This window comes from Flavobacterium sp. N2550 (assembly GCF_025947265.1).
In the GTDB taxonomy this organism is placed as follows: Bacteria; Bacteroidota; Bacteroidia; order Flavobacteriales; family Flavobacteriaceae; genus Flavobacterium; species Flavobacterium endophyticum.
The window spans coordinates 461372-1384117 of record NZ_CP110007.1; the positions used below are offsets into that span (position 1 = coordinate 461372).

General features: G+C 38.7%; 768 protein-coding genes, 10 tRNA genes and 5 pseudogenes (2 of these 783 only partly in view). 381 read left to right on the plus strand and 402 right to left on the minus strand.

All coding sequences use genetic code 11. From position 1 onward, the window contains the following. The 3 genes from OLM56_RS02025 to OLM56_RS02035 form a co-directional block, all read right to left on the minus strand. On the minus strand, positions 1-638 hold the 5' portion of the coding sequence (locus OLM56_RS02025) for a ribonucleoside-diphosphate reductase subunit alpha (protein WP_121375396.1). 1756 nt of this gene lie to the left of the window's left edge; the window shows 638 of its 2394 coding nt (coding positions 1-638); the start codon lies at positions 636-638; its stop codon lies off the left edge, out of view. Positions 639-817: 179 nt separating this feature from the next. Further along, positions 818-1807, minus strand: a complete 990-nt coding sequence (locus tag OLM56_RS02030; protein ID WP_121375397.1) for a ribonucleotide-diphosphate reductase subunit beta — start codon at positions 1805-1807, stop codon at positions 818-820. Between the two features lie 262 nt (positions 1808-2069). Next, the gene (locus OLM56_RS02035) at positions 2070-2639 is read right to left on the minus strand and encodes a DUF3109 family protein (protein ID WP_264528141.1); all 570 of its coding nucleotides are present in this window, start codon (positions 2637-2639) and stop codon (positions 2070-2072) included. Positions 2640-2807: 168 nt separating this feature from the next. Here OLM56_RS02035 and OLM56_RS02040 point away from each other — a divergent pair, with 168 nt between their 5' ends. The 3 genes from OLM56_RS02040 to OLM56_RS02050 are packed head-to-tail and all read left to right on the plus strand — an operon-like array spanning position 2808 to position 4246. Further along, positions 2808-3383, plus strand: a complete 576-nt coding sequence (locus OLM56_RS02040; RefSeq protein ID WP_121375399.1) for a MarC family protein — start codon at positions 2808-2810, stop codon at positions 3381-3383. Between the two features lie 50 nt (positions 3384-3433). After that, on the plus strand, positions 3434-3634 hold the full coding sequence (locus tag OLM56_RS02045) for a hypothetical protein (protein ID WP_056067874.1): 201 nt from the start codon (positions 3434-3436) through the stop codon (positions 3632-3634). A gap of 3 nt (positions 3635-3637) precedes the next feature. Next, a complete protein-coding gene (locus OLM56_RS02050; RefSeq protein WP_264528142.1) occupies positions 3638-4246 on the plus strand; it encodes an FAD-dependent oxidoreductase in 609 nt (202 codons plus the stop codon). Positions 4247-4311: 65 nt separating this feature from the next. Here the strand turns inward: OLM56_RS02050 and OLM56_RS02055 are convergent, their stop codons facing one another. Genes OLM56_RS02055 through OLM56_RS02070 form a run of 4 tightly spaced genes read right to left on the minus strand, consistent with a single transcriptional unit; the run spans position 4312 to position 7605 of the window. Further along, the gene (locus tag OLM56_RS02055; protein ID WP_182492900.1) at positions 4312-5886 is read right to left on the minus strand and encodes a S41 family peptidase; all 1575 of its coding nucleotides are present in this window, start codon (positions 5884-5886) and stop codon (positions 4312-4314) included. After that, positions 5873-6316: a deoxycytidylate deaminase gene (locus tag OLM56_RS02060; RefSeq protein WP_056067869.1), complete on the minus strand. Its 444-nt coding sequence runs from the start codon at positions 6314-6316 to the stop codon at positions 5873-5875. Before OLM56_RS02060 ends, OLM56_RS02055 begins: the two co-directional genes overlap by 14 nt. A gap of 45 nt (positions 6317-6361) precedes the next feature. Then, positions 6362-6811 carry a 6-pyruvoyl trahydropterin synthase family protein gene (locus tag OLM56_RS02065; protein WP_182492901.1) on the minus strand — a complete coding sequence of 150 codons (450 nt, stop codon included), beginning with the start codon at positions 6809-6811 and terminating at the stop codon, positions 6362-6364. Between the two features lie 26 nt (positions 6812-6837). Beyond that, positions 6838-7605 (minus strand): enoyl-CoA hydratase/isomerase family protein, encoded by a 768-nt coding sequence (locus OLM56_RS02070; RefSeq protein ID WP_264528143.1) that lies wholly within the window; start codon positions 7603-7605, stop codon positions 6838-6840. 98 nt (positions 7606-7703) lie between these two features. On the opposite strand from OLM56_RS02070, the gene OLM56_RS02075 reads away from it, so the two are divergent. From OLM56_RS02075 to OLM56_RS02085, 3 genes are all read left to right on the plus strand, one after another. Further along, positions 7704-7780, plus strand: a tRNA-Ala gene (locus tag OLM56_RS02075). 390 nt (positions 7781-8170) lie between these two features. After that, positions 8171-12349 carry a fibronectin type III domain-containing protein gene (locus tag OLM56_RS02080; RefSeq protein WP_264528144.1) on the plus strand — a complete coding sequence of 1393 codons (4179 nt, stop codon included), beginning with the start codon at positions 8171-8173 and terminating at the stop codon, positions 12347-12349. Positions 12350-12565: 216 nt separating this feature from the next. Beyond that, entirely contained in the window at positions 12566-14212 is a 1647-nt protein-coding gene (locus OLM56_RS02085; protein WP_264528145.1) for a hypothetical protein, read from the plus strand. Here the strand turns inward: OLM56_RS02085 and OLM56_RS02090 are convergent. The 3 genes from OLM56_RS02090 to OLM56_RS02100 are packed head-to-tail and all read right to left on the minus strand — an operon-like array spanning position 14177 to position 17242. Continuing rightward, a complete protein-coding gene (locus OLM56_RS02090) occupies positions 14177-14989 on the minus strand; it encodes a tetratricopeptide repeat protein (protein WP_264528146.1) in 813 nt (270 codons plus the stop codon). The two genes, OLM56_RS02085 and OLM56_RS02090, sit on opposite strands and share 36 nt — an antisense overlap. 12 nt (positions 14990-15001) lie before the next feature. Next, the gene (locus OLM56_RS02095) at positions 15002-15925 is read right to left on the minus strand and encodes a type IX secretion system membrane protein PorP/SprF (RefSeq protein ID WP_264528147.1); all 924 of its coding nucleotides are present in this window, start codon (positions 15923-15925) and stop codon (positions 15002-15004) included. Between the two features lie 18 nt (positions 15926-15943). Continuing rightward, a complete protein-coding gene (locus OLM56_RS02100; protein ID WP_264528148.1) occupies positions 15944-17242 on the minus strand; it encodes a gliding motility-associated C-terminal domain-containing protein in 1299 nt (432 codons plus the stop codon). Between the two features lie 780 nt (positions 17243-18022). On the opposite strand from OLM56_RS02100, the gene OLM56_RS02105 reads away from it, so the two are divergent. Together OLM56_RS02105 and OLM56_RS02110 are read left to right on the plus strand one after the other, a co-directional pair. Further along, complete coding sequence (locus OLM56_RS02105) at positions 18023-18379, plus strand: ArsR/SmtB family transcription factor (RefSeq protein WP_121375419.1); 357 nt, start codon at positions 18023-18025, stop codon at positions 18377-18379. Positions 18380-18381: 2 nt separating this feature from the next. Further along, positions 18382-19224 carry an SRPBCC family protein gene (locus OLM56_RS02110; protein WP_264528149.1) on the plus strand — a complete coding sequence of 281 codons (843 nt, stop codon included), beginning with the start codon at positions 18382-18384 and terminating at the stop codon, positions 19222-19224. Positions 19225-19309: 85 nt separating this feature from the next. Here OLM56_RS02110 and OLM56_RS02115 read toward each other — a convergent pair whose 3' ends face one another. From OLM56_RS02115 to OLM56_RS02130, 4 genes are all read right to left on the minus strand, one after another. Further along, positions 19310-19933: a GyrI-like domain-containing protein gene (locus OLM56_RS02115; protein ID WP_264528150.1), complete on the minus strand. Its 624-nt coding sequence runs from the start codon at positions 19931-19933 to the stop codon at positions 19310-19312. A 157-nt stretch (positions 19934-20090) separates the two neighbouring features. Continuing rightward, positions 20091-23846: a T9SS type A sorting domain-containing protein gene (locus OLM56_RS02120; RefSeq protein WP_264528151.1), complete on the minus strand. Its 3756-nt coding sequence runs from the start codon at positions 23844-23846 to the stop codon at positions 20091-20093. Positions 23847-23961: 115 nt separating this feature from the next. Continuing rightward, positions 23962-26565: an ATP-binding protein gene (locus OLM56_RS02125; RefSeq protein ID WP_264528152.1), complete on the minus strand. Its 2604-nt coding sequence runs from the start codon at positions 26563-26565 to the stop codon at positions 23962-23964. Between the two features lie 218 nt (positions 26566-26783). Then, complete coding sequence (locus OLM56_RS02130; RefSeq protein WP_264528153.1) at positions 26784-26942, minus strand: hypothetical protein; 159 nt, start codon at positions 26940-26942, stop codon at positions 26784-26786. Positions 26943-26957: 15 nt separating this feature from the next. Here OLM56_RS02130 and OLM56_RS02135 point away from each other — a divergent pair, with 15 nt between their 5' ends. From OLM56_RS02135 to cysK, 3 genes are all read left to right on the plus strand, one after another. Then, positions 26958-27872: a T9SS type A sorting domain-containing protein gene (locus OLM56_RS02135; protein WP_264528154.1), complete on the plus strand. Its 915-nt coding sequence runs from the start codon at positions 26958-26960 to the stop codon at positions 27870-27872. Positions 27873-28401: 529 nt separating this feature from the next. Next, positions 28402-29265, plus strand: a complete 864-nt coding sequence (gene epsC / locus OLM56_RS02140) for a serine O-acetyltransferase EpsC (protein WP_264528155.1) — start codon at positions 28402-28404, stop codon at positions 29263-29265. A gap of 37 nt (positions 29266-29302) precedes the next feature. Next, the gene (cysK, locus tag OLM56_RS02145) at positions 29303-30214 is read left to right on the plus strand and encodes a cysteine synthase A (RefSeq protein WP_264528156.1); all 912 of its coding nucleotides are present in this window, start codon (positions 29303-29305) and stop codon (positions 30212-30214) included. A gap of 262 nt (positions 30215-30476) precedes the next feature. Here cysK and OLM56_RS02150 read toward each other — a convergent pair whose 3' ends face one another. Next, on the minus strand, positions 30477-31229 hold the full coding sequence (locus OLM56_RS02150; protein WP_264528157.1) for a hypothetical protein: 753 nt from the start codon (positions 31227-31229) through the stop codon (positions 30477-30479). A gap of 247 nt (positions 31230-31476) precedes the next feature. Here OLM56_RS02150 and OLM56_RS02155 point away from each other — a divergent pair, with 247 nt between their 5' ends. The 3 genes from OLM56_RS02155 to OLM56_RS02165 are packed head-to-tail and all read left to right on the plus strand — an operon-like array spanning position 31477 to position 34257. After that, positions 31477-32520, plus strand: coding sequence for a sensor histidine kinase (locus OLM56_RS02155; RefSeq protein ID WP_264528158.1), 1044 nt, complete (start codon positions 31477-31479; stop codon positions 32518-32520). Then, positions 32517-33242, plus strand: a complete 726-nt coding sequence (locus OLM56_RS02160) for a LytR/AlgR family response regulator transcription factor (protein WP_121375428.1) — start codon at positions 32517-32519, stop codon at positions 33240-33242. The genes OLM56_RS02155 and OLM56_RS02160 overlap by 4 nt, the downstream gene beginning before the upstream one ends. A gap of 22 nt (positions 33243-33264) precedes the next feature. Beyond that, positions 33265-34257 carry a hypothetical protein gene (locus tag OLM56_RS02165; RefSeq protein ID WP_264528159.1) on the plus strand — a complete coding sequence of 331 codons (993 nt, stop codon included), beginning with the start codon at positions 33265-33267 and terminating at the stop codon, positions 34255-34257. A 5-nt stretch (positions 34258-34262) separates the two neighbouring features. Here the strand turns inward: OLM56_RS02165 and OLM56_RS02170 are convergent, their stop codons facing one another. Beyond that, entirely contained in the window at positions 34263-35159 is an 897-nt protein-coding gene (locus tag OLM56_RS02170; protein WP_264528160.1) for a LysR family transcriptional regulator, read from the minus strand. A 100-nt stretch (positions 35160-35259) separates the two neighbouring features. On the opposite strand from OLM56_RS02170, the gene OLM56_RS02175 reads away from it, so the two are divergent. From OLM56_RS02175 to OLM56_RS02195, 5 genes are all read left to right on the plus strand, one after another. Then, positions 35260-35853 (plus strand): NAD(P)H-dependent oxidoreductase, encoded by a 594-nt coding sequence (locus OLM56_RS02175; protein ID WP_182492922.1) that lies wholly within the window; start codon positions 35260-35262, stop codon positions 35851-35853. 2 nt (positions 35854-35855) lie between these two features. After that, the gene (locus OLM56_RS02180) at positions 35856-36146 is read left to right on the plus strand and encodes a putative quinol monooxygenase (RefSeq protein ID WP_264528161.1); all 291 of its coding nucleotides are present in this window, start codon (positions 35856-35858) and stop codon (positions 36144-36146) included. Beyond that, positions 36146-37129 carry an aldo/keto reductase gene (locus OLM56_RS02185; protein WP_264528162.1) on the plus strand — a complete coding sequence of 328 codons (984 nt, stop codon included), beginning with the start codon at positions 36146-36148 and terminating at the stop codon, positions 37127-37129. The genes OLM56_RS02180 and OLM56_RS02185 overlap by 1 nt, the downstream gene beginning before the upstream one ends. Positions 37130-37214: 85 nt before the next feature. Then, positions 37215-37811 carry a Crp/Fnr family transcriptional regulator gene (locus OLM56_RS02190; protein ID WP_264528163.1) on the plus strand — a complete coding sequence of 199 codons (597 nt, stop codon included), beginning with the start codon at positions 37215-37217 and terminating at the stop codon, positions 37809-37811. Between the two features lie 97 nt (positions 37812-37908). After that, complete coding sequence (locus tag OLM56_RS02195; RefSeq protein ID WP_264528164.1) at positions 37909-38202, plus strand: hypothetical protein; 294 nt, start codon at positions 37909-37911, stop codon at positions 38200-38202. A gap of 66 nt (positions 38203-38268) precedes the next feature. On the opposite strand, the gene OLM56_RS02200 is transcribed toward OLM56_RS02195, so the two are convergent. From OLM56_RS02200 to OLM56_RS02215, 4 genes are all read right to left on the minus strand, one after another. Continuing rightward, the gene (locus tag OLM56_RS02200; protein WP_264528165.1) at positions 38269-38742 is read right to left on the minus strand and encodes a hypothetical protein; all 474 of its coding nucleotides are present in this window, start codon (positions 38740-38742) and stop codon (positions 38269-38271) included. A gap of 55 nt (positions 38743-38797) precedes the next feature. Further along, positions 38798-42205 carry a hypothetical protein gene (locus OLM56_RS02205; protein ID WP_264528166.1) on the minus strand — a complete coding sequence of 1136 codons (3408 nt, stop codon included), beginning with the start codon at positions 42203-42205 and terminating at the stop codon, positions 38798-38800. 133 nt (positions 42206-42338) lie between these two features. Beyond that, positions 42339-43601, minus strand: a complete 1263-nt coding sequence (locus OLM56_RS02210; RefSeq protein WP_121375438.1) for an aspartate kinase — start codon at positions 43599-43601, stop codon at positions 42339-42341. Positions 43602-43636: 35 nt separating this feature from the next. Continuing rightward, a complete protein-coding gene (locus tag OLM56_RS02215) occupies positions 43637-44143 on the minus strand; it encodes a GNAT family N-acetyltransferase (protein ID WP_264528167.1) in 507 nt (168 codons plus the stop codon). A 230-nt stretch (positions 44144-44373) separates the two neighbouring features. Here OLM56_RS02215 and fbp point away from each other — a divergent pair, with 230 nt between their 5' ends. Then, entirely contained in the window at positions 44374-45384 is a 1011-nt protein-coding gene (gene fbp / locus OLM56_RS02220) for a class 1 fructose-bisphosphatase (RefSeq protein WP_121375440.1), read from the plus strand. A 31-nt stretch (positions 45385-45415) separates the two neighbouring features. On the opposite strand, the gene OLM56_RS02225 is transcribed toward fbp, so the two are convergent. After that, positions 45416-45847, minus strand: a complete 432-nt coding sequence (locus tag OLM56_RS02225; protein ID WP_121375441.1) for a TerB family tellurite resistance protein — start codon at positions 45845-45847, stop codon at positions 45416-45418. A 130-nt stretch (positions 45848-45977) separates the two neighbouring features. Here OLM56_RS02225 and OLM56_RS02230 point away from each other — a divergent pair, with 130 nt between their 5' ends. Next, positions 45978-46571 carry a HupE/UreJ family protein gene (locus tag OLM56_RS02230; RefSeq protein WP_121375442.1) on the plus strand — a complete coding sequence of 198 codons (594 nt, stop codon included), beginning with the start codon at positions 45978-45980 and terminating at the stop codon, positions 46569-46571. A gap of 68 nt (positions 46572-46639) precedes the next feature. Further along, the gene (locus tag OLM56_RS02235) at positions 46640-47389 is read left to right on the plus strand and encodes a UDP-2,3-diacylglucosamine diphosphatase (protein WP_379730390.1); all 750 of its coding nucleotides are present in this window, start codon (positions 46640-46642) and stop codon (positions 47387-47389) included. Here OLM56_RS02235 and OLM56_RS02240 read toward each other — a convergent pair. From OLM56_RS02240 to OLM56_RS02260, 5 genes are all read right to left on the minus strand, one after another. Next, positions 47386-47739, minus strand: a complete 354-nt coding sequence (locus OLM56_RS02240) for a hypothetical protein (protein ID WP_121375444.1) — start codon at positions 47737-47739, stop codon at positions 47386-47388. The genes OLM56_RS02235 and OLM56_RS02240 overlap by 4 nt on opposite strands. 86 nt (positions 47740-47825) lie before the next feature. Continuing rightward, positions 47826-49523 carry a single-stranded-DNA-specific exonuclease RecJ gene (gene recJ, locus OLM56_RS02245; RefSeq protein WP_264528168.1) on the minus strand — a complete coding sequence of 566 codons (1698 nt, stop codon included), beginning with the start codon at positions 49521-49523 and terminating at the stop codon, positions 47826-47828. A 75-nt stretch (positions 49524-49598) separates the two neighbouring features. Then, positions 49599-50021: an OsmC family protein gene (locus OLM56_RS02250; RefSeq protein ID WP_182492932.1), complete on the minus strand. Its 423-nt coding sequence runs from the start codon at positions 50019-50021 to the stop codon at positions 49599-49601. Positions 50022-50038: 17 nt separating this feature from the next. Further along, on the minus strand, positions 50039-50716 hold the full coding sequence (gene rsmI / locus OLM56_RS02255; protein WP_264528169.1) for a 16S rRNA (cytidine(1402)-2'-O)-methyltransferase: 678 nt from the start codon (positions 50714-50716) through the stop codon (positions 50039-50041). Between the two features lie 5 nt (positions 50717-50721). Next, positions 50722-51813, minus strand: a complete 1092-nt coding sequence (locus OLM56_RS02260; RefSeq protein ID WP_264528170.1) for a hypothetical protein — start codon at positions 51811-51813, stop codon at positions 50722-50724. Between the two features lie 101 nt (positions 51814-51914). Here OLM56_RS02260 and OLM56_RS02265 point away from each other — a divergent pair, with 101 nt between their 5' ends. The 9 genes from OLM56_RS02265 to OLM56_RS02305 all read left to right on the plus strand — a co-directional run bounded on the left by OLM56_RS02265 (position 51915) and on the right by OLM56_RS02305 (position 63134). Continuing rightward, positions 51915-52541: a thymidine kinase gene (locus OLM56_RS02265; protein WP_121375449.1), complete on the plus strand. Its 627-nt coding sequence runs from the start codon at positions 51915-51917 to the stop codon at positions 52539-52541. Between the two features lie 138 nt (positions 52542-52679). Next, positions 52680-55121, plus strand: a complete 2442-nt coding sequence (locus tag OLM56_RS02270; protein WP_264528171.1) for a bifunctional UDP-N-acetylmuramoyl-tripeptide:D-alanyl-D-alanine ligase/alanine racemase — start codon at positions 52680-52682, stop codon at positions 55119-55121. Positions 55122-55222: 101 nt separating this feature from the next. Beyond that, complete coding sequence (mscL, locus tag OLM56_RS02275; protein WP_264528172.1) at positions 55223-55603, plus strand: large conductance mechanosensitive channel protein MscL; 381 nt, start codon at positions 55223-55225, stop codon at positions 55601-55603. 183 nt (positions 55604-55786) lie between these two features. Next, positions 55787-56776, plus strand: coding sequence for an aspartate-semialdehyde dehydrogenase (locus tag OLM56_RS02280; RefSeq protein ID WP_182492936.1), 990 nt, complete (start codon positions 55787-55789; stop codon positions 56774-56776). A 104-nt stretch (positions 56777-56880) separates the two neighbouring features. Next, positions 56881-57225 (plus strand): hypothetical protein, encoded by a 345-nt coding sequence (locus tag OLM56_RS02285; RefSeq protein ID WP_264528173.1) that lies wholly within the window; start codon positions 56881-56883, stop codon positions 57223-57225. 80 nt (positions 57226-57305) lie between these two features. After that, a complete protein-coding gene (locus OLM56_RS02290; RefSeq protein ID WP_264528174.1) occupies positions 57306-59693 on the plus strand; it encodes a TonB-dependent receptor in 2388 nt (795 codons plus the stop codon). Between the two features lie 21 nt (positions 59694-59714). Beyond that, complete coding sequence (locus OLM56_RS02295) at positions 59715-60284, plus strand: type 1 periplasmic binding fold superfamily protein (protein WP_264528175.1); 570 nt, start codon at positions 59715-59717, stop codon at positions 60282-60284. Between the two features lie 297 nt (positions 60285-60581). Further along, positions 60582-60962 (plus strand): DoxX protein, encoded by a 381-nt coding sequence (locus OLM56_RS02300; protein WP_121375456.1) that lies wholly within the window; start codon positions 60582-60584, stop codon positions 60960-60962. A 48-nt stretch (positions 60963-61010) separates the two neighbouring features. Beyond that, positions 61011-63134 carry a prolyl oligopeptidase family serine peptidase gene (locus tag OLM56_RS02305; protein WP_264528176.1) on the plus strand — a complete coding sequence of 708 codons (2124 nt, stop codon included), beginning with the start codon at positions 61011-61013 and terminating at the stop codon, positions 63132-63134. Positions 63135-63205: 71 nt separating this feature from the next. Here the strand turns inward: OLM56_RS02305 and OLM56_RS02310 are convergent, their stop codons facing one another. Beyond that, positions 63206-63811, minus strand: a complete 606-nt coding sequence (locus tag OLM56_RS02310) for a hypothetical protein (RefSeq protein WP_182492941.1) — start codon at positions 63809-63811, stop codon at positions 63206-63208. Between the two features lie 268 nt (positions 63812-64079). Here OLM56_RS02310 and OLM56_RS02315 point away from each other — a divergent pair, with 268 nt between their 5' ends. Then, positions 64080-65471: a T9SS type A sorting domain-containing protein gene (locus OLM56_RS02315; RefSeq protein ID WP_264528177.1), complete on the plus strand. Its 1392-nt coding sequence runs from the start codon at positions 64080-64082 to the stop codon at positions 65469-65471. Between the two features lie 71 nt (positions 65472-65542). Here the strand turns inward: OLM56_RS02315 and OLM56_RS02320 are convergent, their stop codons facing one another. The 6 genes from OLM56_RS02320 to OLM56_RS02345 are packed head-to-tail and all read right to left on the minus strand — an operon-like array spanning position 65543 to position 70675. Then, positions 65543-65845, minus strand: a complete 303-nt coding sequence (locus tag OLM56_RS02320; protein ID WP_121375460.1) for a hypothetical protein — start codon at positions 65843-65845, stop codon at positions 65543-65545. A 55-nt stretch (positions 65846-65900) separates the two neighbouring features. Further along, entirely contained in the window at positions 65901-66851 is a 951-nt protein-coding gene (locus tag OLM56_RS02325) for a lipid A deacylase LpxR family protein (protein ID WP_264528178.1), read from the minus strand. A gap of 2 nt (positions 66852-66853) precedes the next feature. Then, positions 66854-67531, minus strand: a complete 678-nt coding sequence (mtgA, locus tag OLM56_RS02330; protein WP_264528179.1) for a monofunctional biosynthetic peptidoglycan transglycosylase — start codon at positions 67529-67531, stop codon at positions 66854-66856. A gap of 30 nt (positions 67532-67561) precedes the next feature. Continuing rightward, positions 67562-68686 (minus strand): NAD(P)/FAD-dependent oxidoreductase, encoded by a 1125-nt coding sequence (locus tag OLM56_RS02335; RefSeq protein ID WP_264528180.1) that lies wholly within the window; start codon positions 68684-68686, stop codon positions 67562-67564. 37 nt (positions 68687-68723) lie between these two features. Further along, positions 68724-69422: a DedA family protein gene (locus tag OLM56_RS02340; protein ID WP_121375464.1), complete on the minus strand. Its 699-nt coding sequence runs from the start codon at positions 69420-69422 to the stop codon at positions 68724-68726. Between the two features lie 2 nt (positions 69423-69424). Next, positions 69425-70675, minus strand: coding sequence for a dicarboxylate/amino acid:cation symporter (locus OLM56_RS02345; protein ID WP_182492946.1), 1251 nt, complete (start codon positions 70673-70675; stop codon positions 69425-69427). Positions 70676-70933: 258 nt separating this feature from the next. On the opposite strand from OLM56_RS02345, the gene OLM56_RS02350 reads away from it, so the two are divergent. Next, positions 70934-74542 (plus strand): reprolysin-like metallopeptidase, encoded by a 3609-nt coding sequence (locus OLM56_RS02350; RefSeq protein WP_264528181.1) that lies wholly within the window; start codon positions 70934-70936, stop codon positions 74540-74542. A 115-nt stretch (positions 74543-74657) separates the two neighbouring features. Next, positions 74658-76559: an alpha/beta hydrolase family protein gene (locus tag OLM56_RS02355; protein WP_264528182.1), complete on the plus strand. Its 1902-nt coding sequence runs from the start codon at positions 74658-74660 to the stop codon at positions 76557-76559. 35 nt (positions 76560-76594) lie between these two features. On the opposite strand, the gene OLM56_RS02360 is transcribed toward OLM56_RS02355, so the two are convergent. Together OLM56_RS02360 and OLM56_RS02365 are read right to left on the minus strand one after the other, a co-directional pair. Continuing rightward, complete coding sequence (locus OLM56_RS02360; RefSeq protein WP_264528183.1) at positions 76595-77317, minus strand: tetratricopeptide repeat protein; 723 nt, start codon at positions 77315-77317, stop codon at positions 76595-76597. Positions 77318-77321: 4 nt separating this feature from the next. Next, complete coding sequence (locus tag OLM56_RS02365) at positions 77322-77903, minus strand: RNA polymerase sigma factor (protein ID WP_264528184.1); 582 nt, start codon at positions 77901-77903, stop codon at positions 77322-77324. A 194-nt stretch (positions 77904-78097) separates the two neighbouring features. On the opposite strand from OLM56_RS02365, the gene OLM56_RS02370 reads away from it, so the two are divergent. From OLM56_RS02370 to OLM56_RS02390, 5 genes are all read left to right on the plus strand, one after another. Continuing rightward, positions 78098-78538 (plus strand): hypothetical protein, encoded by a 441-nt coding sequence (locus OLM56_RS02370; RefSeq protein ID WP_264528185.1) that lies wholly within the window; start codon positions 78098-78100, stop codon positions 78536-78538. Positions 78539-78590: 52 nt separating this feature from the next. Then, positions 78591-79190 carry a hypothetical protein gene (locus OLM56_RS02375; protein WP_264528186.1) on the plus strand — a complete coding sequence of 200 codons (600 nt, stop codon included), beginning with the start codon at positions 78591-78593 and terminating at the stop codon, positions 79188-79190. A gap of 63 nt (positions 79191-79253) precedes the next feature. After that, entirely contained in the window at positions 79254-80219 is a 966-nt protein-coding gene (locus tag OLM56_RS02380) for a hypothetical protein (RefSeq protein ID WP_264528187.1), read from the plus strand. A gap of 81 nt (positions 80220-80300) precedes the next feature. Next, a complete protein-coding gene (locus tag OLM56_RS02385; protein ID WP_264528188.1) occupies positions 80301-82313 on the plus strand; it encodes a PKD domain-containing protein in 2013 nt (670 codons plus the stop codon). Continuing rightward, positions 82313-84862 carry a CHAT domain-containing protein gene (locus OLM56_RS02390; protein ID WP_264528189.1) on the plus strand — a complete coding sequence of 850 codons (2550 nt, stop codon included), beginning with the start codon at positions 82313-82315 and terminating at the stop codon, positions 84860-84862. The genes OLM56_RS02385 and OLM56_RS02390 overlap by 1 nt, the downstream gene beginning before the upstream one ends. Positions 84863-84896: 34 nt before the next feature. Here the strand turns inward: OLM56_RS02390 and accC are convergent, their stop codons facing one another. From accC to pdxA, 6 genes are all read right to left on the minus strand, one after another. Further along, on the minus strand, positions 84897-86243 hold the full coding sequence (accC, locus tag OLM56_RS02395) for an acetyl-CoA carboxylase biotin carboxylase subunit (protein ID WP_121375475.1): 1347 nt from the start codon (positions 86241-86243) through the stop codon (positions 84897-84899). Positions 86244-86348: 105 nt separating this feature from the next. Next, on the minus strand, positions 86349-86840 hold the full coding sequence (gene accB, locus OLM56_RS02400) for an acetyl-CoA carboxylase biotin carboxyl carrier protein (protein WP_121375476.1): 492 nt from the start codon (positions 86838-86840) through the stop codon (positions 86349-86351). Positions 86841-86864: 24 nt separating this feature from the next. Then, complete coding sequence (locus tag OLM56_RS02405; RefSeq protein WP_121375477.1) at positions 86865-87863, minus strand: beta-ketoacyl-ACP synthase III; 999 nt, start codon at positions 87861-87863, stop codon at positions 86865-86867. A gap of 166 nt (positions 87864-88029) precedes the next feature. After that, positions 88030-88224, minus strand: a complete 195-nt coding sequence (rpmF, locus tag OLM56_RS02410) for a 50S ribosomal protein L32 (RefSeq protein ID WP_082482157.1) — start codon at positions 88222-88224, stop codon at positions 88030-88032. A 9-nt stretch (positions 88225-88233) separates the two neighbouring features. Then, positions 88234-88779 carry a YceD family protein gene (locus tag OLM56_RS02415; RefSeq protein WP_264528190.1) on the minus strand — a complete coding sequence of 182 codons (546 nt, stop codon included), beginning with the start codon at positions 88777-88779 and terminating at the stop codon, positions 88234-88236. An 84-nt stretch (positions 88780-88863) separates the two neighbouring features. Beyond that, entirely contained in the window at positions 88864-89910 is a 1047-nt protein-coding gene (gene pdxA / locus OLM56_RS02420) for a 4-hydroxythreonine-4-phosphate dehydrogenase PdxA (protein WP_264528191.1), read from the minus strand. A gap of 60 nt (positions 89911-89970) precedes the next feature. Between pdxA and OLM56_RS02425 the strand changes: the two genes are divergently transcribed. Further along, a complete protein-coding gene (locus tag OLM56_RS02425; protein ID WP_264528192.1) occupies positions 89971-90558 on the plus strand; it encodes a riboflavin synthase in 588 nt (195 codons plus the stop codon). A gap of 450 nt (positions 90559-91008) precedes the next feature. Here the strand turns inward: OLM56_RS02425 and aqpZ (OLM56_RS02430) are convergent, their stop codons facing one another. From aqpZ (OLM56_RS02430) to OLM56_RS02440, 3 genes are all read right to left on the minus strand, one after another. Then, positions 91009-91707, minus strand: coding sequence for an aquaporin Z (gene aqpZ, locus OLM56_RS02430; protein ID WP_264528193.1), 699 nt, complete (start codon positions 91705-91707; stop codon positions 91009-91011). A gap of 317 nt (positions 91708-92024) precedes the next feature. Then, positions 92025-93491: a tetratricopeptide repeat protein gene (locus OLM56_RS02435; protein ID WP_264528194.1), complete on the minus strand. Its 1467-nt coding sequence runs from the start codon at positions 93489-93491 to the stop codon at positions 92025-92027. Between the two features lie 1114 nt (positions 93492-94605). Further along, positions 94606-95493, minus strand: coding sequence for a hypothetical protein (locus OLM56_RS02440; protein WP_264528195.1), 888 nt, complete (start codon positions 95491-95493; stop codon positions 94606-94608). 327 nt (positions 95494-95820) lie between these two features. Between OLM56_RS02440 and OLM56_RS02445 the strand changes: the two genes are divergently transcribed. From OLM56_RS02445 to OLM56_RS02460, 4 genes are all read left to right on the plus strand, one after another. Then, positions 95821-96000, plus strand: coding sequence for a hypothetical protein (locus tag OLM56_RS02445; protein WP_147406587.1), 180 nt, complete (start codon positions 95821-95823; stop codon positions 95998-96000). Positions 96001-96067: 67 nt separating this feature from the next. After that, positions 96068-98008 (plus strand): CDC27 family protein, encoded by a 1941-nt coding sequence (locus OLM56_RS02450; protein WP_264528196.1) that lies wholly within the window; start codon positions 96068-96070, stop codon positions 98006-98008. A 13-nt stretch (positions 98009-98021) separates the two neighbouring features. Next, positions 98022-98690, plus strand: coding sequence for a response regulator (locus OLM56_RS02455; protein WP_121376237.1), 669 nt, complete (start codon positions 98022-98024; stop codon positions 98688-98690). A gap of 159 nt (positions 98691-98849) precedes the next feature. Beyond that, complete coding sequence (locus tag OLM56_RS02460) at positions 98850-99119, plus strand: hypothetical protein (protein WP_121375487.1); 270 nt, start codon at positions 98850-98852, stop codon at positions 99117-99119. 437 nt (positions 99120-99556) lie between these two features. On the opposite strand, the gene OLM56_RS02465 is transcribed toward OLM56_RS02460, so the two are convergent. Together OLM56_RS02465 and mce are read right to left on the minus strand one after the other, a co-directional pair. Continuing rightward, positions 99557-99630: transfer RNA gene (locus OLM56_RS02465), tRNA-Ile, on the minus strand. Between the two features lie 151 nt (positions 99631-99781). Next, the gene (gene mce, locus OLM56_RS02470; RefSeq protein ID WP_264528197.1) at positions 99782-100183 is read right to left on the minus strand and encodes a methylmalonyl-CoA epimerase; all 402 of its coding nucleotides are present in this window, start codon (positions 100181-100183) and stop codon (positions 99782-99784) included. 123 nt (positions 100184-100306) lie between these two features. Here mce and rbfA point away from each other — a divergent pair, with 123 nt between their 5' ends. The 3 genes from rbfA to OLM56_RS02485 all read left to right on the plus strand — a co-directional run bounded on the left by rbfA (position 100307) and on the right by OLM56_RS02485 (position 103488). Further along, positions 100307-100699: a 30S ribosome-binding factor RbfA gene (gene rbfA / locus OLM56_RS02475; protein WP_121375489.1), complete on the plus strand. Its 393-nt coding sequence runs from the start codon at positions 100307-100309 to the stop codon at positions 100697-100699. A 1-nt stretch (position 100700) separates the two neighbouring features. Further along, positions 100701-101897, plus strand: coding sequence for an ABC transporter permease (locus tag OLM56_RS02480; RefSeq protein ID WP_264528198.1), 1197 nt, complete (start codon positions 100701-100703; stop codon positions 101895-101897). 163 nt (positions 101898-102060) lie between these two features. Beyond that, positions 102061-103488: an MATE family efflux transporter gene (locus OLM56_RS02485; protein WP_264528199.1), complete on the plus strand. Its 1428-nt coding sequence runs from the start codon at positions 102061-102063 to the stop codon at positions 103486-103488. Positions 103489-103548: 60 nt separating this feature from the next. Here OLM56_RS02485 and dusB read toward each other — a convergent pair whose 3' ends face one another. From dusB to OLM56_RS02500, 3 genes are all read right to left on the minus strand, one after another. Continuing rightward, complete coding sequence (gene dusB / locus OLM56_RS02490) at positions 103549-104541, minus strand: tRNA dihydrouridine synthase DusB (protein WP_264528989.1); 993 nt, start codon at positions 104539-104541, stop codon at positions 103549-103551. A gap of 88 nt (positions 104542-104629) precedes the next feature. After that, positions 104630-105079, minus strand: coding sequence for a response regulator (locus tag OLM56_RS02495; RefSeq protein WP_121375493.1), 450 nt, complete (start codon positions 105077-105079; stop codon positions 104630-104632). A gap of 126 nt (positions 105080-105205) precedes the next feature. After that, positions 105206-106780: a L,D-transpeptidase family protein gene (locus tag OLM56_RS02500; protein WP_264528200.1), complete on the minus strand. Its 1575-nt coding sequence runs from the start codon at positions 106778-106780 to the stop codon at positions 105206-105208. A 350-nt stretch (positions 106781-107130) separates the two neighbouring features. Here OLM56_RS02500 and lepA point away from each other — a divergent pair, with 350 nt between their 5' ends. Together lepA and OLM56_RS02510 are read left to right on the plus strand one after the other, a co-directional pair. Then, complete coding sequence (gene lepA / locus OLM56_RS02505; RefSeq protein WP_264528201.1) at positions 107131-108927, plus strand: translation elongation factor 4; 1797 nt, start codon at positions 107131-107133, stop codon at positions 108925-108927. Positions 108928-109022: 95 nt separating this feature from the next. After that, positions 109023-109985, plus strand: a complete 963-nt coding sequence (locus tag OLM56_RS02510) for a helix-turn-helix transcriptional regulator (protein ID WP_264528202.1) — start codon at positions 109023-109025, stop codon at positions 109983-109985. On the opposite strand, the gene OLM56_RS02515 is transcribed toward OLM56_RS02510, so the two are convergent. The 3 genes from OLM56_RS02515 to OLM56_RS02525 all read right to left on the minus strand — a co-directional run bounded on the left by OLM56_RS02515 (position 109980) and on the right by OLM56_RS02525 (position 115156). Further along, the gene (locus OLM56_RS02515) at positions 109980-110471 is read right to left on the minus strand and encodes a DinB family protein (RefSeq protein ID WP_182492969.1); all 492 of its coding nucleotides are present in this window, start codon (positions 110469-110471) and stop codon (positions 109980-109982) included. The two genes, OLM56_RS02510 and OLM56_RS02515, sit on opposite strands and share 6 nt — an antisense overlap. A 157-nt stretch (positions 110472-110628) precedes the next feature. Further along, entirely contained in the window at positions 110629-114279 is a 3651-nt protein-coding gene (locus OLM56_RS02520) for an ABC transporter permease/M1 family aminopeptidase (protein WP_264528203.1), read from the minus strand. 1 nt (position 114280) lies between these two features. After that, positions 114281-115156 (minus strand): ABC transporter ATP-binding protein, encoded by an 876-nt coding sequence (locus OLM56_RS02525; protein WP_121375498.1) that lies wholly within the window; start codon positions 115154-115156, stop codon positions 114281-114283. A gap of 165 nt (positions 115157-115321) precedes the next feature. On the opposite strand from OLM56_RS02525, the gene thiL reads away from it, so the two are divergent. After that, positions 115322-116368: a thiamine-phosphate kinase gene (gene thiL / locus OLM56_RS02530; RefSeq protein WP_182492972.1), complete on the plus strand. Its 1047-nt coding sequence runs from the start codon at positions 115322-115324 to the stop codon at positions 116366-116368. A 1138-nt stretch (positions 116369-117506) separates the two neighbouring features. Here thiL and OLM56_RS02535 read toward each other — a convergent pair. The 6 genes from OLM56_RS02535 to OLM56_RS02560 form a co-directional block, all read right to left on the minus strand. Further along, positions 117507-118175, minus strand: coding sequence for a response regulator (locus OLM56_RS02535; RefSeq protein WP_264528204.1), 669 nt, complete (start codon positions 118173-118175; stop codon positions 117507-117509). Between the two features lie 4 nt (positions 118176-118179). After that, entirely contained in the window at positions 118180-120219 is a 2040-nt protein-coding gene (locus OLM56_RS02540; protein ID WP_264528205.1) for a tetratricopeptide repeat-containing sensor histidine kinase, read from the minus strand. Between the two features lie 198 nt (positions 120220-120417). Continuing rightward, the gene (locus tag OLM56_RS02545) at positions 120418-120639 is read right to left on the minus strand and encodes a hypothetical protein (RefSeq protein ID WP_182492973.1); all 222 of its coding nucleotides are present in this window, start codon (positions 120637-120639) and stop codon (positions 120418-120420) included. 304 nt (positions 120640-120943) lie between these two features. Further along, positions 120944-121753, minus strand: a complete 810-nt coding sequence (locus OLM56_RS02550) for a LytR/AlgR family response regulator transcription factor (RefSeq protein ID WP_264528206.1) — start codon at positions 121751-121753, stop codon at positions 120944-120946. Positions 121754-122180: 427 nt separating this feature from the next. Further along, on the minus strand, positions 122181-123722 hold the full coding sequence (locus OLM56_RS02555; protein WP_264528207.1) for a glycine--tRNA ligase: 1542 nt from the start codon (positions 123720-123722) through the stop codon (positions 122181-122183). A gap of 63 nt (positions 123723-123785) precedes the next feature. Further along, positions 123786-124571 carry a hypothetical protein gene (locus OLM56_RS02560; protein ID WP_264528208.1) on the minus strand — a complete coding sequence of 262 codons (786 nt, stop codon included), beginning with the start codon at positions 124569-124571 and terminating at the stop codon, positions 123786-123788. Here OLM56_RS02560 and OLM56_RS02565 point away from each other — a divergent pair. The 3 genes from OLM56_RS02565 to OLM56_RS02575 all read left to right on the plus strand — a co-directional run bounded on the left by OLM56_RS02565 (position 124570) and on the right by OLM56_RS02575 (position 127334). Next, positions 124570-124716, plus strand: coding sequence for a hypothetical protein (locus tag OLM56_RS02565; RefSeq protein WP_264528209.1), 147 nt, complete (start codon positions 124570-124572; stop codon positions 124714-124716). The genes OLM56_RS02560 and OLM56_RS02565 overlap by 2 nt on opposite strands. A gap of 248 nt (positions 124717-124964) precedes the next feature. Further along, entirely contained in the window at positions 124965-125645 is a 681-nt protein-coding gene (locus OLM56_RS02570; RefSeq protein WP_264528210.1) for a ComF family protein, read from the plus strand. Between the two features lie 90 nt (positions 125646-125735). Next, on the plus strand, positions 125736-127334 hold the full coding sequence (locus tag OLM56_RS02575) for an Ig-like domain-containing protein (protein ID WP_264528211.1): 1599 nt from the start codon (positions 125736-125738) through the stop codon (positions 127332-127334). Positions 127335-127336: 2 nt separating this feature from the next. Here OLM56_RS02575 and OLM56_RS02580 read toward each other — a convergent pair whose 3' ends face one another. The 6 genes from OLM56_RS02580 to OLM56_RS02605 form a co-directional block, all read right to left on the minus strand. Next, positions 127337-128101: an amidohydrolase gene (locus tag OLM56_RS02580; RefSeq protein WP_264528212.1), complete on the minus strand. Its 765-nt coding sequence runs from the start codon at positions 128099-128101 to the stop codon at positions 127337-127339. Positions 128102-128154: 53 nt separating this feature from the next. Then, positions 128155-130917 (minus strand): GH92 family glycosyl hydrolase, encoded by a 2763-nt coding sequence (locus tag OLM56_RS02585; RefSeq protein ID WP_264528213.1) that lies wholly within the window; start codon positions 130915-130917, stop codon positions 128155-128157. A gap of 176 nt (positions 130918-131093) precedes the next feature. Next, entirely contained in the window at positions 131094-131855 is a 762-nt protein-coding gene (locus tag OLM56_RS02590) for a succinate dehydrogenase/fumarate reductase iron-sulfur subunit (protein WP_121375510.1), read from the minus strand. A gap of 8 nt (positions 131856-131863) precedes the next feature. Next, entirely contained in the window at positions 131864-133873 is a 2010-nt protein-coding gene (locus OLM56_RS02595) for a fumarate reductase/succinate dehydrogenase flavoprotein subunit (protein WP_121375511.1), read from the minus strand. A gap of 14 nt (positions 133874-133887) precedes the next feature. Beyond that, positions 133888-134718 carry a succinate dehydrogenase cytochrome b subunit gene (locus OLM56_RS02600; protein WP_264528214.1) on the minus strand — a complete coding sequence of 277 codons (831 nt, stop codon included), beginning with the start codon at positions 134716-134718 and terminating at the stop codon, positions 133888-133890. Between the two features lie 229 nt (positions 134719-134947). Continuing rightward, positions 134948-135799, minus strand: a complete 852-nt coding sequence (locus OLM56_RS02605) for a ChaN family lipoprotein (RefSeq protein WP_264528215.1) — start codon at positions 135797-135799, stop codon at positions 134948-134950. Between the two features lie 197 nt (positions 135800-135996). Between OLM56_RS02605 and OLM56_RS02610 the strand changes: the two genes are divergently transcribed. Beyond that, positions 135997-137352: a hydroxymethylglutaryl-CoA synthase family protein gene (locus tag OLM56_RS02610; protein ID WP_264528216.1), complete on the plus strand. Its 1356-nt coding sequence runs from the start codon at positions 135997-135999 to the stop codon at positions 137350-137352. Positions 137353-137413: 61 nt separating this feature from the next. Here the strand turns inward: OLM56_RS02610 and OLM56_RS02615 are convergent, their stop codons facing one another. Next, positions 137414-137953 carry a hypothetical protein gene (locus OLM56_RS02615; protein ID WP_264528217.1) on the minus strand — a complete coding sequence of 180 codons (540 nt, stop codon included), beginning with the start codon at positions 137951-137953 and terminating at the stop codon, positions 137414-137416. 100 nt (positions 137954-138053) lie between these two features. After that, on the minus strand, positions 138054-138794 hold the full coding sequence (locus OLM56_RS02620) for a LytTR family DNA-binding domain-containing protein (protein ID WP_264528218.1): 741 nt from the start codon (positions 138792-138794) through the stop codon (positions 138054-138056). A gap of 236 nt (positions 138795-139030) precedes the next feature. Here OLM56_RS02620 and OLM56_RS02625 point away from each other — a divergent pair, with 236 nt between their 5' ends. Next, positions 139031-140323, plus strand: a complete 1293-nt coding sequence (locus tag OLM56_RS02625) for an aminopeptidase P family protein (RefSeq protein WP_264528219.1) — start codon at positions 139031-139033, stop codon at positions 140321-140323. Between the two features lie 126 nt (positions 140324-140449). Beyond that, complete coding sequence (locus OLM56_RS02630; protein WP_121376240.1) at positions 140450-141232, plus strand: alpha/beta fold hydrolase; 783 nt, start codon at positions 140450-140452, stop codon at positions 141230-141232. Positions 141233-141252: 20 nt separating this feature from the next. On the opposite strand, the gene OLM56_RS02635 is transcribed toward OLM56_RS02630, so the two are convergent. The 4 genes from OLM56_RS02635 to OLM56_RS02650 all read right to left on the minus strand — a co-directional run bounded on the left by OLM56_RS02635 (position 141253) and on the right by OLM56_RS02650 (position 150096). Beyond that, entirely contained in the window at positions 141253-144009 is a 2757-nt protein-coding gene (locus OLM56_RS02635; protein WP_264528220.1) for a PD-(D/E)XK nuclease family protein, read from the minus strand. Between the two features lie 64 nt (positions 144010-144073). Beyond that, positions 144074-145483: an OmpA family protein gene (locus OLM56_RS02640; RefSeq protein WP_121375519.1), complete on the minus strand. Its 1410-nt coding sequence runs from the start codon at positions 145481-145483 to the stop codon at positions 144074-144076. Positions 145484-145593: 110 nt separating this feature from the next. Continuing rightward, on the minus strand, positions 145594-146787 hold the full coding sequence (gene kbl / locus OLM56_RS02645; RefSeq protein WP_264528221.1) for a glycine C-acetyltransferase: 1194 nt from the start codon (positions 146785-146787) through the stop codon (positions 145594-145596). Positions 146788-146940: 153 nt separating this feature from the next. After that, complete coding sequence (locus tag OLM56_RS02650; protein WP_264528222.1) at positions 146941-150096, minus strand: UvrD-helicase domain-containing protein; 3156 nt, start codon at positions 150094-150096, stop codon at positions 146941-146943. A 251-nt stretch (positions 150097-150347) separates the two neighbouring features. On the opposite strand from OLM56_RS02650, the gene OLM56_RS02655 reads away from it, so the two are divergent. Next, complete coding sequence (locus OLM56_RS02655) at positions 150348-150956, plus strand: superoxide dismutase (RefSeq protein ID WP_121375522.1); 609 nt, start codon at positions 150348-150350, stop codon at positions 150954-150956. Positions 150957-151426: 470 nt separating this feature from the next. Here OLM56_RS02655 and OLM56_RS02660 read toward each other — a convergent pair whose 3' ends face one another. Both OLM56_RS02660 and OLM56_RS02665 read right to left on the minus strand, forming a co-directional pair. After that, positions 151427-153325 carry an amidophosphoribosyltransferase gene (locus tag OLM56_RS02660; RefSeq protein ID WP_121375523.1) on the minus strand — a complete coding sequence of 633 codons (1899 nt, stop codon included), beginning with the start codon at positions 153323-153325 and terminating at the stop codon, positions 151427-151429. 182 nt (positions 153326-153507) lie between these two features. After that, the gene (locus OLM56_RS02665) at positions 153508-154443 is read right to left on the minus strand and encodes a PfkB family carbohydrate kinase (protein WP_264528223.1); all 936 of its coding nucleotides are present in this window, start codon (positions 154441-154443) and stop codon (positions 153508-153510) included. Between the two features lie 438 nt (positions 154444-154881). Here OLM56_RS02665 and OLM56_RS02670 point away from each other — a divergent pair, with 438 nt between their 5' ends. Next, positions 154882-155631, plus strand: coding sequence for a hypothetical protein (locus tag OLM56_RS02670; RefSeq protein WP_264528224.1), 750 nt, complete (start codon positions 154882-154884; stop codon positions 155629-155631). 177 nt (positions 155632-155808) lie between these two features. Here OLM56_RS02670 and OLM56_RS02675 read toward each other — a convergent pair whose 3' ends face one another. Next, entirely contained in the window at positions 155809-157155 is a 1347-nt protein-coding gene (locus tag OLM56_RS02675) for a hypothetical protein (protein ID WP_264528225.1), read from the minus strand. Here OLM56_RS02675 and OLM56_RS02680 point away from each other — a divergent pair. From OLM56_RS02680 to OLM56_RS02805, 26 genes are all read left to right on the plus strand, one after another. Continuing rightward, positions 157111-162894 (plus strand): DUF6443 domain-containing protein, encoded by a 5784-nt coding sequence (locus OLM56_RS02680; protein WP_264528226.1) that lies wholly within the window; start codon positions 157111-157113, stop codon positions 162892-162894. The two genes, OLM56_RS02675 and OLM56_RS02680, sit on opposite strands and share 45 nt — an antisense overlap. A gap of 9 nt (positions 162895-162903) precedes the next feature. Further along, positions 162904-163503, plus strand: a complete 600-nt coding sequence (locus OLM56_RS02685; RefSeq protein ID WP_264528227.1) for a hypothetical protein — start codon at positions 162904-162906, stop codon at positions 163501-163503. A 144-nt stretch (positions 163504-163647) separates the two neighbouring features. Continuing rightward, the gene (locus OLM56_RS02690; RefSeq protein WP_264528228.1) at positions 163648-163788 is read left to right on the plus strand and encodes a hypothetical protein; all 141 of its coding nucleotides are present in this window, start codon (positions 163648-163650) and stop codon (positions 163786-163788) included. A 367-nt stretch (positions 163789-164155) separates the two neighbouring features. Beyond that, complete coding sequence (locus OLM56_RS02695; protein ID WP_264528229.1) at positions 164156-165295, plus strand: RHS repeat domain-containing protein; 1140 nt, start codon at positions 164156-164158, stop codon at positions 165293-165295. Continuing rightward, positions 165292-165852, plus strand: coding sequence for a hypothetical protein (locus OLM56_RS02700; RefSeq protein WP_264528230.1), 561 nt, complete (start codon positions 165292-165294; stop codon positions 165850-165852). Before OLM56_RS02695 ends, OLM56_RS02700 begins: the two co-directional genes overlap by 4 nt. Before the next feature lie 99 nt (positions 165853-165951). Then, on the plus strand, positions 165952-166410 hold the full coding sequence (locus OLM56_RS02705) for a hypothetical protein (RefSeq protein WP_264528231.1): 459 nt from the start codon (positions 165952-165954) through the stop codon (positions 166408-166410). Positions 166411-166692: 282 nt separating this feature from the next. Next, the gene (locus OLM56_RS02710) at positions 166693-167178 is read left to right on the plus strand and encodes a hypothetical protein (RefSeq protein ID WP_264528232.1); all 486 of its coding nucleotides are present in this window, start codon (positions 166693-166695) and stop codon (positions 167176-167178) included. A gap of 285 nt (positions 167179-167463) precedes the next feature. Then, entirely contained in the window at positions 167464-167970 is a 507-nt protein-coding gene (locus OLM56_RS02715) for a hypothetical protein (RefSeq protein ID WP_264528233.1), read from the plus strand. Then, positions 167921-168736, plus strand: a complete 816-nt coding sequence (locus tag OLM56_RS02720) for a hypothetical protein (RefSeq protein ID WP_264528234.1) — start codon at positions 167921-167923, stop codon at positions 168734-168736. Before OLM56_RS02715 ends, OLM56_RS02720 begins: the two co-directional genes overlap by 50 nt. Further along, positions 168733-169287 carry a hypothetical protein gene (locus OLM56_RS02725; protein ID WP_264528235.1) on the plus strand — a complete coding sequence of 185 codons (555 nt, stop codon included), beginning with the start codon at positions 168733-168735 and terminating at the stop codon, positions 169285-169287. The genes OLM56_RS02720 and OLM56_RS02725 overlap by 4 nt, the downstream gene beginning before the upstream one ends. 740 nt (positions 169288-170027) lie before the next feature. Then, positions 170028-170504 (plus strand): hypothetical protein, encoded by a 477-nt coding sequence (locus tag OLM56_RS02730; protein ID WP_264528236.1) that lies wholly within the window; start codon positions 170028-170030, stop codon positions 170502-170504. A gap of 294 nt (positions 170505-170798) precedes the next feature. Continuing rightward, on the plus strand, positions 170799-171272 hold the full coding sequence (locus OLM56_RS02735) for a hypothetical protein (protein WP_264528237.1): 474 nt from the start codon (positions 170799-170801) through the stop codon (positions 171270-171272). Between the two features lie 709 nt (positions 171273-171981). Next, a complete protein-coding gene (locus tag OLM56_RS02740) occupies positions 171982-173613 on the plus strand; it encodes a T9SS type A sorting domain-containing protein (RefSeq protein WP_264528238.1) in 1632 nt (543 codons plus the stop codon). Positions 173614-173620: 7 nt separating this feature from the next. Continuing rightward, on the plus strand, positions 173621-177052 hold the full coding sequence (locus OLM56_RS02745; protein ID WP_264528239.1) for a hypothetical protein: 3432 nt from the start codon (positions 173621-173623) through the stop codon (positions 177050-177052). 6 nt (positions 177053-177058) lie between these two features. Then, a complete protein-coding gene (locus OLM56_RS02750) occupies positions 177059-180682 on the plus strand; it encodes an RHS repeat-associated core domain-containing protein (RefSeq protein ID WP_264528240.1) in 3624 nt (1207 codons plus the stop codon). Between the two features lie 633 nt (positions 180683-181315). Further along, a complete protein-coding gene (locus OLM56_RS02755) occupies positions 181316-182332 on the plus strand; it encodes an RHS repeat-associated core domain-containing protein (RefSeq protein WP_264528241.1) in 1017 nt (338 codons plus the stop codon). Further along, positions 182319-182768, plus strand: a complete 450-nt coding sequence (locus OLM56_RS02760) for a hypothetical protein (protein ID WP_264528242.1) — start codon at positions 182319-182321, stop codon at positions 182766-182768. Before OLM56_RS02755 ends, OLM56_RS02760 begins: the two co-directional genes overlap by 14 nt. 30 nt (positions 182769-182798) lie before the next feature. Next, a complete protein-coding gene (locus OLM56_RS02765) occupies positions 182799-183374 on the plus strand; it encodes a hypothetical protein (RefSeq protein ID WP_264528243.1) in 576 nt (191 codons plus the stop codon). A 77-nt stretch (positions 183375-183451) separates the two neighbouring features. Continuing rightward, positions 183452-184573 (plus strand): hypothetical protein, encoded by a 1122-nt coding sequence (locus tag OLM56_RS02770; RefSeq protein WP_264528244.1) that lies wholly within the window; start codon positions 183452-183454, stop codon positions 184571-184573. Between the two features lie 201 nt (positions 184574-184774). Beyond that, positions 184775-185023 (plus strand): hypothetical protein, encoded by a 249-nt coding sequence (locus OLM56_RS02775; RefSeq protein ID WP_264528245.1) that lies wholly within the window; start codon positions 184775-184777, stop codon positions 185021-185023. Between the two features lie 96 nt (positions 185024-185119). Then, complete coding sequence (locus OLM56_RS02780) at positions 185120-185578, plus strand: hypothetical protein (protein WP_264528231.1); 459 nt, start codon at positions 185120-185122, stop codon at positions 185576-185578. Positions 185579-185895: 317 nt separating this feature from the next. After that, on the plus strand, positions 185896-186555 hold the full coding sequence (locus OLM56_RS02785) for an IS1 family transposase (protein WP_264528246.1): 660 nt from the start codon (positions 185896-185898) through the stop codon (positions 186553-186555). A 76-nt stretch (positions 186556-186631) separates the two neighbouring features. Continuing rightward, positions 186632-187087 (plus strand): hypothetical protein, encoded by a 456-nt coding sequence (locus OLM56_RS02790; protein WP_182492998.1) that lies wholly within the window; start codon positions 186632-186634, stop codon positions 187085-187087. 209 nt (positions 187088-187296) lie between these two features. After that, positions 187297-187824 carry a hypothetical protein gene (locus tag OLM56_RS02795; protein ID WP_264528247.1) on the plus strand — a complete coding sequence of 176 codons (528 nt, stop codon included), beginning with the start codon at positions 187297-187299 and terminating at the stop codon, positions 187822-187824. Between the two features lie 23 nt (positions 187825-187847). Then, positions 187848-188360, plus strand: coding sequence for a hypothetical protein (locus OLM56_RS02800; protein ID WP_264528248.1), 513 nt, complete (start codon positions 187848-187850; stop codon positions 188358-188360). A 71-nt stretch (positions 188361-188431) separates the two neighbouring features. Next, a complete protein-coding gene (locus tag OLM56_RS02805; RefSeq protein WP_264528249.1) occupies positions 188432-189025 on the plus strand; it encodes a hypothetical protein in 594 nt (197 codons plus the stop codon). A 61-nt stretch (positions 189026-189086) separates the two neighbouring features. Here OLM56_RS02805 and rnhA read toward each other — a convergent pair whose 3' ends face one another. Genes rnhA through OLM56_RS02820 form a run of 3 tightly spaced genes read right to left on the minus strand, consistent with a single transcriptional unit; the run spans position 189087 to position 190728 of the window. Then, positions 189087-189566: a ribonuclease HI gene (gene rnhA / locus OLM56_RS02810; protein WP_264528250.1), complete on the minus strand. Its 480-nt coding sequence runs from the start codon at positions 189564-189566 to the stop codon at positions 189087-189089. Next, positions 189566-190165 (minus strand): hypothetical protein, encoded by a 600-nt coding sequence (locus OLM56_RS02815; RefSeq protein ID WP_264528251.1) that lies wholly within the window; start codon positions 190163-190165, stop codon positions 189566-189568. The genes rnhA and OLM56_RS02815 overlap by 1 nt, the downstream gene beginning before the upstream one ends. Before the next feature lie 2 nt (positions 190166-190167). After that, the gene (locus OLM56_RS02820) at positions 190168-190728 is read right to left on the minus strand and encodes a phosphoribosylglycinamide formyltransferase (RefSeq protein ID WP_264528252.1); all 561 of its coding nucleotides are present in this window, start codon (positions 190726-190728) and stop codon (positions 190168-190170) included. 175 nt (positions 190729-190903) lie between these two features. Here OLM56_RS02820 and OLM56_RS02825 point away from each other — a divergent pair, with 175 nt between their 5' ends. The 5 genes and pseudogenes from OLM56_RS02825 to pyk all read left to right on the plus strand — a co-directional run. After that, positions 190904-191140, plus strand: a complete 237-nt coding sequence (locus tag OLM56_RS02825; protein ID WP_007137004.1) for an acyl carrier protein — start codon at positions 190904-190906, stop codon at positions 191138-191140. A gap of 178 nt (positions 191141-191318) precedes the next feature. Then, positions 191319-192572, plus strand: coding sequence for a beta-ketoacyl-ACP synthase II (gene fabF / locus OLM56_RS02830; protein WP_121375549.1), 1254 nt, complete (start codon positions 191319-191321; stop codon positions 192570-192572). A 7-nt stretch (positions 192573-192579) separates the two neighbouring features. Then, positions 192580-193320, plus strand: a complete 741-nt coding sequence (rnc, locus tag OLM56_RS02835; RefSeq protein WP_121375550.1) for a ribonuclease III — start codon at positions 192580-192582, stop codon at positions 193318-193320. Between the two features lie 114 nt (positions 193321-193434). Continuing rightward, a complete protein-coding gene (locus OLM56_RS02840) occupies positions 193435-193923 on the plus strand; it encodes an IPExxxVDY family protein (RefSeq protein ID WP_264528253.1) in 489 nt (162 codons plus the stop codon). 15 nt (positions 193924-193938) lie between these two features. Then, positions 193939-195357 (plus strand): annotated as a pseudogene (gene pyk / locus OLM56_RS02845) (pyruvate kinase); the annotation flags it as partial. 428 nt (positions 195358-195785) lie between these two features. On the opposite strand, the gene OLM56_RS02850 reads toward pyk, so the two are convergent. From OLM56_RS02850 to OLM56_RS02860, 3 genes are all read right to left on the minus strand, one after another. After that, entirely contained in the window at positions 195786-196301 is a 516-nt protein-coding gene (locus OLM56_RS02850) for a PAS domain-containing protein (protein ID WP_264528254.1), read from the minus strand. Positions 196302-196380: 79 nt separating this feature from the next. After that, on the minus strand, positions 196381-197469 hold the full coding sequence (gene dinB / locus OLM56_RS02855; RefSeq protein ID WP_264528255.1) for a DNA polymerase IV: 1089 nt from the start codon (positions 197467-197469) through the stop codon (positions 196381-196383). Between the two features lie 70 nt (positions 197470-197539). Then, positions 197540-199621 carry a site-specific recombinase gene (locus tag OLM56_RS02860; protein ID WP_264528256.1) on the minus strand — a complete coding sequence of 694 codons (2082 nt, stop codon included), beginning with the start codon at positions 199619-199621 and terminating at the stop codon, positions 197540-197542. An 81-nt stretch (positions 199622-199702) separates the two neighbouring features. Between OLM56_RS02860 and OLM56_RS02865 the strand changes: the two genes are divergently transcribed. Together OLM56_RS02865 and OLM56_RS02870 are read left to right on the plus strand one after the other, a co-directional pair. After that, positions 199703-200176: a CYTH domain-containing protein gene (locus OLM56_RS02865; protein WP_264528257.1), complete on the plus strand. Its 474-nt coding sequence runs from the start codon at positions 199703-199705 to the stop codon at positions 200174-200176. Positions 200177-200205: 29 nt separating this feature from the next. Further along, positions 200206-201123, plus strand: a complete 918-nt coding sequence (locus OLM56_RS02870; RefSeq protein WP_264528258.1) for an alpha/beta hydrolase — start codon at positions 200206-200208, stop codon at positions 201121-201123. A 2-nt stretch (positions 201124-201125) separates the two neighbouring features. Here the strand turns inward: OLM56_RS02870 and OLM56_RS02875 are convergent, their stop codons facing one another. The 11 genes from OLM56_RS02875 to OLM56_RS02925 all read right to left on the minus strand — a co-directional run bounded on the left by OLM56_RS02875 (position 201126) and on the right by OLM56_RS02925 (position 211245). Continuing rightward, positions 201126-201737, minus strand: coding sequence for a DapH/DapD/GlmU-related protein (locus OLM56_RS02875; protein WP_264528259.1), 612 nt, complete (start codon positions 201735-201737; stop codon positions 201126-201128). A 12-nt stretch (positions 201738-201749) separates the two neighbouring features. Beyond that, positions 201750-202448, minus strand: a complete 699-nt coding sequence (locus OLM56_RS02880; RefSeq protein ID WP_264528260.1) for a GNAT family N-acetyltransferase — start codon at positions 202446-202448, stop codon at positions 201750-201752. Positions 202449-202524: 76 nt separating this feature from the next. After that, positions 202525-202974 (minus strand): DoxX family protein, encoded by a 450-nt coding sequence (locus tag OLM56_RS02885; RefSeq protein ID WP_319800575.1) that lies wholly within the window; start codon positions 202972-202974, stop codon positions 202525-202527. 89 nt (positions 202975-203063) lie between these two features. Continuing rightward, complete coding sequence (locus tag OLM56_RS02890; RefSeq protein WP_121375559.1) at positions 203064-203342, minus strand: hypothetical protein; 279 nt, start codon at positions 203340-203342, stop codon at positions 203064-203066. A 137-nt stretch (positions 203343-203479) separates the two neighbouring features. Further along, a complete protein-coding gene (locus OLM56_RS02895) occupies positions 203480-204880 on the minus strand; it encodes an efflux transporter outer membrane subunit (RefSeq protein ID WP_121375560.1) in 1401 nt (466 codons plus the stop codon). Further along, on the minus strand, positions 204870-208040 hold the full coding sequence (locus OLM56_RS02900; RefSeq protein WP_121375561.1) for an efflux RND transporter permease subunit: 3171 nt from the start codon (positions 208038-208040) through the stop codon (positions 204870-204872). The genes OLM56_RS02895 and OLM56_RS02900 overlap by 11 nt, the downstream gene beginning before the upstream one ends. Before the next feature lie 6 nt (positions 208041-208046). Then, positions 208047-209198 carry an efflux RND transporter periplasmic adaptor subunit gene (locus tag OLM56_RS02905; RefSeq protein WP_182493013.1) on the minus strand — a complete coding sequence of 384 codons (1152 nt, stop codon included), beginning with the start codon at positions 209196-209198 and terminating at the stop codon, positions 208047-208049. Between the two features lie 30 nt (positions 209199-209228). Further along, positions 209229-209708: a GbsR/MarR family transcriptional regulator gene (locus OLM56_RS02910; protein WP_121375562.1), complete on the minus strand. Its 480-nt coding sequence runs from the start codon at positions 209706-209708 to the stop codon at positions 209229-209231. A gap of 130 nt (positions 209709-209838) precedes the next feature. Continuing rightward, on the minus strand, positions 209839-210219 hold the full coding sequence (locus OLM56_RS02915; RefSeq protein WP_264528261.1) for a septal ring lytic transglycosylase RlpA family protein: 381 nt from the start codon (positions 210217-210219) through the stop codon (positions 209839-209841). Positions 210220-210230: 11 nt separating this feature from the next. Then, complete coding sequence (locus OLM56_RS02920; RefSeq protein ID WP_264528262.1) at positions 210231-210710, minus strand: septal ring lytic transglycosylase RlpA family protein; 480 nt, start codon at positions 210708-210710, stop codon at positions 210231-210233. A gap of 85 nt (positions 210711-210795) precedes the next feature. Then, on the minus strand, positions 210796-211245 hold the full coding sequence (locus tag OLM56_RS02925; RefSeq protein ID WP_264528263.1) for a hypothetical protein: 450 nt from the start codon (positions 211243-211245) through the stop codon (positions 210796-210798). A gap of 171 nt (positions 211246-211416) precedes the next feature. On the opposite strand from OLM56_RS02925, the gene OLM56_RS02930 reads away from it, so the two are divergent. The 3 genes from OLM56_RS02930 (at position 211417) to OLM56_RS02940 (ending at position 214872) form a co-directional block, all read left to right on the plus strand. Continuing rightward, positions 211417-211830, plus strand: a complete 414-nt coding sequence (locus tag OLM56_RS02930; RefSeq protein WP_264528264.1) for a hypothetical protein — start codon at positions 211417-211419, stop codon at positions 211828-211830. A gap of 73 nt (positions 211831-211903) precedes the next feature. After that, positions 211904-214147 carry a cation:proton antiporter gene (locus OLM56_RS02935; protein ID WP_264528265.1) on the plus strand — a complete coding sequence of 748 codons (2244 nt, stop codon included), beginning with the start codon at positions 211904-211906 and terminating at the stop codon, positions 214145-214147. A 26-nt stretch (positions 214148-214173) separates the two neighbouring features. Beyond that, on the plus strand, positions 214174-214872 hold the full coding sequence (locus tag OLM56_RS02940) for a DedA family protein (RefSeq protein ID WP_264528266.1): 699 nt from the start codon (positions 214174-214176) through the stop codon (positions 214870-214872). A gap of 46 nt (positions 214873-214918) precedes the next feature. Here the strand turns inward: OLM56_RS02940 and OLM56_RS02945 are convergent, their stop codons facing one another. From OLM56_RS02945 to uvrC, 10 genes are all read right to left on the minus strand, one after another. Continuing rightward, complete coding sequence (locus tag OLM56_RS02945; protein ID WP_264528267.1) at positions 214919-217615, minus strand: TonB-dependent receptor; 2697 nt, start codon at positions 217613-217615, stop codon at positions 214919-214921. A 156-nt stretch (positions 217616-217771) separates the two neighbouring features. Then, positions 217772-219415, minus strand: coding sequence for a glucose-6-phosphate isomerase (pgi, locus tag OLM56_RS02950; RefSeq protein WP_264528268.1), 1644 nt, complete (start codon positions 219413-219415; stop codon positions 217772-217774). 58 nt (positions 219416-219473) lie between these two features. Further along, positions 219474-220718, minus strand: a complete 1245-nt coding sequence (locus OLM56_RS02955; protein ID WP_264528269.1) for a M23 family metallopeptidase — start codon at positions 220716-220718, stop codon at positions 219474-219476. A 19-nt stretch (positions 220719-220737) separates the two neighbouring features. After that, positions 220738-221679: a tryptophan 2,3-dioxygenase family protein gene (locus tag OLM56_RS02960; protein ID WP_264528270.1), complete on the minus strand. Its 942-nt coding sequence runs from the start codon at positions 221677-221679 to the stop codon at positions 220738-220740. 5 nt (positions 221680-221684) lie between these two features. Beyond that, positions 221685-222452 (minus strand): DUF3108 domain-containing protein, encoded by a 768-nt coding sequence (locus OLM56_RS02965; RefSeq protein WP_264528271.1) that lies wholly within the window; start codon positions 222450-222452, stop codon positions 221685-221687. 298 nt (positions 222453-222750) lie between these two features. Further along, on the minus strand, positions 222751-223911 hold the full coding sequence (gene hppD / locus OLM56_RS02970; protein WP_121375573.1) for a 4-hydroxyphenylpyruvate dioxygenase: 1161 nt from the start codon (positions 223909-223911) through the stop codon (positions 222751-222753). A gap of 76 nt (positions 223912-223987) precedes the next feature. Further along, positions 223988-225145 (minus strand): homogentisate 1,2-dioxygenase, encoded by a 1158-nt coding sequence (locus OLM56_RS02975; RefSeq protein ID WP_182493020.1) that lies wholly within the window; start codon positions 225143-225145, stop codon positions 223988-223990. Positions 225146-225391: 246 nt separating this feature from the next. After that, positions 225392-227029, minus strand: coding sequence for an amino acid permease (locus OLM56_RS02980; RefSeq protein WP_121375575.1), 1638 nt, complete (start codon positions 227027-227029; stop codon positions 225392-225394). Between the two features lie 98 nt (positions 227030-227127). After that, positions 227128-229335 (minus strand): patatin-like phospholipase family protein, encoded by a 2208-nt coding sequence (locus OLM56_RS02985; RefSeq protein WP_121375576.1) that lies wholly within the window; start codon positions 229333-229335, stop codon positions 227128-227130. 10 nt (positions 229336-229345) lie between these two features. Then, on the minus strand, positions 229346-231139 hold the full coding sequence (gene uvrC / locus OLM56_RS02990; RefSeq protein WP_121375577.1) for an excinuclease ABC subunit UvrC: 1794 nt from the start codon (positions 231137-231139) through the stop codon (positions 229346-229348). A 121-nt stretch (positions 231140-231260) separates the two neighbouring features. Here uvrC and OLM56_RS02995 point away from each other — a divergent pair, with 121 nt between their 5' ends. The 3 genes from OLM56_RS02995 to OLM56_RS03005 are packed head-to-tail and all read left to right on the plus strand — an operon-like array spanning position 231261 to position 233048. Beyond that, positions 231261-232235, plus strand: a complete 975-nt coding sequence (locus OLM56_RS02995; RefSeq protein WP_264528272.1) for a succinylglutamate desuccinylase/aspartoacylase family protein — start codon at positions 231261-231263, stop codon at positions 232233-232235. Positions 232236-232264: 29 nt separating this feature from the next. Beyond that, entirely contained in the window at positions 232265-232840 is a 576-nt protein-coding gene (locus OLM56_RS03000; protein WP_264528273.1) for a 5-formyltetrahydrofolate cyclo-ligase, read from the plus strand. 16 nt (positions 232841-232856) lie between these two features. Next, entirely contained in the window at positions 232857-233048 is a 192-nt protein-coding gene (locus OLM56_RS03005; RefSeq protein WP_264528274.1) for a hypothetical protein, read from the plus strand. On the opposite strand, the gene OLM56_RS03010 is transcribed toward OLM56_RS03005, so the two are convergent. The 3 genes from OLM56_RS03010 to ileS all read right to left on the minus strand — a co-directional run bounded on the left by OLM56_RS03010 (position 233045) and on the right by ileS (position 237650). Beyond that, positions 233045-233668 carry a lipoprotein signal peptidase gene (locus OLM56_RS03010; protein ID WP_264528275.1) on the minus strand — a complete coding sequence of 208 codons (624 nt, stop codon included), beginning with the start codon at positions 233666-233668 and terminating at the stop codon, positions 233045-233047. The genes OLM56_RS03005 and OLM56_RS03010 overlap by 4 nt on opposite strands. 193 nt (positions 233669-233861) lie before the next feature. Then, entirely contained in the window at positions 233862-234242 is a 381-nt protein-coding gene (locus tag OLM56_RS03015; protein WP_056067507.1) for a TraR/DksA family transcriptional regulator, read from the minus strand. A gap of 6 nt (positions 234243-234248) precedes the next feature. Next, positions 234249-237650, minus strand: a complete 3402-nt coding sequence (ileS, locus tag OLM56_RS03020; RefSeq protein ID WP_182493025.1) for an isoleucine--tRNA ligase — start codon at positions 237648-237650, stop codon at positions 234249-234251. A gap of 494 nt (positions 237651-238144) precedes the next feature. Here ileS and OLM56_RS03025 point away from each other — a divergent pair, with 494 nt between their 5' ends. The 7 genes from OLM56_RS03025 (at position 238145) to OLM56_RS03055 (ending at position 251088) form a co-directional block, all read left to right on the plus strand. Next, positions 238145-239776: a T9SS type A sorting domain-containing protein gene (locus OLM56_RS03025; protein ID WP_264528276.1), complete on the plus strand. Its 1632-nt coding sequence runs from the start codon at positions 238145-238147 to the stop codon at positions 239774-239776. 7 nt (positions 239777-239783) lie between these two features. After that, positions 239784-243215 (plus strand): hypothetical protein, encoded by a 3432-nt coding sequence (locus tag OLM56_RS03030; RefSeq protein ID WP_264528277.1) that lies wholly within the window; start codon positions 239784-239786, stop codon positions 243213-243215. A 6-nt stretch (positions 243216-243221) separates the two neighbouring features. Then, a complete protein-coding gene (locus OLM56_RS03035) occupies positions 243222-246764 on the plus strand; it encodes an RHS repeat-associated core domain-containing protein (RefSeq protein WP_264528278.1) in 3543 nt (1180 codons plus the stop codon). A gap of 1092 nt (positions 246765-247856) precedes the next feature. After that, the gene (locus tag OLM56_RS03040) at positions 247857-248609 is read left to right on the plus strand and encodes an RHS repeat-associated core domain-containing protein (protein WP_264528991.1); all 753 of its coding nucleotides are present in this window, start codon (positions 247857-247859) and stop codon (positions 248607-248609) included. Continuing rightward, a complete protein-coding gene (locus tag OLM56_RS03045; RefSeq protein ID WP_264528279.1) occupies positions 248593-248832 on the plus strand; it encodes a hypothetical protein in 240 nt (79 codons plus the stop codon). Before OLM56_RS03040 ends, OLM56_RS03045 begins: the two co-directional genes overlap by 17 nt. An 837-nt stretch (positions 248833-249669) precedes the next feature. Continuing rightward, positions 249670-250032, plus strand: coding sequence for a hypothetical protein (locus OLM56_RS03050; RefSeq protein ID WP_264528280.1), 363 nt, complete (start codon positions 249670-249672; stop codon positions 250030-250032). Between the two features lie 69 nt (positions 250033-250101). Further along, positions 250102-251088, plus strand: coding sequence for a class I SAM-dependent methyltransferase (locus tag OLM56_RS03055; protein ID WP_264528281.1), 987 nt, complete (start codon positions 250102-250104; stop codon positions 251086-251088). A 28-nt stretch (positions 251089-251116) separates the two neighbouring features. Here the strand turns inward: OLM56_RS03055 and OLM56_RS03060 are convergent, their stop codons facing one another. Continuing rightward, positions 251117-251953: an NAD(P)H-binding protein gene (locus OLM56_RS03060; protein WP_264528282.1), complete on the minus strand. Its 837-nt coding sequence runs from the start codon at positions 251951-251953 to the stop codon at positions 251117-251119. A 144-nt stretch (positions 251954-252097) separates the two neighbouring features. On the opposite strand from OLM56_RS03060, the gene OLM56_RS03065 reads away from it, so the two are divergent. The 7 genes from OLM56_RS03065 to OLM56_RS03095 all read left to right on the plus strand — a co-directional run bounded on the left by OLM56_RS03065 (position 252098) and on the right by OLM56_RS03095 (position 257098). Next, a complete protein-coding gene (locus OLM56_RS03065) occupies positions 252098-253171 on the plus strand; it encodes a winged helix DNA-binding domain-containing protein (protein ID WP_264528283.1) in 1074 nt (357 codons plus the stop codon). 12 nt (positions 253172-253183) lie between these two features. Beyond that, positions 253184-253999 carry an alpha/beta hydrolase gene (locus OLM56_RS03070; RefSeq protein WP_264528284.1) on the plus strand — a complete coding sequence of 272 codons (816 nt, stop codon included), beginning with the start codon at positions 253184-253186 and terminating at the stop codon, positions 253997-253999. Between the two features lie 7 nt (positions 254000-254006). Next, a complete protein-coding gene (locus OLM56_RS03075; RefSeq protein ID WP_264528285.1) occupies positions 254007-254627 on the plus strand; it encodes an FMN-binding negative transcriptional regulator in 621 nt (206 codons plus the stop codon). A 66-nt stretch (positions 254628-254693) separates the two neighbouring features. Beyond that, positions 254694-255542 carry a bifunctional helix-turn-helix domain-containing protein/methylated-DNA--[protein]-cysteine S-methyltransferase gene (locus OLM56_RS03080; RefSeq protein ID WP_264528286.1) on the plus strand — a complete coding sequence of 283 codons (849 nt, stop codon included), beginning with the start codon at positions 254694-254696 and terminating at the stop codon, positions 255540-255542. A gap of 9 nt (positions 255543-255551) precedes the next feature. Continuing rightward, a complete protein-coding gene (locus tag OLM56_RS03085) occupies positions 255552-256265 on the plus strand; it encodes a 2OG-Fe(II) oxygenase (RefSeq protein WP_264528287.1) in 714 nt (237 codons plus the stop codon). 1 nt (position 256266) lies between these two features. Beyond that, positions 256267-256512 (plus strand): Ada metal-binding domain-containing protein, encoded by a 246-nt coding sequence (locus OLM56_RS03090; protein WP_264528288.1) that lies wholly within the window; start codon positions 256267-256269, stop codon positions 256510-256512. Next, positions 256499-257098, plus strand: coding sequence for an alpha-ketoglutarate-dependent dioxygenase AlkB family protein (locus OLM56_RS03095; RefSeq protein ID WP_264528289.1), 600 nt, complete (start codon positions 256499-256501; stop codon positions 257096-257098). The genes OLM56_RS03090 and OLM56_RS03095 overlap by 14 nt, the downstream gene beginning before the upstream one ends. A gap of 6 nt (positions 257099-257104) precedes the next feature. Here OLM56_RS03095 and recO read toward each other — a convergent pair whose 3' ends face one another. From recO to gdhA, 3 genes are all read right to left on the minus strand, one after another. Beyond that, the gene (gene recO / locus OLM56_RS03100) at positions 257105-257818 is read right to left on the minus strand and encodes a DNA repair protein RecO (RefSeq protein WP_264528290.1); all 714 of its coding nucleotides are present in this window, start codon (positions 257816-257818) and stop codon (positions 257105-257107) included. Between the two features lie 60 nt (positions 257819-257878). Then, positions 257879-260173 (minus strand): T9SS type A sorting domain-containing protein, encoded by a 2295-nt coding sequence (locus OLM56_RS03105; RefSeq protein ID WP_264528291.1) that lies wholly within the window; start codon positions 260171-260173, stop codon positions 257879-257881. Between the two features lie 132 nt (positions 260174-260305). Then, on the minus strand, positions 260306-261649 hold the full coding sequence (gene gdhA, locus OLM56_RS03110) for an NADP-specific glutamate dehydrogenase (RefSeq protein WP_182493040.1): 1344 nt from the start codon (positions 261647-261649) through the stop codon (positions 260306-260308). Between the two features lie 259 nt (positions 261650-261908). Here gdhA and OLM56_RS03115 point away from each other — a divergent pair, with 259 nt between their 5' ends. Continuing rightward, complete coding sequence (locus tag OLM56_RS03115) at positions 261909-262688, plus strand: THC0290_0291 family protein (RefSeq protein WP_121375596.1); 780 nt, start codon at positions 261909-261911, stop codon at positions 262686-262688. A gap of 46 nt (positions 262689-262734) precedes the next feature. Here OLM56_RS03115 and OLM56_RS03120 read toward each other — a convergent pair whose 3' ends face one another. After that, the gene (locus tag OLM56_RS03120) at positions 262735-263880 is read right to left on the minus strand and encodes a cystathionine gamma-synthase (RefSeq protein ID WP_264528292.1); all 1146 of its coding nucleotides are present in this window, start codon (positions 263878-263880) and stop codon (positions 262735-262737) included. A gap of 94 nt (positions 263881-263974) precedes the next feature. Here OLM56_RS03120 and OLM56_RS03125 point away from each other — a divergent pair, with 94 nt between their 5' ends. Next, positions 263975-264745 carry a DUF3298 and DUF4163 domain-containing protein gene (locus OLM56_RS03125; RefSeq protein ID WP_264528293.1) on the plus strand — a complete coding sequence of 257 codons (771 nt, stop codon included), beginning with the start codon at positions 263975-263977 and terminating at the stop codon, positions 264743-264745. Here the strand turns inward: OLM56_RS03125 and OLM56_RS03130 are convergent, their stop codons facing one another. Continuing rightward, a complete protein-coding gene (locus OLM56_RS03130; RefSeq protein WP_264528294.1) occupies positions 264746-265201 on the minus strand; it encodes a DinB family protein in 456 nt (151 codons plus the stop codon). It abuts the gene before it with no gap. A gap of 71 nt (positions 265202-265272) precedes the next feature. Here OLM56_RS03130 and OLM56_RS03135 point away from each other — a divergent pair, with 71 nt between their 5' ends. The 7 genes from OLM56_RS03135 to OLM56_RS03165 all read left to right on the plus strand — a co-directional run bounded on the left by OLM56_RS03135 (position 265273) and on the right by OLM56_RS03165 (position 270226). After that, positions 265273-265626 (plus strand): arsenate reductase family protein, encoded by a 354-nt coding sequence (locus OLM56_RS03135; protein WP_264528295.1) that lies wholly within the window; start codon positions 265273-265275, stop codon positions 265624-265626. Then, entirely contained in the window at positions 265627-266523 is an 897-nt protein-coding gene (locus OLM56_RS03140) for a DMT family transporter (protein ID WP_264528296.1), read from the plus strand. It abuts the gene before it with no gap. 88 nt (positions 266524-266611) lie between these two features. Further along, positions 266612-267469, plus strand: a complete 858-nt coding sequence (locus tag OLM56_RS03145) for a YicC/YloC family endoribonuclease (protein WP_121375602.1) — start codon at positions 266612-266614, stop codon at positions 267467-267469. A gap of 96 nt (positions 267470-267565) precedes the next feature. Beyond that, positions 267566-268141: a guanylate kinase gene (gene gmk, locus OLM56_RS03150; protein ID WP_121375603.1), complete on the plus strand. Its 576-nt coding sequence runs from the start codon at positions 267566-267568 to the stop codon at positions 268139-268141. A gap of 63 nt (positions 268142-268204) precedes the next feature. Further along, on the plus strand, positions 268205-268786 hold the full coding sequence (gene nadD, locus OLM56_RS03155) for a nicotinate (nicotinamide) nucleotide adenylyltransferase (protein WP_182493047.1): 582 nt from the start codon (positions 268205-268207) through the stop codon (positions 268784-268786). Between the two features lie 5 nt (positions 268787-268791). Continuing rightward, positions 268792-269355 (plus strand): Crp/Fnr family transcriptional regulator, encoded by a 564-nt coding sequence (locus OLM56_RS03160; RefSeq protein ID WP_264528297.1) that lies wholly within the window; start codon positions 268792-268794, stop codon positions 269353-269355. 91 nt (positions 269356-269446) lie between these two features. After that, positions 269447-270226, plus strand: a complete 780-nt coding sequence (locus tag OLM56_RS03165) for a type 1 glutamine amidotransferase domain-containing protein (RefSeq protein ID WP_264528298.1) — start codon at positions 269447-269449, stop codon at positions 270224-270226. Positions 270227-270278: 52 nt separating this feature from the next. On the opposite strand, the gene OLM56_RS03170 is transcribed toward OLM56_RS03165, so the two are convergent. The 6 genes from OLM56_RS03170 to OLM56_RS03200 all read right to left on the minus strand — a co-directional run bounded on the left by OLM56_RS03170 (position 270279) and on the right by OLM56_RS03200 (position 276110). Next, positions 270279-271730 carry a nicotinate phosphoribosyltransferase gene (locus OLM56_RS03170; protein WP_264528299.1) on the minus strand — a complete coding sequence of 484 codons (1452 nt, stop codon included), beginning with the start codon at positions 271728-271730 and terminating at the stop codon, positions 270279-270281. A 43-nt stretch (positions 271731-271773) separates the two neighbouring features. Beyond that, a complete protein-coding gene (locus OLM56_RS03175; protein ID WP_264528300.1) occupies positions 271774-272499 on the minus strand; it encodes a metallophosphoesterase family protein in 726 nt (241 codons plus the stop codon). 1 nt (position 272500) lies between these two features. After that, positions 272501-273043, minus strand: a complete 543-nt coding sequence (locus OLM56_RS03180) for an RNA 2'-phosphotransferase (protein WP_264528301.1) — start codon at positions 273041-273043, stop codon at positions 272501-272503. A gap of 11 nt (positions 273044-273054) precedes the next feature. Continuing rightward, on the minus strand, positions 273055-274512 hold the full coding sequence (locus tag OLM56_RS17495; RefSeq protein WP_319800576.1) for an O-acetyl-ADP-ribose deacetylase: 1458 nt from the start codon (positions 274510-274512) through the stop codon (positions 273055-273057). Next, a complete protein-coding gene (gene prs / locus OLM56_RS03195; protein ID WP_264528302.1) occupies positions 274512-275342 on the minus strand; it encodes a ribose-phosphate diphosphokinase in 831 nt (276 codons plus the stop codon). Before prs ends, OLM56_RS17495 begins: the two co-directional genes overlap by 1 nt. A 75-nt stretch (positions 275343-275417) precedes the next feature. Then, positions 275418-276110 (minus strand): NUDIX hydrolase, encoded by a 693-nt coding sequence (locus tag OLM56_RS03200; protein ID WP_264528303.1) that lies wholly within the window; start codon positions 276108-276110, stop codon positions 275418-275420. A 139-nt stretch (positions 276111-276249) separates the two neighbouring features. Here OLM56_RS03200 and OLM56_RS03205 point away from each other — a divergent pair, with 139 nt between their 5' ends. The 5 genes from OLM56_RS03205 to OLM56_RS03225 all read left to right on the plus strand — a co-directional run bounded on the left by OLM56_RS03205 (position 276250) and on the right by OLM56_RS03225 (position 282347). Beyond that, positions 276250-277410, plus strand: coding sequence for an iron-containing alcohol dehydrogenase (locus tag OLM56_RS03205; protein WP_264528304.1), 1161 nt, complete (start codon positions 276250-276252; stop codon positions 277408-277410). 327 nt (positions 277411-277737) lie between these two features. Next, entirely contained in the window at positions 277738-278733 is a 996-nt protein-coding gene (locus OLM56_RS03210; RefSeq protein WP_121375607.1) for an NAD(P)H-dependent glycerol-3-phosphate dehydrogenase, read from the plus strand. A gap of 8 nt (positions 278734-278741) precedes the next feature. Beyond that, positions 278742-279740, plus strand: coding sequence for a TerC/Alx family metal homeostasis membrane protein (locus OLM56_RS03215; RefSeq protein WP_264528305.1), 999 nt, complete (start codon positions 278742-278744; stop codon positions 279738-279740). An 81-nt stretch (positions 279741-279821) separates the two neighbouring features. Beyond that, positions 279822-280991 (plus strand): ankyrin repeat domain-containing protein, encoded by a 1170-nt coding sequence (locus OLM56_RS03220; RefSeq protein ID WP_264528306.1) that lies wholly within the window; start codon positions 279822-279824, stop codon positions 280989-280991. A gap of 24 nt (positions 280992-281015) precedes the next feature. Beyond that, a complete protein-coding gene (locus OLM56_RS03225; RefSeq protein ID WP_264528307.1) occupies positions 281016-282347 on the plus strand; it encodes an ankyrin repeat domain-containing protein in 1332 nt (443 codons plus the stop codon). Here the strand turns inward: OLM56_RS03225 and OLM56_RS03230 are convergent, their stop codons facing one another. From OLM56_RS03230 to OLM56_RS03240, 3 genes are all read right to left on the minus strand, one after another. After that, positions 282348-282755, minus strand: coding sequence for a hypothetical protein (locus OLM56_RS03230; RefSeq protein WP_121375611.1), 408 nt, complete (start codon positions 282753-282755; stop codon positions 282348-282350). Positions 282756-282843: 88 nt separating this feature from the next. Further along, the gene (pheS, locus tag OLM56_RS03235) at positions 282844-283863 is read right to left on the minus strand and encodes a phenylalanine--tRNA ligase subunit alpha (RefSeq protein WP_264528308.1); all 1020 of its coding nucleotides are present in this window, start codon (positions 283861-283863) and stop codon (positions 282844-282846) included. A 95-nt stretch (positions 283864-283958) separates the two neighbouring features. Beyond that, a complete protein-coding gene (locus OLM56_RS03240; protein ID WP_121376250.1) occupies positions 283959-284315 on the minus strand; it encodes a hypothetical protein in 357 nt (118 codons plus the stop codon). A 96-nt stretch (positions 284316-284411) separates the two neighbouring features. Between OLM56_RS03240 and OLM56_RS03245 the strand changes: the two genes are divergently transcribed. Then, the gene (locus OLM56_RS03245) at positions 284412-284951 is read left to right on the plus strand and encodes a CvpA family protein (protein ID WP_264528309.1); all 540 of its coding nucleotides are present in this window, start codon (positions 284412-284414) and stop codon (positions 284949-284951) included. 118 nt (positions 284952-285069) lie between these two features. On the opposite strand, the gene OLM56_RS03250 is transcribed toward OLM56_RS03245, so the two are convergent. From OLM56_RS03250 to OLM56_RS03285, 8 genes are all read right to left on the minus strand, one after another. Further along, positions 285070-285813, minus strand: a complete 744-nt coding sequence (locus tag OLM56_RS03250; protein ID WP_264528310.1) for an SH3 domain-containing protein — start codon at positions 285811-285813, stop codon at positions 285070-285072. Positions 285814-285851: 38 nt separating this feature from the next. Next, entirely contained in the window at positions 285852-287612 is a 1761-nt protein-coding gene (locus tag OLM56_RS03255) for a BatD family protein (protein WP_264528311.1), read from the minus strand. A gap of 15 nt (positions 287613-287627) precedes the next feature. Further along, on the minus strand, positions 287628-288410 hold the full coding sequence (locus OLM56_RS03260; protein WP_264528312.1) for a tetratricopeptide repeat protein: 783 nt from the start codon (positions 288408-288410) through the stop codon (positions 287628-287630). 1 nt (position 288411) lies between these two features. Further along, a complete protein-coding gene (locus OLM56_RS03265) occupies positions 288412-289452 on the minus strand; it encodes a vWA domain-containing protein (RefSeq protein WP_264528313.1) in 1041 nt (346 codons plus the stop codon). 6 nt (positions 289453-289458) lie between these two features. Then, entirely contained in the window at positions 289459-290457 is a 999-nt protein-coding gene (locus OLM56_RS03270; protein ID WP_121375617.1) for a vWA domain-containing protein, read from the minus strand. A 1-nt stretch (position 290458) separates the two neighbouring features. Continuing rightward, positions 290459-292069 carry a hypothetical protein gene (locus tag OLM56_RS03275; protein ID WP_264528314.1) on the minus strand — a complete coding sequence of 537 codons (1611 nt, stop codon included), beginning with the start codon at positions 292067-292069 and terminating at the stop codon, positions 290459-290461. A gap of 43 nt (positions 292070-292112) precedes the next feature. Continuing rightward, positions 292113-292982 carry a DUF58 domain-containing protein gene (locus OLM56_RS03280; protein WP_182493057.1) on the minus strand — a complete coding sequence of 290 codons (870 nt, stop codon included), beginning with the start codon at positions 292980-292982 and terminating at the stop codon, positions 292113-292115. 123 nt (positions 292983-293105) lie between these two features. Then, positions 293106-294110, minus strand: a complete 1005-nt coding sequence (locus OLM56_RS03285; protein ID WP_121375620.1) for an AAA family ATPase — start codon at positions 294108-294110, stop codon at positions 293106-293108. A gap of 167 nt (positions 294111-294277) precedes the next feature. Between OLM56_RS03285 and OLM56_RS03290 the strand changes: the two genes are divergently transcribed. The 3 genes from OLM56_RS03290 to OLM56_RS03300 all read left to right on the plus strand — a co-directional run bounded on the left by OLM56_RS03290 (position 294278) and on the right by OLM56_RS03300 (position 297193). Then, positions 294278-295150 (plus strand): aldo/keto reductase, encoded by an 873-nt coding sequence (locus OLM56_RS03290; protein ID WP_264528993.1) that lies wholly within the window; start codon positions 294278-294280, stop codon positions 295148-295150. Positions 295151-295212: 62 nt separating this feature from the next. Next, entirely contained in the window at positions 295213-295968 is a 756-nt protein-coding gene (locus OLM56_RS03295) for an SDR family NAD(P)-dependent oxidoreductase (protein WP_121375622.1), read from the plus strand. 64 nt (positions 295969-296032) lie between these two features. After that, on the plus strand, positions 296033-297193 hold the full coding sequence (locus OLM56_RS03300) for an ATP-binding protein (RefSeq protein ID WP_264528315.1): 1161 nt from the start codon (positions 296033-296035) through the stop codon (positions 297191-297193). On the opposite strand, the gene OLM56_RS03305 is transcribed toward OLM56_RS03300, so the two are convergent. Continuing rightward, a complete protein-coding gene (locus OLM56_RS03305; RefSeq protein ID WP_264528316.1) occupies positions 297182-299536 on the minus strand; it encodes a DUF5686 and carboxypeptidase regulatory-like domain-containing protein in 2355 nt (784 codons plus the stop codon). The genes OLM56_RS03300 and OLM56_RS03305 overlap by 12 nt on opposite strands. A 163-nt stretch (positions 299537-299699) precedes the next feature. Here OLM56_RS03305 and OLM56_RS03310 point away from each other — a divergent pair, with 163 nt between their 5' ends. Then, positions 299700-300428, plus strand: a complete 729-nt coding sequence (locus tag OLM56_RS03310; RefSeq protein ID WP_121376252.1) for a metallophosphoesterase family protein — start codon at positions 299700-299702, stop codon at positions 300426-300428. A gap of 51 nt (positions 300429-300479) precedes the next feature. After that, positions 300480-300965, plus strand: coding sequence for a DUF6646 family protein (locus OLM56_RS03315; RefSeq protein ID WP_264528317.1), 486 nt, complete (start codon positions 300480-300482; stop codon positions 300963-300965). Between the two features lie 91 nt (positions 300966-301056). Here OLM56_RS03315 and OLM56_RS03320 read toward each other — a convergent pair whose 3' ends face one another. Beyond that, on the minus strand, positions 301057-301425 hold the full coding sequence (locus OLM56_RS03320) for a carboxypeptidase-like regulatory domain-containing protein (protein ID WP_121375626.1): 369 nt from the start codon (positions 301423-301425) through the stop codon (positions 301057-301059). 159 nt (positions 301426-301584) lie between these two features. On the opposite strand from OLM56_RS03320, the gene egtB reads away from it, so the two are divergent. From egtB to OLM56_RS03340, 4 genes are all read left to right on the plus strand, one after another. Further along, on the plus strand, positions 301585-302730 hold the full coding sequence (gene egtB, locus OLM56_RS03325; protein WP_264528318.1) for an ergothioneine biosynthesis protein EgtB: 1146 nt from the start codon (positions 301585-301587) through the stop codon (positions 302728-302730). A gap of 6 nt (positions 302731-302736) precedes the next feature. Beyond that, positions 302737-303696 carry an L-histidine N(alpha)-methyltransferase gene (locus tag OLM56_RS03330; protein ID WP_264528319.1) on the plus strand — a complete coding sequence of 320 codons (960 nt, stop codon included), beginning with the start codon at positions 302737-302739 and terminating at the stop codon, positions 303694-303696. A gap of 385 nt (positions 303697-304081) precedes the next feature. After that, positions 304082-304891 carry a sensor histidine kinase gene (locus tag OLM56_RS03335; RefSeq protein WP_264528320.1) on the plus strand — a complete coding sequence of 270 codons (810 nt, stop codon included), beginning with the start codon at positions 304082-304084 and terminating at the stop codon, positions 304889-304891. A 1-nt stretch (position 304892) separates the two neighbouring features. Then, a complete protein-coding gene (locus tag OLM56_RS03340) occupies positions 304893-305639 on the plus strand; it encodes a LytR/AlgR family response regulator transcription factor (protein ID WP_264528321.1) in 747 nt (248 codons plus the stop codon). Between the two features lie 4 nt (positions 305640-305643). On the opposite strand, the gene OLM56_RS03345 is transcribed toward OLM56_RS03340, so the two are convergent. From OLM56_RS03345 to OLM56_RS03365, 5 genes are all read right to left on the minus strand, one after another. Further along, positions 305644-306543 carry a DUF6268 family outer membrane beta-barrel protein gene (locus OLM56_RS03345; RefSeq protein WP_264528322.1) on the minus strand — a complete coding sequence of 300 codons (900 nt, stop codon included), beginning with the start codon at positions 306541-306543 and terminating at the stop codon, positions 305644-305646. A 172-nt stretch (positions 306544-306715) separates the two neighbouring features. After that, positions 306716-308269 (minus strand): aldehyde dehydrogenase family protein, encoded by a 1554-nt coding sequence (locus OLM56_RS03350; protein WP_264528323.1) that lies wholly within the window; start codon positions 308267-308269, stop codon positions 306716-306718. Between the two features lie 124 nt (positions 308270-308393). Beyond that, a complete protein-coding gene (locus OLM56_RS03355; RefSeq protein WP_264528324.1) occupies positions 308394-309320 on the minus strand; it encodes a magnesium transporter CorA family protein in 927 nt (308 codons plus the stop codon). A gap of 252 nt (positions 309321-309572) precedes the next feature. After that, positions 309573-310112: a 3-hydroxyanthranilate 3,4-dioxygenase gene (locus OLM56_RS03360; protein WP_121375634.1), complete on the minus strand. Its 540-nt coding sequence runs from the start codon at positions 310110-310112 to the stop codon at positions 309573-309575. Between the two features lie 64 nt (positions 310113-310176). Continuing rightward, on the minus strand, positions 310177-311223 hold the full coding sequence (locus tag OLM56_RS03365) for an endonuclease/exonuclease/phosphatase family protein (protein ID WP_182493069.1): 1047 nt from the start codon (positions 311221-311223) through the stop codon (positions 310177-310179). A gap of 136 nt (positions 311224-311359) precedes the next feature. Between OLM56_RS03365 and OLM56_RS03370 the strand changes: the two genes are divergently transcribed. Genes OLM56_RS03370 through OLM56_RS03380 form a run of 3 tightly spaced genes read left to right on the plus strand, consistent with a single transcriptional unit; the run spans position 311360 to position 316151 of the window. Next, positions 311360-314182 carry a carboxypeptidase-like regulatory domain-containing protein gene (locus OLM56_RS03370; protein ID WP_182493070.1) on the plus strand — a complete coding sequence of 941 codons (2823 nt, stop codon included), beginning with the start codon at positions 311360-311362 and terminating at the stop codon, positions 314180-314182. A 12-nt stretch (positions 314183-314194) separates the two neighbouring features. Next, a complete protein-coding gene (locus tag OLM56_RS03375) occupies positions 314195-314800 on the plus strand; it encodes a DUF5017 domain-containing protein (protein ID WP_264528325.1) in 606 nt (201 codons plus the stop codon). 19 nt (positions 314801-314819) lie between these two features. After that, on the plus strand, positions 314820-316151 hold the full coding sequence (locus OLM56_RS03380; protein WP_264528326.1) for a DUF5689 domain-containing protein: 1332 nt from the start codon (positions 314820-314822) through the stop codon (positions 316149-316151). A gap of 548 nt (positions 316152-316699) precedes the next feature. On the opposite strand, the gene OLM56_RS03385 is transcribed toward OLM56_RS03380, so the two are convergent. From OLM56_RS03385 to OLM56_RS03395, 3 genes are all read right to left on the minus strand, one after another. Further along, positions 316700-318571 (minus strand): OmpA family protein, encoded by a 1872-nt coding sequence (locus OLM56_RS03385; protein ID WP_264528327.1) that lies wholly within the window; start codon positions 318569-318571, stop codon positions 316700-316702. A 19-nt stretch (positions 318572-318590) separates the two neighbouring features. Next, positions 318591-319523: a type IX secretion system membrane protein PorP/SprF gene (locus tag OLM56_RS03390; RefSeq protein ID WP_121375640.1), complete on the minus strand. Its 933-nt coding sequence runs from the start codon at positions 319521-319523 to the stop codon at positions 318591-318593. A 71-nt stretch (positions 319524-319594) separates the two neighbouring features. Then, entirely contained in the window at positions 319595-327004 is a 7410-nt protein-coding gene (locus OLM56_RS03395; RefSeq protein ID WP_264528328.1) for a choice-of-anchor J domain-containing protein, read from the minus strand. A 541-nt stretch (positions 327005-327545) separates the two neighbouring features. Between OLM56_RS03395 and OLM56_RS03400 the strand changes: the two genes are divergently transcribed. Both OLM56_RS03400 and hflX read left to right on the plus strand, forming a co-directional pair. Further along, positions 327546-330737, plus strand: a complete 3192-nt coding sequence (locus OLM56_RS03400) for a T9SS type A sorting domain-containing protein (protein ID WP_264528329.1) — start codon at positions 327546-327548, stop codon at positions 330735-330737. A 49-nt stretch (positions 330738-330786) separates the two neighbouring features. After that, on the plus strand, positions 330787-332025 hold the full coding sequence (gene hflX, locus OLM56_RS03405; RefSeq protein WP_264528330.1) for a GTPase HflX: 1239 nt from the start codon (positions 330787-330789) through the stop codon (positions 332023-332025). Positions 332026-332084: 59 nt separating this feature from the next. On the opposite strand, the gene OLM56_RS03410 is transcribed toward hflX, so the two are convergent. The 6 genes from OLM56_RS03410 to OLM56_RS03435 form a co-directional block, all read right to left on the minus strand. Continuing rightward, entirely contained in the window at positions 332085-332972 is an 888-nt protein-coding gene (locus tag OLM56_RS03410) for a DUF3078 domain-containing protein (protein WP_245982509.1), read from the minus strand. A 67-nt stretch (positions 332973-333039) separates the two neighbouring features. Continuing rightward, a complete protein-coding gene (locus tag OLM56_RS03415) occupies positions 333040-333546 on the minus strand; it encodes a DUF2480 family protein (protein WP_264528331.1) in 507 nt (168 codons plus the stop codon). 132 nt (positions 333547-333678) lie between these two features. After that, positions 333679-334002 carry an SUF system Fe-S cluster assembly protein gene (locus OLM56_RS03420; protein WP_121375646.1) on the minus strand — a complete coding sequence of 108 codons (324 nt, stop codon included), beginning with the start codon at positions 334000-334002 and terminating at the stop codon, positions 333679-333681. 77 nt (positions 334003-334079) lie between these two features. Continuing rightward, a complete protein-coding gene (locus OLM56_RS03425; RefSeq protein ID WP_121375647.1) occupies positions 334080-334505 on the minus strand; it encodes a SufE family protein in 426 nt (141 codons plus the stop codon). Positions 334506-334509: 4 nt separating this feature from the next. Next, positions 334510-334950, minus strand: coding sequence for a hypothetical protein (locus OLM56_RS03430; protein WP_264528332.1), 441 nt, complete (start codon positions 334948-334950; stop codon positions 334510-334512). Between the two features lie 12 nt (positions 334951-334962). Continuing rightward, a complete protein-coding gene (locus OLM56_RS03435) occupies positions 334963-336177 on the minus strand; it encodes an aminotransferase class V-fold PLP-dependent enzyme (RefSeq protein ID WP_264528333.1) in 1215 nt (404 codons plus the stop codon). A gap of 409 nt (positions 336178-336586) precedes the next feature. Between OLM56_RS03435 and OLM56_RS03440 the strand changes: the two genes are divergently transcribed. The 4 genes from OLM56_RS03440 (at position 336587) to OLM56_RS03455 (ending at position 340410) form a co-directional block, all read left to right on the plus strand. Next, positions 336587-337459 carry a heme/hemin ABC transporter substrate-binding protein gene (locus tag OLM56_RS03440; protein WP_264528334.1) on the plus strand — a complete coding sequence of 291 codons (873 nt, stop codon included), beginning with the start codon at positions 336587-336589 and terminating at the stop codon, positions 337457-337459. Between the two features lie 89 nt (positions 337460-337548). Beyond that, positions 337549-338583 carry a FecCD family ABC transporter permease gene (locus OLM56_RS03445; RefSeq protein ID WP_121376253.1) on the plus strand — a complete coding sequence of 345 codons (1035 nt, stop codon included), beginning with the start codon at positions 337549-337551 and terminating at the stop codon, positions 338581-338583. A gap of 1 nt (position 338584) precedes the next feature. Next, positions 338585-339361, plus strand: a complete 777-nt coding sequence (locus OLM56_RS03450) for a heme ABC transporter ATP-binding protein (protein ID WP_121375651.1) — start codon at positions 338585-338587, stop codon at positions 339359-339361. An 11-nt stretch (positions 339362-339372) separates the two neighbouring features. Beyond that, positions 339373-340410: a hemin-degrading factor gene (locus tag OLM56_RS03455; RefSeq protein ID WP_264528335.1), complete on the plus strand. Its 1038-nt coding sequence runs from the start codon at positions 339373-339375 to the stop codon at positions 340408-340410. A gap of 188 nt (positions 340411-340598) precedes the next feature. Here OLM56_RS03455 and OLM56_RS03460 read toward each other — a convergent pair whose 3' ends face one another. Next, complete coding sequence (locus OLM56_RS03460; RefSeq protein ID WP_264528336.1) at positions 340599-342008, minus strand: HmuY family protein; 1410 nt, start codon at positions 342006-342008, stop codon at positions 340599-340601. A gap of 12 nt (positions 342009-342020) precedes the next feature. After that, complete coding sequence (locus tag OLM56_RS03465; RefSeq protein ID WP_182493082.1) at positions 342021-344171, minus strand: TonB-dependent receptor plug domain-containing protein; 2151 nt, start codon at positions 344169-344171, stop codon at positions 342021-342023. 160 nt (positions 344172-344331) lie between these two features. On the opposite strand from OLM56_RS03465, the gene OLM56_RS03470 reads away from it, so the two are divergent. Then, positions 344332-345678: a serine hydrolase domain-containing protein gene (locus OLM56_RS03470; protein ID WP_264528337.1), complete on the plus strand. Its 1347-nt coding sequence runs from the start codon at positions 344332-344334 to the stop codon at positions 345676-345678. Positions 345679-345744: 66 nt separating this feature from the next. After that, positions 345745-346422 carry a hypothetical protein gene (locus OLM56_RS03475; RefSeq protein WP_121375656.1) on the plus strand — a complete coding sequence of 226 codons (678 nt, stop codon included), beginning with the start codon at positions 345745-345747 and terminating at the stop codon, positions 346420-346422. A 54-nt stretch (positions 346423-346476) separates the two neighbouring features. Here OLM56_RS03475 and sufD read toward each other — a convergent pair whose 3' ends face one another. The 5 genes from sufD to OLM56_RS03500 all read right to left on the minus strand — a co-directional run bounded on the left by sufD (position 346477) and on the right by OLM56_RS03500 (position 350933). Then, positions 346477-347793, minus strand: coding sequence for a Fe-S cluster assembly protein SufD (gene sufD, locus OLM56_RS03480; RefSeq protein WP_121375657.1), 1317 nt, complete (start codon positions 347791-347793; stop codon positions 346477-346479). Between the two features lie 79 nt (positions 347794-347872). Continuing rightward, positions 347873-348241 (minus strand): four helix bundle protein, encoded by a 369-nt coding sequence (locus OLM56_RS03485; RefSeq protein WP_182493085.1) that lies wholly within the window; start codon positions 348239-348241, stop codon positions 347873-347875. Between the two features lie 78 nt (positions 348242-348319). Next, a complete protein-coding gene (sufC, locus tag OLM56_RS03490) occupies positions 348320-349066 on the minus strand; it encodes a Fe-S cluster assembly ATPase SufC (RefSeq protein WP_121375658.1) in 747 nt (248 codons plus the stop codon). Between the two features lie 34 nt (positions 349067-349100). Then, the gene (gene sufB / locus OLM56_RS03495; RefSeq protein ID WP_121375659.1) at positions 349101-350549 is read right to left on the minus strand and encodes a Fe-S cluster assembly protein SufB; all 1449 of its coding nucleotides are present in this window, start codon (positions 350547-350549) and stop codon (positions 349101-349103) included. Between the two features lie 54 nt (positions 350550-350603). Next, the gene (locus tag OLM56_RS03500; protein WP_121375660.1) at positions 350604-350933 is read right to left on the minus strand and encodes a HesB/IscA family protein; all 330 of its coding nucleotides are present in this window, start codon (positions 350931-350933) and stop codon (positions 350604-350606) included. 181 nt (positions 350934-351114) lie between these two features. Here OLM56_RS03500 and OLM56_RS03505 point away from each other — a divergent pair, with 181 nt between their 5' ends. The 5 genes from OLM56_RS03505 (at position 351115) to OLM56_RS03525 (ending at position 358730) form a co-directional block, all read left to right on the plus strand. Beyond that, positions 351115-351972, plus strand: coding sequence for an MBL fold metallo-hydrolase (locus OLM56_RS03505; RefSeq protein WP_264528338.1), 858 nt, complete (start codon positions 351115-351117; stop codon positions 351970-351972). Between the two features lie 125 nt (positions 351973-352097). Next, positions 352098-352526: a MarR family winged helix-turn-helix transcriptional regulator gene (locus tag OLM56_RS03510; protein ID WP_264528339.1), complete on the plus strand. Its 429-nt coding sequence runs from the start codon at positions 352098-352100 to the stop codon at positions 352524-352526. A gap of 67 nt (positions 352527-352593) precedes the next feature. Continuing rightward, positions 352594-355038 (plus strand): TonB-dependent receptor, encoded by a 2445-nt coding sequence (locus OLM56_RS03515; RefSeq protein WP_264528340.1) that lies wholly within the window; start codon positions 352594-352596, stop codon positions 355036-355038. Positions 355039-355170: 132 nt separating this feature from the next. Next, complete coding sequence (locus tag OLM56_RS03520) at positions 355171-356766, plus strand: S8 family peptidase (protein WP_264528341.1); 1596 nt, start codon at positions 355171-355173, stop codon at positions 356764-356766. A gap of 59 nt (positions 356767-356825) precedes the next feature. Further along, the gene (locus OLM56_RS03525; RefSeq protein WP_264528342.1) at positions 356826-358730 is read left to right on the plus strand and encodes a M1 family metallopeptidase; all 1905 of its coding nucleotides are present in this window, start codon (positions 356826-356828) and stop codon (positions 358728-358730) included. Positions 358731-358761: 31 nt separating this feature from the next. On the opposite strand, the gene OLM56_RS03530 is transcribed toward OLM56_RS03525, so the two are convergent. Then, a complete protein-coding gene (locus OLM56_RS03530; protein ID WP_182493091.1) occupies positions 358762-359460 on the minus strand; it encodes a helix-turn-helix transcriptional regulator in 699 nt (232 codons plus the stop codon). A 333-nt stretch (positions 359461-359793) separates the two neighbouring features. Here OLM56_RS03530 and OLM56_RS03535 point away from each other — a divergent pair, with 333 nt between their 5' ends. The 5 genes from OLM56_RS03535 to OLM56_RS03555 are packed head-to-tail and all read left to right on the plus strand — an operon-like array spanning position 359794 to position 362086. Then, positions 359794-360273, plus strand: a complete 480-nt coding sequence (locus OLM56_RS03535) for a M15 family metallopeptidase (protein ID WP_264528343.1) — start codon at positions 359794-359796, stop codon at positions 360271-360273. Between the two features lie 5 nt (positions 360274-360278). After that, positions 360279-360455: a hypothetical protein gene (locus tag OLM56_RS03540; protein ID WP_264528344.1), complete on the plus strand. Its 177-nt coding sequence runs from the start codon at positions 360279-360281 to the stop codon at positions 360453-360455. A gap of 16 nt (positions 360456-360471) precedes the next feature. After that, positions 360472-360678: a hypothetical protein gene (locus OLM56_RS03545; RefSeq protein WP_264528345.1), complete on the plus strand. Its 207-nt coding sequence runs from the start codon at positions 360472-360474 to the stop codon at positions 360676-360678. 5 nt (positions 360679-360683) lie between these two features. Then, entirely contained in the window at positions 360684-361004 is a 321-nt protein-coding gene (locus OLM56_RS03550; RefSeq protein ID WP_264528346.1) for a hypothetical protein, read from the plus strand. Positions 361005-361048: 44 nt separating this feature from the next. Next, positions 361049-362086, plus strand: a complete 1038-nt coding sequence (locus OLM56_RS03555) for a patatin-like phospholipase family protein (protein ID WP_264528347.1) — start codon at positions 361049-361051, stop codon at positions 362084-362086. 60 nt (positions 362087-362146) lie between these two features. Here OLM56_RS03555 and OLM56_RS03560 read toward each other — a convergent pair whose 3' ends face one another. Then, a complete protein-coding gene (locus OLM56_RS03560) occupies positions 362147-362413 on the minus strand; it encodes a hypothetical protein (protein WP_147406601.1) in 267 nt (88 codons plus the stop codon). Between the two features lie 396 nt (positions 362414-362809). Here OLM56_RS03560 and OLM56_RS03565 point away from each other — a divergent pair, with 396 nt between their 5' ends. From OLM56_RS03565 to OLM56_RS03585, 5 genes are all read left to right on the plus strand, one after another. After that, the gene (locus OLM56_RS03565; RefSeq protein ID WP_182493097.1) at positions 362810-363217 is read left to right on the plus strand and encodes a hypothetical protein; all 408 of its coding nucleotides are present in this window, start codon (positions 362810-362812) and stop codon (positions 363215-363217) included. Positions 363218-363227: 10 nt separating this feature from the next. Beyond that, the gene (rnpA, locus tag OLM56_RS03570) at positions 363228-363608 is read left to right on the plus strand and encodes a ribonuclease P protein component (RefSeq protein WP_264528348.1); all 381 of its coding nucleotides are present in this window, start codon (positions 363228-363230) and stop codon (positions 363606-363608) included. A gap of 74 nt (positions 363609-363682) precedes the next feature. Further along, entirely contained in the window at positions 363683-364495 is an 813-nt protein-coding gene (locus tag OLM56_RS03575; RefSeq protein ID WP_264528349.1) for a DUF4349 domain-containing protein, read from the plus strand. A gap of 4 nt (positions 364496-364499) precedes the next feature. Next, positions 364500-366137 carry a S41 family peptidase gene (locus tag OLM56_RS03580; protein ID WP_264528350.1) on the plus strand — a complete coding sequence of 546 codons (1638 nt, stop codon included), beginning with the start codon at positions 364500-364502 and terminating at the stop codon, positions 366135-366137. Beyond that, on the plus strand, positions 366137-366955 hold the full coding sequence (locus OLM56_RS03585) for an OmpA family protein (RefSeq protein WP_182493101.1): 819 nt from the start codon (positions 366137-366139) through the stop codon (positions 366953-366955). The genes OLM56_RS03580 and OLM56_RS03585 overlap by 1 nt, the downstream gene beginning before the upstream one ends. Here the strand turns inward: OLM56_RS03585 and OLM56_RS03590 are convergent. From OLM56_RS03590 to OLM56_RS03605, 4 genes are all read right to left on the minus strand, one after another. After that, on the minus strand, positions 366952-367398 hold the full coding sequence (locus OLM56_RS03590; protein WP_264528351.1) for a GNAT family N-acetyltransferase: 447 nt from the start codon (positions 367396-367398) through the stop codon (positions 366952-366954). The two genes, OLM56_RS03585 and OLM56_RS03590, sit on opposite strands and share 4 nt — an antisense overlap. 4 nt (positions 367399-367402) lie before the next feature. Further along, a complete protein-coding gene (locus OLM56_RS03595; RefSeq protein ID WP_264528352.1) occupies positions 367403-368374 on the minus strand; it encodes a DUF4837 family protein in 972 nt (323 codons plus the stop codon). A 42-nt stretch (positions 368375-368416) separates the two neighbouring features. Then, complete coding sequence (locus OLM56_RS03600; protein ID WP_121375682.1) at positions 368417-370336, minus strand: LysM peptidoglycan-binding domain-containing protein; 1920 nt, start codon at positions 370334-370336, stop codon at positions 368417-368419. A 102-nt stretch (positions 370337-370438) separates the two neighbouring features. Continuing rightward, complete coding sequence (locus OLM56_RS03605; protein ID WP_264528353.1) at positions 370439-371626, minus strand: phosphoglycerate kinase; 1188 nt, start codon at positions 371624-371626, stop codon at positions 370439-370441. 254 nt (positions 371627-371880) lie between these two features. Between OLM56_RS03605 and OLM56_RS03610 the strand changes: the two genes are divergently transcribed. The 3 genes from OLM56_RS03610 to OLM56_RS03620 all read left to right on the plus strand — a co-directional run bounded on the left by OLM56_RS03610 (position 371881) and on the right by OLM56_RS03620 (position 374254). Further along, positions 371881-372651: a hypothetical protein gene (locus OLM56_RS03610; protein ID WP_182493106.1), complete on the plus strand. Its 771-nt coding sequence runs from the start codon at positions 371881-371883 to the stop codon at positions 372649-372651. A gap of 66 nt (positions 372652-372717) precedes the next feature. After that, a complete protein-coding gene (locus OLM56_RS03615; RefSeq protein ID WP_182493107.1) occupies positions 372718-373866 on the plus strand; it encodes an ATP-binding protein in 1149 nt (382 codons plus the stop codon). Positions 373867-373870: 4 nt separating this feature from the next. Next, positions 373871-374254 (plus strand): DoxX family protein, encoded by a 384-nt coding sequence (locus OLM56_RS03620; RefSeq protein ID WP_264528354.1) that lies wholly within the window; start codon positions 373871-373873, stop codon positions 374252-374254. Here OLM56_RS03620 and OLM56_RS03625 read toward each other — a convergent pair whose 3' ends face one another. The 7 genes from OLM56_RS03625 to OLM56_RS03655 all read right to left on the minus strand — a co-directional run bounded on the left by OLM56_RS03625 (position 374255) and on the right by OLM56_RS03655 (position 384513). After that, positions 374255-376522 carry a helix-turn-helix domain-containing protein gene (locus tag OLM56_RS03625; protein ID WP_264528355.1) on the minus strand — a complete coding sequence of 756 codons (2268 nt, stop codon included), beginning with the start codon at positions 376520-376522 and terminating at the stop codon, positions 374255-374257. A gap of 91 nt (positions 376523-376613) precedes the next feature. After that, positions 376614-377192 (minus strand): OmpH family outer membrane protein, encoded by a 579-nt coding sequence (locus OLM56_RS03630; RefSeq protein WP_121375688.1) that lies wholly within the window; start codon positions 377190-377192, stop codon positions 376614-376616. A 234-nt stretch (positions 377193-377426) separates the two neighbouring features. Then, positions 377427-378281 (minus strand): class I SAM-dependent methyltransferase, encoded by an 855-nt coding sequence (locus OLM56_RS03635; RefSeq protein ID WP_264528356.1) that lies wholly within the window; start codon positions 378279-378281, stop codon positions 377427-377429. Then, positions 378281-378793, minus strand: a complete 513-nt coding sequence (locus OLM56_RS03640; RefSeq protein ID WP_264528357.1) for a hypothetical protein — start codon at positions 378791-378793, stop codon at positions 378281-378283. Before OLM56_RS03640 ends, OLM56_RS03635 begins: the two co-directional genes overlap by 1 nt. A 10-nt stretch (positions 378794-378803) precedes the next feature. Next, entirely contained in the window at positions 378804-380675 is a 1872-nt protein-coding gene (gene mnmG / locus OLM56_RS03645; protein WP_264528358.1) for a tRNA uridine-5-carboxymethylaminomethyl(34) synthesis enzyme MnmG, read from the minus strand. A gap of 96 nt (positions 380676-380771) precedes the next feature. Then, positions 380772-381191, minus strand: a complete 420-nt coding sequence (gene ybeY, locus OLM56_RS03650; RefSeq protein ID WP_182493113.1) for an rRNA maturation RNase YbeY — start codon at positions 381189-381191, stop codon at positions 380772-380774. Then, positions 381184-384513: a DUF4175 family protein gene (locus tag OLM56_RS03655; protein WP_264528359.1), complete on the minus strand. Its 3330-nt coding sequence runs from the start codon at positions 384511-384513 to the stop codon at positions 381184-381186. The genes ybeY and OLM56_RS03655 overlap by 8 nt, the downstream gene beginning before the upstream one ends. Positions 384514-384698: 185 nt before the next feature. Here OLM56_RS03655 and gltX point away from each other — a divergent pair, with 185 nt between their 5' ends. Beyond that, entirely contained in the window at positions 384699-386213 is a 1515-nt protein-coding gene (gene gltX / locus OLM56_RS03660; RefSeq protein ID WP_264528360.1) for a glutamate--tRNA ligase, read from the plus strand. A gap of 74 nt (positions 386214-386287) precedes the next feature. Then, on the plus strand, positions 386288-387301 hold the full coding sequence (locus OLM56_RS03665; RefSeq protein WP_121375696.1) for an SPFH domain-containing protein: 1014 nt from the start codon (positions 386288-386290) through the stop codon (positions 387299-387301). A gap of 49 nt (positions 387302-387350) precedes the next feature. On the opposite strand, the gene OLM56_RS03670 is transcribed toward OLM56_RS03665, so the two are convergent. The 4 genes from OLM56_RS03670 to OLM56_RS03685 form a co-directional block, all read right to left on the minus strand. Next, a complete protein-coding gene (locus OLM56_RS03670) occupies positions 387351-387593 on the minus strand; it encodes a DUF6327 family protein (RefSeq protein ID WP_182493116.1) in 243 nt (80 codons plus the stop codon). 12 nt (positions 387594-387605) lie between these two features. Beyond that, positions 387606-387959 carry a competence protein gene (locus tag OLM56_RS03675; protein ID WP_121375698.1) on the minus strand — a complete coding sequence of 118 codons (354 nt, stop codon included), beginning with the start codon at positions 387957-387959 and terminating at the stop codon, positions 387606-387608. A gap of 49 nt (positions 387960-388008) precedes the next feature. Beyond that, a complete protein-coding gene (locus OLM56_RS03680; RefSeq protein ID WP_264528361.1) occupies positions 388009-388299 on the minus strand; it encodes a YtxH domain-containing protein in 291 nt (96 codons plus the stop codon). A gap of 304 nt (positions 388300-388603) precedes the next feature. Next, positions 388604-390697, minus strand: a complete 2094-nt coding sequence (locus OLM56_RS03685) for a glutamine--tRNA ligase/YqeY domain fusion protein (RefSeq protein WP_264528362.1) — start codon at positions 390695-390697, stop codon at positions 388604-388606. Positions 390698-390850: 153 nt separating this feature from the next. Between OLM56_RS03685 and folB the strand changes: the two genes are divergently transcribed. Then, complete coding sequence (gene folB / locus OLM56_RS03690; protein ID WP_121375701.1) at positions 390851-391210, plus strand: dihydroneopterin aldolase; 360 nt, start codon at positions 390851-390853, stop codon at positions 391208-391210. Between the two features lies 1 nt (position 391211). Here folB and OLM56_RS03695 read toward each other — a convergent pair whose 3' ends face one another. After that, complete coding sequence (locus OLM56_RS03695) at positions 391212-392858, minus strand: LTA synthase family protein (RefSeq protein WP_264528363.1); 1647 nt, start codon at positions 392856-392858, stop codon at positions 391212-391214. Positions 392859-393282: 424 nt separating this feature from the next. Here OLM56_RS03695 and OLM56_RS03700 point away from each other — a divergent pair. Further along, positions 393283-393353: transfer RNA gene (locus OLM56_RS03700), tRNA-Cys, on the plus strand. Positions 393354-393429: 76 nt separating this feature from the next. Here OLM56_RS03700 and OLM56_RS03705 read toward each other — a convergent pair. From OLM56_RS03705 to rnr, 3 genes are all read right to left on the minus strand, one after another. Further along, entirely contained in the window at positions 393430-394113 is a 684-nt protein-coding gene (locus tag OLM56_RS03705; protein WP_121376254.1) for a LysE family translocator, read from the minus strand. A gap of 112 nt (positions 394114-394225) precedes the next feature. Then, on the minus strand, positions 394226-394906 hold the full coding sequence (locus OLM56_RS03710; RefSeq protein WP_182493119.1) for a head GIN domain-containing protein: 681 nt from the start codon (positions 394904-394906) through the stop codon (positions 394226-394228). A 27-nt stretch (positions 394907-394933) separates the two neighbouring features. After that, on the minus strand, positions 394934-397120 hold the full coding sequence (rnr, locus tag OLM56_RS03715; RefSeq protein ID WP_264528364.1) for a ribonuclease R: 2187 nt from the start codon (positions 397118-397120) through the stop codon (positions 394934-394936). A gap of 140 nt (positions 397121-397260) precedes the next feature. Here rnr and OLM56_RS03720 point away from each other — a divergent pair, with 140 nt between their 5' ends. The 4 genes from OLM56_RS03720 (at position 397261) to OLM56_RS03735 (ending at position 401428) form a co-directional block, all read left to right on the plus strand. Further along, on the plus strand, positions 397261-397500 hold the full coding sequence (locus OLM56_RS03720; RefSeq protein ID WP_121375705.1) for a putative signal transducing protein: 240 nt from the start codon (positions 397261-397263) through the stop codon (positions 397498-397500). A gap of 637 nt (positions 397501-398137) precedes the next feature. Further along, a complete protein-coding gene (gene rpiB / locus OLM56_RS03725) occupies positions 398138-398569 on the plus strand; it encodes a ribose 5-phosphate isomerase B (RefSeq protein ID WP_264528365.1) in 432 nt (143 codons plus the stop codon). 106 nt (positions 398570-398675) lie between these two features. Next, on the plus strand, positions 398676-400823 hold the full coding sequence (locus tag OLM56_RS03730) for a Tex family protein (RefSeq protein ID WP_264528366.1): 2148 nt from the start codon (positions 398676-398678) through the stop codon (positions 400821-400823). 257 nt (positions 400824-401080) lie between these two features. Further along, the gene (locus tag OLM56_RS03735; protein WP_264528367.1) at positions 401081-401428 is read left to right on the plus strand and encodes a helix-turn-helix domain-containing protein; all 348 of its coding nucleotides are present in this window, start codon (positions 401081-401083) and stop codon (positions 401426-401428) included. A 58-nt stretch (positions 401429-401486) separates the two neighbouring features. On the opposite strand, the gene OLM56_RS03740 is transcribed toward OLM56_RS03735, so the two are convergent. Continuing rightward, positions 401487-401864 carry a DoxX family membrane protein gene (locus tag OLM56_RS03740; RefSeq protein WP_121375707.1) on the minus strand — a complete coding sequence of 126 codons (378 nt, stop codon included), beginning with the start codon at positions 401862-401864 and terminating at the stop codon, positions 401487-401489. A gap of 203 nt (positions 401865-402067) precedes the next feature. Then, entirely contained in the window at positions 402068-402247 is a 180-nt protein-coding gene (locus tag OLM56_RS03745) for a twin-arginine translocase TatA/TatE family subunit (RefSeq protein ID WP_056067112.1), read from the minus strand. Between the two features lie 247 nt (positions 402248-402494). On the opposite strand from OLM56_RS03745, the gene OLM56_RS03750 reads away from it, so the two are divergent. The 18 genes from OLM56_RS03750 to OLM56_RS03835 all read left to right on the plus strand — a co-directional run bounded on the left by OLM56_RS03750 (position 402495) and on the right by OLM56_RS03835 (position 422007). After that, the gene (locus OLM56_RS03750) at positions 402495-403364 is read left to right on the plus strand and encodes a M23 family metallopeptidase (RefSeq protein WP_264528368.1); all 870 of its coding nucleotides are present in this window, start codon (positions 402495-402497) and stop codon (positions 403362-403364) included. Positions 403365-403425: 61 nt separating this feature from the next. Next, positions 403426-404907 carry a GH3 auxin-responsive promoter family protein gene (locus OLM56_RS03755; protein WP_264528369.1) on the plus strand — a complete coding sequence of 494 codons (1482 nt, stop codon included), beginning with the start codon at positions 403426-403428 and terminating at the stop codon, positions 404905-404907. 5 nt (positions 404908-404912) lie between these two features. Next, positions 404913-405788 (plus strand): carboxypeptidase-like regulatory domain-containing protein, encoded by an 876-nt coding sequence (locus OLM56_RS03760; protein ID WP_264528370.1) that lies wholly within the window; start codon positions 404913-404915, stop codon positions 405786-405788. Beyond that, a complete protein-coding gene (locus tag OLM56_RS03765; RefSeq protein ID WP_264528371.1) occupies positions 405788-406648 on the plus strand; it encodes a carboxypeptidase-like regulatory domain-containing protein in 861 nt (286 codons plus the stop codon). The genes OLM56_RS03760 and OLM56_RS03765 overlap by 1 nt, the downstream gene beginning before the upstream one ends. Further along, entirely contained in the window at positions 406648-407547 is a 900-nt protein-coding gene (locus OLM56_RS03770) for a carboxypeptidase-like regulatory domain-containing protein (RefSeq protein WP_264528372.1), read from the plus strand. The genes OLM56_RS03765 and OLM56_RS03770 overlap by 1 nt, the downstream gene beginning before the upstream one ends. 42 nt (positions 407548-407589) lie before the next feature. After that, on the plus strand, positions 407590-409287 hold the full coding sequence (locus tag OLM56_RS03775; RefSeq protein WP_121375713.1) for a DUF6909 family protein: 1698 nt from the start codon (positions 407590-407592) through the stop codon (positions 409285-409287). 3 nt (positions 409288-409290) lie between these two features. Then, positions 409291-410277, plus strand: coding sequence for a hypothetical protein (locus OLM56_RS03780; protein WP_264528373.1), 987 nt, complete (start codon positions 409291-409293; stop codon positions 410275-410277). Between the two features lie 221 nt (positions 410278-410498). Further along, positions 410499-411035, plus strand: coding sequence for a hypothetical protein (locus tag OLM56_RS03785; RefSeq protein ID WP_182493130.1), 537 nt, complete (start codon positions 410499-410501; stop codon positions 411033-411035). 99 nt (positions 411036-411134) lie between these two features. After that, complete coding sequence (locus OLM56_RS03790) at positions 411135-412391, plus strand: oligosaccharide flippase family protein (RefSeq protein ID WP_264528374.1); 1257 nt, start codon at positions 411135-411137, stop codon at positions 412389-412391. Between the two features lie 2 nt (positions 412392-412393). Then, on the plus strand, positions 412394-413485 hold the full coding sequence (locus OLM56_RS03795) for a glycosyltransferase (RefSeq protein WP_264528375.1): 1092 nt from the start codon (positions 412394-412396) through the stop codon (positions 413483-413485). Continuing rightward, positions 413469-414839: an O-antigen ligase family protein gene (locus tag OLM56_RS03800; RefSeq protein WP_264528376.1), complete on the plus strand. Its 1371-nt coding sequence runs from the start codon at positions 413469-413471 to the stop codon at positions 414837-414839. The genes OLM56_RS03795 and OLM56_RS03800 overlap by 17 nt, the downstream gene beginning before the upstream one ends. Further along, positions 414832-415632, plus strand: coding sequence for a glycosyltransferase (locus OLM56_RS03805; RefSeq protein ID WP_264528377.1), 801 nt, complete (start codon positions 414832-414834; stop codon positions 415630-415632). Before OLM56_RS03800 ends, OLM56_RS03805 begins: the two co-directional genes overlap by 8 nt. Continuing rightward, on the plus strand, positions 415629-416351 hold the full coding sequence (locus OLM56_RS03810) for a class I SAM-dependent methyltransferase (protein WP_182493135.1): 723 nt from the start codon (positions 415629-415631) through the stop codon (positions 416349-416351). The genes OLM56_RS03805 and OLM56_RS03810 overlap by 4 nt, the downstream gene beginning before the upstream one ends. 36 nt (positions 416352-416387) lie before the next feature. Beyond that, entirely contained in the window at positions 416388-417584 is a 1197-nt protein-coding gene (locus OLM56_RS03815) for an O-antigen ligase family protein (RefSeq protein WP_264528378.1), read from the plus strand. After that, complete coding sequence (locus tag OLM56_RS03820) at positions 417571-418701, plus strand: glycosyltransferase (RefSeq protein ID WP_264528379.1); 1131 nt, start codon at positions 417571-417573, stop codon at positions 418699-418701. Before OLM56_RS03815 ends, OLM56_RS03820 begins: the two co-directional genes overlap by 14 nt. Before the next feature lie 190 nt (positions 418702-418891). After that, positions 418892-419875 carry a UDP-glucuronic acid decarboxylase family protein gene (locus OLM56_RS03825; RefSeq protein WP_264528380.1) on the plus strand — a complete coding sequence of 328 codons (984 nt, stop codon included), beginning with the start codon at positions 418892-418894 and terminating at the stop codon, positions 419873-419875. Next, positions 419876-421228 carry an exopolysaccharide biosynthesis polyprenyl glycosylphosphotransferase gene (locus tag OLM56_RS03830; RefSeq protein ID WP_264528381.1) on the plus strand — a complete coding sequence of 451 codons (1353 nt, stop codon included), beginning with the start codon at positions 419876-419878 and terminating at the stop codon, positions 421226-421228. It begins immediately after the preceding gene. A gap of 2 nt (positions 421229-421230) precedes the next feature. Further along, complete coding sequence (locus OLM56_RS03835; RefSeq protein WP_264528382.1) at positions 421231-422007, plus strand: glycosyltransferase family 2 protein; 777 nt, start codon at positions 421231-421233, stop codon at positions 422005-422007. On the opposite strand, the gene OLM56_RS03840 is transcribed toward OLM56_RS03835, so the two are convergent. Beyond that, positions 421999-423309 carry a phenylacetate--CoA ligase family protein gene (locus OLM56_RS03840; protein ID WP_264528383.1) on the minus strand — a complete coding sequence of 437 codons (1311 nt, stop codon included), beginning with the start codon at positions 423307-423309 and terminating at the stop codon, positions 421999-422001. The two genes, OLM56_RS03835 and OLM56_RS03840, sit on opposite strands and share 9 nt — an antisense overlap. 89 nt (positions 423310-423398) lie before the next feature. Here OLM56_RS03840 and purD point away from each other — a divergent pair, with 89 nt between their 5' ends. Beyond that, complete coding sequence (gene purD, locus OLM56_RS03845) at positions 423399-424670, plus strand: phosphoribosylamine--glycine ligase (protein ID WP_264528384.1); 1272 nt, start codon at positions 423399-423401, stop codon at positions 424668-424670. Between the two features lie 64 nt (positions 424671-424734). On the opposite strand, the gene OLM56_RS03850 is transcribed toward purD, so the two are convergent. Beyond that, entirely contained in the window at positions 424735-424965 is a 231-nt protein-coding gene (locus OLM56_RS03850) for a DUF6341 family protein (protein ID WP_121375729.1), read from the minus strand. Positions 424966-425083: 118 nt separating this feature from the next. Here OLM56_RS03850 and OLM56_RS03855 point away from each other — a divergent pair, with 118 nt between their 5' ends. Next, entirely contained in the window at positions 425084-426013 is a 930-nt protein-coding gene (locus OLM56_RS03855; protein ID WP_264528385.1) for a DUF6427 family protein, read from the plus strand. On the opposite strand, the gene upp is transcribed toward OLM56_RS03855, so the two are convergent. Next, complete coding sequence (gene upp / locus OLM56_RS03860; protein ID WP_121375731.1) at positions 426008-426661, minus strand: uracil phosphoribosyltransferase; 654 nt, start codon at positions 426659-426661, stop codon at positions 426008-426010. The two genes, OLM56_RS03855 and upp, sit on opposite strands and share 6 nt — an antisense overlap. Positions 426662-426762: 101 nt before the next feature. On the opposite strand from upp, the gene OLM56_RS03865 reads away from it, so the two are divergent. Both OLM56_RS03865 and OLM56_RS03870 read left to right on the plus strand, forming a co-directional pair. Continuing rightward, positions 426763-427368, plus strand: coding sequence for a DUF4254 domain-containing protein (locus tag OLM56_RS03865; protein WP_182493145.1), 606 nt, complete (start codon positions 426763-426765; stop codon positions 427366-427368). A 270-nt stretch (positions 427369-427638) separates the two neighbouring features. Beyond that, positions 427639-428676: a glycosyltransferase family 9 protein gene (locus tag OLM56_RS03870; protein WP_264528386.1), complete on the plus strand. Its 1038-nt coding sequence runs from the start codon at positions 427639-427641 to the stop codon at positions 428674-428676. Positions 428677-428718: 42 nt separating this feature from the next. Here OLM56_RS03870 and OLM56_RS03875 read toward each other — a convergent pair whose 3' ends face one another. Then, positions 428719-429771, minus strand: coding sequence for a ferredoxin--NADP reductase (locus tag OLM56_RS03875; RefSeq protein ID WP_264528387.1), 1053 nt, complete (start codon positions 429769-429771; stop codon positions 428719-428721). Positions 429772-429895: 124 nt separating this feature from the next. Between OLM56_RS03875 and OLM56_RS03880 the strand changes: the two genes are divergently transcribed. The 20 genes from OLM56_RS03880 (at position 429896) to OLM56_RS03975 (ending at position 448717) form a co-directional block, all read left to right on the plus strand. Continuing rightward, positions 429896-430231 (plus strand): PadR family transcriptional regulator, encoded by a 336-nt coding sequence (locus tag OLM56_RS03880; RefSeq protein ID WP_182493147.1) that lies wholly within the window; start codon positions 429896-429898, stop codon positions 430229-430231. After that, a complete protein-coding gene (locus OLM56_RS03885; protein ID WP_264528388.1) occupies positions 430231-430929 on the plus strand; it encodes a hypothetical protein in 699 nt (232 codons plus the stop codon). The genes OLM56_RS03880 and OLM56_RS03885 overlap by 1 nt, the downstream gene beginning before the upstream one ends. 53 nt (positions 430930-430982) lie before the next feature. Then, entirely contained in the window at positions 430983-432455 is a 1473-nt protein-coding gene (locus OLM56_RS03890; RefSeq protein ID WP_264528389.1) for a DUF5687 family protein, read from the plus strand. 41 nt (positions 432456-432496) lie between these two features. Continuing rightward, positions 432497-433192: an ABC transporter ATP-binding protein gene (locus tag OLM56_RS03895; protein WP_264528390.1), complete on the plus strand. Its 696-nt coding sequence runs from the start codon at positions 432497-432499 to the stop codon at positions 433190-433192. Positions 433193-433379: 187 nt separating this feature from the next. Further along, the gene (locus tag OLM56_RS03900; RefSeq protein ID WP_264528391.1) at positions 433380-436031 is read left to right on the plus strand and encodes a tetratricopeptide repeat protein; all 2652 of its coding nucleotides are present in this window, start codon (positions 433380-433382) and stop codon (positions 436029-436031) included. A 1-nt stretch (position 436032) separates the two neighbouring features. Continuing rightward, positions 436033-436443: a bactofilin family protein gene (locus tag OLM56_RS03905; RefSeq protein ID WP_264528392.1), complete on the plus strand. Its 411-nt coding sequence runs from the start codon at positions 436033-436035 to the stop codon at positions 436441-436443. Continuing rightward, positions 436406-436636 carry an AtpZ/AtpI family protein gene (locus OLM56_RS03910; RefSeq protein WP_317125110.1) on the plus strand — a complete coding sequence of 77 codons (231 nt, stop codon included), beginning with the start codon at positions 436406-436408 and terminating at the stop codon, positions 436634-436636. The genes OLM56_RS03905 and OLM56_RS03910 overlap by 38 nt, the downstream gene beginning before the upstream one ends. Beyond that, positions 436636-437019 (plus strand): hypothetical protein, encoded by a 384-nt coding sequence (locus OLM56_RS03915; protein ID WP_245982481.1) that lies wholly within the window; start codon positions 436636-436638, stop codon positions 437017-437019. Before OLM56_RS03910 ends, OLM56_RS03915 begins: the two co-directional genes overlap by 1 nt. A gap of 134 nt (positions 437020-437153) precedes the next feature. Next, the gene (gene atpB / locus OLM56_RS03920; protein WP_121375749.1) at positions 437154-438299 is read left to right on the plus strand and encodes a F0F1 ATP synthase subunit A; all 1146 of its coding nucleotides are present in this window, start codon (positions 437154-437156) and stop codon (positions 438297-438299) included. A 39-nt stretch (positions 438300-438338) separates the two neighbouring features. Next, on the plus strand, positions 438339-438539 hold the full coding sequence (gene atpE / locus OLM56_RS03925) for an ATP synthase F0 subunit C (RefSeq protein WP_044401428.1): 201 nt from the start codon (positions 438339-438341) through the stop codon (positions 438537-438539). Positions 438540-438620: 81 nt separating this feature from the next. Further along, on the plus strand, positions 438621-439112 hold the full coding sequence (locus tag OLM56_RS03930; RefSeq protein ID WP_121375750.1) for a F0F1 ATP synthase subunit B: 492 nt from the start codon (positions 438621-438623) through the stop codon (positions 439110-439112). 1 nt (position 439113) lies between these two features. Beyond that, positions 439114-439647 carry an ATP synthase F1 subunit delta gene (gene atpH / locus OLM56_RS03935; protein ID WP_264528393.1) on the plus strand — a complete coding sequence of 178 codons (534 nt, stop codon included), beginning with the start codon at positions 439114-439116 and terminating at the stop codon, positions 439645-439647. Between the two features lie 38 nt (positions 439648-439685). After that, the gene (gene atpA / locus OLM56_RS03940; RefSeq protein WP_121375752.1) at positions 439686-441263 is read left to right on the plus strand and encodes a F0F1 ATP synthase subunit alpha; all 1578 of its coding nucleotides are present in this window, start codon (positions 439686-439688) and stop codon (positions 441261-441263) included. Positions 441264-441355: 92 nt separating this feature from the next. Further along, positions 441356-442213: an ATP synthase F1 subunit gamma gene (gene atpG, locus OLM56_RS03945; protein ID WP_121375753.1), complete on the plus strand. Its 858-nt coding sequence runs from the start codon at positions 441356-441358 to the stop codon at positions 442211-442213. Positions 442214-442332: 119 nt separating this feature from the next. Beyond that, a complete protein-coding gene (locus OLM56_RS03950) occupies positions 442333-443796 on the plus strand; it encodes a lipopolysaccharide biosynthesis protein (protein ID WP_264528394.1) in 1464 nt (487 codons plus the stop codon). Positions 443797-443833: 37 nt separating this feature from the next. Next, positions 443834-444268 (plus strand): dUTP diphosphatase, encoded by a 435-nt coding sequence (gene dut / locus OLM56_RS03955; protein ID WP_264528395.1) that lies wholly within the window; start codon positions 443834-443836, stop codon positions 444266-444268. Positions 444269-444282: 14 nt separating this feature from the next. Continuing rightward, the gene (locus OLM56_RS03960) at positions 444283-445293 is read left to right on the plus strand and encodes a sugar phosphate nucleotidyltransferase (RefSeq protein ID WP_264528396.1); all 1011 of its coding nucleotides are present in this window, start codon (positions 444283-444285) and stop codon (positions 445291-445293) included. A 19-nt stretch (positions 445294-445312) separates the two neighbouring features. Continuing rightward, on the plus strand, positions 445313-446668 hold the full coding sequence (locus tag OLM56_RS03965) for a tetratricopeptide repeat protein (RefSeq protein ID WP_264528397.1): 1356 nt from the start codon (positions 445313-445315) through the stop codon (positions 446666-446668). Continuing rightward, a complete protein-coding gene (locus tag OLM56_RS03970; protein WP_121375759.1) occupies positions 446668-447438 on the plus strand; it encodes a DUF4292 domain-containing protein in 771 nt (256 codons plus the stop codon). Before OLM56_RS03965 ends, OLM56_RS03970 begins: the two co-directional genes overlap by 1 nt. Positions 447439-447460: 22 nt before the next feature. After that, on the plus strand, positions 447461-448717 hold the full coding sequence (locus OLM56_RS03975) for a murein hydrolase activator EnvC family protein (protein WP_264528398.1): 1257 nt from the start codon (positions 447461-447463) through the stop codon (positions 448715-448717). Positions 448718-448752: 35 nt separating this feature from the next. Here the strand turns inward: OLM56_RS03975 and OLM56_RS03980 are convergent, their stop codons facing one another. Together OLM56_RS03980 and OLM56_RS03985 are read right to left on the minus strand one after the other, a co-directional pair. Continuing rightward, positions 448753-449265 carry an acyl-CoA thioesterase gene (locus OLM56_RS03980; protein WP_121375761.1) on the minus strand — a complete coding sequence of 171 codons (513 nt, stop codon included), beginning with the start codon at positions 449263-449265 and terminating at the stop codon, positions 448753-448755. A gap of 109 nt (positions 449266-449374) precedes the next feature. Then, positions 449375-450310: an SPOR domain-containing protein gene (locus tag OLM56_RS03985; RefSeq protein ID WP_264528399.1), complete on the minus strand. Its 936-nt coding sequence runs from the start codon at positions 450308-450310 to the stop codon at positions 449375-449377. A 102-nt stretch (positions 450311-450412) separates the two neighbouring features. On the opposite strand from OLM56_RS03985, the gene dprA reads away from it, so the two are divergent. Further along, positions 450413-451516, plus strand: a complete 1104-nt coding sequence (gene dprA, locus OLM56_RS03990; protein WP_264528400.1) for a DNA-processing protein DprA — start codon at positions 450413-450415, stop codon at positions 451514-451516. Between the two features lie 32 nt (positions 451517-451548). Here the strand turns inward: dprA and trpS are convergent, their stop codons facing one another. Continuing rightward, the gene (gene trpS, locus OLM56_RS03995) at positions 451549-452523 is read right to left on the minus strand and encodes a tryptophan--tRNA ligase (RefSeq protein ID WP_264528401.1); all 975 of its coding nucleotides are present in this window, start codon (positions 452521-452523) and stop codon (positions 451549-451551) included. A 125-nt stretch (positions 452524-452648) separates the two neighbouring features. Between trpS and OLM56_RS04000 the strand changes: the two genes are divergently transcribed. Then, positions 452649-453410 carry a lysophospholipid acyltransferase family protein gene (locus tag OLM56_RS04000; protein WP_264528402.1) on the plus strand — a complete coding sequence of 254 codons (762 nt, stop codon included), beginning with the start codon at positions 452649-452651 and terminating at the stop codon, positions 453408-453410. A gap of 71 nt (positions 453411-453481) precedes the next feature. Here OLM56_RS04000 and OLM56_RS04005 read toward each other — a convergent pair whose 3' ends face one another. The 4 genes from OLM56_RS04005 to recA form a co-directional block, all read right to left on the minus strand. Continuing rightward, the gene (locus tag OLM56_RS04005; RefSeq protein ID WP_264528403.1) at positions 453482-455170 is read right to left on the minus strand and encodes an outer membrane beta-barrel protein; all 1689 of its coding nucleotides are present in this window, start codon (positions 455168-455170) and stop codon (positions 453482-453484) included. After that, the gene (locus tag OLM56_RS04010; protein WP_264528404.1) at positions 455167-455712 is read right to left on the minus strand and encodes an RNA polymerase sigma factor; all 546 of its coding nucleotides are present in this window, start codon (positions 455710-455712) and stop codon (positions 455167-455169) included. Before OLM56_RS04010 ends, OLM56_RS04005 begins: the two co-directional genes overlap by 4 nt. Positions 455713-455736: 24 nt before the next feature. Beyond that, entirely contained in the window at positions 455737-456165 is a 429-nt protein-coding gene (locus OLM56_RS04015) for a hypothetical protein (protein ID WP_182493165.1), read from the minus strand. A gap of 99 nt (positions 456166-456264) precedes the next feature. Continuing rightward, positions 456265-457269, minus strand: coding sequence for a recombinase RecA (gene recA / locus OLM56_RS04020; protein ID WP_121376260.1), 1005 nt, complete (start codon positions 457267-457269; stop codon positions 456265-456267). Positions 457270-457420: 151 nt separating this feature from the next. Between recA and OLM56_RS04025 the strand changes: the two genes are divergently transcribed. From OLM56_RS04025 to OLM56_RS04035, 3 genes are read left to right on the plus strand one after another with little or no spacing between them, the layout of a single operon-like run. After that, entirely contained in the window at positions 457421-458155 is a 735-nt protein-coding gene (locus tag OLM56_RS04025) for a lysophospholipid acyltransferase family protein (protein ID WP_121375769.1), read from the plus strand. A gap of 4 nt (positions 458156-458159) precedes the next feature. After that, positions 458160-459155 (plus strand): acyl-ACP desaturase, encoded by a 996-nt coding sequence (locus OLM56_RS04030; protein ID WP_121375770.1) that lies wholly within the window; start codon positions 458160-458162, stop codon positions 459153-459155. A 48-nt stretch (positions 459156-459203) separates the two neighbouring features. Continuing rightward, positions 459204-459854, plus strand: a complete 651-nt coding sequence (locus OLM56_RS04035) for an HD domain-containing protein (RefSeq protein WP_121375771.1) — start codon at positions 459204-459206, stop codon at positions 459852-459854. 38 nt (positions 459855-459892) lie between these two features. Here the strand turns inward: OLM56_RS04035 and OLM56_RS04040 are convergent, their stop codons facing one another. From OLM56_RS04040 to OLM56_RS04065, 6 genes and pseudogenes are all read right to left on the minus strand, one after another. Continuing rightward, complete coding sequence (locus tag OLM56_RS04040; protein WP_264528405.1) at positions 459893-460675, minus strand: enoyl-CoA hydratase/isomerase family protein; 783 nt, start codon at positions 460673-460675, stop codon at positions 459893-459895. A gap of 34 nt (positions 460676-460709) precedes the next feature. Then, positions 460710-462125, minus strand: a complete 1416-nt coding sequence (locus tag OLM56_RS04045; protein ID WP_182493528.1) for a sensor histidine kinase — start codon at positions 462123-462125, stop codon at positions 460710-460712. A 56-nt stretch (positions 462126-462181) separates the two neighbouring features. After that, positions 462182-462740 (minus strand): annotated as a pseudogene (locus tag OLM56_RS04050) (CopD family protein). Then, positions 462724-464082, minus strand: coding sequence for an MATE family efflux transporter (locus tag OLM56_RS04055; protein ID WP_264528406.1), 1359 nt, complete (start codon positions 464080-464082; stop codon positions 462724-462726). The pseudogene OLM56_RS04050 and the gene OLM56_RS04055 overlap by 17 nt, the downstream one beginning before the upstream one ends. Before the next feature lies 1 nt (position 464083). Further along, complete coding sequence (gene hemH, locus OLM56_RS04060) at positions 464084-465115, minus strand: ferrochelatase (protein ID WP_264528407.1); 1032 nt, start codon at positions 465113-465115, stop codon at positions 464084-464086. A 144-nt stretch (positions 465116-465259) separates the two neighbouring features. Next, complete coding sequence (locus OLM56_RS04065; RefSeq protein WP_264528408.1) at positions 465260-466132, minus strand: AraC family transcriptional regulator; 873 nt, start codon at positions 466130-466132, stop codon at positions 465260-465262. A 271-nt stretch (positions 466133-466403) separates the two neighbouring features. Between OLM56_RS04065 and hemA the strand changes: the two genes are divergently transcribed. The 8 genes from hemA to OLM56_RS04105 all read left to right on the plus strand — a co-directional run bounded on the left by hemA (position 466404) and on the right by OLM56_RS04105 (position 473214). After that, a complete protein-coding gene (hemA, locus tag OLM56_RS04070; RefSeq protein WP_264528409.1) occupies positions 466404-467663 on the plus strand; it encodes a glutamyl-tRNA reductase in 1260 nt (419 codons plus the stop codon). After that, a complete protein-coding gene (gene hemC / locus OLM56_RS04075; protein ID WP_264528410.1) occupies positions 467656-468573 on the plus strand; it encodes a hydroxymethylbilane synthase in 918 nt (305 codons plus the stop codon). Before hemA ends, hemC begins: the two co-directional genes overlap by 8 nt. Positions 468574-468597: 24 nt before the next feature. Beyond that, positions 468598-469272 (plus strand): uroporphyrinogen-III synthase, encoded by a 675-nt coding sequence (locus tag OLM56_RS04080; RefSeq protein ID WP_264528411.1) that lies wholly within the window; start codon positions 468598-468600, stop codon positions 469270-469272. Between the two features lie 76 nt (positions 469273-469348). After that, entirely contained in the window at positions 469349-470371 is a 1023-nt protein-coding gene (gene hemE, locus OLM56_RS04085; RefSeq protein WP_121375778.1) for a uroporphyrinogen decarboxylase, read from the plus strand. A gap of 60 nt (positions 470372-470431) precedes the next feature. Further along, positions 470432-470806, plus strand: coding sequence for a hypothetical protein (locus tag OLM56_RS04090; protein ID WP_182493175.1), 375 nt, complete (start codon positions 470432-470434; stop codon positions 470804-470806). Positions 470807-470812: 6 nt separating this feature from the next. Beyond that, positions 470813-471715: an oxygen-dependent coproporphyrinogen oxidase gene (gene hemF / locus OLM56_RS04095; RefSeq protein WP_264528412.1), complete on the plus strand. Its 903-nt coding sequence runs from the start codon at positions 470813-470815 to the stop codon at positions 471713-471715. Positions 471716-471777: 62 nt separating this feature from the next. Next, complete coding sequence (gene hemB / locus OLM56_RS04100; RefSeq protein ID WP_264528413.1) at positions 471778-472770, plus strand: porphobilinogen synthase; 993 nt, start codon at positions 471778-471780, stop codon at positions 472768-472770. A gap of 54 nt (positions 472771-472824) precedes the next feature. Next, a complete protein-coding gene (locus OLM56_RS04105; RefSeq protein WP_264528414.1) occupies positions 472825-473214 on the plus strand; it encodes a c-type cytochrome in 390 nt (129 codons plus the stop codon). A gap of 54 nt (positions 473215-473268) precedes the next feature. On the opposite strand, the gene OLM56_RS04110 is transcribed toward OLM56_RS04105, so the two are convergent. Then, positions 473269-473712, minus strand: coding sequence for a DUF1573 domain-containing protein (locus OLM56_RS04110; RefSeq protein WP_264528415.1), 444 nt, complete (start codon positions 473710-473712; stop codon positions 473269-473271). A gap of 182 nt (positions 473713-473894) precedes the next feature. Between OLM56_RS04110 and OLM56_RS04115 the strand changes: the two genes are divergently transcribed. From OLM56_RS04115 to OLM56_RS04135, 5 genes are all read left to right on the plus strand, one after another. Beyond that, on the plus strand, positions 473895-475157 hold the full coding sequence (locus OLM56_RS04115; protein ID WP_264528416.1) for a sensor histidine kinase: 1263 nt from the start codon (positions 473895-473897) through the stop codon (positions 475155-475157). Between the two features lie 8 nt (positions 475158-475165). Further along, positions 475166-475852: a response regulator transcription factor gene (locus OLM56_RS04120; RefSeq protein WP_264528417.1), complete on the plus strand. Its 687-nt coding sequence runs from the start codon at positions 475166-475168 to the stop codon at positions 475850-475852. Positions 475853-475920: 68 nt separating this feature from the next. Continuing rightward, the gene (locus OLM56_RS04125) at positions 475921-476394 is read left to right on the plus strand and encodes a methylated-DNA--[protein]-cysteine S-methyltransferase (RefSeq protein ID WP_264528418.1); all 474 of its coding nucleotides are present in this window, start codon (positions 475921-475923) and stop codon (positions 476392-476394) included. Positions 476395-476405: 11 nt separating this feature from the next. Continuing rightward, positions 476406-477566, plus strand: coding sequence for a serine hydrolase domain-containing protein (locus tag OLM56_RS04130; RefSeq protein ID WP_264528419.1), 1161 nt, complete (start codon positions 476406-476408; stop codon positions 477564-477566). Beyond that, on the plus strand, positions 477550-478263 hold the full coding sequence (locus tag OLM56_RS04135; RefSeq protein ID WP_121375788.1) for a 3'-5' exonuclease: 714 nt from the start codon (positions 477550-477552) through the stop codon (positions 478261-478263). Before OLM56_RS04130 ends, OLM56_RS04135 begins: the two co-directional genes overlap by 17 nt. 47 nt (positions 478264-478310) lie before the next feature. Here OLM56_RS04135 and OLM56_RS04140 read toward each other — a convergent pair whose 3' ends face one another. After that, the gene (locus OLM56_RS04140; RefSeq protein ID WP_264528420.1) at positions 478311-478925 is read right to left on the minus strand and encodes a hypothetical protein; all 615 of its coding nucleotides are present in this window, start codon (positions 478923-478925) and stop codon (positions 478311-478313) included. Positions 478926-479123: 198 nt separating this feature from the next. Then, the gene (locus OLM56_RS04145; protein WP_264528421.1) at positions 479124-482081 is read right to left on the minus strand and encodes a S8 family serine peptidase; all 2958 of its coding nucleotides are present in this window, start codon (positions 482079-482081) and stop codon (positions 479124-479126) included. A gap of 225 nt (positions 482082-482306) precedes the next feature. On the opposite strand from OLM56_RS04145, the gene OLM56_RS04150 reads away from it, so the two are divergent. Together OLM56_RS04150 and OLM56_RS04155 are read left to right on the plus strand one after the other, a co-directional pair. Next, complete coding sequence (locus tag OLM56_RS04150; RefSeq protein WP_264528422.1) at positions 482307-483998, plus strand: ABC transporter ATP-binding protein; 1692 nt, start codon at positions 482307-482309, stop codon at positions 483996-483998. 12 nt (positions 483999-484010) lie between these two features. Further along, positions 484011-484754, plus strand: a complete 744-nt coding sequence (locus tag OLM56_RS04155; RefSeq protein ID WP_264528423.1) for a hypothetical protein — start codon at positions 484011-484013, stop codon at positions 484752-484754. Positions 484755-484803: 49 nt separating this feature from the next. Here the strand turns inward: OLM56_RS04155 and OLM56_RS04160 are convergent, their stop codons facing one another. The 10 genes from OLM56_RS04160 to OLM56_RS04205 form a co-directional block, all read right to left on the minus strand. Next, positions 484804-485463 (minus strand): 3-oxoacid CoA-transferase subunit B, encoded by a 660-nt coding sequence (locus OLM56_RS04160; RefSeq protein ID WP_182493189.1) that lies wholly within the window; start codon positions 485461-485463, stop codon positions 484804-484806. A gap of 2 nt (positions 485464-485465) precedes the next feature. Further along, a complete protein-coding gene (locus tag OLM56_RS04165) occupies positions 485466-486167 on the minus strand; it encodes a CoA transferase subunit A (RefSeq protein WP_182493190.1) in 702 nt (233 codons plus the stop codon). Positions 486168-486230: 63 nt separating this feature from the next. Beyond that, positions 486231-488543: a penicillin-binding protein 1A gene (locus OLM56_RS04170; protein ID WP_264528424.1), complete on the minus strand. Its 2313-nt coding sequence runs from the start codon at positions 488541-488543 to the stop codon at positions 486231-486233. A 6-nt stretch (positions 488544-488549) separates the two neighbouring features. After that, a complete protein-coding gene (locus OLM56_RS04175; protein WP_264528425.1) occupies positions 488550-489035 on the minus strand; it encodes a gliding motility lipoprotein GldH in 486 nt (161 codons plus the stop codon). Then, a complete protein-coding gene (locus tag OLM56_RS04180; RefSeq protein ID WP_121375797.1) occupies positions 489019-490332 on the minus strand; it encodes a stage 0 sporulation family protein in 1314 nt (437 codons plus the stop codon). Before OLM56_RS04180 ends, OLM56_RS04175 begins: the two co-directional genes overlap by 17 nt. A gap of 178 nt (positions 490333-490510) precedes the next feature. Then, on the minus strand, positions 490511-491890 hold the full coding sequence (locus tag OLM56_RS04185; protein ID WP_264528426.1) for a rhodanese-related sulfurtransferase: 1380 nt from the start codon (positions 491888-491890) through the stop codon (positions 490511-490513). Positions 491891-492066: 176 nt separating this feature from the next. After that, the gene (locus tag OLM56_RS04190; RefSeq protein ID WP_121375799.1) at positions 492067-492477 is read right to left on the minus strand and encodes a BrxA/BrxB family bacilliredoxin; all 411 of its coding nucleotides are present in this window, start codon (positions 492475-492477) and stop codon (positions 492067-492069) included. A gap of 94 nt (positions 492478-492571) precedes the next feature. Next, on the minus strand, positions 492572-493720 hold the full coding sequence (locus OLM56_RS04195) for a lycopene cyclase family protein (RefSeq protein WP_264528427.1): 1149 nt from the start codon (positions 493718-493720) through the stop codon (positions 492572-492574). A 21-nt stretch (positions 493721-493741) separates the two neighbouring features. Further along, positions 493742-494200 carry a thioredoxin family protein gene (locus tag OLM56_RS04200; RefSeq protein WP_264528428.1) on the minus strand — a complete coding sequence of 153 codons (459 nt, stop codon included), beginning with the start codon at positions 494198-494200 and terminating at the stop codon, positions 493742-493744. 18 nt (positions 494201-494218) lie between these two features. Beyond that, positions 494219-496480 (minus strand): TonB-dependent receptor, encoded by a 2262-nt coding sequence (locus OLM56_RS04205; RefSeq protein ID WP_264528429.1) that lies wholly within the window; start codon positions 496478-496480, stop codon positions 494219-494221. 87 nt (positions 496481-496567) lie between these two features. On the opposite strand from OLM56_RS04205, the gene OLM56_RS04210 reads away from it, so the two are divergent. Both OLM56_RS04210 and OLM56_RS04215 read left to right on the plus strand, forming a co-directional pair. Further along, positions 496568-498439 carry an Nramp family divalent metal transporter gene (locus OLM56_RS04210; RefSeq protein ID WP_264528430.1) on the plus strand — a complete coding sequence of 624 codons (1872 nt, stop codon included), beginning with the start codon at positions 496568-496570 and terminating at the stop codon, positions 498437-498439. Positions 498440-498466: 27 nt separating this feature from the next. Beyond that, a complete protein-coding gene (locus OLM56_RS04215; protein ID WP_182493199.1) occupies positions 498467-499120 on the plus strand; it encodes a metal-dependent transcriptional regulator in 654 nt (217 codons plus the stop codon). On the opposite strand, the gene OLM56_RS04220 is transcribed toward OLM56_RS04215, so the two are convergent. Genes OLM56_RS04220 through OLM56_RS04230 form a run of 3 tightly spaced genes read right to left on the minus strand, consistent with a single transcriptional unit; the run spans position 499117 to position 501776 of the window. Beyond that, positions 499117-499245 carry a FeoB-associated Cys-rich membrane protein gene (locus OLM56_RS04220; protein WP_121375805.1) on the minus strand — a complete coding sequence of 43 codons (129 nt, stop codon included), beginning with the start codon at positions 499243-499245 and terminating at the stop codon, positions 499117-499119. The two genes, OLM56_RS04215 and OLM56_RS04220, sit on opposite strands and share 4 nt — an antisense overlap. Positions 499246-499305: 60 nt before the next feature. Next, a complete protein-coding gene (feoB, locus tag OLM56_RS04225; RefSeq protein WP_264528431.1) occupies positions 499306-501543 on the minus strand; it encodes a ferrous iron transport protein B in 2238 nt (745 codons plus the stop codon). Further along, a complete protein-coding gene (locus tag OLM56_RS04230) occupies positions 501540-501776 on the minus strand; it encodes a FeoA family protein (RefSeq protein WP_264528432.1) in 237 nt (78 codons plus the stop codon). The genes feoB and OLM56_RS04230 overlap by 4 nt, the downstream gene beginning before the upstream one ends. A 162-nt stretch (positions 501777-501938) precedes the next feature. Here OLM56_RS04230 and OLM56_RS04235 point away from each other — a divergent pair, with 162 nt between their 5' ends. Continuing rightward, positions 501939-502373: a YMGG-like glycine zipper-containing protein gene (locus OLM56_RS04235; RefSeq protein ID WP_264528433.1), complete on the plus strand. Its 435-nt coding sequence runs from the start codon at positions 501939-501941 to the stop codon at positions 502371-502373. Positions 502374-502435: 62 nt separating this feature from the next. Here the strand turns inward: OLM56_RS04235 and OLM56_RS04240 are convergent, their stop codons facing one another. After that, positions 502436-503104, minus strand: coding sequence for an SCO family protein (locus OLM56_RS04240; RefSeq protein ID WP_264528434.1), 669 nt, complete (start codon positions 503102-503104; stop codon positions 502436-502438). A gap of 119 nt (positions 503105-503223) precedes the next feature. On the opposite strand from OLM56_RS04240, the gene OLM56_RS04245 reads away from it, so the two are divergent. After that, positions 503224-505281 (plus strand): M13 family metallopeptidase, encoded by a 2058-nt coding sequence (locus tag OLM56_RS04245; protein WP_264528435.1) that lies wholly within the window; start codon positions 503224-503226, stop codon positions 505279-505281. A gap of 44 nt (positions 505282-505325) precedes the next feature. On the opposite strand, the gene OLM56_RS04250 is transcribed toward OLM56_RS04245, so the two are convergent. The 5 genes from OLM56_RS04250 to OLM56_RS04270 form a co-directional block, all read right to left on the minus strand. Next, positions 505326-505934, minus strand: coding sequence for a hypothetical protein (locus OLM56_RS04250; protein WP_264528436.1), 609 nt, complete (start codon positions 505932-505934; stop codon positions 505326-505328). Next, positions 505931-506734 carry an NAD(P)H-binding protein gene (locus OLM56_RS04255; protein WP_264528437.1) on the minus strand — a complete coding sequence of 268 codons (804 nt, stop codon included), beginning with the start codon at positions 506732-506734 and terminating at the stop codon, positions 505931-505933. The genes OLM56_RS04250 and OLM56_RS04255 overlap by 4 nt, the downstream gene beginning before the upstream one ends. Beyond that, the gene (locus OLM56_RS04260; protein WP_264528438.1) at positions 506721-509102 is read right to left on the minus strand and encodes a M28 family peptidase; all 2382 of its coding nucleotides are present in this window, start codon (positions 509100-509102) and stop codon (positions 506721-506723) included. Before OLM56_RS04260 ends, OLM56_RS04255 begins: the two co-directional genes overlap by 14 nt. 25 nt (positions 509103-509127) lie before the next feature. Continuing rightward, positions 509128-509475 (minus strand): hypothetical protein, encoded by a 348-nt coding sequence (locus tag OLM56_RS04265; RefSeq protein WP_121375812.1) that lies wholly within the window; start codon positions 509473-509475, stop codon positions 509128-509130. A gap of 125 nt (positions 509476-509600) precedes the next feature. Continuing rightward, positions 509601-511127, minus strand: coding sequence for a carbon-nitrogen hydrolase family protein (locus OLM56_RS04270; RefSeq protein ID WP_121375813.1), 1527 nt, complete (start codon positions 511125-511127; stop codon positions 509601-509603). A gap of 190 nt (positions 511128-511317) precedes the next feature. Between OLM56_RS04270 and OLM56_RS04275 the strand changes: the two genes are divergently transcribed. Then, complete coding sequence (locus tag OLM56_RS04275; RefSeq protein ID WP_121375814.1) at positions 511318-511653, plus strand: single-stranded DNA-binding protein; 336 nt, start codon at positions 511318-511320, stop codon at positions 511651-511653. A gap of 115 nt (positions 511654-511768) precedes the next feature. On the opposite strand, the gene OLM56_RS04280 is transcribed toward OLM56_RS04275, so the two are convergent. From OLM56_RS04280 to metG, 5 genes are read right to left on the minus strand one after another with little or no spacing between them, the layout of a single operon-like run. Then, on the minus strand, positions 511769-512671 hold the full coding sequence (locus OLM56_RS04280) for a histone deacetylase (protein ID WP_264528439.1): 903 nt from the start codon (positions 512669-512671) through the stop codon (positions 511769-511771). Between the two features lie 12 nt (positions 512672-512683). Continuing rightward, on the minus strand, positions 512684-514090 hold the full coding sequence (locus tag OLM56_RS04285) for a hypothetical protein (protein ID WP_264528440.1): 1407 nt from the start codon (positions 514088-514090) through the stop codon (positions 512684-512686). Between the two features lie 51 nt (positions 514091-514141). Continuing rightward, complete coding sequence (locus tag OLM56_RS04290; protein WP_264528441.1) at positions 514142-514771, minus strand: chloramphenicol acetyltransferase; 630 nt, start codon at positions 514769-514771, stop codon at positions 514142-514144. Next, positions 514772-515458 (minus strand): HAD family hydrolase, encoded by a 687-nt coding sequence (locus tag OLM56_RS04295; RefSeq protein ID WP_264528442.1) that lies wholly within the window; start codon positions 515456-515458, stop codon positions 514772-514774. Between the two features lie 56 nt (positions 515459-515514). Then, a complete protein-coding gene (gene metG / locus OLM56_RS04300) occupies positions 515515-517572 on the minus strand; it encodes a methionine--tRNA ligase (RefSeq protein ID WP_121375819.1) in 2058 nt (685 codons plus the stop codon). 256 nt (positions 517573-517828) lie between these two features. Here metG and OLM56_RS04305 point away from each other — a divergent pair, with 256 nt between their 5' ends. The 3 genes from OLM56_RS04305 to OLM56_RS04315 all read left to right on the plus strand — a co-directional run bounded on the left by OLM56_RS04305 (position 517829) and on the right by OLM56_RS04315 (position 519811). Beyond that, a complete protein-coding gene (locus tag OLM56_RS04305; protein ID WP_264528443.1) occupies positions 517829-518719 on the plus strand; it encodes a S66 peptidase family protein in 891 nt (296 codons plus the stop codon). Between the two features lie 2 nt (positions 518720-518721). Further along, positions 518722-519081 carry a YraN family protein gene (locus OLM56_RS04310; RefSeq protein ID WP_264528444.1) on the plus strand — a complete coding sequence of 120 codons (360 nt, stop codon included), beginning with the start codon at positions 518722-518724 and terminating at the stop codon, positions 519079-519081. 70 nt (positions 519082-519151) lie between these two features. Continuing rightward, positions 519152-519811 (plus strand): aspartate kinase, encoded by a 660-nt coding sequence (locus OLM56_RS04315; RefSeq protein WP_121375822.1) that lies wholly within the window; start codon positions 519152-519154, stop codon positions 519809-519811. A gap of 37 nt (positions 519812-519848) precedes the next feature. Here the strand turns inward: OLM56_RS04315 and mfd are convergent, their stop codons facing one another. Then, positions 519849-523160 (minus strand): transcription-repair coupling factor, encoded by a 3312-nt coding sequence (gene mfd, locus OLM56_RS04320; RefSeq protein ID WP_413614434.1) that lies wholly within the window; start codon positions 523158-523160, stop codon positions 519849-519851. Positions 523161-523207: 47 nt separating this feature from the next. Beyond that, positions 523208-523864 carry a hypothetical protein gene (locus tag OLM56_RS04325; RefSeq protein WP_264528446.1) on the minus strand — a complete coding sequence of 219 codons (657 nt, stop codon included), beginning with the start codon at positions 523862-523864 and terminating at the stop codon, positions 523208-523210. Between the two features lie 271 nt (positions 523865-524135). Between OLM56_RS04325 and OLM56_RS04330 the strand changes: the two genes are divergently transcribed. Continuing rightward, the gene (locus tag OLM56_RS04330; protein ID WP_121375825.1) at positions 524136-525077 is read left to right on the plus strand and encodes an L-threonine 3-dehydrogenase; all 942 of its coding nucleotides are present in this window, start codon (positions 524136-524138) and stop codon (positions 525075-525077) included. A 58-nt stretch (positions 525078-525135) separates the two neighbouring features. Here the strand turns inward: OLM56_RS04330 and OLM56_RS04335 are convergent, their stop codons facing one another. The 7 genes from OLM56_RS04335 to OLM56_RS04365 form a co-directional block, all read right to left on the minus strand. Beyond that, positions 525136-525639, minus strand: a complete 504-nt coding sequence (locus OLM56_RS04335) for a nuclear transport factor 2 family protein (RefSeq protein ID WP_121375826.1) — start codon at positions 525637-525639, stop codon at positions 525136-525138. A 40-nt stretch (positions 525640-525679) separates the two neighbouring features. Next, positions 525680-527026, minus strand: coding sequence for an ammonium transporter (locus OLM56_RS04340; RefSeq protein ID WP_264528447.1), 1347 nt, complete (start codon positions 527024-527026; stop codon positions 525680-525682). 133 nt (positions 527027-527159) lie between these two features. Then, entirely contained in the window at positions 527160-527600 is a 441-nt protein-coding gene (locus OLM56_RS04345; protein ID WP_264528448.1) for a very short patch repair endonuclease, read from the minus strand. A 137-nt stretch (positions 527601-527737) separates the two neighbouring features. Further along, positions 527738-528679 carry a type IX secretion system membrane protein PorP/SprF gene (locus OLM56_RS04350; RefSeq protein ID WP_182493216.1) on the minus strand — a complete coding sequence of 314 codons (942 nt, stop codon included), beginning with the start codon at positions 528677-528679 and terminating at the stop codon, positions 527738-527740. Positions 528680-528752: 73 nt separating this feature from the next. Then, positions 528753-542975, minus strand: coding sequence for a T9SS type B sorting domain-containing protein (locus OLM56_RS04355; protein WP_264528449.1), 14223 nt, complete (start codon positions 542973-542975; stop codon positions 528753-528755). Positions 542976-543011: 36 nt separating this feature from the next. Continuing rightward, positions 543012-544922 carry a PorP/SprF family type IX secretion system membrane protein gene (locus OLM56_RS04360; RefSeq protein ID WP_264528450.1) on the minus strand — a complete coding sequence of 637 codons (1911 nt, stop codon included), beginning with the start codon at positions 544920-544922 and terminating at the stop codon, positions 543012-543014. A gap of 4 nt (positions 544923-544926) precedes the next feature. Further along, positions 544927-550197 (minus strand): gliding motility-associated C-terminal domain-containing protein, encoded by a 5271-nt coding sequence (locus tag OLM56_RS04365; protein WP_264528451.1) that lies wholly within the window; start codon positions 550195-550197, stop codon positions 544927-544929. 434 nt (positions 550198-550631) lie between these two features. Between OLM56_RS04365 and OLM56_RS04370 the strand changes: the two genes are divergently transcribed. Beyond that, positions 550632-552506 carry a tetratricopeptide repeat-containing sensor histidine kinase gene (locus OLM56_RS04370; protein WP_264528452.1) on the plus strand — a complete coding sequence of 625 codons (1875 nt, stop codon included), beginning with the start codon at positions 550632-550634 and terminating at the stop codon, positions 552504-552506. A 36-nt stretch (positions 552507-552542) separates the two neighbouring features. Here the strand turns inward: OLM56_RS04370 and pdeM are convergent, their stop codons facing one another. From pdeM to OLM56_RS04395, 5 genes are all read right to left on the minus strand, one after another. After that, complete coding sequence (gene pdeM, locus OLM56_RS04375; RefSeq protein ID WP_182493221.1) at positions 552543-553187, minus strand: ligase-associated DNA damage response endonuclease PdeM; 645 nt, start codon at positions 553185-553187, stop codon at positions 552543-552545. A gap of 26 nt (positions 553188-553213) precedes the next feature. Beyond that, entirely contained in the window at positions 553214-555673 is a 2460-nt protein-coding gene (locus OLM56_RS04380; protein WP_264528453.1) for a ligase-associated DNA damage response DEXH box helicase, read from the minus strand. A gap of 14 nt (positions 555674-555687) precedes the next feature. After that, positions 555688-557292, minus strand: coding sequence for an ATP-dependent DNA ligase (locus tag OLM56_RS04385; RefSeq protein WP_264528454.1), 1605 nt, complete (start codon positions 557290-557292; stop codon positions 555688-555690). Further along, entirely contained in the window at positions 557289-558326 is a 1038-nt protein-coding gene (locus OLM56_RS04390) for a ligase-associated DNA damage response exonuclease (protein WP_264528455.1), read from the minus strand. The genes OLM56_RS04385 and OLM56_RS04390 overlap by 4 nt, the downstream gene beginning before the upstream one ends. Before the next feature lie 155 nt (positions 558327-558481). Further along, positions 558482-558553: transfer RNA gene (locus OLM56_RS04395), tRNA-Arg, on the minus strand. 176 nt (positions 558554-558729) lie between these two features. On the opposite strand from OLM56_RS04395, the gene OLM56_RS04400 reads away from it, so the two are divergent. Both OLM56_RS04400 and OLM56_RS04405 read left to right on the plus strand, forming a co-directional pair. Beyond that, positions 558730-559287: a helix-turn-helix domain-containing protein gene (locus tag OLM56_RS04400; RefSeq protein WP_121375837.1), complete on the plus strand. Its 558-nt coding sequence runs from the start codon at positions 558730-558732 to the stop codon at positions 559285-559287. 18 nt (positions 559288-559305) lie between these two features. Further along, positions 559306-559758, plus strand: coding sequence for a response regulator (locus OLM56_RS04405; protein WP_264528456.1), 453 nt, complete (start codon positions 559306-559308; stop codon positions 559756-559758). A gap of 24 nt (positions 559759-559782) precedes the next feature. On the opposite strand, the gene OLM56_RS04410 is transcribed toward OLM56_RS04405, so the two are convergent. The 3 genes from OLM56_RS04410 to OLM56_RS04420 all read right to left on the minus strand — a co-directional run bounded on the left by OLM56_RS04410 (position 559783) and on the right by OLM56_RS04420 (position 564167). Continuing rightward, positions 559783-560439, minus strand: coding sequence for a DUF6766 family protein (locus OLM56_RS04410; RefSeq protein WP_264528457.1), 657 nt, complete (start codon positions 560437-560439; stop codon positions 559783-559785). 134 nt (positions 560440-560573) lie between these two features. Beyond that, complete coding sequence (locus OLM56_RS04415; protein WP_264528458.1) at positions 560574-563255, minus strand: T9SS type A sorting domain-containing protein; 2682 nt, start codon at positions 563253-563255, stop codon at positions 560574-560576. A gap of 177 nt (positions 563256-563432) precedes the next feature. Next, a complete protein-coding gene (locus tag OLM56_RS04420) occupies positions 563433-564167 on the minus strand; it encodes a DUF6261 family protein (protein ID WP_264528459.1) in 735 nt (244 codons plus the stop codon). A 720-nt stretch (positions 564168-564887) separates the two neighbouring features. Here OLM56_RS04420 and dcm point away from each other — a divergent pair. Beyond that, positions 564888-566177, plus strand: coding sequence for a DNA (cytosine-5-)-methyltransferase (gene dcm / locus OLM56_RS04425; RefSeq protein ID WP_264528460.1), 1290 nt, complete (start codon positions 564888-564890; stop codon positions 566175-566177). Here dcm and OLM56_RS04430 read toward each other — a convergent pair. Continuing rightward, complete coding sequence (locus OLM56_RS04430; RefSeq protein ID WP_264528461.1) at positions 566174-566791, minus strand: hypothetical protein; 618 nt, start codon at positions 566789-566791, stop codon at positions 566174-566176. The two genes, dcm and OLM56_RS04430, sit on opposite strands and share 4 nt — an antisense overlap. Beyond that, positions 566775-567443, minus strand: a complete 669-nt coding sequence (locus OLM56_RS04435; protein ID WP_264528462.1) for a BglII/BstYI family type II restriction endonuclease — start codon at positions 567441-567443, stop codon at positions 566775-566777. Before OLM56_RS04435 ends, OLM56_RS04430 begins: the two co-directional genes overlap by 17 nt. 259 nt (positions 567444-567702) lie before the next feature. Between OLM56_RS04435 and OLM56_RS04440 the strand changes: the two genes are divergently transcribed. After that, positions 567703-568425: an HNH endonuclease gene (locus OLM56_RS04440; protein WP_264528463.1), complete on the plus strand. Its 723-nt coding sequence runs from the start codon at positions 567703-567705 to the stop codon at positions 568423-568425. 257 nt (positions 568426-568682) lie between these two features. Beyond that, complete coding sequence (locus tag OLM56_RS04445) at positions 568683-569027, plus strand: hypothetical protein (protein ID WP_264528464.1); 345 nt, start codon at positions 568683-568685, stop codon at positions 569025-569027. A gap of 100 nt (positions 569028-569127) precedes the next feature. Here the strand turns inward: OLM56_RS04445 and OLM56_RS04450 are convergent, their stop codons facing one another. From OLM56_RS04450 to rseP, 10 genes are all read right to left on the minus strand, one after another. After that, a complete protein-coding gene (locus OLM56_RS04450; protein ID WP_264528465.1) occupies positions 569128-572307 on the minus strand; it encodes a T9SS type A sorting domain-containing protein in 3180 nt (1059 codons plus the stop codon). A gap of 323 nt (positions 572308-572630) precedes the next feature. Beyond that, a complete protein-coding gene (locus OLM56_RS04455; protein WP_264528466.1) occupies positions 572631-572792 on the minus strand; it encodes a hypothetical protein in 162 nt (53 codons plus the stop codon). 136 nt (positions 572793-572928) lie between these two features. Then, entirely contained in the window at positions 572929-574746 is a 1818-nt protein-coding gene (locus OLM56_RS04460) for an ATP-binding protein (RefSeq protein ID WP_264528467.1), read from the minus strand. 7 nt (positions 574747-574753) lie between these two features. Then, positions 574754-575944, minus strand: coding sequence for a hypothetical protein (locus tag OLM56_RS04465; protein WP_264528468.1), 1191 nt, complete (start codon positions 575942-575944; stop codon positions 574754-574756). Positions 575945-575997: 53 nt separating this feature from the next. After that, positions 575998-576741 carry an ImmA/IrrE family metallo-endopeptidase gene (locus tag OLM56_RS04470; protein ID WP_264528469.1) on the minus strand — a complete coding sequence of 248 codons (744 nt, stop codon included), beginning with the start codon at positions 576739-576741 and terminating at the stop codon, positions 575998-576000. Positions 576742-576753: 12 nt separating this feature from the next. Continuing rightward, positions 576754-577119, minus strand: coding sequence for a hypothetical protein (locus OLM56_RS04475; RefSeq protein ID WP_264528470.1), 366 nt, complete (start codon positions 577117-577119; stop codon positions 576754-576756). Beyond that, positions 577116-577757, minus strand: a complete 642-nt coding sequence (locus OLM56_RS04480; protein WP_264528471.1) for a hypothetical protein — start codon at positions 577755-577757, stop codon at positions 577116-577118. The genes OLM56_RS04475 and OLM56_RS04480 overlap by 4 nt, the downstream gene beginning before the upstream one ends. Further along, positions 577757-578950, minus strand: coding sequence for a hypothetical protein (locus tag OLM56_RS04485; RefSeq protein WP_264528472.1), 1194 nt, complete (start codon positions 578948-578950; stop codon positions 577757-577759). Before OLM56_RS04485 ends, OLM56_RS04480 begins: the two co-directional genes overlap by 1 nt. A 487-nt stretch (positions 578951-579437) precedes the next feature. Continuing rightward, positions 579438-579511: transfer RNA gene (locus tag OLM56_RS04490), tRNA-Asn, on the minus strand. A gap of 86 nt (positions 579512-579597) precedes the next feature. Then, a complete protein-coding gene (rseP, locus tag OLM56_RS04495; protein WP_264528473.1) occupies positions 579598-580932 on the minus strand; it encodes an RIP metalloprotease RseP in 1335 nt (444 codons plus the stop codon). Between the two features lie 224 nt (positions 580933-581156). Between rseP and OLM56_RS04500 the strand changes: the two genes are divergently transcribed. The 4 genes from OLM56_RS04500 to OLM56_RS04515 all read left to right on the plus strand — a co-directional run bounded on the left by OLM56_RS04500 (position 581157) and on the right by OLM56_RS04515 (position 585608). Continuing rightward, a complete protein-coding gene (locus OLM56_RS04500; protein ID WP_264528474.1) occupies positions 581157-582200 on the plus strand; it encodes a Gfo/Idh/MocA family oxidoreductase in 1044 nt (347 codons plus the stop codon). A 58-nt stretch (positions 582201-582258) separates the two neighbouring features. Beyond that, positions 582259-583209, plus strand: a complete 951-nt coding sequence (locus OLM56_RS04505) for an aldo/keto reductase (protein WP_264528475.1) — start codon at positions 582259-582261, stop codon at positions 583207-583209. Between the two features lie 134 nt (positions 583210-583343). Further along, the gene (locus OLM56_RS04510) at positions 583344-584330 is read left to right on the plus strand and encodes a 2-hydroxyacid dehydrogenase (protein WP_264528476.1); all 987 of its coding nucleotides are present in this window, start codon (positions 583344-583346) and stop codon (positions 584328-584330) included. 72 nt (positions 584331-584402) lie between these two features. Then, on the plus strand, positions 584403-585608 hold the full coding sequence (locus OLM56_RS04515) for an MFS transporter (RefSeq protein WP_264528477.1): 1206 nt from the start codon (positions 584403-584405) through the stop codon (positions 585606-585608). 71 nt (positions 585609-585679) lie between these two features. On the opposite strand, the gene OLM56_RS04520 is transcribed toward OLM56_RS04515, so the two are convergent. Continuing rightward, a complete protein-coding gene (locus OLM56_RS04520) occupies positions 585680-587599 on the minus strand; it encodes a M1 family aminopeptidase (RefSeq protein ID WP_264528478.1) in 1920 nt (639 codons plus the stop codon). A 160-nt stretch (positions 587600-587759) separates the two neighbouring features. Between OLM56_RS04520 and serS the strand changes: the two genes are divergently transcribed. The 7 genes and pseudogenes from serS to OLM56_RS04555 all read left to right on the plus strand — a co-directional run bounded on the left by serS (position 587760) and on the right by OLM56_RS04555 (position 595335). Continuing rightward, entirely contained in the window at positions 587760-589031 is a 1272-nt protein-coding gene (gene serS / locus OLM56_RS04525; RefSeq protein ID WP_264528479.1) for a serine--tRNA ligase, read from the plus strand. A 96-nt stretch (positions 589032-589127) separates the two neighbouring features. Continuing rightward, positions 589128-590906, plus strand: coding sequence for a tetratricopeptide repeat protein (locus OLM56_RS04530; RefSeq protein WP_121375856.1), 1779 nt, complete (start codon positions 589128-589130; stop codon positions 590904-590906). Positions 590907-590980: 74 nt separating this feature from the next. Then, positions 590981-591301: a DUF4286 family protein gene (locus OLM56_RS04535; protein ID WP_121375857.1), complete on the plus strand. Its 321-nt coding sequence runs from the start codon at positions 590981-590983 to the stop codon at positions 591299-591301. A 36-nt stretch (positions 591302-591337) separates the two neighbouring features. Next, complete coding sequence (rsmA, locus tag OLM56_RS04540) at positions 591338-592117, plus strand: 16S rRNA (adenine(1518)-N(6)/adenine(1519)-N(6))-dimethyltransferase RsmA (protein ID WP_264528480.1); 780 nt, start codon at positions 591338-591340, stop codon at positions 592115-592117. Continuing rightward, complete coding sequence (mgtE, locus tag OLM56_RS04545; protein WP_121375859.1) at positions 592107-593459, plus strand: magnesium transporter; 1353 nt, start codon at positions 592107-592109, stop codon at positions 593457-593459. The genes rsmA and mgtE overlap by 11 nt, the downstream gene beginning before the upstream one ends. Before the next feature lie 140 nt (positions 593460-593599). Beyond that, a pseudogene (locus OLM56_RS04550) lies at positions 593600-594556 on the plus strand (2-hydroxyacid dehydrogenase); the annotation flags it as partial. 476 nt (positions 594557-595032) lie between these two features. Continuing rightward, positions 595033-595335: a TM2 domain-containing protein gene (locus OLM56_RS04555; RefSeq protein ID WP_121375860.1), complete on the plus strand. Its 303-nt coding sequence runs from the start codon at positions 595033-595035 to the stop codon at positions 595333-595335. Between the two features lie 57 nt (positions 595336-595392). Here the strand turns inward: OLM56_RS04555 and OLM56_RS04560 are convergent, their stop codons facing one another. Then, positions 595393-597201: a GNAT family N-acyltransferase gene (locus tag OLM56_RS04560; protein WP_121375861.1), complete on the minus strand. Its 1809-nt coding sequence runs from the start codon at positions 597199-597201 to the stop codon at positions 595393-595395. A 147-nt stretch (positions 597202-597348) separates the two neighbouring features. On the opposite strand from OLM56_RS04560, the gene OLM56_RS04565 reads away from it, so the two are divergent. From OLM56_RS04565 to OLM56_RS04575, 3 genes are all read left to right on the plus strand, one after another. Continuing rightward, positions 597349-598110 (plus strand): exodeoxyribonuclease III, encoded by a 762-nt coding sequence (locus OLM56_RS04565; protein WP_264528481.1) that lies wholly within the window; start codon positions 597349-597351, stop codon positions 598108-598110. A 42-nt stretch (positions 598111-598152) separates the two neighbouring features. Next, on the plus strand, positions 598153-599112 hold the full coding sequence (locus tag OLM56_RS04570; RefSeq protein WP_264528482.1) for an OmpA family protein: 960 nt from the start codon (positions 598153-598155) through the stop codon (positions 599110-599112). A 266-nt stretch (positions 599113-599378) separates the two neighbouring features. Next, positions 599379-600416 carry an NADP(H)-dependent aldo-keto reductase gene (locus tag OLM56_RS04575; protein WP_264528483.1) on the plus strand — a complete coding sequence of 346 codons (1038 nt, stop codon included), beginning with the start codon at positions 599379-599381 and terminating at the stop codon, positions 600414-600416. A gap of 71 nt (positions 600417-600487) precedes the next feature. On the opposite strand, the gene OLM56_RS04580 is transcribed toward OLM56_RS04575, so the two are convergent. The 4 genes from OLM56_RS04580 to OLM56_RS04595 form a co-directional block, all read right to left on the minus strand. Further along, positions 600488-601858 carry a PQQ-dependent sugar dehydrogenase gene (locus OLM56_RS04580; RefSeq protein WP_264528484.1) on the minus strand — a complete coding sequence of 457 codons (1371 nt, stop codon included), beginning with the start codon at positions 601856-601858 and terminating at the stop codon, positions 600488-600490. A gap of 134 nt (positions 601859-601992) precedes the next feature. Beyond that, positions 601993-603606 carry a DUF4139 domain-containing protein gene (locus OLM56_RS04585; RefSeq protein ID WP_264528485.1) on the minus strand — a complete coding sequence of 538 codons (1614 nt, stop codon included), beginning with the start codon at positions 603604-603606 and terminating at the stop codon, positions 601993-601995. Between the two features lie 122 nt (positions 603607-603728). Continuing rightward, on the minus strand, positions 603729-604925 hold the full coding sequence (locus OLM56_RS04590) for a vWA domain-containing protein (RefSeq protein WP_264528486.1): 1197 nt from the start codon (positions 604923-604925) through the stop codon (positions 603729-603731). A 17-nt stretch (positions 604926-604942) separates the two neighbouring features. Beyond that, a complete protein-coding gene (locus tag OLM56_RS04595; protein ID WP_264528487.1) occupies positions 604943-606271 on the minus strand; it encodes a hypothetical protein in 1329 nt (442 codons plus the stop codon). 147 nt (positions 606272-606418) lie between these two features. Between OLM56_RS04595 and OLM56_RS04600 the strand changes: the two genes are divergently transcribed. Further along, a complete protein-coding gene (locus OLM56_RS04600) occupies positions 606419-608239 on the plus strand; it encodes a histidine kinase (RefSeq protein ID WP_264528488.1) in 1821 nt (606 codons plus the stop codon). Then, on the plus strand, positions 608239-608991 hold the full coding sequence (locus tag OLM56_RS04605) for a LytR/AlgR family response regulator transcription factor (RefSeq protein WP_264528489.1): 753 nt from the start codon (positions 608239-608241) through the stop codon (positions 608989-608991). Before OLM56_RS04600 ends, OLM56_RS04605 begins: the two co-directional genes overlap by 1 nt. Here OLM56_RS04605 and OLM56_RS04610 read toward each other — a convergent pair whose 3' ends face one another. The 6 genes from OLM56_RS04610 to panC form a co-directional block, all read right to left on the minus strand. Beyond that, on the minus strand, positions 608992-610962 hold the full coding sequence (locus tag OLM56_RS04610; protein WP_264528490.1) for a transglycosylase domain-containing protein: 1971 nt from the start codon (positions 610960-610962) through the stop codon (positions 608992-608994). A 94-nt stretch (positions 610963-611056) separates the two neighbouring features. Continuing rightward, positions 611057-612421, minus strand: a complete 1365-nt coding sequence (gene radA / locus OLM56_RS04615) for a DNA repair protein RadA (RefSeq protein ID WP_182493265.1) — start codon at positions 612419-612421, stop codon at positions 611057-611059. Between the two features lie 4 nt (positions 612422-612425). Further along, positions 612426-613568, minus strand: coding sequence for an alpha/beta hydrolase (locus tag OLM56_RS04620; RefSeq protein WP_121375873.1), 1143 nt, complete (start codon positions 613566-613568; stop codon positions 612426-612428). A gap of 66 nt (positions 613569-613634) precedes the next feature. Continuing rightward, entirely contained in the window at positions 613635-614597 is a 963-nt protein-coding gene (locus OLM56_RS04625) for a lysylphosphatidylglycerol synthase transmembrane domain-containing protein (protein ID WP_264528491.1), read from the minus strand. A 7-nt stretch (positions 614598-614604) separates the two neighbouring features. After that, positions 614605-614955: an aspartate 1-decarboxylase gene (gene panD, locus OLM56_RS04630; RefSeq protein WP_121375875.1), complete on the minus strand. Its 351-nt coding sequence runs from the start codon at positions 614953-614955 to the stop codon at positions 614605-614607. Positions 614956-614975: 20 nt separating this feature from the next. Beyond that, positions 614976-615824 carry a pantoate--beta-alanine ligase gene (gene panC, locus OLM56_RS04635; RefSeq protein WP_264528492.1) on the minus strand — a complete coding sequence of 283 codons (849 nt, stop codon included), beginning with the start codon at positions 615822-615824 and terminating at the stop codon, positions 614976-614978. Positions 615825-615930: 106 nt separating this feature from the next. Between panC and OLM56_RS04640 the strand changes: the two genes are divergently transcribed. The 8 genes from OLM56_RS04640 (at position 615931) to OLM56_RS04675 (ending at position 628007) form a co-directional block, all read left to right on the plus strand. Next, a complete protein-coding gene (locus tag OLM56_RS04640; RefSeq protein WP_121376267.1) occupies positions 615931-616737 on the plus strand; it encodes a glycogen/starch synthase in 807 nt (268 codons plus the stop codon). A 17-nt stretch (positions 616738-616754) separates the two neighbouring features. Further along, positions 616755-618371 (plus strand): DUF4270 domain-containing protein, encoded by a 1617-nt coding sequence (locus OLM56_RS04645; protein WP_264528493.1) that lies wholly within the window; start codon positions 616755-616757, stop codon positions 618369-618371. A gap of 12 nt (positions 618372-618383) precedes the next feature. Continuing rightward, complete coding sequence (gene glmS, locus OLM56_RS04650) at positions 618384-620228, plus strand: glutamine--fructose-6-phosphate transaminase (isomerizing) (protein ID WP_121375878.1); 1845 nt, start codon at positions 618384-618386, stop codon at positions 620226-620228. A gap of 106 nt (positions 620229-620334) precedes the next feature. Continuing rightward, a complete protein-coding gene (locus tag OLM56_RS04655; RefSeq protein ID WP_264528494.1) occupies positions 620335-623142 on the plus strand; it encodes a TonB-dependent receptor in 2808 nt (935 codons plus the stop codon). A gap of 29 nt (positions 623143-623171) precedes the next feature. Beyond that, a complete protein-coding gene (locus OLM56_RS04660; protein ID WP_264528495.1) occupies positions 623172-624683 on the plus strand; it encodes a G-D-S-L family lipolytic protein in 1512 nt (503 codons plus the stop codon). A 228-nt stretch (positions 624684-624911) separates the two neighbouring features. After that, a complete protein-coding gene (gene atpD / locus OLM56_RS04665; protein WP_121375881.1) occupies positions 624912-626423 on the plus strand; it encodes a F0F1 ATP synthase subunit beta in 1512 nt (503 codons plus the stop codon). 47 nt (positions 626424-626470) lie between these two features. Further along, positions 626471-626752, plus strand: coding sequence for a FoF1 ATP synthase subunit delta/epsilon (locus OLM56_RS04670; RefSeq protein ID WP_121375882.1), 282 nt, complete (start codon positions 626471-626473; stop codon positions 626750-626752). A 109-nt stretch (positions 626753-626861) separates the two neighbouring features. Beyond that, the gene (locus tag OLM56_RS04675) at positions 626862-628007 is read left to right on the plus strand and encodes an aminotransferase class I/II-fold pyridoxal phosphate-dependent enzyme (protein WP_264528496.1); all 1146 of its coding nucleotides are present in this window, start codon (positions 626862-626864) and stop codon (positions 628005-628007) included. On the opposite strand, the gene OLM56_RS04680 is transcribed toward OLM56_RS04675, so the two are convergent. Next, entirely contained in the window at positions 627991-629082 is a 1092-nt protein-coding gene (locus OLM56_RS04680; protein ID WP_264528497.1) for an AI-2E family transporter, read from the minus strand. The genes OLM56_RS04675 and OLM56_RS04680 overlap by 17 nt on opposite strands. Before the next feature lie 219 nt (positions 629083-629301). Between OLM56_RS04680 and bioD the strand changes: the two genes are divergently transcribed. The 3 genes from bioD to OLM56_RS04695 are packed head-to-tail and all read left to right on the plus strand — an operon-like array spanning position 629302 to position 632427. Continuing rightward, positions 629302-629919: a dethiobiotin synthase gene (gene bioD, locus OLM56_RS04685; RefSeq protein ID WP_264528498.1), complete on the plus strand. Its 618-nt coding sequence runs from the start codon at positions 629302-629304 to the stop codon at positions 629917-629919. Between the two features lie 18 nt (positions 629920-629937). Then, positions 629938-631209, plus strand: coding sequence for an adenosylmethionine--8-amino-7-oxononanoate transaminase (gene bioA, locus OLM56_RS04690; RefSeq protein ID WP_264528499.1), 1272 nt, complete (start codon positions 629938-629940; stop codon positions 631207-631209). A 60-nt stretch (positions 631210-631269) separates the two neighbouring features. Further along, positions 631270-632427, plus strand: coding sequence for a beta-ketoacyl synthase N-terminal-like domain-containing protein (locus OLM56_RS04695; protein ID WP_264528500.1), 1158 nt, complete (start codon positions 631270-631272; stop codon positions 632425-632427). Positions 632428-632489: 62 nt separating this feature from the next. Here OLM56_RS04695 and OLM56_RS04700 read toward each other — a convergent pair whose 3' ends face one another. Together OLM56_RS04700 and OLM56_RS04705 are read right to left on the minus strand one after the other, a co-directional pair. Next, positions 632490-636248, minus strand: a complete 3759-nt coding sequence (locus tag OLM56_RS04700; RefSeq protein ID WP_264528501.1) for a T9SS sorting signal type C domain-containing protein — start codon at positions 636246-636248, stop codon at positions 632490-632492. 209 nt (positions 636249-636457) lie between these two features. Next, complete coding sequence (locus OLM56_RS04705; RefSeq protein ID WP_264528502.1) at positions 636458-636943, minus strand: regulatory protein RecX; 486 nt, start codon at positions 636941-636943, stop codon at positions 636458-636460. A gap of 666 nt (positions 636944-637609) precedes the next feature. Here OLM56_RS04705 and OLM56_RS04710 point away from each other — a divergent pair. From OLM56_RS04710 to OLM56_RS04760, 11 genes and pseudogenes are all read left to right on the plus strand, one after another. Further along, the gene (locus OLM56_RS04710; protein WP_264528503.1) at positions 637610-638218 is read left to right on the plus strand and encodes a fibronectin type III domain-containing protein; all 609 of its coding nucleotides are present in this window, start codon (positions 637610-637612) and stop codon (positions 638216-638218) included. A 304-nt stretch (positions 638219-638522) separates the two neighbouring features. Further along, the gene (locus tag OLM56_RS04715; RefSeq protein ID WP_264528504.1) at positions 638523-638723 is read left to right on the plus strand and encodes a hypothetical protein; all 201 of its coding nucleotides are present in this window, start codon (positions 638523-638525) and stop codon (positions 638721-638723) included. A gap of 700 nt (positions 638724-639423) precedes the next feature. Next, positions 639424-639855, plus strand: coding sequence for a helix-turn-helix domain-containing protein (locus OLM56_RS04720; RefSeq protein WP_264528505.1), 432 nt, complete (start codon positions 639424-639426; stop codon positions 639853-639855). Between the two features lie 30 nt (positions 639856-639885). After that, the gene (locus OLM56_RS04725; RefSeq protein WP_264528506.1) at positions 639886-640545 is read left to right on the plus strand and encodes a hypothetical protein; all 660 of its coding nucleotides are present in this window, start codon (positions 639886-639888) and stop codon (positions 640543-640545) included. A 39-nt stretch (positions 640546-640584) separates the two neighbouring features. Further along, positions 640585-640674 (plus strand): annotated as a pseudogene (locus OLM56_RS04730) (XRE family transcriptional regulator); the annotation flags it as partial. Positions 640675-640747: 73 nt separating this feature from the next. After that, positions 640748-641626, plus strand: a complete 879-nt coding sequence (locus OLM56_RS04735) for a T9SS type A sorting domain-containing protein (RefSeq protein ID WP_264528507.1) — start codon at positions 640748-640750, stop codon at positions 641624-641626. A 76-nt stretch (positions 641627-641702) separates the two neighbouring features. Then, a complete protein-coding gene (locus OLM56_RS04740; protein WP_264528508.1) occupies positions 641703-643265 on the plus strand; it encodes a T9SS type A sorting domain-containing protein in 1563 nt (520 codons plus the stop codon). Between the two features lie 217 nt (positions 643266-643482). Further along, positions 643483-643728: pseudogene (locus tag OLM56_RS04745) on the plus strand (DUF3667 domain-containing protein); the annotation flags it as partial. 30 nt (positions 643729-643758) lie between these two features. Continuing rightward, positions 643759-644223: a hypothetical protein gene (locus OLM56_RS04750; RefSeq protein ID WP_264529034.1), complete on the plus strand. Its 465-nt coding sequence runs from the start codon at positions 643759-643761 to the stop codon at positions 644221-644223. 99 nt (positions 644224-644322) lie between these two features. Next, a complete protein-coding gene (locus OLM56_RS04755; RefSeq protein ID WP_264528509.1) occupies positions 644323-644637 on the plus strand; it encodes a hypothetical protein in 315 nt (104 codons plus the stop codon). Positions 644638-644640: 3 nt separating this feature from the next. Then, positions 644641-645030: a hypothetical protein gene (locus OLM56_RS04760; RefSeq protein WP_264528510.1), complete on the plus strand. Its 390-nt coding sequence runs from the start codon at positions 644641-644643 to the stop codon at positions 645028-645030. Positions 645031-645136: 106 nt separating this feature from the next. On the opposite strand, the gene OLM56_RS04765 is transcribed toward OLM56_RS04760, so the two are convergent. From OLM56_RS04765 to OLM56_RS04795, 7 genes are all read right to left on the minus strand, one after another. Then, positions 645137-646009: a cupin-like domain-containing protein gene (locus tag OLM56_RS04765; RefSeq protein ID WP_264528511.1), complete on the minus strand. Its 873-nt coding sequence runs from the start codon at positions 646007-646009 to the stop codon at positions 645137-645139. Between the two features lie 148 nt (positions 646010-646157). Beyond that, complete coding sequence (locus tag OLM56_RS04770) at positions 646158-648461, minus strand: VPS10 domain-containing protein (protein ID WP_264528512.1); 2304 nt, start codon at positions 648459-648461, stop codon at positions 646158-646160. A 107-nt stretch (positions 648462-648568) separates the two neighbouring features. Continuing rightward, the gene (locus tag OLM56_RS04775) at positions 648569-650233 is read right to left on the minus strand and encodes a tetratricopeptide repeat protein (RefSeq protein ID WP_264528513.1); all 1665 of its coding nucleotides are present in this window, start codon (positions 650231-650233) and stop codon (positions 648569-648571) included. A gap of 130 nt (positions 650234-650363) precedes the next feature. After that, entirely contained in the window at positions 650364-651449 is a 1086-nt protein-coding gene (gene bioB, locus OLM56_RS04780; protein ID WP_121375904.1) for a biotin synthase BioB, read from the minus strand. A gap of 155 nt (positions 651450-651604) precedes the next feature. Further along, the gene (locus OLM56_RS04785) at positions 651605-652057 is read right to left on the minus strand and encodes a hypothetical protein (protein ID WP_121375905.1); all 453 of its coding nucleotides are present in this window, start codon (positions 652055-652057) and stop codon (positions 651605-651607) included. Between the two features lie 185 nt (positions 652058-652242). After that, a complete protein-coding gene (locus tag OLM56_RS04790) occupies positions 652243-653565 on the minus strand; it encodes an HTTM domain-containing protein (RefSeq protein ID WP_264528514.1) in 1323 nt (440 codons plus the stop codon). Further along, the gene (locus OLM56_RS04795) at positions 653562-654494 is read right to left on the minus strand and encodes a bifunctional riboflavin kinase/FAD synthetase (protein ID WP_264528515.1); all 933 of its coding nucleotides are present in this window, start codon (positions 654492-654494) and stop codon (positions 653562-653564) included. The genes OLM56_RS04790 and OLM56_RS04795 overlap by 4 nt, the downstream gene beginning before the upstream one ends. Positions 654495-654661: 167 nt before the next feature. On the opposite strand from OLM56_RS04795, the gene OLM56_RS04800 reads away from it, so the two are divergent. The 3 genes from OLM56_RS04800 (at position 654662) to OLM56_RS04810 (ending at position 662950) form a co-directional block, all read left to right on the plus strand. Next, positions 654662-657316 (plus strand): reprolysin-like metallopeptidase, encoded by a 2655-nt coding sequence (locus OLM56_RS04800; protein WP_264528516.1) that lies wholly within the window; start codon positions 654662-654664, stop codon positions 657314-657316. Positions 657317-657432: 116 nt separating this feature from the next. Continuing rightward, the gene (locus tag OLM56_RS04805; RefSeq protein ID WP_121375909.1) at positions 657433-660168 is read left to right on the plus strand and encodes a reprolysin-like metallopeptidase; all 2736 of its coding nucleotides are present in this window, start codon (positions 657433-657435) and stop codon (positions 660166-660168) included. A 115-nt stretch (positions 660169-660283) separates the two neighbouring features. Then, complete coding sequence (locus OLM56_RS04810) at positions 660284-662950, plus strand: reprolysin-like metallopeptidase (protein ID WP_264528517.1); 2667 nt, start codon at positions 660284-660286, stop codon at positions 662948-662950. Positions 662951-663001: 51 nt separating this feature from the next. Here the strand turns inward: OLM56_RS04810 and OLM56_RS04815 are convergent, their stop codons facing one another. The 4 genes from OLM56_RS04815 to OLM56_RS04830 form a co-directional block, all read right to left on the minus strand. Beyond that, complete coding sequence (locus tag OLM56_RS04815; protein ID WP_264528518.1) at positions 663002-663517, minus strand: hypothetical protein; 516 nt, start codon at positions 663515-663517, stop codon at positions 663002-663004. A gap of 43 nt (positions 663518-663560) precedes the next feature. Next, on the minus strand, positions 663561-664184 hold the full coding sequence (gene pth / locus OLM56_RS04820; RefSeq protein WP_264528519.1) for an aminoacyl-tRNA hydrolase: 624 nt from the start codon (positions 664182-664184) through the stop codon (positions 663561-663563). A 91-nt stretch (positions 664185-664275) separates the two neighbouring features. Next, positions 664276-664887 (minus strand): 50S ribosomal protein L25/general stress protein Ctc, encoded by a 612-nt coding sequence (locus tag OLM56_RS04825; protein WP_121375913.1) that lies wholly within the window; start codon positions 664885-664887, stop codon positions 664276-664278. A gap of 29 nt (positions 664888-664916) precedes the next feature. Then, positions 664917-665858 carry a ribose-phosphate pyrophosphokinase gene (locus OLM56_RS04830; protein WP_121375914.1) on the minus strand — a complete coding sequence of 314 codons (942 nt, stop codon included), beginning with the start codon at positions 665856-665858 and terminating at the stop codon, positions 664917-664919. 158 nt (positions 665859-666016) lie between these two features. On the opposite strand from OLM56_RS04830, the gene OLM56_RS04835 reads away from it, so the two are divergent. Continuing rightward, positions 666017-666096 (plus strand) — tRNA-Leu (locus OLM56_RS04835). A gap of 36 nt (positions 666097-666132) precedes the next feature. On the opposite strand, the gene OLM56_RS04840 is transcribed toward OLM56_RS04835, so the two are convergent. The 23 genes from OLM56_RS04840 to OLM56_RS04950 form a co-directional block, all read right to left on the minus strand. Continuing rightward, on the minus strand, positions 666133-666582 hold the full coding sequence (locus OLM56_RS04840; protein WP_182493295.1) for a LexA family protein: 450 nt from the start codon (positions 666580-666582) through the stop codon (positions 666133-666135). Continuing rightward, positions 666573-667841, minus strand: coding sequence for a Y-family DNA polymerase (locus OLM56_RS04845; protein ID WP_264528520.1), 1269 nt, complete (start codon positions 667839-667841; stop codon positions 666573-666575). The genes OLM56_RS04840 and OLM56_RS04845 overlap by 10 nt, the downstream gene beginning before the upstream one ends. Positions 667842-667976: 135 nt before the next feature. After that, positions 667977-669347: an NADH-quinone oxidoreductase subunit N gene (locus OLM56_RS04850; protein WP_264528521.1), complete on the minus strand. Its 1371-nt coding sequence runs from the start codon at positions 669345-669347 to the stop codon at positions 667977-667979. 16 nt (positions 669348-669363) lie between these two features. Then, the gene (locus tag OLM56_RS04855) at positions 669364-670803 is read right to left on the minus strand and encodes a complex I subunit 4 family protein (RefSeq protein ID WP_264528522.1); all 1440 of its coding nucleotides are present in this window, start codon (positions 670801-670803) and stop codon (positions 669364-669366) included. A gap of 10 nt (positions 670804-670813) precedes the next feature. Next, the gene (nuoL, locus tag OLM56_RS04860; RefSeq protein WP_264528523.1) at positions 670814-672694 is read right to left on the minus strand and encodes an NADH-quinone oxidoreductase subunit L; all 1881 of its coding nucleotides are present in this window, start codon (positions 672692-672694) and stop codon (positions 670814-670816) included. 6 nt (positions 672695-672700) lie between these two features. Beyond that, entirely contained in the window at positions 672701-673021 is a 321-nt protein-coding gene (gene nuoK / locus OLM56_RS04865) for an NADH-quinone oxidoreductase subunit NuoK (RefSeq protein ID WP_121375920.1), read from the minus strand. Between the two features lie 2 nt (positions 673022-673023). Then, complete coding sequence (locus tag OLM56_RS04870; protein ID WP_264528524.1) at positions 673024-673542, minus strand: NADH-quinone oxidoreductase subunit J; 519 nt, start codon at positions 673540-673542, stop codon at positions 673024-673026. A gap of 1 nt (position 673543) precedes the next feature. Further along, entirely contained in the window at positions 673544-674089 is a 546-nt protein-coding gene (gene nuoI, locus OLM56_RS04875; protein WP_121375922.1) for an NADH-quinone oxidoreductase subunit NuoI, read from the minus strand. A gap of 66 nt (positions 674090-674155) precedes the next feature. Beyond that, entirely contained in the window at positions 674156-675190 is a 1035-nt protein-coding gene (gene nuoH / locus OLM56_RS04880) for an NADH-quinone oxidoreductase subunit NuoH (protein WP_121375923.1), read from the minus strand. 5 nt (positions 675191-675195) lie between these two features. After that, positions 675196-676245 (minus strand): 2Fe-2S iron-sulfur cluster-binding protein, encoded by a 1050-nt coding sequence (locus tag OLM56_RS04885; RefSeq protein ID WP_121375924.1) that lies wholly within the window; start codon positions 676243-676245, stop codon positions 675196-675198. A 91-nt stretch (positions 676246-676336) separates the two neighbouring features. After that, on the minus strand, positions 676337-677704 hold the full coding sequence (nuoF, locus tag OLM56_RS04890; RefSeq protein WP_264528525.1) for an NADH-quinone oxidoreductase subunit NuoF: 1368 nt from the start codon (positions 677702-677704) through the stop codon (positions 676337-676339). Between the two features lies 1 nt (position 677705). Further along, positions 677706-678236, minus strand: coding sequence for a complex I 24 kDa subunit family protein (locus OLM56_RS04895; protein WP_121375926.1), 531 nt, complete (start codon positions 678234-678236; stop codon positions 677706-677708). A gap of 136 nt (positions 678237-678372) precedes the next feature. Beyond that, positions 678373-679608 (minus strand): NADH-quinone oxidoreductase subunit D, encoded by a 1236-nt coding sequence (locus OLM56_RS04900; protein WP_264528526.1) that lies wholly within the window; start codon positions 679606-679608, stop codon positions 678373-678375. A 25-nt stretch (positions 679609-679633) separates the two neighbouring features. Then, complete coding sequence (locus OLM56_RS04905; RefSeq protein WP_121375928.1) at positions 679634-680155, minus strand: NADH-quinone oxidoreductase subunit C; 522 nt, start codon at positions 680153-680155, stop codon at positions 679634-679636. 8 nt (positions 680156-680163) lie between these two features. Then, positions 680164-680712: an NADH-quinone oxidoreductase subunit B gene (locus tag OLM56_RS04910; protein WP_121375929.1), complete on the minus strand. Its 549-nt coding sequence runs from the start codon at positions 680710-680712 to the stop codon at positions 680164-680166. A gap of 117 nt (positions 680713-680829) precedes the next feature. Continuing rightward, entirely contained in the window at positions 680830-681195 is a 366-nt protein-coding gene (locus OLM56_RS04915; protein WP_121375930.1) for an NADH-quinone oxidoreductase subunit A, read from the minus strand. Positions 681196-681497: 302 nt separating this feature from the next. After that, positions 681498-681698 (minus strand): cold-shock protein, encoded by a 201-nt coding sequence (locus OLM56_RS04920; protein WP_027310289.1) that lies wholly within the window; start codon positions 681696-681698, stop codon positions 681498-681500. Between the two features lie 217 nt (positions 681699-681915). Further along, positions 681916-683052 carry a hypothetical protein gene (locus OLM56_RS04925; protein WP_264528527.1) on the minus strand — a complete coding sequence of 379 codons (1137 nt, stop codon included), beginning with the start codon at positions 683050-683052 and terminating at the stop codon, positions 681916-681918. 21 nt (positions 683053-683073) lie between these two features. After that, the gene (locus OLM56_RS04930; protein ID WP_264528528.1) at positions 683074-683523 is read right to left on the minus strand and encodes a hypothetical protein; all 450 of its coding nucleotides are present in this window, start codon (positions 683521-683523) and stop codon (positions 683074-683076) included. Between the two features lie 53 nt (positions 683524-683576). After that, positions 683577-683822: a hypothetical protein gene (locus OLM56_RS04935; RefSeq protein ID WP_264528529.1), complete on the minus strand. Its 246-nt coding sequence runs from the start codon at positions 683820-683822 to the stop codon at positions 683577-683579. 72 nt (positions 683823-683894) lie between these two features. Further along, on the minus strand, positions 683895-684746 hold the full coding sequence (locus tag OLM56_RS04940) for a hypothetical protein (protein WP_264528530.1): 852 nt from the start codon (positions 684744-684746) through the stop codon (positions 683895-683897). A 126-nt stretch (positions 684747-684872) separates the two neighbouring features. Next, the gene (locus tag OLM56_RS04945) at positions 684873-685319 is read right to left on the minus strand and encodes a hypothetical protein (RefSeq protein ID WP_264528531.1); all 447 of its coding nucleotides are present in this window, start codon (positions 685317-685319) and stop codon (positions 684873-684875) included. Between the two features lie 224 nt (positions 685320-685543). After that, a complete protein-coding gene (locus OLM56_RS04950; RefSeq protein WP_264528532.1) occupies positions 685544-686269 on the minus strand; it encodes a hypothetical protein in 726 nt (241 codons plus the stop codon). 399 nt (positions 686270-686668) lie between these two features. Between OLM56_RS04950 and OLM56_RS04955 the strand changes: the two genes are divergently transcribed. After that, positions 686669-688381 carry an AraC family transcriptional regulator gene (locus OLM56_RS04955; RefSeq protein WP_264528533.1) on the plus strand — a complete coding sequence of 571 codons (1713 nt, stop codon included), beginning with the start codon at positions 686669-686671 and terminating at the stop codon, positions 688379-688381. 30 nt (positions 688382-688411) lie between these two features. On the opposite strand, the gene aspS is transcribed toward OLM56_RS04955, so the two are convergent. Then, the gene (gene aspS / locus OLM56_RS04960) at positions 688412-690157 is read right to left on the minus strand and encodes an aspartate--tRNA ligase (RefSeq protein ID WP_264528534.1); all 1746 of its coding nucleotides are present in this window, start codon (positions 690155-690157) and stop codon (positions 688412-688414) included. Between the two features lie 293 nt (positions 690158-690450). Between aspS and OLM56_RS04965 the strand changes: the two genes are divergently transcribed. Continuing rightward, a complete protein-coding gene (locus tag OLM56_RS04965) occupies positions 690451-690798 on the plus strand; it encodes a toxin-antitoxin system YwqK family antitoxin (RefSeq protein ID WP_121375938.1) in 348 nt (115 codons plus the stop codon). 59 nt (positions 690799-690857) lie between these two features. Here the strand turns inward: OLM56_RS04965 and OLM56_RS04970 are convergent, their stop codons facing one another. From OLM56_RS04970 to OLM56_RS04990, 5 genes are all read right to left on the minus strand, one after another. After that, entirely contained in the window at positions 690858-691415 is a 558-nt protein-coding gene (locus OLM56_RS04970) for a hypothetical protein (RefSeq protein ID WP_264528535.1), read from the minus strand. A 155-nt stretch (positions 691416-691570) separates the two neighbouring features. Continuing rightward, positions 691571-694741, minus strand: a complete 3171-nt coding sequence (locus OLM56_RS04975) for an efflux RND transporter permease subunit (protein WP_264528536.1) — start codon at positions 694739-694741, stop codon at positions 691571-691573. A 93-nt stretch (positions 694742-694834) separates the two neighbouring features. Continuing rightward, positions 694835-695899 carry an efflux RND transporter periplasmic adaptor subunit gene (locus OLM56_RS04980; protein WP_264528537.1) on the minus strand — a complete coding sequence of 355 codons (1065 nt, stop codon included), beginning with the start codon at positions 695897-695899 and terminating at the stop codon, positions 694835-694837. Between the two features lie 7 nt (positions 695900-695906). Then, positions 695907-697271, minus strand: coding sequence for a TolC family protein (locus OLM56_RS04985; protein ID WP_264528538.1), 1365 nt, complete (start codon positions 697269-697271; stop codon positions 695907-695909). A 35-nt stretch (positions 697272-697306) separates the two neighbouring features. Then, positions 697307-697903, minus strand: a complete 597-nt coding sequence (locus tag OLM56_RS04990; protein ID WP_121375943.1) for a TetR/AcrR family transcriptional regulator — start codon at positions 697901-697903, stop codon at positions 697307-697309. A 170-nt stretch (positions 697904-698073) separates the two neighbouring features. On the opposite strand from OLM56_RS04990, the gene OLM56_RS04995 reads away from it, so the two are divergent. Continuing rightward, the gene (locus tag OLM56_RS04995; RefSeq protein ID WP_264528539.1) at positions 698074-699048 is read left to right on the plus strand and encodes a polyprenyl synthetase family protein; all 975 of its coding nucleotides are present in this window, start codon (positions 698074-698076) and stop codon (positions 699046-699048) included. 61 nt (positions 699049-699109) lie between these two features. After that, complete coding sequence (locus OLM56_RS05000; protein WP_264528540.1) at positions 699110-699463, plus strand: hypothetical protein; 354 nt, start codon at positions 699110-699112, stop codon at positions 699461-699463. A 415-nt stretch (positions 699464-699878) separates the two neighbouring features. Here OLM56_RS05000 and OLM56_RS05005 read toward each other — a convergent pair whose 3' ends face one another. Next, positions 699879-701108 (minus strand): cation:dicarboxylate symporter family transporter, encoded by a 1230-nt coding sequence (locus OLM56_RS05005; RefSeq protein ID WP_264528541.1) that lies wholly within the window; start codon positions 701106-701108, stop codon positions 699879-699881. Between the two features lie 175 nt (positions 701109-701283). Further along, positions 701284-701817 carry a hypothetical protein gene (locus tag OLM56_RS05010; protein ID WP_121375947.1) on the minus strand — a complete coding sequence of 178 codons (534 nt, stop codon included), beginning with the start codon at positions 701815-701817 and terminating at the stop codon, positions 701284-701286. 114 nt (positions 701818-701931) lie between these two features. Between OLM56_RS05010 and OLM56_RS05015 the strand changes: the two genes are divergently transcribed. Then, on the plus strand, positions 701932-704715 hold the full coding sequence (locus OLM56_RS05015) for a 2-oxoglutarate dehydrogenase E1 component (protein WP_121375948.1): 2784 nt from the start codon (positions 701932-701934) through the stop codon (positions 704713-704715). A gap of 88 nt (positions 704716-704803) precedes the next feature. After that, positions 704804-706045, plus strand: a complete 1242-nt coding sequence (gene odhB / locus OLM56_RS05020; RefSeq protein ID WP_264528542.1) for a 2-oxoglutarate dehydrogenase complex dihydrolipoyllysine-residue succinyltransferase — start codon at positions 704804-704806, stop codon at positions 706043-706045. A gap of 67 nt (positions 706046-706112) precedes the next feature. Here odhB and OLM56_RS05025 read toward each other — a convergent pair whose 3' ends face one another. Continuing rightward, positions 706113-706553, minus strand: a complete 441-nt coding sequence (locus OLM56_RS05025) for a retropepsin-like aspartic protease (protein WP_264528543.1) — start codon at positions 706551-706553, stop codon at positions 706113-706115. Positions 706554-706699: 146 nt separating this feature from the next. On the opposite strand from OLM56_RS05025, the gene OLM56_RS05030 reads away from it, so the two are divergent. From OLM56_RS05030 to OLM56_RS05050, 5 genes are all read left to right on the plus strand, one after another. Continuing rightward, positions 706700-707467: a TatD family hydrolase gene (locus OLM56_RS05030; protein ID WP_264528544.1), complete on the plus strand. Its 768-nt coding sequence runs from the start codon at positions 706700-706702 to the stop codon at positions 707465-707467. 66 nt (positions 707468-707533) lie between these two features. Continuing rightward, entirely contained in the window at positions 707534-708670 is a 1137-nt protein-coding gene (locus OLM56_RS05035) for a 1-acyl-sn-glycerol-3-phosphate acyltransferase (RefSeq protein ID WP_264528545.1), read from the plus strand. Continuing rightward, on the plus strand, positions 708660-709688 hold the full coding sequence (locus OLM56_RS05040) for an asparaginase (RefSeq protein ID WP_121375953.1): 1029 nt from the start codon (positions 708660-708662) through the stop codon (positions 709686-709688). Before OLM56_RS05035 ends, OLM56_RS05040 begins: the two co-directional genes overlap by 11 nt. A gap of 63 nt (positions 709689-709751) precedes the next feature. Continuing rightward, a tRNA-Ser gene (locus OLM56_RS05045) sits at positions 709752-709838 on the plus strand. 62 nt (positions 709839-709900) lie between these two features. Beyond that, on the plus strand, positions 709901-710725 hold the full coding sequence (locus OLM56_RS05050) for a porin family protein (protein ID WP_264528546.1): 825 nt from the start codon (positions 709901-709903) through the stop codon (positions 710723-710725). Here OLM56_RS05050 and OLM56_RS05055 read toward each other — a convergent pair. The 3 genes from OLM56_RS05055 to asnS form a co-directional block, all read right to left on the minus strand. After that, positions 710720-711325, minus strand: a complete 606-nt coding sequence (locus OLM56_RS05055) for a hypothetical protein (RefSeq protein ID WP_182493322.1) — start codon at positions 711323-711325, stop codon at positions 710720-710722. The two genes, OLM56_RS05050 and OLM56_RS05055, sit on opposite strands and share 6 nt — an antisense overlap. A 3-nt stretch (positions 711326-711328) precedes the next feature. After that, the gene (rpoN, locus tag OLM56_RS05060; RefSeq protein WP_264528547.1) at positions 711329-712795 is read right to left on the minus strand and encodes an RNA polymerase factor sigma-54; all 1467 of its coding nucleotides are present in this window, start codon (positions 712793-712795) and stop codon (positions 711329-711331) included. Positions 712796-712908: 113 nt separating this feature from the next. Beyond that, a complete protein-coding gene (asnS, locus tag OLM56_RS05065) occupies positions 712909-714342 on the minus strand; it encodes an asparagine--tRNA ligase (RefSeq protein WP_182493324.1) in 1434 nt (477 codons plus the stop codon). Positions 714343-714529: 187 nt separating this feature from the next. On the opposite strand from asnS, the gene OLM56_RS05070 reads away from it, so the two are divergent. From OLM56_RS05070 to OLM56_RS05080, 3 genes are all read left to right on the plus strand, one after another. Beyond that, a complete protein-coding gene (locus tag OLM56_RS05070) occupies positions 714530-715303 on the plus strand; it encodes a sensor histidine kinase (RefSeq protein ID WP_121375958.1) in 774 nt (257 codons plus the stop codon). After that, the gene (locus OLM56_RS05075) at positions 715266-715985 is read left to right on the plus strand and encodes a LytR/AlgR family response regulator transcription factor (protein WP_182493325.1); all 720 of its coding nucleotides are present in this window, start codon (positions 715266-715268) and stop codon (positions 715983-715985) included. The genes OLM56_RS05070 and OLM56_RS05075 overlap by 38 nt, the downstream gene beginning before the upstream one ends. Before the next feature lie 111 nt (positions 715986-716096). Next, positions 716097-718367 (plus strand): cation:proton antiporter, encoded by a 2271-nt coding sequence (locus OLM56_RS05080; protein WP_264528548.1) that lies wholly within the window; start codon positions 716097-716099, stop codon positions 718365-718367. A gap of 127 nt (positions 718368-718494) precedes the next feature. On the opposite strand, the gene OLM56_RS05085 is transcribed toward OLM56_RS05080, so the two are convergent. The 3 genes from OLM56_RS05085 to pyrH form a co-directional block, all read right to left on the minus strand. Next, positions 718495-720993: a DUF5686 and carboxypeptidase-like regulatory domain-containing protein gene (locus tag OLM56_RS05085; RefSeq protein WP_264528549.1), complete on the minus strand. Its 2499-nt coding sequence runs from the start codon at positions 720991-720993 to the stop codon at positions 718495-718497. 179 nt (positions 720994-721172) lie between these two features. Further along, entirely contained in the window at positions 721173-721736 is a 564-nt protein-coding gene (gene frr / locus OLM56_RS05090) for a ribosome recycling factor (RefSeq protein WP_264528550.1), read from the minus strand. A 70-nt stretch (positions 721737-721806) separates the two neighbouring features. Beyond that, the gene (pyrH, locus tag OLM56_RS05095) at positions 721807-722514 is read right to left on the minus strand and encodes a UMP kinase (RefSeq protein WP_264528551.1); all 708 of its coding nucleotides are present in this window, start codon (positions 722512-722514) and stop codon (positions 721807-721809) included. Between the two features lie 124 nt (positions 722515-722638). On the opposite strand from pyrH, the gene OLM56_RS05100 reads away from it, so the two are divergent. After that, entirely contained in the window at positions 722639-723250 is a 612-nt protein-coding gene (locus OLM56_RS05100; RefSeq protein ID WP_264528552.1) for a thioredoxin family protein, read from the plus strand. Continuing rightward, complete coding sequence (locus OLM56_RS05105; RefSeq protein ID WP_264528553.1) at positions 723250-723984, plus strand: phytanoyl-CoA dioxygenase family protein; 735 nt, start codon at positions 723250-723252, stop codon at positions 723982-723984. The genes OLM56_RS05100 and OLM56_RS05105 overlap by 1 nt, the downstream gene beginning before the upstream one ends. Position 723985: 1 nt before the next feature. Here OLM56_RS05105 and OLM56_RS05110 read toward each other — a convergent pair whose 3' ends face one another. The 5 genes from OLM56_RS05110 to OLM56_RS05130 all read right to left on the minus strand — a co-directional run bounded on the left by OLM56_RS05110 (position 723986) and on the right by OLM56_RS05130 (position 727371). Then, positions 723986-724615 carry a YiiX/YebB-like N1pC/P60 family cysteine hydrolase gene (locus OLM56_RS05110; protein WP_264528554.1) on the minus strand — a complete coding sequence of 210 codons (630 nt, stop codon included), beginning with the start codon at positions 724613-724615 and terminating at the stop codon, positions 723986-723988. Positions 724616-724618: 3 nt separating this feature from the next. Next, positions 724619-725317: a tRNA pseudouridine(55) synthase TruB gene (gene truB / locus OLM56_RS05115; RefSeq protein WP_264528555.1), complete on the minus strand. Its 699-nt coding sequence runs from the start codon at positions 725315-725317 to the stop codon at positions 724619-724621. 7 nt (positions 725318-725324) lie between these two features. Further along, positions 725325-726134, minus strand: coding sequence for an undecaprenyl-diphosphate phosphatase (locus tag OLM56_RS05120; protein ID WP_182493333.1), 810 nt, complete (start codon positions 726132-726134; stop codon positions 725325-725327). Between the two features lie 61 nt (positions 726135-726195). Continuing rightward, on the minus strand, positions 726196-726444 hold the full coding sequence (locus OLM56_RS05125) for a DUF3098 domain-containing protein (protein WP_264528556.1): 249 nt from the start codon (positions 726442-726444) through the stop codon (positions 726196-726198). Positions 726445-726495: 51 nt separating this feature from the next. Beyond that, on the minus strand, positions 726496-727371 hold the full coding sequence (locus OLM56_RS05130; RefSeq protein WP_264528557.1) for a cell division protein FtsX: 876 nt from the start codon (positions 727369-727371) through the stop codon (positions 726496-726498). A 247-nt stretch (positions 727372-727618) separates the two neighbouring features. Here OLM56_RS05130 and leuS point away from each other — a divergent pair, with 247 nt between their 5' ends. Together leuS and OLM56_RS05140 are read left to right on the plus strand one after the other, a co-directional pair. Then, positions 727619-730483 (plus strand): leucine--tRNA ligase, encoded by a 2865-nt coding sequence (gene leuS / locus OLM56_RS05135; RefSeq protein WP_264528558.1) that lies wholly within the window; start codon positions 727619-727621, stop codon positions 730481-730483. Between the two features lie 100 nt (positions 730484-730583). Continuing rightward, positions 730584-731282 (plus strand): zinc metallopeptidase, encoded by a 699-nt coding sequence (locus OLM56_RS05140; RefSeq protein WP_264528559.1) that lies wholly within the window; start codon positions 730584-730586, stop codon positions 731280-731282. A gap of 175 nt (positions 731283-731457) precedes the next feature. Here OLM56_RS05140 and OLM56_RS05145 read toward each other — a convergent pair whose 3' ends face one another. Continuing rightward, positions 731458-731928 (minus strand): Lrp/AsnC family transcriptional regulator, encoded by a 471-nt coding sequence (locus OLM56_RS05145; RefSeq protein ID WP_121375973.1) that lies wholly within the window; start codon positions 731926-731928, stop codon positions 731458-731460. Positions 731929-732046: 118 nt separating this feature from the next. Then, positions 732047-733417: a saccharopine dehydrogenase family protein gene (locus tag OLM56_RS05150; protein ID WP_264528560.1), complete on the minus strand. Its 1371-nt coding sequence runs from the start codon at positions 733415-733417 to the stop codon at positions 732047-732049. A 124-nt stretch (positions 733418-733541) separates the two neighbouring features. Here OLM56_RS05150 and OLM56_RS05155 point away from each other — a divergent pair, with 124 nt between their 5' ends. Together OLM56_RS05155 and pckA are read left to right on the plus strand one after the other, a co-directional pair. Continuing rightward, a complete protein-coding gene (locus OLM56_RS05155; RefSeq protein ID WP_121375975.1) occupies positions 733542-733928 on the plus strand; it encodes a DUF423 domain-containing protein in 387 nt (128 codons plus the stop codon). 78 nt (positions 733929-734006) lie between these two features. After that, on the plus strand, positions 734007-735635 hold the full coding sequence (pckA, locus tag OLM56_RS05160; protein ID WP_264528561.1) for a phosphoenolpyruvate carboxykinase (ATP): 1629 nt from the start codon (positions 734007-734009) through the stop codon (positions 735633-735635). A 70-nt stretch (positions 735636-735705) separates the two neighbouring features. Here the strand turns inward: pckA and OLM56_RS05165 are convergent, their stop codons facing one another. Both OLM56_RS05165 and OLM56_RS05170 read right to left on the minus strand, forming a co-directional pair. Further along, on the minus strand, positions 735706-736464 hold the full coding sequence (locus tag OLM56_RS05165) for a uroporphyrinogen-III synthase (RefSeq protein WP_121376268.1): 759 nt from the start codon (positions 736462-736464) through the stop codon (positions 735706-735708). Between the two features lie 20 nt (positions 736465-736484). Beyond that, a complete protein-coding gene (locus OLM56_RS05170) occupies positions 736485-737150 on the minus strand; it encodes a DUF4271 domain-containing protein (RefSeq protein ID WP_121375977.1) in 666 nt (221 codons plus the stop codon). A gap of 149 nt (positions 737151-737299) precedes the next feature. On the opposite strand from OLM56_RS05170, the gene OLM56_RS05175 reads away from it, so the two are divergent. The 3 genes from OLM56_RS05175 to OLM56_RS05185 are packed head-to-tail and all read left to right on the plus strand — an operon-like array spanning position 737300 to position 739800. Beyond that, entirely contained in the window at positions 737300-738025 is a 726-nt protein-coding gene (locus OLM56_RS05175; RefSeq protein ID WP_264528562.1) for a polyprenol monophosphomannose synthase, read from the plus strand. Between the two features lie 50 nt (positions 738026-738075). Continuing rightward, the gene (locus OLM56_RS05180; protein ID WP_264528563.1) at positions 738076-739416 is read left to right on the plus strand and encodes a dihydroorotase; all 1341 of its coding nucleotides are present in this window, start codon (positions 738076-738078) and stop codon (positions 739414-739416) included. Positions 739417-739425: 9 nt separating this feature from the next. After that, the gene (locus OLM56_RS05185) at positions 739426-739800 is read left to right on the plus strand and encodes a DUF4296 domain-containing protein (RefSeq protein ID WP_121375980.1); all 375 of its coding nucleotides are present in this window, start codon (positions 739426-739428) and stop codon (positions 739798-739800) included. Here the strand turns inward: OLM56_RS05185 and OLM56_RS05190 are convergent. Beyond that, complete coding sequence (locus OLM56_RS05190) at positions 739793-740785, minus strand: NAD-dependent epimerase/dehydratase family protein (RefSeq protein ID WP_264528564.1); 993 nt, start codon at positions 740783-740785, stop codon at positions 739793-739795. The two genes, OLM56_RS05185 and OLM56_RS05190, sit on opposite strands and share 8 nt — an antisense overlap. A gap of 129 nt (positions 740786-740914) precedes the next feature. Here OLM56_RS05190 and tyrS point away from each other — a divergent pair, with 129 nt between their 5' ends. Then, complete coding sequence (tyrS, locus tag OLM56_RS05195; protein ID WP_264528565.1) at positions 740915-742210, plus strand: tyrosine--tRNA ligase; 1296 nt, start codon at positions 740915-740917, stop codon at positions 742208-742210. Between the two features lie 8 nt (positions 742211-742218). On the opposite strand, the gene OLM56_RS05200 is transcribed toward tyrS, so the two are convergent. The 5 genes from OLM56_RS05200 to OLM56_RS05220 all read right to left on the minus strand — a co-directional run bounded on the left by OLM56_RS05200 (position 742219) and on the right by OLM56_RS05220 (position 748877). Beyond that, a complete protein-coding gene (locus tag OLM56_RS05200; RefSeq protein WP_182493345.1) occupies positions 742219-743199 on the minus strand; it encodes an acyl transferase in 981 nt (326 codons plus the stop codon). A 138-nt stretch (positions 743200-743337) separates the two neighbouring features. Next, complete coding sequence (locus OLM56_RS05205; protein ID WP_264528566.1) at positions 743338-744231, minus strand: lamin tail domain-containing protein; 894 nt, start codon at positions 744229-744231, stop codon at positions 743338-743340. 113 nt (positions 744232-744344) lie between these two features. Then, the gene (locus OLM56_RS05210) at positions 744345-744686 is read right to left on the minus strand and encodes a T9SS type A sorting domain-containing protein (RefSeq protein WP_264528567.1); all 342 of its coding nucleotides are present in this window, start codon (positions 744684-744686) and stop codon (positions 744345-744347) included. Positions 744687-744789: 103 nt separating this feature from the next. After that, entirely contained in the window at positions 744790-745923 is a 1134-nt protein-coding gene (locus tag OLM56_RS05215; protein WP_264528568.1) for a hypothetical protein, read from the minus strand. 209 nt (positions 745924-746132) lie between these two features. Then, positions 746133-748877: a TonB-dependent receptor gene (locus OLM56_RS05220; protein WP_264528569.1), complete on the minus strand. Its 2745-nt coding sequence runs from the start codon at positions 748875-748877 to the stop codon at positions 746133-746135. A gap of 184 nt (positions 748878-749061) precedes the next feature. Between OLM56_RS05220 and OLM56_RS05225 the strand changes: the two genes are divergently transcribed. Together OLM56_RS05225 and OLM56_RS05235 are read left to right on the plus strand one after the other, a co-directional pair. After that, complete coding sequence (locus OLM56_RS05225) at positions 749062-749745, plus strand: response regulator transcription factor (protein ID WP_264528570.1); 684 nt, start codon at positions 749062-749064, stop codon at positions 749743-749745. A gap of 3 nt (positions 749746-749748) precedes the next feature. Continuing rightward, positions 749749-750792: a sensor histidine kinase gene (locus OLM56_RS05235; RefSeq protein WP_413614433.1), complete on the plus strand. Its 1044-nt coding sequence runs from the start codon at positions 749749-749751 to the stop codon at positions 750790-750792. Here OLM56_RS05235 and OLM56_RS05240 read toward each other — a convergent pair. Next, positions 750766-751824 carry a glycosyltransferase gene (locus OLM56_RS05240; protein ID WP_121375990.1) on the minus strand — a complete coding sequence of 353 codons (1059 nt, stop codon included), beginning with the start codon at positions 751822-751824 and terminating at the stop codon, positions 750766-750768. The two genes, OLM56_RS05235 and OLM56_RS05240, sit on opposite strands and share 27 nt — an antisense overlap. 212 nt (positions 751825-752036) lie before the next feature. Here OLM56_RS05240 and trmB point away from each other — a divergent pair, with 212 nt between their 5' ends. Genes trmB through OLM56_RS05255 form a run of 3 tightly spaced genes read left to right on the plus strand, consistent with a single transcriptional unit; the run spans position 752037 to position 753679 of the window. Then, positions 752037-752711 (plus strand): tRNA (guanosine(46)-N7)-methyltransferase TrmB, encoded by a 675-nt coding sequence (gene trmB / locus OLM56_RS05245; protein WP_264528572.1) that lies wholly within the window; start codon positions 752037-752039, stop codon positions 752709-752711. Position 752712: 1 nt separating this feature from the next. After that, a complete protein-coding gene (locus OLM56_RS05250) occupies positions 752713-753339 on the plus strand; it encodes a LysE family translocator (protein ID WP_264528573.1) in 627 nt (208 codons plus the stop codon). Between the two features lie 10 nt (positions 753340-753349). Beyond that, positions 753350-753679 (plus strand): MGMT family protein, encoded by a 330-nt coding sequence (locus OLM56_RS05255; RefSeq protein ID WP_264528574.1) that lies wholly within the window; start codon positions 753350-753352, stop codon positions 753677-753679. A 37-nt stretch (positions 753680-753716) separates the two neighbouring features. Here OLM56_RS05255 and aqpZ (OLM56_RS05260) read toward each other — a convergent pair whose 3' ends face one another. The 3 genes from aqpZ (OLM56_RS05260) to OLM56_RS05270 all read right to left on the minus strand — a co-directional run bounded on the left by aqpZ (OLM56_RS05260) (position 753717) and on the right by OLM56_RS05270 (position 757191). After that, entirely contained in the window at positions 753717-754421 is a 705-nt protein-coding gene (aqpZ, locus tag OLM56_RS05260) for an aquaporin Z (RefSeq protein ID WP_121375994.1), read from the minus strand. Positions 754422-754523: 102 nt separating this feature from the next. Beyond that, positions 754524-755846, minus strand: coding sequence for a sensor histidine kinase (locus tag OLM56_RS05265; protein ID WP_264528575.1), 1323 nt, complete (start codon positions 755844-755846; stop codon positions 754524-754526). Between the two features lies 1 nt (position 755847). Continuing rightward, a complete protein-coding gene (locus OLM56_RS05270; RefSeq protein WP_264528576.1) occupies positions 755848-757191 on the minus strand; it encodes a sigma-54-dependent transcriptional regulator in 1344 nt (447 codons plus the stop codon). Between the two features lie 142 nt (positions 757192-757333). On the opposite strand from OLM56_RS05270, the gene OLM56_RS05275 reads away from it, so the two are divergent. The 10 genes from OLM56_RS05275 (at position 757334) to OLM56_RS05320 (ending at position 769265) form a co-directional block, all read left to right on the plus strand. Beyond that, a complete protein-coding gene (locus OLM56_RS05275; protein ID WP_264528577.1) occupies positions 757334-758572 on the plus strand; it encodes an efflux RND transporter periplasmic adaptor subunit in 1239 nt (412 codons plus the stop codon). Positions 758573-758650: 78 nt separating this feature from the next. Beyond that, a complete protein-coding gene (locus OLM56_RS05280) occupies positions 758651-759007 on the plus strand; it encodes a hypothetical protein (RefSeq protein WP_264528578.1) in 357 nt (118 codons plus the stop codon). A gap of 51 nt (positions 759008-759058) precedes the next feature. Further along, on the plus strand, positions 759059-759757 hold the full coding sequence (locus OLM56_RS05285) for an ABC transporter ATP-binding protein (protein ID WP_121375997.1): 699 nt from the start codon (positions 759059-759061) through the stop codon (positions 759755-759757). Positions 759758-759847: 90 nt separating this feature from the next. Beyond that, positions 759848-762271: an ABC transporter permease gene (locus OLM56_RS05290; RefSeq protein ID WP_264528579.1), complete on the plus strand. Its 2424-nt coding sequence runs from the start codon at positions 759848-759850 to the stop codon at positions 762269-762271. 45 nt (positions 762272-762316) lie between these two features. Next, positions 762317-764746 carry an ABC transporter permease gene (locus OLM56_RS05295; RefSeq protein WP_264528580.1) on the plus strand — a complete coding sequence of 810 codons (2430 nt, stop codon included), beginning with the start codon at positions 762317-762319 and terminating at the stop codon, positions 764744-764746. Further along, entirely contained in the window at positions 764739-766043 is a 1305-nt protein-coding gene (locus OLM56_RS05300) for a TolC family protein (protein ID WP_264528581.1), read from the plus strand. The genes OLM56_RS05295 and OLM56_RS05300 overlap by 8 nt, the downstream gene beginning before the upstream one ends. A 156-nt stretch (positions 766044-766199) precedes the next feature. Next, positions 766200-767327: an Mrp/NBP35 family ATP-binding protein gene (locus tag OLM56_RS05305; RefSeq protein WP_264528582.1), complete on the plus strand. Its 1128-nt coding sequence runs from the start codon at positions 766200-766202 to the stop codon at positions 767325-767327. Between the two features lie 79 nt (positions 767328-767406). Beyond that, on the plus strand, positions 767407-767646 hold the full coding sequence (locus OLM56_RS05310) for a NifU family protein (protein ID WP_056071984.1): 240 nt from the start codon (positions 767407-767409) through the stop codon (positions 767644-767646). Between the two features lie 230 nt (positions 767647-767876). Further along, positions 767877-768929: an NAD(P)/FAD-dependent oxidoreductase gene (locus tag OLM56_RS05315; RefSeq protein ID WP_264528583.1), complete on the plus strand. Its 1053-nt coding sequence runs from the start codon at positions 767877-767879 to the stop codon at positions 768927-768929. Positions 768930-768932: 3 nt separating this feature from the next. Further along, positions 768933-769265: a 2Fe-2S iron-sulfur cluster-binding protein gene (locus OLM56_RS05320; protein ID WP_264528584.1), complete on the plus strand. Its 333-nt coding sequence runs from the start codon at positions 768933-768935 to the stop codon at positions 769263-769265. Between the two features lie 50 nt (positions 769266-769315). On the opposite strand, the gene OLM56_RS05325 is transcribed toward OLM56_RS05320, so the two are convergent. The 3 genes from OLM56_RS05325 to OLM56_RS05335 all read right to left on the minus strand — a co-directional run bounded on the left by OLM56_RS05325 (position 769316) and on the right by OLM56_RS05335 (position 773093). Beyond that, on the minus strand, positions 769316-770674 hold the full coding sequence (locus OLM56_RS05325) for a T9SS type A sorting domain-containing protein (RefSeq protein ID WP_264528585.1): 1359 nt from the start codon (positions 770672-770674) through the stop codon (positions 769316-769318). 382 nt (positions 770675-771056) lie between these two features. Beyond that, positions 771057-771839, minus strand: coding sequence for a DUF3050 domain-containing protein (locus OLM56_RS05330; RefSeq protein WP_121376004.1), 783 nt, complete (start codon positions 771837-771839; stop codon positions 771057-771059). A gap of 75 nt (positions 771840-771914) precedes the next feature. Further along, positions 771915-773093 carry an acyl-CoA dehydrogenase family protein gene (locus OLM56_RS05335; protein ID WP_121376272.1) on the minus strand — a complete coding sequence of 393 codons (1179 nt, stop codon included), beginning with the start codon at positions 773091-773093 and terminating at the stop codon, positions 771915-771917. A 359-nt stretch (positions 773094-773452) separates the two neighbouring features. On the opposite strand from OLM56_RS05335, the gene OLM56_RS05340 reads away from it, so the two are divergent. Continuing rightward, positions 773453-773656: a hypothetical protein gene (locus OLM56_RS05340; RefSeq protein ID WP_121376005.1), complete on the plus strand. Its 204-nt coding sequence runs from the start codon at positions 773453-773455 to the stop codon at positions 773654-773656. Positions 773657-773729: 73 nt separating this feature from the next. On the opposite strand, the gene OLM56_RS05345 is transcribed toward OLM56_RS05340, so the two are convergent. From OLM56_RS05345 to OLM56_RS05355, 3 genes are read right to left on the minus strand one after another with little or no spacing between them, the layout of a single operon-like run. Then, complete coding sequence (locus OLM56_RS05345) at positions 773730-774440, minus strand: tRNA1(Val) (adenine(37)-N6)-methyltransferase (protein WP_264528586.1); 711 nt, start codon at positions 774438-774440, stop codon at positions 773730-773732. A 38-nt stretch (positions 774441-774478) separates the two neighbouring features. Continuing rightward, entirely contained in the window at positions 774479-775003 is a 525-nt protein-coding gene (gene rimM, locus OLM56_RS05350; RefSeq protein ID WP_182493361.1) for a ribosome maturation factor RimM, read from the minus strand. Between the two features lie 13 nt (positions 775004-775016). Continuing rightward, a complete protein-coding gene (locus OLM56_RS05355) occupies positions 775017-775589 on the minus strand; it encodes a 30S ribosomal protein S16 (protein ID WP_182493362.1) in 573 nt (190 codons plus the stop codon). Between the two features lie 229 nt (positions 775590-775818). Here OLM56_RS05355 and OLM56_RS05360 point away from each other — a divergent pair, with 229 nt between their 5' ends. From OLM56_RS05360 to trxA, 4 genes are all read left to right on the plus strand, one after another. Continuing rightward, positions 775819-776286 (plus strand): DUF6252 family protein, encoded by a 468-nt coding sequence (locus OLM56_RS05360; protein ID WP_182493363.1) that lies wholly within the window; start codon positions 775819-775821, stop codon positions 776284-776286. Between the two features lie 207 nt (positions 776287-776493). Beyond that, a complete protein-coding gene (locus tag OLM56_RS05365) occupies positions 776494-776877 on the plus strand; it encodes an RNA recognition motif domain-containing protein (RefSeq protein ID WP_121376010.1) in 384 nt (127 codons plus the stop codon). Between the two features lie 175 nt (positions 776878-777052). Further along, positions 777053-781552: a DNA polymerase III subunit alpha gene (gene dnaE / locus OLM56_RS05370; protein WP_264528587.1), complete on the plus strand. Its 4500-nt coding sequence runs from the start codon at positions 777053-777055 to the stop codon at positions 781550-781552. A gap of 118 nt (positions 781553-781670) precedes the next feature. Next, positions 781671-781988 (plus strand): thioredoxin, encoded by a 318-nt coding sequence (gene trxA, locus OLM56_RS05375; RefSeq protein WP_121376012.1) that lies wholly within the window; start codon positions 781671-781673, stop codon positions 781986-781988. A 53-nt stretch (positions 781989-782041) separates the two neighbouring features. Here trxA and OLM56_RS05380 read toward each other — a convergent pair whose 3' ends face one another. After that, a complete protein-coding gene (locus OLM56_RS05380) occupies positions 782042-784027 on the minus strand; it encodes a tetratricopeptide repeat-containing sensor histidine kinase (protein WP_264528588.1) in 1986 nt (661 codons plus the stop codon). Next, the gene (locus tag OLM56_RS05385) at positions 784024-784731 is read right to left on the minus strand and encodes a LytR/AlgR family response regulator transcription factor (RefSeq protein WP_121376014.1); all 708 of its coding nucleotides are present in this window, start codon (positions 784729-784731) and stop codon (positions 784024-784026) included. The genes OLM56_RS05380 and OLM56_RS05385 overlap by 4 nt, the downstream gene beginning before the upstream one ends. 168 nt (positions 784732-784899) lie before the next feature. Here OLM56_RS05385 and OLM56_RS05390 point away from each other — a divergent pair, with 168 nt between their 5' ends. The 3 genes from OLM56_RS05390 (at position 784900) to OLM56_RS05400 (ending at position 786839) form a co-directional block, all read left to right on the plus strand. Then, positions 784900-785472, plus strand: a complete 573-nt coding sequence (locus tag OLM56_RS05390; RefSeq protein ID WP_264528589.1) for a DUF4082 domain-containing protein — start codon at positions 784900-784902, stop codon at positions 785470-785472. Between the two features lie 280 nt (positions 785473-785752). Next, on the plus strand, positions 785753-786679 hold the full coding sequence (locus tag OLM56_RS05395) for a DUF58 domain-containing protein (RefSeq protein ID WP_264528590.1): 927 nt from the start codon (positions 785753-785755) through the stop codon (positions 786677-786679). 86 nt (positions 786680-786765) lie between these two features. After that, a tRNA-Asp gene (locus tag OLM56_RS05400) sits at positions 786766-786839 on the plus strand. 186 nt (positions 786840-787025) lie between these two features. Here OLM56_RS05400 and OLM56_RS05405 read toward each other — a convergent pair. After that, a complete protein-coding gene (locus OLM56_RS05405) occupies positions 787026-787526 on the minus strand; it encodes a DUF456 domain-containing protein (protein ID WP_182493367.1) in 501 nt (166 codons plus the stop codon). A gap of 58 nt (positions 787527-787584) precedes the next feature. Between OLM56_RS05405 and OLM56_RS05410 the strand changes: the two genes are divergently transcribed. Continuing rightward, entirely contained in the window at positions 787585-788064 is a 480-nt protein-coding gene (locus tag OLM56_RS05410; protein WP_121376273.1) for a hypothetical protein, read from the plus strand. Positions 788065-788069: 5 nt separating this feature from the next. Here OLM56_RS05410 and OLM56_RS05415 read toward each other — a convergent pair whose 3' ends face one another. Together OLM56_RS05415 and OLM56_RS05420 are read right to left on the minus strand one after the other, a co-directional pair. Further along, complete coding sequence (locus OLM56_RS05415) at positions 788070-789191, minus strand: glycosyltransferase (protein WP_264528591.1); 1122 nt, start codon at positions 789189-789191, stop codon at positions 788070-788072. Further along, positions 789179-790123 carry a lysylphosphatidylglycerol synthase domain-containing protein gene (locus OLM56_RS05420; protein WP_264528592.1) on the minus strand — a complete coding sequence of 315 codons (945 nt, stop codon included), beginning with the start codon at positions 790121-790123 and terminating at the stop codon, positions 789179-789181. The genes OLM56_RS05415 and OLM56_RS05420 overlap by 13 nt, the downstream gene beginning before the upstream one ends. A gap of 22 nt (positions 790124-790145) precedes the next feature. On the opposite strand from OLM56_RS05420, the gene ruvC reads away from it, so the two are divergent. The 5 genes from ruvC (at position 790146) to OLM56_RS05445 (ending at position 793900) form a co-directional block, all read left to right on the plus strand. After that, positions 790146-790700, plus strand: coding sequence for a crossover junction endodeoxyribonuclease RuvC (gene ruvC / locus OLM56_RS05425; protein WP_121376020.1), 555 nt, complete (start codon positions 790146-790148; stop codon positions 790698-790700). A 40-nt stretch (positions 790701-790740) separates the two neighbouring features. Next, positions 790741-791880: a radical SAM family heme chaperone HemW gene (gene hemW, locus OLM56_RS05430; RefSeq protein WP_264528593.1), complete on the plus strand. Its 1140-nt coding sequence runs from the start codon at positions 790741-790743 to the stop codon at positions 791878-791880. A gap of 73 nt (positions 791881-791953) precedes the next feature. Continuing rightward, a complete protein-coding gene (locus OLM56_RS05435) occupies positions 791954-792718 on the plus strand; it encodes a cyclase family protein (RefSeq protein ID WP_264528594.1) in 765 nt (254 codons plus the stop codon). A gap of 5 nt (positions 792719-792723) precedes the next feature. Continuing rightward, a complete protein-coding gene (locus OLM56_RS05440) occupies positions 792724-793095 on the plus strand; it encodes an MmcQ/YjbR family DNA-binding protein (protein ID WP_264528595.1) in 372 nt (123 codons plus the stop codon). Positions 793096-793147: 52 nt separating this feature from the next. Beyond that, positions 793148-793900, plus strand: a complete 753-nt coding sequence (locus OLM56_RS05445) for a PH domain-containing protein (protein WP_264528596.1) — start codon at positions 793148-793150, stop codon at positions 793898-793900. Positions 793901-794007: 107 nt separating this feature from the next. Here OLM56_RS05445 and OLM56_RS05450 read toward each other — a convergent pair whose 3' ends face one another. The 5 genes from OLM56_RS05450 to OLM56_RS05470 all read right to left on the minus strand — a co-directional run bounded on the left by OLM56_RS05450 (position 794008) and on the right by OLM56_RS05470 (position 799216). Beyond that, complete coding sequence (locus tag OLM56_RS05450) at positions 794008-795108, minus strand: DUF4407 domain-containing protein (RefSeq protein ID WP_264528597.1); 1101 nt, start codon at positions 795106-795108, stop codon at positions 794008-794010. A gap of 180 nt (positions 795109-795288) precedes the next feature. Further along, positions 795289-796761: a M56 family metallopeptidase gene (locus tag OLM56_RS05455; protein ID WP_264528598.1), complete on the minus strand. Its 1473-nt coding sequence runs from the start codon at positions 796759-796761 to the stop codon at positions 795289-795291. Beyond that, complete coding sequence (locus tag OLM56_RS05460; RefSeq protein WP_264528599.1) at positions 796758-797129, minus strand: BlaI/MecI/CopY family transcriptional regulator; 372 nt, start codon at positions 797127-797129, stop codon at positions 796758-796760. Before OLM56_RS05460 ends, OLM56_RS05455 begins: the two co-directional genes overlap by 4 nt. Positions 797130-797408: 279 nt before the next feature. Continuing rightward, positions 797409-797822 carry an energy transducer TonB gene (locus OLM56_RS05465; RefSeq protein WP_264528600.1) on the minus strand — a complete coding sequence of 138 codons (414 nt, stop codon included), beginning with the start codon at positions 797820-797822 and terminating at the stop codon, positions 797409-797411. Continuing rightward, complete coding sequence (locus OLM56_RS05470) at positions 797822-799216, minus strand: dipeptidase (protein ID WP_121376029.1); 1395 nt, start codon at positions 799214-799216, stop codon at positions 797822-797824. Before OLM56_RS05470 ends, OLM56_RS05465 begins: the two co-directional genes overlap by 1 nt. 138 nt (positions 799217-799354) lie before the next feature. Here OLM56_RS05470 and OLM56_RS05475 point away from each other — a divergent pair. Together OLM56_RS05475 and OLM56_RS05480 are read left to right on the plus strand one after the other, a co-directional pair. Further along, a tRNA-Leu gene (locus OLM56_RS05475) sits at positions 799355-799436 on the plus strand. A gap of 130 nt (positions 799437-799566) precedes the next feature. Then, positions 799567-801708 carry a M3 family metallopeptidase gene (locus OLM56_RS05480; protein ID WP_264528601.1) on the plus strand — a complete coding sequence of 714 codons (2142 nt, stop codon included), beginning with the start codon at positions 799567-799569 and terminating at the stop codon, positions 801706-801708. A gap of 36 nt (positions 801709-801744) precedes the next feature. Here the strand turns inward: OLM56_RS05480 and OLM56_RS05485 are convergent, their stop codons facing one another. The 5 genes from OLM56_RS05485 to OLM56_RS05505 form a co-directional block, all read right to left on the minus strand. Beyond that, positions 801745-802107 (minus strand): nuclear transport factor 2 family protein, encoded by a 363-nt coding sequence (locus tag OLM56_RS05485; RefSeq protein WP_121376031.1) that lies wholly within the window; start codon positions 802105-802107, stop codon positions 801745-801747. Positions 802108-802207: 100 nt separating this feature from the next. Then, positions 802208-803119: a pseudouridine synthase gene (locus OLM56_RS05490; RefSeq protein WP_264528602.1), complete on the minus strand. Its 912-nt coding sequence runs from the start codon at positions 803117-803119 to the stop codon at positions 802208-802210. A gap of 104 nt (positions 803120-803223) precedes the next feature. Further along, positions 803224-804183, minus strand: a complete 960-nt coding sequence (locus tag OLM56_RS05495; protein ID WP_121376033.1) for a geranylgeranylglycerol-phosphate geranylgeranyltransferase — start codon at positions 804181-804183, stop codon at positions 803224-803226. A gap of 95 nt (positions 804184-804278) precedes the next feature. Beyond that, complete coding sequence (locus OLM56_RS05500; RefSeq protein ID WP_121376034.1) at positions 804279-805217, minus strand: mevalonate kinase; 939 nt, start codon at positions 805215-805217, stop codon at positions 804279-804281. 24 nt (positions 805218-805241) lie between these two features. Further along, on the minus strand, positions 805242-806324 hold the full coding sequence (locus OLM56_RS05505; protein WP_264528603.1) for a diphosphomevalonate/mevalonate 3,5-bisphosphate decarboxylase family protein: 1083 nt from the start codon (positions 806322-806324) through the stop codon (positions 805242-805244). A gap of 99 nt (positions 806325-806423) precedes the next feature. On the opposite strand from OLM56_RS05505, the gene OLM56_RS05510 reads away from it, so the two are divergent. Beyond that, entirely contained in the window at positions 806424-806903 is a 480-nt protein-coding gene (locus tag OLM56_RS05510) for a TspO/MBR family protein (RefSeq protein ID WP_182493380.1), read from the plus strand. A gap of 1 nt (position 806904) precedes the next feature. Here the strand turns inward: OLM56_RS05510 and OLM56_RS05515 are convergent, their stop codons facing one another. The 9 genes from OLM56_RS05515 to OLM56_RS05555 all read right to left on the minus strand — a co-directional run bounded on the left by OLM56_RS05515 (position 806905) and on the right by OLM56_RS05555 (position 818766). Then, the gene (locus OLM56_RS05515; RefSeq protein WP_264528604.1) at positions 806905-808125 is read right to left on the minus strand and encodes an NAD(P)/FAD-dependent oxidoreductase; all 1221 of its coding nucleotides are present in this window, start codon (positions 808123-808125) and stop codon (positions 806905-806907) included. Next, positions 808122-808808, minus strand: coding sequence for a glycerophosphodiester phosphodiesterase (locus tag OLM56_RS05520; RefSeq protein WP_264528605.1), 687 nt, complete (start codon positions 808806-808808; stop codon positions 808122-808124). The genes OLM56_RS05515 and OLM56_RS05520 overlap by 4 nt, the downstream gene beginning before the upstream one ends. A gap of 113 nt (positions 808809-808921) precedes the next feature. Continuing rightward, positions 808922-809785: a cupin-like domain-containing protein gene (locus tag OLM56_RS05525; RefSeq protein ID WP_121376038.1), complete on the minus strand. Its 864-nt coding sequence runs from the start codon at positions 809783-809785 to the stop codon at positions 808922-808924. A 77-nt stretch (positions 809786-809862) separates the two neighbouring features. Further along, on the minus strand, positions 809863-811296 hold the full coding sequence (locus OLM56_RS05530; RefSeq protein WP_264528606.1) for an alpha-amylase family glycosyl hydrolase: 1434 nt from the start codon (positions 811294-811296) through the stop codon (positions 809863-809865). A 16-nt stretch (positions 811297-811312) separates the two neighbouring features. Then, positions 811313-813157, minus strand: coding sequence for a glycoside hydrolase family 13 protein (locus tag OLM56_RS05535; protein WP_264528607.1), 1845 nt, complete (start codon positions 813155-813157; stop codon positions 811313-811315). A 61-nt stretch (positions 813158-813218) separates the two neighbouring features. Next, positions 813219-815528: a glycoside hydrolase family 65 protein gene (locus OLM56_RS05540; protein ID WP_264528608.1), complete on the minus strand. Its 2310-nt coding sequence runs from the start codon at positions 815526-815528 to the stop codon at positions 813219-813221. 1 nt (position 815529) lies between these two features. Beyond that, positions 815530-816186, minus strand: a complete 657-nt coding sequence (gene pgmB, locus OLM56_RS05545; RefSeq protein ID WP_121376042.1) for a beta-phosphoglucomutase — start codon at positions 816184-816186, stop codon at positions 815530-815532. Between the two features lie 4 nt (positions 816187-816190). Then, positions 816191-817537 (minus strand): MFS transporter, encoded by a 1347-nt coding sequence (locus OLM56_RS05550; RefSeq protein ID WP_264528609.1) that lies wholly within the window; start codon positions 817535-817537, stop codon positions 816191-816193. A gap of 203 nt (positions 817538-817740) precedes the next feature. Next, entirely contained in the window at positions 817741-818766 is a 1026-nt protein-coding gene (locus tag OLM56_RS05555) for a LacI family DNA-binding transcriptional regulator (protein ID WP_121376044.1), read from the minus strand. A gap of 226 nt (positions 818767-818992) precedes the next feature. On the opposite strand from OLM56_RS05555, the gene OLM56_RS05560 reads away from it, so the two are divergent. The 5 genes from OLM56_RS05560 to OLM56_RS05580 all read left to right on the plus strand — a co-directional run bounded on the left by OLM56_RS05560 (position 818993) and on the right by OLM56_RS05580 (position 830523). After that, positions 818993-821941: a SusC/RagA family TonB-linked outer membrane protein gene (locus tag OLM56_RS05560; RefSeq protein ID WP_264528610.1), complete on the plus strand. Its 2949-nt coding sequence runs from the start codon at positions 818993-818995 to the stop codon at positions 821939-821941. 12 nt (positions 821942-821953) lie between these two features. Further along, positions 821954-823555, plus strand: coding sequence for a RagB/SusD family nutrient uptake outer membrane protein (locus OLM56_RS05565; protein ID WP_264528611.1), 1602 nt, complete (start codon positions 821954-821956; stop codon positions 823553-823555). 19 nt (positions 823556-823574) lie between these two features. Then, positions 823575-824681, plus strand: a complete 1107-nt coding sequence (locus tag OLM56_RS05570; protein ID WP_264528612.1) for a SusE domain-containing protein — start codon at positions 823575-823577, stop codon at positions 824679-824681. Between the two features lie 55 nt (positions 824682-824736). Next, entirely contained in the window at positions 824737-827640 is a 2904-nt protein-coding gene (locus OLM56_RS05575) for an alpha-amylase family glycosyl hydrolase (RefSeq protein WP_264528613.1), read from the plus strand. 135 nt (positions 827641-827775) lie between these two features. Then, positions 827776-830523: an AsmA-like C-terminal region-containing protein gene (locus OLM56_RS05580; protein WP_264528614.1), complete on the plus strand. Its 2748-nt coding sequence runs from the start codon at positions 827776-827778 to the stop codon at positions 830521-830523. A 1-nt stretch (position 830524) separates the two neighbouring features. Here the strand turns inward: OLM56_RS05580 and OLM56_RS05585 are convergent, their stop codons facing one another. The 12 genes from OLM56_RS05585 to OLM56_RS05640 form a co-directional block, all read right to left on the minus strand. Further along, on the minus strand, positions 830525-832087 hold the full coding sequence (locus tag OLM56_RS05585) for a hypothetical protein (protein ID WP_264528615.1): 1563 nt from the start codon (positions 832085-832087) through the stop codon (positions 830525-830527). A gap of 149 nt (positions 832088-832236) precedes the next feature. Continuing rightward, on the minus strand, positions 832237-833139 hold the full coding sequence (locus tag OLM56_RS05590) for a hypothetical protein (RefSeq protein ID WP_264528616.1): 903 nt from the start codon (positions 833137-833139) through the stop codon (positions 832237-832239). Beyond that, entirely contained in the window at positions 833126-834223 is a 1098-nt protein-coding gene (locus OLM56_RS05595) for an RNA polymerase sigma factor (RefSeq protein ID WP_264528617.1), read from the minus strand. The genes OLM56_RS05590 and OLM56_RS05595 overlap by 14 nt, the downstream gene beginning before the upstream one ends. 3 nt (positions 834224-834226) lie before the next feature. Next, on the minus strand, positions 834227-835219 hold the full coding sequence (locus OLM56_RS05600; protein WP_264528618.1) for a hypothetical protein: 993 nt from the start codon (positions 835217-835219) through the stop codon (positions 834227-834229). Positions 835220-835396: 177 nt separating this feature from the next. After that, entirely contained in the window at positions 835397-836005 is a 609-nt protein-coding gene (locus OLM56_RS05605; RefSeq protein ID WP_264528619.1) for a MarR family winged helix-turn-helix transcriptional regulator, read from the minus strand. A gap of 167 nt (positions 836006-836172) precedes the next feature. After that, positions 836173-836433: a DUF2024 family protein gene (locus OLM56_RS05610; protein ID WP_264528620.1), complete on the minus strand. Its 261-nt coding sequence runs from the start codon at positions 836431-836433 to the stop codon at positions 836173-836175. Positions 836434-836452: 19 nt separating this feature from the next. Then, positions 836453-837193 carry a hypothetical protein gene (locus OLM56_RS05615; protein ID WP_264528621.1) on the minus strand — a complete coding sequence of 247 codons (741 nt, stop codon included), beginning with the start codon at positions 837191-837193 and terminating at the stop codon, positions 836453-836455. Positions 837194-837451: 258 nt separating this feature from the next. Continuing rightward, complete coding sequence (locus tag OLM56_RS05620) at positions 837452-839995, minus strand: T9SS type A sorting domain-containing protein (protein WP_264528622.1); 2544 nt, start codon at positions 839993-839995, stop codon at positions 837452-837454. Positions 839996-840043: 48 nt separating this feature from the next. Continuing rightward, complete coding sequence (locus OLM56_RS05625; RefSeq protein WP_264528623.1) at positions 840044-841297, minus strand: Ca2+-dependent phosphoinositide-specific phospholipase C; 1254 nt, start codon at positions 841295-841297, stop codon at positions 840044-840046. A gap of 96 nt (positions 841298-841393) precedes the next feature. Next, positions 841394-842044, minus strand: a complete 651-nt coding sequence (locus OLM56_RS05630) for a response regulator transcription factor (RefSeq protein ID WP_264528624.1) — start codon at positions 842042-842044, stop codon at positions 841394-841396. Further along, positions 842037-843668 (minus strand): sensor histidine kinase, encoded by a 1632-nt coding sequence (locus tag OLM56_RS05635; RefSeq protein ID WP_264528625.1) that lies wholly within the window; start codon positions 843666-843668, stop codon positions 842037-842039. The genes OLM56_RS05630 and OLM56_RS05635 overlap by 8 nt, the downstream gene beginning before the upstream one ends. 356 nt (positions 843669-844024) lie before the next feature. Continuing rightward, positions 844025-844097, minus strand: a tRNA-Phe gene (locus OLM56_RS05640). Positions 844098-844196: 99 nt separating this feature from the next. Here OLM56_RS05640 and OLM56_RS05645 point away from each other — a divergent pair. From OLM56_RS05645 to OLM56_RS05665, 5 genes are all read left to right on the plus strand, one after another. After that, the gene (locus tag OLM56_RS05645; RefSeq protein WP_264528626.1) at positions 844197-844931 is read left to right on the plus strand and encodes a type III pantothenate kinase; all 735 of its coding nucleotides are present in this window, start codon (positions 844197-844199) and stop codon (positions 844929-844931) included. Next, on the plus strand, positions 844924-846165 hold the full coding sequence (locus OLM56_RS05650) for a hypothetical protein (RefSeq protein WP_121376061.1): 1242 nt from the start codon (positions 844924-844926) through the stop codon (positions 846163-846165). The genes OLM56_RS05645 and OLM56_RS05650 overlap by 8 nt, the downstream gene beginning before the upstream one ends. Next, positions 846158-847549 (plus strand): hypothetical protein, encoded by a 1392-nt coding sequence (locus OLM56_RS05655; RefSeq protein ID WP_264528627.1) that lies wholly within the window; start codon positions 846158-846160, stop codon positions 847547-847549. The genes OLM56_RS05650 and OLM56_RS05655 overlap by 8 nt, the downstream gene beginning before the upstream one ends. 1 nt (position 847550) lies before the next feature. Beyond that, positions 847551-848108: an LPS export ABC transporter periplasmic protein LptC gene (gene lptC / locus OLM56_RS05660; RefSeq protein ID WP_121376063.1), complete on the plus strand. Its 558-nt coding sequence runs from the start codon at positions 847551-847553 to the stop codon at positions 848106-848108. 367 nt (positions 848109-848475) lie between these two features. Continuing rightward, a complete protein-coding gene (locus tag OLM56_RS05665; RefSeq protein ID WP_264528628.1) occupies positions 848476-850569 on the plus strand; it encodes a SurA N-terminal domain-containing protein in 2094 nt (697 codons plus the stop codon). A gap of 50 nt (positions 850570-850619) precedes the next feature. Here the strand turns inward: OLM56_RS05665 and OLM56_RS05670 are convergent, their stop codons facing one another. The 3 genes from OLM56_RS05670 to OLM56_RS05680 all read right to left on the minus strand — a co-directional run bounded on the left by OLM56_RS05670 (position 850620) and on the right by OLM56_RS05680 (position 853915). Beyond that, on the minus strand, positions 850620-851534 hold the full coding sequence (locus tag OLM56_RS05670) for a GYDIA family GHMP kinase (RefSeq protein ID WP_264528629.1): 915 nt from the start codon (positions 851532-851534) through the stop codon (positions 850620-850622). A gap of 4 nt (positions 851535-851538) precedes the next feature. Further along, positions 851539-852864, minus strand: a complete 1326-nt coding sequence (locus tag OLM56_RS05675; protein WP_264528630.1) for a hydroxymethylglutaryl-CoA reductase, degradative — start codon at positions 852862-852864, stop codon at positions 851539-851541. A gap of 97 nt (positions 852865-852961) precedes the next feature. Further along, positions 852962-853915, minus strand: a complete 954-nt coding sequence (locus OLM56_RS05680; protein WP_264528631.1) for a YARHG domain-containing protein — start codon at positions 853913-853915, stop codon at positions 852962-852964. A 214-nt stretch (positions 853916-854129) separates the two neighbouring features. Here OLM56_RS05680 and OLM56_RS05685 point away from each other — a divergent pair, with 214 nt between their 5' ends. From OLM56_RS05685 to OLM56_RS05705, 5 genes are read left to right on the plus strand one after another with little or no spacing between them, the layout of a single operon-like run. Further along, on the plus strand, positions 854130-856298 hold the full coding sequence (locus OLM56_RS05685) for a S9 family peptidase (protein ID WP_264528994.1): 2169 nt from the start codon (positions 854130-854132) through the stop codon (positions 856296-856298). Next, positions 856299-857810: a peptide MFS transporter gene (locus OLM56_RS05690; protein WP_245982503.1), complete on the plus strand. Its 1512-nt coding sequence runs from the start codon at positions 856299-856301 to the stop codon at positions 857808-857810. Positions 857811-857834: 24 nt separating this feature from the next. Next, positions 857835-859979, plus strand: a complete 2145-nt coding sequence (locus OLM56_RS05695; protein ID WP_264528632.1) for a peptide MFS transporter — start codon at positions 857835-857837, stop codon at positions 859977-859979. 22 nt (positions 859980-860001) lie between these two features. Continuing rightward, the gene (locus tag OLM56_RS05700) at positions 860002-861717 is read left to right on the plus strand and encodes a peptide MFS transporter (RefSeq protein ID WP_121376070.1); all 1716 of its coding nucleotides are present in this window, start codon (positions 860002-860004) and stop codon (positions 861715-861717) included. A 41-nt stretch (positions 861718-861758) separates the two neighbouring features. Further along, entirely contained in the window at positions 861759-862220 is a 462-nt protein-coding gene (locus OLM56_RS05705) for a thioredoxin family protein (protein WP_121376071.1), read from the plus strand. A 2-nt stretch (positions 862221-862222) separates the two neighbouring features. Here OLM56_RS05705 and OLM56_RS05710 read toward each other — a convergent pair whose 3' ends face one another. The 4 genes from OLM56_RS05710 to surE all read right to left on the minus strand — a co-directional run bounded on the left by OLM56_RS05710 (position 862223) and on the right by surE (position 867175). Then, positions 862223-864253 carry a ComEC/Rec2 family competence protein gene (locus tag OLM56_RS05710; RefSeq protein ID WP_264528633.1) on the minus strand — a complete coding sequence of 677 codons (2031 nt, stop codon included), beginning with the start codon at positions 864251-864253 and terminating at the stop codon, positions 862223-862225. Between the two features lie 36 nt (positions 864254-864289). Beyond that, on the minus strand, positions 864290-864955 hold the full coding sequence (locus OLM56_RS05715) for a C40 family peptidase (RefSeq protein WP_264528634.1): 666 nt from the start codon (positions 864953-864955) through the stop codon (positions 864290-864292). Positions 864956-865248: 293 nt separating this feature from the next. Then, positions 865249-866364 carry a lipid-A-disaccharide synthase gene (gene lpxB / locus OLM56_RS05720; protein WP_121376074.1) on the minus strand — a complete coding sequence of 372 codons (1116 nt, stop codon included), beginning with the start codon at positions 866362-866364 and terminating at the stop codon, positions 865249-865251. Between the two features lie 28 nt (positions 866365-866392). Further along, complete coding sequence (gene surE, locus OLM56_RS05725; RefSeq protein WP_264528635.1) at positions 866393-867175, minus strand: 5'/3'-nucleotidase SurE; 783 nt, start codon at positions 867173-867175, stop codon at positions 866393-866395. A 273-nt stretch (positions 867176-867448) separates the two neighbouring features. Between surE and OLM56_RS05730 the strand changes: the two genes are divergently transcribed. The 5 genes from OLM56_RS05730 to OLM56_RS05750 all read left to right on the plus strand — a co-directional run bounded on the left by OLM56_RS05730 (position 867449) and on the right by OLM56_RS05750 (position 876553). After that, positions 867449-869689: a carboxy terminal-processing peptidase gene (locus OLM56_RS05730; RefSeq protein WP_264528636.1), complete on the plus strand. Its 2241-nt coding sequence runs from the start codon at positions 867449-867451 to the stop codon at positions 869687-869689. A 19-nt stretch (positions 869690-869708) separates the two neighbouring features. Continuing rightward, positions 869709-870815, plus strand: a complete 1107-nt coding sequence (locus OLM56_RS05735) for an ABC transporter permease (RefSeq protein WP_264528637.1) — start codon at positions 869709-869711, stop codon at positions 870813-870815. 90 nt (positions 870816-870905) lie between these two features. Continuing rightward, the gene (locus OLM56_RS05740) at positions 870906-873545 is read left to right on the plus strand and encodes a gliding motility-associated C-terminal domain-containing protein (RefSeq protein ID WP_264528638.1); all 2640 of its coding nucleotides are present in this window, start codon (positions 870906-870908) and stop codon (positions 873543-873545) included. Positions 873546-873570: 25 nt separating this feature from the next. Further along, positions 873571-874506 carry a type IX secretion system membrane protein PorP/SprF gene (locus tag OLM56_RS05745; RefSeq protein ID WP_264528639.1) on the plus strand — a complete coding sequence of 312 codons (936 nt, stop codon included), beginning with the start codon at positions 873571-873573 and terminating at the stop codon, positions 874504-874506. A 10-nt stretch (positions 874507-874516) separates the two neighbouring features. Next, positions 874517-876553 carry an OmpA family protein gene (locus tag OLM56_RS05750; RefSeq protein ID WP_264528640.1) on the plus strand — a complete coding sequence of 679 codons (2037 nt, stop codon included), beginning with the start codon at positions 874517-874519 and terminating at the stop codon, positions 876551-876553. 35 nt (positions 876554-876588) lie between these two features. On the opposite strand, the gene OLM56_RS05755 is transcribed toward OLM56_RS05750, so the two are convergent. Continuing rightward, positions 876589-877107: a hypothetical protein gene (locus OLM56_RS05755; protein ID WP_264528641.1), complete on the minus strand. Its 519-nt coding sequence runs from the start codon at positions 877105-877107 to the stop codon at positions 876589-876591. 97 nt (positions 877108-877204) lie between these two features. Here OLM56_RS05755 and OLM56_RS05760 point away from each other — a divergent pair, with 97 nt between their 5' ends. Continuing rightward, positions 877205-878041 carry a DNA/RNA non-specific endonuclease gene (locus OLM56_RS05760; protein ID WP_264528642.1) on the plus strand — a complete coding sequence of 279 codons (837 nt, stop codon included), beginning with the start codon at positions 877205-877207 and terminating at the stop codon, positions 878039-878041. A gap of 4 nt (positions 878042-878045) precedes the next feature. On the opposite strand, the gene rodA is transcribed toward OLM56_RS05760, so the two are convergent. The 6 genes from rodA to purH are packed head-to-tail and all read right to left on the minus strand — an operon-like array spanning position 878046 to position 885113. Then, complete coding sequence (gene rodA, locus OLM56_RS05765; protein WP_121376082.1) at positions 878046-879299, minus strand: rod shape-determining protein RodA; 1254 nt, start codon at positions 879297-879299, stop codon at positions 878046-878048. 4 nt (positions 879300-879303) lie between these two features. Continuing rightward, a complete protein-coding gene (gene mrdA / locus OLM56_RS05770; RefSeq protein WP_121376083.1) occupies positions 879304-881160 on the minus strand; it encodes a penicillin-binding protein 2 in 1857 nt (618 codons plus the stop codon). Beyond that, entirely contained in the window at positions 881157-881666 is a 510-nt protein-coding gene (locus tag OLM56_RS05775; protein WP_121376084.1) for a rod shape-determining protein MreD, read from the minus strand. The genes mrdA and OLM56_RS05775 overlap by 4 nt, the downstream gene beginning before the upstream one ends. Continuing rightward, complete coding sequence (gene mreC / locus OLM56_RS05780) at positions 881659-882489, minus strand: rod shape-determining protein MreC (protein ID WP_264528643.1); 831 nt, start codon at positions 882487-882489, stop codon at positions 881659-881661. The genes OLM56_RS05775 and mreC overlap by 8 nt, the downstream gene beginning before the upstream one ends. 11 nt (positions 882490-882500) lie before the next feature. After that, on the minus strand, positions 882501-883529 hold the full coding sequence (locus OLM56_RS05785) for a rod shape-determining protein (protein WP_056072239.1): 1029 nt from the start codon (positions 883527-883529) through the stop codon (positions 882501-882503). A gap of 57 nt (positions 883530-883586) precedes the next feature. After that, the gene (gene purH / locus OLM56_RS05790; RefSeq protein ID WP_264528644.1) at positions 883587-885113 is read right to left on the minus strand and encodes a bifunctional phosphoribosylaminoimidazolecarboxamide formyltransferase/IMP cyclohydrolase; all 1527 of its coding nucleotides are present in this window, start codon (positions 885111-885113) and stop codon (positions 883587-883589) included. Positions 885114-885387: 274 nt separating this feature from the next. Here purH and OLM56_RS05795 point away from each other — a divergent pair, with 274 nt between their 5' ends. Continuing rightward, on the plus strand, positions 885388-886638 hold the full coding sequence (locus OLM56_RS05795; RefSeq protein WP_264528645.1) for an ABC transporter permease: 1251 nt from the start codon (positions 885388-885390) through the stop codon (positions 886636-886638). A 54-nt stretch (positions 886639-886692) separates the two neighbouring features. Here OLM56_RS05795 and accD read toward each other — a convergent pair whose 3' ends face one another. The 3 genes from accD to OLM56_RS05810 all read right to left on the minus strand — a co-directional run bounded on the left by accD (position 886693) and on the right by OLM56_RS05810 (position 891300). Continuing rightward, a complete protein-coding gene (gene accD / locus OLM56_RS05800) occupies positions 886693-887547 on the minus strand; it encodes an acetyl-CoA carboxylase, carboxyltransferase subunit beta (protein WP_121376088.1) in 855 nt (284 codons plus the stop codon). Between the two features lie 71 nt (positions 887548-887618). Continuing rightward, positions 887619-888686 (minus strand): class II fructose-bisphosphate aldolase, encoded by a 1068-nt coding sequence (fbaA, locus tag OLM56_RS05805; RefSeq protein ID WP_264528646.1) that lies wholly within the window; start codon positions 888684-888686, stop codon positions 887619-887621. Positions 888687-888735: 49 nt separating this feature from the next. Beyond that, positions 888736-891300 carry a BamA/TamA family outer membrane protein gene (locus tag OLM56_RS05810; protein WP_264528647.1) on the minus strand — a complete coding sequence of 855 codons (2565 nt, stop codon included), beginning with the start codon at positions 891298-891300 and terminating at the stop codon, positions 888736-888738. A gap of 36 nt (positions 891301-891336) precedes the next feature. On the opposite strand from OLM56_RS05810, the gene OLM56_RS05815 reads away from it, so the two are divergent. After that, the gene (locus tag OLM56_RS05815; protein ID WP_121376090.1) at positions 891337-892062 is read left to right on the plus strand and encodes a TrmH family RNA methyltransferase; all 726 of its coding nucleotides are present in this window, start codon (positions 891337-891339) and stop codon (positions 892060-892062) included. Between the two features lie 3 nt (positions 892063-892065). Here the strand turns inward: OLM56_RS05815 and OLM56_RS05820 are convergent, their stop codons facing one another. Then, a complete protein-coding gene (locus OLM56_RS05820; RefSeq protein ID WP_121376091.1) occupies positions 892066-892770 on the minus strand; it encodes a porin family protein in 705 nt (234 codons plus the stop codon). Positions 892771-892772: 2 nt separating this feature from the next. Beyond that, positions 892773-893504 (minus strand): bifunctional demethylmenaquinone methyltransferase/2-methoxy-6-polyprenyl-1,4-benzoquinol methylase UbiE, encoded by a 732-nt coding sequence (ubiE, locus tag OLM56_RS05825; protein ID WP_264528648.1) that lies wholly within the window; start codon positions 893502-893504, stop codon positions 892773-892775. A gap of 199 nt (positions 893505-893703) precedes the next feature. Between ubiE and OLM56_RS05830 the strand changes: the two genes are divergently transcribed. Beyond that, positions 893704-894021, plus strand: a complete 318-nt coding sequence (locus OLM56_RS05830) for a hypothetical protein (RefSeq protein WP_220477633.1) — start codon at positions 893704-893706, stop codon at positions 894019-894021. 71 nt (positions 894022-894092) lie between these two features. On the opposite strand, the gene OLM56_RS05835 is transcribed toward OLM56_RS05830, so the two are convergent. The 7 genes from OLM56_RS05835 to OLM56_RS05865 form a co-directional block, all read right to left on the minus strand. After that, positions 894093-894575: a dihydrofolate reductase gene (locus OLM56_RS05835; protein WP_121376093.1), complete on the minus strand. Its 483-nt coding sequence runs from the start codon at positions 894573-894575 to the stop codon at positions 894093-894095. A 14-nt stretch (positions 894576-894589) separates the two neighbouring features. Then, positions 894590-894928, minus strand: a complete 339-nt coding sequence (locus OLM56_RS05840; RefSeq protein ID WP_121376094.1) for a 2TM domain-containing protein — start codon at positions 894926-894928, stop codon at positions 894590-894592. A gap of 73 nt (positions 894929-895001) precedes the next feature. Then, the gene (locus OLM56_RS05845; RefSeq protein ID WP_264528649.1) at positions 895002-895940 is read right to left on the minus strand and encodes an energy transducer TonB; all 939 of its coding nucleotides are present in this window, start codon (positions 895938-895940) and stop codon (positions 895002-895004) included. Positions 895941-895959: 19 nt separating this feature from the next. Further along, a complete protein-coding gene (locus tag OLM56_RS05850) occupies positions 895960-896784 on the minus strand; it encodes a thymidylate synthase (RefSeq protein ID WP_121376096.1) in 825 nt (274 codons plus the stop codon). 48 nt (positions 896785-896832) lie between these two features. Continuing rightward, positions 896833-897459: a bifunctional nuclease family protein gene (locus OLM56_RS05855; RefSeq protein WP_121376097.1), complete on the minus strand. Its 627-nt coding sequence runs from the start codon at positions 897457-897459 to the stop codon at positions 896833-896835. A 154-nt stretch (positions 897460-897613) separates the two neighbouring features. Then, complete coding sequence (locus tag OLM56_RS05860) at positions 897614-898582, minus strand: electron transfer flavoprotein subunit alpha/FixB family protein (protein ID WP_182493427.1); 969 nt, start codon at positions 898580-898582, stop codon at positions 897614-897616. Positions 898583-898687: 105 nt separating this feature from the next. Further along, positions 898688-899434, minus strand: a complete 747-nt coding sequence (locus tag OLM56_RS05865; RefSeq protein WP_264528650.1) for an electron transfer flavoprotein subunit beta/FixA family protein — start codon at positions 899432-899434, stop codon at positions 898688-898690. 208 nt (positions 899435-899642) lie between these two features. On the opposite strand from OLM56_RS05865, the gene OLM56_RS05870 reads away from it, so the two are divergent. Further along, positions 899643-900827: an MFS transporter gene (locus tag OLM56_RS05870; protein WP_264528651.1), complete on the plus strand. Its 1185-nt coding sequence runs from the start codon at positions 899643-899645 to the stop codon at positions 900825-900827. Positions 900828-900868: 41 nt separating this feature from the next. On the opposite strand, the gene OLM56_RS05875 is transcribed toward OLM56_RS05870, so the two are convergent. Continuing rightward, a complete protein-coding gene (locus OLM56_RS05875; RefSeq protein ID WP_264528652.1) occupies positions 900869-902650 on the minus strand; it encodes a chondroitinase-B domain-containing protein in 1782 nt (593 codons plus the stop codon). A gap of 389 nt (positions 902651-903039) precedes the next feature. Between OLM56_RS05875 and OLM56_RS05880 the strand changes: the two genes are divergently transcribed. The 4 genes from OLM56_RS05880 to OLM56_RS05895 all read left to right on the plus strand — a co-directional run bounded on the left by OLM56_RS05880 (position 903040) and on the right by OLM56_RS05895 (position 909845). Further along, positions 903040-904017: a pyruvate dehydrogenase complex E1 component subunit beta gene (locus tag OLM56_RS05880; RefSeq protein ID WP_121376102.1), complete on the plus strand. Its 978-nt coding sequence runs from the start codon at positions 903040-903042 to the stop codon at positions 904015-904017. Positions 904018-904153: 136 nt separating this feature from the next. Beyond that, complete coding sequence (locus OLM56_RS05885) at positions 904154-906661, plus strand: DUF5686 and carboxypeptidase-like regulatory domain-containing protein (protein ID WP_182493431.1); 2508 nt, start codon at positions 904154-904156, stop codon at positions 906659-906661. Between the two features lie 104 nt (positions 906662-906765). Next, positions 906766-907296 (plus strand): inorganic diphosphatase, encoded by a 531-nt coding sequence (locus OLM56_RS05890; protein ID WP_121376104.1) that lies wholly within the window; start codon positions 906766-906768, stop codon positions 907294-907296. Positions 907297-907409: 113 nt separating this feature from the next. Further along, complete coding sequence (locus tag OLM56_RS05895) at positions 907410-909845, plus strand: sodium-translocating pyrophosphatase (RefSeq protein ID WP_264528653.1); 2436 nt, start codon at positions 907410-907412, stop codon at positions 909843-909845. 63 nt (positions 909846-909908) lie between these two features. Here the strand turns inward: OLM56_RS05895 and OLM56_RS05900 are convergent, their stop codons facing one another. Further along, positions 909909-910523, minus strand: coding sequence for a deoxynucleoside kinase (locus tag OLM56_RS05900; protein ID WP_121376106.1), 615 nt, complete (start codon positions 910521-910523; stop codon positions 909909-909911). Then, positions 910523-911314, minus strand: a complete 792-nt coding sequence (locus tag OLM56_RS05905) for a hypothetical protein (RefSeq protein ID WP_264528654.1) — start codon at positions 911312-911314, stop codon at positions 910523-910525. Before OLM56_RS05905 ends, OLM56_RS05900 begins: the two co-directional genes overlap by 1 nt. Positions 911315-911464: 150 nt before the next feature. Between OLM56_RS05905 and OLM56_RS05910 the strand changes: the two genes are divergently transcribed. Further along, positions 911465-912385: a GLPGLI family protein gene (locus OLM56_RS05910; RefSeq protein WP_264528655.1), complete on the plus strand. Its 921-nt coding sequence runs from the start codon at positions 911465-911467 to the stop codon at positions 912383-912385. Between the two features lie 19 nt (positions 912386-912404). On the opposite strand, the gene OLM56_RS05915 is transcribed toward OLM56_RS05910, so the two are convergent. Together OLM56_RS05915 and OLM56_RS05920 are read right to left on the minus strand one after the other, a co-directional pair. Further along, on the minus strand, positions 912405-913085 hold the full coding sequence (locus tag OLM56_RS05915) for a response regulator transcription factor (protein ID WP_264528656.1): 681 nt from the start codon (positions 913083-913085) through the stop codon (positions 912405-912407). Further along, entirely contained in the window at positions 913078-914676 is a 1599-nt protein-coding gene (locus OLM56_RS05920; protein WP_264528657.1) for a sensor histidine kinase, read from the minus strand. Before OLM56_RS05920 ends, OLM56_RS05915 begins: the two co-directional genes overlap by 8 nt. Before the next feature lie 123 nt (positions 914677-914799). Here OLM56_RS05920 and OLM56_RS05925 point away from each other — a divergent pair, with 123 nt between their 5' ends. From OLM56_RS05925 to OLM56_RS05935, 3 genes are all read left to right on the plus strand, one after another. Next, a complete protein-coding gene (locus tag OLM56_RS05925) occupies positions 914800-915645 on the plus strand; it encodes a GLPGLI family protein (RefSeq protein WP_264528658.1) in 846 nt (281 codons plus the stop codon). Positions 915646-915677: 32 nt separating this feature from the next. Next, positions 915678-918362 (plus strand): carboxypeptidase-like regulatory domain-containing protein, encoded by a 2685-nt coding sequence (locus OLM56_RS05930; RefSeq protein WP_264528659.1) that lies wholly within the window; start codon positions 915678-915680, stop codon positions 918360-918362. A 183-nt stretch (positions 918363-918545) separates the two neighbouring features. Then, positions 918546-920834, plus strand: coding sequence for a hypothetical protein (locus tag OLM56_RS05935; protein ID WP_264528660.1), 2289 nt, complete (start codon positions 918546-918548; stop codon positions 920832-920834). A 55-nt stretch (positions 920835-920889) separates the two neighbouring features. Here OLM56_RS05935 and metK read toward each other — a convergent pair whose 3' ends face one another. Beyond that, positions 920890-922140 (minus strand): methionine adenosyltransferase, encoded by a 1251-nt coding sequence (gene metK / locus OLM56_RS05940; RefSeq protein ID WP_264528661.1) that lies wholly within the window; start codon positions 922138-922140, stop codon positions 920890-920892. 307 nt (positions 922141-922447) lie between these two features. On the opposite strand from metK, the gene OLM56_RS05945 reads away from it, so the two are divergent. After that, a protein-coding gene (locus OLM56_RS05945; protein WP_264528662.1) for a T9SS-dependent choice-of-anchor J family protein crosses the window boundary here: on the plus strand, positions 922448-922746 show its beginning. Its footprint extends 601 nt past the window's final position; 299 of the gene's 900 nt are visible here — the first part of the coding sequence; the start codon lies at positions 922448-922450; the stop codon falls past the right edge of the window.

The window sequence follows — 922746 nt, forward strand, 5'->3', positions numbered from 1 at the left end:
TGTGGTTTTGGAGTTCCTGCGTTGAATAATGTCGGAGTCGCGTGCGTAAAGAATTTTTTCGACATCAAGTCGTAGGTTTCTAATACCGCATCCAAGTCATTTAAGTGAATTCCGACAGCAACACGCATTAGCATGTGCTGTGGTCTTTCTACGATCTTTCCGTTTATTTTCAACAGATACGAACGTTCCAAAGTCTTGAAACCGAAATAATCGTAGTTGAAATCTCTATTGTAAATCACGTGAGAATCAAGGAAAGCCGCATTTTCTTGGATTACGTTATACACTTCTTCCGAAAGCAGAGGCGCTTCTTGATTGGTTCTTGGATTTACATAGAAAAACATTTCTTTCATCGTTTCTGAGAACGATTTTGTGGTGTTTTTGTGCAGGTTCGAAATTGCAATCCTTGCTGCCAATTGGGCATAATCTGGATGGGCAATCGTCATAGAAGCTGCTGTTTCTGCTGCGAGATTATCTAATTCTGAAGTTGTAACACCATCATACAACCCTTCGATAACGCGCATTGCTACTTTTACCGGATCAACAAGATCGTTCAAGCCGTAGCATAATTTTTTAATTCTATCCGTAATCTTATCAAACATTACCGGCTCTCTGTGGCCATCTCTTTTTACTACATACATAAGTTTACAAATTTGGTTAGGGAATGGAAGACCATTCGGGATTATTAAAAAGGTTAAGAAAATCCATCGAAATGGATTCTTGGTCTTGATGAAAGAAGAATTATTTTCTCAAAAAGAAAATAGTCTGCATCATCCAGAAAATGGTTTAAAGGACAAAAGGGTGTCTGGCTTCTAAGTATCTAGAAATCGGCGTCGAAACTAATTTTTTGCGATTCGCTGTCGTTCCCTGTTCCGCTGTTTAAAACTCCAGCTTTTTGGTATTCTGACACTTTCTTTTCAAAGAAGTTAGTTTTTCCTTGAAGCGAAATCATGTCCATGAAATCGAAAGGATTTGCCGTTCCGTATTCTCTTTCACATCCTAATTCTACTAATAATCTGTCGGTTACAAACTCCAGATATTGTGTCATTAGTCCCGCATTCATTCCGATTAAACTTACAGGAAGCGATTCGGTAATGAATTCTCTTTCAATGTTTAATGCCTCAACAATTATCTCTCTGATTCTGGCTTTTGAAACTTTATTGACCAAGTGGTGATTGTGCAAATGCACTGCAAAGTCACAGTGAACACCTTCATCACGAGAGATTAATTCGTTTGAGAATGTCAAACCTGGCATTAAACCGCGTTTTTTCAACCAGTAAATCGAGCAAAAAGCGCCTGAGAAAAAGATTCCTTCAACAGCTGCAAAAGCGATTAACCTTTCGGCAAATGAGTCAGATTCTATCCATTTTAGAGCCCAGTCTGCTTTTTTTCGTATGGCTGGAAAAACTTCCAAAGCATTGAATAATTCGTCTTTTTCGGCTTCATCTTTAACGTAAGTATCAATCAGAAGTGAATAGGTTTCGCTATGAATGTTCTCCATCATAATCTGAAAACCGTAGAAAAATTTTGCTTCTGCATATTGCACTTCGTTCACGAAGTTTTCGGCAAGATTTTCGTTTACAATCCCGTCAGATGCGGCAAAAAAAGCTAGAATATGCTTGATGAAATATTTCTCTTCATTATTAAGCTTGTTATTCCAGTCATTTAAATCTTGTGACAAATCAATTTCTTCAGCTGTCCAAAAACTAGCTTCCATTTTTTTATACCATTCCCAAATATCGTGGTGTTTGATAGGAAAAATGACAAATCTATTCTTGTTTTCTTGTAAAATTGGTTCTATCGCTGCCATACTATCTTGACGTTTATTGTTTTATAGGAAATTATTCTTTGATTTCTTTACACTACAAAGATTGTCATTTGTATCGGTAAATGAAAGTCAAACTTATCCACAATTGGACATAGTTTTTAACAAGAGGTAAATTATTTCTTACTTTTTTCAATTCTTTTAAATCACTGAAAAACAAATGATTACAAATCAAAAAACACCGCTAACTCCTATAAAACATAGGATTTTGCAACTATCGAAAATCTAAAGTTTGAGATAAAAAAACTTATTGGTTTTTAAGTTCTTGAGCCACCTTTTCGAGCTCCATGTACCAGTCTTCTCCAAAGCGACGAATGAGCGCTTCTTTTACGAATTTATAAACCGGCACTTCTAATTCTTTACCTAAAGAACAGGCATCATCGCAGATATCCCATTTATCATAATTGACAGCGGCAAATTCGGTAAAATCCTTAATCCTTATTGGATACAGATGGCAAGAAACTGGTTTTTTCCAATCTACAATTCCTTGATTGTAAGCTTGCTCGATACCGCAAAGCGCGGTTTTTCCGTCAAAGATTACATAGGCGCAATCTTTATTATCAATTAGCGGCGTTTCCAAATCGCCATCCGTGCCTTTTACCCAAGTGCCTTGCGCTTCGATTGCTGCAATTCCTTCTTTGCGAAGAAACGGCTTTACTTTAGGGTAAATAGCTTCTAAAATTTTTGTCTCTTCTTCATTTAAAGGTGCACCGGCATCGCCATCAACACAGCAAGCCCCTTTGCAAGCCGAAAGGTTGCACACAAATTCTTTTTCTAGTATGTCTTCAGAGACAATGGTTTTTCCTAATTGAAACATGTTACAAAGATACAATTTGGATTTCAGATTTCAGATTTTAGAGTTTAGATTTGATGTTAAACTTTTAAGTGTCTAATTTTCAGAATATAATACCAACAAAAAATTAACTTATCGTTAGCGTATTTCCATTTTAAATAAAATAATTTTGCAGCTTCAAAAAGCATCGTTATGGGATTCGATTGGAAAGAGATTTTTACTGTTAGCATGGTTTTGTTCGCTGTTATCGATATTGTCGGAAGCATTCCGATTATTGTCGATTTGCGTTCCAAAGTAGGGCATATTCAATCTGAAAAAGCTTCAATCGTAGCCTGTGTTATCATGATCGCTTTTCTTTTTGTAGGCGAGGAAATCTTGAAACTGATCGGCATCAACGCAAGTTCATTTGCTGTGGCGGGTTCTTTCGTGTTATTTTTTCTGGCTTTAGAAATGATTTTGGGAATTCGTTTGTATAAAGAAGACAATCCCAGCACCGCTTCTATCGTTCCGATAGCCTTTCCGTTAATTGCCGGAGCCGGAACGATGACTACTATTCTTTCCTTGAGAGCGGAGTATGAAAAAATAAACATAATTGTTGCCATAATCATAAATATAATCGTAGTTTTCGCCGTCTTAAAGTCGTCTTCAAAAATCGAGAAACTGCTTGGCGAAAATGGCCTTGGCGTTATCCGAAAAATTTTCGGGGTGATTTTGCTGGCTATTGCTGTTAAATTATTTGGCGCCAATGTTAAAGGACTTTTCATCTAAAATAGATTTTATTAATTTCACAATTCATAATTAGACAACCCCTTCTTATAATGAAAATTTTTACTTATATATTAATATTTTTAGCGTTAGCATTAATCATTTTCAACATCACGATCCTAGATTTCGACCACTTATTCGAAGGAGACAGCGTGGTTGGATTGATTGGAATTGCAGCTTCTTTCTGCGCTATCTTTATCCTTTTGATATTCAGGATGTCAAAAATGATTGAAGAAAAAACAAAAGACAAATAGTTTATGTTTGACGTTTTAATCATTGGAGGCGGTGTTTCAGGAATGTCATGCGCTTTGGTTTTGGGCTCTGCGGGAAACAAAGCTTTTGCGGCAGATAAAAAAATCGGAATTTTTACGCACCAAAAAGCATCAAATCTTCAAGATGCTGTTTTTAATAATGCTTACGGAATTGCGGCAGGGAAATTAGGCTCGGAATTATTGGAAGAAAGCAAAGTGCAACTGGCATCGCTTTATCCTCATGTAGCGCAGATTGAAAATGAAAAGGTCATGAGCGTGGAAGGCGAATATCCAAACTTTACGGTTACGACCAACAAAAATTCTTACCAGACAAAAATCATCGTAGTCGCGATTAACGCTACCAATACTTTTGCGATTGAAGGCTTAATGGATTATGTAATACCGCACAAAAAAGCAATTGTAGAAAAGAACCGAATCCAGCTAAAAAACGAAGACCATCTCGTTGCAGAAGGAATATATGTGGCTGGGACCTTGGCGGGACTGAGAAGCCAATTGTCTATTGCGGCAGGAAGCGGAGCTTCAGTAGCTACCGATATCTTGACATTATGGAATAACGGCAATCATTCGCAAGTACACGACAGTATTCGAAAATAAATTTATGATTTATATAAACAGAAAAAGCATCCATAACGGATGCTTTTTTATTTTGTTTGATGAAATTATTTTCTTTCCAAAACGGCCTTAATCATGGCATCTTCCTTCAAGACGATTTCATAATATTTATCGTCGCCATACAATTGTCGTGCAAACTCGGCAGCCAGGTAGCGTTTTACAAGATTTTTGGTATGTTTCAAGTCCAAAAGCACGCCGTTTTTAATCAAATATTTCTGAAATGTATTGAAATAGGCATCGGAATTATGCATTTTTGCTTGGAATTGCTCAAAGCTCAAGCCTTTAAAATCATCGCGCTTTTTATCCAATTCTTCGAAGGCAAAATAACCTACCAGACCTGACTGCATCATATAAGCGATGCTTTCTTCGCCATGTTCTACTTCTAAAGGCACAAAAATATCTGGAACGATTCCGCCGCCGCCATATACAATGCGCCCTTTTGGCGTTTTGAATTTTAGGGTATCGGCCACCTTAATGCTATCCGACTTATATAATTCTCCGGATTCGAAGCGTTTTTCAAATTCCTTAAAGTATTCTTCGCTTCCTTTTTCGTAGGATTTCTGGATCGAGCGTCCGGTTGGAGTATAGTATCTCGCCACGGTCAAACGTACGGCAGATCCGTCGCCCAAAGGCATTTCGCGCTGTACAAGTCCTTTTCCGAAAGAACGTCTTCCGACAATCAGCCCGCGGTCATTATCTTGTATGGCACCTGCAAGAATTTCGCTGGCAGAAGCACTATTTTCGTTGATCAGGATATATACTTTTCCGTTTTCAAAACTGCCATCGCTTGTAGCATAGGTCTTGTCGATTCTTCCTTTTTTATTTTTCGTGAATACGATCAAGGCATCGTCTTTCAAAAAGTCATCCGCAATATCGATCGCCTTGTCTAAATAGCCGCCTCCATTATCGCGTACATCCACAATAAGTGTCTTAGCTCCTTGCCTTTTGAGGTTTAAAAGTCCGGTTTCGAACTCATCATAAGTAGTTTCGGCAAAACGATTCACTTTTATATAACCGACAGAAGGATTTACCATTACGGCAATATCAACGCTTTTTATCGGAACGATATCGCGCTTCACTTTTACCTTCAGCTTTTTGTTTTCGTTTTTCCTGTAAATCGTCAGCTCTACATCAGAACCCACGCTTCCTTTTAGTTTGGAAAAGAGCGTATCATTGGTGATTTTCCTTCCAAAGAGCTTATAATTGTTGGCAAAAAGAATCCTGTCGCCCGATTTGATTCCGGCCCTTTCAGAAGGCCCGCCTTCCACGGGTTTTATTACAGCAACGGTATCATTGTACATGTAGAAATTGACGCCAATGCCTACAAAATCGCCTTTCATGCTTTGCGAAACCTGCTCAAATTCGTTTTTCGCTATGTAGACAGAGTGCGGATCCAGCCTGTCCAATATGCCTGTTACGGTCAAATCGACAATTGAATCGGTATTGACATTATCGACATATTCTCGATCGATAAAATCGAGCAGCTTGTTGAGTTTATTTTTAGGATTGGCTTTGGAAAACGCTACGCCCTGGGACGGAAAATTGAGCATTCCTCCCAAGACCACTCCAATCGCCAGAGCGGCAAAAATGATAAAAGGCAAATATATCTTATTGTTTTTCATTCATTTCGGTTTCGGAGATATGAACTACCTCAACGCCTGCATCTTTTAAAAATTGTATTCCTGAATCGTCTTTATAGCCTTCTTGATAAACGACGCGTTTTATTCCCGATTGGTGGATCAATTTGCTGCATTCCTTGCAAGGCGACAACGTAATATATAATGTGGCACCTTCGCAAGATTGTGTTGAACCGGCCACTTTCAGAATCGCATTGGCTTCGGCATGAAGCACATACCATAATGTCAGGCCATCGGCACCTTCGCAGGAATTTTCAAATCCAGATGGCGTTCCATTGTATCCGTCAGAAATAATCATCCTGTCTTTCACAATAATTGCGCCAACTTGTTTTCTTTTGCAATACGACAGCCGGCTCCATTCTTTTGCGATACGAAGATAGGCCTTATCGTACTTATTTAACTTATTCAGATTCATACGTTTGAAGAAGATTTATTACAGTGATTTGTTTCCAGCGTACAATTAATTATCGCTTTGGAACCATTCTGCAAATGAGGTTTCGGTTTCTTGAAGCCTCAAGGAATGCAATGTAATGTTTTCGGGCAGCCTGCTTTTGATTTTCGCGGCGAAATCAATCACCATATTTTCGCTTGTCGGCTGATAGTCTACTAAAATGACGTGATGGTCGCGGCTTTTGAGTTCCTCGGCCAGTTCGATATGGGGCGTATTTTTATTAAAGACAGTAGCGTGGTCAAAAACATCTACAACTTCTTCGCGGACAATCTTTTTCAAGTCCGAAAAATCAATCACCATTCCAAATTTCACGTTTGTATTGTCTGAAATTGGAGTTCCGATAACGGTTACCGATAATTTATAGCTATGTCCGTGCACGTTTTTACATTTTCCGTCGTAGCCATAAAGCGCATGTCCCGTTTCGAAACTGAATTGTTTGGTAATTCTGATTTTGCTCATTCTATTTTATTTAGATGCAAATTTAGTTACTTTTTGAATTGATTCAGGGCATTTCTGCTAAAATCTGACAAAACCAACTTGCCTGAAATTGAAGCTCTTTCATAGAGAAGCGTATCCCAATTTTCAGTTCCTTCCCAAAGTACTTTTTTCATTTCTGATAATGCTTCAGGGTTGTAGGACGCTAATTTTGAAGCAAAAATTTCGAGTTCCTTATCCAGTTCTTCTCTAGTTTCAAAAACTTTGGCATACAAACCTTTTTCTTGAGCCCAATAGGCGTTTTTCCATTCATGAGCGGCTAAAGTCATTTCGCCCAAAGCACTCTTCCCTATTTTTCTGGAAACGGCTGGCTCGATGACGAATGGGCCGATACCTATTGCCAATTCTGAAAGTTTTATGGCGCTATCTACTGTTGCAAATGCATAATCGCATGCAGCAGCCAGTCCTACTCCCCCTCCTACAGCTTTGCCATGGATACGTCCGACAATCAGCTTGGAACATTTTCGCATCGCATTGATTACGTTGGCGAAGCCTGAAAAAAAGCTCGTTCCTTCAATTAAATTGGAAACAGCCAGCAGCTCATCAAAAGAAGCTCCGGCACAAAAAGCGCCTTCGCCTTCGCTTTTAAGAATTATCAGGTTGACTTGTTGATTATTGCTTAAATCATTGAGTTCTTTTGTCAGTCGCTGCAGCAGCTCGCTAGGAAAAGAATTGCTTGCCGGATGTCCAAATTCAACGGTTGCTATTTTATTTTCGATAGTGGTATAGAGCGAACCGTTTTGCCTTTCTGTTGTCATAAAAAAATATTTGTCCGTAAAGTTACGGTTTTGAGAAATAAATTCACTCCAAGGCATTTGCTTTTTGAAAATTAATTGCCTTAATTTGCCTCAGCTTTGGGGATGTAGCTCACTTGGCTAGAGCGCTTGGCTGGCAGCCAAGAGGTAGTGGGTTCGAATCCCATCTTCTCCACCACAAGAGACGATCTAGTTTGATCAAACTAAATCGTCTTTTTTTATGTTGTATTTTTTCGAGTTCTATCGTAAAAAATCCTTTGAAATAATATCCAAATCAAGCATTGATGAATGTTTGAAAACCATAATCTGTATCTACTCAATGCGAAAATAATACTTGTACCTCCAAAATTGTAAAATTCTTTTTCTCATAAAAACGATTTTACTCTAATTCGCTACGCTTATATCCAAAAAAGCTTCGCTTATTCATTAGCTGAAATTATATTTTTTCTTTAATTTATTATTGCATGCGATTAAACTGTAAATAATGAAATTAGATTGCCTCGCCATCAAAATCATGTCGGTTTACTTTAGCATTTAAAAATTAAAAAGCAAACCTTAAATACAAACTATGAGAACAAAAATTACTTTTCTGTACCTTCTGGCACTTATATGCTTTATCCAGAAGGTCAGTGCGCAATGCACTAACGGAGGTCCATCTTCGTCACAAGCATACACCCCCATTCATGACAACAATGAACGCATCATCAGTGGCAATACCCATCCGGGTGAATACTTCCGGGTGAATACATTTTCAACGGCTACCCGATACACTTTCAAAAGTGACCGTCCTACAGAGTATATTACGATTACCGATGCTAACGGTTCACAGATATTTGCAAGCGGATTAAATGGTTCGAATGGAGTAAGCTTTACACCACCTTATCCTCAAACGATTCGTTTTTACGTTCACACCAATGCACAGTGCGAAACTAATCCGTTTATAACAACAGATCTAGTTTTAAAGACTACAACAATAGACAATTCTTGTGATTCTCCTAATACACTTTCGGTTTCGAATATCACGTCGAACTCTTGTAAAGTAAGTTGGAACGCTCAAATTATAGGGCAGATTACGTCCTATGATGTTTATGTGAACACTACGGGAGTTGCTCCTGTTGAAAATACAACTCCAACTGTACAGGCAGCAGGTTCTAGAGAAGCTCAAGTGTCGGGATTAGCCGCCAATACAACACATTATTATTGGGTACGAACTAGATGTGTTGCCAATGGTGGAATTTGGGTTCCTGGCGGTTCTTTTAGAACCAATCCTGGTGGAGCGGGCTGTAACGGCGCTCCTTACGGACTGTATCCTCAAGCTACTGTCAATGTAACCTGTAACGGAACCGTGCAGCAAATTGCTGCCGATGCCCATGCAGGAGAATATACAAACGTTTCTGTAAGCAGCAATCAGCAATATACATTTAGTAGTTCAGTATCGACAGACTTTATTACTATTACCGATCCTACCGGAGCTACCATTTATGCTTCCGGACAAACACCATTTGTATGGGTTAACAACTCGAATTGGGCAAGCATCAGATATTATCTGCATAGTAATTCTTCCTGTGGTACTGAGGCTTCACCAAGAATCAAATCAATTAAATGCGGTGGTGTTGTAGGTGGATGTACCAGTGGGGATCTTCATCCACAAGCCACATTTACTCCAGCGTGCACCGGATCTACTGAATTGGTTGTTAACGACGCCTATGCGGGTGAATATTCCAATATCAATGTAACGGCTAACAAAGACTATACTTTTTCAAGTTCGAAAGTAGGTGATTTTATCACTATTTCGAATCCGGTTGGAAATGTAGCGTTGGCTACCGGTCCTTCTCCACTGGTTTGGAATTCAGGTTCAACATCTGGTGTCATCAGATATTACATACATACTAATTCAAGCTGTGGTACACAGAACATCAACAGACAGCGTTATATCCAATGTGCCGCTACTCCAACTTGTGGTGCACCTAGCGCTTTATCGGTTACTAACATAACCTCAAATTCTAGCCGATTGAACTGGACGGCACCTGCAACTGCTCCTGCTTCATACGATATTTACATCGTTACTGCAAATACAGCTCCGAATGACAATACTGCTGCTACTGTTACAAGTACTACTGCAGGTGTGGGCACTCTTAACGGATTGGCAGCTGCTACAACTTACTATTATTGGATCAGATCTAATTGTGGTACTGCAAAAAGTGCATGGGTTTCTGGTGGGAATTTTACGACCCTTGTTGCCCTAAACTGCAACGGTGCTATCAACGGATTGTATCCTAATGCGACTTTCACGCCAGCGTGTACAGGAGCTACTGAACAAATAGCTAATGACTCGTGGGCAGGAGAATATTCAAATGTGAACGTAGTGGCAAATAAGCTATATACATTTACAAGTTCAATTGCTACCGATTATATTACGATTACAAATGCTATAGGAACGGTAGTTTTGGCAAGCGGAGTAACGCCTTTAAACTGGACATCGGGTTCTACTACGGGAGTTGTAAGATACCACTTGAATACCAATGCAAACTGCGGAACTGTAAACACCGTGAGAACACGTTCTATTAAGTGTGTTGATGCTCCGGCAGGAAATTGTGGTGTACCAACTGCATTATCAGTTACAAACATAACATCGAATTCAAGCCGATTGAATTGGACTGCTCCAGCAACTGCGCCTTCTACATACGATATTTACATCATTACTACAAATACCGCTCCGAATGCCAATACTACTGCTACTGTTGTAAGTAATAATGCAGGTGTGGGCGTTCTAAACGGATTGGCAGCTGCTACAACTTACTATTATTGGATTAGATCTAATTGCGGTACTACAAAAAGTGCATGGGTATCTGGTGGGAATTTTACGACCATTGCGGCTCTAAACTGTAATGGCGCTACCAACGGATTGTATCCTAATGCGACTTTCACGCCAGCGTGTACAGGAGCTAATGAACAAATAGTTGCTGATGCGTGGGCAGGAGAATATTCTAATGTCAATGTAATGGACAACAAGCAGTACACGTTTACAAGTTCGGTTGCCACAGATTACATTACGATTACAAATGCTACAGGAACGGTAGTTTTGGCAAGCGGAGTAACGCCTTTAAACTGGAATTCAGGCTCTACTTCAGGTGTTATAAGATACCACTTGAATACCAATGCAAGCTGTGGAACTGCGAACGCAGATAGAATACGTTCTATTAAGTGTGTCGCTGCTCCTGCAGGTTGCGGTGTACCAAGCGACCTTTCAGTAACTGACATAACATCAAATTCAGCTCGAATTAACTGGGCGGGGCCTTTTCCTGCACCTATGGGATATGACTTGTATGTTGTACAAAGTAATACTGCTCCTACTGCAAATACTGCTCCTACGCATCTATCTTCTGACATTACAAGACTTATCACCGGATTGAGTCCTGCAACAAATTACAACTATTGGGTACGTACAAATTGCGGTTCAACAAGAGGAAACTGGGTGTATGGCGGAAGTTTTGATGTTATTCCTGTTGTTGGTTGTAATGGTGCTATATACGGATCTTATCCAGTAGATACCCTTCAGATCGCTTGTACCGGAAGCCCTGAAATAGTTGCTGAAGGTCTTGCCGGTCAGTTTACAAAAATGTATATCAATTTCAGTCAGTATTATGTCTTTTCAAGTTCAATAGCAACGGATTATATCACGATCACGGATGCCTCTGGAATGACAGTGTATGCAAGTGGAACTACGCCACTAAGCTGGGCATCAGGAGCCAATTTGGGGTCTATCCGTTTTTATGTACATAGCAATGCAAACTGCGGGGCTCAAGATGCTATCAGAGTAAAATCGGTTACGTGCAGCAGCACTCCAATTGGAGGTTGCGGTCTGCCAACCAATGTTTCGGCATCTAACGTAACGTCAAACTCTGCTCTGATTAGCTGGACACCTCCAGTTCCAACACCTTCTGCAGGATATGATTTATATGTTGTAAACAGCAATACTGTTCCTAATTACAATACCACTCCTACGCATACCGTTTCTAACAACTACACTTCAACGGTTGTGAGCGGACTGAGCCCTGCAACGAATTATGCTTATTGGGTACGCGCTAATTGTGGTTCTACAAAAGGAGACTGGGTTTATGGCGGAAGTTTTGATGCGATTCCTGCTGTTGGTTGTAACGGTGCTGTATACGGACCTCATCCTGTAGAAGCTGTACAGATTGGCTGTATGGGAACTGCTGAGATCATTTCTGAAGGCTATGCTGGAGAGTATGCAAAAGTTTATATCAATTTTGGCCAGCAATATACCTTCTCAACTTCAGTAGCAACGGATTATATTACTATCACGGATGATAATGGAATGACAATTTTGGCTAGCGGACCTACTCCACTGAACTGGTCATCTGGCAGCAATGTAGGTGTTATCCGTTATTATGTACACACCAATGCAAACTGTGGTTCTCAAAATTCTGTCAGACTAAAATCGATTACATGCAGAAACCCTCTTGGTATTGATGAGCAATTTGCTCAAAATAACGTTACCATTTATCCGAATCCAAGTTACGGACAATTTACTGTCGAAACCGGAAGTGTAACGGCTGATACTATCACAATTACAGATAATCTTGGAAGGGTCATCACTACTTTCAAACCTTCTTTATCAAAATCAGATTTATCGATAGATAGTTTTGCAGAAGGTATTTATTATGTAAAAATAGATTATCAGAATAAGACGGTTACTAAAAAACTAGCTCTTAAAAAGAACTAAATTTTGATAGATTACTATAGTTTTTAACCTTAAAACCCCGCCTTTAGCGGGGTTTTTTTATGTTCTATCGGTACTATTATCAGCTGGTACCTTTTTTACCAATTCATGGAATAGACCAGAAAAAAATTATAGGACCGAATCCTTTTTTATCTCTCAAACCTTCCAAATGTATTTATTTACCTAAAAATAACTATTTTGGCTTCATAATTTATATTTATGCGCGTCCGAATCTTAATAGTAGCGTTGCTATACTTCATCCAAGGTTTTGGACAGGAACTTGCTTTAAAGGAAGCGCAAATCAGAGACAAAGACAACACCTATCTTTTAAGCAGCGCCCCGTTTGTTGATAACAACCGATTTGTCTGGTATGCTACCAATCGTGATGGCGATTTCTATAGGTTTGACGGAAAGAATAAGCTTCGGTATCGCTTTCATAAAGACAAAGACAACTACTATGACAGCTTTTATATTTCCAGCCATGCCTGGATACAAGACTCCAATAATACGATTTGGGCTGCCGAACTGAACAAAGCTTATCTCATAACACCAGACAAGCTTCAAGTAGAATGCATCCAATATCCTACAGAGGGCTTACGAATCAAATCTGCTATTGCCAAAGACAAAGCAAACAACCTATGGATCAGCAATGGATCGCGGTTTTTAATCAAAATCACTCCTGACCGACAGGTGACTCAGGTTACCCATCCCATACTAGAAAATAAAAAAGAAAGCTTTGATATAATGAAGACCCTAGACGATGGCAGGATCATCGCCAAATCCGGATTTCGTCTTTTTTACATCGATGCCAAAGGATTGCACTTTTTTGGCGACCTTAAAGCCATAGACAAAGACATCAATTATGATTTTGCCCTCTTTGAGAATGGTAAAATTGTTGCAAAAAACACCAGTGGCTACTATAAATACAATGCTACTGCCTACAAATATATTTACTTAAAAGGATTAGACCTGCAGCTGTTCAATTATTCGTATGGCGAAGGAGACTGTTATCTAGGCAATTGCGATTGGAGTAATAATACGCTCATTGCCGATTCCAAGCTTTTTATTGCAGACGACTCCAATCTCTTCGTCAACGAGATTGATAAGAATACGAATGAGATTCGCACTATCGATACCCTGCACTTCAAAAAGCCCATTTCCATAGCTTCCAACAAGCACCATCCTAATTTTATATGGATATCGACTTATGATGAGTTATACAAGCTATTGGTAATACCGAGCCATTTCGAAAGAATCTTGCAATTCAACAACAGGCAGCTCAGCACCAGAGGCATCGTGGCGGACTCAAAAAACAACCTCTACATCGGAACCTACGAAGGTCTTTATACGCAAGAGAACGGACACAAAAAAGCGAAAGAAGTTATAGTCAAGGGCGAAAAAAACGGAGTCTATGATATTTTGTTTTTAGAAAAAAATGATTCCATCTTATGGGCTACAGAAGGATACAACTGGATCAAAAGAGTGAATCTGAATACGCATACAAAAAAAGAATTTGAACAGACAGATGGCTTGGCGATTCAGTGCCTAAAAGAAAAATCATCCGATGCCTTTTGGCTAGGAACAGATCAGGGCCTATTTGTTTTCGATAAAAAAACCGGAAAAACAAGTCCTTATGTAGAAGATGGCTATTTCTTGGGGAACACTTCCGTATTCGGCTTTACAGAAGCCAGAAACGGAAAAAAATGGATTGCGACCCGACAAGGGCTGTTCGTGAAAGAAAAAGGCAAGGATTTTATCAACTACAATACCCTAAATCCATCTTTTGATTATAAAAACCTGCTGGTACTGCACGAAGACGAGAAAGGCAATTTATGGATGGGTACTGATGGCAAAGGCCTTGTATAGTTTGAGCAGTATTTTCTTCTCGCTGCTTTTTCTTTTTTTTCCTTCGTTGTAGTTGTTTCGAGTGAAATACATCGTTTTTCCATCCTTGGCAAAAGCTGGGGTTGCTTCATGAAACTTGCTATCGATAGTGCCCGAGAATCTTTCAGGCGTCTCAAATGTGCCGTCGCTTTTTACTGTAGAGGCAAACAAGTTGGTAAAAGGCAGTCCTGTGCGCTTGTCTATGGTTTTCGTTAGGCCGCTTGTCTGTCTGGATGAGGCAAAGACGAGCTTTCCGTCGAAAAAGGCCGTTCCATAATCTTGCCCTTCGGAATTGATGCCTGTATTTTCGATTGCATAGCGGCCGGAGTTCTTCCTGATTTCTGCTAAATAGTTCTTGTCTTCTTCATAGATACGGCCTCTTTCGTCAGCCGAATTCTTCTCTACGAATTTCTTCATCATCTGGGCCGACTTATCATAGTCTCCGATAGATTTTAGTGTTTGTGAAAACCTATAATAGTATTCGGATTCTGGCTCTATTCCGAGAGCGAAGAGTTCTGTATACCAACGGTTCGCTTCGGCAAACTCTGAATTGAAATAGTAGGCATTCCCGAGCTTCTGAAATAGCTCTGCCGACTTGTATCCTTTTGAGGCAATATTTTCATAAATCTTGATGGCATCGATATAGGCATAATTGTCATATAGCTTTCCTGCCTTAGCAAGTTTCTGCTGCTGCGCATCTGCGTAGGAAGCAAAAAGAGCCGTAAGGACGATAAGCAGGTATGTTGTTCTATTTTTCATGTTTTGTTCGTATTAAAAAAATCTCGGCGATGCAGTACCGTCATAGCTTTTGAATAATTCAAAGCGCAGGAATATCTCATGGGAGCCCGAATTGTAGGTCGCGAGCTTTGTAGTCTCTGCATCATAGGCATAGCCGACAAAAAGCCCTTCGCTTATCTGGAAACCAGCCATGACGCTCACTGCCGCATCCCAGCGGTAGGCCGCTCCGAGGGTAAGCTTTTCGCTGAACAGGAAGTTGGCGGAGATATCTGCCTGTAATGGTGCGCCCTCAACAATCTTGGCCAGCACAGAAGGCTTGAATTTCAGGGTGGGACTGAGTTCAAAGACATGTCCTCCCATCAAGTAGAAATGCATTCTTTCTTTAGCGACTGAATAATTCCCATCGTCTTGGTAGTGTTTTGTTTCTAGAAAATTAGGAATCGAAAACCCTACATAAGTATTTTCTGAATACAGATAGGCACCAGCACCGATATTGGGCGTGAAGGAATCTTCTATGTTTCTTTGGAATCTCGGATCGTTGGGATCGTAGATATCCAGCTTGGTATAATCTATGTTCAGCAGGTTGGCGGTTGCTTTTAGTCCGAACGCCAGCTTGAAGGTTTCTGAAGCCCGTATCGTATAGGAAAAGTCGGCAGAAATACTATTCTCGTCCGAAGGTCCGATTCTTTCATTGATAAAAGAAAGCCCTAGCCCGACCTTGCTGATTCCGATAGGAGAATGCAGCGCAAAGGAGTTCGTAGTCGGCGCACCGTCTAGTCCGACCCATTGCGTCCTGTGGAGTCCGAATATGCTCAGTACTCCTCTTGATCCTGCATAGGCTGGGTTCATGTTTGCCGTATTATACATGTACTGTGTATACTGCGAGTCCTGTTGGGCCGAGCCTGAAATACTCCAAAGAAGAGCTACTAAAAGGACAAGCTTATAGTTAGTTATCATATCTTTTACGTTTTCTTGTTAATTATCGTTCAGGTACAGATAGCCTGCCTTTTCGATGTTTCTTTTTTCGCCTCCGGGATAGGCAAGTTCATAGGTGAGTACGTAGAAGTAGGTTCCAGAAGGGAGCTTTTTGTCTGGGCTTACGGTAGCCCTTCCTTCAGAGTGGCCGTTGAAAACATTTCCGTTAGAATCATAATTCGTGGTCTCGAAAACCTTTACTCCCCAGCGGTTATAGATGCTTACTCTGTTGTTAGGGTAGTTCGTGATACCGTCTATTATAAAGTAATCGTTCTTTCCATCGTCATTAGGAGTAACCCCGTTATAAATCACGATATTTCCAACCGGTTCCACCCTTCTTTTTACTTTAGCCAGCGTAAAGACTCCAAAACCTGAAGTAGCGAAAAAAGAGGTCACGGTTCCTGTTTGTATCCCGCCAGCACCAATTTCGACGATGCCACCTTCATCTACCCAGAGTCTCTTCTCTTCATCCCAGCGGGCGATCGTGAGCTTCTCCATTCCTTCTGGAGACGACGGGTCGAGATCCTGCCATATAAATCCTGGCGTGGTTGCCTGATCCCATGACAGCGTGAGCATGATTTCGGTATTTCCCTCTGTCTTATCTAGTGTCCAATATTCCTTGTCATCGATCAGTTCTAGGTTCCCGACTTTGCTGGCATGCGGATAAAGTGGATTGGAATTCTCAAGGAAATATTTTCCCGTAAAGGCATCGGTGGCAGCATTTGGAGCTGTCGGAAGGATCTTAGCGGGCCTGAAAAAACTAGAATTTCCTATAGGATAGGTAAACTCCACATTGCCATTTTTCTGTACATAGCCATCTACATGGCCGTCATTATCTGTATTAGAATGGGTCGCATTATTTTCGTACACTATAAGCCCCTCAGTCTCATTAATCCTGACAATTCCATTCAGGAAATCCGAATTTCCTGTGATACTGATATCTGCGGAAAGCTGGAAAGCAGGCTGTGGCGATTCGTTATTAAAAAGTACGTCGTAGAACTTAAAATAATCACTCGGAGCACTTCCTGAAATAGATTGTGCAACATTGCCTTGAAATATCGTATAGCCTCTCTGTCCGGGAGTGAAGCTTACGAGCCCGTCGTTATTGAAGTTGCCGAATACGTAAAATTCTCCATCGTTTGTAAATGTTGCCGTCGGCGTATTGCCAAAATCAAATCGGGTTGAAACTACAGTTCCTGGCAGGATTGACATCTCTCCCGTATTTACTGTCTGTGCAACCGCTTTCACGCTAATGAATAGTGAGAAAAAAAGTAGGCTCCTTATTGTCATTGTCTTCATCTTCTTATTTTTTTGCCTTTGACGATTTTATAATTATCTTTCTAAATCTGTTAGGCGCGTTGCGGCAGGCTCGACACCAAAATTTTACCCCTAAAACCGTATCGATATTCCTGCCGCCGCTACCTGAAGTGGCCATGTGCGTTTCTACCACAAATACAGCACAGATGCAGGACAGTTATCCTTCAGATACATCTTCGGCTCACTTTTATTTATCATATTTTTCATATTGTTTTTATAATAATAACTAAAACACAACTCTAGCGCGTTGAAGTAATTTTCAATGATTGGATCATCAAAAAACAACTATTTATAAGCATTGAGTTTTCTCCTCAACAATTAAGCAGGACAGGTTTAGAAAGTAGCTGGGGCTAGCTTAAAATGAAACAATCTATGAGTGCAAATAGGTTATAAATCTTTGATTGCTCATCTACGGAACAAAGGTTAGAAGTTTGTTTGAGATTTAATAGCGAGAAGTAATAAGTGGTCAAATACGGGCGTAACTGGTCACTTTTTTGGTGTAACTGTTTTTTGCTGCCCTCTTTTTAGGGGTAAAAAACAGCTTAAAAGCGTCAAATTTTCGAAAAAATGGTCTGTTTTTTACGAGCAAATTCGCCCTGAGTAATTATTTTACGAAATAAAAATTCAAAATAGGTGTCATTTTGTGCTATTATGCTACTCAATCCGAGCAATAAATTCTTTGTACAATTTCACTAAAAAATTCATTTAAAATTTGCGTAACCAAATGGTATCCTATATATTTGTAACCAAATGGTAACTTATATGGAATTAAGAAGAGATGTGTTTCAGGCAATTGCCGATCCGACAAGAAGAGAAATTATCGATTTACTAAGCAATCAGTCTATGAACCTTAATAGTGTTGCTGGTCATTTTGACATTAGCCGTCCGGCCATTTCAAAACACATCAAAATACTAACAGAATGCGGATTGATTATTATCAAGCAGACAGGAAGAGAACGCTACTGCAAGACAGATCTGCACAAGTTGCAAGAAGTAGACCTATGGCTGAATCGGTATAGGGAATTTTGGAACAAGAAACTCGATGCCCTTGGTTCTTACCTTGAACGTCAAGACGATGCTGATCTGCCGAAAGACAAAAATCATCTTAAAAACAAATAAATATGGAAACAAAACCACTTGTTTTAGAGCGTACGTATAACGCGCCTATCCAAAAGGTATGGGATGCCATCACCAACCGAGACCAGATGAAGGAATGGTATTTTGAATTTGAGGAATTTAAGCCCGAAAAAGGATTCAAATTTCAGTTTACCGGGGGAGATGAAAACGTACAGTATCTTCACGAATGTGAAGTATTGGTAAGCGACCCTCCTAACAAAATCAGCTATTCATGGAGGTATCCAGAATACAAGGGATATTCAGTACTGACATGGGAGCTTTTTAGCGAAGCAGAAAACAGGACCCGGCTAAAGCTAACTCATGAAGGACTGGAGAGCTTCCCTCAAGAAAATCCAAACTTCAGAGTCGAGAGCTTTACTGGCGGTTGGAACTATTTCGTCAACGAGGCGCTTCCAGCTTTTGTAGAAACAGAAGTCATCAAAAAATCGGTTGCTATTAAAGCCAAACCTGAAACTATATGGGACATTTTGCTTCATCCAAACGACCAATGGGCAATAGCATTTGGTGGCGGAGCATTGGTGAAGACCGATTGGAAAGTAGGTTCTGATGTAGTTTGGACCGACTTAGAGGGTAATGTCGGTGCCTACGGAATTGTGAAAGAACATGATCCGATGGAATACCTTCAAGTCCAAATGTACGATGAAGTTGATCCTGCACCCAATGCGGAAATAGGAGATTATAAAGAGAACTATACATTGACAAAAGCTGATAATGGAGATTTTGTATTAAACGTTGAGTCTGGCCCGATAGCGAAAAAATATGTCCAAAATCATGGTGCCATGTGGGATTCTGCCTTAAAAATCATCAAGGATTTATCAGAGAAATAAAGAAAACCATTATTTTTTAAAAACCCTGAAAGTTAGCACTCTCAGGGTTTTTATTTTAGTGATATTGGAAGCTTTAAAGCAGCACCTATTTCACTGGTTCTCTTAAAATAGTCTTTAGTTTGTCTGGGGCTGTCCTATTAAAATCGGATAAATATATTTCATGATGCAGTCCGTTTTTTTGGAATCGGTTTTCTTCTATAAGTTTCTTCATTTCCTGCAATGTCTCTCCTTCTTTTGAAAATGGGCCTACATGAAGCATCTGAACAGATTTACCTTCGTTCATTCGGAAAAATTCGATTTCTTTTATGAGTTCCAGTTTCTTTTTTGCGAAAGCAGTTTCAATTCCCCTATTCACATCGTTCTCGATTATATAGTCGGGCATTCTTATCAATAAACGATATTCCCACTCGCTTCTAGCGATTACCTTGGGTGCTTCCTCCATAGAAACATTTCCAAACTTGTTTTCATCATACCACCATAAGCCTTCTAATTTTGAGACCGTGAAATCTTTGTCCAATTGCTTGCACATAAACTTGATGGCATAGGCAACTGTATAAAGCGCTTGTATCTTTTCCGAAAAAGATTTTTCTGAAGGATCACCTTTTCCCGTCAAGGAGAGGAATTGTACTGGTTCGATCTCAACAATTTCAGGCGTTGTTTTAGAGGTGAAGTACGTCTTGTACTGCTGCGTTAAATTTAATTTTTTCATGAGTAGTTGTATTTGCGATTCGTACACAAAATAAAACCCCTCAAGTGACAACCCTATGGCAGCAGGTTTCTAGTTTAACAAATTTTATTGCCGCAGTTATAAACAAAAAGCCCCTACTCTTTCGAAAAGGGGCGTTTTTAATAAGCATAAAACTATTTTATTTCTTCACAAATCTTGCATTGGCTCCCGATACCGATTTTATAAAATACATTCCAGAAGCTAGCGAACTTACATCGACTGCATTATTCCCAGCTTTCAAAGATTCTTGCTGGATTGTTTTTCCTGTCATGTCTACAATTACAATTTCGGTAGCTTCATTCAATTGGATAAACAATTGATGAGTAGCCGGATTTGGATAAATTTTCAATCTGTTTTGCTCAAATGTGTCCACGTCCAGATTGGTTATCTGAACACAGTTTGACGTTGCAGAACATCCGTTTTGAGTCACGATTACTGCATAAGAACCATTTCCGCTTGCTGTATAAGAAGCATTTGTTGCTCCATTTATTGGCTGGTTATTCGCACAATTAATCCATTGATACGTAGCTCCGGTTGCAGTTGCCGTAATGGTACTACCTTGAACAGAGGTCGCCGTATTTATCGAAGTCACCATAACCGTCATTGTTGCTGTCGAAGCACACTGTCCCGTGTTTGGCGTAAAGGTATAGGTTGTCGTTGCGGTTGTGTTTATGCTAGGACTCCATATTCCCGTAATTCCGTTATTAGAAGTCGCTGGCAGCGTAAAGGATTCCCCTGAACAAATTGGCGCTACCTGCGTAAAACCAGGAACAACTGGAGCAGAAACATTCATCACAACAGCATTGCTCGTGGCAGTTAGTGGAGAGGCACAAGAAGCATTGCTTGTCATTACACAAGTAACACTGCTTCCGTTTGCCAATGTCGTACTAGTGTAAGACGGACTGTTTGTCCCGACATTATTTCCGTTGACTTTCCACTGATAGGACGGCGCAGTACCGCCATTGGTAGGTGTTGCCGTAAAGACAACACTTTGTCCTTGGCAGATTGAAGTGGCCGAAGCATTGATTGCCACAGAAGGCGTGCAAGCCACCGGAGGCGGTCCGATCAAACAAATAGCAAAAGAAAGCGTATGGATGGTCGCCGAAGCATTCAGTACACGTACATAATACGTCCTGCCGACAACAAAATTATTACTTGAATAGCTTATACCATCCGTATTGTATGGAGTACATTGGAGTCTGTTTCCACTACAGCTTTCTTCATAAATCTCTAGAGCGAAATACATCGTCCAGCCCGTCGAAATTCTGGCAATATTGACCGACATGGTCTGTCCTGTAGCCGTAAATTTATACCAGACATCCTGCGAGGAGCCTAGCGCGCAGGTAGGGGCAACCCCGTCCTGCAGCGCGCCGCTGAACGTGCCAATAGTATTCACACAGCTGCTGTTCGGAGTCAATTCCGTAGCAGTAGCACAAATATCATTAGCCGGTTTCGGGAAGGCCTGCAGGCAGATGTTGAAGCCCAGCGTATGGATGGTCGCAGAAGCATTCAGCAAGCGCACGTAGTAGGTCCTGCCCACCACAAAATCGGTATTATAGTAGCCCACGGAATTCATGTCCGAGGTAATGCACTTGAATCGGTTGCCCGTGCAGCTGTCCTCGTAGATTTCCATGGCAAAGTACATCGTCCAGCCCGTCGTGGCCCTGGAAACGGATATGGCCATCGTCTGCTCGGTAGCCGTAAATTTATACCAGACATCCTGCGAGGAGCCTGGCGCACACGACGGTGCTGCCCCGTCCTGCAGGGCGCCGCTGAACGTGCCGAAGGTATTGGTACAGGTACTATTAGGTGCCAGCAGCGCGGCATTCGCGCAGGTATCGTTCGCCGGCTTCGGCAAAGCCTGAAGGCAGATGTTGAAGCCCAGCGTATGGATGGTCGCGGAAGCATTCAGCACGCGCACGTAGTAGGTCCTGCCCACCACAAAATCGGTATTATAGTAGCCTACGGAATTCATGTCAGAGGCGATGCACTTGAATCGGTTGCCTGCGCAGCTGTCCTCGTAGATTTCCATGGCAAAGTACATCGTCCAGCCCGTCGTGGCCCTGGAAACGGATATGGCCATCGTCTGCTCGGTAGCCGTGAACCTGTACCATACGTCCTGCGAAGCGTTTGGCGCGCACGATGGTGCAGCCCCGTCCTGCAGGGCGCCGCTGAACGTGCCGAAGGTATTGGTACAGGTGCTGTTAGGCGCCAGCAGCGCGGCATTCGCGCAGGCATCGTTCGCCGGCTTCGGCAAGGCCTGAAGGCAGATGTTGAAGCCCAGCGTATGGATGGTCGCGGAAGCATTCAGCACACGCACGTAGTAGGTCCTGCCCACCACAAAATCGGTATTATAGTAGCCCACGGAATTCATGTCAGAGGTAATGCACTTGAATCGGTTGCCTGCGCAGCTGTCCTCGTAGATTTCCATGGCAAAGTACATCGTCCAGCCCGTCGTGGCCCTGGAAACGGATATGGCCATCGTCTGCTCGGTAGCCGTAAACCTGTACCATACGTCCTGCGAGGAGCCTGGCGCACACGACGGTGCTGCCCCGTCCTGCAGCGCGCCGCTGAACGTGCCGAAGGTATTGGTGCAGGTACTATTAGGCGCCAGCAGCGCGGCATTCGCGCAGGTATCGTTCGCCGGCTTCGGCAAGGCCTGAAGGCAGATGTTGAAGCCCAGCGTATGGATGGTCGCGGAAGCATTCAGCACGCGCACGTAGTAGGTCCTGCCCACCACAAAATCGGTATTATAGTAGCCCACGGAATTCATGTCCGAGGCAATGCACTTGAATCGGTTGCCTGCGCAGCTGTCCTCGTAGATTTCCATGGCAAAGTACATCGTCCAGCCTGTCGTGGCCCTGGAAACGGATATGGCCATCGTCTGCTCGGTAGCCGTAAATTTATACCAGACATCCTGCGAGGAGCCTGGCGCACACGACGGTGCTGCCCCGTCCTGCAGCGCGCCGCTGAACGTGCCGAAGGTATTGGTGCAGGTACTATTAGGTGCCAGCAGCGCGGCATTCGCGCAGGTGTCGTTCGCCGGCTTCGGCAAGGCCTGAAGGCAGATGTTGAAGCCGAGCGTATGGATGGTCGCAGAAGCATTCAGCACGCGAACGTAGTAGGTCCTGCCCACCACAAAATCGGTATTATAGTAGTCTACGGAATTCATGTCCGAGGCGATGCACTTGAATCGGTTGCCCGTACAGCTGTCCTCGTAGATTTCCATGGCAAAGTACATCGTCCAGCCCGTCGTGGCCCTGGAAACGGATATGGCCATCGTCTGCTCGGTAGCCGTAAACCTGTACCATACGTCCTGCGAGGAGCCTGGCGCACACGACGGTGCTGCCCCGTCCTGCAGCGCGCCGCTGAACGTGCCGAAGGTATTGGTGCAGGTACTATTAGGTGCCAGCAGCGCGGCATTCGCGCAGGTGTCGTTCGCCGGCTTCGGCAAGGCCTGAAGGCAGATGTTGAAGCCGAGCGTATGGATGGTCGCAGAAGCATTCAGCACGCGAACGTAGTAGGTCCTGCCCACCACAAAATCGGTATTATAGTAGCCTACGGAATTCATGTCCGAGGCGATGCACTTGAATCGGTTGCCCGTACAGCTGTCCTCGTAGATTTCCATGGCAAAGTACATCGTCCAGCCCGTCGTGGCCCTGGAAACGGATATGGCCATCGTCTGCTCGGTAGCCGTGAACCTGTACCATACGTCCTGCGAGGCGTTTGGCGCGCAGGTAGGGGCAGCTCCGCTAATAGTCATTCCATTAAATGTTCCGCTTATGTTAGTACAGTTAGCGCTCGGAGTTAATTGTATTGCATTAGAGCATTCGTCATTGGCATAGGAGGTAATGTGCCAAAAAAAGACAAAAAAGAGTAATAGACGTTTTGTCATAAATAGTTATTGATTTGATTGTTGATTACGTCGGTAAATTTAGATTTCTGGCCACAATTAGCTATGTAATCATGTTGCCAGATTATGTATCATTGTTGCATTTATCTGAAAATCATTACTTTTTAAGAAAGTGGCTTGGTGATTTTCCAAAGTATTCCGTAAAGGATTTTGTGAAATAGGATTGGCTGCTGAAGCCGCATTTATACGCAATTTCGGTGATGTTTCCTTGGTTGCCAGACAAAAGATCTTTGGCTTTTTCAAGACGGATCATGCTGATGAAATTGGTTGTAGAAAATCCTGTGAGTGCCGTTAATTTTCGATGGAGCTGGCTTCGGCTGACCGACATGTCATTAGAAAGTTCTGTAACCGAATAATCTTGATTATCGATATTGCTGATGATGCTAGCGATAACTTTATTGACGTATGCGTTTTGGCTCTTGGTCCGTTCTTCGAATGTTTTTTCGGATTGGATAGAGTCTTTATACGCTTCTTTATTCCGCTGGACAGTGGCAAACAAATTCTGTACCGTCAGCTTTAATTCTTCTGGTGAAAAAGGTTTCGAAATATAAGCGTCGGCCCCGTGCTGCAGTCCTTTCAAACGGCTTTCGAGCGAGGCTTTTGCAGAAAACAAGACAACAGGCAGATGGCTTGTCAATTCGTCTGCACGGATTTCCTGTAGCAATTCGATTCCGTCTTTTTCTGGCATCATGATGTCGGAAAGGACAATATCTGGCAAATTTTCACGAATCATGCCTATAGCTTCCTGTCCGTTTTTGGCATGCAGGACCTGGAAGTTTTCTTTCAGTACAAACATACTGAAAACGGCTGTATCGGCGTCATCCTCTACTAATAGCAGTAACGGAATGCCATCATTATGAATCGTTGTATCAACTGCAGCAGTAAATTCTTGTATCGGAAGAGACACGACAAATGTGGTTCCCGCGGGACTGCTTTGAAGCTCGATTGTTCCTTGCGCCAAGTCTACCAATTCTTTCACCAATGACAAGCCTATGCCCGTGCCATTGACATCCGACGTTTCTTTTCCTCTGAAAAAACGCTGGAACACTTTTTTCTGTTCTTGCTTGGGAATTCCAGGGCCGTTATCGTTTATGCGGATTATCAGCTTGCCAGCTTCTATCTGGGACGCAACTTGAATTTCTGATGCTGGAGGACAATATTTTACAGCATTCCCGATAAGATTGGAAAGTATCTTTTCTAAAGCATTTGAAGGAAATGAATAGTGTTTTTCGGCATTATTCTTAGTGTGGACAATGCGTATGTCTTTGGACTTGGCTTCGCCTGCAAAACTGCCGATGTTGTTTTCAATAAAACCATCAAGATTTCCGGTCGTGTAATGCAGCTGAAAGTTTCCTTTTCGGAGTTTTGACGCGTCCAACAGTTCGTTGACCAAGCCCATCAGCTTTTTCGAATTGCGTTCCATCAAGACCAGCTGCTCCTGATGCGGAGTCTCCGGGTGCTGCTTCATCATCTGGATTGGGCCGTCGATAAGCGTGAGCGGTGTTTTTATGTCATGTACTATATTTTCAAACAGCCTGAGTTTTTCCTGCTCAAATTTTCGGGTAATCTTTCTTCTCTGGAAGACCAGGTACATAATGAATCCGGCAATCACAAACAGCGAAACGGCACCGAATAAAAGCCAAATCTGCTGGTTTTTAGCTTTTTCAATTACATGCTTGTGCCGCTGGATTTCTTTTTCCTTTTTTTCGGTTTGGTATTTGATTTCCAGTTCTTCGATTTCTTTTTTGTTGGTTGCTGCAAGCAGGCGCTGGCGCGTTTCGGTTTCCAGCTTTTTATAATGATAGGCATTTTTAAAGTCTCCCATCGACTCATATAAAGCGCTCATCCTTTCAAACAAAGCAGGCTTATAGGGGTCTTCTGGCCTCAATTCATTTACGGCAATCGCTTTTTTCATGTATTCGATTGCTTTGGAGTAGTTTTTCTTCTCCAGATAATAATCGCCCAAATTCTGATGGGTAGTCATCATGTTGAGATAGTCCTTGTTTTTTTCAGAAAGCACAAGGCCTTTTTCATAATAGTAAACGCAAGAATCCGATTTTGTACCCTGATAGGCCGCTCCGAGAGAGTTGTAGACCGTGGCCAGATAATTGTCCTGCTTGTTTTTTAGAAGTGTTTTTTCTGCTTCCTTCAGCGTCTTTATGGCCTCATCAAAAGATTGGTTCATGATCTGCAGAGCCGCGAGATTTGCGGCGATAAAGGAATAGTATTGGTAGTCGTTCGCCTCTTTCTTAGCCTGCGCTGCCTGCTTTAGATAGGACTCTGCTTTCTTTGGATCGTTCAGGTAGAAATAACAAGTGCCTATGCCGTTGTATAGCGTTCCCGCTAGGGATTTTTCATTGTGCTTTTCAGCCAGCTCAAGACCTTTTAGGTAAGAAGCAATGGCTTCCTTCATCTTGTTTTGTTTCTGATAGGCTTCTGCAATCAGCGCATACGAACGGATCACGACGGTCTGATTGTTTGTTTTTTTCCCAATGGCTTGCGCAATGCGGCTGTAGTAGATGCAAGAATCTTGATGGGTTGGCAAAAAATGTCTCGCAATTTCCAGGTTGAGCTCGCCTTTTCGAGGCTCTTCTGCTTTTTTTAGGAGGGTCTGCAGTGAATCCGCAGTATTTTGGGAGTGCGACTGTTGGGGTAAAAGAACACAAAAAAATAGCGTCAGGTAAAAAACAAAATTTGCCATAGGTTTTATAGGGGGACTGTGGTATATGCTTCTGAATTGTTTACAAAACTATTAAAATTCTTTACAATTCCTATTCTGCCGAAATGCAAACACTGCTTTTACGCCCAAAATATGTTGCAAAAATCTGCTTTCTCCGACAAATTGTTAATAAGTTTTTAATTACCGTGAAACTTCAAGATAAAATAACGCCTAATTTTCGCTTCTCTGTAAACTGCCGGTTATTCCCGCCCGGCGATAGGATTCCCAGAAAAACTGACGGCCTTTATTTCTAGGGCCGCAGCCAAGCTATTTAGAGCAACAGTAACAACATTCGCAAGCGAAAACTTGTCAGGAATTGTCCTGCGCCCTGTTTTCTGCGGATTAAATTTAGATAACATTAAAACCAAATAACTATGAAAAAGATCTACACCTTATTTCTTGCGTTCACGTCAGCAGCAGCCTTTGCCCAGCAGACCATTTCTTTCGAAACGTCAGAAGGCTATCAGCCCGGAACCTTAAACCAGCAAAATGGCTGGGAAGTGACAGAAGGCTCTGGCGGCTTTCTTCTCAATCAGGTCATAAGCAATGAAAAGGCTTCTGCTGGCAGTTTTTCTTTTAAAAATGCTTTCGAGCCTAGCTTTAACGACCAGTTTTTACCGATATTCGGGGCCTCAAAAATTTTCGATGTGCCTCAGGGGTTTGCTAATTTCACCATCACTTATGATGTATTGGCTACAGAACAGCAGGGCTCTGACTTTGAATTCACGCTCTTTGCCATAGACGGCAACGAAGAATATGTGCCTGTTGCCGGAGTCGGTATCGAAAACAGAGGGTATATCTACTTGATCAAAGATGTAAATTATGGCATTCATTATGCCGAGGCCGAGTGGACTCCAAACCAATGGGTCGCCATCAAGATTGAGGTTACTGCAGATGAAATCAAGTACTATGTCAACAATGTATTAGAAAAAACCATCGACAATTATACCGATCTGGAAATTGCCGGCTTTACTATGCTGCACAATAATTATGGCGGCAATGCGTATTATGACAATTTTGCAATCACCAGCGGAAGCTTGGGCACGACTCCTGTTGAGAATCCTTCTTTTGCAGTATATCCAAATCCGGTTCAAGCGACTGTTTCTATCGCATTGCCTTCCAATACAGCACTAGCGGAAGCGGCATTTTATACAATTACCGGCCAAAAGGTGCTGCAGACCGACCGAAGCGAGAATATTGACATCAGCGCGCTTGCTGCCGGAACGTATTTTCTTAAAGGCAGTACTACAGACGGAACGTCATTCGCTAAAAAGATTATAAAAAGATAATCAGGCTAGAAAAGAAAGGTTTCTCTTTAACATTTCAATTTCCCAAACCTTGACAATTATTAGATTTTATAACAGAATAGGGCCTTAAAAAAATCGATACTTCAATTTTTTAAACCTTAAAAAAACAATTTCTGATTTCGGTGTTAACAGCCAATTTAAAGTTTGAAAAGTGGAGAAAACTTTATAAGTTTACTGTACTGATTTTAGAAAGAAATTAATGAACAATCCATTTATAATGAAGCGTATGGCTTGCATCTGCTGCTCGAAAAACGAGGAGTGATTTGTCAGCTTTAGCAATTTATAAAACGATTCAAGCATAACAAAAACTCCTCAAGAAATTGGGGAGTTTTTTTATTTAAAGCATTATATAAACTATGGTTTCAAACTTATCACTTTTAAACGAAATGTGCTGCTGTCTGCTTTTGTGGTCAAGAGGTAGCCGCCCTATTTATAACGCCCCGATATAATTAGCCCCGCCAAAGCCTCTTGAAATTCTCAACAGGCTTTTTTTATATCACAGAACAAACGAATGTCAAACTTTAAAAAACGAATCCCTCTTGCCATGCCCGAGAAGTCAAAAAACAAATCGCTCTACCAGTCTAATTTTTCGGAGAAAAAGATTTTTCTGGATAAGAAAAAAGCGAGCTATTGGATTACCGAATTAGCGTCCTGGCTTTTCTGCAGCCAGAAAGAATATATTGATTTTAGCTTTTTCGAAAAGAAGGAATTTGAACTGAAACTGCTGCTGAAAAAACTCTTAGAAGCCGAATCGTTTGCAGAAAAAGAAGCCTCGCAACTATCCGAAGCCTTTTTTGAGAACGCAGCCTCGCTGCACAAGCTGCTATTGGAAGACTTAAAAGCCGTGCTGGAATTTGACCCTGCGGCCAAATCAAGAAACGAAGTCATCCTCGCCTATCCTGGATTCTTTGCGGTCACGGTCTACCGCACCGCTCATATATTGTGGCAGGAAAAGGCGCTTACCTTGGCCCGACTGGTTTCGGAATATGCCCACAGCGCCACCGGAATTGACATCCATCCGGGAGCCGTTATCGGCGAACGGTTTTTTATCGACCACGGAACGGGAGCGGTTATCGGCGAGACGACTAGTATAGGAAACGACGTGAAAATTTACCAAGGCGTTACCCTAGGTGCCCTAAGCGTGAGCAAAGACAAGGCCGAAGAAAAACGGCATCCGACCATCGAAGACGGCGTGATTATCTATTCCAACGCGACCATTTTGGGCGGCAGCACGGTCGTCGGAAAAGGAGCTGTCATCGGAGGCAACGTCTGGATTACCAATTCCATTCCGGCAGAATCGCTCGTCTTCCACAAAAGCGAAATCATCATCAAGAGCAAGCAGGTATTTCCAGAAGCGCTCAATTTTAGCATCTAAATAAAAAGCATCCTTAAATTTAAAAAATAGAAAGAACATGAAAGCAAATAGTATTTTAGAAACCATCGGCAAGACGCCCGTGGTGAAAATCAACCGATTGTTTGGCGAGACCAAGAACATCTGGATAAAACTAGAAAGAAACAATCCCGGAAACAGTATCAAAGACCGTATCGCCTTGGCCATGATCGAAGATGCTGAGGCAAAAGGACTGCTCAAGCCGGGCAGCGTGATTATTGAGCCGACATCGGGCAATACCGGAATCGGACTGGCGCTCGTGGCAGCAGTCAAAGGCTATAAGGTCATTTTAGTCATGCCAGAATCCATGAGCGTGGAGCGCCGAAAGCTGATGGAAATTTACGGTGCCGAGTTCGAGCTGACGCCGCGCGAGAAAGGAATGAAAGGGGCTATCGAAAGAGCCAATGAACTGGTAGCCGAAACACCAAATGCTTGGTCGCCGAAACAGTTTGAGAATCCTGCGAACGTGGAAGTGCATAAAAACACTACGGCTCAAGAAATACTAGAGGATTTTCCGGACGGACTGGATTATATCATCACGGGTGTGGGCACCGGCGGACATATCACGGGCGTAGCCGAAGTCCTGAAGAAAAAGTTCCCTAACCTGAAAGTCATAGCCGTCGAGCCCGAACTGTCGCCAGTCTTGAGCGGCGGAAGCCCATCGCCCCATCCCATCCAAGGAATCGGCGCTGGTTTTGTACCTCAAAATTATCACGGCGATGCAATTGATGAAATCATTCAGGTAAGCAAGGAAGATGCTTTTGACTATGCGAGGGCTATCGCAAAAAAAGAGGGCATCTTGGCAGGAATTTCTACAGGAGCTTCTTTGGCCGCTGTCGCAAAAAAAATAGCTTCGCTGCCAGACGATGCACGAATACTGACTTTTAATTATGATACGGGAGAACGCTACCTTTCTATCGAAGGTCTTTTCTAGACTCGGCCTCGGTAGGGTGCGTGTTTTTATCAATTGCAGCCTAGAAGAGTGCAACAGACTGCGCAGAAGGGTGTGATTGGTGCGTTTTTGAGGCAAAAAGAGCCGTAAATGGCGTTCCATCACCCGCGCACGGCCCTCGGAACCCCGCCGATGGCGTTCGGAACGCCATTCGCGGGGTTCTTGACGTATAAATTGGCGTTACCCTACGCCAATTTTGGCGTTCGGAACGTCAAATTTGGCGTTCGCAACGTGTCTTTTGGCGTCAGGCAACGCCATTCGCGGGTGATGGAACGCCATTCGCGGGGTTCTGAACGCCAAATGCGACATTCAGTTCGATAATTTCTGAGGTATAGAAATCAAAAATAAAGATCTTGTCAAAATCCGATTCGAAGGTCTTGGCCTGTATCGCCTCGTCAATCAAGAACGACTTGCAGCAATGGTCGATAGAGCTTAAGATTAAGACGAGCCATTGTTTTTCGGGCACCGCTTGAATCGGCTGGCTCTTGGCAATGATTCCTGCAATAGCGCTGCTGCTGCACTCGACAATCTTGAAGTCGCGGTTGACAATTTTGAGTTCCGAAGAAGGCAGCTTGCGGATGCGTTCTACATATTTATATAAGATGACCTCGCCTTTGATGCCCGAAATAATTTCGTTTTTCAGGTTCTGCATTTCTCCAGCATCAAAATTAGCATTCGGCTTCCTGAATTCTACATTATAGAGTCCGGTATATCGGGAACCTAAAGCTGTCAATTCGATTTCGATTTCTAAAAGGATTTTTGAGATGGCGTTTTTTTTCTGGTTCAAGAGCAGGTCTGCGCACTGCACGTTAATCTTCTCTGGGCCTTGGGAGCCCCCGATGATGAGCTCTCCTTTTTGCGAAATGATGGCCTCGCCGTCATACGACTCAGCAAATTTCCACAAATCAACAATTGCTTTGATTTCTTGCTCTTTCACCCTTTTTTTCTGCTTTGAGCTTTCTATGGCATCCATCCAGTTTTCTATTGCTTGAATCATCTTCATCTTTTTTTATTCAAAAATAGAGCGAACACCAAAGCTGGCTGGCTTTTTTATACGAACCGCCTTTTATTTTATACTAAATCCTTAATTGTAGTACTAAAAATGCTTCGGATAGGGTTTTGTATAATTTAATTCAGGTTTTGTATAATATAATATCTTGTTAAACAGTTTTTAAGTTACTTCGCATCAAAATTAACAGCAAGCAAAAGCTATGTTTGACAAAAATTGTAACAAAAACTGGTTCATGGAGTTTCTTATCGCTCCAAAATACAGGATATACAGGCACCTGCTGATTTTCGCTTATATGATTGCTATATTTATTGTCTCCAGAAACTCGTCAGAAGAGGTGGGGGATGATGATTATTTAAGAAGCATTATTTGGAACATTTATTTTCTAGCCATGTTCTATCTGAACATGTATGTACTCATGCCTGCTTTTCTGTATAAAGGAAGGTACCTTACTTATATTTTCAGCCTAATTACTATTATCATCTGTTGCTATCTCATAGCCACAGTGTTAACGGAAACCTTTATGAAAGGCTACGATTTTGTAAATGAAGCAAAGGAGAGCAACTCGTTCAAGAATTTTTTCGTAACAATCAACATGCTCACCCTCATGGTTTTTGCTTCTACATCGATCAAGCTGTTTCAGCGGTGGGCAAGAGACAGCGATAGGATCAACGAGCTGGAAAAAAACTCGCTCCAGATTGAACTGCGGGAACTGAAGAACCAGATCAATCCGCATTTTCTCTTCAATATGCTGAACAATGTGAATGTGCTCGTCAAAAAAAATCCAGACAAGGCGTCTACGATTATCATGAAACTTTCGGATTTCTTGAGATACCAGCTGTATGACAACAACCAGCATTCGGTACTGCTGCTGTCGGAAATTCAATTCCTGAACGATTTTATGGAACTGGAGAAAATCCGCCGCGACGATTTTAATTTCAACCTCAGCATACAGAACGAAAGCCTTAACGAAAATATGATTTCGCAGCTTGTGCTTCCGCCCAACTTGTTCATCACGTTTATTGAAAACGCAATCAAGCACAGTGCCGATGTCGACAGTCCTTCTAAAGTAGACGTGAGCTTTACGGTTTATAAAAAAGAACTGCGCTTTGTCTGTTCCAACACAAAACCTGCAGAGCCTATCGATAGCGACAAAAAGGGAGGCCTCGGACTGGCCAACATCAAGCGCAGGCTGGAACTTCTTTATGGAAAGGATTTCAGGCTCGAGATCGAAAATAATGACACCAACTATACAGCAACCTTAACCCTACCTATATGAACTGCATAATCGTTGATGACGAGCCGTTGGCGAGAGAAGGAATGCTGCTACTGCTGCAAGACATTCCGGACCTGAATGTGATCGGGTGCTTCAATGGTGCCAAGAAAGCGCGCGAATTCATGCAAGAAAACCCCGTTGACTTGATTTTTCTGGACATACAGATGCCTGGAATCAATGGATTGGAATTTGCCGAATCGATTTCTGAAAACACCTTGATTATTTTTACTACGGCCTTCTCGCAATATGCCCTGAAAAGCTATGAGGTCGATGCCATAGATTATCTGGTCAAGCCGATCATCAAGAGCCGCTTGGACAAATCCATAAAAAAAGCTTTTGCTTATAAAGAGCTTCTGGCCAATAAGGAAGGAAAAAGCACGCTCGAAAGCCTGGAACAAGATTTTATGCTCATCAAGTCGGATCGAAAATTTCACAAGATTCTTTTTCGCGACGTGCTCTATATCGAGGGACTGAAAGATTATGTCGTGATTTATGCCAACGACAGCAAGATCATCACGGCCATGAACCTCAAGACCATTTCGCAGCATTTGCCGGAAGCCCAATTCGTAAGGGTCAGCAAATCGTATATGGTCAACGTGCAGCACATTGATTCTTTTGACAACCACACAATCCATATAAAAACCTCAGAAATTCCGATCGGAGATGTTTTCCGAAAAAAATTCCTGGAGCAGTATTTAGGAAAGAATATTTCCGACCGATTATAACAAACCTTTTTATAAACAAGCTATGAAATTAAAGTTTTTGCCATTGGCAGTATTCTTTTGCGCATTCGTGAATGCCCAAGAAAACGAAGAATTGAAGGAAAAAGTAAAGGAAGCCGTGACAGATCGATTTCCTACGACGCGATTTCTGGACATCCAGTACCAGCAATATCTACCGACCGATTTTGACTCGGAACTGTTTGACAGGGCCTTTGAAGAAGGGGAAATCAAGAACCATTACCGATTGAATGCCAATACCAATTTTACCATCTTCTCTAAGCCAAGATGGAATATTACGACTTCGCTCAACTACAAATATGAGGCTTTTGAGCTTAATGATGTAGAAAATGTTGCCGGCGATGCGATTGCTCCTTACAACAAAAATGTAGATTTCCACTACCTTTCTGCTACGTTGAGCTTTACGTATTTTGCCAGGCTGTTTAACAAGCCGTTTATCTACAATGCCAGCTTTACGGCAGACGGTTCTGAAAAAGATGTAGAGCGATTAAAAGGTTTTGTAGGCGCTTCGATCATCTTGAAAAAAACAGAAAGAACAATGATTGGCGTGGGTGCCGTTATCTTTATCGACCCTGCTTCTCCGATTCCGGTCGCTCCTACCTTTATCATGGAGCATAAGTTCAAAAACTCGCCTTGGGTCATGGATTTGATCCTTCCGCAGCGCCTTTTGTTCCACAGGCCGCTATTTGAAAACGGAAAGCTTTCTTTGGGAACTGAATTGAGCGGCGACGGATTCTATGTCTACAATAAAGCGCCAGGTTTTGCCGATGTTTATGATTACCGCGTTTTAGAACTGCGTTCCGGAATTACATACGAACACCGCATCAATACTACGATTATTGCTACGTTCAAGACAGGCTTGTCGAATGTGTTTAATTCGAGATTATCCGAAAGAGGCGAAAACACCAACGATTATATCTTTTCGACCAAACAGGACCCTACAGGCTATTTCAGTCTCGGAATTTCTTTTATGCCTAATTTCAAGAAGAAAAAAGAATAAGGCTATTATCCCATCACTTCTATAAATATCTTTTTAATCAAGGCAATCTCGTCCGCGTAGATTGTCTTTTTTCGTGTGGCAAAATGGAGCGTATTCTCTAGCGGGGTCTTCCCTTTCCAGACCATCTTGATCAGCCCGCTCTCGATTTCTTTTTTGCACAAGAAATCAGGAATTACTGCCAGTCCCTGTCCGCTGCTCAGGCAACGCACGATAGAATTGAGGTTCGGGACGATATAATTGGGACGGAAGTCGGGGTATTTGTTAAAGTTCAGTTGCCAGAACCGTCTCAGATGTTCCATATCGCCCGTCGTGCCGTACCATTTCTGCTCTTTCAGCCAAGCCTCGATTCCTTCTATGTCGCATGTTTTTTCCAAGGCGTCAAATGTAGCGACATCAATATCGTTGCCTCCCACCAACACGATGGTTTCCGATGAAAACGGCTGGTAGTCGATGCTGCTCTTCGGAACCATCTGCGGCGTGATGATAATATCTAGAATTCCTTTTTCCAAGTTCTCTACCATTTCCGGATATTCCCCGAACTGGATGATAACGTTGAATGGCAATGTAGAAATATACTGCTCGAGCGTAATCTGGAAAGTCTCAAAGCACATTCCAACACTGATGGTGGGCGTGTGTTTTTCGGTACTCCGCTGGAAATTCTTTTCGGCTTCTTCCAGCTTGGTCATGGCTTCGATGATAAAATTATAAAGTACCTTTCCTCTTTCCGTTGGCACCATCTTGCGGCCCGTGCGGTCAAACAATTTATAGCCCACATAATTTTCCAGCGAGCTTAAGTGCAAGCTCACTCCTGGCTGGGAAATAAACAATACTTCCGCAGCTCCTGTCAGCGTTCCCGATTTGTAGACCGCCTTAAATGTCCGGTACCATTCTAGATTTACCATGATTAAACTATTATAATTCTGATGCAAAGGTATGAATTAAGTTATTTTAATAATAGATAATGCCGCCGTAAATTTGCATCATCAATTAGATAGAAGACTTATGAAAAAAATATTTATCATTAATGGAGGTCAAAAATTTGGCCATTCGGGCGGAAGGTTCAACGAAACTATCTCGCAAGAAACTTTGAATTTTTTTAAAAACAATCCCAATTTTGAAGTAAAGCTGACCGATATCAACCACGACTACGACCCTGCCGAAGAAGTACAGAAGTTTGTCTGGGCCGATGTCATCATCTACCATACGCCGATCTGGTGGTTCCAAGTGCCGCACGACTTCAAAAAATATATAGACGTGGTCTTTACGGAAGGGCATGCAACTGGAATTTACAACAGCGACGGCCGCTCTTCTCAAAACCCTGCCATCAACTACGGAACCGGAGGCATGCTGCACGGCAGAAAATACATGCTGACGACTTCATGGAATGCGCCGAAAGAAGCCTTTACGCTTCCGGGAGAGTTCTTTTCACAAAAAAGCGTCGATGAGGGACCTTTGTTTGGCTTCCATCGCATGAATGCTTTTACCGGAATGACGCCTCTGGAAAGCATGCATTTTCATGATATCGAGAAAAATGCCGACGTAGCCAGAGACTTAAAATTGTATAACGAGCACTTGAGTAAAATCTTCATAAACTAATCATGGCTATACATTTGACCGCAATAATCAAAAGCAGGCCCGAGCATACGGAAGAGGTAAAAACCTACCTGCTGAACATGGCGCTGCATTCTAAAAAAGAAGAAGCCTGCCTACAATACGACCTGCACCAGAATAATGAAGAGCCGAGCATTTTTGTGTTCCATGAAATCTGGACAGATGCAAAAGGACTGGAAGAACATAACGCAAAGCCATACATTCAAGATTTCGTAAAGGCCTCTGAAGCGCTTCTGGAAGAAAACGTAATTATTTATAAAACACAAAAAATAGGATAATGGACTATCGAAAATTAGGAAGTTCGGATTTGGAATTATCGGCTATCACTTACGGAGCTTTTGCCATTGGCGGCAACATGTGGGGCGGCAACGAAAAGCAGGATTCTATCGCTGCGGTGCATGCCTCGCTGGACCACGGCGTTACTTCGCTAGATACAGCTCCTTTCTACGGTATGGGACTAAGCGAAGAATTGATTGGGGAAGCCATCAAAGGGAAAAGCCGCGACAAGCTACAGCTGCTTACAAAATTCGGCCTCGTATGGGACGGAAGCAATAACGGAAAGGGAGATTATTTCTTTGATGCTTCTGCAGACGGAAAAACATTTCCAGTCTATAAATATGCTTCAAAAGCGAATATCATCAAAGAACTGGAAGAGAGCTTGAAACGCCTCGGTACCGATTATATCGACCTGTTGCAGATTCACTGGCCCGACTCGACTACGCCGATTGACGAAACGATGGAAACTTTAAATCTTTTGATGGAGCAAGGAAAAATACGCGCTGCAGGCGTCTGCAACTACGACCTCTCGCAATTGAAAGAAGCAGAAAAAACCCTACAGTTGGCTTCGAACCAAGTTTCGTTCAGCATGCTAAACAGGGCTATCGAAAAGGACATTGTGCCTTATGCTGTTGAGAAAAACATGGGCATCATCGCCTACAGCCCTATGGAAAGAGGACTGCTGACCGGAAAATATTTTAAGGAGGCCAAGCTACAGTCTGACGATCATAGAAACGGCTACTTCGGACAGTTTTCTGCCGAAAGTGTCAAAGCGCTTTTAGACAAGATCGAGCCGATTGCGCAAAACAAGAACGCTTCTTTGTCGCAACTGGTCTTGCGATGGACAAGCTTGCAGCCGGGAATCAGCGTAGTGCTGGCAGGCGCAAGAAATGCGACACAGGCTATTGAAAACGCAAAAGCCGCAGCAGTTTCCATCACCGCCGACGAAATGAAATTTATTAATGATGCGATACTAGAAATGTAAGGATGGGCTCCAATAGCAATCTGCTTTTTTAGTAAATTTACCCAGCTCTATTCAAAAAGGGCTGGGTATTTTAGTTTACAAAAACATGATTGAAGAACAACTTCTGTTGGCGTTCGGCGCCCATACAATCGTACTCAAAAAAGGAGAAATGCTTTTTGAGGAAGGTGCTAGTGCGAAATATTTTTTCCAGGTACATTCTGGAGAAATCAAGATGAACAATTTCAACGACGAAGGCAAAGAATTTATCCAAAGCATTTTTGGCGAAGGAAACTGTTTTGGCGAGCCGCCTTTGTTTATCGACAAGCCTTATCCTGCTAATGCTGTTGCTATTGCCGATTCTGAAATTTATGCTATCTCAAAAGAATCGTTTTTTAAATTGCTGTATTCAAATCCCGAAGCGCACCTGAACATGACGGTCAATCTTGCCCAGCGCCTTTATTACAAATCGGTCATGGCTTCCGAAATTTCTTCCCAAGAACCAGAACACCGTATCTTAAAGCTGATTGATTATTTTAAGGAGTCTATCAACCAAATACAACCCGATGAAAAATACAGAGTAGACCTCACCCGCCAGCAGATTGCCGACCTGACCGGACTGAGAGTCGAAACCGTAATCCGCTCCATAAAATCACTCGAAAAAAAGGGACTGCTTTTGATCGAGAACCGAAAAGTTTTTCGATAATTTTTTTGCAATTATTTCACCTAATATGATTTAAGTCATAAAATGCTGGCGGGATGTGTAGCTAACTTTGTTACTATAATTCTAAAGCACTTTTATCATGAAAACATATCATAATTATCTGGAAGGTTACAAACGAGGTCTTATCGGTTTTGCTACATTGAGCATTCTTGCCCAAAGCTGTCTAGGTTCTATTGCCGTAATGCTTATTCTTATGGGAGGAACTTCAGTCGGACAAATGATACAGTTATTTTTTGTCACCATCTTCTGTATGGGATTTAACGGAGCCGTCTTGTCACAGCAAAAACCAAAATTTGTATTCGCAACACTTATCATCAGCGTCACGCTTAGTATTGTCTTTTCAATCGCAAACCTGCTTTCTTTGATAGGGTAATGGGCTATACTAAAACAGAAAAGCCTCCAAGATTATTGGAGGCTTTTTTATTGGGAATGTAGCTGTTTATGCTTTTGGTAATGGCTGTCCGACAGCAACATCGCATCTGTGGCCTGGCTGTCCGTGTGGCGGATTCATACCTGGAGCAGTTACGACATTTGCATTGTTCACCGGCGTTACTGTAGTTGGAGCGGCAGTTGCAGTCGGCTGTGTTGGTTGCGGCTGCGCAGCAGGTTTTTGTCCTGGAGGCGAATTTAACGGAGCCCCTACAGGAATATCGCATCTGTGTCCTGGCTGTCCGTGTGGCGGATTCATACCTGGAGCCGTGGCTGTAGGCTGTGGTTGAATCTGCTGTGGCTGTGCTTGCACCGTTTGCGGCTGAGCAGTAACCGGAACTTGTCCGTCTGCAGGAGCAGCTGTCGGATCTGCTGCAACAGCTTCTGCTGGCGCTGCACTTTCTTGAGGCTCTAATTCTTTTTTACATGAAGTCATGAACAGTGAAACTGCCAAAAGCGAGCCAGCTATTATTTTTGTTTTCATTGTTAGTTTTTTAAATTAAGAATTCAAATATAAGCGTTTCAGATGATTATCTATGTTAAAAATAAGCTCTTAACTGCACGCTTCCTGTGTGGATTGCTTTGCTTTCTTCACTTTTCCTTCCTTCATAATTTATATTGATATCTAGAAACTGCGTCAGGTTCTTTTGCAATAACAGTCGCCAGGTCATATTCTGTCCTGCCTGCAGTCCTTCAAGCATCTGGTAGGCGACTGGAGACAAGGCATCGCCAGTAAAATCATTTTGGTAGAGAGAGAATTCGCCATTCATCGTGAATTTCTTTTCGGAAGCATAGGTAAAAGAGGTTCCGAAGCGATGCTGCTGCAACTTTTCCATATCATTGATCTTGTTCTCTTTGTCTTGGTATTCATAGAACAGATCCCAGCTTGCATTTCTTGAAAAAAGATAGGAAATCTTAGGCGCCAGCTGATAGCCTTTCAGCTCGAAATTCTTGCTGGAATAGTTTTCTGAAAAAAGTTCTGATTCGATGGTCTTTCCCAAAAAGCCTAACAGCCAGCTTTTCTGGATCAGATGGGCATATTGCAGCTGGTGCGAACGGTTGTTGTTTTCCTGAGATCCGACCGAGAGCAGCGTTTTGGCACGGTTTCTCAAATAGGTATACGTTACGGAATGGTCTTGCTTACCTCTGTTGTAAAAAAAGCTGTTCCTGAAACTAGAATTAAGTCCCAAAAGGTCTTTATCGCTTGTAGAAAACGGATTCAAGTCGAAATTGTCGCTGTCGCGTACGATCTTTCGGTCGATCAAAAAAGAGGTCTGGTTGTAAAAATAGGACAAGAATTTCTTAAGCCCTTTTTCGTTCTGCCATTGATTGGCGTTCAAGATAACCGATTGCGAGAACTTGTTTTGGTGGGTCTTGATAAAAATCTGATTCGGGAGAAAAATCCTGACGTATTCTGCCTGGTCGGAAAACTTTGCAATTTCAAATTCTTCGAGCTCTTGGATTCCGTTGCCGTTGTAATCAATCCAAGTGTAGACACCCTGCCCCGGTTCTACTTTCAGATACGTAAATTCCTGCTGCGGTATGGTTCCCGATGTGGTTTCATAGGTGGTCGTAACTTGAACCAGCTGGTTGAAATAACGGTCATTATAAAGCAACCTGGAATTTAGCGAAGGCTCGTTTTTACGAGTTGGGTCTTCAAATTTCAAGTTCCTGTAATTCACGAACAAGGAAAGGTCGCTCTTTTCGGTCTTCATCAATCGTGACTTGAGGTAATAGGAATTGGACGTATTTACCTTTCTCACAAATCCGTTGACCAAACTGTCATTAGAACGTTGCAGATAGCCTAATTCTACATACACTTTGGTGCTGTCGCCGCGTCCTGTAAAAAGACCAAACTCGTTAAATCTTTGGCTCAAGGCCGAAAACTGATTGGTTTCCTTGATTTTTTCTTCGTTGTCTTCCAGCCTGAACGTTCCGCCAACCCAGTTCTTGCCGAAATGGTATCTGGCCTGTGTCTGATTCCTGATAAATTTAGATTCGGAATAATCGCTGTCGCTTTTTAAGACACTTCCGTTGTTCTGGATGGTAAAATTCTTAAATCGAAAAGAGCCGTCGACCACATGCCTAGTTCCTGAGAAACTTTCGGAGAAATCAAGCTTTTCCAACTGGTATCTTGCGCTTCCTTTGTTCGGAAGCGTGAAATTTATGCCCGAAATTAACAGGCTCTGGTTGCCTAAAGGATTCGTCAAGTTCCAGTCGCGGTCAAATTCAATCGTGAATAGGCGCTCGATGGTCTTGAATTCTTTCTGCACGAACTGATAATTGACAAAAGCATCTACCAGCCATTTCTTTGAAAACAGCCGCTGCTTGGCATAGATTTTCCCGGCAAGGCCTTGGTTGTCGCCGTCATCTTTAGACGAAAATAAGTTCGGGTCGTTGTTGCTTACGCCAATCTCAAAATCGACCAATGTCTTTTCGCTGGGCTTGTATTTTCCCAATACAGTAGCAATCTGGATTTTTGTCGGAGCGACCAATCGGATAATCGGTTCAAAATTACCTTGCGGAATTCCGCTCACGGGCGGGACATATTCATAGATTCTACCGACTGCTGCCGTATTCGAAATTCTATAATTCCCTTGATTATTGCCAACCAAGGAGAAGCGTACGTTGTAAAGCTCGTCTTCTGGATTGTTTGAAAACTCAAAGACCTCAACGCCGCCAATGATTACTTTTTTATAAAGGATTTTATTTTCAGAATAGCTGTCGACATACGCAGAAGGCGCCGTCATTTGCGAAGGATTATCTCCCGCTTCTTTCAGCACGTTTACTTGTTCTGGAGAAAGATTTTGCTGCAAAGGCTGGTTCTTCACGTCGTTTTCTGAATATAAAAAGCCGCCGATGCTCCATTTTTCCTGCTCGTACGTCGCTCCCGCATACGTCACAAATCGGGTATAATTTCTATCGGAATATTGGTATTCGACATTGATCCTCATTTCGGAGGTAATCGGAAACAGGGATGTGAAGATAATTTCTCCCGCATTGTAATCGATGGTATAATCGTTGTTTTCGCCTCGTGTCAGTAAAATTCCGTTGACAAAAACTCTTTCGGAACCTGAAATCACCAAGATATACAATTCGCCATTCGGGCCTTGAAGCTTGTATGGGCCTTGGTTGCCCTCCTGTCCTGTAAAGCTGCTTCGTGCATATTGTCCTCTTACCAAAGCCGCCGAGGCAAAGACATTCGTCTTTTTTTCGGGAGTTCCGAAAGTAAAATTAGCGGATAGTCCTTGTACTTTTTTATTAAAATTCAAGAATCGGGATTGTCTGTTTTCTAAGAATAAATCCCCTGCCCGGATGTTCCATTTGTCGCTGAAAAGCTCGATAAAAATCTGGTCGAATTCATCCAGCTTTTGCGAATAGCCGCCTTCTTGCAGCGGAATATTGCTATCTTGGATAGATGCCCGAAGGCTTACTTTGTCTGAAATCTTTCCGGTGATCTGCAAATCGAGATTTGAATTGACAACTGAATTTTGGTTATTTCCTATGGTAATTCCTCGCGTTATGCTTCCCGAAGTATTCAATCCGTCAAAAGGCTTGAAAGTGCTTATCGGATCGCGGGAAACTTTATAGAGATTGCCTTTTCCTGCTTCGTTGCTCACGACGCGGCTGTCGTCGTAAATGCTGTATTTTTTTGTAAGGTATTCGGGATAGCTGAAATAGCGCAGTGTTAGCGTATCTTCAGACGTGTAATTATTCTTAAAAACAAGGATGCTTTTCTGGAAATCTACTTTATAATAGGTCGTATCAATATCATTCCCGAGCTTGTCCTGAAGCTTAAAGAAAGAGCTGCTGATGCTCACGCTGTCAATTTGGATCGTATCTTTTGAAGCGGTAATCTTCCTGTTTTTATACGGCGTTTTGACTTCCTGAGCAGAAAGCCCAGAAACAAAGCCTATTAAAAACAGAAAGAGCAATTTTTTCAACATAAATACTATAACTCTGAAAGCTCAAAAGTAGTATTTATAAAATTAAAATTTCAATAGCTGCTTTCGCGCAAAAACCAAGCTGCCATAAAAAATCGGGAGTTTCAAAAATTTGAGGCTCCCGATTCACTATTTTCTAACTAATGGCTTCTTTTGTAACAATCTGCATAGTTTCTCTGCTGACTTGCTTGAGCAACACTTGTTTGTCTTTTTCGACCATTTCTGCCGCTTTTTCATTAAAATGGCGGATCGTATAAAGCGAAACATTATCGTTGTACGCAACTTTGAATTTCTTAGACAGCACGTTTTTCAAGTCGTTAAAATTGCCGAATTTGTCTTCGATACACACTGAAAAACTGATAGCTGAGTTCTGAATCAGGCTGACCTTCATCTTGTATTGATGGAAAAGCCCAAAAATCTCGCTGATGTTTTCTTCCATGATAAAAGAAAAATCTATAGAAGAAAGCGAAATCAGCAACTGTCCTTTTTTTACGATATAACAGGGCAGGTGCGGCTCTAAATCGGCTCCTTTGCTCACGCTTGTTCCTGGCAAAGAAGGATTGAGGAACGATTTCACAAACAATGGAATTTCTTTTCGCTGTAGCGGCTGCAATGTTTTCGGGTGGATGACTGTGGCGCCATAAAACGCCAATTCGATAGCCTCGCGGTAGGAAATTTGGTTCAAGAGCGTTGCATTTTCAAAATACCTCGGGTCGGCATTCATCACGCCCGGAACGTCTTTCCAAATCGTGACGCTTTCGGCGTTCAGGCAATAGGCAAAAATGGCGGCGGTATAATCGGAACCCTCGCGGCCAAGCGTTGTCGTGAAATTATTTTCGTCCGAGCCCAAAAATCCTTGGGTGATGTTCAGTACTTTTTTCTTTACGTTTTTAGAAATTAGCGTCTGAGTTTGGTCCCAATCTACGATAGCATCGCGATAAGTCGTATCGGTTTTTATAAAATTACGGACATCAAGCCATTGATTTTTTAATCCTTTATAATTGAAATAGTGGCTGATTATAGTGGTCGAGATTATTTCCCCGAAACTGACAATCTGGTCGTAGACAAAGTTGTAATTCGGGGATTTGTTGTTTTTCAAAAAGCTTTCTAAATCAGAAAAAAGCTGGTTGATAGCGCCAAAAACCGCATTTTTGTCGTCTTCAAATAAATCTAGCAAAATCTGGTTATGGTACTTCTTGACATCTTGTACAGAAGATTGCAATTCTGCCGATTTTTCGAAATAGTTCTTTATCACTACTTCTAAGGCATTTGTTGTTTTTCCCATAGCCGAAACTACGAGCAAAACATCATCAAAACCCACCTGCTGCAAAACGTCGTATACGTTTTTAATGCCTTCAGCATCTTTGACTGAAGCACCTCCAAATTTAAATACTCTCATTATTTGATTTCAGATTTTAGATTTCAGATTTAGACCTAGCCAATTACTCGATTGCTGTCTGAAATAGGTAAATTATTTTTTAAAAAATCATTAATTCCTTGTTCGTCCATGTGGACCACGCGCCAATCGGATAAAACCTTTGCTCCGGATTTCTCATAAAATTTAATCGCTGGTGTATTCCAGTCGAGCACGTTCCATTCGATACGGCGTACGTTTTCTTTTTCTCCTTCTTTTATAATTTCAGAATAGAGCGCCATTCCGGCTCCAGTTCCTCTCATCTTTTCGGTAACGATCAAATCTTCAAGATGAATGGTCTTTCCTTTCCACGTTGAAAATCGGTAATAGAATAACGCCATTCCGATAATTTGACTATCTAATTCTGCCACAAAAGTATGGAACAGCGGTTGTGTTCCAAAGCCATCACGAACCAGATCTTCTATTGTAACGACGACTGCGTTTGGCTCTTTCTCGAAAACGGCCAGTTCTTTAATTAGTCCTAAAACAGCAGGCATGTCGTTTTCAGTACCTTTCCTGATTATCATTTTTTTTCTATGTATTTCAGCTTTCGCTTTTCACAGCGAATATATTAAAAGCTGATGCAACTGCACAATTATCGGTGTTTCTTTTCGAAATTAGCGCATCAATTTCAGAAACACAAAAATAACAATTATTTATATTTGTAACATTTTTTGATAAATATTTTTTTGATGGCATTCTAAAATTATAGCAATTTATAAACGATATTTGCACCCACAACTACAACGTTATAGTAATGGAGGAACGCAATAAAACATTAGGGGAATTTATTATTGAAAAACAGGAAGATTTTCAATATTCTTCGGGAGAATTATCTAGGTTAATCAACTCCATCCGACTGGCTGCCAAAGTCGTAAACTACAAGGTAAATAAAGCTGGACTGGTAGACATCGTGGGCGCTGCAGGTGCCCAGAATGTGCAGGGAGAAGACCAACAAAAATTAGATGTCTTTGCAAACGACACTTTTATACAGACGCTTATCAATCGTGAGATTGTCTGCGGTATTGCTTCGGAAGAAAGCGATGATTTCATCGTCATCAAAGGCCAAGACGAAAGCCATAACAACAAATATGTGGTGCTGATGGATCCGCTTGACGGTTCTTCAAATATTGACGTGAACGTTTCTGTAGGGACGATTTTTTCTGTCTACCGAAGAATCACGCCGATCGGAACTCCGGTAACTTTAGAAGATTTCTTGCAGCCGGGCGTAAATCAGGTAGCAGCGGGCTATGTAATTTACGGTACCTCGACAATGCTTGTCTATACGACTGGCCGCGGCGTGAACGGTTTTACATTAAACCCAGCTATCGGAACATTCTATCTTTCGCACCCGAATATGCAGTTTCCAAAAGACGGGACTATTTATTCGATAAACGAAGGAAACTATGTTCATTTTCCACAAGGCGTAAAAGATTATATCAAATATTGCCAGCTGGAAGAAGGCGACAGACCTTATACTTCACGCTACATCGGAAGCTTGGTTTCTGACATTCACAGAAATATGATCAAGGGAGGGATTTATATTTATCCGACAAGCTCAAAAGCGCCAAGCGGCAAGCTTCGCCTGCTATACGAATGCAACCCGATGGCTTTTCTGGCAGAACAAGCGGGCGGAAAAGCATCAGATGGTTTTGGAAGAATCATGGAAATCCAGCCGACAGAACTGCACCAACGCGTACCGTTCTTTTGTGGCAGCCAAAATATGGTCGAAAAGGCCGAAGAATTTATGAAAAAGGCAAGTAATTAGATATAAAAAAAGCTCCGATTGGAGCTTTTTTTTATTTATTCATATGAGTCATTTCGAAAAGGAAAGTGTCTAAGTCTACACCTAACACAAGCAATGATAAAGCTTTGTCAACAATATAGTGCACGTTTCCAGGAGTAAATCCTAATGCTAAAGCAAATCGTGTAAGGATTTCTTTTTGCTTTGGCCCTAAGACGTGATCAGCATATACCATTCTTGACAGATCATACAAACGCTCTAGTCTTTGCGTGTGCAAATACGGAGGATTGATTGGGTATTTCGTTGGATTTGCAAGAATTTCGGCATACTCTTCAGAAGAGATTTCCAATTGCATGGCCAGCTTGTCCAAGAAATGTCTTTCTTCTTCGCTTAAATGCCCGTTTTCCATTGCAACTCTCACGATAGAAGAGAAATGTCCTTTATTTCTATTTTTAAATCCGCTATCAAATAAATCTGAAATTGACATAATTATATATTTTTTGCAAATATAATCCTATTTCTATTTTAACGGCACAAAATGCCGACTTTTCTTAACAGAAATAAACTCTTTCCAAAATATATCGTAAGTTTGGAATCCCAATCAAAATTTTCAATATATGTCTGAGTTTTGGATCTACTTCAACACAGGATTGCGTCACGTTTTAGACATTCACGCCTACGACCATGTCTTATTTTTAATCGCTCTTACTATTCCTTATGCTTTTAAGGATTGGCAAAGGGTTTTGCTTTTAGTCACTCTTTTTACAGTGGGACATACCATGGCATTATTGCTTTCTGTATATGGATTCGTGCAGATAAAAGTGAATCTTGTTGAATTTTTGATTCCAATAACCATTTTAATTACGGCTTTCTTTCACCTTTTTACAGCTGGAAAAAATAGCAAGAAGGAAAGTATCAGCTTTATTGCTATCGTCACCTTATTTTTCGGGATCATCCACGGACTCGGGTTCTCGAATTATTTCAATACGATTTTACCCGGAAATGCTTCCGCCAAGCTGATTCCTTTGTTAGAATTTGCTTTGGGAATTGAAGCCGCGCAGGTTATAGTCGTGCTTATTGTATTGATTTTATCGTATATCGTACAGACTGTCTTTCGCTTTTCAAAACGCGACTGGACGCTTGTCATGTCGTCTTTTGTAATCGGCGTAGTCATTCCGATGGTGATTGAGAGCGAAATCTGGGGACGCTAGAGAAGATACCGATGCTACTCTAAATAAGTGCGCAATCTTTCCTATCTTTGGATTTTAATTGAATACACGTGGCAGACACTAAGATATATTTTGCTTCAGACCAGCATTTTGGAGCTCCTACACCCGAACTCAGCTTTCCAAGGGAACAAAAATTTGTAGCTTGGTTGGATGAAATCAAAAAAGATGCAACCGCATTATTCTTATTGGGCGACTTATTTGATTTTTGGTTTGAATATAAGACTGTCGTCCCAAAAGGATTTGTCCGTGTTTTAGGCAAATTAGCCGAAATCCGTGACAGCGGTATTCCTGTTTATTTTTTTGTAGGCAATCACGATTTGTGGATGCACGATTATTTTCAAAAAGAATTAAATATTCCTGTCTATCATACTACGCAAGAATTCACCTTTGACGGCAAATCGTTTTTGATCGGCCATGGCGATGGTCTCGGTCCAGGAGACAAAGGCTACAAAAGGATGAAAAAAGTGTTTACCAATCCTTTTTCGAAATGGCTTTTCAGATGGCTGCATCCTGATTTGGGCGTACGATTAGCGCAATATCTTTCTGTCAAAAACAAATTGATTTCTGGTGACGAGGATGTACGTTTTTTAGGAGAAGAAAATGAATGGTTGGTGCAATATTCGAAACGAAAGTTGGAAACCAAGCACTACGATTATTTCGTGTTTGGCCACAGGCATCTGCCTATGACTATAAAAGTGGGAGAAAATTCAAGCTACGTAAATTTAGGCGACTGGATTGGCTATTTTACATACGGTGTTTTTGATGGAAAAACGTTCGAACTGAAAGAATACAAAAACTAATTCTGACAGATTTCATCTAGATATTCTTTTAGCTGGATCTGGAAGATCGTTCCTTCTACCAAATCCTTTATCTGCATCAATTCATTTACCGAAACCGCCAAATCAATTTGTTGCAAAGGTGTTTTCAGCAAGAACTTGTGACATTTCCTTTTGAACTCGCAGCCGTTGCAATGAGCATCACCGCAGGCAGCATCAATCGTATCGGCAAAGATATTGAGTTCTTCTTTTGAAAGGTAAAAACCTGTTTCTTTAAAAACCAGTTGCACCTTGCTTTTCAGCACTTTTTGCTCTTTTTTCCAATGAAAAGCGACACCAAAATCATTAAAATAGATTTGCTCAATTTCTTTCATAACCTGAATTATTTCGAACAAATATAGGAATTATTTAAAATCATTCTAAATTAAATTATCTTAAAATTTAGAAAACTTTTTGCATCTTACTCCTTTCCTTTAATATCACGAAGTCGTAATTGCAGGCTCACATTTCCGTTGAATTCATTTTCTTCTATCGAATAGACGGCATCGAAAAGCTGACGTTCTTTCGCTATGTCAAACTTATTCCCCATTTTAAATCCGATGGCGCCAAACCCTTCCGAATTCTCTTGTTTCACAAAAAGACGCAGGTGCTCCTCATCGTTGCCTATCTTTTTTGCATAGCCCGTATCGATAAGGTCTTTAGTCAAGAAAATAGGCGTCATGTTCATCGGCCCGAAAGGTTCAAATTGCTTTAGTATTCGGATAAACTTTTCGTTGATATCGATTAAGTCGATTTCAGCATCAATCAGAATTTCAGGAGTCCGTAGTTCTTCGGCAATCGTCTCGGATACTACTTTTTCAAATTGATTTTTAAAATTTTCGAACTGAGTTTCTTCTAATGTAAGTCCTGCCGCATACATATGTCCGCCAAACTGCAGCAGATATTCAGAACAGGCTTCCAATGCATTATAGACATCAAAATCCTTTACTGAACGTGCCGAAGCCGCCAGCTTATCCCCGCTTTTGGTAAACACCAAGGTCGGACGATAATAGGTTTCTATCAAGCGTGAAGCTACAATCCCGATAACTCCTTTATGCCAATCTTCCTGATACACTACTGTCGAAAATCGATTTTCTTCCTGATTGTTTATAATCTGTGTCAAGGCTTGCAGGGTAATCTGTTTGTCCAAGTCTTTCCTGTCGGCATTAAAAACTTCGATTTCTTTAGCAAAAGCTTCGGCTTCCTCGATTCCAAATTCCGTCAGCAGTTGCACGGCATAATTTCCGTGTTTAATCCGTCCGGCCGCATTTATTCTTGGGGCAATGATAAAAACGACATCGCTGATCGTAAGCTGTTTTTTCTTTAGATTTTGAGTAATCGCCTTAAAACCGGGACGAGGATCAGCGTTGATAACCTCCAAACCAAATTTGGCCAAAATTCTGTTCTCTCCAGTCATAGGAACAATGTCAGCCCCAATTGCTGTTGCAACCAAATCCAGATACGGAATCAAATCTTCAATCGTATGATTTCTGTTTTGAGCCAAAGCCTGAAGCAATTTGAAGCCGATGCCACAACCGCATAGTTCATCATACGGATAGTTGCAATCGTCGCGTTTTGGATCTAGAATGGCCACGGCTTCGGGAAGCGAATTTCCTGGCCTATGGTGGTCACAGATTATAAAATCAATACCTTTTTCAGCTGCATAAGCGACATGGTCGATTGATTTTATACCGCAGTCCAACGCAATTATTAATGTAATTCCGTTGTCTTCTGCATAATCGATTCCTTTAAAAGAAACTCCGTAGCCTTCGTCATAACGGTCCGGAATATAGGTATCGACGTTAGGATAATAAGTTCTTAGATAAGAGGAAACCAAAGAAACTGCTGTAGTTCCATCGACGTCATAATCGCCAAAGACTAAAATATTTTCTTGCTGTTTGATGGCTTTTTCAATCCGAGCAACAGCTTTGTCCATATCTTTCATCAGGTACGGATCATGCAGGTCTTCTAGTTTAGGTCGGAAAAATTGTCGGGCTTCTTCAAAAGTCTCGATGCCTCGTTGCACAAGCAATGTTGCCGTAAGTTCGTCAACGCTTAAGGAATTTTGTAGGCTTTTTACTTTTTCTGAATCGGGTTTAGGTTTAAGGTTCCAGCGCATTTTGTATGGATTTTAAGTTAAGGTGCTAAGGCTCTGAGGTGCTAAGGTTTTAAGGCTCCTTAGTAACTCAGTACCTTAATTAGGATGATATAGTATTCGGACTTCGACTTTGGCAAAATGACGGAACATTTCCATCACGCCGCAATATTTTTCTACGGACAAATCAACAATTTTTTGAAGTTTTGTTTCGTCAAGGTTCAATCCGTAAAAATGATAATCTACACGAACCGTGTGATAATATTTTGGGTGTTCTTCGGTCAGGTCACCTTCTACTTCAATTGAAAAAGTATCAATATCAACCTTCATCTTTTTAATCAAAGATGCGATATCAATTCCGGTACAGCCCGCCAATGAAGCGAGCATCATGGATTTAGGACGAAGTCCATCATCGTGCCCGCCATATTCCGGATCGGAATCCATTTTTATTTTTCCACCTGGATTCGTGGCTTCAAAAGCCATATCTCCAAGCCATTTTGTAGTTACGTGATGTGTCGCCATGACTATGTATAAGATTTTTATTTGCTGCTTTTTCCTCCAACAATAACTACAATCTCGCCTTTTGGAGGCTTGGCTTCAAAGTGCTTCAAGACTTCCGAAGCGGTTCCTCTAATGGTTTCTTCATGCAGTTTAGACAATTCCCTAGAAACAGAAACGGGTCTGTCTTCTCCAAAATACTGGATAAACTCTGCTAACGTCTTGACCAATTTATGTGGAGAAACATATAAAATTATGGTTCGGGTTTCCTCAGCTAAAGCCAGATAACGCGTCTGTCTTCCTTTTTTGTCTGGGAGAAAACCTTCAAAGACAAATTTGTCATTCGGCAAGCCGCTGTTGACCAGCGCAGGAACAAAAGCTGTCGCACCCGGAAGGCATTCTACGGCAATATTGTTTTCTACGCAGGCACGCGTCAGCAAAAACCCTGGATCGGAAATAGCTGGCGTTCCAGCATCCGATATCAAGGCAATGGTTTCACCCGATTTCAATCGTGCAATCAGATTTTCCACCGTCTTGTGCTCGTTGTGCATGTGGTGGCTCTGCATGTGCGTTCCAATCTCAAAATGTTTCAGCAGCTTGCCGCTGTTTCGAGTGTCTTCTGCCAGAATCAAGTCTACTTCTTTCAGGACTTTTATCGCCCTAAAGGTCATGTCTTCAAGATTCCCGATAGGCGTTGGAACTAAATATAATTTTGACATCTAGACTATTTAAACTTGTTTTCCACTACCTCCAAAAAGCGCTCTGCATAATCTTCCTTGCCTTTCCATTCGTTGTAATCTGGCTTTACCAAATCTTCAATGAAATTTTTTGCGTCTTGGAACATATCAAACGTATTCAATTGCGACAGGACTCTGTTGAAATCTTCGTTACTGCCGCCAAAAAGATGGTTTACAAAACCGACTCTGTCGTTCAGACCAATCGTGATTCCTTTGGTTACTTTTTCAACGGCTGGTTTTGGCGTTTCGACAACGGTTTCCTTTACAGGTTCCGGTTCTTCCTCTTTCACTTCTTCTTCAATTTCTTCCTCGATCTCTTCTTTTGTTTCTTTTACATCTTCTTTTACTTCCTCTTTTACAGGCTCTTCATCGTGGTCGTGCTTGTGTTTTTCCTCGATTTCAGCCTTCACGAATTCTAAGTCTTTGTAATCGGAGCCCAAGAAATCTTCAAAGATAATCTGATGTCCTGATTCTTTTGCGACTTCTTCGACGTCTTCTTTTTTGTCGAAAGCCAGTTCAAACGCAGGTTCTATTACTTCTTCTTTCGTTTCTTCTGATGCTTTTTCTTCTTCTGCAGTAACACTTTCTTCCTCTTCTTCAGGCTCCTCAACGACAGCCTCTTCTTCATTTTCAGCAGCTGCGGTTTCTTCTTCTTCCAGTTCTTCATCAGAAAGCTCGATTTCTCCAACAACTACTTTTTCTTGTTCTGATTCGGGTTGTGTTTCAGCTTCTTCTTCCGCCACTTTGATTTCTTCTGCGGTTTCGACAGTTTCCGTTTCTTCCTTCGGCGTTTCTTCCACAGCTTTTTCCGCTTCTAAGGCAATTTCTTCCTGCACGTCCATCTCAACTTTGCCTGGGACTTCATTTTCATCAAAAGCCGTTTCCAGCACTTCATACGCCTCAGATCTTCCAATTGTCGGCTGTGCGCCTGTAAAATTCTCTTCTACAAACAACAAAACAGACAATTTTTCATACAGTTTTTGGCTTTCCTGATGCAGCTGAATCAGTTCTGATTTATTTTTCAGCTTCAAGATTCTGTGCGCAATACTGATTAATTCGGCTTCTAATTTTTTCTTCATAACTTTTGATATTATATTGAGTAAAGCAATGGTTTTTTAATAAATTTGTTTTCATCACAAAGTAAAAAAAACTAATCCTTTTTAAGGCTGAAAAATACAAAATGTTTCTCGAAAATACAGTAAATCATAAAGAACAATTTGGCTGGATTGAAGTAATCTGCGGTTCGATGTTTTCGGGAAAGACCGAAGAGCTTATCCGCCGTTTGAAAAGGGCTCAATTTGCCAAGCAGAAAGTAGAAATTTTCAAGCCTGCCATCGACACACGCTACCATGACGAGATGGTGGTTTCACACGATTCTAACGAAATACGCTCTACTCCTGTTCCTGCCGCTGCCAACATACGCATCTTAGCGCAAGGCTGTGAAGTTATCGGTATCGATGAAGCTCAATTTTTTGATGATGAGATTGTTTCGGTCTGTAATGACTTGGCCAACTCTGGAATCCGCGTTATTGTTGCCGGATTGGATATGGATTTCAAGGGAAATCCTTTCGGCCCGATGCCTGCACTTATGGCTACGGCAGAATATGTGACGAAAGTCCATGCCGTCTGTACCCGAACAGGAAATCTTGCCAATTACAGTTTCCGTAAAGCCAACAACAATAATCTGGTTATGCTGGGAGAAACGGAAGAATACGAACCGTTGAGCCGCGCCGCATATTTCAATGCGATGAAAGAGCTTCAGGAAAAAGAAGAAAGCTTTTTTTCAAAGAACAAGAAAACTCCGTAAGCCAAGACTTCCAAATTCACACAATAAATAGAGCGCAAGCATAACAAGAAGGCTATTGCGTCGTATACCTGCGTGACAGAACCACAATTTCCATCAAAAAATTAGTTATTTTTACAATAGCTTTAAAAAGAAAATAAATTGAGCCTGAAAATCCAACATATCATTCCTGAGATTCACGCCCGTTTCTCTGGAAATCCAGATACTGAAATTGACACCGTTTCTATCGACAGCCGTTCATTGCAAAATAATTCACAAACGTTGTTTTTTGCTTTGGCGGGTCTGAACAATGATGCCCATCAATACATTCCTGATCTGATTGCCAAAGACGTTCAGAACTTTGTCGTTAATCATATTCCAAAAGATTTAGAAAGTAAAGCCAATTTTCTCCTCGTAGAAAACACCTTGCAAGCTTTGCAGGATTTTGCTTCCTACTACCGAAAATCTTTTCATTTCCCGATTATTGGAATCACGGGAAGCAACGGAAAAACCATCGTAAAAGAATGGCTGAATTTTCTGCTCAGCCCAGACTACAACATCATCCGAAGCCCGAAGAGTTATAACTCGCAAGTCGGCGTGCCGCTTTCGGTAATTTCAATAAACGAAAAGCATAATCTTGGGATTTTTGAGGCCGGAATTTCGACCGTTCATGAAATGGAAAAGCTGGAAAAAATTATCCAGCCGACTATCGGGATATTAACCAATATTGGTTCCGCTCATGACGAAGGCTTTCAGAATCTAGAAGAAAAAATTTCGGAAAAACTCCGTCTTTTTGAACATTCCGAAGTCCTGATTTACCAAAAAAACGCGGTAGTCGATTCGCTTATAGATGCTACTACAAAAACTTTTTCGTGGAGTTTCAACGACAAAAATGCGAATGTATTCATAACGCAAAAGCAGCTTTCTGAAAAGACACAGCTAAACATTTCCTACGATACGATTTCTTTCAACGCTATTATTCCTTTTCAGGACAAGGCTTCCATCGAAAACGCCATAAGCTGCCTGATGACTTTGCTTTATTTGGGCTATCTGCCAGAAATCATCCAGGAGAGAATGCAGTTGTTGTATTCCGTTGAAATGCGCCTGAAAGTCAAAAACGGAATCAATAATACGGCAATTGTCGACGACAGCTACAGTTCCGACTACCAATCGCTAAAAATTGCGTTGGACTTTCTGGAGCAGCAGAAACAATTCAAGAAAAAGACCATCATCCTTTCGGACATCATCCAAAGCGGATTGCCGACGGACGAATTGTACAAAAAGGTTTCAGAACTCGTTACCTCCAACAAAATAGACCGTGTTATTGGCGTAGGTGAAGAAATCGGGACTTACTCCAACAGTTTTAAAAACATCATCACCTACAAAAACACAGACGATCTTATCTCGGATTTCAAAAACCTGAATTTTGAAAACGAAACCATATTGATCAAAGGAGCACGAATTTTCCAATTCGAAAAAATTACCTCCTTGCTGGAAGAAAAGACCCATGAAACGGTTTTAGAAATCAACCTCAACGCCATCAGCCACAACCTGAATTTCTTCAAATCGAAGCTAAAACCGCAAACCAAGCTTATGGTGATGGTCAAAGCTTTCGGCTATGGAAGCGGCGGTTTTGAGATTGCAAAACTTTTGGAATACCATAAGGCTGACTATTTGGGCGTTGCTTTTGCCGATGAAGGAATTGCGCTCAAAAGTGCCGGAATCACCCTGCCTATCATGGTCCTGAATCCAGAAAACACAAGCTTTAGTGCCATCATTGAGCACAATCTCGAGCCTGAAATCTATTCCATCAAAGGATTAAGAGCTTTTCTAAAGATTGCCGAACAGAAAAACCTCGAGCAATTTCCTGTCCATATCAAGCTGGACACCGGAATGCATCGCTTGGGTTTTCAAGAAAATGATTTGGACGAACTGATAGCAACCTTAAAAAATACGCCTTCTATCAAAGTAAAAAGCATCCTTTCGCACATGGCCACGAGCGACGACCTGATGCACCATGAATTTGCGAAGTCGCAGATTGCTTTGTTTGAAAAACTGTCTGCAAGGCTCATGCAAGAGCTTTCGATAAATCCAATACGTCACATCCTTAATACGTCTGGAATCAGCAATTATCCGGAAGCGCAATACGATATGGTTCGCCTCGGCATTGGACTTTATGGTGTTTCTAACGATCCGTCGGAGACCAAATATTTAGAAAATGTAGGCACATTAAAATCGATAATTTCTCAGATCAGGACCATTCAGTCGGGCGAAAGCGTGGGTTATGGCAGAAGGTTTATGGCTTCAAAAGAAACCAAAATTGCGACCATCCCAATCGGTTATGCAGACGGAATCCCAAGAAGCTGGGGCAACCAGCTCGGTTATGTCATGATCAAGAATCAAAAAGCAAGTATTGTAGGAAGCGTCTGCATGGACATGCTGATGGTAGACGTTTCGACCATCGACTGTCTCGAAGGCGATCCGGTTATTATTTTCGGAGAAAACCCAAACGTTACCTACATTGCAGAAAAACTCGGGACAATTCCTTACGAGATTTTGACCGGCATTTCACACCGTGTTAAGCGTGTTTTTTACAGAGAATAGTACAAATTTTAAAAATTCGGTGCAGAAATGTTAAAACATTTAACTACTTTAGCTAGTAACTAAAACCAATTTTTATATAATAATCCTAAAATCAACTAATTATGGGAATGGTATCTGAATTTAAGGCCTTTGCATTAAAAGGCAATGTCGTAGACTTAGCTATCGGGGTCATCATAGGCGCCGCTTTCGGAAAAATTGTTTCTTCATTAATTGAAGACATTATTACACCAATAATATTAAAACCAGCACTTGACGCGGCTGGAGCAGCAAATATTGAAACATGGGCACCCGGCGGAATGTTTTTAGGCAAGTTTATATCTGCAGTAATTTCATTTTTAGTTATTGCATTTGTATTATTCATGGTTGTTAAAGCCATTAATTCATCAAGAAAAAAAGAAGCAGAAGCTCCTGCTGCACCGCCAGCCCCTACCAATGAAGAAAAATTATTGATGGAAATCCGCGATGCACTAAGAAATAAATAATCCCGAAATAGTACCGCTGCATTATATATTCTAACTAAACCGCTCACAAAACAGGGCGGTTTTTCTTTTAATTATTTATTTTCATAACAATATGTTATATTTTTATAATTCGTTTTTTCAATAACTTTATTAGCTACTTTTGCATTCAGAAAATCAGTTTTTAACCACTTTAAAAAATAGAATATGAAAGTTGCTGTTGTTGGTGCAACCGGAATGGTTGGCGAAGTAATGCTTCAAGTTTTGGCAGAAAGAAATTTTCCTGTAACGGAATTAATTCCCGTAGCTTCAGAGAAATCAGTAGGCAAGGAAATCGAATTCAAAGGAAAAAAGTATAGCGTTGTTGGATTAGAAACAGCAGTTTCAATGAAGCCAGAAATCGCCTTGTTTTCTGCTGGCGGAGAAACTTCTCTAGCTTGGGCGCCAAAATTTGCGGAAGCCGGTACTACCGTAATCGACAACTCATCAGCTTGGAGAATGCACGCTGACAAAAAACTGATTGTTCCTGAAATCAACGCTTCAGAACTGACCAAAGAAGACAAGATTATTGCCAACCCAAACTGCTCGACCATACAAATGGTTTTGGCATTGGCACCTTTGCATAAAAAATACAACATCAAGAGAATTATTGTTTCGACTTATCAGTCCATTACTGGAACCGGTGTCAAAGCCGTACAGCAATTGGAAAACGAATATGCTGGAACTAAAGGCGAAATGGCTTACAAATACCAGATTCACAGAAACGCTATCCCACAATGCGATGTTTTCGAGGACAACGGATACACCAAAGAAGAGATGAAACTGGTGCGCGAGACGCAAAAGATCTTAAGCGATAAAACCATTGCCGTAACAGCCACTGCCGTGCGAGTGCCTATAGTAGGCGGACACAGCGAAGCTGTAAACGTAGAGTTCTCTACTGATTTCGATGTAAACGATGTACGAAAGATTCTTCACGAAACACCAGGAATTGTCGTTCAAGACAATACAGACACCTTCACTTACCCGATGCCGCTGTATGCGCATGGCAAAGACGATGTTTTTGTGGGAAGAATTCGCCGCGACGAGTCGCAGCCAAACACTTTGAACATGTGGATTGTTGCCGACAACCTTAGAAAAGGAGCCGCTACAAACACCATACAAATTGCAGAATATCTAGTCGCTAACGGCTTGGTATAAGACCCATAGCTGACCAGCACATGCCACAACCGCCTGTTTTGACAAACCATAAAATTTGTTAAAACAGGCGGTTTTCTTTTACACTTTCATACATTTGCAATTGGATGAAGAAGAAGTTCGCCATAATAAACCTCTCATTGATGATTGCAGTATTGTTCTCGATACTGTTTCAATCAGTCCATTCCTATGAGCACTTCTTAGACGGAAACGTTGCTACTGTTAGCCAATCAGACGATGACGGCAGTACCAAAATCCAGACCCTCGACCACAATCACGAAAAATGTTTTGTCTGCGAATTTACCCTAAGCAGTTTTATCGCGACAGAAACCTTTACATTCAACCTTCAGGTCCCTTTCAAGGCCGTAGCCTATAACTTTCCTGCTTCAGAAACAGCAGAATTCTTTGCAGGCAGCCTGTTTTTGCACCGCGGACCGCCATCTAGCTGTTAATTAACGAAAAGAGCCTTGCTCTTCTTTCGGGCTGTTTCTTTTAGAAGCATGCCTTAATTATCATTTTAGATTTTTTCAAAATGCGCTATATCCTATTTTTTGTTTTCCTCTTGGCAGGAAACCAAACCCTCGTATATTCTCAACACACGGTGAGCGGGAAGATTACCAACGAGAAAAAACAACCTTTGGCGGGGAGCCACATCCATGCCGGAACTTTTTTTGCGAATGCTGCAGCCGACGGGAGCTTTTCAATAAGTGGCATCCCAAACGGCAACTTGGCCGTGACCATCGAATATCTGGGCTATAAGACCCTAGATACCGTAATCGCTGTCCAGAAAGATGTCGTATTGGACATTTCCCTGAAGCCAGAAGTCTCGCAACTGTCAGAAGTTGTCCTTAAAAAGACCCTTTCCGAGAAAAATGCTTCGACACAAGAAATCAAAGCTAACGTGCTCGAAAACTACAGCAGCGAGAGCCTGGGCGATGCCCTAAAGGAAATCAGCGGCGTATCGTCATTAAAGACCGGAAGTACGATCGTAAAGCCGATTATCAACGGACTGCATAGCAGCCGCGTGCTGATCGTCAATAACAACGTGCGCCTCGAAGACCAGCAGTGGGGCACCGAACACGCACCGAACATGGATGTCAATACCGCCGGGAAAATTTCGGTCATCAAGGGCGCATCCGGATTACAGTATGGCGGCGATGCCATAGGCGGCACCGTCATTATAGAACCCGCACACATTCCTGTAAAAGACACGATTTTTGGAAAGACCATTATCAACGGCGCATCAAACGGACGCGGAGGCAGCATTTCGTCTTCGCTCTCCAAAGGCTATGAAAACGGCTGGAACTGGAATCTTCAGGGAACGTTCAAATACTTTGGCGATTTCGAAGCGCCAGATTATGTACTTTCTAATACCGGAAACCGCGAGCGCAACCTGTCTGCCAGCTTAGGCTACAAGGGAGAAAATCACGGCTACAGCTTTTTTTACAGCTACTTTAATGCCGAGATCGGAATCCTGAGAGCCTCGCACATCAGCGGCATCTCCGACCTGATCCGCGCCATCAACAGCGGACAGCCTCAGGTCATTAGAGATTTCACTTATGATATCAATGCGCCCAAGCAGGAACTACAGCATCATCTCGGAAAAATTAACTATTACACCTATTTTTCCGATGCCAGTAAGCTGTCGCTCCAATACGCCTTCCAGTTCAACAACCGCCTAGAGTTTGACCTCAGGAGGGGCGATGACCGCAACAAGGCATCTGTTGACCTGGACTTGATGACTCACTCCTTCAATGCCGATTATGAAGCTAATTTTTCGGATAAGATGAAATATAAGGCTGGAATCAGCGGTGCTTACCAGAACAATGCAGCGAACACAGGCGCTACAGAGGTACGTGCCCTGATTCCGAATTATAACAAATTCGATGCGGGTCTCTACGCTATTGCCAGCTATCAAGCCAATGAAAAGCTGGTGCTGGAAACAGGCTTCCGCTATGATTTCAGCCACATCGATGCCAAGAAATATTATCTAAAATCTAGATGGACAGAACGCGGTTATGACCGCGATTTCAGCGATATCATTATCGGAGAAGAAGGACAGCAGTGGTACACCAATCCGGTGTTTACCTACCATAATTTTTCCGGAAGCCTCGGCACCAAATACGAGATCAACGACAAGCTGCATTGGTTTGCCAACATCGGCGTGGCCAGCAGGAACCCGAATCCCGCAGAATTGTTTAGCGACGGGCTGCACCATGCTACCGGACAGATCGAATTGGGCGACTTGAGGCTGCAGCGCGAAGTAGCGCTCAAGATGTCGACCGCACTTAATTATGCCGCAGAGGGCTTTGCCTTTGAAATCAATCCTTATTTTAATACGGTTTCCGATTTCAAGATCCTAGTTCCAACCACCATCATCTTGTCGAACCGAGGCCCTTTTCCGGTCTGGGAATACCGTCAGGTAGATGCGAGGATGTTCGGGATCGACCTCACGGCCGATTATGACTTTGCCAAAAACCTCAACTGGCATTCGACTGCCGCTTTTGTATATGGTGAAGATGCGACCAACGACAAACCGCTGATCGACATGCCTCCGCTGAACCTGAACAACACCTTGAGCTTTAAAAAGGAAAATTGGAATCATCTGGTGCTTGCTCTAAAAAACGAAACCGTCTTTACGCAGCAGCGCTATCCTAACAATGATTTTTATGTAGACGTTACAGATTCTGGAGAACCTGTCAGCACTTTGGTGCAGATCAGCAAGCCGCCAAAGGGATACAGCCTGTTGCATTTTAGCTCAGAGATGAGTTTTGATGTCTTGAAAAAATCTAAAATGACACTCGGATTCAATATCCAAAATCTTTTAAACACGAATTACAGAGATTACCTCAACAGGACGCGCTTTTATGCAGATGATCTGGGCAGGAATTTCAGGATTCAACTAAAACTAAATTATTAATTTTTTTAAACCATTATTCTTATGAACGTATTTAAATTTTTATCAATGGGCTTGGCAGCTATAGCGCTTTGTTCTTCTTGCAGCAATGATGACAGCAATCCCGTGAACGAAGAAGAAGTAATCACGACCTTGACAGCTACCTTGACAGGCGGCGGACGTACGATTACCTTAACGTCAAGAGATCTTGATGGTGCTGAAGGACCAAATGCTCCGGTAGTAACAGTTTCTGGAAATCTTGCGCCAAGCACTACCTATACCGGGTCGCTTGACTTGTTGAACGAGGCGGCTACGCCTGCCGAAAGTATTACTGAGGAAATCTTGGAAGAGGCACACGACCACCAATTTTTCTTTACCATTTCGAACGCGCTGGCAACAACAGCCTATGCCGTTCCAAATGACGAAAACGGAAAGCCGGTAGGACTTAACTTTACGCTAACTACAGGGGCTGCGACTGGAACAGGTACTTTTACGATTATATTACGCCATCAACCGAACAAGAATGCCGAAGGCGTTGCAGCCGGCAACATCGCCAATGCCGGAGGAGAAACCGATATTCAGGTAAGCTTCCCGATAACAGTAGCCGCACAATAAATATTTTTATTTACTGCTCTATAAAAAACCGCCTCAAAAAGGCGGTTTTTGTTTATTTCCGAGATACGCCAATCCTTTCCGCCGATTAGTTAAGGCTTTCCGGAAGGGGAAAGAGGCAACTACGTGGCGAAAGCGTCAACTCAGGATGATAAGTGCAAAAGCCTCTTTTTCGTGTTATAAATTGAAATTCTGTTAATTAGATTCTGCTTTTTTTACATACAATCCATTTGATTGCTGTTTTTTTAGTAATTTAGGAATTTCAATGAACGTTTAGTAACCAAAAAATTGTAGATACTTATGAATTCGAAATTTACCTCCATTGTCAGAGTGCTTCTTGGACTCGTTCTTTTAGTTTTTGGATTGAACAAATTTTACACGCTGCCCTTTATTCCAGTACCACAGCTGCCAGAAGACGCCGCAAGTTTTATGGGCTCGCTAGCCGCCACAGGCTATGTGCTGCCAATTATCGGAATCTTGGAAATTTTCATCGCCCTGCTTCTTTTTACAAAAAACTGGATTGCCTTTGCGCTGATCGTACTGGCTCCTATCTCCCTAAACATTTTACTTTTCCATCTTTTCTTGGACCTTCCGAGCATCGGGGGCGCCATTTTGGTTGCTGTCCTCAACGGCATCCTTATCTACAAACATTGGCCGCAATACAGGCCACTTTTTAACTAATTAATAACTAACGATTCCCTATTTTTGTAAGAATCAAAAAACATTTTAATGAAAAAAGTACTCGTCACGATGATTGCAGCATCTGCCCTTATTTCCTGCAAGGAAGAAATAAAAGAAAAAGCTATAGTGCTCAAATATCCTGTAACCAAGCAAGTTGACACAGTCAACACTTATTTCGGAACCGAAGTAAAAGACCCGTACCGCTGGCTCGAAGACGACAAATCTGCCGAGACTGCCGCTTGGGTAAAAGCTGAAAACGAAGTTACCTTCGGCTATTTGGAAAAAATCCCTTTCAGGAAAGAGATGAAAGACCGTCTCGAAAAACTTTGGAATTATGAAAAGATTTCTGCCCCTACGCAGGAAGGAGATTACACCTATTATTTCAAGAACAACGGATTGCAAAACCAGTCGGTGATGTACCGAAAAGACAAAAGCGGCAAAGAAGAAGTCTTTCTTGACCCAAATACTTTTTCTTCTGACGGGACTACATCGCTGTCTTCTGTAGAATTCTCAAAAGACGGTTCTTTAGTAGCCTATTCGATCTCAGAAGCAGGAAGCGACTGGAACAAAATCATCATTTTAGATGCCGTTAGCAAGAAAAAACTAGAAGCTGAATTGGTAGACGTAAAATTCAGCGGTATTGCCTGGATCGGCAACGAAGGATTCTACTACTCCAGCTACGACAAGCCAAAAGGAAGCCAGCTTTCTGCCAAAACCGACCAGCACAAATTGTATTTCCACAAATTGGGCACGGCGCAAAAAGAAGACAAAGTTATCTTCGGCTTGAATGAAAAAAGAAGATACGTGGGTGCCAGCGTTACAGAAGACGATAAATATCTTGTCATTTCGGCTTCGACGTCAACTTCTGGAAACGAATTGTATTTCAAAGACCTTAGCGTTCCGAACAGCAAAATCGTAAACGTGGTTGATAATTTTGACAGCGACAACTACATCTTAGACAACGTAGGCACTAAGTTGTATATCGTAACCAACCTGAATGCTCCAAACCAAAGAGTAGTGACTGTGGATGCGGCCAACCCGAAACCAGCGAACTGGAAAGACTTTATTGCAGAAACAGAAAACGTACTTTCGGTTTCGACAGGTTCTGGATTCATCTTTGCCAACTATATGAAAGATGCCGTTTCTCAAGTAAAACAGTATGATTATGAGGGAAAAATGTTGCGTGAGATCAAATTGCCAGGTATCGGTTCTGCCGGAGGTTTTGGCGGTAAGAGAGAAGACAAAGAATTGTACTACTCGTTCACGAACTATACGACTCCTGGAACTATCTATGCTTTTGAGCCAAAAGCAGGAGTATCATCTGTATACGAAAAGCCAAAAGTAGATTTCAACTCTGCCGATTACGAAAGCAAGCAGGTATTCTACACCTCAAAAGACGGCACAAAGGTACCAATGATCATCACGCACAAAAAAGGCTTAAAGCTTGACGGAAAGAATCCAACGATCCTTTACGGATATGGCGGCTTTAACGTAAGCCTTACGCCAGCTTTCAGCATCAGCAATGCGGTGTGGATGGAACAAGGAGGCGTTTACGCGGTTCCGAACCTTCGCGGCGGCGGTGAATACGGCAAAAAATGGCACGACGGCGGCACGCAGCTGAAAAAGCAAAACGTGTTCGACGATTTTATCGCGGCGGCAGAATACTTAATCGCACAGAAATATACTTCGTCTGACTTCTTGGCTATCCGTGGAGGCTCTAACGGAGGACTTCTAGTAGGAGCTACCATGACACAGCGTCCAGACTTGATGAAAGTAGCGCTTCCGGCAGTGGGCGTTCTAGACATGCTTCGCTACCATACGTTTACTGCAGGTGCAGGATGGGCGTATGATTACGGAACGGCAGAAGATTCTAAAGAAATGTTCGACTACCTGAAAAAATATTCTCCAGTACACAACGTGAAAGAAGGCACAAGCTATCCGGCAACCTTAATCACTACTGGCGACCATGACGACAGGGTGGTTCCGGCACACAGCTTTAAGTTTGCGGCAGAATTGCAGGCAAAACAAAAAGGCGACAATCCGGTATTAATCCGCATTGAAACCAACGCAGGACATGGTGCAGGAAAACCAGTTTCTAAGACTATCGAAGAAGCGGCAGACATCCTATCGTTTACCCTATACAACATGGGAATCCGAGAGTTTAAAAAATAAGCTGCCCAATTTATCGCATAAAAAAAGCATCCAATTATGGATGCTTTTTTCGTCTTAAAGGGTTTCAAAATTTATTTCAACTTAACTTCTACTATTTCACCGTCGGTTTTTACTTCTACAAATTTCTCCAAACGTTCTTCGTGATTTTGGGTATAATACCTCTTTTCATAATGATCTGCTTGGGTACCATAACTGCCGTAGCTGGTTCCGGTATGCTCGTTGTAAGAACCTGTACTGCTCCAGCTCATATTGCCGGTCAGGAAATACTTCCCAGGTTTCATATCCGGAAACGTAAACTTTCCGACGCTGTTGGATATGGCTTCAAGCCTGTATCGGAAAGCTGCATCCGACATATAAACATAACGTCTCTTTCTTAGGTTTTCCTTGCTGTTTCGCAGCTTATACCATGCTTCAAAGTAGGGCGTTACAGGAAACAGCATAATCTTCATGTTATCGGCATAGATTCTGGGCGCCAAAGGTGCCGTTTTGGTAAAGGCAACTCCTGTAATCTTCCCTTTTCCCAAAGCCAAGGCTTTTTTAGCTTGTATGGAATCAAAAACCGCTTCTGGATAAAGGGTCGTGATTTTTTCTTCTTCTTCTTTCTCTACATATTGCGCCCGAAGATTTTGTCCAAGGCATAGCATAAAGATTACGAAATATAGAAACTTAAGATTCATAACATTAGGGTTTTTTAATTTATACTTGTTTTATAAATAAAAAAGACTTCCGTATTAAGGAAATCAATCCTTTACTTCGGAAGATAAAATTACTAACCTTAGGCTATTTTGTAGAAGATATTGGATTTTATTATTGAAAATTACCTGATATCAGGTATAGGAGCAGGCTTTGGCCTCTGTTACATTTGTATTTAAATTGTTGAAAATTAATACTATTAAAAAAAATAGATAACTTTGAAAAGAAAAATAACAGCTTAATTCTCTTACTATGAAAAAAGCATTACTTCTTGCAGTCTCTCTTTTTGGCAGCCAGCTATATGCTCAATGCTGGCAGACCGTTAGTGCTGGCAGCTCTCATACTGCCACAATAGCTTCTAACGGCACAATCTGGGCATGGGGCAGCAACTATTATGGCGAAATAGGCGACGGTACAAATATCGAGAGAAATGTTCCGACGGCATCGGGAAGCACATCAGGATGGCAATCTATTGTTGCTGGAGGCATGGTAACATTTGCTATTAAAACTGACGGAACCTTATGGGCGGCGGGGATGAATACTGCTGGACAATTAGGAGATGGAACGATGACAAACAAAAACACCCTGACACAAATAGGAACTGACACTAATTGGAAAACGGTGTCAACCCATAAATCTACCGACCTCACCCATACTCTCGCCATTAAAAACAACGGTACTTTATGGGCATGGGGCGAAAATACGGAAGGTCAGTTAGGCGACGGTACCAATATCAACAAGACAATACCAACCATAATCGGCTCCGAAAGCAATTGGCAATCCGTTTCGGCTGGATATAAAAGCACGGCAGCAATTAAAACAAATGGTACGTTATGGACTTGGGGTTCTAATAATTATGGCGTATTAGGGGATGGCTCAACAGGCAGTAATAGAAATACTCCTGCGCAAGTAGGCAATGATACCGATTGGCGGATGGTTTCTGTGGGCAATTCTTTTATGTTAGCTATTAAAAACAACGGAACATTATGGGCGGCCGGATATAACGTGGTTGGACAATTGGGAGACGGAACTTATAATAATAGAAATACGATAATACAAATCGGAACCGACGCCAGCTGGATAGCTGTTAGTGCTGGAGGAAGTCATTCTTTAGCGCTAAAAGGCGATGGCACTTTATGGGCCTGGGGCAACAAAATACACGGACAATTAGGAATGGGAGCGCCCGCTGAGCATTCTAATATTATTACACCTACACAAGTCGGAACTGATATAAATTGGAAAATCGTATCGGCAGGATCCCGACACTCCTTGGCACAAAAAATAGATGGCAGCCTTTGGTCATGGGGTGCAAACGAATACGGTCAGCAAGGAAATGGAGCATTGACAGCAGTTCCTACTACGGTACCCACACCAGTAAGCTGCAATTTCTTATCCGCTACCGAAAAGGAAATTAAACCTTACATAAGCGTCTATCCAAACCCAACAAAAGACAAGATAAAAGTATCTTCAATCGGAGTTATCTCTGATGTGGCCCTATTTAATTTGCTCGGACAGAAGGTGCTTTTCCAAAAGGCCAATTCGACCGAAAATCAAATCGACATGACGGCTTTGTCGAGCGGAACTTATTTGGTGAAAGTCTATACCAACAATCAAGTAAAAACCTTAAAAGTAGTCAAGGAATAGCAAATCGATTCTCACGATATTATAAAAGCCACCCAAAAAGGTGGCTTTTTATGTTTTAGGCAAAAGACTGTCTATTTCAGCGAAAGCTTCTGCAGCAGTTCTTCCGAAATATCATCGATATACATTCCGTAAGAAGTAACTAAAATACCTTTTACACCATCTTTCGATTCGATACCATAAACCGTAGATTCTTCATCGGGATTGGTATCGCCTTCGTAGCGGTAGATTTCGGTAATCTCAAAATCGTCGGTGTGGTATTTGCTTGAATTGGCACTCAAGAAACTGCCTTCTATATTAAAATCGACCATAAATCCGGCATCACGGAGCTGTTTTATGGCCTCAAGGACTGTAGCGTATTTGTATTTAGCACTCATTGGAAAAAAGTTTTGGTTGTGTTCTTAAAGTTAAGAAAAATATCGATGCCTAGAATTAATACAGCAAATAAGTCGCGCCAATAGAACCATAAAAATAATTTTCTATCCTGTCATTACGCAGTTCCTTGCTTCGGAATACAAACAGATAATGAAGGTTCCAGTGGTCTTTTCGGTATCGAAAACCGGCCTCGCCATTAAAACGCAGCGGTACGAGATCAAACGTAACTGGACTGTCGTCATTGAAAAGTTTCCCTTGTATTGTAGCATCATAAACTTGGAGATTCAAGCTTGGGTTGATGTAAAAATAAAACTCCGACTGTTCTTTATATTTCGCTTTATCAGAATTTAGCGAAGCACCGTACAATCCCGAATCATAAATAGGAAGCAACTTCTTTTTGAAGCTGATTCGTGCCAACGGCCCTACAGAAATTCCAGTAAAAACCGTCCCTAAATTGGCTTCGCCTTGCACATGAAAATCAATTTTGTCAGCTGGCTTCGTGCCTAACTTTTTAGAATAGAACAGGCCTCCTTGTATAGCTATTCCATTATGGATTTGGTAGTTCCATCCTTGTACATCTTTATAGCCAAAAGCTTTATGAAATAATTTCTGAAAACCTTCTGCCTGCGAATTCGGACCGATTACGCCCAACTGCGTGCTGAATTTTAATACAGATTCGCTTTGGTAGAATTTTGCAAATCCGGCTTCGGCAAAAAGATAGCCCGCAAACGGACGGTCGTGTTTTGAAATCGAAGCGGCTTCGACGGTATGTGGATTATAAATGTATTGCCCAATTCGGAACTCAGTAGTTCTTTTATTTATCTTGGGATTTTCGTTCTCATTCAGGTATCGGTAGAAAATTTCGATTCCGTTGGTATAATATTGATCGTTGACGGTAGATGTGAACAAATCGTTATCAATAACGAGACCTATTTCCCCAGAATGCTCTTGCGCAAAAAGCGGCAACGTAAAAATCAGGAACAAAAACAGGGGAAATTTTTGGCGCATAATCAATAGTCTAATTTGACATAGCTCATGTGCTTCATGATTCTGCCTTTTCTTCTTTCTGTATACGATGAGGAGTTGGTCGCTTTAAATTTTCTCGGGTTGGGAAGAATGGCGGCGATTCCGGCAGCTTCTCTTTTTGATACCTGCGAAGCATCTTTTCGGTACCAATGCTGCGACGCAGCCTGTACGCCATAAACGCCATCGCCCATTTCAATGCTGTTGAGATATACTTCCATGATACGCTCTTTGCCCCAGAAGATTTCAATCAATACGGTAAAATAAGCTTCGAGCCCTTTTCTCAAATAGCTTCTTCCTTGCCAGAGGAAAACATTTTTTGCGGTCTGCTGTGAGATAGTACTCCCGCCTTTTAGTTTTCTTCCTTTGGAATTGTTTTTATAGGCTTTCTGCAATGCTTTGAAATCAAAACCATTATGACTTAAGAATGTTCCGTCTTCACTGGCAATTACGGCTTTTTGGTAGTTTATGGAAATATCTTCAAGCGGCACCCAGTCGTGACTGCAAGTCATTTCCTTTCCAGCTTGTTTTTGCTCTAGGGCACGAATGGCCATCAAAGGTGTAAATGGAACAGGTACAAATTTGAAAAGAATGACAAAAAAGATGGAAATTCCGAAGAACCAAAGCGCGCATTTCCACAAAAACCTGAATATTTTTTTCAACATAGTCTAAAAAAGAATCTTATAAATTTTAAATTATTCTGTAGCAAGATCAGCCAATTCTTGTCCGATCAAGCTTCCGATGGCCACACCCATTCCGCCAAGTCGCACGCCACAACTCACATGCTGCGACAGTTTTTCGACAATCGGTTTTTTGCTGGAACCCATTCCCATAATGCCGCTCCAGCGATGTTCGATCTTGAAATCACGGTCAGGCAAAATTACTTCTTTTAAAATTTCTTCGAGTTTATTTTGTATTAAATCTGTCTGTCCGAATTCGGAAGTCGTTTCTCCTTCAATATCAAGGTTTCTCGCACCGCCAAACAAGATTCGGTCGCCAAAGTTTCGGAAATAATAATAACCTCTGTCGATATGGAAAGTTCCTTTAATGTCCAAATTGGGTATCGGTTCTGTAATTAATACTTGCGCTCTGGCAGGTTTTACGGCGCCTTGGGTTAATTTTTCCGCAAATCCGTTGGTCGCAAACAATAGCTTTTTTGTTCGGAAATCAAAATCGTCGGTAGTCACTTGCACACCTTCTGAAGTTTCATGATAGGCTGTCACATTTTGCTTATTCAGGATGAGAATACCCGCTGCAATAGCTTGTTTTAACAATGCCTCCATCATATTTCCGGTATCAATCTGACCTTCAAACGGATTAAAAATCAGGTATTCTTCTATACCACCGAAATTGAATCGGTCGATTTCTTTCGCAAAAACATCGGCTTTGAAAAGCGGTTTGAGCACATCATTTATAAAAGGAATCTTTTGAAGGCATTCATTGTAATGACTTTCGGAATTTTTGAGAAAAAGTTCGTAACCGCCATATAATTTGTAGTCGATGGCTGCATCGCCTAATCGTTTTCTGAGAAGCTGCAGTCCTTGCCAGCGTTTCTGGATCAGCTGGATGACTTCTTCTTCAGAATGGTTGCGAAGGTCGTCAATAATTTCGGAAATACTTCCAAAACAAGCAAATCCGGCATTCTTGGTACTCGCTCCTTGAGGCAGAAATCCTTTTTCTAAGACCAGTATCTTGCTGTCCGGGAATTTCTCGCGGAGCCGTAAAGCAGCGTGTAGGCCTACGATGCCACTTCCGACAATAGTAAAGTCTACATTTGAAAACCAGTTTTTCAGCTCCCAGTAGCTTAAATTCGCTTTCATTTCCTTGGTTTTTAAGGATAGTATTTCGTCTAGACAGCTATGCTTCTTCTTGACCGTCTTTTGGTCCGGTTCTTTTCTTTAGGTAATTGATTACGAGCGGAACGGTTGTTATGGCGACGATGCCTAAGACAATAAATTCGATGTGCGCTTTCAGGTCGATTCCAAATTTGGTAAGGAAGAGATCGTAAAGATAATGCCCTGCAAAGATGAGCGTAAATGCCCATAGGAATGAACTGACAATATTATAGAACATGAATTTCTTCTTTTCCATCGACACGATTCCTGCCACGATCGGTGCAAAAGTCCTGATGATAGGAACGAAACGCGCAAAGATGATGGCCCGCCCGCCGTGCTTTTCAAAAAAGATCCTAGATTCGATCAAATATTTTTTCTTGAACCAGAAGGTGTCTTTTTTGTTGTAAAGGTAATAGCCGCTTTTAGAGCCGAACCAATATCCAAAAGTATTGCCGATGATTCCTGCCGCCGCAATCATGGTTGACAAAACGACTAGGTTTATAAAATCACTTTCGATCGTAAAAAGTGTTGAAGTCAGCTCAGTACTGTAAATTCCGGCAAGAAACAGCAAGCTGTCTCCTGGAAGAAAGAACCCTGCAAAGAGCCCCGTTTCAGCAAATACGATAAACAAGACAACGTAGATTCCAATCGGAACGCCGCTGACTTTTAGGTTGATATAAAATTCAGGATTTAATAATTGCGTCCATTCAAAGCTTTCCATGGTTATGCTATTTCTTGTGTTATTGTTTCTGGCTCAGATTCCCATTTGTCTACAGCAGTTGTTGCCAATGCATTGCCCAGCACGTTTGTCATGCTTCTTGCCATATCGCAGAAATGGTCAATTGGCAAAATCAAGGCGATCCCTTCTGGCGGAATTCCAAACATGGCACAGGTTGCCACGACAACGATGAGCGAGGCACGAGGCACGCCCGCAACTCCTTTACTTGTCAGCATCAGTACTAAAAGCATCGTTAGTTGTTCTCCTAGAGACATATCCACTCCGTAGACTTGAGCGATAAAAATACTGGCGAAAGTCATATACATCATGCTTCCGTCAAGGTTGAAGGAATAGCCTAAAGGCAGCGTAAAAGAAACAATCTTGCTTTTGCAGCCGAAACGCTCTAATTCTTCCACTAATTTTGGAAAAACGGCTTCGCTGGAAGTGGTAGAAAAAGCAATAAGCAAAGGGCTTTTGATTCTCTTGAGCAATGTCCAAAGTCGGTTGCCAAGGATAAAATAACCAACCAAAAGAAGCAACGCCCAAAGGACTAGAATTCCGATAGCAAAATCGACCAAATATTTGGCATATAGACTAAAAATTTCAAAACCGTAATTTGCAACGGCAGCGGCAACAGCGCCAAAAACTCCTAACGGAGCTACCCACATGATGTAGGTTACCATTTTTAGGATGACATGCGAAACAATGTCGAGCGACTTGATAATCGGATTACCGAGCTTGCCCATTGATGAAAGCGCAACTCCAAAAAGAATCGCGAAGATTACGATTTGCAATATTTCGTTGGTCGCCATGGCCTCGATGACACTCTTTGGCACGACATGGGTAACGAATTGTTCTAAAGAAAAAGACTTGGTATTTTTTAGCAGATCGTCAGCTGTAGAAAGGTCATCCATTTTTATGGATGTCCCTTTGCCAGGCTTCAGCCAGTTCACAAGCACCAAACCTACGGATAGCGACACTAATGATGCGGTGATAAACCATGCCATGGCTTTAGCTCCTACTCTTCCGACCATTTTCATATCGCCCATTTTAGCAATTCCAACCACTAAAGTCGAAAATACCAAGGGAGCAATAATCATCTGGACGAGCCTGATAAAAATCGTTCCTAGAAGTTTTATATTTTTTGCAAAATCTGCTTTTCCTTCTGGATATTGATAATGGACATAAGCGCCCAAAGCAACTCCGAGAACCAAAGCAATGATGATTGCTGCAAATAGTCTATTGTTGTTTTTCAAACCGTAATTATTTTAGTTCGTGAAAATAGTTATATTTTTTGACTCCTATTTGAATAGTGAATAAAATCTTAATTTTTTAGAACACAAAAGCTTCCTACGCGACTAAAATCTCGTTATTTTAAATTACAAATAATTCAACAATAACAATGCTTTACAGTTATATTTATATATTTTTAATCTTTTTTTTGATTAAAAATCACAATATAAATAAAATTATCATACATTTGATATAACCAAATTTAACCAACCTACTAATTTATGAAACACGCTCTACTATCAGTAGCCTTCTTGGCTATGACTGGTTTTTCGTTTGCGCAGAATGGAAAATCACTCTGGAAAGCATCAGCTCCAAAAAGCGATCTCGCCATTTTTGAAAACCGGATGCCGCTTCCCACAAAAAATTTATTTGAACTGGATTTGTCTTCTTTGAAAAACCAACTGACAAAAGCACCGCTTCGGAACAGCTATAAACAGACTTCAAATGTTATCATCGCTATTCCAACAGCCGACGGTGCATCAGAACGATTCCGAATCTACGATCTGCCTATCATGGATCCGGAACTGGCAGCACGCTATCCAGAAATCAAATCTTATGCAGGACAAGGAATCGACGACCCGACTGCGACAATCTATTTCAGCGTCTCTCCGCTTGGCTTTCAAGGAATGAAATTAGCGGCAGACAAACCGGCTGAGTTTATCGAGCCGTATTCCAAAGACCTCAGCACTTACTCTGTCTACAAGAGAACGGACAAGAGAATGGCTTTCACCAAATTTGAATGTGAAGTCATGGATCATGTAAAAGGCCAGATGAATTCTGACCTTGCCTTGCGTCCTAATGCAGACGATAGCACATTGAGGACTTACAGGCTGGCCATGTCTGTTACCGGAGAATACACGTCCTATCATGGAGGTACCAAAGCCCTTGCTCTAGCGGCTATCAATAATACCATGACACGTGTCAACGGCGTATTTGAAAAAGATTTCGGAGTCCGAATGGTACTTATTTCCAATACAGACGCGGTAATCTATACCAACGCTTCGACCGATCCTTATGGCAGCACCGATGCCAATTACAATTCGCAACTACAGTCTACCTTGACGAGCGTAATCGGAAACGCGAATTACGATATCGGGCACTTGATGTCAGCCATTGGAAACAACGGAAATGCAGGCTGTATCGGCTGCGTATGCGCTTCTGGGAAAGGCAGCGGCTTTACGACAAGCACAGTTCCAATTGGCGATAATTTCGACATCGACTTTGTGGCTCACGAAATGGGACATCAATTTGGAGCCAACCATACGTTTACTTTCAGCAATGAGGGAACTGGCGTACAAAACGAGCCTGGAAGCGGAACCACTATCATGGGGTATGCTGGAATTACAGGCGCTACAGATGTACAGCCTCATAGCGACCCGTTCTTTCATGCCGTAAGCATCCAACAGGTGACTAATTATGTAAAAACAACTTCTTGCCAGACCAATACGGCAACCGGAAATGCGGTACCGACAGCCAATGCAGGAGCAGATTATACAGTTCCAAAAGGAACTCCTTTCTTATTGACCGGTTCTGGAACGGATGCTAACGGCGATACTTTGACGTATTGCTGGGAGCAGATGAATTCAGGAACTTCAAGCACCACCTACCCGAGCGCGACAGCCACTTCGGGACCAGCTTTTCGCTCTTTTGTACCTTCAACATCAGGCACACGCTATTTTCCAAGACTAGAAACCATTAAAACTGGCGCAACAACTTGGCAATGGGAAGCCGTTCCAAACGTAGCAAGAACTCTAAATTTCAGATTAACAGTTAGAGACAACAGAGCGGGCGGTCCTGCAAACAATAGCGACGATATGATTGTTACCGTAAACGGAACAGCAGGGCCTTTTGTCCTTACAGCACCAAACACAGCCGTATCTTGGGCATCTGGAACCTCCCAAACCGTGACATGGAACGTCGCAGGAACAACTGCAAATGGCGTAAATGCAGCAAACGTGGACATCTTGCTATCGACCGATGGCGGAAACACCTATCCTATCACTTTGTTAGCAGGAACTCCAAATGACGGAACTCAGGCGATTACCGTTCCGAATAATCCTGGCACGCAAAATAGAATCATGGTCAAAGGATCCAACCATATCTTCTTTGATATTTCCAATACCAATTTTACAATTACTACCGGATCGGGAGATGTAACAGCTCCGACAGCGCCTACAAGCTTAGCCGCTTCTGGAACGACTCAAACAGGAACCAACTTGTCTTGGACAGCTTCTACCGATAATGTTGCCGTTACAGGTTATGAGGTATACCAAAATGGCGTACTGAAAACTACCGTAACTACAACGACCTATGCCGTAACCGGATTGACGCCATCTACAGCTTATACTTTTTATGTAAAAGCTAAAGATGCGGCTGGCAACTTATCAGCTTCTAGCAACACGGTAAATGTGACTACTTTGGCTGGAACCGCAACCTATTGTGCTTCAAAAGGAAATAGCGTTGCTGACGAATACATTGGAAGAGTACAGTTAGGAACCATCAACAATGCTTCGACAGGAGGAACAGGTTATTCTGACTTTACATCTATTTCTACCAATTTGAGCAAAGGAACAGCCTATACAATTACCGTAACGCCAACTTGGACGGGAACAACTTACGCAGAAGGTGTTGCTGTTTGGATTGACTATAATGGCGACAGCGATTTTGACGATACAGGAGAATTAGTCTGGAGCAGAGCTGCTTCTACAGCAACTCCAGCAAGCGGTTCGTTTACGGTTCCAGCAACAGCTGCAACAGGCGCAACGCGAATGAGAGTTTCCTTGAAATACAATGCAGTACCAACAGCGTGTGAAGCTTTCTCTTATGGAGAAGTAGAAGACTATACCGTAAACATTCAGGCTGGGACTGCCGACACTACAGCTCCGACAGCACCTACAAGTTTAGTGGCTTCGGGAACTACACAGACAGCCACGAACTTATCTTGGACAGCTTCAACCGACAATGTTGCCGTCACTGGATATGAAGTCTATCAAGATGGTGTTTTAAGAACTACCGTAACCACAACATCCTATGCAGTAACTGGATTGACAGCGGCAACTGCATACACTTTTTCTGTAAAAGCTAAAGATGCGGCAGGAAATAGTTCGGCTTCAAGCAATAGCGTGAACGTAACTACCTTATCGACTTCGGTTTCGTATTGCGCTTCGCAAGGAAACAGCGTAGCTGACGAAAAAATCGGGCGCGTGCAATTCGGAACCATCGACAATCCTTCGACTGGAGGAACGGGATATACTGATTTCACTTCGATTTCTACTAATGCGACTAGAGGAACTTCGTATACGATTACCATCACGCCATCATGGACAAGTTCTGTTTACAGCGAAGGGTATTCTGTTTGGATTGATTATAACAAAGACGGCGATTTCACCGATGCTGGAGAACAAGTTTGGACAAAAACGGCTTCGACAACAACACCTGTGAGCGGCAGCTTTACAATTCCTGCTAGTGCCACTTTAGGTGCAACCCGCATGAGAGTTTCTATGAAATACAATGCCGTGCCGACTGCCTGTGAAGCCTTTTCATACGGCCAAGTAGAAGATTATACGGTAAACATTGTGTCTACAGGAAGAGAAGAAAGCATCGCACAGGCGGAGATCAAATTATATCCAAATCCTGCTTCTTCGGTAATCAATCTAACTTCGGTTTCTGAAAAAGCGAGCTTCAGAATCGTAAACATGTTAGGACAAGAAGTCATGAGAGGAAAAATTCAAGATGGAACTATCGCTGTTTCTTCTTTGACTGACGGAAATTATATTGTTGAGATTAATGATAACGAAAACGTGACTGTAAAACGTTTCATCAAAAAGTAATTCATTTTTCATTTTAGCAAAAGGCCGTCTTTTCAGACGGCCTTTTTTATTGAAACATCCGCTGTATTTGAATAAATGATTACCTTTAAGCCTTTATTTTTAACAGCATTCACAAATGAAAAAAATTCTTTTTTTAACCATTAGTATGATCGGATTAAATGCAGCCGCACAAAACGTAATGACGCCAGAATTGCTTTGGCAGCTCGGAAGAGTCAGTCCGCTTGGCATCTCAAAAGACGGAAAAAACATCATCTACAAAGTTTCAATTCCTTCGGTAGAAGAAAATAAATCAAATTCTAAATTTTACAGCATACCCGTTTCAGGCGGCAATGCCACCGAAGTTGCAGAATATGCCTCGTTACTAAATGACAAAAACATGTCTCCTGACGGCAAGCTTTTATTGGCAAGCAAAGAAGTAAAAGTCGGGAAAGTCTTAGGAAAAGATTATTATCCTGCTTTAGAAAAATCTGAAGTACAAGTTTATGATGGATTGGATTATCGTCATTGGGACACTTGGAATGACGGCACGCACAATCATGTGGTTTTTTCTCCTGTAAATGATAAAGAAAACTTCACCGATATTATGAAGGACGAGCCTTATGATTCACCTCAAAAACCATTTGGTGGCGATGAAGATTATACTTGGTCCCGCGATGGAAAAAGCATTGTGTATGTTTCGAAAAAACTAGAAGGAACCGCGTATGCTACTTCTACAAATACAAACTTGTACCAATACGATTTAGCTACAAAAACAACCAAAAACCTAACGGAAAGCAATCCGGGTTATGATACCGCTCCGCAATTTTCTCCGAATGGCGACTTGACGTGGTTGCAGATGAAACGCGATGGTTATGAAGCTGACAAAAATGATATTATCGTACGTTTCAAAGGCATGGACATCAACCTGACTTCGGGCTGGGATGGAACTGTTGACAGCTTTACTTGGAGTGCCGATGGGAAAAAAGTATATTTTTTAGCACCGATCAACGGTACCAAACAATTATTTGAGGTAAATTTTCCGGGATTGACTCGAATTGCTATAACCGTAAGACAGCTTACCGATGGTGATTTTGACGTGACCGATATTGTAGGTTTTTCTGGAGATAAGGCTATCGTGGCAAGAACCGACTTCAATCATGCAGCAGAAATCTTTTCTTACGATTTGAAGAAAAAAACATGGAACCAAATTACAAAAGTAAACGATGCTGCTTATTCGAAAATAGCCTTGAGCAAATTCGAAAAACGTTATGTTACGACAACTGACGGAAAGAAAATGCTGGTTTGGGTAGTGCTTCCTCCCAATTTTGACAAGAACAAAAAATATCCAACACTTTTATATTGCCAAGGCGGACCGCAATCTGCATTGACACAATTTTATTCTTTTAGATGGAACTTTCAGGTTATGGCGGCGCAAGGTTATATTGTCGTAGCGCCAAACCGAAGAGGAATGCAAGGTCATGGCGTTGCCTGGAACGAGCAGATCAGCAAAGACTGGGGCGGCCAAGTAATGGACGACTACCTTTCTGCTATTGACGATGTTTCAAAAGAAAGCTATGTGGACAAAGCAAGGCTGGGCGCTATTGGCGCAAGCTACGGAGGCTACTCTGTGTTCTATTTAGCTGGAATCCACAAAAAAAGATTCAAGACTTTCATAGCACACTGTGGCGTTTTCAACCTGCAAAGCATGTACGGAACCACGGAAGAAGTATTTTTCACGAACTGGGATTCTGGCGGTGCTTATTGGGAAGCAAACAACGCAGCGGCGCAAAAGACTTATTCTCAATTCAACCCGATCAATAACGTGAGCAAATGGGATACTCCTATTTTGATTTTCCAAGGAGGAAAAGATTATAGGGTGCCGATCGGGCAAGGACAGGAAGCTTTCCAAGCCGCACAATTGCAAGGCATCAAGAGCAGGTTCATTCTGTTTCCAGATGAAAATCACTGGGTACTAAAACCTCAGAATGCACAAGTTTGGCAGAAAGAATTTTTTAGATGGTTGAAAGAAACTTTATAACAAAAAATCCCCGCTCTTCGCGGGGATTTTTTTATCTAATCTAATTCTTTTAATAATTCCTGAGCCTTATCATAATCTTCGGAATCTTCTGGAATTTGACGCAATAATGACTTGCATTCCTCCATATTTTTCTGTTTTAATTCAGACAAAGCAGAATACCAGATTGCCTTATTTTTATAGACAGAAGTGCCATGCTGGATTTCATTCAGAAGCATTTCTGCTTTCACGTAATTATCCGTTTCTATCAAAGCAATAGCATAAAAATATTGATGTTCTGGATTGTCTAGATTCTGTATTTTCTGAAAAGAAACCACTGCTTTTCCGTATTCTTTTTTATTAAAGAAATCTTGGGCGTTTTTCAGGTTTTTGTCAGCATCGCCTCTTTCAACAAAAGACGCATTTTCATGCTGGTCATAATCGCCGTATTCCGGACTTGGGCCTTTCATAAAAATCCAAGTCCCCAAAAGAATCACTACCGAAGCCGCCGCTGCATAATACCAAGGCTTAAAGGAAATAACTTTAGTTTCTTCTTCTTCCTCCGAAAAATAATCTTTCGAAACCGACGCCAAATTATTTTTGAAATCTTGGGTTTCGGCAGAAAATTTATGCTCCAAAAAAGCCGATGTTTCTTTATACAGCTCAAAGCTTTCCCTGAATTGAGAATCATCCTGAAGCTTTGATTCAAAATCCAATCGCTCTTCTGTCGACATTTCGTTATTGAGATAGCTTTCAAAGCTATTGTATGCCTCTTCATTCATGGCGTTATTTTTTTAGCGATTTATACCTATTCGACTGCTGAATCATTTCTGTAAGCTGTCCTGTGCAGAGAGATTTTTTCTTCCTTACATAGCCGTACGTCACGTTTAGCTGCTGTGCTACTTCTTCCATGGTTTTTAAGACAAAACTAAGCTTGAGAACCTCTTGGCACTTTTCTCCGAGCTTTTGGAACATTTCGTCAAACAAGGACTGTTTTTCATCAAAAGCTTCTGCTTGCAGGATCAGCTCGTGAACTGATTCGCTTATAGATAGAGTATCGTCTTTGATTGTTACCCCTTTGTTTGAAGATTTTTTCAATTCATTTAGCCAGCGTCTTTTGCAAAGCAAGAAAAAATACGCATCAAACGGACACGTGAGCTGAAGTCCCTTAGTTTTTGCTTGGTTATAAATAGCTATTAAAACTTCCTGGATTACATCAGCTGCAGCGTCATCATCGCCACTATTCGTCCGGATGTAGTTCTTGACTTTTGGCGCAAACTTTTTATAGATAGACTGGATGACTGCCGAATCGTTTTGCAGCAAACCCTCTATGTAGAATTGGTCAGAATGAGTATTCTTTTCGGTCATAACTGCCTTATTTACTGCTAATGTAGAAAAAATAGAAACACAAGGGTAACAAATTTTCAGCAATGAGTATATAGGAATATAAAGTTCATCAAATACTGTTTTAAAAATTCCCAATCAAGGGTAACAATTTAAAAAGCATTTTGATATAACGGTATAAATCGAAATTTAAACACAACATTAAAAATTTAGAAATCATGAAAAAGTCCATCTTAACATTAGCAATGATAGCATTATCGATAAGCGCAAATGCTACTGAAGTAAAAACTGCTGCAAGAACAAAAAATGCAACAGAAATTACAAAAGACAGAATCGTAACCGTTTACGACTGGAGCGTAAAAACAGACCAAGGAAGTTATTCAGGCACTGCCCTATCGCTAGAAAAAGCAGAAAACAGGATTGCCCTGGCAGCTGCCGGTGAAATCATCCTCGACAAAAAAATCGAAAGCTATTACCAAGTAGCCGAAGAAATTTCGAGCCCAACCTTGCGATTGTATTTCTGGGAAGTGGAAACCACCAATGGGACCGCAAAAGGATTTTCAAGTTCCGAAGGACATGCCTTAAAAATGATCCAGCTTGTCAGCACCAGCGAAATTCTTACCTATAAGATTATCCGAAGCGCAGAATTTGAACGATAATTTATGATAACAGCTTTACGCAGTAACTAAAAACAACAAAAAACACTTAATTATGAAAACACACATCAAAAAAATCGGACTCTTATTAGTAGCCGTAGTTGCAACACTAAGCTGCAACAATGACGACAACCAAAACCAAGGCGGAGGTTGCAGCACGGCCAATTCAGAATTCAGCCAGCTTTATGCAGCCACATTAGCAAGCAATTCCTCGTTTACTGATGTGACAACAATGGATCTTCTGACACACGAATACACTTTTGAAGTAAACACCAACGAGACCGTCTGCTCTATTGGCTACCAAGGAAATGCAAATCTTTATGCCGCCAGTATTCCTTATCTGATTGAAATTGTAGACAACACTACCAATTTGACTATCTATAGCGGTAACCATGTTTTCGATTCTGCCCAAACAGAATATGTGTCGATAACGCCAACAAACCTCACAGCCGGAACTTCGTATACGTTAAAAAGAACGGTGACAAATTATCTAGGAAACATTGGGAATACGGTCGGCAGACTTTTACGATTCAACGGACCGAGTCCTTATCCAGTATCAAATGCCGCAATCACGATCACTTCTTCGGATTTCTATGGTACGGGAGGCCCTGTTCCAGATTTCGGAATTCCGTATATCGATATTATTTTTCAATAAAAGGGTAACAATCTAAAACCAGAATTGATATAACAATAACTAACACATAAAATATTAGAAATCATGAAAACAAATTTTAAAAAAATCGGACAATTGTTTTTACTAGGAATACTTGTAGCGAGCTGCAGCAAAAATGACGACGGCGATTCGCCAGACTATGTGCCATCAGCATCTGCCTTCGCAGCTTTAAGAGAAGAGGCCCTAGACACGCAGACTTTTACATTTAACGCTGAAGATGGCGCTACAACTTTCACAACGGCAAATGGCGTTCAGTTCACCATAAACGGAAACTGCCTGACACAAAATGGAAATCCCATAACAGGACAAGTCGTAGTCGAATATGCTGAATTATTTAATCCTGGAACAATGCTGGTGACTAACAAGCCAACCATGGGAAGAATGCCAAACGGCGACATGTCTTTATTAATTTCGGGAGGAGAATTCTACATCAATGCGACAAAAAACGGACAACAGCTTGCTATTTCTTGTCCAATGCAAGTTATCATTCCTGCAAACCTGACTGGAGGTGCTGATACCGGAATGTCTTTATGGGATGGAACAATCGATGAAGACGGCAACTTGGAATGGGATGAGCAAGATCGTGCGAATGGAGAAAATGGTGTTTTTGTAGAAGGCCCAAACTATTATGCGTACTTCAGCAGCTTTGGATGGACCAATGTCGACCGTTTTTATAGCGATCCAAGACCGAAAACAACCATTCTGGCAGAAGCTCCAACGGGATATAATTTTGAAAACAGTGCTATCTACCTGCACTATGATGGCGAAGGAAGTTCTTTAGCAAAATTAGATACTTTCAACCCGACAACAAATCAGTTTTCTGAGCACTACGGACAAATTCCTGTCGGTCTTGAATGTCATGTGATTTTTGTGACCGAAGATAATAGCCAGTGGAGATACGCTATCAAATCCGTTACAATTGCCGCAAATGATGTGTATGTATTTACGCTAGCTGAAACAACAGTCGGGACAGAAGCTCAGTTAATCGCAGCGATTAACGCCCTTCCATAAAATAATTAATATAATCTTAACAAAAGTGATGACAACTTCATCACTTTTTTTTACATTTATAATAACAAACACCCCTTGATTATGAAGAAATTAATCCTCATAACCGTTTTATTTTCGGGAATTTCTTTTTGCTTTTCACAAGCAAAAACAAAAGACACGATAACCCGAAGAGCCGTAATCGGCCTTGACCAAAAGGGAAATAAAGTTTCTTTCAAGCCCCAGACTCCACCGCTTATCCAAATCGCAGGAGCACCGCCGGCCAGCTATAGTTATTTCTGGGAATTCGGCGACGGTCATTACAGCAAGGAAAAAGAATCCAAACATACCTACAAAAAGAAAGGCAATGCTACCGTAAGGCTCGCCGTGACCAACAATTATGATAATGGAAAACCGCCAGCAACCCGTCCAAAAACGATTGCTGTCACCGAATTATCAGAAACAGATTATCAAGATATTGCTTCCATAGAACAGTACGACGGCTTCCTGTTGCAGAAAAACAGGGAACCGATGCCCGACGAGGAAATCGTGGTAGTCATGAGCTATCAAAACCTGAAAGACTATTCTACCAACGGGAAGCTCTATCTTTTTTATAACGACAAGCAATTCAAAAATGACAACTTTGGAACAGTAGAAACCAGGGTACATGAAAACGAAAAAGAAAAATTAGAAGAAAACTACGCATTCGTTGATGATTATGATAGACATGAAACATATCTCGCAAGTACAGAAAGTCTAGCAATCAAGAACAATAAAATTATAGAAGACCTTGAAAATTTAGAACAAACACTTGAGCAGTCAAAAGCACTTTACCGAAACTCAAAGGTTTTTGAATTCGACAGCCTTTCGCCAAAACAAACAAGAAATTTATTTTTTACGTTCAAGACAACTCCCGAAATGATCAAGGACACCAGCGCCACGCTGACCATCAGAGGTGTTTTTGTCCCTGACAGAAATTATAAAAACCATAAGGTAAAAAACCTTGAGATGGAAATCGTGACTTCTCATGATCCGAACAAGATGTCTTCGAATGGTATTTTCATGAATTATAGACTTGTCCGTTTCAAAACGTTGAATTTCAAGACCCGTTTTCAAAATGATGGCGAAGGCCCGGCTCGAAAAATAAAACTCGAAACAGATATTCCCGATATTTTTGACAAATCGACCTTAAAAATTGTCGATATGTATCCGAAGTGCGAAATCTGTCCGAAAAACGAAGAGGTAAACTATAGCTGTCTTGATACAATTGTCTTGAAGAATCAGATACATTTTACCTTCAAGAACATTTACCTTCCAGGAAGCAACCAAAAAAACGTGATGGAAAAAGACAGCACAAAAGGCTTTGTAAAATACAGCTTGAGGTTTGGCAAAGATTTCCATAAGGTAAAAACCAAAAGTCGTACTGCGATTATCTTTGACAAAAACGAACCGATTATTACCAATTATGCCGTCACCCGTTTCAGTCCCGGAATTTCTATCGGCGTACGAACAGGATATAATTATTTTCCAGATCAAGAAAATCCGAAGAGCTATTTTCTAGGTACCACAATTTCGCCTTATAAATCGTACAGATGGTACATACAGGCTGAATTGTATTATAATTACATGGAAAGCAGTTCTTCCACCAGCACAAATCCGACATTAAGACAGCTGAATCCGCCTTTAGTATTAAGCAACGGAACGGTTTTAGACATAGCCTATGTTCAGACAGAAAACAAGCAAAAAACGGTACGAAATCTAGCCGAAGTCGTTCCCGTGTCGCTTCGCTACAGCCTGAATAATTATATTGGATTTGGTTTCGGACCGCAATTTTCTGTCGCATTGGATGAGACTTTCGAAAATGAAACGACAACACGATATTTTCAGCCCGTATTTAATGACCCGAATCCCCCACGGCAAGGCGAAGAAATTACCAGTGCCCGACAAAGCCAGAGCGGAAAGACAACCACAAAAGCATTTGAAAAATTGCAAACCAATGTTTTTGCAGACGTTACTTTTGGTTTTGCTCGAATAGGACCAAGTCTCGGAATTCGTTATTTATGGAGCTTTGAAAATGATTTCAGTCATTGGCAATTCTATGCAATCTGGAAATTTTGATGAAAAAGGTTGTTTTCTTTATACTATTCGCACAATTTGCTTTCGCACAAAAACAGACGATTGCTGAAGATCATATCTACGCAGCATTGGATAATTTTATCGCTCATCCGAGCTTAGCTGGAATAAAAAATCTGGAAGAAACAGAAAAACAGTTTTGGAAAGACCCAAAGCCAAAATCTAAAAATGACAAGCTGGCTATTGTCATCTTAAACTGCAATAAGGCTTTCTATCAAAAACAATTTGGCCATTATTTTGAAGCAATTCATTCCTATGAAAACGCATTAGGACTGTTTCAAAAAAACCAACTTTCGGATTATGATATTGTCGAATATTGCTTAAATCCTTTGGGAAATCTCTATACGATGACTGGAGATTATACAAGTGCTGAAAATACCATTAAGCACTATCTGTATCTCGCCATCAAAAACAACAATTTGTCGCAGAAAGCAAGTGCCGTAATTAATCTTTCTGCCGTTTATAAAAGCATCGGAAAAAATCAAGAAGCTATTGATTTGCTAGAAAATATCTATGTTTCAGAGAAGCTTTCAGATGAGAGAAAAGCTATTATTCTTTCCCTTCTTGGAGAAAATTATCTGGCAAAAAATGAGCTTGACAAAGCACAAAAGGTTTTTGAAAAAGCAGAAACTATTGCTCCAAGTTTCCTTCTTTATAAAAATCTTGCTACGGTTTACAGACACCAAAAAAACTATAAAAAAGCGGAAGATTATATTAAAAAAGCAAAATTAGAACTCTCTGGCAATTCCAAGCGTGACATTTCACAGCTTTATCTGGAAGAAGCACAACTATTGCTGAACCAAAAAAAGATAAAAGAAAGCCAAAAAGCAATTCAGGAAATTTTCAAAGAATTGATTCCAAATTATAATCCGAGTAACCTTCTTCCTACGCAGAAAATGCTTTATCCAGAAGGACTCTTGATTGATGCATTGGATGTATTGGCTTCAACGTATGCGGCGCAAAAAAACTATCAAAAAGCGATTGACTGTTACAACTTTACTTTTGCGATTGATGCACAGTTTTCCTCTTTTTTGTTTTACGAAGAAACTTCGCTTATCCACAGATCTGGCATCCGAAATCGGGTGGAAAAAGCGATTGGAATGTATGAAAAGCGCTATCAAGAATCAAAAGACCCTGTGTTTTTAGAACAAGCTTTCGCGCTACAAGAAACAACAAAATCTAGCGCATTGAAAAACTATATTGCGCTCGCAAAAAAATCAGGAAGTAAAAGCCAAAAAGAAATTTTATATAAAATTCACGAACTCTCCAACACCGTCATCAAAGAACAAGAAAAAGGTGAAAAAGCCAATCTGGAAGCTATCAATACTGCTTTGGCACTTCAGAATGAAAAGATAGCGGCATTGAAAAAAAGCTTTGAAAAAGACAAATTCAATGGTCCATCACAATTGGATTTTGACAGGCTTTATCATAAATTAAAAAACGACGATGCAACATTAACGGCCTATTTTTATGGGAAAGAAAAAGTTTATGTTTTTGATGTATCTGATTCTCAGATACAGCTTACATCTTTCCTTACTTCTTCTCTAAATAAAAAAATAATCACCGATTATTTGGATTATTTCGCCGAATCGTCTGCCATTTCAAATGATCTTGCCGGATACAAACAACAGAGCCATAAGCTCTATAATCTGCTTCAGTTGAAGAAAATAACAACAAAAAAGCACCTGATACTTCCAGATGGATTGCTTTGTTTTATTTCTTTTGAGTCGTTGCTTACCAAGGCATCGCAAAGCACTGATTTTTCAAAACTGCCTTATCTGATGAACGAAGAAATCATAAGTTATGCAACGTCTACCGAGTTTTACTTGAACAATAAAAAACCTAGTTATAAAAATCAATCCGTGTTAGGCGTATTTCCTGTTTTTGAAAACAGCAATAGAAGTCTGGCTTTTTCTGTAGAAGAGCTAAAATCCATCAAGCAGCTGTATGGCGGAACTTATTTGGAAAAAAATCAGGCAACCTATGCTAATTTTTTGAAAGACATCCGACATCATTCTATACTCCATCTTTCTACCCATGCATCTTCCGGAAATACGGAAATTCCCGCTGCAATTTCTTTTTACGATCAAGATGTTCTGTACGGCAATTTGTATTCTTTAGATATTCATCCGGATTTAGTTGTCCTGAGCGCCTGCGAAACGGGTATTGGAAAGTTGTATCGCGGCGAAGGCGCCTTAAGCATTGCACGCGGGTTTCAGAATGCAGGTGCTGAAAACCTGTTGTTTTCGTTATGGAAAGTGAACGATTATACGACTTCTGTTTTAATGAAGAATTTTTATCAAAGCTGCGAAAAAGACGAGATGTACTTTAGGGCTAATCATCAAGCAAAAATGGAATTTTTACAAGACAAAAGTATTCCAAACAGCAAGAAGTCGCCTTATTTTTGGGGTGCTTTTGTTTTTTATGGCGATATTTCGGAGGATTCTACTTGCAATTATTGGTATTTATTTGGCGGACTTGCCGTCATTGTTCTCTGTTTGGTAGTAGTTCAAAAACAAAAAAGCAAGCAATAAAAAAATCCCAACCTTTCAGCTGGGATTTGTATTTTTATTTAGGATCTTCCATTTTGAAGCTTTCCATAAATTTAGTGGTATAATCACCCGCTACATAAGCTGGATCATCCATTAATTGTCTGTGAAAAGGAATGGTTGTTTTTACACCTTCGATTACGAACTCATCCAAAGCACGTTTCATTTTGCTGATTGCTTCTTCTCTTGTTTGAGCCGTAGTAATCAATTTTGCAATCATGGAATCGTAGTTCGGCGGAATCGTATATCCAGAATAAACGTGAGTATCTAGACGAACTCCGTGTCCTCCTGGCGTATGCAACGTCGTGATTTTTCCTGGTGACGGACGGAAATCATTGTATGGATCTTCCGCGTTGATTCGGCATTCGATAGCATGCAACTGTGGCAAATAGTTTTTACCAGAAATCGGCACACCAGCAGCAACTAAAATCTGCTCACGGATTAAGTCATAGTCAATAACTTGTTCTGTAATCGGGTGCTCTACTTGGATACGAGTATTCATCTCCATGAAGTAAAAATTTCTGTGTTTGTCAACCAAAAATTCTACGGTTCCAGCACCTTCATATTTGATATATTCTGCCGCTTTTACAGCAGCTTCACCCATTTTTTGACGAAGTTCGTCTGTCATGAATGGAGAAGGCGTTTCTTCTGTCAGTTTTTGGTGGCGTCTTTGAACTGAGCAATCTCTTTCAGAAAGGTGGCATGCTTTACCGTAAGCATCACCTACTACTTGAATTTCAATATGGCGAGGCTCTTCGATCAATTTTTCCATGTACATTCCGTCGTTACCGAATGCAGCAGCAGCTTCTTGACGAGCGCTTTCCCAAGCTTTTTGAAGTTCGTCTTCTTTCCAAACGGCTCTCATTCCTTTTCCACCGCCTCCAGCCGTAGCTTTAAGCATTACTGGATAACCGAATTCTTTCGCCAGTTTTTTAGTTTGCTCGTAAGATTCTAACAAACCTTCTGAACCTGGAATCGTAGGAACTCCTGCCGCTTTCATTGTAGCTTTTGCAGAAGCCTTGTCTCCCATTCTGTCAATCATTTCAGGAGAAGCACCAATAAATTTGATACCGTGTTCCTGACAGATTTTTGAAAATTTAGCATTTTCAGAAAGGAAGCCATATCCAGGGTGGATTGCATCTGCATTTGTAATTTCTGCAGCTGCAATAATGTTAGACATTTTCAAGTAAGATAAATTACTTGGCGGCGGGCCGATACAAACAGCTTCATCCGCAAAGCGAACGTGAAGGCTTTCTGCATCTGCAGTTGAGTAAACGGCTACCGTTTTGATACCCATTTCTCTACAGGTTCTGATAACGCGAAGCGCTATTTCTCCCCTGTTTGCTATTAGTATTTTTTTAAACATCGTATTTAAATTAGATAATTAGACAATTTGGATACTTAGACGATTAGACAAGCTGGAGATTTTAGTAAAATCTGCAATCTAAACATCTGCAATCTAAAATCTAAATTATGACGGGTCTACTAAGAATAATGGCTGGTCAAATTCTACTGGAGATGAATCATCTACCAATACTTTTACGATTTTTCCAGAAACCTCAGATTCGATCTCGTTGAAAAGCTTCATTGCTTCGATAACGCAAACTACATCTCCTTTTGAGATTGAGCTGCCTACTTCTACGAATGGTGCTTTGTCTGGAGAAGGTTTTCTGTATAATGTTCCAATAATTGGAGATTTGATCGTAACGTATTTTGAGTTGTCTTCACCTGCTGCAGAAGTTGCAACTGGTGTTGAAGGAGCCGTTGGAGCTGTTGGCTGTGGCATAGCGGCTTGTGGCAATGCGTGGCTTATTGGCGCCTGTTGGATGTAAGTAGTAGTTTCAGATGACGCTCCGTCAGTAGTTTTGATTGTGATTTTGAAATCATCCATCTCCAATTTTACTTCAGTAGCTCCTGATTTTGCTACAAACTTGATTAAGTTTTGAATTTCTCTAATATCCATGATATTCGAATTTAGGTTTTAGTTTTATTGTTTGTCGTATGCCCATTTCATGTAGATCGATCCCCAAGTGAATCCACCTCCAAATGCGGCAAATATTAAATTATCTCCTTTTTTGAATTGCTTCTCAAAATCATTCAGAAGCAATGGCAATGTTGCTGAAGTAGTATTGCCATATTTTTGAATATTAACGAGTACTTTGGATTCATCCAGACCCATTCTGTTTGCCGTAGCATCAATAATTCTTTTGTTTGCTTGATGAGCTACCAGCCAATTCACATCCTCTTTAGTAAGGTTGTTGCGTTGCATTATTTTTTCGCTGACATCAGCCATTCCTGAAACAGCATATTTGAAAACGGTTTTACCATCTTGAAAAACATAATGTTGTTTGTTCTCGACGGTTTCTTTTGACGCAGGAAGCAAGGAACCTCCGGCTTCAATCTTCAAGAACTCACGGCCAACGCCATCGCTTCTTAAAAATTCGTCTTGAAATCCAAGACCTTCATGATTCGGCTCGAACAAGACAGCACCGGCTCCATCACCAAAGATAATGCACGTGGCTCTATCTGTATAATCGATTATGGAAGACATCTTGTCGGCTCCGATCAATAAAATCTTTTTATATCTGCCCGATTCGATGTAAGCAGCTGCGGTAGACATTCCGTATAAAAAACTAGAACAGGCAGCTTGCAAATCGTAAGCAAAAGCATTGACAGCACCAATTTGTGAGGCAACATAAACAGCTGTCGCGGCAACGGGCATGTCTGGAGTTGTAGTTCCTAGCAGTACTAGATCGATTTCTGCCGGGTTAATATTGTTTTTCGCAATCAAATTCTCTGCAGCTTTAATGGCAAGAAAAGATGTTCCTTTCGTATCATCTTTTAAAATGCGTCTTTCTTTAATCCCAGTACGAGTAGTAATCCACTCATCATTGGTGTCAACCAACGTTTCAAGTACTTTATTAGAAAGCACAAAATCAGGCACATAGGCTCCAACTGCGGTAATTGCGGCTGTGATTGTATTCATACTATTTTTAATAATTTCTTCTCGAAAAATATAGTTCCGAAAAGAGGTGGAAATTACAAAAAAAATCTAAAACATACCTTTTTGCAAAACGTTATTTATCAATAAATTATAAATAACAAAAAAACTCCCACAACGTGAGAGTTCGATTTTTTACTGCAAAATTGTATTAAGCAACAGCTTCTTGCTTATCAATTACTACTTGACCTCTGTAGTACATTTTACCTTCATGCCAGTAAGCTCTGTGGTATAAATGCGCCTCTCCAGTCACTGGACATGTAGCGATTTGAGGAACAGATGCTTTATAATGTGTTCTTCTTTTATCTCTTCTTGTTTTCGAGGTCTTTCTCTTTGGATGTGCCATTTTACTATATTATTTATCCGTTAATAGTTTTTTTAATTGATCCCAACGCGGATCTGTCTCTTCTTCTTTTGCATCAGCTTTTTGTTCTTTCGCATTGACTTGCAATTCATTCAGCTTATCAAGAGCGTCTGTTTTTAACGTACCGTCTTTCACGCCTGGATGAATTCTTTTTAGAGGGATGGAAAGCGCAATCATCTCATAGATGTATTGTGAAATATCCACTTGATGTTCGCCGTGAGGCAAAATGAGCAATTCTTCATTATCATCATTAAAAGCTTCTCCAAACTGAACGATAAGCTTGATTTTTCCTTTAATCGGCAAATCAAACATTTCACTAGTCAAATCACATGGAACATAAATTATTCCTTTATGTTTGAACTGAAGTTCAAGCATGGTGCTTTTTTTCTCTAAAACTACATTGACTTTGATATCACAGCTTTCAAACTCGTCATAACTAAAGTCTTCAAAGAACTTTTTATTTATTTGATATTCAAACTGATGTTTTCCTAACTTTAATCCTATAAAAGGAATTAAAAACTCATTGGTTACTTTCATCTTAACAACAATTTGCCCTAAACTTCGGGAGTGCAAAGATATAAAATAATTACAATTCCAAAAGCGTTATAAACATTTTTTTGTTTATAAGTGTTTTTCTTTTATTTTTAGGGGTTTTTCGGTAATAATCGCATATTCATTTCTGGAATGATAGATATCGATAGCCAGATAAACTGCTTCCTTGAACGAATTAGGATCTGCAATTCCTTTTCCTGCAATCTCATAGGCCGTTCCGTGATCAGGCGACGTTCTGATTTTATTCAATCCCGCCGTATAATTCACGCCTTTCCCAAAAGAAAGCGTCTTAAAAGGAATCAACCCTTGATCGTGATAGGTCGCTATCACAGCATCGAATTTTTCATATTGGCCACTTCCGAAAAAACCGTCGGCCGCATACGGGCCAAAAACTAAGGTTCCGCCTTCAAACAGCTTTTTGATTGTAGGTCTTAGGATTTCGTCGTCTTCTTTACCGATTACGCCTCCATCACCCGCATGAGGATTCAATCCTAGAACGGCGATCTTAGGCTTGTTTATGCTAAAATCTTGGATGAGCGATTTTTTAACGGTTTCGATTTTGCTCTTGATAAGTGCTTCTGTAAGATGTGAAGCGACTTCGTTTACAGGTATATGATCTGTAATCAAGCCCACGCGCAAATCATCTTGCACCATAAGCATCAAAGCATTCCCTTCCAGCTCTTGATCCAGATAATCAGTATGTCCTGGGAATTTAAAATCTTCGGACTGTATATTGTATTTATTAATTGGCGCCGTAACCAAAACATCTATCTGCCCTTCTTTCAAAGCTGCTGTAGCTGCCGTAAATGATTTTATGGCATACTTCCCGATATTCTCATCATTGGCTCCGTATTCTACATTGACACCTTCTTTCCAAACATTTAAAACATTGATTTTTCCTGGAAGGAGCTGATCAATTTTGTCTATTCCGTGAAGCGCAATCGTAGCATCAAGGTTTTTCTTAGCAAAAGAGAGTATTTTCACATTGGCAAAAATAACTGGCGTGCACAGCTCGAGCATTCGCGGGTCTTCGAAGGTTTTCAGGATTACCTCGCTTCCAATACCGTTCAAATCTCCTATTGAAATTCCAACTATTATATTTTCTGCTTTTTTCATACTACTTGCTCCTTATTTATTGCTAATTTTGAAGTGCAAATTTAGTAAAATAAAACAAGAATGTTTACAGGAATAATAGAAACCCTTGGAGTAGTCAAAGATTTACGCAAAGAGGGAGAAAATATACACATAACCGTGTCCTCATCGATCACTAATGAGCTTAAAATAGACCAAAGTGTTTCGCATAACGGCGTGTGTCTTACAGTTGTGGGAATTTCGGACGACCAATATACGGTTACGGCAATTAAGGAATCTATCGACAAAACAAATATAGGCGACTGGAAAATAGGTGATCTTCTTAACTTGGAGCGCGGCATGAAACTTGGAGACAGGCTAGACGGACATATCGTGCAAGGTCATGTAGACCAAATAGGAATCTGCAAATCTATTGAAGAAGCTGACGGAAGCTGGCATTATACTTTTGAATACGACCCAGCCTTAAGCAATATCACCATTGAAAAAGGCTCGATTACAGTGAACGGAGTAAGTCTGACTGTTGTAAATTCTAAAAAGAACGAGTTCAGTGTTGCGATTATTCCTTACACGCATGAGCACACCAATTTCAAGAATTTTGAAATCGGAACAAAAATCAACCTGGAGTTTGATGTCATTGGAAAATATGTTTCGCGATTGCACCAGCTTAGATAGCCAAAAACAAAAACTCCGACTTACATCGGAGTTTTTTTATCTTTAGTTGACATCTTAAATCGTAAAAAAGCAAAAACCAACCCTATCACCAACAAAAGAAGAATTCCATTATCGATAGGAAGACCGATTGGCGTTGGACCCGTAGGCGGTGGCGGTGCAGGAGGCTCATTATCAGCAAAGCAATTAGCTACAGAAAACAGAACCACTGCAAGATTTATTATTGTATTTGGGACAATCCTCATAGGTTGTAAAAGTAAATAAAAAATCTTTTTGTCAAAATATTTTGTAAAATAAAATATTCAAATGAATATCCGCCAAAATTACACTATAAAATTTCTCAAATGCTATGTAATTGTTATCAAAAATTAAGAAATCAATAAAATTTATTATTTTCGTTTGTACGAAATTTAATAAATCATCAGACATAATTAGCTTCTCTTCTTTTCCAAGCTATTCTACCTCGTCAATTTGAGAAGACAGGTACTCGTAAAAGATTCCTGCTAAAATTGCTCCCGCAATCGGAGCCAGCCAGAAAAGCCATAGCTGTTCTAAAGCCCATCCTCCGACAAATAGAGCTTGGCTTGTACTTCTTGCAGGGTTTACCGAAGTATTGGAAACCGGAATACTCATCAAATGGATCAAAGTAAGTCCAAGACCGATTGAAATCCCGGCAAATCCTTTTGGAGCGGAGCTATGTGTAGATCCGAGAATGATGAGCATGAAGATAAAAGTCATGATTACTTCTGTAGTAAGAACCGAGAAAATATCGTATTGGTTTGGAGAATGTTCTCCAAAACCGTTTGCAGCAAAATTTCCTAGCTCAAAATTCGGCTGTCCGCTTGCTATAAGATACAGAATAAGGGCCCCAAAAATCCCTCCTAAAACTTGCGCCATCATATAAGGAAGAACTTCTCTTCTTTCGGTTCTTCCTGCAATCCACAGTCCGATTGTCACAGCAGGATTCAGATGACAGCCAGAAATAGTGCCGATTGTGTAGACCATAGTAAGGACCGACAGACCGAAGGCCAACGAAACACCTATATATCCAATACCTAAATCAGGAACTGAAGCTGCTAATACAGCGCTTCCGCAACCTCCTAAAACCAACCAAAGCGTGCCAATAAATTCTGCTATTAATTTTTGCGTCATCGTATTCAATTATTTATACTGTTTGCGGGCAAAGAAAATACAGACACAATATTTCTGCAAAAAAACCACTACTCACATCTACTCAGCAATAAACATTTTATTTTCATACTGATTATCAATAAATTATTTTTCAGAGATATAAAAAAGAAAGAAGATTATGAGTAGTAATTAAGCACTATCTACGCGAAAAATAGTAATTATAAGTTAAGAAAAATACTACTTTTTATATTATCGTTCTACTTCTAAATGGTGAAAATTGTATAAATAAAAAATCCTTGCTTCGACAAGGATTAATTGATGTGGAAAAAATAAAATTGTTATAGATTCATCATCCATACATTTATGTCTTCTTCGGAGGGTATTGAAAGTTTTTTTCGAAGCCTGTATTTTTTCGCTTCAACAGCTCGAATTGATGAATTTGTGTATTGTGCGATTTCTTTAGTGGAAAGATCCAGTTTTAAAAAAGCACACAGCTTTTGTTCGCCCGCAATTAGTCCTGAATTTATTTTGTTTAGCTTCTTATAAAAATCCGGATAGGTTTCCTTAAAAATCATCAAAAAGGAAGGATCATTAGTACTTGCCAGATAAAGCATTTTCTTTAGATGGGCTTCATCTTTTTGCAACAGTACAAACATATTGGCGGTATCTTGAACCTCAGCCAGAAGGCGGGCATTATTTGCTTTTTCTTTCTGGAATTTCCCATAGATATGGACTAATATTACAATCAGCAATAAAACAAATACCGCAGTAAATATAATGGTCCGATTAAAGTCATCATCTACATTCTTAACAAGAGTATTTTCTCCCATTGATGCGGTCTGAACCGATGTATTTTCTTTCGGAACATTTTTAAGACTATCGTTGATAGCATTATATTCTGAAAGATATTTTTCGGCGTTTGCATCATCACGAATTGCTTCATACGATTTTGACAGTCCAAGATACGTAGATTTTAACGCATAGGCATCGTTGATAGACTTTGCCACTTCAATTCCTTTTTTGAAATAATCGATGGACAGTTTGTGTTTTTTCCTAAAATAATTAAGGCTTCCTAAATCGCTTAGCGTATTGGCTTTTACCGATTCATGATTGACAGAATTAGCTAGTTGCAATGCTCTGTCAAGATAAAATTCTGCAGAATCAAGTTCTTTTGCTCTTAAAAAACTAGAACCGACGTTGGAACATGCCAAGGAAAGCGTCTTATTTCGCAGTGGATTATTCAGCACCATTTTCTCAAATTCCTGGTATCCTTTCCTATAATAAAAAGCAACCGAATCGGTGGTGCCGCCTTTCTCATCCAGATTAAAGGCAATGTCATTGTAGAGCACCCCTAGTCTTGAACTTTTAATTTCTTTGTCAGGAAGATTTTGCGCAAAAGAAAGCGCTTTTCTGAACTGCTTTAGCCCGTTTTCATAATCTCTTAAGCCTGTGTATCCAATTCCTTTTAATCGAAGAGCATCTGAAATTAATTTAGAATCTGAAGTTTCAACTGCAAGTTTCTCTGCTGCTGATGCATTTTTCAGAACATCTTCATATTTTGATAATTCATGCTGCTTTCTGCTGGCAATGAGCAATCCTTGAGCCATGCCTTTTTTATATCCTAGCTTTTTCGAGTCATCATAAGCTTTCAGGCTCAAAGTAACTCCATAGGCTGCATTTTTGCTTTCCAACTGCTCGGCAACAGATAAGAGGCTATCGATTTGAGCTTGATTAAAATTCTGACTAAAACTTTTACCAAGTGATAGGAAAAAAATAAAGAATAGGAAATACTTGTTCTTTTTCATAAATACAGAAAGGCACTTATATTATGAAGTTTTAGTTTACAATCTATCTATATTTTTAGGGCAGGCAAAATAAATAAATATTTATCACATCATAAAAAACACATTTTCATAAAAAAACAATACAATAACCGATAAATATTTGACAATTAGGGGCTTTTAAAACAGAAACTATATTTTCCATCTTATAAAGTTGCAATATATTCAAAAACGAAACCATTTTTCTTGTGAAAAAATAATTTTAACACCACTTATTTCTTTATAAATGAAAGAAACAGCATAAAAATATAAAAGCATGTTGGAAAAATAGCTTGTAAAAAAGCCAAAGATCAAGCTTATAGTATCATAAGCTTTACAAAATAAAAAAACAGCATGTTTTGCCTTTTAAAGGAAAAATTATTCAGTCCGTTTTAATAGTTTGAAAAAAATAGAGAAGTAAAAAATAAGGAGGGCGACATAAACCAAGAACATATTTTCCCCTAAAATAACACTACGGGTCACCCTCCTCTCAAAAACTACCGCATTGACCTACCACCAATCAATGTTAAAGCAATAGCTTTAGTTGGTAATTTATTTTAATCTTAAACACAGAAGTCCAAGATATAGTTATCTAATTCATAGCAATGCTATTATTCAAAGCCAAACAGAACACGCAAAATCTTTACAAAGATTTCCATACAATTAATCAAACACATTAATAGAATTGGTAAGTTGTTCTTTCTGCAGATTTGGGATCTCAAAGAATATTAAGTTTTAGCAAGAGTAGGCTTCTAAAAAAGAAGTGCTCTGATAAAAAGTAACAGGACAAATAAAAGGCGGAAATTTAAATTATGAAAAAAAATGCATACTCACATCTACTCACAATCAAAAAAAATATTTAATTATTTGAATATAAATAAATTAAAAAACAATTTAACTTAAAACGAGTAGTAAAAAATTAAAAAAAGAACCGTCATGAGTAGAAAAAAACATCATTAAGAGTTGTTCATTTTTACAATCACGACGGTTTTTCGTCATAAGATATTGCGATACACAAAAAAAGACAAATGTATGCATCGACGTTAACTGCAGTACTAACGACAGAACACTACAAAATCCTTAAGAAAACTTCCCCAAATTATTTCTTATTGTGAACCTTTAGGATGTGTTTTTCAACCATATGTTTTGTAATGGGCCGGAGTTGCTTTCTAGTAATAGGATGAATACCACTGCATGAAAAAAACTCACATTTTCCATCTTGCTTTATATACCAGACCATCGGCCGATCATTGATAAAAAAAGTGGTCGTATCACTAATTTCTATCTTTCTGAAATTTTCTAATACATCCTTATTCAAGGCAACCACATTATCATAGCTCATTTCACCAAAAGCCCGATTTTCGTCACAATCAAACTTTTCATAGTGGTCTCCTTTCCAAATCATGCATTTGTCATCAAAAACATCTTTTAAAACAAAAGCAGAAAAAAGAATTCCGCCCAAGAGACTCAATGTCAGCACCACCTTTTTCGACATAGGAGGTTTTATCATCAACTGATGGTTGTTTTCATCCGGTTTTGAGATAGCCATTCTTTCAGAAAAGTAATCTCTCGAAGGCGATGTCCAACTTCCATTATTACTTCTATGGTCATCGGCATTTACAGGATGATTAGGATCTAAAAACTTCGTATAGGGCCTCTGCTTAAAATCTACCAAGACTGCAATCAAATTTGCGCTTCGGTAATCCTTGAGATTGGTTCCTAACTTCAGGAAGGTACTTAAGGGCTTGAATTTTTCGGTATCGAAATTTTTAATCCACTTTGCAATATCATCTTCAGTCTTAAAACAAAAGAAATGACGAAAAGTAACAAGATCAGAAAATCTCATTTCTTCTTCACTGATAAGAAGGCATAATCTTTTAAGATTTGCGGGAGTGGGATCTAAAAGCAAATCTGAATATTTTCCCATTTTTTCTTCTTCATACCGGGTTATGATGGCCTTTTTATATTCTTCAAAATTATTTTTCATATTTATAAATTCAGAATTAATTGGAATCGTTCGGAATTATCGGAATCATCGGAATTCCCTTGCTATCACTAGCAAAAACCAGATTTACTTTGCCTCAGAAATCAGTTCCTGTCCTAACATGCATTTGGGACAAATGTACAAAACTGATTTTACCTCAGTGTTGCTAAACAGGATGGAATGACCATTCGGGAAGTATGATCTTCTCTTCTGTTTTAGCATGCTGAACTTCCCAAAAAAAGGGCCACCACCCATTAAAAACGACGGATTAAAATTTCGAAAAACAGTATCGAAATAGAATCCTCTATGTCAAACTTTAATACTAAAAAGATGAGAAAATTAATTCTAGCTCTGGCTATCATAGCCTCTAGCACCCTGTTTATCTCCTGCACAGCAGATGATACGACAGATGAAGTCAACGGAATGAGCCAGCAAGCAGACGATAGCGGCGGTAATAACACAAACACTTCTACAAAACCACCTCCACCGCCTCCTGTTTTAACGCCATAGGCCAAAAAGTATAAATAAAAAAAGTTTTTGTAAAACAGTTTTAGTATTTTCGGGGAAACATTCTTCTATGAAGCATTACTCCCCGATTTTGCTTTTTTTTATAACATTGATACTCATTTCATGCGGAGAAAGCATGCCCGTAAAAAAAGGAAGTTCTACTACCGACAGTCTCGAGCATTATATGAAGCTGTCTTATGACAATACATTTTCAGAAGAAAAACAGCTTGACTACAGCAATAAGGCCTACCGCATAGGCGTTGCTTCTAAAAATGACTCTTCTCAATATAAGAGTTTATACAATAAGATAGAGCACGATCTTCTTTATGGAAAGGACAGTTCTAGATATTATCTCACGAGACTGAAACATCTAGCATTCAAGACAAAAAGCAAAACGTATCTCGGTGGATATTACTATCTCTATGCTTCGTATTTTTCAGCAATAAATGTTGACAGCAGCTTTGCCTATTATGATCGTTCAAAAACGGAATACCTGAAAGCAAAAGATAGCCTGAGAGCTGGATATAGCTTATTGATGATGACCGACCTGCAGCGAATTTCTTCTGATTATTATGGCGCTGAAACGACAGCAACAAATGCTTTAGAATGCCTAAAAAACACAGGAAATACGTCCTATCTCGTAGCCGCTTATAATTTCCTAGGTATGTCTTACAAGCAGCTTTTCAATTATGAGAATGCCTTGTTTTATTATGATAAAGCGTATAAAAACACTGAAGACCCTATATCAAAAGACGCAGTAATGAACAATATAGCCTTAGTCTATATGGACAAGAAAGAATATGCAAAGGCAATAGCAATCCTTAAGGTTCTTATTTCTAAAAAAAGTTCAAGCTCAAATACAGAACTCAAAGCAAAAGCAATGGACAACTTGGGATATTCTTATTTTATGTCAAATGATAAAAGAGGAATTACTTATATGCTAGAAGCTTTAAAAATAAAAGATTCTATTCATGATGAATTTGGATTATCAGCAAGCTGCCTGCATCTTTCGGAATACTATCTCCAAAGCAATCCTGCATTATCAAGAAATTATGCAGAAAGAGCCTATAGCCTTGCAAACAGACTAAAAAATACCGACGATAAGCTTGACGCTATTAAATTTATTTCCAAGACATCGAATTCAAGACAAGAAGCCGACAAACTGTTTTCTGAATATACGAAGTTGAACGATAGTATAAAAATCGTTCGTCAGAAAGCAAAAAATCAGTTTGCCAAAATTCGTTACGATTCCAAACAAGTTGAAGAAGAATCACTAAAATATCAAGCAGAAAATGCAGAAAACAAGTTAAAAGCAGAAAAAGTAAAACGCAGAAATGAGCTCTTATTACTCACGATATCATTTCTTGTGCTCGTTGGAACGTTATTATACAGATTATTGAAATCCAGGCATGAAAAAGAAAAGTTTCAAGAGGCTTACAATACTGAAACACGAATTGCAAAAAAAGTACATGACGAGCTTGCAAATGACGTTTATAATGTCATGACATTTGCCTCGACACAAAACTTAGAGAAACCAGAAAAAAAAGAAGCACTTATACATTCGCTAGACAGCGTATATTTAAGAACCCGGGATATATCAAGAGAAAATAGTCCTGTCGAATTGGGTGAAAATTTCTCAAGACAGTTAAAAGAAATGCTTTCTGAATACCAGACAGAATCGCTCAATGTGTTGATTAAAGGTATTGATGCTGTCGATTGGATAAAAATAGATGAAAACAAGAAATTGGTAACCTACCGCGTTCTCCAAGAATTAATGGTCAACATGAAAAAGCACAGCCAAGCCACCCTAGCTGTTATTGATTTTTCGACTGCTGATAAAAAAATTAACGTCCAATATTCGGACAATGGCATTGGAATGCCACTTGGAAAAACTATTTTAAAAAATGGCCTTCAGAATGTGGAAAACCGTATAAAAAGCATCCGAGGAACGCTTATTTTTGACATACAGACAAACAGAGGAGTAAAGCTTTCTTTTGGCTATCCTGTTTAAAAAATTTAAGACTATGTTTAAAAAAATTTTGATTGCAGAAGACATTGACAGTATACAGACTTCGGTAATTTCACAGCTTGACCAGCTGACACATGCTGAAATTCATCATGCCAAATACTGTGACGAGGCTTATCTAAAAGTCAAAAAAGCACTGTTAGATGAAGAACCTTATGATTTGCTGATAACAGATCTTTCTTTTAAGCAAGATCATCGAGACACTGTGCTAGAATCCGGGGAAGATCTTATCAGGAGCGTCAAGGAAACACAGCCAGAATTAAAGGTCATAGCCTACTCCATAGAAGACCGTTCCTATAAAATAAAAGCATTATTTGAAGAATGCGGCATAAACGGATATGTATCCAAAGGACGCGAAGGATCCAAAGAGCTGGAAAAAGCCGTCTTAGCCTTAGCTGGAAGCACCGAAAATTACGTCGCGGCTCCACTTTCTAATATATTTCAAGCCAATAATATCATTGAAATTGAGGAATATGACCTCAAGCTTATCAAATACTTGTCCATCGGCTTGACGCAAGATGAAATAGGTGCCAAATTCAAGAAGCAAGGCAATGTGCCCTCCAGCAACAGCAGCATTGAGAAGAGAATAAACAAGCTCAAGCTCTATTTCAAGGCAAAGAACACTATCCATCTGATCAGCAATGCAAAAGATCTAGGACTCATATAACAGCACCCCAAGCCTGCTATTTCTCAACCGACATTCTTGTCGGTTTTTTTATTTTGAGATGCTAAAAAAAACATAAAAAAACGCCTTTACGGAAAACCGTAAGGAAATGGGCCTGACCAACAGTAAATTTGGGTACCAATCTGCCTAATTTTATGAATCATGGGATACAAAGCTTTAGTCATTTTAGAGTTGCCCGATGCCACTGAGGAACAAAAAAATATTTTTAATAACGTCTTATCAAAAGAGCTGTGGTTCAAGATCAAGAATCTGAATATGGCTTGGGAAATATCATTTAATCAAAACTGGTCACGCGGAGGAGCTATTGAAGCTATAGAAAATGACCTGAAGAAAGCAAAAAAAATCAGCGGTGTCAAACGAATGGAATATGCCATGCAATTGGATATACAGCTCGTAGTAAAAAGCTGCTGAAGCAGAAATCTACTCCAACTTAGAAGAACAAAAAATCATTCCAGACTAATACAAGCTATAGGCAATCCGAAGTAAAAAGTCTAAACCGTTACTACTGCCTCCAGTAGCAAATACCTTGAAGTTATAAAACGTCAGCAATACCATACAAATAATTGATAGGGTAATCAAAAACACTTTTAACAGTCGAAATGAAATCCTTGATTCCTCTTCAACGACCATAGAAACAGAAGTTAAAAAATTTTTCAAAATAGTGGGGTTTTGAAGTAGTGGTTATTTTTTAAAAACGGAAGATATAAAATTTCAACAACTTACAAAAATAATTAGGAAATAAAAATCTGCTACTTATAAATTTTGACTGTATTTTGCTTCTAAAAATCAGTAGATTATATTTTTCTAAAAAACAAAAAACCCTTCCAATTTTATTGGAAGGGTTTTCGTGGTCCCACCTGGGCTCGAACCAGGGACCACCTGATTATGAGTCAGGTGCTCTAACCAGCTGAGCTATAGGACCGGTTAAGAGGTTGCAATATTACTACTAAATTTAATATGTTGCAAATAATTTAGCAGGAAACTCGCTTTTTTAAGGTGTAAAAAACAAGCTGAACCTTTGCTTTTGCTTCATTCTTTTTAAGAACAACACGTTTTCTGATTTAAAAGCTTGCTTATCTTATTTCTTGGCACAATTCAATCAGTACACCATTTGTACCTTTTGGGTGTAAAAAAGCGACCAGCTTGTTATCTGCTCCTTTTTTCGGAATCTCATTCAAAACCGTAAAACCCTCCGATTGTAATCTTTTTATTTCTGAAACAATATCCTCAACATCAAAAGCAATATGATGGATCCCTTCGCCTTTTTTTTCTAAAAATTTAGCAATCGGGCTTTCAGGATTGGTAGCTTCCAACAGCTCTATCTTATTGGGGCCATTCATAAAAAAAGAAGTCTTCACGCCTTCGCTCGCTACCTCTTCCATTTTATAAGCAGGAGCACCGAAAAGCTTTTCAAAAAGAAGATTCGATTCTTCTAAGTTTTTTACTGCAATGCCAATATGCTCTATTTTTCTCATTGTTTGTCTTATTAGTCTTGATATCGGCAAATATAAAAACTTATTCCCTTTCCTGCCGCTTCAATCTTTTACCTTTGTTACTCAGAACCTTTGCCACTCTAAAATTAATCGTATTTTTGCAGGATGGAAACAAACAGACAGAAAAAAATAGGAAGCGTTCTCCAAAAAGATTTGGTAGACATCCTTCAAGGCGAAGTGAGAAAAAATGGAATCCCGAATTTAGTGATTTCTGTTTCTAAAGTTAGCGTAACCTCAGATTTATCAGTAGCAACCGTACATTTAAGCATTTTCCCACCGGAAAAAGCACCTGAATTATTGGCTGCTATAAAAACAAATACGCCATTAATCAAGCACGACTTGTCTCAAAGAGTACGCTTGCAATTGCGAAAAGTACCTAACCTTACTTTTTTTATTGACGATTCGTTAGATTACATCGAAAAAATAGACAAAGCCCTAGCTGGCAAAGAAAATCCAATAGAAAACCGTGACCTGTTAGAAAAAAGAAAAAAATCATAGCTTGAATTTTCCTTTTTACATAGCGCGACGTTACACTGTAAGCTTTAGCAAAAGCAGCGCCATCAATATCATTACCGGCATTGCTTCTCTAGGAATTATCGTAGGTGCCGGCGCTTTGTTTGTGGTGCTTTCTGTTTTTAGCGGCCTAAAAGACTTCAGCCTTTCCTTTTCAAACGATTTTGACCCAGACCTTAAAATCACGAGCACTTTAGGAAAATCTTTTTTCATCTCCCCAGAACAAGAGAAAAAAATCGAAAAAATCAACGGAATTGCTACAAAAAGCCGCATCATTGAAGAACGTGTTCTTTTTTTATATGAAGGAAAAGAGGTCGTGACATATCTTAAAGGCGTCGACAGCATTTATTCTAAAATCAATAACGTCGAAAAAAGCCTGAATATAGGTGAATGGCTGGAACCTAAAACACCGCAAGTTGTTGTAGGCTATGGAATTTACCAAAAACTTTCACTCGGATTATTAAGTTACAGCAATCCGTTAGAAGTTTATGTGCCAAAACCAGGAGGTACTATTAATAATGCCGAACAAGCTTTTAACAAATCTGCTATTCTTCCTGTAGGCGTTTATGCCGTCAGTGAGGAATTGGATGAAAAATATGTTTTCGCCGATTTGAATCTGGCTCAAGAACTTTTAGAATTCAAGCCAAATCAAGTAACCGGAATAGAATTCAAGCTTAAGCCTGGAGCTGATGAAGCCGCTATTTCTGAGCAACTACAAACCATCTTCAACAATACATTAACCGTAAAAAACAGAGCACAACTAAATGACTCACTGTATAAGATGCTAAACACAGAGCAGACCGCTCTTTATCTTATTTTTACGCTGGTAATCATACTTACGCTTTTTACCTTGGCAGGAGCTATTATCATGCTGATTATCGATAAAAAAAGCAATCTTACGACCTTATATAATTTGGGTGTCGAAGTCAAAAACCTACGAAAAATATTCCTGTTTCAAGGTTCTATCTTGACACTTACAGGTGGCAGTATTGGCTTAATCCTTGGAATCATTATTGTGCTTCTACAGCAAAAATATAATCTTGTCATGGTTACACCTTCCATGCCCTATCCCGTAATTTTCAACATAGAGAATCTGGTTATTGTTTTAGCAACAATCTTTTCGCTTGGCTTTATTTCTTCACTCATAGCATCCAGCCGAGTAACTAAAAAATTGCTTGACTAAAAAAACATTTCTTCCTTAAAAAAATAATCATACATTTGTAATCCAATACTTAAAACTATGATTGTGTTTGTTTTGGCCTAACCACTTTTTAGGCCGCCTTGATTAATAATTTTTTTCCGTCGCCTTAAAAACAAGGTGTCGTTCACTATCATATTAAATAATCATGACACAATCAGAACAAAAACAAAGTTTTTTATCTCGCATATTTATTACAATTAAGCAATCTCTAAAAGGAGAGGCAGATTTCGATTATACCTCCGGAAATATCCGCAAAGCAGTTATCCTATTGGCCATTCCTATGGTCTTGGAAATGATGATGGAATCTGTTTTTGCCTTGGTCGATTTGTATTTTGTCGGCCATCTCGAAAACAGCAGCTTTGCCATCCAGACTGTTGGCCTTACAGAATCTGTCTTGACAGTTATCTACTCCTTAGCCATCGGTTTAAGTATGGCCGCGACGGCTGTAGTCGCCAGAAGGATTGGTGAAAAAGATCCTGTAGCCGCATCCAAAGCGGGAATGCAAGCTGTTGTAATAGCAGTTGCCATCAATACTGCCATTAGCATTTTCGGATTTTTATACGCTACAGAAATATTAATGCTCATGGGAGCTTCTCCAGAAGCAGCACTCCATGGTACAAATTTTACAAGAATAATGATGGGCGGAAGCCTCTGCATCGTATTGTTGTTTCTTATAAACGGAATATTCAGAGGAGCTGGAAATGCTGCCATAGCAATGAAAAGCCTTTGGATTGCCAACATCTGCAATATTATCTTTTGTCCTATTTTGATCAATGGCTTCGGACCTATTCCTGCCTTTGGCTTAACTGGCGCAGCAATAGCAACAACTGCGGGAAGAAGCATCGGCGTACTATATCAGCTGTATCATTTATTTAATGGAAAAGGCATTTTAAAAATTGTCGCTTCTTATCTTATTCCAGACTGGAAACAAATCAAAGCGATAATCAAAGTAGCGGCTCCTGGAGTTTTACAGTTTGTCATCGCATCTTGTAGCTGGATTTTTCTAGCGAATCTTGTTGCCGTAACAGGCGGAGACCATGGTTCAGCTGGATATCAGACCGCTTTACGAATCATGATGTTCTTTATTCTTCCAGCTTGGGGACTAAGTAATGCTGCTGCGACTTTGGTCGGACAAAATCTAGGTGCTAAGCAGATTGAGAGGGCTGAAAAATCGGTAATGCAGACTGCAAAATACAATGTCATTTTCATGGCAACCATCATGGTGATTACGCTTTTGGGAGCCGAATATATTGCTGGGCTCTTTACCAATGACCAAGGAGTGAAAGAAATCGCGGTAGAGGCTATCAGAATCATGAGTCTTGGCTATATTTTCTACGGAATCGGAATGGTTTTAATCAATACTTTTAATGGTGCCGGAGACACATGGACACCGACTTGGATTAATTTCTTCGGATTCTGGCTTTTCCAAATACCATTGGCTTATGTATTGGCTAAAAAGCTAGGAATGGGACCAACAGGAGTATTTATGGCTGTGCCGATTGCAGAAACGGCCATCACCATTGCAGGTTACATTCTTTTCAAAAGAGGAAAGTGGAAACGTATTGAAGTCTAAAACAAAAAAGGCCTCAGGGTTATGAATCCTGAGGCCTTCTTATTTATATATTTTTTTTATTTATACGAATTGGTAACCGCCAAAAACTTCTTGGATTTCATCCAATGTTCTAAACAAGCCTTCGGCATCATCGGTTGTGACTAATTTTTGCTTGTATTCCTTGAAACCGGGAATGCCTTTGAAATAATTAGTATAATGCCTTCTCATTTCTACAATTCCGACTCTTTCTCCTTTCCAATCCATAGACCAAGTAAGATGATTCCTTGCAGCCTCGACCCTGTCTTCCATAGTCGGTTGCGCTAGTTTTTCACCTGTCTTGAAATAATGCTTGATTTCGTTAAAAATCCAAGGATATCCAATAGCCGCTCGGCCGATCATCATCCCGTCAAGACCAAATCTATTTTTATATTCTAGTGCTTTTTCTGGAGAATCAATATCGCCATTGCCAAAGATAGGCATGGTAATTCTAGGATTATTTTTGATTCGCTCAATATGTGTCCAATCGGAATGGCCTTTATACATCTGGGCTCTTGTTCGAGCATGTACCGTTAAAGCTTGTACTCCAACATCCTGTAATCTTTCGGCAACCTCATCAATATTAATGGAATTTTCATCCCAACCCAGCCTCGTTTTTACAGTTACCGGCAGGTGTGTACTTTTGATTACAGCTTTGGTCAGACGAACCATCAGATCTACATCTTTCAAGACTCCGGCTCCGGCTCCTTTACAGACTACTTTTTTGACAGGGCATCCGAAATTAATATCCACCAAATCAGGATTGACTGTTTCTACTATTTTGGCAGAAAGCGCCATTGCTTCTTCGTCGCCACCAAAAATCTGGATTCCAACTGGCCTTTCATAGTCAAAAATATCGAGTTTCTGACGGCTTTTCATGGCGTCACGGATTAGGCCTTCAGAAGAAATAAATTCGCTATACATCAAATCCGCCCCATGAAGCTTGCACAATCTGCGGAACGGCGGATCGCTTACGTCTTCCATAGGCGCTAAAAGTAAAGGGAAATCAGGTAATTCTATTTTGCCAATCTTGACCATCTTCTTCATTTTGCTGCAAAATTACGAAATTTTGATTTAATGAAAACCTAACCTCATTTTCGGCATTCCGACAAGAAAAAACTTAGTATCAAATTGCCAGGAAAAATTTCTGGAAATTGAATGCGCCTGAGTGTTCTTTCCAATTAATCTTAAGGACTTCATTGAAAATTTTTCTCATGTCTGAAAATTCGACCGGCTTATTGACATAAAGATTGGCGCCATTTTGATAGGTGGCTTCCTTGTCTTTTTCTGAACTGGACGTTGAATAGATTACCACGGGAAGATTTTTATACTTTTCGTTCTTCCTGATTTCGATAAGACAGTCTAGGCCTGATAATAGCGGCATATTTAAATCCAAAAATAAGATGTCAGGAAGTATGCTTTTGTCTTCTCCTCTAAGATAGTCAAGCATTTCTTTTCCTTTGGCAAACGAAAGCACTGATTTTATTTCGCTGAAATCATCGGCAACTTCCTTAAAAAGCAGGTGCTCTTCGTGGTCATCGTCCAAGAGAGCGATGGCTAATTTGTCTTTTTTCATAAGTAGGTTATTTATGTGGGGCATAAATGTGGCATGTAAAGTTAGCAAAAAACTCGTTTCTTGTTTCATTACAGCAAAAAAAAGACCGTGCCGTTGCACAGTCTTTTTTCTACATTTTTTTATGGTTTATTGCTTATAGAGCAAAGAAGCTAATCGGCTATCTCTGTTGTAGACATCGTCAAAAAAGCTCACATTACCTTCTTCATCGGCCGAAGCTGTAAAATAGGCTATATAAACAGGAATTTTCTTTTTCAGTGCATAACTATTCTCTTTTCCAGCATGCATTGCTTTGTCTATTTTTTGAGGCGTCCAATTTTTATCGCCTTCCAAAATTGCTACGGCTAAATCTCTTGCTTTTTCAACACGTACACAACCGTGGCTAAAAGCTCTGCTTTCTTTATTGAACAGGCTTTTTGCAGGACTGTCATGCAGATAGATATTGTTTGAATTCGGAAACATAAACTTCACCAATCCAAGAGAGTTTTTATCACCCGGCTTTTGACGTACTTTTCCGTTATTCCATTCCATGTTATGATTTGCGAGGTAATTTTTGTCTTTTGCCATTCCGGGCTTTATTTCTTTTTCTATAATGCTCTTTGGAATATTCCAATAAGGACTAAAAACGAGATAGCTCATCTGGCCGCTAAAGACAACTGTCTTATTCATTTCTTTTCCAACGACAACATTCGATTCTAACTTTACCTTTCCATCTTTGAAATAACGTACTCTGTAGGAAGGAATGTTCACGGCAATGTATTCGCCGTCTTTAGTATAATCCGTAGAAATCCAACGGCAGCGCTCCATATTTACCACAATAGATTTAATCCTATCTTGGACAGAAACATTCAGATGCTTGATCAAATCTGGCGTAATAAGATTGTCCATTTCGCGAGCATTTCTTTTTTTATAGCTTGTAAGTCCTTGCAAAAGTTCCTTGTCAAATTGGCTTTTTCCAGAATCTTTGCTTAAATCGCCTGAAACAAAAAGCCTTTTCCTAACCTGTGCGATAGTCTTAGAGCTGTCACCAGGCTTAAGGGACTTGACGCCTCCTTCCATCTCGATTGTTCCCCAGCCACCTTTTTTTTCAATTTCTCTATAGTGCTGCAAGCCTTTTTTTAGGTTGTAGTAAAGCGGCATTAATTCTGAATCATCTTTTTTCAGAAGATTCGGGTCTTTCATAAGCGTATCCAAATAGGAAACATAGGAGCCTTTTTCACGTGGCAGATACCAACCGGTCTCCCTGCTTTCTTTTGGATCTATGCCATGAAGAACATTTTTAGCATAGAAAAAATACATAGACGAAATCAGCAACTCCGAAGACAAATCTGGATCGCTTTTTTCTTTGGCTTCGTAAAAAAGATCGTTTATCTGTTCTTTGTAGGGAATTTGATTCTGAACTCCTTCTGATTTTATCTGATTGACTTTATCAAACAAGACTTCGGCAAATTCGATAAGTCCATCACGATCGTACCAGATATAATGGTAATCGTGTTTTTTATATAACTCATTTATTTCGGGCTGAAATTCTTTAAAATCAGGATATTTTGAAAAAAATCCAGCTATTTTGGTACTGTCAAAATGAATTGCATTTTCTTCTGCGTGGACATCAATGCCCGAAAGATCCTTGTCTTTCTTCTTGCAGGATGTTACCGAAAGCAGGCAGGCTAAACTAAAGGCTATTATTGAAATTACTTTTTTCATGAGGTTTGTTCTTTTTACTAAATATAGGAAATTTATCTTTGGATTAAAACCTTTGTGCCCAAACAAGCCTGATTTTAACTCAAATTTGATAAATGTTGGCTCCGATTCTTGCTAAAAATTCCCCTTTCAACTTAACAACTAAAAAACTATATTTGCCGATTAAATCCTTACCTTTAAGGAAATAAAGCGGTAAGCGAAGAAAAGAGCTTGTTTTTAAGCATAGTTTTTTTCGTGAATGCGTGAAGGATTGGACGAAAATCCTTTTTCTTTTTTCTTTAAAAAAGAAAAAGATTGGAGGGAAAGCCTGACCCTTGAGGTCAAGCCCAAATTAAATTTGATATAAAACGAAGATGAAACATATTAGGAATTTTTGCATTATTGCACATATCGACCACGGAAAAAGTACGCTTGCTGACCGTTTGCTTGGAGCAACACAAACTGTCACGGCTCGTGAAGAAAAAGCCCAATTGCTTGACAACATGGACTTGGAGCGCGAGCGAGGCATTACTATCAAGAGCCACGCGATTCAAATGGAATACCGTTATAAAGGTGAAGATTATATCCTAAACTTGATCGATACTCCGGGACACGTCGATTTTTCGTATGAAGTTTCTCGTTCGATTGCGGCTTGCGAAGGCGCGCTTTTGATTGTCGATGCGGCGCAAAGCATCCAGGCACAGACTATTTCTAATCTATACCTAGCTTTGGAAAACGACTTGGAGATTATTCCGGTTTTGAACAAAGTAGATTTGCCAAGTGCTAATCCGGAAGAAGTCAGCGATGATATCGTGGATTTGTTAGGATGCAAATTAGAAGAGATTATCCATGCCTCTGGAAAAACCGGATTTGGAGTTGAAAACATCTTGTCGGCAATTATTGAGCGAATTCCTCCTCCAAAAGGAAATCCAGAAGAACCGCTTCAAGCATTGATTTTTGACTCGGTTTATAATCCTTTTAGAGGGATTGAGGTAATCTTTAGGGTTATCAACGGACAGATCAAAAAAGGCCAGAAAATCAAATTTATGGCTACTGGCAATGAATATTTTGCCGATGAAATTGGTACGCTTAAGCTAAACCAAGTTCCAAAACAGGTGATTTCTGCAGGTGATGTTGGTTATCTGATTTCTGGAATTAAAGAAGCAAAAGAGGTAAAAGTTGGTGATACGCTAACCGATGCCAAAACGCCGACAACCAATATGATTACAGGATTCGAAGATGTAAAACCAATGGTTTTCGCTGGAATTTACCCTGTAGACACCGAAGATTATGAAGACTTGAGAGCTTCGATGGAGAAACTGCAGCTGAACGATGCTTCTTTAGTATTTGTTCCTGAAAGTTCTGCAGCATTAGGATTCGGTTTCCGTTGCGGATTCTTGGGAATGCTTCACATGGAAATCATCCAAGAACGATTGGAACGTGAATTCGACATGACCGTAATTACTACGGTTCCTAACGTTTCGTATCTGGCGTATACCAAAAAAGACCCAGAAACTGGTTTTATAGTAAACAATCCTTCTGACCTTCCTGAGCCTTCAAGGCTGGATCGTGTTGAAGAACCGTTCATCAAAGCTACAATTATTACAAAATCTGACTTTGTCGGAAACGTAATGTCGCTATGTATTGAAAAACGCGGTATTATCACGAACCAAACCTATTTGACGACAGATCGTGTTGAATTGACATTTGATATGCCATTGGCCGAAATCGTATTTGATTTTTATGACCGTTTGAAAACGGTTTCAAAAGGATATGCTTCGTTTGACTATTCTCCAATCGGAATGCGTACTTCTAAGTTGGTAAAACTGGATATTTTATTGAATGCACAAGGTGTTGACGCGCTTTCTGCTTTGATCCACGAAGACAATGCTTATAATATCGGTAAGAAAATGACCGAAAAGCTACGTGAACTGATTCCAAGACAGCAGTTTGACATTCCGATCCAAGCTGCGATTGGTGCTAAGATTATTGCCCGTGAAACGATCAAAGCCTTAAGAAAAGACGTTACTGCAAAATGTTACGGTGGAGATATTTCTCGTAAGCGTAAGCTTTTGGAGAAACAGAAAAAAGGTAAAAAACGTATGAGACAGGTTGGTAACGTTGAAATTCCGCAAGAAGCTTTTATGGCGGTTTTGAAACTAAACGACTAGTTCTAAAAAATAAAAAAAGAGAGAAACCTCGACAGCGAAAGTTGCCGAGGTTTTTTGTTTTGGCGTATATTTGATTTGGCAAATAGTTTTCAATTATGATGGACGAGTCTCCAAAAAGGTTTGACAGGATTGTAGCGATTCTTATCCAACTGCAATCCAAAAAAATCATCAAGGCGCACGAACTGGCAGATCGCTTTGAAGTGAGCCTGCGCACCATTTATCGCGATATCCGCACTTTAGAAGCTTCTGGAGTTCCGATATATAGCGAAGCTGGCGTTGGCTATTCTTTGTTGGAAGGCTACCGATTGCCGCCCGTAATGTTCACGAGAGAAGAAGCCAGCAGTTTTATCGCAGCCGAAAAGCTTATGGAAAAATTTACGGATAAGGAATTGCGAAGCCATTATACTTCAGCGGCATTCAAGCTAAAGGCCGTATTACAAAGTTCTGACAAAGACTGGGTTTCAACGATTGAGTCGAATGTCTTGATGCAGCCTACTGGAAAATTATTTAATGAAAAAGTTCCGAATACGCTGGCAGTACTTTTTAAAAGTATTGCCGAAAAAACCCAAATCATATTATTATACCAAGCAATAGAAGCTGACGACACGACTGAAAGGCTTATCGAACCTGTTGGAGTTTTTCACGAAAACGACAATTGGTATACGCTCGGCTTTTGCCATTTGCGCAAAGATTACAGACAGTTCAGGGCAGACCGAATTCATCAAATCAAGACGACTGACAAGCCATTCACACTTGAGCATCCTGATTTAGAAACGTACATGCAAAAGGATCAGCAAAAATTCAGCACAACCCAAGTAAGGATTTTGGTCCCGAGAAAAATATCAAGGTATATTTCTTCGCAGAAAAAACACTATGGATTTGTCTCACAGAAAGAAGTAGAAGACGGAAAAGTAGAAATGACCTTTATGTCTCGCGATATCGAAGAAGGCTTTCCGAGATGGTATATGATGTTTGGCGATTATGGAACGATACTTGAACCCGAACGATTAAAAGAACGGGTTCTGGAATTACTTTCCAAAACCCGTTCTAGACTATAGTTCTCTTTCCCAAAAAAATGGCGGTTGGATATTCAAGGCTCTTAGATAAACGTAGCCTTGTCCTCTGTGGTGAATTTCGTTATCGATAAAATAAAAAATATTATCAATAATTGGAAATTCATACTGTCCAAAAAGGTTGAATTTTTGGCTGAAATCTGCAACATCCAGCATATTCCAGTACGTATTGATTTCTTCGGTCGCTTCATCCCATTTGCTCAAATAATCAGCTTTTGTGGTTCCGATATCTAATTTTTCTGCATACGGTTTTACATCGCGATTCACGATTCCTTTCATCGCTGGAGCACCGATTGCCAAAAGTTCCGAAGTTAGCTGTGCAAAGGTTCTCATTCCTCCTATTGAGAACTCAAAAAAGTCTTTTTCTGGAAAAGCTTCAATGACACGACGAGTTAAGGCACGGTGTCCTTGCCAATGTTTTAATAAATTTTCTTTCGTAATTACCTGTGGTCCTAGAGCTGTTGCATTCATAATTTCTTGTTTTTTATTGTTTACATGACAAAGTTAAACAGGGCTTGTGACAACAGTTTGTCAGCAGTATTTTCAAATTTTAAAAAATTTTAATTTGCATAAAAAAGCCCGCAGTCAAATGAGCTGCAGGCTTTATTATTACTGAATAAATTGCTTTTTAAAGCTTCCTTCTATTATCGTTTGAATCGGTATCGATGAGCTTGTTGTAAGGATCGATTCCTACTTCAACAGGCTTTTCGTCAATAACGATAACGAACTTATTATCTATTTTGGTAATCTTATGCTTTTTGAGATAAAGTTCTTTTTCTTTGATCTTGCCTTTTACGGTTTTCTCGCCAAAGATTCCGACCTCAACATAGTCATTGAGCGGATAGGATTCTACTGCATATTTCTCTCCTTTTGCTTTATAGGTAAGCGTTTTGCCATTTTCGTCTTTAAAGGATCTTTTTCCTTTTTCATCAGAACGGTACTTGCTTACTTGTGCATCAATTGTCACTTCGTATTTGCCGTTCGGCAATTTTTTAGAAGAGAAGCCTTTGACACGGTTATCATAAAGCGTGATGGTCTCAAACATATCCTTGATCATGTATTTCAGAGAATCCGGAGTCGCCTCGTTCAAATACGACACAAACTCGATAGAATTCGTGTAAGGAGCTTCTTGATACGCTACTTTCTGGATGTATTTTTTCAAGGCATTGTTCATGTTCTTCTCCCCGATATAATCGCTCAAGGTGTATAACACCAAAGATCCTTTGTTGTAATGAATGTACTGTTGGTTTTCGTTAAACATCAACGGTTGTTCCTTTTTGTTCTCAAAGGTCCTTCCCTGCAAATAACTATCCAACGCCTCTTTTAGGAACATACGCATCTGTGATTTTCCGTACTCATGCTCTAGCACTTTTAGCGAGCTGTATTCTGACAAGCTTTCGGACATCAACGTTGCACCTTGCACATTCGCTCCAATAACTTGATGCGCCCACCATTGGTGCGCCATTTCATGCGAAGTTATAGAAAATGGATAATCGACTGCATTTTCGTTTTCATCATCAACATGGGCTATGAAACCAACGGCTTCGGAATAAGGAATCGTATTGGCAAACGATTGGGCAAAACCACCACCGGTTCTTGGGAATTCAATAATTCTTGCCTGCTTGTGCTGATATGGCCCGAAATTTTCAGTATAATACTCTAGAGATTTTTTGATTCCTTTTATCATTCGGTCGATATTGTATTCGTGTCCTTTCTGATAATAGATTTCAATATTTACGTCTTTCCATTTGTCCTTTTTCACTTCATACCTTGCTGATTGATAGGCATAAAAATTTAGCATTTTTTGGTCCATCTTATAATGGAAATAATTTCTGCCGTTCTCTTTCCATTGTTTTTCAAGATACCCTGGCGCAATGGCAATCTGGTCGTCAGAAGTGCTGACTGTTGTCTCAAAATTTACCCAGTCGGCGTCGTTTGAGATATAGGTATTCTGTCTAGCGATGCTATCTGTAGCCTTAGCCATTCTGTCTTTAGGCTTCAAGCCATATTTTGCTCTTGTTTCATCATCTACAAGTTCTGCATCTTCAGAATATCCTATAGATGGGAAGTACATATTATTGATAAATGTACCATTTTCCAAAACGGGAGAGTGGTCTGTTATAAAGGTATTAGGCTTGTTATACACTTCAAAATCCAGTTTTATAGAATCACCTGGCGCTAGAGGAGATTTCAACCTATAGATGTTAAAATGATAAAGCGTATCCTTTGAAACCAGCTGTGCTTCTTTGTTGAATTTGAATTTGCTTTCGTATCCGTTATAATTCAGGAATATAGAATCGATGCTTTCTTTTGATTTATTCTTTAGGAAATAATAGCCTTTTGCCTTGAAATCCCTGCTTTTTGGATAAATATCCATCGCGACATTGATGTCTGTGGTTCTTGGTTGTGCATAATGCTGGTATTTCTTATATTTCTTTTCCCACTCGACAGCTTGCTTTTCGCTTTCTTTTTGGGAATAATATGGATTCGTAATATTATTTTCATAATAAATAGCACTTCCTATTGCTAAGAAACCTACTAATGCTACAATCATCGGAATTGCCAATCTTGGAGAAAAACGTTTTCTTGCGTTCGCAAATTTTTCTTTTGTCGACATTGGGATTCCTCTTCTCCAAAACAGTAATGCTGTGCAGAACAAGACGATTCCGAGCAAAATCCAATAGAATTTATAGAGATAGTAACCTTTTAATTGATGGCCATAGCCGTTCATGTCTGAATAGGCATAACCTGTATCTGAATTAAATTGGAAGATATCCTGCTCAACACCTAATAGCGGTAAAAATTGCAATCCTATAGAAAGAAGCATCAGGACAAAGAACCCTAAAAGATAGTTCTTGAAGATCGTCTGTACGAATACGGCCAATAAGGCCCAAGCCATGAAATTAAAGATTTTTATACCGTATAATTCGAAGAGATAATGTCCGATTTCAAAATTATAATAGCCGTGATACGACTGAATCAGCACTCCTGCTACCAATATTAGCAACAAAAGTGAAATCTGCATTTTTACGACCGCTATGAATTTCGAGAACAGCAAAACCCAATTCGGAATCGGCGTGACATCAATCAGATGGCTCATCCTAGTTGTATCAGCCCTGTGAATTAATATGCCCGCAAACAAAAATGTGAGTACGTTGATAAAAAGCGTGAAAGAACCACCTGAAATCTCTAACATCTGCCAAGTAACAGGATAAGTCTCTGTTCCAAAAATGTTACCTGTGGAAATTGATACCAGCAATAAAAAGAGAAGGCCAACAATCGAAATAACAATGAATGCCCAGTTTTTCAGTATAAATTTAAAATCAACACTAGACAAGCTCCAGGCTGTCTTTAAATTCTGCCAATTCGAATAGTCAAATTTCACAACCGGCAATTCGATTTTGGTTATTCCACCAAAATTATTTTTTATAACTCTTTCATTCTTTTTGCTCTTGCCGATAGTCAGAGCGGTTTGGCTGAATGAGAAATAATAGTAAAGCAATCCTAAAATAAGAACTGAAATACCCATCCAAATCAATCTGTTGTAAATGATTACGCCTTCAAACGGCAATAGGTTGTCATTCTGTTCTGAAATGGTCCAATACTTCGTATAATAGGACGCAGCTTCCATTCCAAAAGGTTCCCATAAAGCTACAACATATCTATTATCGATGTTTTGTGTAAAACTAGAAAGCACTACCTGCAACAATAAAATTAGGATGATTCCAATAAATCCTATAGAAATATTTCGAGTAATCGTGACTAAAGCAAAAATAATAACTCCGATAAAAAGCAAGTTCGGAATAACATAAATCAGATAAATTTGAGCATAAGCCACCGTATTAAAAGGCAACAGCAAATCTTGATTTGCCCACGGCAGGAATGATGCAGCAACAATTCCTAAAATAATGGTCAATGTGATTAGAATAACAACGAACAGGGAACTTAAAAACTTTCCTGCGATGTAATCTAGTTTCGTAAAAGGATAAGAGAACAATATCGTGTGCATATTGAACCTAAAATCTCTATATACAGAAGAACCTACGATTATGGGCAACAAGAAATAAATAAGAATATTCATTCTATTGATAAAACCGTTCAAAGCTGTAGGCGAATTGGCATAAGCATTAGAGCTTCTGGCCGCGGTCACACTATCAAAAACACCAAAACTCGCAGCTGCAAAAAGGAAAGACATTCCAAAAAACAGTATTACGAATATATAAAACGAAGGGTTTCTGAACCATCGTTTTAATTCAAAATTAAATATCGTAGAAAACATATTATTGGTCTGATTTAAGTGCTACAAAATATACATCTTCTAATTGCGGTGTTGCCGCTACGAAAGTCTCGTTAGGTTTTTCTGCGCTATAGACTTTAATATTCAAGGTATTGTCTTGGTTGTATTTTGAAGAAATTACATTAAAATCACGCTCGTAAGTTTCTAATTCTTCACGTGTAATTATTTTCGTCCATATTTGACCTTTTAGGTTTTCTTCGGCTTGTTCTGGAGTGCCTTGAGCCAAGATTTTTCCACCGTTTAGGATGGCCATTTCGTGGCATAATTCTTTTACGTCGTCAACAATGTGAGTAGAAAAAATAACGGTATGGTTGGTTCCGATTTCTCTCAATACATTCAAGAAACGGTGACGTTCGGCAGGATCCAATCCGGCTGTAGGTTCATCAACGATGATTAATTTAGGGTTATTCAAAAGCAATTGTGCAATTCCGAAACGCTGTTTCATACCCCCTGAATAGCCGCTTACGTATTTGCTTCTCTGGTCATAAAGATTGGTTACTTCCAACACTTTTTTTACCAGTTCCTTTCTTTCTGTTTTTGAAGAAATGCCTTTCAATCTTGCAAAATAATCCAACAATTTCTCTGCCGACATATTTGGATAAACGCCAAATTCTTGAGGCAGATAGCCTAAAATTTTCCTTAAAGCGATGTTATCTTCCAGAACATTGATTCCTTCAAATTCAATCGTTCCAGAATCTGGTTTCTGCAAAGTGGCTATAGTTCTCATCAATGATGATTTCCCTGCTCCATTCGGCCCTAAAAGGCCAAACATTCCAGAACCAATTTCTAGATTTAAGTTATCTAAAGCCTTAACGCCGTTTTTATACGTCTTACTTAAGTTGTTAATTTTAAGCTTCATAATTTGTAAGTATTTTGGTTGATTATATCAGTTAGACGGGGAAAGAATGATTTTGTTACTCTTTTGAAACTTCTTTTTAAAAAGAAGAACCTTCGTATAAATTTTAAAATGCACTCTCACGACCAAACTTTGTACCTTTGCATTTAAATTCATAGAAATATTATAATGATTGAAGATAAAAATCCGCAGCGCACAAGTTTATCCGATTTAGGAGAATTCGGGCTTATTAAACACCTGACAAAAAATTTCGAAATCAATCAATCGTCTACTCTGAAAGGCATTGGAGACGATGCTGCTGTTTTAGATTTTAAAGATAAAAAGGCTGTTATTTCAACCGACTTGCTTATTGAAGGCGTACATTTTGATTTGGCTTATATGCCCTTGAAACATTTAGGATACAAATCCGTCGTTGTGAATGTGTCTGACATTTATGCTATGAATGCAAAACCTACGCAGATTACGGTTTCAGTCGCTGTTTCGAATCGTTTTCCGCTAGAAGCTCTTGAAGAATTATTTGACGGGATAACTTTGGCCGCAAAAGAATACAATGTAGACGTCATCGGCGGTGATACGACTTCTTCTCAAAAAGGATTAATCATCAGCATTACTGCTATTGGTGAAGCCGACGAGGCCGAGCTTACCTACAGAAATGGAGCTAAATCAAACGATCTTCTTGTCGTTACGGGCGATCTTGGAGCGGCTTATATGGGATTGCAAGTTTTGGAAAGAGAAAAGCAAGTATTTCAAGTGAATCCAAACAACCAGCCTGATTTAGACGCGTATACCTATATCATCGAAAGACAGTTAAAGCCGGAAGCCAGAAAAGACATCCGAACGCTGCTACATGCCTTAGAAATAAAACCGACTTCGATGATTGACATTTCTGATGGGTTGTCTTCAGAAATCATTCATCTGTGCAAACAATCTGGAATTGGATGCAATTTATACGAAGAAAAACTGCCTTTAGATCCGCAGTTAATCAGTGTCTGCGAAGAATTCAACATCGACAGCACGACGGTTGCTATCAATGGCGGAGAAGATTACGAACTGCTCTTTACCATTTCTATGAATGATTTTGATAAAATTAAAGGAAATCCAAATTTTACTGTTATCGGACACATGGTTGAAGAAAGCGAAGGCATTCATCTGATAACCAGAGCAAATACCAAAATACCTTTAAAAGCTAGAGGCTGGAATGCTTTAGATAATTAAGATTTGGAATAGAACGTTATAAGATAAAAAAAAAGCGATGGTTGGGGATCATCGCTTTTTTTATTTTTCCAATTGGATAAGCAGTAAATTTGTAGGTTAAGTCAATTTTGGGGGCTGACAAAAGGGTGGTATTACTGGTCTTTCCTGCTTATTACGTTCTTGGGTTTTACTTTTAATCTCTTTAATGAAAAAACTTATACTTTATTACACTGTAAAACTACATCAGGAACTCATAAGTTGTTTACGGTTTTCCCGCATTTGTTTTACGGTTTTCCCGTAAAAGCTCTTTATTTCAAACTTATCATTCTAACAATCAAATCATTGATCCATTTTCTTATCGTTCAATAAGAAATATTCATTGTTTTTTATGATGGCTACTTTCTTCTGTTCTGAAGAATCTTTGGCTTCATGGGTCTTTGCTGTACGCATAGAACTATTTTTAATATTTGTCTCATTTTTACAGCATAACAAAACTGTAAATGTGGCTATAATGATTACGGTTTTAATCTTCATCGAATTCTCACTTTGTATTGAACGCTAAATTATCGAACAGGCGTTTATCATGTTTGCGGTTTTCCCGCATATATTTTACGGTTTTCCAGTTTTTGTTTTACGGTTTAGCCGTAACTTCAAAAGGCATAAAAAAAGCGGCACTTTGGGGAGTTACCGCATTTTTATTTTTTTTTGGAAATTGCAAGCTAGCTGATAAAATTTGTAGGTTAAGTCAATTTTGGGGGCTGACAAAAGGGTGGTATTATGTATTATTCTGCTGCTTGGTCCGTTCTTAGGCTTTTAACTTTTTTAAAAAAATCTTTTGTTTTGATTACATTGTAAAACTAACAATTACGAAATAAAGTTGTTTGCGGTTTTCCCGCATTTGTTTTACGGTTTTCCCGTAAACATTTCCGTACAACAGTTTTAAAAAAACCTCTTAATATAATAAAACAGAAAAGCTGCCTTTTATCATCTAAAAGACAGCTTTTTTTCTTAAGGAATCAAACTAGGAGGTTCGGCCTAATTTATTCTAACTCAAAATTACATTGCTAAATTACTGCTAATTGAAGCAGATTGTTTGCGGTTTTCCCGCATTTGTTTTACGGTTAAACCGTATAATTATTTTAAAGTCAAAGAGATAATTTTAAATAAAGCCTCTGATTCTCGCCTCATTGATCAAGTCTTCATCATTCCCTCCTTTGATTTTGAACAGGTCTTTAAGATTTAGCTTTCTTTTTTCAACGGCGCTTAACGATAGTGGCGTATGCAAAGGAATGTTTTTTGTCTTTACACCTCTTGACAGGTGGTAGAGTATCTGGCGATCGTATTCATCAATAAGATTGCTATCGCTGGATTGCTGGCTTACGAACTTGACAACCGTTTGACTGTAATAGTTTTCGTTTTTTAATATTTTATCGAATGCCGTTAGTAATTCGTCAAAAGTCAGATCATTTTTGATGATAAGCCCGTTGGGATTTATCGTCTTGATGATATTGTTTATTTTTAGCGATTCTGTATGCATTGTGAGCAGTATGACGCGGCAAGTCGGCAATACCGTTTTCATCAATTTGGCCAGATCTTCCCCTGATAGGATATTTTTTTCTTGATAAGGTGGCATGCTGATATCAAAAAAAGCAACATCATACGGAATCATTGTCGGGCTGGTCAAGATTTCATACGCAGACTTGCAGTCGTTTGCCTGGGTTATATTAAACTCAAAATCAGACGGATGAAATCCTGCAATCGTATTCTTATAGGCCTCGATAATAAAGGGGTGGTCATCGACAATCAGAATATTTAGTTTTTTTGCCATAGGGTTATGTTATTTTTTGATTGGTTTCCATTGGGAATGTGACGGTAATAATAGTTCCTTTTCCTAGTTTTGATTTCACATCAAAAGTACCTTCACAGGCATTCGCTCTTGAAAGCATATTCTGTAAGCCAATGCCTTTGCTCTTTTTGCTTACTGAAAATCCGACACCATCATCAGACACTATTAATCTCAGGGTCTTTTCTTGTTTTACTATTTCAATCTTAACATTTTCTGCTTGGGAATACTTATTTATATTCAACAAGGCTTCTTGAAGGATCCTATACAAGTTGATCTTAATATAGTTTTCTATTTTTTCCCACTCGATTTCCATATCGACTACAAAAGAAACCTTGGCTTGAGAAACCGTTTCTTGCTGTTCGATAAGATTGTTGACGATGCCGATAAAATTATTATTAAGCGCATGTTTTTCGCGATTCAGGTCGTGTGATATTTCGCGGATGTCTTGCTCTATATTTTTAAGTTCTACCAGATAATTGTTTCTGCTGACAATAGCTTCAGCATCTTGTCTTTTATTCAAGCTGTCTAAATTTAGACGAGCGCCAAATAATCTTCCTAAGATTCCATCGTGAAGTTCTTGAGCAATCCTGATCTTTTCATTAGCTCGTCCTTCTTCTATCCTATTCTGCTGGAACAACATCAGATTATAGATATCTTCATTGGCTTTTTGCTGCGCTTGCTTGAGCATCAACTCCTTGGTTTTTGACCGCTGATTTTTAATGACAAAAAGAAGAACTCCGATCATGACAACCAATCCGAAAAAGAAAAGTATGTTTCTGTTTTGTTCGGCTAGCTTATCATTTTGCTGGATAATTTCATCCGTTTCGAATTCAATTCTCGTAAATTTATCCTTGACTTTTCTCTCAGTTTGCTGAAGGCTATCGTTTATTCTAATATATTCTTTAGAATACAGGGAGCTCTTTAATGGCTCTACATTTGAAAGCTGCTTTAATGAGCTTAGCACATCACGTTGCCTATTAGATGATTTTGACAGCTTTAATGCTTCTCTTGCATATTTTCTAGAGTTTACAGTATCATTCTTTTCAGCATAATATTCGGAAAGATGTATTTTGTTAATTATAATTCCGGAGGTAACATCCAGACTATCTCTAATTTTCAACGCTTTATAAAACATCCCGGGGAGTTCATCAAACTCATTCAACCTAAATTTTGAATATGCAATATTGTCCAATAACATAGCATATATAAAAGGTTTTTCTTGAAATAGATTCTTTTCTTTTAAAGCACTTTCAAAATAAACAATGGCTTTTTTGTCGTTTTGCAGTTTTTGATATACGACTCCTAAGTTATTTAAAGAAGTGGCCTTGGATTGGTATTCTGCTGGTACGGCATTTGATTTTAATATCTCTAGTGCCTTATTATGATATTCTATCGATTTATCAAATTCATTTAACTCATTATAAAGAATACCTAAAAGGTTATTGGCTTCATACAGCAATTCATCATTATTTTCTCCTTTTAAGGATTTTATGGCTTGAAATACAGAAATTTCACTACCTAAAAATTCATTTTCGTTATACTGTAAAATAGCCTTATTAAGCTGTATCTTAGCAATATTAGGGTTACTCCCTATTTTATTATATAATTTTTCAGCTTTAGAATAATATAAAAACGCACTATCTGAAATAGATTTGAATCCAAAATAATCTCCAAGATAACTATATGCTTTAGCTATACTCAGCGTATCATTACCTTGTTTGGATTTTTCTATTATGATTTTTGAAATTTTTTGATATTCTTCAATATTATTCATATTGAAATATCTATTCGCAACCTTAAATAAATTTTTCCGGCTAATAGAATCGTTATCTTGGTTAATTATAATTGCAAATGCTTTTTTATTGTAGTCAAACCTACTCTCATAAGGCAATGTGTCTTCATTTGCTAAACGTAAATAAGAATCAAGAGTATCTGAAACGCTTTTTTCGGAAAAATTATCTTTCGTCTTTGAGCATCCAAAAAGCAAGAGACCAAGCATGAAAAACAAGTAGGTATTTTTTTTCAATAGTCGGAAAGTTTGTTCCCAAAAATAATAAAACTATTGACATAAAAATATCACAATTGAATAAATTACATGATTGTTTCTTTTTATAAATCATTTTAATGTTCAAAAGCAAAAACTATTATAAGTTTTTGCAGTTTAGAAATAAAAAAAACCAACACAAAGTGTTGGTTTTTTTTATTTTAAAGAACTACTAGTAGTTTAGTAATCTAATTTTTTATTTCCTCCTGCTCCTTGATTTCCTGTATCAATTGAAAGAGTTAAGTTCAATTTCGCATTAGCCGACAGCTCTTTGTTCACTGCAGTTATACCATCTAATTTTTTATTTCCTCCTGCTCCTTGATTTCCTGTATCAGTATTACCTTGTCCTGATAATAAAAAAGTAAAAGAGAATAATCCGAATGTTAAAATCGCTTTTTTCATAATGTTTTCATTTGTGGTTTAATGAATATGTGTAAGATTTGTTCTTGAAATTAGGGTGTGATGTTTGACTTTCACGGTGTAAAACTACTGAGCATCTGACAGTTATTGTAGTAATTGCTAGCCTCTATTGTAGAATGAGGCCGTTTGTGAGTAGATGATACCAATTTGAGAGTGAATGACCCATTTTCAAGAGTTTGCTGTTTTTTAAGCAATAAATAGCCTTTAAAAAAGCCCTAAAACCTTATAAATAGCGGGATTACGAAATAAAAAAGGAGAATAAAGAAAAAATTAGATTGCCGCTCTTTTAGATTTCCAGATAATTTGAACTGGAGATGACTGCAATAATTTGATCGACATTTGCTTTGTAGGATTTAGAGAACGGAAGCTTTGTAGTAGTATTTTTAATATAGCAGACCGTGTTTCCGGTGTGGATTCTGGAAACGTAATTTATATTGACAATATAGCTGTTGTGTATTCTATAAAATTGCGATGGCAGGACATTTTCAAAATGTTTTAGCGTCTTGAATGCCGTAATCATTTCGCCATTGTTTAGATGGATGTCGGTAGAATTATTATCTGCCTGGAAATAAAGAATATCTTTTGCGTCGATAAATCGGTAGTCTCCGTAAGATTTTATGCAGATAGTCAGTTGTTCTGGTTGCACTTTTAAGGGCTGGTCATTATCTATGACAAGCGGCTTTTGTATTGTTTCAGTCGGAACATTCGAAACTGGTAAAGAAATGCTCTTTTCAAATTTCAATACGGTCTTTCGGAAATCATTCAATTCGAATGGGGCTACGAGATAATCAAAAACCTCATGCTTTATTGCTTCTAAGGCTAGATTGCCATTTTTGGCAGTAACGACAATTTTGGGAATTGTCTTGAGATAACGATACAATTCATTAATCAGCGAAAGCGAAAGCTTACTTGCTTTATCTTTCGGATCGATTTCTAAAAAAACCAATTGGGGCTGGTATTCCAAAATGGCATTCAAGCCATCGTCATAATTATTCGCAGATGCAGCAAAGTGAAGGCTTTGGAATCCATCGGCCATACCTTGGATGCTCAAAACATTCTCTTGATTATCGTTAATGATAACGTACGAATAACTCATCAATTGCTGGTAACAAAATTTGTTTTTGGAAAAGCAATCCATTAAATGGTTGCTTATTTTGTCAGAGCATCGTGATTAAGTCAGTAAAATAAATTTAAACCGGATGGGAATAGTAGTTTTGGGGACTATATTAACTTAAAAACGGTTCTTTATCAACTGGATTTTAATTTAAAAGAATCATTTTCATTATTTTATAACATAAAATCATCAACTAATTTAATCTATTTGGTGCAAAAATAGAGTTGTTGTTAATACATTCTTAATTATTGTTGATATAATACTTTAACGGCTTAAAAAATCCGATAAAGTACGTCTTTTTAGCCGCCTGCACAGCGAAACCAATTTATTATGTAAAATAAAAATTCAGGAAAATAAAAAGGCTTTCCAATAAAGGTCAGCCTCTTTGTATTTTTAAAATAGTGAATTTTTACATTTTCATAAGCCAAGTCTTCATCGAAACTTCTCTATTGATGATATCTTTTAGTTCAGAAATTTTCACCCTGTCTTGTTTCATAGAATCTCTATGACGAATAGTTACCGTCTTATCTTCTAAAGTCTGATGGTCTACTGTAATACAGAATGGTGTTCCAAGTGCATCTTGCCTTCTATAGCGTCTTCCCACAGCATCTTTCTCGTCATAGGCAACATTGAAATCCCATTTCAGGTCTTCTATAATTTCTTGTGCCAATTCTGGAAGTCCGTCTTTTTTAACCAACGGCAAAACAGCTGCTTTTGTCGGTGCCAAAACAGACGGCAATCTCAAAACAGTTCGGGTCGATCCGTCTTCGAGAGTCTCTTCTTTTAGTGAGTTCGAGAAAACTGCCAAAAACATCCTATCTAATCCAACAGAGGTTTCCACTACATAAGGAACATAATTCTGGTTGGTTTCGGTATCAAAATACTGCAACTTTCTGCCTGAATGTTGTTCGTGCGCCTTCAAGTCGAAGTCAGTTCTAGAATGGATTCCTTCTAGCTCTTTAAATCCAAAAGGGAAATTAAATTCGATATCCGCCGCCGCATTGGCATAATGTGCCAGTTTTTCATGGTCGTGGAAACGATAATTTTCTTGTCCTAAGCCTAGAGATAGATGCCAATTCAGACGTGTCGTTTTCCAATATTCGTACCATTTCATTTCTTCACCTGGCTTCACGAAAAACTGCATTTCCATCTGTTCGAATTCTCTCATCCTGAATATAAACTGTCTGGCTACAATCTCATTTCTGAACGCTTTTCCAGTCTGAGCGATTCCGAAAGGTATTTTCATCCTTCCTGTTTTTTGGACATTTTGAAAGTTTACAAAAATTCCTTGTGCTGTTTCCGGGCGAAGGTATAAATCCATCGCGCTTTCTGCAGAAGCCCCTAATTTCGTTCCAAACATCAAGTTGAACTGCTTTACGTCAGTCCAGTTTCTGGAACCTGTTTCTGGATCAGCAATTTCAAGCTCTTCAATCAGGGCCTTCACGTCCTCTAGGTTTTCAGTTTCAAGAGAACGCGCCATTCTTTCAAGGATTTCTCTTTGCTTTGCTTTATATTCTACAACTCTTGCGTTTGTAGCAATAAATTCTTGTTCGTTAAAAGCATCTCCATAACGGGCTTTTGCTTTTTCGATTTCTTTCTGTGCTTTTTGGTTTAATTTTTCGGCATAATCCTCAATCAAAACATCGGCACGGTATCTTTTCTTTGAATCTTTGTTATCAATCAACGGGTCATTGAAGGCATCTACGTGGCCCGAAGCTTTCCATGTAGTCGGATGCATTAAAATTGCAGCATCAATTCCTACAATGTTTTCGTGCATTTGCACCATTGCTTTCCACCAATATTCGCGGATATTCTTTTTTAGTTCAACTCCGTTTTGTGCGTAGTCATACACTGCGCTTAAACCATCGTAAATTTCGCTTGACGGAAAAATATATCCGTATTCTTTTGCATGCGAAACTACATTTTTAAATAAATCGTCTTGTTTTGCCATAGTGCAAAAATATAAAAAGAGAATGAAAATTGCGGGAATTGTTAATTTTTTAAACTAGAAAGTTTAAAGGAGCAGAAGATTCGTATTTCCTATAAGATTTGCACCGGAAAATATATTGATATTGTAATTTCCTTTTATAAGATGCTGCTTGCCTGCTTCAATAAAAACACAAACATCGACATCATCTTTTTCGTAGTTGACACTTGTTTTTGCGCTATAAAAAAGTGTCTTGTTCTTGATTTCGACAGAGGCTTTATTTTTGCTTACGATATTGGCTTTCGGATTAATGATCTGGATAAATATTTCTTTCGCGCCTTTTTCGATTGCAGTATTTTCTCCAAGCGTAAAACAGACTTTAATCTGTTCTGTGTTTTTGGTTTTTTTGGTTTCCAGAATTTTTTCAGAAACAATCCTTATTCCTACTGCGCTTACATTGGAAGCCTTGAGTTTTCTTTTTTCTGCTTTTGAGTCAGGACTTGCCGTGATTTCCAACTCTAACTGGTTTATCTTGGCATTGAGCTTTTCGATTTCTCTTTTGTTGTTTTCAAAATCTTGCTGTTTTAGCTTCAAGATCGAATTCAATGTCTCTAGCTGCGTGCTTTTGGTGTCAGTTTCTTTGGTCAGCGTGGAAATGTTACTTTTAAGGATATTCAGCGAAGATTGGTAGCTGCTTTTGACGGAATCATCAATTTGCAAGGTTTGATTTTTTAGCTTTTCAATTTCTGCTTCTAATCGCAGGTTTTGTTGCAGTACTGCGTCATAACGCACTAAAATTTCACTAATCTCATTATTATGTGCCTTTTTATCAATAGCCATATTATGTGATAGGCTCTCTTTTTCTGTCTTCATGTCACATAATTTTACGGCAAGGATAGCTACCGTCAAGATGGATATTGTGGCGGTTATAGTTACAAAAGACAAAGCAGGCTTGAAAGGCATGGTTTCTAAAAATTTTCGTGAAATTAAACCAACAGCATATGCTTTCAAAAAATAATCGACTAACAGTTAATAAAAGGGCTTGACTAACAGTCTTTAACAGTATTGCATCCAAAATCACTTCTTTATATTTCTTAAAAAATTATTAAACAACACCATATCAAATACTTAAAATACAAAGCAATTAATCAAACAACTTTGCAGAATGTAAATTAGACTTTATAATCATCCGAAAAACTGAAACTATACGTCTTATTTATTTAAAAATTTTATACTTTTAAGCTACTCTATACAAACCAATTAAAAATGTTTAAAAGCCTATTCAACCTATTCTTCCCGCAATTATGCTTAGGCTGCGGTTCGTTTATTCAGTCGAATGAAAATGTAATTTGTACTTCCTGCCGACATGAATTGCCCTTGACCAATCATCATCTTGAGACCGAAAATGAAATAATCAAAAAGTTTTACGGCAGGATTCCTATTGAATTCGGAGCGGCCATGATTTATTTCCATAAAAGAGGAATCGTGCAAGAGCTGATTCATAATCTAAAATACCGAAGCCATCAGGAAATCGGTACTATGCTGGGACAATGGTATGCTGAAGATTTAAAAACTTTAGAAATTGCAAAAAATTTTAATGTTATAATCCCTGTGCCTTTGCATAAGAAACGGCTCAAGGAACGAGGCTACAATCAAGTAGAAGAGTTCGGCAGGGCATTAGCATCCATCTTGGCTATTGAATATGACGGCACTATCTTGCATCGGAATTTCCATACCAAAACACAGACTAAGAAAAGTTTTTTCGGGAGGACAGAAATCAAGAAAAATTTATTCGACGTAACCTTCACAGAGGCACACTACAACAAGCATTTTTTATTGATCGACGACGTCATCACCAGCGGCACGACGATTGAAGCGTGTGCCAAAGCATTGCTGAAAATTCCAGGAGCAAAAATCAGCATTGTGGCTATGGCGTATACGTATTAGCAATGAAAACCTTAGCTGCTGAAATATATTTTCGCAAAGATTTCGTTACCTCTAAATATAATTGTTATTTTGTACATAAATTATTTCCTGATGTTTAGAATTCGGTTTGCATTTTTATATATCATTTTAGCTCTATCGGTGGTGGGTTGCGCAAAAAGAGGCAATATTACCGGGGGCTTAAAAGACACTCTTCCTCCTGTACTTCGTTATAGTACGCCAAAAAATTTCAGTACGAATTTCAACGTAAAGGAAATCAAGATTACTTTTGACGAATATGTAAAAATCAAGGATGTAAACAAACAGCTGATTATTTCGCCGCCGATGAAATATCCGCCTATCGTTTCGCCTACGAATGCCAGCAAATTTATTACGATCAAAATCAAGGATACCTTACAGCCAAATACGACCTATAGCTTCAACTTCGGAAGCAGTATTCAAGACAATAACGAAAACAATCCGTACCAGCAATTCAAATATGTATTTTCGACGGGAAGCTATATCGATTCGCTTTCGTTGCAAGGCTTTATCAAAGATGCATATACAAAAGATGTCGAAAATTTTGTTTCGGTGATGTTATATGAAGTAAATGAAACGTTTACCGATTCTATCATCTACAAAGAAAATCCGAGATACATCACGAATACTTTGGACAGCCTCAAGACCTTCAAGCTAGAAAACCTAAAGGAAGGAAAATACCTGCTGGTTGCGATGAAAGACTACAACAATAACTTTAAGTTCAATCCGAACAAGGACAAGATCGCTTTCCATAAAGAGTTTGTTACTCTTCCTAATAACACTATTTACGAAATGGAGTTGTTTAACGAGCTTGTGCCATTTAAAGGATTAAAGCCGTATCAGGCTTCAAACAACAGAATCGTAGTTCCGTATGAAGGAGATTCAAAAAATGTCATGCTTACGCTAAAAAATGGAAGTCAGGAGCTCCCGATAAAAGTTACGCAGATGCCAAAAAAAGATTCTCTTCAGGTCTGGTTCAATCCGATAAAAACGGATTCTTTGAGCTTAAAAATAGACAAGGAGAGTTTTAGCAAGGAGTTTACCGTAAAAATCAAGAATCAGAAAAAAGACACGCTGAATTTCCAAGCGGTACAAAGCGGCACGTTGCATTTCCGCGACCGATTTACTGTCAATTCAACCCTTCCTTTGAGCAAAATTGACAATTCTAAAATAAAACTGATTAACAAGGATTCGATAGCAGTGCCTTTTACGACAGAATATGACGAATTTAATCAGGAAGTAAAAATCGATTTTGAAAAAGAGCCTTTGGAAAGCTATTCCATTACGGCATTTCCTGGCGCTTTTACAGACTATTTGGAACAAGCAAACGACACTTTGGATTACAAGCTCAAGACCCAAAATATTTCCGAATATGGGAATCTTCGAATACGATTACAGAATGTCAGACACTATCCTGTTATTGTAGAAATTACCAATTCCAAAGGGGAACTTATTGCCTCTGAATATTCCGACGGCAAGGATATCATTGATTTTATGGGACTGCAGCCTAATCTTTTTACGCTACGCGTAATTTATGACGAGAATAAAAACAAGATTTGGGATACCGGAAGCTATCTAGAAAAACGACAGCCCGAAGAAGTAATTTATTATCCTACTGCTATTGATGTCAGAGCCAATTGGGATGTAGACCAAACGGTAAATCTCGGCGATTGACGCTATACAATTTCGAAAGCATCTCTATCGTTAAGGAAACCGAACTTATGTCTGGCTTCCAGCATTACGTTTTTATCTAAATCGGCAATGAAAACACCTTCAGATTCTTCTGCATTTATAATGGTATTGCCTAAAAAATCTATGGCTTGCGAATGCCCTATATACTCATGTCCACTTTCATCAAAACCAATCCTGTTGACACCAAGCGTGTAGCACATATTTTCTACCGAACGTGCTTTTAACAAAATATCCCAAGCATTTGTACGTGGTTTTGGCCAATTGGCGACATACAAAAGCAAATCATAGTCTTCTGTATTTCTGGAAAAAACAGGAAAACGCAGATCGTAACAGATCATAGGACAGATTTTCCAGCCTTTATATTCTACGATTTGTTTTTCTTTTCCCGAAGTATAAATTTTTTCTTCTCCCGCTAATGAAAAAAGATGTCGCTTGTCATAATATTCAATTTTTCCTGATGGAAAAACAAAAATCAATCTGTTGTAATACTTTTCTTCTTCAGCAACAATAAGGCTTCCGGTAATGGCTGTGTTCTTATTTTTTGCGAGATCTTTTAGCTTCAAAATCGTTTCGCCTTCCATTGTTTCTGCCACATTTTTTGGATTCATTGTAAATCCTGTCGTGAACATTTCTGGAAGAATTATCAGATCTATTTCTTGCTCGATTGAATTAACTCTTTCTTCGAAATACTCACGATTAGCTTGTGGGTTTTCCCAAATCAAGGGAGCTTGGATTAAGGCTATTTTCATTTGTTAGTTTTAAAAAACCCTTTCAGAATTTAAAGCTCTGAAAGCGTTATAATTTATTTGATTGTTATTTCATCTATAAAAATAAAAGCATCACCGCCAAAACCTTGATGCCATTCTGGAAGCTTGCCATAATTGTACCCTTTGATTTTTACAAATCTAGCTTTGGTCGCCGGAATTACTGTCTTGAAATCAATGACTTGAACTTCTGTGTTTTTAGCGTCCAGCGTATTGTCAATTGTTTTAGCTAATTTGAAATTCAGGTTATCTTCTGAAGTATAGAATTCTACTTTTGTCGGCATCAAAATCCAAGCTCTTGAATCTTGCAAGAATCGGGCTGAAAACGACGTTACGTTTTGCATCTTGGTCAAATCTACAACAGCTTCGAAATCTTGTCCTTGATAGCCTTGCCAATCGCCTTTGCGCCAATTTTCATTTCCAAAAACACCATCGATCAGGCCTTCGTCACCGCCAGCATGATATTGCGGATTGTATTTTGATTTTATCTGGACAGTATAATTGTTGGGCTTTTTGATGAATGTAGCAGAAATCGTATCGCTTACGCTTCCTTGCCCATTGTCTGAGTAAAATTGTAGGTCTGATGTTTCGGTCAAAATCAATTCTTTTGTAAAAGCTTTAAAATTGCCATTGTTTACCTTGTAAAAATAGTTGGCAGTCTTGTCTGGAGAAGCGAAACGGACACTCATTTTTTCTTTAAACGATTTGCCTTGTGCTTCAATCACTGGAACTGGCGTAATTTTAGTGAAATTATCTTTTCCTGCTTTTGCCAGCACTTCTTTTAAATAGCCTTTTAGTGCACTTTTAGTAATGGTAAGTGATTCCTTATTTTCGAAATTGATTTTTATTTTTTCGTAATGCGGCTTAATTTTAATCCATTCGGCATTTCCTGGTGTCACGGCATAGATTCCCATTGAGCTTAAAACATACCAAGCACTCATCTGTCCACAATCTTCGTTGCCGATCAAACCGTCGGGCGTGTTTTTATAGAATTCATTCAAAATGTAATCTACTTTTTGCTGGGTCTTTTCTGGCTTTCCAATATAATTATATAGGTATGTCATATGATGGCTCGGTTCATTGCCATGCGCATATTGTCCGATTAGTCCCGTGACATCGACTTGTTCACGTCCCGTAGTTTTGCTTTCGCTATTGAACATTTCATCGAGTTTGGCTTCAAATTTTTCATTACCGCCATACGCCTCAATCATGCCCGGAATGTCTTGAAGCACGAAAAAAGAATACTGCCACGAATTGCCTTCGGTAAAATTATTATTGACTTCTCTTGGATCGAATGGCTTATCCCAGCCTCCATTTTTCTTTGGGTGCATAAAACCTGTTTCCCAATCAAAAATATTTTTCCAGTTTTGGGAGCGTTTCATAAAATAGTCATAGTCTGCTTTTTTGTTCAGTATTTTTGCCATCTGCGCAATACACCAATCGTCATAGGCATATTCCACAGTTTTGGAAACGCTTTCGTGTTCGTCATCGATACTGATGAAACCATTCTTTTTGTAAGCATCCAATCCCAAATGATCCAACATTGCAGAATGTTTTGCGGCCTCAAATGCTTTTTCATAATCAAAACCTTTGATTCCTTTTGCCATTGCATCTGCCATTACAGAAACGGAATGATAGCCAATCATACAATCGGTTTCATTAGAAGCGAGTTCCCAAACCGGCAATCTTCCGCCTTGTTCGTATTGCTTCAAAAAAGTATTGATGAAATCGGCCGTGCGCTTTTTATCAATCAAAGTATATAAAGGATGCGCGGCACGAAATGTATCCCAAAGCGAGAAAACCGAATAATAATCAAACCCTTCTGCTGTGTGAATTTCATTGTCTCTTCCGCGGTATTTTCCATCTAAATCTTGGGCGATATTGGGTTGCATCATCGTGTGATACAAAGCGGTGTAAAATATTGTTTTTTTATTTTTATCCGAAGATGTGACTTCGATTTTAGATAACTCTTTGTTCCAAAGTTGCTCTGCATCGGCTTTCGTTTTGTTAAAATCCCAATGGTTTATTTCTGACATATTGAGTTTTGCTCCTTCATAGGATGTTGGCGAAAGCGATACCTTTACTAAGATTTTCTCTCCCTTTTTAACTTGTCTTGAAAAACTAACGGCAACTTCAGAACCTCGATAAAATAATTCAAGTTTCGAATCTCCTTTCGATTTACTAACTTTCATCGGAAAATTAAATTCAATTCGGGCAAAAACATATTGATTACGGGCCCAAGCTTCGCTTCTTCGACAGATTTCAACTGTTTTATTATCTATAACTTTCACATCGCCATATAACAAATGATCGCGATGATTTAAATCTAAAATAATATTAGCTTGTCCAGAATTATTGAATGTATATTCGTGAAAACCAACACGAGTTGAAGTCGTCAATCGTACATCAATATTATGCTTGTCCAATTTCACCGAATAAAATCCAGCAGAAGCTTTTTCATTTTTATGGGAGAATTTTGAGGGATAGTTTTTATTGTCAAGACTTGGCACGCCCATTGTTGGCATCAGCATAATATCGCCAAAATCAGAGACTCCCGTTCCGTTTAAGTGCGTGTGTGAAAATCCGTAGATTATGGAGTCGTCAAAATGATAACCTGAACATCCGTCCCAGCTTCCGTCAATTCGGGTATCGGGAGAAAGCTGTACCATTCCAAAAGGCACAGTAGCGCCTGGAAACGTATGACCATGGCCGCCGGTTCCAATCATCGGGTTAACGTATTGCTGGTAATTTTGCGCAAAAGTGAAAGTCGAAATAAAAAATAACAGGGAGAAATATTTCATTTTATTGATTTTGGTTTCCAAATATAGGGAATATTTTGGGGGATGTGGCATCGAGATTTATAGCGCTTTATACAAAAAATGTACAAGTGATTGAAATACGAATTTCCACAAAATAAAAATGCATCTGAATACTAACAGATGCATTTTTTATTTTGCCTATCAGGCTTATTTTATGATTATTTGATACTTGCTACCAAATATTCTCTATTCATTCTTGCAATGTTTTCTAGAGAAATTCCTTTCGGGCATTCTACTTCGCAAGCTCCAGTATTCGTGCAGTTTCCGAAACCTTCTTCGTCCATTTGACGAACCATGTTTAGGACACGTTGTGTTGCTTCTACTTTTCCTTGTGGTAGCAAAGCGTATTGTGATACTTTTGCTCCAACGAAAAGCATAGCTGAACCGTTTTTACAAGTAGCTACGCAGGCTCCGCAACCGATACAAGCAGCGGCTTCAAAAGCACGATCTGCGTCGTGTTTAGGTACTGGCGTTGCATTAGCATCAATTGTGTTACCTGAAGTATTTACAGAGACAAATCCTCCAGCTTGCTGAATTCTGTCAAATGCGCTACGATCAACTACCAAATCTTTTACAACCGGGAAAGCCTTGCTTCTCCATGGTTCTACAAAAATGGTATCATTGTCTTTGAACATACGCATGTGCAACTGACACGTCGTGATTCCAGTGTCTGGACCGTGCGCTCTACCATTGATGAACAGCGAACACATTCCGCAGATTCCTTCACGACAATCGTGGTCAAAGGCAACAGGTTCTTTTCTTTCTGAAACCAATTGTTCGTTCAACTGATCCAGCATTTCAAGAAATGAGCTATCTGTTGAAACTTTATCTAATCTGTAGGTTTCGATTTTTCCTTTTTCTTTGGCATTTTTTTGGCGCCAAATTTTCAGGTTTATGTTTATAAATTTTGATGAAGCCATAGTTGTGATTATTTGTAATTACGAGCTGCAATTTTTATGAATTCATAATTCAGTTCTTCTTTGTGAAGCTCTTCTTTATTGATGTCGCTTCCGTGGTATTCCCATGCTCCGACAAACTTAAAGTTTTCGTCGTCACGAAGTGTTTCACCTTCAGCGTCTTGATATTCTTCACGGAAATGTCCTCCGCATGATTCTTTTCTTTGCAAAGCATCCATCGCCATCAATTGACCTAACTCCATGAAATCGGCCACTCTAAGTGCTTTTTCAAGCTCTGGATTCAATTCATCGGCACTTCCAGGAACATACACTTCTTTAAAGAATTCTTTGCGTAAAGCATCGATTTCCGCAACGGCTTCCGTAAGTCCTTGTTCATTTCTTCCCATCCCTACTTTATTCCACATGATGTCTCCTAAAGCTTTGTGGAAATGGTCAACTGATTTTGTACCATTATTGTTCAAGAAGAAATTGATCGAGTCTTTTACTTTTTTCTCAGCTTCGTCAAATTCTGGCGAATTAGTAGGAATCGTTCCGGTTCTGATTTCATCAGCAAGATAGTTTGAAACTGTATATGGCAATACGAAATATCCGTCGGCCAAACCTTGCATCAACGCAGAAGCACCCAAACGGTTAGCACCGTGGTCAGAGAAATTAGCTTCTCCAGCAACGAAACAACCTGGAATAGTAGACTGCAAGTTATAATCAACCCAAACACCGCCCATTGTATAGTGGACCGCAGGATAGATCTTCATTGGAGTTTCATACGGGTTTTCGTCTGTAATTTTTTCATACATCTGGAAAAGGTTACCGTATTTTTCTTCGATCCATTTTTTTCCTAATGAGATAACTTCTTCATCAGAAGGATTGTGATTTCCTTGCGCATAAGCGGTCTGACGGCCTTTGCTTTGAATTTCGGAAGCAAAATCAAGGTAAACACCTTCGTTAGTACTGTTTGCTTCAATTCCATAACCAGCATCGCAACGTTCTTTTGCTGCTCTTGACGCTACGTCACGAGGCACTAAATTTCCGAATGCAGGGTATCTTCTTTCTAAGTAATAATCTCTATCTTCTTCAGCAATCTGCGTCGGTTTTAATTTTCCGGCACGAATAGCTTCAGCATCTTCTTTCTTTTTAGGCACCCAGATTCTTCCTGAGTTACGCAACGATTCGGACATCAACGTCAGTTTTGACTGATTCGTCCCGTGAACCGGAATACAGGTTGGGTGAATCTGCACATAACATGGATTTGCGAAATAAGCTCCTTGTTTGTGGATTTTCCAAGCAGCAGTCACGTTACTTCCCATTGCATTCGTAGAAAGGAAATATACGTTTCCGTAACCTCCAGAAGCGATGATAACAGCATGCGCTGAGTGTCTTTCGATTTCTCCCGTAATTAGGTTACGAGCAATGATTCCTCTTGCTTTTCCGTCTACTTTTACCAAATCAAGCATTTCATGACGGTTGTACATCTTTACACGACCTAGACCAATTTGTCTTGACAAAGCAGAATAAGCTCCCAAAAGCAATTGCTGTCCGGTTTGTCCTGCCGCATAAAAAGTACGTTGTACTTGTGTTCCACCAAAAGAGCGGTTGTCAAGCAATCCGCCGTAATCACGTGCAAAAGGAACACCTTGCGCTACACATTGGTCAATAATATTTCCTGAAACTTCGGCAAGACGGTGAACGTTTGCTTCTCTAGCACGGTAATCGCCTCCTTTAATCGTATCGTAAAACAAGCGAAAAACACTATCGCCGTCGTTTTGGTAATTTTTAGCAGCATTGATACCTCCTTGTGCAGCAATCGAGTGAGCTCTTCGCGGCGAATCTTGGAAGCAAAATGCTTTAACATTATATCCCATTTCGCCTAAAGAAGCTGCAGCCGAAGCTCCTGCCAAACCGGTTCCAACTACAATAATATCTATTTTAGGCCTGTTATTAGGAGCCACCAATTTAAGATGGTCTTTATAGTCGGTCCATTTGTCTGATATATGTCCTTCTGGAATTTTAGAATCTAAACTCATATCTTGTTCGTGTGTTATTTAGCAAAAAAGTGAATATAAACAGGAATAATTGCAAACAAAAGGGGCACAATAATCGCGAATCCTTTTCCAAAACCTTTTATCAGTCCGTTATATTTTGGGTTATTTGCTCCTAAAGATTGGAATGCACTAGCAAAACCGTGTAATAAGTGGAATGCGAGCACAAACATAGCAATCACATATAGTATTGTTGCAATTAGGCCATATTTAGCATCTTTAAAAAATGCAAAGGTAATTTTGTGCAAATCCTTGTAACCTTCGCCAATTTTCACGTCGCCATCTTTCACATAGAAATTAGTCCTGTCTTTTATGACTATTTTTCCGCTTTCTATTTCTTCAAGAGGCATATAGCTTCCGTCTGTTTTTACGTATAATTGTTGTGAACCATATTCCGTTTTCAATTCAATAGTCTGCAACGGCATGTTTTTATCGAAGTGCATTACTGCCCAAAAGTTTACCATGTGTGTTACGATGAAAACCAAAATCAAGGTTCCCAAAACTGCCATATTTCTTGAGGCCCAAGCTGAATTTGCTGAAGAGTCTTCTTTTGCATATCTGATTGGTCTTGCCTTTCTGTTTTGAACCGTTAACATAATTCCATCAACAGCGTGAAAAAGAATTGAAATGTACGTCAGATAAGACAACAGTTTTACTACTGGGTTCGTAGTCATGAATAATGCATATTCATTAAAATGCAGTGCATCGCTAAAAATCAATTGCAAGTTTCCAGCTAAATGTCCTACCAAAAACAAGCATAAAAATAAACCTGTTAGAGCCATCCAGTACTTTTTCGCTAGCGATGACTTTAAGATTGCAGATTTTGCCATAAGAGTTGTTTGTGTGTTTTAAAAAATCACACAAAAATAAGGCATATTCAAATTAACTACAACCTTTTCGAACTATTTATAATCAGTATAAAGTGGATGCATTTTGCAGTAAATCAGGCGTAAAATTTCATTACCCATAATTTTACTGATGAATAATTATAAAAACAGAAATAAAACCTTAAAAAAGACAATTTAAATTAGCTAAAAATCAGTAGAAAAACAGCAAATCTTAGAATGTTTTGGTCATATCTTCGTCTACTACGATTATAAAATCAGCAAGGTTCAGGTTCTCTTTTTCGATTTTTGAGATGTCTTTTTGAGAAACTGTTGCGATTGTCATAATTTTCACGCTTGGCTTTTCGCGTTTGAGATACCAGTTTATGCCTTCAAAATTATCACTATGATACGTTCCGTTGTAGTGGATAAAAATGGTATTCGGCTGTAAATTTTTTGCAATAAAATACCCCATCGTCGCATCTTTGACGGCTTGCGCTTTTGGCATATTTTCACTGGCGTGGTCACCCATCATTTTCAGCATTTTCACATAACCCGGAAGATTTTTATCATACGCAATCGGAAGCGGCGCTATCCAAGTTTTTTCCTCAGCAGACAATTTATCTAACGCTTCAAAACCTTGCTTGTACACAAGACTTGCATACCTTCTTGGAATGTTAGCCGCCACGAAAGTCAGGTTTTTTGATTTTGCAAAATCTACTAACGGCTTGTAATCCGTTTTGTGGTTGTTCCAGAGTCTTGCCAACGTATCGAATGCTTTTTGGTTGATTTCGCCTTTTAAGTATTGATTCAGCTGTTTTTGATTATCCGCTTCGATCATTTCTGCACCTAGAACCAACTGTTTTTTCTCCGATAAATCTTTTGTAAATTCCAATTGAAGCCAATGCACAATGGAATTATCATGGTGTTCTCCAAACAAAACCACTTCGGCATTTTCTGACTCTTTGAGCATTTTTTTATAAGACGTTTTCTTTCCACTTTTAGTATATAACTGGTAGGGAAGTTTGTCTTGCGCAACTCCATTAAACGAAACCAAAAATGCAATTATGTAGAAAAAGTATTTCATTTCTTGAATTTTAAAAATCTTGCGCTAAAATAGCCATAAATCAGCCGATAGCAAAACTAAAATTATCGAATTGCTAATTTATCGAAACGTTTATTTTTAAATCGATAAAAATCAAATTTTGACCTGTTTTATACAGCAAAAAGCCTCTTTTTTAAGATTCAGAACTCTAATTTTAGCATCCGAAATTTAAGCTAAAAATGAAAACAGGAATTGATGCTATTGCTTTTGACATCGCAAAAACACACTTGCCTATTAAAACGCTGGCAAACGCGAGAAATATAGAACCTGAAAAGTTAGAAAAAGGCTTGGGCCTGATTAAAATGACCTTGCCAGACACGTATCAAGATGCTGTGGTTTTTGGGGCCAATGCGTTGACCAAATTAATTCAGGAAAATGCTATTGATTTGTCTGAAATAGCCCGAATTTATGTCGGAACTGAAAGCGGCATCGACAGTTCTAAACCTATTGCTTCATTCTTGTTGTCTCTGATGGAAGAAAAATTTGGAGCCGATTTGCTAGCAGAATGCGATGCTGTCGATTTTACTTTTGCCTGTATTGGCGGCGTTGATGCCTTACAGAATTGCCTTGATTTTATTCGGTTAAATCCCGAAAAGAAAGCGATTGTTGTTACGACCGATATTGCAAAATACGACTTGAATTCTACGGGAGAATATACGCAAGGAGCTGGCGCTTTGGCAATGCTGGTTACTTCCAACCCAAAAATTATTGCTTTTGAAAATAATTGGGCAACGAGCAGCAAAGGTGTTTTTGATTTTTTTAAGCCATACAGAACACTTTCAAAATCAGAAATTACCGGAAACTCAGCCAACGAGCCTTGGCATGAAAATCTCGAAAACGAAATTGAAATTCACAAGGAACAGCCTGTTTTTGACGGACAGTATTCAAACCAATGTTATATGGACCGAACTCGAAATGCTTACTTTTCATTCAAGAAATTAAAAAATACTGACGAAACCCTTTACAATTCTTGGGAAAGCATCATTATGCACCTGCCCTATGCTTTTCAAGGGCGAAGGATGCTTTCGGAAATTTATGCCTTGGATGCTAAAGTTTTATCAGGAAATGAATCTGCTTCTGACTACCAAAACAAACTTAAAGAAATCAGCAAGTCTGAAGACTATAAAAATTTTGTAAGTCAAAAATTGCTTCCTGCAGAACTGGCTTCTTCATTGATTGGAAACTTGTATACGGGTTCTATTTTTATGGGACTGCTGTCAACCTTGGCACATTTCCACGATTCTGAAAAAGAAATTTCAGGAAAGACATTTGGATTCTTAGCCTACGGAAGCGGCTCCAAATCGAAAGTATTTGAAGGCAGGATTCAACCCGAATGGAAAACGCAAATTTCAAAAGTCAGACTATTTGAAACTTTGCAAGGAAGCCAAGAAATAGATTTTGAAACCTATGAGAAACTTCACAAAAAAGAACAAAAACAAAGCATAAGAACTCCTAAAAACGAATGGATTTTGGAAAGGATAGAAAAAGAAATCCCATGTTTAATCGGTTCTCGATATTATAAATGGATTGGGTAAGCTATTTCAAATCCGAAGCCTAAAAGCCTTCGGATTTTTTATATTAGAATCTTGGCATTACTTATTTCTTTCTATATAAAAGCAAACCCAGCCCTAAAACAAAAAACAGGCAACCCAACAACATATAAATTCCATCTTTCAAGACAAAAAACGAAAAACCTATTGCTACCGAACCCATGACAACCATTAAAACAGCTATAAAATAAGTTTTTATAAAATTTAAAGCGTGCATTGACAAACCAATAAACAGCAAGGACGGACCAATAACAATAAAAGGATAAAAAAGAGATGGCGTATTCCTAATCTGATAACTCAATTCAGCTTTCGCATTATCATTATACTCAAAACTCCACATAATAAAATCGATTGTGCAAAGACCAATATGCGCAATTACACCTAGAGTTGTTAGAATCGAAGCAAACGAATTTAATTTATTCTTAGGAAACACATAATTAAATGACAATAACAAACAGGCTCCAATTAAGTTAAACCAATGCGCAAAATCGATTGGTTCGTGAAAGCTGGGCAAAATGTTAGCAAAGAATAAATAGCTGATAAAGAAAAATAATAATCCGATGACGCAGAAATGTTTTGTTTTCATAATTAATTTAAAATTGTTGAAACAAAACTAAAATGAAAAATTAGCGCAACTACTGGATTTATTGACTTAGGTATAAAACTCATCGTTTTAGGTACGGAAATTATAACGTCAACAAAGTTTCTTTATAATTTTTAGAAACCGGAAGTTCGATTTGAGTAAGAACAATTGTATTTTGATTTCTCCAAGATTTAAAATGAATTGGATTTATCAAATGAGAACGATGTATTTGCATTAAAAAACCAAGATCTTCCTTCACTTTTTTCAGCGAATTTCGAATCAATTTTGAAGTAAGCTTGCCATTTTCAATATAAAAAATCTCTACATAATTTTGGGCATTAGAAATACAAACTAAATCAGATTGGTTGATTTTTAAAACATCTAATTTGTTTTCTCCTTTTATGGTTAAGATATCCTCTTTTATTGGAATAAGTTTCATTAAATATCTTCTTGCTAGAATAATCACTGGAGTTAAGATCAAGACAACTTTAATAAATATTACAGAAAAGAATACTGCAAAACTATATCCCCCTTTTAAAATTGGGCTTTTATAATAGGCATAAATAATGATCAAATAAATCAAATGAAAAAATAAAATACTTCCAGTTTCTAAACCGATATTCCATTTTGCTATTCTTTCATAAATGCTTTTTTGAATCACCGCAAGAATTCCGTAACATAAAAAGGCCAATACGCTAAATCCAATACTTATTAAAATCCATGACCGAAAATTTAAAGTTCCGTCATCAAAAGGCTTTATGATAAAGGCAAAAATGAAAATCCACAAACTGAGTAGTAAACCTACTATCAGATTATATTTTATGGATGGATTTAGCTTTTGCATTTTCTAATTAGAATCTTTACTATGACGAATATACAAAAGAGGAATTTAACCAATCCTTTTTCATGAAACCAAGATTCATGTGAAGGACGCCAAAAAATTTTATAGCGTTCAATTCCAATTAAATGCTTTTTTAATCTGCATACAAAAACAATTAAGAAACTTTAATAAATCAATCTTATGTCGCTTCTGCAAAAAAACAGTAATTTTGAAATCGAAGTTCAAAAAACGAAATTATTATGAAATACCATCAAATAGACCGCCAGCTTTTTATCAAAAATCGCCAAAAGTTTACGGCTCAAATGAAGCCAAATAGTGTTGCCATCTTTAATTCTAATGATATTTATCCAGTTTCCGCAGACAGTACTTTACCTTTTGCACAACACCGCGACATCTTTTATTTGAGCGGCGTTGACCAAGAAGAAAGCATTCTGTTGCTTTTTCCGGATGCTCCTTACGAGAATTTAAAAGAAATCCTTTTCCTGAAAGAAACCAGCGAGCACATTGCCATCTGGGAAGGCGAAAAACTGACTAAAGAAAGGGCTTTTGAGGTTTCTGGAATCAAGACCGTAATCTGGTTGCAAGATTTCAACAAGACTTTGAAGGAAATCATGGCCTATTCTGATACGATATACATCAACACGAACGAGCATTACCGTGCTACGATTGAAACAGAGACTCGCGAGGCGCGTTTTGTAAAATGGTGGAAAGAAAATTATCCAGCTCATAAAGTCGAAAAGTCCAATCCAATCTTACAGCGCTTGCGTTCTGTGAAAGAAAGCGAAGAAATCGACTTGATCCAGCATGCCTGCAACATTACAGAAAAAGGTTTTAGAAGATTGCTTTCTTTTGTAAAACCTAATGTGATGGAGTATGAAATTGAAGCAGAATTGATTCATGAATTCGTCAGAAACCGTTCCAAAGGTTTTGCGTATACGCCGATTATCGCTTCTGGAAACAATGCGAACGTTTTGCATTATATCGAAAACAACCAGCAATGCAAGGCCGGCGATTTGATACTGCTTGATGTTGCTGCAGAATATGCAAATTATTCGAGCGATTTGTCTAGGACTATTCCTGTTTCTGGAAAATATACAGACAGACAAAAAGCCGTTTATAATGCTGTTTTGAGAGTCAAAAACGAAGCTACAAAAATGCTGGTACCGGGAACACTTTGGAAACAATATCACGTAGAAGTCGGCAAACTGATGACTTCTGAATTGTTAGGCTTGGGACTTATCGACAAAGCGGATGTGCAAAACGAAAATCCGGACTGGCCTGCTTACAAAAAATATTTCATGCACGGAACTTCCCACCATATGGGATTGGACACGCATGACTACGGATTGCTTCACGAACCAATGCAGGCAAACATGGTGTTTACCGTTGAGCCTGGAATTTACATTCCTGCAGAAGGTTTCGGAATTCGTCTTGAGGATAATGTTGTCGTTCAAGAAAACGGCGAGCCGTTCAACTTGATGCGCAATATTCCTATTGAGATTGAGGAAATCGAAAGTTTGATGAACGAATAAAATTGCAGATTTTTGATTGCAGATTTAGAAAACGGCTTGCGGATTGCAGGCCGTTTTTATTTTATATTTTAAAGAAGCTTTTGCTAAGGAACATAATCCTTATTTTTGCAGGACAAAACAAAAGCTTTGAAAGAGATCATCTACAAAAACACAAAAATTTCGTATTCGGATTCCGGAAAGGGAACAGCTATCGTATTCCTCCATGGTTTTTTGGAAAACAGTACGATGTGGGATTATTTTGTTCCTGATTTTTCTAAGAAATACCGCATTATCGCTATCGATTTGTTAGGCCACGGCCAAACCGAGCCGCTAGGTTATGTACATTCTATGGAAGACAATGCCGATGCCGTGCATGCCGTCTTATCTGAATTGAAAATCCGGAAAGCACTATTTGTGGGGCATTCTATGGGCGGCTATGTGGCTTTAGCTTTTGCCGAATTGTATCCTGACAACGTCAAAGGAATTGTCTTGCTTAATTCGACTTCAAGGGCTGATAGCGACGAACGGAAAGCCAATCGCGACCGCGCTATCAAAGCGGTAAAGCAGAACTATACTAACTTCGTAAGGCTGTCTATCGCCAATCTGTTCAGCGAAAACAATCGCGAAAGGTTAGCTTCAGAAATTGAAAGCGTAAAAGAGGAGGCTCTGAAGACGCCGCTTCAAGGGATCGTTGCTTCTTTGGAAGGAATGAAAATACGCAAGGATCGGGAAGTCATCTTGCATTTTGCGCCCTATCCTATCCTATTGGTCTTGGGAAAAAACGATCCGGTATTGAATTACGAAGAAAGTCTTGACCAGATAGAGAATACTTCTGCTAAACTGCTTACTTTTCCCGACGGGCATATGAGTCCGATTGAAAACCGAGAGGAACTGAAAAAAGAGCTGACTGCTTTCTTTAAAAGCATCTAAAAACACTACGCTTTTAGAAATTAGATTTTTTCTTGGAACGGAATGTCCTTATCTAAGATTTCGTTTAACAGCAAGACTAATTGCTCGATGTAATTTCCTGAAATAGTATCATCTACAACTGAAATTTCGGTCCTGTCTTCCTTGAAATTAAAAGGAAGGAAGCCTGATTTTAAATTCTTAAACGATAGGATGCCGACTTCCATTTCTTGGCCTTGCAGATGGGGCGCATACATAAAGGCATAAGCCAATACCTGAATGATCTTGTCGTTCTTGATTTCTGAGGTTAATTTGTCCCATTGCTTCAACGATACTTCTTTACCGTCTACTTTTCCGGTCTTATAGTCGATAATCCTGATTTTTCCGTTGCGTTGTTCGATCCTATCCACATTTCCCTTAATCAATACCGGAAACGGCAGTTTTGGATGTTCTAACAGTCTTTCATAGGTTTTTTCTAGAGCGATTATCTTTACGGCATCACCATTTTCGATTTCCTGTAATTCTAGTTTCAGAAAGTTAAGGACATTTCTTTTGGCTACTTCAAAGGCCAGCAGGTTTCTGCCTTTTTTGATTTCACCTTCTTTATAGACGATCTTGAACTGCTTCAATACCTCATCATCAATCTGCTTGATGCAGTTTTTGATATCTTCTGCGGATAGGAATTTATCAATAAAAGGCTCATACAAGACACGCAGGGTTTCGTGTATGATTGTCCCAAGGGTATTTAAGGCAATGTTTTCTTCGACTTCTTCCACTTCTCGTATGCGCAGGATCTTCTGCATATAGAACTGGATCGGATTTCGGATATAGCTGGTCAAGGCCGATGGTGAAAAACCGTTAACGGCAATTTCTTTCAAGCGCGACATGACACTTTCTGATTTCGGAATTACAATTGGCTTGTAGGCGATATCGGGCAAAGCAGCATTATAAATTTCGTGGGTAAGCGTGTGGTTTTTCTGCTTTTCAACTTCGAGCTGGGTTATGAAGCGGCTTTTTTCTCCGCCGTCCAAGCCTTCGCTTTCTGTATTGTACAGCAGGTAGATATTTTTTGCTCGTTGCAGCAAATGGTAAAAGTGATAGGTATAAATCGCGTCTTTTTCTTTAAACGTCGGCAGTCCCAATTCGCGTTTTACGTCATACGGAATGAAGGAGTTTTGTGATTTCCCGGCAGGGAACTTTCCTTCGTTCATCGACGTGACGATTACGGTATCGAAATCCAATACGCGGCTTTCGAGCACTCCCATAATCTGCAATCCGTTGAGCGGTTCTCCTTCAAAAGAGACTTCGGCAAGGTCGATAATCTGCTTATAGACGGCAAATAGCGTTTCTATCGTATCGATATGCTGATGTCTGGAGTAATAGTTCATCAGCTTGTTGATGACCTTGAAAATGGAATAGACAAAGGCTTTGGTAATTTTCTCTTCGTCGTTGTCGTTGCTCAGATTGGACTTGATCTGCAGCAGCAGGCTTGAAATCGTCTCGAGCACTTGCATCGAACCGTGCTCCCATTTTTGGAATAGCAATAGAAAGAGCGTGCTTTGGTTCGGACTCAGTTCCAAAAGCTTGTTATGGGTAATAAACGTATAGTTGTTTTGGTTTATGATGTTCACCAAAGCGGCGGCTTGGGCATAGGGTTCTACCAAAGGGTGCGTCAGAATATCTAAAACATCTTTGTAGTAGAAGACATAGCTGCTCGGGTTTCTTGATAGCGCATTTGAATGCAGCTTGAAGAGTTTTGCTACCAGAATCTGGGCGGGATTGTTCTTTCCGGAGTATCCCATCGTGATGTTCAAGGCTTCAACTGATGCCGGCAATGCATAAAGTAACGGTACCAGAAGGTTTTCTTCGCCTAAGACAATTGCTGTCTTGTTAAGGGAACTTTCGCGCTGTGCGTGTTTTTCGATTATGCTCCCGGCAATCTTGGCTTGGCCAATGGTTTTTGGCGTTCCGATGATCTGGATGTTTTTAGGCTCTGAAAAGTCTTTTACGATCCATTCGAAAGGATTGGCCTTATAATGCTTCCAGCTTTCTTTAAACCGTCTCAAAAACAGTCCTGCGTCATGAAACGGATCGTTTAGGAATGCTTCGTCTGCATCCCAAAAGATTTTTGCCTTATCGGTGACCAAAAGGTGCTGTACTATTTTTTCTTCGGAGGCATTGAGGGCATTGAAACCAGAAAAAAGAAATTCTTTATTTCCGATTGCATTTGAAAAATGGTTTAGGTTTTTGACAGCTTCTCTATAGATCAGGCCTTGGTAGCCGATTCCCTTGTTTAAAAGATGTCCGTATAAGGCTTCGTAGTAAACTGGCAGCAGGTTCCAGAACTGTAGATAATTATCAATCATCGTGGTTCTTTTTTCGGCATCGACCGACCAGTGCTTGATGTCTTCGATGTCTTTGAGGTACGAAAGGACGTGGCTGGGCTCTAACAGATACCTGTCTATTTCATTGAAATCCTGTAACAGGGTTTTTGCCCAATTGGCAAAGAGCTCAAAGGGCTGTTGTTTTTCTTTGTCGGTAATCTCGATATAAATTTCGTAGAATTCGAAGACCAGTTCAATGCTATCGACCGAGCGTATTCCTGCAATGTCTTGGATAAAGTCTTCGATGCTGATGATCTGCGGCGCAAATATGGTATTCTGGGTCTTCTTCCTGAGGGCTTCAATCAAAAAGACCTTGGCTCTTTTATTGGGCAGTACCACGACCAAGTCGGATAATTTGTCATTATAGCCATCGATTATCGTGGACGCTATTTTGTCTAAAAACGTAGTCTCTGCCATAGGATAAAAATAAAAAAACGCCCCGATAAATCGAGGCGTTTTTAAAACTTATTTTAGGATAAAATTAATCTTTGATCAATTTCACTTCAACTCTTCTGTTGTTAGCTTTACCTTTAGCAGTTTTGTTAGTATCGATTGGTTTAGTTTCACCGAAACCTGTAGATCTCAATCTAGAAGATTCGATTCCGTTTTCAATCAAGAAGTTTTTAACTGCTGCAGCTCTGTTTTCAGAAAGCGTTTGGTTTAACGCGTTAGAACCGTCGCTATCAGTGTGACCTTCAATAGAGAATCTTGAAGTTGGGTATTCTTTAAGGATAGCGTTGATAGCTTCCAATACTGGCATAGTTTCTGGTTTGAAAGTAGCTTTACCGCTGTTGAACAAGATAGTTTTAGCGTAAGCGTTCAATTTGTTAACTTGCTCTTCAGTGATTTCTGGACAACCGTTGTTAGCAACAGTACCTTTCACGTCTGGACATCTGTCATCTTTATCGAAAACTCCGTCACCATCTCTATCTGGCCAAGGGCATCCACCATTTTCTTTTGGACCTTTAGTATCTGGACATTTGTCAACATTGTCAGCAACACCGTCACCGTCTCTGTCTGGACATCCGTTCATAGCTTTAGTACCCGCTTCGTTTGGACAAGCATCATCTTTATCAGCGATTCCGTCACCGTCAGTATCAGGACATCCTTGGAAAGCAGCTAAACCAGCAACATCTGGACAAGCGTCATCTTTGTCTGGAATTCCGTCTCCGTCAGTATCAGGACATCCTTGGAATTGTTTTAGACCAGCGATATCTGGACAAGCGTCATCTTTATCGTAGATTCCGTCACCATCTGTATCTTTTCCTCCAAATTTGAAAGTAAGACCAGCAAAGTGCTGCATGTGAGAAGGAACATCTCCGTTTGGACGTCTCAAGTTTTCGTCGAATGAATGTTTGTAAGTAGATTGAAGTGTAAGACCTACAGTTTCTGTAAACCAGAAAGTCAAACCTAAACCACCATTCACTGTTCCGTAGCTAGCGTCTCCGAAGAAAGTATAACCTCCACCAACGTGAGCATAAGGATCGATAACTTTAGAACCGATTAGGTTCATAAGGCTATATTTGATGATACCATCTACAGCGTAGTACGTCAAATCCCCTGGATTAGTTGATTCAAAAGTGCTTAAAGTACCAGGAACTTTATTCACAAACTTATCAATCTTGTTAATAGACCCTGTAACTCCAAAAGAGAAATCAGAACCTATGTGTCTAGATACATTCAAATAAGAAACTGAAGGCAAGATGTTCCAGTTGTCTTTTGCATTAAAAAAATTCGAAAACTGATCTTCAAATTTCTTAGCTGCACTAAATCTTGTATCTACAGCATTAGCTCCAAAGGAAATAGCCCATGGATTGTCGCTATCCTGTGCAGTGGCATTTAAGCCTACAGCTAACAACATAGCAGCAAAAATTTTGTTTAGATGTTTCATACTTAATTTTATTAGATTACAATACGTTAATTAAGACAAAAGTAATATGTTAAAAGGTAATTACAAAGATTTATGTTAAAAAATTAACTCAAATTTAGTTAAATGTTAATTCAGATTACGTTTAACCTTTTTCCTGCAGTCGTAAATGCCTGAATAGCAGCGTCTAAGTGTTCCTTCGAATGTGCTGCTGAAAGCTGTACTCTTATCCTTGCTTTGTCTTTTGGAACAACTGGAAAGAAAAATCCTATTACATAAATGCCTTCTTTTAACAATTCGTTAGCCATATTTTGTGATAATTTGGCATCATAAAGCATCACGGGAACGATAGCAGAGTCTCCATCGATGATATCAAATCCTGCTTCCTTCATTCCTTTTTTGAAGTAGTTGGTGTTCCATTCTAGCTTATCTCTCAAGACGGTATCTCTTTCTAAAAGCTCAAAAACTTTGATGGAAGCTCCAACAATCGACGGTGCTAACGAGTTTGAAAACAAGTACGGTCTTGAACGCTGGCGCAACAGTTCAATAATTTCTTTTTTTGCTGTCGTATAGCCTCCCATTGCACCGCCCAGGGCTTTTCCTAGGGTTCCGGTAATGATATCGACTCTACCCATAACGCCTTTGGCTTCTAAGGTCCCTTTTCCAGTGGCTCCGATAAATCCTGCGGCATGGCATTCGTCTACCATTACTAGGGCGTCGTATTTGTCTGCGAGGTCGCAAATCTTGTCTAGCGGCGCTACCAATCCGTCCATAGAAAAGACTCCGTCGGTCACGATAATCTTGAAACGATGTCCGGCTTCGTTTGCCTTGATGAGCTGCTGCTCTAGGTCTTCCATGTTGCTGTTTTCATAACGGTAGCGGGCAGCCTTGCACAGACGGACCCCATCGATAATAGAGGCATGGTTTAGGGAATCGGAGATAATGGCGTCGTTTTCGCCAAACAGCGGCTCAAAGACACCGCCGTTGGCATCAAAGGCAGCGGCGTATAGGATCGTGTCTTCCGTTCCGTAGAAATCGGCTATTTTTTTCTCTAGGGTCTTGTGGATGTCTTGGGTACCGCAGATAAAACGAACGGACGACATTCCGAAACCGTGGGTATCTAAAGCATCTTTTGCAGCCTGTACGACTTCTGGGTGCGAAGACAGCCCAAGGTAGTTATTGGCGCAGAAGTTCAGGACGGTTTCTCCTGTTGAGATCGTGATTTCTGCTCCTTGCGGCGAGGTAATTATTCTTTCTTTCTTGAAAATACCATTGTCTTCTATGGTTTGCAATTCCGACTGAAGGTGTTCTTTTATTTTTCCGTACATTTTGGATTTATGATTTTGGATTTATGATTTATGATTTTAGGCTTATCTTACCTTTTGACTTTCGACTTTATAACTTTATGACTTTTGACTTTCTGACTTTCTGACTTTCTGACTTTCTGACTTTCTGACTTTCGACTTCATGTCTTTCTAACTTTACAAATTTACTACATTTACTTCTTCCCCGATATATACGAGCGCTTTTTTGACTACCTGGAAGCCCATTTTCTCGATGGCCTGCTGATAGGCTTCAAGCTGCTGCTGGTATTTTTGGTTGTGCATTCCGGTTTTGTAATCGAGCAGATAGACCTGCTTGTCTTTTGCCATGACCATGCGGTCGGGCTTGATCGGCGTGCCTTCTTTTTGGATGATGGTCTGCTCGTTCATCACTTTGTGGCCTTCAGAGAAATAGTCGGAAAGCTCGGGATGGTTGAGGATATGCAGGATGGTCTGCGTTACTTCTTCTTTCTGCGCTGCGACGATCAGTCCGTTTTCAACGGCCTTGGCTAGGGCGAGCTCTACATCGGAACTGGTTTCTATATAGGATAGTATTTCATGGACTACGTTTCCGTATTCGATGGCTTTCTGCTGGTGCGTTCCCCACATGAGGGATTCGCGCTGGGCAATCTTGATGGCTTTTGGGTCTAGGACGTGCTGTACGAAAGGTACTTTCTGTGCTTCTTCGGTCATCGCATTTTCTGGCGACAGCTTTTCGGGGCTTCCGATTTCGTATTCGAGCTTGTCGACTTCAAAATCGGCGTAGTTCTCTAGGTAGTTGATAAAAAACGTGGCCATGTTGTTCTTTGGCAGCTCTCCTTTTGCCGAAAGGTTCATGCTCGAGATGATATAGAGCTGTTCTTCGGCACGGGTCAGGGCTACGTAAAGTACGTTGACGTTGTCGAGCAGGTCTTCTTGTTTTTTCTGCTGGTAGACAAAGGAGGCTTCTTCTCCAAAGCCTTCGACGGAGCTGTTGTTGTCGATAAGGACACGCGGCAGTTCTGAAATGTTTTCTTCGCTGTCGAGCCAGAGCTTGTCTTTGGGCTTTCGGGAATAGTCTTCTTCGGCAAAGGGCATGATGACTACCGGAAATTCCAGCCCTTTGGATTTGTGGATGGTCATGATGCGCACGGCATTTTTTCCGTCGGGAGAGGGAATGCTGAACTTGTGTCCGTTTTTCTCCCAATAGGAAAGAAAATCGGTGATTCCTGCTTGGTTCTTGATGTCTCTTTCGAGCACCAGGTCTAGGAAATATTGGATGTAGGCATTGTTCTGCTTGAGGTTGATAAATTTAGAAACGATGCTTTCTACGGCTTCATAGAGCGATTTTCTCCTGAGGTTCTGAAACGACAGGGAAATGTCGAATGTGGTGAGCCAGCTTTCGAATTCTTTTTCTTCTCTTTTTTCCATCCCTTGAAAAATAAAGTCGTGGACGGGAAGTTCTTGCTGCACGTATTCGCCTATGTAGTGCAACAGGTAGGCTTTTGCCTCAAGGCTGCTGCTGTTTTTGAGGTAGCGGAGCACGTTCAGTATAAAGATGACTTCGGTAGCATTCTCGATCATCAGGGTTTCTGACGAGAGGATGGGCACGCCTTGCTGCGTCAGGTAGTTGGCAACGGCAATTCCTTGGTCGCGCTTGCGCGTCAGGATGGCAATGTCTTTGTATTCGAAGCCTCGTGCTACCGACTTGCGGATGGCATCTAAGGTAGCCAGTACAAATTGGCGGGTCTTGTCTGGAGCTTCTTCTTCCTCGCCTTCCGCTTTTTCTATCTTGGGAATGAAGGAGATATTGACGTAGCCGCCTGTTTTTGAATTGGGCTTTTGGTGGCTGTGGTTTTCATAGAGGTCTTTGTAATCGGGGTCGGTGAACTGGCCGGAGAGCATCTTGAAAAACTGGTTGTTAAACTGGATGATCTGGGAGTAGCTCCTGAAATTCTTGTCGAGATGCTCGATTCTTTTGTCGGGATTGTTGAACGGATTGTGTTCTTTGCCGAGCTCTATAAATTGTTCTGCCTTTCCGCCGCGCCAGCGGTAGATGGATTGTTTCGGGTCGCCAACAATCATGAGCGAGCCTCTTTCGCCTTCAAGGTCTTCGCTGGAAAGGGCGTTGTCGATGAGCGGAATGAGGTTCTGCCACTGCATTTCGGAAGTGTCCTGAAACTCGTCTATAAAAAAGTGCTTGTATTTTTCGCCCAGCCTTTCGTAGATGAAGGGAGCGGGCTGGTTTTGGATTTCTTTGTGGATGATGGCGTTGAACTCTGAAATGGAAAGGATGTTTTGTTCTTTTTGGATTTTTGTGAGTTCTTGGCTTACGGTATTGAGCAACGACAGGGGCGTAATGTTTTTTAGGAAGGCGCTGTAAAAGGCTATCTTTTCTTGGTTTTTGTATACGCAGCCGAGTATCGAGAGCAGCTCTGGAATTAGGGCTTCGATGGTGTCTTTGTCTTTGGCGGTCTTGTTGATTTTGATGTCGTCTGCTTCGTGGTAGGTCTTGTTTTTGGGATTGAATTTTCTTTCTTTGATGCTTAACAGGTGTTTTGGAAAATAGCCTCCAGAAAAGGATTTTTCGTCTATGCCGGCCGCGGCTATCTTAGACAGGGCTTCTTCGGCCCAGCCTACGCATTGGGTTTCGAGTTCTTTTACGGCTTCCTGGATTTTCTTTTTTATGGCCACGAATTCGGTTATCGTCTTGTCTTGGAAGTGGACGATCTCGTTTCGGTTGTTTTCGTTGAGAAGGAGCCTTCCGGTGTCGAGGATTTCGCGGGTGATGTCCCAGCTTTTGTCATCGTCGGTCTTTTCCATCGTAAAGTCTACAAGGAGCTTGGTCAGGGTTTCTTCTTCTCCGGCTTGGGCAATGATGGCATCTACGGCTTCTGCCAGCAGGTTGTCGGTCTCCAGGGATACGTCGAAGGTGATGGGCAGGCCGAGGTCATGGGCAAAGGCGCGGATGACTTTGTGGGTGAACTTATCTATGGTCGAAATGTCAAAGGAGGCGTAGTTGTGGATGATGTTCTTTATGATCTGCCTGGCCTTTGTTTTTATTGCTATGGGATTGAGGGCGGTTTCTTGCTGTATGGCCAGCATGAGCTCCATGGCTTTGGGACTGGGGTCGTCTTTGGCGAATTCGGAGAGGCTGGTGACGATACGGCTTTTCATCTCGCCTACGGCCTTGTTGGTAAAGGTGATAGCAAGGATGTTCCTGTAGGCGTCGTTTTTGGAAGACATGAGGAGTATCTTCAGGTATTCTTTTACGAGAGTAAAGGTCTTTCCTGAGCCGGCAGAGGCGTCGTATAATGTGAATGCGGTCTTGTGCATTAGGCGATAAACAAATTTGTTTGCAATAGTTAAGGAGCGTTGTTATGGGTCTTATTGTTTTGGTATTGGCTCGTATTGTTTACTTAGCTTATTTTCTGATAGTTGCCGTATTGGCTTTTCACATTTCTTTTGTTTTTTTGGGGTATTATCATTTTCTTTAATGTAATTATAACAAAATAGTATTTCTTATTCCAAAGTTAAATGTTTAATTTTGAATAAAATATTTATTAATCTGAATAAAAATACATACTATGGCTTTTGAATTACCAAAATTACCGTATGCTTATGATGCACTGGAACCTCACATTGATGCTAGAACAATGGAAATTCATCATTCAAAGCACCATAATGCTTACACAACCAACTTGAACGCGGCTATTCAGGGCACTGATCTAGATGGCTTGACTATCGAAAATATCCTTATCAATCTTGACAAAAAGAATGCTGCTGTCCGCAATAACGGGGGCGGGTTCTACAACCACAACTTGTTTTGGAAGGTGATGTCTCCTACTGGCGGCGGACTTCCTAAAGGGGATCTTTTGGATGCTATCGAGAGAGACTTTGGAACTTTTGAGGAGTTCAAGGCTAAGTTTTCTAAGGCGGGCGCTACGCAGTTTGGTTCTGGATGGGCTTGGCTTTGCGTTCACAAGGGCGGCAAGCTAGAGGTTTGCGGCACGCCTAACCAGGATAATCCTTTGATGCCGGATGTGGGCTGCGGCGGTACTCCGATCTTAGGGATGGATGTTTGGGAGCATGCGTATTATTTGAATTACCAAAATAGAAGACCTGACTATATCGAGGCTTTTTTCAATGTGATTAATTGGGAAGAGGTTTCGAGAAGATATGCTTTGGAGAAATAGTATTTTCCCCCTTAAGCGAAAAAGCGTCCTGATTGTTTGGGACGCTTTTTTTTGTGCTTTTCACAGCGCCGTAAAATAAAAAAGGTGGAATTGCTTCCACCCTTTTTGCCCCAAATCTACCATAAACTTAACCTACTAATGCTATGGTTCTCCAAATGTAGTGGTGTGCTTGTTGCCGTGCAACTATTTCTGTTGAACGAATAAAATAATCGATAAAGTGCGGAAATGGGCCTTGACGGGAGTGCCAAACGGCTTGAAAATGGATTCGGAGGGAACACGGCAGGCGTTGCTGCCAAAGGGTTAAAAATAAAAAAGGCGGAATTTCTTCCACCCTTTTTGCCCCAAATCTACCATAAACTTAACCTACTAATGCTATGGTACCCCAAATATACTATATTTTGCGCTAACCGACAAAATTAAATAGACGAACTATTTCATAAAGTCGACCAACTGCAACATCTTGTGTTTTTTTAATAGGCTCTTGAGTCTTTTCCTTCGTAGAAGTTCATAAAAGCCCTGTTGACTACTCTGTTTCCTCCCGGCGTCGGATACTCTCCTGTAAAATACCAGTCGCCTAGGTTTTTTGGACAGGCGGCGTGGAGGTTTTCTACGGTCTGGAAGATGATCTTGACTTCGGCCTTGATGCCTTCTGAACTCAGCATCACGGCAATCTTGTCTGAGATTTCTTGTGGCTGGAACGGGGCATAGATTTCATTGACATAGTTGACTACTTCGCTGTCTTTGAAATTTTCTTGCGCCTTGCATTTGGCATAGACCTGGTCTACGATGTGGTAGAGGTTTCTTTCTTTTAATAGTTCTAAAGCAGCTTGGAAGGCTACGAGTCCTTCGAGCTTGGCCATGTCGATTCCGTAGCAGTCTGGGTAGCGGATCTGCGGTGCGGAGGAAACGATGACGATCTTTTTAGGATTGAGCCTGTCCATCATCTTGATGATGCTTTTCTTGAGCGTAGTTCCTCTTACGATACTGTCGTCAATGATGACGAGGTTGTCGGTCGGCTTGATTACGCCATAGGTCACGTCGTAGACATGGGCTACCAAATCGTCGCGGCTGCTGTCTTCGGTAATGAAGGTACGAAGCTTGGCATCTTTGATGGCTACTTTTTCGGTACGGATCTTTACCTCGAGCAATTGCTGCAGGGTTTCTTTGGTGAGCGTGTTCCTGTTTTCGAGTATGTAGTTGTTTTTTCTCTGGTTAAGAAAATCCTGAGCAGCTTCGACCATTCCGTAAAAGGAGGTTTCTGCCGTGTTCGGGATGTAAGAGAAAACGGTGTTGTCTGTGTCTTGGTCAATAGCGTCTAATACGGCCGGAAGAATCAGCTTTCCTAAATCTTTTCTTTCTTGGTAGATTTCGGCATCGCTACCGCGAGAGAAATAAATCCTTTCGAACGAGCAAGCTTTTTTTACGGTTGGCGTTATGATTTCTTCTTTGGATACTTTTCCGTTTTTCTTGATGATCAGAGCGTGGCCCGGATCGAGTTCTTGTACTTTTTCGAACGGCACGTTGAATACGGTCTGGATAACGGGTCTTTCTGAAGCTACTACGGTAATCTCATCGTCTTCGTAGAAATAGGCCGGACGGATTCCTGCCGGATCTCTAAAGACAAAGGCATCTCCGTGTCCGAATAGTCCTGCCATGGCATACCCGCCGTCCCAGCCTTTTGAGGCCCTGCGGAGTATTTTTGCGACATCGAGGCGTTCTGCAATGACCGGAGAGGCGTCTCTTTTAGAAAAGCCTTCGTTTTTGCAGTCTTGGTACAATCCGGTAACTTCATCGTCTAGAAAATGGCCTATCTTTTCCATTACGGTCACGGTGTCTGCCATTTCTTTAGGGTGCTGCCCGAGTTCTACAAGACTGTCGAAAAGTTCTTTTACGTTGGTCATGTTGAAGTTTCCGGCAACGATAAGGTTCCTGTGCATCCAGTTGTTCTGGCGCAAGAAAGGGTGTACGCTTTCGATGCTGTTTTTTCCGAACGTTCCGTAGCGCACGTGGCCCAGGAAGAGTTCGCCTATGTAGGGTATGTTTTTTTTCTGAAGTTCAACGCTGTCGGCATATTCTGGGTGCTGCGACAGCTCTTCGTTGATGCGGGCATTGATCTGGGCAAAAACGTCTTGGATCGGCTGCGGGTCGTTGGAACGCACGCGGCTGATGTATCTTTCGCCCGGCTCTACATCGAGCTTGATGCTGGCAAATCCGGCTCCATCTTGCCCTCTATTGTGTTGTTTTTCCATGAGGAGGTACATCTTCTGTACTCCGTAAAATGCGGAACCGTATTTTTCTTTGTAGAATTCTAACGGCTTCTTAAGTCTTAAAAGGGCAATACCACACTCGTGTTTTAAAGCGTCGCTCATTGTTGTTGTGTTGTTGTAGTTGTTGTGTTATTAAAGCAATTTTTGTACCGAAGTACTTTTTGTTGAACGATCAGGGGTCGGGCTTCTTTTTTAAGGGCCTTTTCTCTGACAGCTTGTCTGTTCTATGGCGTATACAAGGTGTGTTTATGGATTAAAAAAAGCCCCATCATGAGGCTTCGGTCTTATCCGTTATTTTCTACTACGATATCAAACTGGGTCAGGGCTTTGAATTGCTGCAGCCTTTCGTGCACTGCGGCTTTTTCGAGTCCGACCATTCTTTCTGTCCCGAATTTTTCTACGCAGAATGAAGCGAGGTTGGAACCGTAGATGATTGCGTTTTTCATGTTCTTGAAGGATACGTTTTCGCTTTGCGCGATGAATCCTGCAAAACCGCCTGCAAAGGTATCTCCTGCTCCGGTCGGGTCAAAAACTTCTTCGAGCGGCAGGGCCGGCGCAAAGAAAATTTCTTTTCCGTGGAACAATAGGGCTCCGTGTTCTCCTTTTTTGATGACCACGTATTCTGGCCCCATAGTGTGGATTTTTGCGGCTGCTTTTACTAGAGAGTATTCTCCTGTCAACTGGCGTGCCTCTTCGTCGTTTATGGTAATGACATCAACGCGCTTGATGACGTCTAGCAGTTCTGGAAGCGCACAGTCCATCCAAAAGTTCATGGTGTCTAGCACTACTAATTTCGGCTCTTTTTCCATCTGGTCTAAAACGCTGGCTTGCACTAGCGGGTGCAGGTTACCCAGCATCACGACATCGGCGTCTTTGTACTCTTGCGGTACTTTTGGCTGGAAATCGGCCAATGTATTGAGCTGCGTATCTAGGGTGTCTCTGGAGTTCAGGTCGTTGTGGTAGCGTCCGCTCCAGAAGAAGGTCTTGCCGCCTTTTACGATTTCTAGTCCTGAGATATCGATGTTTCTGTCTTTTAATAGATCTAAATATTCTTGAGGGAAGTCGTCGCCCACAACAGAAACTATGGCAGATTTAAGGTTGAAGAATGAGGCAGACAATCCGATGTATGTCGCGGCACCGCCTAAAATCTTATCTGTCTTTCCGAAAGGGGTTTCTATAGCGTCGAAAGCTACCGTTCCAACAATCAATAATTTATTCATCTTTAGATTTTCGAATTAAGGCGCAAAGATACTTTATAACTTGCAAACTTGCAACGCCCGTGCTTCACAAAGTTTTATTAAGATAGCCGCTTGTATTTTAGCTACTTATGACTACTGCATTCTTTAGCAAGCGCCCGAATTGTCAGGAAGCCGAAACACCGTATCGCCACAATTTGGTTTTCGCTGTCCTTGACATGGACTCTACATGGACTATCTATGGAGTATCCGTGGAGTATCTATGGAGTAACGGTATAGCAAGCCGTAAAAAACCACTTTATGATTATTAGAATATTTTCTATTAAATACTATTTCATAAATCGCTTTATTTACAGCTATTTTGACTTAAATCTTCTTTTTATATGAAAATAATATTATAATTATTTGGATTATATTCTTATATTTTATACGTTTGTCTTCTAACATTTAATTTATTTTATCATGGCAAAACAAGATGGGATCTTAAAGATCGAGGGTACGTTAGAGAGCCTAACGTTTTACAAAAGCACGGACGGATACCGCGTGCGCAAGAAAGGCGGCGTAAGCCGCAACAGGATCTTGCATGATCCTGCTTTTATCCGAACACGCGAGAATGTTTCGGAATTTGGGGAATGTGCCACGGCAGGAAAGTTATTCCGCCAGGCTGCAGGCAGCTTGATTTCTAGAGCGAAAGACGGCAAGCTTACGAGCCGCCTGACCAGCGTGCTCTCTAAGGTGAAAAACAACGACTTAGTGTCGCCGCGCGGACAGCGCAGCGTAGCGAAGGGATTGGAAACCGCACAGGGAAAATCGTTGCTAAAGGGGTTTGACTTTAACGGCAAGGCCACTATGGACAGCGTGCTGCGTTCGGACAAAGCGCTGGATACGGCCACTGGCGCCATCAGCTTTAGCGGCTTTAAAGCGTCTGAGCATTTGAGCAGCCCGAGCGGCGCTACGCATTATTCGATGCAGGCAGCCGTGCTGCAGATCGACCTGGACGGCAAGACGTATGGCCTTTCTGCCAGCGAGATCCAGAACGCGGCGCTGGCACCAGAAGCGGCTAATTTTTCGCTGGAGCCGCCGGGCCTGCCTGCGGGCAATGGCGTGCTGCTCTACCTGCTGCTGATTGAGTTTTTTCAAGAGGTCAACGGGGTGCAGTATCCGTTAAAAAACGGGTCGCATAATGTGCTGCACGTACTGGAAACGGCCTAGCCTTTAGGACATTGTTTTTAAAAGCCCCTGCTAGCAGGGGCTTTTTCTGGCATCCCTTTTCGTTTCACTTTTACTTATTTATTCTTTTTCTATATTTTTTCTTATCATTTGTTATATAATTCTATCATAAATTTATTTCTTTGCCGTTATATTAAAGACGATTTAACAAGCCATAACTTAATAAAAGACAAGCACATGACCCTCCTCCAACCCTCCAAGGCGCGCCTTTTGGCCGCGCTGTGCTGCATCCTGCTCTCGGCAGGCGCTCTCTATGCCCAGAATCCTGAAATCAAAAGCGAGATGCCCACGATACTTCCCCCGTCTCCGACCGCGGCGGCGCTGATGAAATTCGAGGAAGTGCCGGTAGACAACTATACCGGAACGCCGGATATCAGCATCCCGATATTCAGCACGCCGACCCGCTCGAAAGACATCGGCCTGGATATCTCGCTGAAATACCACCCCGCTTCTGCCGCCGCCAGCGAGACTGCCAGCGATGCCGGCCTCGGGTGGAGCCTGTTTGTGGGCGGGACCGTGTCCCGTACCGTACGCGGCATCCCGGACGAATACCTGGTTATCGGAAAAAAATCGGGCATCTACCGTACCGAGGCTTCGGGCAATCCGTTCCCGAATCCGTATTATGAGCTGATCGGGCGTACCGGACAGCCTTCTTCTGACGGCACTAAATGGAACGAGTTTTTCTGGAACGCGCAGGAAAAGGGCATCTACGATACCGAGCACGACCTGTGGCAGTTCAACTTCATGGGCCATTCGGGAAGGTTTATCATCCGAAAGAATGCCTCGGGGCAGCTGGAAGCCGCGATACAGGACCTGTCCAGCAACCTGAAGATCGTCAATACGTATGACACGGGCACCTTTGCGCCTACGGGATTTACCATCTATGATGACAAGGGATACAGGTATGTATTTGATATTGCCGAGATGACGCAGAGCTCTACGGCCAATACCGCCACTTACTACGGGGTAGCCGACGAGACCTTGGACAGCACCCAGCCTACCGTGAGCTATATCAGCGCCTTCCAGCTGCGCCAGATAGTGGACAACAACAACCAGCCCGTCATCACCTACAACTATAACGACTCCAGCAAGCCTATGGAAGAGGTATCTGTCAGCATCAGCCATACGACTGCTACGATGGTAGACACCAATCCTTCCGATATCATCAACAGTTTTATAGGCCAGTCCGATTTTTCGATGCAGAACCAGAACAAAAAGCTGGAGCCGCGGGAAAACATCTCGACCGCAACCCAGCGGACGCTCAGCAAGAAGGTACAGCGCATCGACGTAGACGGCATGGCCAGGATCTATCTGGACTACCAGAAAGGCAGGCTCGACCAGAGCGCCTCGGCCAGTGCCTACCGTATCAGGAGCATCAGGACCAAGACATGGGCCAATGACAGCATCAAAAAAATCGAGCTGTTCCACAGTTATGAGGCCACCCTGGTCAGCAACACCCGCATGTTTCTGGACAGCGTTGTAGAAAGCAACTTCAAGGACGCCCAAAAACAGACCTATAGGCTGTCCTACAAGCAGGGATATCCGGGATACGGCACTTTCGGAAAAGACCTGTGGGGCTATTTCACGCTGATTCCTGACGGGATTGCAGGCGCAGGCTACAGGGAGACCAGCCCTGCCTACTGCACCTATGACATCCTGCAGAAGATGAGCCTTCCTACAGGAGGGTCTCTATTGTTCGATTTTGAATCGAACGAATATTCTTATATAGGCGATACGCCGGTAACCGATTTCAGCGGCAACCCGCTGAACTGGACCGCACAGTCTGCACAGAAGGTATTGACCGTAATCGATGTAAAGCAGGCCTTCTTTACGATTGCGACGGCACAGCAGGTCATATTCGACACCTATGTTACTACTCCCGATCCGATCTCGGACTGGAGGTTCAGGCTATTCAATGCTTCCAACCAAGAAGTCGCCATGTTGAGCTATGTGCCTATGGAAAACGAGCCTCCTCCGACCGCATTTGCGGTCTATCTTCCCGCTGGGACCTATAGCGTCAATTTCAGCAGCGTCGATGATAATTTCAGGACTCCTTTTACTGCAGACATCACGGCCCATTATAAGATAAGTTCTGGAGCCAACAAGCAGTACCTGTTCGGTGGAGGCGTCAGGATAGGCCGTATCGGCTTTTTTACCGAAGGCAACGTGCCCCAGAATTATTACGACAGCCCGACAGGATTTACTCCTGCCAAAGAGAAAAAATACAATTACCGCTCGTTTGCGCAGTCGGCCAAGAGCAGCGGATCGCTGGCCTTTGGCGTGCCCTTGTTTGACTATACGCACCAGAAGACCCATTTTATCGAATTTACCTGTGCTCACGGCGGAAATCCCTGTATCGAATATGAGCTCCCTATCCTCTACCGCTATTTTACGGACTTTAACAGCCTGCAGGCACAGCGTACCAAGGGCTCTGATATAGGCTACCAGAATACGACCGTGAGCGAGACCGGCAACGGAAGGACGGAATACACCTATATCTCGCCGATCGACGTACCCGAAGATGAGGAAGCGTATAGCATTACCTATCCTTTCTTTCCGAGCGAAAACCTCGACCACAGGCGCGGCCAGCTGAGCAAGGAAGAGGTCTTTGACAATGCCTCCAAGATACTCGCGCGTACGGAATATGCCTACGAGACGGTGGACGAGGCGCACGACAGGACACTTATCGGCATACGCCCGTTTTATAGCGGGGCCGGATGCCCGACCAGCTTTAAGTTCAGCACCTACGACAATTACTTATATTGGATGCAGCAGTGTACAATCGCTCCTTATGGGCAGTGCTTGTGGATCTGCGGCCCGTCCTCCAGCTTTATCGGCTATAAGGCCATCCATGAGGCCTATGGCTGGACAAAGCTTATCGGGAAGACTACCAAGCAATTTTTCGGTACGGCATCCACCGAGGTAAAAACGGCTGAAAGCTATTCGTACAATGCACTAAACAAGAAGATCGACTCGCTGACGACAACCCTTAGGACGGGTGAAGTTCTGAAGACTGATTTCTTTTACCATACCGGCAACTCGCCCTACTCGCAGAACCGCATCTCGGAAATCGAAAGGATCGACAGCTACCGCAACTCTGAGCTGCTCTCCAGCACCAAGATAGGCTATTCCAACTCCTTTGCCGGAAACGCTTCCTGGCTGCCGCAGACCGTGCAGGCTTCCAAGGGCGCGAATGCGCTGGAAACCAAGATACGCTATAACAGCTATGACGCGTACGGCCATCCGCTGGAGGTGCAGCAGGAAAACGGAATGAAGGTATCCTACGTGTGGGGCTACAATAAGACCCAGCCGGTAGCCAAGATCGACGACATGGCCTATGCCTCGTTGCCTGCAGGGCTTATAACAGCTGTACAGAATGCCTCCAATGCCGTGCCTTATGACAATTCCGCTGAGGCTTCCCTGCTCTCGGCACTGGAAGACCTGCGTATTGCCGCAACAGCTTCAGGAGGACAGATGACCGGCTATGCCTTCAGGCCGCTTGTGGGGGTATCGGCCGTAATCGACCCGAAGGGCGACCGAGCCTACTACGGCTACGACGGCTTCGGCAGGCTCGCGTCGGCCAAAGACCGCAACGGCAAGCTGCTTTCCGAAAACAAGTACCATTACAGGACATCGCTTACCGACCAAAACTATATCGAGACAGCCACCTATAAGATCGAGACGGCCTCAAGCCTGCCTATGCCCACAGCGGCACAGGCCATACAGAGCATTGCCTATTTTGACGGGCTGGGGAGGCCGATACAGCAGCGCGCCCACCGACAGTCGGGTACCGGCAAGGACCTAGTGACGCCTATCGTCTACGATGCGCTCGGAAGGCAGGCCAAGGAATACCTGCCCTACCCGACCACGTCTGCCTCGCTGGCCTATGATAGCAATGCGGAGAATGCAGCCCTGTCCTACTATGCCAGCGTGCCTTCGCCTGCCGTGGGAGGATTCGAGACGACTGCCAACCCGTTCAGCGAGAAGCTCTTCGAGGCGTCTCCGCTGAACCGCGTGCTAAAGCAGGCCGCGCCCGGCGATGCCTGGGCCATGGGATTGGGGCATGAGGTAACGACGGACTATCTGGCCAATGCTACCGACGAGGTAAAATATTATAAAGCATTGGCTGGAACCCTAACCAACGGCTATTATCCGGCTACGCTCTCGCAGCAGGGCAATTACACCATCGGAGAGCTCTACAAGACCGTCACCAAGGACGAGAACTGGGCGCCGGCTTCCGGCAACAGCCATACGGTGCAGGAATTCAAGGACAAGGAAGGAAGGGTCGTATTGAAGCGCACCTTCGGCTCTTCCATCGTCAACGGCAATCCGAGCGAGGGCTGGCACGACACCTATTATGTATACGACCCCTTCGGCAACCTGAGCTTTGTGCTGCCCCCATTATCTGACGGCAGCGGCAGCACGCAGGATCTTGACGGGCTGTGCTACCAGTACCGCTACGACAAGCGCAACAGGCTCGTAGAAAAGAAACTGCCTGGCAAGGACTGGGAGCTTATCGTGTATGACAATTTAGACCGCGTCATCGCTACAGGCCCGGCGCTCTCGCCTTTCAGCAACCTGACGGGCACGGGATGGCTCTTTACCAAATACGATGCCTTCAATCGTGTTGCCTATACCGGATGGATGCCGGCCACCGTGACCAGTGCCGAACGTGCCACCCTGCAGGCGGCTCGCGATGCACAGGTCAGCAACCTGAGCGAGGCCAAATCGGCCTCAAGCACGAGGGTAAACGGGGTGGCCTTCCGCTATACCAACACGGCATGGCCTACGGGAACGGGATGGCATGTGCTCACCGTGAGCTATTATGACGATTACGACTATATTGCGGCTCCTGCTTCTTTTTCTGATGTAGAAGGGCAGGCCGTCTACTATAACCTTACCGTAAAGCCTACAGGACTGCCGACGGGAACCTGGACCAGGATACTGGAAACATCTGCGCTGGTAAAAGGAGAGACTTCCTATATGCTCTATGACCACAAGGCACGGCCGATCCGCACATGGACCGACAACTACCTCGGCGGCTATACACAGGCCGACAGCAAGCTCGACTTTTCCGGAAAGACGCTCTATACCGTGGCTACGCACAGAAGGGCGGTAACAGGCGCCGTGATGACCGTACGCGAGGATTTTACGTATAGCGACCAGGACCGACTGCTTACCCATACGCACACGATCAACAGCAACCCTACCGAGCTGCTGGCCAAGAACGAGTATGACGAGCGCGGGCAGCTGGTTTCCAAAAAAGTCGGCGGTGCCGACCTGACCGGGAATGCTGCCTTCCAGAAAGTCGACTATGCCTATACCGTACGCGGGTGGCTCAAGGCCATCAACGATACCGGCTCGCTTACCCAGGCCGGGGCGCCGCTGGACCTGTTCTCCTTCAAGATCAACTACGGACAGGTCGAAAACACCACCGGCTATGAGGTAAAGCCCCTGTATAACGGCAACATCGCGGAGACCTTCTGGAAGACGGCAAGCGACAGCCACCTGAGAAGCTACGATTATGCCTACGATGCCCTGAACCGCCTGAACAGGGCCTTCTACCAGAAGAACGGGCAGGCCACGCATTCGTATAACGAGGACATCCTGTATGACAAGAACGGGAACATCCGATCGCTGAACCGAAACGGGGGCAGCGACTCGCATATCGCCGCACAGGGCATCGACGTGCTCTCCTATACCTACGATACGCAGAAGCCGAACCAGCTGCGCAAGGTACTCGATACTTACAACAGCCCGCAGGGCTTTGACGACGACAGCGACGGAATCACGGATCCTGATGATGACTATGCCTATGACGGCTTCGGGAACCTGACTTCCGACCAGAACAAGGGCATCACATCCATCACCTATAACCACCTGAACCTGCCTGTAAAAATCGTATTCGGCTCGCCATCTTGGAAAATTGAGTATCTTTATGCCGCAGACGGAAGGAAGGTACGCAAGGACGCTCCGTATCTGGACGGCTCAGCCGTAGGGGGAATCAGCACGATGTCTATGGACTATCTCGGCGGATTCCATTACCAGGGCACGACGCTGAAGTTTTTCCCTACCACCGAAGGCTATGTGCAGAAGACCGGAACCCAGTACAGCTACGTATACAACTATACGGACCATCTGGGAAATATCCGGCTGAGCTATGCGCAGGATCCGGAAAATCCGAACGTTCTTAAGATCATCGAGGAAAGCCACTACTATCCGTTCGGGCTCAAGCATGCCAATTATAACTCGGACCAGCTCGGCTTTAGGGAGAAGGACCCGGGACCGGGACTTGTGCTGATGGCTGCCGCAGCTCCTGTCAATCCGGGGCCGCAGTTTGTGTATAATTATAAGTACAACGGCAAGGAGTTCCAGGACGAGCTGGGGCTTAACCTTTACGATTATGGAGCTAGGAATTATGACCCTGCAATTGGCAGGTGGCAAACAATGGATAACTTATCTGAATTATATTTTGATAAATCATCTTATGTATATGCTTTAAACACACCTGTCCAAGCTATCGACCCTGATGGGAATGTAGTTATATTTATAAATGGACAGCATACTGGTGATGGTGGAAAATCTGACTATTGGAGACATAGTACAGTAGAAGAAAAATATTATCCTAGCGCATATGGATATATGAGAAGTGTCCAAACTGTATCACATCAATTCGATTCAGAGGTAATGTCGCAATTGGGTGATAGGAATGCACTTTATAAGGATGGAGCGATGGGAGGATTTAATAATACTCTTTGGGAAACAAATCAATCTAGAATAAATCTTTCAAGTGCGAACAGGATACAGGGAGGCTATGACCAAGGAAAAAAAGATGCAAAGTCAATAATTGCTAATCTTGCAAGAGATAAAACTACAGGTGAAATTGTGGAAACCATTAAAATCATTACACATAGTATGGGAGGTTCTTATGGTAAAGGATATGTTAAAGCCCTTAAGGAATATATAAAAACTCTTCCCAAAGAGCAACAAGCGCAAGTTAAAATTACTTTAGTTGCAGATTTTGACCCATTCCAAGCTGGCAGTCTAAAAGCTGATAAGGATATTTTCACTCAACAATTCACCCATTTAGGTAATTTGGCTGAGCAAAAACAAGAAGGTGTTGATGATTATTATGAAGAAAAAGGTGACCATAGTATTACAACTTTTTTTAGCAGTATTAGCAATCTTCAAGAAGGCACTTATAAATGGAATGGTTCAGAATGGCAATGTACAACTTGTAAATAAAAAACATATATGAAAAAAATAATTCTAATAATGATACTGTCATTTCAGTTTGCCAGTTGTCAAAATAAGTCTTTTGAAAAGACGCCTAAGGAATTTATTTCCAAAGTGAATGTGCCAAAAAGAATATATTCTAGCGATAGTCTTAATTTGGTAAACTTAATCAAGGAAGAAATTAGAAATCACCGAGGTGGATATTTTTCTAAAGCATATGATGATTCTACAGAAGTTATCATTGATAGTATCTTATACAGTCCAAATTTTGATAGGCTTGCTTTTTTCATTATTGATAAAAAAGAAAACAAAAAAACATATCCTATAAATTGGACAGAGAAGGATGTAGAATCTTTAAATCAAAATGAAAAATTATCTTATAATGGTTATCATTACACAGGAAAAGCTTATATAGGTATTAGAAAAAAAGACAGCTTAATAATAGATAATTTTTTTAGGATTACAACTGCTAAATACGAAAATATAGATGAAGCTAAGCTCAGATTAAAACAATTATTTTTCGAAGAATATTCTGCAGTTAAAGAAGCTGGTTTCGAATATAATATTGATGATGTCCGATTCTGGAAAAACAAGAACGTTTGGAATAAAATTAACTAACGTTAAAAACCACTCAAAAGAGTGGTTTTTTTTATGAATAATTGTCAGATGTTACGGAAACCCATAAATATCAGAATCGGCGAATGACTAGTTTTGCTTTGGTGAAGTACGCCACATTATTAATCATTAAATAAACAAGCATTTATGGAAACAATCCAAGCTATCAAACCTGGTCCAAAACCAGACAAAAAAGATGGAACACCAGATGAGAGAAGACGTGTTACACCTCCTAACAAACCTAAGCATCCTGATTTAAAGCCTCACGTTCATAAGCCTAAGGATTAAGGCGTGTTGTGATTTTGAATTATTAAAGACAGCTTAGGGCTGTCTTTTTATTTTAGAACCTTTTCCAAATCCATCTGATACCAACGAAAATAATCAGAACCAACGCCAGAACCATCTGCAACAGCGCACCAATCAAACTGAACACGACTTAGTGTATCAAATTAGGTCATGAAATGATAATCTATCTAATTTAGCAGGAGGGAAAATTAAGTATCTTTATGCCGCAGACGGTAGGAAGGTACGCAAGGATGCCCCGTATGGCTCGGGAAGCGTGGCGGGAGGCGTCGGCATCATGTCGATGGACTATCTGGGCGGATTCCACTACTAGGGGACGGCACTGAAGTTCTTCCCAACTGCGGAAGGCTATGTGCAGGCCACGGCGCTCAAGGTGGGCTTTGCGTACAGCTATGTATATAATTATACGGACCATCTGGGGAACATCCGCCTGAGCTATGCGCAGGATCCGGAAAATCCGAACGTTCTTAAGATTATCGAGGAAAGCCACTACTATCCGTTTGGGCTCAAGCATGCGAATTACAACTCGGACCAGCTCGCCTTTAGGGAGAAGGACCCTGGGCCTGGGCTTATGCTGATGGCTGCCGCCGCCGCTGTCGATCCCGTGCCGCAGTTTGTGTATAATTATAAATATAACGGCAAGGAGTTCCAGGATGAGATGGGGCTGAACTGGTATGATTATGGCGCGAGAAATTATGACCCTGCGATCGGAAGGTGGATGAATATTGACCCCTTGGCAGAAGTATCGAAGAGATGGACACCATATAACTATTGTTATAATAATCCAATAATAAATGTTGATCCTGATGGAATGAAAGCTGAACGTTCTCAGACGGCAAATGTTTATTATGACTGGGATGAAGGTGGGTATAGAACCCAAGCTGGTGATGTTTCAACCGAAGAGGAGGCTTTATCATCGTCTAATTGGATGCCATTAACAGCTGATACATTTAATAGTTATGTAAAAGAGAAATATAATGTTCCCGACAAACAAATGGGTGATTTCGCAGGAAAACTGTTTGAGGATGCTTTTATTAAATTTGGAGAGATTAATTTTGAAGAAGATGCAAACTTTGAAGGTGTAACTGGACGTTCAACTTTGTCTAGACCCGATGCATATTCAGATGCTTTACATTTTAATCTTTCGAAACTTAGACTTGTCAGATACAATAAATCTGTTTGGTGGGAAGTTAAAGCTAGGAATAAAAATGTAACTCTAGACAAACAGATAAAAGGGTTTATTGATGGTATATATGAGGAATTTAAGAATTCAGCAACTAAAACTGGAGCAGCACATTTATGCTTAGTCACAACAAGTAATAGTAGTGTAAGTGCAGAAGTTTATGTTTATGCACAAGCAAAAGGTGTCCAAATTCAACATTGGGTTTCACAGTATAGGATGATAGATGGAAGTATGCAAGTTGATTTCGGTTATCGAACCGGTCCTATAAATCCTTTAGTTTATGAATTTAAAAAACCTGTTAAGCTATGATTTTAGTTAAAAAATTATGGGTACTTATATTATTTCTTTCTTTTTTTTGTAGTTATAGCCAAGAAGATAATAAACAAGTTATGAATGTAGAAGATATTAGAGAACTCGAACAAGAAAGAATTTCAGATATTCCAAACACAATTAGATTTTATGCAGAAGAATTGGAAAAAAAGTTTGATATTCAATTAGATTATAAAGATGTTCATACTTTAGATAAACTAGATGAGAAAATCCATCAGTACGGTTTAGAAAGACTTAATGATAGGGATTTGTTTTCAATCAGTTTGTATCTTGATGAGTTTTTTAGAATTAATACTGACACTAATTGGGCTTTAGATAGATTTAAATCTTCAAAAGGGTATTATTTCGTTCCATTTATAAAAACAAAAGATTCTAAAAAGGAGATTAGTTTTTATAGGGATATTTTTAAAGGGTATTTAGAGAATGAGAGTGGTTATTTATTATTGAAATACTGCTATATTTCTCAATTAGCTAGGTATAAAGATATTGCCCCACTATCAAAGGAAGAAATAGAATTCTTTAAATCATTTAACTAAGTTAAGGGTAATGTATCAGATTAGGTGTTTTTACAAGACATAACTCATTCCCCAATAGCAGTAGCTTTAATGTATAGAAACTTATTAAATACTGATGAGATGAGAACATTTTTATTTTTGCCATTATTTTTCTTTTTTATCTTAGGATGCAAATCTATAGAAAGAAGAATGGCAACCCATGATTCAGACTTATATATCGGGATACATGATTGCTTTGAAAATGACACTCTAAAAGTTCTTATTAATGATCAAGAAATTATAAATATTACTAATTTAACATCAAATTCTTTAGGAGTTACAGACATATATATTCAATATTATTCGACAGGGAAAAATAAAGGAATAATTGTCATATACAACAGTAATAAATCTGAAACCCGAAAAGAAATATATCTTGATTTAAAAAAGGAAATCATGTTAGAAGTAATTAGAAATAACAATAGTGACAAATTTCTAATAGATATCAAAAAAGGTAAAAAAATTGTTGTTAGCGGATGTAGCGAAGACAGAAAAACTACATCAATTATTTATTTCAAGAAAAAAATTATAGTTGAGTAGTTTTACAAACTTGAGAGAGTTATACCAAAAAGCAGTTGAACCAAAGGAAAAACCCGAAAAGTGATACAAAGAAGAACAGTTTAAAAACATCCCAAAAGAGTTTAGATAGACTATTAATATATTTTTGTATTTCACAAATTTGGTAAAGCACCAGGGTTAGAGATTATAACTTTTAAAAACATATTGGACTGATATCAATAAAAATTAATTCTATTTATAAAAAAGACAAACAAGTACTGCTGTCTTCTTACAACAAAAACGTGGAAATTAATTATGAATAAGATGAAAAAACACTGTATTTTTTTGATATTAATTCTGGCTATATGTATAAAAAGTTTTGGACAACAAGAAAATCTCTATTATAAAAAGGGAATAGAAATTGTATTAGATAGTCTCATACAAGAAATTCCAAAAGTAAAATTCTTTTTGACCAGTGAGTATACTGTAATGGATACTTCGAAAGACCCATTTGGCGGCTTTAATTGTAATATTAATTTTGATAATTTTAAACAAAATAGTTTAAACAGCACAACAGTTATTATCCCAAGTAAATATCAAGACCGTCTAAAGAAAAATACTTTTTTTAATAAATTAATTTATGGCAATAAATTAGTTGAAGTAAAAATTGATGTTCTATATGAAGATTCTAATAATGTTCTATTTGTAGCCAATATTTACGGAAAAGAAGGAGGTATTTTTATGTTTGTACAATTTAAAATTAACTCGTTGGACGTAAATGAGTTCTGTAAAGTATATTCTATCTATTAAAATAAACGAAATTGCTGAATGTAACCGTCGGTAATGTCCGGTAATGTATCAGATTAGGTGTTTTTACAAAATAGCCGCCTAACTGCCTGACAAAGAATGTGAATTTAAAGTTTACAAGTAAAAAGAGACGACCAATTGGGTCGTCTCTTTTATTTTTTAGAGTCTTAAAAAGCTTAAAAATGATTTAATGCTAATTTAGTGTATCAAATTAGGTCATGAAATGATAATCCATCTAATTTAGCAGGGGGGAAAATTGAGTATCTTTATGCCGCAGATGGAAGGAAGGTGCGCAAGGATGCCCCCTATGCCTCGGGAAGCGTGGCGGGAGGCGTCGGCATCATGTCGATGGACTATCTGGGCGGGTTCCAGTACCAGGGGACGGCGCTGAAGTTCTTTCCGACCGCGGAAGGCTATGTTCAGGCCACGGCGCTCAAGGTGGGCTTTGCGTACAGCTACGTGTACAACTATACCGACCATCTGGGCAACATCCGCCTGAGCTATGCGCAGGATCCGGAAAATCCGAACGTTCTTAAAATTCTTGAGGAAAGCCACTACTATCCGTTTGGGCTCAAGCATGCGAATTATAACTCGGACCAGCTCGCCTTTAAGGAGAAGGACCCGGGACCGGGGCTTATGCTTATGGCTGCCGCTGCGGCTATCGATCCCGTGCCACAGTTTGTATATAATTATAAGTACAACGGAAAGGAGTTCCAGGATGAGATGGGGCTGAACTGGTACGATTATGGCGCAAGGAATTATGACCCTGCTATCGGTAGGGTGGATGAATATTGACCCGCTCGCGGAGAAGTATGATAGTAATTCTCCTTATGTATATGCTGTAAACAACCCTGTGTTTTTTATTGACCCAGATGGTATGAGAGTAAGATGGGCGACTTGGAGCGATATGCAAAAAGATGAAGAGTTAAGTAAACAGTTTTCATCAAGGAAAGAATATAGACAAGCAAGAAGAGAATTGAAAAAAGAGTATAGAGAAACATTGAAAAATTCTGAAACTGCCTCTGCTATATATAATGATTTAGATGCCGATTCTGCAACCCATACTATTTATGCTCAAAAAACTACAGGTGGGGATACGAAGAAAACGGAATCAGGAGGCACTAACATTAAGATTGGTATAGGTAACGGCTCTTCTGATTATTTAGATGGAATCAGTAGTAATGAATCAAATATTCAGGCGCAAATAGGACATGAAGGAGGTCACGCTTGGGCTAAAATGAATGGGTTGGAAAGTGAGTTGAAATCATTAGACAGACAGACAGCTAACCCATTTGATGTAACTCTTTATAACAACGCATTAGAAAAAAGAGAAAGGTTTGCATCTCATGTCGAAAATATGGTAAGAGCAGAATTAATTGCAAGCGGTACACAAAACATGAGTTTATCATCGCAATATTTTTCAAGGAAAGCAGTATATACAGGAGGCTCTTTTTCTAAAGTTGAATATCAGACTACAACATATAAACTGTTAGAAAATAGTCCATATAATGCACAAGGATATTTGAGCAGAACCTATAATTTACCCGTAACAAAAAGATGAAAAAAATAATTTTAATATCGGCATTGTTTTTTATGATTTCCTGTAAAAGTCAGAAATCAACAGAAAAAAATCATAAATGTGATATTTCCGAAACAGAAAATCTGAAGGCATTTGATAGTTTATATATCAATTTAGACACAACTAAAGTGTTTAAAAACAAACTCAAAGAATTTGAAAAGAATAAAACAGAGGTTTTGCTTTGTCAATTTCCGCCTAATATGAAACGTGGAAAATTTACTGAAATTAAAACTATCAACGATAAATTGATTTATTACAATAGTTTGACTGATAAGCAAATTCTCTTAAAAAATTCTGATATTGAACTGCTTTCAAGTAGCATTCGTACTATTGAAAAAAAGTATTACTATGAACAATGTGATGAATATGTCTCAGATAATACTTTTTATTTAATGTTAATTAAAAGAGATGGTGAAATTGTATCAAAATATTTTACTTATGGGAATTTAAGTTTTAAAAAGACTGAGGGAAATCCGAATCTGAATACGCTTAAATGCATTTTTGAAATAATGTATAGAAACTCTTTTAAATAAATCAATTGGTAATGTATCAGATTAGGTGTTTTTACAAAACAACCACCTAACTACCTGATAAATAATGTAGATTTAAAGTTCACAAGTAAAAAAGAGACGACCAATTGGGTCGTCTCTTCTATTTTTAAAGTCTTAAAAAGCTTAAAAATGATTTAATGCTAACTTTAGTGTATCAAATTAGGTCATGAAATGATAATCTATCTAATTTAGCAGGAGGGAAAATTAAGTATCTTTATGCCACAGACGGCAGGAAGGTGTGCAAGGATGCCCCCTATGCTTCTGGAAGCACGGCCGGAGGCGTCGGAGGCGTCGGCATCATGTCGATGGATTACCTGGGCGGATTCCACTATCAGGGGACGGCACTGAAGTTCTTCCCGACTGCGGAAGGCTATGTGCAGGCCACGGCGCTCAAGGTGGGCTTTGCCTACAGCTATGTATATAATTATACCGACCATCTGGGGAACATCCGACTGAGCTATGCGCAGGATCCGGAAAAACCTCTGTTGCAGGGGAATTACTTGCTCACGAACTGCTTGGTCACGGTCTTACGAATTATAATACAGGAGGAAATCAATTTTTGAATGCAGTACAGCTAACTAATTTATATCATAGAGTGACAACGGGAAGTTCTCGTTTTTATAGAGATGGTAGTGCTCACGGAGGTAATCCAGCTGGAAATGGCGTAGCAATTCCAGGCTCCATTTCTTGGCAAGTTCCATTATATTTAAAATAACTAGATTATGAAAAATTCCATATTATATTTATTGTTAATAGTTTCTTTGAATGTTTTTTCTCAAAATAGATATGAGACTGATAGCATAACAGCATATTCATTGATTGAAAAAGAGATGACTAACCTTAAAAAAATAGGTATTGCAGAAACTAACGTACTTTCTTTATTTGATGATACTGGTAAGATTATTATTTTATGGAAAGAAAAAGAAAAATATAGAGCAGTAAAAATGTATTATAAAGGAAAAGAGTGTAATAAAGTTAAAAGACAAAGACTTTCAAAGTTAGATAAAAAAAACATTGAGTTAATTTTAAAAAATCCTCAAATTTTATCTAAAATATCTAACTCAAATTGTAATGATAGGGCTTATTCTTTTAATAAAGTTAATATAAGTACGGAAAATTTCTCGGATAGTTTTTTCTCACATTGTGAGCAAGTTAATGAACTAATACCATTGACATCACTATACTTTAGCCTAAGGTAATAATATAATTGGTAATGTAACAGATAGTTGTTTTTATAAATTATCAAGATAACTACTTAAAGAACAACATGCTTTATTTTTTTAAATAAACAGAGGCGACCATTTGGTCGTCTCTACGTTTTTAGAGTCTTAAAAAGCTTAAAAATGATTTTAGTGTATCTTAGTGTATCAAAATAGGTCATGAAAATAAGATATAAACATAAAATCCAACATCTTAAAGTTATGTTGTAATTGACACTAATGCCTAGTCCCTAATCTGGCACCAGAATTTCCAAACAATTTACCTATAAAATCATGAAAAAAACGCTTTTATTATTAATAGTACCATTTTTAATGCTTAGCTGTAGTGAGGCTAAAAAAAATAGTGAAAAACTTCAAAAAAACAAAATCAATGAAATAAAGAAAATGTCCGAAAATGGTTGTCTAACTAATTTTGATAGTTTTTTTAAAAGATTTGCAGAAGATAGCACTTATCAAAAAATGTGTATTAAATTTCCTCTAAACATTTATTTTCATGAAGACTTGATCGCTGATAATTTTTCGGTCAAGGTTATAAAAAATCAAACCGATTTTAAATACATTGACTTTACAAAAGATCATTTAGCTATGAAAAATGAATATGATAAATTTACTATTGAAAAAACAATTAAAAAGAACAAATTAATATACAAAAGACTTGGCTATGATAATGGTATTCATATTGAATATGAATTTAAATTAATTGATGGTTGTTGGTATCTAATAAAAATTATGGATCAATCTTCATAAGCATAACAGGAAAGAGTTTCAGAATGAGATGGGATGAACTGGTACAACTATGGAGCGAGAAATTATGACCCTGCTATCGGAAGGTAGATGAATATTGACCCATTGACAGAGAAATCTAGGATTTTATCCATATGCCTATGCATTGGACAATCCTGTGTTTTTTATTGACCCAGACAGGACAGAGGTAACACCACCTGATTGATATATCGATAATAGGTCTGGTAAAAATATTAGGTCAAGATGGTGGCAACTACGTGATAAAAAATGCGATTTAAAGTTTGCAAAGAAAAAAGAGATGATCAATGTGGGTCGTCTCTTCTGTTTTTAAGGCTTTAGAAAGCCTAAAAGTGCTTTTGACATAGCTATATAGTGTATCAAAATAAGTGATAAAAGTTAGGAGGTAATTCTGCAATGGAAATGTAAAAAAAAAACGGATTTCAAATTAATGGAAGGCAACAGCAGATAGTTGCTTTTTTTCTTATTATTATGAATAATAAAAGAAAATATTAGTATTTATATCTTATTATAATCTTATTTATATTATATTTGCTCTCAGAAACTTTAACACTTTTTACAGATTTTCTGTAATTCTTATTGCAGCAGCGTGCTTAAAGAAAAAATTGCTGCTATTGTGTTACTTACTTTATAAAAACAATTATTTTTTATATTTTTAACAAAATTTAACAAGCCTTAACTTAAAGATTCGCAAATGCTTATAATCCAACCCTCCAAGGCGCGCCTTATGGCCGCCGCATGCGCCCTGCTCTCTGCAGGCGCCCTACAGGCCCAAGACATCCTCTGGGAAAAGTCCTACGGCGGAAAGCACTCCGAATACCTATTCGATGCACAGCCAACCCCCGACTACGGCTTTATACTCGCCGGAAGCTCCTTATCCAAAAAGACCGGAAACAAGACCGAGGAAGCCGCAGGCGACCTGGACTACTGGCTCTGGAAGATGGACGAGAAGGGGGAGCTCGACTGGCAGAAAAGCTTCGGCGGTAGCGGGGCCGACCTGCTGCAGGCCGTGAGGCTTACTCCCGATGGGGGATTCATACTCGCAGGGACTTCCGAGTCTGCCAAGGGGCTGCAGAAGAAAGAGGACGGCTACGGGAAGGAAGATTTCTGGATCATCAAGCTGAACGCAAAAGGCGCCGAGCAGTGGCAGCGCACCATAGGCGGTTCCGGACAGGAACTGCTGCAGAGCATCGCGCCTACTCCAGACGGGGGCTATATCATCGGGGGAAGCTCCAGCTCGCCCCGCAGCGAAAAGCTTGCTGCCGGACAGCCGGATGCCTACGGGAAGTCCGTTGCCGGATTCGGGAACCTGGACTACTGGGTGGTGAAACTGGATTCGGAAGGAAAGATCGAATGGCAGAAGGCCTTCGGGGGGCAGTATGCCGACCAATTGCGCAGCATCGTGCCCGTGCGCGGCGGGGGCTACCTGCTGGCAGGGTCTTCCAACTCGCCCGAATCGGGGAACAAGAGCGAGAAATGCTATGGCCAGTCCGACTACTGGGTGGTGAAGCTGGATACTAAAGGGGAACTGGAATGGCAGAAGGTGTATGGCGGCGAAGGCGACGACCAGCTCCAGGCCGCACTGCAGTCCGTGGACGGAAACTTCTTATTGGCAGGAAGCTCTGCCTCGGGGACGACCGGAAACAAGAACGCCTCCAACGGCAAGGGAACCGACTTCTGGCTCCTGAAGATCGACCCTTCTGGGGAGGTATTGTGGCAGAAGACCTACGATATCGGCAAGGCCGACCTGTTGACCTCGCTCGAGGAAAGCCGGGACGGGTCGCTACTGCTCGGGGGTCATGCCCAGAGCGAGACCTACAGCACCAAGAAAAAGGACAAGGAAGGCATCAACGACTATATCGCCATCAAGACCGACCCTCAGGGAGAGGAGCAGTGGACCCAGACCGTGGGAAGCGGCGGGGAGGATATCCTGCGCAAGGCCGTGGAGACCCGCGACGGGGACTACCTGCTGGCAGGCACCTCGATGGGAGCCGTATCGCGCGACCGCTATACCGGGCAGGGACGCAATGACTTCTGGGTCGTGAAGCTCAAGGACAAGAGAAAGAAGGAAGAGAAGAAGAATCCTATAGAAGCCTACCCGAACCCTACCCTGCACTACTCCAACGTGATCGTGGGCTATGAATTTGAAAAAGGCACCGCTACCGTGTACGACCTTTCGGGAAGGCAGCTGCAGCACTTCGAGATCCATGACCGCACCGTGCCCGTCGATTTGGGAGGCATGCCCGAGGGCATCTATATCGTGGAGATACGCACCAACGTGCAGGAAGACTCCGTGAAGATCGTAAAAGCCATCAACAAAAATTAGACAAGACATGAAAAAAATATATGCGCTAGCAGCAATGCTGGGCATGGCCGCCATAGCCCATGCCCAAAACCCTGAGATAAAAAGCGAGCTCCCGACCATACTCCCTCCGTCGCCCACTGTAGCGGCATTGATGAAGTTCGAGGAGGTGCCCGTGAGTAACTATACAGGAGTGCCAGATATCAGCATTCCTTTACTCAGCACGCCTACCCAATCCAAGGATATCAGCCTGGACATCTCGCTGAAATACAATTCTTCCGGTATCGGAGCCGATGCCATAGCCAGCGATGTAGGGCTCGGATGGAGCCTCTTTGCCGGCGGCACTATTTCTAGAACCGTTCGCGGAATGCCTGACGAAATTGAAGTTCTGGGAAATAGTGCAAAAATAGGCCTCTATCAGAACTCTACCCAAAACCATGTCAACAATTATTATCAAGTCCTACAAATATTAAATGATGAGAATTCAAGTGTTGCCGATCAAGAAATCGCTAATGAATATTTATGGGATGCCCAAGTGAAAGGTATTTTAGACACCGAACATGATTTATGGCAATTTAACTTCATGGGACATTCGGGCAGGTTCTATATCCAGAAAAATACCGTTACCGGGCAATTGGAAGTTAAAGGACTCGACGACAACCGGCTCAAAATCGTAAACCATTATACCCCGGGAACTTATGCACATACGGACTTTATCATTTACGATGAAAAGGGCTATCAGTTTATCTTTGATATTGTCGAAAAGACAGCCTCAAATTCCATCTCTACGATCATATCTTGGGATGATGAGATTATAACCCATAACCCTACCGCACTCATGAACTACAACAGCGCCTTCCATTTATCAAAAATACTAGACAACCAAAACAACATACTAGCCGAGTTTAACTATAACCCTACGCCCATAAAAGAAATCGCACTAGATGGATCACAAACACTCAATATCCAAGATTATTTAGGAAATACTGCTTATAGCATCAGCTATTATGCTCAAATGCGGCCGAACATGTATAATTTCAGCCCTCTACCAAAAGAAGTGATTACATGGAGTCAGCGCAATACCGATGTCAAAAAATTATTGAACATTAGTGTTAATGGCATAGCAAAAATAGATTTTAACTATGAGAAAGGAAGACAGGACACCAACCTAGATCATCCGGATTTAGCATATGTCTTTAAAGGAATCGTTATCAAAGACTGGAAAAACAACCCGATCAAGAAATTTACGCTAGAACAGGGCTATTCTTATGTTACCAAAGTGAGGATGATCTTAAAAAAGGTACATATGGAAAATTTTAACGATACTAAAAAAGAAACTCGCGAACTTTTCTACAAAACAAACAATCAAGGTGATAACAGCATTGGAAAAGACTATTGGGGTTATTTCAACCTGCGCCCAAACTGTTCCCTAAAAGGAATCGATCGAAAAACAAATCCTGTCTTCTGTACTACAGATGTCCTTTGCAAAATGACACTACCTACTGGAGGATGCGTTATGTTTGATTTTGAGTCTAACCGCTACTCTAGCATCGGAAACACCGCGATTACTAATTTTGACGACAATCCTGACAACTGGAGCGATAATGAGATTTCTTATTATTTTACTACGCAACAAAGAACTCCACAAAATTTGCTTTTCTCTGCCACACAAGACCAAAAAGTCACTTTTTATCCTTCTACAACTGCAACTGATGCAGAATATAAAGGGTTTACAATTTACAAAAATGGCGTAGCTCAAGTAGGTGCTTTATATTGCCCAGATACCATTCCTGGGTGTTGTATAGAGTATGTTCTTGAAGCGGGAGCCCAATATAGCATTGGCTATTGGTATTGGCTGATAGGGCAGAGTGATTCCGACAACGTAAAGGCCGTATATCATAACAGAATTTCCGACCCGAAACAGTTCTTGTACGGGGGTGGTATTCGAATCAAGAGAATTGACTATTTTGACACGAGCAATATTCCCGAGAATTTCTATGAGCAATATCCAGATATGGTGCTTGCTTATCCTCCTAAAAAGGAACTTAATTACAGCTATAACAGCTTTGGACAACCTTTAAAAAGCAGTGGAGCATTAGCATTTCCTGTTCCTAAATTTGAATATCGAAAATCGAAAAGGGAGTGTACTTGGCGTCAAGTAAGCGTAATATCCCGCATAGATCTTGATGACCAGACGACTTTTTTTTATGATACTTATACTACAACCAATAATCTTCAATCTGTTAGGACACAAGGTGCTGATGTAGGCTACAGCAATGTAAAGGTTTTTGAGACCGGAAACGGATACAGCGAATATGAATATACATCGCCGCTCGATTATCCGGAAGCTATTGACCAATATGTTACTGCTCCTCCTTTTATCCCTACCCTGAACATTGATTATAAACGAGGACTCTTGAAAAAAGAACGAATCTTTGATGCGAACAGCAGGAAGCTGAACGAAACTCTATATGACTATGAATTCGTAGATTATAAAGAAATAACCGGATTTCGTCCGTTTTACCTCCTTTCGGAGTTTACACAAGGCTTTATACACTATGACTATTACTATCAGTATAAAAATTACTTGGCGTCATGCTCTATAAACAACAACTGTTTTTGTGATTTTGGCAGAGTTCCTCAGTTTATATTTTTCAGGAATATAGAGGAAGGTTTTGGCTGGGCAAAACTGATCAACAAGACGACCAAGAGCTTCTTCTATAGCGGCTCCGTGCAGACGGAAGTGGGCACATCCGAAAGCTATGCCTACAACGCGCTGAACAAGAAGATCGCCTCCCAGACCACCACCCTGGGCACAGGGGAGGTGCTCAAGACCGACTTCTACTACCACGCCGGCAACTCGCCCTACTCCCAGAACCGCATCTCGGAGATCGAGAGGGTCGACAGCTACCGCAACTCAGAGCTGCTCTCCACAAGCAGGATCGTCTACTCGAACGCCTTTGCCGGAAACGCCGCCTGGCTGCCGCAGGCCGTGCAGGCCTCCAAGGGAGCCAACGCGCTGGAGGCCAAGGTCCGCTATAACAGCTACGACCAGTACGGCCATCCGCTGGAAGTGCAGCAGGAAAACGGCATGAAGGTCTCCTACGTATGGGGCTACAGCAGGACCCAGCCCGTGGCAAAGATCGACAACATGGCCTATGCCTCCCTGCCTGCAGGGCTGGTTACGGCCGTGCAGAATGCCTCCGATGCCGCGCCCTTTAACAATACCGCCGAGGCTTCCCTGCTTTCTGCGCTGGAAGACCTGCGTATTGCCGCAACCGCTTCAGGAGGACAGATGACCGGCTATGCCTACAGGCCGCTTGTGGGGGTATCGGCCGTAATCGACCCGAAGGGCGACAGGACCTACTACGAGTACGACGGCTTCGGCAGGCTCAAGGCCGCCTACGACCGCAACGGAAAGCTGCTCTCCGAGAACGAGTACCATTACAGGACACAAAACTAAGACGCCATGAAAAAGACACTATATCCATATATCGCACTGCTGCTGCCGGCCCTGGCCGTCGCGCAGAGCCAGGACCAGAACTATGTCAGGACCACGACCTACAAGACCGAGACCTCCGCATCCATAGCCTCGCCGACCGCGGCGCAGGCCGCCCAGAGCATCACCTATTTCGACGGGCTGGGAAGGCCCGTGCAGCAGCGCGCCCACCGGCAGTCCGGCTCCGGAAAGGACCTGGTGACCCCTGTCGTATACGATGCGCTCGGAAGGCAGGCCAAGGAGTACCTGCCCTACCCGACCGCATCCGCCTCGCTGGACTATGACCCGAATGCAGAGGCAGCCGCCCTGTCCTACTATGCCAGCGCGCCTGCGCCTGCCGTGCCGGGATTCGAGACCACCGCAAGCCCCTTCAGCCAGAAGCTCTTCGAGGCCTCGCCCCTGAACCGCGTGCTCCAGCAGGCGGCGCCCGGCAATGCCTGGGCCCTGGGCTCCGGACACGAGGTGAAGACCGAATACCTGGCCAACAGCGCCGCCGACAACGTGAAATACTACAAGGCCATTGCCGCATGGCAGGCCTCCCAGGGGCTCTATACTGCGACGCTGGTGCAGCAGCCTGGCTCCAGCTATCCTGCAGGACAGCTCTACAAGACCGTGACCAAGAACGAGAACTGGACCTCCGGCACCCTGAATACCGCAGAGGAGTATAAGGACAAGGAAGGAAGGGTCGTGATGAAAAGGACCTATGTCTCTGCCGTGGTGAGGGGCAATACCGTCATCCAGTCCATGGATACCTATTACGTATACGACCAGTTCGCCAACCTGTCCTTCGTGCTGACCCCCCTGGTCACCGCCCCGACGCAGCAGCTCGACGGGCAGTGCTACCAGTACCGCTACGACAGGAGAAACCGCCTGGTGGAGAAAAAGCTCCCGGGCAAGCAGTGGGAGTTTATCATATATGACAGCCTGGACCGCCCAGTCGCTACCGGGCCTGCCTATGCGCCCTTTAGCGACCTGGCTGCCGGCGCCACGGGATGGCTGGTGACCAAGTACGATGCCTTCGACCGCACCGCCTATACCGGATGGATGCCGGCCACGGTGACCAGCGCCGAAAGGGCAACGCTGCAGGCCGCGCGCGATGCGCAGACCGCAAACCTGAACGAGGCCAAGGCTTCTTCCGACAATACGGTCAACGGCGTGGCCTTCCGCTATACCAGCACGGCATGGCCCGTGTCCGGATACCACGTGCTCTCCGTGAATTATTACGACGACTATGCCTTCCCCAACGCCCCGGGCTCCTTCCCGGACGTGGAAGGGCAGCCCGCATACTACAACCTGTCTGCAAAGCCTGCAGGCCTGCCGACGGGTTCCTGGACGCGCGTGCTGGAATCCAGCACCGCCTATGCCGGGGAAGCCTCCTATACGCTCTACGACAAGAAGGCAAGGCCGATACGCACAAGGACGGCAAACTATATGGGGGGCCATACCCAGGCCGACTCCAGGCTCGACTTTTCCGGAAAGGCGCTCTATACCGTGACCTACCACAAGCGCACCGCCTCCGATACGGAACTGGCCGTGCGCGAGGACTTCGCCTATACCGACCAGGACCGCCTGCTCAGCCAGACGCACAAGATCAATGCAAGCGCGGCAGAGCTGCTGGCCAGGAACGAGTATGACGAGCGCGGGCAGCTCGTGCGCAAGAGCGTGGGAGGAAGCGACACTACCGGCACCGCGGCCCTGCAGAAAGCCGACTATGCCTATACCGTGCGCGGGTGGCTCAAAGGAATCAACGACACCGGGTCGCTGGCAAAGGCGGGCGATCCCGGAGACCTGTTTGCCTTCGGCATCAATTACCAGGCGCCCATAAGCGCCCAGCCGCTCTTTAACGGGAACATAGCCGAGACCCTGTGGAGGACCGCCAGCGACGACAAGCTGCGCAGGTACGCCTACGGCTATGATGCCGTAAACAGGCTCACCGCCGCCACCTATGTCAAGGAAGGACTGATGACAGGGTCCTACAACGAGGCCATCGAGTACGACAGGAACGGGAATATCACCGCGCTGCAGCGCAACGGGGGGCTCGATTCCGACTCCGGGGCCTATGTACAGATCGACGACCTCTACTATACCTACGACGGGACCAACAGGAACCGCCTCCTTCAGGTGGAAGACCTGGCCAACAACCCGCAAGGGTTCAAGCAGGGAAGCGCAAGCACCCCGTCGTTCTACTATGACGACAACGGGAACATGGTACAGGACCTCAACAAGGGGATTACCTCCATACGATACAACCACCTCAACCTGCCCGTGAAGGTCGTGTTCGGTTCCGAATCTGAAAAAATCGAGTATCTTTACGATGCCGCCGGCAAAAAGATGAGGAAGACGGTCACTACCTCGACAACGGGCGAAGGCAGGGACGTGGACTATCTGGACGGATACCAGTACATGAATGCAAGGCTCAGCTTTTTCCCGACCGCAGAAGGGTATGTGAGGGCATCGGAAGGAAAGTCGGGATATGCCTACAGCTACGTCTATAACTATAACGACCATCTGGGCAATATCCGCCTCTCGTATGCGAAGGATCCGGAAAACCCCAACGTTCTTAAGATACTGGAAGAGAACCACTACTATCCGTTCGGGCTCAAGCATACGAACTACAACTCCGACCTGCTCGTGCACAGGGCAGACCAGGGAAGCCTGAAGATCATGGACCCGAATACTCCAGTGCCCCTGGTACTGGTACTACCGTATGACTATAAGTACAACGGAAAAGAGTTCCAAGACGAGCTGGGGCTTGACCTGTACGACTACGGGGCGAGGAATTACGACCCGGCTATCGGAAGGTGGATGAATATTGACCCGCTAGCAGATGTTCATCCCGATATGACACCATATCGTTATTGTTTTAACAATCCAATTAGTGTCACTGACCCATCAGGAATGTTAGAAGATTTCGTGCAGAAAGAAGACGGCGAAATTTATTGGGATAATAATGCAAATTCGCAAGCTACTACGAAGGCGGGAGAAACTTATTTAGGAAAAGACTTGACCTTTACATTTAATAGCTATATTGATGGGGAACTTTGGGATGGTCCAGGAGGAAGCATGGCAGCGGGTGATAAATTGACATCCACCGTATCATTATCAGCACAAGAAAATAGTAATGGTGAGTTAACTGGAATATCAGCAACCAAATCTGTCCAACTTGGAGATACTCCTGTAGGTAGTCCAAGGGATTATTATCCAGGAAAAGGTGGCAGTAATAATTCTGCCTCTGCTAACATATCTTTCAATGGAGATGGAACGGTAGGCACTTATAATTTGAATTTTGAACAGCATGCGAGCGTATCAAAAATAGAAGAAATCGGATTAAACACACTCGGGTTTAAAATTGTAGATGTTGCTCAGCAATTAAATATTAATTATAGTGGTTCAAATGGAAATCTTACTGTATCTGCCGCAACTAATGTATTTCCATCTGCAAATTTGAGTGTCAATGGGCAATCCATAATGCAATATAATCAACCATCATTTAGGAAAACTCACACTGCACCGCTTGAAAAAGGGTCAATTTCCAACCCTGCATTGGCAAGAGATGTTTCATATTATCCTGCAAAACTTTTTAAAAGAAATTAATTATGAAAGCTACATACAAAAATATTTTAATTTATATCCTTGTGAAATATTTTCTCTTCTATTCACTTTTAATGTTTAAGAACAAAAATTACGCTTTGTTGAAATTGTTTGAAATGAAAAATTTTCAAGATTTCATATACTACTTCATCATATTTTTATCCATGCCTACAATATATTGCATTCTATTTTTATTTCCCTTGCGATATTCATTTCAACAAAAAAGCGCAAGTTATTTTTTACTTATAGTAATTTTAATTTTTATATTTGAATATACATTATATACTTTTCTTGCTTCAACAACGGATTTATTGAATGGTGTCATCAATATGATTGTTGGGCTGGTGTTATTTATATTAATGTTTTATAAAGAAATAAAGAGAAAATTTGGTAGTATTTCAGATTAGGTAATGTATCAGATGTGTTGGTGGCTAATAATTCCATCTAACAATTACAGATACTCAGAGATTTATAGTAATATCATAACTAAATTAAAACAACCTTCGGGTTGTTTTTTTAATTAGACACTTTAAATCAAACAAACTTGGCCTTTATAAATCTAGTATCTGATTTAATTCTAGAGTTAAAAAGAAATTATATATTTATCGAACGAATTATCTGAGCAACATCCGTCTTTTGGATGCAAAGGACCCGCAGAACCCCAACGTTCTTAAGATACTGGAAGAAAACCACTACTATCCGTTCGGGCTCAAGCATACCAACTACAACTCCGACCTGCTCGTGCACAGGGCAGACCAGGGAAGCCTGAAGATCATGGACCCGAATACTCCAGTGCCCCTGGTACTGGTGCTGCCGTATGGCTATAAGTACAACGGCAAGGAGTTCCAGGACGAGATGGGAATGAACTGGTACGACTACGGGGCACGTAATTATGACCCTGCGATTGGGAGGTGGATGAATGTTGACCCGTTGGCAGAGACTTCAAGAAGATGGTCCCCATATACGTATTGTTATAACAACCCATTAGTTTTTGTTGACCCTGACGGAATGCAAGCTAAATGGAAGCCCGATAGGAATGGAAATTTAATAGCCGAAAAAGGAGATAATGTTGCTACTTTAGCAAAATATTTGGGAACGACTACAAAAAATGTATCTAACAGTTTTAAATTAAGTTCAACTGGCAAAAATGTTCCCGAAAATCATCAATTTACTGAAGGTAAAACAGTAAAATTAAACAACAACGTCACTAGGGCAATTGAAAGGTCAAATGGAGGTAGTGTAGAAGAAATTAATACTGGAAAAGCGAAACAAGATGTTGTAAATGATAATTATGTCTGTGATGATTGTGCCCAAATGGCGGCAAACGGGGAAGAAATTACGCCTGAAAATGCATCGAAATATAGTCAATTTCCTAATCCAATAGCTTTTGACTCTACTCCAGGTTTTACTGAAGTAGAAAGCTTTGAAAACGTAAGTTTTAATAAAGGTATTGCTTCCATCGGTGGTCAACATACTGTATCATATTATGGAACAAGTAAAGATGGTACTGTAAATGTAGCCACAAAAAATGGAAGACAGGCGAAACCAACTGTTTCAACTTTACAAGAAGTTATAAATCAATTCAATAAAGACCAAGGAACAAATTTCACAATGAAAGACGTTAAATACTATAAAAAAAATGAAAATAAATAATTTACTAGTAATAGCATTCATCCTAATATTAAATGCTTGTCAAAAAAAGGAAAATATTGATATTGCAGTATATAAGGACGGAAATAGTATCAATACCTTTTCTGGAATATTTTATACGACAAAATACGGAGGTATAAATTATTTTATACCTAATGACAATCAAAGAGAGAAGTTTTTTAGTATCGATAATATTGATAGCATCTCCATTCTGGTCGGGAAGCAAAAATATATCTCAAAACCGTTAATAAACAGAGCTTTTTCAAGAGAAAAAAATAATTCAGATTTTAGTTTTTATGTTGACGAGAAAGAACATAAGGTTGTTATCAATGCAATTGATGATATGGATACATTTCTTTTATTTTCAGAAAAAACTAATATGGAAAAATTAAAGGAAAATGGCACAATAAAAGCTACTTATCTGGAGAGCATAAAATAACTTATAGCTTTGAAAAAGCCTCTTTACACTATGAGTTTAAACAAAGTAGCCAATCTCTTATTTTTTATTGCCTTACTATTTAGCTTTTCATGTCGGGAAATAGTTGAAAAACCTACAATTGAAATTTTTACTCTCAAATCAAGTGATTTAAACATTGAAATTCCATATGACTCAATACAAAAAGAATTCCTTTATGCTCCAAAATTCAATGTAACACAAGATTTATTAAATGAAAAACCTTTAATTACAGATAAAGAAATCTTGTGTTTAGACACTATCTCAGGAAAAATAGAATTAACAGCAGAAGCTATTAATAAAATCGTAGACCTTAAATCTTCTATGAAACATGGTATAAAGTTCGTCATTTGTCAAGATAAAGAACCACTATTTACAGGGTATTTTTGGAGCAGTCTTTCTTCTTATGGGAGTATGTGGAATTCCATAGAATACAATCATACAGAGAAAGCAAGCCAGCCAACCAAATTGAATATTTACAAAGGCAATGGCATTGACGCATCAAAACGTGAAAAAATTAGTTTTGCTAATTATAAGGAACTAGTTCAAATCCTAACAGAATCTGATAGGATAGGTTGCAAAAGCAATTAAATTTTAAAAATAATTTTAATGAAAACCTCCTTACTCAAGGAGGTTTTTTTATTTAGATAAGAACTAAATTTGTAGTTATGGAAGCAAGAACATTACGTAGACCCGCAAATTGGCAAACCTTTGAAGAATTATGTAAAAAGTTATGTGGAGAAATTTGGGAGTATCCCGAAATTCAAATGAATGGGAGATTAGGTCAAGACCAGTCTGGCGTTGATATTTTTGGAATTCCAAAAGGTGAATCGGAATACTTTGGCATTCAATGCAAAGGTAAAAGCGAATATAACGATAATCATCCACAATTTACTGAAAAGGAAATACTTGCCGAAATTGAGAAAGCCAAGAGCTTTGAACCGCCTCTTAAAAAATTCTACTTAGCAACAACTGCCTTAAACGATGCGAAGCTTCAAAGTTTTATTAGAAAAAAGAATCTCGAAAATTTAAACTCTGGGTTATTTGAAATTCATTTGTTTTGTTGGGAAAGTATTGTAAATCTTATTGATGAAAACCAGCATACACATGATTGGTACGTTAAAAATAAAAAATACAAAACCAATCAAAGCGTTAGTGTAACTTTTGGCGATGGCTCGACAAATTTGAATATAACAGTACCATTTCGACAAAAGATTGAAATCTTTAGAAAGAAACTAAAAACCGCTAATATAACAGATTCTATATTAGCTCATAGTCGTTTATTTGCGGGATTTAACATTCCAAAAACATCACTTTTTGGAGGTGTTAACCATAGTTATGCCCGTTTCAATTTGAAAATTACAAATACAGGCATTGACCCGATTGAAGGATATAAACTTCGACTAAATTTTGAAGGAGAATATCATGAAATGAGTAGAGCAATATATGGTCATTTTTTATTACCTAATGTGAATGTAGAGTATGATACCTATCTTGATACAGAAAAAAATACAGGAACTATAATACCTGCAAATAATGTATTGGTTAGCGATGATGTTATGAATTTTGATACTATTAATCTCAAGCCATACTATGACCGTGAAACGAAACTTATTATAAAATGGAAATTACTTTCAAAAGATTTTAAAGACGAGGGAGAATTAGAACTGACCGTGATTCCAGAAATTAAAAGGACTGAAACAACAACATTAGTTTATGAGGATTCTGAAGTGCGAATCATTGAAAGTGAAATTGAAGATTATATAACAAATGGTGATGATGATGAATAATTATTTCACTTATTTACGTTTAATTTTGGTAATGTATCAGATTAGTGTTTTTATAAAACAACGCCACAACTGCCTGAAAACAATATTACTTTAAAAAATTTTTATTAAAAAAGAGACGACCAATTGTCGTCTCTTGTTTCAGAAGGATCCAGATTGTTTCCTCTCAGAAATTTAATACCAATCCCTTAAAAATTAAAGTTTATGAATGTTAGTAGAGAAATAGTGATTTATCAAAAAGATGGGGATAATCAAATTGACTCGTTTGAAATAAATTTATCTGTTGAAGACTTAATAGATATATTAAACATTGATGCAAATGATGATCTGAATATTTATAAAGTATATCAGGTAACTTATAACCAATACTTAAAATTGATACAATTAGTCACTGAATTATCAAAATATCATTTTGATCAAAATGATATATTTTATGAATGTTATCAAATATAACTTGGTAATGTATCAGATTAGGTGTTTTTACAAGACATAACTCATTCCCCAATAGCAGTAGCTTTAATGTATAGAAACTTATTAAATACTGATAAGATGAGAACATTTTTATTTTTGCCATTATTTTTCTTTTTTATCTTAGGATGCAAATCTATAGAAAGAAGAATGGCAACCCATGATTCAGACTTATATATCGGGATACATGATTGCTTTGAAAATGACACTCTAAAAGTTCTTATTAATGATCAAGAAATTATAAATATTACTAATTTAACATCAAATTCTTTAGGAGTTACAGACATATATATTCAATATTATTCGACAGGGAAAAATAAAGGAATAATTGTCATATACAACAGTAATAAATCTGAAACCCGAAAAGAAATATATCTTGATTTAAAAAAGGAAATCATGTTAGAAGTAATTAGAAATAACAATAGTGACAAATTTCTAATAGATATCAAAAAAGGTAAAAAAATTGTTGTTAGCGGATGTAGCGAAGACAGAAAAACTACATCAATTATTTATTTCAAGAAAAAAATTATAGTTGAGTAGTTTTACAAACTTGAGAGAGTTATACCAAAAAGCAGTTGAACCAAAGGAAAAACCCGAAAAGTGATACAAAGAAGAACAGTTTAAAAACATCCCAAAAGAGTTTAGATAGACTATTAATATATTTTTGTATTTCACAAATTTGGTAATGTATCAGATTAGGTGTTTTTACAAAATAGCCACCTAACTGACTGATAAAGAATGTGAATTTAAAGTTTACAAGTAAAAAAGAGACGACCAGTTGGGTCGTCTCTTCTATTTTTAGAGTCTTAAAAAGCTTAAAAATGATTTAATGCTAACTTAGTGTATCAAATTAGGTCATGGAAATAAAATGCAATTTTTGTAATGGCGACTGTATAAAAAATGGATTTCAATCTAATGGAAACCAGCGTTATAAATGCTGTGTCTGTAAAAAGAGACAGCAGTCAAAATATGAATATAAGGCTTATAAAAGAAATTTAAACAAGGAGATAGTTTTGTTTACTAAAGAAGGCTTAGGAATAAGAAGCACTGCGAGAATATTAAAAATTTCAACTACGACTTTATTGAAAAGAATTATCTCAATCGCTAGAAACATTTCTCATCCAATCATCAGCAAGGGCAAAACTTATGAAGTAGATGAGATGTGTACCTATGTCAGGCATAAGCGTAATTTTGTCTGGCTAGTCTATGCTCTAGAAAAGGAGTCTAAAAGCATAGTCAGTTTTAATATCGGCAAGCGGACAAACAAAACATTAAGCCGTGTGATAGGTACTTTGAAACTTTCAGATGCAAGAAAAATATTTACCGACGGGCTAAAAAACTATCGCTATTTACTTAACACAGAGCTACATTCTGTAAAACGTTTTGGCACAAACAACATTGAAAGAAAGAATCTTACTTTGCGAACACATCTGAAAAGACTGAACAGAAGAACAATCTGTTTCTCAAAAAGCTTTGTTATTTTGAATGCTGTCTTAAAGATTTATTTTTGGAGCTAAATGGAAATTTAATACATTTAGCAGTATAAGTACAACGGGAAGGAGTTTCAGGATGCCTAAAAAATTTAATAGAAAAATGAAGAAATTATTATTTATCATTGCGTTACTCAGTATTTCAATATGCAGTGCTTATTCTCAGAATAAAACGATTAAAGGAAGAGTGATTTCTGAGTTTTTTGAAACGATGCCAGGAGTGTCAATTATGATCAATGATTCGATCGATATTGGTAAAACAGATCTAAATGGTTATTTCCAAATAGATATTCCTATTTCTGTGAAAAAAATATTTTTCGGGTCTGTTGGATTGGATCCGACAAGTATAGAGCTTTTAAATAAATGTGATGAAGTTGAGGTTGTAATAATGTTAAGCGACACCTATGATTTTATGACTCTCAAGAAGGTAGACCGACTTCGAATGAAAAGATTCAAGAAGCTACCAAAACTACATAAAGAAGCATTTGAGAAAGGCATATTTAAAACAGAAAAAGCTTGTTATTCGCAAGAGTTTATACCCTATTGTAAGAAAAATTAAATATGAGGTAATGCCTAAGAAGTATTGACGCCGGTAATGTATTCAATTGTGTAAATTAGTAATTAATTTTTTAAAGAAAAGAGGATTAGATTACAGCAAAAAAACCATTGTCGGATTATATTCTAGATGATATAAAAAGAACCCATCCTAAAAGTTGGCAAGAATATTCAAAAAAGTATTAGCAAATACACTTTATAACAATCATTAAAATGGAGAAATATTTTGTAATTTGTGTTGGCTTGACGGTTTTTTCTTCGTGCAATTCTTGGAAATCAACAATAAAATCAGATGGAGGATATGAAATTGCAATTACAAATGCGATTATCGATTTCAGTCATAAAAGTTCTTTAGCCAAAAATGACAGCACTTTTATTGTTGATATTAAAGAAATAAATGATGAAATAATTTGTGTTGGCTTATTAAGCAGCGTCGGTAAATTTATCATAACAAAAGACAGGAAGAGGAGTCGATTACCCAATAGATATTTAGAATATGAAAAAAAGCTGTTTTATTGGAATGACAAGAATTTTGAGTCAAATGAACAGATTATTTACAAGCTCAATGATTATAATTTAATAGATTCTGTTGAAACTGTTGCTCATGCCGAACTTATTATTGATGATGCAAAAAAAGGGGCTAAATATTATTTCTGCAAAAGAAATCTGAAGAACTATAAAAAAGTAACTACAAATAAAGGAATGGGAGATTATAAAGTCCCAAAATTAAATTGTGATTAAACCAAGAGTTATAAAATAATTATATGAAAAAAGCACTTATTTTAATCGCCAGCACATTTATAGGATTACAATTGCCTCAAATAATTACCTTGAAAGAATATTATGATGGCAAAGGAGTAATATTTGACAAAAATTATAAATATCCATTTATAGAATCTGATTATAAAGTGCCTTTTACTCCTACTCTAAAACAAATTAAACAAGCAGAAGATTTGTTTTTTTCAAGCTATTATGAATATAGAACAAAAGTATTGGATAGTTTTAAATCAAACCATAAACTAGATACAAAGCTGAAAGAACCTAAAAAGGTCAAAAATAAATTCTTTAAGTACTATAGACAATATGCTGGATATACAAATAGTTCAAACGACAGTATTATTTATATAGGGTTATTCAATTTATCTAATCAGAAAAAAGCCAATGACTATTTTGAGGGATGGGATAAAATTTTATGTTTAGGCAGTGGTAAGTTTTATCAAGACAATCAAGAATTCTACATTATGAATCTTACTCAAAAGAAAATTGTATTTAAATAATCGGTAATTTATTAGGGTTAAGATAATTTGTTTTCAACACGGATTACAATCCGAACCATTGAAAACATATCATGAGAGTACCATATAAACATGTATTATTACTGCTAGCAATAAATTTATCACTAACTATAAATTCTTGCAAGTCTAGACTGGAGGGCAATACTGACATTTACCAGCAAGCCGTGAATCTGATTATCAATAACAGTAAAGACCTCCCTTTAAAAAAAGAAGTTATTTTTATTTCTGATGAAACTATCCCTTTTAATTTAGAAACACTATCTCTTCGAATGGTTCAAAAAAAATACATTACTGATTATGATGAGATGAAAAAATACAGCGAGTATGAATTAAAAAAGATTGATCAGGTTAGGGATTCATTATCTCAAAAGAGCAAGCTTTATAACTTAAATTTTAAACGAAATCAAAAGAATGCAGTGAGTCCAAAACACAATAGGCTAAGCAACAAAACCAAATATGTATGCTTTTTTTCATTACAACAAGAAGATTTCTTGTATTGTGAATTACGAAAATTTGATAATACTGTTAATTCTGATATGCCTTCTTCAGAGGAATCATCTTATGGGACTTCATATAGTTATTTATTTAAAATTAGCAACAATAACCCTATTGTTTTGGTCGCAAATGGGAAATCGTATTTAAATTAGACAGAAGACATTTAAAACAATTTCAAATAAAACAACAGATGTCATATTCATTGTTTTAAAATTATAGCAACCCCTTCTCTTCCCGCTCATAAAAAGCATCCACAGACAAATTAGGCAATGTTGACGCCATAACCGCCAATTGGTCACAACGTTCATTTTGCGGATGGTTGTTATGCCCTTTTATCCATTTGAAATCGATCTGGTGCTTTCTGTGGATCTTGAGATAGCGCATCCAAAGGTCGGGATTCTTTTTATCCTTAAAACCCTTCTTTTCCCAGCCAAAGACCCAGCCTTTAGTGACGGAATCTACTACGTATTTTGAATCAGAAATGACCAAGACTTTGGTATTTGGAAACTTGAGCTTTTCTAATCCTACGATAACCGCCAGAAGTTCCATCCTATTGTTGGTGGTGTGACGGAAACCCTCGTAGAATTCTTTTCTGTAGGGCTTGCCTACCCACTCCATCACTACGCCATAGCCGCCGGGACCTGGATTTCCTTTGGCAGCGCCGTCGGTATAGATGTGTACTTCGTGGGACATTATTGATTCCTTAATATTATGCTTTCTACTAAAGTTTTGAATAATTCTGAATTATCTTCCTTACCTAATTGTTCAATAAAATTTATTGATATATAATATCCTTTTCTTAGGATATAATAACTATCACTATTGATTTTATATTCATTATTGGCGTTTTTCAATTTAAAATTGACTGAAAATGAAATAGCGTCATTTTCTGAAATTTTAACAACTGAAGGTTTCTTAGAAAAAGTAAAATCATCAAGTACTTTTTCAGCTTCAACATTTGACATTTCTACAGATTTCAACAGGTCTTCAATGTTTTTAGCGTTTGTATTCAAAACTCTAATTTTTATCGTAGGGATTATTCCAGCATATTTTTTAGGATTGTATTTTGTGTAAGTCACTAAATTCAAACCTCCTCTATCACTTACGATTAGTTCATTCAATTGTTTAGTATTGAAATCGAATTTTTTAATATTTTCCAACACTTCCTTTTCTTCTGATATTGTCCAGCCTTTAGGGACTTGAATTGAAAAGCCTATATTTTCAACTTCAAATCTATCTTGTCCAAAAACGGAAAAAATGGGAAGCAGCAAAAGAAACAATAATGATTTCATAATTAATTTAGTTTTTTTTCAATAACTTCAGGAAAATAGATATGCTCCAATTCCTGCACTTTTAACGCTATTTCTTCAGGAGTCGTGCAACTGCTTACTTCAACTTCCGCTTGAAAAATCATAGCGCCTTCGTCATAGTTTTCGTTTACGTAATGGATGCTGATTCCGGAGTGCGTTTCTTTATTCTCTAAAATGGCTTTATGCACATTCATGCCATACATTCCTTTTCCGCCATATTTTGGAAGCAGGGCCGGATGGATATTGATAATCTTGTTAGGGTATTTTGCTATAATATCGCTTGGAAATTTCCATAAAAAACCAGCCAGCACGATCAAATCGGGCTCTAAATCGGCAATAATCTCCAGTACTTTTCCTGTATTGAGCTCTTCTTTTGTAAAAATATGAGTCGGAACCTGAAGATATGCTGCTTTTTCTAGGACTTTGGCATTTGGGTTGTTTGAAAAAACCGCAACTGTCTCGGCGGTCTTTTTCTGCTGAAAATATCGGATGATGTTTTCAGCGTTGGAACCCGAACCCGAAGCAAACAGGATGATTTTTTTCATTGGGACGTCGTTAATTATGGCACAAAAAAAAGAATAATAAATGATATTAAATACATTTTAGGGGGCTTTGTGAAATATTTTTTTTAAATTAGTACTCACATTTATCAACTAAAACGTTGTTTTAAAATAAAGTTTTTTATTTTTGCCAACAATTAAATTCAAAAATTAAAAGATTATGTCAGACATTGCATCAAGAGTTAAAGCGATTATCGTAGACAAATTAGGCGTTGACGAAAACGAAGTTGTAACAGAAGCTAGCTTCACAAATGATTTAGGAGCTGATTCATTAGACACTGTTGAGCTTATTATGGAATTCGAAAAAGAATTTGATATCCAAATTCCAGACGACCAAGCGGAAAACATTGCTACTGTAGGTCAAGCAATTTCTTACATAGAAGAAGCAAAAAAATAATAACAATTAACATCCCGTGCATTCCTAGAGTTCACGGGAGTTATTATTTTTACAAAAGATTCAATCCTTGATTGCTTTCAATCATTAAGATATTATGCAATACCCCTGTCTCTTTTTTATGACTAAGAAGAAAGCATGGGTATTTTTTATATAAATTTATAACTATAAAATTGTAAGTATGAAATTAAGAAGAGTTGTAGTAACTGGTTTAGGTGCCTTGACACCCATTGGAAATAACGTCCAAGAATATTGGGACGGACTGATCAATGGCGTCAGCGGTGCTGCTCCTATAACTTATTTTGATACCACTCATTTCAAAACTAAATTTGCATGCGAGCTGAAAAACTTTAATGCAGAAGATTTTATAGACCGCAAGGAAGCTCGTAAAATGGACCGTTATGCGCAATATGCTATCGTGTCGTCTGACGAGGCTGTAAAAGATGCCAAATTTGATCTTGACAAACTAGACAAAGACAGAGTTGGGGTAATCTGGGGTTCCGGAATCGGAGGTCTTGAAACGTTCCAACAGGAAGTAATGGACTTTACGAGAGGAAGCGGCGTACCAAAATTCAACCCTTTCTTTATACCAAAAATGATTGCTGATATCGCTGGTGGCCATATTTCTATAAAATACGGCTTTAGAGGACCGAACTTCACGACAGTTTCTGCGTGTGCGTCTTCTACCAATGCGCTTATCGACGCTTTCAATTATATCCGACTTAATCATGCCGACGTAATGGTTACTGGTGGTTCTGAAGCTGCTGTAACAATTGCCGGAATGGGCGGATTTAATGCCATGCATGCGCTTTCTACTAGAAATGATGACCCAAAAACGGCTTCAAGACCTATGGACAAAGACCGTGAAGGTTTTGTTCTTGGCGAAGGTGCGGGTGCTTTGATTCTTGAAGAGTATGAGCACGCTATTGCCCGTGGCGCAACTATTTATTGCGAAATTGGCGGCGGCGGTATGTCTGCTGACGCGCATCATATCACGGCACCACATCCGGAAGGATTAGGCGCTAAAAACGTAATGTTGAACTGCTTGAGAGATGCTGGCTTGAGACCTGAAGATGTAGACGGCGTGAACATGCACGGTACTTCTACTCCACTTGGCGATATTGCAGAATCAAAAGCAATCCAGCACGTATTTGGAGAGCATGCGTATAAGCTGAACCTGAATTCGACCAAATCAATGACAGGACATTTGCTAGGTGCTGCCGGAGCGATTGAAACGATTGCTTCAATCTTATCTATCAAATACGGCATTGTTCCTCCGACAATCAACCATTTTACGGATGACGAAAACATTGATCCAAAACTAAACTTTACCTTTAACAAGGCTCAAAAAAGAGACATGAACGTGGTCATGAGTAATACTTTTGGCTTTGGCGGACACAACGCTTGCGTTTTGGTAAAAAAACTAGACTTATAATATTCGAATGAGTATCATCAGAAAAATATTTACAAATTCCCGTTCTCAAGAAGACGGGATTTTTTTTACTGATATCCAAAAAATATTAGGATTCAAGCCTAACAATCTTGAATGCTACCGAAGGGCTTTTACACACCGCTCTTCTAACAAGCTCGATTCTGACGGAAACCAGATCAATTACGAACGCCTTGAATTTTTGGGCGATGCGATGCTGAGTTCTGTCATCGCGGCACATCTGTTCAACCAGGTTCCTTCGGGAGATGAAGGCTATCTGACTAAAATGCGCTCTAAAATAGTGAGCCGCGAACACTTGAACGAATTAGGCCGCGACCTCAACCTAATCCGCTTTATCGAAAGCAAGGTTCCTGCACAGCATTTTGGAGAAAACATACACGGAAATATCTTTGAAGCGCTTGTCGGGGCTATTTATTTGGACAAGGGGTATATGTATTGCGAAAAGTTTATCAAAAAAAGAGTTATCCTACCTTACGTAGATATCGCCAAACTGGAAGGCAAAGTCATCAGCTACAAAAGCTTGCTGATCGAATGGTGCCAGAAAGAAAAAAGGACTTTTCATTATGATGTTTTTGAAGATAACGGCATCGACGGACAACGTTTCTTTGGCGTCAAGCTGAGCATTGACCAGAAAGTAGTCGCCAAGGCAAGGGCTACCTCTAAAAAGAAGGCAGAGGAAAAAGCTTCTCAAAGAGCGTATTTTGCTTTTCAAGAAAAAATCAATACTAAATAATTGTAAATATCTTAAAACTATATCGTTTTCGTTGATAAATTAACGTTAACCTAATTGTTTTTTATATAATTCCTCATTAAATATAGTTATATTTACGACTTATTTAATTTCAATATGGGCATCCATAAGTTGCATCTTGACGAATTTGATGAAGTTGACTATGAGCTGATTGCTATTCATACTTCATTAGAAGATTTCAGATTGGCTTTCTTCATCAATCAGCAATTACCTATTATCTTGAGCCGAAGCAGTGACGAGATTGGCGTAAAAACCAAAGAAGGAGAAGCTATGTTCACGAAATTTGGGTATGATGATGTTGCCAAAGACATCCAATGGAGCTTGGTTCAAAACAAAAACGAAATCATCACTCACAAAAAGAGCAGCAAACAGGATCTTTTTTTGGATGAAAATGTGGAGATAACCACTAAAGTCTATCTTCTTCCGGAACTCAAAAAAGTAGATTATTTTTTGAAAATCGAAAACAACTGCAGCACATTTGAAATCGAAGATATACTGCAAAAACTAAACAAAATAGAATGGATTACGACCGTATATGAGGTGTTTCCAGACAAAATAAAATCTAAAAACAATTTAATTTTCTAATAATGTCGACAAGAAAAAAAAACAAAGATCGTAGCTACATTAGGCCCCGCATGCAGCACCAAAGAGGTCCTGAAAGACATGGTTGATGCCGGAGTAAATGTATTTAGGATTAACTTTTCCCATGCAGATTATACCGATGTAAAAGCCCGAATAGATATGATCCGCGAACTGAATGATGAATTTGGATACAATACCGCAATTTTGGCGGATCTTCAAGGACCGAAACTTCGTGTAGGCGTCATGAAAGAAGACGTTATCGTAAGCAAAGGCGATATCATTACGTTCCAGACGGCCGAAGATGTTCCTGGAACAGCCGAAAGAGTCTATATGAACTACAAGCAGTTTCCTGCAGATGTAAAGCCAGGAGAAAAAATCCTTCTTGACGATGGAAAATTAATGTTTGAAGCCATTGAAACTAACGGAACGACAGAAGTAGTATGCAGAGTCGTTCAAGGCGGTCCGTTGAAATCTAAAAAAGGTGTCAATCTTCCTAACACAAAAGTTTCGTTGCCAGCCTTGACGCCAAAAGACATCAAAGATGCTCTTTTTGCTATTGAAAATCAGGTGGATTGGATTGCGCTTTCTTTCGTAAGAACTTCGGAAGATCTTCAAGAACTTCAAGACTTGATTTCTAAGAATTCTGCTCATAAGATTCCAATCATTGCCAAAATCGAAAAGCCAGAAGGCGTTGAAAATATAGACAAAATCGTAGCTTTTTGCGATGGATTGATGGTAGCGAGAGGCGACCTTGGGGTTGAGATTCCAGCACAAGAAGTTCCGTTGATTCAAAAGAAATTAGTACAGCGAGCTAAAACGGCCCGTATTCCTGTAATTATCGCTACACAGATGATGGAAACGATGATTACGAGCCTTACGCCGACACGTGCCGAAGTAAACGACGTCGCCAACTCTGTTATGGATGGAGCTGATGCAGTTATGCTTTCGGGAGAAACTTCTGTCGGGAACTATCCTGTACAGGTTATTGAAAAAATGACACAGATTATTGAAGCCGTGGAAGATTCTCCGCTGATTCAAGTACCGCAAAATACGCCACAAATCAGAACGAAACGTTTTATTACGAAATCCATCTGCCACCACGCGGCTTTGATGGCCAACGTAATCAAGGCGAAAGCCATTTGTACGTTGACGAATAGCGGCTATACGGCTTTCCAGATTTCGGCTTGGAGACCACAGTCGCACATTTTGGTTTTTACTTCCAACAAAAGAATCCTTACGCAGTTGAACCTTTTGTGGGGAGTGAATTCGTTCTACTACGATAAATTCGTGAGCACGGACGATACTGTTACCGATGTCAACGAAATGGCAAGAGAAAAAGGATACGTAGACAAAGGTGATTTCTTGATCAATTTGGCCGCTATGCCGGTTGCAGACAAAGGAATGGTAAACACCTTGAGGGTTTCTGAAATAGAATAGCCTAAAACAAATTACAACCAAATCCGTTAGCTTCTAACGGATTTTTTTATTCCCTTATTCCAAGGAAAATAGAAAAGAAAAAATTATATTTGGCTGAATTAAAACAAACGATTATGAATTTCAAATCAAATAATCCATTTTTAGGCAACAAGAATTTCAGCAAGCCTGCTGTTCATTCGTATAGCCTTTCTAGCCTAAAAACTTTCTATAACTAAAAAGGGTTGACTTTCGTCAACCCTTTTTTCGTGCTTACTTTTGCAGGCAGCCACTAATCTGCCCACTTAAAGTTTAAAGCCCACTTACCCCCATTATATAATTCAATGAGTTGCAAAGCTATTCGAACGACCCAAATGCCACAAGGGGAAATTTCCCCTTTTTTAGGGGGATAATGACTGAAATAATTATAGAAGTGAAAGTATAAGCTGCTATTAAGCCGCTTTTTCAAAAGCAATGAAATTTACGACCTGCTTTTTGCTGTTAAAAATCGGGAATGCTTTGATGTGGCAGGAGTAAGTTTCTCCGTTTTTTTTATAATTGATAATCGTCTTTTCAAAAGGCTTTTGGAAATCAATCGCTTCCCGAATCTGCTTTAAGTCTTTTTTAGACGTTTTGCTTCCTTGGAACATTTTGGGCGTTTTTCCAACAATTTCTTCCGAAGTATAGCCTGTCATCTTGAGGGTATTTTCTGAGGCAAAAACAATTTTTAAGCTATTGTCCGTCACAACGATTACATGATCTTGCTGCAGTTCTTCTTCAAAATTCCAGTTGAATTTCCAACGATTTGCTTTCGAAAGTTCTTTCAGTTTGGATAAGTCAGAAAGAGCAAGCTTTAGACTGTCAAGGTATTCACCAAAAAAATCCCACGAATATAAAGGCATGGGCATACTATCCAGCGTGCTGGAATGCTTTTCTATTGCATTTTCATATTCTGTGAGGTTTGACACTGTAAATAATTTAAGCAAAGATAAATTTATAGAATAGAGTTTTTCAAATCTGCCTAAAGTTTAACTATTGTTGAAGGTGTCAGAAATCAAATTTCAGCTGGACGACTACTGTCTTTTTTACTTCCGTATTTAGGTTCCCGAGCGAAATTCCGAGCAATCGGACAGAGTCTTTCATCTTTTCCTGATACAGCAATTCTTTGGCCACATCTAGGATAAGACTTTTGTCGGAAATAAAATAAGGCATTGTCTTGCTTCTGGTTTGGAGCGAGAAATCGCTGTATTTTATCTTTAGGGTGACTGTTTTTCCTGCAATACCGTATTTCTTTACCCTGCGCTCTAAAGTTGCCGCAATAGACTCCAGCCGTTCGACCATAAATATTTCAGAAGTCAGGTTTTCATTAAAGGTATGCTCTGCTCCTACAGACTTGGCTATTCTTTCTGATTTTACGGCACTATTGTGAATTCCGCGGACAACTGCATAATAAAAAGTTCCCGATTTCCCGAAGTGCTTGGCCAAGAATTCTTCTGATTTTTCTTTTAGGTCTTTGCCAGTAAAGATGCCCAGCTGGTACATTTTTTCTGTGGTGACCTTTCCTACGCCGTAGAATTTACGAATCGGGAGTTCTTCCAAAAAAGAAAGGACTTCATCTGGATTGACTGTCTTTTGACCGTTGGGCTTGTTGAAATCAGAGGCTACTTTTGCAATAAATTTGTTTATGGAAATACCTGCAGATGCCGTTAGCCCGATTTCTTCAAAGATTCTTTTTCGGATTTCCTGCGCAATCAGCGTAGCGCTTGGATTGCCTTTTTTGTTTACCGTGACGTCGAGATAGGCTTCGTCAAGCGAAAGCGGCTCGACCAAATCGGTATAATCATAAAAAATCTGACGGATCTTATCTGAAATCTCCTTATAGCGTTCAAAGCGTGGCCGTACAAAAATCAGGTCGGGACAGTTTTTCTTCGCAAGATAGCCACTAATGGCACTACGAACGCCAAATTTCCGTGCTTCATAGCTTGCCGCTGCCACGACGCCTCGGGTTCCGCCTCCGCCAACAGCAATCGGCTTTCCTCTTAATTCAGGATTGTCCATTTGTTCCACAGAAGCATAGAATGCATCCATATCTACATGTATGATTTTCCGGTTCTGAATTTGTTCCTGTTCCTGCATAACCTACAAGAAAAAAGTAGTTCTTGATCTACATCCGCTAATTTAAAGCTTATTTAATTGCCTTTCCTTCTTATTTCTTAGTCTCTGAAGCCAGATATACTTCTTCTGTTGGTGATTTCGATCTCCTTTCTGAAGGAAAGAAGAAACTCATTGGCTTGCTCTTGAAATGTTTCCAGATGGACGAGATAATAAATCGTATTTCTAACAGTGGAATATTCCTAGAACGGAAGGCCAATCCCAGCGATAGGGCAAAACTTACCAAGAAATTGACTAGGCCAATAACACCAATTCCGATAATTCCCCATGCTATTAACGACAAAGTTACCATAAAATCTGCTCCGTACAGCCCTAAGGCCAAATTGCCGCTGGCGAAGGTAATATGCCTTACATCGAGATTTAGCCCAAAAAACAAGCCTATAGAGGCTGTAGAACCCATGAAAACCCCAAACCAAAGATTGGAGATGACACCTGCCCATTTCTTCTCATAAAGATCTGCCAGTTTTTTGGTCTTGTCCCTGCCGAAAGTCATTTTCAAGACTGGATGCTCTTGTATCCTATAATACACTTGGTGGTGTTTGTCTCTGTTGGCTATGCTTCCAGAGATAATTCCGGAAAGGAAAAGAAAAACTCCCGCAATTGCCGCATGGAAAATGGCCATGGAATGAACCGGACTCAAATCTGTAAGCAATTTTGTCCATTTAGAAGCAGCGATATTGTATCCGAAGGCATAATCAATGAGCCAGATTCCCAACAAGGAAATTGGAAAAGCCATGATTACGTTTCCTACAAAAGCAATAAACTGTGACCTAAAAACTCGGGCAAAAAGCACAGCAAACGCCTGGTGTTTTTCGGATGGATTGCCTTGTTTTTTCATACCTTGTTCCAAAGCGCGAATCAAGGCCGAAGCTGTCATTGCTGGCTGTTTTGTCGCCAAAGTAAAACCGCATAGGTAAATCGCGATAAATCCGAGCGAATAATTCATGCTGTATAAAAAAGCATGACCGAAATCGCTCGTCTCAACTTTTCCGAGCAGTACTTTTATAATGCAAAGAATTCCTACGATAAGTCCTCCTCCTAAAGCCGCGCGAAACATCTTGAAATACTCCTGTCTGGTTTCTGTAATGTATTTTTCTCCTGTTTTTGCGGTATGCTGTGTCACTTCATACGACAAAAGCTGCGTGCTTTCGCTTACGAGTCCTCGGATATCATTCTTATAGCAATTGTATTTTATGAGCTTGAGCGCTAGTTGGATTCCGTTAATCGTTTTGTTTTCTTCCCGATCGACAACCAAAAGCGGAATCAATACTTTCAATCGGTGGAGCTGTTGGCGAATGCGAAGCAGGTTTTGGTTAACTCGTAATGAAATTCCATATTTTGAAGAATTAGCAAAGGCTTTTTCGACAAAATCATCGCATTGCTTGTGCAGTATCAGCAATTGTTTGTAATAAAGATCGGAAGACGTAATAAAATGTTTGTTTTTTGGATCTCGAAGAATGTCATCAATCTGATGGAGTTCTTTTTCAAAAGCAGCAAAAGGACTTTCAAGGCTATCATATTCGGGAACCATTTTTATGACATCGGTTTCCATCGCACGTCCACTGATACGCTGCGTGATAATGTTCATCGAAAGCAACATTTCTGACAGTACCGAATCTTCTTCAATCGTATCATAAATCGGCTTGAACAGCAACAAATCATGAAGTTCTTCAATCTGCGAAATAGAAATTTTATTTACCCAGATCGTATCGGTATTCATATAAAATACCTGATTGAGTACATATTCTAAGGAATTTTTGTTTGGCTGGTAGGGTAATAATTTGGAAAAGATTCTCTTTCTAACTTCAAAAATAAAATCGACATCGCGCAGGATTCCTGCGTCAGAAAGAAATTTGTTGAATTTTTTATTGTGGAGCAGTTTTTTCAGATAGTATGAAAACTGCAGTCTAATGAAGTCGTTTTTATGAAGAAAATCTAACAATTCTTGTATGTCGACAGTTTTCACTGTCTTTGGTTTTTTAGGCCGTAAGATACTGACTAACTGCACTAATAGTTCGATTTCATCATTCGCCTGCGTCCATAACTGGCTTTCGTCAAAATAGTGCGTCAAAAAAGAGGTGATGGAAATTTTCGGCTTGGATTTTCTATTTTTCATGGAGTTTTAACTTAAGCTTATATTGTAAAAATACGAATAGAAGTGCATTTATCAGTAACTTCGTCCATAAAAACACATCCTATGCTCGAAATAGAAAGAAAATTCCTTGTCAAATCTGATAATTTCAAGGCTGTTGCTTTCGCCAAAAACCAGATTGCACAAGGCTACCTCAACAGCCATCCAGAAAGAACCGTACGCATCCGAATCAAAGGAGAAAGCGGCTTTCTGACCATAAAAGGAAAAGGCAATGAAAGCGGGGTTTCGCGTCTTGAATGGGAAACTGAAATTCCACTGACAGAAGCCAAAAGCCTTATCAAACTTTGTGAAAACGGTGTTATTGATAAAATACGTTATGAAGTAAAAGCAGGAAATCATATTTTTGAGGTAGATGAATTTTTTGGCGACAATGAAGGATTGGTCGTTGCTGAAATCGAGCTCCAATCGGAAGACGAAACTTTTGAGAAACCCGAATGGCTAGGTCAAGAAGTTACTAACGATGAACGCTATTACAATGCTTTTTTAAGCAATCATCCGTATACGACTTGGAAAAAATAACTCCAGATTATAATTGCATTATTTATAGAATGAAAAAATACTTTATCGCATTTTTATTGCTGTTGGCAGCTCACGCTATGGTTGCCCAAAAAATGACAACGCTGACGTATTTCCAGAATGATACGTTAAAGCTCGACTTGGATTTGTTTCTTCCTGAAAAAGCTTCCAGTGAAAAGCTTCCTTTGCTTTTGTATGTGCATGGCGGCGGCTTTTCGGGAGGCGAAAGGCAGTCGGGTCATGACCTCTGCCGCTATTTGGCTAAAAATGGTTACGCAAGCGCAACTATAACGTACACTTTATATGCGAAAGGCAAGAAATTTAGCTGTGACGGTATTCTTTCAGAAAAAATAAAGGCTTTTCAATATGCGGTGAATGACTTGTGGCTGGCTACTTCGTTTTTTATAAAAAACAGCGCCAAATATACTATTGATACTTCAAAGATTTTTATTGCTGGTTCTAGCGCTGGAGCCGAAACCGTGCTTCATGCCGCTTTTTGGGATTTCAAGACAATGAATCTTTACAACAATTCGTTGCCGGAGAATTTTAGATACGCAGGCCTTGTTTCGGGAGCAGGCGCTATCATGGACCTGAATCTTATTACGCAGAAAAATATAATCCCGATGTTCTTTTTTCACGGAAATGGCGATTCGACCGTACCTTATGGAACGGCGGCGCATCATTATTGCAAGACAGATGCTTCGGGCTGGCTGATGCTTTTTGGGTCTTATTCGATTTATAACCATTTGATGGAGATGGATGGTTCGGTATCGCTTTATACTTTTTGCGGCGGCGGCCATGAATACAGCGGCTACATGTTTGAAAAGGAACAGCATCATATCTTGAATTTCTTAAATGATGTCTCAAAAGGGAAGAAATTCCAAAACCATGAAATCATTGCTACGGGAAAGAAAAACGATAAATCGGCAGCCTATACATTTTGCGACTGATATTATTCTGGCTTGTATTGTTCGATCAATTCTAGTCTTTTCACAATTGATTTCTTCTCTAATATCGTTCCGGGTGACAGTACCGCATTGGCTCCAATCCGAGAATCGTCACCAATTAATGAGCCGAACTTGTCTGATTTTGTGTCGATGACATGTTCTTTATAGAGCACAGAAATATTTTTGACCTCCCTTTCGTTATAGTGATTGGCCGCAATAGAACCGGCTTCGAAATTGACATTCCTACCTACAATGCTATTCCCGATATAATTGAAATGGGCAATGGCCGTTCCAGAACAGATAATACTGTTTTTGATTTCGCATCCTGGGCCAATCTTGACCGATTTATCAAGATAGGCGCCTTCTCTGAAATAGGCATTGGCTCCAACAAAACAATTTTCTCCAACTATAGCCGGCTGTTTTAAAATGGCTCCGCTTTCGATTACGGCTGTCTTATGGATGGCAATTCCGTCTTGTATTTTATAGTCGTTACTCAATCCAGAAATAATCTCATATAGAATTTCTTTGAGGTTGTTGGTTATTTCCCACGGAAGCATTTCTGTATGGTTTGGGAAGTTTTGCGTAAAATTGTCTATAAAATCATGTATCGAAATCATTGTCATTGGTATTTAAATCTTGCTTTCTTTGTCCTTTACTATATGCCAAAAACTAATCTTGCGTCTTGTTCTAAATCCGAGTTTTTCATAAAGTTTTATGGCGCCTTCGTTATTTTCGACTACATGCAGGTAAGGCGTCTTATCTTGAGCAAAGATGGAGTTTGCGGCATGAGTGACCAATTGCTTGGCATAGCCTTTTCCCGTATGTTCTGGATGCGTAATTACAGCGCTGATCTCGACGAAATCTTTCATCTTCATGCGCTCTCCTGTTACAGCAACTAGCTGGTCGTTTTCGAAAATCCCAAAATAGTTCCCTAGTAAGGCTGTTTTCTTTTTGAAATAGCCCGGCTGAACCAAATTGACCAAATCATATAAGGCATCTATGTGTTCTTCTGTCAATTGAATGATAGTGTCTTTCGGCTCAACAGCAATTTTGCTATCAACAATCATTTGGGCGCATATTAATTCGTTCTTCAATACCAACTGGTCAGAAAGCACAGGCTTATCTCCTACTATAAAAAAACTATCGGCTAATAAGGAATAAGCATCGATATTGCCTGAGTTGTCTTCTTGGATTTGAAAACCTCCAAACGGACAATAATCTGGATGGTAAAATTTTATGTTTTTGTAATTAATTGCAAAATCCCGATGACTTTCGGATAAAGAATGCCAAACGGGATTGTCTAATTTTGTATCGTCTTGAAAATTCATAATCAATCTAGGATGTGGCTATCTGAAACAGGCGCACATCCACAAATATAGCGATTTCAAGATTTTCTAAGGCAAGCTATGCTTCCTTATTTTTTGCCAAAATATAGTTATCTAGGCTATAGTTACAGCTGCCGATCGTACTCAAAAGAAAGGCTGCAGCGGCTCCCGTAAATACGGAATAGTCTAACGGCGGTTTCAATCCGAAGCTCAACGTCATCGCTATGGCAAAGCTGACAAGCAGGATACCCGAAAATAGTGAGACCCATTTTAGCTTGTAACCGATAATTAAAAATAAAGGCAGCAATATTTCTAAGGCTGTTGCGACATACGCCAGCAGTGTTCCGATTTCGGGAGAAGCAAAGGAATTGACCGAATTTGAATATTCAAGAAAATTGCTCCAATTTCCCCAGCTGACTGATTTGCTGCCGGGCGCACCCCATAGTCCAAAACGGTCTGCTACTGCTGACAGAAAGGATACCGAAAGGGCCGTTCTTAAAAAAACCTGAGAGAAAGTTTTCATTTTCATAGCGATTTATTTTAAGCAAATTTCAAAAATATTCTCGTACGAAAACTTAAACTACATTAAGAAATGCAGGCTCAGTAATTTATGCAGCCTTATTCGTTTTTGACAGGAATAGAACGGTATACCGACGAACCTCCTACCTCATCAATATTTACATCTAATTCATCAGAAGTATTGATGCTTTTGATATTCACATCAATCGAGCCATCTGCATTGAGGGGAACTTGTGCGTAATTTTTAGATGGAATCATGGTATTGTTTGGCCCTGCTGCATAGGCTTTAGGAATAATCTCAATGTTTTGCAATGTCAGAATTGTCAGGCATAGCGCAATGATTGTTAAAACCAGTTTTGTGTAAAAATCTGTCTTCATAATGTATTGTTTTTAAGATTGTTTCTTGAGGCGTACCAAAATCAATGCCACTAAAAACAAAAAACCACCGAATATCGAAATATCCGGTGGTTTTGAACAAAAACAAAATCAATCATAATTCCGCAAGCGGAACTATATTATTGCCATCCGCCACCAAGGGCCCTGTATAATTGGATAATGGCATTGTATTGTTTGTATTTATTGTCAATTAAATTCAATTCGGTATTCAAGGCATTGTCTTTAGCCGTCAATACTTCTAGATAGTTTACCAGACCGTAAGTCAATAATTCATCAGAATAGTCGGCTGCTTTTTTAAGAGCATCGACTTGCTTTTCGCGAATCGTAATTTTTGCCGTTTCGTTATTGTATTGCGCCAAGGCATCAGAAACTTCTCTTCCTGCTGTAAGCAATGATTGCTCAAATTGCAGATAGGCTTTTTCTTGATTGGCTTTTGCCACTTCAAAACGAGTCTTGATTTGTCTTTGATTAAAAATCGGCTGTGTCAATCCTGTAACTACATTCGCAAAAAAGGAGTTGGCACTGAACCATTGCTGCAAATCAATACTTTGAAAGCCGCCGGTTGCCGTTACTTTGAATGTAGGATAGAAGTTGCTTCTGGCTACATTGGTCTGCTCAAAAGTAGAAATCAGGTTATATTCTGCCGCAATAACGTCTGGTCGATTACGAAGCAATGTTGCTGGAACCCCTAATGTAATTTCAGGCTGCATCGCTTGGTCTTCTAACGTGCTTCTTTCTATTTTTCTAGGCGATTCTCCTAAAAGAATACTCAAGGCATTCTCCAAAATAATTACATTGTTTTTTAAATCAGCAATGATTATTTCGGTAGCATATTTCTGTGCTTCTGTCTGCTTTACTCCCACTTCATTTACATTTCCTGCATCTTTAAGGGCAAGAATTGTCTCGATGCTTTCGTTTCTGTTGATCAATGTTTGTTCCGCCACCTTGATTTGGGCATCCATAGAAAGCAACTGGTAATAAGTAGATGCGATATTAGCAATCAGCTGTGTCTTTACGGCTTGGTTGGCCGCTATTGTCTGAAGATATGCCGCATTCGCTGCACGCTTGTTACTTCTGATTTTCCCCCAGATATCAGCTTCCCAAGAAAGCGTTCCTGTCAACTGATATTGGTCGGTGCTTCTGTCTTGCAAAAAGGAACCCAATTGGCTGTTTTTGGAAAGCTGCTGGTGTGTCCAATCGGCATTTCCAGAAAGTGTCGGAAAATAGCCTGCTTTTCCTTGTTTCATCGTTGCTTCTGCCGCTACGATATTCTGCATGGCAATTCGGATGTCCAAGTTATTCTGCAATCCTTTTTTGATATGCCCTTGCAGGATAGGATCTGTAAATACTTTGTCCCATGAAACATTGGCAAGCGAAGTAGAATCTGTAGAAACGACTTCTGTCCTGTAAAGGTCCTCTGTTTTCATCTCCGGCCTGTCGTATTTTTTCGCGACGAAGCAAGACTGCATCACAACTGCCGCTAGGACAAGTAGGCTTATTTTATATATCTTATTCTTCATATTCTTCGTTTAAAAGTATAACGTCAGACTCTTTTTCTTGAAATGGCTTGCCGGAAATTCTTTCCTGCAGTGACTGGAATATCACGAACAATACCGGAATTACGAATACTCCGAATATGGTTCCGATTAACATACCTCCAACAGCACCCATACCAATAGATCGGTTACCTACCGCTCCAACTCCAGAAGCTAATGCCAATGGCAACAGACCGAAGATAAAAGCCAAGGAAGTCATCAAGATTGGTCGGAGACGTGCTTTTGCTCCTTCAATTGCAGACTGCATCAAGTCCATTCCGTGGCGTCGCCGTTGGATGGCAAATTCCACGATCAGGATGGCATTCTTCGCGAGTAGTCCGATAAGCATGATTAGCGCTACTTGGAAATAGATGTTATTTTCTAATCCCGCCAGCTTCACAAATCCAATTGCTCCAGCAATACCTACAGGCAATGACAGCAATACAGACAATGGAACTAGGTAACTTTCATACTGCGCACTCAACAGGAAGTAAACAAATATCAAGCTTAAAAGGAATACGCCTGCTGCTTGTGTTCCAGCCAAAATTTCCTCACGGGTCATACCAGAAAACTCATACGTATAGCTTTTTGGCAAATGTTGGGCCGCTACTTCTTGAATTGCCTTGATAGCATCTCCAGAACTATAGCCTGGCTTCGCTTTTCCATTTACGTTAACTGCCTTCAACATGTTAAATCTTGCTACGGCTTCTGGCCCATAAATTCTCTTGAAATCGATGAATTGGCTGATAGCAACTTGCTGGTTATTGGCGTTTCTTACGTAAATATTATTAATCGATTCTTCTGTCGCTCTGTCTGATGGTTTCGCTTGAATCATTACACGGTACTGTTTACCGAATTTGTTGAAATCAGTCGTGTACAATCCTCCATAATACCCCTGCATCGTATTGAAGATGTCTGAAATGGATACTCCAGCATCTTTAGCTCTTTCCACATTGATATCCATTTGGTATTGCGGGAAGCTTGGGTTGAAATTGGTCATCGCATATTGGATTTCCGGCCTTTTCATCAATTCGCCCAAGAATTCGTTGCTGACTTTGCTGACGGTTGCCCAATCATCATCGCCTTTATCTTGAATCTTGAATTCGAAACCGTCTGCCGTACCAAATCCTTGAACACTCGGAGGTGTAAAGAACAAGGCTCTAGCATCTTTGAAATGGGCAGTTCTTCCGAAAAGCTCTCCAACGACAGCATCTACTTGCTGGTTGGCTTCTTTACGATAAGCCCAGTCTTTCAATTTGATTACGGTAAAGGCATACGAACCACCGTTTACATTGTTCAGCAAGCTGAATCCGACAACGCTCATCCTTGCTTCTACGATATCCATAGAGGCCAAGATAGAATCTAATTCGTTTACTGCTTTTTGTGTTTTTTCTAATGTTGTTCCTGGAGGCAGTGTTAAATCGGCCATGATGATTCCCCTGTCTTCATTAGGAATAAATCCTGCAGGAGTCGTCTGGAACAAGAAATAAGTGATTCCCACAAAAACCAATAATGCTATTCCAGTTACCCATTTTTTTCGTACCAAGAATCTTAATGAACCAGTATATTTGTCGTTCATCTTGTTGAACCCTGTATTGAAAGCCAAGAAAAATCGGTCTTTCAGGTTCTTTTTATGATGATCTGAATCTTTATGCGGTTTCAAGAAGAGGGCACATAATGCCGGGCTCAATGTCAAGGCGTTTACTGCCGAAATCAAAATCGATATCGCCAGCGTAATCGCAAACTGCTGGTAGAATACTCCCGACGGTCCGCTTAGGAACGATACCGGAATAAATACCGCCGACATTACCAATGTAATCGAAACGATCGCTCCGGAGATTTCGCTCATCGCAGAAAGCGTAGCTTCTTTTCCAGATTTGGCTCCTTCGTCGAGTTTGGCGTGCACCGCCTCGACGACGACAATGGCATCATCGACGACAATACCGATCGCAAGGATCATCGCGAACAACGTAAGCATGTTAATCGAGAATCCGAAGAGCTGCAGGAAGAAGAACGTTCCGATAATCGCTACTGGTACAGCAATAGCAGGAATAAGTGTAGAACGGAAATCTTGCAGGAAGAGGAATACCACGATAAATACCAAGATGAATGCTTCTACCAAAGTAGAGATTACTTTGCTGATCGACGCATCAAGGAAGGTTTTAGTATTGTATGGAATTACATAATCTACTCCTTTTGGGAAGTCAGGTTTTGTTTCTTCCAAAATCGACATTACTTCGGTGATGATATCTTGCGCATTAGAACCTGAAGTCTGGAATACCCCAACGGCTACACCTTCTTGGCCCATCGCAATGTTTTTCGTACCATAGTTGAAACCTCCTAATTCTACGGTAGCAACGTCTTTCAGATGAAGGAAGTTACCATTTCCTGTAGATTTGATTACGATATTTTCATAATCTTCAATTTCGGAAAGCCTTCCTTTATATTTGATTACGTATTCATATACTCCTTCGGCATTTTCACCAAATTTACCTGGCGCTGCTTCCACATTTTGTTCTTGCAGTGCGGCTTGGATGTCTTTTGGCAATACGCCATACGTAGCCATTTTTTCTGGATCGATCCAGACTCTCATCGAGTAGTCTTTCGCTCCGAATACGTTTACCTGTCCGACTCCTTTTACACGTTGTAATTTTGGAACCAAGTTGATTTTAGCGTAGTTCTGGATATAGGTCTCGTCAAAGTCTTTGTTTTTTGAATAAAGCGCAAAGAACATTAAGGCGCTCGTCTGGCTTTTCAGGGTAGTAACCCCAGTCTGCACAACTGCTTGTGGCAATTTGCTTGTAGCACGAGAAACTCTGTTTTGAACGTTTACGGCTGCAATATCTGGATCAACTCCAAGTTCGAAATACACCGAGATTTTGGCAGAACCGTCATTCGCGGCAGAAGAAGTCATATAGGTCATTCCTTCTACACCATTGATTTCTTCTTCGAGCGGTGTCACGACACTGTTCAATACCGTTTCGGCATTGGCTCCAGTGTATGTAGCGTTTACCTGAACCGTCGGCGGAGCGATTTCAGGATATTGTTCTATCGGCAGGGACATCAATCCCAAGATTCCCAAAATGGTAATCAGGATAGATATTACGGTCGAAAGAACTGGTCTTTCTATAAATGTCTTTAGCATTGAGAATTATTTTTTAGCTGGTGGTGTAGTTGTTTTTGCAGAATCTTTGGCAACAGCATTTCCGGCTGGAGCAGCAGCTTCTGGTTTTCCTTGCTGTGGTACGATTTCCATATCATCTTTTAGCTTAGAAGTTCCTTCGATTACGATTACCTCGCCTTCTTCAAGACCTCCTGTTACGATGAAATTCAATCCAGATGTACCGCTTGTTTGGACAATTTTTGATTTTACCTTGTTGTCTTTTCCAACTACGTAAAGCGTCTGTTTTCCTTGTACTTCGAATACAGCATTTTGTGGTACTAGAATTACATTTTTCTCATTAATCGGCAAACGAACAATACCGCTGCTTCCGCTTCTCAAGATTCCTTCTGGATTTTTGAATTCAGCTCTGAACTGAGTCGTTCCTGTTTGTGGATTGACCAATCCGTTCATTGTAGCCAATTTCCCTTTTTGGTCGTATTCTGTATTGTCAACCAAAAGCAGTGAAACTTCTGGAGCAGCTTTTAGCTTTTCGGCAGTTGTAGCTCCTTTAAACGTTTTGTTGAAAAACAAAAGTTGTTTTTCGTTCATAGAAAAATAAGCACGGATAACTCGTGTATCCGAAACGGTAGTCAAAGGCATTTCGCTGCTAGAGCTTACCAAGCTTCCTTCTCTGAATGGAAGTCCGCCGATAACTCCGTCAACAGGCGAAGTGATTGTTCCAAAACCAATGTTAGCCGCAATCGCTCCATAAGATGCTTTTGCCTGCGCCAATTTTGCTTTGGCAGTTTCTAATTGTACGTTGCTGATGATTTTTCTGTCCACCAAAGGCTTCAATCGGTCTACCTCAACTTGAGCTGCCTGCACGGCCGCTTTTGCTGCTGAAGCGTCTTCGTTTTGAGTCTGTGTTTCTAGCTTGAATAACAATTGTCCTTTTCTGACAACTTGTCCTTCATCAACATAAATTTTCTGGATGAATCCGTTAACTTTCGGACGGATTTCTACATTCTGCTGGCCTTCAAGATTGGCAGTATACTCTTGGTAGACTACGGCATCTTGTTTTGCAACAGTTTGAACTGGGAAAGGCATAGGTCCTTGTGGGGGCATCTGCTCTTCTTTTTTACCGCAAGAGGAAAGGGTAATTATTGCGATTAAAATACTGAATAGTGATTTATTCTTCATTTGCATTTTATAAAATTGGTTGATTGATTTTTATTTGTTCTCTACTTTCTCTAATTTTTGAATCGTCTTGTTTAAGAATTTCTCGAAGTCTATGACATGTTCTTGATAAATTTTAATTTTTTCTAAGTCACTGCATTCATCAGTATCAGCGGTCATTTTTCTATATTCTATCATTCTTTCGACCATCTTTTTTTCGTCTAAAACCATTCTAAGATGGTTCTGCATTCTGTCGCTAAAAGAAGACGGTTTGTAATATTTTTTTCTGTCTCCAGGGAAAGTATAATACTGAATCTTTCCTATTTTCAGCAAAAGATTCAGATTTGTAGACACCGAGCTTTTGCTTGCTCCTAGCCTTGAAACCAAATCATCGAACGTCAATCCTTTTGCGTCATTCCATACAATAAGGCAACCTAGTATTCGTCCTGACAAGGGCGAAAAGTTCAAATAGGTTTCAAAATGAACTCCAAACATCTCCACCAACTCTTCTCTTTCTTTCGATATGTCTGTCATTGATTTAAAATTTTGATGCAAATTTAAATCAGGTTCGGTAATTACCGAACTAAACGAACTTAAATTTATGTTAATTTTTTTTCATGAAATTTAAGCATTAAAAAAGCCAGCAGAATACTGCTGGCTTTGGTCAATTTATAATTTCTAACGTTACTCTCAAGGAGCCGTGGTTTTTATTGTCGGCTATTTCCATAAAAGCCTTTTTGGTGAGATCGATTTCTCGCCCTGGCGTAAATGGCCCTCTATCATTTATCTCTACGATGACTGATTTGTCATTGGCGATGTTGGTTACTTTTACCTTTGTCCCGAATGCTAACTTCTTGTGAGCCGCTGTATATTTATTGTTGTGGAATTTTTCCCCGCTTGCCGTTTTCTTTCCGTTGAATTTATCAGCATAATAAGAAGCGTGGACATTCTTTTTATATACTTTCCCAGAAGCCGATTTGCTGGAAGAACAGCTGGCCAAGATACTTCCAACGATTGCTATGATTAAAAATATCCTGATTTTCATGACTCCTTAGTTTATTGAATAATTTCTATCGTTACTTTTAGATGTCCGCCATATCGGGCCGAAGCGATTTCCATAAAGGCTTTTTTCGTAAGATCAATTTCTTTTCCTTTGGTAAAAGGACCACGGTCGGTAACTTCAACGATTACCGATTTTCCGTTGGCTTCATTTGTGATTCGAAGTTTTGTACCAAAAGGAAATTTTCTATGTGCTGCCGTATATTTTTTGTTGTCAAAGATTTTACCGCTTGCCGTTCTTCTGCCTGTGAATTTGTCAGCATAATACGACGCATGGGCATTTTTTTTATGGAGCTTGTATTTTTTTGACTCGGCTAATTTTAAGCTATCTTCTACTGTAACTTTCTTTACTGAATCTTGATACGCCTGAGTTTTTTCTGGAGGAGTTTTTTGAAAGTTCCTGTCTCTTAAAGAAAAACCGCTTGAAAAAACCAAAGCAATAAAGGCCAGCAATAGAATTGTAGTCTTATACTTCATGATAAATATTTTTATGTTTGGCCAATTCATCTTACAATTACTATACCCAAAATTAAAAAAGCTCAAAAAATTGAGCTTTATGTTTTTATGAGAACCAGACGTTCCACGGAATTCTTGACAACAGCAAGAGCAATCCTAAGGTAAAAAATATGGCTATCTTTTTGAATTTTGCATTAGAACCTTCTGCTCTTTTATGCGTGCTCCATCCTATCGTTATAAACACAATAGCTAAAATATTTATGATTGGGTGCTCGACTGCCATTTGACGCAATTCGCTATTTCCCATGATTTCTTTCATTCCTGCTTGTCCAAAAAGAGAAAATCCTTTAGGCGAGACAAAGTATAATATCAGTCCAATTACAAATTGAATGTGGGCAGCAATCAGTCCGAAAAGGGCAATTCTTCTGTCTTTTGGTTTGAATTCATTTTTTGCAGATAGGCCAATCAACGCATTGATTGCAGCAACTCCTACGGTAAAAAGTGCAATGTAGGCAATGCCTGAATGGGCTTCTAGAATAATTTTGTAAGTATCCATGGTCAAATTGTTTTTTACAAATATATCAAAAAATGAAATGTCCGAAAATTATTGACAAGTAACCAATTCAATAAATAATGAATCCAAATTACGAAATAAAACCTTAACAATTAACATTTCTTTAATCGATTTGGGTTATGATTTAAAATTCAATATCCTAAATTTGCGGAAATGATGAAAAAAGCCGTACATATTACCTTTTTGTGCTTATTCTTTCTGCTGGGAACGCAATGTAATGCCAGCAATAAGAAAAACTCATCATTGCCTTTTTTTGAAAACAGTGCAAAACAGTACTCAAAAGAGTGCCGTCAAAGCCTTTCTAAAAAAGAATTTTCTGTTGCCAAGGATACTTTTGACAAAGTCCATAAAAAGAAACGCCTTTTAAATCCCTTTCATAATAGCATAGCAAGACTATCAAAATGCTATAGTTCTTCTTTGATTTTAGGCGCTATTCCTTATTCAAAATTTGTATTCCAAAAGCATTTTGAATCGCTGGTCTTTTCATCCGAGCATTCCTTGCACAATTCTTTTTGTCCTAAAGGGAAACTGCTTTCCATATTTTATTCTTTTCAGGCTTTCTGGTAATAACTAATTGAGTTTTGCTTTTGAGATTCTTTTTAGAATCTTGTCAAAGAATGTCCAATTAAATTAGTACAGCATGAATGAATTAGAAAATACGGCAACGGCAGCCTCACACCATCTTTATCCTCTGATAAGCGATTTGGGATTAATCCTGATGACCGCTGGTGTTGCTATCTTGCTTTTCAAGAAAATAAAACAGCCTTTGGTTTTAGGGTATTTGATTGCCGGGTTTTTGGCAGGGCCTTATTTTACGTTATTCCCTTCGGTAAAAGATGTTCAGAACGTAGAAGTCTGGGCAGAAATCGGCGTCATCATCTTGCTTTTTAGCTTGGGACTGGAATTCAGCTTTAAGAAATTAATGAAGGTTGGAGGAACCGCTTCGATTACCGCCCTCGTCCAGATTGTCTCCATGGTATTTTTAGGTTATTGGTGCGGACAAATGATGGGCTGGTCGTCTATGGACAGTATTTTCCTCGGCGTTATCTTATCGATTTCATCTACAACTATTATTCTTCGAGCTTTTGACGAATTGGGTGTAAAAGGCCAGAAATTTGCGGGAATTGTTTTTGGCGCCTTGATTGTTGAAGACATTGTCGCCATCTTGATGATGGTATTGCTTTCTACTGTCGCTATCAGCCAGCAGTTTTCGGGAATGGAACTTTTTGAATCGGTACTGAAACTTTTGTTCTTTTTGATATTATGGTTTGTCGGCGGTATTTTTTTCATCCCGACATTATTAAAAAAAGCAAAGAATCTCTTGAGCGATGAAACGCTGCTGATTGTTTCCCTAGCTTTATGTTTGATGATGGTAATCTTAGCAACTATGGCTGGATTTTCGCCTGCTTTGGGAGCTTTTATCATGGGTTCGATTATTGCCGAAACTACCAAGGCAGAACGTATCGAACATCTTATAAAACCTGTAAAGGACCTTTTTGGAGCCGTCTTCTTCGTGTCGGTCGGAATGCTTATCAATCCGAGTACTTTGGCAGAATATGCTATTCCTGTAGTTGTAATCACCTTGCTGACCGTTTTTGGAAAAACCTTAAGTTCTACTATCGGGACGCTTATTTCTGGACAGCCTTTAAAACAATCCGTACAGACTGGAATGAGCCTTGCACAGATCGGGGAGTTTTCGTTTATCATTGCGACTTTGGGTATGACACTTGGCGTGACCAGCAGTTTCTTATATCCTATTGTGGTTGCCGTTTCCGCTATTTCCACATTTACGACACCTTTTATGATCAAGCTTTCGATTCCGGTGTACAACATGCTGGAAAAAAATCTTCCTAAAAAATGGACCAAGGCAATTGAAAGCTACAGCTCAAGCTCGCAAACCATCAAGGCTACGAGCAACTGGGTATTGTTCTTACGAGCCAGCATCATCCAGATTATTATACATTCAGTAGTTATCATTGCGGTTATCTTGCTTTCCTCTAGAGTCTTGTTGCCAATGGTGAATGGTTCGCAATGGGCCAACGTTGTTATCGCAGTAGTGACGCTTTTGTGCATTTCTCCTTTTTTATGGGCTTTGTCCTTGCGAAAGGTTGCCGTAAACGCCTATGAAGAATTAAAAAAAGAAAGAAAGTTTCTCGGACCAATCCGAATCGTGAATTTAATCCGGATTCTTTTCACTCTGTTTTTTATCGGACTTCTACTAAACAGCTTCTTCTCTAATTTTATCGCTTTTGCCGCGCTAGTAATTTTTGTGGTGGCCTATCTGGCTTTCCCGAAAAAACTGCAATTGTTGTATGACAAGATTGAGAACCGTTTTATGCAGAATTTAAACGACCGAGAAAACACAGAGGCTTCAAAAAGCAAAAAAGAACTTTCTCCTTGGGATGCGCACATGACGACTTTTGAAATAAGCGCCGAATCGAATATTGTCGGAAAACCTTTGCATCAGCTTGAGCTTCGAGAACGAATCGGAATCAATATTGCGGCTATCAAACGCGGGAATATTACGATTAATGTGCCGAATCGCAACGAACAGATTTATCCGAACGATGTTCTTTATATCATCGGGACCGACAGGCAGATTGATAAATTCAAGATTTACATACAGCAGAGTATTGTCGCGGTTCCCGAAGACAATGCCGAAACGGTCTTGAAGAATTTCGAATTGAAAAATGAGGATTTTATCGGAAAGACAATCCGCGAATCGCAATTGCGGGAAAAAACAAACGGACTCGTTGTCGGAATCGAGCGGGAAGGCCGACGAATGATGAATCCGGAATCGCATGTCGTTTTGGAAAAAGATGACATCATCTGGATTGTTGGCGACAAGAAAAAAATGAATTCTATTACACTAAATGCTTCTTAATATTATTTACTTAACTAAATTTTCAAATGGATAATTTTGATTGGAAACAGCTCATTAACCCCGAATTCTACATAGCCATGGAACTTGGAGGCGTTAGCATTGGACTGTATGTTGTGCTTTTTATTGTTTTTGCAGAAACTGGATTGTTTGCCGGATTTTTCCTCCCAGGCGATAGCCTTTTATTTTTAGCCGGAATTTACAGCCGGGAACTCATCGAGAATCTAGTGTTTATTGAAAATGATTTTGGGAATGTGGCCTTGCTTGCCACTCTGGTCGCTCTTTCTGGAATTATCGGAAATACTGTCGGTTATTGGTTTGGCGCCAAAAGCGGCTGGTACTTATATAAAAAAGAAGATAGCTTCTGGTTCAAGAAAAAATACCTTGAGCAGTCACGCGTATTTTTTGAAAAATATGGTGGAAAAGCGATCATCATTGCACGTTTTATGCCTGTATTAAGGACTTTTGCTCCTATTATTGCGGGTATCGTACAAATGGACAAGAAACGTTTTATGTTTTATAATATCTTAAGCTCTTTTCTTTGGGCTTTCAGCTTGATCATGGCCGGACATTATTTGTATGGCTTGTTCTTGAGCAAATTTGATATCGATCTGAAAAAGCATATCGAAATTATCATTCTTATTATCGTAGCGGCAACGACCATTCCTTTGGTGGTTAAATTTCTTAAAGGAAATAAGGAAACACCGGAAAATAATACCGAAGAATAAAAAAAGCCTCTCAAATGAGAGGCTTTTTCAACTAACTACACACAAACTAAAAATTATAACGAATCGTAAAGTTCCAAGTTCTGCCTAGGCCGAAATATCCTTGGTTGGCATCTGCGATTCCATCATATACTTTTCCTGAAGATTGGTACGTAGAGAAATCTGTAGAACTGCTAGGATTTACTCTATCTGTAACTTTGATATTTGTTCTCAATTCTGAGATATAAATGGTATGCAATAAATTGTCTACATTAAGCCTGAAGTTTACAGATTTCGATTTGTCTTTTCCTACCAGCATTTTGTAAGACAAGCCTGCATCGACAACACCATAAGAAGGAAGTTCAAGGTTGTCTTTTACAGCTCCAACATTAGAGTAGATTTTATCGTAAAATCTGTAATCTGCATCAATAGACAGTCTTTCAACAACTGTAAATTTAAATCCAGCACCAGCTGAAAACTGCGCTGCATCTCCTACTTTTCCGCCATCAACATCCGCTTCTGTAACATTCAAGACGTTTCTATCTTGATCTCTTACTGTTGTAACAACATTGCCTTTGTATTCCCAATTTCCTGCAGAAACAAAGCCTCTTAAATCTAAGTTAGACAATGGTTTTGCTACAAAATCAAACTCGATTCCTGTATGCAACTGCTCCACTCCTTCATTGGTAGAAAAGATTTCTGTTCCAGCCGATACAGGGTTTCCGTTGATTACTTCGTCTGCCGCCGCGATTCTTGAAGTCGTCTTAACTCTATCTTTCCACGAAGTTCTATAACCATTCACATTGGCCGTGAAGTAAGTACTCTTAAAGCTATATCCTGCTTCAAGGCCTAAGATTTTCTCGTTTTCAGTTAATGGGTTCACTTGGTTTGTAAAGTTCAGGTAGATATTGTCATGATAAGGCTGGCGAGAATAGTAGCCTGCATTTACGTACACCGAATTTTGATCGTTTATATTGAAGCTACCTCCTGCCTTAACATTATATCCAGTGTTATTGACTTTTTCTGAATCTTTAAATTCTCTTAAATAATCATATCTGTCAAATCTTTGGTGCGACTGGTTTGAGATGGCTCCTTGAAAAAATCCAGAAAACAGGTCGTTAGAATATTCTATTTGGCCGAAGACTCCACCGTAAGAAATTCTTTCGCTGTTGTCATAATCAATTCTTTGGTTTTCTCCAATCGTATTGAAAGTAGCGCCCCAAGCATGTACGTTCTGAGATTCTGTAACGGTATTGAAAACTGGGCTTCCGACTGGCTGATTAGAGCCATCTCTCAAAGTCCTGCTTTCTGTCCAGTTATTTAAGCCTAAGAAATTCTCCACTTGACGGTAGTGCGTTCCGTAGTACGTCCTTAAATCGGCACCTACATTAAAAACAAGGTTTTCGCTCAATTGGTGCTTGAAATTAGAAACAAGTCCATACCAGTTATGGTTATTCATTGAAGAACGGATAAGATACGACTTGTTATCTCCCATTACTCCATTTCCTACAGCAGCGTTTCTGTCTCTGATAGCGTCAAAATCAATCAAACCATTAGTTCTGATTGCAGATGCGCCATAATTTCCAGTTCCACCTCCACGTCCCCATGAAGCATATAGAACTGTAGACAATTCTGATTTATCACTCATTTCCCAATCCCAGTTAAGGTTGGCAACCGGCTTATGGTAAAAATTCGTTCTTTCTGATTGGTATTTGCCGTTCAGAGATCCCCAGTTATTGTTGTATTTTCTGCCGTAAGTCTGGTAATCTGAAAGTCTTTTTGTGAAATTTTGGTCGTGCTTTTGAGGAGCACCTGTAATCAAGAAGTTAAGGTTGTGCTTTTCAGCTGGCTTGTATCCGAATGAGATGAAATAGTTTTGGCCTTCTCCTCTAGTTCCGTCATTATAACCGTCACCTTGCCAATGGGTCAACATTACGCTGACACCAAATTTGTTATTTATCATTCCTGTATTGTAGGCTGCCGTTGTCTTTAGGTAGTCATTGTTTGCTACGCCAGCAGAAATAAATCCTCCTTCTCTTTTAGAAGTAGCTTTAGTGATAAAGTTTACTGTTCCTCCCACAGAAGAAATCGCCAATTTTGATGATCCAAGACCTCTCTGGATTTGAATTCCGTTAGCGATATCGGCCATACCTGACCAGTTTGACCAATACATCAAGCCGTCTTCCATTCCATTGATGGGCTGACCGTTTAATAAAAAGGCCGTGTTATCTTGTGCAAAACCTCTGACAGAGACTCTAGAATCTCCAAAACCTCCCGCTTGTCCGGCTACGTAAACAGATGGCGTATTTACCATCGTCTGCGTAATATCTGAAGAGCCCACTTTTTCTTGAATTTCAGAAGATGTAAGTGTGGAAACCGCAATTGGAGTCTTTCTGTCTTTTGCTAGGTCAATGATACCTCTACCAACAATCACGACTTCGTCTAATTGGCTAGAATCAGATTCTAGGGTAATTGTTCCCAAGTCGACCGTTTGTGATGATGTAGCAGAAAAGGAAATTGTTTTTGTAGTATATCCTACAAAGGTTATAACGACTTCTCCTTGTGTTTTTGACGTACTTATGCTGAATTTACCGTCAATGTCTGTTGAAGCTCCTTCTCCTGTCCCTTTGACAGTAACGTTCGCTGCAGGCAACGAGCCGTTCATTTCAGAATCGACGATTGTTCCTGTAATTTTTGTCTGTGAAAATGCTGTTGATACTGAAAAAATCAGCAGCAAAGACAGCATGAATTGTTTTAGATCCTTCATTTTACTAGTTGGTTAGAATTTTCGACAAAGGTCTGTTAACAATTATTTTTTGATGTTAGATTATTATTATAAAATCAAAAAGTATTCTTAACATTAGAAACAGGAAACATAAAAAAAGCCCTTTAAATAAGGGCTTTTTAATTTATATTTTGATAATTACTGTTTATCTAAAAAGTAACGCAGCAATAAAGTTGTAGAACTGTCATGTGTTTTTACGACACCTGAATTAATTTCTTCAAGGATTGAATTGGCCAACTGTTTTCCTAATTCTACTCCCCATTGGTCATAACTGAAAATATTCCAGATAACGCCTTGCACAAAGATCTTGTGCTCGTATAAAGAAATCAATGAACCTAGAGTTTCTGGAGTCAGTTTTTGGATTAAGAGTGTATTTGTCGGCTTGTTTCCTTGAAAAATCTTGAAAGGCGTCAGGAAGTCAGCAGCCCCGGAAGAAACATTTACTTTTGTAAATTCAGCTCGTACCTGATCTTCTGTTTTTCCATTCAGCAAAGCTTCCGTCTGGGCAAAGAAATTAGACATCAGCTTGTTGTGATGGTCTTCATCGCCATACAAAGGCTTCACAAAACCGATAAAATCTGTAGGAATTAATTTTGTGCCTTGGTGGATTAATTGGAAAAACGCGTGTTGCGAGTTTGTTCCTGGCTCTCCCCAAATAATCGTTCCTGTTTGGTAATTTACCGGATTGCCGTCTCTTCCTACGCTTTTTCCGTTGCTTTCCATGATTCCTTGTTGTAAATAAGGAGCCAATTTTTGAAGATATTGTGTATACGGAATCAAGGCTTCGCTTTCTGCCCCGAAGAAATTGTTGTACCACACGCTTAGCAATGCTAAAACGACTGGAATATTTGTATTGAATTCGGCTGTCTTGAAATGTTCGTCCATTTCGTTAGCGCCTTTCAGCAATTTGTTGAAATTATCAAAGCCGACCGCTAGGCTGATTGACAAACCTACTGCGCTCCATAGCGAGAATCTTCCGCCAACCCAATCCCACATTGGGAAAACGTTGTCAGGATTGATTCCGAATTCGGTCACTTTTTGAATATTGGTAGAAACCGCCACAAAATGTTTGGCAACGTCTTCTTGTTTTGCCGATTTCAAAAACCATTTTCTTACGGTTTCTGAATTAGAAAGTGTTTCTTGCGTCGTAAATGTTTTTGAAACTACTACAAAAAGCGTTGTTTCAGGGTTTAGGTTTTTGATTTTTTCATTTACGTGATCGCCGTCTACATTCGAAATAAAATGAACATTCAGGTGATTTTTATAAAATTGCAAAGCTTCTACAGCCATTGCCGGACCAAGGTCTGAGCCTCCAATTCCAATGTTTACGACATCTGTAAAAGCTTTTCCTGTGAATCCTTTTCTTTCTCCATTAATGATTTCCTGTGAAAATGCCTTGATTTTCTCTTTTACCTCATAGACTTCAGGAATGACATTCTGCCCATCTACTAAAACTACAGATGATTCTGGAGCTCTTAAAGCGGTATGAAGAACGGCTCTGTTTTCGGTTTCATTGATGATGTCGCCTTCAAAATATTTTGCGATTGCTTCTTTTAGATTTACTTCTTCGGCAAGCGACAAAAGCAGGCTTATTGTTTCTTCGGTAATAATATTTTTAGAATAATCTACCAGAAAATCATTCCATTGAAGATTAAATTTTGCAGCTCTGGAACTGTCATTGGCAAACATTTCCTGCATCGAGGCGTATTGCATCGTAGTAAAATGTTCGCGCAATTTTTGCCAAGCAACTGTTCCTGACGGATTGGTTTTACCTAAAGCCATTGTATTGAAAATTAAATTGAGTAGTCTTTATTGAAGGCTCAAATTTAGGCAATATGATTTATTTTTTGAATTTAATTGTAGCAATACTGTCCAATTCTTTTTTCAGAGGCGTCATTTCGGCTATAAACCTTGGCTTACACTTGGCATCCATTGGAATGGAATTTGGCAGCTTCTGCTTCAAGGCATCGACTTGTACGCCGTTTTTCCAAAAGCGATAGCAAACGTGCGGTCCGGTTGCCAGACCTGTGCTTCCTACTTTTCCGATGACATCGCCTTGGGAAACTCTCTGTCCTCTGCGGACAAGAATCTTAGACATGTGAAGGTATTGGGTCGAATAGGTTCCGTTGTGTTTTACTTTTACAAAGTTTCCGTTTCCGGCTGTATACCCGGTTTTTTCTACGACTCCATTTGCCGTCGTAATAATCGGAGTTCCTGATGGCGCTGCATAATCGGTTCCATTATGCGCTTTGAATCGCTGTTGTACGGGATGGAATCTTCTTGTTGAGAATTTTGAAGAAATCCTGAATCCAAACTTCAAAGGGGCTTTTAAGAACATTGTCTTGAGCACTTTTCCTTCTTCGTCATAATAGTTTACTTTTTTTGCAGTGGTATCTTGCTTGAAAGGAAACGCATAGATTTTCTTGCCTTTGTATTCGAAAAAAGAGGCTTCGAGGCTTTCTACTCCGGCATAAATTGTATCGCTGATGTATTTTTCATTAAAAGTAACGGCAAATTTGTCACCTTTTTGAATCTTGAAGAAATCGACTGAATAGGCGTAAATATCAGCCAGATTTTGTGCCAGAGAAGCATCGACTCCAGCTTTACTTAAGGTTTCTGATAACGAGCCTTCAATTTCTGTCGCAATCGTTCTTCGCTTTATGGTAATTGGTTTTTTATTTCTATACGCGACTATCGAATCTCTCAAGTCAATCACATTGTAGTGGATATTGTCTGGCTGGTAGATAAAAACCTGAACGGTATTGGGTGCCTTTTTAGATTTTAAGATGGTATAAGGCCTTCCTGCGCGGATGTCTCTAAAATTAAAAGAATCTTTAGCTTTTTCTGTTATTTCGTGTACTTTGTATTTTCCCAAATCATGCTTGTCCATCAATGTCCCGAAAGTATCTCCGTTTTTGACAGTATCGTTAACAACTTGGAAATCATTCAGCGTAAAGCCAAATTCAACAACAATGGGTTCTTTTACAGGAACTTCGGTCTTATTTTCTTTGTCGTTCTTTTCCTCTTTGTCGTTGCAGGAAATCAGGGTGAATAGCAATAGTAGGGTTAAAACAGCGTATTTCAAATCGTATTCTTTAAATCTATTAGACGTTTTTTTCTTCTCCCCAAGATGCTAGTTCTTCTGGAGACCATAATTCAGGAAAAAATATCCTTCTTTGGTATTTTGGATGCATGTATTTTTTCCAATCGCTTCCGCCGGTGGCTTCTCCGTCACCTTTGCCGCTTCCGTCAATATATTTTTTTGCCGTATTTAGATGCTGCATTACCCAGGTAATATTGACCGTATGGTCATAATGACGCATGGCTTTTATCAATGCTTCGTCTTTTTGGTCTTCTTCTGGCAATTCTTTGAATTTCTGCCAGACATTTATGGTATTGTATTCTTCCATGTAGCTTAAAAATTGAGGCTTGTATTTTCTCTCAAATTCTTTAAGCAGGTATGATTTTTCGCCTGTATGATAGTCTTTTCCTGCAGCTTGCCAATAGAGATGCTCTAAAGCATGCTCATACGGCGTATTCCTGTCGATTGTTTTTCGGAAACGGTAATCGATAAGGTTGATCAAGTCTGTAGAACAAAACTCAATCAATCGGTATTGTGCGCTTTGGAAACCGCTGGCTGGCGTCAGGGTATTCCTGAATTTCATATACTGTTCGATTTCCATCCCATCACCCATAATATCGAATGACGTGGTCAGCATATCGAAATAGCGGCTGATACGCATAAGTTTTTCGGTAAAATAGGTCGTTTCGGGTTTTGGAGTATGGCACAACTGATCCATTTCCCACAATATCATTTTGAATAATAGCTCGTTTACCTGATGGTACATGATAAAAACCATTTCATCGGGCAATGTTGTTCTTTGGATCTGTAAATTTAATAAGGCGTCTGTCTGAATATAATCCCAATAAGTTATGGGTTTTGACCAAAGCAGTCCTTCAAGGTGCGTTTCGGTTTTCTGATTTATTGCCTGAAATTTTTCTTCTAGTTGATCTAGCTGATCTTTGATATTGGGGTTTATCTCCATCTTTTTTATTCTGCTATAATTTTAAAAGGATGTATCAATCCTTTATATCCTTCAAGGTCGGCTTTTAGTGAACCTACTGCCAAACTCGCCTTAATCCTCAAAGGAACTCTATTCTCATCATCTGATATCCAAACCGTTAAGCTTTCTTCTTCTTTAAAAACGCGTCCAGCTTGCACATAAGGCCTAAATATCATCGCATTTACTTTTCCAAATTTAGTTTTTAAAACTTCTCGTCCCATAAATTTTAACTTAAACTTTGTGGTTTCGTCGTCAAAAAACATATCAATAGAAATCGACTCACCAGGTTTCAGCTTGTCGATAGTAGGATGATTTCTCAGATAATAGAATGAGGAAACGATATCCTGCACATTTTCTGGTACAGAAATCGTCTTTTCGGTATTTTTCTTATAATCTTTTACTAGGACATTATTAGCGGACTGATTGAAAAACCCTTCTTGGTTTTTCGTGTAGCCGCCTTCGTTGATTTTTCTGAGAAATTGATATGGCTGTCCTGTTTTCTTATCGAAAAAGCTTTGATAGTCGTCATTGACCTTGAAGAAAAATTTTGTCATTCCTGTGGTGTATCCGTTTCCGACGGCATGGAAGACTTTTTTTCCGTTTTTGGTGGCTTCTTTGACTTCTAGCGTGGCATAACCCGCATTGACCAAACCATAATGTATCCTGAATTTGAACCATTCGCCGACATCAAAAGCTTTCTCTTGTGCCTGAAGGCTCGCAGTTGCAATTAACAATAGTATTATAATCTTTTTCATAATTTGATTTTATATGTTCTTCCAACTGTTAAATACAATTTCTATTCCAAAAGTATTAAAACAAAAAAACCCAGTCAAAGATATGACTGAGTTTTTATGCTATTAACCAACCAAAAAACTATAAATTATGAAAAATTTACATAAAAATCGAAGGAAACCACTCCCTCTCTTTTTGCGGGTGCAAAGGTATGCATTAATTGCATTATTACAACTAAAAAATTAACTTTAACACAATATTAGCAAAAAATAGCTTTTTGAAAGGTTGTATTTTACATTATTCTCAGAAAATCAGGTTGTTTTATAGCGTTCCTCTCTTTTCTTGCTCTCTTTCGATAGACTCAAAAAGGGCCTTGAAGTTTCCAGCTCCAAATCCACGGGCGCCCATTCTTTGGATAATTTCAAAAAACAATGTCGGGCGGTCTTGAACTGGCTTCGTAAAAATCTGCAGCAGGTAGCCTTCTTCATCGGCATCTACCATAATTGCTAATTTTTCGATTTCGCCCAAATCTTCCTTCATCATTTTCATGTGCTCTCCTAATCTTTCAGGAATAGCTTCGTAATAGGCTCTTGGCGGTGCTGATAAAAATTCAACTCCACGCGCTTTTAATTGGGAAACGGTTTTGATGATATCATCTGTAGCGATAGCCACATGCTGGATACCAGGTCCACCGTAGAATTCCAAATATTCTTCAATCTGTGATTTTTTCTTTCCCTCAGCAGGTTCGTTAATTGGGAATTTGATTCTTCCGTTACCGTTTGACATTACTTTACTCATCAAAGCGGAATATTCTGTATTGATCTGCTTGTCGTCGAAAGAAAGGAAATTCACAAATCCCATTACGTCTTCATACCATTTTACCCAAGTATTCATTTCGCCCCAGCCTACATTTCCAACCATGTGGTCGATATATTTCAAGCCAGTCGGTTCTGGATTGTAGTCGGATTTCCATTCTTTATACCCTGGCAAGAAAACTCCAGTGTAGTTTTTTCTTTCCACAAAAATGTGGACTGTTTCACCATAAGTGTAAATTCCAGAACGAACTACTTCTCCAAATTCGTCTTTTTCAACTGTTGGCTCCATAAAAGGTCTAGCACCTCTTTTAGTTGTTTCTTCGAAAGCGCTTCTTGCGTCTTCCACCCAAAGGGCAGCAACTTTTACTCCGTCACCGTGTTTTTTCAAATGGTCATTGATTGGAGAATCTGCATTTAAAGGCGTGGTCAACACCAAACGGATTTTATCTTGTTTCAAAACATAAGATGCTCTGTCGCGCACTCCCGTTTCTAATCCGGCATACGCCAATGATTGGTAACCAAATGCTGTTTTGTAGAAATGTGCGGCTTGTTTTGCGTTACCTACATAAAATTCTACATAGTCTGTTCCTAATAGCGGAAGGAAATCTTGAGCTCCTTCAAATATTTTTTCTAATCCGTATTCTACTGATTTTACTTCTTTGCTCATTTTGTATATTTTTTCAACCCTGTCAGGGTCAGAGACCCTGACAGGGTTATCGTTAGTTGTTTTTTGTTTGTTTTTATTATTCTACCCAAGATTTATAGTATTGGCCATCGTCCAATCCCATCGCTTCTTCGGTTACCATCAACGGACGGAACGTATCGACCATTACGGCTAATTCTTCGGTTACTGTCTTTCCGATACTTCTTTCCATCGCGCCAGGTGCAGGTCCGTGAGGAATGCCTTTTGGATGCAATGTGATATGTCCTTGCTCGATATTGTTCCTGCTCATGAAATCGCCATCTACATAATACAAAACCTCATCGCTGTCGATGTTGCTATGGTTGTAAGGTGCCGGGATTGCTTTTGGATGATAATCGTACAGCCTCGGACAGAAAGAACATACGACAAAGGTCGAAGTCTCAAATGTCTGGTGAACCGGAGGCGGCTGGTGCACGCGCCCTGTTATTGGCTCAAAGTTATGGATACTGAAGGCATATGGGAAATTATAACCGTCCCAACCTATCACATCAAACGGATGGGTAGCATAGACTACTTCATGAATCATTCCTTCTTTTTTGATCTTGATCAGGAAGTCTCCTTTTTCATCATGTGTTTCTAATTCTGTCGGCAGTTTGAAGTCTCTTTCGCAGAACGGAGAGTGCTCCAGATGCTGACCCGATTGGTTCTTGTATCTTTTTGGCGTATAAAACGGCGCAAAAGATTCTACATAAAACAGACGGTTTTCAGAGGTTTCAAAATCGATTTGGTAAATGATTCCTCTTGGGATAATCAGGTAGTCGCCGTATTCGAAAGGGATATTTCCCATCATGGTACGGAGCGTTCCTTTTCCTTTGTGGATGAAAATCATCTCATCGGCATCGGCATTTTTATAGAAATAATCTCGTAATGATTTCTGCGGTGCCGCCAAGCCTATGGTGCAGTCTCTGTTGACAAGCATGGCTTTTCGGCTGTCCAAAAAGTCTTCTTGCGGTTTTAATTCGAAACCTTTAAACAGCAGGGATTTTATATTCTTTCCGATGGCAATTTTTGGCTCTACGGAATAGGACGCCTTGATTTCTTTTACTTGCGTCGGCCTGTGGACATGGTATAGCAGCGACGAATGCCCATGAAAGCCTTCTGTTCCAAAGAGCTGCTCATAGTAGAGCCCGCCGTCTGGCTTTTCAAACTGCGTATGTCGCTTTTGGGGAAAATTGCCCAATTTATGATATAGTGGCATAATTATTAGATTTATGAAATTATGATTTTAGATTTCTGATAGCAGCATCCAAAAGCTCATTCTGGGTTCCTCTTGATGAGGAACTTCAGATGCGACAATAAATCTTTCCAACTTGTATTCATAGTCACAAATATCGGAAAAATTAATTTTTTCACCTTATTTCTTGTGAAATATTTATAAAAAGGAAAAAGGCGCTACTGATTGTAAAATTTATCAGCAGCGCCTTTGTTCTATTTTAACAGAAGCCTATCTCCCTTTCTTGTAACTATACAGATAAATCAATGCATGAATTGCTGCAAAGATTAATGAGAAATAGAACAAGAAGTTATCATTTATATTCGGATCCATATGGTGGATAATGGCCACTATTACTAGAGCCGCAACCATTCCTAATCCTGACCCGGCAACTACTTTAAAGCTATCTAAGCTAAAGTTTCCTTTGTTTAGTATACTATTTTTCATTCCGTAGAACAGATAGAGGTCAAAACCAATCATCATCCAAACGATTAGTCGGATCCATGTGTCTAATGGCAAGAATACCATCATGAACAAGCAAACCAACACTCCTGCAATCGGCACAAAAGGAACTAAAGGTGTTCTAAATGCTCTTGGTGCATCTGGCATTTTTTTACGCATGATCAATACGCCGATACATACAAGAATAAATGCAAATAATGTTCCGATACTTGTCATTTCTCCCACGACTCTTGCAGGCACGAAAGCGGCAAAAAGGCTTACGATTACCATAAACAATAAATTGTTTTTTGCTGGCGTTCTGAATTTTGAATGTACTTCTGAAAATACTTTTGGCATCAATCCGTCTTTACTCATAGAGAAAAACACACGGCTTTGTCCCATAAGCATCACAAGAATTACGGAAGCGTAGCCTCCTAATATAGCTAGCAGAATTGCATTATTCAGCCAAGGATAGGCTGGCGTTATCATTCCATCTGGCCCAGCTGTCCCCATCGCTTCTACTGCAATTGCCACTGGAGCGATTCCGTCTTTTCCAGCAAATGCTTGATAGTTTACGACTCCTGTCATTACGTGTGCAAAAAGAACATATAGGATGGTACAGATAGCCAAAGACAGCAATATTCCGATTGGCATGTCTCTTTTTGGGTTTTTAGCTTCTTGAGCTGCCGTAGAAACAGCGTCAAAACCAATATAGGCAAAGAACACGATAGCTGCTGCCCTGATTATTCCGGAGAAACCAAATTCTCCAAAGGTGCCTGTATTTTTAGGAATATAAGGCGTGTAGTTTTCTGGTCGTATGTATTGCCATCCAACAGCAATAAAAATCAATACAACACTAACTTTTAACAGTACTATAATTCCGTTTACAAATGCGGATTCTTTAGTGCCTCGAATCAAGATTAGCGACATTATCATCACAATCAATACGGCTGGGACATTTATGATACCTCCTTCAAAAGGCGAAAGCATATAAGCATCATCAATGTGGATTCCATAACCGCTTAAAAATTTCCCGAGATATCTGGACCAGCTAATCGAAACCGTCGCGGCTCCAACGGCGTATTCCAAAACCAAATCCCAACCAATAATCCATGCCACAAATTCGCCCATTGTTGCGAAAGAATAGGTATAGGCACTTCCGGCTACTGGTATCATTGAAGAAAATTCTGCATAACACAAACCAGCAAAAACACAACCAAATGCAGCTACTAAAAAAGAAATAGTAATCGCAGGTCCCGCATTTACTGATGCGGCAAGACCCGTTATTGAAAATAATCCGGCTCCAATAATTGCTCCAATTCCTAAAGCTACTAATCCCGGAGCGGTTAAGGTTTTCTTTAATCCTTTTTCAGATTCAGATGATTCTTCTAAAAGCTGGGTTAATGATTTTCTTCTCCAAATAGACATAAATTGATTATTTAAGTGTTTAGTGGTTCCAAATATAGTTTTTTTATGGAATAATTAACACATAAATAATCGTATATATTTTTTTTAGGATGAATTCCTTAAAACCAGAATCCTACGCTAAACCAAGTATGGTGGTCTCTTGTTTCGGGTGACCAGGAGTGCTTGATTTCTACGGGTCCGATGATAGTTTCTAGGCCGTAACCGAACGAATATCCGGAATAGGCCGGACGTTCGATCCATTCGTCGCTATCAAAAATCTTGCTTCCGATGTTGGCATAGTTTGCCATGAAGTTCAAGTGGTTTTTTCGGAATATTTCATAATCTACGCCTACGGCCCCTTTGATGTAGCTGTTTCCGGAAAGGCTTACGAAGTCATAACCGTAGAAATGCCTAAAGTTATTGATCATGTTATAGCCGTAACCTCCTAACACGAAATCAAAAAACGGAACGGTCTGTTCGCCGACAGTAAAACCGGCTTCTGACTGAAGGTTCAACGTAAACTTGTTGAAGAACGTCTTAGAAAAGGCCATTTCTCCCTTAAGGATGCTGAAATTCTGGTATTCTTTGGTATAATCGGAAGAATACAGAAAGGTCTGGAAGTCACCACAGAATAGGAATCCGTTTTTTGGGAAGTATTTCTTATCAAACGAATCGTATTTTACATAGGCAATAAGGCTTACATAGTCACTGTCTTCGAGAATAGGATCGGTCGTTTCAAATGTTTTGGTCTTGATCTTTAAATGCTTGTATTCTGCACCGCCGCCGATCAGGAATTTTTGGGCGAAAACAGTCTGGAAATAGACCTGGTTCGAAAAGTCGGAGTAATCAATATTGATGGAACTCAGTCCGAATAGGTTGAGCAGCTCTCCATTGTTGAAATCGGTAAGGACATTTCGGTTGAAGGTATTGTATCTGGATTTGATCCCGAAACTCCAATAGAAGCCGTTATCGATATAATAGTCTAAATAGTATCTGAAATTATCTCCTAATCCGGCATCGACCGAAATGATGTCGTTTTTGAACAACAGCTTTTTCTGGGTCAGGTTCAGCAAAATGGCACTTTTGTATAGACCGTCATAATGCAACCCGAATTTTAAGTAGGTCTTGATCGGGTTTTCTACCAGCGTCATGGTCAAGACATCATTTCCTGAGGCAGATTTTGAAAACGAGTAGCCTATGCCGCTAAAGTTCTGGGTCGCGCTGAGGGTATTGATTCCTTTGTCCAAATCTGCATAGCTGATCTTAGTTCCGGCTTTGAACCCGAGCTTTCCGAGGACATAGGTACGGGTAAAATTTTCAAGCTGGGGCGTCTTGATTTCGCTGACTTGAAGGCTGTCGCTCTGCACGATGACCTTGTGCTTGGTAACAGGATTCTCCTTGTCGCCTATTTTTTCGAGCTGGTCGATTACTTTTCGTGCGGCATCTTCTCCTGTCTTTATGATCTGTACTCCTTGGGAGAAAGAAATCACACTGAATCCTTTAATATCTGGCTTTATGTAGATGTCGGTGGCTTTTTTCTTGCGGTCCATTTTTTGGATCATCTGCATGTTGGAGATCTGCACCAGAATTTTCGTGGCATCGGTCAACGCATCTCTGTCTTTTAGATCGTCTTGTACGTCAACTCCAATGATGATATCGGCGCCTAGGTTTTTTACTTCCAATATCGGATAGTTGTTCGTCACGCCTCCGTCTACCAGTAATTTTCCGTCAATTTCAACAGGCATGTACAACGATGGCAGCGCAGCGCTGGCAATCATGGCCTGCGGCAGCGATCCTTTGTTTAGGAGTACTTGCTGGCCGGTCTCAATATCGGTAGCGATGCATAAAAACGGAATCGGCAACTGATTAAAATCACGGATGTGTCTTACATTATGCGTCAGCTTGTTCAGCATGTTGAAGTTATAGAGTCCTTTTGACAGCGCTCTTGGGATGCCAATCTTCATCTTCTTGAAGGGCAATGTCAGGGCATAGAGCTCGTCGTTTCTTTTTTCGTAAAAGTTTTTGGATGATCTTGGGATGTAATCTTGGATCAGCGCATCGTAATCTGTTGTCTTAAAAATAGAGTCAATTTGTGCGGCGCTGTATCCCGAAGCATAGAGTCCGCCAATGATGGCACCCATGCTTGTTCCTCCGATATAGGAAATCTCTACGCCGGCTTCTTCTAATACTTTCAGGACGCCGATGTGGGCCAGTCCTTTGGCTCCTCCTCCACTCAAAACCAATCCTACTTTTGGCTTTTTCTGTTCTTGTGAAAACACAACCGATACAGAAAATAGCAACAAGAGGATAAGAGCTATTTTTTTCATAGAGAAAGGATTACTTTGTGGAATTGTAAAAGTCGGCAATTTTTTTGGCTTTTGAAATACCTACAACGTCAGAAATTTCTTTTTCTGTTGCCTGCGACAATCTTTTAACAGATTTGAAGTGTTTTATAAGGGCAATCATGGTCTTTTCTCCAATTCCGGGGATGGTTTCTACGGAAGTTTTTAGGGCGCCTTTGCTTCGTTTGTCCCGATGGTGGGTTATCCCAAAACGGTGTGCCTCGTTCCGAAGCTGCTGGATTACCTTGAGGGTTTCTGATTTTTTGTCTAGATACAACGGAATGGAATCGCCAGGATAAAATAATTCTTCCAAGCGTTTCGCAATGCCAATGATGGCTATTTTTCCTCTTAGGTCTAATTCTTCTAGGCTTTTTAGGGCAGATGATAGCTGTCCTTTGCCTCCGTCGATGATAATCAATTGGGGCAGCGGCTGCTCTTCGTCTAGGAGTCTTTTGTAGCGCCTGTATACGACTTCTTCCATCGAGGCAAAATCGTTCGGGCCTTCGACCGTCTTGATATTGAAATGGCGGTAGTCTTTTTTGCTTGGCTTGCCGTCTTTAAAAACGACACAGGCAGCCACGGGATTGGTTCCTTGGATGTTGGAGTTGTCAAAGCATTCGATATGTCTTGGCTCGACAGAAAGGCGCAGGTCTTTTTTCATCTGCGCCATGATTCGGTTGGTATGCCTGTCCGGATCTACGATCTGCAGCTGTTTCAGCTGGTCCATACGGTAGAATTTTGCGTTTCGGATAGAGAGTTCCAAGATCTGCTTTTTGTCTCCTAATTGGGGCACGGTTACTTTTACATTTTCGCCCATGTCGATCTCAAAAGGGACAATTATTTCTTTGGACAGCAATTTGAACCGTTCTCGTAGTTCTACTACGGCCAGTTCCAGCAATTCTTCGTCGGATTCGTCGAGCTTCTTTTTCATTTCCAGCGTGTGCGAGCGGATGATCGCGCCATGTGAAATCTGAAGAAAATTGACATAGGCCATGCTTTCGTCTGAAACGATAGAAAACACATCTACGTTGGAGATTCTTGGGTTGACGATGGTCGAGCGTGATTGGTAGTTTTCCAGCGTCTCGATCTTGTCTTTTATCTTTTGGGCTTCTTCGAATTTCATTTCGGAAGCGAGGTTTTTCATCAGCGTCTTGAAGTCTTTCAGGCTTTCCTTGAAATTCCCTTTGAGTATCTCGCGGATAGCGTCGACGTTTTTTTGGTATTCTTCTAAAGACTGGTGGCCTTCGCAGGGACCTTTGCAATTGCCGATATGGTATTCGAGACAAACTTTATATTTACCAGAATTGATGTTTTCTCGCGACAGGTCATAGTTGCAGGTGCGCAGCGGGTATAATTCTTTGATTAGGTCCAATAGTGTATGTACGGTCTTGAAGCTGGTATAGGGCCCGAAGTATTCGGAACCGTCCTTGACCATATTTCTGGTGGTAAAGATTCTGGAAAAGGGTTCTTTTTTGATGCAGATCCACGGATAGGTCTTGTCGTCTTTCAGCAGGACATTGTATCGGGGCTGGAGCTTTTTTATGAGGTTGTTTTCCAAAAGCAGGGCATCGGTTTCTGTAGGAACTACGATGTGCCTGATGGAAACAATCTTGCGAACCAAGACGTTGGTCTTGCCGTTGTCGTGCAGCTTGTTGAAATAGGACGAAACGCGCTTGCGTAGGTTTTTTGCTTTCCCGACATACAGGATCTTGTCTTCCTTGTCATAATACTGATACACGCCCGGGCCGTCGGGCAATGTCTGGATCTGTAGTTCTAAAGGAGTTCGCATCTGACAAAGTTAGTTTCAAAAATTCCGAATTGCAAGTGCCTGATTTCAATTTTAAATGGTTTTGGCAAATATTTAGCGTTCTCAATCTCAATTTTTATACATTTATATTTTTAAACAAAACATGGCGCTACCTACTTATAAAAATCTCACCATCTTGGGCGAGACGATCCTGCCGGGCGAGAGCCGGACCTTGAATATGGAGATTGCAAAGCTCCATACGATGACCAAACTAAAGATTCCGATTATCATAGAGCGTTCTGAAATCGACGGGCCTACGGTCTTGTTTTCTGCCGGACTGCATGGCGATGAAATCAACGGCATCGAGATCGTAAGACGGCTGATCGTGCAGAAGATCAACCGACCGAAAATAGGCACTATCATCTGCATTCCGGTCATCAATGTTTTTGGCTTCTTGAACAAGACGCGCGAATTTCCGGACGGGCGCGATATGAACCGGGTCTTTCCAGGCAGCAAAAATGGTTCTCTGGCCAGCCGCTTTGCATATTCTCTTTTAAAGGAAATTATTCCGAATGTGGATTATTGTATTGATTTTCATGCGGGCGGAGCCAGCCGCTTTAATGCGCCGCAGATACGGATCGTGCCGAATAATACTGAGTTAAAAGCACTGGCTGACGTGTTTCATGCACCGTTTGGGTTGTATTCCAAAAATATTACGGGTTCTTTCCGCAATTCTTGCGACCGACTGGGTGTCAAGATGCTGTTGTTTGAGGGCGGAAAATCGCTGGATATCAACGAGTCTATTACACAGGAAGGTATCGAAGGCACCAAACGTTTCTTGGATCATTTCGGGATGCTGAACCCAAAGCGAAGGGCATCGATTGCGGACAGGAAGACTATTTATATCGAGAAGTCGGCTTGGGTACGTGCCAAGGCTTCGGGGCTGTTTCATGGGCTGACCGCTGTAGGAACGCAGGTCGAAAAGGGACAGGTACTGGCTACTATTTCGGATCCTTACGGCAAGGTAGAATATAAGGTAAAGGCGCCTAATGCCGGCCATATCATCAATGTGAATGATGCGCCTATCGTTTATCAGGGGGATGCTATTTTTCATATCACGACGGCTTTAGAACTATAAGCTTGCAGAATATTTTAGAACCATCCAAAATGCAGAAAAAAGAACTACGCTTAAAATACAAGGCCTTGCGGGCCGCTCTTTCTCCCGAAGAAATCGAAGAAAGGAGCCTTGCCATTGCCAACCAGCTTGTCCGATTGGATATCTGGGACAAATTGTACTACCATATTTTTCTTCCGATCAGCGAACATAAGGAAGTAGATACAGAATTCTTACTTCAGGTATTGGCTGGAAAAGATAAAGAGATTGTCGTTTCTAAATCGGATTTCGAGACGCGAAAAATGACGCATTTCTTATTGACCGACAATACGAAGTTTCGAAAAAACGAGTATAACATTCCTGAGCCGGTGGACGGAATCGAAGTGCCTACTGCTAAAATCGATGTGGTGTTTGTGCCGCTTTTGGCGTTTGACCAAAAAGGGCATCGGGCGGGCTATGGGAAAGGGTTTTATGATCTTTTCTTATCGGAATGCAAAGAAGACGTACTGAAAATCGGGCTTTCTTTTTTTGAGGCGGAAGCCGCGATAGCGGATGTTTTTGAAAACGACGTGGCACTGGATTTTTGCGTGACCCCGAATACCGTCTACCGATTCAAAAAAAAGGCGTAACTTTAGAATAAAAAAAATGAAAACTCCTTTTAGATTATCCATCGGATTGCTTTTGCTTTGTTTTGCTTTTTCCATTTCTGGATGCAGCGCCAGTATCGGCACCGGAACTTCCAGCAGATCGAGCAAAGCAAAACCGCTACCTCCAGGGCAGGCCAAAAAAGTGACAGGAGAAAAGAGTGCTAAAAAATATGCTCCGGGACAGAATTAGGCTAGTTCTGAATGTCTTCTAGAGCCTGAAAAGGCTTTTTTGTTGAACACAATCAATATTCCGACGCCTGTAGAGATGGCCATGTCGGCAATGTTGAATATGGCATTAAAAAAGGTAAAGTGCTGTCCTCCCCAGACTGGCAGCCATTTTGGCAAATTGCCTTCCCAGATCGGGAAATAGAGCATGTCGACTACTTTTCCGTGAAACCAAGTGCCGTACGGCTGGTCGGAAAAGAGCGTTGCGGTCTGGCCATGGCTATGGTCAAAAATCACTCCATAAAAAACAGAATCGATAATGTTGCCAAAGGCGCCTGCCAAGATGAGCGCTATGGCTACAATCAGATATCTTGAGCTGTCTTTTTTTACTGAATCCCACAACCACCAGCCAATTCCTGTGACGGCTACCAGCCTAAAAAGCGTCAGTATCAGTTTTCCGTAATCGCCGGGAATCTGGGTTCCCCATGCCATCCCTTCGTTTTCGATCAAAAGGATCTTAAACCAGCTAGCTACGTTGATCTGTCCATCTTCGCCGTATATAAAGTTGGTCTTGATGTATATCTTAGATATCTGGTCAACGATAAGAATTAGGATAACTAATAAATATGCTTTCTTTAATGACATTTTCTTTCTTTTATTGCGCAAAAATAGGAATATTATTTATAAAAACACTCGCAAGGGCTTGTTCCTTTTTATGCGGCTTTTCGCTGCTGTTTTTCCTTACTAGCGTTTGATTAAAAAGGGCGCCTTCGTTTGCTTTTATATTAAAAAAACGCTCCTTGACAGGAGCGTTACTTTGGGTATTATCTTCTAGCGGTTATCGCTGCAGGTTTTTTGCTTCGATACTCATCGTGGCGTGAGGAACGATCTTCAGCCTTTCTTTGCTGATTAGTTTTCCTGTTACTTTGCAAACGCCATAGGTTTTGTTTTCTACTCTGAAAAGCGCGTTTTTTAGATCACGGATGAACTTTTCCTGACGGATTGCCAACTGAGAGTTTGCTTCTTTCGACATGGTCTCGCTGCCTTCTTCAAACGCCTTGAATGTCGGCGACGTATCGTCTGTACCGTTGTTCAGGTCGTTCATATAGGCACTCTTGATCAGGTCTAGGTCTGCTTGTGCTTTTTGTATTTTTTTTAAAATAATTTCTTTGAACTCTGCCAGATCAGCATCGGAGTATCTTGCAACTTCATCTACCATATTATATTATTTTGAAATTAATATACTTGTTTTTATTTCATCAAACTCAATTTCTATACCGTTTTCTACTTTATCTTCAATAATCAGTTCTTCTGTCAGCGTCTCTGCCTTGATGTAGTCTTGGTTTGCCGTAAGGGCTTCTTCAAGAATACCGTCTTTTTGGACTTGGACCTTGATCTTGTCGGTAACTTCAAAACCTGAGTCTTTTCTGATATTTTGAATGCGGTTGACTAATTCTCTAGCGATTCCTTCTTTTTTCAATTCGTCGGATATGGTGATGTCTAAGGCCACCGTAATTCCGTTGGCATTGGCGACCAGCCATCCTTCAATATCTTGGGAAGAAATCTCTACATCTTCAGAGGTTAAATTAATACTTTTCCCTGAAATGACAATACTTAGCGAACCGTTTTTGTCTAGTTCGTTGATCTGTTCCTGTGAGAAATTTTGTATCTCTTTGGAAATCAGACCCATATCTTTCCCGAAACGCGGCCCTAATGCTTTAAAATTAGGCTTAATTTGCTTTACCAATATGCCCGAAGCGTCGTCTAGAAGCTCTATTTCCTTGACGTTTACCTCTGCTTTTATAAGGTCTGAAACGGCTTCGATTTCTGCTTTTTGCTTGCTGTCTAATACCGGAATCATCACTTTTTGCAGGGGCTGACGTACTTTTATCATTTCTTTCTTGCGAAGCGACAGTACGAGCGACGAGATGGTCTGCGCCTTCTCCATCCTGCTTTCCAACGATTTATCAACAAAGTTATGAGCATATTCTGGAAAATCGGCCAAATGTACGCTATCGAATGTTTCTTTATGTGTCGCCTGCGTTAAATCTCTGTAAAGCTTGTCCATAAAGAACGGAGCGATAGGGGCGCTTAGTTTTGCTACGGTTACCAGACAGGTGTACAGGGTCTGGTAGGCGGCAATCTTGTCTTGGGCGTAGTCGCCTTTCCAGAATCTTCTTCTGCACAAACGCACATACCAGTTGCTCAAGTTCTCCTGAACAAAGTCAGAAATAGCTCTTGCAGCTTTGGTCGGCTCGTAGTCGGCATAATAGCTGTCGACATCTTTTATCAGGGTATTTAATTCTGATAAGATCCATCGGTCGATTTCTGGCCTTTCTTCCAACGGCACTTCGGCTTCTGCATAAGAGAAACCGTCGATGTTGGCGTAAAGGGCAAAGAACGAATAGGTATTGTATAGGGTTCCGAAGAATTTACGGCGTACTTCTGCGACACCTTCGATATCGAACTTTAAGTTGTCCCAAGGGTTGGCGTTGGCAATCATGTACCAGCGCGTCGCATCGGGTCCGTATTCGGCCAATGTCGTAAACGGATCAACGGCATTACCCAAACGCTTGGACATTTTCTGTCCGTTTTTGTCTAATACGAGTCCGTTGGACACTACGTTTTTATAGGCTACTTTATCAAAAACCAATGTTCCGATAGCGTGCAATGTATAGAACCAGCCGCGCGTCTGGTCGACACCTTCGGCAATAAAATCAGCCGGGAAGTCTTTATTTTCGTCAATCTTGTCTTTGTTTTCAAACGGATAGTGCCACTGCGCGTACGGCATGGCTCCGGAATCAAACCAGACATCGATCAGGTCGGTTTCGCGCTTCATCGGCTTGCCGGATGGTGAAACTAGTACGATTTCGTCTACGACATTTTTATGGAGGTCGACCAAGTCGTAATTGGCTTCTGACATGTTTCCGATCTCAAATCCTTTGAACGGGTTTTCTTTTTGGAAACCGGCTTGGATTGATTTTTCGATAGCATTGTATAGTTCTTCTACCGAACCAATGATGGTTTCTTCTTTTTTGTCTTCGGTTCTCCAGATCGGCAACGGAATGCCCCAATATCTTGAACGGGACAGGTTCCAGTCGTTGGCATTTTTCAGCCAGTTTCCGAAACGGCCTTCGCCTGTAGATTTTGGCTTCCAGTTGATGGTGTCGTTCAGGTCGAACATTCGGTCTTTTACATCGGTGACCTTGATAAACCAAGAGTCTAACGGATAGTATAAAAGGGGCTCGTCTGTTCGCCAGCTGTGCGGGTAGCTGTGTACGTATTTTTCGACCTTAAAGGCCTTGTTTTCTTCTTTTAGTCGGATGGCGATTTCTACGTCTACCGATTTTTCCGGTGCTTCGCCAGCATTATAGTATTCGTTCTTTACGTACTTGCCTGCGAAGTCGCCCATGTGGGAAGTGAATTTTCCTTGCAGGTCGACCAATGGCACTGGCGTACCGTTTTCGTCCAAAACCAGCATCGGCGGTACCTCTGGCACGGCTTCTTTGGCTACCTTGGCATCGTCTGCACCAAAAGTCGGGGCCGTGTGTACGATTCCTGTTCCGTCTTCCGTCGTTACGAAATCGCCCGAGATGACGCGGAACGCATTTTCTGGGTTCTGGTACGGCAGGGCATACGGCAATAATTGTTCGTATTTGATTCCGACCAAATCAGCGCCTAGGGCTTGGGCTACTATTTTATAAGGCAACTGTTTGTCGCCGTTTTTTACTTTGTCAAAATCGGCTGCTTCTGCGCTTTCGAAATAGCCTTTGCCGAATTGTTTTCCAACTAAATTCTTAGCCAAGACTACATTGATCGGCTCGAATGTGTATTGGTTGACTGTTTTTACTAGCACGTATTCGATTTTCGGTCCCACTGTCAGTGCCGTATTGGACGGCAAGGTCCATGGCGTAGTCGTCCAGGCTAAGAAATGCACATCGCCGAAGCCTTTTAGTACGGCTGGCAGTGTTTCTGCAAGTGTCTTGAACTGGGCAACGATAGTCGTATCAGTCACATCGCGGTAAGCGCCCGGCTGGTTGACTTCGTGAGAGCTCAGTCCAGTTCCTGCTTTTGGGGAATAAGGCTGGATTGTATAGCCTTTATACAGCAGGCCTTTGTCGTAAATCTGCTTTAACAGCCACCAAACGGTTTCCATGTATTTGGACTTGTAGGTGACATACGGGTCTTGCATGTCTACCCAGTAGCCCATCTTTTCGGTCAGGTCGTTCCATACGTCTGTATAGCGCATGACGGTCTTTTTGCAGGCTTCGTTGTATTCTTCGATGGAAATGGTCTTTCCGATGTCTTCTTTGGTGATTCCTAATTCTTTTTCGGTTCCGAGTTCTACCGGAAGTCCGTGGGTATCCCATCCAGCTTTTCTTTTTACCTGAAAGCCTTTTTGGGTCTTGTAGCGACAGAAAATATCCTTGATCGCGCGCGCCATTACGTGGTGAATACCCGGCAGTCCGTTTGCTGAAGGCGGGCCTTCAAAAAACACATAGGGTTTATTTCCTTCGCGCGTGGTTACGCTCTTTTCAAAGATGTCTTGTTTTTTCCAGAAATCAAGCACTTCAGATGCCACTGTTGGCAGGTCAAGTCCTTTGTATTCAGTAAATTTTGTACTCATTTTTATCGCTTTGTAAAATCAATTTGCGAAAGTAATGAATTTTTTAATTAGTTATGGCGTATCGGGGGGGCGTTTTTTATGAAGATTCCGCTGACTATCAGTACTGCTGCTGCTGTTATGATGGAATCGGATTTCTTATATGGATGACATGGACTCTACATGGACTATCTATGGAGTATCCGTGGAGTATCTATGGAGTAACTATGGGTGAATACTTTCTCTATTCCATTTACTTGCTATTGTTTGTAAGATAAAGTACTTAAAACTAGAGTTATGCTTTTTTTCTTATTTATACAATTGTTTTATAAGAAAATATTATTCTATTTTATTGTATTATAATCTTATTTTATTTATCTTTGCCCAAGATTTAAATTTTATAAATTTCTATACACTATTTTTTTAAAAATTTGTTATACAATTTCATCATAAATTCATTTCTTTACCGTTACAATAGAAACAATTTAACAAGCCATAACTTAATAAAAGACAAGCACATGACCCTCCAAAAACCCTCTAAGGCGCGCCTTATGGCCGCCGCATGCGCCCTGCTCTCTGCAGGCGCCCTACAGGCCCAAGACATCCTCTGGGAAAAGTCCTACGGCGGAAAGCACTCCGAATACCTATTCGATGCACAGCCAACCCCCGACTACGGCTTTATACTCGCCGGAAGCTCCTTATCCAAAAAGACCGGAAACAAGACCGAGGAAGCCGCAGGCGACCTGGACTACTGGCTCTGGAAGATGGACGAGAAGGGGGAGCTCGACTGGCAGAAAAGCTTCGGCGGTAGCGGGGCCGACCTGCTGCAGGCCGTGAGGCTTACTCCCGATGGGGGATTCATACTCGCAGGGACTTCCGAGTCTGCCAAGGGGCTGCAGAAGAAAGAGGACGGCTACGGGAAGGAAGATTTCTGGATCATCAAGCTGAACGCAAAAGGCGCCGAGCAGTGGCAGCGCACCATAGGCGGTTCCGGACAGGAACTGCTGCAGAGCATCGCGCCTACTCCAGACGGGGGCTATATCATCGGGGGAAGCTCCAGCTCGCCCCGCAGCGAAAAGCTTGCTGCCGGACAGCCGGATGCCTACGGGAAGTCCGTTGCCGGATTCGGGAACCTGGACTACTGGGTGGTGAAACTGGATTCGGAAGGAAAGATCGAATGGCAGAAGGCCTTCGGGGGGCAGTATGCCGACCAATTGCGCAGCATCGTGCCCGTGCGCGGCGGGGGCTACCTGCTGGCAGGGTCTTCCAACTCGCCCGAATCGGGGAACAAGAGCGAGAAATGCTATGGCCAGTCCGACTACTGGGTGGTGAAGCTGGATACTAAAGGGGAACTGGAATGGCAGAAGGTGTATGGCGGCGAAGGCGACGACCAGCTCCAGGCCGCACTGCAGTCCGTGGACGGAAACTTCTTATTGGCAGGAAGCTCTGCCTCGGGGACGACCGGAAACAAGAACGCCTCCAACGGCAAGGGAACCGACTTCTGGCTCCTGAAGATCGACCCTTCTGGGGAGGTATTGTGGCAGAAGACCTACGATATCGGCAAGGCCGACCTGTTGACCTCGCTCGAGGAAAGCCGGGACGGGTCGCTACTGCTCGGGGGTCATGCCCAGAGCGAGACCTACAGCACCAAGAAAAAGGACAAGGAAGGCATCAACGACTATATCGCCATCAAGACCGACCCTCAGGGAGAGGAGCAGTGGACCCAGACCGTGGGAAGCGGCGGGGAGGATATCCTGCGCAAGGCCGTGGAGACCCGCGACGGGGACTACCTGCTGGCAGGCACCTCGATGGGAGCCGTATCGCGCGACCGCTATACCGGGCAGGGACGCAATGACTTCTGGGTCGTGAAGCTCAAGGACAAGAGAAAGAAGGAAGAGAAGAAGAATCCTATAGAAGCCTACCCGAACCCTACCCTGCACTACTCCAACGTGATCGTGGGCTATGAATTTGAAAAAGGCACCGCTACCGTGTACGACCTTTCGGGAAGGCAGCTGCAGCACTTCGAGATCCATGACCGCACCGTGCCCGTCGATTTGGGAGGCATGCCCGAGGGCATCTATATCGTGGAGATACGCACCAACGTGCAGGAAGACTCCGTGAAGATCGTAAAAGCCATCAACAAAAATTAGACAAGACATGAAAAAAATATATGCGCTAGCAGCAATGCTGGGCATGGCCGCCATAGCCCATGCCCAAAACCCTGAGATAAAAAGCGAGCTCCCGACCATACTCCCTCCGTCGCCCACTGTAGCGGCATTGATGAAGTTCGAGGAGGTGCCCGTGAGTAACTATACAGGAGTGCCAGATATCAGCATACCCGTGTTCAGCACGCCTACCCGCTCCAAGGATATCAATCTGGACATCTCATTGAAATACCATCCCGCCTCAGCGGCGGCCAGCGAGACCGCCAGCGATGCTGGGCTCGGCTGGAGTCTCTTTGTTGGAGGGACTGTGTCCCGTTCCGTACGTGGCATACCAGACGAGCACCTGACCATCGGGAAAAAATCGGGCATCTACCGTACCGAATCCTCTGGCAATCCATTCCCAAATCCGTATTATGAGCTAATCGGGCGTACCGGACAACCCTCTTCCAACCCAGCCAAATGGAACGAATTCCTTTGGAACGCACAGGAAAAGGGCATCTATGATACTGAGCATGACCTGTGGCAATTCAACTTTATGGGTTATTCCGGAAGGTTTATCATGAAGAAGAATGCTGCCGGGCAGCTGGAAGTTGTGGTGCAGGACCTGTCGAACAACCTAAAAATCGTCAATACTTACAATACGAGTACTTTTGCTCCTACAGGTTTTACTATCTATGATGACAAGGGATACAAGTATGTTTTTGACGTTGCCGAGACTACCGCAAGCACGGCTTCTTTGATTTCGACCTCATTTGCAGAACGCGGATCGAGCAGTATCTCGCCTACAGTAACCTATATCAGTTCCTTTCATCTCAGCGGTGTTTATGATAACAACCAGCAAAGACTTTTGGGCTATACTTATAATAAGCCTACAGAGATTATGAATGAGGTATCGGTTACGAAAAGCCTAACGACAGCAGTGTCTCTCGACACCAGCATATCGGACCTGCTTATTTATATGAAACAATACGGAGATGATCTGCAATCGCAAGACCTGAAGCTTGATCCGAGAGAAACGATTTCGTCCAACAAGCTCGAGGTGAGCAGCAAAAAGATCAAGAGGATCGACGTGGACGGCATCGCACGCATCTATATGGACTATCAGTCGGGAAGACAAGACCAGAGCCTTTCTGCCAGCGCCTACCGTATCAGAAGTATCACGGCAAAGACCTGGGCGGACAGCATCGGCATCAAAAAAACCGAGCTGTTCCACAGCTACCGAGAGACCGAAAACGATAACAAACGTATGTTTCTGGACCGAGTGGAGGAAAGCAATTTTGCCGATACCAAAAAAAATATTTATAAGCTCTATTATGAAGCACATTTCCCAGATACGGGCACTTTCATAAAAGACCTTTGGGGCTATTTTACGCTAAGACCCAACAGTATTGCAGGTGTCAATTTTAAGGAAACGAGTCCGAAATACTGCAGTACTGACATTTTGCAGAAAATGGAACTGCCTACTGGCGGGTCGATTTTGTTTGATTTTGAATCGAACGAATATTCTTATATAGGCGACACACCAGTCACTGATTTCAGTGGCAATCCGCTGAACTGGACTGCACAGTCTGCCAGCAAGAGCATAACTATACGAAATGTACCCTCTGCATTTTTTACGATTGCGGAAGCGCAGCAGGTTGTCTTTAACACGGAAATAACTCCTGCTATATCAGGCTGGAGTTTTATCCTAACTAACGCTTCGGCAGGAGCAGACATCTTATTGACCTATGCGCCTACAGAAAACGAGCCTCCTCCTACAGAGTTTTCGGTGTTTCTGCCAGCCGGAAGCTATAGTGTAAAATTCAACCATACCATCATCGGCCTACCTCCTTTTACTGCGAATATTACAGCCCATTATAAGGTTAGTTCCGGAGCCAACAAGCAATACTTGTTCGGCGGCGGGGTGCGCATCGGCAGGATCGGCTTTTTTGACGCCGGAAACGTGCCGCAGAATTATTACGACAACCCGACGGGATTCACTCCTGCAAAAGAAAAAAAATACAGCTACCGCTCTTTCGCGCAGCCTGCGAAAAGCAGCGGGTCGCTGGTCTTCGGATTACCTGTATTCCAATACCAGCAGACCAAGCAGCACCATTTTGAATTTACGTGCGGCACTAATGAGGTCTGTGAATCGTTTGTGACTCCGATCAATTATCGATTTACTACTGATTTTAACAACCTACAAGCACAACGTACCAAGGGCTCTGACGTGGGCTATCAAAATGCATCTGTGAGCGAAACCGCAAACGGAAGGACGGAACATACCTACTCTTCGCCTATAGACGTGCCAGAAAACGAAGACGCTTATAGCATCAGCTATCCCTTTTTCCCTAGCGAAAACTTTGACCACCGAAGAGGCTATCTGAAAAAAGAAGAGGTGTTTGACAACAGCTCGAAGATACTTTCCCGTACGGAATATACGTATGTTCCAATCAACGAAGTACAAGACATGACACTTATCGGCGTACGTCCTTATTACGCCCCAATAAACTGCCCAACGTCTTATAAATTTGCCAACTATGACCTATATTTTCAAAAAACGCAGGACTGTCCTGGAAATCCGACCGCATTTCTCTGCGAATACCTTTGCGGGGATGCCATGAACTATATCAGCTATAAAAAAATCTATGAAGCCTACGGCTGGGCTAGGCTTGAAGGCAAGACGACCAAGAGCTTCTTCTATAGCGGCTCCGTGCAGACGGAAGTGGGCACATCCGAAAGCTATGCCTACAACGCGCTGAACAAGAAGATCGCCTCCCAGACCACCACCCTGGGCACAGGGGAGGTGCTCAAGACCGACTTCTACTACCACGCCGGCAACTCGCCCTACTCCCAGAACCGCATCTCGGAGATCGAGAGGGTCGACAGCTACCGCAACTCAGAGCTGCTCTCCACAAGCAGGATCGTCTACTCGAACGCCTTTGCCGGAAACGCCGCCTGGCTGCCGCAGGCCGTGCAGGCCTCCAAGGGAGCCAACGCGCTGGAGGCCAAGGTCCGCTATAACAGCTACGACCAGTACGGCCATCCGCTGGAAGTGCAGCAGGAAAACGGCATGAAGGTCTCCTACGTATGGGGCTACAGCAGGACCCAGCCCGTGGCAAAGATCGACAACATGGCCTATGCCTCCCTGCCTGCAGGGCTGGTTACGGCCGTGCAGAATGCCTCCGATGCCGCGCCCTTTAACAATACCGCCGAGGCTTCCCTGCTTTCTGCGCTGGAAGACCTGCGTATTGCCGCAACCGCTTCAGGAGGACAGATGACCGGCTATGCCTACAGGCCGCTTGTGGGGGTATCGGCCGTAATCGACCCGAAGGGCGACAGGACCTACTACGAGTACGACGGCTTCGGCAGGCTCAAGGCCGCCTACGACCGCAACGGAAAGCTGCTCTCCGAGAACGAGTACCATTACAGGACACAAAACTAAGACGCCATGAAAAAGACACTATATCCATATATCGCACTGCTGCTGCCGGCCCTGGCCGTCGCGCAGAGCCAGGACCAGAACTATGTCAGGACCACGACCTACAAGACCGAGACCTCCGCATCCATAGCCTCGCCGACCGCGGCGCAGGCCGCCCAGAGCATCACCTATTTCGACGGGCTGGGAAGGCCCGTGCAGCAGCGCGCCCACCGGCAGTCCGGCTCCGGAAAGGACCTGGTGACCCCTGTCGTATACGATGCGCTCGGAAGGCAGGCCAAGGAGTACCTGCCCTACCCGACCGCATCCGCCTCGCTGGACTATGACCCGAATGCAGAGGCAGCCGCCCTGTCCTACTATGCCAGCGCGCCTGCGCCTGCCGTGCCGGGATTCGAGACCACCGCAAGCCCCTTCAGCCAGAAGCTCTTCGAGGCCTCGCCCCTGAACCGCGTGCTCCAGCAGGCGGCGCCCGGCAATGCCTGGGCCCTGGGCTCCGGACACGAGGTGAAGACCGAATACCTGGCCAACAGCGCCGCCGACAACGTGAAATACTACAAGGCCATTGCCGCATGGCAGGCCTCCCAGGGGCTCTATACTGCGACGCTGGTGCAGCAGCCTGGCTCCAGCTATCCTGCAGGACAGCTCTACAAGACCGTGACCAAGAACGAGAACTGGACCTCCGGCACCCTGAATACCGCAGAGGAGTATAAGGACAAGGAAGGAAGGGTCGTGATGAAAAGGACCTATGTCTCTGCCGTGGTGAGGGGCAATACCGTCATCCAGTCCATGGATACCTATTACGTATACGACCAGTTCGCCAACCTGTCCTTCGTGCTGACCCCCCTGGTCACCGCCCCGACGCAGCAGCTCGACGGGCAGTGCTACCAGTACCGCTACGACAGGAGAAACCGCCTGGTGGAGAAAAAGCTCCCGGGCAAGCAGTGGGAGTTTATCATATATGACAGCCTGGACCGCCCAGTCGCTACCGGGCCTGCCTATGCGCCCTTTAGCGACCTGGCTGCCGGCGCCACGGGATGGCTGGTGACCAAGTACGATGCCTTCGACCGCACCGCCTATACCGGATGGATGCCGGCCACGGTGACCAGCGCCGAAAGGGCAACGCTGCAGGCCGCGCGCGATGCGCAGACCGCAAACCTGAACGAGGCCAAGGCTTCTTCCGACAATACGGTCAACGGCGTGGCCTTCCGCTATACCAGCACGGCATGGCCCGTGTCCGGATACCACGTGCTCTCCGTGAATTATTACGACGACTATGCCTTCCCCAACGCCCCGGGCTCCTTCCCGGACGTGGAAGGGCAGCCCGCATACTACAACCTGTCTGCAAAGCCTGCAGGCCTGCCGACGGGTTCCTGGACGCGCGTGCTGGAATCCAGCACCGCCTATGCCGGGGAAGCCTCCTATACGCTCTACGACAAGAAGGCAAGGCCGATACGCACAAGGACGGCAAACTATATGGGGGGCCATACCCAGGCCGACTCCAGGCTCGACTTTTCCGGAAAGGCGCTCTATACCGTGACCTACCACAAGCGCACCGCCTCCGATACGGAACTGGCCGTGCGCGAGGACTTCGCCTATACCGACCAGGACCGCCTGCTCAGCCAGACGCACAAGATCAATGCAAGCGCGGCAGAGCTGCTGGCCAGGAACGAGTATGACGAGCGCGGGCAGCTCGTGCGCAAGAGCGTGGGAGGAAGCGACACTACCGGCACCGCGGCCCTGCAGAAAGCCGACTATGCCTATACCGTGCGCGGGTGGCTCAAGGGAATCAACGACACCGGGTCGCTGGCAAAGGCGGGCGATCCCGGAGACCTGTTTGCCTTCGGCATCAATTACCAGGCGCCCATAAGCGCCCAGCCGCTCTTTAACGGGAACATAGCCGAGACCCTGTGGAGGACCGCCAGCGACGACAAGCTGCGCAGGTACGCCTACGGCTATGATGCCGTAAACAGGCTCACCGCCGCCACCTATGTCAAGGAAGGACTGATGACAGGGTCCTACAACGAGGCCATCGAGTACGACAGGAACGGGAATATCACCGCGCTGCAGCGCAACGGGGGGCTCGATTCCGACTCCGGGGCCTATGTACAGATCGACGACCTCTACTATACCTACGACGGGACCAACAGGAACCGCCTGGTGCAGGTGGAAGACGCCAGCGGATCCGCACAGGGCTTTAATAACGGCGCCTCGGATCCCGCGGAATACGCCTATGACGACAACGGGAACATGGTACAGGACCTCAACAAGGGCATCACCTCAATACGCTACAACCACCTCAACCTGCCCGTGAAGGTCGTGTTCGGTTCCGAATCTGAAAAAATCGAGTATCTTTACGATGCCGCCGGCAAAAAGATGAGGAAGACGGTCACTACCTCGACAACGGGCGAAGGCAGGGACGTGGACTATCTGGACGGATACCAGTACATGAATGCAAGGCTGGGCTTCTTCCCTACCGCAGAAGGGTATGTGAGGGCATCGGAAGGAAAGTCGGGATATGCCTACAGCTACGTCTATAACTATAACGACCATCTGGGCAATATCCGCCTCTCGTATGCGAAGGATCCGGAAAACCCCAACGTTCTTAAGATACTGGAAGAGAACCACTACTATCCGTTCGGGCTCAAGCATACGAACTACAATTCGGACCTGCTCGTGCACAGGGCAGACCAGGGAAGCCTGAAGATCATGGACCCGAATACTCCCGTGCCCCTGGTATTGGTACTGCCGTATGACTATAAGTACAACGGGAAGGAGCTGCAGGACGAGATGGGGCTTGACCTGTACGACTACGGGGCGAGGAATTACGACCCGGCTATCGGAAGGTGGATGAATATTGACCCGCTCTCGGAGAAAGGGAGACGATGGTCGCCATATGCCTACGCTTTTGATAATCCTGTCTATTTTATAGACCCAGACGGGATGTGGTCATGGCCTTCTTGGAGTGATGTAAAGAAAACATTTAATGAAACAAAAACAGCTGTCGCCAAAAAATATAATGAAGTAAAATCATCCGTAAGTAAAACTTTCAATGAGACAAAAACAGCTACTGTCAAAACTTTTAATCAAGCTAAAAAAACTGTAGGAGAAACTATTGATAAAGCGCAAAATTTTGTAAAAGAGAATAAAAAAGGTATTTTAGATTTTGCAACTACAGTAAAGAAAACAGGAAATGACCTTACAACTACTGGACTAACAGCCGCCGCTGGAGGATTAGCTGTAGAAGGAGTTGGCGCTTTACCTGGTTTAAAGTTGGCACAGATAGGCGGAAATATGACACTAGCAGGAGAAGCTATAGAAATTGCAACAAAATGGATTGCAGGTGATGAATCAGCAGCTGGAAAAGAGTTGACAACAGTCGCGGTTGCAGAAGGAGTTGGTGCACTTGTTGATGCAGTATTACCAGGGCCGCCGGCGGCCACACCTCTTGTTGAAGAGGCTACAAGAGTTTTAAAAGAGATAACAAAAAGTACCGTATCCGGCAATACAAAAACTGCTGGAGATAGAATTTTAGATAACGAACATCAACATCAATGAATTACAATAATTTATTATATAGCACTTTATTTGCGTTATTAGCCTTTATTATGCATAAGTTTCGCAAATGGTGGTATAAAAAAAGTAAACAAAAATATCCTGAAGATGACCCTGGAACTAAAATGACAAAACTTCATCTTAAAATTTTAATGCTAGCGTTCATACTAGCGTCAATAATATATTTTTTTAAATCAATAACAAAATAAGGAGTATTATGGAATTTAGCGTGATTAATAGTTTTTTAGCTCCAATTGGATTGATAATAGCCGGTATCTTGATACGATTTTCTAAAAGAGAAGAATTAGCTTCTTTTAGAAAAAGATGGTATATCTTTGTTATTTTAGGAGTATTATTACTTGTCCTTAGATTATATAATTAAATAATTAGATTATATAATTAAATAATGTGTCAGATATGTTGGGTAATGTATCAGATTAGGTGTTTTTGCAAAATAGCCGCCTAACTGCCTGATAAAGAATGTGAATTTAAAGTTTACAAATATAAAAGAGGCGACCAATTGGTCGCCTCTTTTATATTCAAGGTTTTAAAAGCCTTAGAATGCTTTTGCCGTATCTTAGTGTATCAAAATAGGTGATAAAAAGAGATATATCTAATTTAGTAGGATATAAAATTGAATATCTTTATGCCGCAGACGGCCGGGAGATGTACAAGGACGCCCCGTATGCTTCTGGAAGAGTGGCCGGGAAGCGTCGGCATCATGTCGATGGACTACCTGAGCGAATTCCACTACTAGGGGACGGCACTGAAGTTCTTCCCGACCGCAGAAGGGTATGTAAGAGCATCGGAAGGAAAGTCGGGATATGCCTACAGCTACGTCTATAACTATGCCGACCATCTGGGCAACATCCGCCTCTCGTATGCGAAGGATCCGGAAAACCCCAACGTTCTTAAGATACTGGAAGAGAGCCACTACTATCCGTTCGGGCTCAAACTTGCCAACTACAACTCCGACCTGCTCGTGCACAGGGCCGACCAGGGAAGCCTGAAGATCATGACCCGAATACTCCCGTGCCCCTGGTACTGGTGCTGCCGTATGGCTATAAGTACAACGGCAAGGAGTTCCAGGACGAGATGGGGCTTGACCTGTACGACTACGGGGCTAGGAATTACGACCCTGCAATCGGACGGTGGATGAATATTGACCCGCTCGCGGAGAAAGGGAGACGATGGTCGCCATATGCCTACGCTTTTGATAATCCTGTCTATTTTATAGACCCAGACGGGATGTGGTCATGGCCTTCTTGGAGTGATGTAAAGAAAACATTTAATGAAACTAAAACAGCTGTAGTCAAAAAATATAATGAGGTAAAATCATCTGCAGTTAAAACATATAACGAAACTAAAAAAGCCGTTATAGAGACTAAAGATAATGTTGTAAAATCTACTAATAAAGCTATTGATAACTCTCAAAAATGGGTTAAAGACAATAAACAAGAGCTTTTAGGTCTTGCAAAGAACTTACAAAAAAAGGGAGACCAGTTAACAACTGTAGGATTAGTAGCTGCTGCTGCTGGTGCACCTGTTGCCGGAGTTGGAGCAACACCTGGTTTAGCTGTTGCCACTACTGGAGGAATAGCGAGTGGACTTGGTGCTGGAATTGAAATACTGACGAATTTAATTTCTGGTGATGTAGGCGAAGGTACGGAAAATGTAGCAGTTTATCTAACAGGGGAATTGGTATCTAAAGTAGTAGACAAAGCAGTGCCTGGTCCAAATCCAGATGTTTCTGAACCAGTCAAGGAGCTCATAAAAGCAGGTCAAAAGGCCGTATCGACTCTAGCAAGTGATAAAACAAAGGAAGCAGCAAATGAAATCAGAAAATAATTTTAATAATCATGTTATGGATTACGAATATTTACTTTATAGTATTTTATTGGGTTTGGGAGCATTTTTTTATTTTAGAATCCATAAATGGTGGATAAAAGGCAGGGATGAGAATCCAATATTTTTTAAACCAGATACAATAGTAGGAAAAATTAAAGATTGGGTAATTATAATCTTATTTGCCCTTGCATCGTTAGTATTTTTTTTCAAAGCAATAGCTTAACTTATAAATAACAATTATGAATTTCGGAGAATTAAATAGTTTTTTAGCACCAACAGGATTAATAATTGCTGGAATCGTATTGAAACTGTCAGGCCGAAAAGAACAAGATAGTTTTTTTAAAAAACACTGGTATCTCTTTATTATTCTTGGAGTTGTGTTATTAGTCTACAGAGTATTCAAGTATTTCATTTAGCTCTTATTGGGTAATGTATCAAATAAGTACGCACCAAAATATTTTATAAAATATTCACAAAAAATCAACTTATAGTATTATCGCAGTCAAAAACCAAAACAACCTTCGGGTTGTTTTTTAATTATACACTTTAAAGTATTTATTAGATTTGTTTTAAACACAGATTACTAATCCGCGCTATCGGATTTGCACCTTAGTCAGTATCCTTTAATAAAAACAATATATGGATAAAGATATTATCAAATCATCTTATGTCTCTTTAATTGGATTTATCCTTATTATCATTATAAGAGTAATTTTAACACATAAAATTTATCAATTCTATAATTTCAACATGAGAAAAATTTATGCATTAATTACATATCTTTTATATTTACCCTTGGTTGGAGTTATTTTATTATGCACAACATTTATATTTTATTATTATTTTAAAAATAAATTTAGATCTTCCTTACTATATTTATTCCTAACAATACCATCACTTATATATTTATTTATTTTCATTCTGTCTTTATTTAATACTTTTATAATTATAAAATAACTTACAAATATTAAAATTGGTAATGTATCAGTTGGTTTTGATTTTTTGAACTCTTATACATTTATAACCAATAATTAAATAATTTATTTTAGATAGTGTAGTCATGAAAAAGGTGTTTAATATCATTGTATTATTTCTGTTGATTGGAGGGCTAATTTTTGCAGCCATCCGTTACCAAGATAAGAAAGTCAGAAAGGAGTTTGATTTATTCAATTCAAGCCACTTATCTGGAACAATAGTTATGGTTGACAAATATTCGAGATCTGCCAATTTTGTTCTCAATAATAATCCGACTGAATTTTCCTTTTATCCATTTATTGATAAAAATCTAAATAACAACGAAATATTCCAATATGTAGCTAAGCCTGGGGACAGCATTTATAAACCTGCTTATTCTGATATATTATTATTAATTAAAGGTAATAAGGTATACTCTTATACCTTTCAAAATACTGACCAATTATAAAATTGCCTAAAAACATCCTTTATCCTATCTTTACGCCTCATCTTCCGCCTGAACCTGCAAAATGCACTTATGAGAATCCTGACATTAGACGACATCCTTGACACGTATTCCAAGATAGTCCAAAGAGGCTATGGTTTCTTTTTATCTAAATTCACCTTGAACAAAGATTCGAGGGCGATCAGCGCTTTTGACAAGTCATCGGAACAGACTTCGAACTGGTGGATTATTCCGGCCGTAAATGAACGCTGGAACAGGATGGTGAGCGGCGACCCACATACTGATCACAAGCAGCACTTGGTAAAAAATTTCCTGAAAGAAGAAAGGGGGCTTAGATTATTATCTTTAGGATCTGGAGCTTGCGAGCATGAGCTGGAACTTGCCAATTATCCGCATTTTGCTGAAATCACCTGCGTGGATATCAACCAGGCCAATCTGGATAGGGCTAAAGCCATTGCGACAAAAGAGAACAAGAACCACATGAAATTTGTCTGTTCTAATGTGGAAGACTATTCGTTTCCGGATCATTATTTTGACCTCGTCATCTTTAACGATTCGCTGCATCATTTTAAAAATGTGGAGCATCTTTTGGCCCATCCTATCAAAAACTGCCTGAAGCCCAAAGGCAAGCTTGTCATTCATGAATATGTGGGACCGAAACGCCTGCAGTATTCTAAACATCAGCTAAAGGCGATTAACAAAGCAATTCAGCTGATCGACAAGCCTTATCGAAAAAGATACAAGACCAATATTACCAAAAATCACTATTATGGTTCCGGTGTGCTGCGGATGATTGTTGCCGATCCGTCGGAATGCGTGGACTCAAATAATATACTGCCGGGCATTCATAAAAATTTCAAGACGCTGGAAGAGAAAAAATATGGCGGCAATATATTGATGAGCGTCCTTAAAGACATCTCGCATCATTTTGTCACGCTTGACGACAAAAAAAAGGCCGTACTGGACAGCCTTTTTAAATTTGAGGATGACTACTTGAAAGAAAATCCGAGTGATTTTATTTTTGGCGTTTATGAAAAACCAGAATCCGATACTTTGTAGCTTTCCTTGTTCTTTCTGAAAGTATTGCTTAACGTCCCTCCTGCGGAGTCCAAACGCCGCTGGCCAGTGTCTCTCTGACATATTCTGAAAAATCTTTTGGCTTTCGGCCTAAAGCCTCTTCTACTCCATGGCTGATTGAGGCGTTCCGCCCGTCTAAAATTTCGCTGAAGAGATAGGATAACAGTCCTATATAGTCTTGCGGTACGTGATATTCTTTTAGTTGAGCCGCATATTCCTGAACGGAAAGCTGTTCGTATACAATAGGTTTTCCGATGGCTGTGGCAATTTCTGAAACAGCTTCCTTAAAGCTCAACAGCCTTGGGCCTGTGACTTCGTATAACGTATTGTCATGGCCTTCTTGCGTAAGCGCCGCCACGACAACATCAGCAATATCTTCCGCATCAATAAATGGCTCTTGTATGTCGCCTGTCGGCAACGCCATATGGCCGTTCAGTATCGGCTCGAGCAGGTAGCTTTCGCTAAAGTTCTGGTTGAACCAGCTTGCCCTGACGATGGTCCATTTTAGGCCGCTTTCCATGATAATCTTTTCGCAGTCTTGGGCTTCTTTTTCGCCACGACCCGAAAGGAGCACTACTTTTTCAACGCCTGCCTCTTTGGCTAATTTCGCCAAGAGTCTTATGGCGTCATCGGCTCCTTGTACAGCCAAGTCGGGCTGAAAGGTGATGTAGACGCTTTGGATGTCTTGGAGCACTGCTGCCCAATTGCTTGAATCTTCCCAGTCGAATTTAGGGACTGCGATGCGGGATCCTCTTCGTACGGATTGCCCGAGTGCTTCTAATTTCTGTACGACGCGGCTCCCTGTTTTTCCGTTGGAGCCTAATACTAAAATCTGTTTTGTTTTCATTGTTCTTATTTTTAAGCAAAACTAAGTGCAGGAGCAATCATTAAATAGAACAGAACCGACAGTAGTCTTCTTTTTATCGAGATGGCTTGTTATGAAAATACAGCCTTCTTTTGTAAATTAGCTTGTCTTAATCTTATGAATCTTATGACCCAGCACGATATCGCAACATCCCGATTGCTTTCGCAACAGATAAATGAACCCAGCCTGAAATCGGCCCCTGAAATGGTTGCTTATTTCGGTGCCATTCAAGGACAGGAATATGCCCAGACTAAATGGTCATTAGGCTTGAGAATGCCGCATCTGAAAGACAGCGACATTGAAAAGGAACTGAACGAGGGCAAGATCTTGCGGACACATCTGCTTCGGCCAACCTGGCATTTTGTAGCTTCAGGGGATATTCGATGGATGTTGAAGCTTACTGCTCCAAGGGTAGATGCCATAAATAGCTATATGTATCGGAAGATGGAACTGGACAATGCTACTTTTAATCGCTGCAATGACATCATGACACAGGTTTTGGAAGGCGGAAAGCATCTTACGCGCGAAGCGCTGAGCCAAGAATTCTTGAAAAACAATATCGAAGCCGAAAGCGTGCGCCTGGTCTGTATCTTGATGAAAGCCGAGCTGGAAGGGCTTATCTGCAGCGGTGCCCGTCAAGGCAACCAATTTACGTATGCCTTGCTTGAAGAAAGGGTTCCGCCTGCCAAAGAAATAAGCCGAGACGAAGCGCTGGCCGAACTGACCCAGCGGTATTTCTTAAGCCGCGGTCCCGCTACTGCCAAGGATTTTGCTACTTGGTCTGGACTTACTCTTACGGACTGCAAAAAGGGAATTGAAATGACCCGAGTCAATTGGACAGAAGAAAAAATTGAATCGGAAACCTATTATTTTTCGCCAAAGGCACTTAAAAAAGAAACAAACTTTGAACAGATGCACCTGACTCCTATTTATGACGAAATGATCATGGGGTATAAAAACAGGGAAGCCTTACAACAAATCAGACATGCAGTACAGCCAGCGCAAAGACTCCGTTTTGACAATACGATTTTATTTAACGGACAAATTATCGGCTCTTGGAGGAGAAAAATAAAACCAAAGCTGATTGAATTGGAGTATGAATTCCTACAGCCCTTGAATAAAAAGCAGGAACTGGAATTTGAAAAGGCTATCTTGCGCTTTGAAAATTTTTACGGCCTGCCTGTAAAAACCATCCTTTAATTTTTTCTATTCATGAAGCTTATCTTTACCTTATTATTTTCTGTTGCCACTACTGCTTTGGGCTTTTCGCAAAATTCACTGTCTAAAGACAATCTTTTTGTTTTGGGGAAAGTTGAAAAACTAGAGTCTAAAATCTTAAACGAAACCCGAACGCTGAATGTTTATATTCCTGACAGCTACGATAAAAATCCGAATATTTCTTATCCTGTGATTTATCTGCTGGATGGTTCTGCTGATGAAGATTTTATTCATGTCACGGGACTGGTGCAGTTCCTGACCATGATCAAAAAAATGCCCGAATCGATTATTATCGGCATTGCCAATGTTGATAGAAAACGGGATCTTACGTTTCCTACGACCAACGTGCAGGACAAAAAAGATTTTCCGACTTCGGGAAGCTCAGAAAAATTCTTGGCTTTTATCGAAAAAGAACTGCTGCCGTATGCTAAAAAGCACTACCGAACCAGTACTTCTACTCTTATTGGCCAGTCGCTCGGAGGACTTTTGGTAACGGAAGCACTGCTCAAAAAACCGGAACTGTTTAACAATTATATTATTATAAGTCCGAGCCTATGGTGGGATGACGAATCGTTGCTGCGCCAAGCACCTACCTTATTACAAAAACAGACTGCCGCAAAAATCCAAGTCTATGTTTCTGTCGGAAGCGAAGGAAAGCAGATGGAAGACGATGCCTTTCAACTGTCGGAAATACTCGCCAAGTCGAAAAACCTTCAGTCTTATTTTGTGAGAATGCCGGAAGAAAATCATCTTACGATCTTGCACAATTGCCTTTATAAAGCGTTGGAGACCTTAAACAAGCCTAAATAATCCCACCATGTATACTCCGCTGCATTACAAAAACGAAAATATTGACGAAGTCCGGGAGTTCTTACAAGCGAACAGCTTTGGGATACTGATCAGCCAGACCAATGGAAAGTTATGGGGCACTCATATTCCGATGGAACTGGATACGGACGAAAACGGCCGTGCCATCTTGTACAGCCATATTTCTAAAGCCAACCCTCAATGGGAAAGCTTTAATCCGGAGCAAGAAGTGCTCGCTATTTTTCAAGGACCGCACAGCTATGTTTCTTCATCGTGGTATGAAAAGGAAGAGGTTCCGACTTGGAATTATATTGCCGTTCATGTGTATGGAAAAGTTGAGATTGTCGAAGGCGAAGAATTGATGGCTTCGCTGAAAAAATTAGTCGATAAATACGAACGTTCTTCTGAAAATCCAGTCTCCATAGAAAAACTATCTGAAAAAACCATGAGGCAGGTTCATGGAATTGTGGGTTTCAAGTTGCATATTACCGACATCCAAGCGGCTTATAAATTATCACAGACACGAAACGATACCGACTTTCATACAATCGTTAACCAGCTTGAAAACAGCCCTGATCTTATGGCAAAAGCAACAGCCGCCGCAATGAAACTGTCGAGAAAAGAAGAGTAATTCCGCAAGTTTCGGGTTTTATGCCGAATGGGATGCTCCTACCTTTGTATCATAAATTTCAAAGAAATGAATGAGCAAGATCACATCAATTATATCCGGATTGCAGAAGCAATCGAATATATCCGAGAAAATTTTAAAGACCAGCCTAATTTAGACGAGGTCGCGGCAAAGGTTCACCTGAGTCCGTTTCACTTCCAGCGGCTTTTTACGGACTGGGCAGGCGTTAGTCCTAAAAAATTCCTGCAATACATCAGTGTGGAGCACGCCAAGCAACTCTTAAAAGAAAAAGAGGCTACTTTGTTTGATGCTACGCATGAGACCGGGCTTTCCAGTACCGGAAGGCTGCACGACCTGTTTATCAAGATTGAGGGAATGACTCCGGGAGAATTTAAAAACGGCGGCGAGAATCTTTCTATAAATTACAGCTATGCCGAAAGTCCATTTGGCAATATCATTGTCGCTTCTACTCCAAAAGGTATCTGCTATATGGCTTTTGCTGAAAATGAAGAAACGGCTACAGCCGATCTGAAAGCACATTTTCCTAATGCTGATTTCAAGCAGAAGCTCGACCTTATCCAGCAAAATGCCTTGTACATCTTTACCCACGATTGGGACAAACTCAACCAGATCAAGCTGCATCTGAAAGGAACTGATTTCCAATTGAAAGTATGGGAAACATTGCTGAAAATTCCGATGGGCAATTTATCTACGTATGGACAGATTGCGGGAGAAATTCAAAATCCGAAAGCGTCTCGTGCGGTAGGAACGGCTATCGGCAGCAATCCTGTGGCTTTCTTGATTCCGTGCCACCGCGTCATCCAATCCAGCGGCCATTTCGGAGGCTATATGTGGGGAACGACTCGAAAAACAGCTATTATTGGCTGGGAAGCTGCACAAATGAGTCCATCAAAATAAATAAGAGCCATGGAAACCATACACGAAAAGATAGCATTACTTGATTGGGCGTTATTGACACATGAGATGAATGAGAAAGGTTATGCTATTATTCCCAACTTGATTACAGACGAGCAATGCAATGAGTTTATAAAAAACTATGACAATCCGAATGGCTACAGAAAAACAGTGGTCATGGAACGCTACCGCTTTGGCTTGGGCGAGTATAAATATTTTGATTATCCATTGCCTGATCTGATCCAAAACTTGCGCGAAAGCCTTTATCCTAAATTAGCGCCAATTACCAATTTATGGATGAAAGTCTTGAATAGTACTATTCGTTTTCCTAGCACGTTTAAAGAGCTGCAAGCACTCTGTCATGCTAATAGCCAGCTAAAGCCGACCGTGCTGATCTTGAAATACGGAAAGGGCGGATACAATACTTTACATCAAGATTTGTATGGCGATATCTTTTTTCCGATGCAGACGGTATTTTTCTTGAACGATCCTGATGAAGATTATACTGGTGGCGAATTTGTCTTGACACAACAGACACCTAGAGCCCAGTCTAAAGCCATCGTCTTAAAACCTAAAAAAGGTGATGTACTATTGTTTACCACCAACTTTAGGCCTGTGAAAGGGGCAAAAGGGTATTATCGCGTAAACATGAAACATGGAGTGAGCGAGCTGCATTCGGGCAAAAGACATACTCTTGGAATTATTTTTCATGATGCCTTGAGTTAGTATGATTAAGCATAGCGAAATAACGGATGATATCCTTAGAACGAAAATCTTGAGAAAGGAAATCGTTTTGGGCGGTAACCAAAAATTGAAAATTTACGGTACATTGCGCTGTACTTCCGGAAAGAGGATGAAACGCGAAAACCGCGTATTTTTTAGTTCTGAAGAGGAAGCGTTTCAAAAGGATTATAGACCTTGCGGACACTGCCTTGCGGAAAAATACAAAATTTGGAAAAATGGACTTATTTAATAACGATATCGAAACCAACCGACTGCCTTATGACGGGACCGTGATTTATTACGGAAAAGTCCTAAGGCATGACGAAGCGCAACATTATCTCGAAAAGCTTCTTGAGACTATTGAGTGGAAACATGATGAGGCCATCATCTTTGGAAAACGAATTACCACGAAACGAAAGGTGGCTTGGTATGGCGACAGCGATTATCTGTATACGTATTCGAATACCACAAAACAGGCACTTCCCTGGACAAAAGAACTTTTGGAATTAAAAACGCTGGCAGAAGAAATTTCGGGAACGGTTTTTAATTCCTGCCTGCTGAATCTGTATCACGATGGCAGCGAAGGAATGGCCTATCATAGCGATGATGAAAAATCCTTAGGTCAAAATACGACGATTGGGTCTATGAGTTTTGGTGCAGAACGAAAGTTTTTATTCAAGCACAAACAGACAAAAGACACCATCACTCTTCAACTGGAACACGGAAGCCTGCTGGTCATGAAAGACGAAACCCAGAGCCATTGGCTTCATCGGCTACCACCCAGCAAAAAAGTATCTAAGCCGAGGGTAAATCTTACGTTTAGGACGATTGTTTAGTAAGGCCTACGAAAAAACCTCTTTGAGCACTTCTAAGGATTTTGGCTTTCTGAAACCGTCGAGATGGAAACTGTAATAGTCGAGAATAATCTTTAGCAACTGTTGTCTTTCCTTTCCGTTAAAGACCTGCTGGTTGCTGTCAAAACGCAGTGCCAATAATTTCCTGAACAGAGCCGTTTCTTCTCCAGAAAGGCAAGATAGCGACTGGAAAGGCGTAAAAACACCTTCTGTCATTTCAAAAAACGGGTAGTCATTAGTGGAACTGTCTGGGTAAAATCCAAGGAATTTGGTAATTTCTAACAGGAGAATCAGATGGAAATTGGCGATCTCGCCATGGCTGTCGAGCCATAAAAGGGCCGTCTCGAGGAAATGAAACAAGTCTTCGTTTTTTTCTTCTTCTCGGATGCTGTGATGCAGCATTTCGGAAAGAAAAATAATTATGGTGCTTTTTACGATATCGATGTGGATGGTATGATAGGCGGCAAAAAGCTTGATTTCTTTAAAATTCTCCAGCGTTCCTTTATTTTTATGGACGGCTTCGATCTCAAGAATATTTAGGGGCTGGAAATAGGCAATTTTCTGTCTGTTGTTTTTCCCAGAAAAGGCGTTGTGGACAAAATACGACTTCAGACCATCAGTCTCAGTAAAGCATTTTACGATAAGGCTTTTCTCTTGGTATTTGAGCGCACTGATAACTATTGCTTTGGTCTTGACTAGCATTTAATTACGAATTTGGAATTATGAATTATGAAATTTCAATCGTAATTCATAATTCGTAATTTATCTTATTATCATCACTTTTTTCACCTTGGTTTCGGTACCGTCTTTGGAAGCGATAAATACCATATAAACCCCGGAAGCGACTCTGTATTTTCCGAATGCCTTGGTGTCCCATTCTATGGTTCCGCCTTCGGAAGTAGTTTCATACACTAAGTTTCCTTCGATATCCGTAATCTTGATATTGGCATCGTCAATCAGACCGCTGATTTTTACGGTTCCAGTAAATTCTGGCCTTACAGGATTCGGGTAAATATACACCTGCGAAAGGTCGTCATTTTCTTTTGTAGAAGTTCCTTTAAAAGAAACCAAGCCGGCTGTAGTCGCAAAAAACACTTCTCCTGTCTCGCCGTTGATATCGATATCATTAATCGAATTGCTAGGCAGCGGAGAGTTTTCTCTTGTAAATCTATGTAATGTTTCTTGTCCGTTTGGAGAAAGCAAAAACACACCAGAATCCGCTGTCCCGATCCATTTGTTGTTGGCCCCATCAACTACTATATCTGTAATGAACTGCTCGTACAAAAGTTCTTGTGGAAGTCCATCGTCAATAATTATTATCGGATTGGTTTCCAGATTGTCTTCGCTCATAAAACGATCTATACTAGGCAAAATTCGCAAGCCTTGCATGGTCCCGATCCAAAGCTGATTTCTGTTATCTACAGCTACGGCTATCGCATTTTTTATAAGCGGATTTCCGGCATCTTCATCAGAAGCTGCCAACTTGAATTTTGGCGAAACATTTTCATTAAAACCAATAACCCCATTTATGGAAGACACAAACCATTTTGTTCCGTTCTTATCAATCACCATGCGCCCGTAATCTTGTTCTAAAAAATTAGTGGCAAAACCGTCAATTGAAAAAGATTCCCAAGAGCCATTTGTTTTTAATACTTTCATGGCATTTTCAATCCTAGTATTATTAAACCATAAATTTCCAGACCTGTCAAAAGCTGCACCATTGATTCGGACCGATTTATAATTCGGATCTGGAGCAAAGAAAAGAGACTCTGGTCCATTTTGAGTCGTATGGTCGTAACGGGCGACAACTGCATCATTTTCAATTTTTAAGATTCCTGAATGGAATGAGCTTATGTAGACCTGATTTTCATTAGTTGGATTTACGGTAATCCTAGAAAGCGAGTTGGCTCCTAAAACTTCGCTAAAAGGTATGTTTAGCCAGCCGTTTTCTGAAAATTTACTGACACCATTCGTACTCAAATCGGGAACATAAAACACGTTATAACCTCCGTACACTGCCCAAAGCTTATTGGATGGCGTGGTCTGTATCGCAAATATGTTGTTTCTCGCTGGGCCGTCGGGTTTGATGACTTGAAATGTAGTCGTATTTAAGAGCGAAGCCGTAATTATGCCGTTTTCTTTAGTACCGATATAAAAATCACCACCAACAATGGTTGCGCAATTAAAAGCCGCAGTCATGTTTGGAATACTGGTACTGACGATGTGTGCCGTCTGCGAAAAAGTCTGGTTATAGGAATAGACATGATTGACCGTTGTTACAACTAGATTATCTTGATAGGACCTGATATCAATTCCTGGTTGCACAAGACTTGTCATGGTCGTAAAAGCGCCGCCTGTATGCCGAGCGACCCTGTTTGCGCTTACCGCTACAATTTGATTATTGTGTGTTACGATTCCTGTCCAAACACCAGCATCAAAAGTCTGCCATTGGCTAAAATCATTAAGGTTCGGGTTCGACAAATCGGCTCTCCTGATGCCGCTTTCTGCCGTAGCTACATATATAAAGTTATTTAATACTGTTGATTGGTATACTTTGACTTCTTCTCCGGCAGGGCCAAGCAGGTAGGTGTCGCCAAAACCAAGCGTTGCCAAATCGTATTGCACAAGGCCAAAATCACAGGAAATGTAAAGCTTTCCTTCGTGCTCATAAAAATGATTGATTCTTTTCCTATTCGGCGTGAGTCCGGCTTGGTCTCGAATTCCGGGAACAATCAATATGTTTCCGGTACTTTCGGTTAGTATAAGCATCAATCCATTTGCATGGCCAATGATTGTCTTGTTGAAGGCTTGGCTGTAATAAATGGCCGTGATATCTTGTCCGGAAAGTCCATCGATTGTCGTAATCGTCTTCAGCTCATTGGTTGCCAGATTTTTGGAGAACATTGTCTTTAGGGTCGAACCTGTAATTTTTGTGGTGGATTCGGCCAAATCATTTACTTCGTTATAGGAAAAATAGCCCTTCCATAACTGATTGTTCTGGGCAAAAGTGATTTGTATAAAGAAAGAAAAAAGAAAAATTAGGAAATGCTTTTTCATTATCGATTAGGAATTGCATACAAATATAATACAAACGGATTTATTTCTCTTTTCATATATTCTTATGGCTGAAATAGACAAAAAAAATGCTCTCGAAATCGAGAGCATTTTTGAATTATCTTACAGATTGTATTATACGACTCCTTGCGCTAGCATTGCATCGGCAACTTTTACGAAACCTGCAATGTTCGCTCCTTTCACGTAATCAACATATCCTGTTCCATCAGAACCATATTTTACACATGATGTGTGGATATCAAGCATGATTCTTTTTAGTCTTTCGTCAACTTCTTCAGAAGTCCAGCTTAATCTCAATGAGTTTTGAGACATTTCAAGACCTGAAGTCGCTACTCCACCAGCATTTGATGCTTTTCCTGGAGCGAAAAGAATTTTAGCGTGTTGGAAAACCTCAACAGCTTCTGGAGTTGACGGCATGTTAGCACCTTCAGCTACACAGATACATCCGTTAGCTACCAGCAATTTTGCTTCCGCACCATCCAACTCGTTTTGAGTTGCACATGGCAAAGCGATATCGCATTTCACTTCCCAAGGGCGTTTTCCTGCTACATATTTTGCGTTTGGATATTTTTTAGTGTATTCGCTGATTCTTGCGTAATCTACGTTTTTGATTTGCATTACGTACGCTAGTTTTTCAGCATCAATTCCGTCAGCATCATAAATATAACCTGCAGAATCTGACAATGTAACTACTTTACCGCCCAATTGTGTTGCTTTTTCAGCCGCATATTGCGCTACGTTTCCAGAACCAGAAATCACTACAGTTTTGCCTTCAAAGTTTTGTCCTTTTGTTTGAAGCATGCTTTGTGCGAAATATACATCGCCATACCCTGTAGCTTCAGGACGGATCAATGAACCTCCGAAAGAGATTCCTTTTCCTGTCAAAACTCCTGTAAATTCGTTTCTTAATCTTTTGTATTGGCCAAACATGTAACCTACTTCTCTTCCTCCAACGCCGATATCTCCGGCTGGAACGTCGGTATTTCCACCGATATGTTTAGACAATTCTGTCATGAACGCTTGGCAGAATTTCATGATTTCGTTGTCTGACTTTCCTTTCGGGTCAAAATCAGCACCACCTTTTCCACCGCCCATTGGCAATGTAGTCAAGCTGTTTTTGAAAGTCTGCTCGAAAGCAAGGAATTTCAAGATGCTCAAGTTTACAGAAGGATGGAAACGGATTCCTCCTTTGTATGGTCCGATAGCTGAGTTCATCTGGATTCTGTATCCACGATTTACTTGAGTATTTCCCGCATCGTCAATCCAAGTTACCCTGAACATAATTACGCGTTCTGCCTCAACCATTCTTTCCAAAAGCATCTTGTTTTGGTATTTTTTATTTTCTTCGATAAAAGGAATTACAGTTTCTGCAACTTCTTTTACAGCCTGTAAAAACTCAGGCTCATTAGGATTTCTCTTAGCAACTGCTTCAACAAAAGAGTTAATACTTTCTGTCATGATTATTAAGTTATTAACGTTTATGAAAACGTTTTCGTTTGATGGCACAAAGATACATCTTATAGAAATATTTGGAGTTTTTTTTTTGATTTCTCAATAGATTTATTTTTTTGTTAGGAAATCTTAATCAATTTTGTTTTTAGTGTGGTGTTTTTAAAGTTTTTATGATATTTTTTGAAGCAAAAAACTATTTTTCTTTTTTTTTTCTAAGTGCATGATGTTTTTATATATTTGTCTGAAATTATTTAAATATAATCAGATGCCCAGAATCTATTTTTTAATTCTAGCATTGGCTTTTGGAGGGCTAAATGCTGCTTTTGCTCAATTTGGTTTTTCGCATGAAATTGGAGTAATTGTGGGACCTGTAGCAATGCAGTCTGACTATGGCGAACGCCATGATTTAAGCACCAACGCTGGGAATACGGGTTTTGGCATCGGACTTGTCCACTATCTTAATTTTTCTTACAAGGCAGAATGTAACTGTTATACTCCGGAAACTTATTTCAACGACCATTTCAAGGTAAGAACAGAATTATCATACAGCAAAACCAATCTGCAGCATTTTGGAAAATGGGTTGAAGACAGCAGGACTTCGGTAACCGCTGAGCAATTGAGAAATATGAGAGGAAGCACTGCAATCACGAATATCGGAATGCAACTAGAATATTTCCCACTAAGCATTAGAGATTTCACGGCAACTACAGGAAGCTGGGCGCCTTTTGTAAGCCTAGGAGCCCAATTCAGCCATTACAATCCTGAAGCTTCGTCTACGACGGGACCGCTGACTGTCATCAATACTCCTATAAAATACCGCGATGCTTTTACGAATGATTCTGGAACTGTATGGTCTGTCGTTAGTAGTGTTGGAACACGATATAAATTAAACGAAATGTCTGATTTGATGCTGGACTTGAGATTCCAATATTATTTTTCGGACTGGGTAGACGGACTGCGACCAAATCCAGACCGTTATTCTGAAAACAAGGCCAATGATTGGCTGATATGGCTGAATGTAGGCTATATTTATTACTTGAACTAATAGAACAAACATAAAAAAAGTCCCGATTGAATCGGGACTTTTTGTTTTATTGCAATGCTTGTTTTAAATCTTCTATCAAATCATCGATGTCTTCGACACCAACGCTCAATCGAACCAAGTCATCTGTGATTCCTATTTCTTTTCTCTTGTCTTCCGGAATTGAAGCATGTGTCATTAACGCGGGGTGGTTTGCCAATGATTCTACGCCTCCTAAAGATTCAGCGAGTGTAAATACCTGCAATTTTTCTAGGAAACTAATCGCGTCTTCTTTTTTGCCTGATTGAAAGGTGAAAGACACCATTCCTCCAAAGCCATTTTTCATTTGCTTTTTGGCAATTTCATGAAACGGATGCGATTCTAATCCTGGATAATAAACCGTTTTTACTTTTGGATGATTATTCAGGAATTCTGTAACCTTTGCTCCATTTTCGCAATGTCTCTGAACTCTTAAATGCAACGTCTTGATTCCTCTTAAAACCAAGAAAGAATCTTGTGGGCCAAGCGTTGCTCCTGTCGCAAATTGTTGGAAATGCAATTGCTCTCCTAAGGCTTCGTCTTTTACGATCAAGGCTCCGGCAATAACATCGGAATGTCCACCCAAGTATTTTGTAGCAGAATGCATGACAATATCCGCTCCCAAATCCAATGGTTTTTGCAAGTAGGGCGTTGCAAAAGTATTATCGACAGCAAAAAGCAATTTTTTCTCTTTAGTGATCTTGGCAATTGCTTCGATATCTGCCAATTTCATCAACGGGTTTGTAGGTGTTTCCACCCATACCAATTTGGTATTTTCGTTAATCAGCGACTTGAATTTCTCCAGATCGTTCATATCTACAAAATGGAACTTGATACCAGAATCTTTATAAATTCTAGTAAACATTCTGTAAGTTCCGCCGTATAAATCGTCCATTGCAATCACTTCGTCACCTGCCTTGAAAGATCTCAAAACGCAGTCTGTAGCCGCCAATCCTGATGAAAAAGCCAGTCCTTTTGTTCCGTTTTCAATACTGGCCAAAGCATTTTCTAAGGCTGTGCGTGTCGGGTTTGAAGCTCTGCTGTATTCATAATCTCCAATAGGCTGCCCTGGGCTTGACTGAACGAAAGTTGAAGTTTGATAAACAGGAGGCATGACGGCTCCCGTACTCGGGTCGTGATGCTGTCCTCCGTGGATCACTTTAGTGTTAAATTTCATATAAATGATTATTTAAGTATCAATATTTTGGACAAATTTACCTTTTAATTTTATTCTAAAAACGCTATATTTATAAATAATTAACAAAGCTGTCATGAAACGTATCGTATTATTCCTCGCACTATCGCTCGCTTTTGCAAGCTGTCAAAAAGACAAGAAAGATGGATCTGAATTGAAAGCAGTTGATTTCCAATCGAAAACTTTCGAAAAGAAGACAACATTGCCTTGCAAGGGAGATATCTGTGCCGAAGTAAAAATTACGGTTCCGGAAGCTTCTAACATTCCTGTAGTGGCCGACAGCATCAATAAGAAAATTTTCAATACGGTTCGCGGCATCGTTTATTTTGGCGAAAAGCCTTATAACGGAAAAACCTATGAAGAAATCATGGCGTCGTTTATCAATTCTTATGAAGAACTGAAGAAAGAATTTCCAGACGAAACTTTAGGCTGGGAAGCAAAAGTAGATGCAAAAGTGGATTATACTTCTGACAAAGTCTTGAATATAAAATTGCACCATTATACGTATACTGGCGGTGCCCATGGCTACGAAGGAAACCGTTCCTTGCTCTTTAATCCTGAAACGGGAAAAGAGCTGACACGAAAAGATTTCCTGAAAGACGAAGCTGGCTTTAAATCTTTTGCTGAAAAAGAATTCCGAAAAAAATATAAAATTCCGGCCGGGCCTATCAACGCTACAGGGCTCATGTTTGAAAACGAAGTTTTTGACCTGCCACAAACTATCTTCTTTACTAAAAATGGACTGTTACTGTATTATAACACCTATGAAGTTGCTTCGTATGCGGATGGCCCGAAAGAATTATTGCTGCCTTACGACCAATTGACCAATTATTTGTTGATCAAATAATTACAAAAACTTCTTAATTGACATCATCATGCCCAAGTGCATTCCTTCATGGTAATAATTATAGGCAATGGCACCTTCTGCGTTTCGAATCGTAAATCCTTGGTTGTTCGTAAACTGATGGTAGTTTTTAAAAATCTGATTCTCGAAATCGGTTTTGGTCTGGTTGATGGTTTCAAAAAGCAATCCCTTAATTTCATCGACTTCTTTTTGCATAACGTCTGATTCTGGTCTGGTTCCTTTTTGGTATTTCAAAATCATCTCATCCAAAACCATTGTCGGAAGTCCTGATAATTTATACACCAATAATTGCTGTACGACAATGATATGGGCTATATTCCAAATTAAGTTGTTGTTGAAACCATCCGGAACCTTGTTTAGTTGTTCCAAAGAATAATTTTGCAGATAGTTTTCGAGAACCTTTCTGCTTTGTGTTGTGATATCAAATGCTTCGTGCATGTTTTTTTTGATAAAAATACATCTTTTTCGCCATAAATAAATTTTCTTTGCGTCACTTAAACTTCACAAAGATGAACAACAAAATATATTATCTAGCCTCTTGCGATACGTGTCGAAAAATCATAAAGTCGCTTCCGAATACTGACAAATTGGAATTTCACGATATCCGTCAAAATCCGATTACCGCAGCAGAACTGGATGAAATGTATAAACTTTCAGGAAGCTATGAAGCGCTATTCAGCAAAAAAGCGCAGCTTTATAAATCTTTGGACTTGAAAAACAAAAACCTAAAAGAGCCAGATTTCAAAAAATATCTTTTGGAGCATTATACTTTCTTAAGCCGTCCCGTTTTTATTATCGACGGAAAAATCTACATCGGCAACAGCCAAAAGAACATTCTTGAAGTAGCCAAAGCGCTTTCTTAAATGTCTACACGAAATTGGGCCCTGCTCGGCGCCTTGATGGTTTCCATTATCTATGGAGTGACGTTTACGATTGCCAAAGACGTAATGCCGGAATTTGTAAAGCCTTTCGGATTTATTGTCTTGCGAGTTGGCGGTTCCGCCCTTTTGTTTTGGCTAGTCGCGCTTTTTATTAAAGCAGAAAAAATTGCGCTGAATGATTTTCCGAGGATTATTGCTTCCGCTTTCTTTGGCGTGGCTCTTAATATGCTTACGTTTTTTGAAGGATTGAGCCTGACTTCGCCTATTATGGCTTCTGTAATCATGGTTACGACGCCTATGATTGTCTTGGTATTGTTTGCCATTATCATGAAGGAAAAAATCCTTAAATGGAAGGCTTTTGGAATCGTATTAGGATTAGCCGGAACCGTCTTGCTAATTCTATACGGAAAAAGCATCGGCAATGCCTCGAATGCCATGTGGGGAAACTTTTTGGTTTTTGTGAATGCCGTTTCCTATGGCTTTTACCTAATTATTGTTAAAAAGCTGATGGAAAAATACAATGCCTTTTCCTTCGTCAAATGGATCTATTTGTTTGGATTTATCATGGTATTACCTTTCGGATGGAAGCAGGTGCAGGAAATACAATGGGAGATTATTCCAACGTCTATTTATGCCAAAATACTATTTGTCGTAGTAATTTCAACATTCCTTACCTACCTGCTGAATCTTTTGTCTATGAAAGAACTAAAGCCTACTATTGTTGCCGTTTTTATCTACCTCCAGCCCTTTTTTGCAACTGTATTCGCTATCGGTTTGGGAAAAGACGAATTGAGCTTCGTAAAAATCATTTCGGCTACTATGATCTTTTTAGGAGTCTATTTGGTCACGCAAAAGAAAAAACAGCTCTCAAGCAGTTGATTCCTGCTGTTTTGCCTGCAATCTAATTTGTCTCGCCTGAAAACGACTCAATACTTTTTATTACATTTGTAGCTATTTAAATTTGAATATGATACAATCAATGACTGGTTTCGGCAAAGCAACCTTGCAATTGCCTAACAAAAAAATTACCGTTGAAATTAAATCCCTAAACAGTAAAGGTTTGGATTTAAATGTGAGAACGCCTTACGTTTATCGCGAAATGGAATTGGGACTTCGAAATCAGATTGCTCAGAAATTAGAAAGAGGAAAGATCGATTTTTCTTTATTTATAGAAATTACCGGCGAAGAAACTTCGTCAAAAATCAACGTGCCTATCGTAAAAGCCTATATCAATCAGCTGAAACTAGTGGTTGACGGCGACGAAACGGAACTGCTGAAAATGGCTGTCAGAATGCCTGATGCCTTAAAAACAGAACGCGAAGAGCTGGATGAAAACGAATGGAAAGTTATTCAAGGCGTAATCGACCAAGGATTGGAAAATATCCAAGAATTCAGAAACTCTGAAGGCGTAGCTCTTGAAAAAGAATTCCTTTTAAGAATTGGCAACATACTCGCTCTCATGAACGAAACTGTAGCTCTAGACGGCGAACGAATTGAAACGGTTAAAAACCGATTGAAAACGGCCATCGAAGAACTCAATGTCAATGTAGACGAAAATCGTTTTGAGCAAGAATTGATTTTCTATCTTGAAAAATACGATATTACCGAAGAAAAAGTGCGCTTGGAAAACCACTTGAATTATTTTATAGAAACGCTTGCGGGTAACGAAGCCAATGGTAGAAAACTAGGATTCATCACTCAAGAAATCGGAAGAGAAATCAACACGATGGGTTCCAAATCCAACCATGCGCAGATGCAAAAACTTGTAGTCCAGATGAAAGACGAGCTGGAAAAAATAAAAGAACAGGTTTTGAACGTTCTGTAGAACGCTTTTGGCCGCAAGCTTTAGGCTTTAGGCAAAAAACCAATAAACAATCCACTTAGCTTAAGGCATATAGCGTTAAGCTTAAAGCATAAAACAATGAATAACGGCAAATTAATAGTTTTTTCGGCTCCTTCTGGTTCAGGAAAAACTACGATAGTGAGATATCTTTTGGAACAAAAAGAACTGCATTTGGACTTTTCTATTTCTGCGACTTCGCGCGAAAAAAGAGGAGAAGAAATTGACGGCAGGGATTATTACTTTTTATCGGCATCCGAATTCCAAAAGAAAATTGAAGAAGATGCTTTTGTAGAATATGAAGAAGTCTACAAAAACAATTATTATGGAACGCTGAAAAGCGAGCTGGAACGAATCTGGGCTGAAGGCAAGCACGTAATTTTCGACATTGACGTGATTGGCGGCTTGAACATAAAAAAGCAATATCCAAAACAAACGTTGGCCGTTTTTGTTAGCCCGCCTTCTGTTGAAGAACTAGAAAGAAGACTACGCTTCCGTCAGACGGAAACGGATGAAAAGATACAGATGCGCCTTGCAAAAGCAGAAAAAGAAATCGCAAAAGCAAACGAATTCGATGTCATCTTAAAGAATTACGATCTGGAGATTGCAAAAAATGATGCTTATAAATTGGTTTACGATTATTTGAAAATGATTTAATAAGGTGTTGAGTTGCTAAGGTTCCAAGAGCCTTAGCAACTCAGAACTTTAGTCCCTTAAAAAATGAAAGTAGGATTATATTTCGGAACATTCAACCCCATCCATGTCGGCCACCTCATCATTGCCAACCACATGGCCGAGTTTTCAGATTTGGATCAAGTCTGGATGGTGGTTACGCCGCACAATCCTTTAAAAAAGAAAAGCACACTATTAGAAGACCACCATCGCCTGCAGATGGTTTTTCTGGCAACAGAAGAGTATCCAAAATTAAAACCTTCTGACATCGAATTTAAATTACCGCAACCTAATTATACGGTAACTACTTTAGCCTATCTGCAAGAGAAATTCCCAAATCATGAATTTTCCTTGATTATGGGCGAAGACAACTTGAATTCGTTTCACAAATGGAAAAACTACGATGTTATTCTCGAAAATCATGAAATTTATGTCTATCCGAGGATTTCAACAGAGATCATAAGCTCTGAATTTGTAAACCATCCGAAGATTCATATTATTGATGCACCGATTGTTGAGATTTCTTCAACTAAAATCAGAGAAAGCATCAAAAATGGCAAGAATGCGAAACCACTATTGCCCGAAAAAGTGTGGGATTATATTGACCATAATTTGTTTTATAAAAAGTAATCGGAATGAGCCAAATGTTACGACAGCAAATCGAAAAAATCACGCCGCTTACTGATGGCGAATTCGATTATATACTGTCACATTTTACTCCAAAAAAATATAAAAAGCACCAATTTTTGATTCAAGAAGGCGAAGATGTGCCAAATGATTTTTTTGTTTTGGAAGGCTGCCTAAAAGCTTATCATGTCAGCCAAGATGGAAAAGAACACATCTTGCAATTTGCACTTCCAGATTGGTGGATCTGCGATTTTAATGCCTACTTCAACCAGACAAAAGCTACCTTAAACATCGATTGTATTGAAGATACCGAAGTGCTCTGCCTTTCCTTATACAATCGTGAAAAACTCTGTTCCGAAATGCACAAGATCGAGCACTTCTTTCGCAGAAAGTCAAACTTCGGCTATATTGCCTTACAGCAAAGAATCTTGTCAATGCTGAACAATAATCCGCAGGAACGCTACGAAAAATTGTTACAGCTCTATCCTACTTTATTTCAAAAAGTCCCTAAAAAACTGATTGCGTCCTATCTTGGCGTTTCGCGTGAAACTTTGAGCCGTTTCAGCACCTAAGTGACAATTATCACTTCAAATATGTGACTTTTTCCCTTTCTTAGAGAGCCATTTCTTCGGAATTTTGTATCTTAATTATAAAAAAGTCATTATGAAAAAAATAATCACTTCAAGCTTGATGGCTATAGCATTTTTTGCCCTTGCCTTACATCCTATTCTAGGAAACGCACAAACTAAAAAATCAAAAAAGATGGAAAAGAAAATCTTATTTGTGGTTTCGAGCCACGACAAAAAAGGAAGCACTGGCGAACCTACCGGTTATTATTTAGGAGAAGTTACCCATGCCTGGGAAGTATTAAAAGACCATTATACGATTGATTTCGTGAGCCCAAAGGGCGGAACACCTCCTGTAGATGGTTTTGATTTGAACGATCCAATCAATAAGAAATTTTGGGATGATGCTGTTTATCACAACAAAATCAACCATTCGATGAAACCATCTGAAGTTAATCCAAAAGACTATGTGGCCATCTACTATGCTGGAGGCCATGGTGCAATGTGGGATTTTGCCGATAATGCCGAAATTGCCAAAATCGCTACTGCTATTTATGAAAACAATGGCGTCGTTGGAGCCGTTTGTCACGGTCCTGCTGGATTGGTAAATATTAAATTGAGCAATGGCAAGTATTTGGTTGATGGCAAAAAGGTAAATGCTTTTACTAATGAAGAAGAAGTGGCAGTCAAACTGGAAAAAGTAGTTCCCTTCGCCCTAGAAACAAAATTGATTGAGCGTGGTGCCAAATTCGAAAAATCAGGTTTATGGCAACCGCATGTTACTATCGATGAGCGATTAATTACAGGGCAAAATCCACAGTCTGCAAAAGGTGTCGGCGAAGCTATTTTAAAAGAATTGGAATTATTGAAAAAGTAATTTCTAGCGAATAAAAAAGCCTAAACGTTTATGTTTAGGCTTTTTTATTTTATTATTTTTTTACTGTTTCTCTAATTTCAGAAAGAGAATAATCGATGAGCAGTTTTCCATCTCTAAAAACTTCTTTTAGTTCTCCTTGTTTTTCTTCTTCCCAAGAAACTTGGTCAATGAGTTTATAAGTTCCGTTCTCAAGTTCTATTTTCATCAAGCCTTTGGCTGATTTTTTTGTTCCGTCATCAGTAATTGGATCTTTGAAAATGGCTCTTCCTTCGCCATTTACTTCTCCATACGTCGCTTTCATAGCAAAACCAAAAGTATCTCTTGTGTTGTATTGATAAGTAAATGACCCAATTCCTAAAACTACGTTTGTGGAAGCAAAGCCTTTTTCTTTAAGCTTTTCACAGATTTTTGTGGCTCTTTCAATTGTGATGCTATCACCATAAATAGTTCCAATTTGCGGAATCAATTCTTTGTAACCTTTATCATTTGTAGTACCACCAAAAACATCCCATAATAATTCGACAACCCCTTTTCTTTCCTCTTCCGTTTTACCATATGGGTTTCCACATAAAATATGAATCGGGTCACCGCTATCAGGTCGCACAACTACTTTACCTTCTCTGGAAACAATATCGTTTTTTAATCTTGGAAGATATTCTGTCAATACTTTCCACAAATCCCAAGTATCAGAAACGATAGAAACGATACCTTTTGGATAGACCTTTGTAATTAATCTTTCAAAAGTTTCGAACTCGCCTTCTGTAGTACCCATACACATAACAGAATGTTCCGTTGCGGCAACAGAGCCTCCAATTAATTCGGCATCAGAATTGGCATTATAATATTCTTCAAAAAAGTCAATCACTGGAATCGTATCAGTTCCTGTGAAACTCAACAAGTGTCCTGCTGCAGAAGTTACAGCCGCTTCAATTCCTGCCATCCCTCTCATGGAGAAATCGTGTGCCTGCCAGTTTACAAATTCTGGAACAGATGATGTTTCTTGAGCAAATTGGTCTAAAATTTTTCTATATTGTTTGGCTATTGTAGCTGAATTACATGGCATCCAGATTACCGCAGAAAGTAACGTTTCAAAGTAATTTGTCAGCCAAAAAAATTCTGGTTTTGTATTGAACATCGTAAACATGGGTACGCGAACTGGAACACTCGCTCCTTCAGGCAAAGCCTTAAAAACCATCGGAATATATCCCAAATCGTGCAAATCCTCGATGTGTTTTATTCCGACTTGATTTTCGCCTAAATAATTATTGATTCTTCTGGCATATTTCTTCACCACTTCTTCTTTTGGTTGTTTGAAAAAGTATTGTTCAAAATCATGAATAATATATTTTTTGATAAAATATTGTAATCCGAAAAAGACAACTTCTTCTACATTTTCAATTCTTGATTTTCGTGGCGTCCAGTTAGAATATACTAATGTTGTTCCATCAGGATATTGTCTTCTGTGGTCAACTTTGTAACCGTCTGTTAGTAAGAGTGGATTCATTTTTATTTTTTAAATATTGTTTTTACTATTTTTATTGCAAATTTTAGTTTCTACCTCTTTCATTTTTATATAAATCGATAAGCCTATCACTTTGCCAAAATGCTTTTGTTTCGATGTCTAAAACAGAAAGTTTTCCTTTAAAAGCTGCTCCTGTATCAATATTCCAAACATTCATAGCATTCATCGGAATATCTTGATCGTAATTTGTCGTTGGCGTATGACCAATATAGATTTCAGCATAATGTTTCAGGCGTTTAGGATAAATCAAGGAATTTTCTTTTACACGTTCGTCCATTACCAAAGCCATTTCCCATAAGGTTCTGTCAAAATAATAATTGGATTCGTATTCTTCTTTCTCAACACCATGAATAGACGAGTATCCTGCATGTATATATAGTCTGTTTTTTTCGTCGACGTAATAATTCTTCAAATTTTCAAAGAAAGATTTATGTTCGGCATTGCTTAACAAGCCTGTTGCCAGATAGCTTTCTTTCGTAGCTCTGCCTCCGTTTTCTTCCCAAACAGGATTTGACGCTCCCAATGTCAACCAGCGTCCACACCACAAATCATGATTCCCTTTAATGAAAATACACTTTTGTTTTTTATTCAATTCAATCAAATAATCAATGACTTGTGCCGATTCGCTCCAACCATCGACATAATCTCCTAGAAAAATTAGAGTGTCATCTGTTGCGACATTTGCTCGATTTATAACTTGGGACAAAGCTTTAAGTCCGCCATGAATATCTCCAATAACTAAAGTTCTCATTTTAAAATTGAATATATTTTGCAGGAACATTATCTGTCAACCAAACGCCATTTTCTGATTGGTAAAATTTATAACCGTCTTTCTGCATTTCGGCACTATTGACAATTAAAATGACCGGATTTCCTCTTCGGCTTCCGACTTTAATTGCCGTTTCTTTGTCTTTACTTAAATGAACATGTTGGCGGCTCATCTTGAGAAGTCCTTTCGATTTGATTTCTGGTAGAAATCTTTCAACTGTTCCATGAAATAAGGTTTCTGGAGGTACGATTTCATTCAATGCCAAGTCTATAGTAACAGAATGTCCTTGGCTTGCTCTAATTTTAGTTTTGTCATCATTGAAGGCAAAACGTTTTTTGTCGTTTGTAGCAACAATTTCTTCTAGACTTGCAAAATCGAGCGTATTTCCTTTGGCATTCATTTTTGTCAAAAAATCTGAAACCGTAGTCCAACCATTTTCATCTAATTCTAATCCGATTTCTTGTGGCTTATGTCGAAGCACTAAACTCATGAAAGTGCTTATTTTTCTTTTTTGTTGTTCGTTCATTGTTTTCTTTTTTAAGCTAATAAAGCTTTGTATAAATCATAATTTTCATCGTCAAAACAGACAAAAATTATCTTTTCGAATTCTTCTTTTTGAAAAAATTCTTTTACAGTTTTGATTGCAATTTCAGCCGCTTTGTCTTTTGGGAAATGATAAATTCCGGTACTGATATTGGGAAAGGCAATTGTTTTGATGTTATTCTGAAGTGCCAATTCTAAACTATTGCGATAACAATCGGCTAAAAGTTTTTTCTTTTCTTCTTTGTCGCCATTCCAAACAGGACCAACGGTATGAATCACAAATTTTGATGGAAGATTTCCCGCAGTTGTAATTACGGCTTGACCGACCTCACAACCGCCTTGCTTGTTTCTTATTGCGATACATTCCTCTAAAATCCGCTTTCCGCCTTTTCTATGAATTGCACCGTCAACTCCACCTCCTCCCAAAAGGGAAGTATTTGCAGCATTTACAATCGCATCTGTATTTATTTCTGTAATATCTGTTCTTAGTATTTCGATATTATTGCTACTTTGAGACAAACTGATCTCCAACTTATCACACAGACCCAAAATATCATTTTTCCTTGCTAACTGATTTTTCCATTTTTCGGGAATATTTTCAAAACCATAAATCAATCCTGCTAAACCTCCAGCAATTGCTCCAGTTGTATCTGTATCGTTTCCTAGATTTACTGCTTTTAAAACGGTTTCTTCATATGAATTTGAATTTAAAACACACCAAAGACTGGCTTCTAGACTATATAAAACATATCCGGTGGAATAAATTTCATCTCTAGAAAAAGTAGCAATATTGTATTTTAAAATCCTATCGAAGAGATGTATTTCCTGTATATTAAAGTCATTTTCTGAAATAAATCCGTTTACTTTTGATTGCATGTTTTGATATGCTTGGTTTTTATCTTTTCCATCTAAAATTTCCAACACATACAAGATGTAAATAAAACAAGCAAAAACAGAACGAAAATGAGCATGTGTAATAGATGAAATTTCCTTTACCTTTTGAAAAATCAGATCCAAATTGCTGTCATTCTGAAGATAAAAAGCCAAAGGAAGGATTCGCATCAAAGAACCATTTCCATTATCATTCTCTTCAAAACCGCCACACAAAATAGGGTTTGTTCCTTTAGAAATCTGATAAATCGCATTTCTCGTGGCAATTCCTATATCGAAAACATGACCATAGGGTGTCCATATTTCAGTATTGTACCATTGTAAAAATTTGGAAGCAATATCTTCTAAATTATATCCATTTAAAAGACTTTCTGCTAGGCAAAATGCCAATGAACTGTCGTCGCTCCAAGTTCCGGCTGGCTGATTATGCGTTCCATATTCCAGCATATCAACAACTGGCCTTTTTTCAAAATATGACCGGTCGTTGAATTCCACCGGAACTCCCAAAGCATCACCGGCAGCTAATCCAAATAAAGCACTATGAACTGTTTCTGTTTTCATTACATTTTCAATCTTACAACCTCCACCATTTCTTCATCGAATTCCCTAAAAGAATTTGTCGTAAATATTTTCTCGAAATCTTTTTGAAAAACATCAAATCCTTTGTTAAAAATTCCGTGGCTTACGGCGAGGTACAGTTTTCCTGCATTTTTCTTTTTTAATTCTTCAGCGAGACCAATAAAAGTACCGCCTCCGTCACAAATATCATCTACGATTAAACAATCTATTCCTTGAAGATTGTCGTCATAAACTTTGAAACCAGATAATTTTCCAGTTTTTACATCACGACTTTTACTACATTCTACAACATCGATTCCGCCTAAATATTCAGAAACTTTATAGATTTTTTTCAAAGCTCCACCATCTGGAGAAATCAGTTTTACATCATTACCGATTTTTTTCAAAACTTCTGCGATGAAGGCATGATTAGAAATCACTTCGCAATTGTCTAGCAACGCCGAAGTTACTTCAGAATGCGCATCAAAAACAGTAACTTTATTCAGTTTCAAGCTGTTTAAAATATCCGCATAAACCTTTACTGACAAAGGTTCCCCTGCAATCATCACTCGATCTTGTCTCGCCGCAGGAAAATAAGGAATAAAAACATTTATCAATTTTACATCCATTCTTTTCAAAGCATCGACTGCCAAAAGTAGCAAGCCAAAATCGTTGAAGGAATTGATTCGATGTGTAATTGTAACCGTTTCTGAAACATCAAAATCAGGCTTGATTTTGATGTGCGGTTCGCCACCAGAAAAAATAAAACTTTGAAATTCGATTTCTTTTTTATCAGAAAATGGTTTGAAGTTATGGTCTAAATTGAGTATCATGATTTCTTATTTTGTGTATTTATTACGCAAAGTTAAATGAAAAGAATTTTACAACCAAATTATTTAGTGTAAAATTTACGCAAATCTGATTTCAAAGTGGAAACCTTCTTTTTGTAAAGCGCTGTATTTTTGTTTATTGAATTTAAAGAGTTTCGCCGGACGTCCTGTTTTTACTGAAGAAAACTGATTTGTTTCTTCAATAATTCCAAAACTTAAAATCTTTTTTCTAAAGTTCCTTCGGTCAATTTCTTTTTCTAAAATCGTGCAGTATAAGTTTTCCAATTCAGAAAAAAGGAATTCTTTTGGTAACAAATCGAATCCTATTGGTTGATACGTAAGTTTCGCTTTCAGCCTTTCGATTGCTTTTTCTAGAATTAAATTGTGGTCGAAAGCCAATTTTGGAATGTCATTGATTTCACACCATTGCACTTTTTCAGCATCAGAATCCGCTTTGATTTTAAACTTCGAAGAATCGACTAAAGCAAAATAGGCGACTGAAATTACCCTGTTTCGAGAATCTCTATGAATATCGTCTCCAAAAGTATAAAGTTGCTCGAAATAATTGATTTCAACATTGGTTTCTTCTTTCAGCTCTCTTTGAACGGCTTCTTTTAAAGTTTCATTTTCTTGTACCAAACCGCCAGGCAAAGCCCAATATGCTTTTTCAGCACCAAATTTCTGCTGGATTAAAAGCACATAAACCTTATTGTTTTGATAGCCAAATACAATAGCGTCAACAGCAATTCTGATATTTTGATTTTGAGACATTTTTATGCGTATGATTTACACAAATATAATTATTCCTCTTTTGAAAAATACGATTTGCTTATTTTATCATCAAAATTCTTAACACAGATTTACAACTAACCCTTTGCCTGTTTCGTAATTTTACATAAAATTTAAAACTATGCTGAATTTCGAATTATACAATCCTACCAATCTAGTTTTTGGCAAAGGACAAATTGCAAAAATCTCTGACTTGCTACCAAAAGAAGCCAAAGTATTAATTACGTATGGCGGCGGTAGCATTTTCAAAAATGGCGTCTACGATCAAGTTCGTAAAGCACTGCATAGCTATGACGTAACGGAATTTGGTGGCATTGAACCAAATCCTCGTTATGAAACGTTGATGAAAGCAGTGGAAATTATTCGTGAAAAGAAATTGGATTTTATTCTTGCAGTAGGCGGCGGTTCTGTAATTGACGGAACAAAATTCATATCGGCCGCTGTACAATTTGAAGGAAATCCGATGGATATCCTTCACAAAGGAATTCGAATCTTAGACAATGCCATTCCTTTCGGAACTGTTTTAACGCTTCCAGCTACAGCAAGCGAGATGAACTCTGGCGCTGTAATCACGATTAATGAAACACAGGAAAAATTGTCTTTTGGTGGTCCTGCCCTATTTCCAAAATTTTCAATCTGTGATCCAGAAGTAGTTGCTTCATTACCAAAAAGACAAATCCAGAATGGTGTGGTCGATGCTTTTACGCACGTTTTTGAACAGTATCTTACATACCCGCACGATGCTTTATTACAAGACCGAATTTCTGAAGGAATCTTACAGACACTAATTGAAATTGGTCCAAAAGTGGTTGAAAATCCGACAGATTATAAACTAGCTTCTAATTATATGTGGTGCTGTACGATGGCATTAAACGGACTCATCCAAAAAGGAGTTCCTACCGATTGGGCGACGCACATGATCGGCCATGAACTGACCGCCTTGTTTGAAATCGACCATGCCAGAACTTTAGCGATTATTGGTCCAAATTTATATCGCGTGATGTTTGAGACTAAAAAGGAAAAGTTAGCACAATATGGAAAACGCGTTTGGAATATAGCCGATGCAAGCGTTGAAGAAATGGCAACAGAAGCTATAGAAAAAACAGTTGATTTCTTCCATATTATGGGAATGCAGACCAAACTTTCAGAATACACACAAGATTATGGAAACACTGCCGATTTTGTAGTAAAACGTTTTGATGAAAGAGGTTGGAAGGCGCTCGGCGAAAAGAAAAACATTACGCTTGAAAAGGTAAAAAATATTGTAGAGCTAAGCTACTAGTCATCTAAAATCAAAAGCATTTATAAGTCAAAAGGCACTCCTGAAAGTAATTTTCAAGAGTGCCTTTTTCAAAACACCAAAAACAAATCTTAACTAACTCAAATAATACGAGAGTGTATCATTTGTAACGTATATTGTAATCTAACCAACTCATATCAATAACGACAGCAGAAGGCTTGCATTGTATTGACAATCATAATTTTAAGTTAAATTTATACTGTTGCTCATTTTCTGACGAAGCTTTCTGACAAAAAAGGCAATACTGCTACTGAATTAATTTCCTATTATCACTAATTTGAGTATTTTTGGGCAAACAAACGAAACAAAATGAGTGAACATCCAAAATTTGCCGTGATTGGCGGTGGAAGCTGGGCAACAGCAATTGCAAAAATGCTTTGCGTCAATCTTGATGAGATTGCATGGTATATGAGAAACGAGAGTGCGATCGAGCATATCAAGGAATTCAAGCACAATCCGAATTACTTGAGTTCTGTTGAATTCGACATAAAAAAACTAAAGCTTACCAGCAACATAAACGAAGCTGTAAAGTACGCCGACTATATCATTTTTGCTATTCCATCTGCATTCTTGAGTGGCGAATTGGACCATCTCACTGAAAGTTTAGACGGAAAAATTATTTATTCTGCAATCAAAGGTATCGTCCCAGAGACCAGCCTGATTGTAGGAGAACATTTTCATGAAAAATATGATATCCCTTATGACAATATCGGCGTCATCACTGGACCTTGCCACGCCGAAGAGGTCGCTATGGAGCGCCTTTCGTATCTGACAATTGCATGCGGAGATTCTGACAAAGCTAAAATAATGGCTAAAAACCTGAGCGGCAATTATATCAAGACCAAAATTTCTGATGATATTATCGGGACAGAATATGCCGCGATGCTAAAAAACATTTATGCCATAGCGGCCGGAATGGCACATGGCTTAGGATATGGCGACAACTTCCAAGCACTGTTAATGAGCAACGCCATACGCGAGATGAAAAAATTCATCCGAAAAGTTCACAAAATGAAACGAAACATCAACGATTCGGCTTATCTTGGTGACTTATTAGTTACCGGATATTCTATATTTTCTAGAAATAGGATGTTCGGAAACATGATCGGAAAAGGCTATACCGTAAAATCTGCCATGATGGAGATGAGCATGGTTGCCGAAGGATATTATGCCACAAATAGCGCTTACAAACTCAATGAGGAATTCGGCGCGAAGACTCCTATCATAAATGCCGTCTACAGTATTTTATACGAAGGAAAAGAACCGAAAAAGGTATTCAAAAAACTGACCGAAAAACTTAATTAATCGAGACCATGCAAAATAATCATGTCGACCATCTGATCAACCATCCTGGAATCCTGGCAGGATTTTCAATCTTGATTATCATTATGTTGTTGCTAGACTTAGGCGTCTTCAACAAAAACAGCCATGTCGTTTCTAACAAAGAAGCGGCTACTTGGTCGATTGTATGGATTTCGCTTGCGATGGCTTTTAGCGGCGTGATTTATTATTTGATGGGAATGGAGCAGTTTACTCAGTTCCAATCGGCTTATTGGATAGAAAAAGCGCTTTCTGTAGACAATCTCTTCGTTTTTATTTTGGTCTTCGGCTTCTTTAATGTGCCAAAGCATTTGCATCATAAAGTTTTATTTTGGGGAATTATAGGAGCCTTGGTATTCCGAGCCATTTTTATATTCTCTGGAGTAGAGTTGATTAACATGACTTATCTTCCTGAAATGCAACTTTTTGGAAAGATGGTCAGCATCAATGTCATCTTATCCATTTTTGGGTTCTTCTTGATTTTTGCCGGATTTAAATCTTGGTTTTCAAAAGAAGATGATGATGAGAACAAAGATTTCACAAAAAGCCCAGGCGCCAAATTGGTACATCGTTTCTTCAAAGTATCAGAAAATTATGATGGCGACAAGTTTTTTACAACCAAAAATGGTGTGAAGATGGCGACACCACTTTTGGTTGTCGTTGCTGTTATCGAATTTACCGATTTGATTTTTGCTGTCGACTCCATCCCAGCTATTTTCGCTATTGCTCCAAATGACCCATTCATTCTCTATACTTCTAATATTTTTGCAATTTTAGGACTAAGAGCCTTATATTTTCTACTGGCCAATTTTATGTACATGTTCAGCAGGCTAAAATACGGACTGGCAGTTATCCTTGCTTTTATCGGCGTAAAAATGCTTATTCAACCTTTTTATCACATCTCTTCACCAGCCTCGCTGACAGTTGTAGGAAGCGTCTTGATCTTATCTGTAATGGCTTCTTTGGCTTTTCCAGTAAAAGAAGAAAAATAGTCAATTTGTGAAAATAAAGTGAAAGTTTACGGATTGTGTTATTATTTTTTGTAACTATGAAGAATAATAACCATTCAATCTATGTTAGAACAACTTTTAGCCTCAGGAAAATATTCTGAAGTTTTGGACCATATCGCGAACGGCGAAAAACTTCCCACCACTCTAAACGAATACAATAAGTCGAATATCTTCGATCGACTATTTCAAGAAAAACAATTCGAAATTATCCGGCTTTTTTTAGAAAACAAAGTCATTGAAACCGATGTTTATGAATTCGACAGCTTTGATAAAAGTATTTTTCAAAGCGTCACAAGAGGTTTGCAGAAAGACGAGGATTCGATTGCTTTTTTTAGAGAATTCATCTCAAAATTTGACAATATAAATGATGAGGTCGCCGCAAAAACACTGCTTGGGTATTTCTTTGAAAAAGGTGCCACTATCGAAAGCATCAAGGTATTGGTTGAAGCAGGATGCAATGTAAATTTTAAAAATAATGCCGAAGAAAGCTTTCTCCATCAAGTCATAAAGACGAACCTGATGAAACCTCAGCTTTCTTTATCTTACCTCGAATTTTTGATTCAAGAAGGCCTAGATGTCAATGCGCAAGATATCGTTAAAAAAACGCCATTAATTACGGCTATTGAATTCAATAGGAATGACTATCTCGACTTTCTTCTCCAAAATGGCGCAAATCCGAATGACGTGGATAAAAATGGAAATTCTGCTTTTTTCTATGCTGTTGCCCATAAACTAGATGTTAAGTTGTACGGCCAGCTTCGCAATTTCGACACGCCTCAATTTGACGTGCTTAACAAAGACCAAGTGACGTTATTGTTTGAATACGTTAGGATGATGTATGATACTTCTGAAAGAAGCCTGGAGCTATTGCGAAAGCTAATTGAAGATGGTGCCGATATGTATCAGACTAGCCACTATTATAGCCAAGACACCACTCCAATTGATTTAATTGCCGAAAAGAAGGTAGAAGTGCTTCAAACTATTTTGGATACTGGAGCAATCGATATCAATCGGCAAGACAATAGCGGCAATACCCTTTTGCATAAAATCTGCGCCTATAACGTCAATTACGAGGCTGAAAAAGCAAAGGACACTTACAGAAAAGCAAAACTCTTGATTGAAAACGGAGCCGATATTTCCATCACAAACAATCAAGACCAAACTGCGCTTCATCTGGCATCTGATGATAATTTGAAAATAAAAACCGTAGAGTTGCTGATGAAGCAGTCTTAATCCAGAAAAAGAAAACTTATGTCAATGTCATTCATCATCGCCTGTGAAGGCGGAAAAAGAAAAATAGCCGAGCTTTTATTAGCCAACAAAGAAGTAGATGTTACTTACACGGATGAAAAGGGCCGAACAGCCTTGCATTATGCCGCACATCATGGCTATCTTGATTTGGTACAAATGCTCATCGAGGAAGGAGCCGATATCGATTATGAAGATCATGCCGGAGAAACGCCTTTCTATTTTGCCTGCCTTCAAAAACAGAAGCAGACTGCTCTATTTTTATTTGAAAAAGGAGCCAAGACAAGCATCAAAGATTTAAAAGGGAATAGCCTCTTGCATCTAACCGCACTGACTGGACAGATTGAAATTCTTGAAAAACTGCTAGAACAAGGACTGAATGCAGATGTAGAAAATAATGAAGCTGAAACACCATTGCTTCTTGCAGCAAGTTGGAGAAATGCCGCAATCGTCAAAAAATTATTGGAAAACGGAGCTGATATCAACACTACTAACAAACAAGGCAACTCACCTTTGCTATTTGCCGTAAAATCTAAAAACCCGCCTATGGTTGAGCTGTTGCTGGAAAATGGTGCCAATATTAACCATGTGAACCATTTGGGCGAAAGTGCTTTGCTTTTAGCCTGCTATGATAGCAATCGAATGCTGACCAAGCTTTTAACAGAAAAAGGAGCCGATCTTTTTGTTTCTTCTAAAAATGGCCTATCACCGATCTGGTATGCCTGTGCCAACAACCAAAAAGAAATCGTCGAGCTTTTTATTGAAAATGGTGTTGATGTCAATTATTCAAAACCTGTCACTGGAAACGAAACCTCGATGTATTCTTATTTGGATTGGGTAGAAACGGCAGACAGTCTTAGCGTTTCAAGCAGTTTCTCTCTCGACACTACTTATGGCTACGGTGGCGAAAGTCTGTTACACGTTGCGGCGAAAAGCGGCCATGTGAGTATGGTAAAATTACTTTTAGACAAAGGTGCCACTATCAATATTCAGGATGAAAGCGGTAATACTGCCTTGCATTATGCCTCAGCCAATGGCAAAAAAGACATGGTAAAGTTATTGTTAGAAAAAGGGGCCGATGCTTCTGTAGTCAATGCAAAAGAACAGAAGGCTATCGACTATTCTAACATTAAAGGATATAATGAAATCACAGAGTTATTGCTCAAGTTTAGTCCATCGAATACTGTAAATCCTGCGGTTGCAAAAACAGAAACTGTTGTTCCGCCTGCAGACATAAGTTCCAAAAAACAAGCTTTGCTCGACTTAAAAGAATTATTGGATGCAGGAATCTTGTCGCAAGAAGAATTTGATCAAGAAAAAAGCAAAATCTTAAAAGGATAATTATCGCACGATAACACCATTTACGAATAGAATCGGCACTTCTTCTGTAGCTCGTTCATTTATCGTATTGGTGCGGAACGTAAATTTTTTATCGTATAATGTATTTCCTATGAAATAGGTAACCATGAACTCGTTATTAAGCGCTAGGACGCTTTTTTCGACCATTTCTACCTTTACGACAGAAACCGCTGGAACCTTCATAAAAGCGTGGCGTAAAAGCGATGTTTTTTTCATCTCGCCATCTATGGTTCCGAAAGCTTTTGAAACCACCATGACGCTGTCCAGATCAAAATCGCTGTCATTGACCAGATAGACATACCAAACGTTTTCCATAAAGTCGTCGTTCCATTCTTGAACGGCGGCCATAAAAACGTTTTCTACTTTTGGAACGATAATATCTTTTTTCATAATAAGAAGCGGGAAAGTGAGAAAGTCAAAGGTCGAAAGTTCTTGCTTTAAACAATTTCTTTACAACTTTTGACTTTCAACTTTATGACTAAATAGAAGATTTAAACTGTTCTAAGAATCGTACGTCATTTTCATAAAACATCCTGATATCGCCAATCTGGTGCAACAGCATCGCAATTCTCTCGACACCCATACCGAAGGCAAAACCTGTAAATTCATCAGCGTTAATACCGCAGTTTTTTAGGACATTTGGATCTACCATACCGCAACCGCCGATTTCTAACCAACCGGTTCCTTTGGTAATCCTATAATCCGTTTCAGTTTTTAATCCCCAATAAATATCAATCTCCGCGCTTGGTTCCGTGAACGGGAAGTACGAAGGACGCAAACGGATTTTTGATTTCCCGAACATTTCTTTCGTGAAATATAAAAGTGTCTGCTTCAAATCGGCAAACGAAACATCTTTGTCAATGTACAATCCTTCTACTTGATGGAAAATACAGTGAGAACGTGAAGAAACGGCTTCATTTCTAAAAACGCGCCCAGGAGAAATAGTCCGAATTGGCGGCTTGTTTTCTTCCATATAGCGAACCTGAACCGACGACGTGTGAGTTCTCAAAAGAATATCCGGATTCGTCTGGATAAAAAACGTATCCTGCATATCTCTAGCCGGATGGTATTCCGGAAGATTCAATGCCGTGAAATTATGCCAGTCGTCTTCAATTTCTGGACCTTCAGACACATTAAAACCAATGTTTGAGAAGATATCGATAATCTGGTTTTTGACTAAAGAAATAGGATGGCGCGAACCAATTTTCAGCGGTTCTGCCGGACGTGTCAAATCACCATAGACTCCTACGGTTTCTTCTTTGCTTTCAAGCAATTCTTGAATTGTTTTGACTTTTTCTTCAGCAGTATTCTTCAGCTGGTTGATTACTTGTCCGAATTCTTTTTTCTGTTCGTTTGGAACACTTTTGAATGCGGCAAAAAAATCTTTCAAAAGCCCTTTGCTTCCTAAGAACTTAATCCTAAATGCTTCGAGTTCTTCTTTATTTTGGGTTTGAAACGCTTCTGCTTCGCCAATATATTCTTTAATCTTGTCTATCATCTTCTTTTGGTAAAGGTGCAAATTTACTATTTTTCGTTGAAAATCGGCAGTTTTCAGCAGTTTTCAATCGGTATATTCTTTCTAAAATCTAAAATTTAATCAATAACTTCTCTTTCCAGAAAATAATTGACAATCGCTTCTTTCATCAGCACCGATTGTTCGCCCGCTTTCAACGGAGGCAGTTCTTCTTTTACTTTATAATGTGGCCATCCCTCGCTGTCAAAATAATCGAATTCGTAGAATCCGTAAGGCTCAAGTAGACGACAAATTGCGATATGCATCAAGTTTACTTTTTCGTCTTTTTTGAATTTTTGATGAACTTTTCCAAGTTCTTGGACACCAATCAAATAAATGATAGAATCCAGATCCAGCACATCACCTTCGGCAAATTGCTTGGATAAAAGGGTTACGAGCTTTTCCCATCGCTCTTTTAATTGTATATCTCTAGACATGTGAAATTTAGATTTTTGGTTTATGGTTTTGGAAATTCCCATTCCATAAACGATAAAATTAGTCTGCAAAGATACGTTGTTGAATTTTGTTTTTCTATGCAAAGTCGACTATCTTGGCTGCTTACTATTTTCTTGATGGAATTTTTAGATATTATTTTAGGTGTATTTTTAGTTTATGGACTAGTTCGTGGCCTTTGGAACGGTCTTTTTGTAGAATTTGCTTCTTTGGTTTCGCTGCTTTTAGGAATTTATATTGCAATAAAATTTTCTTTCCTTACCGCAGATTTTCTTTCAGATCTATTTTCTTGGAATCCAAAAACCATAGCCATTTGGGCTTTTATATTGACATTTATTGGAGTCGTCTTGGGCGTTTCGTTATTGGCAAAATTTTTTACTTCGATTGCCAATTTTGCAAGCTTGGGATTGCTAAATAAAATTGCGGGAGGAATTTTCGGCGTGTTGAAAATGTGCCTTATCTTAAGTTTTGCTTTGGCTTTGTTCCAAAAAATCAATTTCAACCATACGTTTGCTGAAAAGAAAACGCTAGATGATTCACTATTTTACAACCCGATTTTAAAAATTTCAGAGTTTGTCTTTCCTGTTTTTGAAGAATGGTTTGATGAGTTGAAGAAATAAATTTTAGATTTCTGAGCTTAGATTGACGAAACCGTTATCTCTAAAAGATGGCGAATTTTTGATTTTTGATTGCGAACTCCAGACTCAAATCATAAATCTAAAATCACAAATTCCAAATCTACTTTATCTCTTTCAAAGCCTCTTTACTGATCCAGCCTTCTTTTTCATCTGCCAATTGGATTTTTCTCCAATTATCCAAAACTTCTATAACCTGAACTTTTGTTCCTTCATGGAGGATGAAAGCATCGTCGGCATTTTCTTTAGGCTCATTCTTTACGCTAATGGTATCGGCAAAAATTATCGCCGGTTTGTCATTTTCATATCTCGTTTTTTCGGCTATCGCTGAAGCTACGCTGATAATCAATCCGATCAAGGCAATAAATAATCCGACAAAGAAAATACGTTTCAACATTGTCGCGGCAGAAAAATAATACCCAATAAAAAACAAAAGAAAAATCACCGAGAAGCCGATAGCAATTTTAGCCCAGCCGTCATACGTATGGGAAGAGGTAAAATCATGGATGACTTTTCCAAATCCGACTTCTTGTACTGGCTTGATTTCATCAATTGTCATGTTTTGGGCAAATTGCAGGTTGTTTTTTGCCTCTGAATAGCCCGGATTAAGCAACAGGGCCTTTTCGTAATTATAAATCGCTGGAGCCGTCTTATTTAGTTTATAGTAAGCGTTTCCAAGATTGAAATACAATTCGGCTGAGTGCTTTTTGGTTTTCAGGACATTTTCATAGGCTTTTACAGCTTCTTCAAATTTATCTTGGCGGTATAATTTGTTTCCCGCCTCGAAATTATCCTGAGCCCAGAAAATTTGGGTAAAAAGCAATAGTATGTAGAATACGTTTTTCATTTTTTTCAATTTTCAATTCATAAAGGAATCATCAATTGTTAGATTTGTTTTTCCAGTTCGGAAATCACGGTTACGGCCTTGTCAAAATCCTGCTGGATGGCAACGCTTGAATACGGTGCGTATCTTGCAAATTCACAGTTTTCTGTCAGATTTATAAAATCATCGATGGTTTCTGGCCGTGCATTTCTCTCTAAAAGAATTTCTCTGATCTTATCTTTGCTCATTTCCGAAGTCTCAATATGCAACTTGGCTTTTAAGAAATTGTGCAATGCCTTTTCGAGAGCAATATAAAATGGTTCTTTGTTGTTGATTTGTTTTTTAGCTTCCGAAAGGTATTTTTTAGCCAATCTGTTTGACATTTTTCTTTTATTGCCCACAACATCGCTGTCGATTGCCTCTTTTTTCTTTTTAGCCAAAACAATAATCGGAATAAAAAGGAATGGCAGGAATAACAATGTATAGAATAATCCCGAACCAAAGAAATCATCTTTATGAATCGGTTTCAATTGTGTCTTAAGCGCTATAAATCCAAATTGGTTTGTACTTTTCACAGCTTGTTTCGTGGTTCCAGAGCCTGGCGTAGCAGCAACAGCTGGATCGGAAGATGTCGGTCCGTCCAAAACCTTGATTACGATATCTTTAGAAGTTATCGTTTTATAGGATTTTGTAGCGAGGTCGAAATACGAGAACGACAATCCCTTGATGGTATAATTTCCTTGATATTGCGGAATAATCGTGTATTTATCTGATATTTTGCCTTGCATTCCTGAAAGTGGTGTCGAAACTTGTTCATTATGCACCGGATCGTACATTTCTAGTGCGCTCGGAACAATCGGTTTTGGCAAAGTGAATAGTTTCAAGTTTCCTTTTCCAGAAACGCTGATGTCTAGATCTAACGATTCGCCGTGCTTCAATTCGGTTTTAGAAGGTTTTACCACAAAATCAAACTGACCAACCGCACCTGTAAAATCTTGAGGTTTTCCAGTTTCTGGCAAGGCTTTAACGCTAATGATTTTGCTTCCTGCGGAAACAGTTTTGTTGGCCGTTACAAATTGGACTCTCCCAAAGATATCCCTACGGTTCGTCGGCTGATCGACAACAATATCTAACGAAAGTGGTTCAATGGTAAGCTTTCCAGATTTTTGAGGATATAAAACGGTTTTGCGCAAGACGACATAACGGTAATCTTCGCCGTTGTATTTTCCGTTTTCGACCACCAGATTTTTGATATCAATATTCTGGCTCCAGAAATCATTGAATTTCGGACTGTCGATTTCTTTCCAGTTCCTAACGCTCACATTATTGCTGACATATAGCTTGTATACTACGGTTATCGGCTGGTTGAGATACGGATTTGCGTTGGAAATTTCGGCAATAAGATGGATTCCTCCGCTCGGCACATAATCCGGACTGCTCGGATCTTTTGATTCATCGACAGCAGCGGTCACGTTTATTTTTATCGGTGCAGTTTTGTAGGTCTGTCCTTTGATTTCTATCGTTGCCTGCTTTATCGTAAGCGACCCGCGTTGTAGCGGAAGCAGAATGTAAATGTACGATTTGTTGAAAGTAGCTCTTCCGTTGATCCAAGTCTGGCTTACTTGCTGGCTTGGCCCACCGACAACGCGAAAGCCTTCGAAAGAAGGAGGCGTAAAATTGTCTCCGTCTTCATTCATGACGAAATCAATTCGAAGCCGCTCGTTTATCCCAAGTGTCTGCTTGCTGACTTTCGCCTCAAACTGAACTTGAGCCGATAGCCCTTGAAAACAGAGTAAAATTAATGCTATTATATATTTTCTCATCACAATCAACATCTATTACCAGTCTTTTTCTGTTTGAACAGGCTTGCCTTTTACTTTTCGGGCATTGACCTTGTCTTGGATTTTCTTTTCTTCATTATTTACGGCATCGAGCAGGTTTTCAATTCGTTGTTTTGACGGACTGTTGCCTGGCTGCGGTTTCGGCTGGCCTTTTTGGTCGGAATCTTTGTCTTGTTTTCCGTCGCCATCTTTGCCGTCCTGCTTGTCTTTTTTATCGTCGCCTTTTCCTTTATCGTCTTTTTTATCTTTATCTCCTTTGTCTCCGTCTTTTTTGTCGTCTTTTTTATTTTCCTTGTCCTTATCATTCTCTTTTTTATCCTTCTCCTTCTTTTTGTCGTCTTTTGGCGGTTCCGGATTGTTTTTCAAATATTCTTTTGCTAGCGCATAATTGTATCTCGTCTGTTCGTCAGCTGGATTATTTCTTAAGGCATTTTTATACGCTTCGACGGCATCAGAATATTTCTTTTCGGTCATGAAAATATTCCCAAGGTTATGAAACGCTTTGTGTTTTTGAGGTTTCGTCTTGGCATTTTCGATAGTTTTTACATACGCTAGTTTTGCTTCGCTTGGCTGCTTCTGCTTGTAAATCGTATTTCCCAAATTATAGGACGCCATCGCTTTTGTAGGCGATTTGGATAATGAAATCCTATATTCGGCTTCAGCATCAGCATAGTTTTTTTCTTTAAATTCTTTGTTTCCTTTTGGCAAATTTTTGTCTTTTTCCTGTGCTATGGCTGCAAAGGAAAAAAATAGAACTGCATATAGCAATAGCTGTTTCATATTATTCCTTTTCATTAAATAAATTCATCTTTTTCACCCAGGTTGTTTTTTTCTCCAAGAAGAAAATATCTAAGAAAAACAAAAAGAAGGCGATTCCCAAAAGCCATTGGAACTGCGATTGGTAGTTGGCAAATTGCTTGGTCTCGAATTCGCTTTTTTCGATATTATCCAAAGCATGCTTCACATAGTCGATTACTTCTTTGGTATTATTTCCGTTCACATAACCGCCTTTTGTGTTTTTGGCAATTTCTTTTAAGGTAGTTTCGTTGAGTTTTGTCACGACAATCTGGTCATTTTGATCGCGCTGGAAACTTTCGACCACACCATTTCTTTTTAATGGAATCGGGCCTCCTTTTTCAGTACCGACACCAATGGTTATGATCTTTAGGCCGTTCTTGTTTGCTTCTTCTGTCGCATCTTCAATTCCTTCGGAATGGTCTTCTCCATCAGAAATCATGATGACCAACTTGCTAGTCTTGCTGTCTGGATTAAAATAAGTCGACGACAACTGGATTGCTTCGTCGAGCGATGTTCCTTGAGACAAAACCATTCCAGGATTCATGCTCTGGAGGAACATTTTCGCCACGCTATAGTCTGTCGTAATCGGTAAAACTGGAAAAGCACTTCCGGCATACGCTACGATTCCTATTCTGTCACTTCCAAGCTGATTGATAATCTGCGAGACAATCTGCTTGCTTTTTTCTAAACGGTTGGGTGCGACATCTTCAGCCAGCATTGATTTTGAGACGTCAATAGCGAAAACAATATCAATTCCTTCTCTTTTAACGGTTTCTACTTTGGTTCCTAGTTTAGGGTTTACTAATCCTAAAATCAGACAAGCCAGTGCCAAAAGAAAAACCGTAATTTTTAGCGTTGATTTGAAAACCGATTTTTCAGGAGTTAATTTTTTGACCAATTTCAAATCTCCAAATTCTTTCTGCTTTCTTCTTTTCCAATAGAGATTGAATAGGAAAATCAGCACCAGAATAGGGATGATGATCAAAAGGTATAAATATTTTTTTTCGTCTAATTCGTCGTACATAATTTTTTAAATAAAGCTTCTAAAAACTGTATTTTTCAATAGAACTTCTAGCAATAAAAGCAAACCTGCAGCAATTGCAAAAGGCCTGAATCGTTCATCATAATTGTAGAATTTTTGTTCTTCAATTTCTGTGGTTTCCAGCTTGTTGATCTCATCATAGATAGCTTTCAGGCTCTGATTATTCTTGGCTCTAAAATATCTTCCGTCTGTATTCCTTGCAATTTCCTTCATTAATTGCTCGTCGATTTCGACTTGCATCATTCTGTAAACGAATTCTCCGTTTGGACCAATCGCGTATGGAGATTCAGCCATTCCAGTGGTTCCAATTCCGATCGTATATACTTTTATTCCGTATTCTCTTGCGATATCAGAAGCCATTCTTGGGTCTATAAAACCTGAATTGTTGACTCCATCCGTAAGCAAGATAATCACTTTGCTTTTTGCTTTGCTGTCTTTCAAACGGTTTACTGCAGTTGCCAATCCCATACCGATTCCGGTTCCATCTTGCAGAAGTTGATCGTATTTTACGCTATTCAACGCATCAAGGACTACAGCTTTGTCGCTGGTCACTGGCGTTTTGGTGTAGCTTTCCGCAGCATACACAACCAATCCGATTCTATCGTTTGGACGGGCTTCGACGAAATCTGAAGCGACTCTTTTCAAGGCTTCCAGGCGGTTCGGTTTCAAATCGCGCGTTAGCATACTTCCAGAAACGTCAATAGACATCACGATATCGATTCCGTTTGTAATGTTGGTCTTGTTACTGATGTCTACACTTTGCGGCCTCGCCAAAGCAACGATCAAAAAGCTCAATGCCAGAATCCTGAAAACAAACAATAAAGGTTTCAATTTTGCCAAAACTGACGGTTTTGCCTTGAATCCTTTTAGCGAGCTTACCTTTAACGAGGCTTGTTTTTTTCCTTTCCAGATCTGCCAAGCAATAGCAATCGGAATCAGGACAAACAGCCAGAAAAACTCAGGGTTTAAAAAGGTAACATTCTTCATCTTAGTTTACTCTTTTAAGTTCGACTGAGTTAATTATCCTATCGGAGATTTTGGAGCCGAATTCATCATTATTACGATAGGTGATGATGATTTCCTGAAGGCCTCCTTCTTGTGCAAATACCAAGATTTCATAACCGATCTTGATTTCTTTATCGCTGTCTTCTTTAAAAATGACCATCGACCCATAGGCTTTTATTCCTGTAATGCCTTCTTTGGTGTCAAATTGGTCTTGTTTTACGAAAACATCTTTGGCTTTATATTGTTTTTCAAACGACTTGATTTCTCTTTCGATTACTTTTTCTAGTGGTCTGCTCAGCGTGTCTTTAAATGATGTTGTCGAAACATTTACAGATATTTCATCGAAAAAGCTTCCATACGAGAAGGCTTGGCTTTCTTTTACGCCCATGTCTTTTCTGCCGTTCGGAAGTTTAGTCCTTTTTAATACTTTTGGCGTTTCCATGGTCACCGCAGGATTACCATAATCGCTCGTGATCCATTCGCCTTCGTATAATTCTTTTGTCGGATGTCCTAAAATAGACTCTAATCCTTTAGTCGTGATAAAATAAGTGAGCGTTCCTACAACCAAAAAGGAAATTGTAAAAACCGCGATAGCAATCTTGCGTTTTCGTTTTTTCTTCAACAATAATTCTTTTTTCTGTGCATCCAGCATCAGCATCTCGTCGTCTTCCTCTTCTACTTCTGGTATGGCTTTGTGTAATGTAAAAATTGTCTTTTCTATCTTTTTTCTGTCTTCGGCTATCTCGAAATCAAGCGGTTTTGATTTGGCAAATTTTACCAAATCGGCCTGACGCAAAACGCGCTCAAGATTTTCTACCGTTTCTTGAGAAATCTTCATTTTCTTTCTGACTGCGGCATTTCGTAATCCTATGATAACTTCCGAAGTCGTGCTTTCCATGGCTGGAACTTGAATTTCTTCTTCGATATACGTTCTGGCAATATCAGTCAATTCAGAATAATAATTTTTGACTTCTCCTTTTTGCCAAAGTTCTTTTTGCTCCAGATTTTTAAGCAAGCCTACCGCTTTTTCAATCGGTGTTGCATATACAATGGCTTCTGGCTTTTCTTTCTTTTTGCGGTTTTTAACGAAATAATAAATCAAGTATCCGATTCCTGCCAAGAGCAATATTCCGAGAAGGTATTTCCACCAATTCCCCATCGACTCTTTAACCTCTGCAATTCCTTTGATGTCATACATTTTTTGTTTTAATGTATCGACTTTGACTCCGGCAATGGCAACAAAAAGAGAATCTGTTGCGAAGGGCTTGTTGTTAATCAATACTTTCAAACTTGGAATCAGATATTTTCCAGAATCAAATTGTGTCAACCCGTATCTCTTGGTCAGCAGATAGCGGTCTTTTTCTTTAACGGTATCTGTTGGATACGATTCCAAGACTTCTAACTGGCCGAAATTAGTTCCTTCCGGAAATACGACGTTCGACAACGTATCGACCGAAGTTTTTAGCGTAAGGTTGATTTGTGCCCCTATTTTAACCTTGGTAGAATCTACGGATGCCGTTACCCGTTTTTGCTGTCCGAAAGCAAATGTCCCAACCAATAAAAAGAGCAGTATGTAAAGGGTGTTGTTTTTCATTTTTTTAGTTCCTAATCTTTATTCATGAAAGGGGGAAAAAAGATTAACCTCTCGATTTAAAATAGCCCAATAATTTTGTCACGTAGCTTTCGTCTACTCTAGAATTTACAGTTCCCGAGCCGCATCTGCTGAATGTTTCCTTGAAATATTTCATTTTCTCCTGATAATATTTTTCATATTCCAGACGAACTGATTTGGAGCCGGTGTTAACCAACATCGTTTCGCCTGTTTCGGCATCCAGCATATTGACCATTCCGATATTTGGCATTTTTTCTTCTCGGGCATCATATACTCTAATTCCCGTCAGGTCATGTTTTTTTCCGGCAATTTTCAGCGTATGCTCATAATTATCATCTGTCATAAAATCTGAAATCACAAAAACAATGGCTTTCTTTTTTATGACTCCTGACAAAAATTTCAATGCCTGTGACAGGTTTGTCTTATGACTTTTAGGCTTGAATTCAATCAACTCGCGAATGATTCTCAAAACGTGCGATCTTCCTTTTTTAGGAGGAATGAACAATTCAATTTCATCAGAAAATAGGATCAGCCCAATTTTATCATTGTTCTGCGTTGCTGAAAAGGCCATAGTTGCAGCAATTTCTGTCACAATATCTTTCTTGAAACTGTTCTGCGTACCAAAACTTTCCGAACCACTGACGTCTACCATTAGCATCATGGTCAACTCTCTTTCTTCTTCGAAAACTTTGATATACGGTTCATTATAGCGCGCCGTAACATTCCAATCAATTGCACGCACATCATCTCCAAATTGGTATTGGCGGACTTCGCTGAATGTCATCCCGCGTCCTTTGAACGATGTATGGTATTCTCCCGAAAAAATATGATCGCTCAATCTTCGGGTCTTGATTTCTATTTTTCGTACTTTTTTGAGTAATTCCTTTGTATCCATTTTTGTTAGTTGATAGTTTTTAGTGGATAGTGAATAGTTTTTAGTGGATAGTTTTTAGTGGATAGTTCGTTTAAACAAGAAGAACCCTCAACTATAAACTATAAACTGTCAACTATCAACTTTCTAAGGTACTTCAACTTCGTTTACGATCTTGTTTATGATATCAACAGAAGTAACGTTTTCGGCTTCGGCTTCATACGTAATTCCGATTCTGTGGCGAAGCACGTCATGTACTACCGCACGGACATCTTCTGGAATTACATAGCCTCTACGTTTGATGAAAGCGTAACATTTAGCCGCATTGGCCAAGTTGATACTTCCACGAGGTGAGGCTCCAAAGCTGATCAATGGTTTCAGGTTTTCTAGTTTGTATTTTTCTGGATAGCGGGTCGCAAAGACAATATCCAGAATATATTTTTCGATTTTTTCATCCATATACACTTCACGAACGGCTTCTTGAGCGCGAAGAATCTGGTCGGTTGAAATTACCGGATTTACTTTTTCATAAGAGCCTTTTAGGTTTTGGCGAATAACCATTCGCTCTTCATCGATTTTTGGATAATCGATAACTGTTTTTAGCATAAAACGGTCTACTTGCGCTTCTGGCAAAGGATACGTTCCTTCTTGCTCTACAGGATTTTGTGTAGCTAAAACCAAAAATGGCTTGTCTAGCTTGAAAGTCGTATCGCCAATCGTCACTTGTTTTTCCTGCATGGCTTCCAATAGTGCCGACTGCACTTTTGCGGGAGCACGGTTGATCTCATCTGCCAAGACGAAATTAGCGAAAATAGGTCCTTTCTTGATGGAAAAGACATTGTCTTTGATATTATAAATCATGGTTCCCACAACGTCGGCAGGAAGCAAATCTGGTGTAAACTGAATACGGCTGAAAGAACCTTGAACTGCTTGCGAAAGCGTATTGATAGCTAATGTTTTTGCCAATCCCGGAACGCCTTCCAGTAAAATATGCCCTTGTCCCAAAAGCCCAATCAACAATCGTTCTACCATGTGCTTCTGACCTACGATGACCTTGTTCATTTCCATCATCAACAAGTCAATAAAAGCACTTTCTCTTTCTATTTTTTCATTAATTGCCCTAATGTCTAATGCAGTAGCATTTTCTTCCATAATCTGATATTTAAAAGCCGTGAAATTAGTATTTAATTTTAACAGTGCAAATTGAAAATTTATTTAAAGGTAAGTTGTTAACATTACGTTAAAATACATTTGAATGGCTTGGTTTTAAGGATGATTTATGATTTTGTTTTCATAAATTTAAAAACTCAAAACTAATCATCGTGAAAACAACATTATCTCCCATAATTGCGGGAACTATGAACTGGGGCGTTTGGGATAAAAATCTCACAACTTCCGAAATGGCAAACATGATTCACGTTTGCCTCGAAAATAAAATCACCACTTTTGACCACGCCGATATTTATGGAGGTTATACTACGGAAGCCTCTTTTGGAAAGGCTTTTACAGAAAGCAAAATCGACAGAAAAAAAATACAACTAATCTCAAAATGCGGCATCCAGCATATTGCTGAAAACAGAGACAACAAAATCAAGCATTATGATTATTCGAAAGAGTACATCATCTGGTCGGTAGAAAATTCATTAAAAAATCTGCATACTGACTATCTTGATGTTCTTTTGTTGCACCGTCCAAGTCCATTAATGCAGGCTGATGAAATTGCGGAAGCTATAGCGAAATTAAAATCAGAAGGAAAGATTCTTGATTTCGGACTGTCTAACTTTACGCCTTCGCAAACTGACCTCATCCGTTCCAAAACAGAAGTCAGCTACAATCAGGTGCAATTTTCGGCAACTGACTTCAAAGCCATGCTTGACGGAAGCCTCGATCACATGCAGGTTCACAATATCCGTCCTATGGCATGGAATCCGCTTGGAACTGTTTTCAGGGAAAAAACAGACCAGACTAGACGATTAAAAACACTTTTGGCAGAGTTGGTTGGAAAATACCATGTAGGTTCTGATACGATTCTTTTGTCATGGGTTTTGCAACATCCGGCCAAAGTGATTCCGATTGCAGGAACGGTAAATGTTTCGAGAATACAGCAATTGTATAAAGCCACAGAATTCAAGTTGGAGAAAGAAGAATGGTTTGCCATCTGGACAGAAAGCATGGGAAATAAAGTTCCTTAGAAACACAAACTTTTTTATAAAATGTTGAATCTTGAATTTTAAATTTTCAACAAAGAAATAAAATAATGAAAACAGTACTAATAACAGGTGCCACCAGCGGTATCGGAAGAGCTACGGCTATTGAATTAGCAAAACACAATTTTAAATTGATTTTGTGCGGCAGGCGCGAAGACCGTCTGGCAGAATTGCAACTTGAATTGGAACACCGCACGAAAGTCCATACTTTGAATTTTGACGTAAGGAAGAAAAAAGCCGTTCAAGAATCAATCGATTCTTTGCCAAAGGAATTCTCAGAAATCGACATCCTGATCAACAATGCCGGCAATGCACATGGGTTAGACCCCATTGAAAAAGGTGATTTGGAGGATTGGGACGCTATGATCGACATTAACGTAAAAGGACTCTTGTACGTTTCTCATGCCGTCATTCCAAAAATGGTCGAAAAGCGAAACGGACATATCATTAACATCGGTTCGACTGCTGCGAAAGAAGTCTATCCGAACGGAAATGTCTACTGCGCCACAAAACATGCTGTCGATGCAATCAACCAAGGCATGCGAATGGACTTGAACCAATATGGAATCCGTGTCGGAGGCATACATCCCGGAATGGTCGAAACCGAATTTTCACAAGTGCGTTTTAAGGGCGATGCTGAACGGGCTTCCAATGTCTACAAAGGATTTGAACCTTTAAAACCAGAAGATATTGCCGATATTATCCGATTTGTGATTACTAGGCCTTATCATATTAATATTGCTGATCTAATCGTCATGTCGACGGCCCAGGCTTCTTCGACGATTGTGAATCGTATTATCTAAAAATTGATTGTTCCATTTTTAGATTGTTACGATCTAAAAATCGAACAGTCTAAAAATCCAATCCATGATCAACAAGCGTCTGCTCATAAAAAATCTTCTCGCTCACAATGACGAGAGCAGCTTTTATGACAAAAAGCGCCAGCTGAATCTTCATACCCGCGAAGGAAAAGGAAAATTCTTAAAGCACATCTGCGCATTGTCGAATTCTAATCCGGCAAACAATTCGTATATCGTCGTAGGCGTTGAAGACCATGACAATGAAATTGTCGGGGATGATTTTTTTGACGACAGCCGCATCCAGAATCTTGTGAATGCTTTTTTAGAAAATCCGCCAAAAATCCAATACGAAAATGTTCCGTTTCCGAATCTTCCAAAAGACAAAGTCGTAGGTTTGGTAACGATAAAACCGAGCAAAAGGGTATCTTTCTTCAAAAAAGGAATTCATACCATTTTGGCAAAATCTACTTTTATACGAAGAGGAAGCAATTCGGTTCCTGTGGATGAAATTCCAAGCGATATCGGCAAAAATTACCAAAATATAGAAACCGTCATCAGCATTGAAAACAACTCTCGCAATAGTATCGAACATACTTTAGAAGGTGTCATCGACTTTATGAACAATCGCCATAAAGACATGTCTCCGAAGTATAAAGTTTTTAAGGAATTATTTGTCGTCTGCTGGGCCGGACATAAAAAGAAGGTCAAGGACAAAACCTATTTATCCCGCGTAGACATTGAGCTGGTCAATGAACAGGTGAAGCTTTTTTATTCAGCCCTAGATGAAGTTTCGATCGAATATGACAACCATACGTTTTCGATTACAGAATACCTTCCACTCGGACTGAATGACAAAACGAGTTACTATCCTTTAGAAAAACAGACGATTTCTTTTTACGACAACGGCTATTATAAAATCGAAACGCAGTTTCTTTTTGAGCCGCCGCAGTACAACAGAAAAGTACTTTTTCACATCTATAATTCCAACTTATCGCTTCTTTCCAAATTAGACAAAGGATTAGCCCTTTCCGAAAGAGAAAAAAAGGATCTAGAAAATCTTCCTTCTACCTTTATGATCTGCTATCTCAACGGATTTGAAGACGCCAAGCAAAAACTCATTGACGCTAAACCTTTGCTGAAAAGTTTCGAAAATCCGACAGTTTATGTGAGCTTTAAGGAAGCTATGCGAATCTTGCGAAAGATGAAATACGATACATCACTTGATTGACATCGATAGCGAGAATTTAAAAGCCAGATTGTCATTAAATTCTGGATGTGAGTAAGCTCCATATCGGTAATATACCCCAAACCCTAATCCGAGGTAAGCCACATTCATATAGTTGACTTTCAAAATATTGTCAATCTGCAGGCCTGTTTCCGTAAAAATCTTGTCTTTTGTCTTGAACCCTATCAATTGATGAGCGCTTTTGTTCGACAAATCTCCCCAGCCGATATTATTATGCCAAGTCACACCAGGCTGGAATTTTCCGGATTTGAAAAGCAGTCCTCCAAAATTGTGCGAAAGAAATAAGTTGACATAACGATCCGACAGGAATTCATACGGACGCAGAGTCTGAAACGTATTTTTCATGATAATTGCGGACTTGCTGTCATAACCTCCTTCTCCTGTAAATAAAAGTCCGTATGGTAACGGATTGTCAACAAAACCGGCTTCTAGGCGGTAATCCGTCTGGCCAAAATTCTTCGTGAAGAAAGACTGCTGGACCGCAACTTCAATTTTGTTGTAACTGAAATCACTGTCCATAAAATTCTTGATTCCTTTGGTATACGCAAGATTCAGAACCGGATAGGTTGTGCCCATCGAATACCTTTGGTTAAGGCTGTTTATGAATTTTTCCTTATAGGCAAATCTCAAGTTGATTGTCAAGTCTGAATTGGTATAATCCACAAAATTCTGACCATTATTTTGGAAGACATAATCGTACTTCGGATTGGTTTTCGTGTGGTTAAAATCTACCTTGAATCGCAAATATCGTAGGGTTCGAAAACTAAAGTTCAGGTTAGACTGTCGAATCATGTCGTATTGAAATCCGATATAATTCCTAAAATTATACAGACCAGGCTCATAATTATTTAAGCCATAGTTCCCCGTTTCAATAAGATTCTGCTGGAATTTTGCTCCGATCTTCATTTCGTTTTCTTTAGAAAGCTTATAGGAAACTTCACCTCCGTATTTCCAATCATGATCTTCCAATCCGTAGCCGAAAAATCCGCCGAGTTCTAAATTTTTGAACAACTTATCATTGGTATAGATGCCTGTGCCCAAACGAAATCCTTCGTATTTATTATAACTAAATGTTTTCGACAGGTCGATATCAATTGGTCCTATCGGAATCCTTCCTTGCGAAAATCGCTCCATAAAGGTCAATAGACCGTCAAAATTCGCTTTCTTTCCAATGCTATCAATGACTCTATACGTAGTTTCTTCGGTACGATTTAATTTTTCGGCTCGTGAGTTTGCCCAAAAAAGACTGTCTTTTTGGGCCGCATTTTCATCCATCCGCACTGATTCTAGCGAAAAATCCTTTTTCCGCAGTGGCACATCTACCTCAACCTGATCAATATAGCTTTTGCCGTCAATAAGCATTCCTATTCTTGGCGTCGGGAATTCGTTAAAAACCAACGCATAATTGAGCTGTTGCGGAAACCAATATTTATCGTCTACAAAGACATACTGTTGCTGTATCTTGATATCTATTTTACCTTTTTCAAAGGGCGAGGCAATCACATTCTGCACGGCATATTTGTTCGTGTTGATGTATAAAAACCCTTTTAATCCTTCGAAATTTTTATTCGGTAAGGGCTTAAATGACAGGATATAGACCGTATCTTTTTGCTGATAGATTGTATCTTCTATACGGAATTTATACTTTTTTAAGCTTCCATTGCTGATCGGGTTCAGATAGTTGATATTGAACAGCTTGATGTTATCTTTATAAAAAGAAAAAGGCTGGAAATCTGTTGCCAATGAAGCAAATGTAGGGTTCGTAAATCCGGACACTCTAGTTGCTACTACAACTTCTTCGCTGACATCTGGTTTTATAAATTTCCTATTGGTTACAGATTCCATCATAAAAAAGTGGCTCCCTTTTAGCTTTTGGCGCATAAAAATGCTGTCCCTTTTATCAGCCGATTCAGACCTGTAATCATAAATCAGCTTGTTATAAGACCGATATTTGAAAGAACTTATATTCTCCGGATTGTTGATTTCTTTATTCGCAATTACCTTTCTCATTATTGCATTGGCTGGATTTTCGCCAGATTCTATCACTACTTCCGTCAGGTCAAATTTTGATCGAACCAATGCAATCACTATTTCAGTATCTCCTTTTGAAACAGGCGTTGAAAAATTTTCATAACCCATATAACTGCAACTGATTGTTGAAATTGGAGAGGAACTCTTATAAGAAAAAAGTCCCTCAATATCAGAAGAAACCCCTTTGCGACTGTCACCATTAATCAATACCGTTGCAAAAGCTAAGGGCTCTTTAGTTTCAGAATCTATGATTTTTCCTTTGATAGTATTCTGGCCGTATAAAATTTGGCCCATAAGAAGCAAAAAAACAAGTAGGGGGAAGATGTTTCTCATAGCAATTTAAAAAAGTAAGAATTTTAAGTTAAATTTTATCATTCCTAACAAAACGATAAATATGAATTTTTCTTTTACATAGTCGATTGTTTTTATGATATTTGAATTCAATACTTTTAATTCAATGAACAGAACCCTAATCATTGGAGACATTCACGGCGCATTGAAAGCCCTGCACCAAATTTTCAAAAGAGCCGATGTAACCAATACTGACACTTTGATTTTTCTTGGCGATTATGTCGACGGCTGGAGCGAATCTCCCGAAGTAATTGACTTTTTAATCGCTTTAAAAACTACGCACAATTGTATTTTTCTGAGAGGAAACCACGACGATCTGCTATTGCAATGGTTGGAAGCAAAAAAAGACAATCCGCAATGGTTCAATCATGGCGGGCGGCTGACTATGGAAAAATACAACCTTCTGTCACAAGACGAAAAGCAAGTCCATATTGATTTTCTGAAAACGTTGGAAAATTATCATCTCGACGAGCACAATCGCCTCTTTATTCATGCAGGATTCACCAACCTCAACGGCGTTACGTATGAATATTTTCCGAAAATGTTCTATTGGGAACGAACATTATGGGAAAATGCCCTGTCCTTGGACAGCACTATAGAAAAAGACAGTCCATATTATCCAAAACGATTCAATCTTTACAAAGAAATATTCATCGGTCATACGCCGGTTACCAGAATTGGAGAAACTGTTCCCATCAACAAGGCCAATATATGGAATGTAGACACTGGCGCAGCTTTCAAAGGACCGCTGACGATATTAGATATTGATACTAAGCAGTTTTGGCAAAGCGATCCGGTCTATCAGCTGTATCCTGAAGAAAATGGCAGAAATTAAATTTGTTTCAAAAACTCATAAAAACCCATATATTTGCACAAAATCTTAATTATGAAGAAAATTATAACATTTGGTTTGCTTTTAAGTGCTTTTTTAGGAAATGCTCAAGCTTTTAATGGTAAAGGAGATAAAAAATTTCAAGTGGGAGCCAACTTTCAAGATCATGCAACAGGAATTATGGCTACGTATGACTATGGAATCGGAGAAAACATGTCTATCGGAGGCTATACTACTTATTTATTAGGCGTAGACGGCGACGGCTCAAAGTTTGAGGACCGATTTGACCTTAAAGCGCGTTTTAATGCTAACATCGGAAACGTGATGGGCTTGCCTGAAAATTTTGACATTTATCCTGGATTGGATTTAGGTTTACGAAATTTTGGCGGGCATTTGGGCGGACGCTATTTCTTCACCAACGGATTTGGCCTATTTACCGAATTCAATATTCCAATTGCAAAATATGAAAGCGACGTATTTGGCTATGAACATCTGAACAACCAATTCGTCTTTAGTTTTGGCGCATCGTTCAATCTATAATTGAACCTGCTTTATATAGAAAATCCGATTCAATAAGAATCGGACCTCTGAAATAATAACGAAAAAAGTCCCGGTGGTATCGGGACTTTTTTTATTCCGGTTGCAACGCAATGGTTACATTCTTCGGAATAACGTGACATACATCTGCAGTTACTGTTATCAAACCTGAAGCAAAAGATTGATAACCATTTGCAGATACTGTCAGAATATAATTTCCTGGCCTTTCAAATGCTCCGACAAAAGTTGATGTACTGGTCGATCCGTATTCTAATATTTCAGAATAGCTCCCATCCGTAGCAGTAACAACTACTCCTTCCTGAAGCTCCAGATTAGTAACGGCATCTTTGACTCTGACAACAAGTCCTGCACGAATTTCTTCAGTGCAGTTCACACTATCATTATCATCATCGCTATTGCACGAAAGCAGGATAACCATAAAAAAGAACAAAATATTTTTCATTCTCCATAGCAATTTCTATAGAGATGCAAAAAAACTGTCGAGGTTGCTTCAACTGCTTAAAAAAATTTCAACAACTGTTATAAATAGGTTAAAAATCAGTTGCTTTAAAAATGGCTCTGAACATTCTTCGTAAATTAGATATATTCAACCATCAATAAAATGACACTTTCAGACCGTTATAATTCCGTTAGAAAACATACCGAACATCTCTGTAGTCCATTAAAAACAGAAGATTTCGTACCCCAGCCCGTCAACTTTGTGAGTCCGCCGAAATGGCATCTGGCGCACACCACATGGTTTTTCGAGCAATTTATCTTGAAAGAACATCTTCCAGACTATACTCCTTTTGATGAGGACTTCAGTTTTCTTTTCAACAGCTATTACAATTTTGTCGGAAAGCGTGTTTTTAGGGCCGACCGAGGAAACATCACACGTCCGGGAGTACAGGAAGTTTTTGAATACCGCACGTATGTCGACATGCACATGCACATACTGCTGCAGCTTAAATCAGAAGAACTAAAAGAATTGATAGAATTAGGACTGAATCACGAACAGCAGCATCAAGAATTACTTTTGACTGATATAAAATACATTCTCGGAAACAATCCGATTTTTCCAATCTATGACGAAAATATCGAGTGGGAAAACCAAAAAAATGCCGAAAGCGGATTTGTCAAAATAGAAGAAGGCATCTATGAAATAGGTTTTGAAGAAGAAGGCTTTTCTTTTGACAATGAACATGGCAGGCATAAAGTATATCTGCATGATTTTGAAATTTCAAAGTCCTTGGTTACCAATTCAGACTATCTTGAATTTATCAACAGCGGCGGCTATCAAGATTTTAGTTATTGGCTGGATGAAGGCTGGTCATGGGTAACTGAAAACAAAATTGAAGCACCCTTGTATTGGCATAAAATTGACGGAGAATGGCACAGCTATACGCTGAAAGGATTAGAAAAAATAGATGCTGATGCCATCTTAACGCACATCAGTTTTTATGAAGCCTCTGCCTATGCTGCATGGAAAAAAATGCGACTGCCCACAGAATTCGAATGGGAAATCGCCGCCGATAAATTGGATTGGGGAAAACGTTGGGAATGGACAAACAGCGCCTATTTACCGTATCCTAATTTCAAAAAACCAGAAGGCGCTATTGGCGAGTACAACGGAAAATTCATGATCAACCAGATGGTCCTGCGCGGTTCTTCTTGCGCTACATCGCCACATCATAGCCGAAAATCCTACAGAAACTTTTTTCACGCAGACGAACGCTGGCAATTCAACGGCATCCGACTTGCAAAATAACTGCTTATGAACACAACGCCACAAATTTATACTACCGCTTTTGCGGAAGATGTCTTGGAAGGACTGACCGCAAAAAAGAAACATCTTTCTTCTAAATATTTTTATGATGATAATGGAAGCCATATTTTCCAGCAGATCATGAAAATGCCGGAATACTATCCGACAAATTGTGAATTCGAGATCTTGTCGGAGCAGTCAGAAAAGATATTGGAACGGCTTGAATTTAAAGGTAAATTCAATATCGTGGAATTTGGCTCTGGCGATGGCACAAAAACAAAACAGCTGCTTCAAGCGTTTTTGAATAAAAATGCTGATTTCACCTATATGCCGATTGATATTTCTGAAGAAGCTATTCTGATCTTAGAAGAAAACATCCGTACCTCGCTTCCAGAAATCAAAATGCAATCCAAGATTGGCGATTATTTTGAGGTCATAAAAGACATTTCAAAAGAGAACACGCCAAACTTATTCCTTTTTCTTGGTGGCAATATCGGAAATTATAAAAAAGAAGATGCCTTTGACCTGCTTCAGAAATTTGCTTCGGGCATGAAAAAAGGAGACAAGCTATTATTAGGAATTGATTTGCAGAAAAGCCCAAGAATCATACAAAAAGCCTACGATGATCCGCATGGTATTACGAAAGCCTTTAATATGAACCTGCTTCACAGAATCAATCGCGAATTGGATGCAGATATTGATGTGAGCCAATTTGATTTTTATTGCCATTACAATCCCGAAAATGGTGAAGTCAACAGCTATCTGTACAGCTTAGCGAAACAACGATTCTACAGCCGCGTGCTTAACAAGTCATTTACGTTCCAAAAAGATGAAACCATCTGGACGGAGCTTTCGAAAAAATATAGTTTTATAGAGATAGAGGAATTGTCCGAACAATTGGATTTTAAAGTACTTAAAAATTTTCTAGACAGTAAGCAGTATTTTACGGATAGCTTATGGGAGAAATAAGCAAAAATCATTCATACCATGAGTAACTTCTGCTTTTAGTCAAAACACACATGCCATTGGTCAAATATTTTTTTTAAAGAGCAATAATCTTCCCTTCTTTGCATAGTATTCCTAACTTTAATGAAGCAAGAGTATCTTCGCTCCTTTCCGCATGAAGAAAAATTCACAATACCGACATTGGCTATTTATAAGCATCTTTTGGTGCGTATTAGGCTTTGCAATATGGGCACAAATTATTCAAGATTTTAGCTTCTCGTATGCCGTCTACCAGACAATGCTTTTCTTACTATTTTCTATTACTATATCCCACACTCTTAGCGACATTTTACTGCCAAAAGCTCTGGATAGAGGTAAGATGCGGTTCTTTGTAGTACAATTCATTTTTATGGCGTTTCTTCTCGCCGGATGCCTGGCACTGATTTCTATTGTATTTGCGAGCCATGAAATAGGAGAACCTTTTCCACAATCCAAATTGCCAGTTTTAGAGCATTTTTGGTTTCGTTTTTATACTTCGATTCCAGCAGCTCTTTTAATAAACGGCACGGCTTGCGGTCTTCGTTTTTACCAAGAACATGGGATAATGGAGAAAAAGCATGCCTTGCTAAAGCAAAATCATTTAGAAGCACAAATTAAGATATTGCAAGACCAGATCAATCCACATCTGATGTTTAATGTGCTTAATCATATCCACATCCTTATGCAACGGAATGTACCTCTTGCTTCGGAATTGCTTATAAAATTTTCGGATATTCTGCGTTATCAATTGTATGAGTGCAATCGCGAATATGTACTGCTGGAAACAGAAGTCAAATACCTAAAAGATCTTGTGGGTGTTGAACAAGTGCGTTGGGGGAATGAATTAGATGTCGATTGTAGATGGGAAATCCAAAATGGCAATCTCCAGATTACGCCATTATTATTGATGCCTTTGGTAGAAAATGCTTTCAAGCATGTTTCTAGGTTGCCTCATGAGAACGGCTATGTTAATTTACTATGCAAACAAGATGGTGAGCATTTGATGCTAAAGATAGAAAATTCTTATACCGAACACTATAGAGCATTGTCGAATGACCATGGACTTGGATTAGAAAATGTGCGTAAAAGGCTCGACATCCAATATCCAGACCGTCATGATCTGACTATTGAAAAGACAGAAGATAAATTCACAATTATTCTTACTTTAGTGCTCAACTGATATGAACTTGAATCTAGAACAGCCATCGAAACCCCTAATTAAATGCCTCGTTGTTGACGATGAACCTTTGGCGCGCAATAGCATCATCGATTTTATTGAAAAAATAGATTTTCTAGAAGTTGTCGGTTCTTGTGCCTCTGCACTCGAAGCATCAGAATACATTCAAAACGGACAAGTAGACTTACTGTTTCTGGATATCAACATGCCTTATCTTTCTGGATTGGAATTTTTAGATTCTTTAGACCGGCCTCCGATGGCGATTTTCACGACAGCCTATTCTGAACATGCTTTAGAAGGATATCGTCTGCAAATTGTAGACTATCTGCTAAAGCCTATTACGTTTCAACGGTTTTATCAAGCTTCTTTAAAAGCACAGCAATTATATTCGTTGACTGCTTCGGCAAAACAGCAAGTTCCGGCTGATCCATTCTTATACATTCGCCAAGGAGAAGGTTTTCAAAAAATATCATGGGTTGACATCCTTTATATTGAAGGAATGCAAAACTATGCCAAGCTGCATTTTAAAAATCAAGTTCTAATCATTCACCAAACCATGATTTCGTTAGAAGAAACACTACCGAAAGAAAAATTTTTTAGAATTCATAAATCTTTTTTAGTCAATATCGACCATATCGATTCTATTGCTGGCGGGCGCCTTTCTATTAATAATCAGCAACTACCTATTTCAAGAGCACGCAGGGAAGCGCTCTTAAAAGAGGTAGTTTATAAAAATTTGCTGAGCCGTTAAGTCGCTAAAACTTCCATTTCAAAGCTGCAGCACCATAAAACGTAGTCGTAAATCTTGGATTAGCCATATCTTTTTCTTTAAAAATATCGCTTATCTTTCTATCGTTTGTCTGAAAAGAACGCGTCAAAGTAGAGCCAGCGGTCAATTCAAAAATCCAGTTTTCTCCTAATGTAAACTGAGGCCGTATCCCTGCTATTATTTGCTGATACCCTAACAATTTCGATTTTCCATCTTTCGTAATTTCAGCCGTCATGCCATCCAATTCAACAACGGCTTTCAGATCGAAATTAGGAACAAACCTATAACCTATTTCGGCTCCTTCTGGAAATGCAACCTTAAAATGCAATGCGCCTTGAGTCTCCCAATTAAGGTAAATGCCAGGCAATAGCATTGGAACACCAAAAGCATTAGTCAGCACCGGCCCAAATCCGAAAGCCAGATTAGGATTAAAATTTTTAATAAACAGTACACCTCCTTGTAAAAGGACATCGTCGATAGTAATTTGTTCCATATCAGTATATACTCCAACAGATAGAGTTGCCATCATTGACCATTTGCCACCGATAGGACGGATATGCTTCACTCCAACTTGAGCATTCATCAGCTTCGTCGGAAATAATTTCTCGTCATAATATTTGTTTTCCATAGCCGCATAGCTTCCCTGAAGATACAGCGACCATAATTTGGGCTTATTCTCTTCAATCATCGTAAGTGACAGCGGAATTTCCAAAGTGCCTTGTATTCTTTTAAAATTGCTTTTAGAGTCTGTCTTTACACTGTCGATTGGACGAACATAATTAGAAAAAGGCACATAATCTGCCTTGACTTGTCCTGAAATACCCGTTTGAGCTACGCCAATAATCGGCGTAAAAAATAGTACTAAATAAAAAACCTGTTTCTTCATGTCAAATTTATTTTTGCACGAAGTACGCGGTTCAACGGCACAACATAAAATTCATTTGACGAATGGCTCAGCCTTTATGACGAAAGGTTTTATTGCGGAAAACAAAAAGTCCTAAAACAAAAAGTCCCGCCAATTCTCATCAGCGGGACTCTTAATTATGTATGTTTAATTCTTACAAATCAAACTTGATTCCTTGCGCCAATGGCAAGTTTGTCGTGTAATTGATTGTATTGGTTTGTCTTCTCATGTAAACTTTCCAAGCATCAGAACCTGACTCACGGCCGCCTCCGGTTTCTTTTTCGCCACCAAAAGCACCACCAATTTCAGCACCAGAAGTTCCGATGTTTACGTTAGCAATTCCACAGTCAGAACCAGCAACAGAAAGGAATCTTTCTGCTTCACGCAAGTTGTTTGTCATGATAGCAGAAGATAAGCCTTGTGCCACGCCGTTTTGAAGATGGATCGCGTTTTCAACTTCTCCTGAATATTTCAACAAATATAAAACTGGCGCAAATGTTTCATGCTGTACAATTGCGAATGAATTGTCAGCTTCTGCAATTGCAGGTTTCACGTAGCATCCGCTTTCGTAACCTTCGCCAGAAAGAACACCACCTTCAACAATAATTTTTCCGCCTTCGGCAACTACTTTTTCTAAAGCCTTGTTGTACATTTCAACAGCGTGTGTATCGATAAGCGGTCCAACGTGGTTGTTTTGGTCTAATGGATTTCCAATTTTCAATTGTCCGTAAGCTGCAACGATAGCATCTCTTACTTTATCATAAATGCTTTCGTGGATAATCAAACGACGTGTCGAAGTACATCTCTGTCCTGCAGTTCCTACGGCACCGAAAACAGCACCGATAACCGTCATTTTAATATCTGCATCCGGAGTTACGATAATTGCATTGTTTCCTCCTAATTCCAATAAAGATTTACCTAAACGTCCGGCAACAGTCTGAGCAACGATTTTACCCATTCGTGTCGAACCTGTAGCAGAAACCAAAGGAACACGAACGTCAGAGGTCATCCATTCTCCTACTTTGTAATCACCATTGATCAAGCACGAAATTCCTTCTGGAAGATTGTTTTCTTTTAAAACTTCGGCAATAATATTTTGGCAGGCAACGCCGCATAAAGGTGTTTTTTCAGATGGCTTCCAAACACAAACGTCTCCGGCAATCCAAGCCAAAGCTGTATTCCAAGACCAAACGGCAACTGGGAAGTTAAACGCAGAAATGATTCCCACAACTCCCAACGAATGGTATTGCTCATACATTCTGTGTCCAGGACGCTCAGAATGCATCGTCAAACCATGCAATTGGCGAGACAATCCTACTGCGAAATCACAGATATCAATCATTTCTTGAACTTCTCCAAGACCTTCTTGCAAAGATTTTCCCATTTCGTAAGAAACCAATTTGCCTAAAGCTTCTTTTTTCTCACGTAATTTTTGACCAAACTGGCGCACGATTTCTCCACGCTGTGGTGCTGGCACTAATCTGAAAGTCTTGAAAGCTTCTGTCGCGCTTTTCATTACTTTTTCATAATCTTCTTTAGTAGTTGTTTTTACTTTTCCGATTAACTGACCGTCAACTGGAGAATAGCTTTCTAAGATTTCACCATTTGAAAACCAGCTGTTTCCTGTTGAAGTTCCTTCATTAATTGCTGCCAAGCCCAATTGCTGCAAGGCTTCAGTCATTCCGAATTGATTTGCTGTTGTTGCCATTTATAACTTTTTGATTGTAAATTGTAATATTTTTTGCGAAGTTATGATTTATAGGTGGATTTTGCGAATGAAAATGATTTTTTAGCAATAATCCGCCTTCCCTACCTTATAATATAATGTTTGCTTAAAACAGATTTCTTTTCTTGAACATGAATACTCCGAAAACAGATATCAAAAGCGAAATCAACAAGATAATCCAAAATCCGAAAGGACTGTCTTGGAGATTGTTCGGTACGTTCATTCCGTATAAACTTGCCACAAGCGTCGGAATCATCAGGATGATCGAGATTGAGGTAAGTCGTTTCATGATAATGTTCAGGTTGTTGGAAATTACCGAAGCATAAGCATCCATCATGCCTGTCAAGATATTGCTGTAGACATTGGTGGTTTCTTCTGCCTGGCGCAATTCGATTTCTACGTCTTCAAGCAAATCTGGATCAAGAACATCTTGTTGGTTTTTCAGATTTTTAATCCTGCGAAACAAGATATCGTTCCCTTTTAGCGACGTAATAAAAAATACGAGGCACTTTTCAATCTGCAGCAACGCCTGAAGCTCTTCATTCTTGATTGACTTTTCCAAATTGTTCTCGGCTAGTTTGATGCGCTGGTTGATATGCTTTAAGTATTTTTGGTACCATACGCTTGACGACAGCAGCAGCTTCAACACTAAATCATAGTGCGAAGTGATTGTTATTTTTTTGCGCTGGGTATAAAGTACAAAATCGTCGAGCATATCGTTGGGATGGAAACAAAGAGAAACAAAAACGTCTTCGTTAAATATCAGTCCCAGAGGAGCCGTATTGAACGGCAGCTTTGCATCGTCGCTTTTAAAAGGAATTCTCAAGACAATAAGATTCCAGCCGTTTTCAGTTTCGAGACGCGGACGCTCGTCAATGTCTTCGATGTCGTTATAAAACGCTTCGGGAATTTTTAACTCTTTGAGAAGGTAGTTTGTTTCTTCCGCTGTTGGAGAAACGGCATTTATCCAGCAGCTGTTTTCTGGATTTTGGGCGTGAATAAGCCCATTGTTGTTTTTGTAGAATGTGATCATAATGCAACGCTATTTCTAAGAACAGCTTGCAGAATGACATGCTGTCCTTAAATTAATGAAATGTTCTTCTGATAATAATCGTCCATTTTTCGGATAATTTAATTGTGGCGCGAAGGTAGAACTTTAAAAGTGAAGCTGTTGCTTTATTATGTTTTTTTTAGGACAGCCGATTCCGGCCTGAAATATTCACAAAAAAGCCTTTGGTTTAAATCAGCATTCAAACCAAAGGCTTTTAGAAATCGGAATCAGTTCTTACCTTTTTAAGGTATATTTTTTATCAGCTTCCATGATAGTGCCGCATTTAGTACAAGTCCTTAAGGTCTTGGAATTATAGAAATGCTGGAAATGAGGCAGGAAGTCCTTTTCGATATCCTTAAGCTCAAAATAGACTTCGTAAAGTTTATGATTGCAGTTGTCGCAGAACCAAAGCAGTCCGTCGGTATAGCCTTTTCCGGCACGCTTTCTTTCGATTACCAAACCGATTGATCCGGCAGAACGTACGGGAGAATGTGGCGTTTTTGCAGGATGCAGATACATATCGCCAGCATTCAGCTCCATTTCCTTTCGCTCACCATCTTCTTGGATGATTACTTTTATAGAGCCTTCGAGCTGGTAAAAAAGTTCTTCGGTCTCATTATAATGATAGTCTTTTCGGGCATTAGGTCCGGCGACAACCATTACGATATAATCTCCAGAATCTGCATAGATGTTTTTATTTCCGACAGGCGGTTTTAGAAGATGCCTGTTTTCTTCAATCCATTGGTTGAGATTGAATGGTTTTGAAATTGCCATAGCTTTAATATTTCTACTAAATTACTAAAAATAAAAAAGGCTAGCGAAAACTAGCCTTTAAAAATTATTTTACTTCTTTTATCAGATACAGATACACTGGAAAGTGATCGCTGAATCCAACCTGACCGTTCGAATTTCTGAGCGGATATCCTTTATATTGTCCGGTTGTCTGTGTCAGGAAAGGTTTGTTGTAAACTCCTGCCTTCCAAAAACGATACGAAGTATAGTCTTTTCTGATGAATGGTTCCGAAAGAATCATCTGGTCGAACAAGTCCCACGCATCACGGTAAGCCAAAGTACCAATTCCTTTATTAGACATTTCTTCCATCGGATTGTACATGCCTCTTTCCTTAGTCTCTTCTTTTTTAGCTTTCGCACCCAATTCAATTTTCACACTCTTATTATAAGGACCATCATTCAAATCGCCCATAGTGATGATTTTTGCATTTGGGTTTATAGAATATAAAGAATCGATTATTTTTCTGTTAAGTCTTCCTGCCGCTTCACGGTTCGGGCTAGACTTTTGCTCGCCTCCAGAACGCGATGGCCAGTGGTTTACGATGAAATGCATTTCTTCGCCATCTAGCAATCCCGTCACTAGCAATTGGTCACGTGTATAGATTCGTTGTGTCTTGTCAGACTGGTCATAGATGATCAGCGGAACGTTTATAGAGCTTGTCGGCTTAAAGTGTTTTTTCTGATAAAGCAACGCAACATCAATTCCTCTTTTGTCAGGCGAATCAAAGTGAACGATTCCGTAATCTTTGTTGATTAAAAGTGGTTGTTTTACCAAATCCTCAAGAACGCCGCGGTTTTCGATTTCAGATCCTCCTATAATTACAGGAGATTCTTTTTGCTGGTCGCTGGTTCCTATTTCATTTAATACCCTGCTCAGGTTTTCAAGTTTCTTTTTATACTTCTCCGCCGTCCATCTTTGAGTGCCCGTTGGTGTATACTCTTCATCATTCACATTCGCATTATTGATCGTGTCAAACAGGTTCTCAAAATTGTAGAATGCAATCGTTTGCACTTTAAATTTCTTATCCTGAGCTTTCGCTACTGTTATTGAAAATAATACAATGAAAAGGGCAATAAATTTTTTAATTCTCATAAATCCAATATTAATTAAATATGAAGTTTAACATAAACTTGGGAGCAAAAGTAAATAATATTAATTAATAATGTAACTTTGCGCCCGTTAAGAAATTGTTTTTCTAACAAAAAGGGATTAATCATTAAATTTATTTATGAAAAAACTTGTATTTAGTATTTTATTTGTACTGCAAGTCGTTTTTGCTTTTGCTCAACAAAGCTCTTTGGTAAAAGGTAAGGTTGTTGATTCAAAAACTCAAAAACCATTGCAAAATGTAGTAGCTACGCTTCGAAACACGACATTGACAGCATTGACAAATTCTGATGGTGTTTTCGTTTTCGAAAATGCACCACACGGCAGCCACATCCTTGAGGTTTCAAGTACTGGCTATTCTCGTCAAATCTTATCTATCGATGTGGCTGATCAGCCTTTAGATTTGGGAGTTGTTGTATTAGAAGAAGACATTACTTCTGAGCAGCAATTAAGCTTGATTACCATTACCGAAAATGACCTTGGTGATGACAACAGTGGTTCTGAGAGTACATCAGGATTGTTGCAGGCAACAAGAGATGCTTTCCAGCAATCAGCGGCATTCAACTGGGGCCAGGCTCGTTTCAGAATCAGAGGTCTTGACAATGAGTACGGAACAACTATGATAAACGGTATCGTAATGAACAAAGTTTATGATGGAAGACCGCAATGGAGCAACTGGGGAGGTCTAAACGACGCTACTAGAAATCAAGAATTTACAATGGGTTCTGCTCCTTCAGATTATACTTTCGGAGGTATCTTAGGAACTCAAGAAATCAATACAAGAGCTTCTTTTTACAGACCAGGTAGTAGAATTTCATTCTCAGGAACCAATACAAACTACAGCTGGAGAATGATGGGAACTCATGCTTCAGGAATGAATAAAGACGGAATTGCTTACGTAATTTCTGCTTCAAGAAGATGGGCGGAAGAAGGCTATTTCGACGGAACTGACTACAGCGCAAACTCTTTATTTGCAAGTATCGAAAAGAGATTTAATGACAACCATAGCTTGAACTTTACAGCAATCTATGCGCAAAACAGCAGAGGTAAAAACTCTCCGAATACGGATGAAACTACAAGAATTGCTGGTGAAAAATACAACTCATACTGGGGATGGCAAAATGGCGAAAAAAGAAACTCTAGAGACAAAGATGTTGAAGAGCCTATCTTTATGCTAAGCCACTACTGGAAAATTACGGACAAGACAAACTTAAACACGAACGTTTCTTACCAATTTGGTGAAATCGGAAACAGCCGTCTTGATTTCCAAAACGTAAACAATCCTGATCCTACGTACTACAGAAATCTTCCTAGCTATTATACTTCTATGTATGATGGTAATACTTTTATCGGGAACACAGAAGCAAACCTTTTGGAAGCTTCTAGAGCTCGATTCTTAACAAACCGCCAAATCAACTGGGATGCAATGTATGCTGCAAACCAAAGAACAGAGGCTGGAAATAGTGTTTACGCGCTTTATGAAGACAGAACAGATGACAAAACTTGGACAGCTAATTCAATCTTGAACACGCAATTGTCTGACAACATCATCCTTAATGCAGGTGCAACCTACAGAAAATTGAAATCGCATAACTTCCAGAATATGCTTGACCTTCTTGGAGGACAGTATTTCAGCGATTATGACAATTTCTACACAGGAGACTTCGCACAGTCTGACTTGAACAATCCAAACAGACAAATTGGTGTAGGTGATACGTATGGTTACAACTATAACTTGCTTGCTGATATTGCTGATGCTTTCACGCAGTTCAAATTCAACTACAGCAAAGTTGATTTCTATTTGGCACAATCATTCTCTCGTTCTCAATACCAAAGAGAAGGTTTATACAGAAACGGATTGTATGCGAACAACTCTTTTGGAAAAAGCGACAAGATTATTTTTGAAAACTTCGGATTCAAAGGAGGTTTCACTTATAAAATGACAGGAAGACAATTATTCGATGTGAATGCAATCTATATGACTAAAGCACCATCATTGAGAAATACATTCCCTAATGCACGTTTGAACAATCTTATCGTTGGCGATATCGACAGTGAAAACATCATGAGTGTTGATGCAAGTTATATCATCAGAGCTCCTAAATTAAAAGCAAGATTGACTGGTTTCTACTCTACAATCAAAAATGCAACTGAAACTTCTTTCTTCTTCGCAGAAGGTGTATTTGAAGGTGACGGATCTGACGCTAACGCATTTGTGGCTGAAACAGTGACAAACATCAACAAGAAAAACATGGGTGTTGAATTGGGTATCGAATACCAAATCATACCAACATTAAAATTCACTGCTACCGGTACGTACGGACAGTATACTTATGACAACAATCCAAACGTAAGTATCAACAATGATGCCCTTGCTGCATTGGTACAAGAAGGTTCTGCAACATCTGTTGGAGCTCCAAACACACAAGTAAACTTTGGTCAAGCTTCATTGAAAAACTATCGTCTACCTGGTATGCCGCAACAAGCTTACTCTGTTGGTCTTGAATATAGAGATCCTCATTTCTGGTGGATTGGTGCTAACGCAAACTACTTGGCAAGCAATTATTTAGATGTATCTGCGTTATTAAGAACTAGCAATTTCTTCGAAAACTCTGCTGATCCATATGGTTTAGACCTTCCTTTCTCTGACATCGATCGTGAGAACGCAAGAAAATTATTGAAACAAGAAAAATTTGATGATTTTTATTTAGTAAATTTAACTGGAGGAAAATCATGGAGAATCGATGGCAAGACTGTAGGATTCTTCGCAAGTATCAACAACGTGTTTGATCAAACTTACAAAACAGGTGGATTTGAACAAGCAAGAAATGCCAACTATCAGGAATTAAACAGAGATGTTTCTAGCGGAACTCCTGCATTTGCTCCAAGGTATTTCTACGGATACGGAAGAACCTATTTTGTGAACCTTTACATCAACTTCTAATCTATGTCTATTATGAAAATAAATAAGCTAACAACACTATTATTCGCATCTCTTTCGATGGGAATACTGTCAAGCTGTGTAAATGATGACGACACTAGCCTTCCTGAATACACTCCATTAATTTTTGGCGAAAACTTTTCAGAAGGTGCAGACAATACATTATTCGAAAAAGAAGGATGGACAAACTTTGCTGAAGCGGGTACTGTTCGTTGGACAAACCAAGTTTTTAGCGGCAATGGCTATGCTGAATTCACTACGTTCCAATCAGGCCAAGCTTCAAATATCGGCTGGTTGATTACTCCAAGCATCAATCTTGATGCTCAGGAAGGCGAAAAGCTAGTATTTCAAGTAGCGCAAGCTTTCGTTGACAATGCTGCCAATACTATCGAAGTATTGATCTCAACCGATTATGACGGAACCAATGTTACTGCTGCAACATGGCAGTCATTAAACGCGACTTTGCCTACAGTTAACTCTGTACGTTATGAGTTTATCAAATCTGGAGTAATTGATTTGTCAAGATATACCGGAACGGCTCATATCGCATTCAAAGTAAAAGGTAATGGTACGACGCTAGACGGTACGTATCAAGTTGATAATATTAGAGTTTATAATTAATTCTATTAAAAGTAAAAAAATGAAATCTACAATATTCAAATCTATATGTATCGCTGTTATCGCTGCTAGTCTATTCTCTGGCTGCGCAAATGATGATAACTATAGCAGTCCGAACCTAGACTGTGTTGATCCAGGATTAACAGCTACAAAAACGGTTCAGCAAATCATTGCTATGGCAACTACGACTCCTAAACTTTACGCAGATGATGATGTTATCGAAGGCTACGTAACTTCTAGTGACGAAAAAGGAACTTTCTTCAAGACGATCTCTTTACAAACGCTTCCTGAAACAGGAGCGCCAGTGGGATTCAGCATCGCTTTAAACGTTTCTTCAACTTATACTGAAGGATTTACTCCAGGAACTAAAGTGTATATCAAACTAAAAGGTTTGTACTATGCTAATGTGTTCAACTCATTGCAAATTGGCGCCTTATACCAAGGTACTGAAATCGGAAGAATCTCTGAGAACGTTTGGAGAGAGTCTATCTTCCCTTCTTGCACAAAAGTGAATGAAAACGATATGGTAAGAACAGTAACACTTGCACAAGCCTATACAAACGCAAACTTGAATACATTGATCGAGATCGATGATGTACGTTTTGCTGATGCTTCTGTGGGAAGAACGTATTATGATATCGATTCAGGAGGTGGCGCAACAAACCACTACCTTACGACAAACGCAGGCGGTATTTCAAACATCATCCGTTTTAGCAGCTTTGCTCCTTTCTCAGGAAACAGAGTGCCTTCTGGAAGCGGAAAAGTAAGAGGTGTTATGACAAAATATAACTCCGATTTCCAATTCATCGTAAGATACGAAAGCGATATCAAATTGAGCGGTACAAGAACTTTCACTTTTGCTGGAAGCCTTAACGAGAACTTCGAAAGCTATGCTGCAAACCAAAGCAACTTCATCAACTACTTTAACGATCCTATCATCGGAACTAAAGTTTGGAGTGTGAAGACTACAGCTTCAAAATATCTTGAAATGACTTCTTTTGGAACACCAAATGAAGACAACAGAACGATGTTCTTTGTGCCAATCGATATGACTGCGGCAAGCACAATGACTTTCAAATACAAAGTTTCTTTCCCAGTAACAGGTCACGCACCACTTAAAGTATACTACACGACAAACTACACTCCTGGACAAGACATCAGGACTGCAGCTATCGTTGATATTACTTCAAGCTTCAACATCGGAACAAGCCAAAGCTTTGTAAGCGCTGGAACATTCAATATTCCTGCTGGAGTAACCGGAAACGGATTCTTCATCTTCGAATATACCGGTTCTGGACTTTCAAACCCAAGATTGACGACTAACTTCGGAATAGACGATATCCTAATCAACTAAGACGAAGCCTGATAATACATCAGATTCCTAATATAAAAACCCCGTTGAAATTATTCAACGGGGTTTTTATTTATACTACTATTTCGTTTCTTTAAAACAATTTACATCAAGCGAGATTTTCTTTATAACTATTCTTCTCTTAGAACAGCAACGGCTTACATCATAAATCATACTTCCTAAATGTAGACGATATACGCTATTTCTTCTTCATTACTAACTTATCTTATCAATCCATTAACACTATTCAGTTAATCTCAATTTTCAAATTAGCAGAAGGCCATTTTCTAGCCTATAAAAACAGAAAAGGCAAGCGCACAGACAAATTACCAACCTTGACACAAAACAGCCTTAAACACCCTAAAAAAGGCCTAATTTATAGCAATTAGCATCGCTGTTTATAATTGCATTCACAATCCAGAAGTTATAAAACGACAACCTAAGGATTTACTTTCCTATCGAAGACATATAATAACGCATACAGGCCAGTCATTCATGGCATAAAAAAAGGGATGCCGATTGGCATCCCTTAAATTATATAACATTAGAAATTATCTCTTGATGATCAAGAATTCACTTCTTCTGTTTTGAGCATGTTGCTCTTCAGTACAGTTTTCTTTGCAGTCCACTTTTGGCTCGCTTTCGCCATAACCTTTACCAGAGATTCTTGACTTGTCAATGCCTTTAGAAATAACATACTGTACAGTCGATTTTGCTCTTCTGTCAGACAAGTTCATGTTGTACTCGTCGCTACCTCTGTTATCCGTATGACTTTTTACCATGATTACTAGCTGGTCGTTATTTTTCATTACTTGAACAAGTTTGTCTAGCTCAAATGCACCTTCTTGCGTAATGTTGCTCTTGTTGAATTCGAAGAAAATCTCTTTCAAGACAATTTCTGTCGGAGTCACAATCACGTCGATAGGCTGTAAGTCAGCATTGATGTTTACAGTACCGCCATTTGTTTTCGCAACTGGGAATACATTGCTTTCGTAGCCGTCTTTTGCAACTTGAAGCGTATACGCTCTGTTACAATCAACACTATATACTACTTGGCCATCAGCTGCTGTAGTTCTAGTTTCGATTACGTTTTTCTTATCATCAAGAATAGCCACTCTTGCATCAGACAAGATAGCGCCTGTTTTAGCATCTCTAACTAAAGTAACTACTTCTACACCGCAAACTGGCGTCGCTTGGTAGATATTGTCATTTCCAGTTCTGTTGCTTGAAAAGAAACCGATGTTCTTAGTCGTATTAAAAGAAAATGCGAAATCGTCTTTAGCCGTATTAACTGGCGCTCCAACGTTTACAGCATCTGTCTTTTTATTAAAGTCGATTACAAAAATATCCAACGCTCCAAAACCTTTTCTTCCGTCAGAAGCAAAGTACAATTTGTTGTCGTCTGTAATAAAAGGGAAGCTTTCGTTTCCTTCAGTATTTACTTTAGTTCCCAAATTTTCTGGAGTTCCAAAGCTACCGTCAGCGTTTACAGCCACTTTCCAGATATCGTTACCGCCAATAGAACCTTGCATGTTCGATGAGAAGTAAAGTGTCTTGCCGTCTTTGCTGATGCTCGGGTTACTTGTAGAATACTCTTTGCTGGTAAATGGCAATGCTTTCACATTCGTCCATTTATCCCCTTCTTTAGTTGCTTTGAACAAATAAACCTGACCGAATTTCAGTTTTTTAGATTTGTCTTTTTCAAACTGACCTTCTTTAAAACTTTCGCTGGCAAAATACATCGTATTGCCATCAGCAGAAATCGTAGCAGGTCCGTCGTGGAATTTCGTATTGATTTCCGAAACAGTTACCGGCTCGCTGAACGTTCCGTTAGCATTGTACGTTGATTTGTAAAGGTCCAAAAATGGCTCTTCATTCCATCCGTATGTCTTTCTAGATTTGTTTCTTGCGCTGGCAAAATAAAGCGTGTTGTCGTTTGTCAATACAGCTCCAAAATCAGACTGGTCGCTGTTGATGTCTAATGATTTTTCATCAAAAAGCTTTGTCTGGCTTTTTAGCTTCGGAAGATAGTTAGGGTCTTGCTTGAACGTCACGGCTCTTTGGTCGTTTGGCGCTAAACCAGCAAATTTTTGCATTTGTGCATTCGACTCTTCATATTTTCCTTCCGCCTTTAGCATTTGAGCATAACGGTAGTACGTTTCAGCATCTTGCTTTTCTTGCGTTGCTTTCGCGTACCATTTGATAGCTTCTTTTGTATTAAAGACATTATAATAACTGTCAGCCAATTGCTTATACACATAGCTGTCAGCCTTTCCTTTGTCTACAAGCTTTAGGTATTCAGCAGAGGCATCTACGTATTCGAATCGGTTAAACAGTTTGTCGGCCTTCTCGGTATCCTTATTTTGTGCTGATAGTGTCATACTAGCGATCACAAAACTTAATGTAATATATAAATTCTTCATTGTCTAGGTCGCTTTTAGGTTAGAAATATCTTGGTGAACGTGATACCTTTTTAGGGAAATTCAAGTCAAATAACAGGATTACCTCGTGAGAAGCCGGAGTCGTTACTTTCAAGTCAGAAATAATTCTGTCATAAGCATACCCGATTCTCAAGCTTGGAGTAATAGCATAGTTTACCATACCTCCAAAAGAGTCATCCAATCTATAAGTCGCTCCAATCTCAAACTTCTCATTGAATAAGAAGTTAGTCGAAACGTCAAAAGATACAGGAGCATCAAACGCTGATTTAATCATCGTAAAAGGCTTGAACTTGATGTTATCTGTCAATTGGAACACATAACCACCCGTCAAGAAATAATGCTGCGTTTCTTCACCATAGTGTCTTTCCTGCCCATCTCTCCTAACGCTCAAATGTTTTGATTTAAGCATGTTCGGAACCGATAAAGCGATATAATAATTATTGGTATAATAGAAAAAACCTGTTCCTATATTAAAATAGGTATTGTTGCTGTCTTCAGAGAATGCCTCATCATCTGGATCAGGCAGCGAGCCGTTAATATCCGAAAACAATCCTATTTTTTGGAAAGTAGCACCTGCCTTGATCCCTAGGGCAAGGCGATGTTCTCCTCCAAGATTTAATGTATACGAGAAATCTCCATAAACGTTTTGTTCTTTTACAGGTCCGATTTCGTCAGAAATTACAGAAAGTCCCAAACCTACATTCTTTCCGGCAGGACTATGTCCTGAAAAAGTTAAGGTTCTTGGAGCATCCTCGATTCCTTCCCATTGTTGCCTGTATAATACTCCAAAAGACAGGTTTTCTTTTGAACCCGCATAAGCTGGATTGATCACGTTCATATTATACATATACTGCGTATAATGCGGATCCTGCTGCGCTTCAACATCAACAAGAGCCGATAGTGCTATCAGTGCGGTGAAAAATATTTTCTTCATTGGTTTGCTTTTTTTTATATCATTAAAACACTGCCGGCCTTAACAGCAGGCAGTGTTTTTAATATATCTATTTAGTTTCTTTCTCTATTGATTTGAATCCATCCTGTTTTAGAAGATACACCGCTTCTTTCTATTACATAATAGTAAGTTCCATCAGGCAGTTCTTTTCCTCCGCTAGACTGTCCTCTCCATTGGTTCGTATAGTTTGTAAAGCTATATACTTCGGTACCGTAGCGGTTAAAGATAGTTAATTTCTTCACATTGAAACCGGTAAGGTCAAAAGTTTCGTTATTACCATCATTATTTGGCGAAATACCTTTTTGGATATCACAGAATGTGCTTGAAACCTCAACTGGTTTAACACTTTCACAACCAGTAGCCGTAATAATGGTTACTGTAAAGTTCAACGGATATTGAACCTCTCCAGAAAGTGTAGCAACATATTGCGATACATTGAAAGTACTGCTGTTGGTACCTACTTGTTCATTCTGAGCGTTTCTCCACACATAGGTGTAGCTTGGGTCAGAAGGCGAAGCAATTAGAACATACTCATTATTTTGACATTCATTAGCGAAAGTAATGTCAAGCTGATTCTCAATAGTTACAGTAAATGAAGACTCTGATCTATTTCTACATGTAGCCGGATCTGCTGTAATTAGATAAGTAACTACATACGTACCTGGAGCACTTGTGCCAGCTATGATTTCACCCGTATTCGGGTTCAAGCTTAAGCCTGTGCTTGGGTTGGCCGTAAACTGTCCACCTGGAGTAAATCCGCCAGTTGGTATAGATCCTTGAGTTCCTGAAGAACAGAAACTATCATCGCTATAAGCAAAATCCGTTACCGGGTTGATTGCCGTAGTAATCGTAATTGTAGTATCAAAACTTCCTGCATCTCTACAAAGTCCATTATCTTGAGGTACTGAATACGTGATCGTATACGTTCCTATTTGAGAGTTTGCTAAGTTGATTTCTCCTGTAGTCAAGTTCACAGACACATTCGGATCAGTCGAAGTATATTGTCCTCCTGTCACGAAACCTGCTCCTGGAACTGGCATTGGGTTAACTGTTGCATTTTTACAAACTGGTGTTGCATAACTGAAGGCTACCGCTGGCTGCGTAAGTGCATTGATAACGATAGTCGCATCAGTGTTTCCTCCTAGACCACATCCTGAAGCAGCTACAGTATATTTAATAGTATACGTTCCTGGCTGAGAAGTAGCAAGATCAATTTCTCCTGTTGTAGGGTCAAATACTACACCTGTACCAGCTACTAAACTATAAGTACCGCCAGTTACGAATCCTGAAACAGGAATCGGCATTGGGTTCGTACCGCTGATACAAACTGGAGTCGTATACGTAAATCCTGTCGTAGCCGTTCCAGAAGGATTGATACGGATATCAAAGAAACTTTGAGAGTACGCTCTACAAAGAGCCTCATCTTCTTCTATCGTATAGAATACTCTATACAATCCTGCTGTACTTGTCGTAAAGTCGATAGCACCAGTAGTAGCATCTAGGCCAAGACCTGTAGATGGGGTAGCCGTAAATGTACCTCCTGCTGTATATCCAACACCTGGAATGACAGCAATTGGGCTAGGATCTGTGATACAGTATTCATCTTGTGGATACGTGAAGGCCGTACCAGGCGTAACTCCGCCAGTAACCGTAAACGTAAACGCACCTGTTTTGTCATCCGTACAATTTGTAATCGCAGGAGTAACCGTATAAGTAACAACATAGTCACCCGCAGCTGCGCCATCAAGAGTAACTTCTCCTGTAGTGGCATCAATTGGCAATGCTGGAGAAATAGTATACGCTCCTCCTACTGTAAATGCAAGAGCATCTGTCAATTCTGGAGTAATCGTTCCTGTTGGACACACTGGCGTTTCATATGTAAAGTCAGTATCAATTTCATTCACTTGTAATACAAATTCTACCGTCTCTTCACAACCATTGCTCACTTTTACGCTATACGTACCTTCCTGTGTATTGGCTGGAGTAATATTGAAAGTACTTCCAGTTTGGTCAGAAACCGTTCCGTCAGGCAATGTCCACGTATACGTTCCATCTGCCAAGTTAAAGTTTGTCGGTACTACAGTAGCTGTAGTCGAATCTCCTTCACAGATAATCATATCGCCATCTACCGTATACGCTGGCAGTGGGTTGTTTGGTTTGATATTGAAATCTGTAATGATATGACATCCTGTTGAAGGCTTGTCAATTCTTACATACACTGGAACATCAACAGTAGTAGTAACAGAAGTAACAGCACCTGTTGTTCCGTCTTCTGCCTCTGGAAGAGTCAGATAGTACGTAATCACATAGTCATCTGGATTTTCAAGACCGTCAAGAATCACATCAGTGTTAACAGTTACGTCAAACTGTGTTGTAGTTCCTGTACACGCTTTTAGATCTTCTGGCTCGTTTTCTGGGAATACGTCTTTAATAAGTTTTACCTCAGCTTTTCTTTCAACGCTGGTACCGTCACATTTGTCATACAACGCTACAGCTTGCATTAAAGAAACATCTTCGATACAAACATTGATATCTAGATCGTTGCTATAGAATTCTCCGTCTTTAAGCCATTTGAATACCACATTAGACAAATCTCCGTCTGGAATAAATCTCCAAGCTTCATTCTCAGCGGTCCAGTTTCCTGTATTTCTTCCTGGAGGAACAGCAAACTCAGTATTCGTATCTCCTTGAATACCTATGACCCCAAGACCACCTTGCCAGCCCGGACAAGGAGTTCTCTTTTCTACATAAACATCAATCATGTTGCTTCCTTCATACAATACGATTTGGCTTGTTTGTAATAAGTTCGTACATGCTGTAGAATAAGAAGCCATTTTATAAATGTTCAATACGAATGCTCTACAAGGTGCTGTACCTAAAACGGTATAGTTGATAGAAGCATCAGCAGGAGAACGCTCTGGCCAAAGATCTTGCAATACGCCCGAAATAGAATTTCTATAAGGCAACGTAGTAGTATTTGCCATCGCCGGAATTAACGGAATAGTACTAGCTGGGAACAATTGGTACCCTGCATTAGGAGATCCTGGCTCATACATCCCTCCGTTTCCTGTAGGTCCAGAAATACTGAAGGTAATCGCACCGTTATCCGTAACTAATAATTTGCTATAAGCATCTCCAAAGAAACAGAAGTTAAACGGTCTGCTTTGTCCAGTAGAATCACTTAGCAATGTCAAGTCAACAAGCGGCGACCAGTCGTCATCGACAGTAATAGGAAGCACGATACTTCCAGGAGCTCCTACCAATGGGAATGGCGGTGCATAATCGATACGCTCTACACGGTATCTTGTAGTAGCCTGTGTTTGGAAATAGGTTGCCGATAGATCGATACATAAATCATCTGGACAAAGAATTTTTTCTTCCCCCAAAGACATTGTAATACCTTCGATATCCACACCAATACAGCCCGGTGAGTTATAAAGCGTAAATTCATAAGGTCCTGACCAGTAGCTCACGTTATCTGGTCCACAGATGGCTCTTACATAATATTCTTGAGGTACTGTAGGTGGTATTCCAGTAAGGTTAGCATTCGGCACAGTCACACGAGTTCCTGGTATTGATCCTGGGTAAGGACCGCCTGCTGCCTGGTGAACATACTCCCATGCTGTTTCCGTGCCTCCTGGTGTCCAGCTGATGTTAGCCGAACTAGCCGAAGTTTGCTCTACCGTCAAGTTAGTCGGATAAGGACATGTAATCGCAGAACAGAAAGGCATACCTCTGTACAATCTACTATTTGGTCTTCCAGTTCCTGGAGGTTTGGTATAGATTTGCTCGTTATAGAAGTTAGTAATCGTTAATCCTACTTGGCCTAAGTTAGCCGTACCAGCTGTACTAGGGTTCCAGAGCACTTCAAATTGAACGCCAGGACAGAAATTCACAACCTGGTCTACAAAAGTGACTCCAGCTGGAGGTCCTGTCAAGGTAGCAACCAACAATCCGTTTTGCATAACGCTCATCGTAACATCAGCGCCCCATCCGTTAGATGCCGTATCGGTCAACCTAAAAGTATAAGCACACAGATCCGCTGTTTCGCAAAGTAAGGTTCTAAATACGATAGGTCCAACCCATTGGCTTACGTTCGGATCAGCGCATACTGCTCTTACATAGTACTCATATTGGTTACCTGGCTGTAAAGGCGCTCCAGTAACAGTATTCGTATTGGCAAGGAAGTTGATGTTATTTGTAGTAACAGCACCTGCAAAAGTAGCAGATGGAACTCCTGTTCCTACCGGCTGTACCGCAACCTGCCATTGTGTTTCTTGGTATCCTGGTGTCCAGAATAATTGTGCAGATGTCGAAGTGATGCTTCCCGCTACTATACCTAGATCCATTGGATCCGGACAAGCTGGGATTGGCTCAATTACAACATCGTCAATAAAGATCTTAGTTTGGCTGTTTGCTCCTTGTGGAATATGGAAAGCAATGTTTACCAAAGTTCCCGGAGGACCGCCTTCTCCAACTAAGTTAATAATGCGTTCTCTGTATTCTGTATTGGTCAATGTGCCTCTCCATAAAGGAGTTGTTGTGTTAAAGTTGGCTGGAGCAATAGAACCTCCATTTGAAAGGACAACTTCAAGCGTATTGGCTGCTGTAGCACTCGCTACTTTATATTTATAACGTATTCTATAGCCTGTTCTCAAATCTAATACTGGCGAAATCAACCAGTCATCATTGTTTGTTCCAGCATTTGGCGTGAACGTAGCTACTTCGTTACCTTCAAAAGGAGTCGCAGTATCGTTCATGTTCCAAGTATTCGTACCGCTAACACTCAATGTAGACCAGCAAAGCTGTCTTGGTGAAGTGCTGTTGAATCCTTCAGAATAAGGAACCGCTAACGGATCACACGCTGTATTGAACAAGAATGGACCCACCCAACGGCTAACGTCAGTACCAGAACAAACCGCTCTTACATAAAACTCATATTGAGTTGCTGCTTGCAATGCAGTACCTACTGCACCTGGAACTCCTGTTCCATATGCTCCACCATTCGCTATTGTTACAGCAGCAGGATCATTATAAGTAGGAACGTCACCACCTGGTGCCTGAACCACTACCTGCCAAGAAGAAGCTGCCCCTAGAGCTGGCTGTGTCCAGCCTAAAACAGCACTAGTTGTTCTTATGTCAGAAGCATTTAAGTTAGTCGGGATACCGCAAGATACCGCCGTTCTAAACGAAAACGGACCTACCCACAAACTCGCCCTATTAGGACCACAGACTGTTCTGATATAGAATACATAAGGAGTATCCGAAATCAATCCAGTTCTTGGATTAGGACGTGTGCTGGTAACGTTGGCTAAATTGATAGGATCTGTATTCAATGGAACTACTGCCGATTCTTGTGGCGACAGATAGATTTCCCAGTCCGTAGTTGGTCCAGATGGAAGCGATGCCGGAGTCCAAGTTAAAGTCGCGCCATTGGCAGTAATTCCTGTAGCGCCCAAGTTAATCGGAACTGGACATTTTGGGAATTCACAATCGACCATTTCCGTATGTAACGGTGCAGTGCCAGGGGCTCCTGTACCGGCTGTTTTTTGATACAATAATTGTCCGAATGAATTTTGGACAACAACTCCTACGGTTGCAGGAGCAGTTCCGCCCGTTACCCATACCAATTCGAATGGGATACCATGACATAAAGGAACCGGTACTACTAAAGAAGTACCTGATGTAAATTGCGGCCCAAGGACTTTTACCGTGATACCGTTTTGTCTCACATGCATCACTGCTCCCTGCCATCCGTTGGTTCCGGTCAGCCTGAAGTTATGGTTACATGGACTCGACGTAGTCGGATCCGGATTACATATAGGAGTAAAGAACTCAAACGGACCTGCCCAAGGGCTATAGGTCGAACCACCTGCTACACACAAAGCTCGTACCCAGTATTGGTAAGATGTTGAACCTGTTAGAGCAGTTCCATCAGCCATTTGAGTAAAAACATGTCCTGTATTAGTAGTCACTGTTTGTGAAGGCGATCCTACAGCAGGAATAGCAGATCCTGCTGGCTGAATAGCCACTTGCCACTCCGTATAGCCAGGAACATTGCCCCACGATAGAGTTGCTTGAGTCTGTGTAATATTTGATGCTGCTAAGGCAGTAGGTTCATCACAAGTAATGTATTGTAATTCTAGGTAATAGCCTATCGTTTGGTTGGCGCTTGTAGAAGAAACAACCACAATATAGGTCTGTCCTGCAGTTACAGAAAGAAGCGTAACAATTCTAGTCGTACTGTTAGTATTTGCTGCACCCGCAACGCAGCTTACTCCTACGTTCGCACAGCTGCTGTATACAAATACACCAGAGTTAGGTGCTGTAGGGGTCATCTCTACACGGATATCGCCACTAGTCGGAGCAACAAAAGAATAAAATACTTCGTTACCCGTCATATAGTTGGTTCCGGCAGGAACCGCACCGCAGCCAGTTCCCTGTGCTACGTCTGTTCTGTCGTTAGAATTCGTAGTGTTGTTTGTAGTAGAATACGGTATGCCCGGCATCACGATAGGATCCGCGCACGTTTCTCCTAAAGAAGCCGTCGTAAAAAAGTAAGGCGTTGTCCAGTCACTCTTATTGGTTGGCGAACAGACTGCTCTTACATAATATTTATAGTTGGTATCTGGATTTAATGTAAAATCTGGAGATGTATTATAAGGAGGAGGCATTGGTCCATTAACAGTATGAATCAGACCTGCAGCAATCCCTTGCTCTAGAGTCATCGTTTCAGGAACGATAACAATTTCCCATTGTGTTGCGCCGCCAGTTGGAGTAGTCCAAGTCAGCAAGGCATTTGTCATGTTGATTGTAGGAGCCTGTAGGTTCGTAGGTGTATCACATTTTCTAGAAACGCGAACATCATCTATATACCAACGGTCTCCCCCAATTCCTGGGGTTGTCTGTGCATGCACACGCACAAAAGCGATACGCACTGCCTCTCCGGCATTATAACCTAGTGCTTTCAAGTTCACCGTTTTTTCATCCCAACGCGGTGTGGTTCCGTTCTCTTCATAAATCCCAGTAGGATTCAACTCGAGCTCGGTCCAGTCTTCAGCAAGCGTATAACTGCTTACATCATTAGGATTTGGATTGGCTACATTCCTTGAAACCCGGATTTCATAGATGGTCCCTTGGTTGTCGTTCAGGAACGCCCTGGTTAAAAATTGCAATTGGGCATTTTCTGGAAGGGTTATGGGTGGCGTTACAAGCCAATCTCTCGACGTGTTCCCTTGTCCTGCCTGATAATTTTGGATAAAGGCAGAATTAGGAGCCGAAGCCGAAAAGTTGGGCTGTGTATTGACAAGCCATCTCCTCGGCGTTCCCTGCGCATTGTTAAAGTCGGTCCAACCCGAAGGGAGCGCACTAGTCGTACCTCCATCAAAGTTCTCTGTCAAACCTTGCCCAAAGGTGACGAGAGACATGAAAAAGGTAAGAAGTAATAAGGTAATTTTTTTCATAAAATGAAAAGTTTAGGTTGTTTAATATATTTTGATAAAAATTTAAGAACTTCAAATTTAACTATTTTTAAGAATATCATAACAAAAAAATGACATTTAACTAAATTGTTTTGTGATAAACCGTAATTTTTGGGCTTCTCGCCTCTTTTATTCGCATCATTTCTTCTTATTTTCAGGTTTTTTTTGCTGTTTTCTCGCTACCCATCGCCCAAAAACAGGTGCTTTTATCAAAAAATACATTTTTTAACATTTTTTATGAAAGATGTGACAATAAATCGTAATTTGCCCTAAAATTCCTGCAATCCATTGGCATAAAACAGGTTATAGGGCACTCCAATTGGCCTTTTGGCAATCAAAATGGGATTTTTAGGGGTCAGATACGGCTAGACGTAAAACAGGAAATAATAAGGCAAGCCTTAGAAAAAAGCAAAAAGTATCAATAAGAACTTGAGGGAAATACATAATACCATTTAGAATACCTTATATATTACAAAGGAACAGTTTACATTTTTTATTAACCATTTAAAACAATTTAGACTTTATGAAAAAAACAGTACTTTTTTTACTTTTAGCTTTATGCTGGAGTAAGGTGGACGCACAATGTTGGAAATCAATTTCAACAGGAAGTCAACATACTATTGCACTGAAAGGGGATGGAACATTATGGGGATGGGGCTCAAATGACGCTTATCGGTTAGGCGGCGCTACATCTAACCTAACAAGTAATATTCCTGTTCAAATTGGCACTAATACAGATTGGAGCTTTATATGTGCAGCAAGGCAACATTCTTACGCTATAAAAACAGATGGAACATTATGGGCCTGGGGAGCACGTCCTGGGTACGATCAGCCAACTCTACAAGTTCCAACACAATTAGGGAATTCTAACAATTGGAAAACCATCAGTGCTAAAAGTCATCAGTTAGCAATAAAGATAGATGGAACTCTATGGAGCTGGGATTCAGTAGGAGGAAACGAATATGGTCAATTAGGATATGGGACAACAAATGCTAGCAACATCCCAATTCAAATAGGAACCGAAACCAATTGGGCTTCTGTTTCAGTAGGGACATTATATTCTTTGGCACTTAAAACTGATGGAACATTATGGGCTTGGGGTCAAGACAGTTACGGAGCATTGGGCAATCTTCCTGCAAGTGCAGGCACGTATTATAGTCCTGTTAAGGTTGGCACAGACTCTGACTGGATAGCTATTTCCGCTGGTTATAGACATTCACATGCTATTAAATCTGATGGATCACTTTGGTCTTGGGGCATTAATGATAATGGCCAACTAGGAGACGGGACGTTAATCAATAGAAGTACTCCCGTAAGAATTGGAACAGATAACGATTGGAAATTGGTTATTGGTAGTGGTCAATCAACTTTTGCTATTAAAAATAATGGCCTGCTCTATGCGTGGGGAGATAATACATATGGCACTTTAGGAGATGGAACCAACGTAGACAGAACCACACCCGTTCAAATTAATCCAGGAACCACTTGGAAAAATATTTCCAGCGAATTTTATTTTTCTGTTGGGCTTAAACAAGATAACACACTTGTAGCAACTGGAAGAAATACTCCATGGCCTCATTTAGGCAATGGCACTTCTACTGATTCTAATATATTTGTCTCGGTTACTACTAGTTGTCCTCCGATAGTACCTATAATTGCCAACGACGATATCGGAACAGCTTTAAGCGGACTTTCAAGCACACCTATTGCCAATGTACTCACTAATGACACCTTTAACGGCGGTCCAGCCAATTTATCAAATGTTACACTGTCTTTTGTGAGTGCGACACATAGTGGCATTACGTTAAACACGGCAACAGGCGCTGTCAATGTTGCTCCAACTGTACCTATAGGAAATTACTCTTTAGTCTATCAAATCTGTGAAACAGCAAGCATTTCTAACTGCGACACGGCTACAGTTTCCATAACCGTAAACCCGCAGACCATTGATGCTGTAAACAATAATTTTGTAGGAACGCCTATAAACTACTTGACAGGAGACACAACACCATCAGTACTCTCTAACGATACGGTCAATGGCACTGCCACCAATCCTGCGGATGTGATCATAACACTTACTAATAATGGCGGTATTGCAGGAGCCTCGATAAATCCAGATGGTACGATTTGGATTCCGGCAGCTACACTCATTAATACCTATACCCTGCAGTACAGTATCTGCTTGGTATCAAGCCCGTCCATTTGCGACACTGCTACGGTAACCGTCTCGGTAGCCGACCCTGTGATTACGACGCCAGAAATTGTTTTTGCCATCCGTGCGAACAAGACAGTAGATCAGTCAGAACTCCAGAGTACTGGAAAAATTATCATCGGCGGGATATTTAACAAATACAACAACGTCAGTGCCAAACACCTGATGCGATTGAATACCGACCTTACGCAGGATACTTCTTTTCCTGCTTTAGGAACCTTACCCGATCCGCCATATGACTTTAAAGTGCTCTCCAACGATAAAATTATTGTGGTTGGAACCTTTACTTCTGTCAACGGAACCTCAACAGGAAAAGGTATCGCTAGGCTAAATGCCGACGGAACCGTCGATTCCAGTTTTAATGTAGGCGGTGTCGGTATCGGAGTTAATGACAGAGTGTTGGCCTGTGCCATACAAAGTGATGGAAAGATTCTATTGGGTGGTGGCTTTATCCGTTCTTATAATGGCGTGCCGGTGCGAAACATGATTCGTCTTAATGTCGATGGCTCTCTGGATACGTCTTTTGTATACCCTTATACCTATGAACTAGGTAATTTTGGATCCATACATACCATAAATGTAACTACTGACGACAAGCTAATTGTTTCCGGAAATTATAGCACGGAGCCGGGAGGACAGGTCAATCTTTTCCAGCTTAATACAGACGGATCGCTTGATGAAAATTTTGTCAAGGCAACAGTGGGGCAACAGTATTATAGAGATACGAATTACTGCTCATCTTGTATTGCACCAATACAGAACGTAGTATTACAGTCTGATGGTAAGATTCTCGTCGTGGGAGCCTTTAACTCCTATTTAAAATACGTAAGAAAAAACATGGCCAGATTGCAAAGCAATGGAGCCATGGATCTTCAGTTTGCCCCTCCACTCGCAAACAGAGTTATCAATGATGTGGTGATAGAACCAGACGGTAAGTTCATTATCGCCGGCGAATTTACAACATTGCAGGGCTTTACCCATGCCAAATTAGCACGATTAAATGCTAATGGAACGCGCGATGCTTCTTTCAGTTCGGGCAGCGGTCCGACACACACTTCTATTCCAGCACCTATGCCGAGTGTCATGGACCTAAACCGCCAAGTCGACGGAAAAGTAATCGTTTCAGGAATCTTTAGCCATTACAACGGTATCTCTGCCACCAACATCACTAGGATAACCCCTGAAATTCCGGGTGGACAAGCCAGAGGTACACTACAGTTATGGAATACCGAACCAGAAATTGAAAACAGCCTGGTGTTAGCAGACGGAATCCGCATCTACCCAAACCCAAGCAGCGGTATCTTTACGATCGACCTGACCGAATCCAAAGGCCAGTTCACAACAATTGCCGTATACAATGCATTAGGCCAGGCCGTATATCAAAAAAATACCCTACCCGAAACCGTAAATGAGATCGACCTATCTGCACTGCCGAGCGGTTATTATTATGCGAAAATGGCAGGCAGCAGCGGCAGCGTACAGAAAGTACTGTTAAAAAAATAATGCCAATGCCTGACGTATATTTAGGCAAACTGTTTTTATCTTTGCACTTATGCTAGAAAAAGAAACCATAAAGTTTGAAAAGACGGTAGTCGTAGGGATTATAACGCAGCAACAAAATGAAGAAAAGCTCAACGAATACCTCGATGAGCTCGAGTTCCTGACCTATACCGCCGGAGGCGAAGTCGTAAAACGATTTTCCCAAAAGATGGAACGTCCGAACCCAAAGACCTTTTTAGGGACGGGAAAAATGGACGAAATCCACCATTATGTCAAAGAACACGCCATCAATACCGTTATTTTTGACGACGAGCTTACGCCATCGCAACAAAAGAACATCACCAAGATACTGGACTGCAAGGTTCTGGACCGTACGAACCTTATCTTGGACATTTTTGCCCAAAGGGCCGAAACTTCCTATGCCCGCACGCAGGTAGAATTGGCACAATGCCAGTACCTATTGCCAAGGCTGTCGGGAATGTGGACCCACTTGGAACGCCAAAAAGGAGGTATCGGGATGCGCGGTCCTGGAGAGACAGAAATCGAGACCGATAGGCGTATCGTCCGTGACCGTATAGCCTTGCTAAAAGACAAGATCAAGGTCATCGACAAGCAGATGTCGGTACAAAGAAGCAACCGCGGCGCCATGGTGCGCGTAGCTTTGGTCGGCTATACCAACGTAGGCAAGTCAACGCTGATGAACGTCATCAGCAAAAGCGAAGTCTTTGTAGAAAACAAGCTGTTTGCGACATTGGATACCACGGTACGAAAGGTAGTCATCAAAAACCTGCCGTTCCTGTTGTCTGATACCGTTGGATTTATCCGAAAATTGCCGACCCAGCTGGTCGAATCGTTCAAGAGTACGCTTGACGAAGTACGCGAAGCTGATTTGTTGCTGCACGTCGTAGACATCTCGCACCCTGATTTTGAAGAACATATTGCTTCCGTAAACCAGATCTTGGCCGACATCAAGAGTGCCGACAAGCCGACCATCATGGTCTTTAACAAGATCGATGCCTACAAGCACCTGACCATCGACGAAGACGATCTGATTACGGAAAAGACGACCAAACACTATACCCTAGAAGAATGGAAAGCCACTTGGATGTCGCGTATGGGAGAAGACAAAGCGCTGTTTATCGCGGCAGTCAACAAAGAAAACTTCGAGGAATTCCGCGAAAAAGTATACGAAGCCGTACGCGAAATACACATCACGCGCTTCCCGTACAACAAATTCCTGTATCCTGACTATAAGGAAGCTCCGGAAGATAAAAATACCGACGGCGAATAAGCCAGACATAAAAAAAGCCTTCAATAGTGAAGGCTTTTTCTTTTATAATAGTATGTAATCTAGAATCCGTAGTTCGCTCCTACCCCGAATACCTGCCTGATCTGGAATCCTTGGAAGGCATTGTCGTCATAAATCGTCTGGAACGACAAGTTGGTAGAAAGATATTTGTTGATTTTCATCACGATATTCAGCTGGTAGTCCAGATCCACATTTTGAGGATCCTCCAGATAATTCGAATACAAGCTCAAGATGTTCTCGAACGTCACGTTGGCCATGATGTCTAACTTATAATAGGCCGAAGCATAAGCACCCAGCTCATAGCGCAGCGACTTGCCTTCTTTTACGCCAAAATACGCTTCATCAGGCAACGTAAAGTTTTTGTCTACAAACGTAATTTTAGAAGTAGCAGGAGCAAAGTTGAATTTCAAGTTATCATCCCTTTTCCAAAGAATACCAGGACCAAAAGTCAGATACGCTGGCGATAAGAAGTTCGTATACTCTGTCCTGATTTCGACACCATTGGCATCTTTGCCATACTCATACCCTTTGGTAAACTGCGTCTTAAAGTTCAAGAAAGCTGAATAATACCAGCGGCTGTCCGGCTTGAATTTTTTACCAAGCAAAGAGTTCAGTTCCAGACGGTCGTCGGTCTTTTTCGCAAAAGAACTCGTACGCGTTTTCACGATACCATACGAAGCAATGACCTTGTTATCCCAAGTAATATCATCTTTCTTGTAGTTAAAGTCATAATTGACCCCTATGGTTCCGGAGATGTTGTTCTCCCCTCCTGCAAGCCAGTTGTCGAAGGTAGATTGGTTAAAAAGAAGCGACGCATTCCCTTTGGTTTGCCAAGTCTTTACAGTATCGGCAGGTGTAGCCGATGGCTCTTGCGCTTTTGCCTGAGTCATTCCGAACAAGCAAAGCAACAGTAAGGTGAGTTTCTTTATCATCGTGTTGGGTTTTACACAAAGATATTAAATACCCCTTTTTAAACCCGAAAAAGTACTAAAAAAGTTACTTTTTCTTATACAAAGGCACGGCAGAACACGCCTCGCCATACATAATGCTTCGCGCAAAAGGCTGTAACTTTTGGGCGGCCAAAAGATAAGCTCCCATCGGTACCGGCTTTCTGGAACAGCCCTTGATGATGACCGGTTTCCCTTCGTATTTTGAATAATCCAGAGTGGGAAGAATTGCTTCATACAGTGAAGTCTCCAGATCCTCCAGTCGGCCGTAAGCCACCCTTTTTGCAAACGGCGAAAGATACACCGTCACCAATATAGTAGCCCAAGCCGGAACGATCGCATCCGTACTGCAGAATACCGCCACATACTGATCCTGATACTGGGCCCAGTCGTGGTTTTTCAAATACTCGCGGAAATCCTTCTCCCGCAACAGAAAGCCCTCTAAAAGCCATTGCGAAATATCCAGCTCTGTCCGCTGCCCTTTCGGATAATAATCCTCTAGGTCAAACACTTCCAGCGCGCTGTTCGCAACCTTATTTATAATTTCTCCGTCCATTGAGATAGTTGATAATTGATAGTTAATAGTGGGTAGTTGGCGGTAGATAGTGAACAGTTGAGAGTTGAGAGTAGACAGTCAATACTATACAATCACAAAAACTATCAACTACCCACTATCAACTATAACCTACTAAAGCATTCCCAATTCCAATTTCGCTTCTTCGCTCATCAAATCCTTGCTCCAAGGCGGATCAAAAGTGATTTCTACCTCAGTAGCTTTCACGTTCTCGATCTTGTTGACTTTTTCTTCCACCTCTCTCGGAAGGCTTTCGGCCACAGGACAGTTAGGCGACGTTAGCGTCATTAATATTTTTACCTCATAATCCGTATTCACCATGACATCATAAATAAGCCCCAGCTCATAAATGTCTACCGGAATTTCAGGATCATAAATCGTCTTCAGTATTTTTACAATATCCTCGCCCAATTGGTTCGTATCTATTTCGTGTTCCATGATTGTTGTACTTGTTTTGTTATTCGAATGTAACTCCTTTTATTTGATGGCTTTGCCCAATTCTGTCATTCCTTTAGCTAGGAACCCGACTGAAAAGCCAGCGCATACATCTTGATCTGCTTGATCATCGACACCAGCCCGTTGGCCCGCGTTGGCGACAAATGCTCCTTTAGTCCGATTTCATCAATAAACTTCGTATCCGCTTCCAAGATATCCGAAGCCTTCTGATTAGAAAAAGTCCGGATCAAGATCGCGATAATGCCTTTTGTCAAGATCGCATCGCTGTCGGCCGTAAAGACGATCTTGTCGTCCTGCTTTTCGCCGTGCAGCCACACTTTCGACTGGCAGCCCTTGATGATATTGTCTTCTGTTTTGTATTGGTCATCGATCATCGGAAGCGTCTTGCCCAGATCGATCACGTATTGGTAACGCTCGTCCCAATTCTCGTCGTCAAACATCGAGAATTCGTCCTTTATTTCGTCTTGTATTTCTTGAATCGTCATAATTTTAATCTTCTTTTTGCATATCCGAAGCCGCTATGATTTTCCCCACCAGCTTTTCAATTTCTTTAGGAGGCGTTCCATGGTCAAACGAAGTGCTCTTATACGTATCCTTGCCGTGGATCACGGTCAAGCTCGCAATCATGGCGCCGTCATAAAACCTTTTTTCAGTAGGCGCTTTTAAGTTTTGGATGTTATTCTTGTCAATCTTTGCCAATAAATCCAGCATCTCGTTCCAATCGCTTCGCGACAGCTTTTTCTCCACAGCTTCCCCTTTCCTTCCCTTGATGGTAAAGATCGTGTCCTGCTTGGCGATAATTTTAGCATAGTTCCCTCGGGTCGTAGCCTCATATTCAAAAGAAATGTTTTCGCTTTCCTTTCGCAATTCCGAGCTGTTGCAGCCCTTTGCGAGAACCAGAACCAATACAAATGCAGATAATAGTTTCATAGCTTTATAATTTTAGGATAACATTGTTTTTGCCTTTTTGACCGCCTCGACCAGCGCATCGATTTCTTCCTTCGTATTGTAAAATGCAAAAGAAGCACGAATCGTTCCCGGAATATCAAAAAAGCGCATGATCGGCTGTGCACAGTGATGTCCTGTACGCACCGCTATTCCTAGCTTGTCAACAATCGTACCGATATCAAACGGATGGATGCCCTCCACATTAAACGAAATCACCGAAGTCTTATGCTCCGAAGTCCCGTAAATCTTCACGCCTTCAATTTCCAGCAACCTGCGCGTGCCGTACTCCAAAAGCTCGTTCTCATAGGCCGCAATCGTTTCAAAACCAATCGAGTTCAGATAATCGATAGCCGTACCCAAGACAATTCCGCCGGCAATATTGGGCGTTCCCGCCTCAAATTTATGTGGCAGTTCCGCATACGTCGTCTTTTCAAAAGTCACCTCCTTGATCATCTCGCCGCCGCCCTGATACGGAGGCAGCTTGTTGAGCCACGCCTCTTTTCCGTACAAGATACCCGTGCCCGTAGGCCCGCATATCTTATGGCCCGAAAAGACATAAAAGTCGCAATCCAGTGCCTGCACGTCCGGCTTCATATGAGCCGCAGACTGTGCCCCGTCGATCAAGACTGCCGCTCCAAAACGGTGCGCTTTCGCTATAATTTCTTCTATCGGATTAATGGTTCCCAACGCATTCGAAATATGGTTGACCGCAATCACTTTTGTCTTTTCCGAAAGCAGTCGGTCAAACCCTTCCATGACCAGTTCGCCCTTTTCGTTCATCGGGATAACCGTCAGTTGAGCGCCCGTCCTTTCGCACAGCATCTGCCACGGAACAATATTCGAATGATGCTCCAAAGCCGAAACCATCACCTCATCTCCTGGTTTCAAGAGCGAAGCAAACCCATTAGCAACCAGATTGATGCCATGCGTCGTTCCCGACGTAAAAAGCACCTCATGGCTATGAGCCGCATTGATATGGCGCTGGATTTTGCCGCGCGAAGCCTCATACGCATCAGTCGCCAATTGGCTCAGCTTGTGCACGCCGCGATGGATGTTCGCATTGATTTCTTCATAATAAGAAGCAATCGCCTCTAAGACTACTTTAGGCTTTTGGGAAGTCGCCGCATTATCGAAATAAACCAACGGCTTGCCGTTCACTTTCTGAGAAAGTATCGGGAATTCGGCTCGAATGGATTGGATATCTAACATGTTATATTTGGAAATAGATGCAAATTTACGGTATGTTTATGTAATACGGTAAGAATTAAGATAGAATTAAAACTTCGCCGCAGTTCAAGTAAAAAACCGGCCTATTTTACCTTAGTTACTCTATAGTTACTCCATGGTTACTCCATAGATACTCCATAGATAGTCCATGGTGAGTCCATGTCAGCCCATATCTCGGCAAGATCAAAAACAGTATCGTTGGAGACGTAATTTAGAAAGCCGTCGTCCTATTCTTTACAGCAATAGAAAAACAAGACATTCCGAGTACCGTCAAAATAAAGCGCTACATTAATTTAAGGAAACTTTTAAGATTTTTTACTTTCACGACTACAAAAATAGTTATAGTTTTGCGGTTATTTAGATTTATTTAAAATAACAAACACAGTTACAGATGAAAAAAATAAGCGTTCTTGTTCTTGCAATCGTTTCATTAGCAGTAGTTTCTTGTAAAAAAGAAGAAGCTAAAAAGGAAGAAGCTCCGGCTGAAAAAACCAAAGCCCACAAAATTGTTTCGTTAAACGGCGCCGTAACCGAAATCGTTGCCGCTTTAGGTCACGAAAAAGAAATAGTAGGAGTTGATGTCACTTCAACCTATCCAGAAACAATCAAAACCACTGCAGCCGATTTGGGCCACGTTCGCTCGATCACGATTGAATCGATCATTGCCTTGAAACCTACAGTAATCATCGGTACAGAAAAAGACATGAGTCCAGAACTGGCAGAAAAAATCAAAAATGCTGGTATTGAAGCCCATATCTTAAAACAAGAATTCACTCCAGAAGGAACAAAAAAACTAATCGCTGAAGTAGCCGGAATTCTAAAAACAACCGACTTCAAAGCGTTGACCGATAAAATTGATGCTGATTTGGCTAACGTACAGCCAATCGCAAAAGCCCCAAAAGTATTGTTCATCTATGCACGTGGCGCCGGAACCCTAATGGTATCTGGAAAAAACACGCCAGTAGAAAAAACGATTGCTTTGGCGGGCGGTCAAAATGCAGTTACTGAGTTTGAAGACTTCAAGCCATTGACTCCAGAATCACTAATCAAAGGAAATCCTGATGTAATCTTGCTGTTTACTTCCGGATTAGAAAGCCTTGGCGGTGTTGACGGATTGCTTAAAATCCAAGGCGTTGACAAGACAAACGCAGGAAAAAACAAAAAAATTATTGCTTTAGACGGTGCCCTGATTTCAGGTTTTGGCCCGCGTGTTGGCGAAGGTGCCGCGGCATTAAACGCCGAGTTGATCAAAGCCACAAAATAACAAATCCCAAAAGGGTTTAGCTTGCTGGTTGTCTCACGGACAATCAGCAAGAAAAATTCCTAAAATCCCGAAGGGATGAAATGACCATAATGCAAAATAAGTTACCGTTATATATTTTTTTAAGCCTAGTGTTGTTACTCGTTTTAGCAGCCGGGGCTTTATATATGGGAGTTTACGAATTCGAAAAACACTCGTTCTTTGCCATTTTTCAAGCTATTTTTAACAATGACAGCTCTATTCCGGACAGCGACAAATACGTCTTGCTGGAATTAAGGTTGCCGCGAATCGTGATGTCAATTCTTGTCGGAAGCGCCTTGGCGGTTTCAGGAACCTGCCTTCAAGGCATGTTTAAAAACCCTCTAGCCTCGCCCGACCTGATCGGTATTACCTCAGGAGCGATGCTTTTTGCCGCCGTTTCCATTGTTTTAGGAAGCCATTTCAAGCCCTATATTCCAGAAGTTTTTCACTTTTCGATGCTGAGTATTGCCGCCTTTCTAGGAGCCTTGCTGACCATGACAATCGTATACCGAATTTCGACTTCTAACGGAAAAACCAATGTGGTCGTAATGCTGCTTTCAGGAGTAGCCATCACAGCCATCAGTTTTGCAACCACAGGATTCTTGATCTACCTTTCTAAAGAAGAACAATTGAGAGACTTGACCTTCTGGAACTTAGGAAGCCTTGGAGGCGCGACTTGGACAAAAAACGCTATTCTAGCGGCCATCATCCTCATCGCCTTTTCGTTCCTGATTACCAAAGGAAAAGCGCTGAATGCGATGATGCTTGGCGAAAGAGACGCACAGCATTTGGGTGTTCCGGTAGAAAAAATAAAAAAGAAAATAGTCGTTTTGACCGCTTTGCTGGTCGGAACCTGTGTCGCTTTTTCAGGAAACATCGGCTTTATCGGCCTGATTGTTCCTTATATTTTAAGATTACTATTTAAATCGAATTACCATATCATCCTGCCCATGTCGGCAATCTTTGGAAGCATCCTGTTGCTCACGGCAGACACCATAAGCAGAACCATTGTACCGCCATCAGAGATTCCGATCGGAATCCTGACAGCGTTTATGGGAGCGCCTATTTTTATTGCTATTTTAATTCGAAACAAAAAATCGATGTAATATGCTAGAAGCCTGCAAGATATCGTATTCGCACAAAAAATTCTCCATTCTGGAAAACATCGACGTGTCTGTTAATTACGGCGAATTGCTTGTAATTGTCGGGCCAAACGGAGCCGGCAAATCAACGCTCTTGAGCATGTTGGCCAATGAAATGGGACAAAGCGAAGAACCTATTTACTTCAAAAAGAAAACATTTGAAGAATGGGACCAGAAAATACTGCCGCAGCACAAGGCAAAATTCTCGCAGCAGAACAGCAACGACATTCCGCTTACCGTAAACGATGTTGTCATGATGGGACGCTACCCTTATTTTAACTCCGTGCCGCAGCAGTCCGACATCGACGCCGTGATGAAATCAATGGCAGAAACCGATGTCGTTGCTATGAAAGACAGAGACTACAACACCCTTTCGGGAGGCGAAAGACAGCGCGTGCACCTGGCCAGAGTATTGGCGCAGCTCGAAAACGACATCGCCCACAAACTCGTTTTTATGGACGAGCCCTTAAACAACTTAGACATCCTGCACCAGCACAGGATACTCCATACCCTTAAAAACTTTACAGAATTAGGCAATACGGCTATTGTCGTACTCCACGACCTCAACCTGGCAGCACAATTTGCAGACCAAGTCCTCCTACTCAAAAAAGGAAAGATCGTGAGCCACGACAAGCCAGAAAAGGTCTTTACAAAAGAAATCATAAGCAAGGTCTATAACTTTCCTTGCACGATTTGCCTGAACCCGGTAAATCAGAACCCTTTAATAATTTTTGGAACATAATATTTACACAGATGGATACACTAACAAACAACCTGAAGTCGCAATGGGAAAAGCTAAAAGCCGAAAACCCACATTTAAGAATCCGCAATGCCGCTGAAAAACTAGGCGTAAGCGAAGCAGAATTAGTAGCTACCCAAGTAGGAGAAACCGTAACTAGGCTTCGTCCGGAATTTTCGGCTATCCTTACCGAAGTAGAAACACTAGGAAAAGTAATGGCCTTGACACGCAACGAAGAGTGCGTACACGAAAGAAAAGGAATCTACCTAAATCCTGACTTCAGCTCTCCGCATGCAGGACTGTTTGTAGGCGAAGATATCGATTTGCGTATCTTTTTAGGCCACTGGGCAAAAGCTTTTGCCGTAGCCGAGAAATCAGAGCACGGAGACAGAAAAAGCCTTCAGTTCTTCGGAAAAGACGGCTTGGCAATCCACAAGATCTACTTGACAAAAGACAGCAACGAGGCCGCTTTCGATGCTTTGGTTGAAAAATACAAATCAGAAGACCAGTCAACAGCAGAAACAACGATTGAAGTGCCGTTGAACATTGACGAAAAAGCAGATGCTGATATTGATGTAGCTGGTTTCCAAACCGCTTGGGAAACCCTAAAAGATACTCACGAATTCTTCGGAATGCTTCGCAAATTCGGAGTGACAAGAACACAAGCCCTTCGTTTGGCTCCAAACGAAAACTTTGCCAAGAAAGTAGAAAAAGACGTAATCGTAAAAATGCTAGAAGGCGCTGCCGAAAGCAAGCTGCCGATCATGGTATTCACTGGAAACAGAGGAAACATCCAAATCCACACTGGATTAGTAAGAAAAACAATGTGGCATGGCGACTGGTTCAACGTAATGGACCCAGATTTCAACATGCACCTTGACATGTCGAAAATCGCACAAACTTGGATCGTAAGAAAACCGACAGAAGATGGCGAAGTTACCGCTATCGAAGTATTCAATGAAATGGGCGAAATCATCGTTCAGTTCTTCGGAAAAAGAAAACCAGGCATTCCAGAACTAAAAGAATGGAAAGAACTGGTTGCCGCTTTGTAGGTACTTAGTTTTAATATATTTGATGCAAGCCTGCCGGTCCGATTGGTCCGGCAGGCTTTTTTTATGACCTTAAACGCATTTAGCAGGCCTCTATTTATTTCAATTCTGCTCGGCATACATATTTTAGTGCAAAGCAAAAAAAAACGGGCCGTAGGGCCCGTTTTAAGAATAAACAATAAAACCTGAGATTATTGCAGCAATGCATATTGGAAAGTAGGATATCCTCTTTCTCCTCCTGCATTAGCACCACCAGTAAATTTCAATTTATAGATATTTCCAGCTGGATCTTTGATAACAAAGAAACGGTCTGTTTTCAAAACGAATGCCGAAACTGGCAATCCACCAGGACCTGTAGTACTTGTGCTTCTCCAGTTAGAACCAATGTTTCTTTGGTCTTCTGTAAAGCTTGCGTTTACTACATTAGCAAGCGTGAACGTATCGTAGTTCAATGTTTCTGTATTCAATACTTGGTACGATCTTGCACCGCCTTTTAAGTTGGTTACAACGAAATCTGGATAGTAGTAAGGAGTCGTAGGACCAACTAGGTTGGTAAAAGTCGTGAAGTTAAGATCCCATTGGTTTTTCTGTGGCTCTACATTTACTACATTTTTAGAAGTCAAGCTAAAGAAGGTAAAGTTGAAAGCAGAATTTTTAGAGATGATTTTTTCTTCGTGAGTCGTAGCATCGATATCAGCATATTGGATTTTGTAGTCGTTGCCGCTTTTAAGGATTCTTACTTTTTTCCATCCTCTTGAAGTACCAGAAGCTGAACCTTCAGAACCTATTGAAGGCGCTGTTTCAGACGGATTGCTTCCCATGTTGATCAAATATACTTTGTTATCAGCATCATTAGCAGAAATTGCAGCGATAGCTGTTTGAGTGATAAGTCCAGCTGGGTGGTCGATTTGCGAAGCCACGCCTTGTCCTTGAGAGATGATCATAGACTCGTCAGCAACCTGAACCTCATCAATATTAGTTGTTTCTAATTGTTTAGCAGCCATTTTCAACGAACCGTTGATTACAACTCTAAAATCAGAACCTCCGTAAAAACCAAGATCCCAAGAAGTTCTTAGCGCTGTAGCGTTACCGCCGCTGCTCAAGTCGATATACACTTGGTTAGGCTGGTTAGGACCGCCAACTTGTGCAGCCAAAGCTTGTCCTAAAGAAGCTGCCTCGTTAAAGTTAACTTGGATTTTATTGTTAGAAGAAACAGAAGCATTAGTCGCGTCAGTAATCGTGAATTTTACATTTTTCACATCGGTCGGAGCCGCATTCGTCAATTTGTTAAAGTTGAAAGAAACAGAGCTCACGTTAGCAGCGTAAGGAATTGTCAGGGTAGTTCCTGTTGCAGCAGGAGCTGTAGTAAAATCTGTACCATACGTTACAGCAGTAGTAGCGAACGAAATGTTCAACGAACCGGCAGTTGTAGTAGGCGCAGAGAAAACAATTTGTACAGGCGTTGTTGCCTCAGTCAAATTTAAAGAAGGCACGCCAAAAGCAACCGAAGTGCTAGATGAACCACCGTTATCGTCATCGCTGTTACAAGCTGAAAAAGCAAGTACTACCAGTGAAAGAATAAAAATTAGATTTTTTTTCATGTTATTTATAGATTAATTAAAATTGAGATTATACGTAAGTTTAAGGAAATACGATCTTCCATACCCCAAAAGAAGGTCAGACCCTGACACATGCACACCAGTAGTTCCCTGCGTAAGCTGAACGCTGGTAATATCTAAAAGATTTCTGGCACCGACAGTCACTTCAAATTGGTTTTTGAAGAACGATTTGCGGATCGAAGCATCCATCCAGCCATAAGACTCTAGCTCAGACAAGATAAATTCAGCATTATTATTAACATCGGTCGAAGAGATGTATTGCTGCTGCTTTCCGTTGAATTTGTAATAGATTGAAAACAAAGTATTCCATTTCGGAACATTATACGATACGTTAGAATTCACTTGCAAAGAATACAAGAATTTATCATCCGAAGTAAGATTCAAAGCCGCCAAGTCTATTTTTTGCGAAATACCCACCAAGGCCAATCCTACTTTTGCATTCCAGTTCTTATAAGCAAACTGGTGCGTCGAAGAAATATTCCACATCTTATATTTATCGATGTTCATGTATTTGTAGCTCTGGAAAGGAACAACCTGAGTAAGAATCAAGCTGATTCTGTCATCAACATCCATATACGTAACCGCAAGATTGTTAGAAAGCTGGGCACCCGAATCAAAATAAGTCGCTTTCTTGACGCTCACCTCATACGAAGAACTGGTCTCCGGAATCAAGTTCTCATTCCCTTGAAGATCATGATTTGAATCAACAAAATACGTATAAAGCTCATCAAAGTTCGGAGTCCTGTAGGATTTTCCTAAAGATCCCCTAGCCTCGATACCATGGGAGAAAAGATACCTCAAGCCCAAAGAACTTGCATATTGGTCTTCAAACTTAGATTGAATCGAATAACGCAATCCTGGACGGACAGAGAATTTTTCTGTAAAGCGGATTTCTGCAGCCGTGAAAATATCGTAATTCTCCAGTCTTTTTCGGATATCCTTAACCTGTTGGTTGTCGTCTTTGAAAATCCCCGCAGTCGCATCATAAAAACCTCTTTCATTCACCGCTTCGTAGCCCAACTGCAAGTCAACGCTTTTATCTTTAAAGAAATTACTCAACGCACCAGTCGAGTAAATCACCTCTTTGGATTGATACGTCTCTCTGGCATTGTCTGTTTCGTTCTCGCTCTCTAATTGATAATTGAATTTCTCAATATCGCGGGACTGTTTCTGGTGCGACACCGAAACATTATAATTTAACTGGGAAAACAATTTTCCGTACGAATTCAAGTGATGGTAGTATCGGTTTGAGATATACCTTCTATCGTTAGAAAAATGAGTATCCGGAAAAGGATAATTATCAATCGGAATCACGACCGGATTGTAATAATCCACATTCTCTCCGAAATAATCGAATTTGTAGAAAATCCTGAAATCATTCTTGGTATAACCAATTAATCCATTACCGACCAATTGCTCTTTCGGAAGCCAGCTGTAACCGCGCTTTCCGTCATTTTGCATATAATCTTTACCTTCTTGTTTGTCAAAGAATCCAGCAAAATCATTGCGGCTTCCCCCTATTGTAGCAAACCAATTCTCATTAAAACTATGCGAAATCTTGGCATTTTGGATATGCCTTCCTTTGTCAAAAAAAGCAAACTCGTCCGATACCGTTTCTTCTTGCGCAGAAGCCGTAATCTCCCATTTATATTTTGAATTCTTCTTCGTGATGATGTTCAAGATTCCCGTCACGGCATTTGCTCCGTGCGTAACGCCCATAGAACCTTCGATAATTTCGATCTGCTCAATATCGTCAAGATTGACCTGTGTCAAGTCAATATTAGTTCCAAGCCCAGTATCGCTGACCAAAGGAACATTATCCACCAATATTTTAAAATATTGAGAGTCAAGACCGAACATCGAAACCGTAGAACGTCCGTCGCTTCCGCTGGTTCTGATAGAAATATTAAGATATTGGTTCAAGACATCGCCAAGATTGTTAGCAGCAAGGCGCTTGATGTCTTCTCTAGAGATGACCCTAACATTATGAACCGATTTTTTTAGGGATTGAGGCTCAAACTGACCCGTAACGACCACTTCTTCCAGCTGGCTGGTTTTTGTAGTATCTTGAAGTTTTTCCTGAGAAAAAGCCGTTAAAGAAAGAAAAAGTGATAAGGAAAGATAAGCCTTTGTATTAATTTGCATTACTATTCATCTTTAGATTAATTCTAAATTGCAAATCTAGCAACCTCTTCCGGTTTATGCAAATTATTTTTACTAATTCTAAATAAAAATGTAAAGTCTTATTATTTTTTATTGATTTACTAATGACATTCTTTTAAATTTACCAAAATCTAAGGCTAACATGAAAAAAAAATTAAAAATAATTGGCTGTATATTACTAGCACTGATTGGATATGCCGCCTGCACTAATTATCCAAAGCTGGATCTGATTTCGGGGTTCTCTGCAAAAAGCATGGCCTCTGGATTTTTTATTGACCATCGCTCCCAAGAAATGATCACCGCTGGAGATAACGATATCGATATGGTCAGGCTGGCAAAAAACAAAGTATTTGAAAAAGAAGGCTACGCCACATCGTCCGTTTATGGCCTAAAAGAACGAAAAGCCATTTACCGGGAAGGCTTGGGAGTGACCCTGATTAATGATGCTTTTGATAATTCTAAGCCCTATGACGTCCCAAAAAGAAATACGACGAAATCCAATCTGCCCTATCCTTATGGCGATAACGAGCCAAAAGATACGGCCTTTACATCCATCGACTATACTAAATTAGAAAAAGCAATAGCCAATGCTTTCGATAAAAAAGGCGAAAAAAGCAAACGCACCCGCTCGCTTTTGATCCTATACAAAGACCGATTGATTGCCGAAAAATATGATACTGGATTTGATAAAAACTCCAAGATTCTAGGATGGTCTATGACCAAGAGCCTGACAGCGACCTATTTCGGCATCCTCCAGAAGCAAGGAAAAATCAACATCAACAGTCCGGCTCCTATTGCCGAATGGAAAAACGACGAACGTTCCAAGATTACGATCAACGACCTGCTTCACATGAACTCTGGCTTAGAATGGGAAGAGAAATACGACAAGATTTGTGATGCTACCAAAATGCTTTTCGAAGCCGAAGACATGGCCCAAATACAAAGAGAAAAGCCGCTAGTCGGAATACCGAATCAAAGTTGGAATTATTCGTCAGGAACTACCAATCTCTTATCCGGAATTTTAAGAAGCCAATTCAAGACCCACCAAGAATATCTAGACTTCTGGTATTCGGCATTGATTGATAAGATAGGCATGCACTCCATGTTAGTAGAAACCGACATGGCCGGCAACTATGTAGGCTCCTCCTACGCATGGGCAACTACTCGAGATTGGGGAAAATTTGGACTATTATACCTCAGAAACGGAAACTGGAACGGCGAACAGCTATTTGATAAAAGCTGGGCGGCATATGTTACAATTCCTACCAAAACTTCCGAAGGACGCTATGGCGGTCATTTTTGGCTGAATGCCGGAGGCAGATATCCTGATGCGCCAAAAGACATGTATTATGCCAGCGGCTTCCAGGGACAGAAGATTTTCATCATTCCGTCGATGGATATGGTCATCGTGCGTTTTGGCCTGACCGAAGACGAAGCCTTTGATTTTAATGCCATGCTAAAAGGAATCTTAGGCAGTTTCAAAAAATGATTGTATCTTCATCATTACTATTTATCCTTAAAAATTATAACTTCGTAAAAACTAAATGTAAAAAACATGAAGAAAATTGTTCTAGCCATCTTGTTTGTCTCCCTGATGCTTGCTTCTTGCAGCAGTGATGACAGCGGAGAATCAAACGGCGTATCTACAGGAAATTACTGGCCGATGGCCGTAAACAACACTTGGGTTTTTGACGATAACGGCACTAGCTCTGAGCTAAAAATAACAGGTACCGATGTATTTAACGGAACGACCTATTATAAACTTTATGACGCTTCAGACAGTACATTTGGTGTCGAGAATTGGGTTACGAAAAAAGGCGCCACCTATTTTCAAAAAGTCGCTGATGCAACCATCAATCAAGATGGAATAGTAATTAGTATGGAGGGCTATGAAGTCCCGATGTTTAAAGATGATCTACAGCCTAACGCAACATGGAGCGGAACGGTTTCTCCAAAAGTTACCTATAATGTAAACGGACAAACGGCTTCTCTTACGGCTAAAGTCAAATACACAGGAACCATGTTAGAAAAAGCGCCAACCGTAACTCTAAATGGCGAAACCTACACAGATGTCCTGAAAATCAAACTTAAAATTGAAGTCACAATAGCCAATCAACTGACGGTTGCTGACCAGGAGTATTGGTTTGCCAAAGATGTTGGACCGATACGAGAATACCAGTCCACGAATGGCGAAACCAGTGAAAGGACGATAATTGATTACATCCTAAACTAAATAAAAAAAGGTTCAAAGAAATACTTTGAACCTTTTTTTATATTTTGACTGATCTTATAAATCAAATCCCATATTTACGCCTAATTTCATCGCAATGATCTTAGTGATTCTTGCCTTCATAGCCGGAATCTTGATGCTTTCAATCACCTCGTTTGAGAAGGCATACATCAACAGTGCCTTGGCTTCCTTTTGCGGAATCCCTCGAGACTGCATATAAAACATAGCCTTTTCGTCTAGCTGTCCGATCGTGCAGCCGTGAGAACATTTCACATCATCTGCAAAAATTTCCAACTGTGGCTTGGCATTGATCGACGCTTTGTCGCTCAAAAGGATATTGTTATTCTGCTGGAAAGCATCCGTTTTTTGTGCTTCTTTCTCTACATAAATCTTTCCATTGAAAACTCCAGTAGATTTGTCATCGAAAATTCCTTTATAATTCTGATGGCTTTCGCAGTTAGGAGTCGCATGCTGTACCAAGGTATAATGATCGACATGCTGTTTTCCTTCGATAATCGTAATTCCTTTTAGCGTAGAATCAATATGCTCGCCTTGGTGGTAAAAATTCAGGTTGTTTCTTGTCAAATTACCTCCAAAAGAAAAAGTATGCACAGAAGCGTTGCTTTGCTCTTTCTGAGCTATGTAAGTATTGTCAATCAACGAAGCTTCAAGATTGTCATTTTGGATCTTATAATAATCGACAATGGCTCTTTTTTGGACAAAAATTTCGGTAACCGAATTCGTCAAAACGGGATTGTCATTCAAGCTTTGGTGCCTTTCAATAATCTGAACATGGGCATTCTCGCCTACGATAATCAAGTTTCTCGGTTGTACCAAAAGCGCTGCTTCTGTTCCTGTAGAAAAATTAATAATTTCTATAGGCTTTTCTACAACTTTGCTTCTCGGAATGTTGATATACGCGCCTTCATAAGCAAAAGCAGTATTCAAGGAAGTCAGACTCTCTTCTTTGTTGGCTACTTTGTTGAAATATTCATCAATAACCATCTTGTATTTTGGCTTTGTCAATGCCGATGACATCAAGCAGACATCCAAGCCGTCATGGGTCGTAGAAGATAGGAAAGAACTAAACACACCATCCACAAAAACCACTTTGTAAGTATCTATCTCATGAATGAAATACTTTTTTACTTCTGAAAATTCAACCGCATTTTCCTTTTTAGGAAATACGCTGAAATCATTTTTCAGAATAGTGTTCAACGACGTATATTTCCAAGCTTCCTCCTTTTTGGTTGGAAAACCTTTATTTTCAAAATTCTTAAACGCCTCTGTACGAACATCGTGCAAGTCAGAATCGACATCCACGCGTTCTTCAAAAGCCATAAAAGATGATATTAGTTTTTCTTTTAATTCCATTGTTTGTTGGTCTTAAAGTCAAAAGTCAAAAAGTCAAAGGTCAAAAAGCAGTCTATTACTTCAATTGCAACTTTTAACTTTACAACTTTCCACTTAAATATTTAATAAACCCGCTTAAGAGTTTTGATATTTCAGTTATTTCGAAAAGCAATTCTTCGAAATCTTGTTTTGTAATATAATTTAAATCGAGTGCCAAATATAATTGAGACCGAACTTCTCCGGCAGATGCTTTAGCAACATAAAGAAAATATATAAATTCCTTATCGGTATTGCGTTCGAAGCCTTCAGCAATATTTGATGAGATTGAAACTGATGCTCTTCGAATTTGTCTGGCTAAATCAAAATCTTTTTTAAAAGATTCATTTTCAGTAATCAAATAAACTTTCTTATTGAAAATTCTAGACTTTTGCCAAGAATTAATCTCTTCAAAGGAATTAAATTTTCCCATTTTTCACTATGTCTGTATGGCGTATAATTTAATGTGCGCAAAATCTTTATGACTTGCGACTTTACAACTTTCGACGAATTAATTTTCTGCCTTAATCCAGTCGTATCCTTTTTCTTCTAGTTCGTAAGCCAGTTCTTTTCCGCCTGATTTTACGATTTTTCCGTTGTATAAAACGTGTACAAAATCAGGAACGATATAATCCAAAAGTCTTTGATAATGCGTAATTACAATGATTGCGTTGTTTTCACTTTTCAGCTTATTCACGCCATTGGCAACAATTCTCAAGGCATCAATATCCAGACCAGAATCGGTTTCGTCAAGAATTGCCAATTTCGGCTCCAGCATTGCCATTTGAAAGATTTCGTTTCTTTTTTTCTCGCCACCAGAAAAACCTTCGTTTAGCGAACGCGATAAGAATTTACGATCGATTTCTAACAATTCTGATTTCTCACGGATCAACTTAAGCATTTCATTGGCCGGCATTTCTTCCTGACCTTTTGCTTTCCTTGATTCGTTGATCGCCGTTTTCATAAAATTCGTTACCGAAACTCCTGGAATCTCAACCGGATATTGGAACGAAAGGAAAACACCTTTATGAGCTCTTTCTTCTGGAGCTAGATCTGCTAGATCTTCCCCATCCAATTCGACAGAACCGTCTGTTACTTCATAGTTTTCGTTTCCAGCAATTACAGCAGAAAGTGTACTTTTTCCAGAACCGTTAGGTCCCATGATGGCATGAACTTCGCCGGCTTTCACTTCAAGGTTGATTCCTTTCAGGATGTCCTTGTCTTCAATTCCAGCGTGTAAATTTTTTATACTTAACATTGTTGTTTTTGTGTTTTTATAAAGTCTTTAAAGATTAGCCTACGGAACCTTCAAGAGAAATTTCTAATAATTTTTGTGCTTCAACAGCAAATTCCATAGGAAGTTTATTCAAGACTTCTTTGCTGAAACCATTTACGATCAACGCAATGGCTTTTTCTGTCGGAATTCCTCTTTGGTTGCAATAGAAAACTTGGTCTTCGCCAATTTTACTTGTCGTTGCTTCGTGTTCTATTTTTGCCGATGGATTTTTTGATTCGATATATGGAAAAGTATGTGCTCCGCAATTATTTCCCATCAACAGCGAGTCGCATTGCGAAAAGTTCCTCGCATTGTCTGCTCTTGAACTGATTTGCACCAATCCGCGGTAGCTGTTTTGTGATTTTCCGGCAGAAATTCCTTTAGAAATAATTGTTGATTTGGTATTTTTACCCAAGTGAATCATCTTAGTTCCGGTATCCGCTTGCTGATAATTATTGGTTACAGCAATCGAATAGAATTCTCCTACTGAATTATCGCCTTTCAAAATACAAGAAGGATATTTCCACGTTACTGCAGAACCCGTTTCTACTTGTGTCCAAGAAATCTTCGCGTTTTTCTCGCACAAGCCTCTTTTGGTCACAAAGTTATACACCCCGCCTTTTCCTTCTTTGTTTCCAGGAAACCAGTTTTGAACGGTTGAATATTTAATTTCGGCATCATCCAAAGCAATTAGTTCCACAACTGCAGCATGCAATTGGTTTTCATCACGAGATGGCGCTGTACAGCCTTCCAAATACGAAACATAACTTCCTTCATCGGCAATGACCAACGTTCTTTCGAACTGGCCAGTTCCTGCTTGATTGATTCGGAAATAGGTAGAAAGTTCCATTGGGCAGCGAACGCCTTTTGGAATATAACAGAACGAACCGTCTGAAAAAACAGCCGAATTCAGCGCTGCATAGAAGTTATCTTTTTGCGGCACTACAGAACCGATATATTTTCGGACTAATTCTGAATGTTCTTTAATCGCTTCTGAAATCGAACAGAAAATAATTCCTTTTTCTGCCAGCGTTTTCTTGAAAGTCGTAGCTACAGAAACGGAATCCATTACGATATCGACCGCAACGCCCGAAAGCATTTTTTGCTCATCGATAGAAATTCCAAGCTTCTTGAATGTTTCCAAAAGCTCCGGATCTACCTCATCAAGGCTTTCGTATTTTGCTTTTTTCAAAGGTGCAGAATAATACGAAATGTCTTGGAACTTTGGCTTTTCATAATGAACATTAGCCCATTCTGGTTCCACCATTTGTTCCCAAGCCCTGAATGCCTCGATTCTCCAATCGGTCATCCATTCCGGCTCTTCTTTTTTCTTAGAAATCGCACGGACAATGTCTTCGTTTAGGCCGACAGGAAATGTATCGGATTCTATATCAGTATAAAATCCGTATTCATACTCTTTATTTTCAAGCTCGATTTTTAAATCGTCTTCTGTGTATTTGCTCATAAATTCTTTTAAGTTTCAACCCTTTCAGGGTTTAAAACCCTGAAAGGGTTAGTATTATAAAGAGAAACTCTCTCCGCAACCGCAAGTCCTGCTTGCATTTGGATTATTGAAAACAAATCCTTTTCCGTTCAAGCCTCCTGAAAACTCAAGAATTGTTCCTGCTAGATACAAGAATGATTTCTTTTCAACGGCAATTTTCACATTATTATCTTCAAAAACCTTATCGTTTTCTCCTATTTCTTTGTCAAATTTTAATTCATATGACAAGCCAGAACATCCACCGCTTTTTACGCCCACTCGAACGTAATCTTTGGCAGCATCAAAGCCGTCATCATTCATCATATCGACGATTTTTTTACTTGCTGTATCAGATACCTTTATCATGGTGATTTAAATTTAGTCTAATTAATTTGCAAAGATACGTCATATTTAGTTTTTTCCATAATCGCTAACACTTTTATAACTATGTTCCTATAGAAAAAGTTTATTTCTGAGAATTAAAAGCAAATGAATTTTAGTAATTTGCGAACAAAAAGCAGTTTTAACTATTTATACCCTAATAAAAATGAAATTATATCCGATCGAAGCAGGTAATTTTAAATTGGACGGCGGTGCCATGTTTGGCGTAATACCAAAGACAATATGGAACAAAACTAATCCTGCAGACGAAAACAATTTGATCGATATCGCCGCACGATGTCTTTTAATTGAAGAGGGAAGCCGCCTAATTTTAATCGATACCGGAATGGGCGACAAACAATCAGAAAAATTTTTCGGATATTATTCGCTTTGGGGCAATCATTCCATAGACAAGTCGTTGGCCAAGTATGGCTTTCATCGCGATGATATCACTGACGTATTCATGACGCACCTACATTTTGACCATTGCGGCGGAAGCGTTCAGTGGAATAAGGACAAAACTGGATATGAAGTGGCTTTTAAAAATGCTAAATTCTGGACAAACGACAATCATTGGGAATGGGCAACGAAGCCAAATCCGAGGGAAAAAGCCTCTTTTTTGACTGAAAATATTATTCCGATGCAAGAAAGCGGACAGCTGGAATTTATCAAAAGACCGGAAGGCGACCTGCTTAAAAATTCAGAACTCGGGTTTGACATTTTCTTTGCCGACGGACATACGGAAAAGATGATGATTCCAAAAGTCCAACACAAAGACAAGACCATCTGTTTTATGGCCGATCTTTTGCCAACAGCAGGACATCTTCCACTGCCGTATGTAATGGGCTATGACACTCGCCCGCTACTGACATTGCCTGAAAAAGCCAAATTTTTAATGGAAGCTGCCGAAAACAACTATTATTTATTCTTAGAACACGATGCTCACAACCAAATCATCACGGTTGAAAACACAGAAAAAGGAGTTCGTTTGAAAGAAGTTTTTAGTTGCGAAGAAATCCTCTAAGGCGCGCCATTTCTCCAACAGCCAAAAAATAAGCTACTTACAATCACAAATAAAATGTTAAATATTTATTTGATATATCAATTATTGATTAATCATATATATATTTGACTCAAAATCAGACCCAAATGGAAAAATTAAAAGACATCACCTTCTATACTATGGACAAAGCGATTCGAACATATAGAATTTTTGCTCAAAAAAGACTTCGGGATAACGGCTATAAGATTACTATCGACCAATGGCTCATCATAAAAGCAATTTTGGAAAATCCGGGTATTTCGCAACAAGAAATTGGCGAAAAAGTATTCAAAGACAATGCTTCTGTTACTAGAATAATCGAGCTTTTGGTAAAATCAGAATACCTCGAGCGCGAAGTAAATCAAAACGACAGGAGGAAATCCAACCTAAAAGTTACCGTTGAAGGCAAACGAATTATTGAAAAAGTCCACGATTTGGTACTCGAAAACAGAAAAACAGCCTTAGCCGGAATTCTCCCCGAGGAACTGGAAATCTTGAACAAAACTTTGAAGAAGATAATTTCTAACTGCAACTAAAAATCATCATACGAGTGCCAACGAACTGGCGAATCATCATCAATCATCAATCAAAAAACGAATAATTATGATACGGCTACTTCTCTTCCTAATCATGCTCGTAATTTCAACCCTCACAAGCTTATTGTATGGCCAGAACACTGAATTGCCAGAAAAAATAACCATTTCTGGAAAAATTTTGTCCGAAAAAAACGAAGCTGTTTCCAATGCGATTGTCTATCTGGTCCATTCTTCCAACCAAGAATTGGCAAAAACAGAAACCACAGATGAAACCGGAAAATTTATCTTTCAAAATGTTTCCAAAGGAAGTTATCTGATCAAAATTGGCGAAAATGGCAAGACGCGATACACGGGACAGCCTTTTGATGCTAACCAAAATCTAGAACTGCCTTCTGTTGTTTTAAGTGCGGAAGTACAAAACTTAGACGAAGTCGTCATCACCAAAACAAAACCGTATATCGAAAGGCAGGATGGGAAAATGATCCTGAACGTAGAAAGCAGCATCGGTGCTACGGGTTCTTCGGCTTTTGAAGTTTTAGAAAAAGCTCCTGGCGTGAATGTCGACAATAACGACAACATCAGCCTCCGCGGAAAAGGCGGCTTGCTCGTGCAAATTGACGGAAAGGCAGTCCAGATGTCAGGCACCAACTTGGCAAATTACCTGCGTGGCTTGCCTTCCGGAAATATTGAAAAGATCGAATTTATTACGAATCCCGGCTCAAAATACGATGCTTCAGGTTCTGCAATCATCAATATCAAGATGAAAAAAGACAAGCGAAAAGGAACAAACGGCAGCATTTCCACAGCTTATGGCCAAGGAAAATATCCAAAAAGCAACAACAGCTTGAGCTTGAACCACAGAAATAAGGATGTAAATATTTTTGGAAATTACAGTTTTGCGTACCGAGAAGGCTTTAATGATTTGGCTTTGAACAGAAGATTTTATGATAATAGCAATTTTACCGGCGCCTACGTGCAGGATAATTTCCTAAAAATGAATTTCAGAAATCATATTGGAAAAATTGGGGCCGATTTTTATGCCAACAAAAAACATACATTCGGGATCGTTGCCAATGCAGTGAGCAATAAATTCAATCCGACAGGTAAAAATGCTTCGGATGTTTATGATGAAACCAATTCGAAAGCATCACGTTTCCAAACCAACAACAATTCGTATGACAATTGGCACAACCATTCCGTAAACCTCAACCACAAGTTTGCAATCGATACATTGGGAACCGAATGGACGACCGATTTTGACTACGCGAATTATGGCAATGAAACCGAGCAGAATTTTAAGACGCGTTATTTCGACCTAAACAATGCAGAGTTTCAAGACCCTTATTTTTTATATGGTGATATTGCAGGCGATTTGGACATTTATTCTCTTAAAACGGATTTTGTAAAAACGTTAAACAACATCAAAGTCGAAACTGGACTAAAAACAAGCTATGTAAAGGCCGATAATAACTTGAAATTTTATGATGTCAGTACCGGAATTCCAGTTTTTGATCCGACAAAAAGCAATCATTTTATTTACAAAGAAAACATCAATGCTGCTTATATCAATGCTTCAAAACAATTCGGAAAATGGAACGCCTATCTAGGATTCAGGGTCGAAAACACGAATATCACAGGCGAGCAGCTTGTTGATAATACTTCCTTCAAGAATAATTATACGCAGCTTTTTCCGAGCGGTTTCTTGAGTTATACTTTCAATGACAAAAATAGCTTGGAATTCAATTACAGTCGAAGGATTTCGCGTCCGAGTTATGACCAATTGAATCCATTTAAATTCTTTTTGGATCCGACGACATACAGAGAAGGAAATCCGTATCTAAAACCTCAGACAACCCATTCTTTCGAAGTGACACATATTTTCAATCAGAAAATTTATACGACCCTTACCTTTTCGAGAACGACCGATAACATTACACAGGTCATTGCTCCTTCTGAAGAAGACCTCCAACTGACGGTGCAGACAAACAAAAATCTAAACACAGCTGACATTTATGGCCTGTTTATGATCGTTCCTTTTGAAATTACCAAATGGTGGAACACGACCAATAGCGTTAATGCTTATTATGGCTCCTATTCTGGTACTGTTGCCAATACGACGTTGGAAAACCAAGGCAATTTTACCTTTAACTGCAATTCGGTCAGCAATTTTAAGATCGGAAATGGCTATTCCGCAGAATTTACAGGCAATTACAGAGCAAGAGAAGTCTATGCTTTTATGGATGTTGATCCGATTTGGTATATCAATCTCGGCTTTCAGAAAAAATTCAAGAACAGTACGCTGAAATTAGCCGTCAACGATGTTTTTTACACAAATAAGACAACCGCCGATACCGAATTTACCGATTATAAAGAGCATTTCAAGGTAACCCGAGACACCAGAGTTGCCACTGTATCGTATACTTATAATTTTGGAAGTAACAGCAATCCGCAAAGAAGAAGAGCAGGCGGTGCAGAAGACATCAAGCAAAGAGCAGGTTCTTCAAACGGATAAAAAAAGCGGTTTTAAAACGAATTCATTGAATTTAAAATCAATAGCATTCTAAAATAAAGTTAATTATTTATAAGTTTGTAACAAAGTAGGCGTATTTTTGGCGAAATAATCGAAATCAAATTTTTTTTGAAAATGAAAATAATAAGACTGTCCTTCCTTTCACTTCTATCAGTGTTGGTTTTATCAGGATGTGGTGCTTCAAAAAGCATGGCTCCAGTAACGAGTATCGAAAATCTTCCTTTGAAAACTTCAAAAATCAAAGAAGATGATTTAAAAAGATGGAGCCATCTGGATATCATAAAAGATACTGTTCCGGGAATGAGCGTTGACAAAGCCTATTCTCAATTGATCAAAAACAAAAAAGGCACGAAAGTGATAGTGGGCGTTGTCGATTCAGGAGTAGATATCGAACATCCGGACTTGAAACCTATTATCTGGACCAATCCAAAAGAAATTCCTGGAAACGGAATCGACGATGACAAAAACGGTTATATCGATGACATCCACGGATGGAATTTCCTTGGCGATATAAGCAATGAAACGCTAGAAATGACAAGAATTGTCCGTAAAGGAGACGACGGTTCAGAAAATTTCAAAAAAGCTAAAGCAGCTTACGAAAAAGAGTACCAAGAAGCATTGGCATCAAAACAACAGTTTGATTTCATCAACAATGCGGATAAGACCATCCAAAAAGAATTAAAAAAAGAAAATTATACGTTCGAAGACTTAAAAGCTTTTGAGCCTAAAGATCCGACTGTAAACCAATACAAAAAAGTAATGCTTTCGGTTATTTCGCAAGCTGGACCTGAGTTCAAGTCTGAGCTAAAAGAATACCAAGACCATATCTATAACCAGTTGAACTACAATTTGAATCTTGAGCATGATGGAAGAAAAATCATGGGCGATAATATCGACGACTTAAACGATTCAAAACATGGAAACAACAATGTTACCGGACCTAAAAAAGAAGGTGCTTCTCACGGAACTCACGTTTCTGGAATCATTGCTCAAGTTAGAAACAATGGACTTGGCGGCGACGGTATTGCAAACAATGTAGCAATTATGGCTGTTAGAGCTGTGCCTGACGGAGATGAATACGATAAAGACATCGCTTTGGGTATCCGCTATGCGGTAGATAACGGAGCAAAAGTAATTAACGGAAGTTTCGGAAAAGGATTTTCTCCACACAAACAATGGGTTTACGACGCGATCAAATATGCGGCAAGCAAAGACGTATTGATTGTTTTAGCAGCAGGAAATGAAGGTGCTGACCTAGATGTAGAAGAGCGTTTCCCAAATGACAGAATCGCTTCTGGAGAAATCGCTGACAACGTAATAAAAGTAGGTGCTTTAGATACAACATACGGAACAAACTTAGTAGCAAGCTTCTCTAACTACGGAAGCAAAGATGTAGATGTTTTCGCTCCTGGTGTTAAGATTTACGCTACTTATCCAAACAACGAATACAAATACGAGCAAGGAACCTCTATGGCTTCTCCAAACGTTGCAGGAGTTGCTGCATTGATTCGTTCTTACTACCCATCACTTACAGCTTCTCAAGTGAAACACATTTTGATGGATTCTGGTATTCCAACTAATATTGATGTAGTTCTAAACGGCGAAAAATCAAACAAACGTTCGTTTTCAAAAATTTCGACATCCGGAAAAATGGTCAATGCTTATAACGCCTTGATTATGGCTGAAAAAATGGCTAAGACAAAAAAATAAAATTCAACAACTTTCAAGATGGAAGGGAGTTTCCCTTCCATTTTTTATTTTATACACCTATGAAACAACTATTTTTACTTTCAGTATTTTCATTTTTCTGTGGAAATGCAAAGGCACAGAACGGTTATTGGCAGCAACACGTCGATTATAAAATGGACGTAAACATGGATGTAAAAACATACCAATACAAAGGAAAACAAGAGCTGGTTTATACGAACAATTCACCAGACACTTTGAAAAAAGTCTTTTTCCATTTATACAACAATGCTTTCCAGCCTGGAAGCGAAATGGACATAAGGCTTCAGACAATTGTTGATCCAGACAAAAGAATGGTCAAGACGTCAAAATCTGGCGGCGTAGAAAAAACCGAAAGCAGAATAAGCCTTTTGAAGCCCAATCAGATGGGCTACCTTAACGTGACCAATTTCATGCAAGATGGCGTTTCGGCGACAACAACTGCTGTTGGAACCGTATTAGAAGTTGAATTGGTCAAACCCTTGGCTCCAAAAAGCAAGACCAAATTTACTTTAGATTTTGACGGACAAGTACCTGAACAAATCCGCCGCTCTGGAAGAAACAGTTCCGAAGGTGTTGCGCTTTCGATGACGCAATGGTATCCAAAAATGGCTGAATATGATTTTGAAGGATGGCATGCCGATCCGTATATTGGAAGAGAATTTCACGGCGTTTGGGGAAATTTTGACGTAAAAATCACTATCGATAAGAAATACGTTTTGGGAGGAACAGGATATCTCCAAAATAAAAACGAAATCGGACACGGCTACGAAGATGCAGGCGTCGAAGTAAAAATTCCTAGAAAAATAAAAACACTGACTTGGCATTTCAATGCACCTATGGTGCATGACTTCAGCTGGGCTGCCGACAAAGATTATGTCCACGATATTTATAAAGGCCCGAACAACGTAGAGTTGCATTTCTTCTACAAAGACAAAGCAAAACTTAGAGAAAACTGGAAAAAAATGCAACCAAAAACGGCTGAATTGATGGATTTCTATAATAAAAATGTAGGTCCTTACCCGTACAAACAATACTCTGTTATTCAAGGAGGCGATGGCGGTATGGAATATGCCATGTGTACTCTCATTACTGGAGAAAGATCGTATGGAAGCCTTGTCGGAGTTACAGCTCACGAAATGGCCCACTCATGGTTCCAACATGTTTTAGCAACAAATGAATCCAAACACGGCTGGATGGACGAAGGATTTACTTCCTATATTTCTGATTTGGCAATGGCAAAAGTTTTGCCGAATAAAGACGAAAAGAATCCGTTTGAGTCGGCATATTCTAACTATTTCTATATGGTTAAGACTGGAAAAGAACAGCCACAATCCACCCATGCAGATCGATTTGAAGAAAATATGGTGTATGGTATATCATCTTACAGCAAGGGAGAAATTTTCCTTACGCAGCTAGGATACATTATCGGACAGGCAAATCTTCAAAAAACACTTCATAAATTTTATAATGACTTCAAATTCAAGCACCCGACACCAAATGACATCAAAAGAACCGCTGAAAAGGTTTCAGGAATGAATCTGGATTGGTATTTGGTAGATTGGACACAGACAACCAATACCATCGATTATGCCATTAAAGAAGTACGAGATGCAGGCGGAAAGACAGAAGTTGTCCTGCAAAGAATAGGAAGAATGCCAATGCCTTTAGACATTGTCGTTACTTACGTAGATGGAAGCAAAGAAACATTCTATGCGCCACTGCAGATGATGCGCGGCATAAAAGAAAATCCATATCCAGGCGTAAAAAGAACTTTCTTGAAAGGCTGGGATTGGGCGTATCCATCTCTAAAATTTACCATTGACAAAGGAATGGGACAAATCAGCAAGATTGAAATTGATCCCGAAAACCTCATGGCAGATGTCAAAAAAGACAATAACGTATATCCTGCTCCAATTCCGGATAACAGCAAGATCTTGAAAAACTAATAAAAAAGGCGGACAATATTGTCCGCCTTTTTTAATTCATGGCATTAATCCTAATGCTTGCTTTTACCAAAGCAAGCGCTTTTATTTTTGAAAGCTCCACATCTTTATCCTGATGGTGCTTATTTTGGCTTACGAGCCTCACACAGCCCGGATTTTCAGATTTCTGGATATACTTCACGGTAACATATTCTTCGCCGCTCATATCGATTCCTAGAAGGTACATTTCTCCCCAGAATATCTCATTAGCCACATCGTGTATTTCTTTATACAAGACAATATCGCCACTTTTCAAAAGCGGATACATACTATCGCCCGTCACGTAGACCGCTCCGTCGCATTTAGGCAGATGCGGAATAGAAATATGATCAATCGGATCTTGTGACTTACTATCTTGAAATAACGGAACAAGACCAGCTATTGCTTCAATATCATAAAGCGGAATCTGCTGGTTTTCAACATAGCTATCCGTTTTTAACTTATACGTCTCAATCTGCTTGTTGTTGAGAATTTCTTCATTATCCAAAAATATATTTCCTTGGCCTGTAAGAAGCCATGCCGGATTCAAATCTTTATAAATGGAAAGAATATTTTCTAAAACTTGCGATCCGATGCTCTTTCCTTCTTTTACAGCTTTTGAAATACTTCCTCTGCTGGCACCAATGCTATTCTCAAAAGCATAAAAACTTATGCCTTTTTTAGCCATATACTGCCCTACTCTTTCTGAAACCATATGATTAAAGTATTATTTATTGCACAAAGCTATGAAAAAAATCTATAAAAAATAATATAATCTTCTGTTTATGAAAATAATTAAGATTAAACACATCTAAATTACAAATAAATCCTACATAAATATATCGTACTTTTATATAAATAAGCTTTCTTTTACTTTATACTAATAGTCCTCTAATTAGGTAGCAAAACTATAATTAACACTATATCAAACGTGTAACAGTGTAATAGAAATTTAAAATAACTTAATTTAATAGAAAATATTCTTAATTTAATTTGTTTGATTTATTTTTTTCTTATAAATTTGTAATGTAATTAATTTTAAACACTTATGGATAAATATACAAAACAACGCATTGCCCAGCTTCATCCTTCGGTAAGAGAAGAACTCACAAAAATTATTGAAGAATGCGACAGCGCCCTAACTGGCAGAGCTAAAGTCAGAATCACACAAGGATTACGAACTTTTGAAGAACAAGATATTTTATATGCTCAAGGTAGAACAAACCCTGGTAAAAAAGTGACCAATGCAAAAGGCGGACAATCAATTCACAATTATGGTTTTGCAGTAGATATTTGCTTAATTATTGATGGAAAAACAGCTTCCTGGGATACCGCAAAAGATTGGGACAACGATAAAATTGCTGATTGGTACGAATGCGTGAAAATTTTTGCAAAGCATGGCTGGGAATGGGGCGGCAATTGGAAAACATTCAAAGACATGCCTCATTTTGACAAAAGAAACCTCAATAGCTGGAAAAAATTATCAAAGCTTAAGAAAGATAAAAACGGATATGTAATTCTAAATTAACATCTATGAAAACAATGAGAAACATCGTTGCGCTTTTCTTTTTAGTCTCTCTATCAGTTTCCTGCGAGTCGACAAGGACGGCAATCTTTGATCAATATTCGTATCAGAAAACGACAGAACTAAAAGTAGAAGCTTCAAAATTAATGGACAAGGCGACATCGCCCTATCCAAAGCACCGATAACGAAATTACTTTCGCTATGTGGAAAGTGCTGACCGACGAAGAAAAAAACCTCCTTTCAGGATTTTTCAAGCGCTGGAAAGAGAAAGAATCTTTGTCGCCTGTTTTTCTTCAAGAATCGAAAAAGCAGGTATTGGAAGCCTTGGACTTGCTCATTCAATATGAAATCAAAAAAGACAAAGTCTCAAAAGAAGGGCTTTTGAGCCTCATCAACAGTAACAACTAGAAATCATGGATATCGACAAATTATTAAAAGAACTTAAGCAGGAACTTGTCAAACTCTTAGGCGACAAGTACAAAGAATTTAAGCCAGAAATCCAAAAAGACATCAATGATTTTTTGGAAAAATCAAGAGAAAAATTAGAACTCTGGTCGATGTTACTAGCCACAGCATCGCTAACAGAAGAAGAGTTTTCATGGTTGCTGAAAAGTCAGCAAGACTTAATCGCCCTTAAAGCATTGCAAGGAGCAGGATTATCAAAAATCAGGATTAATAACATCAAAAACACGATACTGCAAACTGTTTTCAAAACAGTCATTATGTGCCTGTAGGCTATAAAATACGACAAGACCCCAAATCTTAAATCATAAAAGCCATGTCAAAAAAAATCAGAATCTTAAGCCTGGACGGAGGCGGAATCCGAGGGATTATTACCTGCGTCATTTTAAAATATATTGAAGAACAGCTCCAAAAGCTGGATAATCCTAATGCAAAAATTGGCGATTATTTCGACCTTATCGCCGGAACCAGCACGGGCGGAATCCTTGCGGCTATTCTTCTTTTTCCCGATAGCGACAAAAAAGCGAAATATTCCGTCGAAACTGCGCTGGATTTATATGCCAAGCATGGCGAAACTATTTTCAATGTCTCATTTTGGCAGCAGCTCATCAATCCGTTTGGGCTTTTCAATGAAAAAATTTCGCAGAGAGCTTTAGAAAGACAGCTTCAGGAAGTATTCGGAAAACTCGAAATCAAAGATTTCATAAAACCCTGCCTGATTACTTCCTATGACATCTTTCACCGAAAAGCAAAATTTTTTACCAGCCATGAAGCCAATTCCGATTTAGAAAATTTCTATGCCAAAGATGCCTGCAGGGCAACCTCAGCAGCACCCACTTATTTTGAGCCTGCCAAAATAAAATCGCTGTATGGACAAGAATTTACGCTCATAGACGGCGGCGTATATGCCAACAACCCTGCCTTGTGCGCTTACGCTGAAGCTAGAAAAATTGAATTTTCAAAAGTATTACAGCATCCTGCAAAAAAAGATTATCCTAAAATAAGTGATATGATTATCGTATCTATTGGCACGGGAGAAGTATTGAAGCCCTATAATTTTAGGCAGTTTGAAAATGCCGGAAAAGTAAAGTGGATTCAGCCACTGATCGACATACTGCTTTCGGCAAACGTAGAAACCACCGACTATCATCTCCGTAAAATGTATGAAACGCTTGGTGCCCGAAACAGGCAAAACTACCATCGCTTAATGCCTTCTTTAAAAAATGCATCTCCTGAGATGGATGATGTTTCCTCAAAAAACATCTATGAATTGATCCAGGCGGGTTTGGCCTACATCGACCAGCATCGTGAAGAATTGAATGAAATCGCAAAAAAACTAATAAAACACAGCTAACAAAAAAACCTCTGGAAATTTCCAGAGGTTTTAATAGATAGTTGGTCGGTTAGGATTATACTATTGTTGTTTTTTAGCTGTTGTAGCTGGTTGCGCTGGAGCTGCTGGTTGTGCAATTTCAGCAGTTTTGGTGGTAGTAGTTTCTACTTTTTTGGCTCCGTTGGCTTCTTGTTTCACTTCCGTGGTTTTAGAAACTTCTGTTTTCTTTTCGGCAGTTGCAGTAGTTGCTGCATTTTTTACGGCTTCTTTAGTCGTTTTCTTTGGCGTTTCTTGTGCAAATGCTACAACTCCGGTAAGCATGATCGCGCTTAAAATTAATTTTTTCATAGTGAATTTTTTGTGTGATTTATAGTGGTTTGGTATATTTTCCAAGAATAAGGCAATTTCAATGCCATTGACAAAAATTTATCAAATCGACATCTGTTCAAATTGTATAAAACTGACACAAAGTCCACGTAAATAAAGCGTTTTTATAAAATTTATTAATTGGATTAATATCAAGATTCCCATAATAATTTGTTTCAGAATCATTTTGAAATCTGTAGATTTTTGGGGATTGTGTAGAAATTTTATGTTAAATTTTTGGGGAAACAATGCAATCTAGCGTTATTTTTATTTCAAACTGGCATAGTTTTTATGCAATGGATGGCATGGAGGAATGATTTGCACTCAAATCTTACAATCCAAATATATTTGTAACTTTACCGCTTTATAAATTTTAAGATGAAAGCATTAAAAATAGTAGCCTTCTTATTTTTCTTCGTTGCTGGAACGCAGCAAACTTTTGCACAGAAATACAGATTCAAGACTTCCAGCTACAGCGTTATGGAAAAAAACGCAAAAGGCGGATGGGGAAAATGGTCTGATTTCAAAGACACTAGCCTTATCATCACTTTGGACGGCGATAAGAACCGAATTGTCGTAAACTCAGCACAGACCCAATTGTACAACATTGAAGTGTATGGAAAAACGATAGAAAATGAAACAGACAAAACGGTAACTTTTAATTGCATCGACAATAGCGGCGACCGCTGTGTCATCGAAATCATCACCAGAAAAAAACAAGGCAACCGTATCCAATTCTACATCAACTATCCTGATTTAAAAATCGTATATAATATCTATCCGTAAATCCAGGAGAATGACTACCTATCCCAAATCGGAAAAACTAAAAAGCAAGACTACGATTGACCTGATGTTTCGCGAAGGCAAATCGGTGTCAAAATATCCGTTAAGGCTGGTATATACGAAAGCTTTTCTTGAAGAAAACCAAAAGCTGAAAATCGGGGTTTCTGTTTCTAAAAAGTATTTCAAGAAAGCGGTCGACAGAAATTATTTCAAGCGTGTACTGCGGGAAACTTACCGACTCAACAAAAAACTTTTGCTCGATTCTTTGGAAGAACCCTATGCATTTATGCTCTTATACCAGACAAAAGACAAGCTGTCTTATGAAGAAATAAATCAAAAAACCATACAGCTTTTTGAAAAATTCCATCTTCAACTAAAACCAAAAGAAGAATAACAATCCGTGCATATAAGTCTGCAACACACTAAAAACGAAAAATTTTTCGTTAACAGATTATAAAACAAACTTATATGAAAACCATCCTCCCAATTTTTATTCTGTTTTTCCTTTTTTCTTGTAAAAATGATGTTGATAACATGGAAGCTGTGTATGTATCTGCGGCAGAAATGAGCGAGCCTATGGCTGATAAAGTAAGCTATGCCCCCTCGGAATCATCTTCCACAGAAATTGAGCAGAAAATCATAAAAACGGCCAGACTAACTTTTGAAACTGACGATTTAGCGGAAACAACCGAACAAGTCCGAAAAGCTGTAAAAGACAACAAAGCCAGTATTGAAAAAGATGTTGAAGGAAAGAACAACTATTCAATTTACCGAAAAATTACAGTCCGGATTCCAAACCAAAATTTTGAAGCATTTATAACTGCCGTTGGAAAAGGCGTTTCCTATTTTGATGAAAAAGAAATCTCCTCAGACGATGTTACCGCAGAATTCATTGATACAGAAGCAAGGCTGAAGGCTAAAAAGACTTTAGAAGCGCGATACCTAGAACTGCTCAAAAAGGCAGGAAAGGTTTCGGAAATACTAGAAATAGAAAAAGAACTTTCAACAATAAGAGAAGAAATAGAATCGAAAGAAGGACAGTTAAAATACATGCAAAGCCAAGTAGCGATGAGCTCTGTCTATCTTGAATTTTATAAGACCAAACCCGCAGAAAGTGGTGTGGCGCAATCCTATGGAAACAAAATGGGAAATGCCCTAGAAACTGGTTTTCTTAAAGTTTCAAGTTTATTTTTATGGATTTTAAATGTTTGGCCATTTATTCTTATTTTAGTGGTCTTGTTTTTCATCATCCGCAGAAGGTTCAAAAGAAAAAAAGCTTAAAATTATGTATGCATTTTTAAAAAAGAGATATATCATTCCGGTAGTTGCGGGAGGTCTTTTATATGTTGGGGCGAGTTTCAGAAATGATTTCTTTGAAATTGCAAAACAAATAGAAATATTCACGATGATGTTCAAGACCGTGAATATGAATTATGTAGACGAAACAAATCCGGGCGACCTGATGGACAAGGCAATCAAAAATATGCTTTTGGAGCTCGATCCTTATACGGTTTATTTCAACGAACAGGATGTCGTAAAATTCAAAATCAACAACACAGGCGAATATACTGGCATAGGAGCCATGATCACTCGAAAAGATGGCAAGCTAATTATCAAGGAGCCGTATAAAAACTATCCTGCCGATAAAGCCGGTTTAAAAGCCGGAGACGAAATTATCCAGATTGGCGATGTCAATCTTGCCGATTTTAAAGACGATGCCTCGCAGTTGCTTAAAGGAAGCAAGAATGCCAAAATCGACATAAAATACATTCGCCAAGGAAAGACAAACAACACGACTTTAGTTTTGGAAGAAGTTGATCTGAAAGCTGTTCCGTTCTTTTCTAAAATAGACGATAAGACAGGCTATATCGTTCTTTCTCAATTTAATGCGAAAGCATCCTTAGAAACAAAACAAGCTTTAGAAAAACTAAAAAACGAAGGTGCCGAAAAAATAATCCTTGACTTAAGAGGAAATCCGGGCGGACTATTGGGCGAAGCTGTAAATATCTGTAACCTTTTTGTGCCAAGCGGCGAAACGATCGTGACTACAAAATCGCATATCGAAAAGCACAACAACACTTATAGGACTTCAAAAGCTCCTGTAGATACTGAAATTCCTTTGGTCATTTTAGTCGATGGAAGAAGCGCTTCTGCTTCAGAAATCGTGGCAGGTGCCTTACAGGATTTGGACAGAGCGGTTATTGTCGGTGCCAGAAGTTTTGGAAAAGGACTCGTGCAAAGGCCAATCGACTTAACGTATGGCACTCAAGTAAAAGTAACAATTTCAAGATATTATACGCCTTCTGGCAGATGCATTCAGGCGTTGGATTATGCGCATAAAGATAAGGATGGAAAAGCCATCCGCACCGATGAGAAGAACTACAATGCCTTCAAAACCAGAAAAGGAAGAACTGTGTATGACGGTGGCGGTATTCAACCTGACGTAGAACTTGCAGAAACAAAATTGAGCGCTATCACTGAAGCATTGGTCAAAAATGACGGTATCTTTAATTACGTGACCAAATACTATTATACAAAACCAGCTATAGGTGATAAAATCCCAACGGTTACAGATGCAGATTACGCTGATTTTAAAAAATTCCTAAAAGACCAGAAATTTGTGTTCGATACCGAAACGGAGCAATCATTGAAAAAAACGCTTGAATCGGCTAAAAAAGAAAAAATCGACGAAGACATCAAAGCAGAATTCCAGCAATTGCTTACCGCTTTGCAGAAAAGCGACGAGACGCAGCTGAACAAGCACCAAGCAGAAATTAAAGAACTTATTTTAGACGAAATCATTAGAAGATACCAGTACAAAGAAGGACTTTACCAATATTACACAAAAAATAATTCCGAAATTAAAAAGGCTACTGCCCTGCTGAATAATCCGGCAGAATACAACAAAATACTAGTAAAATAATGCTTCGTTTTCTTAAAATTATCCCCCTGTTTATTTTTGGAATTGTTGCGGCGCAAGAAGAAGTAGTGCATTCTGTTTATTTTGACACCAACAAATTCAACCTGACTGATCATCAGATTGAAGAAGTTACAAAATTTATACAGTCCACCGATTCCGTTCGGATTGAATCCATCAGTATTTACGGCTATTGCGACGATCGAGGCAAAGACGAATATAATTTCAAGCTTTCCAGCAACCGTGCCAATGCCATCAAAGACAAACTCGTCGAAAACGGAATCAAAAGCAAAATTATCGTCACTATCGAAGGAAGAGGAAGGATTCTCATTGAAGACGATATCGACAACATTTCAGAAGTTCGTTCTAAAAATCGACGCGTCGATGTCGTGATGAATTTCAAGGAAATTCCGATTGAAAAACTAGAATTGCCAGGCGTTTACAGCGAAATCCGCAAAAACCATGTGGTTGGCGATAGGATCTATTTAGAGAAATTGCTTTTCGAAAAAGGAAGCAGCAAACTCACGATGAAATCAAAAACCGAATTGGACAGGATGGCTAGGCAGCTTTTAAAATATAAAAATCTTGAATTTGAAATCCAAGGACACGTCTGCTGTACACCTCCCTACCACAAAGAAGCTATCGACAAGCATACTAAAAAACGTAAGCTTTCTGTAAACCGCGCCGAAGCCGTCTACAAATACTTGGCCTTTAAAAAAGTGCCTAAAACACGCATGACGTTTAAAGGTTACGGAAACACACAGCCCCTTGGAAAAGGACCAGATTTAGACCGTCGTGTTGAGCTGGTGATTACGAAGATTTAGCCTCTTTTCATTTCGATATGAGGAATTCCATCTTCGAGATATTCTTCGCTGGTTTGAGCAAAGCCATGGCTTTCATAGAATTTTTTAAGATACAGCTGAGCTGAAATCGTGATCTTGCTTTCTCCAAAATTACTTTTGACGGCCTCGATCGCTTCCCTGATCAAATCATGTCCCCATTTTTTATCACGATAGGTTTCTTTGACAATGACCCTGCCAATAGAGGATTGTTCAAAATAATCGCCTGCTTTAAAGATTCTACAGTAGGCAACCGTTTCGCCTTCATATTCGCCGATTATGTGAATAGCCTTTCTGTCTTTTCCATCGATGTCTTGATAGACGCAATTTTGCTCGACCACAAAGACCTCGCTTCGCAATTCCAGCACATTGTATAGTTCGTCGAGAGAAAGCGTCTTAAAAGGCTTTATTTTCCAAATTAGGGACATTTCTTTATTTTAAGATTTTAATACTTTTGATTATCGACTCCAATTCATGCATAAGATCCCTTTGCGGCGTAGACGGTGCGTAGCAAAATCCTTCGATTATAAGAATCCTGTTATTCTTTTCGTCAATGATGCTGTAATTGATAAAAGGTCCCGACATCGTGTCGTTTCGTAATTCCCAATTCCCTTTGGTCTGATAGGCCTTCATGCCATCCAAAGTGGTGTTTAAAAGATAGGGTGAATAGGAATCTTCTGTAACCATTTGTGAGTTTTCCGTCGTGCCGTGGATATAAAGACCGCCAATCGAATCGCGAATCTTGACGATATTGTTGATTGCCTCGTCATTCTTTTTGATGCAATGCAACGGTATCTGGTAAATCAAGATGCTGGAATTGCCGCTTTGGATTTCTTTCTTCAGCCACAAAAATTTATCTTTTTCAAGAACTGCCCGAAATGCTTTAGGTACCTGCAGCGAAATATTGAATTTTTCTTTCAGCTTTTTAGCATCCATCAATGACTTCTGGATGGTCTTTTGACTTACTTCAATTTCGGTCTGCTGCATCAGTGCAATTATTGCAGAGGCATTTTTTTCGAGATGGTCAATAATCATGGCCGTAGTATTTCCGGAAATATGGATAAGGTTTTGAGGAACGGCATATTGATTTTCGGAAATTTCAAATATATTCCTAGCCTCTTTTTTTATGTAGAGGATATTCCTGTTTTTGGCCAAAGTGCCTTCGAAAGCGTGAAGTGGGTATTGATTGATCGTAAAAAGCGGTTCTTCTTGCGGAAGTCCGTCAACTGGAGCTGCAAATTTTTTACGAATCGTGTCTCCTATTTCTCCTATCCAGAGCTTGTCATCAATAAAAACAGAAAGCGAATTTGTGTTTCCGATAGATTGTTTATCAGAAATTTTTTCTTCTTTTTGATTGCAGGAAAAGGCAAGAGTTACTAAAAATAAGAGCAATAGCTTTTTCATTGTGTTGCTTTTTGCAATGGAAAAGCTAAAATCCAAGGAAGATTATCCTTGGATTTTAAGCTTCATTCCAGGTTTGATGTTTTCGTTGCTAATATCATTCCATTTTTTGATATTTTCAACGGTAACTCCTGGATATTTTTTAGCAATGCTGAAAAGAGAGTCTCCTTTTTGAACTAAATATTGGTGTACTTTTGATGAAGATGCGATTTGTTGTTGTGCTTTTTCGGCTTTTGTTTCGATAACCGGAGCATTTTCATTCTTGATTAATTTTAGCTTACTACCAGAAAGAACATTGGTGTCTTCTAGATTGTTCCATTCTTTAATTTCGGCAACTGTCACGCCATATTTCTTAGCAATGGCATTTAGGTTATCGCCTTTTTGAACAACATAAAATTCTGATTCGTTTGCTTCTTTGTTATCATTGTCTTCAAGAACAGCTTCTTTAGATTTTGCTTCTTGTTTTTCAACAGCAGCAATAGCTGTTTCTGTAGTATCTTTAGTTTTTACAGCAGGTTTAGCTGTTTTCTTTACTGAAGTTGTAGCCACTCTTTCGCTAGTCACGATTTTAAGGTTGGCGCCTAGCATTACGTTGTTATTTTTAAGACGGTTCCATTTTTTGATTTCAGAAACTGAAACGCCATATTTTTGAGAAATCTCGCCAATATTATCGCCTTTCCTAACCTTATGGTATTTTGTCTTGGTAACTAATTTGCTTCCTTTTACGATTTCTGGCTCATCAGAATAATCTACGTATGGGCTTCTGGCTTCTGTAGAAGCAATAGCTGTTTCTGTCTGAGTGATTGCTGGAACATTTTGTTTTTTAGAGAAAAAAGGTTTTTCTCTTTTATCGTCTTCAATTTTCGCATACGCATAAATCTTGTCTTCATTAGACGTGAAAACGGCAATTTTTGGAAGCGGTAGTCTCAAGTAGCTGTTTTTCCCTTTGATGCTTGGAACGACATCTAATTTATACCCAGGATTCAAAAGCTTGATTTGTGATTCCGGAATGTCTAATAAATCAGAAATTTGCTTGAACGTCATTTCACGTTTCACCATTACCGTATCGGTAGCAAAATAGCTGATAGCGGCTCTTTTTGGCTCAATTCCGTGCTCTTTATGGTATTCGTAAATATACATGGTCGCTAAGAAAGCCGGAACGTATCCTTGCGTTTCTTTTGGAAGATTTTTTCTGATGTTCCAGTAATTTTGCTGACCTCCAGAACGTCTGATTGCTTTAGAAACGTTTCCAGGACCGGCGTTATACGAAGCCAAAACCAAATCCCAATCACCAAATATTTTATACATGTTGGAAAGGTATTGGCAAGCCGCTTCCGTCGCTTTCAAAGGATCGCTTCTTTCATCGACATAAGAAGAAACATCAAGGTTGTATTGTTTTCCGGTAGCAAACATAAACTGCCAAAGTCCTGTCGCTCCTACTCTTGATTTTGCATGAGGATTCAAAGCAGATTCTACAACAGCGAGGTATTTAATTTCTAACGGAACGTCGTATTTGGCAAGAGCGGCTTCAAACATCGGGAAGTAATATTCTGAAATTGCCATCAATCTTTCATAAGATCTCTTTCTGTTTTTCAAGAACGACTTGATGATGTTTTCCAACCCCTGATTGTATTCTATGTTGAAAGGAGATTTAGCATCCATTTCTTTCAAACGGGCTTTCAATAAATCGGTAGACAAATCGTAATCCACTTTTTCATCTGGGTTGATATTGGCAATATCAAATTCCATTTCTTTGAAAAGGTCTTGATTTGTCAATTCATCCATCCATTCCTTATCGACGCAAGAAGCAACTTCATGATCGACAAATGTGCTTTTTATAGAGTCTAAAACAGATAATTTCGGAGTAATAATTTGTGGTGTGATCTCTTGCGAAACGGCATCTTGCGCAAGAATATTTAAAGAGAAAAAGGGTACTAAAAGTAGTGTTATTTTTGTTTTATTCATAATAGGGAATTATAACTTATTATATTTCAAATAATTATACATATTGCAAACTTAACTTTTTATAACTAATTTTTAAAAGGTTTAGTATAAAAAAATTGTTTTTTAACGTAGTATCGCATCAATTCCAGGCAATGATTTGCCTTCAAGCATTTCAAGCATTGCCCCGCCACCAGTAGAAACATAGCTCATTTTAGGCTCTAATCCGAATTGTTTTACGGCCGCAACAGAATCGCCTCCTCCAACAAGAGAAAAAGCGCCTTTTTGAGTAGCTTCGGCAATAAATTCTCCTAAAGAGATGGTTCCATTTGCGAATTTTTCCATCTCAAAAACGCCTAACGGTCCGTTCCATAAAATTGTTTTTGATTCAAGGATTACTTTTTTGAAACGCTCTAATGATTCAGGTCCAGCATCAAGGCCTTGCCAGCCGTCAGGAATTTCATTTACATTTACGACTTGTGTTTCAGCATCATTAGAAAAAGCATTGGCTGCTATAACATCCACTGGAAGATGAATTTCTACATTTTTTTCTTTTGCTTTCTCCAAAATCTCAAGTGCCAGTTCTAATTTATCGTCTTCGCAAATCGAATCGCCTATTTTTCCGCCCAACGCTTTGATAAACGTAAAAGTCATCCCTCCGCCAATAATCATATGATCTACTTTATCAAGGATGTTTTCGATAACCGTGATTTTCGAAGAAACTTTCGATCCCCCTAAAACAGCAGTCACAGGCTTTTCGGAATTTTTCAAGACTTTATTCAAGCTCTCAATTTCTTTAGCCAATAACGTTCCGAAACATTTGTCATTAGGAAAAAACTGTGCGATAATTGTTGTCGATGCATGCGCTCTGTGTGCAGTTCCGAAGGCATCGTTCACATAAATATCTCCAAGCGAAGCGAGTTTTTTTGAAAAATCAATATCTCCAGCTTCTTCTTCTGAATAAAAACGAAGATTTTCCAGCAACAAGATTTCTCCTGGCTGTAAATTTTTCGCTGCTTCTTCAGCTACAGGACCAATACAGTCTTCAGCAAATTTTACTTTTTTACCAAGGACTTCCGAAATCTTGTCAAGAATATGTTGTAGAGAATATTTAGATTCTTTTCCTTTAGGTCTGCCTAGGTGTGACATTAAAATCACGCTTCCGCCATCAGCAAGAATTTTATCTATTGTTGGCTTTGCCGCTTCAATTCGAGTCGCATCCGTCACTTTAAAATTGTCATCTAGAGGAACGTTAAAATCGACTCTGATTAATGCTTTTTTATGGTTGAAATTGAAGTCATTCAAAGTTTTCATTGTAGTATCTTTTAGTGGATTTTTTTATTGGATTCACAAATATATGATTTTTAACGAACTAAAAAATATCAAAACATTTAAAATAAGCCTAAATTATTAGCGAAAACGTTATAATTGGCTAAAATCCGGCTCAACAAATTTGGATTTGAAAATTTTGTACATTTATTTCTTATTAAAATTTGCCTACGCTTCTAAAAGTAGCATTATACCTTTTGTTCCTCATTATCAAAAAAATAATCAATTCTTTCAAACCTATGAAACATTCCTTTTTATTTGATCTCGATGCAAAATATATTGTCATCTTTTTATTTTTTGCAATGCTTCTCGCAATTAATCTTGGTTATCGGTTTGGAGTTAAAAAAACAAAAACAGATTCTGATAATTCTGGCATCTTGTCTTCTTTGTTAGGTTTGCTGGCTTTGATTTTGGCTTTCACTTTCGGAATGTCGGGTTCAAGGTATGAAAATCGAAAAGCCAGCCTTATTGACGAATCCAATTGTATCGGAACAGCAATTTTGCGAGCAGATACTTATCCGGATAGTTTAAAAAAAGCATTTAAAATAGATTTTAGCAGCTATCTGGATTCTCGAGTTGCTTATTTTGAATCCGACAGAGATGATGCAAAAATTAATAAAGCTCTTGCAACATCAGCCGCTATCAGCCAAAAATTATGGACTAGAGCCGCCTCTTATTCCAAAGACAAAGAATTGTTTTTGCCCTCCAACATGATGCTTCCGGCTCTAAATAGCATGTTTGACTCTGCTTCAACTGCCAATGCTGCTTATAATTCTAATGTTCCAGAATCGATCGTATATCTATTGCTGATTTTTTCCGTGATTATCTCTTTCTATATTGGTTATAGCTCTGGTTTTAAGAAGAAGATTGACAAATTTTATATCTTGGGATTTTGCCTTTTAACCTCTATCGTAATCTACATCACTTTAGATTTGGACAGGCCTAGACGCGGTTCCATAAACATGCACAACGAGGTATTTTTGTTTAAAGATTTGAAGAACAGTTTATAAAATCGCGGCTTTTTAGATTTTTATAGGTCTGCCCGCTCTTCATCATTTTTCCCCTATATTTGCTCCATGCTATTTTCAGAAATCCTAGGACAAGAACATATCAAAAGTCATCTTACGAAAAGCGCTGATGCCGGAAGGATTCCGCACGCTCAATTGTTTGTTGGCCCAGAAGGTTGCGGTACTTTGCCCATGGCTTTGGCGTATGCTCAGTATGTCTTGTGCAAAAATTCTGGAGGAGAAAATCAAGGCGAAAATGAAGCTTGTAATGTGAAATTCAATAATATTTCGCATCCTGATCTGCATTTCATCTACCCTACTGTTTCAACCGACGATGTGAAGTCAAAACCTAAAAGCCTAGACTTCATAGCCGATTGGCGCCAATTTTTGCTCGAAAATCCATACGGCGGATTGTTCGACTGGTATAAATACCTAGGTGTCCAAAACAAACAGGGACTAATTCGTGTTGAAGACGCCCAGGAAGTATTGAAATCACTGTCGTTGAAGTCATACGAAGGTGGCTATAAGATCATGATTGTCTGGATGGCCGATAAGATGAATATTGAGGCTTCCAACAAACTTCTGAAAATTCTGGAAGAACCGCCCGAAAGAACGCTGTTTATCTTGATTTCTGAAGACGAAGAATCTATCATCCAAACGATCCGTTCCCGTTGTCAGGTTTTGCATTTCAATGGAATTCATGAAAATATAATTGCCAATGCTTTGGTTTCACGTGAAAATATGGATTTGCGTGAAGCAAAAAAAATCGCGCACCAAGCACAAGGAAATTTCAGCAAGGCATTGCATTTACTCCATGAAGACAGCGAAGAACAGCCTTTTGAGCAATGGTTTGTGTTGTGGGTTAGAGCTGCTTTTAGGGCAAAAGGAAACGCTGCCGCGATCAATGACTTGATTTCTTGGAGCGAACAGATTGCCGGCTTGGGACGTGAAGCGCAAAAGAAATTTTTGCATTTTTGTATCGAAATGTTCCGCCAGGCCTTATTGCTGAATTATCAAACGACAAGCCTTGTTTACATGGAACCCAAAGTGGAGAAATTCAAGCTGGAAAATTTTGCGCCATTCGTAAACGGCAACAATATTAACGACATATTTAAAGAGCTTTCCGATGCTGTCTATCACATTGAACGCAACGGAAATGCTAAGATTATCCTCACCGATCTATCTATTAAACTGACACGATTAATCCATAAAAAATAGCATTATGAACAACACTGCTTCTATTTTAATTTTGGTATTTTTAGCCGTAACCTTTTTACAATCAGGCTATGATAAGGTAATTGACTGGCAAGGAAACGTAGGCTGGCTCAAAGGTCATTTTGAAAAAACATTCATCAAAAATACCGTGCCGCAATCCTTGATGCTTATTTTAGTTCTAGAAATAATCGCAGGAATTCTTTGTGTTGCGGGTATCGTCGAGATGCTAGTGAACGGCGAAACGACGTTTGGCTTTTACGGTTCTGTTGTTTCTGCTGTTACCTTGATTTTCTTGCTTTTCGGACAAAGAATCGCAAAAGATTATGACGGTGCTAGGACAATTGCTATTTATTTTGTTCCTGCTATTTTAGGCGTATTTTACATGCAATAATTACAGCGAAGCTTTAAACAATTTCAGCTCGTCCCACGTAAATTTATTTCCGTATTTTTCTTTCAGTCCGTTGAGAGACTCTTCGTCGTAGCCGTCAAAAGCTTTGGCTAGCTCGCGAATTTTATCTTCTGGAAGAATGTCTGATATGGAAACCATTCCTGATTGTATTAATTTGGCAAAATGGTTGCTGACTGTCTGCTGCGTAAGCTTGCGAATGTCCGCAATTTCTGCCAAGGAATTTTTCTGAAGCCACAACTCGTACGTTTCTTCGACGGTAGATTTTTTAGGTTCTTTTTGAGCCTTTTTCTTAGGTGCATAGCGTTCTACTTCATAATCTTCTTCCACCAATGTAGCATGAGTTTTCTTGAATTCTTCTTTGATGGATTCTAATTTTTTCGATTTGTACAATCGTATTTCAGTCGAATCTAGATTTTCTTTGCAAATTTCAAGTTCAGAAGCGACAATTTCAATCAGCAACTTGGCTTTCAAAAGCCGCAAGATTGCCTTGGTCTGCAGTTCTTCTAACGCATAAAGTTCTTGGAAAAATGCTTTAGCTTTCTTGACGCGTTTCACTTCTTCCAATTTCCATAAGATTTCATGCTCAAGTGCATCCATAGGCTTCATGAAATAATCATGAGCCGCATTTATTCTTTCTAAAACAAATTGGATATCAAATGCTTCGCCATAGAATAATTTGTCTAGCTGACGCATGAATTTTGCTGCCGGTTCTACAATAGATCCAATGGTTTCTGCCTGCCGCTTTGCCCATAGCATGTGCTTTGACTTTTCTGATTTTTCAGCATCATCGTTATAGCTGTATTGGTGGTTGCGCCACTCTTGAGCCAATTCTTTCCAATCAAAACTGTTTTTCAGATAGTTATGGACAAAACTTGTGGTTTCTTTTTGCAATGAAGCTTGAAGAAAATCTTCTGAAGCTTTATTCATCGAATACTGCACTACATCTTGATCGTTCGAAATGCCATTCATCTGTAGCGGAGAAAGCAAAATAAGCCCCTCTAACGAACGAAGTCTCGAAAGCGCCACATACGCCTGTCCAGGAAGGAAAACTTGCGATACGTCAAGCGCAGCTTTATCAAATGTCAGTCCTTGGCTTTTATGCACGGTTATCGCCCAGGCTAATTTAATCGGATAGTGCGTAAATGTTCCTAAAATTTCCTCATCAATTTCTTTCGTATCTGGATTAACAAGATATCGGATGTTCTTCCATTCATAACGCTCTACTTCAATCGTCTTGTTTTCATCTGGAAAATGAACCAAAATCTCTTGTTCCGATAACGATTTTATGATGCCCATCTTTCCGTTGAAATAGTTTTTTTCTAGCGAGAGATCATTTTTGACGAACATGATCTGTGCTCCTATTTTGAGGTTTAGCTTTTCTTCGACAGGGAAAATTTTTTCTGGAAAATCGCCCACAATTTCAGGCAGGTACTTCATTTCCTTTCCTTGCAAATCCGCTAATGATTGAATATTCATGGCATCGGCTTTTGCATTATGGGTCGTCAGTGTAATATAGCCCTTGTTTTCCTTTAGGTCAAAATCGGGCTTTACGTATTGGTTTAGGTTCTTAATGTCTTCAGAATCAATTTGATTATTGCGAAGATTGTTTAAGATTGAGATAAATTTATCGTCCGTCTGACGGAAAATTTTCGAAAGCTCGATATATAAAGGCGGATATTGCTGTATAACATGCGAATGGAAAAAGAATTTTCCTCTATAATAATTTCGTAACGTTTCCCATTCTTCATTTCTGATTACCGGCGGAAGCTGGAGCAGATCGCCAATAAACAAAACTTGCACTCCGCCAAAAGGAAAGTCTTTTCTTCTTATGCTCCTCATTGTAAAGTCAATAGCATCGAGTAAATCGGCTCTAAGCATGCTGACTTCATCGATTATCAGTAATTCCATGTTTACGATAACCGATTTTTTAGGTCCAGCCATCCTAAAATGGCGCCTCAGCGTATCTTTAGTTTCGAATTTTACAGTGTCGGAAAAGTGTGGAGCCTTGTTATATTCTGGTATAAATCCGGCAAAAGGTAACTGAAACATCGAGTGAATCGTTACGCCTCCAGCGTTTAAAGCCGCTATTCCGGTAGGAGCTACAACCACAGTATTCTTATGAGTAGATCGGATGATTTCGCGCAAAAGCGTCGTTTTTCCGGTACCTGCTTTTCCTGTCAGAAATAAAGAGCGCTGGGTCTGGTTGATGAATTTTAACGTGTAGATTGCTTCTTCGGATAGTTCGTGCATTGGCTTATATTTTTCGAAATCGAAAAGTAGTCAATTTTGGATAATTATGCTAAAAAAAATGCCTTCACTTCGGAAGGCATTTAATTGATTTTTATTTTTTCTCTTCGGCTTTCGCTTCGTCCTTTTCTTCGGTTTTTGCTGGAGCTTTATAATTGTCGTTCAATTCCTTAACGATCTTATCTGTAAGATCTAACTGATCTTTTGCATACAGGATTGTCGCTGCATCGCCAGTTCCATAGATATACGTATAGCCGTTTTTCTTGCCATACTCTTTGATGTATTTTCTTACTTTGCTTACAACAGAATCTCTTTCAACTGCGGCTTCTTGTTGCAATTGCTGGCTCATAGCTTGCTGAGCATACGTTAATTGCTGTTCTTTTTTCTGCAATTCTGCTCCTTTTCTTTGTGCCCATTCTTGTCCGTTTGCTTGTGCATTTCTACGGAAATTATCAGCTTCATCTTGGAATTTTTTTACTTCATTTTGAAGTTCTCTGCCCATCACTTCAGACTTTTCTTTGAATTTGGCCTGAAGATCTTTTGACTCTGTATATTCATCCATCAATTTTACAGTATCAATATAGGCTGTTTTTTCAGATGTTGCTTTTTCCTCAGCTTTGTTGCAAGAAAATAATGAGATTGCAATTGCAATTGCTACTATTGATTTTTTCATTCTATTAGGTTCTTTTTTTAATTGGGCTCAAAAATAGGAAAAAAAAAGTTATAAATGCTTAAAGTGTTAATTTTCGATGTTTTTTCAAGCCATAAAATTAACCTATTGCTTTAAAAATACATATAAATTATTACTATTGAAATTGGATTCAAATAAAGCGTTTTGAGGCACTTTCTAAAACAGGCAATATATTTCGATGTTTAGGAAGAAAATAAACTATTAGGTGTTTTTATTTTAATTTTTAGCGCTTTTTAGCACATAAATGTGTGAAGAATATTCAAAATTTCGCTTTGCTTTCCAATTTGACTTCAAACCGACAAAAAATGCTTTTACAAAATTCATTTTTCCAGTTTTATATTTTTCGGAAAGAAGGCTGACATAAAAAGAGTCGAATTTCATCGGCAAGATTTTTACCAGCTCAATATTTTCTTTTTGAAATAATTTTCGAATAGCTGTTTTTGAAAAATGCCAAAGATGTCTTGGAACATCATAAGCTGCCCAAAATTCTTTATAATGATTCGCATCATACGATTTGAAATTTGGAACCGCTATAATAATCGAACCATTCGGCTTGAGCAGTCTTTTTAATTCTTTAATCTGATCTTCCAAATTTGGTACATGTTCGAGCACATGCCACATGGTTATGATATCAAATGAATTATTTTCGAAATCAGAGGTATTTAGTTTCAATTCTATTCCTTTTTGATTTGCAATAAATCTTGCTTTTTCACTTGGTTCAATTCCTACAGCATTCCAACCATTATTTTTTGCAACCGAAAGAAAATCGCCTGTGCCTGCACCAATATCTAAAAGCGCTCCTTTTTTATCCTGTAGATTATTAATCAGTGATACTTTATTTTTTAAAGCGATATTTTTTATAAAATGATATGCTTTTTCAAAAAGAGAGCGTTTTCCATCTGTATGCGAAATATAATCTTCGCTTTCGTAATATCTCGATAGATTTGCTGCATCAGGCTGAGGTGAAGTCACCAGCATATCTAAATTTTCATCATATAACAATTCGAAAATTTCTTTTGAAACAGAATTATCTTTTACGGTTTGGAAATGCTTGAGATTTGTTGAAATCATTATTTAATTTGAATGTATTCGTCTTTGAGATTTTTGAGGTAAGTCGTTGCCATGTTTTGTAAAATGGATTTATTCGAAAGACAATCTTCGTTAAATTCACTAATCATTGAAATAGCAATAAATTTTGGCTGTCCGCCAACAATGTTGGCAATATTCTCTTGGTTCTTTGCTGCAAAATTAGAAATTCCGAAATATTTGTCAAATTCTGAATTTTCATAAACTACCATCTTATATCTGGCACCATCGATGGTAATCCAAAATTCTCGAGTCAGATAATTGTCTAGCTTGTACTTGATAGCAAGGAATTGTTCAAACGGGAGATTCGTCACATTATTTTCAAAGATAAATGCATTCAGTGGTTTTGTACCAAGAATTTCTTTTCCGTTTTCAGCAATATAATAGTCGTCTATTTGATAACCCGCTTTTGCTCCTATGCAACTCTGTAAAATAAAAATTATCAAAAGAATCGAAGTGATTCCTTTGATAATGCGGTTTTGAGTGATTCGTTCCACGTGAAACATATTATCTTCCCATGTGAATTAATAATACAGAAATATCGCTTGGCGACACACCGCTGATTCGAGAAGCCTGTGATAAAGTCACCGGACGAATCTTTTTGAACTTCTCACGAGCTTCATGCGACAATGATTTAATTTTATCATAATCGAAAGATTCCGGAATTTTTACGTCTTCCAAACGTGTCAGCTTATCAGCGTTATTTTTTTCTTTTTCGATATAGCCAGAATATTTCACTTGGATTTCGGCTTGTTCAAGTACTTCTTTATCCAGATTCTTTTCTTCGATGTATTTTGCAACTTTTTCAAATTTTAGAATATCATCTAAATCAATTTGTGGACGAGAAAACACTTTAAACATTTTATCGGGTTGCGAAATCAACGCTGAACCTTTTTCTTCAAGAATCGGATTTGTTTCTGCTACCGTCACGCTGGTTTCTTTAAAGAAGTTGACAATCGCTTCTGATTCTTTTAGCTTTTTCTCCATTTTTCTCATACGTGTTTCGGATGCCAATCCAATTTCATAAGACATTGGAGTTAATCTGAAATCTGCATTATCTTGGCGAAGTAATGTTCTGTATTCTGCACGCGAAGTAAACATTCGATAGGGTTCTTCTGTACCTTTCGTGATTAAGTCATCGATTAAAACGCCAATATACGCTTCATCTCTTCGTAAAATCAAAGGATCTTTTTCATGCACTTTTAAATGCGCATTAATTCCTGCCATTAATCCTTGAGAAGCGGCTTCTTCATAGCCTGTGGTTCCATTAATCTGACCGGCAAAATACAAACCTTCTACAAGCTTTGTTTCTAGCGTATGTTTTAGCTGTGTCGGCGGGAAATAATCATATTCGATTGCATAACCTGGACGGAAGAATTTCACGTTTTCAAAACCAACGACGGATCGCAGCGCTTTAAATTGGACTTCTTCAGGAAGCGATGTAGAAAATCCATTTACATAGACTTCTACCGTATTCCATCCTTCGGGCTCGACAAACAATTGGTGCCTGTCTTTGTCAGCAAAACGGTTGATTTTATCTTCAATCGACGGACAATATCTTGGGCCAAGACTCTGAATCCTTCCATTAAACATTGGAGAACGGTCAAAACCTTCACGCAATAAATCGTGTACTTGCAACGACGTATACGTCATATGACACGATTTTTGGTGCGTCAGCGGCTTGGTTTCATCCGAATACGAGAACTTATCAGGAATTGCATCACCAGGCTGTTCTTCCATCTTAGAATAATCGAGCGAACGCCCATCCACACGTGGAGGCGTTCCTGTTTTCATTCTACCTGATGTAAATCCAGCACGAACTAAATCTTCTGTAATTCCGTAAGCAGCTCCTTCTCCTGCTCTTCCTCCACCAAATTGTTTTTCTCCAATATGAATCAATCCATTCAAAAATGTACCATTGGTCAGGACAACGGATTTGGCTTTGATTTCAATCCCAAGCGATGTCTTGATTCCTTTTATCTTTCCATCTTCGATAATCAATCCCTTAACCATTTCTTGATAGAAATCAAGATTAGGTGTTCTTTCGAGCATCAATCGCCACTCTTCAGCAAAACGCATTCTGTCGCTCTGAACTCTTGGCGACCACATCGCAGGTCCTTTTGATTTATTGAGCATTTTGAATTGAATGGCTGTTTTGTCGGAAACAATTCCGGAATAACCACCCAAAGCGTCAATTTCTCTCACGATTTGTCCTTTCGCAATACCGCCCATCGCAGGGTTGCAGGACATCTGTGCGATGTTCTGCAGGCTCATGGTAACCAATAAGGTTTTTGAGCCCAAATTCGCCGCTGCCGCGGCGGCTTCTGAACCAGCATGCCCGGCTCCAACAACAATCACATCGTATGTATCTTGAAACATTTTATTTTCTCCTTTTCGATTTCAAAAAGCTGAAATCTTGTTTTGTTCCACGTGGAACGTTATTCTAAATTGTGTGTATTTGAAAAGATGTTTAAGCTATTGTTTCACGTGGAACATCGCTATTTTCTCTTCTTCTTTTTGACGCATCTTGAGCTCGTCTTCTTCCGATTTGTCTTTGTAGCCCGCATAGTGCAATATACCATGCACAAGAACTCTTTTTAATTCCTCATCAAAACTTACATTAAAGTCCTTAGCATTGTCAGCAACTCTTTCAACAGAAACAAAAATATCGCCATGCAGCTCATTCCCTACACTATAATCGAAACTGATAATGTCTGTTAAAGTATCATGATCTAGATATTCAACATTTATTTTATGGAGGTATTCATCATCACAGAAAATATAATTGATATCTCCTTCTTTCTTTGATTCCGAAATGATCACATTAGAAAGCCATTCAGAAATAGCCGTTTCATCTGATAATTCAAAATCGGTTTCATAATTAAAACTAATCATCTTTCCTAAAATATTCTTGAACCTTCTGGTTATAATTTGGCCGCAAAGGTAGTGTTTGTCTGTTTAATATCTCAATACTATTCAAATATTGCTTTAAAGCAGGAGATACAGCATTTGTCAGGTTGTTATAGTCCTTTTTGTTTGTTTGTGATTGGCGCTTTTTCTCTTCTCCTTGCTGCTGGATAGCATTATCTAATTTCAGCAATTCATGCTTCAGATTTAGCATCTTTTGGAGCGTCTCATTTTTAAAACCTTTATTCAGCAAATCTTTTTCAATCTGCTTCATCTGGTTCAAAGCGTTCTGTCCGTTACCACCCATGCCTTCTTTCTCTAAAGCTTTCTGCAATGCATCACGAAGACGCTGCTGTTCTTTATAAATCTCTAGTACCTTACCAGCATCGCCTTCTCCATCTTCACCACCTTCACCTTCATTGGCACCTTTCTTTCCGTCTTTGCCTTTGCCTTCTTTACCGGGTTTTCCATCCTTACCTTCTTTTCCTTCTCCAGGCTTCTCACCTTTCTTCATTCCTTCTTTCATCTTCTCGCCCAAGCCTTGCTGTTTCTGAATAATGTCTGGAAGTTGCATACCCTCGCCTTGTCCTTGTTTTGGCTTGCCAGAACCTGATCCAGACATTTGCATCTGCATTTGCATATTGTTCAGAATCTCACTTAAAAAGTCAGCTAATTTGTTTGATGAAGCCACGGCATATTGTTGATGCGAAACTCCTTTTGGAATTTGTGCCTCAGATAAATTCTCCAAAGATTTATCGATGTTATAGTGTACATTACCCACTTCTGTTGTGATGTTCTCACCTATTTTTGGATTTCTCAAAGACATGGCAAAAAGGCTATCATCAACATGCTTGAACTGTTGTTTTAAATCTTGCTGTATTTTTAAGTTTTTATTGAATGACAATGACCCTTTTTTAAGGCCTTTAAAATTCTTCATCAGGTCTTCTTGTGAGAAAGAATAGGCTAAAAGATTATCCAAAATCTGACGCAGCATTTTAACATCTTCTTCAAGTTGTTCCATTTCTCCACCAGCCATACTTTCCATCATATTACCGCTCATCTTTTTCATCTTCTGGGCGGCGCTTTTTTGTTTAGGCTTTGCCTTAGCTTTCTGATCTTTTTTCAATTCATCAGAGGCCTTTTTTAAATCTTCATCAATACTTTTCTCAGTCTGCTCGTCTTTTGGAAGATCAATCGGTTTTTTTAATTCTTGATTGTCCTTTTCAAGCTGCTCTAATTCCTTCTGAATCTTATCAAATTCTTTATTAATTTCTTCTTGTTTTTCAGCTGAATTCTCTTTGTCTTTATTAGACAAATCTTCTTGTTTTTCTGAAAGCTTGTCTAATTTATCTGCTAGTTGTTCTGCTTTCTTTTCAACATAAAACTTCTTTGTCAGTTCAACCAACTGTTCTAAATTTTTAGTTTGATTTTTAGAGCTCTGCTTGAACTTATCAATCTTTTCGAAAAGCTCTTCTTCTTTTAATTTTTCGGATAGTTTTTGCAACTCATCCAAAAGCTTTTCATTCTTTTCTATTTCCTTCTCAGCCTTTTCTAAGCGTTCTTTCAATTCTTCTTTGAATTCATCTTTCTTGTCGGTCTTAAACTTATCCAAGTTGTCTTCCATCTTCTTAGAAAACTCTTTCATCATTTGCTCTTGCTGCTTCTGACGCTGAATAAATTCATTTACTTTTTGCTGATCTTTGAATTCTAGATTCGTTTTTTCTTTCCCTAATTTTTGAAGCTTGTCTAGTTCTGAAAGCTGTTTATCTTGATTTTTAATTGATTTTTCAAGGCTGTTGATGTTGTCATTTTGCTGTTGCAGATTCTGTTCTTCTTTCTCTTCAACAGTAGCCAACCTATCAGAAAAAACTGAAGATTTAGTAGACTTGTAATTGTGCAAAGCATCATTATCAAAGACCTCAAAATAGTACTCATACGAAACTCCTTCTTCTACTGGAATCTGTCCTGGAAACGAAAAGATAAATTGATCGAAGACATCCTTTTTTACAGGAAGTTCCATTTTCTTAGCTTCATTCGTTTTACCTTTTGGATAAAAAACAATCTGTAGTTTTGACAGACCGTTATCATCCGAAACTTGTCCGACGATTACATTTTGGTTCAGTTTTAAACTATCGGGAGCATTGTTGACAGCAATAGTTGGGAACTGATCTTTGATTACAGAAATCTGATAATTCAGCTTTTCGTAATGCTTTACTTTAGCATTGGAAGTCAAAATTTGATATTCGGTGTTCTGATTTATGTTTTTTGTGATCTGAAATGTATTTTCATTAGCTAAAAATGGCGTAATTGTTTTTAAATCAGACCATTCCACTGATTTAGTAGCCAAAGTACTTACTTTCCAAGTCACTTTTGTTCCTTCTGGGACGATTGCATTACCGGAACCTTGAATTGTTTCCGATTTCATATTCAAATACGATGGAAAATTCAAGACCATTTCAAAATTAGCAATGGTCGGAACCGCTACAACAGCCAATTCATAATCTTTAGAGCTTACTTCATTGGCTTCGATATGAAAGCTGATGTTTTTGGCCGGCTTTGTAAACTTGTATTCAAAAACGCCTGGCTTTGTACTTTCCATGAAATAACTTTCTCCATCAATAAAAATCATGGCGTTTTCTGGAACGACTTTGCCTTGTGATTTAACCTGCAATACAAAATCATTTCCCTGTTCTGTCTGCAAAGATGGATTAGTAACCAGAAATGAAAAAGGAGCCGGCGGTGAAAAACGTTCGTTATATCGCACTACCCTATTGAAGCTTTGCGTAATCATATCGCTGTTCCCTGATATCAAAAAGAAAGCAAAAAACAAAATTGGAATAATTGCCCAAGGAAGGTATTTTATGTTGCCTTTAAAATTTATGGCATTTCCAAACGGAATCGGATGTAACGTTTTTGCTTTTTGGTCAATTGAAGCTAATAGTAATTCCGACTGGTTTTTATCGTTTGATAATTGGAGAAAATTTTTCAGCTTGTCATCTACTTCAGAAAAATGATTTCCAATGATACTGGATGCTTCTTCATAGTTGATTCCTTTTTGAAGCTTGAATAATTTGAAAAGCGGAAACAGTATAAATCGGAACAAAAGAAAAAGTTCCACGAGGATAAATGTCCAAAACAAAATGGTTCTTCCAAGCGGTTTCAGCCAAAGAAAATACTCGACAAATAATGTGAATAGCAAATACAGCAATCCTAATCCAACAAAGAAAATTAATCCTTTGAGGAGTTCGTTCGTGTAAAACTTTTTGATGAAAGCTTCTAATTTGTCGTATATCAATGCTTTATTTTCCAAAATCTTGAATGGTTTCTTTATAACCGATAAAAGTAATAATTTATATTAATATGAAAGGTTAAAATTTAGGCCTTCAATTTTAGTTGACAGATAGGTAATTTATGGCAAAGACTTTACTCAAAACTGATATTGACTAACCGACAACATTTAACTAAAATCGTATCTTTGCAGCAAAATTTATTAAAATGTCTAGACCTATTCGTGTTCGTTTTGCCCCAAGTCCAACAGGACCTTTGCATATTGGTGGCGTAAGAACTGCCCTTTTCAATTATCTGTTTGCTAAAAAACATGGTGGCGTTTTTTATCTTCGTATTGAAGATACCGACCAAAATCGTTTTGTTCCTGGTGCTGAAGCTTATATTTTAGAAGCTTTAGAATGGCTTGGAATTGCTCCGGATGAAACAGTCGGAAAGAATGAAAAATTTGGTCCTTACCGCCAAAGCGAAAGAAAACATTTGTATAAAGAATATGCCGACCAATTGGTAAAATCGGGTTGGGCTTATTATGCTTTTGATAGTTCTGAAGATCTAGACCAATTGCGTAAAAATGAAGAAGAACAAGGAAAGACTTTTATATACAACCACGGAAATCGTGAACAGCTAGACAATTCGTTGACTAATTCTGCTGAAAAAACAGCGCAGCGAATTGCAGATGGTGAAGAATATGTAATCCGTTTTAAAACTCCGGTAAATGAAATTTTGCACTTGAACGATATGATTCGCGGTGAAGTTAAATTTGATACCAATCTTTTAGACGATAAAGTGCTATTCAAGGGTGACGGAATGCCAACCTACCATTTAGCAAACATAGTAGATGATCATTTGATGGAAACATCACACGTAATTCGTGGGGAAGAATGGTTGCCTTCAATGCCGTTGCACGTTTTGTTATACAGAGCATTCAATTGGGAAGCTCCAGAATTTGCACATTTGCCATTGATATTAAAACCTGTCGGAAACGGAAAATTATCAAAAAGAGATGGCGACAAACTTGGATTTCCTGTATTTCCTTTGGAATGGAAAGATCCGAGCTCAGGCGAAATATCTTCAGGGTATAGAGAAAAAGGATTCTTGCCAGAAGCTGTTATCAACTTTTTAGCATTATTAGGCTGGAGTTCAGGAACCGACCAAGAATTGTTTACACTTGACGAATTAGTAACTCTTTTCGACTTAGGACGCGTTCATAAAGCCGGAGCCAAATTCGATCCCGAGAAAAACAAATGGTTCAACCATCAGTATTTCCAAAGAGCAGACAATAAAGTCTTGGCACACCAGCTTTCCCATATATTGGTCGAAAAAGGAATTAACAAACCGATTGAGTTTGTAACAGAAGTGGTTCGTTTGGTAAAAGAACGCGCAACATTTGCTTCAGAACTTTGGGAGTTGTCAGAATTTTTCTTCGAAGCACCAACGTCTTATGATGAAAAAGCATCCAAAAACTGGAAACCAGAAACAGCGGAATTGATGGAAAAATTGATTGTTGTTTTAGAAAATACTTTAGACTTTTCAACAGAAAATGTCGAAAACACAGTTAAAGCCTGGATGACTGAAAATGAAATCGGAATGGGCAAAATCATGCAACCGCTTCGATTGAGTTTAGTGGGTTCTTTAAAAGGTCCTCACCTATTCGACATCATTAGCTTGATTGGAAAAGAAGAAACAATAAGACGAATCCAAAAAGCGATAGCAAGCTTGAAATAATAAATTAATTAAGCCTTCCAGAAATGAGAGGCTTTTTTTGTACCTTAACCCAATTAACTTTTAAACACTGTATTATGGACTTAAACATTCCTTTGTATGTATTTTTATTCTTCGCCTTATTTATCTTCTTTTCTTCGTTTTTTACGGTAAAACAACAGACTGCGGCAATCATCGAACGTTTTGGAAAATACCAAAGCATCCGTCATTCTGGTTTGCAGTTAAAAATTCCAGTAGTAGATAAAATCGCAGGCAAGATCAATTTGAAAATCCAGCAACTTGACGTTATCATCGAAACAAAAACGAAAGAAAACGTATTTGTGAAAATGAAAGTCTCGGTACAGTTTAAAGTAATCCAAGATAAGGTATATGAAGCATTTTACAAGCTCGAATATCCTCACGACCAGATTACATCTTATGTATTCGACGTAGTACGTGCAGAAGTCCCAAAATTGAAATTAGACGATGTTTTTGAAAGAAAAGACGATATTGCCATCGCTGTAAAACGTGAATTGAACGAAGCCATGACGACGTATGGTTATGATATCATCAATACATTGATTACGGATATTGACCCTGATATCCAAGTTAAAAATGCAATGAACCGTATCAATGCGGCCGATAGAGAAAAATCTGCAGCAGAATACGAAGCAGAAGCAGGAAGAATCAGAATCGTGGCAAAAGCAAAAGCCGAAGCCGAAAGCAAAAGATTGCAAGGACAAGGTATTGCTGATCAAAGACGCGAAATTGCTCGTGGGTTGGTAGAAAGTGTCGATGTTTTGAACAAAGTAGGAATCAACTCCCAAGAAGCTTCTGCTTTGATTGTTGTTACGCAGCATTATGATACGTTACAGGCAATTGGTGCTGATACTAATTCAAACTTGATCTTATTGCCCAATTCTCCTCAAGCGGGAAGCGATATGTTGAATAATATGGTTGCCTCATTTACTGCTTCAAATCAAGTTGGAGAAGCTATGAAACGTGGTGCTAGAAAAAGCAATGAAGTAAAAAGAAGTTCTATTTCTCCTCAAGACCATTCGCATAGGGACGAGCATAATACTCCAGATGACACGATTACTCCTGCAGAATAATTTTAGAAATTAATACATAAAAAAAGAGGCCCAAATGGCCTCTTTTTTATTATAAACGAAAAATCTTTTTCGTCAGATATGCTATCCCGACATTTTTAAGCGGTCCGGATAAGCTTCCAATTATATTCAAGGCTATACCGGGTACAGTTCCTAAAATGTTTTTAGCCGTAAAACTATCTTTAGTCTCATGAAAACTTTTGTTCATTTTTTCATAAGCCAAATCTTTTTCTACTTTCAAAATCTGTAATTCCCTATTTATTTCCTCGTAAGAAGAATAATTTTTTACTTGCATAAGGCTTTCCATTTAGTATTTTTTGAAAAATAATTTCGAAAATGTTCTTAGAATTGGGCCTTCAACAATCTTATCTTGTGTGTAATATACCAACAAAGCAAGAACGAAATAGATGGCGCCAACAATCAAGAATCCATACGCAAAATTATCAAGACTATATCCAATCGCTAGTGCTAATGCAATTGAAAAAAATAGGGTTACAATCACCAACATAATGCTCAACATGAATAATTTGAGCATTAACGTGGTAGATTTCATTGCAAGTTTGAAACCCCAAAGTTTATAGTAAGCAATATTAGCATCTAAAAATTCTTTGGCGCGGTCTTGCAGGTCGTCGGTGTTTTCTTTTATTTTTTCAAATGCCATAGAGCAATTTTTTTATTTTTTGTTGGCTGCGGCAGCTTGTGCTTTTAAATCAGATAGTTTTTTTTTCTAAAGCAGCAATTACATCTTCTTTGGTGTCTTGAGCGTTTGCAACTAATTCATCAAATCCAGATTCCAAATCAACTTTGGCTTTTGAAAATTTGCTTTTTACCTGATCAGACAATTGGTTGAATTTATTTTGCAATTCGTCTTTTTGGTTGTCAAATCCGTCTTTGATTTTTTTTCTTGTTTTTTCACCTTTGTCTGGCGCAAATAAAATTCCTACTGCTGCACCAATTGCAGCTCCTGCTAATATTCCGATAACTGTGTTTGATCTTGACATAACTTTTTTGATTTTTTAGGTTAATAATTTAAAGTTACATTTAATTTTAACATTTTGATGTTAATAACCAGTTAAAGTATCCTCAAGTTTTCTAAAACTTAAATAACTCAATTATAATAAAGTTTCTTAGTCGTGGTCATATATTTTCCTTCACTTTTAAAAATAATGGCTTATAATTAATTTATGAAGGTCGATTTTGATTATTAAAAACTATATAATTTAAAATTTCAATAGAATATTACAATAATAGAAAAAGCTCCATATTTGGGAGCTTTTCATTTATAAAACTTATTATTTAGAATTTCTAATTTTCAGAAAGCAAATTTAAAACCTGCTCATTTTTTTCTGAATTTTTCAACTCTAAAAGGTGAGAAGAAAATTCACTGAAATTTATTATATCCTTTTTTAAATTTTTAATCACTTCCAATCTTACAAATGGCGATTCGCTTTTTAAAGACATTGAATATAATTTATGCAAGATCTCTAATTCGATATCTGAAGTTTTCAGGTTGGAATATTTCAAAAGAAAATTAGAAAACAACAAAGAGCTTTTATTATTGTTGATGTTCTTCTTCAACGTATTTTGCAATAAACTGAAATTTGAAACATTTTTTAGCTCCTCTCCTATCGCTTTTTCAACTGAATTTCGCTCTTCATCTGTCGCAACTTTGAAATATTTGTTGATTTCTTTCAGCGAATTATTGATAATATTTTCTTCTTTTTTGCCCTTTTCTTCCCAAGTATCTTTTAAGGCAACTGTTCTATTAAAAACTAATTTTTCTGCTGTAGAATCCTTATCTACAGTAAAATAACCCAATCTTTGGAACTGGAATTTGTCTTCATTTTTAGCATCTTTCAAGCTTGGTTCCAAATAACCAGTAATTACTTGAAGCGAATTCGGATTCACAAATTCTAAGAAGTCTTTCCCTTTATGAGTATCAGGAGATTCGTCAGTAAAAAGTCGGTCATACAAACGTACTTCAGCTTCAATCGCATGTGCAATTGAAACCCAGTGCAAAGTTCCGGAAACTTTTCTTTGGCTCGCTTCTGTTCCGCTGCCGCTTAAACTATCCGTATCATAAGTGACGTGAATTTCCGTAATGTTTCCAGCAACATCTTTTACAACACTTTCACCTTTAATAATATAGGCATTTTTCAAACGTACTTCTTTTCCTAAAGTCAGACGGAAAAACTTACTGGTTGCTTCTTCTAAAAAGTCTTCTCTTTCTATATACAATTCTCTTGAAAAAGGGACTTTTCTGAATCCTGCGCTTTCATCTTCTTGGTTGTTTTCTGCATCAAGCCACTCTTCTTTTCCTTCAGGATAATTCGTAATAACCAGTTTAATAGGATCTAAAACGGCCATAACGCGAGGCGCTGTTTTATTCAAATCTTCACGTATGCAGAATTCTAAAACAGAAACATCAATCAAGTTATCACGCTTTGCAATACCAATTGTGTTCGCAAAATTGCGGATAGAAGCTGGCGTATACCCTCTTCTTCTTAATCCGGAAACGGTTGACATGCGCGGATCATCCCATCCGTTAACATGCTTATCTTCTACTAATTTTAAAAGTTTTCTTTTGCTTACAACGGTATGCGAAAGGTTTCTTCTGGCAAATTCTCTTTGTTTCGGACGAACCTTTTTATCATCATAAATTTGGTCTAAAAACCAATCGTATAATTCTCTGTGAGGCAAAAATTCTAGCGTACAAAAGGAGTGTGAAATCTCTTCAAGATAATCGCTTTCTCCATGAGCCCAGTCGTACATTGGATAGATTTTCCAATCGTTGCCTGTTCTATGGTGATGCTTGTGTAAAATACGGTACATGATCGGATCACGCATCAACATATTTGTTGATTTCATGTCGATTTTGGCTCTCAAAATATGCGAACCTTCCGGAAATTCGCCGTTTTTCATTCTTTCGAACAGATCAAGGTTTTCTTTCACAGAACGATTTCTGTATGGACTATCAACTCCGGGAGTCGTAGGCGTCCCTTTTTGGATGGCCATTTCTTCAGAGGTCTGGCTATCTACATAGGCTTTTCCTTTTTTGATAAATTCAACTGCCCAATCGTATAATTGCTGGAAATAATCAGAAGCATAACATTCGTGCGCCCATTGATATCCTAGCCACTGTACGTCTCTTTTGATTGCATCTACAAATTCCTGCTCTTCTTTGGCAGGATTCGTATCGTCAAAACGAAGGTTTACAGGTGCTTGATAATCAATACCCAATCCAAAATTCAGAGCAATCGAACTTGCATGGCCGATGTGCAAATAACCATTTGGTTCAGGCGGGAAACGAAAACGTAATTTCTGTTGAGACAAGCCATTTTTAATGTCTTCTTCAATGATTTGCTCAATAAAATTCAGTGTTTTTTCTTCTGATGCCATATTTATAAATTAAGAGCGCAAAGTTATTCATTTTGGCGTGAAAAAGCCTAATTTTTATTCTTTAATGCCTAATTTTGGAGTACGAAATTGTCTAAAAAGTAAATCCTTTCAGATTGAGGCTAACCTTCTGAAATCAAAAATCATAACTATATCATGGGAATCATCAAGCTCAAAAACATCAGAACTTATTCTTTTCACGGTTGCTTAGTAGAAGAAAGCAAAATCGGATCCGATTATTCCGTGGATTTGGAAATCAAAGCCGATATGCGAAAACCGATGGAAACTGATGAATTGGAAGACACTGTTGATTATGTGCATCTCAATAAAATAGTAATGGAAGAAATGGCTGTCCGTTCTAAGCTTTTAGAGCATGTAGCGCATAGAATCGTACAGCGTATTTTTAGAGAAATTGCTTCAGTTTCAAGAATAATCGTTTCGGTTTCAAAAATAAATCCCCCAATCGGTGGCGACGTTGAAGCCGTGACCATCCAGATTGAGGAATATAGAAGCTAATTTATTTTTTAACCTTGTATTTCTTTTCTTTGTAAAGATCTGAAGCTGCTGTAACATGAGCTAAGGCATCTTTTGCCAGTTCTTCGTCTAATTTCATTGGAGTCAGAACGGAATCATTTTCAATTTTAAATTGTAAAGGTTTTTTGTTCGGCTGCATGATAACGACTTGGTCTTCTACACGGAACGCATTGATATCGTGAAACTGCATGATTGCTCTTCCTTTTGTTTCTGGCTTGATATCATGGATGTTTCTTCCTGGCATGGGCGTCTGAACTTTCATTCCAATCATGCTTAATAATGTTGGCGGAATATCAATTTGGCTGCTTAATTTGGCATATTTTTCTCCTTTTGGAACTTGAGGACCAATAATCAAAGCCGGAATCCTAAACTTTTTAATCGGAACCAGATGTTTTCCGTAGGTTCTGGTATTGTGATCGGCAATTACAATAAAGACTGTATTCTTGAAATAGCCTTCTTTTTTAGCTAGTTCAAAGAATTTTCCGATTGAAAAATCAGCATATTTCATCGCATTGTTTACTGTATTTTTCTTTTTGTCGAATAGCTTGATTCTTCCATCAGGAAATTCAAAAGGCTCATGGTTCGATGTTGAAAACATCAATGAAAAGAAAGGCTTGTTTTTTTGAGATTTGAAATAATCATTTGCCTTTGTGGCTAAATCTTCGTCAGAATAGCCCCAAGTTCCTTTAAAGGCATATTTCTTTCCATCGTTGTCAAAATCTTGTTCATCAACGATATTTTCAAATCCATTACCGTTGAAAAAAGAAGCCATATTGTCGAAATTGGCACTTCCTCCGTAGATAAAACTTGTGTCATATCCTTTGTCTTTCAGTAATTCTGCAAGTGTAAAAAAGCCAGATTGAGAATTGCTTAATTTGACTACGCTTTCAGAAGGAGAAGGCAAAAATCCAGTAACGACAGCTTCGATACCACGAACGCTTCGAGTTCCGGTACAATATAAATTTGTAAACAATAAGCCTTCATTTGCTAATTTGTCAAAATTTGGAGTTAATGGTTTTCCTCCAAGGCTTCCTACGTATTCAGCGCCAAGGCTTTCTTGCAAAAAGATGACGAGATTGTATGGTTTTTCGCGTAAAGAATCCGGATTTTGGTTGTGTAGTAAAGGCAAAGCAGCATCTGTAAAATCTTGCGAGGAAGCAGTCATGTACTTTTTTACTCTATCATAGGCTTCATTCGCATCCATCTTGCCATACATTTTGGCCGCATTGTCTTCATTTTTTAGGGAGTAAGCGGCAAAGGCAACCGTATAAAAAGAATTTAGTCCTACACAATTGGTCAACTGATCTGTTGAAAAAACAGCATTACTTGCGTTTATAGGACGTTTTGAAGTCAAACTGGAACGAGCTCCGAAAAACAATAAAAAAGCCACTAGAGGAAACAAAATCAGCTTGGTTTTATAATCTTGCGCTGAAGGATAGAATAATTTTTTTCCTTTCTTGTATCCAAAATAAACAGCAACACCTAAAAAAATTGTCGTGAATATCAAAGAAGGCAGGTAACTTTTCAATAAAGTACCCATCACTTCTTTTGGATAAATTAAATAATCTAGGAAAAGCCTGTTCGGTCTGGTATCGTATTGTGCCACAAAATCGGGCGTAGACAACTCCATCAAAAGGAATAGGAAAAGAAAAAACAGAAAATAAATATTCAGGAATTTTTTAATCTTTTGCAGGAATTTATCACGCAGCAGACATATCAAAACTGCAGGAAGAAAAGAAATATAACATAAGATAATCAAGTCAAATCTTAATCCAATTGGAAAAATGTGCCAATAATTTTCAGTTTCATCTATCCTATCCCTATACAGGAAAAAAAGCACTATTCTACTTAATGTCATAATAATCAGACCAATAATCATAAAATTAAATATTGGTTTAAGGAAATTGAGCTTTTTTACCATTGTTTATACGATTTTGATTTTTGTCAAAATTAAAATTAATATTAAGAAATGATTAAAATTAAAAATTAATATTTACTAAAGATTTTCTTGCGTTACTGCAAATAATATGTAAATTTGCCATCCAATCAATTATGGCGTCGTGGCCGAGTGGCTAGGCTGGGCTCTGCAAAAGCTCCTACAGCGGTTCGAATCCGCTCGATGCCTCTTCAAAAGAGATACTGAAAAGTGTCTCTTTTTTTATGGCCTTTTTTGAAATAAAAAAACCAGCGGGAAGCTGGCTTTATTTTCTTTTTTCTATTTTTTCTAAGGCTGATTTTACAAGCTTCTGGTCGCTTGGAAACCATCCCTGGAGCATAATTGAAAATCCGAAGATTATTAAAAGTATGCTTGTTATTTTTTTTATCTTCAAAATATTAGACGAAGTCATCTTGCTTTTAAGTCTTTTGGCCAGAAACATTTTTGCGATATCAACCATCAAATAAGTTCCGATTACCGAGGCAAAGAAAACAATCAATCTGGATGTTTTTAAATCGAGCTGAGGTCCAAAGGTGATGATAATCAATAGCCAGAATCCAAGAACTCCGACATTTATAAAATTAAGCAGGAATCCTTTTATGAATAGGCTTCCGTAGTTTTTTTTAATGAGCTCTACTTCAGCATCGTCAGAAATATTTTTGCTGGCTTTATTAAGCTGGAGATACGAAATTATTCCATACGTAAGCATGATCAATCCTCCAAAAATAAAAAGTGCGGGTTCGTCTTTTAAGCTGTTTATAAGTCGGTAGCTACTGAAATAAGCAATGCAGATAAAAAGGATATCCGCTATAATTACTCCAAAATCAAAAACCAACGCAGCACGAATACCTTTGACAGCAGCGGTTTCAAGTAATATAAAAAAAACAGGCCCGATCATAAAGCATAGGAATAAACCTAAAGGAATGCCTGTTAAAATGTCTTGAATCATTAAAAAAGGATTGTAATTTTTGAAAGTTTGTCTATCAATATTCAATCAGCAATTTATGCAAATTAAAAATAGTAACACAAAGATAATTCAAAAATTACAATCCTTAACAGACTTATCGTTTGGATTCCGTAATGTTTCCTCCAGCAAAAGTCTTTTTGTTTATTTTTTTAGGACTTCCGTAAATGGTTATGTCGCCTCCTGCCCTAGTTTTTGCATCGACAAGTTCTGAAGCTTTTACATCGGCTTCACCTCCTGCATTTATGGCTACAGTTGTTTGTGATGTTTCTAAATCTTTAGCATCAACAATTCCGCCAGAGTTAATAACAATATCTTGATTATTAGCGCTTCCTTTTAATTTTACTATACCTCCAGAAGTGGCCTTAACTGCTAATTTTTGGGCATCAAGATTGATTTTTATTTCAGCACCTTCTTTCGCATTTACGCTAAAATCAATCGCTTTGAAGGTAGCTTCGCTTGATACGTAAGAACCTTCGCTGGCTTCGATAGTTTCAATTTCATTTTTAAAATAAAGAATCGCTGTAATGTCTTCGCCTTTCAAAAGTTTTTTAAGCTTCATCCTGATTTTCAGGTCTCCATTTTTATTGACAATTTCTACATCGTCTCTTCGGTCTCCAGTAATTTCAATCTTGTTTTCATTTGCAGGAACCAATTGGACCGATATTCTATCAAAAACGCGAACTGCGTCAAAATCTCCTAGATTTTTGGTAAGTTTTTCTTGTGCAAAATTGATTTGCGTCAGCATCAAAAATGCTACTAAAAGTATCTTTTTCATTGTGTTAGTATTTATTGGTTGCTATTTTTATTCATTCTTTCTCAGGAAAGTAAAATCCAGCTGTTTTTTAACCAAGTCAGCGCTTTTTACTTTCACAAAAACTTCGTCTCCCAGCTGCAGGATATTCTTTGAAATTTCCCCAACTAATGCATATTGTTTTTCATCGAAAGTGTAATAATCATCACGAATTTCACGGATCCTACACATACCTTCACATTTGTTAGAAACAATTTCTACATAAATTCCCCATTCGGTCACGCCAGAAATTACACCTAAAAACTCTTCATCTTGATGGTCTTGCATATACTTGACCTGCATGTATTTGATGCTATCACGCTCTGCATTCGTTGCTAAAACTTCCATGTTAGAAGAATGCTGGCATTTTTCTTCGTAAGATTCTTCGTCTGCTGATTTTCCTCCGTCGAGATAATGCTGTAACAAACGATGTGCCATTACATCCGGATAACGCCTGATTGGCGAAGTAAAGTGTGAATAGTAGTCAAATGCTAGTCCGTAATGCCCAATATTTTCAGTCGAATACTTTGCCTTGCTCATCGTCCTGATCGTCAAGGTATCAACCATATTTTGCTCTTTTTTTCCGTTCACATCTTCAAGCAATTTATTAAGCGACTGCGAAATATCTTTTTTAGACTTAAAATTGATCGAATATCCAAATTTTGAAATTACAGTCTGTAAACTAATTAGTTTATTTTCATCTGGTTCGTCGTGGATTCTATACACAAATGTTTTCTTTGGTCTTTGTTTTCCTATGAATTCGGCCACTTTTCTATTCGCCAAAAGCATGAATTCTTCAATCAAATGATTAGCATCTTTTGAAACTTTAAAATAAACTCCAACCGGTTCTGCAGCTTCGTTTAAGTTAAATTTCACTTCAACCTTATCAAACGAAATAGCGCCATCACGCATTCTTCTTTTACGAAGTGTTTTGGCCAACTCGTCTAATTTTAAAGTAGCATTCTGAATTGCTTCAGGAACTTCGTATTCGTTTCCAGTTAAGGAAATTTCTGCAGGAATTATATTTCCTTTTGTTTCAATAATATGCTGTGCTTCTTCATAAGCAAATCGCTGGTCGGAATAAATTACGGTTCTTCCAAACCATTGGTTGACAACCTGGGCATTTTCTGTCAGTTCGAAAATAGCCGAAAAGGTATATTTTTCTTCGTGAGGTCGTAACGAACAGGCAAAATTGGACAATACTTCTGGAAGCATCGGCACTACTCTATCTACCAAATATACAGATGTGGCTCTTTGATACGCTTCATTATCTAAAATAGTTCCTTCTTCGAGATAATAGGAAACATCGGCAATATGGACACCGATTTCATAATTTCCATTTTCTAATCTTTGGAAAGATAAGGCATCATCAAAATCTTTAGCATCTTTCGGGTCGATAGTAAAAGTCAGCACATCGCGCATATCACGACGCTTGGCAATTTCGCTTTCCTGGATCGATGTATCTATTTTTTGAGCATAGGTTTCCACTTCTATCGGAAAGTCGTAAGGAAGTCCGTATTCTGCTAAAATCGCATGGATTTCGGTATTGTGCTCGCCTGGTTTTCCAAGGACTTTGATTACAGCTCCAAACGGACTATCTGCTTTTTTAGGCCAATCTTCAATATGAACCAACACAACATCGCCGTTTTCTGCATCACCAATTTTCTCTTTTGGGATAAAAATATCAGTATACATTTTCGGATTGGCTGTCGATACAAATGCAAAGTTTTTTTGTATGTCGATAACTCCAACAAAATCGGTCTTTTTTCTTTCGATTATCTCGATAACTTCGCCTTCTGGTTTTTTGCCTCGTCTTCTGTTGTACACATAAATCTTCACTTTGTCTCCATCCAACGCTTTGTTTAGGTTGTTGGTCGGTATAAAAATATCATCTTCAAATTCTTCTGATACAAAATAAGCAGTCTTTCTGCTTGTCATATCAATCACTCCTTCATAATAATCTTGGCTTGTCGCAACGACTAAATATTTTCCTGGCTCAATTTCAACAATCTTCTTTTGAGAAGCCAGAAGTTTTAAATCTCTGATAATTTCGTTTCTGCTTTTTGTATCATCTAATTCAAGCTTGGCTCCTATCTGCTTATAATTGAATGCCTTATTGGCATCTTGTGATAAAATCTTTAAAATTCTTGCTGTAAAGTCTTTGTCCTTTTTTACAGGCTTTCGTAGTTTCTTACTCATAATTCTTTTCTAATAATGCTGAAAATTACGAAATTGTTGACAGTTTCCTCTTAAATGTTAATTTTTTTAAACAAAATATAACTTTTGAAATAAAAGATGAAGAATATATTTCTTGCTATCTTTATGAAAACCAAATTCAAATGGAAAATTTTATCACGATCGCAGTCTTCAATTATCCTCACGAAATCACAATCTTAAAACACAGGCTCGATTTAGAGGAAATCCAATATTTTTTCGAGAATGAGACCATGATGAACATCGTTCCAATGTATTCGCAGGCTTTGGGCGGAATAAAACTCAGAGTGCATCCCGAAGATGCAGAAGAAGCAAAAGAAATTCTGGATGAATTCAACAGAAATCAAAATTTGAAAATCGTCTAGACTTTTTGAAGTTGTCAACATTTATTAAAAACAACAAAAAGAAAAAGGAAATTTAAATTAATTTTTTGGTGGTTATTATAGCGTGTTAATAGCTGCAATAAATTAATTTTTTAAGGCAACGATTTTAAGTTATGGTTTGTTATACGTACTTATCAACATAGTTAAATAGTTTTAAGTATTTCATTCTAAAGGTTTTTTAATACTTTGTTAACAACAGTTGATAATCGTTTTTGAGATGAAAATGTAAATAACTTTACTTGTTAATTACTGTTAACAAAATAACTTTTGATGCTGATAACTTCTCCAAAAATTCACCAAACTAAATTTGCATTTTCAAATGTAATTTTGGATTACTGTTTTTAATCGAACAAACAAGAAATACTTCTAAAATTCTATCCGAAGTTATGAACAATCCATGTTAATTTATAATTAACTAAAAGTCAGTACATTGTAAATTACTGTTAACATTGCAATAATTTAACATTTACGTTACAATTTAGGTAATGATTATCAGCTTATTATAAAATGCTAAAAACCTAAACATTTGATAATCAAAAGATGTAACTTCATGACTATTTAGTTTGGTAAATGGAAACTGTTGCGGTAAATTTGCAGGACACAACTAATTAAGATACATATGAAAATTTCAATCGGGAATGACCACGCTGGACCAGAATACAAAAAGGCAATTGTCGAAATGCTGAAAGCAAAAGGACATGAAGTAACAAATTATGGTACAGACAGCAGCGACAGCGTCGATTATCCAGATTTTGGACATCCGGTTGCTCTTGATGTTGAAAACGGCAAAGCTGATTTCGGAATCGTAATCTGCGGCAGCGGCAATGGAATCAACATGACGGTTAACAAGCACCAAGGAATACGCAGCGCGCTATGCTGGACAAAAGAAATAGCTACTTTAGCGAGACAACATAATAATGCCAATATTATCAGCATACCAGCACGTTTTACGGCTATTCATCAAGCAGTTGAAATGGTGGAAGCTTTTTTAAGTACAGATTTTGAAGGCGGAAGACACCAAAATCGCATTGATAAAATCGCTTGTCAATAAGCATAATTAAACTAAAATATATTTAAGGCATCTTTAAAACGTTACTAGTTTTTGAGATGCTTTTTTTAAATTGGCAGCTGCAAAAAAATACTATCAAAATTATATTATGACCAACCTAGAATTCATCTCCAAGCAAGTTACCGCACCAACGAAAAACATTGAAAATACGCTACAGCTTTTAAACGAAGATTGTACGATTCCGTTTATTTCAAGATATAGAAAAGATAAGACAGGTAATTTGGATGAGGTTGTAATCGAACAAATTGCCAAGCTGAGCAAAGAATTTGAAACGATCGTAAAAAGAAAAGAAGCCATTTTAAAATCGATACAAGAGCAAGATTCATTGACACCAGAATTAGAAAAGAAAATCCAGTTGAGCTACGATTTGAACGACCTAGAGGATTTATACCTGCCGTATAAGAAAAAGAAAAAAACAAAAGCCGATGTTGCTCGTGAAAAAGGATTGGAGCCCTTGGCAAAAATTATCATGGCTCAAAATAATGACGATATCGATTTTGTAGCTTCAAAATACCTGAACGATAAAGTTCCGAACGAAGACGAAGCACTTCAAGGCGCCAGAGACATCATTGCCGAATGGATTAATGAAAATATATACATCCGAAAAAACCTTCGCCGACTTTACCAAAGAAAGTCATCGATTACGACGAAAGCCGTCAAGCTAAAGATTGAAGATACGCCAGAAGGCGAGCAGCTACGACAAAAAGCCAAAAAATTTGAGCAGTATTTTGACTGGTCGGAAAACCTCTTGAAAGCACCTTCTCACAGACTATTGGCAATGCTCCGTGCAGAAAACGAAGGATTTATCAAGCTGAAGATTGAGATCGAGAACGATGAAGCCATCGAAATGATGGAAGAAGCAGTCATAAAAAATAAAAGAGAAACAGCCGTCCATCTAAAAAAAGCAATTGAAGATAGTTATAAAAGATTGCTGGCGCCGGCTATTTCAAATGAAGCGCTTCAAGAAGCAAAAACAAAAGCAGATACCACAGCCATCCAAGTTTTTGCTGGAAATCTAGGACAATTGCTTTTAGCGCCGCCATTAGGCGAAAAAAGAATTCTTGCCATAGATCCGGGTTTCAGAAGCGGTTGCAAGATTGTCTGCCTAGATGAAAAAGGCGACCTCCTTTATAACGAGACAATTTTTCCGCATGCGCCACAAAATGAAACGGCAATTGCGATGAAAAAAATCCGCTCAATGGTGAACGCTTATAAAATCGATGCGATTTCAATTGGCAATGGAACAGCTTCGCGTGAAACCGAATTTTTCATCAAAAAAATTGCTTTCGATAAGCCGATCCAAGTATTTGTAGTGAGCGAAGCAGGAGCTTCTGTTTATTCCGCTTCAAAAATTGCAAGGGATGAATTTCCAAGTTATGACGTAACCGTTCGTGGTGCTGTTTCGATTGGACGTAGATTGTCAGATCCGTTGGCCGAACTGGTAAAAATTGAGCCAAAATCAATAGGCGTGGGGCAATATCAACATGATGTAGATCAGTCCAAATTAAAAGATGAATTGGATACAGTCGTAATGCGATGCGTGAATTCTGTCGGAATCAATATCAATACGGCCAGCAAATCATTGCTGAGCTATGTTTCCGGAATAGGAGAGAAGATGGCCGAAAATATAGTCGCTTACCGTTCAGAAAATGGTGCTTTCGAAGAAAGAAAACAGCTGAAAAAAGTACCGAGATTAGGCGAAAAAGCCTATCAACAGGCGGCGGCATTTATTAGAATTTCTAATGGAAAAAATCCGCTGGATAATTCAGCGGTGCATCCAGAAGCCTACGGAATAGTTGAAAAGATGGCAAAAGACTTGAAGATTTCCTTAAACGACCTGATTGCAAACAAAGAAAAAATTAGTCAGATTCCTGTAGAAAAATACGTGACAGAAGATATCGGACTGCTTGGCCTGAAAGATATTGTCAAGGAATTAGAAAAACCAGGGCTAGATCCACGAAAGGCAGCCAAAGTTTTTGAATTCGATCCCAATGTTAAAACAATTGCTAATCTAAGAATCGGAATGGTACTGCCAGGCATTGTAAATAACATTACGAATTTTGGATGTTTTGTTGATATCGGAATCAAAGAAAGCGGTCTTGTCCATATATCGCAACTAAAAGAAGGCTTTATCTCGGATGTAAACGAAGTCGTGAAGATGCACCAACAAGTACAAGTGAAAGTAGTTGAAATTGACGAAAACAGGAAGAGAATCCAGCTTACGATGATATTATAAAAATCTGAATATTTTATTTAGCTGAAAACGAATTCCAAGTACAAGATAAACAATTGTATATAAGATGATTTGCTATGTATTTGAAATCATTTTATATTTAATTAAAACGTTTTTGAATTCAAGTAAAATTAGAAACATTTCGAGCAAAAATAACAAGACATTTCAGGAAAATATTTCTTTATAAAAAGTCAATTTTTATTATATTTGAAACAGTAATTACCCCTAGACATAGAAATGTAACTTATATTTTATGCCAAATGATAAAACTAAATTTACAACCAATTTTTAAGATCAAGGGAATTACGAAACCAGTTAAATATCTTGTTGATCAAGGGCACTCCGGCAGCTATGCCAATGGAGTCGTGAATGATAAGCTCGTATCGATTCCTTTTTGGAAATTAGAAATGCTCTGCATCGATTTCAACTGTACGCCAAACGATTTGTTTGATTTTATACCAGACAAAGACCAACAGATTCCAGAGAATCATGCACTTTTTACAATTTCCAAAAGCGAAGCCATAGGAGAAATCCATAAATTATTAAATGACCTACCAGTTTCAAAGATTCAGGAACTGTATGGAATTTTAAAGAGCGGAAAAGAATAAAAAAAAGCTTCAAGATATTTAGTTTCTTGAAGCTTTTTCTAATTTTCTTACCTTGATCTTAGCTAAACATCGGCTTGTACTTATTCCAATTATCGCCAATCATCCAGATATTGATAAGGAAAAGTACTCCAGCTATTGCTATTCCCGGCCCTTCAGTCGTGAACACAAAATTGTGAAGTAAAATCCCAACAGTTATGGGAAGGATAACAATCGCTCCCAAAGCTCTTGTTTTTGGAAAGATAAAAAGCAAGCCACCTGCTAATTCAATAACAGCGACTAAAGGAATGAGCCACGAAAGCGTTCCCATAGCTTCATAAATTTTCATGTCTTCTGGTTTCATTTCCGGCATAGGCATATAATGGAAAAATTTGTCGAGGCCAGCATTAACAAACATCAGCCCGAAAAGAACGCAAAGAATGGTTTTGATTATTTTCATATTCAATTAAGATTTAAGTTATTTGTTAGTGCTAAGTTAAAAAATTAAGTGTTTGTATTGTAATATAATAAAAAAGAAGTAGAAAATAGAAAGAGTAGTTTTCAACAATTCTGCTTATAACTTTCAATTTATGGCAAAATAAAAGCCTCAAGGATTTTAAAATCCTTGAGGCTTCAATGAACCGCTTGTTTTAAAAAGCAGTCTTAAATTTTTGTATCTTCTTCTTTTTTAGACGCGGCAGGCTGATCATCCTTAGCAGCATTCTTGAATTCTTTTATACCCGAACCCAATCCTTTCATCAATTCTGGAATTTTTTTACCTCCAAAAAGTAATAAGATAATCGCAACGATTACAAGTATTTCCGTTAAACCTAATTTTCCCATGATTAAAAAAATTACCGCTTTTTCAAGCATTATAAATATTCTGCAAATGTAAAAAGAAAAATCGTATCACTTCTTTATATAACAAATAATTATACGTTAAAATGATTTTTTCAGTTTACTATAACTACTTACGATAAAAGAAACATATCGGTTTTAAAAAGGCTGCAATTGATTTAACAGCTTAGTAATTGCAGAAAAACGTCGGCAAGACTTCCAAATTATTATATTTGTAAAATACAAAAACGAAATGTCAGAAAAGAGGCTAAAAAGACAGATTTTAAAGAAAAAGCTTTTGACAAAAAACCGGTTGGTTATTTTGAATGAAGAAACTTTTGAAGAAATTTTCTCTCTTAAGCTCAATCTTATGAATGTCTTTGTTGTGCTGACAAGCGGTGCCATTTTCCTGATTGCGATTACAACTTACATTATCGCTTTTACCCCATTACGAGAATACATTCCAGGCTATGCTTCTACCAAATTAAAACGTGAAGCCACCGAATTGGCATTAAAATCAGATTCTTTGGAAAAAGCCATCAAGATGAATAATGCCTATATCGAATCGATCAAGAAAGTATTGGCTGGTGATGTGGAAGTCGCAAAATTAAGCAAGGATTCGATCATGGCGGCAGAACAGACTGATATTTCGGAAATAGATTTCAAGCCATCGAAAGAAGATGCTGCTTTGAGGGAAAAAGTCGCCCAAGAAGACAAATACAACCTTTTCGACAAAGCACAGGCGAAAGTAAATTTGGTGCTTTTTCCACCAGTCACCGGACATATTACAGATAAATATGACCCAAAAACAAAACATTTTGCGGTTGATATCGCGTTGCCGAAAAACACGCCTATAAAATCAGTCGCGAATGGAACCGTTATTTTTGCCGATTGGACGCCATCAACGGGCTATGTGATCATCATCAGGCATGGGGAAGGAATAATGTCAGTGTATAAACATGCCGCATCGCTAACCAAAACGCAAGGAGATATAGTAAGGACGGGGGAAGTAATAGCTATGGCTGGTTCAACGGGCCAAGAATCAACCGGAGTCCATTTGCATTTCGAACTGTGGAAAGACGGTTTTGCAATCGATCCGACCAACTTTATAGAATTCGAATAGCTAGGAAAGGACTAAAATCTCCATTCCAAGCTGTTTTTTATGTAATCAGAAACCTTTAAAAATGTCAATAAAAGCTTTTTTTGCTAAACAATTTGCCAAAAAAATTTACGAGAAGACCCAGAAATGGGCCAATAATCCCATTGAAACGCAAGAACATGTTTTTAAAGATTTGATTCGGCAAGCCAAAGACACGCAATTCGGAAAAGATCATAATTTTAATAACATAAAATCATTTTCTGATTTTGCAAAAAACGTCCCGATTCGTGATTATGAAGGCTTAAAATCCTACGTTGAAAAAATAAAAAAAGGCGAGCCCGATGTTTTATGGAAAGGCAAGCCTATTTATTTTGCTAAAACTTCGGGAACGACTTCTGGCGCGAAATACATTCCGCTGACTAAAGAATCGATGCCTTTCCACATCCAAGCAGCGCGAAATGCAATTCTTCATTACATTCATGAAACCGGAAATTCTTCCTTTGTTTCCGGAAAGATGATTTTTCTGCAGGGAAGTCCAATTTTAGAAGAAAAAAACGGTATCAAGCTAGGGCGACTATCTGGAATTGTTGCCCATTTTGTTCCCAAATACCTTCAAAAAAATAGAATGCCGAGCTGGGAAACCAACTGTATTGAAGATTGGGAGACCAAAGTCGATGCAATCGTTGAAGAAACATTCAGCAAAGACATGACCGTTATCTCTGGAATTCCGTCCTGGGTTCAAATGTATTTCGAAAAGCTGAAGCAGAAAGGAGGGAAGCCGGTGGGAGAAATCTTCAAGAATTTCAACCTGTTTATTTACGGAGGCGTAAATTTTGAGCCCTATCGGGCAAAATTTGAAAATCTTATCGGAAGAAAAGTCGACAGTATTGAGTTATTTCCGGCATCGGAAGGATTTTTCGCCTATCAAGATTCCCAGACAGAAAAAGGAATGTTGCTGCTTTTGAATGCAGGAATCTTCTATGAATTTATAAAAGCAGATGAATTTTTCACGGAAAATCCGAAACGATATACGATTGGAGAAGTAGAGCTCGGTATCAACTATGTACTGATTATCTCGACTAATGCGGGTCTTTGGGGCTATAATATTGGCGATACGGTGCAGTTTACTTCCTTAAAACCCTATCGTGTAATCGTTTCAGGAAGAATCAAGCATTATATTTCTGCCTTTGGAGAACATGTAATAGGGAAAGAAGTAGAAGAAGCATTAAAAGAAGCAATGGAAGGCACCGACATCCGTGTAAACGAATTTACGGTAGCACCGCAAATTACCCCAAAAGAAGGACTACCTTACCACGAATGGCTGATTGAATTTGAAAACGAACCGGAAAACCTTGAAGCTTTTTCGCTTAAGATAGATGATGCCATGAGAAAACAGAATGTCTATTATGATGATCTGATTGTAGGCAATGTATTGAGAAAGCTGATCATTACGAAAGTTTCCAAAAATGGTTTTCAGGATTATATGAAATCGATAGGGAAATTAGGTGGCCAGAATAAAATACCAAGACTAAGCAATGATCGAGAAATTGCAGATAAATTAAGATAATTCAAATGAAGAAATTAGCAATATGCTTTTTGTTTTTTGCAGTAAATGTTGTTGCCCAGACTAAGGGAATCGTAAAAGATAGCCTGACTGGAAATCCAATTGCTTATGTAAGTATCTGGGTCGAGAACGAAAATATCGGTACGACTTCTGAAGAAAACGGAGAATTTACTATTGCTACGTCGGAGAAGAACAAGAACCTGATTTTTTCAGCTTTGGGCTATCGGAAAAAAATCTGCAAAGTTTCTGAATCGCAATCCGTAAGCCTATCGCCAGCTGCGTATGAATTGGATGAAATCGTAATCAATAACAGAAAAGAAAAAAGACAGCTCGAAATCGGAAAGACCAAGAATGCCATTGCCGAAGCTTTTGACAACGGACCTAGGATGGACGCTAAGTATTTTCCCTATTCTCCAGACTATAAAAAAACACGTTGGATTAAAAAAGCAATCATTTTGACGGATAGCAGAATAGACGACGCGACTATAAAGCTTCATTTGTATGCAGTTGACGAAAATGGTTTTCCTGGCGAAGAATTATTGTCTAAAGATTATATAGTTACAATAAAAAAAGGCGTTACTAGGAGTGAAATTGACGTAGCTGATTTTAATCTGGAAATGCCAAAGACAGGAATCTTTGTGGTTTTTGAGAAATTATTGATCAAGAAAAATAAAGTAGAAAAAACTATAACCGATTTTAATACAAATATTACTAAAATCCAAACGACTTATTCCCCATTAGTTCTTTATAATGCAGTAGAAAGAGACTTTTTATTTAGTTTTTCTGGCGGAAGATGGCTTAAAAAAACAAAAGAAGAGCTGAATCCATTTTCAGCTTCCAAAACGGTTTATGAGCCATCGGTAACTTTAATTCTTACTAATTAATGAAATCAATTATCGCCTTTTTACTTTTTATCAGTGTTCCTGTTTTGTCGCAAGTTAAAGGTATAGTAAAAGATGAATCTGGAAATCCAATTTCGTATGCGAGTATTTCAGTTGAAAATCAAAATATCGGAACAACTTCGGAAGAGAACGGAACTTTTTCCATTAAAGCCAAGGAAGGTGAAAATCTGATTTTTTCAGCTTTGGGTTTTGAAGATAAAATTTTAAAATCCAATGAAGTACAGGAAGTCATATTAGTAAAAAAGCTTTTCGAACTTGAGGAAATTTTGATTGAAAACAGTAAAAAAAATAAGAAAACAACTATCGGAAAATACTCCGGTCAAAAACTAGAGTATACACTTGGAAATACAGGAAGAGATAATACTCATATTTCGGCTAAGTTTATTAGATATAGCGAAGAAATAAGACAGCATCCTTTTATCAGTACTATAGAATTCACTACATTTTCACATGTTAATAATGCTATTTTAAGAGTAAGGATTTTTAATGTGGACCAAAGAGGTATTCCCACAAAAGATGTAGTAAATGAGGATGTTTTGGTTTATGTAAAAAAAGGAAATAAAAATAATACGGTTGATTTATCAGAATACCAGATAAAAATACCAGAAGAAGGTATCGTGATTGGTTTTGAATATTTAAAGCTGGAACAAAATAAATATTTTAATAATGTCGTTGGTCAAACAGAAGAACAGAGGCAAAAAAATTTCAGTTATGAACCAGGAATTAAATGTTTTTTAGGAAAAAATAAAGTAATTTTCTTGAATAAGGACGGAAGCATTCGAAATGAAAGTGACTTAAAAACGAATTTAGAAATAGGATTAAAAATTTCACTAACCAATTAATGAAAGTAATATTATTTTTCTTTTTACTCAGTTTTTGTAGCTTTTCGCAGACTAAAGGTGTCGTGAAAGACGAGGCCGGAAATCCAATTCCCTTTGTAAGTATTCTAGTAGAAAATGAAACCATAGGTGTTTCTTCAGAAGAAGACGGAAGTTTTTCTATTGCTGTCGATGCATCTAAAAACTTAGTTTTTTCAGCAGTAGGATATGAAACCAAAACAGTAAAAGTTACAGAAGCAAAAAATGTACAGTTGCCAAAAAAAGTATTTGAACTAGGAGAAGTTGTCATCAGTCCGGCAGAAAAACAAAAAACTGTCAAGATAGGCGATGATTACGGCAGAGGAGAAATACGTTACTATAGTCAACAAACAACGGCAAAACATTTTGCCTATACAGAGGAAGCAAAAAACCATCCTTTTTTAAAGGAAATCACGATATATACAAAGAGTAAAATTGATAACGCTAAAATCAATCTGCGGGTATTAAAAGCAAATCAGGATGGCTCTCCAGGAGAAGATATTTTGGAAGAAAATTATATAATTCTGGTTAAAAATGGCGGTAAGAATACAACAGTAGATATGCAAGAGTTCCATATTGAAATCCCTGCCGAGGGAATATTTGTAGCGATAGAAGTTTTAAAAATTAATGAAAATAAATTTTATAAAAAAGGACCAAAATACAAAGACATAACAGGCAACATAAAAAGGATGGACACCTTTACATATGAGCCTTTTTTTGGATATTTACCTTCCAAAGAAAATACCTGCTGGTATTTTTCCGGAAATTGGATGCAAGGTGGTTTGCATAAAATGAAAAATCCCAAAAGCTATGAAAATCTGCTGATGAAGAAGTACCATGACCACTATTTAGAACTAGCAATGAGCATTACGCTTACCAACTAAAAAATAAAAAACCTACATTTGCAGGTTAGTAAATAAAAAGAAATGAAAGAAACAAAAAATATATCACGATCAAGAGCCCAAGAATCATCGGCGGCAATTGAAAAACTATACATCACTATGCGCCATTTGTTTAATAGAGGATTCTATAAGCCTATGGGTGTGTCTGGTGATACATTAAGAGAAGCATTATTGCAGTTAAGACCAGAAATCTATGGTACAATTGCAGAAGAAAAAGTAGAATTAAGCGGTTTATTATATGTCATTGAAAGGCTTCCTGTCGGAATAGAAGAATGCCGTTTTATTAATCTGACTTCAGATGAAGGCTATTCAAAATCGCATTTTACAGCAATAGTTCCTCCAAAAAGAAAGAGAAACTGCTATAGAATCGATAGCGAACAAATGAATGTTGAAATCACACGAGGACGTTCGGATATTTACGATATCCTGACGCATCTTACGTTTATATTTATCGAATCACATAAGATCAAAAACAGAGTCTTGCTGGATGAAAACACAAAAGAATTCACCCGCGATTGGGAAAAATTAGAACAAATCGTTGTCCAAAATAAAAAGCTTACGCTGATTGAAAAAGAAATTGCAATTTCGCATGCATCCATTATTTTAGGACGTTCTTTTGAAGAAATTCTTGATATCTATGAAGCTTTCGGAACAGCTGAAAAGCCAGACCGTTTCCTACATGTAATCTATTGGCTTGGAAAATTGGCTATTGAAGAGGTAATCTTCAATAACAAAAGAACGATTACTTTTAGCCCGATCCTGAGAGAACGATTAGGACACCATATCCATGGAGAAATCTGGGCTAATAACATCAAGGAAGTACTAAAACAGAATGAATTGCTGGACCGTCCGATTCATATCATCAGCGCTAACATGCACAGTGTTATGAATTCGATTTTCGCTACGCATACGCTGAAGACAAAATTCAAAGACAAGTCCGACTTTTTTATCTTTGAAGAACTGAGCAAACCTGGCGCTAACGATGTAAGAAGCAAAGTAGAAGAATTTGCGTTTAAATATGGAATGATTTCTTTACCAGACACATCCGGAACCAACATCGACGTCCAGATTTTTGACACGGCCAAGATCGACTGGTCTAAATCGGCCTTTCCAGCAGCAAAAATAGGAGCACATCCACCAGTAATTATTGTAATGGATTACGCTTTCGGAGAGCAAGCGTATGAAACCATAGATGAGCTTTTAAAGCCTTATAAGGACGGCAAGAATAAATATTTCTTAAATGTGGAATCGGTTTCTATAATGGGAAAAGCTGGTATTCTTGAAGGAGGAAAAGGAGATATCATGATTCCGTCAGCGCATATAAATGAAGGAACAGGTGATAACTATCCTTTTGAAAACCAATTAACAGCTGAAATGTTTGAAGGAAACGGAATTCCAGTGTATGCAGGACCTATGGTTTCTGTTTTAGGAACATCTCTCCAAAATAAAGACCTATTGAAATTCTTCCACGAATCGACATGGGGTGTTATCGGTCTTGAAATGGAAGGTGCCTACTACCAAAAAGCCATCCAGTCGGCTTCAAAAATCAGAAAAAGCATCAACCCTGACGTAAAAGTGAGATATGCCTACTATGCTTCGGATAATCCTTTAGAAACAGGAAGTACCCTAGCTTCTGGAGGTTTAGGAACAACAGGAGTGAAGCCAACTTATCTTATTACGATTAAAATATTAGAACAAATCTTTAACATAAAAACTAACTAACTTATGAGTTCAAACTCGCAGACCAATCCTGACAATCAAGAAATTGATTTGGCACAAGTTTCAAAAAAAATAGGCAATATGTATCAAAATTTCCTTTTTTTGATATTTAAGGGACTCTTATTTGTAAAAAGAAATATAATTATCTTGGTTGTTCTCTTTATTTTAGGAGCCGGGTTAGGATTTTATCAAGATAGAAAAACAACAGTATATAATCATGAAGTGATTGTCAAGCCGAATTTTGGTAGTACTGAATATGCCTATGCAAAAGTAAATTTAATTAATTCGAAAATAAAAGAAAGAGATTTCGAATTTTTAAAAGCGATTGGTATTAAAAAACCAACATTAATATCAAAAATTGAAATCGAACCGATATCCGATATTTATGAATTTGTTAACTCAAGAGAACAAAATTTTGAATTGGTAAAACTTATGGCTGAAAGTAGTGATTTAAATAAAATCATGAAGGAGGAGACAACAAGTAAGAACTACACAAACCATAAAATTATATTAACCACAAATAAAGAAATAAACAGGAACGAGATTGTAGAACCTATACTTGATTATTTAAATAAAAGTGAATTTTATTCCAAAATTCAAAGCACAATTTTGGAAAATATCAAGTTAAAAATAGAATCAAATAAAACAACAATAAACCAAATAGATAGCCTGTTAGCTGATTTTTCGGCAGCTTCTAAAGGAAATACTAAAAGCGGCAATTTAGTTTACTACAATGAAAACACTCAATTAAATGATGTTTTAAAAACTAAGAATGATCTTGTTCTTGACCAAGGAAGCAGAATGCTAGAATTGGTGTTTTCTGATAAAATTGTAAAAGAAAATAGCGAAGTACTGAACATTAAAAATAATCAGTCTCTTAATGGTAAATTGAAATTTATTTTCCCGATTGTATTTTTATGTATTTTCTTTGTCATCGTCCTAATAAGAGAATTCTATAAATCGCAAATGTCAAAAATGAAAGACACTATTTAATTTTGGGATACATTAGTTGTTATTGACCATTCAACTTGAAGAACTATCAGATTTTCAGATTATTAAAAAAAGGACCACATAAAAGGGTAGTAGTCTTACCAAAAAAAAGTATTTTTAATATGTTTGATTAAATAATAATAAAAACATCTGAAAATAATTTATTTAAACTATTTAAATTAATAAATATATATATATTTTTGCGCTTTAAAAATAATATACAAATGAAAACAAAAATCATTATCGCTAGTTTATTTTTAGCGTTATTTACTTCATGTAAAAATGAAGAAAAGAAACCTGTTGTAGTTGAAGAACCAAAAGTTGAGACATTTGACGTTGCTATTGACTTAATTATTAAAGCAGATGATGAAATGATTTTGCTTTATAAAGATGGTACTAATCAGTGGTTTGACGAAGATCACGCTGTTTGGTTAGGTGTTAAGGGCAGTAACTCTGTACAAACTGCTACATTCAATTTACCAGAAGGAGTTATTGGAACAGACTTAAGGTTTGATATTGGGCGTAATGATTTTAAAGGCTTAGAACCGATAGAAATAAAGAAAATAACGATTTCTTACAAAGGGAAAAGGTTTGAAATTAACCAAGATAAAGTAAATGATTATTTCTCAACTAACGAATTTATCGTTTATGACCCAGCAACAAAACAATATTCATTTAAGAAAAATGACAAAGGGGAATACGATCCTTATTTTCAATCTAAGGAGCCTTTGTTAGCTGAATTAATAAAGGTGGCTCAATAGCACATTATTTTTTATTGTAAACATAAAAAAGGTTATTCGAGTGGATAGCCTTTTTATGTTTATAGGGATAAAAGTTTTAAAAATGTTAAATTAAATTAAATGATGTTTAAATCCCAAAAAGTAAAAACTCTTTTTTCTAATTTCATATCATTATCTGTTTTACAGGGACTTAATTTAATTTTACCATTATTAACTATTCCGTATTTATTAGCTGTCATTGGAGTAGAAAAATACGGGATTCTGGCCTTTGTAAATGCTATTGTGTTATACTTTCAAATTGTTATAGAATATGGCTTTAATTCGACAGCAACTCGCGATATTTCTGTTTTTTCATCCGATAAAAAAAAGGTTGAAAAACTATTTAATGAGGTACTATCGGCAAAGCTGTTCCTTCTCTTAATAGGGATTATTATATTGAGTGTACTCGTTTTTTCCTTTCCCATTTTACGAAAACATTTTGAGTTATATTTTTATAGTTTTGGTGTAGTTGTTGGCATGGCCATTTCTCCAGTTTGGCTATTTCAAGGTATGCAACAAATGAAGTATATAACTTATATTAATGTCATATTTAAGACACTTTTTACTTTAGCAATTTTTGTTTTTGTAAAAAATGAAAACCAATATTGGTTAGTACCAGTATTTACTTCAAGCGGATTTATTTTTTCAGGCATTCTAACTCTAATAATAGTAGCAAAAAAATTCCAGATAAGATTTATATTGCAAAGTTTTGATAGCATAGTTCATCAATTGAAAAATGGAAAGCATATCTTCTTGTCGGAGCTGCAAATGACATTGTTATCTAATACAAACCTATTGATTATTGGATTTATTGCAGGAAATAGTTCTGTTGGATATTATTCTTCAGTTGAAAAAGTAATCAGAGCTATTAGTAATTTAAATGCGCCAATTATCAATGCGTTATACCCTTTTATCTCTAAGGAAATGGTTAATGATAAAGGGAATGCCATAAAAATAGTTAATAAGGTTGCCAAAATAGGAGGTAGTGTCATCTTATTTCTAGTTTTTTTATGTTTTCTTTTTTCCGATTATATTATTAACCTAATTTACGCTGAAAATTTTAATGAAAATGCAGTATTAATTTTTAGAATAATGATATTATTCCCACTATTATCCTTTTTAGATCAAGTTTTCGGAAAATTAGTCTTATTAAATAATGGAAAAGACAAAGAATTTCTTAAAGTATTTTTCTATTCTGGCTGTATTAGTTTATTATTAACATGTATTTTGACGTTTTACTTTGACTTTATTGGAACAGCAATAGCTTCGACATTTGCACAAATTTTAGTTGCCGCAGGAATGTTTTATTATTCTATAAAAATTATTAGGACAAAATAATTATGGAAGTAAAGTTAAGTATTATAATTCCAGTATATAATGGCGAAAAGCATTTAGAAGAATGTATAAAGTCGCTGATGAATCAAACTCTTAATGAATGCGAGTTTATTTTTGTAAATGACGGATCTTATGATAAAAGTGTCGAATTAATTCAAAAACAGCAAAAAGAAGATCCAAGAATTATCCTTATTAATCAAAAAAACAGCGGTGTTAGTGTTGCTAGAAATACAGGAATTGATGCCGCCAAAGGAAAATATATTGGTTTTGTTGATTCAGACGATTTTGTGGCAATTGATATGTTTGAAGTTCTATATAATAAAGCAGAAAACAATAAGGCTGATGTTATTGTTGCTAATTATTATTTAGGCAGAGATGGCAAATATGTAAAGAAAAGAACTATTTTTGAGTATGATTACTTGTATGATAATTTACTAATTAACAAAAAAATTATCCCCAGCCTCGTCGCGAATGAAGACATAGTCTTGCCTGCAGTTTGGAATAAAATTTATAAAAGAGAATTTCTACAAGAAAATAATTTTCTTTTTTTGAAGAAATTTTCCTTAGAGGAAGATATATTGTTTAACATTCAAGTAATCAATCACGCGAAATCTCTTTTTTTTGTTGATTATTGTGGTTATTTTTATAGAGAAACTATCGGCAGCGCTTCTAGGAAGATAACAGAAAGTTCTTTTTTTGAGAGAATAATAGAAAATTACAATCTCGACATTAAAAGCTTTGTAAATATTACAATTCCTCATCAAGAAATAAAGAAATTTCAAGCTATAAAACTTGTAAATATCTCCCTATATTATTTATTTAAAAGTGCAACAGACAAACAAATTACAAATAAAGAGAGAAATATTTTATATAAAAGAATCATATTAAATGATAATGTGATTGTTTCTTCTCAACAATATAAACATGAGCTTTTAAAAAATAAAGGACTATTGGAAATCATAATGATGTTTATAATAAGAAATAAATTAATTACTACAAGTTATATTTTAGGTTTCTCGCTAAATAAGATATATACTCCTAAACTCTCTGAAATATTCAGATCTTTAAATCAAAAAGTAAATGTTTTCATTAAATAAACCGTACCATTTCCTTTTTTTTCTCGGCCTATTTTTTTTCCCCTTTAATTCTTTTGACGGAGTTAAAGCATTAGGCGAATTCAAAAACGAGTCAGGCGCTTATTTTTTTCTGTTAGGTTTTCTGTTGCTTTTTTTTCAAAAAAAAATCTCGATACCCTTATATAACTCTGTCTTTAAAATAATTTTGGTGTTTTTAGGTTGGTGTTTTCTGTCAACATTGCTCAATTTAGAAAATGTTGAAAACAGCTATTTTAAGCATACCACAGGAATTAATAGATTTATACGCCAATATGTATCGTTATTATTATCAAGTATTGTTTTTTTTCTTTTTTATTACAATGTTTTAATAAGAATGGAATTAAAAGAAATACTTTATAAAATAAGGACCGTTTTTTTATACTCCCTATTTATGGCTTCGATAGTTGGTTTTTTTGAAATATTAGCTGGCTATTATGGAATTTCATTAGCACGATATGCTTTTTATATCTTGGATTATTTTCCTTTTTTCGAAAAAAAATATATAGGAGATAGAATTTCTTCAATTGCAGACGAGCCTCCCTTTTTTGCCGTTTATTTGATAACAATATCAGGATGGATGTTTAGCTATATAATAACCAATAAAGGTATTTTGAAATACCTCCCAACACTACTTATACTTGTTCTTACTTTTTATTCTGGTTCAAGAACTGCATTGATTGTAATATTCGTCCAAGTTATTATTTTCTTGTTAACAACGGTATCAAAAGAGAAAATAATAAGAAATGCAATCAGGACAGCTGTTGCTTTTTCTTTTTTAACACTATGTATTTTTATCTTTAATGGTGAAAAAATAATCAATGCTTTCGAAGAAAAAATAGATTCTCTTGATTTTAAAAGTAACTTGACAAAAAATATATCAAACCAATCCCGTTTTGGAATGCAATATGCGGCGATTCAAGTTTTCTTAGAAAATCCGATTATAGGTGTTGGTTACGGGCAACAAACTTATTATAGTCGTTTCCATTATCCTGCTTGGGCTATGAGGAATAATTATGAATTTGAGGAGGCATATAAAAATCCTGCTGTAAGAGCCTTTCCTCCTAGTTACAATATGTACACGAGGATCTTGTCTGAAACTGGATTAATAGGAATCTCAATTTTTATTTTTCTGATTTATTTCAGTATTAAAAGAATTAGATTTCTCATAAAAAACAAAAGCGATGAAAAAAAGGTATTAGCAATAATTCTATTAGTTGGATTATCCGGTTTATTTATAAATTTACTTCAAATTGACACTTTCAGATTGTATGGACTTTGGTTATATTTGGCAATCTTAATAGTTTTGACAAATAAGCAGCAAAATGCATATGAATAAAGTTGCACTATTAATTCCTCATTATAATAATTTTAGAGGATTAATAACTTCCATAAACTCCATTGATTCTTCGGAATTTATAGATATTGTTATTGTTGACGATGGAAGTACTGTAGAAAAAATAGATGAAGATGTTTTAAACAAAGCATTTAAAGCAAATGGGAAGATAAAGTTTCTCTACCTAGAAAAAAATAAAGGAATTGAGTATGCTTTAAACCATGGTTTAGAATATATTCTAAAAAATAACTATCAATATACGGCAAGGCTAGATGTTGGTGATGTTTGTGTAGGAAAAAGATTTGCAATCCAGCATAAATTCCTAATCGATAATAAACACATAAAATTTATAGGAACAAATGCCAATGCTTTTGATATGGAAGGGAATTTTATCTTCAGATATAATTTCCCATTAAAACATTCCGAGATAAAAAAACGCATATATTTGAATGCTGTATTTGTTCATCCAACATTTATGTTTGATAATGAAATCATAAAAACAGTAGGATATTATCCCACAAATTATAAATCAGCCGAAGATTTTGCGTTTGCAATGAAAGTGGTTAAGCACTTTATGACAGAAAACCTTGAAGAGTGTTTTGTAAATGTCGAGATTAATCCCAATGGTATTTCATTATCGAAAAGGAATCAACAAATTAGAAGCAGATTAAATGTAATAAAAGATAATTTTTATTTTGGTTACTATCCTATTTACGGGCTTATCAGAAATATCATTATTTGTATAGCCCCTAATAAATGGATTGCAGCAATGAAAAAAGTGAAAAAGACAAAATGATAGACTTCCTTAAAAAAAGTATACAAAAGGCGAAATTTGAACCTAAAATTTTAGGCTTTTGTATAAACAATAACTATTTAATAAGAAGAGAATTAAATAGCCAGATAAAGAAAAATGCTCTCAATGCTACAGGAATATTATTAGATTTTGGGTGTGGAACGAAACCTTACCAGAAATATTTTACTAATGTTTCAAGATACATAGGAATAGATTTAAAGATCGAAGGGTGGGAACACCGTCAAGATACGGTAGATTTTTTTTATGACGGGAAAACGATTCCTTTTGAAGATAATTACTTCGATACGATGCTCTGTACAGAGGTTCTGGAACATGTTTTTAATATTGAAGAACTATTATCGGAGTTTCAAAGAGTTCTAAAACCAAATGGCACAGCACTAATTACCACTCCTTTTATGTGGGAAGAACACGAAATGCCGCATGATTTCGGTCGCTATACAACACCAGCCTTAATATATTTATATGAAAAATATGGTTTTGAAATAGTTTCTCATCATAAAACAGGAAATAACATAAAAGTTATAGCACAGTTTAGTATTAATTATGTAAAATCATTGTTACCCGCTAATAAAATTTTAAAGCAAATATTATTGGTTCCTTTCATAATTTACTTCAATTTCGTAGGCTCTATTTTTGGATTTTTACTTCCTGGAGACAAAAGCGTTTATTTTAATAATGTTTTTGTTCTTAGGAAAAAGTAATTTTACAAATAGTAGATAAACTTATAATTACAAGGGATGAAGAAGATTATTGAAAATTACTATGATTATTTATTTATAGGCATGTTACTTCTTTTGCCTTTTTCATTAGCTTTCCCGAGCATTGTTCTCGGATTACTGTTATTTTCTTTTATCATAGATATAAAAAAAATCAATTTCGATAGGTTAAAAACAGGCCCTTTTTATATTCTTTACTTTTTATTCATTTTTATTTATATTAAGGCTCTATTAAACAATAGCTTAATAGTAGATCAGAAGCTGCTTAGTAGGTATTTATTCATTCTGATAATTCCCATACTTTTTTTAAAGCTTAAGGATTTAGAGAAAATTAAAACTGCCCTTATAATTAGTATACAACTAATGATAGCAGTATCAATTTTCAAAATAACGAAACACTATTTGATTTATAATAATTTTCCGCTTGGAGATGGATTATTAGTGAATGAACTTCTTGTCTTAGAAAGGCCTTATGCTGGTTTTATGGCTTTGATGGGATTAATACTCTCACTAGAAAAGATAAAAAATAAAGATAAAAACAAAAATATATTTATATTTTTTAGCGCATTGTCAATTTTTTTTATAGTACTTATAGCAGCTAGGAACTCGTTTATCTCCTTATTGTTTTTATTTTTTTTGTATATTTTTTTCTATTTGAAAATTTCAAAACTTTACAAAGTCGCATTTGTAGGTTTTTGTTTTTTAATAATATTGACAATTGTATCTCTCAATAAAAACATTTTAGAGCGATTTCATATAAACAAAGACATAGAGGGAACACTTTCAAAAATTGCTATTTTCGAGCCGAGATATGTAATTTGGCCTTGCGCTTATGATTTGACGAAACAAGAGGAATTTAATTATACAGTAGGTTTTAAAAGCGAAAAAGAAATCAGCACTAAATTAATTAATTGCTATTCTGAAAAAATAAGTAATGAATCAAGAAGAGGATGGTTTTTAGAAAGAAAATTTAATACACATAATCAGTTTTTAGGCTTTTTTCTTAGTTCTGGAATAATTGGTTTTTTAATACTAATATCATTTTACTTTTTATCTATATTTCTGCACAAACATAACTTTTTTGCTGTAGCAATATTAGCAAGTTTCTTTTTTTTCTTTCTCTTTGAAAATGTTCTCTCTAGACAATTTGGATGCTACATCTTTGCCATCTTTACCGCTCTTTTTTTATTAAAAAATAATACTAATGAAAAGGAATAAAATAGTTCATATATTACATTCAGTTGGAGGAGTTGATGTCTCATTACGTCTCATCTTATCAAATATTGATAATACAAAATTTGAAAATGTGATTATTCATGGACAAAAAGATACTGAAAATATATTTCTTGATAAGAGTAATCAAAAAGTAAAGAGCTATAGAATACCAATCAATAGAGATATTTCTGTCAAAAACGACCTAAAATCAATTATACAAACATATAAAATTATAAAAAAAGAAAAGCCAGATCTTATACATTCTCATAGTGCAAAAGGAGGCATCGTAGGCAGAATTGTGGGTAGATTATTAGGTATTAAAGTCTTACATACACCCCAAGCCTATTCATATTTGAGTACTGAGAACTTCTTAAAAAGAAAAATTTATATAACTATAGAGAAACTATTTGCAAACGGTAATTCAATATTATTAGCATCTTCAAACTCTGAAAAAGATAGAGCTACCAAAGAAATCGGATATAAAGACACACACACAATTTTATTTAATAATTCTATTCAGCCAATAAATCAATTATCAGAGCTTTCGATTGAAAAAACTTGGCCAGATGAATATATATGTACTGTTGGAAGGCCTTCATTTCAAAAAAATATAGAATTGATGATTCAAGTTATTTTTGAGATTAAAAAGCATCAAAAAAATATTCATTTGGTTTTAATGGGAGTCGGGTATCATTCGCCTCAATTGGATTTGATAAAAAATTTAATAATTAAACTAGACTTGAAATCCAATATTACCTTGTTAGATTGGACAGGCCGCGAAGACATTTTCCGAATAATAAATGATTCAAAATTATATATTTCTACAGCACGCTACGAAGGTTTGCCTTATTCCATTATTGAAAGCCTTGCTTTATCGAAGCCTTGCGTAGTTAGTGATTGTGATGGAAACAGAGATTTAATCGTAAATAATTTTAATGGATTTGTCATCAAAGACAATAATGCAGAAAGTTTTTCAACAAAAATTATTGAAATTTTAAATGATGAGCAACTGTATTTGAAATTCTCTCAGAATGCTAAAAAATATTTTATTGAAAATTTCAATATTCTTGATAATATTAAAAAACTTGAGAACATCTACAAATCGAATATCTTACGATAAATTAAATATAAAAGATAGCTTAAAAAGCTATTGTCCAAGTTTTTCTCACCATATAAATTATTTTTTTTCAAATATTAACGATTATAGTTTTTTGTTGTAAATGATAATCCTATTTTTGGGAACATTATTTTTGTGGTTAAATTACGTGTTTTTTTCCATGGAATGTTTCACGTTAAAAGATTAATCTGATATGAAAAGAGTATTAATAACCGGAGCGGCAGGGTTCTTAGGGTCCCATTTGTGCGATCGTTTTCTAAAAGAAGGTTATTTTGTAATTGGAATGGACAATCTTATTACGGGTGATTTAAAAAATATCGAACACTTATTCAAGCTTGCAAATTTTGAATTCTACCATCACGATATTACCAAATTTATCCACATTCCTGGCAAATTAGATTATATATTACATTTTGCTTCACCAGCAAGTCCTATAGATTACCTTAAAATTCCTATACAGACATTAAAAGTAGGGTCTTTAGGTACTCATAATCTTTTAGGATTGGCAAGAGTAAAAAAAGCAAGGATTTTGATTGCCTCTACATCTGAAGTCTATGGAGACCCACTGGTTCATCCACAGACAGAAGAATATTACGGAAACGTAAATACGATAGGGCCTAGAGGCGTTTATGATGAAGCAAAACGTTTCCAAGAGTCCATTACAATGGCATATCACACTTTTCATGGCGTTGAAACCAGAATAGTCAGGATTTTTAACACTTATGGACCAAGAATGCGATTAAATGATGGTAGAGTGATTCCAGCATTTATCGGACAGGCTTTAAGAGGAGAAGATTTGACTATATTTGGCGACGGTATGCAGACTCGATCTTTCTGTTATGTAGATGATCAGGTGGAAGGAATTTATAGGCTGTTACATTCTGATTATGTGCTTCCAGTTAATATTGGAAACCCAGATGAAATAACGATTAAAGATTTCGCAGAAGAAATTATCAAGTTGACAGGTACCAACCAAAAAGTGGTATACCATCCGTTGCCAATAAATGATCCGCTGCAAAGACAGCCTGATATAACAAAAGCCAAAGAGCTGCTAGGCTGGGAAGCCAAAGTGTCAAGATCCGAGGGAATGAGAATTACCTATGAATATTTTAAATCTTTATCATCAGAAGAATTGTTGAAGGAAGAACATAAAGATTTTTCAAAATATATTTTTTAAGTGCGTAAAAAAACGGGAAGATATTCTGGCTACATCAGGCCATTTTCATATATACTAGATTTGATTATTATCAATATCCTAGCAAACTTTCTATTGCCGCAAACATTAAACCTATTAGGATATCACTTTTTTATATCAATCTCGTGGCTTGTAATTGCTTGGAATATTGGATTTTATGAGGTATATCGTTATACAAAGGTTATTGAAATCTTTAGCAGTATACTAAAGCAATATTTCTTCTTCTTGCTTATAAATTTTGCCTTTATAGGATTTTATCTAAAATTCTCAGAGCCTTCAAAAATGATTCAATTTGTTTCATTTTCGCTTATCCTTGTAGGCCTTGCAAAGTTTTTCATCTATTTTTCATTAAGAAGGTTCAGGGTTGTTTTTGGAGGAAACTTTCGAAGAGTTGTTATTGTAGGTAATGGAAAAAGTGTAACTCAGCTAGAAGAATTCTTTAATGAAAATCCAGATTATGGTTACAAACTGGAAAAAACGTTTACTCTTATCTCAAATAAAAAGGAACAAGTGGAAGAATGCTTCAATTTTGTCATGGAAAATAAAATTGATGAAATCTACTGCTCTCTTGCAGAATTATCAAATGCTGAGGTAAATAAATTTATTGATTTTACAGACAATAATTTAAAAATACTAAAATTTCTTCCGGACAATAAAGAAGTCTTGGCGAGAAATTTAATTTTTGATTATTATGATTATATTCCAATTATATCTATCAGAAATATACCGTTAGACGAAACGGCAAATAAAGTTATTAAAAGGGCATTTGATATTATCTTCTCTTTAGTTGTCATTATCGGTATTTTATCATGGCTAATACCGATTTTAGCCATATTGATAAGAATCGAATCAAAAGGCAGTGTTTTCTTTAAGCAAAAAAGAAACGGATTGAATTACAAAGAATTCTATTGCTATAAATTCCGTTCGATGAGACTAAATGAGATAGCAGATTTGTATCAAGTTTCTAAAAATGACCCGAGAATAACAAGAGTAGGTAAATTCATCAGAAAAACTAGTATTGACGAATTACCGCAATTCTTCAATGTCTTATTGGGAGATATGTCGGTTGTTGGACCAAGACCGCACATGGTAAGCCACACGGAAATGTATGCCAGGAGAATCGACAAATTTATGGTGCGCCATTTTATCAAGCCAGGTATTACGGGACTTGCCCAGACTAAAGGCTTCCGTGGAGAGGTAGAGAGCGATAAGGATATTATTTATCGCGTAAAATTTGATATTTTTTATCTTGAAAACTGGTCTTTGCTTTTAGACATAAAAATTATCTTCCTTACGGTAGTCAACGCAATAAAAGGAGAAGAAAAAGCCTATTAGCAATGGAAGAACATCTCGTTTCCATTATTACTCCTTCTTTCAATTCAGAAAAATTTATTTCAGAGACTATCAAATCGGTTCAAAATCAGACCTACCAAAATTGGGAAATGATTATAGTCGATGACGGATCTGTTGATAAGACTATTTCCATAGTAGAAAGTTTCCTTCATGATAAAAGAATCCAGCTACATCAACAAAAGCAAAATTACGGAACCGGAATTGCTCGAAATAAAGCGGTTTCTTTAGCCAAAGGAAGATACATAGCCTTTCTTGATTCAGATGATTTGTGGAAGCCCGAAAAGCTTCAGAAGCAGATAAAATTCATGATTTCGGAAAACCAGCCTTTCACTTTTTCATTTTATGAATGTATTGATGAAAATGGGAACGCTTTGGAGAGAATAATCGAAGCACCAAAAATGCTTACTTATAGCCAATTGTTCTGGAGTAATCTGATTGGAAATCTGACAGGTATTTACGATTCGGCCTTTTTTGGAAAAATAACAATTTCTTCTACCAGAAAGCGCCAAGACTGGATGATGTGGCTCACGATTTTGAAAAAAATAAAAACCGTAAAACCAGTTCCTGAAAGCTTGGCAATTTATAGAATCAGAGAAAATTCTATTTCGGCTTCAAAAACAGCGCTATTGAGACATAATTATAATGTATATAGAAACTTCCATAAATTAAATGTTATCGCTTCAATAGGCTGCATGATCTGCTTCCTGTTCGTGCATTTTTTTATCAAGCAGAAATATGTGAAAAAACTTAAGCTAAAGTAAGGACTGAAATTGTTTTAGCTTTCCTCGATTCGTACGTGCCAAAGAAGTCTTTTGCACAAATACGAATCTCAGATTTGGTTCCAAGTATAAGGAAATTGCGTCCTCAATTTTAGAAATCTGTTCCAAAGGCAATTCTTTTTCGCTTACATATTCTATCTCGAACGAATCAATTTTTGTCTGCTTTACGATAAATTCTTTTACATTTCCATCGTCTTCTATGATGCTTTTGGTTACATAATAAAAAGTCAGTCCGGGTGATTTTTTTCCGCTTGGAAGGATGGCGATATCGTTTGTTCGACCAATCAATTGCTTGAGAATTGGCTTTTTAAAAGTACTTTCTATAGCTAAAATTCCAATATCTCCAATATCATATCGGATGAACGGATGGGCCTTATTATACAATGAGGTGATTACAATACGACCTTCTTTTCCATTAGGAACCGGCTGATTGGCATCGTCCAAAATTTCAACAAACAAGGTTTCGGCATTGACCCGCCATTCTCCTTTGGAATTTTCAAAAGCAATCAGATCTAGTTCTGAAGCGCCATATTCATTGACAATAGGAATTCCAAATTGCTTTTCCATTAAGATTTTATCTTTCTCAAAAAGCATTTCAGAGGTCACGATACATACCTTTAGTGTCGGACATATCTCCTTTAGTAAGATATTTTTTCGTTCCAAATATTTGGCAAATAATACGATCGAACTCGTATATCCATTGATGTAATCGAATTTCTTATTGCGAAAATGATTTAAAAACTTTTCCAAAACAGCATCCGATAAATCAAAAATCGGAAAGCGAAACCGATGTCCCAGAAAGTCCTTCAAACGTTCTTTTTTATTTCCGATAAAATCCAAAGGAATTCCATAAAACCGTGCTTGGAAAGAAGAGTTAAAGTCAATACCGTGCCATCCAAAACGATACATGTTTGAAGCCCAAGTCATCGCATGGGAGTATTTGTCTTTAGCAAAAATAAACGGATCTCCGCTGGACCCCGAAGTCTTATTGATAAATAATTTTTTAGTATCAAAACCTTTGGAGAGCCTTTGTTGCAATGGTTGTTGCAAATCTTTTTTAGTAATTACAGGCAAACTATTCCAATTATCAGAAGTTTTTCCAGAAGCCAGTTGCTTATAAAAATGATTGTTCTTCAAGTGAAAATCGACAATTTCTTTTCTTTTCCCAAGAATATAATGCTCATAGCTGGCTTCAGGAATATTAAGAATATTCTCAAATTCCAGCTGAGCCTCTTTTATCGGAAAGCCACTAATTTTCAAGGAAAAGTCAAATAGTTTAAACACAGTCGAAAGTTGATAGTTTTTAGTAAATTAATTATTTTTTATGTTCAAAAGCAATTAATTTTGGCACATATTAAACAAACTACACAACAATGACAATTTTATTATTAGGTTCTGGCGGAAGAGAGCATGCTTTGGCTTGGAAAATGCTGCAGAGCGATAAATGCTCAAAACTTTTTGTAGCACCAGGAAATGCTGGTACAGAAGCAATTGCAAAAAATATCAATATTAGTCCAACTGACTTTGAAGCGATAAAAAATTTCGCACTCCAAGAAAAAGTAGAAATGGTTGTTGTGGGTCCTGAAGATCCTTTAGTGGCTGGGATTTATGATTTTTTCAAAAATGATGAGGCACTACAGAATATTCCCGTTATAGGTCCGTCAAAAAAGGGCGCTCAATTAGAAGGAAGCAAAGAATTCGCAAAAGAATTTCTAGTAAAACATAATATTCCTACGGCAGCTTATGGCAGTTTTACCAAAGAAACTTTAGAAAAAGGACAAAAATTTTTAGAAACGTTGAGTCCTCCTTATGTTTTGAAAGCAGATGGATTGGCGGCAGGGAAAGGAGTCCTAATTATCCAAGATTTAGAAGAAGCAAAAGCAGAATTGAAAAATATGCTTGTCGATGAAAAATTCGGACACGCAAGTTCAAAAGTGGTTATCGAAGAATTTTTAGACGGAATAGAACTTAGCTGTTTTGTTTTGACTGACGGTAAAAGCTACAAGATTCTGCCTACGGCAAAAGATTACAAAAGAATTGGTGAAGGCGATACCGGCTTGAATACAGGCGGTATGGGAGCAGTTTCCCCAGTTCCGTTTGCTGATGCTGTTTTGCTGAAAAAAATCGAAAATAGAATCGTAAAACCGACAATTGACGGTTTGCAAAAAGATGGAATCGAATACAAAGGTTTTGTATTTATCGGTTTGATCAATGTGAAGAATGAGCCGATGGTAATTGAGTATAACGTCAGAATGGGCGATCCAGAAACAGAAGTTGTAATTCCGAGGCTTACATCTGACTTAGTGGAACTATTTTTGGCTGTGGCCGACGAAAAGCTGGATCAAGTTTCTTTAGAAGTCGATCCAAGGAGCGCTACGACTATCATGGTCGTTTCTGGTGGTTATCCAGAAGAGTATGAAAAAGGAAAAGCAATTTCTGGAATCGAAAATGTTACCGATTCTATTGTTTTCCATGCGGGAACTAAAACCGTTGATGGACAAGTAGTAACCAATGGTGGCAGGGTTTTGGCAGTAACATCTTACGGCGATAACTTTAAAGAAGCAATACAAAAATCCTATCAAAATATCGACAAGCTGAAATTTGAGAAGATGTATTTCCGAAAAGATATCGGGTTTGATTTATAATCCAATAAAAAATCCGAGAAGCAATAGTTATCGCTTCTCGGATTTTAATTATAATAAGTTTGGCTTATTTTAAGAAAGAATGAGCCGTAGTATCTTGAAATTCGTCGTTATTAGCTTTGTGTAATTGCAGCTGTTTGATCCAGTAAACAATTGCTACTGCGCAAATAATCATAAAAATCCAGTTCAATGTGTTGGCAGCCCACCAGTTTTTTAGTTCTAAAGCTCTGAAAAAGTCAAGCGGTTTGAACAAAATGTCTACGAATAAATATTGTATTCCTTCAAAAAATGATTTCATATCGTTTCTTTATGTTGTTATTTTATGAATCTTCTAAAATTTTTGTACAGACCAACTTTATAATAGTTCATTTTAGAACAAGTAGTATCTTTACACTGCAAAAGTATAAAATATCCTTATGATAACAAGCGTTTTTAGCAAATCTCGACCGTTAAATTATATAATTATTTCAGCGCTTCTGTTTATATGCTATTTTTTATACCTCCAAAAAGCTCCAGAATTGGTTGATTCTGTCAATGGGATTATGACCAGGACTGGACTTCTACTGCTTTTGATAGGTTCGCTTTTTATCATAAACTTCGTGACCAAAAAGAATGGATTGAGCAAAGACAATAGCTATACCTTCCTTTTTTTCTTTTCATTCCTGATTTTATTCCCGACAACATTAGTAAACACTAACCTGATTATTTCTAATTTTTTTATACTCTTGGCGTTGCGGAGATTGATTTCTTTGCAATCGCTGCTCACGCCTAAAGAAAAAATATTCGATGCTTCGCTTTGGATTTTTCTAGCGGCAATCTTTCACTTTTGGAGCATTTTGTTCATTTTGATTGTTTTTGTCTCCATCCTTTTTCATGTCTCGAGAGATTATAGAAACTGGGTACTGCCTTTTATTTCTTTTTTTGCTGTCGGAGTCATAGCATTGATGTATGCTTTAATTTTTGACCAAAGCTTGATAGAAACGATAGTTGACAGCGCTTTGATTGATTTCAATTTTAATTATTTTACGAATAATTACCAAAACTTTGCCCTTTCATTATACTTAGTTACCGCAACCTTCTTTTTTATTACGCAAGCCTTGACATTGCCTAATAAACCGTTGAATATGCAATCGTCCTACAAGAAAATTATTGTCGCATTTATTATCGGTGCGGTTGTTTTCCTGATTTCTTCGGACAAGAATAATAGTCTTTTGATTTATACGTTTGCTCCAGTGGCCATCATGGCGACCAACCATATTGAGTCCATGCAGGTCAATTGGCTGAAAGAAACTTTTGTTTATGTAATTGTCGGCTGTAGCGTACTGACTTTTTTCTCACAATTATAACTTATTGCCATACGCCAAATCGCCTGCATCTCCTAAGCCTGGCACGATATAGTTTTTTTCGTTCAGCTTTTCGTCCAAAGTCGCAACCCATAGGTGGCAATAATCAGGAAGATGTTTTTGGAGATAAGAAATTCCTTCCGGAACAGCGATCACGACAGCAATATGCACTTCTTTTGGAGTTCCTTTTTCCATCAGTTTATTAAAAACAGCAACCATAGACTGGCCTGTCGCCAGCATTGGATCGATCAATAAAAGATTTTTGTTTTCGATGCTCGGAACAGCCTGGTATTCTACTTTTATGTCAAATGCATCGTCGTTATTATAATGATGGCGGTAAGCCGATACAAATCCGTTTTCCGCGCTGTCAAAATAATTCAGAAAACCAAGGTGCAGAGGCAATCCAGCTCTTAAAATAGAACATAATACTAAGTCATCCTGAATTTCGGTCGTCTTTTTGATGCCAAGCGGCGTCTGGATTTCTACATCTTTATAATGAAGGTTCTTGCTCAATTCATACGACATTATTTCGCCAATCCGCTCAATATTCCTGCGGAAACGCATGCTGTCTTTTTGGACATTGACATTTCTGATTTGGCCCAAGAAATGATTCAGTACGCTGTTGGCTTCTGATAAATAATGTACTTGCATAGTTTTATAAGTGTAAGGTTTGGAATTCAAGGTTCTGAAATCTGAAATTTTTACCAGCCATAAAGGTATAAAAAGTATATTTGTATTTTAATTGTAAATATATGTTTTCAAAATTAGCGTATTCAGTATTTGAGCAGAGCATCCAGGATTATCATAAATATGACAACGTGGACCAGCCTATCAGCAACCCTTATTCAAATGATACATTTGAACATCTATTATATCTGAAAAACTGGATTGATACTGTGCAATGGCATTTTGAAGATATAATCCGCGATCCAAATATTGATCCTGTTGAAGCTTTGAAATTAAAACGCAGAATCGATGCTTCAAACCAAGAGAGAACAGACATGGTTGAATTTATCGATAGCTTTTTCTTGAAAAAATATAGCGGCGTTAAAGTAAAAGACAATGCCAAGATTAATTCAGAAAGCCCTGCGTGGGCATTTGATAGACTGTCTATCCTGGCTTTGAAAATCTACCACATGCATGAAGAAGCAACACGAGCTGATGCTACTCCAGAACACAGAAATGCATGCCAGACTAAACTAAACGTTCTTTTGGAACAGCGCTCGGATTTGTCAACAGCAATCGACGATCTGCTTACAGATATTGAAAATGGAGACAAGTTCATGAAAGTCTACAAGCAGATGAAGATGTACAATGACGATGATCTGAATCCGATTTTGTATCAGAATAAAAAATAAAGACGGATGGCAGAAAAGAATTTTATTAGTTCCGAGCCACTGTTTTTCAAGATTGTCTACGGCGTGACCTTCCTTGCATTTATATATGTACTATATGAAATGCTTTTTTTAGAAAGCCAGCACCAATCCCAACCTTTAAAATTAATCGTTCTCGCATTATTTGGCGTTTTCTTTATCAGGAAAGGCTTAAGCGGAATGAAGCAAAACAAATAAGACAAGAGACTTTTTTGAGACAAGCTGTTTCTTAAAAGTCTTTTTTATTTCTAAAAGATGCGAAAAATCAAGCATATAGTAGTTTTTAGACTTTCTGCCATGGGAGATGTTGCCATGACAGTTCCTGTATTGAGAGCTTTTGCCGCACAGTATCCTGATGTGAAGCTTACCGTAGTTTCTCGTCCTTTTTTTAAGCCTTTTTTTGACGGAATTCCTAACCTAGATTTTTTTGCAATCGATCTGAAAGAAAGACATAAAGGTTTTTTCGGACTGATACGATTGTATAAAGATTTGAAAAAATTAGGGGTTGACGCTGTTGCGGACTTACATAATGTTCTTCGTTCTAAAATAGTGAGGAGTCTTTTTGCATGGAGCGGCAAAAAAACAGCTTTTGTTGACAAAGGACGCGCAGAAAAGAAAGCGCTGACAAGAGCGGAAAATAAAATTTTCAAGCCGGTAAAATCGATGTTTGAAAGACATAAGCAAGTTTTTAAAGAACTTGGCTTTGAACTACGTCTTGAAAATCCGATTTTTCCAGAAAAAGCTGATCTGACAGAAGAAATTCTAAATCTTACTGGAAAAAAGCACAAAAAGTGGATCGGAATCGCTCCTTTTGCCCAATACGATTCTAAGGTTTATCCGCAAGACTTGATGCAGCAAGTCATCGACAAGCTTGCCAAAAATCAAGATTATAAAATATTTCTGTTTGGCGGAGGGACTAAAGAAATTGAAATATTAGATAAGCTAGCCGCTGGAAAAGAAAATGCGATTACTGTTGCCGGTAAATTAAAATTCGAGGAAGAACTAAAGCTTATTTCCAACCTTGACGCAATGCTTTCAATGGATTCGGGCAATTCGCATATCGCGGCAATGCTGGGCATAAAGGTAATTACGCTTTGGGGCGCAACACACCCGTATGCCGGATTCCTGTCTTTTAACCAGACGATGGATACTGCGATAGTTTCCGATAGGGGAAAATATCCGCTGCTTCCGACTTCAATTTATGGCAATAAAAAAGTAGAGGGCTATGAAGACGCGATGCGAAGCATTCCAGTTGATAAAGTCATTTCTGTTGTCATAGATCAATTAAAATAAAAAAGAGGCCTTTCGAGCCTCTTTTCATTTTATATTTTTCGATTAAACATCATCAAAATCAATATAGATTTCTGCTGAAGTTGGATGTGCCTGGCAAGTTAAGGTCAGTCCTTCGGCAATTTCGCGGTCGGTCAAGATAGAATTCTTTTTCATTTCGGCAGTACCGGAAACAATTCTGGCGATACAGCTGCTGCAGATACCTCCTTGACAAGAGTAAGGAGCATCGATTCCTTGCTTTAAGGCGGCATCGAGAAGTGTCATTTTTTGCGACATGTCGAAAGTAGTTTCTTCATCGTCTACCAAAACGGTCACTTTGGTATGACCTTCTAATGATTCTTCAATCTTATTTTCTTTAGTCGAAGCAGAAAACAATTCAAATTTAATGTCCTTTTCTTTGATGTTGTTTTCCCTCAAGACATTATTTACGACATTGATCATTTCTTCCGGACCGCACAAATAAAACTTGTCAAATTCTACGGAAGCATGTTTGTTTTTCAATACAAAATTCACTGCGGATTTTTCGATTCTTCCAAATAAGGCATTTTCGGCTCTTGCCTGGCTGAATACGTAATGTACGAACAGTCTTCCGGTATATTGGAGTTGCAAGCTGTGCAATTCTTGATGAAAAATAGTTTCGTCTGGAGTTTTATTGCCATAAATCAAAACAAAAGTGCTTTGCGGTTCTTTTTCTAAAACGCTTTTAAGTATCGACATTACTGGCGTTATTCCGCTTCCGGCAACAAAAGCAGCATAATTTTTTATCCTGTTGGAGTCTGGCTCAAAAATGAATTTTCCTTCTGGCGAACCTACTTCAATCGTATCTCCAGCTTTTAGCTGCTTGTTTGAAAATTGAGAAAAGGCTCCGTTTGAAACAGCCTTGATTGCAATTCGTAACTCACCGCTGTCAGGCGAAGAGCAAATAGAATAGGCACGACGAATTTCGTTTCCGTCAAGCGTCAACTTTAGATTTATATATTGCCCGGCGACGAAACTATAATGCGATCTTAATTCTTCTGGTACGTTGAACAACACAGAAACAGCATCTTTTGTTTCTCTCCTGACTTCTTTTATTGTTAGTTTATAAAATGTAGACATTCTGTATATTTTATGCAAAAGTAAGCATTCCCAAAACTTTTTTAAATAAGAAAACCTTAAAAAATAATACCTAACTATTTTATGTATAAGAAACTTATGTATATTTGCTTTCTAATGCTGAAAAATGAAAAACTCTCAATTGTATAAAGGAAGCCTTAATACCATAATAATGAAATTATTAGGGGAAAACGGGCGAATGTATGGTTATGAAATCACGCAGAAAGTGAAAGAAATAACCAAAGGGGAATTGAATATCACTGAAGGCGCTCTTTATCCGGCATTGCACAAATTAGAAGCCGAAGGATTGCTAGATGTTGAGGTTGAAAAAGTGGATAATCGTCTTCGGAAATATTATAAGCTGACAGAAAGCGGCCAAACCGAAACGGTAAATCGCCTGGCAGAACTAGAAGAATTTATAAAAAACATGCAAAGTATAGTAAATCCAAAACTAAGCTATTGATGAAATTAAACGAACAGCAAATCGACCGATTATACCAATTCACGCGGCAGCATTTTGTAGAGTGGTATGACCTGCAATCGGAATTGGTAGACCATTTGGCCAATTCAATCGAGGATAGGTGGAAAGAAAATCCGAAATTGACTTTTGAAGAAGCATTACAGTTAGAATTCAAGAAATTCGGAATTTTCGGATTTATGGATGTTGTCGAAGAACGCCAGAAATTCTTAGGAAAAAAATACGCAAGGATAATTTGGAAATATTATAAGGAGTTTTTCCGATTGCCCAAAATTCTCCTGACTTTGGGAGCCATGTATGCTTTATATATTCTTTCTGAAGCCTTGCAGGATACCCAAATTTTATATCTCTGTGTTTTGGGGATTATTGGGGTTGTGTCTAGCTTCGAAATTTATAAAGTCACCAAAGCCCAAAGATTACGAGAGAAAGCAACAGGAAAAAAATGGCTTTTTGAACAAACGGCCAGTATTTTTGATATTTATCCGATTACGTTCTTGCCGGTACAGATAGTCAATTTATCAGGCGCTTTTGGCGATGCGAATTGGAATAGAGGAACTGCAATTTTTGGCGCTGTAATTCTAGTGTTATTTGCACTTTTGCTATATGTACAGTGGAAAGTCGTACATAAAAAAATGTCAGAAGAAATGGGCCGAATCTATCCTGAATATGAAATCTCAAAATAAAGTGTAACGTTTACATTTTTTATTCTACTAATCCACAAACCAAACCAAACAAGATGTTCAAAAAATTCCTCATGCTAGAATGGAAGTCTTTTTTCCGTTCAGCTTCCTTCAGGACCAACCTCGCTTTAAAAATACTGATGGTTTTTGGAGCGATTTATTTCACCTTGATTTTCCTTTTTATGGGAATCGGCGTGTTCTATCTGATTAAAGAAGAACTCAACCTGGATCCTATTCTTGTTGTGAACCGATATCTGATCTATTATATCCTTTTGGATCTGATGATACGGCTTTTTCTTCAGAAGATTCCAGTGATGAATATTCGTCCGCTATTGACATTGCCGATCAAAAAATCAACCATCGTAAACTTTGCTTTAGGAAAAACGATATTGTCGTTTTTTAACTTCGTGCATTGCTTTTTCTTCGTGCCGTTTTCAATAGTATTGGTCATAGAAGGATATGATATTGTCAGCATCATTCTTTGGCATATAGCTTTGATGGCTTTAGTCTATGCGAATAACTTCTTCAACATCCTATTAAACAATAAAGACTATCTTTTCCTTATCTTTATTGGAGCCGTGTTGGCTTTGGGAACTTTGCAATACTACGGCCTGTTTGATATTACGAGCTATACGTCGGTTTTCTTTCAAGGATTGTTTGATACGAAATACCTTTTCTTTATACCGATTATTTTATTGATTTCTTTATACCTTATTACGTATACTTACTTCAAGAAAAACCTTCATTTAGATACGGGACTTTCTTCAAAACACAGCGTAGCCAAAACCGAACAATATACTTGGCTAAACCAATTTGGAACGATTGGTACATTTCTTAAAAATGATATCCGATTGATCAAGCGAAACAAGCGTTCTAAAACCACGATTTTTATGAGCGTCCTGTTTCTTTTTTATGGATTGCTTTTCTTTTCTGGAGGAATTGAATCCTACAATAATCCGATGATGCACATGTTTGCAGGGATTTTTGTAACGGGCGGCTTTTTATTCACTTTTGGCCAATTCGTACCAAGCTGGGATAGCGCCTATTATCCGCTGATGATGACCCAGAATATTCCCTATAAAGGATATCTGAATTCAAAATGGTGGCTGATTGTTATAGCAACGGCAGTTTCGACAGTGATCGCTTCTTTTTATCTCTATTTCGGATTAGAAATCTATCTGATTATTATTGTTGGAGCGGTTTACAATATTGGCGTAAACTCTCATTTAGTATTGCTCGGCGGCGCATTCACTAAAACTCCGGTTGACTTAAATTCTGGCAAAGGAGCTTTTGGAGATAAAAAAGCGTTCAATGCAAAAACAATGCTCATCTCTTTGCCAAAATTATTGCTCCCGATGATTATCTATGCCTTAGGCTACTATTTGATTAATCCTACAATGGGACTGGTATTGGTGGCCTTGACAGGAGTTTTAGGATTTGCCCTAAGAAATAAGGTTTTTACAATGATTGAAAAAGTGTATAAAACCGAAAAATATAAAACAATAGATGCTTACAAGCAAAAAGGATAAATTCGAACACTAAAAATCTAACGATATAAAACATCGAAAAAATGATACAAGCAAAAAATCTTTCAAAAGCATATAACGGAACAACCGTATTAAAAATAGACCATCTTGAAATCCAAAAAGGCGAAAGCTTCGGATTGGTCGGAAATAATGGCGCTGGGAAAACTACATTTTTCAGCCTGTTGCTCGATTTGATTCAGCCAACGACAGGAGAAATCATCAATAGCGGTTTCAGAGTCGACCAAAGCGAAAACTGGAAAACCGTGACTGCTTCTTTCCTAGACGAAAGCTTCTTGATCGGTTATCTGACTCCAGAAGAATATTTCTATTTCATAGGCGATTTGCGCGGGCAAAATAAAGCCGATGTAGATGCTTTGTTGAAAAAACATGAAGAGTTTTTCAACGGCGAAATCCTGAACAGCAAAAAATACATCCGCGATTTCTCAAAAGGAAACCAAAAGAAAATCGGAATCATTGCCACATTGATAGGCAATCCGGAAGTTATTATCCTTGACGAACCTTTCGCTAACCTGGACCCGACTACACAGTTTAGGCTTAAAAAAATAATTAAAGAACTGGCTGACAATCCAGAAATTACGGTATTGGTCTCAAGCCACGACCTTCTCCATACCGTTGAGGTATCCAATAGAATTGTTGCCCTTCAAAAAGGCGAGATCGTAAAAGACATCCAGACATCAGCAGAAACGCTAGAAGAATTAGAGCGATTCTTTGCTGTCTAATTGAAATTACCAAAGGCCTCGATTACCGAGGCTTTTTTTTGCACTAAACAGCCTTGTCAAGGATAAGAAAACATTACGAAGCGCAAAAAATCGCCTATTTTTTTCCCCATATCAAAAAGAAACGTATTTTTACCAGTCATTATACTAAAACTGACTTTTAAAAGTTAAAGAATAAAAACGTTTGACATTGAAAACCAACATACTTAAATACGCCCTTCTGCTTGGATTTTTTGCTTTTTTGATAGCTTGTTCTACAAAAAAAGACACCTTCATTAACAGAAACATGCATGCTCTGAGCACAGAATACAATATTTTGTATAATGGCGAAATTGCGCTGCAGGCAGGAATTACCGAGCTGAAAACACAGTATAAAGATAATTTCTGGGAAATTCTTCCAGTAGAGAGGATGCAGGTAAATCAAGAAACCATGCTTCCGGGCGACAAAAAGAACCCGAATTTTGAGCGTGCGGAAACAAAAGCCATCAAGGCGATTCAAAAACATTCGATGTATATTGAAGGAGGCGAAAAAAACCCTCAAATGGACGAAGCGCATCTTTTGCTTGGAAAAGCACGTTATTATGACCAAAGATTTGTGCCAGCGTTGGAGGCCTTCAACTACATCCTATACAAATATCCAAATAGCGATAAGATTTACGAAGCAAAAATCTGGAGAGAAAAGACTAATATGCGAATGGAGAATGATGCCTTGGCGGTAAAAAATCTTCGTAAGCTTTTGGAAGAAATAAAATTTAAAGACCAGATTTTTGCAGATGCAAATGCAACTCTAGCACAAGCGTTCCTTAATATTGAAGAAAAAGACAGTGCCATTTCAAAATTAAAGCTGGCAGTAGAATATACTAAAGAAAGCGAAGAAAGAGCAAGATATTATTTTATTCTAGGACAGCTTTACGATTCACAGCATAAAAAAGACAGCGCTATTGCAGCCTATCAGTCAGTAATTGACATGAAAAGAAAATCGCCACGTCGTTATGTTATTCAGGCTCATGCAAAACAAGCACAATATTTTGACTATAAATCAGGCGATACTTTAGCCTTTGTCGAAAAATACAAAGACCTTTTAGAAGATAGAGAAAACAGGCCTTACCTTGATGTCATCAATCACCAGATGGGATTGTTTTATGACGCTCTTGAAAAAGATGAAGAAGCGAAAAAATACTACAATAAGTCCTTAAGAGCAAATTCTCAAGACAACTACCAGATTGCGTCAAACTATAGAAACTTGGCAGAAATCAATTTCAATGATGCGAAATATTCTGTAGCCGGACAATATTATGATAGTACGCTTGTGCGTATGGACCAAAGAACCCGTGAATATAAGGCAATCAAAAAGAAAAGAGAAAATCTTGTTGATGTAATCAAATACGAAGCAATTGCTAAAACAAATGACAGCATATTGCACATTGTTGCTTTATCAGATGATGGTAAAAAAAGCTTCTTTGATGAAGTCATTGCACGCTTGAAAAAAGAAGATGAAGAAAAGGCAAAAAAAGCATTATTAGTTAGCCAATCCCAACCGGCAGGTGTACAAAATTCTGACGCAACTGATGAAGAAGTCCTTAAAAGCGCTTCAAAAGCCATGTCAAACAAAAGCAAGCAGGCGGCACTAGCTGAAGAAATGAGCATGGCTCCTCCGGCTGTTGGTGGTTCTACCGCATCGAACTTCTATTTCTACAATCCGACCACGGTAGCTTACGGAAAAAATGAGTTTAGAAAAAATTGGGGCAACAGGACGCTGAAAGACAATTGGAGACTTTCTCAAGGGAAAAGCAAAATTGGTTTTGGCAATGATGATACCGGTAGCGAAGAGGTTGCTTCAAGTGAGGAAACCGATACCAAAGAAGAAAAAATTGATGTACGTTATACTGTAGATTATTATTTGAAACAGCTTCCTACGGAACAAAAAGCAATCGATAGCTTAGCAAAAGAAAGAAACTTTGCCTATTATCAATTAGGACTTATATACAAAGATAAATTCAAGAGATACGAACTGGCCACAGGAAGGCTTGAAAAACTATTGGAGAACAATCCAGAAGAAAGACTGATCTTGCCATCGATGTACAATCTGTATAAGATATATGAGGTGACAAACAGAGAGAAGGCCGAAGCGATGAAACAAAGGATCATTTCGCAATATCCAGAATCGCGCTATGCTACCATATTAAAAAGCTCACCGGCAGATTTGATCAAAGCCAACGATACGCCCGACGCAGCTTATAATAAACTGTTTAAGATATATGAATCGGGGCGATACCAAGCCGTCATAACAGAAAGCGATGCGTTGATCGAGCTGTATGCTGGCGAAGATATTATACCAAAAATTGAATTACTTAAGGCTAATACGATTGGTAAACTGAAAGGTCTGGAAGAATACAAAGGCGCCTTAAATTATGTAGCTCTGAACTATCCAAACAGCAAAGAAGGGAAAGAAGCTGAGAGTCTTTTGGCAACCAATATTCCACAATTGGAAACGATTGCTTTTGACAAAGAAATTCCGGTTAGCTGGAAAATACTGTACAAAGTTGGGTCAAATCCAGACGATAAAAACACAAAAATCCTTCAAGATAAGATCAAGAAATTTGTTTCGGAAAGGACAATCGACAAGCTTTCCACCTCTTTTGATGTGTATACTGTGAACGAAAGTTTTGTAGCGATTCACGGAATCAAGACTGAAGAAAACGCCAAAGACATTGCTTCAATATTAAAAGATTATAAAGATTACAAGATTGCTGACAGCGCCATAATTATTTCAAACGAAAACTATAAAGTCGTTCAGATCAAGAAAAATCTTGTTGATTACTTAACAATCAAAAAGCCATAAAATGTTTGATAAGAATCCCAAATCCTACACAGACCTTTTAGGGAAAACCAACAGGATTGTTGAAGGAACGATCATAAAAGGCGATATTATCTCTCAAGCTGATTTTAGGCTTGACGGAGAGCTCATCGGCAACTTTCAGTCCAAAGGCAAAATTGTAATAGGTCCAGCCGGAAAAGTCATCGGAGATATCATCTGCAGAAATGCCGACATAGAAGGGAAATTCGACGGCAAGATAGAAGTGATGGAAATCCTCAATGTAAAATCCAAAGCAAAAATCTACGGCGAAGTCATTGTTGGGAAACTGTCGGTTGAACCTGGAGCAGAATTCAGTGCGTCCTGCACAATGAAAGCCAATGTGAAAAACCTAAACCCAAATGATGGAAAACAACGACCAGAAGAAAAAATCGCTTAGCAAATGGGCTGCATTGATGAATATCCCTTTTCAGATGGGAATCATCATTTTCGCATTTACCTATTTGGGAATGTGGCTTGACGAAAAATATTCAAACGGTTCTTCTATTTGGACGATTGTATTGTCTCTGTTTTCGGTTTTTATAGCACTTTATAATGTAATCCGGCAGGTAAAAAATCTAAACAAAAAATAATGCACAAGTTATTCGCTTTTCTAAAATACTTTATCCCTTTTTCAGTAATCCTTTTTGTTGCGCAATTTTTTATCACAGAAAAGCTATTTGTAGGCACCGTTTTTTTCTATCAGACATGGAGTATTTATGCGTTTCATATCATCGCAACGCTTCTGATTTATCTTTTCCTCCTTTTTGTAAATAAAAATTTCTTTGACAAGACGGGTTTTGCCTTCCTGGCAGGAAGCGTTCTCAAGATGATGGCGTCTGTAGTTTTTCTGGTTCCGCTGATTCAGTCTGACGTAAATGACCCTATAATTGATGTCGCGGCCTTTTTTATTCCTTATTTTTTATTCCTTTTTTTCGAAACAATTTTTGCAATTCGTTTAATAAACAATCGCTAATTGTCGTGAATATTAAAGAATTATTATTCAAATGCCAATTTACTAAAAATTATATTGATATATTTTCAAGTATGAATTAAATATGTACCTTTGCAAAAATTTTTGAAACGTAAAATTAGATACACAATTTAATAATGGTAATTTCAAATAAACCACTCCAATTCATTTTAGCTGCTTTTTTAGCGTGTGTTCCCTTGGCGAGCTTCGGTAATACAACGGTTGACAGTATTTATGTTAAAACTGAAGCGGCAAATCCTGTACACGGAAGCCACAAAGAATTAAATGCCCACGAAGAGGAAGAGTTTAATGCAAGCGAATTGATTAATTCGCACATTGGAGATTCTCATGATTTCCACATTGCAGATTGGAATGGCCATCCGATATCGTTCAGCCTTCCGGTAATCTTATGGACGGATAACGGATTGACGATTTTTTCTTCAAAAGAATTCCACCACGACAATACAGGTCACCACGTAGTTTCTGTAAACGGTCAAAATTTTGTTCGTTACAATGAAGTAATTTTTTACGCAGATAAATTTGAGACATTGACGCAAGATGAAAAAGGAGCTTTCAACTTTGAAGCAAGACCTTTGGATTTCTCAATCACTAAAAATGTCTTTTCAATGCTGATGTCGGCAATCGTACTTTTCTTGTTGTTCTCTGCTGTTGCACGTTCGTACAAGAAAAACAAATTGGCGCCTAAAGGATTAGCTGGTTTCTTGGAGCCGTTAGTTACTTTCGTTAGAGACGACATTGCGATTCCAAATATCGGTCATAAGAAATATGCGAAATACATGCCATACCTTTTGACGATATTCTTCTTCATCTGGATTAACAACCTTATCGGTTTGATTCCGTTCTTCCCATTCAGCTCTAACTTGACAGGAAATATATTCTTTACTTTCGTAATGGCGTTGATTACTTTTATAGTAACAACTCTAAGCGGAAACAAATACTACTGGAAACACATCTTGCTTCCTCCAGTTCCAAAAGCATTATATCCGATAATGGTTCCGATTGAAATTATCGGTATGATCACCAAGCCTTTCGCATTGATGATTCGTTTATTTGCGAATATTACTGCAGGCCACATTATCATTTTAAGTTTAGTTTCTTTGATATTCATCTTTAAGACAGTAGCGATTTCTCCAGTATCTGGTGCTTTCGTATTGTTCATGAGTGTCTTGGAAATGTTAGTTGCAGCATTGCAAGCCTATGTGTTTACATTGTTGACAGCGTTGTTTATCGGTCAAGCTGTAGAAGAGCACGATCATCATTAATTGAGTTTTATTAATTATTAACTATATAAATTTATTATTATGGTATTAGCTGGAATCGGTGCTGGATTAGCTGCAATTGGTGCAGGAATTGGTATTGGAAAAATTGGTGGATCTGCAATGGATGCTATTGCTCGTCAGCCAGAAGCTACTTCAAAAATTCAAACTGCTATGATTATCGCAGCTGCACTTATTGAAGGTGTTGCTCTTTTCGCAGTAGTTGTTGCATTAATTGCAAAGTAATTTAAAGTAAATAAAACTTCCTGAAACGGTTGGTTACAGGAAGTTTTTTAAAAAAGACAAACAAATTAAATATATAAGTTTATGAATTTTACTGCACCAGAGAGTTTAGTTTTTTGGACAACAATTATCTTCATAGTTTTCTTTATTCTTTTAAGAAAATTTGCTTGGAAGCCTATTTTAGGAGCTGTAAAAGGACGTGAGGAATCAATCAACAATGCATTGGCATCTGCTGAAGCAGCGCGCAAAGAAATGCAAAATCTTACTGCAGACAACGAGCGCATCTTGCAAGAAGCTCGCATGGAGCGTGATGCTTTATTAAAAGAAGCTCGCGAAATGAAAGAGAAAATGATTGCAGATTCTAAACATGAAGCACAAATTCAAGGAGAAAGAATGATCGAGCAGGCAAAAACTGCTATCGAAGCTGAGAAAAATGCAGCTATGGCTGAATTGAAATCTCAAGTTTCATCGTTGTCTCTTGAAATTGCTGAAAAATTATTGAAAGACGAATTGTCTAACAAAGAAGCTCAAACCAAATTGGTTGAGAAAATGTTAGGTGACGTAAAATTAAACTAATATGTCAGGAACTAGAGCAGCGATTCGATACGCAAAAGCAATTTTAGATTTAGCGCTAACCAATGGAGCAGCGCAAGAGGTCTATAATGATATGACTTCGATTGCATCAACAGTAGCTGGTAATGAAGAATTGAATACGTTCATTCAAAACCCTACTATCGGAGTTGGTGTAAAAGAAGCAGCCCTGACAGAAGTTTTTGCAGGAGTAAATGGAGTGACTAAAGGTCTTTTCCACTTGCTTTTCGAAAACAAAAGATTTGAAATTCTTGCTGCTATTGCGTCACAGTACAAAATTCAGTTTGATGAAATGAATGGCCTTGAAGTAGCAAAAGTAACTACGGCAATTCCAATGGATTCTAGCTTAGAGGCTAAAGTTTCAGAGAAAATCAAAGAATTTTCAGATAAGAAGATTACCATCGAAAATATCGTAGATCCTTCCATCATCGGAGGATTTATCTTAAGAATAGGCGACAAGCAATACAATGCTTCAATTGCCAACAGATTACAAGTTTTAAAAAGAGAGTTTAGTAATTAGTTTTACCACACGATAAAGTGTATAAATTATAAAACAAAATGGCGGAAATTAAACCTGCTGAAATTTCAGCAATATTAAAAAAGCAATTATCAGGTTTTGAATCTGGTGCTACGCTGGAAGAAGTTGGAACAGTACTTCAAGTTGGAGATGGTATTGCTCGTGTTTACGGGCTTTCAAATGTTCAATACGGTGAGCTAGTAGAATTTGATAACGGTATGGAAGGTATCGTTTTGAACTTGGAAGAAGATAATGTGGGTGTCGTTCTTTTAGGACCATCAACAGGAATCAAAGAAGGTTCTACAGCAAAAAGAACACAGCGTATTGCTTCGCTTAAAGTTGGTGAAGAAATGGTAGGCCGTGTAGTAAACACGCTAGGACAACCAATCGATGGTAAAGGTCCTATCGGTGGAACACTATATGAGATGCCATTGGAAAGAAAAGCTCCAGGAGTTATCTTCCGTCAGCCAGTAACTGAACCATTACAGACAGGTGTAAAAGCTGTTGATGCGATGATCCCAGTTGGTCGTGGACAAAGAGAGCTTGTGATTGGTGACCGTCAAACTGGTAAATCAACAGTTTGTTTGGATACTATCCTAAACCAAAAAGAATTTTATGATGCAGGTCAGCCTGTATTCTGTATATATGTTGCAATTGGGCAAAAAGCTTCAACTGTAGCAGGAATTGCTAAAACATTAGAAGAAAAAGGTGCAATGGCGTATACGGTCATTGTTGCAGCTAACGCTTCTGATCCAGCTCCGATGCAAGTGTATGCTCCTTTCGCAGGTGCTGCAATTGGAGAATACTTCAGAGACTCTGGACGTCCAGCATTAATTGTTTATGATGATTTATCTAAACAAGCGGTAGCTTACCGTGAGGTTTCTCTTCTTTTGAGAAGACCACCAGGTCGTGAGGCTTACCCTGGAGACGTTTTCTACCTTCACTCAAGATTGTTAGAAAGAGCTTGTAAAGTGATCGCTAATGATGACATTGCTAAGAACATGAACGACTTGCCAGATTCGTTGAAACCAATCGTAAAAGGTGGTGGATCGTTGACTGCATTGCCAATCATCGAAACTCAAGCGGGTGACGTTTCTGCATATATCCCAACAAACGTAATCTCGATTACTGACGGACAAATTTTCTTGGAGTCTGACTTGTTCAACTCTGGAGTTCGTCCTGCGATCAACGTAGGTATCTCTGTATCTCGTGTTGGAGGTAATGCTCAGATCAAATCAATGAAAAAAGTAGCAGGTACTTTGAAACTAGATCAAGCACAATTCCGTGAATTGGAAGCGTTCGCTAAATTTGGTTCTGACTTGGATGCTGTTACCTTAAACGTAATTGAAAAAGGTAGAAGAAACGTGGAAATCTTGAAACAAGGTTTGAACGATCCGTATACTGTTGAAGATCAAGTTGCGATTATCTACGCAGGTTCTAAAAACTTATTGAGAAACGTTCCTGTAAACAAAGTAAAAGAATTTGAGAAAGATTTCTTGGAGTTCTTGAACAACAAACATAGAGATACTCTTGATGCTTTGAAAGCTGGTAAACTAGATGACAAAATCACTGATGTTATCGAGAACGTAGCTAAAGAAGTTTCAGCGAAATATAACTAAATTAGTCAAACGTCTTAAAGACAAAAGTCTAAAGGTTCAGTACTTTTAATACACTTTTGTCTTTATGACTTATGACTTTAGACTAAAATAAAATGGCAAACTTAAAGGAAATCCGTAATAGAATTACTTCCGTTTCATCAACGATGCAGATTACATCGGCGATGAAAATGGTTTCTGCTGCAAAGCTTAAGAAAGCGCAAGATGCCATCACGGCCATGCGTCCTTATGCCGAAAAACTAACTGAATTGTTGCAAAACGTCAGTGCTTCTCTTGACGGAGAAAGTGGCGGTAAATATTCTGACCAAAGACCTGTAAACAAAATTCTTATCGTTGCAATTACTTCTAACAGAGGTTTGAGCGGTGCTTTCAACTCTAACGTAGTGAAAGAAACTAAGAATCTTGTGCAAAATTATGCAGGAAAAAAGGTTGATTTTATTACCATCGGTAAAAAAGGTAATGACATTATCAAAAAGACAAATAACGTAATTATTAATAATAACGGTGTATTTGACGATTTGACTTTCCACAATGTTGCCGAAATTGCAGAACAATTAATGAAGCTGTATGCAGACGGAAGCTATGACAAGATTGAATTAGTTTACAATCAGTTCAAGAATGCTGCTACGCAAATTATCATTACTGAGCAATTTTTGCCAATCGTTCCAGTGAAATCAGAAAGCAAAAATCAAGTAGATTACCTTTTTGAACCTTCAAAAGAACAAATCATTGAAGAGTTGATTCCTCGTTCATTAAAAACGCAATTGTACAAAGCTATCAGAGACTCTTTCGCTTCAGAGCACGGAGCTCGTATGACGGCAATGCACAAAGCAACTGATAACGCGACAGAATTGAGAAACCAATTGAAATTGACTTACAACAAAGCACGTCAGGCAGCAATTACCAATGAAATCCTAGAGATTGTTGGTGGAGCAGAAGCTTTGAAATCATAAAGAATATTTTTTCTAAAAGAAAAGCCGGCTTTTTGCTGGCTTTTTTTATTATTGAATTTCTGATGTATCAAAAACCAAAGAATTAGCTATTTTTGTTAAATAAATTTGACAAACCTATTTTGAGCTTATATAAAAATCTTTTCAAGCAGACAGCGATTTATGGACTTGCAACGGTTGTTCCAAGAATGTTCAGCTTTTTCTTAGTGCCGCTGTATACCGAGTTGTTGCCAAAAGCCGAATATGGGCAGGTCAATATTATTTTTGCTTACCTGATTTTTTTCAATGTCATTTTAGCCTACGGAATGGAGACTTCTTTCTTTAGGTTTTACAATACAGAAGATGACAAAAAAACGGTTGTCGAAACCTCGACAGTTTCTATTTTTTGGACGACGCTGCTCTTTTTAGCCGTGGCGCTCCTGTTCAGAACTTCAGTGTCAGAATTCTTAGATATCGATGTGCAATATATCACGTATGTTATCTGGATATTGGCACTCGATGCATTAGTGATTATACCGTTTTCAAAGTTAAGAGCAAGACAAAAGCCGATGTTTTATGCCACAATCAAGATTGGAAATGTAGCTGTAAACTTGGGACTCAATCTCTTTTTCTTGATTTATCTTCCTGAAATAGCCAAGGAAAATCCAGACAGTTTTATCAGTTCTTTATATTTTGAAGATTTTCAGGTTGGATACATATTTGTCTCCAACATCGTTGCCAGTCTGCTTACATTGTTGGTTCTCTTACCAAACTATCTCCACGTAAAATGGCACTTTGATTTTCAGCTTTGGAAAAAGATGATGCGTTATGGCTTTCCTATCATGATTGCCGGAATTGCCTTTGCCATCAACGATCAGTTTGATAAGATATTACTAAAATATTTACTTCCACCCGCTACAGCAGAAGAACAGGTCGGAATTTATTCCGCTTGTTATAAGCTCGGGCTTTTTATGGTTTTGTTTAGGACGGCGTATACTTTAGGAATTGAGCCTTTCTTTTTCAGCCATGCTTCTAATGAAAACGCCTCGGAGACCTATGCGACGATTACAAAATACTTTGTAATATTCGGTTCCTTGATGACTTTGGGCGTTATTGTTTTTGCAGATGTCCTAAAGCTAGTCATGATCCGCGATTCCTCTTTCTGGGATGCTATGGGTGTCGTGCCGCTGATTATATTGGCCAACTTTTTTCTAGGGATTTATACCAATCTTTCCGTTTGGTACAAGCTTACGAACCAGACGCACATTGGCGCTTATATTTCAATTGTTGGAGCCATCATAACATTAGCCTTAAACTACTTATTGATTCCTTCTATCGGCTACTATGGCTCTGCAATTGCCACAATCGCGGCCTACGGAAGCATGATGCTTATTTCCTATACGTTAGGAAACAAATACTACCCGATTCCGTATGACAAGAAAAAAATAGGAGCCTATCTCGGTATTTCAATTCTCTTTTCATTTATCTATTTTTATGGATTCAGAGAAAATTACTGGGTAGGAATACCAATGCTAATCCTATTCATGTACTTTATCTATTTCAATGAAAAAGAAACCATACTCAGGATTATAAAAAGAAAAGCGTAAGCATTAAATTTATCCAAAACCTTTTACCTTTATACAGATGACCATTAAAATAATAAACAAATCCCAACATTCACTGCCGAATTATGAAACGTTAGCTTCGGCAGGAATGGACTTGAGAGCAAACCTTTCAGAATCGATTACATTAGCGCCGTTAGGAAGAGCTATCGTAAAAACCGGACTTTTTATTGAATTGCCTATCGGTTACGAAGCACAAGTTCGTCCACGCAGCGGTCTTGCGGCTAAAAAAGGAATAACAGTCCTAAATTCTCCCGGAACAGTTGATGCCGATTATAGAGGTGAAATTGGAGTGATTTTAGTAAATTTATCAAACGAAGCTTTTGTTGTTGAAAATGGCGAAAGAATCGCACAATTAATTATTGCAAAACATGAAAGAGCCGTCTGGCTGGAAGTGGAAGAATTATCTGAAACTTCTAGAGGAGAAGGCGGATTTGGCAGTACAGGAGTAAAATAAAACACGAAAAATACATGAAAATAATAGTCCCAATGGCCGGACGCGGCTCCCGTTTAAGACCACACACATTAACCGTTCCAAAACCTTTGATTCCAATAGCAGGCAAGCCAATCGTTCATAGGCTGGTTGAGGATATCGCTGGCGTAATCAATCAAGAAATAGAAGAAATAGCCTTTATCATTCACAAGGATTTCGGCAAGCAGGTAGAAGTTGAGTTGATTGAGATTGCAGAAAAACTCGGAGCCAGAGGCGTAATTTATTACCAAGAACAACCTTTAGGAACCGCACATGCAATCATGAGCGCCAAAGAATCAATGTCAGGACCAATTGTGGTGGCTTATGCTGATACACTTTTCCGTGCCGATTTTACTTTGGATACCGAAGCTGACAGCGTTATCTGGGTAAAGCAAGTTGAAGATCCTAGCGCTTTTGGCGTTGTTCAATTAAATGATAAAAACCAAATTGTTGATTTTGTAGAAAAACCAAAAGAATTTGTTTCCGATTTGGCAATTATCGGAATTTATTATTTCAAGTCAGGCGAAACTTTAAGAAGCGAATTGCAATATTTATTAGATAATAATGTTGTAAAAGGAGGAGAATACCAGTTGACAGATGGTCTCGAAAACATGAAAGAAAAAGGATTAAAGTTTGTTCCTGGAAAGGTAGACGAATGGATGGACTGCGGTAATAAAAATGTTACGGTCGAGACTAATTCTAGAATGCTAGGATTTTTGCACAACGATGGCGAGCATTTGGTGGATTATGATGTGAAGTTGGAAAATTCAACGATTATCCCGCCATGTTATATCGGCAAAGATGTTATCTTGATCAATGCGACTGTAGGTCCAAATGTATCTTTAGGAAAAGGCAGCCATGTTGTAGATAGTACTATAAAAAACAGCTTGATCCAAAACCATTCGCATATAAAAAATGCCAAATTAGATAATGCAATGATTGGAAACCATGCGAGCTTTGATGGAAACTTTACAAGCATAAGCATCGGCGATTATTCAGTTTTGGAATAAAATTTGATAAAAAACCATTATGAAAATTAAGAATTATCTTTTATCGTTTCTTTTTTTCTTTGGAATGCTCAGCTTTCCGGCGCAAGTTTTGGCTCAAGCCGAACCCGATGATATTGCCCTAGCAGAAGATGCTTTTCAAGATAATTTTTATGAATCGCTCAAGCAAAAAGGTATTGAAAATTATGACAAGGCAATTACAGCCTTAGAAAAATGCCTTAAAACCCAACCGCAGAATGCCACAATCTATTACGAATTAGGAAAGAATTATCTCAATCTTAAGGATTATAAAAAAGCCTATGATTTCTTTGTGCAAGCTTCGGTTTTAGATCCAAAAAACAAATGGTTTTATGTCGGAATGTACGATGTTTGCTATCAAACAAAAGATTATTCGCAAGCCATACTAGTCGTAAACAAATTAATCGAATTCGATGTAAAATATAAAGAAGACTTGACGTCGCTTTATATGTACACAGACCAATATGACAAAGCTTTAGCACTGATAAAAGACCTTGACGAAACTCTTGGAGAAACGCCTCAAAGAAATGCGTACAAGCAAGAAATTCTAAAAGATTCGAAATACAGGGTTGGAGAAAAAGACCAGCTTTTGGAAGCTATTAAGAAAAATCCGAAAGATGAGTCAAAATATATTGCTTTGATTTATCTCTATTCAGAAAGCAATCAAGAAGAAAAAGCCTATGAAGTGGCAAAAAAGCTAGAAAAAGAAATCCCTGATTCTGAATTTGCGCAAGTAGGGCTGTTCAAATTTCATCTTAATAATAATGATGGAGAAAAAGCAGTTCTTGCCATGAATAAGGTACTCGAAAGCAAGAAAATAGATTCTACAGTAAAATTTAAAATCCTCAAAGAATTTCTAGTTTTCGTAAAAAATAATCCGCAATTCAATACCGATTTGGATAAGGCAATTGGCTATTTTGACAACGAAAATCAAGTAGCACTGACCAAAGAAATCGGCAAGATTTTTTATGCAAGGAAAAACTGGGAACGCGCAATCCATTATCTTGAAATCTATTCGAAAAACAATCCGCAAGAAATAGAATCAAATATCTTTTTACTTCAGGCCTATGCAGAAAGCTCGCAATTTGATGTGCTGGCCAAAAAAGCTTCAAACCTGATTGACTTTTTTCCATTACAACCGGACTTTTATTATTATTCAGGATTGGCGAACAACCAACTGAAAAATTATAAAAAAGCAAAAGAGTTTTTAGAAATGGGGATGGATTATTTAGTGGATAATAAGAACTTGGAAATTAATTTTAATATCCAACTAGGAGAAGCCTACAATGGATTGGGAGATGCCAAGAAAAAAGAACAGTATTTCTTAAAAGCCGACCAATTATTAAAACAAAAAAAATAATGAAAAAATATATAATTATAGCATTAGGCATTTTCTTTTTTTCCTGTAATTCCAAAAAAGCAGTCATAGCAGAAGGCAACGCCAGCGAAGTAGTCGCTTCTGCAAAAGTCATAGAAAACCATTATAAGCTCAAGAGAAACTTTTCTACAGTCTATATCAAGTCCAGCGCTAAATATAAAGACGACAAGATGTCTCAAAGTGTTTCTGCCGAAATTCGAATCAAGAAAGACGAGCAGATTCTGGTAAGTATTAGATTTTTAGGGATTACAATGGCTAAGGCACTAATTACGCCTAAGGAGGTGAAATATTATGAAAAGATAGGCAACAAATTTTTCGAAGGCGATTATTCTACCCTGAGCAAATGGCTTGGCACCGAACTTGATTTCCAAAAAGTACAGAACATGCTAATTGGCGAAGCGATGGATGACTTAACCAAAGGAAAATATACAACGACGATTGATGAAAATCTTTATAAACTAGAAGATAACTCAAATAAAAATACGGCAAAATCGTTTTATTTTGAAGCCGCAAATTATCTGATAAAAAAGCAAGAAGTTGTCCAGGCAAAAGAAGATAGAAGATTGCAGATTAGCTATCCGAGCCATAAAGAATATCCGGAAACCGTTTTGCCAGCACAGCTTATAATCGATGCCATGCAAGGTGGAAAGAAAACAAATATCAACATCGATTATAATTCAGTTTCGTTCAATGAAAACTTAACTTTCCCATACAGCGTTCCTGATGGGTACGAAAGAATATATATTGATTAGATTTGCACAAACATATCCAATTATGCCAAAAACCATACTTACCTTCCTTCTTCTGCTGACAGCTTCCCTCGTTTGGAGCCAGAATGATACGCAGCGAAAATTGGAAGAACGTAAAGCACAGCTCCAAAAAGAAATCAGGGCGGCAGAAAATGCCTTGAAATCGGAGAAGAAAAAAGAAAAATCTGTCGTAACCCAGATTAGCCAGCAAACGGTAAAAATTAAGCTACAAGAAAAATTAATCGCTACGACTGAAAAACAAGCGAAGCTTTTGAGCGATGACATTTATACAAATCAGCTAAAAATAAATTCCCTTAAAAAAGAACTGGAAGAGCTCAAGAAAGATTATGTGGCAATGATCGTAAAGTCGTACAAGAGCCGTTCAGAGCAGAGCAGAGCGATGTTTTTGCTGTCTTCGGAGAATTTCCTTCAAGCGTATAAAAGGGCGCAATACATGAAGCAATATTCCAATTATAGAAAAAACCAAGGAGAAGAAATTAAGGTAAAGTCTAATGAGCTGACAGCTTATAATGAAAAGTTAGGAGTCCAAAAAAAGGAAAAGCAGAAACTGATTGTTGAAAACGAAAAAGAAAAGCAGGAATTAGAAAAAGAAAAGCAGGAGCAAGAAAAAATAATGAAGTCTATTAAAAAAGACGTCAAAAAATATACTGCTGAAATCAAGAAAAAACAACAAGAAACCAAAGAGATTGATCGTAAGATCGATAAACTAATTCGAGAAGCTATCGCAGAAGCCAACAGAAAAACAGCGGCAGCGAATAAAAAGGCCAATCCAAAAGCTACAGTTGCTGAAACAAAAGCGATTGAAAACTCTACTAAAATTGTCTTGACTCCAGAAGGAAAAATAATTTCAGATAATTTTAAAGCTAATAAAGGAAGATTGCCATGGCCGGTTGCAAAAGGATTTGTTTCATTACGATACGGTGATCAGCCTCATCCACTGCAAAAATCAATCACGGTCCACAGCAGCGGTGTTGAAATCAGCACGGATTCTGGATCTTCTGTACGATCCGTATTTGCGGGAGAAGTTACAAGAGTACAGCTGATATCGCCGAATAACATGGTGGTTTTTGTCCAACATGGAGATTTCTATACAGTATATCAAAACCTGAGTTCAGTAAGCGTTGCTAAAGGGAATAAGGTTACAGCCTTACAAAACATCGGAAAGATAACAACTAATGCCGCAGGAAAGACAGCCTTGAAATTTGTCATCATGCAAAATTCAACGACATTGAATCCGCAGACCTGGCTGGCTAATATGTAATAGAAAAAGGGAACCAATTTGGTTCCCTTTTTTATTTATTCCGTAAATAAAGCTTTTAATTCAGTCGCCTCATTCGGCTTCATTTTTCCTGCTAAGACAAGGCTGAGCTGCTTTCTTCTCAAAGCCGCATCAAAGCGTTGCTTTTCCAATTCCGTTTCAGGAAGGATGGCAGGAACTTCTACCGGACGTCCAGTCTCATCAACAGCAACAAAAGTATAGATAGCCTCATTGGCCTTATTTTTTATGCCTGATTCGCGATCTTCAATCCATACATCAATATAAATTTCCATCGACGTTTTGAACGTTCTGGAAACTTTCGCTTCAATAGTCACGACACTCCCTAAAGGAATCGCACGATTAAAAGCCACATGGTTGACCGAAGCCGTAACAGTAATACGTCTGGAATGTCTTCGAGCCGCGATGCTTGCCGCTCTGTCCATTCGAGCCAGCAATTCGCCACCAAAAAGATTATTCAAAGGATTTGTTTCGCCTGGCAAAACCAAATCGGTTAAAACCGCTATAGATTCAGAAGGAGTTTTCGCTTGCATCGTTTTTTTTGCAAAGGTAACAGATATGCTGGTAAATCATATAGCTTCTGGAGCAATAAAATTTTCCTTTCAAAGCAAAAAAAATCCCGAACGAGCCGGGATTGATTTTTTATAATTCTTGAATCAGAAGCCAAGCTTCAGGATTCTCTGTTTTTTGGATTTTTGACATTGCTTTTTGAGCTTCTGCATAGTTTGAAAAACTTCCGTAAAGCACAGGATGAAGACCATGTTTATTCTGCGCAATTCTTCGTGCTTTGTAGCCTTTTGCGCTTAGCTTTTCGAATATTTTTTGTGCATTTTCTTCATTTCTAAAAGCACCTGCAACAATATGGTAAGCCAGTTTTTCTTCTTTGATAGTAAGTTTTACAGCTGGTAGCGGACTTTCGATAAAGAAAGTAGCTTCTTGTATTTTATCTTGTACTTTTTTCTGAACGGCTTGCTGCACGATCAGGTTTTCAGAATTAATCTTTTCTTGGTAATAGTTGTTTCCAAAAAATCCAGCTGCTCCAAGTCCAAGGACAAAAATAGCAGCATATTTAAGATAGGAAGTATTACTTCTTATTTCAGGAGTGAAAAGTATAGGAGCTTTTTCTTCTAGAGCTTCTACTTCTTCCTTATAAATTTCTCTTTGGATTTTTGGAGAAACAAACGTGCTTAATCCAAAAGAATCTGTCAAGTAGTTCAAATTATCTGAAGGCTCGAAAACAAGATTTTGTTCTGAATTTAACGACAGTTGTCCAATGTTTTTTAAGAGGATAGCTTGGCCTTGCTGCAAGGCAAATTTCCAACCAGTAACTGCTGCTTCGATGTTTTTTATAGCCTCTTCGTAAGAGATTTTTTCATATTGCGAGATGTGATTCGCAAGCAATCCGTCATTGTTTTTCAAATGAAAATTAAAAGAAACCAATTTCCTTGGCGGATAAAATGCCATAGCGCTTTCATTAAGCCTCGCCGATTGGATTTCGGTAAGAAAAGCACCAAAACCAGGAACAGCGACACATTGGTATCGATACAAAAGTTGGGAGATGTAAAATTCAATCTTCATAGAAACAAAGTTACTTATTCATTAGTCAGGTCAAAATTTTATCAACAAATTTTATTAACAATCTCAACAAAAAGTCTTTTCTTTGAAATTCAATTATTTGCCATGCACGAAGAAGAATTATTTTATCTATTAGCCCTACAAAAAGTAGAATTGGTTGGCGATGTTGTTGCCAAAAAACTGCTCACTCACTTTGGAAACGCCAAAGAAGTCTTCCAATCGAAGGCGTCAAAATTAGAACGTATTGACGGTATTGGAAGCGTACTGATCAAAAATCTTAAAGATAAATCTATTTTTAAAAAAGCAGAAGACGAACTGCGATTTCTTAAAGCCAATACAATCGAAGTCCTTTACTTTCAAGATGAAGATTATCCCGAAAAGCTAAAACATTGCATTGATAGTCCAGTCTTGTTGTTCGCTTCGGGGAATTTCAATCTAAAAAATAGAAAGGTAATCAGCATAGTCGGAACACGCCAAATTACTTCTTATGGAATTGAATCTTGTAGGAAACTAATTTCAGATTTAGCTCCGTTAGATCCTGTGATCGTAAGCGGTTTTGCCTATGGAGTTGATATTGTTGCACATCAAGCAGCAATGGAACATAATCTGCAGACTATAGGAATTGTTGCTCATGGATTAAACCAGATTTATCCTAAAGTCCATAAAAAATATGTAGCCAAGATGCAAGAAAATGGCGGTTTCATGACTGATTTTTGGAGTACTTCTAATCCTGACAAAGAAAATTTTGTGCGCCGTAATCGAATTGTAGCCGGCATGTCTGAAGCGACCATCGTTATTGAGTCGGCAGAAAAAGGAGGTTCTTTGATAACTGCAAATATGGCGAATGATTATAATCGGGATGTTTTTGCTTTTTCCGGAAGAGCGACAGACAAATACAGCCAAGGCTGTAATAACTTGATCAAGACCCAAAAAGCCCATTTGCTTACCTCCGCCGCAGACCTGATTTATATATTAAACTGGGATTTAGACCCTGAAAAGACAAATACTGTCCAAAAGAAATTATTTGTGGAATTGGATTATGAAGAGCAAATAATCTATAATTATCTGCAGGCAAGAGGTAAAGAATTGATGGACATCATTGCTTTGGAGTGCAATTTCCCAATTTATAAAATATCGTCTCTGTTATTAAATATGGAATTAAAGGGAGTTATTCGTCCTTTGCCAGGAAAATTATTTGAAGCTGTTTAAAAATAAAAACCCCGCTATTGCGGGGCTCTTAACTAATATCCTAATTTTTTTCGTACTCTTTCCAAAACTACATTGGCTACGGCCTTTGCTTTTTCAGCGCCTTGAAATAGTGCTTTGTCAACTTCTTCCAGATTATTCATGTAGTAATTGTATTTTTCTCTTTCGACTTTGAATCTTTCAAGAATCAATTCGAACAAAGCCTGCTTGGCGTGGCCCCAACCGAAATCACGATTTATATTTTTATATTTTTCGGTCATTTCTGCTAACTGGCTTTCATTAGCAAGCAACTTATAAATAGCAAAAATCTTGCAGGTATCTGGATTTTTTGGTTCTTCCAAAGGCGTGCTGTCGGTTTCGATAGACATTACTTGTTTGCGAAGGGCCTTATCATCCAAAAATATATTGATGATATTGTTAGCCGATTTGCTCATTTTGCCGCCATTGGTTCCAGGAACATATTTTGTGTCTTCTTGGAGATACGATTCTGGCAAGACAAAAGTTTCTCCCATCTGATGGTTAAAACGGGAAGCCACATCACGCGTTATTTCGATATGCTGCAATTGGTCTTTCCCGACAGGAACGAATTCTGCATCATACAAAAGAATATCTGCGGCCATAAGCATCGGGTAGGTAAACAAACCTGCGTTTACATCATCTAATCTATCGGCTTTGTCTTTAAACGAATGCGCTAAAGTCAGTCTCTGAAACGGGAAAAAACAGCTCAAATACCAAGACAGCTCTGCTGTTTGAGGAACATCCGATTGGCGGTAAAAGATTACTTTGTTTATATCGACTCCACAGGCAAGCCACGTTGCAGCTGTACTGTACGTATTTTGGCGTAATGTTTCTCCATTTTTGATCTGCGTAACAGAATGCAGGTCGGCAATAAAAAGAAAAGTTTCGTTTTCTGGCTTGTTTGATAATTCAATAGCCGGAATAATCGCTCCTAGCAAATTTCCTAGATGAGGCGTTCCCGTGCTTTGAATTCCTGTGAGTATTTTTGACATGATAACTTAATTTCTGCAAAGGTAAATGTTTTAGCAAAATGTAAGGTTTGAATTCTTACATTTGGAAAACAAAATTTAAGAATCAACTTCTGTCCTCTAAAGCAATCTTATGATAAACATTCTGCATGCGTCTTTTTAAAATATTTTTTTGGGTCCTTTGGAGAATTTGGTTCTATTTTTTGATGGGACTTCCCATTATCATTATGCTTCCTTTTTTGCTAGTTTCTATCTTAAAAGAAAAATGGTATCCTTATTTCTTTGTCTTGGCTAGGATTTGGGCTAAAATCATTCTTTTCGGAATGGGCTTTTATTATAAAGTAGAGCGTGAGCAAGAACTGGAAGAAGGCAAAAGTTATATGCTTGTATCGAATCATACATCGATGACGGATATCATGCTGATGCTTGCACTCGTACGAAACCCCTTTGTTTTTGTGGGAAAGAAAGAACTGGCCAAGATTCCGCTATTTGGATTTTTTTATAAAAGGACCTGTATCTTGGTAGATAGAAGTAGTTCTAAAAGCCGAATGGAAGTATTTAACCGTGCCCAAAAAAGATTGGAGCAAGGATTGAGCATCTGCATTTTTCCAGAAGGCGGTGTTCCTGATGACGAATCGGTGCTCTTGGATGAATTCAAAGACGGTGCGTTTAGATTAGCGCTAGAACACCAGATTCCGATTGTTCCTATGACATTCGCAGATAACAAAAAAAGATTTTCATATACTTTTTTGAGCGGAAGCCCAGGTTTGATGAGAGCAAAAATCCATCATTTTATAAAAACAAAAGGGAAAGATGTGGGCGATAAAAAAGAAATCAAAGAACTGCGAGAAATAGTGAGAGAGATTATTTATCAGCAACTCTTGAAATTTGGCCACAAAAAAAGCGCCTAACCACGACGCCTTTTTCTGTCATTAACGTATTAAGTAATGACGAACCTAACTAAACTATAAAACCAACTAATCTAAAAGTTAAAACTTATTCCAGAATACAAGCCTATAAAATAAGGCTTAAATCCTCCTGCATTTTCGCTGAATGTATTGATTTGGTATTTCAACTTTGGCTCAACATTCGCTTCAAATGATTTCCAAAATTTATATTTAAATCCAATTCCGATATTAGAGGTAAAAGAAACATCGTTCAAATTCGATGCTTTTCCTATACTAGTTGTCATGCCCGGAGATACTACAGACAGGCTGTTTTCGTTTAAGAACAGCGTACTCATTCCCCCGATTAACTCTATTCCAAATTTGTTATCTATAAGTTTATACGAAAGTTCTACAGGAACTTCCACATAGCCCATAGTTTGGTTTAGATGCCCGGCTTTTTTCCCAGGAACATCATCAAATGATACCAAGTTCGTGGCCGTATTGTCTTCTACAATTATAACTATGGCAGAAGAACTTTCTTGGATGTTGCTAGAAGCCATAATACCTCTAGAATTAACATCCGACAAGCCTGCATAATACACAATATCATTTGTATTATAGCCCAAAGTTAATTTGTTGATTCCGCCACGGACAGACCATTTTTTGTTTAATGCATAATTAACGCCTACGCCAAAACTAAGGTTCTTGTCGTAGCTTTTATTATTATCTGCAAATTGCTGGGCGATAGGGGAACCGTTGGAAGCAGAGCTAAAATAAATAGGGGCTACGTTGGACGTAATTTGCCACCTATTTACTTTAGTTTCTGTAACCGCTTGTTGTTTTTTTTCTTTTTCTTTTAGCAATTCTTCCAGCGGATTAGGTTCAACAGTAGCAACAGCTGCCGAATCTTTTTTTTGTTTCTCGAAAGCATCAGTATTAAAAGCAATTCGAGAAGTGTTATTTTGATTTTTATCGATCAGATTTTTGTTTTGTATGGTCTTGTCATTTTTCTGAACGTTGTCATTTTGTTTTTTTTCAACTGAAGCAAGCTGCTTTTCGTTTCCGTTCAGATTTTCTTGATTGGCTAAAGCTTTGTTTTTATTACTGGTATTATCATTAAACAGTTTTTCAGAACTATTTTCTTTATTTCCAGAATTTGCGATAGCGCTAGTATTGCCTTGAGTATTCTTTTTATTAACAGCTTCTTGATTGGCAAGGCCTGTATTGTTGTCTTTTAAGGTCTGATTTTTAAACTTATTTAGGCTTTTATTAGTGCTGTTTTTTATAATAGTGCCCTTTTTAGCATTGTTGCTGTCGGTATTATCTTGGCTAGCAACTGCTTTGTTCTTTACATAGTTTCTTTCTAATGCATTAGACTTGTCAGGTCTGTTTTGTGTTGCATTTGTACCTTCTGATTCGTTTTTTGATGATGTATTTTTTTCTAAATCCGTATTTTCAGCCTCAGTAACAACTGCGTTGCTTTTTACAGGGCTTTTCATAGGAACTAATTCGTTTGTCCCGTCGTTATTTGAATTGTTTTTTTCTTGATTTACAACTCCGTTATCAGTTTCCGAAGAATTGTTGATTAATCCATCTCCGATTACAAATCCGATAAGCAATATTGCGGCAACACCTGAAAGTCTAAACCATAACGGAATGACTCTTCTCTTCTTTTTCTTCCTAAGTTCGGCTTCTATATTGTCCCAGACTGCAGGCGAAGGTGTCGCTTCAAAGTCCTTGAACTTTTCTTGAAAAAGCCGTTCTAAATTTTTTTTCTCACTCATTTTGCTGCTGTATAATTTCCGTTTCCGGCCTGAGCTTCTATTTTTTCTTTTAAAATCATTTTTGCACGTGCAAGATTTGATTTTGTTGTTCCTGTTGTTATGTCAAGCATATCGGCAATTTCTTTATGCGAATAACCGTCCATTACATACAAGTTAAAAACCAATCGATATCGGTCTGGTAATTCTTGAATAATTTTCATTAAAAATTCAAGCGTCACACTTTCATCATCAATCTCAACTTCTGCTTCATCAGGAATAGTATCATTTACGATTTCAAAAACAGAACTGCCTCGATATTTTTGCAGAATATTGTTCACCATTACTCTTTTTGCCCAGCCTTCAAAAGAACCCTTGAAATTAAATTGTCCTATCTTGCTGAAGATAATCAGGAATCCATCCTGGAGATTATCTTCGGCTTCCACATAATTTCGCGAATACTTCAAGCAGACACTGAACAATTTAGGAGAGAGCAACTTATATAATTGTTCTTGAGCTTTTGTATCATTATCTCTGCAATCGTATATGAGTTGTTCTAAACCCAAAGTTTTTCCTGTATAAATTAAAAATTATTGTTGAACTACTGGTACTTCATACTCCAAGAAACGGTTATTTCCATATTGATCTTTTCCTTGATAAAATTTGAAAACGTAAGAACCGGTGCTTGTTGGCAAGAAATCAAATGAAGCCTCAACAGGCTCTTCATCTAATTCAGTACAAGAATCACTGTGCATAACGCTTGTCTGTACCGCTATTGTTCTAACATTTGAATCTCTTTCATAATAAAAGCCTTCAAAAAAATGACAGCTTGTAGGTCTTTTATAATACACTTTTATGGTATACGTCTGTCCCAAGATAAAACTTTCAGGAAATACTGCGCTTTCTGTAGGAATCAGTTCAAAGTGGTAATTAACGTTGTCATCGTCGCCTAATTCGCAGGAACTAAAGGCAGTGACAGCGATAATTGCCAGAAATAAAATTGAAATTAACTTTTTCATTTTTTTGTATTACTATTTATGCTTTATTGTGTAGATGAAGATTTATGCTAAAGGTTGCGTTTGGATATAAAAAAACCCGAAATTTTCGGGTTTTTATTTTTAACTATTATTTTCTTTAATCAGCGATTTGATTTTCAGCTCTAATTCTTCAGCCAATTCTGGATTGTCTTTGATTAAGGCTTTTACTGCATCTCGACCTTGGCCGAGTTTCGTGTCGCCGTAGCTGAACCAAGAGCCTGATTTTTTCACGACTTCAAATTCTACTGCCAGATCTAAAATTTCTCCAGTTTTAGAAACTCCTTCACCATACATAATGTCGAATTCTGCTGTCTTGAATGGCGGAGCCACTTTGTTTTTTACGACTTTTACTTTTGTTCTGTTTCCGATTACGTTTTCTCCATCTTTAATCTGCGAAGATCTTCTGATGTCTAAACGAACCGAAGCATAAAATTTCAAGGCATTACCACCTGTTGTCGTTTCTGGATTTCCGAACATTACACCGATTTTTTCACGAAGCTGGTTGATGAAGAAAACGGTACAATGCGTTTTGCTGATTGTTCCGGTTAATTTTCTCAAGGCTTGCGACATCAATCTAGCGTGAAGTCCCATCTTTGAATCTCCCATTTCGCCTTCAATCTCGCTTTTCGGCGTCAAGGCGGCAACAGAGTCAATTACAACAATATCAATTGCGCCAGAACGGATTAGGTTTTCTGCAATTTCTAAAGCTTGCTCTCCGTTGTCTGGTTGTGAAATGATAAGATTTTCTACATCTACGCCTAATTTTTCTGCATAACTTCTGTCAAAAGCATGTTCCGCATCAATAAAAGCAGCAATGCCGCCAGCCTTTTGAGCTTCAGCAATCGCATGCAAAGTTAATGTGGTCTTACCCGAAGATTCAGGTCCGTAAATTTCAATAATTCTTCCTTTTGGATATCCATTCACTCCAAGAGCTAAATCCAATCCTAAAGATCCGGATGAAATTGTTTCTACTTCTTCAACAGCGCGGTCACCCAGCTTCATTACGGTACCTTTACCGTAGGTCTTATCTAATTTATCAAGCGTTAGTTGCAACGCTTTCAATTTGGCTTCTTTCTCTGAACTCATTTTTTCTTTCATTTATAATTGGCACTTATTTTTCGTAAAAATAGTTCTTTTTTTCTACGTAGCAAGCGTTATTTTTTGATACAATTTTGCTATTTGTCAATTAAAATAAACAAAAATATAATTAGTACTTTTGCGGTGAATTATAATAACTATGGAGAAACTTATTTCATACCCAATTTCGGCAGTATACTATCTGTTTTTTGGATTGTTTTTAGTGATTTTTCATCCCATCCAGTGGATTTGTTTTAATGTGTTTGGGTATCAGGCGCATAAAAAAAGTGTCGATTACCTAAATTTATGCTTATTAAGGACAACGCATCTTTTGGGAACAACCTATAAAGTTGAAGGAAGAGAATTGGTTCCTAAAGGAGTTCCCGTAATTTTTGTCGCCAACCACCAAAGTATGTACGACATAGTTGCCATAATTTGGTTCTTCAGGAAATCACACCCGAAATTTGTTAGCAAAAAAGAATTAGGCAAAGGAATTCCAAGCGTTTCTTACAATTTAAGGCATGGAGGCTCCGTTTTAATAGATAGAAAAGATCCAAAACAAGCTGTTCCAACAATCAAAGGCTTGGCGGAATATATTGAAAAACACAACCGTGCAGCAGTCATTTTTCCGGAAGGAACCCGAAGCAAAGACGGAAATCCTAAAGAATTCGCCCAGACGGGATTGAAAATTTTATGCAAAAATGCACCATCGGCAGTTGTAGTTCCGATAACCATAAACAATTCTTGGAAAATTGTTAAATATGGCTTTTTTCCTGTAGGTTTAGGAAATCGCCTTACCTTTACCGCTCATAAGCCAATTTCAGTGGCACAAGTTCCTTTTGATGAATTGATGAAAGAGACAGAAAAAGCTGTAGTTGAAGGAATAAAAAATTAAAATTATGTCTATAAAAAACATTCGTCTAGAAGTAATGCAGTTTCTAGAGAAAAATATTGATACGTTCGTTGATCAATATCTGATTCCTGTGGAGAAGATATGGCAGCCCTCTGACCTTTTGCCAGATTCTCAAAAAGAAACCTTTTTTGAAGACGTAAAAGAATTAAGAGAGATTGCAAAAGAATTGCCTTATGATTTCTGGGTAGTTTTAGTCGGCGATACAATTACAGAAGAAGCGCTTCCAACGTATGAGTCTTGGCTTATGGATGTGGAAGGTGTTAACCAAGTTGATGAAGGAGGCAATGGCTGGTCTAAATGGGTCAGAAATTGGACCGGAGAAGAAAATCGCCATGGAGACCTTTTGAACAAATACCTTTATCTTTCAGGGCGTGTGAATATGCGCGAGATTGAAATGACTACCCAGCATCTGATTAACGACGGATTTGATATCGGAACAGGAAGAGATCCGTATAAGAACTTTGTGTATACGAGTTTCCAGGAATTAGCGACGTATGTTTCCCACAACAGGGTTTCTCAAATTGCAAAGAAATTTGGAGATAACAAATTATCAAAAATGTGCAAGCTGATTGCGGGTGACGAAATGCGTCACCATCATGCTTATTCTGAATTTGTAAACAGAATTTTTCAAGTAGACCCGAGTGAAATGATGCTGGCTTTCCAATATATGATGAAGCAGAAAATCGTGATGCCGGCTCATTTCTTGAGAGAATCGGGTGAAAAGATAAGTACTGCTTTTGAACAATTTTCAGATTCAGCACAAAGAATCGGAGTGTATACAGCTACCGATTATATTGAAATCATGCAGAAATTGATGGACAAATGGGAAATCGGTAAAATTTCAGGATTGACTGATGAAGCCGAAAAAGCCAGAGATTTCTTGATGAAACTTCCTGCAAGGATGGCCAAGATTTCAGAACGATTAGTAATTCCTGCAGAATCCCACATTTTTAAATGGGTAGAACCTGCAACATTAAAATAATAATCAAATCCTTTCTTCACAGAGAGGATTTTTTTTCTCAAATAAATTATGGACAAGATACTAATAGAAAAGACGATTGCTTTCGTAAAAGAAAAACTTAAAGATGCCGAAGGCGGACACGACTGGTTTCACATCGAAAGAGTCTATAACAATGCGTTGAATATTGCTCAGTATGAAAATTGCGATAATACTATTGTTGCCTTAGGCGCTTTGCTGCACGATATTGCCGATAGTAAATTTCACGATGGAGATGAAACCGTTGGCCCGAAATTGGCTTGGGAGTTTCTTGAAAAGCAAAACGTTTCTGAAGATACAATCATCCACGTAGTAAACATCATCGAAAATATTTCTTTTAAGGGAGGAAATTTTGAACGCAAGTTTTCTTCCATTGAACTCGATGTCGTGCAAGATGCCGATCGTTTGGATGCGATTGGAGCGATTGGTATTGCCAGGACTTTTAATTATGGTGGATTTAAAAACAGGCCGCTTTACAATCCGGAAATTGCTCCTAACCTGAACATGAGCAAAGAGGAATATAAAAATTCCGTTTCACCAACAATCAATCATTTTTATGAGAAATTGCTGTTGCTGAAAGACAAGATGAATACCAAAACAGGAAAATCGATAGCAGAGGAAAGACATGCCTATATGGAGAAATTCCTAGAACAGTTTTTTGCAGAATGCGAAGGAAAGAGATAATAAAAAGCCAGAATTTATATTCTGGCTTTTTTGTTTTATTATTTTCCAGTAAAGACCGGCTTTCTTTTTTCTAAGAAAGCACCTGTTCCTTCTTTAAAATCTTCAGTTCCAAAAGCATCACCAAAGTTTTTGATTTCGACAGCATAGCCGTCAACACCGTCTTTGAAATTGGCATTGATCGCCTCGATTGCCATTCCGATAGCAACCGGAGAATTTTTCATGATTTTCTGCGCTAAAGTAGTTGCTAGTTCTACTAATTCAGACTGTGGAACTACATGATTCACTAATCCTGATGCTTTAGCTTCTTCGGCAGTTAGCATTCCGGCAGTCATGATTAATTCCATTGCTTTTCCTTTTCCGACTAATTGAGGCAGTCGTTGTGTTCCGCCATACCCTGGAATGACGCCAAGAGAAACTTCTGGCAAGCCCATTTTTGCATTATCAGAAGCAATCCTAAAATGACAGGCCATAGCCAATTCTAGACCACCGCCTAAAGCAAAACCATTAACAGCAGCAATGACTGGAGTTTTTAAATTTTCTACAAAATCAAATAAAGACGATTGTCCTTTTGCCGCTAATTCTGCTCCTTCCGAAACCGAAAAGTTGGCAAATTCAGAAATATCAGCTCCAGCAACAAAAGCCTTATCGCCACTCCCTGTCAATATAATTACACTTACACTATAATCTTTGTCTAAGGTGTCAAAAGCGGTATGCAGTTCTTCAATAGTTGCCTTGTTTAAAGCATTTAATTTTGTAGGCCTGTTGATTGTTATCGTGGCGATTCCGTTTTCAGAAGTCGCTAAAATATTTTCGTAATTCATATCTAAAGGTTGTTTTATTGTTCGTTTCGCAACATTACATTTTGATTATGGGAAGGAAAACACAAAAAACAGTTCCCTTTCCAGAAGCTGTTTCAAAAGTAATCGTTCCATTATAATTTTCAATGATATTTTTGATGATTCCCAATCCTAAGCCCATGCCGCTGTTTTTGGTCGTAAACTTGGGCTCGAAAATTCGGTTGAGATTATCTGTTTCAATGCCTGTCCCGTTGTCTTGGACGCTGATCAGCACTTGATTTTCTTCTTTTTTGACAGAAACAACTACTGATTTTTCTGCCTGATTTTCTGGAATAGCTTGGATTGCATTTTTCACAAGATTGGTTACGACACGAATCAATTGCGTACGGTCCATAATCGTGATGATTTCTTTTTCTTCACTTCGAAATTCGATATAATCTTCATTGAAAATGTCCAAAGTAAGTTGTACGACATCTACGACATTTAATGTCTCATTCTGCTGGGCAGGCATCGAAGCAAAGTTTGAAAAGGCTGAGGCTACCGAGCTCATCGTATCAATCTGCTGAATCAACGTATTAGAATAGTCCGTCATTTTTTGCTTGACATCAGGGTCGTTCGGGTCAAATTTTCTTTGAAAACTCTGAACCGTCAATCGCATTGGTGTCAACGGATTTTTGATTTCATGAGCAACTTGCTTAGCCATTTCGCGCCAAGCCTGTTCCCTTTCACTTTGAGCTAATTTTGTGGCACTTTCATCCAATTCTTCCACCATCGAATTGTAGGCATGAACGAGCAAGGCAATTTCCTTACTGCTTTCTTCGAGCTCAATCTTTTCGTTTTTTTGGTTGAATCGGGTTTCCGTAATCTTGTCGGTAATCGATTTCAGGAACTTCGTGATGTAACTCGATAAGAAATACGCCAAGACAAAAGCCACAATCAACATGATAGAATATACTTGGCCCAAGCTGATCAAAAAGTTTCGCAATTCTCGCTCATAAAATCCGTCATCTGGAATGTACGGAAGATTCAAGATGCCCAAAGGCTTAAACTTTGTATCCTTGATCTGCGTATACGAAGAGCGAAATTTCATGCCATCGATGCTCTGTACGTCGACATACCTTTTGTCCATAGAAGATTGCACCAATTTCAAAATATAATTGGGAATCGGTGGCAAGATCGTATCAACGGTAAAAGAAGCCTTAGATGATTTTAGCAGTTTACCATCCAAACTGTAAATATTAATAGCCAAGCTATGGATGTCGGCTAGTTTATAAATTTCATCCTTGAAAATAAGAGGCAGGTTTTCTGAAGTCAGCGGATAAGTTGTCGTGCTCAGAATGTAATTGATGTGTTCCTTGACAGCAGTTTCACGGCGTTCGAGACGTTCTTCGTGGTATTCTTTTGCCGCGGTCTTAAACTGATAAACCGAAAGAGAAGCCATCAGAATTGACGAAATCAAGGTCAGGAAAATCATCGAGAGGAAGATTCTGACACGAAGCGATAGGCGTTTTATTTTGATTGGTTTCAGCATTAAGACTGGTTTCTTTCCCGAATTCTTTTATAAAATTTAAAGCCCAACATGATGATTATGGAGAACAGCATGATTCCGATTACTCCAAAAATCCAGTTGACGGCATTTTTCAAAATTACCAAAAAAAACTACTGCGAAAAGTATAATTGTCGCACCTTCATTCCAAAGGCGCATAAAATTAGACGTATGTTTTACCTCGTCGTTTTGCAGTTGCTTGAATATCTGATGGCATTTTAAATGATACAAATACAAAGCAAAAACAAAGCCAAGCTTTACGTGCATCCAAGATTGCTGCAACCAAAAATTTCCCTGTGGCGTAAAAAACAACATCCAAAAAGCAAAAATACTAGCCAAGACTGCCGATGGCCATGTGATAATGTACCATAAACGATAGGTCATAATCTTATACTGCTTTTGAAGAATTTCTTTCTCTGGAGATGCTTTTTGCGAAGCTTCAATTTGGTAGACAAACAAGCGGACAATATAGAATAATCCTGCAAACCAAGTGATTACGAAGATCAAATGAAGGGATTTTAAATACTCATAATAATTTTCCATCTGTAGTTTCGATTAAATTCTCGTTCATTTCTTTCTTCAGGAAAAGTCCTGTTATGATTGTGGAAAGGATATCAGCAATTGGAAAAGCAACCCATACGCCAAAAATACCGAAAAATGTCGGCAAGATAAGCACCAGTGGAATTAAGAAAAAGCCTTGTTTGGTTAAAGTCAGAAATAATGCTTTCTTGGCTTTTCCGGCGGCTTGGAAATAGGCAGCGCCGATTAATTGTACGGCAATGATTGGCGAAGCCGCAAAAACCCAGCGCAATGCATTTGGAGTTTCTGCAATTACGGCTAAGTCTGTCGTAAATACGGCAACAATTGATTTTGCAAAGAATAGGATGAACACAAAAATCAAGATGGCCAAAAATCCAGCATATTTTATAGAAGTCAAAATGGTTTCTTTGACGCGATTGTAATTTTCAGCACCGTAATTATATCCTGCGATAGGCAAAAAAGCTTGCGTGATTCCCAAAACAGGAAATAAGGCAAACATCAGCATACGGCTGATGATTCCATAAACGGTTACAGAATGTTCGCCACCATACGTATATAAAGTATGATTTAAGATGATAGCCAAAATACTGACGACTCCTTGTCTTGAAAAGGTCACAAAACTCAAGGAAGTAATTTCTCGGATGATTTTTTTGTCAAATCTAAAATGATGAAAGTGCAGTTTCATTTCACTTTTGGAAACAAAAAACCATAGCACAAACAAAAAACAGCTGGTATAGGAAATAAGAGTTGCCATGGCGGCACCAAAGATCCCCATATCTAAAAATTTAATAAAAAGAATATCGAGAAGTATGTTTACAAAGGCAGGAATAATCATCGATACCATGGCAAATTTTGGTTTTCCTTCGGCTCGAATGACATTATTTCCCATCATGCAGAGCGCTAAAAAAGGGACTCCAATTAAAACAGGAAAAAAGAACTCTTTTGCTGGTTCCATGATGTTTCCGTTGGCTCCGAAAAGCAACAGCATTTCTTCACTGAAAAGCAATCCGAGAAGTACGAAAATAGAAGAAAGGCAGAAAGTCATCATGACCTGATTCGCAAAAACGGTAATGGCTTTTTCTTTATTGCCAGAACCCAATGCTCGCGAAAGCACCGAACCGCCGCCTACACCTATTGCCATTCCTAAAGAAGAAATCAAAAAGGTTATCGGAAGAACAACTGTCACAGCAGCAATCGCCAAAGAACCGACCCATTGGCCTACAAAAATGGTATCCACCAAAATATTGACTGACATAAACAAAATTCCGACCGAAGAGGGAATGGCTTGCTTGATCAGCAGTTTTTTGATATCCTGCGTTCCTAATTCTTCCGAAGTAACTGCCATATCAGACGGCTAGTTTTTCGGCAAACGCCCATTCTTTAATCCAATTGGTCACAGTTTCGACCCAGTTATCGTCATCGTTTAAGCACGGGATTGCCAAAAAATCTTGGCCTCCGTTTTCTACGAAATCTTCTTTAGCGCGCATGGCGATTTCTTCTAAAGTCTCAAGGCAATCGGTTACAAAAGCAGGTGTTACTACGGCAATTTTTTTAATTCCTTTTGCCGGCATATTGTTGATTTCGATATCGGTATAAGGTTCCAGCCATTTGTCACCAGCAAGCCTAGATTGGAACGTCTGGCAGTATTTTTCTTTTGGAATGTTTAGTTGTTCTACCACAAGTCTTGTAGTTTCATAACATTGGTGGCGGTAGCAAAACGCATGTGCTGCCGATGGAGTCGAACAGCAAGAACCGTCTATTTTACAGTGTGATTTTGTTACATCTGTTTTTCTGATGTGACGCTCTGGTATTCCATGGTAGGAGAAAACGAGCTGATCATAATCAAAGCCTTCCAAATGTTTTTTCATTAAGTCTGCTAGATTTTTGATATAGTCCGGCTTATTGTAAAATGCAGGCACATCAGTAAATTTCATGTGAGGAAATTTCTTTTTCCTGATTTCTTCTGCCAAAACTAGAATTGTCAATGTTGAAGCCATCGCATATTGCGGATACAAAGGGAAAAGCAATACTTCGGTAACACCTTGTTCATGCAATTCTTGAAGTCCTTTTTCAATTGTCATTTCGCCATAACGCATCGCCAAAGCGACAGGAATTTCGGTTTTGGCCTGTACTTTTTTGTGCATTCTTTCAGAAAGAACCATTAAAGGAGAACCTTCCTTCCACCAGATTTTTTTATAAGCATGAGCCGATTCTTCAGGACGTTTCCTCAAGATAATGCCTCGAACTAATAAGGCTCTTAAAAGAAATGGTACGTCGATAACGTATTTGTCCATTAAAAATTCATCAAGATATGGTTTTACGTCTTTGGGCTCAGGACTTTTGGGAGAGCCAAGGTTTACTAATAATACGCCTTTCATTTAATTTGTTTTTTCCTAATCCTGTCAGAGTTTCAACTCTGTCAGGATTATTATTTAAAATTTTATTTGTAAAAGTAATCTCCGTCGTAAATTAATCAGACTGGATTAACTATTTTTTATTGATTGTTTAATGTGCAAAATTGATTAGCTGGTTATTGCAATCGACATCAGGTATTTTTTCGGTGTTGTGCCAAATTTTTTCTTGAATGCTGCGATAAAGTGACTGGCTGTGCTGTAGCCTATTTTGAGTCCGACTTCATTGACATTATAAGAACCGCTGTCTAATAATTTTCTAGCAAATTCCATCTTGTAATCAAAAAGAAAACTATAAACACTGTCGCCATAAATCTGCTTGAAGCCCATTTTTAGTTTTTTCAGATTGATGCCCACTTGGTCGGCAAGTTCCTGCAATCCTGGAGGCTCGGCCATGTTCGCAATAACAATATCTTTAGCCTTTCTGATTTTGAGTACATTGTCTTCATCTACCAGAAACGGACATTGTTCTGCATTTGGATCTTCACTTCGATTGAAATAAAGGCTCAACAATTCATATGCTTTTCCTTTAAAATAAAGATTTTTAATCGACGGATGAAGGTTAAAATTGAAAAGTTGGTTCAACACAATCGACATTGACGGACTGATCGGTTCGTCTTTATAATATTTTTTGTCTTTGTTTTCTTCACTTAAAAACGGAATATAATCTGCTTCTGAAGAAAACAATCCGTGGAATTTTTTAATCGAAATCAATACAGAAATTACCCAAGAATGTGGCGCTATTTCCAAATGTACCGGAAGCTCTTTTTGCGGGTTATACAGAAAAAGAGAAAGGTCTTCTTTTAGGTCGAGGGCATAGCGTCCTTGGTTGAAAATAAACTTCGCTCGGCCTTTTATGCCAAAGTGAAACTGAATCAGATCCACGTTGACTTCGCGCTCAAAATGGGAAGTTTCATCGCTGTCATTTTGAAATCGGATGATGATAAAATCGTCTTCAATCTTGATTTCTTCGGGTGAACTCATAGCGGTATTTTTTTTCTCGTGAATTTGAAAATTAGAAAGATTTTTATTTAGAATGGTTCTAAACAAAAAAGCTGTCAAATGCTGATTTCACTGCAAATTTAAAGTTTTTCTAATTTATAATGGCTAAAATTATCAAAATATCTCACAGCGACATAAATAGTACTTTCAGCGTTACTTTTATAAAATGTATAAGTATAATTTTGTGGTGTTCGAATGAAAATCCATTTTGTGATTTTTGCTTCGTTTCAAAAAGATACTTTAAGGTAACACTATGAATAAAAATAACTTGTCAAAGCATCACTACTTCTATGCGGTTGGATTGAGTTACAAGAAGGCGGATGCAGAGATTAGAGGGAAATTCAGTTTAGGAAATCAAGCTAAATCCGCAGTTTTGCAACAGGCAAAAGAAGATGGGATCAGCAGTTTGATTGTTACTTCCACATGTAACAGAACCGAAATCTATGGTTTTGCAGAACACCCGTTTCAATTGATCAAATTGCTTTGCAATAATAGCCAAGGAACGGTAGAAGAATTCCAAAATGTAGGCTTCATATATAAAAATCAGGAAGCGATAAATCATATTTTCAGAGTAGGAACCGGATTGGACAGCCAAATTTTGGGTGATTTTGAAATCATCAGCCAGATAAAGACAAGTTTTTCTGAAGCAAAGTCACAAGGCTTGGCTAATGCTTTTATGGAAAGATTGGTGAATTCGGTCATCCAGACTAGCAAAAAAATCAAAAATGAAACCGAATTAAGTTCTGGAGCAACTTCTGTTTCCTTTGCTTCTGTCCAATATATAATGAATAATGTTGCTGATGTCAGCACAAAAAATATCTTGCTTTTCGGAACAGGGAAAATAGGAAGAAATACCTGTGAAAATTTAGTAAAACATACTAAAAATGACCACATCACCCTTATAAACAGGACAAAAGATAAGGCAGAAAAAATTGCAGGAAAATTCAACCTGATTGTAAAAGACTATGATTTGCTGCCGTTGGAAATTCCAAAAGCAGATGTGTTAGTGGTAGCAACAGGAGCAAGCAATCCTACGATTGATGAAGCCATTTTAGATATAAATAAGCCACTTTTGATTTTGGATTTGTCCATCCCAAAAAATGTCCATGACAATGTCAAAAGCATTCCAGGCGTAACAGTTGTTCATTTAGATGACTTGTCTAAGATTACGGATGTTACGTTAGAAAACAGGAAAAAACACATCCCTCAGGCCGAAGCGATTATTGAAGAAATGATGGAAGAATTTACGACATGGGTAAATGGCAGAAAATTTGCGCCTACGATTCATGCGCTAAAAGAAAAACTGAATTCTATTAAAGATACAGAATTGAGCTTCCAGCGAAAAAAAATCAGTAATTTTGATGAAGAACAAGCTGAAATCATCAGCAAAAGAATCATCCAAAAAATCACGACGCATTTTGCCAATCATCTAAAAGACAATGATACTATGGTAGATGAAAGCATCGAGTGGATTGAAAAAGTTTTTCAGATTGAAGCTTCAAAAAATGAATAAAACGATCCGAATAGGAACCCGCGACAGCCAATTAGCACTTTGGCAAGCTCATACAGTTGAAAAAAAACTTAACGATTTAGGGTATAAAACAGAAATTGTTGCCGTGAAATCTACAGGCGATGTTATTCTTGACATCCCACTTTACGAATTCGGAATCACAGGAATTTTTACGAAAACCCTTGATATGGCCATGATTAAAGGCGAAGTGGATATCGCTGTGCATTCCTTAAAAGATGTGCCGACGGCTTTGCCAAAAGGTATCGTTCAGACCGCAGTCTTAAAAAGAGCCAATCATCAAGATATTTTAGTACACAAAGGCAATTTAGATTTCCTGCATTCAAGCGGAACTGTTGCTACAGGAAGCTTGCGTCGCCAGGCACAATGGCTGCACCGCTACCCGAACCATCAGGTGGTCGATTTGCGTGGTAATGTCAATACGAGATTGCAGAAGTTAAAAGATAATGACTGGAATGGAGCTGTTTTTGCCAAAGCCGGTTTAGAAAGAATCGAGCTTTTGCCAGAAAATCATACTGTCCTTGATTGGATGATTCCTGCTCCAGCACAAGGTGCGATGGTTATCGTGGCGATGGACAATGATGATTTCTGTAAAGAGGCAACAGCAAAATTGAACCATTTCGAAAGCGAAATCTGTACGCATATCGAACGCCAATTTTTAAGAACTCTAGAAGGCGGCTGTACGGCGCCAATTGGAGCTTATGCAGAAGTACTTGACAACAAAATCCGTTTTGAAGGCGTACTTTTTTCAATAGACGGAAAAGAAAAAATTGAGATAGAAAAAACAGTAGAAATAACACATTATAAGAATTTTGGACAAGAAGCAGCACTTGAAATTCTAGCCAATGGCGGGCAAGAACTGATGGAAATAATCAAGAGAGGTCTAAAGAAATAGTCTTCTCTTTAAAACGCCAGTAACATGTCTAAACCCATTAGAATTTTATCCACTAAAAAATTACTTCCCAATCAGAAGCAGTTTTTGCTGAATGCCAATTTCTCTGTCATCGAAGCCGATTTTATTGAAATTGTAAGGAAAGATTTTGAACTGGAAGGTTCTTTTGAAAACATGATTTTTACGAGTCAAAATGCTGTAAAAAGTTTTCTGGAGAATGAAAAAGCCAAAGAGCTCAAAGCCAAAAAAATATTCTGCGTAGGAAGCAAAACCAAAGCTTTATTAGAAGAAAACGGTTATAAAGTGGTCGTTTCAAGAGAATATGCTTCGGAATTATCAGAAGTCATCGTACATGATTTTCAAAAAGAAAGTTTTGTTTTTTTCTGTGGAAATCTACGACGAGAAACATTGCCAGAAACCTTGAAGAAATCAAATGTAGCTCTTCGAGAAATTGAAGTATATGAAACACTATTAACGCCACAAAAAATAAATTCACCAGCCGACGCATTACTTTTTTTCAGTCCGTCAGGAGTCCAAAGCTATTTAAAAGGCAATAAAATTGAAAACCAAAACTGCTTCTGTATCGGAACGACAACGGCAGAAGCTTTAGAAAAAATAACCAATAACGTAATAATCGCAAAACAGCAGACTGTTGAAAATGTGATTATTCAAGCCATAAATTATTATAACAAAAAGCTTTAGGCATTACGCCGTAAGCAAAATTTAAGTCATAAATGAAAGCTTAAAGCCTAGAGCTTATAGCCTAAAGTAAATAAAAATGATAAAAAACGACCTTTTCCTAAGAGCCCTAAATAAAGAAACTGTAGAACGTCCACCAGTTTGGATGATGCGCCAAGCCGGAAGATATCTGCCAGAATTTATCGCATTGCGTGATAAATATGATTTCTTTACGCGTTGCCAGACACCAGAATTAGCAGCAGAAATCACAGTACAGCCCATTCGAAGAATTGCACCTGATGCAGCGATTTTGTTTTCTGATATTTTGGTAGTGCCGCAGGCAATGGGAATCGAAGTCTTGATGAAAGAAAGTGTCGGTCCGTTTTTACCGAATCCGATTAGAACGCCTCAAGATGTAGAAAAAGTAATTGTCCCGAACATTCATGAAACCTTAGGTTATGTGATGGATGCTATTAAGCTGACGAAAGAAATGCTGAATGATGAGGTTCCGTTGATTGGATTCGCGGGTTCTCCATGGACCATTTTTTGCTATGCCGTGGAAGGAAAAGGATCCAAAAGTTTTGATACTGCCAAAGGATTTTGCTTCACGCATCCAGAAGCAGCTCATGTTTTATTGCAGAAAATTACCGATACGACCATTGCTTATCTGAAAGAAAAAGTAAAAGCAGGTGTGAATGCGGTACAGGTTTTTGATAGTTGGGGAGGAATGCTCTCGCCAGTCGATTATCAAGAATTCTCATGGAAATACATCAATCAGATTGTAGAAGCACTGGCTCCAGAAACGCATGTTATCGTGTTCGGTAAAGGTTGCTGGTTTGCCCTAAATGAAATGGGAAAAAGCAAGGCATCGGCTTTAGGTGTAGATTGGACGTGTTCGCCAAGAAACGCCAGATATTTGTCAGGAGGAGACATTACGTTGCAAGGAAACTTTGATCCGTCAAGACTGCTTTCACCGATTCCGACCATCAAAAAAATGGTTACAGAAATGATCAATGAATTTGGGAAGGACAAATTTATTGCCAATCTTGGACATGGAATTTTACCAAATATTCCTGTCGACCATGCCAAAGCATTTGTAGATGCCGTGAAAGAATATAAATAGATTTCAAGTTGCAGATTTCAGGCCGAAATCAAAAATTAAAAATCTCAAAATCAAGATAAAATGCTGACCAAAGGATTACGAGACGAAGAAAATGAAAGAATCAACACGATTCTAAAACAGTTGATTTCCTTGACCTACATTCCCGAAAATTGGAATTTAGATGAATTGGATAATCAATTAAAGCACTTAGCACTGACTTTTGAAAGTCTTTCAAGTTTTTCTTCTGATGAGTTGATTCAGCATTTGGAAAAATTTCACTTTGATTGGACAAATGCAGAACAATTTGCAGATTTTTTGGTACTGCTTTCGGCAAGAGCAGAAGAATCAAAAATAGGATTAAAAGAAAAAGCAGTTGCTGTTTACGAATACATTCAAAAAGAAAGCAAGACGTTTTCTTTTGATATTTTCAATAAGATTACTGCCGCAAAAGCATAAATTATAATGAAAAACAAATTTTACGCTTACATACAAAATCTTCAAGATACAATAACTGCTGGACTTGAAAAAGTGGACGGCCAAGCCAAATTCAAAGAAGATATTTGGGAACGTACAGAAGGCGGAGGAGGCAGGACTCGTGTTATTGAAAACGGAGCTGTTTTCGAAAAAGGAGGCGTTAATATTTCTGCTGTACATGGTCCGCTGCCAAAAGCGATGCAGGCCTATTTTAATGTGGGCGATGTTGATTTTTTCGCTTGCGGATTGAGTTTGGTCATCCACCCTAAAAATCCAAAAGTACCTACAGTTCATGCCAATTGGCGTTATTTTGAAATGTATGACAAGCAAGGAAATACGGTCAACCAATGGTTTGGCGGAGGTCAAGATCTGACGCCTTATTATTTGTTTGAAGAAGATGCTAAGCACTTTCATCAGATTTGCAAGTCAGCCTGTGATAAGCATAATCCAGAATTTTATCCGAAGTTTAAAAAACAATGCGATGACTATTTTTGGAATACACACAGAAATGAAGCTCGAGGAATAGGTGGCTTGTTTTTTGATCATTGCAAAGCTTCGGAAGAATTTACGTTAGAGAACTGGTACGATTTCGTAACAGAAGTTGGGAATAGCTTTCTTGAAGCGTATGTGCCGATTGTTGAAAAAAGAAAAAACCTAGAATATTCACAAGAAAACAGAAACTGGCAGGAAATTCGCCGAGGACGTTATGTAGAATTTAATCTGGTTCACGACAAAGGAACGCTCTTCGGATTAAAAACCAACGGAAGAATCGAAAGCATTCTGATGAGCTTGCCGCCGCACGTGCAATGGGTTTACGACCATCATCCAGAAGCAGGAAGCGAAGAAGAAAAGTTGATCAAAATATTAGAAAATCCAATAGATTGGTTATAAGTAAACATCGATTTTAAATTTCGGTTTCAACCCAAATCTAAAATCTAAAATCAGAAATAATTATGTTTCCATTACAAAGAAATCGCCGTTTAAGAACCAATGAATCCATCAGAAGCTTGGTTCGTGAAACTCATTTATCACCAAACGATTTTATGTTTCCGATGTTTGTGGCAGAAGGAAAAGACTATCAAGTTGAAATTCCATCAATGCCGGGAATCTACCGTCGTTCTTTAGATCTGACCGTAAAAGAAGTCAAAGCGCTTTGGGATTTGGGAATCAAGGCGGTCAATATCTATGTAAAAGTGGATGACAAATTAAAAGACAATACCGGAAAAGAAGCTTGGAATAAAAACGGATTGATGCAACAAACGATTCGTGCGATTAAAGATGCCGTTCCTGGAATGATAGTAATGCCTGATGTTGCTTTGGACCCGTATTCAATTTATGGCCATGACGGAATTATCGAAAAAGGACAGGTTGTTAACGATGCCACGGTAGATGCTTTAACTTTGATGAGTCTGAGTCATGCAGAAGCTGGTGCCGATTTTGTAGCGCCAAGTGATATGATGGATGGAAGAGTTTTAGCAATCCGAAAAGCATTGGAAGAAAATGGACATCATAACGTGGGAATCATGAGCTATAGCGCTAAATATGCTTCCTCTTTTTATGGTCCGTTTAGAGAAGCTTTAGACAGTGCTCCAGTTGATGTGAACGAAGTTCCAAAAGATAAAAAAACATATCAGATGGATTATGCTAATAGGATTGAAGCCATTAAAGAAGCGCTTCATGACGTTGAAGAAGGAGCCGATATTGTTATGGTAAAACCAGGGATCGCCTATTTGGATATTGTTCGAGAAGTAAAAAATGCCGTAAATGTACCAGTTTCTGTATATCAGGTTTCAGGAGAATATGCGATGGTTAAAGCCGCAGCAGAAAGAGGCTGGCTCGATCATGACAAGATTATGATTGAACAACTACACTGTATCAAAAGAGCAGGAGCGGATATTATTTCTACTTATTTCGCGAAAGAAGCGGCTATCATTTTAAACAAATAATTTAATTATCACCAACCCTGAAAGGGTTTCAAACCCTTTCAGGTTTTTTATACTATGAAAAATCTATTTATTATCCTCTCAATCTTATTTCTTGCTTCTTGCCAAAAAGAAGAAAAAAAAGAATCATTGTATCCAGAAACAACATTATCTGCTGAAGAAAAACAACTACAGCTGGGACAAGAAATATTTGACGGAAAAGGAATGTGCTATTCCTGCCATAAACCCGACCAGAAAGTTATTGGGCCAAGTATTATACAAATTGCAAAAATTTACAAAGAGAAAAATGGCGACATTAAATTGTTCCTGAAAGAGAAAAGCAAGCCAATTGTAGATCCGAGTCAATACTCTGTTATGAAAACAAATTTCACGATTACTAAGACTTTTTCTGAAGAAGAATTAAAAGCATTAGAAGCTTATTTCTATAGTCACTTAAAAGATAAATAATAAAAAAAAGCCATCTTTTTGAGATGGCTTTTTTTTTTATTCTATAAATCGAGATTATGATTGTGGCTCGATAACTTTTCCTTTGATAGTCAAGATTTTTGGAGTCTCAGTATCGTTAGTTGTTACAGTAACTGATTTTGAGAATGGACCAGGGCTTGCTGCATTATAAGTTGCAGTTACGCTAGCTGTTTCTCCTGGTTTGATAGGAGTTTTTGTATAATTTGTTGCTGTACAACCGCAAGATGCTTTTACGTTTGTAATCAAAATAGTTTGTTTTGTTGTGTTTTTGAAAGTAAAATCAAAAGAAGCTGGTTTTCCTTTTGCAATATCTCCAAAATCATGAACGTCAGATGTCCAAGTTACTAGAGATGGTTTTGATGCTGGTTTTGCAGGCGCTGCAGCTTGTGTTTTTGCAGGTGCTGCTGTTTGTGCAAATGAAGAAGCACTTAATAATAAGGCTCCAGCTAAAGCGAAAAATGATAATTTTAATGTTTTCATAGATCAGAAATTTTAAATTAATTTTAGATTTAGTGATTGGTGTTCCAAATGGACAATACAAATGTATTTAGTTTTTTTAATAAAGATGTTAAGCATTTTGCAACTCTTGTTAATGACTTGTTAACGGGTTGCTTTGCACCCTAATTTATAGTAATATCGTACTCTAATTCATACTTCACATATTGAAATTCAACAAATTAAATATTATTATTTTCATTGGATTGTTTGCTATCGTTGGCGTCCTTTTTATGCAATTGCTGACTCTTTCGCAAGCGTATGCTTTTGAAAAAAAGGAATTCAGCGAAAAGATACATTTTGCATTGCAGGACGTGGTCACAAAAATCCATAAAGACAACAAGACTGAAATTCCGATAACCAGCCAGATAAAAAAAATTACAGATGATTATTATATTGTAAACGTCGATGATGTTTTTGATGCGACGGTGTTAGAATATTACCTCAAGACCGAATTCCAAAAAGTAAAATTGAATATCGATTACGAATACGCCATCTACAACTGCGGTTCAGACGAAATGATGTATGGAAAGTACGTGTCTTCATCCGATAGAAAAGCACCGCGATGTGAAAAATGCTTTACTAAAAAAGAAGGCTTGGTGTATTATTTCGCAATCCGCTTTCCGCAACTCAAATACAATTACATCACGTCGCTCCAGCAATATTGGGTCTATACGGGAGTGCTTATTTTAGTTTTGGTAATTTATGTCTATTCGGTATTGCTCTTAATCAAGCAAAAAAAATACACCGAGCTTCAGACAGACTTTATCAATAATATGACACATGAGTTTAAGACTCCTATTTCATCAATCCTTATCGCATCCAATTATGCCAGTAATCAGGAGGAAATCGTTAAAAACCCAAAACTCTCAAAATACGTTCAGATTATTATCGAACAGAGCAATAAGCTGAACCAGCATATCGAAAAAATCCTGCATATTGCCAAAAGCGATTCGCATATGATGCAGCTTGAAAAGACACAATTCAATTTATTGGATATCGTTGGCTTGGCCAAAGAAACCATACTTTTAAAATACGACAAGCAAATTTCCATTGAAATACTAAGCGAAAAATCAGACTATCAAATTGTTGCAGATGAATTTCATTTCTCAAATGTCGTATACAATATCTTAGACAATGCTATAAAATACAATGACGCGTCGCCAAAAATCCAGATAAAAATTACAGAGAGTCCAAAAGAAATCAAGCTGGAGTTTGTCGATAACGGAATTGGTATTGAAACTCCCGAATTAAATGCTATTTTTGATAAATTCTACCGAATCTCAAGCGCAAAACGCAATGAAGTAGGCGGTTTCGGACTCGGATTGTTCTATGTAAAGAAAATCTGTATTTTGCACCAGTGGAAAATAACGATTAAAAACAATCAAGAAAGTACCGGTATTACTGTAACCATCAGTATTCCGAAATAGCAATCACTATGGAAAAAAGCAAAATTTTTTATGTCGAAGATGACGCTACCTTGGCGTTTTTGACTATAGATTATTTAGAGCAGTTTTACGACATTACGCATTTTTCAGATGGTGCTGAAGCCATAAAAAATTTCCATAAAAAAAACTACGATTTATGTATTTTGGATGTCATGCTTCCAAAAAAAGACGGCTTTGAAATTGCGCAAGAAATAAGAAACTCAAATGCTGAAATTCCGATTCTATTTCTTTCTGCAAAATCGTTAAAAGAAGACCGAATTAGAGGATTAAAATTAGGAGCCGATGATTTTTTAGTCAAGCCATTTAGCTTGGAAGAATTGAGCCTAAAGATTGAAGTTTTTCTAAAAAGAAGCTCTAAAGCGCCTTTACAAGTACAAAAAAGCTATGAGATAGGAAGCTTTCGGTTTCATCCAAATGATTATTGCCTGACAAGAAATACGGACAAAATAAATCTGACCGAACGCGAATCTGCTTTGCTGAAATTATTTTTAGATAACAAGAATGAAATCTTGAAACGTGAAAAAATCCTCACTTCGCTATGGGGCGATGACGATTATTTTATGGGCAGAAGCCTAGATGTCTTTATCTCGCGTCTTAGAAAGATTTTTAAAGACGAAGACAAGGTCAATATTGAAAATATTCCTAGGATCGGTTTCAAATTGGTCATGGAAAATTAAGAAGCTTTCGCGGCCTATTTTAAATCGGAAAGTTTTTTTTCATAACTTTAGATTTTAAACACTTTTCCATGTTACAAGCCTATATCAAAACACCACTCGGAATTGCTGAAATTTGCGGCGATGAAAACGGAATTTCCAGTATTACGGCATTTGATGAAGGAAAGCCGCTGTCTGACGATATTCCTCACGAACTCCAAGAAGCCGTAATGCAGCTACAAGATTACTTTGACGGCAAAAGAAACGATTTTACATTCCAACTAAATCCATCAGGAACTGATTTCCAGAAAAAAGTATGGAAAGGACTTCTTGAAATTCCATACGGGAAGACATTATCTTATCAAGAATTTTCCATCCGCCTTGGCGATGTCAAGGCCATTCGTGCCGTAGCTTCTGCTAATGGAAGAAATCCGCTTTGGATTGTAGTTCCTTGCCATCGTGTCATCGGTTCAGATGGTTCGCTCACAGGATATGCCGGAGGATTGTGGCGAAAAAAATGGCTTCTGGATCATGAAAATCCTGTCAAACAGCAAAGTTTATTCTAAATAAGATACGTATGAGATTTCTGAAAAAATTCCTTTTGTGGTTTCTGGTTGTTTTTGCCCTGCTGATTCTTCTGCTGTATATTTTTGATCTCAGTTATCTGATCCGTGCCGTAAGAATTACGTATCTGAACGGAGAAAAGACAGCCTTTCTTGAAGATTATGTAGAATTTCCAAACCGTGAAATACAGAAAGGAATCGGTCAGCCTTGGGCCATCAGCAAAGAATATAATAAGGCAAAACCAACGGATGAACTTGAAGAAACAAACAAGAAATTCAAGACGGTAGCATTCATGATTATCAAAAACGACAGTATTTGGTACGAAAGCTATTACGACGGATATGATAAAGACACAAAATCAAATTCCTTCTCGATGGCTAAAAGTATCGTAACGGCTGCGTTGGGAAAAGCTATCATGCAAGGGAAAATTAAAAGCTTAGATCAAAAAGTGACGGATTTTTTTCCAGAATTTTCAGGAAAATTTGGCGATAAGATGACGGTTGGTGATTTGTCGTCAATGTCTTCTGGATTGGATTGGGACGAATCCTATTACAGTCCTTTTTCAATTACTACCAGAGCCTATTTTGATGATAACCTCACGGATGTTATTCTCGGCCTAAAAGTGGTCGAAGAACCGGGTAAAGAATTTAAATATTTGAGTGGCAATACACAATTGCTTTCCATGATAATTGAAAAAGCAACAGGCGAGTATTTGGCTGATTATGTTTCAGAACACTTTTGGAAGCCGCTTGGAGCTGAGAATGAAGCGCTTTGGCAGCTCGATAATCCAAACGGAATTGAGAAAGCTTATTGCTGTATCGCAAGTAATGCTAGAGATTTTGCTCGCTTCGGGAAATTATACAAACAGCACGGCAAATGGAACGGAAAACAAATTTTAGATTCGGCTTTTGTGCAGCAATGCGTAACTCCTAGATTCTCAGATGCACCGATGTACGGTTATGGTTGGTGGATCAGCGATCATCTCAATAAGCCGCTTTACTACATGCAAGGACATTTGGGACAATATGTAATTGTAATACCAGACGATGATTTAATTATTGTGAGACTGGGACGCGAGCGCGATGAAAGAGCAGACGGCAATTTCCACAGAAACGATTTTTATGTATATATAGACGAAACTTATAAAATGATACGCCATGATAGACAAAATTAGCCTAGAAAACATTCTTTTTCTGGATATTGAAACTGTTCCAGAAGAAGAAGCCTTTAATGCCTTAGACGAGGAAAAAAAAGAATTATTTGACCAAAAGACGCAATACCAGCGAAAAGAACAATTTACCGCGGAAGAATTTTATGATAGAGCTGGAATTTGGGCCGAATTTGGTAAAATAGTATGCATTTCGGTCGGGTATTTTACTTTTAAAAGTGATATCCGTCATTTCAGAGTTACCTCTTTTTTTGGAGAAGAGAAGAAGATACTTCGAGATTTCAGCAATCTGCTTGATAATCACTTTGACAAGCCGCAGCATATCATGTGCGGGCATAATGCTAAAGAGTTTGACTTTCCTTTTATTGCAAGAAGAATGATTATCAATCAGATAAGGATTCCGAACAAGCTGAATCTTTTCGGAAAAAAGCCTTGGGAAGTTCCTCATCTGGACACTTTAGAAATGTGGAAGTTTGGCGATTTCAAGCATTATACTTCTTTAAAGTTGCTGACTAACGTTTTAAATATTCCCTCGCCGAAAGATGATATCAGCGGAAGCGATGTCGGACATGTATATTATGTAGAAAAAGACATTGATCGGATTATTACGTATTGCGAAAAAGATGTCATTGCTGTAGCACAAATTTTACTGCGATTGAGACGGGAAGATTTGCTTATTGAAGAAGAAATAATACATATCTAAATAAAAAATGCCTTGAAATTTCAAGGCATTTTTCTTTTTCAAGCATTTTATTTTTTAGAAGGATTTGTTCCGTTCGTTTTATAATAATAGTTGTCATTGCTATTGTTTCCATAATTATTGCTGCTTCCGTAGTAATAAGAACTTCCTGTGTTTCCTGCGTAAGCATTTCCTTTAACGCTTCCGACAGTATCTATTATTTGTCCATTACGACTGTAGATAAGTTGGAGGCCACCGACTTGAGACAAAGCATAACGATTATAAGTCATATATACAGAACCGATTCTTTTAATTCGATCTTGAGCGTCATAATTTATAAACACGTTTCCGATACGTCTAATCCTGCCTTGGCTGTCATGTTCTATTCGGATGCCTTGTGCTGGACGTCTTACGCCTGGAGCACCATAAGTGTTATTTACATTGGCACTTGAGCTTCTTTTGCCGTTTTTATAATATAGGTCACCGTCGCCAACAGTTGGTTCTGTATTAAAATCGAATTGGCCATCAGGAAAAACATAAAAGGCAATTCCCCTTTCAATAAATGTTATTGGCTCATCGTTAAAATTTGTAATAAAACTTTTTTCGCCAAAAAGTTGAGTTACTTCTGCATTCGCTGTGTTTCCAAGTACTAAAATACTAGCCACTAAGAGAGTAATTCTTTTCATAATCAAGATAATTGAGTTCCTGCCTACTCTTGCGATTTTCAGCTTTTTCGAACCTTAAAAAGTAAGGTTATTTAGCTTTATCCAATTTGCGTGCCAAAACTTTTTTAGAATAAAGAAGCTGGGCTGTTTAAAATAAAAATCCCGATTGCTTTTTTTGCAATCGGGACTAATTATCAGTGATTTACATTTGAAAATAAATTATCTGTTCAAGACAATTTTTTTAGTCGTTTTCAGACTTCCATTTTGGATAGAAAGGATGTAGACTCCATCCGATAAGTTTTCAATATTTAAAACTTCATCCGTATTGGCAGTTTCTTTCGTAAGAATTCTTCTTCCTTGGATGTCGTTCAAGTATAAAGTAGTTTTCTCAGGATTTTGAGGTAATCTTACATTCAAGATACCTTTTGTAGGATTCGGATACACAGAAACATTTAGCAATTCATTAGTATCAACGCTAAGGTTAGAAACGACAACATTACAGAAGTTAAGGCTAAATGCTGTAATTGCACCTCCATCGCCTTCATAAGGATCGACCGCATACAATGTCCATACTCCGTCTGCAGGCAGGTTGTTGAAATTGCTCAAAGCTTCAAAAGGCTGTACTGTCCCGATAATTGAAGGGGAAGTAGTACGACATGAAAAAGCACTTCCAGCATCGCTTAAAGTGGCCGAAATATTATCATTATCACCGCAAGGCTCTTGGAATAATTTAATAATAGGAGAGCCGATTGCTTCCGGTCCTTCCAGATAGATGGTCATATCTTCGATATACGTATGCGTAATATTGATAGTGGCTGTAAGGCTTCCAACAGTCATGCCGCCGGTTACGGTAATTGGTACAGAACCTTGTGAATCTTCAACATCTGCAATAGCAGCTTGCGAAAAATCAGTAGCAGTAAAAATATTATTGCACGTTAGGACTCCAGTCTTGAAATTGAATGCAGTGTTAGTAGCAGCTTGGCCGCATCTGTTTTTTTGCATTACTCTCCAAAAATACTCTGATTCTGTAGTAAGGTCGCTTAGAGCATAGAATGTATCTGTAGTTTCTAAATTTAGGATCAGATTAGCGAAGTTGCTATCTGTTGCGACTTGTACGATATAAGACTCAGCATTAACAGATGCTTCCCACTTTAACTCAAACGCAGTAGCTAGACCGGCTTTGTTATTTGTTGGCGTTAAAAGCACCGTATTTTGGAAATTTGTATTGTAAACTCTTAAGACAACATATTTAGTTTCAGTTTCAGCTCCACGAGTACCTTTAAGTCCAATAGTATACTCACCAGGAGCAACATTTTGAAGATTAGAAATTACCATAGAAACATCTCCATTTACTGAAGAAGAAGAAGTGCTTAAGTTAGCAGTAGCTCCAGCAGGAAGATCCACTACTGAAAAAGCAGTGCTTTGGGCAGTTGTAGTTGTATATCTGAAATTATAGGTTGCTGTATTAGTACTGCATATTGTCTGGTCTTCCGAAAGGGAAGTCAACGCAAATGTTGAAGTTACTCCTGTTACAACAAGAGAGAAATTTTGAGGACCTAATTGTAATGTTCCTTTGTGCGTCACAGTTATAGTATAAGTTCCTGAAGCTCCAGAAACATTTACTTTTTCGACGTTATCAACATTGTTATCGCCATTGTTTACCGCATTTGCAGAAGGATCAGCTAGCAATTTCCATGGGAAATACGTTGAAGCTCCTTTTGTAATTCGGATATCCAAGTCATTTACAAGTGCTGGTGTTGGGTCGTTTGCAATTCCATTGTTGTTTGGCGTTCCGGGAACATCTGTCCAAACAATAGTTGCCTGCAATGGATCTACACCGTTTGAATTTACGGTCATTGTAAACGTTTGTCCTTGTTGTAGTTTTTCTTCAGAAATTACACTGCCTAATCCGTTTGCTGTAATTGTTTCAGCCGCTTTTTTAGCATTCAGCAATCCCCATCCAAAAACAGCATCTGGACCTGGATTACCAGCGTCATCTGCCGTATGGCAAGCCAATGCTTTTAAGGTAGCCGCTCTCATGAAACGATTGTTCTTTATTCTATAATATTGCTGTAAAAGCAATAATGTCCCAGTAACATTTGGAGAGGCCATTGAAGTTCCAGAAAGAGTTCCATAGGCCGAATCCGATGTTTCAAAAGTTGAAAATAAACCGGTACCATTTCCAGTAATATCTGGTTTTATTCTAAAATCGTCAGTAGGACCTTGGCTGCTGCTAGAATTAATCGCAACGCTTGACAGATTGCCGGTTGCAGCAACAATAACAGCATCTTGTGCATTTGCAACGACAAGATTGTTTTTAGCTGTTTTATTCCCCGTTAGCTTGTCATATCCAAAAGCTAAAGCAAAAGGATTTTCATCATTTCCGTTATTTCCTGCCGAAGCAACCATTAAGTAGTACGGAGCATTGTAAGCAATTTCATCCCAAGCTCTGGTGTCGTCCGTATAACCTCCAATGTACCAATCCGGAGCGAACTCTCCACTATTCGGATTCACAATCGGAACCCCGTAAGAATGGTTAGAAAGAAGCATTCCTAATTGGATTTCTGCAAGCGCTTCGCTTTGGTCATTAGTCCAGTTGAAAGTCCTAACTTGTGCTTGAGTAGCCATTCCTTTTGCATTCGCACTAATTCCTGCTGCTGCAATCGTACCTGTAACATGGGTAGCATGGAAATTATTTCCTGTTGCGCCAGCCATAGCATCTTCAACAGTAATCCTACCTTGAAATTCACGGTGCGAAGCTCTGACTTTTCCTCCGTCCCAAACACGGGCTGTCATTCCTTGTCCATCCAAATTAAGGCCAAGAGCACCACCAGTATTTAAAAAGTTAGTTCTTGTCGATCTTGCCGCGGCAACATTGTTTAGCGAATAATAAATAGGAAATCCATCAGGCGTTACTTTCATCAATTCGTCGACCGTGCCGTTTTCATTTTTAAAAAACTCAGGCCAGTTTTTTGATTTCGCAACCTTTAAAGCATGTTCTTTCTCAATTATCGCTTGTTCGCGGTACTTTTCTTCAAGCTCCTTAAGCTTTTTTAAGTCGTAATTTTTTGTAATCTGCTCAATGTCATGTTTATCTTGTGCAAAACCTATAGAGGAAATAGCAAATAAAAATAACAGAGCACCTATTTTAAAATAGGAAGTGGAATTTTTTATCACTTGGGGTGCGTTTTAAGGGTTTTTAAAATTTTTTCAAATATAGCGAATTGTCTCATATTCAATAATGTTTTGAAAATTTTATTTCAAATAGCACTGAAAACAAACATATTAAACGAAATATGTAAGAAATACCAATGTTTTATAAAAGAATCATAAAATATATACGTCCAAAAAGGAACGAAGGTTTTATTTTTACGTACAATCGTTTTTGCTATTTTTATGCACATGAAAAAACAGCCATTGTTAGAAGTTAACAGCTTAGAAATTTCTTTTAAAAAAGAAGGAATCTTTAAGCCCATCATCAATTCTATAAGCTACGTTTTAGAAAGCAATGAAATTTTAGGAATTGTCGGAGAATCGGGCTCTGGGAAATCAGTTTCTTCTCTTGCCGTTATGGGACTGCTTCCTAAAAATATTTCTAAAATTTCTAATGGAGAGATACTTTTTCAAGGCAAAAACATAGCGCAGCTCTCAAAAGAGGAACTGCGAAATTTGAGAGGAAAGGAGATTTCCATGATTTTTCAAGAACCGATGAGTTCGTTGAATCCTTCCTTAAAATGTGGCTTTCAAGTAGAAGAAATGTTGCTACAGCATACCCGACTTTCTAAAAAGGAAATAAAAAAAGAAACGCTCGCGCTGTTCGAAAAGGTAAAGCTTCCCAATCCGGAGAAAATTTATGAAAGCTATCCGCACCAAATTTCTGGCGGACAGAAACAGCGCGTTATGATAGCGATGGCGATTGCCTGCAAGCCAAAAATCCTTATTGCGGATGAGCCTACAACGGCTTTAGATGTAACCGTACAGAAAGAAATTATCCAATTGCTCAAAGATATCCAACAAGAAACAGGGATGAGCATTATGTTTATTTCGCACGATTTGGCGCTAGTTTCTGAAATTGCCAACCGGGTTTTGGTCATGTACAAAGGCGAAATCGTTGAGCAAGGCGATGCTTCGGATGTTTTTCATAACCCGCAGCATATCTATACAAAAGCTTTAGTCAGCTCAAGACCTTCTTTGAATGTTCGTTTGAAAAGGCTTCCAACCATAAAAGATTATCTGGAAAATTCCGTGAACCCAGAAATTATTACTGCCGACAAGCGAAAAAAGGAACATGAGAAATTATATAGCCAAATTCCGATTCTCGAAGTAAAAAATGTCGAAAAAGAATATTTTTCTACGGCAGGATTGTTTGGAAAAAGAACTGGTTTTAAAGCCGTGAATGATGTCAGTTTTAAGATTTATGAAGGCGAGACACTGGGACTTGTTGGCGAATCGGGATGCGGAAAATCGACTCTAGGAAATGCCATACTGCAATTAGATAAAGCAACGGCAGGCCAGATTTTTTATAGAGGTGTCGATATTATGAAACTTCCCAAAAAAGATATCCGAACTTTGAGAAAAGAAATCCAGATTATCTTTCAAGATCCGTATTCGTCTTTAAATCCTAGAATTCCTGTTGGTAAAGCCATTATGGAACCGATGAAAGTCCATAAGTTGTATAAAAATGATATAGAGCGCAAAGCAAAAACCATCGAGATTTTAGAAAGAGTAGGATTAGGCGAAGAGTATTTTGATCGGTATCCGCATGAATTTTCTGGAGGACAACGACAGCGAATCGGAATTGCCAGAACGATTGCCCTTCAGCCAAAATTAATTGTCTGTGATGAGTCAGTTTCTGCTTTAGACATTTCGGTTCAAGCGCAAGTGTTGAATCTTTTGAATGAGCTGAAAGAGAATTTCGGATTTACTTATATCTTTATTTCACATGACTTGGCTGTTGTAAAATACATGTCAGATCAGGTTTTGGTCATGAGCAAAGGCAAGATTGAAGAAATGGCCGATGCAGATGTCCTATATGAAAATCCACAGAAAGAATACACGAAAAAATTAATTGCGGCCATACCGAAAGGAAATTAAAAGACGAATTCTATGAAATACATCCTGACCTTGCTTTTTTTCGCATGCCTTTCCTGTTCTGATAAAAAAACGGAAACAGAAGAAATTGCTGTCCAGACAGAACCGGAGACTATTCCTATAACTGAAATTACTTCCTTGAAAAAAGACTCGTTGATGTTAGATGCTATAGGAAGCAATATCTCCGCAGACAAAGTTGTAATTACAGAATTGAAAAGAACTTATGATAAAGACAGTATCGGTACTGCTTTTTTTGCCATTGATTTTTTCAAGAATGCTAAGAAAGTTTATTCACACCCTGTCAGAATTGATTTTGGAAGAGAAGAAGGAGCCGAGTGGAGTATCAATCAAGAATTCATGACCGATTCAAAGCAAGCGAGTACTGATAAGCGATTTGTTCATTGCGATAATGGCATTGCGGCTTGCGGCTATACTCACACGCAATTTCTGTTCTTTTTAGGAGAAGATGGCATCCAGCTGGTTTCGCAATGGGATTCCATGTGGGACAGCGGTTATGGAGTTGATTCCGAGTTTACGCCTGATTTTAAAACTAATCCGATAACGTCTTTTGTGGTAAAAACCGTAGATGTTTCTCCTGACGAAACCGTCAAAGACACGATTGACAGATTGGTCGTTTCTTATTCGGATTCTACTTGTTATAATTTTGAAAACGGGAAGTGGAAAAAAAACCAGTTATCTGAAAAAGGAAAGGTGTATCGGACAGAGAAATTTACTTTTGACGAATATCATAAACAATAATAGAAAAAGCCGCAGTTTGATTTGCGGCTTTTTTAAATTTATGAAGAATTTAATCGATAATCATTTCCGGAATAGTTCCTTCAATAATCAGATTTCCTTCTGTTGCTCTTTTGATGTCTTCAACCGAAACGCCAGGCGCTCTTTCTAAAAGCTTAAAACCTTCAGGAACGATTTCTAAAACTGCCAATTCGGTTACTACTTTTTTCACGCAGCCAACGCCTGTCAAAGGTAAAGAACATCTTTTTAGAAGTTTTGATTCTCCTGCTTTGTTCACGTGCATCATCGCTACGATAATGTTTTCTGCAGAGGCTACTAAATCCATAGCACCACCCATTCCTTTGACCATTTTGCCTGGAATTTTCCAGTTGGCGATATCACCGTTTTCGGCAACTTCCATCGCTCCAAGAATTGTCAAGTCTACTTTTTGGCTGCGGATCATTCCGAAACTAAAAGCAGAATCGAAAAAACTAGCACCGGGAAGGGTCGTAATGGTTTGTTTTCCTGCGTTGATAACATCGGCATCTTCTTCGCCTTCAAACGGGAAAGGGCCCATTCCAAGCACTCCGTTTTCGCTTTGGAATTCTACGGAAATATCTTCTCTAACATAATTGGCAACCAAAGTTGGGATACCGATTCCAAGATTGACGAAATATTTGTCTTTTACTTCTTTGGCGATTCGTTTTGCAATATCTTCTTTACTAAGTGCCATAATTAGTTTTTTTGTCTTACGGTTCGTTGTTCAATTCTTTTCTCAAATTTTTCGCCTTGGAAGATGCGCTGCACCATGATTCCCGGAATGTGGATTTGGTTCGGATCAAGTACGCCAGCTGGCACTAATTCCTCTACTTCGGCGATTGTAATTTTTGCAGCTCCGGCCATGCAAGCATTAAAATTTCTTGCCGTTCCTTTAAAGATGAGGTTGCCAGCTTCATCGCCTTTCCAAGCTTTTACGATTGAAAAATCGGCTTTGAAGGCTTCTTCCATGATGTGCATTTTTCCGTTGAATTCACGCGCTTCTTTTCCTTCTGCTACTTCGGTTCCGTAACCAGCAGGCGTAAAAAAGGCTGGAATTCCAGCTTGCGCAGCGCGGCATTTTTCAGCTAAAGTTCCTTGTGGTGTCAATTCTACGTCTAATTCTCCAGAAAGCATTTGGCGTTCGAATTCAGCATTTTCTCCTACATAAGAAGAAATCATCTTTTTTATCTGGCGTTTTTGAAGCAATAATCCTAATCCAAAGTCATCTACTCCTGCATTATTTGAAATACAAGTCAGATCCGTTACTTCAAGTTTTACTAATTCTGCGATGCTATTTTCTGGGATGCCGCACAGACCGAAACCGCCAAGCATAATAGTCTGCCCATTTTGAATATCTTTCAGTGCATCGGCAACAGATGCGACTTTTTTATTAATCATATAATGAATGTTTGTTTTGGACGATAAATATATAAAAAAAACGCCTTAAAAAAGGCGTTTCTATTAAAAATCAAATTCGTCTGTATTTTGTTCTTCTTGGTCGACAGCTGTCGTATCTTTTACGGGTGGTTTCCAGCAATCTACTTTGATTGACAGGTTCGCTGGCCTTTCAAAAGGTTCTTTAGAAACGTTCAGTTCTTTGTCTGCGTAGCATTTTTTCATGAACAATCCCCAGATTGGTAAAGCCATTACGGCACCTTGTCCATAGGTGATGCTTTTGAAGTGGGCAGAACGGTCTTCATTTCCGACCCATACGCCTGTCGCTAAATTCGGAACCATTCCTACAAACCAACCGTCTGATTGGTTTTGGGTTGTTCCTGTTTTTCCTGCAATCGGGTTTCTTAATACATACGGATAGCCGGTCATCATTTCATAACCGAAACCACCGCCGTCTGTTCTCAAACGTCCTCCAGAACCGGATTCGGTAACACCTTCTAGAAGTTTGATTACTGCATAAGCAATGTCTTTGTTCAGTACATCGTGAGATTCTGGAACAGTTTCGTAAAGGATTACGCCATTCTTATCTTCTATTCTTGTGATTACTTGAGGTTTTATGTAAACGCCTTGATTGGCAAAAGTGCTATAGGCTGCTACCATATCTTCTACTGTAATTTCGACCGCTCCTAGAGCGATAGAAGGTTGTGAAGGTATGTTTGATTTCACGCCTAATTTTTTCACCAAATCGATTACAGCATCAGGACCGACTTTGTCTATCAATTTAGCAGAAACGGTATTGATGGATTGCGCCAATGCATATTTCAAGGTCACCATTCCTTTATAGGTTCCGTTGGAATTTCGAGGTGTCCATGTTTCAGTTACATTGTGTCTTCCTTTTGGAATGGTATACGGAGCATCAATAATAGAATCGCATGGAGAATATCCTTGCTGTTCAATTGCAGCGGCATATACAAAAGGCTTAAATGTAGATCCGACTTGTCTTGCGCCTTGTCCAACGTGATCGTATTGGAAATGTTTGTAGTTGATACCGCCAACCCAAGCTTTTACATGGCCAGTTCTTGGCTCCATAGCCATAACTCCAGTCTGAAGAAAATGCTTGTAGTATCGGATAGAATCGTTAGGCGTCATGATTGTATCTCTTTCACCTTTCCAGGTAAATACAGTCATGTCGGTCTTAACGCTGAACGATTTTATGATTTCACTTTCGCTTTTTCCTTGGCTGCTCATCTGTCTCCATCTTTCGGAAGCTTTTCTAGCACGATCCATTAATTTTTCGGTTTCGGCATCGGACAGCTTGATGAATGGTGCGTTTTTGTTTGTTTTGGCTTGCTTGAAAAATTCTTTTTGAAGGTTTGCCAAATGAGCATCTACGGCTTCTTCAGCATACAATTGCATTCTAGAATCGATAGTCGTGTAGATTTTTAGTCCGTCGCGATAAATGTCATATTCAGTACCGTCCTTTTTTGGATTGTCTTTTGCCCAAGTTTTCATGAAATCACGAAGGTATTCTCTGAAATAAGTCGCAATTCCTTCATTATGGCTTTCTGGGTGATAGTCAAGAACCAAAGGCTTTTTAGACAAAGATTCTTTTGCCGCTTCTTCTAGGAAGCCGTTTTTAACCATTTGTCCTAGAACTGTGTTTCTTCTTTTGAAAACAAGTTCTTTTCTTTTTTCTTTAATCGGATTGAAAAGGGAAGGATTTTTTAGCATTCCAACCAAAACAGCGCCTTCCTCAATTTTTAAATCGCGAGGTTCTTTTCCGAAGTATACTTTTGCGGCAGAACGTATTCCTACGGCATTATTGACAAAATCGGCTTTATTGAAATACATCGCAATGATTTCCTGTTTGGTATATTGTCTTTCCAAGCGAGTTGCGATAATCCATTCTTTTACTTTTTGAACCATCCTGAATGGCAAGAATCTTGATCCTTCACCATGGAAAAGCAATTTTGCTAACTGCTGAGAAATTGTACTGGCTCCGCCACTTGTACCTAGGCTAGTGACAGCTCTTAGAGTTCCTCTGGCATCGATTCCTGAGTGGTCATAGAATCGTTCGTCCTCTGTAGCAACCAAAGCATCTACTAAGTGTTTTGGAAGATCAGAATATTTTATCGCAGTTCTGTTTTCGTTGTAAAACTTACCGATGGTTTCTCCGTCAGAAGAAATAACTTCGGTTGCCAAGTTAGATTCTGGATTTTCAAGTTCTTCAAAGGAAGGCATAGAACCGAAAAGCCCCCAAGATGCTAAAAGAAAGAATAGAATTACTCCTCCAGTTCCATACAGAAATATCTTCCAGAATTTTCTGTTGTAGTATGCTATATCTTTAACTTGTGTGCTGTTATTTTTTTTAGTTGCCATAACTTTTTAATCTAATTTTTCTACTCTAAAGCCGACTTCTGTTACTCCTGCCAACTCTTGTACTCCTGCTACTTTTCCAGTCTGGCGTACCGCTTGCTGAATTCCAATCTTATAATCTCCAACGGATTGGAATTTATATTTTTCCTTAAAATAAAGCTTACTTTCTTTAATATCAGAAAAGCCGCTGCCTAGCAAAGTACCATCTGGATTTGCCATCTGGTATTCAAGAGTGTCTACTTTTGTCAAGCCGCCCGGAGCTTCCATAGCCACAATCAAAAAGATATTGTTGAAAGGATAATCGTTATTAGAACGCAGGTTCACAAACAGATCATAGGCTTTAGTAGTGTCTTGATTGTTATAGATAAAGTAAGCAATGCTGTCTTTATGCCATGTTTTTCCAAGCGATTTGTATTGGTCAAAGACTCTTTTTTTATCGCAGGAAACCAAAAGCAGTACTGTGAAAACAAAAAGAAGGCTATTTTTTAGGCTCATTTTTTTTGACAGGTGTTATTTTGTTATCCGGTTTTTTTTCGTTTGCAGGTCTAGGAGGCCTGTTTTTTTGATTGTTTCTGTTCGGGTTGTTATTTCTATTCTGATTTGCGTTTGGATTTTTATTTTCTCCAGCCGGTTTTTCAGTTGCTGTGTTTTCGCCTGCCGCCGCTGGTTTGCGTTTTTTGTTTGGCCTTTTCTTTTTCTTTGGCTGGTCAAAACGCGTCAAGCTTTCTTGACCCATCGCATTATTGAAATCTTTTTCTGGTTCTTGAGTTACTTCAAGAGCATAGTCTTCTAACGAAGAAACGCGCTTTTTCTGTTTATTTTCAGCAATAATTTCATTTACCTGGTCTACTTTCAGTACATGCCAATTGGCAAAATTATTGGTATAGGCGAACCACATCAGCCCTTTGAAAATGTCTTGTTTCTGGCAGATGGCATCTCCTTTTTCGGTCACCAATTTGGTGTCGAAATCAGGAAAATGTTGCAAGGCATCCATGTAAGTATCGAGCTCGTAATTCAAGCAACATTTCAATTTCCCGCACTGACCAGCTAGTTTTTGAGGATTCAATGATAGTTGCTGGTATCTTGCTGCTGATGTATTTACGCTTCTGAAATCAGTCAGCCAAGTGGAACAGCAAAGTTCTCTTCCGCACGATCCAATTCCTCCCAAACGGGCTGCTTCTTGACGGAAACCGACTTGTTTCATTTCGATTCTAGTGCTAAATTCTCTAGCAAAATCTTTGATCAATAGCCTGAAATCGACACGGTCATTTGCTGTATAATAAAAAGTTGCTTTTGAACCGTCACCTTGAAATTCGATATCCGAAATTTTCATTTCCAGTTTTTGAGCGATTGCCAATTCGCGTGCGCGAACTTTCATAGGCTCTTCTTTTGCGCGGGCTTCAGACCAGATATCAATATCTTTTTGTGATGCTTTTCGGTAAATTTTCGGTATTTCATTGCTGGTATGGTTTACCGCTTTTTTCTTCATTTGGATTTTTACCAATTCTCCGGTCAATGTCACAATTCCCACATCGTGTCCAGGAGAAGCTTCAGTAGCGACAATATCTCCGATGCTTAGTGTAAGTTTTTCGGCATTTCGGTAAAATTCTTTCCTTCCGTTTTTGAAACGTACTTCGACACAATCAAAAGGAGCTTCTCCGTTAGGAAGGCTCATGTTAGACAGCCAGTCGAATACGGTTAACTTGTTGCAGCTGTCGGTGCCGCAAGTCCCTTTATTTTGACAGCCCTTTGGCGCACTGCCATCAGACGTTGAACAACTTGTACAGGCCATAATTTTATATAGATGTTGCGATTAATGCAACTTAAAATTCGTAAAATGTTTTGTGCGTAAAGATAGCATTTTTACTTTTAATGATGCAAAGCGTGTAACTTGTTGCCAGTCAATGAAAAAACAAAACCTATTCCATGACTATGGAATAGGTTTTAACGTAAATAAAGTAAAAATATTTTTAGTCTAGAATTTTATACAGCTTATCCGAAAGGCGAATTCTAAAAGGGAGCGTTAAGGTTATTTTGTCTCCAGGCTTTGCAATTGTCCCTTCCGTACCATTGACAAACATTTTAGTTATCTGTAATTCTTGATTTCCTGTCGACGGTCCAGAAATAATAATTCTGTCGTTGATTTTTAACTCGTTGCTTTCAATCAAGAATTGTCCGATTTCGGATTTTACAAAATAATGCTCTGCCTTTCCAATCAAAACTTTCTTTATTTTAATTTTTTGTCGGATATCTTTTGGCTTAACTACTTCGGTGGCGCCATTGTCAGCTTTTGCTAAAGCAATATCGGATAACTCTCCAGAGTGTTTGAATTTTAATTTTTCAGATTTTCCTTTTCTAAAAATCATATTTCCATTTTTCACGCCACGACGCAATTTTACTTGCTCTGCTAGTGACATGTGGATGATTTCTTGGCATTCTGTAGAACAGCAGTTTTCCATGACAGCTTTACATTCATCACATTGGATGAATAGTAAATGACAGCCTTCGTTTTCGCAATTGGTGTGATTGTCGCATGGTTTTCCGCATTGGTGGCATTGTGAAATAATGTCATCTGTAATGCGTTCGCCCAATCTATGGTCGAAAACGAAATTTTTCCCGACAAATTTGCTTTCTAAATTTTCTTCCTTGATTTGCTTAGCATAATTAATAATACCACCTTCGAGCTGAAATACATTTTTAAATCCTTGGTGCTTGAAATAGGCAGAAGCTTTTTCACAACGAATTCCTCCAGTACAATACATGACTAGATTTTTATCTTCCTTAAAGTCTTTTAATTGTTCGTTGATAATAGGCAAGGATTCGCGAAATGTTTCTACATCAGGAGTAATGGCTCCTTTAAAATGACCGATTTCGCTTTCGTAGTGATTTCTGAAATCGACAACAATCGTATTTGGGTCTTCTAAAATCTGATTGAACTCTTTTGCTTTTAGGTGTACGCCAATGTTGGTCACGTCAAAAGTAGCATCATTCAAGCCGTCTGCTACAATCTTATCGCGAACTTTAACGGTCAATTTCAAGAAAGAATGGTCGTCATGTTCCACGGCTACATTCAGGCGTATGTCTTTCATGAAATCATATTGTTCTAATGTTTCTCTGAAAGCTTCAAAATTTTCGGCAGGAACAGACATCTGGGCATTGATTCCTTCTTTGGCGACATAAGTTCGGCCAAGGGCATCAAGCTGGTTCCAAGCTATAAATAAATCGTCACGAAATTTTTTTGGATCTTCAATTTTGGCATACGCATAGAATGACAGCGTGAGTCGCTGTTTGCCGGCTTCGTCAATGAGAGCCGCTCTTTCTTCTGCGCTTAAAGTGTTGTACAGTTGCATGCTATAAACGGTTTAAGTGAGAAATTATGTTGATTCTTGTTGAATCTGCGGCAAAAATAAAGCTTTTATTCAAGAATCGAAAATGACATTTGTCATGTTTGGAGAATTGCTTAAAAAAACGAACCCTTTCAGAGTTTAAACTCTGAAAGGGTTGCAATAAAAGATTTTAAAGATTTTTAGCAGAATTCTGTATAAGCGTCTTTTAAGTTTTCAGCAATCATTTCAGCCGGACGGCCTTCAATATGGTGACGTTCTAACATGTGAACCAATTCGCCATCTTTGAAAAGTGCCATGCTTGGAGAGGATGGAGGAAAAGGGAACATAAATCCGCGTGCTGCGTCAACTGCTTCTTTATCTACTCCAGCAAAAACAGTCACTAGGTGGTCTGGTTTTTTGCTTCCGTCCAAGCTCATTTTTGCTCCCGGACGTGCGTTTCTTGCTGCACATCCACAAACTGAGTTTACGACTACTAATGTGGTACCTGGTTTTCCAATTGCATTTTCAACGGCACCGGCACTATATAATTCTTCAAAACCTGCGTCTGACAATTCAGCGCGCATAGGTTTTACCATTTCTTCTGGATACATGACTTTTTAGTTTAAAGTTTTAAGCTACAAAGTTACGAAGTTTTGATATGCAGTAAAAAATTCGGGCATAAAGATTTGTTATAGTTTCATAGTCTTATTTCATATTCCAAATCCTGTTGCACAAAGCTTGAAGGAAGGGCTTTGTCGGACATTTTAAAATGACTTTTATATCTTCATAAAGTGAAGTTTCTTCGTCTAGGAATTTAAAAATAAGAGTCGGATTTCCTTTTTTGAACAAAGAGGAAAAGATGGAACTTCCGAGATGGTTTTTTGTGTTCAGTATATCCAAAAGCAACAAATCATAAAACCAAAATTTGTCTTTTCTATGGAATTTTCTAAAGTCGTTTTCTTTCAATAAAAAAGAAACTAGAGCTCTGGATTTTTTTGACGCATTTTTGAACGTATAGCCCGTGCTTGCTTTTGTCCACCCGCCTGCCGATCCGATGTTAAGGATGTTTTGCGTATTGTTTTTCCAAAAAGGATAGCTTGTCATTGGAATAGCGCCTCGCTCTTTTTCAATCAATTCATAATTCGTAATCCGTAATTTTTCAAGATACTTTTTGATTTCGTCTTCATATTCTTTTTCAGGGAGAAGGTCTTTCGAAAATAATGTATATTCAACCAAAGCTTCCGTTTCAGAAAAAGGCAGGACATACATAAACCTTGTGTTTCCTTTCTGGGCAACAGAGAAATCCATAAAAGTGGCTTTTTCGGGATTAAAAACGGGTTCTTGGGTTTTTATTTTCCAACCAATAAAATGCTGTTGCAAGTAGGGGTGTTTTTGTTGTGACAAAATCTCTTGAGCATTTAAAATACTATTGAAAAGCTTGTCGCAATGGAAGGTTTCGATTTCGGTCGTTACAATAACTTCGTTGTTCTTTTCTTTAAAATTGATGACTTTTTGATTGGAAAACTCAATGTTTTCTTCTTCAGAAATACGATCAAAAACAAAATTGTAGAAATCCAATCCGTGAATCATTTTGTATTGATAGGGACTCAAGTCTAAATCTCGAGCATAATTTTGATCTGAAAAAACAGCAGTGTTCCATTTTTTGGTGACGAGGTTTTCGTAGTCTCCGTCTGGAGTTTCCCAAAAACACCAAGTCCGGTCGTTGTTTTTCTTGGAATCGGAATCTAAAAGTAAGATTTTCTTGTCTTTTAATTTTCTAGAAAGTACTATTTGATAGACTGTCATCAAGGCTGATAGTCCTGCTCCCGCAAAAATGTAATCGTACTTTTTCATAATTCAAAAATAGAGAATATTTTACTGGATTTTGCTTAGAATTTGCAACAGTTCTTTCGGGCCGATATAAGACTGCAGTTGTGCTACTATTGAATAATCGGGATTGAGAATAGTGATTGTCGGATAAACCACATTTCCGTTTTTATCTCCTAAAATAGCGGCGAGTTCGTGAATTCCGGAGTTATTTCCTTTTGGTTTGAATTGAAATGTATTTTCCTTGAAAATGATGTCTCTTTTTTCTTCTGCATTGAAGGAAATAAAATAGAAGTCTTGATTCAGTTTGTTGATTATGGCTTTGTTCTTAAAAGTAGCGTTTTCCATCGTTTTGCAGAATTTGCACCAATCGGTATGAATAAAAATTACGAAAGGTTTTGGTTCTATTTGCGACAATTTTTCGGCTTGCTCGAAAGTATGCGTTTTTAGCTGGGCAAAACTTTCGTTTGCCATCAGTACCAATACAATTAAGAGCAGTTTTTTCATAGTTTGGATTGGAAATTTTTACTTTAACGTATATCGTACTCCAAAAAAGCTTCGGATTCCTTGATTTGGGCCATACACATAACTCGGATCAAAAGTTAAGGCGTACGGATTGTCAGGCGTAGGCAGCACATTTCCTTGCGGTCCATATTGCACATTTTCATCAAAAGGATCGTTGGCTCTGGCAATAATAAACGGGTTGCCTTTGTTCGGTGTCCAGTTCAGCAAGTTCTTGATGCCCATATAAATTTCGACATTTTTTATCTTATTATAAGTAAATTGTATGTTTTGTATGCTCCATGTTGGCGAATATTCTTTTCTCGGGTCTAATTCGCCAAGAAGCGGTAGTCGCATCGGACCGTAAATGTTTCCTGTATAATCGATGTCGAGGAAAAACTTTGGAATTCGATAAGAAATAGCCCAAGTTCCTGAGAATTTTTCTGTCAACATCTGTCGTGTCTTGATGTCATTTTCGGTTTTTGACACATCCATATAGGTTGCACCTAGGATTAATTTCAGTCCGTTTTGAAAAACAACGTCGATATTGGTACTGATTCCCGTGGTTACTGCAAAGCCATCTAAGTTTTTATAGATAATCTTGTTCGGATCGGTATCATAATCGGGAATAATCGAGTTGGTGAAATAGGTATACCAAGCCGCAGTTTCAATGCCGATATACGTTCCGTTGCTTGTATAAATCTTTTTCAGGTAATTTAAGTTGGCGTTATAAGACCTTTCGGGTTTTAACTCTTCTTCCACAATCACCTCTCTCGAACCGGTCAAGGCAGCGTGTTCTTCGGTAAATAGATTTACAACACGGAAACCTGTTCCAGCATTTAGGCGGATAATGTCGTTGTCTGTTGCTTTAAATTTATAAGCAAAACGAGGCGTGAAAATCGATCCGTGCTCGCTGTTGTAATCGTATCTGGCACCGAGCAAAACGCTATGTTTTTCATTAAAGCGTATTTCGTCTTGTGCAAAAATACTTGGAATCCATGTCTTGTCTGCGGTAGAAGTTGCCGGAGTATTGTCGTTATAAAATTGGTAGCGGACAGCTGTTCCGAAAAGCAAATCATGATTGGAAATTTTTTTATCCCATGTCAGTTGCCCGAAACCTATTCGCTGCTGGGCCATATAAGGCGTATTTCCATAAACCGAATTTTGATCGTGATCCGTATAAGAAAAAGATAACAACATTTTCTCTTCAATAGGGAGTTCGTAGGCTCCTAATATTTCATATCTTTCGGTATAAATGCTTTCGCCATATACCTCGCTTCCGCCGCGGTATTTTTTCTCCCACTGCATTTCACCGCCCCAGCGATCTTCATAAAAATAGCGTCCGGCAAGTGAAAACAATTTGTTGCTTTTTCTTGCGAAATTCCACTTTTGGAAAACAGAAATACGATGCTGCAGTGTCACATCGGTAAAATTATCATGGTTATTATCGGTTGGATTATTGTAATTGAAATAGTTTACGCCAAGCAAAACAGATGAATTTTCCCCGATATTTCCTTTGAATCCCAAATCTAAATTCGCCTCTCCCCAAGAATTGCTGAAGCCGTCAACTGAAAATCTCGGAGCGCTATATGGATTTTTGGTGATGATATTAATTAATCCTCCAACAGCCTCGCTTCCATATAAAGAGGATGCAGGACCTTTTACGATTTCAATTCGTTCTAATAATGAATTAGGAATTCCAGATAATCCGTAAACGGTTGATAATCCGCTTACAATCGGCATTCCGTCGATTAATACAAGTGTGTAAGGGCCTTCAAGCCCATTGATATGAATGTCGCCCGTATTGCAGATGTTACAGTTCAATTGGGGGCGGACACCATTGACATTTTGCAGCGCCTCAAAAATATTAGCGGTCGGGTTTTTCTTGAAATAAGAAGGCTTGTAGACTTCGACGGGGACAGGACTTTCTAAACGGCTTACAGGTTTAAGCGTACCGCTGATTACGACTTCGTCAAGGGAATTTTTATCATTTTCGAGTTCTAAATCTGCAATTGTATTTTCATTTTTTTTGATAGGTATGCTCTTTCTTAATGTTTTACTTCCAACGTAAGAAACTTGGATTTTATGATTTCCAACAGGAATATTTCCGATTTTATAATTGCCAAGACTGTCTGAAGAAGTGCCAAAGTTTGTTCCTAGAATTTTTATATCGGCATTGGTTATGGCAATTCCGTCAGAAGTTATCGTTCCCGAAATACTTCCTTTTTCTTGAGCAATACTATTTTGAAAACAAGTTATTAGAAATAGTAAAATTATATTTTTCATATAGGTTAATTAATTTTTAGACAAAACTAAAAATTATATTTTACTAAACAAATAAAATAATTATATTTGTATCAGTAACTTAATTGTATGGGCAAATCATTAGAAGAGGTACATGAGTCGGTATCCACTCAAAACAAGAAGTCGGTATTTCGGAGAATATTAGCTTTTTTCGGTCCTGCTTACTTAATAAGCGTTGGTTATATGGATCCGGGAAATTGGGCAACTGATATTGCTGGAGGTAGCCAATTCGGTTATACGTTGCTTTGGGTATTGCTAATGAGTAATATCATGGCGTTGCTTTTGCAAAGTTTGAGCGCGAGATTAGGTATCGTGACCCAGCGTGATTTGGCGCAGGCATCAAGAGAAACGTATTCTCCTTTTATAAATTACATACTTTATTTTTTGGCAGAAATTGCTATTGCGGCTTGTGATTTGGCGGAAGTGTTGGGAATGGCAATCGGAATTAATCTTTTGTTTGATATTCCTCTCATCGAAGGCGTCTTGATTACGGTACTGGACACTTTCCTTCTGCTCTTTCTGATCAATAAAGGCATTCGGAAAATGGAAGCTTTTATCATCGCATTGGTAGCAATAATAGGCTTTTCGTTTGTGTTTGAAATGATATTTGCGGAACCAGAACTTGACAAAGTTGTGTTAGGATTGATTCCTTCAATACCCAACGAAGCGGCTTTGTATATTGCGATTGGAATTATTGGTGCGACTGTAATGCCGCACAATCTATACCTGCATTCTTCCTTAGTCCAGACTAGAAAGTTTGACCGAAGCAAAGCAGGAATTAAGCAAGCTTTGAAATACAATCTTATTGATTCTACGATAGCCTTGAATTTAGCTTTTTTTGTTAACGCGGCCATATTGATTTTGGCAGCAGCTACTTTCTATCGAAATGGTATGTTTCATGTTGCCGAAATCCAAGACGCACATCAATTTTTACAGCCGCTTTTGGGAACAAAATGGGCTCCAATACTTTTTGCAGTTGCTTTAATCGCTGCTGGACAAAGTTCAACGATTACAGGAACTTTGGCGGGACAAATCGTAATGGAAGGTTATTTGAATTTGAGAATTCAGCCTTGGGTTCGTCGCATCATTACTCGTCTGATTGCTATTGTACCAGCCGTTATTGTCATTTTGATTTACGGAGAACAGGTTACTGGAAAGCTTTTGATTCTGAGCCAGGTAATCTTGAGCTTGCAACTGGGATTCGCGATTATTCCGCTGATTCATTTTGTGAGCGACAAGACTAAGATGAACGGTTTTCATATCGGAAGATGGACAAAAATTGCTTCTTGGATTATTGCCTCGATTATTGTTTCACTGAATGCAAAACTGGTTTATGATGAAATTACGGGCTGGCTTGAAAATTCTGAACATCCTTTGGTGCTTTGGTTTACGGTTGTTCCTTTAGCTTTTGGATTCCTTACATTGCTTTTATACATCGTATTCAAGCCGTTTTTTGCCAAAGCCAAAGCCAAAAATTACAACCATTCGCCGCATAATTTTGTACTGAAATTCTCCAAAACGGCCACTTACAATAAAAAGAACATTGCTATTTCAGTCGATTTCTCAAGTGCCGACGAGGCTGCGATAAACAATGCTTTTGAATTGGGCGGTATTGATGCAAAATACACGCTGATTCATGTGGTTGAAACCGTAGGAGCAATGATGTATGGAGAAAACATCAAGGACCATGAAACGACGATTGATGAGAAATTGTTGGAAGAATACAAAGAAATCCTAACCGAAAAAGGCTTCAAGATTGAAACGCAATTGGGATTTGGTAAGCCGAATAAAGTAATTCCAGCGATTGTAAATCAAGGCAATTTTGATATTTTGGTAATGGGAACTCACGGACATACCGGTTTCAAAGATTTGCTTTTTGGAACAACGGTGGATAAATTACGCCATGAAATATCCATTCCTTTATTTATTGTAAAGAAGTAAATTTATACCCGAATTAAATAGTTTATAATGACTTTTTCAGAAGAAAATTACCTAAAGACGATTTATCACCTTACAACAGCTTCAGACTCTGAAGTCAGCACGAATGCTATTGCAGAAAGGATGGAAACCAAAGCATCATCGGTTACAGATATGCTGAAAAAACTTGCTGAAAAAGACTTAGTAAATTATAAAAAATACCAAGGCGTTTCTTTGACGGATGCCGGAAAATCTGCGGCAAAAATGATTGTGAGAAAGCACCGTCTTTGGGAAGTGTTTTTGGTAGAAAAGCTTGATTTTTCTTGGGATGAGGTGCATGACATCGCAGAACAACTGGAGCATATAAAATCAGAAAAACTGATTAACAAGCTGGATGATTTTTTAGACAATCCTACCGAAGATCCGCACGGCGATCCAATCCCAGACCGAGAAGGAAGAATCGTAAAAATAGAAAAACAACTGCTTTCTGAATTGTCAGAAAACCAAGTGGGCGTCTGCGTTGGAGTGAAAGATACGTCTTCTGAATTTTTGAAATACCTTGACAAGCAGGAAATTGCCTTAGGCTCAAAAATCGAATTTCTTTCTAGAGAAAGCTTCGATTTGTCTTTAAGAATCCGAGTTGATAAAAAAGAATTGACAATTTCGAATAAAATCGCAAGTAATCTTTTCGTGAAACTGCTTTAGTGACAGCCACAATCATCACCGCCACAGTTTCCTGCTTTCTTTTTCTTCTTCCAAAAGAATTTTTTGATAAGAAAAGCCATGGATCCTGCGACTAAGAGGTACACTATGATTTCTTGAATATTCATCTTGCAAAGGTAAAAATTAAACTCCTTGACTATTGCTAATAAAACTATAAACTCTAGTGACTATTTTAGGATCTGGTAAACAACTAGCGAAACACTATACGCCAAAGCACTCATGAATATCAATTGTATGATAGGCCATTTCCAAGAATTGGTTTCCTTTTTTGTAATAGCTAACGTACTGATACATTGCATTGCAAAAGCATAGAATAGCAAAAGCGATATTCCAGTAGCAAAATTGAAAACTTTCTTGCCATTGACAGGATTTATTTCTGCTTCCATTCTGTTTTTTATCGTGACTTCTTCTTCGCTGTCTACGCTATAAATAGAAGCTAAAGTGCCAATAAACACTTCTCTTGCTGCAAAAGAAGTAATAACGGCAATCCCGATTTTCCAATCATAACCTAAAGGTCGTATCACCGGTTCAATTGTTTTTCCTAAAACTCCGATATAGGATTTTTCTAGCTTATAGCTTGATATTTCTTGATTTTCCAGTTTTAAGAAAAGTTCTTGTTTCTTATGAGTAAGCGAATCGGCTATATCTTGAGTGCTTATTTTATAAATGTTTTTTGTTACGCTGTCATTAAGTGCTACGTAATGTTCTGATAACTTATTGTCAATATAATGCTGGTTGAATCTCGTCAATCCTTGCTGTTCAATTCTTTTTTTGACTATGGTTTCTGCATTTGCAAATTCATCAGACGAACCGTTAGAGCCAAGGAACCAAAGAATGATCGATATCGCCAAGATGATTTTTCCGGCCCCAAAAACAAATGCTTTTGTCTTTTCAAGAACATTGATGACCACGTTTTTGAATAAAGGCAGCCTGTAGTTGGGCATTTCAATTACAAAATAGGATTTCGATTTTATTTTCAGGATTTTATTCAAAATATAAGCCGAAAATATAGCCATTCCAAAACCTAAAAGATATAAGGCCATTAACGTCAGTCCTTGCAGGTTCAAAAAACCTAAGATTCTCTTTTCTGGAATAATCAGCGAAATTAAGATAGCATATACTGGCAACCTCGCAGAGCAGGTCGTAAAAGGAGTTATAAGAATTGTTATCAATCTCTCTTTCCAATTTTCGATATTTCTTGCAGCCATGATTGCTGGGATGGCACAGGCTGTTCCTGAAATTAGTGGTACGACGCTTTTTCCGCTGAGTCCGAACCGTCTCATGATTTTATCCATCAGAAAGACTACGCGGCTCATATAACCGCTTTCTTCTAGTACAGAAATAAATAAGAAGAGGAAGGCAATTTGAGGAATGAAAATCACGACGCCTCCAACTCCAGGAATAATACCTTCGGAAATCAAGTCAGTCAGGACGCCCGCCGGAAGATTTGTCTTTGCAAAAGTGCCTAATTTGGCAAAGCTTTCATCGATAAAATCCATTGGGATGCTCGACCAAGAAAAAACAGATTGGAAGATAAGCATCAGTATGGCAAAAAATATCACATATCCGAAAACCTTGTGGACTAAAATCTTATCTAGTTTGGCGCGTATGCCTTTTGCCTTAGTGGTATCAATCTTGTATCCGATTTTAAGGACATCATTGATAAACTGATATCTTTTGATGGTTTCCTTTTGTTGCATTTTTTTGAGCTCGGAATTGGATTTTGCGAACGATTTTTCAGCAATCTCGTTTCGCTGCAGATGTCCAAAATTTACATCCTGTGTAATTACAAGCCACAATTTATAAAGCAATTCCTTTGGGAACGCACGACGAAGCTTGTCGAAATAATCGATGTCTATGCTCGAAGCGTTCAAGCAAGGTTCGGTAGAAATATTCTTATAATCGGCTATCAATTTTTTCAAGCTGTCTATTCCGATATTTTTTCTGGAGCTAATCAGCGCAATTTTGGTCTTTAGCTGTTCTTCGAGATAGGGAATATCAAGTTCAATTCCTTTATAATCCATCCTATCCGACATGTTTATGGCTAAGATTGTCGGAATTTCCAAATCCTTGATTTGAGTGAAAAGCAAAAGGTTGCGCTTTAAGTTTTCGACTTCCGTAACAACAACGGCAACATCAGGATAATTGGAGTCGTTTTTATTGAGCAGCAGTTCAATCACGACGTTTTCGTCAATCGAACTGGCATTCAGGCTGTAGGTTCCAGGCAAGTCAAGAATTGTGGCTTTTAAGTTGTCGGTCAGCTTGCTGTAGCCGATTTTCTTTTCAACGGTTATTCCAGGATAATTACCGACCTGCTGTTTCAATCCGGTAAGCTGATTAAAAACAGAAGTCTTTCCTGTATTGGGATTGCCGATTAAGGCTACTTTAAGATTTTGGTGGCTCATAGGGTTTCATTCACGACTTCAACAGTAATAGCATGGGCAGTTTCCTTGCGAATGGCAACATGGCTGTCATTTACATTGATATAGAGCGGATCACCCAGCGGCGCAATCTGCAAGAGTTCTACATAATTGCCTGGGAGACATCCCATTTCTAGCAACTTTAGTGGAATACTATCAATATTAAAATCAAGTATTAGTGCTTTTTGACCGATTTTGAGCTGTGCTAAAGTTTTCAAGCCTTATTTAGATTCAATTTAGATTGCAAAAATAGGAATTATTATTGAAGTAGGCTATAAAACAGAATAGGTTTAAGTCGTATAAGATTATAGTGCAATCGTGTAAAGTTGGATAGGAGATCTCGGCTTACTTTTATAGCATAATCGAAAAATAGAAATGTCATGAAAAAGTTACTTTATGTTGCCCTTATAGCTGTTGTTTTTACAGCCTGTAAAGATACCGCGGCAGATAGCGCTGCGATAAAGCAACAACGCGAAATAGATTCTATGAAAGTTGCTATGAAACAGCAAGAAGAAGCATTAGCCAAACAAAGAACAATCGATTCTATGAATGCTATTGTAGCGGAAACTCAAGCTCGTGCTGCACAAGCTGCTGCTGCCAACAAAGCCGCGCCCGTAACTGCAGAACAGAAAAAAAAGGGATGGAGCTCTACTGCTAAAGGAGCTGTAATCGGTGCTGGTGCAGGAGCGATTACCGGTGCAGCCATTTCTAAGAAAAAAGGCGAAGGTGCTATTATCGGCGGACTGGCAGGAGCCGCTGTCGGAGCAGGTACTGGAGCTATTATTGATGGGAAAAAGAAAAAGGAAAAAGAATAATGCTTTATTACAAAAGAAAAGAGGCAATGTAAATTTACATCGCCTCTTTTTTTATCTAACAGTTATTTTTCTGCACTCAGGTAATTTATATCGTCTAAAAGCCTTTTTACATCTTCTAGCTTGGTTCCATCATAAAACCCTCGAATTCTTCTTTTTGTATCGACCAAAACAAAATTTTCGGTATGGACCATATCGTATAATTCTGTGGAACTTGTTGTTTTTACGGCTAGATATGATTTTCGGGCAATATAATAAATGTCTTTTTTGTCGCCTGTAACAAGATTCCATTTGCTGTCGATTACTCCTTTTTTAACAGCATAGGCTTTCAAGACTTCTGGAGTATCAATATCAGGCATGACTGTATGCGACAATAACATGACTTTTGGATTGTCTTTAATCTGCTCTTGCAACCAAGCCATATTCTCTCCCATCGGCACGCAGATTGACGGGCAGGTGGTGAAGAAAAAATCAGCTACATAAATTTTCCCTTCGTAATCTTTCTGCGTAATCGTTTTTCCGTTTTGGTTGATAAACGAAAAATTATCAATCGTATGGTATTTTTTGACGTATTGCACGGTCGTATCGACCATTTCCGGATTGACATCTGCCGGATTATAAATCTTCAGAGTCTTTTTAGGTTTTAATGCGAAGTAAAAAAGAGTAATTATAAGCGCCGATAGTAAGAAAAGTACAAGAAAGAAAATTCTATATTTTTTAAAAAAGGTAAGCATTCGAAAGAAATTTTTGCGAAATTACAAAAGAAAGCCTCACGCAGATTTTATTTTAACAGTTATATAAGCCAAACAAATATTTTACTTTTTAAATTTGTAGTAATACTAAACACTTCTATATGAAAATAATTTTGAATAAGGGTATGCTGTCCATCACCGCAATGGTTTTGGCGGCAATTTCGGCAAATGCCCAGGAAAAACCAAAGCATCCTGGAATTGAACTCCAATATATGGATTTGTCGGTAAAGCCAAATGACAACTTCTTTAAATTTGTAAACGGAAAATGGGTTGATGAGACAGAAATTCCAGCAGACAGAACCCGTTGGGGAAGCTTCGACGAGCTTCGCCAAAGAACAGATGAAGACGCGTTGGCTATCCTTAATGAGGCTGTGGCGGATAAAAAACTAGATCCAAAATCAGACCAAGCAAAAGCCGTAAATCTGTATAAAACAATCATGGATACGGTAACAAGAAACAAGCAAGGAATTGCGCCTCTGAAACCGTATTTGACAAAAATCAATGCAGTAAAGAATGTGAAAGACCTTCAGGCTTTGATGATTGAAATGGAACCTATCGGTGGTGTAGGATTTTTAGGAGCTGGTGTTGGAACCGATGCTAAAAACAGCAACAGAAACGTCGTGACTGTCGGTTTAGGAAGTCTTGGTCTTCCAGACAGAGACTATTATGTTTCTGATGAAGCAGATTCTAAAGAAAAACGTGAAAAATATGAACTGCACGTTGCAAAAATGCTACAGTATCTTGGTGAAAAACCAGCTGATGCGAAGAAGAATGCAGCTAAAATTCTAGCCTTAGAAATCGCAATGGCGAAGCCTAGATTGGACAGAGTTGAAAGAAGAGACAGAAGAAAGACCTACAATCCGATGACGATTACAGATCTGCAAAAATTAACGCCTTCTATTAACTGGAATACGTATCTGACAGGTATCGGACTTCCAAAATTGGACTCTGTTATTGTTTCTCAGCCAAAATACATGACAGCTATCGAAGATATCTTCAAGCAAAATAAAGTAGAGGACTGGAAAGAATATATGAAGTGGACGTTGCTGAACAAATCTTCGGGAACGCTTTCAACAGAAATCGAAACGGCTAACTGGGAATTCTACGGAAAAACCTTGACTGGAGCCATAAAACAAAGACCTCGCAACGAAAGAGCTTTGCAGACTATAAATGGTAGCGTTGGAGAAGCTTTAGGGAAGCTGTATGTGGCTAAAAAATTCCCGCCAGAAGCTAAGGCAAAAGCTGAAAAAATGATCAAAAACGTATTTTTAGCTTTTGAGAACAGAATCAACAAACTTCCTTGGATGACCAAAGCGACTAAGGCAAGCGCTATCGAGAAATTGCACAAATCAAGAATCAAGATCGGTTATCCTGACAAGTGGAAAGATTATTCTGCATTGACAATTGTAGGTCCTGAAAAAGGAGGTACTTATTTTGATAACATGAAAAATCTCGCCAGATGGAGCTATAAAGAAGATATCGAAAAATTAAACAAGCCAGTTGATAAAGACGAATGGTTCATGTCGCCTCAGACTGTGAATGCCTATTACAATCCTTCGTATAATGAAATCGTTTTCCCAGCAGCAATCTTGCAACCGCCGTTTTATGATTACAAAGCGGACGAAGCGGTAAATTATGGTGGAATTGGAGCCGTAATCGGCCATGAGATTTCTCACGGATTTGATGATTCTGGTTCTCGATACAATGCTGACGGAAACTTGGTAAACTGGTGGTCAGACGAAGATTTGAAACAATTTACAGGTTTGGGAGGCTCATTGGCAGATCAATACAGTGCTTTACAGCCATTGCCAGGAATTTATGTGGACGGAAAATTTACTTTAGGTGAAAATATCGGAGACTTAGGCGGCGTAAATGCAGCTTACGATGGATTGCAATTGTACTTAAAAGAAAATGGAAATCCAGGATTAATCGATGGTTATACTCCAGAACAGCGTTTCTTTATTTCTTGGGCTACTATCTGGAGAACAAAAGCTCGTGATGAAGCAATCAAGAATCAGGTAAAAACTGATCCGCATTCGCCAGGAATGTATAGAGCGTATGTACCATTACAAAATGTGGATGCCTTCTACCAAGCTTTTGGAATCAAAAAAGGTGACGGAATGTACGTAGAGCCAGAAAAGAGAGTTAAGATCTGGTAATAATAGAGTTATATAAAAAATCCCAAGTGTGAGCTTGGGATTTTTTATTTTTTAAATTTTGCCTGACTTATCTTCAATATATTTTTTACATCTTCTTCGGATTCGAAATTTATACGTGTAGTATCCCATTCAACTTCATCAGGAAGATAAGGTAAATCTTGAATTTTATGTTGAAGAACAATTTCTTCTTCTAAAGTCGTTCTACGTATTAAAAATTTTGGCAATCTATTTTTTGAAAATGCCTTCATTAGCTCATCAAATGCTTTTGAATTTATTGTGTCTGTATAAGATACTACGGAAATCGAATTGTTAAACTTTTTTTCGCCACCAAAATTTAAATCTATAAATTCTCCAATACTACTTAAAGGTAATTCTATTATATCATCAGTGTCTAAATCAATAAAAACAGGACGTTTATCTTCTGTAGGTGTGCAATTCCATAATGGACCATTTCTGTAAAAGAAAATTTTATTGGTGTCTACAAGAACAAAATTATTTCTTGAATAATAATCATGCTCAATTTTAAAGGACAAGTTTTGAATACTGTCCTTTTTTGAGATAATATATAGTTCTTTTTCTTTTTGCTCAAGAGGTAATTTATCATTACAACTGATGAAGAATGTCAGTCCAAGACAAGCAAAGAAACGTTTCATATTTCACAAAATTTATAGCCCAAAATAGCTTCTAATTTTTTACTGTCAATAATTTTTCCAACCGATTTTTTTTCAGAGTTGAAACTTGGCAAATCTAAGTTTAAGCTTTTGGCTTTTTTAGTATAATAGTCTTTTCTTGTAGGATGAGATGGCGCAGCAGCATTAAAAGTTTCATTCCAAATCCCTTTTTCAAGAATTGTTGAAATGATTCCAATACAATCTTTTTGATGGATGAGGTTTATCGGACCATCTGGATCCTCAATATTTTTACGTCCCGAGAGAAATTTTATAGGATGTCGGTCTTCGCCAATCAATCCTCCAAATCGTAAAATTGTAGTATCGAATTTAGAATTGCTTAATAAGAGATTTTCTGCTTCGAAAAGCTGCTTTCCGCTTTCGGTATCTGGATTTGGAATATCTTTCTCTGTAATAATAGAAATACTTTCTGTGTCGTTATACACAGACGTAGAGCTAATAAATACTACTTTTTTGATTGAGGATTTTTCAATTTCAATAATCAGTTTTTGGATTTTTAAAGCAAAATTTTCGGATGGATCGCTTTTCAGTTTAGGCGGAATATCAATGATAATGATTTCGGAATTTCCTAAAAAGCTATTGATGTCTCCCGAGATTTCTTGAGTGCCAACAGAAATCAAAAAGGGCTTTATTTCCGCATTTTCTAGAATGGAAAGCTTGCCTTCTGAAGTCGTCGAGCCTTTCACCGAAAATCCTTTTCCGATCAAAACTTTTGCCAAGGGAAGTCCGAGCCAGCCGCAGCCTAAAATACTAATTTCCGGCATTGATTTCTAGAGTTGCAGGCTGTTGCTGTATGCTGTCCAAGATTTGAGCAGGAACAATTTCTTGTTTAAAGTTCGGCTTGATTTTTTGTTTTATAACAACGGCATCGTTTAATACAAAAGGCGTCGGCATCATCCAATCTTCACGTTTTGCAATGCTAAACATCTTGTTGGACAGCAAATCGAAAGAAGATTCCATCAATTCCATGTCAAGAACGGCTTTAGAAGCGACGCTGAATTGCAATTCTAATGGCTCATTGTCGGTTACATAATAGCTCAATATTTTTCTTCCTTTTCTCTTGAAAGCAGAGCCTTCTTGGTTGATATGTTTCACGCCATTTGTTCTCAGGTTATGAAAAGTCAGATTTTCATGAGCAAAAATATCATAGCGATTAACTTTTCTATTAGGGCTGATCTGAATCTTCAAATACCTTTGTGTTCCTATTACGGTATCTCTCAAGAAACGAATCGTAGGGCCGTCCAGATCTTTGGCAGGAGCAGTATGAGAATAGGTGAATTTTGAATTGTATTTGCTGAACAAGTTATAAGGTTCTAATTGTTTGGCATCCGAAGGTTTTTCACCAAGATAACCTTTTGTCCAAGAATCAAGATTTTGGTCATACGTGACCCATAGCGCCTTATTTGTGTCGCTGTCGTAGACATATAAAAGACTATTTTGTTTTGCTTTTCCGGGTTCATAACCAGATTCCAGATGTGCTTTTATAAAAAAGCCTATCGCTATTGTGACCATTGCCATTGCCCAAATTCCTTTCTTTGGATAATAGCCAAAAACAGGCATAAGCAAGGTGAAAACTAAAACAGTTAGTGCGGCGCTCGCTCCTAAAAGTTTTAGTCCTAAGCCAATCGGGAAAGTGGTAATAAAAGGAACAAAAATTATAAAAGCAGGAATGCTCAGGATAAGATTTAAAATCCAGCTTTTCTTCTGCGTAATCACAAAATAAGCCAACATGATCAAGGAGCAAAAAACAGGGATGATAAAAAATCCGGCTCCAGGAAGATAAACAGCTAAAGCTATATTGATGAGAATCCAAATAAATAAAGGCGCGATGGAAAAATTCATGGCCTGATTCTCGAAGTAGTATTTTTTATAGAAACCAAAGCTTATGGCCAAGCTGATGAAGACGAAGAATCCTATATAATAATGGCCGTTGTATGTAAATCCGTGTAAGATGTCTTTGTATTGAGGATAAAATTCGTTTATGATTTTCCATCCTAAAAAAGCCGCTGCTCCTGATACTAAGAGAGAAGCAAAAAACGGAACAAAACCCCGTCCGATTTCTTTAATGGACAATGTTCTCTTTCCGATACCGATGAACACGAGAAAGACAAAGAGCGCTCCTGCAATAATTACCAAGATAAAATTCCATGAAAAAGGATAGCTTACAAAGTAAAAAGGAGTATTGAAATAGACGTAATCTTCTGTGCTACTGAGTGTCTTCAAGTCGGCATTGGCAAAATAGTTCAGCAATGGCATGATGTAAGTGCCTTGGTGCGCTAGCGTTGTCTGACTCAAATGCTGAATGTCGTCTTGTTGCGTATGATAGTTGAAATGATCATCGATGAAGGCAAAATTGAATCCTTGGATTTTTCCTTCTTCCCTAAAAACGGTCAGATCCGTATCATTAGGCAGCATTTTGTAGATACTGTACATTAATGAGTTTGAGACAGGGTAGCCAGGATTTGCTTTTGTAAATTCTCTAACCATGGAAGCGTTGCCTTCATTAGTTTCCATCAGCATATAAGAAGGTCCGGCACTTCCTCTTGCTTCTAGATTGAGTACCAATCCTACCTCTTTTGCCCAAGGATGTTCGGTCACAAAAAGCGCAGCGCCATTAAGGCCCAATTCTTCTGCGTCTGAAAATAAGATGATGATATCATTTTTATTGGCCGTCTTATTGGCCAAAAAAGCACGTACACTTTCCAAAATTGTAGCAATCCCCGAAGCATCATCACCAGCACCTAAAGAAGAAGAGTGCGGAGCGCTATCGTAATGGGACAAAAGCATAAGTGCTTTGGAACTGTTCGACCCTTTGATTCGAGCAAGAATATTTTTTGATTTAGCGAGATTTCCCCATTCGGTCAAGGTATAGCCTTCTTGAGTAGTCGTTTCTAATCCTAGTTTTTGAAGTTCTTTTTCAAGAAGAGAGGCTACGGTCTTGTGATTTTCAGAACCAACATAATGGGGCAGCTTGGATATCGAGGCTACTTGTTCAAGAGCTCTTTTTGTAGAAAATTCCGTCAATGTAACTTCCTCTTTGGCAACGGTTTGGGGCATCATTGCAAAGAAAATTCCATAAATAATTCCTGCAACAAGCAAAGCAGAAATAAGGGAACTATATCTTTTTTTCATTCAGTTCGTGAGTATTTAGGTGGTGTTAATTTTTTTTGACGAGCACGTAAAAATCATTATCCAACAGCAAATAACCTTGATTATAAAGGAAGTAGTAGGTACTTCCAGCTTGTGTATGCAGGATGTTCGTAAAGAATTCAAAGTCAAAGCCTTTGCTTAAAAGTTTTGACTTGGTGACCTTCGTCTTACCCTCGACATTCATTTCGGATAAAATTCTATAATTTTTGCGTAACTTGTTGTTAATGTCCCGCATTAAATTATTCAAATCTTTATTAATTTTGTTATTATATGCATTTCTGCATCCGTCATTGCAAAACTTTTTGTCCTCGCGGCCTATTATGACCGCTCCGCACTCTAAACATGTTTTTGGCATAATCTTTCTTTTTTTGGTGTAAATATTTAACAAACTTCATGTGAACTTGGAGGGTGTTTTGGCTAAAATAAAAATAAAAACAAATCATTGTTCTTTTTTCTTACACAAACATCAGAAATTTTTTTCTATTTCAGCTTTTTAATTTTATATAAATCATCACGTCTATCTTTTAATATCCTGACACTTCCCTGTTCATGCAGTTTTTTCAACATATCAAGATCTACATCTGCAATGAGGGTCATTTCGGTATTCGGAGTCGCTTCAGCCTTGATTCCATTAGACGGAAAGGCAAAATCTGAAGGAGTGAAGACTGCTGCTTGGGCATATTGAATGTCCATGTTATTCACTTTTGGAAGATTTCCAACACAACCCGCAATTGCAACATAACATTCGTTTTCAATGGCTCGGGCTTGAGCGCAAAGCTTTACGCGCGTATAGGCATTTTGCGTATCGGTAAGAAAAGGCACAAATAGGATTTCCATCCCTTCATCGGCCATTAGCCTTGACAATTCTGGAAATTCTACATCGTAGCAGATCATGATTCCAATTTTGCCACAATCTGTATCAAAAGTCTTGATTTCAGAACCGCCTTTCATCCCCCAATATTGCACCTCGTTAGGCGTGATGTGGATTTTCGTATACATTTCAGAAGTACCATCTCGTTTGCAGAGGAATCCTACGTTGTATAAGTTTCCATCCTCTGTATACGGCATACTTCCGGTAATGATGTTGATATTGTAAGCAATCGCAAATTCTTGGAATTTTTTGCGAATGGGCTCGCAGAAATGCGAAATCTCCCGGATAGCATCGGCTTCAGAAAGATGGTTGTAATCGGCCATTAATGGAGCGATAAACAATTCTGGGAAAAGCACAAAATCGCTGCTATAACCAGAAACGACATCGATAAAAAATTCTGACTGTTCAAAAAGTGCTTCTAGATTAGCAAGTGGACGCATCTGCCATTGTACTAACCCAAGACGGATGACACTTTTTCTGGCATTGATCAGCTTTGGACTTTTTTCGTAATATATGTTGTTCCATTCCAGCAAGACGGCATATTCTTGTGAGCTGACATCGCCTTCAAGGTAATTTTTCATGATTTTCATAACATGGAAATCATTGCTCAGCTGAAAAGAGAGAACTGGATCGTAGAATTCCTTCAAGCGCACCTTGTCGATATATTCCTTAGGCGTCATTTCTTCCGAATACTTAGAATACTTTGGAATCCTTCCTGCAAAAATTATCGATTTCAGATTTAATGTTTCGCAGAGCTCTTTACGGGCATCGTATAATCTTCGTCCTAAGCGGAGTCCGCGATATTCCGGGTCAATAAAGACATCAATTCCATATAAGACTTCACCCTCGGGATCATGTGTCGAGAAGGAAGAATTACCAGTAATCTTTTGATACGTATGATTTGAGCTGGCTTTTTTATAATTTACGAGAATAGAAAGTGCAGAGCCGACAACTTTGTCATCTACAAGAATGACCAGCTGACCTTCTGGAAACAAAGAAAGCAATCGTTCTATTTCTTCTTCTTCCCAATAAGGTTCATCAAATTCATCATAAGCATGAAGCATTGAAGTTTTGAGCTGCTTATAATCTTCTATCTGTAAGTTTCGTAATTCTACTTTATTAATTTCCGCCTGCATAAAAAATTCATTTTCCGAAAGTTAAACATAATATTTTCCGTTTGCAAACGATTATAAACACTTATAATCGAAAGTAAACGGATTACTACCGAATAATTTCACTTAACTATCACATCTTTGCAATGTTGGTTAAAACGAGGCATTGTATTATGCGATTTGATATAAATATAATAACTTAAATTTAAACGCCATGAATGCATTAAGAAACAGAGTACAGCTGATTGGGAATACAGGCAAAGATCCTGAAATCAAGAATTTTGATGGAGGTAAAAAATTAGCAACCCTGACTATCGCGACAAACGAGTCTTTTACTAATGACAAAGGTGAGAAAGTTACCGATACTCAGTGGCATTCTCTTGTGGCTTGGGGAAAGACGGCCGAGATCATAGAAAAGTATGTCACAAAGGGCGACCAGATTGCGATTGAAGGCAAACTGACACACAGAAGCTATGACGATAAGAACGGAGAAAAACGGTATGTCACTGAAATCGTGATTGCTGAAATTATGCTATTGGGAAATAAGTAGACTCGATTCCAAAGATTAGTAACAGTTGTTTGAATTTGATATAGGAAGATAAATTATGTTAAACGCCACTTCAGAAACTGTTATTATTTTGACCATCCCTATTTGGGATGGTCTTTTATGTAAAAAGACTTTTTGCTATGCGATACGTATTGGCATGAGCTTCGATAATTGTTTTTATTTCTGGGGAATAACCGCCGCCCATGCTACATTGGACAGGAATTTCGAGTTTCTTGCAAAACGATAAGATAATTTCATCCCTCTTTTTGCAACCTTGAATAGAGCAACCCAGTTTTCCCAATTTATCAGAATCTAAGATGTCTACACCACTTAGATAAAATATAAAATCAGGCTTTTCTTGTGCAATCAATTTCGGGACAATTTCATTTACGATACGAAGATATTCTTCATCGCTTGTTTTGTCAGGCAACGCAATATCTAAATCGGAAGTTTCTTTCTTGAAAGGATAATTCGATTTCCCGTGTATTGAAAAAGTAAAAACATCGGGATTATTCTGGAAGATTTCAGCAGTTCCATTTCCTTGATGGACGTCCAAATCGATGATTAGGATTTTTGAAGCTAACTTTTTGTCTAAAAGATATTGAGCACCAATGGCTTGGTCATTCAATAAACAAAAAGCTTCTCCTCGATTGCTATAAGCATGATGCGTACCGCCGGCAATATTAAATGCTATTCCTGCCTGTAATGCTTTTTCACAGCCTACAATTGTGCCTTGCGCTATTCGTAATTCGCGTTCGACTAATTCGGCTGAAAGCGGGAAACCTATTTTTCGTGCTGCTCTCGCATCCAATGTCAGAGTAAGCAGTTCTTCAACATAATCTTTATCATGAACTGCCAAGATGTGCTTTAGGTCTGGAATATCAGGCGTAAAAAAATCATTTTCTGTGACAATCCCTTCATGAAGCAATTGCTGTGGAAGCAATTCGTATTTCAGCATCGGAAAACGATGGCCCTCGGGTAACGGATGTTTGTAAATTGGATGAAAAGCAATCGGAAGCATTAAACTTGGAGATTAGTCATTAGAATCTTCAAATTTTCGCAATGCATATTCTTTCTTTTTCGAGTTGTAATAGCCCATAATAAAATAATCGCTATAAGGAAAAACGGATACTAGCGAGACATTATTTTCATACTGAAACTGGGAAATATAATCTACCGCAAGTCCTTGTTGTTGGATATTTTTGTGTTGGAATTTTTCATCAAATAATCCTTCAAAATAGATAGATTGCAGGTTTTGAGTGTCAAGTAAGCCGTCAATAGGATAATAACTTCCCGCTGTAATCATAGCAAAGCTGGCTGAAATTCCTAAAAGAAGCCCTCCTGTTGAACTTACATCCCTGATACCTCCAGCCGTAACCATAATTGCATTAGGTGTTTTATAGACAGAAATTCCGACTTCGCAATTTCTTAATTTCTGGATAAACTTTTTGGTGTTTTTTAATTCCTGGCCTCTTTGATTACCTGTCTGCGAATAAAGCGGTGAATTTTTAAATGAGATAGTATCTTTTTGACCAACAGCATAACTTTTTAACGTCTCTCCAGAAGCAATGTCAACAGCGGCAATCATCAATTCTTCATCATTTGCTTTGATTTGGTAGAGTTTGTCTTGGTGAAAATAGGAATTTGACTTGCCAATATTTGTCGCCAATGTTAGAGACGGAATTGTTTTCTCTGCTATACTAAAAGTATTCAAGTCAATATCAAATAACTGTGTTCTGCTCAAAGAATCAAAAGTCAGAATCATGCGATTTTTCAAAATATAAAACTTTACTTTTGAAATACTTTGAAATAAAGGATTGAGAGATCTCGTGTCTATTTTTTCAATAGAATTCTCTGCCATCAATTTATTAAACGTAGAAGATTTTCCGTTCTCGTCTATAAATTTATAAGAAGAAAAGTCAATTATTTTTTCTTCTAGTTTTCCTTTATTGAAACAATAAAATTTCAGCTTGTCTTCTTTTTTGAATTGGGTAAGAATATAGAAGGAATTGTTTTCGCTGAAGACAGAAATAATTGCTTCATCCTTATAAGGAATTCGGAATTCGGTAGTGGTTGCCGTTTTATTTTCAAAATCAAAGTAAATCGATTGAATTTTGAAATAATCGCCAGAAGCCCAATATAGATAAGGGTTTCCATTATCTTCAAAACTGTAGCCAGCCATAAATTCATAACTCTTATCCGGACGAGCAGCAGAAATACTATCTTTAAAAAACAAGGCGTTATTATATTTCAGCGCTCTCAAGCTTTCTTTGTCGGCTGCAAATGCAAAAACTTGATTTTGGTTATTTACGGCGTTTAGAATCTGGTGGCTGCTGGCCGTTTTTTTCAATTCTAAAGGTTGCGAGGCAAGCAGTGTCTGCCCAAAAGAAGAAGTCGCAAAACCGTAAAAAGCAAGAAGCGTAAAAAGTAATTTTTTCATAGCCTGTTTATTTTTTATTTCTTCCTGCTCAAAAACAATACCAGTAGTTTTTTAGGAATCCATAAATTCTTGAAACTTATTTATAAACTCTCCGACATGGAAGCCATCCATAAGACCGTGATGCACATGGACAGAAACGGCCAAGGTTCTTTTTCCATTTTCATGAAGGACCATCTTTCCTATAGAAATTTTCGGACAGCTGTCGGGAAAAGTAAAACTTCTCGCATGGGACAAAGACGTAAAATCCACCCAAGGAATTGCTGAAAAGTGAATCAGATTATCAACTTCGAAGCTTCTCGTGAAAAGGCCAGGCGTATTTCTGACTCTTTCGATTTCTTCTAAAGCTTTTGCCTCAAAAGTTTCAAAATCAGGAAAAAATTCGACCAACGAAAACCCAAAAGTATTGTCTTCTCGAGTTAATGTAGGCGAGGCATTGACTTTGTCATAGCGATACACTTCTCCTTCGGAAATCCTGTAATGAAAATTTTCAACAGCATTTACGGCAGCTAATGTCTTGTGCAGGTAATACAAAAAAAACGAAACACCTTTTTTCTTAGAAGTTTCATATGCTTTTGTACAATCTATTGTGGCGGTTAATCCAAAAAATGGTTCTTCGAATTTACTGAAAAATTCAAAGTGTTCTTTTCTCGGCCAGTTATTTAAATCCAGTTTAGTTTTCACTTATGCTAAAATTGGCAAAACATCAGTAATCTTTTCTAATGCTTTAAAGTTTTTGTGTTCTACTTTATGGTCTATTTTTTCGTGAGCCCAAGTCGTATGAAAAGGAATATGTACAGCATGGCCTCCGATTCCCAAGACTGGCAAGACATCTGATTTTAAAGAATTTCCGATCATGAAAAATTCTTCTGGTTTGATTTCCAGTCGGCTTAACAGATCATGATAATCTTTTTCCTGTTTGTCAGACATTACTTCGATATGGTGGAAAAAATGTCCTAATCCTGAATTATGCAGTTTACGGCGTTGGTCTAGCAAGTCACCTTTTGTAGCAACGACTAATTTATATTTTCCGTGCAAGGCTTCCAAAGTTTCTTCTACACCATCTAATAATTCGATTGGTCTTTGGAGCAATTCTTTTCCGTATTGGATTATTTTTTCGATGACATCAACGCTGATGGTCTTGTTGGAAATCTTCATCGCGGCTTCGATCATCGAAAGGATATATCCCTTGATGCCATAACCGTATAAGGGAAGATTTTGTATTTCTACCCGGAACAACTCTTGCGACAGTCCTTGATGTGACAGATAATCCTGCATCAAGGCACAGAATTTTTCTTCTGTTTCTTGAAAATACGGCTCGTTTACGAATAAAGTGTCGTCTGCGTCGAAAGCAATTACTTTTATATTCATTTTATATCGTATAACCCTGTCAGCGTTTAAACGCTGACAGGGTTGGTTGAATTATATTAATTTATAGTTTCTCCGTTTCCGGCTTCTGCATCAGGGTTGACGAAAACTAATTTTCCTTCTGCGTTTGTAGTCATCAGAATCATTCCTTGGCTTTCTACGCCTCGAAGATTTCTTGGCGCTAAGTTGGCCAAAACAGTAACTTTTTTTCCGATAATTTCTTCAGGAGAAAAGCTTTCTGCAATTCCAGAAACGATGGTTCTTACGTCAATTCCCGTATCGATTTTTAATACTAAAAGCTTGTTTGCTTTTGGCATTTTTTCAGCTTCCAAAATAGTTCCGACACGCAAATCCATTTTTGCAAAATCTTCATACTGGATTAAGTCTTTTTGCGGTTCTGCTTTTTTATTTTCGGCCTTATTGGCTGTTTTTGTAGCTTCCAACTTATCGATTTGTTTTTGAATTTCTTCGTCTTCTATTTTAGCGAAAAGCAATTCAGCCTCTCCAATTTTATGTCCGGCTGGAATCAGGTCTGAATCTTCGGAAATTGTATCCCAAGAAAAATTGTTTTCTGTTTTCAGAATACGTGCTAATTTTTGTGCTGTAAAAGGCAAAAATGGTTCCGCTAAAACGCTCAAAGCTCCAGCAATCTGTAATGCCACATACATCTGCGTATGAACTCTTTCCGGATTGTCTTTAATAACCTTCCAAGGTTCTTCGTCTGCCAAATATTTATTTCCTAAACGGGCTACATTCATCAATTCTCCTAAGGCTTCTCTAAATCTATAACGCTCTACCGAGCTTGCGATTACAGCTGGATAGGCTTTTAATTCAGCTAAGGTCGCTTCGTCGATTTCAGAAAAATCATTTGGCTGCGGCACGATTCCGTCATAATATTTGTTGGTCAGGACAACCACACGGTTAATGAAATTCCCAAAAATTGCTACTAATTCATTATTATTTCTTGCTTGGAAATCTTTCCATGTAAAATCATTATCTTTTGTCTCAGGCGCATTTGATGTCAAGGCATAACGCAATACATCTTGCTTGTCTGGGAAATCTTCTAAATATTCATGCAGCCATACCGCCCAGTTTTTAGAAGTAGAAAGTTTGTTACCTTCTAAATTCAAGAACTCGTTTGCAGGAACATTGTCCGGAAGAATATAGCTTCCTTCGGCTTTTAGCATCGCTGGAAAAATGACACAATGGAAAACGATATTGTCTTTTCCAATAAAATGTACCAGTTTGGTGTCGTCTGATTTCCAATACGGTTCCCAGTCTTTTCCTTCGCGTTGCGCCCATTCTTTTGTAGAAGAAATGTAGCCAATAGGTGCGTCAAACCATACATACAACACTTTTCCTTCTGCACCTTCCACAGGAACTGGGATTCCCCAATCTAAATCTCTTGTTACGGCGCGAGGCTTTAGGCCGTCGTCTAGCCAAGATTTTACTTGTCCGAATACGTTAGGCTTCCAGTCGTTTTTATGTCCGACTAAAATCCACTCTCTCAAAAAAGCATCATATCTGTCCAAAGGTAAAAACCAATGTTTTGTTGATTTCAAAATAGGAGTTTCTCCTGTAATAGTTGATTTTGGATTGATCAAATCCGTTGCATTTAACGACGAACCACATCTTTCGCATTGGTCGCCATATGCTTCGTCATTGCCACATTTTGGACAAGTTCCAATCACAAAACGGTCAGCTAAAAACTGATTGGCTTTCGCATCATATAATTGCTCTGTTACTTCTTCGATAAAATCGCCTTTTTCATATAAAGTCCTGAAGAATTCAGAAGCAGTATCGTGATGTATTTTTGCAGAGGTCCTTGAATAATTGTCAAAAGAAATTCCGAAATCCTCAAATGATTTTTTGATTATCGCATGGTATTTATCGATGACTTCCTGCGGGGTGATTCCTTCTTTTTTTGCTTTCATAGAAATGGCCACGCCATGTTCGTCGCTTCCGCAAATAAAAGCCACATCGCGATTCTGCAAACGCAAGAAACGCGCATAAATATCGGAAGGAACATACACTCCTGCCAAATGCCCGATGTGTATCGGTCCGTTAGTATATGGCAAAGCCGCTGTAATCGTATATCTTTTTGGATCTTGTATCATGGATTTTCTATAATAAGTATGCAAAAATAATCTATTAGCGCTGAAATACCTAAAACCGTCCTATAATTCTAAGGATTAAGAAAACATGATTTCTTCAAGCCTTGAAGCAATGCCCAACTTGCATAGTAAGCCGTTTATTCGTTTATTTGTTTAACAGAAAATAGACATTATGCAAAGGCCAAACCGATTAAAATTATTCTTCATAATAATATCATTATTGAATTTCGTAACCTTTCATGCGCAAAACAAAGTCATCATGCCAGAATATTTAAAAAAAGGAGATACCGTAGGCATTTTAGCCACAGCCAGAAAAATTGATTTAGCTACTTTAGAACCAGGGATTAAATTGCTGGAAAGCTGGGGGCTAAAAGTTGTCATAGGAAAAACTATCGGCAAAGAACAAAACCAATTGGCTGGTGCTGATTGGCAGCGTGCTACCGACTTTCAAGAAATGTTGGACAATCCGAATATCAAGGCGATCTGGGCTGCAAAAGGCGGTTATGGAACCGTGAGAATCGTAGACAGGATTGATTTTACTAATTTCAAGAAGAAACCGAAATGGATTGTAGGTTTTAGCGATGTCACGGTCTTGCACAGTCATATCAACAACATGGATATCGGTACGCTTCATGCTATCATGGCCATCAGTGCAAAAACGGCGACGCCAGAAGCCATCGAATCTTTTAGGAAAGCATTATTTGGCGAAAAATTAGAATATCATATTCCGGCTCATCCGTTTAACAAAAACGGAAAGGCGCAGGGCGAACTGGTTGGAGGAAATCTTTCGGTGTTGTATAGCATCCAAGGTTCTATATCAGCAGTAGATATGAAAGGCAAGATTCTTTTTCTAGAAGATTTGGACGAATATCTCTATCACATCGACAGGATGATGATGAACCTCAAAAGAAACGGTTCGCTGGAAGGTGTTAAGGGAATTATTATTGGCGGAATGACTTCCATGAATGACAACGATATTCCTTGGGGCAAAGATGCTTTGGAAATCATCCAAGATATCGTAAAAGACCTTAAAATACCAGTTGCTTATAATTTTCCAGCTGGGCATATCAAAGACAATCGTGCCTTGATTTTAGGAAAAAATGTGACGTTTGAAGTCAACGACAAAGAAACAATCTTGAAGTTTGAATAACTATGGCCGTCCACAATGAGCTTGGAAAGTTAGGAGAAGAACTAGCTGTAGACTATCTTCAGAAGGAAGGGTATGAAATTCTGGAAACCAATTGGATTTTTCAAAAAGCAGAAGTCGATATTATTGCGAGGAAAGCGGAAACCCTTGCTATCATTGAAGTTAAGACGAGATCGAGCATTGAGTTCGGACTGCCGCAAGAATTTGTAAAGTCTAAAAAAATACAACTTTTAGTAAAAGCTGTAAATGAATATGTAATTGTTAAAAATTTAGATGTCGATGTGCGCTTCGATATAATATCAATTCATAAAAACGGCAAAAATTTCACAATTAACCATCTGATTGATGCTTTTTTACATTTTTAAGTGGTTATGCTTTTAACAAATTGTTTTTAAATTGTATGTTTGTAAAACTATTACCACCAACATAACCATTATGAAAACAATTTCTTCTGTTGTAGAGCACTACATCAAAACAAAGCCTTTCCTCTTGAGTGCTTTGTCGCAAGGAATCATCAATCTGACCTCGCTGTCCAGAAATATGCTTCCTGATTTAAAACAAGAGTTAGGAAAAGAGGTTAAACAAGGAGCTGTCGTCATGGCCTTAAAACGCCTTTCTGAAGACCTTGATTTTAGATTGAATCACAAAATTTTAAAAGTACTGAAAAGTATTGGAGAGATTACAGTGCGTTCATCGCTTACCGATTTTACATTCGCAGTATCAGATAAGATTTTAGACAAGCAAGCCAGCTTGATTTCTGAAATCAATACTTATTCTGATATTTTCTATACTTCCTCGAGAGGTGTCAGCGAAACCAATATTGTGGTCAGCGAAAGCGTAAGCCATTTAGTTGACAAACATTTTGTGGGCGAGAAATTGCTCCACAAATGGGAAAATTTGGCTTCTATTACGGTAAAACTTCCAAAAGACAACGTTTCGACTCCTGGAGTATATTACTTTATTTTCCAACGACTGGCTTGGGAAGGAATTATCGTAAACGAAGTAATTTCAACTTCCTATGAATTCACGATTCTTGTCAGCGAAGAAGAAGTAGATGTCGCTTTCAAAGTAATCAAAGACTTGAAAAGTCTATAAATAAAAAAGCCGTTTAATTTAAACGGCTTTTTTATTCTTACATCATTTCGATAAGCTCCAATGCTTTTTTGACCGACTTTACATTCTCGAAAGTCAAGAGAAGTCGGAGGCCGTTTTTTGTTTCCTTTTCTTTCATCTTGCACAAGTTGCCATTCTTTTGCACAAACTGCAATACTTTGTGGAATTGGTTAGATGTGTAATATTCCGACTGCTGGTCCGAAACAAAATAGGCGACCATCTTGCCTTGCTTTAAGACTAATTTTTCAATTCCTAAACGGGTAGCAATCCATTTGATTCTGATGCTGTTTAGCAAAGCGATAGCTTGTTTTGGTAATGCACCAAATCGGTCGATGAGTTTCTTTTCATAAGCGATGAGTTCCTCTTCGTTCTTCACATTGCTCAATTCATTATAGAGATTTAGCCTTTCGGAAACATTATTGATATATTCGTCTGGGAACAATAATTCGAAATCAGAATCAATCTGTATTTCTTTTACATATTCTTTCTCGCCGCCTTTGTCTTCATCTTCGTATAAATCTTTAAACTCGTTTTCTTTCAGCTCTTCGATGGCTTCGTTCATGATTTTTTGGTAGGTCTCAAAACCAATCTCGTTAATGAAGCCGCTTTGCTCTCCACCTAATAAATCTCCAGCACCCCTGATCTCCAAATCTTTCATGGCGATATTGAAACCGCTTCCCAGTTCACTGAATTGTTCCAAAGCTTGGATTCTTTTTCTGGCATCATCTGTCATGGCAGAATACGGAGGCGTGATAAAATAACAGAATGCTTTTTTATTGCTTCGTCCTACGCGACCGCGCATCTGGTGAAGATCCGACAGTCCGAAATTGTTGGCATTGTTGATGAAAATCGTATTGGCATTTGGTACATCAAGTCCGCTTTCAATAATAGTAGTCGCTACCAATACGTCAAATTCGCCGCTCATAAAGGCCAGCATCAGTTCTTCTAGCTTTTTGCCGTCCATCTGACCGTGGCCGATTCCGACTCTTGCTCCTGGAACAAGACGCTGGATCATTCCGGCAATTTCTTTTATGTTTTCAATTCGGTTGTTGATAAAGAAAACCTGTCCGTTTCGTTGTATTTCATAAGAAACCGCATCACGAATCAATTCTTCATTAAAGCCTACTACCTGCGTTTCGATCGGATAACGATTTGGCGGAGGCGTCGTAATAACCGACAAATCTCGTGCGGCCATCAACGAAAACTGTAACGTTCTCGGTATTGGCGTTGCGGTCAATGTCAAGGTATCAATATTGTGGGCAATCGTCTTTAGCTTATCTTTTACGTTAACGCCGAATTTTTGCTCTTCATCAACAATCAGCAATCCAAGGTCTTTGAAAACCACATTTTTATTGACTAATTGGTGCGTTCCGATGATAATGTCCAATTTTCCTTCGGCCAACTGTTTTAGGGTTTCTGTTTTCTGTTTTGCAGTTCGGAAACGATTCAGATAGCCCACAGAAACAGGCATGTCTTTTAGCCTTTCCGAAAAAGTCTTATGATGTTGAAAGGCCAAAATAGTTGTCGGGACCAAAACAGCAACTTGCTTTCCGTTGTCTACCGCCTTGAATGCCGCACGAATAGCGACTTCTGTTTTTCCGAAGCCTACATCGCCGCAAACCAAACGGTCCATTGGGCGTTCGTTCTCCATGTCGGCTTTTACCTCTTGGGTTGCCTTGAACTGATCTGGCGTGTCTTCATATATAAAAGAAGATTCCAATTCGGCCTGAAGATAACTGTCCGGATCGTATTTGAATCCTTTTTCCAATCTTCGCTTGGCATACAATTGAATCAGGTTGAAAGCGATGTGCTTGACTCTTGCTTTGGTCTTCTGCTTAAGGACTTTCCATGCGTTCGAACCGAGCTTGTATATTTTTGGCGGAGTGCCGTCTTTTCCGTTGAATTTGGAAATTTTGTGCAAAGAGTGAATGCTTACATACACAATGTCATTATCCGCATACACCAGCTTGATGGCTTCCTGCGTTTTTCCTTCGACTTGAATTTTCTGCAAACCGCCAAACCTTCCAATTCCGTGGTCGATATGCGTCACATAATCGCCTACAGAAAGCGTATTCAGCTCTTTTAGCGTGATGGTCTGTTTTTTAGAATAACCGTTTTTGATGCTGAATTTGTGGTAACGTTCAAAAATCTGATGGTCCGTATAACAGGCAATCTGGTTTTCTTCGTCGATAAATCCTTGATATAAAGGGAAGACGATCGTATGGTATTGCTTTCTGATATTTTCGCTATTGGCTTCGTCCAATGATTCAAAAATATCGTGAAAGCGTTTGGCTTGCTGCTCGTTAGAGCAGAAAATAAAATTTTTATATCCGTTGAAATGATTGTCGTTGAGGTTGTTCAGCAACAAATCAAATTGTTTATTGAAAGAAGGCTGCGGCAGAATATGAAACTCGAAAGTCTTCTGTGTCTTAAAAATAGGCTTGGAACTGACTTCTGCAATCGTAAAATCCAATGCTTTTTTGATGAATGCCTCTTGATTCAGGAATAATTCTTCGGGAGCGATATGATTGACGGTCGACTGCATAGAACCGAAAATCTCTTTTGCTTTTCCAAAAAGCTGGTCCAATTTTGAAAAAAGCAATTCTGTATTTTGGATAAAAAGAACTGTCCTTTCATTGATATAATTTAAAAAGCTTTCACGGTTTTCTTGGAAGAATTTATTTTCTACGTTGGGGATGATCGTGATTTTTTTCTGCTTTTCGATAGAAAGCTGCGTTTCTACATCAAAAGTTCGAATGCTGTCGACTTCGTTTCCAAAGAATTCAATACGGAAAGGATTCTCATTTGAAAACGAAAATACGTCGAGAATACCGCCTCGTACCGAAAATTCTCCCGGTTCGGTTATAAAATCAACACGCTTGAATTCGTATTCAAACAATACTTCGTTGATAAAATCTATTGAGATTTGGTCGCCTACAGCAACTTTTAAAGTGTTTTTATCGAGTTCTTTTCGAGTGACAACTTTTTCAAAAAGCGCCTCGGGATACGTTACGATGACGGCCGGTTTTTTTCGCGAATTGATTCTGTTTAAAACTTCGGCACGAAGAAGAACACTGGCATTGTCGGTTTCTTCAATTTGATACGGACGTCGGTAAGAACCTGGGTAAAAGAGCACGTCTTCTTCGCCTACCAATTGTTCCAAATCATTCAAGTAATACGCGGCTTCTTCCTTGTCTTGAAGAATAACAAGGTAAGGCTGGTCGCTTTTTTCAAACAATGAGGCCACGACAAAAGACAGCGAAGAACCGATAAGGCCCTTTAACTGTATTTTAGTATCTCGAACAGCAAGACTTTCAGAAATCTGCTTGATTTTTGGAGTGCTAGCGTATGTTTTTAGAATGTGCGGTTTCAAATGTGCTATTGACTTTTTTGTTTTGGATTATGGTGCGGGATAATTCCTCCTTGTTGTGTGGTGTTGCTTGGCTTTGGCTGTTCGGAAGGCGGCTGGGGTGTTTTTAATGAATCTTTTCCTAGCGACTGAAGCATTTCTGCTTCTCCTTCTTCAAGACGGATCTGGCTTTTCTTTACGATTTCATCCATCTGTGATGTAAGCGAGGCCAGTTCTTCATTGATTTCAGGAATGAGCTTTATTACTTTTTGTTCTTGAATATGGCTCAGGTTTATGTATAAATCTAACGATCTTACTTTTGTAGCCAGCGTCATGATACGGCTTCTTACTTCGGGTTTGTCAAAGACAGCAGGAATATGGTTGTTGAGGTCTATGACTCTTTTCGATAATGTTTTTGCCTTTTGTTGGAACGCGCCGATAGAGCTTTTTGGCTTTTGGTTCAGCTCGGTCATGAAAAGACGCCATTCATCCCAATTCTGGATGATGTTGGCAACAGAAGGATTCATCGACGGAGTATTGAAATTCCACGATTTGTCTACAGAAGCAAAAATCTGCTCATTTTTTTTGGAGTCTTTTGCATTGGCTTCAAGTCTAGCGGCCTCGTCATCTTTGCAGGAAACAAGAAAGCAAAAAACCACCAACATGATATAGGAATAAATCTTCATCGAAATATTTTTGAAATGCAAAGTTAGCAAACAATTGCATAAGAAAACGAAGGCAATAAGGCTGATATTCATAAAAGTTCATTAAAATTTGCCCTTATTGGCAACTGAATAATTGTTAGTGAATGAGGCGATTATAAAGAATAAATTATGAAATCTGAATTTATCCAACGGAAAAATCACAAATCTTTCAGATTCTCTTCCTAAATCCAACGAGCCAAAGTAAATTTTGTTTTTCGAAATCGTTATCTTTGTCCAACAAAAATCTGGAAGAATGCATGCAAAAATCTTAATTATAGGGGCTTGTGGCCAAATAGGAACTGAATTGACAAAAAAACTTCGAAGCCAATATGGCAAGGATGCAGTAATCGCTTCGGACGTTCGAAAAGGAAGTCCTGAATTTGTAAACTCTGGTCCGTTTGAAGTTGTAAATGCTTTAGATTTCAACCAAATTGAGACTATAATTGAGAAATATGAAATTGAAGATGTGTATTTGATGGCAGCATTGCTTTCTGCTACAGCTGAAAAAAATCCTGCTTTTGCGTGGGACTTGAATATGAATTCGCTTTTCCACGTATTGAATCTGGCTAAAGCCGGAAAGATCAAAAAAATATTCTGGCCATCGAGTATTGCCGTTTTCGGACCGACGACGCCAAAAGAAGATACGCCTCAATATACGATTATGGAACCTTCAACAGTATATGGCATCAGCAAGCAGTCAGGTGAAAGATGGTGCGAATACTATCACAACATTTTTGGCGTGGACATCCGAAGCATCCGTTATCCAGGCTTGATCAGCTGGTCGACTCCTCCAGGCGGCGGTACTACCGATTATGCTGTGGATATCTATCACAAAGCTTTGAGCGACGGAAAATACGAATGCTTTTTGTCTGAAGAAACCAAACTTCCGATGATGTATATGGACGATGCAATCCGTGCCACGATAAGCATTATGGAAGCTCCGAAAGAAAGTATCAAGATCCGTTCTTCGTATAATTTAGCAGGAATCAGCTTTACTCCAGAAGAGATTGCTGCCGAGATCAAAAAACATATTCCAGAATTTTCGATTTCGTATGCGCCTGATTTCAGGCAGAAGATTGCCGACAGCTGGCCATCAAGCATCGATGATTCGTATGCCAGAAAAGATTGGGGCTGGAAGCATGAATTCGATTTAGAAAGTATGACCAAAGATATGCTAGAGCATTTATCAGAATAAAAAAAACCCGAGGACTTAGTGTTCTCGGGTTTCTTTTTTAAGTTTAATGAAAAAAGGCTTATTGCTTTTTTAATTTATCGATAAGCGGATTTTCTATCGGTTCTTTAATTTTGATTACTTCATTTGAAATGTCATTTGGAATGGTCATGGAGAGTACATAATGCCTGATTTTCCACTCGCCATTGACTTTTACCACAACTCCAGAACCACGACAGATTTTCATCTCGGTGTCCAAAAGTTCGTCAAACCAAGCCAGTTTTTTATCGTCGCTGAAATAAATGTTTCTTTCTAAGGCTTTGAAATTCCATGCCTGACCTTTGTCAAAATAAGGCTTGGAGAACGCTTCGAATTCTTTTTTGTTCCAGTTTTCTGTAGCGTCTGTCCCGATAAAAATCGAATTTTCAGTCAGTTGGTCAAAATAGTTTTTGTAGTCTGCATTGGCTGCTGCGGCATGCCAGTTGTCTAGCATTTTTGTTATTTTTTCTTTTTCAGCATCAGCTTTCTTTTGGCCGTAAGTTGCTACAGTTAGCGTCAGGATAATGATAAGCGTAATTTTTTTCATCTGTAATTTTTTCTTTAAAGATAACAAAATTACTAATAGGTCACGAGTGTCTTAGCTGTTCATCATGTTGGGAAAGATCCAATCCTATAATTTCCGATTCTTCGGATACGCGAAGCGGGATAAACAAATTTGTGAATCGAAACAGGAAATAAGACCCAAAAAAGGTAAAGCTAGAAACCAATACCAATGCCATGATGTGGTGGGCAAAGACATTCCATCCGCCGTGAAGCAGGCTTGCATTTTCTCCCTGTGCAAATATAGCCGTGAGCACCATTCCGGTTATGCCGCCAACTCCATGACAGGCGAAAACATCGAGGGTATCGTCAATCTGTTTTAGCTTTTTCCAATAAAGCATTTTGTTGGATATAATTGCGGCCAAGAATCCGAAGAAGATACTTTTCGGAATAGAGATGTACCCCGCTGCTGGCGTAATAGCGACCAGTCCGACTACGGCTCCGATGCAGGCTCCCATGGCTGAAACTTTTCTTCCATTGATTCTGTCGAAAAACACCCAAGTAAGCATGGCTGAGGCTGAGGCAATTGTTGTTGTTGCGAAGGCCATGGCCGCGGTTGCATTTGCGGCAAGGGCCGACCCTGCGTTGAAGCCGAACCATCCGAACCATAACATTCCTGTTCCTAAAAGGACAAACGGAATATTGGCGGGAATGTGTTCGCTGTTCTTGCGTTTCCCTAAAACAAGTACTCCTGCTATGGCAGCAAAACCAGCGCTCATATGAACTACAGTGCCTCCTGCGAAATCCTTAACTCCGAAATAACTTCCTAGCAGGCCGTTCGGATGCCAGACCATGTGGCAGAGCGGCGTGTAGATAAACAAAGTAAACAAACAAATAAACATGAGAAAGGAGATAAAACGGATTCGTTCCGCAAGAGATCCTGTAATTATAGCGGGCGTGATTACTGCAAATTTCATTTGGAAAAGGGCAAACAGTATAAAGGGAATGGTGGAGGCCATTTTGAGATGGGGATGTTCTCCGACATTGTCGAAAAAAGAAAAAGTAGCAGGATTTCCTATAATCCCATAGTGTTTTCCATCAATTACAAAGCCAAGAGAATCTCCGAAAGAAAGGCTAAATCCAACGACTACCCATAATAGGCTAATGACTCCTAGGCAGATAAAGCTTTTTAGCATTGTTGAGATTACGTTTTTCTTGCCTACCATTCCTCCATAGAAAAAGGAAAGCCCTGGAGTCATCAGAAGGACAAGACAGGAAGCTGTCAGAAGCCATGCTACATCAGCAGGGATTATAGCGTCTGTATTTCCGAAATCGGAAGCAGGAAAGTCAGTTTTGGGTTCATAGACTAATCCGATGAGGGCAACAACGGTGATAATGATAAAAGAAGCAATCCAACGTTTTTCTATTTTCATTTTGATTATTTTATAGTTATACCCTGTTTTTATATAGGTAAAAATATAAAATTATATTAAAAATAAATAACATACCCTATAAAAATACAGGTATAATATACGAAAACGTTATAATTATAAATTTTTAAATAATTTAAAAATCGCGGTAATGGATTTTTTTGTGGACACTTTCTATTTCTTTTTCTATGATCCGGACAGTTGTATAAAGTTTTCTTTTTACGTCTTTGCTCCAAAACCGAAGCACAAGCCAGCCTTTAGAAGTTAGGTATTCATTAACAATTTTATCACGGGCTCTATTTTTTTCAATTTTTGCCAGCCAATATTCTTTGTTGGTGTCGAGCCGATGTTTTACGGTTTCCCAGTCTTTGCCATGAAAGAATTCTCCATCGACAAATATTGCGATCTTATACTTTTTGAAGGAAAGGTCAGGAGTTCCAAAAATAGTTTTGTCGTGTTTCCTATATCGGTGCCCGCGGTGCCAAAGTGCTTTCGCCAAAAGTCTTTCTTCTTTGGTGTCTTTGCCTTTTATGGCCCGCATTATCTTGCTTCGTTTTTCTTTTGAGAAAACATCCATTTCTAAAAACTATTAGTGGCGTTAGTTTTTGAAGGCGGATACTAAATTGAAGAACTGGCGATTACTATGATTAGCTAAGATAATCAAAAAAGAAACGCGGGTCAATTGCCCGCGTTCTGTAAAAAGTTATAAGATTTTTAGAAAGTACAAGCACAATTGCTGACACCTTGGAAAATATCAAGTCCCAAAGTAATCATGTGAGTACCGCTGTTGTAGGCCAACAGCTCGTTTGTGGTAAGCTGATAAGAATAGGCAAAATAAAAATTAGATTTTTTCAATCCTGCCATAGGTCCTATGTTGACAGGCTCTAACATCTGGTCGTTTAGGAAACGGTAGCTTATCCCTGCCCAATAGTAGTCTTCGCTGTCTTTCCAGCGCAGTTTTACGTTCAAGTCTGTGGAAGAACGTCCGTCGCTTTCGAAATATTGAACATAGGCAGAAGGTTCTACTTCGAAGTCGCTGTTTCTGTTTTCTCTAAAAATGTAACCGGTATAAAATTGGTAGTTTCGAAGTTTTCCAGGTTCATTGATGTTGAATTTATCCAGATTTTTATCCAAGATATTGCTGGCATTAAAACTGAAGTAAAAATCTTGGAATCGGTACAATACAGCCACATCAAAGTTATGGTTGACAACAGAACGATCATCACGGACAGCCATATCTGGGACATTAAAATTTTCGATTTCAAGTCGGAATTGGTTCAAGTTGTACGAAATACCGAAGGATAAGAACTGGTCGTAATATTTGTCCAAGATAAGGTGATGGGCAAAAGAAAATTTGCCTCCATATTGCCTTGTGTTTCCGTTTTTGTCATTATAAAGAAATACTCCGATTCCTGAATTGTCCGAGATTCTCATGTCGCCTGCCAAAGACTGCATGTCTGGCGCATCCTTGATTCCGACCCATTGGGTCAGTCCGTTCATCCTAATCTTCACATTATCTCCGATTCCGGCATAGGCAGGAGAGATCACAAATGGATTATCTGCCAAATATTGAGTGAAGGTAGGTATCGACAATTCTTGAGAATGCAGGCTGTGCATAGACAGGAAAATCAGCAGAAGATGGTATATTTTTTTCATTTTGTGTTTGTTTTTGGGGCACTTTAATTGAAGCCGTTTCTGCTGAATAGTAGCAGAAACGACTTTTCTTTTTTTATCTGTAAATAGTGAAGTTTCCGACAAATTCTCTGTTATCATTCGGATTTCCGAGCTTGATGAGGTACCAGTAATCTCCAGAAGGCATTTCGGTTCCGTTGTATCTTCCGTCCCACGATTGACCTTGTCGTAACGATGCGAGTTTCCTTCCGTATCGGTCAAAGATATCGGTCGTAATATTCGGATAGTTTTGAGTATTACCTGGCGACCAAGTATCGTTATCGCCGTCGTCATTCGGAGTGGTTACATTTGGAATCGTAATATCCGTGAATATTACATTGATAACAGCTCTGGCTTCACAGCCGCTACTGTCGGTCACTACAACTTCATAAGTACCCGATTGGAAGAATACATATACATTATTCCTTCCGTTGTCATAGCCGTTGAAAGTATAGGTATAATTCCCTGTTCCTCCAGAAGCTGTCGCGGTAATTTGGTTAAGCCCTGTTTCGGCTAATGTTACTGTCAGCGGTATTCCATTGTTGATGCTAAAAGAAACGGTATCTGTACACGCAGAAGCATGAACTACCTCCACGGTATGGCTTCCATTAGGAAGATTTGTAAAGATGTTTCCAGTCTGAGGTGTTCCTCCATCCAACGAATAAGTTACTGCATTGGCCACACTTGGGTTGACTAGGATTGTAACTGTGTTTTCGCCGCAGTTGTAAACGATAGTTTCGTCAGCATCAATGTCAACTGGAGCATCTAAGGTCACTTGAACAGAAGTAGTACAGCCTTTTGCATCTTTTACATAGATGGTATAGGTCTGCCCTCCGTCTAAGTTTTCATATAAAAATTCACCTCGTACGTAGGTACCGTTTTCTGTAAGGCTCGTAGAATAAGGCGCTGTTCCTCCGGTTACCGAAATTTCAATAGCGCCATTATTGTCATCTACGCAGATTTCTTGAAGTACATCTATTGCTGTTGCCTGCAAAGCATTTGGCTCGGTTACTGCAATAGCGACTTCTCTGTAACATCCTTTAGAATCAACAGCTCTTACAAAATAATTTCCTGCAGCAATATTCTGGAATACGTTGCTAGAAGAAAGGACAAAGTCAGGAGAAATTCCATATTGTAAAGGTCCTGTTCCACCAGAAGCTGTTATGGTAATTCTTCCGTTCGCAAGTCCGTTGCAGGTTGCATTAACTGCTGTTGCCGTTGCCGTAATTGCTACCACTGGGTTGATTCTGAAAGAGGCAGTTTTGGTACATCCGTTGGTATGCTTGACATAAACAGTATGGTTTCCAGGTGCCAAATTGCTGAAGGTGTTTGATGTCACATACGTAATTCCGTCTAATGAATATTGTACGTCGTTTACAACCGCCGGATTTACTGAAACAGTTACGGTATTTCCAGGTATATTGTTGTCACAATTCGTCGTTACAGCTACAGTCGGCTGTAAGTTTAAGCCTTCGTTTATGTGGAATACTGCAGGAGCCATTAGACATCCGTTGGCATCTTTTATATACACAGTATACTGTCTTCCTCCAATCAATCCGGTATAGGTCAACGTCGGTGTGAAGTTGGCAGGATTGTTTGAATTAAGACTCGTGAAATACGGAGCCGTTCCTCCAGAAGGGATTATCGTTATTGTTCCATCATCCAATCCGTCACAGGTTTCTGGCGTTCCGTTTACGATAGCCGTAAGTGCAGCGGCAGGCTGTGTTACCGTAATATTCGTAAGTGTAACTTCACAACCGTTTTGGTCTTTTACTTTTATCGAATAAGTTCCAGCAGCAAGATTGTTGAAAGTGCTTGATGAAATATAGGTATAAGCCGGGGAAATTGCATATTGGAATATTCCTGTTCCTCCTGATGCTGTAACTTGAATACTTCCTGTCGATTGTCCGAAGCATAGAACGTTAGCCGTCGTATTAGCAGTTGCTGTAACAGGTACTATCGTATTGATCGTGAAAGGAGCCGTTTTCGTACAGGTATTCTGATGCTGAACGTAAGCGGTATAGTTTCCAGGCGCCAGGTTGGTAAAGGTATTTGAAGTGCCATAGGTTATTCCGTCTAGTGAATATTGTACCTGTCCTACGACCGCTGGATTTACGTTTATGGTTACCGTGTTTCCAGGGACATTATTGGTACAGTTCGTTACTACGGTTGCTGTAGGTCGAATGTCTACGCCTCGATTTATGGTAAAAGTCAGCGGTGTTATAGAACATCCGTTGGCATCTTTTACGTAGATGGTATAGGTCTGTCCTCCGTTCAGGTTCTGGTAGACGAAAAGATCCTGCACAAAATCTGCGGCGTTGTTGGAATCGAGGCTAGTAAAATACGGAGCCGTTCCTCCTGCAGGCGTAATGGTAATCGTTCCGTCATTATTTCCAAGGCAGGTTTCTGGCGTTCCGCTTACGGTTGCCGAAAGCGATGCAGTAGGCTGTGTTACGGTGATGTTCGATAATACGATTTCGCATCCAATCGCGTCTCTTACATTTATCGTATAAGTTCCGGCCGCAAGATTGCTGAAAGTATCCGAAGTTCCATACACAAAGGCTGGCGAGATGGCATATTCTATCGTTCCGGTTCCTCCTGTGGCAGTTACTTGGATGCTTCCAGTCGATTGTCCGAAGCACAATACGTTTGCAGTCACATTTGCAGTTGCTGCGATCGGCTGCAGGTTGTTGATGGTAAACGGAGCCGTTTTGGTACAGGTATTCTGGTGCTGCACGTAGGCGGTATAGTTTCCAGGCGCCAGGTTGGTAAAGGTATTTGAAGTGCCATAGGTTATTCCGTCTAGTGAATACTGTACCTGTCCTGCTACCGTTGGATTCACGTTTATGGTTACCGTGTTTCCAGGGACATTATTGGTACAGTTCGGTACCACCGTCGCAGTAGGCTGGATGTCTACGCCAGGATTTATCGTGAAAGTCAGCGGCGTGATTTCGCAGCCGTTGGCATCTTTCACGTAGATAGTATAGGTCTGTCCGCCGTTCAGGTTCTGGTAGACAAAAAGGTCCTGCACAAAATCTGCAGCGTTGTTGGAATCCAGGCTAGTAAAATACGGAGCCGTTCCTCCTGCAGGCGTTATCGTAATCGTTCCGTCATTGTTTCCAAGACAGGTTTCTGGCGTTCCGTTTACGGTTGCCGAAAGCGATGCAGCAGGCTGTGTTACGGTAATGTTCGACAATACGATTTCACATCCTATCGCGTCCCTTACATTTATGGTATAAGTTCCGGCCGCAAGGTTGCTGAAAGTGTCCGAAGTTCCATAAACAAAGGCTGGCGATATCGCATATTCTATCGTTCCGGTTCCTCCTGTAGCGGTCACTTCGATGCTTCCAGTCGATTGTCCGAAGCACAATACGTTTGCAGTCACATTTGCGGTTGCTGCTATAGGCTGCAGGTTGTTGATGGTAAACGGAGCCGTTTTCGTACAGGTATTTTGGTGCTGTACGTAGGCGGTATAGTTTCCAGGCGCCAGGTTGGTAAATGTATTCGAAGCCACATAGGTTATTCCGTCCAAAGAGTACTGGACTTGTCCTATAACAGATGGGTCTACATTTATGGTTACCGTGTTTCCAGGAACATTATTGGTACAGTTCGGCACCACCGTCGCAGTAGGCTGGATGTCTACGCCAGGATTTATCGTAAAGGTCAGCGGTGTTATAGAACATCCGTTGGCATCTTTTACGTAGATGGTGTAGGTCTGTCCTCCGTTCAGGTTCTGGTAGACGAAAAGATCCTGCACAAAATCTGCAGCGTTGTTGGAATCCAGGCTCGTAAAATACGGAGCCGTTCCTCCTGCAGGCGTAATGGTAATCGTTCCGTCATTATTTCCAAGGCAGGTTTCCGGCGTTCCGTTTACGGTTGCAGAAAGCGCTGAAGCTGGCTGTGTTACGGTGATGTTCGATAATACGATTTCGCATCCTATCGCGTCTCTTACATTTATGGTATAAGTTCCGGCCGCAAGATTGCTGAAAGTATCCGAAGTTCCATAAACAAAGGCTGGCGATATCGCATATTCTATCGTTCCGGTTCCTCCTGTAGCTGTTACTTCGATGCTTCCGGTCGATTGGCCGAAGCACAATACGTTTGCTGTTACAGTAGGCGTAGCTGTGATTGGCAGCAGGTTGTTTATGGTAAACGGAGCCGTTTTGGTACAGGTATTTTGGTGCTGCACGTAGGCGGTATAGTTTCCAGGCGCCAGGTTGGTAAAGGTATTCGAAGCCACATAGGTTATTCCGTCCAAAGAGTATTGGACTTGGCCTACAACAGACGGGTCTACATTGATTGTTACCGTGTTTCCTGGAATGTTGTTGGTACAGTTCGGTACCACCGTCGCAGTAGGCTGGATGTCTACGCCAGGATTTATCGTGAAAGTAAGCGGCGTTATAGAACATCCGTTGGCATCTTTTACATAGATGGTATAGGTCTGTCCTCCGTTCAGGTTCTGGTAGACAAAAAGGTCCTGCACAAAATCTGCAGCGTTGTTGGAATCGAGGCTCGTAAAATACGGAGCCGTTCCTCCAGAAGGCGTAATGGTTATCGTTCCGTCATTATTTCCAAGGCAGGTTTCCGGCGTTCCGTTTACCGTTGCAGAAAGAGCCGTAGCAGGCTGTGTTACGGTGATGTTTGTAAGCTCGACTTCACATCCAATCGCATCTTTTACCCGTACAGAATAGATTCCTGCTGGAAGATTGCTGAAAGTGTTTGCCGTTCCATAAACGAAGGCTGGCGAGATGGCATATTCTATAGTTCCAGTTCCCCCGGTAGCAGTTACTTCGATGCTTCCAGTCGATTGGCCGAAGCATAATACGTTTGCTGTTACAGTAGGTGTCGCTGTGATTGGCAGCAAATTATCAATCGTGAAAGTAGCCGTTTTGGTACATCCGTTTTGATGTTGGACGTAAGCGGTATAGTTGCCAGGCGCGAGGTTTGTAAATGTATTTGAAGTAACATAAGTTATTCCGTCCAACGAATATTGGACATCGCTTACGACTTCTGCATTTACGGTTACCGTTGCCACAGTTCCAGGAAGGTTATTCGTACAATTCGCTTGTACTGTAACGGCAGGGATTACTTCTACAGCAGGATCCATATATTGCTCCAACGGAGGGTTTACGTTACAACCGTTAGAATCTCTTACATAAATCAGATATAAGGTATCGCCTACTAAATTGGTAAACGTATGCTGGTTGCCGATTACAGGCACGAATGTTACATTGTCAAGACTTACCAAATAGTCTCCAGTTCCTCCCGTGATGCTTATCGAAATCGAACCGTCTGCATCGTGAAGGCAGAGTTCTTGGCTTACTACATCTATTGTTGCTACGAGCGGAGCAGGTTCTAAAATATCAATCTCTAACAATTCAAAACAGCCTTTTTGGTCTTGTACGACAACTTCGTAGCTTCCCGGAGGCAATCCGTCGAATAGATTGTCTGTTACAAATTGGTTGAGGTTAGGGGAGATCGCATATTGAATGATTCCGGTTCCTCCTGTAGTATGGATTTCAATGCTTCCGTTGGCATCACCAAAGCATAGTACGTCTCTTTTGGTATAGGTTACCGTCAGCTGCGCTGGATCGGTAATAGTAATGACTGAAGACGTTGCCGTACAATCACCGCTTACCACACGGACATAGTAGTTTCCTGCCGGAAGGCCAGTAAAGCTATTTCCTGCCTGAGGTCCGGTTAAGACATTGCTTGCTCCGTCTAACAGTTCATACATATAATTGCCCAATCCTCCGGTTGTATTGGCCGTGATAGCCGCAGTGGATTCGCCTGAACAATTGATATTGGCACTGCTAAGTTCTAAATTCAGCTGTAAAGCCGGAACAGGCAAAATGGTTACTTGGTTGGTCAATACGGCTTGGCAGCCATTGGCATCTCTGACATAGTATTGATACGTACCAGGCCCTACATTAAATACGGCTGTATTCGAGTAGGCTGTTCCGTTTGTACTAAATTGGTAAGGTGGCGTTCCGCCAGAACCTGAAACGGTAATCTCTGCCTGTGTCAAGCAGGTTATGTTACTGGTTATAGACAAGAATCCTTGTACTGGTGTCGGTTCTGTTATGGTTATTGTTGGCGTTGTCAGGTCGCAATTCCAACCGTCTGTTATCGTAATGCTGTAAATTCCTGCTCCAAGTCCTGTGAATTGAGGATTTGTCTGAGGACCAGAACTTAATACTATAGTTGTTCCAGCGGCATCATAGTGGTTCAGGATATATTGATAACTTCCTTGTCCGCCTATTACATTTAGAACTTCGACTGTGGCCGTGTTGTCGCCAAAGCAAAGCACTTGCGTAGTTGAAGCGTTGATGTTTGCCGTGATAAGTGCAGGCTGCACTAATACAACCGTTTGGCTTACGATACATCCTCCCGAGTCTCTTACTGAAACAGTATAATTTCCTGCAGACAATCCCGTGAAAGTACTGTTTGCCGCATAAGCTTGTAGGGTTGTACTCGTAGTGGTATTTACCAATTCATACAAATACGTTCCCCAGCCGCCAGTGGCAGAGGCTGTGATTTCTCCTTGGTTGTTATCGCAAGTAACGTTAGCAGTTGGATTTGCTGACAAGGCCAAAGGACTGTCAGGCGAAGTCACGGTTACTGAATTAGAATCTTCGGTACAGAAAGGCGTATCGGTTGCCGTAACAACTACATGAAGATTTCCTGCCGATAATCCTGTTATCGTAAATGGATTTACAGTCGTATTGCCAGTTCCTGTGGCTACTGTCGTTCCAGCTGCATTAAGGACTGTATACGAATACGCTCCCGTATATCCTGTTACGTTTATGATCAAGCTTCCGTCAAAATCTCCGAAACACGTTACAGGAGTAGGGCTTGACGCGATTACTTCTATAGTATCAAAAGGAAGAATTTCATAAGGTACAGAAAGCATATAGCATCCTGTGACATTATCGGTTACTTGGAACGTATAACTACCAGGCTGCGTAAGCGGTAATGTTGCTGTATAGGTTCCTGCTCCTGGAGTTATGGAAGCCTGTGATCCTAATGGCAAGACATCGAAAGTAAAATCTCCCGATCCTCCGGTTACGGTTATCTGTACAGCTTCATCGTTTGTACAAGTAATTGCGGTTCCTTGAACAGCTGCAACTACCGTTATTTCTGGTAGCGGATTGATGGTTACTGTTGTCGTCTGAGAGCAATTATTGCTGTCTTTTACAGTCACGGTTATGTTCTGAATACTTCCGTTGTCTACAATGTCGAAGGTATTTGTAGGGAAGAAATTCGTGCCGTCAATGCTATACGAATACGGAGCTGTTCCTGAAGGATTTCCTGTTCCGTCATTCTCAACCGTTACCGTAAGTGTTGAAGTGGTTACCGTATTAGAAGCATTACAAGCAAAGGCTGTTGCCGTAGCGCTGATGTCTAAAAGTGATGGTTCTGTAATGATTACGGTTTGAGTATCCGAACAATTTTTGCCAGATGTTACCGTCACAGTATAAGTTCCTGCCGACAGTCCTGCAAATAGCGGATTGTTCTGCGTTATGGCAGGATCGGTTCCGTTATCGACAGTATAAGTATACGGTGGATTGTCGTTTGATACAGGCAATGTTATGGTAATGACTCCATCTGAACCTGCGTTACAGCTTACGTTTTCTGAAGCTGTCGTAAAGGTTACTGGAGTTGGAACTTCTAGCGAAATTGTTGCTTGTTCGGTACACGTTGAAACGGTGTCATGGATTACTACTATGTAGCTTCCTGCTGCCAAACCTGTAAAATTGTTTGCTGTTTGGGAAGCGACAATCGTCGTGCCCGTACCATCCTGCAGTTCGTATTCATAAGTTCCAGAACCTCCAAAAGGCGTTACGGTAATTTCTCCGTCGTTGTTAGCACAGCTTGGCTGTACAGCTGCAACAGGAGTAAGATTGAGCGGCGCAAAAATCTGTAGCGTTACTGTGTTTCCGCAGCCATTGGCATCTTTTATTTGTACTGTATAGCTTCCTGAAGCTAAATTGCCATAAGTAAACGATGCCGCAGCTTGGCTTTGGAAGGCTCCTCCGTTTAGGCTATAGGAATACGGTGCAATTCCGTCAACCGTTCTGTCTACTTGGATGGTGAAACTTCCTTCTGCTGTGTTACATTGATTGGCTACACTTGCAGTGATGATAGGAGCTGTGTCTGTTGGCAATGTAATCGGCGCTGCTTGGATACAGTTGTTAGCATCTTTGATATACACGGTGTAATTTCCTCCTTCAACATTGAAAACATTGGCAGCTGTTCCTGCCCAAGTGGCTACTGTAGGTGCTGGGTTTCCTCCAGCCACTAATTGGTATTGGTAAGGAGCGGTTCCGTATTGCCCTGTTGCTGTAATCTGCCCTGCATTTGCAGTACAATTGTCATTTTTAGTCACGGTAGCTGTGACTTGCAACAGATTAGTCGATTGGCTTATGGCAAAAGAAGGAGAGGCGTTCGTACATCCTGAAAACGCACCGCCTACTTCTGTAAACAGTATGTAATAATTTCCAGGAGCAAGCGTGCCAAAATTATTTACCGTTACGGGATTGCCAGATGCTGGTAATGGCGAGGTACTGCCTGTTATTCCTGTGCTCGTATTAGACTGTGCATTGAAAATTTCATAATTTACCTGCGATGCTCCAGTATCGTAGTTGCTAAAGGTAAATGAAACACTTCCGTTTCCGCTTCCTGTACAAGAAACGTTGCTTACGACATTAAGCGCAGCCGTTAGGTTGGAAGGCGAATCGATCGGAAGGTCTGCGGATTTGAAATAGTAGCATTGCGTCACTACGTCATAAACCACAAAAGTATAAGTCACGCCTGGAGTCAATCCTGTGAAGGTTGAAGTTTCTGGAGTTCCCGGGTTGGCAGGTTGGTAATTGTTGGAATACGGAATCGTATTGTATTCTAAAATTGCAAACTGGAAGTTACCGCTGCTCACTGCCGAAGTCACTGTAATTTGTGCAGTTCCTCCGTTTAAACAGTCAGCCGTAACAGCAGAAACGTCTATGACTAAATCGTCTGGAGGCGAAGCGATAATGATATGATTTCTCACTACAGAACATCCGTTAGCATCAATCACATCAACCTGATAAATACCGAAGGCCAAAATCTGGAAAGAATGGTCTTCTCCTGCGGTAGTCACATAAGTGTCAGAATAGCCGAAGTTGTTGCTTACATGATACGTATATTGTCCGGTTCCTCCTGTGACATTCTCTACGATAATTTCACCGTACGATGTGCCACCAGGATTATTACACGTAATATCTACAGTTGAAACGTTGTAGGTAATGGCAGCTGGCTGTGCCAAAGTAATGGTTGCTGTATCCGAACACGAATTGCTGTCGGTTATAGTAATCGTATAATTTCCTGCCGGTAAGCCTGAAGTCTGAGAACCGTAATTAGTCCCCGTTGTTGTATTTACCACAGAAATGGCTATAGGAGCCGTACCGACAGTAGTGTCGATCACAACTGCAATCGCACCGCTATTGTCGCCGTTACACAAGATATTCTGTGTTTGTGTTACAGAAGTTATTACAGGATTGGTTATTGGCGATATGGTCACTATGTTCGTCTCAATACTACAGCCGATGTTATCTGTAATCTGGAATTGGTATGTTCCTGGCGCTGCTGTTGAATAGTTTATGGTTGATCCAGTTACTGCTGTAGCCGTGCCGTACGTTCCTCCGTTTACAGAAGTTTGGTAAGAATAAGGAGCCTGTCCGCCACTAATTGCAATATCAATCACGGCATTTGGACTCGCCGTACAATCCAAATCTTTATTCAATACAGAGATAGCCACAAGCTGCTGCCCAATGACTTGAGTGATAGTGTCGGTACAGCCATTTGAATCGGTTACTTCAATAGTATACGTGCCGGGTGTCAGATTGGCAAACGTATTAGAGGCTTGACTTCCTGCTCCGTTTAAGGTATAAGAAAAAGGAGCCAGTCCGCCAGTTACGCTTACGGTTATAGAAGCACTGTTTGTGGTATCATAGCAGATATCCGAAGTAGCTGCTATCGAAAGCGCAGGGCTTGTGACGGTACTTAGCGAGAATGTTTCGCTAACGGTACAATTGTTTGCGTCTTTTACCGAAATCGTATACGTTCCAGGCAGTGTCAGGTTGTTAAAAACGGAGCTGGATTGAGGTCCGACAATCGTTCCGTTTGGCAATTGCAATTGGTATTGATAGCTTCCCCATCCGCCTACGGCTGGAGCAGTGACGCTTCCGGATCCAACACACGTAATCGGATTTACTGTTGGTGTCAAATCTAACGCTGCTGTCGGGCCATTGATTGCGACTACAGCTGTCGCCGTACAATTTGTTGCCGAATCAGTTACCGTAATCGTATAATTTCCAACAGGAAGATTATTGACTGGGATTGCAGTTGCTGTCGTGTTTGTTCCAGAAGCTACTGTTGTTCCAGAACCGTTTACGACAGTATAGCTGTATGTTGTTCCAAAACCGCTCACGGTATAATTTGCCGAGCCGTTTGCCTGGCCGAAACAAATTATATTGCTTACAGGCTGTCCCGTAACGGTAATCGGAGTCACGAGATTGATCGTGTAATTTTTAGTGAAAGAACATCCATTGGCATCGGTTATTTCAAAAGTATATGTTCCTGGCGCCAATCCAGAAAATACAGGATTGCTTCCGTTGTTTGCTATGGCAGCCGCAGGAGCTGTTATCTCATAGACAAACGGACCTGTTCCGCCAGTCACTGTCAAGGTAACATTTGATGTCAGCGCTGGACAGCTCGGAGCTGTTGCCGCAAACTGAATGTTGGTTGGCGGAGACAATGGATTGATCGTGATGGCATTGGTGGTGAACGTACAGCCTTCAGCATCTCTTACTGTTACCGTATACGTTCCAGCTGTCAGACCGCTAAAAGAAGTGGCACCGCCAAAATTGATGCCGTCGATACTGTATTGGTATGGAGGCGTTCCCCCTGTTACGCTTCCTGCCGTCACGCTTATGGTTGCTCCTCCAGTGGTACAGTTATAAGGCTGTGTCTGGGTTACTGCTCCTGTTAGCGGTGCTGGCTGCGTTAGCGTGAATGTAGTCGGAAAAGAACAGCTTCCGGTCGTATTATTTTGTATGAAGTTGACGGTATAATTACCTGGAGCCAATCCGTTGAAGATACCAGAAGTGTTCGTGCGAATTACAGTGCCTGTTGCATCCAGCAATTCAAAAGAGTACGAAAAGCCATTGGCGTTGGTCACCGTATAGGTTATGCTTCCGTTGTTGGCACCGTTGCAGCTTATGTTTTGAAAACTGGTCGTGAATACCACATCTGGAAGATTCTGGATGGTTACCGGATTTGACAATACCGTACAGTTATTGTTGTCTACCATAATAAACACATAAGTTCCTTGCTGGCCTATCGGGATTTCGAAGGTATCGATGTCTGTATAATCGCCAGCCGTCGGATTGAGTAGCGTTCCGTTAAAGCTGTAGATAGCGAATACATATGGCGCTTCGCCACCTGACGGAGTCAATCGGATGCTGCCTGGCGTACAGGAAATGTTTTGGACAATCGTAGCATTTAAGCTTAAATTACTATTGTCTAAAATGGTTGTAGTGCTTGTGTACGTACATCCGTCATCTGTCCTCACCGTAACGGTGTACGTTCCTGGATTTAGATTTTGAAAGATATAATCGTTATCTGTCAGCGGTCCTACGTTTATAGTGCTTGGCCCGGAAATAGAATAATAGTACTGCGGTCTTACATTTGAAGCTTGCAGCCTGATGCTTCCGAATCCATTGCAGGAAGTATTTTTAGTAATGACGTTTACTTGGAAGTCCAAATCAGAAACTCCAATATCTGGAATCGTGAAAACGCAACCGTCTGTAACACCTTGCTGCCTGATCTGTACCAGATAAGAACCGGCTTGGCTTATCGGAAAGATAGGACTGCTCTGGTACCCTACCAAAACAGCACCTGTGTTTTGATTGACCAATTGGAACTCATAAGTCGAAGGCACGTTGGTGACCGTAATCTGTCCTGCTGTGTTACAAGTAATATTTTGTACAATATACTGCGCATCCAAAAGGTTGGTGTAGACATTGAAATAATATCTGTTGAAACAGCCGTTCTGGTAGTTGATGACCACACGGTACTGTCCTGCGAGCGTCACATTGAAATTAGTTCCGGTTCCGAATTGATTCCAAGTACAGGCAAGATTTTTATTTGGACAATCATCAATACCAACCGCTGGACAGCTGGCTTCATCTAGTTTTTCCCAGATGATGCTCACGGCATCTGTAATATTGGTCTGTATAAAACGGCTGTCGTTCAATCCGCATAAGAAGATGTTCGGCAGCTGTTCCCCGTCATTCGGACAGATTACAATCTCGTCTGCGAATGGCAGTACCGGATTGGTCTGGTTAGTTCCGAATAAGGTTACATTGATGTATTCCGTAATTCCGATACACGGAGGAGTCGGTGTATTAATTACATAATAGCTTCCTGGTGAAGTTACCGTGATGCTCTGCGTATTTCCAATAATAGCACCGTTGGCATTATGCCATTCATAAGAAGCATAACCAGAACCGGCAGTCAGGACTACGGAAGCACCACAAAGAATCTCGCTTCTGGTGAAAGCACATTCGTCAATATCGACAAGGAAATTTGCCGGTCCAGGAATTCCTAATCCGCAAGAATCCAATCCTGCATAACTTGGATCGTCTGAAATTGTATTGCTGTTCAATTCTCCTCGATACGTAGTATAAGCTAAATTCTGGATAATATTAGAACAAGCGTTTGTCAATTCGCTACAAGTGTTGACTACTTGGACGCGAATTTTTATCGTATATACAGGATCGCCAATTTCAACCAAATTGTTTGGCACAGTAAACACCAATTGTCCTGTTCCGGCATTATAGGTATAGGTTGTTCCAGGAGCACCGCTTAAATCTACAGAGCCTGGACCATTAGTAAAGATGGTGTTTTCTGGAAGGATATCTCGGATGCTTAGGGCTCTCGTATTATCATTTCCAATATTTTGAAACGTAATCACATAGTCTAAAACCTGCCCGAGATTGACATCTGCACCGCCAATATCATTACCGCTGATGTCTCTAACAGTCTTGACCAGCTTGATTTCTGGCTCGATTACTTCTACTGCAAAGGAGGTAAGGAATGCACCATATCCGTCTCCTGATGTCAGCAGTCTTAGGGTTGCCCCTGTTTCATTATTGGGTATAATTCCATTCAATGGATTGGACAAGTTGAGCATGTCCAAATCAAGACCCAGGGTATTGGTTCCATAAGGACTCCTGTTCGGGACTTGCGCATTGTTATTGGTAATGGAAGAGTTGAAAAAGTTGTTAGCTGGATTCAGCGTATTGGAAACATCTGTAAAAGTAGCTACCGTATTTGCTTTGATTCTAAGCCTATCATTCGTGATTCCTACGTCGCCTTCTAAAGCACCTACTCCTAGTTTTGCACGAACTGGGAAAGGAGCAGGAAGCGTCACAAAGCCGTTGATATTGATGTCTGCCGTAACGTTTCCTTGTACACCGGCATATCCGTCAAAAGTAGAGATGAATTTTCCAGGCATGGTCGGGTTTTCATAAATGATGACCATTACCCAGCCTGCAGAACTCGCCCCGTCTCTTCGACCTTTGGCAGCACGGAGGTTGGCCAGCGTATAGGTTCCGTTTGGATTTGCCAGTCCTCTTACGAGGCTGGTCACGTTTTTGTAGCACACAATCGGTGAATCCTTGAAAGAGGCAGAAATGTTTGCGGCGTTGTATCCGTCAAAAATTATGGCATCTTCATCGCCTGCTGGATCGGCATTGTTGTCTGCCGACAGGTTTAGATAGGCGCCTCCAGGGAGCTTGAATTTGACTTGATTCCAGTCGTTAAACCTCGGCGTTCCTTGCCATTGCGAGTTTTGGTTCGTGCTTCGTTCATACGGATAGGTAGAAGCCCAATACAATCCGGCATAGATTACTTTGGAACAGCTGCTTCCCAAGGACAGATCTGCCGAACTGGAGCTGAATGTAGATGGGTCGCCGTCAATATCGATATATTCCATATTGAAGGAGTTGTTGTCGCTCGTGCCATTGTAAGGCGTGTTTGCTTCCGCTACATTGTTTGCAGCGGCCCTGTTAAGGATATTGTTTCCGACAAAAAGGATATCCCCTTTTACTTTTAAGCTTCCGTTCTGGAGTCTGGGTGAGAAAGGGACGGGTACTTGTGCCTGAGCGCTAAAACAGGCAAGGATAAGACATCCGAGCAGGACGATTGTCTTATGAACATGATTTGGGAGCTGGTGCATTGTGTTTGTTTTTAGTGGTATTTGTTGTTTTGTTTTTTAATTGGTGTTAATGCTCATGATCCAGATGGGGTCAAAGTAGGTGTTGTCCGCATTTGAATAATAAGATACGAGGGCTTCTTTCCATGATGAATGCTTTCTCAAGTAGACATATCTGAAATTGTTTTTAGGGTTTATAAAATAGCTTGTTTCGACTCCCCGGCTCTTCATTTTTCGCATGAATTTTTCGGTGTTTTCCTGCTCGGCAAAGACATTGGCAATGATATAATAGCCTGTTTCAAGTCCTGCAACCGAGAGCTTGTTTCCTTTTTTAGGGGATTCTCTGATCTTGGCGGTTTTCTTGGAATAGAATTCCTTGATTTCTTCTTCTGTCTTGGCGCTTATTTCTCGTTGCGCTTTTTCGTCTTTCAGCATGTCCTCTACGGAGCCTTCCGTGCTTTTTTGTGGTTCATCGTTTTTGTTTTTGGAATTACTATCTGCGTTCTTGTGGTTCTCGTCCAGCCCGAGCTCGTCGGGATTGTCTACATGGATGATGTAGATGTCTTTTTCTTTGCCTGATGCTTTTTTCTTTTCGTAGGATTTCAAGGCTTCAGGAAGTGATTCGTATCGTTCTATGATAGGCGAACCGTCTTCTGATTTGGAAACGATATAGTATCCGTTTTCGGCATCTTTCAAGTCTTCCATCGTTTTTGGGACTATTTTCTTTCCAGGTTTCGACTTGCGAAGCACAATCGGCTTGGCATTGGCTTCCTTGGCGCTGTTCTCTCTTTTTACATAGTCCATCAGGTTTTTTACCTTCTGCTCGAATTCTGCTTTGCGGATAGTTTCGATAGAGTCTTCCTGCATCAGCATATCCAACAGGTGCATGTTACTGTCGTCCATCTGTAGTTTTAGCTTTTCTAATTCAAGATCTTTATCGAAATCTGGTTTTCCTTTTTTGGAAGCTTTTTTAGACGCCAGTTTTTTGTCTATGGCTTCAATTTGGTCTAAAGTGTCTTTCACGGTAACGACTTTCTTTTTTGCCAATAGCCTATCTTGGAACGAAAAGGCCATGGTGATTTCATGCGTAGGACCTAGATTAACGAGGCCTTCTTTAATGGTTCTTTCGTACGTATAGCCTAAAGAAAGTCTTCTTGTAAAATGAAATCCGATGCCTACGCCTACGCCAAAAAAATCATCAATGCCAGTCTGTATCCATCCGAATTTTGGAAAATCGACGAGTATGGAACCGCTCAATCCCAAATCGCTTTCTTGGTTGACTTTGCCTCGGGCCGCAAGCCTGAAACTGCTGCCTTCGAACAGGTCTGTCAAAGAACTCATCTCATGCGAATACATGATATGGGCCGAAAAAGTCTTATCGGAATAATCTTTTGCCAGCTTGCTCGATTTGAAATCGTAATCGATAAAATTTTCTGCATAAATTCCAAAATCGATATTGCCGTAGCTGAGGTTGAATCCGGGTTTGATGCTTAACAGCGAATTGTTTCTCATGGCTAGCAATATAGGATCGGGCTCTTCGGTAACGGTCCTATTGCGGTCAACGCCGCTGTTGTAGTAGGCGAGGTTAAACCCAAAAGTCAGGTCCATTTTTTCGCTTAGCTTGACGTTGTATGAATAGTTGGCAATTCCTCCAAAACTTACGATAACGCCTAGATTCTGTTGGTATAAACCGAAACCGAGTCCTGATCTGTCGGAGAATTTTCCTGTATAGGCCAGCATATATACTTTTGGAGAATCGTCAAACTGTATCCATTGGTTCCTGTGGTATAAGGAGATATAGGTATTGTCTTCGCGTACAAAAGAAAACGCAGGATTCTGCAAAAAGCGGTTAAACTTGAGATTGTTCTGCGACGGCAGGTTAAACGTGAGCACAGGGGCGTCCTGCGCGCTTACTTTCATAAAAGAAGCACTAAAAATAAAAAACGATAAGACAAGGTAGTTTTTTATCATCTAGTTATTTTACGATTGTTATTGAGCCGCGTTTGGTAATCTTATTGCCTTCCATGATGGTATAATAGTACACGGGATTTTTTAGGGAATAGGTAAATGAGCTTTCCGGCCAGTTGTTCAGGTATCTGTTGGACCTGAAAACGATTGCTCCATCGGGACCATAAATTACTACTTCCACATTCTCGTTATTGACGAATTTGGTCGGTAGGTTCCAAGTGTCGTTTACCCCGTCGTTATTTGGCGTTACTACATTAGGTATGGCCATCATGTTGTTTTCCATTCCGGTCACGATAAATTCTTTGGTCACTCGGCATTCTCCGACTTTGGCTATCAGCGTATAGGTTCCAGGTTCTTCTATTTCTATAGACGGACTGTTGGAAACCAGCTCTCCGTTGAAATACCATTCATACGATTGGGCACCGCTTGCTGTCAGCGTTATGGATGTTCCGATGATCAATGTGATTTCTCTCGGAGAATCTACCGTTATCTGAGCCATGTCAAACGGTATGATTTCAAGCGAATTGGATGTAACGGTACAGTTTTCGTAGCTTACTACTAAGAAATAACTTCCTGCATTGTTTACCGTCAGAGTACTTTCTATCCCGATGATGGTCGAGCTTCCTTGCTTGTACCATTTGTAAGTGTATTCCGGATTGTTGATATTGCTTCTTATCGTAACGTTGCTCTCAGAAGAACAAAGGATATCGTTCGTAGAAATTACCACTTCATTAGCAAAACTTAAGTTGATGGCAACGGTGTTAGACAGTATAATAGCATAACCAGGAATTGTAACCTGCAAGCTATAAGTGCCGCTGTCATTAGGATTGCTTATAGCCAGAGTTGTAGAAGTAGCTCCCGCAATTGGCTGTCCGTTTTTAAGCCATTGGTATTGATAATTGAACGCATTGTTTAAAAGATTTACAGGACCTGATGGCACTACTGCGTTGAATGCGCTTATGCTCAGTTGGGCTGTCGTGCTACCGCATTGCTGAAAATCGCCGTTTGCCGCAATAGTAACGGTCATCTCGCTCGGATAATTTATGCGAAAGGCAACTTCTTTTGTGATGACACATGCTTGGGTTTGCCTTACGACGGCCTTGTACAATCCGTCTAGATTTACGGCAAAAGAACTGCTGTTGGAGTTGCTGATTAGTATATCGTTTCTGAACCAGTCAATCGTAGGCTGCAGCGCATCGGTAGTGACAGAAAGCGTCTTTATTTCCCCTGGGATAATAGTGTCAATCAGCGGACTGTTGGGCGTAAGCATAAAATCGCTTTCTCTGATTTCGAGCGCGTTTGAGTTGAAAGTACATGTTCCAGTAGCTACAGTCAGCGTATAAGTTCCTGTTTCTGTCGCAGTATAATTGGGGTTGTTTCCACTGCTGATTTCGATACCGTTCTTTAGCCAAGTATAGGTGTATGAACTGTCTGAAATACTACTGCTGATGACTACCTGCGGGTTTTCAGGACACAGCTGTCCGACTGCAGTTATGGCCAATGGCTGTCCGGAAATTAAATTTACGATTATTTCATTCGAGAATACCGGCGCAAAATCAGGCAATGTAGTTCTCAGCTTATAGGTGCCGTTTTCTGTCGGACTGCTAAGTGTTATGGTAGATGAAACGGCTCCAGACACTGGATTCCCATTCTTGAGCCATTGGTAAGAATAGCTCGAAGTATTGGTAACGGCGATGTTTCCTGCCGACGTAATTGCTGTCAGAGTTGAAAGGCTTAAAGTAATCGAAGTACTAGAGCATTGCTGATAATCTGAGTTGGCGGCGATAGTGCTTTCGAAGCCCGTCGGATATTCCAAGACAAATATTTTTTCTGCTATAGCATTACATCCTTGCGTCTGGGTCACGACTACCTTATATGTGCCATTCTGAGTGGCGGCATAGCTGCTTTGGTTAGCCCCTGCAATAAGAATGTCGTTTCGGTACCATTGAAATTGAGGCTGAACAGCATCAGTAGTGACAGTTATTATTTTAGTTTCTCCTGGAAGGATAATATCTGTCAAAGGGGAAGTACTTGTTATATTGATTTGTCCGATTTCAAGAGTGATGGCATCCGATTGTCTCGTACAACCGCTATGGCTGATGATCAAGTAGTAGCTGCCTTCAGCATCGGCAGTATACGTACTGGCGGTTGCTCCCGAAATGGGCAAGGTATTTTTATACCATTGATAAGAATAAACAGCGTCGGTTATGCTAGAAGAAAGCAAAACAGTCGAGCCTTCGCAAAGCACTCCAGAACTGCTAATTATCGGGCTTTCTGGCGCCAATTTTATAGCCACAGTATTAGAAAACACAGGAGCAAAATCAGGAAGGGTAATGCTTATCTTGTAGTCCCCGTTCTGTGTCGCGCTGCTTATAATGTGACTATTGCTTACGGCTCCTGCTACTGGACTATTGTCCTTGTGCCATTGGTAAGCATAAGCACTGTTGGAAGTATTGGTCAAGTCGATAACTCCTTGTGAAGTATTTGCAGTAAAGCTGGTTATTGCAAGCGTCACAGGATCGTTACTGCAAGGCGTGTAAGAGGCATCCGGAGCGATGGTTATCTGGAAGCTCGTAGGATATTCCAGTACAAATATTTTTTCGGCTACAGCATTACATCCTTGGGTTTGGGTTACGACCACTTTGTAAGTTCCATTCTGAGTAGCGCCATAACTGCTCTGGTTGGCTCCGACAATCAAGATATCATTTCGATACCATACAAATTGAGGCTGTACAGCATCTGTCGTGACAGAAAGCAATTTGGTTTCTCCAGGCAAGATAATGTCTGTAGCTGGAGAAGTACTGCTGATGCTGATCTGAGCTATGACAAGAGAAATCGGGTCAGACTGTCTTGTACAGTTGCTATTGCTAATTACAAGATAGTAGCTGCCTTCCGCATTTGCGGTATATGTACTGGATACCGCTCCGGGAATCGGCAGGCTGTTTTTATGCCATTGATACGAATAAGCTGGATCGGTTATGCTGGAAGAAAGTAAGACGGTCGAGCCTTCGCATAGCACTCCCGAACTGCTGATGGTTACATTCTGCGGTGCCAGCTTTATGTCTATACTGTTCGAAAATACAGGAGCAAAGTCAGGTAGCGTAATGCTGATTTTGTAGCTTCCGTTCTGTGTCGCGCTGCTTACCGTATGATTTCTGCCTACAGCTCCTGCCACAGGAATATCATTCTTATGCCATTGGTAAGAATAAGTGTTTGATCTGTTGGTCAGGTCAATAATTCCTTGAGAGGTGTGAGCAATGAAACTGGTTATGGAAAGAATTGCAGGCGCGCTGCCACAAGCGGCATAAGCGGCATCTGGAGCGATAGTTACTTCGAAACTCGTAGGATATTCCAGTACGAATATTTTTTCTTTCTGGACAAGACAGCCTTGGTTTTGAGTCACGACTACCTTGTATGTCCCATTCTGCACAGCATTATAGCTGTTTTGGTTGGCTCCAGCAATCAGGATATCATTTCTGTACCAAGCAAATTGCGGAGTTACAGCATCCGTAGAAATAGAAAGCGTTTTCTGCTCGCCCGGAATCAATATGTCAAGACTTGGCGTTGTCGTGGTTATATTGAAAGTAGCTATCTGCAAAGCAAGCGTATTGGACTGTCGGGTACATGCGCCGCTCGTGATGACAAGATGATAGTTGCCTTCTGCGGAAGCAGTATAAGTATTCGAAACTGCGCCTGCAATCGCAATATCGTTTTTAAACCATTGGTAAGTGTAAGCTGGATTTGTTATGTTCGATGAAAGCAGGACCGTGCCGTTTTCACAAAGGCTGCCTCCGCTGCTTATGACAGCATTTTCAATCGCCAGATTTACATCCAAAGCATTAGAAGTGATCACGCCAAAATCAGGAATGGTAATTTTAAGCACATAGCTTCCGTTTTGTGCAGGACTGTTAATAAGCAGCGATGGCGTTACTGCGCCTGCTACGGCGATGTTATTTTTGTACCATTGATACGTATAATTGTTGGTGCGTCCGATAAGATTTATAGGGTCATCTTCGGTAATGGCGTCAAACTGTGCAATAGACAGCGTTGTTGAGGAACTTGCGCAAGAACTGTATCCGGCAGCTGCCTGAATTTCTACATCAAAGCCAAGAGGATAAACTACCGATACGGTGCTTTCTTTAACGATGTTGCAAGGCACGGCTTCGGTCACGACCACTTTGTAAGTTCCTGCCTGCGTAATGTTTAAAGAAGATTGGATAGCGCCTGGAATAGCAGGCCCATTTTTATGCCACTGGAATTGCGGATTCTGCGCATCGGTTACAGCATTAACGGTTATGGTTTCTCCGGGAATCAATACTATCTCAGACGGAGTGCTGAGCGACAGATTGAAATCGATTATTTCTAACGTAATTGGGTTCGATTCAAAAGTACAGCCGCCGACCGTGATTTCAAGATGGTAGACGCCTCCTTCTGATGCTTCATAGGTAGAGGCATTGGCTCCGGGGATAAGGATATTGTTCTTGTACCACTTATAAGAATAGCTGGCATTTTGAAGAACGCTTGTCAAAGTCCGCGTATCGTTAGGGCAGATAGCGGTCGAGTTGTCTTCGGCTTGGATGGTTGGCGACAGCGCGCTCTGGGCTTGTACCTGTACGATATTAGAATACGAATTCATCACGCAGGTCCCGTAATCCACAACAACATAGTATGATCCTGGCTGGGTGACTCTAAGCGACGGCCCGTCTTCTCCCGGTATTTCGATAAAATTTTTATACCATATGTAATTCAGTGCTGGATAATACAGAGGAGAGGCCGGAGTTCCGTTATTGTCAATCTGCAAAAGATAATCTTCGGCTCCGCACAAAGTCACGGTACCATTGTTTCCATTAATCGAGAAAGGCTGGTTGTGCACAGCGTAGTAGGCCGCAAAGGCATTGCTGTTTGGGCTGACTTTTACAGGATTTGTACTTCTGACGCGGATGCGGTAGCCTTCTCCATACGTATCTGGCGGCAGGCTGAAATTGCTGGTTACGGGTGAAGTGGTATTGGTGAGTGTCTTTACGATTACGGGACTTGCAAAACTTCCGTTTCTGTCGGAAAGCTCAACGATAAACTGGTTAGAGGCGCCCAGATTCTGTACCGGAAAGAAAGAGAATGAAAAATTATAAGTATTGAAACTTGCCGAAGCACAGGCCTGCGTGAAAGCGATAGAAGGCGTCGAGATAGTTATCTGCGAATAACTAAAGCCTGCAAAGCCCAGCCCAACAAGGAAGCAGTAAAGCAAACACAGTTTTTTCCGCTGATTATATGTTTTCATGGCAAACCTTAAGTTATCAATACTCTGGCAATGCTATTAAATATACAGTTCCCCCAAATTGTATACTAATAACTATTAATGTTTCCCTTTTGTCTTATAATCACTTCTTCATTAAAAAATTTAAATAGCTTAAATTTTATCAAATATGAATTCCTACAATTCATCTCTTGTTTTAAGAGGTCTCAAAAATAGTAAAAAAATGTATTTAATCGATAAAAATTACACTTAATCGATTAAATTTTTTTTATTGAAATTTTAATCTTAGGAAAGGCGAAATAAAAAGAAGAAGATTTTTAAAGATTTGGCTCTTAAAGTAAAAATCATGTAATTACGTCGTCATTTTGGTTTTTAGAAACTCTGATTCCTGAAATAATGGTTTTGCTTTTGCATGCTTTTAATTGCTATTTTTACGTCAAATAAACTACCACAAAAAGATGCCCAGATTAGTACCCCTAAAATACGTTTTGCTTGCTACTTCATTCGTTTTATTTTCTCTTTCTTCTTATTCACAGACTCAAGAAATCAGATCGATACAAAAAAAACTACCTCATGTAAAGGACAGTATTTCCTATGTCAACAGTATCAACCGTATCGGAATGCTGATGCATCTCAAGAGTCCCGACAGCAGTTTGGTGTATGCCATGAATGCGCGTGCCGTTGCCGGAAGAATCGGCTATAAAAAAGGAGCCGTTGATGCCGAAAACGTAATCGGTATTGCGCTAGCCCTAAAAGGACTGAACAGAGAAGCTAACAAGATTTTTGGTGAAGTGCTTGCTTCTTACGAGGCGATGGGCGACAGGCCCAATACGGCCCAATTGTACATGAATTTCGCCAGCATCCAGATGCAGCTCGGAAATCCAAAGCGTGCTATCGAGTACAGCAGGAAAGCTTTGGAGATCGGTAGGGAAATCCCGAACGATAGTATCATGTCAAAAGTCTATGCCAATTACTGCATCGCCAATCCGGAGCTTTTTGAAGACAGCGTGCAATATTATCTAGGAAGATCCAATAAGATAGCAGAAAGATTAAAAGACGAGCAAGTACTTATCGGAAATAAGCAAATTCTCGCGCTCTTTTATCTTCGAAGAGGATTGGGCACTATAGCGCTTCCGTTACTTGAAAGCTCTCTTGCAGAAGCCAGGACTGTCAAATTGGAAAGACTGCAGTTGGTAAGCCTTAATTTTTTGGGTGAATACTATGCTGGCAATGGCAATCCAACACTTGCCCTGCACTATATGGAAGAGCAACTAAAGCTGGCAGAAGCGAATGGTTATGATGAATTGAAAGCTCCTGTACTGATGTCGGTACTCCGTTTTGCCAAGATGCTCGGGAATTCTGAAAAAGAAAAAGAAATCACCGAGAAAATCATTGCGGCCCAGATGCAGCGCATGGTCAGCTTGGAAAAGTTTGTCGGCGATTACGTCCACTACAACCAAATACAGGAAAATAACAGAAATCTGGAACGATCACAGAAAATATCCCGACAGACTATTGCAATTCTCGGCGGTTTTTCTCTTTTGTGTGCCGCCCTGTCGCTGCTTTTATGGCGTGCTTTTAGGAAAATCAGGCGCGATTCTAAAAAGAAGGCCGCACTGTACGATATTATCGATAAAAAGAATGCTTCCCTTGAAGAAGCAGACAGCATGAAATCAAACCTGGTCTCGATCTTGGCGCACGATTTCCGTTCGCCACTTATCTCTACCCTTTACATGGTGCGACTGCTTGAGCGCGATACCGAACTTACCCAAGCGGATAAAGATACTTTCTATCGCACAATAAGTGACGACATCAACGGCATCCTCGAAAATTTTGATGCTACGCTTCAGTGGATCAAGCGCCAGCTCGGCGAATTCAAGATCAATCCGGAACCAGTCAATATGCGTGAGCTTCTTGATGAGGCCATCAGCGGCTATAGCATGCAGTTCAAGGAAAAAAACATTACCGTAATCAATAATGCTCCAGAAGCCATCTTGGCGGAATCGGACAAAGAAATGCTCCAATTTGTCAATCGAAATCTGCTGTCGAATGCCTTAAAATTCTCTCCCGAAAACAAGACCATTATCTTGGACGCGGCGAAGCAGGATTCTGAAATCGTCATTTCTGTAGAGGATGAAGGTACGGGTCTTTCTAATGCCCAATTGGAGAAGCTTTTTTCTATCAGCAGCAAAGGTGGAACGATGCACGATGGTGCAGGCATTGCCTTATCCTTCAGCAAGGACTTTATCGTCAAATTAGGCGGCAGGATATGGGCCGAAAACAGGGAAGCTGGAGGCAGTCTTTTCTCTTATGCCGTTCCGTCTAAAAATTAACTGTTGGCCTAAATCTCAGCAACTAGGGATACGTATTTAAAGTGCCTTTGAGATTTTTATTACTTCTTCTTTCGTGATGACATACGCCACATCGCCAGGCTTGAGTTCCATGACAGAAGTTCCCGTAAATTCGCCAAAAGCAGGCAAGATTATCTGTTCTCCCGATCGGAAAAAGCAGGGCAGTTTTAAAAACTGACGTCCTTGTCCTGTTAGCATAACCGAGGGATGGATGTGTCCCGAAAAGGTAAAAGCACCTTCGCGTTCTTCTGGGAAATGAGTCAGCAGGAAACCATCAAGCAGCCATTCGCTTACTATAGGAATATGCAATTCTTCATATTTCTGCGGACTCACAATATCGTGGTTGCCGGCTATCAGGATAATAGGCAGCGCTGTACGGGCTACCCATTCTTCAAAGAAATGCCATTCCTTGTTTAAAGCACTGTGAAACAGGTCGCCCAAGAAGCAGATTTTTTCAGGAACAAAATACGCTACAAGTTCGTCGAGCCTGCTAAAATTCATAAAGATTGCCTTGGCAGGCAATGCCGATCCGTGTTTCCTGAAATGCGAAATCTTTCCGAGATGCGCATCCGAGATGAGGAGCATTTTCTTGCCAACCCAATAGAGCGCCCCGCTGTTGTGGAGCACAAAGGTTTGTCCGTTAATTTCTATTTCTAATGTCATGCAAGAATTTTTTTAGTGGTAGCTGGCTATTTCATATAGCTGGCGGTCATCTTTTTTATGCGTTCTGCGAGCGTTTCGGTAGACAATCGTTCCCTCAGCCTGTCTGTGATTATCGGAAAGCTAAAAGGCGTCGGCTTCTCGCATGGCTTCCATACAATCTGCTGGTTTTGTATGCGCTCCAAGGCTTCAATGAGACGGCCTTCTTCCAGCTGGTGCTCAAATGTTTCCCGATAAGCTTGTTGCAATAATAAATTATCCGGTTCATAATCCCTGAATACTTCAAAAATCAGCTGGGACCCGCTCTGCAGGTGTTTGGTTTTTATGATTCTGCCGGGATATCCACTAAAAACCAGTCCTGCTATGACGGATATGTCCCTGAATTTTCTTCTGGCAATCTCAGTAGCATTCAAGCTTTTCTGAAGATCGTGATGCAGGTGCTCGGGCGTGAAAAGGTTATTGTCCAGCACCTGCTGTATGTCGATTTCAGTATCGCTCAAGAGCTCAAAGCCGTAATCATTATACGCAAGCGAAAAGGTAATCGGCGAAAGCAGGCTTATCCGATACGCCATCAGGCTTGCCAATGCCTCATGCACAAAACGGCCTTCAAAAGGATAAAACAAGGCATGATAGCCTTCGCGGGTCTTGAATGTTTCTATGAGGAATTCGTCTGCATCGGGCACAATAGATTCCTTGCGCTGGCGGGCAAAGAGAGGTGCAAGCGCATGCAGTTCTGGCGACCTGGCATGCGCATTGGCCGCATAAAGTTCCTGCCGCAAGAGCTCGCTCATCTGGGACGAAAGTGTCATCCTACTTCCCATCCAACTCGCGTGCTGTGCTTTTGCAGACGGATTGGCCCTGCGTACCAAGACTTCCATGTTTTTTGTGCGGTACAGTTCTAGCTTGCGTCCGGCAAAAATAAAAACGTCTCCGGGATACAGTTTGGAAGCAAACGATTCTTCGATGCTGCCGATATAACCGCCGCCGAGAAATTTGACATTCATGACCGCATCGCCTACAATAGTGCCCATCTGCATGCGATGACGAAGCGCGACACTTCGGCTATTTACCTTAAAGAGTCCATCGGGTTCTATATCTACTTTTTTGTATTCGTCATAGGCTTCGAGGCTCTGGCTTCCTTTGGTAATAAAATTAAGTACCCACGTCCAATTTTCTTCTGTCATGGCTTGGTAACAGAAGGTGCTTTTTACCTCTTTATAGATTTCAGAAGGATAAAATCCGTCCGATACCGCTAAGGTCACGAGGTATTGTACCAAGACATCCCAGCTGTTCAGATAGGGAATGCGGTCTTCTACTACAGTTTCTTTAACGGCGCGTTTCAAGGCCGATGCTTCTACGAGCTCTATGGCATGGGTTGCCAGAAAATAAATGACGCTCTGCTGGCCGGGACGGTGACCGCTGCGTCCGGCACGCTGCAGGAACCGCGCCACGCTTTTGGGCCCGCCAATCTGTATGACGGTTTCGACAGGCGCAAAATCTACTCCGAGGTCAAGGCTGGAGGTGCAGATGACGGCCTTGAGCTGTTCATCGCGTACCGCCTGTTCTACCCACTGCCTTGTTTCGCGGCTGATGCTTCCGTGGTGCATGGCCATATCGCCTGCAAACTCGGGATATTTTTCTAACAGGGCCTGAAACCAGATTTCGCATTGGGCCCTTACGTTGGTAAACACAAGGGTTGTCTTGCTGGCCTTGATGATTTTGGCCACTTCATCGATAAGATGGAGTCCCATGTGGCCTCTCCACGGATACGTGTCCATTTTTTCAGGGATGATCGACTGGACTTTTATCTTTTTATGGATATGCGCCTTGACAAGTGTCGAATTTTGGAACGCTTCAGATTCCGGTCCGAGCAATACTTCCCGCGCCTGATCAAGATTGCCGATGGTTGCCGATATTCCCCAAATGCGTAGATTAGGCGCTATGGTCTTTAGCCTCGACAGCGCCAATTCGGTCTGTACGCCGCGCTTGGTACCTAAGAGCTCATGCCATTCGTCTATGATGATGGCAGCACAGCCTTTAAAAATAGTATCATAGCCTTTGGAAGCCAACATGAGCTGCAGGCTTTCGGGCGTGGTAACGAGCAGGTCGGGCATCTTGGTTTTCTGTTTGCTTTTTTCAGACGATGAGGTATCGCCGGTACGGACGCCTACTGTCAGGCCGGTTTCTAAATCGTAGGCAGCTCTTTCGGCGGCCTGTTTTATTTCGACAGACAAGGCTCGGAGCGGCGTCACCCATACCGCTTTTAGGCCTGGCGCGTGTTTTGTCTTGTACTGAGGGTTCTTCTTGATATAGTCGAGCATGATCGGCATCCACAGGGCATAGGTCTTGCCGCTGCCTGTTGGGGCATTGAGCAGGCCGTTCTTTCCTTGGAGGAAAGCTTCCCAGGCCTGCAGCTGGAAGGCATAGGGTTTCCAACCTTTGCTAGCAAACCAGCCTTTGGCTATGTCAAAAAGTTCGTGCCTGTTCATGGTGTTTCTGACGTTTATTTCGGGATCATGCTTTTTAAGTCTTCAATGGTGTTGGCGTCTTCTATTTTTTTATCGGTACGCCATCTCAATATACGCGGAAAGCGCGTGGCTATGCCGCTTTTATGTCGAGAAGAAAGCGCGATGCCTTCAAAACCGATTTCAAAAACCAGCTTGGGTGTCACGCTCCGCACGGGACCAAAACGTTCCAACGTGTTTTTCTTTATAAAATCGTCTACCATCCTGAACTCGGCGTCGGTCAGGCCAGAATAGGCCTTTGCAAAAGTAACGAGCTCTCGGGTTCCGTCTTCCTTATCTTGCCAAAGCGCAAAGGTATAATCGGTAAACAGGGTAGCCCTGCGGCCGCTGCCTCGCATGGCGTAGGTGAGTACCGCATCGATGGAAAAGGGCTCGAGCTTCCATTTCCACCAGTCGCCTTTTTTGCGGCCTACGAGATAAGGCGATGTCTTGCGCTTCAGCATCAGGCCTTCGCTGTTCAGTTCGCGGGCTCGCGCTCTTTCTTCGGCAACAGCCTCCCAATTGTCCAGTTCGATGCGTTCCGAAAGCTGCAAAGGGAGTCCATAGTCTTTTACAGTGTCATACAGCTGTTCGAGCAGGTGTCTTCTTTCTTCAAACGGGCGTTCCCGTAGGTCTTCGCCCTGCCATTCCAAAAGGTCGTATGCTTTGATGATAACTGGCGTTTTGAGAAGCAGCGCCTTGGATAGTGCCTTGCGCCCAATCCGTGTCTGAAGCTCGCTAAAGGAGCCTATCTTGCCTTCTTTATACGGCAGGATTTCACCGTCGATAACGGTACCGTCGGGAATGCTGCCGAGGAAGCTCTGGAACTCCGGATATTTGTCGGTAATCAATTCTTCGCCTCGACTCCAGAGGTAGAGCTCTCCATTTCGGACAATTGTCTGTGACCGTATGCCGTCCCATTTGTGTTCAATGCTCCAGTCGCTGCAATCGCCCAAGTTTTCGGGTTCCGACTCTAGCGCATAGGCGAGATAGAACGGGTAGGGCTTGGAGAGATAGTCTTGGCTTTTTTCTTCGAGTATCAGTTTTTGGAAAGTAATCTTTTTGGGATTCCAGTCGCCCATTAGTTTATAGGCCAATATGTCTTCATCAATGGCTACGGCTTTGGAAAGCGCGCGCGTCATCAGTTTCTGGCTTACGCCGATACGGAAGCTGCCGGTAATTAATTTCGTAAAGACAAAGCGTTCGTAATAGTTGAGCATAAGCCAGTTTTCGTGGAGGTACTCCCGTTTTTCTGTATCGCTTTTTGTTTTTAGGGCAATCATTTCGCCTACGTATTCGCTCAGGCTTTTTTCGGAGTGTTCTTTAGCATCGGGTATGATGAGGGCTATGGTTTCGGCGAGATCGCCTACGATATGATAGGATTCTTCAAAGAGCCATAGGGGAATATGAGCAAGTTCAGAAGCCCACAGCCTGAGCAGGGTCGTATTGACCGGTCTCGGCGGACGCCGATGCGAGAGCAGTGCGATGGTCCATACCTTGTCGGGATCGCTGGCATTGCGGAAGTATTCCGTCAGGGCATCTACCTTGACCGATGTCTTGTTGGAGCTGTCCAGTGCTTTTATGAGTGCTGCAAAATTTCTCATAGTGCTTCTGTGTTTTCAGCTTCGTTTTCTTTGGCATCGCTTGGCTCTTCTTCATCACCTTGGTATTGGGTGTTTTCCGTAACAGCATCATAGCCGATCTCGCGGAGGTAGGCACTGAATATCTCGCTATAGCCATGCGTGCAAATTATTCTTTCGGCTCCGGTTGCCTGTACGCTTTCCAGCAATCCCTGCCAGTCGCAGTGATCGCTGAGCGCAAAACCTTTATCAATCGCCCTGCGTCTTCGGGCACCGCGAAAGGCCATCCATCCGCTTGCGGAAGCGGTAACATAGGGTGCCATCTTCCGGATCCAGACGGTACCATGCGCACTGGGCGGTGCCAACACCATGCTTCCGGGGAAGGCTTCTTTTTTGGTTTCTGGAGTAATGCGTATCGTAGCAGGAAAATCGACCATAGTTCGCAATACTTCGGTCATGTTTTCGACGGCTCCGTGGGTATAGATCGGGCCTATGTGCGGATCAAGATGTTTCAGCAGGCGCTGTGCCTTGCCCAAGGTGTATCCAAAAAGCACAGAGGTCTTGCCTTCTGCCTTGTTTTGTGCCCACCATTTGTTGATATCGTCCATAACTTCGGCTTGCGGGAGCCATCTAAAGGCAGGGAGTCCAAAAGTGTTTTCGGTAATCAGCGTATGGCATTTGATGGCTTCATAGGGTGTAGAAATGCCGTCGTCTTCGGTCTTATAATCTCCCGTGAATACCCATACTTCTCCTTTATATTCTACTCGGACCTGCGAACTGCCGATGATATGGCCTGCTGGATGCAGCGAGAATTTGACGCCGTTTATCGTAAAGGTTTCTCCCCATTCTTTGCCTGTCACCACGATACTGCCCAAACGGTGCTTGATGATGGGCACGTTCATGTGGTGGGTAATATAGTGCTGGTGTCCCCATCGCGAGTGGTCGGCATGTCCGTGGGTGATGATGGCATTTTTTACGGGCCGCCATGGGTCAAGATATACATCGGCCTGCGGGCAATAGATGCCCTTGTCGTTAAATAGGAGCAACTTTTGTTTCATAGCAAAAGGGACAATAGCTAATGGAAGCCTTGTCTTATAAAGTTACAATCGTGAAGATGATTTTGAAAGCTGTTTCTGAGAAGTTTAACTTTTGTGGAAGGAAAAAAGGCTTCTCAAAATAGAGAAGCCTTTTTTTATTTAGGAATTATCGTTTGTAGCCTCGGCGGGGATCGAACCTGCATCAAAAGTTTAGGAAACTCCCATTCTATCCATTGAACTACGAGGCCATGGTGCAAAAATAAAACAATTAGCGGTTTATTAAAAGGTCTTCGTGCTTTTGTGGTTGTTTTTTTGCTTTTCGGTTTTTAACGGAATGGACTCACATGCTAAGGGTTTCCCAAAATTGTAGTTCGAAACCTTTTTATTATTATATTTATACGACCATTAAACCAAGCACTTATTTATGAAGAAGACCTACATTAAATATGATATTAATGCGGCCTGCCGTGCGATTATGCAAGAACAGCTGACAGGCCTGGGGATTGATTATGAGCTGGAAGAACTGGGCGAAATCGTAATCAAGAAAAAGGTACCTCCTGCCATTTTCATGACATTGCAGGCTAACTTGAAGCGCTACGGCATCGATATTCTCGATGACCAAAAGAGCCAGCTGATCCAGCGGATCAAGAATACGATTATCGATATGGTAGGGCGAGACAAGCTGCCGAGCTCCAAGATCTCGCATTATCTGGCAGAACGGCTGCAGATGAACTACAATTATATATCTGCTGTGTTTTCGGAGCATACGCATACGTCGATCGAGAATTATATCATACTCCAAAAAATAGAACGGGCCAAAAAGCTGCTGCTGCACGATTTGTCACTGACGGAAATATCGCACCTGCTCAGCTACAGCAGCGTTGCCCACCTGTCGGGACAGTTTAAAAAAATGACGGGGCTTTCGCCTTCCGCATTCAAGAAAATTATCAGTGAACGAAAAAAAATCGCACATACAAACTAACTTAATTAACTATTATCTATGGCAAAAGAAGGGAAAATGCATATCGTGCTTGCGGACGATGACCAAGATGACCGCGAGCTTTTTAGGGAGGCTATTGAGGAACTAAATCTGGATGTGGAATTAACTCTTTTCAAAAATGGGGATGAACTCCTGGATTACCTCCACGAACCAGGAAACGAAAAGTTGCCTCATATCTTGTTCCTCGACCTGAACATGTTATGTACAAAGTATGACGACTGCCTGACGGAAATACGTCGCCATAGTCGTTTCAAAGACTTGTCTATCGCCATTTATTCGACTTCGAGTTCCGAAACCGACGTGCACGCTACTTTTGTTGGGGGTGCTAATATCTATATTAAAAAGCCCAACGATTTCGAGGTGCTAAAACAATCGCTGCGCGAGGTGCTCAAGATCAACTGGCAGTTCCATACTTCGGGACTGGACAAGGGTACTTTTCTTTTCCGGATTTAGACGGAAAAGGCCTTGTATTTTTTACTATCCTCCTGTTTCGCTATTCGGAGCATCTACAGGCTTAGACTGTGGCGATCCTTTCTGGCGCAGGAAGATGGAGAGGACGATAATTGCCAATACCGAAAGAAATTCGCTCTGCCAGTTCTGGAAGGATTCAAACCAGAATCTCGAATCGCCAAGATAGGTAAGCGGGGTTTCTTGTGGCAGCCCTTGTAAGGCCAGCTGTTCGTTTTCGTCTTTCAGGCTCCCGTAAAAATGCAGGACGAATGAGGCCAAAAAGAGCAGGAACAGGGCAATCGTCAGCGAGTTTTTGTAGAGTCCCAAGATCCATCCGCCTGCCTTGACAGGCCAGGGTGCGTCTTTTCTTCTTTTTGAGGGTTCGCGGTCTACTTCTTCGGCCTTGTCAAAATCTTTGGATTCTGAGGAACCTTTCTGCTGCAGAAAGATGGCCAAGACTACAAATAGCGCCATCTGCAGGAATTCGCTTTCCCAGTTTTCGAAAGTCGCTTGGATAAAATGGCCTGTATGGAGGTATTCTGAGAGCGGTATTGGTGCGACACCATCTTCGTGAAGTTCTTTGTTGTGTTCTCGATATCCAGTTAGCGTCTGTCCGACAAGCGATCCTATAAAGAGGAGCAGGAACACTAAGGAGAGGCTGTTGTTCCGTATGAATTTTTTCATAAGTATGTTTTTCTACGTATAAATGTCTGTCATTTTTTTAGATAGTATCTTATACTTTTTTGGATAAATCTTATACAACAAAAAATCCAGACATTGCTGTCTGGATTGGTATTTAAAATTTTGATTTTTAAGGTTTATTTCTTAATGATTATCTGGGATTTATTATTGATAGTTATAATTTTTACAATGTAGCTTCCATTGGGAAGAGAAGAGATATCAACAGAATTATCATTTATCTTTTTAGTCAAATCGTCTATAAATTTACCAGTTTCATCATAAATCTCAACGTTTGTCAATGAATCTGTTTCTTTGATATCGAAATGAAGCAGATCCTTAACCGGATTTGGATACATCTTCATCTCATTATCAATATTGATTTTGTACAACTCTTCGTTTTTAGTTGTGTCCTTTACAGTATCATTTTCCATCTTTTTAGGCAAGGACAAATCATTATTTACGATGGTTCCAGTTGCTGTATCCATGATGTTTCCGGTAAAATTAGTTGCTGATGCAATGCCTAAAGTAAAGGTTTCATTTGATTCAATAGCTGCATCATCAGTAGTTTGGATTGTAATCACTTCTGATGTCGTACCAGCAGTTATTGTCTTGCTTGTTAGTACAGTATAGTCGTTTGCAGCCGCTGAAATATTAGTGTAGGAGAATGTGACCGTCACATCATTTGGCATCGGGTTGGTAAGGATAATCGGGAAAGCTAATATGCCGCCTTCTGCAACAGAAGCATCATGAATTTGAATAGCATCAATTAAAGGCTCGATAATAATTGATTTTATCTCGGTATCATATTTTGCGTCTATTGACAGGTAATAATCAGAATTTGAATCAAACGAAATGGTCGGAATTATTTCGTAAATATTGAAATTGTTGTAGTTCGCGTCTGAAGTATTCGTACTCAAATACCTGCCTCTTCCTTGCCAGTCATTTGTTTCTGCATACAGGCCTTTTGAGATTGCAAAATAAAAGTCTTCAGAATCTGATGCATGTGCATTGCGTGTCACAATCTTGATTTTTAGATTTTTTGGCAATGTATTGGTATCATTGGATTCTCCTGTAATTTTCTGGCTTATTTGTATCTTGCTGTAATTAGGCGTTCCTGCTTTTAATTTGATGCTTTTCGGATTAAACCTAGTTACGTTGCTGAAAGTTACTCCCAAGTCAGAAATATTGGACGGATTGATAATCATAGAACCATCAAATGCATTTTCAATTAGATTAGAGGACTGGAAGGATTTCCATTCTCTAAAAGAAGACACGTTAGTAATAGTGATGTTTTTGGGCCTGCCGCCAAATGTTATAGGTATATCACGGGTTGGCGTGAATGAATTGGAATTGGCAGCAAAACTTGATTTTGGGACTTCGCTTACAGGTAATGCAAGAGGCGCTTCGCTTAGGTTTAAACTTTTAAAATCTTCATTTATCAGATAGGAGTATTGTCCTCCTAGGCTCAAGCGATTACCAGTAATATCCATTACCAAAGGCACATTTAAGTTGGTCAAGCCTACATTTGTGCAATCAATAAAGGATCGGATGTTATCAGGCCCATTAAAAGGATTGTTTTCAAGAAAATTATCTCTTATGATAACATGGAGTGAATTACTTTTTATAAAAGCACCAGTCCCTGCAGGTCCTTTATAATCTAAAATGTCATTATGGATAATTGAGTTTTGAGAGCCAAATTGGTAGTTCACACCCTGCGGGTCATGTATCCTACTTAAATCCAAGATCGCATATTTCCAAAAGCCTATAAATCGGTTGTTGCTAATGTTATTTAGATCAGACCCTTCCAATTTAATCCCGATATTAAAATTTTCGATCTTGTTATTTGCAATTTCGCAGTCAAAAGCTTTCTTAAATGACAATGCGATTCCAGTATCATCATTACCAGCACTGTCTGACTTACCAATAAAATTGCAGTTTATTATCTTGACTTTTGCTATCGGATATTCTTCATTGGCAAAATTATCGACTGCATTATAAGGCGGCGTATTGTTAATAGAACCTCCAACAACCTGAATGCCGTTTGAGCAATAGAAAATGAGGTTTTCAAATATCAGGCCTTTATCAAATCCATAAATAGGAATATTAATGCATTTAAATACAAAGCCTGTAAATGCGGGCGTTGCGCCACCCGTTTCAAAATAAACTCCGCCAGAACTATAAAGGTGGTAGCTTGTCCTGTCATGATTTAGATTTCTTTTATTTAAGTCAATATAAATTGTTTTGTAAACGGGATAACCGATGCCATATGTAGTGCTATTCTGAACTCGTGCCGGAAAATAAACCTTAGGATAAAAATTTACGGCTCTTTGAATGGAATCCGACCAATCGGCCATAGGGTTCTCGTCATACGTCTGCCACCATTGCGGATACGTTTGGTCAATTTGAGGATAACCGTCTGTTTTACCGGTGCCCGAACAATTGAATAGTTGGTAAATTCCGGCATCAATTGGACCGTTGATCGTCAGTGTTTTTGAATTAGGAATCGTTATTATATTTCCATTCAAGAATTTGAGTGCTTTTGTTGCGCTAACAGTCTTATCATTGATAAGGGTAATATCTTTGTCTATAACCAAGGTATGAAAAGTCGTGGAGGCATTTAAAAAATCAATAGCGCTTTCCAATGTCGTATAGTCGCTTAAATAAATTACAGTTAATTCTGTTGCCAAAGAGGTAGCCACAATAGGAATGTTCGTGTTTCCTATTCCGACAGCCGTATTCGTTGCGGTTGGAAATGTGTTTCGTGCAAACCCCAAAAAAGGGATAAGCCATACAGCAAAAAAGAGCGTAGTTTTTTTCATAATAAGTTAATTTATTAAAGTTGGTTGTGATAAAGATATGTAAAAAGGCAGCAGATTTAGAAGAAGTATTGAGCTAAAAAACAGAAAATTCATACAAACAAAAAATCCAGACATTGCTGTCTGGATTCGGCACAATCCCAATACTAGTGTCGGGATTGTTTTTTGATTTATAGTTCGTTATATTCTCGGATCGGTACCCGCAGCCGTGCCTTTTCGGCGGGCGATCAGGTCAGAAAAGTAGCTTCTTCCGGTGTTCAAGATCGTAAGCAGTTCTGCATAAAACGGCGTGTTTTTTCTTTTTGCCATTACCAGCACATATTCGGCCAGGTCTTTATAGGTTTCCAATATCTTTTTGCGGAGCGCCTTGGTATCAAAAACCTCGGTGGTGTTGATGTTGGTCGAACGGTTGCTGAACAGCGTCTTGAAGTTGGTATTCGCCATTTCCAGATTCATCAGGTGTTTTTCGAGTCCCAACTTTGTAGCAGCGGCCGAAAACCGCGGGCTTCGTATTTCGGCGATAAAGTTGTCTAGTGCCAGGCTTTCGGCTTCAAAATTCATGTGTTCTACACGTTTATAGGTCCTGAGCAAGGTCATGAGGAGGTCGTAGGCTTTCTTTTCGTCTTCATCATCGGTGTGTCGGAACGTGCTGACCACAGTGCGTACCGTCGTCATCTTTCTGTCTCGGATGTAATCCAGATCCATCAGTTTTTTAGATTCGGCCCAGCTTTGGATCTGCATCAGCGCACGGTCATAAATAGGGGATTGTTGGAGGAGGCTCTGGTAGAGGGCGTTGAATTCGGCATCTTCTGTCGGTACCAGAGTAGAGTTCTTAAAGTCAGTCAGGAATCGGATGATAAATTGTCCGGATTCTACATACTGTAAATGACTTGTGTTTAATTTGTGAAGTTTCATGGCTATTATGTTTAAATTGTTAATAATACCGCTATAACGTATATAAAAACAAAATATTTTATTTTAATGTTATTCTTTATAATAAAATATAACAAATAATACGGTTTTATATTAAAAATGATGGTTAATCGCTTCTTTTGGCTTAAAAGAAGCCGTCTAACACAGTTGACAGGCTAAAGTAAGGTCATTTTGAGGTGTCTAACACAGTTGACAGCTTCTTTCAACTCGGGAGAAGCCGTCTAACACAGTTGACAGGCTAAAGTGAGGTCATTTTGAGGTGTCTAACACAGTTGACAGCTTCTTTCAACTCGGGAGAAGCCGTCTAATAGAGTTGACAGGCTAAAGTGAGGTCGTTTTAAGGTGTCTAACACAGTTGACAGCTATAGTAAATTTGTTTTTAGGGGGTCATCGCGTTGAGTCTTGGAATTGAAATTTTCTTAAAACGATTCTGTAGTGTATCAGAACGGATATAGGGCAGAAGCTGACGGATATACATTGTCCAAAATTTCCATTTTGTTTTGATGTATGTTTGGACTGAAATTTAAGATTACGACGCATAGCGCCGTAAATACCTTGAAGTGGTTAAGGGGTAAATATAGATTGGTTAATGAAAAGCCTGATATGAAAGTATTGGGCTTTTTTTGTTGGGGTTTTTTAATTATTTTTTTTCAAAGATAGTATTCTAGAAATTCTTTTTTTAGGAGGATTTTGCAAGCAAAAATGATAGCAATATTGTTTATATTTGCCAAAAACGACTACTATAAAGTTACCATGATAAAGACAATTGAGCTATTTGCAGGCGTAGGCGGTTTTAGAATTGGCTTAGAAAGAGCAAATAAAAAAAACAAAAAAAAACCTTATGAAATTGTTTGGAGCAATCAATGGGAACCATCTACAAAAACTCAACATGCTTCATTAATCTATGAAGAAAGATGGGGAAATGAAAACCACGTTAATGTAAGTATCGAAGATGTTGAGGTTAAGGACATTCCAGACCATGATTTATTAGTAGGAGGGTTTCCTTGTCAGGATTATTCCGTAGCTACTACTTTAAAAAATTCAAAAGGTTTATTGGGTAAGAAAGGTGTGTTGTGGTGGTCTATTCACAGAATTCTAACTGAGAAAAAGAAAAAGCCGAAATATCTCATCTTGGAGAATGTAGACCGTCTTCTTAAATCTCCAAGCAATCAGAGAGGGAGAGATTTTGCTGTAATGTTAAAAGGCTTAGATGAACTCGGTTATGCTGTAGAATGGAGGGTTATAAATGCTTCTGATTATGGCTTTCCGCAAAGACGCAGAAGAGTTTTTTTTATTGGTTATCATAAATCAACAGACACATATAAAAAAATAAAGAGTGACTCTCTAGATTCTTGGGTTTTACATGATGGTATAATGGCCAAGTCTTTCCCTATTTCTCAAGAAGTAATTTCCGAAAGTTATTTTGATATACATGGGGATTTAAAAGAAGTAAGCGATACTTTTGGTTCTGGAACAAAAATATCTCCCTTCCTTAATTCTGGGGTGCTTCTAGAAGGGCATATCTATACGGCTAAAACAGTTCCTAATTTTGATGGGAAGAAAACAGCAATAAAGGATATTATGCTAAAAGTAGACGAAGTACCACAAGAATACTTTATTAGCGAAAATGAACTGGATAAATGGAAATATTTAAAAGGAGCTAAAAAAGAAATACGTAAGAGCAATAGTGGTTTTGAATATAATTATGCTGAAGGAGGAATGATTTTTCCTGATTCGATTGATGAACCTTCTCGAACAATTATTACTGGAGAAGGAGGAAAATCACCATCAAGATTTAAACATGTCATTTCAACAAGCAAAGGCTTAAGAAGACTTCTTCCGGTTGAGCTTGAAAGATTAAATATGTTTCCAGATAACCATACTGAAATGGACGGTGTTTCAGATACTAAAAGAGCATTTTTGATGGGGAACGCATTAGTGGTTGGAATAGTTGAGCGTATTGGAGAAGTAATGGCTGCAGAAGAATTTTAATGAAGTTTTTTAGCTACACCTGATTCTATCAGGAAATCTAATTTAAGAACAATATTTATTGGTTGTTCCGCCTTACCTTTTGAAAAGTAGAAATTGCCTTCTGAACGAGTCTCTAATTCAGGAACTAGTATTCTTTCGTCTTGGCTTCCTCCACGAATAGATTGATTTATCTCTGAGATTTTATCATAAGTGAGTCCTTTTGAAGTCAATAAATTAATGAGTTTTTTTCGGTTGATTGAGAATATCTTGCAACTCTTAAAGCCGCTTTCTGGTGTTTCGTAAGTATTGCAAGTGATAGCTGTTATAGTAAAATAGAAATCTGTTAGTTTGCTATTATCATATAACCACCCTAATTTTTGTTCTCTATCTTTTAAATACGTAATTTCAAAAGCAAAGGTTGGGAGGTCTTCCTCTAAATAATCTAATTGTGCTTTTTCATCAATAAAGAATTGTTTACCGTCTTTCGAGAGTATAATATCGATTCCTTTATGTTGTTGTTTAGAATCAGAAACTCTTTCTATTTCGAAACCTTCAAACATATCTGGATAAAGCTGATCCAAATATTTTCCTAGTAAATATTCTTTTGTAAGATCTTGATCAAAATTGGATTTCATTAGGATTGGCTTTAGATTGTTGAGTGTCATTCATGATAATCTGACCAATCTTTTTTCGTGGGGCGTATTGGTGATGCTGAACTCGAAAAGAGTCAGGAGCGTCTAATCCTATTATAAAAAGAGGTATAGTAAGGACATTATTTAATGGAGGTAAATATTCTAAGTATTTCTCATAAGTTCCTACTGCGCCATCAAAACCGCCTAATCTTTTTAAGGCTTCAGTAGCAGTAATTACTACGCCAATTTTTGTTTGTATTGCTTTATTGACATGATTCAATTCGCTGGCTAAGACAGGCTTTAAAAGATTCCAAGCAATAACTGAAGAGTGGTTAAATGCCACTTCAATTGAAATGTCACGTTTAGCAAAATCCAGTCTCCATGTATCTCCTTGGTATTGACTGTCTTGAAAAATGGCTGATTCTTGATGCCAGCCAGAAGCAATAAATTTTTCTCTCAATAAATGATTTATTGCTCTTGACAAACTCATCGGGGTATATTCTACGTTTATAGCTCCATAAGAATTATGTTTGTCAATCAAATCTGCTTCAGATATTCCGTCAATAATCCCGGTCATTTCATAAAACTGTTCTATAAATTCAGGTTCATGAAAAATAACTCCCGCATGCCTAAAAGAGTAGTGTTTGTAATTCATTATTGATGTCTTCAAGAATTTTGGGCGTCTTTATTCAAGAGCCCGAGTTGTTTTAAAGAAGTATTTCTCTCCTTATTGATACTAAATCAATTACATATATAAATCACTTCAACGACTCTAAATCTGGAAATAAAAATCTATGAATTTAGAATTATGTTTTAAATTAATATAATATGTAAATATAAAATATAAAATTATTCAATAATTAATATATTAAAATAGTTTTACTAAATTTCAAAAGTTAAAATTAATATATTAAATGAAAAATCCCGATTGGACTAGAGATGAGCTGATTCTTGCTTTGAACTTATATTTTGAATTACAACCTAGAGAGATAACTGCCATGAATTCTAAAATTATTGAGATGTCAAAAATTTTAAATTCATTACCGATTCATGATAATACGTTAAATGAAAGTTTTCGTAATCCAAATGGAGTAAACATGAAACTGAATAATTTTAAGAGGTTTGATAAAGAATATTTTGGTATAGGCCTTAAAAGAGGAGCAAAACTTGATGAAATGATATGGAATGAATTTGTAGAAAATAGACAGCGTTTAGGAGAAATAGCGAATGCTATTAAGAGTATCTCAAAAAATACTGAATTGGTTTCAAAAATCAGCTCTATTCCTTCAGATGAAGGTTTCGATGAGTCAAGGGTAGCTTTGGAAGGGAAAATTATTTATAAACTTCATAAGCTTCGGGAACGTGATAGAAAAATAATAGCAGAAAAGAAAAAATCGGTATTAAAAATCAATAACAAACTTTCATGCGAAGTTTGCAATCTTAACTTTGAAGAAAAATATGGAGAGATTGGAAAGGGATTTATTGAATGCCATCACAAAGTACCTTTGAGCAGTCTTAAAGTCGAAACTAAGATTACTGTAAAAGATTTAGCATTGGTTTGCTCTAATTGTCATAGAATGTTGCATAGGGACATTAAAAATATAAGTGTTGAGAAATTGAAAGAATTAATAAAATGATTCTTTAAGTTTTATAAGATATTGCTTTATATATGTTTTTTGATGTGCCAATAAAGTTAAAGGGCTGTTCAAGTTGCAAAGGGTTATTAAGTGTCGTGGATAGATTGAACTAAGATTGACTTTTGGGTTGTCAAAGAAGAGTTGATTTTTTGAGATTATTCATCAACACAAATAGATTCTTTGCTTCTGATTTATCCTTACTATAAACATAAGTTGATTAAAAATAAAAAATGGTGGATTATAAAATAAATAAAAACATGAGATTAAGAATAATTATACATGATTGGTATTCGCAAGATTTATTGCAAGATGAAGTTTTTAGATCTTTGTTTAAATATGTTCAAAACACAAAAGGGATGATCAGTGAAATATGGATTGAAAATGAAGTAATCAATAATGATGAAGCTACCTTTAGAGTCCAAGTTTTAGAGCTAATAAAACAACATTATTGCCGAATAGCTAAAGTGGAAAATAATTATTTTGATTACGCATATATTGATACTGATAGAGGATGTATGGCTGCTTCCCTTATAAGGACAGGGCCTAAATATAGATTATCCCCTGTAGTCATTATAGAAGAGTGCATTTTCAATTATAACTAAAAACTATAAATTATGATGGAGATGTATTAGACAAAAAAGGAAAGACGAGCAGAAATGCTCGTCTTTCCTTTTTACTCCCTCTTGGGCTCGAGAATCTATATTATTTAATAATGACTTTCTTCGTAAAAACTACGTTTTGTGAATTTACTGCTTTTAATATATAAACACCCTTTTGAATCCCCTTTATGTCTATAGTGGTGATTCCTTCGTTTAATTGAATGTTTTTTATGATTAGTTTTCCAGTTAAATCGAATAAGTTTCCTTCCAGAATACTGTTTTCTTGTGAAGAATAGACATTTAGAAAATTATCGGCTGGATTTGGGAATACAGTAATGGTTTCTTTTGGAGTTTCTTTTGTAACCTTTGAGTTATTTCTTTCTTGATCAAGTTCTGAAAGCAATAAAATGGGTGCAGAATCAATCATGATCGTATTTGTAGAAACTACTTCTGTATTTCCATATAAATCTTTTTTGAAGCCAATTCCCCAATCCTGATTTATACTATATGAATTTGCTTGGTTTTTTTCATTCCATAAAATGTATTCGGAACTGTTGGTGGAAGGATTAAAAATTTTCACTACCCAGTTTCCGAGATGATCTATTGATTTATCCTGTATGCTTTTTCCAACAAGCCAATCGGTAAGATGGCCATAAGCAGTTCCTGCAATTGTTAAGACAGAATTTGTGCCGGAATTTGATACGCTTAGTGTAGTGCCGGAATTGACCCAGTTTTCAGTAGAAGATATATACGGTTCCCAAAAATACCAGTTGAAATTTTTGACATCATAAAGCCATTGAACAATATAGGCTCTTGAAACGGCGCCAATTCTTCTTTTTTGGCAAGCTACATCGCCGCTCGCGCAAGGACCGTCAAAGCCTTCGGTATTTGAACCTTCTGTATTCCAGATAGGGATGTTGTTGAGTCCGTAATTATCTAATAAATTTCTATAGCCAAAAAATATTCCGATATCGCTTTCGGGATTAGCCCCTGTATATTTATGAAATGAAAACACATCAAAATAATAATTGCCGTTACATTTAAAAAGAAAATCGCTAGCTCCGGTAGATGTAGTGAAATTAGGTGATAATATGATATTGTTTGGGTTTATTTCTTTTAAAATAGTATATGCCGATTCAGCAAGTTTGTTTAATGTTATTCCGCTATTGTCATTACCATTACCTTGATTAAAAAACACTTCAACCTCATTCCAAATTTCCCAGTACTTAATTTTGTTATTATACCTTTCCCCAATTTCCTGGACGTAGTCCTCCCATTGAGAAAGCATATTTCCCGATACCGATTGATACGCTGAAGGAATATAATCAGCAAAAGGAATGGTACTATTTGAAGCCCAATTAGGAGACATTCCAAGAGTATAAATAATTTCACAGCCAGGATCATTGTCGTTTCTCTTGTTAACATATAAATCAAGTCTGTCCCAATTTAATTGATTATCGGAAGGCTCAAGGTCAGACCATTTTGTACCGGTATCCCACATTCTTAGCATGCCAAAATTCACTGGAGGCCATACTTGATGCGCGTTTGGATTATGTATCACATCTTCATCTGAACCTAATTTATTAATGTGCATGCCGAAAAATGATCGAGGGATAGCATGGCCTAATGTAGAAGCGGAAACATTTTTTTGTTTAATAATGTCAGTGACATCTACTACGCTAGCGTTATCAACATATAAGGTGCCCGTGTTTCTGAAGTCCACAAAAAAATCTACAGAATACACTTGATCTTCATCAACATTGCTTCCTAGGCCTCCAATTATTTCAATTTTTTGCCATTGATCGGAAACTCTTAAAGTTTTTGCTGAAGAAATTCGTGGAGTATGAAGTAATGTTGATCTTAACGTAAAATCAATTTCGACATTATCTGGAGATTTTACCCAAATTGAAGCTTTGTATATCTTGCTTCCTTTTGCTTCAAATCTCTGAAAATAATGAAAAATGGAAGGTTTAGAACTGAGAGTAATCTTTTGACAACTTAAGCCGTTATACGGACTGCAATTATCTTCTGAAAAGATTACAGAAGTTGAACCACCCCAATTTACAGTATAGTCGTAGTTTTGAGAAATGCCTATATTATTATAATCGTATTCAAAATCACCATTTTTTAAAATATTTTCTAATCCATTTTCAATATTTTCTAATGTTAAGTCTGTAATGTCTGTAACACTCGCATTTTCTAAATAAACGGTGCCGGTAGATTTAAAATTTATAAAAAAATCAAGGTTGTGTGAATGACTTAAGGAAACCAAATTTTTTGTGTCTCCAAAAATTTCAATTTTTTGCCATTCGTTAGGAACGACATTAAAGATTTTATTCGCGATAAATGGATTATATAGGCTTCTTGATCTTAAAGCAAATTCTACCTCAAAGTTATTGCTTGTGGGCTTAATCCAGATACTTGCTTTCAGCTTCCTGTTGGGTTGAACATATAATCCTTGAGCAAAGTAACAGTATTCATTTATGGAGTTTATGACGACCTTTTGACAAGCTCGTCCTGATATCGAATTATCAGTGTCTTTTGAGAAAACTATATCTGATGCTGGGTTAACGCCCCAATTAGGATTGAAAAAATAAGGAGAAGCACAACCAAGAAATTCACCAGAGGTACCATAGTTTCCTTCAAAATTTGGATTTGAGATTAGATTTGTTGTGCTGTCTATTAAATTGGTTTCGTCAGTAACACTGGCGTCATCTAAATATAGGGTGCCAGATGTTTTAAAGTTTAAGAAGAAATAAAATTTATTTTCGTTATTTCCATTGATTAAACAATTTGTATTGCCAACTACTTCTATCTTTTGCCATTGATTGTTGTTTTCCAGCACAAATTCTTTAGAAACGATATGCTGGAAACTAGGTACATCAGATCGTATAATTAAATCTACTTTTTGTTTTGGAGATCCTATGGGCACTATTTCTGGTTTTATCCAAATACTTGCTTTTAATGTTCTCTCGCCTTTTACCATAAATTCTTGAGCAAAATAAGAATATCCAGAAATACTTTGGATTACTACTTTTTGACTGCTTGGAGAGGTTCTGGAAATGGATGTGCTTTTAGAAAAATTGATAACCGAAGAAGGGTTGCCATTCCAGTTAGGATTGTAAAAATAATTGGGAGCACAGCCAGCATATTCCCCATTAATGCCATATGTGCCATCAAAACTTGGATTTAACAATAAGTTTTGTGAAAAAGAATTGGCATTCGCTAATAACAAGATGTAAAAAAGAAATTTTTTTAGAATCTTTAGATTGTTTTTCTTCATATTTTCTATAAAAGTTTTCATGTAACGATATGAATCAAAAGTATCGAAAATATATGTTCTTTGGATATCTAGTTTTAGCTAAGAACAATTTTATAGAAAATATAGAAAACAAAAAAGACGACCATTTCTGATCGTCTTTTTCTTTTCTGCTCCCCCTGTTGGGCTCGAAGACCAAGAACTGAAAGCAACAAAAGCCACCTCACAAACTGTGCGTTTTTATGCTGTCGGATGTATGCCGATTTGAAATTTCTAAGTGCATTAAAGTAATGCAAAATATAATATTTAAATTAAAAAAAGCTGCCTGAAAAGACAGCTTTTTTTGTTTAAGCTAATTGAATTAATTGCCAAGTTACTGCTTTTCCACCATATGGTGGCATACGGTTACCTTTAGCTATAGGAGCTGTTGTGCTTGGTGTTCCAACAACTTTCCAAACTCCGCTTTCAGGACATACTTCTCCAGTTTTAGCTGTTCTACCTACTGACATAATTTTATGTTTTTAGTTATTCACAAAAAAGAGAGTGTGAATAATCTCTCTGAAACTCTAACATTAAAAGGAGTTTCACCTTCTAATTTACTATTCCAAAGATTTGTCAATAGTTCGACAAAAGAATATTTATTTTTTAATCTACCATCAATAATTTACATGGAGATGGATCGATTGCAACAAGTAAAGAACGAGATAAACTTGGAGTTGTTACAATTGCTTGACCAGGAGCTAGATTTGGTAATCTATTCCATAAGCTTTGGTCTACACCTCCTATTGAACGTTTTAATTGGCTCACAACATTTGAATCTCCAATTTTATGTAGAATAAAACTATTAACTAAGCCTAATACTTCATCAGGCAAATGTTGAGGCAACTGCGTAACGAAAACTAATCCTAGCCATCTTTTTCGACCTCTTCTAGCTATTCTAGCTACTTGTTGGAATAGATTAGACATCTTTCCAATTCTCTCCTTGGATAGAAATTCATGAGCTTCTTCAATTATTATAGACACTGGGGTTGGTGACAGATTTTGAGCGACAGCTTTTTCATAAGCTTCTTCTTGAGCTAATTGTACTCCTCTCAGCAAATTAGCAATTACAATATTATTTATCATTGGAGAGTCAGAATCACTCAAATCTATTATTGTTAATTTCCCCGGCTCTATTAATTCTGAAAAAGGAATAGCAGCAGCTGATTGATTATCAAAAACTTTAGTTCGAGATAATTGCCAAAGTTTTCCAAGCAAAGCTGCCCAACTAATTTCATTATTAGTATCAACAGCATTTATTCTATCTGTCACTTTTTGTAAATTATTCTTAAGACTGGGGTTAAAAGGATTTAAAGGTTTCCCATTTAATTTGTCTAAAATCATTCCAGATACATCAATAATAATGGATAAGGTTAGGGTTGGCCAACCTGTTTCAAACTCATCAAGTTCCATTGCCTCATTTTGTTGATCTCTATTTGGATATGAGCCAATATCTTTTAATATTAATTTAGCAGCATCATATGCTTTAAAAAATCTACCAAATTGTGCTTCAGTTAATCCAAGTATATCTGAAGCAGCGTATGGAGATAGTGAGGAGAAATCTAAACGAAATGCAGAAATTGTAGTTGGGCTTTTTGCTCTAGTTTTTTTTCCAATTAAGTGCATTACGTTTATGTTTTGAATCCCATTTGATGAAATTCCTCTTACTTTCAGTAGCTTTTGCATGTTTGAACTTTCTGTAGGTTTATCGACATGAGTATATTCACCTTCTGTGTCTATGACAATTGTTGCAATACCTTCTTTCTGAAATTGGGACATTAATCCAGAGATAGTTGTAGATTTACCTCCTCCTGTTGTACCTAATATTCCAATATGTCGAGGAATAACAGTTTTTTCCTTTGCAGGAATTTTAACTTCAATATCATCATGTCCTATGGCCAGACCCAGAGTGATTCCCGGATTTGCATTTACTCTTAATGCTTCTGCTGTTTCTTCCTTACTTAACACAAAAACCGGACTATTTGGTAAAGGCCTAAATCTTGGAGGCATTATCATACCATGTGATATTTCGCCGATTAATTCTACTTGAACTTTACCATGATAATTGGGCATAAAGATTGATCCATGAATTGTTGTAGTGACAAGCATATGTGCATCAGCTCTAATTCCGTCAGGTTCATGAAATGGACCAGCAACAACAATTCCCCTATATATTCTACCATCACCACCGTTTTCAGTTGAACGACTACGAATCTCAACCATAGAATGGGCTCCAATATTTCTTATATTACTTTTAGGTAATAAAACAGTAATTAAATTATCTTGACTTCCTGGTAAATCAAACATTGTCATGCCATCTGCATTTTCACTATTGACATCACCTTTGGACTCTCCTCCATTTAATGCAATTTCGTTTTCAATATTTTGAAACAATTCAGTTTGCTCATTTTTTTCTGTATCCATTGTTAAATTATTTTTTTAATAATATATCTGCTTTTGCAGATGCTTGTTCTATTGAAGCTATAAAGTCACTCTTACCAAATGCTGTTTTACATAAATTATCAGCTAAATCTAATAACATAGGGGTTCCTGTATGAATTTGAAAAGTGCTATCTGCCATTGCAATTAAAGCTGCTGTTTGAATATGGTCAATATGTCCATAGAATATCTGCGGTGGAGAATATGTAGAAACCCGATAAACTCCTATTGCGACTTGCGGCCCCACTTCTTCCACAAATTTTGTATAATCATTTAAAAACTCGCCTCTCATTCCACCTGTTGCCAACCTATGGGTTAAATTATCTTTAATATTATCAATTATCAAATACTCATATGGGCGTAAAGCATTTCCAAAAGTCCATAGTTCTGGATTTCTACTACTATCTTGTACATAGACAAATTTTTTATGATTAGTAATCATTTCTCTCATTAGAGCAATCGACTTGTTTTTCATATCTGTTTGACTTGACCAAAACCCTCTCATTAAATCATTAGGTACTGGGGACCCTTTTCCCATAAGCCAATTCGAATCAGATTTTTCTAATAATATTGAACGTTCAGCATAAGCTTTAATTCCTCTAATTGCTATTTCACTAAGTCCTTTTCTATTATCATTTGCAGATTCATCTCCTTTTCTTTTTTCAATAAGGGCTATTGCTTCTTTAATTGGGTCTTCATTCTTAAATCTTAAATCTCTTCTAAATAATCTATGGGAATAACTTCCGTGTTGTTCTTGATAATTAACTAGGCAAACACCTATTTGTGTAATAGAAATAGGTACGGAATTATAAACAGCACTTACACTTCCACAGGCAGTTACCGCTTTATTAAATAAAAAACCACGTTGTATTTTCTCAATTAATTGAGTACTGTTAACATCATCATGCAATCCAGCATGAGGTACATTTTGTAGTTCTTTTATACGGGGAAAGACTTGTTCTCTGAATGTTTGATGAGTTTGGGCTTCATCTTGTTTTGCTTTTATGAGTTCTTGTTCTATCAAAGGATATAAATCCGCAAGATTTTCCCCCATTCGCCAAGTATCAATATCAATAGTATTTGAAAAATCTTCACCATAAGATTTTTTAAAATCACTTATAGATGAATTATTATCAATTTTGATTTTTGATGAGTCTTGAGGTAAATTATCATTATTTTCCATGATATATGTATTTTCAAGATTCTATTCCGAAGCTACTTTAAAAGCTCGACAAATTAAAACCCAAGTTTACTCATTATTGACGGCCCACCAGTTTCTTTATATGATAATTGCAGGGAATAATTCTTTGCGATATTATCGGGTAATCTATACTCATTAATTAAGATTTCAAAACAATGCTTATTAAACTCGTTAAAAGATAATGATGATTTTATAGCTTTTACTTTTTTTATAACCTGAAGGCTTGGAGCCAGTAACTCTAAAGCTAATCTATCTGCATCATTTTCAGAATTAAAGATCTCTAAACTTTCAAAAGAACCATCGGCACTTTTTTCTATCAAATGAGTAAATGGCTTAACATCTACTGAGAATAATATTCCATCAATTTTTTCAGTTATGGTAGGCTCTCTATATCCATCTAAAACATCTAATATTCCTAAGCCAAATTTTTTTAATGCTTTGTCTCTTTTTAATTTATAATCGAGAATGAAATGACTAGTTTCATGAGCTATTGTAAATCTCCTTTCATCTTCTGAATCAGTTCCATTAACAAATATGAATCCTGTTCCTTTAAACGTAATTATAAAACCATGTAAGTATCTGTCATTAGTTTCCGTATTGAATAAAATATTTCTATTGTTTAGCCATTTTTTAATTTTGGATATACTTAAGTCACTTAGACAGATTATGTCAATTGGCATTACTAAACTTACTGCACCCATAATGTCATAAGGAATATCATTTTTTATAGCCGCCATATGTCTAAAGTCTTTTGCTAAACTGACAATATTCTGTTTCATCAAACTCATTTTCTAATCATTAGAATCGTTTTTATTTTTTTTATCTCTTGCTGCGGATAAATAATTATTATGATTACTGTTTAAAAAAATAAGGACAGAATTGACTCGTTTAATTATTTTATTAATTTCTAAGCTATTAATGTTTACATATTCTGAAATCTTATTTAAACGTGTTATATAGTCAATTGCACTTTGATCAGGAACCCTACAAAGACTTAGTTTATAATACGTTTCTAGGTTACATTTAAAATTATTAATAATATCTTCTTTTGAAATATTCTCAATCTCAGAATATTTAACAAGAAAGAAAGCGATAAAATTTTTATCATCGGCAACTTCCTTGTTTGCTAATTCCAACAATTTTATTTTATCACTCATTTTAATATTTTTTTCAATTGCAATTCAACTTTATTTCTTTCTAACACTTTTTTAATTCGATCTTTAACTTTTTTCACTTCCGTCCTCTGTTCTTCAATAGTTAGAGTGTTGATTTTAAGAATTTCGGAAAATGCTCTTGTCTCACGCTCTCCTGAGAGAATCATTTTTGCAATTTGAATGTCTTTTTGGTTGTCAAAATGCTTTTCTAATTCTAATTCAATTTTGCCAAGTAATTCAGAGTTTATTAAATCGCTATCAGGGATATTATTGTTCCTTGTAATCCTATTCCAATATGTTTCATCAAGTTCGACATCTTCTGGAGAATGTTCTTTTGCTAAATGATTTTTCTCCCTGTCTAAAATATTCTGCATATCTCTCTTTGCAGCCATCTCTAAAAAACCTTTTAGAGTATTTAATTCTGGGTTAAATGTGTCAGGGTTTCTGTAATATCCAAATAATGCTTCAGTTACAGCTTCTTCTGCAAATAAATAATCTCTCTTAGAAGCTTGCTGATATTTACTTTTTATAATTGCTACTAATGATTCACTATACAGGTCGTATAATTTTGCTAATGCTAAATCATCCTTATTTTTTATCAAGTTATGAAGTTCAATTTCTTTATTATTTGCTTTTGCCATTATAAAACCTTTTTAAAAGTGATAACACTTTCTGTCCTCATCCTAAGATTGAAAGCGGAATTGTTTAAGTTGCTTGGCGGGGGTAAATAACGTTTGTTTTGCGGGATTTCCCTTTCCTGCTTTTCAATTAACTGTAGACCATGTCTTTTCGCAGATTCTTCTGCAATTAATGTGTTTTTAATATAAATTCCTTTTAGACTAGAATTTCCAATAACAAATGTAGCTTTACCGTTGTCTTTTAATACTCTAGATGTTTCTTTTAGTATGTTATTCATATCTAGTGCATAACGATAAATCATATTGATTTTGTTTTGTGGAAGATTTTGTATTTCTTCCATTTTTTTTGTCACGTCTTTAGCAATAACAATATTTGATGTGTTAGGTGCTTTTTCAGCTCCAACACTATTGCCTCTAATAAGTGCGAGGTCATTAATTGAATGTCCGAGCCAAACAAGAGATAATTTATGCCCTCTCATATAGTCGAGAGCATTTAAATATGGAGGTGAAGTTATTATACAATCAATGGAAGCTTTTTTTACACTTGATAATCTTCTAGCATCACCTAATCTGATATTTACTTCACCAGTTAATTTTTGTGCAAAAATTGTTTTAGATAAATTTAGACAAACTCTTTCAAACTCCCTAAAAACATCAAAATCATTTGTTACTCTTACTCTGTGTGGTCTACTATGTGATACATCCGCTGCTAATGATGCTCCTTTACTTTTTGTAATTATCAATTTACTTAATGCAATTTTAAATAATGATGAATAAAGTGTTTTATTCTGATTAATAAAAAAACTCAAACCTCTCAATGCCTTAATTTGCTCTGATGCAAACCAAAAATTTATAAATTTTTGTGTGTTCAAATCCTCATCTATCCATGGTAAAGAAATATTTTCCAATTGAATCCCGATTGATTTATTAAGTATATTATGAGCTTCTTTTAAAAAAGTTTCTTCACATATTTTAGTCGTCCATGCTTTAGACATTAACACAGAAAGTGGGTCAATGTCTAAACCTAATCCATTATAACCCATTTCAGAAATTGTTCTTAAAACTGTGCCAGAGCCCGTCATTGGGTCAAGTATTAAGCTTCCTTTAGGTAGTCCGTCTAATGCTTGTAAAGCGATTTCTGGAGCCATTCTAGCGGCAAAAGGATGGATTGGTTTAATTTTTTCTGTAATATTCATTTGTTAATAAGCTTTGTATTACAAATTTTAATATATTTTATCGAATATTGCAATAAAAACTATTTTTTATTCTAAAATTTTTTAAATGAAAATAGTGTAAATACTTCTTCTTATCTTTATGAAGCTCAAATATTTGCCATAATTGACCACCTCAGCAAAGCTATAATAACCATCCTTGAAATAATCAGATTGTCTAATAAATCAATATCTAGAAGTACGCATGCTTCGTAGATTTTTTCTTTGTCTTAATTTGTGGTTATAACAAATAAAATGGAAATTTTTTCTTGATGTATTCTAACTGATTTAAAAGTGGGTGTCTTCAGTTTTTTTTAGATGCCTTTTTGGCTACCTTGTTTTTGGATTGATATCTAAAACTATGTACTAGCTTCTTTCTATTTCCTTATGTTTAATAAACCTTTGAAGTATTGGGTTTATTACGAAGCCCTGTAATAACAAAAAATCCTGACCATTTCTGATCAGGATTTTGCTCCCCCTCTTGGGCTCGAACCAAGGACCCTCTGATTAACAGTCAGATGCTCTAACCAACTGAGCTAAGGAGGAAGGCGTATTGCCTTTTAAAGCGGTGCAAATATAAGGCGAAATTTATTTCTTGCAAATAAAAATGAAGAAATTTTTCAATTTTTTTTCTATTTCACAATAGCCTTATAAATGTCGTTGCCATTGGCAAACAGTACCAGTGCTATAAGTATAAAGAAGCCAACGACTTGAGCGCGCTCTAGGAATTTTTCGCTCGGTTTTCTTCTGGTAATCATTTCAAACAATAAAAACATCACGTGGCCGCCATCCAGTGCCGGAATCGGCAGCAAGTTCATTACGCCCAGCATGATCGATAAGAACGCCGTGATGGTCCAGAAATACTCCCAGCTCCATACGCTCGGAAAAACATTAAAGATGGCATAGAAGCCCCCTACGCCCTTATAAGCGCCCGTATCTGGATTGACGATCGCCTTTAGCTGCGTAAAGTAGCGTCCCAGCTCGTCTTTGCTTCTTTGGATTCCGGCCGGAAACGATTCTGCAAAAGAAAACGTCTCGCGGCTGATTTTATAGTAGCCTAATTTTTCTAAGTTTTCCGGCTTAAGGCGACCTTGAATAATACCCAGTTCTCCGTTTTTGTTTATTGACAGCTTGATATTTTCTTCTTTTTCCTTTCTAAAAACAACTGCATCAAAGGTCTTTTCTGGATTTGCTTTGTTGAAAGCAAGTAATTCGTCAGTATACATTTTCTTTCCATCGACGCTCAAAATAACATCACCCTTTTGAAGGTTATTTGTATTTTGAGAATTTTCTGGAACCTCACCTACGGTTAAAGGTACACGCAATTTCAGATAGCTCTTTTCCTCTTTCATCACCGTAGCCAATAAGTCTACCGGAAGCTTGATTTCTTGCGTCACGCCATCTCTATTGATCGTCGCTGTCTTCGCAAAATTCACGTTGTACTGTACGTCGTCAAATTTCTCGACCTTCTTTCCGTCAATCGCCAGAATCTTGTCGCCTGTCTTGAATCCGATTTTTTCTCCGACCGGGCTGGTTACCCAGATACCGTCTTTTACTTCAGAATTCGCGATATAGGTATTGCCATAAACATAGGCCATGCCGATGTAGATGATGATAGCCAAGACAAAATTTACGGTAACGCCGCCCAGCATGATAATCAAACGCTGCCAAGCCGGCTTAGAACGGAATTCCCACGGCTGCGGTGGGAGGGCCATCTGCTCCTTGTCCATGCTTTCGTCGATCATCCCCGAGATCTTTACGTAGCCGCCCAGCGGCAGCCAGCCGATGCCGTATTCCGTTTCGCCGATTTTTTTCTTCAGGAGCGAAAATTTGACGTCAAAGAAAAGATAGAATTTCTCTACCCTTGTCTTGAATAATTTGGCCGGGATAAAATGCCCCATTTCATGAAGCACGATCAGCAAGGATAAACTCAACAAAAACTGCGAGAGCTTAATAACTATTTCCATTTTGTAGTTTTAGATTCAATAATTGCGAACAAAAATAGTGTTTTCTATTTACTTACGGCGGGATTATTCACTTTTCAATATTTTAAATGTTTGTTAATCTTTCCAATCCCGATTCTTACTTTATAAGATGTCCGTAACTTTACTTTTTCGAATCCCGAGGCACCCTGCCGACGGCCGAAACCAAAAACAGCGCCGCGGCGCCCTTCGCACCAAAACCACTACGGATGAAAAAGATAAAAACCGCCCTGCTTTCCTACGGAATGTCAGGCAAAGTATTCCATGCGCCCTTCCTCGCGCTGCACCCGGGCTTTGAATTGGCCGGCTCGTGGGAGCGCAGCAAAAAGCTGCTGCACGAAGACTATCCCGAGGCCCGAAGCTACGATTCGCTCGAAGCCCTGCTGCAAGATGCTACCCTCGACCTCGTGATCGTAAACACCCCTGTAGAAACCCACTTCGACTATGCCAAGCAGGCCCTGCTGGCCGGAAAGAACGTGCTGGTCGAAAAAGCCTTTACGACCACGGTAGCCGAAGCCGAAGAACTCAAGGCCCTTGCCAAAGAACACGGCCTAAAGCTCGCCGTTTTCCAGAACCGCCGATGGGACAGCGACTTCAAGACCGTCAAGCAGGTCTTGGACCGCGACATCTTGGGAGAGATCGTAGAAGCAGAAATCCATTTTGACCGCTACAATCCGAACCTGAGCCCTAAGATCCATAAAGAAACCGCCAATGCCGGAGCCGGAATACTAAAAGACTTGGGCTCGCACATCATCGACCAGGCGCTGACCCTGTTCGGCTTTCCCGAAGCGCTCTATGCCGATATCCGCGTGACAAGAGACCATTCCATTGTAGACGATTATTTTGACCTGCTGCTCTATTACCCGCGCTTCCGCGTACGGTTGAAAGCCGGCTTTTTTGTGCGCGAGGCCCTGCCGTCCTATATCATCCATGGCAAGAAAGGCTCTTTCTTAAAAAGCCGCGGCGACGTGCAGGAAGACGAGCTGAAGCTAGGCAAAAAGCCCAACCGCGAGCAATGGGGTATCGAGCCCGACTATAAGGCCGGACTGCTGCATACCGAAGTCAACAGCGTAGTCATCCGCGAGATCGTACCGACGCTGCACGGCAACTACTTTGAATTCTTTGACGGATTGTACGAAGCCATTGCCAACGGTGCCGAAGAACCCGTTACCGCCCAAGACGGCGTAAACGTAATGCGGATTATTGAAGCAGCGGTGGAGAGTGATGGAGCGAAGAAGCTAGTAGCATTTTGAATTAAGAACTATCAACTAAGAACTATCAACTATCAATTATCAACTATCAACTATAACCATGAAAAAACAACAACTAGGAAACACAGATCTCTATATCTACCCGATTGCGTTTGGAGGAAACGTTTTTGGATGGACGCTGGATGAGAAAAAATCATTCGAGATATTGAACGGCTTTACCGAAGCCGGATTTAATTTTATAGATACGGCCGATGTCTATTCGCGCTGGGCTCCCGGAAATACAGGCGGCGAATCCGAACGCATTATCGGCAAATGGCTCAAGGAAAAGAAAAACCGCCACGACATTGTCCTGACCACCAAAGTAGGTTCCGATATGGGCGACGGCAAAAAAGGACTCAAAAAAGCCTATATCCTTAAAGCCATTGAAGATTCGCTGCAACGGCTCAACACCGACTATCTCGACTTGTACCAGACGCACTTCGACGATGTGGAAACGCCCGTTGAAGAAACGCTCGAAGCCTATGCCCAATTAGAAAAAGACGGAAAGATCCGCTGGATCGGAACTTCCAACATGGCGCCAGAACGCATCAAGGCCTCGCTCGAAGCCAGCGCCGCCAAAGGACTGCCGCGCTATCAGACCCTGCAGCCCCATTATAACCTTTATGCCAGAGAAAAATACGAAACCAATTACGAAGCCCTTGCTTTAGAAAACAACCTCGGCGTGATTACCTATTTCTCGCTCGAAAGCGGTTTCCTGACCGGAAAATACAGAACCAAGGCCGATCTGGCCAAAAGCCCGAGAGGCGGCGATATGGACAAGTATTTTGACGAACGCGGCCTGAAAATACTAGCCGCCCTCGACGAAGTGTCCAAACACCACAAAGCCACGCCTGCCGCAGTAGCCCTCGCTTGGCTGCTTCACAAGCCTTCGGTTACCGCGCCTATCGTGAGCGCGACGAGCACGAGCCAGTTGGAGAGCATTATCTTGGCGCCGAACCTTAGGCTCGATGCGGAAGCGATGCAGCTGTTGGATGATGCGAGCAGTTGGTAATTTAGGATTTAGGATTGTTGATTTGGGATTTTAGATTTAGGATAAGACCTAAACGAAAGATCTCGATAAACAAATTTGTTAATCGTAAGGCTGCCGAAGCCGAGAACACAGAACCATACCCAAAACCATAAGAAATGAAAGTCTTTATCACCAGAATAATTCCCGAGGCCGGACTGCGCCTTTTCCGCGAGGCGGGAATCGAGATTACCCAATGGGAAGAAAAGCGCGAGCTGACCCAGCAAGAACTTATCGACCATTGCAAACAGGCCGATGCGCTGCTCACGGCGGGCCGCTCTACCATCAACGCCGCCTTCTTGAAGGAATGCAGCCACCTGAAAGCCGTTTCGCTATTTGCCGTAGGCTATGACAATGTAGACGTTCCCGAAGCCACGCGGCTTGGCATTCCGATTGGGCACACGCCAGACGTATTGAGCAAGGCGACTGCCGATATTGCTTTCCTGCTGATGCAGAACACAGCGCGCAAGGCCTTTTTCCACCACAAGAGAATCCTGAACGGCGACTGGGATTTTTTCGAGCCTATGGCCAACATCGGGCTCGACCTGCAAGGAAAGACCTTGGGCGTTTTCGGGCTCGGCAAGATCGGCTTTGAGATGGCCAAGTCGTGCAAGGGCGCTTTTGAGATGGACATCCTCTATCACAACCGCAGCCAGAATGTCGAAGCCGAAGAAAAGCTGCAGGCCAAAAAGGTATCGTTTGACGAGTTGCTGGCGCAGAGCGACGTGATTTCGGTACACGCCAATCTTACCGATGAAACCAAAGGGCTTTTTAATAAGGAGACTTTTGGCAAGATGAAGCCCAATGCTATTTTCGTGAATACGGCCCGAGGCGCCATCCACAACGAAGAAGATTTGCTCGAAGCCCTGCAGCAAAAGACCATCTGGGGAGCCGGACTCGACGTGACCAATCCGGAGCCGATGGACAAGGACAATGTGCTGTTGAGCCTGCCGAACGTGGCGGTGCTGCCGCACATCGGCTCGTCTACCGAAGAAACCCGCAACAACATGGCCATCTTGGCAGCGAAAAACGCGATTGCAGGAATCTGCAACGAACGCTTGCCGAAAGTGGTGAATCCGGAAGTATACGAAAGCAAAAAAAGCTAGAACAGTTTCTTGCCTAATAGAAATATCGGACATTTGCTGCTTTATTGCATGCCGCGCTAATTATTGCCTTTTATGGAATTCAGATTTATCAACAGATTCAATACCCGCCCGAAGCTCAAGGGCTACAAACACGCCAAGGAGTCGTACCTGAAACGGATACGCTGGGCGGTCTCGCTTTTTTATTTTGCGATGGGACTGTGCTTTGCCACTTGGGCCAGCCGCATCCCAGACATCAAGGCTTCGCTGCACTTGAGCGAAAGCGACTTGGGCTCTATTCTGTTTGCCCTGCCTTTCGGTCAGCTTGTTATCATGCCTTTTTCGGGCAAGCTCGTCACCAAATACGGCAGCCATAGGATATTGCTCTTTTCGCTGGCCTTTTATGCGCTTGCGCTTACCAACCTAGGACTGGCGACAAAGCCGTGGCATCTTTCGGCCGGGCTTTTTCTGTTCGGCATCTTCGGAAACCTGAGCAATATTGCCGTGAATACGCAGGGCGTTTATACGGAAGAGCTTTTCAAAAGAACGATCATGTCGTCTTTTCATGGCGCATGGAGCACGGCAGGCTTTACGGGTGCCTTGATTGGTATTGCCATACTGGCCTTGAAGCTGACGCCGTTGCAGCATTTTGCAATCACGGCCGTCATCGTTTTTGTGCTGATGGGCGCCAATTATAAATTTCTCATCAAGGCAAAAGAGAAGAAAAATAAGGAGAAGAAAAAGCTTTTTGCCAAGCCCGACAGCGTGCTGATCTGGCTGGGCGTCATCGGCTTCTGCTGTATGGCAAGCGAGGGCGTAATGTTTGACTGGAGCGGCGTCTATTTTAAAGAAGTCGTGAAAGCGCCTGGTCCGCTGGTGATTTTGGGCTATACGTCTTTTATGATCATGATGGCTTCCGGCCGATTCTTAGGCGACAGGCTGATTTTTAAGTACGGAAGAAAAAGAGTATTGCAAGTGAGCGGCTTGCTGATTTCGATCGGGCTGTTTACTTCCGTCTTCTTGCCGTACTTGGTTCCGTCGACGCTGGCTTTTATGCTCGTGGGACTTGGCGTTTCGACCATCGTGCCGACCGTCTACAGCATTGCCGGAAAAAACACGACGGTGGCTCCGGGTGAGGCGCTTACGATTGTTTCGAGCGTCAGCTTTTTAGGCTTTTTGATGGGGCCGCCCGTCATCGGTTATATTGCCGAAGCCTACGGACTGCAGTTTTCGTTTGCGTTTATCGGAATCTTTGGTGTATTGATTGCCTTTATGGTCAGCCGCATCAAAGCCATTGCCTAAGGCATTTTCTACAATAAAAAAAGCAGAAGCGTTTTGACGACTTCTGCTTTTTTATATCTATGATTGGCGGATTACGCCTTGATGAACTTCATCTGTTTTGTGCCGGCATCTGTCACTATCTTGATAAAATTGACGCCTGTTGGCAGGCTAGAAACATCCCAAGACATTTCAGAAGCGCCTTCTTTTACAATCTGACCTAAGGCATTGTAGAAAATGGCTTTTTCAAGAACTACATTATCCGGAAGCTGCAATTGCAAGGTATGAGAGGTCGGGTTCGGGTATAATTTTACGCCTTCCGCCAAAGCAAATTCTCCATTGCCTAATGTCATCGTGCTGTTTCTGGCAATGATATCCACATTTGGATTAAAGGAAACGCCTGTAATGGCAAACGGTACTAATTTGTCGATCGTCTGGTTGTTGGCAGTATTGTCTAATACCAAATCTAACGACTGTCCTCCAGCGCCTGTTACTCTTACCGGAACCGGCATTTCAAAGAAGGAAACAGAAGGATGCGATTGTGTCTGGTTGACTACAAAACGCGCTACGCCAGGAGAAAAGTTTCTGGCAGTAATCGTATAGGTAGGATAGCCTTGTCCGTAAACCCAGTCATTAAAGAACTCGTCCAGATTCATTCCAGAAGCGGCGGCCAGATGGGCCTTTAAATCGTTGGTGGTCGCATAGCCATACGCCAAGTTAGGGTCGGCCAAGTAATTTTTTACGCCTTGGAAAAAGGCAGCATCGCCTAGTTTAAAGCGAAGCATGTGAACGACCATGCCTCCTTTGTCATACGACAATCGGCTGCTGAAAATTCGGTCGCCGTCTTCGGCTTCGTCATCCGTAAGATATACGGCACCTCCTGGCGCCGAAGTAATATTGTTGACCAAGCCGCTTTTCCATGATCTGAAAGCGCCAGCACCATCCATGTTTTGGATGACAAGCCCTGCCAGATAGGTTGCGAATCCTTCATTCAGCCAGATGTCTTTCCAGCTACCGCAGGTAATCTTGTCTCCGAACCATTGGTGGCCTAATTCATGGGCAATCAGTCCTCGGTCAAAGCCTCCCATGAAGGAAACGGTCGTGTGTTCCATTCCGCCGCCAAGAGCGCATTGGGCATGCCCGTATTTTTCATTGGCAAAAGGATAGGTCTCGAACAGTTGCTCAAACAAGTTCATGATGGGAACTGTTACGGCCAAGTCGTTCTGCGTTGCCGTCTGGCCTTCGGGATAGATATAGTTTACGATAGGGAAGGTGTGCGGTGCGGTTCCTGCCTGTTGCGTAAAAATCGTATAGTTCGTCACTGCAATAGCAATAAGATAAGCCGGAATCGGGTAGCTGTGGTGGAAGTGCGTCGTTTTTGAACCGTCGCCGTTATTTACCGCACTGACCTGTAGTCCGTTTGAAACGCTTGTGTATTGTGTGGCTGATTTTATATAGACATCAAGGCTTTCGACCTTGTCGTTTAAGTCCTGCTTGCAAGGCCACCAGTCTCTGGCACCGAATGGCTCAGATAATGTGTAAAGCCCAGGATTTCCGGCATGCGTATAGGTGTTGAAACCATCGCTGTCGGCAGGAGGAGCACCTTCATAAACAATTGTTAGCGAATCCAAGACGTTCGTGTTTTGTACGGCAGGAAGGTTGATGACCAATTCATTGGTTCCGCTTTGCGTAAAAGTCAACGGAACATTACGTTGCTTTACAGAACTTACGACCAGTTCGTCTGACAGGTCAAAAGTTACCGTGCTCATATTTTGTTTTGCTCTAAAATAAGTCGTCACGTCGCCAATAACATAATAGGCATCAGGATACACTTCAAACTTGAGCCTGTGATAGGTCACGTCATAATTTTCCGTATTCGGATTGGTCCTGAAGTTTATTTTCTTAGCGGCGGCTTTGCGCTCAGCTTCAGCAATATGGCTGTTGGGAGAGGAAGTGTTTTGGGCAAAGCCAAAAGCGGACAAAAATAGTGCGAATAGCAAGTAGATTTTTTTCATAATCAAGAAAAATTTTCCAAATGTAATTAATAAAATAACACACGAAATGTTAATTTATTAGGGTCTAGCCTCTTTTTGAAACTTTATGCTTTGTTAATTGCCAACATTGCAACTGTCAACCTTTTTTCATTAAATTTGCTACCTTATAAAAACCAAGATAATGTTACAGATAGCGTTTATTAGAGAAAACCAGGAGAAAGTCCTCAAAGCTTTGGCAAAAAGAAACATGGATGCCAAGAGTATTGTTGAACTAGCCGTGCAGCTCGATGAAAAAAGAAGAGCGACACAGGCTGAAATGGACAATGTTTTGTCGGAATCGAACAAGCTATCCAAAGATATCGGCGAATTAATGAAAAGCGGCGAAAAAGCCAAAGCTGAAATACTGAAAGCCAAAACCGTTTCATTAAAAGAAAAAAGCAAAGAACTGTCTGATAAGCTGGATGTATATACCGAAGAGCTTACGGAGCAGCTGTATCTGTTGCCGAATCTTCCTGCCGATCTTGTGCCAGAAGGAAAGACTCCCGAAGACAACGTAACGACCCTGCAAGAAGGAGACATTCCAGACTTGCACGGCGAGGCCTTGCCGCATTGGGAGTTGGTAAAAAAATATGATATTATTGATTTTGAATTAGGAAATAAGATTACCGGTGCCGGCTTTCCTGTCTACAAAGGAAAAGGAGCCAAATTGCAGCGCGCCTTGATTACTTATTTCTTAGATAAAAATACCGAAGCAGGCTACCAAGAATTCCAAGTGCCGCATTTCGTGAACGAAGCTTCGGCTTACGGAACAGGACAGCTGCCTGACAAAGAAGGACAGATGTACCATGATGCGACAGACAACCTGTATATGATCCCGACGGCTGAGGTTCCGGTAACGAACTTATTCCGTGATGTGCTTTTGCAGGAAAACGAACTTCCGATCCTGGCAACAGCGTATACGCCTTGCTTTAGGAGAGAAGCCGGTTCTTACGGAGCACACGTGCGCGGCTTGAACCGTCTCCACCAATTCGACAAGGTAGAAATCGTGAGAGTAGAACACCCAGACAAATCGTATGAAGCTTTAGAAGGCATGGTTGAGCATGTAAGGACCATCTTGAACGAATTAAAGCTTCCGTACCGAATCCTTCGCCTTTGCGGCGGCGATATGGGCTTTGCTTCTGCGATGACCTATGATTTTGAAGTGTTCTCTACGGCACAGGACCGCTGGTTGGAAATCAGCTCTGTTTCTAACTTCGAGACCTTCCAGTCCAACCGATTGAAATTGCGTTTCAAAGACAGGGACGGCAAAAACCATCTGGCGCATACCTTGAACGGAAGCTCGCTGGCATTGCCGCGCGTCTTGGCAGGCATCCTTGAGAACTATCAGACTCCAGAAGGTATCGTGATTCCAGAAGTATTGCGTCCGTATACTGGATTTGATATTATAAATTAAGGAACAATTAACCAATAGTTTACTGTAGCAATGTACTAATTCAGTTCTAAAATTGTTATATTAGTACATTGTTATATCCTTTTGCATTACACTAAGATGAAAAAGATTTTCCTCGTATTGAATTTATTCCTGTCGCTGTTTGTTTTTGGACAAAACGAGCAGCTGGCTATGAATTATTTTGACAAGGGAGAATTTGAGAAAGCCATCATCAGCTTTGACGACTTGCTGAAAAACCAGCCCGGTAATAGCTTCTATTTTCAAAAGATAGTCGAGTCCTACCAGCAGCTGCAGCAATATGACAATGCTGAAAAGCGCATCCAAGAACGTTTTGAAAAGTTCAAGCAGCCGTCGCTTTTGGTCGAGCTTGGCTACAACTATCAATTGCGGAAGGATGCAGCAAAAGCTAAAAAATATTACGAGCAGGCGATTGACAAGATCAATGAGAATCCGTCGAATGTGTATACGATAGCCAATACTTTTGAGAAAAAGGTCTTGCTGGATTATGCGCTTGAAGCCTATAAGCTAGGAATAAAGCTCGAGCCGAAATTCAATTTCAACTACCAGATGGCCGTGCTTTACGGACAGCAGGGCAATACCGACCAGATGATCGAAATGTTTTTGGATGAAGCCTTTGCCAACCCCAACAGCACGATCATGATCCAAAACCAGCTGTCGCGTTTTATGACAGAAGAGGCCGAAGAATCATTCAACACCTCATTGCGCAAAGCGCTTTTAGTACGAGCACAGAAAAACCAAGATATTTTTTGGAACCAGTTCTTGAGCTGGTTTTTTGTACAGCAAAAAGACTATTCTAAAGCCTTTATACAAGAAAAAGCAATCTACAGGCGCGATCCGGAATCTTTTTCGAACATCGTAAACCTTGCCGAATTGGCGATGGAAGAAAACGAAGAAGAAACCGCAAGGGAGATTTTTGCCTTTGTTTTGGAAAACACGCAGGATCTGGATTTGCAGATTACGGCGCACTATTACCTGATGGAAGCGAAGATAAAAAAGGCGCCCGAAAAAGACTATCCTGCCTTGAAAAGCGAATTGGATTTGCTCGTAAAAAAATACGGCGTGAGTCCTTATACGCTGTCGCTGCAATTGCTGCAGGCGCATTTTGCTACTTTCAATCTGAAAAATCCAGAAGAAGGAAAAGCCATATTGAAACGTACGTTAGAACTGCCCTTGAGCAAATACCAGACGGCCGACGTAAAGATGGAACTGGCGGATATTTTATTGTATGAAGAAAAATTCAACCAAGCGCTGATCTATTATTCGCAAATCGAAGAAGACTTGAAAAACGATGCGGTCGGACACGAAGCCAGCTTAAAAGCTGCCAAGACCAGCTATTTCAAGACCGATTTTGAATGGGCCTTAAAACAGTTTCGAGAGCTCAAATCAGCTTCGACACAATTGATTGCTAACGATGCTTTAGAACTATTTCTTTTGATTAATGATAATACCGTAGCCGATTCGACCCAAGTAGGATTAAAGAAATTTGCGAGAGGCGATTATCTGTTGTACCAAAACAAAAACAAAGAAGCATTGGAGCAATTCCAATCCATCTTAAAAGAATACAAAGGTCAAGATATTGAGGATGAAACCTTGCTACGTATCGGCCAGACGTATGAAAAGCTAGGAGACTTTAATGCCGCCCTAAGCCAATACCAGATTATAATCGACAATTATAAGGACGGAATCTATATTGACGAGGCGCTTTATTTCTCGGCTGAAATCTATAACAAGCAACTAAAAGACATAGAAAAAGCCAAAGCACTTTATGAGCAGGTGCTCTTTAATCATGAAGACAGCATTTATTTTGTAGAAGCAAGGAAAAAATTCAGGCAATTGCGCGGTGATGCTAATTTGTAATTGTTGAATTACAAATTACAAATTTTCTAGTCTATTCGTCGAATAAGAAGTCTAAAATCTAATACTCCAAAGAAATGATCATATACAACGTAACTACAAATATTCATGAATCAGTTCATGACGAATGGCTGAACTGGATGCAGCGCACTCATATTCCGGCCGTTTTGGCGACAGGCAAATTTGTGTCGGCTCATCTTGTGAAAGTCTTGGTGGAAGAAGAAATGGGCGGGAAGACCTATTCGGTTCAGTTTTGGACAGACTCACGAGAAAAACTAGAAAAATACTATCTGGAAGATGCGCCCATACTGCGCCAAGAAAGCCAAAAACTATTCGGCGACAAGATGCTTTCTTTCAGAACCGAACTGGAATTCATCAGCGAGCACAAGACCGTTTAGTCGGCCTAAATCATAAATCCAAAATCACAAATCAAAATGGATAAAGTAAAAGCCAAGAAACATCTTGGACAGCATTTCCTTACGGATGAAAATATAGCAAAGAAAATTGCAGACACCCTCCATTTTGAAGGCTATGAAGATGTTTTGGAAATCGGTCCGGGAATGGGCGTGCTGACCAAATACCTGCTCGAAAAACCAATAAATACGTACGTAATTGAAATAGATACCGAATCGGTAGACTATCTTAATGCGAATTACCCGAAGCTTCACAACCATATCATTTCTAAAGACTTCCTGAAATACAACATCAATGAGGTTTTTGAAGGAAAGCAGTTCGCGATAATTGGGAACTTTCCGTATAATATCTCGTCGCAGATTGTGTTTAGGACTTTGGAGCTGCGCAACCAGATTCCCGAGTTTTCAGGCATGTTCCAAAAAGAAGTAGCCGAAAGAATCTGCGAGAAAAAAGGCTCGAAAACCTACGGCATACTGTCTGTTTTGGTACAAGCGTTTTATGATGCCGAATACCTTTTTACGGTACATGAAAACGTATTCAATCCGCCGCCGAAAGTCAAATCAGGCGTGCTGCGATTAAAAAGAAAAGAAAACTTCACCTTGCCGTGCAGCGAAAAGCTCTTTTTTAATGTAGTAAAAACAGGTTTCCAGCAGCGAAGAAAAACATTGCGAAACAGCTTAAAATCTCTAAATCTTTCGGATAATTTGAGAGAAGATACTATCTTTGACCTCCGTCCGGAACAGCTGGATGTACAGCAATTCATAGCAATAACCCAAAAAATAGAAGCCGATGCAGTTTAAAATCAGTAAGGAGCTTATTCTTCAGATTGAAGAATTAATCTTGAGCAAAAACGACCAGCAACTGGAAACCCTGCTCAACGATATGCACCACGCTGATATTGCCGAAATCCTTGACGAATTGGATTTTGATGAGGCTACCTATATCTTCAAGATTCTTGATAGTGAAAAAACCGCAGAGATTCTTCTGGAACTGGAAGACGACCTGCGAGAAAATATCCTAAGCAGGCTTTCGCCTAAAGAAATCGCCGAAGAGCTCGATGAGCTGGATACCGATGACGCGGCAGACATCATCGCGGAGCTTTCTACCGACATCAAAAACGAGGTAATCTCGGAGCTTATCGATGTCGAACATGCCAAAGACATCGTTGATCTTTTGCGCTATGATGAAGATACCGCCGGAGGTCTGATGGGAAAAGAGCTCGTAAAAGTAAACGAAAACTGGAACGTACTCACCTGCGTCAAAGAAATGCGCATCCAGGCAGAAAATATCTCCAGAGTACACTCTATTTATGTGGTTGACGACGAAAACCGACTGAAAGGAAGACTGTCGCTCAAAGACCTTTTGACGACGTCTACCAAAACACCGATCAGCGAAGTATACATCCCTAAGGTAGATTACGTCCGTGTCGATACCGAAGACGTTGAGGTGGCCCGTATCATGCAAAAATATGACTTGGAAGCCATTCCTGTAGTCGATGAGCTGGGACGTTTGGTCGGAAGAATTACCATCGATGATATCGTTGACGTCATCAAGGACGAAGCCGACAAGGATTACCAGTTAGCGGCCGGTATCTCACAAGACGTTGAAGCGGATGACAGCATCATAGAACTGACCAAAGCCCGACTTCCGTGGCTTGTTCTTGCACTTTTGGGTGGTTTTATAACCGTAAGGGTGCTCGGTCTTTTTGAAGGCGCGATGTTGGAACACGGCAACCTCTTTTTCTTTACGCCACTGATTGCCGCGATGGCAGGAAACGTAGGCGTGCAATCTTCTGCGATTATCGTACAGGGTCTTGCCAATAACACCTTGAGCGGTTCGCTTTTCAACCGACTTATCAAAGAAATTTCCTTGAGTCTTTTGAACGGTGTTATTCTCGCTTCGATATTATTCATCGGAAGCCATTTCCTCTTAAATGTAGAATTCATCATCGGCATTATCGTAACGATTGCGTTGATTTCCGTAATCATTATCGCTTCGCTTATCGGGACATTTATCCCTTTATTGCTGAACAAATTCGGAATCGATCCCGCTTTGGCAACAGGCCCTTTTATTACCACCAGCAACGATATTTGCGGAATATTGATTTATTTCTCCATAGCAAAACTTATCCTCGGATTTTAGATTTGGGCATTCCCCAAGGGTCTCGCTTTCCGCTCTATCTTTCCAAACTCAAAGAGTTTGAAAAGGATGCCGCTTCAATCGCTAATGCGAGCGTCGGGTCGCGAATTATTTTTTAACTTTGAAAGAAATTCCATCAAAGCATGATACCGAAAGACATAAAAATACTGCATATCGATAGCAATAATCCATTGCTCATGAACCAGCTTCAAGAAGCAGGTTTCACCAACCACGAAGATTTCAAATCCTCAAAAGAAGAAATCGAAGCCAAGATTCAAGACTACCATGGCATTGTAATCCGAAGCCGATTTAAGATCGACAAGAACTTTTTAGACAAAGCGGCCAACCTGCAATTTATTGCCAGAGTCGGGGCCGGACTCGAAAGCATCGACTGCGATTATGCCGCAACAAAAAACATACGCCTAATCGCTGCTCCCGAAGGAAACCGCAATGCCGTAGCAGAACATTCTTTAGGGATGCTATTGTCGCTTTTTAACAAGCTGAACCAAGCCGACCAAGAAATTCGTTCCGGACATTGGAACCGCGAGAAAAATCGCGGACACGAGCTAGACGGAAAAACGGTAGGAATCATCGGTTACGGAAACATGGGCAAATCCTTCGCCAAAAAGCTACGCGGCTTTGATGTTGAAGTGTTATGTTATGATATCTTGGAAAATGTAGGCGATGCCAATGCAAAACAAGTTTCTCTGCAAGAACTCCAAGAAAAAGCAGATGTCTTGAGCCTGCACATTCCGTGGACTCCAGAAACGGACAAGTTGGTCAATGCAGCCTTTATCACCGCTTTTGCAAAACCATTTTGGCTGATTAATACCTCAAGAGGGAAAAATGTTGTCACAGCCGATTTAGTCGAAGCTTTAAAATCTGACAAAATATTAGGCGCCGGACTCGATGTCTTGGAATATGAAAAGCTGTCTTTTGAGACGCTGTTTGAAGAAGACAAAGTTCCATATGCGTTCCAGTATCTTTTGGAATCGGATAAAGTTATCTTGTCGCCTCATATTGCCGGATGGACTTTTGAAAGCCATGAAAAGCTGGCGCAGACTATTGTAGACAAGATAAAGCAGCTGTATTTTGGCGAAACTCCAGAAGTAAAAGAGCAGAAGCGCGTTACGGGAATTGGAGGTTTTTTCTTTAAATCAGAAGACCCGAAAGCACTAAGAGATTGGTATAGAAAATACTTGGGATTAGACACGAACGATTATGGCTGTACCTTCCGATGGAAAAACGAGAAAGGAGAAGATTGTTCGACCCAATGGTCGCCGTTTAAAAGCGATACCAACTATTTTAGCCCTTCTGAAAAGCAGTTTATGCAGAATTTCAGGGTAGAGAAGCTAGAAGAATTATTGGCAAAATTAAGAGAAGAAGGCGTTCAAGTAATTGGCGAGATGGAAAGCTATGATTATGGAAATTTTGGCTGGATTTTGGATCTAGAAGGAAACAAGATTGAGTTGTGGGAGCCTATGGACGAGACGGTTTTGTAAATTTTAAAAATTTGTACTTCTATTTCAATTATTTTGTTAATTTTACTACATAAACCAACAAATACCAAAAAAACATGTCAGAAATTGAAAATGAATTTAAAGAAACTGCTAGAGAATTTTCTCAAGGAGCTCAAGACGCTTTAGGACAAGATAATAAAAAAATCGTTGCGGGCATTTTGGCTTTGCTTATAGGCTCTTTAGGAATCCATAAATTTATCTTAGGATACACCAAAGAGGGAATCATCCAAATCGTAATCTCAATCGTAACTTGTGGTATTGCAGGTATTATTCCTTTTATCGAAGGAATCATCTACTTGACAAAATCAGATGCTGATTTTTACAATACATACCAAGTAGGAAGAAGACCTTGGTTTTAAGATAATTCCAGTTTTTACAAGATAAAAAAACCAAGACATTGTCTTGGTTTTTTGTTTTTATATGTTTTCTCCTTTTTCAGCGAGTTTCCTTTCGAGTTCTGCTTGAAATTCTTCCATAACAGGCTTCATGGTGCTTTCCGGTATATCGGCAATTCGGATGTACATTAATCCGTCGACAGCATTATTAAACAGCGGATCGACATTAAAAGCGACCACTCGCGCATTCTGCTTGATGTATTTTTTGATCAATACCGGCAAGCGAAGGCTGCCTGGTTCTAATTCGTCAATTATCTTATCGAATTTGATTAGGTCGGCTTCGGCTTCGTCGAAGATAAAATCTTTGTCGGCATCTTTCAGTTTTACCTTAAATTCTTTTTTAGGATGTACGTATTGCGCAATATACGGATCGTAATAATGCGATTTCATAAATTCGATCATCAGCGATTTTGAGAAATCAGAAAACTGGTTGCTGATGCTCACGCCTCCAATCAAGAATTTATGTTCCGGATAACGCAATGTCGTATGAACAATCCCTTTCCACAATAGGAATAAAGGCATTGGTTTTTGCTGGTACTCTTTGGTGATGAAAGCACGGCCCATTTCTATGGACTTGCTCATCATGTCGTACAATTCTGGTTCAAATCTAAAAAGCTCCTGAAGGTAGAAACCGTCAATGCCGTACTTCGGAAAGATTTCAGCACCCAGTCCCATTCGATAGGCACCAGCAATCTGCTTGGTTTCATCATCCCACAAAAACATGTGGTGGTAGTATTTGTCGAATTGGTCTAAGTCTAAGGACTGGTTGGTTCCTTCTCCGACTTCCCTAAACGTAATTTCTCTCAAACGGCCTAATTCATGCAGAATGTTTGGGATGTTATTGGCTTCGGTAAAAAATACTTCATAGTTTTTGCTTTGTAGCAATCGGCAGTCAGTCTTTCTTAAAGCATTTACTTCATTGACAATCTGCTCATGGTTGGCAGGCATCGCAATCTGTTTCGGGCTTCTCGGAATCTTTAAGTTTGACGTATCCAGCAACTTGGTTTCCTTTTCAAAAGGATTGGCCAGCATATAGGTCTTTTTTCTCAAGAACTCTGAGTATTCTTCTATCTTTTCATATTCATTCTGCTCGGTAACCGAAATTGGCTTTCCGATTCTAACCTTGATTACGCGGTCTTTCTGCGTAAGCAATTCGGAGGGAAGCTTTGCCGTTCGCAACGTATCATCAAGCTTGGACAGGAAGTAAAAAAGCTTGCTGTTTTTGGCATGAAAATAAATCGGGATTACCGGAACTTTCGCTTTTTTGATCAGCTTGATAGCGCCTTCTTCCCAAGGTTTGTCTACGACTAATTTTCCGTCTTTGTATGTGGAAACTTCTCCGGCAGGAAACATTCCCAACGGTTTTCCGTCACTTAGATGGCGCAAGGTTTCTTTGATTCCGATTACGCTCGATTTGGCATCCTTATGGGTTTCAAAAGGATTTACGGGCATGATATACGGTTTCATCGGATCGATCCTGTGCAAAAGGAAATTGGCAATAATCTTGAAGTTGGGTTCTCTTTCGAGCATCAGTTTTAAAAGCAGGATGCCGTCAATGCCGCCAAGCGGATGGTTTGAAATCGTAATGTAAGCGCCGTCTTTCGGAAGGCGTTTCAAATCTTCTTCAGGAATCTCAAACTTAATCTGAAACTCGTCCAATATAGCATTCAGGAACTCTACATCTCTTAAATGCTTGTTCCTGTCGTAAATTTTATTTAAAGTGGAAATCTTGAGTATTTTCATTAGCAGCCAGCCTGAAAAAGTTCCCAAAACCCCATATTTATCAGTGTTTATTGCTTTTGCAACTTCTTTAGCGGTAACTAAACCCATTTATTGTTTGTTTTTGTGCGTAAAAAAACAAAGATAGCAAAATTGCTTTAACACGTTCATTTTTTTCGCCATACTATCGCAGAGATTTTGCCCGCGGATATAATCTTTTTTTACTTACTTTTGAAAAAGTCAAAACACAAAGCAACCATGAGAATTATCTCCTACAATGTCAATGGAATAAGGGCAGCCATTGCAAAAGGCTTCCTAGAATGGCTGGAACATGCGAGTCCGGACATTATTTGTCTTCAAGAAATTAAAGCAACGCCAGACCAGATTCCGTTAGACGAATTTGAAAAAGCAGGCTATCCTTATAATTATTGGTTTCCGGCACAAAAGAAAGGCTATAGCGGCGTAGCCGTTTTATGCAAGACAAAGCCGAACAATGTAGTATTTGGCACAGGAATCGGGCACATGGATTTTGAAGGCAGGAACCTTCGCGTTGACTACGATGATTTTTCGGTGATGAGCCTGTATCTTCCTTCGGGTACGAATATTTTGAGGCTCGATCATAAGTTTATGTACATGGATGATTTCCAGAATTATATCAACGAGCTCAAAAAAGAAGTTCCCAATCTTTTGATCTGCGGCGATTATAATATCTGCCACGAAGCCATTGATATCCATGATCCGATTCGAAATGCAAAAGTGTCAGGATTTCTTCCAGAAGAACGTTCTTGGTTGGATCTTTTTATGAAAAACGGATTCATCGATTCGTTCCGCCACTTCAATAAAGATCCGCATCATTACACGTGGTGGAGCTACAGGGCCAATGCCAGAAACAATAACAAAGGTTGGAGAATCGATTATATTCTTGCCAGCCGTCCTATAGAAAACAGGCTAAAGCGATCTGTAATCTTGCCCGATGCCAAACATTCGGACCACTGTCCTGTTTTAGTAGAAATAGAGTAGATTCCCTAAAAACTAGAAATAAATAAAAACCAATTCAAAATCATGATTAAAAAAGTAACGTTAGGAGTATTAGCCCTGGCATTAACCACTTCGTGTGTTTCGTCGAAAGTTTACAAAGAACTGGAAGACAAATACGCCAACCTGAAAAAAGAAAACCGAAATCTTTCTGACGAGAACCAAGATCTTACGAAAGCGAAAAACAAGCTAGACATCGAAAGCAAAGACTTGAAGTCGCAATTAGAAAAGCTGAAAGCAGAAAGAGACAAACTTGCAGCAGATTATGCGGCAGCCAGCGCAAACTTGAATACGTTGAAATCATCATACGCTGCTCTTGAAAAAAACAGCGGTGATGCCTTAGATACCAACATGAAGAAAAACCGTGAGCTTTTAGCACAGTTGGAAGCTAAAGAAAAAGCATTGGCAGCAGAACAAGAAAGGCTAAACAAATTGCAAGCAGAATTAAAAGAACGTTCTTCAAGAGTAGATGAATTGGAAGGAATGATTGCTGCCAAAGAAGAGAGCATGAGAAAGCTGAAAGAAACGCTTTCAAAAGCATTGAACAGCTTTGAAGGAAAAGGCTTGACTGTAGAACAAAAAAATGGAAAAGTATATGTTTCTATGGAAAACAAACTACTTTTTGGTTCAGGAAGCTGGTCTGTTGGAACAGAAGGTAGAAGAGCAGTCGTAGAAGTAGGTAAAGTTTTGGGCGTAAATCCAGACATTTCTGTATTGATCGAAGGACATACTGATAACGTTCCTTATGGTGGAACCGGACAAATTACAGACAACTGGGATTTATCTACAAAACGTGCTACGGCTATCGTGAACATCTTGGCTGAAAACAAAGCGATCGACAAAAAGAACCTTACGGCAGCTGGACGTGGCGAATTTGCTCCGCTAGCTCCAAACGAAACGGCGGAAGGAAAAGCTAAAAACAGAAGAATCGAGATTATCCTGACTCCAAAATTGGATGAGATTTCTAAGATGTTGAATGAATTGTAGGAAAAGAGGTTAAGTTGCTGAGGTACTAAGGCGCTAAGGCTTTAAGTATGTAAGTGATAAAGCTTTTTGTTTATAATATAAAGACTCAGGACATTTGTTTTGGGTCTTTTTTAATTTAACGGACAGCCCAAACCTTAGCACCTCATTTCCCAATCCTTCAAAAACTTAGTACCTTAGCGCCTCAGTATCTCAACACCCTGAATACCTCAAAACCTCAAAAACTTTGTACCTTTGCCCCTCAAAAACTTAGCAACTTAGTACCTTAAATGAACTACAATACCCTTCCCAATACCAACCTAAAAGTCAGTGAAATCTGTCTCGGAACCATGACTTTTGGACAACAAAATACAGAAGCAGACGGACATTCCCAATTGGATTTTGCACTTGACAAAGGCATTAATTTTATTGATACGGCCGAAATGTATCCCGTTCCTGCTAGAGAAAAAACAACTGGCGACACAGAACGAATCATTGGAAGCTGGTTGCAGAAATCAGGAAAAAGGAATGACATTGTTCTGGCTACCAAAATTGCAGGTCCAAATAGAGGAATGCCGTATGTGCGCGAAGACATGGCGTTTACTGCCGAAACCCTAAAACTTTCCGTAGAAAAAAGCTTGGAACGGTTGCATACCGATTATATCGATTTATACCAATTGCATTGGCCGGAACGCAAATCAAATATGTTCGGACAGCGCGGATTCAAGATCCAAGAAGATGCGTGGGAAGATAACATACAGTCTGTTTTAGAAGCTTTACAAGAATTAATCCAAGACGGAAAAATTCGAGCGATAGGTGTTTCTAATGAGACGCCTTGGGGCGTGATGCGTTTTTTGGAAGAAAGCAAAAAGCATAATCTGCCGAGAATTTCGACGATCCAAAATCCGTATTCGTTGCTGAATCGTACTTTTGAGGTCGGACTTTCAGAAACCGCTTACCGTGAAAATGTCGGTCTTTTGGCCTATTCGCCATTGGCTTTTGGTACTTTGTCTGGAAAATTCCTCACAGGAGAAGAACATCCAAACGCCCGATTGAATTTGTTTCCGAATTTTACGCGATACAATTCACAACAGACAAAAGAAGCTACAAAGCTCTATCAAGAAACTGCTACACGATTTGGACTGACGTTGACCGAAATGTCTTTGGCTTTTATCCGTCAACAACAGTTTGTGACAGCCACCATTGTAGGCGCTACCAATTTAAAACAGCTGGAAGAAAACATCAATACTGTCGGGACTGTACTTTCTGAAGAAATGCTAAAAGCCATTGATGAAATCCAAGCCATTCGTCCGAATCCAGCACCCTAGATAAAAATAAAAATCTTGGCTTCTTAACGAATAAGAAGCCAAGATTCTGTCATCATAGGTCAAGTTACAGATTATTTTTTACCCAATTTTGATGTGAATCGGTTGCCTGAAACATCTTCTACCGTAACAACATAAATACCTGTCTGAAGCGAGCTGATATTGATCGAATTGATAGACGTATTTTCTAATTTCTGTTCCAAAAGAAGTTTTCCTGATAAATCGATAATCGAGATTTTCTGAAGGATATTTTCGTTAGTGCTAGACAAGAAAAGTTCTGAATCTGCTGGATTTGGATACATTGAGAATCCATTTTGTGCAAAATCATCAGTGCCTAATGCCGTATCTATAACTCTATACACAATGTCTTGAGACGTTCCGGTCACGAACAATTCGCCGCTTGAATTTTCTCCGAAAGAAGTAAAAGAGTTCGATCCAGAAAAATTGGCAGAATAGGTTATTGTTCCTGTGGTACTCACCATTCCAATTCTGTTGACGCAATAATCAGCAAAGAAATATTTGTTCTGCATGGCAGGATAGGTGCTTCCCGTATATACATAACCTCCAGTAATCGAACAGCCTCCTGTTGACGCATGCGTATATTGAGCGACAGGGAAAGTCATTGTTGACATGGCAGCACAGCCAGCTGTATTGTACGGACTGTTGCCTTCATAGCATCTCCAGCCGTAGTTTAGTCCAGCAGCTGTAGGACTTACTTTGTTTATTTCCTCAACTTGATCCTGTCCTACATCGGCAATCCATAAATCGCCGTTGAGTCTGTTGAACGAAAATTTCCAAGGATTACGAAGTCCGATGGCCCAGATTTCATCTGCTCCAGCTGTCGCTCCGGCATAAGGATTTGTAGGAGGGATTCCGTAAGGGGAACCAGAATTCACATCGATTCTCAACATTTTTCCTAAAAGTTCGTTGATGTTTTGCGCTCTATTTCCAGGATCGCCACCGCTTCCGCCATCACCCATACCGATATACAAATAGCCATCAGGACCAAATTTTATGGTACCTCCGTTATGATTGGAAAAAGGCTGAGCAATTGTCATCAAGATAGTGCCTGTTGTATTCGCGACATCAGGATTAGCACTTACAGAATATCTGGCGATTACGGTACTTCCGCCAGTATTAGTATAATTGACATAAAAAAAGCCGTTTGTAGCATAATTCGGGTGGAAGGCCAAGCCTAAAAGGCCTCTTTCTCCACAACAGCTCACCAAGCTCGAAATATTAAGAAAAGGAGTTGCGTTTATGGTTCCGGTTGAACTGACGATTTTGATAATTCCGGCCTGTTCTACGACAAACAATCTGGAATCTCCAGCATGGGCAATTTCAATAGGATTAGTGAATCCCGTTGCAAAAGGAACTATTCCTATAGTCTGCGAGAAAGCAAGGCTTGAGAATAGTAGTACTAGCAATTGTAAAGTTGTTTTCATTTCTATAGCAATTAGGTTAGGAAGTAAATTTATAAAATAATTTTTGAAAATACTCATAATGAAATGTTTACATTTTTTAATTATAAGTATTTTTTTAATAAAAAAGCCTCATTATTGTAATGAGGCTTCCTTTTTTAAAGATTATCGATGATTTTATTTTTAGGGTATTTGACGGTATAGCTGATTCGTATTTTCTTGGTTTCGTTTGGCTTCAGATTTAAATCCCAAGTAAGAATTCCGGTTTCGGCATTGACTTTTGCATTGTCGCTCTGTTTTAATTCGATTTCGATTTCCTTGTCGGTGCTTAGCGGATATTGATCCTTGAGCATCAATTGGACAGCTTCTTTTTTGTTGTTTCTTACGGTCGTTTCAAACGTAAAGGTCTGCATCTTGTTTGAAGACAGAAATTTTGTTCCCGATTTGTCTACTACCTTTTCACGTTTGATAGAAATCTTCTTGTCTCTTCCCATGCTCAAGTTCAAGGTATCTGAAGTCTGGTTCGGATCTACGAAAGTTTTTCCGACATACATTCCTTCAAAAATAATATTGGCTTCGCCTTTCAGCAGGTTGTATTTTGAATAGTCGCTGATTTCTGCCAGTAAGAAAGCTTCTTTGTCCACTGTTGGAGCCGCATAATATTTATACGTCGCTGGCAATTTTATTTCCTTTAAAGCGACGCTGTGTTTTTTGCCGTTGGATAAGATGTCATACGGGATGTCAATATCAAACGAAATATTCAATTGGTTTTCTGAAATGGTCGTAAAGTTTGAGATAGACGCTACTGCTGCCGCCTTATCTTTTCTTCTGCTATCATAAGCTTGTACGACTACTTCCTGTAATTCATTGCTTCTTGCATCATCTTTTTGTTTGTATTCTTCTTGATATCCATATCTCAAGAACCAGGCTTGTAATAACGGAGCTTGATTGTTTTGATTCGGAACTCCCGATGACAAAGTCAGTTTTACATTTTTCCAATCGATTCCTGTATTTTGTACGACTTGTGCTTTGTACATCATTTCAATCGGCGATGCAACGCTGTTAGCTCTCAGGTCATAAAACGGAGACCAAGTTGCGCTGTTGGTCAGATACGAAATTTCTAAAGGCACATTCCCAGCGACTTCGTTCATGACCTGCAAGACTAATTTTCCAGAGGATATTTTTTCTTCATTTTTGTTGTTGATTTCCAGTTTGTCATTCAATTTCTGGAGTGTTTCGTTAAGTTTCTGTTCTTTTTCTGACAAGAGATTGATGCTGTTGCTCAGTTCTGTTCTTTTTGCTTTGTAGTAGTCTACCATTTTCATCAATTCCGTTACATTTAGTCCAGAATTTTGCCCGGAAACCTGCTGGTTTTTGTCCAATAGGTCGATGGTTTTTCCTTCGGAGACTTTAGCATTAACAATTTTCACAATTTCTTTTTTAACGATAAGGATGCTGTCTTTTACTTTTTTTACCGAAGGAGAATTGGTGTCGATTTCATATTCAGAGATATAATTGTCTGTGAATTGAACAGACAGCACCGTTAATGTAGGCGACGTTCCAATCTGGATTGAATTTTCATTGACCCAGTTGGCCACGTTTTTCACCACGATTTCATGAGTTCCAGCCGGAAGGTTTACGCTGGCCGTTTGGGAGATTTCTGCCGCATTGAAGTAAACCGTCGCCGCTTTTACTTTTGCTGTCGTGAACACAGGCTTTTGGGCATATAATGATGCTTGGAACATCAATAACAAAATGAGAAACTTTTTCATAATAAAAATTTAAAGATTAGTCTTTTCTTTATAAGAGAGCGAAAAGAAGCAAAAGGTTGGGAAGGATGAAAAATAAATAAGCCTCACAGAGAAATTTCTATGAGGCTTATCTGGATTAAAGCTTATTTTTCAGATGTATAGCCTTTTATTTTTGCAAAATCTAAAATCGATGAAGCAATAGCATTTCCTAAATCATCTTGTTTTTTTCCTTTTTTATTTTCGGTATCGATATAGTCTTGGCGTTGTTTTGCCAACTGTGCCATTTCTTTCTGTATCGCTTCTCTTTCTTTGGTTTTTTGATCTACGATTGTTTTTAGTTCTGCTGCCGATTTGTTCTGCAATTCTTTCGGAAGTTCCTCTTTTTTGATTTTCTGCAAAGCCGTTTTGTCTTCTTTCACACGATCGACCAAATCCCAAGATTCGTTTTTATAAACGGCTTTCGATTTGCTGACAGCGCGTTCTGCATAGTTAGAAGAAGAAACTGATTCCGCATTTTTGTCTTGCATCGCTTGCATTTCTTTTTTCTCATAGCCTTGTTTTCCGTAGCCGACATATGTCGAATTCAAGCGTTCGTTGCATTTGTAAATCCTGTCGTCATAAGGAGTCACGATATAGCGTACTTTCTCGTCAGAATCAATATTGAAGTATTTTCCTTGTCCTCGTTCGGCACCGTCTTTCCACATGGTGTTGATACCTTCCATCGATCCGCCGCAGAAAATCGTATTCACATAAATATCGTTTTTCAAAGCATCGCTGATGGCTTCCTTATAGTTGATGTCGCCTTGGTTGAAAGGTTCGTTTCCGGCAATATAAAGCAATTTCATGTTTACTTTTTCTTTTCCCCATTCCAACTGCTTGGTAGCATCTTGGATTACAGCGCCGCAATATTCAGAACCTCCGTTAGTTCGCAATGAAAATAATTTTTCCGAGATGAGGTCTAAATCGGTAGAAAGCGGTGTTACTTGGCGGATATAATTTGAAGATGAAGACAATCCGTCGTTTCCGTATTCATAAAGCGCAATTTCTATTTTTGGATTTTTGCCTTCATATTTTAGCGTTGTCAAAGTATTGACGATATTCCAAAGCCTTGATTTTGCTTGGTCAATCAAACCGTCCATGCTGTTGGAAGTGTCTAGCAGCAAAGCCACTTGGATTTTTGTATTGCCGTCGTCTTCTGGAGCGACCATAGCCAATTCAGGTCCAGGTTCAGGTCCGATTTCTGGGTCTTGCTCTTTCGGATTTTTTTTAAAGAAATCACAGCTTCCAAAACAGAATGAGGTAGCCAAAAGAAGCGATGCAAAAAGGATTTTCGTTTTCATGATTTGTTGTTTTTAGATTATTGTAAGTTTTTGATGTCGTTTTCAATAGTAAGAATCATCAGGCAGGCTGCCGTGCAGAATACAGGACTGGTGATGCAGTGATGCCCGTTCCAGCTTCCGTCGCTGTTTTGGATGCTGATGATTCTGCCGCTCACGTCATCATACCATTTTTTCCATTCGTCGTCTTGATTGACAATCATGGATTCTCCAGTTTGTAAGAAGCTCAAGAATTCTTCGCCTCCGTTATTTCCGAAACCACTTATGACGTTTTTGTCCATTGCTTTTACTTTTGCGGATTTATAAACCTTATCAGCAACATCATATACTTCAGCTTGTTCTTCAGAAACGCCTGCTTTTTTGAGGTTTTCTTTATTCAATACAGCATTACGATCTAGTTTTCCTTCGCTTTTGGCTTTATTGATAATGGCCTTGGCTTCTTGTGATTCTTTGGCACTGCCACGTACAGAACTGCTCACGGCATATAACATAACTCCGGCTCCGTCTTCTGTTTTTACGCTTTCGCTTTCTGCGTTATAATTACTTTTTTGGTATTCGCGAGATTTTTTCAACTTTTCAGAATCGACTTTTACATCTTTATTTTTTGCCGCATTTTCAAGACTCGAACTGGCAAAAGAAGATTGCAATACGCCAGCCCAACCGGCACCTTTTACTTTTCCGTTCTCGTCATACGATTTCTCGATTTTATTGACGCAGATTTGGATGGCCTCTTTTACCTGGGTTTTTAAAGTTTTCTCTTTTAATAAAGGATACACCTGATTCAGAAATTGAAGCGTCAGGACAGCATCAATGTTTTCTCCTAACTTGCTTTGTATTTGGGTACCGCGGACTTCGGTTATAAAATTGGGATTGTTTTTTGTCTTTTCGATTTCGGAAAGAAGATAATTTAGGCTCTTTCTTAAGGTCTCGCTGTATTTTCCAGATTCCAAGTTGTAGCCGCAACGATACAATGCCATAGCCGTCATTGCTGTTGTAGCCGGATCAGAACTCACGGCATGTGGATCCATTACGTTTTGTCTTGCATGCGAACCTGCACCCCAGCCACCGTCTTTGTTTTGGGCTTTGATGAGCCACAATTCGCCTTGGACAATCTTGTCGTCGATTTTTGCGTCTCGTTTTACTTTTGCAAATCCGTCTGACGGCTGTTCGCCCATAACGGTCATAAAGACACACGGTTTTTCTTCTTCTTCTTTTCCTTCTGGAAGCGAAGCCAGTTTTTTTGTTTCAGGAGTTTTATCGTTCTCTACTATAGAACGGTTATTTATAATTCCCACAGAGATATAACATCCTGCGAGAAAGACTGCAACGGAAATAATTCTTGTTTTCATAATAAAGGTTTTTATTGATTTGTAGGATAAAATTATCTCGTACGGCAATTCAGTTTTTCCACAAATGGTGAAACGGGCTTTTCAATTGGTGAAAGGAATAGGATAAGAGGTTAGAATTATTTTACTTTACATTGCAGAAAATATGTAATGATGAAAATAAGAGAAGCCTTATTCTTTTTGGTCTTGCTGTTCGGTATCCAAACCGTTACGGCACAGGATACTATTAAAAAGAAAGGCAAGGTGGACAAGAAGATGTATGATGTCAATCAGGCGGCTGCCGAAGTTAAAAAATCATTGTCAGAAGATGAAAACGACTTGCAGACTGCTCAAAAATATGAAGCGTTAGCCAAACAACTTTCGGCAAAAGGCGAGTACGCAAAGGCTGAAGAATATCTGAAAAAAGCCCGTGATATTTATGCCAAACGCAACAAGAAAAAAGAAACAGCGAATGCTAATCGCGGCATCGCTAAAGTTCAAGAATCGCAAAACAAGACCCAAGATGCTATCGTCAGTTATGAATCGGCCAGCCAGATTGCTACAGACAAGGTAGCTGAAAGGATAAATTATAATGATGCGGAACGGTTAAAAAATAGCACGCCAGAACAAAAGTCCGATTATATTTTATCTAATATTGATTTGTTAGAAAAAGAAGGCAAAAAAGAAGAAACGGCCGAGGCCTATCAGCAAATGGCCAAAAATAGTATTGATCGAAATGATGCCAAAGGAGCGGTTGAAAATTATAAGAAAGCATTAGAAAACGTAAAGCACAAGCCTGAAGAAGCCATCAAGATCAAGAGTGAAATTGCCAAGGTATATGCTTCGGAAAATGAATTTGACAAAGCCATAGAAATCAACAAAAAGCTTATCAACGAAGCCAAAGAGAAGAATGATTCCGAAACACAGATTGTTCAGATGCAAGAACTGGCGACAGTCTATTTTAAGCAGCAGGATGCCGAAAAAGGAATTTCGGTATTAAAAAATGCATATGAACTTGCGATCCAAAATGGCAAGACGCTCTTGGCTAAAAACAGTCTGGAGCAGTTGATAAAAGAATACAATGCCAAAGGGAACGGCGATAAAAGCATCGAATTGTATGAGAATTTCTTTGAGAACTTTGAAACCCTCATCAAATCAGATAATTCCTTAGTTGATTCTAAAGTTTTTCAGGTAACAGAAGACCGGATCAAGCACTTGGAAAAAGAACGGGCTTTAAAAGATGAATTAATCAGCAAGAAAAATACGTTTAATTATTTTCTCTTGGGTTCTGTTTTGCTGATGATCTTGCTTTTTGTTTTTATCGTAAAAGCGCTGTATTCCATCAAGACCAAAAACAAGAAAATTGCCTTGCAGTCATTACGAAGAGAAATGAATCCGCATTTTATTTTTAATAGCCTTAATTCTGTAAACCAATTTATTTCTGAAAATAACGAGCTCGAAGCCAATAAATACCTGACGTCTTATTCCAATCTGATGCGAAATATGATGGAGAATTCCAACAAAGATTTTGTTTCGCTGAATAACGAGGTAGAGCAACTAAAAAAATATTTAGACTTAGAACATTTGCGCTTCAATGAAAAATTTGATTATGAGATTACCATTGATGAAGCGTTAGATGGCGATGCGGTTTTTGTTCCCAACATGCTGTTGCAGCCACATCTGGAAAATGCAATTTGGCATGGCCTCCGCTATAAGGAAGGAAAAGGATTTTTAAAACTAGATTTCAAGCTCACGAACAATTTGATCAAAGTAACGATTGACGATAACGGAATCGGACTCAAGAAAAGCCAGGAACTAAAAACTACGAATCAAAAAGTGCATGAATCCCGTGGCGTGACCAATACGCGAGAACGAATCAGCCTTTTGAACGAGCTGTATAAAAAGAACATAACTTTCGAAATTTCAGAGAAAGAAAGCCCAGAGACAGGAACACGAGTCGAAATTAATTTTCCATTAATAGACAGAATCTGATGGTATTGCAAAAAATAAAAAGCGTCATCGTAGAAGATGAAACCGCAGCGCGGGAAGTCTTGAAAAACTACCTGCAGAAATATTGCCCGCAGATTGAGGTTGTTGGCGAAGCTCAAAATTTTAAGGAAGCCGTTCCATTGCTTCATGAAGTGCAGCCGCAATTGGTTTTTCTCGATGTGGAAATGCCGTTTGGAAATGCGTTTGATGTTTTAGAAGCCTGTAAAGACTTACGGTTTGAAACCATTTTTGTGACCGCTTTTTCAGAATATTCCCTAAAAGCTTTGAACCAAAGTGCAGCTTATTATCTGTTAAAGCCCATCAGCATTGAAGAATTGATTACCGCGGTAAACAAAGTACAGCAACATATCGTAAACCATGAGATTTTTAACCGAAATAAGATTATCGTTGAAAATTTCAAAGAAACCAAACCCGAAAAACAGCAAGTGATTCTCCCTACTTTAGAAGGTTTTGAAGTCGTGAAAATGGAAGAAATCGTGAGGCTTCGCGGCAACGGAAATTTTACCGATTTGTATCTGGCAAACGGACAGAAAAAAATGGTCTGTCGCTTTTTAAAGCATTTTACCGAAATTCTTCCTTTTCCGTTTGTACGTGTCCATAAGTCGCACATCATCAACATCAACGCTGTGAAATCCTATCATAAAGGGACAGGCGGTTATGTGACGTTGGAAGACGGCTCCGAAATCGAAATCTCTCCTAGTTATAAAGAAGAATTTCTAAAAGCTTTTAAATAGCTAAAAATCAAATTCCTCATCAATAGCCATAGAATCTACAGCGGTAGAATCTGGCGCTTTTATTCTCAAAAAGGAACGGGCCGGACCGGTAATTTCTACAGGGAAATGTTTTTGTAGCGTATCGTCTTGCGTCAGCAGTCCGCGGCGAATCATCAGGTTGGTCATGTATTCGTTTCGCTTTTCGGCAAAAGATTTCAGTTTTCCTTGGTTGTCAAATTGCCACATAAATCCTCGTGGCCTTGGAACGATGCTTGCCAAAAATAAGGATTCGTTCAAGTTCAATTGTGACGGATGTTTTCCAAAATAAAAATAAGCTGCTTCTCCGATTCCATATACATTCGGTCCCCATTCGATAATATTGAAATAAACTTCCAACATTCTTTCTTTGCTGGCAATTCGGTTGTTTTCTAAGATATACACCAAGAGAATTTCTTCCAGCTTGCGCGAAAGCGTTTTTTCTCTTGTCAAGAAAACGTTCTTGATTAACTGCATGCTGATGGTACTTGCCCCGCGCGAAAAACGTTTGGTCTTGATGTTTTTGATAATCGACTGTTTGAACGCTTCATTGATAAAACCGCGATGCGAGAAAAAGGACGGATCTTCTGAAGTGAGTACTGCTTTTCGGATATAAGGCGAAATCTGGTCCAAAGGTGTGTAGTTTGGATTTGACATTCCGACTTCAATCTGCCGCTGACGAACTCCATTTATGATGGCGCGATACGCAAAATCGCTATTCAACTTGTTGAGGTTGGCTTCGCCGTATTTGGTGATTTTTAGGTCTTCTTTTTTCAGCATGCTGTCAAAAACCAATTCGCTCGGCTTCTTTTTGTTGTACAGGAATTCTAGGTTGTAACTGAAGTTTCCTTCGGCTTCCATGCCTTCAAAATTAGTAAAAAGTCCTTCGGGAAGCGAAACGATAAAATCCTGCGCTTTCATTTTCGGAATTTTCACTTTCAGGGCATAAATCTGATTTTTGTCTTCTTTTACTTTCTGATAAAAAACATATGGCTTGAATTTCATCTTGTTCAGCGTAACCGAAGAAGTGCTGTCAATCGCAATAAAATCTTCTCCAAAAAGCAGGTTGTAATTGAAATTTGCCTTTTTAATGACAACATCCTTATTGGCAATTTTTGGATGATTTACGGTAAAGTTTGCGATAGAAGTAAAGCCGTCAATATGCAATTCGCCACCGTCCATTTCGATATTAGAAACATTAAGGCGAATCGAATCGAAGCCCGCTTTCATGTTGAAACGTTCATCAACATAAGGAATTCGAATTTTGCCCGTGTCTACATTAAAAAATCGCAAGTCAGTCTTTTTATTCCTTGGATCGGCAAAGCCCTTGATTTTCCAGTTCTGCTTAAAATTATCTGCCGTGACGCCAATGGTCGTTTCTAGTTCTTTGTCTTCTAGATGTAGCTTTTTCAAATCTAGTTTTACCTTTCTCCCCATATCGTCCATGCGGAGCGAAATGTTTTCCAGATTCATGTCGGTAGGAATCAGATTCAAGGCTTGGTTTAGAAGTCGGTAGGCTTTTTCGGCATAATTTGTCTCTACATTCGTAGTGTCTTCGTTGGATTTCCGTTTCAAGAAAGCGTCGAAATTGCGGCCTTTTTCGTTTTTGACCAACTGAACAAAACCATTTTTGACATGAAGCGTTCCTAATTGCACATCACCAGTCAGCAAGCGCCAAAAGTTGATATTGGTCTTGATGCTTTCGACATTCAGCAAAGTGTCCGCGTTTTTCGGAATCAGAAGTACATTCTCTAGAGCAACTCCCGAAAAACCTTCGAACGATGCTTTTTTAATGGAAAAATTGCTGTCGTAATCTCGTTCCATCTTGTCAGAAACTTTTGCGACAGCTTTTTGCAGTATGGAATTTCTAAAAATAAAAAATGTGCCTATGGAAAGCACAAAAAGCACGCCTATGATTTTTGCAGCGAGGATTGCTTTTTGTTTTCTGGATCTCATTGAGGATTTGTGGTTGGTTTAAAAAACAAATATAACGATTAATGGAAAACCAATAGTTAAATAGCGGTAATTAACAGCATTCCTCACTACTAAGCTAGCCAAATAATTCGCTTACTACATCTTCGATTTTTGAAACTAGACGGATTTTTATAAACGTATTTTTGAGCGTAATCTTATTGTATTTTGAAACGAAAATGGTAGAAAAGCCTAATTTTTCTGCTTCTTGGATTCTTTGGTCAACGCGATTGACGGGACGAATTTCTCCTGAAAGTCCTACTTCGCCAGCAAAGCAGAAATCTTTTCCAACGGGAATATCTTCGTTAGAAGAAAGAATCGCGGCCACGACAGCCAAGTCAATGGCAGGATCATCAACAGAAATACCTCCGGTAACGTTCAAGAAAACATCTTTGGCGCCTAAGCGGAAGCCAGCTCTTTTTTCCAATACGGCCAAAATCATGTTTAGTCGCTTGGCGTTATAGCCTGTAGTACTTCGTTGTGGCGTTCCATAAACAGCAGTGCTGACCAGTGCTTGGATTTCAATCATCAATGGGCGCATGCCTTCAAGCGTTGTTGCAATTGCAGTTCCCGAAAGTTCTTCTTCTTTATGAGAAATCAAGATTTCAGAAGGATTTGAGACCTCCCTTAAGCCGGAGCCTTGCATTTCGTAGATTCCTAATTCTGCCGTAGAACCGAAACGGTTTTTAAGCGAACGCAAGATTCTGTAGATATGATTTCTGTCGCCTTCAAACTGCAAGACAGTATCAACCATATGTTCTAGGATTTTCGGTCCAGCGATGTTTCCGTCTTTCGTAATATGTCCGATCAAGATGACCGGAATATTGGTTTCTTTGGCAAATTTGATCAGTTCGGCAGTGGTTTCCCGAATCTGTGAAATGCTTCCAGCAGAAGACTCAATATAATCGGTATGAAGCGTTTGTATGGAATCGATAATGACGATTTCTGGCTCGATGGCTTCAATCTGCTTGAAAATATTTTGCGTTTTTGTTTCGGTAAGGATATAGCAGTTGTCGCTTAACGGATTGATTCTTTCGGCACGCATTTTTATCTGCTTCTGGCTTTCTTCGCCGGAAACGTACAACGTTCGATAAGGTAATTTTAGAGAAATTTGCAAAAGCAACGTACTTTTTCCAATACCAGGTTCGCCTCCTAAAAGAATTAAAGAGCCAGGAACAATACCGCCGCCTAGAACACGGTTTAATTCTCCGTCTCTAGTGTCCATGCGGACTTCTTCGGTGCTGTCGATTTCATGGATTTTTAACGGCTTCGTAACTCTTTTTGAATCAGGCGAAGGCGTGCTTTTCCAATCTTTCTTGTCTTCTTTTTGGATTATTTCTTCGGCAATCGTATTCCATTCCTTGCAGGAATTGCATTGGCCTTGCCACTTCGAATATTGGGCGCCGCAGTTTTGGCAGAAAAAAGTCGTTTTTATTTTTGACATATATTTATTTGCTCTTCATTTCATCTGCTTTTTCAAGCATCATGTCTTTTGTCAGGTCGCCAATTTCATTTTTTGTGTAAGCGTTTTGGTACGATTTGAAAGCACGTTTGAAATCTCCAGTGTGCTCATACATCATGCCCATCTCATAATCGGCAAGCATTGCTTTAGGGTAGCTTTTTCTAGCCATGGCAGATAATTTTTCAAATTCAGCATAGGCTTTGTTTTTTAGAATAGCCGCTTCAATTGCCTTAAAGTCATTAACACGAATCGGCATCTTTATTCCTAAAGATTTTTCGATAATTTCATATTTATTAGCCAAATAATCAGCATAACCGCTTGGAAGCGTTGCAATTTTTTCTTGGAATTCTACAGTAGAAATAGGTTGGTAGGCAGAGAATATCTGGTACAGCGCATTTGGAACTGCAGGAAGCACTAAAGAATAATGCGTAGCATTTTTGAATTCGTCAAAACGATAATTAACATTCGGGTTGCTCATCTTTCTGATGTTTTCATCAAGCTCCTTGATTTTTTTCTGCATTTTTTTCAAATCGCCATCGGCTGTTGCTTGGTAATAGAAAATCGGCTGTTTGAATGTAGCAAGGCGTTCCGCAATTCGGGTTTCCATTTCTGGAGCAAATTCAGGGCTTAAGGAAATATAGGCATTAAAAACAGGCTGGTCTTTGTAAAGATAAAAGTTCAAAAATCCAGCGGTGGTGTCATGTCCGGCAATAACCCTGAAAGGAGCGATCCTATATTTTTTTTCTAATGCAGGAATCAATTCAGAGCCAATAAATTCGTAGAAACGAGAACCGCCTTCTTCTGGCAATCCAGTTTCTTTATCGAATTGGCTGTCGTTGAAACGTTCGCCGTTTTTGTTTTGGCTGATTCCAACGATGATTACCGGCGGCAGATCGTCCCAATAATTAGCATAGGACAAAGCGCCTGAGAAGGCATCAAAAAGATATTCTCCATCGAGGAGTATTAGGAGCGGAAATTTTCTATCAGGTTCTTTTTCATAAGCAGGCGGAAGGGAAATCATGATCTGGCGCGTACCGTTTAGTTTTTCAGATTTTACTTCTTCAACACTTTTTTGGGCGAATAGGCTAAAAGAAAAAATGCAAAAAGCAGCAGTTATGAAGTTTTTCATTGCGAGGGTTTTTGGTTAGTTAGCATAGAGACAAGAGGTCTCTAAATAGGAAAGCAAGATAATAATTTATTTTTTCCTATTGAGGATCGGCAAAAGCAAAAACGAAAGTCCGCCTAAAATAATTATTTGCACGGTTTGTGACGTCCAGATAATCCAGCCGAAAGCAGTTCCCACTTCTTTTGGGATTCCGTACAACGCTAAAATTCCGGCAATTAGCACAGGAAAAACGCCAAAGCCTCCGTTTGAGAAAGAAATAGCCAAGCTTCCGATTACGAAAGCGGTTACCACAACGCCAAAACTGATGTCGCTTGTTTCTTGTAAAGCAAAAATAGCGGTATAGAAAGTCAATACATACCCAATCCAGATGATAGCGGTATAAAACAGAAAGGACCATTTTTTTTCCATTCTCCAAACGCTCAAGAGACCTTCTGTCAATCCAGAAATTTTTCCTTTGATCATCAGGATCCATTTGGATTTTGAGTAGACAAAAAGAAGAATGGCGGAAAGGAAAATCACAAAAGCCACAATTCCGTAAATCAATAATTTTTCTACAGGAATCGTATTTAAAAGGAAGGTTTTTAAGACTTCAAACTGCAATAAGACGGCAGTCGCGATGAATAACAAAAGGATAATGAAATCGACGACTCTTTCGGCAATAATGCTTCCGAAAGCCTTGTCAAAAGGAATGTCTTCGTATTTTTTTAATACCAAAGCTCTGGAAACTTCTCCCGATCTTGGTATCGTCATGTTCATAAAGTAAGCAATCCAAACGGCCATGAAATTATTTTTGAACGGAGAATGGTATCCCATGTGTTCTAGCATAAATCTCCAGCGATAGGCTCTGGCAGCATGGCTGATGAATCCGAAAATCAGGGCGATAAAAATATAAGTGTAATCGGCATTTCGGAAGTAGCTCTTCATTTCCTCCAATTGTTCGGGGGTAAATGAATTATAGGTGTATATAGTCAAAAAAACTCCCAATAGAATTGGGAGCAGGATGGATAGTATTTTGCTGATTTTTTTCTTCAAAAGACTTTTAGGTTAAGGAGTTATCCTTTTCATTAGGGAAAACGAGCGTCGGTTTGAAAGTCTTGGCTTCTTCAAAATCTAAAATTCCGTAGGAAATGATGATGATGATGTCGCCTTTTTGTACCATTCTCGCCGCAGGGCCATTTAGGGTAATCTCGCCGCTGTTTCTGTTTCCTTTGATCGCGTAAGTTTCTAGTCGCGCGCCATTATTGATGTTTACAATAGAAACTTTTTCTCCTTCAACAATATTGGAGGCTTCCATCAACGCTTCGTCGATCGTGATACTTCCAATGTAGTTTAAATCTGCTCCAGTTACCGTAACACGGTGAATCTTGGACTTAACAACTTGAATTTGCATGGTGCAAAGGTAATTATTTTTTAATTTAATGAAATATTATCTATCAAGCGGATACTGTTAATAAAAACAGCAATGAAAGCGCGGTATTTTTTACTGTTATCTTTTTCTTGTATCGGCAGTAATTGGTCTTCGTCTGCAATCTGAAAATACTCCAGCTTGAACTCTGGATTTTTTTTAAAAACGCTTTCAACCCAGTTGGTAACTTCTTTTGCACTTTCCGTGCCAAACTTTTCTTTGGCAGTTTTTAAGGTCTTGTATATCAGGGAAGCATCTTCTCTTTGTTGTGCAGAAAGTCTTTCATTTCGAGAGCTCATGGCTAGTCCGTTTTGTTCTCTGAATATAGGGCAGCCTATAACATTCACGGGCATTTGATGCTTTTCGACCATTTTTTTTACGATCTGCAGTTGCTGAAAATCTTTTTCTCCAAAATAGGCATTGGTAGGATGTACGATTTCAAAAAGGCGCTTGACAATTGTGCCGACACCGTCAAAATGTCCTGGTCGGTGCTCGCCTTCCATCTGGTTTTCTAATCCGTCGAAATTGAAAGAGGCAGATACGGTATTCCCGTTGTAGATATCCTCAACGCTAGGAGCAAAAACCAAAACCTCTTTGCTAACGTTTTCGATTTTTTGAGTGTCTTTTTCTAAAGTCCTTGGATATTTTTCTAAATCTTCAGCATTATTGAATTGGGTAGGATTTACAAAAATACTGACCACCGTTACTTGGTTTTCGCCAAGTGATTTTTCAATCAGTGACAAGTGTCCTTGGTGCAGTGCGCCCATTGTTGGAACAAACCCGATTGTCGTATTTTCTTTGGCAACCGACTTTAAATGGTTTTTGAGATCTTCTTGTCTGTTGAAAATGAGCATCAGCTTAAGATTAAATTGAGTGCAAACTTACCATTTTTGTTAATAACTGCATAAATTTTTGTAATTTTGCATGTTTTTATATGCAATAAATAAAGTTCAAAACAATATGGAGGATAAGAGGATATTGTATGTATCATCTGAGGTAGTACCTTACTTGGCTGAAAATGAAGTATCTATAATGTCATATGACGTTCCGAAAATGATCAATGATCAAGGGGGGCAGATTAGGATTTTTATGCCACGATATGGAAACATAAATGAAAGAAGGCATCAGCTGCATGAAGTTATACGTCTTTCTGGAATGAATCTGGTGGTAAATGATTTGGACATGCCGCTGATTATTAAGGTAGCTTCTATACCGAAAGAAAGAATCCAGGTTTATTTTATCGATAATGACGAGTATTTCAAGCGCAAAGCTACTTTTACGGACGAAGAAGGAGTTTTGTATCCGGATAACGACGAAAGAGCGATCTTTTTTGCAAAAGGAGTGGTTGAGACGGTAAAAAAACTAAACTGGGTTCCAGATATTATCCACGTTCATGGCTGGCTGGCTGGAATGCTTCCGATTTATATGAAGCACTATTATAAAGATGAGGCTTTGTTTTCTGAAACAAAAATAGTCACATCGGTTTACAGCCAAGGTTTTGAAGGAAACTTGGACATGGAAATGATGAAAAAAGTAGCTTTTGACGGTATTCCAAATGAATCGATCGAGCACTTGGCGGAGCCAAATTATGAGAACATAATCAAGGCTTCTGTTATGCACTCAGACGCTGTCATTATTGCTTCGGATGACCTGTCTCCAAGTTTAACAAAATTTATAGAATCATCGGGAAAACCTTTTTTACCTTTCGCCCCGAAAGATAAGTTTGCAGAAGCTTATACTAATTTCTATAGAAATCAAGTTTTATAAAAAACATTACTAAAAATATGCTTAATAATTCAATCTTTAAGAAGGTTCTTTTTCTTGTCATGGGCCTTGGATTTCTGCTTTCTTGCGACAGCGAATACAATTCCATAGGTGCGGACATTGTGGATGATAATGATCATTTTGGATTCATAAAAAATGACGCTTCTTCAATTGTTGCATTCAATCAAAAAACAGGCGCTGTCCAAACAAATAATCTTTCTGTAAATCCATTAGGCGTATTTGATAGTGGTATTTTCGGAAAAACTACAGCAAATTTTGTTACGCAAGTAGAGCTAAAAAGCGAAAATCCTAAATTTAGGGATGTACCTTCCTCAGCAAAGATAAAATCAGTAGTCTTGAACATACCTTATTATACTACTTTCCTTAAGACAGAAACTGATGGTAGCAACAAGTATGAGCTTGATTCTGTTTACGGGAATATCGCCAATAAAATAAAACTGGGCGTTTATGAAAACGGCTATTATTTAAGAGATTTTGATCCAAACGGCGGTTTTGTTGATGCGCAGAAATTCTATTCTGACCAAAATGCTGTTTTTAACAGTGTCAAAGGAGCAAGATTAAACGATTCTTCAGATTTAAGCCAGAACGATCAATTTGCGTTCAGTCCGTTAGAACATGTGATCCAGCCAGAAGAAGAAGGCGGTGATATAGTAAGAGAACTTCCGAGCATGAAGCTGAACTTAAACAAAGATTTTTTCTATAATAAATTGATCGCGTCTAGCGGCAACTTGGTAAACAATAACGTTTTTAAAAATCATTTTAAAGGATTGTATTTCCAAGTAGAAGAAATTTCAGGCAGCGCTTTGGCTTTGTTGGATTTTTCAAAAGGAACCATCACCATGACGTATGAAGATAAGAAAATAAAAATCGTAAACGGTGAAGAAGTTGATGATGGTGTTGAAGAAAAAACACTTGTTCTTAACTTAAAAGGAAACACGGTAAGCTTGTTGGATAATGCCTCTACAAGCGCCAGCCAAACGTATGATAATATAGTAGGTAATCCGGTAACAGGAGATCAAAAATTATATTTGAAAGGCGGAAATGGTTCTGTAGCGATGATTGATTTGTTCGGAGGTGGCGAATCTGCTGAATTAGAAGCGCTGAGAACTGAAGCAATTTCGAATAACTGGCTTATCAATGAAGCCAACTTGGTTTTTTATGTCGATCAGCCTACAATGACGAATAATACGGATCCGAATAGGATTTATGTGTATAACGCAAAAGATAACATTCCATTGGTAGATTATCTTTTTGATACGTCAAATGGTGGAGGAAAAACTAAATATTCGAAAGTAACTTTTGGCGGAATTGTCAAGCTGACAGGAAATGCTGACGATACAAATAGAAAAGGAATTCAATATAAGGTCAGGATTACAGAACACATTAAAAGAGTATTGCTTAAAGACTCTACCAACGTAAGATTGGGTGTTTCTGTAACCGAAGATATTGTTAAATCAACTAGCGTGGCATTGCGAACGCCTTCACCGGCTTTCAAAAAAGTGCCTTTCTCTTCAGTAATGAGTCCGCTTGGAACAGTTCTTTTTGGAAGTGCTCCGGTACCATCTAATGAAAACAAGAGATTAAAGCTTGAAATTTATTACACTAAGCCTAACTAATACGATAAAATTATGTGTGGAATCGTTGGATATATTGGTCATAGAGATGCATATCCTATTATCATAAAAGGACTAAAAAGATTAGAATACAGAGGTTACGATAGTGCAGGGATTATGCTATATGATGGCGAGTCCATGAAAGTATCGAAGACAAAAGGAAAAGTGTCTGACCTTGAAGAAAAAGCAAAAGAAATTTCCACAAACGGAAATATCGGAATCGGCCATACGCGTTGGGCGACACATGGTGTCCCGAATGATGTGAATTCACATCCGCATCTTTCCAATTCAGGAGATTTGGCAATCATCCATAACGGAATCATCGAAAATTATGAGCCGTTAAAAAAAGAGCTGATCAAGAGAGGCTATGTTTTCAAATCGGATACCGATACCGAAGTCTTGGTAAATCTTATCGAAGACGTTCAGAAAAAAGACAAACTAAAATTAGGAAAAGCAGTTCAGATTGCCTTGAACCAGGTAGTAGGAGCCTATGCGATAGCTGTTTTTGATGTAAAAAAACCAGACGAAATCGTTGTGGCCCGTTTGGGAAGCCCTTTGGCTATCGGAATAGGTGAAGATGAATTCTTCATCGCTTCTGATGCTTCTCCATTTATCGAATATACTTCCAATGCTATTTACTTGGAAGATGAAGAGATGGCTATTGTTAGAAAGAACAAATCCATCAAAGTAAGAAAAATCAAAGATGATTCTTTGGTAGATCCTTATGTTCAAGAGCTTCAGATGAATCTTGAGCAGATTGAAAAAGGAGGCTACGAGCATTTTATGTTGAAAGAAATCTATGAGCAGCCAAGCGTAATCAAGGATACCTATAGAGGAAGACTTCTGGCCAACAAAGGAATCATCCAAATGGCCGGTATTGAAGATAATCTTGAAAAATTCCTCAATGCAGAAAGAATTATCATTGTAGCTTGTGGAACTTCATGGCATGCCGGATTGGTTGCAGAGTATATTTTTGAAGAATTTGCAAGAATCCCGGTTGAAGTAGAATATGCCTCAGAATTTAGATACAGAAACCCAATCATCAACCCAAAAGATGTAGTTATCGCTATTTCGCAATCAGGTGAAACGGCAGATACGCTTGCAGCGATTAAGTTGGCGAAAGAAAGAGGAGCTTTTGTCTTTGGAGTATGTAACGTAGTGGGTTCGTCTATTTCGCGCGAGACACACGCAGGTGCTTATACGCACGCTGGTCCAGAAATCGGAGTAGCTTCAACAAAAGCATTTACGACTCAAATTACAATTCTGACATTGATATCGCTTCGTTTGGCTAAAGCAAAAGGAACTTTATCTAATTCAGATTTCCACAGATACCTTCAAGAATTAGAGGTTATTCCTGAAAAAGTAGCCGAAGCGCTTGCTACAAATGATATTGCAAAAACTATTGCTTCTATTTATAAAGACGCTCCAAACTGTCTTTATCTAGGAAGAGGTTATAATTTCCCAGTGGCATTAGAAGGCGCCTTAAAGCTAAAAGAGATATCGTATATCCATGCTGAAGGCTATCCTGCGGCAGAAATGAAACACGGTCCGATTGCCTTGATTGACGAAAAAATGCCAGTTATTGTAATTGCTCCAAAACAAGGACACTATGATAAAGTTGTCAGCAATATTCAGGAAATTAAATCTAGAAGCGGTAAAATTATCGCTGTGGTTACAAAAGGCGATACGCAAGTAAGAGAATTAGCTGATCATGTAATCGAAATTCCAGATACTGCAGAAGCGCTGACTCCGTTATTGACTACAATTCCGTTGCAACTATTATCTTACCACATTGCTGTCATGAGAGGATGTAATGTCGACCAGCCTAGGAACTTAGCAAAATCTGTGACTGTAGAATAGACAGTATTTTATAAAAAATATTATTAAAAGCGAGAAATTTTCTCGCTTTTTTTATTGATATCAAATTTATTTGTACTTTGGCTATATAAACTAACAAATTCAAACCATGAGAGTGTATTTTATTATTTTGTCATTGCTATTCTGTGGAGTCACCTTTGCCCAGAATTCAATTTCAGGAGTCGTTACTGATGAAACGAATCAGCCCCTTCCTGGAGTAAGCATTAAGGTAGTTGGAGAGTCGACATCTACAGTGACAGATGTTGAAGGAAAGTTCCTTCTGAAGCCAACAAAGCAACCCCCGTACAATGTTGAGATTTCAAGCGTTGGTTATGCTACGCAATCGATTGAAGTCAAAACATCAGGACAAAAATTAGAAGTACAGCTTTTAAGCCAAGATATTAATCTTGACGAAATCGTAGTGTCGGCTTCTAGAACACCGGAAAGAATTCTTGAATCTCCCGTAACCATTGAAAGAATGGGAATTAAGGATGTAAAGAACACTTCTTCGGCAACTTTCTATGATGGTTTGGAAAACCTTAAAGAGGTTCACTTCAACACCAGCAGCTTGTCGTTCAAATCCATCAATACTAGAGGATTTGCTACGGTGGCTAACACGCGTTTCATGCAGCTGGTTGATGGAATGGACAACTCTTCGCCAGCATTGAATTTTGTTTTAGGAAACTTGATCGGACTTTCTGAGCTGGATGTTCAGAGTGTTGAGTTGCTTCCAGGAGCTTCTTCAGCTTTGTATGGTGCCAATGCCTTCAACGGAATCTTATTTATGAACAGTAGAAGTCCTTTTGACCATGAAGGCATCAGTTTCTATGCAAGATATGGTAAGACCAACCAAAAGCTGGCCGGAACAAATGATTATTATGATTTTGGTATTCGCGTGGCCCACAAATTCTCTGATGTTTTTGCAGCCAAAGCGAATTTTACATATTTAAAAGCGACCGAATGGATTGCTGGTGATGAAAGAAGTATGACTAATGGCGGACTTGGCCATGGAATCAACCAGAACTATGACGGTTTGAATATTTATGGTGATGAGGTGACTACGTTTATTCCAAACGTAGGACAAGTGAGCAGAACAGGTTATTATGAAGAAGATATCAACGATAACTCTATCGAAAGCGTAAAAGCAGATTTTTCTTTGCATTTCAAGCCAATGAAAGATGATTTCGAAGTAATCCTGCAACATAAAGTAGGTATCGGAAGCACTATCTATCAAGGAGCAAACAGATACAGATTGGAAGACTTTATCATGCAACAAAGCAAAATAGAAATTAAAAACAGAAACTTCTTTGTACGTGCTTATATGACAACTGAAGATGCTGGTAATTCTTATGATATGCGTTTTGCAGCGTGGAATGTCAACAGAGCATGGAAGACCGACCAAGAATGGTTTACAAACTATGCAACAGCTTACCAACTTTCAAGTGCTGTTATGGGGGCAAATACAACCCAGGCTGCTGGAATTGCAAGACAATTTGCAGACTATAATCAATTGCCTGCTGCGCTTGCTGGCTTGCCACAATTTGCAGTTCAGCCAACAGGAGGTCCACGATTTATGCCGGGTTCGCCTGAATTCAACAATGCTTTAGCAACAGTTATTCAAAATCCTGACCTGACTAAAGGAGCAAGATTTATAGACCAGTCACAATTGTACCATGCGGATGCAAACTATAACTTTAAAGAACTTATTGACATTGCAGAAATCCAAGTAGGTGGATCTTTCAGAAAATATAAGTTAGATTCTCAAGGAACAATCTTTACAGATTTTGACGGGCCTATCAAATATGACGAGTATGGTATTTATACCCAAGTTCAAAAGAAATTCATGGAAGACAGGTTGAAATTTACAGGATCTATCCGTTATGATAAATCACAAAACTTCGACGGACAGTATTCTCCAAGAATATCATTTGTGTATTCTGCTGGCGAAAGAAAAAATCACAATTTCAGAGTGTCATTCCAAACAGGTTTCAGAAACCCAACCACTCAAGATCAATACATTGGTTTGGATTTAGGGCCATTTGCTTTAGTAGGTTCTGCTGAAGACAACCTTGACCGTTACGTAGAGACGATGAACGTAAGTGCGGCGGGACAAGCTTTAGGAGCTCCAGCTACTGTTACTTTATCAGGAAGAGATGCATACAATTCTGCTGTATATTCTGTACCTTCAGTTCAAGCGTTCTCATTATCTCAAAATCCTGCCGATTTAGAAATCGTGAACATCAAGCTAGTAAAACCGGAACAAGTTAAGGCTTTCGAGGTAGGATATAAATCAGTTACTGAAAATGGAATTGCAGTCGATTTGAATGCGTATTACAACATTTATAATGATTTCATGAGCACTTCTCGTGTAATCAGACCTTATTATGGAGAAGTTGGAGCTGATTTGGCAAATCCAAATGTTCTTTTAGGATTGCAAGCTTTGTCAAACGGAGACCGTAGAGTATACCAAGTTTACACGAACACGACTGAAGATGTAACTTCTTTCGGATTCGGTGTAGGATTGTCTAAAAAAATCTACAAAGATTTTGAATTCGGAATCAACTACAACCATGCACAATTTGATTTTGACCAAGCAAAAGATCCTTCTTTCATAGCAGGTTTCAATACGCCTAAACATAGAGTGAAAGCGTCTCTTGGTAATCAAAATTTGTTCAAGAATTTTGGATTCAACTTTAATGCAAGATGGAGCGACGAATATCTATGGCAGTCTTCTTTTGCCGACGGTATGATTCCAGCAGTAACTGTTTTTGATGCTCAGATGAATTATGCAGTTCCGTCTATGAAATCAGTATTCAAAATAAGCGCATCGAATCTTTTCGGAAACGATTACCTTCAAGTTATCGGAGCAGGAAGAATTGGACAGCAATATCTAGTTTCTTGGATTATCAATCCTTAAATTAAGACTAACGTTATAAAAATAATATTATGATAAAAAATTTCAAATGGTTGCTCTTTGCTTCTTTAAGCTTGAGTATTGCCTGTTCAGATGATGATTCGGAGTCTACAGAAATTCCGGTATCGCCAGGATCTGCTGATTTTTCAAAATATGTTGCCTTAGGAGATTCGTTTGCGGCGGGTTATAGTGATAACGCTCTTTTCAAAAGAGGTCAAGAAAATTCATATCCTAGCTTTTTAGCACAGCAATTCGCATTAGTAGGAGGTGGAGATTTCACCGTGCCTTACATGGTTGATAATGTTGGAGGATTTTCATTAGGCGGAAACCAGGTGCCTCAATTCCCTACAAGGTTGTATTTTAACGGTGTAGGACCTGTAAATGTTTCAGGTGTTTCGGGCACGGCAATAACAGATCAGTTAACAGGAACGTATAACAATATGGGGGTTCCGGGATCGAAAAGCTTCCACCTGACTATAGCTGGATACGGTGCGGCAAATCCTTATTTTGGAAGATTTGACTCTTCAGCAGCAGCTTCTGTTATAGGCGATGCGGTTGCTCAGAATCCGACATTTTTCTCCTTATGGATTGGAGGAAATGATGTCTTAAGCTATGCTATTTCTGGAGGTGTTGGTGTTAATCGCACAGGAAACTTGGATCCTTCTACGTATGGTTCTAATGATATCACAGACCCTACTGTTTTTGATAATGTATATAATGGTCTTGTTACAGCTTTGACGGCGAATGGCGCTAAAGGAGTTGTTGCTAATCTTCCTTATATCAATACACTTCCATATTTCACGACAGTTCCTTACAATCCGGTTCCGCTAGATGCAGCTACGGCTAACCAATTGAATACACAATTGTTAGGTCCAGTAAAACAAATACTGACTGCTCTTGGGCAGGGAGATCGTTTGACAACGTTAACAGCAGGAACTTCAAATCCGTTGCTGATTAAAGATGAATCTTTAGTAGACTATTCTGCTCAAATCACGGGCGCTTTAATTGGTGCTGGTGTTCCGGCTCCACAGGCAGGCTTAATGGGCAGCTTATACGGACAAGCACGACATGCCAAAAAACTAGCCAACGGAAGCTTTGTGGATTACATTCTATTGCCAACGCGTACAATTATCGGAACGCCACAAGCAGGAGTTCCAGCTCCTTTTAATACAATTGGAGTTACCTATCCGTTGCAAGATGGTTCTGTGTTGACGAATGCTGAAGTAGGAGAAGTAAGAGTAGCTACTGATGCTTACAATATCACAATTCAAAACGCAGCAAATGCAAAAGGCTTGGCATTGGTAGATACAAAAGCAATAATGAGCCAGTTGTTGAACGGAGGAATCCGTTTCGGCAACCACCATTTAACGGCTACTTATGTGACCGGTGGTGCTTTCTCTCTAGATGGTATCCATCCTTCAGCAAGAGGTTATGCTTTTATAGCAAATGAATTCCTAAAATCAATAAGCGCGACCTATGGTTCTTCTATGCCGGCTATTAATATAGGAAACTACCCGATCCAATATCCACAATCTTTAAATTAAGGTTATACTCATAAAAAAAGCCATTATGTGAAAGCATAATGGCTTTTTTTGTTTTTAATAATTCTGCATACTTATTGTCTTGCTGCTCATTAAACAGACAATCCTATATTTTTTTCGTATTTTTTTATAAAAACATTATTAAATTTTCATTTTTAAAACTATCTTTGCGCTCTGAAAAAAGAGGTGTTTTTCATAAACCTAAATAGCTATTTAATAAATACATAAGTAATGTCAAAAGTAATAGGAAAAGTTGCTCAAATCATTGGTCCAGTAGTTGACGTAGTTTTCAACGGTAAGGATGTTGAACTTCCAAAAATTTATGATTCATTAGAAATCACTAAAAAAGACGGTACATTATTAGTACTTGAAGTACAATCTCACATTGGAGAAAACACTGTTCGTACAATCTCAATGGACTCTACAGATGGTTTAAGCAGAGGCTATGAAGTTGTTGGTACAGGAAACCCAATCAAAATGCCAATCGGTCCAGATGTTTACGGTCGTTTATTCAACGTAATCGGAGATGCTATCGATGGTTTGGGAGATTTGCCAAAAACTGGTGAAAACGGATTGTCTATTCACCGTCAAGCACCAAAATTCGAAGATTTATCTACATCTTCTGAAGTTTTATTCACAGGTATCAAAGTAATCGATTTGATCGAGCCTTATGCAAAAGGAGGAAAAATTGGATTATTCGGTGGTGCTGGTGTTGGTAAAACAGTATTGATTCAGGAGTTGATTAACAATATTGCAAAAGGTCACGGTGGTCTTTCTGTATTCGCAGGAGTAGGTGAAAGAACACGTGAAGGAAATGACTTGCTTCGTGAGATGTTAGAGTCAGGAATTATCAAATACGGAGAAGAATTCATGCACTCTATGGAAAATGGAGGATGGGATTTGTCTAAAGTTGATAAATTAGGAATGAGAGAGTCTAAAGCTACTTTCGTTTTCGGTCAGATGAATGAGCCACCAGGAGCTCGTGCTCGTGTAGCACTTTCTGGACTTTCTATCGCTGAATACTTCCGTGATGGAGCGGGTTCTGATCAAGGAAAAGACGTTCTTTTCTTCGTTGATAACATCTTCCGTTTTACACAAGCTGGTTCTGAGGTGTCTGCACTTTTAGGACGTATGCCATCTGCGGTAGGTTACCAACCAACATTAGCAACAGAAATGGGTGCGATGCAAGAGCGTATCACATCAACAAATAAAGGATCTATTACATCGGTACAGGCGGTTTACGTTCCTGCGGATGACTTAACGGATCCAGCACCGGCAACAACATTTGCCCACTTAGATGCAACAACAGTATTGTCTCGTAAAATTGCTGAGTTAGGTATCTATCCTGCAGTAGATCCATTGGATTCTACTTCAAGAATCTTGACACCACATATCTTAGGTGATGAGCACTACAACTGTGCACAAAGAGTAAAAGAAATTCTTCAAAAATACAAACAATTACAAGATATCATAGCGATTCTTGGTATGGAAGAGCTTTCTGAAGAAGATAAACTATCAGTTTCTAGAGCTCGTCGTGTACAACGTTTCTTGTCTCAGCCATTCCACGTAGCAGAGCAGTTTACAGGTATCCCTGGAGTTTTGGTTGATATTAAAGATACTATCAAAGGATTCAACATGATCATTGATGGAGAATTAGACCACCTTCCAGAAGCGGCTTTCAACTTGAAAGGAACTATCGAAGATGCTATCGAAGCTGGACAAAAAATGTTAGCTGAAGCTTAATATTTAATAGCTTAAAGCCTAAAGCTTAAAGCCTAAAGCAAAAAAAAATGTATTTAGAAATTATATCGCCAGAAGCAAAATTATTTTCAGGACCTGTAACTTCGGTTACTGTTCCAGGAATTGACGGAGAATTCCAAATGCTGAACCATCACGCCGCAATTATTTCCATCTTGGCAAAAGGGGATATCAAGATTGCTGCTGACAGCTTTACTTTTCCAAAAGAAGCAGAAGGCAAGTTCTTTTTAGGAGATGACAAAAAATACCATTTGCCTATCGAATCGGGAACTTTAGAAATGAACGACAATAAAATCAACATTCTAGTAGAGTAGTCTGATTTTATTCCAATAAAAAAGCCTGGCAGTAATGCTGGGCTTTTTTATTTTGTATTAGAAAAGCCTTCTTCCAAACAAAAACAAAAGTTGCTTACATTTGCCCCATATGAAACGATTTCCACTCTCTTTATCACACAAAATCGAGCAGCGAGTACAAAGCAATTCGTTTAGAATATTGCCAGAACCAAACGATTTAGTCGATTTTGCCTCGAATGATTATTTAGGATTCTCAAAATCTGAGGCCATCTTTAATCAAACGCATCAATACCTTTTGAATCATCGGATAATCAAAAATGGCGCTACGGGTTCTCGTCTCTTATCCGGAAATCACATCGTTTACAAAGAATCGGAAGAATATATTGCTCAATTCCATGAAGCAGAAACAGCGCTCCTGTTTAATTCTGGATACGATGCCAATGTCGGTTTTTTTAGTGCTGTGCCGCAACGCAACGATATTATCTTGTATGACGAATACAGCCATGCTTCCATTCGAGACGGCATTCGGCTTTCTAATGCGAAATCCTTTAAATTTCAGCATAACGATCTAGAAGATTTAGAAGCTTTGGTTTTTAAATACAAGTCCGACAAATCCGAAATTTATATTGTGACGGAATCTGTTTTTTCTATGGACGGCGATTCGCCTGATCTCGAAAAGCTCGCTGCACTATCAGAAAATAATGGCTGTTATTTGGTTATTGATGAAGCTCATGCGTTAGGCGTTTTCGGAGAAAAAGGACAAGGACTCATTCAGGATCTCAACCTACAAGACAAAGTTTTTGCCAGACTTATGACTTTCGGAAAAGGATTGGGCTGCCATGGCGCCGCCATTTTAGGGACGCCGGATTTGAAAGACTATCTTGTCAACTTTGCAAGAAGCTTTATCTATACGACAGCCTTATCGCCACATTCTGTAGCAGGAATTTTAACCGCCTATAAAAATCTAGAAGCCCAGAAATCAGAAATCCAAAATCTGAAAGAAAACATCCTTTATTTCAATCAAGAAAAGCAGCGGATAGGATTAAAACAAATCTTTGTCCGAAATAAATCAGCGATTCAATCTGCCATATTGCCCGGCAATGAAAAAGTAAAAGCAATTGCTAAAAAACTGCAGGAAAACGGATTTGACGTAAAGGCTATTCTTTCGCCGACAGTTCCAGAAAATCAAGAACGACTGCGTTTCTGCCTGCATAGTTTTAATTCCAAAGAAGAAATTACCAATGTTTTAGAAATGCTTGCTAGGTTTTTATTCTAGGCCTTCGAGGCTTGAACCAATGCGTATCCTCTTCACCGAACAAATAAGCGTAGGGCTCCGTATCGGGACTCAATTCAAATAGCTTTTTCAAGATCGCAATTGTCGGGATGATTAAGATCATTCCTACTACTCCCCAAATGGCACCTCCAATCAATAATCCTAAAAAGGTAACAAAGGCATTCAGGTTTACATTCGCTCCCGTAATTTTTGGTGTCAGAAAACTGCTTTCCATAAACTGGATTAACGTAAAGGCGACGACTACCGCAAGAGGATAGAACAGACTGTCTTTGGTTAGCAAAGCAAAAGTAAAAGGCATCAGGGCGCCTACAAAAGGACCTACATACGGGATGATGTTCAAAAGTCCGGCAATCATGCCAAAAAAGATAGCATGCTTGATTCCTAAAGCAAACAATACGGCTGTATTCACGATTCCTAAAATAATCATTACTTTTCCAGCACCGATAATATAAGCATGAACAATCCTTCGGATCGAAACCATATGTTCTATAAGCACTTTATTTCGTTGTTTTTCGAATACTTTCGTGACAAAAACAGCCAGATGATCTCTATAAATCAATAAGAAAAAGATAAAAACAGGCAGAAGGATAATGTTAGATAACGTTCCGATTGTCGTAAAAAGCATTTCAGAGATATTCGTATTTCCTGATTGAACGAGCGCCATTATTTTCTTTATTTCAAAACCATTTCCCATACCCATATCAAGCCCTATGAATTGCTCGATGCTCGTATTTATTTTTATGGCAAACTTGTTCAGGCTTTCTTCCATGTTCATCTCCACATCGTTTGTAAAGGTCTGCAGCTGCGTGACAATAAAGTATATGAGCCCCAGCGTCAGCAAAATAATAATAAGAAGCGCGATAAAAGCACTCAACGATCTTGGGATTTTCCATTGTTCTAAGCGATTGCAGAAAGAAGTCATCAGCATAGCGATATAACCCGAAACAAGCAGAGGAACTAATATTGCCTTAGCCATGATCATAAAAAAGATGATAATGATAATAAGCAATGAGATATAAACGGCCTTCATGTAAGATGGTACTTTTGCTATTGTCATTTGGTCTAGAGTGTTAAATTAAAGGGATGGTTCTATCAAATTTAGCAATTAAAACAACGGTTACGTTCAAAGACTACAATAAAATCTTACGAAATTCACATGTTTTTAAGCGTTAGGGCAGTATCCATGAGACTTCCATAAAAATTATAATTCAGTGGCTCCTGCAGTATCAATTCCAAATCGTACCTTTGAAATATTCAATCTGCAGAGTATACAAACATGAAAATTTTCATTACAGGAATAGGAACTGATGTAGGAAAAACAATTGCTTCAGCGATTATCACCGAAAGCCTTGAGGCTGATTATTGGAAACCCATCCAAGCTGGTGATGCCGACAATTCTGACAGCCATAAAATAGCATCGCTGCTTTCTAATCCAAAGACTAAAATCCATCCGAACAGTTACTTGTTGCAAACGCCTGCAAGCCCGCATCTGGCAGCTTCACTTGATGGAATTACGATAGATAATAAGAAAATAAAAGAACCCAAGACCAAAAACCATCTTGTAATTGAAGGCGCTGGCGGTATTTTCGTGCCTCTCAATGATAAAGACACTATCATCGACTTGATTCAAGACGACTATAAAGTGATTGTAGTTTCCAGACATTATTTGGGAAGTATCAATCATACATTGCTGACGATTGCTGCCCTGCAAAGCAAGAAATTGGATATTGCAGGAATTGTCTTTAACGGCAACGAAAATAAAGCGACCGAAGAAATCATATTGAGCAAGACCGGATTAAAATATATAGGAAGAATAGACGACGAACCGTATTTTGATAAAAACGTGATCCGCGAATATGCCGACCTGTTTGCCGAGAATCTGAAAAGCCTTTAAGAACTAAGAAACAACAACATGACCCTTTCTGAAAGAGACCAAAAACACAACTGGCATCCCTATACGCAACATAAACTGGCGAAACCCGCTATTGCGATCTCAAAAGGCGAAGGCGCTCTGTTATGGGATGAAAACGGAAAAGAATATATTGATGCGATCGCTTCGTGGTGGGTAAATCCGTACGGGCATAGCAATAAATTTATTGCAGATGCCATTTATGCGCAGCTCACTTCCCTAGAACACGTTTTGTTTGGCGGCTTTACGCACGAACCTGCTGTATTGCTTTCAGAAAAACTAATGGAAATCCTGCCAAGCAACCAAAAGAAGCTGTTTTATTCAGACAACGGGTCGACAGCTGTAGAGATTGCTTTGAAAGTAGCCTTGCAATATTACTACAATAAAGGAGAGAAACGTACCAAAATCATTGCTTTCGAAAATGCCTTTCACGGCGATACGTTTGCGGCAATGGCGGCCAGCGGAATTTCTTTCTTTACTGAAGCTTTCCGAGGCTCGCTGATTGAAGTGGTGCGTATTCCGGTTCCGACAAAAGGAAAGGAGAAGGAATCTTTTGAAGCTTTAGCACAATTGACCAAGACGAATGAGTTTGCCGCTTTTATTTTTGAACCATTGGTGCAAGGCGCGGCGGGTATGGTCATGTATGAAACCTTTGCGCTAGACAAGCTTATGGCAATCTGCAAAGAAAATGCTGTCTTTACAATTGCAGACGAAGTCATGACCGGATTTGGAAAGACCGGACAGCATTTTGCTTGTGATTATCTTGAAAACGAACCCGATATGATGTGCCTGTCGAAAGCCTTGACAGGAGGAACGATTCCTATGGCAATCACGACATTTACTCAAGAATTGTTTGAAGGTTTTTATGATGATGATGTCAACAAAGCATTGTTCCACGGACATACTTTTACTGCAAACCCAACCGGATGTGCCGCAGCGCTTGCCAGCCTAGAACTGCTTCAGACTGTTGAAATGCAAAAGAACATCCAAAGAATACATCAAAACCATCTTCGATTTCAGGAAAAGATCAACAGCCATCCAAGAGTGAAGGAAACCCGAACACTAGGAGTAATCTTTGCCTTAGAGATACAAAGAGATACGGCAGAAAGCTACTACGGAGATTTCCGAAACAAGCTCTATGATTTTTTTATTGAAAACGGAATCATCCTCCGCCCGGTTGGAAACATCGTCTATATTTTGCCTCCGTATATCATTTCAGACAAGCAGCTGGAAAAAGTATATGCTGTTGTCGAACAAGCCTTGGAAATAGTTTAAATTTGTTTCGAAAACAATCTTGTAAGGACTCAACTTTTACAAGGTTTTAATGCTTCTATTTTGCTTCAAAAAATTGCCATAACATCTATATCCTCCATTTCGCCCTTAGGGAGTGCTCCAGAACGTATTTGGAAGCAGTATCTAAAAGAGGACACTTTGATTTCTAATACTACTATAGGAGAAACAACTGCTTTAGCTTCTCGATTGCCCGACGATCTGAAAGATCAGGTAGAAGCCTTGCGGAATTCCGAAAGCAAATACAAGAACCTAGACGATTCTGTCTTATATGCTATTCTTGCTTCCCGAAAGGCGATAGAAAATGCCGGATGGAAAGAGGGAGATGATTTCGGAATCAATATCGGTTCTTCCAGAGGGGCTACCCAGTTATTCGAAAAGCATTTTCAAGAATTTTTAGAAACAGGAAAGACGCATACGCTGGCTTCTCCGACGACTACGTTGGGCAATATCTCATCATGGGTCGCCCACGACTTAAATAGCCAGGGACCAGAAATTTCACATTCCATCACTTGCTCGACTGCTTTGCATGCGTTGCTGAACGGCATTGCTTGGCTGCGTTCCGGAATGGCAGCTAAGTTTTTAGTAGGCGGCAGCGAAGCGCCGCTGACTCCTTTTACAATTGCACAGATGAATGCTTTAAAGATCTATTCCAAAAGCACAGCTCCGTTTCCGTGCCGCGCGTTTGACAGGCAGAAAACTCAAAACTCAATGGTATTGGGCGAAGGAGCATCTGTGGCTTGTTTGGAAGTAGGCGAAAGCCAAAATGCTTTGGCGTATATTGAAGGAATTGGTTTTGCAACCGAAATTTTAGAACACAGCATTTCTATTTCTGCAGAAGCGCAATGCTTCCAGAAGTCCATGAAAATGGCTTTGGGTGAAATAGATCCCAGTGAGATTGATGCTATCGTGATGCATGCGCCGGGAACTATAAAAGGGGATTCGTCGGAACTGAAAGCAATCGAATTGCTGTTCGGTGACAACCTTCCGATGCTGACTACCAACAAATGGAAGATAGGGCACACGTTTGGCGCTTCGGGCATGTTAAATGTAGAGCTGGCCATCTTGATGATGCAGCATCAGAAATTTATCAAAGTTCCTTTCGCGGAAGCGCAACAAGAACGAAAATCCATCCGCAAGGTATTGATCAATGCTGTCGGTTTTGGCGGCAATGCAGTCAGCATAGTACTGGCAAAACCGTAGACATAAAAAAAATCCCATAAACAAGATTATTGCTTATGGGATTTGAAGTGAATTAACTAGTCTTAATTCATGATTACTTTTTTAGATACCGTTACGTTGTTATCTAAAGTTATTTTTGCTACCACAACTTGAGTTCCTACATTAATTCCTGTAGTTGTGAATTCGTTGCTGTTGATTCCTTTTTTAGTAAAGATTTCTTTTCCAGTCAAGTCAAATACTTGAACGTTGTCGATTGTAAAGTGGTCTGCTTTGATAGCAATCTGACCGCCGTTTTTGTATACTACGATATCATTTGCATCTACAACCGGAGTATCTACACCTAGAGACTCATTAACATAGCGGATTTCAAATCTTGAGTTGAATGTTCCTGCTGCTGTCGTGAATGTATATCTGTCATTCTTGATGTTGTGTACCGTTCCTGTAAGTCTGTCTACTAAGAATACTTTTTGGTCTTCAAACAAACCGTCAACACTTTCGATACCGATGCTGTAATCACCTGCCGCAGCGGCCATGAATCCTAATGGCACTACATCTGTATTGCTGAAAGGCAATGCTCTACCTTGGATAACCAATTTGTTTGCATCAAGCATAGAGTATAGTGCAGTTCCAGAAGCATACGTCATTCCGTCGTAAGCATCATCAAGGTTGTTTGTAGCTCCGTCGATATAGCCTACCAAAATCTCATTATAAGCACCAGCTGCATTCGTAATGTTCAACCACAATCTGTGTTTTTCGATTGCTGTTGGTTGCTCTTCGCCAGCTTCTTCTTCGCTGCTTTGTGTCACAGGACGAGTTGGGTTGCTCGTTCTTAAGAATTGATCGTTAGTTCCATTTTGAGCTACTCTCATTGCGTTATTGAAAACGATAGTACCGTTTACTTTTCCTTCCACAAAGAATCCTTGGCCAGAAGCAATGTTTCCTTTGTGTTTGTTTCCAGAATTGTTTCCACAAGTCGTACAGTTGTTTGTTTCTCCAATTCCTGTTGCTCCAGTCGCATTATACGAAATGTAGCTTGCAGGATTGTAGTTGTACACTCCGTTTGCATCTGGAGTAGAGCTTACCGCAATATTATGTGTCCAGAAATAGAATGTTCCTTTAATTATGCCTTTGTTTGCTTCATAAAACTTATCAGCGCTGATAGCCGATGGATATGGATTTCCGATCAAGTTTGATTTTAATGTCGCACCGATCTTGATATCAAGTGTTTTTTGTCCGTTGTTTGGCGCACCAGCAAATTGCGTTTGGAAAACAGCAGGAGCTGTAGTTGAATATTGCTGAGGCGCTCTAACGATATAACCTTTTCCAGTCTGCATTTGAGCCGCTCCGTTCATTTCTGTAACCCATCCGTTTCCGGCAGCATTATAGCTTAGGTATTTATCAGCTAATGTGTTTGGAGAAAGATCATGCAATGTCCAGTCTGCAGCAGCAACAGGAGAAGACCAGTACGTAAAGTCATAACGAGTCACAGGAGTCGTGTTTCTTTTTACGATTATCTTTCCGCTGTTAGCAGCGTTGTCATTAACTTGAACGATGCTTGCGTTATTTTCTACTACTACATTAGCAGTAGGAGCTACTACTAATTCATTTTTAATGATCAGGTTTACGCCTGAGTTTATTTTCAAGTTTTTGTTTGCGCTAACTGTGCAAGAACAAACCGTTACGCTTTCGCTTAATTGCAAATCGCCGTTGATTACAATTGCAGCACCTTCAGGAGAAGTACTCCAAGAAGTTCCGTTATAGGTTGCATTGACAGCAGTTAAAGATACTTTTACGTTAGCATAACCGCCTACTTCTCTTGTTACTACCTCGATAGTCGAATTGCTGTCAAGAGCAAAGATTCCTACAGATGTTGGAGTAGGGTTTTCACCGCTCCATCCTGCGTTGTAGAAAACAGATGTTCCGTTGATGTATACTCTAGTTTCATCATCCCAATTGTCCATGTTGATTTGGTATTTTCCGCAAGGGAAACCTTTTCTTTTGTGAACCATTGTGAAATCGTCAACTTGAACAGCACATCCTACCCATCCTGCAGAATATGATGGAGACGTTTCTTTATTCCATCCATTGTTTGCCGTATCTTGTGTGTTTACGCCTAAAGTGTTTTGTACATAGTATCCAGCATAGTAAGATAAAGCGGGAGTCATGCTGCCTGTGTTATAACCGTATACGTTCCATGTGTTGTTCCCGAAAGCTGTCGGATCTCCAGAAGGCGTAGTTATTGTTACCGTTGTCGTAGCAGCTGCAGTTGGAGTCGAACATGGCGTTGCATTGATTCTTCTTACCCAGTAGGTTGTTGTAGCCGTTGGAGAAACAGTGATTGAAGCACCAGTTCCAGAAAGTATGTTAGAACCTACAGTTCCAGTTCCCCATTGGTACGTTGATCCTGTACCGCCAGTAGCTGTTAATGTTACCGAACCTCCGCCACATAATGTTGTAGCTCCGCTGATTGATGTTGGAGCTGTTGCTGTTGCAGTAGCTACCGTAATTTGTAATGTGATTCCTGTTGTTGTAAAGTTACATGGAGCAGCACCTACTCTTCTTACCCAGTACGTTGTTGTAGCTGTTGGAGAAACAGTAATTGAAGCCGTAGTTCCAGAGATTACGTTTGAACCTACAACAGTTCCAGTTCCCCACTCGTAGGTACTAGTATTAGCTGAACCCCCTCCTGCTGTTAAAGTAACAGAATTGCCAGAACAGATTGTATTGTTTGTTGCGTTTGAAGTTAACGTTGTTGGAGCTGTTGGAGAGTTCGCACAAGTGTAATCAAAAGACACTTGAGAATCTGCACCTCTTTCATAATATTCCAAAACAAAAGTAACATTCGTAGTAGAAGCAAACGTTTTTGTTGTTGATCCTGTTGTATATCCGTGATCTGACCAGTCGCTGATTGAATATCCAGATTCGCCGTTAATTTTTAATCTATAACCGTCGTCACCACCCACTGTAAAAGTATATGTACCTGCTGGGAAGCTTTTGGTCATTTTATAAGAAGTATAGAAATTGTCTGTTGGCTGTTGGCAAAGAACAGTTGTTAGTCCAGATACAGCACCGCTACCTACATTTCTGTTGAATGTTGCATTTTCTGTAACATACCCTAAATAAGTTGTAGCTGCTGGCGTTCCAGAATAAGAATACACATAACCTCTCCAGAAATCAGTTGGCGAAAGCGCAGGGTTTCCTTGTGGTGTACAAGTTGGAGTAACCGTTCCTGTAATTGTTGGGCCTGAATTATTGTGAGATGCTGGCGCACTATCGTTGTAACCGTGTCTGATTCTGATTCTTGGTCCATCCCAATATTGATCAAGTCTTCCGTATGCAGTTATTCTTATGTAAACTGTTTCGTTAGATTGTACCGTAATTCCTGTCAAAGGAACAGAAACAGCAGTGAAGTTTCTGTTAGATGTATTTAGGTTAGTGTTTGTATAAAGCACAGTTCCATTAGATGGAAAGCTAGCATCTTTAGAATAGTATACTTGCATTCTAGTCATACCACTATTTGTATCATAATTTTGGTATTCAAAATTGAATTGGCTCAAATCGATCTTATTTCCGCTATTCGCAGTAATCGATACTTGAACGTATTTTGAATAGTTTGGCGTATTAGAATATGGCCATGTAGAAGTAAGGAAGGCATTTCCGTTGTTTCCCCAGTTATCAACTGAGAAACCTACATTAGATCCTGTAATATTGCCTGCAGAAATATTAGAAGCTATCACATACGGATTAGCTTGTTGATTAGCTCCATCCCAACGCACTAATGTCGTTTGTGAAATTGCAAAAATAGGCAGTAAGAAAACTAAAAATGATAACAAATTTTTCATAGGTCAAGTGTCTTTATTCTGATAGGGTGAGGCAAATGTATGTCCAGCCTATGCATCAAAAGAAGCTTTTAAGTGCCTATTTTTCAGGTTTTCGATGACGTGTATTTTTTCATCGGCGAAATGCAGAAATCAACGAAAACGTTTTCGTAAAAATTGTAGGAAAAAAGTGTTTTTTTTAAAAAAAAGGTATAGAAATGGTGTGCTAAGCTCTAGCCCAATTTTTCTAATTCGATGGCTTTTTCATAAATCAGATTGCTTTCATAACCTTTTCGAAGGAAAAAATCGCAGAACTTTTTGCGTTTTTTTAAGGTATTTTTTTCAGAAATCGTATCCCAGAATTTTTCAGCAGCCAAATCAAAAGTGTCGAAATATTCGTCTTGTATTTCTTTAAGTGCAGTATCGATATTGTATTTAGATATGTGTCTTGATTTCAACTCATTAACGATTCTGATTTTTCCCCAATGTTTGATACGGTGTTTTCCGCGGGCAAAACTGCAGGCAAAACGCTCTTCGTTCAAGAAATTGTTCTCGATCAGGTGTACAATAACGGAGTCGATTACGGTTTGTGAGGTAGTAAACGTTTTTAGCTTTTGGATAACTTCTTCGTGACAGCGCTCCTGATAGGCACAATAAATTTCTGCCTTTTTGGTGATTTCTTCTAGAGAGAAGCTTTTCTGTTCTGGTTTTTGGCGCATTACGAAATAAGTTTAGCTGGCTATAAAAGTATAAAAAAGGCGCTTTAGAAAAGCATAAAAAACCAAGCAGCAGCTCTTATGTGCTGTTTTGGTTTTTAGGCATTCTAACAAATCCTGTCCAAATTTCACCAAATTTTACCCAAGTCAAAAAAACAGTTACACCCAAAAACTGACCACTTACGCCTGTATTTGACCACTTATTACTTTTCGGTTGCGTTTTTAGCATCGAACTTTTAGTATTGTATCAAGAAAACAGAAGTAATCCGACTTTGGTTTGCTTCATCATTAAAGAAACTATGTGTAAAGCTATTAACTCTAGTATACAGAAGAATGAAAACGGCACCACGCTGGTTGAGCTCTGCATGGAGCGGATGTATTATAACACAACGTTCTTTCAAAATAACATCAGGCTGGTGTTATACAACAAGAAGCTGCAGCTCGATAACACCGGTTTGATGTCATACAACATCCAGCTGGTGTACTATAACAGAGGTTTGATGTTGTATAACAGGAAGTCTATGGTATGCAACACCACACCCATGTTATGCAACATAGGTCTGATGTTATGAGCAACAGCCTATTGTTGTATAACACTATATCAATACTTTGTGGAATTTCAGGCTTTTATACCCATCTCAATATTAATTAATTTAAAACTTGAAAAGTATGTCTAAAATTAAAATCATTACCTCGTTCAGCAGATATAGTGATGCTGACTTGGAGCAAAAAGCTGAGCTGATTGCAGACAGCATGACCAACAATGCCAATTTCGAAAGCCCGGAGCCTGCAATTTCTGTCTTGCAGGCCGCCACTACCGCTTTTGATACGGCTATTATTAAAGCCAAAGAGGGCGGCAAGACAGAAAAGCTGATCCGAGAACTCAAAAGAGAAGAACTGATTGGCATCTTAGACAAGCTGGCGCTGTATGTGCAGATGAAAGGTGACGGAAACGATGCTGCCTTGGCCAGCTCTGGTTTCTCGCTCAGTAAGATTCGGAATATAGTAGGCGCTTTGCCGAAACCGCAAAACTTTGCGCTGCATGCAGAAAACGTAGGCAAGATAAAGCTAAGCCTAAAGCCTGTTCGCGGCGCAAAAAGCTACTTGTATGAATACCGCAAAAAGGGCGAAGAAGTGTGGGAGATTATGGTGTATACCAAAACCACACTCGTGCTTACTGATCTACAAAGCGGGCAGCAGTATGAATTTAGGGTTGCTCCCGTAGGCAGTTCGACCGAAAAGACATATAGCGAGGTGCTGAGCAGTTATATTTTATAGTTTAGAGTGGATAGTGGATAGTTTATAGTGGGTTGTTGCTTTGAAGATGTTTTTGGTTTTGTAGGTTGCTTATTCTGTTTTGCAGCTTCTAGTTCACTCCTTTATGACTTTTCAACTTTATAACTTTCAACTTTCAACTATAAACTATCCATTATCAATTATTCATTTCCAACTATTCACTATGTAACAGTGAAGAAAAGAGTGCGCTTTTTGGGGTTAAGTGTTTGTGGGAAAGCATTGATAAGATGTAAACGTTATAATTCGATAGTTAAAGGAATTTTTTGATAAGGCTAAATTTTATATAATGAAATCTATAGTAAGAAGCATATTTATGTACTACTTTGTTGGTGCGGCATTAACAGGAAGCTTATATAAATTAATATATAATCCTGAAGATGAGTCAATACTTAAATTGCTAATTGTGAATATAGTCATGTTGGCTATTGCGTATATGTTTTCTTATTTTGGATATCTTGCAGATAAGAAGAAGAACGATACTCATTAAAAAATTTAAGTAGAAGTCTTTGTCTGCCGAAAGATGGAAACAGCAAATAAAATAAATTCAAAAACCAGATAATCAAAGAACATCTCTAATATCTATTAAATAAACTTAGTGCCATGAAAACCTTAACATTATATAGATTGCTGTTGTACGTAAGCTTATTTTCATTAGCCTATTTTATATATTTAGTCTATATATTCTATTATCCTCCCACAGATGGATATGTAATTCATGCAATTCAATTTATAGGAGAATTAATTACAATACCCTTGCTTTTGGTTACAGTATTCAATTTTATTTTTAGTTTATATAAAATTATAAAAGAGATAGAGGTAAAAAAATACCTTATCGTGTTTATACTAAATACGGCAACAATTGTTTTTTTGGGAGTTGTAACATATGCAGATCTTAATCATCGTTTATAAATTCTATTCTTTAATAACTACTTTCATTAATGGCGATCCTATATGCAGCAAGTGAGTTTTGTTTTCAACTTTCGGCGCATAACGAATCGCTGTTTTACAAGAATGAAACATCGAGATTTTAAGATAAGCCTATATAATTTAAGCACTCACTACACTAGATAAAGCAAACCTTGATAGCAGTACAAAAACTATAAACTATCCACTTCCAACTATAAACTACCCACTATCCACTATCAACTAATTTTTCTATATTTAACAAAAATTTTATACTTACGATTATGATACACAACGACATGCCACACAAAAAAATACACCAAGGAAGAAACATCAAGCGCTTTCGCGAAATGTTGGGCATCAAGCAAGAAGCTTTGGCTTTTGAGCTTGGTGACGACTGGAACCAAAAGAAAATATCTTTGCTAGAACAGAAAGAAACGGTAGAAGCCAACATACTCGCGCAGGTGGCTAAAATATTAAAAGTGCCTGTAGAAGCTTTTGAGAATTTTGATGAGGAACAGGCTGTGAATATTATTGCGAATACATTTAATATTGATAAGGACGCTTATATTGGAAACTCAAATCCAACTTTCAATATCAACCCAATTGATGAAATAAAAAAACTTCATGAAGAAAAGATTGCTTTGTATGAGCGTATGTTGAAGGAGAAGGATGAGATGATGGCGCGGTTGGAGAAGTTGTTAGAGAGGAAATAGACGTTTGCTTAAAAAGAAAAACAACCCGTTATGATAGAAGAACTTATAAAAAAAACCAACGACAAAGAGTTTTATAATGATTGTGATTTGAAACTCGAATCATATAGCTTTCGAACTTCAGATAGTACTTTTGAAATGATACTTTCAATTAATCAGAATAGTTATGATATTCCGGTCGAATATGAAGAGTGGAAATTGACTTGTAGCAATACTGAAAAATTTGATGGATTTTTTTGGAGCCTGACTTTACCATACGTTAAAATGAAAATCTTGGACAAGCATCCATTATTACTAATTTTTCATGAAAATGAACTTGAATGTGAAATTATAGGAAAACCAGAAAACGTCAGTGAATTTATTGGCGACATTAATAACGTTCTGGAAAAAGAAACTGGAAATTGGATTACTTTAAAAGAGTATTTTTTGAATAATGAAGAATATTACAAGAAATACTCAAAGAGAACAATCAATATTCCAAAATCTTTGGAAAAACCTTTTAGAGTAATATGTGAAAAACATAAATTAAATTTTCAATTAAATAATGAAATTATCGGTGATAAAAAAGGTTGCGCTGACAAACCAAAGTCAAAAATTTTAATGTTTGGAAATGAAGATGTAAGTCCAAATGATTTTAATCTGAATCAACCATTTATAATAGCAGAAGAATTTACCGCAGAAAGAATTAAATAACTGTAACTGCATACAAACCAGATGACGCGGATTTACAATCACGAAGAAAAGATTGCTTTGTATAAGCATATGTTAAAGGAAAAAGATGAGATGATGGCGCGGTTGGAGAAGTTGATTGAAGGAAAATAATAATAGCCTTTCGCATATTTAAGAGCTGGCAGAATTGCCACCAAAAGAAAACAGAAAGTTTAATAAACTAACTATGAAAACAAAATTACTTTTTGCATTTGTCTTTTTAATCTTTTTAGTTGAAAACTCTTTTTCTCAAGCGTATATTCCATTGTTAAACAATTCTTCTTGGAATATTGCTAGTGCTAGTTTTGGAGGCAGCCAAAATTTAGTTATTGGTTCAGGAACAGATGTTGTTATAGGTCCTTATACTTATAAAAAATTTACGGATCCAAGTGTTTATAGCTCTGATAATTACATAAGAGAAGATGTTGCTGCCAAAAGAGTATACAGAAATGTTGGAGGTGTAGATCAATTGCTTTATGACTTTAGCCTGCAAGTTTCTGATAATATAATTTTAAGTGATGGCAAGAATTATACGGTTCAGTCTATTACAAACATAAATGTAAATGGCGGAACAAGAAGAATGTTTTATTTGATCCATTATATTGGAACTTTTCCTGGAAATAGCGAAACTTGGATTGAAGGTGTTGGTAGTAACGGACATCCTTTAAAACCGAAATATGAAATGTTTATGAGTGATCCTTATATTTATTTGACTTGCAGCGCACAAAATGGCATAAATATATATAACCACGGAATAGCTAATGGGCAATCAACACCCACCGATTGTTCTATGTTAAGTACAGAGGACATAAACCATTTCACTCAAGAAATTAACTTTTATCCTAATCCTTTCAAAACAGAACTTCTAATAGCCACAAAATCTAATTTTGAAAATGCAACGTTAAAACTATTTAATTCAATCGGACAGTTGGCAAAAGAAGTAAATAATTTATATGGAGAAAATATAATTATTAAAAGAGACAACTTAACCAGTGGGATATATTTTGCTCAACTAACGCAAAACGGGAAACTAATTTCAAATCATAAAATCATAATAGCAGACTAAATAAAACACTCGCAGCCTCAAGAACCTAATGCAATTTATTGGACAAAACAATAGAACCTTTTAAAACAGCAGGCTTATGAAACACTTCTATTTTTTTCTATTATTTCCTTTTTTTGGAATGGCGCAAGCGCCAGTTATTGAGTGGCAAAAATCATTGGGCGGCTCCGGTAATGATTATGCCAACTCTGTCTACCAAACGGCAGACGGAGGTTATATTGTTGCGGGATACACTTCTTCTAATGACGGCGATGTTTCGGGCAATCACGGAGGCGATGATATCTGGGTGGTAAAACTCACTGCAGCAGGTAACAAAGAATGGAGCAAAACGTTTGGCGGCTCTCGCAACGAGGTGGCTTCTTATGTTGTGCAAACAGCAGATTTAGGATATGTTATTGCAGGAACTACCTATTCTAATGACGGAGATGTTACAAGAAACCAAGGCAATAGCGATGCCTGGGTAATAAAGCTTGATAATGCAGGTACTGTCCAATGGCAGAAAACATTTGGCGGAGGTCATATTGATGCCGCCACTTCTGTGCAGGAAATGCCCGATGGAGGGTATATTGTAGGATGCTATACGATATCTGAAAATACAGGCGATATTATCGGAAACAACGGAGGGACCGATTGCTGGATCGTAAAGCTGACTTCAACGGGCAGCATAGCCTGGAGCCTGTGTTTAGGAGGGCGAAGCGAGGAATTTGCCCGCACTGTGCAACAAACGGCGGATGGAGGTTATGTCATGGGCGGCTATACTATGTCTGTTGACGGCGATGTTTCCGGAAATCACGGCAGTTATGATTATTGGGTAGTGAAACTGGATAATATAGAAGAAGTCCAATGGAAAAAAACATTAGGAGGAACTGGTTCGGATATACTTACTTCTATGGTTCAAACCACAGATGGAGGCTATATTATAGCAGGACATGTATATTCGCAAGACGGAGATATTGCAGGTTCCGGTTTCCATGGGCCTCTTTTTGATGATTATTGGGTAGTGAAGCTATCCAGCACAGGAGCAATACAGTGGAAGAAAGCCTTAGGAGGCTTTGGCAACGATCTTGCCCAATCGGTCCAGCAGACAGCAGATGGAGGCTACATAGTATTTGGATTTGTAACAAGTAATGATGGCAATGTTTCTGGAAATAACGGATATATGAATTATTGGATCGTAAAACTCAACAGTCAGGGAAGTATCGAGTGGCAAAAAGCATTAGGAGGCAGTGGTCAAGAAGGATTTAACGCTATTCCCGATGCAGTAGATGGCGCGCATTCAATCCAGCAAACAACAGATTTGGGATATATATTTGCGGGATATTCAAAATCGAATGATGGCGATGTTTCCGGAAATCACGGCGGTTTTGATTATTGGGTAGTTAAACTCGCAAATCCTTTGGGTACAGACGATTTTTTATCTAAAAGTGTGAGTGTTTATCCTAATCCCGCTTCAGAACGTGTTTTTGTGCGTACCGGTGCAGCTGCCCACCTATCGGAAGTATCACTTTACGACTTGCTTGGACAGCTTTTACGCACTACAAAAGAAAATTCAATTTCAGTTTCTGGACTTTCTAAAGGCGTTTATTTCCTTCAAGTAAAGACAGATAAAGGAGAGGTGACTAAAAAGATTATGGTAGAATAAATAATGGAAATCTAAAAGCTTATGGCTAAATAGAAATAAGCCGTTTGCAAAAGGCTTATTTTAATAATAAACTTCGGATAATATTGAGTTCGAATTCAAAATTGAAAAGGAATTTTGGTAATTTAGTCCCCGCTGGCGAGCATAATGCTCGTGCAAAATGAGCACTACCAACAGACGATAACAAAGTATATAAACGACTCTCTATTTTAACTGACTAATGACCCATAATTGTTTAAATTGTAATAAAGTAATAACAGGAAAATTTTGTGACAACTGTAGCCAATCAGCATCTACTCATAGATTTTCGTTAACTCACGTTTTTCAACACGATTTTATTCACGGAATATTTCACTTTGACAAAGGCTTTTTCTATACAATAAAAGAATTATTTACCAGACCCGGACACAGTATCAGAGAATATGTACAAGGAAAAAGAGTAAAGCACTTTAATTATTTTTCAACCATAATTATTCTGATAACCATAGGTTATTTTATGAAAAAATGGGCAAAAGTTGATGCTACTGTTTTATATGACGATAAAAAAACAGTAGAGGGACTTTTAAAAGTACTAAAGGATTATTCAAAAATTACAGTTTTTCTGACCGTACCCATTATTTCTATTGTGAGTTACTTGTTTTTTAGAAAAAGCAAGCAGAATTATACAGAAAACCTAGTCCTCAATATGTATTTGTTATGCGGGACATTAACAATAAGTCTTTTACTAACAACTAGTTTGATTCTTACTGATAACAAAGATTTTCTAATTTCTGTAAACTATCTTGCTGCTGTACTAACCTTTTTGTATGTACTGATTTTCTATTATCAGTACTTTTCTGTTTTTGGTTTAAAAAAATACAAATTAATTATTCGAGTTATTATTATTGCAATTTTATATTTATTGACAAAACAAATAATAAACAATATCTTGAACCTAATTGGACTTAAATATTTTCATTAATCTAGATGGTGAGGATGTACAGTCCGTGCTAAGGCAACTATATATAGGTACAAGCAGATGCTTGTGCAGGAATGTTAAATGCAATATTGATAACATCGTATGAAAATGTACATTATCATAAAAGACACTATTCCAGATAAATTAGTTCCGGTAATATGCGCGCACGCTTCATTGGCATGTTATAAAAGATTTGAAAACAATGAGGATATGATAAAATGGATCAATGGAGTATTTAAAAAAGTAGTTTGTGTTGTCGATGAAATTAGTTTTGACAATTATAAAAACGAGGCCGGTTCTGTTTTATTGACGGAATCTTCACTTGACAACAAGGAAGTCTGCTTAGCTTTTTGCCCGAGAGAGGAATATCCCAAAAAATTTAAATACCTAAAAATGTGGACACCTCAAAATAGCTAAAAAATGGAAAATCAGGTTTATAATTGGTTGGTGAAAAAAGGAACTATTCGTATTCAAAGAAACGGAGATTGTATTGCGCTGCAATTGGACTACGAGAAGGAAGACTATTGTCTACTAACGCCTTCTGATACAGACGAAATAATTGAATTGTTAACCAATATTTCAAAACAGATTTGGGAAGACCCTGATTATAAAAGAAAACCCTATACCAATCCGCTTTATAAAAAAATCGGAAACGAATATTACTGGGAAATTGAGACTTCACGGCTTCTATTACACTATAACGAAACGGAAGACGCCGTAGAAATTAAATGCAATGGCAATAGCAGCCTGAATTTAGAAATAAATTATGTGGTGGAGATAATTCAAATTTTGGAGTATTTGAATAAATAGAAATTTCCGTTTTCAAATGGCTATGATCTTAATAATAAGCATTCGTAAAATTACTCCTAGCTAGTATAAGCGTCAAAAAGCATAAAAAAACCAGCTCTCTGCTGGTTTAGCTTGAAATATTCAGGTTTTTATGTGTTCTAACAATAGCCTGTTCGTTTTTATAATCAATCCAGGCTTGTCCTTTCCACTTACGCATCAGGTTGTCAAAATTCCTCATGATAAAGATGTTATACGCCGCTTTCCCCAGATTGGTTATTTTTCTTGGAAAGGCGCGCAGGCTCATCGAGAATCCTGGAGTCATATATTTCATATAATGCCAATAGCCTTCGGGCATATAGAGCATTTCGCCATGTTCTAGATTGCAGATCAATCCTTTTGCTTTTTTTAACGCTGGCCATTTTTCTAGATCCGGATTATCGAAGTCGATATCTTCTCTAGAGATTAGAGCATGAGGTACTTTATACAGATAAGGAGTCTGGTCGGGCGCAAAAAGAATGCATTGCTTTTTTCCGTGGAAATGGAAATGCAGAATATTGGAATAGTCAATGTCGTAATGGATAAATACTTTGGAGTTTTCTCCGCCGAAAAAGAGCATCGGAAGCTGTTTCACTAGTTTAAGCCCGATATCAGGCCATTTGAAGTCTGATTTTAGAGAAGGCACTTCTTTCATCAGGTTATAAAGAAAGATCCTGTAGTTGGTCGGCTTAGACTGCAATAAGTCAATATAATCTGCCATTTTCATCTTGGCATGTGCCTCATTGAAGCCGTCTTCGTGATTTACCGGACGGTCATCATACAGCGGTACCGTTTTTTCTCCGGCAATATCCTTAATATAATTGAGCCTCCATTTTTCGTATGCTGGCCAATCTTCCGTTAGCCTTTCAATGACCAAAGGTTTTTGTTTCTTTACATAATTAGTATAAAAATCTTCTTTTGAGATCGTTTTTACTCGCTCAATTTCTGTCAAATGCAACGGCATACAATAGATGGTTTGAGATAATGGTTTATAACAAAGTTACTAAAGGATTATGAAACTGTAAAGGGCAATGTCTTAAATTTTTGACATAAAAAAATGCCGCAGGCCTAAAAGCGACCTGCAGCATCTTAAAATAGGAACGTTGAAAAAATTACCTCTTAATCAATTTATGAGAAAATACTGTTCCGTTTTGTACAGCTACGTTTACGACATAAACGCCGTTGCTTAGTTTTGATATGTCTATGGCAGTGCTCGTGCTTTCTAAAACTTTTTGCCCTGTGATAGAATAGATAGAAGTGCTTTTTATTTCGAATTCATTTCCAGAAACGCCTATGTTCAGGATATCTTTTGCCGGATTCGGATAAATAAAAATTGGATTCTGAGTGATTTCTGGCGTATGCGTTCCTAATGATAGATTCAGTATCGGATATTTGATAACACCTAAATCGGTTGTGGCCAGATAAGCGTTGATTGTGGTACCATCAAAGTCAAAATCCATAGAATACGACTGGACATAGTTTAATTGCTGTGATGTTACAGGCGTCCAAGTCGTGCCATTGTCTACCGTATAATAAATAGAAGCATCAGAAAATTGAGCGCTATGTACAGCTGCCACCATCACGCCGTTATTTAGAGGAGAATATTTGATTCTTTTAGCATCAACACCGCTTAAGACTTGTGTCCAGTTTTCGCCGGCATCGGGTGTCGTAAACACGCCTAAGTTGGTTGTTACTGTAAAATGATTTGGATCAAGCGGATTTCTAGCCATATCCCAAATCAAATCGTTGCCTTGGGTGATGGTAAGTCCGTTTATCTTTTCAACCCACGTAACTCCGCCGTCTGTAGATTTAAAGAACTTAGATCCTTTTGCGATGTACATTTCGTTTGAATTGGCTGCAGAAACAGAGATTCCTGTAACGACTCCGTAGCCGAATTCGCTTACTTCCGGAGTTGTGATTTCTTCCGTAACAATATTTTCTAAATCGGTGAAGTTGATTTTGGTAAGATTGCCGCCTTCTCCCGATCTCAATGAAACGTAGATAATATTCGTGTTGCTAGGATCAACAATCAAGTCTTGCATGTCGTCTGCAAAAGCGCTCATCAAAGAAGTCGTTGTCGCGCCATAATCGGTGCTTACATTTAGAGTGCTTCCGAAAAAGCCCATTGAGGCATAGGTGAAAACACGACCGGCTACTACAGGATCGGCTATCATATAATTTCTTTTTGGATTAAAAGAAGTTGGCGGCTCGATATCATAAATAGAAGTCACTCCTGTTCCTAAGTTTTTGTGCAGCCTTCCGCCTTGGGAACCATAAAACAAATGCTTCTCGGCAGCATATTTAGCATGCGTAACGCTTATTACATTATAATATGGCGCTCTGATTTGAGTCAAGGTAGTACCGCCGTCATTAGAGAATTGCGGAAACAAATCGGTAGTAATAGCCACTTGGTTTAGGTTGAATGGATTGTACGAAGCATTCAGTCCGTAATAATAAGATGTAGAGCCTTCGGGATAAAAAGTATTCGTCCATGTCAATCCGCCATCGGTAGATTTCACGATTTCGTTTTCTTCCAGCAAGATGATGTAGTTTGGATTTGTCGGATGGAATGCGATTTTGGTAATGTTATTCAACGTCTGGTCAGTCCAAGTAATAGGAAGATTTGTCCAAGTAGTTCCGCCGTCCGTTGAACGATAGACACGTTCGGCATGAATTCCGAAGCCGATACTTGTTCCGATTAGGATGTCATTGCCGTTTTGTGGATTGAAAGTGATTTCGCTGAAGGTAAAGCCAGGCAGTCTTTCGGTCCAAGTGGCGCCGAAATCTTCTGTAATATACAAGCCTCCGTTAATTCCGTTCGGCCCAAGCGATCTTCCCATATAAAATTTAGATTTTGAGATAGGGCTGAAGGCAACATTGTTGATATGCACATCGTCGTGATCTGCGCTGAAATAAATCATATTCCATGTCGATCCTACATTGTTCGTGTGAAAAACTTTTGTTCTTGCCGTAAATCCTTCGGAATAGGAAGTATGTACGATCAAATCAGTACCTGTCGTATCATAGAAAGAATACGACATGATTTGCGCATTATCCATCGGATTCGGGATAGGATAAAAACGGGTAATGGCATTTGTAGCAATATCAAAAAGATAAACGCCGTCTTGCGTGCCGCCATTTATGATTACAAAACTCAATGCCGATTGGCCAAATAGTTTCATATCTGTTATTGTAGCGCTTGGGTCAGGGAAAGCATATTTTACGCTCCAAGTCAATCCGTTATCTATAGAAGTTACGATATGGTTTCCTTGCGTAAGGGCATAGATTCTATTTTCGACGGTGGCATCATACGTCAGGTCTTCTAGTTTTCCGAAATTCGTAGAAGCTTCATAACTGATTTGGGCTTGGCCTGCAAAGCTCCAAAGAAGCAGTAAAGCAATGGTAATTTTTTTCATAATAGACATTTTTTGTTTTTCTAAATTTTCAAAAAAACAAATGCTAAATCAAAAAAATCACGCGGACATAGTGTGACACTCTTTGGGACAAAGTGTGATTTAGTGTCCTAAAGCGTTGATAAATAATCGTATAGATGAATATCGTGCGGTAGTTCCATTCGGGCAGCAATTCGCTCCTTTCTTTTCCTGCAGGCATCGGCGGTGATGTTCAGCATCGAAGAAATTTCTTTGGTGCTGAGGTTCATGTAGATGTAAGTTATAAAGCGGATATCGTTTGAATTCAGCTTCGGATGCTTTTCTTTTAGGTTGTTTAGGAAAGTTTGGTTGACTTCTTCGAAATGCGTGATAAAGCTGTCCCATTCATCATCTGTCTTGAGATGTTCTTTCAAGGTTTTTATATGATTTACCAAAGCGGGGTCTTTGGAAATTTCAGGAAGTTTTGATAAGGACTGTAGCGTTTCTTCTATAAGTTCATTCCGTCCAGAAAGATAAAGTGCTTTTGCCGAAAGCTTCCGGTTCTTTAGCTCGATTTCGTTCTTTAGGCGTTCTTGCTCGAGCAGGGCGCTGGTTTCTTTTTCCTTGAACATTTTTTCGAGCAAAAGATTGTCGCTTTTTTCTTTTTCAAGTTCCAAAAGCACGATTTGTTCGTTTCTTTCGGCAATCAGTTTTCTCTGTTTGTATTTGATGGATAGATTTCTCAATGCCCAAACTATAAATGCCACGATTATAAAGATGACGGCAATTATCGAATAAAAGAGCTTGCGCTCGTCGGCTATCTTCGATTCGTTTTCGGCTATTTTTTTCTTGTAATTTTCAATCTCAAACTTGACTCTGCTGTTTTCGAAAACTTTTCCGTTTTTGATTTCGTTGAGTTCTCCTTCAGTTTTTATGATGGAATCTCTATAATTTAAAGCGAGTCCGTATTTTTCTTTCTTGAAATTGATATCAGACAAAAGCCTGAAAATATTGATTTTTGTTTCGAGGTTGGGCTTTCTTTCAAAAATTTTATTGGCATAATGGCTCGCCAGATCGAGGTTGTTTTCGTTCAGATAGCTTTTGGAAATAATCATCAGCAGGGAAATGCCGATGTCGTTATATTCTAAGTCTTTGGTTGTTTTGTAGAGTTCTTCAGCTACGGTTCGCGCCTGTTTTGAATTTCCTTGCAGGTTTTCATTTTCTGCAATCGCTATCCTGGCCAAGATATGAAGCTGCGGCTGTGATTCTAATAAAGGCAGCGCTTCGTTAAAATAGGCTCGGGCTTGCTTTAAATTGTTTGTTTCGTTGGCGACATTCCCGAGATTCATGGCGTAGAGGCCGACCTTAAGCTTGTCGTTGTTTTCTTGGGCTATATCATAAGCCTTCTTGAAGTATTCATTCGCTTTCTCGTAATTTTTTTCTTTAGAATATAAGATGGCAATGTTGTTCAAGACGACCATTTCATATTTAGGCTCCAGATGTTTTACGGCAATCGTATAGCTTTCGAGATAATGATTTAAGGCTTCGCCATAATCGAGCATGGTATAATAGTTGGCGCCGATATTATTTGTCGCGAGAAATAGCTGCTTGTACCATCTGTTTTTGTCGGCAAGATTTTTAGCCTGGGTAAGCAATTCAAGAGACTTGACGTGGTCTTTTTTCCACATGTAATTAATTCCGGAAACGATAAGAGAATCGCAATGAGCCTGCGTATTGGCCTGAATTTTAGGCATAAAAAGAAGGCATAGCAAGAACGTGAGATAAGCGGACTTGATTCGGCAGACTTTTTTAGGCATCGGGGAAGATTTTTTATTCAAATATAAGAATAAGTATTGCACAAATGGTTGCGTGGCGGGATAGAGAAAAAGGAATAAAAAAAGCTTTTCCGGTTAGGGAAAAGCTTTTGGTCTTGTTTTGTCTTTTTGATTACGCCTTTTTGCCTGAAGCTTCAAGGTTTCTTTCAATTTTATGCGATGGACGCGTCCATTTCGGTTTTTCTCCTAAAGCTTGGTATTGAGAATCTGCCGCTTCAACAGTTTTAGGTTGCGAAACTTTTGTGAATGGCTTTTGCGGATTCAAGCCGAGCATTTCGAACATTTTCATGTCTTCGTTTACGTCTGGATTTGGAGTAGTCAGCAATTTATCGCCTGCAAAGATAGAATTAGCGCCTGCAAAAAAGCACATCGCCTGTCCTTCGCGGCTCATATTGGTTCTTCCTGCAGAAAGTCGCACTTGTGTATTTGGCATTACGATTCTTGTCGTAGCAACCATTCGTATCATTTCCCAGATTTCAACTGGCTTTTCTTCTTCTAGCGGTGTACCTTCAACAGCAACAAGGGCATTGATGGGCACTGATTCTGGCTGTGGACTTAAGGAAGCCAAAGCCACAAGCATTCCGGCTCTGTCTTCAACACTTTCGCCCATTCCGATGATTCCGCCGCTGCATACGGTTACGTTGGTCTTGCGGACGTTTTCGATTGTCTGAAGACGGTCTTCGTAGCCGCGCGTTGAGATTACTTCTTTATAATATTCTTCAGAAGTGTCTAGATTGTGATTGTAGGCATACAATCCCGCTTCTGCTAGACGATGTGCTTGGTTTTCGGTAATCATCCCTAACGTACAGCATACTTCCATGTCTAGCTTGTTGATGGTTCGTACCATTTCTAAAACTTGGTCGAATTCAGGTCCGTCTTTGACGTTTCTCCAAGCAGCACCCATACAAACTCTAGAAGAACCGCTAGATTTGGCTCTTAAAGCTTGGGCTTTTACTTGTTGAACGGTCATCAGGTCATTGCCTTCGACTCCGGTATGATAGCGTGCGGCTTGCGGACAATAACCGCAATCTTCCGGACATCCGCCTGTTTTTATAGAAAGGAGAGTAGATACTTGGACCACATTTGGATCGTGGTTTTTTCTGTGAACCGATGCGGCTTCAAATAACAAGTCCATCATCGGCTTGTTGTATACCGCAATGATTTCTTCTTTGGTCCAATCGTGTCTTATTGTACTCATAATGGTTAGTCTTATTTGTTTTGCTTCAAAAGTAGGTAATTCCGTTATAAGTTGAAAAATCTTTTCTCTAAAGTTAGAAACATATGATTGTTGATTAAATCAAAAAGGGACTGGCAATTTGCCAATCCCTTTTTCTTAAAAGTTATATTGTAAGGTTAATCTACATGGTTGATTTTTTCTACTTTGTCTTTCCAATACTGCATCATGGCAAAAGAAACAATCATGGATGCTGCCGATCCTTCTATGAATAATCCGAAACAGAATTGATAGAGTGATGGATCGCCACCGCCGAAGATGTAACTGTCTGCAAAAGTTTCCAGATAGGCATTGCCACCTTTGTATTCGACATAGACCATAAATGCGACCAGTCCTAAAATGAGTCCGACCATAGCGGTCAGGAAACCAGAAAGGAGATTGGTCAGATAGCCGTTTATGCCATCATGATAATTGGACTTTATGGTTTTGTTTACGCCATAAATCACAAAGACAAAATTGACGAGTCTTAGATAAATATGGTCTTTTAGGTCTAGTGCTTCGATGAGCAAGAAGTATAATCCTAGCCCTATAAAAATAATCAGTCCGTTGATGAATAATCTGGAAAATTTCATAATATTCGGTTTTGTAGTTTATACTGTTTTGAATGCTATAAAACGATTTGATTGGAATGCCTCAATTCGATTTATATATTAAAATTACAAATATTATCTGAGTTTTCGCAGGCTATTTATTTTATAATTGAATTTTTAGTAAAATTTTAATAAATTAAGTTTTTTCTGATTAATGGAGAAGGTGATTATTTGATGAGATGGCCTTCATTGTCATAGAGCAGGATCCAGTTGTTATGTGAGAAGTAATTCCATTCTGCAGATGCGATATCCACATCTGGATTGATAAGTTGCTTATACGGTTTTTGGTTGATCGATACATGGCAGTTCACAAAAACACTGACATCTTTGCCTTGCGCGGCAAATTCTTTTTTGATTCTTTGTGACAATTGCCAAATAGCATCCGGCTTGTCAGCAACCATTTTAAATTGCTTATCCGTCAATTTTGAATTAATATTATAAGGAATAGGCTGATTTGTTTTTTTGTCAATAATCTTGAAATTAGAATAGCCCGATCTCGAACGAAGCATCATCCTCCAGCTCAAGCGATGGCCTTCTTCCGTCCAAAGCACATCGCCTTTGATGAACCAGTGACGGATTGGCAAGAGAATCTGGATTAGGAAATAAGGAATAAAAAAATAGAATAGGACGGATCTGTTTTGGTAAATCGGCTCATTTTCTTCGAGTACGGGCTTCTTTTTGAAAAACAACGCTCTTATTTTTTCAGGAGGATAAAAGAATACGGCAAAACTCAGGGCAAAGAACGGAAAAATGCCTATCTGTAAGGTTACGGCATTAAAAAGGTGAAAAATCAAGGAAGCAATAAATGCGATGGTTCTTGTTTTTTTCCACAACAGCATCGGAACGATAAGCATGTCGAATGCGATTCCAGAATAGGCAATAAAAAGATAAAACCATTTTTGGTTGAAAATTTCCTGGATAAAAGGATAAGGCGATTTGTTGGTCAAAAGATTTTTGGTGAAAGTCCCGTCTAGCCAGTCAGGATAAAACTTAGATAGGGTAGCAAACAAATAGACAATCGCAATCTGAAGGATCATCACTCCCGAACACCACCAAGGCATACTCAAAGTCTTTATTTCAGGATGCTGCTTTGCATCAATCGAAGCATATCTGTTAGCAGGAAGGAAAATCATTATCAAGCAGACCAAAATAAGCATGTAATAATGATTGTTGTAGGATGTTTTTTGCATCCAATAAGTGATCGTCCACAATAACGTAAAGGCAGAAAGGCTCCATCGGTATTTCCAGCCGAGCATCACGAGGATGCCAAGAACTCCCATAGTGGCAAAATAAAAATACATTCCATAACCCGGAAGCGGCTGCAGCCATTCCATTCCGATATGGCTGAAAGTAAATTGTGGCTTGATGAAATTTTCTTTTACCCAGCCGGTAAGAATTGCTCCAAAAGTTTCTGCTGCCAGAAGAAATCCGAAAAAAATCCGAAAAATAATCAACGGAGAATTGTCTATTGGCAGGAAAAGCTTTTTCATTTCAAATCTTTTATAAAATTTCGGGTGATGATTTCGTCATTTTTGATTTCCTCTTTTAAAGCATCGAGCGAGTCGAACTTTTCTTCAGGACGAATTCTATGCAGAAAATGGATTCGGATTTCCTTATCGTATAAATCGCCTTCAAAATCTAAAAAGTAGGTTTCTATAGTTCTTTCTTTTCCGTCGACCGTTGGATTTGTGCCGATGTTCATCATCCCAAAAACTTCTTTCCCGTCAAGATCGCTTTTTACGATATAGACGCCATCTAGAGGAATAAGCTTGTAGTTTTCTTCAATTTTCAGATTCGCAGTAGGAAAGCCGATCGTACGTCCTAACTGCCTTCCCTTAACAACAATTCCAGAAAGAAAATAATTATAGCCCAGATAATCATTTGCCAATTGAATGTCTCCGCTCGCTAAGGCCTTTCTGATTTTTGTAGAACTTATCGAAACTTCGTCAATTTCTTCTGCAGAAATCTGTTCTACTTCAAAGCCATATTTTTTTCCGTAAGCAATGAGATCATGGATGTCGGCAGAACGATTTTTTCCAAAGCGATGGTCATGCCCGATGACTATTTTCTTGATGTTGAATCGGTCTACTAAGATGGTCTTGACAAATTCTTCTGCGCTTAATTGTGAAAAGCTTTGGTCGAAAGGATGGATGATGAGGTTTTCTAAGCCGATGCATTCCAATAACTCTGCTTTTTCTTTGATGGTGTTTAAAAGCTGTATTTCGGAATTGCCTTGGAGTACCATTCGCGGATGCGGAAAGAAAGTCAGTACGAGACTTTCATTATTGCTTTTTTTGGCATCTTGAGTCAGTCGTTCAATTATTTTTTTGTGCCCTAAATGAACGCCGTCAAAAGTGCCTAAGGTCGCGATGGTATGTTTGTCAGGGTTGAAATCCTGTATGTTGTGGAAAATATTCAAAATGGTGGGATTATCTTTTCTGCAAAATTAAGGTATATGGGCAATAAAAAAAACTTCTTGGATAGATTGTTTTTATGGTAAAATTTAGAGTATCTGTGATTTAAGTAGAAAAACTTCCGTCCTAAAACTTTATATAGTAAATTTGGGAAAATTTACCCAACACAACCATGAAAAGAATACTACTCTTAGCACTGACCTTGCTGACAAGCTTAGGCAGTTTTGCCCAGTCCAAAGATTTATGGGCAATTTCAAACGACGCCAGCACGGCGATATTTAAAAAAGTGCAGCGATCTTCGCTTCCTTCAGAATTCAAAATTTATAAATTAGATGTAGAAGGACTTAGAGCTAAATTGCAAGATGCTCCTTTGCGAAGCGAGTTTAATGGTGTTTCTGCTACTATAATCTCGTTTCCGGATCATGAAGGAAAGATGGAAGACTATAGAGTTCTAGAAGCTCCAGTAATGGAAAAAGAACTTCAGGCCATGTATCCTGAAATCCGTTCGTATGTCGCCAAAGGCATTAAGAATCCTACAAACATTATTCGATTTAGTGTTTCGCCTGAAAAAGGATTGAGCGCCATGATCCGTTCAGGCAGTAATGGAGTAACTATCATTGATCCGTATACTTCTGACAACAATTTTTATCTGGTTTTTAATAAATCCAAATCGATACGAGGCGGCGAAGCATTTACATGCCTTACCGAAGATGAGGCTATGGATTTGGGAAGAAGTTTTTCTGAAGAAAACCAGTTGTTGGACGCTGATGATAATATGTTAAGAACATTCAGATTGGCACTTTCTGTTAGTGGCGAGTATTCTACTTTTCACGGAGGAACACTAGCAATGGTAAATGCTGCCATGAATGCAACGCTGACAAGAGTCAATGGCGTGTTTGAAAATGATTTCAAGCTTAATATGGTATTGGTTGCCAACAATGATTCGGTTATTTTTTTAAACGCAGCTACAGATCCATACAATGCACAGAATACTTGGGCAACTGCATTGAGAAATACGTTAAATGCCAACATAGGTCTTGCTAATTATGATATTGGACATTTGATGAGTGCCATTGGAAATAACGGAAATGCAGGATGTATCGGCTGTGTTTGCAATAGCAATAAAGGAACTGGTTTTACTACCAGCGTTACTCCAACAGGAGATAATTTCGATATTGATTTTGTCGTGCATGAGATGGGGCACCAATTTGGGGCCAATCATACGTATTCTATTGCTATAGAAGGAACAAATGTAAATGTGGAGCCTGGAAGCGGAACGACTATAATGGGCTATGCAGGAATTACAGGTCCTGCTACAGATGTTCAGCCACATAGCGATCCGTATTTTCATGCGGCAAGCATTCAGCAAGTGACAGCCAATATAAAGACAAAAACGTGTCCGACGACGACAATAATCAACAATGCTGTACCGACAGCAAATGCAGGTGCGGATATTCCTCTTCCGATAGGAACGGCATTTTATTTGACAGGAGCTGGTACAGATACGGATTCTGATGGACTGACATATGTTTGGGAACAGATGGATTCTGCAACTGATGAAAGCCAGATGTTTCCAGAAGCTACAAGTGTAGAAGGACCAATGTTTAGGTCCTTTTCTCCATCAGCATCTCCGACTACCTATTTTCCGAGTCTTGAGTCTGTTGTTCAAAAAGGAATCCAGCGCGATAAATGGCAAAAGGTTCCGGAAGTTTCTCGTGATTTAACCTTCAGGTTTACGGTTAGAGATAACGAGATTGGTGGAGCGGCAAATAAGAGCGATGATATGGTTGTTTCTTTTGACGATTCCATAGGTCCCTTTAAATTTACATCACAAAACACGGTTGGCCAATCTTGGACATTAGGTTCTTCACAAACTATTACTTGGGCAGTAAACAATACGAATACATTGCCCGGAGCCCAAAATGTGAACATAAAACTTTCTACCGACGGAGGATTGACCTTTCCGGTTATTTTGGCATCAAATGTTTCTAATAACGGTACGGCAACTGTTACAGCTCCGTGGACTTCTGCGCCAAAATGCAGGTTGCTAATCGAGCCTACAAATAATAAATTTTATGCGGTTAATTCGAAGCCGTTTGCAATAGGATATGATGTAACGACTTCATGCCAGACGTATAGTTTTACGACTCCTTTTGCGATTCCAGATAACGGGAACAGCTATACGACAAGACAGTTAAATGTACCTGTTACGGGAGAAATAGCAGACGTTAAAGTTGCAGTGAATGCTACGCATACTTGGCTTTCAGATTTAAATATAGCCGTAGTGAGCCCAGCAGGAACTGTCGTTACTTTGTTCAACCAAGGCTGTTCCAATAACGGAGTTACAGACAACCTCAATGCTGTATTTGACGAAGATGGAGCCAACGCTGTTTGCTCGACTACCATTCTTGGAAATGTATTGCCAGAAGATGTTTTGTCTTCTTTCAATGGGCAAAACCCGCAAGGAAACTGGATATTAGGAGTTGTTGATTTAGGCGCTCAAGATACAGGTACCATGAATTCGTTTTCAGTTACTATATGTACGCAAACCATGATGTTGGGAACTGATCATTTCGGTCTTGCTGATTTCAAGATTTATCCAAATCCAAACAAAGGAAACTTTAACGTTCAGTTTAATTCTGAATCAGGTAATGAGATCAAGATTAGTGTTCATGATATAAGCGGCAGACAGATTTTTAATAAATCTTACCAAAATACAGGATTGTTTTCTGAAAAGCTTCAATTGAATAACGTCCAATCTGGAGTTTATCTTGTCAATGTAATTGATGGCGACAGAAAAGAAGTGAAAAAAATTGTCATAGAATAAAAATCTAAATTCAACTAGATAAGAAGGAGGTGCTTTTGAGTATCTCCTTTTTTTATTGTTAAATAATTAGAATATGCGCATAAATGATTAATTTTGGATTATAAACTAAATATATTATGAAACGAATTTTACTCTTAATCGTTTTTGTCTTTGCATTTTCTGCGGGCTATTCGCAGTCATCGCCGCTTTGGACAAAAACATCTGCACAGAGCCTAGACGCTATGAGAAAAGCGACTAGAACCTCTATGCCGAAAGAATATCAGCTTTATCAGCTTGATTATTCTAAATTGAAAACACAACTTGAGTCTGCCCCTTCTAGGGAAAATACACAGTCTTCTGGTGTGGTGATTGCTTTTCCAAATGCTGAAGGAAAATTGGAAAACTACAGGATTTATGAATCTTCTGTAATGGAGCCAGAATTGGCGGCAAAACATCCTGAAATCCAATCTTATATTGGACAAGGAATTGATGACCCGACTGCCAAAATTCATTTTACGACCACGCTTTTTGGTCTGCATACGATGACTTTGTCAGGAAAAGGAACTTCTTTTATAGATCCTTACACCAGCGATTCTAAAAATTATATCGTTTACAATAAGTCTAGTTTGCCTAAAAGACAAGCTTTTGAATGTCATGTAGAGGATAATGATGCAATGGTGCCTCCTCCTTCTACAGCGGCTAGCGATGGAAAATTTAGAACCTATCGTTTGGCAATGGCTTGTACGATTGAATATGCCGCTTTTCATATCAATGCCGCGGTTACAGCAGGAACTTTAAGCCCAACAGCAACACTTGCTCAAAAGAAAGCGGCTGTTTTGGCGGCTATGAACGTGACAGTTGCTCGTGTAAATAGTGTTTATGAAAGAGATATGTCTTTGAGAATGCAACTAGTTGCAAACAATGAAAGTATTATTTTCGTAGATTCAGATTCTTTCAACAATAATAGCGCATCAACTTTAATAACTCAAAGCCAGACGGTTATCAATGCAGCTATTGGCAATGCGAATTATGATATCGGACATACCGTAAGTACAGGCGGTGGAGGTCTTGCAGGATTAGGAGTTGTTTGTGTTACAGGTCAAAAAGCAAGAGGAATCACAGGTTCGCCTGAACCAGTAGCTGATGCATATGATATTGATTTTGTGGCGCACGAAATGGGTCACCAATTTGGAGCTGCCCACACATTTAACGGCGAAGGAGGAAACTGTACGCTTCCAAATCCAAGTATTGGCGATCCAGGTACTCGTAATGCGGCTACTGCTGTTGAACCAGGTAGTGGAACTACTGTAATGGCATATGCAGGAATTTGCGACGCGGTAAATGTTCAAGATCATTCTGATGATTATTTCCATGCCGTGAGCATAAGTCAAATGGTGGCTCATATAGCAGGAACTGGAAATTGTGTTGCGGGTGTAAATAATGGAAATAATCCGCCGGTAATTAGCCCGTTGACAAGTTATACAATTCCAAAAGGGACTGCTTTCGTATTAAAAGGGAACGGAACTGATGTTAATGGTGATGCATTGACGTATTGCTGGGAACAGACTACTGTAGGAGCTACTGCTGTAAATCCTAGTGCTACTTCAACAGATTCAAACCCTAACTTTAGATCGGTATCTCCATCTACTTCTCCTAACAGATACATGCCTGCATTGCCAAGCGTGCTTAGCGGAAATTTGACTCCTACATGGGAAGTGATTCCTTCTGTAGCGAGAGTAATGAGCTTTGCATTGACAGTTAGAGATAACAGGACTCCAAATGGAGGACAGACAGCAAGACAAAACATGACGGTTACGTTTAACGACGCAACAGGTCCTTTCAAAGTTACATCTCAAAACACAGATGGAATTTCTTGGACTCAAGGTCAAACAGAAACGATTACGTGGGATGTTGCTGGAACTACAGGAGCTCCGATTAATACATCTAACGTAAATATCTTATTGTCTACTGACGGAGGTCTTACGTTCTCTACATTATTAGCCAATACTCCAAACGATGGAAGCGAGCCTATTACAGTTCCTAATGTTGCAGCTCCTTTCTGTAGAATTATGGTTGAGGCTGCAAACAATATCTATTATGCAGTTAACGCCAAAACTTTTGCTATTGGTTATACAGTAACTACTACATGTAATACATATACAAATAATACTCCTTTTAATGTTGCTGATGGAAGCGGAACTACCGATGCGGGTAATGGCCCTATTTCATCTTCTATAATTAACGTTCCAAGTGCGGTAACGATTTCTGAAGTAACAGTAACTGTAAACGGAACTCATCCAGACGTTTCAGATTGGATTATTGCATTGAACCACCCTGATGCAACACAGTCAATCGTATGGGGATATAACTGCTATGTTCCGACAAATTTTGTTGGCGCTATGAATGTTACATTTAAAGATGGTGCTCCAGCATTAGCTTGTACTAATCCAACGGTTGGAACCTATAAGCCTTTACAGCCTTTGGCTCCATTTATCGGTAAGACTGCTAACGGAAACTGGAGACTGCTTGTAGGTGATGGTTTTGCAACCAAAACAGGAACAATAAACTCATGGTCGATTCAAGTTTGTTCGCAGACTATGGTTTTGAGTACTCAAAACTTTGGCCTTGCTGATTTCAAGATTTATCCGAATCCAAATAAAGGAAACTTTAATGTTCAGTTTAATTCTGAATCAAACAATGAGATCAAGATTGCGATTTATGACATAAGCGGTAGACAGATTTTCAATAAATCCTACCAAAACACTGGATTGTTTTCTGAAAACCTTCAGTTGAATAATGTTCAGTCTGGCGTTTATCTTGTCAATGTAATAGATGGTGACAAAAAAGAAGTGAAAAAAATAGTTATAGAGTAGAACTCTAAACTGTTAGATAAAAAGGAGACGCTGTTAAGTGTCTCCTTTTTTTATTGTTAAATAATTAGATTATACATATAAATCATTATTTTTGTTTGATAACCAATAATATATTATGAAAAAAAATCTACTCTTACTCATTTTTGTCTTTGCGTTTTCTGTGGGCTATGCACAGTCACCGCTTTGGACAAAAGCCTCTGCAGGGAGCTTAAATGCTTTAGAAAAAGCTGACAGAAGCACCATGCCAAAAGAATATCAGATCTATAAGTTGGATGTGTCCAGATTGAAAACACAGCTTCAAGCTGCTCCATCTAGAGAGAACATGGGAACATCCGATGTGGTAATTGCTTTTCCAAATGCTGAAGGTAAATTCGAAAATTACAGAATTTATCAATCTTCTGTAATGGAAAAAGAATTAGCAGCAAGACATTCTGAAATCCAATCGTATGTTGGACAAGGAATTGATAATCCTAATGCTACCATTCATTTCAGTACGACAATTTTTGGAGTGCATGCTATGATTATGTCTGATAAAGGAACAAAATATATTGATCCCTATACAAAGGATTTGAATAACTATATTGTTTACAACAGATCTAGCGTTAGCTCAACTAGAAGCTTTGAGTGCGGAACTACAGAAGATGCTTTAGAAGGCAGAGGACATGAATTTTCGAATGCAGCATTTGCAAACGACGGAACATTTAGAACGTATAGACTTGCTATGGCGTGTACAATCGAGTATGCCGCTTTCCATGTCAATGCAGCAGTAGCAGCAGGAACTTTAAGTCCAACAGCAACATTAGCCCAAAAGAAAGCTGCGGTTTTAGCAGCAATGGCAATTACGGTAACAAGAGTTAATTCTGTTTTTGAGCGTGATATGTCTTTAAAATTAGTCCTAGTGGCAACTAATGAAAATGTGATTTTTGTTGATGCTGATAGTTTTACTAACAATCCTCCTGTAATGATTAATGAAATGCAGGCGATAGTAGATGCAAATATTGGAGCAGCTAATTACGATATCGGTCATGGAGTTTGTACTTCTGATAACGGAATTGCTCAATTAGGTTCTGTTTGTGGTGCTAATAAAGCAAGAGGTGTAACAGGACAACCAAATCCAGTGGGCGATCAATTTGATATTGATTATGTAATCCATGAAATGGGTCACCAATTTGGAGCTACACATACTCAAAATAACGATTGTAATAGAACAGCAACTACTGCGGTTGAACCAGGTAGTGCTAGTACGATCATGGGGTATGCAGGAATTTGTGCTCCTGATGTTCAAAATAACTCTGATGCTTATTTTCATACAGTAAGTTTGACTCAGATGTTTTCTTTTGTGACTACAGGAGGAACATGTTCAGTAAATGTGCCAAATAATAACGCGGCTCCTGTAATTCCAGTTTTGACAAACTATACGATTCCTGCCGGAACTCCTTTCGTTTTGAGAGGATCGGCAACAGATGCTGATGGTGACGCGCTTACTTACTGCTGGGAACAAACAAATGCTGGATCAACTACAGATGTGCCTAATGCGACTTCAACTGCGAATCCAAACTTTAGGTCATTATCGCCGACCACATCGCCAAACAGGTATTTCCCTTCTTTGTTGAATACTTACGGAACTTGGGAAGTACTTCCGACAGTTGCTAAAACAATGAGTTTTGCATTAACTGTTAGAGATAACAGAACTCCAAATGGAGGACAGACAGCAAGACGTAACATGACCGTTACAACGAGTACGGCATCTGCTCCTTTTACTGTAACATCACAAAATGTAGATGGAGTTTCTTGGACGCAAGGTCAAACACAAACGATTACTTGGAATGTAGGAGCAACTACTGCTGCTCCATTTAATACAGCAAATGTAAATATCTTGCTTTCTACCGATGGCGGACAGACATACTCTACATTGTTAGCTAATACTCCTAACGATGGAAGTGAGGCTATTACAGTTCCTAATACTGCAGCTCCTTTCTGTAGAATTATGGTTGAAGCTGTAGGTAATATTTATTATGCGCTAAATGCGAGACCTTTTGCTATTGGATATACAATAGAAAACGTTTGTACAACATATACAAACAGTACTGTAGTGGCAATTCCTGATGGACCAAATCCAAATGTTTCAACGCCTGGACCTACTTTAACTTCAACAATTAATATTCCTGATACAGGAAATATTACAGATGTAAATGTAAGGGTAAATGTAACTCACCAATGGATCAGAGATTTGATTTCTACTGTAAGACACCCTGATGGTACTCAAGTAGCTCTTGGAAGCAGAATATGTAACGATCAAGATGGGTACAACATCCTTTTCAATGATGGATCACCAAATATTGTTTGTGCAGCGCCTATTACTTCAGGAACATTCAGACCAACCGGAGCACTTTCTACATTGAATGGAAAAGCTATGGCAGGCGATTGGCAATTGCTAATAAATGATTATTTCCAAGGAGATACAGGAAATCTAAACCTATGGTCTATAGAAGTATGTAGACAAACAGCGGTCTTAAATACTCCAAATTTCGGATTAAAAGATTTCAAAATTTATCCAAATCCAAACAATGGTACTTTCAATATTCAGTTTGATTCAGATTCAAGCAATGAAATTAAAGTAGGAGTACACGATATGAGAGGAAGACAAATCTTTGAAAAATCATACCAAAATTCAGGATTATTCTCTCAAAGCCTTGAGTTGAATAATACACAATCAGGTATTTATCTTGTAACTGTTCAAGACGGAGATAAAAAAGAAGTTAAGAAAATCGTTATAGAATAATTTTCTTATACTGCTAAAATTAAAAAGGGAACTCATTGAGTTCCCTTTTTTTTATAAGCTTATTTTTACGTTTCGAATTATCTGATTGTCTACAATTTGTGGCATATCGATTTGCAATGTAGAATTCTTTTTGGTGAGACTACCTTCGGTTACTTTGTAATTTCCAGCCTTGCCTTTGCAGAAGCAGAACACTCCAAAAAGCATTTTGGTATTTTGAAGTTCTTTATTTGAGAAAGTAAAGTCAGAATAGTCTTTATTCATTTCAAAAACAATTTCTTCTCTGTAGCCTGCATCTTGTAATGTTGTGTCTTCTATTTTTTCTCGATACTTGTAAAGAAAAACAACTTTATCTGGATTTTCTACCAGTTCGTAATAGGTCTTGCCAATGCCGTCCGTTTTTACATTCATGCTTTTGTTTTGAAGTATCTCAAAAGTACAAATCCCATTTTCGGGACAAGGACTTTCTATTTTTGTCTTTTCATTACCGTTTGCCATAGTTGTAGTAGATTTTGTACTGCAACATGAGATTGTCAGTATCATCATCGGGAAAAGTATGGATTTTTTCATGGTGCTTTGTTTTATTGTATTAAAGATAGCAAAAAGAAAGCCATTATTTTCCGTTAAAAGAATTCATGGTATTATCGAGCCCTGACAAAGCAAACGATTGGATGATTTCTGACGCAAGATCAAGTCTTTCCGTGAGCTTTGCTTTTTCTTCCTCGTTCCATTCTCCGAGCACATAATCTACTTGTTTTCCTTTTTTAAATTCGTCGCTAATTCCAAATCGGAATCTTGGATAGTCTGATGAATTTAACGTCTGTTGTATGCTTTTCAGTCCGTTGTGCCCGCCATCGCTTCCTTTAGGCTTGATTCGTACGGTTCCAAATGCAAGATTCAAATCATCGGTGATTACTAAAATATTGGAAGCTGGAATGTTTTCTTTGTCCATCCAATACTTGACAGCCTTGCCGCTGAGGTTCATGTAGGTATTTGGTTTTAAAAGAAAAATCGTCCTTCCTTTGAGTTTGTATTCGGCCATTGCACCAAGTTTTACGGTCTGGAATTCAAGACTTTCTTTTCTTGCCAAATGGTCAACGGCCTTAAATCCGATGTTGTGTCTTGTGTTTACGTATTCTGCGCCAATATTACCAAGGCCAACGATTAGAAATTTTTTCATTGGGTCTGAATCTGTTTTGTGTTCTTTTTTAAAGATGTTGAAAATCCAATTTTTCATTTCGTAAAAATAGTTTTTCTATCCGAATTTCTATTACATAAAAAAAGCATCAGTTTTTGGCTGATGCTTTTGGTATAATCTAAGGTGAAAATTATTTTTTCTTTCCTTTTGCTGGAGCTTTTGCAGCTTTTGCAGCTTCCTGAGCAGCTTTCATAGCAGCACGTGAGATTCTCACTTGTGCAACTACTGTGTTGTCTGGGTGAAGCAATTTGTAGTTGTCAGAAACTAATTTAGTAACGTATAATTTGTTACCCATTTCAAGACCTGAAATTTCAGCTTCTACGAAATCTGGAAGATTTTTTGGAAGCGCTTTTACTTTCAGTCTACGTTGGTTCAAACGCAATACACCACCTAAAAGTACACCTGGAGAAACACCAGTTACTTTCACTGGAACTTCCATAGTGATTTCTTTGTCATCGTGTAATTGGAAGAAGTCAAGGTGCAAGATTCTGTCAGAAACAGGGTGCACTTGAGTGTCTTGCAATACTGCGTTGAATGTTTTACCACCTTCAAGTTCGATCACAACTGTGTGAGCGTTTGGAGTGTAAATCAAGTTTTTGAATGCTTTTTCTTCTGCAGAAAAATGCACTGGTTGATCTCCTCCGTATAAAACGCAAGGAACCATTCCAGCATTACGTAAGGCTTTAGTAGCTACTTTGCCCACGCTTTCTCTTTCTGATCCTTTAATTGTAATCGATTTCATTGTAAATATATATAATTAATAAAAAAATTCTACATCAAAAATTTACCGCTGATAGAGTTGTTGTGTTGTACCATTTGCATTACTTCTGCAAAAAGAGGCGCACAGCTCACCACTCGGATTTTCTTCGATTCTTTCTTCAACGGAATAGAATCGGTAACAATCAGCTCGCTTAATTGCGAGTTTTCAATTTTCTCATAAGCCTCGCCTGATAAAATAGCGTGAGTACAGATTGCTCTTACGCTCAATGCTCCTTTTTCAATCATCAAATCCGCAGCTTTTGCCAAAGTTCCTCCGGTATCGATCATGTCGTCTACAAGAATGATATTTCTTCCTGTCACTTCTCCAATCAATTCCATGCTTTCAATCACGTTTGCTGCTTTTCTCTGCTTGTAGCAGATTACGACATCCGATTCTAAAAATTTAGAATAGGCATAGGCTCTTTTTGAACCTCCCATGTCAGGAGATGCAATCGTAAGATTTTCTAAATTCAAGCTCTTAACATAAGGCAAGAAGATAGTCGATGCAAACAAGTGATCTACTGGTTTTTCAAAGAAACCTTGAATCTGGTCGGCATGCAAATCCATTGTCATGATTCTCGTAGCTCCGGCAGCTTCTAATAGTTTTGCAACTAATTTCGCTCCAATCGGCACACGTGGCTTGTCTTTTCGGTCTTGTCTAGCCCAGCCAAAATAAGGAATTACAGCCGTAATATGACGGGCTGAAGCTCTTTTAGCGGCATCAATCATCAACAAAAGCTCCATCAGGTTGTCTGCACTTGGAAAAGTGGAACAAACTAAAAAGACTCTCAGTCCTCTGATTGATTCTTCGAAAGACGGCTGGAACTCGCCATCGCTATATTTAGAGAACGTTACTTTACCTAGCTCCACGCCATAGCTCTTAGCTATCTGTTCGGCTAAATGTACGCTTTGAGAACATGCAAATATTTTTGCTTCTGGTTCTTGGTGCGGCATTTTAAAATGTTGTTTAGTAGTTAGTTAGTGTTGTGTTGTGTAAACGAGGTGCAAATTTAGGAATAAAATCCAACTCTGAAAGAATATTTTTAACTATTTTTTGTTTTAAATGAAATTATTTTTTTTACATTTGCACCCACAATTGAAACACATCAATTGCCTGGATGGCGGAATTGGTAGACGCGCACGACTCAAACTCGTGTACTTAGGTGTGTGGGTTCGATTCCCACTCCAGGTACTTTAAAGTAAAACCTCTGAGAAATCAGAGGTTTTTTTATATCTTCTTGATTACGTAAGTAACGATGCCCCAGATTATAAAATTATTTTCTTCCGAAACTTTTATGGGTTGGTATTTTTGATTTTCAGGCATCAGATATAAGCAGTCTTTTTCGAGTTTTAATCTTTTTACCGTAAATTCTCCGTCGATAAAACAAATTGCAATTTCTTTGTCTGCCGGCTCTAAGCTTCGATCAACGATTAAAATATCCTTGTCATTTATTCCGGCATCCGTCATGGAATGGCCTTCAACTTTTATATAAAATGTAGTCGTTGGATTTTCAATCAATTCTTTGTTCAAGTCGATAGAAGTTTCTAGGAAATCTAATGCAGGAGAGGGGAATCCAGCTGAAACTCCTTGAGAGACATAAGGTATTCTGATGTCGCTTTCGAGATCAGGCTTAAAAAAAATGAGCTTCTTATCTGTATGTTTGGGTTCTAATGGCATTTTACTACTAGAATTTGATCGAATTGGGTCGTATATTTCGGAGAAAGCATATTTTGTTTCATGTTCCATGTTTGGGAATCTTGTATCCCTAGTTTGACTTTGCGGCTTCCTATTTTGGTGTTGATGTTGTCAATCGCTTTCATCAACAGGTGGTGTTTTGGGTTTTCTTCTTCAAATAGATGAAGCTGCTTCTCGTTTGTATTAATCAGCTGGGTTACGATTACACCGGCTTTTTGAAATCGCTGTCCTTTGTTTTCTTCGTATAACTTTTCTAGAATCCTCAGAGCCGCTTGGTTTATTGTGAGCGTAGAATTGGTCCCGAAAGGCAGTGTGACGGCGTGATGGTAATACTCTTTCGTTGTAGGCGTTTTGTGCTCCATGGTTGAAAGCATAACGATTATAGTATGGCAACACGAATTCTGCTGTCTCAGCTTTTCGGCACAGACTGAAGCAAAAGTCGAAATCCGTTCCCTCAACGAATCAAAATCGGTCAGCTGTTTCGGAAAGCTTCGGGTAATAGCGATACTTTTCTTATCGGAAGGTTCTTCTATCGTTAAGACCGATTCTCCCAACAGTTCTTTTCTAAGGCGGAGGCCTATGACGCCCATTTCTTTTTTTATCCAATTTTCATGAAATGATTCTGTAAAATCATAAGCAGTCAGGATATTTTTGGACTTCATTTTTTTCTTCATCCGATAACCGATGCCCCAAACAGCTTCTATTTTGGTCCATTTTAGTGCTTTGATACGTTTTTCTTCTGTATCTATCACATAGACTCCATTGGTTTTTTCTGGGTATTTCCGTGCAATTTTGTTGGCGACTTTTGATAATGCCTTAGTTGCAGCAAAACCGATACAGACGGGCATGCTGAGGCCTTTCAAAAGTTTAGTTTTGATCTGTTTTCCATAATCATCATAGTCAGAGATATTCATCCCCTCGAAATTTAGGAAAGCTTCATCAATACTATATACTTCAACATGCGGAGTAAATTCTCTCATTACATCCATGGCACGCTGGCTCATGTCTCCATATAAGGCATAATTGGAAGAAAATACTTTTACATTATTTTGAGCTAGCATTTCTCGTATCTTAAATTCAGCAGCTGCCATGGGGATACCTAAAGCTTTTGCTTCATCGCTTCGAGATATGATGCACCCGTCATTATTAGACAAGACGACAACTGGCTTTCCATTATATTGTGGCTGGAAAACCCTTTCGCAGGAAGTATAAAAATTATTGCAGTCGACTAATGCATACATACTACAAAATTAACGTAAACGACTAAGAACTACTGTTTGACAAAAGTTAATGTTGAAAAAATTATCGTAAGAAATTATATAAAAAAAACCACCAGAACTAACTGATGGTTTTCGATATAATGTATTGTTAAGCTTCTATGTCAGTAAATCTAGCAAGAAAGAAGGGTAAAGCCCTAATGCGATGTTCAATAAGATAGCAACTGTAGCAACAGCGCTATATACAAAAGGAACAGATTTTGCATTTTCTGTGGCATCTTTAGTATACATGGCAAGAATCAATTTGAAATAGTAGCCCACGCTGATGATAGAGTTTACGACAGCGATGATTACCAAAATGATGTGCCCGGCTTTTAGCATTTGTCCGAACAAGAAAACTTTAGCAAAGAATCCTGAAAAAATCGGAATTCCAGCCATAGAAAGCAAAGCTCCTGTCAAGATTGCTGCCAATAAAGGACTCGTTTTTCCTAGTCCGTTAAAATTGAAAATATCTTCGTTGTCTTTGTCTTTTGTAACATATAGCACTACTGAGAATGCTGCAATTCCTGCCAAGGCATAAGCCGAAGTATAGTAAAGAAGAATTCCTCCAGAAGTAGAAACGGCCAAAAGCGCCATCAGCATAAATCCTGCATGTGAAATACCTGAGAAAGCCAGCATTCTTTTCACATTTGTCTGTTTTAATGCCATAATGTTTCCGATAGTCATCGAAAGGATAGAAACAATCATCAAGGCTGTTTGTGAAGATTCTGGCAGATTGACGTTCATTGCTCGTACCAATTTGAAGAAAGCCGCCATTGCAACCACTTTTGCCAACGTACTCATCAAAGCTGTTGTCAGGGCAGGAGAACCTTCATAAACGTCAGGAGCCCAAAAGTGGAATGGAACTGCTGCGATTTTGAAAAGCATACCAATACTCAATAAAATAGCTCCAATATAAAACCAGTCTTCTACATCAGCAGAAGTTCCTGCTTCTTGAATAACTGCCATATCAAACGAACCAATGGCACCATAAATTAGGGCAATTCCGAACAAGATGAAACCTGAGGCGAAAGCTCCCATCAGGAAATATTTCATTCCAGCCTCATTACTTTTTAAGCTCAAGCGATTGCTTGCTGCCAAAACATATAAAGAGATAGAAAGAATTTCAATTCCAAGGAAGAACATTGCAAGATTTCCGAAAGCAACCATAGCAATGGCTCCTGTCAAAAGGAACAATTTTATAGAAACGAAATCGGATATTTTGTGTATTTGTTTCTCGTGAAAGCTTGGTGTCAAGGCTATTAGAAACACTGTCAATAGAATAAACAGGCAAGAAAATGAAGTTGAAAAGTTATCATCAACAATCATATTATTGTAAGTATCTGCTGATCCATTTAATCCAGTCGCTGTCAGTCCCAAGGTAGCAAGCAAGCCAATAATTGTTACAGGAACAATTGCTTTTCTTACGTTGAAAATTTCAGCTATAAGGCATAAAACCCCTAATACGGCAATAGCTATTAATGTATACATTTTATATCTGACTAAATTAAATTCTGTTTATAACTTTTATGACCTCTTGAAGGCTTGGCGTAATCAAATCGATGATTGGTTTTGGGTACAATCCGAAAAATAATAAGACACCGATAATTATTACCATTACAATACCTTCATTGACATTGATATCTGCAAAAAACTTTTCGTTTTTATCTCCCAGCATTACTTTTTGGAACATTCTCAGCATATAAAAAGCTCCCAAGATAATTGTTGTTCCACCAATAATACAAATAGTCACGCTTCTTTGTGCCAAGCTGTAAAGCAATTCGAATTCTCCAACAAAGTTAAAGGTTCCTGGCAATGCCACAGAAGCCAACACTAATATCATAAACATAGAAGTGAACTTTGGCGCTTGTATTCTGATACCTCCCATTTCTGAAATTTTTCCTGTAGCGTATCTTCTAGAAATAATTTCTGCGGCAAAGAACAAGCCAACTACTCCAAAACCGTGTGCAAGCATCTGAAGGACAGCTCCTCTCAAACCGTCTAAAGTCAAAGTGTACGTTCCGGCTGCAATTAACCCAACGTGAGCTAAAGAAGAATAGGCCAATAGTTTTTTGATGTCTTTTTGTTTCAAGGCAACAATAGAACCATATATTACGCCTGCTACGCTCAACCCTACGAAATAGAATAAATATTCTTTTGCTGCAATTGGAGCAAGAGGCAGTTGCCATCTGATGATACTGTACAGCGCCATTTTTAGCATAATACCTGATAAAAGCATGGTACCGACAGCTGGTGCTTTTTGGTATACTTTTGCCTGCCATGTATGGAAAGGAATAAGCGGAATCTTTATCGCATACGCTAAAAAGAAACCTAAGAATATCCATAACTGCTCTTGAGAAGTCAATTTTACGTTGATCAAATCACTCAAAAGGAAGCTTCCCGCTTTTTGATAGAGGTAGATAAATGAAACCAGCATGAACAGAGATCCGGCGAAAGTGTAGATAAAGAACTTCACGACTGCTTTTTTTCTGCTTTGCGGATTGCCGCCTCCCCAAATCAAGGCGATAAAGTAAATAGGAATTAAAGAAAGTTCCCAGAAAATATAGTATAAGAATCCATCAGCACTTAAGAAAGTTCCGACCATGGCAAAAACCATGAACAGGATCAAGGCGTAAAAATTCTTAGATTTAGCGTATGAATTTCCGAAAGACGAAAATATAATCAGCGGTGTCAGGGCAGTAGTAAGAAGAACCAAAGCCATAGACAAGCCATCAGAACCAAGCGCCAGATAAATTTTAGGCATTGCTACCCATTGTAGCATCAAGCTGATGTTTTGTCCTGAATTATATAAGGTCAAAAGATAAATTGAAGCACCGAAAGCAGCAAGGCTAAATAGCAAAGCTGTTTTAGAAGCCCATTTGTCTCCGGATAGAAAAGTAGCAATTGCTCCGACTAATAAAATAATTAATAATAAAGATACGTCCATTAGTGATGAATTATTGTGCTAAAAATAAATAAGCGATAATTGAAGCAGTTCCGATTACGAAAGCGAAAAGATAAAACCCAACGCTTCCGTTTTGGAGTACTTTTCCTTGTGTCCCGACCATATTTGTCACTTTTCCTAATCCGAAAATAAATCCAGACAAGGCTGTTTCAATAAAGTTTTTCGAGAAGCTTGCTATAGCATAGATAGGCTTCACGATTACCGCCATATAAATTTCATCTACATAAAATTTATTATATAAAACTTTTGAAAATCCAGTGATTTCGCTGTCTTCGCTAGGCACTTGAGACTTTTTGATGTAATTTGAATACGCAATTCCGATACCGATCAAGGCACCAACAACTGCGATTCCCATCAACATATAAGTGGTACCGTCTAAATGATGCTCTTCTCTTGCTCCGATAAAAATTGGTTTTAGATATTCGTTCAACCAGCTATGTCCCGGGAAGCTGATAAAACCTCCTACCGTCGAAAGAATAGCCAATACGATTAATGGGAAAGTAATCAGGCTTGGAGATTCATGCAAATGGTGTTTTTGCTCTTCTGTTCCTCTGAATTCTTTGAAGAAAGTCAAATACAACAAACGGAACATATAGAAAGCCGTCATGATTGAAGCTAAAGAAGCAATTACCCAAAGGGCTTTATTTTCATGGAAAGCAACCATCAAGATTTCGTCTTTAGAGAAGAAACCTGCAAAAATCGGAATACCGGAAATCGCTAATGTCGCAATCAAGAAAGTAATGTAAGTGACTTTCATGTATTTTCTCAAGCCGCCCATTTTTCTCATGTCTTGTTCTCCGTGCATGGCATGGATTACAGAACCTGAACCCAAGAACAGACAAGCTTTAAAGAAAGCATGCGTGATTACGTGGAAAACAGCAATTTCATAAGCTCCTAGACCTAAAGCCAAAAACATCAATCCGAGCTGTGAAACCGTAGAATAAGCTAATACTTTTTTAATATCGTTCTGAACCAAAGCAATAAATGCAGCAACCAAAGAAGTCACGGCACCGATTATGGCAATAACCATCTGGATATCTGGAGTCAGGTTGAATAAGAAGTTTAATCGGGTAATCATGAAAATTCCGGCAGTTACCATGGTTGCTGCGTGGATTAAAGCAGAAACTGGTGTAGGTCCGGCCATCGCATCAGGCAACCAAGTGTATAATGGAATCTGAGCTGATTTTCCAGATGCACCAATGAAAAGGCATAATGTTCCAAAACCTAGCCATCCTAAATCAACTGATTTTCCAGTAGCGACAGCGGTTTTGATTGTAGCGAAATCAACAGAACTGAATAAATATCCAAGCGTGAAGATTCCGATTAAGAATCCTAAATCTCCAATTCTATTCATGATGAATGCTTTTTTAGCCGCATCGTTATAGTCTTGGTTTTTATACCAGAATCCGATTAGGAGGTAAGAGCATAATCCAACGCCTTCCCATCCGATAAACATGATTAATAAGTTAGAACCTGTAACCAATGTTATCATGAAGAAGATAAATAGGTTAAGGTAAGCAAAGAACTTATGCAGATTTTCATCATCGTGCATATAGCTAATCGAGTAGATGTGGATTAACGTTCCGATTCCTGTTACGAATAGCAACCAAAGAATTGAAAGCTGATCTAATAGGAAGCTGAAATTAACATTGAAATTTCCAAGGGTCATCCAATGAAATAAATCAATTTGTATAGGCTGCTTTGTGCTGTTTATTTGAAAGAAAAAGTTTAATGCAACTGCAAAAGAAATGGCAACAGCGATTGTCCCGATTGTTCCAGAAACATTGCGACTGACCTTTTTTCCTAGAAATACATTAAATAGAAACCCTGCAAATGGGGCCAATAATAAAAGTAAGAGTAAGCTTGTCTCCATTAGGGATTATCCTTTTAAATTTTTTAATTTATCAATATCAATCGAATGAATGTTTCTGTAGATTCCGACCAAAATAGCTAATCCTACAGCAACTTCTGCGGCAGCAACAGCCATAGAGAAAAATACGAATACTTGTCCTGAAGCATCTTGATGATAGGTCGAAAAAACAACCAGCAAAAGATTTACTGCATTCAGCATGATTTCGATTGACATAAACATTACGATGGCATTTCTTCTGAACAAAACACCAAATATCCCGATACAAAATAAGAGTGTAGAAAGATAAATGTAGTTTTCAATACCTATTTGTTGTAAAACATTCTGCATAACTATAAGCTTATTTTTTCTTCTTTTTTAGACAACAATACGGCTCCAATCATGGATACTAGTAATAATACCGAAGCAAATTCAAACGGAATCATAAAGCCATTTTTCTCGTCAAGCAAGACTTGGCCTAAGATTTTGATGGATTGGTAATCTTCGCCTGAAACATAATATTCTTCTATGATCGGCATTGATTTTAAGAAAGCCGCCAAAAGTACAAAGGCTACAAGACAGAAGGAAGCCACTGCAGCAATTATAGTGAGCCCGCTCTTATGCCGTTCATCTTCTTTGTTGAGATTCATCAACATTATCGTAAAGAGCAACAGGATCATGATGGCTCCAGAATATACTATAATATGTACAACCGCCAAGAACTGTGCGTTAAAAAGCAGGTAGTGTCCGGCTATCGAAAAGAAGCAGATTACTAGATAAATAGCGCTATGAATAGGATTCTTTGTCAAAATCGTCAAGAACGCTGTTGCTAAAGTAATCGCGGATAAAATATAAAATACAGTTGTCAACATATTAATTAGCCGTTTTCAATTTAGTGTTATTCAAAGCCTGCTCTAAAGGCATCACCAATTTATCTTTTCCATAAATAAATTCACCTCTGTCGTAGTCTGCTTTTACAATCTTTTTAGATGTAGTCAGGTAAATAGCTTGTTTTGGACAAGCTTCTTCGCATAAACCACAGAAAATACAACGCAACATGTTGATTTCATAGATTGAAGCGTATTTCTCTTCTCTATAAAGATGTTTTTCGTCTGGTTTTCTTTCTTCCGCTTTCATCGTAATAGCTTCGGCAGGACAAGAAAGAGCACACAAACCACAAGCAGTACAACGCTCACGGCCTTCGTCATCACGCATCAGCATGTGCTGTCCGCGATACACTGGGCTCATTGGACGAACCTGCTCTGGATATTTAATAGTTACTTTTCTCGTGAACAAGTGTTTGATCGTAATAAACAATCCTTTCACAATCGCTACAAGATAAAGGCTTTCCAAAAAGGTCATCTTTTTGTTGGAAACCTCTTTCTTTCTGCCCGATAATGATATAGTCTCTATACTCATTTTGATATATGGTTTCAGATTTTGTGGAAGTAAACTTCCATCAATCTTTATATTAATCTTAACTAATTAGCTGTCAAATAATAAAATTACAACTCCGGTTACTACAATATTTGCTATGGCTAACGGAATCAAAATTTTCCATCCCAAACGCATCAACTGGTCATAACGGAATCTCGGAATTGTCCATCTTACCCACATGAAGAAGAAGATGAAGAAACAGATTTTTATAAACAGTACTACGATTCCGATAACATTAGCAGGATTCACACCCCAGTTTTCAACAGCCCATTCCATTCCTGGATAGTTGTAGCCTCCAAAATAAAGGACTGCTAAAATAGTTGATGAGATGAACATACTTGCATATTCCGCAAATAAATAGAATCCCATCCTCATAGAGGAGTATTCTGTATGGTAACCACCGATCAACTCGGCCTCACATTCTGCCAAGTCGAAAGGCGTTCTGTTGGTTTCTGCAAAAGAACATACCAAAAAAATGATAAAGCCGATTGGCTGATAGAACACATTCCAGTGCATGCCGCTTTGGTTCGCTGAAATTTCTCTTAAGCTCAAGGTACCTTCCATCATCAACAAAGCAATAATTGAAAGTCCCATGGCTACTTCATACGAGATCATCTGCGAAGCTGCACGCATGGCAGACATCAATGAAAACTTGTTATTGGAAGCCCAGCCTCCAATCATGATTCCGTAAACACCGACTGACAATACTCCAAATATGTATAGGATAGAAACATCAATATCGGTGGCTTGCAGGATAATATCTCTGCCAAATAGATGCAGTTTGTCTCCCCAAGGAATAACGGCACTTGTCATTAAGGCTACGCTCATCGAAATTGCAGGGCCAACAACAAATAGGAACTTGTTTGGCGTGTCTGGCAAGAATTCTTCTTTCGAGAATAGCTTCAGACCATCGGCAAGTGGTTGCAGGATTCCTCCTTTTCCGGCTCTGTTCGGACCGATTCGGTCTTGAAGCCAAGCCGCAACTTTTCTTTCCGCAAGCGTAGAATACATCGCCATCAGCATTGTTATTGCAAAGATGATGACAATGAAAATTCCTTTTTCTATAATTATCGTACTATCCATTTCGATTAAATATTACCTTCCTTAAATGCTTGCTCTTCCTCTTTTTTCAGAGGAACTGCTGGCATACTGATTTTCTTTCTGTCTTGGTCGCGTCCTTTCAAGATTCCTTTTTCTGTTTCGATTACAACCGTATCTAATTTTCTAGTGTAATTGTTTTGGTTGATAACAGAATCTTTCTCAAATTTTCTTGGACCTTCAATAACCCAGTCTTTTGTGTCTTTATGGTCAAAACGGCATTCGTTGCAGATGAATTCTTCTACTTCGTGGAATTCGTCTTTTCTTCCTGTAACTCTTTGGATTTCGTTACCGAACATCCAAACTGTGGTTTTTCCGCAGCATCCTGGAGTCGTACATTCTCTGTGTGCGTTAAAAGGCTTGTTGAACCAAACTCTTGACTTGAAACGGAATGTTTTGTCGGTTAATGCTCCAACAGGACAAACATCGATCATGTTTCCAGAGAATTCATTGTCGATTGCTTTTGAGATACAAGTCGAAATATTAGAATGATCCCCTCTGTCCATAACACCATGAACGCGATTATCAGTCAATTGATCTGCAACCATCACACATCTGTAGCACAAAATGCAACGGTTCATGTGCAATTGAATATTCGGACCGATATCTTCTGGTTCAAAGGTTCTTTTTTCTTCAATATAACGAGTCTGTGATTTTCCGTGCTTGAAGCTTAAGTTCTGCAAATCGCATTCTCCGGCTTGATCGCAAACAGGGCAATCCAAAGGGTGATTAATCAGTAAAAACTCCGTAACCGATTTTCTAGCTTCTGTAACTCGGTCTGATTTGATGCTGTTGACTTCCATGCCATCCATAACACCAGTAACGCAAGAAGCCATTAGTTTTGGCATTGGAGTAGGGTTGGCGTCGCTTCCTTTTGAAACTTCAACCAGACAGGCACGGCATTTTCCGCCAGAACCTTTCAGTTTTGAATAATAGCACATCGTTGGCGGAACGGATTCGCCACCAATCATTCGAGCAGCTTGCAGGATAGTGGTTCCTGGTTCTACTTCTATTGTTTGACCGTCTATTGTTACTTTCATTTTTTTATTCTTGATGTCTTAAAGTTGTATAGCTTTCAAGTCTTCAAGCCTTTGACTTCATGACTTTCGACCTTATGGCTTTCGACTAAATTTAAACTGTTTGCTTTGCTACCAAATGTCTTACCTTTTCAAAAGGCTCGGCCACAAAATGGTCTCTGTTTTTAATTTTTTCAGGGAAACGAACATGATATTCGAATTCCTCTCTGAAATGACGAATTGCTGCTGCAACCGGCCAAGCTGCCGCATCGCCTAACGGACAAATCGTATTTCCTTCAATCTTGCTTTGGATACTCCAGAGCAGATCGATATCTTCTTCGCGGCCGTGGCCGTTTTCAATTCTGTGTAATACTTTTTCAAGCCAGCCAGTTCCTTCACGGCAAGGCGAACACTGTCCACAGCTTTCATGATGGTAGAATCTGGAGAAATTCCATGTGTTTCTAACGATACAAGCGGTGTCATTATACACAATAAATCCGCCTGAACCTAGCATAGATCCTGTGGCAAAACCGCCGTCGCTTAATGATTCATACGACATCAATCGGTCTTCTCCGTTTGCAGTTTTATAAATCAAGTTGGCAGGCAACACAGGAACAGATGAACCACCTGGCACGAATGCCTTTAAAGGTCTGTCATCGATCATTCCGCCAAGATATTCATCAGAATTCATAAATTCATCAACGCTTAAACCGAGCTCAATTTCATAAACTCCAGGGTTTTTAATATGTCCTGAAGCAGAAATCAATTTAGTTCCTGTTGATCTTCCGATTCCGATTTTTGCATATTCTGCGCCCGTATTATTGACAATCCACGGCACTGCTGCGATTGATTCTACGTTGTTTACTACTGTCGGATTGGCCCAAAGACCAGAAACGGCAGGAAACGGTGGTTTGATACGAGGATTACCTCTTTTTCCTTCAAGGGATTCAATCAAAGCGGTTTCTTCTCCGCAGATATAAGCGCCACCTCCGCAGTGAACGTATAAATCTAAATTGTAACCAGTACCTAAAATATTTTTTCCTAACCATCCAGCGGCATAGGCTTCTTTAATGGCTCTTTCAAGGATTTTATAGACCCACATATATTCTCCACGAATGTAGATGTAGGATAAATTGGCTTCTAGTGCAAAGCTTGACGTGATCATTCCTTCAATCAAAAGATGCGGAATGTATTCCATCAAGAAACGGTCTTTAAAAGTTCCCGGTTCTGATTCATCGGCATTGCAAACCAAATGTCTTGGTTTGCCTGATTTTTTATCGATGAAGCTCCATTTCATTCCAGTAGGGAAACCAGCACCACCACGACCTCTTAATCCAGAGGTTTTCACTTCTTCCACAACTTCGTCCGGCGTCATTGTTTTAAGGGCTTTTTCTACAGAAGCATAACCGCCATTTTGGCGATAGACTTCATAGGTCTTAATCCCAGGAATACTTGCTTTCTCTAATAATATTTTCTTTGACATATTATTTATCGTGTAATGTAACCTTGTTATCTCTACAATCAGCTATCAGCTGGTCGATTTTTTCTTTGGTCAGATTTTCTTGGAAAAAGTCGCCTAGCTGCATCATCGGTGCATAGCCGCAAGCTCCAAGACATTCAACGCCTCTTACTTCGAACATGCCGTCTGCTGTAGGTTCTCCAACTTTTACGCCTAGCTTGTCGCAGGTGTAATCCATCAAGTTTTCAACACCACTCAAGCAGCATGGTGAAGTCTGGCAGAATTCAAACATATATTTTCCAATCGGCCTCTGATTGAACATCGTATAAAACGACACAACTTCATATACTTCGATCGGCTTGATTTCTAATATTTCGGCAACCTTATCCATCAGCTCGATGCTCAGCCAGTTGTCATGGGCATCTTGAACATCGTGCAAGACCGGCAGCAAGGCAGATTTTTTCTTGTCCGCTGGATAATGGCTCAAAAGCTCGTTGATGCGTTCCATCAAAGCTTCCGTGATATTTATTTCTTGTTTAATATGTAAACGTTCCATTTTTTGTTTCGGATTTTAGATTTTAGAACGAGGTCTAAAATTCAAAATTTATACTCCTAAAATTATATTTGAGATTTATGATTTCAGATTTTTGAAACAATTGCCATTAAATCTAAATTCATAAATCATAAATTTCTTATGCGTCTAATTCTCCTGCAATTACATTCAAACTTGACAATGTAGCAATGGCATCAGAGAGCATCTGTCCTTTTACCATTTCATTAAATGCTTGATAATAAATAAAGCAAGGTCTTCTAAAATGCAGCCTGTAAGGCGTTCTGCTTCCGTCGGTTATAAGGTAAAATCCTAGTTCTCCATTACCGCCTTCAACGGGATGATATACTTCGGTTACCGGAACAGGAATTTCTCCCATTACGATTTTAAAGTGATAAATCAAGGCTTCCATAGTAGTATATACATCTTCTTTTGGAGGAAGATAGTAATCTGGAACATCTGCATGGTAAGGACCTTTTGGCATTTTTGCTAAGGCTTGTTTGATAATGCTGATACTTTCCCAAACTTCGGCATTTCTAACGCAGAATCGGTCATAAGTATCTCCAGATTTTCCAACTGGGACGTTGAATTCAAAATCTTCGTAAGAGCTGTATGGTTGCATGACACGGATGTCATAATCAACACCTGTAGCTCTTAAATTTGGACCTGTAAAACCGTAGCTCATCGCACGTTCTGCAGAAATCGGACCAACGTTTATCGTTCTGTCCATGAAGATTCTGTTTCGGGTCAAAAGTTTTTCAAATTCAGACCAAACCGGCGGAAATTCTTCTAGAAATTCATTGATTTTACGAAATGCTGCTGGACTCCATTCTCTTTCAAAACCTCCGATTCTTCCCATGTTAGTGGTAAGCCTCGCACCGCAGATTTCTTCGTAGATTTCATATATTTTTTCCCTGAATTGGAATACGTATAAGAAACCAGTTAAAGCGCCCGTATCTACACCTAAAACCGAGTTGCAAATGATATGGTCAGCAATACGCGCCAATTCCATGATGATAACTCGAAGGTATTGTACTCTTTTCGGGACTTCTATATTTAGTGCTTTTTCCAAGGTCATCCACCATCCCATATTATTGATAGGCGACGAACAGTAATTCATCCTGTCGGTCAATGGCGTAATTTGGTAAAAAGGTCTGTTTTCAGCAATTTTTTCGAATGCGCGGTGGATATAGCCAACGGTACCTTCGCCTTCCACGATTCGCTCTCCATCCATCAGAAGAATGTTCTGGAAAATTCCGTGCGTTGCAGGATGCGTAGGCCCTAAGTTCAGAATGGATAGCTCGCTTCCGTCTTCATTCTGCCTTTGCTTGATGATATCGGCATATCGTAATTCTGGTGGTAATAATAAGTCTGACATTTATATCAATATTATTTCAGTACTATTAGCAATTATCTGTTGTTCTTCCGAAGAAACGGTCGTCTTTATCAGTTCTTCCGCCATCTTCTAATGGGAATTCTTTTCGCATTGGGAAAGAAACCATTTCGTCCATGTTCAAGATTCTTTTCAATTGCGGATGGCCTTTGAAGATAATCCCGAAGAAATCGTAAGTTTCTCTTTCTTGCCAGTTGGCTCCAAGGAAAAGGCTGGTCACAGAATCGATCTCAGGATTTTCGCCATTCAAGAAACATTTGATTTTGATTCGTACATTATCCATCCAGTTGTGCATGTGGTATACGACAGCAAACTGCCTGTCTAATTCCGCGTCTGGGTAGTGGATGCCGCAAACATCTGTAAGGAAGTTAAAACGCAAAGTCTTGTCATCTCTAAGAAATTGCATGACTTCGAGTATTGATTTTGAATCTACTTCAAAAGAAAAAATATCGTGTTGTTGCGTAAAATCGCTGACGATTAATTCGAAATTATCAACAAGCTTATTCTGTATATCGGAGGTTTCTAAAGCCATTTTTTTCTTTAAGAAATATTATATGAAGCTAGTAATTCTTGATATTCTGGAGAACTTCTTCTCCTTACGGATTCAGATTTTACCAAATCCTGCAAACGCATTACGCCATCAAGTATCTGTTCAGGTCTTGGCGGGCAGCCAGGGACATAAACATCAACTGGGATAATTTTATCAATACCCTGCAAAACAGAGTAAGTGTCGAAAATACCGCCAGAAGAAGCACAAGCACCTACGGCTATAACCCATCTTGGCTCTGCCATCTGTTCGTAGACTTGACGTAAAATCGGAGCCATTTTTTTAGCAATCGTCCCCATAACTAGTAGCATATCGGCTTGGCGTGGCGAAAAACTCATACGCTCTGAACCAAAACGTGCAACGTCATAATGCGAGCCCATTGTTGCCATAAATTCAATACCGCAACAAGAAGTAGCAAATGGCAAAGGCCAAAGAGAATTCGCACGAGCAAGTCCGACTACAGTGTCTAGTTTTGTAGCGAAAAAACCGGTTCCTTCAACTCCTTCAGGAGCTTCTACCATTTTTATTTTTGAATCACTCATTTTTTCTTGATTTTAGATTTCAGATTTCGGATTTCAAAAAATCCAAAGCATAAATCTGTTCATCGGTTTTATAAATTTGAGAAAGTCTTATATCGAATTCTCAAATCAAAAATTTAATTATTCCCACTCTAAACCTTTTTTCTTCATCACGTAGAAAAAGCCCACGACAAGAAGAAACATAAAGATTCCCATTTTTGCTAGTCCGGCAAAGCCCATTTCTCTAAAATTCACTGCCCAAGGATACATGAATATTACTTCGACATCGAATAATACGAATAAGATAGCGACCAAAAAGTATTTTACTGAAAAAGGAATACGGGCGTTTCCGACAGATTCGATACCGCACTCAAAACTTTTATCCTTGTTGACCGACTTTCTTCTTGGGCCTAAAAAACTAGAGCCAATAATTGTCATAACCACAAACCCAACAGCAAGCAAAAATTGCATCAATATTGGGAAATAACTAGCCTGATCTGTATTCATAAAGAATTTATTTTATAAAATAGTTACAAATATACGAGCCAATATTTAAAACACAGCCTAACGATTTCAATACTATATAGTATTGTTGTTAATTTTAATTTAGAATGAATAAAAATAATAAATAGTTCTGTTTTGTGTAAATTGTGTATTTTATAGTTTTTTAATTTAAAAAAAAAGAATAGTGTAGTAATGTTATTAAAATTGTGCTATAAAATATGCAACATAATAAATTTAAGGTAAAAAAAAGCCGCTCCAATTGGAGCGGCTTAGTTGTGAGGTAACTAAAAATAGTATGCTATATATTAGTCTTCAAGTACTGCAACTTGTGCAGCGACTTTACCTTTTCTTCCTTCTTCTTCTTCGTAAGATACTCTGTCACCTTCGCGAAGTTCTTCCGCTCTGATTCCTGAAGCATGAACGAAAATGTCTTTTCCTGTTTCTTCGTCTGTAATGAACCCGTAACCTTTAGACTCATTGAAAAATTTAACTGTACCTGTACGCATTGTAATAATAAAAATAATTAATAATAAGCAAATGTAGTATTTAATCTAATACGAAGTATAATTTTATGTTAATAAATTGAAAAAAAATTATTGATTAGAAAATCTTTTTGTGATTATTTGAGAAATACAATAGATTGTTTTTCAGATTTTAAACTAAATTCTGTAATTTTTTTAATTATTTAAGAGAAAGATAAAACTCATAGTATTATCGTGAGGATTATTCAAACTCATTAATTCCGTATAAGATTTCTTTCATCTTAGATCCGTTGACTTCAACCGGCCTGTAGGCCATGTTGAATTTGTTTATTGCCACGTCGATATCATCTTTTAGCTTTTTATATTCAAGAGGAAGCTTGGTTTCGCATTGCTTCTCATTTTCATAGCTATTGAGGATAATCTTGAATTTTTCATAGAATTTTCCTCCTTGATCTATAAAGTTGTTGTATTGAGCTATAAATTGCAACAACCTGTCGATTGGAAAAATAATATTGACTTGAGAGGTATAAAGCTGCGGCCCTTGTTGTGTTTTCAGATTCGCCAAATAATCGTTCGTTTTTTGCCTTACGGCATCCCAGTCGTCTGATGTTCTGCAGCTTTCCAGTGTATTGGCATAACCGATCGGCTTTGTATAATCTTTGAATAGGGTTTCAATATCTGCCCTCATCTTGTCATTGCTTTTCTGCAAAAAGGCAGTTTCAAAATAAATAGTATTCAAATCATTTTGCATTCGGAGCGTAAAATCCAGGATACACTCAATATTTGCAATCTCCTTATCTTTTTCTTCTTTTGACAGTGATGAAACCATCAGGTTCGAAAATGTCTGGACAACAGAAACAATAGTATTGGTGCCCAGAATAGACGTGAGATCAAAACCTGCTTTTTTATCCTTTTTGTTTTTTACGAGCTCTTTTAGTTTTTCGTATTCGGGATATTGGTTGGGATTCGACAGCTTATTAATTTCCGAGAATGTCCTCACCGACGCAAAATGATGATCCAGGCTCAATACTTTTTCGTATAAAAGCCGAATAATCTGGAGTCCTTTCAAGTATCTGATTTTGGAAAGATCTTGCATTTCTTCCTTTTTAAGAAGAAGAATTTCTTCCTTCAGGATGTCTTTTTGAATTAAAAAATTGATTTTTGCTTCTGCTTCTTTTGCTTCATAAAGCTTTGCCGTCATATCTTGAATTCGGGATTCTTTTTCCTTGATTTTCGGAGCATAATAGGCGCTTATCTTTTTAAATTCTTTTTGCATTTCCTGAAAAATAGCATTGAAATCGGGATCGGAGCCATTTGCATGAGCCGATGGAATCGTAGTGAGAAAAACGAACGTAACCAATAAGACTAATCGTATCATAATTGTAGTTTTTTAGTTCTCTTAAAAGGATAACCTAATGAGGATATACTCGGCATTGATTTCTATTGGATAGCTTCCGGCAGCAATTACAACATTTGGTGAATTGATGTTGATTGCTTTTAGAAAATCTTGCTCGACAGTATAGGGAGTATTTATTCTGAAAGTAAGACTTTCTCCAGAATTGACGTCTTTTAATGCCTTGCCCATGATGGCGATCTGTTTTTCTTCAGAAATGGTCGCTTTTCGTATTCCTATGCAAAAAGAGTTTTCTCCGGTTTTGTATGCATTTGCATTCGAAGTTTTGGGGTCTTGGCCAGTTGTAAACAACTTGCATACGGAACCGCTCAAGAGGCAGTCAGGAAATTGCCTTCCCAATCCGTTATCGTCAATAGCGACTTTGGGATTTGGACTGCTTTGCGCTAATGAAAGCCCTGAGAATAAGAGTGCCGGGATGTATAATATTTTTTTCATCTTTTGTTGTTTTAGAGCTGCAATTAAGGTTGATTTAATTGGAGCTTGGTTAATCATCGTGATCTTGTCTTGCTTGAAAAGATTATGCTTCTCATGAACACAATGCATACAAACAATAGGTTGGTCAAGCTAGTGAATAGAAAGACTAATACGGTTTCTTTGGGACTGCTAATTTTTTCGCCTTCGTTTTTTACATAGCTTATCATTTCGTCATAATTTGATAGGTCAATTATAAAATAGAGATTGACAACATTGACAAGAATGATAAAGATTAGTGGTATTTTAGCGGCTAACTTCATGATTTATGGTGTTATGAAGCAGGATGACTATTTTTCATTTTGATAGCTATTTTAATTTAAATGCCAATGTTATTAATAGGCTAATTGTTCTTCAGATTCTCCATCATTGTCTGGACTGCTCTTTAAAAATGGAATATAATAGGCCGAAATATTAAGAATGATCATCAAGATTCCAAAAAAATAAAATCCTGTAAGACTGATGATGCAGACATGTAGTAGAATAGTCATGGCCAGCCATAGTTTTCGAGTCTTGGAATAATTAATAAAAACAGGATAAAATATTTCAATGATTATGACAAAAAAACTAATTCCAGCTGATAGAGCTTCTGGCAAGATAAATCTAGAAAGAGGAATCTGTACATCATAATTGGTTCCAGATAATAGTTGCCAATCGATATTGAGGCTTTTCCCAATTCCTGATAAAAAATAAATGAGGCATAAATGAGCTTGTAATAAATATAAAGACCATTTGAGCAGCGTTTCATTTATTTCAAATTCTTTAATGTAATAATCCATCGAGAATTTTCCTCTTGGAAAAATCACACAATAAAATAAAGCTGATGTTGCAAAATAGTTTGCCTCATGAAGACCGTCGTTTATTGATTTTGTGATTATCAGATTAAATAGGAACGCAAATAAAGCCGAAATCCTAGTAAATGCCCCTAGACATAACAAGCCTAGCATAAAAAGATAGGCGTAGATAGCGAGATAGATAAAATCATCAAAGGAAATGGTGAAACCATACTTTGCTATAAAGTTATGCAAGACCGCTAATGCTGAATCATGGGTAAGGTCGCCTTGAATCAGTATTTTGGGAATATCTTCCCAAAAAGAAAACAAGCTTAAAATGCAATAAAATGCGATTGAAAATCTAAAAAAAGAATTCCACTCGACCTTTAGATTGGGATTGTACAAGAATTTCATACTTCCAGTTTTGTCATTTGAACGTATTTTGCCTTTTCTTGATAACTGTAATTAAGTACTAAATTTTGTAAAATGCACTATCTGAATTCTCAGATAGTGCATTTTCAATACAGTACTATCAATATGTTACATAGTTGTTACATAGTTGCCATTTCCATCAGATTCCAATGTGTATCTTCCGGCTCTGATCGTGTAACCAGAAGGCAAACCAATTTGTTTTGCAGCTTCTGCAGACAGTTTGTAATCTTCTTCCACGTTAATTGTGTTTGATCCGAAATGACTTCTGATTGCTTCAAGACCCCTAGCGTTTGCTGTTAAAACCAAACGACCGTTATCAGTTGCTGATGCTTTGTAGAAAGTAACTTCAATAGTAACTGTGAACCCGCAAACTCCGAATCCGCGGCATCCTCTAGATGCTCTTCCCCAGTCTATGCTTACTGAAACGTCAATTCTTTCGTCAGGATTTGTTTCAATTTTGTCACATACATTAATTGTATTTTCTTTGATTTCATTAGCGTTAGCGTTGAAGCTGAACAAAGCGATTGCCATTAGGCTGAATAGTAAATTTTTCATAATGTTTAAATTTAAGTGGGCAGTTTCATCGTGGTTGGTTTAAGCGATGGACTTACCATGGTTGATTAATAAATTTTTTGTTTGATTATTTGGTTTTTATAGAATCCAAACTAAATTCTATGAGGTTTTTCCGGATTAGGACTGGCTAGGGTGGTCTCTGATATTTTTCATGTTTTTTGGTTGGTTAATTGGTTTGAACTTTATTTACTTAACTACTTTCGAATTTATTCGGCTACGCTGTTTCCGACTGCATTGACGCTTGCAGCGGTAGTTACGGCTTTAGCCATGCTTTCAGTATCGCCTTGGATGCATCCTGTTATTCCGTGGTGGATGTCCCATCTTCTTCCTTTTCTACGCAGGTAATTGGCATGTCGGGCTATCGAGGTGGAAGTAAGGATTGCTTTTTTGTCATTTGCTGTCAAAGCCTGGCTTGACACTACTGTTGCTTCAAAACCAACAATGTGATCATGGATATTTTTTGCCGAAGCTTCTGCATCTATCAGGAGAGTCAGGTTTGCTGCTAGGATCTCAAGCTGGTTTTTAGCCGTCGAGCTCAGGACAGTATTATTGGTAATGGCAATGTGATAACTGTCGCTTGTATTCAATATCCAATTGATATTGCTATAAGCAAGAGGCATATAGATATTGTTTTTCATCGGTGTGAATTCTGAAAAGCTGTTTGCTATAGTTTCAACATCAGAAATGATTTGCGATGGAGTTGTTGAAGTTGGAGCATTATCATAATATTCTTCCAGAATCTTGCGATATAAGCTTCCGGCTGCATCGTAGGAGTTCGCCGTATTTGCCGGATTCCAGTTATGTGGGTTTTCTTTAAGACTTAAAGAAGTTGATGTTTCGGATTGTAATTCTATGTTTTCAAGATCTTCGTCTGTAGAACATGATAAAAAAGTAAGAGATAAAAACAGCGATAATGATAATAACTTTTTCATAAGGAGGAGGTGTTAGTGTTTGTTGTTAAACTCATCTTATTCTTCAGTTCATTTTTGTCCGGACATTGAACCTTTGAAATTTTAATCCCATCCAATTGCTTCAGGATTTCATTGACAAAGCTATCTTGGGAATTTGCCGTTTGCAAGTGTATACAATACGAATTCGCGAAAAACGCGCTACGAATTCATGAATTCGTAGCGCGTTTTTTAATAATTAATACATTGTAAATCAGTTAATTAAAGTCTTTTGTGATTTATTGTTTGATCTGTTTTTTGTAAGGCATTTCTAAAGATTAAAAAACAGGGATTTTTACGGTTTTTTATATTTTTTATGCTACATTTATAACCCTCCATGTTTAAAAGTTAATGATGCAAAATCAAAAACAGCAGAAATTTCTTATGATAAACAAGTTCAACATTTTTTACTTACTCTGTTTGGTGATAACGATTCCTGTTTTTTCTCAACAAAAGGGATTTCAGCTGCCCGATTCTTTAAAAGATAAATCTTATGATTATCTTAATAATAGGATAGATCTTTATGAAGAGGATACTATAAAGGCACTTTTTTATCTGGATTCTTATTTGTCAAAAGCAAAATCGGAGAAAAATTTAAACGAAATGGTCAATGCCTATTCCAACGCGATCTTCTTCGTTCCTGAAAATTTAAAGCTTGCTTATGCCGATAGTATAGTCGCTACGGCAAAAATGACGAACGATCCTCCTGTTATAGGCTCCGCTTATATTTCTAAAGGGAATTTTTACTATTCTATTAAGAATTATGCTCAAGCCCTGAATTTTTATCTCTTAGCAAGCGACTACATCTCTAATTCTGACGATGCCTACCTTAAATATGAGCTTAAATATCATATTGCTGGAATCAAAATACATTTAGGGTTTAATGATGAAGCTTTGGTATTGCTAAAAGAATGTGTCGATTATTTCAAGCAATACGATGAATATGATTATCAAAGAGGTTATCTGAACTCTTTGCATTCGCTGGGATTAGTCTATAACCGACTTGGCAAATACGATTTAAGTACAGAAACAAATGAATTCGCCTTAAAAGAAGCCAAACGCCTGAATATAGACCTGACACAAAACTATATTATCCATTCTGAAGGAATCAATCAATATTTCAAAAAAAATTATACAAAAGCTGTCCATGATATACAGCAAGCTTTGCCTGCAATCATAAAGAATAATGACTTTGCTAATGAGGCAGTCGGGTATTTCTATATCGGAAAATGTTATTGGGATCAAAAACAACATGAAAAGGCACTGCCTTATTTTAAAAAAGTAGATCGCACTTTTGCGGAGAAAAATTATATACGCCCTGATTTAAGAGAAAACTATGAGCTCCTCGTAGGGTATTACAAAGAAAAAGGAGATGTGAAAAACCAGCTGTATTACATCAACAGGCTGATGAAGGCAGACAGTGTGCTTAATGCGAATTTTAAATATATGTCGGGAAAGATTCACAAAGAATATGATACGAAGGCGCTTCGTCAAGCCAAGCAAGAAATCGAAAAACAGCTAGCCGGCAAAGAAAAAACTACCTTATTATTATATTTTTCGCTGGCCGTTTTTTTCTTCTTGACATTGTATTTTTTCTATCGTTATTATAGCAACCAGAAGCTATACCGCCAGAAATTTGAAGAATTGATGGATGCAAAAAAGGAGGAACCGCAAGATCCTATCTCGATACATAAAGAAGATACCGAGAAAAAAGGACTCGATATCAATCCAGACGTTGTGACTGCAATACTAAAAGAGCTGGAAAAATTTGAAAGCCGGAAAAAGTTTTTAGAAAAAGACCTGACGCTGGTCAACCTTGCTTCGGCATTTAACACGAATTCAAATTATCTTTCTAAGGTCATAAATCATTATCGGAACAAGAATTATAATACTTATTTGAATGATCTGCGTATCGATTATATCGTCGACCTGCTGAAAAGCCAATCTAAATATAGAAACTATACGATTAAGGCTCTTGCGGATGAATCGGGTTTCAGTACGCCCCAGCATTTTTCAAAAGCATTTTTTGCCTCTACCGGAATTTATCCTTCTTATTTCCTTAATGAATTGAACAAAGAGAGAGATAATGTTGCATAAAAAAGCCCAGATTTCTCGAGGCCTTTTGTGTTATTTAAGTCGGATATGGAGTTCTTCCAATTGCTTGTCATCGATTACAGATGGCGCGTCAATCATAACGTCTCGTCCTGAGTTGTTTTTTGGGAAAGCGATAAAATCACGGATTGTCTCTTGACCTCCTAAGATAGCTACCAAACGATCCAAGCCGAAAGCCAATCCTCCGTGTGGTGGCGCTCCAAATTGGAAAGCATCCATCAAGAATCCGAATTGTGCTTTGGCTTCTTCTTCAGTAAATCCTAGATATTTGAACATCAATTGTTGTGTCGCTTTATCATGGATACGAATAGAACCGCCGCCGATTTCATTCCCGTTCAAGACCATATCGTAAGCATTTGCTCTTACTTTACCTGGTTCGGTTTCAAGCAAGGCAATATCTTCTGGTTTAGGCGAGGTAAACGGATGGTGCATTGCGTGGTATCTGCCGCTTTCTTCATCAAATTCCAATAAAGGAAAATCGACTACCCATAATGGAGCAAAAACTTCTGGATTTCTCAATCCCAGACGTGTAGCCAACTCCATTCGTAAAGCGCTCAATTGTGTTCTTGTTTTATGTGCAGGGCCTGAGAGAACCAAGATCAAGTCGCCAGGTTTTGCGCCTGTAACTTTTGCCCAATTCAACAAATCTTCTTGGTCGTAAAATTTATCTACAGATGATTTGATCGTTCCGTCCAATTCGTATTTGGCATACACCATTCCTGATGCGCCTATTTGCGGACGTTTTACCCAATCAATTAAATTGTCTATTTCTTTTCTAGTATACGAAGCACAGCCTGGAGCCGCGATTCCTACAACCAGTTCGGCAGTATTAAAAACCGAAAATTCTTTATGCTGTGCTACTTCATTCAACTCACCGAACTCCATTCCGAAACGGATGTCTGGTTTGTCATTCCCGTAAGTCTTCATCGCATAATCATACGTGATTCTTGGGAATTTATCTACTTCGATTCCTTTGATTTCTTTTAGCAAATGTCTTGTCAGTCCTTCAAAAACATTCAAGATATCTTCTTGCTCCACAAAAGCCATCTCGCAGTCGATCTGTGTAAATTCTGGCTGTCTGTCGGCTCTTAAATCTTCATCACGGAAACATTTTACGATTTGAAAATATTTGTCCATTCCACCAACCATTAGCAATTGCTTGAATGTCTGCGGCGATTGCGGTAAGGCATAAAATTGACCTTCGTTCATTCTTGACGGAACAACGAAATCTCGGGCTCCTTCCGGAGTTGATTTAATCAAGTAAGGAGTTTCCACTTCGCAGAAATCCAAATCGGAAAGGTATTTTCTCACTTCCATCGTCACTTTATGACGGAAAAGTAAGCTGTTTTTTACGGGATTTCTTCTGATATCCAAGTAACGGTATTTCATTCGGATGTCTTCACCACCGTCTGTTTCGTCTTCAATCGTAAACGGAGGCGTCAGTGCAGCATTTAAGATAGTCAGTTCTGAAACTAAAATTTCAATATCGCCTGTCGCCATATTTTTATTTTTGGATTCCCGTTCTATAACGGTTCCTTTTATCTGGATGACGAACTCGCGGCCTAATGTCTTAGCCATTTCAAAAACAGCAGTATCTGTTCTTTCAGAATCAAAAATCAGCTGTGTAATTCCATAACGGTCACGCAGGTCAACCCAAATCATGAAACCTTTATCACGTGATTTTTGAACCCATCCGGCGAGAGTAACTTCTGTAGCAATATGTGAAGCGTTTAATGCGCCACAATTATGACTTCTATACATTATTAAAATTTTAGATGGCAAATTTAGTGATAATTGTCAATTATGAATTATGAATTTTAAATTATAAAGAGGAGATTCTTTATTCTTTTCTAGGATTATTGTTATTTATGACCCAACTTTAATTTTGAATGGTTTTAGAACTGCTTTTGTAAATAGCCAATGTTTACTGGGTTTTCAGCAATTCCAATGTTAAGTTTTTGCTTAATGTTACCAAATTGTTAAGCTAAAGTTTTTTTATTGTAAACTAATATTTATATTTGTTAGAGAATTGTAAATAACTAAAAAGACAGATTATGAAAAAGTTTATGATTATGGCAGTTATGCTAGTTTCTGGAGTTGTTTTTGCACAAGATGTAAACCACAAATATGAAGTTGTAGATAATATGGTAAAAGCCACTTATTTTTATGATAATGGGAAGGTGATGCAAGAAGGATTCTATAAAGATGGGAAAGTCCACGGAAAATGGGTTTCTTATGATGTTGAAGGAAACAAAAAATCTCTTGGAGAATATAACAACGGTGCAAAAACCGGGAAATGGTTTTTTTGGACAGATAATAATTTAAGTGAAGTTGATTATTCTGATAGCAGAGTCGCTTTGGTAAAAAACTGGAAGCAAGATGCTCTTGCAAACAGAAATTAAATCTGATTATCTTTCAAAAGAAAAATCCATTAGAATCTTCTAATGGATTTTTTTTATTTCTATTTTTTGCTTCTGTCGCTTTTTCTTCCTGAACCGATTTCCTTAAACGAAGAAATAATTTTGTCCATCGGTTCATTAAATTTTTCCTTGCTTCCTTTTAAGGTCCAGATTACGACTTGGTAAAAAGTTTCTTTTCCTTCAATATAGGCAATGTCATAAAAAATCGGGAGGTTGTCTATCTCTCCTGTGAATGAAAATGTTTTGGCTTTCAGTCCATTAATCTGTATGTCTTTTGTCGGAGTAAACTGGGTGTCGCTAATAGATTCTTCAAGACTGTTTTTTAAGATTTGATAATATCCGTTGAGGTCGGGAGTAAAGTCGGTTGTTGTATTCGCGACATCATAAAACTCTTGTTTCGGCTCGTCGATAACGACGACGTAAAATTCTTTAAAAGCATTTTGATATTGCAGTGAAGCATCATTATGCAGGTCTCTTGCTTTTGAAAGAAAGGAAGGAAGTTCCAGAGAAAACTTATTCTTGACGGTCACAGTTTCTACTTTATTTGAATCACAAGAAAGCAAAAAAGCAAAAAGGCAGAGTACGATTATCTTCTTCATAAGATTGAATTTTACTGCAATATAAAAAATACGTTCGACATTTAATCTAAGAATAAATTGAAGTTAAATTCAAAGGCAAATATTTATAAAAAAATCCCGACTGAAGTTAATCAATCGGGACTTTCCATCAAAGGGTAAAATTTGATTTTAAGTGATTAGTGCTTTGGAGTAAAGCCGTCTTCACTCAATTCTCTATGTTCATAATCGGCAACCATTTCTGCTTCATAATCTGTTTTTTCTCCTTTAGAGAATTTGTGTATGATTTTTTCCATGATTTCATAAATTACAGGAACAATAATCAAGGTCAAGAATAATGAAGAAATCAATCCACCAATAATTACCCAAGCTAAACCATTTTTCCATTCAGCTCCGGCTCCAGATGCTAATGCAATCGGGAACATACCAAAAACCATCGCGATTGTTGTCATTAAGATTGGACGCAATCTGGCATGATTCGCCTGAATCAATGCGGTTCTGATTGTTTCACCGGCTTTACGTCTTTGATTAGTATAATCCACAAGCATGATGGCGTTTTTACAAACCAGACCAATCAGCATAATTATTCCAAGAATAGTGAAAATATTCAAAGAATTATTCGTTAAAGCCAAGGCCATCATTGCTCCGATGAACGAAAGCGGGATTGCAAACAATACTACGAATGGATGCACAAAACTGTCATATAAGGAAACCATTACCAAGTAAACCAAAATGATTGCGGCCAATAAAGCAACTCCTAGTGTTCCAAAACCTTCGGATTGGTTTTCTTGATCTCCACCCCAAATATAATTTACACCTGTTGGTTTTTTTAATTTATCAATTTTTTCTTGCCATTGCGTTACAATTGTTCCAGAAGGCACACCCACATTTTGGCCTTTTACGGTTACCGATGCTGATTTATCTCTTCTTTCCAATTCGCTTGGTCCTGAACCTTCAGTTACATCTGCAAATTGATTTAATTTTATTTGTTGACCAGCGTCATTAATGAAAATCAAATTACTTACATCGGTAATACTTTTTCTGTCGAAAGCATTGTATTTGATGTTGATGTCGTATTCGTATTCGCCAGCTCTAAATCGTCCATCGGTATTTCCGCTAAAAGCAGTTTGCATGGTCATACCTACAGTTTGTAAACTCAATCCAAGCGCAGCCATTTTATCTCTATTCACTTTTACGTTTACTTCAGGATTTCCATCTTCTACAGATAATTCAATTTCTGTTGCTCCAGGAATGGTGCGTAATTCATTTTCGGCAGCTTTTGCAAACTCCATAGCGCTTTCAACATTCGGACCTGTAACTATAAGCCCTAATGTAGCATCTTCAGCGGTTCCTAAAATACCAACCGGAACGGTTTTAACTTTAGCGCCAACTAATATTTTTTCTAGTTTACGTTTGGTTTTTGCGGCATAAACATTCGCAGGTTCACTACGTTTGTCTAATCCCACCATTTTAACATCAATCTCAGACTTATACGCTGTAGCCTGAGAAGCTCCAAGACCTTCGCTGGTTTGACCAACCGTTGTAATTTGACTATGAACGTATTCTTCTTTCTTTAAAAAATCTTCTGCTTTTTGCGTCATGAAATTGGTTTGTTCCAACGATGCATCTTTTGGCATTTCTATCTGAACTAAAAACTCACCACTATCTGATGCTGCAAAGAATTCTCCACCGATAAATCCTCCACTCATTAGTCCTATTGTTGATGTTAAAAACAATACTAAGACAACCAAAATCGTTTTAATATAATGATCTAGACACCATTCTAGCAAACCTGAAACCCAGTTTGTAAAGCGTGTCAGATAACTTTCAAATCCAAGAATAATTCTTCCGAAAAGATTTTTACCTTCGATATGTTCTAATTTTCCATAACGAGAAGAAAGCCAAGGAATAATAGTAAATGATGCGAGTAAAGACAATAATGTGGAGATAATAACTGTCACACAGAATTGCGTAATAATGTTAGAAACCAATCCAGTACTCATTGCAATTGGTAAAAATACCACCACAATTACTAAGGTAATAGATACAACTGTTCCTCCAATTTCCGCCGTTCCATCATAAGCAGCACGAACACGGTTTTTGCCCATTTCCATATGCCTGTAAATGTTTTCTAGAACCACAATCGCATCATCCACAAGAATACCAACAACAAGAGACAATCCTAGCAAACTCATTAAGTTCAAGGTATATCCTAGCAAGTATATCCCGATAAATGTAGCAATTAATGATGCAGGGATAGAAACCATTACAATCAGGGAGTTTCTAATACTGTGTAAGAAGAATAGCATTACAAAGGCTACCAAAAGTACGGCAATAAGTAAATCATGTACCACAGAATCGGCCGCTTCAAGTGTAAAAATAGTACTATCTTTTGCTATTTCAAGTTGTAAATCATTCGCTTTATAATCAACTTTAAGCCTATCGATTGTTTTGACTAATTCTTCACTTACAGCAACTGCATTGGCATCCGACTGTTTGATAATTTGCAAAATAATAGCACTTTTTTGATCTACACGTGCTACTTTTTCGGTAATTTTTTGCGTGTCTTGAACATCGGCAATATCACTTAAACGTACCTGAATCCCGTTTTTAGATGATACGATCAAGTTTCTTAACTCTTGAACATCTTTATATTTTCCGGCTAAACGGATTAATATTTTTTGATTACGTGTCTGAATATTTCCTGTTGGAAAGTCAAGATTAGAAGTCAAAATGTTTTGTTGTACTTCTGGAATAGAAAGTCCGTAACCTTGCATTTTTACAGCATCAAGATTCACTTGAATTTCTCTTTCTTCTCCTCCAATAATATTTACCTGAGCCACACCTTCAACTCTAGAAAGTACAGGAGCTAATTTTTTATCAATTAAGTCATAGAAAGCAACCTCGTCCATTTTTCCGTTGGCGGCAATAGTCATGATTGGCAAATCACTCAAGGAGAATTTAGTCAATGAAGGGGTTTCGGCATCGTCTGGTAAATCGCTAATGATGGCATTTATTTTACGTTGCGCATCATTCATCGAGATATCAACATTTGCTGTAGAGGTTAACGTAATAGAAACTGTAGACAAACTTTCGTAAGATTTCGAATCTATTTTCTTAATGTTTTCTAATGAGGCAATAGCGTCTTCAATTTTTTTAGTGACGGTATTTTCGACCTCACTTGGTGACGCTCCAGGATATGTTGTTGCAATGGTAATTACGTTGGTTTCAAATTTGGGAATCAACTCGTAGCCCAAATTGCTATAACTGAACAGTCCACCAAGTGTTAGAATTGTAAACAGTACAATTACCAACGAAGGACGTTTTATGGATATTTCTGCTAATTTCATATTTTTTTGCTTTACGCTGTAGGCTTTATGCCGTAAGCTCTGTGTTCTATAAATTTTTGTTTTACGTATCGCTTAAGGCTTATAGCTTTCCAACTATTTGATAACTTCCACTTTACTTCCGTTTTGCAGATTAATTTGTCCAGTAATAATTACGTGTTCGCCATCTGATAATCCTTTTAGAATTTCAACTTTATCACCCAGAATTCTTCCTGCAGTAACCGTTTTTAGTTTTGCAACTCCATTTTCAATTACAAAAATTTGATTACTGCTCACACTTCCCACAAAGGCATTTCTAGGAACAATCATCAAGGATTGTTTTTGTTGTTTAGAAGCAAATTCTGCAGTTCCATACATTCCAGCTTTCAAATCATTTGAAGCATTATTTGCAATTTCAATTTCTACTGGGAAATTCAAACTTTCATCAGCTTTGGAAGCAATGAATGTAATTTTTCCTGAAAAAGTTTTGTCTGGATACACACTTGCAGAAACATTAATAGTAGTGCCTACTTTCAAACTCGCTACTTGGCTTTCGTTGACAGTAACTTTTAATTTTAATTTTGATACGTTTACAATATCAAATAATTCAGTAGCTGGAGCTCCTGTTAACATAGAGCCTGGTTCGATATATTTTTTATTGATGAAACCGCTAATTGGAGCTTTGATTCTAGTGTCGCCGACATTAATGTTTGCCTGGGTTAATTGTGACTTAGCATTAACCATGGCCAGTTTTGCTTGGTCTAATTGTTGTTTTGTAACACCACCAGTTTTAAATGCATTTTCATATCTGTTGTAATCTGTAACTGCATTTTGATAGGTTGCATTTGCAGTTTGCGCGTCTACATTTAGAACATCACTTCTCACAATGGCAAGGGTTTGCCCAACGGTTACATAATCACCTTCTTTAGCAAGAACTTTTACTACTTTCCCTGATTTTTCAGCTGAAAATTTTAATTCTTGTGTCGGTTCAAAATTACCATTTGATATGAAATCCAAAGAAACCTCTTCTGTTTTCACGGTGTCAATTTTTACAGATACGGCTGCGTTTTTTTCGGCAACAATAGCTGTCTTTGCTTCGTTTTCTTTTTTATTATTCATTAAAATGAATGCAATTAATGCGATGACTGCAATTCCTATTACTATATAAAGTAGTTTTTTCATTGTATGATTAGTTTGATAATGTTCTTAATTCTCCTTTAGCTTTGATCAGCTGAATTTCTGCCAGTTTGTAATCCAATAGGGCAGAAGTGTAATTGTTTTGTGCTTCAACAAGTGAGTTTTCCGCATCCAGCAAATCAGTTAATGAGGCCAATCCGTTGTAATAATTATTTTTAGTATCGCTCAACACTTCTTGAGCCAGCCTAACATTCTCTTTTTGGTCATTGATCGTAATGATGCTATTGTTGATTTGTGTTTTAGAATTTTCGAAATCCAAATCAAGAGAAAGTTTCTTTTCTATCATATCTTCTTTCAGTTGTCGTATTTCAACATCAGCCTGACGAACTTTTGCTCTTGTTCCAAAACCGGTGAAGATTGGGACTTTCAGATTCAATCCGATAGTTGAATAATCGGACCAGTACACTTGATCTCTAGATTTCGCAAACAATGGCATTTCAGGACCTTGTCCGATATAATTATAGCTTCCAACTAAAGATAATTTTGGGTAATATTCTGCGATAACAGATTTCTTTTGGTAATCCAAAAGCTCTTCTTGTTTTTTCAGCAAAAGATAATCGGTTCTTTGAGTTGCATCTGGAGTTTCTGAAATTGCTTGCGGACTTACTGCAAATTCTGTTTGAGGAATGTAGATTGAAGTCTGAATTGGCATTCCCATATAGAATTTCAAAGAATTTTCCTGTAGTTGTACCTCGTTAATTAATTGCTGACGTTGTGTATTGATGTTATACAATTTTACCGTGATACGATCCAAATCGATTTTTTTAGCCAAACCATTGTCGAATTGACCTTTGATGACATCCTTAACTTTAGAAGTATTCACATAATTGCTGTCCACTACGGCAAGCTTTTGTCTTTTGACGAAAACCTGATAATAATTGTTAGCTACTCTTTCAATAACCTGCTCTTCGGTAAGTTGTTGATTGATTAGGTAGAATTCTCTTGTTGATCTGGCCGCTTTTAAACCTGTAAAAACAGCTTGGTCAAAAATATTTTGTGTCAAAGTAACACCTCCAGTAGCGCTCCATTTTTGTCCCAAAGGCGCTAAGACTGTAGTTCCTGGAGATCCAAAGAAGTCACCAGGTAGTGCATTCAACTGTAAAATAGGATTGTGAGTTAGATTTCCATCGGCGCTGATTTGTGGCAGTGCTCTGGAGCGAACTTCTTGGATCTGATATTCGCTGTTTTCTACTTGGAGCTTGGCTTTTTTAGCGTCTGCTTTATTTTCCAAGGCATATTGGATGGCATCTTTCAGCGTAAGCGTCTTGGTTTGTGCCAAAGCGCTTTGTGAAAAAATGAATCCAATCAGTAGGATTGCGAGTCCCTTGACTTTCGCAAGGCTATAAATACTCTTCATTTGATATAATTATTTATTATTGATTGATTTTGATTTTATTTTCCAAATAAGGTGTTCATGATGATTTCTTTCCTGTCGTCAAGAATCTTTTCATATTCTGCATCGGTCAGGCGCATGGTTCTCTGAAAGAGCGGACGCATAGAAATAGGGAAGGAGATAAGCGAAACCATATTAATTATAAATTGTATCGGCTCCATTTTTTCGATTGTTCCTTTGCTCATTTCAATGTTTAATTCCTCGTAGAATTTTTTAAGCATCCGTTCCATTCCTTCTTCATCTTTAAAATAGCAACCTTGGTTGAATTGGGTTACTAAATAGATTTCCATGTAAGGATATTCTTTCGCCATGACAAAAGAATCGTCTATAAACTCTTCAATTTTTGCTTTAAAAGGTAATTCAGAGAAAATAATTGATTCGGTTCTTTGCTGCTCTTTATCCTGTGCATCGCTAAAAACAATTTCAAATAATTTGTCTCTAGAGCGGAAATAATAATTTATCAAAGTTCTGTTAACTCCCGCCGCATCAGCAATTTCTTGAGTCGTCGCATTAAATTTACCTTCTCCAAAGAATAATCTCTTTGCGGTATTTTTAATCAATTCCTCAGTTGCTTCATCTTTATTTTTGATATACATAGTGTTTAACATTTTTGTTAAACAAAATTATTAAATAATTTATTTTGACAAATTTGTCAAATATATCTTAACATTAATTTAACAAATAACATTTTAGAAGGAGATGAAAAATTTTAAAAAAGGAAAGTTTCTGTTGGTAAGAATACTGTAAATTAGCCAAAATTATTTTTATGCATTCCATTAGCGAATACCAACAAAATTTTCTGAACTATTTAGAAAGCCGGACGATTATTAAAGAACCCAAATCACTTTACGAACCTGTTCATTATATTTTATCGCTTGGAGGAAAAAGAATCCGTCCGGTACTGACATTAATGGCGGCTGAAATTTTTAACCAAGAGTATAAAAAAGCCTTGCCGGCTGCTTTGGCAGTTGAAGTCTTTCATAATTTTTCGCTTGTGCATGATGATATAATGGATGATGCGCCGCTGCGTAGAGGAAAGGAAACGGTTCATGAAAAGTGGAATATTAACACGGGAATCCTTTCTGGCGATGCGATGTTGATTTTAGCCTACCAGTATTTTGAAAAATACGAGCCGGTAATTTTCCAATCGTTGGCTAAATTATTCAGCAAAACGGCTCTTGAAGTTTGCGAAGGCCAGCAATGGGATGTGGATTTTGAGAACCGCGACGATGTGGCCATTTCAGAATACTTGAAAATGATCGAATATAAGACAGCGGTGCTGGTTGCTGCGGCAATGAAAATGGGGGCGATAATTGCGGAAACTTCTGCCGAAAATTGCGACGCGATTTATGATTTCGGACTAAATTTAGGAATTGCTTTCCAGCTTCAGGATGATTATTTAGATGCTTTTGGGGATCCTGAAACTTTCGGAAAACAGGTCGGTGGCGATATTATAGAAAATAAAAAGACCTATCTTTATCTGAAAGCGCTTGAGTTTTCAACATCGGACGAAAAAGAGCAATTGCTCCATTTGTATTCTATCCAGCCTACAGATAATTCGGAAAAAATAAATTCTGTAAAAGATATCTTTACTGCTACAGGCGCTTCAAAAGCAACTCAGGAAGCGATTAAGGAATATACTTTTAAAGCTTTTGAGACCTTAGAAAAACTGCACATTGAAGACGATAAAAAAGCAATATTAAAAGCTTTTGGTGAGAATTTGATGGGAAGGAAAGTATAAGGTAATAACTATCTAACAACCCTGACAGGGTTTCAAACCCTGTCAGGGTCAAAAGAACACTATGAATTTTATCGCGCCAATAAATACAGACAATTTACTTTCTGAAGCAGAAAAAGAAAATCTATACTTGAAACTGCTAGAGCAGATCAATAAGGACTTTAATTTTGCAAACGAACCGATCGATTTTCCATTAAGCACAAAGCCCGTGGAATTAAAAATCCAGCTGCATGAAAAAATCTACCGCTTGATTCAGCACAAGTTTGCCGAATATTTAAACCTGCTTTATATTATTGATGTGCCCGAAGCAGAAGTCAAAAAACTGGACGGTTCCGATTTGATCGAACTTTCTGAACAAGTCGCTTTTTTGATTTTAAAAAGAGAATGGCAAAAAGTTTGGTTTCGTAATAAGTTTTAATAGGGCAACTGTTTAAATTGAACAGGCTTATGTTCAAGTTGAAATTGCTAATGTTAAGGTTTTAATCACGTATGTTTAAGTTGTATAGGCGTATGTTCGAGTTGGAATAGCTAATGTTTAAGTTGAACAGGCTCATGTTCGAGTTGGAATCTCTCTTGTTAGGTTGAATAAAGCTCATGTTCGAGTTGAAATCACTTATGTTTAAGTTGAATAGGCTTTTGTTCAAGTTAAAATCTCTCTTGTTAAGTTGGACAGGGTAATGTTTGAGTTGAAGCAGCCCATGTTTAAGTTAAAATTACTCATGTTTAAGTTGAAATTGCTCTTGTTCAGGTTTAAATCACTTATGTTTAAGTTGAAATTGCTCTTGTTCAACTTGAATAGGTAGACTCTCTACAATTATGATCTTATAATGCTGCTACGGCTCTAAAGTGTCTTCTTTTATCGCCACAAATTCTTTTTCGCTTTTAGAAATCACAATAGTAGCCACTCCATTTCCAATAAAATTAGTAATAGCCCTGGCTTCGCTCATGAATTTATCTACGCCCAATAGAAAAGCCAAGCCTTCTAGCGGAATTTTGTGTATGGATGTTAATGTTGAAGCCAAGACAATAAAACCGCTCCCAGTAACTCCTGCAGCACCTTTTGAGGTAATCATCAATAGGCCGATTACAGTCAGAATCTCTCCAAAAGTTAGATGGACATTATACAATTGTGCCAAAAAGATTATCGCCATAGAAAGATAGATAGAGGTTCCGTCAAGATTAAACGAATATCCTGTTGGAACGACTAATCCTACCACGGATTTGCTGCATCCCATGTTCTCCAGCTTTTTCATCAAGTTTGGCAATGCGGCTTCTGATGATGAAGTTCCTAATACGATCAGCAATTCTGCCTTGATGTATTTTATAAACGACCAGATGTTGACCTTGAAATATCTCAAGATGCTTCCTAAGATGAGGAAGATAAAAATAAACATGGTGACATATACCGTAAGCATCAGTTTTCCTAATGGCATTAAAGTATTAAGTCCAAATTTTCCAACGGTGTAGGCCATTCCTCCAAAAGCGCCCAGCGGTGCCAGATACATGACAAATTTTAATGCCTTGAAAACGATATTTGAGCATTTGTAAAGCACGGCTACTACTTCTTCTCTTTTAGAATAATAGTTGAGCAGGATTCCCACAATTATCGCTACCAACAAAACCTGAAGCGTAAGGTTTTCCATGAAAAAATGAAGCCAGTTGAATTCCTTTTGCGGCGCATTTGTATATTGGCTTGCATCTTGAATATTGAGGCCTGTCTTGTCAATTTTCCCTGGCTGTATCAGGTAGGCAACGATAACACCAATGGCAAGCGCAAAAGTGGTGACGATCTCAAAATAGACCAAGGATTTTATTCCGATGCGTCCCACTTTTTTCAAATCACCCATGCCGCTGATGCCCAAGACTATCGTCAAGAAAATAATTGGCGCTATAAAAACTTTGATAATGCTGATGAACGTATCGCCAACAATCTTCATTTTTACGCCAGTGTCAGGAGTATAGTGGCCAACGAGCACACCAACAACAATGGCTATCAATACCCAAAAAGTAAGATTGGTTATGATTTTAAGGAATAGGCTTTTTTCGTTTAGGGTAGTGTTCATTAGTGTTGTATTAATTTGTATCTGAATTTTTTAGAAAACTACTTGAACCAGCAATTGTGCCGAAAAAGTGTTTCCAGTTGCCGCTTGCAATCAGATGAAAGTGCATGGATTGATACTGACAATTATCTCGGGACTGATAATTACTGTTATGATGTGTTATTGGGAAAGTTATGTTTTAGAAATAAACTCTGACAAACGGCATAAGTGCGTCGTTATATACATTTTTATCACTGTCGTGCAATACGTTATATCGAGCTCCGATTGTGACGTTTTCCATACGATATCCAGCGCCTAGAAATAACGCGGTATTCCAAAAGTTGTCTGAACCGCCACCAAACTCATCATCATATTCTAAATTTACTCTCAACTGTTCCAGTTCTGCAGAAAGCTGGATTTCTGGAATTGGATTTCCCAACAAAATCAAGCTTGGACCGTAAATATACGATTCATAAAAATCTTTATCCCTAACGTAGCTTCCCTGCAATCCTAGTCCTGCAGAAAAATAAGGATTGAAGTCATAAAGCGCACTTGGAGCAACTGTAACATTCGTATATCCAGAGCCAAAACTGAGTCCTAATCCGCCGCCGAAACGTATCCTGCTTTCGAAATCAGCACCTTGATTTTGCTGCGCTACAGCATCAGCAGAAACAGTCAAGAAAATAACTGCTATCAAGGTTTTTGTTATATGGTTTAGATTAAGTATTTTCATGCGCAAATTTTAAGTTAAGTTTAAGACATAAAAGTATGAAATAATTATTAGATTGTTCTAATTGTCGTACTTTTGCAAAAATATTTTTAACAAATTAGGACATTCAATTATATTATGGATAGGTTTTCCTTTTTAAACGCGGCACATACTGAATTTTTTGCTCAATTATACGATCAATATCTTGAAAACCCAGATAGCGTAGAACCAAGCTGGAGAAGTTTTTTCCAAGGTTTTGACTTCGGGATGGAAACATACAATGAAGAATATCAGGCTCCTGCACAGCAGCTAGCGAATTACGCAACATCAAACAATGTTGACGTAAGCCAGATTTCTGAAAAATTACAAAAAGAATTTAATGTTTTAAAGCTGATCGACGCTTACAGAACGCGCGGCCACTTATTCACCAAAACAAATCCGGTTCGTGAAAGAAGAATTTTTAGTCCAAATTTAGAACTTGAAAACTTCGGACTTTCAAAAGCAGATTTGACTACCGTTTTTGATGCGGCAAAAGCAATCAAGATTGCGCCTTGCAGCTTGCAAGAAATTATTGGCCATTTGGACAATATATACTGCCAGCATATCGGTGTGGAGTATATGTATATCCGTAAACCAGAAGTAATCCAATGGATTCAGGATAAGATTGGTTACAATGATAACCATCCTAGATTTTCTGCTGACGAAAAGAAAAACATCTTAAATAAATTAAACGAGGCGGTTTCTTTCGAAAACTTTCTTCATACAAAATATGTTGGACAAAAACGTTTCTCTCTTGAAGGCGGTGAAACTTTAATTCCAGCTTTGGATGCCTTGATTGAGGCCGCTGCCGAAAAAGGAGTAGAGCAGTTTGTTATGGGAATGGCTCACCGTGGTCGTTTGAACGTTTTGGCAAACATTTTCGGTAAAAATACCCAAGACATCTTCTCTGAATTTGATGGAAAAGATTATGATGATGATGCGCTTTTTGATGGTGACGTAAAATACCACTTAGGCTTGACGGCTGACAAAAAGACAAAATCAGGAAAAAATATAAACATCAATTTAGCGCCAAATCCATCTCACTTGGAAACTGTTGGAGCTGTTATTGAAGGAATCACAAGAGCAAAACAAGACCGTCATTTCCCAGACGATTTCTCAAAAGTATTGCCAATCGCACTTCATGGTGACGCGGCAATTGCTGGACAAGGAATCGTGTATGAAATCGTTCAGATGGCACAATTAGACGGTTATAAAACAGGCGGAACCATCCATTTGGTAATTAACAACCAAGTTGGATTTACGACGAATTATCTAGATGCTCGTTCTTCTACCTATTGTACCGATGTTGCAAAAGTGACGCTTTCTCCGGTTTTGCACGTAAATGCGGATGATGCAGAAGCAGTTGTTCATGCTATGCTTTTTGCATTAGACTACAGAATGCAATTCGGAAGCGATGTTTTCATCGACTTGTTAGGATATAGAAAATACGGCCACAACGAAGGTGATGAGCCTCGTTTCACACAGCCTAAATTATATAAGATTATTGCAAAACACGAAAATCCGAGAGACATCTATGCTGCTAAATTAATTGCAGAAGGTGTTATTGACGATACGTATGTTGGCAAATTAGAAAAAGAATACAAAGCCGTTTTAGATGAAAATCTTGAAGCGTCTCGTAAAAAAGACTTGACAATCATCACGCCATTCATGCAAAACGAATGGGGAGGATATGTTCAGGCAGATGAAACAGAAATGCTTCAAAAAGTAAATACGACTTTCTCAAAAGAGATACTCACAGAGATTGCTCAGACCATCACGACATTGCCAAGCGACAAGAAGTTTATCAGCAAGATCCAAAAGCTGATCAACGACAGAAAAGTAATGTTTGAAACAGACAAACTAGATTGGGCTATGGCCGAATTGCTAGCGTATGGTTCTTTAATGACAGAAGGTTATGATGTTCGTATTTCAGGACAAGACGTGGAAAGAGGGACTTTCTCTCACCGTCATGCAGTCGTGAAAGTGGAAGATTCTGAAGAAGAAGTAATCCTTTTACAGCAGTTGAAAAACCAAAAAGGGAAATTCAATATCTTCAATTCATTGTTGTCTGAATATGGCGTTGTTGGTTTTGATTACGGATATGCTTTAGCAAGTCCAAAAACATTGACCATCTGGGAAGCACAATTTGGAGATTTCTCTAACGGTGCCCAAATCATGATTGACCAATATATTTCTGCAGCAGAAGACAAATGGAACAATCAAAACGGCTTGGTAATGTTATTGCCTCACGGTTATGAAGGCCAAGGAGCAGAACACTCTTCAGCTAGAATGGAACGATATTTACAGCTTTGCGCTAACCATAATATGTTTGTAGCAGACTGTACGACGCCAGCCAACTTCTTCCATTTGTTGAGAAGGCAGATGAAAACGACGTTCAGAAAACCTTTGATTGTATTTACTCCAAAGAGTTTATTGCGTCATCCGTCAGTAGTTTCTTCTGTGGATGAGTTTGCAAACGGAAGCTTCCAAGAAGTTTTAGATGATCCAAATGTAAATGCAAAAGACGTTAAGACATTGGTATTCTGTACAGGTAAATTCTACTACGATTTAGTGGCAGAAAGAGAAGCTAACGGAAGAAAAGACGTAGCATTCGTGAGAATCGAGCAGCTTTTCCCATTGCCAGTAGAACAATTAAAAGCGATTATTGAAAAATATCCAAACGCTGATGATTATGTTTGGGCACAAGAAGAACCTAAAAACATGGGAGCTTACAGCTACATGCTGATGAACTTTGATTTAGTGAAATTGAGAGTGGCTTCATTAAAAGCCTACAGTGCGCCAGCAGCAGGAAGCTATGCTCGTTCTAAAAAACGTCATGCAGCTGCGATAGCAATGGTTTTTGATAAAAATCTGTTCAGCTAATAAAGATTTTTAGCGCGAGTCAAGGCTAAAAAACGTAATTTTGAAATAATAAGTAGTATACAATAACACACCATAAAATTATATACAGATGATTTTAGAAATGAAAGTTCCTTCACCAGGGGAATCAATCACCGAAGTTGAAATCGCAACTTGGTTAGTAAAAGACGGAGATTACGTAGAAAAAGATCAAGCGATTGCTGAAGTAGATTCAGACAAAGCAACTTTGGAATTGCCAGCCGAAGCTAGCGGAATTATTACGCTAAAAGCAGAAGAAGGCGATGCTGTAGCAGTTGGTCAAGTAGTTTGCTTAATCGATACTGATGCTGCGAAACCAGAAGGTAGCGCTCCAGCAAAAGAAGAAAAGAAAGAAGAAGCTCCAAAAGCGGAAGCTAAAAAAGAAGAACCTAAAACAGAAGCTCCAAAAGCGGCTCCGGCAGCTGAAAAGACATATGCATCAGGAACTCCTTCGCCAGCAGCAAGAAAAATATTGGACGAAAAAAATATTGAGCCTGCTTCAGTTTCTGGAACTGGAAAAGGAGGAAGAATCACGAAAGATGATGCTATAAATGCAACACCTTCAATGGGAACTCCAACGGGAGGAAACCGTGGTTCTGAAAGAACAAAATTGTCAATGCTTCGTAGAAAAGTAGCAGAACGTCTTGTTGCTGCTAAAAACGAAACAGCAATGTTGACTACGTTTAACGAAGTGAACATGACACCTATCAATACGATCCGTAACGAATATAAAGATGCGTTCAAAGCAAAACACGGCGGTTTAGGATTAGGCTATATGTCTTTCTTTACAAAAGCAGTGACAAGAGCGTTGCAATTATATCCAGATGTGAACTCGATGATCGACGGACAAGAGAAGATTTCATATGATTTCTGTGATATCTCTGTAGCAGTTTCTGGACCAAAAGGATTGATGGTTCCTGTAGTTAGAAATGCAGAAAACCTGACTTTCCGCGGAATTGAATCTGAAATCAAGAGATTAGCAATCAAAGCACGTGACGGACAGATTACTGTTGACGATATGACTGGTGGAACGTTCACTATTTCTAATGGTGGTGTTTTCGGAAGTATGCTTTCAACACCAATCATCAACCCACCACAATCTGGAATCTTGGGAATGCACAACATTATAGAGCGTCCAATCGCTGTAAATGGTAAAGTGGAAATACACCCGATGATGTACGTGGCACTTTCTTATGACCACAGAATTATTGACGGACGCGAGTCAGTTGGTTTCTTGGTTGCCGTGAAAGAAGGTCTAGAAAATCCAGCAGAATTATTGATGGACAACAATCCTAAAAAAGCGTTGGAACTATAGTTTCAAGTTTTGTATAATAAAAAATCCCGTTCAAAAGAGCGGGATTTTTTATTATAACGAATTGCGGTTACTGTTTCAAATAAAAATACTCTCCATGATAATCAATAATTCCTTTGCCTTTCATCAAGATATCAGCCCCGATGATGCCGTGAACAGGCTTTGCTTTATATTGTTCTAAGGCTAAGTTTACATGCGACATATTGAAAATGACTAATGAAAAATCATCTGTTTTCCAACGTCCCAATTGCAACGTGTTGTTAGAAGACATCTGAGTGTCCATTCCAACAGCTCCAGCTCCAGCTGCTTTTGTGAGCGATTCCTCTGTCCTGAGGTTAAAATGCTCAACATCTCCAAAACCTACACAGCTGCTAGAAGCTCCCGTGTCTAGAATGAAATTGCCGCTGATGCCATTAACTTTGGCCTTGATGACTAAATGATGCGTCTTCGAAATTTTTAATTTTATTTTTTTATAGCCTTTGCTTTTTAAGGCATCGAAAATTTTGTCCATTTTTAAGATATGAGTAAATCAAAAATAACCATTTATAGCTAAAGAGATTAAAATCAAAACATAATATTTTATTAAGATTTCCTGATTAAGAGGGCTTCTTTCGCATTATATTTTGCAACTCCTTTCATTGTTCCTATTTTTGCAAAATGATTTTAACAGACACACATTCGCACATCTATAGCGAAGAATTCGATCAAGATAGAAAAGAAATGATGCAACGTGCCTTTGATGCCGGAGTACAAAGAATTTTTGTTCCGTCAATCGATTCCACTTATACACAGAAAATGTACGATTTGGAGCAGCAATATCCTGAAAATGTCTTCTTGATGATGGGATTGCATCCTACCTATGTCAAAGAAAATTATGAAGAAGAACTGGCTTTTATAGAAGCAGAATTGTCGAAAAGAAAGTTTTATGCTATTGGCGAAATAGGCATCGATCTTTTTTGGGACAAGACTCGATTGGAAGAGCAAAAAATAGCCTTTAAAAGACAGATTCAATTAGCCAAAAAATACAAGTTGCCGATCAATATTCATTGCCGCGATGCTTTTGACGAAGTTTTTGAAGTCTTGGAATCCGAAAAAAACGAAGAGCTTTTCGGTATTTTTCATTGCTTTACAGGTGATTATAATCAAGCCTTACAAGCAATTTCATACAATATGAAACTTGGAATTGGCGGTGTTGCAACCTTCAAAAACGGAAAAATCGACCAGTTTTTAAACCAGATCGCTATAAAACATATCGTTTTAGAAACAGACTCTCCTTATTTGGCTCCCGTGCCTTATAGAGGCAAGCGTAATGAAAGCAGTTATACGAAACTGGTAGCAGAGAAATTAGCTTTAATTTATGGAATTCCTGTCGAAGAAATTGCGAAAATTACGACAGAAAATGCCAAAGCTGTTTTTGGTATTTAACAAAGAAATCATACCAAATTCATAAAATTTTTGTTCATTTGTAGATTGTTAAAAAAACTAAAGTAAATGTCAAAATTCGATAAAATTCGACCGTTTTATGATAGTGAAGTAAACGAAGCCTTGTGCAAGGTTGCCGATCATCCGATGATGAAAGCCATGATGAGCTTTACGTTTCCTGACGCCGATGAAAAAGATTGGATAGAACAGCTGAAAAGAACGCATTCGATAAGAGATTTCCAATGCAATTTTATTTACCATGCTGTGATGAAGGTTGTCGAAAAAAGTTCGGATGGACTGACTACTTCTGGTTTTGAAAAATTAGAAAAACATACGCCTTACCTTTTTATCTCTAATCATAGGGATATCATTTTGGATACTTCTCTTTTGAATACCTGTCTTTTTGACCATGGATTGGTCATGACCGCTTCGGCAATTGGAGATAATTTGGTGAAAAAATCTTTCCTGCATACGTTATCCAAATTAAACAGAAATTTTTTAGTACAGCGAGGCTTGGCGCCTAGAGAACTGCTTCAAAGCTCAAAATTGATGTCGGAATATATTTGCCAGCTTATTTTGAGAGAAAATCGTTCGGTTTGGATTGCGCAGCGCGAAGGAAGAACAAAAGATGGCAATGACGCTACACATCCGGGCGTCCTAAAAATGCTTTCGATGGGTTCTGAAGAAGAAAATCTGATGGACTATTTCAAAAAATTAAAGATTGTTCCCGTATCGATTTCATACGAGTATGATCCGACAGATGCGCTAAAAATGCCGCAATTGATGGCTGAGGCAAATGATGAGGTGTATATAAAGGAAAAGAATGAAGATTTCATGACGCTTTTGAGCGGTATCATGGGCCAGAAAAAGAGAATCCATATCCATGTTGGAAATGTTCTAGAAGAAGAACTGGATGAAATTGCTTCTAAATTCGATAACTCAAATAAACAAATACAAGCATTAGCGCAAGTAATAGATGATTCTATTTTGGCAAGCTATAAGCTTTGGCCGACGAACTATATTGCTTACGATTTGATCAACAATACAAACAAATATTCCCACCTCTATACTGAAAAAGAAAAATCGCTTTTCGAAAGAAGATTAGAAATAAGAATTGACGAAAATAATCCAGTAGAACTGCAAGGATTTTTGGCCATGTATGCCAATCCAGTAGTCAATAAATCAAAATACGAGAATGCTGTCTAAAGCAAAAATACTTTTAATCTACACGGGTGGTACCATCGGTATGATGAAAGATTTTGAGACAGGTGCCTTGAAAGCTTTCAACTTTAGCAAATTACTGCAAAGAATCCCAGAGTTGAAGCAATTAGATTGTGAAATCGAAACGATTTCTTTTGATACTCCGATAGATTCTTCGAACATGAATCCCCAAAAATGGATCCAGATTGCATCCATCATTGAAGAAAACTATGCTTCTTTTGACGGATTTGTAGTGCTTCATGGTTCTGATACGATGTCGTATTCGGCTTCGGCACTAAGCTTCATGCTTGAAAATCTTGCCAAGCCGGTTGTTTTTACAGGCTCGCAATTGCCGATTGGAGATTTGAGAACTGACGCAAAAGAAAATCTGATTACGGCTATACAAATTGCTTCATTGCAGCACAAGAATAAGCCTGTTATTAATGAAGTCTGCCTTTATTTCGAATACAAATTATACAGAGGAAATCGTACCACAAAAATTAATGCAGAACATTTTAATGCATTTTTGTCGCCAAATTATTCTCCATTGGCAGAATCAGGCGTTCATCTAAAAGTAAATAACGATTTGTTGTTACCAAAATCAGGAAGCAAGAAATTCCAAGTGCATAAGGAATTGGATGATAATGTAGCCGTCGTAAAAATGTTTCCTGGAATCAGCGAAAATGTATTGGCCGCCATCTTTAATATTCCAAACCTAAAAGGAATTGTCTTAGAAACGTATGGCGCCGGAAATGCTCCAACAGACGAATGGTTTATTTCCTTATTAAAAAAAGCCATCAAAAACGGACTGCATGTTATCAATGTGACTCAATGTACGGCCGGAAGTGTTAGTATGGGACACTATGAAACCAGTACATCGCTGAAAAAAATAGGCGTGATTTCTGGGAAAGACATTACAACGGAATCCGCTATCACCAAGCTGATGTATCTTATTGGGCAGAAAGTTTCTCCAAATGTTTTCAAGACTATTTATGAAACGGCTTTGAGAGGTGAATTGACCTAAATTTTTAAGCTATAAATTTTCTTTAATCGGAATTTTTGCAGTTCTTTGCAACCGCAAATAAATAGAGAGGTGTCCGAGTGGTTGAAGGAGCAAGCCTGGAAAGCTTGTATATGGGTAACTGTATCGTGGGTTCGAATCCCATCCTCTCTGCAAAAAGACAACTTTTTTAGGTTGTCTTTTTTTATTACTTTTATTAGCATAACTTTCTACTTATGAAAAAGTACTTCAGTATTCTTATATGCATCATTTCTCTACATGCTCTTGCCCAAGATCCTGTGAAGGATAAGCAGATTAAGGAAGCACAAGAGAAAGAAGAGCAAGAACGTATCAAGGAAGTGTTGAGTAGTGAAAAAGCGACTGAAACACGCGAGTTAGAAGAGGTAAGAAGAAAAAAAGATTCGGTGCAAAGCACCGTAACTGTTGTCGATTCTTTGTATAGAGAAGACCAGTTTTATATAGGCCTGACGTATGATCTATTGCAGAAAAGACCAGATGGTGTCAGCCAAAACTCTTTTTCATCCGGATTTCATATCGGTTTTTTAAGAGATATTCCGCTTAACAAGCGACGAAATGTTGCTATCGCAATTGGTCTGGGGTATTCTATGAATGATTATAGGCAGAATATCAAGATTACAGAAGTTGACGGAAAACCTTTCTACGAAGTGGTCAATGAAAGCGAAGTGAATTTCGACAAAAATAAATTCGCCTTGCATTATGTAGATATTCCATTTGAATTTAGATGGAGGACTTCGACCATACAAAGCCATCGTTTTTGGAGAGTATATACCGGTTTTAAGTTGAGCTATTTGTTGCTAAACAAATCGAAATATGTTGAAGGGAATGAAAAAATCAGGATTTTCGGCAATGACGATTTCAATAAGCTGCAATATGGAGCCTACATTTCTTTTGGCTACAATACATGGAATTTCCATGCCTATTACGGACTCAATTCGTTATTCAAATCTGATGCAAAAATTGACGGTAAGTCAATTGACATGAATACCGTAAATATCGGGCTGATGTTTTACATTCTATAGCCAGAAATAGAGAAGCCCTATCTGCGGTAAAATTCCCGATAAGAAACCTACAATTAATTCTTTAGTATCATGTGCTTTCATAGATAGCCTTGATGTGGCCACAATTCCTGTAAGCAACAAACAAAAAGCAACGAGATAGATGTGGTTTGTTTGCGTATGAAGGCTAAATCCAATTGCGAAAACCGTCAGCGAACTTATTCCGATCATGTGAATGCTGGCTTTCAAGTTGATAAAAGTAAACAAGAAAGCTAAAATCGTACTCACTAAAGCACCAAAGAAAAAGTAATACAATTCAGGAATCAGCTCAATTCGGATACTTTCCGTAATCAAAATATAAAGCAATATGGCATTTGCTGCTAAAGGAATTTTTCGCTGTGAAATCTCCGAAAGCATAAAAGAATTTGCCCTGCCCAAAGTCATCAAGAAATAAAATATCGAAATCGGAATCAAGATCGTCAAGATAATGACTTGTATTGTCACTAAAAAAAGTTCTTGATACGTATGATATCGGTCTGTCAAGAAAAAATACAGCAGAACCGCATAGACCGAGATAAACATCGGGTGGAAAATATAGGAGAATATAGAAAGGATTTTTTTCACTACCTATATTTTCTTCCTCATTCTCGCCACAGGAATATCAAGCTGCTCTCTATATTTTGCGATTGTCCTTCTAGCAATCGGATAGCCTTTTTCTTTTAATATTTCAGCCAATTGGTCGTCTGGAAGCGGCTTTTGCTTGTCTTCTTCCTCAATTACATTCTGCAATATTTTCTTGATTTCTAGCGTAGAAACGTCTTCGCCTTGATCATTTTTCATGGCTTCCGAAAAGAATTCCTTGATTAATTTTGTGCCGTAAGGTGTTTCGACATATTTGCTATTTGCTACACGAGAAACCGTTGAAATATCCAAGCCGATCATGTCTGCAATGTCTTTTAAGATCATTGGTTTCAGCTTGGTTTCATCACCATCCAAGAAATATTCTTGCTGGTAATGCATGATAGCATTCATGGTTACGAACAACGTTTCCTGGCGCTGGCGGATGGCATCAATGAACCATTTGGCAGAATCTAGCTTTTGCTTGATAAACTGTACCGCTTCTTTTTGTTGGTTTGACTTATCACGAGAGGCTTTGTATGTCTGCATCATTTCCTGATAATCTTTAGAAATGTGAAGCTCGGGAGCATTTCGTCCGTTCAAGGTCAGTTCTAATTCGCCGTCGACAATTCTGATGGTAAAATCAGGAACGACGTGCTCAATCATTTTATTGTTTCCGGTAAAAGCACCTCCTGGTTTCGGGTTGAGCTTTTCAATTTCGTCAATAGCTTTTTTAAGCTGGTCTTGAGAGATGCCGTATTTCTGTAGCAGCTTATCGTAATGCTTTTTAGTAAAAGCTTCAAACTGATTCTCTATAACATCAATGGCCAAGTCGACAGATTCGGTTGGTGTTTTATGTTTTAGCTGTAGCAAAAGACATTCTTGCAAATCACGTGCGCCGACTCCGGAAGGCTCTAATTCATGGATGATGTGCAGTATTCGTTCTACATTTTTTTCATCCGTGTAAATGCCTTGTGTAAATGCCATGTCATCAACAATATCCGGAACGCTTCTTCGGATGTAACCCATATCATCAATGCTTCCGACTAGAAATTCTGCAATTTCACGTTCTTCGTCATTTAAGATAAAAGTATTCAGCTGATTGATCAGGTCTTGATGGAAACTTACCGGCGCAGCAAAAGGCATGCTTCGATCTTCGTCGTCATCACTATAATTATTCGCCTGAAGTTTATAATCCGGCGTTTCGTCATTGCTTAAATATTCATCGATGTTGATGTCTTCGGCATCGATTCTGTCGTTTTCGAATTCATCGTAATCATCATATTCTTCGGTCTCGAATTCGTCTTTTTCGTATTCATCCTCTTCTTTTCCAGCTTCCAATGCTGGATTTTCGACCATTTCTTCTTTTAATCGTTGTTCAAAAGCTTGCGTAGGCAATTGGATTAGCTTCATCAGCTGGATTTGCTGTGGAGATAATTTCTGTGATAATTTAAGTTGTAAAAACTGCTTGAGCATCTATTGAGTTATTTGGTATTTATAGTTCAAATTTAATCATTTTCAACTAAAAATGGCACACGTTAAGATAAACTTGTGCCATTTTTGATATGATTTATATAGTGTCTTGATTCCTAAAACTCGGCATTTCCAGGAGTTCTTGGGAAAGGAATTACGTCTCTGATATTGGTCATTCCAGTTACGAACAAAACCAATCTTTCAAATCCAAGACCGAAGCCGCTATGGACAGCAGAACCGAAACGACGAGTGTCAAGGTACCACCAAAGTTCTTCTTCGTCGATTCCTAAAACTTTCATCTTTTCTACTAAAACGTCATAACGTTCCTCTCGCTGAGAGCCTCCAACGATTTCTCCGATACCCGGGAAAAGAATATCCATGGCGCGAACTGTTTTGCCGTCTTCATTCAGGCGCATGTAAAATGCTTTGATGTTTGCTGGATAATCGTATAAAATTACCGGACATTTAAAGTGCTTTTCTACCAAGAAACGCTCGTGCTCTGATTGCAAATCAGCACCCCATTCTTCAATGATATATTGGAATTTTTTCTTTTTGTTCGGTGTTGAATTCTTTAAAATATCAATCGCTTCGGTATAAGAAACACGCTTGAAGTTATTTTCAAGAACAAAATTCAATTTTTCAAGTAGCGTCATTTCGCTTCTTTCTGCTTGTGGTTTTGTCTTTTCTTCTTCCAATAAACGGCCTTCCAAAAACTTCAAATCATCAGCACATCTATCCATGGTGTATTTGATCACGTATTGGATAAAATCTTCTGCCAAATCCATGTTGTCGTCTAAATCATTAAAAGCGACTTCTGGCTCAATCATCCAGAATTCAGCCAAATGACGCGATGTATTAGAATTTTCTGCTCTAAAAGTTGGTCCGAAAGTATAAATCTGACCCAAAGCCATAGCAAAAGTTTCCCCTTCTAATTGTCCAGAAACGGTCAGGTTGGTGTGTTTTCCGAAGAAATCTTTTTTATAATCGATATGACCTTCTTCTGTTTTTGGCAAGTTGTCTAAAGGCAGGGAAGTCACTTGGAACATTTCTCCAGCGCCTTCTGCATCAGCTCCAGTGATTACTGGCGTGTTTACATACACAAAACCCTTTTCTTGGAAATATTGATGTACTGCAAAAGACAATACAGAACGTACTCTCATGATTGCCCCAAAAGCATTCGTTCTTACACGTAAATGCGCATTGGCACGCAAAAACTCAAGGGTATGTTTTTTCGGCTGCATCGGGAATTTTTCTGGATCAGAATCACCCAAAATTTCCAAACTGCTTACTTGAATTTCATATTTCTGTCCGGCACCTTTGCTTTCTGTCAAAGCACCTTTCAGGGCCACGGCTGCACCAGTCGTGATTCGCTTCAAGGTATCTGCAGGAGTATTTTCAAAATCAACCACACATTGGATATTATTAATAGTCGAGCCGTCATTTAAAGCAATAAATTGATTATTCCTAAATGTTCTAACCCATCCTTTTACATAAACTTCCTGCATTGTCTGAGCGCTATTCAATAGCTCTTTAACTTTTGTGTGTTTCATTTTTAATTGTTATAAAATATTCTTGAATTGTTCTTCTGTGAAACAAAAAGAGGTCTTTTCGCAAAACAGAACGCAAAGATAGTAAAAAATTCAGTCCACAGATTTAGATTTCAGATGCTAAACGCAATGGCAACATAAGTAGAGAGGGTGTTTCATTTTTTTATCTAATTTTACAAAAAAAAATAAAATGAAAACCAATGTCCTGATCTCGAACACGCTTTATGTTATTGGGATTATCTTCATCATAATTCTTATCACGGTAGCTGTCGTGCTGCTGTACAAATTAAAGAAGGCAAAAGCTCAAAAGCAAGAATTTGAAGAGAAATACAATTCGCTCGAATTGAAGGTCAACGGTTTGAAATTAGAGACGCTCGAATCAAAATTAAATCCGCATCTTTTTAAAAACATATTGAATTCGATACAATCGCATGCCTACCAGACTTATCATGCGCTTGATAAATTGGCGAATGTACTCGATTATATTTTATATGAAAGCCAAAAGAAATTTGTGTCTCCTAGAGAGGAAATCGAATTTGCCTTAAACCTGATTGAAATCAACAAGATTAAAGTCAGCCCGCTTTTTGGATTGAAAGTAAAAACCAAAATCAAGGAAGATGAATTGCTATACGAACAGCCGATTTTAGCGCCGATGGTTTCTATTGATTTAATAGAAAATGCCTTTAAGCATGCAGATCTAAAAAGTCCGGATGCTTTTATTTCCATCGTTTTTGAATTTAAGGATAGCTGTTTTTATCTCACGGTTTCGAATAAGATATCCGATCATAAGACCTTGAAAAAAGACAATAGCGGTTTGGGTTCTAATACGTTAGATCAGCGATTGAAAATAATTTACAATAATAATTACAAGCTCGATAAATTTATCGAAGATGATGTTTATATTGCTCACCTAAAAATAAACTTACTTGAATACAAAGCTCAAATGCTTGCTGCTGGACGATGAATTGCCAGGATTGACGTACCTCAAAATGCTTTGCGAGCAGATTCCTGAACTGGATGTCGTGAAGGCATTTGACAATCCCGAAAAATTGCTTGCCGAAATGTCAAGCCTTGATTTCGACCTCTGTATTACGGATATTGAAATGCCAGGGATAGACGGGCTTAGTGTGGCCAATCTCTTAAAAGACAAAATGGTAATTTTTACGACAGCCTATAAAGAATATGCTGCGGATGCTTTTGATATTGAAGCGGTCGATTATATTACAAAACCTGTAAAAAAAGAACGTCTGCAGAAAGCGGTTGTCAAGGCTTTGGAAAAGATGAACAAGAAATCGTCCAACAAAAAATTTACACAACTGAATACAGACAAAGGAAAAGCCTTGCTGTTTTTCGACCAGATTATCTACATACAACCTTCTGAAACCGACAGCCGCGATAAGGAAGTTTTGATGAAAGATGGAAATATAATTCTGCTCAAAAACATAACTTTTGCCAAATTGCTCTCGCAGTTGCCGAAAGCGGATTTTTGTAGAATCAACAAAAAAGAAATTATAGCAATGAAAGCTGTGAAATTCTTTGCCCATGATGAAATCACGACAACTATCCTAGATAAGAACGGGAAAAGTCTTGTCTTGTTTTTGAGTGATATTTACCGTTCGGATTTTCTTTGCAAAGTCAATATTTAAGTTTCGTTACAAATTTTTTCCTTCTTATTACAATTGCCCTAAACTATTTTACAAAATCAAATTGTAAGAAATTTTCAATGCAGATATTTGTGCCTACAAACGACTTACCCAATGCAAAAACACAAAAACTCTATTTTCTATGTTGTCCTCATAGTTGTTTTCTCTGGTATCATTTATTGGTTTTTAGACCAAGGCAAACACCTGCAACATGGAAAAACAATAATCGAAAAAACTTCTGACAAATCACAATGGGCAGAATTTGTTGATTCGATGCAGCATAGCTTGCAACATCCTTTGGCCATTTTACTAGCCCAAATCTTGACGATTATTTTAGTGGCACGGTTTTTTGGATGGATTTGCAGGAAAATCGGACAGCCTTCGGTTGTCGGTGAAATCATTGCCGGAATTGTGCTCGGACCTTCCTTATTAGGATTGTATTTTCCAGAATTTAAAGAAACTCTTTTTCCAGTAGCTTCTCTTGGGAATTTACAATTCTTGAGCCAAATCGGATTAATCCTTTTCATGTTTGTTATCGGAATGGAACTGGATCTGAAAGTCTTGCGAAATAAAGCCCATGAGGCAGTGGTTATAAGCCATGCCAGCATCATTTTCCCTTTTACATTAGGAATCGGATTGGCTTATTTTATGTATGATACTTTCGCTCCTGAAGGCGTAGCTTTTTTATCTTTTGCTCTTTTTTGCGGTATCGCGATGAGTATCACGGCTTTCCCTGTTTTGGCGAGAATCGTGCAAGAACGAGGCATACACAAGACAAAATTAGGGAGCATCGTTATTACTTGTGCAGCTGCTGACGATATTACGGCTTGGTGTATTTTAGCGGCGGTAATTGCTATCGTAAAAGCAGGATCTTTTGTAAGTTCCTTATACATTATTGTTTTGGCTGTGACGTATGTTTTCTTGATGATTATGATCGTAAAGCCTTTCTTGAAAAGAGTTGGCGATTTATATTCTTCTCGAAAAACATTAAGCAAGCCGGTTGTCGCTATTTTCTTTCTAACGTTGATCATTTCTTCGTATGTGACAGAAGTCATCGGAATCCATGCTTTATTTGGAGCTTTTATGGCAGGCGTAATTATGCCAGAAAGTGCCAAGTTTAGAAGTATTTTCATTGAGAAAGTAGAAGATATTGCTCTGATTGTATTGCTGCCATTGTTTTTTGTCTTTACGGGCTTAAGAACCGAAATAGGACTTTTGGACGATCCGTATCTGTGGAAAATCACGGCTTTAATTATTGCAGTAGCAGTCGTTGGAAAATTCTTAGGAAGTACATTGGCGGCAAAATTTGTCGGGCAAAATTGGAGAGACAGTCTTTATATCGGAGCCTTAATGAATACTCGTGGCTTGATGGAATTAATCGTATTAAACATTGGCTACGAGCTAGGCGTGCTTTCTCCGATGATCTTCACGATGATGGTCATCATGGCTTTAGTGACGACATTTATGACTGGGCCTGCTTTGGACCTGATTAATTTTATTTTCAAGACTAAAAACTCGATTATTCCTGAAACCATCAGCAGTAAGATAAAATACAAGATATTGCTTTCTTTCGCTATTCCAGATAGAGGAATTGCCTTGCTGAAAGTAGCCAATAGCTTGGTGCGAAAACAAAACGGGAATGCCATTGTAACAGCCATGCATTTGTCGTCAAGTAACGAATTGCACGGATTTGATGCGAGTCATTATGAACAAGAGGTCTTCAAGCCAATCGTCAATGAAGCTGAAAATCTCGACCAAAAAATCATCACGCTTTTCAAAGCTTCGGTAGATATCGATTCAGACATTACTGAAATCGCAAATCAAGGCGAATTTGACTTGCTGTTAATCGGATTGGGACAGTCTATTTTTGAAGGCACCTTGCTGGGAAGAGTTCTAGGATATACGACTCGAATCATAAATCCCGATAGGCTGATTGATAAATTTACTGGAAAGGAAGGTTTGTTTGAAAACTCTCCTTTCGATGAAAGGACGCGTCATATCGTTGCTTACAGCAAAATGCCGGTAGGTATTTTAGTAGATAAAAACCTAGAAGAAATCGACCAGGTCTTTATGCCATTATTTTGTGCCGAAGATCGATTTTTGATAGAATATGCCCAAAAGTTAATCCATAACAATGGTTGTCAAGTTACCATCTTGGATCCTACGGGAGAAATAAAAAACAATTCAGAAATCAAGGAAAGCATCCGTTCTATAGAGCAGATTGCTCCAAATCATATTGCCATGTCAGGCGAAAAAACGATGAAAAAAGAATTTCTTGAAAGACAAGACCTGATGATTATCAGCCTTGAAAGCTGGAAGAAATTGGTTGATTCACAGAGCGTTTGGTTAAATAATACGCCTTCTGTGTTAATTATTAAACCATAAATTTTAAAAGTCCTACTTTTGTATCGGATTAAATACTTATAAAGATTACGTTGTTATTAATTCTAAAAACCTGCCCAGCTAAAACTTGGCAGGTTTTATATTTATAAGAAATTTATGAAACAGCGCCTTAAAAACCTAAATTTAGGATAAAGGTCAATTTGATAGAAAGATTGTCTTCAAATTTGGCCAATTGATTCGGACCATAACGGTAAAATCCAGACAAACCGAAGGCTTTGTAGATTTGATTCAGCTCGATTCCCGATTCAAAATAGCCATCTCTTAAGGTTTTGTAATTAAGTCCGATATGCTGTTCTGGTTTTTCCATATCGCCCCAAGCCATTCTCGAAACCAAAACTAGCGAAGGCTTGATTCCTTTGAAAACAGTGACTCTTTTAAAGCCGTGCTTGAATTGGAACATCACATATTTGCTAGAGAAAAATTCGTTGAAATACATCGTCTCAAAACTGTTCTTTCCTGCAATCGTGATTCGTTCAATTAGTTTTTCCTTCGTAAGGCTGTTCGGAGAGGTATTGTAAAGATGTGAAATCGGCACATCGCCTATCGCATAACCAGCTTCCATTAAAAGTGCGGTCCTTTGTCCGTTTAGATAGCGTTTTTCATATTCTGCTCTCAAATCTATTTTAGAGAAAGTAAAATCATTTTCAAAAACCTTTGGCAATGATTGCGTGAATTGAAACGTGAATTTCGGATAGCGTTTTTCTATTTCTAGCTTTCCTGTAGGCGTCTGCATATAATCGCTAAAAGGATTCCATTGTAGCGAAACCATTGCAGTTGTCATGTCGTAGTTAGTATACGATTTTCCGTCTACAGTATACAAGTAGTCAAATTTAGGCTCGATTCTGCTATGCGTAAGCTGCCAGATACTTTCCGTTTTAGGAAGGATTTTTGTCTCAATATAACCTCGCCACGTTTTGTGGTTATAGAAAGTACTTAAGTTGATCGGACGAGGATCATAAATTTTAAAAACCCTCTTGTCGATGGCAAAAGAGGTGCTCGCAATTTCTCGCACATCATCCGTATAGCTTCCTCCGATCCATGAATTTGAAAAGATACCCACGCGAACCGCTCCGCCAATGCTGTATTTGAAATCGCCATCCTTGGTTCCGTAAGCCGTATAGCCGTCTAGGCGGTACTTGTTTGAAAATCGCTCGTTCGTAATACCTCCCAAGCCAACTCTGAAACCTTCGTAGTTGTTATAGCTTAAAAGATAACGCAAATCCATATCCACTGGCCCAATAGGAACATATCCATTTAATATTTTTCGACCGAAGCGAAGTTTTTTCTCCAAACGTTCTTTTTGGGCGATGCTATCCAGAGCAATGTAAGTTCTTTCGCTTCGAGTATCGAGGCTGTCTTTTCTGTAGCTGTTCCAGAAAGAATCGTCTTTTTTTATGGCGTCATCCTTTACTTCGATATAGATAGCTGGATGTTTTATTTTTACAGGAATGTTCTGTTGCCTGTCGAAATTATAAGATTTAGAAACCAGGTACGTAAAATCGGAAGCGTCTTTTTTTCTTGTCGTATTATTGCTGTCAAGATCGCCTTCAAACTTGATTGTACCGCCTAAGATACGGATGTCGTCGTCGTTTTTTCCTTTTACGATTTTAAACTCTTTTTGCGTTGGGAACCAGATTTTTTCATTTTCGAGATATTCAAACTCGTGTGTTGCCGAAATATCCAATACGCCACGGATTCTCATGATGGCTTTGGCAATAGCAAAGTTTTCTTTATCGATGTAGACAACACCTTCTAATCCCGATGATTTTCTTTTCTTTTTCGGCTTGAAATAAATCATGTAAGTGTCGCGGTTTTCGACTTTCACGGTGTCTAATATTCTAAAACGGTAATCTGCAAAAGCATCTGGCGCTATAGGGCTATTGTATTTGGTCTCAAATAATTCGTATTTAGGATCGTAAACCGAAAAAGATTGGAGGTTAAAAGCAATGATTTCGTAAATTGGATTTTTAAGTCCCGCCATTTTTGTTCCCAAGATCGTTTCTTTCAGCTTTTTGTTGCTGAATTGGAATTGAGATACTTTTTCGGTCTGGAATAAATGCTGGCGGTCGATAATCTTCTTGAATTTATAATTCGTAGAATCGACTTCCTTGAATTCTTTTCCGTAATACCTTTCTACAAAGACAGAATCAATACTTCCGTCGATAGAATCTGGATTGGCAGAAACAATTAATTTGTTATAAGACTTGAACTGGAAGCTTTGTAACTTTTGTTGCGGATCGTTATCTTTTTTATTTTTTATGGCTTGGCGAATAATTGCATTCGCAGGATTTTCTTCCGAAGAAAGTACAATTTCGCTTAAGTTTTCTGATTTTGGAGAAAGCAGAATTTCATAATACTTTTTGTTGCGATCTCCTAGTATCGTCTTAGGGCTATATCCGATGTAAGAAATCGTGAAAAAGGCAATCTGATTTTCATCCTGAAGCAAGAATTTTCCGTCTACATCAGTCACTGTAGCTCTATTATTGCTGGATATTGTAGCAAAAGGAAGCGGTTTTTTGGTGCTTTCATCCTTCACGATTCCAGAAATCTGAAATTGTGCTTGCACGGAAACAGAAAGAAGGAAAAATAAAAAAGTTAAATGCTTCATAGGGTTATGTAACAGACGAATAGATGGTAGTTTTGTTACACGTTGCAAAAGTAAGTGACTTCTGTAAAAAAAAATCCACTATTTAAGGGGATTTTAATATTTGGCAGCATAAAATAAATGTTCAGATATAAAAAAAGCCGGATAATTATCCGGCTCGTATATTTTAGAATGTAAAAGAATTAAACTTTCATGATTTCAGCTTCCTTAACGGCTAAAAGCTCGTCTACTTTTTTAATAAAAGCATTGGTCAGGTTTTGAACTTTATCTTCAGCTGTTTTGCACATGTCTTCTGAAGTTCCTTCTTTTTCTAATTTTTTGATGTCTGTATTAGCATCTTTACGTACGTTTCTGATTCCGATTTTTGCATCTTCGGCTTCTGATTTAGCTTGTTTTACCAAGTCACGACGGCGCTCTTCTGTTAAAGGCGGCACGTTGATGATGATTACATCGCCATTGTTCATCGGATTAAAGCCGATGTTTGCAATTTGAATTGCTTTTTCGATTGGCTGCAACATGCTTTTTTCGTAAGGCTGAATCGTAATCGTTCTTGCATCGGGAACGTTGATGTTCGATACTTGGCTAAGCGGAGTCGCAGCGCCATAATAATCAACAAATACGCTTCCTAACATAGCAGGACTTGCCTTACCGGCACGGATATTCAAGAATTCTTTTTCAAGATGAGCAATTGAACCTGACATCGATTCTTCAGTGCTATCTAATATAAAATCAATTTCTTCAGTCATTTTTATCTAGAATTTCAGATTTCAGATTCAGATTCAGCCATTCGACTGCTATCTTGATTCTGTTTTCTAATTATACATTAACTACTGTTCCTATATTTTCGCCTTCGCAGATTTTCAAAAGATTTCCTTTTTTGTTCATGTCGAAAACAACAATCGGCAGGGCATTTTCTTGGCTAAGCGTAAATGCTGTCGTATCCATTACGTTCAGTCCTTTTTTCAAGACGTCTTCAAATGAAATAGTATCGAATTTCACAGCATCTGCGTTTTTCTCCGGATCAGAAGTATATACTCCATCTACACGGGTTCCCTTTAAGATTACATCGGCATGAACTTCAACACCTCTTAATACGGCCGCTGTATCTGTCGTGAAATAAGGATTTCCTGTTCCCGCTCCGAAAATTACGATTCTTCCTTTTTCAAGATGGCGAACCGCTCTTCTTTTGATATACGGTTCAGCAATAGCTTCAATTTTCAAGGCAGTCTGTAGACGAGTCAGCATTCCTTTGTCTTCAAGAGCTCCTTGAAGCGCCATTCCGTTGATCACGGTAGCTAGCATTCCCATATAATCCCCTTGAACTCTGTCCATTCCATTGCTGGCTCCGGCTACGCCGCGAAAAATATTTCCTCCTCCGATTACGATTGCAATTTCAACGCCTCTGTTATGAATTTCCTTGATTTCATCTGCATATTCGGCTAATCTTTGTGGATCGATACCGTATTGTCTGTCGCCCATCAAGGCTTCTCCACTTAATTTTAGGAGTATTCTTTTATATTTCATGCGCTGATTTTGTTTTTCGCTTAAGTTGTGCAAATATAGTCATAATCTGTTTTTTTGGAATAAGTTGGCAAAAAAAAAGTATTTTGAGTTTTTAGAATTAATTTTGCAGTACTAAATTGAGAATATGGAAGAGATTATCAAGGCCAGTCTACCTAAAAGCTTGACTTATTTTGAATATAGAAAACTGGTTACAGATTTGCTTTTAGAGGGAAAATCTACAGGTCCAATCCAAACAGATGATCTGTTGCATTATAGCAAGCTGAACGAAACGCGAATGAATCGCTTGGAAAAGACGATTGTTATTTCTCCAGAGAATACCGAAAGAATTAATCTCTTAAGAAGAAAATATATCTGGCTTGTAATTTCGGAAGGTTGGTGTGGCGATGCGGCACAATTGCTTCCGATCATGCACAAAATGGAGGTGTTGTCGGATAACATCAATTTTAAGATTGTCCTTCGTGATGAAAATCCTGCATTGATGGATAAATTTTTGACGAATGGCGGAAGATCTATTCCAAAATTAATTGTCTTGGATAAAGAAACATTGGAAGTTTTGGCAGATTGGGGTCCAAGGCCGAAAGAGGCATTTGATTTGATTAAAAATTATAAGGAAGAGCATGGCGTTATCGATGAAAAAATTAAGACCGAATTGCAAATGTGGTATCTGCACGACAAAGGCTTAAGTACTCAAAATGAATTAATCGAACTTATGCGATTACTTGAAATTCAAGAATAATGAGCTACAACGAAAATGGTTATCTGCTTTTAGAGAATTTCTTTACGGAAACGAACCTGCAGGCTATTGAAAAAATCCTGTATAAATTTCACGAAAAGTGGATGGTAGATAATGCCTCAAGTTTTGAAAAAGGAGTTTTAAATAGCCATAGCCTGACTTCAGGAAATTATTTGGACATAGAAGAAAAAACAGCGCTTTTCCAATTTATTTCTCAACAAAGCATTCAAGAAATCGTTGATACAATTTATACCGATAAGCCCGTTTTCTTAAATACGCAGCTTTTTTTCGACCCGAAAGATAACAGCCAGAAAAATTATTGGCATCGCGATATCCAATACACTGGGCTGTCAGTGGAAGAGCAAAAACAGGCCATAAAACATCAAGATGTTGTTCATTTTAGGATTCCGATAAAAGCAGAATTAGGAATCGAATTGATACCAAAAACACATCGCGAATGGGACTTGCCTCACGAATTTGATGTCAGGAATTCATTAAATAATTCGAAACCAAGCGATGATTTGCAAAGAGGAAAGACAATCCAGCTGAAACGTGGCGACTTGCTTGTTTTTTCTGCCAATATGACCCATCGAGGAATTTATGGAAAAGATCGCTTTTCTTTTGACGTAATTTTTTGCAACAATATTCCTGAAATCAAACGCTTTATCGACCAAAATAATTTTCCATCAGAAGAAATTTTGAAAAAGCTGAAAAATAAAGAACTATTCCGTTTGTAGGTTATTTTAAAGTTCCGAGGATATAAATCTTGTCAGAAGTAGACATTCCGCCCGGATTGCAGCCTGGTTTTCCTTCTGGAATCTCGCTTTCAATTTGCTTGTAATACTCTACCCAAGCCGGGAAAAAGTCATTGGTTCCAGGTTCTTTGTAGGTCATCGGAAACAATTGAAAAAAAGGTTTTTCTTTGTTTGCCTTTTTAAAAGCATCGTAGATTAATTCTGAACAATAATATTTTCCATTATCGTAAACATAATCATCGTCATACGGAACCCCGACTTGCTTTAAAGAAAAAGAAATCGCTTCAGGAATCAACTTGCTATATTTCTTTTTGACCCTGCCGATGTACATTGGTTTGGAAGTGTTTTTAGAAAATTTTTTTAAAGTATTCAATCGTACGGCAGCACCAGCGGCTTCAATGATATATATCGTGTCATTTTTCTTGTAGACCAATCCCATATGGCTGAAATCGTTTCCTTTATAACCTTCGGTCACAGCTTCAATAGCATCGCAAAGCGGACCACAATCCATATCTTGGAAAATAAAATCGCCTGTTTTTAAGTCAGAAAGAGTTACTTGAGAATAAGAAATAAAAGAGAAAAAAAGGACGGATAATAAGAGCAACTTTTTCATAATCTATTCCGTTTTTTCAGAAAGTGAATCTACAAAAGCTTCTAAGCCATAACCGTTTTTTACATCGTAGTCACCGATTTTTGTTCTTCGCAGCGCGGTAAGATGTCCGCCAGAATGTAGCGCTTTTCCAAAATCAAAGGCTAGCGAACGGATATAAGTTCCTTTGCTGCAAACCACTCTAAAGTCAATTTCGGGCAAAGCAATTCGTGTAATTTCAAATTCGTGGATTGTTGTTTTTCTAGTCGGAATTTCAACTTCTTCTCCATTTCGGGCATGCTCGTACAAGCGAATGCCGTCTTTTTTCAGGGCAGAAAAAATAGGAGGACGCTGGTCGATTTCGCCTAGAAACTGCTTTACCGTTTCATGAATCAGCTCTTCTGTGATATGTTCTGTCGGGAAAGTTTCGTTGATTTCAGTCTCTAAATCATACGAAGGCGTGGTTGCGCCAACCGTAATCGTTCCAGTATATTCTTTAGCCTGGCCTTGCAGTTCGGTAATTCTTTTGGTGAATTTTCCGGTACAGACCAAAAGCAATCCAGAAGCCAAAGGATCTAAAGTCCCAGCATGACCGATCTTAATTTTTTTCAAGCCGAGTTTGCTCTTCAAGGCCCATTTTAATTTGTTCACCGCTTGAAACGATGTCCAATTCAAAGGCTTGTCAATTAATAAAACTTGGCCGTCTTGAAAATCTTGTGCTGTCAATGCTAAATTATTTTATGTAGATGAAATAAATCAAGAGTAAGGCTCCAGCAATAATTCTGTAATAACCCCAAGGCTTAAAACCGTATTTTTTAATGACTCCGATAAAGAATTTGATGGCAATAATCGAAACGATAAAGGCTACAATGTTTCCGATTGCAAATAACTTTAGATTGTCTCCAGATTGCATCAATAATTCATATCCTTTTAATCCTGAAACTTTATAAGTTTTCAAAAAAACAGAATAGCAAGTTACGGCTAGCATGGTCGGAACGGCTAAGAAAAAAGAAAATTCAGCAGCAGTCTGACGTGTCAAGCCTTGTTGCATTCCGCCAATGATTGAAGCAGCAGAACGGCTTGTTCCTGGCATCATGGCCAGACATTGCCAAAAGCCTATAGTCACTGCTTTTTTGATAGAGATATCCTCTTCATGTGCAACAGTGGGGTTTTTGAAATAATTGTCAATAAATAATAGGATAAAACCTCCGATGATTAGCACGATTGCAATTGGAATCGGATCGCCCAATACGGCATCAATATAATCGTCAAACAGATAGCCTAAAATTAAGGCCGGAACTACGGCTAAAGCTAACTTGATGTAAAAATTGAACTTGCTGAAGTTGAAAAACTTTCTCCAATATAAAGCTACTACAGCCAAGATAGCTCCGAACTGAATCGAAACCTGAAATAATTTTGTAAAATCATCTTCTTGAATTCCAAAGTAAGAACTCGTAAAAATCATATGTCCTGTAGAAGAAACGGGCAGATATTCTGTTAAGCCTTCGACAATGGCTATTAAGATTGCTTCAATTAAATCCATTTACTTTTTTAGATTGTTTTGTTTGTTGAGAAAGTCATGCAAAAAGCAAAACAAGCTCAATCTATTTTTTAGGATTTTTTAGAATAGCATAAATCGTAATTCCAAAACCAATCAAAACGGTTGTTGGAGCTAAGCGAATTCTTCTGAAATCAAAAATTTTATCGCTAAAAACAGCAGGATCATCTGTTCCACCGCCAGACATCAATATAAAGCCAAGCGCAATAACCCCAATTCCAATCAATAAGAATTTATAATTTACCTTGTCAAAAAGGAATTCGTTTTTTTGTGTATTCGTTTCTTTAGTACTCATAATTTCAAGTCAAAAGTTAATATTCTAAAATCTTAAATCAAAAATCCAAGATTAATAAAGATCGTCTGTACGCAAGTTCAAAAATCGTTGCGTAGCGAAAAATGTACTGAACCAAGTAATCAAGATTCCCACAATCAAAACGCCGACCAATACTAGACCAATCATTAACTGATCTCGCATGATTCCCAGATTAGGGAAATTAGTATCCACATAATACAATACGCCCATTAAAGCGAAAATTGCCAAAAGAGAACCGATAACGCCTAGCTTGATGCTTCTCCAGATAAATGGTTTTCTGATAAACGATTTTGTCGCGCCAACCATCTGCATCGTCTTGATGATAAAACGGTTCGAATAAATCGACAGACGCATAGAACTGTTGATTAGCAAAACCGCTACTAAAGCCAAAAATCCGCTGGCAATTAAAATCCAGAAACTGATTCTTTGGATATTGTCGTTTACTAAATTTACCAAAACTTTGTCGTAAACGATATCAGAAACCATAGGGTTTTCCATGATTTTCGTTTCGAATTTTTTGATACTGTCCGTTACGATATAATCCGCTTTTAAGTGGATGTCAAATGAATTTTCTAAAGGATTTTCGCCTAAAAAAGCCATGAAATCCTCGCCGATAATATCCGTATGTTGTTTGGCCGCTTTTTCTTTGGTTACAAAATCATATGATTTTACGAATTTCGAAGTCTTTAATTGCGTATCGAAAGCATTGATAATACTGTCGTTTGCCTCGTTTTTGAAATAAACAGACATGGCAATTTCTTCCTTGAAATCATCCGATAATTTCTTCGAATTGATTACGAATAACCCTAATATTCCCAATAAAAAAAGTACCAAGAAAACACTCAATACCACAGAAAAATAAGAAGAAATAAGTCGTCGCTTTTGAAATTTTTCGAATGATGAAGCCATAGTTTTAATTTAATGCCGTAAAAATAATAAAGAATTTCTTTAAACACAGTTTATAACGCTCAAAGTTTTGACTTTCGTACAATAAACGTAAATTTGCTTCCTCGAATTGATTTTTTTTGTATACAACAAATTATTTTGAGCCGAATTATTGAGAAACGGGACATTGCGTATCTATTTTTCAATCATCACTAGTAATCTTAACATTAACCTTAGTACCTAAAAACGTAGCGACTTAGAACCTTATAAAATGAAATACAATCCTAACGAAATTGAAGCCAGATGGCAAAAGTATTGGGCTGAAAACGGAACTTTTCATGCAGAAAATAATTCTGATAAACCAAAATATTATGTTTTGGACATGTTTCCTTATCCTTCTGGAGCCGGACTCCATGTTGGGCATCCGCTAGGCTATATCGCTTCAGATATTTACGCAAGATTTAAAAGGCACCAAGGATTTAATGTTTTGCATCCGCAGGGTTATGACAGTTTCGGACTTCCGGCAGAACAATATGCTATCCAAACCGGACAGCACCCAGATAAGACAACCAAAGAAAATATTGCTCGCTATAGAGAGCAGTTGGATAAAATCGGATTTTCGTTTGACTGGAGCCGCGAAGTAAGAACGTCAAGTCCTGATTATTACAAATGGACCCAGTGGATTTTTATCCAGCTGTTCAATTCATGGTATGATAAAGATGCCGACCAAGCACGAGATATCAAGACGCTTGTTTTAGAATTTGAAGAAAACGGAAACGCAAAAGTAAATGCTGTTTCTGACGACAATATTCCTGTTTTTTCTGCTAATGATTGGAAATCCTATTCAAAAGAAGAGCAAGAACGAATTTTATTAAAATACCGCTTGACGTTTTTGGCTGAGACCGAAGTAAACTGGTGTCCGGCATTAGGAACCGTTTTGGCAAATGACGAAATCATAAATGGCGTTTCAGAACGCGGAGGCTATCCGGTAATCCGTAAAAAAATGACGCAATGGAGCATGCGAATTTCGGCGTATGCTGAACGCTTGCTGACAGGATTGGAAACGATCGATTGGACAGAATCTTTGAAAGAAAGCCAAAGAAACTGGATCGGAAAATCGGTTGGAGCTTCGGTAACATTCAAAGTAAAAGATTCAGAATTTGAAAGAAATGCTGTCGATTATATCTTAAGTGGCGACGAAACGAATGACCATGTTATTGAAGTTTTTACGACCCGTCCCGATACAATTTTTGGAGTGACGTTTATGACGTTGGCGCCAGAACACGATTTGGTTGCGAAAATTACGACGCCAGAACAAAAGAAAGCCGTGGACGCTTATGTGGAAGCGACTGCAAAACGCAGCGAACGTGAAAGAATGGCTGATGTAAAAACCATTTCTGGAGTTTTCACAGGAGCTTATGCAGAGCATCCGTTTACCAAAGAAGCCATTCCGGTTTGGATTGGCGATTACGTTTTAGCAGGCTATGGAACTGGAGCTGTAATGGCAGTTCCTTGCGGTGACGAACGTGATTATGCTTTCGCGAAACACTTTAATATTCCGATTAAAAATATATTTGAGAACGTAGATATTTCAGAAGAAGCGTACGGTTCGAAAGACAATGTCGTGATTGATAATTCCGATTTCCTAAATGGATTGGATTACAAACAAGCGACTAAAAAAGCCATCGAAGCTTTGGAAGAATTAGGACAAGGAAAAGGAAAAACCAATTACCGTTTGCGTGACGCTGTTTTCTCTCGCCAAAGATATTGGGGAGAACCTTTCCCAGTGTATTATGTAAACGGATTGCCACAGATGATCGAAACACAGCATCTGCCGATTCGTCTTCCAGAAGTAGAAAAATATTTGCCAACCGAAGACGGACAACCGCCTTTAGGAAATGCAACAGAATGGGCTTGGGATACAAAAGAATTGCGAATTACGAATTGTGAATTAATTGATAATGTGACAATTTTTCCTTTGGAATTGAATACGATGCCAGGCTGGGCAGGAAGTTCTTGGTATTGGTTGCGTTATATGGACGCGCATAACGAAAATGAATTTGTTTCTGACGAAGCTCAAAACTATTGGCAGAATGTCGATTTGTATATTGGAGGAAGCGAACATGCCACAGGACACTTGCTGTATTCTCGTTTTTGGAACAAATTTTTGAAAGATAGAGGTTTTGTCAATCAAGAAGAGCCGTTCAAGAAATTGATCAATCAAGGAATGATTTTGGGGATGAGTGCTTTGGTGTACAGAGTTTCTGGTACAAACACATATGTTTCTAAAAACATTAAAAATAATTACGAAACAGAGGGAATTCATATCGATATAAGTCTTGTAAATGCTTCGGATGAGATAGATACAGAGAAACTAAAAGGATGGCAGCCGCAGTTTCAGGATGCTGAATTTATAACTGAAAACGGAAGATTTTTTGTTGGCCGCGAGGTTGAAAAAATGTCGAAATCGAAATACAATGTTGTAAATCCAGACAATATTTGCGAAGAATACGGAGCCGATACGTTACGTCTGTACGAAATGTTTCTCGGTCCTTTAGAACAAGCCAAGCCATGGAATACAGCTGGAATCACGGGTGTATTCGGATTCTTAAAAAAACTTTGGAAATTGTATTTTGATGAAAACGGACTCATCGTAACTTCAAGCCCTGCATCGCCAGAAGCCTTGAAAACATTGCACAAGACCATCAAAAAAGTTCAGGAAGATATCGAGAATTTCTCTTTCAATACTTCCGTGAGTTCTTTTATGATTGCCGTAAACGAATTGACTGCAATGAACTGCCACGAACGTTCTGTTTTAGAACCATTAGTTGTACTGATTTCGCCTTATGCACCGCATATAGCTGAAGAACTATGGGAAAGACTAGGCCATAAGGAAAGTATTTCAGAAGTTCCTTTTCCGAGATTCAACCCAGAATATTTGGTAGAAAGCAATAAAGAATACCCGGTTTCTTTCAACGGAAAAATGCGTTTTACGATAAACCTTCCGCTTGATCTGACAGTCCAAGAAATTGAAAAGATTGTTATGGCCGACGAAAGAACGATTAAACAATTAGATGGCAAAACTCCGAACAAAGTCATTATTGTTCCAGGAAAGATCATCAATTTGGTAGGATAATTTTAAGAAATTTTTATCACTGACAAACTTTCAGTATCTTTAAAACCTCGTCAAATTGGCGAGGTTTTTGCTTTTCATTACTAAATCAAAAAACAAAAAAATGATAGGGTATTATATCTTACTAGGTGTTATCGCTTTGGTTAGCTGGGCTGTAAGTGCCAAGCTCCAAAGCAAGTTCGAATTTTATTCAAAAGTACATTTGCGCAACGGAATGAGCGGCGCTGAGATTGCAGAAAAAATGCTTCAAGATCATGGTATTTCGGGAGTCAGAGTAATTTCCACTCCAGGTCGTTTGACCGACCATTATAATCCGTCCGATAAGACGGTCAACTTGAGCGAAGCAGTGTACAACCAAAGAAACGCTGCATCTGCCGCAGTTGCTGCTCACGAAGTAGGCCATGCGGTGCAGCATGCTCAAGCGTATCAATGGCTGACAATGCGTTCTAAATTAGTTCCGATGGTGAATGTAGCTGCGCCAATTTCGCAATGGTTGATTATTATCGGTCTTGTCTTAGGAGCTGCCGCAGGAGTAGGAGCTGGGTTTTATGTTGCTGTTGCCGGTTTGGTTTTGATGTCAATTGCAACGTTGTTCAGTGTCATTACGCTTCCTGTGGAATATGATGCAAGTAACCGTGCTCTAGCTTGGCTGAAAAACAAAAATATGCTAAGCCAGCAAGAATATGCCGGAGCCGAAGATTCCCTAAAATGGGCTGCAAGAACGTATCTAGTAGCAGCGTTGGGTGCTATTGCCTCTTTGCTGTATTGGGCATTGCAAGTTTTTGGAGGAAGAAGAAACTAAGGGAAATTTTAGATTTCTGATTTTAGACATAAGATTTCGGAAAAAATATAAATAGTTGAAAAATCCGTGTTTAAAAAGCACGGATTTTTTGTTTGCATTTTGTCAAGTTCTCTATAATACAGCTATTTCTATCCGAAGCATTTTATCCTACCCTCAAAAATCAGAAATCAGAAATCTACAGCTGAATCTGTCTTTCAATCTGCTGATCCAGAGAAATAAAAGTTTCGGTTCTCGAAACACCTTCAATAGCTTGGATTTTAGTATTCAGCAATTGCATCAAGTGTTCATTATCGCGGCAGATAATCTTGATGAGAATCGACCAGTTTCCTGTGGTGTAATGACATTCCAAAACTTCGGGAATCTTTCTTAGTTCACGAACCGCTTCAGGATTTCGTGCAGCCTTGTCCAAATACACGCCTACAAAAGCCATGGTGCTGTAGCCTAAAACTTTTACGTTTACTACAAACTTTGAACCTGAAATTACGCCCGACTGTTCCAGCTTTCTAAGACGCTGGTGAATCGCTGCGCCAGAAATACCAATCTTATTGGCAATCTGAAGAATTGGCTTTCGGGCATCTTCCATCAAATCCCGAAGAATTTCTTTGTCGATACCGTCAATTTCTATTTGTAGGGAATTTATTTTCATTGGTTGCAATTTATAACTGAATTTAAGCTTTCAGTTTTATTTACAAACAAATATACAGAATTTTGCTTTTCAGTTAAGCTGAAAAAAAACCTACATCTTTCGATATAGGTTTCTGATATTATCCTGCAACGTTCTTTGGATTGTAGCCCATATAAGGAACCTGCTTTTCATTAAAGACGACTCCGTAGCTTTCCAATTCTTTTAAAATCGGCAGGTATACTTCTTTGTTTATCGGCAATTGCACGCCTGGCGTCTTGATATTTCCATTTAAAATCTGCAAGGTTGCCATAGCAACAGGAAGGCCGACAGTTTTGGCCATAGCAGTATACGTTTGGTCATCGCCCAAACAAACCATTGTCGAATCAATCTGTTTTTCTTGGCCGTCTAGCTGGTAGCCAAATTTATGATACATTACGATCATATCTTTGTCATGCTCCTCAAGCGTCCAGCTTTCTGTCAATATCTTTTCAAGGATTTGAGCAGGTGTTGCATTTTTTAGTCCTACGATTTTGTTGTTATTGAATAAATCCAATTCCAATAGCTTGTCCCATTTGATATCGTCTTGATCCATTTTTAGGCTCAAGCGCAATTTGATTTCTACAGAATCTGTCGGGTGATACGGCAAGAAAGAATTCGTGAATTCACGATAGGTCATCGTTTCAGAATCTTCCATCGTATAACTATCATCCGTCATCCCCAACTGCACGAACATATTCCAGGCTTTCGAAAAACCAACACGACGGATAGTTCCTCTATATAACGTCAAGGCATCATCCAGTCCATAAACACTTTTGTATTTTAAGGAATCACGATTGGCATAGCCTTCAAATCGGCCATAGCCTTCGACCTCCATAAATTCTGTCCTTCTGAATAACTTGTGGTAGGGGATGTATTTGTATGTTCCTTCTTGGATAAATTTTGCAGCACCACCTTGTCCGGCCAAGACTACATTCCTTGGATTCCAAGTAAATTTATAATTCCAAAGATTAGTATCCGATTCTGGTGCTACCAAGCCGCCGCAAAACGATTCAAAGAGAATTATTTTGCCACCTTGTTCGCGAATTTCATCAATTACTTTCATCGCGCTCATGTGGTCGATTCCAGGATCAAGCCCTATTTCGTTCATGAACACTAAGTTGTTTTCTTTCGCTTGAGCATCGAGATTCTGCATTGCTTCGCTGACATAAGAGGCGGTGACCATATGTTTTTTATAAGTAATGCAATCTTTTGCCACTTCAATGTGCATGTAAGCAGGAAGCATCGAAATCACAATGTCTGCTTTTTGGATTTCTTCCTTTCTTTGAGTTTCGTTGAAGATATCAAAAGCAATTGCCGTCGCATTTTTATGATTCTTGGTTTTTCTTTGTGCCAATTCTAAAGAAAGGTCCCCGATGGTAAGATGCAGGTTTTCTTCTTCTGATTTATTTAGAAGGTATTGAATTAGTGAAGAAGCAGACCTTCCGGCCCCGATTATTAGAATATGTCTCATGAAAACCGTAATTTTTTAATAATAACACAAAAGTAATTATTTGTTATATTTAAAAAAACTTAAAGGCGTTTGATTATCATAAAGTTTTCAAGATGCTTAACTTTGTGCTTCAAATTAAACAACAATGGACAGAAAAATAATTTCTACTGCAGCAATTTTAGGCTTTATTGCAATTATCTTAGGTGCTTTTGGCGCCCATGCCTTGAAAAAAGTCTTAACCATTGAACAGCTTACTTCTTTTGAAACAGGTGTAAAATATCAGATATACCATGCGCTGTTTCTCCTGTTTGCCGGGAGCACAAATCTGATCTCAGAAAAAGCAAAAAAGACCTTATATTATTTAGTCGTATTTGGCGTTATACTTTTTTCGGGTTCTATCTATCTTTTGGCGACAAAAAACGTAACAAACGTGGATTTCAGCGTTATAGGATTTATAACACCGATTGGAGGATTGCTAATGATTATGGCTTGGGGGCTTCTTTTTTTGAATATTCTTAAGAGAAAAGCATAAAGTTTTACCAAATATATCCAATCTGAAATTTAATTTTTACTTTTGCGAAATAATTAAACACAACTCAATTAGAATTCTATGGATAATTACACCCAATTTACGAAATCGATTTCGTTAGAAAAATATGGAATCAAGAATGTCGAAGAAGTGATCTATAATCCTTCTTATGAATTGCTTTATGCCGAAGAATTAAATCCTAGCCTTATAGGATTTGAAAAAGGACAATTGACAGAGCTTGGAGCAGTGAATGTAATGACGGGTGATTTTACAGGTCGTTCTCCAAAAGATAAATATATTGTTCAAGATGATGTTACTAAAGATACGATCTGGTGGACATCAGACAAAGCGGTTAACGACAATAAGCCGATCAGCCAAAATACTTGGGAAGCTTTAAAGAAAACTACAGTCGAGCAGCTTTCAAATAAAAAATTATATGTCGTGGATGCTTTTTGCGGCGCCAACGAGAACACCAGGCTGAAAGTACGTTTTATCGTTGAGGTAGCTTGGCAGGCACATTTCGTGAAAAACATGTTCATCCGTCCGACAGAAGAAGAGCTTGAAAACTATGGAGAGCCTGATTTTGTGGTAATGAACGCATCAAAAACAGAATTTGCCGATTATAAAAATCATGGATTAAATTCTGAAGTGTATATCGCTTTCAACCTTACTGAAAAAGTCCAAATTATTGGAGGAACTTGGTATGGAGGTGAAATGAAAAAAGGACTTTTCGCGATGATGAACTATTACCTTCCGTTGCAAGGAATAGCTTCAATGCACTGTTCTGCCAATAAAGGAAAAGATGGCGATGTTGCTGTTTTCTTCGGATTGTCTGGAACAGGAAAAACGACGCTTTCTACAGATCCGAAACGCGAATTGATTGGTGATGATGAGCACGGTTGGGACAATGACGGTGTTTTCAATTTCGAAGGCGGATGTTATGCGAAAACAATCGACTTAAGCAAAGAAAACGAGCCGGATATCTACAATGCAATCCGAAAAGATGCTTTGCTAGAAAACGTAACTGTTGATGCAGATGGCAAGATTGATTTCAAAGACGGTTCAGTAACTCAAAATACGAGAGTTTCTTATCCTATTTACCATATCGATAACATCGTAAAACCGGTTTCTAAGGCTGGCCATGCTTCAAAAGTAATTTTCTTGACTGCTGATGCGTTCGGAGTTATGCCTCCAGTTGCAAAACTTTCGCCAGAGCAGACTAAATACCACTTCCTTTCAGGATTTACTGCAAAATTAGCAGGAACTGAAAGAGGTGTGACGGAACCACAGCCTACTTTCTCAGCTTGCTTCGGTAAAGCTTTCCTTTCGCTTCATCCTACACAATATGGTGAAGAATTGGTTAAAAAGATGGAAGAGCACAGTGCAACAGCTTATATCGTAAATACAGGTTGGAACGGTACTGGAAAAAGAATTTCGATTAAAAATACAAGAGCGATTATTGACAGAATCTTAGATGGCTCTCTTGAAAACGCAGCAACTACGACTTTGCCGATTTTCAATTTTGAAATCCCGACAGCTTTAGAAGGAGTAGATGCTGATATTCTTGATCCAAGAAAAACCTATTCAAACGAATCAGAATGGGAAGCTAAGGCCAAAGATTTAGGAAGGCTTTTCGTAAAGAACTTTGTGCAATATGCAACTAATGAAGAAGGCAAAAACCTTGTGAAAGCAGGGCCGCAAGTGGACTAATTAGTGATGCTATAAATAAAAAAGCCCTGCAATTGCAGGGCTTTTTTATGTTTAAAAAGAAACAAAAGAATTATTTTCCTTTGTCTTCTTTGTTTGCTTTTGCAATATATTTTTCCAAAGCCATTGTCATGGATGGTGCTTCAGGAGACGGAGCCATGATATCGACTCTTAATCCGTGATCTAAAGCTTCTTTTTGTGTAGTGCTTCCGAAAACAGCAATTCTTGTATTGTTTTGCTCGAAGTCAGGGAAGTTCATGAATAATGATTTGATTCCTGTCGGGCTGAAAAAAGCCAATACATCATAATACACATCTGCTAAATCAGATAAATCGCTCATTACAGTTTTGTAAAAAGTAGCTTGTGTCCAATTAACTTTCAAATTATTCAAAGTCTGCGGCGCATCAGCATTCAATTGGTCTGAAGCTGGCAAAAGGAATTTCTCGTCTTTATACTTTTTGATCAGTGGCGATAAATCAGCAAAATCTTTCTGGCCAACATAAATCTTACGTTTTCTATAAACCACATATTTTTGAAGATAAAAAGCAATAGCTTCAGACTGGCAGAAATATTTTAAATCTTCTGGAATCTTATATCTCATTTCCTCAGCTACTCTGAAAAAGTGATCGATAGAATTTTTGCTTGTTAAGATGATGGCTGTAAAATTGTTCAAGTCAATTTTTTGCTGTCTCACGTCTTTTGCACTAACGCCTTCAACGTGGATAAAAGGCCTGAAATCAATTTTGACTTTGTGCTTTTGCTGCAACTCAAAATATGGAGAATTTTCTACTTTAGGCTCTGGTTGCGAAACCAAAATTGTTTTCACTTTCATAGTTGACATTTTCTTGTGTGCTACCTTTTTGTAAACCAATAATACATGAAATAATAAGGTGCTATTTCAAGTGCGCAAAGATACAAAATAAAATAAAACAACTTGCCAATAATCAAATTTTGATAAATTTTTAAAGAAAGAAGATAAGTAAGGATATTTATTAACAAAATGATAGCAATAAGAAAATATATTAATAAATCTATTGGCGTATCGTTATAAAATAAAATGACATTAATAGGAAGAATACAAAGTCCAATATAGGTTCTGTAGCTTACTTTTTGTAAATTAAACTGCTCGTTAAATTCTTCGACATTAAAAGAAGTGGCTATTATCTTCTCTATCAAATATTTAGAAAGTATAAAAACGCTCAAAAGCGTAACGATTTGTATGTAGGTAATCCAATCGGTTTTTGAAGCATATCCAAAATAACTAAGCATTATCTGAATAAAAAATGCAAAAGAAATCACTTGGACTACAAACAATGAAATCGTAAACCAGTTCATTAAGTTGCCGCTGTCTCTATAAATCTTGATATATTTATCGCTATAGGCCAATCTGGAAAAATCAGAAAAACGGCTTTCAAAAACACCTTTCGTTGCAGCAATAAGTACAAAGCAAAGCACAAAAAGAACGGTTGCCCAATCCTTGCTTTCCAAAATTCTCGGCTGTAAAACGATTTCTAACATGAGGCAAAATTAGTGATTTTTTATTGCTTTCATTTTTATTTTTTAAGCAGCTTGTAGGCAATAAAAATTCAAAAAGGATTCGATTATTATAATTTTATTATGAATCAGCAACCATAAAAAGTTTACTTTTGTCATGAAATTATGCAAATATGAACGACGGCATTGTTATAATTCCCACTTATAACGAAATTGAAAATATCGAGAGCATCATCAGGACTGTGTTTTCTCTGCAGAAGCCGTTTCACGTTTTGATAATTGATGACAATTCCCCAGATCATACCGCAAAAAAAGTGATAGCGCTTCAGGAAGAATATCCTGATAGGCTATTCTTGGAACAACGCAGTAAAAAATCAGGCTTAGGTACAGCCTATGTGCATGGATTCAAATGGGCTTTGGAGCGTGAATATGAATACATTTTTGAAATGGATGCCGATTTTTCGCATAATCCGCATGATTTAGAGAGGCTTTATGATTCTTGCCGTTTTGGAATCTATGATGTCGCAATCGGTTCCCGATATGTCACAGGCGTAAATGTCGTGAACTGGCCTTTGAGTCGCGTATTGCTTTCTTATTTTGCCTCCGTGTATGTTCGGATGATTACAGGAATGGAAATCCAAGATACCACAGCTGGATTTATATGTTACAAAAAAAATGTCTTGAAAAGTATCAATCTTGATAAGATTAAATTTATCGGATATGCTTTCCAGATAGAAATGAAATACAGGGCTTACGCCAAAAAATTTAAAATTGTTGAAGTGCCAATTATTTTCACCGACCGGACGAAAGGACAGTCAAAAATGAGCAACTCAATTATCAAAGAGGCCATTTTCGGTGTAATTGTCTTAAGGATAAAGAAAATATTCAACAGTTTGTAGGTAACTTTGCTTGCTGTTCTAGCAATGCGAAAATAACAAAGAAAGAAGAGATGAAAAGTGTTTTGATTAAGAATGCCAAAATAGTAAACGAAGGAACTATTTTTGAAGGAGACGTTTTAATTGAAAACGAATTTATTGTTGAAATTGCAGAAACGATTAGCGCAAAATCATCGTCAACAAAAATCATCAATGCCGAAGGGAACTACTTGATTCCAGGCGCTATTGACGATCAAGTGCATTTTCGCGAACCAGGCTTGACGCATAAAGGAGATATCGCTTCAGAATCGCGTGCAGCTGTTGCTGGCGGAATTACGTCTTTTATAGAGATGCCGAATACCAATCCTCAATCCACTACGATTGAATTGCTGGAGGAAAAATTTAAGATCGCTTCTGAAAAATCGGTGGCAAATTATTCTTTTATGTTTGGCGGCACTAACGACAATCTGGAAGAAATTTTGAAAGTAAACCCAAAAACCGTAGCGGGACTAAAATTATTCTTAGGCTCTTCAACGGGGAATATGCTGGTGGATAATGAAGAAGTTTTAGAAAAAATATTCGCGAGCACGCCGCTGTTGATTGCTGTGCATTGCGAAGATGAGGAAACCATCAAAAACAATCTGGCAAAATATAAGCAAGAATACGGAGACGATATTCCGATGAAATTCCATCATCTGATCCGAAGCGAAGAAGCGTGTTATATTTCCTCGTCAAAAGCAATCGAATTGGCGAAGAAGACTGGTGCACGCCTGCACGTTTTCCATCTTTCGACAGCAAAAGAAATGAAGCTGTTTACGAATAAGATTCCTTTAGAAGAAAAGAAAATTACTGCCGAAGCTTGTATCCATCATTTGTGGTTTACTAATGAAGATTATGATAAAAAAGGTACATTGATCAAATGGAATCCCGCTGTCAAAACCCAAGCAGATAAAGATGCGCTTTGGGAAGCTTTGCTCGATGACAGGATTGATGTGATTGCTACTGACCATGCGCCACATACGTTAGAAGAAAAGAAAAATCCATATACTTCTGCGCCATCAGGAGGACCGCTAGTACAGCATGCTGTCGTGGCTATGTTCGAGGCCTTCCATCAAGGAAAGATTTCGGTTGAGAAGATCGTTGAAAAAATGGCCCATAATCCAGCTAAGATTTTCAAGATTGAAAAGCGAGGCTTTATCAAAGAAGGGTATTATGCCGATTTGGCTATTGTCAATGCTGGATTGCCTTGGAGCGTGAAAAAAGAAAACATCCTTTACAAATGCGGCTGGTCGCCTTTCGAAGGATTTACCTTTAAATCAAGGATAACACATACCTTTGTGAATGGCGAATTGGTCTATAATAATTTCAAGGTAAAAGATGCTCGTGCTGGAATGCGTTTGGAATTTGATCGTTAAAAGAAGATTATGAAAAAATATTTTTTAGTACTGACTTTGGTCTTCCTTGCGGCATGTAAAAAAGAAGCTGTCGAAAAACCAGAAAATCTTATCCCTAGAGATAAGATGAAAGATATTATCTATGATCTTTCCTTGCTTCAAGCCATAAAAGGCGTTAATCAAGCTGTTTTAGATTCAAACCAGATTGATGCGACTACCTATGTCTATAAAAAATACAAAGTCGATAGCCTTCAGTTTGCCAAAAGCGATCAGTACTATGCCATTGAAAATGTAAAGAATTACAAGAAAATGTATGAAGAGATCAATGACAGGGTCAGAAAAGAAAAGACTCATGCAGATAGTTTGCTTGCCAAAGAAAATGTAACTAAAGAGCTTCCTAAATAGTATCGGAAATCTTCAAGATATACTTGCCAATGTCCTCAAATTCAAAATTGAGGGCATTTTTTATTTTAGAATTATCAAATTGAGATTGCGTATGCAATGCAATGGCAGTAGCCTTAGATAATTGTCTTTTCCTAAAAAAAAGCGTAGCAATCAGCCAGTCTACTCGCCATGCTAGTCCAGTGACCCAAGGCTTTAAATAGATTGATGGCTTTTTCTTGCCCAATGATGTGGCAATAAGATCTGATAAATCGTGATAGGTAATGCTTTTCGTAACTAAAATGAAGCGTTCTTTTTGAATAGGACTTTTCATCAAGCCGTACATCGACCTAGCTACGTCTTCAGCTGTTACAAATCCAGTAGCGCCTTCTGTATAATAGTTGAGTCCTTTTTTTATTCTGTGGAAAATTTCACTGCTGCCGCTTTTCCAAAATCCTGGACCAAGAATGACTCCTGGATTTACGATAACTACGCTCAAGCCTTCCTGCTGACCTCTCCAGACTTCCATTTCGGCTCCGAATTTTGAGATCGCATAATCGCTGCGTGATATTTCCGGATTCCATTCGGTTTCTTCCGTGATAATGGTTTCATGCTCCTGCAGATCTCCGAGCGCAGCAATAGAGCTGACATGGCAGAGTTTTTTTACTTGTTTTGCCAAGCAAAAGTTGACAATATTTGCTGTGCCTTCAATGTTTGTCTTTCGCATCTGTTCTTCATCATCAGGATCAAAAGAAATAAATGCGGCACAATGATAAACATAGTCTATAGTTTCAAATGCCCTTTCTAGAGAAGGAATATCGGTTATGTCGCCTTCTGCCCAATTTATTTTCTCGAAAAGAGAAGACTGCTTTTTCCATTCAAAAAAAGACTTCGTATTTTGGATGTTTTCTTTATTCCGATATAAGGCGCGAACTTCTTCTCCATTTTCAAGGAGATGAAGCACTAGGTGTGAACCTACTAATCCGGTAGCGCCTGTTACTAAAACCATAAATGCAAATATAAGGAGATTGTCCGATTTTAAGTCAAAATAAATTTCGCAACTAAATTAGAATTGAAGCCCTTTCTAATTTTCTAATTATCTCAATACCCTTATCTTTGCGCAAATTAGTAGAAAAAAATGAAAAATTTAGTTGAAGAATTAAAGTGGAGAGGGTTGTACCATGACAGCATGCCGGGAACCGAAGAACAATTGCTTAAAGAAGTTACGACGGCTTATATTGGATTTGACCCGACCGCTGACTCACTGCATATCGGCAGCATGGTTCAGATTATCCTTTTAGTTCATCTAAAGAATTTTGGACATCAGCCTATTGCATTGGTAGGAGGTGCTACGGGAATGATTGGAGATCCTTCAGGGAAATCAGACGAAAGGAATTTGCTGAATGAAGAAACGCTGGCTAAAAATGTAGCGGGAATCAAAAGTGTCTTGTCTCGTTTCCTAGATTTTAATGCTGCGGATAAAAACGCTCCGGTAATGGTGAATAACTACGACTGGATGAAAGACTTTTCATTTATCGATTTTGCTCGTGAAGTTGGAAAGCGTATCACGGTGAATTATATGATGGCAAAGGATTCTGTGAAAAAAAGATTCAGCGTTGAAGGCGAGGGAATGTCATTTACAGAGTTTACTTACCAGCTAATCCAAGGGTATGATTTCTATCATTTATATAAAAATTACAACTGCCTTTTGCAGATGGGAGGCTCTGACCAATGGGGAAATATCACCACTGGAACAGAACTCGTTCGAAGAATGGGTGGCGAAAATGCCAAGGCTTACGCATTGACGACTCCGTTGATCACTAAGGCAGATGGTTCAAAATTCGGAAAATCAGAAGGAGGCAATATCTGGCTGGATGCCGATAAGACTTCGGTATATAAATTCTACCAATTCTGGGTTAATACGACTGATGTTGATGCGGAAAAATACATCAAGATTTTTACGTTTTTAGATAAAGACACGATAGAAGCGTTAATCGAAGAACACCGACAAGCGCCGCATTTGAGAGTCCTTCAGAAAAAACTAGCAGAAGAAATTACAATTTTTGTACATAGCAAAGATGAATTAGAAAAAGCGATCCAAGCCTCAAATATTTTGTTTGGAAATGCTACTTCTGAAGACTTAAAGCAATTGGACGGAGCTACTTTCTTAGAAGTTTTTGATGGCGTTCCTCAAGCTGAAGTAGCCAAAGAAGACATCGAAAAAGGAATCGATATCGTTTCTGTATTGAATGAGAAAACAGGCTTTTTGAAGTCAAATGGCGAAGCAAGAAGAGCTTTGTCAGAGAATTCAATTTCTGTAAATAGAGAAAAAGTGACGGAAGAATTCAGCCTTTCGACAAAAGATTTGATCAATGATCAATTTGTATTATTACAACGCGGAAAGAAAAATTATTTTATCGTAAGAGCGGTTTAAGTAAGTTTTTACAGCACCATCAGGTTGCAGCCTCGAATATCAGAATTATCAAAACGGCCCAATACTTCGAAGGAATTGTTGGGCTGTTTTTTGCCCAAATCTTGCGTGGCGATAAAAGAGCAAGAATTGATATTGGCCAGATCAATTACGTTGATTCCTCCTGTTTTTCCATTTCCAACATACGATAAGGCATCTTCGGTATCGCGAATGAGTATCTGCATCCAGTTCGGGCATTCAAAAACTCCGTTTCCGAGCGAATAAGCTTGCGAAAGAAGTTCTGTCATTCCGTATTCAGAATGGATGGCTTCTACTCCAAAACCTTTGCAGAGCAGCTCATGGAGCTCTTCCCGGATCATTTCCTTACGTTTTCCTTTCATGCCTCCAGTTTCCATGATAATCGTATTTTTTAACTGGAAATTCTGCTTTTCGATTAAATCTAATAAGGCATAGGTCACTCCGATCAAAATAATATTTTCTCCGGCAGCATCTAATTCGAGTAGCTTTTGAATCAATTCGTCATAGTTGTTGAGGTAAAAACCGCTTTCCGGATGATTGGATAATTTGATGAGGTCGTCGACCATGTAAATCAAAGAAGAACCTTCTCGGTCCAAATAGGAGGGAAGCAGAGCCAGTACAGCATAATTTTCAATATTTCCGTAGAATTGCGAAAAGCCTTTTCTATAACTTTCTTCGTATAATGAGATATCCGTAACCAAATGCCTGCTGGTTGTCATTCCGGTCGTGCCAGAGCTGGTGAACGTTTCCTGGATTTTCTCTTGGGAAGAAAGAACCTCATGGCTTTTGAAAAACTGTATCGGTAAAAAAGGAATCTGCTCGATTGATTTTACCTGCTGTTTTTCTACATTCAGAAACTGGCAGAATTCGCGATAGACGCTGTTATTTTCATATTGGAATCGGAACACTTTTAGGGCTATTTTCTCAAACTGCTTGTTGTTGGAAATGCTGAATATGTCGGATGCTGGAATCAAAGGAAATTATTTTTAGCAAAGGTAATTCATTTTTAAAAAATAATCCGATACGTTTTATTTGCTGATTGAACTTGCCAAAAAGCTGAAAATAAAAAAGCATCCCAATTGGGATGCTATTAAATATTTTGAAAGAACTAATTACTTGATAACTAATTTTCTAGTAGCTGTTTTTCCTTCTTCTGTAATCTTAACGATATAAACACCACCTTTTAGGTTAGAAACGTTTACTGACTCAGTAGCAGTAGTATTTACTACTTGTTTTCCTAAAACATCGTAGATAGCAACTGTTTTTTCAACATTCGAATCTGTAGTGATGAATAATTTTCCGTTAGTTACTGGGTTTGGATATACTTTTAGGCCAGCGATAGTATTTTCGTTAACACCTAATGAACATGTGTTAGTTGCAGATGCAGAGTTTCTAGGAGTTGGTGCAGCAACTGTGAAATCAGCAGCATTATCATTTGTGTCTGTACAACCATTGTTGTTTCTGATTGCAGCTGTAGAATTTGTTAATGCAGCAGTCGCAGCAGATCCTTCAAAACCAGTTGCACTACCATATCCTACTTTGTCAATTATTTGAGCACCAGTTGGATTAGCAGTAGTTTCAGCAACCGTTGTGTTTACTAAGATAACTTTACCGTTAGTACCAGACATTGCAAAGCCAGCCTGTGGAGTCGGGCTTGCCCCACCAGAAACAGTACAGCCACATGTAACACCATCTAAATCTGGCGTTGGCAAAGCTAAAACCGGAGTTGTTCCAGCAGCTTGCTGAATTAAATAATATTTTCCAGGTTGTATTGTAACGTTTGGAAGGGTTTGAACGGCCCATGATGTACCTGCAGCAGAAGCATACTGAACAGACCAACCGTTTAAACTTTGAGCAGCTGTTCCTCTGTTGTATAATTCAATAAAGTCGTTCGTGTACGTTGCTCCATTATTTCCGCCTCCACCATAAACTTGGCTAATAACTACTTGTGCAGAAGCCGAAACTGATACAAAAGCAACAGATAATAAAATGTAAAGTTTTTTCATGTTAACTTGTTTTTTTGTTATAAAAATATAGTGCAAAGATAGGAACTATTTGTCAGAGACAAAAATATCTGTGTAAATTTATGGTTAAATGTAAGAAATCAGAAAAGTGGCAACTATTTGACTATTAGTTTTCTAGTGGCAGTAGCTTCGCCTTCCTTTATTTTTATGATATAAACTCCTGGAGAAAGAGAAGAAACATTCAACTCTTTTGAGGTCATGACAGCCTGCAAAACTTTCTTGCCTAATACGTCATAAATGGCAATTTCTTTGTTTGAGGTTGACTTTGAAGTAATATAAATCTTACCATTGCTCACCGGGTTTGGATAGAAGTTCAAACCTTCAATGGCTGTCTCCTGCATTCTCCCGTTAGCGGAAGTTCTTGTCTCCTGAGCTGAAAGGCTTGCAGAGAAAAGGAACAGGAAGAAAATGATAGTATAAAAGTATTTTTTTGTCATTGCCTAGATTTGGTAGTGTAAATATATAAAAGATATTTCAATTATTATACCAAAAAAAATGCCTTTCTAATGAAAGGCATTTTTGTCATATTTTTTTATTGAATTATAGACCCATCCAGTTCATCCAGCTTGGCTTAGTAGCTCCATTTCCAGCTCCTGTAGCAGTAGTGGTAGCATTGAAACCTGCTGCCATGTTGCTAGGTGTAGTTACATCAGTGATTGTGATGTTCGCTAACGGATGTGCTGTGAAATAATTTTGAGAGTCAGTACCGTCAAAGTTAATTCCAAAACCAGATCCTGAAGCAGTACTGTTAAAGTTAGCAATATAAGCGTTAGTGATAGTAGCGTAAGTTCCTCTTCTCAACCACATTCCTGCTTCTTTAGCAACATCTGCAGTACCTCTACCAATAAGTGTAATGTTGCTGATTGTTGGGTTAGAGATTGGAGCCAAAAGCGGGTTAGTTTGGTTGTTATCAGCTTCTAAACCACGGCTGTCAGCTGAAAGACCTGTAGCAGAAGATTGGTCAGAGTATAAGTTAGAAACAGTTCCGTTCCATCCTTCAGTCCAGTCAAAAGAATCATCTTGACATCCGATTGCAGCTAAGTTTGTAGCGTTTACAGAACCACCAAACCACTCAAAACCGTCATCAGAACCTTGATACACTAAAATGTTGTTTACAGTTGTTCCTGAACCAACAGCATAGAAAGTAACTCCATTGAATTCTGCATCCTCGTTGATCAAGTTTCCAGAATATTCTACGATAATGTGAGAAAGAACACCAGAGTTGTCAGCAGGATTAGAACCTCCGTAAGTCAAACCTGTAACCTCTGCAGTTACGTTTGTTCCTAAATTTGTTATTGCATTACCACAAATTACAATTCCTCCCCAATCTTGTGGTGCTGGATTTGCACTGTTAGAAGTAAATAAGATTGGATTAGCAGCAGTTCCTTGAGCAATGATCTTAGCTCCTTTTTCAATTCCTAAGAAAGCAACTTCTTCGAATGCAGCATCAGCCTCGATTCTTGTTCCAGCTGGTATTGTTAATGTAACACCTGGCTTAACATAAGTAGAGCCTCTTAAAGTATAAACTGTCTCTGCATTAAGTGTCATGTCTTGCGTAATGTTGCCACTCAAGACGCCTGTTGCTGGAACATCTGGTCCGTCGTTGCTGTCATCGCTTGAACAACTTGTAAAAAGTGTACCTAAAATAGCTAGGCTAAATACTAATTTTTTCATTTTCTAAAGTAATTATGTTGTTTATATTTAGTAGTGCAAATATGGCGAGAGGGATTATTAATCTAGTTAAGTGAGTATTATCTAATCTTTATTTTAAGATGGCGTTATTGTAAATTTAATGTTACTCAATATTCAGGGAATCAGATATTCTAAACTAAAAAAGGCAGCCCGTAGAAGGACTGCCTTTTTTTTATGATGAAGATTCTTTTTTAGAATAAATTGTATTTGATTCCCAAGCTGAAATCAAGGCCTGTTTTATAAGAGTAAGTAGTAACATCTCCTTCGGCATTTTCTTGGTATCTTTCAATTTTACTGTCTAAAAGGTTTTTGACATTGAAGCTAATGTTCAAACGATCGCCAATAGCAGCACTTGAAATTAAATTAAGAGTCGGGATACCTTTCTCCATTACGTTTCCTCCCGTCTGGATGTTTCCTAAAGAGTAAATCCTGTCATGGAAATAGTTTCCAACCAATGAGATTGTCGGTTTGAATGTGCCGCCTTCAATTCTATAAGTAATATCTGCATTTACCAAAAGAGGAGATGCGCCTTGCAGTCCGTCTTTTGTATCGTTAAAGCTAACACTGATCGTATTGTTTGTTTCAGCAGCAACTTTATCTGAATCTAGTTTTTGCTCAGAATACATATACGTGAAATTGAAACCAGCTGACAGGTTTTGTTTGTCTTCAACGTTCCAGATATTTTTTCTGACTTCAAATTCAGCTCCAACAACAAAGGCATTGTCACCAGCATTCACGAAAGTATTGTCATTCAAAGCAGAATTCAATCTCGCTTTACTGATAGGGTCGATTATGTATTTTCCAAAACCGGTAATAGAAAACAATTCGTCTTTGCTAGGGAACATTTCCCATTTGATATCAAAATTGTAATTGTCTGACGGATTCAAGAAGGCGTTACCTACGGTGCTTTCTCCAACTACTTCAAATCTGAAAGGTGCTTTTTCGATAAATTGTGGCAATGTGTATGTTTTACTTACCACGGCACGAAGATTTTGTTTGTCGTTTAAGCTGTATTTCAAGGTAGCTACAGGAAGAATATACAATTCGTCGATTTTCGCATCATTGAAATTTACGTTTGGTAATGAGATGTTTGTATCCCATTCCATTTCCTGCAATACTTTTTCAGCTCTAACGCCAATAGTATACGTCAGTTTTTCTGATGGAGAATATTCAAAATTAACCAATCCAGAATGAATGTCTAAGTCTGCTGAATACGTAAAAGGCTTAAGGCTTCCTGCATTTCTTGAAGTCAAGATTTTGAAAGTATTGTTGATGTTTGTTGAATTAGACTGATTGTCTGCATTCAAGAAATCATCAATTGTATTCGCTGTTGTAGGAACGCTTCCGTTGATTCTGAAGTTGAACTGTGTTGCTTCAAAATCTCTTGTTTTCATTTTTCCATTATATCCAAAAGAAAGTTTTCCTTTGTAGTCTTCGCCTTCACCTTTGAAAAGTTTGTATGAAAAAACAGCTTTTGCCGCAATTTCATTTTCTTCAAGCGATTGGAAATATCGGTTATTTGTTGATTGTGAATTCGTGTTGAATGTAAATCCGTTAGCTCCTTCAAGCAAAGTACTTGTAATCCTGTCTGGCATGTCAGAATTTACCATTCCATAAGATCCGCCCCAGTTTAGCTCTAGCCTTTCAGTAAGAACATCTCTTCCTAAAAGCTGGTTTACAAATAATTTATTTTGCTCGGTGATAGTTTGTCTTGTGAAACTGTTTGTGCCATTTTCATTAAAAAAGTCGTATTCATTCACATCGCTTTTAGATGAGTTGACAAAAACACTGTTTAATTTCAAGTTGTGGTTTGAATTTATCTTGTAGGCAAGATTTACCATTCCGGTTGTCTTTGTGCCATATTCAAACTTGTTCACGTTATAGAAATCTTCAATTACGTTATCATTGGTATTTCCTATATTTCTTTGAGATCCTTTTTTAAGGCCATAACCATTTTCAAAAGAAGCGGTTGCGAAAATGCTCAATTTGCTTTCTTCTCCAATATCAAAACTTGTTCCTCCAGAAATTCCAAAGTTTATGTCAGCAGGATGGTTTTCTGAATTCGGAACCCATTTGTTTTGGAATTGGTATGCATTGATGTTGTTCGGTTTTCTTACATTATAAAAACCAGTTTTTTCAATTCCATCGGCAACCTTAAAATTAGAATTGAATGCATTGTTGTTTAAGCCGCTTCCAATTTCAATATTTAATTTTCCTTTTCCGTTGTGTTCCTTTGAAACGATGTTGATGTTCGCACCTCCAACATCTCCATAAGAATCTGTATAATAGGTTTTGCTAACTCCTACCGATTGGATTACATCTGTAGAGAATAAGTCCAATGCCACGTTTTTGTTTGTCGGCTCGTTTGAAGGTAATGGAAGTCCGTTTAAAGTCGTGCTGTTGTATCTGTCTCCCAATCCGCGTACAAAAATACCGCTGCTTCCTTCTTGTTTAGAAATTCCGGTAACTTTGGTTACTGCAGCTGCGGCGTCACTTACACCTTTACGGGCTAATTCCTGAGCCCCGATGCTTTGAGTGATGGTTACTGCTTTTTGCTGCTCTAAAAGCAAGGCCGCTTCTTTTTCGCGACTTTGTACCGACTCAATCACAACGTCTTCAAGCGTTACGCTTCCAGAACTTAGCGCTTTGTTTATTGTTTTTGTTTCTCCTTCTTTGATGCTTACGCTTTCTTCTTGCGAATCATACCCTAAAAAAGCAAAAACCAAAACATAATTTCCCGGCTTTACAGTTAAAGTATACTTTCCGTCGATGTTTGTCTGGGCCGAAGTAGTAGTTCCTTTAACCGTGACTGTTGCGAAAGGCAACGTTTCGTTATTCAAATCTTTATCAGTAATTACTCCTGAAATCGTACCTTTGCTTTGTGCAAAACCAAGAGTGCTAAGCAATAAAGTGATGAATAATAGTTTAATTTTCATTTGTGTGATGTTTAAATTTGGCGCAAAGGAACGCTCGTTTTGTAAAGATGATGTTACTGACTTGTTACTATTAAGTTTCAAGAACTTTACTAAATTGTTACGATATTAAATTACCGTTAACACATATAATCCTTTTGTTTTATATTTACATTTACAACCGCTAAACGCATAATTTTTCCCAAACATGAAAAAGAAAGACATTAAGATTTTATTGGTTGACGATGAGCAAGATATCCTAGAAATTGTAGGTTATAATCTTTCGCAAGAAGGCTATCAGATTGTAACGGCAAGCAATGGAAAAGAGGCAATATTGAAAGCAAAAAAGGAATTGCCGCACCTGATTATCATGGATGTTATGATGCCCGAGATGGATGGAATGGAAGCTTGCGAGAATATTAGGAAATTGCCTGAATTGAGTAACGTAATCATTACGTTCCTGACAGCAAGAAGCGAAGATTATTCTCAAGTGGCAGGATTGGATGCAGGAGCAGACGATTATATTTCAAAACCAATCAAGCCGAAATTGTTGGTGAGCAAAGTAAAATCGTTGTTGCGAAGACTAAAAGAAGAAGAACAAAACTCTGAAACCTTGAATGTTGGGGGCATCGAAATCAACAGAGAAGAATACAAGATTATACAAGACGGAAGAGAAATCATATTGCCGAGAAAAGAATTCGAACTTTTCTATTTGTTGGCATCAAAACCTGGAAAGGTCTTCAAAAGAGAAGAAATTTTAGACAAGGTTTGGGGCAACGAAGTCATTGTTGGCGGAAGAACAATCGATGTTCACATTAGAAAATTAAGAGAAAAAATCGGAGAAGAATTGTTCAAGACAATCAAAGGAGTTGGCTATAAATTAGAAGTATAATTAATGTCCGTAAGTTTCAAGAAAACATACCGGTTCGCGGTAAAATCATCGCTATACATTACTTTTTTCTCGACCGGACTGGCGGGAATCCTTACCAGCCTATTTTTTACTTTTTCTTGGAAATTCTGCCTTGCTTTTGCAATATGCATCGTCATTTTTTCTTTCTTCGTACTGCAATACCGCGTCGAAAGATTTATTTATAGGAGAGTGAAAAAAATCTATGACGATGTTTCGCTCCTTGAATCCACCAATTTTAGATCACAGCCGATTACTACTGATATGGCGACGCTGACCAAGCAAGTTAAAAAATTTGCTACCGACAAAAAATTAGAAATTGAAACACTGAAAGTCCGTGAGGAATACCGAAGAGAATTCATCGGAAATGTTTCCCACGAATTAAAAACGCCGCTTTTTACTGTACAAGGTTATCTTTCAACATTGCTGGATGGTGCCATGAAAGACAAGACCATCCGCAAAAAATACCTGCAGCGAGCTGAAAAAGGAGTCGAAAGACTGATTTATATTGTCCAAGATTTGGACATGATTACAAAATTAGAAGCGGGAGAATTGAATCTAGTCAACTCCCGGTTTGATATTTTAGAAGTTATCCAGAATGTTTTTGACTTGCTTGAAATGAAAGCTTCCGAAAAGAATATCATGCTCATGTTCGACTTGAAATATCTGAAACCGATTTTTGTATATGGCGATAAGGAAAAAATTCAGCAAGTTGTCACAAATCTTGTCGTAAACTCCATAAAATATGGTAAAGAAGACGGAACGACAGAAGTCAGCGTGGAAGATCTGGTCAACAATAAAGTCATCGTCCGAATTATGGACAATGGCGAAGGAATCGAAAAGCACCATATTCCGAGACTTTTTGAACGTTTCTATCGCGTAGACAAAAGCGGCGCCCGAAGCGAAGGGGGTTCCGGTTTAGGACTTTCTATCGTAAAGCATATTATTGAAGCTCATGACGAAAAAATCTATGTGGAAAGCACGGTAGGAAAAGGCTCAGAGTTCTCATTTACCCTCGAAAAGACAAAATAACTTATTCCAAGTTATTGCAGTCCCAAAGTTTTTTAATCCTTTAAACAAGTCGATTTCTAAAAGATTGTCAATCTTAAAATCTTCCTGCTTCGCAAAAGGAACCAATCCTTCTTTCTTTAGTTTTTTGGCCAAATATTCTTGTTCGTATTGGCCTGGAGTCGGTATAAAGAAAGCCTTTTTTCCCAACTGTGCCAAATCCATTATTGTAGTATAGCCAGAGCGGCAGAGTACCATTTCGCTTTCGTTAAACGTATTTTCCAGCTGTTCGGTATTCATGAAGTTGTAATAAGTCACGTTGCCAACCTGCTCGACTTTTTGTTCCGGCTCAATCTTTCCCTTGATAAAAATTACCTTCCCTTTAAACAGATCCATTTCGGTAGTCAATTGCGTTTCCAGCATGCCGCGCTGCGGTTCCGGCCCCGAAAGAATTACCATCAAATCGTATTTTTTATCGACTGGTCTTTTGTGCAAGCGGCTTAATGGTCCGATGTATTTTATGTTGCTTTCCGGATTTTCAAGATGGCCGAGCTTTCCCGAAAGATTAGGCTTTGTTTCTACATCTGGAATCCAGCACTGGCTGAATTTTTTGATAATACGCTGATGTACTTTGCTAGAAATCCAAGTCGTATTTCCAGTCAGCACGTTCAATTGGTGGGTAATAAAAACAGAAGGTATTTTTTTAGAATAGACGCCAAGTCGGTTGTCCGAAATAATTCCAGAAATATCATACTCATCAATCCATTGTCGGATTGTTTTTTTCTCCTGAAGTATGGCTTCGATCATTTTTGGAGAGTTCTTGATCATTTTCCATTTGAAGAAAGCTCCATTTTTGGCATATTCTATATGGTAAGACGGAAGCTCGAGGCTCTGCAAGTGCGGAAATTCTTTTTGGAGCATCTGCAGCGCGACTCCATCGGATGCTATAATGGGTGTATAGCCGTTATTTTCAAGCGCTTCTATGATGGGAATGCATCTTGTGGCATGGCCTAGGCCCCAATTTAGCGGAGCAACTAATATTTTTTTTGAAGACATAGCGTTTCGGTCCTGCTTTTAAAAGTTTAAAAATAATCAATACTGTTTGGTTTTGTCGCGCTACATGCCCGAAAAAATAGGCAGGAGAGCAGGATACAATGGTTCATAAAGCCCGAATTTTAGCTCCAAATCTCTAATTAAATCTTAAGCAAGATAAAAGTAATTCAGTTCTTATATATTTCCTTAATTTTACCAAAATTTTAAATTAAGCCGTGGGAAGTAAAAATAAGTTAAAACGTTTTAAGGAAAATGCCACATTTGGCAATGTTTTTCAGCCAACTAGAGAAGAAGTGGTAAGCGGAGAATTTCCATTAAAAGGGAAATGGAATGCTTCTTTTTTTAAGAATGACAATCCTTTAGTTTTGGAATTAGGCTGTGGGAAAGGAGAATATTCCGTTGGACTGGCAGAAAAATATCCGAATAAAAATTTTATCGGGATTGATATAAAAGGAGCTCGTTTTTGGCGCGGAGCCAAGACTGCTGTAGAAGATGGGCTGCATAACGTAGCTTTTGTCAGAACACAGATCGAATTGATTGACCATATTTTTGCAGAAAATGAAGTAGACGAAATCTGGATTACTTTTCCAGATCCGCAGATCAAATACAAAAGAACTAAGCACAGGATGACCAATTCTGAGTTTTTGCAGCTGTATAAAAAAATATTGAAGCCAGATGGCGTAATGAATTTAAAAACCGATAGCGAATTCATGCACGGCTATACGCTCGGATTGCTTCATGGCGAAGGGCACGAGGTTTTGTATGCGAATCATAATGTGTATAAAAACGAAGGAAGTCCGGAGGAAGTAACAAGCATCCAGACATTTTATGAGAAACAATATTTGGAAATTAACAAGGCAATTACCTATATTAGATTTAAAATAAAGTAATATGGCAATTGCGATGGCGCTGTTGTGGGGAATTTTTCTATCGGCTGTTGGAATTGCTCTTCCCGGTTTGATAAACATGACGGCTGCTAAAATCAGTGTCCGCGATGGACGTTCACGTGCTGTTTATTTCGCACTGGGTGCCACTGTCATTGTTTTCTTCCAGACGTATATTGCTGTTGCTTTTGCAAAATTTATAAACAGCAGGCCTGATATTATCCATTTGCTACAAGAAATAGGACTAGGATTATTTACGTTGCTGACTGTTTATTTTTTCTTTATTGCCAAGAAGCCAAAACTTAAAGAAGAAGTCAGCAAGATCAGGACTAAAGTCGGAAGATTTTTCTTAGGGATGTTGCTTTCGGCCTTAAATTTTTTCCCGATTCCGTATTATGTTTTTGTGAGTATTACCTTGGCCAATAACGGTTATCTTGAATTTACACCAATCTTGATTTGGATGTTTGTCACAGGAGTCGTAATCGGGTCGTTTTCTATTTTCTATTTATATATTATTTTCTTCAAGAAAATTGAGCACAAGACAAACTGGATGATGGAAAACATGAATTATTTTCTAGGTTCTGTCACAGGCTTGGTTGCCATTATAAACTTAATCAAGATTCTGAGGAATTAAGCTTTTGAAGATGAAAGAAGATAATTTTTTTCAAAGAGTTTATGAAGTCGCAAGCCAGATTCCTTATGGACGAGTAACTTCCTATGGAGCTATTGCCAACTATTTGGCATCTAGAGGTTCGGCTAGAATGGTAGGCTGGGCGATGAATGCTTCTCATGGAAGAGATGATATTCCGGCGCATAGAGTCGTAAATCGCAACGGACTTTTATCTGGAAAGCACCATTTTGAAGGAACAAACCTAATGCAGCAGCTTTTGGAAAATGAAGGCATCGAAGTTGAAAATAATCAGGTCGTGGATTTTGAAAAACATTTTTGGGATCCCAGAATTGAATTGAGATAATAAAAAAGGCGGGATAATTTCCCGCCTTTTTTATGTCTTATTCATCGTTTTTCTGCAAAAGAAATTTATAGGCAAATCCGGCCAACAAAGCACCTAAAATAGGAGCGGCCCAAAACAGCCAAAGCTGAGGGATATACTCTCCGCCGGCAAATAAAGCTTGTGAAGTAGATCTCGCTGGATTCACAGAAGTATTTGTAATAGGAATACTGATTAAGTGAATCAAGGTCAGTCCTAATCCAATAGCGACTCCCGCAAATTTACCGTTAGCAAATCTGTCTGTAGCTCCAAGTATGATAATCAAGAAGAAAAATGTCAAAAGGAACTCTGCAATAAAAGCAGCTTCTAAAGAATAACCTTCAGGCGATAAGGTTCCAAAACCATTAGCGGCAAAAGCACCTGCCTTTGTCGGGTCAATCGCAAAACCTTCTTTTCCAGAAGCAATCAAATATAAAACTCCGGCCGCTGCAATTCCTCCTACTACTTGTGAAAGAATATAAGGCACTAGCTCTTTTCCAGAAAATCTTCCGCCAGCCCAAAGTCCAAAAGAGACAGCCGGATTAAAATGTCCTCCAGAGATATGACCAACGGCATAAGCCATCGTGAGTACGGTAAGTCCAAAAGCTAAAGCGACTCCAGCAAAACCAATTCCCAAATTTGGAATTCCGGCCGCAAATAATGCGCTGCCGCAACCGCCAAATACCAACCAAAATGTTCCAAAAAACTCTGCGAATAATTTTTTCATAAGTATAAATTATTAGGTTAATTAACACAAATTTATACTAAAAAATAAGACAATATTATTTTTGTTATATAATTGTAATTATTTTTTATAAAATAACAGGGTTTATAATAAGCAGATAGTGAAACTTGTTTTGCCGTTTTCGGAGCTAAAACTCAAATAACCGCCATGAGCCTCAATAATATTTTTTGACAGCGTAAGCCCGATTCCTGCACCTTCTTTTCGAGTGGTAAAAAAAGGAAGGAAGATCTTTTCTTCAATGGCAGGATCAATGCCGCTCCCAGAATCGGATATGGTTATGAAGATTCGATTGTTTCGTTCTTCAGAAGCAATCTCGATGTTTTTTTCTGTTCTTTCTTCAAGAGCATAGAGGCTGTTTGTAAGCAGGTTGATCAGAACCTGTTCCATCTGAAACTTATCAGCAGTGATGCGTCTGTTTGATTCGATTGTATTTTTTACGGTAATTTTCTCTTTTTTGAAAAGAGGTTCCATTACCTGCAATGTGCTTTCAACTAACGAATTGAGTTCAATGTATTCTTTATTTGGAGTAGGGAGCATGGCCAGCTTGCGGTAGCTTTCCACAAAGTTTTGAAGGTGATCGCTTCTGTGAAGTATGGTGGTGACGCTCTGCCTAATGTCTTCCAAATCTTCTTTTGACAATGTTTCTTGGCGCATCACTTCATTGAGGTTTTGCGTCAGCGAGCGGATTGGCGTGATGGAATTCATCAGTTCATGCGAGATGACCTTCATCAGGTTGATCCAGGCTTCTTTTTCTTTTTTCTCGATTACTTTTTGGATCGAGTCAAGCAGGATGATATAATATTCCGTATCGTAAGTTTTTGTTTTAGAAGCTTGCAGTATAAAGGTCTGAGCAGCCTGTTTGTCTACGCTGATCTGCAAGGAAGTCTTGATTTCCTCGAAATTACGTTCTTCAATAATCGTGCATAGCGAAGGCAATTGGTTTTTTAGGTAATGCCATTTTGAAACTTTCGGAACCTGAAAATGTTTTGAGAAATAGTCATTCATCAGAAAAATGTTCCAAGTATTTTCTTCTTTCTGCAGAATCAGGACGCCAGTTTCGATGTTGTTGAGAATAGAACGATACACCAAATCTTTTGAAACCTGCTCGTTCTGTTTTGCTTTCAGATTGTCGTACAGCCTGAAAAGCACCTTGTAATTGTCATACGAAGCATATTTTGAAAAGTCGGCAGCGAAGTCGTTATTCAGTATAGCATGAATTGTCTTGTCATAAAACAAAAACATGCTTCGTATGGCTGAAAATAATTCCAGTATTAAAAGAAACATGATGAAAAACAGAAAAAAGGAAGTATAAATCAAGCCTTTTTGAAGCAAGAAAAATCCAAAGGCGGTTCCTGCCAAGATAAGGCAGAATCGCAATAGCAATGCCGTATTTCTATTTGAAATCATCTTAATTGTCAATTTTATATTTCTCCATCCTTCGGTATAAAGAAGCTCTTGAAAGTCCTAATTCTTCAGCAGATTTGCTGATGTTGAAATTGTTTTTCTGTAATACTTTTTCAATGGTAGATTTTTCAATATCCGAAAGCTGCAGGTCATCATTATTTTCTGCTTTTGAGATTGTGTCCAAGTCAAGGTCAGAAACTGTAATGGTATTGTTTTCACATAGAATCACGGCACGCTCAATCCTGTTTTCCATCTCGCGTATGTTTCCGTTCCAAGAATGTTTTTCCATCTGCGACAGAGCATTATTATCAAAGACAATTTCTTCACGATTGTATTTTTCGATGATCCGATCCAATAAAAACTCGGCCATCGATATAATATCTTGTCGTTGTTCTCGTAAAGGCGGCAGTAGGATTTCCATAGTGTTGATCCTGTAATACAAATCTTCCCTGAAATTCTTGTGATTTACTTCCTGTTTTAGGTCAATGTTGGTTGCCGTAATGATTCGGACATCTAATTGCCTTGGCTTTGCTTCTCCTAATCTTGTTACTGATTTGTTTTGTATGACCTGCAATAATTTTGCCTGAAGGTGCAAAGGAACATTTCCAATCTCATCCAAAAAAATAGTTCCGTTTTGCGCTAACTCGAACCTTCCAGGCGTATCGTTTTTGGCATCCGTAAAAGCACCTTTGGCATAGCCAAAAAGCTCGCTTTCAAAAATATTGTCGTTGAGCGAACCCAAATCGACATGAACAAAAGGCTGGGCATTTCGGTTAGAATTTTGGTGGATGTAATTTGCGAGTACATATTTTCCAGTCCCGTTTTCACCTAAGATCAATACGTTCGCGTCGGTTTTGGCTACTTTTTCTGCTAAGGAATAGGCCTTCTGTATGCTGGAAGAATTCCCGATAAAAAAAGATTCTTTTTTTGGCGCTTTCGAGGCTTTCTTCTTTTCCTTCCTGCTTTCTTCTACAGCTGTTTTTACGATGGACAGCAGCTTTTCATTGTCCCAAGGTTTTAAGATATAATCGAGTGCGCCGGCTTTTAGCCCTTCAACGGCGGTTTCTACTTTTCCGAAAGCTGTCATCAAGATTACAGAAGTTTGGGGCGAAAATGTTTTTATTTCTTTCAGAAGATAAATTCCTTCGCGTCCGTCTTCAAATCCAATCCTGTAATTCATATCCAAAAGAACCACGTCAATCTGGTTTCCCGACAACGTATCGAGTATGTTTTTCGGATTGTTTAAGGTATGAATCGTCTCAAAATGTTTCTTCAAGACCATTTTAGAAGCAAATAAAATGTCTTCCTGGTCATCAATCACTAAAATAGTAGCTTGCGTTTTTTTCATCGACTGTTCGCTTTTGGACAAATACTGTTCATTTTCGGACACTTATGGTTTTATCTAAAAATAAAAAGTGCTGAAATATAGGGTCTTGTAGTTTTTAAAATCGTGGCACAAAATTGCTATATAGTATCACAAATAATTTAATATGGACACTATCGTTCCTCGTAAAAATAGAAAAAATAAATACCTGTTAATTGGTTTGCCTCTTTTTTTATTGGCGGCTTATGTTGTATTTTCATCAGTCACTAAAAAAAGAGGATTGGATGTAAAAAAGGCAGAAGTTACAATCAAAACTGTGGAAAATGATTATTTTGAAGATTTCATTGTTTTTCAAGCCAAAGTGGAACCTTTAAATTCGATGCTCTTGAATGTTATTGAAGGCGGATCAATCCAAGAAATTTTTGTCGGCAATGGAGATTTCGTCGAAAAAGGACAGTCGCTAGCAAGATTGTATAATCCGAACACAGAACTAGGTTATATGACTCAGGAAACGTCGATGATCGAACAAATCAACAATCTAAATAAGGTGAAGCTGGATTTAAGAAATCAGGAATTGAACTTGGCAAAAGACCTAGTTGCTATTGAGCATGATTATCTAGACGCTAAGAGCCTATATGAACTAAACGAGAAATTATTCAAGGAACAGATCCTTTCAAAAAACGAATGGGAGAAGACGCAGGAAAATTTCAGATTCCAAAAAGAACGAAAAAATATAATCCAGCAAAGCATACAAAAAGAAAAACAAGCCAATAAAATACAGATTTCTCAAATCAACCAATCGCAGGCAATCATGCAGAAAAGCTTAGGGATTTTAAGAACCAACAAGAAGAATTTTTTGGTTACGGCACCATTGTCGGGAAGGCTTTCTTCTTTTGAACCTGTCTTAGGTAAAAATTATCAGGCCGGAGAAAGCATCGGAAAAATAGACGTGATGAAAGGCTATAAATTATTAGCAGATGTCGATGAATTCTATCTTGAAAAGGTTTCAGTAGGCCAAAAAGCAGAGATTGAATACAAGGGAGAAACTATTCAGGTGGTTGTTTCGAAGGTAATTCCAGAAGTAAAAAGCGGAAGATTTCAAGTGGAGCTTAATTTCTTGAGCACAGAAAAATTAGACTTAAGGCAAGGCTTGAGCTTTGGAGTACGATTGATGCTTTCTGAAAAGTCGAAAAGCATGGTACTGTCAAAAGGAAGTTTTTATGAAGACACATCAGGAAAATGGATTTTTGTAGTAGACGGCGACAAGGCTGTGCGAAAAGAAATCAAATTAGGAAGAGAAAATCCTTTGTATTATGAAGTTTTGGGTGGCCTGAAACAAGGCGACAAAGTAGTGACATCATCCTATAAAGATTATAAAGACATAGAAATTTTAAATTTTAAATAACCATGCAAAAACTTTTATTATTAATAGCATTTCTGATATTGAGTTCATTTAGTCTTTTTGCCCAATCGGACGTGAAGAATGCACACATTCAAGCTCACGGAACACATTTCACACAGCCTGTCAAGGACAAAAAGTGGAGAAACGAAAACGTCTTTTACAAAAGCAAAATATACCGAATATGACGGAGAGACCTTCGTCAAGATCAATACTTCGAAAGATATTGCTGTTGTATTGAAATACGAAATCAAAGTAGGCAAAGGCGAGTTAGAAATGGTTGTTGCCGACAGTCAAGACAAAGTACTTTTTCAAAAGACATTTTCAGAAGACGTCAAAAACGAGACAGAAGTTTCGTTTCAAAAGGACCAAGAATACAGAATCAAATTTATAGGAAAACAGACCGGCGGCTCTTATTTCTGCCAATGGATAGAAAAATAATCATCTTCAATCATCAATCAAAAAACGAATAATCATTAAAAAAATCAAATCATGATCAAAATTCAAAATCTTTCAAAAGTTTTCAGAACAGAAGAAGTAGAAACTAAAGCGCTAAACGAAATTTCACTAGAAGTAAAACAAGGCGAGTTTGTAACCATTATGGGAGCATCCGGCTGCGGGAAATCAACCTTGTTGAATATCGTCGGACTTTTAGATGATGTTTCTTCAGGAAGCTATAAGTTGCTGGGGCAAGAAATCAAAGGACTAAAAGAAAGCGAAAAATCAAAAATCAGGAAACAGAACATCGGTTTTGTTTTTCAAAACTTTAACCTAATCGATGAGCTTTCGGTCTATGACAATATCGAACTGCCTCTGATCTATAACAATGTAGGTGCTTCCGAAAGAAAGAAAAAAGTTGAGGCTATGGCAGAACGATTGGCAATTTCTCACCGATTAAGACATTTTCCGCAACAGCTTTCAGGCGGACAACAGCAAAGGGTTGCGGTCGCAAGAGCTTTGATCAACGATCCAAAAATTATTCTTGCCGATGAGCCTACAGGAAATTTGGACAGTAAAAACGGAAACGAAGTAATGGAACTTTTAACCGACCTTCATGCCAACGGTGCCACGATTTTAATGGTGACCCACTCCGATTATGACGCTTCTTTTTCTCAAAAGACCATCTTTATGAAAGACGGAATCATACTTTCAGAAAAATTGAACAGCAGAAACGTGAATGTTTTAGCATAGTTTGTCAATAAGAATTGAAAGCAGAGGCATCAAGAACCATCTTGATACCTAAATGCTGGATTTAATCTATGAATCTCAAATAACAATCTTATGCTGACAAACTGGCTAAAAATATTTTTGTACCAAATCAAGAAGAACAAATTCTTCACGATCCTGAATATTTTGGGATTGAGCATAGCCATTGCTGGTTTGATATTCGCCATTCTGTATTGGAATGATGAACAGTCTTATAATAGCTGGAATCCTGAAAAAGAAAACGTCTTTCAAGTGGTAAATAATCAGCCACGATCAGGATTTTTAGCGTACAATGTGATGCCTCTAGGTGCACGTTTGAAACAGATTTCGCCCGAAGTAGAAGAATATTGCCATTTTAATCCAGGTTATAATGGAGCGCTTATCGAATACAAAGGCAAGACAGAATTAGTAAAGAAAATCTTAAGATCAGAAGGCAATTTTTTCTCTTTTTTTCCTTTCCAATTTATAAAAGGAAACGTAAAAACAGCCCTGAAAGAAAAAAACAATGTTGCGATTTCTGAAGAAACGGCCCAACGAATATTCGGTAATGAAGACCCTATGGGCGAATTGATAAAAGTAGGCGAAAGGAATTGTGTTGTCGGAGGCGTGTATCGAATTACTGGGAAATCCTCAGTAGAACCGACAGCTGTCTTACGAGAAGAATACGAAGAGGAAATTAAAAGGAATGCCGACAATTGGGGAAGCCATACGAGTTTTTTAGTCGTAAAATTAAAAGACCCATCGGCCAAAGAAGCTGTCGAAAAACAGATTTATCAAATTTATATTGACAAGCAGGCCAAGGGCAACGCTAAGGTAAAAGGGATTTCGGTAGAGGCTTTCCTTAAAAATTATGGAGTGGATATTCCGTATCTAGAACAGCTAAAAACAGCTCGACTGCATTCCAAAGTCAGCAATGGTTATCCAGAAGGAAACGGCAACTACCAATTTCTGCTGATTATGCTAGGCTTGTCAATCCTGATCTTGGTGCTTTCCATCGTAAATTATGTGAATCTGGCGACCGCAAATGCAATCAGACGTGCAAAAGAAGTCGGTGTTCGCAAGATTATTGGAGCAACAAAAGCACAAATAGTGAGGCAGTTTTTATTTGAAACTGTAATTATCACAGTATTCTCAATACTTCTTGCCTTGGTGATTGTAGAACTTTTATTGCCGTATTACAACGAATTTTTGTCAAAAAACATGGCGATGCATAGCGGCCAGTTTTACCTTCAGTTGTTTTTGGTTTTTGTAATCACGGTTGTTTTTGCAGGCATTTTTCCAGCGCTCTATATCGCCAATTTTGATGTGCTGAAAGTGCTGAAAGGAAATTTCAGTCGAAGTAAAAAAGGAACCTGGCTCAGAAACGGCATGCTGATTTTCCAATTTGCGATTGCCTCTTTTTTTATCGTTGGTTCCTATATCGTCCATCAGCAGGTAAATTTCATGATGGATAAGGATTTAGGTTTTAATGGCAGTCAAGTTTTGGATATCAATCTCAATGAAATAAGGAAGGCGGATACTTACGAAATGATTCATAATGAATTATTGAAAATAAAAGGAGTAAAAGAGGTCTCATCTGGTAATTTTTCTTTTGGAAGTGGAGGCTATTTTACGACTGTTTTTGATTACAAAGGCAAAGATGTCGAAATAGAAAATATGTCGATGCAATTTGGAATGCTGGATATGATGCAAATCAAAATAGCAGAAGGAAGAAATCTTTCACCGGCCTATGCTTCAGACACGATCAGTTCAGTGCTTATCAATAGAGCTACTGCCGAAATGATGGGCGAAAAAGATCCTATCGGAAAAGAATTTCGCTTTGAAGATGAAGGCGATAATCCTGGCATACGAACCCTGAAGATTGTCGGTATTGTGGAAGATTTCAATACTTATGGACCGCAGCGAAAGATTCCTCCGATACTAATCTATCACATGAAAACCATTTCGGAAAGTAATTTTTTAAGCAGGATGTATATAAAAATTGCTCCAGAAAATATGGAAGAAACCATAGCAGCAATAGAACAATTTTGGACGGCAAAAGTGGATACCAAATACCCGTTCTCTTATGATTTTGTAGATAAAAATTTTGCACGCACTTATGAAGGTTATATCAGCCAGCGAAATTTGTTTTCGCTATTAAATCTGGTAGTTATCCTGATTGCTCTTTTCGGACTATTTGCACTGGCTTCTTATTCGATTCAAAGCCGGATGAAAGAAATTGCCATCAGAAAAACATTAGGAGCTGATACAAAAACATTATTGTCCACGCTTTCTAGACAATATGTAGTTTTCTGCATCATAGGTTTTTTGATTGCGCTTTTTCCAGTCTATTATTTGTTAAACGGCTGGCTGGAGAATTTTGCCTACAGGATTGACATTTCATTACTCCCTTTTGTAATAGGCTTCTTTTTGTTGATGCTGCTTACGCTGACAGTGGTGATTTCAAGGGCCTATCAGGCAACACGAATACATGTCTTGAAATATCTGAAATACGAATAATCTCAAGACCCAATAACAGAATTAATTAATTTAAAAAAGTATAAAATGCTAAAAAACTGGCTAAAAATATTTTTCTATCAAATTAAAGACAATAAGATTTTCACGACTTTAAATGTCTTGGGACTAAGTATGGGAATCGCAGGTTTGATTTTTGCCATTCTCTATTGGAATGATGAACATTCTTATAACGATTGGAATCCTGATAAAGAAAGAATATTCCTTTCTATTTCTAACCTTGGCGAAGACATGATGTGGTCTACCAATGTTGCAGGTTATGAACCTTACCTTAAAAATTATGACGAACTAGAATCCTATTGCTATTTTGATAATGAATACACAGAAGATATCGTTCGCTATAAGAACAAAAAGGAAATCCTGAAAATTACCGATGCTCAGAAAAACTTTTTCGAATTCTTCCCCTTTGAATTTATAAAAGGTAGTGCAAAAAATGCCTTGCCAGATAAAGGCAGCATTGTTTTATCTGAAGAGACGGCCCATAAATTATTCGGAAATGAAGACCCAATAGGAAAAGAAGTGGCTTGTTCTGACAAGAAGTTTGTGGTAAGAGGAGTTTATAAGATTCAAGGCAGATCTTCTATGGCTCCAGACGTTGTCATCAGTACAATCGATAGCAGGCTAGAGGGAGACAGAACACAATGGGGAAATTTTAATTACGCTCTGATGCTGAAATTAAAAGACCCTGAACAGACGAAATCTGTACAGTTAAAATTAGAAAGACTGCTTTATGAAAACAGAGACCTGAAATGGGCCAAGCAAGAAGGCTTAAGTCCTGAAGAATGGCGAAAAAAGAATGGCGATCATGGCTCTAAAATTATCCTAGAACCCTTAACAGAGGCAAGACTTCATTCCGTTGTAGAAAATTACGCAGAAGGAAGAGGGAATTACCAGTTTTTGCTAATCATGATGGGGCTGTCTCTTTTAATTTTGACGCTTTCTATTGTAAACTATGTAAACCTGGCGACCGCAAATGCAATCAAAAGAGCCAAAGAAGTCGGTGTTCGGAAAATAGTAGGAGCCTCCAGAAGCAACATTGTCAAGCAATTTATTTTTGAAACGATACTGACGGCCGGTTTTTCTATACTGATTTCGCTGGTAATCGTAGAACTTTCATTGCCGTATTATAATGAGTTTTTAGGAAAAGATCTTCTTATTCATAGCGGACAGTTTTACCTTCAGATCCTATTGATATTCGGATTGGTAGTAGTACTCGCAGGAATTTTCCCAGCGCTATACGTGTCTAACTTTGAGACTTTAAAAGTCTTAAAAGGCAACTTCGGAAGAAGCAAAAACGGAATCTGGCTTAGAAACGGAATGCTTATCCTGCAATTTGCTATCGCTTCTTTCTTTATTGTCGGCTCCTATATTGTTTATCAGCAGGTTTCCTATATGACTTCTAAAGATTTAGGATTCCAAGGAGATCAGGTCGTGCAGGTGAGCTATAGAAACCCGTATGATTATCGCGAAAAAGGCTATCTGGAAAATATAGTACGTCGTTATGAAACGATCCGACAAGAATTATTAAAGATAAAAGGAGTACAACAAGTTTCTATCGGGTCGTTTGATTTTGGAAGCGGTGCTCAGGCTTCTTCTGGATTTGACTACAAAGGCATAGGCGTTCAAGGAAAAAATATGGCAATTGATTTTGGAATGCTGGACATGATGAAAATAAAAATAGCAGAAGGCAGGGACTTGTCTGCTTCGTTTTCATCTGATACCGTAAATTCTATCATTCTCAATGAAACAGCCATAAGGCTGATGAAAGAAAAAGATCCTCTTGGAAAAGAAATCAATTGGAATGACAAAAAATTAAAAATTGTGGGTGTCGCCAAAGATTTTCATATCAGTGGCCCGCAAGATGAAATTTCGCCAATGACGATTTTCCATTATAAAACAATCAATTGGATGATTCAAAATGCAAACAAGGTTTTTGTAAAAATAGAAGCACAGCACATGGAAAGTGCCCTCAAGGAAATTGAGAGTTTTTGGATCAAGAAAGTCGATACCGAATACCCTTTCAAATACGATTTTGTAAACAAAAGCTACGCAAGATCCTACCAAGCGTATGTAAACCAACGAAACTTATTTTCATTGCTGAACATTGTCGTGATACTCATTGCACTTTCCGGCTTGTTTGCTTTAGCATCCTATTCGATCCAGCGACGAATGAAGGAAATAGCCATCCGAAAAACGTTAGGAGCAGAAACAAAAATACTGTTGAAAGAGCTTTCCAAGCAGTATGTGCTTTTCTGTATCATCGGATTCCTTATTGCTCTGTTTCCTGTTTATTTCCTGTTAAACAAATGGCTGGAGAACTTTGCCTACCGTATTGATATTTCTGTTGTTCCTTTTATAATTGGTTTTATTGCTCTTCTATGTTTGATGCTGCTAGTCGTATTGTCAAGAGCGTATCAAGCCACAAGAGTCAATGTTTTAAAATATTTAAAATATGAATAAGAGACTAATTTTGAGCTTGCTCCTAATTACTTCGAGCATTTTTGTTAATGGCCAAGAAAATTCTTGGTCATTGCAAAAGTGTTTTGCTATCGCTTTAGAAAACAACATCGATATAAAAATCAAACAGCTCGAAATCAACAAAGCCAAGAAGCTTTATACGCATCCGCTCTTGGAATTATTTCCAACGGTAAACTTAACGGGCAATCACAACTATAATTTTGGTTCTACTATCGATCCGAGCACCAATAATAGGGTGAGTTCTGATATCCAATACGATAACCTGAATCTTGGAGCAGACATAAGTCTTTTAAATTTTGGAAACTTAGCCGTTGCCCAAAGAAATAAGATAAACATTGAACTGGCCAAAGCAGACAAAGAAGTAATCGAATACGAATACAAGCTGCAGCTTCTGGAAAAATACTTCGATGCTTTGTTTTCGCAGGAATTAGTCAAAATCCAAAAAGAGCAGATTCAAAACACGACTTTCAACTTAGACCGAATCAAGAAAGAAGTAGAAATCGGCAATAAGCCGGAAAGTGATTTGTATGACATCCAATTGAGCTTTTCGCAAGATGAAAAACGCTTGCTTGAAGCACAGCAATTGTTTGAAACTCAAAAACTGCAGCTTTTTCAGCTGATGAATTTTCCTGTAGAAAACCTCGAAGCCATTACCTTTGAAGTCTATCTTGCTAAAGAAACGGAGACCGAAAGCGAATCGCTTTTTAAAAATCCAAAAATCGAATATGCCGATTTAGCCTATAAAAGTTCCAAAAAAGAAATCTCAATTCTTAGATCCGAAAACCTTCCTTCTATTTCAGGATTTTATAGCCTTTCTACGTTTTATTCTTCACCGATAAACCAGCCTAATACTACTGTGCCCAGCTTTAAATCCCAATTTGATGACAACAAAAACCATGAAGTAGGGCTTAGGCTCAATGTTCCCGTATTCACAGGATTCAGAAAAAACAGACAGATTACCGCTTTTAAAATTGAAGCAGAAAGAGTAAAGTTGATTTCAGAACAAGAAAAAATCAAGATCAAACAGCAAGTCGAACTAGAAACTGCCCGAAAAAAACAATACCTGCAATTGGCTTCAAACCTGCAGAATACGTTGAAATATGCTAAAGAATCATTTAGAACGACACAGGCAAAATTCACTAGTGGAAAAGTTGATGCGGTGATTTATACTTCAGTAAAAAACCAATTGCTTTCTTCAGAATACGATTTCTTGAAAAATAATTTATTAGTACAGTACGCTTCGCTGAAGATTAATTTGATCCAAAAAAACGAACTGTAACTGCTATCTAAATCGGCAAAATTCACAAACCCAATTTCCTCTATCAGACCATAAACTTTTTCAATCTATTAACTTTACATTACGAAGTTTTCATGCTATCTTTGCAATTTAAAATCAGTCTAATTTAAAGGCTTGAAAAAGAGAGCTATACCCAAAATGAAAATAGATAGAAAAGAAGTTCTTAAAGCATTGGAAACTATTACCATTGCTGGAGAAGGTAAAAATATGGTTGAAAGCGGCGCAGTCCAAAATGTACTTACTTTCGGAGACGAAGTCGTAGTCGAGTTGACCCTTTCAACACCGGCACTGCATATCAAAAAACGTGCAGAAGCCGATATCATCAAAACCATTCAGGAAAAAATTTCGGCAGAAGCCAAAATAAAAGTCAACATCAAAGTTGAAGCTCCTGAAAAACCTGAAATCAAAGGAAAGTCAATTCCTGGAATCAAAAATATTATTGCGGTCGCTTCTGGAAAAGGAGGCGTAGGCAAATCGACAGTTACGGCAAACTTGGCAGTAACTTTAGCAAAAATGGGCTTTAGCGTCGGAATATTAGACGCAGATATTTATGGCCCGTCTATGCCAATTATGTTCGATGTTGAATCTGAAAAGCCAATTTCAGTTACCGTTGACGGAAAATCCAAAATGAAACCGATCGAAAGCTATGAGGTGAAAATCCTTTCAATAGGTTTTTTTACAGCTCCAAGCCAGGCGGTAATCTGGAGAGGTCCGATGGCTTCAAAAGCCTTAAACCAAATGATTTTTGATGCAGATTGGGGCGAATTAGATTTCATGCTGATTGACCTGCCGCCAGGAACAGGTGATATCCATTTGTCTATCGTACAATCATTGCCAATTACTGGTGCTGTTGTTGTGAGCACGCCGCAGGCTGTAGCTTTGGCAGATGCCAAAAAAGGAGTAGCGATGTTCCAATCCGATTCGATTAATGTTCCTGTATTGGGAATTATCGAGAACATGGCTTACTTTACGCCAGAAGAACTTCCAGAAAATAAATATTATATCTTTGGAAAAGAAGGAGCTAAAAATTTGTCAGAAGATCTTGAGGTTCCATTTTTAGGAGAAATTCCAATCGTTCAGTCCATCCGTGAGGCTGGAGATTATGGTCGTCCAGCGGCTTTGCAGACAGCTTCTCCATTAGAAAAAGTTTTTGAAGAAATTGCTAGAAATGTCGTTCAGGAAACCGTAAGCAGAAACGAAAACCTGCCGCCGTCAGAAGCCGTGAAAATCACGACAATGGCTGGATGTTCTGCAGTAAAAAAATAAGATTTTTTAGATTTAGAAAATCCGTTAGACCCTATTTATCTAACGCTTGAAAAATCCGAATAATCCAAAAAACAAAATTATGACAACAGAAGAAATCAAATTAAACGTAGAGAAAGCATTGGACGAGATCCGTCCTTTTCTTGAATCAGACGGTGGAAATATTTCGCTTATCGAGATTGAAGACGACAAACATGTCAAGGTTCGTCTCGAAGGAGCATGCGTCGGATGCAGCGTGAACCAGATGACGCTGAAAGCTGGTGTTGAGACTACCATAAAAAAATATGCGCCGCAGATTGAAACTGTGGTCAATGTAGCTTAAATTTTTTTTGGCGTGACCCCATGAAAAAGCCTGATGGATTTTCCTGCGGTCGTGCTTTTCGCTACAATCTTTTGCCAAGATTGCTTCGTTGCCTTGCAATCTAATGGACAAAAGGATTTTCGCTGCAATCACTCACGCGGTCCAGCGACATGATATTTATCATAGAAAAACACTTCTGGTTTTCTGAATTTTGTACCTCAGAAAGCCAAAAACTTCAGAATCGTAAAGAAATGATTGAAACAGATATACTAATAATCGGCGCCGGACCCACTGGATTATTCGCCGTTTTTGAAGCAGGACTGCTAAAATTAAAATGCCATATTATCGATGCTCTGCCACAGCCAGGCGGCCAATTGTCAGAGCTTTATCCTAAGAAACCAATTTTTGACATTCCCGGATATCCTTCTGTGTTGGCAGGGGATTTAGTAGATAACCTTATGGAACAAATCAAACAGTTCCAGCCAGGGTTTACGCTGAACGAAAAAGCAGAAACGATTGAAAAGCAAGCAGATGGGACTTTTATCGTCACCACAGATAAAGGAACAAAACATTTGTGCAAAGCTGTTGCTATTGCAGGCGGATTGGGAAGTTTTGAGCCAAGAAAACCTTTGATCGAAGACATCGAATTTTATGAAGATAAAGGAATCGAATATTTCGTAAAAGATCCGGAATTATTCCGCAATAAGAAAATAGTAATTGCAGGAGGAGGAGATTCGGCGCTAGATTGGAGTATTTTCCTTTCCAATGTAGCTTCAGAAGTAACTTTGATCCATAGGAGAAATGAATTCCGCGGTGCCTTAGATTCGGTAGAAAAAGTACAAGAATTGAAACATGCCGGAAAAATCCATCTTATAACTCCAGCGGAAGTCATAGGATTAAACGGAGCCGAACATTTAGAATCGATCGATATAGATGAAAATGGGGCACACAGGACTATCAAGACCGATTATTTTATTCCGCTTTTCGGATTGTCTCCAAAATTAGGAGCCATAGCTAATTGGGGTCTCGAAATCGAAAAAAACGCAATCAAGGTAAACAATGCACTAGATTATCAAACGAATATCGAGGGTATCTATGCTATTGGAGACGTGAACACGTATCCAGGGAAACTGAAATTGATTCTTTGTGGATTCCACGAAGCGACATTGATGTGCCAAAGTGTTTATAACAAATTGAATCCGGGTAAGAAATATGTGCTGAAATACACTACAGTTTCTGGTGTCGATGGCTTTGACGGAACGCGAAAGGAAGCCGAAAAAGCAGTTGTAAAATCAATAGATTAAAAAATGTCTCAAGACGTTACTATAAAAATAACGGATCGCGAAGGAGTTTCGCATGAAGTCCAAGCACCGACAGACATGAACATGAATATCATGGAGCTGGTTCGTGCTTATGAATTAGCGCCCGAAGGAACCATTGGTGTCTGCGGAGGTATGGCAATGTGTGCTTCTTGCCAATGTTATGTCTTAAATGATACTGTATTGCCAGAAATGGGCGATGATGAAGAAGCCATGCTTTCGGAAGCTTTTTTTGTCAAATCAAACAGTCGTCTAGGATGTCAGATTCATATTACGGAAGAGCTGGATGGCTTAGAAATAGAATTAGCACCAGAATATTAAAAAATAAAAAAGCCTCCAATTTGGAGGCTTTTTTATTAGAGTAGAACTTATTAGTTTTTAACGAACTGTAAAGTCTTGCTTTGATTGTCTTTTGTAAAACGTATCATGTAGATTCCAGTAGCGTAATTTGAAGTATTTACTTTTAAATTAGATTCTGAAACAGTAGTAACCTGCATAACAGTTTGTCCTAAGCTGTTATAAATTGTATAGCTGTCTGGAGTCATATTACCTGAAACAGCAATGTTTAAAACCTCATTAGCAGGGTTTGGATATAGTTTTATTCCTTGCAATAATTCAAATGATGGATTGCTTAAAGGTGGTTGACATACAGTAGAAGCTAGCAATGTGCTTCTTCTTGGAGAATTTTGTAGTACGGCCATCATCCTTGCTTTTTGATCTAAAGTAAAGATATTCATACAGGTGTCATTCGTATAATCCATATAGTTTTCTGTCATGTCGTTTCCTTCTTCTGGACATGAGTCATAAACATCATCACAGTCATAGTTTTCCCAGCCGGCATTTGGAGTATCCGCGCAGTAATCAGTTCCGCCACAGTTAAGGCCGTCTTCTTGATTTCCAGCATCTCCCCAAATATGTCTTAGTCCGAAATAATGCCCTACTTCGTGAGTAGTAGTTCTTCCTTTGTCTATTTGTTGAAAGTAATTTCCAGGGGCATAATCTGAAGAACCAAAGGCTCTCCAATCGATCACTACTCCGTCAGTATTAGCAGTAAATGGTCCTTGTAATCCTTCTAGGCCTGAGCCACTTGGGAATTGAGCATATCCAAGAACACCATCTAAATCTCCTCCAAACTGACATACCCAAATATTAAGATATTTTGTAGGATCCCATTGTGTTTGTGGTTTTAAAATCGTTTGAATATTATTATAACTCCAAGTCGTGCTTCTGTTAATACGATCGATTCCAGTAGTTGTATTTCCGCTTGGATCTACTTTTGCCAAACAGAATTCGATTTCAACATCAGCACCTATTGGGTTGGTGTTGTGCCCTGGCGTTCCTAGCATTTTTCTAAAATCTTGATTTAGGACTGTAATTTGTGATAGTACCCTAGCATCTGAAATATTTCTGCTAGTACCAACTGCTTGACCAGTATGAATAACATGCACTACAACAGGGATAGTAACTACAGCAGCAGTTCCTTGTGTGCCTCTGCTTGCTAATAATTTTGATTTGATAGCTTCTACTTTTGGAGCGATCCATTCTTCGAATTGTTGATTTGTTGCCCTTTTAGGATCTTGCTCTTGTAAGAATAATTCGTATTCAGAAGAAACACATCTGATTAATCCTGATTTTGGATTGATGCTTTGGACTTTTCTTCCAAAGACAGTTCTTTCTTTTTGAGGTACATTTTGTGCAATAGCATCAACGCTTGCTACGCTAAGACACACTACTATTAAAAATTTAAAGAGGGTAATTTTTTTCATTGAATATGAAAGTTGGGTAATTAATAATTATTTAAATAGGATTTGTTATTTTTCTATTGTAAAAAGTGCGCTAAGTTATAAATATCTAGGAATTAAAAGCATATTTTAATAAAAATAATTTAAAACTAATCTAAATAGTAAGAAAAAACTGTTTTGTTTATATGCAATTGCTTTTCGACATCCTAATACATACAAATCGAGCCTAAAAGTAAACTCTATTGTCTTGTTAATTTCTTTTAATATACGGATAAGAATATTTTGTAGATTGATAAGAAGAAATTGCCGATAGATAAAATGCAATGTAAGATGCAGGCATAAAAAAACGGCAGATTTGCCGTTTTATATTTTAAGCCATTTCGGCCTTCATTGAAATCTGTTCTTCGATAGCATCCCAAAGACCGATTCTTTTTTCTAGAGCCTGAATCGAAACTTCTTTTACTTCATGCCATCTATGGTCGTCATTGTTGCATAATTCTTCAATCATTTGCATCGCCATCGGACCATGTTCGTCTGCATCCAGTTCGATATGTCTTTCAAAATAATAGATCAGTTTTCTCAAGTCGGTATTTGGGAAATTTTCTTGAAAATTCTTTAATATTTCCGTAAACATCGAAGGAATCAGATCTTCTCTTCCGAAAGTGAAAGCGGCGGCAATCTCATGCGGCTTTCCTTCGTCAATAACGCGGAAGGTGAAATCCAAGAATGCTTTTATTTTAGGGTGCAGTTCGCTCTGTTTAATAGAGACATAAATATTTTGTGTTGTGATGACATTCTCTAAAAATTTTTGGATTTCAGAAATATCAGCACCGCAGTCTTTCATGGCGTCGATATACATCTCATAATGGCTTTGTCTTTTTCCATCAAGAGTTAAGTCAGTTTCTTCTGCCAAGACAATTTCATTAATCAAATAGCGGATTTCTGGATTTCCGACAGGAAGCCAAGGTGTTGTTGTCGAAGTTAATTTGGATTGTAATGCTTTCAATAGCGACATGAAGTCCCAAACAGCATATACGTGACTTTCCAAAAATCGACGTAAATCTTCAAGGTTTTGTACTTTTTTGTACAACGGGTGATTTAATAAAATATCTTTTTGTGGCTGGATACTGGCGTTAATGTTTTCAATTTTCATGACGAGGGATTTTTACAAATGTAAAAAAGCTTCCCATTATAGAGAAGCTTTTTATGATACTTTAATATTTGTTTATTATTTAAATGCAGGAATTCCGGTAATATCCAATCCAGTAATTAATAGGTGGATATCGTGTGTTCCTTCATATGTAATTACAGATTCTAAGTTCATCATGTGTCGCATGATTGAATATTCGCCCGTAATTCCCATTCCTCCAAGAATTTGCCTTGCTTCTCTAGCAATATTGATAGCCATATCAACATTGTTTCTTTTAGCCATAGAAATTTGAGCAGAAGTTGCTTTTCCTTCGTTTCTCAAGACACCCAGCCTCCAAGTCAGCAATTGCGCCTTTGTGATTTCAGTAATCATTTCGGCTAATTTTTTCTGTTGTAGCTGAGTTCCAGCAATTGGCTTGTCAAACTGGATTCTTTCTTTAGCATAACGCAGCGCTGTATCATAGCAATCCATTGCGGCACCGATAGCACCCCAAGCAATTCCGTAACGAGCCGAATCTAAACATCCAAGCGGAGCTCCGAGACCCGATTTGTTTGGCAATAAATTTTCTTTTGGAACTTTTACATTGTCAAAAATAAGCTCTCCAGTTGCCGAAGCACGAAGCGACCATTTGTTGTGTGTTTCAGGAGTCGTGAAGCCTTCCATACCTCTTTCTACAATCAGTCCGTGGATTCTTCCTGTTTCATCTTTTGCCCAAACTACAGCAATATCTGCGAAAGGAGCATTTGAAATCCACATTTTGGCACCGTTCAATAAATAGTGGTCGCCTTTATCTTTAAAATTAGTGACCATTCCTCCAGGGTTAGAACCATGGTCTGGTTCTGTCAGTCCGAAACATCCAATGAACTCGCCAGAAGCTAGTTTTGGAAGGTATTTCATTCTTTGTTCTTCGTTACCGTATTTCCAAATCGGATACATAACTAAGGAAGACTGAACAGAAGCTGTAGAACGCACGCCTGAATCGCCTCTTTCAATTTCTTGCATGATCAAGCCATACGAAATTTGGTCTAAGCCAGCACCGCCATATTCTTCTGGGATGTAAGGTCCAAAAGCGCCTATTTCTGCCAAACCATTGATGATTTGTTTTGGAAATTCTGCTTTTTGAGCATAGTCCTCGATGATTGGAGATACTTCACGCTTTACCCATTCGCGGGCCGCATCACGTACCATTTTATGTTCGTCTGACAATAATTCGTCTAAAAGGTAATAATCTGGAGCTTGAAAAAGATCGGGTCTCATTTTTTTTATCATTTGGAAGGCTTTGCGTAAGTATCGCCTTCATGTTTTATACTCGTTTTTGTTTCCTGCGAAAACGTTTGCAAACTTACATAAAGAATTGCAACAAAACAATTAGCAAATGTTAGAAACGACTAATATGTTTTCGGTAATAGCTTCAATAATTGCGTTTTTGATAAAAAATCACTCATAAAATTGAAGGAAGCCTATTCAGTGTAACTATTTTTTTGTTACATTTATCTTACAATTTTATAAAAACAAAATTTCAGAAAATAAAAAAATGAATATTTTAAGGTAGTTCAGACATAAAACCTAAGTGTCTTTAAATGATTGGGTTATTCATAATTTTTAAAACCTACAGTATGTTAGAAAACATTTTAAAATTAGAAGGTGTTCACGAATTAAGCAATGGTGAACAAAAATCAATTAAAGGTAATGGTGTAATTAGAGGCGGTGGAGGAGATCCGATCATTGCTTGTATTTGCCCAGGGTCAGGTACTCTTGTTGTTGGACATGCCGACAATTGTGAAATATTGACAAAACTGCTTTGCGGAACAGATTCTTAGATTTATGACACAAAAAAGTATCAATTCTATTGCTTGAAGTTTCTTTGGGTAATAGAATTTTTATTTAAAAGAGTTACATCTTCAAATAAAAGTCTTTGGTCAATTCAATATATTCGGGAGTATAAATATGCCTGGACGTTTCAATGACTAATTCGTCAACTGGAAAGTTTTCGGCAGAATTTCTACTAAAAGCCAAAAGGCTACGCTTGATTTCGACAGAAGGTGTTCCTTTGACGCGTGTGATTTTCATCTGAAACAAGTCGAAATCTTTTGCCAAGGCTATAAATTTTTCTTCTTCCTTAAAAGGTATGATTACTGCAAAGATTCCGTTTTCAGAAAGCAATAAATCAGCGGCTTCTACCAAATCTTCAAAAGGCAAGGCGTCCGAAAAACGGGCTAAGTCGCGTTGTTCGTTTCCGGATTGGTAATCTTCGGTATAAAATGGCGGATTAGAAACGATCAAGTCGTATTCGTCTTCTGGCTCGTCCATAAATTCGTCTAATCCAGCATGAAAGCAAAACAGCCTGTCGCCCCACGGAGAGTTTTCAAAGTTTTCTACAGCCTGTTCGTACGCATCTTCGTCGATTTCAAGCGCATCAATTTGTTCCGCATTGCTTCTTTGGGCAATCATCAACGAAATAATTCCGGTTCCCGCCCCGATATCCAAAACACTAAAAGGATTGTTTAGTAGAGGCGCCCAAGCACCTAGCAATACGCCGTCTGTTCCAATTTTCATAGCGCAACGGTCTTGTTCTACAGAGAATTGCTTGAATTGGAAAGGCATGAGTATAATTGAAATTAGAGAATAAAGAAAAAGATGGACTAAAGATACATCTCGATCAATCCTTCAGGAAGATCCATGAGTACTTTTTTGTTTTCGCGGTCAATTTTTACCAAGAAATGATCAATCATCGGAATTAGGATTTCCGCTTCGCCATTCAAGACTTCAAATAAAGGCTGGGCTGTGGAATCATTTATGGATTGAATTTTTCCGACTACGCCTAAACGCTTGTCTTCTACTTCAAAACCAATGACTTCATGGAAATAAAACTTGTTGCCTTCTAGTTTCGGCAGCATGTTTAAAGGTAAGTAAACAGCATTCCCGATGAGAGCATCTGCTTCTTCTTCGGTAGCTACATCTTCAAAACGAACCCGGAGAAAGTCGTTTTTGTGAAGCGAACTGTTTTCAATAAAAAAAGGAACCAAGTGTTTGCCGCATTCGACAAACACTGATTCCAAATTTTCGTATAACTCAGGCTCATCAGTGTCAAGATAGACAAGGACTTCACCTTTAAAACTAAATTTTTTCGCGATTTTACCTAAATAGAAACACTCTTCTTTACGCATTATCGCATCAAAATTAAGCTTGAGTCTCTTCGTTGTTTTCTTCTGCAGCAGGAGCTTCTTCAGTTGAAACTTCAGCCTCAACATCAGCAACTTCTTCTTCAACAGCAGGCTCATCAGCTTTAGCAGCATCTAGCTCAGCTTGTTTAGCAGCAGCGATACGATCCTCGTTTACTTTTTTCTCAGCAGCAAGAGCTTTCGCTTTTGCATCTGCTTTAGAAGTAGAAAGACCTTCTTTTTTAGCGTTAACTTTTCCAGCTTTCTCATCAAGCCATTTTGCTAATTTTTCATCAGCTTGCTCTTGAGTCAAAGCACCTTTACGAACTCCTCCATCAAGGTGGTGTTTCAATAAAGCTCCTTTGTAAGAAAGAATTGCTCTAGCTGTATCAGTTGGCTGAGCACCATTGTGCAACCATTGAACAGCACTATCAAGGTTCAAGTCGATAGTCGCAGGGTTAGTGTTTGGATTGTAAGTTCCGATTTTTTCTAGGAATTTACCATCTCTTTTTGAGCGAGCATCAGCCGCTACAACCCAGTAAAAAGGTTTTCCTTTTTTACCGTGTCTTTGTAATCTAATTTTTACAGACATAATCTAGTGATTAAATTTTGAGGTACACGACCTCTGTTAATTAAGGGTGCAAATATACAAAACTTTGTAATACAAACTATTCTGCGTGCAATTTTTGTCATTTTTTGTAGTTTATGATTGTATTATTTTGCGATTTTGATGTTATTTTTTCAAAATTCATTAGCATATATTCTATAAAAAACTATTTTTGTCGATGTAAAAATTTGATTACCCATATCCATAACCATATATGAAAAAGATTTTATCGCTTTTAGTGCTTGTGGCCGTTTTCGCTTCTTGTGAAGATGATGCTAGTTTTAATAACCCATCCGTTCAAGGTAAAAAAGACAACGTTTTGTGGAGAGCATCTAGCTCGACAGCAACTATTACTGGCGGCGTTATGACCATTAATGCATACACTCCTTTTGAAACGTTGACCCTGATTACGGCTTCGACTGCACCAGGAACGTATACTTTGGGTGTAAATAATTCAAACAAAGCTTCCTATAGTTTTGAAGCTGACGGAATTACTTCTACCTATTCAACGGGAACAGGTATAGGAGATGGACAGATTAAAATTGAAGCAAGCCCAGAAGGAACTGTAACGGGTACTTTTTATTTTAATGCGCCATCAACAATCGCTGATCCGATAGGAGCGCCATCTGTAAATTACCAAGAAGGACATTTTTATAGAGTTCCGATTCAAGCGGCTCAATAACAGTTTGATCTTAATAAATTAGAAATCCCGACCAAATGGTCGGGATTTTTGTTTTTATCAAATACCGAGTTTCGAAAAAAGCAGTTAAATCAGGCGTCATTGCTAGCAATCTCTTTGATGAAAAGATTTAATGATAAAATATTCTAATATATAGTGCTTTACGGAAAAATTTAAAGTACATTTGTTGTAATTATAATTATCGTACATATGAATATTTTCGTTGGAAGCCTTCCGTTCAGTATTGAGGAAGCAGATTTAAGAGAGTCTTTTGAGGCTTATGGTGCAGTTGATTCTGTAAAAATTATTACAGATAAATTTACTGGAAGAAGTAAAGGCTTTGGTTTCGTAGAGATGCCAAATGACGAAGAAGGTCAAAAAGCAATTGATGAGTTAAACGGTGCTACTGTTCAAGGACGTGCTATCGTTGTTAACAAATCAGAGCCAAAACCTGAAGGAGAAAGAAGAAGTTTCAACAACAACCGTAGTGGTGGTGACTCTCGTGGTGGAAGCCGTGGCGGTTATGGAAACGATCGCAATAGCGGTGGTGGATATGGAAACAACCGTGGAGGTGGAAACAGAGGAGGTTACTAAGCCTTACAATATATTGAATCAAAAGCTGCCGAATGGCAGCTTTTTTTATGCTCAAAAAGCACTCAGATATTATATTTCTGTTGATAACTTAAACAGATATTTTCGCTTAAAAAAGCTTATTTTTGTAAACTACATTTTTTGATTTTTCAAAAACATAAAACCTTATTAATTAGCGATGTACTTAATTTTCGATACAGAAACAACCGGATTGCCAAAACGTTGGGACGCGCCTATAACCGATACAAATAACTGGCCGCGCTGTATTCAGATTGCTTGGCAGCTGCACGATGCCATGGGGAATCTGATAGAAAGTCAGGATTATTTGGTAAGGCCAGAAGGTTTTAATATTCCCTATGATGCCGAAAGGATTCACGGAATTTCTACCGAATTGGCTACAGAGCAAGGCGTAGCACTTTCAGAAGTTTTAGAAAAATTCAATATAGCGCTTTCAAAATCCAAATTCATCGTTGGCCAGAATGTCGGTTTTGACGTGAATATTATGGGTTGCGAGTTTTACAGATTTGGAGTGGATTCCAAAATGGCCGAAATGCCAGTGCTGGATACCTGTACCGAATATACGGCAGAGCTTTTAAAATTGCCTGGAGGTAGGGGTGGAAAATTCAAATTGCCAACATTAACAGAACTACACCAGTTTCTGTTCAATCAGCCTTTTGCAGAAGCGCATAACGCAACTGCCGACGTTGAAGCGACGACCCGCTGTTTTTTAGAGCTGATCCGTCGCGAAGCTTTCACGAAAGAACAGCTTGATGTTCCTGCGGATTATTTCAGGGAGTTTAACGAAAACAACCCGAAAGAAATCCAACTTATCGGATTGAAGCATATCAATCTGAAACAAGCTTCAGATGAGATTCGTGCCCGATTGCAAAAAGCAACCGACGATACCGCTAAAAAGCAGACAGAAGAAAGCAATATTTCTTTAGCCGATGTCGATTTTGTACATCTGCACAACCACACGCAGTTTTCGGTATTGCAATCAACGATCAGTATTGGAGATTTGGTCAAAGCTGCGGCAAAGCATAAAATGCCCGCTGTTGCCATGACAGACCATGCTAATTTGATGGGTGCTTTTCACTTTGTGCGCGATGTCCTAAATCACAATAAAGCAGCCAAGACAAAAAATCAAGCCCTGATCGATAATGGAGAAGAGCCGACAGAAGTTGTGATGAAACCCATTGTCGGTTGCGAATTTTTTGTCTGCGAAGACCATTTAGACCGTTCCAGAAAGGACAATGGTTATCAGATTGTCTTGTTGGCAAAAAATAAAAACGGCTATCACAATTTAGCCAAAATGTCTTCCATCGCCTATACTAAAGGATTTTACTATGTTCCAAGAATAGACAAAGAAGTCATTAAAAAATACAAAGAAGACATTATTGTTTTGTCGGGAAACCTTTATGGAGAAATTCCCAACAAGATTTTAAATATTGGCGAAAACCAAGCAGAAGAAGCATTGCTTTGGTGGAAACAGGAATTCGGAGAAGATTGCTACATCGAATTAATGCGCCACAACCAAGAAGATGAAAATCGTGTTAATACTTCTCTTATTTCATTGGCGAGAAAACACGATTTGAAACTAGTTGCGACGAATAACATTTTCTATATAAACAAAGAAGACGCGAATGCCCATGATATTCTTTTGTGTGTCCGTGATGGAGAAAAGCAGTCTACGCCCGTAGGCCGTGGTCGCGGCTATCGCTACGGAATGCCAAACAAAGAATATTATTTCAAGTCTGGAGACGAAATGAAAGCTCTCTTTTCTGATTTGCCAGAAGCAATTTCGAATGTCCAAGAGATTGTAGAAAAAATAGAAATCTTTGACTTGGCACGCGAAGTATTGCTTCCAAAATTCGATATCCCAGAACAGTTTATTGTTCCCGAAGATGAAGCAGACGGAGGGAAAAGAGGTGAAAACTTATATTTAAAGCATCTTACTTTCGAAGGCGCCAAAAGAAGATACAAAGAAATTACGCCAGAAATCCAAGAACGATTGGATTTCGAATTGCAGACTATTGAAAAAACGGGCTACCCCGGTTACTTTTTGATTGTTCAGGATTTCATCGCCGAAGCTAGGAATTTAGACGTTTCCGTTGGTCCTGGTCGTGGTTCTGCGGCGGGTTCTGTAGTTGCCTATTGTTTGGGAATTACAAATATTGACCCCATGCTCTACGATTTGCTTTTTGAGCGTTTCTTGAATCCAGATCGTGTGTCCATGCCCGATATCGATATCGATTTTGATGATGAAGGTCGCGGTCGCGTAATGGATTATGTAATCAAAAAATATGGTTCTAATCAGGTAGCGCAGATCATAACGTATGGTACTATGGCGGCAAAATCTTCAATAAGGGATACTGCTCGTGTTTTGGATCTGCCATTGTTCGAAGCCGACAAGATTGCCAAGCTCATTCCGATGAATTTGAATTTGGCCAAGATTTTTACCTACGATAATGAACAGCTAAAAAAAGCCCTTCGAGCCGAAGAATTTGATAAGGTTCAAGAGCTAATCGCTTTGGCTAATGCAGGCGATTTAGGCGGAGAAGCAATTACCCAAGCAAAACTGTTAGAAGGTAACCTTCGTAATACAGGTATCCATGCTTGCGGTGTGATTATTACGCCAGACGATATCACGAATTTCGTTCCTGTAGCTACGGCAAAGGATTCGGATTTGTATGTGACGCAATTTGACAACTCGGTCGTAGAAAGCGCCGGATTGCTAAAAATGGACTTCTTGGGTCTGAAGACCCTAACGCTGATTAAAGATACGGTCAAGCTGGTAAAATATAGAACAGGAATCCAATTAGATCCTGATGCATTCCCTATTGATGATGTCAAGACGTATGAGCTTTTCCAGAGAGGAGAAACGGTTGGGATTTTCCAATATGAGTCTGTCGGGATGCAGAAATATATGAAAGACCTAAAACCTACGGTTTTTGGAGATTTGATTGCGATGAATGCCTTGTATCGTCCAGGTCCGTTGGAATATATTCCGAGTTTCGTCCGAAGAAAAAATGGCGAAGAAGAAATTGTCTATGACCTTGAAGCTTGCGAAGAATATCTAAAAGATACGTACGGAATTACGGTGTACCAAGAGCAAGTAATGTTGCTGTCGCAAAAATTGGCAAGCTTCTCGAAAGGTGATGCCGATGTCTTGCGTAAGGCGATGGGTAAGAAGCAAAAAGATGTCTTGGATAAGATGAAATCTAAGTTTATCGACCAGGCCGTTGCAAACGGTCATGCTGCCGATAAGCTCGAAAAAATATGGAAAGACTGGGAAGCATTTGCCCAATATGCATTCAACAAGTCGCACTCGACCTGCTATGCCTGGATTGCCTACCAGACAGCCTATTTAAAAGCGCATTATCCTGCCGAATATATGGCTGCGGTACTTTCGAACAACATGAACGATATCAAGCAAGTTTCGTTTTTTATGGAAGAATGTAAGCGAATGGGACTGCAGGTTCTCGGGCCTGACGTGAATGAGTCGTTCTATAAATTTACGGTAAACGAAAATTACGCTGTACGTTTCGGAATGGGAGCAGTTAAAGGAGTCGGTTCTGGAGCGGTGCAAACGATTGTGGAAAACAGAAAGGAAGCAAAATACAAATCGATTTTTGATTTGGCAAAGCGCATTGACCTGCGTGCCGCAAATAAGAAAGCATTCGAGAACTTGGCTTTGGCAGGAGGTTTCGATTGTTTTACGGCACACCGCGCTCAATATTTCCATGATGAAGGCGACGGAATTACGTTTTTAGAAAAAGCAGTACGCTACGGTTCTAAATTCCAAGAAAACGAAAATTCGTCTCAAGTAAGCTTGTTTGGCGAATCGAGCGACGTTCAGATTCCAGAGCCGGTCGTACCGCCCTGCGAAGATTGGAGCACGATGGAAAAACTGGCTAAAGAAAAAGAAGTCGTCGGGATCTATATTTCTGGACATCCTTTAGATGATTTTAAATTCGAGATGAAATATTTCTGCAACGCGAAGCTGGAAGCATTGAAGAATTTAGAAATGCATGTTGGAAAAAATTTGACGATTGCCGGAATTATTACGAACGTTCAATACCGAACTGCGAAAAACGGAAAAGACTGGGCAATGTTTACGCTTGAAGGTTATGACGAAAGTTTCGAGTTCAGAATGTTCAATGAAGAATATCTAAAGTTTCGTCACTTTTTGGTCAACAATCAATTTATTTATTTCAAATTGAGTGTAAAAGAAGGCTGGGTAAACAGAGATACGGGAAAGAAATCGGAAGCAAGAATTCAGTTTTTAGAAGCCAAGCAATTACAAGATGTTTTAGCAAGCTTTGCTAAAAAGCTGATTATTACGATGAACATAAAGGAGCTGCAGTCAGAAATGATTACGAAACTAAGCCGTATCTTTCAAGCGAACAGCGGAGATAATAACGTGACTTTTGAAGTCATGGAAGTAGAAAAAGTCACTAAAGAAATTGCTCCTGCTGTAGTTGAAGCAGTAGCTCCTGAAGCAACTTCAGATGAAGAAAATCTTGAAGAAGAAATGGAGTTGGCTGTTCCGACAGTTGTTGAAGAAACAAAAGTGATTACCTATCTTTCCATGCCAAGCCGTAAATTGAAGGTCAATATTTCGGGAGAATTGCTCCGTGAATTGGAGAGTTTAGATTTGAAATTCAAGCTGAATTAGGCGAAATATACACGGATAGTATTTGTTAATACGTTTATAATCAAAAGTGATTTCCAATTAACAAAAAATTACAGATTAAATGACTAATTTTGTACTGTTAAACTAAAGAACAAAAAATATGGCACAAGCAATAACAGATGCAACTTTCGAAGAAATTGTATTGAAATCAGATAAACCCGTTTTAGTAGATTTTTGGGCAGCATGGTGTGGACCTTGTAGAATGGTAGGTCCAATCATCGACCAAATCAGTACTGAATATAGTGGAAAAGCTGTCGTTGGAAAAGTTGACGTGGATGCAAACCAAGAATTTGCAGCAAAATATGGCGTGAGAAATATTCCAACAGTATTGGTTTTTCAAAATGGTGAGGTTGTAGGAAGACAAGTTGGTGTTGCACCAAAACAAAACTACACAGACGCAATTGACGCATTGTTATAATCGAAAGATTATATCTTAATATGCCCTTCCAGAGCTTGCTTTGGAAGGGTTTTTTAATTTAGGGTCAAGATAAAAGTGGTGCCTTCTCCCGGCTGTGTCTTGATATCGATCCTACAATCGATGGCTTTTGCCAGATCACGGATGAGGTGCAATCCTAATCCGGTCTTGATTCCTACAACTTCTTTGTCGTCGTATAAAGCCTTGAACTGTTCCTGGGTGCCGCCTGGTCCATTATCTGAAACAGAAAGGTATTTCTGGTTGTTTTCCTGCCATGCTTTCCATATAATGGTAGCGTTTTCTGTTTTTGCCAAAGCTTTTATAGCATTTCCCGTAAGGTTCCTGATAATCGTTTTCAGATAGTTTTCGTCTGTATTCAGCATCATATTCTCTGGGTTTTCGAATGTCATCTGGATGGCTTCTCCTGAAAAATGCTTTTGAGTGTCTTCAAACAAGGAAGTAACGCTAATTGTTTTGGGTTGAGGCTTAAAATTTTCCATCTGTCCTTTACTCCATAAAAGCAGGTCTTCCATAGAATTTAATAGGTTTTCGGCAGACATGATCGTTTTATCTTCCATCCTTTTTTTGCTCTCGGTATCAAGCAGTTCAGGATTTTCTTTTTGGAGGTGCAGGAAGTGAATGAGACTGGCGACAGGGCTTCGTAGATCGTGGTTGAGGATGCTGAAAAAACGTGATTTGGTCTTATTAGCCAGATCTAATTCATTGTTTAGCAGCTGCAATTTTTCATTAATTCTTTTGCGGTTTCTGCTTTGATAGAATAATAAAATCCCAATAGTTCCCAGTAAAATAATACCTAAGATAAAATACCATTTTTGTCTTTCTTTGTTTTCGATTTTCAGCTTATTGAGCTGGATTTCCTTGTTTTTTAACTCGATGGTTCGCTGATCCTCCAGATTCTTTACGGTTTCTTTTGTGGTGCTTTGGTAGATGGAATCTTTATAAGAGTTGAATTCTTTGAAATAGAGCAATGCATTTTTTGAATCTCCTTTTTCTTCATAAATTTCTGCTATTTCCATAAAATCTTTCGATAGCGATTTGATGTCATTGCTTTCTTTGTCATAGTTTACAGCTTCTCTCAGCATCAGTAAGGAAGTGTCTAATACAGTCTCGTTTTTATAAAATGACTTGGCTTTAGGATTGCTGTATTTGTACCTGTAGATAATGGAAAGATTTTGCAGGTTATACGACATGATTCTGCTTATCTTTAATTCTTTGCTGATTTTTAAAGCTTCTTTGGTATGGCTTTCTGCCAGGTCATATTTTTTTAATTCGAGATAGCTGCTGCCTAAGGTGCCCAGATTTGTAGCGACAAAATTCAGGTTGTTGTTTTTTCTATTGATAGCCAGCGCTTGGTTGAGATAGGAAACGGCCAATTCATTTTTTTCTTGATTGTTATAGAGAACGCCTATGTTCTCCAAGATTACCGCCTTCATCGTTGGATTGTTGAACTTTTTATTTATTTCCAACGCTTTTTTGAAATATTCCAGTGCTTTTTTCGTGTCTTTGAGGTCGTTGTAGATGAATCCGATATTAATGTAAGTCCCTGCAATTTCTTCGTGTTTATTTAATTCTTCGCTTAATTTTAGGGATTTAAAACTATAGTCGAGTCCGTTTTTGTAATCGTTCCTGTAAATGTAATATACTGCTATGTTTCGGTACAAGACGCTTAATACCTGCTTGTCTTTAGTCTCTTTTGCAATTTCAAGTCCTTTTCGGTAAAAGTTTATTGCCGTCGAATCGGTAGTATTGATTCCTAAGCATCGATAGCCTTCGGCAAGTCCGTTTTTAAAATCGATCGTTTGGGCCATTGCTATGGCACTTTTAGCCAGCGATTTTCCTTTTTCAGGATCTACCCTAGAGTATTCTTGGCTGAGCTTGTTTTTTATGATAACAATCGTCTTTTTGTCTTTGGTGCTCTTTAGTGAAGTTTCTAAAGAATCAATCAGCATCTGCCCCTGTTTTTGGGCGTTTACTGTTATTGAAAATAGGCATAGCGCTAAAAAGAAGATGGCTTTTTTCATAATAGGAGCATATTGATATTTTCTTTGAAGCTTCTTCCAACAGGAATCATAGCGCCATTGTTGAGAAGCACTTCTTGAGGATTGATCTTTTCTATAAACTGTTTTTGTACGGCAAAGCTTCTGTGGACCCTGATAAAAGATTGGAAGTGGTCTTCCTTTAAAAGCAGTCCGATACTCGACAATACGCAATGTCTTTTTTTAGAAGTAATGATCAGCGTATAATCTTTCAAAGCTTCAAGATATAAAATGTCGTGCAGCTTTACTTTCGTCTGCTCGTGCCCTTCTTTTATATAAATTACGTCACCACCTATGCTGGATTCAAAAAGCAGTGCTTTATGTTTTATTTCCAAAAATTCTTCAATGCGCCTCATGGTTTGGGCGAAACGGTCAAATTTCAGAGGTTTTACGATAAAGTCGAGAGTATCTAATTCAAAGCTTTCTACAGCAAATTCAGGATGCGAAGTTATAAAGATACAAGCGGGTACCGCAGATGCTCTTTTTCGAAGTTCCACGCCGCTCAAGCCAGGCATGTCGATATCTAGAAATAAAATATCTATTGTAGTGTTTTCTATGGCATCAAGAGCTTCTTCTGCGTTGTCAAAAGCCCCAACAATGGCAAGATTTTCAAATCTTTTTGCAAATGAAACTACAGTAAGTCTGTCTATTTCATCATCATCGACTATAATGCATTTGAGCTTTTCCATATTTTAAGCATTTACTCAAATATAAGTAAAAAATTAACATTTAACAGAAAAAATTTTATTGGTCTATTTAAAATGTTATTGGTCTATTACTGGTTTTTTTAGCTTGATGATCAGTGCACCTTTGTCCTAACCAAATGATTAAAAGAATTAACAACAAAAAATTACATCATGAAAACGATTAAAATTTTATCGGGAGCTTTATTAGCCATTTTTGCCATTTCTTGCAGTAGCGATGACAGCGGTCCTTCTTATGCGGTTGAAAATCCATTAGAGTCCTACCATCAGCAGGCTGGGTTTACGACAACTTCCAATTTTATAAATGCAGGCAGTTATGAGTTTGGGCTAGCATTTTCTCCAAACGTCAAAGGGGTTATTAAAGCGATAACGTTAAAGCTACCAGAAGCAAACCCTGAGGTAAGAGTAACCATTTGGGATTACGATACCAAGGCGGTTTTAAGATCAGAAAACATGAATGTGGCAACAGCAGATGTGCTTGTTACGAAAACTATTTCTGACTTGGCTTTAGAAAAAGACAAGAAATACTTGATAACCATGAATTCTAATGATTGGTACAAAAGAAGTAAAGCAGACAATACAAATGCAACCTATCCTATCACGGCTGGAAATATTAAATTTTTAGAATACAGATGGGTGTCTGGTGCAACACAGACGTATCCAACAAACGTATCCTTAAATTATAACGGTGGGGATTTGAGCTTTGACTTTAAGCAGACAGAATAGATGTTTCTAGGGTTAGTTAGAAAAAGACTTGACAGTTCATCTGTCAAGTCTTTTTTGTGTCGTAAATTATTATAATCTCAAAATTACCTTATTGATTGTATTTATAACATTGAAAAACAGATTGAATTGGTTAAAGCAAGGTTGCTTCGCGGTGTCAACCACAGTTGACAGGTTAAAGTGAAGTCATTTCAAGGCGTCAACTGCAGTTGCTACGGAGAGCAGAAAGCAGAATACCGTTTTTTAATTTTTAAATCAATCAATCTTTCAATATATTTGAGGTATGAAGATTGAATCGCAAATAGAAAAAATATCCAGCTTTCAGCATCTGGAATTGCTAGCCAACCAAATCGTCGAAGGATTTATTTCCGGAATGCATAAGAGTCCGTTTCATGGATTTTCTGCAGAATTTGCAGAGCATAAAGTGTATAATGCCGGCGAAAGCACCAAACACATCGACTGGAAGCTTTTTGCGAAAACCGATAGGCTATACACCAAGCGTTTTGAAGAAGAAACCAATCTCCGCTGTCATCTGATCATCGACAATTCGTCTTCGATGCATTATCCGAAACTAAGCGAAGGCCAGCAGTTTTACGAAAGCAAAATAGGCTTTTCTGTTTTGGCATCTGCTGTATTAATGAACCTGCTCAAGAAACAGCGAGATGCTGTGGGATTGAGCGTCTATTCGGATACGTATGAATATTATGCTCCAGAAAAAGGCAGTGACCGCCACCACCGAATGATTTTGAACAAGCTGGAGAATCTGCTGGCCGAACCAAAACAATCCAGAAATACCGATACGGTTACGTTTCTGCACCAGATTGCCGAAAAAATGCACCGCCGTTCGATGATTATTCTGTTTACGGATATGTTCCAGCCTGGAAACGAAGAAGCATTGCTGAATGCCTTGCAGCATCTAAAACACAACAAGCACAAAGTCGTCCTTTTTCATGTCATTGACAATAAAACAGAATTAAACTTTGATTTCGACAATACGCCGAGGAAATTTATCGATCTCGAATCGGGAGAAGAAGTAAATCTTTTTGCTGATAACATCAAAGAAGAATATGAAAAGCGTGCCGAAAGCTATTTCAAGAAGCTATCGTTGACCTGCGCGCAAAACAAAATCAAATATGTTCCTGTCGCGGCAGGCAAAAATCTCGAAAAAATCTTGACAACATACTTGATTGAAAAACAAATGTTTGGATAAGTTCTTAAAAAAAAGTTTAATTTTTTTTGCGAAAACGCTTGCAGAAGTAAAAAACTGTGGTATATTTGCACTCGCAATTAAGCGCTGGTTTGGTAGTTCAGTTGGTTAGAATACATGCCTGTCACGCATGGGGTCGCGGGTTCGAGTCCCGTCCAGACCGCTAAATTGGGAGAAGCCTTTCGAAAGAAAGGCTTTTTTGCCCAAAAAGGTTTTTAAGATTAGTTGTGTTGTTTAGGTACGAAAGTACCAGGTTTAGTAGTTAGACCAATGAAAAGCTTTCCATTCACTTGGAGGGCTTTTTTGATTTAGATAGTTCGTGTAACTGCTGCTAATGGAACAGCACCGACTAAAACCAGATTTCCCGATACTGCCATACTTTGTAAAGAAAAAGTCCCAAAAAGCCCATACATACAACAAACTTTATAAAAGTAGAAGCCAGAAATCCTATAAACGATCCTGTAGCTGCTTTTAGCGCACGTGCATGATCTTTGGAGTCATACATCATTTCTCCTATAAAAGCGCCCAGAAAAGGACCGATAATAAAGCCAAACGGAATCGGGGCAAGCAGTCCCACGACTAGTCCAATGTTGGTTCCCCAGATTCCATAAGAACTTCCGCCAAACCGCTTTGTTCCCTTTGCGGGAATTACATAATCTAAAATACCTGAAATGATTGCCAATACAAGCGTGATTCCTAATGTCCAATATTCCGTTTCAATTCCATCACAGAAATACAGCAGGAGCAGTCCTATCCACGAGAGTGGCGCATCTGGAAGAACGGGAAGGAAACTGCCAAGAATTCCTCCAATCATGCAAATAAATCCGGCAATCAATAAAAAGTATTCCATAAATTAAATTTAGTATTTTTGAAATGTGTAATATTACAAAATGCCTGCCAATCATAGTATGAGAAAACTCACAGCAATTCTTTTTTTAGGGCTTTTATGTGCTTCTTGCCAGAATCTTCAAAAACAGGAGATTTCTGAAGAAGAACTGCTCAAACAGGAGCTCCAAAAAATTAATTGGAACCAAGTAGACGAATTTCCGTCAGTGGCAACCTGCGACTCCATCAAAGATGAGGCGACTCGAAAGCAATGCTTTTTTGACTTCCTTACCGTTACGATCCAGCAGAAATTGGATCTGGACACGTTGTCCATTCTTTATCCACAGATTGATACCATACAAGTCAAAGTTACGGTTTATCCCGATTCCAGATTAGAATTTGAACCGCAATTTCCTGTGGATAGCTTAGCGTATGATAAGATAAAAATCGACAGCATCCTGCATGCTAGGCTGACGGACTTCCCAAAGATAAATCCAGCATTGAAAAGAGGAATTCCAGTAAAAACACAATTTATCTTGCCGGTAATCTTGAATGTAGAATAAGTACCCTAGAATTTTCTTCCCTTCCACTCATACCTTCCAAACAAAGAATACAAAGCGACAGCTACGCTAAAGAAAGGATAGACCAGATTGCTAATCAGAAAGAATTTGACTGATTTTGGTTGTAAGAACTTTCCGGTTTGGTATAATAGAGAAAAGTCGACGAATATTTTTACCGCAAACAGCAAGTACCACGTCCAAAATGAAAAGAGATGCGCCAAAGTCAGCAACAATCCTAAAACAATAGCCAGATTGCCTCCAAAAACAACCAAAGCTAGTATTTTTCCGAAAAGACTTTGGTACGAAGAAGCTTTTGAAGCCCAGCGTACTCGTTGGTGAAAAACAGACTTCCATTCGTCTAAGGGTTTTGTAAGCACGATGTTTGCTTCTGATTTCAGATAATGTACTTTCTCAGGATGTTTTGCTACGGCTTTCTGCAACAAAAACACATCGTCGCCGCTGGCAATGCCATTATTGCCGTCAAAACCATTTAGGTCAAGAAATAATTCTTTCTTATATGCCAGATTTGCGCCATTGCACATAAACGCTTTCCCAATTCCGAAACTTCCGATGGTAGCTCCCCGCAGGCTCATGAGGTCGATCTGCTGAAACTGATGCAGAAAAGAATCTTCTGCGCTAAAAGCTACAGCTCCGGCAATCATTGATGGTTCATGATTCTGGATATAACTGTCGATAGCTGTCAGCCAATCTGGATTCACAAAACAATCAGCATCGGTCGTAATGATCCATTCGTTATCGATACTATTTATAGCGGTTGAAATGGCATCTTTTTTCGGCGAGCCGGATTTTCGTATGTTGTCAATGATTTGGAAGTGAAAGCTTAATGCCGGAAAGTTTTGGATGAGTGAAACAGAATCGTCTGTAGAAGAATCATCGACGAAGATAATTTCAAATTGGGCTCTCGGGTAATTAAGCTGCGTAAAAGAATGCAGCAGTTCTGGAAGACGATCGGCTTCATTTCGAAAAGGAACGATGATGGAAAAATTGGTCTTTGACTCAGGAGCCTGATTTTTAGAAACCGTGACTCTTCTAAACCCGTAGGCCAACCACAGAATAAAAACACAATAGATTCCGACGATTCCGAAAAATACAAACGCTATGATTTCCATTTCGATTTAAAATTAAAAACATAATAACTTCCTAATAGAACGGGAAGGACTACATTCAAAAACCACATCAAGGTACTAATAAAAATAACAATCCATTCATTCACGCCCAACAATCCGAAGAAATACACGGCCACGCTTCCTTTAACAGCAAAATCTAAAAACTGAAATGTAGGCAGTGAAGAAGCCAGAAAGTAAACGCTCGTAATCGCTGCCATTAATAGAAAATAAGGCAATTCGACATCAAAAGCTAGAAATAGAAAGTAGTATTGGTGTGAAAAAATCAGGTAGCGGCAGATGGCTAAAACTATATTTTTTTGATGAATCGGTCTTGGGATTTCATTGATCTTTTCAAATAAAAGAGCTAAGGAATACCCTTTGATGGTAATTTTTTTCAAGCCGAACAGCAGGCCGCAGATCAAAGCCAATAGGCCAAACAGCAATAGGATGTTTTTAGTTGAAACGATGGGAAGTTTATAATTAAAATAAAGCAATCCTAGAGTGCCAAAAACAATCGTCAAGACCATCTGGATTCCGTTGCAGATTAGGTTCAGGAAGATGACTTTCTTAGCCTCCTTCTTCTTAAAATATAAAGTTTTGGCGCCGTATTCGCCTATGCCGTTTGGCGTAAAAATAGAAGCTGTCAAGGCACTAAGAACTTGTTCTGTTGCTTTGCCGATAGAAATTTTTTCGATAACCTGAGCCAGGTTTTGCCATTTCAAGATTTCAAAATAGCGATTAAAAAAACTAAATGACAAAAGGAATAAGATTCCCCAAAACGATTTCTTGCGGTCTAATAAATCCAGAAATTTCTGCCAGTCCAATTGCTCGTTATGAGCCAATTGATTCCATATAAAATAAAATGCGCCGCCAACAATCAAAAGTTTGGTCAGAAACACTAGGAATTGTTTAGCTTTGTGAGGAATTGCAATCATTCGGCAAAATAACAAATTAAAATTGGCAAACGAACGTATCATATTAGGAATTGACCCTGGAACGACCATTATGGGTTTCGGATTGATAAAAGTCATCAACAAAAAGATGGAATTCCTCCAGCTGAACGAATTGATCTTGAGCAAATACGACGACCATTATACCAAGCTGAAAGTTATTTTTGAACGGACTATCGAATTGATAGAAACCCATCATCCTGATGAAATTGCAATCGAAGCGCCTTTCTTTGGCAAAAACGTACAGTCGATGCTCAAGCTGGGCAGGGCACAAGGCGTTGCCATGGCAGCGGGACTTTCGCGACAGATTCCGATTACCGAATACGAGCCAAAAAAGATAAAGATGGCGATTACCGGAAACGGAAATGCCACAAAGGAACAGGTGGCCAAAATGCTCCAGCAGCTTTTAGGCTTAAAAGAATTGCCTAAAAATCTAGACAGTACAGACGGACTGGCCGCAGCAGTATGTCATTTTTTTAATTCAGGGAAAGTAATAGGCACAAAAAGCTATTCGGGTTGGGATGCTTTTGTGAAACAAAATGAAGATAGAGTAAAAAAATAGCCGGTTTTTCCGTAGGAGAAAATCAGGCTTAAGACGAAACATGAGCGGCATATACATTCACATACCTTTTTGCAAGCAGGCCTGCCATTACTGCGACTTTCACTTTTCGACTTCCATGAAAAAGAAAGACGAGATGGTGCTGGCTTTGGCGAAAGAAATGCGTTTGCGAAAATCAGAATTCGAGAATGAAACTGTGGAAACGATTTATTTTGGAGGCGGAACGCCTTCGGTATTGTCGATTTCGGAATTGCGATTTTTGATTGATGCAGTATATGAGAATTTCAATGTAGCAGAAAATCCAGAAATTACATTAGAAGCCAACCCAGATGATTTGTCTGAAGACCAAATAATCGAATTTTCGAAGAATCGAATCAATCGTCTCAGCATCGGCATCCAATCTTTTTTTGAAGAAGATTTGAAAATGATGAATCGGGCGCACAATGCAGAAGAAGCCAAGAAATCATTAGAAATCGCGACGCGATATTTCGACAACATTTCTATCGACCTGATTTATGGCATTCCAGGAATGACTAATGAAATGTGGAAACAGAATATTGAGACGGCGTTACGCTACAGCGTTCCACATATTTCAAGCTATGCGTTGACAGTAGAGCCAAAAACAGCCCTGAAAAAACTAATCCAAACCGGAAAAATCTCGGAACCAAAAGACGACGTTGCTCAAGAGCATTTTATGATTTTGGTTGACACGCTTCAAGAGAACGGTTTTATCCATTATGAATTGTCTAATTTTGGAAAGGAAAATTATTTTTCTAAAAATAACTCGGCCTATTGGCTGGGAAAAAAGTACATCGGCATCGGACCTTCGGCCCATAGTTATGACGGCATTTCCAGAAGCTGGAATATGGCAAACAATGCGTTGTATCTAAAAGAAATAGAAGCGAATAATCTGCCGAATGAAATCGAGATTTTATCGCAAACAGACCGCTACAACGAGTATATTATGACAGGACTGCGCACGATTTGGGGCGTTTCGCTGGATCGGATTGAAAAAGAATTTGGAGAAAGCAAACTGCACTATCTGCAAAAGCAATCGGAGAAATTTCTTTCCGACGGACTGCTTTCTATTGAAAATAAAATCCTCAAGACGACTCCAAAAGGAAAGTTTTTGGCAGATGGAATTGCAAGTGATTTGTTTTTGATAAATTTGGATGATAATTAAAGGCAAGTCGGGTCCAATTCTTCAATAAGATGCTAAGCCTAGACCTAATGCAACAACCAAAATTTTGCTTTGAATGATAGCTAGAATCCAACATAAAGACCAAAATTTCGAAGTAGATTTATCAAAGCCGATAGATATTTCACTGCCGTTGACAAATACAGATGAAAATCCGATTGCTTGGTATATTGAAAAACCGGTAATCGAACCCGTTCGTTTCGGCCATTGGGTAGGAAAAGTTTCGGAAGGAAGTTCTTCCACGAATTTTAATAATATTTTCTTTAATCCGCACGGACACGGGACGCATACGGAATGTCTGGGGCATATTACCACAGAATTCTACAGTATCAATCAGCATTTGAAGACATTTTTCTTTACGGCTGAAGTCGTTTCGGTCGAGCCAGAAATCCGCGGCGAAGATTTAGTCATAACCAGAAGCCAAATTGAAAAAGCGTTGGACGGAAAACTTCCAGAAGCCATCGTTATCAGGACATTGCCGAATTTGCAAGAAAAGCGTTCTAAAAAATATTCCGATACCAATCCGCCTTATCTTGAAGAAAAAGCGGCGGTTTTTGTCCGAGAAAAAGGAATCAAGCATTTGCTGATTGATTTGCCAAGCGTCGACAAAGAAAAAGACCAAGGAAAATTGCTGGCACACAAAGCTTTTTGGAACGTAAAAAATACCCAAGAACTCAATGACGATGCCAGGCTGGATGCGACGATTACAGAATTAATTTTCGTTCGCGATGAGGTAGAAGACGGAAGTTATTTGCTCAATCTCCAGATTGCTTCTTTTGAAAATGATGCGAGCCCGAGCAAGCCAGTACTGTATAAAATATAAGATAAATGGATATACAAGCTTATTTTGAATACTGCCTTTCCAAAAAAGGAGTAACCGAACACTTTCCGTTTGATGAAGATACTTTGGTGTTTAAAATCGGAGGGAAAATGTTTGCGTTATCGTCTTTAAGCGGCTGGGAAAAAGGAACGCCGTCCATCAACTTAAAATGCGATCCGGAACGCGCAGAAGAGCTTCGTGCCGAGTTTGATGATATAAAACCAGGCTACCACATGAGCAAAGTGCATTGGAATACGGTTTCATTGAATGGCGATGTTTCTGATAAATTTGTGAGAGAATTGATTGACCATTCCTATGATTTGGTTTTCAAAAGCTTAACAAAGAAAATCCAAACCGAAATTATTGAATTAAAAAATTAGGTATTACTTTTGTTGTATAAAAAGTCTACCAATACAGTAACGTAACTGAAAGATGAAAGAACAAATAAAAAAATTTTTAAACGAAGAACAAGATCCTAAAGCGATTGAAAAAATCACTTCAAAACTGACAGATTTGCTCATGAAAAATGAGGAAATTGGTTATATTGGTGTTCAGAAAAAACCGGCTATCACTGTTTTTCCAGATAGTATTGTTCTGACGAATAAGAGAATCATTATCTGCAAGCCTAAGAATTTAGGATTGTCTATGGATTTTACAGATTATACGTGGGATGATATTGCTGGCACTTTTGTGAAAGAGAATATTCTAGGTTCTGAGTTTTCGTTTACGACTAAAACAGACCTGACGATTTCGATCGACTATATTCCTAAAACACAGGCTAGAAAGATTTATACGTTTGCCAAAGAGCAATTGGACATCTTAAAAAACGGCACGGCTCCAATAGCTGAATCTTTTGCCAATGAACCAAAGGTTGAAGCTTTCGAGGAAGAAACAATTATTCCTGAAACTTTCGCAGAAGTAGAAGAACCGGAGGTCATCGAAGAAATGGAAACCGAAGAAGTGACCGATTTTGCGGAAATAATTCCAGTTTCACAGTCGGGTTATCGCGATGAAAAGCAATATCCGGATGAAAAACCAGAAGCTACAAAAGAAAAGACGTTAGGCGAATTATCTCAAGATGAATTGTTTGAGAAATTACAGAATTATAAAAAACTGCTAGACAACGGACTCATTATGCAAGGCGAATATGATACTTTGAAAAAAGAAATCTTGAGCCATATGTAGTCTTTGAGTCGAAAGTCATAAAGTTAAAAAGTCGAAGAGCATCTGTTCTTCGACTTTTTTATTGATTGTATCTAATCTTTATGACTTTAAGACTTTAGTCTTTCTAACTAAAAAGTTCGCTTTTGTTTTTCTACGAAATTATGAGCTTGCAGTTCCAATAATTCTTTGGCTTTCTTGCGCTGCAGGTTAAACAGTTCTTTATCGGAAGCAATATCTTCATACACCTTGTCATGCATCTGAGCGCTAGTTTTTACAAGCAGTTCTCTTTGATATTTATCCTGATTGATTGTTGCTTTCAGGGCCGTTTCTAGATCTTCCAGCTTAAAGTCATATTCGCCTTTAGGAGACAATAATTTTGCAATAATCGGAGAGGTTTCGATTGCTAGAAACAACAGCATGATAAAGAAAGAAGGCAACCAAGGCAGTTTGTTCAAGGCGTTGATTCTTGCCATCAATCCATCGAATCCATCAATGATAGGCTGTGTTTCGGTTACTTTTTTGTCTTGATCGGCTTCGAGTTTTTTAGAAAGTTTTTCTGTTGCCGCAATTTTCGCCAGATTGTTTTTTCGTAAAGTATCGAGTTCTGTTTTTGCCAGATCGTGCTTTGCAATCTTTTCTTTGAAAACAGGTCCTTTTCCGAGTTTTTTAGTTCCGGCAGTTCCTTCGGCTTCGGCGATGTATGTTTCATACAACGTATTGACCTCTTTTTCTTTTTTTGCAATTTCAGATTTTAGGCTATCGACCGAAGCTTTGTTTTTCTCCAAATCGGATTTGAAATAATTGGTGACTTCTTTTTTGTTGTTGAGTGCCATGGCATTTTTTTCTTTCAACAATACCGTATCGATTTCCTTTTCAAAAATTTTAATCTCTAAAGGCTTTGAGATTACGATTGCAATGATTATCGCTAGAGCAATCCTGGGAGTCGCCTGTATAAATTCATTTGAAAAACTATCTCTTTTTCGGATAGTCGAAACGATAAAGCGGTCTAGGTTAAAGATAAGCAAGCCCCAGATCAGGCCAAAAAAGACAGAAGCATAAACGTTATCAAAAACGGTATAAAGCGCATAGCTGCTGGCAATAAACGCCATGACTGCCGTAAAAAAAACGGTTGCCCCGATTCCGGCATACTTGTTCTGTTCGCCATTGGAACAGCCTTCGATGATTTTTTTGTCCACTCCAGAGCAGACAATGAAGAAGTGTTTTAACATAATGATTGATGATTAGCATATTGAAACGTGTCCAATATGTGATTGATGATGATGTCTACAAAAGTAACGCCAAATTTTAAATAATGTTATAAAACGTTGATATGTTTTGGCTTAGAGATAAAAAAATCCGCTGATTTAGCGGATTTAGTTGGAAATTATAGTTCTCTATTTATAAGGTAATTAGCTTCCTGTTTTTATTTTTGGAGGCGTTGCCATTCCTGCTTTCTTTTGAAGCTTGCTTTGCACTTCAACCATCGTGATTGCCTCTCCGGGATATTTAGGTGTTTTTCCCATATCTTTCTTGTCGAAATAATCATTTGTATATAGGCGGAATTGATAAGGCTGCGGATGTTGTTGGCTTCGTGCATTTTTATGGACAAAACTTCCCGAGAAATGAACGATATCTGATCGGTCAAATTTGTTCAATTCGGTATTACTTACATAAGTGTCATTTAACCAAATCCCATATTTTTTAGAATCTTTAAAATCCTCAAATTCTTTTTGGGTAGGATTCTTCTTTACGTTGGCTTTAGGAACCCTTAACCATATTTCAAAACGTTTTTTGTCTTCTGGAGTCAATTCTTCATATACTTTGTCAAAGAGAATGTCTTTGCCCTCATAACCATTTTTGGTTCGTACCATTGTTCTGTACATAATAAACCTGACACCGGCAAAATAACTAGCTTCAGTAGCTTCGCTTGTTTGATCTTTATGCCAATGGCTAATAGGCTTGTTCATGTCGTTTTCATTGACTTGTTTTCCGTTAATCCAAACCTCGGGTTCTTTTTCTGAAGCAGTTGTTTTTAAGCATACAAGGAATATCAATCCAGCCAAGACTGGCAAGAACACTAATTTTTTGAGCAATGCTCTTGATTTTGATGTGGTTTTTGTCATCATAATTAATCGTTTTTTTGTTACTGAAAAATTCAAGTTACTGGCCAAGTAAAAGTTGCTGTTCCACGATGCCTTTTCTAAGAGCAGGTTTTGGTAGAATGGAACATTTTTATGAGATTTCACCACGTTTTCATCTGCAAGAAATTCGTGGTTGAGTTGTATCGCTTTTTTATAAAGAAGTAATAGAGGATTGAACCAGAATACTGTCTTTATGATTTCAATGAACAGGATATCATAGCTGTGTCTTTGCCTTACATGAGTCAATTCGTGAGTGTATAATTCTTCTTGTATGTTTCGGTTGTTATAATCATCGCCATTTATGAAAATATACTGCAGGAAAGTATGAGGTAGCGACTTTTCTTTTACCAATACTAATGTGGAATAGAAAAAAGAGACCGTCCTGTTTTTTCTCACTTTTGAAAGCAAGGCATGTATGTTTTTGCCAAACCTAACAATAAAGAAAATCGTTACCGCAGTATATAACCCCCAAAGTAATATTGGAATATAATTTACATCTTCTTGTTTGGTAATAGTTACAGTTTCATTTTTTGTCTGAATCGGATTTGGAAGAAGTAACGGTTTTGAAATGGATTCGACTGCTATTTCAATCGTTATGAAAGGAAGAGCAAAAGAAAACAATAGGCTGAATAAAAGATAAAATCTGTTGAAGGTATGCATCTTCTCCTTTTCTAGAAAAAGATGGTATAAGCCTAAGAGTAATGTCAAGCTTATGGTCGATTTGATTAAAAAGTCGATCATTTTTTCTTTTTTTGGATTTCTTTGTCGATAATCTTTTGAAGCTCTTCCAATTCAGTTTTAGTCAAATCGGTTTCCGTCGTAAAAAATGAGGCAAATTGTGAGGCTGAATTATTAAAGAAATTCTTGATCAAGCCGTTCACGTGTTTTGAGAAATAGTCTGTTTTTTTGACTAGCGGATAATATTCTCTTGAGTTGCCTATTTCAGTATATGTTACAAATTTTTTGTCAATCATTCTTTTCAACAGTGTAGCCACAGTTGTGGTTGCTGGTTTTGGCTTTGGATAGCATTCCAGTAAATCTTTCATGAAAGCCTTTTCAAGCTTCCACAGGTGTTGCATTAACTGTTCTTCTGAATTGGATAGTTGCATTTTTTATTGTTTTATTTCTGTTTCATTAAGTATAGCACGTTTTCATACTTTCTGATGCCTATAAGTTGGCCGCTTTCGTCATAAAATTTCCAAGTCGCCATTATAAAACCAGTGCATTTCATTTTCTGTCAAGACTTAGATACTGTTTTTATAAATTTCATTCTACGAAATTAGAATTGACTCTACAAATGTAGAAATAAAATTTAATTCTACAAGTGTAGAGCGATATTTTTTTTGAAATAAAAAAATCCGTTCGATAAGGAACGGATTTGTATGAATTTATTCGAAACGTAATGTCACCGGAAAATGATAAAGAGTTTTGACAGGTTTTCCTTTTTGATAACCAGGCTTCCATTTTGGCAATTTGCTCAAGACTCGTACTACTTCGTCAGCAACGCCATAGCCTGGATCTTTCAGGAGTTTAATATTGCTTAAAGTTCCGTCTCTTTCGACCACAAAAGTGACATTTATACGGATATTTTCCGTGATTCCTTCCGGAAAGCGAAAATTAGTATAGACAAATTGCCCAAACTTATTAATGCCTCCAGGGAATTCAGGAGATTGTTCTACGACATCGTATACGTCGTCAATACTTGGCTCCAGCTGGTTTGCATTTACTGTTGTGGTTTGCGCTTTACTTTCAATACTCAATAAGTTGAAGGTCAAAGCAAATACAATAAAAGCCTTTTTCATTATTTAACTTTAAAAAGCTCCACAAAATATTTATAAAACAACGGAATAGTTTCGATTCCCTTTAAGTAATTGAAAACTCCGAAATGTTCGTTAGGCGAGTGGATAGCATCGCTGTCTAAACCAAACCCCATCAAGATAGTCTTGCTCTTTAATTCTTTTTCAAACAATGCTACGATAGGAATACTTCCTCCAGAACGAACCGGAATCGGCTGTACTCCAAAGCTTTCATTATAGGCTTTGGCAGCGGCTTGGTAACCAATACTGTCAATTGGAGTGACATAGCCTTGTCCTCCATGATGCGGTTTTACTTTTACGGTAACGCCGCTTGGAGCAATGCTTTCAAAATGTTTTGTAAACAATTCTGTAATCTCATGCCAGTCTTGATTCGGAACTAAACGCATCGAGATTTTCGCATACGCTTTGCTTGCAATAACCGTTTTAGCGCCTTCACCCGTATAACCGCCCCAGATTCCGTTAACGTCTAAGGTTGGGCGGATAGAGTTTCTTTCGTTGGTAGTATAGCCTTTTTCGCCATAGATATCGTTTAGGTCTAAGGCCTTTTTGTAAGCTTCTAAAGAAAATGGTGCTTTCGCCATTTCAGCTCTTTCAGCATCAGAAAGTTCTTCTACTTTGTCGTAAAATCCTGGAATGGTGATATGGTTGTTTTCGTCATGAAGCGAAGCAATCATTTTGGCCAAAACGTTTATCGGGTTGGCAACAGCACCGCCATATAAGCCAGAATGCAAGTCGCGGTTCGGTCCCGTAACTTCCACTTCTACATAGCTTAGTCCGCGTAATCCTGTTGTGATTGACGGCTGTGTATTTGAGATCATTCCCGTATCAGAAATCAAGATGACATCATTTTTTAATTTCTCTTGGTTTCTTTCTACAAACCAGCTCAAGCTGGCAGAGCCGACTTCTTCTTCACCTTCGATCATGAATTTCACATTGCAAGGAAGGTTATTCGTTTGTACCATGTATTCCAAAGCCTTCACGTGCATGTACATCTGTCCTTTATCATCGCATGCTCCGCGGGCAAAGATAGCACCGTCAGGATGCAGGTCCGTTTTTTTGATTACAGGCTCAAAAGGAGGCGATGTCCACAAATCCAACGGATCTGGCGGCTGTACGTCATAATGTCCATAAACTAGAACCGTAGGCAGGTTTTTATCGATTATTTTCTCTCCATATACAATAGGATAGCCTGGAGTATCGCAAATTTCGACAAAATCACAGCCCGCTTTTTCTAAGCTTGCTTTAACAGCATTTGCTGTGTCAATAACATCTTGAGAATAGGCAGAATCAGCGCTGACAGATGGAATCTTCAGTAAATCAATAAGTTCGTTGAGGAAACGTTCTTTGTTTTTTTGAACGTAGTCTTTTATAGTATCCATGAATGGTAAATTGATATGTTGTCTGCCAAAAATACGAAAAAGAATATTTTAATTTTTTTTAATTTTTTATTTGAAAGTTCAAAACTATGACTATATTTGCACCTCGATTGAGACAATAGTCAAAATCAAAGGTCTACTGCGGGTATGGTGAAATTGGTAGACACGCCAGACTTAGGATCTGGTGCCGCAAGGTGTGTAGGTTCGAGTCCTATTACCCGCACTGAAAAGTCTCTCTTAGTCGAGGGACTTTTTTTTGGAATAAACTCTCCTTTCCAAATCTTATTAATTAACATTCCTAAGTAGTTTTAAAAATCAATTTCCTCTAAATTTACATTTCAATATAATTTTAGATGAGAAAAAAATCCTTTTTCATTTTGTTGGCAATCGGAAATATGCTAACAATTGAAGCGCAAGAAAACAAGCAAACTATGAATCCATTTTTTCAGGCCTACGCTACGCCATTTGAAGTTCCGCCTTTTGACAAGATAAAAAACGAGTACTTCAAGCCGGCCATTTTAGAAGGTATCAAAAGACATGAAGCCGAAATTAATACCATCGCCAATAATCCCGAAGCTCCAACTTTTGAGAATACGATTCTTGCCATGGAGAATGCTGGAGAACTATTGTCAAACGTAAATGTGGTCTTTTCGAATTTAAATGGCGCTAACACAAACGAAGAGCTCCAAAAAATAGCAAAAGAAGTTTCTCCTAATCTTGCTGCTCACAATGATAATATCTATTTAAATGAGAAATTATTTGCAAGAGTAAAAGCAATCTGGAACAAAAAAGAGTCGCTGAATCTAAACCTAGAACAGGCAAAAATTCTAGAGAATCTGCACAAAGCATTTGTCAGAAGTGGTGCTAATTTAGCCGATGCTGATAAAGACAAGCTTCGTAAAATAAATGCAGAACTTTCACTTACTTCTTTAAAATACGGACAAAATATTCTAGCAGAAACCAATAAATTTGAATTGGTAATTGATGATAAAAAAGATTTGGCAGGATTGCCGCAAGAGCTAATCAATGCAGCAGCAGAAGATGCTAAAACAAAAGGCAAAGAAGGGAAATGGGTTTTTACGCTTTCGAATTCTAGCGTGATGCCTTTTTTGCAATACAGTTCGAATAGAAAATTACGCCAGCAGATTTGGGAGGCCTATCAGACACGAGGCAATCATGATGATGAATTTGATAATAAGGAAAATGCGGTTAAGCTCGCCAATCTTCGAGGCGAAAAAGCTCGATTGTTAGGTTATAAGTCACATTCCGCATACGTGCTGGAAGAATCGATGGCCAAAACCCCTGAAAATGTAGCCAAGCTTCTGAATGATTTGTGGAAGCCGGCTTTGGCAATTGCCAAGACGGAAGCTGCAGATATCCAAAAAATGATGGACAAAGAAGGCATCAAGAGCAAAGTCAAGCCGTATGATTGGAGGTATTATACTGAAAAAATCAGAAAGCAGCGTTTTGATCTAGACGAACAAGAATTGAAACCTTATTTTAGTTTGGACAACGTCAGGAAAGGCGTTTTTCAAGTCACAGAAAAGCTATATGGCCTAAAATTCAAGCAACTCAATGATGTTCCAAAATACCATGAAGAAGTTACGACCTGGGAAGTAACGGAAGCTGACGGAACACATGTAGGGATTCTATACATGGATTTCTTCCCGAGAGCTTCCAAAAGAGGCGGTGCTTGGATGACATCCTACAGAAGCCAGAAAACAGTTGACGGTAAAAGAAAAGCTCCGGTAATTTCAATTGTCTGCAATTTTACAAAACCAACCGGCGATACGCCAGCATTGCTGACTTTTGATGAAGTAACGACTTTCTTCCATGAATTTGGACATGCATTGCACGGATTATTATCTAATGTAACCTATAAAAGCCTTTCGGGAACAAGCGTTCCGAGAGATTTTGTAGAACTGCCATCGCAGATTATGGAAAATTGGGCTGCCGAACCAGAAGTTTTGAAAATGTATGCCAAGCATTATAAAACGGGCGAAGTAATTCCTGATGCGCTAATCCAAAAGCTTCAAAAATCAGGAACTTTTGATCAAGGGTTTGCGACAGTAGAATATCTAGCAGCTTCGTTCCTGGATATGGATTATCATACGCAGACAGCGCCTATACAACTAGATGCTAATTCGTTTGAAAAGAATTCCATGAAAAAGATTGGCTTGATCGATGCGATTATTCCAAGATACAGAAGTACCTATTTCAGTCATATTTTTGCTGGCGGTTATTCTTCAGGATACTACAGCTATATTTGGTCAGGAGTCTTGGATACAGATGCTTTTGAAGCTTTCAAGACAACAAATCTTTTCAATCCAGAAAAAGCAAAATTATTCCGAAAAAATGTCCTTGAAAAAGGAGGTACAGAAGACCCGATGGTTTTGTATAAAAGATTCCGAGGTGCAGAGCCTAGCGTGGAACCGTTATTAAGAAAACGCGGTCTCGACAAAAAAGAAGAAACTTCTAAAAAGATTAAAGGTTAAAATAAAAGCCCTTGGGAAACCAAGGGCTTTTTTGTTTTATCCGTGATAAACACGAGAAGCAATAATTTTTCCGTTTTTGACGTCCAAAACTTCTGCAACGAGCATATCATCTTCGCCATCGACATTTCTTATGTATTCCATAAAAACCCTGTCGCCGTTGGCGGTTAGTGAAGTAACCTTATAATGTAAAGAGGGCAGGCGTTCAAAAGCATCTTGCCACCATTCGCGTAATGCTTGTTTTCCTTCTACAAAACCGTTTGTTTCTGGCTTTCTGATTTTCAGTTTCGGACTAAAATGTCTGGCTTCGTCATCATAAAGGCTTAAGAGCTGTTCTAGTTGATGTGAATTAAAAGCATCAAACCATTTGAAAGCTATAGATTGTAATGTTTCTGGTGTCATAAGTTTGTTTTGTGTACTACGCAAAGCTACAAAAGCAAAAATCCCGAAAGCTTATTTCTCGGGATTTTTTTATGTTTCAAACTTTGTAGAATTCGTTTGATTAAACGTTTTTCAAATTGATAATTTCTTGTTCGGTCAAAAATCTCCAATTTCCTCTTGGAAGATTCTTTTTTGTAAGTCCGGCAAAAGCAACGCGGTCAATTCTCAATACATCATAGCTGAAATGCTCAAAAATATGGCGTACTACTTTTACGTTAGCTGTGCGTAATTTTAATCCGATTTCGCTTTTAGGCTGATCGTCGATATAGCTGATTTCTTCAACACTTACGCGATGGCCTTCAATCGTAAGACCTTTTTGGATTTTCTCAAGATCTTCAAATTTCAAATTTTTGTCTAATGAAACTTGGTAGATTTTAGACGATTTTTGGTTCGGAATCGTGAATTTACGAATCATATCGGTATCATTCGTAAACAATAACAATCCTGTCGTGTTCTTGTCCATACGGCCCACAGGCGATAAGATCGATTTTGTGGCACCTTTCACCAATTCAGAAACATTTCTGTGCTCAAAACCTTCGTCTAATGCTGTCGTAAAGTTCTTTGGCTTGTTCAGTAAAATATATTCTTTTTTCTCTGGAGTCAAGATCGCTCCGTCAAAATTGACAACATCTGTAGGTTTTACAAGATATCCCATTTCAGTAACAGGAATCCCATTAACCTTTACATTGCCTGATTGGATATAGATATCGGCGTCACGACGGGAACATATTCCCGAGTTTGAGATGTATTTATTAAGACGTATTTCGTCTGCTGCTTTTTGTCTTTTTGGAGCTTGGTTCGCTTTTTTAACAGGCTTTTCAGGATTTGCACTGGCTGCTTTTGCTGGAGCAGGCTTATCTTTTTTAGGGCCTTGGGCTCTTTTTGGCAATGGTGGTTTTGATTTCCCAAAACTGCTTTTCCCTCCAGGTCGATTTGAGGCACTACGTCTGTTGCCTCCTTCATTCTTGTTCATTAGTGTCTAATTTGTGCAAAGATAGCGATTTGAACGTTAAATCGCTCAACTATTGGGAGATTAGATTTTTTCGGGACGGGCTGGTTCTGCTTCAGAAGCGGAAATCAGCAGAAATTGATAGCCAATAAGATTTTTTTTCCGTGCCATAAAACGGCAGGCTCAATCAATACGATGCAGAAAACTCCCGCAACAATAATAAATTTAAGAAGATTGTGGAGCTTTAAAAATTCTTCTCTTGTGTTCGATTTCCAAAGTTTCAACAAAAAGAAAATCAGCAACATGAGGCAGATATAAAAGTAAATGACCATATAGCCTACTTCATAGACATCAACTAAAATATAGACGGGAAGAATTGTTAGTAGGGTTAGTGCTGTAATGACTTTCTTTGAAATAGACTCTCCATAAACCACCGGAATAGTTTTGTAATCGCTTACAAAATCACCTTTCATGTTTTCCAAATCCTTGACCATTTCTCGGATAAGAATCAATAAAAACAGGAAGCTTGCATGTCCAAAAATAATTCCGATTTTCTGCCAATCGTATTCTTCGTATTGGCCTTTGAAAAAATAAAGAAGAATCCCGAAAAAAGGAAAAATAGCCAAGATGGAAGCGGTCAGGTTTCCGATAATCGGATATTTTTTGAGCTTGTGCGAATAAAACCAAATCAGGAAAATATACGCAGAATAAAAGATACTAACTCTCCAAGAAACAAAATAGGCTAGAAAAACTGCTAAAAAGTTCAGTCCGAAATAAACATAGAGCTTGGTCTTCTGGCTTACGAGTCGGTCCAACATTGATTTGTTTGGACGATTGATCAAGTCTTTTTGCGCATCATAGAAGTTATTGATGATGTAGCCTGAAGCAATACAAAAACTGGAAACCAAAACCAAGATAAAAAGATTGATGTCCAAAATAACATCCAAAGCCCGAGTGTTTTCTGGAGCTAAGATAAATATAGCAGAAAGGTATTGCGCTAAAACAATCACGGGAATATTATATCCGCGAACGACAGAAAACAAACTGATAATTTTCATTACTAGAAGCTTGTTCTTTCTGCTTAACATTTCTGATACAGGATTTTGGGTTTGAAGTAAAAAGTTTTATGCCTAGTTTATAACGGCAGACCTTTGACTTTATGATTTTTGATTAAGACTTTCGACTAAAACTGGTAGACAACCTCTAGTTTGTAATCTTTCAAAGATTCTTTAGCTTTTTCGTAATCATGCGTAAATCCAAGAATATAACCGCCACCGCCAGACCCGCAAAGTTTCAAGTAGTAGTCGTTTGAATCCAATCCTTTCTGCCAAACTCCATGAAATTGCTCAGGAATCATCGGCTTGAAATTGTTCAAGACCACTTTTGAAAGTTTTTTGGTGTTCGAAAGCAAAGATTTGATATCACCGTGAAGGAAATCGTCAATACTGGCATCGGTATATTTTACGAATTGGTTTTTCACCATAGCCCTGAATCCTTTGTCTTTCAGGCTTTCCATAAATATGCTTACCATTGGAGCAGTTTCTTTTACCATTCCAGAATCCAGCAAAAATACGGCTCCTTTTCCTTGAAGGCTTTGAGTAGGAATGCCTGTTGCTTCAATATTGTCGTGCGAATTAATCAATATAGGAATGCTCAAATAGCTGTTTAACGGATCCAATCCAGAGCTTGTTCCGTGGAAAAACGATTCCATTTTTGAAAAAATTTGCTTTAATTTCAATAATTTCTCACGAGTCAAGTTTTCAAGAACCGTGATTTTATTTTCGGCATATTGGTCGTAGATAGCCGCCACTAAGGCGCCGCTGCTTCCAATACCATAACCTTGCGGAATGCTGGAATCAAAGTACATTCCTGCTTCAACATTCAATTTTAGCAATTCAATATTAAAAGTCACCAATTCTGGATTTTCTTGTTGCATCGTTTCCAAATAAGCAACAAAACGTTTCAGGCTGGCGTTTGATTTTTGGGCTTCATCGGAAAGATTATTGTCAACTTTCAATCCACCGTTGAAAAAATTATAAGGAATGGACAAACCTCGGGAACCTTTGTTGATTGCGTGTTCGCCGAAGAGTAATATTTTGGAGTAAAATAATGGTCCTTTCATGTCGTGTCTGGAATTTTGTTAAAATTACAACTTTTTTGCGCCAAATCCAATTTCGTCGCAAATATATTGCGAGTTTTGGCAAAAGCCAACTAATTCATTCTTAATTAATTCTAAAACTTCTTCTCTAACGTTTTCGGGATATAAAACATGGACGTTGGCTCCAGCATCTAACGTAAAACATACCGGAATATTGGTCTCGTTCCTAAATTTCCAGATACGATTGATAATTTCCAGCGTATTTGGCTTCATCAAGATATAATACGGCATCGATGTCAGCATCATGGCATGTAAGGTCAAAGCCTCGCTTTCTACAATCTTGATGAATTCTTGAAGGTTTCCAGATTCGAGGATAGCTTTTATTTTGGAAAGATTCTCATGCGCCTGCTCAAATCGTCTTTCGGCATACGGATGATGGTGCATCAAATCATGACCGACTGTGCTCGAAACTTGTTTCTCGCCCTTGTCAACTAATAAAATAGTGTCTTGGTAGTTCTTGAAATTTTCATGAATTTTGCTTGGGAATTCTACTCCAAATAAATCAGAGCTTCCGTCAATTTCGTTGTGATTTCCCCAAACGACCACATTTCCTTTTACGCTTCTGCAGGCACTGCCAGAACCTAATCTTGCTAAAAATGAGGTTTTTTGAAAGAAATAATCCTCGGTCATTTCTGAATTGAGCTCTTTTTCAAGGCTCATCAAATTAACAGCCAAGGCGGCCATTCCAGACGCGGAAGAGGCAATTCCGGAGCTGTGCGGAAACGTATTTTCAGTATTTATTGTGAAATGATATTCTTTTAGGAAAGGAAGGTATTGTTCTATTCGTTCAAAAAATTTCTGAATTTTTGGCTTGAAATCTTCTTTCGGTTTCCCTTCAAACAATAAGTCAAACGAAAAAGTACCATCGGCTTGTTTTTTTTCAAAAGCCAACGAAGTCAAGGTCTTGCAGTTGTTTAATGTAAAACTGATGGAGGGATTGGCAGGGATCTGATGGTCTTTTTTACCCCAATATTTCACCAAAGCAATGTTGCTCGGAGCGCTCCATTTATAAAGTCCTTTTTCTGCTGAATGTGTATAGTTTGACGGAATAAAATCCTTTTCAGAAATCATAGTCATGAATTTGCGCAAAGATACTTTTTTTAGCCAAATAGCAGATTGGCATTAGGGCTAATCTGTGAAAATAACTTAATTTTGATAAAAAAAAGAAAGATGAATAAATACACACGAATTTTAGTTTTGGTCGTAACCTGTCTGGCTGTAGGCTATTTTTCAAGTCTTGTAACGCGTCCGGCTGTTGAAAGCTGGTTTCCGACGATTCAAAAACCAAGCTTTAATCCGCCAAACTGGCTTTTTGCACCTGTTTGGACAACGCTATATATCATGATGGGAATTGCCGGAGGCCTTGTTTGGCATGAAATCGATTCCTCAAGAAAAGAAGAAGTCAAAAAAGCAATGAAATTTTTTGCCATCCAATTAGCACTGAATGCCTTGTGGTCGTATTTGTTTTTCGGATTAAAAAACCCACTGTTGGCTTTAGTCGAGATTGTCTTGCTTTGGTTGATGATTTATGAAACGTATATAAAGTTCGTGAGAATCAATAAATTTTCAGGGTATTTATTTGTTCCTTATCTGCTTTGGGTAAGTTTTGCGACGGTTTTGAATGCGAGTATTTGGTGGCTGAATCAGTAATCTAAATTGAATTGGCAACGATAAAGCCGCTTGTCCAAGCATTTTGGAAATTAAACCCGCCTGTAATCGCATCGATATTCGTGATTTCTCCAGCGAAATAAAGATTTTGATGGATTTTACTTTCCATCGTCTTAAAATTAATTTCTTTTAGGTCGATGCCTCCAGCAGTTACAAATTCTTCTTTAAAGGTGCTTTTTCCATTGACTTGGAATTGCGCGTTTGTAAGTTGGTTTGTTAGATTTTGCAGTTGATTTTTAGATAAATCGGCCCATTTTGTTTCTTCGGAAATTCCTGAGGCCAAAACCAAACTTTCCCATAAACGATTCGGAAACTCAAAAGGTGATTTCTTTGAAACTGTTTTTTTGGAATGTTCTTGTTTTAAATCTTTCAGGATAATTTCTGCATCTTCAGCATCAATATCATTCAACCAGTTGACGAAAATGGTAAACTGGTAATTTTTCTCAAACAAGATTCGGGCACCCCAAGCGGATAATTTTAAGATTGCAGGACCGCTCATTCCCCAATGCGTGACTAATAATGGTCCGGTTGAAGTCAATTTAGTGTCTTTGACTTTTACGGAAACTTGTGCCGAAACGCCTGGCAATTCTTTGATGCGAGGATCTTTGATGTTAAACGTAAATAGAGATGGTACCGGACTTACGACGGAATGTCCAAATTCTTGGAGCATTTCCCACATTTTCGGATTGCTTCCTGTAGCCAAAACTAATTTTTCGCAGAGGTATTTTTCGTTCTGGGTTTCGACTTTCCAAAAATTTCCATCAGGAGTTTCGGATTTATAAATAGATTGCACGCTTTGTCCAGTCAAGACTTGAATGCCTAATTTTTTTGTGGCTGTCGTAAAACAATCAATAATGGTCTGAGACGAATTGGAAACGGGAAACATGCGTCCGTCGTCTTCAATTTTTAACTCGACACTATGTCTTTCAAACCATTCAATCGTATCGCCAGAACAAAACTGATGAAACGGACCGCGAAGCTCTTTTTCGCCGCGGGGATAAAACTTTACCAATTCGTTAGGTTCAAAACAAGCATGTGTCACATTACATCTTCCTCCGCCAGAAATCCTGACTTTTGTCAACACTTCCTTGCCGCGTTCTAGTATGGCAATCTTTAATTTCGGATTCTTTTCTGCACAGTTTATAGCCGTAAAAAAACCTCCGGCTCCGCCGCCTACGATGATTATGTCAAAATTTTGGCTCATATTCTTTCTGGGAAATCCGTGATGATTCCGTCAATGTTATAGGTTTTTATTCTCTCGATATCTTCAGTTTCATTGATGGTCCAAGTATATATCTTGAAACCTTGCTCTTGCGTTTTTTGTACGTTTTCTTCTGTCAAAAGGCTAAAGTGTGGATGGATGGCTTTGGCAGAAAACGCTGTCGCCCATTCTAAAGCTTGTGTCACGCTGGCTTGAGATAAAACGCCTAGATGAATTTTTGGATTGATGAGATACATCATTTCTAATTCTTCTCTTTGGAAGCTGGAAACGATAAAATCTTCGTATTTGTACTCTTTTTCGAGAATATATTTTTCAATAAGGTGTGAAACGGGTTTAGCTGTGTGGCGACCTTTCAATTCAATATTAATCAGGCATTTTTTACCGACTAATTCCAAAACTTCTTCTAAAGTAGGCACTTCAATATGGTCGTTAATACGTAACGCTTTTATCTCAGAAAGGGTTAACTCTGATACGGTTCCAGAGCCATTTGTAGTCCTGTCGACAGTGAAATCATGGATAGCGATAAGCTCGCCGGTCTTGCAGACATGAACGTCCAATTCAATTCCATCAACATTCAGATCTAATGCTTTTTGGAAAGAAGGAAGCGTGTTTTCAGGCTCATGGCCTTTGGCACCGCGATGTCCGATGTTGAGTGTTTTTTTCAAGAGCCGGTTTTATTTGGTAAAAGTAACGCTTTTGGAAATGTTGGGCAAAGTTTAAGGATGGATTGCCATGGTCTAAAATAAAAATGCCCAGCAAAATTTGCTGGGCATTTTTATTATTTGAGAAGTTCGTTTGTCCTGCGGATGGCTTCGGCATCTTTATAATCCAGCCAAGCCTGACCCTTGCGTTTCCGCATCCAGTTATCATAGTAGCGTATGACGGCTACATTTGCTAAGCCTTTTAGCAAATTGCTCGGTCTTCCTGCCAATGAACGCAAACTTAGCGAAAATCCTGGCGTTAGATATTTCATGTAATGCCACCAACCTTCGGGCATATAAAGCATTTCGCCGTGCTGCAGATTCGTGATGTAAGGCTTTACCATCTTGAGTGCCGGAAATTTCTCGAAATCAGGATTGTCAAAGTCGATATCTTCATTGCAGATCCATGAATAGGGCAGGCGGTACATGTATTTTGTTTCTTTTGGATCTACGAGTACGCACTGTTTTTTTCCTTCGAAATGGATATGAAAAATATTCGGGAAATCAATATCATAATGCATGAAAACTTTGGCATTCTCGCCTCCAAAAAACACTAATGGCAAGCTTTTTATCAATCGGAGTCCCAATTGTGGCCATTTCATATCGTCTTTCATTGAAGGAACGTCTTTCATCAGGTTGTATAGAAAAATACGCAAATCAGTCGGACCTTTTTCAAGAATATCGATATACTCTGACATAGTCATCGTGAAATCGGGCTCGTTTACTTTTTTGGTATAATCCGTCTTTCGGCTATCGTACAGTGGAACTGTCTTATCTCCGGCAACCTCTCTCAAGAATTTGAAATTCCACTTAGAAAAAGCGGGCCAATCTTCAATCTGATTTGTGATTACTACAGGTTTTTGAGGCTTATAATAGTTTTCGATAAACTCTTTTTTGGTAAGTCTTTCAACCCTTTCTATTTCTATATATTCAAAGGCCATATCTAAAAATGCTAAGTTATTTTACGGAGATACTAAATTAGCATTTTTAAACATTCTAAATAATAATTAACGCTTTTTTATTTAACCAAAATATAATATTGCCAAGGTTTGAAATTGAACTTCTGGTCTTTTGCCAAAGTTACCTTTTCGCCTGTCATGTAATTGGTATAAGTTCCTTCAACTGGAGCTGTGAATTCTTGGTCTTTTTTAGATAAATTGCCTATGAAGAACACTTTTTCATTTTCTTTTCCTCTTTCAAAAGCAAGAATATTGGTGTCTGCAGAAGTCGCCAAACGCTTGTATGAAGCGGCATTTTTTCCTCCGTTCAGCGCAATGTTGCTGTTTTTTAAAGCACCTAATTTTTCGTAGATAGAAAACATTTTTGCTTTTGCTTTCGGAATTGAGTCTTTTTCGAAGAATTTCAACCTGCGTTTCAGGTCATATTCTTGGCCTGTGTAGATCAAAGGCATTCCAGGCAGCAGATAGGTCAAAGCGGTAAAAGCTTCTACGCCGTCTCCCATTCTTTGGTATTCGGTTCCGTTCCAAGAATTTTCATCGTGATTGGATGTAAAGTTCATGAAGAAGTCGTTTTTCTCGTATTCTTTGCCAATTTTCGCAATTACGTTATCTAAATCTTTTACGGTTTTTGTGCCTTTGTTGATATCGTTCATTACGTGATGCGCTTCCCAACCATAACCCATATCAAAAAGGCCGTCTTTTAGAAGATAATTTTTGTTAGATTCCATCAGCATGAAAACAGGTTTTACCTTTTTTAATTCTGGAATTGTTTTTTGCCAAAATTCGGCTGGCACATTATCAGCAACATCACAACGGAAACCGTCGATATTTTCTTGCTTCACCCAATATAGCATTTCGTTTTTCATGGCTTCATGCAGACCTTGGTTAGCATAATCTAAATGAGCTACATCGGTCCAGCCCCACGATTTTCCTGTTTCTGGATTTAGCGGATCGGTCACTTCGCCTTTGGCGTTCTTATGGTAATACTCAGGATGTTCGGTAATCCACTTGTGGTCCCATCCAGTGTGGTTGGCCACCCAGTCCAAAATAACATACATACCATTTTCATGGGCTGTTTTTACCAGATTTCTGAAATCTTCTTTGGTCCCATAATCAGGATTTATAGCTGTATAATCAGAAATTGCGTAAGCGCTCCCTAAATATTTTGCTTTTTCTTTCGGGTCTTTGATGTCTTCGATGGAAAGATCTCCAGTGGCTTTCCTATTTTTCATAGAAATAGGATAAATGGGCATCAACCAGATGACTTTTACACCTAATTTTTTTAGTTCAGGGATGTCTTTAGTGAAAGCATTAAACGTCCCTTCTGGAGAATATTGGCGAATGTTGGCTTCATAAATAACGGCATTTTCAGCAGTCGCATCGGTTATTGGAGCGATAGTTTCTGTTTTTTCAGCTGTTGTTTCTTCCGCTTTTTTGTCGTCTTTACAGCTGATGAAAGCTAGCGTCAGCGCTAAAAAGAATATTCTTTTCATAAGTATGTTTTTAAAATTAATTTAATTCTAAGATCAAGACCGATTTTCCGTCTAAAGAAATCTCATTCTTTATATCGATTGATTTTCCTGTCAAAATATCTTTTCCAGAAGTGAAATTTTTGATATTTTCTTGGAAACGTTTTGTCTTGAATGTTTTGGTTTCCACAGTATTATTGATGACCACCATTACAGTTTCTTTGTCGTCATATCTGAAATACACATATATGTTGTCTTCTGGGATATAGTGCGTCATTTTTCCAGTGTGGATAACGGTTTTGTTCTTTCTCCATTGGAATAATTTTGAAGTAAAATTAAAGAACTTGTTCTGCTCTTCTGTTCTTCCGGATTTGGTAAACGCATTGTTTTTATCGCCATTCCAGCCACCTGGGAAATCTTGTCGGATGTCTGCATCGCCTTTTCCTTTGTCGCCAGCCATGCCAATTTCAGAGCCGTAATACGTCTGCGGAATTCCACGAACAGTAGCAATCAAGGCCATGGCCATCTGGTATTTCTTGAAATCGTTTTTATAGATTTGGTTGAATCTTCCAGTGTCGTGATTTTCAACAAATGTCAACAGATTATTTGTGTTTGCATACAAGAAATCATTAGCAAAATTGTCATACACTTTAATCATACCGTCGTTCCAAGAAGCTTTGTCTTCGTTGAAAACACTTCCGAAAGCATCGTGCAGCGTAAAATCCATGACGCTTGGCAGATAAGAATTGTAACTTTGGATAGCGCTTATCGGACTGTCTTTTTGCCAATAGGACATCTGGGCTTGGTCATGCATCCAGACTTCGCCAACAATGTTGAAATAAGGATATTCGTCGGTGATAGCTTTGGTCCATTTTGCAATTCCGACTTTATCGTTATACGAATATGTATCAACTCTAAAACCGTCTAAATCGGCATATTCGATCCACCAGATCGCGTTTTGAATTAGATAATTTAAGACTAACGGATTTGACTGATTTAGATCGGGCATTGACGGAACAAACCAACCGTCCATGCAATTTTTAGCATCTATAGCCGAAGCATTGGTGTCGAATTGTGTCGTCATTCGATAGTTCGACTGAGAAAATCCTGGAAATTGATGTACCCAGTCATAAGTCGGCAAGTCTTTATACATCCAATGTTCGGCGCCCCAATGGTTTGTTACATAATCTTTGATGAGTTTCATGTTTCGCTTTTTCAATTCTGCCGAAAGGCGAGCATAATCTTCATTCGTTCCATAACGAGGGTCAATTCTATAGACATCGGATTGTCCATAGGTATGATATGAATGGACTTTGTCGTTGTCTTCGCAAAGCGGCGTGCTCCAAAGTGCTGTGACTCCTAATTCTTCCAGATAGTCTAGATGTTTTATGATTCCTTCGATATCTCCGCCATGACGCCCTCCAGGAGTATTTCTGTCGGCTTTTTCGTTAAGCGATTTGTCGGTGTCGTTATTTGGATTTCCATTGGCAAAGCGATCCGGCATGATCAAGTAGATCATATCAGATGAGTCAAAACTTTTGCGTTGTGCCGAATTTGGACGTCTTGCTTTCAGCGTGTATTTTTTTGTAAAAGCCACCTTGTTTTTGTTCTTGAAAGAAAAGACAAAATCAGAAGCAGGAGTATTTTTTGTGTCGATTGTGATGAAAATGTAGTTAGGATTTTTAGTTTTTACCACGTTTTTGATTACTACGTTATTGGAAACGGAGGCTTCGTATTGCGCGATGTTTTTTCCGTAGAACATAATCTGAAGCTCAGGATTATGCATTCCGGCATACCAAAAAGGAGGTTCCATTTTATCGATTTGAGCGAAGGCAGAAACAGATAAAAACAGTACCAGCAGGCTTAGGTTTTTTTTGAAGTTCATACTTTTTTATTTAAAAAACCCTTTCAGAGTCTGAAACTCTGAAAGGGTGGGTGGTGATTATTTATACGGTAACTAAAGTATTCGGTTGTACCAAGACCGCTTTTCCGTTGACATAAACGGTAAGTTCTTGGCTTCCTTCTAACGTAAATTTAGTTTCGTTCGCATTGACAAAAACTTGCAATATCTGGTTTCTGAAATTGATTTTAAACGAATAGCCTTGCCATTGTTCTGGTATTTTTGGCTCGAAATGCAATGTGTCGTTTTTGACACGCATTCCTCCGAAACCTTCGACAATGCTCATCCACGTTCCGGCCATGCTTGTGATGTGACAGCCTTCTTCGACTTCTTTGTTGTAATCGTCTAAATCCAAACGCGAAGTTCTCAAGTAGAAGGTGTAGGCTTGCTCCATTCTGCCCAAATTGGCAGCTTGAATCGAGTGAACGCATGGTGAAAGCGAAGATTCATGTACCGTAAATGGCTCATAAAAATCAAAATGTTTTTCCAATTGTTCTTTTGAGAAGTGATCTTCAAAAAAGTAAAAACCTTGCAATACGTCAGCTTGCTTGATGTATGGCGAACGAAGGATTCGGTCCCACGACCATTTTTGATTGATTGGTCTTTGGCTTTTATCCAAATCGTGAACTTTTACGAGTTCTTTATCCAAAAAGCCGTCCTGTTGCAAATAAACATCGTGTTCTTCTGAAAAAGGAAGGTACATTTTGTCTGCTACTTTTTTCCAATGAACTATTTCGGCAGCATCTAGATTTACTTTCGAAAGGATTCTGGAATAGTCGGAAGCATATTCTTTTTCTACTTTTTCAATCTGTTCGATGGTATAATTGATGCACCATTTGGCAAGATAGTTCGTGTAGAAATTGTTATTGACGTTGTTTTCGTATTCGTTTGGTCCTGTAACACCAAGGATAACAAATTGGTCTTTATGTGTTGAAAAAGTCGCTCTTTGGTGCCAGAAGCGGGCAATAGCAATCAAAACTTCCAATCCTTTTTCCGGAATGTAGCTGTAATCTCCAGTAAATCTGAAATAGTTGAAAATAGCAAAAGCAATCGCGCCATTTCTGTGGATTTCTTCAAAGGTAATTTCCCATTCGTTGTGGCATTCTTCACCATTCATGGTTACCATCGGATATAGAGCAGCACCGTTGGTAAAGCCTAATTTTTCAGCATTTTCAATCGCTTTGTCCAATTGGTTGTATCGGTACGTCAGCAGATTTCGAGCAACCTGCTGGTCTTTGGTCGCCATATAAAACGGGATACAATAGGCTTCAGTATCCCAATAGGTGGAACCGCCGTATTTCTCTCCTGTAAAGCCTTTCGGTCCTATATTTAGGCGGGAATCTTTGCCTAAGTACGTTTGGTTTAATTGGAAAATATTAAAACGGATGCCTTGTTGTGCTTTTACATCGCCGTCGATGGTAATGTCTGACATTTCCCAGATTTTTGACCAGGCTTCAATCTGTTCTTGCAATAACGCTTCATAGCCTTTTGCTTTAGCGGCAGCAATTACTTTAGTGGCAGCAGAAATTAATTCTGATTTTTCATGGTTTAAGGAAACGGTATATCCTCCAAATTTCTGAATGGATGATTTTTGGCCGCTAGCAACTTCCACTTCATAGGCAAACTGAATTTTATCCGCTGAAGCATCTACTTTTACAGGAGAACTATTTAAATTTTTATGATTTAAAAAAATGCTGTTCGACATGTAGGTCGCCACATTAAAATGCGTCTTGAATGTTCTGGCAACAACAAATGCTTCATTATCAGAATGTTTTGTTTCTAACGGTTCCCAGAATTTTTCTTCCCAGTTCGCATCTTCATTTTTGACGCCGGCATCAATGTAAGGCTTGTAGACAATTTTGGCATCTTTGTTCAACGGCGTGATTTCATAATTAATGACGCCTAATTCATCAGAATCCAAAGAAAGAAAACGGCGCACGTCTACTTTTATTTCTGTTCCGTTTTTTAAGGTGGCTTCAAAAGAACGGTGATACCAGCCTTCTTTCATGTTTAATTCGCGCTCGAAATTTTTAACTTCAAGGCAAGTATTTAGGTCGAAATCTTCTCCATTAATTTCAATTTCAATTCCGATCCAGTTTGGAGCGTTCAATACTTTTGCGAAATATTCCGGATAGCCATTTTTCCACCAGCCTACTTTTGTCTTGTCTGGATAATAGATCCCGGCAATATAGCTTCCTTGGAAAGTCTCGCCGGAATAATTTTCTTCGAAATTGGCGCGTTGGCCCATAGCGCCGTTTCCGATGCTGAATAAACTTTCTGATGATTTTACTCTTTCGGCATCAAATCCTTCTTCTATGACGGACCAATTATTTGGTACTATATAATCTTGGTTCATTTTATTTATTCACTAAAGTTTCTATGAAATTTGTTTCTATGTGCGCAAAATCAGGGAAGATATATGCAGCTTCATGCAGGATGTTAGCATCTCCAATTCCTACGCTTGTCATGTGCGCAATATTTGCGGCTTGAATTCCGGCTACTGAATCTTCAAAAACAATAGCATTTTCCGGCGCCATATTCAATAAAGCTGCGGCTCTTAAGAAAACCTCAGGGTCGGGCTTAGCATTTGAGACATCGTTGCCGTCTACAATAACGTCAAAATAGTGGATGATTCCGGTTTTTTCTAGAATAGGCCTTGCATTTTTACTTGCCGAGCCTAAAGCTATCAGCTGCTTATTCTCTTTTAGATAATGAAGGACGGGCACCACTCCTATTAGAATTTCGCTTTCGTCCATATCTACTAAATAAGAGAGATAGTCTTCGTTTTTTTCCACAAGCCATTTGTCTTTATTCTCTTGGCTGGCTTCGATTTTTCCTAATTCAAGGATAAGATCTAAGGAACGGACTCGGCTCACGCCTTTTAGTCCTTCGTTATGTTCTGGTGTAAATTCGATTCCGAGCTGGTTTGCAATTTTCTGCCAAGCCAGATAGTGGTATTTGGCGGTGTCGACGATTACTCCGTCAAGATCGAATATGAATGCTTTTGTTTTCAAGGTATTATAATTTTACGGTGTCGTCTTCATCTTTTACGCGGAAGGCAAATAAGGCCGCAATGATAAAGGCAACTCCACTGGTTACGATGGCGTAGATAGGGTTTCCACCATAAATGTATTTAACGATAGGACCGCCAATGATGGCGTTGATGATTTGAGGAACTACAATAAAGAAATTGAAAATTCCCATGTAGACGCCCATTTTTTTGGCCGGAATAGAGCCCGAAAGAATAGCATAAGGCATGGCCAAAATGCTGGCCCAAGCGATTCCGACACCAATCATTGAAACAATCAACCAATTAGGACTCGGAACAAAATAGACTGAAATCAGTCCGATTCCTCCTACGATTAATGAAAAAGCATGTGTAGATTTTCGTCCAATCTTTTTCGCAATTGCTGGCAAAAAGAAGGCGAAGACAGCAGAAACGGCATTGTAGACTCCAAAGATGATTCCGACCCAATCGCCAGCTTCTTGGTAGGTTTTGCTGTGCGTGTCTTCGAGCGGAAGGTTATAGACATGATGCGCTATGGCTGGAGTGGTAAAAACCCACATTCCAAATAAGGCAAACCACGAAAAGAATTGCACCCAACCTAATTGTCTCATGGTTTGAGGCATGTTCCTGAAGTCTTCAAAAATATTCAGCAGACTGGCTTTTTCTTCTTTTTCATGGACAATTCCTTCGGCTTTGTCAAAAGCTTCTAGTTCTTCGGGAGAGTACTCTTTAGTTGTAGAAACAGTCAATAATACAGCTCCGACCAAAACAAAAGCTCCAATAATAAAGGACAAAATAAGATGGTACGGGACTTCACCAGGATTAGCTTCACTAGAAACACCAAACCAGTTGCTCAATGCGTATGGAAGCCAAGAACCAATGACTGCGCCAAAACCAATTAAAGCTGTTTGAACACTAAATCCTAACGTTCTTTGATCGGCAGGAAGCAGGTCGGCTACTAAAGCTCGGAAAGGTTCCATTGCAATATTAAATGAAGCATCCATGATCATTAGCATTCCGGCACCGACCCAAAGAGCAGGCATGAAAGCGGTAAGCATAGCAGATTGCGGCATCAGGATTAATCCTATAGCTGCCAAAATTGATCCAATTAAAAAGTAAGGTTTTCTTCTGCCGAAACGCGTCCAAGTTCTGTCGCTATAATGTCCGATAATCGGCTGGACAATCAGTCCCATCAAAGGGGCTACAATCCAAAACCACGATAGACTGTGTACGTCGGCTCCGAAGATCTGCAGAATTCTACTGGCATTTGCATTTTGCAAGGCAAACCCCATTTGTATTCCCAAATATCCAAAACTCATGTTCCAGATATCGAAGAAACTTAATTTACGCTTTTTCATTATCGTAATTTGTTGATTTATATACGATAAGCGTTATTGCTTATCAAGACTTAATCTTTCGTTCGAAGTAAAAATATAAGCGTTGATAATTGATACAAATATATAATTTTTTTATGCCTAAAATTAATTTTCAGATATTTAACAATTGGCAGAAATGAAAAATACGGTTTTTATTTATTTGATTTTCAGTTTGTTAATATGAACTACAACGATGGCGTAGATTCTCTCAAAACCAAGTGAGTTTCTATAACTTCTGTTTTGTAATGCTCGTCTTCTTCCTCTTCAGATTCTAGCCTTTCGATAAGCATTTTGGCTGCTTTTCCACCCATTTTTATTCCGTTTTGGCTTACCGTGGTAATGCTTGGCGATGAATATTTCGAAATAATACCATCTGTGAATCCGATAACCGATATGTCGTCTGGCACTTTTAGATTTATTTTTTTGGCTGCCTTGATAGCCGTTACGGCGAATAATTCGTTTACGGCAAATACAGCGTCGATTTCATTATTAGCGATCAGTTCTTCTATCTGATGATCGCAGATGTCGATATCTTCGATTTTGAGAATTAATTTAGGATCGACAACTATATTGTTTGTCTTTAACGCTTTGATGTATCCGTCAGTCCTTAATTTTCCTACACTCACATAATCTACTGTAGTAATCAATGCTATTTTTTTGAATCCTTTATCTATTAAGTTTTGTACTGCTTCATAAGCGGCCAGATTATCATCTATAATAACTTTGTCGCACAAGATATCATTGGTCACGCGGTCAAACATAACAACGGGCATTCCTTGGTTGATGACTTCGGTAATATGATGGAAGTCTTTTTTGTGTTGGGTTTCTTTAGAAAGCGACATGATAAATCCATCGATGCTGCCGTTCGCCAACATTTCCATATTGATGACTTCTTTGTCAAAAGATTCATCAGATAAGGTTACGATAACATTATAACCATGTTCGTTGGCAACATGCTCGATACCGCTAATTACGGTGGCAAAAAAGTGATGGACAATCTCAGGAATAATGATGCCGATTGTCTTTGTTTTTTTGTTCTTTAAGCTTAAGGCAATCAGGTTAGGTTTGTAGTTGTATAATTTGGCAAAAGCCTGCACTTTTTGACGCGTATCTTCGCTGATTTCGGGGCTGTCTCTGAGGGATTTTGAGACAGTAGAAATAGAGACATCTAACTCTTTGGCAATTTGCTTTAGCGTGACTTTTCTTCGCATGGTATTTAATATCAAGTAAATATTTCTGAATAAAGATAAATTTAATTTTTATTAATAGCGATTTTTAGCCGAAAAATCTACGCATTCAATAAAGTTTTCAACACGCAAACGTTTTCGGTAGGTGCTTTTACGAAAACGATTTTTTTCTCTTAAATATTTACATAAATTTAACATTCGAAGTAAAAATATAAGGTAAACAAACTCAATTTTAACCTAAACAAAATGTATGAAAACAATTTATAAAAAGTTGTTGCTTTTAGTACTGCTGCTTCCGTTTAGTGTGCTGGCACAGAACACATTAAATGGTAATGTCAGGGATGAAGTTTCAGGATTGCCGTTGCCGGGAGTCAGTGTAACTGTCCAAGGCGGAACGAACGGAGCTACAACAGATTTTGACGGAAATTTCACGCTTTCAGGAGTGAAGGCTGGGGACGTAATTTCTTTCTCTTTTTTAGGATACAAATCCACTACTATTACCTATTCTTCACAAAACACTATTAGTGTTGTTTTGCAAGAAGATGCTTCACAATTGGATGAGGTTGTAGTTGTAGGATATGGATCTGTTAAGAAGAAAGATGCTACAGGTGCTGTAGAAGTAATTTCTTCAAAAGATTTTAACCGCGGGTTGAATGCAACTGCAGAAAATCTACTAAACGGTAGAGTTGCTGGTTTGACTATTTCAACAGGCGGTGCACCGGGTTCGGGCTCTACAATCAGAATTCGTGGAGGATCTTCATTGAATGCTAAAAATGACCCATTAATTGTAATTGACGGTCTTCCTCTTGACAATGAAGATAGTGGTGGAGCAACGAGCAAGCTTTCTTCAATTAACCCAAATGATATTGAATCTTTCTCTATCTTAAAAGATGCTTCTGCTACCGCAATCTACGGTTCTCGTGCCTCTAATGGGGTTATCATTATTACGACTAAAAAAGGTAGTCAAGGTGAAATGCAAGTATCTTTCAACTCAGTGACAACTGTAAATACGTTAGCCAAAAAAGTTGATGTTTTGTCGGCTGACCAATTTAGAGCGTTAGTAAATCAAGTTGGAAATCCAACACAGATTGGTTTGCTAGGGACTGCTAATACCGATTGGCAAGATGAGATTTTCCAAACAAGCATGTCGGTAGACAACAACCTTTCTATCCGAGGAAACTTGTTTGGCGTAATGCCAGCTAGGTTATCTATTGGTTATACTTCAATTCCGGGTTTATTAAGAACAGGAGAATTTAAAAGAACAACGACTTCGATAGCGTTAAACCCTTCTTTCTTTGACAATCATTTAAAAATTAATTTGAATGCCAATATTTCTTGGCAAGATAACCGCTTTGCAGAAGAAGGAGCCATCGGAAATGCGTTAAGTTTCGATCCTACACAATCGGTTTATGATCCTACTTCTTATTTTGGAGGCTATTTCGAATGGCTTGAACCAGATGGAGATAGAGTTGTGACAGGTGCACAACAAAATCCAGTGTCTTTATTAAACCAAAGAAGAAACGTTACAGACAACCGTAAAATGTATGGTAATTTCCAAGTAGATTATAAACTACATTTCTTTGAAGATATCAGGGCTGTCGTAAATGTTGGTTTCGACAAACAGGATGGTAACGGAACAAATACGTTGGCGCCTTTCAGCCCGGCAGGTTTCCAAACAGGAAGTTATAGTGGTGGAACTTACCAAAATTTTGGTTCTCATACCTACTTTAATGAGAACAAAGAGAATAAATTATTAGATGCTTATTTAGTATATACTAAAGAAATTGGCAAATTCAATTTAGATGTTACAGGGGGTTACTCGTACCAAAACTTCAAATGGGTTGGTTTCTCTACAGGAAACGTGTACGATCCAAATGCGCAACCTGACGTATTCACAAGACCAACCGTAAACTTACAGTCTTATTTCGGAAGAATGAACTTAGGATACGATGATAAATACTTATTGACGCTTAACTATAGAAGAGACGGAACGTCTAGATTTTCTAAAGAAAACAGATGGGGTAACTTCCCTGGAGCAGCATTTGCTTGGAAAATCTCTCAAGAAAGTTTCTTGAAAGACGTAAGCGTTATCTCTGACTTGAAATTAAGGTTAGGTTGGGGTATTACAGGACAACAAGACATTAATGATGGTTTCGCTTATATTGAAAGATATACAACAGGAACTACGCAGGCACAATATCAGTTTGGAAACGTTTTCGTTCCAGTAGGAAGACCTGAAGGTTATAACAAAGGTTTGAAATGGGAAGAAACTGAAACCAGAAACATTGGTATCGATTATGGCTTTTTCAACAACAGCCTAAGAGGTTCTTTGGATTTGTACGAAAAGAAATCAACAGACCTTCTGGCAAGAGTTCCTTTTCCTGATGGTGCCAACTTGGCCAACGAAGGATTCAGAAATTATGGAGACTTTACTACAAAAGGTATCGAATTTAGTGTAAGCTATGATATCTTTAGAGGAGAAGGCTTTAATTGGACTTCAACATTCAATGCTACTTATAATGATCAAGAAATTACAGACATTCCTTCTGACAATGCTGTAGGTGATATTGATGGTGGTGGTGGTAATAAAATCCAAATCAACTCTGTAGGATACAATCCAAACGCATTTTATGTATACGAACAGGTTTACGATTCAAACGGAAAACCGGTAGAAGGTGTTTATGTAGATAGAAACCAAGATGGTGTTATCTCAACAGCCGACCAATACAGATATAAAAAGCCAAATGCAGACTTTACGTTTGGTATGATGAACAACATGAGCTATAAGCAATTTGACCTTTCTTTTGCATGGAGAGCTAGCTTAGGCAACTACATGTATAACAACGTTGCTTCTAATAAAGGAGTACTGCAGGCAGGGGTTCGTTACAATGACGTAATCAGTAACATTAATGCAGATTATTTAAACTCTGGCTTCCTGTTAGAAGGAAACAATAGGCTTTTCTCAGACTACTATGTCCAAAATGCTTCATGGTTTAAATTAGACAACATCACATTAGGATATACGGTACAAAACCCGTTTGCAACAGAGAAATCAAAACTTCGAATCTATGGAGCCGTTCAAAACGTATTTACGATTACGGATTATGACGGAGTAGATCCTGAAATTTTTGGAGGTATTGATAAGACAATTTATCCAAGACCAAGAATGTTTATGTTAGGATTTAATTTAGATTTTTAAAAAAATATGAAAATGAAAAAAATGTTAGATTTATTAGGGAAGAAAGCCTTGTTGTTGCTGATTATTTTGGCAATAGGCATTTCTTGTACGGATGATTTAGATGTGACGCCAGAAGACGATGACGATTTCACAGCTGAAAAATTCTACGAAAATCCTCAAGCATATAGAATGTTCTTGGCAAAACTTTACCTAGGCTTAGCAAAAGCCGGAAACGGTGAAGGAGATGGCGGAGAAGATTTGGCAGGAATTAGAAATGACTTTAGTCCATATTTGAGAGCTTTCTATACTTTGCAGCAATTACCAACAGACGAATCTGTAATTGCATGGCAGGATGGTAATTTACCTTCAATGAATACTCATACATGGACAAGTAACAATGAATTCATTTATGTGATGTACTCTAGAACTTTTTACCAAATTAGTTTGGCCAATGAGTTTCTAAGACAGTCAACTCCAGAAAAAATAGGAAGCAGAAATGTAGATCCAGCCATTTTAAGCGATATGTCATCATACAGAGCAGAAGCTAGATTCCTGAGAGCATTATCACTGTATCATGCTATGGATTTATTTGGTAAAGTTCCGATCGTTACAGAAAATGATCCTGTTGGTTTCTTCTATCCGCAGCAGAGAGAGAAGCTTGAAGTTTTCAATTACATAAAAGATGAGTTGATTGCTATTGATGCCGATTTGAAAGAATCAAGAACCAACGAATATGGCAGGGTAGACAAAATTGCAGCAAAAATGCTTTTGGCTAAATTGTATTTGAATGCAGAAGTATATATCGGACAAGATAAATATGCGGAAGCAGCAACTGCGCTAGAGCCAGTTTTAAATTCAAGCTATCAGATTGCAAATGTTCCTTACAAATACCTGTTCATGGCGGATAATGACGTGAATGGTGCACAAAATGAATTTATTTTCCCTGTGCGTTTTGACGGACAATATACTACAAGTGGTGGAACTAATTATTTAGTTCATGCTTCTATCCTAAGCTCAATGAATGCCAGCGACTTCGGTGTCGATGGTGGATGGAAAGGACTAAGAGCTAGAAGAGAGTTGGTAAACAAGTTTGCCGATGTAACTGGAGCTTCAGACAACAGAGCGATGTTCCACACCACGGGTCAGAGTTTGGACATCGCAAGTATTGCTGATGAGACTCAAGGCTATGGCGTAACAAAATGGACAAATAAAAAATCAGACGGTTCAAATGGTTCTAACCCTTCAGGAGCATTTGTAGATACAGATTTTCCACTATTCCGTTTGGGAGATGCTTACTTAATGTATGCTGAATTAGCAGCCAGAGGCCATGGTTCATTATCGCAAGCTGTAACTTATGTGAATGCTTTGAGAACTAGAGCGAATGCCGGAACTGTAGGTCAAGCCGATCTTACTTTAGATTTTATCCTAGCAGAAAGATCAAGAGAATTGTATTGGGAATGCCACAGACGTCAAGATTTGATTCGCTTTGGAAAATTCACAGGAGGTTCGTATCTGTGGCAATGGAAAGGCAACTCTGCCAATGGAGCGCCTATTTCAGATCACTTGAAATTGTTCCCAATTCCGGATAGAGCAAAAGCAGCTAATCCAACTTTAGTACAAAACACAGGATATTAATAAAATAAAAATCATAAATATGAAAAATATAGCAAAATCACTAATTGCATTATTCGCTGTCTTGGCTGTTTCTTGTAGCTCAGACGATGTGGAAGACAGGCCGGTAATTACGGCAAAAGATGCGCCAGTACTTGTTGCCCCAGAGGGGAGTAATGTCTATGTATTGGCAATAGAAAATGCGGCAAATCAAGCAGAGCGTTTTGTTTGGACATCTGCTAATTTTGATCAAAATGTTGCAGTGAATTATACTGTGCAACTTGATAAGGCAGGAAACGAATTTGCAAATCCACAAGATTTAGGATCTGTAATCGGAGCAAACCAATTATCAGTTTCTGTAGAAACACTAAACACTAAAGTGAGAGCTGCAGGTGGTGAAGCATTTGTAGAAGGCACATATGAAGTAAGAATAAAAGCTAGTGTTAATGACACATTTGAGCCATTGTACAGTAATGTAGCAACAATTTCAGTTACACCTTATGTAGCAGTTATTCCTAAATTATTTCTTGTAGGACACCCTCAAGGTTCTTATGGATTAGGAGAATGGTCACCAGAAACAGCGATGGAATTGAGATATATTGGAAACGGAGTAACAAGAATTTATGAGGCTTATGTAAAAGTAGGCGTAGGACAAGCCTTTAAATTTATCGGTAACCAAGCTTCTTGGGCAGACGTAGTTGGAAACTATGGAGTTATTGGCGGAGTTCAAGACGGAAATCTTAAAAATGGAGGAGATAGTGGCGATATTAAAGTAGCAGAAAATGACGGGAATGGCTTGTACTATATATGGGTTGATATCGATAACCTAAAATACAAATCGGTTAAGATGAATTGGGGAATCATTGGTTCTGCAACTGCAGGAGCATGGGACAATGAAACTGCTATGGCCTATAATTTCGCAGCTAATAAATTTACAATCTCTGCTCCGCTTAGCGCTGGAGAAATGAAATTCAGAGCAGCAAACGCAGGAAATTATATTGCAAGCAATGCTTGGAAATTTAATGTCGGGAACAGCGATCCGAAAGTAGCTTACAATCCTGATGCGCCAAACTTTGCGGTAGCAGGAGGAACAGCCAACCTAGAACTGACCATTAATTTTGATGGTACAGCTATTGTAGGAGGCTTATAAAAACAAAAAATAAAGGCTGCCCGATTTCAGGCGGCCTTTTTTTAATTAAGATAAGATGAAAAAAATTACGCTATTATTTCTATTGATGGTTTCCTACGCATGGTCGCAGCAACAAACAGTTACTTATACTGTGGCTCCGACAACCTTTGAAGAAAGCCAATCAATCACTTTAACCTTCAACGGAAGCAGTATCAATGAAGCAACGTGGGGAGTGACAGGCAATGCGCTTTACCTTTGGTCATGGTCTTTCGATCTCAATGATCAAAATAATGCCGATTGCCCTACGAATGGATCTTGGGATAATTCAAATGAAGCCAATAGGCTGACTTATAATGCTGGAACCGATAGATATTCCATAACTTTTGTGCCTAATACATTTTACAACAGGACAGGCATCGGAAGAATAGGATTTCTGATCAAAGCTAAAAACGGCAACGGAGATAAAAAATCCCAAGACATTTTAGTAGAAGTTGGAACTTTTCAAGTCAACTTGACGGCCCCAGTTCAAAACAGCAGTACGATACTTGCATCGGGTAGCAATTTTACGATTTCAGCAACCAATACAGGCGGTAATGCCAGCTATGTGCTAAAATCCAATGGAGCGACGATTAATACAAACGCAAGCACGGCAAGCTATTCATTTAATCACACAGGAATTACTTCCAACCAAAATTATTCCCTGGAAGTGACCCAAGCAGGCACTACAATTATAAAAAACTTTTCAGTTATTGTAAATCCTGGCGCCATTAGCGAAGCCCTGCCAGCGGGAATGAACGACGGAGTCAATTATAATCCTGCAGATCCGACAAAGGCTACGCTGGTTTTAAATGCTCCAAACAAAGATTTCGTATATGTAGCGGGAAGTTTTAATAACTGGCAACCTTCTGGAGCTTATGCCATGAAAAAAGACCCAGCGTCCGGAAAATTTTGGCTTGAAGTAACAGGACTGACTTCTGGAACAGCATATACTTATCAATATTGGGTTTGCGATCAGACTGATCTTCCTGCGAATTCACCTGCTTTGGTAAAGACGGCAGATCCGTTTTCTACATTGGTCTTGAGTCCGTTTGATGATCCAGAAATAGCTACTTTGGGCGTTTACCCAAACTTGCCGATATATCCTGCCGGCCAAGAAAGAGAAGTTACCGTTCTGCAAACCGGACCAACAGCATTCTATAATTACAATTGGAGTCCTGCGACAACTAATTTTGTGAAACCAAGCAAAAAGGACTTAGTAATCTATGAAGTCTTAGTAAGAGATTTTGATGCTAACAGAACCTACCAAAACCTAATCGACAAGATTGATTATTTTAAGAACCTTAAGATAAACGCAATCCAGCTCATGCCGGTTATGGAATTTGAAGGCAACGAAAGCTGGGGTTATAATACAGTTTATCATCTGGCTTTGGATAAAAGATATGGAACCGAAGCAAAGTTGAAAGAATTTATCGACTTATGCCACCAAAACGGTATTGCCGTAATTTTTGACGTTGCTCTTAATCACGTATACGGACGTTCACCACTAGAAAGAATGTGGATGCTCGATACAGACAACGACGGCTGGGCAAATGGAGTTACGCCTGAAAATCCATATTGCAATCAAAACGCGATGCATTCGTACAGCGTAGGAAGAGACTTGGATCATTTTAACGAGCCGAACAATCTTACAAGCTATTATGTCCAAAGAACAATACAGCATTGGATCAACGATTTCAAAATAGATGGCTTCCGATGGGATTTGACCAAAGGATTTACGCAAAATTGTCCTTATACTGGAAGTGCTTCCGCTCAAGATGCGTGTACCAATAATTACCAAGCAGACCGTGTTGCAAAATTGAAATACTATGCAGATCTGCAATGGGCTATCGACCCAAATTTCTATGTAATCTTTGAACATTTAGGAACTGGAGGCTCTTACAATGAAGAAGTAGAATGGGCCAATTATAGAAAAACAGGCGATGCTGACGGAATTTCCAAAGGAATCATGCAATGGAGAAAAATGACCGACCCATATGCCAATTTCTTAAAAGGAAACAGTACAAATCTTGCTGGTGTTGCAGATGCTACTGACAGATTTATCGGTTATGCCGAAAGCCATGACGAAGAAAGAGTAGTGTATAAAGCACTTACAGAATCAGGGCAGACTAACGGAAACTTGCCAAAAATATTGACAAGATTGTCTGCAATGGGCGCTCTTCATTTGCTAGTGCCTGGACCTAAGATGATCTATCATTTTGGAGACTTGGGCTACAACAGCTCTATTTTTACATGCAATAACGGAACAGTAAATACGCCTTCTGATGCAACGGCTGGCGACTGCAAGCTGGATACAAAACCACAGCCTCAATGGACAAGCAATTGGCTTGCTGATGTGGCCAGAAAAAAAGTATATGACGATTGGACAAAAATGATCGCTTTCAAAAAGAATGAAAATGTTTTTGAAAACGGAACGCATGCTTGGAACTTTTCTCAGACAGGAAGACCAAGACTTGATATTTGGACAAGCACTTCGCAAACAGAGAATTTGAGTTATGTTTTTGTCCTGACCAATGCTACAAATACAGTGTATAATGCTTCTGCTGGATTTCCTTATGCAGGAACATGGTACAATTTGATGGACGGCACGCCGATAACGGTGACCGATGTAAATATGGCTATTCCAATCGAGATTGATGGCTTCAGAATTTTTGGAAACAAACAGGCCTTGTTGGAAAGAAATGATTTCAATACAAAAACTGTAGCGTTATATCCAAATCCGTCAAGAGGACTTTTCAGCATCAGTACCGAGACCAAACAAGTGTCGATTTATTCGATTGCCGGACAATTAATTAAAGAATTTAAAGGAGATTTCAATAAAGAATATCAGTATTCAATTGAAAATCTGAATCAAGGAATGTACATCGTTAAGGTAGTAGATGCTCAAGACAGAGAAGCTACGCTGAAACTGATGAAACAATAATTTTTTGAGTTAGTTTTAAAGTTAGGTTTTTAAAAATGCCTTTTCGAGAAATTGAAAAGGCATTTTTTTATTTTTAGATGCAGAAAATTCTTGTTAGGAAATAAACTTTCATCCCATTACTTTTGTAGCATGAAAATGTCATTTAAAAAAATTGGGATTAAAGTTCTCAAGATAACGGGTATAGCTATCGCAAGCATTCTCTTGCTGATGTTTCTTTTGCCGTTGCTTTTCCCAGGAAGGATTGCAGAACAAGTGAAAGCTTTCGCCAATAAAAAACTGGATGGAGAATTGAGTTTCTCAGAATCCAACCTGTCTTTTTTTAAGCATTTTCCTTCTCTTACGGTTACCTTGGATGATTTTTCGCTCAAAGGTTCCGCTCCCTATAAAAATGATACTCTAGTTGCCGCCAAAGATGTGTCTTTTGGTATAAATCTGAAAAACCTGATTTTTGATGGTATTGTCAATATTGACGAAATTTATGTTTCTAAAGGCCTTATCAATGTAAAAGTAAACGAAAAAGGACAGGCCAATTACAACGTATATATCTCTGATACCAAAGAAGTTTCAAAAGATACAACAGGAACCTCAATACGCTTGGAAAGAATCGATATTCACAACGTATTGCTGAAATACGAGGATATTTCTGCAAAGATAAATCTAGAAGCCAGAGGGTTTAATTATCTCGGTAAGGGTAATCTCGACAAATCGATTTTCGACCTCTACACAGAAGCAAAAATAGAATCCTTGGATTTTGCTTTTGATGGAGAAAAATATCTAGAAAACAAAAAGATTGATGCCGATCTGGTTACCAAAATCAATACGAATTCCCTGTCTTTTGTTTTTCAGCAGAACGACCTGCTCATCAATAAGCTGCCGATAAGCTTTATAGGAAAGATGAATTTCCTTAAAGACGGCTATGACATCGACATAAAGATTGAGTCGACGAACAGCAGGCTGAATGATCTTTTTACAGCTTTGCCTCCAAAATACGTGACCTGGCTTGAAAAGACAAAAGTAAAAGGTAGAACAGACCTGTTGCTAACTTTCAAAGGAAATTATAACGCCTCGCTGAATCGCAAGCCCGATTTGGCATTTGGAATGAATATCAGAGAAGGAAATATAGCGTACAAAGATGCGCCATTTGAAACGTCCAATATAGCTTTAAAGTTTTACACAAAATTACCTTCGTTAGAAACAGAAAAACTCGAAGTAAGTCTCGATACGCTGCATTTTAATATAGGCGATGATTATTTAAGCGCCAAGATAAAATCGAAAGGCATAAAGAACATTGATTTGTCTGCTAACTTGAAATCAAAATTAGACCTCTCCAAAGCAATCAATGCTTTAGGAATAAGCAATATAGAATTGAAAGGAAAACTTTTGGCCGACATCAATTCAAAAGGAGAATACAACAGCGAGAAAAAACTGTTTCCGGTCACGGACGGAACGATCAATCTTCAAGAGGGTTTCTTGAAAACGGAATATTATCCAAATCCGATTACCGACATCAAATTTATCGCTTCGGTTAAAAACTCGACGGGCAAATACAAAGACTTAAAAGTAAATGTAACACCTGCGTCCTTTGTTTTTGAACAGAATCCAATTTATGTAAAAGCGATCTTGTCTGATTTTGATGATGTCAGCTATGATATCGTGGCAAAAGGAGAACTTGACATTGCCAAGATTTATAAAGTCTTTAGGCAAGAAGGTTTAGATGTGAGAGGCTATGTAAAAGCAAATCTGTCACTGAAAGGAAAACAAAGCTATGCTACGACAGGACAATATAACAAGCTAAACAATAAAGGAAGCTTGTTGCTAAGAGACATAAAAGCAACGTCAGAATTATTCCCGAAGCCGTTTTTTATTAAAGAAGGACTGTTTACGTTTCATCAAGACAAGATGAATTTTGACAAGTTTAGCGCTAATTATGGCAAATCAGATTTTGCTATGAAAGGCCGATTGGATAACGTAATTAATTTTGTCCTTGAGAAAAATGCTATATTAAAAGGTCACTTCGAAGTAAATTCTGCCTTTATCGCAGCGGACGAATTCATGGCCCAAGAACCTGCCAAAACCGAAAAAGTATCAGTCCCTGATGCTGAAAAAAATACAAAAACAGCGGAAGCATCTGGCGTGATCCTTTTGCCTGAAAATTTAAATGTTTCGTTATTGGCCAATGTAAAAAAATTAGAATACGATAGGCTGGTTTTAGATAATGTTACGGGAAGTACAGCTTTGAACAAAGGCAAACTGCTTTTCCAGAAAATTGGTTTCGAGATTATAGGCTGTAGAGTAGGAATCAATGGTTTTTATGATGACCAAAATATGAAACAAGCTGATTTTGATGTGCATTTTGTGGCCAAAAACTTCAATGTCAAGAAAGCCTATAATGAAATCGAAATGTTCAGGAAATTAGCCACAGCCGCCGAAAAGGCAGAAGGTATTATTTCGCTAGATTATACCGTGAAAGGCCAATTAAATGAAGAAATGAAGCCAGTTTATCCAACATTGGTTGGAAAAGGTGTTGTTTCGCTCAGCAAAGTCAAAGTCAATGGATTGAGGCTTTTTAATCAATTGAGCAGCAAGACCGATTTTGAGAGTATTGACAACCCAGATTTGAGCCAGGTAGATATCAAATCGACTATCAAAAATAATATAATCAGAATCGAGCAGACCAAGATGAAGGTCGCGCTTTTCAGGCTGCGCCTTCAAGGAGAAACTAGCTTTGATGGCAAGTTAAACCTTAAAATACGTGTCGGATTGCCTCCATTTGGATTAATCGGAATACCAGTAGTTGTGACAGGAACACAGGATAATCCAAAAATCAAAGTATTTAGCAAAACCGGAGAAGAAATCCAAGAAACGAAGCCAATTCAGCAATAAATTATAGCAAGGTCTTTTTCAAGCCTTCGCCAATATTTCTCCAGAAAAAATTGTAGAAAGATTTTTCTTGAATTCGTTCTACTTCAACTTCTGTCTCGACTATTTTTTCATTAGAATCGTTTTTCACAAAAAGATTACCAACCGCAGAAAGGAATTTGTTTTTCTTCTGCGGATTTTTTTTCTGATAAATTGTAACTTTTATATCATCGTATTTGATGGCAAAATCTCCTTTGGATTTCACGTCGTTCCCCGTAAAATTGAAATAGACTTCATTGAGCTTGCCTTCAACCGCTACATTCATATACGGTTTTGTAAAAGGCCTCAGTTTATGTGCAGGAAACTGGAAAATACTGCCTTTGATGTTAAATCCGTCAGATTTATCCAATACATTAAAGCGCCAGTTTACTTTCATAGGGGAGACGTTCATGAATTTGCAATTAATGGTGATTTTTACGTCAGCAAGCTTTTTCTGGTTATAGCCACTGTTGATGTCGGTTACAAACATGTTGAATTTGTTGAAAGAGAGCAATCCTGCTCCTTTTTCAAACGTCTTTTCTTCCTCATATTCCAACGTTGATTCCCGAATCGCAAGCGTATCGACATGCAGCGGGAATTTGATTTCACGGAGCAATTTATTATACAAAGGCTTTTTTGAAAGATCATCAGGCGGCATTTTCGGACGGTAGATGCTGGCAAAAACCTTTTCTAAGAAGATGTTGGTCGAATTGAAATAAAAAACGTCGTCCTTAAATCCCCAATCCATATTGTTGATGCTTATTTCTTGAGCATTTACGGTAAAAATATCTTTTTCTTTCGGGATCTTTCTAACGAATTCCGGACGGTTGTATTCCGGTATCATGCTGAAATCGGCTATTTTCAAGTCCGATTTGTCGGTATGTATTTTTTTAGCAGTCAAATGATAGAATTCGCTGGCTCGATAATAAATACTGTCGCAATCAATTTCAAAATTTTTATAACTGAAAGGAATTTTTTCTTTTAGTGTTGTGTCGTCCAAAGTGATGCCGTCAAGCTGCATAGAAAGATTGTGTACAATTAACGAAGCCTTATTGTTGACTGTAGAAATAATCTGCAAGCCAGAATTAAAAAGATAAATGTCGGATACGGAAATCGTATTTTTAAAAGGAGCAATGACCTTATCGCGAATGCTCTTAGGATCGTTTAAAGCCTTGTCGTTATCTTTAAAAAGAATAATTTCGGGCTTGTTTATGACGATTTTATCAGCGACAATCCTTTTGCTAAACACAATCGACCAAGCTCTGATTCCTTCTACTTTAATACTTTGAATGGTAGCGTAAATTCCAGACTTTACGTCTTTTTTCTGCAAAGATGATTTGGGCACAACAGTAATGTCTTTAGCAACTGCGTTTCCGTCCCACAAAGCAACTTCAAGCGTTTTGTAAGTAATCTGATAAGGAGAATTATTGTTTTCGTTAATAATGACAGGAAGTTGCTTCCTAATCCAATAGTTTAGGCCTATGTTCAAGACAAGGGTTAAAACGAGCAAGCATCCAATTCCGATCACTACTTTTTTCCACCAAACCATAGAATTTCTTTTAGTATTTCATTTAAATATACCTATAAAAATGGAGGCTCGGAAACTAAGAAGGATTTATTATAAGAAAATTATGATTTGTTCATGCCTGTTTTGAGGAGCTAACTATCAACTATCTACTTTCAACTATAAACTGTCAATTATAAACTATAAACCAGTTGCAATACAAATCTTTTCTCCGAAAAATCATTTTTAGTCTTGAAAGATTCATTCTTATCCTGCTTATTAGTGAAAACCAAATTGTTTGCTTTTCCAGAACTAAAATGCACCGCAACAGAAAGATGTCTTGAAAGAGAATACTGCACTTCGGCTAAATAGCCTATCTGTAAGGCTTCGGCTTTAAATGTTTGTGTTTCATTTAGAGTAGAAGGCAGTTCTTTAGACGATCCTAAAAAGTAGGATTTATAGTTGCTTGCACTGAAAAACCCACCTATGGAAGGCATAAACTTATTTATTTTGTAGTAGAATTGAATTGGAACTTGAAACTGAAAATGTTTGTTTTCAATAGACTGAAATAATTTAGGCTTGTTGTTTATAAAATAGTAGCCATTGAGATCGCTGTCCTTTTGTAATGCGTCAAATGAAAACGGACTTGCCCAATACAACGCATCGACTCCAATTCCTACAGAAAAATTAGAATTGAAAAGTTCTTTTCGTGTCCAAATTCCTAAGCCAAATCCGATGGCATTCGAAGCATCCATCTTTTTAAACAAACTGTTGCTGGACAGACCAAGATGCAATTTGCCTCCAAAAAACCAGGTTTGTTTTTCTTCTTTTTTAATACTTTTTTTATTGGTGATAAGAACAAGAGTGTCAATAGGAATTTGGATTTTTTTTCCGTTTTGAGTCAGTTCTAATTTGTCTTTTTTATTGTTTTCCGAAGTAAAAATTGCTTTATCTATTTTAATTACCGGCTTTTCGATAAAAATTGTATCGTGTATGATAATTTCCTCATAGACAAAAATCGTATCGACTTTTTTTTCTTGAGAAAAAGCAAAAGAAGTTATGGTTAAAAAAAGAAGTAGGAATTTATTCTGAAACATAAATGGTATCTTTTTTTATAATTTGTTTTTTGATGATCACTACTTTTTGAGATTCGTTTTTTGCTGAATCTTTTGCAGAAACATGAGTGGATTCTTCTGGCGTTTTTTGAGAATTGTTCTTTGATGGTGTTGCTTTTTCTTGCGTAAAAATGGTTTTGAGTTTTTTTGGTTCTATCGCAGTTTTTCCATTTATTACAACATTTTCAGGGCTTACAACAAGTTGATTTTTAGGCATACTATCTGTAGTCTCAACATTCAATTGACGTTCTTTTTTTTGCGGTATATTTTTTAGATTAAAATTATAGGCATAAAAAGCAACACCTATTACACATATCAAACAGATGCTTATGGTTGTAATTTTTGATGCTGGAGCTATTTTAGCCAAGCCTATAAATTGATTTGGAATTGCTGTCTTTTTTGGAGTTAATTCGAAAGCTTTTAAAGGCTTTATTTCAAAATCTTGAAATTGTTTTTTATAAAAATTAGCGAACATTTGGTTTTCAAAACCTAAAAAGAGCAAGAAAGCAATACGACGTTTCTTTTTCTCATCAACCGGTTTTTCTTTTATTCTTTCCAATAGGAAAAGCTGGATTGTTTTTCTAGCCCTGGATAAATGCGATTTTGAAGTGCCAGTCGAGATATGAAGTATTTTGCCAATTTCGCTATGTGAAAATTGATCAACCACATACATGTTAAAAACAGATTTATGATGTTCAGGCAAATGATCTATGGCTTCTAATATGTCATTTCTTTCTAAATCGGCAGAGAGAAGTACGCTTTTGGTGTCTATTTCAAGGGTATTCATAATAGTAGTTGAATCAACAATTTCATAATCTTGATGCGTTGAAAAGTTTATTTTTTTTACCTCTTTCAAATGATGGATGGCCATGTTTATGACAATTCTGCTCAACCAACCCTGTAAGGCACTTTTATCCTTTAAGGTGTCTTCTTTTTGGATTGCTACAATAAAAGAATCTTGGACGATATCCTCGGCTGTGGCAACATCCTTTATATATCTGCGACAAATCCCCAAGAGTTTTGGGGATGTCTTTGTATAAATATCATTCCAGTTGATGCTATTCATGGTTTAGTTTTGGACTACAAAAAGCGATAAGAATGTGCCTTGGGAATCTGGAAGTTCTGCCGCCTCAACTCCGTTTATGGTCAGGTAGCTAATATAGCTATCAATCCCTACCTGAGTGATTTTGTAAGTGTTGTTATTTAGAATTTTAAAATCCATAATTCCGCCCAATTGAGGTTGTCCTGCATCATGTAATACGCCATTTTTATAGATGCTGGCAACATCAGTAAGATATACGTTGTTATTCTCAAAAAACATAGATGAAATTGCAGCGACAGCTGGAAAAGAAGTTTCTGTACCAGTAGTTATGTTTTTATAATAGCCACCACTGTTTGCAGTTCCGTAGGCATATACTTCGTTATTATTTTTAGCTAAGCCAGTTAGTGTAGCAAATGGGATTTCTGTAAAAACATTGTTTGTATAATAGCCATTTAAGGTTAAAGCGCCGGTATTGGAAGCAGCTATATAAACAGTATTGTTTACGGCTTTTATTTTAGGATAGTTCTGAACGTAAGCACCATAATCACGAACTACCGTCTTGACGCCATTTTTCCAATACGCAAGGCTATAATCTTCAAAAGTGATTATCCTTCTTTTGGTGTAGCCTACAAAATAAACATCATTTCCAACTACTTCAAAATCAGTTATAGCCATGACTTCCTCTCCATCAGTGCTTAGGCTGGTTTTTAAATTGGTTAGCACGCCATTTTTCCAAAACATAGGGAAAGTTTCAGTTGTAGTTGTTCCAACACCGATTCCTAAGACATACACGTCATTGTTTGCTACTATAATTTTGTTTGCTGTTGGAGCCGTGATTCCTCCAGAATCTAGCAATACAAGCTGGTTGTTTTTCCAATAACAAGCCTGGCTGTTTTTCTGGCCAGCAACATAAACGTCTACAGAGTTGTTCGTCGGAGTATCAGTATCCACTAAATCCTCACTGCAGGAAATTTGTAATAAGCCAGTAAATACCATCAGGGTAAGTAAAATCTTTTTCATAATAAAAATAAATTGGAGTTAATATACTTTAATTTTATGATAAGAGCGAAAAATCTGAAAAGGTTGCAGTAAAAAAGTAAAATAAATGCAAAAAGAATAAATTTTTGCATCGGATGAAGTTGTTGCAACAGCTGTAATAACAACCATTGACACGATATAAAAGATTGGTTTTTGAGGCTAGTAAGCCATGGATTTATCATGAAACTCAGGACAGTCGATACGAATGTCTCTGTCTTCTAATTTCATTACGAGCAAGTCGCAAAAATGTTCAGGACCAACTTGAGAATAAAACTTGCAGTTATAGCAAGTTCTTTGGATATCAATAATGTGTGATTTATTCAGCCCGATAATAAGATCTGAAATGCTTTTCCAGATAATTTCTTTGTCTGATTCGCTGGTTTGAGAAATGATTTTAGTGACTGGGTTTGGAAAGTCTTCCGTTTCGAGAACGATTCTCTTTCCGAATTGAGTAAGTAGGATTGTATAGCTTCTGGAATCATTCAGATCGACTGATTTTTCAATCATATTCTTTGCTTCTAGAATTCGGACGGCATCGCTTATCGTTGGCTTGGTGACGTTAAATTCTTTTGCCAAATAACTTACTGTTGATTTTTCCTGCGTATGATTGTGGATGAAAATGAGCAGCTGAATCTGAATCGGGCTTAGTGAATGTTCCTTAGCTTTTTCCCATAAGAGCACCTTAAAAACTTGCGACAGCCGTTCAAGGCCTGCAACTATTTTGTTGTCAAGATTTTCGTTTTGCGTAGTAAGGTTAAAAATCGACATAATATAAATTTTAAAGCACGTTACCTGTTCTTGCTGTCGTCTCTTGCCAAAAATAACCATTTTTAGCTAGCTATATTCTCTTCTGTAAACTTTTAGGATTCTTAAATGGTTAAAGTTTCACACCCAATATTTTAGATGTGAAACTTAATAAACCGTGTGCTAATTTTCTAGCAACCTTCCATTTCGATTATAAAATAGCCTTTTTGTTCGATACTGGTGACGATTTCTTCTGTTGCCTTTTCGATATGACAAAAGTTACATTCTTTAGAGGTCAATGTTGAATCTTCCTCGTTTTTTGATTTCAGATACTTTTTTCCAAAATCGTATATAGTTTCTAAATCTGAAATTTCATTCGGAGCCAAGATGTCAAAATGCATGAGGCTTCCGTCTTTTTTAGTAACATAAGTGTCCCAAACAGCTACTTTCATAAGTGTGTCTTTAGAGTTATTATTTTACGTTGTAAGGCAATGACAAATTTCCGCTGGCTACAGCATATACTTTATAAACGCCTAACATTGGTTTCTCTCCAGTTTCTGTATGAGCGCTGTTTCCGCCAGTATTTACTTCCATAAAACAGGCTACAGCATCAAATTTAAAATTAGTTTGGTTGTTTATGCGGTAATCTGGAACAATTACTTTAATAGAATTTCCTTCTGTAACTACATTAAATCCAGGGCTGTCCATATACATTGGCATATTAGGTGCCGTTTTTGGCAGGATGACCGACTTGTCCTCTTTTTTAAATTCTTTTACAGACAAGCCGCCTGGAACTCTTTTATCTTCTGTGAGAATTACCCAATGCGGATGCCAGATAATACCGTCATTGTCGAATATACCGTCTGCGTTTTCGTCCCAAATAGGAGTGTCGTCAAAATCAGGATGTGAAGTTAATGCCAAAGCCACGATGCCTTCTGTTTTGTTGAATCCAACATCTGTAGACTTTAATGTTGTAGGGAAAACATATCCTAGAACGGGAGCTCCGTTCAGTTGTCCAGCTTTTTTAGGAGTTGTAGCGCCAGCTTGGCCAGCCACTTTTATTTCCCAAATCGTTACGCCCAGTTTTTTATCGTGTTTGACAGAGGCCGATTTGATTTTAAAATCTTCATTATTGTAATTGACACATTTGTCGCATGCGCTAGCTGTATAATAGCTTAATAAAGTGATGAGTAGGAGTGCTAAATTTTTCATGTTGTTGTTTTAAATATTAATTGCAAAATCGCAGTACAAATTTAGTAAGGAATCCTAACTAAAAATAATGTTTAACATTTATTTAAGAATTATTGAATGTATAATGTTTCAATAATTAGGGATTTATTGCATATATGAAAAGCCTAAGTATTAAGATTACTTAGGCTTTTCAAGATATTTCCCCAGTTTTTTGGAAATGGTGAAGTGTAGGTGGTAGAAGTTTTATTAGGACTTTGAAAAATCAAAAAATTAAGGTTGTCAATCTTTAATAAATAAAAGGGTTTTAAATTTATTTTCTGCAAAAACCTGAGTCAGATAAGCTCCTTTTGCTAAAGAATGTACATCAATTTTAGTATCTCCGTTGAGTCGCTGTTCCATTATTTTTCTTCCGTTCATATCATATATAATAACCTTCTCAATAACAGTTTCTGAAATTAAATTCAAAATATCTTTTGTTGGGTTTGGATACAATATGAAATTGTATTTTACATTTTCGCCAATAGCCAAAGCAGGATTAAAAGCTCTAACAGCTAAAGAGGCTGAAGCTTCGCAATTGCTGATTGTTTGTGTGGCATAATATACCGTATCATTTATTAATACAGTATTGATTGGCAATTCATCAGTATGATTGGCAGCTGTTTCGGCTGTAGCATACCATTTAATGTTTTGGCCATTAATGACTAAAACGCTCAGATCATCACCAGCATTAAAACTTTGGACAGGGTCTCCTGTCGGAGCGGTTATCGGAGCTTCTTCGGTAATTGTAAACGATCGGGTCGTGCTGCAATTGTTGGAATCTCTTACAGTCACTACGTAAGTTCCGGCTGCCAATCCAGTCGCTGTGCTAGTCGTTTGTACTGGAGTAGTATCCCAAGAATACGAATAGGAGCCAGTTCCGCCAGTAACGTTTACCGTAGCAGATCCTGTGGCATGGCCATTACAATCTACATTGTTTTGTGACGCCGCCGCCGCAGATAAGGCAGTCGGTTCTACAATAGATGCTGAAACAATACCAGTACATCCATTAGCATCTGTTATGGTTACGGTATAACTTCCGGCGGCAAGACCTGTCCTGTCCTCTGTAGTAATACCACCGCCCCAATCGAAGGCGTAAGGAGAAGTTCCTCCGGATGGTGTCAGGTTTATGCTTCCAGTAGATGCTCCATTGCAAGTCACATTACCTACAATCAAAGTACAGCTTATAGTCGGAACCGTTAAAGTAGCATTGTTTGATGTCGCAGAAGGAGAGCAATTTCCTGTTGCAGTTAGTCGATACAAATAGCCATTCATGGTCGCTGTCACTCCGGTAACGGTTAAAGTTGCTGTTGTCGTTCCAGAATAAGGAGGTGTGTTAGACAAATTTGTAAAGCCAGAACCGGTATTCACTTGCCATTGATAAGCTGTAGCATTGTTAACTGTTGCAGAAAAGGCGGTGTTGGCTCCTGCACAGATTGTTTTTGACAAAGGCTGGGCCGAAATTCTAGGAGAAGGATTTACCGTAATTGTAAACGTAATAGGCGCTCCTGAACAAGTAGTGCCTAAATTGGTATACCTAGGAGTAACCGTTATAGTAGCCGTAATAGGTGCATTGGTTGTATTGGTTGCCGTAAAAGAAGGAATATTTCCTGTTCCGGATGAAGCAAGTCCAATTGAAGGTTGATTGTTTGTCCAGGAATACGTAACCGGAGTGCTGTAATTCAATTGAACTTTTAGGTTTTTCGGAGTACCGGAACAAGGATCTCCAAAATTGTCATTCGTAGCGTTAAGACGAAAAGAATTCTGTCCCAAAGCAATTGCAGATACAACGCTAACGCTGCTTGACGAATGGCAAGATCCTAAAGCAAAACTGCCGCAGTTTCCTGTCGGATTTCCATAACTAGCAAACAATACATTGGTAAATGTAGAACCTGAAGGAGCTTTTAGGTTTAGGGTGCCTCCTTCGAGTACTGAGCCACATAACACTCCTGTAGTATTGCTGCTAAAATTTACAGCATTAGTCATACTGCTGTTACATACAGTCTGATTACTAACATTATTTACTGTCGGTATTGGATTGACATAAACCTCTTGTGTTTGAGAAGCGGTTATCGTACCATTACTTGCGGTTACGGTATACGTACCTGCATTAACAGTAGAAGCATTGTTGATACTTGGGTTTTGAAGCGTTGAAGTAAATCCATTCGGCCCCGTCCAATTGTAAGTGACCCCGCTCGTGAGTCCTCCGAAATCGGATGCCAAGTTTAATGCACTTCCTAAACAGGGAGCGTTAGCTGTGGTATGAAGAGGTAAAATGTCAACATTGAATATCCATTCGCCACTTGGATTGCCTCCTGCATTGTCAATTTCAATGGCAGTAATGCCAGGTTGAATAATCGTAAGTACCCCATCTCCATTGATGAGCTTGCCTCCCGATATTGCTCCTGAACCCCAGGCACACATTCCTGTGTAGGCAGAAAAGTTGGAGTTTTGCAATGCATAAGGACTTCCATTTACAGAAACCGAAATTATATTGTTGACGGCAGTAGAAACAAAACCGTAAATTTTGACACCAGCAATAGGTTTGTTGAAAGTATAACTGACTTTACCGTTATTACGAATTCCTTGAAAGTAGGGCAAAGGATTTCCAAAACAAGTAAAGGTACCGGCATCTCCTTGTCGAGTAACAGAAACTATAACGTTTCCCACATTAAAGTTTCCATTACCAGTAGCCGGTACTGTATAGTAAGGTTGTTGTGCATATAGGCTATCTGAAAAAAAGATAAAAAATAGCATTATTAAAATAGAAGTGTAGTGTTTTTTCATGATAAAGAATTTGAATTTTGGCCTGTTTTAATTTAAATGGAAAACAGATTATCTCGGTACTAATTCGTAAATTTCATTACTGCCATTATTTTCTGATAATTGAGAGGCTCTCTTGGTCATATATTTAAGATTACCAAGATTCTGAATATAGTATTGGTTTTCCTTACCTTCAATTTTAATCAATTTCCATTTTTGGTTAATGCTCTTGACTTCACTCTGCATAGTGGTAATATGATCAGAGAAATACTTTTTGTTTTTGGTGTTTTTAATGGCAAAAATAGTAGGTCCGTCATATTGGCTTTCAAATTCGAACTTGCAAGTTGAGCTGTCGTAATTTTTTGTCATTTTTGTCGCATGATCGGTTCTGTACTCATTGTTGGCAATATTCTTCATCGACTTAAATTCGGAGGGAGGCAACGGTGGCAAATCAATCATTTTTTTAACGTAAGGCTGACCTTCATTGCTCACGTATGCCCATTTGTTGTTTCGGATTTTATTTGTTGCAATGGCACTAAAAGTGGAATTCAGCGCTTTTTCCCAAAGGTCTGCATCGTTTACTTCGTATACTCGGGTAATTAAGTTTTTCTTACTGTATTTCTTGACTATATCCTGCCACTTGTCTTTCTTTTTAGTATCGAAGTTGAAAAATACCCTATTGCCTTTTTCAGGGGGATTTTCTTCTTCCGAGCCATTATCACTAAAACAAAGTCTTTTGGTGAGCAGATCGGCAGCATCAGCATACTCCCTTTTCCAATCGGGATTGCCAGTTAAACAGAAGATAACTTTTCCGCGCATTTGGTCAATCTGCGGCCAGCCTTTCTCAACCACAAACGAACATAGGTCGTTATAGGTGTCGCTTTCCGTTTTTGGTTGAGATGCATACAACATTCCCGGCGTATAGATAATCGATTTGTCAAAATATTTAGTCAAATACTGGTCAATTCGATCTCCAAAATGCAAATAGCCGTCTTTTTCGCTTTTTATATCTATATACACTACAATCGGCAAATGATTTGGGTTGCTATTGTGCCAGCCAAATATATAACCTAGCCATTCGTCAAGATGAGAAGCGGCCGATGCTCCTAACGTATGAGATACTTTAAAATACCCACTAGTGATTTCACCATCTTTATAATCTTTGGATTGTCTGATGATATCAAGTTCTATGGCCATACAGCCGCTTTGGTAAGGGGCAGTTGGGTCAAAATCCAATTGCTCAGAAATGGTCTCATTGCGCTGATAGGAGTTGTGAGAAGCTTTAAAAGAAATAGCCCCAAATGTTAAAGAATCTGTATTTTTCATAATGTATTGTGTTGTTTTCGAGTCTAAATTTAGACCCAACCAATACAATCACTTGAAAAAATGTTCTGAAACCCCTTCTTTTTGTTCTGAAACTAATCAGAAATTTTTGGAGATTTTGAAAACCTTGTCCTCAATAAACAATTTATCATTTATGACCTTTGAAACATGATATGGGTTCACGGCAACGCTTCTGTTGATTCTTTTGAAATATTTGGGAGGAAAGACATTTTCCAGATACGACAGGGTTGTTCTCAAAACTTGGTCTTTGCCTGATTTCAAATATATTTCCACATAGATATGGTCGGCTTGCGCAAAAAGGAAATCTTTCGACTGAAAATAGTAGATCTGCTTCCCGATTTCAATTTTAATAATCGCATCCTGATTGGCCAATGCCAGATTGATGGCTGTAATTAAGTTGACACTTTCTACAGGCTTGGAAAGATAAGCTGCCGGCTTCAGGTTTGTCACTTTCTCCAAAGTGCTGGGATCTGTCAATGCGGTTGTAAAAATAAAAGGAAGCGATAGGGTAGTATTAATGAAATTGGCCAGATCAAGACCTGTTTTTTCTCCCGAAAGAGAAATATCAATTAAGACGAGATCGAATACTTTGTGAGATAACAGGATCCGCGCTTCTTCATAATCGTTGGCAATCTCAGTTGAGAAAAAGGGATCCAGCATTTTCTTTAGCGAAAAAGCAATTAAAACTTCGTCCTCTACAATCAATATCCTGCTTTTATGCTCAGTCATTTGGAAATACGATTTTATAATTAGCTTTTTCCCTAGTATAGCTACCTTTTAGTTGTTTTACCATACCTTCGATAATAAAAATTCCAAGCGAATCATTTTTAATATCAAAACTAAATTCTGTTCCGTTGTCATTGTAATCCATCACAATTTCGCCTTTTTCTGTTTTTTCCAGTTTGAAAAAAAGTGAAAGCAGGTCAGATTCTGGCTTTGCGTGTTTGATCGAATTGGTAATCAATTCATTGATAATTAATCCTAAAGGTAATGTTTTATCTACTTTTAGTTGAATATCATTCATGTCTATGTCATAACTAAAGTTACGATTACCGCTTGAAAAATGGGTTTCAAAAATTTTGCGGGTATATCTTTTGATCTCGATATACGAATCGTCATTGTGATTGACATTGTACGAATACAGCTCGTGAGCAATCGTAATGGTTTTGATACGCTGATAAAGTTCGTCAAATCGTTTTTTATAATCTTCGTTGTCGGCTTGATCTTTCTGAAATCCGATAAGACTGAGAATCACGGCGAGGTTGTTTTTTACGCGATGATTGAGTTCTTGTACAAGAAATTGTTTTTCTTCCAGATTTTTCTGTAATGCCTCATTCTTTTGGGTAATTTTCTTCCTCTGATTTTCTATTTTTTTCCGGTATTTGTTTTGCATCCAAAGGAAGAAAAGTAGCCCAAAAAGTAGTATAAGTAAGCTGATAGTGAATCTTCGGGTGTTGCTGATGTTTTTTTGCAGTTGTTTTTTTTCAGACCGTTCTTTTTCAAAATTATATTGTAATCCGAGTTCTTTTACTTTCAGGTCTCGCTGTTCATTATTGAATTCCTTGTAAATTTCTGATGCTGTTTTGTAATAATATAAAGCAGAATCCGACTTATTTTGTTTTTCCATAATATCGCTTTTCATCTGGAAAATATCAGCTTTATAATTCAAGACATTCGATTTCGATGCCATAGCGAGTGCAGAATCGATATAAATATTGGACAATCTGTAGTCTTTCTCCGAGAAATAGAAAAAACTCAAATTATGATACATCGATATAATGGCTTCATTGTGATTTAGATTTTTGTACAGATAAAGCGCACGCTGGTAATGTTGGAGCTCTTTTTGCAGATTAGTCTTTCTGTTTCCAAGTCCTAAAATTAATTCTACCACAGGCATATTCACTTGATCGTTTACAGATTCCGCATATTCTTTTGCTTCATTTGCCAAATCGTAAGCTTTTTTAGAAAAACCGTTGACTCTGTAATACGAAGATTTCCGAATCAAGAAATTAGTGTAGTTTTTTAGCTTAAGTTCAGGGTTGACCAGAAAAATGTTCGCCGCTTTTTCCAATTCTTGCAGGCAGGATTTGGCATCATCATTAATCTCAAAAATAAGTGCCCTTTCTACATGGATTTTCAGTTTTTGTTCCGCCGTAAGTTTAGGATTAGAAATAAGATTTTGAGATAGCTTGAAAGCTTCATCATAAAGTCCAAACTCAGTAAGAATCTTGGTCTTCATTACATCCAAATCAGCTTTTTCACTATCAGTATAGCGCTCCCTGTTTTTGTTGATGAGGTCCAAAGCAGTTTTGAAATCTGAATACAACATTCTTTGCTCGAGATCCTTTTTCAAAGCTTGAAAGGAATCTTGACCAAAACAAAAAAAATGTAGAAAAAACAGAAAAAAACTAAAATAAATTCTCACCTTTTACTAAAATAAGATACAATATAATTCTTATTTTCATAAGAATGGGGTTTGTTTTGTGTAAGATCAAATGTAGGAGTTTCAAGAAGCCTTTAGCTAAAAATGTTCTGAAACATTCTTTCTGTGTTCTGAATTTTGATTTGCTTGATTCAGAATCGACCTAAACAGTGCATTTCAATAGGAAGAATTTATAAAGTTTTTCTAGGGACGGCTGTCGAAAAGAAGTTATTGCCCAAACTTTTAAAAACAAAAAACCCTTGAATCGTATGAATCAAGGGTTGTTGTGGTACCTCCAGGAATCGAACCAGGGACACATGGATTTTCAGTCCATTGCTCTACCAACTGAGCTAAGGTACCGTTGCTAATGCGGGTGCAAATATAGAACGATTTTTAATTTATCCAAAACAAATTTTAAAAAAAATCAATTCGTAACTTCGCCAAAACAAATAAATAGATATGCTTTTAGCAATTGATGTTGGGAATACTCGAATTAAAGGTGCTGTCTTTGAGAACAATACTCTTTTGGGGCATTTCGTTTTTCTCAAAAAAAATTTTAAAAAAAATATTGAAAATATTTTAAAAGAATTTCCAAAAGTGGCGCATTTGGCTGTTGCTTCTGTCGGAGATCTCGAAAAAAACGATTTTTCTAGCTTTGACGAAAGAGTAAAAATTCATTTTATTTCTCATGAGAATCATTTTCCTTTCACAAATTTGTACGAAACGCCTAAAACTCTTGGAATCGATAGGATGGTTTTGGCATCAGGAGCTGTATTGCAGTTTCCCAAACAGCATCGACTGATCATCGATGCGGGTACTTGCATAACCTATGATTTCGTTGATCAAGAAGATAATTATCTTGGAGGAGCCATTTCGCCAGGACTGCGCTTAAGGTATGAAGCATTACATAATTTTACAGCAAAACTGCCGTTATTAGAGCTAGGAAGCCCTAAAAATATTATAGGGAATTCGACCAGCGAATCTATCCACTCCGGAGTTGTAAATGGAGCGGTTAATGAAATAGACGGCTTTATAAATGACTATAAACAGTATTATTCAAAATTTACGATAATTTTAACGGGCGGTGACACAGATTTTTTGGCTAAACGATTAAAAAATACCATATTTGCCAATTCAAATTTTCTTTTAGAGAGCTTGAGCCATTTATTTCAATACAAAATCAAAAATGATTAAAAAAATTATAGTAAGCCTTAGTTTACTTTTTTCGTTAGCCTCTGTAGCACAAGAAGGATCAGCATCGCCGTATTCATTTTATGGAATTGGAGATGCAAGGTTTAAAGGTACAACCGAAAATAGGTCGATGGGAGGCTTAGGGATTTTGCCTGACAGTATTCACATGAATCTTCAGAATCCTGCTACGTTTGCTTCTTTAAAATTGACTAGTTTTACGGTGGGTGGAAGTCATAATATGACGAATCTTAGAACGAGCAGTGCAAAAGGTGATACTCAAAGAACAACGATTGATTATTTGGCAGTGGCATTTCCTACAGGGAAATTAGGTTTCGGATTCGGATTGATGCCTTATACCTCTGTTGGATATAAAATAAACTCATTTTCAGATCAAGAAGACGGTCCGAATAGGGCATACAGCGGAAAAGGAGGTTTGAATAAAGTTTTTTTAGGAGCAGGATATCAATTGACATCTAAATTTAGCCTTGGAGTTGATTTTAGCTATAATTTCGGAAATATAGAAACCAAAAGCCTTCTTTCTCAGAATGTTCAATACGGAACTCGTGAAATGAATACGTCTGATTTAAGTGGCTTTAGTATGAATGCCGGATTGGTATTTGCAACAAAAATCAAGAAATATGATTTTGTTTCTAGTGTGACCTATAGCCCGCAAGGCAATCTTAAGTCAGAGAATGAAAGAAAAATTGCTACGTTGGCCGGTACTGGAGGCTCAGAAATTGTAGTAGAAGAAAAAGATATTGTTGTTGCAGATTCGGATCTGAAATTGCCAAGCAAGCTTGCCTTTGGCGCTGGTTTTGGGAAAAAGACGAACTGGTTTGTTGGAGCGGAAGTTACGCTTCAAGAAAGCAGTAAATTCGGAAACCGCTATAACGACATAACGAACGTTAGTTATGAAGATGCTAAGAAATTCAGCATCGGTGGCTATTTCATCCCAGACTATGATTCTTTTACCAGCTATTGGAAAAGAGTTACTTATAGAGCAGGTCTTCGATATGAAAATACAGGATTGGTCGTAGGCGATACTTCGATCAAAGATTACGGAATGACAATGGGACTTGGGCTGCCAGTTGGCGGATCAATCTCAAACCTTAATGTTGGATTTGAATACGGCAGAAGAGGAACAACTCATGCAGGCCTTATTAAAGAAACATATGCCAACATATTTGTAAGCTTATCTCTGAATGATAGATGGTTTGTAAAAAGAAAGTATGAATAAAAAAATCTCAAGCAGTAATAGGTCTTTTGCCTTTGTTTTTGCACTACTGGGTTTCAGTTTTGCGGCAATAGCACAGAATTCAGAATGCAAAAACAAGATTGTTGCATTTGAAGAATTTGTTCAGTCAAACAGTTATGACCAGACACTATACAGCCGCTGGAAGGAATTAAAGCAGCAATGCCCAACCGAAAGCGAATCGGTTTATCTGATAGGAGAAAAAATTCTTAACCAGAAAATCGATCAGGCAAATACTGCTGAAGAGAAAAATCCGATGATTTCGGACCTTATGAGTGTTTATGATGAACACGACAAGGCTTTTCCAAACAATAAAAAAGGGAATAGAATTAGTAAAGCCCTTCTGCTTTACGATAATAAGACGGGAAGTTCAAAAGAGATTTTCGCCTTTTTGGATAAGGCTTTCAAGATGGATAATTCTGAATTTACCAATCCAAACGTACTGAATATCTATTCTGAATTGCTTGTTTCGCAATACCAGAAAAAAGAAACAGAACTTACTTTAGAGCAGGTTTTGGAGAAATTAGACGAGATTTCAGAAAAGGCACAATCCGAATTGAAAAAATCAAGTTTGGTAAAAGAGAATCTGTCGTTAAAAGCACAGACAGAAAAATTGACCTCTCAAGAACAAAGCAACTTGCAGAATGCCAAAGTAAGCGCCAATGAATTGACTCTGGTTATGGAAAACTTGAGTGCAAGAACTGATAAGCTAGCAAATTGCGAAATCCTAGTGCCTTTTTACCAAAAGAATTTCGACAAAAATGCTGAAAATGCTTTGTGGCTCGAAAGAGTTTCCGATAGACTGGATGCTAAAAAATGCAAGTCGGATTTCTATATTAAGGTTTCTGAAAAACTATACGCGTTGAGCCCGTCGGCTAAAGCAGCTTACAACATGGGAATCATTTCCAGAAACGCAAAAAATAAGCCTCAGACCATCGAACATTTTACTAAATCGGCAGAATTGCAGACCGACATCAATAAAAAAGCGGAGTTGTACTATCTGGTAGCAACGACGTATGGCTATGGCGATAAAGTAAAAGCAAGAGAATTTGCTAAAAAAGCTTTAGAAGTAAAACCTGCATTCGGGAAATCATATATTTTTATTTCTCAGTTATATGCCAATAGCATGAAAGAATGCGTAAGCGATAATGCATTCGAAAGCAAAGCGCTTTATTGGCTTGCTGCCGAAACAGCTAAAAAAGCAGGGACAGTAGAGCCGATCTTGAAAAAATCTGCCGACGATCTTGCTGCAAACTACACTAAAAAAGCACCGTCAAAAGAGGAAATTTCCCAAGCAAAAAGAAAATCTGGAGAACAGATATCCTTTAAATGCTGGATTGGCGAAACAGTGAGCATCCCAAAATTATAATATGATTTCTACGAAAAAGATATTGCTCAATGCTATTTTTATTGCAGTTTTTGGGATCCTGTTTTCATGCGAAAGCAATTTCAAGGATGTCCAGAAAATCAATGTTTCCACTTTTGCACCTATAGGAGAAGCAGATACCGTAAACCTGAAATATACAGATTCTGGAAAAATAAAAGCTATTTTGGTGAGCCCTAAAATGCTTGATTTCTCCAATGCCTCTTTTCCATATACAGAATTTCCTAAAGGAATTGACGTCACGCTTTACGACAACAATCAAAAAAAGAGCTTCGTATCTTCTGATTATGCCATTACTTATAAGGGTACCGATATTATCGACCTACAAGGGAATGTGAAAATTACTTCCGAAGACGGCAAAATACTCGAAACCACCCAGCTCTATTATGACCAGAAAAGGGAGTGGTTTTTTACAGAAAAAAAATGCAAGCTTACGTTAGGTCCTGGAAATGAATTTTATACCAAAGGATTCGATGCCAGCCGTGATTTTAAAGATATAAATGGGCAGGTCTTCTTTGGAGAAGGACAAGCAGATGAATTCTAAATTTCAAATTACATTATAATGGTATATCTTAAATACATACAGTATTTTTATCTAGTGGCTGCTGTTCTTTTCGCAGTAGACGGCTTTATGCAGTTAAATTCTGCAGAAAGAAGTCCTTGGCTTAGTTTTTTCTTTGCGGCAATCGCGCTTTTCATGTTTTTCTTTCGCAGAAGATTTGCAAAGAAATATGAAGACCAAAATAAAAACAGGCAACAGTAGTTTCCTTATTTTCTAGGCTTTTTGCGAATCTTCCGCATCACATTCAAAAAAAACTTCATCTTTATCAGAAAATATAGGTTTACTCCTTTTATTATTAAATAGATAATTGTATTTTCGCCCTCTGAATTTAAAAATTAACAATAAAAAAATGGCAGTTTTATCAAAAATTAGACAACGATCATTGCTTCTTATATTTGTTATTGGTTTTTGCTTATTAGCATTTGTTGTAGGCGACCTTATCAATAGCGGTGGTTTCAAGCAAACTTCAAAATACGTTGGAAGTATCAACGGAGAAGATATTTCATTTGAAGATTTTAGAAGTAAAGTCGATGCAGTTGAAAAAGGCGGTCAAGGAATCACGGCTTCTCAAGCAGCAAACAACGTTTGGGAACAAGAAGTTTCTATAGCTTTGCTTACAGAGCAATTTGAGAAATTAGGAATCAGAGTAGGTGAGAACCAAATCCTTGATATTCTTAAACAAAGTCAAGATATTGGTCAGAATCCTCAATTCCAAAATGCTGCTGGCCAATTTGATTATCAAAAATTCAAAGAATTTTTCCAAGCCAATCCAGAACTAGCTCCTCAATTACAGCAAAGAGAAACGCAAGCGGCTCTTTCTGCAAAATACCAAATCTACAGCACAATGCTAAGAGCTGGTTTGGTAGCTACTGAGGCTGAAGGAAAATTGCAATATGAAATGGAATCTGACAAAGTTACTTTTGACTATGTTGCTTTTCCTTTTTCAAACATAAAAGACAGTGAAGTTCCAGTTTCTGATGACGAGATTGTAGCGTACATGAGAAAAAACGAGAAGAAATTCAAAGCTGACGAAACACGCGAATTGCAATTCGTCGTAATTGAAGACAAGCCTTCTAAGGAAGACGAAGAAGAAGTGAAGAAAAATATTACGGAATTATTGTCTCCTAGAGTAGTCTTCAATGAAGCGACTGGAAAAAATGATACCGTTAAAGGTTTCAGAGAAGTAACGAACAACCAAGAGTTTGTGGATGCAAATTCTGATGTTAAGTTTGACTCTACTTATGTAACTAAGAAAAATCTTCCAGCTCAATATGCTGAGCAACTATACAACTTGCAGACAGGCGAGGTTTTCGGACCTTATATCTTTAACGGATATTATGCTATAAGCAAGTCATTAGGTAAAAAAGCTGGAGCAAGCGCAAAAGCAAGCCATATCTTGATTAGCTATGCCGGAAGTAAAGCTCCTAATCCTGCTATAACTAGAACTAAAGAAGAAGCTAAAGCGAAAGCTGACGATCTTTTCAAACAAGTTCAAGCAAATCCAGCTATTTTAGAATCTTTAGTTGCTGGAAACTCTGATGATCCAGGTTCTGCTCAAACTAGAGGAGAATACGATATGACTCCTGGACAAATGGTAAAACCTTTCAACGATTTCGTATTTAACAGCCCTATTGGAAAAGTGGGTCTTGTTGAAACAGAATTCGGTTACCACATTATTAAAGTAATCGATAGGCAAGATGCTATTCGTTTGGCAACTATCGCGCAAAGAATCGAGCCATCTGAAACAACTAGCGATGATATCTTCAGAAAAGCAACTAAGTTTGAAATGGAGGCTTCTGAAAAAGATTTCGCTACTGTAGCTAAATCTCTTGGATTGACTGTAATGCCATCAGCAAACGTAAAAGCACTAGATGAAAACTTTGGAAGCTTTACAAACCAAAGACAAGTAGTACGATGGGCTTACGATAAAAAGACTTCAGAAGGTGATGTGAAAAGATTCAATGTTCCAAACGGAAACTTGATCGTAAAACTTAAAAAAGTCAATAAAGAAGGATTGATGCCAATCTCTGATGCAAAACCAATGGTTGAGCCAATCTTGAAAAATGAGAAAAAGACTGAAAAGATAAAAGCAATCATGAAAGGTGCTACGTTAGAAGAAGCTGCTAAAGCGGCTAAAGTTGCTGTCGCTTCTGCAACAGACCTTACTTTGCAAAGTCCAAACCTTATGGGATTCGGATCTGAGCCAAGAGTTGTAGGTACTGCATTCGCAACGGCTCCTAACAAAGTATCTGAATTGATCGAAGGTAGATCTGGAGTTTTCAAATTGAAAACTAAAAGTGTTGCAAAAGCACCAGCTATTAAAAACTTCGATATTTACACAGCAAGACTTAAAGCACAAAGCGCTGCTGCAGCTGGAAGAATCGTTCCTGCTTTAAAAGAGAAAGCAGATATCGAAGACAACAGACTTGATTTTGGATTCTAAGAATCAAACATAATAGAAATAAAAAATCCCGACTATCTGGTCGGGATTTTTTATTTTAAGATCATTTCATCAAAGGTAAGAAGTGTCGGAAATCCTTTTTCTTTGAAATAAGCCGCGGGATTTTCTTTCGAAATGGCCATGACAAAATCGCCTCCCCATGCTCCGAGGCTTTTTACGACGCCTTTGAAATCGCTAAAATAAGCTTCTTGTATGGTTTGCATTTCCAAAACATCGCTCATGATCATTTCATGTTTTTCGATTTGGTAGGCGAAAGATTTTAGGTTATCGGCGCCTAAAACAGCTTCAGTAATCTTGTCGATTTTTTTGACGACTTCGGATATGTTATTCTGCTTGCTATAATATGACGCGATTGCGGCCTTGCTGCTCTGTTTTTTATTTAGATATACAAAATAGAGGTTGCCGGTAAATTCAGGATTAAAAGATACCTTGTGGATTGTAGGCTTGCCATTTTCTAGTTGATACAAGATAGGGACATCTTTTTGGGCGCATGCAATATCATAGCCGCTTCCTCCAAAACTCGTGCGTAACAGTTCAAAAGCATCAATGTTGAGCCACTGTGCTATATTGTTTATTAAAGTCGAAGAGGTGCCGAGACCCCAAAATTTAGGAAAAGTCAGTTCGGTTGTAATATTATAGCCTTCGGATTCTTCTATAAATTTAGGGTTTAGAAGATAGGCTTCATGCAAGATTTCGACTAATGTATTTTTGATCTTGTCTGAAAGAAAGGATTCTTTTTTTAGAATACTTTCAAAAGGGATAGAATCTTCAAACCAGATACTGCCATCCTTGTCAAAGCTTTTCCATTCAATTTGCTTGTTCTTGCCGCTTTCAATAATAAGATTTTGCCCGAACTTTGTCGGCAATGCCAATGCTTTTGCGCCATCTAAAACGACATATTCACCTGTGATAAGTAGTTTTCCGTTGCTGTAAAATGTTTTTTTCAAGTAATCAAGATTTAACTTTTCTCAAATCGCTAAAATATTCTACGACCGCAGCATGAGAAACTGGATTATGCTGGAAATAATCTACGATTAAGACTCTTTCTTCATCTGTTGCTTCAAGTTGGTTGATGATATTCCCCAAGTGCATTTTCATATGGCCTTCTTGTATCCCTGTCGTTGTCAAGGAGCGCAATGCAGCAAAGTTCTGCGCCAGACCGGCAACAGCTACAATCTGCATTAATTCTTGAGCAGAAGGTTTCTCAAGCATCTCTAAGGCTAGTTTTACTAAAGGATGCAATGATGTCAAGCCGCCAACTGTTCCTAAAGCCAACGGAATTTCCATCCAGAAATAAAACATACCATTTTCAATTTTAGCATGCGAAAGACTTTGATAGCGTCCAGATTTAGAAGCATAGGCATGAATTCCAGCTTCTACAGCACGAAAATCATTTCCGGTCGCCAAAACAACAGCGTCAATTCCGTTCATGATTCCCTTGTTATGGGTTACCGCCCTGTAGGGCTCGACTTCTGCAATTTGGACCGCCCTGACAAATTTTTCAGCAAAATTTTGTGGATCAATGTTTTTATTTTCATTTAATTCCTCCACCTTACAAGAAACTTCGGCTCTGACGATGCAATTAGGAACATAATTCGACAAAATGCTCATCACGACTTGAATGTTTTTTTCTTCTGAAGAAAATAATTCGAAGGATTGGGCTTCTTGCTGTAATGTTTTTGCAAACTGTTCCAAGCAGGAATTTATAAAATTCGCACCCATGGAATCTTTTGTCTCAAAAGAGGCATGAAGTTGAAAATAATTCGGAAGCAAATCGGTTTTGTCTTTTAGAATAATGTCTAAAATTCCTCCACCGCGTTTTTGCATATTTTTGGTGATGCTTTCTGTTTCTTCAAAAAACTTGTTTTTCTTTTCTTCAAAGAATCGTTCTAGTTTTGAAGTTTCTCCTGTATACATAAAATGGACTTGGCCGATTTTTTCAGTATTCAAGACTGTTGCTTTGAAGCCGCCTCTTTCAGACCAAAACTTTGCTGCTTTTGCCGCTGCTGCAACTACCGAACTTTCTTCGATAGCCATCGGAACCGTGTAGAATTTTCCGTTGATTAAAAAGTTGGGAGCAATTCCTAACGGAAGGTAAAAGTTAGTTATGGTATTTTCGATAAAATCATCGTGCAGTTTTTGGAGCTTGGCATCAGAATTCCAATAATTCTTTAAGATAGCAATGGCTTCATCTGGATTCGAAAAATATTCTTTAGCAATCCAGCTTATTTTTTCTTCTTTGGATAATTTTGAAAATCCCGAAATGGCTTTATTCATTATCTAGCAATTATGTCTTACAATAGTCCTGCAAAGATACGGTTTCAGGCTATTCTTTTTACGAATTTAAAAAGCGTTTTTATTTGTAATTTTTCGACTATTCTTCAATGAAAGTCATCTTTTTTGCCATCTTTTTCTGCCAGCCGTACGGCAAGATAGAATGATTGTTTTCAACCATCAAGTTCATTTGCGAAACGATTTTGTCTTGAAGGTTTTTAGGCAGGTTGTAAAACTCAGCATCAACATTGAAATTCCGTTGGTCGTCTAGTATTCCATTTTGGATTCTGAGTCCGATTTTTTTTCCTTTGTAATAGAGCAGTATTTTTATCCTTCCATCATCATAACCATTATATCCATTTGTACCATAAATAATTATCGGTTCGATGATTCCGTCGTTGTCAAAATCTTCTACATAAATATATTTTGTCCAAAACCAGATGCTTTCCTCTTCTGGTTTCTTAAAATCATTAGTCTCAAATGTTTTGGTCCAAGTATCATTTTCAACCTTAAAATTAAAAGCCTTGATCGAATTGTTGAAGTAATTCCCATCTTTTGGCTCTTTGACTTTTTCTTCTGTCAAGACCAAATAGTAGTTTCCAGTTTTATCTTGATAATCGTAAACTTTCCAGATAGAGAAATTGATTCCCAGTTCTTTTTTCTTTTTAGCTGTAAATAGCTCTTTAATTTTTTCTTCGGAAAGAGTCTTGTATTTGCTGTTTTGCTCGTTTGCGACATATTGGGAGATTTCGCTGATCTTTTGCGCAAGCAGACTGATATTCTTCTGTTCGATGTCAGAAAATTCAATAGCATCGTTATTGTTTAGCGGTTTATACCAAGATTTGTTCTTGAAATATGCAGCATATTCAGGATTAGAAAAAACATAACCTTTATGAGCATAAATTTCATTTTTTAAAAGCTTTAAAGCATAAATGTCTAAGTTTTCAATGGTATTCTCGCTGATTATTTCTGAAGAACATTTAGAACAATCTTTAAGATTTTGCGCGGTAACTGAAACAGAGGCAAGTAGTAAGCACAGCAGATAATTTTTCATTTTGGGTTGGGTTTACTCAAATATAACACTAAAATAATAACAAGAAAAGGCATTTGTTTCGATTGAAAGGAAATTTCTTTCTTCATTCAAAATAAGGAGCATTTCAAATATAAATGCAAATTGAAATTCCGGAAATTGCATTTAACACAAAAAATCAAGGTTTATTGCAAATTTTTCACTAAAATTGACAGTTTTTTTACCTTAACAAAATATGATGAATTCACGAAAGATTACCGCATTGCTATTATTCTTGTGCATGTCGGTTTTTGGCCAGCAGAAATTAACTCTTGAGGAGATCTGGGGAGGAGCATTTAGGGCCGAAGGAATGGAAGAATTACAATCCTTAAAAAACACCAATCAATATACTGTTTTAAATTTTGATCGACCGTCAAGAAGCATGCAGATTGACTTGTACGACTATGCAACTTTGAAAAAAGTTTCGACATTAATCGATACGAAAAATCATAAAGATCTTCCGATGATTGACAGTTATACTTTCAATTCAAAAGAAAATATGATTTTGATTGCTTGCGAATCAGACCAGATTTTCCGCCATTCTTTTGTGGCCGACTATTATTTATATGATATCCAGACCAAGCAATTGACAAAATTGTTTGATTTTAAGATTCAGGAGCCTACTTTTTCTCCAGACGGAACTCAGATTGCGTACGCAAAAGACAATAACTTGTTTGTCTATAATCTTCAATCTAAGACTTCAAAACAGATTACGACTGATGGGAAGAAAAACGCAGTCATCAATGGTATTACGGACTGGGTTTATGAAGAAGAATTCTCTTTCGTAAAAGCTTTTGACTGGAATGCCTCAAGTGACAAAATCGCTTTTATCCGATTTGATGAAACTGAAGTGCCTGAATTTTCAATGGATCTTTTTAATCAGGGTCTTTATCCAGTGCAGCAGGTTTTCAAATATCCGAAAGCAGGAGAAAAGAACGCGCTGGTTTCGTTGCATATTTATGATGTTAAGGCCAATGCTGCAAAACAAATCAACTTGGGAAGTTATACTGATTTTTACATTCCAAGAATAAAATGGACGAATGAAGCCAATGTCTTGAGTGCTCAAGTCATCAACAGGCACCAGAATAATTTAGACCTGCTTTTTGTGGATGGAACATCAGGCGTTGCGAAGGTTATCTTGAATGAAAAAGACAAAGCGTATGTCGATATCACGGACAATCTTACGTTTCTAAAAGATAATAGTTTTATCTGGACAAGCGAGAAAGACGGTTTCAACCATATTTACCACTACGACAAAACTGGAAAGCTGAAAAATCAAATCACAAAAGGAAACTGGGAAGTCACTGCTTATTATGGTTTGGATGAAAAAACAGCAACTATTTTCTACCAATCAGTCGAAAACGGTTCCATCAACAGAGATGTATATTCTATAAAAGTAAGCGGAAAAGACAAGAAAAGGCTTTCTTCTGCAACCGGAACTAATTCGGCAATCTTCAGCCCGAACTTTCAGTTCTATATCAATACATTCTCTAATGCCACGACTCCGGCGCAATATTCTTTGAATGATGCAAAAACAGGCAAGGAAGTACAATCTATCAAAAAGAACGAGGCCTTGCAATCAAAGTTGAAAGCTTACGATTTACCTTCAAAAGAATTTTTTGAACTTGCTACAGAAAAAGGACACAAGCTGAATGCTTGGATGATCAAGCCGAAGAATTTTGATGCCTCTAAAAAATACCCAGTTTTGATGTTCCAATATTCAGGTCCAGGTTCGCAAGAAGTAGCAAATAATTGGATCGATACGAACGACTTGTGGTATATGATGCTTTCGCAGCAAGGTTATATCGTAGCTTGCGTTGACGGAAGAGGTACAGGTTTCAAAGGTGCTGATTTTAAAAAAGTAACTTATAAAGAGTTAGGAAAATTTGAAGTTGAAGACCAAATTGATGCTGCAAAAGTACTCGGAAAATACAATTATGTTGACAACAGCAGAATTGGAATCTGGGGATGGAGTTATGGCGGTTTTATGTCTTCTAACTGCATCTTAAAAGGAAACGACGTTTTCAAAATGGCTATCGCCGTTGCGCCGGTAACAAACTGGAGATTCTATGATTCAGTTTATACAGAAAGATACATGCAGACGCCACAAGAAAATGCTTCCGGATATGACCAAAACTCACCGATCAATCATGTCAGCAAGCTAAAAGGGAAATATCTTTTGGTACATGGAAGTGCCGATGACAACGTACATGTGCAAAACACAATGCTGATGATCGAAGCATTGGTGCAGGCTAACAAACAATTTGATTGGGCAATCTACCCTGACAAAAACCACGGAATTTATGGTGGAAAAACCAGATTGCAGCTATATACAAAAATGACAAACTTTATTAAAGAGAACCTATAAATGGAAATGACCGACCCGAATACCCCCGCAGTCCAAGTACCAACAATTGAAGATATCCAAAACTTTGAAGGAAAATATCCAAGACAGCTATGGTATCTGTTTTTAGTAGAAATGTGGGAACGTTTCTGTTTTTATGGAATGCGAGGCGTCTTGACTTTTTTTATGGTCGACCAGCTTTTATTAAAAGATGATGCTGCCAACTTGCAATACGGAGCGATTCAAGCATTTGTTTATGCCTTTACTTTTATCGGTGGTATTTTTGCTGACAAAATATTAGGATTTAGAAAATCGCTTTTCTTTGGCGGAATCGTAATGATCTTAGGGAATTTGCTGATAGCATTTTCTCCTCAAACTATGTTTTATTATGGGATCGCCTTTTCTATAATCGGTACTGGTTTCTTTAAGCCGAATATTTCCTCGATGGTTGGAGAATTGTACCATGAAAAAGATCCAAGAAGAGATGCAGGTTACGGAATGTTTTATGCGGGAATCAATATCGGTGGACTTTTTGGTGGAGCATTGTGTATTTATTTAGGAAAATACCATTCGTGGACATTGTGCTTCCTATCAGCGGCAATCGTAATGGCTTTAGGGCTGATCACTTTCCTTGTTACTAAAAAACACTTAGGTCCTATTGGAGATTCTCCACTCTTGAATTTATCCGTAAGCAAAAGAAAATTCAGAGAGATTGCGGTATATGTATGCTCGTTGCTTAGCATCCCCTTTATTTTTATAATGGTAAAAAATACAGACTATACAGATTATTTCATGTATACGATTGGCGCAATTGCGGTATTGTATTTTACATATGAACTGTTTAACCTGAAAAATGCCAGCCTACAGAAGAAATTATTTGCAGCATTCCTGTTTATTTTCTTTTACTTCTTATTTAATGCAATTTATGAGCAAAGCGGAGGATCACTGTCTCTTTTTGCAAAAGATAACTTGAGCCACAGTTTATTGTTTTTCAACATTGACCCTAATATCGTAAACAACAGTTCCAACACTTTATTCGTAATTATTTTAAGCCCAATTATTGGTCTTTTATGGCTTTGGCTAGCGAAAAAGAAAATTGAGCCAAATACGATTATCAAATTTGGAATTGGTTTCTTGTTCCTTTCAGCATCATTCTACCTTTTCTATTACACAAGATTTTTCGCGAATTCTGAAGGAATAACCTCTTTGAATTTGTTCACTTTTGCGTATTTAATCACTACAATCGGAGAGCTTTGTCTTGGTCCGATTGGAATGTCAATCATTACTAAACTATCGCCAAAAAGACTTTTCGGAATGATGATGGGATTGTGGTTCTTGGCAAGTGCTTTCGGCCAGCTGGCTGCAGGAAAGTTAGGTGCGGCAATGTCGAAATCAAATACAGGCGATGATTTGGTGTCAAAATTACAATCATACACAGATGGATATTATACTTTAGCAATATATTCTCTAATTGCAGGAGTGTTCCTAATCGTAGCAACTCCATTGATTAAAAAATTGATGCAAGAAGTCAAATAACAAAATAGAATAAATAAATTTAGAATGTCAGAAATCTCATCCAATAACGATTTTTTCAAATCAAAAGTTTTAGGCCATCCATCAGGATTATTCGTTTTGTTTTTTACTGAAATGTGGGAACGATTCTCTTTCTACGGAATGAGAGTCTTGTTGATTAATTTTTTGACCATGGCCGCCATCGGAACCAATCCGGGCTGGGAATGGTCTTCAGAAAATGCCGGAGCTTTATTCGGAACCTATGCCGGACTTTTATACCTGACTCCAATTGCGGGTGGTATCATTGCCGATAAATTCACAGGCTATCGCTGGGCAGTTGTTATCGGGGCAATAATCATGACTTTAGGTCATGCTTCTATGGCGCTTGAAACCGAATTTTCACTTTATTTTGGACTAGTTTTGCTGGTTATCGGTACGGGTTTCTTTAAGCCGAATATGACTTCTATTATTTCTGAAATGTACAAAGACCTGCCTGAGAAAAAAGACGGTGCTTATACTATCTTTTACATGGGAGTGAACGCAGGAGCTTTCTTCGGAATGATGCTGTGCGGTTATCTTGCCGAAAAAGTTGGCTGGAGCTGGGGCTTTGGATTAGCTGGGATTTTTATGCTTTTGGGTTCTTTGCAATTCTGGTTGGCAAAACCTTTGTTCGGAACTATTGGAGATGTTCCTAAAAAATCTAAAGCTGTTGAAGCGATTTCGCCTGACGGACAGATTGATATAACCAAGCCAAAGACTGAAGTGAATCCAGAAGACAAAAGAAATCCTTTTACGATGCTGGATAAGGTCTTGATAGTAATCACTTCCATAATCGGATTGTTGTATCTGATTGATGATCCTGCTTCTAAAATTGCAAACATTCACCTTCTGCCTCAGGAATTTTTAATTTCAAAAGATATTTTGCCAGGCTCTTTAGTCATAACAATAATCGGATTGGTCTTATTCTTGTTCTTGGTAATTTCTAGAATTGCGCGTTATACAAGAATAGTCCGTGACAGAATGATTGCGGTTATTATCTTTGCTTTCTTCACCGTTTTCTTTTGGCTGTCGTTTGAGCAAGGAGCAACCTCATTAGTACTTTTTGCAAGAGATTTTACAGACCGGACTTTGATGGGGAATCAAGCGATTATTTTTAATATCGTAAATACGCTTCTGACCATAATTCCATTGATCTTGATTTCTTGGGTATTGTTCCTATTATTCAAGCAGACGTATAAAAGAATATCAACTTCAAATATTATTCTAGCCATAAGTTTTCTAGGCGTTTGGGGAATTGTCATCTGGATGTTAAATAACGATTACAATTCAAAGGCCTACGAACTAAAATACCAAGCGATTAAGACCGCTCAAATTGATGAAAAGACCAAAAAGCAAAATGTCGATGAAAACGGAGACTTGGTTTTTGATTTTAATCCAGTAACAGAAACTACGGTATTAAAGCCGACAGACGAAGTTGTTGACAAGACTGTTACGATTTCGAGCAAGGAGTTGCTGCAAGTAAATGACAAAGTAGCACTTCATAATGAAATCGGGAATTTTGTTTACCTGACAAAAGATTTAGAAGCGAAGATCAGAAACGATTATAAAAAAGCAACCAAAGATTCTCAGATTATAAAGGCCGAAATAACCCAGCTTAAAGAAAATCAAGTGGAAGTCACGACTTCTTGGTTCAGTATCCTAAATTCATTCTTTATTATTGCTTTTGCTTCCATGTTTTCTAAATGGTGGGACAGCAAATACAACCCAAGCGCAGCAGTTAAATACGGCCTAGGACTGATTATTATGGGCTTAGGATTTGCCATATTGGCGTACGGAGCAAAAGTTATTCCTTCTGGCGCTGAAGCTGGAGCAGTAAGAGTTAGCATGATTTGGCTTATATTCGCATATCTATTCCATACGCTAGGAGAACTATGCCTATCGCCGGTTGGTTTGTCATATGTCAGCAAATTGGTGCCTGGAAGAATGATTGCATTTATGTTCGGGATGTGGTATCTTGCGATTGCAATCGGAAATAAATTGGCAGGTTCGCTTGGTGGAATGATTGAAGGCATTACTAAAGAATACGATATGAGTACCTTCTTCCTGATTTTTACGATAGTCCCTATTGTAGCCGGATTGATTGTTACAGCATTAAATCCCGTATTGAAGAAATTAATGCACGGAGTACGATAATAACTAAACTAAACTATAATAAATGGAAACAACAGTAAAGCAATCACACCCGAAAGGCCTTTGGTATCTATTCGGAACAGAAATGTGGGAAAGATTTGGATATTATTTGATGTTAGGGATATTCTCCCTTTACATGCTTGATGGATGGAATAATGGTGGTATGGGCTTTGACCCTGCTAAAAAATCCGATATCTACGGGACGTATCTAGGTCTTGTGTATCTGACTCCTTTTATAGGAGGATTGCTTGCTGATAGAGTTTTAGGCTATAGAAGATCGATCGTCATGGGAGGTTTGATGATGGCAGCAGGTTATTTCTTGCTTTCTATTCATAGCGAGATGACTTTCTATATAGCATTATTCTGTATTATCTTAGGAAACGGTTTCTTTAAGCCAAATATCTCGACGCTGGTTGGAAATTTATACAGCAGCGATGAAATGAAAGATAAAAAAGATGCAGGTTACAACATCTTTTATATGGGAATCAACGTAGGAGCTTTTATCTGTAATTTCGTTGCCGCATACATGAGAATCAACTACGGATGGGGGCACGCGTTTGCTGCTGCTGGAGTAGGAATGTTGATTGGTGTAGTTGTATTCTTGATCGGAACAAAACACATAAAACATGTAGATGTTATTAAGCCAGTCGAAAAAGGGGACATGTCAACCGGAAAAATTTTGGGTTTGACAGTTCTTCCAATGTTTATTTTCGGAATAATCGGGTATTTGATTCCTGGAAATTTCTTAGGTTCTGATACTAACGATGCTTTTATCATTGGATGTTTGCCAGTTATCGGGTTCTTCATTTACTTGGCATTTAAAGCTGAGGCGAAAGAAAGTCGAGCGATCAAAGCACTTTTGGCTGTGTTTACTTGTGTGATTTTGTTCTTTGCAATTTTCCACCAAAATGGAGACGCCTTGACCGTTTGGGCAGAAGATCATACAGACAGAAGCATGCCGACTGCAGTTTCTAATGTAGCAGATGAATTAGGAATGGCACAAGTTGTTGTAAACAATGATATCGTTTCGGCTGACCAAGCTACATTTGATAAAACAATTGCCGAAATGAGAGCTAAAGAAGAAGCAATGCCAGCTGTTTCTAAAGAAGAATTAAAAGCAAAAGCAGATTATTCAAGCGAAATTGGACAGTTAGAAAAATCAAGAAAATATTTTGCAACCTTGCCTGGAGATCAAGTTCCGGCCAAAGGAACAAACTTAAAATTGTATTCAACAGAATTGTACCAATCTATTAACCCATTCTGGGTAGTAGTCTTGACGCCATTGGTGGTAGGCGTATTTGGCTTTATGAGAAGAAGAAAAAAAGAACCTAGCACGCCAACAAAAATCTTTATCGGTTTGGTAATTACAGCTCTTTCGGCTTTAGTAATGGTAGGTGCTGTTTTTGCAACAAACGATATGACTTTAAAAGCAAGTTCTTGGTGGCTGATTGCTTCGTATGGTGTAATTACCATTGGAGAATTATGCCTTTCTCCAATGGGATTGTCACTTGTTTCAAAACTTTCTCCTCCAAGGATAACAGCGTTGATGATGGGTGGTTTCTTTTTGGCGATTTCTGTTGGAAATAAACTTTCAGGAATGCTATCATCACTTTGGGAAAAAATACCTCAAAAAGAAAACTTCTTTTTCCTTAACTTCGGTTTAGTTTTAGCTGCTGCAATAGTATTGCTGTTGATGTTAAAATGGTTAAATCGAGTAATGAAAGAGAATAATGTAGCCTAAACGGCATTATTTTTGAAACCAATATTCAAAACTATAAAAAAATGAAAAAACTACTTTTAGTACTATTTTTAGCTGTAGGCTCAATAGCTGCAGTTCAAGCTCAGGAAGTAAAATGGCTTACATTAGATCAAGCCCTTGCTGCGCAAAAGAAAAAGCCGAAACCAATTTTTATGGACGTGTACACGGATTGGTGTGGACCATGTAAGATGTTAGACAAGAATACTTTTCAGTCTAAAGAAGTAGCAGAATACATCAATGCTAATTATTATGCTGTGAAATTTAATGCTGAAGGCGATTCTGAAGTGACCTACAAAGGGAAAAAATATACAAATCCAAAATACGATGCGGCACGCAAAGGCCGTAATGCGGTACATGATTTTACAATGTTCCTGAAAGTGCAAGGATATCCGTCAATGTATATTTTTGACAGCAAAGGAGAGGTAAAAAGCCCAATTGTAGGCTATCATACTCCTGAGCAGTTAATGCCACTAATCAAAGTCTAAATCTATTTAGATAAGCTATAGAATCCCTTTTCAACAGTTGAGTGAAAAGGGATTTTTTCTTTTTCACAAGTTGCTTTCCATCTCTGTGTATCCGTTCTGTAGTTTGAAGCATCTGCCACAATCATTTTTGGCCTAGATTCCTGAAGGATTCTTTCAAGGTTTATTTTGGGCGATTGTGTCATGATTACGATATCAGGATCTAAGCCTTTTGGAAAAAATCCAAGACTGTCGACAATTAAAATCCTGTTTTTATTAAAATAGGCTAGATTTTGTATTCTTTCTGTTTTGCTGATATGACTGAAATTCCCAACTAGATAAGGTCTGATAATAAAATTTAGATTCGCTTCGGATAAATTGTTGTTCGTATAAACAACAATATTCTCTCCATTTCTTTCTGCAAGAATTGTATTCTTTTTTGAATTAAATACAATTAATTCTTCTTGACTTTGGTTGAAGTACTTATTTCCAAAATAAGCCAGCTGTAATAAAATTAAACTGCTTAGAGCAAAAGATAATCTCTGAAAATTAGGTTGTTTTACCCAAAGCACAAAGGCCAATATAAGCACATAACAAGCCACTAACATTTGCCAGCTAAAAGAAATATCTTGGAATATAAAAGATTCAAAAGAGGCTACCCAATTGATGATTTTGTTTAATAGTGAGATGCTCCATTCTAAACTCTTAGCAATAAAACTCGGAACAATATCAAAAAAAGCCCATACAAGTACAAAAACGCCCAAGGCCAGAATAAAGCCGAGCAACGGAAGTACCAATAAATTCGTTATGAAGAACAATCCCGGGAATTGATGGAAATAGTATGTGCTTAATGGAAAAGTTCCGATCTGCGCTGCGAATGAAACCGTCAGGATGTCCCAGAAATATTTCAAAATCCAAGTTTTAGGTAGCCACACAGAAGCGAACAAAGGTTGCATCCATACGATAAAAAATAAGGCGCAATAGCTAAGCTGGAAGCCAATGTCGAAAATAAAGGAAGGCTCAAAGAGCAGAATAAACAACATCGACACAATTAATGTATGGAAGATGTTTGTTTTTCTCCGAGCATATTTTCCGACAGCGACAAAACTGAACATTACTACGGAACGTGTAACAGAAGGAGAAAACCCAGCGATTATCGCGAAAGCCCACAAAAAGGATAGAAGTATTGCAATTTTTATAAAATTACCCCATCTGGTTTTTGGCAATCCGCCCAAAAGAAATCCGATGAAAATCATGATGCAGCCTACATGGAGTCCGGAAACGGATAAAATGTGCACAGCACCTGCAAGCTGGTAATCTTTCAGCAATTCAGGAGAAATGTCCTGTTGCTGTCCTAAGATCAAGGCTATGACAACATTGAGTTCTTCATTTTTAAATCCTGAACCTTTAAGGTTTTTGATGATAGTGTTTCGAAATTCAGAGGCATAATACCAAATGTTTTCATCAATTTTTTGGCTTACCTTGATTTCTGAAATATTCGCATATAGCTGTCCATAAATTGATTTGTTGGCTAGATATTTCCTATAATCAAATTGGTTTGGATTGCTTGGCGCTCGGGGTTCCGATATAGTGCCGTATATATAAAGTCTGGAACCAATAGTAAAATCTTGTTTTAGCCCTTCTTTACTTATGCTCAACAAGATTTTTCCTTTGGCATTAGAAGTATCTATAGAACAAACCTTAGCAATATAACGTTCATTAGAAGCATTGCTTCTTAATTTCTCATGAAGGACAACTTCTACATAATGGTTGTACTCGTCAATTTTGTGGCTATAGTGATTTTTGGAAAATCGTTCGTTGTGAATAGCTTGTGTTGAGATGCCTATGCTGAAAAATACCACATAAGCCGCTATTCCAAAATAGATTTTTTGCAAGAAATCTTTCTTGGAGAAATAATAGGCTATTCCAAAAATAATCAAGGAAGTGCCACAAAATAGTAAAGAAAATTTTGGGCTTGGTTCAATATAAAATGCGGCGAGTACTCCTAGAATAAACCAAATGGCAATTCTAGCTAACGGGAATTTCAGTATTTTCATAAAAACGAAAATACGAAAAATTAACAAAAAATGTAATTATTGTTGAATAATTCTGTTAACCTGAGCAAATGTTCTTTTGTAGTACGGCTCATTTGTTGAAGAAACAACAACGCCTTTGCTGGTAGAAGAATGGATGAACTTTATCTCATCGCCTATTTTTTCAATTACAACTCCAACATGATTGATTACTCTTCTTCCATTAGTTCGGAAGAAAATTAGATCACCCTTTTTGATGTCGTTGGTATCAACTTTTTCACCAACCAAAGCCATGTCATGTGAGCTTCTAGGTAGTTTTATGTCAAAAAGATTAAAAACGGCAGTAACCATTCCTGAACAATCCATTCCAGCAGTTGTAGTACCGCCTCCGCGATATCTCACGCCTAGGAAATTCATGGCATTGTTGATTAGTTGTAAGGAAATATAGCTTTCAGTAGGTGTCGAAACAACAAGATCCGGATCTTCTTGTTCAACAATTACAGATTTTTTATTTTTAAGAGGTTTTGTGTTTTTTGAAACTTTTGCCTTTTCGGCAACTACCGGTGCTGGTTTTTCGGCAACGATAGTGTTTTTCTTTTCTGCAGGCTTTTCGTAAACTCCTTTTTTAAGAGCTTCCTTTTTAGTGGTAATAATTTGCGAGTGGCCTAACGTCGATACTAATAAGAGTAGCGGTAAGAACAGAAATAAGATTTTTTTTGCAGACATATTTTATTTTTTATTTTTCAGCAAAAACAAAGACTTAGGGGCGTATTTGCTTTAGATTTATTAATAAAATTCCGTAGAATTACTTGTTTTTCAAATGCTATAGTTTTAAATATAAACGAACAGATGACATGATTATTATATAACAGATTCCAAATATAATGTAAATTCTCTTAAATGGACAAAAATCTTATCAAGAAATTGTTAGTAACTATTTTATTGAAAGAATTTATGACTTTAAATTAATCCTCAATTAGTTGATTTTTAGCTTATTATTTTCGTGTGTTAAGTAAGTGTTATTTTTTAAGCTTATCAACAATCAATTGAGCTGTTTTCTCGCTGGCTCCAATGCCTCCCAGCTTTTTTTCTAAAATTTCATAGTCTTGGAGAAGCTTCTCTCTTTGGCTGGTTTCTAAGATTTTATGCAATTCCTTTTTAATCCTTTTTGGATTGCAGTCGTTCTGAATTAATTCGGTAACAACTTCTTTGTCCATTATCAAATTGACCAGCGATATGTATTTTAATGTGATGATTCGTTTGGCTATCTGGTAAGAAATCCAATTTCCTTTATAACAAACTACTTCAGGAACTTTAAATAAAGCTGTTTCTAAAGTGGCAGTTCCAGAAGTCACAAGAGCCGCAGAAGAAATACTTAGCAGATCGTAAGTTCTGTTCGAAATAAAATGTACGTTCTTGTTCTTTAAAAATTGCTCGTAAAAAGAATATTCTTGGCTTGGAGCACCTGCAATTACAAACTGATACGCTGGAAAATCTTTAGCTACAGCAAGCATTTCCGATAGCATTTTAGCAATTTCTTGTTTTCGGCTGCCCGGCAAAAGTGCAATTATCGGTTTTTCATCTAAGCTAAACTCTTTTCTGAATGATTCTTCATCCACATGTTTTCTGTTGTGGATGGCATCAATCAGCGGATGGCCTACAAATGCTACAGGGAAATTATGTTTCTTCTCGTAAAAATCTTTTTCAAAAGGAAGAATGACATACATGAAATCAACATCTCGCTTTATTGCTTTGATACGATTTTCTTTCCAGGCCCAGATTTGAGGAGAGATATAATAGTGAGTCGGGATTCCGATTTCTTTTGCCCATTTGGCAATTCGCATATTGAATCCGGGATAATCAATAAAAATGATAGCGTCAGGCTTAAATTCAGAAATATCGGCTTTGCAACGTTTTATGTTGTTCAGAATTGTCTTTAAGTTCATAACAACTTCTGCAAATCCCATAAAGGCTAAATCACGATAGTGTTTTACTAAGGTTCCGCCCGCTTGCTGCATGAGATCGCCTCCCCAAAAACGAATTTCAGCTTGTGGGTCTTTTTTAAAAATGGCTTTCATCAAATTAGAACCGTGAAGGTCGCCTGATGCTTCTCCTGCAATAATGTAGTATTTCATATCTTGAACAATTTAAAACTGAACTGAATCAATTTTTGTCGTTTAATTTCCATGTGTTTAATGTCTGTATGGCATGGTGGGCTGTCAGGTCAAATTGTACAGGTACTAAAGAAATATAGCCGTGTTTTAAGGCCCATTCGTCGGTATCTTCGCCATTGTCTTGATTGATGAATTTTCCTGTCAGCCAGTAGTAATCACGCCCCATCGGAGAAGTTCTTTTGTCAAATTTTTCTGCCCACATCGCTTTTGCTTGCCTGCAGACTTTTATTCCTTTTATTTCTTTTTCCTGCAATTTCGGGAAATTTACATTTAGGATGACACCTTCTGGAAGACCGTTTTCTAAAACTTCTAAGGCAATCTTCTTGATGAACTTTTTGGTAGGCTCGAAATCAGCATTCCAGTCATAATCGAGTAGCGAAAAACCAATAGCAGGAATTCCTTCAATTCCAGCTTCAACAGCGGCGCTCATGGTTCCAGAATAAATTACGTTGATAGAAGAATTAGAGCCGTGGTTTATGCCCGAAACGCAAAGGTCTGGCTTTCTTTTCAAGACTTCATTCACAGCAAATTTTACGCAGTCTACCGGAGTTCCGGAACACGAATATTCAATATCGACATCATTTCCGACAGTTATTTTATTGAGATACAAAGTATTGTTGATGGTGATGGCATGGCCTGTAGCGGATTGCGGGCTATCAGGAGCAACCACAACCACTTCGCCAATTTCTTTCATTACGCTGATCAAGGTACGGATTCCTGGAGCAGAAATTCCATCGTCGTTGGTAACTAAAATTAAAGGTTTCTTTTCCATTTTAAAGTTTTTTCCTGATTGTTTGTCTTGAAAATAAAGACTTTATTGTTTTTTATGATGTAAAATTCGGACATGAAAATGACCTTCGCCGATTACAAAAATAACCTTTTTTAAAGTTTCTCAATGTTACAAAATTATATAACTTTGAAACTTGTAGAAATAGCCCTTCTGCAATGATTTAGACTTTTGACCCATCCAAATCATCTTTAACAAAAAATTATGCGGTTTAAAAAATCGTGGCATAATTTTTTCAGTAATTTAGAACAAAATTTGATGAATGCTATAATGGAGTTTATGAAAAGAAATTATAAGATATTATTGGTTGTAGTTGCACTTTCTGCAGCCTTATGGAGTTTCGTTCCAAGAGAAGTAAAAAATGACCCTGAAAAAGACAAGCTGCTTCTGGAGCTTTTGACATTTGTTATTGAGCGCGGCCATTATGACCCCGCAAAAATTGATGATACTTTTTCAAAAGGAGTTTACAAAGATTATTTGGAAGCAATTGATCCTTCAAAAAGATTTTTCCTTCAGTCGGATATTGACGAGTTCTCAAAATATGAGACAAAACTTGACGACCAGATTTTAGGTAGAGATTTATCGTTTTTTGACTTGACGTATAATCGTCTGCTTCAAAGAATCGACGAAAGCAAAAAATATTATAAAGATATTTTATCAAAACCTTTTGATTATAAAAAGGATGAGACTTTCAATACCGATTACGAAGAACATTCTTATGCAAAGAATTCTAGTGAGTTGAGAGAAAGATGGTACAAGCAGATCAAGCTTTCTACTTTGTCTTCTCTTACGAATAAGCTAGAAATTCAAGAAGGTAAAAAAGCTTCTGACACTGACGAATTTTCAGATTTGACAGAAAAAGAAAAAGCGGATAAAGAGAAAAAACAAAAAGAAGAAAAGAAGGAAATCGAGAAAAAACCTTTCGATGTTCTCGAAAAAGAAACCAGAGAAAGCCAGCTGAAATCATTAGATGAATATTTCGGGTTTATCAAAGACTTGGATAGAGACGATTGGTTTTCGGTTTATATCAATTCGATTGCTACACGATTTGACCCGCATACTTCCTATTTCGCCCCAGACGACAAAGAGCGTTTTGACGTTAGCATGAGCGGAAAATTAGAAGGTATTGGGGCGCGTCTTCAAAAGAAAAATGATTTTACTGAAATTACAGAACTGATTTCTGGCGGACCGGCTTGGAGAGGAAAACAATTAGAGCCTGGAGATGTAGTCTTGAAAGTGGGACAAGGAGACAAAGAGCCTGTAGATGTGGTAGGAATGAGAATTGATGATGTCGTTAAAAAAATTAAAGGACCAAAAGGAACTGAAGTTAGGCTTACGATAAAGAAAACAGACGGAACGATTAAGATAATTTCTATCATTAGAGATGAAGTAGAAATTGAAGAAACATATGCAAAATCAAGCGTTGTAGAAAAAGACGGAAAGAAATACGGAATTATCTATCTGCCAAAATTCTATATCGATTTTGAAAACGAAGATAGCCGCGATGCTGGAAAAGATATCGCCCTTGAAGTCGAAAGACTAAAACAAGCTGGAGTACAAGGAATTGTGATGGATGTCCGCGATAATGGTGGAGGTTCTTTAAAAACAGTTGTTGACATTGCAGGATTGTTTATCGACCAAGGACCGATTGTACAAATCAAATCTGCAGGCAAGAAAAAAGAAATCCTATACGATAAAGATCCTAAAATTCAATGGGATGGTCCATTGGTAGTGATGGTAAATAGTTTCTCGGCTTCGGCTTCAGAAATATTAGCAGCAGCAATTCAAGATTATAAAAGAGGAGTCATTATTGGAAGCACACAGACTTACGGTAAAGGAACGGTACAAAACGTTATCGATTTGAATCAGTTTGTTCGTAGCAATTCTATGGGCGACTTAGGAGCTTTAAAAACTACGACGCAAAAATTCTATAGAATCAACGGAGGTTCAACCCAATTGAATGGCGTTTCAAGTGATGTTGCTTTGCCAGACCGTTATTCATATATCAAAATGGGCGAACGCGATATTGACAATGCGATGCCTTGGGATAAAATTGATGCGGCTGACTATAAAGTTTGGAACAAACAAAGCAATTTTGATTTGGCTGTAGAAAACAGCAAGAGAAGAATGGAACAAAGCGACCAATTCAAGCTGATTGAAGAAAACGCAAGATGGATCAAAGAAAGACAAGAAGAGAAAAATTTCAGCCTGAATATTGATAAATTCAAGCAAGAACAAGCCTCTCTTGAAGAAAAAGCTAAAAAATACAAAGCCATAACAGATTATAAAAACAGCTTGAAATTCACTTCATTGCCTTACGAAAATGAAATGATCAAGAATGATAATCTGCTAAAGGAAAAAAGAGATCGTTGGCACGAAAGCCTTTCCAAAGATGTTTATGTAGAAGAAGCATTAAATGTTCTTGACGATTTGCAACCAAAAACAGCGATTAAAGGAACTGTAAATGTTAAAAAGAAAGATAAATTAGTGAAGTCGTAATTGGCTCAAGGATATTTTAATGAGTAAATCCACACAATCATTATCAAGAATAGCGCTCCAGAAGTTCAAAAAGAATTTCTGGGGCGTTTTCAGTTTTGGATTTATTCTATTGCTGATGCTCTTTTCGATATTTGCTTATGTCTTGGCACCTGATAATTCCGAAAATGCCAATTGGGGCGACCTGACAATCCGCTCAAAAAAACCTGGCTTTGAAGTCAAGATGCTTTCCATTCCCCTAAAAGAAAAGATACAGTCTGGTTTTTGGGATTATTTTTTCGGACACGAACAAAAATTTTCAAAAGAACCAATTTCTAGCTTTATCATAGAAAAGGATAAGATTGTTTATACGCTGTATAACGACGATCCAAAAGTCATCATACAAAAAGAAACGACCTTGAAAGATTTTCCAGGATATACTAATCTAGAAGACGTCTCAAAGGAATATATAAAAACCCAAAAATTTTACTTGGGAACCGACAAAGCCGGAAGGGATTACCTAAGCCGTATGCTTGTAGGATCAAGAGTTTCAATTTCTATCGGATTCGTAGCCGTATTCATCTCACTTGTTGTCGGCCTATTTTTTGGCGCCATTGGCGGGTATTATGGAGGAAAAGTAGACGCGTTTGTCATGTGGTTGGTCAATATCATATGGTCAATTCCCACATTATTGCTTGTCATAGCAATTACTTTAAGTTTAGGGAAAGGCTTCTGGCAGGTTTTTGTAGCCGTTGGCCTTACGATGTGGGTAGAAGTAGCCAGAGTTGTCCGAGGCCAGATTATCTCTGTAAAAGAGATGCAATATGTTACTGCGGCAAAAGCATTAGGTTATAATAATTTGAGAATAATAGTACATCATATTCTTCCAAATATCATGGCGCCGGTTATTGTTATTTCTGCGGCTAATTTTGCTTCGGCGATCCTAGTAGAAAGCGGACTCAGCTTTTTAGGACTTGGCGCACAACCTCCTGTTCCAAGTTGGGGAGGAATGATAAAAGATTATTATGGCGATATCATTTTAGACAAGCCTTATTTAGCCATGGTTCCAGGAACCGCTATAATGTTGCTTACATTAGCTTTTATGATGATGGGAAATGCACTTCGAGATGCGCTAGATGTTAAGAATTGATTACCATGGCTGCATTTTAACGTTTTTTTAATGTTATTTGGGTCTAGTGAAAAAAAATAATATATTTTTACTACACCTAAACTTAACAATATGAACCTGAAAAATAGTTGCCTTCCCCTAAAGGCTAGATTTTTTCGACTCCTGCTTTTTCTTTTTTTCTTTTTTTCCTATAATTCTATTAATGCCCAATGTGCCGGAGAAGATGCTTCTATAACGATTTGCAATATTCCAGATACGTCCACTCAAAGTATTAATCTTTTTAATCTTCTTGGCGGTACTCCTACAGCAGGTGGTACTTGGACTGATATTCAGCAATCAGGAGGATTGAATACTTCGACAGGAATTCTTAACGTTTGGGGCGTTAATGAAAGTGACACCTATGTTTTTATATATACAGTAAACGACGCTTCTTGCGCTGATAATGTCGCTACAGTTACAGTGACTATCGGAGGCTATGCGGGAGTTGACAATCCAAATGCTTCTGCTTGTGATGATAACAGCAGCGTAAACTTATTTCAATTCTTAGGGAATTTTCCCAATCCGCAATTAAATGGCTTTTGGACCGATAACAGCGGAAGCGGTGCCTTAAGAAACCATCTTCTAGATGCAACGGTTTCCGGATTAGGAACTTTTTCTTTTACCTATACGATGCCAGCTATCGGATCCTGCCCTGCCGTTTCAGCAACAGTTGACGTAACGGTACATCCAGCTCCAGAGCCTGGTGAAACATCTGATTTGATTCTGTGTGATTCTGATGATATGTCTCCTTATACGAATCTCAATCTGTTGGATTATATTTTCGGACAAGATCCAGGTGGGAAATGGTCTGAATCAGGAACATCTGAATTATCTGGCCCGCAAGATACTTTTATCAATGTCCAAAATATCTATAATACCTTTGGACCGGGAGAATACGGATTTACTTATACAGTACAGCCTTCACATCCGGTCTGCAATCCCAAATCTTCAACGGTAAGAATAATCATAGAAGAGCAGCTAGATTTTACAGGCTCGACATTAGTAGTTGCATCAGATATCTGCGAAGATGAGATAGGAAGAGCAACTTTTGTGGCAACGCTAACACAAGGCGCAGAAGACATACCTGACGGAAGTTACAATCTGCAGTACCAAATTACCGGTCCGATTCCTTCAGGAAATACGATATTGGTACGATTTATTGATGGTGTTGTGACATTTCCAATTCCGGCTATCTCCTTTCCGCTTGTAGGCGCCTATACTGTCAGTATCGTAAATATCCATGAAACTACAGGTTATAATGCCTGTGACCATATCATAGGGGACATTTCAGATATTTTGAATGTATATCCATTGCCTAAAATTAATGCAGGCACTTTGACGATAGACAATGCATGCGAAGATTCCGATGTCGAAGTACAGCTTTCAGGAAATACAAACTTAGCAGATGGAACTTATCGCATTACATATAACCTAAACGGAAGCAATTCGGCTACAGGACAACAAGTCATCATGACGGTCGTTGGAGGAATAGGCACTTTTATTATTCCGTCTAACCTGCTTCCAGCCCAAGGCAACACTACAATTATCATAACTCATATTATAAATCTTCAGACGCTTTGTGAAAATACAGCTTCTTTATCTCAAGGGTTTTTGATATTGCCAAAACCAGACGTTGCAAATGTCGGAGTTGTCATTAATGATGTTTGCGAAAATCAGCCTATCATTGCTACTCTTTCTGGATTTGTAAACCTGTCCAGCGTTCAAATAACCTATTCTTTAAGCGGAGCCAATACGGCTACAGGAACTGCGGTATTTTCTGTGGTAGGCGGAACTGGAAGCTTTACCATACCAAGTAACTTGCTTTTGAATACGGGAACGACAACTTTTACAGTTTCTGAAATAATCAACACCGAAACGACGTGTGGCGTTTCAAATCTGTCTATTACCGACAGCTTTGTGATCTACAAGCTTCCAGAAACTCCAACTACAAGCAATAGGGAATTCTGTATCAATGAAAATGCTACAGTAGCAAGCCTTGTTCCTAACGGACCACAGTATGCTTGGTATGCAGAAAACGGAACATCACCATTGAGCAGTACGACTGTTTTGACATCAGGAAATTATTATGTTGCTGTAATTTCTTCTTTTGGATGTGTTTCCCAGAAAGCGCTGGCCGTAGTTACAATAAACGATATTTCAGCACCAACATTAGATGCAGGAGGAGAAAATTTCTGCGGATTGGATTCCCCAGCACCGACTCTTTCTGATTTGGCCTCCAATGTAAACGGCTCAGGAACGATACTTTGGTTTGATGCGTTGCAGAACGGCAACCAGCTTCCAAATTCGCAAGTATTACAAGACGGAATGACTTATTATGGATTTGATTCTTCAACAGCTTCAGGCTGTGTTTCAGAAAATGCCTTGGCTGTCACAGTTTCATTATCAGATTGCGATGGAGAAGAATACGAATTGATGATTCCCGATGGTTTTTCGCCTAATGGAGATGGAACAAACGACACGTTTAATATTCCGAATATCGAATTTTTGTTTCCAAATTTCACATTAGAAATCTACAACCGTTACGGCAATGTTATGTATAAGGGAAATCGAGATACCCCCGATTGGGATGGAAGAAGTAGTCAGTCAGCAATAATTGATGGCGTTGCTCCAAATGGAGTCTATTTCTATATTGTTAATTTCAATAAGGATAATAAGCCTCCACAACAAGGACGACTTTATTTAAATCGATAATATACTCATCAATAATCTGAACCAGATGAAAAAAATACTACTTCTTATATTTCTTATAAGCTTTTTAAATAAAGTAGCAGCACAGCAAGATCCGCAGTATACTCATTATATGTACAATATGAGTGTGGTGAATCCTGCGTATGCGACTGCAACGCCCGAAGTCCTAAATTTAGGAGGACTATACAGAACGCAGTGGGTCGGAGCAGTCGGAGCGCCAAAAACATTTACCTTTTTTGCCCATGCTCCCGCCAGCAAGAATGTCGAATTGGGTCTTTCCTTTATTTCTGACGATATTGGTGATGGCGCTAAAAAAGAAAACAACATCTTTGGCGATTTTGCTTATGTACTGCAGTTGAATGACAAGCACAGACTTTCGCTTGGACTAAAAGCCGGAGTAACTATCTTCGAGACTAATTTTAATGGTTTTGTGCTGGAAAGCGGCTCAAATAGCACAGATCCTGCCTTCGATCAAAATATCAATAGTGTTTTTCCAAACCTAGGCGCGGGAGCTTTTTATTTTACAGATAAATATTATATAGGCTTGTCTGCACCAAATCTTTTAGCAACCAAACACCTGGAAGAAAAACAGGGAATCAATAGGTTCGGTTCCGAAAATGTTCATGTTTTCTTTACGGGAGGCTATGTTTTTCAGATAAATCCAGATTTGAAATTAAAGCCGTCATTTATGGCAAAAGGCGTAAAAGGTGCTCCGGGAGTTGTTGATGTTTCAGCGAATGTCTTATTGTACGACAAATTCGAATTCGGACTTTCCTATCGACTGGATGATGCTGTCAGCGGCTTGTTTAATATCAACGTCACGCCAAGCCTTAGGGTCGGCTATGCTTACGATTACACCGTAACCAATTTAGGAGATTTCAATTCAGGAACCCATGAAGTGTTTTTGCTGTTTGATATCAACTTTATGAAAAAAGGCTATGACAAATCCCCAAGATTCTTCTAAAATGCAACGTATGAAAAGACTATTACATATACTCGCTGTCATTCTCTGCATTCAGAATAGCAATGCACAGTCGCAAGATTTGAAACGAGCAAACGCGTATTTCGAAAGAACTTTCTATAGCGAGGCCATTCCGCTATATGAAAATATAATCAAAGACGAGCGCACTTATGATATTGTCAAGAATCTGGCAGACTCTTATTATTATACCAACGACCTCAAAAATGCCGAAAAATGGTATCGTTTTCTGCTTAAGAATCATGAAAAAATGATCGACGAAGAGTTTTATTTTAGATATGTCCATGCCTTAAAAGCGGTTGGAAATTATGATGAAGCAAATGCTCTTTCAAGAAGCAGGGATGCTGAGGTTGCAGAATTTGACAAGCAAGTTGCCGTTTTAGAAAATATTGCGGCATTAGGAAATCGATTCGAAATCAAAAATTTGGCAATTAATACTCAATATTCTGATTTTGGAGCCATAAAAAGAGGAACAGACTTAATTTATGCTTCCCCTAAAAAGGACAGCAAAGTATACAAATGGAATAACGAAAATTATCTGGATTTGTTTAGCATTCCGATTGAGAGTCTCAAAAAAGGCGATTCCATTGCGATTGATTTTTCCAGTCCAGTAAATACGAAAATGCATGAATCAAATGCTGTTTTTACAAAAGATGGCAAAAAGATGTATTTCACCAGAAATAACTTCAACAACGGAAAAAAAGGCAAGGACAAGAAAAAAGTTTCACACCTTCAGATTTTCAGTGCTGATTTTGAAAATGGCGAGTGGAAAAATATAAAAGCATTGCCTTTCAACAGCGATGATTTTTCTACAGAACACCCTGCCTTGAGCCCGGATGAGAAGACACTTTATTTTGCTTCTGATATGCCTGGAAGCTTAGGTTCTTTCGATATTTTTTCTGTAGCTATTAACGAAGGAAGTTTTGGTACGCCGAAAAATCTCGGGCCAAATATAAACACGAAACATAAAGAACAGTTTCCGTTTGTTGCGAAAGATGGAAAACTTTACTTTTCATCTAACGGACATTTGGGTTTTGGATCTTTAGACGTATTTGTATCGGAAAGCAAAAATGGCGAATTTTCAAAGGCAATAAATATTGGACTTCCAGTCAATTCTGGGTATGATGATTTTGCCTTTACCATTGACCCCGAAACAAAAGAAGGCTATTTTTCTTCAAATAGGCTAGAAGGAAAGGGTAATGACGATATTTACCAATTTAATGAAACCAAGCCATTGATAATTGAAGACTGCAAGCAGCTCATTTCGGGAATCATCACGGATGAAATTACAAAGCTTCCATTGGCAGAGGCCTTAGTTATCATGCAGGATTCAAATAAAAAAGAAGTTGAAAGAAGAAGTACTGCTGCAGACGGAAAATTTGTCTTTGAAGCGGCTTGTGAAACCAGCTATACGATTCTGGCTTCTAAAGAAAAATACACCGCTAATTTTAGAAGCCTAAAGCTATTAAAAGAGAGGAATAAAAATAATGATGCCTCAATGCCTTTAAAATCATTGGCTGTTATCAAACAAGAACAAGAAGATGCAGTGCAACAGCTGAAAAAAGAGGAAGAAGCTAAAAAAGTAAAGGAAAAACAAATAGCTGAAACTGAAAAAAAGAAACGAGTTGAAAAGCTTTTAGCAGACGAAAAAGATGTGGTAAGAGACAAAGACAGATTGCTGATCAAAACAGAACCTATCTATTTTGATTACGATTTATGGTATATCCGTAAAGAATCAAAACCGATTTTGAACAAGGTAATCGGCCTTATGAAAAAATATCCGGACATGGTGGTTGAAATTGGCTCTCATACAGATGTCCGTGGCAATAACAAATACAATCTCGATTTATCCGATAAAAGAGCGGCGTCAACCAGAGAATATTTTATTGAGCAAGGAATTCCTGCGAGCAGGATATCTTCTCGCGGTTATGGTGAAACCGTACAAATTGTAAAATGTGTGCCAGAAGAATCGTGCAGTGAAGAACAACATGAGTTGAACCGCCGAAGTGAGTTTGTCATTAAAAATATATAGTATAAAAAAAACCGCCAATTGGCGGTTTTTGTTTTTTAGGATCTCACCTTAATTAAGTTGCTTTCCTCGTTTTGAACTTTTAATTCAAGTTCCTGTATTTTGACTTCCTGTTTGCTAATCTTGATATTTTCTTCTTGAATTTCAATAGCTGTGAGTTTGCCTTTGGCTTTCTTTTTATTGAGTTTTGCTTTATTCTTTTCTAAGGATTTTTTCTCATCCGCTAGTCTTGATTTGGCTTTAGAAACACTTTTTTCTGCAGAAAGAATTTTGCTTTGTCTTTTTTCAAATGCTTTCTTCTCACTGTCCATTTCCTTTTGAGCCTTTTCGAGCTTGCGTTGCTCTTTTTTGAATTCTGCTGCTTTTTTCTCGGCATCTTTAAGAGCTTTTTTTTCGACTTTAGCTTTTTCTTCCAACAATTTCTGTGTTTGTACTGATTGTACGGAAATGATGGATATGGAATCGTTTGCTAGCGTGGAAACTTCTTTGTTTTGTTGTGCGGATACTGCATTAATCCCTGCGAAAAAAATTGAGGTTAAAATAATTTTGGCTTTCATAATTAATTGTAATTTAGTTATGGAATAATTTAATATTAATAAAATAATTATAACAAATAGCATTCCATTTTTTAAATATTATAACATTTTATTAAAAATGAATAAAAAAGCCATACTGTATCTTGTATTATTAATAGGTGTTATAATTACCTATTTCTTCAGTAAGAATGAATCTAAAGAAATAATAGAAAAAAAGCCTGCCGATGTTGCTGTTTCTGAAATTAAAAAAGATTCAATTTATGAGGATGTTCAAAATTCGGGCGAAAAATACCTTCCGACATCTACAACTCATCAGCTCGTTACTCATGAAAATTATGTCCTATCTTACAATGAAAAATATGAGCAGGCAGAATGGGTTTTTTATGAAGCCAAGGTTTCAGCTAGCAGAGGTGGTGATTTTAAAAGACCTTATTTTGTTAAAGATCCTAAAGTAAAAACGGGTTCTGCCGATTGGAAAAATTATAGAAAATCAGGTTATGATAAAGGACATCTCTGTCCGGCAGGCGATATGAAATTTTCTAAACAAGCTTTTGAAGATACTTTTTATACTTCGAATATATCTCCGCAGAAAAAAGATTTCAATGCAGGTGTGTGGAATAGGTTGGAACAAAAGGTACGGTATTGGGCTGACAAATATGACGGTATTTATGTCGTGACGGGCGGTATCTTATCCGGTGGACTAAAAACAATCGGAAATGAAAAAGTAGCCGTGCCCAATTATTTTTATAAAGTATTGTTGGATGTTGATAATGGCCATTACAGAATGATTGGCTTTTTAGTGCCACACGAAAACAGCCAAAAGCCGTTATACGAATTTGTAGTTCCCGTTGATGAAATTGAAAAAAAGACAGGCATTGATTTCTTTCCTATTTTGCCAGATTCTGTAGAAGACAAATTAGAAAAAAGCGGCGACTATAAAGCTTGGAGCTTTTAAGAGCTTACCATTCATTCACTTTGTTGGCATCCATCTTGATAAAGATGAACAACAGTATGCTGAAGGCAAAAAGACTCGAACCTCCATACGAAAAGAAAGGAAGCGGTACTCCGATTGTTGGGAAGAGTCGGATAAGCATTGAGATATTTACAATAAAGTGGGCAAATAAGAATGTAGCAACGCAATAGCCGTAGACTCGGCTGAATTTGGTCTTTTGGTTTTCTGCTAGATAAATAATCCGAAGGAAAAGCGATATGAATAAGGCAATAACTACAATGGCTCCTACAAAGCCCCATTCTTCACCAACTGTCGTAAAAATGTAATCGGTATGCTGTTCAGGAACGAAGCCTCCTTTGGTCTGTGTGCCTTCGAGAAAGCCTTTTCCGAACCAACCGCCCGAACCAATCGCAATCATGGACTGATTCAAATTGTATCCTTCGTTTTTTAAATCGACATTCTCTCCAAATAATACATTAATCCTATCTTTCTGATGGGCTTCTAGGACATTGTCATAGACAAAGTCTACAGAATACGTAAATCCAGCGATTAGGACAAAAATCACGGCTGAAGCAATAGGATTTCGATTAATCCTTTTCGATAGCAAAAACTGAATCGAAATAATAGCAAATGCTATAATTAATACGAAATGTGGTTCAATAAGCAATGCCATAAAAAACAAGAGAATGGCAGAAAAGCCAGTCCATAGATACCAAGAAGGCAATCCTTCGCGATATAGGACAAAAATCAAGGCCACAAAAATCATTGCAGTTCCTGTATCATGTACTAGAATTAGCAACAATGGGACTCCCATTATTACAAAAGCCTTTAGTTGGTCATTGAAATTCTTTAAGTTGACTTGAACATCGCTCAGATATTTTGCTAAAAGCAGCGCTGTTGAGGTTTTGACGAATTCAGAAGGTTGCAAAGTAAAGCCACCAATGCTGTACCAATTGGTCTGTCCTTTGATGGTCTTTCCAAACACGAAGAGCCCTAGCAAGGATACTAGGCCGATAATATAAAAGACGAAGGCATACTTTTCATAAATCTTGGCATCAACCGTAAGCACTACTAAAACCAGTGGAATCGTGAGGCAGATAAAAAGAATCTGTTTTCCGTAAATCTGATCGATGTCAAAAATTGAAGTTTCTTCAAGAGGCAGAGAAGCAGAATAAATATTCAGCCAGCCCATTATTACCAAAATAATAAATAGAAGAATTGTAATCCAGTCGATATTATTTGTTACGCTTTGGTTTTTCATAATATCATTGATTTATTTTGAATGGCTGTCCGCTTGTTACTTTCGCGTATTCGCTTTGTAGGCTTCCTTCTAACATTCTTTTTTCCAAATCTGTTCGGGTAATTTTGCCTCGAAGATATTTCTCGATCATCAAGCTGGCAATTGGTCCAGCCCAACGAGCTCCCCAATATCCATTTTCAATAAAAACGGCAATTGCTATTTTTGGATTGTCCTTTGGTGCAAAAGCAACAAAGATGGAGTGATCCTGCAATTGTGTTCGCACGCCATTAATTTTTGTAAAGTTTTCTGCCGTTCCAGTCTTACCGCAAATGTCGATTCCTTCGACTTTAAGCGAGCGTGCAGTTCCTTCGTTATATACTCCGAAAAGACCTTCAATTACAGGCTTAAAATACTGCTTGTCAACTGTAGTAACATGTTTCGTTGTATATTTTTTATCAATTGTATGGCTTTTTATTTTTTTGATGATATGAGGCGTATAATAATAACCTTCATTTGCAACAGCCGCCATCATATTTGCTAATTGGATTGGCGTTGTCGAAACCTCGCCTTGGCCGATTGAATTTGAAATAATAGTTGTGCTTCTCCAGCCACCATTCGGATACCATCTTGTATAATACCTGGAATCTGGAATGTGTCCTTTTCTTCCTGCCGGAAGATCGTAGCCCATAAAATTTCCTAATCCGAAACTTTTCAAGTGATTGCTCCAGGCATCAACTCCGTAGCCAGGCTTCGGATATTTATCAATCGTTCTCTTGAATACGTTGGCAAAATAGGTATTGCAAGAATGCGCGATTCCTGTATGAAGATTATTGTCTCCAGAATCGTGGCATTTCATAAAAGCACCGCGACCATACGAAAAACCATGACTGCAATGAAAAGTAGTATTTTCGTCAATGACTTCTTCTTGAAGGCCAATCAGTCCTGTCATGATTTTAAATGGCGAACCAGGAGGATATTCTGCCAAAAGCCCTCTGTCAAACAAGGGCATTGCCAAGGTATCTTTACTTAGTTTGGTATAATTTTTAGAACGGTCTCTTCCTACCAAAATAGCCGGATCATAAGACGGAGCTGATACTAGTGCCAAGATTTCGCCAGTTTTTGGCTCCAGCGCAACAATACCGCCTCGTTTGTTGATCATCAAAGCTTCGCCGTATTTCTGCAGTTCGATATCCAAAGAAAGCGTCACATCCTCGCCTTGAATGGCAATCGTGTCGTAAATGCCTTCTTTGTAAGAACCGATATCCCTGTTAAAACGATCTTTTTGGATATACTTTACGCCTTTTGTTCCGCGAAGGAATTCTTCGTATACTTCTTCAACGCCTTGTTTTCCAATTAAGTCACCGCTTTTGTAGTAAGGATTTTTCTTGATGATGGCATCGTTTACTTGTGCGATATATCCGAAAACATTGGCAGCGGCATTGACCTGATAGTCCCTGAGCGAACGTTTTTGGATATAAAATCCTTGGTATTTCCTGATTTTTTCCTGAAAGCCAGCGTATTCTTTCTTGTTTAATTGAGGTAAGAATACAGAAGGAAGCCTCGGGCTATACACTGTAGCCTTTTCTATTTTGGTTCTATATTCTTCTTCTGTAATTTTTAAAAGCTTGCAAAATTCTGGAACATCGATTTCCTTAACGTCTTTTGGAATAACCATGACATCATACGATGGCTGGTTGGCAACCAAAAGCACACCATTTCGGTCAAACATATAACCGCGTTCAGGATAATCGTATTTTATCTTGATGGCGTTATTGTCAGACTTTTTGATGAAAGAGTCGTCGATAATTTGAAGATAAAAAAGCCTGGCCACAATTAAAATTGCAGACACAATTATTAAAGAGGGAAGAAGAATTTTTCTCATCTTTTGGTGTTAGGCTTAAATATATAGATAATTACGATACAAAGTATGAGGGTGAAAATCGAGCTGAAAAGTGTTCTTAGCAAAATGTTGAATATAAAACTCAACTTGAATATTTCGAGTAAGAATAATATGATATGATGCGTGAATACTGAAATCAAGAGGAATGAAAATCGTTCCGGAGTCAGCTTATCATTGATTTTTACGGTTTGATATTCATAACTTACTCCAAAAGAAAATTTGAAAAAAGTTGGTCTTACGTAAGCCAAGATAACACAGGCCGTGGCATGTACCCCTCCAGAATCACAAAACATGTCCATTATAATTCCTAAAAGAAAGCTGGCTAAAAGCAGTCCGGATCTATTACCATTTACAGGATAAAGAATGATAAACAAGATGTAAGGATACGGATTTACATAGCCCCAGAAATCGATTTCATTAAAAATCAATACCTGTGCGGCAAGCAAAAGTACAAATCGAGCGATATTTAATAATAAGGTGCTATTCATTTTCTGCTTCCGTTTTAGCCTCTAATTCCTCAATTTCTTTTCGCTCATAGTTTTCAAGGACATATACGTGGCCAAGATTGGTCATGTCGTTGAATAATCTTACGTTCAATGTAAAATAATTCGTTTCCTTGTCGGTATAAATTTTGTCGATTACACCGATATTTATATTTGGTGGAAAGGTCACAGATTCGTTTCCTGTAACAATCGTATCTCCTTTTCGAACATTTGCTAATCTAGGTACGTCAATCAGCTGGACAAAGCCCGTGTTTTTTCCATCCCAGCGTAAAGTGCCAAAATGGTTGGATTTTTTTATGCGGGCATTGATTTCTGATTTGATATTCAAGATGCTGATTACGGTAGCGTAGTTCTTTGAAGTATGCTCAACAATTCCAATGATTCCAAGACTATTAACAACGCCCATATCGGGTTTAATACCGGCTTTGCTTCCAGCATCTAATGTCAGGTAATTTTCTTTTACGTTATAGGAATTTTTGGTAACCTTTGCTTGGATGATATTGATTTTTCCATAGCCTTTCAAGCTGTCTCTGACTACAATTCCAGTTGAATCTTTTGCATTGAAAAGCATTTTTTTAAGAATAGCATTCTCTTTTGCAAGTTGTTCGTTCTGGGTTTTTAAATTCAGATATTCTTGAACGTTATGAATTCTTTCATAGACACCGCCACTAATAAAATTGGCAGAGGTCACAGCTTTGCTTCGGTGGTAGGAGTGGGACTGTATCGTAAGCACTAACGAAATGCCCAAAAGCAGCAAAAACAGCAACTTGTTGCTGTTTTTAAATATAAAATTAAATATTTGCTGCATGAACTATGCTGTTATTTTATTAATATGCTTCTGAATTTTGGTATGTTTTTAAGTGCCATTCCCGTTCCTCGAACTACAGCTCTCAAAGGATCTTCGGCAATATAAACCGGCAGGTCAGTTTTTTGTGAAATTCGTTTGTCTAATCCTCTCAGCATCGAACCTCCTCCTGCTAGATAAATCCCTGTGTTATAAATATCGGCTGCTAATTCTGGAGGAGTTTGAGATAAAGTTTCCATTACAGCATCTTCAATTCTTTGGATGGACTTGTCTAAGGCTTTTGCTATTTCTCTGAAAGAAACCTCGACTTGTTTTGGTTTTCCGGTCAACAAATCTCGACCTTGAACCGACATGTCGTCTGGCGGACTTTCTAAGTCTTCGATAGCGGCGCCGATTTCAATTTTTATTTTTTCAGCAGTACTTTCTCCAACAAAAAGGTTATGCTGCGTTCTCATATAGTAAACGATGTCATTTGTGAAAACGTCTCCTGCAATTTTGACTGATTTATCGCAGACAATTCCTCCAAGAGCAATAACTGCAATTTCGGTAGTTCCACCACCGATATCTACAATCATGTTTCCTTTTGGTTGCATGATGTCAACTCCAATACCGATAGCAGCAGCCATTGGTTCATGGATCAAATAGACTTCTTTTCCGTTAACGCGTTCTGCGGATTCTTTTACCGCTCTCATCTCCACTTCTGTAATTCCAGACGGAATACAGATAACCATTCTCAAAGCAGGCGTAAACAATCTTTTCTTTAAAGCAGGAATACTTTTTATAAACATGCTGATCATCTTTTCGGATGCGTCAAAATCAGCAATTACCCCGTCTTTCAGTGGCCTTATCGTCTTTATGTTTTCATGGGTTTTACCTTGCATCATGCTCGCTTCCTTACCAACAGCAATGATCTTGCCGGATACTCTGTCGCGAGCTACAATTGATGGACTGTCAATCACAACTTTGTCATTGTGAATAATCAGGGTGTTAGCGGTACCAAGGTCTATCGCGATATCCTCAGTCATGAAATCAAAAAATCCCATAAGTAGTTTTAGGGTTTAAAAATGTTTATAAAATTTTAACATGCAAAGTTACGTAAATTAATGTTTGAAATGACGAGTTCCTGTAAATACCATTGCAACTTTATTTTCGTTGCAGTAATTGATACTCAATTCATCTTTTATTGAGCCTCCTGGCTGAATTACGGCAGTAATTCCGGCATGATGAGCGATTTCCACACAATCTGGGAATGGGAAAAAAGCATCACTTGCCATTACGGCACCTTTCAAATCAAAATTAAAACTGTTCGCTTTTTCTATAGCTTGTTTTAAAGCATCTACGCGAGACGTCTGTCCGGTTCCTGATGCGATAAGCTGTCTGTTTTTTGCAAATACAATTGTATTTGACTTTGTGTTCTTGCAGATTTTTGATGCAAATAACAAATCTTCAATTTCCTCTGAAGATGGGGGAGTTGTAGTAACGGTCTTTAAGTGTTCTTTATTGTCCGTCACATTGTTTTTATCTTGAACCAATAATCCATTCAAACAGGTACGAACTTGTCTTTGAGGTAACTCCACTTCATTTTGTACTAAAATAATCCTGTTTTTCTTTTCAGAAAGTATTTCGATAGCAGACTCGTCGTAGCTTGGAGCGATTACAACCTCGCAGAAAAGCTGGTTGATTTCTCTTGCCGTGTCTGCATCAATTTTTCCGTTAGCAATTAAAACACCTCCAAAAGCAGAAGTCGGGTCACCAGCCAAAGCATCTAGATATGCCTCTCTCATGGTGCTTCTTGTAGCCAGTCCGCAAGCATTATTGTGCTTTAAGATAGCAAAAGTAGGCTCATTGTTTTTGAATTCTAATATCAAGTTAACTGCTGCGTCGACATCCAAAAGATTGTTGTATGACAATTCTTTTCCGTGAAGTTTTTTAAACATAGCGTCAAAATCTCCAAAGAAGAATCCTTTTTGGTGTGGGTTTTCGCCATAACGTAAAACCTGTCCGTTTGGCACGCTTTCTTTGTAAAAAGTGTCGTCGGTATTGAAATAATTAAAAATAGCTGTGTCATAATGAGACGAAACATGGAAGGCTTTGGTTGCAAAAAGCTTTCGGTCTTCTAATGTCAATTCGCCATTTTGTTTTGTAATCAATTCTAAGAAATCGGCATATTGATCTACAGAAGCCACAATCACCGTGTCCTTGAAATTTTTTGCTGCAGCACGGATCAAAGAAATACCGCCAATATCGATTTTTTCGATAATATCAGCTTCTGATGCTCCTGAAGCAACTGTTTTTTCAAACGGATACAAGTCAACAATTACCAAATCAATCTGAGGAATTTCGAATTCTTCCATCTGCTGAATATCGCCTTCGTGATCTTGACGGTTTAAGATACCGCCGAAAATTTTTGGATGCAAAGTTTTTACTCTTCCTCCAAGGATTGACGGATAGGAAGTTACGTCTTCAACAGGAACTACAGGAATTCCTAAAGCCTTGATGAAATCTTCTGTTCCTCCAGTAGAATAAAAAGTTACGTTTTGCTCGTGTAATTTTCTCACGATTGGCTCCAATCCGTCTTTTGAAAAGACTGAAATCAAGGCCGATTTGATAGTTTTTGAAGTACTCATTGTGTAGTTGTGTTTAAAGGTGCAAAAGTAGTTATTGTAACTTTAACTGTAAAACAATAAAGCCATGTTTTTTAGGTTTTTTTCAAGATTTATTTAGAGCGTGAGTTTAGGCATTTTTAGCTGCTGATTTTGCTGTCAAATAAGATTGTAGCAAAATATTTTGCAAGAGATAAGCTTAGTTTTTTGAAGTTTTCTTCTTTCTAAATAAATCTGGAAGTTTTTTAGGAAATTGTATTAAAATTACTGAATTTTACGGGAACACAAATTCTGCTCTATGGTTGTTTATTTGCGCTTGCTGCGAGAAAGTTTTGGCTTTGCCTTGAATGCCTTGCGTAATAATAAATTGCGTACCATTCTTTCGCTTCTTGGCGTAACCATTGGAATTTTCTCCATTATTGCTGTGTTGACAGCCGTTGATTCTTTGGATAGGAAGATTAAGAGCGATATGAGTACGCTTGATAAAAATACGATGTACCTGAAACGTTTTTCTTTTGGACCTTCAGAAGTGCCGCGTTGGAAAAGAGAGCAATATCCTGATGTTACTTACGATGAATTCCAATACCTGAAAAATTCAGTAAATGGAATGGATAAGTCTACGTATCAGTTATTTACCAAACGCGAGATTATCAAATACGAAACAAAGGTCGTCAGCGATGTCAATGTCGTGCCTGCTACTTATGAGTTTGTTGAAATACAGCCTCAAAAAATTAAAGAAGGACGTTTTTTTAATGAATCGGAGTCAAATTCAGGAACTACGGTTGTTATCATAGGGTATGAAATTGCCAACAGTTTGTTTGGAAATACGGATCCGATTGGCAAGAAACTCAGGTTGTACGGACAACGCTTCACGGTTATTGGTGTTTTAGAAAAACAAGGCCAGGGAATGTTTGGTGAAAGCAATGATACTTCGGCATTTATTCCGGTCAATTTCTTGAGAAATAAGTTTGGAGACCATAATGATTCCATGACGCCAATTATCGTCATCAAACCTGATGCGGGAATTGATATTGATGCATTTAAAGGTGAAATCATTCAGAAATTACGCAACAAGCGAGGCTTGAAAGTAGGACAAGACGATAATTTTTTTATAGACGTTTTATCTGGATTTACAGATTTGATTGACGGAATTGTCGGAACAATGAACCTAATAGGTTGGGCGATAAGCTTTTTCTCTCTTTTAGTTGGAGGATTCGGTGTTGCCAACATTATGTTTGTGTCTGTAAAAGAACGTACCAATTTAATAGGAATCCAAAAATCACTTGGAGCTAAAAATAAATTTATTTTGTTGCAATTTTTGTTTGAAGCAATAATCTTATGCCTTATCGGCGGTTTGATTGGATTGCTTCTGGTGTGGGGAATCGCTGCTGCCTTGACAAGCATGCTCGAATTTGAGTTTGTCTTAGGCTTTGGGAATATTGTGTTAGGCACGAGCTTAGCGGCTTTCATCGGACTCATATCAGGAATCCTGCCGGCTATTTCTGCTTCTCGATTGGATCCTGTTGAAGCAATTCGAACAGGAATGTAAGAATGAAATATTTTGATATAAAAAATCCCGATAAGCATCGGGATTTTTTATTTTTTATCGGATAGGATTGTTTAAGATCAGATCTAGATATAAATTGATCTTGTTTTTTAATTCTTTTCTAGGAGTGATGAAATCCAAGAATCCATGTTCTAAGACAAACTCTGCAGTCTGGAAGCCTTCTGGTAAGTCTTTCCCAGTAGTGTCTTTAACAACGCGAGGTCCTGCGAATCCAATTAATGCTCCTGGCTCAGAAATGTTCACGTCGCCTAACATAGCGTATGAAGCCGTCGTTCCGCCTGTCGTTGGATCGGTACATAAGGAGATATATGGAATTTTAGCTTCAGCCAATTGTGCTAATTTGGCCGAAGTTTTTGCCAACTGCATTAATGAATAAGCAGCTTCCATCATCCTTGCTCCTCCTGATTTTGAAATCATCACGAAAGGAATATTGTTTTTGATAGAATGGTCGATTCCTCTTGCGATTTTTTCTCCAACAACAGCTCCCATAGAACCTCCGATGAAGGCGAAATCCATACAGCATACTACCAAATCTTTTCCTTTTGATTTTCCTACAGCTGTCCTTACCGCATCTTTCAATTTGGTCTTGTCCATTGCATCTTTTAATCGATCAGAATATTTTTTAGTATCCACGAAGTGAAGCGGATCTTTTGAAGTCATCTTGGCATCCAATTCCTTGAATTCGTTATTGTCGAACAAGATTTCAAAGTATTCCTTGCTTCCGATTCTAACGTGGAAACCATCTTCTGGGCTCACGTATAAATTTCTTGCTAGCTCATCTGCATCAACGATTTTTCCTGTTGGAGACTTATACCAAAGTCCTTTTGGAACATCTTTTTTATCTTCTGTAGCGGTTGTGATTCCTTTTTCTGTTCTTTTAAACCAAGCCATAATATTTTTTAATTATGAATTATAAATTATGAATTAGGCGGTAACGCAATTCGTAATTTGCAATTTTGAATTTATAATGTATTTACGTTGTTCAGGTCTTTGAAAGCCTGCTCTAATCTTGTATTGAAAGTAACCTCTCCTTCACGCATCCATTTTCTTGGATCATAGTATTTTTTGTTCGGCGCTTCAGGACCTTCTGGGTTTCCGATTTGTGTTTTAAGGTAATCGATGTTTTTAACGATATAATCTCTGATTCCTTCAGTGAAAGCAAATTGCAAGTCGGTATCAATATTCATTTTAATGACCCCGTATCCGATTGCTTCTCTGATTTCTTCTAACGTCGATCCAGAACCTCCGTGGAAAACGAAATCAACAGGATTGTGTCCGGTATTGAATTTGTTTTGTACGTAGTCTTGGGAATTTTTAAGGATTTTCGGCGTAAGCTTAACGTTTCCTGGCTTGTATACGCCGTGTACGTTTCCGAAAGCCGCAGCAATTGTAAAACGCGGGCTGATTTTTAGAAGTTCTTCATACGCAAAAGCGACTTCTTCTGGCTGTGTGTATAATTTTGAGCTGTCAACATCAGAATTGTCTACCCCGTCTTCTTCACCGCCTGTAATTCCAAGCTCGATTTCTAGAGTCATTCCAATTTTGCTCATTCTTTTTAAGTATTCTTTGCAGATCTCGATGTTTTCTTCGATTGGCTCTTCAGATAAATCGATCATGTGCGAGCTGAAAAGAGATTTTCCAGTTTCTGCAAAATGTTTTTCAGAAGCATCTAGAAGCCCGTCAATCCAAGGCAATAATTTTTTTGCACAATGGTCGGTATGAAGGATAACAGTCGCTCCATAAGCTTCTGCTAAAGTATGTATGTGTTTTGCGCCAGCGATAGCTCCTGCAATTGCCGCTTTCTCATTTTCGTTAGATAAACCTTTTCCAGCGTTATAGATAGCACCGCCGTTTGAGAACTGAATGATAACAGGAGCTTTTAATTTTGCCGCCGTTTCTAGAACGCCATTGATTGTGCTTGACCCGGTTACGTTTACTGCTGGCAATGCAAATCCTTTTTCTTTTGCATAGTTAAAAATTTCCTGAACTTGATCGCCCGTTGCAACGCCTGGTTTTATATTATGAGCCATTGTGTTTTTTGTTTATAGTTAAAGACTACAAAAATAATAATTTCTGAAATTAGAATGGGTAATTAATTCCAATATTTAATACGGAGTGTCCTAAATTGTAATCTTTGAACCATCGATCTCCGACTTCTTTAGCAGGATCATAGGTCTTAAAGCCTATGTCCAGACGAATCACGAAGAAGTTAAAATCATATCGGAATCCAAATCCAGAACCTACAGCAATGTTTTCTAGAGAGCGTATTCCCGTAAAGGTTGATTTAGGATCTTTGACATTGTCTAGGACGTTCCAGATGTTGCCTACATCTCCAAAAATGGCACCGTTTAATTTGCCCAGCATCTTAAATCGAAGCTCGACGCTGTATAAAAGTTTTAAGTTGGCTTCGTTAAAATCATTGATACTGCCGCTGCTTCCTGGGCCTAATCCGTAGGATTGCCAAGCTCTATTGTCGTTAGAACCGCCTGCAAAATAGCTTCGCGAAAAAGGAATGTTATCTGAATTACCATAAGGTATGGCGATACCCATAAAAGCTCTCATGGCCAAGACTCTGTTACTTGATAAATCCCAATGTTTTATAAAATCGAGTTCTCCTTTAATGTATTGGGAATATTCAATTTCGAGGATAGTTTTGTTACCAAGTGAGTTTTTTGGCTGATTTGCTAGATCCGAAAGCAGTCCTAAAAAGTTACCAGCAGATTCGATTTTTGTCTTGAAAATCCAAAAATTATTGTCTAGAAGATCCGTTTTTGTGTTTTTTGTAAAAGTATAGCTGGAAGCAAAAATCAGGTTGTTTTCTGTCAGCCTTTCTTTTCTTTCAGAAATACTTTCAATAACTCTTAAATCTTCTGGTGTTGTTGTAATTGTAGGATTGGGGCCAATTACATCTTGGAGGAAGCCATTTGTTCCCGACTCAATAATTAAGTTTCCGTTGCTAAAATAATCAGGGTCAACCTGGCCTGAATAATCATTTGCCAATTGATTTAACCTTCCATAGGACGAACGGTATACATTGAAATAATTCGCCTTGTTGATGTTTTTTACATATTGGATATTGAATAAGTCAAAACGTGAAGTCGTATTTCTTTTCGGAGTCCAAGTATAATACATGGAGGCGGTCAGGTTTTCTTTGTCCAGACCGATATTCTGCTGTTTTGCAAATCCGACACTGAAAATCGTGTTCGGAATCATATTCTTAGCAATGATCTTGTCGGTATTGAATGGCGAAAAAAAGCGAGGCACATTCAGCTTTATATCAGCACCGTATTCTGATAAATTGAAAAATACGTTATTGGGATTGGCGATTCCCAAATCTGTTGAAGAACCAATATTTCCCCTAAGAGAAAGTTCCAAGGTTTCGGCACCACGGAAAAGATTTCGAAAGGTTCCCGTCATGCTTCCCGAAATACCAAAATTTTGGATGTTAGAGTGGGTGACATCCGCAGAAGCGCCAAAACTAAATTTCTTTCTCGGAGTCAAGTAGATGTTGGCAATCAAGGATGATTCGTTGACGTCTGTAGAATCTTCCACAAACTGGATATTTGGATAGTTGAAAACACGAAGGTTGTTCAAAGATCTTGATGTTGCTGTTCTCCTGAAATCAGCATAATTGCTTCCTTTGGAAATAAAAATAGCGTCGGTCAAAGCTTTTGGACGGTAGCGAAGTTTGTCTTTGCTATAAATGTTGAAATTATTATAGGTAGCGCTATCTGCTACTTTTACCTTATTGCTGCTTGAAGGGCTGTCGGTAAAAATATTTACTTCGCTTATTTTATAAAGCTTGAAAGGTTTTACAACTGTCGTATCTCCAACTCTGACACTTCTGTCTGTTATCTTTAAATTGACATTCGTCTTATGGTTAGTGTCAATCGAATCACAGATAAAATTAATATTTGTCGGCTGAAAATAATAGGCTCCGTTATTTCTGAAGTTGGTTGTAATTCGCTCACGTTCTGCTTCGAAATTTACAGATCGGAATTGTTCTCCTGGAATGATTAAAGACTTGTTTTTGTTTTTTTCATACAAAGAATCCAATGCTGGTGTTGCAATCTGTCTTGATAACGAGTCTATGATATAAGGCTTTCCTGTAATTACGGTATATTGTATCTGTCCTTTTTTATTAGGAAGCGTATCGATTTTATATGAAGTTTTTACGTTAAAAAATCCATTGTTGAAATAATAGGCACGTAATCTTGCCGTCGATTTTTTTGCTCTTGCTTCGTCGATGATAACGGGAGGCTCTCCGGTTCTTTTAAGAAAATTATGGATACCCGAATAGAAAAAAGATTTTCCCAGACGTTCTACCTGCTTTTTAGAAAGTAATTTAGATAGCCTTTCGTATTTTTTTGGATTGGCCGCCATTTTTGCCTTGAAAGAAGAATCTGGATTTTGCTTTGCAAGATTATATAAATTCAATCGCAAATTATATCCCAAGATGGTACTATTGGGCTTTTGATACAGAAGATTGCCGATGGCCTCATCTTTTGTTATCTCATCGTTTACGATGATTTCATTCTTTTTTAAAAGCCTTTTTCCTTCTGGAACTCTTTTTACAGTGTTGCAGGCAGTCAATATAATTCCTATTAGAAATAATAGTGATATTTTTGTACTTATCTTTTTCAAGTGTCGCGGCATATTTAATTCAAAAATACATTTTTTATGGTTAGTAAAAACCAAATAAAACTAATAACGAGCTTACAGCAAAAAAAATTCAGGAAGGAACATAAATTATTTTTTGCCGAAGGGAAAAAAGTGATTCAAGAATTGATCCATTCTAATTTTTCTCTAGAATATTTGTTTTCTACTGCTGCTGTTTTCCCTGGAATTGATCCTAAAAAGATACTCACTATTTCGGAAACTGAGTTAAAAAAAATAAGTGCGCTAACCACTCCGAATGATTGCCTTGCCGTTTTCAAGCAACCGGAATCCAAAAGTATAAATCCATCTGGATTGATTGTGGCTTTGGATGACATCCGCGATCCTGGGAATTTAGGGACGATAATACGATTATGTGATTGGTTCGGCATTACAGAATTGGTTTGTTCGGAAGAGACGGCAGATATTTATAATCCTAAAGTGGTTCAAGCTACTATGGGTTCTATCGCACGAGTGAATGTGAATTATGTAAACCTTGAAAAATTCATAAACGAAACCCAGCTGCCTGTTTTTGGTACTTTTATGGACGGTGAGAATATTTATAAATCCACACTTCCAAAAGAAGGAATCATCATCATGGGCAATGAAGCCAACGGAATTTCACCTGAGATTGAGAAAGTGGTTAAAAATAGACTTACGATTCCAAGATTTGGCGATTTACAGCAGACAGAAAGCTTGAATGTGGCTACAGCAACCGCAATTATCTTAAGCGAATTTAAAAGGAATTAAACTTTATTGGAAAGTAAAATTTACGAAAACGCCTCTGGTTCTCATCGCTTCGATGTTGCTTGTCCAAGGACTGTTTGGGTCGTTGTCACGAATTAACTCGTCATTTAGCCCGAAAACACCTCTAATAGAAGGAGAAAACTTAAAGTATTCTAAGTATAAGTCCACACCAAATCCCAATTCATAGTTGTTTGTCCATTGTTTCATTCGGAATCGGTTGTTCACGTTATCTTCTTTAGATTTCGAATTACTTCCTAAGTTTAGAGAAGTTGAAACACCGCCAACTAAGAAAGGACGGACATTTCCTGTTCGTAAAGCAGAAAATTTCACCAACAACGGGAAATGAATATACGTTGATTTTACTTGTCTCAAGGCATCGCTTTCATTGGCAAAGCCAGGGAAAAGCAAATCTCTTTGGGTATAATACAGCCCTGGTTCAAATCGTAGGTCGATATGTTCATGCAGTCTTAAGTTTCCAATAAGTCCTACATTGAAACCGGTAGTTCCTTTTACTTGGATGTCTTTTCCAGGCTCTTTATAGTCAAATTTGAAATCATAAGCGTTAAATCCAAGGAAATATCCCCAGTGGACGCGCTGCTTATCCCAGTTTTCCAAATTGATAATCGGATCCTTGCTGAATAGGTTGGTGCCGAACTGCGCTTGGCTATTCAGTGATAGGGATAGAAGAAGAATGGCAAATATTTTTTTCATACTTATTTCTTAGATGCAGAATAAATTGTTGCAACTCCAAAAGTTTGTGGCTGATCTGCAACTTCTATAAACCCAATTTTTCTCAAAATATTGTTCAAGGCTTCTCCATAAGGAAAAACTGAGGCTGATTCTGATAGATAGCCATAGGCGGCATTGTCTTTAGAGAATAGCTTTCCTATTAATGGGAGAATGTTTTTTGTGTAGAAATTATAGAACTGCTTATAAGGTGATTTTGTCGGATTTGATGTTTCTAAAATAACAAAAACACCGCCTGGTTTCAAGACACGCAGGATTTCTGAAAGTCCTTTTTCGAGATGCTCAAAATTTCGCACTCCGAAAGCAACGGTGATAGCGTCAAAAGAATTATCTTCAAAAGGCATGTTTTCTGAATCTGCCTGAATCATTTCAATTTTGTCAGAAAGGTTTTTTGCGGCGATTTTTTTTCTCCCTACCTCCAGCATTCCGGCAGAAATATCAAGACCAATAATTTTTGAAGCATTGGTCTGAGAAAGTAAAATGGCCAAGTCTCCAGTTCCTGTGGCAATATCTAAAATTGTATCTGGTTTTTTTGCAGCTACGATTTTCAATACTTTTTTACGCCATTTGATATCAATACCAAAAGAGATGACGCGGTTCAATCCATCATATTTTCCAGAAATCGTGTCGAACATTTGTTCAACCTGTTCTTTTTTTCCTAACGATGAATCTTTATAGGGAGTGATATTCTCTGACATTTTCAATAGTTTGCGCAAAGATAAACTATTCTTATGCGATTACAAAAACATCGTTCGATATGCGTTTAGGGTATTGCAAAAACAAATGAACAAAAGGTCACTAAATTAGGTTAGATAAAAATTTACCAGAATTAGGCGATTGTGCCGCATTTATATATTGTGCAATTTTACACTATGTTAAACAATTAAATTCAATAGCATGTTTTCAAGACTATTAATAGCGGAACTGAAATGGATACTACTGGCACTAGCTATCTCATTTTTTCTTGTGAACAGTATCAACGGCGGAGTTTTTAGGAATGACGCTGAAATTGGGGTGCCACAAACGTTCTTAGGGTTAAATTTGTTTTTGGAAATTTTAGTTTTTTTCGTTTTTAGTACCTTTGTGGTATTTGGTATTAAAGGCTTTTTTGAGATGTATTCTCGAAAATTTGCCAATGTCATTATCTTCATCTCTGGAGTTTTGATGGCGGCACTAATATTTATTTTAAGTTATCAGATACTGTCTATAGAATAAGCTATTTTCTAGAGAACCTATTGAAAGTTTAACTAGACATCCTGAAATTTTTTCAGGATGTTTTTTTTTTGCTATTTTCTGGCGTAAGTCTGGTAGCTGAAATCAACTAAATGTTTTTCATCGGTAGGATGATATTCTTCTGAAATCAGTTCCCACTCATTTCGGTCTATTTCTGGAAAAAAAGCATCGGCTTCAAAAGATTCGTGGACTCTAGTAAGTTCGATAATATCTGTGAAAGGCATTCCCAAATTGTAAATCTCGCCGCCTCCAATAATAAACACATCTTCTTCTTTAGGGCAGGCTTCGATGGCGTTTTCCATACTGTCGACCACAATGCATCCGGCAGGATTGTATCCTTTTTGACGGGTTATGATGACATGTGTACGGTTGGGTAATGGTTTCGGGAAGCTTTCAAACGTTTTTCTTCCCATGATGATATAATGTCCTGAAGTAATTTCTTTAAATCTTTTAAAATCGTCCGGCAAATGCCAAAGTAGGTTGTTGTCTTTGCCTAAAGCATTATTTTCTGCAGCAGCAGCAATTATAGTAATCATTAGGATTGCGTATTTTAAGATTGGGTATTATTGTCCACTTTAGACTGTAATTGCTGTATTTTTCGTTCTTGTTTGGCGACAAGCTTGTCAATTTGGGCTCTTTCCCAGTTTTTATTCATGAAGCTGTCGGTAATAAACACACGGATAAAGTGAAGAATAAAAATAAATGCCCAAATGAGTATGGCCCATACATCCCAATTCGAGCCAGGATAGATATCAAGGTCTAAAACTCTGTGAATGATGACGAAAAAAATGCTTCCGACAAAAAACAAGACAAAGTGAAAATACAAGCGCTTTTTCTGCTTCATCCTGCCGCGGGCATATTCGTAGAGTTCGTGTTGGTTATTTTCCATACAATAGAAATTTGATTTTAAAGATAGGATTTATTTTTAAAATTAAAAAATAGGGTGTGGAAAGAATGTTTTATTATTCAAAGCTGAGCGCAATCGGAAGGGCGAAGGAAACTCTGGCAAATATTCCTCGAACTTTCCCTGGTTTCCAATCTTTATATGCTTTTACAACGCGAATTCCTTCACGGTCTAATTTTTCGTCTAGACTTTTCACTACCTTTATGTCAGCAACGGAACCGTCTTTTTCAATGACAAAACTTAGCATTATCTTGCCTTTAAGCGTACCGTTTATTCTTCCGGGATTATAATTTTTAGAGACAAACTTATAGAAATCTTGTATTCCTTTATAAGGTTCGGGAGTTTCTATGATTTTTGTGTACGGATATTTTTTATGGTCTGCGTCGGTAGTTTCGCCAGAAACTAAGTTTCCACCTTCATAAATTTCTACAAATGAAGTTTTAGCCTCTGGGTTACTGCCTTTCCATTCGCCTTCTTTCAGGCCATTTTTTATTGCGCCGCTAAATTTTGCTCCGTAAGATTCGTCTTCATAAGTTCCATTTCCATCTTTGACGGTCTGTTTTCCCTTGGCATCATAAAATTGGTTGATTCTTAAATTACCGACTGATTTTTCGGTTTCAAAATATTCGCCATCCATTTCCAATTTTCCGTTTTCATGCCAAGTTTTGTGAGGGCCGGTTGGAGTTGATTTATTATAGCTTCCTTCGCTTTTCTTGTTGCCGTTTTCATAATAGGTGGTGAATTTGCCTATTTTGTTAAAGCCAAGACTATCGACAGTTTTTCCTTCGCCGTATAATTTTCCGGAGCGGTAATAATTTTTTACATCATAGGTCTCGCTCGGGATATTGTAATTTTTTACGATTTTAAAATATTTATAATCTTCTTTGTCCGTTGAACGTTCCAAAGAATCTAAAAATATCTTTTTATCGTTTCCGTTTTGGGCCAATATAAAAACAGGCATCATTAAAAATAATGCTGAAAGTAGAGTCGATTTCATGAAAAAACAGGAATTAATTTTAAACAGCAACTGCGCCTTTGATATGTGGGTGCGGCTCATAACCTTCCAAAGTAAAATCTTCGAATTTAAAGTCGAAAATATTTTTGACTTCCGGATTTAGAATCATTTTTGGAAGCGGTTTCGGGTCACGGGAAAGCTGTAACTCTAATTGTTCGATATGATTGTTGTAAATGTGCGCATCACCAAAAGTATGGATGAAGTCTCCTGGTTTCAAATCACACACTTGTGCAATCATCAAGGTCAACAGTGCGTAAGAAGCAATGTTGAACGGAACGCCCAAAAAGATATCAGCGCTTCTTTGGTATAATTGGCAGGATAATTTTCCGTCGGCTACATAAAATTGGAAAAAAGCATGGCACGGCGGAAGCGCAACTTTTCCGTTGGCTACATTTTCTGCGAAAGATTTTGAAGTATCTGGCAAAACAGAAGGGTTCCATGCTGAAACTAGCATTCTCCTGCTATTCGGATTTGTTTTTAGTATTTCGATCAACTCAGTAATTTGGTCGATTTCTTCGCTGTTCCAGTTTCGCCATTGGTGTCCATAAACAGGTCCTAGCTCTCCATCTTCGTTTGCCCAATCATCCCAGATTTTTACTCCGTTTTCTTTTAGGTAAGCAATATTGGTTTCGCCTTTTAAAAACCACAATAATTCGTGGACAATAGACTTGAGATGCAATTTTTTGGTAGTAACCATAGGAAAGCCTTCGGCCAAATCAAAACGCATCTGATAGCCAAAAACACTTTTTGTTCCGGTTCCGGTTCTGTCTCCTTTTTGCGTTCCTGTTTCAAGAACGTGTTTTACTAGGTCTAAATATTGTTGCATCTTTTCTGACTTTAGGCTTGAGTTTTACTGAGTTCTTTGCGAAATTATTTAAGATTCTCTTTTGCTAATTTCGTCTCGAATTTTCGCGGCTTTTTCATAATCTTCATTTTGGACGGCTGTTTCTAGCTGTTCATGAAGTTCTGATAAGCTGAATTTGGTGTATGCTTCTCCCGCTTCGTTTGATTCTTCCATTCCAAAGGTTTCGGGGTTTGAAAGCACGTCGTCTAATTCTTGGCTTTGGTTTTCGGTTTCTTGCGGATTCGTTTTCAAGAAAATTCCAGCTTTGTCCAAAATGTTCTTGTAAGTAAAAATCGGAGCGCTGAAACGCAGTGCCAAAGCTATGGCATCTGAAGTTCGGGCATCAATGATTTCCTCAATTTTATCTCTTTCGCAAATAATACTGGAATAAAAAACGCCGTCGACGAGCTTGTGGATGATTACCTGCTTGACGACAATATCAAATCTTTCAGCGAAATTTTTGAATAAGTCATGAGTCAGTGGCCTTGGCGGTTTTATTTCTTTTTCTAAGGCAATAGCAATTGATTGAGCCTCAAAAGCACCAATAACAATCGGTAGTTTTCGCTCTCCGTCCACTTCATTTAAAATCAGCGCATAGGCGCCATTCTGTGTTTGGCTGTATGAAATTCCTTTTATGGTTAGTTTTACTAAACTCATTATTAAGGTCTATGTTTGTTTTTTGTTGTTTTCTAAAATGAATGGCTTTTAGTGATTGTAAAAAGCTTTAAAAAAATGAAAAAGGGCTATCTAAACTCGGATATTCCTATCTAAATTTAGATAGCCCTAATATGGGCACAATTTAAAAAATTATTTACGAATTATTCGCCTTGAATTCTTTTAATTTTTCTGTCAGTTTTGGAACGATTTCAAATGCATCTCCAACAACGCCATAATCGGCTACTTTAAAGAACGGTGCATCTGGATCTTGATTGATAACAACTTTTACTTTTGAAGAGTTGATTCCCGCGATATGCTGGATAGCACCAGAAATACCAATAGCGATATAAAGGTTTGTAGCTACAGGTTTTCCTGTTTGCCCAACGTGCTCGCTATGAGGTCTCCATCCTAAATCTGAAACTGGTTTTGAACAAGCGGTAGCAGCTCCTAAAACAGCAGCAAGATCTTCTAGCATTCCCCAGTTTTCAGGTCCTTTTAGGCCTCTTCCTCCAGAAACTACAACTTCTGCATCGGCAATAGTTACTTTTCCAGTTACTTTTTCAACGTTTTCTACTTTTACTCCGAAGTCAGCATCACCAATTGATGGTGAGAAATCTTCTTGAGTCAATGAAGAAGCGCTTTCAAATACGCCATATGAGTTTTTAGCCAATCCTAAGACTTTTACTTCTGTGTTGATTTCTGTAATATTGAATGCTTTATTTGAAAAAGCATTTCTTTTTACTTGGAAAGGAGAAGTACTCACCGGCAATCCTACTACGTTTGAAGCATAACCTGCATTAAGCGAAACAGCAACAAGCGGAGCCAAATAAAGGCTGTCTGTTGTTGAAGAAAGCAGGATTACTTTTGTGTTTTCCTTTTGTGCAGCTTGCTTGATGACATCAGCATAAGCTTTAGCCGTAAATTTTGATAATTTATCATCGTTTACTTTTAAGACTTTGTCTACTCCGTATTTTGATAGTTCAGAAACATCGCCAGCATTGATTGTAACGGCTGTAACTGTTGTTCCTAAAGATTCTGCTACTTTTTTACCGTATGAAGCCAATTCGAAAGCAACTTTCTTGAATTTTCCTTCTGCAGATTCTGCGTATATTAATATTGACATGATACTTTATGATTTGTGATTTAGGATTTAGGAAAGCAAATCTTAAATCGTTGTTTTTTAATTTTACTGTTTTTACAACTAAAATCTGAAATCTAAAATCTCAAATTATATAACTTTTGCTTCGTTATGCAATAGGTTGATAAGTTCGTCTAAGTTGTCTGGGCTGATTAGTTTTACCGCTGATTTTGGAGCTGGTTTTTCAAATTTTACCGCTTTTGTGTTAGAATCAGCTGCAACTGGCTCAAGAATGGTCAAGGCTTTTGTTCTTGCTGTCATGATTCCTCTCATGTTTGGAATACGCAAGTCCTTTTCTTCCACCAAACCTTTTTGTCCACCAATGATTAATGGCAATGTCGTAGCAACAGTTTCTTTTCCGCCATCGATTTCACGAACTGCTTTTGCGTTGTTTCCGTCAACAGTCAAGTTGATGCATGAGTTTACGAAATTTGAGTTTGTCAATCCTGCAATCATTCCTGGAACCATTCCTCCGTTATAGTCTAGAGATTCTTTTCCGGCAATTACCAAATCATAGTTGCCGCTTTTGATTACTTCTGCTAATTGTTTAGCAACAAAGAAACCGTCAGTTGGATTCGCATTCACACGGATAGCTTCGTTAGCTCCGATTGCTAATGCTTTTCTTAAAGTTGCTTCTGTTTCTGGGCCTCCAACGTTGACTACAGTAACATTAGCGCCTTGCTGCTCTTGGAACCAGATCGCTCTTGTCAAGCCGAATTCATCGTTAGGATTGATTACAAATTGTACTCCGTTTGTGTCAAATTCTGAATCGCCATTCGTAAAGCTGATTTTTGAAGTAGTATCAGGAACGTGACTGATGCAAACTAATATTTTCATTTTATATAAAATTATAGTGTTGATATTTAGGCTTCGAAATTAAACATTATAATTGAAATAAAAAACTATGCGTGCATAATATTTTGATAATATCTTTAGAACTATTTCGTTTTCGTTGTGGATTTGAGAATATTGTGAGAAAATTGAAAAGTTATATCGATAGTAACTGCGCTTGAGTTTGGTATCTTTGCGCTTTTAAAAGTTCCCAATGAATACCTCTACCCAAAAGCCTAATCCTATATATAATGTTCATTTCGGATTAGTATGCTTAAGCTCCTTGTTGTTTTCTGCAAGTTTTAACATGCTGATTCCAGAATTGCCAGAATATTTGAGCAGTATGGGTGGCGCGGAATACAAAGGATTGATTATCGCGCTTTTTACATTAACTGCAGGGATTTCTCGTCCGTTCAGCGGTAGGCTGACAGATACTTTGGGAAGGGTTCCTGTAATGGCTGTGGGTTCAATCGTATGTTTTGTTTGTGGTATTCTTTATCCGGTATTGGGAACTGTTTCAGGATTTTTATTCTTGAGATTGGTTCACGGATTTTCTACGGGTTTTAAACCCACGGCAACTGCGGCTTATGTTGCCGATATCATTCCGCGAGAGCGCTGGGGCGAAGCTTTGGGCATCCACGGGCTTTGCTTTAGCACGGGAATGGCTATCGGCCCGGCCATCGGAAGTACGATCAAATTGCACTTTTCAATGGACATGTTGTTTTACGCGTCTTCTGCCTTTGCACTTTTGTCTATCATTATTTTAATGAACATGAAGGAGACCTTGCAGCATAAACACCGTTTTAGCCTTCATGTTTTGAAAATTTCACGAAAAGATATCATTGCTAAAGAAGTATTGCCTGCCGCAGTCGTTACTTTCCTTTCTTATATGGCATATGGTGTAATCTTGACGCTGATTCCAGATTGGAGTCAGTTTCTGGGGATTGCCAACAAAGGGATGTTTTTTATGGTTTTCACAATTACGTCGTTGTTGATCCGTTTTGGTGCCGGAAAAGCTTCAGATAAGTATGGACGTCTGAAACCGATGAGCATAGGGCTAGGAATCTTAATTATTTCCTTGATTGTTGTTGCTTTTTCTGATTCTATTGCTGGCCTTCTGACGGGAGCGGCTTTGTATGGGGTCGCAACGGGAATTGTTTCGCCTGCTTTAAATGCGTGGACGGTGGATATGAGCTATCCTGAGCATCGAGGCAAGGCTATGGCTACGATGTATATTGCTCTTGAAGCTGGGATTGGCCTTGGAGCTTTATTTGCAGGTTGGGTATATCAAGATGTAATTGCTAAAATTCCGATGATAATGTATTTGAGTGCCGGAACGACTTTCTTGGCTCTGGCGTATGTTTGGTTTTTCATTAGAAAAAACAAAGCCACAGTGTAGTGTGGCTTTTGCTTTCGATATTATAATTTGGTTAACCAATACTACTGTTTCATGATCTTATAAATTCCTGATTTATTTGCTGTTTTTATTTTGGCAAAGTACAATCCTGCTGGCTGCTTTTCTAAGCTTATTTTAATCGTTCCAGAAATAGGAATATAAGTTTCTTCAGAAATTAATCGAGAATGTACGTCGTATATCGCTACAGTAGTTTCTTCTTGTGAATCAAGGCTGATTTCAAAATTTCTTTTCGTTGGATTAGGATAGATGATTGCTTTCAGGGTTTCTTGTTTGTCTACTGAAAGCGCTTCTTCATAAGCGTTCGGACCGACGTCATTAATAGTCACAGGAAGATAAGCAACTGCTGCAGTACTATAATGATCTGCTCCGGCATTGCTTGTCGAAGGTCTTGTCTGGCCGTCGATGTCTTCGTTGATATTTAGCGTTGGGACGGCATTGCCAATAGTAGGAGACGAGCTGGTGGATTTCCATATTCCTCCGTTAATAGCAAGATTCGGATTTTGGACTACTGCTTGGCTCGTCGTAAAAGCTGGTCCTCCTTCGATTAACTGTGCGCTTCCGGTCGGATATAAAATGTTATTGAGCCAAGTTACTTCTCCGAGCTGGTCGTTAAATATTTTGACTAGACTGTTTTGCGAGCCTGTTACCAGATTGTTTGCTATAGTAATGTCTTCAAGTTTGATGTTATAAGAACCATTTGATTTTGCGTAGCCAATCTGAATTCCGTAGGCGTTATTGACTAGCGTATTGTAAGCGACTGTTATTCGTTCTCCTCTAAAGTGCAAGCTAAAGTCGGTGTCGATTCCAGTTCTTGCATCGCCTTGTGTGAGTGCAATCGGTGCGTCGAAAAGCGTTCCTTGAAGTCCTTCCAAATAGTTGTTTTTGATCACATGGTCGGCACCATAAGCTCGAATTCCTCCAGTGTATATTGGGGTTGTTCCAAACATCCCGTTAGGTTTGCCTCCGCCAAAAAAATAATTCCCTTCAGCAATATTCCGGTTGCCTTGACGCAAGGTCAATGAACCGTAATTTCTGTTGAATGTATTGTGTCGTACAATGTTGTCGCATGATTTGACCGAAACAATTTCGGGATCTCCATCGCATTCCTCAAACAGGTTAAATTCTACGGTAGTAAAACCGCTCGAATTACATAATTGGCTGTTTCCGATTCGAATAGCTTCTTTTTCATTTTCTAATCTAGGGCCATTGTTGTAGAAGTAATTGTGGTCAATTCGGTCGTATTGCGACTGCTGATTTACGGTCTGATCTTGATTATAAGTCCCGTCAATAGTAATGTAATTGCCTGCGGTAGTCTTGTTTTTAAAGATATTGTGATCGATTCTGTTATGGTGGCTTAGAAACTGGAAAGTATAATCGTTGTAATAGCCTGCAACGACAAGCCATTTTATAGAATTTGTTGTCGTAAGCTCGAAGACATTTCGTGTAATTCTGATATTGTTTGAAGCTTCAAGCTTGACTAATGTGTTATTGCTTTGGCAATTGAAGATAAATCCTTCCAGTATAATATGGGCTGATTTCTTAAAAACAAAATGAGAATCGCCAGTAAAAGTCACGCCGCCTACTGTTGCCGCTTTGATAGTAATTGGATTTTCTGCAGTTGCAATTTTGGTAAAGCTGCAATAAAAGTCAGCATAAGTTCCGTTTGGAATTATAAATGTAGTTCCTGGCGCAGCGGCATTAACTTGCGTTTGCAGGCTGGTGTCGGTAGTGACATAGGTTTGTGAATGTAGGACGCTGTTCAATAGGAGTGCGCAGAGGGTTGTAAAAAAGTATTTGACATGCATAGTGGTTGCGGTTTTTGGTTAAAATTTTGTGTTTTCTTTTTATCCAAAAATCGATTTTTAGATAAATTGGTTAACCAAATATAGAATTTTTTTATATTGATAATTATTTAGTGTTATTTTTTAACATATTTTATTTTTAGGAATGTTTTATTATGTATTTGTCGTTTTAAGTGGTTTCTTGCTGAGGTTATGGTAGTATAGTCGTTGCGTGTTTAAACTAAGTTAGCAATCACTTCGTTTCCTCGGGAAGGCTAGGGCTATATCGTTTTCGTTGAAATCTGCCCGTTCGAAAAGAATAATTAAGAACTTATTAATTATAATTTATTCGATTTAGTTGTTTAAAATAATTATTTTTGCCTTTCAATTTTTAGAAGATAATAAAACATAATATGAGAACAATCCAATTTAGAGAAGCAATCTGCGAGGCGATGAGCGAAGAGATGCGTCGTGATGAATCTATATATTTAATGGGTGAAGAAGTAGCCGAGTATAACGGTGCTTACAAAGCCTCAAAAGGAATGTTGGACGAATTTGGGCCAAAAAGAGTAATCGATACTCCAATTGCTGAGCTTGGTTTTGCAGGTATTGCAGTAGGTTCTGCTATGAACGGCAACCGTCCGATTGTAGAATTCATGACCTTCAACTTTTCATTGGTTGGTATCGATCAGATCATCAACAATGCGGCTAAGATGCGCCAGATGTCTGCAGGACAGTTCCCAATGCCAATGGTTTTTAGAGGGCCGACGGCTTCTGCAGGACAATTAGGAGCAACGCACTCGCAAGCTTTTGAAAACTGGTTTGCCAATACACCTGGATTAAAAGTGGTAGTTCCATCTAGCGTATACGATGCAAAAGGATTGTTGAAATCGGCTATTCGTGACAACGATCCGGTTATCTTCATGGAATCAGAGCAGATGTACGGAGACAAAGGTGAAGTTCCTGAAGGAGAATATACAATTCCGCTTGGCGTAGCCGATATCAAAAGAGAAGGTACTGATGTGACTATCGTTTCTTTTGGTAAAATCATCAAAGAGGCATATGCTGCGGCAGAAGAATTACAAAAAGAAGGAATCTCTTGTGAAATTGTCGACTTGAGAACCGTTCGTCCGATGGATCATGAAACTATCTTGAAATCTGTGAAAAAAACCAACAGATTAGTTGTTTTAGAAGAAGCTTGGCCGTTTGCCAGCGTTGCTTCAGAAATCACCTATATCGTTCAAGAAAGAGCTTTTGATTATCTGGATGCGCCTATCCAAAGAATCACGACAGCTGATACTCCAGCGCCTTACTCACCAACACTTTTAAAAGAGTGGTTGCCAAATGCTGCCGATGTTATCAAAGCTGTAAAAAAAGTAATGTATAAATAAGTTTTTGAGCTCTTTTAGATGTCAGATTTTTCGAATAATCAAAAAATCTAAATATCAAGAAATCAAACACTCAAATTAACTATATTTGAAACTTCATCAGAATAATTTTGATGAAGTTTTTTTTTTGCAATAAAATATGAACAAGAAAATTTTTGTAAGCCTAAGCTTTTTCTTTTTATTTATAAACTTTCTTGCTGCCCAGACCAAAGTAAGCGGTATCGTTTATGATGAATTCAAGCAGCCACTTCCTTATGCGAATGTCGTTTTTAAAGGAACTACCGAAGGTATCATTACCAATGAAGAAGGCAAGTTTTATTTAGAATCCAAAACAACCCAGAATGCTATCGTGGTGTCGTTTGTGGGGATGGAGCCAAAAGAAATTCGTTTGGAAAAGCCGGTTACCTATAATATGGAAGTTAATCTGGGCGCTGGTAAAATGCTGAACGAAGTTGTAATCTATACCGGAAAAACTTCAAAAAAGAACAATCCTGCGATAGATATCCTCCGAAAAATATGGGAGCGCAAGAAGAAAAACGGATTGCGCCAGTTCAAGCAATACGAGTACGATAAGTATGAAAAAGTCGAATTTGACCTAAATACGATTGATAGCGCCTTGATGAAAAGCAAGCTTTTCAGAGGAATGGAATTTGTCTTTGAACAAGTCGACACTTCTGACGTAACGGGAAAATCCTATTTGCCGATTTTTATAAACGAAGCGTTAAGCCAAGTATATGGTGATAATACAACGGGAAGGATAAAAGAAGTCGCTAAGGCGAATAAAAACTCAGGATTCAGCAATAATCAGCAGTTAATTGCTTTTATAAAGGATCTATATGCTGACTACGATATTTACGATAATTACCTGAAATTTTTCGACAAAGATTTTGTGAGCCCGCTTTCCAGAACGGGAATCAATGTTTATAATTATGTGCTGCATGATAGTACTTACATTGATAACAAATGGTGTTATAATATCGTATTTTACCCAAGAAGGAAAAACGAGCTTACCTTTAAAGGAGATTTTTGGGTAAATGATACGACCTTCGCGATTAAGAAAATAAACCTTACGGCAAGCCGTGGTGCTAATATCAACTGGGTCAAGGAGATTTATATCGAGCAAGAATTCGAAGTGCTAAACGATTCTGTCTTTTTGCTGACCAGAGATCATATGATGTCTGATTTCGCTTTCTCTAAAAAAGATAAATCCAGAGGTGTCTACGGAAAAAGAACCACGCTCTTCAAGAATCACAAATTCGATATCAAAAAAGACGACAAATTCTATAAGCAGGATGTCAACTCCTATGACCCCGAAATTTATGCTAAATCAGATGAATTCTGGAACGAAAATCGCTTTGAAAGCTTAAACAAAGACGAAAAGGGAGTTTATAAAATGCTGGATACGCTAAAGACGGTCAAGAAGTTCAAGCGGCTTTATAATCTCGTCTCCATACTGGGCAGTGGCTATATCGAAATGGATAATTTTGACTATGGGCCCATATTTTCGACCTTCGGATATAACGACGTAGAAGGAATCCGAATCAGGACAGGAGGAAGGACTTATTTCGGGCCTAATGATCCGTGGCGTATACAAGCCTATACCGCTTATGGATTTGACGACAACCAATTCAAATACGGTATTTCTGGAAAAGTGCTTTTGAACAAGAAAAACCGATTTATCATATCCGGAGGAAATAGGCGTGATATAGAACAAATAGGGGTCAGCCTTACAACATCGAATGATCTTCTGGGAAGAAGCTTTGCTTCCTCTTCACTTTTTGCCAGCGGAGATAACAGTAAGCTGACTTCGGTCAATTTGACTAACTTTTCGGCAGAAATCGAGCCGTTGAAAAATCTGGTGTTCCAAGCAGGAGTGTCTTATAGGACTTTAAAATCTGCTTCTCCAAATACATTCAGTCTAGACTATTATAAAGTTTTGCCGACGTTAGAAAACCCGCAAGGAGTCATTGAAAGCGAAGTAAAACAGTACGAATTTAACGCTTCGATCGATTATATGCCAGGCAGAAGGCCTATCGGTTTTGGAGTAGAACGTACGAATGTCGATTCAAATTATGCAAGACTCTTCCTTAGCTTCAGCCAAGGAGTCAAAGGACTTTTCGGAAGTGATTTCGATTACGAAAAAGTACAATTCTATTACAGACAGCCTGTTTTGGTAGGCGGTTTCGGAAGGCTTTTTACCACGTTTGAAGCCGGTAAAATCTTCGGAGCTGTTCCTCTTGGTTTGATGGGCGTTGTGCCAGGTAACCAGTCCTTTTTCATAATCGACAATACCTACAACCTGATGAATTACTACGAATTTATGGCCGACGAATATGTCTCGCTTCATTTTGAGCATAATTTCAACGGAAGATTGTTTGCCAGAGTTCCTTTCCTTCGCAAGCTAAATTGGAGGGAAATTATCGGTATAAAAGGAGTCTATGGAACAATCTCTGATGAAAATAGAGCCATAAATGCCCAAACAGCAATTCCTTACACAGCACCTGATGATTTATATTGGGAATACCATGCAGGAGTGGGCAATATATTCAAAGTGTTGCGAATTGATTTTGCTTGGAGAGGAAGCTACTTGAACCTCCCTGATGCCAATAAATTTGCCGTAAAAGCATCTTTCGGTTTCTATTTTTAAGAAATCTTTATTTTTAGATTGTTTGTGCGAGTTTTTATTGTTTCAATGTTTCTTAATGCTTACTTTTGCACCCGCTAAATTAGTATATAGAAACAAATTAGAATATGAGTGCAGCTAAGCAAAAATCTTTTGACGTATTGATTGAGATACCAAAAGGAAGCAGAAATAAATACGAATACGATTTCAAACTGAGAAAAATACGCTACGACAGAATGCTTTTCTCTTCTATGATGTATCCTGCAGATTACGGATTCATTCCAGAAACTTTAGCATTAGACGGCGATCCGCTAGATGTATTGGTTTTGGTAACCGAGCCTACCTTCCCAGGTTGTGTGATGGAAGTGAAGCCGATTGGTGTTTTCCACATGGCAGATGAAAAAGGACCAGACGAGAAAATTATCTGTGTTCCGGTTTCTGACCCGATTTGGAATAAGTTGAATGATTTGACCGATATGAACCCTCACTTGCTAAAAGAAATCGAGCATTTCTTCCAAGTATATAAAGATTTAGAGCAGAAAAAAGTTGATGTAGAAGGATGGGGCGATGTAAACGAAGCAAAAGAAATTATCGAGCAATGTGTAGATCGTTTCGAATCTTTAGAAAATAGGCCAGAAGAGTTATTTAGCATTAGATAATCAAAATCCTAAAAAATTATTAAAAAAGCAATATTCAATACAGAATATTGCTTTTTTATTTATGTTGGTTTCGTTACATTTACAACTTATTAACCAAAACCAACAAACTTTTTATGGAGTCAATAATGATTTACGTACCGGCAATACTTGCAGTAGTCGGACTTCTTTTTATGGTAATTAAAAGATCTTGGGTTTTAAAACAAGATCCGGGAGATGGAAAGATGAAAGAAATTTCAGAATACATCTACGAGGGAGCTTTGGCCTTTCTTAAAGCAGAATACAAATTATTAACCTTATTCGTTATTGGTGCTAGTATCGCATTAGCAGCAATTACATTTTTACCTGGAGCAACCACACACTTATCTATCGTGATTGCTTTTGTCTTCGGAGCCGTATTTTCTGCATTGGCAGGAAACATGGGGATGAAGATTGCTACAAAAACAAACGTCAGAACAACCCAAGCAGCGCGCACAAGTCTGCCGCAAGCACTGAAAGTTTCTTTTGGAGGCGGAACAGTAATGGGTCTTGGCGTTGCGGGTCTTGCCGTTTTAGGACTGACCGCATTTTTTATCTTCTTTTTCCATTTCTTCATGAACGGACAGTGGGTTGAAGGACTTTACAATGGAGAAACAAGAACAGCTAACGAATTAATGACCATCCTTTTGGAAACATTGGCAGGATTCTCTCTTGGAGCTGAATCGATTGCTTTGTTTGCACGTGTGGGTGGCGGAATTTATACAAAAGCAGCCGACGTTGGAGCCGATTTAGTTGGAAAAGTAGAAGCTGGTATTCCAGAAGATGATCCGCGTAATCCTGCTACAATTGCAGATAACGTTGGAGATAACGTTGGAGACGTTGCAGGAATGGGAGCCGATTTGTTCGGTTCGTATGTAGCAACTGTCTTGGCAGCAATGGTTTTAGGAAATTACGTGATTAAAGATATGGGCGGAAGCATTGCTGATGCTTTCGGAGGAATTGGACCGATTCTTTTGCCGATGGCAATTGCTGGTGTAGGGATTATCATCTCAATCATCGGAACAATGCTAGTTAAGATTAGCAGTAATGATGCAAAAGAAGCCCAAGTTCAAGGAGCGCTAAACGTTGGAAACTGGGTTTCTATCGGTTTGACAGCAGTTGCATGTTATGTTTTGGTGACTTGGATGTTGCCTGCAACAATGAAAATGAAATTTTACGGAGAAGGCTATATGGACATCTCTTCGATGAGAGTTTTTTATGCGACATTGGTCGGATTATTTGTAGGAGCTGTAATTTCTTCTGTTACAGAATACTATACCGGATTAGGTAAAAAACCAATCTTGGCAATCGTTCAAAAATCAAGTACCGGAGCTGGAACAAATATCATTGCTGGTTTGGCAACAGGTATGATTTCAACCTTCCCGACCGTATTGTTGTTCGCTTCTGCAATTTGGGCTTCTTATGCTTTCGCAGGTTTCTACGGAGTGGCTTTGGCAGCTTCTGCGATGATGGCTACAACAGCAATGCAGTTAGCAATCGATGCTTTTGGTCCGATTTCAGATAATGCCGGAGGTATTGCGGAAATGAGCGAATTGCCTAAAGAAGTGCGTCAGCGTACCGATATTTTGGATTCTGTAGGAAATACGACAGCAGCAACCGGAAAAGGTTTTGCTATTGCTTCTGCAGCCTTGACTTCATTGGCCTTGTTTGCAGCTTATGTGACTTTCACAGGTATCGATGGAATTAATATTTTTAAAGCTCCTGTATTAGCGATGCTTTTTGTGGGAGGTATGATTCCGGTTGTATTCTCTGCTTTGGCAATGAATTCTGTAGGAAAGGCAGCTATGGACATGGTATATGAAGTAAGAAGACAATTCCGTGAAATTCCTGGCATTATGGAAGGTACAGGAAAACCAGAATATGCAAAATGCGTAGACATTTCTACAAAAGCAGCCTTGAGAGAAATGATGCTTCCTGGAATATTGACGATTGGATTCCCAATTGCTATTGTTCTTTTAGGAAAACTAGTCTATCCAGAAAACAATCAGCTGATTGCAGAAATGCTTGGAGGTTATATGGCAGGAGTTACCGTTTCAGGCGTACTTTGGGCTGTTTTCCAAAACAATGCTGGAGGTGCTTGGGACAATGCTAAAAAATCTTTTGAGGCAGGTGTTATGATCAATGGAGAAATGACATACAAAGGCTCTGATGCCCACAAAGCAGCTGTAACGGGTGATACGGTCGGCGATCCATTTAAAGATACTTCTGGGCCGTCTATGAACATCTTGATTAAATTGACTTGCCTTATCGGTTTGGTAATCGCTCCAATTTTAGGAGGGCATGATGCAAAAGCGGTAGTTCAAGAAGTAGAAGCGGTTGAAGTTGTTGTTGAAGCGCCAGCGCCTGAAGTAAAACAATCGACTAAAGAAATCAGAATAGAATCAGTAAAAAGCGCAGACGGAAAAGTAAAAGCTACTGTTACGACTGTTACAGATTCTGCTGAATCGGTTGAAGTTTTTGAAGGAACTGAAGCTGAAGTCAATGCGAAACTCGAAGCTTTTAAAAAGAAATAAAGTATTCAGGATACAAAAAAAGCCTTCCAATTTGGAAGGCTTTTTTTGTATTGTTTAGTAAGCTTAAAACAATCCGTTGATCTCGGCATTGATTCTGTTAATGATGGCACCTAAATCCTCTGGGTTGTCCACGAAATTGATATTGTCTACATCAATAATCAAAAGCTTTCCATTCGTGTAGCTTTGGATCCAAGCCTCGTATCTTTCATTCAGACGGCTGAGGTAATCGATAGAAATTGAATTTTCATATTCCCTTCCTCTCTTATGGATTTGATTCACCAAATTCGGAATGGAACTTCTCAAATAAATTAGCAAATCTGGACCTTCAACCAAAGATTCCATCAATTCAAAAAGTGATTTATAATTGTTGAAATCACGATTCGTCATCAATCCCATAGCGTGAAGGTTGGGCGCAAAAATATGTGCGTCTTCATAAATCGTTCGATCTTGGATGATGTTTTTGCCGCTTTCGCGTATCTGGAGCACCTGTCTGAAACGGCTGTTCAAGAAATAAATCTGAAGGTTAAACGACCAACGTTCCATCTGATGATAAAAATCATCCAAGTATGGATTGTCTACGACATCTTCAAAATGCGGTTCCCATTTAAAATGTTTTGCTAACAACCTCGTCAGCGTTGTTTTTCCTGCCCCGATATTCCCTGCTACTGCTATGTGCATTATGGTAATGTAATTTTATATTGACTGATTTCGTTTTCGGTAAAAATAGATAAAATTTGGTCTTTAAATGAAAAACGGATAAAGCTTTTTTCATTTAAAGTTATCGGCAATAAGGACTGGTCTTCTAAATTATAGAGAAACAATCCGTTATCGTTTTTGAGTAAAATCTGCTTTGACGATACGACCTGCGCTTGATTGTATTCCGGAACTTGTCCAAGAAAATTGACCTTTCCAAAGAGATTCGACACATATAAATTCTGCTTGGTGTCTATCCAATAAAAATAATTGTAATCCGATTGGTAAAATTTCAAGTTTTCTTTAAACGGTGGCGTTATGGATTGAAAAGTACTTTTCTGGACATCAAACAATCCTAGTTTTTGTGAAAGAATATCATAAACCCAAAGTCTGTTTTGAGAAGCCAAGCTCACAGCTTCTGGATTTAAAGGCTGCGGAAGTTCCGAAAAATTGATTTTTACAGTTTCATTCAGCTGATTGTCCAATAATACTGCCGTAGTAAACTGTTTGTAAAACAAGACTAACTGAAGCGGATTTTGCAGGTCGACTTGATGGATTTTTCCTAAAGAGACATTTTTATAAAAGAAAACTTGGGTAGGACTCGTCTTTTTAAATTCGTTTTCATTAATAGAATAGAAATTGCCAAAATTATCCTTGTCGATATAGTACCCTTTTTCCCATTTTTCTGCATTAGAAAAAAAGGGAATAATACTTGGCTGCTGTGAAAAGCCCAGCATGGGAATCAAGCCCAAGAGTATAAAAATGAGTTTCTTCATATAGGTGCCAATTTACGAATATCCTTTCAGATGCGTGTCTAAATTAAAATATTTAAATGTTGTCTTATTTGATGCTAAATATTATTTAACAAAAGCTTTGTAGCAAATATTGTCCAAATCCGTCATATTTGTATATTAAATTCTTGATTTATGAAAAGATACCTCTTATCTGTAGTTTTTTTAGTTTCAATTACTAGTTTGCAAGCTCAAAAACTGCAAGGAACTTCATCGACAAGTTCACAGACCCAGCAATTTCAAGGCATGGCGGTTTATGAATCTAAAACAAGTACAGCTGATATGAAGTCAAGGCTGTCGGGTAATAAAGAGATTACGCCAGAAATGCAGAAGTCTATCGAAGAAAGTATGAAAAAAATGTTGGAAAAGACATTTATTCTCAATTTCGACAAGACCGCATCTATTTATAAAGAAGAAGAAAAGCTGGAAGCACCTGGCCAAAATAATGGAGGATTCAGAATGATGTCGTCCATGATGGGCGGCGGCGGTACTTATTATAAAAATGTAAAGGAGAAAACATTTGCTGTTGATAAAGAATTTATGGGAAAGGAATTTTTAGTAAAAGATTCATTGCCAAAACTAGAGTGGAAATTGGAAGGCGAGACCAAACAAATCGGAGGCTATACCTGCTATAAGGCAACGGCGTTAAAACCCGTGAGTCAGTCGGATTTTAGGAATTTCAGGCCTAAGAAAGAAGATACTAAAAAAGAGAAACCAGCGGAAAAAGAAAAGAAAACTAATTTTATGGATGATTTCGAAATTCCGAAAGAAATCAACATTACTGCTTGGTATGCTCCAGAAATTCCTGTCAACCAAGGGCCAGAAGGTTATTGGGGACTCCCAGGATTAATTTTAGAAGTAAGCGATGATAAGACCGTAATTCTTTGTTCAAAAATTGTACTCAATTCTAAAGAAAAAGCAGAAATCAAGGCACCGTCAAAAGGCAAAGTGGTTACCCAAAAAGAATACGATGAAATTGTCATAAAAAAAATGGAGGAAATGCGCGAGCAGTTTCAAAAAGGGGGCGGAAGGCCTACAATGAGAATTGGAAATTAGCCTTTAAAACTTCCAAGAATTATAAAATCAATTTATAGCCTTGACTCCGAACATTTATAATCTGAATGTTAGGGTCGAGGCTTAATTTTTTTCTCAATTTTGTAATAAAAACATCCATGCTTCTACCGTTGAAGAAATCATCATCGCCCCAGATTTTTTTCAAAACAAGGGAACGGTCTAAGATATCATTTTTGTTCTCAACTAAAAGGTGAAGCAATGAAGCTTCGCGGTGTGTAAGAAAGAGCATGTTTCCAGAATGGTTCAGCGTCTGCTTTGTCAGATTAAAGAGATAGCTGCCGATAGCAATGTCTTCCTCATTCTTTTCAGGCTGGATCCTGCCCAAAAGCGAATGAATCCTGACAATCAATTCTTCCATGCTGAAAGGCTTTTTCAAGTAATCATTACCGCCGAGTTGAAATCCGTCCACAACATCTTGCGTTTGCGATTTTGCGGTAAGAAAAACAATCGGCGTTTTTTTGTCCAACTTGCGAATTTCTTTCGCTAGCGTAAATCCATCTTTTTTGGGCATCATGACATCCAAGACCAAAAGTTCTGGCTTTTCTTTAGTATAGGCATCAAAAGCCTCTTCGCCGTTTTTGCACAAGACAACTTCAAAGTTTCGGGTCTCGAGACTTTCTTTGATGATCTGGGCCAATGCTGGCTCATCTTCTGCCAGAATTATTTTAATTTTGCTAGACATCGGATAGTTTTATTTTGAATACGGTCAGTTCTTGATTGGGAAGCAATTCTAATGTTCCTCCATGTTTCTCAACAATCTTTTTGGAATAATAGAGCCCGATACCGAAACCTTTCACGTCATGAGTATTTCCTTTAGGAATCCTGTAAAACTTGTCGAAAATCTTCTCTTTTTGGCTTTTGTCTATTCCAGAGCCGTTGTCTTCGACCGTAATTTCCAGATTGTTTTGAACATAGTTCAAGTGAAGATTTATAGTAGTACCGCCATATTTGACAGCATTGTCGATGAGATTCGAAAGAGCATTTTCAAAATGGAAAGAATCGATATTTATAATTAGCTGCTCCATGTTGGTATCGAAAGAAATCGTCTTTTCTGGGCTGATCATTTTATGCTTTTCGATAAGTGTCTTGATGGCAGAAACAATATTTACAGATTCTTTATGAAGCAAAAGCTTGTCCGTATCCAGCGAAGCCGTTTCCAAAAGTTTCTCGACCATCACTTCTAATTTTTTTAATTGCTGGTTTGAAATATCAAGATAACGATTCGTCTTTTCGGGATCATTTACGTCATTAAAATTCCGAATGCCTTCAATAGCAGTAGCGACTGTCGTAATCGGTGTCTTGAATTCATGAGTAATATTGCTGATCAGGTCGTTTTTGATCTCATCTACCTTTTTTTGTTTATTGATGGTTCTCAGCAAATACAAAAGACAGCCGATAATTGAAAGCGAAAGTAGCAATGAAAGAATAATTTCAACCATACTTCGCTTCACGATCAATAATACCGGATTCGAAAATAATAACTTTAATTTCTGATGTTGCGGAAGAAATGTAGAATTAGAAATCGTACTCAAAGCAAGATCACTGTTTTTATCAATCTTATAATTCTGAAATACAGTATCTGCTTTCAAATGCTGAATTCCATATCGAATAGGAATACCTTTTCGCGCCAATTCCTTATCTAAAGCATTGCCCACTTTGTCGAACTGTATCGAATCGCGCGTCAAAGAAACAAGAATCTTGTTGGTGAAATTCTGGATTTTTGAAACACTATCCATAGCGCGTTTTCCGCTCAAGACTTTTATTTCAGTTTTATGAGGCAGGCTAACGTCAGTATTTATTTGAAATTGAGTCCCTTTTTTCTTTGAAGATAGTGTTTTCTCACTAGACATACTATCTGGAAAATCTTTTAAGATTCGTTTGTTCGTCTTTTCAGACGGATTCTTGATCGTAATAAACGTAGTCGTTTTAGGCGATTTGTCTTCAGTAAATGTTCCGACGGCTATTCTTTCTTTTATCGGAGTTGCTTTTTTCTTCTCCTTAAAACTATTGATAAACACAGAATCAGAAATAACATTATCCACAAAATGCGGGTCTTTAAAGGTAGCGTTGCCAATAAAAGTCATATAATCACTTTTTACATCTTCAGCATAATAATGCTCGACGCTGTTGTCAAACGCAATCTGCACATCATTAATCAGCCGTCGTTTGTTTTCAGCATAGTTTTTTATATTCCAATAAATCTGCAAACCAATTGTGGCAAGGATAGTTATCGAAATAAAAAATAAAATGTATTTGTAATTCTTTGATTTCATTTTTCAAAAGTATAAACAAATTCCATTGAAAAAATGCCGTTAACAATCGTTAACGTTGGTTAACTGAAAAAGAGATTTCTTGTCGTTTAATTTGTACCATTACTAACATAAAAAACAAATAAAATGATAAAGTCAACAGTTACATTAGCGTTTATGGTAACGGTGTTTTCGGCAAGTTTAATGAAAGCCCAAGATTTCCAAGGACAGGCGATTTATGAGTCAAAAACAATAATCAAAGACGATATAAAAATTGATGGCCCGAACATGACTCCAGATATGAAAGCCATGTTTGCAGAAAAAATGAAAAAAGCTTTTGAAAAAACCTATGCGCTGAATTTTAATAAGACCGAATCTATTTACGAAGAACCTCAAAAGCTAGAAGCTCCAGGTGCGTCTTCAGGAGGAGTGGTTATCAAAACTGCTTCGGCAAGCGATGGAAAAATCTATAAAAATATAAAGAGTAAGATGATGCTTTCTGAAGAAGATTTCTTCGGAAAAGAATTCCTAATCACCGATTCGTTGCCGAACTGGAATTGGCAACTGTTGAACGAGACAAAAAAAATAGGCAATTATACCTGCTACAAAGCCGTATCCGTAATTCCTGTTACCAAGGAAGATATGGAGGAGTATGAAAAAATGAAAAAGAAAAAAAGCGAGGGCACAACGCAACTATTTACTGTAAGTGAGCCTAAGGAAAGAACAATAACCGTTTGGTATACGCCAGAAATTCCGATTAGCCAAGGACCGGGCGAATATTGGGGACTTCCTGGGTTGATCATGGAAGTAAACGATGCAACAACAGTAGTATTATGTTCCAAAATCATATTGAATCCAAAAGATAAAATAACGATCAAAGTGCCAAAAAGCGGGAAAAAAGTAACGAAGAAGGAATATGATATACTAATCGAAAAACAGATGGAACAGATGAAAGATTCCAAAGGAAATATTCAGATCAGGATCGGCAATTAATTACTAGTTTTACACCCAACAACTTATCTCAAATGAAAAAGATACTTTTTCTCGCATTTTTTTTCTTGTCCCTTTATAGTTATTCCCAAAATATACGATTTGAAGGCCTTATAACCGATTCAAATGCTTTTGGTTTGGAAATGGCAAATGTCATGGCTGTAAATCAAGGCACAAAAGCAATGGATTCTTATGCGATTACGAATGACAAAGGAAAATTCCTATTGTCGCTGAAGCCGAATGCTACCTACAAAATAAAGGTCAGCTATATTGGCTATCAAGCTAAGGAAATTGATCTTGTGACGGAATCAGAAAATATGATCCAGACTATAATTTTGCAAGAAGGAGTAGATTTGGACCAAGTTGAGATCGTACACGAAATGCCCGTTTCAATCAAAGGAGATACGATTGTTTATAATGCCGATTCCTTTAAGACCGGAACAGAAAGAAAATTAGAAGATGTCTTGAAAAAGCTTCCAGGTGTTGAGGTAAATGCAGATGGTGAGATAGAAGTTGAAGGAAAAAAAGTCCAAAAATTAATGGTGGAAGGAAAGGACTTTTTTGATGGCGATACTAAATTAGGAGTAAAAAATATTCCAGCCGATGCTGTCGATAAAGTTCAGGTATTGAGAAATTACAATGAAGTTGGTGCTCTGAAAGGTCTCGAAAACAACGAAGAAAACGTCGCGATGAATATCAAGCTGAAAGACGGCAAAAAGAACTTTTGGTTTGGCGACATGAACGCCGGAATTGGAGTCGGGCATGAAGATAGTCGGTATGTCGTAAATCCGAAATTGTTCTACTACAATCCGAAATACAGCATCAACGTGATTGCTAATTTTAATAATATCGGAGAACTGCCTTTGACCATACAGGATTATTTTAAGTTCACAGGAGGCTTTAGAGGCATGATGCAAAAAGGAGGAAGCTCTTTCAATGTTTCGTCGAACGACTTAGGAATTGCAATGCTCAGAAATAATCGCGCGAAGGAAATCGAGACACAGTTTGGAGCCACGAATTTCTCTTACAATGTTACTAAAGAATGGAGTCTGAGCGGTTTTGCAATCCTTTCTTCATCAGAAACGGACTTGGAAACGAAATCGAGAAGCACAATTCTAGAAACTGGAGTAAGACAGCAAAACGAAGAAATCGCCCACCAAAAAAGCAATCTCGGATTGTTTAAGTTCAGCTCGAGCTACAAGCCAAATACAAAGTTGCAGTTTGATTATGATGTTTTGATGAAACAGTCGAAACAAGATGAGAATAACAATTTGCTTCGAGAATATACCGTTAACGATATTACGACTGCTGAAGATATTTATACGACTAAAAAGCAAAATCCGACATCGATAAACCAAAATGCTAGCCTCTATTATACGTTGGACGATAAAAATGTTTTTGCTTTTGAGGCGCAGCATTTATATCAAGACGAAGATCCTTTCTATAATGCAAACCTGCTCAACCAGCCTTTTGCTTTGTCAGGATATGTAGAAAACCAAAATAGGAATGATTTAAGCCAAAGCCGATTCGTAAAAACAAATAAGCTCGATGCCAAGTTAGATTATTACTATATGCTTACGCCAAAAAGCAACATCAATGTTACGTTAGGAAATACAAATTCGCACCAGAATTTCAACTCGAGCATTTTCCAGATTTTAGACAATGGGACGAGAAATGACCTTGAAGCTCCAGAAAACAATAATAAAGTGACGTATGATTTTAACGATGCTTTTATCGGATTGCATTATAAGTTCCTGACGGGCAAATTTACCTTTACGCCTGGATTTAGCCTGCATTCTTACCAAATGAATAACGAGCAATTAGGAACAAGCTACAAGCAAGACTTCTTTAAATTATTGCCAGATTTTTACGCCTTGTACCAAATTAAAAAGTCGGAAACACTTACTTATAATTTTGCCTTGACCAATACTTTTACTGATATTAACAATCTAGCAATGGGGAATGTCCTTTCCGGATATAGCAGCTTATACAACGGAAACCGATTTCTTGAAAATTCAACTTCACAGGTACATTCCTTGAGATATTTCAAGTATAACATGTATAACTTTGAAAATATATTTGCCAACATTTCCTATAGCAAAGCAACCGATGCCGTAAAAAGCAGGATTGTTTTTGAAAATGTAAACCAAACATTGACGCCTTATAATTCTAACTTGGCTGACGAGACAATTAATGCTAATGGAGCTTATGGACGTTCGTTTCTTAGAGATTATAAAGCCTCTGCTGGAGTGGGCCTAAACTGGTCGAAATTCAACAACATCCAAAACGGAAGCGTAAGAACACAAGAAAGTTTTATGCAGAATTATACTCTGAAAGCTGCAACCAACTACAAGTCGCTCCCAAATCTGGAAATAGGCTATAATTTTATGGTGAACGACTATGCCGGCTCAAAATTCTATACCGACAAGCCTTTTGCTAAATTGGATTATTATTTCCTAGACAGCTTTTCTTTTGTAGCCGAGTACGAGTTCTATCATTATTACAACAGCAGCAAGACTGTAGAAAACGAATATGATTTTCTAGACGCAAGCCTAATTTACCAAAAGAAAGACAGCAAATTTGAGTATAAAATAAGCGCGACAAACCTGTTAGATACCAAAACCCTGAATGACGACAGTTTTAATCAATATCGAACTACAACTTCGCAATACAGGATACAGCCGAGATATTTGATACTGTCATTGAAATATAATTTATAGAGAAGGAAAATTTGAGATTTTCAGCCAAGCTATTTGCTCAACGGTTAAGGCGTTTTTGGTTAGTTGCTCCTTAATCCTTGCCTATAGCTTGGCTGAATACTATTCAAGGCGGCTTTTGTTTTTTGAATTATTTGCTGAAAAATAAGTTACATTTGTCAGATAAATAACCTAAAAAGCCACAATATGAAGAAGTATTCTGTTGGATTACTGCTATTCCTTTCTGCAATTTCCTATGCTCAAAATAAGATTGAAAAGACGACCTACATTTCAAATTCCTATGGACAGGATATCAAGCTGAACCTGCATGAAAACAATCAGTACGAGCTTGTTGTTTTTTATGGGAATTATGAAATTAAGAACGATACGCTACACCTAAATAACAATCATTCTGAAGGATCCGATTTTTCGGTCGCATTTTCGTCTGATTCTAATCCGAGTTTAGGAAAAGTAAAAGTAAATCTTAAAGGTGTTGCCTCTTATTATTCAGGACTACATATCGGAACCCAGACAGGTAATTCTGAGCCTACATACAAAAGCATTTCGGATTTGGGAGGGGAGATGAATTTTGACGAAACCGAACTGAATTTCGAAATTAACAAATCAGACTATTTTTATTTGGCTAAAGAAGATTATAATGGCGAAACCACATTGTATAAATATGCCTTGCCAAGAGGTACAAATAAAATAGAAATTGAATACAATGCTAACTACTTAGGACAAATAAAACTTCAAGGCTATCTTAATGAAAAAAACGAATTGGTTGTCTCCGAAAAAAACAAAAAGAGCCCGATAACTTTTGTCCCAGAAAGCAGGAAGCCAAAAGCTGTAGAATCGCAAGTAAAGCCTTTGGAGACTAAAAAAGAAACCAGCTGGACCTATCCGGGGAAAGCTGACTTATATGGTCTTGTTGCTGACACTACAGCGATGGTAGCATCAGATTTTAAATTGGTAGTGCAAGACAATCTACAAAAAGCACTAGAAGCTACTAAGAAAACTCCTCAGAAATTTTTGGTAGTCTCTTATGAGCCTGATGATAAAAACGCGAAAACAGCATTCGACGCGTTTATACAGAACCAGCAATATGCTATAGGAGGCTATTCCTATGAATACAATGCCGATTACGACAAATACAATTATTACCTAGCTACTGCAAAAGACAAATCTTGGGCGTCTAAAAATAAGATTACCGATAATCCATCGACAATTATTATGGATGCCGACGGAACTATCTTAGGGCAGATAAAAGGAAGTCTTTCTAAAAACGAGTCCCTTTTTAGTGTGTATTACAGCTCGATCGGCGACCAGCTGAAATTAGTCAAAGCTAAGATCGACCTAAATAAGGCTTTGAATTCAAAGAAAACCAAAGATTCCGAAATCGTAAAAAAAATGGTGCCGCTTTCAGAAAATAATTCAGGATGGGCTATTAGTCCGCCAATGGTAACAACAGCTGTAGCCGTTCCTGCTGAAAAAGTAGTTGAAGAAGAAGAAGTTCCGGTTGAAGTAGCTGAAGTAGCAGTCGATACCGTTGCCGCTTATCCAGCCTATTATGACCAAAACGAAGCCGTTTATACAAAAGTAGATTTTGACAAAAAGAAACTGCTTGCTGCTTGGAGCAGGATAGTCGACAGCCATTCAAAAGATGCAGCGCCCGACATGGATTTTGTAAAAGTTGCCTTAGCAGAAATTCAAAATAGCGGATTTTATTATAGCCTATTTAATGAAGGAAGACCACTTGACGAGACCAATTTCAAGGCGATTGACTATCTTTTGAAACATTATGATGCTATCCTGCAGGAACAAAAATCAGCTTCTGGCCAAGGAGAAATGGTTGATTATTATGGCGACTATGCTCCAACAATAGAAACGCAACTTCCGACAGCTATTTCCAACGGTATCTCGCAACTTTCGGAGAAAACGACCGATGAATATCAAAATAGGATGATGGCTGTTTATAAAAAAACAGTAGAAAAAAAATCAGATGATTATAATGCAACTATCGAGTACCTAAGAGTACTTCAGGGTTTTGCAGAATCTACGAATAAAGAGAGTCAGTTTATAGAAGAATATGATGCCTTCTATAAAAAGACCTTTAAAGGACGCCAAAACGAAATCGAAATTTTAGATGAAATGTACAGCATTCCAGGAAAAGGATACCAGACCTATAACGATTGGAGCAGTTTTAAAAACTCTTTCTCAAATGCCTCTAACGAAGCTGCTTGGTTTGTGGTTCAAAAGGCTAAAAACCCAGAGTCGATCAAAAAAGCAATCCAATGGTCGGAATCTAGCTTGAGAATTGAAAAAAACAATCCGTATTATCTAGACACTTTAGCGCAGCTTTATTACAAAAATGGCGAAAAGCAAAAAGCAATCGCTACACAAGAACAAGCCTTGAAATTCTCTCAAGATATGGGAGATGAGACTAAAGCAGATTTAGAATCCGTCTTAGAGAAAATGAAAAACGGAACTTACTAAAAATAAAAAAACCATCCAATAACGGATGGTTTTTTTATGTCTAAAACAGCAGGATTTATAATCCGAAAGCTGTTTTTACTTTATCAACGAAATCTAATTTCTCCCAAGTAAACAATTCAACAGTAACTGTTTTCTCTTCACCATTTGGTGTTTTGAAAGTTTTGGTTACGGTTTCAGGTTTTCTTCCCATGTGGCCGTAAGCCGCAGTTTCACTATAAATTGGGTTTCTTAGTTTTAATCTTTGCTCGATAAAATAAGGTCTCATATCGAAAAGCTCTTCTACTTTTTTAGCAATCTCTCCATCCGTAAGATTTACTTTAGAAGTACCGTACGTGTTGATGTAGATTCCCATTGGTTTTGCAACACCAATCGCATACGAAACCTGAACCAAAATTTCTTCAGCAACGCCAGCTGCAACTAGATTTTTGGCAATGTGACGGGTAGCGTAAGCCGCACTTCGGTCTACCTTGCTCGGATCCTTTCCAGAAAAAGCACCACCACCGTGAGCTCCTTTTCCACCATATGTATCAACAATAATTTTCCTTCCAGTTAATCCTGTATCGCCATGCGGGCCTCCGATTACGAATTTTCCAGTAGGATTGATATGGTATTGGATTTTATCGTTGAACAAATGCGCATACTGCGGATTATTTTTGATAATTCTTGGAATCAAGATTTCTACCAAATCTTTTTTGATTTTTGCAAGCATTTTCGCTTCCTCGTCAAAATCATCATGCTGTGTAGAAATTACGATAGCATCAATCCTTACAGGCTTGTTGTTGTCGTCATATTCTAATGTTACTTGTGATTTTGCGTCCGGACGAAGGTATTTGATCTCGTTGTTTTCACGACGCAAAACCGCTAATTCTTGCAATAATTTATGAGAAAGATTCAACGCCAAAGGCATAAAATCTTCAGTTTCATTAGTTGCATAACCGAACATCATTCCTTGGTCACCAGCACCTTGATCTTCTTTACTGGCTCTGTCTACACCTTGGTTAATGTCTTGCGATTGTTCGTGAATAGCAGATAAGACACCACACGAATTAGCCTCGAACATGTATTCGCTTTTGGTATAGCCAATTTTTTTGATGACATCACGTGCAATTTGCTGCACGTCTAGATATGTTTTTGATTTAACTTCTCCCGCCAGAATTACCTGTCCAGTTGTAACCAAAGTTTCACAAGCAACTTTTGAATCGGCGTCAAAAGCCAAAAAGTTGTCAATTAATGCATCTGAAATTTGATCCGCAATTTTATCTGGATGTCCTTCACTCACAGACTCTGACGTAAATAAATAAGCCATATTTTTAAATTTTTAGGAATCGGAAAAATTGCAGAGAAGGCTAAAGGAGAGTTTTCTGCTTTAGCATTTTTATGATACTCTATTTGTTTAGTATCAGAGGTTGCAATCAGTACAAATTTTTCCTCTTCTCGATTTTGATTGCAAATGTATGAAAGCATATTTAATTGACAAAGGAGTTATGCCAGAAAGGAAGAAAGTGAGAAGACAGATTTTTTTTATTAATTTTTAAAATGTGTTAATGAAATTGATTATATTTGAGTTATGATGATTGAATTTAAATTATGTATAACGTTTTAATTAAAAAATTATGAAAAAAACTTTACTTTCTTTGTTTTTATTGGCTTCAACACTAAGCCAAGCTCAAAACCTGTTTACTGAAAATTTTGATACCTACGCCAATTTGGCGACAGCTGGATGGACTTCTACAAATCAGAGTACACCTGCCGGAGCTTCAACTTGGGCTCAAGGAGGCGGAACGGCCTTCGCTACTGGCGCATATAATGGTGCTGCAACTTCCTTCACTTTATGTAATTTTAATAGTACAACTGGTGGCACAGGTACAATTAGTAACTGGTTAATAACTCCTGTGGTTAGCTTGCAAAATGG

What these genes read in the sequence shown, in the direction of transcription:
- OLM56_RS02030 (WP_121375397.1), bottom strand. Translation starts at nt 1,807, where the DNA reads ATGGCAGCGATAGAACCAATTTTACAAGAAAACAAGAATAGATTTGTC.
- OLM56_RS02035 (WP_264528141.1), bottom strand. Translation starts at nt 2,639, where the DNA reads ATGTTTCAATTAGGAAAAACCATTGTCTCTGAAGACATACTAGAAAAA.
- OLM56_RS02040 (WP_121375399.1), top strand. Translation starts at nt 2,808, where the DNA reads ATGGGATTCGATTGGAAAGAGATTTTTACTGTTAGCATGGTTTTGTTC.
- OLM56_RS02045 (WP_056067874.1), top strand. Translation starts at nt 3,434, where the DNA reads ATGAAAATTTTTACTTATATATTAATATTTTTAGCGTTAGCATTAATC.
- OLM56_RS02050 (WP_264528142.1), top strand. Translation starts at nt 3,638, where the DNA reads ATGTTTGACGTTTTAATCATTGGAGGCGGTGTTTCAGGAATGTCATGC.
- OLM56_RS02055 (WP_182492900.1), bottom strand. Translation starts at nt 5,886, where the DNA reads ATGAAAAACAATAAGATATATTTGCCTTTTATCATTTTTGCCGCTCTG.
- OLM56_RS02060 (WP_056067869.1), bottom strand. Translation starts at nt 6,316, where the DNA reads ATGAATCTGAATAAGTTAAATAAGTACGATAAGGCCTATCTTCGTATC.
- OLM56_RS02065 (WP_182492901.1), bottom strand. Translation starts at nt 6,811, where the DNA reads ATGAGCAAAATCAGAATTACCAAACAATTCAGTTTCGAAACGGGACAT.
- OLM56_RS02070 (WP_264528143.1), bottom strand. Translation starts at nt 7,605, where the DNA reads ATGACAACAGAAAGGCAAAACGGTTCGCTCTATACCACTATCGAAAAT.
- OLM56_RS02080 (WP_264528144.1), top strand. Translation starts at nt 8,171, where the DNA reads ATGAGAACAAAAATTACTTTTCTGTACCTTCTGGCACTTATATGCTTT.
- OLM56_RS02085 (WP_264528145.1), top strand. Translation starts at nt 12,566, where the DNA reads ATGCGCGTCCGAATCTTAATAGTAGCGTTGCTATACTTCATCCAAGGT.
- OLM56_RS02090 (WP_264528146.1), bottom strand. Translation starts at nt 14,989, where the DNA reads ATGAAAAATAGAACAACATACCTGCTTATCGTCCTTACGGCTCTTTTT.
- OLM56_RS02095 (WP_264528147.1), bottom strand. Translation starts at nt 15,925, where the DNA reads ATGATAACTAACTATAAGCTTGTCCTTTTAGTAGCTCTTCTTTGGAGT.
- OLM56_RS02100 (WP_264528148.1), bottom strand. Translation starts at nt 17,242, where the DNA reads ATGAAGACAATGACAATAAGGAGCCTACTTTTTTTCTCACTATTCATT.
- OLM56_RS02105 (WP_121375419.1), top strand. Translation starts at nt 18,023, where the DNA reads ATGGAATTAAGAAGAGATGTGTTTCAGGCAATTGCCGATCCGACAAGA.
- OLM56_RS02110 (WP_264528149.1), top strand. Translation starts at nt 18,382, where the DNA reads ATGGAAACAAAACCACTTGTTTTAGAGCGTACGTATAACGCGCCTATC.
- OLM56_RS02115 (WP_264528150.1), bottom strand. Translation starts at nt 19,933, where the DNA reads ATGAAAAAATTAAATTTAACGCAGCAGTACAAGACGTACTTCACCTCT.
- OLM56_RS02120 (WP_264528151.1), bottom strand. Translation starts at nt 23,846, where the DNA reads ATGACAAAACGTCTATTACTCTTTTTTGTCTTTTTTTGGCACATTACC.
- OLM56_RS02125 (WP_264528152.1), bottom strand. Translation starts at nt 26,565, where the DNA reads ATGGCAAATTTTGTTTTTTACCTGACGCTATTTTTTTGTGTTCTTTTA.
- OLM56_RS02130 (WP_264528153.1), bottom strand. Translation starts at nt 26,942, where the DNA reads ATGTTATCTAAATTTAATCCGCAGAAAACAGGGCGCAGGACAATTCCT.
- OLM56_RS02135 (WP_264528154.1), top strand. Translation starts at nt 26,958, where the DNA reads ATGAAAAAGATCTACACCTTATTTCTTGCGTTCACGTCAGCAGCAGCC.
- epsC (WP_264528155.1), top strand. Translation starts at nt 28,402, where the DNA reads ATGTCAAACTTTAAAAAACGAATCCCTCTTGCCATGCCCGAGAAGTCA.
- cysK (WP_264528156.1), top strand. Translation starts at nt 29,303, where the DNA reads ATGAAAGCAAATAGTATTTTAGAAACCATCGGCAAGACGCCCGTGGTG.
- OLM56_RS02150 (WP_264528157.1), bottom strand. Translation starts at nt 31,229, where the DNA reads ATGATTCAAGCAATAGAAAACTGGATGGATGCCATAGAAAGCTCAAAG.
- OLM56_RS02155 (WP_264528158.1), top strand. Translation starts at nt 31,477, where the DNA reads ATGGAGTTTCTTATCGCTCCAAAATACAGGATATACAGGCACCTGCTG.
- OLM56_RS02160 (WP_121375428.1), top strand. Translation starts at nt 32,517, where the DNA reads ATGAACTGCATAATCGTTGATGACGAGCCGTTGGCGAGAGAAGGAATG.
- OLM56_RS02165 (WP_264528159.1), top strand. Translation starts at nt 33,265, where the DNA reads ATGAAATTAAAGTTTTTGCCATTGGCAGTATTCTTTTGCGCATTCGTG.
- OLM56_RS02170 (WP_264528160.1), bottom strand. Translation starts at nt 35,159, where the DNA reads ATGGTAAATCTAGAATGGTACCGGACATTTAAGGCGGTCTACAAATCG.
- OLM56_RS02175 (WP_182492922.1), top strand. Translation starts at nt 35,260, where the DNA reads ATGAAAAAAATATTTATCATTAATGGAGGTCAAAAATTTGGCCATTCG.
- OLM56_RS02180 (WP_264528161.1), top strand. Translation starts at nt 35,856, where the DNA reads ATGGCTATACATTTGACCGCAATAATCAAAAGCAGGCCCGAGCATACG.
- OLM56_RS02185 (WP_264528162.1), top strand. Translation starts at nt 36,146, where the DNA reads ATGGACTATCGAAAATTAGGAAGTTCGGATTTGGAATTATCGGCTATC.
- OLM56_RS02190 (WP_264528163.1), top strand. Translation starts at nt 37,215, where the DNA reads ATGATTGAAGAACAACTTCTGTTGGCGTTCGGCGCCCATACAATCGTA.
- OLM56_RS02195 (WP_264528164.1), top strand. Translation starts at nt 37,909, where the DNA reads ATGAAAACATATCATAATTATCTGGAAGGTTACAAACGAGGTCTTATC.
- OLM56_RS02200 (WP_264528165.1), bottom strand. Translation starts at nt 38,742, where the DNA reads ATGAAAACAAAAATAATAGCTGGCTCGCTTTTGGCAGTTTCACTGTTC.
- OLM56_RS02205 (WP_264528166.1), bottom strand. Translation starts at nt 42,205, where the DNA reads ATGTTGAAAAAATTGCTCTTTCTGTTTTTAATAGGCTTTGTTTCTGGG.
- OLM56_RS02210 (WP_121375438.1), bottom strand. Translation starts at nt 43,601, where the DNA reads ATGAGAGTATTTAAATTTGGAGGTGCTTCAGTCAAAGATGCTGAAGGC.
- OLM56_RS02215 (WP_264528167.1), bottom strand. Translation starts at nt 44,143, where the DNA reads ATGATAATCAGGAAAGGTACTGAAAACGACATGCCTGCTGTTTTAGGA.
- fbp (WP_121375440.1), top strand. Translation starts at nt 44,374, where the DNA reads ATGGAGGAACGCAATAAAACATTAGGGGAATTTATTATTGAAAAACAG.
- OLM56_RS02225 (WP_121375441.1), bottom strand. Translation starts at nt 45,847, where the DNA reads ATGTCAATTTCAGATTTATTTGATAGCGGATTTAAAAATAGAAATAAA.
- OLM56_RS02230 (WP_121375442.1), top strand. Translation starts at nt 45,978, where the DNA reads ATGTCTGAGTTTTGGATCTACTTCAACACAGGATTGCGTCACGTTTTA.
- OLM56_RS02240 (WP_121375444.1), bottom strand. Translation starts at nt 47,739, where the DNA reads ATGAAAGAAATTGAGCAAATCTATTTTAATGATTTTGGTGTCGCTTTT.
- recJ (WP_264528168.1), bottom strand. Translation starts at nt 49,523, where the DNA reads ATGCGCTGGAACCTTAAACCTAAACCCGATTCAGAAAAAGTAAAAAGC.
- OLM56_RS02250 (WP_182492932.1), bottom strand. Translation starts at nt 50,021, where the DNA reads ATGGCGACACATCACGTAACTACAAAATGGCTTGGAGATATGGCTTTT.
- rsmI (WP_264528169.1), bottom strand. Translation starts at nt 50,716, where the DNA reads ATGTCAAAATTATATTTAGTTCCAACGCCTATCGGGAATCTTGAAGAC.
- OLM56_RS02260 (WP_264528170.1), bottom strand. Translation starts at nt 51,813, where the DNA reads ATGAAGAAAAAATTAGAAGCCGAATTAATCAGTATTGCGCACAGAATC.
- OLM56_RS02265 (WP_121375449.1), top strand. Translation starts at nt 51,915, where the DNA reads ATGTTTCTCGAAAATACAGTAAATCATAAAGAACAATTTGGCTGGATT.
- mscL (WP_264528172.1), top strand. Translation starts at nt 55,223, where the DNA reads ATGGGAATGGTATCTGAATTTAAGGCCTTTGCATTAAAAGGCAATGTC.
- OLM56_RS02280 (WP_182492936.1), top strand. Translation starts at nt 55,787, where the DNA reads ATGAAAGTTGCTGTTGTTGGTGCAACCGGAATGGTTGGCGAAGTAATG.
- OLM56_RS02285 (WP_264528173.1), top strand. Translation starts at nt 56,881, where the DNA reads ATGAAGAAGAAGTTCGCCATAATAAACCTCTCATTGATGATTGCAGTA.
- OLM56_RS02290 (WP_264528174.1), top strand. Translation starts at nt 57,306, where the DNA reads ATGCGCTATATCCTATTTTTTGTTTTCCTCTTGGCAGGAAACCAAACC.
- OLM56_RS02295 (WP_264528175.1), top strand. Translation starts at nt 59,715, where the DNA reads ATGAACGTATTTAAATTTTTATCAATGGGCTTGGCAGCTATAGCGCTT.
- OLM56_RS02300 (WP_121375456.1), top strand. Translation starts at nt 60,582, where the DNA reads ATGAATTCGAAATTTACCTCCATTGTCAGAGTGCTTCTTGGACTCGTT.
- OLM56_RS02305 (WP_264528176.1), top strand. Translation starts at nt 61,011, where the DNA reads ATGAAAAAAGTACTCGTCACGATGATTGCAGCATCTGCCCTTATTTCC.
- OLM56_RS02310 (WP_182492941.1), bottom strand. Translation starts at nt 63,811, where the DNA reads ATGAATCTTAAGTTTCTATATTTCGTAATCTTTATGCTATGCCTTGGA.
- OLM56_RS02315 (WP_264528177.1), top strand. Translation starts at nt 64,080, where the DNA reads ATGAAAAAAGCATTACTTCTTGCAGTCTCTCTTTTTGGCAGCCAGCTA.
- OLM56_RS02320 (WP_121375460.1), bottom strand. Translation starts at nt 65,845, where the DNA reads ATGAGTGCTAAATACAAATACGCTACAGTCCTTGAGGCCATAAAACAG.
- OLM56_RS02325 (WP_264528178.1), bottom strand. Translation starts at nt 66,851, where the DNA reads ATGCGCCAAAAATTTCCCCTGTTTTTGTTCCTGATTTTTACGTTGCCG.
- mtgA (WP_264528179.1), bottom strand. Translation starts at nt 67,531, where the DNA reads ATGTTGAAAAAAATATTCAGGTTTTTGTGGAAATGCGCGCTTTGGTTC.
- OLM56_RS02335 (WP_264528180.1), bottom strand. Translation starts at nt 68,686, where the DNA reads ATGAAAGCGAATTTAAGCTACTGGGAGCTGAAAAACTGGTTTTCAAAT.
- OLM56_RS02340 (WP_121375464.1), bottom strand. Translation starts at nt 69,422, where the DNA reads ATGGAAAGCTTTGAATGGACGCAATTATTAAATCCTGAATTTTATATC.
- OLM56_RS02350 (WP_264528181.1), top strand. Translation starts at nt 70,934, where the DNA reads ATGAAACACGCTCTACTATCAGTAGCCTTCTTGGCTATGACTGGTTTT.
- OLM56_RS02355 (WP_264528182.1), top strand. Translation starts at nt 74,658, where the DNA reads ATGAAAAAAATTCTTTTTTTAACCATTAGTATGATCGGATTAAATGCA.
- OLM56_RS02360 (WP_264528183.1), bottom strand. Translation starts at nt 77,317, where the DNA reads ATGAATGAAGAGGCATACAATAGCTTTGAAAGCTATCTCAATAACGAA.
- OLM56_RS02365 (WP_264528184.1), bottom strand. Translation starts at nt 77,903, where the DNA reads ATGACCGAAAAGAATACTCATTCTGACCAATTCTACATAGAGGGTTTG.
- OLM56_RS02370 (WP_264528185.1), top strand. Translation starts at nt 78,098, where the DNA reads ATGAAAAAGTCCATCTTAACATTAGCAATGATAGCATTATCGATAAGC.
- OLM56_RS02375 (WP_264528186.1), top strand. Translation starts at nt 78,591, where the DNA reads ATGAAAACACACATCAAAAAAATCGGACTCTTATTAGTAGCCGTAGTT.
- OLM56_RS02380 (WP_264528187.1), top strand. Translation starts at nt 79,254, where the DNA reads ATGAAAACAAATTTTAAAAAAATCGGACAATTGTTTTTACTAGGAATA.
- OLM56_RS02385 (WP_264528188.1), top strand. Translation starts at nt 80,301, where the DNA reads ATGAAGAAATTAATCCTCATAACCGTTTTATTTTCGGGAATTTCTTTT.
- OLM56_RS02390 (WP_264528189.1), top strand. Translation starts at nt 82,313, where the DNA reads ATGAAAAAGGTTGTTTTCTTTATACTATTCGCACAATTTGCTTTCGCA.
- accC (WP_121375475.1), bottom strand. Translation starts at nt 86,243, where the DNA reads ATGTTTAAAAAAATACTAATAGCAAACAGGGGAGAAATAGCGCTTCGC.
- accB (WP_121375476.1), bottom strand. Translation starts at nt 86,840, where the DNA reads ATGGATATTAGAGAAATTCAAAACTTAATCAAGTTTGTAGCAAAATCA.
- OLM56_RS02405 (WP_121375477.1), bottom strand. Translation starts at nt 87,863, where the DNA reads ATGAATACAATCACAGCCGCAATTACCGCAGTTGGAGCCTATGTGCCT.
- rpmF (WP_082482157.1), bottom strand. Translation starts at nt 88,224, where the DNA reads ATGGCACATCCAAAGAGAAAGACCTCGAAAACAAGAAGAGATAAAAGA.
- OLM56_RS02415 (WP_264528190.1), bottom strand. Translation starts at nt 88,779, where the DNA reads ATGAAAGTAACCAATGAGTTTTTAATTCCTTTTATAGGATTAAAGTTA.
- pdxA (WP_264528191.1), bottom strand. Translation starts at nt 89,910, where the DNA reads ATGAAAAAAGCAGAAAATATAATAGTTGGAATTTCAATAGGAGATTTG.
- OLM56_RS02425 (WP_264528192.1), top strand. Translation starts at nt 89,971, where the DNA reads ATGTTTACAGGAATAATAGAAACCCTTGGAGTAGTCAAAGATTTACGC.
- aqpZ (WP_264528193.1), bottom strand. Translation starts at nt 91,707, where the DNA reads ATGACGCAAAAATTAATAGCAGAATTTATTGGCACGCTTTGGTTGGTT.
- OLM56_RS02435 (WP_264528194.1), bottom strand. Translation starts at nt 93,491, where the DNA reads ATGAAAAAGAACAAGTATTTCCTATTCTTTATTTTTTTCCTATCACTT.
- OLM56_RS02440 (WP_264528195.1), bottom strand. Translation starts at nt 95,493, where the DNA reads ATGAAAAATAATTTTGAAGAATATAAAAAGGCCATCATAACCCGGTAT.
- OLM56_RS02445 (WP_147406587.1), top strand. Translation starts at nt 95,821, where the DNA reads ATGAGAAAATTAATTCTAGCTCTGGCTATCATAGCCTCTAGCACCCTG.
- OLM56_RS02450 (WP_264528196.1), top strand. Translation starts at nt 96,068, where the DNA reads ATGAAGCATTACTCCCCGATTTTGCTTTTTTTTATAACATTGATACTC.
- OLM56_RS02455 (WP_121376237.1), top strand. Translation starts at nt 98,022, where the DNA reads ATGTTTAAAAAAATTTTGATTGCAGAAGACATTGACAGTATACAGACT.
- OLM56_RS02460 (WP_121375487.1), top strand. Translation starts at nt 98,850, where the DNA reads ATGGGATACAAAGCTTTAGTCATTTTAGAGTTGCCCGATGCCACTGAG.
- mce (WP_264528197.1), bottom strand. Translation starts at nt 100,183, where the DNA reads ATGAGAAAAATAGAGCATATTGGCATTGCAGTAAAAAACTTAGAAGAA.
- rbfA (WP_121375489.1), top strand. Translation starts at nt 100,307, where the DNA reads ATGGAAACAAACAGACAGAAAAAAATAGGAAGCGTTCTCCAAAAAGAT.
- OLM56_RS02485 (WP_264528199.1), top strand. Translation starts at nt 102,061, where the DNA reads ATGACACAATCAGAACAAAAACAAAGTTTTTTATCTCGCATATTTATT.
- dusB (WP_264528989.1), bottom strand. Translation starts at nt 104,541, where the DNA reads ATGGTCAAGATTGGCAAAATAGAATTACCTGATTTCCCTTTACTTTTA.
- OLM56_RS02495 (WP_121375493.1), bottom strand. Translation starts at nt 105,079, where the DNA reads ATGAAAAAAGACAAATTAGCCATCGCTCTCTTGGACGATGACCACGAA.
- OLM56_RS02500 (WP_264528200.1), bottom strand. Translation starts at nt 106,780, where the DNA reads ATGAAAAAAGTAATTTCAATAATAGCCTTTAGTTTAGCCTGCCTGCTT.
- lepA (WP_264528201.1), top strand. Translation starts at nt 107,131, where the DNA reads ATGAAACATATTAGGAATTTTTGCATTATTGCACATATCGACCACGGA.
- OLM56_RS02510 (WP_264528202.1), top strand. Translation starts at nt 109,023, where the DNA reads ATGATGGACGAGTCTCCAAAAAGGTTTGACAGGATTGTAGCGATTCTT.
- OLM56_RS02515 (WP_182492969.1), bottom strand. Translation starts at nt 110,471, where the DNA reads ATGAATGCAACAGCTCTAGGACCACAGGTAATTACGAAAGAAAATTTA.
- OLM56_RS02520 (WP_264528203.1), bottom strand. Translation starts at nt 114,279, where the DNA reads ATGTTTTCTACGATATTTAATTTTGAATTAAAACGATGGTTCAGAAAC.
- OLM56_RS02525 (WP_121375498.1), bottom strand. Translation starts at nt 115,156, where the DNA reads ATGAAGCTTAAAATTAACAACTTAAGTAAGACGTATAAAAACGGCGTT.
- thiL (WP_182492972.1), top strand. Translation starts at nt 115,322, where the DNA reads ATGATTGAAGATAAAAATCCGCAGCGCACAAGTTTATCCGATTTAGGA.
- OLM56_RS02535 (WP_264528204.1), bottom strand. Translation starts at nt 118,175, where the DNA reads ATGGCAAAAAAACTAAATATTCTGATTGTCGATGACCACCCCTTTATT.
- OLM56_RS02545 (WP_182492973.1), bottom strand. Translation starts at nt 120,639, where the DNA reads ATGAAAAAAGCGATTTTAACATTCGGATTATTCTCTTTTACTTTTTTA.
- OLM56_RS02550 (WP_264528206.1), bottom strand. Translation starts at nt 121,753, where the DNA reads ATGAGTTATTCGTACGTTATCATTAACGATAATCAAGAGAATGTTTTG.
- OLM56_RS02555 (WP_264528207.1), bottom strand. Translation starts at nt 123,722, where the DNA reads ATGGCAAAACAAGACGATTTATTTAAAAATGTAGTTTCGCATGCAAAA.
- OLM56_RS02565 (WP_264528209.1), top strand. Translation starts at nt 124,570, where the DNA reads ATGTCACATAATTTTACGGCAAGGATAGCTACCGTCAAGATGGATATT.
- OLM56_RS02560 (WP_264528208.1), bottom strand. Translation starts at nt 124,571, where the DNA reads ATGAAGACAGAAAAAGAGAGCCTATCACATAATATGGCTATTGATAAA.
- OLM56_RS02570 (WP_264528210.1), top strand. Translation starts at nt 124,965, where the DNA reads ATGTTTAAAAGCCTATTCAACCTATTCTTCCCGCAATTATGCTTAGGC.
- OLM56_RS02575 (WP_264528211.1), top strand. Translation starts at nt 125,736, where the DNA reads ATGTTTAGAATTCGGTTTGCATTTTTATATATCATTTTAGCTCTATCG.
- OLM56_RS02580 (WP_264528212.1), bottom strand. Translation starts at nt 128,101, where the DNA reads ATGAAAATAGCCTTAATCCAAGCTCCCTTGATTTGGGAAAACCCACAA.
- OLM56_RS02585 (WP_264528213.1), bottom strand. Translation starts at nt 130,917, where the DNA reads ATGAAATATTTCTCCCTGTTATTTTTTATTTCGACTTTCACTTTTGCG.
- OLM56_RS02590 (WP_121375510.1), bottom strand. Translation starts at nt 131,855, where the DNA reads ATGGCTTCATCAAAATTTATAAACATAAACCTGAAAATTTGGCGCCAA.
- OLM56_RS02595 (WP_121375511.1), bottom strand. Translation starts at nt 133,873, where the DNA reads ATGAGTTTAGATTCTAAAATTCCAGAAGGACATATATCAGACAAATGG.
- OLM56_RS02600 (WP_264528214.1), bottom strand. Translation starts at nt 134,718, where the DNA reads ATGGCAAAATCTGCAATCTTAAAGTCATCGCTAGCGAAAAAGTACTGG.
- OLM56_RS02605 (WP_264528215.1), bottom strand. Translation starts at nt 135,799, where the DNA reads ATGAAATACTTTTTCTACATAATTGCATTTTTGGTTTCGTTTAATGGA.
- OLM56_RS02610 (WP_264528216.1), top strand. Translation starts at nt 135,997, where the DNA reads ATGAAAACAGGAATTGATGCTATTGCTTTTGACATCGCAAAAACACAC.
- OLM56_RS02615 (WP_264528217.1), bottom strand. Translation starts at nt 137,953, where the DNA reads ATGAAAACAAAACATTTCTGCGTCATCGGATTATTATTTTTCTTTATC.
- OLM56_RS02620 (WP_264528218.1), bottom strand. Translation starts at nt 138,794, where the DNA reads ATGCAAAAGCTAAATCCATCCATAAAATATAATCTGATAGTAGGTTTA.
- OLM56_RS02625 (WP_264528219.1), top strand. Translation starts at nt 139,031, where the DNA reads ATGAAATACCATCAAATAGACCGCCAGCTTTTTATCAAAAATCGCCAA.
- OLM56_RS02635 (WP_264528220.1), bottom strand. Translation starts at nt 144,009, where the DNA reads ATGGCAGAGACTACGTTTTTAGACAAAATAGCGTCCACGATAATCGAT.
- OLM56_RS02640 (WP_121375519.1), bottom strand. Translation starts at nt 145,483, where the DNA reads ATGAAACATCTAAACAAAATTTTTGCTGCTATGTTGTTAGCTGTAGGC.
- kbl (WP_264528221.1), bottom strand. Translation starts at nt 146,787, where the DNA reads ATGTACGGAAAAATAAAAGAACACCTTCAGTCGGAATTGCAAACCATA.
- OLM56_RS02650 (WP_264528222.1), bottom strand. Translation starts at nt 150,096, where the DNA reads ATGCACAAGACCGCATTCACATTATACGACGCCTCTGCCGGCTCAGGA.
- OLM56_RS02655 (WP_121375522.1), top strand. Translation starts at nt 150,348, where the DNA reads ATGGCTTTTGAATTACCAAAATTACCGTATGCTTATGATGCACTGGAA.
- OLM56_RS02660 (WP_121375523.1), bottom strand. Translation starts at nt 153,325, where the DNA reads ATGAGCGACGCTTTAAAACACGAGTGTGGTATTGCCCTTTTAAGACTT.
- OLM56_RS02665 (WP_264528223.1), bottom strand. Translation starts at nt 154,443, where the DNA reads ATGAATAAATTATTGATTGTTGGAACGGTAGCTTTCGACGCTATAGAA.
- OLM56_RS02670 (WP_264528224.1), top strand. Translation starts at nt 154,882, where the DNA reads ATGGCAAAACAAGATGGGATCTTAAAGATCGAGGGTACGTTAGAGAGC.
- OLM56_RS02680 (WP_264528226.1), top strand. Translation starts at nt 157,111, where the DNA reads ATGTTTCTGGACAGCGTTGTAGAAAGCAACTTCAAGGACGCCCAAAAA.
- OLM56_RS02685 (WP_264528227.1), top strand. Translation starts at nt 162,904, where the DNA reads ATGAAAAAAATAATTCTAATAATGATACTGTCATTTCAGTTTGCCAGT.
- OLM56_RS02690 (WP_264528228.1), top strand. Translation starts at nt 163,648, where the DNA reads ATGGAAACAATCCAAGCTATCAAACCTGGTCCAAAACCAGACAAAAAA.
- OLM56_RS02700 (WP_264528230.1), top strand. Translation starts at nt 165,292, where the DNA reads ATGATTTTAGTTAAAAAATTATGGGTACTTATATTATTTCTTTCTTTT.
- OLM56_RS02705 (WP_264528231.1), top strand. Translation starts at nt 165,952, where the DNA reads ATGAGAACATTTTTATTTTTGCCATTATTTTTCTTTTTTATCTTAGGA.
- OLM56_RS02710 (WP_264528232.1), top strand. Translation starts at nt 166,693, where the DNA reads ATGAAAAAACACTGTATTTTTTTGATATTAATTCTGGCTATATGTATA.
- OLM56_RS02720 (WP_264528234.1), top strand. Translation starts at nt 167,921, where the DNA reads ATGGCGCAAGGAATTATGACCCTGCTATCGGTAGGGTGGATGAATATT.
- OLM56_RS02725 (WP_264528235.1), top strand. Translation starts at nt 168,733, where the DNA reads ATGAAAAAAATAATTTTAATATCGGCATTGTTTTTTATGATTTCCTGT.
- OLM56_RS02730 (WP_264528236.1), top strand. Translation starts at nt 170,028, where the DNA reads ATGAAAAATTCCATATTATATTTATTGTTAATAGTTTCTTTGAATGTT.
- OLM56_RS02735 (WP_264528237.1), top strand. Translation starts at nt 170,799, where the DNA reads ATGAAAAAAACGCTTTTATTATTAATAGTACCATTTTTAATGCTTAGC.
- OLM56_RS02740 (WP_264528238.1), top strand. Translation starts at nt 171,982, where the DNA reads ATGCTTATAATCCAACCCTCCAAGGCGCGCCTTATGGCCGCCGCATGC.
- OLM56_RS02745 (WP_264528239.1), top strand. Translation starts at nt 173,621, where the DNA reads ATGAAAAAAATATATGCGCTAGCAGCAATGCTGGGCATGGCCGCCATA.
- OLM56_RS02750 (WP_264528240.1), top strand. Translation starts at nt 177,059, where the DNA reads ATGAAAAAGACACTATATCCATATATCGCACTGCTGCTGCCGGCCCTG.
- OLM56_RS02760 (WP_264528242.1), top strand. Translation starts at nt 182,319, where the DNA reads ATGAAAATAAATAATTTACTAGTAATAGCATTCATCCTAATATTAAAT.
- OLM56_RS02765 (WP_264528243.1), top strand. Translation starts at nt 182,799, where the DNA reads ATGAGTTTAAACAAAGTAGCCAATCTCTTATTTTTTATTGCCTTACTA.
- OLM56_RS02770 (WP_264528244.1), top strand. Translation starts at nt 183,452, where the DNA reads ATGGAAGCAAGAACATTACGTAGACCCGCAAATTGGCAAACCTTTGAA.
- OLM56_RS02775 (WP_264528245.1), top strand. Translation starts at nt 184,775, where the DNA reads ATGAATGTTAGTAGAGAAATAGTGATTTATCAAAAAGATGGGGATAAT.
- OLM56_RS02780 (WP_264528231.1), top strand. Translation starts at nt 185,120, where the DNA reads ATGAGAACATTTTTATTTTTGCCATTATTTTTCTTTTTTATCTTAGGA.
- OLM56_RS02785 (WP_264528246.1), top strand. Translation starts at nt 185,896, where the DNA reads ATGGAAATAAAATGCAATTTTTGTAATGGCGACTGTATAAAAAATGGA.
- OLM56_RS02790 (WP_182492998.1), top strand. Translation starts at nt 186,632, where the DNA reads ATGAAGAAATTATTATTTATCATTGCGTTACTCAGTATTTCAATATGC.
- OLM56_RS02795 (WP_264528247.1), top strand. Translation starts at nt 187,297, where the DNA reads ATGGAGAAATATTTTGTAATTTGTGTTGGCTTGACGGTTTTTTCTTCG.
- OLM56_RS02800 (WP_264528248.1), top strand. Translation starts at nt 187,848, where the DNA reads ATGAAAAAAGCACTTATTTTAATCGCCAGCACATTTATAGGATTACAA.
- OLM56_RS02805 (WP_264528249.1), top strand. Translation starts at nt 188,432, where the DNA reads ATGAGAGTACCATATAAACATGTATTATTACTGCTAGCAATAAATTTA.
- rnhA (WP_264528250.1), bottom strand. Translation starts at nt 189,566, where the DNA reads ATGTCCCACGAAGTACACATCTATACCGACGGCGCTGCCAAAGGAAAT.
- OLM56_RS02815 (WP_264528251.1), bottom strand. Translation starts at nt 190,165, where the DNA reads ATGAAATCATTATTGTTTCTTTTGCTGCTTCCCATTTTTTCCGTTTTT.
- OLM56_RS02820 (WP_264528252.1), bottom strand. Translation starts at nt 190,728, where the DNA reads ATGAAAAAAATCATCCTGTTTGCTTCGGGTTCGGGTTCCAACGCTGAA.
- OLM56_RS02825 (WP_007137004.1), top strand. Translation starts at nt 190,904, where the DNA reads ATGTCAGACATTGCATCAAGAGTTAAAGCGATTATCGTAGACAAATTA.
- fabF (WP_121375549.1), top strand. Translation starts at nt 191,319, where the DNA reads ATGAAATTAAGAAGAGTTGTAGTAACTGGTTTAGGTGCCTTGACACCC.
- rnc (WP_121375550.1), top strand. Translation starts at nt 192,580, where the DNA reads ATGAGTATCATCAGAAAAATATTTACAAATTCCCGTTCTCAAGAAGAC.
- OLM56_RS02840 (WP_264528253.1), top strand. Translation starts at nt 193,435, where the DNA reads ATGGGCATCCATAAGTTGCATCTTGACGAATTTGATGAAGTTGACTAT.
- dinB (WP_264528255.1), bottom strand. Translation starts at nt 197,469, where the DNA reads ATGCAGGAACAGGAACAAATTCAGAACCGGAAAATCATACATGTAGAT.
- OLM56_RS02860 (WP_264528256.1), bottom strand. Translation starts at nt 199,621, where the DNA reads ATGAAAAATAGAAAATCCAAGCCGAAAATTTCCATCACCTCTTTTTTG.
- OLM56_RS02865 (WP_264528257.1), top strand. Translation starts at nt 199,703, where the DNA reads ATGCTCGAAATAGAAAGAAAATTCCTTGTCAAATCTGATAATTTCAAG.
- OLM56_RS02870 (WP_264528258.1), top strand. Translation starts at nt 200,206, where the DNA reads ATGAAAAAATACTTTATCGCATTTTTATTGCTGTTGGCAGCTCACGCT.
- OLM56_RS02875 (WP_264528259.1), bottom strand. Translation starts at nt 201,737, where the DNA reads ATGATTTCGATACATGATTTTATAGACAATTTTACGCAAAACTTCCCA.
- OLM56_RS02880 (WP_264528260.1), bottom strand. Translation starts at nt 202,448, where the DNA reads ATGAATTTTCAAGACGATACAAAATTAGACAATCCCGTTTGGCATTCT.
- OLM56_RS02885 (WP_319800575.1), bottom strand. Translation starts at nt 202,974, where the DNA reads ATGAAAATGAAAACTTTCTCTCAGGTTTTTTTAAGAACGGCCCTTTCG.
- OLM56_RS02890 (WP_121375559.1), bottom strand. Translation starts at nt 203,342, where the DNA reads ATGAAGACAGATTTTTACACAAAACTGGTTTTAACAATCATTGCGCTA.
- OLM56_RS02895 (WP_121375560.1), bottom strand. Translation starts at nt 204,880, where the DNA reads ATGAAGAATAAGATATATAAAATAAGCCTACTTGTCCTAGCGGCAGTT.
- OLM56_RS02900 (WP_121375561.1), bottom strand. Translation starts at nt 208,040, where the DNA reads ATGCTAAAGACATTTATAGAAAGACCAGTTCTTTCGACCGTAATATCT.
- OLM56_RS02905 (WP_182493013.1), bottom strand. Translation starts at nt 209,198, where the DNA reads ATGAAGAATAAATCACTATTCAGTATTTTAATCGCAATAATTACCCTT.
- OLM56_RS02910 (WP_121375562.1), bottom strand. Translation starts at nt 209,708, where the DNA reads ATGACAGACATATCGAAAGAAAGAGAAGAGTTGGTGGAGATGTTTGGA.
- OLM56_RS02915 (WP_264528261.1), bottom strand. Translation starts at nt 210,219, where the DNA reads ATGAAAATCAGGATATTTTTAATCATAGCAATCGTTGGAAGTATCTTG.
- OLM56_RS02920 (WP_264528262.1), bottom strand. Translation starts at nt 210,710, where the DNA reads ATGAAGTATAAGACTACAATTCTATTGCTGGCCTTTATTGCTTTGGTT.
- OLM56_RS02925 (WP_264528263.1), bottom strand. Translation starts at nt 211,245, where the DNA reads ATGGATACTTACAAAATTATTCTAGAAGCCCATTCAGGCATTGCCTAC.
- OLM56_RS02930 (WP_264528264.1), top strand. Translation starts at nt 211,417, where the DNA reads ATGATGAAAAAAGCCGTACATATTACCTTTTTGTGCTTATTCTTTCTG.
- OLM56_RS02935 (WP_264528265.1), top strand. Translation starts at nt 211,904, where the DNA reads ATGAATGAATTAGAAAATACGGCAACGGCAGCCTCACACCATCTTTAT.
- OLM56_RS02940 (WP_264528266.1), top strand. Translation starts at nt 214,174, where the DNA reads ATGGATAATTTTGATTGGAAACAGCTCATTAACCCCGAATTCTACATA.
- OLM56_RS02945 (WP_264528267.1), bottom strand. Translation starts at nt 217,615, where the DNA reads ATGAAGGATCTAAAACAATTCATGCTGTCTTTGCTGCTGATTTTTTCA.
- pgi (WP_264528268.1), bottom strand. Translation starts at nt 219,415, where the DNA reads ATGGCTTTAGGTAAAACCAATCCGTCAGGAACAGTTGCTTGGCAAAAA.
- OLM56_RS02960 (WP_264528270.1), bottom strand. Translation starts at nt 221,679, where the DNA reads ATGGAGATAAACCCCAATATCAAAGATCAGCTAGATCAACTAGAAGAA.
- OLM56_RS02965 (WP_264528271.1), bottom strand. Translation starts at nt 222,452, where the DNA reads ATGAAAAAGATTATAATACTATTGTTAATTGCAACTGCGAGCCTTCAG.
- hppD (WP_121375573.1), bottom strand. Translation starts at nt 223,911, where the DNA reads ATGAGCAAAGAAGTAAAATCAGTAGAATACGGATTAGAAAAAATATTT.
- OLM56_RS02975 (WP_182493020.1), bottom strand. Translation starts at nt 225,145, where the DNA reads ATGCCACTATATCATAAATTGGGCAATTTTCCCCAAAAGCGACATACG.
- OLM56_RS02980 (WP_121375575.1), bottom strand. Translation starts at nt 227,029, where the DNA reads ATGTCTATTTGGAGAAGAAAATCATTAACCCAGCTTTTAGAAGAATCA.
- OLM56_RS02985 (WP_121375576.1), bottom strand. Translation starts at nt 229,335, where the DNA reads ATGAAAAAAATAGCTCTTATCCTCTTGTTGCTATTTTCTGTATCGGTT.
- uvrC (WP_121375577.1), bottom strand. Translation starts at nt 231,139, where the DNA reads ATGCGAACTCCTTTAGAACTACAGATCCAGACATTGCCCGACGGCCCG.
- OLM56_RS02995 (WP_264528272.1), top strand. Translation starts at nt 231,261, where the DNA reads ATGGCGCTACCTACTTATAAAAATCTCACCATCTTGGGCGAGACGATC.
- OLM56_RS03000 (WP_264528273.1), top strand. Translation starts at nt 232,265, where the DNA reads ATGCAGAAAAAAGAACTACGCTTAAAATACAAGGCCTTGCGGGCCGCT.
- OLM56_RS03005 (WP_264528274.1), top strand. Translation starts at nt 232,857, where the DNA reads ATGAAAACTCCTTTTAGATTATCCATCGGATTGCTTTTGCTTTGTTTT.
- OLM56_RS03010 (WP_264528275.1), bottom strand. Translation starts at nt 233,668, where the DNA reads ATGTCATTAAAGAAAGCATATTTATTAGTTATCCTAATTCTTATCGTT.
- OLM56_RS03015 (WP_056067507.1), bottom strand. Translation starts at nt 234,242, where the DNA reads ATGGTAGATGAAGTTGCAAGATACTCCGATGCTGATCTGGCAGAGTTC.
- ileS (WP_182493025.1), bottom strand. Translation starts at nt 237,650, where the DNA reads ATGAGTACAAAATTTACTGAATACAAAGGACTTGACCTGCCAACAGTG.
- OLM56_RS03025 (WP_264528276.1), top strand. Translation starts at nt 238,145, where the DNA reads ATGACCCTCCAAAAACCCTCTAAGGCGCGCCTTATGGCCGCCGCATGC.
- OLM56_RS03030 (WP_264528277.1), top strand. Translation starts at nt 239,784, where the DNA reads ATGAAAAAAATATATGCGCTAGCAGCAATGCTGGGCATGGCCGCCATA.
- OLM56_RS03035 (WP_264528278.1), top strand. Translation starts at nt 243,222, where the DNA reads ATGAAAAAGACACTATATCCATATATCGCACTGCTGCTGCCGGCCCTG.
- OLM56_RS03040 (WP_264528991.1), top strand. Translation starts at nt 247,857, where the DNA reads ATGGGGCTTGACCTGTACGACTACGGGGCTAGGAATTACGACCCTGCA.
- OLM56_RS03045 (WP_264528279.1), top strand. Translation starts at nt 248,593, where the DNA reads ATGAAATCAGAAAATAATTTTAATAATCATGTTATGGATTACGAATAT.
- OLM56_RS03050 (WP_264528280.1), top strand. Translation starts at nt 249,670, where the DNA reads ATGAAAAAGGTGTTTAATATCATTGTATTATTTCTGTTGATTGGAGGG.
- OLM56_RS03055 (WP_264528281.1), top strand. Translation starts at nt 250,102, where the DNA reads ATGAGAATCCTGACATTAGACGACATCCTTGACACGTATTCCAAGATA.
- OLM56_RS03060 (WP_264528282.1), bottom strand. Translation starts at nt 251,953, where the DNA reads ATGAAAACAAAACAGATTTTAGTATTAGGCTCCAACGGAAAAACAGGG.
- OLM56_RS03065 (WP_264528283.1), top strand. Translation starts at nt 252,098, where the DNA reads ATGACCCAGCACGATATCGCAACATCCCGATTGCTTTCGCAACAGATA.
- OLM56_RS03070 (WP_264528284.1), top strand. Translation starts at nt 253,184, where the DNA reads ATGAAGCTTATCTTTACCTTATTATTTTCTGTTGCCACTACTGCTTTG.
- OLM56_RS03075 (WP_264528285.1), top strand. Translation starts at nt 254,007, where the DNA reads ATGTATACTCCGCTGCATTACAAAAACGAAAATATTGACGAAGTCCGG.
- OLM56_RS03080 (WP_264528286.1), top strand. Translation starts at nt 254,694, where the DNA reads ATGAATGAGCAAGATCACATCAATTATATCCGGATTGCAGAAGCAATC.
- OLM56_RS03085 (WP_264528287.1), top strand. Translation starts at nt 255,552, where the DNA reads ATGGAAACCATACACGAAAAGATAGCATTACTTGATTGGGCGTTATTG.
- OLM56_RS03090 (WP_264528288.1), top strand. Translation starts at nt 256,267, where the DNA reads ATGATTAAGCATAGCGAAATAACGGATGATATCCTTAGAACGAAAATC.
- OLM56_RS03095 (WP_264528289.1), top strand. Translation starts at nt 256,499, where the DNA reads ATGGACTTATTTAATAACGATATCGAAACCAACCGACTGCCTTATGAC.
- recO (WP_264528290.1), bottom strand. Translation starts at nt 257,818, where the DNA reads ATGCTAGTCAAGACCAAAGCAATAGTTATCAGTGCGCTCAAATACCAA.
- OLM56_RS03105 (WP_264528291.1), bottom strand. Translation starts at nt 260,173, where the DNA reads ATGAAAAAGCATTTCCTAATTTTTCTTTTTTCTTTCTTTATACAAATC.
- gdhA (WP_182493040.1), bottom strand. Translation starts at nt 261,649, where the DNA reads ATGACAGAAAGTATTAACTCTTTTGTTGAAGCAGTTGCTAAGAGAAAT.
- OLM56_RS03115 (WP_121375596.1), top strand. Translation starts at nt 261,909, where the DNA reads ATGCCCAGAATCTATTTTTTAATTCTAGCATTGGCTTTTGGAGGGCTA.
- OLM56_RS03120 (WP_264528292.1), bottom strand. Translation starts at nt 263,880, where the DNA reads ATGAAATTTAACACTAAAGTGATCCACGGAGGACAGCATCACGACCCG.
- OLM56_RS03125 (WP_264528293.1), top strand. Translation starts at nt 263,975, where the DNA reads ATGAAACGTATCGTATTATTCCTCGCACTATCGCTCGCTTTTGCAAGC.
- OLM56_RS03130 (WP_264528294.1), bottom strand. Translation starts at nt 265,201, where the DNA reads ATGCACGAAGCATTTGATATCACAACACAAAGCAGAAAGGTTCTCGAA.
- OLM56_RS03135 (WP_264528295.1), top strand. Translation starts at nt 265,273, where the DNA reads ATGAACAACAAAATATATTATCTAGCCTCTTGCGATACGTGTCGAAAA.
- OLM56_RS03140 (WP_264528296.1), top strand. Translation starts at nt 265,627, where the DNA reads ATGTCTACACGAAATTGGGCCCTGCTCGGCGCCTTGATGGTTTCCATT.
- OLM56_RS03145 (WP_121375602.1), top strand. Translation starts at nt 266,612, where the DNA reads ATGATACAATCAATGACTGGTTTCGGCAAAGCAACCTTGCAATTGCCT.
- gmk (WP_121375603.1), top strand. Translation starts at nt 267,566, where the DNA reads ATGAATAACGGCAAATTAATAGTTTTTTCGGCTCCTTCTGGTTCAGGA.
- nadD (WP_182493047.1), top strand. Translation starts at nt 268,205, where the DNA reads ATGAAAGTAGGATTATATTTCGGAACATTCAACCCCATCCATGTCGGC.
- OLM56_RS03160 (WP_264528297.1), top strand. Translation starts at nt 268,792, where the DNA reads ATGAGCCAAATGTTACGACAGCAAATCGAAAAAATCACGCCGCTTACT.
- OLM56_RS03165 (WP_264528298.1), top strand. Translation starts at nt 269,447, where the DNA reads ATGAAAAAAATAATCACTTCAAGCTTGATGGCTATAGCATTTTTTGCC.
- OLM56_RS03170 (WP_264528299.1), bottom strand. Translation starts at nt 271,730, where the DNA reads ATGAATCCACTCTTACTAACAGACGGTTACAAAGTTGACCACAGAAGA.
- OLM56_RS03175 (WP_264528300.1), bottom strand. Translation starts at nt 272,499, where the DNA reads ATGAGAACTTTAGTTATTGGAGATATTCATGGCGGACTTAAAGCTTTG.
- OLM56_RS03180 (WP_264528301.1), bottom strand. Translation starts at nt 273,043, where the DNA reads ATGAACGAACAACAAAAAAGAAAAATAAGCACTTTCATGAGTTTAGTG.
- OLM56_RS17495 (WP_319800576.1), bottom strand. Translation starts at nt 274,512, where the DNA reads ATGAAAACAGAAACAGTTCATAGTGCTTTATTTGGATTAGCTGCCGGT.
- prs (WP_264528302.1), bottom strand. Translation starts at nt 275,342, where the DNA reads ATGATACTCAATTTAGACCATAACTTCAAACCATTTTCTGATAAAAAA.
- OLM56_RS03200 (WP_264528303.1), bottom strand. Translation starts at nt 276,110, where the DNA reads ATGTCTCAAAATCAAAATATCAGAATTGCTGTTGACGCTATTGTATTT.
- OLM56_RS03205 (WP_264528304.1), top strand. Translation starts at nt 276,250, where the DNA reads ATGCTGAATTTCGAATTATACAATCCTACCAATCTAGTTTTTGGCAAA.
- OLM56_RS03210 (WP_121375607.1), top strand. Translation starts at nt 277,738, where the DNA reads ATGAGTGAACATCCAAAATTTGCCGTGATTGGCGGTGGAAGCTGGGCA.
- OLM56_RS03215 (WP_264528305.1), top strand. Translation starts at nt 278,742, where the DNA reads ATGCAAAATAATCATGTCGACCATCTGATCAACCATCCTGGAATCCTG.
- OLM56_RS03220 (WP_264528306.1), top strand. Translation starts at nt 279,822, where the DNA reads ATGTTAGAACAACTTTTAGCCTCAGGAAAATATTCTGAAGTTTTGGAC.
- OLM56_RS03225 (WP_264528307.1), top strand. Translation starts at nt 281,016, where the DNA reads ATGTCATTCATCATCGCCTGTGAAGGCGGAAAAAGAAAAATAGCCGAG.
- OLM56_RS03230 (WP_121375611.1), bottom strand. Translation starts at nt 282,755, where the DNA reads ATGAAAAAAGATATTATCGTTCCAAAAGTAGAAAACGTTTTTATGGCC.
- pheS (WP_264528308.1), bottom strand. Translation starts at nt 283,863, where the DNA reads ATGATAGACAAGATTAAAGAATATATTGGCGAAGCAGAAGCGTTTCAA.
- OLM56_RS03240 (WP_121376250.1), bottom strand. Translation starts at nt 284,315, where the DNA reads ATGTCTAGAGATATACAATTAAAAGAGCGATGGGAAAAGCTCGTAACC.
- OLM56_RS03245 (WP_264528309.1), top strand. Translation starts at nt 284,412, where the DNA reads ATGCAAAGTCGACTATCTTGGCTGCTTACTATTTTCTTGATGGAATTT.
- OLM56_RS03250 (WP_264528310.1), bottom strand. Translation starts at nt 285,813, where the DNA reads ATGAAAAACGTATTCTACATACTATTGCTTTTTACCCAAATTTTCTGG.
- OLM56_RS03255 (WP_264528311.1), bottom strand. Translation starts at nt 287,612, where the DNA reads ATGAGAAAATATATAATAGCATTAATTTTACTCTGTTTTCAAGGGCTA.
- OLM56_RS03260 (WP_264528312.1), bottom strand. Translation starts at nt 288,410, where the DNA reads ATGAAACAGCTATTGCTATATGCAGTTCTATTTTTTTCCTTTGCAGCC.
- OLM56_RS03265 (WP_264528313.1), bottom strand. Translation starts at nt 289,452, where the DNA reads ATGTACGACGAATTAGACGAAAAAAAATATTTATACCTTTTGATCATC.
- OLM56_RS03270 (WP_121375617.1), bottom strand. Translation starts at nt 290,457, where the DNA reads ATGAAGAATGTTACCTTTTTAAACCCTGAGTTTTTCTGGCTGTTTGTC.
- OLM56_RS03275 (WP_264528314.1), bottom strand. Translation starts at nt 292,069, where the DNA reads ATGAAAAACAACACCCTTTACATACTGCTCTTTTTATTGGTTGGGACA.
- OLM56_RS03280 (WP_182493057.1), bottom strand. Translation starts at nt 292,982, where the DNA reads ATGGATACAAAGGAATTACTCAAAAAAGTACGAAAAATAGAAATCAAG.
- OLM56_RS03285 (WP_121375620.1), bottom strand. Translation starts at nt 294,110, where the DNA reads ATGGAAGAAAATGCTACTGCATTAGACATTAGGGCAATTAATGAAAAA.
- OLM56_RS03300 (WP_264528315.1), top strand. Translation starts at nt 296,033, where the DNA reads ATGATCAACAAGCGTCTGCTCATAAAAAATCTTCTCGCTCACAATGAC.
- OLM56_RS03305 (WP_264528316.1), bottom strand. Translation starts at nt 299,536, where the DNA reads ATGGGCCAAATTTTATACGGCCAGAATACTATCAAAGGAAAAATCATA.
- OLM56_RS03310 (WP_121376252.1), top strand. Translation starts at nt 299,700, where the DNA reads ATGAACAGAACCCTAATCATTGGAGACATTCACGGCGCATTGAAAGCC.
- OLM56_RS03315 (WP_264528317.1), top strand. Translation starts at nt 300,480, where the DNA reads ATGAAGAAAATTATAACATTTGGTTTGCTTTTAAGTGCTTTTTTAGGA.
- OLM56_RS03320 (WP_121375626.1), bottom strand. Translation starts at nt 301,425, where the DNA reads ATGAAAAATATTTTGTTCTTTTTTATGGTTATCCTGCTTTCGTGCAAT.
- egtB (WP_264528318.1), top strand. Translation starts at nt 301,585, where the DNA reads ATGACACTTTCAGACCGTTATAATTCCGTTAGAAAACATACCGAACAT.
- OLM56_RS03330 (WP_264528319.1), top strand. Translation starts at nt 302,737, where the DNA reads ATGAACACAACGCCACAAATTTATACTACCGCTTTTGCGGAAGATGTC.
- OLM56_RS03335 (WP_264528320.1), top strand. Translation starts at nt 304,082, where the DNA reads ATGGCGTTTCTTCTCGCCGGATGCCTGGCACTGATTTCTATTGTATTT.
- OLM56_RS03340 (WP_264528321.1), top strand. Translation starts at nt 304,893, where the DNA reads ATGAACTTGAATCTAGAACAGCCATCGAAACCCCTAATTAAATGCCTC.
- OLM56_RS03345 (WP_264528322.1), bottom strand. Translation starts at nt 306,543, where the DNA reads ATGAAGAAACAGGTTTTTTATTTAGTACTATTTTTTACGCCGATTATT.
- OLM56_RS03350 (WP_264528323.1), bottom strand. Translation starts at nt 308,269, where the DNA reads ATGGCAACAACAGCAAATCAATTCGGAATGACTGAAGCCTTGCAGCAA.
- OLM56_RS03355 (WP_264528324.1), bottom strand. Translation starts at nt 309,320, where the DNA reads ATGATCACATTCTACAAAAACAACAATGGGCTTATTCACGCCCAAAAT.
- OLM56_RS03360 (WP_121375634.1), bottom strand. Translation starts at nt 310,112, where the DNA reads ATGGCAATTTCAAAACCATTCAATCTCAACCAATGGATTGAAGAAAAC.
- OLM56_RS03365 (WP_182493069.1), bottom strand. Translation starts at nt 311,223, where the DNA reads ATGAGAATTAAAAAATTTATTGCCCTTTTCATTGTATTATTTTCAATA.
- OLM56_RS03370 (WP_182493070.1), top strand. Translation starts at nt 311,360, where the DNA reads ATGAAAAAACTTGTATTTAGTATTTTATTTGTACTGCAAGTCGTTTTT.
- OLM56_RS03375 (WP_264528325.1), top strand. Translation starts at nt 314,195, where the DNA reads ATGAAAATAAATAAGCTAACAACACTATTATTCGCATCTCTTTCGATG.
- OLM56_RS03380 (WP_264528326.1), top strand. Translation starts at nt 314,820, where the DNA reads ATGAAATCTACAATATTCAAATCTATATGTATCGCTGTTATCGCTGCT.
- OLM56_RS03385 (WP_264528327.1), bottom strand. Translation starts at nt 318,571, where the DNA reads ATGAAGAATTTATATATTACATTAAGTTTTGTGATCGCTAGTATGACA.
- OLM56_RS03390 (WP_121375640.1), bottom strand. Translation starts at nt 319,523, where the DNA reads ATGAAGAAAATATTTTTCACCGCACTGATAGCACTATCGGCTCTTGTT.
- OLM56_RS03395 (WP_264528328.1), bottom strand. Translation starts at nt 327,004, where the DNA reads ATGAAAAAAATTACCTTATTACTTCTTACCTTTTTCATGTCTCTCGTC.
- OLM56_RS03400 (WP_264528329.1), top strand. Translation starts at nt 327,546, where the DNA reads ATGAAAAAAACAGTACTTTTTTTACTTTTAGCTTTATGCTGGAGTAAG.
- hflX (WP_264528330.1), top strand. Translation starts at nt 330,787, where the DNA reads ATGCTAGAAAAAGAAACCATAAAGTTTGAAAAGACGGTAGTCGTAGGG.
- OLM56_RS03415 (WP_264528331.1), bottom strand. Translation starts at nt 333,546, where the DNA reads ATGGACGGAGAAATTATAAATAAGGTTGCGAACAGCGCGCTGGAAGTG.
- OLM56_RS03420 (WP_121375646.1), bottom strand. Translation starts at nt 334,002, where the DNA reads ATGGAACACGAAATAGATACGAACCAATTGGGCGAGGATATTGTAAAA.
- OLM56_RS03425 (WP_121375647.1), bottom strand. Translation starts at nt 334,505, where the DNA reads ATGACGATTCAAGAAATACAAGACGAAATAAAGGACGAATTCTCGATG.
- OLM56_RS03430 (WP_264528332.1), bottom strand. Translation starts at nt 334,950, where the DNA reads ATGAAACTATTATCTGCATTTGTATTGGTTCTGGTTCTCGCAAAGGGC.
- OLM56_RS03435 (WP_264528333.1), bottom strand. Translation starts at nt 336,177, where the DNA reads ATGTTAGATATCCAATCCATTCGAGCCGAATTCCCGATACTTTCTCAG.
- OLM56_RS03440 (WP_264528334.1), top strand. Translation starts at nt 336,587, where the DNA reads ATGAAAAAAATAAGCGTTCTTGTTCTTGCAATCGTTTCATTAGCAGTA.
- OLM56_RS03445 (WP_121376253.1), top strand. Translation starts at nt 337,549, where the DNA reads ATGCAAAATAAGTTACCGTTATATATTTTTTTAAGCCTAGTGTTGTTA.
- OLM56_RS03450 (WP_121375651.1), top strand. Translation starts at nt 338,585, where the DNA reads ATGCTAGAAGCCTGCAAGATATCGTATTCGCACAAAAAATTCTCCATT.
- OLM56_RS03455 (WP_264528335.1), top strand. Translation starts at nt 339,373, where the DNA reads ATGGATACACTAACAAACAACCTGAAGTCGCAATGGGAAAAGCTAAAA.
- OLM56_RS03460 (WP_264528336.1), bottom strand. Translation starts at nt 342,008, where the DNA reads ATGAAAAAAAATCTAATTTTTATTCTTTCACTGGTAGTACTTGCTTTT.
- OLM56_RS03465 (WP_182493082.1), bottom strand. Translation starts at nt 344,171, where the DNA reads ATGCAAATTAATACAAAGGCTTATCTTTCCTTATCACTTTTTCTTTCT.
- OLM56_RS03470 (WP_264528337.1), top strand. Translation starts at nt 344,332, where the DNA reads ATGAAAAAAAAATTAAAAATAATTGGCTGTATATTACTAGCACTGATT.
- OLM56_RS03475 (WP_121375656.1), top strand. Translation starts at nt 345,745, where the DNA reads ATGAAGAAAATTGTTCTAGCCATCTTGTTTGTCTCCCTGATGCTTGCT.
- sufD (WP_121375657.1), bottom strand. Translation starts at nt 347,793, where the DNA reads ATGGAATTAAAAGAAAAACTAATATCATCTTTTATGGCTTTTGAAGAA.
- OLM56_RS03485 (WP_182493085.1), bottom strand. Translation starts at nt 348,241, where the DNA reads ATGGGAAAATTTAATTCCTTTGAAGAGATTAATTCTTGGCAAAAGTCT.
- sufC (WP_121375658.1), bottom strand. Translation starts at nt 349,066, where the DNA reads ATGTTAAGTATAAAAAATTTACACGCTGGAATTGAAGACAAGGACATC.
- sufB (WP_121375659.1), bottom strand. Translation starts at nt 350,549, where the DNA reads ATGAGCAAATACACAGAAGACGATTTAAAAATCGAGCTTGAAAATAAA.
- OLM56_RS03500 (WP_121375660.1), bottom strand. Translation starts at nt 350,933, where the DNA reads ATGATAAAGGTATCTGATACAGCAAGTAAAAAAATCGTCGATATGATG.
- OLM56_RS03505 (WP_264528338.1), top strand. Translation starts at nt 351,115, where the DNA reads ATGAAATTATATCCGATCGAAGCAGGTAATTTTAAATTGGACGGCGGT.
- OLM56_RS03510 (WP_264528339.1), top strand. Translation starts at nt 352,098, where the DNA reads ATGGAAAAATTAAAAGACATCACCTTCTATACTATGGACAAAGCGATT.
- OLM56_RS03515 (WP_264528340.1), top strand. Translation starts at nt 352,594, where the DNA reads ATGATACGGCTACTTCTCTTCCTAATCATGCTCGTAATTTCAACCCTC.
- OLM56_RS03520 (WP_264528341.1), top strand. Translation starts at nt 355,171, where the DNA reads ATGAAAATAATAAGACTGTCCTTCCTTTCACTTCTATCAGTGTTGGTT.
- OLM56_RS03525 (WP_264528342.1), top strand. Translation starts at nt 356,826, where the DNA reads ATGAAACAACTATTTTTACTTTCAGTATTTTCATTTTTCTGTGGAAAT.
- OLM56_RS03530 (WP_182493091.1), bottom strand. Translation starts at nt 359,460, where the DNA reads ATGGTTTCAGAAAGAGTAGGGCAGTATATGGCTAAAAAAGGCATAAGT.
- OLM56_RS03535 (WP_264528343.1), top strand. Translation starts at nt 359,794, where the DNA reads ATGGATAAATATACAAAACAACGCATTGCCCAGCTTCATCCTTCGGTA.
- OLM56_RS03540 (WP_264528344.1), top strand. Translation starts at nt 360,279, where the DNA reads ATGAAAACAATGAGAAACATCGTTGCGCTTTTCTTTTTAGTCTCTCTA.
- OLM56_RS03545 (WP_264528345.1), top strand. Translation starts at nt 360,472, where the DNA reads ATGTGGAAAGTGCTGACCGACGAAGAAAAAAACCTCCTTTCAGGATTT.
- OLM56_RS03550 (WP_264528346.1), top strand. Translation starts at nt 360,684, where the DNA reads ATGGATATCGACAAATTATTAAAAGAACTTAAGCAGGAACTTGTCAAA.
- OLM56_RS03555 (WP_264528347.1), top strand. Translation starts at nt 361,049, where the DNA reads ATGTCAAAAAAAATCAGAATCTTAAGCCTGGACGGAGGCGGAATCCGA.
- OLM56_RS03560 (WP_147406601.1), bottom strand. Translation starts at nt 362,413, where the DNA reads ATGAAAAAATTAATTTTAAGCGCGATCATGCTTACCGGAGTTGTAGCA.
- OLM56_RS03565 (WP_182493097.1), top strand. Translation starts at nt 362,810, where the DNA reads ATGAAAGCATTAAAAATAGTAGCCTTCTTATTTTTCTTCGTTGCTGGA.
- rnpA (WP_264528348.1), top strand. Translation starts at nt 363,228, where the DNA reads ATGACTACCTATCCCAAATCGGAAAAACTAAAAAGCAAGACTACGATT.
- OLM56_RS03575 (WP_264528349.1), top strand. Translation starts at nt 363,683, where the DNA reads ATGAAAACCATCCTCCCAATTTTTATTCTGTTTTTCCTTTTTTCTTGT.
- OLM56_RS03580 (WP_264528350.1), top strand. Translation starts at nt 364,500, where the DNA reads ATGTATGCATTTTTAAAAAAGAGATATATCATTCCGGTAGTTGCGGGA.
- OLM56_RS03585 (WP_182493101.1), top strand. Translation starts at nt 366,137, where the DNA reads ATGCTTCGTTTTCTTAAAATTATCCCCCTGTTTATTTTTGGAATTGTT.
- OLM56_RS03590 (WP_264528351.1), bottom strand. Translation starts at nt 367,398, where the DNA reads ATGTCCCTAATTTGGAAAATAAAGCCTTTTAAGACGCTTTCTCTCGAC.
- OLM56_RS03595 (WP_264528352.1), bottom strand. Translation starts at nt 368,374, where the DNA reads ATGAAAAAGCTATTGCTCTTATTTTTAGTAACTCTTGCCTTTTCCTGC.
- OLM56_RS03600 (WP_121375682.1), bottom strand. Translation starts at nt 370,336, where the DNA reads ATGAATAAAACAAAAATAACACTACTTTTAGTACCCTTTTTCTCTTTA.
- OLM56_RS03605 (WP_264528353.1), bottom strand. Translation starts at nt 371,626, where the DNA reads ATGAAAACTTTGAATGACTTCAATTTCAACCATAAAAAAGCATTAATC.
- OLM56_RS03610 (WP_182493106.1), top strand. Translation starts at nt 371,881, where the DNA reads ATGAAACATTCCTTTTTATTTGATCTCGATGCAAAATATATTGTCATC.
- OLM56_RS03615 (WP_182493107.1), top strand. Translation starts at nt 372,718, where the DNA reads ATGCTATTTTCAGAAATCCTAGGACAAGAACATATCAAAAGTCATCTT.
- OLM56_RS03620 (WP_264528354.1), top strand. Translation starts at nt 373,871, where the DNA reads ATGAACAACACTGCTTCTATTTTAATTTTGGTATTTTTAGCCGTAACC.
- OLM56_RS03625 (WP_264528355.1), bottom strand. Translation starts at nt 376,522, where the DNA reads ATGCACGAACTATCCGAAGAAGCAATCTACACGTTAAAATTCATCAAC.
- OLM56_RS03630 (WP_121375688.1), bottom strand. Translation starts at nt 377,192, where the DNA reads ATGAAAAAATCAATAGTAGCAATTGCAATTGCAATCTCATTATTTTCT.
- OLM56_RS03635 (WP_264528356.1), bottom strand. Translation starts at nt 378,281, where the DNA reads ATGATTTCAACAAATCTCAAGCATTTCCAAACCGTAAAAGATAATTCT.
- mnmG (WP_264528358.1), bottom strand. Translation starts at nt 380,675, where the DNA reads ATGTTTCAAGATACATACGATGTGATTGTTGTTGGAGCCGGGCATGCT.
- ybeY (WP_182493113.1), bottom strand. Translation starts at nt 381,191, where the DNA reads ATGATTAGTTTTAATTATGAAACCGATTTTGAATTATCAGATGAAACG.
- gltX (WP_264528360.1), top strand. Translation starts at nt 384,699, where the DNA reads ATGTCTAGACCTATTCGTGTTCGTTTTGCCCCAAGTCCAACAGGACCT.
- OLM56_RS03665 (WP_121375696.1), top strand. Translation starts at nt 386,288, where the DNA reads ATGGACTTAAACATTCCTTTGTATGTATTTTTATTCTTCGCCTTATTT.
- OLM56_RS03670 (WP_182493116.1), bottom strand. Translation starts at nt 387,593, where the DNA reads ATGCAAGTAAAAAATTATTCTTCTTACGAGGAAATAAATAGGGAATTA.
- OLM56_RS03675 (WP_121375698.1), bottom strand. Translation starts at nt 387,959, where the DNA reads ATGGCATTTGAAAAAATAAAAGAAAACACCGACGACCTGCAAGACCGC.
- OLM56_RS03680 (WP_264528361.1), bottom strand. Translation starts at nt 388,299, where the DNA reads ATGTCAAGATCAAACACAGTTATCGGAATATTAGCAGGAGCTGCAATT.
- OLM56_RS03685 (WP_264528362.1), bottom strand. Translation starts at nt 390,697, where the DNA reads ATGGCATCAGAAGAAAAAACACTGAATTTTATTGAGCAAATCATTGAA.
- folB (WP_121375701.1), top strand. Translation starts at nt 390,851, where the DNA reads ATGGGAATCATCAAGCTCAAAAACATCAGAACTTATTCTTTTCACGGT.
- OLM56_RS03695 (WP_264528363.1), bottom strand. Translation starts at nt 392,858, where the DNA reads ATGGAGTTGTCTACGCCCGATTTTGTGGCACAATACGATACCAGACCG.
- OLM56_RS03705 (WP_121376254.1), bottom strand. Translation starts at nt 394,113, where the DNA reads ATGATTCAAGACATTTTAACAGGCATTCCTTTAGGTTTATTCCTATGC.
- OLM56_RS03710 (WP_182493119.1), bottom strand. Translation starts at nt 394,906, where the DNA reads ATGAAAAAGATACTTTTAGTAGCATTTTTGATGCTGACGCAAATCAAT.
- rnr (WP_264528364.1), bottom strand. Translation starts at nt 397,120, where the DNA reads ATGAGTAAGAAACTACGAAAGCCTGTAAAAAAGGACAAAGACTTTACA.
- OLM56_RS03720 (WP_121375705.1), top strand. Translation starts at nt 397,261, where the DNA reads ATGGAAAATTTTATCACGATCGCAGTCTTCAATTATCCTCACGAAATC.
- rpiB (WP_264528365.1), top strand. Translation starts at nt 398,138, where the DNA reads ATGAAAATTTCAATCGGGAATGACCACGCTGGACCAGAATACAAAAAG.
- OLM56_RS03730 (WP_264528366.1), top strand. Translation starts at nt 398,676, where the DNA reads ATGACCAACCTAGAATTCATCTCCAAGCAAGTTACCGCACCAACGAAA.
- OLM56_RS03735 (WP_264528367.1), top strand. Translation starts at nt 401,081, where the DNA reads ATGATAAAACTAAATTTACAACCAATTTTTAAGATCAAGGGAATTACG.
- OLM56_RS03740 (WP_121375707.1), bottom strand. Translation starts at nt 401,864, where the DNA reads ATGAAAATAATCAAAACCATTCTTTGCGTTCTTTTCGGGCTGATGTTT.
- OLM56_RS03745 (WP_056067112.1), bottom strand. Translation starts at nt 402,247, where the DNA reads ATGGGAAAATTAGGTTTAACGGAAATACTTGTAATCGTTGCGATTATC.
- OLM56_RS03750 (WP_264528368.1), top strand. Translation starts at nt 402,495, where the DNA reads ATGTCAGAAAAGAGGCTAAAAAGACAGATTTTAAAGAAAAAGCTTTTG.
- OLM56_RS03755 (WP_264528369.1), top strand. Translation starts at nt 403,426, where the DNA reads ATGTCAATAAAAGCTTTTTTTGCTAAACAATTTGCCAAAAAAATTTAC.
- OLM56_RS03760 (WP_264528370.1), top strand. Translation starts at nt 404,913, where the DNA reads ATGAAGAAATTAGCAATATGCTTTTTGTTTTTTGCAGTAAATGTTGTT.
- OLM56_RS03765 (WP_264528371.1), top strand. Translation starts at nt 405,788, where the DNA reads ATGAAATCAATTATCGCCTTTTTACTTTTTATCAGTGTTCCTGTTTTG.
- OLM56_RS03770 (WP_264528372.1), top strand. Translation starts at nt 406,648, where the DNA reads ATGAAAGTAATATTATTTTTCTTTTTACTCAGTTTTTGTAGCTTTTCG.
- OLM56_RS03775 (WP_121375713.1), top strand. Translation starts at nt 407,590, where the DNA reads ATGAAAGAAACAAAAAATATATCACGATCAAGAGCCCAAGAATCATCG.
- OLM56_RS03780 (WP_264528373.1), top strand. Translation starts at nt 409,291, where the DNA reads ATGAGTTCAAACTCGCAGACCAATCCTGACAATCAAGAAATTGATTTG.
- OLM56_RS03785 (WP_182493130.1), top strand. Translation starts at nt 410,499, where the DNA reads ATGAAAACAAAAATCATTATCGCTAGTTTATTTTTAGCGTTATTTACT.
- OLM56_RS03790 (WP_264528374.1), top strand. Translation starts at nt 411,135, where the DNA reads ATGATGTTTAAATCCCAAAAAGTAAAAACTCTTTTTTCTAATTTCATA.
- OLM56_RS03795 (WP_264528375.1), top strand. Translation starts at nt 412,394, where the DNA reads ATGGAAGTAAAGTTAAGTATTATAATTCCAGTATATAATGGCGAAAAG.
- OLM56_RS03800 (WP_264528376.1), top strand. Translation starts at nt 413,469, where the DNA reads ATGTTTTCATTAAATAAACCGTACCATTTCCTTTTTTTTCTCGGCCTA.
- OLM56_RS03805 (WP_264528377.1), top strand. Translation starts at nt 414,832, where the DNA reads ATGAATAAAGTTGCACTATTAATTCCTCATTATAATAATTTTAGAGGA.
- OLM56_RS03810 (WP_182493135.1), top strand. Translation starts at nt 415,629, where the DNA reads ATGATAGACTTCCTTAAAAAAAGTATACAAAAGGCGAAATTTGAACCT.
- OLM56_RS03815 (WP_264528378.1), top strand. Translation starts at nt 416,388, where the DNA reads ATGAAGAAGATTATTGAAAATTACTATGATTATTTATTTATAGGCATG.
- OLM56_RS03820 (WP_264528379.1), top strand. Translation starts at nt 417,571, where the DNA reads ATGAAAAGGAATAAAATAGTTCATATATTACATTCAGTTGGAGGAGTT.
- OLM56_RS03825 (WP_264528380.1), top strand. Translation starts at nt 418,892, where the DNA reads ATGAAAAGAGTATTAATAACCGGAGCGGCAGGGTTCTTAGGGTCCCAT.
- OLM56_RS03835 (WP_264528382.1), top strand. Translation starts at nt 421,231, where the DNA reads ATGGAAGAACATCTCGTTTCCATTATTACTCCTTCTTTCAATTCAGAA.
- purD (WP_264528384.1), top strand. Translation starts at nt 423,399, where the DNA reads ATGACAATTTTATTATTAGGTTCTGGCGGAAGAGAGCATGCTTTGGCT.
- OLM56_RS03850 (WP_121375729.1), bottom strand. Translation starts at nt 424,965, where the DNA reads ATGAAATCATTTTTTGAAGGAATACAATATTTATTCGTAGACATTTTG.
- OLM56_RS03855 (WP_264528385.1), top strand. Translation starts at nt 425,084, where the DNA reads ATGATAACAAGCGTTTTTAGCAAATCTCGACCGTTAAATTATATAATT.
- upp (WP_121375731.1), bottom strand. Translation starts at nt 426,661, where the DNA reads ATGCAAGTACATTATTTATCAGAAGCCAACAGCGTACTGAATCATTTC.
- OLM56_RS03865 (WP_182493145.1), top strand. Translation starts at nt 426,763, where the DNA reads ATGTTTTCAAAATTAGCGTATTCAGTATTTGAGCAGAGCATCCAGGAT.
- OLM56_RS03870 (WP_264528386.1), top strand. Translation starts at nt 427,639, where the DNA reads ATGCGAAAAATCAAGCATATAGTAGTTTTTAGACTTTCTGCCATGGGA.
- OLM56_RS03875 (WP_264528387.1), bottom strand. Translation starts at nt 429,771, where the DNA reads ATGTCTACATTTTATAAACTAACAATAAAAGAAGTCAGGAGAGAAACA.
- OLM56_RS03880 (WP_182493147.1), top strand. Translation starts at nt 429,896, where the DNA reads ATGAAAAACTCTCAATTGTATAAAGGAAGCCTTAATACCATAATAATG.
- OLM56_RS03885 (WP_264528388.1), top strand. Translation starts at nt 430,231, where the DNA reads ATGAAATTAAACGAACAGCAAATCGACCGATTATACCAATTCACGCGG.
- OLM56_RS03890 (WP_264528389.1), top strand. Translation starts at nt 430,983, where the DNA reads ATGTTCAAAAAATTCCTCATGCTAGAATGGAAGTCTTTTTTCCGTTCA.
- OLM56_RS03895 (WP_264528390.1), top strand. Translation starts at nt 432,497, where the DNA reads ATGATACAAGCAAAAAATCTTTCAAAAGCATATAACGGAACAACCGTA.
- OLM56_RS03905 (WP_264528392.1), top strand. Translation starts at nt 436,033, where the DNA reads ATGTTTGATAAGAATCCCAAATCCTACACAGACCTTTTAGGGAAAACC.
- OLM56_RS03910 (WP_317125110.1), top strand. Translation starts at nt 436,406, where the DNA reads ATGATGGAAAACAACGACCAGAAGAAAAAATCGCTTAGCAAATGGGCT.
- OLM56_RS03915 (WP_245982481.1), top strand. Translation starts at nt 436,636, where the DNA reads ATGCACAAGTTATTCGCTTTTCTAAAATACTTTATCCCTTTTTCAGTA.
- atpB (WP_121375749.1), top strand. Translation starts at nt 437,154, where the DNA reads ATGGTAATTTCAAATAAACCACTCCAATTCATTTTAGCTGCTTTTTTA.
- atpE (WP_044401428.1), top strand. Translation starts at nt 438,339, where the DNA reads ATGGTATTAGCTGGAATCGGTGCTGGATTAGCTGCAATTGGTGCAGGA.
- OLM56_RS03930 (WP_121375750.1), top strand. Translation starts at nt 438,621, where the DNA reads ATGAATTTTACTGCACCAGAGAGTTTAGTTTTTTGGACAACAATTATC.
- atpH (WP_264528393.1), top strand. Translation starts at nt 439,114, where the DNA reads ATGTCAGGAACTAGAGCAGCGATTCGATACGCAAAAGCAATTTTAGAT.
- atpA (WP_121375752.1), top strand. Translation starts at nt 439,686, where the DNA reads ATGGCGGAAATTAAACCTGCTGAAATTTCAGCAATATTAAAAAAGCAA.
- atpG (WP_121375753.1), top strand. Translation starts at nt 441,356, where the DNA reads ATGGCAAACTTAAAGGAAATCCGTAATAGAATTACTTCCGTTTCATCA.
- dut (WP_264528395.1), top strand. Translation starts at nt 443,834, where the DNA reads ATGACCATTAAAATAATAAACAAATCCCAACATTCACTGCCGAATTAT.
- OLM56_RS03960 (WP_264528396.1), top strand. Translation starts at nt 444,283, where the DNA reads ATGAAAATAATAGTCCCAATGGCCGGACGCGGCTCCCGTTTAAGACCA.
- OLM56_RS03965 (WP_264528397.1), top strand. Translation starts at nt 445,313, where the DNA reads ATGAAAATTAAGAATTATCTTTTATCGTTTCTTTTTTTCTTTGGAATG.
- OLM56_RS03970 (WP_121375759.1), top strand. Translation starts at nt 446,668, where the DNA reads ATGAAAAAATATATAATTATAGCATTAGGCATTTTCTTTTTTTCCTGT.
- OLM56_RS03975 (WP_264528398.1), top strand. Translation starts at nt 447,461, where the DNA reads ATGCCAAAAACCATACTTACCTTCCTTCTTCTGCTGACAGCTTCCCTC.
- OLM56_RS03980 (WP_121375761.1), bottom strand. Translation starts at nt 449,265, where the DNA reads ATGCAAGCGAAAACTCCTTCTGAATCTATAGCGGTTTTAACCGATTTG.
- OLM56_RS03985 (WP_264528399.1), bottom strand. Translation starts at nt 450,310, where the DNA reads ATGAAGATTGAATTTTACATCTCCCAACTTTTGTATCGATACCAATGT.
- dprA (WP_264528400.1), top strand. Translation starts at nt 450,413, where the DNA reads ATGCACGAAGAAGAATTATTTTATCTATTAGCCCTACAAAAAGTAGAA.
- trpS (WP_264528401.1), bottom strand. Translation starts at nt 452,523, where the DNA reads ATGTCAAAAATACTCACAGGAATTCAAAGCACGGGAACGCCTCATCTA.
- OLM56_RS04000 (WP_264528402.1), top strand. Translation starts at nt 452,649, where the DNA reads ATGCGTCTTTTTAAAATATTTTTTTGGGTCCTTTGGAGAATTTGGTTC.
- OLM56_RS04005 (WP_264528403.1), bottom strand. Translation starts at nt 455,170, where the DNA reads ATGAGTGAGAAAAAAAATTTAGAACGGCTTTTTCAAGAAAAGTTCAAG.
- OLM56_RS04015 (WP_182493165.1), bottom strand. Translation starts at nt 456,165, where the DNA reads ATGAAAAAGTTAATTTCAATTTTATTTCTGGCAATTATCGCTGTCACT.
- recA (WP_121376260.1), bottom strand. Translation starts at nt 457,269, where the DNA reads ATGAGTTCAGAGAAAGAAGCCAAATTGAAAGCGTTGCAACTAACGCTT.
- OLM56_RS04025 (WP_121375769.1), top strand. Translation starts at nt 457,421, where the DNA reads ATGGAGAAACTTATTTCATACCCAATTTCGGCAGTATACTATCTGTTT.
- OLM56_RS04030 (WP_121375770.1), top strand. Translation starts at nt 458,160, where the DNA reads ATGTCTATAAAAAACATTCGTCTAGAAGTAATGCAGTTTCTAGAGAAA.
- OLM56_RS04035 (WP_121375771.1), top strand. Translation starts at nt 459,204, where the DNA reads ATGGACAAGATACTAATAGAAAAGACGATTGCTTTCGTAAAAGAAAAA.
- OLM56_RS04040 (WP_264528405.1), bottom strand. Translation starts at nt 460,675, where the DNA reads ATGAATTACGAAAATATTTTAGCGACTTCTGAAAACGGAATCGCCACG.
- OLM56_RS04045 (WP_182493528.1), bottom strand. Translation starts at nt 462,125, where the DNA reads ATGATTTTCCTGACCTTGATTTCGTCAATTCTGATGGCTTCTCTTTCG.
- OLM56_RS04055 (WP_264528406.1), bottom strand. Translation starts at nt 464,082, where the DNA reads ATGGCAGTTACTTCGGAAGAATTAGGAACGCAGGATATCAAAAAACTG.
- hemH (WP_264528407.1), bottom strand. Translation starts at nt 465,115, where the DNA reads ATGAAAGGCGTATTATTAGTAAACCTTGGCTCTCCCAAAAGTCCTGAG.
- OLM56_RS04065 (WP_264528408.1), bottom strand. Translation starts at nt 466,132, where the DNA reads ATGAGTTCACCCGAAGAAATCAAGATTGAAGACGATTTTATCATCATC.
- hemA (WP_264528409.1), top strand. Translation starts at nt 466,404, where the DNA reads ATGAATAAAAATAACTTGTCAAAGCATCACTACTTCTATGCGGTTGGA.
- hemC (WP_264528410.1), top strand. Translation starts at nt 467,656, where the DNA reads ATGAATAAAACGATCCGAATAGGAACCCGCGACAGCCAATTAGCACTT.
- OLM56_RS04080 (WP_264528411.1), top strand. Translation starts at nt 468,598, where the DNA reads ATGTCTAAACCCATTAGAATTTTATCCACTAAAAAATTACTTCCCAAT.
- hemE (WP_121375778.1), top strand. Translation starts at nt 469,349, where the DNA reads ATGATAAAAAACGACCTTTTCCTAAGAGCCCTAAATAAAGAAACTGTA.
- OLM56_RS04090 (WP_182493175.1), top strand. Translation starts at nt 470,432, where the DNA reads ATGCTGACCAAAGGATTACGAGACGAAGAAAATGAAAGAATCAACACG.
- hemF (WP_264528412.1), top strand. Translation starts at nt 470,813, where the DNA reads ATGAAAAACAAATTTTACGCTTACATACAAAATCTTCAAGATACAATA.
- hemB (WP_264528413.1), top strand. Translation starts at nt 471,778, where the DNA reads ATGTTTCCATTACAAAGAAATCGCCGTTTAAGAACCAATGAATCCATC.
- OLM56_RS04105 (WP_264528414.1), top strand. Translation starts at nt 472,825, where the DNA reads ATGAAAAATCTATTTATTATCCTCTCAATCTTATTTCTTGCTTCTTGC.
- OLM56_RS04110 (WP_264528415.1), bottom strand. Translation starts at nt 473,712, where the DNA reads ATGAAAACATTAAAATTATCATTTTTCGCTTTAGCTGGAGCCTTATTA.
- OLM56_RS04120 (WP_264528417.1), top strand. Translation starts at nt 475,166, where the DNA reads ATGGAAAAAAGCAAAATTTTTTATGTCGAAGATGACGCTACCTTGGCG.
- OLM56_RS04125 (WP_264528418.1), top strand. Translation starts at nt 475,921, where the DNA reads ATGTTACAAGCCTATATCAAAACACCACTCGGAATTGCTGAAATTTGC.
- OLM56_RS04130 (WP_264528419.1), top strand. Translation starts at nt 476,406, where the DNA reads ATGAGATTTCTGAAAAAATTCCTTTTGTGGTTTCTGGTTGTTTTTGCC.
- OLM56_RS04135 (WP_121375788.1), top strand. Translation starts at nt 477,550, where the DNA reads ATGATAGACAAAATTAGCCTAGAAAACATTCTTTTTCTGGATATTGAA.
- OLM56_RS04140 (WP_264528420.1), bottom strand. Translation starts at nt 478,925, where the DNA reads ATGAAAAGAATTACTCTCTTAGTGGCTAGTATTTTAGTACTTGGAAAC.
- OLM56_RS04150 (WP_264528422.1), top strand. Translation starts at nt 482,307, where the DNA reads ATGAAAAAACAGCCATTGTTAGAAGTTAACAGCTTAGAAATTTCTTTT.
- OLM56_RS04155 (WP_264528423.1), top strand. Translation starts at nt 484,011, where the DNA reads ATGAAATACATCCTGACCTTGCTTTTTTTCGCATGCCTTTCCTGTTCT.
- OLM56_RS04160 (WP_182493189.1), bottom strand. Translation starts at nt 485,463, where the DNA reads ATGGCACTTAGTAAAGAAGATATTGCAAAACGAATCGCCAAAGAAGTA.
- OLM56_RS04165 (WP_182493190.1), bottom strand. Translation starts at nt 486,167, where the DNA reads ATGATTAATAAAAAAGTCGCATCTGTTGCCGATGCACTGAAAGATATT.
- OLM56_RS04170 (WP_264528424.1), bottom strand. Translation starts at nt 488,543, where the DNA reads ATGGCAACTAAAAAAAATAACAGCACACAAGTTAAAGATATAGCATAC.
- OLM56_RS04175 (WP_264528425.1), bottom strand. Translation starts at nt 489,035, where the DNA reads ATGAGCCTAAAAAATAGCCTTCTTTTTGTTTTCACAGTACTGCTTTTG.
- OLM56_RS04180 (WP_121375797.1), bottom strand. Translation starts at nt 490,332, where the DNA reads ATGGCCTGTACAAGTTGTTCAACGTCTGATGGCAGTGCGCCAAAGGGC.
- OLM56_RS04185 (WP_264528426.1), bottom strand. Translation starts at nt 491,890, where the DNA reads ATGCAACTGTACAACACTTTAAGCGCAGAAGAAAGAGCGGCTCTCATT.
- OLM56_RS04190 (WP_121375799.1), bottom strand. Translation starts at nt 492,477, where the DNA reads ATGTATCCAGAAGAAATGGTAAAACCTATGCGCGCTGAATTGTCAGAC.
- OLM56_RS04195 (WP_264528427.1), bottom strand. Translation starts at nt 493,720, where the DNA reads ATGAAAAAGTACGATTACATTTTTGCGGGAGCAGGACTATCAGCCTTG.
- OLM56_RS04200 (WP_264528428.1), bottom strand. Translation starts at nt 494,200, where the DNA reads ATGAAAAAACTGCTCTTAATTGTATTGGTACTGATGGCAAACGAAAGT.
- OLM56_RS04205 (WP_264528429.1), bottom strand. Translation starts at nt 496,480, where the DNA reads ATGAAAAATATAATTTTACTATTTCTAATAACTTGTTTTCAAAATAGT.
- OLM56_RS04210 (WP_264528430.1), top strand. Translation starts at nt 496,568, where the DNA reads ATGGGCAAATCATTAGAAGAGGTACATGAGTCGGTATCCACTCAAAAC.
- OLM56_RS04215 (WP_182493199.1), top strand. Translation starts at nt 498,467, where the DNA reads ATGACTTTTTCAGAAGAAAATTACCTAAAGACGATTTATCACCTTACA.
- OLM56_RS04220 (WP_121375805.1), bottom strand. Translation starts at nt 499,245, where the DNA reads ATGAATATTCAAGAAATCATAGTGTACCTCTTAGTCGCAGGATCCATG.
- feoB (WP_264528431.1), bottom strand. Translation starts at nt 501,543, where the DNA reads ATGAGCCACCAAAATCTTAAAGTAGCCTTAATCGGCAATCCCAATACA.
- OLM56_RS04235 (WP_264528433.1), top strand. Translation starts at nt 501,939, where the DNA reads ATGAAAAAGTTACTTTATGTTGCCCTTATAGCTGTTGTTTTTACAGCC.
- OLM56_RS04240 (WP_264528434.1), bottom strand. Translation starts at nt 503,104, where the DNA reads ATGCTTACCTTTTTTAAAAAATATAGAATTTTCTTTCTTGTACTTTTC.
- OLM56_RS04245 (WP_264528435.1), top strand. Translation starts at nt 503,224, where the DNA reads ATGAAAATAATTTTGAATAAGGGTATGCTGTCCATCACCGCAATGGTT.
- OLM56_RS04250 (WP_264528436.1), bottom strand. Translation starts at nt 505,934, where the DNA reads ATGAAACGTTTCTTTGCTTGTCTTGGACTGACATTCTTCATCAGTTGT.
- OLM56_RS04255 (WP_264528437.1), bottom strand. Translation starts at nt 506,734, where the DNA reads ATGCCGGAAATTAGTATTTTAGGCTGCGGCTGGCTCGGACTTCCCTTG.
- OLM56_RS04260 (WP_264528438.1), bottom strand. Translation starts at nt 509,102, where the DNA reads ATGAAAAAAAGATATAGTTCCCTTATTTCTGCTTTGCTTGTTGCAGGA.
- OLM56_RS04265 (WP_121375812.1), bottom strand. Translation starts at nt 509,475, where the DNA reads ATGCCAAAAACATGTTTAGAGTGCGGAGCGGTCATAATAGGCCGCGAG.
- OLM56_RS04270 (WP_121375813.1), bottom strand. Translation starts at nt 511,127, where the DNA reads ATGCAGGCGGAAATTAATAAAGTAGAATTACGAAACTTACAGATAGAA.
- OLM56_RS04275 (WP_121375814.1), top strand. Translation starts at nt 511,318, where the DNA reads ATGAATGCATTAAGAAACAGAGTACAGCTGATTGGGAATACAGGCAAA.
- OLM56_RS04280 (WP_264528439.1), bottom strand. Translation starts at nt 512,671, where the DNA reads ATGCTTCCGATTGCTTTTCATCCAATTTACAAACATCCGTTACCCGAG.
- OLM56_RS04285 (WP_264528440.1), bottom strand. Translation starts at nt 514,090, where the DNA reads ATGAAAAAATTACTTTTTACGCTTCTTGCTTTTTACGGTTTTGCGACT.
- OLM56_RS04295 (WP_264528442.1), bottom strand. Translation starts at nt 515,458, where the DNA reads ATGAATATAAAAGTAATTGCTTTCGACGCAGACGACACTTTATTCGTA.
- metG (WP_121375819.1), bottom strand. Translation starts at nt 517,572, where the DNA reads ATGATACAAGATCCAAAAAGATATACGATTACAGCGGCTTTGCCATAT.
- OLM56_RS04305 (WP_264528443.1), top strand. Translation starts at nt 517,829, where the DNA reads ATGCCAGAATATTTAAAAAAAGGAGATACCGTAGGCATTTTAGCCACA.
- OLM56_RS04310 (WP_264528444.1), top strand. Translation starts at nt 518,722, where the DNA reads ATGGCCGTCCACAATGAGCTTGGAAAGTTAGGAGAAGAACTAGCTGTA.
- OLM56_RS04315 (WP_121375822.1), top strand. Translation starts at nt 519,152, where the DNA reads ATGAAAACAATTTCTTCTGTTGTAGAGCACTACATCAAAACAAAGCCT.
- OLM56_RS04325 (WP_264528446.1), bottom strand. Translation starts at nt 523,864, where the DNA reads ATGAAGATTTATTCCTATATCATGTTGGTGGTTTTTTGCTTTCTTGTT.
- OLM56_RS04330 (WP_121375825.1), top strand. Translation starts at nt 524,136, where the DNA reads ATGCATGCAAAAATCTTAATTATAGGGGCTTGTGGCCAAATAGGAACT.
- OLM56_RS04335 (WP_121375826.1), bottom strand. Translation starts at nt 525,639, where the DNA reads ATGAAAAAAATTACGCTTATCATTATCCTGACGCTAACTGTAGCAACT.
- OLM56_RS04340 (WP_264528447.1), bottom strand. Translation starts at nt 527,026, where the DNA reads ATGAAAATAGAAAAACGTTGGATTGCTTCTTTTATCATTATCACCGTT.
- OLM56_RS04345 (WP_264528448.1), bottom strand. Translation starts at nt 527,600, where the DNA reads ATGGATGTTTTCTCAAAAGAAAAACGAAGCAAGATAATGCGGGCCATA.
- OLM56_RS04350 (WP_182493216.1), bottom strand. Translation starts at nt 528,679, where the DNA reads ATGAAAAAAATATACCATCTTCTGCTGATTTTCCTGTCTATGCACAGC.
- OLM56_RS04355 (WP_264528449.1), bottom strand. Translation starts at nt 542,975, where the DNA reads ATGCACCAGCTCCCAAATCATGTTCATAAGACAATCGTCCTGCTCGGA.
- OLM56_RS04360 (WP_264528450.1), bottom strand. Translation starts at nt 544,922, where the DNA reads ATGATAAAAAACTACCTTGTCTTATCGTTTTTTATTTTTAGTGCTTCT.
- OLM56_RS04365 (WP_264528451.1), bottom strand. Translation starts at nt 550,197, where the DNA reads ATGAAAACATATAATCAGCGGAAAAAACTGTGTTTGCTTTACTGCTTC.
- OLM56_RS04370 (WP_264528452.1), top strand. Translation starts at nt 550,632, where the DNA reads ATGCCCAGATTAGTACCCCTAAAATACGTTTTGCTTGCTACTTCATTC.
- pdeM (WP_182493221.1), bottom strand. Translation starts at nt 553,187, where the DNA reads ATGACATTAGAAATAGAAATTAACGGACAAACCTTTGTGCTCCACAAC.
- OLM56_RS04380 (WP_264528453.1), bottom strand. Translation starts at nt 555,673, where the DNA reads ATGAACAGGCACGAACTTTTTGACATAGCCAAAGGCTGGTTTGCTAGC.
- OLM56_RS04385 (WP_264528454.1), bottom strand. Translation starts at nt 557,292, where the DNA reads ATGAGAAATTTTGCAGCACTCATAAAAGCACTGGACAGCTCCAACAAG.
- OLM56_RS04390 (WP_264528455.1), bottom strand. Translation starts at nt 558,326, where the DNA reads ATGAAACAAAAGTTGCTCCTATTTAACGACAAGGGCATCTATTGCCCG.
- OLM56_RS04400 (WP_121375837.1), top strand. Translation starts at nt 558,730, where the DNA reads ATGAAGAAGACCTACATTAAATATGATATTAATGCGGCCTGCCGTGCG.
- OLM56_RS04405 (WP_264528456.1), top strand. Translation starts at nt 559,306, where the DNA reads ATGGCAAAAGAAGGGAAAATGCATATCGTGCTTGCGGACGATGACCAA.
- OLM56_RS04410 (WP_264528457.1), bottom strand. Translation starts at nt 560,439, where the DNA reads ATGAAAAAATTCATACGGAACAACAGCCTCTCCTTAGTGTTCCTGCTC.
- OLM56_RS04415 (WP_264528458.1), bottom strand. Translation starts at nt 563,255, where the DNA reads ATGAAAAAAACTACGCTCTTTTTTGCTGTATGGCTTATCCCTTTTTTG.
- OLM56_RS04420 (WP_264528459.1), bottom strand. Translation starts at nt 564,167, where the DNA reads ATGAAACTTCACAAATTAAACACAAGTCATTTACAGTATGTAGAATCC.
- dcm (WP_264528460.1), top strand. Translation starts at nt 564,888, where the DNA reads ATGATAGCAATATTGTTTATATTTGCCAAAAACGACTACTATAAAGTT.
- OLM56_RS04430 (WP_264528461.1), bottom strand. Translation starts at nt 566,791, where the DNA reads ATGAAATCCAATTTTGATCAAGATCTTACAAAAGAATATTTACTAGGA.
- OLM56_RS04435 (WP_264528462.1), bottom strand. Translation starts at nt 567,443, where the DNA reads ATGAATTACAAACACTACTCTTTTAGGCATGCGGGAGTTATTTTTCAT.
- OLM56_RS04440 (WP_264528463.1), top strand. Translation starts at nt 567,703, where the DNA reads ATGAAAAATCCCGATTGGACTAGAGATGAGCTGATTCTTGCTTTGAAC.
- OLM56_RS04445 (WP_264528464.1), top strand. Translation starts at nt 568,683, where the DNA reads ATGAGATTAAGAATAATTATACATGATTGGTATTCGCAAGATTTATTG.
- OLM56_RS04450 (WP_264528465.1), bottom strand. Translation starts at nt 572,307, where the DNA reads ATGAAGAAAAACAATCTAAAGATTCTAAAAAAATTTCTTTTTTACATC.
- OLM56_RS04455 (WP_264528466.1), bottom strand. Translation starts at nt 572,792, where the DNA reads ATGTCAGTAGGTAGAACAGCTAAAACTGGAGAAGTATGTCCTGAAAGC.
- OLM56_RS04460 (WP_264528467.1), bottom strand. Translation starts at nt 574,746, where the DNA reads ATGGATACAGAAAAAAATGAGCAAACTGAATTGTTTCAAAATATTGAA.
- OLM56_RS04465 (WP_264528468.1), bottom strand. Translation starts at nt 575,944, where the DNA reads ATGGAAAATAATGATAATTTACCTCAAGACTCATCAAAAATCAAAATT.
- OLM56_RS04470 (WP_264528469.1), bottom strand. Translation starts at nt 576,741, where the DNA reads ATGAAACAGAATATTGTCAGTTTAGCAAAAGACTTTAGACATATGGCG.
- OLM56_RS04475 (WP_264528470.1), bottom strand. Translation starts at nt 577,119, where the DNA reads ATGAGTGATAAAATAAAATTGTTGGAATTAGCAAACAAGGAAGTTGCC.
- OLM56_RS04480 (WP_264528471.1), bottom strand. Translation starts at nt 577,757, where the DNA reads ATGGCAAAAGCAAATAATAAAGAAATTGAACTTCATAACTTGATAAAA.
- OLM56_RS04485 (WP_264528472.1), bottom strand. Translation starts at nt 578,950, where the DNA reads ATGAATATTACAGAAAAAATTAAACCAATCCATCCTTTTGCCGCTAGA.
- rseP (WP_264528473.1), bottom strand. Translation starts at nt 580,932, where the DNA reads ATGGAAATAGTTATTAAGCTCTCGCAGTTTTTGTTGAGTTTATCCTTG.
- OLM56_RS04500 (WP_264528474.1), top strand. Translation starts at nt 581,157, where the DNA reads ATGAAAAAGATAAAAACCGCCCTGCTTTCCTACGGAATGTCAGGCAAA.
- OLM56_RS04505 (WP_264528475.1), top strand. Translation starts at nt 582,259, where the DNA reads ATGAAAAAACAACAACTAGGAAACACAGATCTCTATATCTACCCGATT.
- OLM56_RS04510 (WP_264528476.1), top strand. Translation starts at nt 583,344, where the DNA reads ATGAAAGTCTTTATCACCAGAATAATTCCCGAGGCCGGACTGCGCCTT.
- OLM56_RS04515 (WP_264528477.1), top strand. Translation starts at nt 584,403, where the DNA reads ATGGAATTCAGATTTATCAACAGATTCAATACCCGCCCGAAGCTCAAG.
- OLM56_RS04520 (WP_264528478.1), bottom strand. Translation starts at nt 587,599, where the DNA reads ATGAAAAAAATCTACTTGCTATTCGCACTATTTTTGTCCGCTTTTGGC.
- serS (WP_264528479.1), top strand. Translation starts at nt 587,760, where the DNA reads ATGTTACAGATAGCGTTTATTAGAGAAAACCAGGAGAAAGTCCTCAAA.
- OLM56_RS04530 (WP_121375856.1), top strand. Translation starts at nt 589,128, where the DNA reads ATGAAAAAGATTTTCCTCGTATTGAATTTATTCCTGTCGCTGTTTGTT.
- OLM56_RS04535 (WP_121375857.1), top strand. Translation starts at nt 590,981, where the DNA reads ATGATCATATACAACGTAACTACAAATATTCATGAATCAGTTCATGAC.
- rsmA (WP_264528480.1), top strand. Translation starts at nt 591,338, where the DNA reads ATGGATAAAGTAAAAGCCAAGAAACATCTTGGACAGCATTTCCTTACG.
- mgtE (WP_121375859.1), top strand. Translation starts at nt 592,107, where the DNA reads ATGCAGTTTAAAATCAGTAAGGAGCTTATTCTTCAGATTGAAGAATTA.
- OLM56_RS04555 (WP_121375860.1), top strand. Translation starts at nt 595,033, where the DNA reads ATGTCAGAAATTGAAAATGAATTTAAAGAAACTGCTAGAGAATTTTCT.
- OLM56_RS04560 (WP_121375861.1), bottom strand. Translation starts at nt 597,201, where the DNA reads ATGGGTTTAGTTACCGCTAAAGAAGTTGCAAAAGCAATAAACACTGAT.
- OLM56_RS04565 (WP_264528481.1), top strand. Translation starts at nt 597,349, where the DNA reads ATGAGAATTATCTCCTACAATGTCAATGGAATAAGGGCAGCCATTGCA.
- OLM56_RS04570 (WP_264528482.1), top strand. Translation starts at nt 598,153, where the DNA reads ATGATTAAAAAAGTAACGTTAGGAGTATTAGCCCTGGCATTAACCACT.
- OLM56_RS04575 (WP_264528483.1), top strand. Translation starts at nt 599,379, where the DNA reads ATGAACTACAATACCCTTCCCAATACCAACCTAAAAGTCAGTGAAATC.
- OLM56_RS04580 (WP_264528484.1), bottom strand. Translation starts at nt 601,858, where the DNA reads ATGAAAACAACTTTACAATTGCTAGTACTACTATTCTCAAGCCTTGCT.
- OLM56_RS04585 (WP_264528485.1), bottom strand. Translation starts at nt 603,606, where the DNA reads ATGAAAAAGTTTCTCATTTTGTTATTGATGTTCCAAGCATCATTATAT.
- OLM56_RS04590 (WP_264528486.1), bottom strand. Translation starts at nt 604,925, where the DNA reads ATGAAAACGAAAATCCTTTTTGCATCGCTTCTTTTGGCTACCTCATTC.
- OLM56_RS04595 (WP_264528487.1), bottom strand. Translation starts at nt 606,271, where the DNA reads ATGAAAACAAGAATTATTTCCGTTGCAGTCTTTCTCGCAGGATGTTAT.
- OLM56_RS04600 (WP_264528488.1), top strand. Translation starts at nt 606,419, where the DNA reads ATGATGAAAATAAGAGAAGCCTTATTCTTTTTGGTCTTGCTGTTCGGT.
- OLM56_RS04605 (WP_264528489.1), top strand. Translation starts at nt 608,239, where the DNA reads ATGGTATTGCAAAAAATAAAAAGCGTCATCGTAGAAGATGAAACCGCA.
- OLM56_RS04610 (WP_264528490.1), bottom strand. Translation starts at nt 610,962, where the DNA reads ATGAGATCCAGAAAACAAAAAGCAATCCTCGCTGCAAAAATCATAGGC.
- radA (WP_182493265.1), bottom strand. Translation starts at nt 612,421, where the DNA reads ATGTCAAAAATAAAAACGACTTTTTTCTGCCAAAACTGCGGCGCCCAA.
- OLM56_RS04620 (WP_121375873.1), bottom strand. Translation starts at nt 613,568, where the DNA reads ATGAAAAACTTCATAACTGCTGCTTTTTGCATTTTTTCTTTTAGCCTA.
- panD (WP_121375875.1), bottom strand. Translation starts at nt 614,955, where the DNA reads ATGCAAATTCAAGTTGTTAAGTCCAAGATTCACCGTGTTACGGTAACT.
- panC (WP_264528492.1), bottom strand. Translation starts at nt 615,824, where the DNA reads ATGCTCATTTTCAACAGACAAGAAGATCTCAAAAACCATTTAAAGTCG.
- OLM56_RS04640 (WP_121376267.1), top strand. Translation starts at nt 615,931, where the DNA reads ATGGAGGATAAGAGGATATTGTATGTATCATCTGAGGTAGTACCTTAC.
- OLM56_RS04645 (WP_264528493.1), top strand. Translation starts at nt 616,755, where the DNA reads ATGCTTAATAATTCAATCTTTAAGAAGGTTCTTTTTCTTGTCATGGGC.
- glmS (WP_121375878.1), top strand. Translation starts at nt 618,384, where the DNA reads ATGTGTGGAATCGTTGGATATATTGGTCATAGAGATGCATATCCTATT.
- OLM56_RS04655 (WP_264528494.1), top strand. Translation starts at nt 620,335, where the DNA reads ATGAGAGTGTATTTTATTATTTTGTCATTGCTATTCTGTGGAGTCACC.
- OLM56_RS04660 (WP_264528495.1), top strand. Translation starts at nt 623,172, where the DNA reads ATGATAAAAAATTTCAAATGGTTGCTCTTTGCTTCTTTAAGCTTGAGT.
- atpD (WP_121375881.1), top strand. Translation starts at nt 624,912, where the DNA reads ATGTCAAAAGTAATAGGAAAAGTTGCTCAAATCATTGGTCCAGTAGTT.
- OLM56_RS04670 (WP_121375882.1), top strand. Translation starts at nt 626,471, where the DNA reads ATGTATTTAGAAATTATATCGCCAGAAGCAAAATTATTTTCAGGACCT.
- OLM56_RS04675 (WP_264528496.1), top strand. Translation starts at nt 626,862, where the DNA reads ATGAAACGATTTCCACTCTCTTTATCACACAAAATCGAGCAGCGAGTA.
- OLM56_RS04680 (WP_264528497.1), bottom strand. Translation starts at nt 629,082, where the DNA reads ATGACAATAGCAAAAGTACCATCTTACATGAAGGCCGTTTATATCTCA.
- bioD (WP_264528498.1), top strand. Translation starts at nt 629,302, where the DNA reads ATGAAAATTTTCATTACAGGAATAGGAACTGATGTAGGAAAAACAATT.
- bioA (WP_264528499.1), top strand. Translation starts at nt 629,938, where the DNA reads ATGACCCTTTCTGAAAGAGACCAAAAACACAACTGGCATCCCTATACG.
- OLM56_RS04700 (WP_264528501.1), bottom strand. Translation starts at nt 636,248, where the DNA reads ATGAAAAATTTGTTATCATTTTTAGTTTTCTTACTGCCTATTTTTGCA.
- OLM56_RS04705 (WP_264528502.1), bottom strand. Translation starts at nt 636,943, where the DNA reads ATGCGCCAAAAACCAGAACAGAAAAGCTTCTCTCTAGAAGAAATCACC.
- OLM56_RS04710 (WP_264528503.1), top strand. Translation starts at nt 637,610, where the DNA reads ATGTCTAAAATTAAAATCATTACCTCGTTCAGCAGATATAGTGATGCT.
- OLM56_RS04715 (WP_264528504.1), top strand. Translation starts at nt 638,523, where the DNA reads ATGAAATCTATAGTAAGAAGCATATTTATGTACTACTTTGTTGGTGCG.
- OLM56_RS04720 (WP_264528505.1), top strand. Translation starts at nt 639,424, where the DNA reads ATGATACACAACGACATGCCACACAAAAAAATACACCAAGGAAGAAAC.
- OLM56_RS04725 (WP_264528506.1), top strand. Translation starts at nt 639,886, where the DNA reads ATGATAGAAGAACTTATAAAAAAAACCAACGACAAAGAGTTTTATAAT.
- OLM56_RS04735 (WP_264528507.1), top strand. Translation starts at nt 640,748, where the DNA reads ATGAAAACAAAATTACTTTTTGCATTTGTCTTTTTAATCTTTTTAGTT.
- OLM56_RS04740 (WP_264528508.1), top strand. Translation starts at nt 641,703, where the DNA reads ATGAAACACTTCTATTTTTTTCTATTATTTCCTTTTTTTGGAATGGCG.
- OLM56_RS04750 (WP_264529034.1), top strand. Translation starts at nt 643,759, where the DNA reads ATGAAAAAATGGGCAAAAGTTGATGCTACTGTTTTATATGACGATAAA.
- OLM56_RS04755 (WP_264528509.1), top strand. Translation starts at nt 644,323, where the DNA reads ATGAAAATGTACATTATCATAAAAGACACTATTCCAGATAAATTAGTT.
- OLM56_RS04760 (WP_264528510.1), top strand. Translation starts at nt 644,641, where the DNA reads ATGGAAAATCAGGTTTATAATTGGTTGGTGAAAAAAGGAACTATTCGT.
- OLM56_RS04765 (WP_264528511.1), bottom strand. Translation starts at nt 646,009, where the DNA reads ATGCCGTTGCATTTGACAGAAATTGAGCGAGTAAAAACGATCTCAAAA.
- OLM56_RS04770 (WP_264528512.1), bottom strand. Translation starts at nt 648,461, where the DNA reads ATGAAAAAAATTACCATTGCTTTACTGCTTCTTTGGAGCTTTGCAGGC.
- OLM56_RS04775 (WP_264528513.1), bottom strand. Translation starts at nt 650,233, where the DNA reads ATGCCTAAAAAAGTCTGCCGAATCAAGTCCGCTTATCTCACGTTCTTG.
- bioB (WP_121375904.1), bottom strand. Translation starts at nt 651,449, where the DNA reads ATGAGTACAATAAGACACGATTGGACCAAAGAAGAAATCATTGCGGTA.
- OLM56_RS04785 (WP_121375905.1), bottom strand. Translation starts at nt 652,057, where the DNA reads ATGAAATTTTCCAGATTATTCATCAACGGACTGATTATTTTTATAGGG.
- OLM56_RS04790 (WP_264528514.1), bottom strand. Translation starts at nt 653,565, where the DNA reads ATGAAAAAGCTTTTCCTGCCAATAGACAATTCTCCGTTGATTATTTTT.
- OLM56_RS04800 (WP_264528516.1), top strand. Translation starts at nt 654,662, where the DNA reads ATGAAAAGAATACTACTCTTAGCACTGACCTTGCTGACAAGCTTAGGC.
- OLM56_RS04805 (WP_121375909.1), top strand. Translation starts at nt 657,433, where the DNA reads ATGAAACGAATTTTACTCTTAATCGTTTTTGTCTTTGCATTTTCTGCG.
- OLM56_RS04810 (WP_264528517.1), top strand. Translation starts at nt 660,284, where the DNA reads ATGAAAAAAAATCTACTCTTACTCATTTTTGTCTTTGCGTTTTCTGTG.
- OLM56_RS04815 (WP_264528518.1), bottom strand. Translation starts at nt 663,517, where the DNA reads ATGAAAAAATCCATACTTTTCCCGATGATGATACTGACAATCTCATGT.
- pth (WP_264528519.1), bottom strand. Translation starts at nt 664,184, where the DNA reads ATGAAAAATTGGATTTTCAACATCTTTAAAAAAGAACACAAAACAGAT.
- OLM56_RS04825 (WP_121375913.1), bottom strand. Translation starts at nt 664,887, where the DNA reads ATGAAATCGATTACAATTAAAGGATCAGAAAGAGAAAGCGTGGGCAAA.
- OLM56_RS04830 (WP_121375914.1), bottom strand. Translation starts at nt 665,858, where the DNA reads ATGCCGCACCAAGAACCAGAAGCAAAAATATTTGCATGTTCTCAAAGC.
- OLM56_RS04840 (WP_182493295.1), bottom strand. Translation starts at nt 666,582, where the DNA reads ATGCCATTAGAACCCAAACATACAGATAAGAAGCTCATTTTTTTTAAG.
- OLM56_RS04845 (WP_264528520.1), bottom strand. Translation starts at nt 667,841, where the DNA reads ATGTATGCATTAGTCGACTGCAATAATTTTTATACTTCCTGCGAAAGG.
- OLM56_RS04850 (WP_264528521.1), bottom strand. Translation starts at nt 669,347, where the DNA reads ATGTATACATTAATAGCTATTGCCGTATTAGGGGTTTTATGCCTTATA.
- OLM56_RS04855 (WP_264528522.1), bottom strand. Translation starts at nt 670,803, where the DNA reads ATGGACGTATCTTTATTATTAATTATTTTATTAGTCGGAGCAATTGCT.
- nuoL (WP_264528523.1), bottom strand. Translation starts at nt 672,694, where the DNA reads ATGGAGACAAGCTTACTCTTACTTTTATTATTGGCCCCATTTGCAGGG.
- nuoK (WP_121375920.1), bottom strand. Translation starts at nt 673,021, where the DNA reads ATGCAGAATGTTTTACAACAAATAGGTATTGAAAACTACATTTATCTT.
- OLM56_RS04870 (WP_264528524.1), bottom strand. Translation starts at nt 673,542, where the DNA reads ATGTTGACAACTGTATTTTATATTTTATCCGCGATTACTTTAGCAACA.
- nuoI (WP_121375922.1), bottom strand. Translation starts at nt 674,089, where the DNA reads ATGAGTATAGAGACTATATCATTATCGGGCAGAAAGAAAGAGGTTTCC.
- nuoH (WP_121375923.1), bottom strand. Translation starts at nt 675,190, where the DNA reads ATGGATAGTACGATAATTATAGAAAAAGGAATTTTCATTGTCATCATC.
- OLM56_RS04885 (WP_121375924.1), bottom strand. Translation starts at nt 676,245, where the DNA reads ATGAAAGTAACAATAGACGGTCAAACAATAGAAGTAGAACCAGGAACC.
- nuoF (WP_264528525.1), bottom strand. Translation starts at nt 677,704, where the DNA reads ATGTCAAAGAAAATATTATTAGAGAAAGCAAGTATTCCTGGGATTAAG.
- OLM56_RS04895 (WP_121375926.1), bottom strand. Translation starts at nt 678,236, where the DNA reads ATGGAACGTTTACATATTAAACAAGAAATAAATATCACGGAAGCTTTG.
- OLM56_RS04900 (WP_264528526.1), bottom strand. Translation starts at nt 679,608, where the DNA reads ATGTCAGACTTATTATTACCACCAGAATTACGATATGCCGATATCATC.
- OLM56_RS04905 (WP_121375928.1), bottom strand. Translation starts at nt 680,155, where the DNA reads ATGGCTTTAGAAACCTCCGATATACAGAATAAGCTTGTTGATAATTTC.
- OLM56_RS04910 (WP_121375929.1), bottom strand. Translation starts at nt 680,712, where the DNA reads ATGAGTGATTCAAAAATAAAAATGGTAGAAGCTCCTGAAGGAGTTGAA.
- OLM56_RS04915 (WP_121375930.1), bottom strand. Translation starts at nt 681,195, where the DNA reads ATGAATACAGATCAGGCTAGTTATTTCCCAATATTGATGCAATTTTTG.
- OLM56_RS04920 (WP_027310289.1), bottom strand. Translation starts at nt 681,698, where the DNA reads ATGCGTACAGGTACAGTTAAATTTTTCAATGAGTCTAAAGGTTACGGG.
- OLM56_RS04925 (WP_264528527.1), bottom strand. Translation starts at nt 683,052, where the DNA reads ATGATACGATTAGTCTTATTGGTTACGTTCGTTTTTCTCACTACGATT.
- OLM56_RS04930 (WP_264528528.1), bottom strand. Translation starts at nt 683,523, where the DNA reads ATGAAAAAAATATTATACATCCCGGCACTCTTATTCTCAGGGCTTTCA.
- OLM56_RS04935 (WP_264528529.1), bottom strand. Translation starts at nt 683,822, where the DNA reads ATGAAGTTAGCCGCTAAAATACCACTAATCTTTATCATTCTTGTCAAT.
- OLM56_RS04940 (WP_264528530.1), bottom strand. Translation starts at nt 684,746, where the DNA reads ATGAAATTCTTGTACAATCCCAATCTAAAGGTCGAGTGGAATTCTTTT.
- OLM56_RS04945 (WP_264528531.1), bottom strand. Translation starts at nt 685,319, where the DNA reads ATGAAAAATTTACTATTCAGCCTAATGGCAATCGCTTTGTTCAGCTTC.
- OLM56_RS04950 (WP_264528532.1), bottom strand. Translation starts at nt 686,269, where the DNA reads ATGAAAAAGTTATTATCATTATCGCTGTTTTTATCTCTTACTTTTTTA.
- OLM56_RS04955 (WP_264528533.1), top strand. Translation starts at nt 686,669, where the DNA reads ATGATAAACAAGTTCAACATTTTTTACTTACTCTGTTTGGTGATAACG.
- aspS (WP_264528534.1), bottom strand. Translation starts at nt 690,157, where the DNA reads ATGTATAGAAGTCATAATTGTGGCGCATTAAACGCTTCACATATTGCT.
- OLM56_RS04965 (WP_121375938.1), top strand. Translation starts at nt 690,451, where the DNA reads ATGAAAAAGTTTATGATTATGGCAGTTATGCTAGTTTCTGGAGTTGTT.
- OLM56_RS04970 (WP_264528535.1), bottom strand. Translation starts at nt 691,415, where the DNA reads ATGAAGAAGATAATCGTACTCTGCCTTTTTGCTTTTTTGCTTTCTTGT.
- OLM56_RS04975 (WP_264528536.1), bottom strand. Translation starts at nt 694,741, where the DNA reads ATGAAATTAGCAGAAATATCCATAAAACGTCCTTCGTTGGTAATTGTA.
- OLM56_RS04980 (WP_264528537.1), bottom strand. Translation starts at nt 695,899, where the DNA reads ATGAAAAAACTACTTTATATAGTAATAGGAATTGCAGTCATCGCATTA.
- OLM56_RS04985 (WP_264528538.1), bottom strand. Translation starts at nt 697,271, where the DNA reads ATGAAGAGTATTTATAGCCTTGCGAAAGTCAAGGGACTCGCAATCCTA.
- OLM56_RS04990 (WP_121375943.1), bottom strand. Translation starts at nt 697,903, where the DNA reads ATGTATATCAAAAATAAAGATGAAGCAACTGAGGAATTGATTAAAAAT.
- OLM56_RS04995 (WP_264528539.1), top strand. Translation starts at nt 698,074, where the DNA reads ATGCATTCCATTAGCGAATACCAACAAAATTTTCTGAACTATTTAGAA.
- OLM56_RS05000 (WP_264528540.1), top strand. Translation starts at nt 699,110, where the DNA reads ATGAATTTTATCGCGCCAATAAATACAGACAATTTACTTTCTGAAGCA.
- OLM56_RS05005 (WP_264528541.1), bottom strand. Translation starts at nt 701,108, where the DNA reads ATGAACACTACCCTAAACGAAAAAAGCCTATTCCTTAAAATCATAACC.
- OLM56_RS05010 (WP_121375947.1), bottom strand. Translation starts at nt 701,817, where the DNA reads ATGAAAATACTTAATCTAAACCATATAACAAAAACCTTGATAGCAGTT.
- OLM56_RS05015 (WP_121375948.1), top strand. Translation starts at nt 701,932, where the DNA reads ATGGATAGGTTTTCCTTTTTAAACGCGGCACATACTGAATTTTTTGCT.
- odhB (WP_264528542.1), top strand. Translation starts at nt 704,804, where the DNA reads ATGATTTTAGAAATGAAAGTTCCTTCACCAGGGGAATCAATCACCGAA.
- OLM56_RS05025 (WP_264528543.1), bottom strand. Translation starts at nt 706,553, where the DNA reads ATGGACAAAATTTTCGATGCCTTAAAAAGCAAAGGCTATAAAAAAATA.
- OLM56_RS05030 (WP_264528544.1), top strand. Translation starts at nt 706,700, where the DNA reads ATGATTTTAACAGACACACATTCGCACATCTATAGCGAAGAATTCGAT.
- OLM56_RS05035 (WP_264528545.1), top strand. Translation starts at nt 707,534, where the DNA reads ATGTCAAAATTCGATAAAATTCGACCGTTTTATGATAGTGAAGTAAAC.
- OLM56_RS05040 (WP_121375953.1), top strand. Translation starts at nt 708,660, where the DNA reads ATGCTGTCTAAAGCAAAAATACTTTTAATCTACACGGGTGGTACCATC.
- OLM56_RS05050 (WP_264528546.1), top strand. Translation starts at nt 709,901, where the DNA reads ATGAAAAAGTACTTCAGTATTCTTATATGCATCATTTCTCTACATGCT.
- rpoN (WP_264528547.1), bottom strand. Translation starts at nt 712,795, where the DNA reads ATGCTCAAGCAGTTTTTACAACTTAAATTATCACAGAAATTATCTCCA.
- asnS (WP_182493324.1), bottom strand. Translation starts at nt 714,342, where the DNA reads ATGAAACACACAAAAGTTAAAGAGCTATTGAATAGCGCTCAGACAATG.
- OLM56_RS05070 (WP_121375958.1), top strand. Translation starts at nt 714,530, where the DNA reads ATGAAAACCAATGTCCTGATCTCGAACACGCTTTATGTTATTGGGATT.
- OLM56_RS05080 (WP_264528548.1), top strand. Translation starts at nt 716,097, where the DNA reads ATGCAAAAACACAAAAACTCTATTTTCTATGTTGTCCTCATAGTTGTT.
- OLM56_RS05085 (WP_264528549.1), bottom strand. Translation starts at nt 720,993, where the DNA reads ATGAAGCATTTAACTTTTTTATTTTTCCTTCTTTCTGTTTCCGTGCAA.
- frr (WP_264528550.1), bottom strand. Translation starts at nt 721,736, where the DNA reads ATGACTGAAGAAATTGATTTTATATTAGATAGCACTGAAGAATCGATG.
- pyrH (WP_264528551.1), bottom strand. Translation starts at nt 722,514, where the DNA reads ATGAAATATAAAAGAATACTCCTAAAATTAAGTGGAGAAGCCTTGATG.
- OLM56_RS05100 (WP_264528552.1), top strand. Translation starts at nt 722,639, where the DNA reads ATGGAAGAGATTATCAAGGCCAGTCTACCTAAAAGCTTGACTTATTTT.
- OLM56_RS05105 (WP_264528553.1), top strand. Translation starts at nt 723,250, where the DNA reads ATGAGCTACAACGAAAATGGTTATCTGCTTTTAGAGAATTTCTTTACG.
- OLM56_RS05110 (WP_264528554.1), bottom strand. Translation starts at nt 724,615, where the DNA reads ATGAAAAAGTTGCTCTTATTATCCGTCCTTTTTTTCTCTTTTATTTCT.
- OLM56_RS05120 (WP_182493333.1), bottom strand. Translation starts at nt 726,134, where the DNA reads ATGGATTTAATTGAAGCAATCTTAATAGCCATTGTCGAAGGCTTAACA.
- OLM56_RS05125 (WP_264528556.1), bottom strand. Translation starts at nt 726,444, where the DNA reads ATGAGTACTAAAGAAACGAATACACAAAAAAACGAATTCCTTTTTGAC.
- OLM56_RS05130 (WP_264528557.1), bottom strand. Translation starts at nt 727,371, where the DNA reads ATGGCTTCATCATTCGAAAAATTTCAAAAGCGACGACTTATTTCTTCT.
- leuS (WP_264528558.1), top strand. Translation starts at nt 727,619, where the DNA reads ATGAAATACAATCCTAACGAAATTGAAGCCAGATGGCAAAAGTATTGG.
- OLM56_RS05140 (WP_264528559.1), top strand. Translation starts at nt 730,584, where the DNA reads ATGATAGGGTATTATATCTTACTAGGTGTTATCGCTTTGGTTAGCTGG.
- OLM56_RS05145 (WP_121375973.1), bottom strand. Translation starts at nt 731,928, where the DNA reads ATGAAAATAAATTCCCTACAAATAGAAATTGACGGTATCGACAAAGAA.
- OLM56_RS05150 (WP_264528560.1), bottom strand. Translation starts at nt 733,417, where the DNA reads ATGAGACATATTCTAATAATCGGGGCCGGAAGGTCTGCTTCTTCACTA.
- OLM56_RS05155 (WP_121375975.1), top strand. Translation starts at nt 733,542, where the DNA reads ATGGACAGAAAAATAATTTCTACTGCAGCAATTTTAGGCTTTATTGCA.
- pckA (WP_264528561.1), top strand. Translation starts at nt 734,007, where the DNA reads ATGGATAATTACACCCAATTTACGAAATCGATTTCGTTAGAAAAATAT.
- OLM56_RS05165 (WP_121376268.1), bottom strand. Translation starts at nt 736,464, where the DNA reads ATGAAAGTGAAAACAATTTTGGTTTCGCAACCAGAGCCTAAAGTAGAA.
- OLM56_RS05170 (WP_121375977.1), bottom strand. Translation starts at nt 737,150, where the DNA reads ATGTTAGAAATCGTTTTACAGCCGAGAATTTTGGAAAGCAAGGATTGG.
- OLM56_RS05175 (WP_264528562.1), top strand. Translation starts at nt 737,300, where the DNA reads ATGAACGACGGCATTGTTATAATTCCCACTTATAACGAAATTGAAAAT.
- OLM56_RS05180 (WP_264528563.1), top strand. Translation starts at nt 738,076, where the DNA reads ATGAAAAGTGTTTTGATTAAGAATGCCAAAATAGTAAACGAAGGAACT.
- OLM56_RS05185 (WP_121375980.1), top strand. Translation starts at nt 739,426, where the DNA reads ATGAAAAAATATTTTTTAGTACTGACTTTGGTCTTCCTTGCGGCATGT.
- OLM56_RS05190 (WP_264528564.1), bottom strand. Translation starts at nt 740,785, where the DNA reads ATGGTTTTAGTAACAGGCGCTACCGGATTAGTAGGTTCACACCTAGTG.
- tyrS (WP_264528565.1), top strand. Translation starts at nt 740,915, where the DNA reads ATGAAAAATTTAGTTGAAGAATTAAAGTGGAGAGGGTTGTACCATGAC.
- OLM56_RS05205 (WP_264528566.1), bottom strand. Translation starts at nt 744,231, where the DNA reads ATGAAAAAACTTTACATTTTATTATCTGTTGCTTTTGTATCAGTTTCG.
- OLM56_RS05210 (WP_264528567.1), bottom strand. Translation starts at nt 744,686, where the DNA reads ATGACAAAAAAATACTTTTATACTATCATTTTCTTCCTGTTCCTTTTC.
- OLM56_RS05215 (WP_264528568.1), bottom strand. Translation starts at nt 745,923, where the DNA reads ATGAAAAAATTAGTATTTAGCCTAGCTATTTTAGGTACACTTTTTACA.
- OLM56_RS05220 (WP_264528569.1), bottom strand. Translation starts at nt 748,877, where the DNA reads ATGAAAATTAAACTATTATTCATCACTTTATTGCTTAGCACTCTTGGT.
- OLM56_RS05225 (WP_264528570.1), top strand. Translation starts at nt 749,062, where the DNA reads ATGAAAAAGAAAGACATTAAGATTTTATTGGTTGACGATGAGCAAGAT.
- OLM56_RS05235 (WP_413614433.1), top strand. Translation starts at nt 749,749, where the DNA reads ATGTCCGTAAGTTTCAAGAAAACATACCGGTTCGCGGTAAAATCATCG.
- OLM56_RS05240 (WP_121375990.1), bottom strand. Translation starts at nt 751,824, where the DNA reads ATGTCTTCAAAAAAAATATTAGTTGCTCCGCTAAATTGGGGCCTAGGC.
- OLM56_RS05250 (WP_264528573.1), top strand. Translation starts at nt 752,713, where the DNA reads ATGGCAATTGCGATGGCGCTGTTGTGGGGAATTTTTCTATCGGCTGTT.
- OLM56_RS05255 (WP_264528574.1), top strand. Translation starts at nt 753,350, where the DNA reads ATGAAAGAAGATAATTTTTTTCAAAGAGTTTATGAAGTCGCAAGCCAG.
- aqpZ (WP_121375994.1), bottom strand. Translation starts at nt 754,421, where the DNA reads ATGAAAAAATTATTCGCAGAGTTTTTTGGAACATTTTGGTTGGTATTT.
- OLM56_RS05265 (WP_264528575.1), bottom strand. Translation starts at nt 755,846, where the DNA reads ATGATTTCAAATAGAAATACGGCATTGCTATTGCGATTCTGCCTTATC.
- OLM56_RS05270 (WP_264528576.1), bottom strand. Translation starts at nt 757,191, where the DNA reads ATGAAAAAAACGCAAGCTACTATTTTAGTGATTGATGACCAGGAAGAC.
- OLM56_RS05275 (WP_264528577.1), top strand. Translation starts at nt 757,334, where the DNA reads ATGGACACTATCGTTCCTCGTAAAAATAGAAAAAATAAATACCTGTTA.
- OLM56_RS05280 (WP_264528578.1), top strand. Translation starts at nt 758,651, where the DNA reads ATGCACACATTCAAGCTCACGGAACACATTTCACACAGCCTGTCAAGG.
- OLM56_RS05285 (WP_121375997.1), top strand. Translation starts at nt 759,059, where the DNA reads ATGATCAAAATTCAAAATCTTTCAAAAGTTTTCAGAACAGAAGAAGTA.
- OLM56_RS05290 (WP_264528579.1), top strand. Translation starts at nt 759,848, where the DNA reads ATGCTGACAAACTGGCTAAAAATATTTTTGTACCAAATCAAGAAGAAC.
- OLM56_RS05295 (WP_264528580.1), top strand. Translation starts at nt 762,317, where the DNA reads ATGCTAAAAAACTGGCTAAAAATATTTTTCTATCAAATTAAAGACAAT.
- OLM56_RS05300 (WP_264528581.1), top strand. Translation starts at nt 764,739, where the DNA reads ATGAATAAGAGACTAATTTTGAGCTTGCTCCTAATTACTTCGAGCATT.
- OLM56_RS05305 (WP_264528582.1), top strand. Translation starts at nt 766,200, where the DNA reads ATGAAAATAGATAGAAAAGAAGTTCTTAAAGCATTGGAAACTATTACC.
- OLM56_RS05310 (WP_056071984.1), top strand. Translation starts at nt 767,407, where the DNA reads ATGACAACAGAAGAAATCAAATTAAACGTAGAGAAAGCATTGGACGAG.
- OLM56_RS05315 (WP_264528583.1), top strand. Translation starts at nt 767,877, where the DNA reads ATGATTGAAACAGATATACTAATAATCGGCGCCGGACCCACTGGATTA.
- OLM56_RS05320 (WP_264528584.1), top strand. Translation starts at nt 768,933, where the DNA reads ATGTCTCAAGACGTTACTATAAAAATAACGGATCGCGAAGGAGTTTCG.
- OLM56_RS05330 (WP_121376004.1), bottom strand. Translation starts at nt 771,839, where the DNA reads ATGAAAATTGAAAACATTAACGCCAGTATCCAGCCACAAAAAGATATT.
- OLM56_RS05335 (WP_121376272.1), bottom strand. Translation starts at nt 773,093, where the DNA reads ATGAGACCCGATCTTTTTCAAGCTCCAGATTATTACCTTTTAGACGAA.
- OLM56_RS05340 (WP_121376005.1), top strand. Translation starts at nt 773,453, where the DNA reads ATGTTAGAAAACATTTTAAAATTAGAAGGTGTTCACGAATTAAGCAAT.
- OLM56_RS05345 (WP_264528586.1), bottom strand. Translation starts at nt 774,440, where the DNA reads ATGCCTTTCCAATTCAAGCAATTCTCTGTAGAACAAGACCGTTGCGCT.
- rimM (WP_182493361.1), bottom strand. Translation starts at nt 775,003, where the DNA reads ATGCGTAAAGAAGAGTGTTTCTATTTAGGTAAAATCGCGAAAAAATTT.
- OLM56_RS05355 (WP_182493362.1), bottom strand. Translation starts at nt 775,589, where the DNA reads ATGTCTGTAAAAATTAGATTACAAAGACACGGTAAAAAAGGAAAACCT.
- OLM56_RS05360 (WP_182493363.1), top strand. Translation starts at nt 775,819, where the DNA reads ATGAAAAAGATTTTATCGCTTTTAGTGCTTGTGGCCGTTTTCGCTTCT.
- OLM56_RS05365 (WP_121376010.1), top strand. Translation starts at nt 776,494, where the DNA reads ATGAATATTTTCGTTGGAAGCCTTCCGTTCAGTATTGAGGAAGCAGAT.
- dnaE (WP_264528587.1), top strand. Translation starts at nt 777,053, where the DNA reads ATGTACTTAATTTTCGATACAGAAACAACCGGATTGCCAAAACGTTGG.
- trxA (WP_121376012.1), top strand. Translation starts at nt 781,671, where the DNA reads ATGGCACAAGCAATAACAGATGCAACTTTCGAAGAAATTGTATTGAAA.
- OLM56_RS05380 (WP_264528588.1), bottom strand. Translation starts at nt 784,027, where the DNA reads ATGAAAAAAGCCATCTTCTTTTTAGCGCTATGCCTATTTTCAATAACA.
- OLM56_RS05385 (WP_121376014.1), bottom strand. Translation starts at nt 784,731, where the DNA reads ATGGAAAAGCTCAAATGCATTATAGTCGATGATGATGAAATAGACAGA.
- OLM56_RS05390 (WP_264528589.1), top strand. Translation starts at nt 784,900, where the DNA reads ATGAAAACGATTAAAATTTTATCGGGAGCTTTATTAGCCATTTTTGCC.
- OLM56_RS05395 (WP_264528590.1), top strand. Translation starts at nt 785,753, where the DNA reads ATGAAGATTGAATCGCAAATAGAAAAAATATCCAGCTTTCAGCATCTG.
- OLM56_RS05405 (WP_182493367.1), bottom strand. Translation starts at nt 787,526, where the DNA reads ATGGAATACTTTTTATTGATTGCCGGATTTATTTGCATGATTGGAGGA.
- OLM56_RS05410 (WP_121376273.1), top strand. Translation starts at nt 787,585, where the DNA reads ATGAGAAAACTCACAGCAATTCTTTTTTTAGGGCTTTTATGTGCTTCT.
- OLM56_RS05415 (WP_264528591.1), bottom strand. Translation starts at nt 789,191, where the DNA reads ATGGAAATCATAGCGTTTGTATTTTTCGGAATCGTCGGAATCTATTGT.
- OLM56_RS05420 (WP_264528592.1), bottom strand. Translation starts at nt 790,123, where the DNA reads ATGATTGCAATTCCTCACAAAGCTAAACAATTCCTAGTGTTTCTGACC.
- hemW (WP_264528593.1), top strand. Translation starts at nt 790,741, where the DNA reads ATGAGCGGCATATACATTCACATACCTTTTTGCAAGCAGGCCTGCCAT.
- OLM56_RS05435 (WP_264528594.1), top strand. Translation starts at nt 791,954, where the DNA reads ATGATAGCTAGAATCCAACATAAAGACCAAAATTTCGAAGTAGATTTA.
- OLM56_RS05440 (WP_264528595.1), top strand. Translation starts at nt 792,724, where the DNA reads ATGGATATACAAGCTTATTTTGAATACTGCCTTTCCAAAAAAGGAGTA.
- OLM56_RS05445 (WP_264528596.1), top strand. Translation starts at nt 793,148, where the DNA reads ATGAAAGAACAAATAAAAAAATTTTTAAACGAAGAACAAGATCCTAAA.
- OLM56_RS05450 (WP_264528597.1), bottom strand. Translation starts at nt 795,108, where the DNA reads ATGTTAAAACACTTCTTCATTGTCTGCTCTGGAGTGGACAAAAAAATC.
- OLM56_RS05455 (WP_264528598.1), bottom strand. Translation starts at nt 796,761, where the DNA reads ATGATCGACTTTTTAATCAAATCGACCATAAGCTTGACATTACTCTTA.
- OLM56_RS05460 (WP_264528599.1), bottom strand. Translation starts at nt 797,129, where the DNA reads ATGCAACTATCCAATTCAGAAGAACAGTTAATGCAACACCTGTGGAAG.
- OLM56_RS05465 (WP_264528600.1), bottom strand. Translation starts at nt 797,822, where the DNA reads ATGAAAAAGGCTTTTATTGTATTTGCTTTGACCTTCAACTTATTGAGT.
- OLM56_RS05470 (WP_121376029.1), bottom strand. Translation starts at nt 799,216, where the DNA reads ATGGATACTATAAAAGACTACGTTCAAAAAAACAAAGAACGTTTCCTC.
- OLM56_RS05480 (WP_264528601.1), top strand. Translation starts at nt 799,567, where the DNA reads ATGAGAAAAAAATCCTTTTTCATTTTGTTGGCAATCGGAAATATGCTA.
- OLM56_RS05485 (WP_121376031.1), bottom strand. Translation starts at nt 802,107, where the DNA reads ATGACACCAGAAACATTACAATCTATAGCTTTCAAATGGTTTGATGCT.
- OLM56_RS05490 (WP_264528602.1), bottom strand. Translation starts at nt 803,119, where the DNA reads ATGAACAAGAATGAAGGAGGCAACAGACGTAGTGCCTCAAATCGACCT.
- OLM56_RS05495 (WP_121376033.1), bottom strand. Translation starts at nt 804,183, where the DNA reads ATGTTAAGCAGAAAGAACAAGCTTCTAGTAATGAAAATTATCAGTTTG.
- OLM56_RS05500 (WP_121376034.1), bottom strand. Translation starts at nt 805,217, where the DNA reads ATGAAAGGACCATTATTTTACTCCAAAATATTACTCTTCGGCGAACAC.
- OLM56_RS05505 (WP_264528603.1), bottom strand. Translation starts at nt 806,324, where the DNA reads ATGATTTCTGAAAAGGATTTTATTCCGTCAAACTATACACATTCAGCA.
- OLM56_RS05510 (WP_182493380.1), top strand. Translation starts at nt 806,424, where the DNA reads ATGAATAAATACACACGAATTTTAGTTTTGGTCGTAACCTGTCTGGCT.
- OLM56_RS05515 (WP_264528604.1), bottom strand. Translation starts at nt 808,125, where the DNA reads ATGAGCCAAAATTTTGACATAATCATCGTAGGCGGCGGAGCCGGAGGT.
- OLM56_RS05525 (WP_121376038.1), bottom strand. Translation starts at nt 809,785, where the DNA reads ATGGCCTTTGAATATATAGAAATAGAAAGGGTTGAAAGACTTACCAAA.
- OLM56_RS05530 (WP_264528606.1), bottom strand. Translation starts at nt 811,296, where the DNA reads ATGAAAAGAATATTCTTTTTAGCGCTGACGCTAGCTTTCATCAGCTGT.
- OLM56_RS05535 (WP_264528607.1), bottom strand. Translation starts at nt 813,157, where the DNA reads ATGAACTTCAAAAAAAACCTAAGCCTGCTGGTACTGTTTTTATCTGTT.
- OLM56_RS05540 (WP_264528608.1), bottom strand. Translation starts at nt 815,528, where the DNA reads ATGAACCAAGATTATATAGTACCAAATAATTGGTCCGTCATAGAAGAA.
- OLM56_RS05550 (WP_264528609.1), bottom strand. Translation starts at nt 817,537, where the DNA reads ATGAAAAAGCGTAAATTAAGTTTCTTCGATATCTGGAACATGAGTTTT.
- OLM56_RS05555 (WP_121376044.1), bottom strand. Translation starts at nt 818,766, where the DNA reads ATGCGAAGAAAAGTCACGCTAAAGCAAATTGCCAAAGAGTTAGATGTC.
- OLM56_RS05560 (WP_264528610.1), top strand. Translation starts at nt 818,993, where the DNA reads ATGAAAACAATTTATAAAAAGTTGTTGCTTTTAGTACTGCTGCTTCCG.
- OLM56_RS05565 (WP_264528611.1), top strand. Translation starts at nt 821,954, where the DNA reads ATGAAAAAAATGTTAGATTTATTAGGGAAGAAAGCCTTGTTGTTGCTG.
- OLM56_RS05570 (WP_264528612.1), top strand. Translation starts at nt 823,575, where the DNA reads ATGAAAAATATAGCAAAATCACTAATTGCATTATTCGCTGTCTTGGCT.
- OLM56_RS05575 (WP_264528613.1), top strand. Translation starts at nt 824,737, where the DNA reads ATGAAAAAAATTACGCTATTATTTCTATTGATGGTTTCCTACGCATGG.
- OLM56_RS05580 (WP_264528614.1), top strand. Translation starts at nt 827,776, where the DNA reads ATGTCATTTAAAAAAATTGGGATTAAAGTTCTCAAGATAACGGGTATA.
- OLM56_RS05585 (WP_264528615.1), bottom strand. Translation starts at nt 832,087, where the DNA reads ATGGTTTGGTGGAAAAAAGTAGTGATCGGAATTGGATGCTTGCTCGTT.
- OLM56_RS05590 (WP_264528616.1), bottom strand. Translation starts at nt 833,139, where the DNA reads ATGTTTCAGAATAAATTCCTACTTCTTTTTTTAACCATAACTTCTTTT.
- OLM56_RS05595 (WP_264528617.1), bottom strand. Translation starts at nt 834,223, where the DNA reads ATGAATAGCATCAACTGGAATGATATTTATACAAAGACATCCCCAAAA.
- OLM56_RS05600 (WP_264528618.1), bottom strand. Translation starts at nt 835,219, where the DNA reads ATGAAAAAGATTTTACTTACCCTGATGGTATTTACTGGCTTATTACAA.
- OLM56_RS05605 (WP_264528619.1), bottom strand. Translation starts at nt 836,005, where the DNA reads ATGTCGATTTTTAACCTTACTACGCAAAACGAAAATCTTGACAACAAA.
- OLM56_RS05610 (WP_264528620.1), bottom strand. Translation starts at nt 836,433, where the DNA reads ATGAAAGTAGCTGTTTGGGACACTTATGTTACTAAAAAAGACGGAAGC.
- OLM56_RS05615 (WP_264528621.1), bottom strand. Translation starts at nt 837,193, where the DNA reads ATGAAAAATTTAGCACTCCTACTCATCACTTTATTAAGCTATTATACA.
- OLM56_RS05620 (WP_264528622.1), bottom strand. Translation starts at nt 839,995, where the DNA reads ATGAAAAAACACTACACTTCTATTTTAATAATGCTATTTTTTATCTTT.
- OLM56_RS05625 (WP_264528623.1), bottom strand. Translation starts at nt 841,297, where the DNA reads ATGAAAAATACAGATTCTTTAACATTTGGGGCTATTTCTTTTAAAGCT.
- OLM56_RS05630 (WP_264528624.1), bottom strand. Translation starts at nt 842,044, where the DNA reads ATGACTGAGCATAAAAGCAGGATATTGATTGTAGAGGACGAAGTTTTA.
- OLM56_RS05645 (WP_264528626.1), top strand. Translation starts at nt 844,197, where the DNA reads ATGCTTTTAGCAATTGATGTTGGGAATACTCGAATTAAAGGTGCTGTC.
- OLM56_RS05650 (WP_121376061.1), top strand. Translation starts at nt 844,924, where the DNA reads ATGATTAAAAAAATTATAGTAAGCCTTAGTTTACTTTTTTCGTTAGCC.
- OLM56_RS05655 (WP_264528627.1), top strand. Translation starts at nt 846,158, where the DNA reads ATGAATAAAAAAATCTCAAGCAGTAATAGGTCTTTTGCCTTTGTTTTT.
- lptC (WP_121376063.1), top strand. Translation starts at nt 847,551, where the DNA reads ATGATTTCTACGAAAAAGATATTGCTCAATGCTATTTTTATTGCAGTT.
- OLM56_RS05665 (WP_264528628.1), top strand. Translation starts at nt 848,476, where the DNA reads ATGGCAGTTTTATCAAAAATTAGACAACGATCATTGCTTCTTATATTT.
- OLM56_RS05675 (WP_264528630.1), bottom strand. Translation starts at nt 852,864, where the DNA reads ATGAATAAAGCCATTTCGGGATTTTCAAAATTATCCAAAGAAGAAAAA.
- OLM56_RS05680 (WP_264528631.1), bottom strand. Translation starts at nt 853,915, where the DNA reads ATGAAAAATTATCTGCTGTGCTTACTACTTGCCTCTGTTTCAGTTACC.
- OLM56_RS05685 (WP_264528994.1), top strand. Translation starts at nt 854,130, where the DNA reads ATGAATTCACGAAAGATTACCGCATTGCTATTATTCTTGTGCATGTCG.
- OLM56_RS05690 (WP_245982503.1), top strand. Translation starts at nt 856,299, where the DNA reads ATGGAAATGACCGACCCGAATACCCCCGCAGTCCAAGTACCAACAATT.
- OLM56_RS05695 (WP_264528632.1), top strand. Translation starts at nt 857,835, where the DNA reads ATGTCAGAAATCTCATCCAATAACGATTTTTTCAAATCAAAAGTTTTA.
- OLM56_RS05700 (WP_121376070.1), top strand. Translation starts at nt 860,002, where the DNA reads ATGGAAACAACAGTAAAGCAATCACACCCGAAAGGCCTTTGGTATCTA.
- OLM56_RS05705 (WP_121376071.1), top strand. Translation starts at nt 861,759, where the DNA reads ATGAAAAAACTACTTTTAGTACTATTTTTAGCTGTAGGCTCAATAGCT.
- OLM56_RS05710 (WP_264528633.1), bottom strand. Translation starts at nt 864,253, where the DNA reads ATGAAAATACTGAAATTCCCGTTAGCTAGAATTGCCATTTGGTTTATT.
- OLM56_RS05715 (WP_264528634.1), bottom strand. Translation starts at nt 864,955, where the DNA reads ATGTCTGCAAAAAAAATCTTATTTCTGTTCTTACCGCTACTCTTATTA.
- lpxB (WP_121376074.1), bottom strand. Translation starts at nt 866,364, where the DNA reads ATGAAATACTACATTATTGCAGGAGAAGCATCAGGCGACCTTCACGGT.
- surE (WP_264528635.1), bottom strand. Translation starts at nt 867,175, where the DNA reads ATGGAAAAGAAACCTTTAATTTTAGTTACCAACGACGATGGAATTTCT.
- OLM56_RS05730 (WP_264528636.1), top strand. Translation starts at nt 867,449, where the DNA reads ATGAATGCTATAATGGAGTTTATGAAAAGAAATTATAAGATATTATTG.
- OLM56_RS05735 (WP_264528637.1), top strand. Translation starts at nt 869,709, where the DNA reads ATGAGTAAATCCACACAATCATTATCAAGAATAGCGCTCCAGAAGTTC.
- OLM56_RS05740 (WP_264528638.1), top strand. Translation starts at nt 870,906, where the DNA reads ATGAACCTGAAAAATAGTTGCCTTCCCCTAAAGGCTAGATTTTTTCGA.
- OLM56_RS05745 (WP_264528639.1), top strand. Translation starts at nt 873,571, where the DNA reads ATGAAAAAAATACTACTTCTTATATTTCTTATAAGCTTTTTAAATAAA.
- OLM56_RS05750 (WP_264528640.1), top strand. Translation starts at nt 874,517, where the DNA reads ATGAAAAGACTATTACATATACTCGCTGTCATTCTCTGCATTCAGAAT.
- OLM56_RS05755 (WP_264528641.1), bottom strand. Translation starts at nt 877,107, where the DNA reads ATGAAAGCCAAAATTATTTTAACCTCAATTTTTTTCGCAGGGATTAAT.
- OLM56_RS05760 (WP_264528642.1), top strand. Translation starts at nt 877,205, where the DNA reads ATGAATAAAAAAGCCATACTGTATCTTGTATTATTAATAGGTGTTATA.
- rodA (WP_121376082.1), bottom strand. Translation starts at nt 879,299, where the DNA reads ATGAAAAACCAAAGCGTAACAAATAATATCGACTGGATTACAATTCTT.
- mrdA (WP_121376083.1), bottom strand. Translation starts at nt 881,160, where the DNA reads ATGAGAAAAATTCTTCTTCCCTCTTTAATAATTGTGTCTGCAATTTTA.
- OLM56_RS05775 (WP_121376084.1), bottom strand. Translation starts at nt 881,666, where the DNA reads ATGAATAGCACCTTATTATTAAATATCGCTCGATTTGTACTTTTGCTT.
- mreC (WP_264528643.1), bottom strand. Translation starts at nt 882,489, where the DNA reads ATGCAGCAAATATTTAATTTTATATTTAAAAACAGCAACAAGTTGCTG.
- OLM56_RS05785 (WP_056072239.1), bottom strand. Translation starts at nt 883,529, where the DNA reads ATGGGATTTTTTGATTTCATGACTGAGGATATCGCGATAGACCTTGGT.
- purH (WP_264528644.1), bottom strand. Translation starts at nt 885,113, where the DNA reads ATGAGTACTTCAAAAACTATCAAATCGGCCTTGATTTCAGTCTTTTCA.
- OLM56_RS05795 (WP_264528645.1), top strand. Translation starts at nt 885,388, where the DNA reads ATGGTTGTTTATTTGCGCTTGCTGCGAGAAAGTTTTGGCTTTGCCTTG.
- accD (WP_121376088.1), bottom strand. Translation starts at nt 887,547, where the DNA reads ATGGCTTGGTTTAAAAGAACAGAAAAAGGAATCACAACCGCTACAGAA.
- fbaA (WP_264528646.1), bottom strand. Translation starts at nt 888,686, where the DNA reads ATGGCTCATAATATAAAACCAGGCGTTGCAACGGGCGATCAAGTTCAG.
- OLM56_RS05815 (WP_121376090.1), top strand. Translation starts at nt 891,337, where the DNA reads ATGGTTAGTAAAAACCAAATAAAACTAATAACGAGCTTACAGCAAAAA.
- OLM56_RS05820 (WP_121376091.1), bottom strand. Translation starts at nt 892,770, where the DNA reads ATGAAAAAAATATTTGCCATTCTTCTTCTATCCCTATCACTGAATAGC.
- ubiE (WP_264528648.1), bottom strand. Translation starts at nt 893,504, where the DNA reads ATGTCAGAGAATATCACTCCCTATAAAGATTCATCGTTAGGAAAAAAA.
- OLM56_RS05830 (WP_220477633.1), top strand. Translation starts at nt 893,704, where the DNA reads ATGTTTTCAAGACTATTAATAGCGGAACTGAAATGGATACTACTGGCA.
- OLM56_RS05835 (WP_121376093.1), bottom strand. Translation starts at nt 894,575, where the DNA reads ATGATTACTATAATTGCTGCTGCTGCAGAAAATAATGCTTTAGGCAAA.
- OLM56_RS05840 (WP_121376094.1), bottom strand. Translation starts at nt 894,928, where the DNA reads ATGGAAAATAACCAACACGAACTCTACGAATATGCCCGCGGCAGGATG.
- OLM56_RS05845 (WP_264528649.1), bottom strand. Translation starts at nt 895,940, where the DNA reads ATGAAATCGACTCTACTTTCAGCATTATTTTTAATGATGCCTGTTTTT.
- OLM56_RS05850 (WP_121376096.1), bottom strand. Translation starts at nt 896,784, where the DNA reads ATGCAACAATATTTAGACCTAGTAAAACACGTTCTTGAAACAGGAACG.
- OLM56_RS05855 (WP_121376097.1), bottom strand. Translation starts at nt 897,459, where the DNA reads ATGAGTTTAGTAAAACTAACCATAAAAGGAATTTCATACAGCCAAACA.
- OLM56_RS05860 (WP_182493427.1), bottom strand. Translation starts at nt 898,582, where the DNA reads ATGTCAATATTAATATACGCAGAATCTGCAGAAGGAAAATTCAAGAAA.
- OLM56_RS05865 (WP_264528650.1), bottom strand. Translation starts at nt 899,434, where the DNA reads ATGAAAATATTAGTTTGCATCAGTCACGTTCCTGATACTACTTCAAAA.
- OLM56_RS05870 (WP_264528651.1), top strand. Translation starts at nt 899,643, where the DNA reads ATGAATACCTCTACCCAAAAGCCTAATCCTATATATAATGTTCATTTC.
- OLM56_RS05875 (WP_264528652.1), bottom strand. Translation starts at nt 902,650, where the DNA reads ATGCATGTCAAATACTTTTTTACAACCCTCTGCGCACTCCTATTGAAC.
- OLM56_RS05880 (WP_121376102.1), top strand. Translation starts at nt 903,040, where the DNA reads ATGAGAACAATCCAATTTAGAGAAGCAATCTGCGAGGCGATGAGCGAA.
- OLM56_RS05885 (WP_182493431.1), top strand. Translation starts at nt 904,154, where the DNA reads ATGAACAAGAAAATTTTTGTAAGCCTAAGCTTTTTCTTTTTATTTATA.
- OLM56_RS05890 (WP_121376104.1), top strand. Translation starts at nt 906,766, where the DNA reads ATGAGTGCAGCTAAGCAAAAATCTTTTGACGTATTGATTGAGATACCA.
- OLM56_RS05895 (WP_264528653.1), top strand. Translation starts at nt 907,410, where the DNA reads ATGGAGTCAATAATGATTTACGTACCGGCAATACTTGCAGTAGTCGGA.
- OLM56_RS05900 (WP_121376106.1), bottom strand. Translation starts at nt 910,523, where the DNA reads ATGCACATAGCAGTAGCAGGGAATATCGGGGCAGGAAAAACAACGCTG.
- OLM56_RS05905 (WP_264528654.1), bottom strand. Translation starts at nt 911,314, where the DNA reads ATGAAGAAACTCATTTTTATACTCTTGGGCTTGATTCCCATGCTGGGC.
- OLM56_RS05910 (WP_264528655.1), top strand. Translation starts at nt 911,465, where the DNA reads ATGAAAAGATACCTCTTATCTGTAGTTTTTTTAGTTTCAATTACTAGT.
- OLM56_RS05915 (WP_264528656.1), bottom strand. Translation starts at nt 913,085, where the DNA reads ATGTCTAGCAAAATTAAAATAATTCTGGCAGAAGATGAGCCAGCATTG.
- OLM56_RS05920 (WP_264528657.1), bottom strand. Translation starts at nt 914,676, where the DNA reads ATGAAATCAAAGAATTACAAATACATTTTATTTTTTATTTCGATAACT.
- OLM56_RS05925 (WP_264528658.1), top strand. Translation starts at nt 914,800, where the DNA reads ATGATAAAGTCAACAGTTACATTAGCGTTTATGGTAACGGTGTTTTCG.
- OLM56_RS05930 (WP_264528659.1), top strand. Translation starts at nt 915,678, where the DNA reads ATGAAAAAGATACTTTTTCTCGCATTTTTTTTCTTGTCCCTTTATAGT.
- OLM56_RS05935 (WP_264528660.1), top strand. Translation starts at nt 918,546, where the DNA reads ATGAAGAAGTATTCTGTTGGATTACTGCTATTCCTTTCTGCAATTTCC.
- metK (WP_264528661.1), bottom strand. Translation starts at nt 922,140, where the DNA reads ATGGCTTATTTATTTACGTCAGAGTCTGTGAGTGAAGGACATCCAGAT.